The organism is Enterobacter sp. RHBSTW-00901, assembly GCF_014103115.1.
Lineage (GTDB): Bacteria > Pseudomonadota > Gammaproteobacteria > Enterobacterales > Enterobacteriaceae > Enterobacter > Enterobacter cloacae_P.
In genome coordinates this window covers 3,504,715-4,427,460 of the sequence record NZ_JABXPB010000001.1, presented here as the reverse complement: position 1 = coordinate 4,427,460, position 922,746 = coordinate 3,504,715, and the positions used below count along the sequence as shown (strand labels likewise).

The following is a 922,746-nucleotide window of genomic DNA, read 5'->3' as shown; positions in this document are numbered from 1 at the left end:
CGCTGAATATGGCCCGGAGGTGCTGCATCGGCCAGCAGATCGCCGTCGGGAGAGATGACATACAGCTCAACGCTCGGGTTAAAGGTCATCAGCCGATCGAACAGCGGTTTCAACACGCGGCGGTCGACGCTGCCCTGGGCGTCCAGAATCGGTTCACGCTGCACAATCTGTTGCGCCAGTCCCCCGGACAGCCGCTGCACCATTGCGTTGCCGTACTGCATGCTGCTGTAGAGCTGCACCGCGCAGGCAACGGTGGCGCAGAGCATCAGCAGCAGAATAAACAGCACCGTCAGCCGCTGGCTCAGGTTAAAGCGGCGCATCTTGATTCAGCTCCGCAAATTTGTAGCCTTTACCCCAGACGGTACGAATGATCTCCGGCTCGGCGGCATCTTTTTCAATCTTGATACGCAGGCGGTTAATGTGGGTGTTGACGGTATGTTCGTAACCCTCGTGCTGATAACCCCAGACCTGCTCAAGCAACGCCAGACGCGAGAAAACCTCGCCAGGATGACGGGCAAAGAAGTACAACAGTTCGAATTCGCGCGGGGTGAGATCGACCTCCTGCCCGTGCAGGCGTACCGTTCGCGCAAGCGGATCGAGCGTCAGGCCGTGAGCCTGAACGTGTCCGGTGGTCTGCGCCTGCCCCATCGCCTGCTGGCGGCGAAACAGCGCCTTGATGCGTGCAATCAGCTCCTGCACTGAGAACGGTTTTGCCAGGTAATCATCAGCGCCGGTTTCCAGCCCGGTAATGCGGTCGGTTTCGCTACTACGGGCGCTGATGATGATCACCGGCAGGTAACGGGTCATCTGGCGGATACGGCGACAAATTTCCAGCCCGTCGACATTAGGGAGCATCAAATCGAGGATGACGGCATCCCAGGGCTGTTTTTCCAGCCGGTGCAAGGCACTGCCCCCATCGGGTTCGTGGGTAATGGCGTAACCTTCATCTTCTAAATTGAGGCGCAGAAGCGCCGCGATATCGTGGTCATCTTCCACCAGCAGGATCTGCTTCATGGACAAGCCTTCATTCAATTCTGATGACTTAAGCTTACCTGATTTCGCAGAGGGGAAGAGTTCACATTTTGTTTAAGATTTCACGAGCAATGTCAGCACTTCATAATGCGCGGTATGCGGGAACATATCGAAAAGCTGAACGCGTTCGATACGGTAGCCTGGAAGATGGGCAATGTCTTTTGCCATTGTCTGCGCGTTGCAGCTGGAATAGACAATGTAATCCGGTGCCATCTGGCTCAGGTAGTCGCACAGGGCTTTCCCGATGCCACGCCGTGGCGGGTTGACCAGTACCAGCTCCGGCACATTGCCCTGGCCGGTGGCGAACTGGGTTGAGTCCAGCGCCTGGAAATGAAGGTCTGTTAACCCCAGCTCAGCGGCGGACTGTTTTGCACAGGCAATCGCTTCTGCAGAAATCTCAATCCCGGTCAGTTGCATTTCAGGGGTGGCACAGTGCAGACCGAATCCCCCCACGCCGCAGAATAAATCCCACATATGGCGGATATTTAACGCGCGGACCCAGTCGCGTGCAGTGGCGTACAGTGCACTCGCAACTGTCGGGTTTGTCTGGAAGAAACTTTGCGGACGGATCCACAGCGGCACACCGTTGAAGTTTTCTGCCAGCGCATGCTCCCCGGTGAAGAAAACTTCTGTGTCCCCTTCCATGATCGCCATATGCACCGGCTGAATATTCGCGGTAATGACCTTTAACTGAGGAAGCTGCTGCTGAAGCCACGGCAGCGCCGCACGCAATTGCTCAAGCTTAGCCTCTGAGCGCAGCACAAAACGCAGCATCATACCGCCGTCAATCTGGCTCTCGGTCAGAAGCAGGTATTTCAGCTCGCCGCGCTTACGGGCAACGTTATAGGGCGTTAACCCGGCACGGGCAATGAACGGCTTCAGTGCGGCAAAAACAGGTTCAAACGACGCAGGATAAAGCGGACAGTCGGTTAAATCTTCCGGTGTACCGTCGCGGTGCAACATCCCCAGCAGCGGTTTTTCAACGCTGCCGCTGACCACCATTTTGGCCTTATTACGAAAACCCTGCTCTGGCCCACTAACGGGTGCGCACCACTCTCCCACCGCGTGTTCAGCCAGCAGCTGTTGCAGGTCGGCCATTTTGGCGGTGAGTTGTTGGGGAACCGGCTGTTCTATCCACTGACAGGAGCGGCAGCGACCGGCGTCATAGAGTGCGCACTGCATATGAAGACCTTAAGAATCACGAGGGCTGCGATTATACACATTATTGCAGACGGAAGAACCGCCGACTGGATGCGGGCACAAAGAGCAGGAACAGCACCAGCATATCCGGGAGTTTCTGCATCACCAGTGCGCGTAAAATCTCGCGCTTCGATTCCCCCGCAATGCTGAACAGTTCCGGGTAGCCATAACCCAGTGACGCCGCCCACAGGTAGCCTGCCGCAACAATTTGCGTCAGCAGATAAACCCAGCGCGCCCAGTTGCGCCCTTTGACCAGTGAGAACGCGCAGTAAATCTCGATAAACACCAGCACCAGGCTGCTTAAAAAGACCAGCGTCAGATTCCACGTCTGCACGCTGCGGTGAATGAATTCCCCTATGCCACGCGCGCCCAGGGTGTTCAGAATCATCAGCACATCGAGACAGCGGATCATAATAATGGCGAGCGCCGCCACCTGCACCAGCGCAGGAACATTCGGACGAGCGTGCGTAATACGTGATTTTTTTAATAATCCCAATGTTTTACTTCCCTGAAAAACAGTGCCGCGTCATGCGCGGCACTTCACTGGAAATTTTAAATGCTTCAGCCGCGTCTTGCACGCTGGATATCACGCACGCGTTGTTTTTCCGCGCGCGCCATCAAATACCAGGCGATAAATCCGACAATTCCGACCACGCCGAGGATGATGGATGCCAGGGCGTTGATCTCCGGGTTTACCCCCATGCGCACGCTGGAGAAGACCAGCATTGGCAGCGTCGTGGCTCCCGGGCCGGAGACAAAGCTGGCGATGACCAGGTCGTCAAGTGACAACGTAAACGCCAGCAGCCAGCCGGAGATCACCGCAGGCATGATCATCGGCAGGGTAATGATGAAAAAGACCTTCAGCGGTGTTGCGCCGAGATCCATCGCCGCCTCTTCAATAGAGCGATCCAGTTCGCGCAGACGCGAAGAGATCACCACCGCCACATAGGCGGTACAGAAGGTGACGTGCGCCAGCCAGATGGTGAGCATACCGCGATCCGCTGGCCAGCCGATGGCATGCGCCAGGGCGACAAACAGCAGCAGCAGCGACAGACCGGTGATGACGTCCGGCATGACCAGCGGTGCCGTGATCATAAAAGCAAAACCGTTCGCTCCGCGAAAATGCCCAAAACGCACCATCACCATTGCCGCAATAGTGCCGAGGACAGACGCCATTGTGGCGGCACAGGCGGCAATGGTCAGGCTTAGCACCACCGCACTCATCATCGCATCATCGTGGAACAGTTCACTGTACCAGCGCGTCGACCAGCCCGCCCACACCGTCACCAGTTTCGAGCTGTTGAACGAGTAGATCACCAGCATCAGCATTGGTGCATACAGGAAGGTAAACCCAAGCACCAGGATCAGAATTCGCCACGGGGAGCGCACTACCGGTAAGTTGTTCATCCGTGATCTCCCATCTGTTTTTGCTGATGCTTGTGGAACCACATGATCGGCACGATCAGCAGCAGCAACATCACAATCGCCACCGCCGACGCCACCGGCCAGTCGCGGTTGTTGAAGAACTCTTGCCACAGCACGCGGCCAATCATGATGCTGTCCGGGCCACCAAGCAGTTCCGGGATCACGAACTCCCCAACCGCCGGAATAAACACCAGCATCGAACCGGCGATAATCCCGCCTTTGGTCAGCGGAACAATCACGCTAAAGAACGTCTTCAGCGGGCGGGCTCCCAGGTCAAGTGAGGCTTCCACCAGCGAATAATCGATGCGCGTCAGGGCGGTATAGATTGGCAACACCATAAACGGCAGATAGGCGTACACAATCCCGATATACACCGCGAGATTGGTATGCAGGATCGTCAGCGGCTGGTCGATAACCCCCAGCCACATCAGGAAGTTATTCAACACGCCGTTGTTTTTCAGGATCCCCATCCACGCGTAAACGCGGATCAGGAATGACGTCCATGACGGTAAAATGACCAGCAGCAGCAGAATGTTGCGTGTCGATGGCTTACTGTGCGCCACTGCCCACGCCAGCGGGTAACCCAACAGCAGACAGCAGATCGTCGAGATCGCCGCCACCTGCAATGACTGCAAATAGGCTTCGAAATAGAGCGGATCGTCCGTCAATTGCAGGAAATTGCCGACATTCAGCGTCAGCGTCAGTTGTCCATCGGCCCATTCCATCAGGTTGGTATATGGCGGAATAGACCGCGCCATTTCTGCCAGGCTTATCTTGAAAACAATCAGGAACGGCAGCATAAACAGCAGGATCAGCCACACGTAGGGCATGGCGATCACCAGCTTGCGGCCATGTGTCATCTGTATGCGCGCCAGCCAGTGTGCAAAACCGCCCGGTTTTTCTGCGCGGGCTGGAGGTTCAAGTGTACTCATTGGCCGCTCCTTATACCGTCAGCACTACACAACTGTCTGCATCCCAGCACAGGCGCACTTCGTCACCCCAGGTGGGTAGCCCTTTACGGTAGCGATGTTCGTTTTGCAGCTGAGCGCTGAGCATCTGTCCGCTCGTCAGTCGCACATGATAAATAGAGAGATCGCCCAGATAAGCAATGTGTACCACCTCCCCGACGGCAAAGTTATAGCCATCGGCTGGCGGCTCTTCACAGAGCATGATTTTTTCCGGGCGCAGAGCGATATAAACCGGAACGTTGTCCACCACAGAGGCATCCGGGTCCACCTTCAGCGGGTGTACCAGCCCCGGCGATTCAAGCACCAGACCGTCGTCATGGCGCGCCTTCACCAACCCTTCGAAGACATTCACCGAGCCGATAAACTCGGCGCTGTAGCGGGTGGTCGGGTGCTCGTAAATCTCCTCCGGCTCGCCGATTTGCACAAACTTACCGCGATTCATAATCGCGATACGCCCGGCCATCGTCATCGCCTCTTCCTGGTCGTGGGTCACCATCACGCAGGTCACTCCCACGCGTTCGAGAATATCCACCACTTCCAGCTGCATACGGTCGCGCAGTTTTTTATCCAGTGCGCCCATCGGTTCATCAAGCAACAGCAGTTTCGGACGTTTCGCCAGGCTTCTGGCCAGCGCCACACGCTGACGTTGACCGCCAGAGAGCTGGTGCGGCTTACGTTTTGCGAACTCCTGCATATGCACCAGGCTCAACATCTCCGCCACTCGCGCGGTAATTTCGGCTTTCGGCAGTTTGTCCTGCTTGAGGCCAAAAGCGATGTTCTGCTCAACCGTCATGTGCGGAAACAGCGCGTAAGACTGGAACATCATGTTGATCGGTCGTTGATACGGCGGTACGCGGGAGAGGTCGACACCATCCAGCACAATCTGTCCGGTGGTGGGCTGTTCAAAACCTGCCAGCATACGCAGTAATGTGGATTTACCGCAGCCAGATGCCCCGAGCAGGGCAAAAATTTCACCTTTGTAGATAGTCAGGCTGACGTCATCCACGGCATGCTGGCCATCAAAAGATTTGGTGAGGTTACGGATTTCAAGAAGCGGGGTCAGCGCTTTACGGACTTTCGCCTGCGGGCGGGGGATCGCGTCATTCACGGGGTGCTCTCCGGCATAAATCAAAACTGGTGCAAACGCACCATCAGGGTGCGCATCGCCGGGCAGCACTAACGCCTGCCCGGCCTGGAACTCACTGAATATTATTTACCGCTTTTCACTCTGGTCCACGCACGGGTGCGCACGCGGTCAATTTTTGGATCCTGAACCTTCAGGGTAAACAGCTTGGCGAAGACATCCGCAGGCGGATAGATGCCCGGGTTATCACGCACTTCCGCGCTGACCAGCGGTACAGACGCTTTGTTACCGTTAGCGTAGAACACGTGGTCGCTGATGTGGGCAATCACATCCGGACGCATCAGGTAATTGAGGAACTGATAAGCTTCATCTTTGTTTTTCGCATCAGCAGGCATCGCGAAGACATCAAAGAACGCCAGCGCGCCCTCTTTTGGAATGAAGTAGGAAATATTCACGCCATTTTTCGCCTCTTTCGCACGATTAGCCGCCTGCCAGACATCCCCCGCCCAGCCGATAGCCACGCAGATGTCGCCGTTTGCCAGGTCGTTAATGTACTGAGAGGAGTGGAAGTAGCGAATATTCGGACGCAGCTTCAGCAGCAGATCGGTAGCCGGGCCGGTGTAGTCATCGGCTTTGCTGCTGTTCGGAACTTTGCCCAGGTAGTTAAGTACGGTGGCGAAAATCTCTTCCGGTGCGTCGAGGAATGACACGCCGCAGCTTTTCAGTTTCTCAAGGTTTTCAGGCTTCAGCACCACATCCCAGCTATCGAGCTTGACGTCTTTACCCAGCACCGCTTTGACTTTATCAACGTTATAGCCGATACCAGTGGTCGCCCACAGGTAAGGCATCGCGTATTTGTTGTCCGGGTCGTGTTTAGCCACCAGCTTCAGCACGTCAGGATCGAGGTTTTTCCAGTTCGGAAGTTTGCTTTTATCCAGCGGCTGGAAGACACCTGCCGTCAGTTGACGCTCCAGGAAGCTTGCAGAAGGTACCACGAGGTCAAACCCGGTACTGCCTGCCATCAGTTTTCCTTCCAGCACTTCGTTGGAATCGAAAACGTCGTAAACCACTTTAATGCCGGTCTCTTTTTCAAAATTGGCGACCGTGTCCGGTGCAATATAGTCAGACCAGTTATAGATATGCAGCGTTTTTTGTTCCGCAGCGAGCGTACCGACAGAGACAGCCATCAGAGCACCCGCAACCAGACCCGATAACCATTTTTTATTCAAGGCGATCATATTGTTATTCCTTCTGAAAGCTCGTTAACAAACGAACTAAAACTATGCAATCTGAAGATATGCAAAAACCATGCATATTTTGTCGCTCTGACCGAAATAAAATAACAGACTCTATCCGGCAGTATTCGCTCGCTTTTTTAAGCATCGCAAGAATAACTGTAGCCCGTGTCTCCGGCTATAGCCCAGACGAAAAAACGCCTTTTATCAATTTTTTATGCACGTTATATCTACGTGATAAGCCGAAACCGCTTTCAGGGAGGTGAAATATTCTTTAAGGAAAGGTTAAAAGCAGCAGAAAAAATGGTGTTATGCAGCCGCTCTGGCAGCGACTGCGCGGATATCAGACAGGTTTAGTGGAGAAAATTGGGAGATGCATCATTATTCTCTGCATCATCTTCAGTGCTATACAGTAAATGATGTGCATTGGCTTCCATCATTACCATCGAAATTTGCTCTTCGCTCTGGCGCATGAACCAGGAGAACTGTTTGAAGGAAAGTCCCGCTCCGGCGAATAAAGACTGGCAAACGACCAGTTTTGGCAGATTATCATCCTGTATGTCGAGAAATGCTTTGACCGTCAAAGAACTGGCATTGATAGCCGACAGATCGGATGCCAGTGCCAGTAACGCAGACGGTTTCACTTCAGCCAGCGCAGAGAAGAGGATCACGTCGTTGATGAGATCGATTTTGGCATCGAAAATGCCATCAAAATTTTGCATATGAGGCAAATGCAGCGCCTGGCAGGAATCACATTCAAAAAAGGTGATACCAGCATCATCAAGCCATTGACGTAATGTATCCAGTGTAGGAACGACCTGTAAATCCATCGCTGTGCAGCCTCTTTAATAAAAACTTCGCATAGATTACGCAAAAAGTGTGCTGAATTCCATTTAACCGCCCGTTTTAAGACAGTAACCCGGCGTCGCATGACGCTCGATCCATGAGATCATTTTACCCGCAATATCGACCCCGGTCGTTTTTTCCACCCCTTCCAGCCCTGGCGATGCATTAACCTCCATCACCAGCGGCCCGCGGGACGCACGCAGGATGTCCACACCCGCCACATCCAGGCCTAACGTTTGCGCCGCTTTTACGGCAATTTCGCGCTCACGTGCGGTGATATCCGCCACGCGCGCCACACCACCACGGTGCAGGTTAGAGCGGAAATCCCCCTCTTTCGCCTGACGCTCAATGGCCGCAACGACCTCATCGCCGACCACAAAGCAACGGATGTCACGCCCTTTGGCTTCTTCAATATATTCCTGCACCAGGATATGGGCATTGAGGCCGCGAAACGCGTCAATCACGCTCTCTGCCGCCTGCCGGGTTTCCGCCAGCACGACGCCAATCCCCTGAGTGCCTTCCACCAGCTTTATCACTAACGGCGCACCACCCACCATGTCGATCAGATCGCTGGTGTCATCCGGAGAGTGAGCAATGCCGGTCACGGGCAGATCGATCCCCTGACGGGCAAGCAGTTGCAGGGAGCGAAGTTTATCGCGGGCGCGTGAGATGGCGACGGATTCATTAAGGGGATAGCTGCCGAGCATTTCAAACTGACGCAAGGCGGCCGTGCCATAAAAGGTAATCTGCGAGCCAATGCGCGGTATAACCGCATCAAATCGTGGCAGCTGGCGACCTTTATAGTGAATGGACGACGCTGCGGGATCGATGTTCATATAGCAAGACATTGGATCGAGAATGTCAACCTGATGGCCGCGTTTCGCCGCGGCATCTCGCAGGCGTTTACATGAGTAGAGCGTTCCATCCCGGGACAAAATGGCAATTTTCACCCTGCACCTCTCTAAAGACATAGGAAAAGCCTGCGTATCATATACACAAAATCATGCAAGTTGTATCACAGCAGCCTGAAGGATGAGGTGCATACACGCAGGCAGGCGCAGAAGGAATGGACTAGCGCGTTGCCCAGCCCTGTTTGTGCAAATAGTCGAGAATAAACGGGCGATTTTCTTTAATGATGGTACGACGGATATGGTCACTCCACGTGTCGCGGCGGTTATTGCTGCCGCGCGTCATATAGTAGTGCGCCAGCTCCTCGTCGTATTGTGCCAACACGTCCCGATCGATCGGCTGATAGTGGTTTTCATGCATGATTATCGTGGCGGGCAGGCGCGGCTTCACGTCCGGGTTATCCGCCGGCCACCCGAGGCACAGGCCGAACAGTGGCAGCACATGTTTAGGGAGCTTCAGCAGTTCGGTCACGCTGTCAATATTGTTACGCAGGCCGCCGATATACACCCCACCCAACCCCAGCGATTCCGCCGCCGTCAGCGCGTTTTGTGCCATCAGGGCAGTATCGACGACACCCAACAGCAGCTGTTCCGCCAGGCCCAGTTCAGCTTCAGGGCAAATCTGCAGGTGGCGGTTAAAGTCGGCACAGAACACCCAGAACTCAGCCGCCTGAGCCACATGCTTCTGTCCGCCCGTCAGCGTCACCAGCTGTTCACGCATTGCCGGGTCGGTAATGCGAATAATAGAGCTGCATTGCAGGAAGCTGGAGCTGGAGGTTCCCCTTGCACTGTCAATAATCGCTTCACGCTGCGCCCGGGTAACCTGCTGGTCGGTGAAGTGACGAATCGAACGGTGGGAACGGAGCAGGTCAATGGTTGGCGTCATTCTCTCTCTCTTTAACTGTCTGAACACGGTCTAACAGCCAGTATAGGAAATGTTGTGTGCCGTGTAATTGGCGAAACATAGCCTGACTATATCAAAGTGACAGGCGAAACCTTCTTTCCATGACAGCGGGTTATCGTGCAATATAATCGTCATTCGCCGTCAGGCTTGTTTTTTGAGGAGAGAGAAATGTTTGCAGTGATTTTTGGCCGTCCAGGATGCCCTTACTGCGTGCGCGCAAAAGAACTGGCAGAGAAACTGACCGAAGAGCGTGATGACTTCAACTTCCGCTATGTGGATATCCACGCGGAAGGTATCAGCAAAGCGGACCTGGAAAAAACTGTCGGTAAACCGGTTGAAACCGTGCCGCAGATTTTCCTCGATCAGAAGCACATTGGTGGCTGCACCGATTTTGAAGCTTACGCAAAAGAACATCTGGGTCTGTTTGCTGCAGAGTAATGCGAAGACGCCCTCACCGTGAGGGCGTTTTTATTTGTGCCGCCGCCGGTGGAGCATGCTGCGCACAAACAGGAAGCACAACGCCCCAAGCGCGCACCAGAATACCCCGCTCAATAACCACGCCAGTTCCTGCCAGAACGATCGCGAGGTGACAAACACCAGTCGTAGCAACAGCAGACACAGTGGAGCCGCCAGCATCGCGCCCAAAAGAGGCTTAACGACCTCCCCGCCACGGGAGAGAAAGCTGGCCGCCGCCCCCGGCAAGGTAAAAAAGAGCAAGCCCAGCTCGGGATGGCCGGAAGCCCTAAACGCCCCTTTGACATGGAAGGCTAATGACAGACACACTGTCGTAAACAGTAAAAAGCAACTGACCACACCCGCCCAGTTTCGCTTTATGTTCAAACTATCCTCCTGACTTCATCTCTATCAAATACGCTTTCGTCCAGTGGACGCCCAGTCAGATAAAGCAATGTGGCAATCCTTGCCAAAGTACACATCTGTTAATGCGATAATAGGTAGCTGTCGATAGCTAATACGATTAAACTAACCGGCAGCTATGGTTTTAGAGAATTAATGAAGGGAGCCGGGAATGTTGAAACGCTCCCCTGATGTTCAAAACAGTAGCCCAAATAGCCTCTTCATTCAACAACTTACTGGTAAACAAGAAGTTAGCCTCCGTGAATATAAACGTCGCAGACTTGTTAAATGGGAATTACATCCTGTTATTATTTGTGGTACTGGCACTGGGTCTTTGCCTGGGCAAATTGCGCCTGGGTTCAGTTCAACTTGGTAATTCCATTGGCGTTTTAGTCGTCTCTTTATTATTAGGCCAGCAACATTTCAGCATTAACACGGACGCGCTCAACTTAGGTTTTATGCTGTTTATTTTTTGCGTTGGGGTGGAAGCAGGGCCGAACTTTTTTTCAATTTTCTTCCGCGACGGCAAAAATTATCTGATGCTGGCGCTGGTGATGGTCGGCAGTGCGCTGCTGATTGCGTTAGGGCTGGGTAAACTGTTTGGCTGGGATATCGGGTTAACGGCCGGTATGCTGGCAGGCTCGATGACCTCCACACCGGTTCTTGTGGGTGCAGGAGATACTCTGCGGCACTCAGGTATGGCGGGCTCACAGCTCTCTACCGCTCTCGATCACCTGAGTCTGGGCTATGCCCTGACCTATCTGATTGGCCTGGTAAGCCTGATTGTGGGTGCGCGTTACCTGCCAAAACTCCAGCATCAGGATTTACAGACCAGCGCCCAACAGATTGCCCGCGAGCGCGGTCTGGACACGGACACCAAACGTAAAGTCTACCTGCCGGTGATCCGCGCCTATCGCGTGGGGCCGGAACTGGTCTCCTGGGCCGACGGGAAAAATCTGCGCGAGCTGGGCATTTATCGCCAGACGGGCTGCTATATCGAACGTATTCGCCGCAACGGCATTCTGGCAAACCCGGACGGTGACGCAGTACTGCAGATGGGCGATGACATCGCGCTGGTGGGTTATCCGGACGCTCACGCGCGCCTTGACCCCAGCTTCCGTAACGGCAAAGAGGTATTCGACCGCGATCTGCTCGACATGCGTATCGTCACCGAAGAGATTGTGGTGAAAAACCATAACGCCGTGGGTCGTCGCCTGGCGCAGTTGAAGCTGACCGACCACGGCTGCTTCCTGAACCGCGTGATCCGTAGCCAGATTGAGATGCCCATCGACGATAACGTGGTGCTGAACAAAGGTGACGTTTTACAGGTAAGCGGCGATACCCGACGCGTAAAAACCGTTGCTGACCGCATCGGCTTTATCTCCATTCACAGCCAGGTCACCGACCTGCTGGCCTTCTGCGCCTTCTTTATCGTGGGCCTGATGATCGGGATGATCACCTTCCAGTTCAGCAACTTTAGCTTCGGCATCGGTAACGCCGCCGGGCTGCTGTTTGCCGGGATTATGCTCGGCTTCCTGCGAGCGAACCACCCGACCTTCGGCTATATCCCGCAGGGTGCGCTGAATATGGTAAAAGAGTTCGGCCTGATGGTGTTTATGGCGGGCGTTGGCTTAAGCGCCGGTAGCGGCATTGGTCACAGCCTGGGTGCTGTCGGCTGGCAAATGCTGGTCTCTGGCCTTATCGTCAGCCTGGTACCGGTGGTGATCTGTTTCCTGTTTGGTGCATACGTGCTGCGCATGAACCGCGCCCTGCTCTTCGGCGCGATGATGGGCGCACGTACCTGTGCTCCGGCAATGGAAATCATCAGCGATACTGCACGCAGTAACATCCCGGCGCTGGGCTATGCCGGCACCTACGCCATCGCCAACGTCCTGCTGACGCTGGCCGGTACGCTGATTATCATCATCTGGCCAGGGCTGGGACTCGGATAACACTCAGGTTTGCGCATACCAGAAAAAAATTTTCGTTATGCGCAGAACTTTTTATTCAGGGGGCAGTCATAATTAGTGCCACTGCTTTTCTTTGATGTCCCCAATTTGTGGAGCCCATCAACCCCGCCGTTTTGGTTCAAGGTTGATGGGTTTTTTGTTGGGTGAAAATAAAACCATTTAAATTCAAGTAACTACAAAGAAACTGCAATCAAGTTGGCGACAAAATGGCGACAGCAATAGTGCCTAATCATAGTTGTTACAAATCTTGCTCGTCAGGCTCATACTCTAATTCAAGCTCACCGAAATCCATCGATGTTGGACGCTCGATCACTTCCACATCGTCAACGATCAAATCATCTATAGAACCTGACAAGTCTCCGGAGATTGTGATAAGTATTCTGGATGTATATGTTTCCTCGGCTCTCTTGGTAATTGACCCCATGTAGACGTGGTCTTTGTCAAATGAGTCGTAAACCGATAGGGAAAAATCACCTTCTGCGTAAAGTGAAATTTCTGCAAATGCTTCTATAACAACCCAGTTTTCATCCTTGTCGATGACAGTGAAGTGATTATCTGTAAACTCAAAATCTTCAAATCCACCTGAACATCCGTCAGCCTCCCAGTATAAATATGAATCTGCCTCTTGTTCTGGCGCGAACCCGTCAAAGGTTGACTCAAGGTGTACAGCAACATCATGCAAGAATTTACCGGCTTGTCCCTCAGCAAGTGCTTTTTGTAAGTTATCGATTAGTTCATACGGCGCGGTTTCTTCATTGAAGTGTGCTAGAGCGGTTGATAAATCAGGTTCATAGTGCAAATTCTCAGCGTCTACACAAAATCTCTGCCAATCGTCATCCCTTGCTACAGCAAGCACACTTTCACCATTCTCTTCAGCCCAAGCCTGGACGGCCATTAATGTTATTGCATCGGGAAACTCATTTTTTTTCTTACCTGTATCTGCGAAAGGTGGTTCAGAAGAGAAATATCTTTCAAGGAGTTCAGGTACAGAAACATAATCCCCTGTAGTTAGAACCTCCGCATCTGTTACGGCAACAAATCTGTCTAATCTGCTCTTTCCTAATCCTTCAACTTCTCTGCTTTCAATCAATGTTTTTTTTGCATCATTTAGTTCACTTCCATCAAAAAAAAGATGATCGCCAGCTTCTTCGAAAGCTTTCTCTAGGGAACCACGCGAGGTTTTGATTTTTCTTTCAAGATGATTTTTAACTTCATTGTAGATTACATCCGGTATCAAAAACGTTGTCGGGGTCCTGCTGAACTGGGAAAGCTTGCCCAGCAACCCTTTCTCAAGCTTTAAACCGTACTGATCATAGATACTCGTATCTAGCAAAATTGCGGTGAATTTTTCAGTCATATCGAATGCCTTAAGCTCTGCCAAGTAATCATCGGAAGAATATCCACAACTAAAAAGCGACTACTAATGTGTCAAAAGTTTTATCAAGTTCCAAGATTAAAATTAGATTTCCATGCAATTGTTAGATCGCTGGTTTACACGACACGCGTGCATTTTTTTCAGTTTTCTATGAACCTTCTAATTGCCCCTATGCCTTGCTAAGTCTGGCCTCAACTTTTCCACGACGAATACTGCCAGAACACAAAAACGATCCCCTCACTTGATCCTACCCACGTAATATGGACACAGGCCTAAGCGAGGTTCTGGTTTTCAAATTGTTCCGGACTGAGGCCGCCACACCAACTGTGCCGCCGCCACCGATTGTAATCACATTCGATATAATTAAACACCGTTGCCCGCATTATTTCCCGGCTGATAAAGTGTTCTCCATGGATACATTCCACTTTCAGCGAATGAAAGAAGCTTTCCACGCAGGCATTATCGTAGCAGCAACCTTTTGCGCTCATACTTCCACGCAGATTATGCCGCTTCAGTTGCGCCTGATAATCTGCTGAACAGTACTGGCCTCCACGGTCCGTGTGAACGATAACGTTCCGGGGCCTCTTACGCCGCCACAGCGCCATCTGCAGGGCATCGCAGGCCAGTTGCGCCGTCATGCGTGGCGACATTGACCAGCCAATAACGGCACGTGACCACAGGTCAATGACCACTGCCAGATACAGCCAGCCTTCATCTGTACGTAAGTACGTGATGTCTCCTGCCCACTTCTGGTTCGGGCCACTGGCGTAAAAATCCTGCTCCAACAGATTTTCTGACACAGGCAGGCCGTGTGCGCGGTAGCTGACCGGGCTGAACTTCCGGGAGGCCTTTGCCCTCAGTCCCTGACGGCGCAGGCTTGCCGCCACGGTTTTTACGTTAAAGGGGTAACCCTGAGCACGCAGTTCATCCGTCAGGCGTGGGGCACCGTAACGCTGTTTTGACCGGGTAAAAGCCGCGAGGACAACGCTGTCGCAGTGTTGGCGGAACTGCTGACGCGTGCTTATCCTTGTCCGCCGCTGACACCACGTATACCAGCCGCTGCGGGCCACCCGGAGCACGCGGCACATTGCTTTGATGCTGAACTCAGCCTGATGTTTTTCAATAAAGACATACTTCATTTCAGGCGCTTCGCGAAGTATGTCGCGGCCTTTTGGAGGATAGCCAGCTCTTCATCCCGTTCTGCCAGCTGGCGTTTGAGACGTGCAATCTCGGTAGACATCTCCAGTTCACGTTCAGAAGACGTCTGCTGATTTTGCTGTTTACTGCGCCAGTTGTAGAGCTGTGATTCATACAGGCTGAGTTCACGGGCTGCGGCAGTAACACCGATGCGTTCAGCAAGCTTCAGGGCTTCACTGCGAAATTCAGGCGAATGCTGTTTACGGGGTTTTTTACTGGTTGATACTGTTTTTGTCATGTGAGTCACCTCTGACTGAGAGTTTACTCACTTAGCCGCGTGTCCACTATTGCTGGGTAAGATCAGTTTCATCATTGCCACCAATACTGGCCACGCGGTTAGTTGCCGCCTGGCTGTAATCGCCCGTACATACCTGCTGAATGGCTCCGGCCATCAGCATGGATGTCCCCAGCACCGTGATTTTATCAGTGGCTTTAATATTGGTTTCCCGGCTGATCAGCTCACGCTGTTCTGTATCGGCCTTAACCACACGCGCCATAGAGATTTCACTGATTGTCTGGTCTGTCTGCCTTACCCAGTCACCCGCCTGGGTGACACGCTGCGACACTTCCGCACGCTGCTGTTGCAATTGTTCCCCGGGCTGAATATCCGGGAGGCTGGTTCCTTCCGGGACAGTCTGGCGTACAAACGGCTTATCTGGCCGCCCTCCCGTAAAACCGATCTCAACCAGCGTCCCTTCAGGTGGAAACTGGAACATCCCGGAGTCATTACCCGCCATAGGAACCGGCAGTGGAACCGCTGAATAAACTGGCGTGTTTTTATCCGGGTTTCCGTCAGCGTCAAGCAGCTGCACGTCAACGGCATATCGCGGACGAAACGGATCAGAAAAATTACCGCTTTTTACCGCCTCGACAGGATTCATGACACGCGCAAACTTTGGCAGGTGCAACCCGGATGCCAGCTCAGGATAATGGCTTTCAATCTGACGCTGCACGGGTAATTTTTGCAGTGCCTTACCCGTGGCACGGTTGCGCGGTGTCCAGGTCACGGTCATTGTGTCATTTTGCAGGTGGACTTTTGTCACCCTTTCGCCGTTCATCTCCACACCGGGGCGTAAACTCTGCACCAGAGGCAGCGTCATGGAATTCCCCCCTGCCGTTCCCTGGCTAAATTCATGGGGGATCTCAACCGGGCGGCCAGCAAACAGGGCTTTTTCAGCACCGCCGACATAAACCCCGCCATCGGGCAGCTGATACCAGACGTAATCCGTTATACCAAAAGCCTTACCCAGATTATCAAGAAGCTGATAACCCGTGCCGCTGTGAGTGAAATGTGGGATCGGACGGTCTGAATATTCTGCATCTGGTACGCTAAATGTCAGTCCGGAATGCTCAGCCAACCAGTTGGCCACCTTGCGCAATGTGGGATGCTGAAATGAACATGGCCACACGCGTTCAAACACGCCTACCAGCTCACGAACAAACAGGCGCTGAAAACCATTTTCAGCGGGTTGTGATCGCTCCACATATCCGGTGAACCATCGCAGCACCAGATCGGTGTAACCCACATCAAGGCGAACCAGTTTCCCGGTATAATCCTCCGTTGTCCCGGCAGTAATAAACCCCCGGCCGCAGCTGTTCAGCTCCAGCACCAGACTGGTATCAGCCAGGTGGATTTCATCCGTTGAAAGGAACAGTCGTTTAATCGGTTTCATTTTTATCCCAGCGCATCATTCACGGGCTTGAGCACCTTACTTTCAAACCACGTCAGTTTTTCTTCATCCTCACCCGCTGCCTGGCTCCCTTTCTGACCTGCGCCAGCACCTGATCCTGCGGTCTGCTTCACGGCTTTTGTCTTGCCGCTGGTTCTGGCCTCACGTTTTTCCTGCACGCTGATATGTTCGGTCAGAGTGAACGTAACCAGCCAGGACATACGCCCATCCTGCGGCGGCGCGTCCAGGGTTCCGGTGAAGGTCGCTTCACGGAAATTAACGGCACGCGCAGCTTCATGCGCAACGCGGTATTTCTGACGCTGGCCGCCAGCGTCTGTTGCGCTTCCCAGCTCAAAGATACGCCGCAAAATTTCCGGGTTTTTATACGGGATTTCGCCGGACACGCGCAGCTCTTTGCCTTTAATGCCCTGCTCTGATTTTGTTGTGGCGCTTGTCTGGCCGGACTGGTCTTTATCCTGAAACTGCTGGGAAACCGTAACACGCATGTTCTTCAGCAATATGGCCTCGCCGTTAAGCGCCAGAGTTGGGTTCGATGTCATGGATCATCCCTTTAATACCGTCAAGATTATCACCAACAAGCATCATCGCCGCGGTATACACGGAGGATTGCAGCGGAATTCCTTTTACCAGCTCCAGAAGCGTTGACGGCAGATCGCCACTGGCGGTAAACACCCACGCCCTGGCGCTTTTTCCCTGTAATTCTGATAATCCGCTGGCAATACCTGCAATCATGCTTTCACGTTGCCGTTGAAAGTCCCCCATCAGTTTTTTTACCGTCGACACGTCCACCACTGCCGCAGCTTCCTGCTGTGCTTTTTTGACCGCAGCCGCAGCCAGAGCGGTGCGGCTTGTAGGAACCGAAAGCGGGATCGCCGCTGGCAAACTTTGGCTGTACATGGCCGGGATTTGCATTTTCTCCGCAGCCAGCTGCGCGGCGGACTGTGCCAGCCTCCGCACCTGGGTAAATGCCGGACTGGGGAACACATCTACCAGTCGATTAAGGTTGGCCATAAAGTTTTCATGCGTCTGGCCGGAAACCATCATGATCACAATGTCCGCCGCGCCCCCCGTCCCGGCCAGCTTTTCAGCAAGGTAGCTGATCGCGTTTACCGGGCTGAGATATGCGCCGTTCTCTGTCTGTTGCCCCAGCCCGTATACCCACGGGTGCGCCGGGATAACCGAACAGTTCAAAGCCGCCACTGAATCACTAAATGCAATTCGAGCTTCACGCCACATCAGAAATAATCTCCGGCAAAACAATATCCGGCACTGTTCCTGTGCCAACCGCAGCTTCCAGCGTTTCGATGTAATCCAGTACGTCATTAACTCTGGTTAATTCCTTCTCCGTTAAACTGCGCCCGTTCATTTGTTTAAGCTGAATAACGGCAATCGACTGCATTGCAGAGTCAATTAATGCCTGGCGCTTTTCCTCAGCCTCCGAGATAAGCGCTTCACGGGAAGGAGCCGGGCGGTCTTGCAAAACAGGATAACAACGCTTATCAGGCACAATCATTTTCCCTTTAGCCTGCCCTTCCATCAGTGCCAGATAGTCATCATCTGACACACGAACATAAAAACCCGGCCACGTTCCTGCTTTACGATATGCATCTTCGAAAGCATCGTTATAAAAACCGCCCGTTTTTGCCCTGTAGACAAATCCCATAATTAATAACCCTCTGCGGTATACATAAGATTGACAGTACCACCACCCGCAATACGCAAATTAAAACCTGTCTGGTCAACATTAAATGGCTGCAATGCCGCGCCGTTTCCCGGTTCTTCATTTCGGGTTGGGATCACAACCCTGCACGCATTAGGAAATACAGACGGGAAAGAGACGCGCCCACCGTTTGGCACCCCCCCCACCACTGCGGACATACGCATGGCTCCCGTACTGCCGCACCGCCACACCATCTGGCTACCATTCCACCACGCGGTATTTGGCGATGCGTAACTCCCTTTTGGCTGAAAACGCCAGTCGCTTTCCGCTTCTGTGTAGGCGACCTTTGGCGGCGGATTATTGGAGGAATAAACACGCACATTTCCACCTGATTCAAAAACGCCAGCGCCAGCGACAACATTTCCACCGCATGCGACGTATCCTCCAGCACGCAGATTCCCACCGTTAGAAATAATATCCCCCGCTGCGGAAATTACTCCGCCGCTGAGGATCTGGCTTGGCGCATTAAAAATTCCATCGGAAGTAAACTTATATATAGCCCCGGCACCGTTATCACCAATAACCTGAATTACGGCACTGCCGAAATCATTTTTCCCTGTTCGTAATATTCCAAAACTTACAGCCGAACCGAAGCCGTAATATTCCGTTTGAGAAATTCCCTTTATCAGCGGGAGATATATAGACACATCTTTCGGTGTTGTATATGTCTGATGTAAGAATGGTGCAATGTTATTACCGTATTGGTCAGCAAAACTACCGCATCCAGCCCACGTGTTTTTGTTTGTGCTGTAATAAGTCGCCCCATCAAGATATGAGACACTTCCGCCGTGGTTTGTTAAAACACTCGTCCAGGCTCCCCAATAGCCGTTATCAGCATTTAAAGTACGGAATTTAAGCCGCTTCCCGCCATCGGCATAAGACGCGGCATACTGCACACGGTAGCCATCACCACCAAGCCCACCCACATCAAGAATGGTGGCTTCATAGCCTGGTGAAAATGCTGCATCTGAATAACAAAAGCTCACTGAGTTAGCCGGGAGGGCGCTTGCATCTGCGATTGCCGTACCCGCTCTTGCGGCCACAGTCCGAAGCGCAAGCGCACCACCGTTAACAAGCAACCGACCAGGGGTGATATCGTCACGAGTCTCCTGGGCGTTCTTCGAGGCGGCAGTGCCGAGACTTTTTATAAGTGCCGTTACATAATCTGTGACCGCTTTCACCGCCTTCGGGGTCGCGGCAAACGACTCAGACAGGCTGTCTGTCGCACTGCTAAGCTGGACAATCCCTTTTTTCCACAGGCTGGCATCCTGAGCCGTGTATTTCCCGTCAGCAAGGTCACGCACCGCTTTCACCGCTTTTGGTGTTGCTGCGAGCGTCTCAGACGTGCTGTCGGTCGCGCTACTGAGCTGGACGATACCCTTTTGCGCCGTGGTAGCGTCCTGAGCCGTGTATTTCCCGTCAGCAATGTCGCGCACCGTTTTCACCGCTTTCGGTGTTGCGGCGAGCACTTCAGACGTGCTGTCGGTCGCGCTACTGAGCTGGACGATACCCTTTTGCGCCGTAGTCGCGTCCTGAGCCGTGTATTTCCCGTCGGCAATGTCACGTACCGCTTTCACCGCTTTCGGTGTTGCGGCGAGCGTTTCAGATTGGCTGTCTGTCGCACTGCTTAGCTGGGTAAAACCTTTAGCCTCTGTTGTCGCATCCGGATGATTGCGTGACTTTTCGTGTCTGGCCAGCGCATCACTGGCGCTCTGATCGTTAAGCGTGCCTTTTGGGCGCAAGTCAGTAATGCTGCCATTGGCATCAATGCTGGCCACTGCAAACACAAAGTGCTGAACGCCATTTTGCACATAATCCGCCAGGGTATCGGCAACAACGATTTTACTTTCTACAGCCCAGGCGCTCGTCAGTGTCCCCGTCCAGGTTACATCCAGCCAGACATTTACCGGCCTGGTTGTCACGACAATATTTTGACTGGCCGCCAGCTGTGTACGCAGCCCGCGCACGTATCCCACTCCGGGATTCACAAAAAACTGAGAACCATTTTTAGCAACAAGGTAACCATCACCGAAGAACGCCGCCACGCCGTAGATGTCGATATTCTCCAGGCGCTGGCGCTCATCCATTCCGGCCATTCGCGCCGTAAAATCAATCTGCCAGGTTTCAGCTGGCGTGTTGATTTCTGTTTCATTCTGCGCACCGTTAAACTCCATCAAAAACGAACGGGTAAGGACGTTACCCTGCTGGCCGTCTTTTGTTTTCAGCTTTTGCTGTAATGGCGCATGAACAATCATGGCCAGAGTGTTACTTGCTTTGTTGGTCAGCCCAATCCAGTTAAACGAAAAATCGCCCACGTCTGCGCCCAGGACAACGGAATGCACCACGGCATTTTCATTAACAACCCCCTTACGGCTTACCGCCTGACGATGAACGATTTGTGCATCTGGCGGCAACACTTCATTACGATCAACCGGGTTACCGGCATCCAGCCCCGGCACATTGGCGAAAACAAACTCATCCAGCAGAACGGACTCACCCGTTACGGACTGGCTCGCCTTCCACTCTTCAAAAGCCAGTGTGATAGCAGTCTGTGACATAAATACTCCCTATAAACTCGCGCTAAACGTTGCGCCGCTTGCTTCCATACTGTTCAGCCGTGCCGGATAAACCACATATTCCCCCTGATCCCAACCCGCCCGGATGGCCAGGTGTTCGGATGTGATCACTTCAAACTGATAGCGGCGGCATGTTCTTCCGTACTGCCTGATTATCTGAATCATCAGTTGCGTGTTATCCGCTATCTGGCTATCCGTCACGCGCACCAGGATCACGTCCCAGTCAATATCTGGCTGGCGCTCAACCAGCTCTACATAACCAATCCCCAGGCGCTGGAAAATGTTAATGAACCCTTCAACCGAACCCGCATCACGCGCATTGATAAATGCATAGGCCACACGCTTTCGAAACAGACTCAACGGCTCACTGCTAAAGCGGGTAATGTCCCGGTCATAGGCAATCAGATTCAATATCGGCTCAATACAGACCAGCGGATCAAACTGCCTCAGAGGCCACGTTATCCAGCCGTACACCTCCGCCCAGAATCTCCGCGCCGTGCGAAGCAACGCCAGCGGCTCCCCTTTATTCATCCATGACGGCAGCGCCATGCTGGCCAGCTTTTTCATAAAATCAGTCATTTTTTAATGCCACCGTTAAAGAGTTAAGTCGGGGTACATTCAGATCGCTGGTTATGTCTTTAAGGGAAAACTCTATCGAATCCGAATCCGGGAAGGTTTTGTGTACTTCCCGCCCCAGTTGGGAGAAGGAAAAGCGTGAATATGGCCACGTTTTTTTCACGCTATATTCTGTGTTTTCCCTGAAGGCACAGCGGATCAGGTTTTCAATATTTTTTGCCAGTAAAACCTGTTGCTCTTGCTCCAGATTACTCAAATTCCTTACGTAAACCGTGACACTCAGGTCGTGACGGGTTTCCGGCATGGCAAAACACTGCATATCATCACCGTGCCCGTGATGGCCTTGCGTGTTGATGTAATCATTCACCGCGTCAATAAACGGCTCTGAGGTTACTCCGCTATCCAGCAACAAAAAGGCGTTCGCTGTACCCGGGCCACGCGGTGCATCATGCTGAAAGAAAATCCGGTCAATGCTCAAACCTGCCACACTGGAAATCATTGAGCGGTAAACCGCATCCGTGTGGTAATTCCCCACCAGGTTGAACTGATTCCGGCAGCGTTCGCGCAGTTCATCATCACTTTCCTCATCCGCGCCGGGCGCAGTCAGCCACTCCTCCTCACTGACAACATGGCTGATACCATCGACAGCTACGGGTAAAATGCGGTAGTAACCCGGAGCAAGGTTGTATGCGCCGCCCGTTCCCGTAGCTTTTACGGCCAGTAATGCGCTGTCTGTACCGGAGGGGATCACCACATCGGACACCGTGGCCACTGCGTAAACTTTGCCGTTTATTCTTTCTGTCTGGATCACCGTTCCCGCTTTTATCGCGATGGCCTGATTTGCATCCACTTTGTAAAACCGGATCACACCTTCCGCTGCACTGGCGGGTTTGGCTGTGACGTTTACCGCCCAGGCCAGCAGGCGCAACATATTTCCACCCGCTGTAGCCACAAACATATTTGTCATGACTACGGAAACCAGCGCGTCCTTAAGCCACATCACAGGCGCGGTCACAATCGCGGTAATGAGTTTCCAGAACGGAGACATACGCGACGTGTTTGTGATTAGCCCTTCCTGGGTTGCAATTGCGTTAAACCGGGCGCGTACAGCCTCTTCAGTAACAGGCATCCCGCTGGACTTCACCACCTCTTCAAAATCTACCTGCGGCTTTTCCGTCATAAATCCACCTGTGCAGATATTCCGCCAAAATCGTACGTGCTGGCCGTCACCCAAAGGCGCGCATGGCTTTCCTCGCTCACTTCCACCGTTCCCGGCACAATTCGCTCATCCTCTTCAATAAGCAGTTCCAGCTGCGTGAAGATATCGGCGCGTAAAGTCGGGCTGCGTTCGCCAATTAATTGTGTGGCCAGACCGCTTTCCAGGATGCTGTGAATTATGTCCTGCCCGATACTTTTTCGGTTATTACACAGTTCAGGCTCTTTTCCGGTATTCAGCACAAAATTACCGTTTTCAATCAGCAGATCGATGTAAAGCAAATCACTCATGGGTTTAGCTCCTGCCATTCCTGCAATTGACCCGGCGAAAGTGTTTCTTTCGGATAAATATTTACCGTTTCAATTTTTCGGCTGTTGTCCGTCACAGATTTAGAATTACTGTTTATTGTTTTACTGATTCCGCCACGCTCAATACCTTTAAGTTCCCCACCTGTTAAAAGCACGTTCGGGGCGATAACTGGTGGCGGCTTAGACATTACTGTATTTTGCGTTAATTGCTGCGTTACATTTCCTCCATATGTCACCTGTTTAATGTCTGGCGCTGCAATTGCAGGTTGCTCAATCTGTTTCGCGTTATATGGCACAGGAGGAATACTTACAGATTGAGGAACATTATTTGCAGCTGACTGCGCCGGAATACTCCTTTTAATATCAGGTGCTGTTGATACCACTGGCGCTGCTTCAGTGGATAATGCGATATTCACACCCGGTATATTATTTAACTTCTCGACAATCCAGTTATACGTCCCTGAAAATGCCCCCTTCAGGGTTTCCCACAGCTTCCCAAAAATACCACCGATCACGCTCGCCATTTTTTCAAAAGACTCAACCGGGGAATTAATATCAAAGGCATTAACTACGTCGCGCCAGCCCTCAATGACGATCCCAAACATATCAATAACTGTCTGAATGGAACGATAAACCAGCTCAAACGGAGTCAGAACCAGGCCAACCGCCCCCGCCACGACACGGCCAAAGGTTTCACCCGCACTGGTCACGCCTGCCAGCTGTTCCCCGGTCATTTGCACCGGAGAAAGCAGGTTGCCGAACCAGCCAAACAGGGTTTTAACCCCATTCCACACCCAGCCCACTGCCGTGGCGATGCCGCTAAACAGCCCTTTAAACGGCGTCAGTGCACCACTTGCCTGGCTGAAACCGCTGATAAAGCCGCTGACAAACGCCTTTATCGGTTGCCAGAATTTGATAACCGCCAGCACCACACCAGCAATGGCCAGCGCTATAGCCGCTATCGGGGCAATCATCAGTAAGAACGAGGCGGAACCCATACGGGCAGCAATACTGGCGGCCAACAGGGTTGCACGCAATCTGCGCAATCCGGCAGTAAACAGTTGCGTCACGGCGTTACTGGCCAGAATTGCCAGGCGATTAAGCCCCAGCAATCTGGCCATTGGTGCCAGCACTTTTGTTACACCCATCATCACAAAGGCATTGATACCCATCACAATATTTGCGATGGCTCCCACTGCGGCAAAACTCAGCAGCGCCAGCGCGGCATACCCCACCACCCGCGCGATGTTGGGAAACAGCTGCATCCACCTGGCAAAGGTCTGCCCCATATCTGCCAGGCGATTCAGTAGCGGATACAGTACCGGGATCAGCGTCAGGCCAATGACGGTTTTAATGGCCGTCAGGATGGCGATGAAGCGATCCCACGGCTTCACCATTTTGGCCGCCATCTCCTGGGTGCGCTTCAGTCCGTCCGCCCCGCCCAGCTCGGTGATGTTCCGTTGAAGTAACGCCACGTTGCCATACAGCTGTTTGACCACCGCAGAACTATCCCCAAAGGCTTCATCCAGCTCCGCCTGTGCTTTCAGGTTCCCTTCCAGACTCTTGCCATACTTGCCCTGAAGCTTTGCCAGCATTTCCGGCATGGACAGCATTTTTCCGGTTGCGTCAGTAAAGGACAGCCCCAGCTTTTTAGCACCATCAATTGCGCCCGTCATAAAGCCTTCGTATGCGCTGCTCGCTTCCGTCCCCAGTGTGCGGCTCAGCTGTCCCAGCACGGCCAGCTGTTCATCCAGCCCGACGCCGTAGTTTGTCCCCACGCCGCGTGCACCTTCCATCAGGTCTTTGATAGTGGCCATTTCCGCGCCGAACGTCTTGCGCATATAAACCATTTTGCCAGCCAGTTGCTCAGCAAACTGCACTTTCCCCAGGCGTGCGGCATCAGAGGAAAAGTTACCGAACATCTGCCCCATGAATTCCGACGTTTCCGCCGCTGTTGATTTCATGGCAAACGCCAGGACATTGGCGACTTTGGTCACTTTCGGCAGTTCATTACCCGTCAGCCCGGCAATGGCCGCATTTATTTCTTCCGTGGACTTAACAAACTCCACCGCACTCGCGCCGTATGTCGTGCTGAACGTCAGCGCATCCCGCTGAACAGTTTTAAGCGCAGTGCTGTCAATGCCTTTAGCAGCCGCATCATTCAGCGCGTCATACATTTCAATGGCCGGAGACAACGCGCCCTTGATGGCCATTCCCGTTCCAGCCAGCGCCAGCGCACCGCCGCCAATCTGCGTAAACGCTGCTTTTGATTTATCCGCAAAGCCGGTCACATTATTCTGCACCTGCTTTAACGGGCGGGATAATTTATCAATCAGGCTTAATGTAAAATCTAACTGTTTCATCCAGAGCCTTTAAAAGCAGTGCTTATTCCGTTAGCCGTGGCGATACGCATATTTTCCCACTGACGATTATCCAGCCAGACAGCGGCGGCGATATCATCAATGGAATCTTCCCCAAGGGGTAAATAATGGCGGCGTAAAATTAAATATTGTTCGAGTCCGTTTTGCTCAATTGCCCGGACTCGCTTTGTCAGTTTTTTACTTCAATTTCCAGCTCAGGCGCATAAATCTCGTTAACCTTACCTGCCAGTTGCAACGCCGCCCCCGGACGTTTTAAAAGTTCGGCCAGCGCGTCTTTACTTTCTGGCTCAACAATACGGGTCAGATAGTTATGCGCCGGGGCAACTTTGTTATCCATCGCCATTTCATTGATGAATTTGTTATAGGCGGTCTGGTTAGGCGCGAAAACAATATCTTTACCACACACAACAAGTTTAATTTTCTGTTCCATTTAATACACTCTCTCGTTTATTCATTTCATCAATCAGCGCGTTATGACGTGCTGCACACACAGAATATAAATCCTGATACTCAATAGCAGGGGCAGCAATATCCGCCCCGGTATTCCCTTTAATGCGCGGAAGATTTTCCGTTGGGCATTTTCGCTTCAGGTTTTCCTGATAAGGTACGTTCGATGTTTTCTGCGGTTGCGTTATACATCCTGATAAAATCATCAGACACGCACACATTAGTGAAAACTGGCTTAAGAATTTCAGTCCTGATTTCCTTCGGTCTGCCACTTTCCAGCGCCTCCAGTTTATCTTCCAGCCCCCTGGCGGACTCGCTGGCAATCTCCAGCATGGCTTTGCGGGACTTGTTACCCGCAACCTGTGCAGCGGAGTTAATCGCCAGCTCCAGACTGTCACGCCGCCAGTCAGCGGTCAGCCAGCCCCAGACAAACGCCAGCGCAACCACAACAAGCCACTGGCCATTTGTCATTAGCGTACCCCGTCATGTTCCAGGCTGAAGTGATTACCATCCGGACGGGACTTGAAGCGCCCACCCCATGAACCGCCCAGCGATTCCCAGTATTCACCCAGCGGGAGATAATCGGCAGTGTCGGTCTTGTACTGACCATTCACGAACAGATTAAAATCCACGGCCAGACGCTGGGTGTGCAAGCTGTTGGCAATGCCGCTGCCCTTTTTGGCATTCAGTGCCGCTTGTTCCGGCGTGCGGTACGCTTCACCGAACGTCAGACGGTAGCCCTTTGCCTGGGCATACTGGATCAGCAGTGCAATCATGAGCGTAAACCGCCATTGCTTTTCACCTAACGTCATTTCCCCACTCCTTTACCCAGAAAGTTAATCCCTTTTTTGCGCAGCCAGACCTCTACACCATTAAGCCCCAGGATACCCAGCGCAGAACCAATCCCGGCCAGCGCCAGCGGGTGGATGTCCGGCACAAAGTACAGGGCAACCCCTGCGGTCAGTGATAAGGCGCTGCCGACAATGACACGCCCCAGAACCAGACTCAGTGTGATCGGCTCATTGCTGTTAAGCATCTTACCCAGGGCAATCAGCGCCCCCATCAGAGCCAGCGCGATAAACCCCTTTTCATACTCCTGCATCCCTGCCCCTTACCCAATCAGGTTTTCCGTGGCTTCCGCTTCCAGATACGGAACGCCGTTGATGTTTACGAACTTCGGACTGGTCACAAAATATTTGATTTTGTGGGTGGACACGCTGCCGCCCTTCGGATCGATATCCAGCAGGTTACTCAGCTGAAGCTTGTTGCCGAACGTCTCCACCTTGACCTCTTCACTGCCCGCTTTGGCGTAGAAAAGGAAATCCACTGGCTCAATACCGCGCCACGAACCTGCGGAACGCGCCTTTGCCGTCAGTACGCCCAGCACTTTAGAACTGACTTCAATCTCCCCCTCTGCGGCCACATCACCATCAACATGGCCATCCGGTACGCCACGGGTTTGCGCCGCAGCGCTGTTGTCCGTGATATCGAGAGAAATCTTTTCAATGTGGATCAGATCGCCATCAACATAAGCATCAAACGACATTCCCGAAATACGCTTACTCATGCTGCGGCCTCCAGACTGGCATCCAGTAACAGACTAATGGTGATTTGCAGTGGCACTTCCCAGGTACGCACCACAATGTAAATTTCCACTGCCTTTTTGTTTTTCCAGACAATGGTCACATCACCATCCTGCGGTGGCTTCACTTCACCGGGGAATGACACGCCATTGATATTCGCTGCCGTGGACATTTCACGCAGCGGCTTCGCAAACAATGTCTGGTGTGCGGCAATGCTGCCCGGCGTACTGTTGAGTGAACGATCTGCAATTTTGCCAATCGCCAGCAAACGCACCCGGCGTGCGGCCTTATCTGCCACGCGCAGCGTTTCGATAGACTGATAATCACCGCCCTCCACATCCAGCGTGCGGCCATCTGACCAGTAGAACCCGTCATAATCCGGATACCACATCGGCACACTAAAGCGCTGCGCCTCCAGTGCCTGAAGTGTGGCCAGCTCCAGCACCGCGCCTGTACCATCCAGCGGCAATTCATCACTGCCCAGGCTAACCAGCGCCCCCGTTTTCACACGCACCGGACTGTCAGCAACGGTGACGGCACGGCTGCACAGGCGGCCAGCCAGCACACCCGGCTCACGCCCCCAGAGGCGGGGAACCAGCTGCACCGCTTTTTCCGCAATACCCGCCTGAAGCGCAGACACACGGGCAAGATAATCAGCCTGTCCCTCTTCGTCCTGCATTCCCTGCGTGGCCAGCGCGAACCACACCCAACGGCCATACTTCGCAATCAGATCCGCACGCAACTTAACGGCCTGATTAATTTCCGCCTTCGTTGAAATGTCATTAGTCAGCACAACACCTTCAACCGAGCACGACACCTGCGCGGCCAGCACCGCCTTAACCCATGCGTCCGGCTCACTGTCAGCAGCCAGCACATGGACGAATCCCCACCAGTTCTGGCCAGCGTTTGACACCGCCGCCAGCACGTCACTTTTTAACTGGCTGTCAGCCTCGCCCAGCAAAGCGTCAAAATCGCTCTGAGTATTGACGGGCAGCGTTTTGCCTGTGTTTTTGGTTCCCGTACCGATAAACAGCACCGCGCGTTCCACCTCATTGGTTTCGCCCAGTAACTGGTTTACCTGGTTGACGGTCACATTTGGCCAGGTCATGTTCTCCCCCTGATATCCTGCGCATTTACATCCCAGCCAAAGCCAATGGCCTGAAGCTGGCGTGCCAGCGCCTTGTTAAAGTCCTCATCCCCCATTCCCAGAAATGCGCGGGAAGGAAGATCGATAGTCCAGCTCGTTTTGACGGCCTTGCCGCTTAACTTCCTGATAAGTAAGCCTGCCTGTGCATATGGCATTTCACTGGTAATTTCCCGGATAGTGGGCTTTTTCCAGCGCTTCCCCCGGCGCACCCGGTAGCCCAGCGCACGCAGCTTTTTTCCCTGCGCGGCAGTGGCCATTTTTCCGGGTTGTGCCTTCCCTGGCTGGCTTGCGCGGCTCACGCGTACACGCATACCGTTTTGCTGGGAATATCCCACCACGCCAGCAGGCACAGGGGTTTCCCCGTTCCGGTAACCTCCCCCCTGCAAATAGATCCGCACGGCCTGAATCTCAGGCATTTCCCGGACATGCAGCAGCTTCGGCATTGAGCGCAGCATCTTCCCTTTGCGCTTCGTTTTACGCCCTGCCCAGGCTCCCCCGTCCGGCTCTGCCTGATTGCGCACGTTGCGTTTGGCTGCGGCGATCACGCCATATTTCGCCATTCGCCACAGTAGCCGCTGACGCTTTTTAGGTGGCAGCTCCATACTGGCCAGCGCTTTTTTCAGCTCCGCCAGCTGGCGCTTGTTAAGCTCACCTCCGGCAATCACGACACATCACCCACAGGCGCACCGGATTCATCCACGCCGTAAATCGTCGCCGTCAATGCCGTCCAGATTTCCGGCTCAACCAGCGACCAGCGTTTACCCTGCCAGGGGATGCGCCCTTTTTCGTCCTCACGGATCACCAGCTCTTCCGCCATTGGAACCGTCAGGACAATATCGGCGGTTTCCTCATCGGCCACCGATACATCCCACTGTGGATCGGCTTCTGTCACCCCGATTTCGTCCAGTAACTCCCGGTCAGCCTCATCAAGCCAGGCAGCCATCAGGGACATAAGCAGCTGCGGCGGACACAGGCGATACGGGAAACGCTCCCAGCTCAGCACCGCGTCATAACGGATCACCGCCTGGCGGTACTGCCCAAGCCCAAAATCCTTTGCAGCCGGTACGAACGCCATTTCATCCACAACACTGCTAAACGCCTTCATCGCACGCTCCGGCACGTTATCCGTAAAAAACGCTGTCAGCGCTTCAAGCTGTGTCTGACTCATACCTTTTTCACCGTTGCCCGTTTCAGTCCTTTCATGCGGCGGATCACCACCGAGGCTTCAGCCAGCAATCCGGCGCGGGTTTCCGTGCTTTCCTGTCCAGGGTGAGAATCGCGCCGCCCAACCGTGGCAAATTCCCCCAACAAATCCGCTTTTGCCCTGGCGAAAACCGCCTTTGTGTACTGCGCACAGAGAGCATTTAACTCCCCCATCCGTGCCCCCGGCGCGTCCTCTGCGCTCATAACTCCTTTTGCCTTCCAGCTGGCCTCCACTGTTTCCAGCTCCGCATTCACCTCCGCCACAGCCGCCAGCAGCGCCTGAGCAGCAGTGTCTGCGTCAACATCAGCCGGGATAGCACGCTGTGCCTGAAAGTCCTTCAGGTTCAGGTCTGGCCAGAATCCCTCGTTTTTTAACGGCTCGTCCTGGTAATCAAGCGGCTTTCCACTAAACATGGCTCCCCCGAAAAAATAGGCGGGCTGTCCGGTTTCCACGGCGCAGCTTCACATCGTGTTTCTGCCCTCCACCGCGCCCGCCTGGCTTGCGGTAGTCTTTAAGGCTGAACGGGTGTCAGCTCGTTTTCATCAAACCAGGAATCCACAGCGCGGCCATCAGCGGCCAGATAGTGGATCAGGTACTGATTGCGGCAATTGGTGTATTCAGCACGGGCTTTAACATGCCCCTTTTCACCACTGATCGTGACTTTCACCACCTGCCCTAGCTCATGTTTAAACTTGATTACTGTTGCCATCTTTAAGCTCCTTTTCCAGGCGTCGAATACGTGCGGCAATGGTCTGCCGCTGGGTGCTTACGCCAGCTTTTGAGTAATGTTGTTCGGCAATGGCCAGCAACTCATCGGCCTTTTTCAGCGTGTCGATATCGTCAACGCTTGCCGCTGATTTCTGTCCGTCATCGCCGCGCAGCAGCTGCAACCCGGCGAATTTGTACCATTTCGCTGTCACCTGCTCATGCAGCCGCCACTTGGTGGCCACGTTCTCAAACGTGCGTGAGAAGTACGGCTCAATGCTTTCCCCGCGCCCCGCAGACTCCTGCGCCCAGGCCAGCATCGTATCGGCCACGAACGTAGGGAAATTGCTGCGCAGACGTTCCGGCGTTGCCTGTTGCTGTTCGATAGCGAGATCAGCCCAGTCCAGCGCCGTATCCAGATCGCCCACGTCAAACAGCCAGATCACACACCAGGCCAGAACCGGGTTCGCATACACCTGGCCGCTGGCCAGATACGCCTCCACAGTCGGAACCCATTTCGGCAACAGCACATTGCGTTTATGCTCCACACGATCAGCAATCAACGGCAGGTTTCGCAACTGCTCCACGTCCGTTTCCAGCGCCTTAATCAGCAGGTGCATACTTTCCGTGGTTCCAACGGCCAGGCTAAGCTTCAGCTTTTGTTCCATCTCAATGCGCTGGTTATGACGCTGTGCGGGGGAAAGAGACATTGATTAACCCTCCACTGGCTCTGACGGCTTGCCGATGGTCACGGCATTTTCATCAATCGCCGCGTACAGCTCCGGCACTTCCACTGCATAGCCTTCGTTACGCAGATAGCTGTTCTCAAACTGCTTGCGGTCATCTTCAAAGCGGGCTTTACGCTGACGCGTATTGCGCTGGGTGTAGATGTGCAGGTTAGAAAGCGGCGTAACAACCATGCGTTTACCCGGCATAAATGGCGGGATAATTGCCTGACGGCCAGCGATAGTGTTACCCAGCAGCTGCGCCGCGATTTTCTCCGTTGGACGGTCAGCAGCCTGGAAGAGGCGGTACTGTTCAGCAGCCACCAGGTCAGCACCTACCAGCACCACCAGGCGCGGGTCATTACGGAACTGTGCCGGGATTTTGGCGTTAATCAGATCGGAGGCCATCGCATCCAGCGATTTATAATCACCCGCCTGATCGAGCACTACCGGATCGGTCATGATTTGCTTGCCGCCCATCATGGTTTTCATGATTTCATGCCAGCCAATGTTGACATCTTCGCCATTTGGATTGGCTTCCGGGTCAGTTGTTTTGGCGCGATGTGTACCGTTGAAGCCGATACGCAGCATATCCATTGCAAACGCCTGGGTGCTGAAGGTCTGCACCAGGTTGTAAAACTCGTTTTCTTCCTTTCCGGCGTTCGCCCAGACAGAAAGCAGATCCCAGCGCAGTGCGGCGCAGCTGTCCGTTTCAACCAGTGAATAGGTATTGCCATCAACCCCCACCTGGCGGACGAAACGACCTTTTTCACTACGCCCGGTGTGGAGCACTGACGCGCCCACGTTGACGACCTGGCCACTCAGCTGGTCAACGTCCAGCGTAGTGATCCAGTTCAGGAACTCGACAGACTCCAGCATGGCCAGACGCAGCGCAGTTTCCTGCGGGTCATTCAGGGAAAAATAACGGCCTGGGTTTTGCGTGCCAAAATGCTGCGCCATCCCCGCCGTATAATTGTCCAGTAAATCCCGCGCACGGTTATTCAGTAACATAAGACTCCCTCGCAATTAAGCGATAATAAATTTATTTTGCTTATTCGCGTTGCGGTTAATTACAGGTAACTAAACTTACCGGATTTGGACGAAACTTGACGCTGTTTACGCTGACCACTTTTATTACCCAGATCACTAAATCGGGTAACAATCTCTTTTGCATTGTCACGAATAGCGGCAAACTCTTCCGTGTCCACTACTTCGGTAATAGTGTCAACATCGTCCTGCACAGAATTAAGCTGATTTTCAATTGCACCCACACGCGCTTCCAGATCATTCAGTGCGCTGGCCAGTGCCTGCAACTTATCATCAGCAGGTGGATCGTCCTGAGAATTTTCGTTTTCAAATTTCGGCTTAATACCAAATAATTTCTGCCAGTTCTTCATCTTTCCTTCCTGCGTAATTTTACCGTTACGGGAAATCACACAACTGTAATATCCCTGTTTGTTTAATTTGCGCCGACTAAAGCGCAGCCGTGTTGTACCGACACTGGCCGGATGGTCTGTGACTGCCAGCCCCATCAGATAAGTTTTATTCCCACCGCGCCAGTTGTGTTCTGGCTCTACGGAGAAGTAAAGCAATTGGCCTTCATCATTCGCGTAAATCAGGCGTTTGTTCGGGCACAAACTGACATACAGCCGCGCCAGCCCGTCATCGCCATCCTGCCACATGGCTTCCAGCACTTCCCCGAAATTGCCACATGAATCGTCATGCTCTGGCCATATCAATGCGGCGTAATGGTTAGGATCATAGGTTTCCGCCATGTCGATAATCCATTGCCGCTCCATCACTCGCCCGTCAACCGTATCGCCCTCAGTAGCAACACACAGCCAGCCAGTTTTTAAATGCGACACATATTTCCCCCTGTCGTTTAACTGATTCCCTTGCTGTGGATTGATTATTGCTAATTAAACACCTCGCCGCATTACGCTTTATTCTGAACAGTTCGGTTATAAGCCATTACCGAACAACCTCGAATTAACCCCGCCGTTTTTTAATCAGTACCACGGCATAATTAAATCTATGGCTAAATACTCAGAAGAATTAAAAGGTGTTGTGCGTGCGCTTTATCTGCGCCGCTATACACCGAAAGAAATTGCATCAGAATTAAATCTGCCGAATGCGCGGATCGTTTACTACTGGGCGGAAAAAAATAAATGGGCTGATTTGCTCAGCTTCGAAAGTACAGAGGAGGCAATAGAACGCCGTTACCAGCTTTTAGCGGGGCGCGACAGCAAAACGGATCTGGATTTAAAGGAAATGGATTTGCTTATTGCTCACGCCACGAAACTGCGTGCCCAGAGCAATAAACATAAAGAAAAGCTGGCATCCAGCCAGGGGGAACGGCAAGCAGCTGCGCGAGGTGATAGCGAGGATGAACCCCGCAGCAAACGCAAGTACAAGAAAAACGATATCTCATCGCTGACCCAGGAAGATTTTGACACCTGGGCGGACGAGCATCTTTTCGCATATCAAAAACACCTGCGCCGCAACATCGGCCAGCTGGTCAGGAATATCCTGAAAAGCCGCCAGATTGGTGCAACCTGGTACTTTGCGTTTGAGGCGTTTGAAAATGCGGTAATGACAGGCGATCCGCAAATCTTCCTGTCCGCGTCAAAAGCACAGGCTGAAGTGTTTCGGTCTTACATCGTCAACATTGCAGAACAGTATTTTGGTATCACGCTGACCGGGAACCCGATCCGCTTAAGCAACGGCGCAGAGCTGCGCTTTCTCTCCACAAACAAAAACACCGCCCAGTCATACAGTGGCCACCTTTACTGTGATGAATATTTTTGGGTTCCCAACTTCGCAAAACTCAATGAAGTGGCCAGTGCGATGGCCACCCATGACAAATGGCGCACCACCTACTTTTCCACACCATCGGCCAAAACACACCAGGCTTACCCATTCTGGACGGGTGAAGAGTGGAAACAGGGCAGCAAGAAACGTGCAGCCATTAAATTTCCACTGTTTGATGAAATGCGGGACGGTGGCCGCCTCTGTCCGGATGGACAGTGGCGTTATGTCATCACAATGGAGGATGCCATTGCGGGTGGCTTCAACCTGGCCAACATTGAGAAGCTACGCAACCGCTACAACACCGCCACGTTCGACATGCTTTACATGTGTGTGTTCGTGGACAGCAAGGATTCCGTTTTCAGCTTTTCCGACCTGGAAGCGTGCGGCGTGGAGGTGGACACCTGGCAGGATCACAACCCGGACGCGAAACGACCATTTGGAGACAGGCCAGTCTGGGGCGGCTTTGACCCGGCACGCAGCGGCGATTTGTCGTGCTTTGTGATTGTCGCCCCGCCGATGTTCGCCGTTGAAAAATTCCGCGTACTGAAAGTGATTTACTGGAAAGGCATGAACTTCCGCCACCAGGCAAAGCAGATCAAAAAGCTGTTTGACCAGTACAACTTCACTTATCTGGGGGTGGACGTCACGGGCATCGGCCAGGGGGTGTTTGACAACATCCAGCATTTTGCCATGCGCGTGGTTGTCCCGATCCGCTATGACATGAACACCAAAAACCAGCTGGTACTGAAAGCGGCGGACGTGGTGGAAAGCCAGCGTATCGAGTGGGACAAAAACCTGAAGGAAATCCCGGCCAGTTTTATGTCCGTGAGGCGCACCACCACGCAAAGCGGTAACGCCATGACCTTTGTTGCAGACCGTAGCCAGGACACTGGCCACGCAGAGTCATTCTGGGCAATCTCTCATGCCCTGCATAACGAACCACTTAACTACGAAAACAAACCAAAATCCCGCTGGGGTGTAAGGAAACAGGCAGCATGAGCAAAAAGAAACGCTTTGTGAAACGCGAGCAGCACGGCGACAAATCCAAAAAAATGAGCATTATCAGCTTCGGCAAACCTGAACCGGTACTGACTACCGGAACGGATTACCGTGAAATCTGGTACGACAACGCCGCAGACCACTACACACAGCCGATTGACCGCCTGGCGCTGGCGCAACTCATCAACCTGAACGGCCAGCACGGCGGGATTATCCACGCCCGTAAAAACATGGTCACAGCAGACTATCAGGGCGGCGGTCTGACATTCGACGATCTGGAGGCCGCTGTTTTCGATTATCTGACATTCGGGGATATCGCCGTGGCCAAAATCCGTAATGGCTGGGGCGATGTGATCGGGCTTCAGCCCTTGCCGGGGCTTTACCTGCGCCGCCGAAAAGAGACAGAAAATGCGGAGACTGTGCCAGGGGATTACGTGGTTTTGCAGGAGGGTGAGCCGCTGGCGTTCCCGCCTGAAGACATCATTTTCATCAAGATGTATGACCCGCAGCAACACATCTATGGGTTACCGGACTACATCGGCGGGGTTCACTCTGCCTTTCTGAACAGTGAGGCGGTTATTTTTCGCCGTCGCTACTACCACAACGGCGCTCATACAGGCGGCATTCTTTACACCCGTGACCCCAGCATGACAGATGAAATGGAAGTAGAGATTGAACAGCAGCTGCGGGACAGCAAGGGGATCGGCAACTTCTCCACCATCCTGGTGAACATTCCTGGCGGTGACAGTGATGCGATCAAATTCATTGAGATGGGGGATATTTCGGCCAAAGATGAATTTGCCAGTGTGAAGAACATCAGCGCCCAGGACATCCTGAACGCGCACCGCTTTCCTGCCGGGCTGGCGGGTATCGTTCCTCAGAATACTGCCGGACTGGGCGACCCGGAAAAGGTTGAACGAACCTATAAAAAAAATGAAGTGCAGCCCATTCAGCGCCGCCTGGCGATGGCCATCAAAGCAGATCCGGAAGTCCCGCAACACCTGCATCTTAATTTTGCAGTGGAAACAACGGATAAGGATGCAGCATGAGTCAAAAAAGGCTAAAATCCAGGCATTCTTTGACAGCTGGAGAGTGGAATATGAGAGTCCTGAAAATTGAATGCCCTGAGTGTGGCTCAAAGGCTGTGATTCGTAAAACTAACCGGAAACATCGTCAGATTGCAGATATCTATTGCGCCTGCGCAGATGTTGAGTGTGGGCACACCTTTGTTATGAATTTGACGTTTTCCCACACTCTTAGCCCCAGCGCTAAAACGGGTGACACTTTGGTGCAAACATTGCTCAAAAACCTGTCACCCGATCAGAAACAAATGGCTCTGGATTTACTGAAAGCCACACCCGCTGCCTGAAATGCCCCCTATCAAGGGGCATTTTTTTTCATGCTTATCCAGTTTTTGCCCCAACTCCTGCGTCATCTCCCCCAACCAGGCCAGCGCCACATCCTTTTCATCTTCAGAACATTCAGCAGTTGCCATAAGTTTTGCAACCAAAGCGATCCGTCGAAAAGCAACGGTTTCAAAAAACAAATCCTGCACAGTATCCTCCCTCACAAAACAACTGTATATAAACACAGTACACCTAAACACATAATATGTGAATAAAAATCAACAGAGATGAAAATTTAAGCATTAAATATCACATACTTACAAACCATCACTGCCAACCTGGCCATTGTTCATCTTCCGGTCTTCCTCTCTTCTCCTGTAACCTCCCCTCTCTGTAAATCAGGGTTGAGCGTCCAAATATCAGACCACCACCACGCTTAAGAATGCCTATTTCTTCATCCGTTCCAGTAAAGCCCCTCTGGTTCAGTTCCAGTTTTAATCGTCTCCGGTTTCCGCCCTCCGTACAGTTATTGACAGAACTCCAAGGGGCGGCGCTGCCGCCAGAAAAACCCGCCTCCGCTGGCGCTTCGGCCAACTTCGCTACCTTCTGCCACTTAACCAGACGGGTGCAAACTTCAGAGTCAGGAATTAAAGGCGAATAGATACCCTGCACGCGCTGAATATCTTCGGCGTACTCGTTACCCTGCTCTGTGATTTCATACGCCAGGCGAACAACCAGATCACGACGCGCAACCAGTGCGCCCCCCTGCAACTGGGTATAGGCAGCCCAGTCCCCAACATCTGCCGCCGCCAGCACCGCATCCATGCGCCTATCAGTCAGGCGCTGATCGCCCAGGCGGCGCAGCTCCCGCCATACGGTCACTGGCGCACCACCAATTTGCTGAAACTGACGAATACGCCAGCGGGATGCCCAGGCTGATACGGATTTGGCCATATCACGCAGGTTTTCCCCGGTTTCTTCATCCTGCTCTCCATCGAGCGCAAAACCGTCAATATTTTTTGAGATGTATTTAGCGATATAGCCCGTTGCCGACCCTTTAGCGGGATCGATAGGCTCAACGTGAAAACGCGCCTTAAGCGCGTTAGGTGTCTGAAGCTCTTCTGAATCGGCAATTCTGGTGTGATAGCAAAGAATATCGCGCACCGCCTCAACGTCATGCGGACGCATAAACAGCAGCATATGCCAGTGCGGTGTCCCGTCGTGGTGAGGCTCCACCACGCGAAAACCAAAAATATGAATACCGGCACGGGAGATCGCTGCGCGTGCTTTAGCCCAGACGTTGCATAAATAGCGCTGCGTGTCCCGGGGGTTCAAACCGTTCCACTGAGAAACAAAACCGCCTTTGCTGTGTACCGCGTGATAACGTGACGGCGCAGTGATAGTGTAAAACTCACCAGCCAGCCCTTCTTCATTTGCCATATCTTCAAATCCTCTCATTCGAACCATCAGTTCACAGCGACGGATAGCCGGGTTAGCAACACTGCGGTGTACCATGCTGTCCAGCGCAATGCGGTTGCCCTCTTCATCCATCAGATCAAATTTTTTGAAGAACTCCAGATTTCGTTTCTTCTGGTCTATCCATTCGCCCAGGGTTTTACGTGATACGTAGGCGCTGGCAGATTTCTGCACCTGGCCAACGGCGATGGCCAGATGTTCACGTTGCAGATCACGGGCGCGCTTCAGCCGCTGATACCACCATTCCGGTGCCATAAGTCGCAAAATCCCGGACTCCGCTTTTCGGGTTTCCAGGTGGCCGTCATTGGCTTCATGCTCCGCCCAGTAAGGCGGCTGATTGTTCAGCATGAGGGAAAGCGAGCAAAGCTTGCGGTATGCCTCCATCGTGCGCTGGCGCATTTCTCTTTCGTCTTTTGGTTTGCCTTTCAGCGTGTCGGTGAAGTCATAAAACATCTGAGCCATCCAGCCAGAAACCTGGCCAGACAGCTTTTTGAGATCGGTACGGTCAAGGGACGGCAAGCGCTGCAACGATTTACCGAAAGAGAGATCACTGACATCTGCGGCCAGCTGATAACGCGCAGCCACTTTCCGCAGACGTGGCAATACATTCCCGCCGATTGTTTTGCGCAGGAATGTATTGGCACGGCGACGGCCATCATGGCCAGAAAACAGCTTTTCGTAACGGTTACCAAAATACCCGGCTAACCAGTCGGGTATCTCGTGAAGGTATTGCGAACGCCATTCGTAGTCCTGTGGGTTTACAGCCCACAAACGACGTTCTGTAATCGTCGCATCAGCTGGCGTTCCTGGCGCAAAAGTATCACGCCGCCATGTATCAACGGCATGATGCTGGCCATTAGCAACGAGCGTCATGCGCAAGCCTTTGCAATGGAATCAAGCGGGGATTTCAGGATCAGCTCAGCGGCAGATTTCTGGCTTGCAGCTGCGGCACCAACACTGCGCGGCGCGTTGACCTTCACAGTCTCAAATCCGGCGTAAAGGTAATGCACCATCTCCAGATCGCTGTTTGACGCAACAACACTCACGCCGTTCTCAGTAAGGCGGCGCAGCTTTCTGGCCAGTCGCCCCTGATCAAGATGTGAAAAGCCGCTTTCTGTGTATGAGGTAAAATTCCCTGATTCCGTCAGGTATGGTGGATCGCAATAGACCACATCCCCGGCACGAACCAGCGCCAGCGTTTCGGAGTAATGCGCGGTGATGAATGTTGCACGCTTTGCCTTTTCAGCAAATGCGCGGACTTCTTTAAGAGGGAAATAAATTTTCTTGTACTTCCCGAACGGGACATTGAACTGGCCACGGCGATTGTAACGGCAAAGCCCATTAAAACCGTGGCGGTTCAGGTACATGAAACGGGCAGCGGCTTCAACACATTCAACCCCCAGCCCCTTACCAGACGAATTGAACGCATCCCGAGCAGCATAGTAAAAAATGGCGCGGCTCTCCTGTTCACCCAACGCCCCGGCTGAAAACAGGGTTTCAAGTTCCATGAGAAATGTGTCTGTGTGGTAGGCCATCGCCTTGTACAGATTGACTAAATCAGGGTTCAAGTCAGCAATCAGGTATTCGTCATAGTCCGTATTCATCATCACGGCGCACGAACCCGCGAACGGTTCAACCAGGCGTTTGCCTTCCGGTAAGTGGTCACGCAGCTGTGGCATAAGGCGGACTTTACTGCCCACCCATTTTAGAGGGGATTTTACTGCCATGCCGCACCACCTTTACTGCAAATGGCCGCAGCCTCTTCACGGATCAGCTCTACGATTTCGGTAGCGCTTAAACCTTCATTCGCTGCATGCGTGGCCAGCTTATCCAGACGGGCAGAACACAGGTCAGCAACGGCGGCTTTACCTTCCCGTGTGGCTTTATTGAGCAAATCGGAGAAGAAGGTGGTGGTTTGCTCCATCCGGTATTCAAACTGTTTACGGGCAAAAACATCTCTATTCGTTGGCATTTTGGTTTCCTAAAGGCAAAAGAATCCCCGGCCACCGCTCGGATGGCCAAAAATTCAGGCGGCTAATTAGTGGAAAGAAACGGTAACAGGTGCGGCGGAATAACTCGGCGCAGGAACCTTGTGCAGCTCGTAGGTATTGCGCCACCATTCCTGGATCAGCGCTTTGATTTCGCCAGCCCCTAACGACCCCGCGATGTAATACATGGAACGAATACTGGCCAGTGCTTCAACCTGCTGGTACTGGCTTTCAGCCTCACGATAAACACAGCTCCAGTAGGCGACATTGACGGCCAGCCAGTGGCGTTGGCTCGTCATGTGTTCGGTGTCATTAAAGAAGAATGGATGTAACGCCACGCGGTCATTTTTAACGGTGTTTTTCTCCAGAAAGAGAATGGCGTAGTTATGTGGAACCCCCCACACAGCCATCTCTTGCCCCAGTTCTTTGGCATTTACAGAAATAATGGACATCAGTGATTCTCCTGCTGTTGCAACAATTGCATTTTGCTAACGAATTGAGGCGCAACAACCATTTGCACCCCGTTACTGCTGTAAATCTGATTAACCACCCTGGCTGGGCGGCTGGCGGTTCGCCGCGAAAAATCGCTGTCGCTCAAACTCCCGAACCCCTCAAACGTTAACCTGGCGCGGGAAATTCCCAGTTTCAGCTGGATCATTTCCCGGTAGTTCAGCCGCTCATACAATTCACACCAACAGCATTTACACAGGTGCGCTTTGAAAACGTCCAACCCGGAATTTACTGCGGTTGCATGTAAAACAACCCCTCGCCATTCAGGTGATAATTTGTCCCACCATTCGGCGGCTTCGCTTTTTTCACTCCAGTATTTACGGCGGATATTCCCCAGCCACTTAAGGCCGATTTCCTGTTGCTTTGTGTTAATGGCCATGATGCCCCCGGATAATTCCGAACAAACGAAACCACCACGGACGACAAGACGAACGGGCATTAAATTTGTACTGGTGGCCGGGGTTCCAGCGCTGGCCGTTTGGCAGTTCAATCCAGCCAGTTGACCCGCTGGCCAACTGCATGGCCGGAGATTCTTTTTTCAGGTACGTAACGAATGCTTTCATGGTTATCCCTCACATCATGCCACTGGCGCTGGTAGTCACGATATCGACGGCAGCAGCAAGAACCGGCGCAGACTGGAGACGGCTTTCAACGGTGTAAGCCAGAACGGAAAGGGAACGAATAGCATCACGCGCACGATCAAGAATTTGTGTGCGGCGCGCGGCGGTCATGTGTTCAGTTGATACAGCGTGCCCAGCGATTGCCCCCACATTGGCGGTGGCACTCAACGCGCAAAATTGCATGTTGGCTTCAGTGGCGTTATTGACCGGAACGGATGGAAGGCAATTAATCTGCCCCAGCATCCCATCCAGTAAACGCGCATCTTCGGTGTAATCGGTGATAGCCAGAAGCTCGTCACAGGTCAGGCGGTGAGGTTGAACCGGATTCAACTTATTGCGCAGGATCTGCGGACGCATACCAACGGCAGCGGCCACGTCTTCCAGATTGTGAGCCAGCGCAAACGCTCGGCAAGCTGCATCAAAGTGAGCATGTTTAGAAGTTTGGTAATCAAACATAGTCAGCACCCTCTCAGCGTTTCAAAATCGAATCAGTTAAGTACGATGTTGCAACCCGCAAGGGCGTCAATAGTCATAGCGGCAATATTGATCATCACCTTTTCGCGACCTAAGTCTTTACGAAGGCGGTGACGAGGCAAACGACCATCTTTTAACATTGCGTCAACGGTATCTTCAGATAATCCAGTGAGTTCTATGTATTTCTCTTTTGAAATCGATGGGACAGGCAGATTGATTGAAATGTTTGTTGTCATAGTGCAAGATTCCTCGTTTTAGTCTTAAACCGTAGCTAGCGGTGATAAGCATTAATAACTCCATTTCCGTACTTCAAGCGGAAGGCTAACGTTTCAAATGGAGTTAGTCAACAATTAAAACTCCAAAGGCGTAATTATGGACTTCAATAGAGGTGGGCAGGAAGTAATTAAGCGATTACTAATTGCTTATGGATTCAAGACAAGACAGGCGCTTTGCGACCAGCTAGGTGCATCAACCAGCACAATGAGCACAAGATGGATGAGGGATATTTTTCCCGCAGACTGGGTTATTCAATGCGCTATGGAAACAGGTGCTTCGCTTGAATGGCTCTCCTTTGGGAAGGGAGAAGCCTTCCATAACAGAGCAATAAAAACTCCAAATGAGTACCACCAGACAGCTAATGACAACGTCATGAGTGATGTGGTCGCGGTTCCTCGTAAGAAAATCATTGACGGGAATCTGTACGACTCCAATTTTTATATGCTCGATAAGGCAATGCTCCCCTCCCACCTCAGCAAGCCGGTAATCATTATTGATGACGAAATCCCCTATGTCGCAGACATGAAAACTGACGAACTATCGGATGGAACATGGGTTGTTGAAATTGAGGGAAAAACGAGCATTAAAGAATTGACCCGTATTCCTGTTGGCAGGGTACTTGTTGTCCCAGCTTCAGGCGGTCAATCATTTGAATGTGGAATCAATGACCTTAAGCCGCTTGCGAAATGCCACTACTACCTGATGACGAATGTTTGATTACGAAGCTATCAAACATTGACACTGTATAAATAAACAGTGAATGATACCCCGTATTAGGATAACAAGGGGGATTCAATGGCAGTTCGTAAACTTGAAACGGGTAAATGGCTCTGTGAATGCTACCCTGCCGGACGTTCTGGGCGCAGGGTACGAAAACAATTTGCAACCAAAGGTGAGGCGATGGCCTTTGAGCGCCACACAATGGATGAAGCCGCTTCAAAACCGTGGCTGGGTGATGCTGTTGATCGCCGCTCTTTAAAAGACATTGTGAACCTTTGGTATAAACTGCACGGCATATCTCTTTCAGCTGGCGAACACGTATACGAAAAACTACTGCTAATCGTGGATGCACTGGGAAACCCTCTGGCTACATCGCTGACTCCAAAAATCTTTGCTCATTACCGCGATAAACGCCTAACTGGAGAGATTTATTTCAGTGAAAAATGGAAGAGTGGCGCTAGCCCTGTAACGGTTAATCTTGAGCAAAGCTATTTAAGCGGTGCCTTTAGTGAACTGATTCGCCTAGGCGAATGGCTTCAGCCAAACCCTCTTGAAAACATGCGCAAATTTACCATTGCTGAAAAGGAAATGGCCTGGCTGACACATGATCAGATTGCAGAGCTTCTGTATGACTGCCAGCGCCAAAACAAGCTGTTGACGCTGGTTGTGAAGATTTGCCTCAGTACAGGGGCAAGATGGAGAGAGGCCGTCAACCTGACAAGGTCGCAGGTAACGAAGTACCGCATAACTTTCACCAGAACGAAGGGAAAGAAAAACAGAAGCATCCCTATCAGCAAGGAGCTATATGAAGAGATCACCGCGCTGAAGGGGTTCAAGTTTTTTGATGATTACTATTTTCAATTTGCATCAGTGATGGATAAAACCTCTATCATCCTGCCGCGTGGTCAGCTAACGCACGTTCTTCGCCACACCTTTGCAGCTCACTTTATGATGTCCGGGGGAAACATACTCGCCCTGCAAAAAATACTGGGACACCACGATATAAAAATGACTATGCGCTATGCCCACCTCGCGCCAGATCACCTTGAAACTGCGTTAAGGTTTAACCCCCTAGCTACAATGCAAAATGGCGACAAAATGGCGGCAGCGATTGCCACTCCCTAACCTTTAATACCCCTAACTATTCTTTTAACTTATTGATTTTAAAGTAAGTGATTGTTTTCCCTAACCCATTTATATAAATGGGTTTTTTGTTGGGTGAAATTTAGTGCGTCCCAAATTAACCACTTAGAGAACCATCTGGGGACACAGTGGTTGCAACGCTTCAGCGATGACAGTAACTGACATTCCCGTATAGAGATCCCTCCGGCACGCAACCACTCGCAGGGAGAATGGCACGCCCCCACACTACAGATGTTCCCATCGCATTTTTATCGCACACTCTAATTGCTTCGGCTGGTGAGCAAATCACCATTCGCTCCGGGGACACCATGTCCCGATAGCAGTGTTACCGTGGCACCAGTCCTGGATTGTAAGGCAATCCCTGCGGTTTACAGGGTGGTGCCTATACTCTGGTTGATATGTGTATAGTACACACCCAGGGCTTTGTAACTGATACGATATAATTTATAGAATATGAAAACGCCTTTTGGCTTAGAATGAAAAACGATGGGCATCACCACCAAATGCTGTGTTAGCATCAGAAAAAATTTAACCTGAATATGATTATGAACATCAGAAATGACCTCCACGGCCTAACAATATTCCGCTTTATAGCTGCTTTTTATGTGTTTTTATTTCATTGTAATCTTAGATATAGGGCCGATGTCTCTGACTGGCTTCAATCGGTGATCGGCAATGGCGCTATAGGGATGTCTTTCTTCTTTGTTCTTTCTGGCTTTGTCATGGCATGGGCATCAAGAAATGGGATTAAGGAGAATTACTATCGCTCCAGAGTTGCCAGAATATTTCCTGCGTATATTCTAATGGGGTTAATTACTAGCCCATTCCTTTTTGAATACGATCTGAAAAATGCCACGACCTATGTTTTATTATTTTTAAGCGCATCACAATCGTGGTTTCCGGATAGCTTTAGCCAGTGGAATTTTGGCGGTTCATGGTCCGTCTCAACCGAAATGTTTTTTTATATCGTTTTTCCACTCCTATTACCTACAATAAAAAGAAGACCTATCTTAGCATTGATTATCTCAGTCTTAATATCATCAATCATCATACCAACATCTATGATTCTGACTAATGGTGCAGCTTTCCCACATTATTACGTAAGCCCTATGCATCGCCTACCAGAGTTCATCTCTGGCGTAGCGATTGGTTGTATTTTTACTCAAGGTTTTCGCTTCACTCGATTTAACACCAGTCTTTTTATATTCGCAATAATATCATTGCTTTACATTTCACCATCTCACAATAATGGTTGGATGCAAAATAATTATATAACCCTTCCCGCAACATGCATTGTTATTTATTATCTTGCCAGCACGGCGATCAATAAAAACCCCATTACTCTCCCATTAATATATCTAGGTAAAATAAGCTATTCATTTTACCTAATGCAACTACCTATAATGATTTATATAACAAAATATCATGACAGCCTTGCATCACTCCCAATATGGCTCATCTGGACACTTTTGGCAGCCATTAACTTAGTGATGGCATCAGCTTGTTACCATTTTGTAGAAGACAATAAGGCTATAAAATCCTTCGTCCTGAACTGGAGACGTAAACCGAATTCATCCTTTGAATTAAGCTAAATAGCTGCGCCTAATACCGCTACACTTTTGCCTGACCATGTTTTCCTCCGGGGAATGGGCTGGCGGTTTCCATAAAATGGCGGACCTTTTTCAGTAACTGCCACATTGAGCGGCACTGATGATTACGGGTTATCGTGTCATGAAGTGCCTGCCATAGCCGTTCCACATGATTCACCCACGGCGAGTAAACCGGCTGGTAAATTACCCTGAACTTGGGATTTGCTTTCAACCAGCGCTGTGTTTCGCGGCTTTTATGGATAATGTAGTTATCAACGATCAGCGTGATTGTTTTCGCCCGCCGGTAAGTGGCTTTCAGGTGCTTTAGCAGAGCGATAAACAGCGCTGAACTTTTGCTGTTGCCGCCCACGTAGCTGACTTTACCCGTGCCACTGTGCAGTGCGCCGGCCAGATAGTATTTTTCGTTCTGCCCCGGCGTCACTACCCGTTTCTGCTGTCCGCGCAACTGCCAGTCCGCACCGATTTTAGGATTAAGGTGGATATCCACTTCATCTTCATAAAATACCGGATGCTCTGCGCTGCATTCATCCAGCGCTTTGTGGATTACCGCCATCTTTTCATCTTTATGTGGGTCACGGATACGCAGAGTTGGCGCGGCCCTGCGCCATACAAGCCCCGCAGATGGCAACCAGCGGCGAACGGTTCCTGCATGTAACTGGCAACCGGTTATCTCATTGATTTTTATTGCCAGTAATTCGGTGCTCCAGCGTGAACGTTGATAACCAAAATCGCCGGGAGAATGCTTTATCAGCTCACGTAACAGGGTGCAGATATGTTCAAAAGGCCAGCGTCGGGAGCGCCCTGCGGGTAAGGATTTCAGGCCTTCAATACCTGAGTGCGTAAACCAGTTAATCCAGCGACCAACGGATGAACGGGCACAACAGAGAGTTCTGGCAACATCGCTGACCCGTTCACCCCGATGAAGCATTAGCATGGCCGTGAGTCTGCGGGCATGATTTTTATCACGCGTTTTATGAATAGCTTTCTGCATCAGGCGTCGTTCGCCACGGGGTATTGGTACTATGATCGGCATCGCTCAGTCCGGTTGGTGATTTTGGTTGGTTTGGCGATTGATCAGATCGCACAATCCGGGCTGAGTTCCCTTTCAGTGATCTACTATTCCGCGCAGCTATTTAGTTCAAGCTTTTCAGCCCTACTAAATGACGGGCTGACGGAATCGTTATCAGGCGTGCTGAATGTGCTGGCTGAACACGGGATCTGGGTAACCACGCTGGGAACCGGGTTCATCACCGCCTTACTGCGCAAGGATGTAGAGTCCTACGAGCAGTTGGAACTGACACAAGAGCATTTCAATGATGACCAGCTCATTGATTACGTACTGCAATACCCGATTCTGATTAACCGCCAGATTGTGGTTACGCCTCCAGGAACGCGTCTGTGTCGACCTTCTGAAGTGATGCATCCGGGAAAAAAATCCAGGACAGTAATACCTTGATTGCCCTGCCAATATGCGCAGGGCAGTGTCATCCGGTCGCCAGGCATATTTGCATCAATCCCGTTCCTGCCCATAATTTTGATCACATTCATTGGGTGAGGATGTGCCACTATGCAGCTCAAAAACAAAACCGCCGTCATTTTTGGTGGCAGCGGTGCTATCGGCAGCGCTGCTGCATATGCCCTGGCACGTGAAGGCGCACATGTCTGGCTTGCTGCCCGCACTCAAACCAGACTGGATCGTGTGGCTGACCGTATTCGCGCCGCTGGCGGTTCAGCCAGTACCCTGATCTTCAACGCCCTCGACGAGTCCTCACCACTGCCGGATCTTGCCCACATTGATATTGCCGTGAATGCCACTGGCTTTATGCACGATCAGGGCAAACGCATCGAAGCGTTAACGCTGGCTGAATTCAGACAGGGGTTCGATCCCTTTCTGACCGCGTACTTCAACATTGCCAAAGCTGTCTCGCCCCGTATGGGTGGCGAGCATGCCGGAACAATGATCACCGTCGTTGCGCCTGCCGCAAATATGGCGATGCCGGGCCATCCCGGGCATATTATCGGGTGCGCGGGCACTGAAGCCTTTACCCGGGCGCTTGCCGCTGAGTTAGGGCCAAAAAATATTCGTGTACTGTGTATACGTTCGCATGCGATTGCCGACGCGGTTCAGGCGGGTTCTTATGTGGGTGAACTGTTTGCCATTAAGGCGCAGGAGCTGGGAACTACCGTGGATCAGTTTTTAGGCGGCGCGGCACAAGGCACAATGCTTAAACGCCTGCCCACGCTGGCGCAGGTGGCGAGCACCATCGTGTTTCTGGCGTCCGATTCAGCAAACGCCATGACGGGAACAACCGTGAACATGACGGCTGGCGCGACCACTCTCTAACCGCCGCTCTCTCCTGCAATCCGCCCTACCATCGCGCGGATCTCCTCCCGCGATAAGGGCTGCCTGTCCGTCACAAAGTGCAGCGTCATCCCTTCAATAAACGCGTCCAGCGCGCGGGCGGTGGCAGGCTCGAACCACTGCTCAAGGGTTGTCTGGCTCATCTTCATCCAGTCCTGCATCACCGTTTTAAGCGCCGCGCTGCGGTGCATAAAGGCATACAGCTGGTACATCAGCGCCATATTGTGCGGCGTGGTGACCTGCGAGCTGTAGATCAGGGTCGTGATCGATTCACACGCCATTACCGGGCCGTTCACACCCGAGAAAAAATCCCGGTACTGCTTTGACATCTGGCGGGTAAACCACGTAAAAGCCTCTTCAAGCAGCGATTCCATACCGTCAAAATAGTAGGTCATCGACCCCAACGGCACCCCCGCGCAACTGGCGATTTTCCGGTGCGTGACGGCATGAATACCGTGCTCAGCAATGGTGTCCAGGGTCGCCTGCAGGATCTTTTCCCGGCGATGGGGGTCGTTCGGTGGTCTGCTCATAAAATCCTCACGTGGTTTATGTACAAATGTACACAAACTTGCTAGTGTTGTCGCTATTGTTGTACTTCTGGTGTTTACCCCGATGATTCAGACCTCACCCCGTAAAGCCCTTCAGCTGCGTATGTGGGCGCTGTTTATGTTCTTCTTTATCCCAGGGCTACTGATGGCCTCCTGGGCGACACGCACCCCGGCAATCCGCGATATTTTGTCCGTCTCAACGGCAGAGATGGGCATTGTGCTGTTTGGCCTGTCGATAGGCTCCATGAGCGGCATTCTCTGCTCTGCATGGCTGGTGAAGCGCTTTGGTACGCGTACGGTGATCCGCACCACGATGTGCTGTGCAGTCGCCGGGATGCTGGTGTTGAGCGTGGCCCTGTGGTTCGCCTCACCGGTTCTGTTTGCCCTGGGGCTGACGGTATTTGGTGGTAGCTTCGGTGCGGCAGAAGTTTCCATCAACGTTGAAGGCGCTGCCGTAGAACGCGAGATGAACAAGACGGTGCTGCCGATGATGCACGGTTTTTACAGCCTCGGCACGCTGGCGGGCGCAGGTGTGGGGATGGCGCTGACGGCATTGGGTATTGCCGCGAATCTGCACATTTTACTGGCGGCGCTGGTCTGTATTGTGCCGATCCTGACCGGAATCAGAGCCATTCCTGACGGCACGGGTAAAAACTCCTCTGACGAACAAAAAACGGTACAAAAAGGGCTGCCGTTCTACCGCGACATTCAGCTGATGCTGATTGGCGTGGTGGTGCTGGCAATGGCCTTTGCCGAAGGCTCTGCCAACGACTGGCTGCCACTGCTGATGGTGGACGGACACGGGTTTAGCCCAACGTCCGGCTCGCTTATCTACGCCGGGTTTACGCTGGGGATGACCGTCGGACGCTTTACCGGCGGCTGGTTTATCGACCGCTACAGCCGCGTCACGGTAGTACGTGCCAGCGCCCTGCTCGGTGGGTTAGGCATCGCGATGATCATCTTTGTCGATGTGGACTGGATTGCCGGAGTCTCGGTGATCCTGTGGGGACTGGGTGCCTCACTGGGCTTCCCGCTCACCATTTCTGCCGCCAGCGATACCGGCCCGGATGCCCCGACGCGCGTCAGCGTGGTCGCCACCACGGGCTATCTCGCCTTCCTGGTGGGCCCTCCGTTGCTCGGCTTCCTCGGTGAGCACTACGGGTTGCGCAGCGCCATGCTGGTGGTGTTAGGGTTAGTGGTTATTGCAGCGCTGGTGGCGCGCGCAGTGGCAAAACCGGAAACAGAACAGACGACACTGGAGAAGGGATATGAGCGTTAAACTGATTGCAGTCGACATGGATGGCACCTTTCTGAGCGACGCGAAGACCTATAATCGCGAGCGTTTTCTGGCGCAGTATGCGCGCATGAAGGAACAAGGTATTCGCTTTGTGGTCGCCAGCGGTAACCAGTATTACCAGCTGATTTCGTTTTTCCCGGAGATCGCGCATGAAATTGCGTTTGTCGCCGAAAACGGCGGTTGGGTAGTCAGCGCCGGGGAAGATGTCTTTAACGGTGAACTGTCGAAAGACCACTTCAACACCGTCGCCACCGTGCTAAGCGGTGTCCCCGGCATAGAGATTATCGCCTGCGGGAAAGGCAGTGCTTACACCCTGAAAGAGTATGACGAGGTCTTCAAAGACATCGCAGCGAAGTACTATCATCGCCTCGAAATGGTGAATGATTTCGACAACCTGAACGATATTTTCTTCAAATTCGGGCTTAACGTTTCTGACGATGACATTCCGCGCATTCAGGCAATGCTGCATGAAAAGCTCAACGACATCATGGTGCCCGTCACCACTGGCCACGGCAGCATCGACCTGATTATCCCCGGCGTGCATAAAGCCAACGGCCTGCGAATTTTGCAGAAACGCTGGGGGATTGACGACCGCGAAGTGGTGGCCTTTGGCGACAGCGGCAACGACGTGGAGATGTTGCGCCAGTCAGGGTTCAGCTTTGCGATGGCTAATGCCCGGCCGCATATTAAAGCAGCCGCCCGCTTTGAAGCACCGCACAATAATGACGAAGGTGTGTTGGCTGTGATCGAGAAGGTGTTGAACGGGGAAGCGCCATTTCATTGACGCTGTGCGGTCTGGTTCCCTCTCCCACAGGGAGAGGGAACAAAAGCTTATGGCTGTAGCGCGTTCCCGACGCGTTTATCTTTCAGGAACACCACCATCAGCCCCAGCCACAGCACACCATTGGCAAGGTTGAACAGGCTGAACAGCCCATTGCCGCCCATCGCGTAAGCGTGCTTGCTCACCTCGATACCGACGGTGAAAATCAACATCTGCAACATCCCCATCGCCGCAGACACGGTACCTTTACTCATATCACTGGCAAACAGCGTCAGACGCACCAGCCCGGCGTTCGCCAGGCCAATACCAAAGGCATAAACACTCAGCCCCGCCGTCATCCACAGGTAAGCATGCGACGATGCCACTGTAGCAACGGCCGCCATAATCAGCCCTGCCACAATCGGCCAGCCGCCCATAATAATCAGCGAACGCACGGTACGACGAGACGTCAGACGAGCCAGCGTCAGGTTACCGATTATCAGCGCACCAAAAATCGGTACCTGCAACATGCCGTACTCGTAGCTGCTGAGCTTCTCGCCGCTGATGATAATCACCGGAGACTGGGCAATCCATGCCAGCAACGGCAGGCTGACGAACCCCAGCGCCAGTGCTCCCGCAACAAAGCGAACGTTTTTCAGCACCAATTTGTAATCACGCCCCAGCTCTTTGAGCGACAGCGTTTCACCCAGCCGGGTAGCCGTTTCCGGCATCGCGCGGTGCAGGCCAAAGAAAGCGATGGCGGCAAATGCGGCAAACAGCACAAACATCCCTTCCCACGGCGCAACATGTATCCACGCGGCTCCCACCAGCGGCCCCAGCAGCGGGGCAATCAGCGCCACATTCGCCATCAGCGCGGTAATTTTGATACACATCGCCTCTTCAAATGACTCCTGGATCGCGGCGTATCCCACGGCACCGATGAAGCACAGGCTCACCCCCTGCAGGAAGCGCAGCAGGGTAAATTGTTCAATGTTTTGCGCCAGCAGCGTGGCGAGGCAGGTCACGATAAACCATACCACACCCGTTAACATTACCGGGCGACGGCCAATACGATCCGACAGCGGGCCTAACAGCCACTGCAAAAACATACCGCCAGCCAGATAGGCGGTCATCGACGTTGGCACCCACTCAATCCCTGCGTTGTACTGTTCCACAACGGCCAGCATACCCGGCTGGATCATATCGTTGCCGATATAGGTAGAGAATTCGTAGAGCACCAGACACAGAGGGAAAAGTAACGCCTGACGACCCAGACGCGTACCGGAAGAAGAACGGTTTAACATGCAATCTCTTTATGGTGAAAAATCGCGGCGAGTGTAATGAATTGCCGCAGTCTGAAATAGTAAGTTATCGAGAAGAAACAGAAATAAAGCTTATATCGTCTTTGTTTAAGGTTTCCTTAAGTTGACACTATTATGATAACTCCATTTCATGTCACCGATCAAAATTATGGCACAGACCTCCAGCCGTTCAGAATTGTCTAAGTTACCAACAATTAAGACAACACAACTTTACCGTTTACCCGCTCGATTTTATGGTTATCAGCTTTTCGTGCTGATCGCCCTCGCCGTGCTGTTTACCTGGCTATCTCGCGATGAAACGCTCGATAAATGGATCACCGGCTTTTGGTATGACGCGGCAACCCAGAGTTTTCCGCTGCAGAAAAACCATCTGCTGGATCTGCTGAACCACCGGATGGCGAAGTACATCGCTATCGCGTTGGGCGCAGTGGCGTTGTTATACGGCGCTTACAAACGCAACGCAAAGCTGGTGACGGGTGCGCTGTTGATGGGGCTTGGTGCGCTGGTGGTTGGTGCGCTGAAAAGTATTAGCCATCACAGCTGCCCGTGGGATCTGGTGGAGTATGGCGGTAAGGCCGTCTCTTACCCTCTGTTCAGCGCGGCTCCGGCAGACAGTGGTCCTGGGCGCTGCTTCCCCGGTGGTCATGCCTCCAGCGGCTTTATGGTGATGGGCTTGTTTTTTGCTTTCTGGCGCGATCGTCCACGTCTGGCCTGGTGCTTTGTCGCCCTGGGCGTGGTGTTAGGGCTGGCAATGGGTTACGGGCAGGTCATGCGCGGGGCACATTTCTTCTCTCACAACCTGTGGGCTGGGTGGTGGGTCTGGTTTTCCCAGGTGGTGGTCTACGGACTGGTATCCACCCGGTTTGCTAAAGGGTAATGACACTATGTTAGAGCATTTGAATTACGGGCTGTTTTATCTGATCAACGCCACCCCGGCGTCACCGGAGTGGATGATCGATACAGCCACTTTTTTTGCAAAGGATCTGATCAGCATTGTTCCTGTCCTGGCCGCTATTCTCTGGCTGTGGGGTCCACGCGACCAGGTGACCGCACGACGTCAGTTGGTTATCAAGGTCGGGATGGCACTCGTCGTGAGCGTGCTGGTGAGCTTTATGCTGGGACATCTGTTCCCGCACGATCGTCCTTTCGTCGCTCACGCAGGCTATACCTTCCTGCACCATGCGCCGGATGATTCCTTCCCGAGCGATCACGGCACGGTGATCTTCACCTTCGCGCTGGCATTCCTGTTCTGGCATCGCCTGTGGTCTGGCGCACTGCTGATGGTGGTTGCAGCGGCAATCGCCTGGTCTCGTGTTTACCTGGGCGTCCACTGGCCACTGGATATGGTGGGTGGCTTCCTCGTGGGGCTGATTGGCTGCGTAAGCGCGGCGATCCTGTGGAGTCTCGTTGGTCAGGTGCTCTACCGCGGGCTGTCCCGGGTTTATCACGTCCTGTTTGCCATCCCGATCCGCAAAGGCTGGGTGCGTGACTAACCCCAGTCCGACAGGTTACACTTGAGCCCCCGCCCTGCGGGGGTTCACTTTTTCAGCCCGAGGATCTATGGAAACACGACGCGATGACCGCATAGCTCAGCTGCTACAGGCGCTGAAGCGCAGTGATAAACTGCACCTCAAAGAAGCTGCAACCCTGCTCGGCGTCTCTGAGATGACCATTCGTCGTGACCTGAACAGCGAGAGTGCCCCCGTCGTTTTGCTGGGTGGGTATATTGTGCTGGAGCCGCGTAGCGCCAGCCATTATCTGATAAGCGATCAAAAAACGCGCCTGGTTGAAGAGAAACGCAAAGCCGCGCGGCTTGCCGCTTCACTGGTACAGCCCCACCAGACGCTGTTTTTTGACTGCGGAACCACCACGCCGTGGATCATTGAAGCAATCGACAGCAGCATCCCTTTTACTGCCGTGTGCTATTCACTGAACACCTTCCTGGCGCTGCAGGAAAAACCCGAGTGTCGGGTGATCCTCTGCGGCGGAGAGTTCCACGCCAGCAATGCGATTTTCAAACCCCTGAATCTGCAGGACACGCTCAGCAATTTATGCCCGGATATCGCTTTTTATTCTGCGGCGGGAGTGAATGTCCGTCAGGGCGCAACCTGCTTTAATCTGGAAGAGTTGCCGGTGAAGCGCTGGGCGTTAAACGCGGCGCAGTACCATGTCCTGGTGGTCGATCACAGTAAGTTTGGCAAAGTACGTGCGGCAAGAATGGGTGAACTGTCGGGCTTTGACGCCATCGTGAGTGATTGCCGACCAGATGAAGAGATCGTGGCACACGCGAAGGCACAGCAGATTAAGTTGATGTATTGAGTCGTACGGTGCGGCCTGATACCCCCTCCCACAGGGAGAGGGGGAAAAGAATGCAGGCCGTCACCCGACAAAAAGCTTAGAACCAACTCCCAAACCACGTGTGGAATTTCATCATCACGAAATCCCACATCCGGCTGAAGAAGCCGCCCTCTTCTACCGCTTCCATCACAATCAGCGGACGCTGCTCAATCGATTTGCCGTTAAGCTGGAAGTCAATCGTCCCGACCACCTGGCCTTTTTTCAGCGGCGCGGTAAGCTGGCTCTCGGTCAGGGTGTAGCTGGCTTTCAGGTTTTTCAGCTGGCCGCGCGGAATGGTTACCGAACCGCCCTCACCGGCCCCCAGATTAACCTCGCTCTTGTCACCAAACCACACGCGCTGGCTGACAAACGTGGCATCCGGTTTAATTGGCGTCACGGTTTCAAAGAAGCGGAAGCCCCAGGTCAGCAGTTTTTCCGATTCGTTAAAACGAATGCGGTCAGTCTTCGTCCCCAGTACCACCGAAATCAGGCGCATATCGCCCTGAGTCGCGGAAGCCACCAGGTTGTAACCCGCACCGGCCGTGGTGCCGGTCTTCATCCCGTCAACGTTGATGTTACTGCTCCACAGCAGGCGGTTACGGTTAGGCTGGCGGATCTTATTGAAGGTGAACTCTTTCTCTTTATGGATGGCATATTCATCCGGCACGTCGTGGATCAGCGCCTTCCCGAGCAACGCCATATCGCGCGCGGTGCTGAACTGGCCCGGTGCATCGAGGCCGTGAACCGTTTTAAAGGTGGTTTTGTTCAGACCCAGCTTTTGCGCGTAGCCGTTCATCAGGCCGATAAAAGAGTCCTGGCTGCCCGCGACATAATCCGCCAGCGCAATACAGGCATCGTTACCCGACTGGATAATCACCCCTTTATTCAAATCTGAGACGGAAACCTGATCCCCGGGCTTCAGGAACATCACAGACGACCCACGCAGTGCAGGATTGCCGGTCGCCCAGGCATCTTTTCCGATGGTAACCATATCCTCAAGCTTGATCTTGCCCGCTTTTAAGGCCTGGCCGACCACATAGCTGGTCATTATTTTGGTCAGACTGGCCGGGTCAAGCTGTTCGTCGGCATTGCCTTCCGCCAGCACTTTTCCGCTGGAATAATCCATCAGGATCCAGGCGCGCGCATCAACCGGCGGCGCTTCAGGCGCAGCCTGCTCAGCCGCATAAAGAGTTGGTGCAAACAGGAAAAGGAGCGCAGAACCTGCCGCCAGGCTGCGCAGAGAAGTCAATTTTCGCGTCATAAATGCCACCCGAGTATCCATTCAAATAATTATGTCACATCACCGTATCGCAAGAAGCGATGAGTAATAGCGCACTAAAACGGTTAAAGAAACCTAAACCAGGTAAAGTTTTTAAAGTTTATGCAATAACATTCGGATACGCTTTGATTCGAACGATTTTTTTGTCTTCTGTTGCGTAATTGTTAGGTTTATCTCACCATGACAAATCGCTGGCTCTGATTCACATCTCAGGTTGTTTGACTATTTCGGGAGTTAATATGATTACGCTGTGGGGCAGGAACAATTCGACCAACGTTAAAAAGGTGCTCTGGACGCTGGAAGAGCTGGATTTACCGTTTAAGCAGGTGATGGCGGGCATGCAGTTTGGGGTCAACAAAGAGGCGGAGTATCTGGCCATGAACCCAAACGGTCTGGTGCCATTGCTGCGCGATGAAGAGACCAACGCTACGCTATGGGAGTCCAACACCATTGTGCGTTACCTCGCGGCTCAGTACGGCCAGGGGCGTCTGTGGGTGGAAAGCCCGGTGCAGCGTGCTCAGGGTGAAAAGTGGATGGACTGGGCAAACCAGACGCTCTCTCCCACTCACCGTGTGATCCTGATGGGGTTAGTCAGAACGCCGGAAGCCGAACGCGACTATCCCGCTATCCATGCCGCACAAGATGCCTGTGAAGCCCTTTTCGCAATGATGGACAACGAACTGGCGAAGCACACGTGGTTCTCGGGTGAGACATTTGGCGTGGGGGATATTGCTGTTGCGCCGTTCGTCTGGAACCTGACCAACATGAGCCTGACGTGGACGCCACGTCCGCATCTTGAGCGCTGGCTCCGCCAGCTTAGCGAGCGTCCTGCGTACCGTCATGCTGTGATGATCCCGGTAAGCTGATTACGCACCGCCGGACGGGCTCATTTTCAACCGCGCCCCGTCCGTCTCATCGGTCAGAACATACAGATAACATGTCATCAGAAGGGGGAGTTGCCTCCCCCGGGCTTAGTGCTGTTCAAGCGTCGCGTGCTCGTTCAGACACATGATGCAAAGAGAGATCGTAGTCAGGCAGTGTTCGAGCTTCTCCGCGTTGACGGCTATAAACGTCGGGCAGTCGTGGCGTCCGGTCATCAAACATACCCCTGCAATGGAGAGCACCTCAGCGGCTCGACGCAGAGCAATCAGCTCGCTTTCAGCGTATTCCGCTTTCAGGATGGGTGCTTTTTCACGCATGAAATTGCAAAGTTCAAAGAAATTATCACGCAGATGTTCGCTTTCGCTGACTGACATATACCCTTTTGCCTTCCTCAACTGCAGGTATGCGGCAAGGTCGATTCGGGCGTTGATCAGCTTGTTAAGCAGATCGCGTTTCAGTCTGTCAACGGACATGCTATTTCCTCCTCTGTCAGCCATTATGCATCTTCAGAATAAGTTCATTTTTTGTACAGTTTAATGCTTCAGATCAATAAAACATAACTGATTAACATCATTTACAATGTTACAACTTTAAGCCCTGCGGGGCACAAATTCCCGGCATGTGCTATTTTTTCTACAGGATTGAATGGCCTGCGACAGCGCCAGTGCTGGAGGGATTATGTCGACAATACCGGTGTCCGAAAAAATATGTTCGCTTTCAAAGATTGACCTGAATCTGCTCACCCTCTTTTGCTTAATCTATAGCGTGGGTAGCATTTCTAAAGTCGCCGACATGCTGGACATTTCCCCCTCTGCCGTCAGCCAGTCGCTGCGAAAACTGCGCGAAATGATGGGGGACAACCTTTTTGTTCGTAGCGGAAACATGCTGCTGCCGACGGTGTTTTCCGATGAGCTTTACGACAACACGGTTCCGATAATCGACAAGCTCTCCACACTGTTACCTGGCTCAACGCCCTCGCCCAAAAAAAGAGTCACTCTGTATACCGAATCCTTTGTTTCTCCGCTGGTGGTACCTGAATTAACGGAAAAGCTCCTCGAAACGAATTCTGACATTAGCCTGCTGCATCGCACTGCCGACCTGAACGAACAAAAAATTACCGAGCTGCTCAACATGCGCCAGGCCGATGTGGTGTTCTCCACCCTTTCGGTGGAAAACAGCAACATCAGCTGCCAGAAAGTATGCAAGGTGAACCTGGTGCTGGTGGCCGCACAGGATAACTCGCTCTACGGAAACGTGATTGATGAAGAGTCGTTCAGAAATGCCAGTCTGGTGGGCTATAACACCAAAAATGAAAAAATCATTTATTACCGCAGTATTGTTGACAAAAAATTCCGCTCCAGCGACCGCTGTCTGCTCACCACCTCTTTTGCCTCCATTCTGATTATCATCGCCAGAACGCAGTGCCTGGGAATTATCCCGGAGCGCGCCTTCGCCACCTACTCGGAGATGTACAAGCTCAGGCGAATTGACACACCGTTCCCACTACCGCAATTCAGCATTTACTCCTCATACAGAAAAGAGAGCAATACATTGCTCTCTTCTGTGCTGGATGATCTGCTGCTCCAGACGACCTAGAGCCGCGTTTTGCCGATATGCCAGATAGTGTCGGCATATTCCTGAATAGCGCGGTCAGACGAGAAATACCCCATATTGGCAATATTGTGCATTGCCCGGGCTGTCCACTCCCGTGGCTGACGGTACAGCTCATCCACCTGATCCTGACACTCAACGTAGCTGCGATAATCCGCAAGCACCTGATAATAGTCGCCAAAATTGATTAATGAATCCAGCAGGTTACGGTAACGCCCTGGCTCCTGCGGGCTAAATTTCCCGGTGCCAATCTGCGTCAGCACCTGGTGCAGCGCTTCATCCTGCTCAAAGATATCGTGCGGGTTATAGCCGCCACGGCGCAGCATTTCCACTTCTTCTGCCGTATTGCCGAAGATGAAGAAATTGTTCTCACCAACATACTCACGCATCTCAATATTCGCCCCATCCAGCGTACCGATGGTCAGCGCACCGTTAAGTGCAAATTTCATGTTGCTGGTACCAGAGGCTTCGGTCCCCGCCAGCGAAATCTGTTCAGAGAGATCGGCTGCCGGAATAATCATCTGTGCCAGGCTGACGCTGTAATCCGGGATAAAGACCACCTTGAGCCGGTTACCCATCTGCGGATCGTTATTCACCACCTGCGCCACATCGTTAATCAGACGAATAATTTGCTTCGCCATAAAGTACGACGAGGCGGCCTTACCGGCGAAGATATTGACGCGCGGGACCCAGTTCACCTCCGGCTCGGCCTTGATGCGGTTATAACGGGTGATGATATGCAGCACGTTCAACAGCTGACGCTTGTATTCATGAATACGTTTCACCTGCACATCGAACAGCGCCCCGGGGTTAACCACGACGTTAAAGTGCGTGGCAATGTAGTCGGCAAGACGCTTTTTATTTTCCCGTTTCGCCCGACAAATAGCCGCGTTTACCGTTGGATAATCAATACAGGATTTCAGATCGCTGAGCTGGTTTAAGTCGGTTCGCCAGGCCGGGCCAATGTTGGTATCCAGCACGTCGGAGAGCGACGGGTTGGCAAGCGCCAGCCAGCGACGGGCAGTCACCCCGTTGGTCACGTTGGTAAAACGCGTCGGGAAGATGCGCGCAAAATCAGCAAACAACGACTGCGCCATCAAATCAGAATGCAGTTCAGAGACGCCATTTACCTTATAACTGGCTACGACCGCCAGCCATGCCATGCGCACCACGCGGCCATGCGATTCGTCGATTAGCGATACGCGGCGCAGCAGCTCGCTATCCCCACCATGCACATCACACACTTTCTTCAGGAAACGGTCATTAATCTCGAAAATAATCTGCAAATGACGCGGCAGAATACGGCTCAGCATCTCTACCGGCCAGGTTTCCAGTGCTTCGCTCATCAGCGTATGGTTGGTGTAAGAGAAAATCTGGCTCGTGATATCCCAGGCCTTTTCCCAGCTGAATTTATGCTCATCGATCAACACGCGCATCAGCTCCGGAATGGAGAGTACCGGATGCGTATCGTTGAGATGAATGGCCACTTTCCCGGCCAGGTTATCCCATGTTTTATGCAGCATATAATGGCGATTCAGGATGTCCTGAATCGTCGCCGAGGCCAGGAAGTAGGCCTGACGCAGACGCAATTCGCGCCCGGCTTCCGTCGAGTCATCCGGATAGAGTACCCGCGAGATTTTGTCGTAGTGATAGCTATTTTCCTCCGGCAGGGAAACATCCTCCTGCGCAAGGCGAGCGGAATTAATCTCACTATTCACCTGGACATTCCACAGACGCAGCGTATTGGTGGTATCCGTTTTATAACCGGGAATAATCTGGTCGTGTGCCACGGCCAGGATCTCTTCAGTATCAACCCAGCGGGTTCTACCACCTTCGTGCTGAAGCCGTCCGCCAAAGCGGATTTTATAATGGGTATTATGGCGTTTAAATTCCCACGGGTTACCATATTCCAGCCAATAATCCGGCGTCTCTTTTTGGCGACCATCAATAATACTTTGTTTGAACATGCCGTAATTATAGCGAATACCGTACCCGCAACCCGGCAAGCCAAGCGTAGCCAGCGAATCCAGGAAACAGGCCGCCAGACGGCCCAAACCGCCATTGCCTAACCCCGGGTCGTTTTCTTCATCGATAAGTTCTTCCAGGTCCAGCCCAATGGACTCCAGTGCGCCTTTGACATCATCATAAATCCCCAGAGATAACAGAGAATTGGATAATGTCCGACCAATTAAAAACTCCATTGAAAGGTAATAGACCTGCCGCTCGTCCTGAGAAAATTGCGCGCGGTTAGACCGGTGCCAGCGCTCGACCAGCTGGTCGCGCACGGCGTACAGCGTGGCATTTAGCCATTCACGGTTGGTGGCAATGACCGGATCTTTACCAACGATATAAAGTAATTTTTCGACAATCGTTTTTTTCAGCGTTTCAATGTCGGTGCGATAAGCTGTGCGAACAACGGAATTTTGCATAGGGAACCCTCTTCAGGTAACTGAATAAATTTGGGGGTAAACAGATAAAAGTGGAATCTGGAATAATTCAGGGATTACATTTTGCGTTTATTAATTTTATTTTTAATGGCAAGTTTTAATTCAGATCTAATTTTGCGCGGGGTCAGTCCGGTCGCAACCGCAATGTAAGGCAGGTTTACGCCGTGAGCGTGAAGGGTTTTGGCCATAGCAACTTTGGATTGCACATGAATATCTTTCATTAATAACCTCATCAGTGTTGTTGATGGGATGAAAGATACCGCCTGCTTCTTTTTTAGCCAATTAGCAACGCTTAAAGCCGGGATAAGTAATTCTAAACAGTGTTGGTTAGCAAAGCGGTTAACCCGGACCAGGCCACATCAGCACACAGACCTGTATAAATCCCCTGCAGAACGCTGTAAAATCCCGCCCTGATAACTCCATAATTGATGAATTTTTAACCTATGAGCAATGTTACGCCCCAGCCGAAAATCGGCTTCGTCTCCCTGGGCTGCCCGAAAAACCTGGTGGATTCTGAACGTATCCTGACCGAACTTCGCACCGAAGGCTATGACGTGGTGCCAAGCTACGACAACGCCGACATGGTGATCGTCAATACCTGCGGGTTTATCGACAGTGCGGTTCAGGAGTCTCTGGAAGCCATCGGTGAAGCCCTGACTGAAAACGGCAAAGTCATCGTGACTGGCTGCCTGGGCGCAAAAGTGGATCAAATCCGCGAAGTACACCCGAAGGTGCTGGAAATCACTGGCCCACACAGCTACGAGCAGGTGCTGGAACATGTTCACCACTACGTGCCAAAACCAAAGCACAACCCGTTCCTGAGCCTGGTACCGGAACAGGGCGTGAAACTGACGCCGCGCCACTATGCATACCTGAAAATTTCCGAAGGCTGCAACCATCGCTGCACCTTCTGCATTATCCCGTCTATGCGTGGCGATCTGGTGAGTCGTCCGATTGGCGAAGTGCTGGCAGAAGCTAAGCGTCTGGCCGACGCGGGCGTGAAGGAACTGCTGGTCATTTCCCAGGATACCTCTGCCTACGGCGTGGACGTGAAGCACCGTTCCGGCTTCCACAACGGTGAGCCGGTAAAAACCAGCATGGTCGGCCTGTGCGAACAGCTCTCTAAGCTGGGTATCTGGACGCGTCTGCACTACGTCTACCCTTACCCACATGTTGACGACGTCATCCCGCTGATGGCAGAAGGTAAGATCCTGCCGTACCTGGATATTCCGCTGCAGCATGCCAGCCCGCGTATTCTGAAGCTGATGAAACGCCCAGGTTCCGTTGACCGCCAGCTGGCGCGCATCAAACAGTGGCGTGAAATCTGCCCGGATCTGACCCTGCGTTCCACCTTTATCGTCGGCTTCCCGGGTGAAACCGAAGAAGATTTCCAGATGCTGCTGGACTTCCTGAAAGAAGCGCGTCTGGATCGCGTAGGCTGCTTCAAATACAGCCCGGTAGAAGGCGCAACCGCCAACGAACTGGCTGATCAGGTACCTGAAGAGGTGAAGGAAGAACGCTGGAACCGCTTTATGCAGCTGCAACAGCAGATTTCTGCTGAACGTCTGCAGGAAAAAGTGGGTCGCGAAATTCTGGTAATTATCGATGAAGTCGACGAAGAAGGCGCGATGGGCCGCAGCATGGCGGATGCCCCTGAAATCGACGGCGCGGTGTACCTGAACGGGGAAACCAACGTGAAGCCGGGTGATATCATTCGTGTGAAAGTTGAAAACGCCGACGAGTATGATTTGTGGGGTAGCCGGGTTTAATTCCCCCCTCACCCTCTCCCCGCTGGGGAGAGGGGAGACTTACCCCTTAATCCTCGTATCCAGCGCGTCGCGCAGCCCATCCCCCAGCAGGTTAAATGCCAGCACGGTCAGGAAAATCGCCAGGCTCGGGAATATCGCCACATGCGGTGCGATCACCATATCCGCCCTCGCCTCATTCAGCATCGCCCCCCATTCCGGCGTCGGTGGTTGTGCCCCTAACCCCAGAAACGACAGGCTGGCCGCCGAGATAATCGACACGCCAATACGCATTGTGAAATAGACCACGATGGACGACACCGTCCCCGGCAGAATATGGCTGAACAGGATGGTGGCATCACTGGCCCCCATACTGCGCGCCGACTCGATAAAGGTTTGCTGTTTAAGTACCAGCGTGTTGCCGCGCACCAGACGGGCAAATGCCGGGATCGAGAAGACCGCCACGGCAACAATCACGTTCGCCATACCGCTGCCCATAATCGCGACAACAGCGATCGCCAGCAGAATGCCGGGGAACGCAAACAAGACGTCGCATATACGCATGATGATCCTGTCCCACCAGCCTTCGTAATACCCGGCAATCAGGCCAAGCACGGTGCCTGTCGCCGCGCCAATCAGTACCGCAAAGACCCCGGCGGCAAGAGAGATCTGCGCCCCCACCAGCACGCGGCTGAAGATATCGCGCCCGAGTGAGTCCACGCCGAACCAGTGCAGCATTGATGGCCCGTCATTCAACCGATCGTAATCAAAGTAGTTTTCGGCATCAAACGGAGCCACCCACGGGGCAATGATCGCCACCACAATCAGCAACAGCACAAACAGCCCTGCCGTCATGGCGACCGGCTGGCGACGAAAACGCCGCCAGAACTCAAACCACGGGGTGCGGATATGATCCGGTTTAAGCCCCGGCATAGCGTTTAAAACGGCCTGACGACGCCAGTTTAACAATCGCATCTTACTTGTACCTGATGGCCGGGTTAATGGCGGCGTAGAGCACGTCCACCACTAAGTTGATAAGAATAAACTCCAGTGAGAAAAGCAGGACTTCCGCCTGAATGACCGGGTAATCACGCATGTCGACTGAATCGACCAGCAGACGCCCCAGCCCTGGCCAGTTGAAGACCTTCTCCACTACGATAGAGCCGCCCAGCAGGAAGCCGAACTGCAGCCCCATCATCGTCACCACCGGGATCATCGCATTACGAAAACCGTGCTTGAGAATGACCCATTTTTCACTCACCCCTTTTGCCCGCGCGGTGCAGATGTAGTCTTCACTCAGCACATCAACGAACGAAGCGCGGGTAAAGCGCGCCATTACCGCCGCAACGGCAGCGCCCAGAGTCAGAGAAGGCAGGATATAGTGCTTCCAGGTATCAGCCCCGACGGTTGGCAGCCAGCCCAGCTCCACGGAGAAAATCTGCATCAGCAGCATCCCGAGCGCAAACGCCGGGAAGGAGATGCCCGTTACCGCCAGTGCCATACCGAGTTTGTCCGGCCAGCGGTTACGCCACACGGCCGCGACAATCCCGGCACTCAGACCAAACAGCACCGCCCAGGTCATACTGGCGATGGTCAGCCAGAACGTCGGCATAAAGCGGCTGGCAATCTCTTCCGATACCGGACGACGCGACACCATTGAGGTGCCAAAATCACCCTGCAGCACATTGCCAATGTAGTGCAGGAACTGCCGGTACAAAGGCTGATCAAGGCCCAGTTGTGTACGCACCCGTTCAATGACCGTAGCATCTGCCTCCGGCCCTGCCACCAACCGGGCCGGATCGCCTGGTAACATATGAACAAACAAAAACACCAGCACCGCCACAATCAGCAGCGTCGGGATAAGCCCCAGCAGGCGTTTACAAACATAATTCAGCATGCCTCTCCCTCTCATCCCACAGATCACCGCCTGCAGGCATGAGTTTTCTTATTTCAAATCTGCATCATCGAAGCTAAAACCCGTATCCGGCATGATGTAGAAGCCAGTCAGCGCCTTGTTATGGGCTGATACCAGTTTTTCCACCACCAGCGGGACCCACGGTGACTCTTTCCAGATGATATCCTGAGCCTCTTTATAGAGGCGCGCTTTCTCTTCCGGTTTGGTGGTTTTCAGCGCGTTGGCCAGGTTTTTGTCCACCTGCGGGTTACTGTAGAACGCGGTGTTGAACAGGGTTGGCGGCCAGTTCTGCGAGGCGAACAGCGGCGAGAGCGCCCAGTCCGCTTCGCCGGTGGAGGCCGACCAGCCGGTGTAGAACATCCGCACACCGCTCTCTTTCTGCCCTTTTCCTTCCACTTCTGCCGCACGTTGTCCGGCGTCCATCGCGGTAACCTGCGCCTTAATACCCACCTGCGCCAGCTGCTGCTGAGTGAACTGCAGTACCTTCTGCGCGGTACTGTGATTGTGCGACGACCACAGCGTGGTGCTAAAGCCGTTCGGGAAGCCCGCTTCTTTTAGCAACTCGCGCGCTTTAGCCGGATCGTATGGCCACGGTTGATAATTTTGCGAATAGGCGATGGTCGGCGGCAGGACGCCAGTTGCCGGGGTCGCGAAGCCCGCAAAGGCCACCTTCACCAGCGCCTGACGGTTAATTGCATAGTTGATGGCTTCACGCACCTTCGGGTTATCAAACGGTTTCTGCGTGATGTTCATGCTGATATAGCGCTGCATGATGGACGGGCTGGCCACCAGCTCCAGCTTGCTGTTTTTCGCCAGGATCGCCGCCTGCTCATACGGGATCGGGAAGGCAAACTGCGCTTCTCCGGTTTGCAGCATCGCCGCGCGGGTGTTGTTGTCCACCACCGGACGCCAGGTAATGGTATCCAGCTTCGGCAACCCTTGTTGCCAGTAACCGGTATATTTCTTCACCTTCACAAAATCGGTCTGATTCCAGGTAACCAGCTCATACGGGCCGGTGCCGACCGGATGGAAGCCAATCTCTTTACCGTATTTTTTCAGCGCCGCAGGCGAGATCATTGCCGTTGCCGGGTGCGCGAGAATATTGATAAAGGCCGAGAACGGCTCTTTCAGGGTGATCTTCACCGTCGCCGGGTCAACCACCTGGGTGCTGGCAATGGTTTTATAGAGGTTGTAGCGCTTAAGGCTATTTTCCGGGTTGCTGGCACGGTCGAGGTTCACCTTCACCGCCTCAGCGTTAAAATCCGTGCCGTCCTGGAACTTCACGCCGGTTCTGAGCTTAATGGTATACACCAGCCCGTCGTCAGAGACGGTATAGCTCTTCGCCAGCACGTTCATCAGCTTCATCTCTTTATCCAGGCCAAATAGCCCCTGATAGAAAGATTTGGCGACCGCCTGCGAGAGCGTGTCGTTAGCGTCATAAGGATCGAGGGTCGTGAAATTCGATCCAACCGCCACCACGACATCTTTGGCAGCGAACGCGGGTGCGGCGGCCAGGGCTGCCGTCACGCTCGCGGCTAACAGCCATGTCCGGGCAACAAATTTAACCATTGTGTTCTCCTGCCTGTTGTAAGTTATAACCGCGAGAATGCATTGTCCTGACGCGGAGGGGCGACAAAATGACCCGGGCCGACTTCACGCAGCGTCACTCGCTCCATACGCTCGCCCCGTTTACGAATATTGCCCGGCATTTCGTCCTGCAGCAGCACGCGCTGGGCATGACGATGCTCAGGATCGGCAACCGGTACAGCAGCCATCAGCTTACGGGTGTACGGATGTTGCGGGTTTTCAAATACCGCCCGCCGTGGGCCAATCTCAACAATCTGCCCCATGTACATCACCGCCACACGATGGCTGATACGCTCAACCACCGCCATATCGTGCGAGATAAACAGGAACGCAATCCCCATATCCCGCTGCAAGTCGAGCAACAGATTAATAATTTGCGCGCGGATGGAGACATCCAGCGCCGAGACGGATTCGTCCGCAATCACCACTTTCGGGTTCAGCGCCAGCGCGCGGGCAATGCAGATGCGCTGCCGCTGGCCACCGGAAAATTCGTGCGGATAACGCCAGGCATGTTCCGGTTTCAGTCCCACGCGCTCCAGCAGCCAGGCGACACGACGCTGCGCGGCGTCACCGTCGAGCAGGTTATGCACCCGCAGCGGCTCCATGATCGAGTACCCCACCGTATGGCGCGGGTCGAGGGAGGCATACGGATCCTGAAAAATAAACTGAATATCCCGCCTTACCGCCTGCAGCTTACCGGAAGGCAGGGTATCGATACGTTCACCGTTAAAGGTGATGCTCCCTTCCTGAGACTCCACCAGCCGCAGCAGCGCCCGGCCAGTGGTGGATTTGCCACAGCCGGACTCCCCCACCAGCGCCAGCGTTTCACCGGGCCAGAGATCAAAACTGACATTTTCGACGGCGTGGACTTCGCGCTTCACGCGATTAAACAACCCGCTGCGCAAGGGAAAACGCGTCACCAGCCCCCGGACTTCCAGAATCGGTTTACCCGGCACCACGGTGTCCTGTTCAGTTTCCTGAGTACCGGGTTCACCCGGCGATATCAGCGGAAAGCGTCGCGGCAAATCGCTGCCGTTCATTGCCCCAAGACGGGGTACCGCCGCCAGCAGCGCCTGGGTATAGGGGTGAACAGGCGCATGAAAAATCTGCTCTACGCTGCCCGTTTCCACGGCATTACCCTGGTGCATCACCAGTACGCGATCGGCAATATCCGCCACCACGCCCATATCATGGGTGATGAAAATCACCCCCATCTCCATTTCCTGTTGCAGCACTTTAATAAGCTGCAGGATCTGCGCCTGAATGGTGACATCCAGAGCCGTTGTGGGTTCGTCCGCAATCAGCACCGCCGGGCGGCACGACAGGGCCATCGCAATCATCACCCGCTGGCGCATCCCGCCGGAAAGCTGGTGCGGGTAGCGCGATAAAATGGCCTGCGCCTCCGGAATACGCACCCGTTCCAGCATCCGTTTCGCTTCAATGAGCGCCTCGTCACCGCTCAGTCCCTGATGCAAACGGATGGACTCGGCAATCTGTTCACCGACCGGAAAAACCGGGTTCAGCGAGGTCATGGGCTCCTGGAAAATCATCGCGATATCCGCCCCGCGCACACCCTGCATCTGCGAGGCGCTCAGTTCGTTTAAATCGATTACCTGTCGGTTACGGCGGCGCAACAGCATTTTGTCACTGGTCACCTGCCCGCCGGTTTGTTCAAGCAGGCGCATCAGCGCCAGCGCGGTGACCGATTTGCCCGAGCCAGATTCACCGACAATCGCCAGCGTCTCGCCACGATTAAGCGAAAACGATAAATTCTGTACGGCGGGGATAAACTGCCGTTCTTCCTGAAACGCGATATTCAGATGATGAACGGCCAACACTTCGCGGTTGTCCAGCGCTTCACTGTGCGGCACGCTTTGCCCCCTTATTCACGATAGATCCCCGTACTGGGCTCATCACCCGCATAGCCCCAGGCGCGGTACATGCCTTCACTGTTAAACGACAACGCCACGTTTCCTTCATGATCCACGGCAATTAACCCACCGACGCCGCCCAGCGCAGGCAACTTCTCCATCACCACACGTTCGTAGGCCTCACTCAGGCTTAATCCGCCGTAATCCATCAGTGCGGTAATGTCATATGCCGCAAGGGTGCGAATAAAGACTTCGCCCGTCCCGGTACACGACACCGCCGCTGTGGCGTTATTGGCGTAGCATCCTGCCCCCGGCAGTGGGCTATCGCCTACCCGTCCCGGCAGTTTGTTGGTCATGCCGCCAGTCGAGGTGGCGGCCGCAAGGTTACCGGCTTTATCGAGCGCAACCGCCCCTACCGTGCCCATTTTGGTGGTCTCATCCAGCGGTGCAGTGTGGTCAAGCTGTGTCACACCCGCTGAACGAGCCTCCAGCAGTTGTTGATAACGCTCCGGGGTCGAAAAGAGATCGGGCGAGACCGCCTCCATCCCGTGTTCAAAGGCAAACTGCTCCGCTCCGGCTCCCGTCAACAGGACATGGGGACTCTCTTCCATCACCAGACGTGCCGCCAGAACGGGGTTACGCAGGTGGCTCACGCCAGCCACTGCCCCCGCTTTCAGAGTGATACCGTCCATCACACAGGCGTCCAGCTCATGGGTTTCATCGCGCGTAAACACGGAGCCGATCCCCGCATTAAACAGCGGACACTCTTCCAGCAGACGCACCGCCTCGGTGACCACATCCAGCGCGCTCTCGCCTGCCTCCAGCATCCGCTGGCCTGTTTCTACAATGGCGTAAAGCGCGTCGATATAGCATTTTTCCTGCTCAGGGCTGAGCTTTGCGCGGGTAATTGCCCCTGCACCACCATGAATTGCGATAACCGCATTAACCATTTCACATCACCGTTAGCCGACTTGCCGCTTTTGCTATAAATATCATTATCGTTGATGATTCTTCAGATAATTTTTGAATATAGAAAGACGCAACAGCGATGTAAAGGGTACTCCAGGCGGGTCATACTGTTAGTGGCACTTTTCTGCCATAATGGACGCTTTCGTTGTTACTGTGCAGGAGCCACCTATGGATTTTACCGCCGGACTGATGCCGCTTGAAACGGCACTCACGCAAATGCTCAACCGAATCTCCCCGCTGCATGATCACGAGACGCTGCCGTTAGTGCGCTGTTTTGGTCGTATTGCCGCACGCGATATCGTCTCCCCGCTTAACGTGCCTGGGTTCGATAACGCCGCGATGGACGGCTACGCAGTGCGCCTGGCGGATATCCAGACGGGCCAGGCGCTGCCGGTAGCAGGTAAAGCGTTTGCGGGTCAACCGTTTAAGGGTGAATGGCCGGCTGGCACCTGCGTGCGCATCATGACCGGTGCCCCGGTTCCGGCGGGATGCGATGCCGTGGTGATGCAGGAAGAGACGGAACAAACCGACGGCGGCGTACATTTTACCGCCAGCGTCAAAGCGGGCCAGAACATCCGCCGTGTCGGGGAAGACATTACCCTCGGCGCAACGGTTTTTGCCGCCGGACAGAAGCTGACAGTGGCCGAGCTGCCGGTGCTGGCCTCGCTTGGCATCGCCGAAATCGACGTCATTCGTAAGGTACGTGTCGCCGTCTTCTCCACCGGTGACGAGCTTCAGCTGCCCGGCCAGCCGCTAAAAGAGGGGCAGATTTACGACACCAACCGCCTGGCGGTACATCTGATGCTGGAGCAGTTGGGTTGTGAAGTCATCAACCTTGGCATTATTCCCGACGACCCGGAAAAACTGCGCGCCGCGTTTATTGAAGCGGATAAATCCGCTGACGTGGTGATTAGCTCCGGCGGCGTCTCCGTGGGGGAAGCGGATTACACCAAAACCATGCTCGAAGAGTTGGGGGAGATAGCCTTCTGGAAGCTGGCCATCAAACCGGGCAAACCGTTCGCGTTTGGTAAGCTGGAGCACAGCTGGTTCTGTGGCCTGCCGGGTAACCCGGTCTCTGCGGCATTGACCTTCTACCAGCTGGTGCAGCCGCTGCTGGCGAAGCTTTCTGGCAGCAATGTGGCTCCACTTCCGGTGCGTCAGCGCGTGCGTGCGGCAACACGGCTTAAAAAATCACCGGGTCGTCTTGATTTCCAGCGTGGGATTTTGACACGCAACGCCGACGGCGAGCTGGAAGTGAGTACTACCGGCCATCAGGGCTCGCACATTTTCAGCTCCTTCAGTCAGGGAAACTGCTTTATCGTGCTGGAGCGCGAGCGCGGCAGCGTGGAAGCCGGCGAATGGGTTGAAGTGGAAAGCTTTAATCATCTGTTCGGAGGCTGACGATGGCGGCAGAGCTGAACGACCAGGAGATGATGCGTTATAACCGTCAGATTGTGCTGCGCGGTTTTGATTTCGAGGGTCAGGAAGCGCTCAGGGCGGCGCGGGTGCTGGTCGTCGGTCTGGGCGGTCTGGGCTGCGCAGCTGCGCAGTATCTGGCGGCTGCGGGCGTGGGTAGCATGACGCTGCTGGATTTCGATACCGTATCGGTATCAAACCTGCAGCGCCAGACGTTGCACAGCGACGCGACGGTGGGCCAGCCGAAAGTCAACTCTGCCCGGGCGGCACTGGCGCGTATCAACCCCAACGTTCAGTTTACCCTGATTGATGCCATGCTCGACGAGGAACCGCTGTTCGCACAGATTGCGCAGCATGACCTCGTGCTGGACTGCACCGATAACGTCACCATTCGTAACCAGCTCAACGCGGGCTGTTTCGCCCATAAAGTACCGCTGGTCTCCGGTGCGGCGATCCGCATGGAGGGGCAAATCAGTGTCTTCACGTACGCCGAAGGTGAACCCTGCTACCGCTGCCTGAGCCGCCTGTTTGGCGAAAACGCGCTGACCTGCGTGGAGGCGGGTGTGATGGCTCCGCTCGTCGGCGTGATTGGCTCACTGCAGGCGATGGAAGCAATCAAAGTGCTGGCGCACTACGGCACGCCAGCAGCAGGGAAAATCGTGATGTATGACGCGATGACCTGCCAGTTCCGCGAGATGAAGTTGATGCGTAACCCGGGGTGTGAGGTTTGCGGAGGTTAAAGCAAACGGCAACCTTCAGGTTGCCGTTTTAGTGTTTGCTCCCTCTCCCTGTGGGCTGAGGGTCGGGAGTGAGGGCATCAGGCAGCATCCGTCAGATAGACGTCCGCCCAAACGCCCCCTGCCAGTCCTGCTCAAACTTCACAATCGCCGCATCCACTGCTGGTGACGTAATAAACTGCTGCGCCACGTCCAGCGGCAGCGTGATGGACTCACAACCCGCCAGCAGGCAATCCAGCGCCTGACGTGGGGTTTTGAAGCTCGCGGCCAGCACTTTTGACTGCGGGGCATGCAGCGTCAGCAGTTGTTGCAGCTCGATAACCGTCTGGATCCCGTCCCCACCCTGCGCATCTACGCGGTTAACGTAAGGCGCTACGTACTCTGCTCCCGCCAGCGCGGACAACATCCCCTGCGCAGCACCATACACCGCCGTACCCAGCGTCGGGATCCCTTCGGCTTTCAGCATCTTAATTGCCCCCAGCCCTTCCGCTGTCACCGGTACTTTCACGACCAGGTCATGAATAATTGCACGCAGTTTATGCGCATCATCCACCATCCCTTCGGCGGTGGTCGCCATCACCTGCGCGAACAGACGGCCTTTACCACCCAGCGCGTCATGTAACTCTGGCAGCAGCACGTCGAGCGGTGTTTTACCCGCTGCCACGATGCTTGGGTTGGTGGTCACGCCCGCCAGTGGAAAGATACGTGCCAGCTTTCTCACTGCCGCAACATCGGATGTGTCGAGATAAAGTTCCATGATGTAACCCTCAAAATTAGCCTGCACTTACCCTATCACGGCAAAACCCGCTCAAGAGTTGACCCACATCAAGATGACTTTCATTCGAAAGTAATTTAATCTTCATATGCAAACAAGGGCGAAAAAATGATCTTCAATATTCAGCGTTACTCCACTCACGATGGCCCAGGTATTCGTACCGTGGTGTTCCTGAAAGGTTGCTCGCTGGGCTGTCGCTGGTGTCAGAACCCGAAAGCCGCTCCCGCACGCGGGATGTGCTGTTTGATGCACGTCTGTGCCTCGAAGGTTGTGACCTGTGCCAACTGGCTGCCCCGGGCTGTATTGAACGAGCGCTGAACGGCCTGGTCATCCACCGGGAAAAACTGAGCGAAGAAACGCTCAACGCCCTCACTGACTGCTGTCCAACGCAGGCGCTTACCGTATGCGGTGAAGAGCAGCAGGTCGCAGACATTATGGCCACCGTACTGCGTGACAAACCGTTTTACGATCGCAGTGGCGGTGGGATCACCCTTTCCGGTGGCGAACCGTTTATGAACCCGGAGCTGGCGCACGCCCTGTTTAAGGCCAGCCACGAAGAAGGGATCCACACTGCCGTCGAAACCTGCCTTCACGTACCGTGGCACTATATCGAACCCTCATTGCCTTATGTCGATCTGTTCCTGGCCGACCTGAAGCACGTCGATGGTGACACGTTCAAACAATGGACGGACGGCTCGGCAAAACGGATCCTGGATAACCTGAAACGCCTTGCTGCCGCCGGGAAACAGATAACCATCCGCGTACCGCTGATCCAGGGCTTTAACGCTGATGAAGCTTCCATTACTGACATTATCAATTTCGCTGCCGACGAACTCAACGTCCACGATATTCATTTTCTGCCGTATCACACGCTGGGCATGAACAAATACACCCTGCTCGGCCAACCCTACTCTGCCCCTGACAAACCGCTGGATAACCCTGCGCTACTGGACTTTGCACAGCAGTATGCCTGCCAGAAAGGGTTAACCGCGACCTTACGAGGATAAACTGATGACAACCCTGAATCTCAACACGCTAAGCGATCGTATTAAAGCGCACAAAACCGCCCTGGTGCATATCGTCAAGCCGCCGGTGTGTACCGAACGCGCACAGCACTACACCGAAATGTACCAGCAGCACATGGACAAGCCTGTTCCGGTACGCCGGGCCCTGGCACTGGCGCATCACCTGGCAAAACGCACCATCTGGATCAAACACGATGAGCTGATCATCGGTAACCAGGCAAGCGAAGTGCGCGCCGCGCCGATCTTCCCGGAATATACCGTCTCCTGGATTGAGAAAGAGATCGACGATCTGGCGGACCGCCCGGGTGCAGGTTTTGCCGTAAGCGAAGAGAATAAACGCGTCCTGCACGAAGTCTGTCCGTGGTGGCGCGGCCAGACGGTGCAGGATCGCTGTTACGGGATGTTCACCGACGAACAGAAAGGCCTGCTGGAAACTGGCATTATCAAAGCCGAAGGCAACATGACCTCCGGCGATGCACACCTGGCCGTTAACTTCCCGCTGGTGCTGGAAAAAGGTCTCGACGGGATGCGCGCCAAAGTGGCAGAGCGCCGTTCCCGCATCAACCTGACCGTGCTGGAAGACCTCCACGGAGACCAGTTCCTGAAAGCGATCGATATCGTACTGGAAGCCGTAAGTCTGCATATCGCACGTTTTGCCGCACTGGCACGCGAAATAGCCTCCACCGAAACGCGTGAAAGCCGCCGTGATGAACTGCTGGCAATGGCAGAAAACTGCGACGTTATCGCCCATGAACCACCCAAAACGTTCTGGCAGGCGCTGCAGCTGTGCTACTTCATCCAGCTGATCCTGCAAATTGAATCCAACGGCCACTCCGTGTCGTTTGCCCGTATGGATCAGTATCTTTATCCGTACTACCGTCGTGACGTGGAGCTGAACCAGAACCTCGACCGCGAACACGCCATTGAACTGCTGCACAGCTGCTGGCTGAAGCTGCTCGAAGTGAACAAGATCCGCTCCGGTTCGCACTCCAAAGCCTCTGCGGGTAGTCCGCTGTATCAGAACGTGACTATCGGTGGTCAGAAACTGGTGAACGGTGAGCCAATGGATGCCGTGAACCCGCTCTCCTACGCTATCCTGGAGTCCTGCGGCCGTCTGCGCTCTACCCAGCCTAACCTGAGCGTGCGTTATCACGCCGGAATGAGTAATGACTTCCTCGACGCCTGCGTGCAGGTGATCCGCTGCGGCTTTGGTATGCCAGCGTTTAACAACGATGAAATCGTGATCCCGGAGTTCATCAAGCTGGGCGTTGAGAAAGACGACGCCTACGACTATGCGGCGATTGGCTGTATCGAAACGGCGGTTGGCGGCAAGTGGGGCTATCGCTGCACCGGCATGAGCTTCATTAACTTTGCCCGCGTGATGCTGGCCGCGCTGGAAGGCGGCCGTGATGCCACCAGCGGCAACGTGTTCCTGCCGCAGGAGAAAGCGCTCTCCGCCGGTAACTTCAATAACTTCGGGGAAGTGATGGCGGCCTGGGACACCCAGATCCGCTACTACACCCGTAAATCCATTGAGATTGAATATGTGGTAGACACCATGCTGGAGGAGAACGTCCACGATATTCTCTGCTCGGCCCTGGTAGATGACTGCATCGAACGCGCAAAAAGCATCAAGCAAGGCGGCGCGAAGTACGACTGGGTCTCCGGCCTGCAGGTGGGGATCGCTAACCTCGGCAACAGTCTGGCCGCAGTGAAAAAACTGGTGTTCGAACAGGGAACGATTGGTCAACAACAGCTGGCGGCTGCCCTGGCGGATGATTTCGACGGGCTGACCCACGAGCAGTTGCGCCAGCGTCTCATCAACGGCGCGCCGAAATACGGTAACGACGACGACAGCGTGGATATGCTGCTCACCCGTGCTTACGAAACCTATATCGAAGAGCTGAAGCAGTACCATAACCCACGCTACGGTCGTGGCCCGATTGGCGGTAACTACTATGCAGGTACCTCCTCCATCTCTGCGAACGTACCATTTGGTGCAGCAACGATGGCAACACCAGACGGACGTAAAGCACATACGCCGCTGGCTGAAGGGGCAAGCCCGGCCTCCGGTACTGACCACCTCGGCCCAACGGCGGTGATTGGCTCCGTAGGTAAACTGCCAACCGAAGCGATCCTCGGCGGCGTGCTGTTAAACCAGAAACTGAACCCATCAACGCTGGAAAACGACAGCGACCGCCAGAAGTTAATGGTGCTGCTGCGTACCTTCTTCGAGGTGCATAAAGGCTGGCATATTCAGTACAACATCGTTTCGCGGGAAACACTGCTGGAAGCGAAGAAACACCCTGACCAGTATCGTGACCTGGTGGTGCGCGTAGCGGGTTACTCGGCGTTCTTTACTGCCCTGTCGCCGGATGCGCAGGACGATATTATTGCGCGTACTGAACATACGCTTTAATTTGCATACACAAATCCCCGGCATACATCGCCGGGGATTTTTTAATTTTACACCTCTGATAATAAAATATTTCTTTCCGTCCCCACTACCATTTAATTTATTAGCCATTCCTTTTACGCTTAAATAAAAACCATTTCCTTCATTTAATTTGATTAATAACAAGTTAACACCTCAACTTTATCATTAGGCTTCTTCCTGATTAAACACCTCACTCAGGGAAGCAAATGAGCAACATTATTTATTTAACGCTTGAGGGTGATATTCAGGGAAAGATTTCAGCAGGCTGTGGTTCACAGGCATCTGTTGGTAACCGCTACCAGCTGGGGCATGAAGATGAAATCTTTGTCTTCAGCCTGACGCAGGCGGTGGCCGGGGCTAATGGGGGTATCCATCACCACGTCCTGCAATTTTGCAAACTCCTGGATAAAAGCTCTCCATTACTCAATAACGCCATTAATAATAATGAACGTCTAAAACTGACGTTTGATATTTACCGTACTAATAAATACGGACACATGGAAAAGTTTTATCTTATCGAACTTCGCGGTGCAACACTACAGTCTGTTTATCAGACCGTCAAGATGAACAATATGCCCTACGAATATATATCGGTGAATTACGATTATATTCTGAGCCGGCATCTTATCGCTGGTACCGAGTTCGATTACCTGCTGACGCCGGAAAATTATCACCGCCTTTTCCCGGTGTCGCAGAAAATTCTCCTGCCCGAAGAGCCACCAGAGCGTAAGGTGACGCTGGTGCTAGGGATCTTCTTTGACGGCACGGGGAATAACGCGGTGAATACCCGGAACATGCTTGAGGCGCTTACGGCACAGCACTTTGATATCAATAGCCTGGATGCGGAAACCATTCTCGCCAGAAATGCATCGGAGAAAATGGGCATCAGCGGGATCGGAGCGGGTAGCTATCTGGGGTATTACACAAATATTCACTGGTTGAATGAATTATATGAAAAAAGATTTCCTGCTGAGAGTCATTACGTACAAGGTGCTGTGTATGTTGAAGGAATTGGTACCAGGGCGGGCGAACCTGATAACCCGGTAGGTCTGGGCCTGGGCACTGCAGAGACAGGTATTATTGCCAAAACCGACGATGCAGTGGCGCAACTGGAAGCCGTGATAAAGAAAACGCGCTCTCGTTTAAACGGTAAGTTTATTGTCGATACCCTGCTGTTAGATATCTTCGGCTTCAGCCGTGGCGCGGCGGCAGCTCGTCACTTTGCCAATCGCGTCCAGTCAAAAGACCCCGCCATTATCAATGCAATTTCGGCAGGCATGGGCAAGGTCTACTATTGCGGCCCCCCAGCAGGCAAAACCCGCTTTCTCGGCATCATGGACACCGTGGCGGCGGTCGGCACGCTGGCAAACGGTCTTAATCCGCATAGCGCCGATACGGGCAATGTCGACATCCGTCTACGTCCGGGTGTTGCGGAAAAGGTATTCCATATCACCGCCCAGCACGAGTGCCGCTATAACTTCGCCCTTAACAGCGTTGCCCCCGCGTGGCCTGAGCTGGCACTCCCGGGTGCCCATTCCGATATCGGCGGCGGCTATTTGCCACAACTGCGGGAAAACCTCTTTCTCACTCGTCCTCAGGTGGAAACCCTGTCTCAAAACCAGCCGGGATCGCAATCGCACGTTTACCAGCAGGCGATGGCGCAGCTGCGCGTGCTGGAACATTCCCCAGCCATTATGCCCATTATTCGTACCAACGCCATCACCCCGGACGTATGGGAGGATGATTTCGCCCCGCCGGACCATCACAGCCAGCCTAAGAAACGCACCTTTGCCGCGCTGGCATTGCGCCATCGTACGGTGAGTTATGACTGGTCGAAGGTCGCGCTGCGGGTAATGGTCGATGCGGCAGTTGAAGTCGGAGCATTATTTTCTGACCCAGACACCATTAAACAGCACACCTTACCAGGTGAGCTGAGGCCGTTCAGCGAACGTGCCCGCGCAATGGGAAAAGCGGCTCGTCAACATACAACCGTAACCGGTTTTACGCCTGAAGACGTTGATGCGATTGCTCAACACTATATCCACTGCTCAGCCCACTGGAACGCCGTAGAGCTCAGACAGAACGGAGAATTACAGGGCGGCGCATCGGCCAGCGAAACCATCAGCTTTGTCAACCGGCCAGACGAGGGCTGGACAAGAACGATTTACAACATGGATGGAAAAAAACGATGAAAAGACATAACGCAATAGCACTTGCGCTGCTGCTGGCATTGACTGGCTGTAGCCCTCAGAAACCCCAACCTTTACAGTCAAAGCAGGCCGCCAGCGGAGACTGGACGCTCCCTTACGGCGAGTGGAGCTTTTCTTTTATCACGCCCTATAAATTACCTGCAAAAGTGCTTCATGTGCGGGTAATCGACACCGATGGTTATCTTTATACCTTTAACACACTTGACTCGACTGATCGCGATCCAGATTCCGTAAACAAATGGTCAGATGTAACCTTTGGCGGAAGCGTTAATTTTAACAAAGTCAAAAAACCCCCACAGTACATTGTCTTTTGCTGGGAATCCTATATTGACCAACAAACCTACGAAACCAGCGCCGTTTTCGGGCCGGAAACCTGGCTGCGCATGAAAACACCCGCCGACCATACATGGGACGAGGATACCGTCTGGTACGACAATATGACCTTCGGCCTGTCCCCCGGCGGTAAAGTCAACATCTGGTTCCCGGATGTTGCAGGACGCCCCAGCCTTCCCGTCAAACCACTGAAAATAAGGACCCGCTCCGGCAAGGATCTGACGCTCTGTAAAGACTATGTCGTGCCCGGCGGCACGTTCAACGTTATCCCGTCCACCCAGGATTTCATCAAAGGCAAAACCTACCCGTACGGCAACTGGGAGTAACAAACAGATAAAAAAGTTGCCGTATTCACGCCTGAAGAGTGGGACAAGAAGGGTTTACAACATGGATGGAAAAAAACGATGAAAAGACATAACGCAATGGCACTTGCGCTGCTGCTGGCATTGACTGGCTGTAGCCCTCAGAAACCCCAACCTTTACAGTCAAAGCAGGCCGCCAGCGGAGACTGGACGCTCCCTTACGGCGAGTGGAGCTTTTCTTTTATCACGCCCTATAAATTACCTGCAAAAGCGCTTCATGTGCGGGTAATCGACACCGATGGTTATCTTTATACCTTTAACACACTTGACTCGACTGATCGCGATCCAGATTCCGTAAACAAATGGTCAGATGTGACCTTTGGCGGAAGCGTTAATTTCAACAAAGTCAAAAAACCCCCGCAGTACATTGTCTTTTGCTGGGAATCCTATATTGACCAACAAACCTACGAAACCAGCGTCGTCTTCGGGCCGGAAACCTGGCTGCGGATGAAAACACCCGCCGATCATATCTGGAGTAATGGGGACTTAGTCTGGTACAACAATATGACCTTCGGTCTGTCCCCCGGCGGTAAAGTCAACATCTGGTTCCCGGATGTTGCAGGACGCTCCAGCCTTCCCGTCAAACCACTGAAAATAAGGACCCGCGCCGGCAAGGATCTGACGCTCTGTAAAAACTATGTCGTGCCCGGCGGCACGTTCAACGTTATCCCGTCCACCCAGGATTTCATCAAAGGCAAAACCTACCCGTACGGGAACTGGGAGTAACAAACAGATAAAAAAGTTGCCGTATTCACGCCTGAAGAGCGGAACAAGAAGGGTTTACAACATGGATGGAAAAAAACGATGAAAAGACATAACGCAATAGCACTTGCGCTGCTGCTGGCGTTGACTGGCTGTAGCCCTCAGAAACCCCAACCGTTACAGTCAAAGCAGGCCGCCAGCGGAGACTGGACGCTCCCTTACGGCGAGTGGAGCTTTTCCTTTGTCACCCCCAAATATTTGCCGGCAGCAACGACGCATGTACGCATAATTGATACGGATGGGTACCTTTATACCTTTAACACGCTCGATCAAACTTCCCGTGGTCCTGATTCTGTCGATAAATGGGCTTCAGCCGTTCATGGTTCCAGCGTCAACTTCAACAAAGTCAAAAAACCCCCGCAGTACATTGTCTTTTGCTGGGAGTCCTATATTGACCAACAAACCTACGAAACCAGCGCCGTTTTCGGCCCCGACACCTGGCTGCACATGAAAACGCCAGCCGACCATACATACCGCTCCGGTGCCCCCGTCTGGTACGACAATCTTCTCTTCGGTCTGTCCCCCGGCGGTAAAGTCAACATCTGGTTCCCGGATGTTGCAGGACGCCCCAGCCTTCCCGTCAAACCACTGAAAATAAGGACCCGCGCCGGCAAGGATCTGACGCTCTGTAAAAACTATGTCGTGCCCGGCGGCACGTTCAACGTTATCCCGTCCACGCAGGATTTCATCAAAGGCAAAACCTACCCGTACGGGAACTGGGATTAATAATACCCTTGCCCAACAGGCAACGACAAATACGACAACCTCGGTTGCCGTTTTGCTTTTACTTTCGAATGAAATTAAATTTGTGCTCCCCGTCACCTTGTTATTAGAATGTTGCTGGTCGCAGTAATATTCAGGAGCGCAAAGTATGACCGTAAAAGTTATCGTCACCGATATGGACGGAACTTTCCTTGATGATGCCAAGCAGTACAATCGTGACCGCTTTCAGGCGCAGTTTGAACAACTTAAAGCCCGTCATATTGAATTCGTTGTCGCCAGCGGCAACCAGTATTACCAGCTCATCTCCTTCTTCCCGGAACTGAAAGATCAGATCTCCTTTGTGGCGGAAAACGGCGCTCTGGTGTTCGATCACGGTGAGCAGATTTTCCACGGTGAACTGACCCGCCATGAATCACAAATCGTCATTGGTGAGCTGCTGAAAGACAAAGGGCTTAATTTCGTGGCCTGCGGGCTGGAAAGCGCCTACGTCAGCGATAACGCCCCTGAAGCGTTCGTGGCGCTGATGTCGAAGCACTATCACCGTTTAAAACGCATCAGCAATTATCGTGACATTGACGACGTACTGTTCAAATTCTCCCTGAACCTGCCGGACAGCGATATCCCGAACCTTGTCGACAAACTGCATGTGTCGCTGGACGGTATTATGAAGCCCGTCACCAGCGGCTTTGGATTTGTGGATTTGATTATCCCGGGTCTGCACAAAGCTAACGGCATCAGCCGACTGCTGAAGCGCTGGAAGATATCGCCACTGGAGTGCGCAGGCATTGGTGACAGCGGTAACGATGCGGAAATGCTCAGGCTGGTGAAATATTCCTTCGCAATGGGCAACGCGGCGCAGAGCATAAAAGAAATCAGTCGCTACAGCACCGACGACAACAACCACCAGGGCGCGCTGAACGTTATCCAGGCCGTGCTCGACAACCACTCCCCGTTCGATGCCTGATTTCTTCTTCGCCGGAGCCACGCTCCGGCACTTCACTCTTTTTCCATCCTGTGTCACACGTCAAATTTTTAAACTTGCATTAACTTATTTTTAACTTAAAGTATCGTTTGTAGATATTTTTAGTTTCGAATGAAAGATGCGAGGTCGTTATGACGTTAACCTTTACCAGTGAAATTCTGCCTGCGGACCACAAAGCGGCGATCCGCCAGATGAAACGTGAGTTACGGGCGCAGATCGGCGACGTACAAGCGGTATTCGATCAACTCAGCGATAAAATTGCGACCCGCGTAGCGGAAATTAATGCGCTGAAAAATAAAGGCGAACCTGTCTGGCCAGTGATCCCGTTTGCTGACGTGAAAAACGGTACCATCACTGCAGAACAGCGCGAGGCGGTGAAACGCCGTGGCTGTGCGGTCATCAAAGGTCACTTCCCGCGCGAGCAGGCGCTGGCGTGGGATAACGCGATGCTCGACTACCTCGCTCTCAACCAGTTTGATGACGTCTATAAAGGGCCTGGCGATAACTTCTTCGGCACCTTAATGGCGTCTCGCCCGGAGATTTACCCGATCTACTGGTCGCAGGCACAAATGCAGGCGCGCCAGAGTGAAGAGATGGCCCAGGTACAATCATTCCTGAACCGTTTATGGACATTCGAGAGCAACGGCAAGCTATGGTTCAACCCGGATGTCAGCGTGATTTACCCGGATCGTATCCGCCGCCGCCCACCGGGAACCACGTCGAAAGGGCTTGGCGCGCATACCGATTCCGGCGCGCTGGAGCGCTGGCTGCTTCCGGCTTACCAGCAGGTGTTTGCCCGCGTCTTTGACGGTAATGTGGACAAATACGATCCGTGGAATGCCGCACACCGCACTGAAGTGGAAGAGTACACCGTGGATAACACCACCAGGTGCTCCGTGTTCCGCACTTTCCAGGGCTGGACGGCGCTGTCGGATATGATCCCGGATCAAGGTCTGTTGCACGTGGTGCCGATCCCGGAAGCGATGGCGTACATTCTGCTGCGTCCGCTGCTGGACGATGTGCCGGAAGATGAATTGTGTGGTGTTGCACCGGGTCGCGTGCTGCCGATTTCCGAAAAATGGCACCCGCTGTTAATCGAAGCGTTAACCAGCATTCCGGCACTGGAAGCGGGTGATTCGGTGTGGTGGCACTGCGATGTGATCCACTCCGTCGCACCGGTTGAAGATCAACAGGGCTGGGGCAACGTGATGTACATTCCTGCTGCGCCAATGTGTGAGAAAAACCTCGCCTACGCGAAGAAGGTAAAAGTCGCGCTGGAAACCGGCGCATCACCGGGTGATTTCCCGCGTGAAGATTATGAAAAAACCTGGCAGGATCGCTTTACCGTGAACGATCTGAACATCCACGGCAAGCGCGCGCTGGGCATGGCTTAACTGTCATATAGCCCTTCCCGCTCAACGGCGGTGCGTCGTTTCCCCTGACGTATCCGCCGTACGGACTCCCGTACGGTCAGCGTGCCATTAAGCAACAGCGTCCCTACTGGCGCATCCGGGCGCATCAGCCTCTGCTGGAGCATATGTACCGCTTCGGTACCCAGTTCATCACGCGGAACATGTACCGCGGTAAGCTGAACATCCTGGATCGCCGCCAGGTTGAACCCATCAATACTCATCACCGAGACATCCTGCGGCACGCGCAGCCCCTGCTTTTGTAACGCGCTGATAATACCCGCCGCCATAAAATCGCCACCGGCCAAAAAGGCCGTCGGTAAATCTTTCCCCTGCTTTTGGCTGAGCCAGTCGCTGACCAGTTGCTCCGTTTCACGTGCGCTGAAGCTTGGCACCACCAGCAGATCGCGTTTGTCATTGAGCTTCAGGTTGTGAGACTGCCATGCATCGCGGATCCCCGACAGGCGTAGCTCCATCGTGTAACGCCGCAGGCAAAGTACGTTCATCACCTCGCGGTGCCCCATTTCAAACAGGTATTCCGCCGCCCGCTCGCCAATAGCACGGTGATCGGGTGTGACGGCAGGCAGGCGCATGCGTCGGTCGCGGCAGTTAATCAGCATGCACGGTTTACCGACATCGACCGCCAGATCGTGGATATGCGGATCGTCGATACCAAGAAGAATAGCGGCCTGGGTGTCCTGTTCGTTCATGCGTGCCAGAAACAGTTGTGCGTCGCTGTCATTCTCTTCCAGCGCGCAATAGCGAAGGCGAACCTCATGTGAAGCAAGGCCTTTACTCACGCTCTGGATCACACGGTAGTAAAAGATGTCAGACCGCTCGTCAAAAGCCCGCTGAGGTGCAAAGACCACCAGACTATTGAGCAGCAGCCGACCAGCCGCCAGACCATCCATCACCCCCAGCTCGCGCGCGCATGTCAGCACTTTACTGCGCGCTTTCTCACTGGTGTTGGCTTTACCTGCCAGCACGCGGGAAACGGTGCTGATGGACAACTGCGTGCGGGCGGCAATTTCGGTAATTTTTAGCCTTTTGTCCATTTTGTGATCTGGCTCCATTTGCGAAATGACAAAATTTTCATAGCGTAACCATCAGGCAATTACTGATGTCACAGGCATCATGCCAAATAGCCGGCATCAGTTATGAGAAAATTTTCACAAAATTCACTATTTCCCGCTCATTTTCTCCCTTAAGGTGAACTTGTCACACAACTTCCATACTAGTTGCATACCAATTTGAAGCATTAAAACCGATAACTATCAAAGCCATAAAAATCTGTGTGACACCTGAAACAATTATTCCTTACCGATCGTCTTGTGGAGAGAGAAATGAGTCAGGACATCAATAACACGACAGAGGCAAGCAAACCGCGCCGCATTATTAAAAACCTGCGCTGGTACGTGCTGGTGCTGTTTTTACTTGGCGTGACCGTTAACTACATCACCCGAAATTCATTAGGGATCCTTGCGCCAGAGCTGAAAGACAGCCTGGGGATCACTACCGAACAATACTCCTGGATCATCGGCGCGTTCCAGATTGCCTACACCATTTTCCAGCCTCTGTGCGGCTGGCTGATTGACGTGATTGGCCTGAAGATTGGCTTCATGGTTTGCGCCGGGATCTGGGCACTGATGTGTATTTTCCATGCCGGAGCCGGAAGCTGGCTGCACCTCGCGATCCTGCGCTTCTTTATGGGTGCTTCAGAAGCTGCTGCCACACCAGCTAACGCTAAAACCATTGGTGAATGGTTCCCGAAATCAGAACGTCCTGTTGCGGCTGGCTGGGCAGGCGTGGGCTTCTCGGTGGGTGCGATGCTGGCACCGCCTATCATCTACTTCGCGCACGCTTCATTTGGCTGGCAGGGTGCGTTTATGTTTACCGGTGTGCTGGCACTGCTGTGGGTGATCCTGTGGTGGGTGTTCTATCACAACCCGGAACAGCACCCGAATCTGGGTAAAGAAGAGCTGACCTTTATCAAGCAGGATAACGAACCACCCGCGGTAAAACTGCCCTTCCTGACTGCGCTGAAAACCGTCTCAAAGAACAAACGTTTTTACGGTATCGCCATCCCGGCCTTTATGGCGGAACCGGCCTGGGCGGTGCTGAGCTTCTGGGTACCGCTGTATCTGGCGAAAGAACACGGCATGGATCTGAAGCAAATTGCGATGTTTGCCTGGCTGCCGTTCCTCGCCGCCGACCTCGGCAGCGTGGCGAGTGGTTACCTCACCCGCCTGTATACCCGTCTCTTCGGTTGCACCCGCGTAAACTCCGTGGTGGCCAGCTCCGTAACCGGCGCATTTCTGATGATCTCTTTAGGCGTAGTCGCCATTACCCGCGACCCGTATATCACCATCGTGCTGATTTCCATCGGCGGTTTCGGGCACCAGATCATCTCCTGCATGTTGAGCGCCCTGGTCGTGGAGTCGTTTGATAAAGGCCAGATGGCAACCGTTAACGGCATGCGCGGCTCGGCGGCATGGATCGCCAGCTTCCTGTTCTCTCTTTTGATTGGTGTTACCGCCGACACAATCGGCTTTAACCCGCTCTTTATTGCCATGGGTTTCTTTGACCTGATTGGCGCTGTTTTCCTGGTGGCATTTATTGCTGAACGTCGCGCCAAGCGCGCCTGATAGTGGATGTATTGCATATGAAAACCCTGAAAAACTGGACCGTAGATAAACAATCGGCAAACCATCTGGAACTGCTGGTCGATAACCAGCACCGTCTGTGTCTGTATGTGCTGGAAGAGAATCTGTTCCGCGTGCTGATTAAACGCAAAGGTGAACTGGCGCTCGACCGCACCTGGAGCATCGCACCGGAGCAGGATGTGCCGTGGGAAGGCCGTCGTCGCGACGACCTGAGCGGCTTCACCTGCCCGGCCTGGACGATGACGCAACAGGACAACGTGTTGACAGTGGCAACCGAACAGCTGCGCGTCACCGTACATCAGCCGCTGTGGCTGGAGTGGCACTACCGCAACGACGCGGGTGAATGGCAGCCGCTGGTGAATGACCGTCCGACAAGCGCCTATCTGCTGAACGCCCACGGCGACGGCGTGGCGCATTATCTGAGCCGTCGTAAGGACGAGCGATTCTACGGTCTGGGTGAAAAAGCGGGCGATCTGCAGCGCAACGGTAAACGCTATGAGATGCGTAACCTCGATGCGATGGGCTATAACGCGGTCAGCACCGATCCGCTGTACAAACATATTCCGTTCACCATTACCCGTCGCGACGACGTGAGCTACGGCCTGTTCTACGACAACCTGAGCAGTTGCTGGCTGGATCTGGGTAACGAAATTGATAACTACCATACGGCGTATCGTCGCTGGCAGGCGGAAGCCGGCGATATTGATTACTATATGTTCACCGGGAAAAAGGTCCTGGATATCACCAAAGCCTTCGTTCGTCTGACCGGGAAAACGCTGTTCGGACCCAAATGGAGCCTGGGCTACAGCGGTTCAACCATGCACTATACCGATGCGCCGGACGCGCAAAACCAGCTGATGAACTTTATTCGTCTGTGTGAAGAGCACGCCATCCCGTGTGATTCGTTCCAGCTTTCCTCCGGCTATACCTCAATCAACGGCAAGCGCTACGTCTTTAACTGGAACTACGACAAAGTGCCGCAGCCGAAAGTGATGAGCCAGGCGTTCCACGATGCAGGGCTGCGGCTTGCCGCGAACATCAAACCGTGCCTGCTACAGGATCACCCGCGCTATAACGAGGTGGCAGAAAAAGGGTTGTTTATTCGCGATTCAGAAGCGAACTCACCAGAACGTTCCAGCTTCTGGGATGACGAAGGTTCTCACCTCGACTTTACCAACCCACAGACGGTTCAATGGTGGCAGGAAGGCGTGACCACTCAGTTGTTGGAGATGGGGATAGACTCCACCTGGAACGATAACAACGAATTTGAAGTGTGGGATGGAGAGGCCCGTTGCTTTGGTTTCGGCCAGGAAATCGCCATCAAACACATCCGGCCGGTCATGCCGCTGCTGATGATGCGTGCATCAATGGAAGCGCAGCAGCGCTTTGCCCCGGAAAAACGTCCGTACCTGATCTCCCGCTCCGGTTGCGCCGGGATGCAGCGCTACGTTCAGACCTGGAGCGGCGACAACCGTACCAACTGGGATACTTTGCGCTATAACACCCGTATGGGTGTAGGAATGAGCCTTTCAGGACTGTTTAACGTCGGTCATGATGTCGGTGGTTTCTCCGGTGATAAGCCTGATGCCGAGCTGTTCGTGCGCTGGGTACAGAACGGCGTGATGCATCCGCGCTTTACCATTCACTCGTGGAACGACGACCACACGGTGAACGAGCCGTGGATGTATCCGGGCGTCACACCAGCCATTCGCGGTGCGATTGAGCTGCGGTATCGTCTGCTGCCGTATCTCTACACCCTGCTCTGGCAGGCGCATGTCGACGATGAACCGATGCTGCGTCCGACCTTCCTTGACCACGAACACGATATTCAGACTTTTGAAGAGTGTGACGATTTCCTGCTCGGCCGCGACGTACTGGTCGCAAGCGTGGTGGAAGCCGGCCAGCGCGAGCGCCGCGTCTGGCTGCCGGATAACGAAACCGGCTGGTACGATTTTTACACCCACGAGTGGTTCTCCGGCGGCCAGTGGATTGTTCGTGACGCCCCGCTGGAAAAATTGCCGCTGCTGGTCCGCGCCGGTGCGGGTCTGCCGCTCAGCGAACGTATCACCCATGTGAGCGCTGAAAAAGATGATACCCGCGAGCTGAAATTGTTCCCGGTGAGCGGTGTCGGCTCCACATTCGGCTTGCTGTTTGAAGACGACGGTGAAAGCTGGGGCTACCAGAAAGGGAACGCACTGTGGGTCGAGTGGGAAATGGAATGCAATGCCACGACCATTAACCTGAAGGTGAAATCACGCGGGGATTATCGTCCGGCGTGGAAGGCACTGAAGGTATCGTTACCGGCGGGGGAAAAGCGCAAGCTGCTGGTGAATGGTGAAGAAAGGTGTGATTGGGTGGTGTAGTGCGGCCTGATGCCCTCACCCTGACCCTCTCCCGCAGGGAGAGGGAACAGAACGTAGGCCCGGTAAGCGTAGCGCCACCGGGCTTTTTTTAGCCGTCGATACCTTTGCTACGCAGATAATCTTCGTAATTACCGGTGAAGTCCACCACGCGCTCTGGCGTAATTTCAATCACACGGGTTGCCAGCGAGCTGACAAACTCACGGTCGTGAGACACGAACACCAGCGTTCCCTGATACATTTCCAGCGCCATGTTCAGCGATTCGATAGATTCCATATCCAGGTGGTTGGTTGGTTCGTCCATCACCAGGATATTGGGTTTTTCCATCATCAGCTTACCGAACAGCATACGGCCCTTCTCACCACCGGAGAGCACTTTAGCAGGCTTTTTGATGTCGTCCTGGCTGAACAGCAGACGACCCAGAATGCTACGTACCGCCTGCTCATCGTCGCCTTCCTGCTTCCACTGGCTCATCCAGTCGAAGACGGTCAGGTCGTTTTCGAACTCGTACTCGTGATCCTGCGCGTAGTAACCAATCTGCGCGTTTTCAGACCATTTAACGGTACCGTTATCCGGCTGCAGTTCGCCCACCAGGGTTTTCAGCATAGTGGATTTACCCACGCCGTTAGCCCCCAGAATGGCAATCTTCTCGCCCACTTCCAGCAGCAGGTTGAAGTTTTTAAACAGCGGGCCATTTTCGAAGCCTTTTGCCAGGGCTTCCACTTCCAGCGCATTACGGAACAGTTTCTTATCCTGCTCGAAGCGGATAAACGGGTTCTGGCGGCTGGAGGCTTTAACTTCGTCAAGTTTGATCTTGTCAATCTGACGGGCACGAGAGGTTGCCTGACGTGATTTAGAGGCGTTCGCACTAAAGCGGCTAACGAAGGATTGCAGATCCGCAATCTGCGCTTTCTTCTTGGCGTTATCGGCCAGCAGACGTTCACGCGCCTGGGTTGCCGCCGTCATGTATTCGTCGTAGTTACCCGGATAAACGCGCAGCTCGCCGTAGTCCAGATCCGCCATGTGCGTACAGACCATGTTCAGGAAGTGACGGTCGTGCGAGATGATGATCATGGTGCTATCACGCTCGTTCAGCGTCTGCTCCAGCCAACGAATGGTGTCGATATCCAGGTTGTTCGTTGGTTCGTCGAGCAGCAGGATATCCGGGTTGGAGAACAGCGCCTGTGCCAGAAGAACACGCAGTTTCCAGCCCGGAGCAACTTCGCTCATCGGACCGTAATGTTGTTCAACCGGGATCCCTACGCCCAGCAGCAGCTCGCCCGCACGCGCTTCCGCAGAGTAGCCATCCATTTCGCCATACAGCACTTCAAGGTCAGCCACTTTGTAGCCATCCTCTTCGCTCATTTCGGCCAGCGCGTAGATGCGATCGCGCTCCTGCTTCACTTCCCACAGCTCCGCGTGCCCCATGATCACGGTGTCGAGCACGGTGAATTCTTCAAAGGCGAACTGATCCTGACGCAGCTTACCAATACGCTCGTTTGGATCGAGCGACACGTTGCCGAGCGTCGGCTCTAAGTCACCACCGAGGATCTTCATAAAGGTGGATTTACCGCTACCGTTGGCACCAATCAGGCCGTAACGGTTGCCGCCGCCAAATTTGACGGAAATGTTTTCGAACAGCGGCTTACTGCCAAACTGCATAGTGACGTTGCTGGTAACTAACACGGGGAGATTCCTGCGAAAAGTGTGATAAACACGGCATTATGCCACAATTCCGAAATGAGATCCCGTATTGCAACTCTCCACTAAACTTTAACAAAAGCGAAAAAAGTGTGATTTCGTACACATCTGAATTCCCTGTTAGTGGGAATGCACATATAATGCGCTCCCATCACAGACTCAGACTTATCAACTAATCGCCAGAGTGGCTCAGATACCTCGCACAACATGAACATGAAATTAACAACGCTTTTTGCGGCGGCGTTTGCCGTAGTAGGTTTTTGTAAAACCGCGTCTGCGGTGACTTATCCCCTGCCGACAGACGGAAGCCGTCTGGTAGGTCAAAACCAGGTTGTCACCGTTGAAGAAGGCAACACCCAGCCACTGGAGTATTTTGCTGCGCAGTACCAGCTTGGCCTGTCCAACATGCTGGAAGCTAACCCGGGCGTTGACCCGTATCTGCCAAAAGCCGGTACGGTTCTGAATATCCCTCAGCAGCTGATCCTGCCCGATACCGTTCATGAAGGTATCGTGATCAACAGCGCGGAAATGCGTCTCTATTACTACCCGAAAGGCACCAACACCGTCATCGTGCTGCCAATCGGTATCGGCCAGTTGGGCAAAGACACCCCGCTGAACTGGACGACCAAAGTTGAGCGTAAGAAAGCCGGCCCAACCTGGACGCCAACCGCGAAAATGCACGCCGAGTACATTGCTGCGGGCGAACCACTGCCAGCCGTTGTGCCAGCAGGCCCGGATAACCCAATGGGTCTGTATGCCCTGTACATTGGCCGTCTGTATGCCATCCACGGTACCAACGCCAACTTCGGTATCGGCCTGCGCGTAAGCCACGGCTGTGTGCGTCTGCGTAACGATGACATCAAGTTCCTGTTCGATAACGTGCCAGTAGGTACACGCGTCCAGTTCATCAACGAACCGGTGAAAGCGACCTCTGAGCCGGATGGCAGCCGTTACATTGAAGTGCACAACCCGCTGTCCACCAGCGAAGACCAGATCAACAACAACGAAACCGTACCGGTTACGCTGAACAGCGCGGTGAAGTCCGTGACGTCTCAGGCTGATGTCGATACCACTGTTGTTGACCAGGCCGTTCAGAACCGCTCTGGTATGCCAGTACGTTTAAACTAATTACACACGCTTACCCATTAAGACCCCGATACATCGGGGTCTTATTTTATCCAGCGCCTTACCCTCATTCTGTCTAAAAAGCAATTATTGCTATAATCCCTTTCAAGCCACTTTCTGTTAAGTCAGCAGGGTTACATCTTTTCAACCAGGTGTTATGATGCACGAGCCTATAAAATCAGTTTTTTCTGCATTTATAGGGTCGTATATTCTTTCTGGAGCACACTTAGTTCAATGATCAGTATTAACTTAACAACAACGAAATCGCGCCTTTATCTCTGTTCGCAAACAGTGTGGTCACTGGCGAACCAGAGTACCAAGGTCGATCAAATTGTTGTGTGGGTTTCCAGTACACCTTATCTCAGTGACGAAGGCATCACTGAAGAGCCTGCATGGGCTGAGAAAATACGCCAGACCGGAACTCATTTGGTTTTTAAATGGGTCAAAAACACCGGGCCTTACCGAAAATTGTTCCCGGCACTACAGGTCGCGGCCGAAGACGATATTCTGATCTACGCCGACGATGACGCCATCTATAACGAAATTTGGGCGGAAACGCTTCTGGACGATTTTTATCGCCACAATCAGGAGTATGTGGTGGCTGCCCGCGTGCGTAAAACGGTAAAGAAGAAAAAAGAACTTCTTGATACCTATCGTAATTTCCCGCTCATTACCGTGCCGAAAGTGGTCGAACGGGACTATATTATCACCGGTCTTGGCGGTGTGGTGCTCAAGAAAAAGATGATCCCGGAATATTTTCATTTCAACGAAGATTTCCTGACCGTCTGTCCGCGTGCAGACGATATTTGGATCAGTAAACTTATTCAGTTAACAAAAACACCTGTTTATGTTTCGGCGCAAAGCATTCGATTTGTCCATGAAATAATCCATGACTACGGATTATCCCGTGACAATACCAGCAAAATAAAACGTTCACTGCTCCAGAAAATACGTTTTACGTTTAAGCCCGGGCAAATTCACTATCTGTGCCAGAATGATGTCTATATAAAAGACACCGACAGTTACTTCGAGTCGTGCGCCTGATCGCCTGATTACCCGTTATTCACGATCACAATTCCGCCGTGGTCGTAACGATAATGACAATGCGCATACTCCAGCGGTGTGCCATCTTCCAGATAGATCACCTGCTCCACCTCCAGAACCGGATCGCTGTGCTCACAGACCAGGTGTTGCATATCCAGCGCATTTGGTTTTAGTGCCCGCACCACCCGGTAAGACCCCATGATTTTGAGCCCCAGCGTCTCCTGCACATAGCGGAACACCGAGCTTTCAAGGTGACTTTTGTTCAGGCCCGGCACCAGGTTGAGCGGCATAACGGTTGAATCCAGCGACATCGGCTCACCGTTGAGCAGACGCAGGCGAATGAAGTCGTAGATCGGCGTATCCGCGTTAATCATCAGCGAAGACTGCTCTTTCTCATTGGGAAAACGTAGCTCGAAATGCACCACCTGGCTGGATACCGTGCCCAGATGTTCCCAGGTTTTTGTGGCACCAAAGTAGTCGCTGCCGGAAAGATCCCACTGGGAAAGCTGCAGGAAATTTTTGCGGATAAACGTCCCCTGCCCCTGGCGGGTATACACCAGCCCTTCAACAATCAGCTGGCGCATCGCCTGCTGAATGGTCATCCGGCTGGTGCTGAATTCCGCTGCCAGGGCAAACTGATCCGGCAGCGGTTCGTTGGCGGTATATTGCTGGCTGATAATGCGTTTCTTAATTTCCCGCGCTATGGTGATGTACTTCGCCGCCATCGTCCTTCCTTTCTGTTAGTTTTCTATCCCGCTGTTTTTTAATGCCACTCTCTCGGCAATTTTGAGGAAAGGCAGGTAGAAGAATACACCAAATATAATGATTGCCAACTGCACCACCACTGCCCGCCAGTCGCCCGCCGTCGCCAGCCAGGCGCTCAGGATCGGAGGGGTCGTCCACGGGATCATCACCACGCAGCGCGACATTAACCCCAGCGTGGTACAGAGCCAGGCAAAGTAAATACCGATGGCAGGTAGCAGCACAAACGGGATCATCAGCGGCAGGTTAAAGACAATCGGTAAACCGAAGATAACCGGTTCGTTGATGTTGAACAGGCCTGGAGCCAGCGATAAACGGGCCACCTGTTTTGCTGATTTTTGCCGCGAGAAGATAAAGATCGCCAGCAACAAGGAGATAGTGCTGCCAGTGCCACCCACCATGCCAAACGTCGGTACGAAGATGTTATTGATAATATGCGGGATCGGCTGACCATTCGCGAAGGCCAGCATATTCTCATTGGTGTTAATCAGCAGGAACGGTTCCAACACCACGCTGTTCACCACCGACTGATGGATCCCCAGCGTGAACAGGAAGTTACCAAAGCTGTAGATAAAAATCGTCCCCGGCAGGCTGGTATTGATAAGCCTGAGCGGCTGCTGGATAAAGGTTGTGATGAGATGGATCAGATCCGTATGCAGCACGTTCGCCAGTACCGCCGCCAGCACGGCAAATAAAGAGAGCGTGAGGATTGTTGGGATCAGCGCGGTAAACGATTTGCTCACCGCCGGGGGGACGTTTTCACCCAGCGAAATATGCAATGCTTTCAGCCGGGAAATGGCGATAAACAACTCCGTCGACAGCAACCCAATCAACACCCCGGCGAAAATTCCGGTAGAGCCGATATTGGCGAACGTCAGTACCTGGGTGACATTCACCGTGGTGTCACTGCCGACGGGTGTGAGCTGTAAACGCATCGGCATCATAATAATAAAACTGCTGACAGCGATAACCACTGCCGAGACCGGATTGTCGAAATCTTTGTTACGCGCCAGTGACCAGGCAATCATCGGGGCCAGCAACAACGCGGCAATATTCAGCGTACCGTTGATAATGGCCTCGCCCCACACTTTAAACTGCGTCAGCGTGTCGCCTGCAAAAACCCACGGAAAGACCACGTTGTTCACCAGCACCGCCAGACCGGCGAGGATGAAAATCGGCATCACCGTGGCGAAGGCATCGCGCAGGGAGCGAAGATGCACCTGGTTTGCCAGGCGCGCCGAAAACTCAACAAATCTGTCAACAAAGGACTGCATATTCGGTGTTATTTTTGTTTCAGACATAGCGGATATTTCCCATCAATCAGTCACAAAAACGGCCCGGCAGCGTACGGCTTACATTTCGCGTCCGTTGGTATGGATAACCTGTTTCAGCCACGCGTAGCTCTTCTTCGGCACACGTTTCAGGTCTTTCAGGTCATGGTTTTCACGGTTGACATAGACCACGCCGTAGCGCTTACGCATGTCTCCCTGTGAGCTAAGAATGTCGATTAAGCCCCAGCCGAGATAGCCAATCACCTCTGCGCCATCCTCAACCATCGCGGCTTTCATGGCATCAATGTGCGCCCGGTGGTAGTCGATACGGTAAGTATCCTCGATCGGGTTCACACCGTCCCAGGACTCAATCACCCCGATACCGTTTTCAATCGGGAATACCGGCATCCGCCAGTCGTTGTAGTAGCGGGTAATGATGGTGCGAAAGCCCAGCGGATCGATCTGCCAGTTCCACTCGGTCGCTTTAAGGTAAGGGTTATTTTTCTCGCCGTGCAGCAGGTAATCGTTAACCGGCGTACCTTCCGGAATAGCATCACTGTCCAGCGTTTTGCTGGCGTAATAGCTAAAGGCCATAAAGTCATTCCTGGTACGCCCCAGCAGGGCAAGATCTTCGGCCCGGTAGATATCACCAAAGCCCTCCTGTTCCACCACCGCCATCACCGCCGGACTGTAGCCCTGACCGGCAAAGACACGCAGCAGGTTCTGATTGAGAAACTCGTCATATTGTTGCGCACAGAAGATATCGCGCGGTTTGCAGGTGGTCGGGTAAATCAGCTGGTGCGCCAGCATACCGCCCATCAGCTGACCCGGTCTGGTCTGGTGCAGATACCCGGTCAGCGCCATGTGCGCCACCATCGTATGGTGCTGTAGCTCATACAGCTCGCGCAGGGTTTTCTCGCCTTTCATGTAGCCGGAAATGCGAAACGCTTCCGGCATATGGAAGATGTTCTGTTCGTTGAAGGTCAACCAGTACTTCACGCGATCACCGTAGCAGTCGATCATCTTTTTACCGTAGCGGATAAAGGCGTCCATCACCCGACGATCGTTAAAACCGTTGTACTCCTGCGCCAGTGCCAGCGGCATATCGAAATGGTAGAGGCAGATCATCGGCTCAATACCGCGGGCGATCAGATCGTTGATAAAGCGGTCATAAAACGCGATGCCTTCATCGTTGAAATCCCCGTCACCCTGCGGACAGACGCGGCTCCAGGCTATCTGAAAGCGGTAGCAGTTCATGCCCAGATCCTGCATCAGATCGAAATCTTCCCGATAGCGGTGGTAGGAGTCGGTCGCCACCTTCCAGTCGGAGATGTTTTCCCCGGCTTCGCGAATGTCGTACACCGACATCCCCTTTCCCCCCTCGTTCCATGCCCCTTCCGTCTGCATGCTGGATACCGAATTACCCCATAAAAAGTTGACTGGCAGTGATTGGTTCATGGTTTCTCCCTATATGACTAGTCATTTAAATTTCATGACTAGTCATATAAGCGAAGATGAAAAATCAATCAAAGAGAAGGATCGTTTTTTGTGAGATGGGCAGAAAAAAAGCCCTGGTAAGCGAAGCCCACCGGGGAAAAGAAGGGTTACTGCTGTGCTAACTGATTACGACGATATTCGCCCTGTCGCTCCAGCATCCAGCCCGGATATTCCCGTGGCAGTGCGCTCACAGCATCAAGTTGTTTAAGTTCTTCTTCGCTTAACCGGATCCCGGTTGCGGCAATGTTGTCATCCAGCTGGTCGACTCGTTTCGCGCCAATGATCACACTGCTGACCACTTTCTGATGCAGCAGCCACGCCAGCGCGATCTGTGCAACGGAAACGCCTTTGCTTTCGGCAATGGTGCGCATCACGTCAACACAGTCGAAGGCACGCTCTTTCTCCACAGGCGGGAAGTCAAACTCCTGGCGACGTCCACCGGCTTCGCTCTGGCCGTCGCGGTCATATTTTCCGCTCAGCAGGCCACCCGCCAGCGGGCTCCAGACCATCAGCCCGACACCTTCGCTCTGCATCATCGGCACCAGCTCGCGCTCCAGGTCACGACCGGCAATGGTGTAATACGCCTGCAAAGAGGCAAAACGTGCCAGCCCAAGACGCTCGGAAATGCCCAGCGCTTTGACAATCTGCCATGCCGCCCAGTTAGAGACGCCGATATAACGCACGTGGCCGTGCTGCACCAGGTTATCCAGCGCATAAAGCGTCTCTTCGATGGGCGTCGCGGGGTCAAATCCGTGTAGCTGGTAGAGATCGATATGATCAAGCTGCAGGCGACGCAGGCTCTCTTTCACGCTGCTGATAATGTGATAGCGTGAGCTGCCGCGTGAGTTCACGCCCGCCGTACCGGTCTCGCCAAACACTTTAGTGGCGACAACAACATTTTCACGCGGGATCTTCAGGTTTTTCAGCGCCTGCCCGGTGATCTCCTCCGAGCGACCTTCTGAATAGACGTTCGCGGTATCGATGAAATTGATCCCGGCATCCAGCGCGCGACCCACCAGCTGCTCGGCTTCACGTTGCTGCAGCTGGCCAATCTTGCCCCACATGCCACCTTCACCGCCGAATGTCATGGTGCCGAGGCACAGTTCAGAAACAAACAAACCGGTATTGCCGAGTTTTTGATAACGCATAAGACATTCCTCGCATTTTGTTTGATGAGTGCCTGATAGTTATACCCGCCCCTCAGCGAACGCGAATGTGGCGTTTCTGTCCGTTTCTTGCCCAATCCTCTGAATCTTTTTCCATGCAGGGTTTGACAGTTCATTACAGGAGACGGCTATACGAGAAGGAATAAACCGAAACCAGCCGCCACAGCCCAAACCAGCATCGGGAGTGACCATAAATGGAAGCGCCACCAGATACGGCGGTCATTCGCCATTCGCAGGGCAATCAGGTTGGCAAGCGAACCGGGGAGTAACCCAAATCCACCGATATTAACCGCCCAGGACAGCAGCGTGTCAGGGGGAACATAGTTGAGCAGTAAGATGGTCGAGGGAACGTTACTGATAAACTGCGACAGGCCAATCGCCGCCAGCCACAGCCCCGGCTGCGACAGGCTACTGACGCCATGCAGAACGTTTTGCAGCACCGGAAGCTGGATAAGCAAATGGACATCAATAAACATGGCTATAAAAACCAGTAACAATGTCCAGTCAACGCTCACCAGCACGCGTCTTGCGAGGAACAGGAATCCGCAGGCCACCAGTAACACCCCAGCCAGTTCCTGTTTCAACTCCAGTGCCGTGAGGAAGACGATATAAAGGCCCAGACAACTCCAGACCAGACGAGGCAGCCATTCCGGACCCGGGGTTCCGCTATGGTACTGCAGTTTTGTATCGGGGAACGCCAGCCAGCAGACCACCAGCAGCGAAAGCACCATCACCAGCGCCAGCGGTGCCATTTGCCAGGTAAAAGCGGCAAACGACAGGCCTGAGCGACCCCAGAGAAGAATGTTTTGCGGGTTACCGATGGGTGTCAGAAGCGAACCGGCATTCACGGCCAGTGCCTCAAAGATGATCAGGCGGGAGACCGGGATCTCGCAGAGCCTCCGCAGCGTGAGCGTCAGCGGCACCACAATGAACAGCGCCACATCGTTAGTCAGGAAGGTGGACAATACCGCAGCGGAAAAGACCATAAACAGGGCCAGTTTGCGCTCAGTGGCAAAGCGGCGCACCATTTTACGCCCCAGTACATCAAAGTAACCGCTCAGTTCCACCCCTTTGGTGAGCATCATTAAGCCGCTCAGGGTAATTATCGTACGCCAGTCAATTACCGCAGGCCAGGTCTGTGGCGCGAACGGTACAAAAGCACTCAGCCCTGCACCAATAATTAATAAAAGATGAAAAAAACGATCGCGAGCCAGTGCCTGGAGTCCGGGAAGCCTCATTCTGCAGAAATCCCGGCGTTGAGTGTAAATTCGCGGAATTTCGCCAGCGTCTCTTCACTGACATGGTGCTCTATTCCTTCCGCATCACGACGGGCAATTTCCGGGCTGACGCCCAGCACCAGCAAAAAATGCTCGACGATTTGATGGCGCTCGCGGCTCTCCTGCGCCAGCTTTTCCCCTTCCGGCGTCAGGAATACACCGCGCCAGGGGATCATTTCAATTAAGCCCACAGATGCCAGCCGTTTTAACATCTTGGCAACGGTGGGTTGCGAGACACCCAACCTGGCCGCCATATCAACCTGACGGGCTTCTCCCACTTCACGGATCAAATCGGAAATCAGCTCGACATAATCATCGATCAGTTCACGCCGGTGCGCTTCACGTACCTGGCGAAAACCTTCGACATGTTCTTCGACATTCACCAGTTGCGTCGTTTTTATTATTGTTGGCTTACCTGCGCGACGGTTCATTGCACTTCCTCAGTAGGGTGACGCTTCCAGCGCCCGGAATCGAGAACACACATTGTAAACCATCACTTCACAAGCACAAAAAATTAACGAAATAGCCATAGCTATAAAATATAGCCTGTGCTATATCTGTACGTAATGCAGTCACCTTTCACGGATCGAAGGGGTCAAAAATCAGGAGGTCTTATGAATGAATTCAAGAGGTGTATGACCGTGTTTACTCACTCTCCTTTTAAAGTACGCTTAATGCTGCTGAACATGCTGTGCGATATGTTTAGTCAGAAACCGCATCAGGACGATAAACCTTCCCACTAAGCGGCGTCGCGGTACGCCGCTTCATTTTTCCGTCATAATTCTTCCGTAAACTGGCTCCAGGCCGCGTAATTCCCGATCTTTTTCACGGATTTGCAATCCCCTTCGCAAAACATCTGCTTAGCAACTGTTGACCTTAGTTAACGCTCGCACTATCTTCTTGCTGCCCTGCACAATTTGCGGCTCGCTGAAGCGGACCCTCATTCCCTCTCCACGCACTGTCAGGCAGGTTTTGACCCTCGACGCCAGGGTGAGCACATGGCGTTTTCATGCATGATAGTGACCTATGAATTTAACCCTGAAAGAAACACTTGTTACCCGCAGCCGGGCCTTAAGCCCGTGGACGGGGTTCTACTTTCTGCAATCGTTGCTGATTAACTTTGCGCTGGGCTATCCTTTTAGCCTGCTCTACACCGCGGCCTTCACCTGCATACTGCATTTACTGTGGCGGAGCGCTCCGTGCGTGCAGAAAACGTTAATCGGGCTCTGTTCGCTGGTCGCCGCCTTCTATTTCCCGTTTGGCCAGGCCTATGGCGCGCCAAACTTTAATACCTTGCTGGCACTACACTCGACCAATATGGAAGAGTCGACAGAGATCCTGACGATCTTCCCGTGGTACAGCTATGTGGTTGCCCTGTTCATCTTCGCGCTTGGCGTTATTGCCGTTCGCCGCAAAGCGGAAGAGAAAAAAACATGGAGCAAAATTGAACACCTGTGTCTGGTATTCAGTATCGCCACTATTTTTGTCGCCCCCGTGCAAAATCTTGCCTGGGGAGGTGTATTTAAGCTGAAAGATACCGGCTATCCGGTATTCCGTTTTGTAAAAGACGTCGTCGTCAACAATCAAGAGGTTCTCGACGAACAGGCACGCATGGCCGAGCTTTCCACGATGAAAGACACCTGGAACGTGCTGGCCGTAAAACCGAAGTACCACACCTATGTCGTGGTGATCGGCGAAAGCGCACGCCGCGATGCGATGGGCGCGTTTGGCGGACACTGGGACAACACGCCGTTTGCGAGTACGGTCAATGGCACCCTGTTTACCGATTATGTGGCGGCCAGCGGCTCGACGCAGAAATCACTTGGCCTGACGCTGAACCGCGTGGTCGATGGTAAACCGCAGTACCAGGATAACTTTGTCACTCTGGCTAACCGTGCAGGTTTCCAGACATGGTGGTTCTCCAACCAGGGTCAAATTGGCGAATACGATACGGCCATCGCCAGTATTGCAAAGCGTGCCGATGAAGTGCAGTTCCTGAAAAACGGTGATTTCCAGGCCGATAAAAACACCAAAGATGAAGCGTTGCTGAAAATGACGTCTCAGGTCTTTGCCACTCAGCATACCCAGCCTCAGTTGATTGTTCTGCATCTGATGGGCTCACACCCGCAGGCATGCGATCGCACGCAGGGAAAATACGCTGAGTTCGTGCAATCCAGAGAGACCTCATGCTACCTCTATACCATGACGCAAACCGATGATTTGCTCAGCAAGCTGTACGACCAGCTCCGCAATACTGGCAACAGTTTCTCGCTGGTCTATTTCTCGGATCACGGGCTGGCGTTTAAGGAACGTGGCAAAGAGGTACAGTACCTGGCCCATGATGACCAGTTCCAGCAGAACTTCCAGGTGCCGTTTATGGTGCTGTCGAGTGATGACAAAACGCACCGCATCATCAAAGCGCGTCGTTCCGCGAATGATTTCCTGGAATTCTTCTCGCAGTGGACGGGGATTACTGCGGAACAGATTAAAAATAGTTACCCGTTTGTCTCAGGTAAGAAGGCTCCCCCAGTTTACATTACCAACTTCAAGTTACAGAAAGTTGACTATACCCATCTGGGAACGGATGTATTCGATATAAAGAGTAAGTGACATCTTCCACAAGCCCAAAAGGCTGCACGGACGCCCCCCCTCTCCTCTTTGGGGAGAGGACTGGGATGAGGGGAAATAGCAAAAAAAAATCCGCCACATTGGGCGGATTTTTTATTGGCTCACCGGAGTGATTAGAAGCGGTAACCTACGCCCGCGATCCAGGTGCCAACGTCAACGCTGCGGATACGGCTCTGCTCATAGGAGAAGTCCAGAGCAACGTTTTCGATTGGGTTGAACTGCAGACCCGCACCGTAAGAGAAACCGTAGTCGCTGGTGCTTGCAGTGCGGTTAGCACCTTCGTTTTCGGTCTGCTGGAATTTACCGTAGCCAACACCAACAACACCGTAGATGCTTGCCCAGTCGTTCAGACGGTAAGCAGGACCTGCGGTAATACCGTAGTACTGGCTCTTGTTATAAGCGCTGTCGTCGAAACGGTCTTTTTCAGTGTAAGTAAAGGAACCGATCACACCCAGCGGGCTGTTGTCCTGCTCGTAGCGGTATTTCAGGTTGAAACCGTTAGCTTTGTTCATCACGCCCTGCATATCGCTCTGAGCGTAACCACCGGTAACGGTAGAAGTAGCAGCTACAGCGGTACCTGCGGAAACAGCCAGAACTGCGGCCAGTGCTGAAAGACATGCAATTTTTTTCATAACCACCTCAAATGTGCTTCAAGTAAATCCGTAAGTTTTCAATATATCAAAAATTCTTGTGAAACTCTTTGTGATTCGTGATGTCTAACAAAACCTTTCCTGTAACAGAACATTTCCAGCTTTAGCTATCTCATTCAAATAACATAGAATTTCCACTTCAAAACACCAATAGTGCGCGCCTGTGCTGTTACATTCATCCAGATTATTCCTAATCAGACAGACGATAAATCCACCCGCGCTTAACCATTTTACGGATCTCACACCGTTTTTTTTCAACGGGGCCTCAACCGTTACGGCATATTTCCATTACACTGCAGCTTTTACCCCACTTGACATAAACTGACGGGAGAAAGGATGCCAGGGTCACCCCGCAAGGCTTCAGTATGGTTGCCGGTTGCTGTAATACTCATCGCGATGTTGTCCATTCAAAGCGGCGCATCGCTGGCAAAATCGCTGTTTCCACTGGTCGGTGCACCGGGCGTCACAGCGCTGCGTATCGTATTAGGGACCCTGATTCTGGTGGTCATCTTCAAACCCTGGCGATTGCGCTTCAGAAAAGAGCAGCGTTTACCTCTGCTGTTTTACGGGCTGTCGCTGGGGGCAATGAACTATATGTTCTATCTCTCCATCCAGACCATTCCTCTGGGGATCGCCGTCGCGCTTGAATTTACCGGCCCGCTGGCCGTAGCGCTCTTTTCTTCTCGTCGTCCGGTCGATTTTATCTGGGTTGTGTTAGCCGTTCTGGGGCTATGGTTCCTGTTACCGTTGGGTCAGAATGTCTCACACATTGATCTGAAAGGTGCGGCGCTGGCACTGGGTGCAGGAGCCGGCTGGGCGGTTTATATCCTTTCTGGCCAGCGCGCCGGGGAAGAGCATGGCCCGGCGACCGTCGCACTGGGCTCATTAATTGCTGCCATCGTCTTTGTTCCAATCGGCATGGCGCAGGCTACGGCATCCATCTGGCAATGGTCGGTCATGCCCATCGGGCTTGCTGTCGCCATTCTGTCAACAGCACTTCCCTATTCTCTGGAGATGATTGCCCTCACGCGTCTCCCGACACGCATATTTGGCACACTGATGAGCATGGAGCCTGCACTGGCCGCCATCTCCGGTATGGTTTTCCTCGGAGAAACCCTGACATTCACCCAGACGCTGGCACTCTGCTCCATTATTGCCGCATCTATGGGATCCACGCTCACCCTGAATCGGGAGAGCAAAGTCGAAAAAGTCGATATTAACTGACGCACTCTATTCTGCATGGCTAAATAGCCATGCAGAATAGAAGCCAGAACCGCTCACTGAATTATTTCCTCACATTTTTGACATCACCACGAAATAAAATTGCAGATAACAACACTTACCAACGCAATTATAAAAACCATCTCATAAAATAAAAAATCACCATAAAAACAATGCACTAATAAAAAACAATGTGCTTTACTATTAAAGCGATAGGCAACACCAAAACTGTACTGCATAAATCCGGTGCTATACTCAATCTCGTTAATTCATGGGGCACTAACATCAAGAGGATATGAGATTATGAGTACCGCTAAGCTGGTGAAAACAAAAGCGTCTAATCTGCTTTATACCCGCAACGATGTATCAGATAGCGATAAAAAAGCGACGGTTGAGTTGCTTAATCGTCAGGTGATCCAGTTCATTGACCTGTCGCTGATCACCAAACAGGCCCACTGGAACATGCGTGGTGCAAACTTTATTGCCGTACATGAAATGCTGGATGGCTTCCGTACAGCACTGACCGATCATCTTGACACAATGGCAGAGCGTGCCGTGCAGCTGGGGGGCGTAGCCCTGGGCACTACGCAGGTTATCAACAGTAAAACGCCGCTGAAAAGCTACCCGCTGGAGATCCATACGGTTCAGGATCACCTGAAAGAGCTGGCCGATCGTTATGCGGTTGTCGCCAACGACGTCCGCAAAGCCATTTCTGAAACGAAAGACGAAGACACCGCTGACATTTTCACTGCCGCCTCTCGCGACCTGGACAAATTCCTGTGGTTTATTGAATCTAACATCGCGTAATTCCTGTGCATTTTCTCCCAAACCCTCGCCACCGGTGAGGGTTTTGCACATTTATGGTGCGCATTTTTTTCCTGAGACAGTGCAAAAGTGAAGAAAATGTAATAATCACCTCACACAACCGTTAATGGAAGATTGTTTTTTCGTCAGAATTTGCGCTAAATAGCACCCCGTCAGTTGCGTCAAACGAAGCGCACCAAAATGGTGCTCCATCCTGGTGCAACAGAACATCATTGCCACATTTATTGTGCAATGCATGACACCATCCCCTTTGAAAAACAATGGCTTGTAAAGTTGGCACGATTTTTTCATTGTGCCTGTTGTTCTCGCAGGGGATCGCCCCGTGGATATAAAAGGAAATGCTATGAAGTCTGTATTAAAAGTTTCACTGGCTGCACTTACCCTGGCTTTTGCGGTGTCTTCTCAGGCTGCCGACAAACTGGTTGTAGCGACCGACACGGCGTTCGTTCCGTTTGAATTCAAACAGGGTGATAAATACGTTGGTTTTGATGTGGATCTGTGGGCTGCGGTAGCAAAAGAGCTCAAACTGGATTACACCCTGAAGCCTATGGATTTCAGCGGTATCATCCCGGCACTGCAAACCAAAAACGTTGATGTAGCACTGGCAGGCATCACCATTACTGAAGAACGCAAAAAAGCGATCGACTTCTCCGACGGCTACTACAAAAGCGGCCTGCTGGTGATGGTGAAAGCCGATAATAATGACGTAAAAAGCGTGAAAGACCTCGACGGTAAAGTGGTGGCAGTGAAGAGCGGCACGGGTTCCGTTGATTACGCGAAAGCTAACATCAAAACCAAAGACCTGCGTCAGTTCCCGAACATCGATAACGCCTACATGGAACTGGGCACCAACCGTGCTGACGCTGTTCTGCACGACACCCCTAACATCCTGTACTTCATCAAAACAGCAGGTAACGGCAAGTTCAAAGCGGTAGGTGAATCTCTGGAAGCACAGCAGTACGGTATTGCGTTCCCGAAAGGCAGCGACGATCTGCGTACCAAAGTTAACGGCGCGCTGAAAACCCTGAAAGAGAACGGCACGTACAACGAAATCTACAAAAAATGGTTCGGTACCGAGCCTAAATAATTATTCTTAAAAAAATAATGTTCACTCGGGGGCGACCTTTCGCCCCTGATATTTTTGAAACACGGTAACAGTAACAGGAAACTATCATGCAGTTTGACTGGAGCGCCATCTGGCCTGCCATTCCTATCTTGCTTGAAGGCGCTAAAATGACCCTGTGGATTTCGGTCCTCGGTCTGGTTGGTGGGTTGATTATCGGTCTTGTCGCCGGTTTCGCCCGCACCTACGGCGGCTGGATTGCAAACCACATCGCACTGGTTTTCATCGAAGTGATCCGCGGCACCCCTATTGTCGTCCAGGTCATGTTCATCTATTTCGCCCTGCCAATGGCCTTTACTGACCTGCGCATTGACCCGTTCAGTGCCGCCGTCGTGACTATTATGATCAACTCCGGTGCCTACATCGCGGAAATTACCCGTGGTGCCGTTCTGTCGATTCATAAAGGTTTCAGCGAAGCTGGTCTGGCATTAGGTCTGTCCCGTCGCGAAACGATCCGCCACGTTATTCTGCCACTGGCGCTGCGCCGCATGCTGCCACCGCTGGGTAACCAATGGATCATCAGTATTAAAGATACGTCGCTGTTCATTGTTATCGGCGTTGCTGAACTGACCCGTCAGGGCCAGGAGATTATTGCGGGCAACTTCCGTGCACTGGAAATCTGGAGTGCGGTAGCCGTTGTCTACCTGGTCATCACTCTGGTTCTGAGCTTCGTTCTGCGTCGTCTTGAAAGAAGGATGAAAATCCTGTGATTGAATTTAAAAACGTTTCCAAGCACTTTGGCCCAACCCAGGTGCTGCACAATATCGATTTGAACATCAAACAGGGTGAAGTGGTGGTCATTATCGGGCCATCCGGCTCCGGTAAGTCCACTCTGCTGCGCTGCATCAACAAGCTGGAAGAGATAACCAGCGGCGATCTGATCGTCGATGGTCTGAAGGTGAATGACCCGAAAGTGGATGACCGTCTGATTCGTCAGGAAGCGGGCATGGTGTTCCAGCAGTTCTACCTGTTCCCGCACCTCACGGCGCTGGAAAACGTGATGTTTGGCCCACTGCGCGTGCGCGGTGCCAACAAAGCGGCTGCAGAAGCGCTGGCAAAAGATCTGCTGGCCAAAGTTGGCCTGGCAGAACGTGCGCACCACTACCCTTCAGAGCTGTCCGGTGGTCAACAGCAGCGTGTGGCGATTGCCCGTGCGCTGGCAGTTAAACCGAAAATGATGCTGTTTGATGAGCCAACCTCGGCGCTCGACCCTGAATTGCGCCACGAAGTGCTGAAAGTCATGCAGGATCTGGCAGAGGAAGGAATGACGATGGTTATCGTCACCCACGAAATCGGCTTTGCTGAGAAGGTGGCTTCCCGTCTGATCTTTATTGATAAAGGTCGTATCGCGGAAGACGGTAATCCGCAAGAACTGATTGCAAACCCGCCAAGCCAGCGTTTGCAGGAGTTCCTGCAGCACGTGTCGTAATACGCCAACGTTCGAAAAAGCCGGGTATGCGAATGCAGAGCCCGGCTTTTTTTTCAGAGTGTTCTCTGGCGTATCGTTCACCACACAGCCGCCGTAAACCGGGGGAACAAGCCGGAGAGTGGCGACGCCTTCCCCGGTCTGTGGATTATTTACGACGTTTGTTATCGTCCATAAACGACCAGGCGATAAAGCGGCTCTGTTTCTGGCCTTGCGCCATCTCTTTTTTCACCACTTTCACCGCGCCAGCTTCGCTCAATGCACGGTAGAGTGGCGGCAGGTTATCGCCACGGGACACCAGGGTTGTAAACCATTTAACCTGACGGCCGAACGGTTTACTTTCTGCAATCATGCGCAGAATAAACGCTACTTCACCGCCCTCGCACCACAGCTCCTGCTGCTGGCCACCGAAGTTCAGCGCGGCATCTTCATCCTGACCCAGATTGCGACGCTTACGCTCGCTGCCCGCGCGGGCGGCAGCCGCTGAATCATGGAATGGCGGGTTGCACATTGTGGCATCGTACTGTTCATTCTTGTGAATAATGCCGTTGAAAATGGCATTCGCCTCTTTCTGCCTGCGCAGACGAATGGCCCGGCTTAGCCCCGCATTCGCGTTAACGATCGCCTGCGCGCTGGAAAATGCCTCTGCACCGATTTCACTGCCGGTAAAGCGCCAGTGATATTCATGGACACCGATCAACGGGTAAATCAGGTTCGCCCCGGTACCGATATCCAGCACGGTGGCCTGTTGCGGGATCACGCCGTCATGATCTTCTGCCAGGAGATCGGCAAGATGGTGGATATAATCGGCACGCCCCGGTACGGGCGGGCAGAGAAAGCCTTCCGGAATATCCCAGTGCGTGACACCGTAAAAATGCGCCAGCAGCGCTTTATTCAGCATTTTGACCGCCAGCGGGTCAGCAAAATTGACCGAAGGTTCACCGGCAGGCGTCTGCACAATGAAGTCCTGCAGCGGAGGACAGCTTTGGCACAGCGCCTTCATGTCGTAGCGGCTGCGGTGGCGATTTCGTGGGTGCAATCCCGGCTTTTGGGAAGTCATGGCATTCTCCTTTAAACAGCGGCGTAAGATACCCTTTGCAGACCCAGCGGTAAATATCTCTGTTCAATACGCAAAAACACGCCATAAATCAGCAACCTCTATGTCTATGATCTGTCAATAAATTGACAACTATTTTTGTTCAAAAAATAAGCAGATCATCATCAAATTTTTGCGCTAAATCACACTCTCCAGGCTTCTAAACTTAAGGTGAGTCACCCGTTGTTTCCCCTGAGGATGTGATTATGAAAAAGTATCTGACCCTTGTTGTTATCGCTGGTGCACTTGCAACAGTATCATTCTCCGCCTGGTCAGTTCAGTCTCTGACAAACAGCACGGATACCAGTCAATTGCGACCTGCAGGCTCGGTTTCTGTCAGCAATGCGAGCAACCTTGACGACCTACAGGATAAGCTGGCTGAAAAAGCACGTGAGCAGGGTGCGAAAGGATTTGTGGTGAACTCCGCCGGAGGGGATAACCATATGTATGGTACCGCCACTATCTATAAATAAGCGCCTTCCTGCCATCAGACTGCATCTGCCTGCCAGATGCAGTTTCTCTTTTCTCGCTCCCCGGTTGTATAATTTTTAATCCCATCTGACTTACACAGGAGGATGCAATGGCTTCCGGTTGGGCAAATGACGACGCCGTTAACGAACAAATCAACAGTACAATTGAAGATGCAGTTGCTCGCGCTCGTGGTGAAATACCACACGGCGAAAGTTTATATGAATGTGAGGAATGCGGAGATCCTATCCCGGAGGCTCGCCGTAAAGCCATTCCTGGCGTGCGGTTATGCATTGCCTGCCAACAGGATAAAGATTCAAAAAACTCATCATATGCGGGATATAATCGCAGAGGTTCAAAGGACAGCCAGTTACGTTGACTTTCCTTTACCTAAGTAAACCCTCTGAGTTGTTTCCTTTACGCTCACGATTTTTAGCTGAACACGTAGCAAAATGTGCCCTTCTCCATCGCTCTGTAAAGTGCAGCAACAAGAAGTGTAAATTACCCTCCTGAATTTATTAATATTCAATAAGTTATTTGTCATTCAGTTTTTTTGACCGACCACGTCAATTCTCTTCGATTTTCTCTGGTGAAAAAAAGCGTGATACTCATCACATCGACGGAACACCGTCCCCTAACAGAAACCTGCGAGAGATTAACAATGAAAACCATCAAATATGCTGTTGCTGCTGTTGCCCTGTCTGCTCTTTCTTTTGGCGTATTCGCTGCAGAGCCTGTCTCTTCTGCCCAGGCGCAGAGCATGAATAAAATCGGTGTGGTGAGTGCAGAAGGCGCAACCACGCTGGACGGTCTGGAAGCCAAACTGGCTGAGAAAGCCGCGGCTGCGGGTGCAAGTGGTTACACAATCACTTCCGCAAACAACGGCAACAAGCTGAGCGGTACCGCGGTTATCTATAAATAACCGAACGCATTATGCTCCACCCTCACCGTACCCTCTGGTGAGATGCTCCAACCCTCATTGACCCTGTTTGTTACCCTTGCTTGCCCGTCCGCCACTGGACGGGCTTTTTTTTTGCCTAAAACGCGCGTTCTACACGCTGCATACCAGCCTCGACCGTTTCCACTTCCCCGGTGGCCAACAGGCAGCAAGCCATCTGCAGTTTAATCGAGTGCGGAACGGGAACATGGCCGGCAAGGCATTGCTCAATCCATTGTGCAGTTGAGTGGGGATCTTTTACCTGCGGCAGAATGACGTCAGTATTTTCTTCCCCACGCTCAAGCACAGCGCGAGTGCCCGCAGCATCGATAAGCATCAGTTGCGGACAACGCAGCGGATTGGCGTACACCTCCCCTTCCGTGCCATGCATCAGTAAGGCTCTGCCACCGATATCCTCAAAAAATTTCCCGACGCGGGTCACATACTCAGGGTGTGACACGCTGGAAAGACGCAGCGCGGCATCTTCAGCAAACGGCGTCACCAGTTTCGCCAGCGTGTGCGCACTGTTACGCACGCCCATACGCCAGCGCATATCCAGCTGCTTTTCCAGCGGCGGGCAAAGCGCTTTGATAGGGATATAGACCGGTTGATGTCCATCCAGCTTCGCCTGCGCCTGTCCGGCATGCAGGGTGGGTTCGATACCCAACATGTCAAATATGGTCTCCGTCAGCACGCGGGTTGGATCTTCACTGACGCCATGCACCACCACCGGGAACCCGAGCTTGTGCAACAAAATTGCCAACAGCGGCGTCAGGTTCGCCAGCTTGCGCGCACCGTTATAGGTCGGAATAACGATCGGCATCGGTTTGGCCACAGGCGGCGTTAAGCGCAGGGTTTGTGCCTGCATCGCCTCATAAAAGCCTCGCATTTCAGCCTCACCTTCCCCCTTGATACGCAGCGCAATCAGAATGCCGCCCAGCTCCAGCTCGGGTACATCACCGTTCAGCATGTGGGTATACAGTGCACGTGCAGTTTCATGGTCCAGGTCGCGGGCATGATTTTTTCCGCGCCCTACCTCTTTGATAATTTTGCGGTAATCCACGACATCTCTCCTTACGGCATCATCTTGTTAACAATATAGCCCTGATGAAGACCTGGCCGATAGTATTTTATCAACACACTGAAATGATGAGAAAAAGCCAAACACAAGCAGAATTTAAATTATTTGTGATTTCTACAGAAGATTCTTAGACATGCATTTTTTGATTAAATAACCAGCGGAAAGTCATTGAGCGTCAACGGTGACAACGTCCAGGCAACGTTGTCACCCGACATACACCAGGATTTAATATGAACAAGGTCGCTTTAGGGTTATTTATCGCTGCAACGGTGGGATGTTCTGCATCTGCATTTGCGGCAACAAATGGTGAAGGTCAAATTAACTTTACTGGCGAAATCATTGATTCCGCATGTCAGGTCGTTAATGGGTTAAGTAATCCGCTGAATGTCCAGCTTGGCAAAGTATCTAAAACGGTATTTACCGGCGCAGGCTCCACCAGCACATTAACGAAGTTTGATATCCAGTTAACAAATTGTCCGGAAACGGTGACATCTGCTGCCATTAATTTTGGTGGTACACCAGATGCTAACAATAATTCTACTCTGGCATTATCGCCAGATGTGGATGCGGCAACAGGTGTTGCTATTCAGTTGGTTGATTCAGCAGAGCAGCCAGTGAGTTTATATACACCTTCCCAGCAATATCCGTTAGCGTCAGGTACGACTGTCAATAATCTGGAGTTCGGTGCGCGTTATATTCAGACTCAGGCTGCAGTGACTGCTGGCCCGGCTAACTCTGTTTCAACCTTCACCGTCATTTATAACTGATATTATCAATTCAGAGATATTAGCGCTGTTCAGGGGCTGATATCTCTTATTTTTTGTTGAGAAATATTTATGCGTCACGGTTATTTACTGAGTACTCTTTTACTGGTCGCAGCCACTGCACATGCAGGTGTCATTATCAATGGCACACGGCTGGTTTACCAGGGAGATAAAAAGGAATCATCTCTTGGTCTTTCAAACCCAGATACAACGGATTATCTGGTGCAGTCCTGGGTTGATTCTGGTGGTAAAAACCGGGCCAAAGCCCCCTTTCTGATTACTCCGCCTCTGTTTCGTCTGGATGCAAAAGAAGATAATGTTTTGCGCGTTGTGCGTACAGGTGGGAATTTACCGGAAGATCGCGAGTCGCTGTACTGGTTAAATATCAAAGCCATTCCCTCTTCAAAACATGTTGAAGGGATGAATACCCTGCAAATCGCCATCAACACCCGCATTAAATTGTTGTATCGCCCCTCCTCGATTCAGGGTAAGCCGGAAGATGTGGCAGATAAACTGGAATGGCATCGCGAAGGCAATGATCTGGTGGTCAATAACCCAACGCCTTTTTATATGAACTTCCAGAGCGTCACGCTGAATGGACAAAAAGTAAAAAAAGCAACCTGGGCCGTCCCGAAGACAGAAACACATTTTCCCCTTCCAGCGAATATGGGTGGGAATACCGTCGCATGGTCAATTATTACCGATTACGGCAGCATCAGCCACACCTGGTCTACATCACTCCATTAATCACTCTGTAAGCCGGTAATGTTAAATAATCATGTATAGCAATAACAAGCCTTGCACTTGCCAGATATTCTCATTGCTGCTCCTGTTGTGGGTGCTGGCAATGGCTATCTTTGCATCGCAAGTCCAGGCTGATGATTATTTTAACCCGGCATTACTGGATATTGACAATCCTCAACAGACCAGGACCGATCTGTCTGTTTATGAGAAAGGCCCGGGACAAGCACCAGGGAAATATCAGGTTTCGGTCTTTATCAATAATAATAAAATTGACACGCGCAATGTCACATTTAGATTACGAAAGGACAGTAGCGGAAATAATTCACTCCAGCCTTGCTTTACTTCGGATGAGTTAAAAAGTCTCGGAATTAAAATCAAAAAGTACCCCCGGTTAATGGCCAAAGGCCAGTGCGCAGACTTAAACGCGATCCCAGGGGCGTCCGCCACCTTTCATGTTCGTAACCAGCAGTTACTGCTCAGCATTCCACAAATCGCACTGGGTAAAGTTCCACGCGGCTATATTGACCCAAAAGAGTTCGATGAAGGGATCACTGCCGGCCTGCTCAATTACAGTGCGACAGCAAGCCAAAGCCATGCGCGTCAGCAGGGTGAGGAAGATACCAGCAGCCAGTATGTGAATCTCCGGCCTGGCCTTAACATTGGCGCATGGCGGCTGAGAAATTACTCGACATGGAACCGCAGTACCACGGGTAAAGAAGAAGAGCAAAAGTTCTCGTCCGTTTATACCTACGCCCAGCGCGATATTGTGGCGATGAAAAGCAGTTTGACGGTCGGGCAAAGCTCTTCTCCGGCTGACGTTTTTGACAGCGTACCCTACACCGGCGTACAGCTTAATTCCGACAGCGACATGCTCCCGGACAGCGAGAAAGGCTACGCGCCGATTATTCGCGGTACCGCACACAGTAATGCGCTGGTGATGGTGCGTCAGAACGGTTACATCATTTATCAAAATACCGTGGCTCCCGGGGCATTTGAAATTAACGATCTCTACCCAACCGGCAGCAGCGGCGACCTTCAGGTGACGGTGAAAGAAACCGACGGTAGCGAAAGCCATTTCGTGGTGCCCTACGCCTCCGTACCGGTGCTGCAACGTGAACATAACCTGCGCTATAGCGTCACTGCCGGTCGTTATCGCTCGTACGACAGCGACGTAGAGAAAACTCCGTTCGCCCAGGGCAGCGCTATCTATGGTTTACCCTACGGTTTTACGGCCTATGGCGGCGTGCAGCAGAGCAGCCATTACCAGTCACAGGCCATCGGTGCCGGTAAAAACATGGGCGATCTTGGCGCTTTTTCTATCGACGTTACGCGTGCAAAAGCCTTGCTGAAAAAGCAGCAGGCCAGTAAAGGTCAGTCCTGGCGCGTACGTTACAGCAAAGATTTCGCAGGGTCTGGCACCAACTTCTCTCTGGCGGGCTATCGCTATAACAGCAAAGGTTTCTATACCCTGGAAGACACGATGGAGTCGTACACCCGCTCAGACGACTGGTCTGCCCCCCAGCAGCGTCGCGCGCGCACAGAGGCCACCATCGACCAGACGCTTGGTGAAGGCTGGGGATCGGTGACGCTAAGCCTGGTCAAAGAGACCTACTGGAGCCAGAGCCAGGACATGACCTCCATGAGCGTCAGCTACAACAACAGCTGGCACGGCGTGAGCTACAGCCTGAGCTACAGCATGAACAAGAATACTAACGACAGCGATGAAGATGGGGAGTCCGTCACCAACGACAACCAGCTTTCCCTGAGTGTCTCCGTACCGCTGGATCACTGGATGCACAACACCTGGGCGACGTACAACCTGAACAACACCAAAGAGGGTACCACGCAGAACATTGGCCTGAATGGCACGGCCCTGCAGGAAGACAATCTTAACTGGAATATTCAGGAAGGGCTGAGCACAACCGGCAGCGGTAGCTCCACCAGCATGAATGCCGACTATAAGGCCACCTATGGCGAAGTGAGTGGTGGCATCAGTCAGGATAAATATCAGCGTACCGTCAACATGGGTCTGCAGGGTGGCGTTGTGGCACATGCCAACGGTATCACGCTAAGCCAGCCGCTTGGGGAAACCATCGCCCTGGTGAAAGCACCCGGTACACATGGCACCCATATCACCAACCAGACGGGCGTCGAGACCGATTTCCGTGGCTATACCGTCGTGCCATTTGTCACAGCCTATCGTCATAACACCATTGCGCTGGATACCGAAACGCTACCAGACGATGCCGACGTGACCCACGCCGCGCAGATTGTTACCCCAACACGCGGTGCTGTGGTGCGGGCCAGCTTCAATACTCGCGTGGGGCGTCGGGTACTGATGACGTTGACGCAAAACGGTAAACCGCTGCCCTTTGGCGCAACGGTCACCACCGACGATAAGGACAGCGAGTTTATTGTTGGCAACGACGGCCAGACTTACCTCTCCGGTTTACCTCAGCACGGAAAACTCTCCGTTAACTGGGGACAAGGTGCCAGCGAGCATTGCGTCGCTGAATACGCGCTAACGGATGAGAAAGATAAAACCAGCATCATTAATGCTGCCGCGCAGTGTCAGTGATCCACCGTTCAGGCTAAATATTATGCAATTGATTAAGCAATGTTTTTTTTTACTGATTCTGGGAACTGCAGCGTTATTTATGCCGCATGCGAAAGCGACCTGTACCACTCCGGATATGCCGAAAATGATTAACGTCGCCTCGATTTCGGTCTCCACAACGCTGGCTGTAGGGGCGATCATTCCCGGTTCGGAACAGACAGTGCATGTGGCGGGAAACTGCGATCAAAACATCGATAGTGGTCTGGAAATTGTCTCCTGCTATTACGGCACGGGTGCGGAAATCCCGGGCATGACTGGCGTTTATGACTCGGGCGTACCTGGCATTGGCATCGCGTTGATGAACGACAAGGGCCAGCGCATCAGTGGTGCGGGTGGCGTACAGTGTGATTCTCGCGGCACCCCCATTGGCTACGTCTCCAGCGACGGGCAGCAATCCTTCAGTTTTGACGTCACACTTGAGCTGGTGAAAACCAGCAATGAGATCGCATCAGGAATGTTGGCTCAGGCACAAACCCAGTTTGGTATTGGCGTATTTGGCCATGAGGGGATTGGCGAACCCAACGTTATCTCCTACGCAGGGAATGTCACATTTAACGAAGTGACCTGCTCGGTATCGCCAAAAAGCCTGACGATCACGTTAGGTGATTTCCCGGTCAGCGATTTTACAGGCACCGGCACGCTGACACCCGGTAAAACGTTTTATGTTGACGTCAATTGCACCGACACCGTTCAGCCTGAAGCGATGGTGACGAGTGCGAATGGCTACGAGACAGATTTTCCTGGCGTTATCAAACTGACCCCAGAAACTGGTGTCGCAACCGGGGTGGGAGTTCGTATGTTATATGATGGCGAAGTCCCTGTTTTCGGTACCTACAGGGACACCGCCGCAGTGGCACAGGCCAACCAGACGCTGGAGATCCCCTTCGAAGTGGCTTATGAGCAGATAGCCGCCGACGTAACCCCTGGTACTGCCAACAGCATTGCCACCATTACACTGGGCTATAAATGAAAAAGTATCTTCTGATTTTGCTTTTTGGCCTGGCGTATAACGCTATTGCGGACGATATTCAGGTAGAGATGCGGGGGAACATCTTCGCGAACACCTGCTCCGTAGACAGTGCCAGCCAAAATTTAACGGTCGATCTCGGCCAGGCGACGTCCGGGGATTTTAAAGACATCGGTGACACGGGAGTCTGGAAAAACGTTGATCTGACGCTCTCGAAATGCCCGGTCACCACAACGCTTGCCACCGCCACGTTTCACGGACAGGCGGACGGAGCACACCCGACGAAATTTGCGAATACCGGCACAGCTGGCGGTCTGGCTCTCGAACTGGCCGATCGCCCGGATAAAATGCTTATCGCCCCGGAGGCCAGTTTTAGCGTGCTGATTAATCAAAGCGATCATACGGCAGACTTCCCCTTAGCTGCGCGTTATTACGCCACCTCGATGCCCGTCACTGCCGGCACATTCAACAGCATCGTACAGGTGACCTTTACTTACCAGTAGGGCTGCGCCCCCTGGTACGGATGCTTTTTTTACGCCCCGCAGCCCGTTGTGCCGGGCGTTTTTTCACCTCAGGCACCTCCGGTTGCTCGATGGGGAAAACGGGCAACGCATTCAATAACCGCTGACCGTAGTTTTTGGTAAGCAACCGTTTATCATAAATCACCACCTCTCCCCAGCAGCCGTGGCTACGGATCAGACGCCCCACCTGTTGAATCAGGTTAAACGACGCAGCGGGCAGACTTTGCACCTCAAACGGATAGCGATTCAGGCTTTTCAGCCACTCTCCTTCGGTGATCACCACCGGGCTGTCGATGGGCGGGAAGGCTATCTTGTGGATATGTACCTGAGTGAGGTAATCCCCCTTCAGATCCAGACCTTCGGCGAAAGACTGCAACCCCACCAGCACACTGCGCTCACCGTTATCAATGCGTTTGCGGTGTAACTCAACCAGCCGATAGCGCGGCTGGTCGCCCTGAACAAGCAGGAGTAAACGCAGGTCGGTGACGTGTTCCAGAAAACGCTGCATCGCACGTCCGCTGGCGAACAGCACCAGCATGCCAGGGTATTTTTTGCTCTCTACCTGTTCGCGAAAATAGGCCGCCATCTCAGCAATGTGCTGCTCTTCGTTGTCGATAAGCGGCTCGTACTTCATACGCGGGATCACCAGCTTACCCTGCTCGCAGTGATTAAACGGTGAGTCCAGCGCCACAAAGCGGTCGCCAGCTTTTTCTCTCAGACCGCTCATCTCCTGCAAACGGGAGAAGCTGTTCAGGGAGCGCAGCGTCGCAGAGGTCACCACCACATGTGGTACGCTGCGCCAGATGAGCTTTTCCAGCTGGTCGGCCACGCGAATGCCCACGCAGTGGAAGAAAAGATGTACCTGCCCGTCTTTCGCTTCACGGGTGGCCCATTTGGTGACCGGTGCGCCGGAGGCCTGTGCCATGGAGGCCAGTCGCCAGAGCTTGCTTTGCGCTTCGAACATGCCGAGTGCGCGGTTCATCTGCAACAACACGCGATGCAGACGCACCACGTCATGGGTGCCCGTTTTCTCACTGAGATCGTTTAAGAACATCTCCGCCAGCCCGCGCAGCTTTTCAAGATGCTTTGCCAGCTGCTGGCAAATCTCCATCACCTCTTCCGGCAGTTCGCCCATGGCAAAGCGGTGCTCCGCTTCCTGCGTCGCCGGAAGGTAAAGGTTCAGGATATTGTTCAGTGACGAAATGAGCGTGTACACCTCTTCACAGTGCTCATTCAGCCGCTCAGGCACCGCCAGCGGCGGCGTAGTTTTCGGGCGGAACTGCTCCATGCAGGTTGCCACCAGCTTGCAGAACAGGTCGAGCTGCAGACGGAACCACGGGGCGGTAATTTCAGCGCTCATCTCCAGCGCATCCCGCGCCACATCAGGCAGATGATGGCCTTCATCGAGCACCAGCAACAAGTTTTTGGGTTCCGGCAGGACCGCTTCACTCTCCAGCGCGGCCATGACCAGAGCATGGTTTGCCACCACCACTTCTGCTTCCTGAATTTCACGCCGTGCAACAAAAAATGGGCACTCACGATAGTAGTGACAGTTGCGGTTCAGACAACTGGCTTTATCAGTGCTGAGCCTGCGCCACAAGTCGTCGTCAATCGCCTGATCGGTATGATCGCGCAGTCCATCCCATTTGTAGCTGTCGAGATCGGCTTTCAGCTTCGCACACCGATCCTGTTCAGCCTTATTGTTTGGCGTCAGTTCATCATCGAGAAACGCCAGCAGATCCTGCTGGGTGGGTTCGCTACTGGCGAGCGCCGCCAGGTTGCGTGGGCAGACATAACGCCCGCGACCAAAAGCGGCGGTAAAACGCAGTTCGGGAATAATTTTGCGCAGCAGAGGCAAGTCTTTGCTGTAGATCTGATCCTGCAGCGCCACATTGGCGGTGCTGACCACCAGCGTCTTTTGTTCTTCCCGCGCAATGGCAATGCCCGGGATCAGATAGGAAAGGGTTTTCCCGACGCCCGTCGGGGCTTCAATCGCCAGATGTCGTCCGTCGTCCCCGGCAAGCGTTTTTGCCACGTCAGCAATCATCTGCCGCTGTGGCGCTCGGGGGATAAAATCGGGGATCTGTTGTTGTAGCGCCTTATACCAGGCACCAATTTGCGCTTTGAGCGCCGCGGTTAAAGCCATCGGAAAACCTGAAATACTGTATAAACAGCCACTATTGTGGCACTTTCTTTCCGTTGCCGCAAAAAGAAAAGCCCGGCTTTACTGCCGGGCTTCCAGATTACTGCGCGTTAGCAGGTTTACGCGGGCGGCGTCGGCGCTGCCCTTCCCCTGCCGGTTTCCCTTCACCACTGCGCCACGGGTTTTCACCCGCCGGTTTAGCATCGTTGTTACGACGCGGAGGTTTAGCGGATGATTTTGGCGCACCACCTTCAGAGCGACGCGGTTGCTGACCACGACCGCCGCCACCCTGACCGCGACCACCGCCCTGACGACCGTTCTGGATCGGCTCCGCTTTGATGGATGGATCCACTTCATAGCCCGGGGTTTCGATACGCGGGATCTCTTTTTTCAGCAGACGCTCAATGTCGCGCAACAGTTTGTGTTCATCGACACACACCAGAGAGAGCGCTTCACCGGTGGCCGCCGCGCGGCCGGTACGACCAATACGGTGTACGTAATCTTCCGGCACGTTTGGCAGCTCATAGTTCACCACGTGTGGCAGCTCTTCAATGTCCAGGCCACGCGCGGCAATGTCGGTGGCCACCAGCACGCGGATATCACCGGATTTGAAATCAGCCAGCGCGCGGGTACGTGCCCCCTGGCTCTTGTTGCCGTGGATCGCCGCACTGCGAATGCCGTCTTTGTTCAGCTGCTCTGCCAGGTGGTTTGCACCGTGCTTGGTACGGGTAAAGACCAGCACCTGCTGCCAGTTACCCTGGCCAATCATCTGGGAAAGCAGTTCCCGCTTACGCTTTTTATCAACAAAGTGTACGTGCTGCGTGACCTGCTCAGAGGCGGTGTTACGACGCGCTACTTCGATTTCCAGCGGGTTGTGCAGCAGCTTTTCAGCAAGTGCCTTGATGTCGTCGGAGAAGGTCGCAGAGAACAACAGGTTCTGACGACGCGGTGGCAGCTTAGCCAGCACGCGGCGGATATCGTGGATAAAGCCCATGTCCAGCATGCGGTCGGCTTCGTCCAGCACCAGAATTTCAATTTGATCCAACTTCACCGCGTTTTGGTGTTCCAGATCCAGCAGACGGCCCGGCGTTGCCACCAGCACGTCCACACCACCACGCAATTTCATCATCTGCGGGTTGATGCTCACCCCACCGAAAACCACCAGCGAGCGAATGTTGAGATAGCGGCTGTACTCACGCACGTTCTCACCAATTTGCGCGGCCAGTTCACGGGTTGGCGTGAGGATCAGCGCCCGAACCGGACGGCGGCCTTTCGCGTGCGGCTGGTTTTTTACCAGCAGCTCTAACAGCGGCAGAGTAAAGCCTGCGGTTTTACCGGTACCGGTCTGAGCACTGGCCATCAGGTCGCGGCCTTCCAGCACGGCAGGGATCGCCTGCTTCTGGATCGGGGTTGGCTCGAGGTAACCCTGCTCTGCAATTGCACGCAGGATTTCCGGGTTCAGGCCAAGGGAATCAAAAGACATAAAAACTCCGAACCGCCCCGACCGTCACAGGTGTAGTTTTCAGGGAGATATAACGATAAAGGAGAGGACAAAAACCACAATGTCGCGAAGCAGCGGAGTGTAGCAGCTTTTGTGACGTGGCGCATAAAATATCCCTCAGCACGCCCTCGACGATACTGCGAATAAGGCATAATCTTAATCAATCGATTGATTAATTTTTAATGCCGTCATGAATATAACCCCGACCACCTCTAAAGATGAACAGGCCAAAAGCCAGCTTATCGCCGCCGCACTGGCGCAGTTTGGTGAGTATGGGTTACATGCCACCACGCGTGATATCGCCGCGCAGGCCGGGCAGAACATTGCGGCCATTACTTACTATTTTGGCTCAAAAGAGGATTTGTACCTCGCCTGCGCGCAGTCGATCGCCGATTTTATCGGCACGAATTTTCGCCCGCACATTGACGAGGCCTCCAGGCTGTTCAGTCAGCCGTCACCCGATCGTGCCGCTATTCGTCAGCTTATCCTCAATGCCTGCCACAATATGATCCGCCTGTTGACGCATGACGATACGCTGAACCTGAGTAAATTTATCTCCCGTGAGCAGCTCTCCCCCACTGCGGCCTATCAGCTGGTTCACGATCAGGTCATTGCCCCGATGCACACCCACCTGGCCCGGCTTATTGCGGCCTATACCGGGCGCGATGCCAACGATACAGAAACCATCTTGCATACCCACGCCCTGCTGGGCGAAGTGCTCGCCTTTCGTCTGGGGCGGGAAACTATCCTGCTACGTACTGGCTGGACACAATTTGATGAGGATAAAGCCGCGCAGATTAGCCAGGTCATCACCTGTCATCTCGATCTGATCCTGCAAGGCTTAACGCAAAGGAGCCTGAAGTCATGAAAAAACCTGTCGCCATCATTCTGGTGGTTGTTGTTCTGCTTGCCGCAGGTGTTGGTGGCTGGCTGTGGTATCAAAGCCATCAGGACAAAGGCCTGACGCTGTATGGCAATGCCGATATTCGTACCGTGAACATGAGCTTCCGCGTCGGTGGTCGTCTGGCGTCGCTCACCGTGGACGAAGGCGATACCATTAAAAGCGGGCAGATGCTGGGAATGCTGGACAAAGCGCCATACGAGAATGCGCTGATGCAGGCAAAGGCAGGGGTGTCTGTCGCTCAGGCGCAGTATGACCTGATGCTGGCAGGCTATCGCGATGAAGAGATTGCCCAGGCCGCCGCAGCCGTTAAACAGGCACAGGCGGCCTATGACTATGCGCAGAACTTCTATGCGCGTCAGCAAGGGTTGTGGAAAAGTCGCACGATTTCAGCCAATGACCTGGAAAATGCGCGTTCCTCCCGCGACCAGGCGCAGGCAACACTGAAATCCGCACAGGATAAATTAAGCCAGTACCATACCGGTAACCGCCCGCAGAATATTGCTCAGGCAAAAGCCAGCCTTGAACAGGCACAGGCTCAGCTGGCCCAGGCGGAACTGGATCTGCACGATACCACACTGGTTGCCCCCTCTGACGGCACGTTGATGACCCGCGCCGTGGAACCAGGCAGCATGTTAAGCGCGGGCAGTACCGTCTTAACACTGTCACTGACCCGTCCGGTGTGGGTACGCGCCTACATTGATGAACCCAGCCTCGGCCAGGTGCAGCCGGGCCGGGAGCTGCTGCTCTATACCGACGGTCGCCCGGACAAGCCGTATCACGGCATCGTCGGGTTTGTCTCCCCGACTGCCGAGTTCACGCCAAAAACCGTTGAAACACCGGATCTGCGTACCGCTCTGGTGTACCGCCTGCGCATCATCGTGACTGATGCCGACGACGCCCTGCGCCAGGGTATGCCGGTAACCGTAAAATTCAACGACGGGAAACGACATGAATGACACGGTTATCCAGCTCAACAATCTGGTAAAACGCTTCGCGGGCCTGGATAAACCGGCCGTTGCCCCGCTGAACTGTACCATCCAGAAAGGCTATGTGACCGGGCTGGTCGGCCCGGATGGTGCAGGCAAAACCACGCTGATGCGAATGCTGGCGGGGCTACTGAAGCCCGATGACGGCAGCGCCAGCGTACTCGGCCTCGACCCCATCCACGACGACAGTGCGCTCCACGCCATGCTGGGTTATATGCCACAGAAATTTGGTCTGTATGAAGACCTGACGGTGATGGAAAACCTGAATCTGTACGCCGACCTGCGCAGCGTTACCGGTGAAACCCGGCAAAAAACCTTCGCTCGTCTGCTGGAATTTACCTCACTTGGCCCATTCACTGGCCGGCTGGCAGGCAAGCTCTCCGGCGGGATGAAGCAGAAGCTGGGGCTGGCCTGTACGCTGGTGGGTGAGCCGAAGGTGCTGCTGCTGGATGAGCCCGGCGTGGGTGTCGACCCGATTTCACGCCGCGAGCTGTGGCAGATGGTGCATGAACTGGCAGGCGACGGGATGCTGATCCTCTGGAGCACCTCTTATCTCGATGAAGCCGAGCAATGCCGCGACGTGCTGCTGATGAACGAAGGCGAACTGCTCTACCAGGGTGAACCCACAACGCTGACGCAAAGCATGGCCGGACGCAGCTTCCTGCTGCACAGCCCGCAGGAGTCCAACCGCAAGCTGCTGCAGCGGGTGCTCAGGCTACCGCTGGTCAGCGACGGGATGATTCAGGGCCGCTCCGTGCGCGTGATCCTCAAAAAAGGGGCCACGGCAGCGGATATTCGCCACACACCGGGCATACCGGAAATAGACATTGAAGAGACAGCGCCACGCTTTGAAGATGCGTTTATCGATCTGCTGGGCGGCGCGGGCACATCGGAATCACCACTGGGCGCTATCCTGCATACGGTCGACGGTACGCCCGGTGAAACAGTGATCGAAGCGAAATCCCTCACGAAGAAGTTCGGCGATTTTGCTGCCACCGATAACGTCAATTTCGCCGTGAAGCGCGGTGAGATTTTTGGCCTGCTCGGTCCAAACGGGGCAGGAAAATCCACCACCTTTAAGATGATGTGTGGGCTGCTGGTACCCACCTCCGGCAAAGCGCTGGTGCTGGATATGGATCTGAAGGTCAGCTCCGGTAAAGCGCGTCAGCATCTGGGTTATATGGCGCAGAAATTCTCGCTGTACGGCAACCTGACGGTCGAGCAAAACCTGCGCTTTTTCTCCGGCGTTTACGGCCTGCGCGGACGGGCGCAAAACGAGAAAATCAGCCGCATGTGTGAGGCCTTTGGCCTGTCGAACATAGCGTCCCACGCCACCGACGAACTGCCGCTTGGATTCAAACAGCGGCTGGCGCTGGCCTGCTCGCTGATGCATGAACCGGATATTCTGTTTCTCGATGAGCCGACCTCGGGCGTGGATCCCCTCACCCGTCGCGAGTTCTGGTTGCACATCAACAGCATGGTGGAAAAAGGGGTGACGGTGATGGTCACTACCCACTTTATGGATGAAGCGGAATACTGCGACCGCATCGGGCTGGTCTATCGCGGCAAACTGATTGCCCACGGTACACCGGACTCGCTCAAAACGCAGGCCGCAGACGACAGCCAGCCCGACCCAACGATGGAGCAGGCATTTATCACCCTCATCCACGACTGGGATAAGGAGCATACCGATGCGCAGTAACGCTATTTCGTGGCGCAGGGTGCGCGCATTGTGCGTCAAAGAGACACGCCAGATTGTGCGTGACCCCAGTAGCTGGCTGATTGCCGTGGTGATCCCCCTGATGCTGCTGTTTATCTTTGGCTACGGGATCAACCTTGATTCGAGCAAGCTGCGGGTGGGCATTTTACTGGAACAGCAGAGCAAAGAAGCGCTGGACTTCACCCATGCCATGACCGGATCCCCCTATATTGACGCCACCATCAGCGACAATCGCCAGGCGTTGATCCAGAAGATGCAGGCCGGGAAAATTCGCGGGCTGGTGGTGATCCCGGTAGATTTCGACGCCAATATGGCGCGGGCGAATACCGACGCCCCCATTCAGGTGATCACCGACGGTAGCGAGCCAAACACGGCTAATTTCGTGCAGGGTTATGTGGAAGGCATCTGGCAGCTCTGGCAAATGCAGCGAGCCGAGGACAGAGGCGAAACGTTTGAACCGCTGATCGACGTGCAGACACGTTACTGGTTTAACCCCGCCGCCATCAGCCAGCATTTTATTATTCCGGGCGCGGTCACTATCATCATGACGGTAATTGGCGCGATCCTCACCTCGCTGGTGATTGCCCGCGAGTGGGAGCGCGGCACAATGGAAGCGCTGCTCTCGACTGAAGTGACGCGGGCAGAGCTGCTGCTCTGCAAACTCATCCCCTACTACTTCCTCGGCATGCTGGCGATGCTGCTTTGCATGCTGGTGTCGGTATTTATCCTCGGTGTGCCGTATCGCGGCTCGCTGGTGCTGCTCTTTTTCATCACCAGCCTGTTTCTGCTGAGCACGCTGGGGATGGGGCTGCTCATCTCGACCGTGACCCGTAACCAGTTTAACGCCGCCCAGGTGGCGCTCAATGCCGCCTTTTTACCGTCGATTATGCTGTCCGGGTTTATCTTTCAGATAGACAGTATGCCCGCCGTGATCCGCGCGGTGACGTACATTATTCCGGCGCGTTACTTTGTGAGTACGTTGCAAAGCCTGTTCCTGGCGGGGAATATTCCGCTGGTGCTGATTATCAACACCCTGTTTCTGATGGCCTCAGCGACGATGTTCATTGGGTTGACGTGGGTGAAGACCAAACGGCGACTGGATTAAGGAGCGAATATGTTTCACCGTTTATGGACATTGATCCGCAAAGAGCTACAGTCGCTGCTGCGCGAGCCGCAGACCCGTGTCATTCTGGTTTTGCCGGTGTTGATACAGGTTTTTCTGTTCCCGTTCGCCGCGACGCTTGAGGTGACGAACGCTACCATTGCCATCTACAACGAAGACAGTGGCAAACATTCTGTCGAACTGACCCAGCGTTTTGCCCGGGCGAAGGCTTTTACCCACATCCTGTTGCTGAAAAGCCCGCAGGCGATCCAGCCCACCATTGACACGCAAAAAGCGTTGCTGCTGGTCCGGTTCCCGGCAGATTTCTCCCGCAACCTGGACACCTTCCAGAGCGCACCGATGCAACTCATCCTCGACGGGCGTAACTCTAACAGTGCCCAGATAGCGGCTAATTACCTGCAACAGATAGTGAAAAATTACCAGCAGGAGCGGATGGAAGGTAAAACCAAACCCAATAACAGCGAGCTGGTAGTGCGCAACTGGTACAACCCAAATCTGGATTACAAGTGGTTTGTGGTGCCGTCGCTGATCGCCATGATCACCACCATTGGGGTGATGATCGTCACGTCACTTTCCGTCGCCCGCGAGCGCGAGCAAGGTACGCTCGACCAGCTTCTGGTTTCCCCTCTGGCAACCTGGCAGATTTTCGTCGGCAAAGCGGTTCCGGCACTGATAGTCGCCACCTTCCAGGCCACTATCGTACTGGGCGTTGGGATCTGGGCATACCAAATTCCGTTTGCCGGATCGCTAGCGCTGTTCTACTTCACGATGGTGATTTACGGGCTGTCGCTGGTTGGCTTTGGTTTGCTGATCTCAGCGCTTTGCTCGACGCAACAGCAGGCATTTATTGGCGTGTTCGTCTTTATGATGCCGGCGATTTTGCTCTCAGGTTATGTCTCTCCGGTTGAGAACATGCCGGTGTGGCTACAGGATCTGACGTGGATAAACCCGATTCGTCACTTTACGGACATCACCAAGCAAATCTATCTGAAGGATGCGAGTCTGGACATTATCTGGGGAAGTTTGTGGCCGCTACTGGTCATAGCGGCCACGACGGGGTCAGTGGCGTACGCGATGTTTAGACGAAACATTGCGTAGCTTTTTCTCTTTGGTGAGTAAAGAGACAACCGCAGGCCCTGCAAGAATGGCCAGACCGGCCAGGGCCAGCAACAGGTTGTTTTGCAGCACGCGTGACAGTAGCCACAGAACGATCATCGCCGCACCAAAATACCAGGTGGTGGTGAGCTCTTCGAGCACATCACCCACTTCGCGCCAGCGTGCTTCATGGTGACGCTGTAAGAACAGCATCGACAGCACGGTTACGCCGTAAAGCACACATAATCCCAGGCCAACACGCACCAGCGTGCCGCTCATCCAGCCCATCACCAGTACGGCCACGACCAGTAAATGCAACATTATCTGCCAGCAACTCAGGCCAGTTGCGACACGAACGCGTTGTTGCCACTTCATGGCTTCTCTCCTGAAGAATATTTCTCTGCTTATTCAGACTACCGCACTTTACGGAAAATTCCGTAACACCGCATCTTTTTGTGACGCCGACTACACTTTATTTTCATCAGGATAGTCATCCTGGAAGGCGTTTATGGCCCATAAAATACCGCTTTCTCGCGTAACGTGCTGACAATAAACATTCATGATAGCTTCATCGTATTTAACTGCTGCTTCATTTTATCAGCGCGGAGATCCACCTATGAAATGCGTCTGGCGGGAAGGTAACCGCATTACGCTGCTGGAAAATGGTGATAACTACTATCCGGCGGTTTTTGATGCCATCAGCCGCGCGCGGGAGAAGGTGATCCTCGAGACCTTTATCTGGTTCGAAGACGACGTGGGGAGACGGTTGCATGCCGTGCTGCTGCGCGCTGCACTGCGTGGTATCAAAATCGACGTATTACTCGATGACTATGGTTCACCGGATCTTAGCGATGATTTCGTCAACGCGCTCACCTCGGCGGGCGTGGTGTTCCGCTACTACGATCCTGGATCTCGCCTGTTTGGTATGCGCACTAACCTCTTTCGCCGGATGCACCGCAAAATTGTGGTTGTGGATGAAGCGATGGCGTTCGTCGGCGGCATTAACTATTCCGCTGAACATATGTCCGACTATGGAGCAGAGGCCAAACAGGATTACGCCATTCAAATTGAAGGCCCCGTGGTTCAGGACATCTTACTGTTCGAACTGGAAAACCTGTCGGGTAAAGAGGTCTCCCACCACTGGTGGGTACGCCGTCATCGCCCCGAAGAGAACCGGCATCCCGGAGAAGCGCAGGCGCTGTTTGTCTGGCGGGATAACGCTGAGCACCGGAACGATATCGAACATCACTACCTGAAAATGCTGGCGAAGGCGAAGCATGAAGTCATCATTGCCAATGCCTATTTCTTCCCCGGCTATCGCCTGCTTCACGCCATGCGTAACGCCGCCCGACGCGGCGTGCGCGTAAAACTGATTGTGCAGGGTGAGCCGGATATACCGATTGTGAAGGTCGGTGCGCGCCTGCTCTACAACTATCTGGTGAAAGGCGGCGTACAAATCTATGAATATCGCCGCCGACCGCTGCACGGCAAGGTCGCGCTGATGGACGATCACTGGGCGACCGTCGGCTCCAGTAATCTTGATCCGCTGAGTTTATCCCTTAATCTGGAAGCCAACCTGATCATTCACGATCGCCAGTTTAATCAGACCCTGCGCGATAACCTGCAGGGTCTGCTCGACAATGACTGCGTGCGTGTGGATGACTCGATGGTACCGAAACGCACCTGGTGGAATCTCGGAAAAAGCGTGCTGGCGTTCCACTTCCTGCGTCATTTCCCGGCGATGGTGGGCTGGCTGCCCGCTCATACACCAACGCTGGCACGTGTGGCTCCCCCTGTGCAGCCCAAAATGGAAACTCAGGATCGCGTAGAGGTGGAAGACGGAGAGAAAACCTGATGTTGACGGTTATTTGATACTGAAGAGCCGGAAGAAGAATGAGAAGGCGTTACAACGGGATTTAAGTCGGGTGGCGAAGCCGCCACCCGGCAAAACAACCTTAGCGACGGTTGCCCAGAATACGCAGCAGCATCAGGAACAGGTTGATGAAGTCCAGATACAGCGTCAGCGCACCCAGAATGGAGTATTTGCGCAGGTTTGAGCTGTCGCGCACGTCAATCTGCTCGCCAATGTTCTTCAGCTTCTGCGTGTCGTATGCCGTCAGCCCGACGAAGACCAGCACCCCAATGTAGGTCACGGCCCACATCAGCGCTTCGCTCTTCAGCCACAGGTTAACCAGCGACGCCAGCACAATCCCAATCAGCCCCATAAGCAGCATACTGCCAAAACCGCTCAGGTCACGTTTGGTGGTGTAACCCCACAGGCTCATCGCGCCAAACATCCCACCGGTCACCACAAACGTACTGGCGATGGACGAGTAGGTATAGACGATAAAAATGCTGGAGAGCGTTAGCCCCGTCAGTGCCGAATAGAGCATAAACAGCGTGGTTGCCATTCCGGCGCTGAGCTTCTGCACCATTCCCGACAGGACAAACACCAGCGCCAGCTGTGCAATAATCAGCCCAAAGAAGGTGATTTTGCTGGAGAAGATAAACATCATCAGTTCAGGCGTATTGGCCGCATACCACGCGATAAACGCCGTCAGCAGTAAGCCGACCGTCATCCAGCCATACACCTGAGCCATATACGTCTGCAGTCCGCTACGGGTCTGCTGTACTATCGAATCGGAACGCGGAAATCGGTCCATGATTCACTCCTGATTAAGTAGACACACACGTTAAGACTAACACATTTGCGTAAACCAACTACCAACGGCCGGCCGCTTGTTTGTCGCTGTCACGCGACTCAACCCAGCGGTCCCCCTCTGGTGTTGCTTCACGCTTCCAGAATGGTGCTTTGGTCTTGAGGTAATCCATAATGAATTCCCCTGCTGCGAACGCGCTGCTGCGATGGGCGCTGGTGACCCCAACAAAAACAATCTCTTCACCCGGCCACATCTCACCAATACGGTGGATAACCGTCACCCGTCCGAGCGGCCAGCGGCTGCGCGCCTGCCCGACAATCTCCGCAAGCGATTTTTCCGTCATGCCCGGATAGTGCTCAAGCGTCAGTGCCTTCACGCTGTCGCCGAGGTTGTGGTTACGCACTTTGCCGGTGAAGGTGACAACCGCACCATCTTCATCACGTTCGGCCAGCCAGCTGTATTCTGTTCCGACATTAAAACGCGCGTGGCCGACCAGAATTCGGGTTTCCGCCATTTCAGCCTCCTGTGACCGGCGGGAAGAAAGCGACTTCATCCCCTGCCGTGAGCGGATGGGTAAACTCGACCAGCGTCTGATTCACCGCGGCCAGCAACTTACCTTCATCCAGCGCCAGCGCCCAGCGGTCGCTTTGCGCGGCCAGATGCGTGCGAAGTGCGGCAACATCTTCAAAGGGAGCATCGAGCGTCAGGCTGTCGGTATTGACCAGCTCGCGTACCTGCGCAAAAAAGAGAACCTTAATCATGGCTGTCCACCTTAAAATCACCGGATTTGCCGCCACTTTTCGCCAGCAGGCGAAGCGGGCCAATCACCATGTCTTTCTGCACGGCCTTGCACATATCGTAGATGGTCAGCGCAGCAACCGACGCCGCCGTCAGGGCTTCCATCTCAACACCGGTTTTACCGGTTAAACGACACAGCGACTCAATGCGCACCCGGTTATGCTCTGGCTGCGCCTGAAGATTCACCTCCACCTTGCTCAGCATCAGCGGATGACATAACGGGATTAAGTCCCAGGTCCGTTTCGCCGCCTGGATCCCGGCAATGCGGGCGGTGGCAAAGACATCGCCCTTGTGGTGGCTGCCGTCGATAATCATCGCCAGCGTCTCTGGCCGCATGGTGACAAACGCTTCGGCGCGTGCCTCACGTACCGTTTCCGCTTTGGCGGAGACATCCACCATATGGGCTTCACCCGCGGCATTAATGTGGGTCAGTTGCGACATAACTTATTTCTTTAAATGAGGGTGGAAATTACACGGGCGGGTGCGGGCATCCAGCTGCGGCGCGATAATGTTATCCCACGCGGTGCGACAGGCTTTGGTGGAGCCAGGCATAGCGAAAATCAACGTGTTGTTTGCCACACCGGCCACCGCACGGGACTGCAACGTGGAGGTGCCAATCTCTTCAAACGAGAGCATACGGAACACTTCACCAAAGCCTTCCACTTCACGGTCGAACAGCGGGATCAGCGCCTCAGGAGCCTGATCGCCCGCGGTAAACCCGGTACCGCCGGTAATCAACACCACCTGCACCTCATCACCCGCAATCCACTGAGAAACCTGGGCGCGAATAGCATAACGGTTCTCTTTCACAATCGCTTTATCGACGATTTTATGCCCTGCTTCCTGTGCCGCCTCGCGTAGCCAGTGACCGGAGGTATCATCCTCTTCGCCACGGCGGTCGGAAACGGTCAGAATGGCAATACGTGTCGGGATAAATTCTGCGCTTACCTGACTCATCTTATGATTCCTTCTTAAGCCTGATTACCCGCCAATGTATGACAGGTTCTGAGTAATTCCGGTGTTGCCCTGATGCAGGAAGTGAGTTTGCTTTTTATGCGTCAGCGCTTCGGAAATGCGCGCTTCAAGCGCGTCCTGTTGAGCATCATCTTCCAGCAGATCGCGCAGATCGACGCCGCCATCGCCAAACAAGCAAAGATGCAGCTTGCCGACAGAGGAGACGCGCAGGCGGTTACAGCTGGCGCAGAAGTCTTTTTCATACGGCATGATAAGCCCGATTTCCCCTTCGTAATCAGGGTGACAAAAGACCTGCGCCGGGCCGTCGATACGCTGGCGGATCTGGTGGATCCAGCCGCGCTTCAGCAACTCGTCGCGCAGCACCATGCCGGAAATGTGATGACGACGGAACAGCTCACTGCCCTCGCCGGTTTCCATCAGCTCAATAAAACGCAATTGAATGCGACGTGGTTTGATCCACGCCAGAAAGGTGTCCAGTTGATGATGATTAACATCGCGCATCAGCACCGTATTGACTTTGACCTTGTCAAAACCGGCAGCAAACGCTGCGTCAATACCGTCCATCACCTGCCGGAACTTGTCCTGGCCGGTAATGGCGTGGAACTGGCGGGCATCGAGGCTGTCCACGCTGACGTTAATCGCCGTCAGGCCAGCATCGCGCCAGTTCGCCACATCACGGGCCATGCGGTAACCGTTGGTGGTCACCGCAATTTGACGGATACGCTCGTTTTCACGCACCGCCGCGATAATGTCAGGGAAGTCACGACGCAGAGAGGGTTCACCACCGGTCAGGCGGATCTTTTCCGTGCCGAGTTCAGAGAACGCCCGCGTGACGCGGCGCACTTCATCCACGGAGAGAAAGCCGTTATTGGTGACGCTGCCCGGTTTGTAGCCATCAGGCAGACAGTAGGTGCAACGGAAGTTGCACACATCGGTAATCGACAGACGTAAGTAGAAAAACTTACGCGCGAAAGCATCAGTAAGTTGTGAAGCCATGTACACCTTTCCAGATACGGGAGGCACAGTCATTTCTTTCTGTACCCTGGTGGCAAATCCGCCACGGCCAGAGCGCCATATCTTTCGACACAGGCACAAAGGCTAGAGTGTATGTTTTCAAATTTGAAAACGTGGTTAAGGCGATAGTAGCGCGGAAATCACCACTTCGCCATTATCGCCTTTCGCTATATAATTACCTTTATAGCGGTGTAATCGTGCATTTTCGCTACAGAATACGCAAAAACAGCACTTTCGCATTGATATACGTCATTTTGCGTCGAGTGAAGCATCGTCTTTTAGGGGTAGTTAGGGTACTGTTACGCTGTTCGAACGTAATAAGGAATGTGTATGCGCAATCGCACTTTTGCGGATCTTGACCGTGTGGTCGCTCTCGGTGGAGGCCACGGTCTGGGACGGGTAATGTCCTCTTTGTCTTCACTGGGCTCAAGGTTAACAGGGATAGTCACTACGACCGATAACGGAGGATCTACAGGACGGATCCGTCGTGCCGAAGGTGGGATCGCCTGGGGTGATATGCGCAATTGTCTTAACCAGTTAATCACCGAACCGAGCGTCGCCTCGGCAATGTTTGAGTACCGTTTTGGTGGTAATGGTGAACTTTCCGGGCATAACCTCGGAAATCTGATGTTAAAGGCGCTGGATCACCTGAGCGTACGCCCGCTTGAGGCCATCAATTTAATACGAAATCTGCTTAAAGTAGATGCATTCCTGATCCCGATGTCTGAACAACCGGTCGATTTGATGGCAATCGACGTGGAAGGCCATGAAGTTTATGGTGAAGTAAATATCGACCAGCTCTGCCTGCCGCCGAAAGAACTGATGACGTACCCGAGCGTTCCCGCCACGCGCGAAGCGGTGGAAGCCATCAGCGAAGCGGATTTGATCCTGATTGGCCCGGGCAGTTTTTATACCAGCCTGATGCCCATTCTGCTGGTCAAAGAGCTGGCCCAGGCGCTGCGCAGAACCCCTGCACCAGTGGTCTATATCGGTAATTTAGGGCGTGAACTGAGCCCGGCGGCGGCAGGCCTGACGCTTGCAGATAAGCTCGGCATCATGGAGCAGTACGTCGGGAAAAAAATCATCGATGCGGTGGTGGTCGGGCCGAAAGCGGATGTGTCAGGAATTAGTGCCCGCGTGGTGGTGCAGGAGCCGCTGGAAGCCAGTGATATTCAGTATCGCCACGATCGCCATCTGCTGCGCGAAGCGCTGGAAAAGGCGATTCAGGCGCTGGGCTGACAAAAAACCCCGGTGGCGCTGCGCTTACCGGGGCTACAAAAGACGCTAATCCCGTAGGCCCGGAAGCGCAGCGCCACCGGGAAAAAACGGCTCAGGACGCAGCAATAAACAGATCCCGCAACTGATGCAGCTGGTCACGGATTTGCGCAGCCTCTTCGAACTCCAGGTTCTGCGCGTGCTGCATCATCTGCCCTTCCAGTTCGTGGATTTTCTGCTGCAGCGCTTTCGGCGTTAGCTCAACGGTATCCGGCTCAACCACAGAACGCGCTTTACCGCGCCCTTTCGCTTTGGTCTTCGCAATGTTCTGACCCAGTGCCAGAATATCCACCACCTTCTTGTTCAGCCCCTGCGGGATGATCCCGTGCTCTTCGTTATAGCGCTGCTGTTTCTCGCGACGACGTTCTGTTTCGCCAATCGCTTTCGCCATCGACGGCGTAATTTTGTCACCGTACAGAATCGCCTTACCGTTGATGTTACGTGCGGCACGGCCAATGGTCTGGATCAACGAACGTTCAGAACGCAGGAAGCCCTCTTTGTCGGCATCCAGAATCGCCACCAGCGACACTTCCGGCATGTCCAGGCCTTCTCGCAGAAGGTTAATCCCCACCAGTACGTCAAACTCGCCCAGACGCAGGTCGCGGATAATTTCCATACGCTCTACGGTATCGATATCCGAGTGCAGATAACGCACCCGCTCCCCATGTTCTTCAAGATATTCGGTCAGATCTTCCGCCATACGTTTGGTCAGCGTCGTGACCAGCACGCGCTCGTTGATGGCAGAACGGATACGGATTTCAGACAGCAGGTCGTCAACCTGCGTGGCAACCGGACGCACCTCAATCACAGGGTCAAGTAAACCTGTCGGACGCACTACCTGGTCAACCACCTCATCACCGGATTTCTCCAGCTCGTAACTGCCCGGCGTTGCCGAAACGTAGATGCTTTGCGGGGCAAGTGCCTCAAACTCTTCAAACTTCAGCGGACGGTTATCCAGCGCCGACGGTAGACGGAAACCGTACTCCACCAGCGTCTCTTTACGGGCGCGGTCACCGCGATACATCCCGCCGATCTGCGGGATCGTCACGTGGGATTCATCAATCACCAGCAAACCATCTGCCGGAAGGTAGTCAAACAGCGTTGGCGGCGGCTCACCCGGCCCGCGTCCTGAAAGGAAGCGCGAGTAGTTCTCGATACCGGAGCAGTAACCCAGCTCGTTCATCATTTCCAGATCAAACTGGGTTCGCTGGCTTAAGCGCTGTTCTTCCAGCAGCTTATTGTTCGCCAGAAGCACCTTACGGCGATCGGCCAGTTCGTCTTTGATCTCTTCCATCGCCTGTACGATACGCTCACGTGGCGTGACGTAGTGCGTTTTTGGGTAGATGGTAAAACGCTGAATAACCGACTCAACATGTCCAGTCAGCGGGTCGAACAGCGACAGGCGTTCAACCTCTTCATCAAACAACTCAACGCGCAGCGCCATATCGTCCGATTCTGCCGGGAAGATATCGATAACCTCACCGCGCACGCGGAACGTACCGCGCTGGAACGCCTGGTCATTACGGGCGTACTGCAGCTCCGCCAGACGGCGCACAATCGCGCGCTGATCGATGATCATCCCCTGAGTCAGGTGCAGCATCATCTTCAGGTAAAGATCCGGATCGCCCAGACCGTAGATAGCAGAAACTGAAGCCACTACGATCACGTCACGGCGCTCCAGAAGCGCTTTTGTCGCCGACAGACGCATCTGCTCAATGTGTTCGTTCACCGAAGCATCTTTTTCGATAAAAGTGTCAGAGCTCGGGACATAGGCTTCAGGCTGGTAGTAATCATAGTAGGAGACGAAATACTCCACCGCGTTATCCGGGAAGAACTCTTTCATCTCTCCGTACAGCTGTGCCGCCAGGGTTTTGTTCGGGGCAAGCACCATTGTGGGGCGTTGCAGGTCGGCAATCACGTTAGCGATGGTAAAGGTCTTACCCGAACCGGTCACCCCCAACAGCGTCTGGTGTGCCAGCCCATCTTCCAGCCCCTCCTCCAGACGACGGATCGCCTCAGGCTGATCGCCTGAAGGACGGAAAGCAGAATTCAATTTGAACGGTTTACTCATGGGCGACAACCTGATGACGTAAAAAGCGGCAGGTGAGTAATTTTACTCGTTGTTGCCAGGAATGCCAGTAAAAAACACTGGATGAAAAACCAGTGGCGTGTCAGGATATTTAGAGTAGCGTGCAGATGATTAGCGCGTTACCGGTCAAAATTTAGACCGCGACAAAATAAAACACCAGCGAACCAGGGTTATCCCCAGAACTTTTTCTTTTTTAACATTTGTCAAGCCATGTAATGAAAGTTTTAGAGCAATGGATGACCGTTTGATTGCAGCAATTGCTTTTATCTAACAAATTGATTAATAAACGATATTTCCTAAAGCCGTGTTTCGCATCAATTTGGGCGTAACCCGCGTATTCTCTCGCTTATCGCGTGTTTTCTAACTCTAATACACATGGTTATCCACAGGAATGGTGGATAACTGCTTCCAGCCCGTACAGACCGCCACTCAGCAAATTCCCGGTTTTTCCCACCGGGCGGTGACAAAAAATTTTTATCACTCTTTTTTGATGATAATCAGTTGAGTTATTCATAACGCCCTGGTGAGATCTTACTCACAATTCCGCATTTTCGATCGCTGCACCACGACCCAACACCTCTGGCACTGTCGCTGTGCAATTCGGTAATCCACCGCCCGTCTGACGGTGACTTATTCCTAAAAAAGCCTCTTTTTTAATCAACTTAATGGTTCTGGCAGGCGTTTTGCACATTCCAGAAAGAGCCTTACCCGTACCCTTTTTAAGGAGAGAAAAATGTTGAGTCTGCGCGCAGTCAATCAGTTCTACGGAAGCCAACATACGCTATGGAATGTCGATTTAGATTTACCGCAAGGTTTATGCACGGGTGTCGTTGGCCTTCCGGGCATGGGCAAAACAACCCTGATCAATTGCATCACAGGAAATTTGCCCGTGGAGAGTGGCACCATCATCTGGCATGAAGCCGGTGCCCCACCGCAAGATTTACTCAGCCAGGCCCCCGAACAGCGTGCAGTGTCAGGGATTGGCTACGTTCCTCAGGACAGACGGATCTTTTCTCAGTTAACCATTGAGGAGAATCTGCACATCGCCATGCGGGCAACGGGAATTGCTGATCCTGCAGCAAAACGTGATGTTTATGACCTGTTTCCGCAGCTTTACTCGCTGCGACAAACCCACGCCAGGGGGCTTTCCCCTGACGACCAGTATCAACTTGCCCTCGCCAACGCGCTCGTGAACCGTCCACGCATACTGATCCTTGATGAACCGATGCATGGTGCAGGACACAGCTTCGCCCAGAAGCTGGGGCAACTGCTGGCGCGTCTTAACCGGGAATTAGGGATGACGGTGCTATTAGCCGAACAACAGCTGTCGTTTATCCGCCGGGTTGCAGATCGTTTTTGTATGCTGTATCGCGGGCGTAACGTGGCACAGGGCCACGTTAACGAGCTGGATGATGAGCTTATCGCTCACTGGATGTCACTGGAGGCAAGACGCTGAGATCGAGATAGTGTCCGGTTTCGGCACACTCTGCGTCGTCGGCAAGCCACGGGATCTCCCCGAGGAACGGCGCAGGAAGTGCCCGTTTGAGCGTTGCCAGATACTCATGATGGCGTTTTCCCGGGGCAACCACGTCGTTGGCTATCCAGCCCGCCAGACGCAGACCAGACTGTTGAATGGCGTGAGCGGTCAACATGGCGTGGTTGATACAGCCCAGCTTCACACCGACCACCAGGATCACCGGAAGCTGTTCTGCCTGCACCCAATCCGCAAACGTCTGATCGTCTGAAAGCGGCGTAAACCAGCCGCCCGCCCCTTCCACCAGCACCCAGTCAGCCTGGCTTTCCAGCGCCCGCAGCCCGGCAGACAGCACGGAAAAATCAATCGGACGGCCTTCGTCTGCACTGATGATGTGCGGTGAGGTCGGCTCAGCAAAGGTGTACGGATTTACCGCCGGATAGGCGAGCACCAGGCTGCTGTTACGCTGTAGCGTCAGCGCGTCGCTATTGCGCAAGCCTTCCGGCGTCATCTCGCTGCCTGAGGCTACCGGCTTATACCCGGCAGTGGTTTTTCCCTGCAGACGCGCAGCCTGCAGCAGCGCAGAACTGGCAACCGTTTTCCCCACTTCCGTATCCGTTCCGGTGACAAAATAACGTTCAGTCACGTTCGATAATCCCATGAAAAAGTTGATAAGAGAGCGGGAAGCGACCCCGCTGTTGCGGCCAGGCCTGTTCCAGACGCTGCAGCTCCCCACGGGTGAGTGGTTTTCTCTCCCGCCCGGCATGCAGGTGTGTTGCGCCTATCCCCTTCAGGGAGCGCATGGCGCTGAAAGCATCGCTGAAGTTGAGCGTGATGGTTTGCACTGCGCAGCGATAGCGCCAGCCTGACAACGCCTGCGTGACCTGGTCGTGGGATAAAAACCGGTTGGCATGCGGCTGTTCATCCACTGCGCGCCAGGCCTGATTCAGCTCCGGTAATGAGCTTTCCAGCAAGGTGGTAAAGGCCACTTTGCCCCCGGGACGCGCCACGCGATAAAGCTCACCGGCTGCCCGGTTCAGGCTGCTGCACCACTGCACCGCCAGATGGCTCCAGACGAGGTCAAACTGTGCATCCGGCAGCGGGATAGCCTCGATATCGGCCACCAGATAGCAGTCTGCCGCCTGTTGCAGTCGTGCCTCGTCAAGCATCTGAGCTGACAGGTCAATCGCCGTGACGTGGCTCCCCGCCTCGCGCCAGTAGCGGTTGTGACTTCCCGGGCCACAGCCTGCGTCCAGCACCTGTGAAAACGCGTTCTCACCGAGCGTGGCAAGCAGCCCCTGTGCGCTCTGGCGCTGCAGTTCATCGTGCTGCGAATAGCTCCTGGCTGCCCGGCCAAACGCCGCTGCAATGGCCTGCTTATTGACTGGCGACATGCAGTGCCTCCAGAAGAGCATCAATATCCTGTGCTTTGTGCGCTGCCGTCAGCGTCAGGCGCAGACGGGCGGTGCCCGGTGGCACGGTCGGCGGGCGAATCGCGGTGACCCACATTCCCCGTTCGCGCAGCGCCTGTGCCAGCGCTAATGCCCGGCTGTTTTCGCCGACAATAACGGGCTGAATAGCGCTCAGTGAGTCCGTACTCTGGAATGGCAGCGCCCCTAACCCCTGGCGAAAACGATGAATATGTTCCGCTAACCGCTGCCGACGTTCCGCACCTTCTTCGCTGCGGATCACCGCCATCGACGCGGACAACGCCACGGCCTGCGCGGGTGGCATACTGGTGCTGTAAATCAGATGTCGTGCGAACTGCAACAAATAATCGGCCACGGGATCGCTGCACAACACGGCAGCGCCGCTCACACCAAAGCCCTTGCCGAAGGTGACCACCAGTAGCTCCGGCTTCACGTTTTGCTGGTGCGCACTTCCCCGCCCTTCATCACCCATCACGCCAATACCGTGGGCATCGTCGACCAGCAACCAGCCATTTTGCTGTTTCGCCGCGTCATGCAACGCACGCAACGGCGCACTGTCACCGTCCATGCTAAACACCCCTTCCGTCACCACCAGCTGTTGTCCGGCGCAGGGTTTGTCCAGCAGGGTTGAGAGCTGCCCGGCATCGTTATGTGCAAAACGCCGCAGCTGCGCCGGGCTTAAATTTGCCGCCTCCAGCAGGGAGGCGTGGCTTAGACGGTCGGCAACAATCCGGTCATCTTTGCCCATCAGAGCGGCGATGACCGCCTGATTGGCGGCAAAACCCGAGATAAACAGCAGCGCACGCGGGTAACCCAGCCAGTCGGCAAGCGCCTCCTCCAGCGCCCGATGCGCCGTCGTATAGCCGCTGACGTGGCCCGAACCACCGCTGCCCACGCCAAATCGCGCTGCGCCATCCTGCCAGGCGCGAACGATTGCCGGATGCTGGCTCAGACCGAGGTAATCGTTACTGGAGAAATTACAAAACTGCCGATCTTCACGGGTGAGAAAACGGCCTGCGCCGTTTTCCACTACTCTGCGTACCCGAAAAGCATCCGCCGCCCGGCGTTCTTCCAGGGCGGAATTGATACGCTGTTGCCAGGTCATACGGCTGCCGCGTTGTAGAACTGTTCAGTGTCGGCGTTGAAAATCTGCTGTTCCAGTTGCTGCTGTTGCTCGTTGTCACCCGTCAGCACGTCAGTCTGATGCGGGTTCAGCCCCAGCTTGCGGAACAGCTGTACGTCTTTGTCCTCTTCCGGATTCGGCGTGGTCAGCAGTTTGCAGCCGTAGAAGATAGAGTTAGCCCCGGCCATAAAGCACATCGCCTGCGTCTGTTCACTCATCTGCTCACGACCCGCAGAAAGGCGTACAAACGAGCCTGGCATCATGATGCGCGCCACCGCGATGGTGCGGATAAAATCAAATGCATCCACGTCGTCGTTATCCGCCAGCGGTGTGCCTTTGACCTTCACCAGCATGTTGATTGGCACGCTTTCCGGCGGGGTTGGCAGGTTCGCCAGCTGCAACAGCAGACCGGCACGATCTTTCACCGTTTCGCCCAGACCAACGATCCCCCCGGAACAGACTTTGATGCCTGCATCGCGGACTTTATCCAGCGTATCCAGACGCTCCTGATAAGTGCGCGTGGTGATGATGTTGCCGTAAAACTCCGGCGACGTGTCGAGGTTGTGGTTGTAGTAATCCAGACCTGCTGCCGAGAGGCGCTGCGCCTGCTCTTCGTTCAGCGTGCCAAGGGTCATACAGGCTTCCAGCCCCATCTCCTTCACGCCCTTCACCATCTGCTCCAGATATGGCATATCGCGTTCGTGCGGGTTTTTCCACGCTGCGCCCATACAGAAACGGGTCGAACCGGCGTTCTTTGCCTTGCGCGCAGAGTCGAGCACCTGCTCCACTTCCATCAGACGTTCGGATTCAAGACCGGTTTTATAGCGCGCACTCTGCGGGCAATATTTGCAATCTTCCGGGCATGCGCCGGTCTTGATCGACAGCAGCGTACTGACCTGAACATGGCGCGGATCGAAGTGCTGACGGTGTACCTGTTGGGCTTCAAACATCAGCTCCAGGAAAGGTTTATTGAATAATTCAGTAACTTGCGACATCGTCCAGCGTGCGTGGTGAGCCATTGGGCTTCTCCAAAGGGTTTTGTTAATTTTCGGTTCGGTTTATACTCGTAAACCTAAAACTTTTCAAAATGGTTTACAAGTCGATTATGACCCAGGACGATCTCGCCTTCGACAAGCAGCATATCTGGCACCCCTACACCTCCACGACCACCCCCTTGCCCGTCTATCCGGTGGCTTCAGCTCACGGGTGTGAACTGCATCTCGCCAGCGGCGAAGCGTTGGTTGACGGGATGTCCTCCTGGTGGGCGGCCATTCACGGGTACAACCACCCGCGTCTGAATGCCGCAATGAAAACGCAGATTGACCAGATGTCGCACGTGATGTTCGGCGGGATCACCCATCAACCTGCGGTTGACCTTTGCCGTCGCCTGGTGGCGATGACCCCCGACGCGCTGGAGTGCGTGTTCCTGGCGGATTCCGGCTCCGTGGCCGTCGAAGTGGCGATGAAAATGGCGCTGCAGTACTGGCACGCTAAAGGTGAACCTCGCCAGCGTTTCCTCACCTTCCGCAACGGCTATCACGGAGATACCTTCGGCGCGATGTCGGTCTGTGACCCGGATAACTCCATGCACAGCCTGTGGAAGGGGTATCTGCCGGAGAACCTGTTTGCCCCGGCACCACAGAGCCGGTTTGATGGCGAGTGGAATGAAGCCGATATGGTGGGCTTTGCCCGTCTGATGGCGGCACATCGCCATGAAATTGCTGCCGTTATTCTTGAGCCGGTTGTACAGGGCGCGGGTGGAATGCGGATGTATCACCCGGAGTGGCTGAAGCGTATTCGTAAGATGTGCGACCGCGAAGGTATTCTGCTGATTGCCGATGAGATCGCCACCGGATTTGGCCGCACCGGCAAGCTGTTTGCCTGCGAACATGCGGGTATCGCGCCGGATATTCTGTGCCTGGGGAAAGCCCTGACCGGCGGCACCATGACGCTCTCTGCCACGCTCACCACCCGTCACGTTGCCGACACCATCAGCAACGGCGAAGCGGGCTGCTTTATGCACGGCCCGACGTTTATGGGCAACCCGCTGGCCTGCGCGGTGGCAAGCGAAAGCCTTGCCATTCTGGAAAGCGGTGAGTGGCGCATGCAGGTCTCAGCCATTGAAATGCAGCTCAGACACGAACTGAGTGCAGCCTCTGGCGCTGAGTTCGTGGCGGACGTTCGTGTGCTGGGTGCCATCGGCGTGATTGAGACAACCCATCCGGTGAACATGGCTGCACTGCAGCGCTTCTTCGTTGAACAGGGTGTATGGGTGCGTCCTTTCGGTAAGCTTATCTACCTGATGCCGCCGTATATCATTACTGAAGCTCAGTTGAGTACGCTGACGGATGCCGTCGTTGCAGCCGTTAACATTCCCGCACATTTTTCGATTTAACCCAATGCGTTAGCTTCGGTACTCTGTTTATGCATTACACTTTTTGCATGATCGGGTACCGAGGGTAAATCGTATGAACATCACCAGTCAGGATCTGCGCGACGGCGAAAAGCTGCCTGAACGCCATGTTTTCAACGGGATGGGATATCAGGGGGATAATATTTCTCCGCATCTGGCGTGGGACGATATCCCTGTGGGAACCAAAAGTTTTGTCGTGACCTGCTACGACCCGGATGCCCCAACCGGCTCCGGCTGGTGGCACTGGATTGTGGCTAACCTGCCTGCGAATACGCGTGAATTGCCGCAGGGCTCAGGCTCCGGTCGGGTTGCCCTGCCTGGCGGTGCTATCCAGACCCGTACCGATTTTGGTAAAGCGGGTTACGGTGGTGCAGCACCACCAAAAGGGGAAACCCACCGCTATATCTTCACGGTGCATGCGCTGGACGTAGACAAGATTGAGGTCGATGAAGGGGCGAGCGGCGCGATGGTAGGCTTTAACGTGCATTTCCACTCGCTGGGTAGTGCGTCGATTACGGCGATGTATTCGTAATAGTGCGGGCTGATGCCCTCACCCCGGCCCTCTCCCACTGTACGGTCCGGGGACATGGTAGACAGGTGTTCGGGGACATGGTGAACACTTTTTAACATCCTTTACCTATGGTGATCGACTTTTTCTTCAGGTCGATCACCCCCACTTTCGTGCTGTACCACCACACGTCATAACAGCCGTCTTCCTGTGTTTCCCTCAGCCCTACCCGTTCCCCCCTGAACGCCTTGCCTGCGCTCAGACTGACTCCTTTCACGCTCAGCTTCCCGCTGATATCGACTTTCCTGACCATCACCCCCTCATCGTATTCCGGTGGGATTGTGTTGCCGTTGTACTGTCGTGCGGACGGCTGATACCGGGAGGCCGGAACGTTCATACCCAGCGCCTCGTGCGGTCGTTCAAGGTTATAGACGGTGCGCCAGTGTTCAAATGCACGCTGCAGTTCACCGCTGTCCGCGAACCACTTCCCCTGCAACACTTCCGCCTTCAGGCTGCGGTGAAAACGCTCCAGCTTGCCCTGTGTCTGCGGATGATATGGCCGGGAGTGCCCCACCCGGATACCCAGGCGCATCAGCCACAGCTCCAGTGCCGTCCAGATGCCGGTGGTGTCGCCCCACGGCGCTCCGTTATCCATCGTCATCCTGTCCGGCAGACCGTAGCGTTCAAACACGCTGACCAGCTGCTGCTGTACGGTCTCACGCCGTTCATCGGTGCAGTGTGCCAGGCACAGGGAAAAGCGGGAGTGGTCATCCAGCAGGGTGAGCGGATGACAGCGGCCACCACCAAAGGGAAAGTGTCCCTTAAAATCCATCTGCCAGAGGCGATTGGGCGCATCATGTTCGAACCGCCCTGAGGCCGGAATGCCCGGTGAAACGCCCGGCAGCAGACCGTGGCGGGCCATCAGGTTATGGACGGTGCTGAAAGCGGGCATGCAGTGCCCCAGGTCTTCCAGCCAGCGCTTAATCTTGCGTGCGCCCCAGCGTTCATGACGGTCATGTGCCATGCGCAGCAGAGCAGTGATGTCATCAGATGAGCGGTTCGGGGAATGATGAGGTATACGGGGCCGGTCCAGAAGGCCGGATGCGCCTTCCTGAGCCCAGCGCTGAAGCCACTTATAGCCAGTGGCAGGCGAAATGCCGTAGTGACGGCACAGGGAACGGATGTTCGCCCCGTCCTGCGAGGCAAACAAAACAAACCCGGTACGTAATGACATGGTATCTCTCGCATCCCAGGGCATAAGTGACTCCATAAACGGGTTCTTATGCCTTAGTTGTAAGTGTCTACCATGTCCCCGAACAAGTGTTCACTATGTCCCCGGACTGTACACCCACAGGGAGAGGGCGAAAACCTAACCATTCCCTCCCCCTGTGGGAGAGGGTTAGGGTGAGGGCAAAAACATCACAGCACGGAAGGCAACAACCCCACCAGCCGTCCTTCATCCAGAAGCTGCATCGCCTTATCAATATCCGGGGCAAAGAAGCGATCGTCATCGTAATGTGAAACCTGCTCGCGCAGCACATGACGCGCCTGCTCCAGCAGCGGACTGGATTTTAGCCCCTCACGCAAATCCATCCCCTGACAGGCTGCCAGCCACTCGACGGCCAGCACGCCACGGGTATTGGATGCCATTTCCCACAGACGACGCCCGGCAGCCGGAGCCATAGAGACATGGTCTTCCTGGTTCGCTGACGTTGGCAGGCTGTCCACGCTGTGCGGATGCGACAACGCTTTGTTCTCGCTCGCCAGCGCCGCAGCCGTCACCTGAGCAATCATAAAGCCCGAGTTGACCCCGCCGTTACGTACCAGGAACGGTGGCAACTGGGACATATGTTTATCCATCATCAGCGCGATACGACGCTCTGATAAGGCTCCCACTTCGGCAATCGCCAGCGCGATATTATCCGCCGCCATCGCCACAGGCTCCGCGTGGAAGTTACCGCCGGAAACCACCTCGTTTTCCTGCGCGAACACCAGCGGGTTATCGGACACCGCGTTGGCTTCCACCAGCAGCACCTCTGCCGCCTGGCGCAGTTGCGTCAGACACGCCCCCATCACCTGTGGCTGACAGCGCAGCGAGTATGGATCCTGCACCTTGTCACAGTTGTGGTGTGAATCTGCAATGCCACTGGTCTCGGTGAGCACATGGCGGTACATCGCGGCGGCGTCAATCTGCCCCCGCTGACCGCGCACTTCGTGAATGCGGGCATCGAACGGGCGACGAGAGCCAAGCACGGCCTCCGTGGTCAGCGCACCACACACCACCGCCGAAGCAAACAGATCTTCCGCTTCAAACAGACCGCGCAGCGCAAATGCCGTCGACGCCTGAGTCCCGTTGAGCAGCGCCAGCCCCTCTTTCGCCGCCAGCGTAATTGGCGTTAACCCGGCTTTTTTCAGCGCCTCTTTCGCAGGAAGCCACTCCCCCTGCCAGCGCGCTTTGCCCTCACCCAGCAACAACAATGACATGTGCGCCAGCGGAGCCAGGTCGCCGGACGCGCCGACAGACCCTTTCGCCGGGATCCACGGATACACTTCCGCATTCACCAGCGTCATCAGCGACTGGATCACGCTCAGACGAATACCGGAGAAGCCGCGCGCCAGACTGTTGATTTTGAGCACCATCATCAGACGGACAATCTCATCATCCAGCGGCTGACCGACGCCCGCGGCGTGCGACAGCACCAGCGAACGTTGTAAATTTTCCAGATCGTGCGTGGCGATACGGGTCTGCGCCAGCAGGCCAAACCCGGTGTTGATACCGTAGGCGGTGCGCCCTTCGGCAACGATAGCTTCAACGCAGGCGACGCTGTCATTAATAGCGCGATGGGCACTTTCATCAAGCGAGAGCGTGACTGGTTGACGCCAGACGTTACGCAGCTGTTTTAACGTCAGTGAACCTGGGGTGAGTGTTAATGCGTTCATTAATGCTTTCCTTGTGTGGCAGGGATCATCGGCAGGTTTAGCCCCTGCTCTTTGGCACATTCAATCGCAATCTCGTAACCCGCATCGGCGTGACGCATCACGCCCGTTGCCGGGTCGTTATGCAACACGCGGGCGATGCGCGCTGCAGCTTCATCCGTGCCGTCGCACACGATGACCATCCCCGAATGCTGGGAGAAGCCCATCCCCACGCCGCCACCGTGGTGTAATGACACCCAGGTTGCACCGCTGGCGGTATTCAGTAAGGCATTCAGTAACGGCCAGTCGGACACCGCATCGGAGCCATCACGCATGGCTTCAGTTTCACGGTTCGGGCTGGCAACGGAGCCGGAGTCCAGATGGTCACGGCCAATGACAATCGGCGCGGACACTTCACCGCTGCGCACCATTTCGTTAAAGGCCAGACCGAGTTTTTGCCGCCACTCCAGCCCTACCCAGCAGATACGCGCCGGTAAGCCCTGGAAATTGATGCGCTCACGAGCCATATCCAGCCAGTGGTGCAGGTGTTCGTCGTCGGCGACAATCTCCTTCACTTTGGCATCGGTTTTGTAGATGTCCTCCGGGTCGCCGGACAGGGCAACCCAGCGGAACGGACCAATGCCCCGGCAGAACAGCGGACGAATATAGGCAGGAACGAATCCTGGGAAATCAAACGCATTACTGACGCCCATCTCTTTCGCCATCTGGCGGATGTTGTTGCCGTAATCAAAGGTCGGAATGCCCATCTGGCTGAAGGCCAGCATGGCGCTGACGTGCCCGGCCATTGAACGTTTAGCGGCAAGCACCGTGCCTTCCGGGTCAGTTTCGGCTTTTTGCTGATAGGCTTCCCACGTCCAGCCTTGCGGCAGATAACCGTGCAGTGGGTCATGGGCGCTGGTCTGGTCGGTGACGAGATCCGGACGCACTCCACGGGCCACCAGTTCAGGGAGAATGTCCGCCGCGTTGCCGCACAGCGCAATCGACACAGCTTTGCCTTCGGCGGTGTATTTTTGAATACGTGCCAGCGCATCGTCCAGGTTTTCAGCCTGTTCATCGACGTAGCGGGTACGCAGGCGGAAATCAATGCGGCTCTGCTGGCACTCAATGTTCAGCGAGCAAGCTCCGGCAAGGGTCGCGGCCAGCGGTTGTGCGCCGCCCATCCCGCCCAGGCCTGCGGTGAGTACCCAGCGACCTTTCAGCGAGCCGTTATAGTGCTGACGACCGGCTTCGACGAAGGTTTCGTAGGTGCCCTGCACAATCCCCTGGCTGCCGATATAAATCCAGCTACCCGCCGTCATCTGGCCATACATCGCCAGACCTTTGGCATCCAGCTCGTTGAAGTGTTCCCAGGTTGCCCAGTGCGGTACCAGGTTCGAGTTGGCGATCAGCACGCGTGGCGCGTTCTTATGCGTTTTAAACACGCCAACTGGTTTACCGGACTGCACCAGCAAGGTTTCGTCGTGTTCAAGGTTGGTCAGGGATTCAACAATTGCGTCATAGCATTCCCAGTTGCGAGCGGCGCGGCCAATGCCGCCGTAGACCACCAGCTCGTGAGGATTTTCCGCCACCTCAGGATCAAGGTTGTTCATCAACATGCGCAGCGGTGCTTCGGTGAGCCAGCTTTTTGCGGTAAGTGTGGTACCTCGCGGGGCGCGGATATCCTGCTGGCGGTATTTACCTGACGACATTGTGTGTTCCTCATTCGGGACAGAAGATACAAATAGATATACTTGTATAGACAAGCACACACAAGGTCGAATTTAACAAAAAAAATACAATTTTGTTATATTGCGTTAGCTATCACGCTTTTAAAACTTATGACATAAAGTGGCCCTGCAGCCGGTAACGATCCCCGGGGAAAAGCAGCTTTGCATGCGACACAATCTGTGATGATGACCAGGTTCGACGGCGGATCAGCAGGCACGGATCATGCTCCTTAATCCGCAACAGCTCGCACTCCTGCGGTGTGGCGCGCACCGCTTCCACGATGTGCTCCCCTTCCGTCAGCGGTGCAACGAGCGAAAGATACGCATGCGGCGTAGTGTGGGTATAATCCTGAACAAGGTAATCCGGCACCCGCTCAGCATTTACGCAGCGGTCTTCAATCTGCACCGGAATATCGTTCTCAAAATGCACCATCACGGAATGAAAGATGCGGGTTCCCTCCTTGACGTTCAGCTCCACGGCCTGCTCGGCGCTGGCCTGCGTCTCTTCGAGCACCAGCACTTCGCAATGGTGCTGATGGTTACGCGCAGCAATCTCATCGGCAATGCTGCGGATTTCAAACAGCGCTGACTGTCCTTTGGGTTCAGCCACAAACGTTCCGACCCCCTGCAGGCGCACCAGAAGACCTTCATCCGTCAGTTCGCGTAGCGCCCGGTTGATGGTCATCCGGCTAAAACCAAACTGCGCCACCAGCTCAGCCTCCGACGGAATGCGATCGTGAGGACGCCAGACGCCAGCAGCAATTTTTTCGCTTATCGCCTGCTTTACCTTTTCATAAAAAGGCGCAGGAGGGCTGGATTGAGGTGAGCGAGAAAACATCATGACTCCTTCAGTGTTGTTATGCCCACCAGTGAGCAATTTGCCAGGCCAGACGGGCAGCAAGCCGTGCCCCTTGTCCGTCCCGATCGTAGTGCGGGTTGAACTCTACCAGATCCGCCGCCTGTAATTTTCCACTACGACAAATACGTTCAATAACTGGCAAAAGCTCCAGCGCGGGTATCCCTAACGCCGCGGGTGCAGAGACGGCAGGCATCTCACCTGCGGGCAGGACATCCAGGTCAATGGTAAGGTAAACGCGATCGGCCTGCGCCAGCACCTTTTCCAGTGAAGGTAACGCATCGCGACGGAAATGGAGATCTTCCACCAGCGTCACGTTCAGTCGTTCCGCCTCATCCCACAGCGCCTGAGTATTCGCCGCGCGGCTTACGCCAAAGCAGGCATACTGAAACACCCGCGACTGTTCGGCGCAGTAGTGAGCCAGCTGGCGAAACGGTGTACCGGAGGTCGCGCATTCGGCCTTGCGCAGATCAAGATGCGCATCAAGGTTGATCACCACCACGCGGTCGTCCGGGAATGCATCCAGCACCCCGCGCCCATGCGCCCAGGCGGTTTCGTGCCCACCGCCCAAAACCAGCGTGCGCATTCCGGCGCGCTGGCATGACGTCACTGCATCACTTAACGCCCGCTGAGCGGCCTCCAGCGCATCGCCCTCAACGGAAATGGAGCCCATATCTGCCAGCCGTTCATGTCCCTGATGGCTGGCCATATTTGCCAGCGCCCTGCGCAGTACATCGGGAGCCTGCACCGCACCGGGTCTGCCATGATTACGCTTTACCCCTTCATCACATTCAAAACCTATCAGGGCAATACCTGATGATATGGGAGTCAACTGTTCCGGCTGGTGTATTGTCTGGAAAATGCGTTTTGCATTGCTGGCTTCGGCGCTGTCATCGCGCCCCTGCCAGACTGTCTGTGAAACGGGCCGCCAGAGCGTCATACTCCCTCCCCACGGAAAATACGTTGATACAGCGGATTGCGTCCCGGCTCGTAGACCATTTCCACCGGGTGGTGCGCATCCCAGACGATAAAGTCAGCCACGTATCCGGCCTGTAATTGCCCGTGCGTCGCGCCACGTCCCAGTGCCTGCGCCGCATGTCGCGTCACGCCTGCCCAGGCTTCTTCTGGTGTCAGACCAAACTGAACACAGGCCATATTCATCGCCAGATGAATGCTCGCAAACGGGCTGGTGCCAGGGTTGTAGTCGGTGGCAACGGCCATCGGTATGCCCTGTTTTCTGAGCTGTTCAACAGGTGGGCGCTGACGCTCCTGAAGAAAATAGAATGCGCCAGGTAACAGCACCGCAACCGTGCCGTTGTGTGCCATCGCCTGAATGCCTGTCTCGTCGAGATATTCAATATGATCGGCGGAAAGCCCTTTATAGCGACTGACCAGCGCGGCACCGCCCTGATTCGACAACTGCTCCACGTGCCCTTTCACCGGAATACCCAGCGCGACAGCGGCCTGGAAGAGCCGCTCGGTTTGCGCCAGCGTGAAGCCCACATTTTCGCAAAAGACATCCACCGCTTCGAACAGGCCTTTTTGCCACAGGGAGGGCATGATCTCTTCGCAGACCAGCGCCAGATAAGCGTCGGGGTTCTGTCGGTATTCTGCGGGCACGGCATGAGCGGCAAGCAGCGTTGGGCTGATGTCGACCGGATTATCCTGCGCAAGCTGATTCGCCACCTGCAGCATCTTCTCTTCGGCTTCGGCGTTCAGCCCGTATCCCGATTTAATTTCAAGGGTCGTGACGCCTTCAGCCATCAAACGCTGAAGACGCTGCTGCGCCAGGCGCAACAAGGTTTCTGGCGTGCTGTTACGGGTCGCCGTCACGGTAGCGTTAATTCCACCGCCCTGCGCGCTGATGGTCTGGTATGAAATACCGTTCAGGCGTTGCTCCCATTCCGCCGCGCGATCGCCGCCAAACACAAGATGGGTATGACAGTCGATAAGACCCGGCGTCACCAGACGCCCCTGGAGATCGACGCTGTTATGATGCCCGGAAGGGATGTCTGACTCAGGCACGACGGCCAGAAGTGTCTGACCGCGAACCACCAGGGCGTGTTGTTCTTTCAGGCCATACGGCGCAGACTCACCGGGAACCATTGTTGCCAGTCGCGCATTTCGCCATATCACATCGTTGGGATGAAGCTGCTGCATGGGGCGTTTCACTTGTCATGGGTTGTATAGACATTTATTTTCATCTGCTGTCTGCTGTCAACCGACTTTGTGGAAAATGTTATTTATTTGTGATGACTTCCCTGCCTCCTGAGGGTGAAAAATGCAACTTTTACCCTTTTGATCTTCCCGTTTCGCTCAACTTAGTATAAAAAAGCAGGCTATTTCGTCTATCCCGTAAAGACTTGCATACCCAGGAGCTCTACCTTGAACATTTCCAGGATTTCCCGTCTGGCGTTAGCACTCGCCTTTGGCGTGACATTATCCGCATGCAGCTCAACTCCACCGGATCAGCGGCCTTCTGAGCAGGTTGCGCCGGGTACCGCTTCCCGTCCGATCCTGTCCGCTGATGAAGCGAAAAACTTCAACCGCGCACACTACTTCTCAGCGATGGATCCGAACGCTGCACCGTGGACACCGTCTTCTGTTAACCTGCCGAAGCAGCCTGACTTCGTTGTTGGCCCGGCAGGTGCGCAGGGCGTAACGCATACCTCTGTTCAGGCTGCGGTTGACGCTGCCATCACCAAACACAGTGCATCACGTCAGTACATCGCGATCCTGCCAGGTGACTATGAAGGCACCGTTTACGTTCCGGCCGCACCAGGCAGTATTACTCTTTACGGCCTGGGCGAAAAAGCGCTCGACGTGAAAATTGGTCTGGCGATTGATTCTGAAACCGATAGCACCACCTGGCGTCGTCTGGTGAACCCGGCAGGGAAATACATGCCAGGTAAACCCGCGTGGTATATGTTTGATAACTGTCAGAGCAAGCGCTCCGCCACCATTGGCGTGATGTGCTCTGCCGTATTCTGGTCACAGAACAACGGCCTGCAGCTGCAAAACCTGACCATTCAGAACACCCTGGGTGACAGCGTTGACGCGGGCAACCATCAGGCCGTGGCACTGCGTAGCGATGGCGACCAGGTGCAGATTAACAACGTGAACATTCTGGGCCGCCAGAACACCTTCTTCGTGACCAACAGTGGCGTGCAGAACACCCTGCAGAATAACCGTCTGACACGTACTCTGGTGACCAACAGCTACGTTGAAGGCGACGTGGACCTGGTGTCTGGTCGCGGTGCGGTGGTGTTTGATAACACCGACTTCCGCGTGGTGAACTCACGTACTCAACAGGAAGGTTATGTGTTTGCTCCGGCGACACCGTCTAACCTCTTCTACGGTTTCCTGGCAGTGAACAGTCGCTTCACCGCATCCGGTGACAATGTGGCGCAGCTGGGCCGTTCTCTGGATGTGGACTCCGCCACCAACGGTCAGGTTGTGATCCGCGACAGCGTGATCAACGAAGGTTTCAACATGGCAAAACCGTGGGCAGATGCGGCCATCTCTAAACGTCCGTTCTCTGGCAATACCGGTGCTGTGGACGATAAAGGAAACGTGCAGCGCAATCTGAACGACGCTAACTTCAACCGCATGTGGGAATACAACAACCGCGGGCTGGGTAGCAAAGTGGTTGCTGAGCCGAAGCAGTAAGATGTGAGTAAAAGGGGGATTTCAATCCCCCTTTTACTGCGACTGAATGCGTCAGGCCCCAAACTTCAGATACGCATCCAGTAGTTGCATGATAGCAACCATGAGTTGCAGGAACAGAATTGCCCATTCCACACCGCTCATACGCCACTCCTTTGGTATAGAGCACTTCTCCTCTGGCTTACCTTTCCGCTGCCTGTCACCAGAAGGTGTGTTGGTTATGTTTTGATGTGCTCCGCAGTTTAGGCACTGTCGGCACCACCCGACAGCCAGGACTTAAAAAGGATCCTGAATTTCGGAACTGCAACACATCAAACCAACGGACAGAATGATATCAAATCACTACTGTACATAAAAACAGATAAAACCAGTTTAGGAATCTATAAAGAAAACGCCACTAACCAACTGATTATTTTATAAATAATATTATGTGTTCATTCCGTGATCTCTTTTCTTTATTGACGATGAATTTACATCGCCTTAAGCCAATATTATGATGACCATGTTGGTTACGTTTTGATGTGCTCACCCGGCAACCACCGGGCATAAAAAAACCTCGCATTCGCGAGGTTTTTTGCTTTTAGCCGCTTAGTGCGCGTTAACAACCACCCACATTGGCCCCTGGCCTACGGCATAACGCCCTTTCTCTTCCAGCAAGCCCTGCTCACCTTTGATCTCATACAGCGCAATGTGGTGGGATTTCTGTCCCGCCGCAATCAGGTATTTGCCACTGTGATCAATATTAAAGCCGCGCGGCTGGGTTTCCGTTGGCTGGAATCCTTCAATCGCCAGCACGCTACCGTCTTCGGAAACGCTGAACACGGTAATCAGGCTGGAGGTACGGTCGCAGGCATACAGATGACGGCCATCCGGCATGATGTGAATATCTGCCGCCCAGCGGGTGTCAGAGAAGTCAGACGGCATCATATCCAGCGTCTGCACGCACTCAACCTGACCGTTAGGATCTTTCAGCTCCCACACGTCCACAGAGCTGTTCAGCTCATTGACCACGTAGGCATACTGCTGGTTTGGATGGAAGACCATGTGGCGCGGGCCTGCGCCCTCTACGGTGGTCACTTCAGCAGGACTTTGCGCCACCAGATTGCCATCATCGCTCAGGGTAAACAGGCAGATACGATCCTGCTTCAGCGCAGGTACCCACAGAGTGCGGTTGTCCGGAGAGATATTCGCCGAGTGGCAGCCTTCCAGCCCTTCAACCACGTCAACCATTTCTACCGGAATACCGTCTTCCAGACGCGTCACGCTCACGCAACCGGCGTTGTAAGAGCCGCTGAAGACGAAGTGGCCTTTGCGATCGGTGGAGATATGGGTCGGGCTTCCCGGCAAGGGGGCTTCTGCGGTGTAAGTCAGCGCACCATCATCCGGGGAGATACGGTAGGCCAACACGCGAAACTCAGGGCGCACGCCCACGTACAAGAAACGTTTATCCGGGCTGATGACCATCGGCTGAACCTGTCCTGGTACATCAACGACCTGAACCAGCGTGAGTGTCCCCCCGGCATTTAAACGCCAGACGTGGATCTGCTGGCTTTCAGGACTGGCGGTATAAACGGTTTGTTTCATGAATACTCACTCCTCACTGCGCATGAAAGTAGTTAACTTTTGACGGTGAATGCTGAATTGTCGTCGGGAGTTTTGAAGCATCCGCCTCTCGGTGTACCATCCCATCAGAACATAAATTCAATATTAACCCGGAAAAATAAATGACCTCGCGTGTGATTGCTCTGGATTTAGACGGTACCTTACTTACGCCGCAAAAAACCCTTCTTCCCTCTTCCCTTGAAGCGCTCAAACGTGCGCAGGAAGTGGGATATCAACTCCTTATCGTAACGGGTCGACATCACGTTGCCATTCACCCTTTTTATCAGGCACTGGCATTAGATACACCTGCAATTTGCTGCAATGGCACCTACTTGTATGATTATAAAGCAAAAAAGGTTTTAGAGTCCGATCCACTGCCCGTACCTCAGGCTCTGCAGCTGATTGATTTGCTGGATGAACATGCCATTCACGGCCTGATGTATGTGGATAACGCGATGGTGTATGAGCGCCCTACCGGCCACGTGACCCGCACCAACAACTGGGCGTTGTCGCTGCCGGAAGTGCAACGCCCTGTCTTTACTCAGGTGTCCTCCCTGCGCCAGGCGGCCCAGGATGTTGATGCTATCTGGAAATTCGCCCTGACGGATGAAGACACCAGCAAACTGAATGCTTTCACGAAACACGTTGAACAGACACTGGGTCTGGAATGCGAATGGTCCTGGCACGATCAGGTAGATATTGCCCGTAAAGGTAACAGCAAAGGTAAACGTCTGACGCAGTTCGTGGAATCACAGGGCTGGTCGATGCAGGATGTCGTGGCCTTTGGTGACAACTACAACGACATCAGCATGCTGGAAGCCGCCGGGACGGGTGTGGCGATGGGTAACGCAGATGACGCGGTGAAAGCCCGCGCCAACGTGGTAATTGGCGATAACACAACCGACAGCATCGCGCAGTATATCTATAGCCACCTGCTGTAATCAGGTGGTAATGGAAACGCTTTTGATTTGCGCATAGAGCCACAGGCCAGGTTTGATCCCTAACTCATCTCTGGCCCACGGGCTAATGCGCGCCCAGAGCGTCTTGCTGCCCACCTCCAGCTGTACTTCAACCTGACCATTATCATCAAAACACTGCGCAACTTTTGCGCGCAGAATGTTACGGATACTGGTTTGCAGCGGTGGTTGCAGCACAAGGGAAACATCCGACGCCTGAATGCGGATCCGCAGCGCGGACTGCAACGGTTTATCAATCTTATTGACCCACAGATGCTGATCGCCCAGCGCCAGTGCCGTCATGGCGTAGTGCGGGTGATGTTCCAGAACGCTCACCTTCAGGATGCTGCTCTGCTGCTCCTTCGGCAGCCACGGGTGCATCACGCTACTGCCCCACACCTCTTCCAGATTGCCGAACGCCTTCACGCTGCCGTCTTCCAGCACCAGCACTTTGTCTGCCAGATGCAGAATTTCGTCCAGTGAATGGCTGACGTAGAGCATCGGGATATTGATTTCACGCGCCAGACGTTGCAGATACGGCAACAGCTCACGCTTACGCGGCAGATCCAGCGACGCCAGCGGCTCGTCAAGTAGCAGCAGCTCCGGCGCAGTCAGCAGTGCGCGCCCTATCGCCACGCGCTGTTTCTCACCGCCAGAAAGGGAGGAAGGCAGCCGCTCAAGCAACGCTTCAATCCCCAGAAGCGCCACCAGCTTATCAAACTGTGCAGCCATGCTTTTCGCCATGCCGTAGCGCAGATTGCCGCGAACGCTGTAGTGCGGGAATAAGCGGGCATCCTGGAAAACGTAGCCAATGCGGCGTTTATCCGGCGACAGGTAAATTTTGTTTTCCACGTCATTTAAGACGCGGTCATTCAATACAATGCGGCCTGACTGCGGTCGCGTCAGGCCGCTAATAGCATTAATCAGCGAGGTTTTCCCCGCTCCGGAGACGCCGAAAATTGCCGTAATACCGCTCGCGGGCAGCGTTTCGTTAAGCGTCAGGCAGTGGCTTCCCAGCGTCTGGGTGAAATTCAGTTCCAGCATGGCTATTTCCCCATTCGCTCACGGCTGATGCGCGCCAGCCATTCAGACACCAGCAGAGAGCCCAGCGCCAGCACAATCGAAATCACGCACAGCCGCGCCGCTGCACCTTCACCGCCCGGCGTCTGGATCAGGGTATACATGGCCGACGGAATGGTGCGCGTTTCACCGGGAATGTTCGACACAAAAGTAATGGTGGCACCAAACTCCCCGAGCGAACGGGCAAACCCCAGCACCGTACCAACAATAATACCCGGCAGCGTGAGCGGGAGCGTAATGGTGAAAAAGACGCGCCAGCGCCCGGCACCCAGCGTACGGGCCGCCTGTTCGAGCTTAAGATCAACACCTTCCAGCGCCAGGCGAATCGCCCTGACCATCAGCGGGAATGACATCACCGCAGCCGCCAGAACCGCACCACGCCAGCTGAAGGCAAGCGTCAGTCCAAACCAGTCATATAACCATTCACCGATAAACCCACGTCGGCCCATCGAAATTAACAGCAGATAACCGACCACGACGGGCGGCAAGACAAGGGGAAGATGAAGAACACTATCAAGCAGGGCTTTGCCTGGAAATTTACAACGAACCAGTAACCAGGCAAAGAAGATCCCAAAGGGCAAACTCAGCGCTACCGCCAGGGAAGAAACTTTAAGGCTCAGCAGCACAGCCTGCCATTCAGGATCGGTCAATATCATTAGTGAGTCGTGAATCCATAACGTTTAAAGATTGCAGACGCCTGCGGCCCCTTCAGATAGTCACAGAAGGCCGTCACCGTCGCATTTTTATGTCCATCAACAATCGCAACAGGGTATTCCACTTTCTTGTGGGAGTCTTCCGGGAACGTCCCCACCACCTTCACACCTTTGCTGGCAATGGCATCAGAACCGTACACAATCCCCAGCGGGGCTTCGTTACGTTCTACCAGTGCCAGCGCGCCGCGCACGTCTTCAGCCGGAGCCAGTTTCGGGGACAGTGTCTGCCATGCCCCCAGTTTTTGCAGCGCCTCTTTGGCGTAAATTCCCGCCGGAACGTGTTCCGGATCGCCTACCGCCAGACGCCCACCGTTCAGCAGGCGGATCCAGGGAGTGTCTTTGTTGATGGTGATGTCGCCCTGCGTACTGGATTTTGGTGCCACCACAACAAGGCTATTACCCAGCAGCGTTTCACGGGTTGCCGTATCAATGGATTTTTTCTCAGCGGCGTAATCCATCCACTTCTGGTCTGCCGAAATAAACAGATCGGCAGGTGCGCCCGCTTCAATCTGGCGAGCCAGTGTAGAAGACGAAGCAAAAGAGGAGACAACCTCTACGTTCTTCTCTTTCTTGTACTCAGCTGCAATATCCTGCATCGCATTGGTCAGCGACGCCGCCGCAAAGACCGTAATTTTATTTTCATCAGCCAGCGCGTGTCCGGCGAGAGTGAACGTCAGCGTTGCCCCTGCGAAAAGGCGTACCCATGTACGTGCCATTTGTAGCTCCTGTGTGTCGTTATATATTTATAAATATAACGATAACGACAGGGATATCCTAGCGTTAAATCGTACCGATTAATGAGTAAACATATGCGCTACAGAAATAAATATCGGCGAAAGGAAGAAAAACTTGAGAGCAAAACGCCCGGGCAAGCCGGGCGTTTTGTGGGGAATTAATGCTGCTTTTTAGGCTGGTCTCTGTGACCAATGTTCGAAAAGACGTTGAACACTTCACCCAGGCCGTAGATGGCACCGAGGATGATAGCCATCACTACTGGTACCATGATCACGGCGAATACCAGACTTTTCAACAACTCTAACATGGTTTTCTCCAGATATTGTGAATGGCTTATTCTACCCTGAAAAGTGAGAAAAACATCCCCTTTTGTGCGGTGTACTTTGCGCACTACGTCATTTGGGTCACAATACGTTTTTTTGCCAGGACATTGTTATGCAGGCCGAAATCCTCCTCACCCTACGACTTCAGCAGAAGCTTTTCGCCGACCCACGACGTATTGCCCTGCTTAAACAGATAGAACAAACCGGCTCAATTAGCCAGGGTGCTAAGAACGCAGGCATCAGCTATAAAAGCGCCTGGGATGCGATCAACGACATGAACACCCTGAGCGAACAAACGCTGGTTGACAGGGCAACGGGCGGCAAAGGTGGCGGCGGCGCGGTAGTGACCCGTTACGGCCAGCGCCTGATTCAGCTTTACGATCTGCTGGGGCAGATCCAGCAAAAAGCCTTTGATGTACTCAGTGACAACGATAACCTCCCGCTGGATAGCCTGTTGGCGGCCATTTCCCGCTTCTCGTTACAGACCAGCGCCCGCAACCAGTGGTTTGGTACGGTAACGGCACGCGATAATTCCCAGGTGCAGCAGCACATTGAGATATTACTTGCCGATGGCACCACTCGCCTGAAGGCCGCGGTGACGGCACAGAGCGGACAGCGCCTCGGGCTGGATGAAGGCAAAGAGGTGCTGGTTTTGCTCAAGGCACCGTGGGTCAATATCACCCGCAACCCCGAGCGCGCAAAGCACGCGGACAACCAGCTGCACGGCGCAATCAGTCATATTGAACGCGGCGAGGAGCAGTGTGAGGTACTGATGACCCTGCCAGACGGGCAAACGCTTTGCGCGACGGTTCCGGTAAGCGAGGCGAGCGAATTAGAAGAAGGTGCTGTGGTGACCGCATATTTCAACGCCGACCGGGTGATTATCGCCACATTGTGCTAAGCGCATTGACAAGCATGCCGACAGTGAGTATCCCTGACGTCTGTTGCTGCAAAAAATGGGATAAATCATGTCATCATTGCATATTTCGCAAGGCACGTTTCGTCTTAGCGATACCCGAACGCTGACGCTTCCGGATCTGACATTACGTGCGGGTGAAAGCTGGGCGTTTGTGGGAACCAACGGTAGCGGAAAATCGGCGCTGGCCCGCGCGTTAGCCGGAGAGCTGACCCAGCTTAAAGGTGAGCGTCAGTGTAATTTTACCCGGCTAACGCGTCTCTCATTTGAGCAACTGCAAAAACTGGTGAGCGATGAGTGGCAGCGGAATAACACCGATTTACTCAGTCCGGGTGAAGAGGATACAGGCCGCACTACGGCAGAAATTATTCAGGACGACGTGAAAGATAGCGCCCGTTGCCAGCATCTGGCGGAGCAATTTGGGATTACTGCGCTTCTGGAACGGCGCTTCAAATACCTTTCTACTGGCGAGACGCGAAAAACGCTGCTGTGTCAGGCACTAATGAGCGAGCCTGAACTTCTGATCCTTGATGAGCCATTCGACGGGCTGGATGTGCGCTCCCGCGCCCAGCTGGCAACGCTGTTAGGTTCACTCAACCAGCAAGGTTACACCCTTGTGCTGGTGCTTAACCGCTTTGATGAAATCCCTGATTTTATCCAGAACGCAGGCGTGCTGGCCGACTGCAGTCTGACCGAAACCGGTGAAAAAACGGCACTGCTTCAGCAAGCGTTAATTGCCCAGCTGGCGCACAGCGAAAAGCTGGACGGTATTACCCTCCCGGAACCCGATGCCCCTTCGGCCCGACACGGTTTAGACCCCCACCAGCCGCGCATTATGCTGCGTAATGGCGTGGTCTCTTATAACGATCGCCCCATCCTTAACCAGCTGAGCTGGACGGTTAACCCAGGTGAACACTGGCAAATCACCGGCCCTAACGGAGCAGGAAAATCGACGCTGCTGAGTCTTATCACCGGCGATCACCCGCAGGGTTACAGTAACGATCTGACGCTGTTTGGCCGCCGACGCGGAAGCGGTGAAACCATCTGGGATATCAAAATGCACATTGGTTATGTCAGCAGCAGTCTGCATCTGGATTACCGCGTCAGCACCACCGTGCGTAACGTCATCCTGTCAGGGTATTTTGATTCCATCGGCATTTATCAGGCGGTATCGGATAAACAGCACAAGCTGGCGCAGCAATGGCTGGATATTCTGGGGATGGACAACCGGGTCGCTGATGCACCGTTTCATAGCCTGTCGTGGGGCCAGCAACGCCTGGCACTGATTGTTCGCGCGCTGGTGAAACACCCGACCCTGTTGATTCTGGACGAGCCGCTGCAGGGGCTGGATCCGCTTAACCGCCAGCTGATCCGTCGCTTTGTGGACGTTCTCATTGGTGAAGGCGAAACGCAGCTACTGTTTGTTTCACACCATGCTGAAGACGCTCCTGCCTGCATCACTCATCGCCTCGAATTTGTCCCGGACGGTGAACGCTATCACTACCTTCTGAGCAAAATCGATTAATCCGTGGAGGGCTCCGCCCTCCTCTTTTCAGATAACCTGCAGCAATACATCTCTATCTCTTTGATCTAGAATGCGACATATGCGCTAAAAAATGGCTTTGAAAAACAGTGTAAACGATTCCACTAATATATCCCATGTCACACTTTTGACGTCTCTGTTATGCTATGGTTATTACATACCATAAGCCCAATGGAGCGAAATATGCGAGTTCTGGTAACAGGTGGTAGCGGTTACATAGGTAGTCATACCTGCGTGGAGCTGCTGAAAAACGGTCATGATGTCATCATCCTCGACAACCTGTGCAATAGTAAGCGCACCGTGCTGCCCGTGATTGAACGTCTTGGCGGCAAGCAACCTACTTTCGTGGAAGGTGACATCCGTAATGAAGCGTTGATGACCGAAATCCTTCACGACCATGCGATTGAGACCGTGATCCACTTCGCGGGCCTGAAAGCGGTCGGTGAATCGGTAGCGAAACCGCTTGAGTATTATGACAACAACGTCAACGGTACCCTGCGCTTACTCTCCGCCATGCGTGCGGCGAATGTCAAAAACTTTATCTTCAGCTCATCCGCAACCGTCTACGGCGATCAGCCCAAAATTCCTTACGTTGAAAGCTTCCCGACCGGCACACCGCAAAGCCCGTATGGCAAAAGTAAGCTGATGGTGGAACAAATCCTGACCGATCTGCAAAAAGCACAGCCGGAGTGGAGCATCGCCTTGCTGCGCTATTTCAACCCGGTCGGCGCGCATCCATCGGGTGACATGGGGGAAGATCCACAGGGCATTCCAAACAACCTGATGCCGTATATCGCGCAGGTCGCAGTCGGTCGTCGCGACTCACTGGCTATTTTTGGTAATGATTACCCCACCGAAGATGGTACCGGCGTGCGTGATTATATCCACGTCATGGATCTGGCCGATGGCCACGTTGCAGCCATGCAGCAGCTGGCGAACAAACCGGGCGTGCATATTTACAACCTCGGAGCCGGTATCGGCAGCAGCGTGCTGGATGTGGTGAATGCCTTCAGCAAAGCCTGCGGTAAGCCGGTTAGCTATCACTTCGCACCGCGTCGTGATGGCGATCTTCCAGCTTACTGGGCCGATGCAACCAAAGCCGATAAAGAGCTTAACTGGCGTGTTACCCGCACGCTTGATGAAATGGCACAGGATACCTGGCACTGGCAGTCACGCCATCCGCAAGGGTATCCGGACTAAGGATCCGTCATGACTCCATTCAATCCCGTTGATCACCCGCATCGTCGTTTTAACCCATTAAGCGGGCAATGGATTTTGGTCTCTCCACATCGCGCCAAGCGCCCCTGGCAGGGGGCGCAAGAGACGCCTGCGAAACAGACCCTTCCACAGCATGACCCGGACTGCTTCCTGTGTCCGGGCAATACGCGCGTTACGGGAGATAAAAACCCGGACTACAAAGGCACTTACGTTTTCACCAACGATTTTGCGGCCCTGATAACTGATACGCCGGACGCGCCGGAAAGCGATGACCCGCTGATGCGCTGTGAAAGCGCACGCGGTACCAGCCGTGTTATCTGCTTCTCTCCCGATCACAGCAAAACGCTGCCGGAGCTAAGCGTTGACGCCCTGAAAGAGGTCGTCAGTACCTGGCAAACACAAACGGCTGAGCTGGGTCAAACCTATCCGTGGGTACAGGTATTTGAAAATAAAGGCGCAGCGATGGGCTGCTCTAACCCACACCCACACGGTCAGATCTGGGCTAACAGTTTCCTGCCAAACGAAGCTGAGCGTGAAGACCGACTGCAAAAAGACTATTTCGCACAAAACGGTTCGCCAATGCTGGTGGATTACGCCCGGCGTGAGCTGGCCGATGGCAGCCGTACTATTGTCGAGACTGAACACTGGCTGGCGGTGGTACCGTACTGGGCGGCATGGCCGTTTGAAACGCTGCTGCTGCCGAAAGCACACGTTCAGCGCATTACCGATCTCAGCGACGAACAGCGTGACGATCTGGCGCTGGCGCTGAAAAAACTGACCAGCCGTTACGACAATCTGTTCCAGTGCTCCTTCCCGTACTCTATGGGCTGGCACGGCGCACCGTTCAATGGCGAAGAGAATCAGCACTGGCAGCTGCATGCCCATTTCTATCCACCACTGTTGCGCTCTGCAACGGTGCGTAAATTCATGGTGGGTTATGAGATGCTGGCTGAAACCCAGCGTGATCTGACGGCAGAACAGGCAGCAGAGCGCCTGCGTTCCGTTAGCGACGTCCACTATCGCGAATCAGGAGTCTAAAAAAATGAGTCTGAAAGATAAAACACAATCCCTGTTTGCTGAAAAATTCGGCTACCCTGCCACCCACGTTATCCAGGCTCCTGGCCGCGTAAACCTGATCGGGGAACATACCGACTATAACGACGGTTTCGTTCTGCCTTGTGCCATTGATTACCAGACGGTCATCAGCTGCGCAAAGCGCGACGACCGCAAAGTCCGCGTGATTGCCGCCGATTATGGCAATGAAATGGACGAATTTTCACTCGATGCCCCGGTTGTGATGCACGATAGCCAGCAGTGGTCTAACTACGTGCGCGGTGTCGTGAAGCATCTGCAAAAGCGTAACAAGAATTTCGGTGGCGCAGATTTAGTCATCAGCGGCAATGTTCCGCAGGGAGCAGGCTTAAGCTCGTCGGCTTCGCTGGAAGTGGCGGTTGGTACCGTATTCCAGCAGTTGTACCACCTGCCACTGGATGGGGTGCAAATCGCGCTGAACGGTCAGGAAGCAGAAAACCAGTTTGTGGGCTGCAACTGCGGCATTATGGATCAGCTGATCTCCGCGCTGGGTAAAAAAGAGCATGCCCTGCTGATTGATTGCCGCTCGCTGGGAACCAAAGCCGTTCCGCTGCCAAAAGGCGCAGCCGTCGTTATTATCAACAGTAACTTCAAACGCACGCTGGTAGGCAGCGAGTACAACACCCGTCGCGAGCAGTGCGAAACCGGCGCGCGCTTCTTCCAGCAACCGGCCCTGCGTGACGTTTCACTCAATGAATTCAACAAAGTGGCGCACGAGCTGGATCCGGTTGTGGCTAAACGTGTTCGCCACGTGCTAACGGAGAACGCCCGTACCGTTGAAGCGGCTTCCGCGCTGGCAAAAGGCGACCTGAAGCGCATGGGTGAGCTGATGGCGGAATCTCATGCCTCTATGCGCGATGATTTCGAGATCACCGTTCCGCAAATTGACACCCTGGTTGAAATCGTCAAAGCCACCATCGGCGACAAAGGCGGCGTGCGTATGACCGGCGGCGGTTTTGGTGGCTGCATCGTTGCACTGGTGCCGGAAGAACTCGTCCCGACCGTGCAGGACGCCGTCGCGAAACAGTACGAGGCCAAAACTGGCATTAAAGAAACCTTCTATGTCTGCAAAGCATCACAAGGAGCGGGACAGTGCTAAACGAAACGCCAACTCTTGCACCTGATGGACTGCCATATCGCCTGTTAACTCTGCGCAACAGCGCAGGGATGGTGGTGACGCTGATGGACTGGGGTGCAACCCTGCTTTCTGCTCGCGTACCGATGCCTGACGGCAGCGTGCGCGAAACCCTGCTCGGCTGTGCGTCGCCAGAACAGTACGTCAACCAGGCCGCCTTTCTTGGCGCGTCCGTGGGACGCTATGCTAACCGTATCGCGAAAAGCTGTTTTGAACTCGACGGTGTGCGCTACCCGCTTCTCCCTAGCCAGGGAGAAAATCAGCTGCACGGTGGCCCGGAAGGGTTTGATAAGCGTCGCTGGCAGATTGTTCAGCAAAATGACGGTGAGGTGTTGTTCTCGCTGGATTCTCCCGATGGCGATCAGGGTTTCCCGGGGGATCTCTCCGTTTTTGCACGTTTTACGCTGACTGACGATAACCGCATTGCCATTGAGTACCGTGCGACAATCGATAAACCGTGCCCGGTCAACCTGACCAACCACGCTTACTTCAACCTGGACGGTAATCTGTGCGATGTCCGTAACCACAGGCTGCAGATACTGGCGGATGAGTACCTGCCGGTGGATGAAATGGGGATCCCACACCAGGGGCTGAAATCAGTAAACGGTAACAGCTTTGATTTCCGCAATGCGAAAACCATCGCGCAGGATTTTTTGAGCGATGACGATCAGCGCAAGGTGAAAGGCTACGACCACGCTTTCCTGCTGCAGGCAAAAGGCGATGTGAATCAGCCTGCGGCCCAGGTCTGGTCTGCGGATGAGAAGCTGCAAATGACGGTCTACACCACCGCCCCTGCCCTGCAGTTCTATTCGGGTAATTATCTTGGCGGCACAGCGGCACGGGAACATGATGAATACAGCGACTGGCAAGGTCTGGCGCTGGAAAGCGAGTTCCTGCCTGACAGCCCGAACCATCCTGAATGGTCGCAACCGGACTGCATACTGCGTCCGGGTCAAGAGTACGTTAGCGTGACGGAATACCATTTTATTCCTCACTAATCTCCAGCCCTCCCTTCGGAGGGCTTTTTTTATGTCCATCTTGCTGAAAATAGCATCGATTGCAGACAAAATAATAACCCTGGATTCACAAGCATCTTACACTCAGAGACTATTTTCGCTATGGTTAGGGTTAAGCGTTGCCGCTGGCACTGTCACGGCAATATAATGAGAATTGTTATCATTCAATAAAGCTTATGAGGAGTAAGATATGGCTGTAACTAAGCTGGTTCTGGTGCGCCACGGCGAAAGCCAGTGGAACAACGAAAACCGCTTCACCGGTTGGTATGACGTTGATCTGTCCGAGAAAGGCGTAAGCGAAGCGAAAGCAGCAGGTAAACTGCTGAAGGAAGAAGGCTTCAGCTTTGATTTTGCTTACACCTCTGTGCTGAAACGTGCCATCCACACGCTGTGGAACGTACTGGACGAGCTGGATCAGGCCTGGTTGCCGGTTGAGAAATCCTGGAAACTGAACGAACGTCACTACGGTGCGCTGCAGGGTCTGAACAAAGCAGAAACCGCTGAGAAATACGGTGACGAGCAGGTTAAACAGTGGCGTCGCGGCTTCGCGATCACCCCACCAGAACTGACCAAAGACGACGAACGCTTCCCGGGCCACGACCCGCGTTACGCGAAACTGACCGACGCTGAGCTGCCAACAACTGAAAGCCTGGCGCTGACCATCGACCGCGTTGTGCCTTACTGGAACGAAACCATTCTGCCACGTCTGAAAAGCGGTGAGCGCGTGATCATCGCCGCGCACGGTAACTCCCTGCGTGCACTGGTGAAATACCTGGACAACATGGGTGAAGACGAGATCCTCGAACTGAACATCCCAACTGGCGTACCGCTGGTATATGAGTTCGATGAAAACTTCAAACCAATCAAACACTACTACCTGGGTAACGCTGATGAAATCGCTGCTAAAGCGGCGGCAGTAGCGAACCAGGGTAAAGCGAAGTAATTTTCGCCAGACATAAAAAAAGCGTGGAGAAATCCACGCTTTTTTATTTGCGCTGTCAGAATCAGCCGCGACGTGCTTTTACCGCGTTCGCCAGCTGGCGCAGGATGGTGTCGGTATCTTCCCAGCCGATGCATGCATCGGTGACGCTCTTACCGTAAACCAACGGCTCGCTGCCTTCCAGATTCTGGTTACCTTCAACCAGATGGCTTTCAATCATCACCCCAATCACCGCTTTTTCACCCCCGGCGATCTGCTGGCAAACATCTTCACCCACTTCCATCTGCTTTTTAAACTGCTTGCTGGAGTTGGCATGGCTGAAGTCGATCATCACCTGCGGTGACAGACCTGCTTTTTCCAGCCCGACTTTCACTTCAGCCACATGTTTTGCACTGTAGTTCGGCTCTTTACCACCGCGCAGAATAATATGACAGTCGCCGTTACCGCTGGTGTTCACGATGGCAGAGTGGCCCCATTTGGTCACGGACAGGAAGCAGTGCGGTGCCCCGGCAGCATTGATGGCGTCAATGGCTACCTTGATGGTGCCGTCGGTACCGTTTTTAAAACCAACCGGGCAAGAGAGGCCAGACGCCAGCTCGCGGTGAACCTGAGATTCCGTGGTACGCGCACCGATTGCGCCCCAGCTCATCAGGTCGGCCAGGTATTGTGGCGTAATCATATCCAGAAACTCTCCGGCCGCGGGCAGACCGCTGTCGTTGATTTCCAGTAGCAGTTTGCGTGCAATGCGCAGACCGTCGTTAATCTGGAAGCTGTTATCCATGTGCGGATCGTTAATCAGCCCTTTCCAGCCCACCGTGGTACGCGGTTTTTCAAAATAAACGCGCATCACAATTTCCAGCTCGCCTTTTAGCTCTTCACGCAGCGAGATCAATCTGGCTGCGTACTCTTTTGCCGCGGCAGGATCGTGAATAGAGCACGGGCCAATCACCACTAACAGACGATCGTCATTGCCGCGCAGGATCTTGTGGATCGCTTTACGGGCGTGAGACACCGTGTTTGCAGCATTTTCCGTGGCGGGGAATTTTTCAAGGAGTGCGACTGGAGGCAATAACTCATTGATCTCTTTAATGCGTAAATCGTCGTTCTGGTAATTCATCTTCTGTCCGGGCTCTGCCATATTTTGAGTAATGAAAGCAATCCCTTCAATCTATCTCGTCAGCCTGGAAGTGTAAACCGCCTTTTACACCCTCTCCGGCCATTACGCGTAACATAGCGAAAAAGAGGTTTGTGTAACACATTAAAAATTCTACACTTAGCCTAAAAAGAAACGAGGAAAATAGATATGGCGCATTCTCACTCGCACGCCTCCGGGGATGAAAATGCTAAACGCCTGATGCTCGCCTTCGGGGTAACCGCGGTCTTTATGGTTGTCGAAGTGATCGGTGGGATTATCTCTGGCTCATTGGCCTTGCTGGCTGACGCCGGGCACATGCTCACCGATGCCGCAGCCCTGTTCTTCGCTCTGCTGGCCGTTAAGTTCGCCCGTCGCCCGCCCAATGCCCGCCATACGTTTGGCTGGCTCCGGCTTACAACCCTTGCTGCCTTTGTTAACGCGATTGCACTGGTTGTGATCACTATTTTTATTGTCTGGGAGGCCTTCCAGCGTTTCAGGCACCCACAGCCAATTGCCGGGATGACAATGATGGTCATTGCCGTAGCAGGGCTGCTTGCCAATATTCTGGCATTCTGGATTTTGCACCGTGGCAGCGGTGAAAAAAACCTGAACGTCAGGGCGGCGGCGCTGCATGTGCTGGGTGATTTACTCGGCTCTGTCGGGGCAATAGTCGCTGCGCTGGTGATCCTCTATACCGGCTGGACACCCGTCGACCCTATTCTTTCGGTACTGGTATCCTGCCTGGTTCTGCGCAGTGCCTGGCGGTTACTGAAGGAGAGCGTCAATGAGTTACTGGAGGGCGCACCCACTTCAGTGAATATTATCGAGCTAAAACGCAATCTGCGCCGTTCAATCCATGAAGTGAGAAACGTCCACCACGTTCACGTCTGGCTGGTGGGTGAGAAACCTGTCATGACCTTGCACGTTCAGGTCATCCCACCTCATGACCATGATGCGCTGCTTGAACGCATCCATCACTTTCTGGAACATCACTATGAGATTGGCCACGCCACTATCCAGATGGAGTACCAGCCCTGTAACGGACCAGACTGTCATCTGAACGAAGCACAGCCCGGCCATTCACATCACCACCACTAGCTGGAAAGCGCGTGAGAACCCCGCTCACGCGCGCTGTTAATCCACATGCGGCTACCGTTCAGGGCAATGAACGTCAGAAGCAAGTACTCCAGTGACATCGCATAGACCCCCTGCAGGGCAAAGATCACCACGCTAATGACGTTGATGATGACCCACAGCAACCAGTTTTCAACGTATTTACGGGTCATCAGGATCATCGCAGCAATCGACAACACCATCATGGAGGAATCCCAGAACGGGAAGGCATCTGGTTGCAGCACCGGCATCGTGACGTTCAACCCTATACCGGACATGACAGACACCGCGACCCGGGTCAGGAAAGCAAATACCGGGTTGATATAGACAGTCATCAAACCAATGGCGACAACGCAGGCGACAAGCCAGGCGATGGCTTTTGGCAGAGGTAACCAGCGGATCTGCAGCTCTGCCTCCTGCTGACTGTTCTGCCGGGACCATGCGTACCAGCCGTAAATATTCGCCGCGAAGAAGAACAGCTGTAAAAGCAGGCTGGCATATAGCTGGATCTGGAAGAAGATGATGGCAAAGAGCGTGACGTTAATTAACCCGAATGCGTAATTGCTGATCTTCTCAAGGCTTGCCAGCCAGATACAGAGTAACCCGGCCAGCGTGCCAACGGCCTCAATCCATGACAGGTCATAGCCACCCGCACCAATCGGTATATGAACCAGAATGTTCTGTGTGCTAAAAAAATCCATCTTTTCCCCGGGGCCTGTTGAATTAAGTACGTAGTGTAGCCGCAAAATCCAGCATGCGGTTAAGCGGAATTAACGCACCTTCACGCAGGGCGGCATCCACATGGATTTCATGTGCTGCACCACCGGTTTCTAACCCTTCGGCAATCGCTTTCAGGCCATTCATCGCCATCCACGGGCAGTGAGCACAACTGCGGCACGTCGCCCCTTCACCCGCCGTAGGCGCTTCAAGCAGCTCTTTTTCCGGCACGGCCTGCTGCATCTTGTAGAAGATACCGCGATCGGTCGCCACGATGAGCTGCTTATGCGGCAATGTTTTCGCGGCGTTGATTAACTGGCTGGTTGATCCAACGGCATCCGCCATATCGACAATTGATTGTGGCGATTCCGGGTGAACAAGGATGGCCGCTTCCGGGTAGAGCGCCTTCATGCGCGTCAGCGCCTGTGTCTTGAATTCGTCATGCACAATACAGGCACCCTGCCAGCAGAGAACGTCTGCGCCGGTTTGCTTCTGGACATAGCTTCCAAGATGCCGGTCTGGTGCCCAGATGATTTTCTCGCCCAGGCTATCCAGATGCTCAATCAGCTCAACGGCAATACTGGACGTCACCACCCAGTCTGCACGCGCTTTTACCGCTGCAGATGTATTGGCATAGACCACCACAGTACGGTCAGGATGGGCATCGCAGAAGGCGGTAAACGCGTCAATCGGGCAGCCGAGATCAAGTGAACATTCAGCATTAAGCGTCGGCATCAGAATGGTTTTTTCAGGGCTGAGTATTTTTGCCGTTTCGCCCATAAAACGAACGCCCGCCACCAGTAGCGTGGACGCGGGATGTTTTGCACCAAAGCGTGCCATCTCCAGAGAGTCGGAAATGCACCCCCCGGTCTCTTCCGCCAGTTGCTGGATTTCCGGGTCAGTGTAGTAATGTGCCACCATCACGGCATCTCGCTCCTTGAGAAGACGTTTGATCTTCTCACGGTAGAACTGCTTTTCATCCACGGTTAGTGGGACAGGTTTTGGCGGGAAGGGATAGATTGCAGCTTCTGGATCAAACATCACACTCATTATGGCATCTCGTTTTACTGGCTTAACAATATTGCCTTTCTTTTGCATGACATAGCAAAACCGACGGCAATTGTGTTTTGTATACTAAACAAGATAGCGGATATGAGGTGAAAAGTCACCGGAAATAGGTGCGATGAGCATTTGTCGGGTAGCAGCTTTGCCTGACCTGGAAGGTAAAAAAATAAAATTAAACGTACTGATCGACCGTTGGGGAATGCCTTACGACACTCCCCCTCTGATATTAACGCGGACGGTGCAGAGCACCGTGCTGAACGACCTTACCAGAACCTACCAGGCTGTATGATACAGTTCGATAATATCGTTGAAACTCGCTTCCCGTGGGTTACCGCCGGTACATACATCATTAAACGCCGCCTGTGCCAGCCCCAAAATGTCCTCTTTACGTACCCCTACGTCACGCAGGTGGAGGGGAATACCCACGTCACGATTGAGCGCAAAGACGGCATTAACCGCCGCATTACGTGCATCAACAAGGGTCAGGCCTTCCACCTTCACGCCCATCGCTCGCGCAATATCGCGGAACTTATCGCCAGTATATTCGGCATTGTAGCGCATGACATGCGGCAACAATATGGCATTCGCCACGCCGTGCGGGGTGTTATAGAATGCCCCCAGCGGGTGCGCCATGCCATGAACCAGCCCCAATCCAACGTTGGAAAAACCCATCCCGGCAACATACTGACCCAGCGCCATTGCCTCTCCGGCATCCCGTTCACCCGCCACTGAATCGCGCAGCGCCCCGGCAATAATCTCAATGGCCTTGATGTGTAACGCATCTGTTAAGGCCCACGCACCACGGGTGGTATAGCCTTCAATCGCATGGGTCAGCGCATCCACACCGGTTGCCGCTTTCAGCGACGGCGGCATCCCGTCCATCATGTCGGCATCGATAAAAGCGACCTGCGGAATGTCATGTGGATCGACGCAAACAAATTTACGCCGCTTCTCTTCATCAGTGATCACATAGTTAATGGTCACTTCCGCCGCCGTTCCCGCCGTGGTGGGAATTGCCAGAACGGGAACGCTGGGTTTACGCGTTGGCGACAGTCCTTCCAGACTGCGAACATCCGCAAACTCCGGGTTATTGCTGATAATACCAATCGCCTTACAGGTATCCTGCGGCGACCCGCCACCGATGGCGATAAGATAATCTGCGCCGCTGTGCTGAAAAACCTCCAACCCCTCTTTCACGATACCGATCGTCGGATTAGGAAGCACCCCAGAGTAGATATCCCAGACCAGGCCCACCTCGTCCATTTTATCCGTAACCTTCGCTACCACGCCGCACTGCACCAGCGTTTTATCAGTGATAATCAGCGCTTTATGGTAGCCCCTGCGTTTTACTTCATCGCAAAGTGCCGCTACCGCACCCCGGCCAAACCAGGCCGTTTCATTCAGAATCATTCTGTTCGCCATTGCCGTTCTCCTGTTCGCGTTGCGATATCACTCTTCAATACGCAGCCCATAGGTTTTGAATTTTTCCAGCACGATGGCGATAGCCTCATCATCAAGCACCGGCACCGGATCGGTAATCGCCAGCGTACTAAGATAAAGCTGAGCCAATACCTCAACCTCATGCGCCAGCCACAGCGCCTTTTCCAGATTTTCTTCGCAGGCGATTAAACCGTGATGCTGCAACAACGTCGCTTTGCGGTTCCTGAGGACGACGGCCACATATTCTGACAGCTCGCGCGTGCCAAACGTGGCATACGGCGCACAGGGAATAGAATTGCCCCCGGCGGCGGCAATCATGTAATGAATAGCCGGGATAGCACGATTCAGGATAGACACGGCAGTACAGTGCACCGCATGGTTATGCACCACCGCATTGGCATCCGGGCGCGTCTGGTAGGCAGTCATATGGAAACGCCACTCACTGGACGGCAGTTTTCCCTGCTCATGCTGACCATCGGCATCAATATAAACGATGTGTGACTCGGTCAGTTTTTCATAGGGAATACCCGTTGGTGTGATCAGTATCCCCCCCTGATAGCGCACGCTAACGTTGCCAGCTGTTCCCTGATTCAGACCCAGTCGGGTCATCTCCAGGCAGGTATCAATAATCTGCCGAGCCAGTGTATTTCGTTCCATTTGTTACCTCTCTTGATGATTCAATAACACCAACAGAACAACTCATCTTGTTCTGTTGAATTAATCGCTAATCGTGTATTTGCTCACCATCTTCATATTGAATAATCATAAAGAAATTTTTGTAACTTTATTTTGTGATCATCATCAATTAATTACAGATAATCACTCTTCATCCGCCTGATTCATTTCATGAAAAATGACCGCTCTTAATAATATTTAACGAAACGGGCATTTTATCTGTTCACCTGTGGAAAATGCCCGTTTTCGCAGCAATAAATTAAATCGGGCATCCTCTTTGTTGTTTTTAATATTTATTTACTCAAACGGGCATTGTTTTTCATAAATTAAAGTGACAGCAATCACATAAAAATACCGCTTTGTCGTTAAGTGTGACCGCCATCATATTAAATGACCTTTTTTACTCGAAAATGAATTCATGAGTTCATTCCGACCGCCAGATTTAGGCGAGTAAGAAAAAAGAACTCTTCTTTTTTTACGGTCTGATAAGCAAGAATGGCCACACTCTGACGCTTCTGAACCAACGAGGATGTTATGGGAAACACAACAATACAAACGCAGAGTTTTCGTACGGAAAATACCGGACAAGCCCAGCGTTACATTATTCCTTTTGCGTTACTTTGCTCACTATTTTTTCTTTGGGCAGTCGCTAATAACCTGAATGACATTTTATTACCCCAGTTTCAGCAAGCCTTTACCCTGACTAACTTTCAGGCAGGTCTGATTCAATCTGCATTTTATTTCGGCTACTTCGTCATTCCTGTGCCAGCAGGAATACTGATGAAAAAGATGAGCTATAAAGCAGGTATTATTACCGGGTTATTCTTATATGCTTTTGGTGCTGCATTATTCTGGCCTGCCGCAGAAGTCATGAACTATACCCTGTTCCTGATCGGTCTGTTTATTATCGCTGCAGGATTAGGCTGTCTTGAAACCGCTGCTAATCCGTTTGTAACCGTATTAGGCCCTGAGAGTGGTGGTCATTTCCGTCTTAATCTGGCACAAACATTTAACTCCTTTGGCGCTATTATCGCTGTCGTATTTGGACAAAGTCTTATTTTGTCTAACGTGCCACATCAATCTCAGGATGTGCTCGATAAAATGTCGCCAGAACAACTGAGCACCTATAAGCACAGTCTGGTGCTATCCGTACAAACGCCTTACATGATCATCGTGGCAATTGTATTGCTGGTCGCCCTGCTGATTATGTTGACTAAATTCCCGACCCTACAGAGTGACGATCATACCGACAGCACACAGAGCTCATTCGCCTCATCCCTTTCTCGTCTGGTGCGCATCCGCCACTGGCGCTGGGCGGTGCTGGCACAGTTCTGCTACGTCGGCGCACAAACCGCCTGCTGGAGCTATCTGATTCGCTACGCCATTGAAGAGATCCCTGGCATGACGCCTGGGTTCGCCGCCAACTACCTGACCGGCACCATGGTGTGCTTCTTTATCGGTCGCTTTACCGGTACCTGGCTTATCCGCCGCTTCGCACCGCATAAAGTGCTGGCAGCCTATGCTCTGCTCGCCATGCTACTATGCCTGATTTCTGCCTTCACAGGCGGCCATTTCGGCCTGCTGGCGCTGACGCTGTGCAGCACGTTCATGTCGATTCAGTACCCGACCATCTTCTCTTTAGGGATCAAGAATCTGGGTCAGGACACCAAATACGGCTCGTCCTTCATCGTCATGACGATTATCGGCGGCGGCATTGTGACGCCCGTCATGGGCTTCGTCAGCGATGCCGCAGGCAATATTCCAGCAGCCGAGCTGGTTCCAGCCGTATGCTTTGCCGTCATCTTCATCTTTGCCCGTTTCCGTTCGCAGACGGCAACAAATTGAACATTTTTCCGAATAACGTGAGGATTCTGTAATGAAAAAAATCAGCTTACCGAAAATTGGTATTCGTCCGGTGATTGATGGTCGTCGTATGGGGGTTCGTGAGTCGCTGGAAGAGCAGACCATGAACATGGCGAAGGCTACCGCCGCGCTGCTCACCGAAAAGCTTCGTCACGCCAGCGGCGCGCAAGTTGAATGCGTCATCGCCGATAGCTGTATTGCCGGGATGGCCGAATCAGCCTCCTGTGAAGAAAAATTCAGCAGCCAGAACGTCGGTGTGACCATCACCGTGACACCATGCTGGTGCTACGGTAGCGAAACGATCGATATGGATCCGATGCGCCCGAAAGCCATCTGGGGCTTTAACGGAACCGAACGTCCGGGTGCCGTTTATCTCGCCGCCGCGCTGGCCGCGCACAGCCAGAAAGGCATTCCAGCCTTCTCTATCTATGGTCATGATGTACAGGACGCTGACGACACCTCAATTCCTGCTGACGTTGAAGAAAAACTGCTGCGCTTTGCGCGTGCTGGTTTAGCCGTCGCCAGCATGAAGGGGAAGAGCTATCTCTCCGTTGGCGGCGTTTCAATGGGGATTGCCGGTTCCATCGTCGACCACAACTTCTTCGAATCCTGGCTGGGCATGAAGGTACAAGCGGTCGATATGACCGAACTGCGCCGCCGTATTGACCAGAAAATCTACGATGAAACCGAGCTGGAAATGGCGCTGGCGTGGGCGGACCAAAACTTCCGCTACGGCGAAGACCAGAACGCTCAGCAGTATAAGCGCAATGAAGCGCAGAGCCGTGAGGTGCTGAAAGAGAGCCTGCTGATGGCGATGTGTATTCGCGACATGATGCAGGGTAATCAAAAGCTGGCGGAAAAAGGGCTGGTTGAAGAGTCCCTGGGCTACAACGCCATTGCGGCAGGCTTCCAGGGTCAGCGCCACTGGACCGATCAATACCCTAATGGCGATACTGCTGAAGCGCTGCTCAACAGCTCCTTTGACTGGAACGGCGTGCGTGAACCCTTTATCGTCGCAACCGAAAACGACAGTCTCAACGGCGTGGCGATGCTGATGGGCCACCAGTTGACCGGCACCGCGCAGGTGTTCGCCGACGTGCGCACCTACTGGTCTCCGGAAGCGGTAGAACGCGTGACCGGGCAACCACTCAGTGGGCTGGCCGAACACGGTATTATCCACCTGATTAACTCCGGCTCTGCGGCACTGGACGGCTCGTGCAAACAGCGCGGCAGCGATGGTAAACCAACGATGAAGCCACACTGGGAAATCAGCCAGCAGGAGGCTGATGCCTGCCTGGCAGCCACCGAATGGTGCCCGGCGATCCACGAATACTTCCGCGGCGGCGGCTTTTCCTCCCGCTTCCTGACCGAAGGCGGCGTGCCATTCACCATGACCCGCGTGAATATCATTAAAGGCCTTGGTCCGGTGCTGCAGATTGCAGAAGGATGGAGCATAGAATTACCGAAAGAGATGCACGACCAGCTCGACGCCCGTACCAACTCAACCTGGCCGACGACCTGGTTTGCACCGCGGTTGACCGGTAAAGGGCCATTTACCGATGTTTATTCCGTGATGGCTAACTGGGGGGCAAACCACGGCGTACTGACCATCGGCCACGTCGGCTCCGACTTCATCACCCTGGCATCAATGCTACGTATTCCGGTCTGCATGCATAACGTGGAAGAATCGAAGGTTTATCGCCCTTCCTCCTGGGCCGCGCACGGAATGGATAGCGAAGGTCAGGATTACCGCGCCTGCCAAAACTACGGTCCACTGTACAAACGTTAATCCCGACGTCTTTGCCTGGGAGCGCAAGCTTACCGGGCCGACAAAATACCGAATAGTAGGCCGGATAAGCGCAGCGTTATCCGGCAACGTTTCAGGAGTTGTTATGAAACAAGATGTTATTCTGGTTCTCGACTGTGGTGCGACCAACATCCGGGCCATTGCCGTTGACCGTCATGGCAAAATTGTCGCCCGCGCCGCCACGGCAAATGCCAGCGAAATCGCCGTAGAGAATAGCGCCTGGCATCAGTGGTCTCTGGATGCCATTATGCAGCGCTTCGCAGACTGCTGCCGAACGCTGACGACGGAACTGGCAAACTGTCGCATTCGCGGCGTAACGGTGACCACTTTCGGCGTCGACGGCGCACTGGTCGATGAGCGCGGCAAGCTGCTCTACCCGATCATCAGCTGGAAATGTCCACGCACTGCCGAAGTGATGAAAAATATCGACCGATTGCTGTCACCTCAGCGGCTTCAGGACATTTCCGGTGTCGGTGCATTTGGCTTCAACACCCTCTATAAGCTAGTGTGGCTAAAAGAAAATCATCCACAGCTGTTGGAACAGGCACATGCCTGGCTGTTTATTTCTTCGCTGATTAACCACCGCCTGACCGGGGAATTCACCACCGACATGACTATGGCGGGAACCAGCCAGATGCTGGATATTCAGCGGCGTGATTTCAGCGGCGAAATTTTGCAGGCTGCCGGTTTGACGCGCCGACTGTTTCCACGTCTGGTCGAAGCTGGCGAGCTAATCGGGGCGTTACAACCAGAGGCTGCCCGTCTGCTTGGCCTCCCCACCGGGATCCCGGTCATTTCAGCCGGACACGATACCCAGTTTGCCCTATTTGGTGCAGGTGCCAGACAGGATGAACCCGTGCTCTCATCCGGGACGTGGGAGATCCTGATGGTACGCAGCGCGCAGGTCGATACACCGCTGCTCAGCCACTACGCTGGTTCAACGTGCGAGCTGGACAGCCAGCCTGACCTGTATAACCCCGGCATGCAGTGGCTGGCATCAGGTGTGCTCGAATGGGTGCGCAAACTACTGTGGACGGAAGAGACGCCCTGGCAAACGCTGATTGAAGCTGCTCGCCTCATTCCCGAAGGGGCCGAGGGCGTGAAAATGCACTGCGATCTCCTCGCCTGCCAGAATGCAGGCTGGCAGGGCGTCACGCTCAACACCACGCGAGGCCACTTTTATCGTGCTGCTCTGGAAGGTCTCACCAGACAGCTGGCGCAGAATCTGCGTACGCTGGAGGCAATCGGCCACTTCAACACGACCGAACTGCTGCTGGTCGGCGGCGGTAGCCGCAACACGCTGTGGAACCAGATAAAAGCCAATATGCTCGATATTCCCATCAAGGTACTCGACGACGCCGAAACCACAGTGGCTGGCGCAGCTATGTTTGGCTGGTACGGCATTGGCGAATTTACCAGCCCGGAACAGGCCAGAGCGCAGGTGAACTATCAGTACCGCTACTTCTATCCACAAACTGAACCCGAACTGATTGAGGGCGTTTGAGATGCTAAAAACGATTTCACCATTGATTTCCCCAGAACTGCTGAAAGTGTTGGCCGGGATGGGCCACGGCGATGAGATTATTTTTTCTGATGCCCACTTCCCCGCTCACAGCATGGGACCGCAGGTTATTCGCGCTGATGGGCTGAAGGTCAGTGACCTGCTGCAGGCAATCATTCCGCTGTTTGAACTCGACTGCTACGCGCCGCCGCTGGTGATGATGGCCGCAGTAGAGGGTGATTCCCTCGACCCCACCGTCGAAGCTCGCTATCGCGATGCGCTTTCTCTGCAATCCCCTTGCCCGGAGATCATCCGCATTGACCGCTACGCGTTTTACGAACGCGCGCGAAAAACCTTTGCGATCGTTATCACAGGTGAGTGTGCTAAGTACGGGAATATTCTTTTAAAAAAAGGAGTGACGCCATAATCTCATGCTGGTGCGCTCGCCTGACGCGGGCGCGTATCGAATGATGGGGCGAGAAAAGATGAAAGCGGCACGCCAGCAAGCGATAGTAAACCTGCTGATCCAGCATAAAAGCCTGACGACGGAAGCCTTAGCCGCCCAGCTTCACGTCAGCAAAGAGACCATTCGCCGCGATCTCAGCGAACTACAGATTCAGGGGAAAGTTCTGCGCAACCACGGCCGGGCTAAATACATTCATCGGGAAAACCAGGACTGTGGTGACCCTTTCCATATGCGTCTAAAGAGCCACTTTGCACATAAGGCCGATATCGCCAGAGAAGCGCTGGCCTGGATCGATGCCGGGATGGTCATAGCCTTAGACGCCAGTTCGACCTGCTGGTATCTGGCACGGCAGTTGCCGGACATCGATCTTCAGGTTTTTACCAACAGCCACCCAATCTGCCTGGAGTTGGGTAAACGTGAACAGATTCAGCTCATCAGTTCCGGCGGTAAGCTCGAACGTAAATACGGTTGCTACGTCAATCCCTCGCTGATTTCACAGCTCAAGTCGCTGGAGATCGACCTGTTTATTTTTTCCTGCGAAGGGATAGACAGCCACGGAGGGTTGTGGGATTCCAATATGGTCAATGCCAGCTTCAAATCGCTGCTGCTTAAGTACGCATCTCAGTCTTTATTGCTGGTTGATAAAAGTAAGTTTAATCGTTCGGGGGAGGCTCGTTTTGGACATCTGGATGAAGTGACACATATTGTGTCTGATACAAAGCTGTTTAACATAGGGAGTTAAGGGCTCAGACCTGCCGCAGGTTCGAATCATCTATATCGCAGATAGCAAAAAAGCGCCTTTAGGGCGCTTTTTTACATTGGTGGGTCGTGCAGGATTCGAACCTGCGACCAATTGATTAAAAGTCAACTGCTCTACCAACTGAGCTAACGACCCCTTGCGGGATGTACTTCAAATTTATTCAGGCTGGTGGGTCGTGCAGGATTCGAACCTGCGACCAATTGATTAAAAGTCAACTGCTCTACCAACTGAGCTAACGACCCATCTGGGTGTTAGCCTGAATATTCACTCGGAACCAATATAAATTGGTGGGTCGTGCAGGATGACTCGGCTTTGCCTCGCCCTTCGGGCCGTTGCTGAAGCAACGTTATCCTTCACGTTTAACATCTGAGTAAGACATTAAAATTGGTGGGTCGTGCAGGATTCGAACCTGCGACCAATTGATTAAAAGTCAACTGCTCTACCAACTGAGCTAACGACCCGAGTGGTGGGTGATGACGGGCTCGAACCGCCGACCCCCTCCGTGTAAAGGAGGTGCTCTACCAACTGAGCTAATCACCCACTCTGTACTGCCGGTAATGCGTTAAGTGGTGGGTCGTGCAGGATGACTCGGCTTTCGCCTCGCCCTACGGGCCGTTGCTAAAGCAACGTTATCCTTCACGTTAAGCTATTACTATCCACCTAACTTATTGGTGGGTCGTGCAGGATTCGAACCTGCGACCAATTGATTAAAAGTCAACTGCTCTACCAACTGAGCTAACGACCCACTTTTACGCTGTTTTCACGTTGTTTGATATCCCGTGGCAACGGCGGCATATATTACTGATTTAAGAATTCTGCGCAACAAAAATTTCGATGAAGATCACTTAACTGCTTACGAATCATGCTGCACGACCAGAAATAACGCGATTTCTGGTCATGCGATAATCATCCCATCGAACTCAGACGTTTTTGCGCCTGTTTAGCACCTTCGGTGCCAGGGAATTTTGTGACGACTTGCTGATAAACCGCTTTGGCTTTCGCAGTGTCACCTTTGTCCTGCATGATCACGCCGACCTTAAACATCGCATCAGGCGCTTTTGGCGATTTTGGGTAATTTTTCACCACAGAGGCAAAATAAAACGCCGCATCGTCCTTCTTACCCTTGTTGTAATTCAACTGACCCAACCAATAGTTCGCATTGGGCAGATAAGTGGAATCAGGGTATTTCTTAACGAAGTTCTGGAACGCAACGAGAGCGTCTTCCTGACGAGATTTATCCTGCACCAGGGCAATAGCTGCATTGTAATCCGTATTGGCGTCACCGCTCTGTACAGGCGCACCTGTCGAAGCCGAAGCATTGTCTGCCGGAGCAGGTGTTGCTGTCGCCGCACCGCTCTGATCGCCCGCTGCTGGCTGCGCTGCAGCACCGCCGCTGCTCAGGCTATCTATCTGCTGCAAAATTTGCTTCTGACGATCCATAACCTGGTTAAGCTGATATTGGCTTTCCTGAATCTGGCCACGGAGAGAGTCAATATCGTTTTGGTTATCGGAAAGTTGCTGCTGGAGTTGAGTTAAAAGCTGGCTGTGAGCGTTAGAAATACGCTCGAGTTGAGTGACCCGGTCTTCTACCGAGCCTGAGCCGACACTACTGATTGGTGCCTGAGCAAAAGCGGCCCAGGGGGCCGCTATTCCAACCAGTAACGACAGACTCAACAGATGATGTCTGAAGTTACTGCTCATGCAATTCTCTTAGTAAACCAGTACGGCACGACGGTTTTTGGAGTAAGCCGCTTCGTCGTGACCCAGTACTGCAGGTTTTTCTTTACCGTAAGAAACGATGGAGATCTGGTCAGCAGAAACGCCTTTACCCTGCAGGTACATCTTAACGGCGTTAGCACGACGCTCACCCAGGGAGATGTTGTACTCTGGAGTACCACGTTCGTCCGCATGACCTTCTACGGTGACTTTGTAAGATGGGTTGCTACGCAGGAAGTTAGCGTGAGCATCCAGCATCGCAGCGAAGTCAGAACGGATGTCGTATTTATCCAGATCGAAGTAAACGATGTTGTTCTGCTGCAGCTGCTGCATCTGAAGACGCGCTTGCTCTTCAGAAGACATGTTGCCATTGCCGTTAGCGTCCATACCGGTGCCGGCACCCATCATGCCTTCGCCGCTCTGGTCATTGCTTGCGTTCTTGTTAGAAGAACACGCTGCGATTGCCATTACAGGCAGAGCGATCATCAGCCCCTTCAGCACTTTGTTCAGTTGCATTTCTATGATTCCTTTAGTAATCAATTAATTATTATTTACAGATACGGCGACCAGGCAGGTGATTTTACCTGTCCATCAGTTGCCGGAATACGCGCTTTGAAACGCCCATCTGTAGAAACCAGATTCAGCACAGATCCCATCCCCTGAGAAGAGCTGTAGATTACCATCGTGCCGTTAGGTGCCAGACTTGGCGTTTCATCCAGGAACGTTGACGACAGAACCTGCACGCCACCCGCTACCAGATCTTGTTTGGCAATGTGCTGCTGCCCACCGTTGGAGCTAACCATTACCATAAATTTACCGTCGCTGCTCACGTCTGCGTTCTGGTTCTGCGTACCTTCCCAGCTAATACGTTGCGGAGCACCGCCGTTGATATTCACTTTATAGATTTGTGGACGGCCGGCCTGGTCAGAAGTAAATGCCAGGTTCTGGCTGTCCGGGAACCAGCTTGGTTCAGTGTTGTTGCTACGACCATCAGTCACCTGGCGAATTTGACCAGAACCGACATCCATCACGTACAGGTTCAGGCTACCGGTTTTAGACAGGGCAAATGCCAGCTTAGAACCGTCCGGAGAGAACGATGGAGCACCGTTGTGACGTGGGAACGAAGCGACCTGACGAACAGCACCGTTAGCCAGCGTCTGGATAACCAGCGCAGAACGACCGCTTTCGAAGGTAACATAGGCCAGTTTGGAACCATCCGGTGACCAGGCTGGAGACATCAGCGGCTGAGAAGAACGTTTCACCAGGAACTGGTTGTAACCGTCGTAGTCAGACACACGCAGCTCATACGGGAACTGACCGCCGTTGGTCTGCACCACATAGGCGATACGGGTACGGAATGCGCCTTTAATGCTGGTCAGTTTTTCGAATACCGCGTCGCTGGCAGCGTGAGCCGCGTAGCGCAGGTACTGTTTAGTGACCTTGTAAGAGTTCTGTGCCAGAACGGTGCCCGGTGCGCCGCCGGTATCAACCAGCTGCCATGCAACGTTGAAAGAACCGTCTGGGTTAGGGGTAACCTGACCCACCACCACGGCATCAATACCCAGCGCAGACCATGCGGCAGGCTGTACCTCCTGCGCGCTGCCCGGCTGCTGTGGCAGACGAGAACGATCTAATGGGTTGAATTTACCGCTGTTACGCAGGTCAGCTGCAACGATGCCACCCGCATCTTCAGGTGCAGCACCTGGGCCAGCCCACTGGAACGGAACAACACCGATTGGACGCGCGGAGTCCACCCCCTGGGTGATCTCGATACGTACCTCTGCGTGCAGCACAGCTGCCCACAGCATTAAGAAACCAAATGCTACACGTAATGCCTGCTTCATCATATCTCCCTTATCCAGGTAACCTTACCCACGATAATTTAGCAGAATGTTAACAAACTCAAATAGACAAAACTACCAGAACCCTGTGACTAAACCTGGTCTAAATTTCCCCGTTTGCACGGGGAAAATGTAACTTAAGGTTTGAAGTCCAGCGGTGCATTTTTGAATGTTTCATACACAGCCTGAGACGGTGGTTTCGGGAATTTCGTCATTCTGCTGGTTGCAGATAACATCTGCTGACAGAATGCGTCATCCCCACCTTCCGGCTTCACGCTAAGTATGCTGCCGTCAGAACTTATATTTACACGCAAAGTACAGGTCTTGCCTTTATAGGTTTCCCAGTCATACAGATGACCACGAATAGCTGCCTGCACCTGTGAAATATACGAAGCAATCTCGGCCTGTGATGCACCACCCTGCCCTTGTTTACTTCCTTTAGCAGGAGATGCCCCACCAGCGCTACCACTGGTAGTACCTTTCGGCGCATTCTTACCAGCACTCAAGTCGCCAAGTAGATCGTCAACGCCTGCAGCCGCGGCAGCTTTCTCAGCGGCTGCAGCCTTTTTCGCGGCGGCTTTATCAGCGGCAGCTTTCTTATCGGCAGCGGCTTTCTCTGCTGCAGCTTTCTTATCCGCAGCAGCTTTCTCAGCGGCAGCTTTTTTGTCTGCTGCGGCTTTTTCAGCGGCAGCCGCTTTTTCAGCAGCAGCTTTCTCTGCAGCAGCGGCTTTCTTCGCAGCATCAGCAGCTGCTTTCTTCTCAGCTTCCTGAGCAGCTTTCTTCGCGGCTTCTGCTTCAGCTTTCTTCTCAGCATCCGCAGCCGCTTTCTTCGCTGCTTCCGCTTCGGCTTTTTTCTGAGCATCGGCAGCCGCTTTCTTCGCTACTTCTGCTTCAGTTTTCTTCTGAGCGTCGGCAGCGGCTTTCTTCGCTGCTTCCGCTTCAGCTTTCTTCTGAGCATCGGCAGCCGCTTTTTTCGCCGATTCTGCCGCTAATTTAGCCTGGGCATCAGCCTGTGCTTTCGCGTCCGCTGCAGCTTTTGCAGCCGCTTCTTCCGCCTGCTTTTGCTGTTCCTGTGCTTTCTTCGCGGCCTCTTCAGCCTGCTTCTGCTGTTCCGCCTGCTCTTTTGCAGCTTCCTGCGCCTGCAAACGTTCTTTCTCAAGCTGCTTCAGACGCTCTTGCTCGGCGGCCTGCTTTTCACGCAGTTCATCCGCTTGCTGTTGCGCCTGTTTCTCACGCTGCTCTTCAGCTCGTTTTGCACTCGCTTTCTGCTGCTGCTGACGATTATAGTTCTGCACTACCGCACCGGGATCCACCATCACGGCGTCGATGGAAGAACCTCCACCGCCGCCCGCTGATGCATCGATATGCTCGTCGAACGAACTCCAGATCAGTGCTGCAAAAAGAATAACGTGCAGCACTGCGGAGACGATTATCGCTCGCTTAAGCTTGTCGTTCTGTTCGGTTGCCTTTGACACTATCGGTTCCCAAAAACTACGCAGATGATCAAATAGGCTGAGTCATTAAGCCAACTGACTTAACACCCGCACTATGTAGCAAGTTCAGCGCTTTAATAATTTCATCGTATGGTACGTCTTTCGCGCCACCGATTAAGAAGACCGTTTTCGGATTTGACTCCAGGCGTCGTTGCGCTTCAGCAATAACCTGCTCAGGTGGTAGCTGATCCATACGATCTTTCTCTACCACCACGCTGTATTGCCCTACGCCGGAAACCTCAATGATGACTGGAGGGTCGTCATTGGTGCTTACCGCCTGTGATTCTGTCGCATCCGGCAGATCAACTTCCACGCTCTGGGTAATGATGGGCGCTGTCGCCATAAAGATCAGCAGCAGTACCAGCAGTACGTCCAGCAGCGGAACGATATTGATTTCGGACTTGAGCTCGCGACGCCCCCGTCCACGCGTTCTGGCCATGGTTTACCCCTTGTTGCTCTCGGTGCTGGTAAACGCCTGACGGTGCAGAATCGCGGTGAACTCTTCCATAAAGTTGTCGTAGTTCAGTTCCAGTTTGTTCACACGCTGGTTCAGACGGTTGTAAGCCATTACTGCCGGAATTGCAGCAAACAGACCGATTGCCGTTGCAATCAGTGCTTCTGCAATACCCGGTGCCACCATCTGCAACGTCGCCTGCTTCACCGCACCCAGCGCGATAAAGGCGTGCATGATCCCCCATACCGTACCAAACAGACCGATGTATGGGCTGATGGAACCTACGGTACCCAGGAAAGGAATATGCGTTTCAAGATTTTCCAGCTCGCGGTTCATGGAAATGCGCATCGCACGCGATGCACCTTCAACGACCGCTTCCGGCGCATGGCTGTTAGCACGATGCAGACGGGCAAACTCTTTGAAACCGCTGTAGAAAATTTGCTCGGAGCCTGCGAGGTTCTCACGGCGTCCCTGGCTTTCCTGGTACAAACGAGAAAGTTCGATACCTGACCAGAACTTATCTTCAAACGCTTCCGCCTCACGGCCTGCTGCATTGAGGATACGTGTTCTCTGGATGATGATAGCCCAGGATGCGATTGAAAAACCAATCAAAATCAACATGATAAGTTTAACCAGAAGGCTAGCCTTCAGGAACAAATCAAGGATATTCATGTCAGTCACTGCTTAAACTCCGCGACAATAGACTTAGGAAGCGCACGAGGCTTCATTATGGTTGGATCAACACAAACAATCAGTACTTCAGCTGAGTTCAGTACGGTGTTCTCTGCATTGACTATCCGCTGCGTGAAAACCAGTGAGGTTCCGCGCATTGATGTAATTTCAGTTTGGACTTCGAGCATATCGTCGAGTCTGGCAGGCGCAAAATACTCAAGCGTCATCTTGCGTACCACAAAGGCAACTCGCTCAGCCAACAGTACCTGTTGGCTAAAGTGATGATGGCGCAGCATCTCTGTGCGTGCCCGTTCATAAAAAGCAACGTAGCTGGCGTGGTAAACCACACCACCGGCGTCAGTATCTTCGTAATAGACACGAACCGGCCATCGAAACAGCGTTGTATTCACTTTACATCCCGGTAATGCAACAAAAGTTAACTCTTTTAAACTTCGCTACTATACGCGCGGGAAAGATGGTTTGGAATGGGAGAAAGTAAACGGAGAGTAAATTTTTATGGGCTCGGGTAAGCCCATATCATTAACGGACATTTCTTATTCAGAAGAAGAAGAAAATCAAACCGGCGAGAAGAACCAGATCGGCGAGCAGCGGGCAAAAAAGACCCTGCCAGTGAAGTGCTTTCGGACGAAAGCCCACGCCGTGAATGACGCCAGCACACACCGCCCACATAATGAGGAAGCCGTGCCAGATCTCAAGCTCGCTGGTCTTTGCCGCGAAGCGCGACGGGTCCCAGAAGATACAGCCTGCCAGCAGTAATGCCATCACTAAAGAAAGCGCCCTTAACGGGCGCTTATCCATTACCGCGTAAAGCATCGCGATAATTTTCATTAGTGTTTTTCTTCACCCGCTTTGGACGCTTCAACGTGCTCAAGCGCCAGTGCGGTGATGACACCAAAGGCACAGGCAAGAAGCGTCCCTAAAATCCATGCGAAATACCACATATTCAGCTCCTTACTTAGTACATAGAGTGGGTGTTGCTTTCGATATGTTCTTTGGTGATACGACCGAACATTTTCCAGTAACACCAGGTGGTGTAGAGCAGGATAATCGGTACGAGTACACAAGCCACATATGTCATCAGGTTCAGCGTCAGCTGGCTGGAGGTTGCATCCCACATGGTCAGGCTAGCATTCATCATGGTGCTGGATGGCATCACGAATGGGAACATAGCAATACCCGCAGTCAGGATGATGCACGCCAGCGTCAGTGAAGAGAACACGAACGCCAGTGCGCCTTTTTCCAGACGAGACGTCAGCACCGTCAGCAGTGGCAGCAATACACCCAGTGCCGGGATAGCCCACAGCGCAGGAGTATTGTTGAAGTTCACCAGCCATGCACCAGCCTGACGAGCCACTTCTTTGGTCAGCGGGTTAGACGGTGCAGCGTGGTTGATAGCAGACGTCACTACGTAACCATCAATACCGTACATCACCCAAACGCCAGCCAGTGCGAAGCAGACCAGCGTTACCAGAGCAGCAACCTGAGCTGTCGTGCGAGAACGCAGGTGCAGTTCACCCACAGTACGCATCTGCAGATAGGTCGCGCCCTGGGTAATGATCATCGCCACACTCACTACGCCTGCCAGCAGACCAAACGGGTTCAGCAGCTGGAAGAAGTTACCGGTGTAGTAAAGACGCATGTAATCGTCGATGTGGAACGGTACGCCCTGCAGCAGGTTACCGAACGCCACGCCAATCACCAGAGGTGGAACGAAGCTACCAATGAAGATGCCCCAGTCCCACATGTTGCGCCAGCGGGTGTCTTCAATCTTGGAACGGTAGTCGAAACCAACCGGACGGAAGAATAAAGACGCCAGCACCAGAATCATCGCCACGTAGAAACCGGAGAACGCAGCCGCGTAGACCATCGGCCAGGCAGCAAACAGTGCGCCGCCTGCGGTGATCAGCCACACCTGGTTACCGTCCCAGTGTGGGGCGATGGAGTTGATCATGATTCGACGCTCGGTGTCATTACGACCGAGGAAACGGGTGAGCATGCCCACCCCCATGTCGAAACCATCCGTGACCGCAAAACCGATCAGCAGGATACCGACCAGCAGCCACCAGATAAAACGCAATACTTCATAATCGATCATTTGATGACTCCTGTCTTAGCGTGCCGGCTGAGTAGTCGCACCGGACTGCTCGTAGTGATAGCGACCGGTTTTCAGGCTGCTTGGGCCAAGGCGCGCGAACTTGAACATCAGGAACAGTTCAGCCACCAGGAACAGGGTGTACAGACCACAAATCAGCAGCATGGAGAAGATCAGATCGCCCGCTGTCAGGGTAGAGTTCGCGACCGCTGTTGGCAGCACCTCACCTATCGCCCACGGCTGACGGCCATATTCCGCCACGAACCAACCGGATTCGATAGCAATCCACGGCAGTGGAATACCGTACAACGCGGTACGCAGCAGCCATTTTTTCTGACCAACGCGGTTACGAATAACAGACCAGAAGGACGCTGCAATGATCAGCAACATCAGGATGCCGCAGCCCACCATGATACGGAAGGCGAAGTACAACGGCGCAACGCGTGGAATGGAGTCTTTGGTTGCCATCTGAATCTGTGCTTCCGTCGCGTCGGAGACGTTCGGGGTATAGCGTTTCAGCAGCAGACCGTAACCCAGGTCTTTCTTCACGTTATTAAACTGATCGCGAACCGCCTGGTCGGTAGAACCGGCACGCAGTTGTTCCAGCAACGCATAAGCTTTCATACCGTTACGGATACGGCCTTCATGCTGCACCATCAGTTCTTTCAGGCCAGTCACCTGTTTGTCGACGGAGCGAGTAGCAATGATGCCGAGCGCGTAAGGGATCTGGATGGAGAAGTGGTTTTGCTGCGCATCCTGATCCGGAATACCGAACAGAGTAAAGGCAGCCGGAGCCGGTTGCGTTTCCCACTCAGCTTCGATAGCCGCCAGCTTGGTTTTCTGCACGTCACCCATTTCGTAACCGGATTCATCACCCAGAACGATAACGGACAGAATCGCTGCCATGCCGAAGCTTGCCGCGATGGCGAAGGAACGTTTAGCGAAAGCGAAGTCACGACCACGCAGCATATAGTAGGAGCTGATGCCCAGAATGAACATCGCACCACACACATAACCAGATGCTACAGTGTGAACGAATTTAACCTGTGCGACCGGGTTCAGTACCAGCTCGGCAAAGCTGACCATCTCCATACGCATGGTTTCGAAGTTGAAATCAGACGCGATCGGGTTCTGCATCCAGCCGTTCGCCACCAGGATCCACAGCGCGGACAGGTTAGAACCTAATGCCACCAGCCAGGTTACCGCCATATGCTGGACTTTACCCAGACGGTCCCAACCGAAGAAGAACAGACCTACAAAGGTGGATTCGAGGAAGAAGGCCATCAGACCTTCAATGGCCAGCGGCGCACCGAAGATATCCCCTACATAGTGGGAATAGTAAGACCAGTTAGTCCCGAACTGGAACTCCATGGTCAAACCGGTTGCCACGCCCAGTGCAAAGTTGATACCAAACAACTTGCCCCAGAACTTGGTCATATCTTTATAAATCTGTTTGCCGGAGAGGACGTAGACCGTTTCCATGATGGCCAGCAGGAACGCCATACCGAGCGTCAGTGGCACAAACAGGAAGTGGTACATCGCGGTCAAGGCAAACTGTAAGCGCGACAGTTCGACTATATCTAACATCATGACTCCTTGCTCATCGCATGAAGACTCCGAGAGTGGACGCCGTTAGATACGACGGATCCACACACATGCCCCAATACAAAATTATCTGCTTCCCTTCTTCGTTGCTTATTCTCTACAGGAGGAAAAAGCAGTGATGAAAAGTTACAAATACGTTAATAAAAAACCCAAATTGATCCCGCAAATATAATACGCTGCAAAACCCTTACAATAAACAGGTTTTTATTGAATCACTTTTACGTTTTTCGACGGTGATCAATTTATAGCAAAACTACCACTTTTCAGCCATTTTGATCGGGGACAATTTAACGTCTTTTGGTATCTTTTTCCAAGGATTAAACATTGATTTAAATCAAAAACAATCACCATTGTTAACCATGTTTAATTGCAGTACGAATGGTGAAAATCATGTTAATGACATGTACATCACGAGGTATTGATGGTTATCAAATGCAGGGAATAATATGAACAGAAGTGATTTTAATTAACGAGAAAGGACAATGCAGTTTCACATGCAGGTAAACATATAATGATAGCCACCTCACAGTATTTTTCCATTGCTTTACTGTAACTCTTCGCAATTACATTTAATTTACCTTTACCAACCACAAAATTAACACCGCTTTGTGACTATTCGATGAAACAAAAGACCGCAATGTCTGCGGTCTTTTGAACGTGTGGAATGTTACCCCTCTATCTGAATACTAAAGGTACGCGACTGCCCCGGGCGAAATGCCCCCACGATGCCTTTTTCGTCATGCCCGCCCTCTTTAGTGCGTTCATTCATGTCGGTTTCGTGGCACCCTTTAATCGTCCGGTTTACCGCTAAAGTGGCATCGTAAGAGGTCGACTCCGATGGATTGAACAGGCGAAGGATAAGGGCTTCGCCGTCTTCTGACTTTTTCAATGCACTCAACATACAACCTGTCGGTGGCAACGTTAACAGGCTGTAGCTCTCCGGCGTCCTGAACGCAGCGCGGTTAAGTTTCATCGCATCCCAGGGGATTTTGTTATAGCAGTGAACCGGGGTAAGCCATGCCTTCGCCTGCTGGGCAACACCGGCATCGTCAGGCGATCCGCTAAAACTATAGAGGCTAAAACGGCAGTCAAGCTGGCCACGAACCTGCGAGTCCGGTACGGGCATCTTGATACCAGATGGTCTTCCCGGCCGCAGGAGTAAATCCTCCTTCCCGAGAACCCCCACTCCGCGCAGAAGCGTCAGGGCAAATGTTTTATGAGCGTCACCGATAACTTCAAATTCCCGCAGTCCCTCAGTGAACAACGCCATTCCATGATGCTTTTCCTGGAGTACGGCGTAGTTGAGGAGATTCCAGACCGGCAGTGGCGCTTCCTTCCACCCCTCTTCCTGCCAGTTCGTCATGGCCTCATCCCACACAGGGCGCGTCAGCGAGCCAAACTGCGTATCGGCTAACACCGCTTCCGTATTAAACGGCGTGGGGATCAGTACACGGAGGCGATGATCGTCAGCCTGATTATCCAGCCGAACCTCCACATCAATACGCCGGCTGTTATGGCTGAGCGTCACCGCCATTTCAGCAGTGAGAAGACCGTTTTGCTGGCGTGCCGAACGTTCGGTGAGGTTTGCCGGAACCGCCATTCGATGACGGATCAGCACCCTGCTCTGCCAGCCTTCATGAGTAACCTCAACGTCATGCTCGCCTTGCACTGAAGTGAGCCGCCACTCCTCTCGCGACGGAGAATAGTCATACTCATCACCATCATCGGAACTCTCTTCAATTTCCAGCACGCGGTCATAGATAAGACCTGACGCTTTATCGTGCAGACGCAGCGTTCCGTCACCGTTCAGGCTTATCTGCCAGAAGGCATTTTCCAGCAATGCCTCTGTTGTTTTCGTTGGCGGAAGCGCGTCACCCGCGATATGCGGTTCGATATACAGCGTGCGGTAGCCCATTGATGGCAGGTTCTGACTGAGCTGGATATCGAACGCCATAAACGGCTCATAATTCCCGTAATGGACGATCTGCCTGTCAATCAGCCCCGGGTCAAGTTCGCGGGCGTGGCGAATGAAATACGGAACGTCGTTGCCTTTATCATCCACCAGGCGGAACTGGCTGGCACGCAGGCGGATCGTCGTGTTAATCACCTCGTCACGCGGCCAGGGCATCAGGTTGAACATCACCAGTTTGTCTGCATCGCTTTGCGGCATGTTGTCGACAATCTTGCGCATATAAAAATGCGTCAGGTTATCGGCCATATCCTCAGCCAGCTCGAAACGCGAGAGGATTTCGCGATGCACCTTGTCGCTACAGCAGCAGCCAATGCTGTCGTGGGCGTGATTTTTCAGGATCTCTTTCCACATTTTTTCCAGCAGGCCGTGGTGGTATTCAAACCCCAGCGTCCAGGCAAGCGTTGCCAGCGGCTCCAGGACATTAACGATTTTGTTCTCTATGCGGGCATGCGCAATTTTAATGTCCATCCGCGTGGAGCCTATCGTCCGGTGCACACGCATGTATTTACCGTCGATAAACTCCCCTTTCAGCGTCGCCAGTTCTTCACGGTGTGCTTCAATATGTTCAAAGACTTCCTCAAACCGGCTCATCACAAATTTACGCTGCGGATAAATTTCACGAAGCTTATCCATCACTGCGAAAATGTTTTGCTGCAGCGGCATCTGGTCGTGACCGTTGGGCAACAATATCTCCTTCGTGACGGAGGCTTTTTCCAGCACCCCGAAGTAACTGTCGAGCCGTTTTCGTAACCCTTCTTCATCCTCCGGTAAGTACTTACCAATCGCGTAACCTAACGGCAGTACCTGTTTCGTGACCTCACTGCCATCCGCACTCTGCCATAAAAACTCCGTTTTATCTGTCCCGTGACGCTCTGAACAACCGCGCCAGAACATGGCTCGCGTAATACCAAAACCGTTATAAATGTGCGGAAGTTGCCCGGACATGCCGAACGAATCCGGCAGGTAGCCAATCTTCATCGGCTCGCCCAATGCCATACAGTCGCGGATGCCATACATCAGGTTGCGAACAATCGACTCGCCAGAAACAATTGTGGTGTCCGTCTGGGTATACCAGGGGCCAATAATCAGTTTCCCGGCCTCAACCAGTGCCTTCACCCGGGGCCGGTTTTCTGGTTTCACCGCGAAGTAATCTTCCAGAACCGCCGTCTGCCCGTCGAGGACGTAGTATTTGTATGCGTCATCCTGCTCAAGACGGGTGAGGATCTCCTCCATATTATTGACAAGGAGAATGCGCGACGCTTCAGTGGTGAAATACCACTCACGGTCCCAGTGCATATGCGGTGTAATATGAACGCGAGATACAGCTTTCATCTTCGTTTCCTGTTTGTGCGTGTTTATGGCATGGCGTCTTCAATGACGTATTTGCCGCGCTTTACCGCCTGACGTCGCCAGAAAAGTAAAATGAGTGTCGAGATGGCGGTCCCCACCAGCGCAGCCCCAAACCAGCCCACTGCCGCCGTGATGCCACCCATTCCGCTATGATGGAGCAAGAAGAGGGAGAAAATGCCCGCTCCCGGCGTGGACAACCCGATGCCCATTGCACCGACAATCGCACCGGTCACCATTGAACCCAATACGAATGAACCAATGACCCGCAGCGGATCTTCAATAGCCATTGGGATCGCCCCTTCGGTAATCCCCGCCAGCCCCAACAACCACGTTGACTTACCGGTTTCGATTTCAAACTGCTTGAAGAGATGTGGAGCCAGCAGGGTTGATGCGGTCACCGTGAAGGCGGACACCATTTTGACGGAGGCAAAAATGGCATACGGCCCATAGACACCGTTCGCCATCGCCCCCAGACAGAATGCATACGCCGCTTTGTTGACCGGCCCGCCCAGATCGAATGAACACATAAAGCCGAGAATCGTCCCCAGCAGCAGCGCGTTAGCCCCCGACAGTCCGTTGAGCCAGGCGGTAAGTGAATTGTTTATCCACGCCACGGGCTCACCGATCACAAACAGCATCAGACTGCCCGCCCCCAGCACGCCAATAACCGGATAGAGGTAATAGGTCAGAAAGCCGTTATAGCGATTATTGAGACGAATATGATTTTTCACCCAGCGCATCAGGTAGCCGGCAATCAACCCGCCGGCGATCGCTCCCAAAAAACCAGAGCCGATCATATTCGCGGCAAGACCGGCGGCGAACCCCGGAGCCAGGGCGGGTTTATCCGCCAGTGAGTAAGCTGTATAGGCGGCGAGCACGGGCACCATCAAAATGCCGAGCATGCCACCGCCGAGTTTGCGGTACATCCACAGCCATGAGTTTTCCTGATCGAACAGATGCTGTAAGCCCAGCATCTGCGCCAGCAGTACCGAGATAGCCAGCACCGTACCTCCCGCCACAATCAGCGGTACAGCAAACGAGATACCGCTCAGTAGCGCCTGCTTAAGCTCTATTTTGAAGCTCTTTTTATCCCCGTTCTGAGCCTGCACAGGGCGAGTATCCTGAGAAGGCTGCAATGCCAGAGCGCGCTCAATAAGGGCTTCAGCATGGCGAAGCGGTTCCGCTACCGGTACGGAAAGCGTGGGGATCCCCTGGAAGCGTTCGCTCTCTTTAACCGCCACTTCAGCAGCCAGAATACAGGCTTGCGCATGCTGCAATTGCCAGGCCGTTAACCGACCTTCAATACCGTTCGCCCCCTGTTTTTCCACCACCACGTTTACACCCAGCTTACGTCCCGCTTTCTCGAGGTATTCAGCAGCCATATACGTATGGGCAATCCCTGCCGGACAGGCGGTCACACAGACAAGGGTTGGCGCATCCACCAGAGGTGACGCTTCCTCAACCTGTGACGTTTCGTCCAGAGCAGCAAGCAGGGCTTCTGCCGTCGTCGCCGCCATCACGCGTGCCCGGAGTGCGTCATCAGCCAGCCGGGAAGTCAGCTCCGTTAACACCTGTATATGTGTTGAACCCGCTTCAGCAGGTGGAATAGCAAGCAGGAAAATCAATTCAACGTCTTCAGGGCCATCCACGCCTTCCCATTTAAGCGGCGCGTCCAGCGTTGCTACCGCAAAGGCAGCCTCTTTCACCACGGGCGATTTGCCATGTGGTACCGCCAGCCCTTCCCCCAGTGCGGTAGGGCCAAGCGATTCCCGACGGAAGACTTCTGCCAAAATTCATCACCATCGGTAATTTTTCCCAGCTCCAGCAGTCGCATCGTTAGCTGGCGTATTGCCTCATCACGGCTGCCATAGTGCCCCTTCACACAGACAGCGCCGGGATGGGTCAGGGTCGTCAGGTTCATACGGATCCTCACACTTATGTTGTTTTTATCTGAGGGCGATTGTGACAGACGAAACAATACATTTATGTGATCATTTTCACTAACAATCACAATTTGTATCTAAATTGTATTATTTACAAATGATGGAGTGAAGGCATAATTCCGTGAAAAGGTATTAAGCGGGCAATACAAAATGGGCAATAAACCAATGTACCGGCAGATAGCCGATGCGCTACGCGAGAAAATTCATGCCGGTGAATTAAAGCCTGGCGATGCATTGCCAACGGAATCCAGCCTTCAGGAGGCATTCAGCGTCAGCCGCGTGACGGTAAGACAGGCATTAAAACGGCTTACGGAAGAACAAATCATCGAAAGCATTCAGGGCAGCGGCTCCTATGTAAAAGAAGAGCGCGTCAACTATGACATCTACCAGTTAACGGGTTTTTACGAGAAACTGGCCGACCGAAATGTGGACACCCACAGCGATGTGAAAATTTTTGAAGTGATAAAAGCGGACGCGCGGCTGGCAGGAAAGTTAGACCTTAACCCGGACGATAAAGTCTGGCACGTCAAGCGCGTGCGCTTTATCAAGCAAAAGCCGGTAAACCTCGAAGAAACGTGGATGCCGCTGGCGATGTTCGCCGACCTCACCTGGGAAGTGATGGAGAACTCCAAATATCACTACATTGAACAAGTCAAAAAGATGGTTATCGATCGCAGTGAACAGGAGCTGGTACCGGTGATGCCGTCCGAAGAGGCGATCGCCGCGCTGGCGCTCGATCCGGCAAAACCTATCCTGGAGAAAGTGTCTCGCGGTTTCCTGAAAGACGGCAGAGTTTTTGAATACAGCCGCAACGTTTTCAATACTGACGATTACAAATTCACCCTGGTTGCCCGACGCAGGCAATAAAAAAGGCCACTTTTCAGTGGCCAACCATGTCGAAACGGACATTTTTTTATTTCAACGCTCCCTTTTCAGGGAGCAGAGAGGACTTACTTAATGATGGATTTCAGTGCTTCGCCGATATCCGCCAGGCTGCGAACAGTTTTCACGCCTGCGGCTTCGAGCGCTGCAAATTTCTCATCAGCCGTACCTTTACCCCCGGCGATAATCGCGCCTGCGTGACCCATACGCTTGCCTTTTGGCGCAGTCACACCCGCGATGTAACCCACAACCGGTTTGGTCACGTGCTCTTTGATGTAAGCAGCCGCTTCTTCTTCAGCGCTACCACCGATCTCACCGATCATGACGATCGCTTCGGTCTGTGGATCTTCCTGGAACAGTTTCAGGATATCGATGAAGTTAGAACCTGGGATCGGGTCACCGCCGATGCCCACACAGGTGGACTGGCCGAAACCGTAGTCAGTGGTCTGCTTAACCGCTTCATAGGTCAGGGTACCGGAACGGGAAACGATGCCCACTTTGCCCGGTTTGTGAATGTGGCCCGGCATGATGCCGATTTTGCACTCGCCCGGGGTGATAACACCTGGGCAGTTCGGGCCGATCATACGCACGCCAGCTTCATCCAGCTTCACCTTCACGGTCAGCATATCCAGCGTCGGGATACCTTCGGTGATGGTGATGATCAGTTTGATGCCTGCATCGATCGCTTCCAGAATGGAGTCTTTGCAGAACGGAGCCGGAACGTAGATAACGGTCGCGGTCGCGCCAGTGGCTTCTACTGCTTCGCGCACGGTGTTGAACACCGGCAGGCCCAGGTGCGTGGTGCCGCCTTTACCTGGCGTCACGCCGCCAACCATCTGCGTACCGTAGGCAATTGCCTGTTCGGAGTGGAAAGTCCCCTGGCTACCGGTGAAGCCCTGGCAGATAACCTTGGTATCTTTATTAATTAAAACTGACATTATTTCCCCTCCACTGCGGCAACAACCTGCTGAGCTGCATCCGTCAGACTTTTCGCTGCAATAATATTCAGGCCGCTGTCAGCCAGTTTTTTCGCGCCGAGTTCAGCGTTGTTACCTTCCAGACGCACAACCACCGGAACGTTAACACCCACTTCTGCTACCGCACCGATGATACCGTCGGCGATCAGGTCACAACGTACGATACCGCCGAAGATGTTAACCAGAACGGCTTTCACGTTGTCATCAGAGAGGATGATTTTGAATGCTTCGGTTACGCGCTCTTTGGTTGCACCACCGCCTACGTCGAGGAAGTTGGCTGGCTCACCACCGTGCAGCTTAACGATGTCCATCGTGCCCATTGCCAGGCCCGCACCGTTAACCATGCAGCCGATGTTGCCATCCAGCGCCACGTAGTTCAGTTCCCACTGTGCAGCCTGCGCTTCACGCGGGTCTTCCTGAGACTGGTCGCGCATTTCGCGCAGATCGGACTGGCGGAACAGTGCGTTGCCGTCAGCGCCCAGTTTACCGTCGAGGCAGATCAGATCGCCCTGAGTGGTGATCACCAGCGGGTTGATTTCGATCAGCGCCAGGTCGCGTTCCAGGAAAATCGTTGCCAGACCCATGAAGATCTTGGTGAACTGCTGAACCAGCTTACCTTCCAGACCCAGTTTGAACGCCAGCTCACGTCCCTGGTAAGGCATTGGGCCTGCCAGCGGATCGATAGCCACTTTATGGATCAGATGAGGGGTTTCTTCCGCCACTTTCTCGATTTCCACGCCGCCTTCAGTAGACGCCATGAACACCACGCGACGGGAGCTACGGTCAACCACCGCGCCCAGGTACAGTTCTTTTGCGATATCAGTCGCCGCTTCAACCAGGATCTGGTTTACCGGCTGGCCATTCGCATCTGTTTGATAGGTTACCAGGCGTTTACCCAGCCAATGTTCAGCAAAAGCACGGATCTCTTCTTTGCTCTTAACAACCTTCACACCGCCCGCTTTACCACGGCCACCAGCGTGAACCTGACATTTAACTACCCAAGGGCCGGAACCGATTTTAGATGCGGCTTCTTCTGCTTCACGTGGGGTAGTACAGGCATAACCCACCGGAGCCGGTAAGCCATACCGGGCAAACAGCTGTTTGGCCTGATATTCATGTAAGTTCATGTGTTCTATCCATCCTTCAGGGTAATCGTTATCTTCAAACCTGTACACCGACGCGATCTGTGTGCCGGATGGCACTACGCTTATCCGGCCTACAGGGCAGGTGACGCTAAAGTGTTACTACACGTCCAACAGCAGACGTGTTGGATCTTCCAGCAGCTCTTTAATGGCAACCAGGAAGCCCACGGACTCACGGCCGTCGATCAGACGGTGATCGTAAGAGAGTGCCAGGTACATCATTGGCAGGATCTCAACTTTACCGTCTACCGCCATAGGGCGATCTTTGATGGCATGCATGCCGAGGATCGCACTCTGCGGTGGGTTGATGATTGGGGTAGACATCAGTGAACCGAATACGCCGCCGTTGGTAATGGTGAAGTTACCGCCAGTCAGGTCATCTACGGTCAGCTTACCGTCGCGGCCTTTAACAGCCAGCTCTTTGATATTTTTCTCGATGTCAGCCATGCCCAGAGTATCCACATCACGCAGAACCGGGGTCACCAGGCCACGTGGCGTAGAAACCGCCATGCTCACGTCGAAGTAGTTGTGGTAAACCACGTCATCGCCATCGATAGACGCGTTCACTTCCGGGTAGCGTTTCAGCGCTTCAACAACCGCTTTCACGTAGAAGGACATAAAGCCCAGACGGATACCGTGACGTTTTTCAAACGCATCACCGTACTGCTTACGCAGATCCATGATTGGCTTCATGTTTACTTCGTTGAAGGTGGTCAGCATCGCGGTGGAGTTTTTCGCTTCCAGCAGACGCTCAGCCACGCGCTTACGCAGGCGAGTCATTGGCACGCGTTTTTCACTGCGTGCGCCCAGGGCAGGCTGTGCTGCCGGGGCTGCCACCGGGGCTTTGGCTTCGGCTTTCGCCGGTGCTTTCGCCAGGTGTTTCTCGATGTCTTCGCGCGTCAGACGACCACCCACACCGGTGCCTTTAATAGCCGCCGCGTCCAGGTTGTGTTCAGCCAGCAGGCGACGGATCGCCGGGCTCAGCGCGTCGTTGTTCTGCTCTTCCAGAGACGCCTGCTGGCGCTGCGCTGGAGTAGACGCTTTCTCTTCAGATTTAGCGCTGGTCTCTTTACCAGAGCTGTTGCCTTCACGCAGGCGACCCAGGATCTGGCGAGAAGTCACGGTCGTGCCTTCATCTTCCAGCACTGCATCCAGAATGCCATCCGCTGAAGCCGGTACTTCCAGTACCACTTTGTCAGTTTCGATTTCTACCAGCACTTCGTCGCGGGTTACCGCATCGCCTGGTTTTTTGTGCCAGGTGGCGACAGTCGCATCTGCTACGGACTCAGGCAGGTCGGGAACAAGAATATCTACGCTACTCATTATGTATCCTTTAATTAATCGACGTTCAGCGCGTCATTGACCAGATCTTGCTGCTGCTTCTGGTGAACGGACATATACCCTACCGCCGGAGAGGCGGAGGCCGGGCGACCTGCATAACGCAGGGCAGACCCAAATGGAATCACTTCACGGAAATGATGCTGGCTGCAGTACCATGCGCCCTGGTTGAGCGGCTCTTCCTGGCACCAGACAAAATCATGTACGTGAGCATACGGTTTCAGCGCTTCCTGCACCGCCTGGTGCGGGAATGGATAAAGCTGTTCGATACGCACGATGGCGACATCTTTCTGGTCGTTCTTACGGCGCTGTTCCAACAGGTCGTAATAAACCTTACCAGAACACATCACCACACGCTTCACAGCTTGCGGATCCAGTTCGTCAATCTCACCGATGGCTGGCAGGAAGGTGCCATTTGCCAGTTCATCCAGGCTGGACACGGCCAGCGGATGACGCAGCAGAGATTTCGGCGACATCACCACCAGCGGACGGCGCATACCGCGCAGCGCCTGGCGACGCAGCATGTGGTAAACCTGAGCCGGCGTGGACGGCACACAGACCTGCATGTTCTGCTCGGCGCAGAGTTGCAGATAACGTTCCAGACGCGCAGAGGAGTGCTCCGGACCCTGCCCTTCATAACCGTGTGGCAGCAGCATCGCCAGGCCACACATACGGCCCCACTTCTGCTCACCGGAAGAGATGAACTGGTCGATAACCACCTGCGCACCGTTGGCGAAGTCACCGAACTGCGCTTCCCAGATGGTCAGGGTGCGTGGTTCTGCGGTGGCGTAACCATATTCAAATGCCAGTACCGCTTCTTCAGACAGCACGGAGTCCCAGACCTTGAACTGGCCCTGACCGTTATGGACGTGCTGCAGCGGGGTGTAGGTTGAACCGTTAGACTGGTTGTGAACCACCGCGTGACGGTGGAAGAAGGTGCCACGGCCCGCATCTTCACCGGACAGACGAACAGGAATGCCTTCGTCAACCAGCGTCGCGTAAGCCAGTGTCTCTGCACCGCCCCAGTCGAACAGCTTCTCACCTGCCGCCATAGCCTGACGGTCAGAATAGATCTTCTGTACGCGAGACTGCATCTCAATGGCGTCTGGTACAGTGCTGATGCGTTTAGCCAGCTCCTGCAGGCGCTTCATCTCAACCTTGTTCGGGTAGCTCTCATCCCACTCGTGGTTGAGGTACGGCGACCAGGTAAAGGAGTGCATATTCATTGGGCGCAGCTCTTTCACTACGCATTCACCCGCATCCAGCGCGTCGCGGTAGAGGTTGACCAGCTCGGTCGCATCTTCCAGCGTGACGACTTTGTCGTTTTCCAGCTTGTCAGCATAGATTTTACGCGGCGTCGGGTGCTTTTTGATTTTCTGGTACATCAGCGGCTGGGTTGCACTTGGCTCATCAGCTTCGTTGTGGCCGTGACGGCGGTAGCAGAACAGGTCGATCAGCACATCGCGTTTAAAGGTGTTACGGAAGTCCAGTGCCAGACGGGTAACAAATGCCACTGCTTCCGGGTCATCCGCATTAACGTGGAAGATCGGTGCCTGCACCATCTTACCGATGTCGGTGCAGTACGGAGTGGAGCGTGCATCCAGTGGGTTAGACGTGGTGAAGCCTACCTGGTTGTTGATCACGATGCGAACGGTACCGCCCACTTCATAACCACGCGCCTTGGACATGTTCAGGGTTTCCTGAACCACGCCCTGGCCAGTGATGGCTGCATCACCGTGAATGGTAATTGGCAGCACTTTATTGCTGCTCGGCTCGTCCAGTCTGTCCAGACGCGCACGTACAGAACCGATAACCACCGGGCTGACGATTTCCAGGTGTGACGGGTTAAACGCCAGCGCCAGGTGAACCAGACCGCCTTCGGTTTCGATATCAGACGAGAAGCCCATGTGGTACTTCACGTCACCGGTGCCAAGGTGTTCTTTATGTTTGCCTGCGAACTCGTCAAACAGATCCTGCGGTTTTTTACCCAGTACGTTGACCAGAACGTTCAGACGACCACGGTGCGCCATGCCGAGAACCACTTCGCGGGTACCGCTGTTGCCAGCATGGCGAATCAGTTCTTTCAGCATTGGTACTAACGCATCACCGCCTTCCAGCGAGAAGCGTTTTGCGCCCGGGAATTTCGCACCCAGATAACGCTCAAGGCCTTCTGCTGCGGTCAATTCATTCAGGAAGCGTTTTTTCTCATCAGCCGAGAACGTCGCGTGGCCAGCCACGGACTCAATGCGCTGTTGGATCCAGCGTTTCTCTTCTGTAGAGGTGATGTGCATGTATTCCGCGCCGATGGAGCCGCAGTAGGTTTGCTTGAGCGCGTTAATCAAATCGCCCAACTTCATCGTGTCTTTGCCGATGGCAAAGGAACCTACGTTAAAGCTTTCCTGGAAATCGGCCTCGGTCAGATCGTGATAAGCCGGATCGAGATCCGCTACACGGTCTTGCTGCCACAGTCCCAGCGGATCGAGATTCGCATGCTGGTGACCACGGAAGCGATAAGCGTTGATAAGCTGCAGGACTTTAACCTGCTTCGCATTGGTGTCAGGGTCGGAAATCGCAGAAGAGTAACGTGAGGCATCCTTCGCCAGACGACGGAAATAATCACGTGTTTTGGAATGGAATTGATCCGGTTTGACTCCCGTGCCAGGCAACTGCTGGAACATGGAACGCCAGTTAGCGTCCACTGAGTCAGGATCGGTTAAGAAGTCTTCATAGAGCTGTTCTATCCAGCTCTGGTTAGCACCAGAGAGGTAAGAAGAGTCCAGCCAGGCTTTCATTGCGCCGTTCTGCATCGTGATCCCTTAAGCATTTTTATGCTTACTTTCGCCGTAGAAACTACCACGTACAACACGTACGTGCCGGGGTTCACCTGCGAGCTCTTTCTGGCCCGCGAAGGAACCTTTAAAAACTGTCCTAAGGGATTTTCCCTTACCCTGCCCTCTCCCCACAGAGGCGAGGGGAAAGGCGTCGGCAGTTTTTAAAGATTTCCTACAATCCGTTCCCTCTCCCTGTGGGAGAGGGTTAGGGTGAGGGGAACAGCGCTCCCCTCTCACTACTTACGCACTGCGCTGCAACAGCATCGACTTAATGTGGCCGATGGCGCGCGTTGGGTTCAACCCCTTCGGACACACACTGACGCAGTTCATGATGCTATGGCAGCGGAATACGCTGAAAGCATCACTTAGCCCTTCAAGGCGGCTATCGGTTTCGGTGTCGCGGCTATCGATCAGGAAACGATAGGCAGCCAGCAGACCGGCCGGGCCGATAAACTTGTCCGGGTTCCACCAGAACGACGGGCAAGACGTTGAACAACATGCACAAAGAATACACTCGTACAGCCCATCGAGTTTTTCACGCTGCTCAGGAGACTGTAAGTGCTCACGAGCGGGTGGATTTTGCCCATTATTCAACAAGTAAGGCTTAATCTTCTCATATTGTGCATAGAATTGCCCCATGTCCACCACCAAATCGCGCACGACCGGCAGGCCTGGCAGAGGACGGATAACAATTTTCTGACCCGGGCGCTGCAGCGCTGAAACTGGCGTGATGCAGGCCAGGCCATTTTTGCCATTCATATTCACGCCGTCGGAGCCACACACCCCTTCACGGCAGGAGCGACGGAATGACAGCGTTGGGTCTTTTTCTTTCAGCTGCATTAATGCATCCAGCAGCATCATGTCACGGCCTTCTTCTGCTTCCAGCGTGTAATCCTGCATACGCGGAGCATCGTCTACATCCGGGTTATAACGATAAACTGAGAATTCGAGTTTCATTGTCCTGTCTCCGCATTAGTAAGTACGAATCTTCGGCGGGAACGCCGGACGCAGTTTCGGTTCCATATTGACGCTACGACGCGTCATGGTTTCCGACTCTGGCAGATACAGGGAATGGCACAGCCAGTTTTCGTCATCCCTTTCCGGGAAGTCGAAGCGGCTATGCGCGCCACGGCTCTCGGTACGGAAGTTTGCCGACACCGCAGTGGCGTAAGCGGTTTCCATCAGGTTATCCAGCTCCAGACACTCAACGCGCTGGGTGTTGAACTCGCTGGAGGTGTCATCCAGACGGGCGTTTTTCAGACGCTCGCGGATAGCCTTCAGCTGCTCCAGGCCTTTCGCCATCGCGTCACCTTCACGGAAGACCGAGAAGTTGTGCTGCATACATTCCTGAAGCGCTTTACGGATTTCCACCGGATCTTCGCCGTTACGGTTGCCGTTCCAGCGGTTGAGGCGTTCGAGAGAAGCATCAATTTCAGCTTCGGTGGCATCCAGCAGGTCGCCCTGCTCGGCAATGGATTCCTGCAGATGCAGACCCACCGCGCGGCCAAACACCACGAGGTCAAGCAGGGAGTTACCGCCCAGACGGTTGGCACCGTGTACGGATACGCAGGCGATTTCGCCCACCGCAAACAGACCCGGGATAACCACATCTTCACCCTGCTCGTTCACGGTCAGTGCCTGGCCGGTTACTTTGGTCGGAATACCGCCCATCATATAGTGGCAGGTTGGGATAACCGGGATCGGCTCTTTGACCGGGTCGACGTGAGCGAAGGTACGGGACAGCTCCAGGATGCCCGGCAGACGGGATTCCAGAACCTCTTTACCCAGGTGGTCGAGTTTCAGCTTAGCGTGTGGCCCCCACGGACCATCGCAGCCGCGACCTTCACGGATTTCGATCATGATAGAACGCGCTACCACGTCACGACCCGCCAGGTCTTTCGCATTCGGGGCATAACGCTCCATGAAGCGCTCGCCGTGTTTGTTCAGCAGATAACCACCTTCACCACGGCAGCCTTCTGTCACCAGTACGCCTGCACCAGCGATACCCGTTGGGTGGAACTGCCACATCTCCATATCCTGCACCGGCACGCCAGCGCGGATAGCCATACCCACGCCGTCACCGGTGTTGATGTGGGCGTTGGTGGTGGACTGATAAATACGGCCTGCACCGCCGGTCGCCAGCACGGTGGCGCGGGCTTTGAAGTAAACCACTTCACCGGTTTCGATACACAGCGCGGTACAACCCACCACTGCGCCATCGGCGTTTTTCACCAGATCCAGCGCGTACCACTCGGAGAAGATGGTGGTGTGGTTTTTCAGGTTCTGCTGATACAGAGTGTGCAGCAGTGCGTGACCAGTACGGTCAGCCGCCGCTGCAGTACGTGCCGCCTGCTCGCCGCCGAAGTTTTTCGACTGGCCGCCAAACGGACGCTGATAAATGGTGCCATTTTCCAGACGGGAGAATGGCAGACCCATATGATCCAGCTCCAGAATCGCTTCCGGGCCGGTCTTACACATATATTCAATGGCGTCCTGGTCACCGATGTAGTCGGAACCTTTTACCGTGTCGTACATGTGCCATTCCCAGTTATCTTCATGGGTATTACCGAGTGCCACGGTGATACCACCCTGCGCAGACACGGTATGGGAACGGGTCGGGAATACTTTAGAGAGCAGCGCACAGGTCTGGCCGCTCTGGGAAATTTGCAGCGCTGCGCGCATACCTGCGCCACCAGCACCAATCACAACAGCATCAAATTCTCTGACTGGCAGTTTCATTACACACCCCACACCACAACGAATCCATAAATAACGTAAACCACCAGTGCAACGACGATAGCCAGCTGCAGAGGAAGGCGAATGGCCAGTGGTTTAACGTAATCGGTCAACACCTGCCACATGCCAATCCAGGCATGAATAAGGATGGAGAACAGAGCCAGCAGGGTGAACACTTTGGTGAAGGCAGATCCGAAGAACCCACTCCAGATTTCCCACGTCAGCTCGCCGCTGGTCGCGAAGAAACCGATCATATAGATGATGTAAAGCGTGAGGACGATGGCAGTAGCGCGGACCAGGATGAAGTCATGTACGCCGTTGCGTCCTAATGCGGAGGCGTTGCTTACCATACGAGAACTCCTGCAAGAAGTGAAAGCACGACTGTTACCACAAATGAAATGTTAGCGGAGCGTTTCCCGGCTTCGAAAGTTTCTTCCAGGTAGCCGAAGTCCATCAGCATATGACGCACACCCACAACAACATGGTACGCCAGCGCCGTCAGAATGCCCCACATGATAAATTTCACGAAGAAGCTGTTCATGATGGCCGAGGCCTGGAGGAATCCTTCAGGAGAAGAGAGGCTAGTCCCCAGTAACCACAGCAGAATGCCGACCGCCACAAACGTAATCACACCAGACACACGGTGCAGAATGGACGCGATTGCTGTTACAGGGAACCGGATCGTTTTGAGATCCAGATTGACAGGTCTTTGTTTTTTCACATTTCTTATCATGAATAACGCCCACATGCTGTTCTTATTATTCCCTTTGGATTTCGCGTTACAGAAAGGCGGCAAGTCCGGGAAACCCGGGAGCATAGATAACTATGTGACCGGGGCGAGCGGGCGCAGCCAACGCACCTGTAACGTGAAAGACTATGGGATTTCCTTCCTCCGGCTGCGATGCGGGTCATACAGCGTTCCTTTTCTATAACTGCGCGTCATGCAAAACATTGCTTCCAGATGCTAAAACGACACGTTACAACGCTGGGTGGCTCGGGATTGCAGGGTGTTCCGGAGACCTGGCGGCAGTATAGGCCGTTCACAAAATCATTACAATTAACCTACATACAGTTTGTCGGGTTTTCTCTGGAACAGTGATCAGGGTCACGATAACAACATCTTTTTAAATTTTAATCATCTGATTTGACAAATGTTAAACAATATTGTTACAAACGTCATCAGAAAAGGCATATAATGCGCAAAAGTTATGAGGTCTCTCTTTCACCTGAGAAATAGTTATGTAACAGTGTGATGGTATTGACCGAAGTTATCAGGACAGTTATTAGTGATATACAGGTTTGAATAATTCGGACTGTAAAAACGCTGGTTTGCTGTAGTTTCACTGATATTTCATCCGTTTACCTGCAAGGCGCCATAGCTCTGTACCCTGGTTTCTCCTCGTGAGCTGAGCGGTAAGCCAAATAACAATCTGGTAACGGTGATTAACAGCTGAATGCAAATCCGCTGAACAGCAGTCTTAAGCATAAGGCGCTAAGGAGACCGTAAATGGCTGATACAAAGGCAACGCTCACCCTAAATGGTGACACTGCTATTGAACTGGATGTGCTAAAAGGCACGCTCGGTCCGGATGTTATTGATATCCGTACGCTGGGTTCCAAAGGGGTGTTCACCTTTGACCCTGGATTCACCTCTACCGCATCTTGCGAATCCAAAATCACCTTCATCGATGGTGACGAAGGTATCCTGCTCCACCGCGGTTTCCCCATCGATCAGTTAGCCACCAATTCCAACTACCTGGAAGTGTGCTACATCCTGCTGAACGGCGAAAAGCCCACGCAGTCGCAGTACGATGAATTCAAAACCACCGTAACTCGCCACACCATGATCCATGAGCAGATCACCCGTCTGTTCCATGCGTTCCGTCGTGATTCCCACCCGATGGCCGTCATGTGTGGTATTACCGGTGCCCTGGCAGCGTTCTACCACGACTCTCTGGACGTGAATAACCCACGCCACCGTGATATCGCGGCGTTCCGTCTGCTGTCCAAAATGCCAACAATGGCGGCGATGTGTTACAAATACTCTATCGGCCAGCCGTTTGTTTACCCACGTAATGACCTCTCCTACGCCGGTAACTTCCTGCGCATGATGTTCTCCACACCATGTGAAGAGTATGTGGTCAACCCGGTACTGGAACGCGCGATGGATCGTATTCTGATCCTGCACGCTGACCACGAACAGAACGCATCGACCTCCACCGTCCGTACCGCAGGCTCTTCAGGCGCGAACCCGTTTGCCTGTATCGCTGCCGGTATCGCGTCCCTGTGGGGACCCGCGCACGGCGGCGCGAACGAAGCTGCGCTGAAGATGCTGGAAGAGATCAGCTCTGTTGAGCACATTCCTGAATTCGTGCGTCGCGCGAAAGACAAAAATGACTCCTTCCGCCTGATGGGCTTCGGTCACCGTGTTTACAAAAACTATGACCCACGCGCCACCGTGATGCGTGAAACCTGCCATGAAGTGCTGAAAGAGCTGGGCACCAAAGATGATCTGCTGGAAGTGGCAATGGAGCTGGAACACATTGCGCTGAACGACCCGTACTTCATCGAGAAGAAACTCTACCCGAACGTAGACTTCTACTCCGGTATCATTCTGAAAGCGATGGGTATTCCGTCTTCCATGTTCACCGTGATCTTCGCTATGGCACGTACCGTAGGCTGGATTGCGCACTGGAACGAAATGCACAGCGAAGGCATGAAAATCGCCCGTCCTCGCCAGCTGTACACCGGCTACGAGCAGCGTGATTTTAAGTCTGATATCAAGCGCTGATGTTAGCAGGGTGCGGCCTGATGCCCTCACCCTAACCCTCTCCCACAGGGAGAGGGAACAAACATTAAAAACGGCAACCCTGGGGTTGCCGTTTTGCTTTTACCTTGTGCGGCCTGATGCCCTCACCCTGACCCTCTCCCACAGGGAGAGGGAACAAACATTAAAAACGGCAACCCTGGGGTTGCCGTTTTGCTTTTACCTTGTGCGGCCTGATGCCCTCACCCTGACCCTCTCCCACAGGGAGAGGGAACAAACATTAAAAACGGCAACCCTGGGGTTGCCGTTTTGCTTTTACCTTGTGCGGCCTGATGCCCTCACCCTGACCCTCTCCCACAGGGAGAGGGAACAAACATTAAAAACGGCAACCCTGAGGTTGCCGTTTTGCTTTTACCTCTGGCACCCCGGACACCAGTAAAACGGTCTTGAAGAGAGTATTGTCTTCTCAATCACACCACCGCACCGCTCGCATACCTCACCATCCCGGTGAAAGACCCTGAACCGGAACAGCGCCCCGTGGTGCTTGTTATCATCCACCACGCCACGCGTATGGTACGACAGACGCGGAATATCCAGCAGCGCGTGGGATAACGCATCGAGTTGTGCATCACTCAGTTGCGATGCTTTATGCTGCGCCGCCAGCCCCACGTCCCAGAGAATTTCTACCCGCAGGTAGTTTCCTAACCCGGCCAGAAATGCCTGATCGAGTAGCAGACCAGAGAACTGCCGGTTACGGAATGCGGCTGATAACAAACGGGCTTTCACATCGCTCGCCGTCAGCCGCATATCCAGTACATCCGGCCCCACGCGCTGCAGAAACGGGTGCGTAAGCAACTGCTCCGGCGTTAACATTTCGATATCTGAAGCGCTATACAGCAGGATAGCTTTATCCGCCGTTTGCAACCTGACGCGCAGCACACGGGTCGTTTGCGGCTGCTCATTAGCGTTAACCACTCGCCACACGCCATAAAGCTGGTTATGGCTGTATAACGTCAGGTTATGGGAAAAGTGCGTGAGCAATGCCTTGCCGCGCGTGTCGATATGAGTCACCGTCTGCCCCACCAGCTGTGATTCAAACGGTTTCAGTTGAGGGAAAGCAAACCAGACATCCGTCAGGGGTTTGCCCTTTATCGCCGCCTCCAGGCTATCCGCTGCACGGCGGATCTCCGGGCCTTCTGGCATCTTTTCATCCTTATCGTAAATATCAGGCGCTGACGAGGATCCCGTGTTCAGCAAACGCCGCCCGCAAACGACGCGCAAAACGCAGCGCGTGCTCGCCGTCGCCGTGTAAACACACCGTATCCGCCTGTACCTTTGCGGATGTACCGTCAATCGCAATGACCTGACCCGTACGCACCATCTCCAGCGTCTGCGCCAGAGCCTGTTCTTCATCAGTGATGAGTGCCCCGGGCTGAGTGCGAGGGACCAGGCTCCCGTCAGCCTGATACCCCCTGTCGGCAAACACTTCCTGCCGGGTGGCTAAACCCAGACGCTGCCCGGCGCGAATCAACTCACTACCCGCCAGACCAACGAGGATAAGCTGTGGGTCACAGTCCCGCACCGCGCGGGCAATGGCATCTGCCAGAACCGGATCTTTTGCCGCCTGGTTATAGAGCATACCGTGCGGCTTCACATGACGCAGTACGCCCTGCTGAGCACGGACGATCTCCTCCAGCGCACCAGTCTGGTAAAGCGTCTGGGCATAGACTGTCTCAGGGGGTAATACCATTGCCGTTCTGCCAAAATTTTCCCGGTCAGGAAAGCCAGGATGAGCACCTATCGCAACGCCATTTTTAATGGCATTACGCACGCTCGTCAGCATCGTTTGCGCATCACCCGCGTGAAAACCACAGGCGATATTGACCGAGGAAACCAGCGTCATCAGCTCTGCATCGGCGCTGCCGCCTTCACCCAGATCGGCGTTTAAATCAATCTTTACCATCAAGCCTCCACGCCAGCTGTTCCAGGTAGCGCTGTTGATCCTGCCGGGCTTTTAGCGCCTCTTCCAGCGAACATTGCACAAAGTGAATCGGCTGCCCGAGAGGAATTTGCGCCAGATGGTAGCGATCGGCCTCAATAATACAGGCAATACGCGGGTAGCCTCCCGTTGTCTGCGCATCGTTCATCAGCACAATAGGTTGTCCGTTATGGGGTACCTGAATTACGCCAGGCAATAACCCGTGCGACAGCATCTCGCGATCCGTCGTTCTGGTCAGCGGCTGCCCCTGCAAACGGTAACCCATGCGATTACTCTGCGGGCTGATCTGCCACGGTGAGCGCCAGAATGACTCCTGAGAAACCTCGTCGAACTCGTGATATTCCGGCCCCGGCAAGGCGCGAATACGGTTTCCCCAGAGCAGTTGTTTAACTCCCTGAGTGGTCGAGAAATGGCGGGAGGTGGGTTTAATCGCGAGACGATCGCCATCACGAAGCAAGCGCCCTTCAAGCCCACCAATGCCTGCTTTCTGATCGGTACTGGCCGACCCCATCACCTCCGGTACATCGATGCCGCCAGCAACCGCAAGGTAGCTGCGCATACCGTGCAGAGGACGCCTGAGGATCAGGCGCTGACCGGCTTTCGCCCGTAAACGCCAGCCAGTCCATACCGCTTTATCATCAAGCGTTGCGTCGCAACCTGCACCGGTCAGGGCAAACCAGGTCTCCTGATTAAATTCGATGACACACTGACCCAGCGTGATCTCCAGCGCCGCCGTGCTGCCGGGATTGCCCACCAGCACATTCGCAACCTCCAGCGCGGGCCTGTCCAGCGCGCCACAATAGCTCACACCTGACTGACGCAGACCAAACCGGCCGGCATCCTGAACGGTGGTGTAAAGCCCCGCACGAATAAGCGTTAACATACCCCCTCCTTCTGCGGGATAAAGCGAAGGGTATCACCAGGACGAAGCAGTATTGGTGAGTCCTGCCCCGGTTCAAATAACGGTGTGGAGGTGTATCCGATAAGCTGCCAGCCACCAGGCGACGCAATCGGGTAGATCCCGGTCTGTTCACCACCAATCGCTACCGTTCCTGCAGGAACACTCAGACGAGGTTCGGCGCGGCGCGGTGTATGCAGCGCCGGAGATAATCCCCCCAGATACGGAAAGCCGGGCTGAAACCCTAAAAACCAGACGACGTAGTTAACCGAGCTATGCAGCTCAACAACCTGCTTTTCCGTTAATCCGCAGTGCTGCGCCACCACCGTGAGATCGGGACCACGTTTGCCGCCGTAGACCACCGGGAGCTCAATCGCCCGGGACGCTGGATCCAGCGCCTCGCTCTCTTCCCACCAGCACTGCAAACGTTCAATAGCATCCAGCGCCAGCGTATGCGGATTACGCAGAACAACGGTGATGTTATTCATGCCCGGAATCACTTCAACGACCTCCGGCATATCGGCCAGACGCTGCGTTAGCCGCCAGATGCGCTTTTGCGTGGCAAGCGTGACCGGTGGCTCCAGTTCCAGAACCACTGCCGTTTCACCCAGAAGATAACAACGCGCTCGCTGCACTCAGGTACCTCTCATCAGGCCGGGTTCGGGATATCAATAAAGGTAACATCCAGATCGGTATTTTCTGTCAGCCATTCACTGAGAGCACGAATGCCACCGCGCTCTGTGGCATGGTGGCCTGCGGCGTAAAAATGCAGACCCTGTTCACGGGCTGAATGGATAGTCTGCTCGGAAACCTCTCCGGTGATGAAGGCATCAACGCCAAACCGCGCGGCGCTATCAATAAAGCCCTGTCCACCACCGGTACACCATGCGACACGTTTCACCGTATCCGGGCCGGTATCCCCGCTCCACAGCGGGCGGCGTCCCAGGCGAGCTTCAATCCAGGAGGCCAGTTCAAGCCCGGAAACCGGCATCGCCAGCTCGCCCCACGGCACCAGCGGTTCAATTTCACCCATTACGGTGATCCCCAACAGTTGCGCAAGCTGTACGTTATTGCCCAGTTCCGGGTGTGCATCCAGCGGCAGGTGGTAACCGTACAGGTTGATGTCATTTGCCAGCAGCGTTTTCAGACGGTTGCGCTTCATACCGCGAACGATCGGCGATTCGTTTTTCCAGAAATAACCGTGATGGACAATGACGGCATCAGCTTCCTGACGCACGGCTTCATCCAGTAGCGCCTGGCTTGCCGTCACGCCGGTGATGATTTTCTGCACCGTTTCACGCCCTTCAACCTGTAGACCATTTGGCCCGTAGTCACTGAAGGAGGCCGTGTTGAGTTTTTCGTTAATCAGGCTTTCCAGTTCGCTGTTTTTCATCATCTCTCTCTTAAGCGTTGCGGGCGGCTTCGTACGCCGCCAGCGTGGCGACACGCGCCTGTTTATGGTCGACAATCGGGCGGGGGTAATCGAGTGTTACGCCCTGTTTATCCGCCCATGTCCACGGGTCGTGGATCGCTTTTGTTGGTACATCCATTAACTCAGGCAACCAACGGCGGATAAACACGCCATCGGCATCAAATTTTTCCCCCTGAGTTGTCGGGTTAAAAATACGAAACCAGGGAGCCGCATCGTTGCCGGTAGAGGCCACCCACTGCCAGCCCCCGTTATTCGCTGCAAGATCGCCATCGATCAGTTGAGAAATAAAATACCGCTCTCCGGCACGCCAGTCGATAAGCAGATCTTTCACCAGGAAACTGGCGGTAATCATCCGCAGGCGGTTGTGCATCCAGCCCGTATCATTGAGCTGGCGCATAGCGGCATCAACAACAGGGAACCCTGTCTGTCCGGTCTGCCAGGCCTCCAGATGCACATCATTCGATTGCCATTTGACGTTATCCGTCCAGCGAATGAAGGGACGATGCTTACATAAATCAGGATGATACGTTATCAGGTGGCGATAGAACTCACGCCAGATAAGTTCGTTAAGCCAGACTGCGCCTGCCCCACCGTCCAGCGCCCGGGGTTGTTCTGCCAGCAAACGATGTAAGCATTGACGCGGGGAAAGAACCCCCAGGGTTAAACACGCGGACAGGCGGCTTGTACCGTCAATGGCGGGAAAATCCCGGAGGCTTTCATAATCAGCCGCAGCCTGTTTACAAAACTGGCGCAAGTGGGCAATAGCCGCTTTCTCATTTGCGGGGAACAGGGTTTCATCAAACGCCTGTTGCGGATAGTGAAAAGTCAGTTCAGGTAAATCCGTTAATACCTCTCCCCTGACGGCTGGCGCAGCGACACATTCCGGCAGTACCTCTTTCAGGCGCTTGATAACGGCATTTTTGAACGGCGTAAAGACTTTATACATCTCGTGGTTACCCGTCATCACAGTGCCTGGCGCAAGCATGACGCTGTCATCGAACCCCTGGCACACCACGGGCTCCAGAGCCTGTTCAAGCTGACGATCCCGCTGCCGCTCGTTAAATTCATACTGATAGTTGTAAAAAAGGTGTGAGACGCCATGCTGCTCACAGATTTGCCTGACCTTGTTGACCTGCGAGGTAAAATCGCTGACTTCGTCGTAAATCAGTGGAATACCTTTTTCCGCAAGCGAGCGCTGCAGGTCATTCAGATGCGAACGTAAAAAAGCGGCTTGTCGCGGTGCCATATCATGCTGTTGCCACTGTTCAGGCGTGGCGATAAACAGCGCCAGCACTCTGGCATGTTGAGAGCGACAGGCCGCAGCAAGGGCTGTGTTGTCGTGAACGCGCAGGTCGGCGCGAAACCAAACCAGATGGGAGGGCATAAAACTCCAGGCAATTGTCTGTTATGTCCGTAAGGCCATGCCGCCAAAGATAAAATGGGGCACGCATTGAACTACTTTGCCATGAAGTGTAGCCGTGACGAAATAAAAAAGGACGCCCGGGGCGGCCTTAACGCTACTTGTCCTGCGTTATCGGGTTGAAAGCAACAAACCTGGTGGGTTCATCACTCTTTACCACGAGTACGCTGGCGACAATGAACGCAATGCATAAATAGCGTTTCATCATGCGGTCCCTGCAGCAAACCGCTCCACCGTTCACCACCGGTGATAAGTCGGTGGACACAAGCTCTGATGAGAGCCTGACTCACGGTTGTGGTAACACCTTTCCCGGAACCGGTGCCCATTTGCGAGATGGCGGAAAGGGACGCTGCATGGTAGTAGGCATCCGTGCGAAGCGGAATTCTCTAAACAGAGTTTTAAGATTATATTTAGAGCAGCAACGTTTGATTATTCAGAGAGTAGAAGTATGATCATAACCCTCTGATGAGAGCTTGAGAATTTCCCAACGGACCGCGAATCCTGAGGGACAAAAAAACCGCCACATGACTGTTTGGCGGTTTTTTTATTGCTGCATATCTACTGAGTATTAGTAAAAATCGCAGGTCGCTTTTTCAGCCTGATCCATCCACACCGGCTTCTCGCTGGTTTTCGCCCAGATGCGGTGCAGGTAGCTGTAAAAACGTGCGCGATCTTTCCAGAAAATCATCACCGGCAGAGCCAGCACCCCCGCCACTACAGCGAAAGCGCGACGCATGTAAACGATATGAGCCGGATACTCTTTATAAAGATCCATAGTTTCTCCCCTATAGTTGGCCGGAAATCTGCTCCGGAAAATTCAAAAATCTGTGACCTGGCTAAAATAATATCGCTTTGTTCGTAATTTTACTACTCATCCGACCACTTATTTTCGTCTATTTAGCGAATATTTACACTTCACGCGTAATTAAGTTACAAAAAAGTTAACGATTTACTTACCAATGGTTAATTTGTGGGTAAAGCATTTTTATACTTTTTTTACACCCCTCTTCCTGATTTTTGCGAAATCTTTGCGCCGTAAATCCTACCTTTAATACAAATACAAATGTCACCCGGAGGTGAATTGTGAGTGCAGGTCTGATTTCCGGCATCGTGCTGGTTTTCCTGTTATTGGGTTATCTGGTCTACGCCCTGATTAATGCGGAGGCATTCTGATGGCTGCTCAGGCATTTTTGCTTCTTGCCAGCTTTTTAGTCGTGCTGTTCCTTTTGGCAAGACCGATGGGAACATTGCTGGCACGGATGATCAACAACGTCGCGTTACCGGTTGCTGGTAGTGTTGAAAAAGGGATCTGGCGCGCGCTGGGTATACGCGATCAGGAGATGGGCTGGTGTCAGTATCTGATGGCCATTCTGCTGCTGAACATTGTTGGTCTTATCGCCCTCTTTATCATGCTGATGCTGCAGGGCATCCTGCCGCTGAACCCGCAGCACTTCCCTGGATTGTCCTGGCATCTGGCGTTGAACACGGCGGTCAGCTTCGTGACCAACACCAACTGGCAATCCTATGCCGGGGAAACCACCGTCAGCTACTTTAGCCAGATGGTCGGGTTAACCGTGCAGAACTTCCTCTCTGCGGCAAGCGGCATTGCGGTGATCTTTGCGCTGACACGTGCGTTTGCCCGTCAGAATGTCCGTACCCTCGGCAACGCCTGGGTCGATCTGACTCGCATCACGCTGTGGATACTGCTTCCGGTTGCACTGCTTATTGCCCTGTTCTTTATCCAGCAGGGGTCGTTACAAAACCTGCTGCCGTACACACCTTACACCTCACTGGAAGGGGCAAAACAGCTTCTGCCTATGGGGCCAGTGGCCTCGCAGGAAGCCATTAAAATGCTCGGCACAAATGGCGGTGGCTTCTTCAACGCTAACTCGTCACACCCGTTTGAAAACCCAACGGCACTGACCAATTTTGTACAAATGCTGGCGATCTTCCTGATACCTGCAGCGCTGTGCTTTGCCTTTGGTGATGTTGTAAACGATCGCCGTCAGGGTCGCACCCTGCTCTGGGCTATGTCGATTATCTTTGTCGTCTGCGTCGCGCTGGTGATGTGGGCAGAATGGCATGGTAACAGTCACTTCATGCAGTTGGGTGCCAACAGCAATATCAACATGGAAGGCAAAGAGAGCCGTTTCGGCATTCTTGCGAGTAGCCTTTATGCCGTGGTGACGACGGCGGCCTCATGTGGGGCAGTTAACGCGATGCACGACTCCTTTACCGCACTGGGCGGTATGATCCCGATGTGGCTCATGCAGATTGGCGAAGTGGTATTTGGTGGCGTAGGTTCAGGGCTTTACGGCATGCTGCTGTTCGTTCTGCTGGCGGTGTTCATCGCCGGTCTGATGATTGGCCGCACCCCGGAATATCTGGGTAAAAAAATCGACGTTCGCGAGATGAAATTAACCGCACTGGCCATTCTGGTTACCCCTACCCTCGTACTGCTCGGCACGGCGCTGGCACTGATGACCGAGGCCGGTCGCAGCGGCATCTTCAACCCAGGCATCCACGGCTTCAGCGAAGTGCTTTACGCGGTTTCGTCAGCCGCCAACAACAACGGTAGCGCCTTTGCTGGTTTAAGCGCCAACTCTCCATTCTGGAACTGCCTGCTGGCGTTTTGCATGTTCGTCGGTCGTTTTGGCGTCATTGTGCCGGTTATGGCTATCGCAGGATCGCTGGTGAGTAAAAAAATTCAGCCTGCCACCACCGGTACGCTACCCACCCACGGCGCGCTGTTTATTGGCCTGCTGATTGGTACCGTATTGCTGGTGGGTGCCCTGACCTTTATCCCCGCCCTCGCGTTAGGCCCGGTCGCGGAATATCTCTCTTTACGCTGATTTTGCGGAGAATTTGTCATGAGTCGTAAACAAATGGCCCTGTTCGAACCGTCTTTAGTTCGCCAGGCCCTCATGGATGCGGTGAAAAAGCTGAGTCCGCGCGTACAGTGGCACAACCCGGTGATGTTCATCGTCTGGATAGGGAGCGTACTCACTACCGCGCTGGCGATTGCTATGGGAACGGGCCATCTGCCGGGGGACGCGCTGTTTACCGGTGCAATCAGCCTGTGGTTGTGGTTTACCGTACTGTTTGCCAACTTCGCTGAAGCACTGGCAGAAGGCCGTAGTAAAGCGCAGGCCAACAGCCTGAAAGGGGTGAAAAAGACAGCGTTCGCCCGCAAATTGCGTGAGCCGAAATACGGTGCGCAGATGGATCACGTTCCGGCGGATGAGCTGCGTAAAGGCGATGTGGTGCTGGTCGAAGCCGGTGACATTATTCCCTGCGACGGTGAAGTCATTGAAGGGGGCGCATCGGTCGATGAAAGCGCCATCACCGGGGAATCCGCACCCGTTATTCGTGAATCCGGCGGCGATTTTGCTTCCGTCACGGGCGGGACGCGTATTCTCTCCGACTGGCTGGTGATCCAGTGCAGCGTTAACCCAGGTGAAACCTTCCTCGACCGGATGATCGCGATGGTGGAAGGCGCACAGCGTCGTAAAACGCCAAACGAAATCGCCCTGACCATTCTGCTGGTCGCGTTGACCATCGTCTTTTTACTGGCAACGGCAACCCTGTGGCCATTCTCCTCTTACGGTGGCGCAGCGGTCAGCGTTACCGTACTGGTCGCTCTGCTGGTCTGCTTGATCCCAACCACCATCGGTGGCCTGCTGTCAGCCATCGGTGTGGCCGGTATGAGCCGTATGCTCGGCGCTAACGTCATCGCCACCAGCGGACGTGCCGTTGAAGCCGCAGGTGACGTTGATGTCCTGCTGCTGGATAAAACCGGGACGATTACGCTCGGCAACCGCCAGGCATCAGAGTTCTTACCCGCTCCCGGCGTGGATGAAAAAACACTGGCCGATGCGGCGCAGCTCTCTTCACTTGCTGATGAAACCCCGGAAGGCCGCAGCATCGTCATTCTGGCGAAACAGCGCTTTAACCTGCGTCAGCGTGACGTGCAGAGCCTGCATGCCACCTTTGTTCCTTTCACGGCACAAACCCGCATGAGCGGCATCAATATTCAGGATCGGATGATCCGTAAAGGCTCCGTTGACGCGATCCGTCGCCACATTGAAGCCAATAACGGTCATTTCCCGGCAGAAGTGGATGAAATGGTGGACAACGTGGCCCGCCAGGGGGCCACACCGCTGGTCGTTGCTGAAGGTGCGCATGTGCTGGGCGTGATCGCCCTGAAGGATATCGTCAAAGGCGGTATTAAAGAGCGTTTTGCCCAGTTACGTAAGATGGGGATCAAGACGGTAATGATCACCGGGGATAACCGTCTGACCGCTGCCGCCATTGCCGCTGAAGCGGGGGTGGATGATTTTCTCTCCGAAGCAACACCGGAAGCCAAACTGGCGTTGATCCGCCAGTATCAGGCAGAAGGTCGTCTGGTGGCGATGACGGGGGATGGTACCAACGACGCCCCTGCCCTGGCACAGGCTGACGTCGCGGTAGCGATGAACTCCGGTACGCAGGCAGCTAAAGAGGCGGGGAACATGGTCGATCTCGACTCCAACCCGACCAAGCTGATTGAAGTGGTACACATCGGGAAACAGATGCTGATGACGCGTGGCTCGCTCACCACCTTCAGTATTGCCAACGATGTGGCGAAGTATTTCGCCATCATTCCGGCCGCCTTTGCTGCCACGTACCCGCAGCTGAATGCGCTGAACGTCATGCATCTGCACTCCCCGGCATCGGCCATTCTCAGTGCGGTCATTTTTAACGCCCTGATCATTGTGTTTTTGATCCCGCTGGCGCTGAAAGGGGTGAGCTATAAACCGCTGACCGCCGCCGCCATGCTGCGCCGGAACCTGTGGATCTACGGTCTGGGTGGGCTGCTCGTCCCCTTCATCGGTATCAAGGTGATCGACGTGCTGTTAACGCTGTTCGGGCTGGTTTAAAAGGTGAATCAAATGACAATGTTACGCCCCGCTATACTTCTGTTTATTTTTCTGGCTCTTATTACCGGCGGGCTTTACCCGCTGGTAACCACCGCGCTGGGCCAGTGGTGGTTTAACGATCAGGCCAACGGTTCGATGATTATTCAGAACGGCGAGAACCGTGGTTCACGCCTGATTGGTCAAAACTTTACGGATGCCCGCTACTTCCAGGGACGCCCTTCCGTCACTGCCGAAAGCCCGTATAATCCGATGGCATCCGGTGGCAGTAACCTGGCAGGCAGCAACCCGGAGCTGGACAAAGCCATCGCTGAGCGCGTCGCGACTCTGCGCGCGGCAAACCCACAGGCCAGCCGTGAGGTGCCTGTCGAGCTGGTGACAGCATCTGCCAGTGGGCTGGATTACAGCCTGACGCCGAAAGCGGTGGCATGGCAAATTCCACGCGTCGCCGCAGCCCGCCAGTTGACTGTCGAACAGGTGAGCCTGCTGGTTGCAGAGCACACGCAAAAGCCGCTGGCGAGTTTCATTGGCATGCCGGTAGTGAACATTGTTGAGCTGAATCTGGCGCTGGACGCGCTAAGGAAAAACTAAATGACCGAAGAGCCCATGCGCCCGGATCCGGACAGGTTGCTCGAACAGACGGCTGAAGCCCATCGTGGCAAACTGAAAGTCTTCTTCGGTGCCTGTGCAGGCGTCGGGAAAACGTTCGCTATGCTGACCGAAGCCCAGCGGCTCCGGGCGCAGGGGCTCGATATTCTTATCGGCGTGGTGGAAACCCACGGCCGTAAAGAGACAGCGGCGCTGCTGAAGGGGCTGGCCACACAGCCCCCTCACCGCATCAGCCATCGTGGCCGCCTGGTCACAGAGTTCGATCTCGACGCGGCCCTCGCCCGTCGCCCCGCCCTGATCCTGATGGACGAACTGGCGCACAGCAATGCGCCAGGCTCACGTCACCCTAAACGCTGGCAGGATGTTGAAGAGCTACTTGAAGCCGGCATTGACGTGTTCACTACGGTTAACGTTCAGCATCTCGAAAGCCTGAACGACGTGGTCAGCGGTGTGACCGGCATCCAGGTGCGGGAAACAGTTCCCGATCCCTTTTTTGACTCCGCAGACGAAGTGGTACTGGTCGACCTGCCTCCGGACGACCTGCGCCAGCGCCTGCATGAAGGGAAGGTTTACATTGCAGGCCAGGCCGAGCGCGCCATTGAACATTTCTTCCGTAAAGGTAACCTGATTGCCCTGCGCGAGCTGGCCCTGCGTCGCACCGCCGATCGCGTTGATGACCAGATGCGAGCCTGGCGCGATCTGCAAGGCCAGGAACGTGTCTGGCATACGCGGGATGCCATACTGCTGTGTATTGGCCACGGCAGCGGCAATGAAAAGCTCGTCCGCACCGCCGCCCGGCTTGCGGCTAAATTTGGCAGCGTCTGGCATGCGGTGTATGTCGAAACCCCGCAGCTTCACGCTCTGCCCGAAAACCAGCGCCGCGCGATCCTGAGTTCGCTACGCCTGGCACAGGAACTCGGTGCAGAAACCGCCACTCTTTCCGATCCGCAAGAAGATAAAGCCATTCTGCGCTATGCGCGCGAGCACAACCTGGGCAAGATTGTTATTGGTCGCCGCCAGCATCGCCGCTGGTTTAGCCGCGAATCCTTTGCCGACAAGCTGGCCCGACGCGCCCCCGATCTGGATCTGGTGGTCGTGGCACTTGATGACAAACCCACCCCCCTGCCCAACCGTACGCCAGATGCCCGGGCCTTTGGTGATAAATGGCGTATTCAGATCCGGGGTTGCCTTATCGCCGTCCTCCTCTGTGCGCTGATTACCATTATTGCCAGCCAGTGGCTGATTGCCTTCGATGCCGCCAACCTGGTGATGATCTACCTGCTCGGCGTGGTCGTGATTGCGCTCTTCTTCGGACGCTGGCCTTCGGTACTGGCGACGGTTATCAACGTCATCAGCTTCGATCTGTTCTTTATTGCCCCGCGCGGGACGCTTGCCGTTTCTGACGTGCAGTACATTCTTACTTTTGGCGTGATGCTTACCGTTGGGCTGGTGATCGGGAATCTGACGGCGGGCGTTCGCTACCAGGCACGTATTGCCCGCTATCGTGAGCAGCGCACGCGCCACTTATATGAGATGTCCAAATCGCTGGCGGTGGGTCGTACGCCGCTGGATATTGTGCAAACCAGTGAGCAGTTTATCCGTTCGACGTTTCACGCCAACAATCTGATTTTGCTCCCTGACGAACACGGAAAACTGCGCCCGCTCACCTCTGCCTCGGGTATGACGCCCTGGGATGAAGCCATCGCACGGTGGAGCTTTGACAAGGGATTACCTGCAGGAGCTGGGACAGATACCCTGCCCGGAGTGCCATATCAGATCCTGCCGCTGCGCAGTGCCGAAAAAAACCAGGGACTGGTCATCGTTGAACCGAGCAATCTGCGTCAACTGATGATACCCGAGCAGCAACGCCTGCTGGAAACCTTCACCCTGCTGGTTGCCAGCGCGCTGGAGCGCCTGGCGCTCACTGCCAGTGAAGAGCAGGCACGGCTGGCAAGCGAGCGCGAAAGTATTCGTAACTCCTTGCTGTCGGCCCTGTCGCACGACCTGAGAACCCCTCTTACCGTGCTGTTCGGGCAGTCAGAGATCCTGACGCTGGATCTCGCCGCAGAAGGTTCCCCCCATGCGCTGCAGGCCAGTGAAATCCGCCAGCATGTGCTAAATACCACGCGTCTGGTGAATAATTTACTCGATATGGCACGCATTCAGTCAGGCGGATTTAACCTCAAAAAAGAGTGGTTAACGCTTGAGGAAGTGGTCGGTAGTGCGCTGAAAATGCTGGAGCCGGGGCTCGGTGGTCGCCATATTGCGCTGAACATGCCCGAACCATTGACCTTAATCCACGTCGATGGCCCGCTGTTTGAACGCGTGCTGATCAACCTGCTGGAAAATGCCGGTAAATATGCGGGGGCAAAGGCACAGATTGGGGTCAATGCAACCGTTGAAGATCAGGCGTTACGGCTTGAAGTCTGGGATACCGGGCCGGGGATCCCTGCCGGGAAAGAGCACGCAATTTTTGAAAAATTTGCGCGCGGCAATAAAGAATCAGCCATCCCGGGCGTCGGGCTAGGTCTGGCAATTTGCCAGGCCATTATCGACGTACACGGCGGAACCATCTCGGCAGAGAACCGCCCGGAAGGAGGCGCTCGTTTTTGTGTTACACTTCCTCTGGATACCCCACCAGAACTTGATGAATTACCAGAGGATTTGTGATTAGCGTTCTGATTGTTGAAGATGAACTCGCTATTAACCGGTTTCTGCGTGCGGCGCTGGAAGGCGATGGCCTGCGCGTTCATGATGCCGGTACACTGCAACGGGGGCTCATTGAAGCTGCCACGCGCAAGCCGGATCTGGTGATCCTCGATCTCGGGTTACCGGATGGCGACGGTATCGATTTTATACGTGAGGTTCGCCAGTGGAGCCAGATGCCCATTCTGGTGCTCTCTGCCCGTACCGAAGAGACCGATAAAATTGCAGCGCTGGATGCCGGGGCGGATGACTATCTCAGTAAGCCCTTTGGCATTGGCGAGTTACAGGCACGGATCCGCGTCGCGTTACGTCGCCACAGCGCCCCTCTCTCCTCTGACCCGGCGTATACGTTTGGTGATACCCGGGTTGATCTTGCCGCACGACGCATTGTGCGCGGTGAAGAAGAGATCCATCTCACCCCTATCGAGTTTCGTCTGCTCGCCGTTCTGCTCAACAACCACGGCAAGGTACTGACCCAACGCCAGCTGTTAAGTCAGGTATGGGGGCCGAACGCTGTTGAACATAGTCACTATTTACGCATTTATATGGGCCACCTTCGTCAGAAACTCGAAGTCGACCCCGCGCGCCCCCGCCATTTATTAACTGAAACCGGTATCGGTTATCGGTTCATGCTTTGAATAACTATTCATTTAATTTCAAATAAAGAACAAATCGCCAGAAAAATATTCACAAAATAATCCATTGGTTATTTTCATGGCTTATTTTTGTTCATTTAAAACATTACAAAAACAGACTTTTAACACATACCCAACAAATCAGCATTTTGATCTGTGATATTCATAAAAAACGAATATTTATTTCTGATTTGATCTGTTAGCGGTGATCTGAATCACAGTTAATCGCTTTCTTCTGGATAAAATGACCATGCTTTCAATTGCTGAAAGGAAAATAAACATGGAAAACAATAATCGTTTGATGCCCCATATAAGGCGGACAACTCATATCATGATGTTTGCCCACCGTAACTGCTTTGACTTTCACATCTTTAACGCCCGGTAGTCCTTCGACTTCTGGCGCATCTGCTTACAGGTCATCCTGAAACGCTTTATTTTACAGGCTATTGCCTGTGAACACGTGCGCTCATTTCTCTTGATTCAGGCTCATCCGCAACCGGGCGGACTGAATCTCATTCATCAAAAAGCAATTTACTGATTTCGTATCAGCGGCCACACCTTGCTTTTTTTCCGGGAAATTATCGGTTTCTTTATTGCAAGAAATCGAGGGACTTCTATTACCTAAAATAAAGAGTGAAAGATGAAAAGTTTAAAAATCGCAGCCAGCCGTGCATGTCCTGATTGTTTTACTACTCACCGCGATCTGGTGGATGTCAGCACCTCTGATTATATTGATGTTGCTGCCATTGTTCTGGCAATCAGCGATATTTCCAGTGGAAAAATAGAAGAAATAGAAGCAACCGGGTTTGGTATCCCCATTTTTATCGCTACACATAAAGAAGAGTTCATTCCGGCTGAATATTTATCGCGGATCCACGGCGTTTTCGAGTGTTCAGACACCAGTAACGACTTCTACGGACGTCAACTGGAAGCAGCAGCGCTGAAGTACGAGACGCAACTGCGCCCACCGTTCTTCCGTGCCCTGGTCGACTATGTCAAACAAGGGAACAGTGCGTTTGACTGCCCAGGCCATCAGGGAGGTCAGTTCTTCCGCCGCCACCCTGCCGGTAACCAGTTTGTCGATTTCTTTGGCGAAACACTTTTCCGCTCAGACCTGTGTAACGCCGACGTGGCAATGGGCGATCTGTTGATTCACGAAGGTGCCCCATGCATTGCACAACAGCATGCGGCGAAAGTCTTTAATGCCGATAAGACCTATTTCGTGCTGAACGGAACATCATCATCAAACAAAGTGGTGCTTAATGCCCTGCTGACGCCGGGCGATCTGGTGCTGTTCGATCGCAACAACCACAAATCCAACCACCACGGCGCACTGCTGCAGGCTGGCGCAACGCCGGTTTATCTGGAAACCGCACGTAACCCGTACGGCTTTATCGGCGGTATTGACGCTCACTGTTTTGAAGAGAACTACCTGCGCGAGCTGGTGGCAGAAGTGGCTCCAGGCCGCGCACGCGATGAGCGTCCGTTCCGTCTGGCGGTGATCCAGCTCGGTACCTACGATGGCACCATTTATAACGCCCGCCAGGTAGTGGATAACATTGGCCACCTGTGTGATTACATCCTGTTTGACTCTGCCTGGGTAGGGTACGAGCAGTTTATTCCGATGATGGCTGACTGTTCGCCGCTGCTGCTGGAGCTGAACGAGAACGATCCGGGGATCCTCGTTACCCAGTCAGTACATAAACAGCAGGCTGGCTTCTCCCAGACCTCACAAATCCACAAGAAAGACAGCCACATCAAAGGCCAGCAGCGCTATGTACCGCATAAGCGCCTTAACAACGCCTTTATGATGCACGCCTCCACCAGCCCGTTCTATCCACTGTTTGCTGCCCTGGATATCAACGCCCGCATGCATGAGGGCCAGAGTGGCCGCAATATGTGGATGGACTGCGTGGTAACCGGTATTGAAGCGCGCAAGCTGATCCTGCAGAACTGCCAGTTTATTCGCCCGTTCGTGCCAGAACTGGTTGATGGTCGTCCGTGGGAAAGCTGGGAAACATCGGATATTGCCACCGACCTGCGCTTCTTCCATTTCGTACCAGGTGAAAACTGGCATGCTTTCGAAGGCTATGCCGAGCATCAATATTTTATCGACCCATGCAAACTGCTGCTGACCACACCCGGCATCAACGCCCGTACCGGTGAGTATGAAGATTTCGGCGTGCCTGCCACCATTCTCGCCAACTTCCTGCGTGAAAACGGCATCGTTCCGGAAAAATGCGATCTCAACTCCATCCTGTTCCTGCTCACGCCTGCGGAAGATATGGGCAAATTGCAGCAACTGGTCGCGCAGCTGGTGCGCTTCGAAAAACTGCTCCAGACGGATGCACCGTTAAAAGAAGTGCTGCCATCCATCTGTAAACAGTATCCGGAACGCTACGCGGATTACTCCCTGCGCCAGATTTGCCAGGAAATGCACGCGCTATACGCCCGCAACAACGTGAAACAGCTGCAGAAAGAGATGTTCCGCAAGTCTCACTTCCCACGCGTGGTGATGTCACCACAAGACGCCAACTATGCCTACCTGCGTGGTGAAGTCGAGCTGGTTTCCCTGCGTGATGCAGAAGGCCGAATTGCCGCTGAAGGTGCTCTCCCTTACCCACCAGGCGTGTTGTGTGTTGTTCCGGGTGAAGTCTGGGGTGGTTCCGTGCTGCGCTACTTTGCTGCCCTGGAAGAAGGGATCAACCTTTTACCGGGCTTCGCACCAGAGCTGCAGGGCGTGTACGTCGAAGAGTGTGACGGTCGCAAGCAGGTTCGCTGTAACGTCATCAAACAATCTGCCGCTCAGCCATCGCTGCTGAAAGGAGAAAAATTATGAGTAAATCTAACAAGATGGGCGTGGTGCAGCTAACCATCCTCACGATGGTGAACATGATGGGTTCTGGGATCATCATGCTGCCCACTAAGCTTGCCGAAGTGGGGACCATTTCGATTATTTCCTGGCTGGTCACCGCCGTAGGCTCAATGGCGCTGGCATGGGCATTTGCCAAGTGCGGGATGTTCAGCCGCAAGTCAGGCGGGATGGGCGGTTATGCCGAATACGCGTTTGGCAAGTCCGGCAACTTTATGGCGAACTACACCTACGGCGTGTCGCTACTGATCGCTAACGTGGCGATTGCCATCTCTGCGGTGGGTTATGGTACGGAGTTGTTGGGTGCCACACTCAGCCCGGTGCAAATTGGGCTGGCAACCATCGGCGTACTGTGGATCTGCACCGTGGCCAACTTTGGTGGTGCCCGCATTACCGGACAAATCAGTAGCATCACCGTCTGGGGTGTGATTATCCCGGTTGTCGGGCTGTGCATCATCGGCTGGTTCTGGTTTAGCCCAACGCTGTATGCAAATTCCTGGAACCCACACCATGTACCGTTCTTCACCGCAGTAGGTTCATCCATCGCCATGACGCTGTGGGCTTTCCTCGGTCTGGAATCGGCCTGCGCAAACGCCGAAGTGGTGGAGAACCCGGAGAAAAACGTACCGATTGCAGTACTCGGCGGCACGCTGGGTGCAGCGGTTATCTATATCGTTTCAACAAACGTGATTGCAGGGATTGTGCCAAACATGGATCTGGCCAACTCCACAGCCCCCTTCGGGCTGGCCTTCGCGCAGATGTTTACCCCGAGCGTCGGGAAGGTGATCATGGGATTAATGGTCATGTCCTGCTGTGGCTCACTCCTCGGCTGGCAGTTCACCATTGCCCAGGTGTTCAAATCCTCCGCTGACGAAGGTTATTTCCCAAAAATCTTCTCCCGTGTCTCCAAAGCGGATGCGCCAGTACAGGGCATGCTGGCGATTGTTATCTTCCAGAGCGGCCTGTCACTGATGACGATTAGCCCGTCGCTGAACAGTCAGTTCAACGTGCTGGTTAACCTGGCGGTGGTGACGAATATCATTCCGTATATTCTGTCGATGGCGGCACTGGTGATCATTCAGAAGGTGGCGAAGGTCGATCCACGCAAAGCGCGGGCGGCAAATATCGTGGCGCTGATCGGGGCAATTTACAGCTTCTATGCGCTCTACTCTTCCGGCCAGGAGGCAATGCTCTACGGTGCGATGGTGACCTTTATGGGCTGGACGTTGTACGGTCTGGTGTCGCCACGGTTTGAGTTGAAGAATAAGCACAGTTGAAGTAAACGCAAAACGGCAACCCAAAGGTTGCCGTTTTTAGTCTTTTCTCCCTCTCCCTGTGGAAAGGAAAAGGACTGGGGTGGGGTATCAGCCCACACCAGTACAACATTTACGCGTTTTTCAGCACTTCGCTGACAATCTCTACCGCTTCTTTCTCAATCTGCTGACGGTGCTCAGCGCCGAGGAAGCTTTCGCAGTAAATTTTATACGCATCTTCCGTACCGGATGGACGCGCAGCGAACCAGCCGTTTTCAGTCATCACTTTCAGACCGCCGATAGACGCACCGTTACCTGGTGCCGCCGTCAGACGCGCGGTGATTGGGTCACCGGCCAGGGTGCTTGCACTGACCATCTCCGGAGAGAGTTTGGACAGCGCCGCTTTCTGGGCAGACGTTGCCGCCGCCTGAATACGGTTGTAGCTTGGCGCGCCAAAGCGGGCAGCCAGCTCATTGTAGTGTTCCTGCGGGTTTTTACCGGTGACAGCGGTGATTTCCGCTGCCAGCAGACACATGATGATACCGTCTTTATCGGTTGACCACGGTGTACCGTCGAAACGCAGGAAGGAAGCTCCCGCGCTCTCTTCACCGCCAAAGCCGAAGCTGCCGTCGTGCAGACCGTCAACAAACCATTTAAAGCCGACCGGGACTTCCACCAGCTTACGACCCAGCGCATCAACCACGCGGTCAATCATGGCCGAAGAAACCAGCGTTTTACCAACAGCAACCTCTTTTCCCCACTGTGGGCGATGCTGGAACAGGTAGTTGATCGCCACGGCCAGGTAGTGGTTCGGGTTCATCAGGCCCGCAGGCGTGACAATACCGTGACGGTCATAATCCGGGTCGTTGGCAAATGCCAGATCAAACTTGTCGCGCAGCGCCAGCAGACCCGCCATCGCGCACTCGGAGGAGCAGTCCATACGGATCGCGCCGTCTTTATCCAGATGCATAAAGCGGAAAGTCTGATCGACGTGATCGTTCACGATGGTCAGATCCAGCTTGTAATACTCAGCAATGCGTTTCCAGTATTCGATACCAGAGCCGCCCAGCGGATCAACACCCAGTTTCAGGCCCGCTTTCTGGATGGCGGCCATATCGACGATATCTGCCAGCCCTTCCACGAACGGCTGCACCAGATCCTGCTCTTTCACGTGGCCGGACGCCATTGCCGCATCCAGAGAAATGCGTTTTACGCCTTTCAGATCGTCTGCGAGCAGCGCGTTTGCGCGGTCTTCCACCACTTTGGTGACGTTAGTATCTGCCGGGCCACCGTTAGGTGGGTTGTATTTAATACCACCGTCATCCGGCGGGTTATGGGATGGCGTAATGACGATGCCATCAGCCAGCGCACCACCTTTTTTGTTGTGCACAAGGATAGCGTGAGAGACCGCAGGCGTAGGCGTAAAGCCGTTGTTCTCCTGCACGATCACGTCTACCCCGTTCGCGGCCAGCACTTCCAGCACGGAAATAAATGCAGGCTCAGACAGGGCGTGAGTATCTTTCCCCACATAGCACGGACCCGTGACGCCATTTTTAGCGCGCTCTTCCGCGATGGCCTGGGCAATGGCCAGAATGTGCGGTTCGTTAAAGCTGTGGCGTGCCGCGCTGCCGCGGTGGCCTGATGTACCAAACTTCACTGCGTGTTCTGCGTTGCCCACGACCGGCTTCAGCACGTAATACTGCGCGGTCAGTTGAGCGACATTAATCAAATCGCTTTGTTGTGCAGGTTGGCCTGCACGGCTGTGATTTGCCATGGCCTGGTCCTTTTAATGCAGGGGTTAAATTGTACCGCAAACCTTTTCAATCAATTCTGTCGGGAACTGCATGGACTGCATGATGTGTTCGACCATGCTGCACTTGCGGCCCGTGTTGGTATTCGTGATGACCCAATATGGTGTGCCAGAGACATGTTTGGGTTTGGTTTGATTACCATTTTGCAGAAGCGTCTGCTCGTCACCTGCGAAATAGACGCGCGTACGCCCGTGCAGCGACTCGGTCGCTTCGGCAAACGCTTTATTATCCAGTGAATAGAGTGTAGACAGCACCAGCATAAAGCGGTTAACCGCTTTTTTCTGTTCCGCATATTCATCAGAAAGCAGCAGCTCGCGCATCGCACGCACTTTATCTTTTGCCGGTGTCACGGCAGGTTTTGCTTGTGCAACAACGCTCGGCTGAGACACGACATCTTTAGTGACTGGGGTAGCAGGCTGTGAGGCGGCGGAAATTTTAAGCATGCGCCGTAAAATGTCGGACGCGCTCTCCCCAATATGCCGCGTCTGGCTGGCAATATACTGATAGAGTTCGTCATCAACTTCGATTGTTTTCATCTTAATCCAGTGCGATATCTTATCTGAATACAAGTCGTTGGGATTATAAGGTCAAATCCCAACAGCGGATAGCGTCAAACCAGGTTGGCGGCAAAAGTCAGATTAAACTGGAACCTTGCAGCCGGGCGGCAGAATGTTCAACATGATACCCTAACCTGACATACGTAAAAAAAGAACTTTGCCATGAAATTGAATACCCGAGCGCAATCTGCACAATCGCCGAACAATAATTCTCCCATCGTACTGGTTCACGGGCTTTTTGGCAGCCTGGATAACCTGGGCGTGCTGGCGCGCGAGCTGGTTACCGACCACGATATTTTGCAGGTCGATATGCGCAATCACGGCCTGTCCGGGCGTTCAGCGGAAATGACCTACGCGGCAATGGCGCAGGATCTGCGGGATACGCTTGATGCGAATAATCTCCAGAATGCGACGTTTATCGGGCATTCAATGGGTGGCAAAGCGGTGATGGCCCTGACGGCGCTTGCACCGGAACGAATTAACGGTCTGATCGCCATTGATATCGCGCCCGTGGATTACGACGTGCGTCGTCATGATGAGATATTTGCCGCCATCAATGCGGTGACAGAAGCGGGGGTCTCTACGCGTCAGCAGGCGGCGACCGTGATGCGTGAACATCTTGATGAAGAAGGCGTTGTGCAGTTCCTGTTGAAGTCGTTTGTTGACGGCCAGTGGCGTTTTAACGTGCCAGCGCTCTGGGACCAGTATGACAATATCGTTGGCTGGGAAACCGTTCCGGCCTGGCAACGCCCTACTCTCTTTATTCGTGGTGGTAACTCACCTTACGTGACCGATGCATACCGCGACACTTTGCTGGCGCAATTCCCGCAGGCACGCGCCCATGTGATTGCCGGAGCCGGACACTGGGTTCATGCGGAAAAACCGGACGCCGTATTACGCGCAATCCGCCGCTATCTCTCTGATACGGCAAATTGATTAAAAAGACAGCGACTGGAAGGCTGCAGGCTTCCAGTCGTTGGCGTGCCGTTTTCGGTGATGTATGATGGCGCGCTTATCGCCCGGGCATTAGCAGGGCGGCTTGTTTCCCCCGAAGTCTCAGAATCATGGCCAAAGAACAAACGGACCGTACGACACTAGATCTGTTCGCGAATGAGCGTCGACCGGGACGACCGAAAACGAATCCGCTTTCGCGCGATGAACAGCTGCGTATTAATAAACGCAACCAGCTAAAACGCGATAAAAATCGTGGGCTTAAGCGTGTCGAACTGAAGCTCAACGCCGATGCTGTCGATGCGCTGAATGAACTGGCTGACGCGCGTAACATCAGCCGCAGTGAGTTGATTGAAGAGATGTTAATCACACAGCTTGAGACGTTGCGCGGCAAGGTATAAGTCTGAAAATCTCCTTTCTCACCGTTTTCATGTAGCACAGAGTGCAGTCCTGCGCGATAGCAGTTTCCGCAGGGTTGCCTGTTCTGCTATTATTGCCCTTATCCGTGGACAAATTGCGCCACCATACCATTAAGTTTCAAGAGGTTATTTTACTCATGGCAATCATCGGCATTTTCTTCGGCAGTGATACCGGCAATACCGAAAATATCGCAAAAAACATTCAAAAACAGCTCGGTAAAGACGTTGCCGATGTGCATGACATCGCCAAGAGCAGCAAAGAAGATCTCGAAGGTTATGACATTCTGCTGCTGGGTATCCCGACCTGGTACTACGGTGAAGCGCAGTGTGACTGGGATGATTTCTTCCCGACACTGGAAGAAGTCGACTTCAACGGCAAGCTGGTTGCACTGTTCGGCTGCGGCGATCAGGAAGATTACGCAGAATATTTCTGCGACGCGCTGGGCACCATCCGCGACATCATCGAGCCGCACGGCGCGGTAATCGTGGGTCACTGGCCAACAGCGGGCTACCACTTCGAAGCCTCTAAAGGTCTGGCGGACGACGATCACTTCGTCGGCCTGGCTATCGACGAAGATCGTCAGCCGGAACTGACCGCTGAGCGTGTTGATAAATGGGTTAAGCAGATCCGCGAAGAACTGAACCTGGACGACATTCTTAACGCCTGAGTTCTGACGTGGCGCAACTCCGGTTGCGCCCGCCAATCGGGTAAAACCGATTAAATTAATTGCTACAAACTTTTAACTTTTTCGTTCAAATCTGTACAATATTCCCCTGACAAAAAGTGGAAGCCATCGAACAAGTTTGTTGGTGATACCACGTTTTTATAAGCATACTTTGCTTGAGACTTGCAGTTTTCATTTAGGCATGGCAGTTCTATAATGAGACGCATTATCCCAAGTGCATTTTCTGTCACTTCCTTTATAGAAGTGAATCGTTTAGCAACAGGACAGATTCCGCATGACTGACAACAATACCGCATTAAAGAAGGCTGGCCTGAAAGTAACGCTTCCTCGATTAAAAATCCTTGAAGTGCTTCAGGGGCCAGACAACCACCATGTCAGCGCGGAAGACCTTTACAAGCGTCTTATCGACATGGGCGAAGAGATTGGGCTGGCCACTGTTTATCGTGTACTGAACCAGTTTGATGACGCGGGTATTGTGACCCGTCATAATTTCGAAGGCGGTAAATCTGTTTTCGAACTGACCCAACAGCAGCACCACGATCACCTGATCTGCCTTGATTGCGGTAAGGTCATTGAATTTAGCGATGATTCCATCGAAGCGCGCCAGCGTGAAATTGCCGCCCGTCATGGCATCCGCCTGACCAACCACAGCCTGTACCTGTACGGCCACTGTGCGGAAGGTGATTGCCGCGAAGACGAGCACGCGCACGACGCAAAATAAGTCTGCTTTCATACTCTGAGCCAGCCGAAAGGTTGGCTTTTTTTTGCCTGTAATCTGGCATAAAAAAAGCCCGGTAAGCGCAGTGCTACCGGGCGTCAAGACAGCTGATTATTTACTGTTATTACTGCGAATTTCTTTCCAGATCTGATCGCAACGCTTCGCCACTTCCTGATCGTTACCGGTCTTACGCGCCTGAATACAGGCCTGGTAATCCATCACGCGGACATTCTCCTGCGTCGCGAATTGCTCATGTGCTTTCTCTTTCTTCAGTACATTCAGCACGCTCTGACAGGCTTCAATTTTCTCCGGCGAACCTTCCGCCGTATTAATACAGGCGCTGTATGCCTCTTTCAGACGCGAGTCCTCTTTCGGTGCCTGAGGCTGTGCACAAGCCACCAACCCCGATGCCAGCAACGCGACGATTACGATTTTTTTCATCATGTGCAGTCTCCATCCCGGCGGGCTTAGCCCACCGGGGTGTTCATCAGAAGATTGTGAATGGGGCAATAACCATGAACTTCACGTCACGCTCATCCTGGAAGATGTTGCCGTAACCGCCCGCGTAGCTTGGGATATCAGAGTGGTTGTCATACTGGGTGAAGTGCAGCTTGAACATTGTTCCTTTTGCACGGCCATCCTGCAGGGTGTACATGGCATCCAGGCTGTAAGAGGACTCTTTCAGACGGTAGTTTGGATCGTAGTATGCGTCAGGTGTTGCCATATCGGCAGGTTTCGCATCCCAGGCGTAAGCGTAAGATGCCCCCACAGCCCAACCCGGCAGGTTCCAGTTTTTCAGATCATACATCGCGCCGAAGAACACCGCTTTTTCACCGTCGGCGTTGAAGTCTGAACGGTTATCCCACCAGATATCCAGACGACCGTTGGAGGAGGCGTAGGTTGGGGTCATACGCTGCAGGAAGTAGCCCTGCTGCCCTTCCGCCTTCACCCATGTCCCTTCCAGACGCAAATCAACCTGACCCACTTTGTAGCCGAAGGTCAGCGCCTGCAGCCACGCGGTGCCATCATAAATGTCATTGACGCCACCGTTACTGACTTTATCGCGCGTACCGTAGAACTGGTAGCTGGTACTCAGCGGGCTACCCGCGATATCAAACTTATAGCTGGCTTTGGCAAAGTATTGATCGACATAACCTTGCGCCTGGCCAAAGGCCGCTTCAAGAACCAGATCGTTTTTGAAGTCGTATTTCGCACCCAGCGAGTGGAGGTAATCCACTTTGGTCTTTTTATCGTTCTGGTAGAACTTGTCCATTTCGATATGCCACGGTGCTTTATATTCGTTGGTCCACATATAGGAGAAACTCAACGCACCTGCATCACCGTAGTCAAAGTTGGCACCGGCTTCCGCCCCCTGATAAGTACCTGGCATAAAGCTCCAGTGTGGGGCTAACAGTGTTTGACCGGTTGGCTGAATATAACCACCACGCGCCCATACCGGGCCGTATTTGAATTTCGCGGCTGCTTTATACAGGCTAATACCGCTTTTATCCCCGGACCAGTCTTCATCGTACGCTTTATTGCTGGAGGAGAATGCGATTTCGTTCGGGTGGCCACTGTCACCGTTTTCCGCCATTTCAATGGCAGTGAATGCGGCAATATCCAGGCCGAACATATCGGCAGCATAACCGGACTGGAAGTCCAGGTTGGCGTTCCAGGTGGAATGAGCAAGGTTGGTTTTGTATTTATCTTCAGTGACGTCTTTACGGTCACGTTCACGCTGCCAGTAATAAATACCGCCCGTGAGGGTAGAATCATCAACGAAACCTGCTGCCTTAGCCTCTGGTGCGACAACCAGGCCCGACATTGCTGTTACACCGGCAATAGCCAGCGCCAGCGCACTACGTTTGCCACTAAACGTACGCATAGATTATTCCTCTTTGACGAATTAAAACGCCTAAAACGGCGAAAAATAAAAATGACCTGTCGGTCAGGGGTAGTTAGAAATACCCTCGAATTAACTACCGCCTTTAGGTTATTTTTCGCGACGCGAATTATCAATGCTTTTCAGCGGGCAAAAGTCAGGATTATGACGAAGCGCACATAATTGGTAGTGATTTGTAACATTTCCATCAATGCGTGTATTTACAGGGAGAAAGAGATATTTTCAGGGGGAAAAGCCCATTATTTGCGCTTATTTTTTAGCCTTCAGATATTCCGTAAATATTCAAACTTTTTTTGAGTAAAATAAGTAGCACCTCATTGACCTCAATTTTCAGAAGGCAATATTTTAGCAACGCCTTAATGGCATGATCGTTAAATAAAAAAAACGCCGCAATTAGCGGCGTTTGTCTCTCATTGACCAGAGCAGCAATATTATTCGCCGATCTTAGCCCAGGTATCACGCAGACCCACGGTACGGTTAAATACCGGTTTTTCAGCCGTGCTGTAACGGCTGTCCAGGCAGAAATAACCTTCACGTTCGAACTGGAACGCTTTACCCGCTTCAGCCGCCTTCAGGGACGGTTCAGCATAGCCCTGCTTGATCAGCAGAGATTCCGGGTTGATGACCGCCAGGAAGTCATCTGCCGCACCAGGGTTAGGTACGCTGAACAGGCGGTCGTACAGGCGAATTTCGACCGGTAGCGCGTGTGCTGCGCTTACCCAGTGGATAACGCCTTTCACTTTACGGCCATCCGCCGGATCTTTACTCAGGGTGTCAGCATCATAAGAGCAGAAGATGGTGGTGATGTTACCTTCCGCATCTTTCTCCACGCGCTCAGCTTTAATAACGTAAGCATTACGCAGACGCACTTCTTTACCCAGCACCAGACGCTTGTACTGCTTGTTCGCTTCTTCGCGGAAGTCAGCACGATCTATCCAGATCTCACCGCTGAACGGCACGTCACGGCTTCCCATCTCCGGCTTACCCGGGTGGTTAGGCATAGAAACCAGCTCGCCCTCGCCCTGCGGGTAGTTTTCGATAACCAGTTTCACCGGGTCGATAACCGCCATTGCACGCGGAGCGTTTTCGTTCAGATCTTCACGAATGCAGGATTCCAGAGAAGCGATCTCAATGGTGTTGTCCTGTTTGGTCACGCCAATGCGTTTGCAGAACTCACGAATAGACGCAGAGGTGTAACCACGACGGCGCAGACCAGAGATGGTCGGCATACGTGGGTCATCCCAGCCTTCAACGTGTTTGTCAGTCACCAGCAGATTCAGCTTACGCTTGGACATCACGGTGTATTCCAGATTCAGACGAGAGAACTCGTACTGACGCGGATGCACAGGAATGGTGATGTTATCCAGCACCCAGTCGTACAGACGGCGGTTGTCCTGGAACTCCAGCGTACACAGTGAGTGAGTAATGCCTTCCAGCGCATCGCTGATGCAGTGGGTGAAATCGTACATCGGGTAGATGCACCATTTGTTACCGGTCTGGTGGTGTTCCGCGAACTTAATACGGTACAGCACCGGATCGCGCATCACGATGAACGGCGACGCCATATCGATTTTGGCGCGCAGACATGCTTTGCCTTCTTCGAAACCACCGGCACGCATTTTTTCAAACAGCGCCAGGTTTTCTTCAACACTGCGATCGCGGAACGGGCTATTTTTGCCCGGTGCGGTCAGCGAACCACGGTATTCACGGATTTCGTCAGCAGACAGTTCGTCAACGTACGCCAGACCTTTGTTAATCAGCTCAACCGCATAGGCAAACAGCTGATCAAAATAGTCAGAGGAGTAGCAAATGTCGCCCGACCAGTTGAAGCCCAGCCATTGCACATCGTTCTTGATGGACTCAACGTATTCGATGTCTTCTTTTACTGGGTTGGTGTCATCGAAACGCAGGTTGCACTGTCCCTGGTAGTCTTGCGCAATGCCAAAGTTCAGGCAAATAGATTTCGCATGACCAATATGCAGGTAGCCGTTCGGCTCCGGCGGGAAACGGGTATGAATTGTGGTGTGCTTACCACTGGCCAGATCTTCATCGATGATCTGACGAATAAAGTTACTCGGGCGGGCTTCAGCCTCACTCATCGTGGATTCCTCAAAGCGTAAACAACGTATAACGGCATATGATCTTATAAGCCGGACGTAGTGACAACCCTTAAAACGTCTCTGAAGAAAATAATGGGGGCATTTGCTGCAAAAAAAAGCGGCGGGGGATCCCCCCGCCGCTTAAGGCACAAACTCTACTCAGGAGCGATTACTTGCCTTTAATCTCATACAGTGGGGTTTGACCTGCAACCACCTGACCTTTCGCCTGAATCACCAGGCCGCTGAAGTCGTCGATGTTGCTGCAAACCACCGGGCTAATCATGGAGCGCGCATTGGCGTTCAGGAAGTCCAGATCCATTTCCAGAATCGGCTGACCTGCAACCACTTCAGCACCTTCTTCCACCAGGCGAGTAAAGCCCTGACCGTTCAGCGCAACAGTATCGATACCCATATGGACAACGATCTCCGCACCTTTTTCAGTCTCAAGACAGAACGCGTGGTTGGTGTTGAAGATTTTCACGATGGTTCCGGCAGCCGGAGACACCACGGTTTTTTCCGTTGGTTTCACTGCTACGCCATCACCGACCGCTTTGCTGGCAAACGCTTCATCAGGCACCTGCTCAATGGCAACCACTTCACCGGTTACTGGCGAAACCAGCGCCGCGATGGTTGTCGCGTTTGGCACAGCCTGTGGTTTTGCAGCAGCGGGGGCGGCGACTGGAGCAGCAGACGCTTCCGCTGCGGCTACCGGGCCGGTAGTTTTCATGGCATTAGCAATTTTTTCCGCCACGAAGCCAACGATAATCTGCACGCTGGTTTTGTTCAGGCGGATAACACCGGATGCACCCAGACGTTTTGCCAGCGCTTCATTAACCAGTGAAGAGTCTTTTACGTTCAGACGCAGACGGGTGATACAGGCATCGATACCGGTCAGGTTGTCAGAACCGCCAACTGCAGCAATATACTGACGCGCCAGACCAGAAACGTCCTGATCCTGAGCACCGCTAACATTCATATCCTGACCATCTGCTTCGCTACCGGCAACAGCCAGCTCGCGACCCGGAGTCATCAGGTTGAATTTGGTGATAGTGAAACGGAACACCACGTAGTAGATAGCGAAGAACACCAGACCTTGTGGGATCAGCATCCACCAGTGGGTCGCCAGCGGGTTACGCGAGGAGAGCACCATATCCACCAGACCGGCGCTGAAGCCGAAGCCCGCGATCCAGTGCATGCTTGCAGCAATGAACACAGAGATACCGGTCAGCACAGCGTGGATAACGTACAGTACTGGCGCAACGAACATGAAGGAGAATTCCAGCGGTTCGGTGATACCCGTGAAGAAGGCAGCAAACGCACCTGCCATCATGATACCCAGCACTTTCGCTTTGTTTTCTGGACGCGCGCAGTGGTAGATAGCCAGTGCTGCACCCGGCAGACCGAACATCATGATTGGGAAGAAGCCCGCCTGATAACGACCGGTGATACCAACAACCGCTTTACCTGATTCGATGGACTGTGCGCCACCCAGGAAGTTAGGGATATCGTTAATACCAGCAACGTCGAACCAGAACACGGAGTTCAGCGCGTGGTGCAGACCAACCGGGATCAACAGACGGTTGAAGAACGCATACACGCCCGCACCGGCAGAACCCAGTTTCTGGATGTGTTCACCGAAGTTCACCAGACCGTCGAAAATCAGCGGCCAGATGTACATCAGGATAAACGCAACGAAGATCATCACGAAGGAGGTCAGGATCGGCACCAGACGACGTCCGCTAAAGAAGGAGAGTGCTTTTGGCAGCTCCACACTACTGAAGCGGTTGTACAGTTCTGCGGAAATAATACCCACGAGAATACCGACAAACTGGTTGCTGATCTTACCGAATGCCGCCGGAACCTGGTCCGCCGGGATCTTTTGGATCATTGCCACCGCTGCTGGTGAGCAGAGAGTGGTTAATACGAGGAAACCGACAAAGCCGGTCAGTGCAGCTGCACCGTCTTTATCTTTGGACATACCATAAGCAACACCAATAGCAAACAACACGGACATGTTGTCGATAATGGCGGAACCTGACTTGATGAAGAACGCCGCCAGCGCGCTGGTATTACCCCAGCCGTTGGGGTCGATCCAGTAGCCGACACCCATCAGGATGGCTGCGGCAGGCAGCGTGGCGACCGGCACCATAAGTGCGCGACCAACCTTTTGTAAATAACCTAGAATACTCACTTTCTTCCCCCTATGAGACCCCGTTTAAGGCACATTCTCAGCTGTGTTTTTATTGTGTCACTAACCTATATATACGGTTGATGATTCACTGGCATTCTGAGTGTGTGAAAAATTAATTCGTATCGCAAATTAAACGCGTATTTTTTGTGATTTTTGTCACCAAATATCGTTAATTACCCTCCCTCACACTGGCTAACAGCGAAAACTTATTTTATCATTCAAAAAATCAAGACGGATTGATCTGGCCTGACAAGTTCCGGTTACGCTTAAGTATCAGGTTCCGATAGCTATCCGCCCACGCTTTTACTTTAACTCTTGAGGTGAACAATGAGACTGATTCCCCTGGCAACTGCTGAACAAGTCGGTAAATGGGCCGCTCGTCATATCGCTAACCGTATCAATGCGTTCAAACCAACAGCCGATCGTCCTTTCGTTCTGGGCCTGCCAACTGGCGGGACACCACTGACGGCGTATAAAGCTCTGGTAGAAATGCACAAAGCGGGCCAGGTTAGCTTTAAGCACGTTGTCACCTTCAACATGGACGAATATGTCGGCTTACCAAAGGAACATCCGGAGAGCTACCATAGCTTCATGCACCGTAATTTCTTTGATCACGTTGATATCCCAGCTGAAAATATTAACCTGTTGAATGGAAACGCGCCTGATATTGACGCAGAATGTCGTCAGTATGAAGAAAAAATCCGTTCTTACGGCAAGATCAACCTGTTCATGGGGGGCGTGGGCAACGATGGTCATATCGCCTTTAACGAACCAGCGTCATCGCTGGCTTCGCGTACGCGTATTAAAACGCTGACTCATGACACGCGCGTGGCAAACTCCCGCTTCTTTGACGGCGACGTTAGCCAGGTTCCAAAATACGCCCTGACCGTTGGCGTAGGCACCCTGCTGGATGCCGAAGAAGTGATGATTCTGGTACTGGGCGGCGTAAAAGCACAGGCGCTTCAGGCTGCCGTTGAAGGCAACGTTAACCACATGTGGACCATCAGCTGCCTGCAGCTGCATCCAAAATCAGTCATCGTCTGTGACGAGCCGTCTACGATGGAGCTGAAAGTGAAAACGTTGAAATACTTCAACGAGCTGGAAGCTGAGAACATCAAAGGTCTGTAATTGAATAACCGCCTCTTATCCAGAGGCGGTCGCTTTTTTTTAAACCGGGGGTCGTTATGTACGCTTTAACCCACGGTCGGATTTATACCGGCCACGAAATTCTGGATGACCATGCGATTGTTGTCGCCAATGGCCTGATTGAACGTGTTTGCCCGCTGGCTGAACTGCCACCGGAGATTGAACAGCGCTCACTCAATGGAGCTGTGATCTCCCCCGGTTTCATCGACGTACAGCTTAACGGCTGCGGCGGTGTGCAGTTTAATGACACCGCAGAAGCGGTGACGGTCGACACGCTGGAAATTATGCAGAAAGCCAACGAGAAATCGGGCTGCACCAGCTATCTGCCAACGCTCATCACCAGCAGTGATGATCTGATGAAACAGGGTATCCGCGTGATGCGCGAATACCTGGCAAAACACCCTAATCAGGCGCTGGGTCTTCACCTTGAAGGACCGTGGCTGAACATGGTCAAGAAAGGTACACATAACCCAGATTATGTACGTAAACCTGACGCCGAACTGGTTGATTACATGTGTGCAAACGCCGATGTGATCACCAAAGTGACGCTGGCACCCGAAATGGCGGGGACTGACGTCATCAGCAAACTGGCTGCCGCCGGGATTGTCGTTTCTGCAGGGCACTCAAATGCCACACAGAAAGAAGCCAAAGCAGGCTTCCGTGCCGGTATCACGTTTGCAACCCACCTTTATAACGCCATGCCATATATTACCGGCCGTGAGCCAGGGCTGGTCGGGGCGATTCTGGATGAACCTGACGTCTACTGCGGTATCATCGCCGACGGTTTACACGTCGACTACACCAACATTCGCAACGCCAAGCGCCTGAAAGGTGACAAGCTGTGCCTGGTGACTGACGCCACCGCACCGGCAGGGGCAAATATTGAGCAGTTCATTTTTGCTGGTAAAACAATATACTACCGTAATGGACTGTGTGTGGATGAAAATGGCACGCTGAGCGGTTCGGCCCTGACGATGATCGAAGGGGTGCGTAACCTGGTTGAACATTGCGGGATTGCCCTTGATGAAGTGCTGCGAATGGCAACGCTCTATCCGGCTCGCGCAATGGGCGTGGATAAAAAGCTGGGTGGGATCGCACCGGGTATGGTTGCAAACCTGACGGCATTCACACACGATTATAAAATTATTAAGACCATCGTTAATGGTAACGAGGTCGTCACTGAGTAAGTAAAAGTATGACACCAGGCGGACAAGCTCAAATCGGTAATGTCGATCTCGTTAAACAACTTAACAGCGCGGCAGTTTATCGCCTGATTGACCAACATGGGCCAATCTCACGTATTCAGATAGCCGAACAAAGCCAGCTTGCTCCCGCCAGCGTGACAAAAATTACACGTCAGCTTATTGAGCGCGGCCTGATCAAAGAAGTCGATCAGCAAGCCTCCACCGGGGGACGCCGCGCTATCTCCATTGTTACCGAAACCCGCAATTTTCAGGCTATTGGCGTCCGTCTCGGTCGTCATGACACCACGCTCACGCTCTACGATCTGAGCAGTAAAGCCATCGCCGAAGAGCACTACCCTCTTCCGGAGCGCACCCAGGAAACACTGGAGCACGCGCTGCTGAATACCATCGCGCACTTTATTGAGAACTGTCAGCGCAAGATCCGTGAACTCATTGCCATTTCGGTGATTTTACCCGGCCTTGTCGACCCGGAAACCGGTGTCATTCATTACGTGCCGCATATTCAGGTTGAGAACTGGGGGCTGGTCGACGCGCTGGAAAAACGTTTTAAGGTGACCTGCTTTGTGGGTCATGACATTCGCTCTCTGGCGCTGGCAGAGCACTACTTTGGTGCGAGCCAGGACTGCGAAGACTCTATTCTGGTGCGCGTCCACCGTGGTACAGGTGCGGGCATCATCTCCAATGGACGTATTTTTATTGGCCGCAACGGTAACGTCGGAGAAATTGGTCACATCCAGGTGGAACCGCTCGGCGAGCGCTGCCACTGCGGAAACTTTGGCTGCCTCGAAACCATCGCCGCCAACGCAGCCATTGAACATCGCGTTCGCCACCTGCTGGAACAGGGGTATCAAAGTCGCGTCACGCTGGACGATTGCAAGATAGGCACCATTTGCAAAGCCGCCAATAAAGGTGATGCGCTGGCCTGTGAAGTGATCGAGCAAGTTGGACGCCATCTGGGCAAAACCATCGCCATTGCCATCAACCTGTTTAATCCACAAAAAGTGGTGATCGCCGGCGAGATTATCGAAGCAGAAAAAGTGTTACTGCCCGCCATTGAAGGCTGCATTAATACTCAGGCGCTGAAAGCATTTCGCCAGAACTTACCAGTGGTGCGCTCTACGCTCGATCACCGTTCAGCGATTGGTGCCTTTGCGCTGGTAAAACGCGCCATGCTTAACGGGATCCTACTCCAGCATTTGCTGGAATCCTGATCGGATCTTATAGTAACGCCTTCTTTTTTTGATGTCGGAATGTCCATGACCATTAAGAATGTAATTTGTGATATCGACGGCGTGCTGATGCACGACAACGTTGCCGTGCCAGGTGCTGCGGAGTTTCTTCACCGCATCATCGACAAAGGAATGCCACTGGTTCTTCTCACGAACTACCCTTCCCAGACAGGTCAGGATCTGGCGAACCGCTTTGCTACAGCAGGCGTCGACGTGCCGGACACCGTGTTTTACACCTCGGCAATGGCGACGGCGGATTTTCTGAAACGTCAGGAAGGAAAAAAGGCCTATGTGGTGGGCGAAGGCGCGCTGATCCACGAGCTGTATAAAGCAGGCTTTACCATCACTGATGTGAACCCGGATTTTGTGATTGTGGGCGAAACGCGCTCTTTTAACTGGGAGATGATGCATAAAGCAGCGTACTTTGTCGCCAACGGTGCGCGTTTCATCGCCACCAACCCGGACACCCACGGTCGTGGTTTTTATCCGGCCTGCGGGGCGCTGTGTGCCGGTATCGAAAAAATCTCCGGCCGTAAGCCGTTTGTTGTCGGTAAACCGAGCCCGTGGATCATCCGCGCCGCACTGAACAAAATGCAGGCGCATTCAGAGCAGACTGTCATTGTGGGTGACAATTTGCGTACCGACATTCTGGCCGGTTTCCAGGCGGGCCTTGAGACGATCCTCGTACTTTCCGGGGTATCCACACTCGATGATATCGACTCCATGCCGTTCCGGCCGAGCTGGATTTACCCCTCTGTCGATGAAATTGATGTCATCTGATTCAGAACCACGCCTCAGGGCGTGGTTTTTCATTTTCACCCCTGATAAAGACAGTTACATCTAACAAAACCTACCATTCATTGCATAATCATCAATAAAAACGTTTACGACATACTCTTTTTTCAACATTCCGCAATCACCATTGCACTATTTCCGTTTTACCCCGTAAAACCCTTGCGCGCCCTCTCCCTTTACGGCATTTTCATAAGCAAGCAACATCACAAAGCAACAGGGTTAACGGAGAAGGTTATGTGTTCAATTTTTGGCGTACTGGATATTAAAACTGACGCGGGCGAACTGCGTAAAAAAGCACTCGAACTGTCCCGCCTGATGCGCCATCGCGGCCCGGACTGGTCAGGTGTTTACGCCAGCGATAAAGCCATTCTGGCGCACGAGCGCCTGTCCATTGTTGACGTCAACGCCGGTGCACAACCGCTGTATAACGAGAAAAAAACGCACGCGCTGGCGGTCAACGGTGAAATCTACAACCATCAGGCATTGCGCGCAGAGTACGGCGATCGCTACGCCTTCCAGACCGGCTCTGACTGTGAAGTCATCCTGGCGCTGTACCAGGAAAAAGGGCCAGAGTTCCTGGACGAACTGCAGGGTATGTTTGCCTTCGCCCTGTACGACAGCGAAAAAGATGCTTACCTGATTGGTCGCGACCATATTGGGATCATCCCGCTGTATATGGGCCACGATGAACACGGCAACTTCTATGTCGCCTCTGAAATGAAAGCGCTGGTACCGGTTTGCCGTACCATCAAAGAGTTCCCGGCAGGCAGCTACCTGTGGAGCAAAGACGGCGAGATCCGCTCGTATTATCAGCGTGACTGGTTCGATTTTGACGCGGTAAAAGACAACGTCACTGATAAAGCCGAACTGCGTCAGGCGCTGGAAGATTCCGTAAAAAGCCATCTGATGTCAGACGTGCCGTACGGCGTATTGCTCTCCGGCGGCCTGGACTCCTCCGTGATCTCTGCGATCACCAAGAAATACGCTGCGCGTCGTGTTGAAGATCAGGAACGTTCAGAAGCCTGGTGGCCACAGCTGCACTCCTTTGCCGTTGGCCTGGAAGGGGCTCCTGACCTGAAAGCTGCACAGGAAGTGGCAAACCACCTGGGCACCGTACACCATGAAATTCACTTCACCGTGCAGGAAGGTCTGGATGCGATCCGCGATGTTATCTATCACATCGAAACTTATGATGTGACCACCATCCGCGCCTCCACGCCGATGTACCTGATGTCGCGTAAAATCAAAGCGATGGGCATTAAGATGGTGCTTTCCGGCGAAGGTTCTGACGAAGTGTTTGGCGGCTACCTGTACTTCCACAAAGCACCGAACGCCAAAGAGCTGCACGAAGAAACCGTGCGTAAACTGCAGGCGCTGCACATGTTTGACTGTGCTCGTGCCAACAAAGCGATGTCCGCCTGGGGTGTGGAAGCTCGTGTACCGTTCCTGGACAAGAAATTCCTCGACGTGGCAATGCGTATCAACCCGCAGGATAAAATGTGCGGCAACGGCAAAATGGAAAAACATATCCTGCGTGAATGTTTCGAATCCTATCTGCCGGCAAGCGTGGCATGGCGTCAGAAAGAGCAGTTCTCTGATGGTGTAGGTTACAGCTGGATCGACACCCTGAAAGAGGTGGCGGCTAAACAGGTTTCCGACCAGCAACTGGAAACCGCGAGCTTCCGCTTCCCGTACAACACGCCGGGCTCTAAAGAAGCATATTTGTACCGCGAGATCTTTGAAGAACTGTTCCCGGTACCGAGCGCTGCCGAGTGTGTTCCGGGTGGCCCATCCGTCGCGTGTTCTTCGGCGAAAGCCATTGAATGGGATGAATCTTTCAAAGCGATGAACGATCCATCAGGGCGTGCGGTAGGCGTTCACCAGTCTGCCTATAAATAAGCAATAAGATTGCAATCAGGCCCTCCGGGGCCTGATTTTTTTGTCTCACTTTTCACTTCCCAAAACCGATTAATAACCAATAATTGCCGAATATTCGGTCACGCTGTTCGCAACCTAACCAAACAGTCACATTCCAGCCATTTTCGTTGAAAAAGGTGTTGACGCTGCAAGGGTCTATACGCATAATGCGCCCCGCAACGCCGATAAGGTAACGCGAAAAAAAGATGGCTACGTAGCTCAGTTGGTTAGAGCACATCACTCATAATGATGGGGTCACAGGTTCGAATCCCGTCGTAGCCACCATCTTTTTTGCGGGAGTGGCGAAATTGGTAGACGCACCAGATTTAGGTTCTGGCGCCGCAAGGTGTGCGAGTTCAAGTCTCGCCTCCCGCACCATTCCCAGGTAAGCGTTGCACGGATGGGGTATCGCCAAGCGGTAAGGCACCGGTTTTTGATACCGGCATTCCCTGGTTCGAATCCAGGTACCCCAGCCATATTTCTTCGATTTTGCGGTTCTCCGCGGTATTGGGGTATCGCCAAGCGGTAAGGCACCGGTTTTTGATACCGGCATTCCCTGGTTCGAATCCAGGTACCCCAGCCATCGAAGATCGCAGTACTGGCTACGTAGCTCAGTTGGTTAGAGCACATCACTCATAATGATGGGGTCACAGGTTCGAATCCCGTCGTAGCCACCAAATTAGTAATCTATCGGGTAATTCGGTAGACTAGAAAAAATTGTTGGGGTATCGCCAAGCGGTAAGGCTCTGGTTTCTGATACCAGCATTCCGAGGTTCGAATCCTCGTACCCCAGCCAATTTAAAAAAGTCGTTAAGCAGTTTGTTTAACGCAATTGGGGTGTCGCCAAGCGGTAAGGCTCTGGTTTCTGATACCAGCATTCCGGGGTTCGAATCCCTGCACCCCAGCCACTTAGTAACAAAAAAGCCCGCTCTGCGGGCTTTTTTGTTTTTGTTGATCAGCATTGTGCGGCCTGATGCCCTCACCCTGCCCCTCTCCCACAGGGAGAGGGAATAAAGATTAAAGTCCTAATGCATATTTCAGCGCCTGGCGCTTCAGACCACCGGCGCGTTCCGCCGCCATCAAGCCAATATTGCGCAGAATACGTACCGGGCCTAAGTCATTACTGAATCCGGCATAGAACAGATCCATCCCTGACTGCATAATGAAGTTATCTGCCATACGCCGTGTCTGGTAGCGCTTCAGTACCTGATGGCTGGCCCAGGCTTCCGCATGATTGCGTGCATTACCCAGCACATCCAGCAAAGCATCGACGTCACGGTATCCCAAATTCACGCCCTGCCCTGCAAGCGGATGAATGGTGTGTGCCGCATCGCCCACCAGCGCCAGCCCTTCACGGGCATACTGCAACGCATGGCGTCGCGTGAGTGGGAATGCGCCGGCAGCAACCGGCGTCACATTGCCCAGACGATGCGGGAAGTGCTGCATAATTTCCTGCTGCAGTTGCGCCATTGAAAGCCCCTGCAACTGGCGAATGCGCGCCGGTTTGTCATACCACACCAGCGATGCCCAGTTATCGAACAACGGTAAAAAGGCGTGTGGCCCATTTGGCGTAAAGTGCTGCCAGGTACTTTCACCGGGAGCCTTCTCACACTGAACGGTGATCAGCATGCAGGATTGTTGATACTGCCAGGCATGCACACCAATGCCCGCCATCTGTCTGACCTGTGAGTTAGCGCCATCAGCCCCCACCACCAGCTTTACAGACAGCTCATCGTCATTATCCAGCGTCAGCACATACCCACTTTTGTGATGATGTAATGCCTTAAGTGATGCAGGAACCCGCAGCGTTACCTTCGGATGCGCCTCCAGCGCCTGCCAGAGCGCGAGCTGCAGGACGTTATTTTCCACCATATAACCCAGGCGCGGCAGCTTCAGTTCAGCAGCATCAAACGCGACGTGGGCATTTTCCCACTCCCACGTTTCGAGTCGGCTATAGGGATGGGCACGCATCGCCAGCACCGCATCCCAGACGCCCAGCCCCCGAAGCAAATCAACGGAAGCCGCACTAATGGCGGAAATCCGTACATCCGGTTTGGCCGTTGCATCAAATGCCGCAGGCACCGCCTGTTCAATTACCGTTACCTCAAATCCCTGCTGCGCCAGCCCCAGCGCCAGTGCGCCGCCGACCATACCGCCGCCGACAACGGCAACTTCGGTTTGTTGGAGAGTCATGGTCATTTATCCTTATTGGAGAATCCCTTAAGTTTACCGGATTTTTGTGGTCCTGAGGTTGACAACCTTCATACTGGTCACAACCCCACCAAAGCATTACAATACGCGGCTTGCAATCCTGAGCTGAGCAAGTCGATGACTAAAAAACTCCATATAAAAACCTGGGGCTGTCAGATGAACGAATACGATTCATCAAAGATGGCCGATCTGCTGGATACAACCCACGGATACCAGCTGACTGAAAATGCGAAAGAAGCCGATGTGCTGCTGCTAAACACCTGTTCAATTCGTGAAAAAGCGCAGGAAAAAGTCTTTCACGTGTTAGGTCGCTGGAAACTTCTCAAACGAAAAAATCCGGACCTGATCATCGGCGTGGGCGGCTGCGTCGCGTCGCAGGAAGGTAAGCTGATCCGCCAGAGAGCCCCCTACGTGGATATCGTCTTTGGCCCTCAAACCCTGCACCGCCTGCCTGAGATGATCAATCAGGTTCGCGGCAATCGTAGCCCGGTTGTAGACGTGAGCTTCCCGGAGATCGAAAAATTCGACCGTCTGCCTGAGCCGCGCGCGGACGGCCCGACCGCCTTCGTCTCCATCATGGAAGGCTGCAACAAATACTGTACTTACTGCGTGGTACCTTACACTCGCGGTGAGGAAGTCAGCCGCCCGGCCGATGACATTCTGTTTGAAATCGCACAGCTTGCTGCGCAAGGTGTACGCGAAGTGAACCTGCTGGGCCAGAACGTTAACGCCTGGCGCGGTGAAAACTATGACGGCACCACCGGCAGTTTCGCGGAATTGCTGCGCCTGGTCGCCGCGATTGACGGTATTGACCGTATTCGCTTTACCACCAGCCACCCGATGGAATTTACCGATGACATCATCGATGTCTATCGCGATACGCCGGAGCTGGTGAGCTTCCTGCACCTGCCGATTCAGTGTGGCTCTGACCGCGTACTGAACCTGATGGGGCGTCCGCATACGGTGCTGGAGTATAAATCCACCATCCGCAAGCTGCGTGAAGCTCGTCCGGATATCCAGATTAGCTCAGACTTCATCGTCGGCTTCCCTGGTGAAACCGACGATGACTTTGAACGCACCATGAAGCTCATCGGAGACGTGAATTTTGACGTGAGCTACAGCTTTGTCTTCTCTGCACGTCCTGGCACCCCGGCGGCCGATATGGTTGACGATGTGCCGGAAGAAGAGAAAAAACAGCGTCTGTACATTCTGCAGGAACGTATCAACCAGCAGGCAAACGCCTGGAGCCGTCGTATGCTCGGCACCACCCAGCGCATCCTGGTGGAAGGCACCTCCCGCAAAAGCATTATGGAGCTGTCCGGCCGTACCGAGAATAACCGCGTGGTGAACTTTGAAGGTACTCCGGATATGATCGGCAAATTCGTCGACGTCGAAATTGTCGAGGTGCTGACCAACTCTCTGCGTGCGAAGCGGGTACGTACCGAAGATGAAATGGGTCTGCGTATTGCTGAATCACCGGAATCCGTTATTTCTCGTACCCGCAAAGAAAACGATTCTGGCGTAGGTATTTACCAGCCTTAATGCCTCTGGCCTGCCTGTCCGGCAGGCCTTGTATTTCCTCTCAACGACCCAATATCTTCCGCAATGCTTGCGCCTTTATTCTGTGGCGTGAATAATTTCGGTAATGACCGCTTTATTACGCCATATGGCACCAGGTCAGCTAACCAATCAAAGAGGAACGGTTTGAACATAGACACGCGTGAAATTAGCCTTGAGCCTGCAGACAACGCTCGCCTGCTGAGCCTGTGCGGGCCGTTTGATGACAACATCAAACAACTGGAGCGACGTCTGGGTATCGAAATCTATCGTCGCGATAACCATTTCAAACTTACCGGACGCCCAATTTGCGTCAACGCCGCTGCGGATATTCTGCGTAGCCTGTATGTCGATACCGCCCCGATGCGTGGCGAAACGCAGGATATCGAACCGGAGCAGATCCACCTCGCCATTAAAGAGGCGCGCGTGCTTGAGCAGAGCGCAGAAAGCGTGCCGGACTACGGCAAGGCGATCAACATCAAAACCAAGCGCGGCGTCATTAAACCGCGTACGCCGAACCAGGCGCAGTACATCGCCAACATCCTCGACCATGACATCACCTTCGGTGTAGGTCCGGCGGGTACAGGTAAAACCTATCTGGCGGTTGCCGCTGCCGTTGATGCACTGGAGCGTCAGGATATTCGCCGTATCCTGCTGACCCGCCCGGCGGTAGAGGCCGGTGAAAAACTGGGCTTCCTGCCAGGCGATCTCAGCCAGAAGGTCGACCCGTACCTGCGTCCGCTGTATGACGCGCTGTTCGAAATGCTGGGTTTTGAGAAAGTTGAGAAGCTCATTGAGCGCAACGTTATCGAAGTGGCTCCGCTTGCTTACATGCGTGGCCGTACGCTTAACGACGCCTTCATCATTCTCGATGAGAGCCAGAACACCACCATCGAACAGATGAAAATGTTCCTGACGCGTATCGGCTTTAACTCGAAAGCGGTCATCACCGGTGATGTCACCCAGATCGACCTGCCGCGCAGCACCAAATCGGGTCTGCGCCACGCCATTGAAGTGCTGGCCGAAGTCGACGAAATCAGCTTTAACTTCTTCCACAGCGAAGACGTGGTACGCCATCCGGTTGTCGCACGCATCGTTAACGCCTATGAAGCCTGGGAAGAAGCAGAACAAAAACGTAAGGCCGAACTGGCTGCAGAACGTAAGCGCGAAGCGCAGGAGCAAGAACAAAAATGAGTCAGGTGATCCTCGATTTACAACTGGCCTGTGAAGACAATTCCGGCATGCCAGAAGAGGCGCAGTTTCAGAAATGGCTGGATGCCGTAATCCCTCAGTTTCAGGAAGAATCAGAAGTCACGATTCGCCTGGTGGATGAAGCAGAAAGCCATGAGCTTAACCTGACCTACCGTGGGAAAGATAAGCCGACCAACGTGCTCTCTTTCCCTTTCGAAGCCCCACCAGGCATTGAAATGCCACTGCTGGGCGATCTGATCATCTGCCGTCAGGTAGTTGAACAGGAGGCAAAAGAGCAGCAAAAACCGCTTGAGGCCCACTGGGCACACATGGTGGTACATGGCAGCCTGCATCTGCTGGGCTACGATCATATTGAAGATGACGAAGCGGAAGAGATGGAGTCCCTCGAGACAGAGATAATGCTTGCTCTGGGCTATGAGGATCCGTACATTGCCGAGAAAGAATAGTCAGTCATCAGGCTGACTAACATGCCGCCGCGCAAGGAATTAACGCGGCGGTGAACTGAGAACTCACAAGAGAACCCTTAACAAACGCCATGAGCGACGACAATTCACACAGTAGCGACACGACAAACGGTAAAAAAGGATTTTTCTCCTTCATTCTGAACCAGCTTTTCCACGGCGAACCCAAAAACCGTGACGAACTGCTGGAGCTGATTCGTGATTCCGGGCAAAACGACCTTATCGACGAAGATACGCGCGAAATGCTCGAAGGGGTCATGGACATCGCCGACCAGCGTGTTCGCGATATCATGATCCCCCGCTCGCAGATGATCACCCTGAAACGTAACCAGACGCTGGACGAGTGCCTCGATGTCATCATCGAATCCGCCCACTCGCGTTTCCCGGTCATCAGCGAAGATAAAGATCACATTGAAGGGATCCTGATGGCGAAAGATCTGCTGCCGTTTATGCGCAGCGATGCCGAAGCCTTCAGCATGGAAAAAGTGTTACGCCAGGCCGTGGTCGTGCCGGAAAGTAAACGTGTGGATCGGATGCTGAAAGAGTTTCGCTCTCAGCGCTACCACATGGCGATTGTGATTGATGAATTTGGTGGCGTGTCCGGTCTGGTCACGATCGAAGATATTCTTGAGCTGATCGTGGGTGAAATCGAAGACGAGTATGACGAAGAAGAGGATATCGACTTCCGTCAGCTCAGCCGCCATACCTGGACCGTGCGCGCGCTAGCCTCGATTGAGGACTTCAACGACACCTTTGGCACCCATTTCAGTGACGAAGAGGTGGATACCATCGGCGGACTGGTGATGCAGGCCTTTGGTCATCTCCCGGCTCGCGGGGAAACCGTTGACATCGACGGTTACCAATTCAAGGTCGCGATGGCCGACAGCAGACGTATTATTCAGGTTCACGTCAGAATGCCGGACGACTCACCGGTGCCAAAACTGGAAGATTAATGTAAATGGCATTTGCCTCATTGCTTGAACGCCAGCGCGTCCGTTTGCTGCTGGCGCTGTTGCTCGGAGCCAGCGGTACGCTGGCTTTTTCTCCTTACGATATCTGGCCTGCCGCGCTCCTGTCTCTGATGGGGCTGCAGGGGTTAACCTTAAACCGCCGTCCGGTACAGGCCGCCGCTATTGGCTACGTCTGGGGGCTGGGGCTGTTTGGCTCAGGCATCAACTGGGTTTATGTCAGCATCGCCCAGTTTGGCGGTATGCCGGGGCCAGTTAACGTCTTCCTGGTCGTGTTGCTCGCCGCGTATCTTTCGCTGTATACCGGTCTTTTCGCCGGCATCCTCTCTCGCTTGTGGCCAAAAACGACCTGGATCCGCGTCGCCATTGCGGCCCCGGTTGTCTGGCAAATTACCGAATTCCTGCGCGGCTGGGTGCTGACAGGCTTCCCGTGGCTACAGTTCGGCTACAGCCAGATCGACGGCCCGCTGAAAGGGCTGGCACCGGTAATGGGTGTTGAGGCCATTAACTTCCTGCTGATGGTGGTAAGTGGCCTGCTGGTACTGGCGCTGGTTACCCGCAGCTGGCGACCGCTGGTCGCCGCTCTGGTGTTGTTTGCCCTTCCCTTCCCGCTGCGTTACATCCAGTGGTATACCCTACAGCCAGAGCGCGCGACACAGGTGTCTATGGTGCAGGGCGATATTCCGCAGTCGATGAAGTGGGACGAGAAGCAGCTTCTGAACACGCTGAAAATCTACGCCAACGCGACCGAAGAGGTGATGGGGAAATCGCAGCTGATTATCTGGCCGGAATCTGCCATTCCCGATCTGGAAATGAACCAGCAACCGTTCCTGAACATGATGAACGATCTGCTGCGCGCACGCGGCAGTACGCTGATTACCGGGATTGTTGATGCACGACTGAATCAGCAAAACCGTTATGACACCTACAACACCATCATTACGCTCGGCAAAGACAGCGAATACAGCTACAACTCCACCGACCGTTATAATAAGAACCACCTGGTGCCGTTTGGTGAGTTTGTACCGCTGGAGTCGATTTTGCGCCCCCTGGCTCCATTCTTTGACCTGCCGATGTCCTCCTTCAGCCGGGGCCCGTACGTTCAGCCACAGCTGCATGCGCACAATTTTGCCCTGACAGCGGCCATTTGCTACGAGATCATCCTCGGCGAGCAGGTACGCGATAACTTCCGCCCGGATACCGACTTCCTGCTGACCATCTCCAATGATGCCTGGTTTGGTAAGTCGATTGGCCCGTGGCAGCACTTCCAGATGGCGCGTATGCGCTCCCTGGAGCTGGCGCGTCCGCTGCTGCGTAGCACCAACAACGGCATCACCGCCGTGATTGGCCCGCAGGGCGAAATCCAGGCCATGATCCCGCAATTCACACGCGACGTGCTGACGACAAGGGTCACACCGACAACAGGTCTGACGCCATACGCCCGCACCGGCAACTGGCCGCTGTGGATCCTGACCGCTCTGTTTGGTTTTGGTGCAGTGCTGATGAGCCTTCGCCAGCGCCGTAGATAATCTCACCTTTTCCTGCCGGGTGGCGACTGCGCCTTACCCGGCCTACTTTCTCATGCTGTAGGTCGGGTAAGGCGTAGCCGTCACCCGACAATTTCCTCCAAACTCTCATTCTGGCACGCCTATTGCTTTGTTTATTCAGGCAAACGCAGTTTAGCTTAATGTGCAACCTTGTCGCACCAGAGTCGATCACCGGTAGCACCGAAACGGTGCAACGAGAGATTTTTGCCTCTGAATGGTGCGGCGCGCCTCGCAAAAATAAACAATAACGCAGCAAAATCTTTACATTAAGCCAGACTAAATGTTAACAAGCTTGCATAACACTGCACTCGCATAGCGCGAGATATAACAACATCACAATGGGTATCAATGCGTCGCTGGCGCTGATAAGAAAGGAGTTGGGTATGCAATTACGTAAACTGGCCACAGCAATGCTGGTTATGGGGATGTCCGCAGGCGTCGTTCACGCTGAAGACGCTCCGGCAGCAGGAAGCACTCTCGATAAGATTGCCAAAAACGGCGTGATCGTGGTCGGCCACCGTGAATCTTCTGTCCCGTTCTCTTACTACGACAACACGCAAAAAGTCGTGGGCTATTCACAGGATTACTCCAACGCTATCGTTGAAGCCGTGAAGAAAAAGCTGAACAAACCTGACCTGCAGGTAAAACTGATTCCAATCACCTCTCAGAACCGTATTCCACTGCTGCAAAACGGCACCTTCGATTTTGAATGTGGTTCCACCACTAACAACCTTGAACGTCAGAAGCAGGCTGCTTTCTCTGACACCATCTTCGTGGTTGGTACCCGCCTGCTGACCAAAAAAGGCGGCGAGATTAAAGATTTTGCTGACCTGAAAGGCAAAGCCGTCGTTGTGACCTCCGGTACCACCTCAGAAGTGCTGCTGCACAAGCTGAACGACGAGAAGAAAATGGATATGCGCATCATCAGCGCGAAAGACCACGGTGACTCCTTCCGTACCCTGGAAAGTGGTCGTGCCGTTGCGTTTATGATGGATGACGCCCTGCTGGCAGGTGAACGCGCGAAAGCGAAGAAACCAGACAACTGGGAAATCGTCGGCACCGCGCAATCAAAAGAAGCCTACGGTTGTATGCTGCGTAAAGACGACGCAGACTTCAAAAAGCTGATCGATGACACCATCGCGCAGGCACAAACTTCCGGTGAAGCGGAAAAATGGTTCGACAAGTGGTTCAAGAACCCAATCCCACCGAAGAACCTGAACATGAACTTCGAACTGTCTGACGACATGAAAGCACTGTTCAAATCACCAAACGACAAAGCTCTTAACTAATTAGAACAACAGGGGCGGGACCTCCTGCCCTCTCGATTGTCGGGAAGCATGGACAGACTATACGTTGAGTGGTCGTTCCCCACTCAGCGCGAAAAATGAGCTTCTCACCAATCTTCGAGGGTAGCGCTGCTACCCTTTTTTTTCTGGAGTTTATTATGTCAATAGACTGGAACTGGGGCATTTTTCTGCAACAAGCTCCGTTCGGCAACACCACCTATCTTGGCTGGCTATGGAGCGGCTTTCAGGTCACCGTTGCATTATCGATAACGGCGTGGATTATCGCGTTTCTTGTCGGTTCACTGTTCGGTATTCTGCGCACCGTCCCTAACCGCTTTCTTTCAACCCTCGGCACCCTGTATGTGGAACTGTTCCGTAACGTTCCGCTGATTGTGCAGTTCTTTACCTGGTATCTGGTTATCCCGGAACTGCTGCCGGAAAATATCGGTACGTGGTTCAAGTCAGAACTGGATCCGAACATTCAGTTCTTTGTCTCCTCAATGCTCTGTCTGGGGCTGTTTACCGCTGCCCGTGTGTGCGAGCAGGTACGTGCTGCCATTCAGTCCCTTCCGCGCGGACAAAAGAATGCCGGTCTGGCGATGGGTCTGACACTGCCACAAACCTACCGCTATGTGCTGCTGCCTAACGCCTACCGCGTTATCGTTCCGCCGATGACCTCAGAGATGATGAACCTGGTGAAAAACTCGGCCATCGCCTCCACTATCGGTCTGGTGGATATGGCCGCACAGGCTGGCAAGCTGCTGGATTATTCCGCTCATGCCTGGGAATCCTTCACGGCAATCACGCTCGCGTATGTTCTGATTAACGCATTCATCATGCTGGTGATGAACCTGGTTGAACGCAAAATTCGCCTGCCGGGCAATCTGGGGGGTAAATAATGTACGATTTTGACTGGAGTTCTATTGTTCCTTCTATGCCATACCTGCTGGATGGCCTGGTGATCACCTTAAAGATCACCGTAACGGCCATTATTATTGGTATCGTCTGGGGAACCCTGCTGGCGGTCATGCGTCTGTCGAGCTTTAAGCCGCTCGCCTGGTTTGCGACGGCCTACGTTAACGTTTTCCGTTCCATCCCGCTGGTGATGGTGCTGCTGTGGTTTTACCTGATCGTTCCCGGTTTCCTGCAAAACGTACTGGGGCTGTCACCCAAAACCGATATCCGCCTGATTTCAGCGATGGTGGCGTTCTCAATGTTTGAGGCCGCTTACTACTCAGAAATTATCCGTGCGGGTATTCAGAGCATCTCCCGTGGGCAGTCCAGCGCGGCTCTGGCGCTGGGGATGACGCACTGGCAGTCAATGCAGCTCATTATTCTGCCACAGGCGTTTCGCGCTATGGTTCCACTCCTGCTGACCCAGGGTATCGTGCTGTTCCAGGATACCTCGCTGGTCTACGTACTGAGCCTGGCAGACTTCTTCCGTACTGCGTCCACCATTGGTGAGCGTGATGGTACGCAGGTCGAGATGGTGCTCTTCGCAGGTAGTGTCTATTTTGTGATTAGTTTAAGCGCGTCGCTGTTGGTCAGCTGGCTGAAGAAAAGGACGGTATAATGATTTCCCTGAAAAATGTTTCTAAATGGTATGGGCACTTTCAGGTGCTGACCGACTGCTCCACCGAAGTGAAAAAAGGCGATGTAGTGGTGGTGTGTGGACCGTCTGGCTCCGGTAAATCCACGCTTATCAAAACGGTCAACGGTCTGGAACTGGTGCAGCAAGGTGAAATCCTCGTCAACGGCACCAAAGTCAATGACAAGAAAACCAACCTTGCCCAGTTGCGCTCTCACGTCGGGATGGTATTCCAGCATTTTGAACTGTTCCCGCACCTCTCCATTATCGAGAACCTGACGCTGGCGCAGGTGAAAGTACTTAAGCGTGATAAAAAACTCGCGCGCGAGAAGGGGCTGAAGTTACTGGAACGTGTGGGGCTGTCCGCTCATGCCGATAAATTCCCGGCACAGCTTTCCGGCGGTCAGCAGCAGCGCGTGGCTATTGCACGTGCGCTGTGTATGGATCCTGTTGCCATGCTTTTCGATGAACCCACTTCCGCGCTTGATCCGGAAATGATCAACGAAGTGCTGGACGTCATGGTTGAGCTGGCGCATGAAGGAATGACCATGATGGTAGTGACGCACGAGATGGGCTTCGCGCGTAAAGTGGCCAACCGCGTGATCTTCATGGACGAAGGCAAAATTGTTGAGGACTCGCCAAAAGAAGAGTTCTTCGCCAACCCGAAATCCGAACGCGCGAAAGACTTCCTCGCCAAAATCCTGCATTAATCTTCTCAGTGCGCAGTCTACGGATTGCGCACTGCTTCACGCTTTCTGTCTCTTGTTCTCGTCGGTATCTCAATGCAGCGTTAACCTTGTCACAAAATAACGCCAGGAATGGAGAACCCTATGACACAGCCCATCATTCTTGATTGCGACCCGGGTCATGATGACGCGATCGCACTCGTCCTTGCACTTGCCTCCCCTGAACTGGAGATCAAAGCCGTCACCTCCTCTGCCGGAAACCAGACGCCAGAAAAAACGCTGCGCAACGTCCTGCGTATGCTAACGCTGTTAAAACGCACCGATATCCCGGTCGCTGGCGGGGCCGCGAAACCGTTAATGCGTGAGCTGATCATTGCTGACAACGTTCACGGTGAAAGTGGGCTGGATGGCCCTGCCCTCCCTGAGCCGGGTTTTGCGCCGCAAAACTGCACCGCCGTTGAACTGATGGCAAAAGTGCTGCGCGAAAGCACTGAACCCGTCACACTGGTGTCCACCGGCCCGCAGACCAACGTCGCGCTGCTGCTCAACAGCCATCCGGAACTGCACGACAAAATCGCCCGAATTGTGATAATGGGCGGTGCGATGGGGCTGGGGAACTGGACGCCTGCGGCGGAATTCAACATTTTTGTCGACCCGGAAGCCGCAGAAATTGTCTTCCAGTCGGGTTTGCCGGTTGTGATGGCAGGGCTTGATGTGACCCACCGTGCGCAGATTATGGCCGACGACATTGAACGCTTTCGTACCATCGGTAACCCGGTTGCCACAACGGTTGCAGAGCTGCTCGACTTCTTTATGGAATACCATAAAGCGGAGAAATGGGGCTTCCACGGCGCACCGCTACATGACCCGTGTACTATTGCCTGGCTGCTGAAACCCGAAATGTTTACCACGGTAGACAGGTGGGTCGGCGTTGAAACGCAGGGGAAATATACCCAGGGGATGACGGTGGTGGATTACTACTCGCTGAGCGGGAACACCCCCAATACCACGGTAATGGTAGATATTGACCGGGAGGCGTTTGTGGATTTGCTGGCGGAGAGACTCGGTTTTTATAGTGCGGCCTGATGCCCTCACCCTGGCCCTCTCCCACGGGGAGAGGGAACAAACACTAAAAACGGCAACACCGTTGCCGTTTTGCTTTTACCTAGGGCTCAAAAGGCCGACGCTGGAACTGATCGTGCCCGCATTTCGGGCACAGCGGCAACACATCCGGCGTATAAACCGCAATGTGGTGATGGCATTTTTCACACACCAGGTTGCCAAGCCCCACCACCTCCCCGCTGTGATACACCCCGTGGTGGTTCAAATCCTGGAATACTTCGCGCCACTCCAGCTGCGTTTTATCGGTAATATCCGCCAGCTCCTGCCACAGGCTCTCTTTGATGACCCGCATAAAGACACTGTCGGTAATCTCGTCCTGGCTCTCTTCATAGCTACGTGCAAACTCTTCCAGATCGCGGCGCACGGCTCGCGTGACCTCTTCGACCTCCGTTCGCGTTAACTCACCCGTTTGCATCACCCGGGCGCGTGCCTGTTCAACCAGCGCGTCGATATCGCGCTCGCCGTTACGCAGCCGTTCCGTCAGTGTCGCCACCAGTTCGCGGTAAAATTGAGCAACCTTGTTCATCATTTTGCCTCCCGGGTAAGTAACTATTTCTAATAATAGACCTTATTTCATTGCCGCTTTGCCAGGTGAACCACAGACCCGATAAATTCCTGCAAAGCGCATTTGTGCGAAAGGCTGTTTTGACGCGGACGTTTGGGCTATGCTATGCCGATCTGAAACAACACATCCATTGGCTACATTTGTAGCTGTATTGAAAACAGGACCACTGTCTGCCATGCAAGAGCAATACCGCCCGGAAGAGATAGAATCAAAAGTCCAGCAACACTGGGACGAGAAGCGCACCTTTGAAGTAACCGAAGACGAGAGCAAAGAGAAGTATTACTGCCTGTCGATGCTTCCCTATCCTTCTGGTCGACTACACATGGGCCACGTGCGTAACTACACCATCGGTGATGTGATTGCGCGCTACCAGCGCATGCTGGGCAAAAACGTTCTGCAGCCCATCGGCTGGGATGCGTTCGGCCTGCCTGCAGAAGGCGCAGCGGTAAAAAACAATACGGCACCAGCACCGTGGACGTACGACAACATTGCCTACATGAAGAACCAGCTCAAAATGCTGGGCTTCGGCTATGACTGGAGCCGCGAGCTGGCAACCTGTACCCCGGAATACTACCGCTGGGAGCAGAAATTCTTCACCGAGCTGTACAAAAAAGGCCTGGTGTACAAGAAAACGTCTGCCGTTAACTGGTGCCCGAACGATCAGACCGTTCTCGCGAACGAGCAGGTTATCGACGGCTGCTGCTGGCGTTGTGACACCAAAGTTGAGCGTAAAGAGATCCCACAGTGGTTTATCAAAATCACCGCTTACGCTGACGAACTGCTGAACGATCTGGATAATCTGGATCACTGGCCTGACACCGTTAAGACCATGCAGCGCAACTGGATCGGCCGTTCTGAAGGTGTAGAGATCACCTTCAACGTTGAAAACTACGATCAAACGCTGACCGTTTACACCACCCGTCCGGACACCTTCATGGGTGCAACCTACCTGGCCGTGGCCGCAGGTCACCCGCTGGCGCAGAAAGCAGCCGAGAACAATCCGGAACTGGCCTCCTTCATCGACGAATGCCGCAGCACCAAAGTGGCCGAAGCCGATATGGCAACGATGGAGAAAAAAGGCGTTGCAACAGGCTTCTATGCCAAACACCCGCTGACAGGCGAAGCGATCCCTGTCTGGGTGGCAAACTTCGTGCTGATGGAATACGGTACAGGTGCGGTGATGGCCGTTCCGGGTCACGATCAGCGCGACTATGAATTTGCGACCAAATACAGCCTGCCTATCAAGGCGGTTATTCTGGCTGCCGATGGCTCCGAGCCGGATCTGTCCGAACAGGCACTGACCGAAAAAGGCACGCTGTTTAACTCCGGTGAATTCAGCGGTCTGAGCTTCGAAGATGGCTTCAACGCCATTGCCGACAAACTGGCTTCTCTGGGCGTGGGTGAGCGTAAAGTGAACTTCCGTCTGCGCGACTGGGGCGTTTCCCGTCAGCGTTACTGGGGTGCGCCAATCCCAATGGTAACCCTGGAAGATGGCACTGTGATGCCAACGCCGGAAGATCAGCTGCCGGTTATCCTGCCGGAAGACGTGGTCATGGACGGTATCACCAGCCCGATCAAAGCCGATCCTGAGTGGGCAAAAACCACCGTAAACGGCCAGCCTGCGCTGCGTGAAACCGACACCTTCGACACCTTTATGGAGTCCTCCTGGTACTATGCGCGCTACACGTGCCCGCAGTATCAGGACGGTATGCTGGATTCCGATGCAGCAAACTACTGGCTGCCAGTGGATATCTACATTGGCGGTATCGAACACGCCATCATGCACCTGCTCTACTTCCGCTTCTTCCACAAACTGATGCGTGATGCAGGCATGGTGAACTCTGACGAACCTGCGAAACAGCTGCTGTGTCAGGGCATGGTTCTGGCGGATGCGTTCTATTATGTCGGCGTGAACGGCGAGCGTAACTGGGTTTCTCCGGTAGATGCTATTGTTGAGCGCGATGAGAAAGGCCGTATCGTCAAGGCGAAAGACGCTGAAGGTCATGAACTGGTGTATACCGGCATGAGCAAAATGTCCAAGTCCAAAAACAACGGCATCGACCCGCAGGTGATGGTTGAACGTTACGGTGCGGATACTGTACGTCTGTTCATGATGTTTGCCTCCCCGGCAGACATGACCCTGGAATGGCAGGAATCAGGTGTTGAGGGTGCTAACCGCTTCCTGAAACGCGTCTGGAAACTGGTTTACGAGCACACTTCTCAGGGCAATGCACCAGCACTGAACGTGGCCGCGCTGTCTGAAGATCAACAGGCGCTGCGTCGTGATGTTCATAAAACTATTGCGAAAGTAACCGATGATATTGGTCGTCGTCAGACCTTCAATACCGCAATTGCGGCTATTATGGAACTGATGAACAAGCTGGCGAAAGCCCCGCAGGAAGGCGAGCAGGATCGTGCCTTAATGCGTGAAGCGTTGCTGGCCGTTGTCCGTATGCTGAACCCGTTCACCCCGCACGCCAGCTTCACTCTGTGGCAGGAGCTGAAAGGTGAAGGCGATATCGACAACGCACCGTGGCCAGTGGCTGACGAATCTGCCCTGGTGGAGAACACCACGCTGGTTGTGGTGCAGGTGAACGGCAAAGTACGCGGTAAAATTACCGTTGCGGTCGATGCAACCGAAGAACAGGTTCGCGAGCGCGCAGGTCAGGAACATCTGGTCGCGAAATATCTTGAGGGCGTTACCGTACGTAAAGTGATCTACGTACCGGGTAAATTGCTGAATCTGGTCGTTGGCTAAGCGCGGGAGGAAACGTGCGACAACTGGCAACAATACTCTTATCTCTGGCGGTGCTTGTCACCGCTGGTTGTGGCTGGCACCTGCGCAATACCACGGCAGTGCCTGCCCAGATGAAAACCATGATCTTCGACTCGTCGGATCCGAATGGTCCACTCAGCCGGGCAATTCGTAGCCAGCTGCGTCTGAATGGCGTTGAGCTTATCGAGAAAGGCACGCTGCGCCAGGATGTACCATCTCTCCGTGTTCTGGGTATGACCCTGAGCAAAGATACGGCGTCTATCTTCCAGGACGGCCATACCGCAGAGTACCAGATGGTTATGTCGGTCAACGCAGCAGTACTGATCCCGGGTAAAGATATCTACCCAATCAGCACGAAAGTGTACCGTTCGTTCTTTGATAACCCACAAACTGCGCTGGCAAAAGATGCCGAGCAGCAAATTATCATCAACGAAATGTACGACAAGGCAGCAGAACAGCTGATCCGTAAACTGCCAAGCATTGCAGCGTCGACGAAAGAAGGCACTGATATCATCGAAAAACCGGATGCTGACACGCCTCCTGTTTCTACCTCGATGGGTAACTGATGATCAGGTTGTATCCTGAACAACTCCGCGCGCAGCTCAGTGAAGGGCTGCGCGCGGCGTATCTGCTTCTCGGGAACGATCCATTACTGCTTCAGGAAAGCCTCGACGCCGTCCGCCATGCGGCAGCCACTCAGGGCTTTGATGAACACCACACGTTCCAGCTGGATAACAACACCGACTGGAATGCCCTCTTCTCACTTTGCCAGGCGATGAGCCTGTTCGCATCGCGCCAGACAATCCAGATCCTGCTGCCAGAAAGTGGCCCTAATGCGGCCCTCAACGAGCAACTGGCCACGCTGGTCAGCCTGTTACATAGCGATCTGCTGCTGATTGTTCGCGGCAACAAGCTCACCAAAGCGCAGGAAAACGCAGCATGGTTTACCCAACTGGCGACTAGCTCAGTACTGGTCACCTGCCAGACGCCTGAGCAGGCGCATTTGCCTAAATGGGTGGCAGCGAGAGCGAAGCAGAACAACCTTCAGCTGGATGATGCGGCGAATCAACTGCTGTGCTACTGCTATGAAGGTAACCTGCTGGCACTGGCTCAGGCACTGGACAGACTTGCCCTGCTGTGGCCGGACGGCAAACTGACCTTGCCACGCGTGGAGCAGGCCGTTAACGATGCCGCACACTTTACGCCGTTCCACTGGGTTGATGCGTTGCTGTCCGCGAAGAGTAAACGCGCCCTGCATATTTTGCAGCAGCTACGGCTTGAAGGTAGCGAACCGGTCATTTTACTGCGTACGCTACAGCGTGAACTGCTGTTGCTGATCAATCTCAAACGCCAGTCTGCGCATACGCCACTGCGTTCATTGTTCGATAAACATCGCGTATGGCAAAACCGCCGGGTAATGACCACCGAGGCTATCAACCGTCTGAGCCATGAACAGCTACGCCAGGCGGTACAGTTGCTGATGCGCGCAGAGCTAACGTTAAAGCAAGACTACGGTCAGTCGGTCTGGTCCGAACTGGAAAGCCTTTCTCTGCTGCTCTGCCATAAGGCGCTGGCAGACGTATTTATCGATGGATAGTATGCATTCTCTTCAGGCACTGTATGGTGGTACCTTCGACCCTGTGCATTACGGGCATCTGAAGCCGGTTGAAACCCTGGCGAATCTGATTGGCCTGCAGCACGTCATCATTATGCCCAATAATGTCCCGCCGCACCGTCCCCAGCCCGAAGCAAGCAGCGAGCAACGTAAAGAGATGCTGGCTCTGGCCATTGCAGATAAACCGCTTTTTAGCCTTGATGAGCGCGAACTGCGCCGCGACACCCCCTCCTGGACGTCGCAGACGCTACAGGAGTGGCGGGCCGAACAAGGGCCGCACAAACCGCTGGCCTTTATTATTGGCCAGGATTCACTGCTCAACTTCCCCAGTTGGCATCAGTATGAAACCATCCTGGAGAACAGCCATCTTCTCGTCTGCCGTCGCCCCGGTTATCCGCTAACCATGCGCGAAGAGCAGCACCAGCAGTGGCTTGAAGACCATCTGACGGACAATGTGGAAGATCTGCATAATCACCCTGCCGGGAAAATTTATCTGGCGGAAACGCCGTGGTTTGATATTTCAGCCACCCTGATCCGCGAGCGCCTGCAGCACGGTTTAGCCTGTGACGATCTGCTGCCGTCGTCAGTGCTGGCGTATATCCATCAGCACGGGCTGTATCAGAAAAGCACAGATGCATAACCGTGGATACGAAAAAGCACGTTATTGATTATCCTGCCTTGACAGGTTAAGCCATACTGTTATCCTCCGCTGCCAGACTTTCCCGCCGGTACATTGCTTTACAGAAATTGTTTTACAAAAATGGCGATGCAATCTCAGGCGGAGGGTGGGATGATACCCGCCTTCAAAAGCCCGGCCGGTGACATTTGTCCCGACACTGGCGTCAGTTCAGGTATACTGTCTGGCCACGAATTCATAGTTACACAATCTCATTCACCCAGGGGGAAAACTTGCAGGGTAAAGAACTCCAGGATTTTGTTATCGACAAAATTGATGACCTGAAAGGTCAGGACATCATCGCTATCGACGTTAAGGGTAAATCCAGCATCACCGACTGCATGATTATCTGCACCGGTACATCTACTCGCCATATTGTTTCAATTGCTGATCACGTTGTTCAGGAATCTCGCGCAGCAGGGCTGTTACCGCTTGGCGTTGAAGGTGAAGCGACCGCTGACTGGGTGGTTGTTGATCTTGGCGATGTGATTGTCCATGTCATGCAGGAAGAGAGCCGTCGCCTGTATGAGCTGGAAAAACTCTGGGGTTAATGCGTGAAGTTGCAGCTGGTCGCCGTCGGCACCAAAATGCCAGACTGGGTACAAACCGGTTTTACTGAGTATCTGCGTCGTTTCCCGAAAGATATGCCGTTCGAACTGGTGGAGATCCCCGCCGGAAAGCGCGGCAAGAACGCCGATATCAAACGTATTCTCGATAAAGAGGGTGAGCTGATGCTGGCAGCCGCAGGCAAAAACCGCATCGTCACCCTCGATATTCCAGGCAAACCCTGGGATACACCGCAGCTGGCGCACGAACTGGAGCGCTGGAAGCAGGATGGTCGCGACGTCAGTCTGTTGATTGGCGGGCCTGAAGGGTTGTCCCCTGCCTGCAAAGCAGCGGCAGAACAAAGTTGGTCTCTCTCCGCGTTGACGCTTCCCCACCCGCTCGTTCGGGTTCTGGTGGCAGAAAGCCTGTATCGCGCGTGGAGTATTACGACTAACCACCCCTATCACCGCGAATAGTGACTTGACCAGGGTAGATTAAGCAGCGGATGAAACTACAGAATTCTTTTCGCGACTATACGGCTGAGTCCGCGCTGTTTGTGCGCCGGGCGCTGGTCGCCTTTACGGGGGTTTTGCTGCTTACCGGCGTGCTGATCGCCAACCTTTATAATCTGCAAATTGTCCGTTTTACGGATTACCAGACGCGCTCAAACGAAAACCGTATCAAGCTGGTGCCTATCGCCCCCAGCCGCGGCATTATCTACGACCGTAACGGCACACCGCTGGCGTTAAACCGCACCATCTATCAAATTGAGATGATGCCGGAGAAAGTCGATAATGTGCAGGATACGCTGGATGCGCTAAAAAACGTTGTCGATCTCAACGATGACGATATTGCCGCCTTTAAGAAGGAACGTGCCCGTTCGCACCGTTTCACCTCTATTCCGGTCAAAACGAACCTGACAGAAGTCCAGGTCGCGCGTTTTGCCGTAAACCAATACCGTTTTCCCGGCGTAGAAGTCAAAGGCTATAAGCGACGCTATTACCCGTATGGCTCTGCGCTGACGCACGTGATTGGCTACGTATCCAAGATTAACGATAAAGACGTCGACCGTCTCGATAAAGACGGCAAGCTGGCGAACTACGCCGCCACGCACGATATCGGTAAACTGGGGATCGAACGCTATTATGAAGATGTCCTGCACGGACAGACCGGCTATGAAGAGGTTGAAGTCAACAACCGCGGCCGCGTTATTCGCCAGTTGAAAGAGGTGCCGCCGCAGGCGGGACATGACGTCTATTTAACGCTCGACCTTAAGCTCCAGCAATATATCGAAACACTACTGGCCGGTAGCCGTGCAGCCGTTGTCGTCACCGATCCTCGTACCGGCGGCATTCTGGCGATGGTTTCCATGCCAAGCTACGACCCAAACCTCTTTGTTGATGGCATCTCCAGTAAAGACTACTCCGGTCTGCTTAATGACCCGAACACCCCGCTGGTGAACCGTGCGACGCAGGGGGTTTACCCTCCGGCATCAACGGTTAAACCGTACGTGGCCGTCTCGGCGTTGAGCGCGGGCGTCATCAACCGTAATACCAGCCTGTTTGACCCGGGTTGGTGGCAGCTACCGGGTTCCGATAAGCGCTACCGCGACTGGAAAAAATGGGGTCACGGTCATCTGAACGTCACCAAGTCGCTGGAAGAATCTGCGGATACCTTCTTCTACCAGGTGGCGTATGACATGGGTATCGACCGCCTCTCGGAGTGGATGAGCAAGTTCGGCTACGGACATTACACCGGTGTTGACCTCGCCGAAGAGCGTTCAGGCAACATGCCAACCCGCGAATGGAAGCTGAAGCGCTTTAAAAAGCCGTGGTACCAGGGTGATACCATTCCGGTGGGGATCGGTCAGGGCTACTGGACAGCCACACCGCTGCAAATGAACAAAGCGATGATGATCCTCATCAATGATGGCGTGGTGAAAGTGCCTCATCTGCTGATGAGCACGGTTGAAGACGGCAAAAAAGTGCCGTGGAACCAGCCCCATGAAGCGCCAGTGGGTGACATTCACTCCGGCTTCTGGGAAATCGCCAAAGACGGGATGTACGGCGTAGCAAATCGTCCGAACGGTACAGCACATAAGTATTTTACCGGAACGCCGTATAAGGTGGCCGCCAAATCAGGTACCGCTCAGGTCTTTGGTCTGAAGGCGAATGAAACCTATAACGCGCACAGAATTGCTGAACGTCTGCGTGACCATAAACTCATGACAGCGTTTGCTCCTTTTGATAACCCGCAGGTTGCGGTAGCAATGATTCTGGAAAACGGTGGTGCTGGACCGGCGGTAGGTACCATCATGCGCCAAATCCTCGACCACATTATGCTGGGCGATAACAACACCGAACTGCCGACTGAAACCCCGGCATCCGCTGCGGCGGAGGACCAATAATCATGACGGATAATCCAAATAAAAAATCGCTGTGGGATAAAATCCACATCGACCCAGCGATGCTTCTGATTCTGCTGGCTTTGCTGACCTACAGCGCGCTGGTTATCTGGAGCGCCAGCGGCCAGGACATCGGCATGATGGAGCGTAAAATTGGTCAGATCGCAATGGGTCTGGTCATTATGGTCGTCATGGCGCAAATACCGCCACGCGTCTACGAAGGCTGGGCACCCTATCTCTACATTTTCTGTATTATCCTGCTGGTCGCCGTAGACGCCTTTGGTGCGATCTCAAAAGGGGCTCAGCGCTGGCTTGATCTGGGGGTTGTGCGCTTCCAGCCGTCTGAAATTGCTAAAATTGCCGTACCCTTGATGGTGGCGCGCTTTATCAACCGCGACGTCTGTCCACCTTCGCTAAAAAACACCGCAATCGCACTGGCGCTAATTTTCCTGCCAACATTGCTGGTAGCAGCACAACCTGACCTCGGCACCTCAATTCTTATCGTCCTGTCCGGCCTGTTTGTACTGTTCCTGTCGGGGCTAAGCTGGCGTCTGATTGGTATCGCAGTGGTGCTGATCGCGGCCTTTATCCCTGTACTCTGGTTCTTCCTGATGCATGATTACCAGCGCCAGCGCGTCATGATGCTGCTCGATCCAGAAACCGATCCGCTGGGCGCGGGCTATCATATTATTCAGTCGAAGATTGCTATTGGCTCCGGTGGCCTGCGCGGTAAAGGCTGGCTGCACGGAACCCAATCGCAGCTGGAATTCTTGCCGGAACGCCACACCGACTTTATCTTTGCGGTACTGGCGGAAGAGCTGGGACTGGTTGGCATCTTAATCCTGCTGGCGCTTTACGTGCTACTGATCATGCGAGGACTGTGGATTGCCGCACGCGCGCAAACCACCTTTGGCCGCGTCATGGCGGGCGGGTTGATGTTGATTTTATTCGTTTATGTCTTCGTAAATATTGGTATGGTGAGTGGTATTCTGCCGGTTGTAGGCGTACCGCTACCGCTGGTGAGTTACGGAGGCTCGGCACTGATCGTGTTGATGGCCGGGTTTGGTATCGTGATGTCGATCCATACTCACAGAAAAATGTTGTCAAAAAGCGTATAAAAATAAGGGGATAGGAATGCGTAAGCAGTGGCTGGGTATCTGCATCGCAGCAAGTTTACTTGCGGCCTGTACAAATGATGGTCAGCAACAGGCGACCGTCGCGCCGCCGCAGCCTGCTGTCTGTAATGGCCCGATTGTTGAAATCAGCGGAGCCGATCCCGTTTACGAACCGCTGAATGCCAGCGCGAATCAGGATTATGAGCGCGACGGCAAGAGCTACAAAATCGTTAAGGATCCTTCCCGTTTCAGCCAGGCTGGCTTTGCCGCCATTTATGATGCTGAACCCGGTAGCAACCTGACCGCATCAGGTGAAGCGTTCGACCCGGTGCAGATCACGGCGGCACACCCAACGCTGCCCATTCCGAGCTATGCCCGCATCACTAACCTGGCAAATGGCCGAATGATCGTGGTACGCATCAACGATCGTGGTCCATACGGTAACGACCGTGTAATTTCGTTGTCTCGCGCTGCGGCAGACCGTCTGAACACGTCGAACAATACCAAAGTCCGTATCGACCCAATTATCGTGGCGCAGGACGGTTCGCTCTCCGGGCCGGGTACGGCCTGTACGACTGTGGCGAAACAGACGTACGCCCTTCCCGATCGCCCGGATCTGAACGGCGGAATGGGGAGTGCCTCTTCCCCCGCTGAGCCTGCTCAGGCAGGGGGAGATGTCCACGCCATCAGCAACGATACGCTGCAAAGCGATGACAGCACGGGTGCACCGGTAAAGAGTAGCGGCTTCCTGGGGGCTCCGACGGCCTTAGCCCCGGGCGTACTGGAAGGCAGCGAACCGACGCCAGCTCCTGTTGCCACTCCTGTCACACAGCCCGCGCCTGTCACGGCTCCAGCCAGCACGCCTGGTACAGCCGTTTCTGCTCCTGCAGCTGCCAGCGGTGGTTTCGTGGTTCAGGTGGGTGCGGTCAGCGATCGGGCACGTGCGCAGCAGTATCAGCAACGCTTAAGCCAGCAGTTTGGTGTACCTGGGCGCGTTGAGCAAAACGGAGCCGTCTGGCGTATTCAGATGGGGCCGTTTGCCAGCAAATCACAGGCCGCCTCCCTGCAGCAGCGTCTGCAAAATGAAGCGCAACTGCAGTCCTTTATTGCTGTTGCGAAGTAAGTAATCGGCGGTATCCGAATTGTCGGTTTGTGTAACTCACGTTCACAAAGTCATACTGAAAGTCGGATGCCTGCCTGTATAGCATTTGCTATAGTAAGGCACTTTTTTTAATTCCATCACGGATGTCGTAGTTCTGACCATGAAGACCACTTTTTCTGCTCGTTTTGTGCAGCGCATGGCGCTGACCACGGCCCTTTGCGCAGCTGCTCTTTCTGCAGCTCACGCCGATGACCTGAATATCAAGACCATGATCCCTGGCGTTCCGCAAATAGACGCGGAATCCTACATCCTGATCGATTACAACTCTGGCAAAGTTCTGGCAGAACAGAATGCCGACGCTCGCCGCGATCCGGCCAGCCTGACCAAAATGATGACCAGCTATGTTATCGGTCAGGCCATGAAGGCAGGTAAATTTAAAGAATCCGACATGGTGACGATCGGTAACGATGCCTGGGCAACCGGAAACCCGGTGTTCAAGGGTTCATCACTGATGTTCCTGAAACCTGGCATGCAGGTTCCTGTTTCTCAGCTGATCCGCGGTATTAACCTGCAGTCCGGTAACGACGCCTGTGTCGCAATGGCTGATTTCTCGGCAGGCAGCCAGGATGCGTTTGTCGGTCTGATGAACAGCTACGTTACTGCACTCGGCCTGAAAAATAGCCACTTCCAGACCGTTCACGGCCTGGATGCCGATGGGCAGTACAGTTCAGCACGCGACATGGCGCTGATTGGCCAGGCGCTGATCCGTGACGTGCCGAACGAATACTCCATTTATAAAGAGAAAGAGTTCACCTTCAACGGGATCCGCCAGACCAACCGTAACGGCCTGCTGTGGGATAACAGCCTGAACGTTGACGGCATCAAAACGGGCCATACCGACAAAGCCGGTTACAACCTGGTGGCCTCTGCCACAGAAGGTCAGATGCGTCTGATCTCTGCCGTGATGGGTGGCCGTACCTTTAAAGGCCGTGAAACAGAAAGCAAAAAACTGCTGACCTGGGGCTTCCGTTTCTTCGAAACCGTGAACCCGCTGAAAGCAGGCAAAGAGTTCGCCTCTGAGCCAGTCTGGTTCGGTAACAACGACCGTGCTTCCCTGGGTGTGGATAAAGACCTCTACCTGACCATTCCTCGTGGTCGTATGAAGGATCTGAAAGCCAGCTACGTGCTGAACGCCACCGAACTGCACGCACCGCTGCAGAAAAACCAGGTTGTGGGTACCATCAACTTCCAGCTGGATGGCAAAACTATCGATCAGCGCCCACTCGTTGTTCTGCAAGAAATTCCTGAAGGCAATTTCTTCGGCAAAATCATTGATTACATTAAGCTGATGTTCCATCACTGGTTTGGATAAAAATTGAACACTTGAAAGTGTGATTTTGATCCCCATATACTATGTATCAGTAAAACTCCCGCCCTGTGGCGGGAGTTATTATTTTTTACACATAAGCCGGAGCTGACATGAAAACCAAACTTAACGAACTGCTTGAATTCCCTACTCCATTTACTTACAAAGTAATGGGGCAGGCGTTGCCTGAGCTGGTTGATCAGGTGGTTGAAGTGGTACAGCGCCATGCGCCAGGTGACTACTCTCCAACCGTAAAACCAAGCAGTAAAGGTAACTATCACTCAGTTTCCATTACTATTACGGCTACACACATTGAGCAGGTTGAAACACTGTACGAAGAGTTAGGTAATATCGATATTGTTCGTATGGTGCTGTAACCCTCTGCGGTTACCCGGTTAACCGGGTAACCCATCGCCCCCCTGTGATATACTCGCTTCACCTTTTGTCCCTCGTCTTCGGAGACGCTGTTTTGTACCAGGATAAAATTCTTGTCCGTCATCTCGGGCTGCAACCCTACGAGCCTGTCTCCCAGGCTATGCATGACTTCACCGACTCACGCGATGACACCACACCTGATGAGATCTGGCTGGTAGAACACCTGCCGGTATTTACCCAGGGACAGGCGGGAAAAGCCGAACATCTGTTGATGACGGGTGATATACCGGTCATTCAGAGCGATCGCGGCGGGCAGGTAACTTACCACGGCCCTGGCCAGCAGGTTATGTATGTCCTGCTTAACCTGAAACGCAGAAAGCTGGGCGTGCGTGAACTGGTGACCCTGCTGGAACAAACTGTCGTCAACACGCTGGCTGAATATGGTATTGATGCCCATCCGCGAGCCGATGCTCCGGGCGTCTATGTCGGGGAAATGAAGATCTGCTCACTCGGTCTGCGTATTCGTAAAGGCTGCTCATTCCACGGTCTGGCACTGAATATTAATATGGATCTTACGCCTTTTCAGCGCATTAACCCTTGCGGCTATGCCGGAATGGAAATGACGCAAATGCGCCAGTGGGTTGCAACTGCTACGCCAGATAATATTCGTCCCGTGCTGTTGAACAATATGTTAGCACTGCTTAACAATCCTCCTCACGAATATATCACTGCTTAATATATCATACCTCATGGCTCGATTATTTGACGGGCCACTGCTTATTTGCCGCTTTTACGCTTTACAATAATCCCCATCTTCTATATTTTCGAATCGCCCGAATATTAGCGTTACATATTATTTAACCTCAAGACAATGCTGCCTGCGGAACCAATGTAACTTGTCTGATAATCGCACAATTGTTTGTTTTTGATAAACAAGTGAAACACAACCAGCACTTTACGAATCTCTACAAGCATAATAAATAAATTCAACTATCATTCATATTGTGAATGTATACGGAGTGAAAGCGTGGTGTATCATAATTTACCAGCCAAGCGCCTGAATGAATCCGGTGGAGAAGACAAGCCGCAAATTTTTCGGACTTTACGTAATATTGATCTCAATTTACTGACCATTTTTGAGGCTGTATATGTCCACAAGGGTATCGTAAACGCTGCGAAAATTCTCAATCTCACGCCCTCTGCAATTAGCCAGTCAATTCAGAAATTGCGCGCTATATTTCCCGATCCGTTATTTATTCGTAAAGGTCAGGGCGTCACGCCAACGGCCTATGCCACGCATCTTCATGAGTACATCAGCCAGGGGCTGGAATCGATTCTGGGCGCACTGGATTTAACCGGAAGCTATGATAAACAGAGAACCATCACCATCGGCTGTACCCCTTCAGTGGGCGTGCAGGTGATGCCGGCGATCTTCCAGGCTATGAAATCCCATGTGCCACAGCTCCTGCTGCACAATGTTCCCCTCAACGAACCAGAAATTCAGCTTGCGCAGTTCCAGACCGACGTGGTGATTGATATTAGTCATTTCAGCGCCAGAGCACTGGGGCAACATGTTCTCTATGCCGACAGTCTGGTGCTTGTTTGTCGCCAGAACCACCCGGCGCTTAGCGAACCCCTGACCATTGAAAATCTGCGTAACTATGATCACTCGTCATTCATAACTGAAGGGCAAGCGCTGAATTCGCTACGCCAGCGTATTGATGAAATCTTCCCGGAACGCCAGATAAGTTTTAGCAGTTACAATATGTTTACCACCGCGTCCCTGATTGGCAGTAGCGACATGCTCTGCATCATGCCCTCCCGGCTGTATCACTTGCTACGTAAATGCTGGCCACTGGAGGAGATTCCGCTCAGCCAGCTCAATGCAGAATCCATTGAAATTTCACTGCATTACAACAAACTCAGTCTGCGCGATCCGGTACTGGAAAACGTTATCAATATCATCTGCCAGGCTTTCTGACAGGCTGGCGCAGCACAAGCCCCTGCCACATGCAGGGCAAAAGGCACAAAACAACAACTATTTTACAAATTGGCGATCTGGCAGGCTGCTTTATCGACCGTTTCAATGATATACTGCCTGTCGTTCGTTCAAAAATAGTTGATAAATACAACATTCCCTTGAATTGAAACGCTTTCCTTCGATATTCGCAACTGGAACACGCACGCTATGAGTAAACCCATTGTGATGGAACGCGGTGTTAAATACCGCGATGCCGATAAAATGGCCCTTATCCCGGTTAAAAACGTGGCTACAGAGCGCGAGGCGCTGTTAAGAAAACCGGAATGGATGAAAATTAAACTTCCGGCCGACTCTTCGCGTATCCAGGGGATCAAAGCGGCGATGCGTAAAAATGGCCTTCACTCTGTCTGTGAAGAAGCCTCTTGCCCGAACCTTGCTGAATGTTTCAATCACGGCACTGCGACGTTTATGATTCTGGGTGCAATCTGTACCCGCCGTTGCCCGTTCTGCGACGTTGCTCATGGTCGCCCTGTTGCACCTGATGCTAATGAACCACAAAAACTGGCACAGACCATCGCCGACATGGCGCTGCGCTATGTGGTGATCACGTCCGTTGACCGTGACGACCTGCGTGATGGCGGTGCTCAGCATTTTGCTGACTGCATTACGGCTATCCGCGAAAAAAGCCCAAACATCAAGATTGAAACTTTGGTTCCAGACTTCCGTGGCCGTATGGATCGTGCGCTGGATATCCTGACAGCGACGCCACCAGACGTGTTCAACCACAACCTGGAAAACGTACCGCGCCTTTATCGCCAGGTGCGCCCGGGCGCTGACTATAACTGGTCCCTGAAGCTGCTGGAACGTTTTAAAGAAGCGCACCCGGATATCCCGACGAAGTCCGGCCTGATGGTTGGTCTCGGCGAAACCAATGCTGAAATCATTGAAGTTATGCGCGACCTGCGCCGCCACGGTGTGACCATGCTGACGCTGGGCCAGTATCTGCAGCCAAGCCGCCATCACCTGCCGGTACAGCGTTACGTTAGCCCGGATGAGTTTGATGAGATGAAAGCCGAAGCCATGGCAATGGGCTTTACCCATGCAGCCTGTGGCCCGTTTGTTCGCTCTTCTTACCATGCCGACATGCAGGCAAAAGGCGAAGAAGTTAAATAATTCTGTAATATTTACTTACAGTAATGCAAAAAAACCGGCCATTTGAGCCGGTTTTTTTTCGCAAGCCCTCAGGCATTGCTGTTACTCTTTGTGAGAAAGCTTCTCTGCCGGGACGTCATCTTCGGCGCTTTTCTTCGCCGCTGCATCGTCGTCGTTCATCGCTTTCTTAAAGCCTTTAATGGCGGCACCCAGGTCGCCACCCAGCGTGCGTAACTTCTTGGTACCAAACAGCAGGACGACCAGTGCGGCAACCACCAGCAGTTTGGTAATACTAATCTCACCCATAGATACCTTCTTTACATAAAACAGGCTGCATTCAGCGCCAAAAACCTGATTGTATTAACGGTCATTTAGCGCGAGCACACAATAGCAATCTGTAACAAGGTGAATCAAGCGTTGTTGAAAAAAACATCACAATAATTGCGGTGGCGCAAACCGACGGTTGCGAAGAACAGGTAATTGCTGGCGCGCAAGCGCAATCCTTTCTGAAATGATTTCCGTCAGCAGCAACACCGGCGCTTCCGCTGCTGCCGCAATGGTGACACCCAGGGGGTCAACCACTCTGCTTTGGCCGATATTTTTATTGCCGCACTCCCCTGCCGCCACCACATAACAGGTGGTATCCAGCGCACGTGCTGTAAGCAACGTCGCCCAGTGATGCTCTTTTAACGGCCCCTTCACCCACGCAGCGGGCAATACCAGAACATCCGCCCCCTGCAAGGCGAGGTTCAGAGCCAGATCGGGAAAGCGCACATCATAACAAGTCATCAACCCAATCTTAAGTCCATCAATTTCAAGCAACGGTGGAATGACATCGCCTGGGTCAACAAGCCGCGATTCCTGAATGCTGAACGCATCGTAGAGATGTAGCTTCGCATAGCGTGCGATGATGGCACCATCACGCAATACCACGAGCGTATTGATGGCGCGCCCCGGTGTTGAAGGGACGTGTACCGCCAAAACAGTCGTCATGGTATTACCCGCACTCTCCTGGCATAGCATGTTCAAAAACGGCCCCTCCAGCGACTGTGCCGACTTCACCGAGAGATCGGGGTCATTGTCATCCCGCGCCAGCAGCGCCTCGGGGAGCACCAGTAACGATGCGCCCTTCTGCCGTGCTTCAGTCATCAGGGAGAGACATTTTCGTGCATTCACCTCCCACTCTGGCGTCACCGCGAACTGCCCTACCGCAACATACATATTTGTCCCCTAAACATAAACAGCGTTACACTCGACGCTCTTACACATCAAATAGCAGGTATTTACAGTGTTTCAACTACTTTTAGCCGTTTTTATTGGTGGGGGCACAGGTAGCGTTGCACGGTGGTTCTTGAGTATGCGGTTTAATCCCCTGCATCAGGTTATTCCAATGGGAACGCTGGCCGCAAACCTGATTGGGGCATTTATCATTGGCATGGGGCTGGCCTGGTTTAACCGTATGACGCACATCGACCCGGTGTGGAAGGTATTGATTACCACCGGGTTCTGCGGCGGTTTGACCACCTTTTCAACCTTCTCTGCCGAAGTCGTTTTTCTGTTTCAGGAAGGCCGCGTCGGCTGGGCGCTGATGAACATTGCGATCAACATGCTCGGCTCTTTTGCGATGACCGGGATCGCATTCTGGTTATTTTCCTCTGCCAGTGCGCAATGACTGACGAAGCGTTAATGTTGGCTTAATTTTTCTCTGTCACTCTGGGTGTCATACAGAATGAGGGTGACAGAATGAAAGAGAGTTTGATGAGCGCAGGAATGGTGCTGTTGAGCGCGCTGATCATCGCCAGCTTCCTGAAAATGTATCTGATTGGTTGACTCAGAACGAAAAAAACCCGCTCAGTGAGCGGGTTTTGAAATTCTTGCTGACGCGTCTGAATTACAGAGCGATTACGTTAGCAGCAGAAGGGCCTTTGGCACCGTTAGTGATTTCGAACTCAACGCGCTGACCTTCAGCCAGAGTTTTGAAACCATTAGACTGGATTGCAGAGAAGTGTACGAACACGTCTTTGCTGCCATCTTCAGGGGTAATGAAACCGAATCCTTTGGACTCATTAAACCACTTAACGTTACCTTTAATCTTAGACATCAAAATTACCTTTACATTAAAAAACGACACAAATGCTGTGTCGGGTATCAGTACATCAATTGTGGGACGTTTTGTCCAGCGCTTCTTTGATAAAAAGTGACAAAAGTCGCGTTAATTTTTGTCGGACGTTTTTTATCCTTTATGATTCAACAACAGTGCGTTTTTTCACCAGCATGTAAAGTTTTTTCAGTTAAAACTGAAAGCGCATCCACGCAAAGTAAACGTTACCGTTGTTGTATGTCCCCGGAATATACGTCATCTGGAACGTTGCGGGGCCATAGCCAATAGAGGCTAACGGCAGCACTATCGGGAGCGGGATGTACTTCCAGTTGTCGCGCGCGGTAACCCCGGCGGTGTAACCCAGCCCAACGTGGAAGTTATCGTCCGCTAACGGACGCCAGGTTTTCTCCCAGCCATAACCGCCAATCGGTTCCCATTTATTGAAGGAGTCTTTAAACGCCATCAGATAGATACCGTGCCAGTTCCCTTTGTCATCCCAGCGTGACTGACCAAAACCAGCCCCCCAGGGACGCTCGTTGTAGTCGTCTGTTTTTTCTTTGTCATACGCAAAGCGTGCGTGCCACGTTATTGCCGGAATATAGAGATCATAGTGTTCCGGCTCTTTCCAGGTCTGTGAAACGTTATCCTTAAAGGTGGTGAACCAGCCTTTATCCGTCGCGTTGTCTTCTGCCTGCACAACAGAAGAGAACATTAACTGTCCAAAAATAAACAATAAAATCAGAAATAATTTATTACGTACGATCACAATGCAATTACCATTCTTAGTATTCGGCGCAAAGTTTACCATAAAATAGTTGAATCGTGTCTCAACAGACAACTACGTTATTCCTAATTAATAATACCTTTCCCTGGAATATTCCGAAAAGCGTTCCTGCATGTCTGAATAAGCGCATGCAGGATGCATCTTTAGCGTTGATGTAACAATTTATAGAGCGCGGGAATAACCAGCATCGACAACAGAGGTGCCGTCACCATCCCACCCACCATCGGGGCTGCAATGCGTTGCATCACTTCGGAACCACTGCCACCCCCCCACATGATCGGCAGTAATCCCGCCATGATGGTCGCAACCGTCATCACCTTCGGCCGCACGCGTAGCACAGCACCTTCATGAATAGCGCGCATCAGTGTCGCGTTCCCACCGTCCGGTTCACGGCTGCGGTATTTATCCAGTGCATGATTTAAATAGAGAACCATAATTACGCCAAATTCCGCGGCAACGCCTGAGAGGGCGATAAAACCCACCGCCCCTGCAACGGAGAGATTATATTCCAGTAACCACAACAACCATACCCCGCCAATAAGTGCGAAAGGTAAAGTCCCCATTATTACCAGGACATCTGTCACTCGCTTAAAGGTTAGCCATAGCAGTATAAATATGATCATTAACGTCACCGGCAAAACTATTTTCAGCTTTGCCGTCGCCCGCTCAAGATATTCAAACTGCCCTGACCAGGAGAGAGAAACCCCCTGCGGTAAAACCACATTTTCAGCGACACGCTTCTGCATTTCATCCACGGCAGACTTCAGATCGCGCCCGCGTAAATCCACGTAGATCCAGTCAGACAAGCGCGCATTTTCGCTTTTTAGCATTGGCGGGCCTTCGGTGACGATGATATCAGCCAGTTCACCGAGCGCCACCTGGCTACCGTTTGCGGCAACGACCGGTAAGACCCGCAATTTATCGACATTGTCGCGCAGATCGCGGGGATAACGCAGATTAACCGGATAACGTTCGCGTCCGTTGAGCACCTCGCTGATGTTATCGCCACCCACCAGCGTAGAAACCATACTTTGCAGCTCATCGACGGAAACGCCATAGCGTGCCGCTTTTTGCCTGTCGATACGGATATCCACATAACGACCGCCCGCCAGCCGCTCAGCCAGGGCTGACGTGACACCGGGAACCTGCTTTACAACCTGCTCGATTTGCTGCGCAACTCGCTCAATATCAGCAATGTTATTGCCGTTGACCTTAATACCTACCGGGCTTTTAATCCCGGTTGCCAGCATATCCAGACGGTTGCGAATCGGCGGAACCCACACGTTGGCGATCCCCGGTACCGACACGGTTTTATCCAGCTCCTCTACCAGTTTTTGCGGTGTCATTCCCGGCCGCCACTGGTCGCGGGGTTTAAAATGGATGGTTGTTTCCAGCATGGTTAACGGTGCAGGATCGGTTGCGGACTCGGCTCGTCCGGCTTTACCAAACACGCTCGCCACTTCCGGTACACTTTTGATCAGCCTGTCCGTTTGCTGTAGTAGCCGTGATGCCTCCCGGGCAGAGATCCCCGGCAATGTTGATGGCATATACAGCAAATCACCTTCGTCCAGTGGCGGCATAAACTCACTGCCCAGACGACTTAGTGGCCAGAGCGTGGCGAGTAACAATGCAAATGCCAGCACCAGCGTGGTTTTCGGGAACGTCAGCACCTTATCCAGCAGCGGTTCATACAGGCGGATCAGCACACGGTTGATCGGGTTGGCCTTTTCGTCAGGAATTTTCCCGCGAATGAAATACCCCATTAACACCGGCACCAGCGTGATCCCAAGCCCTGCCGCCACAGCCATCGACCAGGTTTTGGTGAACGCCAGCGGCGAGAACATTCTCCCCTCCTGCGCTTCAAGCGAGAAGACCGGAATAAACGACAGGGTGATGATCAGCAGGCTGCAGAAGAGCGCCGGCCCCACCTCCACCGCTGCACGTTCGGCCAGATGCCAGTAATCCCCCGACGACGGTGTTTTGCCAGGATTATCGTGCCGCCACTGCTCCAGCACTTTGTGCATGTTTTCAATCATCACGATCGCCGCATCCACCATTGCCCCAATGGCGATGGCAATACCACCCAGCGACATAATGTTCGCGTTGATACCCTGATAATGCATCACCACAAATGCGCCCAGAATGCCCAGCGGCAGGGAGACAATCGCCACCAGCGCCGAACGAAAATGGAACAGAAACAGCGCGCAGACCACCACCACCACGGCAAACTCTTCAAGCAGCTTATGGGTCAGCGTTTTGACCGACTCTTCAATCAGGGTCGAGCGGTCATACACGGGGACAATTTCAACACCCTGCGGCAGCGTTTTCTGCAATTCATGCAGTTTTGCCTTCACCGCATGGATCGTCTCCAGCGCATTCTGCCCGTAACGCATCACCACCACGCCACCGGCAACCTCCCCCTCACCGTTCAGCTCCGCGACACCCCGGCGGATCTCCGGACCGAAGCCAATCGTGGCGACATCTTTGAGCAGAACCGGCACCCCATCACGGCTGGTAATCACTACGTTGCGAAAATCATCCAGCGAGCGCAGGTAACCCGTCGTGCGCACCATATATTCCGCTTCGCCCATCTCCAGCAACGCACCGCCGCTCTCCTTATTCGCGGCCTGAACAGCACTGGAAAGCTGGTTATGGGTAATATTCAGCGCACGCATCTTCGCCGGATCGGCCACAATCTGATACTGACGAACCATCCCGCCGATGCTGGCGACCTCAGAGACGTTAGGCACCGTTTTAAGCTCAAATTTCAGCGTCCAGTCCTGAAGGGCACGCAGGTCCGCCAGGCTGTGTTTACCGCTGCGATCGACCAACGCATATTCGTAAATCCAGCCGACGCCCGTTGCATCTGGCCCCAGCGGCTTTGTTGAATAAATCGAACTTTTGCTGAGTTGAAGGATCAGATCACGTATCTTCCCGACAACGCAGACCGTTCCGTGGCAAAGCAAAAGTTCAAAATCACCAACTGGCCCACCTACAATAAAGCCCTCATCAACCGTGGCTCCATAACTTTCTGGCTGGATGATGAAGCTATTCAGGCCTGGTATGAGTCAGCAACACCTTCTTCACGAGGCAGACCTCAGCGCTATTCTGACCTTGCCATCACGACTGTGCTGGTCATTAAACGCGTATTCAGGCTGACCCTGCGCGCTGCGCAGGGCTTTATTGATTCCATTTTTTCTCTGATGAACGTTCCGCTACGCTGCCCGGATTACAGCTGTGTCAGCAGGCGGGCAAAGTCGGTTAATGTCAGTTTCAAAACGCCCACCCGGGGTGAAATCGCACACCTGGTAATTGATTCCACCGGGCTGAAGGTCTTCGGTGAAGGCGAGTGGAAAGTCAAAAAGCATGGCCAGGAACGCCGTCGTATATGGCGAAAGTTGCATCTGGCAGTTGACAGCAACACACATGAAATCATCTGTGCAGACCTGTCGCTGAACAATGTGACGGACTCAGAAGCCTTCCCGGGTCTTATCCGGCAGACTCACAGAAAAATCAGGGCAGCATCGGCAGACGGCGCTTACGACACCCGGCTCTGTCACGATGAACTGCGGCGTAAGAAAATCAGCGCGCTTATCCCGCCCCGAAAAGGCGCGGGTTACTGGCCCGGTGAATATGCAGACCGTAACCGTGCTGTTGCGAATCAGCGGCTGACCGGGAGTAATGCGCGGTGGAAATGGACAACAGATTATAACCGTCGCTCGATAGCGGAAACGGCGATGTACCGGGTAAAACAGCTGTTCGGAGGTTCACTGACACTGCGTGACTACGATGGTCAGGTTGCAGAGGCTATGGCCCTGGTACGAGCGCTGAACAAAATGACGAAAGCAGGTATGCCTGAAAGCGTGCGTATTGCCTGAAAACACAACCCGCTACGGGGGAGACTTACCCGAAATCTGATTTATTCAACAAAGCCGGATTTATCTGCTGATCATGCGCATTACGCCACCCTGAGTTTTCCCTTCCTCCGCCGTACTGAGCGAGCCTCAGAACGCACGTAATAACATCCCGTCTGCGGATGTGTTTTATCGTATTTGAAACTTATGTCCTCCGGGGCTAACTACATCTAAAAACTGAGAAATTACTATGTTGCTGTCCTCGACGCGTAAGGACTGGCTGGGTAACGTCCGTGGTGACGTGCTGGCTGGTATTGTTGTCGCGCTCGCACTCATTCCAGAAGCGATCGCCTTTTCCATTATTGCCGGTGTTGACCCTCAGGTGGGGCTTTACTCCGCTTTCTGTATCCCGCTGATTATGGCCTTCTTTGGTGGTCGCCCGGCGATGATATCTTCATCAACGGGGGCAATGGCGCTCCTGATGGTGACCCTGGTGAAGGATCATGGACTACAGTACTTACTGGCTGCCTCCGTACTGACCGGCGTATTCCAGCTGATAGCCGGTTATCTTAAACTCGGCGGGCTCATGCGCTACGTCTCACGCTCCGTGGTGACCGGATTCGTTAATGCACTCGCGATCCTGATTTTCATGGCGCAGTTACCTGAGCTCACCAATGTGACCTGGCATGTTTATGCTATGACGGCAGTAGGGCTCGCCATTATCTACCTCTTCCCGTATCTGAATAAAACAATCCCCTCACCCCTTGTCTGTATCGTGGTGCTTACGGCGATTGCCATATGGCTGCATCTGGACGTGCGTACGGTCGGGGATATGGGCAAACTGCCTGACAGTCTGCCGGTCTTCCTGGTGCCGGATATCCCGCTGAATCTTGATACGCTCCTGATTATTCTCCCTTACTCCGCAGGCCTCGCCATTGTAGGGTTACTGGAATCAATGATGACAGCCACGATTGTGGACGATATGACGGATACCCCCAGTGATAAAAACAGGGAATGCAAGGCTCAGGGCATCGCTAATATCTGCACCTCATTTGTCGGGGGAATGGCGGGCTGTGCAATGATTGGTCAGTCTGTTATCAACGTGAAATCCGGCGGTCGGGGCCGTCTGTCCACCCTCACTGCCGGTGTGGTCCTGCTGTGTATGGTAGTCTTTCTCAGGGACCTGGTCTCGCAAATCCCTATGGCCGCGCTTGTCGCCGTAATGATCATGGTTTCGATTGGTACCTTTTCATGGCGTTCAGTTACCGACCTTAACAGCCATCCCATTTCTACCAGCGTGGTGATGCTGGCAACAGTGGTGGTGGTGGTGGCCACTCATAATCTGGCATTCGGGGTACTGACCGGTGTGCTTATCGCTTCCCTGAATTTTGCCACTAAAGTGGCGCGTTTTCTGGCTGTCTCTTCAGAACTCAGGGAAGAGTCCCGGCTCTATAAGGTCACCGGGCAGGTGTTCTTTGCCTCCGCCGACCGCTTTATGGCGTATTTTGATTTTCGCGAAGCTGCAGAGAAAGTTGTCATTGATGTTACGCATGCCCATTTCTGGGATATCACGTCGGTCAGCGCACTGGATAAGGTGGTTATTAAATTCCGCAGAGAAGGAACAGACGTTGAGATCCGCGGGATGAACGAAGCAACCCGTACTATCGTTGATCGCTTTGGTGTTCACGATAAACCCGAAGAAATCGAAAAACTGATGGGAGGTCATTAATGTCAGGAATTAATGCTATGGACAACACCGTTATTGCCTGCGTGGATGGATCGTCATCAACACGCGCCGTGTGTGAGTATGCAGCCTGGATTGCCGGGAAGCTTGACGTTCCTCTTGCCCTGCTGCATGTGCTTGAAAAAAATGAACAACCGGCAGTTTCTGACCTTACGGGGGCTATCGGTATTGACAGCCGGGAGCAACTGACGCAGGACCTTGTCCGAATAGAAGGGGAGCGTAACCGCCTGCTGATGACTCAGGGACGCGCCATTCTTGCCGGATGCGCGGAACTGCTCAGCCAGATCGGTATCCCGGATGTTCAGCAACTTCAGAAACATGGCGCACTGGATATCATCCTGGCTGACCTGAAGGGTATTCGTATGATGGTGCTCGGTCGCCGGGGAGCACAGAACCCGGTTGGCAGCAATCTGGAGAGCATTATCCGCCTGCAGAAAAAGCCGGTAATGATTGTACCTGAAACTTTTTCTGTACCTTCAAGAGTCATGTTTGCGTTTGATGGCAGTGAGGAAAGCCGGAGAAACCTGCGTCGACTGACGCTCAGCCCTCTGCTGCAGAGCCTGGAATGTCATATCGTAATGGTTAACGGCGATGCTCATACCCTCGAAGAGGCAAAGCGTAGTCTGCAGTGCGCTGGCATCAGTGCGATATCCCGGTTAGCTGAAGGACGCTCGGTAACGGAGGCGCTTTGTCGTTACGCCGCAGACAACGGCGTGGATTTGATTGTCATGGGGGCATATGGGCACTCTTCCCTGCGACGTTTTTTCATCGGCAGTAACACAACTGCGATGCTCGAACAGACCAGAGTCCCGCTGTTAATGCTCAGATAAGTCGGAACCCGGAGGAAACTCCGGGAAAACTTAATTCCAGACTGGCATTAAAACCCTGAGTCGGGAAGAAAAGGCGACATTATGAAGAAAATCCTTATGATTGATGAAGTTCTTGCGCTTGCCCGGCTTAGCCAGGTTGCATTTGATAAACCCATAAAATATATGGATGACACGGATGCTGAACTCATCGCTCGTTTTAAAAAAACCATCACACCAGAACTTATTGAGCAGATGTGTCTCAGAATACTTGAGCTTGAAGCGAAGTTTCAGACTTTAAACGAATAAGCGTCAGGAATATGATAACTAAAGGCTGAACAGGGACTGCAGTAAGACGGCCAGCGGTCAGAGAGCAAAAAACGGACCTGAACTGACTGTGATAAGTGAGATATCAGAGTGTAAACTTTACCTGCTGTGGCGGAGCTCCGCGACAGAGATGAAGGTATACCTTCATCTCTGGGTCTGAACTTTTCATTAAAAAAGGGGCTGCCGGGAGTCCTCTACAGAGATCAGAGCTTGATATTTCAGGCAATGAACGAACAGGAATTATTTCCCTGCCTGCAGGTCAGAGCCAGCTTTCGATAATGTCTCTTGATGGTATTCCTCCGGTATGTACAACGATGTTATCAACGACAACCGCCGGGGTCGCCATCACTTTGTGTTTCATTATTTCAGACAGTGACTCCACTTTTTCAAGCTGAATAGCGACGCCTCTCTCATCAGCCACCTGCTGGATAAGGCGGATGGTTGTTTTACAACCGGAACAGCCTGTACCCAGTACTTTTACATGCTTCATTTTATAATCCTCTTCAGGGAATTAACGGGAATACAACGTTAAAAATCCAGCCAACCAGTGTGAAAGAGGTCAACAACAGCAACAGCAGGGTGCACAGTAATTGCCACTTCATCACCTGTTTGAGCAGAATGAACTCAGGAAAGCTGGCAGCCACAGTGCTCATGCAAAAAGCCAGAGTTGTCCCCACTGGCAGGCCGTTCGTGATCAGACTCTCCATCACAGGGATCACACCGGTAGCATTGGAATAGAGAGGTATGCCAACCAGCACAGCTACAGGGACAGTCCACCACTGACCGGCACCGAGATGCGACGCGATCCATCCGTCGGGCACAAATCCATGCAATGCCGCACCAAGTCCTACTCCGAGAATGACCCAGAGCCAGACACGCTTAAAAATGGTGAGAGTTTCCTCTTTAGCAAAGGCATGTCGCTTTGAGAGAGGCATATGCGGTGCCATGGTAGATTGTCGGATCTCATCAGTTTGATGTTGCTGCCCGTCTCTGAGGGCATCGGCGGCAAAATCGGCTAACCAGCGTTCGGCCTTAATCCGATCAAGAAAAGCACCGCCAGCCATACCAACAGCCATTCCGACAGCAATATAAATGAGCGTGAACTTCCATCCGAGCAGGCTGACCAGAAGCAGGACGGCGACTTCATTGATAAGGGGGGATGTGATGAGAAAGGCCATGGTAATCCCGAGGGGGATACCAGCCGAAGTAAACCCCAGAAATACCGGGATACTTGAGCAGGAACAGAACGGAGTAACGGCGCCAAAGCAGGAGCCCAGTAAATACCCCATTCCACGGTGCTTACCTGCAAGATAGTTTCTTACCCTCTCAATATCCAGCGAGGCCCGTAGTATGGCCACAAAGTAGATCATGACCAGCAAGAGAACGAAAATTTTGCTCACGTCTTCGACAAAAAAGTGGATCGCCTCCCCGAGTTTGGTTGCAGGACTCAGACTAAGGCATTCATAGACCAGCCAGGTGGCAAAATCAGTGAAAATCTGGAACATAACGGACAGGCCTCACGACGGTTGTTTTTCGGGAAGACGCTGTTTGACAGAAAAGGATGCAGTTTTTTTCGATTTATTTCATTTGCTGAGAAATGTTATTGAACAGGATTTCACTGCAATAGCTTATCGGTAACCCCAGAAGGGGAAACAGATTCTTCACTTGGGAGTGAAACAACATACCCGACCATACTCATCCAGTCTGATCTGGCAATTGCTGGAAAGTTTCCTATGCAGCCTATCCCTCGCCCGGGATAAACGCGATTTGGTTGCCGCAAGTGTCAGACCATTTCGGTCGGCACTGTTGCAAATAGTCGGTGGTGATAAACTTATCATCCCCTTTTGCTGATGGAGCTGCACATGAACCCATTCAAAGGCCGGCATTTTCAGCGTGACATCATTCTGTGGGCCGTACGCTGGTACTGCAAATACGGCATCAGTTACCGTGAGCTGCAGGAGATGCTGGCTGAACGCGGAGTGAATGTCGATCACTCCACGATTTACCGCTGGGTTCAGCGTTATGCGCCTGAAATGGAAAAACGGCTGCGCTGGTACTGGCGTAACCCTTCCGATCTTTGCCCGTGGCACATGGATGAAACCTACGTGAAGGTCAATGGCCGCTGGGCGTATCTGTACCGGGCCGTCGACAGCCGGGGCCGCACTGTCGATTTTTATCTCTCCTCCCGTCGTAACAGCAAAGCTGCATACCGGTTTCTGGGTAAAATCCTCAACAACGTGAAGAAGTGGCAGATCCCGCGATTCATCAACACGGATAAAGCGCCCGCCTATGGTCGCGCGCTTGCTCTGCTCAAACGCGAAGGCCGGTGCCCGTCTGACGTTGAACACCGACAGATTAAGTACCGGAACAACGTGATTGAATGCGATCATGGCAAACTGAAACGGATAATCGGCGCCACGCTGGGATTTAAATCCATGAAGACGGCTTACGCCACCATCAAAGGTATTGAGGTGATGCGTGCACTACGCAAAGGCCAGGCCTCAGCATTTTATTATGGTGATCCCCTGGGCGAAATGCGCCTGGTAAGCAGAGTTTTTGAAATGTAAGGCCTTTGAATAAGACAAAACGCTGCCTCATCGCTAACTTTGCAACAGTGCCCCTAATCGTGTTCAGCAGAATAGCCGGAGGAAGTTTCCTACTGTCGATAAGAAAGGATTGGCACAGGGAGTGTGAATATCGAAACACCATCACAGAATAATGCCAGATAGAAATGCGATAGTAGGGTTGGATATTTAAATAAGGAGCATCCCGACTTAAAATGAATATGACTGCGTAACCAGGCGCAATAAAAAAAGCGAAAGAATCGCTTTTATTCTGGTTGTTTTTTCGAAGAGTGACCGTTTTCTGAGATGACAAGAAATAAGGAAGTCCTATGATCGCTAGCGGAATAGTTCAAAAACTGAATGCGCAAATGAATCAGGAGTTTTATACCTCAAATTTGTATCTTCAGCTCAGCCAGAGGTGCAGCGAGAATAGCCTTAATGGCACCGCACTATTTTTGCGTCATCAGGCGCAAAATACGGTGACGCAAATGATGCGCATGTACGAATACATCAAACAGAGCGGCGCCACGCCGGTGTTACAGGAGCAACACGCCCGGTGCGGTGAATTTTCCACGCTGGAAGATCTGTTTGAGCAGACGGTAAGCGATTACCAGAAGCGCATTAATGCGCTGACCTCTTTGACGGAAGACGCCCAGGCAGCAAACGATAAGTCAGCGATTAACTTCCTGAAGCGATACAGAAAAGAGGAAATCGTGGACGGGACGCTGTTGCAAATCATTCTGGATGAAGTCCGCAGCGCTAAAAAAGCGGGCATCAACATGCAGCAAACCGACCACTATCTGGTTGGCGTGATCGATCGCTATCACTAAATCAATTTCGCAGTACGAGGAGGTTTTACGCCTCCTCAGAAAATCTGTTTTACATCAGAAACAGAGGTTTATGCCAGTGAACATTTGATACCCAACACGTCATAGTGATTTTTTAACTTAGCGTTTTTATATCGTGCCAAAAATGTCTCTGCTTGTGTCTTTATATTAAGGAAGGTGCGAATAAGCAGGTCATTTCTTCCCAAGCTGACTCGCTGATTAAAATTTCGCGGATCTGGGCCGATTTTTTTCCCGCAAACACATCGAATCAGCCTATTTAGGCTATTTTTTCCACCATTTCTGGCGTTATTTCCGGTTTTTACTGAGATCTCTCCCACTGACGTATCATTTGGTCCACCCGAAACAGGTTGGCCAGGGTGAATAACATCGCCAGTTGGTTATCGTTTTTCAGCAGCCCCTTGTATCTGGCTTTCACGAAGCCGAACTGCCGCTTGATGATGCGAAACGGGTGCTCCACCCTGGCACGGATGCTGGCTTTCATGTATTCGATGTTGATGGCCGTTTTGTTCTTGCGCGGATGCTGCTTCAAGGTTTTTACCCTGCCGGGACGCTCGGCGATCAGCCAGTCCACATCCACCTCGGCCAGCTCCTCGCGCTGTGGCGCTCCTTGGTAGCCGGCATCGGCTGAGACAAATTGCTCCTCTCCATGAAGCAGATTACCCAGCTGATTGAGGTCATGCTCGTTGGCCGCGGTGGTGACCAGGCTGTGGGTCAGGCCACTCTTGGCATCGACACCAATGTGGGCCTTCATGCCAAAGTGCCACTGATTGCCTTTCTTGGTCTGATGCATCTCCGGATCGCGTTGCTGCTCTTTGTTCCTGGTAGAGCTGGGTGCCTCAATGATGGTGGCATCCACCAAAGTGCCTTGGGTCATCATGACGCCTGCTTCGGCCAGCCAGCGATTGATGGTCTTGAACAATTGACGGGCCAGTTGATGCTGCTCGAGCAGGTGGCGGAAATTCATGATGGTGGTGCGATCCGGCAGGGCGCTATCCAGGGATAATCGGGCAAACAGGCGCATGGAGGCGATTTCGTACAGGGCATCTTCCATGGCACCGTCGCTCAGGTTGTACCAATGCTGCATGCAGTGAATACGCAGCATGGTCTCCAGCGGATAGGGCCGTCGGCCATTGCCCGCCTTGGGATAAAACGGCTCGATGACAGCGGTCATATTCTGCCATGGCAGAATCTGCTCCATGCGGGAGAGGAAAATCTCTTTTCGGGTCTGACGGCGCTTAGTGCTGAATTCACTATCGGCGAAGGTGAGTTGATGGCTCATGATGTCCCTCTGGGATGCGCTCCGGATGAATATGATGATCTCATATCAGGAACTTGTTCGCACCTTCCCTAAGTCACCGGCGGCTTGCCTGCCACACATTGAACATTACAGACCAATTAGCACTTTGTCACCGGGGAAAGATGTAAAGATTATGTATAAATAGATTGGCTTAGAAGTGACATTTCAACTTTGGAGAAACAGGTGACATTTTAAACTTGCTTTAACAAAATTTTGGGACTGACCGAAACAAAAAGGCCAGCCCCGGAGGGCTGGCTATTCAGTACAGGGCAATGACAGGTTTCTTGATGCCGCAGGCGTGAGCGTAGCGGGTCAGTGTGTCGATGCTGGCTTTGGTGATGTTGTTTTCCAGGCGAGAAATAACCGGAGGTGTAACCCCCATGCGTTCAGCAACCTGCGCTTTTGTCAGGTTGTCATGCTTGCGCCATTCAGCAAGCAGCTCCCTGAGCTTTTCCTTACGTTCTTCTTCCTGCCATGCAGCGCGATATTCATCGTCCTGCATCCACTCGTTATGCAGTTCTTTATGGCTTACCAGTTTCATTAAGTACCTCCGCTAACCGCTTTTTGGCGAGATCGATTTCTTTCGCTGGCGTTTTCTGTGACTTCTTGATGAAAACACGGAGCATGATGATGGTATTGCCTTTGTGGTATACCCAGATTCCCCTGGCTATGTCCGTCCCCATCGTGCGGATCTCAAAAAGTCCATCGCCCAGGGGCTTCGTGTCCGGCTCCCGCAGTAATCGGGCGTCATACTCCAGTTTGCCGATGAGACGGTCAAACTTCACCCTGATTTTTACGGGTAATGCTGTGGCTTCTTCCCTGGCTTCCGGGTGATAAACAACGCTAAACATGTGACCTCCCATTTCTATTAATATTAACCTATAGGCTAATTTCAGACAAGGTAGAATTAACCTATAAGCTAATTTTGTTGGCAGTTATCGTGGCTACCCGGTCACTACCCTGTTAGCGTGAGTTTTCGTTCCACTGAGGAACGGGGATTTATGCGCGTTAGCGCATGTAGGGGTCCGCTTGGAAAACGGAAATTTTCCTACGTTAAGCGTTTTGAGCTTAACGAGTGATTTCGTTCCATTGAGCGCGAACCCCTGACCGTAAGGGATGTACGGAACGATCTGACTGTCCGTTAACAGTTTTGCTTACTTTCGTACATGTTATTGGCATGGTGTACGCAATCGTTCGGTTTCGGACACAGAAACGCTGTAGCCCCGCGAACCGAGTGATATCCAATAGCCGATTGGTTAAAAAGTAGTCTTAGCGTAGGTTATTTTCCCTTTTCCAAGCGGACCCCAACAACGTGAAGAAGTGGCAGATCCCGCGATTCATCAACACGGATAAAGCGCCCGCCTATGGTCGCGCGCTTGCTCTGCTCAAACGCGAAGGCCGGTGCCCGTCTGACGTTGAACACCGACAGATTAAGTACCGGAACAACGTGATTGAATGCGATCATGGCAAACTGAAACGGATAATCGGCGCCACGCTGGGATTTAAATCCATGAAGACGGCTTACGCTACCATCAAAGGTATTGAGGTGATGCGTGCACTACGCAAAGGCCAGGCCTCAGCATTTTATTATGGTGATCCCCTGGGCGAAATGCGCCTGGTAAGCAGAGTTTTTGAAATGTAAGGCCTTTGAATAAGACAAAAGGCTGCCTCATCGCTAACTTTGCAACAGTGCCTGAAAGTGCCCCACGTTACCACATCCAATAACTGCCGTTCTCAGCATGATGATGTCCCCCCGGATCGTCAACGACGTTTTTATTTTTACCTCAAGGTTATGTTATCGGTAACAATACACGGATGCTTTATTATGGATCCAGTCAGGAGAATAATAAATTAAGGTTCCGTGATAACAGTCACAATAGTCTGTACGTTTTTTTATGGTATCTCTGATACCGGTATTTTTATATAAAACAGGTCTGAAAAGTTAACGGGCGGTAGTATGGTTGTTTCTGGCAGAATTACCGGTTAACCACTGGAAAGTCTGCCCCTGTCATTCTGTCTGTGTGTTAAATCCGTTGTGGTGGTACACGGGTATACTCCTGTTGTTTCGAATGTAATTACCTATAACCGGGTACACCCCCCATTCGGGGGGCAGATGCGGATGTCTTTCCTTTCCGGAACCTCTGTTTTCGGGGCTCCCCGGGTAACCCGGGCGGAAGAGGGGTTAGCGCTACCGGGTCCGGTGACAGCACAAAAATTGTGTCAGCGCAACGTCACGAATTGATAAATGCTGTCGGGTAAAACGTGATCATGGTCACAGTCTGAGCTCGCTTTTCCCTTAAACTCCCGGTAGGTGTTCAGCCTGTATTTTTATTATTTATTCCCGGATTATTTTATTTAAGTGCCGGAAACCAGTCCTGCATTTAAATATGAAGAGCCCGGGTGAGTATCCTTACCACCACTATTAAACAAGGGAAGTTATATGTCGACTTATTATTTTTTACCCACGCGTAATGTCTTTGGCGAGGGGAGTGTTCAGGAAGCCGGTAGCCTTGCCAAAACATTAAATGTAAAAAAAATTCTTATTGTGACAGATGCCTTCCTTGCCGGAAGTGGTATGGCGGACAGGGTTGCGGAGATTTACAGACAGGCGGGGATTGGTGTGCATATATTTGGAGGCGCAGAGCCCAACCCGACGGATAAAAATGTTGCCGAAGGGATCAAATCGTACCGGGAGAATGACTGTAACGGCATCGTTTCCCTCGGCGGGGGCTCCTCTCACGACTGTGCAAAAGGGATCGGCCTGATTGCCGCTAACGGCGGAAATATCCGTGACTTTGAAGGTGTGGATAAATCCGTTAATGACATGATCCCGCTGATGGCCATCAATACCACTGCGGGTACTGCCTCTGAAGTCACCCGGTTCTGCATTATTACGGATACCGCGCGTAAGGTGAAGATGGCGATTGTGGACTGGCGTGTGACTCCGCAAATTTCTATCAACGATCCTGAACTGATGGTCGGCATGCCTCCTTCATTGACGGCCGCTACCGGGATGGATGCGCTGACCCATGCGATTGAGGCGTATGTTTCCACGATGGCCAATCCGCTTACAGATGCGGCTGCACTAAAAGCCATTAAAATGATCACCCAGTACCTGCCCAAGGCCGTGGCCAACGGGGAGTATATGAAGGCCAGGGATAACATGGCGTATGCGCAGTATCTGGCGGGGATCGCATTCAATAACGCATCGCTGGGCTATGTGCATGCTATGGCGCACCAGTTGGGGGGCTTTTACAACCTGCCGCACGGCGTGTGTAATGCGATCCTGCTGCCTTACGTGGAGTCGTTCAATTTAATCGGCAACCTTAACCGTTTCAGAGATATTGCGGAAGCGATGGGAGAGGAAGTGGACGGTCTGTCAACGGACGAGGCGGCGGTGAAAGCCATCAGCGCCATTCAGCGTCTGGGTAAACAGGTTGGGATCCCGCGCTCTCTGAAGAGCCTGGGCGTTAAACCGGAGGACTTTGCGGTAATGGCGGAGAATGCGAAAAAGGATGTTTGCCAGCTCACTAACCCGCGTAAGGCTACTCTGGAGCAGGTTATTGAACTTTACCGCCAGGCCTATGAAGGCGAGGCTATCGAGTAACCCGTTCCGGAAAAGGGCGCGGTGCGGAGAAACCGGCACCGGCCTTCGGCGGCCCCGTAACGGTTTTTTGCCGGAGTGGGGCCGCCTGCCCTGACCGACGGGATCGTCTTCCCCTTATGCTCCCGGTAGAGCGCTATCGGTGTATCCTGAATAAGAAAAATCCTGTTGTCTCATTAATGTGATTTAGATCATGTCATCTTCCGGACATTCTGCCCGATCCTGAATCGTCACCCCAGGTTATGCCCGATGGCGTGTCCGGCTTATCCGGGCTGACGGGGACGGTATCAGACCCCTTTACTATTGATTAAATTGTTTATCCTGGTGTGTGCTCGGGCCGGAAGCGCTCAGGGTAAACGGATGAACACATAAGGAGCACAGAGTCGGGATTATGTCGGATATTATCAGTGATGCTGTCGCTGAATCGCTGGAAAATTCAGCACTATGGCGCAGGGCGGCAACCCGTTGGCTGGAAGTGATGTGGTGTTGCCAGACAGATGAAGAGCGGGAATGGATCAGCCGCAGACGAAGTTACTGCTATTCAAAAATTACGCCTGTCCTGCGGACAAAGCCGGCAGGGATCCGGGATGTCAGTCGTGCTGCCAGCCTGGCTCTGGAAAATATGGGGATCAAACAGCCCGATGGCTCAGCGTTCAGGTCTCATCCGGACCGTCTCGCCAGGAAGTTACAACGGTGATACCGGGCCGGGCAGGACCGGGGATGGTGTTGTGCGCTGAAGGATGAAACGCCGGGAGAGGGCCACGCCTGAGGGTGTCCTGTTCTGCCGAAGTGGTGGTTTATGCTGTCGTTTTAATATGATTTGTGTCGTCCGCTCTCTTTCCCCGCATGCCTGATATTCTGCAGGGGGATGTTACTGAGGAAGAACATAAATAAGGCCGCATCTGCGGCCGGAGGGTCTACGGAGACGTAAGCGCAGGATGATATTCAGGCACGACTCCATGAACCATGCTTCAGGCATTGCTGGTAAAAAATACTGATCAGCTCTTCTTCTGTCGGTGGGGTGTCCCGTGTTATATGTATTCGTGCCGAAATAAACGTATTATCAGAATTTCCCACCAAGGGTCGCAGAACGCCGGACCGGAATATGATGCCACCAAATGCCTTCGCCAGTTCCACATCGTTACCGTACTCTATGTCGGTAAGTACCGCCAGCCCTCCCTGAATATCCCGTAACGCGCCTTTCTTTCTGGCTATACATACAATGTATAACTGTATTTCAGGACGCAGCCAGGCCTGTTGAACAAAACCTTCCTGATAACGCACGCGATAGTGTGTGATTTGGCCGGGATCAACACCTGTGCGGAAATAGAGTAGTGGTAAAGGGGTCTGCTTGGAAAACGGAATCTATGGTCACTCCCGTTTTTGCAACACCGATTTTGACGACAAGTTGGCTTGCTTGAATCTATCCGGCGTCTGAATGGGATTTTATTCCCGCGCCTCGATGAGTTCCGCGCCTGATGAACCTCCAGAAAATATACGGCTTCAATGAGCCTTTCCGTTTTACAGGTTCCTCAACAGGCCGGTGGGCCGTTAGTATCATCAATATCAGTATTCGCAAAACCAGATGAATGATTGTTTAAACTGGTGTATTTCTGCCTTTATGCTTCGTAAGTTTGCTGTCGCGCCGTCAGTGCCCAGGCTATTCTGGCCAGCTTGTTTGCCAGAGCACAGGTGACGACAAAGTTGCTTTTCCGACACAACAACTCCCTGACCCAGTCGGCCAACTTGCCAGACTGGTGTTCCAGTTTTTGTATGAATACCCTGGCACACTGAACCAACAAAGTTCGGATCTTTTTGTTGCCCCGCTTGCTAATCCCTAACAATGTCGTCCGACCTCCCGTGCTGTACTGTCGGGGTACCAGCCCTGTTGCCGCCGCAAAGTCACGGCTGCTGGCGTACTGCTTCCCGTCGCCAATCTCAGTTGAAATAGTACTGGCAGTCAGCGTTCCAACGCAGGGAATACTCAGCAAGCGCTGTCCAACCTCATCTTCGTCCAACTTTCGTTTCAACTGAGATTCCAGATCTTTAATCTGCTCAACAAGATAGTGATAATGCTGTTGTAATTTCAGCAGTAACTGGCTGAGATAAAGAGGCAAACTACTGTCCTCAAGAAGGGTACTCAGTCGACTAATAACGGCAGCACCTCGCGGAACGCTGATACCAAATTCCAGCAGAAAAGCATGCATCTGATTAGTTGTTTTCACCTTATCCTGAACCAGGGATTCACGGACACGATGCAGAGCTCGCATTGCCTGCTGAGATTCGGTTCTGGGCTGCATGAAACGCATAGATGGACGTGATGCTGCTTCACAGATAGCTTCAGCATCAACGAAGTCATTTTTGTTGCTTTTAACGAATGGGCGGACAAATTGCGGTGATATCAGCTTTGGAAAATGCCCTAACTCTGCCAGCTTGCGTGCCATAAAGTGAGAACCGCCACAGGCTTCCATCGCGATGGTTGTTGCCGGGCATGTCGCCAGAAATTCGATTAGCTTTGGTCGGGTGAATTTTTTACGGTAAACGGCCTTCCCACGATGATCCTGACAATGAATATGGAAAGAGTTCTTACCCAGATCGATACCAATAAGCGCAATGTTTTCCATGATGGTTCTCCGAATGAAAGCCTGTCCTCAGCATAGTACTGGGAAGGAGGGAGTGACCATCTCATTAAATAAAGCACGCTAAGCCGGTGGCAGCGGTCGCAATGGCCTGAACTTCCCCGCACCGACCTTGGCACTGCTGCGCCATAGGTAATCGCCGGTCAGGTTGATATGCTCCCACCCCAGCGGGGACAGATATTGCAGCAACGTGTCGTCCAGCGCCTCGCCCTTATTCAGCCCCGCATGGACGCGGCGGCGCAGCTCCACGCTTTGCAGCCAATCCAGAATGAACAGCGTGCGCTCGATGCGCCCATACATCCGCACCTTGTCGTTGATCGCCTTGCCGGAAGCCTGGAACTGCTGTTGATGCTTGTTCTTGGCCGCATTGAACAGCTTGCCGATGATACGGTCGTGAAGGTCGATGATTTCATCAGTGACGGTGGCCATGCCCTCGATGGCCAGTGCTACCAAGGTGGCGTAACGCCGCTGCGACTCGAACTTGGCCAGGTCGGCGGGCGTCATCTGGCCGCCTTCGCGGGCGATCTTGAGCAAGCGGTTTTGGTGTACCTGCCGTTCGATGCCAGCAGGTAGGTCAAGCGCCTGCCAGGCTTTGAGGCGTTCGATGTGTTCAAGCATGTGGCGCGAGTTTGGCTTGGCGGGCGATTGGCGCAGCCACGCTAGCCACGTCATTTTGCTACCATCCTTGCGCTTGAGCAGTTCGTCCAGGCACTGGCGATGGACAGGTATCAAGGAATCGGCCAATGCCGCATGGATGCTTCGGTTGGCACGGGTAATGGCCTCGGCGCTTGCGCGCTCGATGGCATTCATGGCGGGTAGGATGATGCTCTGCCGCCGCAGGTTTTCAACAAGGGTGCTGGCCAGCACAATGCCTTTGTCTGTTTGCAAGGCCAGTTCGGTCAATGTATGCACGGCTTGCCGGTAATGACTCATGGTGAAGGGCTTGAATCCAAACACCGTTTGCAGCTCGACCAAGTGCTCCCGCCGTGTCTGCTCGCGCTGGCCGTAATGGTTCCAGCTTCCCACCGGCACCTTGAGTTGTGCGGCCACCATGCGCAGCAGGGGCAGAAATGGAGGATCATCGACGCCCAAGAAGATGCCAGGGAATCGCAAGTAGCAAAGCTGCACGGCGAAGCCCAATCGATTCGCGGCGCCGCGACGCTGACGGATCACCGACAGGTCGGTTTCGTTGAACGTGTAGTGCCGTATCAGTTCGTCTTTGGCATCTGGCAGTGTCAGCAGACTTTCGCGCTCGGTGGCGGACAGGATTGAGCGGCGTGGCATGGTCAGTCTTCCCGCAGGTACTGGTACAAGGTTTCGCGGCTGATGCCGAAGTCACGGGCCACCAAGGTTTTCTGCTCGCCTGCCGCAACTCGCCGTTTCAACTCGGCAATTTGTTCGCTGTTCAGCGATTTCTTTCGTCCCCGGTAGGCCCCGCGCTGCTTAGCCAGCACGATTCCCTCGCGCTGACGTTCGCGGATCAGAGCGCGCTCGAACTCAGCAAAGGCTCCCATGACCGACAGCATCAGATTGGCCGTCGGTGAGTCCTCGCCGGTGAACGTTAGCCCTTCTTTGACGAACTCCATGCGCACGCCCCGTTGTGTCAGCCCTTGGACGATGCGGCGCAGGTCATCAAGGTTGCGTGCCAACCTGTCCATGCTATGCACCACCACGGTGTCGCCCTCGCGGACGAAGGCCAGCAGCCTTTCAAGTTCGGGACGTTGTGTGTCCTTGCCTGAAGCCTTATCGGTGAATACCTTGCCGACTTCTATTTGTTCCAGTTGTCGATCAGGATTCTGGTCGAAGCTGCTGACGCGAACGTAGCCGATACGTTGACCTTGCAAGATGCCTCCAAAGGTAAAAATGTCAGGATGAAATCTATTACCCTTGGCTGAATGTGTCAATAAATATAAATTAATACCCTACTCTGACGTTGTTTGTGCTCAACATCTGACATCAGGTTAGGGTTAGTCTTAACTGACACCACCTCCCAGGGCCTGATATAAAGCAACACTATCGACTAGGCGTTGTGCCTGGACCGCAACCATATTGATCCGGATTGACTGTGCCTGTTGCTGCGCGATGAGCAGTTGCAGGTAGCTGGCCGCGCCCAGCCGGTATTGCCGCTCGACCGACTGCAAGGAGGCCTGTGCAGCCATATCAGCGGCAGCGAGGGCAGTCAAAGTTTGTGCATCGCTTTCCACCGCGCGCAGGGTGTCGGCGACGTTACGCAAAGACTCCAATACGACGCTCTGGTAATTGGCTACGGCGGCATCAAAAGCGGCGAGCGCCGCTCTTTTTTCAGCGGGTAGCCCTGGATTAAAAAGAGGCTGGGTGAGCTGCGCAACCAGGCCCCACACTGCCGAGCCACCACCGAACAGGGCACCGGTGGTCAGCGCCTGAGAACCAAGGTTGGCGCTCAGGTTGATCTGTGGGTAGAGCTTGGCGACAGCCACACCATAGTCTGCATTGGCCGCATGCAACAGCGCCTCTGACGCCTGGATATCCGGTCGGCGGCGCACCAGTTCTGAGGGCACGACGAGCGGCATCTCGACGGGTAGAGTGAAATCGGCCAGAGTGAAGGCCGGGATGCCACCCGTGCCTGGGGCACGACCGGCTAGCACCGCCAGTAGATGTTCGGTTTGTTGCAGTTGTTTACGCAGCGCAGGCAGTTCTGCCCGCGTTTGCTCCGCCTGAGCTTGTAGGCTCAACGCTTCATCAGGTGAGGCCTGACCGATACGCACGCGTTCATGGGCCAGGCGCAGTTGCTCATCCTGCACGCGCAAAATGGCAGTAGTGGCTTCTAGTTGCGCGGCGAGGCGTGCTCGGGTAATGGCAGCGGTTGCCATGTTGCCGGCAAGGGCCAGGCGCGCAGCATTCAGTTCGAAGCGACGGTAGTCGGCGCGAGCAGCCAAGGCTTCGAGTGCGCGCCGGTTGCCGCCAGCCAGATCGAGGTTGTAATGCACGCCAACGCTGGCGTTGTAGAGGCTGAATTGACGTGCGTCTCCGCTCAACCCTTGGCTACTGGGACTCATTTGCTGGCGCTGAGATCCCAGTGCGACATCTACCTGTGGATATTGCGTCGAGCCCGCCTGTGCGGCAAGAAGCTCCTGCGCCTGTCGCAAATTGGCGCTGATGCTCGCCAGCGTCGGGCTGACATGGAAAGCTTCGTTTATCAGTCCGTCGAGTGCGGATGAACCCAAGCTTTGCCACCATTGCGTTTCGATCGGAAGCCCTTCGACTAGACGTTGTGTTTCGCCGAACTGCGTGGGAGCGGACACGGTTCTATCAGCTACCGGTGTTGCAGTGTAGCGAGCCACATCGGGTGCGGTGGGACGCTGAAAATCAGGGCCGGCGGCGCAGCCGGCCAGACCGGCGGTGACCAGACCAGCTACCAGGTAAGTTGCCGCAAGCCGTCTTTCGAGGCTGATGGGGCGCTGGCATGTTTTAGCGTGCTCCATAAAAATGCTCCACGAAAGGTTTACGGAAAGCTTGGTGGCAGCCCAAGCAGCTTTCCTGCACGTGGGCGAATGATTGGGTCACCGCCTTGCCGTCGCTGCTCGCAGCAGCCAGCTTCATGGCCAGCGCCGCCTCGTGAGTCTGCGCGTCAAAGTTTCTGAACTTGGTCGCATCAGCGCCGAGGTAAGCAAGGATGCGCATTTTTTCAGTAAGCGGTGGCTCGGGGTGTGCAGCAACTTTTGGGGCGAGCTGAACGACCTGAACCCATTCCTCCTGCGAAATCGCACCGGTAATAGCCTGCATGTTGCGCCCGAGTTCCTGCATGATCTTGCGTAGCGCCAGTGGCTCAACCTGGGTAGCGTCACCAGCCCAAGCTGGCAACTGAAAACCCCATAAAAGCAGGCAGGCCGTAACGGTCAGGGTGATAGTTCCAAATGCGTGGCTGTGTTTGCGGTGGGTCATGAAATTCTCCTGTAATTCAATCGTTCTCTCATTCGAACTCCCGCCCTTCGCCAGCTTCCTCATGGGTCACGCCGTCGCGGATGTGGTAGATGCGCTTGAATGTGGGGATGATCTTTTCGTCATGGGTGACGACGATGATGGCGGTCTCGAACTTCCGGGCCATGTCGTTGAGGATGCGGATTACAGCCATGGCGCGCTCGGAATCCAGCGGCGCAGTGGGTTCATCGGCCAGGATCACCGGCGGACGATTGACCAGTCCGCGCGCGATGGCGACCCGTTGCTGCTCGCCACCGGAGAGTTGCGAGGGCATTGCGCGAGCTCGGTGTTGCACATCAAGCGCTGTGAGCAATTCCAGTGCCTTCGCGCGCGACTCTCCATTCGCGACGCCTGCAAGCATCGGCAGCAGCGCCACGTTGTCGGTGACATCGAGAAACGGAATCAGGTACGGCGCCTGGAAAACGAAACCGATCTTGTCACGCCGTAAGGCGCGCAGGTCGCGGACTTTCCAGCCATCGGCGTAGATCACTTCATCGCCCAGCGTCATGCGACCGGCGGTCGGTTCGATCACCGCACCCAGACACTTGAGCAGCGTGCTCTTGCCGGACCCGGAAGGGCCGATCAGTCCCACCACTTCACCAGGCGCAACATGCATATTCACGTCTCTCAAGGCAAAGACAGCGGTGTCACCATCGCCATACCGCTTGCTTAAACTTTCGATGTGTATCCCTTTGCCACTCATCTCAACCTCCAATGGCTTCGGCCGGATCGACCTTGAGTGCTATGCGAATGGCGACGAGGCTAGCTAGAACGCAGATCACGAGCACGGCAAAAAAACCGGCGACAGAATCCATTGGCGTGAGCAGGACATATTTTGGAAAAGCCGGTGCTGAAAAGGTGGCTGTGATCTTGCCGACCACGAAGCCAATCACGCCCAGGGCGAGCGCCTGCTGCATGATCATCGCGGCGATGGTTCGGTTGCGTGTGCCGATGAGCTTCAACACCGCGATCTCACGGATTTTGTCCATCGTCAGCGAATAGATGATGAAGGCAACGATGGCCGCGCTAACGATGGCCAGAATCACAAGGAACATGCCGATCTGCTTGGCCGAGGTGGCGATCAGCTTGCCGACGAGGATGTCTTCCATCTGTGCCCGGGTGTAGACCGTCAAACGCTTCCAGCGCTGGATGGATTCGGCAACCTCGTCCGGCGCATGACCAGGTTTCAGAGTGACCAGCACGGCATTGACGAACGCGTTGCTGCTCTGTGAAGCAATCACGGCATCCAGCAAACCTGGATCACCGGGTCGATTGAAGACCGGGTTGGCTTCGGTGCGACGCCGGCTTTGCCAGATGGCATCGTTGTCCTTGAGGAACTGGGCCTCCTGGGCATCTTTGAGCGGAATGAATACCATCGGGTCGCCGCTGGACGACACCATACGCCGTGTCAGCCCCACGACGGTGTAATGATTGCGGCGAATGGTAAGACGATCTCCCAGTTTGAAGCCGGTGGCGATGTCGGCCACAGCCTCGTAGTGACCGCGCGTGATCTGGCGTCCAGCGACGAGATAAGGAGGCCATCCGGGTGTAGCCCCCAACGCACCGGGCGCGATGCCGACCACCATGGTGCGTACATCACTCTCGCCCTTGCGTACCTGCATGGTCAGGTAGGTCGCGTTCGCTGCCTGTGAGACTCCCGGCATGGCGAGAATGGCGCGATACACGTCATCGTTGAGGCTGGACGACTCCGCATAAGGACCCAGAGTATCCTTTTGCACCACCCAAAGGTCAGCGCCACTGTTGTCGAGCAACGCCTTGCCGTCGTCCACCATGCCTCGGTACACCCCAGCCATGACTAGGGTGACGCCGATCAGCAGACCCAGACCGATGCCGGTGAAGACGAATTTCCCCCAGGCATGGAGAATGTCGCGGCCGGCCAGGCTGATCATCGTGAAACTCCCGGGATATGCTCGACCACATGGATGCGGCTGCGCGCCGTCAGTGCCTTTTCGCTATAGGTCACAACCTGGTCCCCATTCTTGAGCCCTTCGCGCACCTGCACGTAACCATTGAGGTCGGAAGTGCCGAGCTTGACCGGGGAGAAATGCAGATCACCATCCACGATTTGCCAGACACCAACTTTATCGCCTTCACGCTGGACGGCAGCGTTGGGGATCAGTGGAGCGGCCGGGAGCGCCGGCAAGTCAACCGTGACTTCGGCCAGTTCACCCACTGGTGGCAAAGGTTCTGGTTTGTTATCGAATGTCACCTTGGCAAGCGTTTCCTCGGTTACCGCGTCGGCCTTGGGTTCCACCCGCAGCACGCGACCTTTCAAGGTCTGGCCACCACGCGAACGCAGGACGATATGAGCCGGCAGCCCCCCAGCCAGCCCCGATGCGCTGATCTGGTCGAAGCGCACATTGATCCACAAACTCTTGGGGTCGATCACTTCCACCACGGCCTGGCCCGCGACGATGGTCGTGCCGGGATCAGCATCGCGCACGGCGACTACACCGTCGACCGGCGCGATCAGGCGCAGATTGCTCCGCTGCGCGACGAGTGCTTCGCGGTCGGAGCGTGCCCGGGCAATATCTTCCCGAGCGGCGGATAGGGCGGCATCGGCGATCTGCAGTTCCTGCCGCTTGGTGGTGACGATTTCCTCGCTGGTCGAGCGCACCGCAAACAATTGCTCATAGCGGCGCGCCTGGGTTTGCGCGTAGGCTTGCCGGGCTTCTGCCTCGCGCAAAGCCGCTTCCGCCCGCTTGAATACAGACTCCTGTGAGCGCACCCGATCATCAAGGTCGACCGGCTCCATCTCGCCGAGCACCTGTCCGGCCTTGACCTGGTCGCCTACATGCACCTCCAGGCGTTTGACGCGCCCGGCAAACGTCGGCCCGATCTTGTAGGTGTAGCGCGCCTCCACCGTGCCGATGCCGAACAGCGCCGGTGTGATAGCCCGTGATTCCACGCTTGCCACCGTCACAGCGACCGGGGCGAGCGGCCCTGATCGCAGACCGACATAAATAAAAAGCACCAGCAAAGGAATGATGACGGCAAGCAGTGCCAGGGTGCGGCCTTGCAAGGGTAACTTTTTCATTGCGCACTCCTTATGCCACGCCGATAAATTGCAAAGACGCGCGGCGCATCGCGGTGCATACGTCCCACATCACCCGCCAACAGCGATTGCATGACCAAGCCCTGGATCGTGCCAATGAACAGCGTTGCCGCCGCCTCGTTGTCAAGCGAGGGAGACAACTCGCCGCTGGCCTTGCCTTTCTCGATGAGATGATGCAAACGTTCGCTGTAGCGCTGAATCAAGGTTTGCACCATGCGCTTGGCCGGTGTCGATTCGGCACGCTGAAGCTCACCAAACATCATTCTTGGCACGCCTGGGTGCTCAGCTACGAATTCGATATGACTCATGAACATCGCCTCCATGGCTGCCAAGGGCGACTCGATTCCTTGTGCGGATCGATCGATTCTGGCTAATAGGCGCTCTGCTACCCACTCCATGACCGCCTGCCAAATGGCTTCCTTGTTCGGGAAGTGCCGAAACAGCGCACCCTGGGTCAAGTTCATATGTTTAGCGATAGCCGCAGTGGTTATCTCGCTTGGGTTTTGTGAACCGGCAAGCGCCACGACGGACTCGACAGTTACGGCACGACGTTCATCGGCCGGCAGATGCTTTGGATGGGTGTCCACGAGCACTCCTTGTAAGATAGTAATTGATTACTATCTTACCACAAGAGGCAACTCAAACAAGAGAAAACCCGACGTACTCGTCAATATCTAGAGTCTGCAATGGGCTTAACGTGCTTTATTTAATGAGATGGTCACTCCCTCCTTCCCAGTACTATGCTGAGGACAGGCTTTCATTCGGAGAACCATCATGGAAAACATTGCGCTTATTGGTATCGATCTGGGTAAGAACTCTTTCCATATTCATTGTCAGGATCATCGTGGGAAGGCCGTTTACCGTAAAAAATTCACCCGACCAAAGCTAATCGAATTTCTGGCGACATGCCCGGCAACAACCATCGCGATGGAAGCCTGTGGCGGTTCTCACTTTATGGCACGCAAGCTGGCAGAGTTAGGGCATTTTCCAAAGCTGATATCACCGCAATTTGTCCGCCCATTCGTTAAAAGCAACAAAAATGACTTCGTTGATGCTGAAGCTATCTGTGAAGCAGCATCACGTCCATCTATGCGTTTCGTGCAGCCCAGAACCGAATCTCAGCAGGCAATGCGAGCTCTGCATCGTGTCCGTGAATCCCTGGTTCAGGATAAGGTGAAAACAACTAATCAGATGCATGCTTTTCTGCTGGAATTTGGTATCAGCGTTCCGCGAGGTGCTGCCGTTATTAGTCGACTGAGTACCCTTCTTGAGGACAGTAGTTTGCCTCTTTATCTCAGCCAGTTACTGCTGAAATTACAACAGCATTATCACTATCTTGTTGAGCAGATTAAAGATCTGGAATCTCAGTTGAAACGAAAGTTGGACGAAGATGAGGTTGGACAGCGCTTGCTGAGTATTCCCTGCGTTGGAACGCTGACTGCCAGTACTATTTCAACTGAGATTGGCGACGGGAAGCAGTACGCCAGCAGCCGTGACTTTGCGGCGGCAACAGGGCTGGTACCCCGACAGTACAGCACGGGAGGTCGGACGACATTGTTAGGGATTAGCAAGCGGGGCAACAAAAAGATCCGAACTTTGTTGGTTCAGTGTGCCAGGGTATTCATACAAAAACTGGAACACCAGTCTGGCAAGTTGGCCGACTGGGTCAGGGAGTTGTTGTGTCGGAAAAGCAACTTTGTCGTCACCTGTGCTCTGGCAAACAAGCTGGCCAGAATAGCCTGGGCACTGACGGCGCGACAGCAAACTTACGAAGCATAAAGGCAGAAATACACCAGTTTAAACAATCATTCATCTGGTTTTGCGAATACTGATATTGATGATACTAACGGCCCACCGGCCTGTTGAGGAACCTGTAAAACGGAAAGGCTCATTGAAGCCGTATATTTTCTGGAGGTTCATCAGGCGCGGAACTCATCGAGGCGCGGGAATAAAATCCCATTCAGACGCCGGATAGATTCAAGCAAGCCAACTTGTCGTCAAAATCGGTGTTGCAAAAACGGGAGTGACCATAGATTCCGTTTTCTGAGACGACCCCCTTATGGCAGCACTTTAAATTGAGTCTCATACAGTATCTGTTTTCTTTCTCTTCATCTCTCATGACCTGCTGCCCACTTACAGACTCCAGGGTAAAGCAAAAAATTCTCCACCGGTGAGCAGAGTATATTGCATATGCCAGTTTATGAGTGTATATATAGCATATGCCAATAAGGAGCCTTCATGCCAAGACCCAGAATTCCCCGTAACATCTGTGGCCGCCCTGCGGATACCTGTTTTAAGCCCAATGCGCGACCGATGAGCCAGCTTGAACATGTTCATTTAAAAGAAGATGAGTTTGAAGCGTTACGGCTGGTCGATTTACTGGGCATGCAACAGCAGGAAGCGGCTGTTGCAATGGGGGTTTCAAGGCAGACACTGGCCAATGTCCTGAAAGCAGCCCGTTTTAAGGTTGTGGACTGTCTCACTCAGGGCAAGGCCTTAATAATGCACTCTGAAAGGGAAGGTGTTACACAAGATGATCACAGCCATTCCAGTGAATGACGACCGGGTAGCAAATCATTTTACCAAAGCGAGTCACCTTGTCCTGGTGGATGAGCGCGGTGTGGAGCTCAGCCGGACAGAAAATCCCGCGCTGGGCGCAGATTGTTCAGGTAAACGGAAGCTGGTTGACCTGCTGGTTCAACAGCAAGTCAGCCGCGTTGTGGTCCGTAACATCGGGGAACGGATGCTGGGTAAATTACTGGGGCATCAGATCGCGGTGTACCAGACTGACTGTGGTCGTCGTTTGTTCACTGAACTGTGTGATCCGGATACCCGTGTTCTGACTGAACTGAATAAGCCGGAGCAGGGACGCCAGTCCTTTCATCATGAGGCGAAAGGGAAAAAATGCTGTCACTCTGACGGGAACACAGCAGAAAATGCGTGCCAGGGTGGGCGTCAGCATCATCACGGAAACGGGCGCTGTTGCCATTCATGAGTTTATTTCATCACGGGCGGTGATTTTTATCAGACCCGTATTGTGTATAAACCAGGAGCCGGAATGTGTGGAGGAGGCAGTAATGATGCCGGGGGAGCCCCTCAGCTGACTGAATTCCGGATGCCTCCCGTCAGTACAACCGGACGCTGAGCAGAAACAGATGAATTGTTATCTTGATGCCAGAAAGGCCCATACCTGTTGTATGGTCTGTAGTTCCCGCGACAACAACCCTGATACGGTGAACTTAATGTTTTCAGAGCACCCGGATGGCTCTGTATGTGCGGACTACACGGCCAATCACAGGCATCAGGGGTATACGGGTCTTTTACATGGCGGAATGACGAGTACCCTGCTGGATGCAGCAATGACTCATTGTTTGTTCATGCAGGGTGTGCAAGCCCTGACGGCTGAACTGACGGTAAGATTCATTTCACCCGTTTGTACCGGAGACAAACTGATGGTATGTGCCAGACTGCTTGGGCAACGCAGGGGGATTTACCTGCTTGAAGCATGGCTGACAAAAGGACAGCAGACAGTGGCACGTGCCACGGCGAAATTCATTGTTCCGTCGCAGGATATTGCTCTGGCGCATCGCTAGTGTGACAGACGACAGGTGTACCTGGTTATTATAAAAATTTGAGGCGTGTTTTGCTCAGACCGGAAAGAATAATCGCATATCGTATATTCCACTGAAACCGTGCAAGAGGTAGTTATGAGTAAACAAATCATTGATATTGGTATTGCTGAATCATCCCGGGTGGAGATTGCAGACGGCCTGTCCCGGCTTCTTGCTGACACCTATACCCTGTATATAAAAACACATTACTATCACTGGAATGTAACTGGCCCCATGTTTAACAGCTTACATTTAATGTTTGAAAATCAATACAATGAGCTGGCCACTGCCGTTGATGATATCGCTGAACGTATACGCTCGCTCGGATGCTTCGCGCCCGGCACATATCATGAATTTTCACGTTTAACAGCGGTTAATGAAGATAAGGATATTCCGGCAGCAAAAAACATGATTGAAAATCTTGTCCAGGGCCAGGAGACCGTGGTTAAAACTGCACGCTCCCTGTTCCCGCTCGTTAATAATGCGAATGATGAAGCCACAGCAGATCTGCTTACACAACGTATCCAGTTACATGAGAAAACTGCCTGGATGTTGCGTAGCCTGCTTGAATAATGTCACCCCGTGGCAGCAGAAAAAACGGTTTGTCAGCCACAGGCTATTACTGACAGTGCAGAATCATCCGTGTTCCTGTGGCTGTTTTTTCTGACCGTCACAGTATTAAACACCATTGAATCAGTGGGTTAATCAGTGAATGCGTGAACGAGAAATACAGTCCGTGACGGGCATCATCGGCTGGTATATCCGGACCACTGTTGTTTTCCCGTTAAGGTATCGCAGGTTCCGGTCTGGCATTTCACAGCCTGAACAGGGTTAATGATGCATGGATAAAACGGTTTACGGGGAAAGCAGGATCATATTATTCGTTGTTATGGCTTCCTTTACCGGTGCCTGCCTGCGGGCAGTAGAGATCATATAAGGTATTTAACAACGTCATGATACGGTTATCCTCAATACGGTAATATACCATTTTACCTGCCCGTCGGGTCTCGACCAGCTTCAGGCGGCGCATTACACCCAGCTGCTGGGACAGGGTCGGCTGAGTGATACCGACCGCCGCTTCCAGCCCGGCCACATTCGCTTCCCCCAGGCTTAACTGACACATCAACAGCAACCGGTCGCTGTTGGCCAGTCCCCGTAAGACATCTGCTGCCCTCAGGGCCGCATTCTTCATATCTGTCTGACGTTTTGTGTCTTCATTCATGAGCATTGCTGATTTCTCATACTATGTGTTTTTATATAATATAATTTAGTATACTAACGGTATCGTAATTTTGCCATCGTGTTCGTCAGGTCTGCAGCGTCCTGCCGGCCCGGGGAAACGATTATATCTGGCAGGCATTTTTGCCCCGGGTGAACAGAGAGGATGTAATGAAAATAGTGATTGTTGGTGGTGTTGCCGGCGGGGCATCCGCTGCAGCCAGAGCTCGTCGGTTATCAGAGGATGTCAGTATTGTTGTGTTTGAACGGGGAAGCGATGTCTCTTTCGCCAACTGTGGATTACCTTATCATATAGGCGGAAAAATTCCTTTAAGGCAGTCACTGATTCTGAAAACCCCGGAGGATTTTAAATCCCGCTTTAACATAGACGTCCGTATCTGTCATGAAGTGACGTCAGTGGATCCGGTTAATAAAACGGTGACGGTTAAAAATCTGACCTCAGGGGAGGTCTATAGCGAAGAATGGGATCGTCTGCTCCTCAGTACCGGCGCCGCTCCGGTTGTCCCTCCTTTGCCCGGGCTACAGGAAGAGGGTGTCTTTACGCTGCGAAATCTTACTGACATGGATGCTATCCTGGGGTGGATTGAGCAACATCACGTAGCTCACACCACGCTTGTCGGGGGGGGATTTATCGGACTTGAAGTGATGGAGGCTCTGAGCGAACGGGGGATCAGTGTGACCCTGCTGGAGATGGGGGAACAGGTTATGGCTCCGGTTGATCCTGAAATGGCATCTGCCCTGCATCAGGAAATCCGGAGTCATGGCGTGGATCTGCGTCTCAGAACGGCGCTCACCGAGGTACTGCGGACAGAGACGGGATTCCGCGTTGCACTGTCTGAGGGTGGGTTTCTGCAGACCGACATGGTTATTCTCGCCATCGGGGTAAAACCTGAGAACAGCCTTGCCACAGGAGCCGGGCTCGCAGTGGGTAAACGGGGAGGCATAAGCGTCAATGCCTGTATGCAGACCAGTATCCCTGACATCTACGCCGTGGGGGATGCCGTTGAAACTCCAGACTTTGTCTTTCAGGAACCCGCTAATTTTCCTCTGGCAGGGCCCGCCAACCGCCAGGGACGCATTGCTGCTGATAACATGCTAGATCGTCACAGCCTTTACCATGGCAGTCAGGGGACATCCATTTGTAAGGTATTTTCGCTGAGTATTGGCAGCGTCGGTGCGAATGAAAAGCAGCTGAAAGTTCATGGCACCCGATACGAGAAGGTTTACGTCCATGCCGCTGATCATGCCGGTTACTACCCGGGGGCAACGATGATCAGTCTGAAACTGCTGTTCAGCCCCGATACCGGTAAAATTCTCGGGGCTCAGGCATCAGGGAAAAAAGGGGTTGATAAACGCATCGATGTCCTGTCTGTCGCACAGCGCGCGGGGCTTACCGTCAACGATCTCGAACATCTTGAGCTGACTTATGCTCCACCTTTTAACAGTGCAAGGGACGTCGTTAACCAGGCTGGTATGGTGGCGACAAATGTAATGAAAGGAGATACGGTCATATGTCATGTCAGCGATGTGTTACAACGGGAACCGGGCAGTTATTGTTTACTTGATATTCGCTCTCCTGCCGAACTGAAACAATTTGGCGAATATCCTGACGCGCTATCCATTCCACTGGATTCCCTGCGGGAGAATCTTGAAAAAGTGCCTAAAGATAAAGAGATTTTTATAGGGTGCCAGAGTGGCCTGCGCGGGCATGTGGCATACCGTATTCTTCAGGCCCACGGCTTCAGGACATATAATCTGAGTGGTGGCTTTATAACCTGGCAGGCGGTAACGGAGTCAATAAGTAAATAAGAGATGAGGTGCCATACACATGGCACCCTGAATCGCCACAGGTTTAACAGTGAAGTGGTCTGCTGAATTTGTTCACCTGAACAGAGGTGTGGACTGACCCCGCACCGTTATAAGGACAGTTATGAAAAAAATAACTTTTCAGATCAGGCATATAATGTCAGATTCATGGTCACTATAGGAATGGCAAGGACTGGATTTTCATTTTGCAGCCATCAGGCTGCTTAGTTCAGAGATAGGTCTGTGTAATGCGTAACTTCGTGACTCGATTGAGAGTATGGTTTCCGCCCCCACTCATCTTATTGCTGTTTTTCGTCACTGATGTGTTGACTGCAATCCCGCGTTTTACCTTCGACATCGTGAATATAGTGCTAAGCGTGTTGCTGACCGGTGTTTGTATTACCATGATACTGCACACCGCTTGGCAGATGAGCACGAACGGCACGACGCTTAATCCGCTTCATCCGGATAGAACCACCAAGCTGGTAACTGTCGGTTGTTACGCATGGAGTCGAAACCCTATTTACCTTGGAATGAGCGGGCTCCAGTTATCCGTTGCTCTCTGCTTTGGCAGCCTGGTGGGGATACTTGCTGTACCGTTGTTTATGTTTGTAGTAGCCAGATTACATATCCATGTTGAAGAGGTACAGCTTCGAAAACGTTTCGGGTTGGAATGGGAACGCTATACCCAACGGGTTCGTCGCTGGTTATAGCAACCCCGTGGTGTTGCAGGAGACAAATAACGTCGAAATCATAAAGAAAAGAATTCATCATCCTTGAGCTTTTATATCGTAATCGTAAACCAGGTGCCGTATGTAGCCATTGAGCCAGTGCTGGTACCTTAGGGAAGGTGCGAATAAGCAGGTCATTTCTTCCCAAGCTGACTCGCTGATTAAAATTTCGCGGATCTGGGCCGATTTTTTTCCCGCAAACACATCGAATCAGCCTATTTAGGCTATTTTTTCCACCATTTCTGGCGTTATTTCCGGTTTTTACTGAGATCTCTCCCACTGACGTATCATTTGGTCCACCCGAAACAGGTTGGCCAGGGTGAATAACATCGCCAGTTGGTTATCGTTTTTCAGCAGCCCCTTGTATCTGGCTTTCACGAAGCCGAACTGCCGCTTGATGATGCGAAACGGGTGCTCCACCCTGGCACGGATGCTGGCTTTCATGTATTCGATGTTGATGGCCGTTTTGTTCTTGCGCGGATGCTGCTTCAAGGTTTTTACCCTGCCGGGACGCTCGGCGATCAGCCAGTCCACATCCACCTCGGCCAGCTCCTCGCGCTGTGGCGCTCCTTGGTAGCCGGCATCGGCTGAGACAAATTGCTCCTCTCCATGAAGCAGATTACCCAGCTGATTGAGGTCATGCTCGTTGGCCGCGGTGGTGACCAGGCTGTGGGTCAGGCCACTCTTGGCATCGACACCAATGTGGGCCTTCATGCCAAAGTGCCACTGATTGCCTTTCTTGGTCTGATGCATCTCCGGATCGCGTTGCTGCTCTTTGTTCCTGGTAGAGCTGGGTGCCTCAATGATGGTGGCATCCACCAAAGTGCCTTGGGTCATCATGACGCCTGCTTCGGCCAGCCAGCGATTGATGGTCTTGAACAATTGACGGGCCAGTTGATGCTGCTCGAGCAGGTGGCGGAAATTCATGATGGTGGTGCGATCCGGCAGGGCGCTATCCAGGGATAATCGGGCAAACAGGCGCATGGAGGCGATTTCGTACAGGGCATCTTCCATGGCACCGTCGCTCAGGTTGTACCAATGCTGCATGCAGTGAATACGCAGCATGGTCTCCAGCGGATAGGGCCGTCGGCCATTGCCCGCCTTGGGATAAAACGGCTCGATGACAGCGGTCATATTCTGCCATGGCAGAATCTGCTCCATGCGGGAGAGGAAAATCTCTTTTCGGGTCTGACGGCGCTTAGTGCTGAATTCACTATCGGCGAAGGTGAGTTGATGGCTCATGATGTCCCTCTGGGATGCGCTCCGGATGAATATGATGATCTCATATCAGGAACTTGTTCGCACCTTCCTTAATCAATACCGCGTCACAGCCTGCCGATCCTTCATTACAGGTCTTCATTCCTGCCGGTGGCAATCTTCTTTCGCCCGGCGATGGATGGTTTGAACCCGTGGTGGAAATCGGTGATGAAGTACAAGCAGGTGATCTGGCTGGATGGCTTCACCGCCTCTCAGAACCAGAAGCCATACCGCAGGCTATACATTTTAAGGTCAAGGGACGGGTCTATTCTCAGCGCACTTTTGGTGCTACGTCTCAGGGCAACAGTCTTGCGGTTTTGGTACAAAACCTGTCGAATAAGGAACGCTCATGAATCAGGATATCACCCTGTCGGACTATCAGGCTTCTCTGGATCGAGTACGACCGTGGGTGCGCAAAACGCCGCTTGTTGAAACGGCACCCTGGCAGCCCGTGCCGGGAATTGAGCTCAGACTGAAAGCTGAATGTTGTCAGGTAACCGGCTCGTTTAAAGCCCGAGGTGCATTTAACCGTGTCCTCAATCTCCCACTCTCAGTTCGTCAGCAGGGGTTAGCCACTGCGTCAGGGGGAAATTTCGGTGCGGCAGTCGCTTACGTAGGGCAGCAACTCAGCATACCCGCAGATGTCTTTGTGATGAATACCAGCACGGATCTGACGCGAAAGCGTATTGAAAGTTACGGAGCAAAACTGACTGTTGAAGGCGACTTCTGGGATCAAAGCTGGGATGCTGCCGGCGTTCGAGTAAAGGAAACGGGGGGCGCATTACTTCACCCCTATGCTGACAGAGATGTCGTCATTGGTCAGGGAACCATCGTGCTGGAAATTCTGGAGCAATGGCCAGAGGTTGACACACTGGTCGTTTCAATCGGCGGTGGCGGACTTATCGCTGGGGTGGCACAGGCAGCCAAGCTGCTTAAACCTGACATTCGTATCATTGGTGTTGAAGCAGCGGGATGCCCGATGATGTGGACCAGCCGTCAGCAGCAAAAAATCGTAAAACTGGAGAATGTAAAAACGATTGTTCCCATCCTTGCGGCACGTTCAACAGAAGCGATTAATTTTGCATTGACGGAGCAGTATGTAGACGAGATTGTCCTCGTCCCTGAAGACCAGGTAGAAGCGTCAGCACGGGAAGTATGGGCGTCGACAGGGCTGGCAATTGAATTGGGCGCGGCTACGGCTGTTGCGGCCGTAACAAGAAGATGCTTCGTCACAAACCCCGATGAGAAAATCGCTGTTGTTTTGTGTGGGAGTGGGACTAACGGTATGTGATCCGGGTCGTTAACGGATAAGACAGTTTTCTCATCTGTAGCGTAACAGGCGGTGTTGTAGGCAGGATGCCATACCGCCTTGGCGATGCGCATATGCAGTAACGGCCTCTCCATTTCAATACGTTGTAGCTTTTTATTTAACTCACGTACTCCACTCACCAAAAGCAACGTGATTGCGAATGCAACGCAGCCTAGTTGTGAATGCAATGTCACTTATTGTTAAAAAAGATCATTCTTTTTGTGTGGTTGATCACGGTTCTTTATGAGGTATCCCTTACACTGCCAGCAGATGTTCAGCCTGCGCTTTTGCTATTTTCGCCATGGCATCATTCTATTTTGCTGTGATGAAGCTGTTTCCATGACCAGGATTCAGGAGCCTAAATGGACATTCTTATAGCCATTATGACGAAATAGGGGAAAACGATGTCAACATATTATTTTTTGCCCACACGGAATGTCTTTGGTGAGGGAAGTGTGCAAGAAGCCGGTGTTCTTGCGAAAACATTAAATGTCAAAAAAATACTGATTGTGACGGATGCATTTCTCGCCAAAAGTGGTATGGCAGATAAAGTGGCGGCGATTTATCAGCAGGTAGGCATTGGGGTACATATATTTGGCGGCGCAGAACCTAACCCAACCGATAGAAATGTGGAAGAGGGGATTAAATCCTATCGTGAGAATGAGTGTAATGCCATTGTGTCTCTCGGCGGTGGTTCTTCTCATGACTGTGCGAAAGGGATTGGTTTGATCGCTGCCAACGGAGGGAGTATCCGTGATTTTGAAGGTATTGATAAATCAATCAACAACATGATCCCACTGATGGCCATTAATACCACCGCAGGCACCGCGTCTGAAATTACGCGCTTCTGTATTATTACCGATACCGAACGCAAGGTGAAAATGGCGATTGTTGATTGGCGCGTGACGCCACAAATCTCCATTAATGACCCCGAGTTGATGGTGGGTATGCCGCCGTCGCTTACTGCGGCGACAGGTATGGATGCATTAACCCATGCGATAGAAGCCTATGTTTCCACCATGGCGAATCCGTTGACAGATGCGGCGGCATTAAAAGCCATTAAAATGATCACGCAATATTTGCCGAAAGCAGTTGCTAACGGTGAATATATGAAGGCCAGAGATAATATGGCCTATGCGCAATATCTGGCCGGTATTGCCTTCAATAATGCGTCGTTAGGTTATGTGCACGCGATGGCGCACCAATTAGGCGGCTTTTATAATTTACCGCATGGCGTATGTAATGCCATTCTGCTGCCGTATGTAGAATCATTTAATTTAATTGGCAACTTAAATCGGTTCAGGGATATCGCTGAAGCAATGGGGGAAAATGTCGCGGGTCTATCGACAGATGAAGCGGCGCTCAAAGCGATTAGCGCTATCCAGCGTTTGGGTAAACAAGTCGGGATCCCGAAAGATCTCAAGAGCCTGGGCGTTAAACCGGAAGACTTTGCTGTGATGGCTGAAAATGCGAAGAAAGATGTGTGCCAACTGACGAATCCACGAAAAGCGACGAAAGAGCAGGTTATCGAACTCTATCGTCAGGCGTATGAAGGTGAGGCGATTGTGTAATCTGCCGCCATAACGTCGATTAGTGTGAGATGATGGTTGCAACAGGGGCATTTTGCCCCTGAGGTTGCTGACAAGGTGCAGCGCGCGGCGATAATGGATGGCTCGTAAAGACGCTGCAAGTACGTCCGTGTACGCTCAACACGCGCCATCCTTGGCGCGTACGCTTTACTCTTCCATTCCATTATCACCGGTCAATATCGGCAAATAAGTTTGTCATCAGTCTCAGGGGCATATGGCCCCTGATTTTTTTATTGAGGCTCCACATCATGCGGAAATGTAAATAGGTTCTATACTGAGTTATTTATTGTTCGTTTATAATTCATAAAACCCATTCTGTTAGGGAAGGTGCGAATAAGCGGGGAAATTCTTCTCGGCTGACTCAGTCATTTCATTTCTTCATGTTTGAGCCGATTTTTTCTCCCGTAAATGCCTTGAATCAGCCTATTTAGACCGTTTCTTCGCCATTTAAGGCGTTATCCCCAGTTTTTAGTGAGATCTCTCCCACTGACGTATCATTTGGTCCGCCCGAAACAGGTTGGCCAGCGTGAATAACATCGCCAGTTGGTTATCGTTTTTCAGCAACCCCTTGTATCTGGCTTTCACGAAGCCGAACTGTCGCTTGATGATGCGAAATGGGTGCTCCACCTTGGCCCGGATGCTGGCTTTCATGTATTCGATGTTGATGGCCGTTTTGTTCTTGCGTGGATGCTGTTTCAAGGTTCTTACCTTGCCGGGGCGCTCGGCGATCAGCCAGTCCACATCCACCTCGGCCAGCTCCTCGCGCTGTGGCGCCCCTTGGTAGCCGGCATCGGCTGAGACAAATTGCTCCTCTCCATGCAGCAGATTACCCAGCTGATTGAGGTCATGCTCGTTGGCCGCGGTGGTGACTAGGCTGTGGGTCAGGCCACTCTTGGCATCGACACCAATGTGGGCCTTCATGCCAAAGTGCCACTGATTGCCTTTCTTGGTCTGATGCATCTCCGGATCGCGTTGCTGCTCTTTGTTCTTGGTCGAGCTGGGTGCCTCAATGATGGTGGCATCGACCAAGGTGCCTTGAGTCATCATGACGCCTGCTTCGGCCAGCCAGCGATTGATGGTCTTGAACAATTGGCGGGCCAGTTGATGCTGCTCCAGCAGGTGGCGGAAATTCATGATGGTGGTGCGGTCCGGCAAGGCGCTATCCAGGGATAACCGGGCAAACAGACGCATGGAGGCGATTTCGTACAGAGCATCTTCCATCGCGCCATCGCTCAGGTTGTACCAATGCTGCATGCAGTGAATGCGTAGCATGGTTTCCAGCGGATAAGGTCGCCGGCCATTACCAGCCTTGGGGTAAAACGGCTCGATGACTTCCACCATGTTTTGCCATGGCAGAATCGGCACTGTTGCAAATAGTCGGTGGTGATAAACTTATCATCCCCTTTTGCTGATGGAGCTGCACATGAACCCATTCAAAGGCCGGCATTTTCAGCGTGACATCATTCTGTGGGCCGTACGCTGGTACTGCAAATACGGCATCAGTTACCGTGAGCTGCAGGAGATGCTGGCTGAACGCGGAGTGAATGTCGATCACTCCACGATTTACCGCTGGGTTCAGCGTTATGCGCCTGAAATGGAAAAACGGCTGCGCTGGTACTGGCGTAACCCTTCCGATCTTTGCCCGTGGCACATGGATGAAACCTACGTGAAGGTCAATGGCCGCTGGGCGTATCTGTACCGGGCCGTCGACAGCCGGGGCCGCACTGTCGATTTTTATCTCTCCTCCCGTCGTAACAGCAAAGCTGCATACCGGTTTCTGGGTAAAATCCTCAACAACGTGAAGAAGTGGCAGATCCCGCGATTCATCAACACGGATAAAGCGCCCGCCTATGGTCGCGCGCTTGCTCTGCTCAAACGCGAAGGCCGGTGCCCGTCTGACGTTGAACACCGACAGATTAAGTACCGGAACAACGTGATTGAATGCGATCATGGCAAACTGAAACGGATAATCGACGCCACGCTGGGATTTAAATCCATGAAGACGGCTTACGCCACCATCAAAGGTATTGAGGTGATGCGTGCACTACGCAAAGGCCAGGCCTCAGCATTTTATTATGGTGATCCCCTGGGCGAAATGCGCCTGGTAAGCAGAGTTTTTGAAATGTAAGGCCTTTGAATAAGACAAAAGGCTGCCTCATCGCTAACTTTGCAACAGTGCCGTCTTTTAAATTTCAGGAGGTCCCATGGGCCAGAAGTTTGCAGTATTTATTGCTTACGATGACGAACCAAACACGAAACGATACTCGGCTGAATTTCAGACGCAGAACGAGTATGTAAAGGGATGGCAGTCGGCCCTAAAGAAAGCACACCACACGTCCGGGCAGAAATCTGTGATCACCTGCGGATGCCGGGGCAAAGGCGCAAAGCGTCTGTACGTCCGGTCGCTACCAAACAGTGATACCTTCATATTGATTAAGGCTGCAAATACCGGCACTGAGCATGATCCATCGTGCGTGTTTTTCGACCTTGATGCCAGGCATACGGGGTTAAAGGGTTATGCCAGCAATGTTGTACGCATCAACAATGAGGGGACCATGTCAATACGCCTCGGAATAGGCATGACGGAGAAAGATCCGCCGGAAAAGTCAGAGGTTCCTACCCCGCCCCAAATCCAGCGACCTGAAGGTGGACAGGCTTCAATGACCCTGTCCGGACTTCTGAGTCTGTTGTGGACTGAAGCCGGTCTTAATGTCTGGTATCCGAATATGGCCGGGAAGCGAAATGATTCGCTGGTTCGCTACCGGATGTTGGACGCCGCAAAGCAGGTCAAATCAGGTAGAGCGTGTATTGGCGACCATCTCTTTATCGGGGTGGCGGACTCTAAAAGCAAAGTGGCCAGTGAGCAGGTTAAGCTGTTGTCGTCCGCAGAACTGAGCGACAAGCGACTGCTGCTGCTATCAGTACTGCCGCGCTATGACGCAGAAAAGCATGAGAAGCCACTGAAGTTTCTTCCTATGCGTAACTTCGGCGGTATGCCCCTTACCTTCTTTAACTCAGACGGGCACTGGGATAGCGTGAAGCGGCGATTCCCACTGGAATATGCAGCCTGGAAAAATGGTGGCAAAGTTGTTGTTTATGCACTTACCTCTCCCGTATCTGTGACCACTAGAGGTCTCTCTGCACGAGCTCATCAGATAGTGCTTATGCTGGTGAGTGATAACTGGATACCTCTGGACTCCTCATACGAAGCGATTGTATCCCGTAAACTGGATGCCGAACACCGGCACTATGTTAAGCCTATGCGGTATGACGCAAGTGCGAGCGATGTATTCCCCGATTTTTATTTACTTGATACCCGGAGTGATAAGCCGTTCCCGATGGAGGTTTTCGGAATGTCGACACCAGCCTATCTTGCGCGAAAGGAACTTAAGAAGGCGTATTACAACCAGGAATATGGGGCCTATGGATGGTGGCACTGGGATGCTACGGAGAAGACGGAATCCCAGGATCTCCCTCATTTCCCTGAAGCTAAAAAATACAATTCACCCGAATCACAACCTTAAAATGGGGTTAAAAATGGCGTACATACTTTCGATGAGTGAACAGGTTAAACTGAAAGCGTTTTTGGCGGCAGTACTCGATGACTATAAGCTGGGAGCTATTTCGCAGCAGCAAGCTGTTGGCGGGATCACTAGCCTGGTTGATGCTCTTGAGATCAGTGACTCGGGGAAAATCAGCCAAATGCTATCGGAAGTACGTAAACTCCTCCGGACGGGATAAAGAGCCTACGGGCGCCAGGAATTTAAGTTTATAGCAAATTCCTGGCGGGAGCAGTTATGTCGTCTTTTTGTTTCGCGGTTTTGATGCCCCTGGGGATTTAGGTTTGATAGCAACTACGCCGGTCATAGCTTCGGTAAGCTGCTTGATTGTTCCTCGTAAAGACTCTGCAATGGTCTTTTCCGCATTGAGTGTCGCTTCCATGGACATCATCTGATTCCTGAGCTGCTGAAGCTCTTCTGTCAGATCTGTTTGGACCTTTTTGGACACCAGGTTCTCATCAGCTAAGCGTTGTGCTTCAGCTCGTAGTTGTTCATTCGTCCCTTTAGCTGTTGAGAGCTCCGACCGGACGAGCGTCAGGGCCGTGTCCTTTTCGGCTAAAGATGAGCTCAATTCAGAGGCATGGGATTGTGATGAAGAAAGGTCCTGTTCAAGCTGACTGACACTGGACTTTAAATCAGACACGGTCCGTTGTAAGTTTTCATTCTGGCTGTTGAGGGCGGTCAGCTCTACCTGCTGCGCTTTATTTTCATCATTAAGCTGCTTCTGATACTCCTGCTGCGAGGCCAGTTCCTGTTTGCGCTCACTCAGTTGCTGGTTCAGTGTCCCTACTGTCTGCTGTAAAAGCTGGATCTCGTTTTGGGCATGCTGTAATTCACTTTGAGTTCCTGCCAGAGTTTCTTCTGCTTCCTGAAGTGAATCTTCTAATTTACTGGAGAGTTCACGCTGCTGCTCCAGCAGGTTAATCAGGTTAACTTTTTCGTTATTCAGGACTGTAGCCTGTTCTTTCGACTGTGACAGTTCTTCCAGAATTTCAGCATTCCGGTGCCGTAACTGAGTAATTTCTGCCTTCGCAATTTTCACGCTATCACTCTGGATAGCCGTATAGCTTAAGCGGAAGTACCAGGTGATAAACGCAGTAAAATCACTGAATGCATCTTTAATCTGGTCAGGGATTTCAATCGCGCGTGCTTCTTCGGGCACCTCGTCCACGTATTGCTTGTAGGCCGCCAGCATCTCCTGAGCCCGGGCAAAAGACCCCCCCATTTTATCCCGCAGCCAGTGGGCTTTGAAAAACTGGTCGAGGTTTTCGGTGCTGATGCTCTTATCGAGGCAGATTTGTTCAATCTCGGTGAAATATTTAACCTTAGCTATTGACGAGTAAGGGGAATTCTTCAGTAACTCGGGGCTTAGAGGGGGCGTTTTTGGAGTATCTTCACTTAAACTGGACGCTGTCTGTTCATCCCCGTTCATCAAATTTACATTGTCAGTCATCATTCTTATCCTTTGGCCGGGATCTGGTTGGCAAAATAAATGCTAATCAGGTCATTCAGTGCGTTATGCAGGCTTTCACACTCAACTGAGATATGGACGTTACCATTTTCGAACAATCGGCACTTCCAGCCCTTCGGGTCGGTAATGTCACCCGTAAAATCGGTTTTCCGTAAGACAGCAAGCCGATCGTACATGTTCATTCCACTGCCGACAGGCGGTGTTGCTGCATTGGAGCAGATGCAAACGATATTCTCAAAGTCGTTTAAATAGAAGAGATTATCCTGAGAAAAGCCATTATATCTCATCATGTTCGAGTCGGGAAAAATGCCGCGTAGTACCAGTTTTTTTGGCATCACAAATTGCTGGGCATTAGTTTTATACCGGCGATCAAGCTGGCATAGCAGATCAACAAACCCTTCAGCAAGTGTAATGCTGCGCATGGCAACTGCCTGGCGCAATGTACTGCGGATTACGGTTAACGACGCAATTGGCGGAGCGTTCCGGAGAGACTCACGGAACTCTGCCCGCTGGTTGTGATTCCAGAATCGGTCAATACCCGTTTCTTCAAAAAGATTGTTCCATGTCTTACGGTCTATTTGCTGTCGCCCTTCCTCGATGCTTGCGGCCAGGGACGCAGGAAGGCCAAAAGCATTAGGGGCCATAATTTTGCTGTTAAACAGTGAAAACCCGCAAATTGCTGAGGCTTCGGCAATCAGCGTCATGCCGTCCAGAAATTTTTGCATAGCGGCATCACGACTACTGGCGAGTTGTTCGGTACGGGTACTCAACTTCAGTTCCGGCTGCGAATTCATGCTCATTTCACGATCCTTTTCCCACTGTTTTGGCTGAGAGATTTTCACTGGCCTATCCACCTGTACACAGACATTAAAGTTGTCTCCTTTAACATGAAAAAGACTTTAAAGTTGTCTACTTCTTCAGATAGACCTACTTAACAGGATACTAAGTAGGTCATCTCCTTTCTCGCGTAGCATCTCTCGACGTTCACAGCAGAGGACACGTTTCAAAATGTCATCCAAAATTTTTTTCCATTATCTGACGTTGGGTGATTTTGATGGTCAGCGAGTAGAGGCTTTAACAATGTGGGTTGCCCTGAGCAAAGTAAGGGAAGTAGATGTACCAGAAATGTACGCGTTGCCTTGCATGAAGGGGGGCATCTTAAAGCTCATTGATTAAACAAACTCACTATGCCGCTACAAACAGCCCAAAACCGTCACTTGATAACGTGTTATTTAGATAAATTAATGCTCAGGGCTTTTAGCCAAACTGTCACTTGATGTAAGAATCCAGAACCTTCAGCACAACGTCCAGGTCTTCTTCTCGTTTCTGTTCTTCACTTTCATGAACAATATGTTCAGTCAAATGTCCTTTAATCACTTCACGCAATAAACCATTCACGGCACCACGTATGGCGGCTATTTGTTGCAGTACAGCGGCACATTCGTGAGGTTCATCAAGCATTTTTTTCAGCGCAGCAACCTGCCCCTGGATCTTGCTTGTACGTGCTTTCAGTTTTTGTTTATCGCGGATGGTATGTGACATGTGGGCTCTCACTCTCCTGGATATTTTATGTAACTATACCAGCGTTATTCTACTGGGGGGTAGTATATTTTACTGGGGGGGAGTAGAATCCGGCCTACACTTAATAACCAAGAATGATTCTCATGAACGAATTTACGACACTTCTTCAGCAAGGCAACGCATGGTTTTTCATCCCCAGCGCCATTCTGCTTGGCGCGCTTCATGGACTGGAGCCCGGGCACTCCAAAACAATGATGGCAGCATTCATCATTGCTATAAAAGGCACCGTACGTCAGGCCGTGATGCTGGGTGTCGCGGCAACATTGTCGCACACTGCAGTCGTATGGCTGATTGCTTTTGGAGGGATGTATATCAGTAATAAATTTACCGCAGAATCAGCCGAACCCTGGCTACAGATGGTCTCTTCAGTGATCATCCTTGGTACGGCTTTTTGGATGTTCTGGCGAACCTGGAGCGGTGAGAAAAACTGGCTGGAGGGAATGCAGGAGAATGAACATCATCACCATGACGAAACAAGGTTGATCGATACTGGCCATGGAAAAGTTGAACTGTCCATTTTTGAAGAAGGACAACTTCCCCACTGGCGGCTACGCACTCTTAGTGGCCAAAGATGGGCTTCTGAAGATATCTCATTAACCACACTTCGGGAAAACAGTACGATCTCTCAGACTTTTGAATTTGTTGATCATGGTGATTATCTGGAGTCAACATCTCCCATCCCTGAGCCTCACAGTTTCAACGTACGTCTGTCTCTGGGACATCGTGGTCATGTCCATGACTATGATGTGGCGTTCGCTGAACACGACCATGACCATGACCACTCTGAGCTTGATGGGCTGGATGTGAATTCGAAAGAGTATCAGGACGCTCACGAACTGGCTCATGCCAATGACATAAAACGCCGCTTCGACGGGAAAGAAGTAACCAACGGGCAAATCCTGATATTTGGACTGACAGGAGGGCTTATCCCTTGCCCGGCAGCTATAACTGTATTGTTGATCTGCCTTCAGCTTAAAGCGCTTACGCTGGGTGCCACACTGGTTGTTTGTTTCAGTATCGGCCTGGCATTGACCCTCGTAACGGTTGGAGTGGGTGCGGCGATCAGCGTTCGTCAGGTCGCCAAACGCTGGAGTGGCTTCAATACCATCGCCAGAAGAGCCCCCTATATTTCAAGCGCCCTGATTGCTGCTGTTGGGATTTACATGGGTATACATGGCTGGAATGGGCTGGTGCATTAACACCGGTACTGATGACACACACTCTGGGTACTTACAAAGTACATCCTAAGCGCCACCGTTGAGGTTATGAGCAGAAAAACCCGGAATATAAAGCTGCTCTTTCCGGGACTTGTTGCTGAGGCAGGGATTAAGTAACTGATTAAATCCATTCCCATAAGACTCAATGATAAATGAAAGAATAAAAAAAACGCTCCCGGACGGGAGCGTAAGCCAGTGACTTCGGCGTCAAATGAGGGTCTAACAAGTGGAGCTGCGGGTTAATTCTGGGTGATCTGGCTGCGATGCTTTTCAGCCTGCTGCTGATGAATAACGGAAGACTGACCATTATTCGCCTTCTCGTGCACAACAGCGGCTTTTTCATGCTCGTTCATTTCTGAAAATGACGTTGCTGATTCGTTGGTGGCCCCTGGTTTGCCTTTCATCATTTTTTTATGCATCTCCGCCATGTCCTGGTGGGCAGAAGCGTTGCCGTTTTGCATCATTTCATGGGACATTGCAGCCTGATCGTGTCCGCTCATATCCATCATTGTCATACTGTCTCCCTGAACAGCGCTTTTTTCAGAGGTTGACTGCATCTGATGGGCGGGTGCCTGGGCATTATTTACCTGGTCATGCATGTTCATTGTCTCTGCAGCCATGGCGGATGAAGCGACAGCCATAATGGCAACAAATGATACAAGGATCTTTTTCATGGTTGGGTCTCCGGTGTTTTCATACCCAAACAATCAACGGCTTATAACAGAGAAAGCATTTGATCTCAGGGCGGGTTATTCATCACTCCAGGAACCAGGCGATTGCGTTATCACTCTGCTCCTGATTTATGTATGATTATAAAAAACCGCCTCTGTTTATCGCGTGACTGAATGATGACAATTTTGTCACCTTCCAGGTTTCTCCTGAAGAACGGGATTAATCCATTAACAGGCGCACACTGAACACAATTTCCCGCCCCTGCTGTTCTGCTGACAGCTCGCCGCCATGAGCATGAATGATCGACCTTGTAATTGATAATCCCAGCCCCGCGCCTTCCGTGTTGTGGACCCTTGATGAATCAGCTCGATAGAACCGATCAAACAAACGTTCCAGATTAGCGGGAACCTGGCCGGACATCGTATTCGTAATCATCACGTTCACACAGTCACTGTCACGCTCAAGGTGTATCGCTGTACAGGTGTTATCGGGAGAATACTTGATTGCATTGGAAAGCAGGTTACTGAAAGCACGTCGCAGCATATCGCTGTCTCCGGCAACAACGCCCTCTCCTTCAACGGTGATTGTCTTTCCTGTTTCGTCTGCCAGAGGCTCGAACAGCTCACGTAATTCATTCAGTTCGGCGGCCAGATCCACATCATGTTTATCCAGCTGCAGCAGACCATGCTCTGAACGTGCCAGAAAAAGCATATCACTGGTCATTCGTGACAACCTTTTCAGTTCTTCCAGGTAAGCGAATAAGATTTCGCGGTAATGCGAAACATCCCTTTCCTTAGCCAGTGCAAACTGCGTCTGCATCATCAGATTACTGACCGGTGTGCGCAGCTCATGCGCGATGTCAGACGAGAAATCTGACAGTTTCCGGAATGACCCCTCCAGGCGATCGAACATGTTATTGAACTCCTGCATGGTCTCAGAAATTTCCGGCGGAGCCAAATCGGGATTAAGACGCTGATCCAGGCTGTGTACGGTCATGGAGGAAGCCAGACTGGTCATTTCCCGTAGCGGTTTCAGACCAATACGTGTGGTCAGCCAGCCCAGAAAAACAGAAATAAAGACCAGACCGATATTGAACCAGAACAGCCAGGTACTGAGCTTATCCATAAACAGGGTGTGATACCCAGTATCCGTGGCAACCGTAATGATGACATGTTTGCTTTTACCCTGTTCCGGCGTCACGGCAACCCGCCGCGAGATACTGCGGTACACGGTGTTATTTTCTTCCGTCTGGATCATATAGTCGAGAATATCACCCGACTTATTAAGCAGGACCGCTGGAACAACAGAATTTTTGGCATAGAGTTCAACAATTTTTTCATTTTCCATGTTTTTTATAGAAATGAATAAACCATTGTGCCCTACCATCGCATCGTTTATTTTTTCTGATAATGACTTAATATCCGTTTTGTTCCGGAACGTCTCTGTTTTAAGAAACTCTTCGGTGAGCTGAAGTTTACCTGTCAGAAAATCGCGGTCCTGATTATCGAAATAGCCATTAAGGGTGCTAATCAGGATAAAACTTGATAACCACCATACCGTAAGCATCACCGCGGCTTTGTTGAATAAATCGAACTTTTGCTGAGTTGAAGGATCAGATCACGCATCTTCCCGACAACGCAGACCGTTCCGTGGCAAAGCAAAAGTTCAAAATCACCAACTGGCCCACCTACAATAAAGCCCTCATCAACCGTGGCTCCATAACTTTCTGGCTGGATGATGAAGCTATTCAGGCCTGGTATGAGTCGGCAGCGCCTTCTTCACGAGGCAGACCTCAGCGCTATTCTGACCTTGCCATCACGACTGTGCTGGTCATTAAACGCGTATTCAGGCTGACCCTGCGCGCTGCGCAGGGCTTTATTGATTCCATTTTTTCTCTGATGAACGTTCCGCTACGCTGCCCGGATTACAGCTGTGTCAGCAGGCGGGCAAAGTCGGTTAATGTCAGTTTCAAAACGCCCACCCGGGGTGAAATCGCACACCTGGTAATTGATTCCACCGGGCTGAAGGTCTTCGGTGAAGGCGAGTGGAAAGTCAAAAAGCATGGCCAGGAACGCCGCCGTATCTGGCGTAAGCTGCATCTCGCCGTTGACAGTAAAACACATGAAATCATCTGCGCTGACCTGTCGCTGAACAACGTTACGGACTCAGAGGCCTTCCCCGGGTTAATCCGGCAAACCCACCGGAAAATCAGGTCAGCCGCCGCCGATGGCGCTTACGATACCCGGCTATGTCACGATGAACTGCGGCATAAGAAAATCAGCGCGCTTATCCCTCCCCGAAAAGGTGCGGGTTACTGGCCCGGTGAATATGCAGACCGTAACCGTGCAGTGGCTAATCAGCGAATGACCGGGAGTAATGCGCGGTGGAAATGGACAACAGATTACAACCGTCGCTCGATAGCGGAAACGGCGATGTACCGGGTAAAACAGCTGTTCGGGGGTTCACTGACGCTGCGTGACTACGATGGTCAGGTTGCGGAGGCTATGGCCCTGGTACGAGCGCTGAACAAAATGACGAAAGCAGGTATGCCTGAAAGCGTGCGTATTGCCTGAAAACACAACCCGCTACGGGGGAGACTTACCCGAAATCTGATTTATTCAACAAAGCCTCGTTAAGGTTAACCTAAGATTTCAGAATGATAATCTCTGCTTTGCAGCGAATAAGGCAATCATAATATTAGATTGAATTGTTGTAATTATCATCAATGTTTTTACTGGTTTACTATTTTCCGGAGGTGTTAATGCCTGTACTTTTCAGGGTGAAAGTTATTCCGCTGGTTTTACTTCTGGCAATGATCTTTGCGTTTTTACTTAACTGGCCAATATTGCTGCATTTTTACGAGATTTTGTCGCATTTAGAGCATGTCAAAATTGGTTTTGTCATTTCTATTCCCTTTGTTCTGGTTGCGGCGCTTAACGTTGTTTTTATGCCTTTCTCAGTTCGTTTTCTGCTGAAACCTTTCTTTGCTTTACTGTTTATCACTGGCTCACTGGTCAGTTATTCGACACTAAAATATAAAGTAATGTTTGATCAAACGATGATTCAAAACATTATTGAAACTAACCCCCAGGAAGCGCATTCCTATCTTAATGGCTCAATTATTATATGGTTCGTCTTTACCGGTATCCTTCCTGCCATCCTCCTTTTTTCAATAAAAATTCAATATCCTGAAAAATGGTATAAAGGCATTGCTTACCGTTTGCTCTCCGTGCTGGCATCGTTGAGTTTGATTGCAGGTGTTGCCGCACTTTATTATCAGGATTATGCCTCTGTCGGCCGCAATAACTCGACATTGAATAAAGAGATCATCCCGGCGAACTACGCTTACAGCACTTTCCAGTATGTTAAGGATACGTACTTTACGACTAAAGTGCCTTTCCAGACGCTGGGGAATGATGCTAAACGCGTCGTCGCTCACGAAAAACCCACGCTGATGTTCCTGGTGATTGGCGAAACGGCACGCAGCCAGAATTTCTCGATGAACGGTTATTCGCGTGATACCAATGCCTTTACCAGCAAATCCGGCGGCGTTATTTCGTTTAAAAATATGCATTCCTGCGGTACCGCTACCGCAATATCCGTTCCGTGCATGTTCTCGAATATGAATCGCACCGAGTACGACAGTAAAAAAGCATCTAACAGTGAAAATTTCCTCGACATCGTGCAGAAAACCGGTGTCTCGCTGTTATGGAAAGAGAACGATGGCGGTTGTAAAGGCGTATGTAGCCGCATCCCGACTGTCGAAATTAAGCCTAGTGATAACCCGAAACTGTGCGATGGCAAAACGTGCCATGACGAGGTGATGCTGGAAAACCTTGATGATGAAATCGCCAAAATGCCAGGTGATAAGCTTGTCGCCTTCCATATCATTGGCAGCCATGGACCGACTTATTACCTGCGTTATCCGGCTGAGCATCGCCACTTCATGCCCGAATGTGCACGTAGCGATATCGAAAACTGTACTCAGGAACAATTGGTCAACACCTACGACAACACCCTTCGTTATACAGACTATGTATTAGCTGAGATGATTGAAAAGCTAAAAAATTACAGCGATCAGTACAACACCGTGCTGCTTTATGTGTCCGATCATGGTGAATCATTGGGCGAAAGCGGGCTATATCTGCACGGCACGCCGTACAAACTGGCACCGGATCAGCAGACGCATATTCCGATGCAGGTCTGGATGTCACCGGGCTTTATCGCCGGGAAACACATCAACATGTCTTGCCTTGAAAATAATGCGGCGAAAAAATCATATTCCCACGACAACCTGTTCTCATCGATTTTGGGGCTGTGGGACGTAAGCACCAGCGTCTATAATCCTGACCGCGATTTGTTCCGCGAATGCCGTGGCTAATCGATTGTTAGTATAACAAAAAGCCTTACGGCAACCTGGTTGCCGTAAGCTGCAAGAATGCAATAAGGCTTATAATATGAAACAACTTACTTTCAACGACCTACGCAAGCAAAGCGCACAAGCCGCAAATTCCCCCCGCTTACGTGCCCATCATAATTTCCACCCTGAATTGAGCGACCCGGTGCAGCGTCTGGCTATTGCTATGGAACCGGGAACTTATGTTCGCCCTCATCGCCACCCGCATACTTTTGAACTGCTGACATCCCTTACCGGTCGCTTTTTGGTATTGAACTTTGATGACCTGGGTAACCTGACCCAGCGCGTCGTGTTAGGTGAGGACTGTAAAGTGCTGGAGATGGATGCAGGCACCTGGCATACCGTATTGTCACTGGATGAAGGCGGCGTTATTTTTGAGGTAAAACACGGTAGGTACCAGCCTGTTGCTGATCAAGATGCCGCCCCATGGGCCCCCGCCGAAAACGAGCCGGGAACTGCAGAGCTGATGAAATGGTACACACAGGCGCAAGTAGGTGATGGCGGATATCCGCGGTAATTAATGCGTTGCACGGAGTGCCATTCTCTCCTTCGCGCCAACTTCAAAGGCTAAGACGCTTCCTCCCAAATCACCTACTCGTAAACCTGTGGCAAGAGTAGAGGCACTGTTGCAAATAGTCGGTGGTGATAAACTTATCATCCCCTTTTGCTGATGGAGCTGCACATGAACCCATTCAAAGGCCGGCATTTTCAGCGTGACATCATTCTGTGGGCCGTACGCTGGTACTGCAAATACGGCATCAGTTACCGTGAGCTGCAGGAGATGCTGGCTGAACGCGGAGTGAATGTCGATCACTCCACGATTTACCGCTGGGTTCAGCGTTATGCGCCTGAAATGGAAAAACGGCTGCGCTGGTACTGGCGTAACCCTTCCGATCTTTGCCCGTGGCACATGGATGAAACCTACGTGAAGGTCAATGGCCGCTGGGCGTATCTGTACCGGGCCGTCGACAGCCGGGGCCGCACTGTCGATTTTTATCTCTCCTCCCGTCGTAACAGCAAAGCTGCATACCGGTTTCTGGGTAAAATCCTCAACAACGTGAAGAAGTGGCAGATCCCGCGATTCATCAACACGGATAAAGCGCCCGCCTATGGTCGCGCGCTTGCTCTGCTCAAACGCGAAGGCCGGTGCCCGTCTGACGTTGAACACCGACAGATTAAGTACCGGAACAACGTGATTGAATGCGATCATGGCAAACTGAAACGGATAATCGGCGCCACGCTGGGATTTAAATCCATGAAGACGGCTTACGCCACCATCAAAGGTATTGAGGTGATGCGTGCACTACGCAAAGGCCAGGCCTCAGCATTTTATTATGGTGATCCCCTGGGCGAAATGCGCCTGGTAAGCAGAGTTTTTGAAATGTAAGGCCTTTGAATAAGACAAAAGGCTGCCTCATCGCTAACTTTGCAACAGTGCCGTTCCCGGTAATGGTCAACGTCGGCATCAGCCGTGGCGCAGCGGCGGCAATCTGTGCCTCTCCGGCAGCCATTATTCTTTCTCCAACGTCAGGCGACGTGGTACTGGCCGCAAAAGCAGCGGAAATGTCGCTGATCGATTTCGCCTTTAAAACCACCCTGCCTATCTCCATTGTCGCAATTATCGGTATGGCAATTGCGCACTTCTTCTGGCAGCGCTATCTCGATAAAAAAGAGAACATCAGCCATGAGATGATGGATGTGAGTGAAATCACCACCACTGCTCCGGCATTCTATTCCATTCTGCCATTTACCCCGATTATCGGCGTGCTGGTGTTTGACGGTAAATGGGGTCCGCAGCTGCATATCATCACCATTCTGGTCATCTGCATGCTGCTGGCTGCCGTGCTGGAGTTTGTGCGTGGCTTCGACACGAAGAAGGTATTTTCTGGCCTGGAAGTCGCTTACCGCGGCATGGCGGACGCCTTCGCGGGCGTCGTGATGCTGTTAGTTGCGGCGGGCGTCTTCGCCCAGGGGCTGAGCACCATCGGCTTTATCCAGAGCCTGATTTCCATCGCCACGTCGTTCGGTTCTGCTAGTATTATTCTGATGCTGGTGCTGGTGGTGCTGACCATGCTGGCAGCAATGACCACCGGTTCCGGTAACGCACCGTTCTACGCGTTCGTTGAGATGATCCCGAAACTGGCCCACTCCTCCGGAATTAACCCGGCTTACCTCTCCATTCCGATGCTGCAGGCATCAAACCTGGGTCGTACCATTTCTCCGGTATCGGGCGTGGTCGTTGCCGTCGCCGGGATGGCAAAAATATCGCCGTTTGAAGTTGTAAAACGCACCTCGGTCCCCGTACTCGTTGGCCTGATCATTGTGATCATCGCAACGGAAGTCCTGGTACCAGGAACAGCCGTAAGTTAAATCCGTTGTAACCAAAAAGCGCCTGCGGGCGCTTTTTGTGCTTTAATAATTTCCAGAAATCAATCGTATTCAATCGTTCAGGAAATTAAATGCTCAGGAAGGATATCGTTATTCCGTCTGGCGCGATGGCGCTCGCACTCTGTGTATTCTCCGCACAGGCAGACGATCTCAAGGCAACGCAATACGGCGATTTCGATCGCTATGTGCTGGCGCTTTCCTGGCAAACCGGGTTCTGTCAGAGCATGGTTGATCGTAACCGCAACGCCCCTGACGAGTGTCGTCTGCAGAAAGAGAGCGATAACAAAACCGATTTTCTGACCGTTCACGGGCTATGGCCGGGTTTACCTAAATCTATTGCCGCACTTGGCGTGGATGAACGCCGCTGGATGCGTTTTGGCTGTGCCACGCGGCCAGCTCCGAATATGCCGGAAGTCAAAGCCGGACGCAAATGTTCAGCCGCCGAAACCGGACTGTCGCTTTCGGGTGCCGCAAAACTGAACAGCGTCATGCCCGGCGCAGGTGGTAACTCCTGCCTGGAACGTTACGAATATGCCAAGCATGGGGTCTGCTTTGGTTTTGATCCCGACGCTTATTTCGGCACGATGGTACGCATGAATCAGGACGTTAAAAGCAGCGCCGTGGGGAAATTCCTTGCGGATAACTACGGCAAAACCGTGAGCCGTAGCGACTTTGATGACGCGGTGGCCAAAAGCTGGGGCAAGGAGAATGTGAAAGCCATTAAGCTTAGCTGCGACGGTAACCCTGCGTATCTGACTGAAATGCAGATCTCGCTAAAAGCCGACACCATTAACGCACCGCTCTCTGCGGCCTCTTTTGCCCCACAGCCACATCCGGGTAACTGCGGCAAACAGTTTGTTATTGATAAAGCCGGTTACTGATCACCCGCCGGGCATTGCGGCTGGTGAGTGAGTACGCCAGACTCGCCCCCTGAGCAAATCAGTAAAAACTGCCGCCCGGCCATCTTACCCCCTGCGTGCATCCGGGCGAACCAGATCAAACCGATGGGTGTCGCTGATGGAGTAGTAGGCCGTCGGCCCACCCGCACGCAAAATGGGCTGCGCTTTCGCTGTCTGGTAAATCCCCTCTTCCAGCAACGTTTCGGCAATATGAATGCCAACCACTTCCCCCAATACCAGCCAGGTGTCGACCGGCGTACCATCGGCCCCCGTCAGCTGGATGCACTGCGACAGGCGGCACTCAAAGTTCACCGGGCTTTCCGCCACGCGTGGTGCATTCACCAGTTGGCTGGCAACCGGCGTCAGCCCGGCAAAGGTGAATTCATCTTCACCGTGAGGCAGCGTGGCAGAGGTTTCATTCATCGCTTCGGCCAAATCGCGCGTTGCCAGATTCCAGACAAATTCGCCTGTTTCAGTAATATTACGCACGCTGTCTTTCCAGCCATTGCTGGAAAAACCGATGATCGGTGGGCGGTAGTTGAAACAGTTAAAGAAGCTATACGGGGCAAGGTTCAGCTGACCGTCTTGATCACAGGAAGAGATCCAGCCAATCGGACGCGGGCCAATAATGGCGTTCAGCGGGTCATGCGGCAGGCCGTGCCCCTGAGAAGGTTGGTAGAAGTACATGTTGCTCTCTCATTGGTAGGGCAGACACGAATTACGCTTCGCTCATGGCCCTGATTCAGGACGATCAGCGTAACGCAATCCGTCAGGGATCAGGAACGAATAAATTTCAGCAAATCGTCATTAATCTGATGCTTATGGGTGGTGCAGATACCGTGAGAGCCACCCGCATAGACTTTCAGCTGGGCATCAGGCAGGATCTCCGCAGCCACACGGCCACAGGTATCAATCGGGACAATTTGATCGTCATCACCGTGGATCACAAGCGTAGGGATAGTCATCTTTTTCAGATCTGCGCGCAGGTCAGTTTCCGAAAAAGCGTTGATGCAGTCATACAATGCCTTGATCGATCCCTGTAGCCCCTGCCCGACAAAGCTCTCCCGCACGGCTCTGGACTCTTTCGTCCCCGGGCGGTTATAGCCATAAAACGCGGCGGTCAGCTCATAGAAAAAGGCCGCACGATCGTTAATCACCCCCTCCCGAATACCATCAAACACCTCTTTCGGTACCCCGTTCGGGTTGAAATCGGTTTTGATCATAATCGGCGTCACTGCACCAATCAGCACCGCTTTGGCCACGCGCTGCGTGCCGTGGCGACCAATATAGCGCGCCACTTCACCACCGCCCGTCGAATGGCCGACATGTACGGCATCTTTCAGATTCAGATGCGCCGTTAGTTCAGCCAGGTCGTCAGCGTACTGATCCATATTATGCCCGTCCCACGGCTGTGCAGAACGGCCATGCCCACGCCGGTCATGCGCAATCACACGAAATCCTTTTGACCCCAGAAACAACATTTGATCTTCAAAGGCATCAGCCGTCAGCGGCCAGCCGTGACTGAACACGATGGGTTGCCCGCTTCCCCAGTCCTTAAAATGCAAATAACTGCCGTCTTTCAAGGTAAGTTTGTCGTAATCGCTCATGAGATCTCCTGATTAAGGGACACTGAATGCGGATAGTCGCCTACAAAGGGCGCTTAAAAAGGATAATGCAAATTTGCGAGGGATCACGTTTTTCGCCAAAAATTCATATGACCCATGAATGTGACCTTCATCACTTCAAACTTACGTGCTCAGCCAGTATCATCGGGAGAGTTAAACCCTCGCTGCCAGACGGCGAGGGTTTTCTTTTGGATTGGTTTCTGCGTTACACGCAGCATTAACGACATGGAGTAATAAATGTCCAGACCCACAATTATCATTAATGAACTCGACGCAGAACGTATCGACAGGCTCCTGGAAAAAGCAGAATTCGCTTCTCTCCCGGTGGCCAACGCGCTGAATGAAGAACTCGACCGGGCGCAAATGTGTACGCCTGAGTCCATGCCGCATGACGTGGTGACCATGAACAGCCAGGTGAAATTCCGTAACCTGGCCACCGGCGAAGAGCTGACCCGAACGCTGGTCTACCCGGCTCAGATGACCGACAGCAGCACGCAGCTTTCCGTTCTGGCACCGGTGGGTGCAGCATTGCTTGGGCTGCACACCGGCGATACCATTCACTGGGAATTACCCGGCGGGGCCTCAACCCATCTGGAAGTGCTGGAACTGCTCTACCAGCCAGAAGCCGCAGGCGATTACCTCCGTTAATCCCGGCTGAACACGCGCCAACCCGCATTGTACAGAGGATGCTTCTGCATCCTCTTTCCGGTAATTCACCCAATTTTCCTATACCGCACAAAATCCGCTTAATCCACGCTTAACCTGTTTTGGTGCCGTGGGGACGGTCATGAGTGATGCAATGGTTATCACACTGTTTTTCATCATTTTTATGGCGATTATCGTCATGGCTGTGCTTTATCTTGAGCATCACTGGTAATTCATTTTCTCTTCCTGCCTCGCAAAAACAAAAAATGTCATCGTATGAAAAAGTGCCAGACAGATATCAGAAACCAATATCATTTTGTGCTTGAATGGTTTTAGCGTTTATAAACAAGGAGAAACGGGTATGTATCAGAGAATCATTATGCCGGTTGATGTTTTCGAAATGGAGCTGAGCGACAAGGCCGTACGCCACGCCGAGTTCCTTGCACAGCAGGACGGTGTTATTCATCTTTTGCACGTGTTACCGGGTTCCGCCAGCCTGAACCTGCACCGTTTTGCCGCCGATGTGCGTCGCTTTGAAGAACATCTGCAACACGAAGCTGAAACACGTCTGCAAACAATGGCAGGACACTTCACCATCGATCCCTCTCGCATTAAAACGCACGTCAGGTTCGGCAGCGTGCGTGATGCCGTTAATGAACTGGCTAATGAGCTGAAGGCCGATGTGGTTGTTATCGGTTCACGTAACCCTTCCATTACCACTCACCTGCTTGGCTCCAACGCCTCCAGCGTGATCCGTCATACGCACATTCCGGTGATGGTGGTCAGATAAAAAAAGAGGCCACTTTCGGTGGCCTCTTGCTATTGCAGGTATAGCCTTACTTTCTTTTATTATGCTGTTTTGGTGCGGATCAGATAGTCAAAGGCGCTCAGCGACGCTTTCGCCCCCTCACCTGTCGCGATAATAATCTGTTTGTACGGTACGGTTGTGCAGTCACCCGCCGCAAATATGCCCTTCACACTGGTTTCACATTTCGCGTCAATGATGATTTCGCCCATCCGGTTGCGTTCGACAGCACCTTCCAGCCAGGTGGTATTTGGCAGCAGACCAATCTGAACGAAAATACCCGACAGCGCCACGCTATGCACATCACCGCTCACCCGATCGCGATACGCCAGGCCGGTCACTTTGCTGCCGTCGCCTTTCACTTCCGTCGTCTGCGCATTCAGTACGATGTCGACGTTTTTCAGGCTGCGGACTTTATCCTGCAGCACCTGGTCCGCTTTCATCTCTGGCGCAAACTCCAGCAGGGTGACGTGTTCAACAATCCCCGCCAGGTCGATAGCCGCTTCTACACCGGAGTTACCGCCGCCGATCACCGCCACGCGCTTACCTTTAAACAGCGGACCGTCGCAGTGCGGGCAGTAGGTTACGCCTTTCGTGCGATACTGATCTTCGCCCGGCACGTTCATGTTGCGCCATTTCGCGCCGGTGGCAATGATGATGCTGCGGGCTTTCAGCACTGCACCGGACGCGGTTTCAATCTGGTGCAAACCGCCTTCAACCGCTGCCGGAACCAGTTTACTGGCGCTCTGGCTGTCTATCACATCCACTTCATAGTCGCTGACGTGCGCTTTCAGTGCGCCGGCCAGTTTCTGACCTTCCGTTTTCGGCACGGAGATATAGTTTTCGATGTCCACGGTATCCAGCACCTGACCACCAAAACGTTCCCCCATCAGACCAGTACGAATACCTTTACGTGCGGAGTACACCGCCGCCGCCGCCCCTGCCGGACCGGAACCGACAATCAGCACGTCGTAAGCATCACGCTTATTCAGCTCGTCTGCCGCACGTTTTTCTGCACCGGTATCTACTTTGGCCACGATCTCGGTCAGCGTCATACGGCCCTGGCCGAACGCGTTACCGTTCATATACACCGCCGGAACACCCATCACGTTGCGGTCGGTAATTTCATTCTGGAACGTACCACCATCAATCGCCGTGTGTTTAATGCGAGGGTTCAGGACTGACATCAGGTTCAGCGCCTGCACCACATCCGGGCAGTTGTGGCAGGAGAGCGAGTAATAGGTTTCAAACTCAAAATCACCGTCGATATCGCGGATCTGCTCCAGCAGCGCCTGCGCCTCTTTTGACGGATGACCACCGGTCCACAGCAGCGCCAGCACCAGCGAGGTAAACTCGTGGCCCAGCGGAGAACCGGCAAAACGCGGCCCCTGGTCAGAACCCGGATTGGTGATCAGGAACGACGGCTTACGCACCGCCAGACTGTTGTCTTCTTTGAAGGTGACTTTGTCAGACAGTTCAGCGATTTCAGCCAACAGTTCCTTGATCTCTGCCGATTTCGCGCTGTCGTCCAGCGTGGCAATCAGCTCAACAGGTTTGGTCAGTTTCTCAAGGTAGGCCCTGAGCTGGGTTTTCATGTTGGTGTCGAGCATTGTTATCTCCTGGGCTTAAAACATCATCATGCAAGCGGCCTCACGCGGCTGCCTGAATGCGCTTGCATCATGGACGCTAGTAAGAAATTCGGGTGCTAATGCACCCGTTTTTAAAGGGGATTATTTCCTGAGTATTTCGTGTCACAGCAAGGCGGCGAGTGGGCGAGTCCCCGGGAGCTTACATCAGTAAGTGACCGGGGTGAGCACGCGACGCCAACGCGGCTGTGGCGCGAAAGACGACGGAAATTTAGATTTTACCGACCAGGTCCAGGGATGGTGCTAAGGTCGCTTCGCCTTCTTTCCATTTCGCCGGGCATACTTCGCCAGGGTGAGAAGCCACATACTGAGCCGCTTTCACTTTACGCAGCAGATCAGACGCATCACGGCCGATACCTTCAGCGGTCACTTCGATAGCCTGGATAATGCCCTGCGGGTCAACAACGAAGCTGGCACGATCGGCCAGACCTTCATCTTCACGCATATTGTCGAAGTTACGGGTCAGAGCACCCGTCGGGTCACCGATCATCGCGTATTTGATTTTAGCGATGGTTTCAGAGCTGCCGTGCCATGCTTTGTGGGTGAAGTGGGTATCGGTAGACACAGAGTAAACGTCCACACCCAGCTTCTGCAGTTCTTCGTAGTGATCTGCTACGTCGCCCAGTTCGGTCGGGCAAACGAAGGTGAAGTCAGCCGGATAGAAGAAGAACACGCTCCAGCGGCCTTCGGTATCTTTCTCGGTGACTTCCACGAATTCACCGTTTTTGAACGCCTGGTTTTTGAAAGGTTTAATTTTGGTGTTAATCAAAGACATCTGTACTTCCTCCGTGTTTTCGTTGAGATGTAAGGTAACGAACTTTCCCTGAGTGGGCTAATGCGTTTGCTTTATCAAATCAATCAGCCATACCTAACAACCCGGGTGGGAAGATAGGGTGAAAGGAGTTTCAGGAAAGCCAAACGTAAAAAGGCCGCCTCAATGGGCGGCCCTGATACCTGAACTCCCCGTAGGTACATTCAGTGCCAGCCGAAGCTGGCATTGCGTTGCGCTCTACTTACCCGGTACTCAGGCCGTAATAGCGCGTTGATTACAACACCCGTACACACTCAGGGCAATCCATCTCCCCCGCGTTCCTGCCTATGATTGTGATAGGTAAGGCCGAATACCCGGTTGCGTGACATTATATTATTCATCAAATGAATAATGAGAGACATTTCCAGTACAATTCTAATTAAATTAAAAAGTAAATAAGCAACCGAAAAACAACCTCAATATCATTATTTAAAACCAGACACTCTTTTAAAGATAATTTTATCTTAACTTCTTTTTCAGAACTATTTTATTTATCTGCCGGCATGATACATTAAGTATGTTTTAAACTATTATTAAGCAGGCTAATCACAAGGATTGTAAATGATTCGCTTCAATCTATAGTTAATACAAATGTGGCAACAACACGACAACGAATCAATATCAGGAAGAAACATGGCTAACCTATATGATCTTAAAAAGTTTGACCTCAATCTTTTAGTCATTTTTGAGTGTATTTATCAACATCTTAGCATTAGTAAGGCTGCTGAAACGCTCTACATTACCCCTTCAGCTGTGAGCCAGTCTCTGCAACGTTTGCGCAATCTACTCAATGACCCACTTTTTATTCGTTCAGGTAAGGGGATCACGCCAACAACCGTCGGCGTAAACCTGCATCATCATCTCGAACAGAACCTTAACCAGCTTGAGCAGACAATCAGCATCATGCACCACAGCGGGATGAAGAAGACTTTTGTGATTTATTGCCCACAATTTTTGACACCAGAAGTCCTTCTTCCTCCCATAAAGCTGCTTATGGAAAAACATAACAATGAGATTGAACTGCGGGATGTTTTGGTTTCGCAGGACTCAGCGGAAGACCTCCTGGCCTATCGTAAGGCGGATTTGGTCTTTTCGTTTTACCCTCTGAACAACCGCTCAATCTCCTGCAACGTGTTCCATAAGCTGCAAATGAACCTCGTCTGCCGCCAGGATCACCCGCGAATCGGTACGGCCGCAACGCGGGAGGAGTTGTTAAACGAGAAATTCACGGCCTACATCAGCGATGAACAGGGTGCCAAAACATACCGGGACGACATTGAACGTTTATTACCCGAAAGAGATATCGGCTATCGGAGTGATTCTTATCTTTCTATATTATCCGTACTCAGTGTCTCAAACCTGATTGGTATTGTTCCCGCTACGGCGTTCAAACAATATGGTGAAGCCTTAGGCCTGAAGATGATTGAGTCAGACATTTCCATTCCGTCAATTGATATTTATATTATGTACAATCGCTCGGCACTTAACAGCACGGTATTTTCTAATTTCATTGAAGACATAAATATGTTGTGACCTCTTACCCGGTCACTTAGCTGTGGTGGCCGGGTACCCAATATATCACTCCAACTTATCGTTCCAGACTCTTTCACACATCCTCTAACCCATTGAAAAAATAAATGATATTATCCACCTCTGTTAATAGACAGCGTTGGCCCAGCGTACATAACTCAGGAAGAGGATGAAAATGTCATTATATAAACTCTCGCTTAACCAGAATGTCCTCAATGCGACGCAGGAACGAATGACCTGGACTCTCGAAAATTTTGCCAGAGTGTGTATTTCATTTTCTGGAGGAAAGGACTCGACTGTTATGCTTTACCTTGCCTGTGAATGCGCTCGCCGGATGCGGCGAAAAATTGACGTCCTGTTCATTGACTGGGAAGCACAATTTACCTCTACCATCCAGCATATTGAAAATATGCGAACCCACTTTCACGATGTAATAGATAATTTCTGGTGGGTGGCTCTTCCCCTGACAACACAAAACTCCCTGTCTCAGTTTCAGCCGGAATGGCAGTGCTGGGAAGCGGGTACAAACTGGGTCCGGCAGCCACCGTCCGATGCCATTACCGATCCTGGCTATTTCGATTTCTACCAGCAGGGGATGACGTTTGAAGCCTTTGTCCGTGCATTTTCCGAATGGTTCTCTCAAAACCGCCCTGCCGCCGTTATGATCGGTATCCGTGCTGATGAATCCTACAACCGCTTCCTGGCCATCGCTAACGCGCGCAAGCTGCGCTTTGCCGATGATAAACCCTGGACCACGGTGGCACCCGGCGGGCACGCCTGGTATGTCTACCCGATCTATGACTGGAAAACCGCGGATATCTGGACATGGTTTGCAAAAACCGGTTCGAGCTATAACACATTGTACGACCTGATGTATCAGGCAGGGGTCCCCCTGCGCTACATGCGCATTTGTGAACCTTTTGGCCCCGAGCAACGCCAGGGGCTATGGCTCTATCATGTTGTCGAACCCGAGCGGTGGGCGGCCATGTGCGAACGCGTCAGCGGTGTCAGGAGCGGAGGTATCTATGCCGGTCACGACAATCATTTCTATGGCCACCGCAAAATTCTCAAACCGGCCCACCTTAGCTGGCAGGAATACGCCCTTTTGCTGCTCGACAGCATGCCACAACACACATCAGAACATTACCGCAACAAAATTGCCGTGTATTTGCACTGGTACCGCAAAAAAGGCATGCCCGATATTCCCGAAACGCAGGAAGGGGATATTGGCTCAAAGGATATTCCCTCGTGGCGGCGCATCTGCAAGGTACTTCTGAATAATGACTACTGGTGCCGGGCATTGTCTTTTAGCCCCAATAAACCAAAGCACTATCAGCGATACAGCGACCGGATAAAATCAAAACGTATGGAATGGGGGATCTTATGCAACAACGATTAATCAACGAAATGAATAGCTATCTACAGTCTCTTCCGGAAGAGCAGCGCATTGACGCGCTCAATACCTTTCGCAAGGCGCTACATGAAAATAGCCCTTTTCGCGATCAGCCCGTTGACTGTGTTTTGTGGATTAAACAGGAAGATATCACCGCCAATGATTACAATCCCAACAACGTTGCGCCCCCGGAAAAACGGCTGCTCAGCCAGTCGCTGGAGCTGGACGGTTTCACGCAGCCTATCGTGGTGACAGAAGATCAACCGCAGCATTATGAAATTGTCGATGGTTTTCATCGTCATGAAATTGGCAAAAAGAAAACAACGCTTAAAAAGCAGCTTAAAGGGTATCTTCCGGTAACCTGTCTGCGTAAAGAACGACAGGAGAGGATTGACCGGATGGCTGCGACCATTCGCCACAACCGTGCGCGCGGTCGCCACCAGATAAACGCCATGTCTGACATTGTGCGTGAGCTGGCGCTGTTGGGCTGGAGCGATGAGAAAATCGGGAAAGAGCTTGGTATGGACTGCGACGAAGTCCTGCGCCTGAAGCAGATCAACGGCCTGCTGGAACTGTTTGCAGACCGTCGCTACTCAGAAGCCTGGACGGTGAAATAATCAGAGCGTATTCAGACGCTCTGCCGCCGCGAGAAGCGTCGACTCCTGTTTCGCAAAACAGAGACGGATCAGTTTATGCGGGAAGGGGTCGGCGCTGAAAACCGACAGCGGAATAGCCGCCACGCCCACCTCTTTAGTCAGCCACTGACAGAAGCTCACATCATCCAGATCCGAAATGGCGCTGTAGTCCGCCAGCAGGAAATACGTCCCTTCACAGGGCAAAATCTCCAGGCGACTTTGGTTGAGCGCATTCACAAACCGATCCCGGCGCGTGCGGTAAAACCCGGACAAGTCACGATAATGCGCTGGCTCAGCGCGCAGCATATCGGCCAGCGCCAGCTGAGCAGGCGTGTTCACAGCAAACGTCAGGTACTGGTGCACTTTACGCAGTTCTGCGCTAATTGCGGCCGGAGCCACGCAGTACCCCACTTTCCAGCCAGTCATGTGGTAGGTTTTACCAAAGGACGAAACGGCAATGGCGCGCTCCCGCAGCTGCGGATGTGCCAGCACACTGGCATGCCCTTCAGAGGCAAAGCAGATGTGCTCATACACTTCATCGCTCAGCACAAAGATTTCACGTTCAGCAATGGCCTGCCATAACGCGGTGAAATCCGCTTTTTGCCATACCGTCGCGGACGGGTTGTGCGGCGTATTAAGGATCACCAGACGGGTTTTCTCACTCAGTAATGCGGCAAAAGCCTGCCAGTCCGGGCGGAAATGCGGCGGCTGCAGCGCCACGCGTTTCACCACGCCGCCGGACAGCGCAACGGCGGGCGCATAGCTGTCGTAACATGGTTCAAAGCAGATCACTTCGTCACCCTGACGCACCAGGGCCGTAATGGCTGCATACAGTGCTTCGGTCGCCCCTGCGGTCACCGTGATGTCGCTGTTCGCGTCTGGCTTATAGCCATACAGCTCCGCGGTTTTATCAGCAATGGCGTCGCGCAGCACCTGTGCCCCCGTCATTGGTGCATACTGGTTTGCGCCCTGTGCAACGTGGTATGCCAGGCGCTCCTGCAAGTATTTCGGGCCGTCAAAATCCGGGAACCCCTGTGAGAGGTTAATGGCGTTATGCTGCTGTGCCAGCGCACTCATTTGCGTAAAGATGGTCGTCCCCAGCTTGGGAAGCTTACTCTGCGGAATCAATGCGTTATTGCTCATTGTGTCGTGCCTGCCTGTAATACTTATGTTGCTGCCACTATAACACGATGTTAGTCTTTGGCAATCAAGACGCTTAGACGTCTATATGCTATAAATATTCCTGACCGAAAGGGGTAAAAGGAACATGACAGACAACCTGCAACTCACACACCTGGTTGACGCCTGCCGCTGGATTGGCGCAAAAGGCTGGGCTCCGGCAACCGGCGGCAACATGTCAGTACGCCAGGACGAACACCTGTGCTGGCTCAGCGAATCCGGCAAAGACAAAGGCAGCCTCACAACCGGAGATTTTCTGCAGGTGGAGATCGCCACCAACCGCGCGCCGTCTGGCCGTAAGCCGTCGGCAGAAACCGGGCTACATACGCTGATCTACCGTCTGTTCCCGGAGGCCAACGCCGTTCTGCACGTCCACACCGTTAACGCCACGGTACTCTCCAGGCTGGTCAAAGAAACAGAGCTAAAAATTAGCGGTTTTGAAATGCAAAAATCCCTCACCGGGCAAACCACCCATCTGGATACGGTTGCCATCCCGGTGTTTGATAACGACCAGGATATTGACGCCCTCGCCTCTCGAATCGCTCATTACGCACAGGAACGCCCACTTAATTATGGTTTTCTTCTGCGTGGTCATGGCTTAACCTGCTGGGGACGTGACGTGGCAGAAGCCCGCCGTCATCTGGAAGGATTAGAATTCTTATTTGAATGTGAAATGCGTTTACGACAACTGGAGAGAGTATGATTCGCGCGATTGTGACGGATATTGAAGGGACGACCAGCGATATCCGTTTTGTCCATGATGTTTTGTTCCCTTATGCGCGTGAGCGACTGGCGGCCTTCGTGACCGCCCAGCAATACGCCGAACCGGTCAAATCGATTCTGGACAACCTGCGTGATGAAATCAGCAATCCGCATGCCAGCGCCAGCGAGCTTACCGACGCGCTGTTTGCCTTTATGGATGAAGACCGTAAATCGACCGCACTGAAGGCCCTGCAGGGGATCATCTGGCATGACGGCTACGTCAACGGCGACTTTACCGGCCATCTCTATCCGGATGTGCTCCCTGCGCTGGAAAAATGGAAGGCACAAGGCATTGATCTCTATGTTTATTCCTCTGGCTCCGTCGCGGCGCAGAAACTGTTATTTGGCTACAGTGACGAAGGTGATATTACTCATCTGTTCAGCGGTTACTTTGATACCCACATTGGTGCCAAGCGCGACGTCCAGTCTTACCAGACTATTGCAACGCAAACAGGGATCCCCCCGTCGCAGATCCTGTTCCTGTCTGATATTCATCAGGAGCTGGACGCCGCTGAGCAGGCAGGTTTTCGCACCCTGCAGCTGATTCGCGGTGATGATGACGGCGCAAGTCATCATCATCAGGTACACCAGTTTGACGAGATTAATCCGGAGCAGATCCCTTCATGAGCGCATTAACCATTTATTCCGATAAAGACGCCAGCAAGCACCAGTGGCACAGCACCAATGCCGCAGAGATCGCCCAACAGCTCAACGCCAAAGGTGTGCGTTTTGAACGCTGGGCCGCGGATCGTGATTTAGGCCGCGATCCTGCGCCCGAAACGGTGATCAATGCCTATCAGCATGCGATCGACAAACTGGTGGCGGAAAAAGGTTACCAGAGCTGGGACGTGATCAGCCTGCGAGCCGATAACCCGCAGAAAGAAGCATTGCGCGCGAAGTTCCTGAGCGAGCACACCCACGGCGAAGACGAAGTGCGCTTCTTCGTTGAAGGCGCAGGCTTGTTCTGCCTGCACATCGGCGATGAGGTGTATCAGGTGCTGTGCGAGAAAAACGACCTGATCTCGGTGCCTGCAGGCACGCCGCACTGGTTTGATATGGGTTCAGAGCCGAACTTTACCGCCATTCGTATTTTCGATAACCCCGAGGGCTGGATTGCGCAGTTTACCGGGGATGATATTGCGGATGGGTATCCGAAACTCGCATGACGCTTTAGCGCCCTCTCCCAGTGGGAGAGGGCGTCCAGAAGCACTACCGTTTCAGCCCCTTCACATACGCCACCAGCTGATCCAGCACAATCCCCCACCCTTCGTGGAAGCCCATTTGTTCATGCTGTTCACGAATTTCTGCCGATGGATGGCGCGCAATCGCCGTATAGCGGGTTTTGCCTTCACCCGCATCTTCGAGCAGCAGGATTGCCGTCATAAACGGTTTCTCCGCCGGTTTCCAGTCTTCGGTGTAACCGTCGGTAAAGACCAGTTTCCTGCCTGGGTCAATTTCGAGGAAAACGCCCTTGTTGTCCATCCGCTGACCATCCACCTCAAACACGGTGTTGAACCGCCCACCCACACGCAGGTCGAGGTCACATTCGGTCACCTTATGGGGAACAGGAATAAAGAAGTTTTTGATGTGCTCTGGCGTCGTCCAGCAGAGCCACAGCAGGTCGCGTGGTGCATCCACCACGCGTTCCAGTTTTAAGTCAGTACTGGGATCAAGAGTCACGTTTGGCTCCTCTTTTTTAGGGAAACCCTTAAAGGATAGCCGGACTCAGGCAAATTTCCCTTTCGCAACCTCTTCTGGCGTAACGACGCCCGTATCCAGCACCCAGGCGCTGATGAGCGACGCAGGCGTAACGTCAAATGCCGGGTTATACACCGGCGCGTTTTCCGGTGCCCACTGCACCGAACCGAAGCTCCCGGCCACGCCCGTCACTTCACTGGCCGCACGCTGTTCAATGGGGATCGCCTCACCGTTCGGGCAATCCGGGTCAAGCGTGGTATGCGGAGCAGCCACGTAGAACGGGATACCGTGGAATTTCGCCAGCACCGCCAGCGAATAGGTACCGATTTTGTTCGCCACATCGCCGTTGGCGGCAATGCGGTCAGCGCCCACCCACACGGCGTCCACCAGCCCTTTTGCCATCAGGCTGGCGGCCATCGAATCGGTAATCAGCTGATACGGCACGCCCAGTTCACCCAGTTCCCAGGCGGTCAGTCTGCCACCCTGCAGCAATGGACGGGTTTCATCTACCCAGACGTTGTTGACGTTGCCTTGCTGATGCGCGCGGGCAATCACTCCCAGCGCCGTCCCCACACCTGCCGTTGCCAGCCCGCCAGTATTACAGTGGGTCAGCAACTGACTGCCGGGCTTCACCAGTGTGCTACCGGCTTTCGCGATGGCATCGCAAAGCTGCCTGTCTTCGTCGATCAGGTGCAGTGCTTCAGCCACCAGGGCAGGAACGAAATCTTCTCGCCACAGTGCTTGCTTCATGCGGTCAAGGTTGTTCATCAGATTCACCGCCGTCGGACGCGCAGCGCGCAGCGTCTCCAGCGCCGCCGCCAGCGCGTCGCGGTTGTTGCCCTTTTCCGCCAACAGGGCCAGAAGCACGCTTGCAGAAAGACCAATCAGTGGCGCACCACGCACACGCAGGGCATGAATATGGCCGACCAGCGCCGCTGTCGTGGAGGCATCCAGCCAGCGTTTCTCCTGCGGAAGTGCCTGTTGATCAAGAATAAATAGCTGATTATCCACCACCCGCAGGCTGGTCGTCTGTAATGTCTGCATGTCGTTAATTCCCTGTTGCGTTGTTGTAGCACATTGTGTCAGGATGAAGTCCAGATGTATAGACGTCTAAATGTCTTTATCAGCAAAACCAATGAGGAACCGGCAATGTCGCAATATCACACCTTTACCGCCCAGGACGCCGTGGAGTATGCCAGGCAGTTTGGCGGCCTCGATAACCCATCATCGCTGGTAGAGGCGCAGGAAGTGGGCGACGGTAACCTCAATCTGGTGTTCAAAATTTTCGATAATGACGGTGTAAGCCGCATCATCGTCAAGCAGGCACTGCCCTATGTGCGCTGCGTGGGTGAATCCTGGCCGCTGACGCTGGATCGCGCCCGTCTGGAAGCGCAAACCCTGGTCGAGCACTATCAGCACTGCCCGCAGCACACCGTTAAAATTCACCACTATGACCCGGCACTGGCGGTAATGGTGATGGAAGATCTTTCCAGCCATCGCATCTGGCGCGGGGAGTTGATCAACAACAACGACTACCCGCAGGCTGCACGCCAGCTGGGTGAATATCTCGCCCAGACGCTGTTCCACACCAGCGACTTTTATCTGCATCCGCACGAGAAAAAAGCACAGGTCGCGAAATTCATTAACCCGGAGATGTGCGAGATCACCGAAGATCTGTTCTTCAACGATCCGTACCAGCTCCACGAGCGCAACAATTACCCGGCCGGGCTGGAAAATGACGTCGCCACCCTGCGCGATGACGCCCAGCTGAAAATTGCCGTGGCGTCCCTGAAGCACCGCTTCTTCTCCCAGGCTGAAGCGTTGCTGCACGGGGACATTCACAGCGGCTCAATTTTCGTGGCGGATGGCAGTCTGAAAGCTATCGACGCCGAGTTCGGTTACTTCGGCCCGATCGGTTTTGACGTGGGCACCGCCATCGGTAACCTGCTGCTGAACTTCTGCGGCCTGCCGGGGCATCTGGGCATTCGCGATGCCGCGGCCGCCCGTGAACAGCGTCTGACCGATATTCAGGTACTGTGGAATACTTTCGCGGAACGCTTCCTGGCGCTGGCAAACGAGAAAACCCGTGATGCCGCGCTTAGCGCACCGGGATATGCCTCTGAATATCTGAAAAAGGTGTGGAAGGACGCGATTGGTTTCTGCGGTACCGAACTGATCCGCCGCAGCGTGGGGCTTTCCCACGTGGCGGATATCGACACCATTCAGGACGATGCCATGCGCCACGAATGCCTGCGCCACGCCATTACGCTTGGCAAAGCACTGATTGTGATTGCCGGACGCATCGACAGTGTGGAAGAACTGGTGGCGCGGGTGCGTCAGTACAGCTGATTTTCTCCCTCTCCCTGTGGGAGAGGGTTCGGGTGAGGGCATCTGACCGCTCTCATCCCAAATACTCAATCACCGACAACCCGCCGTTATAATCCGTGCTGTAGATAATCCCCTGTGCATCCACAAATACATCACACGACTGGATCACCTGCGGGCGATTCGGACGCGTATCCATCATCCTCTCCGGCGCTGCAGGTACCAGCGCACCGGTTTCAACGGGACGATACGGGTTCGAAATATCGTACGCGCGCACGCCTGCATTCTGATATGTCGCGAAAATCAGCGTTGAGCTGACAAAGCTTCCGGGTCGATTCTCGTGAAGATTATGCGGGCCAAAATGCGCGCCTTTTGCCACGTAGTCGATTTCCTCCGGCTGCGGAAAAGTAGAGATACTGACCGGGTTGGACGGCTCACGAATATCAAACAGCCAGATCAGCTTCTCGCCATCTTCCTGGTTATCGAGTACCGCTTCATCCAGCACCACCAGCAGGTCGCGGTCCGGTAACGGCAGCGCGGTATGCGTGCCGCCACCAAACGGTGGGCTCCAGTTGCGATGACTAATCAGCTTCGGCCGGGTTCTGTCTTTTACGTCCAGCAATGTTAGCCCACCATCGCGCCAGCTCCCATAGGCGGTATCACCGGCGATAATCGCGTGGTGCAGCGCATAGCGTTTACCTTCCGGCCAGTCCGGCTGTTCACCTTCGGCCTGGTGCATCCCCGGCAGCCACCAGCGCCCCGCCACTTCAGGTTTACGCGGATCGGCCAGATCGATGGTCAGGAAAATGTAATCGGCAAATCCGTCGAGCAGCGCTGAAACGTACGCCCAGCGCCCACCGACGTACCAGATGCGGTGAATGCCAATGCCGTTAAGCGACAGAAAACCAATTTCACGCGGCTTATCCGGCGTGGAGATATCAAATACGCGCAGCCCGGCGCTCCAGCCCTGGTCCAGGACATCACTAACGGTTTCCCCCACCTGACGGGTGTAGTAAACCTTCTCATCCGCGAAACGGGCATCGGCAAACAGATCCCGGGCGTTAATCACCAGCAGCAGGTCGTCGTGCGCCTGAAGATGCACATTCCAGGTGCCAGGCGGCGCAGGCACATAACCTGCAGCTTTGGGATTTTTCGGGTCGCGCACGTCCACAATCGAAAAGCCTTGCGACACCATATGACCGATGTACGCAAAACCGCGATGCACCATCAGCTGTACGCCATCCGGTCGACCACCCTGGTCACTATGGCCAATCAGCCGCATATTGCGGCTGTATTCGGGCGCTGGAAGCACGCTCATTTATTTTTCGCTTCCAGCGTCGCAAACCACGGCGCGATAAAATCTTCGGTCTGACCCCAGCCCGGAATGATTTTACCCAGCGACGCCACGTTCACCGCGCCTGGCTGCGCGGTCAGCAGCGCCTGAGGAATAGCAGCCGCTTTAAAATCGTAGGTCGCAGGCGTGGTTTCACCGGCAATCTTGTTGGCAATCAGACGCACGTTGGTGGCACCAATCAGCTTCGGATCCACCGCCACACTCACTTTCCACGGGCTACCGGATTCACGCATCAGCTGCAGATCCTGGTTGGAAATGTCGATACTGTAGAGTTTGATTTCGGTACGGCCGTTCTCTTTCAGGGCTTTGTAAGCGCCCTGGCTGAAGGCATCCCAGGTTCCCCAGATGGCGTCGATTTTGCCTTTCGGGTATTTCGCCAGAATCGCCCCCACTTTGTTGGCAGTATCGCCCTGCACGTCAGAAGACACCGCACCGATAGATTCCAGCTCTTTGATGCCCGGGTATTGCTTTTGCAGTGCTTTATACGCCGTCAGGCGACGTTCCATCGGCGGGAAGCCTGCTACCCACAGCTTCACGATATTGGCTTTGCCGTTGAAATCTTTCGCTAACTGGCCGAAGGAGAGGTTGGTCAGGGACGCGTCGTCCTGCCGGGTGACCGTCACACCCGGGATTTCGCCGTTGACGGCAGTATCAAACACCGAGACTTTGATGCCCGCATCCACCGCTTTTTTCACCAGCGCGGTCGCATACGGATCACGCCCCTGAGAGAGAATAATCCCGTCATATTTCTGGCTGATCGCCTGGTTGACGAAGTCCTGGAATTTGGCGTCATCACCGTTACTTAAAAAGGTGCTGACTTTAAAGCCGAGCTTCTTCCCTTCCTGAACCGCCCCGGCAACAAACTGCGTGGTGTTGTCATCAGAGCCAAGATTACGGATCACCGCAATGCGGATCGGGCCTTCGTGGTTTGCAATCGCGGCCGGAACCGCCGCAGATGTCGCCGCGAAACCCGGCAGAGAAGTCAGTAACCCTAATGCCACCAATGAGAGTGCGATTTTTTTCATTCTGTTATCCCGTTGTGTTGTTATAAATCGTTAACGTTTTTGTATGTAGGTAATCGCCAGCGCCACGGCGAGCACCAGCCCTTTTATAATGTCCATTGCGTAGTACGGCACCGAAAGCATCACCAGACCGTTCGACAGCACGCCAAGAATGACCGCTCCCACCAGCGTCCCGAGCGCGTTCGGTTTACCTGACCCGGCCAGTGAGAAACCAATCCACGCTGCCGCCACCGCATCCATCAGATAACCACCACCGGCATTCACCTGCGACGAGCCAATGCGCGAGGCCAGCAAAATGCCGCCCAACCCTGCCAGCAGAGAGGCAATCACGTAGGCCGCCACTTTGTAGCGCGTGGTGCGAATACCGGAGAGGCGTGCCGCCTCCGGGTTGCCGCCAATGGCATACATACGGCGGCCGTGGGTGGTCAGCGACAGAGCGAGCTGTGCCAGCACTGTCACCACCAGCATGATAATCACGATGGTCGGTACCTGCCCCAGCAGGCTGAACGTCGCCGGAATGGTTCCTTCGGCCATATCGCCGCCCGGCAGCACCATGTTCTCGGTAATCGAACCACCATAGCTGTAGGTCATCGCCACACCCTGAATCACAAACAGGCTGGCCAGCGTGGCCAGCATGTCCGGAATACGCAGGATGACGATCAGAAACGCATTGAACAGCCCTACCAGCGTACAGAGCGCAAGGGTGATCAGAATCGATTCGGTGGTGCCGAAGCCGTGCCAGACGAACAGCGAAATCACCAATGCGTTAGCCAGCGATGCGGTTGATCCCACAGAGAGATCAAACCCACCGATGGTCAGCGAAACCGACACGCCAATGGCGATCACCGTTACAATGGCAATCGAGCGCAGAATATTGATGATGTTGTTCGGATCGAGGAAGTTGTCCGATGCCAGGCCAAAGACGGCCACCAGCGCGACGACGGTCAGCAACATGCCCCACTTATAGAGAAAATCAAAAATTTGCTGACGGCCAGATGCCGCCGCCGTTACTGAAAGGGCTTTGCTCACGACGCCGTTCCTCCGGTTGAATAGTAAAGTAGTGTCTCTTCACGGGCCTCAGCCCCGGCAATTTCCGCCACGATGCGTCCATCCCACAGCACACAAATGCGGTCGCACAGCCCCACCAGTTCAGCGAATTCACCGGAGGCGTAAATCACCCCTTTGCCCTCGCGTGCCAGGCCGTCGATAAGCCTGAACAGATCGGTTTTGGCTTTCACATCCACGCCTTTCGTCGGCTCGTCAAACATTAAAACGCTGGCATCGTTACGCAGCCATTTTCCGATAGCGACCTTCTGCTGGTTGCCACCGGAAAGACGCCGCAGTACCTGCCCCGGCCCTCGCGCCCGTATCCCTACGCGGGCAATGACCTCTTCCGCCCAGCGCCACGCCTGGCGATGACCGAACAGACTCCAGCGCGAGAAGCTGTTATCCGCCGTCACCGCCAGATTCACGCTCACCGGCTCATCAATAAAGATGCCCTCTTTACGCCGTTCTTCAGGCACCAGCGCCAGACCGCGCAGCACCGAGTCTGCCGGGTCGCGCGGCTGCCAGGGCTGATGGTTCAGTTCACCGCGCGCCACGCGGCTTTTCGTGGCACCAAACAGCGCTTTACAGAGTTCGGTTTTACCCGCCCCCGCCAGCCCGGCAATGCCGAGGATCTCCCCTTTACGCAGATGCAGAGAGATATCCTTCAGCAACGCGTCGTCGTGTAGCCCTTCCACCCGCAGCAATGTCTCTTCGCTGTGAGGCGGACGCGCAGGCGGATAGATATCGCTCAGCACGTGGCCGAGCATCTTCTCGACAATGTCTTCACCGCTGAGATCCGCCATCGGGCCGGACTCAATCAGCCTGCCGTCGCGCAGTACCGTCAGGGTGTCGCAGATGGCTTTCAGCTCATGAATATGGTGGGAGATAAACACCACGCCAATGCCCTGCTGTTGCAGGCGTCTTACCACGGCAAACAGGCGTTCGCTCTCGTGGCTATCCAGCGGCGCAGTAGGCTCATCCAGAATTAAAAAACGGCAGTGGTGCGACAGCGCCCGCGCCAGCAAAATCTGCTGCTTTTCAGCCAGCGTGCAGCTGTCGATAGCGCGGCGAACATCAAGGGAAACATCCAGCTGAGCCAGCGCCTGTCTCGCCTGCTGGCGGATAGCGCGCCAGTTATAGCGGTGTCCCGGCTGTGCCAGCTGGTCGAGCATGATATTTTCGGCAATGCTCAACCCCGGGATCAGCGCGACGTCCACTTCCTGCTGTACCAGGTGGACCCCCAGCCGTTTTGCATCGAGAGGCTCACGGATCGTCACCGGCTGGTTGTTAATGCAGATCTCTCCTTCATAATGATCGTGAGTCCCGCACAACACCGCCATCAGCGTCGATTTCCCCGCACCGTTTGCTCCGGTCAGCGCATGCACGGAACCGCCGGTTAACGTGAAGTCCACGCGCGACAACGCCTGAAAACCGGAAAAGGCCAGGCTGATACCGCGCATCTCAAGGCGACTGGAAACCATCCGCGTAAAATCCTTCATTAATATTTTGATTTATTGAATTTTTCACAGCTCCGGTTGACTGACAACGACGGAAAAGGCATAAGATAAAGCCAAATATTATTAGCCATCTGGATGTCCAGACATAACATCGGGTTAGCGCGCCCTAAAAAAGGAAAACCACATGAGCAATACCGATATCCGTGTCGTACCCGGCCCGGCAAACTACTTCTCTCACCCCGGAAGCTTTGCGCATCTGAATGATTTCTTTACCCCGGAACAGCTTTCCCGCGCGGTGTGGATCTACGGCGAACGCGCAATCGAAGGTGCCCGCCCCTTCCTGCCGGAGAGCTTTAACGCACCAGGTGCAAAACATCTGCTGTTTAAAGGTCACTGCAGCGAGCGTGACGTCACCCACCTGGTGAATCGCTCCGGCGGTGATGCCAGTGTGGTGATTGGCGTTGGCGGCGGCGCACTGCTCGATACCGCCAAAGCGGTGGCACGCCGTCTGGGTGTGCCGGTTGTCGCCATTCCGACCATCGCTGCCACCTGCGCCGCGTGGACGCCACTTTCCGTGTGGTATAACGACGCCGGTCAGGCGCTACAGTTTGAGATTTTCGACGATGCCAATTTCCTGGTGCTGGTGGAGCCGCACATCATTCTTAACGCCCCGGCGGAATACCTGCTGGCGGGCATCGGCGATACGCTGGCGAAGTGGTACGAAGCGGTGGTCCTGGCTCCTCAGCCTGAAAAGCTGCCGCTGACCGTACGTCTGGGGATCAACGGTGCGCTGACTATCCGCGATGTCCTGCTGGAGCACAGTGAAGAAGCCCTGGCCGACCAGCAGCGTGGCGAACCGACGCAGGCGTTCAGGGATGTGGTGGACGCGATTATTGCCGGTGGCGGTATGGTCGGCGGTCTGGGTGAACGCTATACCCGCGTGGCGGCTGCACATGCGGTACATAACGGTTTAACCGTGTTGCCGCAGACGGAACAATACCTGCACGGTACCAAAGTGGCCTACGGGATCCTGGTGCAAAGCGCCCTGCTCGGCCAGGACGACGTACTGGCACAGCTGGTGGCGGCATATCAGCGCTTTAACCTGCCGACCCGGCTTCGTGAGCTGGATGTCGATATCAACAACCGCGACGAACTGGACAAGGTCATTGCCCATACCCTGCGCCCGGTAGAGTCGATTCACTTTTTACCGGTTGAGCTAACCCCTGACGTTCTGCGCGCTGCGTTTGAGAAGGTAGAATCCTTCAACCGTTAATAGCGTCGACCGTCTATACCTAATGATGATTCTCACCACTTTCTCAACGAGGTCATCATGCAGATCGATTTAACAGGTAAAAAGGCGCTGGTTACCGGTGCCAGCCGTGGGCTGGGTCGTGCGATTGCCCTATCGCTGGCGCGCGCCGGTGCCGATGTGATTATTACGTATGAAAAATCCGTCGATAAAGCCCATGCAGTCGCCGATGAGATAAAGGCGCTCGGGCGGCATAGCGAGGCCATTCAGGCTGACAGTGCCAGCGCACGGGCCATTCAGGATGCCGTCACGAATGCTGCACGCTCCCTCGGTGGGCTGGATATTTTGGTCAACAACGCCGGGATTGCGCGCGGCGGCCCGCTGGAGTCCATGACGCTGGCAGACATTGACGCCCTGATCAACGTCAATATTCGCGGCGTGGTGCTAACCACCCAGGAAGCGCTGGTGCATATGTCCGACGGCGGGCGCATTATCAACATCGGCAGCTGTCTGGCAAACCGCGTGGGAATGCCTGGCATTTCAGTCTATTCGATGACCAAATCTGCACTTAACTCCTTCACCCGTGGCCTGGCTCGCGATCTGGGGCCACGCGGCATTACCGTTAACCTTGTGCATCCTGGCCCAACAAACAGTGATATGAACCCGGAAGACGGTGAACAGGCTGAAGCGCAGCGTCAGATGATTGCCGTGGGTCATTACGGCCAGCCGGAAGACATCGCTGCCGCCGTCACCTTCCTCGCAAGCCCGGCTGCCGGACAGATCTCCGGCACGGGGCTGGACGTGGACGGGGGGTTGAACGCCTGATCGCAAATTTACTGCACACCTCTGTCGCCTGGCGGAGGTGTTTTCGAGCCGTCACGAAGGTTCGCATTTTGCCTCTACCCCCCGCAGTTTCTCCGCTCTACAGTGCCCCATAAGAAATTCAGAATTTATCTAATAGTCTTATTATTTCCTTATATTTTGTGTGGGCGTACAGTGGAGGTACGGATGAAGATTGTCTGGTCAAATGGTGCAAAGAAAGCGCTTACCAAAATCGATGGCCGTTATCATCGGCGCATTGAGGTTAAGCTCGCAGAGCTGGATGACCGTTCGGCTCCCCGATCCGATATCAAAAAAATATCGGTTTCAGAAAATCTTTTTCGGTTACGCGTGGGTGATTACCGCATTGTGATTACGCTTCGAGGTGATCCCAATAACGATTGCTATGTTTTGGCCGTTAAACTTAGAACATCAACAACTTACCTGCACGAGGAGAATACTCCCTATGGCTGTTCAGCTAATTAAGGACGATGAAGGGAAAACGCAGTATGTGGTTATTCCCTATGACGAATACTTTCGTATGTGCTTACAGATGGCAGAGATCGACGACGAAACCGACGACGATCTGGAGGATATTGAAGTCGAACACGATAGTTTGGATGACGTTGAATTGCCTGGGGAGGTCTGCAGTATCATGACCTGGCAGGACGTCAGCCTGCAGGCCGCCTGGCGTATCCTGCGCGGTTTATCCCAACAGGAGGTAGCCGATAAACTCGGCATCAGCCAGTCTGCCGTGTCACAGCTTGAAGCTCTCGACTCTCGCCCACAAAAGCGCACCCGCGAAAAGCTGGCGGCAATCTACGGTTGTAAGCAGGAACAGATCAGCCTCTATTTACCAAAAGAGGGTTAACAACACTTCGCACCGCCCTTGCCGCCGTAGCGGGCATCCTGGCGATCGCGGAAAAATTCTTCGTAGGTCATCGGCGTCTGGTCCGGATGATTGACGCGCATATGTTCGACGTAGTTATCGTAATCCGGCACGCCAATCATCATTTTGGCGGCCTGGCCTAAGTATTTACCTGCTTTGGAGAGGGTGTCGAACATAGTCAGTTTCTCGTTTTTGTCCCCTCTCCCCTGTGGGGAGAGGGTTAGGGTGAGGGGGATCAATGCGCCCCTTTCGCCTGGGTCACAATCTCTTCCAGGTTCTCAGGCATTGGTTCGTACGGCGTCTCTTTCGCCGTCGGCTTGTCTTCTTTCAGCGCCGCCAGCGCGGTCTTCAGAGAATACAACGCCAGCACCACAACCACCACCATAAAGAAGATGGTCAACCCGGCATCCAGACGGTTGTTAAACACCAGTTGCGAAAGCTGTGATTCCGTATACTGCGCCGGGATCTTACCGCTGTCGATCATCGCCTGGAACTTGTTAGCAATAGCCAGGAAGCCGACTTTATTATCCGGACTGAAGGCTTTCTGCCAGCCTGCCGTCAGGGTACAAATCAGCAGCCAGGCGGTTGGCAGCAACGCCACCCACGCATAACGCTGGCGTTTCATCCTGAACAGCACCACGGCACACAGCATCAGCGCCATCCCGGCCAGCATCTGGTTGGCGATACCGAACAGCGGCCACAGGGTGTTAATCCCACCCAGCGGATCCACCACTCCCTGATACAGGAAGTAGCCCCACGCCAGCACGCACAGCGCGGTTGCCAGCAGGTTTGCCGGTAACGAATCGGTGCGCTTCAGGTTAGGGGAGATCACCCCCAGCAAGTCCTGTAGCATAAAGCGCGCCGCACGCGTACCGGCATCCACCGCCGTCAGGATGAACAGCGCTTCAAACAGAATGGCGAAGTGATACCAGAACGACACATCCATCAACCCGCCCAGCGCACCGTGAAGAATATAGGCCATCCCTACTGCCAGCGTTGGCGCACCACCCGCACGGGAGATGATCGACTGCTCACCCACTTCATTCGCAATACTGGTTAACGTGTCAGGGGTAATGGCAAAGCCCCAGCCGCTCACCACCTGCGCGGCAGAAGCCACCATATCAACGGTTCCGGCCGGAGCCAGCACCGCCATCGGGCTGTTCATCGCAAAGTACACACCCGGGTCGATAATACAGGCCGACACCAGCGCCATGATCGCCACGAAGGACTCCATCAGCATGCCGCCGTAGCCAATCAGGCAGGCCTGATTTTCATTCGCCAGCATCTTCGGTGTGGTGCCAGAGGCAATCAGCGCGTGGAAGCCAGACACGGCACCACAGGCGATAGTGATAAACAGGAACGGGAACAGGTTACCCGTCCAGACCGGGCCAGTGCCGTCAATGAATTTGGTCAGCGCGGGCATGGTCAGGGTCGGGCGCATAATCAGAATGCCGATCGCCAGCCCCACAATGGTGCCGATTTTCAGGAAAGTGGAGAGGTAATCACGCGGAGCCAACAGCAGCCATACCGGTAGCACTGCCGCCACAAAGCCATAGCCCACCAGCATCCACGTCAGCTGTACGCCGGTAAAGTCAAAGAACGGTGCCCAGGTCGGGCTTTCGGCGACCCAACCGCCAGAGATAATAGCGAACACCAGGAACACCAGGCCAATCACCGACACTTCACCAATGCGCCCCGGGCGCAAATAGCGAATGTAGACCCCCATAAAAATAGCCAGTGGAATGGTAAAGGCGACGGTATACGTCCCCCACGGGCTGTGGGTCAGTGCTTTCACCACGATCATCGCCAGCACCGCGAGGATGATAACCATGATCATAAAGGTCGCCACCAGCGCAATCACCCCGGCAGTTGCGCCCATCTCCTCTTTCACCAGATCACCCAGCGAACGCCCGTCGCGGCGGGTCGAGACAAACAGCACCATAAAATCCTGCACGGCACCCGCCAGCACTACGCCTGCGAGGATCCAGATCATTCCCGGCAGATAGCCCATCTGCGCCGCCAGTACCGGCCCCACCAGCGGGCCAGCCCCGGCGATGGCTGCAAAGTGGTGACCAAACAGCACTTTTTTGTCGGTAGGAACGTAGTCCAGACCGTCGTTATGCCGCACGGCGGGCGTCATGCGCGTGGCATCGACAGCCAGCACATTTGTAGCGATAAAACGGCCATAAAAACGATACGCGATCAGATAAATGCAGACGGAAGCGACAACAATCCAGAGCGCATTGATCTGTTCCCCCCGGTTGAGGGCGATATAGCCCAGGGCAAGTGCTCCCACAACGGAGAGCACTGCCCATATAAGGTATTTCCCTGAGTTGTTCATAATTGGTGTCCGTTGTAGTGAAACAGTGAGATGTTACATTTTGTTTCTAGAACAACAGTCAAAATTTAACAACTTTGAAACGCAATAATGCGTGGTCAAACCACACATTTACACCACAGTGTTAAGCCGATCACTTTCGATATGGTTCCAAAAATCACACTTTCATCTTTTTCAGCCAGGCGGGATCCGCAACGATGATTTACATCATTTTTTCTCTCTCCGGGCAGGTCAAAATACCTGAACGATTAGCTGACAACATGGCAGATACAGAAGAATGGAACTCGAAAATTACATACAAGAACTCACCTCTCTGGTGAACGTGGACTGCGGTACCCAGACCATTGCAGGCGTCGCCACCGTGGCCGGCATTATCGGGAAACTCTGGCAGCGTGAAGGCTGGTATACCGAACAGGTGGATCTGGGCGAAAAAGTTGGCCCCGGCGTGTTCGTTAGCAATAAACCGCAGGCGGAGCAATTCGACGTACTGCTGGTCGGCCATCTGGACACCGTGTTTGCCCCCGGAACCGTGGCTGAGCGCCCGATGAGCGAGGATGATACCCGCCTGTATGGTCCTGGCGTGTCAGACATGAAAAGTGGGCTGCTGAATATTTTGTGGGCGATGCGCGAGTTGAATGCCGGGGATAAAGAGCGTCTGGCGATTGCCGTTGCGATGAACCCGGACGAAGAAACCGGTTCGGTGTACTCGCACGCATGGATTGGCGAGCTGGCAAAACGTGCCCGCTGCGTGCTGGTGTGCGAAGCTGCCCGTGCTGATGGTTCACTGGTGAAAGCACGTAAAGGCATGGCGGGTTATCACCTCACCTTCAGCGGCGTGGCAGCACATGCGGGTAACGACCCTGAAAAAGGCCGCTCGGCAATAACCGCGCTGGCAAACAGCATTATTGCCATCAATGCACTAACCGACTGGGATCGCGGTACTACGCTCAACGTGGGGGTGATTCAGGGCGGTAGTGCAGCAAACGTAGTGGCCGACAAGGCCGTTGCAGAACTCGATGTGCGTTTCTGGGAAAACGACGAGTACGACCGGGTGAATCAGGCGCTGGAAGCGTTATGTGCAACAGGCTTTTCAGAAGGCGTGACCACCACGATTACGCGGGTAAATCACAAACCAGCGATGGCAACCAGCGAAGCCACGCGGGTGTTGATGCAACAGGTTGAAGCCGCAGGTAAAGAAGAAGGTATTGCCATTACCTGGCAGGCAGTCGGCGGCGGCAGCGATGCCAACCACACCGCTGCGCTGGGCGTTCCGACGCTCGACGGCCTGGGGCCGATTGGTGCCGGGTTCCACAGCCCGGCAGAGTGGCTGGATAAGGCATCGATTGCACCGCGAATTCGATTACTCAGGCGTGTAGTTTCAATGCTCTGATTTGGCACCAAACCATTCCCTCTCCCTGTGGGGAGAGGGCAACAGACCGCACTAATTACCCCAACACCATTGTACTCAACCGGCAAGTACAGCACCGTCGTCCCTGCTCATCAAATACCACAATTTCCCAGCTCTGGCTGGTGCGCCCCAGATGCAGCGGCTGAGGCACCGCCGTGCAGCAGACCAAACGGCTGATGGGTACGCGCATCCACCGGCATTTCCGCCTCAAGGGTGTCATCGCCGATGCGGGTATAGACCATGCCCAGATGCGCCACCAGAGTATTCAGGCTGGTGGCATTCAGTGCTTCGAGCGATAAATGGCGCTTCCAGATCATCTACGCCCCCAGCGTGGAGCCGCCGTCCACCACAATATCCTGCAGGGTGATATGGCTGGCCGCATCTGATGCGAGGAACAGAATAGTGCTGGCGACCTCCTGCGGACGGGCAATTTTGCCCAGCGGAATGCCGAGCTTAAACTGTTCGCCAAAGCCACGAATCCGCAACTGTTCGGCATCGTCACTCTTCCACAGGGTACGCTGCATATCGGTATCGGTTGAGCCCGGCGACACCAGATTGCAACGCACGCCACTGCCCGCCAGCTCCAGCCCGACGGTCAGTGCCAGGCTTTTCAGCGCTGCCTTCGACGCACCGTAGGCGCTCATGCCGATGCGCGGCGTATGGGCGGCGTCAGACGCCACGGTCACAATTGCCCCGCCCTGCTGACGACGAAACTGGCCCATTGTCTGCTGGAACAGATTAAACGCCCCACCGACGTTGACCGCGAAGGTCTGCTGCCAGTCTTCCTGAGAGATCTGATCCGTCGCGCCCATACGCAGGATCCCGGCCGCATTCACCAGCACATCCAGACGCTCAATGGTGCTGAGCACGCGCCCGCAAACGTCGCTCACCTGAGCAGAGTCCGCCACGTCCAGCGTTTCGGTGGTAAACGGATAATCCTCCAGCCCAAACGCCAGGTCGAACCCGGTGACCCGCGCGCCCGCCTCCACAAACGCCTGCGCAGTAGCGTAACCGATGCCCTTGCCCGCCCCCGTCACCCAGACGTTTTTGCCGGCGAAATCGAAACCCGCCATCATTTCACCTCACGAGAGAGCAGCGCCCACCAGGCCTCAATCGTCGGGTTTTTCGCCAGCATCACGAAGTCGATATCGCCGTATACTTTGCGCCAGCGCGCCGCCAGCGCCATCATGCGCACCGAGTCCAGACCGTAGTCGATCAGGTTTTCGTCATTCATCGGCTCGTCGGACTCATCCAGCAACGGCAACACCAGCTCACGTAGCGCCTCTTTTGAGGCAGGAACAGAAGGCAGCAGTTCATCAGTCATCACCACGCGGCCGGAACGTCCTGCCACATAGTTGAGCGACATCAGATGCTCATCGCGGGTAAAATCCGCCAGCGCATCGGCGATGAAGAACGGTTTAATGTCGCGCATAAACGCGTCGGTGGCGGTGGTCATGCAGCCGATGTGGGCATAAACGCCGGTGATCAGCAGCTGATTACGCCCGGTCTCTTTGAGCATGAGTTCCAGCGGCGAACGGTGGAACGCACTGTAACGCCACTTCACCAGCACGGTGTCGGCTTCGTCCGGCGTCAGCTCCGCCACAATGCGTTGCTGCTCGGGCGAACGGGTCAGACCCGGTCCCCACATGTCGTTCAACAGGGCGCGATCGTCATCGCTCTGCTCTTTCGGCTGCGCGGTGTAGTAGACCGGAATGTTGTGCACTTTGCAGTAGTCACGCAGTCTGGCGATGTTTGCCACCACCTGCGCCATCATCGGGCTGTTTTCGCCCCAGAAGTTCAGGAAATACTCCTGCATATCGTGGATCAACAGCGCCGCGCGCTCCGGCTCAAACGCCCAGTTCACTTTGTTGGTCGGCAGGTCTGCGACGGTTGGCAGTGCGTAAGCGGTTAATTTTGGGATAGCCATATTCTGTTCCTTAGCCCTGGGTGCGTTCCGCAAGCCGCAGGCGCAACTGTTTCTTATCAACTTTACCGACCGGCGTTAACGGGAGTGCATCCACGCTTTCCACGCGATCCGGTAGCTTAAATTCCGCAACGCCCTGTTCCCGCAGGAAGCGACGCACTTCGACCGCGCGCAGCGGCTGTTTCACCACCAGATACGCGCAACTTTTCTCACCCAGCAGGCTGTCTTCCATGCTCACCAGCGCGGCGTGGATCACCGCCTCGTGGCGCAGCAGCAGGTTTTCGATCTCTTCAGCGGCAATCTTTTCGCCACCCCGGTTGATCTGATCTTTCTCGCGACCCTGCACGGTGATATAGCCCTGCTCGTCAATGGCGATCAGATCGCCGGAGCAGTAAAAACCGTTGGCATCAAAGGCGCTGGCGTTGTGTTCCGGGCTGTTGAAATAACCCCGGAAGGTGTACGGCCCGCGGGTCATCAGACGCCCGACTTCGCCGCGTGGCAGCGGGTTACCGTGCTCATCGGCCACCCACACTTCATCATCAGGACACATCGGACGGCCCTGAGTGTTGATAATGCGTTCCGGCGTATCGTCGAGCGCGGTGTAGTTCACCAGCCCTTCCGCCATACCAAACACCTGCTGCAACTGGCAGCCCATCTCCACCGGAATACGCACGGCAAGCGTGGCGGAAAGACGCGCACCACCCACCTGCAGCAACTTCAGCGACTGAAGCCGGGCGTTACCCGCCCCTTCGGCAATCGCCTGTAGCCACAGGCTGACCGCAGGCGGCACCAGCGAGGTGACGTTGATCTGGTGCTGTTCAATCAGCGGGAAACAGAGCGTGGCGCTCGGATCATTCGCCAGCACCACGCAGCCGCCTGCGGTAAAGACGCCCAGCGAACCCGGCGAACTCATGGCGTAGTTGTGCGCCGCAGGCAGCGCATTCAGGTAACGGGTATCCGCGGTAATGCCGCAAATTTCGTTGCTGCGACGAATGCTGTAGTCGTAGTCGTTATGCGTGCGTGGGATCAGCTTCGGCGTGCCGGTACTGCCGCCGGAGAGCTGGAAAAATGCCACTTCATCGGCTGGGGTTGGGTTGGGAATGAAACGATCCGCCGGGCGCGCAATCGCGGCTTCCAGGGCATGATCCCCCTTATCACCGCGCAGTAGCACGACGCGCACCGAGCGGTATTCATCGGTAAAGGTATTGAGGAAGCTATCACCCGTAAACAATGCATGCTCGCGATCGGCAATCAGCAGTGCTGGTTTGATCTGCGCGGCATAGGCGTTCAGTTCGTTACGCTGATGACTAAAGAGCGCATTGACCGGAGCCACGCCCACCTGTAGCAGCGCGAAGAAAGTGATGTAGAACTCGGCCACGTTGCCAAGCTGCACCAGCGCCGTCTCGCCGCGCTGCAGACCCTGTGCCTGTAACATTGACGCCAGGTTGTTCACTGCCTGGTTGAATTCGCGCCAGGTAAAGCGGCGGTCGCCGTCAATGATAGCGACCGTGTCGCTGTCTGCGCGATCGGTCAGGATGTGAGTTAATGGCCGATCCTGCCAGTAGCCTTTTTCACGGTAGCGCCGGGCAAAATCCTCAGGCCAGCGGGTAAAGGGAATGGTCATGAGTGCTCCTTAATGCAAACCAAAAACATTCAGCATGGTGGAGAGCTTCACGCCGGTTTCTCGCCACTCCCCCACCGGAGAGGACGCTGGCACAATGCCCGCGCCCGCAAACAGGCGAACGGACTTCTCATGCAAACGCGCGCAGCGGATGGTCACCACCCACTCGCCATTACCTTCGCTGTCGCACCAGCCGACGATGCCGCCAAACAGTTCACGGTCAAACGGTTCCAGTTCGGCAATCAGCTGTTTTGCTGCCTGGTGAGGGAAACCGCTCAACGCAGGGGTCGGGTGCAGCAGACAGGCCAGCGTCAGCGCGTTTTCGTTTTCCCGCGCATCCCCTTCCACCGGTGTTGCCAGATGCCACAACGTCGGCGTGGTGATGAGCTGCGGTGAAGCTGGCATGCTCAGATGATGGCTGCGCGGCTCCAGAATGGCTTTCATCGCCTGCGTGACCAGGTCATGCTCGTGACGGTCTTTTTCTGACGCCAGCAGCTTGTTGCCCGCTTCGCGATCCAGCATGTCATCCGGCTGACGGCGTGCGGAGCCTGCCAGTGGCAGCGAGCTAAAGCGCGCGCCCTCTTTGCGCAACAGTAGCTCCGGGCTTGCACCGAGCAACACACCGCCATCTTCCAGCGGCACGTGGAAATTAAAGCTGGCCGGGTTCTGCGCAATCAGCCGTTCCAGCAAGGCGCTGCTATCAATCTTCTCGTCAGTCGCAATCTCAATCAGGCGCGACAACACCACTTTGTTCACCTGCGGCGTGGCGGTAAGCGCCGCCGCACGTGCCACCATCTCTTCGAAAACTAACTGCGGAGGGATCTCAGCCCGTGTTGCCACATTCAGCGCCTGCGCGCCGGAGAAATAGCGGGCGGACTGCTGACGCGCCGGGCGAGAGAATGCCTGCCAGCTTTGCGGAATAAACAGTGACGACGGTTTGCGGGTATCGAATGGAATAGCGCCCACCATGACAGGATGGGCAATGCCGCTGGCTTTCGCGTTCCGGAAAGCCTGGGCTAATTTTTGCTGGAAATTGCCAGCCGGATCGTCGCCGCCAACGGCGGATTCGGAGAAACGGGCAAAACAACCTGACGTGGTAAAACTGCGATAAGGCGACATAAAGAAAAAGCTGTCTGATTGCAGCGTGGTCGCGGTGTGCTGAACTTCCTCAGCCAGGGACGTATCCATATCATCCTCCTGAAATGATAAAGGCAGTAATAATGATTATCATTTATATTTTCGATGGCTAACCTAATCGCAGAGTGTCCTGGTGTCAACCACAGAGAGAACAACTTGTGCGACTATCGCTTGCATCCCTTCGCTGCAATCGTGAAAATGAGAATCATTAACCTCATAAAAAACAGGATGCCGCTTTGTGAAACTGCCCGCTATTTGTCGTAATGCCCTGCTTTTAACCGGACTTTTTGTTTTAGGACTAACCTCAGCGACCGCCGCCGACTGGCCTCGTCAGGTGACTGACAGCCACGGTACGCACACCCTGAAAAGCAAACCGCTGCGCATTGTCTCCACCAGCGTGACCTTAACCGGCTCCCTGCTGGCAATCGATGCCCCCGTCATCGCCAGCGGAGCCACAACGCCAAATAACCGCGTGGCGGATGCACAGGGCTTCCTGCGCCAGTGGGGTGATATTGCGAAACAGCGCAAGCTTGCACGGCTGTATATTGGTGAGCCGAGCGCCGAGGCCGTCGCTGCCCGGATGCCGGACCTGATTTTAATCAGCGCCACCGGCGGAGATTCCGCACTGGCGCTGTACGATCAGCTTTCCGCCATCGCACCTGTTCTGGTTATCAATTACGACGACAAAAGCTGGCAGGCACTGTTAACACAGCTGGGTACAATTACCGGCCAGGAAAAACAGGCCGCAGAACGCATTGCGGAATTTGATAAGCAACTCGCCCGGGTGAAGCAGCAAATGACGCTGCCACCGCAGCCGGTCAACGCCATTGTCTACACCGCCGCCGCGCACAGCGCCAACCTGTGGACGACGGAATCTGCACAGGGTCAGTTGCTCCACCAGTTGGGCTTTACGCTGGCTGAGCTGCCCGCCGGGTTACATACCTCCAAAAGCCAGGGCCAACGCCACGACATCATCCAGTTGGGTGGCGAAAACCTGGCGACGGGTCTGAACGGTGAAGGGTTGTTCCTGTTTGCCGGTGACCAAAAGGATGTGGACGCAATTTACGCCAACCCGCTGCTGGCACACCTGCCTGCGGTGCAGAACAAGCGCGTCTGGGCATTGGGAACGGAGACATTCCGCCTGGATTATTACAGCGCGATGCGGGTATTAGACAGACTGGATTCGTTGTTTAAGTAGGGCATTAACCCGTCCTCTTCCTGTGGGAGAGGACGGGGATGAAGGCATCAGGCCGCACTGTCGTTCAACACAACTTCCTGCCTGAACCGTCGCAGCTCCGCCAACACCAGCAACAAAATCCCCCCGACAACCGCCAGCGCAAACCCACTGCTGCTCGCTGACGCCACCGGCGTCATCATCGCGCCCAGCCCGCCGAGGATCGCCGCGCCGATGGCATCACCCGTCACGTTCTGCGCCGTCCACAGACCGTTAATGCGCCCCAGCATCCCTTCCGGCGTCTGGGTCTGGATCAGGGTGTATTGCAACAATGAACTGATCGCACTCAGCCAGCCAAAGATTGCCAGGCAGAGCACGCCCAGCGCCCACACCGGCATCAGGCTGAAGAAGCCAATAGCGATAAACGAGGCCAGCGTCGCCACCAGCATAATCAACCCCGGACGCGCACTCTGTGCCAGCTTACCGCTGGTGAGCGCGCCGCACGCCGCGCCAAGTGGGATTGCCGCATATAACACGCCAATCTGCGGGGCGCTCATCTGCCACTCACCCGCCAGCGCCGGATAGAGCACGCGCACGGCGCTCGCCATCGTCAGCAAACCACCCAGCAACGCAATGCCGCCAATCAGCGGGTTGCTGAACAGAAAACGGATCGCCGCCATCAGTGATTTCAGCGGATGTTCGCGCTGTTGCGGCGGTGGTGGCAGAAGCGGTAAGCGCAGCAACGTGAGCGTGGTGATAAAGGTTCCCGCCGCCGCCAGCCCGTAGTTCCACGCCACGTCGCCGGTTGCCAGCAATAAACCACCGACCATCGGTGAAATCACCGATCCCAGGCGCACGGTGAGCATCGTAATCGCTCCCGCCTGCATCAGGTTTTCACGCCCCACCAGCGCAGGCGTAGCCGCCAGCAGCGCCGTCACGCCTAACGATGCGAAAAAGCCATCCCACAACCCCAGGGCATAAATCGCCATTAATGATGGCTCCGGCAACATGGCGTTCAGACACAACCCGACAAACCCCACGCCGCAGGTACCCCGCGCCAGCAGGATGAGTTTTTTACGTTCGTACCTGTCCGCCAGCACGCCGCCAATCATCAGACCGATAAACATCGCCCCACCCGTTAACGTAACGGATAACCCCACCAGCCAGCTGGAGTGAGTCAGGGTCTGGATCTGTACCGGCACGGCCACGCCGAGCAGGCCGAGGGATAAAATGGAGATAAAACGGGCGATAAAAACAGCGCGGTACGCCGGATGCGTTTTAAGCAGGCTGAGGTTGATCAGCCAGGATTTTTGATTCATGACAAGGCCCTGAGGTCTAACGATCTACCAATTTCATGGGCGCACATGCTAACATAGCCAAATAAGATAGATAACGATAATTACTATCATTATCAAATCATGGATGTTGCTATGTCGTTTTCCTCTTCTGCGGTGCGCGCCGTTGCGGTGCCCGTTTTATTGCTACTGTTGATCCTTGCGATTGCACTCAGTCTGCTGGTTGGCGCGAAGCCGCTGCCCGCGTCCGTTATTGTCGATGCACTCTCCGGCACCTGCCAGAGCGCCGACTGCACCATCGTGCTGGACGCCCGTTTACCCCGCACGCTTGCCGGATTACTGGCCGGTGGCGCACTGGGAATTGCGGGTGCCCTGATGCAAACCCTCACCCGTAACCCGCTGGCTGACCCCGGTATTCTCGGCGTCAACTCTGGTGCCAGCTTTGCGATTGTGCTCGGCGCAGCGCTGTTCGGGTTTAGTTCGCCGTCGGAGCAGCTGATGATGGCCTTTTGCGGCGCGCTGGCAGCCTCACTGGTCGTCGCCTTTACCGGCAGCCAGGGCGGCGGACAACTTAGTCCGGTACGCTTAACGCTGGCAGGCGTGGCGCTTGCCGCCGTGCTGGAAGGGTTATCCAACGGCATCGCCCTGCTCAACCCGGACGTCTACGATCAGTTGCGTTTCTGGCAGGCCGGCTCACTGGATATCCGCACGCTGGACACCTTAAAAGTGGTGATGATCCCGGTGATTATCGCCGCCGCCGTGGCGCTGTTTTTAAGCCGGGCGCTGAACAGCCTGAGCCTCGGCAGCGACACAGCCACCGCACTCGGTAACCGCGTGGCGCGCACGCAGTTAACAGGTTTACTGACGATCACCATTCTGTGCGGCAGTGCAACCGCCGTGGTCGGCCCGATTGCCTTTATCGGTCTGATGATGCCGCATATGGCGCGCTGGCTGGTGGGGGCAGATCACCGCTGGTCTTTGCCCGTTACGCTGCTTGCCACGCCTGCTCTGTTGCTGTTTGCCGATATTCTCGGTCGTCTTTTGGTTCCCGGTGAATTGCGCGTTTCGGTGGTCAGCGCCTTTATCGGTGCCCCTGTGTTGATTTTCCTCGTACGGCGTAAACGCGGAGGTGGCGCATGATGGCTCCATCCCGTCGTTTAGTCACCAGCGTCTCCCTGCTGGCGTTCGCCATTGTACTGCTGGCGGTCTGGAGCCTGCGCAGCGGCGCGGTGATGCTCGATTTTACCCAGGTCTTTCACGCGCTGCTCGGCAGTGCGCCACGCAATATCACGATGGTGGTCACCGAATGGCGGCTGCCGCGCGTGGCGATGGCCATTCTGGTGGGCGCGGCGCTTGGCGTCAGTGGTGCGATATTCCAGTCGCTGATGCGTAACCCGTTGGGCAGCCCGGACGTGATGGGCCTCAATACCGGCGCATGGAGCGGTGTGCTGGTGGCGATGGTGCTGTTTGGTCAGCACCTGACGGCCATTACCGTTACGGCGATGGCTGGCGGCATTTTGACCTCCCTGCTCATCTGGGCGCTCGCGTGGCGAAATGGTATCGACACCTTCCGCCTGATCATTATCGGTATCGGCGTGCGCGCCATGCTGATGGCCTTCAACACCTGGCTGCTACTGCAGGCTTCGCTGGAAACCGCGCTCTCCGCCGGGCTGTGGTACGCCGGTTCGCTGAACGGCCTGACGTGGAGCAAGACCTGGCCCGCCGCGCCGCTGATCCTGCTGATGTTTATTGGCGCGATCCTGCTGGTGCGACGCATGCGCCTGCTGGAGATGGGCGACGACAGCGCCTGCGCGCTCGGCGTGGGCGTTGAGCGTTCGCGCCTGATGCTGATGCTGGTGGCCGTTTTACTGACCGCTGCCGCCACCGCCATCGCCGGACCGATCTCATTTATCGCCCTCGTGGCTCCCCATATTGCGCGACGCCTCAGCGGGACGGCGCGCTGGGGGTTAACCCAGGCAGCATTGTGCGGTGCCCTGTTATTGCTGGCTGTTGACCTCTGCGCCCAACAGCTGTTTATGCCGTATCAGCTACCGGTAGGCGTGGTGACCGTCAGCCTCGGTGGTATTTACCTCATCGTTTTGTTAGTTCAGGAGTCACGCAAGAAATGACCGACTCAGTAACCCGCTTGCGCGGCGAAAACTTAACCCTCGGCTATGGCAAAAAAATCATTGCCCGCAACCTGAGCGTCGCCATTCCTGACGGCCATTTCACGGCGATCATCGGCCCGAACGGCTGCGGCAAATCGACACTGTTGCGCACCCTCAGCCGCCTGATGACACCGGTTGACGGCAGCGTGTTTCTCGACGGCGAGCAGATCCAGCGCTTTGCCAGCAAAGAGGTGGCGCGGCGTATCGGGCTGCTGGCACAAAACGCCACCACGCCGGGAGACATCACCGTGCAGGAGCTGGTCTCCCGCGGGCGCTACCCGCACCAGCCATTGTTTACCCGCTGGCGCAAAGAGGACGATGACGCGGTGAACCGGGCGATGCAGGCGACAGGCATCACCGACCTCGCATTACAAAGCGTGGATACCCTTTCCGGGGGCCAGCGTCAGCGGGCGTGGATCGCAATGGTGCTGGCGCAGGAAACCGCCATTATGCTGCTGGACGAGCCCACCACGTGGCTGGATATCAGCCATCAGATTGACCTGCTGGAACTGCTGAGCGACCTGAACCGTACGCAGGGCTACACGCTGGCGGCAGTACTGCATGATTTGAACCAGGCGTGCCGTTACGCCACGCATTTGATTGCATTGCGCGACGGCGAGATTGTGGCGCAGGGCGCGCCAAAAGAGATTGTGACGCCGGAGCTGATCGAGCGGATCTACGGCATGCGCTGCATGATTATTGACGATCCGGTGGCGGGTACGCCGCTGGTGGTTCCGCTAGGGAAACGTACGGTCTGATGCCCTCACCCCAACCCTCTCCCACAGGAAGAGGGAGCAAACTATCCCCTCGCCCCTATCGGGGGAGGGTTAGAGTGAGGGGAGGATTTACACTATCCCAATATGTCCTTCAATACCGGCCCAATCTTCTCAAACGCCTGCGGCGAAATGATATCCACGTGGGCGCAATCCTGGCTGTAAACCTCAAGCCCACCCACCCACGGTGCCCAGGCGACCTGTGGATCCATCGTTTGCGTGCGCCCGGCAACAAACAGCGTCGCTTTGCCGTCAAACCGTGAACTGTGTGCCGTGGTGAGCAAGCGTACCGCATCGGCGTAGTTGCCTTCGATGGCGTTAAACAACTCGCCGGAACCCTGCCCCTGCTGCGCGGCGATAAACACCTGGCGCTCACGTTCGATTTCCGCCAGCACTGCCGGGTCAAGACCATTGGCCTCTTTCTCCGCCCAGTTTTGCGTTTCCGGTGGCCAGGTATCCAGCAGGCCGAGGAATGCGACCGTTTCACCTTGCTCACGCAGACGCGCGGCAACCCCCTGCGCCAGCGTGCCGCCAAGAGAATAACCCAACAAATAATATGGCCCGCGCGGCTGCTCCCTGCGCAGTGTCGCCAGATGATGCCCAATCACGCCATCCAGATCGGCGCACTGCTGCATTGGCCCTTCTGGTCGCGGAGACTGGATGCCGGTGATTGACCAGCGCGGGCTGAGATAGCGCGCCAGCACGCTAAACTGCCAGGCAAAACCGGACGCAGGATGGAAGCAAAACAGCGTCGGGCCATGGCTTTCACGCAGCGGCAGAATGGTTTCATAACCCAGACGCTGCGCCTGCTCGTCGCTTATCGGCGAGTCCAGCAATGTGCTGAGTTTGCTGACCGTTGATGCCACCATAATCTGCCCCGGTGTCACCTTGCGGGTGAATGCGCGGCTGAGCTGAGCGGCCAGACGCATCGCCAGCAGCGAGTGGCCGCCGAGGGCAAAGAAATCGGCTTCGATATCGTTCACCTCACAGCCCAGTAGCCCGGCAAACGCCTGAGCCACCGCCATTTCGGTTTCCGTCTGTGGCGCACGACCGGAGGTTTTGCTGGTCAGCTCTGGCAGCGGCAATGCTTTTCGGTCGAGCTTACCGTTCGCACTTAAAGGCAACGCACTGATTTGCAGCAGCACGACCGGCACCATGTGCGGCGGCAGTTGCGCTTTGAGCGACTCAAGCAGCGCGGCCCTGTCCAGCGGTAATCCCGATTCAGACACCACATACCCCACCAGCTGACGCGCATCCCCGCCCGTTGCCGCAGCCTGATTAAACACGCAGGCATGCGCCACGGCCTGCGCCACGTCCGATAATGAAAGCATCGCCCGGTCAATTTCACCCAGCTCAATACGCTGGCCGCGAATTTTCAGCTGATCGTCACTGCGCCCTAAATACTCCACCGCGCCGTTATCCAGCCAGCGGGCCACATCACCGGTGCGATACATGCGCTCACCTGGCGCAAAAGGATCGGCAATAAAACGGCTGGCGGTTAAATCCGGACGTCCGAGATAGCCCTGCGCAAGCTGGACCCCGGTGAGATACAGATCGCCTGCCACCCCAAACGGCACCGGGCGCATCATCGCATCCAGAATGCGCAGCCCCGTGTTCCACACCGGGAAGCCAATCGGCACGCTGTTGCCCTCTGTCGCCGCCAGTTCCGGGCCAAACGCCGGATACCAGCTCACGTCCACCGCCGCTTCCGTTGGGCCATAGAGGTTATGCAGCGGCGCGCGGGTCAGTTGCTCCCACTCGCGGCACAGTTCGGCGGGCAGCGCTTCCCCACTGCAGAATACCTGTTTCAGCGTTTTGCAGCAGTCGGCATTTTCCGGCGTCAGCGAGGCGATAAACGCTGCCAGCATCGACGGCACAAAGTGGGTAGTGGTGACACCGTATTGCGCGAAGAAGCTCTGCATCGCCTGCGGATCGCGGTGAGCATCCGGCCCGGCCATCACCAGTTTCGCCCCGGCGATAAACGGCCACCAGAACTCCCACACCGACACGTCAAAACTGCACGGCGTTTTCTGCGCCACCACGTCGTGCGTATCCAGCGGGTAGTGATCCTGCATCCACTTCAGGCGGTTAACGATGGCGGTATGTCCTACCATCACCCCTTTCGGGCGACCGGTCGAGCCAGACGTGAAGATGATATAGGCCGTCTGCTCTGGTTTTGCCAGGTTCAGCGGCTTACCGTCCGTCGCAGGCAAGAGTGTGTTGTAACTCAATATCTCTACGGGCTGATCGTGAAAGCGCGAGCGTTGTTCATCAGTAGTGATGAGCAGCGACGGTTTTGCATCTTCCAGCATCATGCGCAGACGATCGTCCGGGTAGCCGGTGTCCAGCGGCAGCCACGCGGCCCCCGCCTCCACAATACCGTGCAGGGCCAGCGTCAGAAATACCGAGCGCGGCAGTGCTACCGCCACGCTGTCACCCGGCTTCACGCCGCGTTCACGCAGCAAGGTTGCCAGCGCCACCACCTGCTCGCGCATCTGGCGATAGTTCAGCTCAATGTGCGCATCGGCCAGCGCCGGGGCATCCGGCGTTTTATGCGCCTGTTCCGCCACCAGCCCGGCCAGCGTGGTGACAGGCAATGCTTTGCCCGTATCGTTGATACGCGCAAGCTGCTGGTATTCATCTCCGGATACCGTTTCAACCTCGCCACAACGCAGATCCGGGTTGGCGGCAAACTGTGCCAGCATCGCATTCAGACGCGCCGCGTGACGGGTCAGCGTGGTGGTATCGTAACGCTGCTGACTGGCGAGGATCTCAATGCTCAGGCCGCCCTGTTCGTCCGGGAACAGCGCCAGTTCAAGATCGTTTACCGGACCGGTCGCCAGCGTATGGGTGGTGGCCTCCACGCCGTCAATATCCAGCTGATAATCGAACACTTTAACGTTCAGCACCGGGCCAAACAGCGCTTCATCTCCGGCCGCGCGCCCGCTGTCGCGGACGATCTGTTCGGCATCGTAGCGCTGATGACGGCGCATTTTTTTGAGCTGGTTTGCCAGGCGCAGCGCCAGCTCCGGCAGACTTTCCTGCGGGGAGATGTTGACCGCCAGCGGCAGTACGTTAAGCACCGGACCGGTAGCCGTCAGCGCGGCTGACCCCATGCGACGCATAAAGATAAACCCGGCGGCGTAGTCCAGCCGTCCGGTCAGACGACCCAGCCACAGCGCCACCAGCGCGAGAGCCAGATCGGTGCGCTGCACCTGCCCGGCGGCCTGGGTAAGCTGGCTAAAGGCGCGACTGTCGGCGGCAATTTTCAGGCGCAGAATATCAGTCGTTGCCGCACGCCCCGGCAGCGGTGCGGATGAGAGCGATACCGGAGCAGGCAGCTGCTTACGCTGCTCTGCCCAGAAGGCACCGTCACGCGGATACGCCTCGCTGTTGCGGTAGCGCTGGTACTCTTCCACCACCTCAGCAAACGGGGTAAACGGAGAAGATGGCAGGGTTTCGCCATTTTCCCATGCGGCGTAGATGGCGGCTATCTGACGGGTAATGGCCGGGAAACTGAAGCCATCGACCACTAAGTGGTGATAACGCTGATACCAGTACCAGTGGCGTTCACCCACCTGAATCAACTGGTGAAACGCCAGCGGCTGACCGCTGTCCACGCGCAGGTTTTGCCGGAGATCGGCTTCCATCAGCGCCACAGCGGCAACGTGGGAGCCCGCCTTCACAACAGATGGCTCCGGCAGCGTCATAGATTCATCGACCCACTGCCACACTTCACCGTTATCTTCCATGAAGCGCATGCGCAGCGTATCAGCCTGCATCATGCCCGCCGCAATGGCTTTTGCCAGCAACGGTGCGTCTATGTCACCTTTCAGCTCAGTGTAGTGCGCTACACTCCAGGCGTTTGGCAACATGGAAAGTTGCTCCGCCATCCAGATCCCCGGCTGGGCGGCAACAAGAGGAAGATGTTGGCTCATGCGTTCTCCCCCGCAAAATGAGACGGTTCAAGCGTTTGCCAGTGTTCTGTCAGCCACTGCTGGCACGCGTCCGGGGATTGCGGTTCACAGACCACACGCCAGCCCGCAGGTAACGCGCACTGCTGCGGCCACAGGCTGTACTGCGCCTGGTCGTTACACAAAATGGCAAACTGTCCTTGCGGATCATCGAAAGGATTACTGAATTCCATACAGACTCCGTTATTGAGTAAGCGGCTGCCAGAGCGTCATCAGCCCCTGCGTCAGCCCACCGCGCCAGCAAAGTGCATCGTGTCCGCCGTCAACCTGACGCCAGATAACCGGTTGCTTAGTGTGTTGTAGTTCGGCGTAAATCGCCTGATTTGCGCGGAAGATAAGCGGCTCATTGCGCCCAGCCTCAAGGACAATGCGCAGCCCGTGTGCAGTTTTTTCACCCGCTTTAAGTTGTTCAATCAGCACCCCCTCCTGCGGCGCGCCACGCTGCGGCCACCAGTACGAACCAGACTGGCTGAGCACACAGCCAAAGCGCTGCGGCCAGTTGAGGCCAGCATAGAGCGCAGAGAGTCCGCCAAAGCTTTGGCCCGCAGCCACCGTCCGGTCAGATCGGTCACTGAATGGCGTGGTCGTTTTCACAAGTGGGAGAAGCTCTTCCTGCACCGCCAGCCAGAAATCGGGGTTACAGGTCAGCTCGCGGCTGCGGTGCGCAATATCGATCGCGTCGATTAAGACATAAACCGCAGGCGGCAGTTTGCCTTCGTCAGTGAGCGCCGTCAGCGCGGGCCACACGGGCATACTTTCGGCCCAGAACTGCCCGTCGAGCAGCACCGCCAGTGGGCGATCCGGGTTTGCATCGCCGGTGGTAAAAATCCAGACGCAGCGACGATTACCCAGCCGATCGCTGTTCCATTCAATACAAGCCGGTGGGCTGTACGGCGCATCAGGACGGTTCCAGCCAGGCTGTACCGGTGCCTCAGGCATTTCCAGCGCCGACACCGCATGGCCGCGCCCGCCGCGCCAGCTTTGGGGATTCAGCGGGTCGGAAACCGCGTGTGACAGCAGCCTGCCCCAGCCTTCGCGTAGCGCCATGCGGTCGGGCTGCTCACCGTGAAAGACCGCATCGGCAAAATCATGTTCATTCCCGGAAGGGATAAAACAGTAGCTGCCGCGCCACCGCGGGCTGAACTCACCCTGCCACTGCCAGACGTCAGTATCGGGAATGCGTTCAAGGGATTGCGGACAGGCATTTTGATGGTGATCGGTCACGCCAGTGATATAGAGCCAGACGCGCTTCACCGCCGATGATTTTTGCGTGCCGGCCGGGTCGCGCCACCAGAACGTCACGCGATAACTCTCCTGCTCTCGCACCCATTCGGGGCCGTTTTTCGACTGCCACCAGGCTTCACTTCCCGTTGTTAACGCCGTCACCCTTATAACCTCATGTTTAGAGAGTCTTTTTTGTTACAAGACAAAATATATTGATAATATTATTGATAACTATTTGCATTTGCAATAGCGTAGTGCCCGCGCTGTGGGAAGCGCGTTCATAAAATAACCATGCCAGCGTTGTGTGCGCCCGGGGACAGGGCGGCTTACACAAAATGCGGGTGACAACATGCCGCCTCCTCTCCCCTTCGGGAATGGAGCCAGGAGGAAGCGGCGCGAAAAGCAGGACGTACAATGAATAAGAAGATTCACTCTCTGGCCTTGCTGGTCAACTTAGGGATTTACGGCGTCGCGCTGCCCGCGCTGGCGGACGACAAAACCGCCACCACCACCGCGCAGCACGAAGATACGATGGTGATCACCGCCGCAGAGCAAAACCTGCAGGCACCGGGTGTGTCGACCATCACGGCCGATGAAATCCGTAAAAATCCCCCCGCCCGCGACGTGGCCGAAATCATCCGCACCATGCCGGGCGTTAACCTGACCGGTAACTCCACCAGCGGCCAGCGCGGCAACAACCGTCAGATTGATATCCGCGGTATGGGCCCGGAAAACACCCTGATCCTGATTGATGGCAAACCCGTCACCAGCCGTAACTCCATTCGTCTGGGCTGGCGCGGTGAGCGCGATACCCGCGGTGATACTGGCTGGGTACCGCCGGAGATGGTCGAACGCATCGAAGTGATCCGTGGCCCGGCCGCGGCACGCTACGGCAACGGTGCGGCTGGGGGGGTGGTAAACATCATCACCAAAAAATTCGACGACCAGTGGCACGGTTCCTGGAACACCTACCTGAATGCGCCAGAGCACAAGGACGAAGGTTCCACCAAACGTACCAACTTCAGCCTGAGCGGCCCGCTGGGCGGCGATTTCAGCTTCCGCATGTACGGTAACCTGGACAAAACGCAGGCCGATGCCTGGGACATCAACCAGGGCCACCAGTCCGACCGCACCGGTATCTATGCCAACACGCTGCCAGCCGGTCGTGAAGGGGTGGAAAACAAAGACATCAACGGCGTGGTGCGCTGGGACTTTGCGCCAATGCAGTCCCTGGAGTTTGAAGCGGGCTACAGCCGCCAGAACAACCTCTACGCGGGTGACACCCAGAACACCAACAACGACAACGCGCTGGTGAAGAAAAACTACGGCAAAGAGACTAACCGAATCTATCGCCAGAATTTTGCAGTGACCTGGAACGGTGGCTGGGATAACGGCATCACCACCAGCAACTGGGCACAGTACGAGCACACCCGCAACTCGCGTCTTGGCGAAGGCCTGGCGGGCGGCCTGGAAGGGTTGTTCAACAGCGATAAATTCACCGATACCGACCTGGCTGACGTGATGCTGCACAGCGAAATCAACCTGCCGATTGATTTCCTGGTCAACCAGAACCTGACGCTGGGTACTGAGTGGAACCAGCAGCGTATGAAAGACGCCACCTCCTTCACGCAAACCCTGCAGGGCGGGACCATCCCGGGCATGAGCAACGATCGCAGCCCATATACCTCGGCGGAGATCTTCTCCCTGTTTGCCGAAAACAACATGGAGCTGACCGACAGCACCATGCTGACCCCGGCGCTGCGCTTCGATCACCACACCATTGTGGGTAACAACTGGAGCCCGTCGCTGAACCTGTCACAAGGTCTGGGGAATGACCTCACCCTGAAGATGGGTATCGCCCGCGCCTACAAAGCACCGAGCCTGTATCAGACTAACCCGAACTACCTGCTGTACAGCAAAGGTCAGGGTTGCTACGCAAGCAGTGACGGCGTGGGTTGTTACATGATGGGTAACGATGATCTGAAAGCCGAAACCAGTATCAACAAAGAGATTGGTCTGGAGTGGAAACGCGACGGCTGGCTGGCGGGCGTGACCTGGTTCCGTAACGACTACCGCGACAAAATTGAAGCGGGCTATACGCCGATTGGCCACACCTCTTCCGGTAAAGTTCAGACCGATATCTATCAGTGGGAAAACGTGCCGAAGGCGGTGGTAGAAGGTCTGGAAGGTACGCTGAACGTGCCGGTCAGTGACACGGTTAACTGGACGAACAACATCACCTGGATGCTGCAAAGTAAGAACAAGGAGACCGGCGACCGTCTGTCGATCATCCCGGAGTACACGCTGAACTCCACCCTGAGCTGGCAGGTTCACCAGGATGTCTCGCTGCAGTCGACCTTCACCTGGTACGGCAAGCAGCAGCCGAAGAAATACAACTATAAAGGCCAGCCTGTGACCGGCTCCGAGAAAGACGAGGTCAGTCCGTACAGCATCGTTGGCCTGAGTGCGACCTGGGACATGACCAAAAACGTCAGCCTGACCGGCGGCCTGGATAACGTCTTCGACAAACGTCAGTGGCGTGCGGGTAATGCCCAGACCACGGGTAACGCCGCCACCGGTGCCTATATGTACGGTGCTGGTGCATACACGTATAATGAACCGGGTCGAACCTGGTATATGAGCGTGAATACGCGTTTTTAAGGTAACCATTCCCTCTCTCCTTTGGGGAGAGGGTCTGAGCGAGGGAAAATGCACACAACTTATTCCACTTTTCTTCTTGCCGGACAAACCGTCCACCACGTCGAATTTGATCCCACTACCTTCACCGACGCCGATCTCCTCTGGCTCCCTCACCACGCGCATTTGACCCACGCCGGACGTAAACGTAAAACCGATCATCTGGCCGGACGCATTGCCGCTGCACACGCGCTGCACGCCCTCAACGAGCACACACTCCCGGGCATCGGTTCCGGTGGTGAACCACTCTGGCCGGAGGGGATTTCAGGCAGCATTACCCACAGCGGTGTCCAGGCAATGGCGATTGCTGTCCGCGATCAACATCTGCTGACAGGGATTGATTGCGAAGCGATCCTGCCCGAGCGTGAAACGAAGGAGATTAAGGATGGGGTGATTAATGCCCTGGAAGAGACATGCCTGTTGCAGTCCGGTTACCCTTTCGGACTGGCGCTGACGCTCACGTTCAGTGCGAAAGAAAGTGTGTTTAAAGCGCTGTTCCCCCACGCGGGTGTGTATATGGGGTTCGATTGTGCGCAAGTGATTGCGCTGGATGACAAGAGCCTGACCCTGGCGCTGTCACGTACAGTGGGGGAGTTTAACGAGGGTAAGCATTTTACCCTCGCCTGGAAGAGAGTTAACGGGAGCGTTTTTACGCTGGCCAGCGAGAAAAGTACGAGGCTGTCCGGTTTATCACACGGAGTGTGAACAACTATCCCCGAAACGCCTCTAACCGTTTAACCTGCCGCCCTTCCCCGTCAAAATTCTCCGCTGCCAGCCAGGCACGCAGCACCGCGTCACGCTCCGGCCATTCACCATCAATAATAGAAAGCATATCGCTGTCGCGGTTGCGTCCTTTACGCACCAGCTTCTGACGTAGTCGCCCTTCCCAGACAAACCCCAGCCGCTCGGCCGCGTTCCGTGAGGCGACATTCATCGAATCGCACTTCCATTCCAGCCGCCGATACCCGTGCTCAAAGGCATTGTTCAGCAACAGCCACACCGCTTCAGTACCAAGCCTGGAGCCCTTCATTTTCCGCGACCAGGTCACGTGGCCGATTTCCACCGAGCCCAGCATCTGCTCAATGGTCAGATAACTCACCAGCCCCACAGCGCGCGCGGTGCGTAAGTCGATGACGGCATAAGGCACCAGCTCGTCGTCCATCACTTTATCGAGCACCCAGCGTGCCGTCTCCTCCACGCTCACAGGCTGCGTGCTGGAAAGCCACGTCCAGTCGCTGTCATCACCCAGTGCGTAGGCATCAAACAGATCGGCGGCATGGAGGCTGGCATCCAGCGGCTCCAGCCGACAGTACTGGCCCGTCAGCGGCGTACGGGTCAGAGTGCGCGCCCCTTTCCAGTCGGGCACGATATCGTTAACGGTTTGACCATGTTGATTGATTTCCGGCACGGCAGATACTCCCTGAAAGGTAAGGGTTTTGTTATAGCAGGTTAAAAAGCAGACGAAAAGAGTGACCGTGTCCGGCGGTGCGACGCTCAGGTTTTATAGTGCGGGAAAGGGAGAGGCGTAGGCCGGGTCAGGCGTAGCCACCACCCGGCTTTTCGTTTCTGCACAGGCAGATTTATTTCAGCAGTTTCACCGTGGCGTCGATGTCTATCTCATCTTCGGTGAAGATCAGCGTCGTGTTCTGGAACGTGGTGATCGCCAGCTTCTTCACCGTGCGCATTTCGCCCGGCTTCTTCTCCGATTTCGGCTTGATGTTGTTCATCAGAAGCCCCACCGACAGCACCGCGTTCTCTTTGTCGATCCCGGTATCCACTGGCTCTTCTTCGCTAAACACCACGAAGGATTTGATCGAGGTGAGCTTCACGCGCTCACCCGCGATATAGAGGTGTTTACTTTCCGGGATCACCTTCACCGCATAGGCAGAAAGGCCTTTGTTGTTAGTGGTGGGCTCGAAGGTCACCGCTGCATCTTTCTTGATCAGATCAGGATTCGCGACCTTAATCACGTGAAAATAGCGGTTGTCGCCGTTTTCATCTTTGATAAATCCAAAGCCTTTATCTTTAAACCACGTTGTGATTGTACCGTTCATCGTTGCTACCGCCTGTCTGTCGATCGTTAACTCAATTTTTGCAGCGCGCAGTGTAATGCACAATGTCTGCGCAGACAAAAAAAACCCCTGCACATGTGCAGGGGAAATTCATGTCAGAGCTTATTTTTTTATTTAGTTGAACACCATGCCGCCGTCAATCAGCAGTGACTGACCGGTCATGTAGTCGGAATCCGGGCTCGCCAGGTAAGAAACACAGGCTGCGACGTCTTCCGGTTCGGACAATCTGCCCAGCGTGATGCGTTTCGCGAACGTTTCTGTACCATAGCCGAGCGGTTTACCGGCAGCCTCGGAAACCTGTCTGTCGATTTCCGCCCACATCGGCGTTTTTACAATACCCGGGCAATAGGCATTCACGGTGATCCCCAGCGGAGCCAGATCGCGCGCGGCGGTCTGGGTCAGGCCACGTACGGCGAACTTGCTTGAACTGTATACCGCCAGCTCCGGGTTACCGGTGTGGCCCGCCTGCGAGCAGGCGTTGATGATTTTGCCGCCATGTCCTTCCTTACGGAATGCATCGATAGCCGCCTGAATCCCCCAGATCACCCCTTTGACGTTGATGTTGTAGACCTTGTCTACCATCTCTGGCGTGATCGACTCAATCGGCGTGGATGGGGCAACCCCCGCGTTATTGACGATAACGTCAAATCCGCCCAGTGCCTTACGCGTTTTTTCGACCGCGGCAAACACCTGCTCACGGTTTGAGACATCCACCTTCACGGCAATGGCCTTCCCGCCGCTGCTCGCAATTTCATCGGCCACCGTTTTTGCCGTCTGTTCGTTGTAATCCGCAATTGCCACGGCAAAACCATCTTTGACCAGGCGCAGCGCAATCGCTTTACCAATCCCCTGGCCTGAGCCAGTAACGAGGGCAACTTTTTGCATGTCTTTATCCTTATGTTGATTCACAAAATCTGGCTGAGATGGAGCTGGCCCATCAGCAGCGGGTTATCGCTATAGTCAACGGGGATCGCCACCACGGCAGGCCCATCGACATCCATTGCGGCACGCAACGTCGGCTCCAGCGCCGCCGCGCTCTCTACGGCAAAGCCTTTCGCGCCAAAGGCGTCAGCGTAGGCCCTGAAGTCGACCGGGCCGAACTCCACGCCGGAAAGGCGCTGGTATTTTTTCTCTTCCTGGATCGCCACCATGTTGTAGGCGTTATCCACCCAGATGATGTGCAGCACGTTGGCGTTGAGGCGGACAGCGGTTTCCAGCTCCATGCTCGACTGCAGGAATCCCCCGTCACCGGAAACGGAAACCACCTTGCGGCCAGGGTTGACCAGCCAGGCCCCAATTGCCCACGGCAGGGCAACGCCCATCGTCTGCTGACCGTTGGAGATCATCACCTGACGCGCCCGGAAGCTGTACAGGTAGCGGGCAATCCAGATGTGGAAGCTCCCCATGTCCACGGTGAGCGTGACGTCACTGTTGACGATGTCCTGCATGGCCCGCACGATGCGCAGCGGGTGCAGGGCAAACTGGCCGAGCGATGCGCCGCGTCTGTCGAGCAGATCCCGCTGATGCTGGCGATCGATAAGAATTTCGGTGGCCTGTGGGCTAAGTTCAAGCGACCGGCTCATACGCCCCGCCAGGGCATTGAGTGTTGCCGCGATATCACCAACCAGTTCGACATCAGGCACGTAGTTGCGCTCTTCGTAGGCGGGAAGCACGTCGATATGCACCAGCGTGGCATCACCCCGGTTCCACATGGCTGGCTCGTACTCAACGGGGCTGTAGCCGATGCAGATAATCAGGTCGGCCAGATGTAAAAGCCGGTCGCCCGCCTGATTATTAAAGAGGCCGACGCGCCCGGCGAAGCGGGTAAAGTGCTGCTGGTTCACCGCGCCGGCGGCCTGATAGGTGCTGGTCACCGGGATGCGGCTTTTCTCCAGCAACTGATGCAGCGCCGTGCTGTTGGCGGGCTGGCTCGCCATCAGCCCCAGTAAGATCACCGGGTTTTTGGCCTTTTCGATAAGCCGCGCGACGTCGTTAATGGCGGCGTCAGGTGCGGGGCCCATCAGCGCGGAGGTGCCCGCCGGTAAAATAGCGCCCGTGGCAGGCTGGTCGACAATATCTTGCGGCAGGCTGACGAAGGCACTGCCCGGCCTGCCCTGCTCGGCGGCGCGAAATGCGTTTGATACCACCTCGGCAATGGCATCCGAAGAGCTGACCTCAACGGCATATTTGGTTACCGGGCTGAACATACCGACGGTATCCATGCTCTGGTGTACCTGTTTCGCTTTGTCTGCCCGCTTCACTGCCCCGCCCAGCGCAACAACCGGATCGCCTTCGCTGTTGGCCGTGGCAATGCCGGTAATAAGGTTCGAGCAACCCGGCCCGGAGGTAACCAGCGCCACCCCGGCTTTACCGGTCAGCCGCCCTACCGCTGCCGCCATAAATGCTGCGTTCGCTTCGTGACGCACGGGGATCAGCTGAATGGGCGAATCCAGAAGAGAATCAAACACTTTATCGATTTTCGCGCCAGGAATACCAAACACCTGCTTCACGCCCTGAGCTTCCAGCTGGCCGACAATCAAATCGGCACCATGCGCCCACTGGCGTGAATGTTTGTCACTGTTCACGGTTATTCTCCTGTTAGTTTTCGACGGAACGGATCGCCGCATCAAGGTTGCTGGGGTGAAGGTTGGCCTGCAAAAATGCGCTGTCGGCGGGGAGATCGATCATCAGCTTATGAATTTCACCAAAGGTGAGCACGCCGCTCTCCAGCTGATAATCCAGCAGATGGCCTCCCCCCTGGCGGTCATCGGTAATGAAATGTTCGTGATAGCCCGCCACGTTAATCCCCTGCATATGCTGCGGCGTGCGGAACCCAACCAGCACGCCCTGGCGCTGGTTAAAACGGAATACCGGCTGGTCGTCGAGCACGTCGGTCATCGCGCGGTACGGCGGCGTCTGGCGCGGTACCGTGCGGGTGTGAGCGTGGCGGAAGTTGCCGTCGATCCGCAGAGCGCAAAACAGGTTATCGGAGGGGATCTGCTGGTCGATCGCGTCGTGGATCTGCTGGCGGCTGACCGGCGTATCGAACGTTTTGCGATACTGCGGCTGGAACCAGGTCATCACCGCGAACGGCGTTTTTTGCTCCGGCTTTGCGGCGCGGGCGCTGCCATCGGCGCGCAACTGGTAAACCTGGCTGCTGAAGGCGATCATTTCGCCGTCCAGCTCGTTGAAGGTACCCAGACCGAAATCGCCACGGGTTAACAGGCTGGCGATGGTGGTTTCCCCTTCATATACGCCGCTTAACAGGGCGCTCATTAGCGATGTCTGATAAATCACGCTGTCAGGATGCTGAGCCGAGAACCCTCGCAGGGTTTCACACAAACTCTCCTCACAGTCGCATGCAGATGAATGCGTCGTCATGCTCTTCCTCTTCAACTTTTTTAAGAAAGGTTAAATAAATGTTGACCCGATTCAGCTGAGAGTTCCAATATAGAAACCATGCTGTTTTGAGACGTTTTTGATATGGAACTTCGTTATCTGCGGTATTTCGTCGCGGTGGCACACGAGCGACACTTCACCAAAGCGGCTAAATCGCTGGGTATTTCTCAGCCGCCGCTCAGTCAGCAGATTAAACGCCTGGAGGAAGAGGTGGGGACGCCCCTGTTCCGGCGTCTGACGCGGGGTGTGGAGCTGACCGAGGCCGGAGAAGCATTCTACGAGGATGCCTGCAAAATTCTGGCGATGAGCGATGCCGCGCTGGAAAAAGCCCGTGGAATTGCCAGAGGCCTGATTGGCAGTCTGTCGATTGGTATCACCAGCTCAGATGCATTTCATCCGCATATCTTTGCGCTGATCCGTCAGTTTCAGCTGCAAAATCCGGCGGTCACGGTGCATCAGGTGGAAGCCAATATGGCGACCCTGATGACCCGGCTGGGCGAGGGAGAGCTGGATCTGGCGTTTGTCCGCTTGCCGTGCGAGAGCAGCAAGGCGTTCGAGCTGAAAATACTCGACAGGGAACCGATGGTTGTGGCTTTACACCGCACGCATCCGCTGGCAGGCCAGCCTTCTCTGACGCTGGCACAGCTTAATACTACGCCGGTAATTTTGTTCCCCCAGGACGTTGCGCCGGGGCTTTATGACCGCGTTTACGGATGCTGCGAGCGCGCGGGGATTGATATGCAACACACGCTACAGTCTTCCCAGCTTTCATCTTCCCTCAGCATGGTAGCCGCAGGTGGCGGGTTTGCGCTGGTGCCGCAGTCGATGGCGGCCATTTCTCCACCAGATGTTACTTATCATGCGTTAACGACCCCGGAACTCTATACCGATATCGCGCTTTGCTGGCGGCGTTTTGAACGTTCCCGCACGGTGAAACGTTTTTTGGCGATGCAGGCATGATGACAGGGGTTTTGTCGTCCAGATAAGGCATCGCCGCCACCCGGTAAGGTCTTTCTGGAAGCAGCCTCGCAAACCTGAAATTTACCTTATGTACATCAGGGTTATTGCTTTTCTTCCCCTCCTCACAGTCGTAAAGTGCCTGCGTTGCGGCACATCCGCAATCGGGCGTAGGAACCCGAAGTACACAAAGTGACAATTGTTGTCGCGGCAGCGCTCCTCTCGTTAGAATACGGTAGCGCTGGCGGAGCAGCTGAGAAGCTGGCCGTTTTCTTTATGCACGGCATTCCTACCTCCGTCAGCACTACCCCCTTCGAGCGTAGGAACTCCCTGGGCGGTTAATTAATTTTGCATAAAGAGGATGTCTTATGGCTACTATCCCTGGCTTTTCTTACTCACTTTCTGAAGAAAGCGTTATTCACCATCTTATCAACCTGCAGCTTTCAGATACTGCGGATCTCTTCGAACTGGCCGACGCCTGTGCCGCCTATGTGAGCGTGTTGGTTGAAACGGACGACGCGGTAACATTTTCCACGCTCTGCACGCGTTTACTGGCGACACTTAAGCAACTGCGTGGACGTTGCGATACAGAGCTCCCGCCTTATCTGGTTGAACAGCTGATTGCGGGGGAAAAGATGGCTTCTTGCGTCCCGGACTGCTGGCAGGAAACAACGTTGCAGGTGGACTATGCGGTGGCATTAACACAGGCCGTGATGGGCGGAACATTGCCCACCAGCGTGGCGAAGGAACTGACCGGGTTGCTGCATGATATGGTCTGGCTGCTGGCGGAGTTTGTAAAAGAGCCCTATATCGCAGCGCACTAAAGCGGGTGAAAGAAGCCGAAATGCTGCTGAGGTGTGGATGTGGAGAGCGCAATTGTTCTCACTGCTGATGTAGGCATTACTAAAATTACAGTGCGTTAATCAACAAAGAGTCGTTCACATTTGCCTGTAAGCTGACAGAGGGGATGGGGATTGAAAAAGTCAGCAAGAAGGTTAAAAAAGGCCCACCAGCTAAGGCGGCGAGCCTTTTTTGTTATTAACGTATCACACTAACATTTTCAAGTTTCACCGGACTTTCAGGTTTATTCCCCAATTGCTGAGCGACCGGGACGAAGATGTTGAGATCTTGCAGCCAGGCTAATTTATCACGGCTATCCTGCTGCCCTTCATGAGTTCCATGACACTCAACTAATAGATATTTCCCACTAAACGCAGGTGCAATGCTCTGTGCATCCCCTTCTCCCGTTACATTACAGCGTAACGCTGAAGCAGTGACTTTCTTATCAGCATCAATATTATCCCATTCCGCCTGATATCGTTGGCCAGTCACTAACGGGAAATGCATATCCGTCTGCAATTTGTTGAGTAATACGGTACCACTACTGATGGACATGGTGAATTTCAGCTGCAGCTGATTAGCCAAAGTTAAACGTTGCACCGTCCAGATACCATAATCTTCCAGTTTGCGTACATAACCATCCGGTTGTGCATCCAACTGTACTTTGATCTTACCGAGCGTGCTTACTTCGGTATAACGAACCTGTTTAAAGTGCGGAAGCGCCCAGGGTTTGATCAATGACTGCGCCTGGTGCTCAATTGCAGCAGAAAGGGGATATTTATTAAGCCATTGTGGATTATTATTGTTCAGATCGGGCATTGAGGGCCCCATCAACGTTGATGCTGGCTTGTTAGCAGCAGGAATAAAATGTCCTTCGGCCGTGAACGTTTTTCCTGCTGGTAACTGGCAGAGCTGCTCAAAGCGTTGTGCTTTTTCCGTGTTAATTTTGAAGTCACTCTTGCGGCGAACAATATCTGCAGTAATGAGTGAGTCCGTAACGCGTCCCTCACTGTCGAAGTTCATTAAGGCGACAGCATCTCCCTGATGCGTTTTACAGTTATATAAGTAGTGCTCAATCTTTAATTCCATCGGTGCGTCATAAGGCGGTTCCCAGGTGGTATCTGCAAAATCATATCCCATACGTACCGATAAAATGTCGCCAACGCGCTGGATGCTGTTAACATCGACAAGGTCGGTAATACCGACTGTATCCGTGGCTGATAATCTTTCCCATCGAGCGTCTTTTATTGGTAGCTGGCAAACCATACGGATATCCTCTGCCGTCATCTGCTTATCATCCTGTGCAGGCGCATAACGGAGGTAGCTGTTGCCGTAAAAGCGGGCTTTGGTATATCCCTCTTCACTTAGTAAATCCTCGTACAGAAGCTGTGCCTTGCTCTGTTTACAATCAACGGAACGCCATTGCTGAGCCATTTTCCCGTTATTGAATTTTAACGACACCATGTAATTCACACGATCGTGGATTCTGGTTATAGACAAGGGGTTAGTGTCACCACCTATCAATGCAGGCTTATCAGCAGCTTGCACGAAAGAAAACGGTAAGATAGACAGAAAAAAAGAGGGTACATTAAAGGGCGTACGCAGCACATACATGTTCCTTCATATATTGATTAAGAAATAAAGTTATCGGCATCAGGGACTAAATTATTAGCCAGCCATGATTGCAACGTTATAGATAAACGTAATATGAGATTGGCTACTGCCGCTTCTGGTACCGTGGAGGTACGGGTAATGGACACGCCACTGACGCTCACCCACGCGATTAATATCGCCGGGCTGATTCAGGCGACATCGCACTGGCTACTGGCCACTACAGGTATGAATAAACCTGAAGAAGGAATGATTAATCTTGTTAAAACCAGCAATGGCTGGAAAGCCAATTAAGGATACTATTATGGAAAACAAAACTATCCAGTGTCCTTTTTGTCTGAAAGAGAGCCAACGCGGTGTGCATGTCTGCACCGGCTGCATGGCGACTGTTTTATATGGGGCTTATCCGCAGTGGTATGCTTTCGTGGTTATATTGCTTACCTTTGGCCTGTCTATTCTTATCGGAATGTCTACAGGCATCGCGGGGGCGACTATCAGCCTACCAATAATTGCGGCTGTTGGGTTTGTAGTTGGTAAAGCTATTTTTTCTGATAATGTTGTGTTTAGGCGAAGAATGTAATAGCAATCTTGCATAAGGGCTGCATTACGTACAGCCCTCCTTATGTGATTGTTTGATAGATATTATTTTATATCTCAGCCAAGTAAATTAATTATATTTGCAATTCTGGATATGTTCAATCTCTGTAGGTTGTGATGTTTTATACCTTTCTGAGCTTCTAAAATATTATCTATTGATACGTAGACATCTTGCCAAAAAGAATGCTCATCGCTGAAATATTGATGGAGAGGCCTTCCATTTAGTGAAGTATTTGAAAAATACCGCTCGCCTAAATAGCTGCGCGGAATAGTAGATCACTGAAAGGGAACTCAGCCCGGATTGTGCGATCTGATCAATCGCCAAACCAACCAAAATCACCAACCGGACTGAGCGATGCCGATCATAGTACCAATACCCCGTGGCGAACGACGCCTGATGCAGAAAGCTATTCATAAAACGCGTGATAAAAATCATGCCCGCAGACTCACGGCCATGCTAATGCTTCATCGGGGTGAACGGGTCAGCGATGTTGCCAGAACTCTCTGTTGTGCCCGTTCATCCGTTGGTCGCTGGATTAACTGGTTTACGCACTCAGGTATTGAAGGCCTGAAATCCTTACCCGCAGGGCGCTCCCGACGCTGGCCTTTTGAACATATCTGCACCCTGTTACGTGAGCTGATAAAGCATTCTCCCGGCGATTTTGGTTATCAACGTTCACGCTGGAGCACCGAATTACTGGCAATAAAAATCAATGAGATAACCGGTTGCCAGTTACATGCAGGAACCGTTCGCCGCTGGTTGCCATCTGCGGGGCTTGTATGGCGCAGGGCCGCGCCAACTCTGCGTATCCGTGACCCACATAAAGATGAAAAGATGGCGGTAATCCACAAAGCGCTGGATGAATGCAGCGCAGAGCATCCGGTATTTTATGAAGATGAAGTGGATATCCACCTTAATCCTAAAATCGGTGCGGACTGGCAGTTGCGCGGACAGCAGAAACGGGTAGTGACGCCGGGGCAGAACGAAAAATACTATCTGGCCGGCGCACTGCACAGTGGCACGGGTAAAGTCAGCTACGTGGGCGGCAACAGCAAAAGTTCAGCGCTGTTTATCGCTCTGCTAAAGCACCTGAAAGCCACTTACCGGCGGGCGAAAACAATCACGCTGATCGTTGATAACTACATTATCCATAAAAGCCGCGAAACACAGCGCTGGTTGAAAGCAAATCCCAAGTTCAGGGTAATTTACCAGCCGGTTTACTCGCCGTGGGTGAATCATGTGGAACGGCTATGGCAGGCACTTCATGACACGATAACCCGTAATCATCAGTGCCGCTCAATGTGGCAGTTACTGAAAAAGGTCCGCCATTTTATGGAAACCGCCAGCCCATTCCCCGGAGGAAAACATGGTCAGGCAAAAGTGTAGCGGTATTAGGCGCAGCTATTTAGAATCATGTCAATATGATTGATGGTGGAATTTGATGCGTCCAATATCGATTTGGTGAATTCATTAGGACTGATGCTATTAAATATTGTTTTGTATTGATATTTTTCAATAAAGAAATCATTTACAGCTTTAATATTCCCATTTTTTATTGCTAGTAAAAAATCCTCATGTTCATTGTTTTTTAAAACAATTTCTGCCTTTTTTCTTTCAGTGCTGATTTTCTCGTCGATAATTTTTCGTTGTTTTATAAAGTCTTCGTCAATATCATTATAGTAAGCATACCCCGTTTCATTAAAATGTGAGAGTGGATATGTGCGGGGTTGATTCCAAATGGAGCTTTTATCATGTTTTTTAATATATTCAGAAACTAGTTCTTTTATTTCATCAATGGATATTTCAACTAATTTATTCTTTGAGAAATAAATAATCAATGCTAAATTATGTAGGTATATTGTTGGGTGTTCTTCTTTTAATTCTTTAAAGTCATTTAATAATGAACTGGTTAAAGAAGCGAACTCATTTTCATCATCCATTTTTGTGAAAAACCACAGCTTTAACCACCGTGGGTTTTGCTTTTCAGGTATTTCTATAAAATAAACAAGTTTTGATGTCTCCTCATTGAGATTGATAAGGCTTCCTTTGAAGAGAATGTCAGCCCATAACTCTCCAGAATACAATGGAGTCTCATGAAGAGAGTATTTTAAAGCAATCTTGCTTTCTATACCTGTTACAAAATTTTTCCTATTTAGTGGTTCCCCTGCTCTTAATGCCTTTTCATTAATCTCACCATTTTTAATCTCAATTGTTAATGCAAAAAAGTTGCGTATCAATACAGAAGTGAATTTATCATCATTAATATATTTATTGTCAATTATGGAAGCTAGGTAATCAAAGTCCAGTATTGCTTGTTTTATGTTTCTGAGATTTTGGAAGCTCGATAATGAATAGACATGTTTAATTATGTGTTTGAAGTTAATGAGTTTTTCGTACTTAGATTCTTTTAAGAAAATTGACAGTACATCATCAAAATCATGTTTGACTTCAAATGTTTTGCCGATTACTTTTTCTTTGAATTCCTCATAAACTCTTTCAATTTTTTTATGTTCATCATTTTCTTCATTTTTACTTAAAAGTTTACTCTCATTAGCTATTATGATTACTTTTGCCTTGGATATTTCTACTAAATAATTAATATATCCTAACACTTCTTTTAATGGTATATCAGTTCTTTCCAAATCATCTAAAACAATAATAATTTCATTATTTTCCTCAGAGGTTGAAAATAGTTCATTAAAATTTATTTTATCCAAGCTTACACCTACAGTGCTTTCATTCTTATTATCTCCATTGAGATCTAGTTTGAGTCCAAGTTTTAATGCTCCTTTAAGAACATTGCCTGCGAGTTTTGTATATTTATGGGAAAGAAAAGGATGTAATTCTTGAAATATTTTCTCATCAATATGTGATGTTTTGCTTAGTCCGAAGAGACTTATCTTGATAATCTTTCCTTTTGATTTTTCATTATATTCGGTGATATAGGTTTCAATGAAGTGTGTTTTACCAGACCCCCAACCACCGGTTAGGAGAAAAGAATATTCAGGGTTGCGTATACTAAGATAATAATTTAAATTCTCAATAATATGTTTATTTGTGCTCATTCTTGTATGATGTCCATAATCGATTGGCATGAGAAGTATTATAGGTATCACCTGCAATTTATCACTTTGACTAATTAATGCAAAGAGTTTTTTGACTGACTTAATTCTTCTTATGAGGAACCGGTGCAGTCAATCGTGGAAAGTGTTTTAATTTTACATGCTCAGATAATATCGATGGGTTAAAATTAATATCATTATCAAGATAAATTTGTTTGAGCTTAGGACGACTTGGAAAACGCCTGATCTCCTCTTTGGTTGGACTATAAGTGCCACTGTTAAATCGGGCACGTCTTTCATACTCAGCACGTGGGACATAGATACCCTGAACTTCATCAAAGACATAGTTTTCAGCAATACGCTTATCGTGTTCAGCATCGACTGAAGTAGGAGCTGGCTTCTTCTTGGCCCAGACGAATTTCTCTCTTATATAATCTACTACCAACAGCGTGAAACGTCTGAAAACACCGCTCTGGCGAGGTTCAACTTTCGTCCTCTTAACGTTAACAGGAGCGCGTGTAAGTGCTCTTGCCGTTGAAGAGGATGGGGTTTTCAGTGTAGTGTGTGTATGAGGCGCAGGGGCAACCAGAACAGGTTTTATCGAGTCTGAAGATGAAGCTCTCCCGGTATTATCCGGGATAACAATTTCTTCAGGTTCAGCCAGTGCATGAACCCTAAAGCTGGCAACATCAACCACAATGTCTAATGGTAAATCCTTAAAGGCAAAGTAGGCTTCAACAGCTTCTTTTTTCAACTCATCACGTATGGCTTGCTCTGCAGCACGTTGTTCTTGAGCTGCAACAGTTCCCCAGCGGTCACGAGAAATATGAAGTATTGGATCGCGGTTCGTTTCAATAGCTTTAGCCAGCCAGATAGCTTTCTCTTCATTGGTAGTGGCAACAGTAGCCTGTTCAAGGGCTTCTTCATACTGAACCCTGATAGAACGGTGATCAACGCGTTCATCATGACCATACAGCTCAAGGAACCCATTACAGATGTTCTGCCAGCCTTTACGCCAGCTATCAAGGGTTTCAGGTCTATCCCACTCACGGACCTTTTTACCAAAGCCGGTAGAAAGAATTTCACGGGTTGTTCCCATGATATGGATATGCGGGTTATGACCATTAATATCGTGGATAACAACATCGGCAATGATGCCTTGCTTGGTAAAGTGCTCAAGAACAAAAGCTGCAGTGAGTTCAATGTTCTGTTCTGGTGTTAGCTCGGCAGGGAGGGCAATTTTAAACTCTTTGGCAAGACGGGCATCTTTTCTCTTCTCTGAGGCTTCGACAGCATTCCAGAGTGTTTCACTGTCAACAATCAGGTCAGGAGGGGTATGTTCAGGTGCAAAAATCTGCGCAAAGGCAAGGTCCTTTTTATGTGCTGTTTTGCGACCACAAACTTCACCCGTCCTGTTATCGAAGAAAACTTTACGATGACGATATGCAGCAGAGTTAACCGAAGACTGACCTTCGCCTCTGCTGATGTTCTCCATTTTAAAACTGTATATCGCCATCCAAATATTCCTCAATGCTTAATGCTGCTTTTCGTTTTACGTAAGGAAAACGCCGGGGTTGACGTTGACCTTGATTTTGTTTCCGAAGGAAACGGTTTTAGCCTGCGGCAGGCAACCGTCGGTAGACCCCACGGCATTAGAGCGAAGCGATAATGCGTAAGCGGGCATTGCTTTATTTTTTATCGCCATAAATGACTCAAAAATAACAACAATGTATAAGGCTTACCTTTATTAATTAATACTAAATACATGAATGTCTGTAAAACAAACCGCCGAATTAAGCGGCGTAATCTGGATAAACGGGCGAAGTATTCCGTGATATTACATAAATGGGGTTTAGATGGCGTCCGAAGGACAAAAAGAGTGTTAATTTATCCCGCCGTAAGGCGGGAAAAGACTAAATCACATAAAATACATAGGAAGGTGAAATAAAAAACACTAATAAACAAAAATAAGTAACGCGGAGAGTATCAGATATTTTTAGTTAGTAATTGCTATCACTTGTATTGCATAAATTACAAAGTACGCGATTTAGGTTTTTGTTGACTGGAAATCAGGCGGTTATGATCTACGATTAGTGTGCATCACTCCTCAAGGAAATTTGATAAAATGGGAATGATGATCATCTTATTAATTACATACAGCGATTATAATGAGGCTAAAATGTCCGAACATCAAGTATTATGCATCAATAAAAGCAATCGCCAAAGTGCTCATGAAAGGATAACCCATATTGGTGGTAAAAATGCTGATGGCACCAGATGGAAGCTCACACAGCAAGAGGCTATAAGCGGAATCGAATCAGGGAAATGGAAATTTTATGTTAATGCAGGAGGACACTCAGTTTGGGTGATTGTTGCTGTTAGCGCCTCTGGTAATAAATACTTAAAAACACAAAATGATGGTGAGCAACCTAATAACCTCTTGAATCTCCCTGAGTGTGCATGATTGCTAAAGAAAGGGCCTTTTGGCCCTTTCTTACTATTTACGGCAATTATCAACTTATTTAGCTACACCTTTGAATGGTTTCCCATCTTGTTTTTGGTCCATAAATTGACCGTTGTCAGTATTCCGTTTAGTATAATTACCATTTTTAGGATTTTGAACTTGTGTACGGTCTCGAACTGAACCTTTTCTTGAATCATTTCCTGTATTTGTAGCCATACTTATTTCCTCAGACTAAGGCAGCATCAAATGATGCATTGCCATTATTCTCTCTTATAGCTGCACTGACAATAAGAATTGAATATCACTTTTAAGAATAACAACTTGTTGTTATACATTCATGCATTATTAACTCAGAATAAAAGGTAAATATTATTCTCATACTATTGATTAATTTTTTAATTATGCTAATTAGTGTTAAGGAAATAAATACAAGGATGTTTCATGTATAAAAATAACGATGAAGCCATCGATCTTGAAGCAAAGCGATTACTTGATAATGGAATCTATACCGATCTGGAAAAAGCGTATAGTGAAGCAGAAAAGATAATCACAGAGATAAGAGTTGAATTTAAAAAGAAACAGGAAAAGAAAAAATTTCGCTCCCGGATTAAATCAATCAAACGAGCACTTTCAGATGATGAGTTTAGAACTAATATTCCTTATAATCATATAAATCAATGGAGTAAATAATGAGTGATGATGAAATAAAAAACACCTATCTAACTGGCAATGTTTTTCAGAGTGATAAAAGCAGACCGGAAGTAAAGAAAACACTTGAGCAAAAAATTGCTGGAGCACAAAACAAATTAAATCACCTTAAAGCAAAAGAAAAAAGAGACAGCAAAAAGAAAATACGAGACAAAAAAATAATTCTTGGTGCTGAAGTTGCCAAGGTTTTAAACTGTGATATAAGTGAGGTAGATAAACAATTAATCTTTGGTTTGTTGTTAGAAGTTCCATCCTTACATACGCACGATATCGAAAGGTATAAATTAAATGGACAAATCTACATTGAAAGAGTCCTCAAAAAATTCAGGCCATAAAATCCTTTCACGTCCGAACAGCTCTCCGGCTTAAAACTTGTTTTAGGCTGGGGAACTGTTGACCAAGCCCCAGAGGGCGCGGTAGTCAATTTAACAATTGATGTAATATAATGCATGACATACTTTATTAAATAATACCCGGAACGATTAACTTTTTTCTACACCGCGATGTAAAGGGTTATATGCATCCAGTGATTGAAGTATCGGTAGACTAAGCTCATTTGGGAGCATGAACCATACAGGATTACCAAATGTTTTTGGATAACCCTTGTCCTCGCCTTCACCATTCCATCTCATAGCGAGGCGCTTAGTCCCATCCTCCCAGATCCCCCATGCAACTGAGAATCCGTTTAAATCATAAATAATTTCCAATACTTTGAAATTATGCGGATTCACTTCTCTTGGTGATGGCATATTGTTTCCTTTATAAGAGTATTCACGATGCCCGGATTAAAGAATGTATGGAATGTGTTTAGATAGCAAAATCTTCTAAAATCTTACCACCTTCCAGTGCAGCAGCAATCGCTTTTGGTGTACGACCCTGACCTGTCCACGTCTTTTCATCGCCATTTTCATCAATGTATTTGTATTTAGCAGGACGAGGATCACGAACCGCAGCCGGACGGGAAGATTTAGGATTAGCCAGCAGCTCTGATGGGTCAATACCATCTTCAAGCAGTTGTGCACGCAGTGCTTCAATTTTGGCCTGACGTTCAGCATTTTGTTGCAGTGCAAGTGATTCTTCTTGGCGTCGGTCTTCAACAATAGCAGTTAATTTTTCAAGCATCTCTTCCAGAGTAGCCAAATCTGTTTCTCGTGCCTGTGCGCGAAGGGTACGAATGTTATTAAGTGCTTTAATAGTGTCAGTCATTGTCTTTTATCCTGAATGTTTAAGGTCATAAGCAGGATAACATACAAAGATGATAATGGATAAAATTACTCCTCCTAATTTTTATTGTTAACGGTTTTTTATGGATTACATCTTAACCAATCTTGACCTCTTTTTTATTTTTGTTAATTGATATGTACGTGAAATAAAAAAGGACGATGAAAATGAAAAAACAAAATAAAAAGGGATTCTCTTTGCTGGAACTCACTTTGGTGTTGGGCGTAGGGAGCATCATGGCATTCATGAAGTTTCAGGATATGAAAAAAGATCAAGAAAATTTCATAGCTAATACCGTTGGTTCGCAGATGAAGCAAATGGGGGAAGCGGTAAATGGTTATATCAATATCCGCTATGACAAGCTTTCTACGCTGGCATCGAGCAGTAGCCAGTCAAGTGATCCGGGTACCCGTATCTGTAATGGTTCAGGCTGCGAAATTACGTATCAAACGCTCGTTAATGAAGGGTTATTACCTGCATCCTATACAGGGGTTAATGCCCAAAGATCTTCCTATAAGATAACATTAAAACGTTCAGGAACATCTCCCAACTATATTATTAATGGCCTGATCACGACAACTTTACCTTGGATTGAAGGTGGCAAATATCGTTATGATCTGTTGGGAAAAGCTATGCAGGAAACAGGGATAGACAGCGGGATGACGTAATCACCAACTTTAGCGTCTGGCTTGCAGGGTGCTTGGAAAGAAACATCAACAGATTACAGTAATATCAACTCAGAGGGACTTCTGGCTTACCGTGTTGGATACGATTCCGCTATGTATTCTGTTTACCTGCGCCGTGATGGAACATTGCCGATGACAGGCGACCTGAATATGGGAGGCAATATTATTAATAATATAAAAGACATTAATGCATCAGGAACTGGTAATTTCGGTAATAACTTGAATATCACTAAAAATTTAACAGTTGGTGGTGTAATAAACTCAGGTAAAGGTATTATTTCCAATGACTATATTTATGCTAAAGGAGATTTTTCTACAGATAGTATTGCGTATGTAAGAAAATCTCTAAATGCAGGAGAAAATATGTATGCGGTTGGAAATATTGGGGTTGCGGCTGATAGTAATAAAAAGATGGCTGCTGCTTTGAATGCGGATGGAACAGTATACGCAAAAAAGGCTTTTGTGACTGATGGGGATATATATGCAAACTCAGGGACTGTCAATGCATCATATGTTTGGGCATCAGGAAATCTTAATTCTAATTACATCCATTCAAACGGGAGCATTAATGCTGATGGAAGGGTAAATGCAGGTGAGTTTATATATATTAACAGCCAAGCTAATATCGGTGATGGATGCTCTCCTGCGGGGTTGATAGGGCGCACTAATGAAGGAGTTATTATTTCTTGTGTAAATGGCATCTGGAATAAATCTAAATATAACTACAGCGAATATGTAGTTAGCTATATCAACAACAGCTCTGGAACATGCTCTTCTTGCTATCAAACGAAGAATATAGGTAAACACTTGTTCTGTTCATTATCAGCAAACCAAACTTCAGATGGAATGGTTAAACATTCTATTGTCTATTTTAATGGAACTGATTGGATCATGGAAATGCGAATTACGAGCTGGCCTGCCGGTATTAATACATGGATGCATGCGATGTGTTTTGATTGAGAGATTTAGAATCATAACCATATGATAAAAAATCTATTTTATTTCTGAGTATAAATTTTCCTTGCAAATTTGGATGTGTTTTTATTACTTTCCAGTAATGATTCTCATTTGATTCATAAGACTCAAGTTATCCTTTCTATAATGTCTTGTTTGGTGCCTGTTTTATGCTAATGTTAACTCTGCTATTGATTTTCTCATTTTATTTTGTTATGTGAGGGGACTATGAGGTTGTTAATTATTTCATTATTTATGGTATTCTTTACAACAGGTGTTTTTGCCAAGGGGGTGGGGTATCACTCATCTTTAGGAAGCGGATACAAAGCATCTAAAACGTATGGCTACGGGACAGGGAGTAGTCTAAGTCACGATAAGGTCAGCGGTTATACCACAACAAAAGGTAAGTATGTTCCGCCCTATACTAGAACATCTAAGGACTCTACGCAGTATAATAACTTCGAAACGAAGGGGAATTATAATCCGTACACCCACAAATATGGGACAAAAACTGCTACCCATTAATAGTAAAACGGTGGGTATGGCGAAAAACCTTAGCCAAAGTGCTGGTGACTTCGAGTTTTAACTCTAATCGGTGTAGCACGAATAATATTTTATTTTTATACACTGTGATCTGACCAAGTTAAAGCTTGTATGGTACGATAAAATAATCGACACTGCCGTACCATAGCAGTTTTTTAAAAATACTATATATTATATATCATTTATTTCATTGGAATATAGCTCCTTTATTGCTCTGTATTTTTTGTCATCCCTTTCCGTTAACGAATTGATTATTTCGTCTTTTGAAAAAAAGTAATCAATCTTATTTTGTAATTTTGTTGTACATTTTGATATGCTCTCTATAGTTGCAGCCAACTGTGTTCTTCCTTGTGAGGAAAATGCATTCCATCTGAATTTAGGCGAGTGTTTTAATGACGATACTAAGTCCATTATTTCTAGAAGTATTTTTTTACTTTCAGAAGAATTTATTCTCGGTAGCGTAGAGATCTTTTCAGGGTATAACCACCATAAAAATTCATCGACAGTTGAATAGTCTAAAGGGTTTTTCTGACCTTGGAATGCTTGTGATGGTATTTTATTTGATGCTTCTGGTGGTAGTGAACTATCAATAAATATTCTGGCACCTTTCCCTAAACTTTCTAGTGTGACTGCATTGCTTACCGCTTTACCGCAAACGAAATGGCCTAGCTGTCTATTCACTTTTTCGGGTTCAACTATTTCACCATAAGCCATTCCGCCTCGACACAGAATTCCATTTCTTGTTGTCTCCCACATGATTTCTCTTGCAGCATTCAAAACAAGATCCGTGTTACGAGACCATATGAATGCACAGTCAGAGAGCTGTGCTATCTGTAGGTTTTTTTGCTTAGCACCTTTCAATATTCTTCTAAACAAAACTAAGAGTTTTGCACAATATAACTGTTCTGAATAACTTTTTTTTGAAGTGAATTTGTGAGCTTTGAAATCATCTTCGATAATAGGTATTATGCCCTGTGTTAGTGCGCTGATGCCTAGAATGTCTATATATAGAACAGAACCTTGATATTGATTCATGAAGTTTCCTTGTCAATATTTATTAGAAGAATTGACTTTACTCTGTCAAAAATTAAACACTTACTTACTCAACAATGATTTTCAATCATAAGTTTACGGTTATACAGGAAAATCTCATTAATGTAATAGTTTCTATTAAAGGTCTGGATGCTTAATTCCCATGCAATATTCTGACCAATCATTCATCAGCGTCACACCCGTTTAGGCCATAACGTCCCACGCTGGTAAGCGGCCTCTGCTTTGTCTGCCAGTTGATGTGCCAGAGCATGTTCAATGACTTCACGCTGATGCGATGTTGTTTCGCCAGCCCAATCACGGAAAGTTGATCTGAACCCATGCTGCGTTAAGTCGGTATACCCCATGCGCTTTAGCACTGCCAGTAATGCAGTGTCAGATAGTTGTCCTTTACGTTGGGCAGGGAACACAAAATTATTATCCTTAAAGCGCGGTAATTCCTTTAGCAGCGCAATGGCAGCATCTGACAGAGGAACACGATGCTCTTTTGCTGCTTTCATCCGGCTGGCGGGTATGGTCCATGTTTTCCCCGCAAGATCGATTTCATTCCACTCTGCACCGCGTATTTCACCAGAGCGAGCGATTGTGAGAATGGCAAATTCAAGAGCGCGGGCAGAAATGCCCTGACGTTGACGAAGTTCGTCCATAAATGTCCCAATATCACCATAGGGAAGGGCGGCATGATGTTTTTGGGTTTGAACTTTGCTGGGTAAGGGGAGAAGGGGTTTTAACATTCCTTTCCATGCTGCAGGGTTATCCCCTTCAAAATATTCTTTTGCTTTGGCATAGTCGAGAACGGCTTCAATACGCCCGCGAAGGCGACTTGCTGTTTCATTCTTTATCAGCCAAATGGGTTCAAGGATGGCTAAAAGATCAGTTTTTGTTATTTCATTTACTGCTTTCTGACCAATAAACGGATAGGCGTATGTTTCTAAGGTAGCTCGCCACTGAGCGACATGTTTCTTGTTATTCAGCTCGCTGGCTTTGATTGCCAATACGTCCTCACAGCATTGAGCAAACGACCGTTGTTTACGGGCTAATTCTACTTGTTGAGTAGTGCGCTCATGTTTTTCTTGTAGCGGGTTAATTCCATTCCTGATTTGCTTGCGGAGTTCACGAGCCTTTTCACGGGCCTCTGCCAAGGAGACTTCGGGGTAGGGACCAAGACCCAAGTTCAAGCGTTTTGGAACGGTCTTACCTCTGGCATTAACTCTGACTCCCATAGCCACGCAAAGAATCCATGATCGGGACTGGCCTCTGTTTCGGAGATATAAGCCGTCAGCGCCTCCGACAGCAAAAGAGCCTTCTGTTTTTAATCTTGATACGGCAAGCCCTGAGAGTTCTTTAGCTTTCTTCGGCATATCGATAATCCTGTCATACAACCCGCCATGCATACGGTACTGCATAAAATCGCTGATTGCGTCGGAAATAGCAATACATTACCGAACAATAAATAAATTACAATATATTGTTTTATATATAAAAAATGGATTTCTTCGGACGTTGCTGAACACTAAAAAAATAGACCTCTCAGCGGGAAAACTGGATGCGACAAGCGCAATTAAGGAAATTGCTCTTCTGTTGAAACAGGATAAGAGCGAAGCACAACGAATGCGGGATTTTGTCAACGACGGCGGTTCACTGACCTCGCTGGTACAACAACATTGCGAGCTGTGGGCGACGAGTCTATAAGCAGCCCCTCCCTTTCGGCTGATATATATTGCTTTGCTTTACGTTACACGATGCCCGACAATAACGTTTTTAACTGACGATTAACATTAAGATGAAACACCCGTTAGAATCGCTGTTAACCGCAGGGGGCATACTGCTGATGGCCCTGCTTTCCTGCCTGTTGTTACCTGCGCCCTCTCTCGGGCTGGTGCTGGCAAAAAAGATGGTTGCAACCTTCCATCTGGTCGATCTGAACCAGCTCTACACCATTTTGTTCTGCCTGTGGTTCTTGCTGCTCGGCACTATTGAATTCTTCGTCCTGCGTTTCATCTGGCGTCGCTGGTTTTCACTGGCGGCGTAACCGGCACAAAAAAGCCGGGTGGCAGCCCGGCATTCTCGTCATCTCAGCCCTAATACGCCCGGCTGTGGCTCTCTTTGCGATAGGCTCCAGGCGGCTGGTTAAAGGCACGGGTAAAGACCCGCGTGAACGTCTGCTGCGAGTCAAACCCGTAACGCAGGCAGATGTCGTACACGCGTTCGTTCGATTCACGCAGGTCGCGCGCCGCCAATAGCAGCTTACGTTCGCGAATGTAACGCCCCAGACTCTCCCCTTTGTACTGCATAAACAACCGTTGCAGGTGCCATTTCGAGTAACCCGCATGACGGGCAATCTCTTCAATGCGCAGCGGCTGGTGCAAGTTGTCGTCGATCCACTCGACGATAGTGTCGATGACCTGAGCGGAAATAGTCATACTGCGTTCCCCTCTGCTCCACAATTAATCATTATTCCCACCACACGCGAAATTGCTGGGTGGTATCACTCACCCGGACAGGCTCGCCCAGTTCCGGTGTCAGCAGCCGATAATTTTTGTCCGCACTGGCTTTTGCCAGCTGGATCAACGGGTCGTTCCAGGTGTGTTTCGCCAGCACAAAGCGCCCGTTATGTCCCGGTACCACGGCTTTAGCATTGAGATCCGCCGAGGCCTGCGCGGTTTCATCCGGCAGCATGTGGATGTGCTTCCAGTCCTGGTCGTACTGGCCGTTTTCCATGATGGCTAAATCCACCTCGCCAAACTGTTCACCGATAGCCCTGAAGTGCGGGCCGTAACCGGAATCCCCGCTGTAGTAAACCTTCTGCTCTGGCGTGACGAACATAAAGCTGCCCCACAGCGTCTGGTCACGCTTAATGCCACGTCCGGAGAAATGACGCGCCGGTAGCACATGCACCGCCAGTTCATCACTGATATGCACGGACTGGTTCCAGTCGCGCTCATCAATAATCTCTGCCTTCATACCCCAGTAGCGCAGATGAGAACCCACACCCAGCGGGGTGACCACCTGCTTCACCTTTGGCAGTAACGCCCTGATGGTGGCGTGATCCAGATGGTCGTAGTGATCGTGCGAGATAATCAGCAGATCGACCTCCGGCATACTGCCCGCATTCCAGGGATACTCACCCGCGAAGGCTTTATTGAGGAATGAGAACGGCGCGGCGTAATCACCGAGCACCGGATCGATCAGGATACGTTTTCCCGCCAGTTGCATATACCAGGAGGAGTGACCAAGCCACACCAGAGTGTCTTGCTCCAGAGGCAAACCCGCGAGATCGGTTTTCACCAGCGGCAATGGCTGAGCAGGACGGGCGTTTTCGGTTTTTTTGGTCAGGAACTCCCACATCGCCACCAGCATATTTTTGTCGCCGTTATAACCCGGCGTAGGGAGCGTATTGTGGAATCGTCCGTCTCGGTACTGTGGAGAAGCCTCCACTTCCGGGAGCTGCTCACCCTGCGGTGGCTGGCCAAATCCGGCGTTCAGGACAAAAGGTAAACTCGCAGCTGAAGCAATAATCATGACAAACACCACGCAGATAGAGAGACTTTTCATATCCTGACCCGAATACGCGCCCCTTCCGATGGTTTGCGCGGGTTGAGCTTGATTATGAGTGAGTAAGCACTCATTATAGATATGCTGATAAAGTCGTCAAGACGTTTTCGATCTTTGACATTCCGCGTTGCAGCGTGGCAGAGCACGTGTTTCAATCATGGCTTTTACAATTGACAGGAGGAAAAATTTAGTGGCACGTCCGAAGAGTGAAGATAAAAAACAGGCCTTACTGGAAGCAGCAACCGCTGCATTTGCACAGTCAGGGATTGCCGCCTCAACGGCGTTAATTGCCCGTAACGCGGGCGTTGCTGAAGGCACACTGTTCCGTTACTTTGCTACGAAAGACGATCTGCTGAATGCCCTCTATTTGCACCTGAAGCAGGATCTCTGCCAGACCATGCTGGAGAACCTCGATCGCACCATCACGCTGCCTAAAGAACATACCCGCAATATCTGGAACAGCTATGTGGACTGGGGTATTCGTAACCCCGTTGCTCATGCGGCTATCCGCCAGATTGGCGTCAGTGAAAAGTTGAGCGCCGAAACGGAACTGGCGGTGAAAGAGATGTTCCCGGAACTCCATGAGCTGTGCCGCCGTTCGGTGCGCCCGGTGTTTATGTCGGATGAATTTAAAACGTTTGGCGATGCGCTGTTCTTATCGCTGGCCGAAAGCACGATGGAATTCGCCACCCGCGATCCGTCTCGCGCAGGGGATTTTAAATCCCTCGGTTTTGAAGCCATGTGGCGCGCACTTGCCATTGAGGACGTTAATGGACAGTAAATCACTGCAGGAACACGCAAAACGCGTGGCACTGGAAATGCCCTTTACCGAACAGTGCTGGCCGTTTGGCCCGGAATTTGATGTGTTTAAAGTCGGCGGTAAGATTTTCATGATTGTCGCGGTCGCCCACGGGCGGCCTCATATCAGCCTGAAGTCCGAACCGGAAAAATCCCTGTTAAATCAGCAAATCTACCGCGGGGTTGAACCTGGCTATCATCTGAATAAAAAGCACTGGATCTCACTCTATGGCGGAGAAGACATTACGCCAGAACTGGTGGCCGATCTGGTGGCTGACTCGTGGAACCTGATTGTCGATAAACTGCCGAAAAAAGATCAGAAGTGGATCCGTCCAGCCTGATTGTTCGTCTGAGACGAACAGTATAAGCGCTCGAATCGCACTTATCTTTTTCCGTTTCGCCCTGTAATCTGCTCTCCTTTCACGCCCCTGTGGGGCGAATGTAACCACCAGGAGTTGTAATGGATATTATTTCTGTCGCCCTGAAGCGCCATTCCACCAAGGCGTTCGACGCAAGCAAAAAACTGACCGCCGAAGAAGCGGGAAAAATCAAAACCCTGCTGCAGTACAGCCCATCCAGCACCAACTCTCAGCCGTGGCACTTTATTGTAGCCAGCACCGGGGAAGGTAAAGCGCGTGTGGCAAAATCTGCGGCCGGTACTTACGTGTTCAACGAACGTAAAATGCTGGATGCTTCTCACGTCGTGGTCTTCTGCGCGAAAACCGCAATGGACGATGCCTGGCTGGAGCGCGTGGTCGATCAGGAAGATGCCGACGGCCGTTTTGCGAACCCGGAAGCAAAAGCCGCTAACAACAAAGGTCGCCACTACTTCGCCGACATTCACCGTGTTGATCTGAAAGATGACGACCAGTGGATGGCAAAACAGGTTTACCTGAATGTCGGTAACTTCCTGTTGGGCGTGGGCGCAATGGGCCTGGATGCCGTGCCGATTGAAGGCTTTGACGCCGCGATCCTCGACGAAGAATTTGGCCTGAAAGAGAAAGGCTACACCAGCCTGGTGGTGGTACCGGTTGGGCACCATAGCGTGGAAGATTTCAACGCATCCCTGCCGAAATCTCGCCTGCCGCTGAGCACCGTCGTGACGGAGTGCTAATCACTGCTGGTACGCCGGGTTCCGGCGTGCCAGATTTCAATACAGTATGATTTGCGGATGTTTGACTCCACACACCAGCGCATAACGCGTTAACGTGTCGAGACTTGCCCGCGTAATATTGGCTTCCATTCGGGATACGGTTGGCGCACTGACGCCCATTCGCTCCGCCACCTGCGCACGCGTAAGACCGGCATGATTTCGCCATTGCGCCAGCATCTCGCGTAAGCGCTCCTTACGTTCTTCTGCGTCAAAAGCAGCCTTTACATCAGAGTCACTTAACAACTCTGCTCTCAACTCATCCCAGTCAATGATCTTCTTGCTCATCCAACATCTCCTGTTGTCGTTTCAGTGCCAGACGGATCTCCACAGAAGGTGTTTTCTGCGTTTTTTTGATAAATACGCGCAAGAGATAAATCGTCTTATCCCGCTGATAAACGTATATCCCGCGGCTATGGATTAGCCCGACGGTGCGTATTTCAAACAAGCCATATGACAATGGTTTGCTGTCGGGAGCCCGTAGTACGGTTGGGTTATTGCGTAATTTATCAAGCTGGCGAATCAACTTCGCCTGTACCCCTGCAGGCAAAGAGAGGATCTCTTCTCTGACTGCCTGATGAACGATGAGTCTGAACACGGTTTTTTCATCCCTGATGATATTAGCATGTAAGGCAATTTGCATTAAAGGCTAATTTTGCCTTTCGTGATTCACCTTACCTGTTTTATCCAGGCTAAACCGAATACCTGTTGATTCCCTGAAAGCCCTTCGCAAAAAACTTATCTGGCCGTACTTCCGGCGTGCCAGATTTTCTCCGCATAACGGCCTATCACCGCCAGCGACGCCGCCAGAATCAGGAAAAACACGACCTTGTTCATCCCATCCCAGAAGTATTCGAAGTAGCGGGTGTAGAGGTTAATGGCGAGGAACGTCAGACCAAAGCCACGCAACATGCCGTCGTCGGTTTTCAGGCTGATGTAGATACAAATTGCCGCCGCCACGGCGAACAGCAGCGCCCACGGCAGAAGCGATGCCTGAGTGATGCTGTACCAGTTATCAATATCGTAATTACCAAAAATCGACATGATCCACAGGGCAACAAAGAGATACGTCAGGCCCATAGCTTTACTGGTGGTATAGAGATGTCGCGCCTGTAACATTGCGCGCAGCACCCAGCACAGCGCCAGCAGCGCGCCCCCGAAGAAGATAAACCGCACCGGGTAGTTCATCCCCAGCCAGTAAGCGCCCCAGCCGGACATATACCCCGTCTGTGCCCCAAACCAGTTACCGAGCGAGAGTAAAAAGAACAGCCACACTAACCCGAAACGCCCAAAAAAGCCCACCAGACCATAAACGGCGCAGCCCGCCAGGAACAGCGAGGCAATGTGGCCGCTGCCGTTATCGAGCCGTTCACCAAGCTGCCAGAGAGCAATCGCCGTAAAGAATACGCCGAGGAACAGGATCGCTTCAGTGCTGTAGTGCCACTGCGTTTCTCGCCGCTGACGGCTGAACCCCCACAGGTAGAATAATACCGCCACCAGCGCGGGCAGCCCGATACGGGCGAGGGAGGAGAAAGCAAAGAATTCAATGATACGCGCCATCAGTTCGCTGTCGGAAAACAGACTGCCAATAGCAATGATGACGCAGGCCAGCGCCGTCCAGAAGGCATAACGGCTGAGGCGTTGCCAGTCCAGGGTCACGCGCTGCAGCGTACCGGCCAGACGCTGGCGTTCCTCGGGGGTTAATGCCCCTTCCTGCTCCCACTCGCTAAGCGCACGGTGAAGGAGGCGTTCCTGTTTGCGGGTAACGTTCATATTCACTCCCTGAAAAGTCAGATGTTAATTGAGTATAACAGCCTGTTCTGCCAGCCACGTCATCGCCCTTTCCCCCGCCTCATCCACTGGCAAATACACCAGCAGCCGCGACCCGTTGCGCGGAGCAGAGTACCAGTACATTTGCTGCAGAATAAAATTTCCCAGCTCAGGATGCGCGAACAGCTTCAGCTGATTTTCCACACCGCGAACATCGTTGCGCTGGTGCCACAGGGTTTTAAACTCCTCAGACACCGCAAAGAAACGTGCCAGTTTGGCTTCCCAGAGTGGGTCACCCCGGTGTTCGGCCATCGCCGCGCGGAAATAGGAGACAAAAATCGGCAGTACGTCATCACGTTTGCCCAGACGGGCACGCCACGCCGGATGCGTCAGAAAAAGATAAATGCAGTTGCGATCTTCTGGCGGGATGGCGTTAAAGTCGACGCCCATCAGATGACCGAAACTGTCGTTCCACGCCACAATATCAAAATTCGGTTTCTGAATGCTGGCAGGCTTTGGCATCAGCGTATCAAGCAACCGGCGCGTGCCTTCGCTGATGCTCTCACAGCAGGCCGCCTGCGGCGCTTCACCCGGCGGCAGACCAGCCAGTACAAACAGGTGTCGGGTTTCAGTCGGGGTACACTGCAGCGCTTTGGCTATTGCGGCCATCACCGCTGTAGATGGATTCACATCCCTGCCCTGCTCCAGCCAGGTGTACCAGGTGACGCCCACATCTGCCAGAAAGGCCACCTCTTCACGACGCAGCCCCGGTGTGCGGCGACGGCCACTCCGTGGCAAGCCGAGACGCTGGGGATCGAGGCTTTCACGCCGTGCGCGTAAAAATGCCCCCAGCTGTTTTCGGGTGTCATCCTGAAGTGAGATGACGGGTTCAGACATCAGCGCCATAAATCCCCCTGCATGGTAGTGCCAGTACCAGTATAAGTAAGAACTGGTACCCGTTTATGAGATCACCGATGCTACGACCATCTGCTGAATGACGCAATGGAGTCACCATGAATACGTCAGTTGTTTCACCGGGTCGCGCAGGCCTGATATTGCTGTTAACCGGCCAGATGCTGCCGCTTATCGATACGTCAATTACGAACGTAGCGCTGGATTCAATAACCCATTCGTTACACGCCACCGCCACCGGGCTGGAGCTGATCGTCGCCCTCTACGGCGTGGCTTTTGCCGTCTGTCTGGCACCCGGCAGCAAGCTGGGCGATAACCTGGGCCGCCGTCGTCTGTTTATGTGGGGCGTGGCGGGCTTCGGCCTCGCCTCGCTGCTGTGCGGGATGGCGGGCAACATTGAACAGCTGCTTGCCGCGCGTATTGTTCAGGGTGCAGGCGCGGCGCTGATCATGCCGCAGATCCTCGCCACGCTGCACGTCACGCTAAAAGGCACCGCCCATGCCAAAGCCATTAGCCTGTTTGGCGGCATAGGCGGCATCGCCTTTATCGTCGGGCAGATGGGCGGCGGCTGGCTGGTATCCGCGGATATCGCCGGGTTGGGCTGGCGTAACGCGTTTTTTATTAACGTGCCAATTTGTCTGGTGGTGCTGGCGCTGAGCCGTCGTTACGTGCCAGAAACCCGTCGTGAAATGCCATCGCGCATTGACTGGACGGGCACTGTGCTGCTGGCGACGATTCTCTGCTGCCTGCTGTTCCCGATGGCGCTTGGCCCACAGTGGCACTGGTCATGGCCGCTGAAAGCCGCATTGCTCGCCATCATCCCGCTCACCTTTTTTATGGTGATGAATGCGCGCCAGAAAGAACGGGAGAACGCGCATCCGTTGATCCCACCACGCCTGATGCAGCTTCGCAGTATTCGCTTTGGGGTGCTGATTGCGGTGCTCTTTTTCAGCGTCTGGTCCGGGTTTATGTTCTGTATGGCGCTGACCATGCAAACCGGTCTGGGCATGGCCCCCTGGCAGTCCGGGAACAGTTTTATCGCGCTCGGTGTGACCTACTTTATTTCTGCGTGGTTTGCCCCGCGCCTGATTGCCCGCTACAGCACCAGTACCATTCTGCTGACCGGGCTGGCGATCCAGATAACCGGGCTGCTGGCACTGATTGTGACGTTCCATTTCTGGGGGATGAACAACACTGCCCTGACGCTGGCTCCGGCGACCGGGCTGGTCGGCTACGGCCAGGCATTAATTGTGAACAGCTTCTATCGCATGGGTATGCGCGATATTCAGCCTGATGACGCGGGAGCCGCGAGCGCGATTTTAAGCACGCTACAGCAGGCTGCGCTGGGGCTTGGCCCGGCTATTTTCGGGGCGATTTTGCTGCATGCGCTGCAAAACCATCACGGTAATTATACCCAGGCGATAAATGTTTTTCTGGCGGTAGAAGCCACCATGATGGCAGGGCTGGCACTGGTGACGCGGTGTATGCGTCACCACCTGTGCCTGCCGGTGGTGAAGACCTGCCAGGCCACGAAATAAGCCCGGCACGCTCTTCGCCACCGGGCGAAAAGGGCCCTACTTCTTACGGGAAAGTTTAAATGCCGCAAACAGGAAGATCACCCACACCGGTAGCAGCAACGCTGACAGGCGCATGTCGTCGATGGTACACATCAGCACAAGGATCATTGCCAGGAAGGCGATGCAGATGTAGTTCCCCGCCGGGTACAGCAGCGCTTTAAACTGTGTCTCCCGCCCTTTGCGGCGCATCGCCGCGCGAAAGCGCAGGTGTGCGAGGCAGATCATGATCCAGTTCAGCAGCAGCGTGGCAACAACCAGCGCCATCAGCAAACCAAAGGCCTCTTTCGGCAGCAGGTAGTTGATCAACACCACCAGCGACGTGATGGCTCCGGAAAGCAGCAGCGAGTTCACCGGCACGCCGCGATGGCTGACGCGGGTCAGAAACTTCGGCGCGTTACCCTGCACGGAGAGCCCAAACAACATGCGGCTGTTAGAATATACGCCGCTGTTGTAGACCGACAGCGATGCCACCAGGATCACGAAGTTCAGCGCGGAGGCCACGACGTTGCTGTTCAGATCGTGGAAAATCATCACGAACGGACTGCTGTCGGATTTCACTTCCACCCACGGGTAGAGCGCCAGCAAAACCACCAGCGAACCGATGTAGAACAGCAGGATCCGGTACACCACCTGGTTGACCGCTTTCGGGATGCTTTTATGCGGATCGCGCGCTTCAGCAGCGGTGATACCAATCAGCTCCAGCCCGCCGAAGGAGAACATAATCACCGCCAGCGACAGGATCAGCCCCTTCCAGCCCGTTGCCAGGAAGCCGCCGTGCTGCCACAGGTTATCGATGGTCGCACGCTCGCCGCCATGACCGGAGAACAGCAGCCAGAGGCCAAAGCCAATCATACCGATGATTGCCAGCACCTTGATGAGCGCAAACCAGAACTCGGTTTCGCCATACAGGCGCACGTTCACGAGGTTAATGGCGTTGATGATAATAAAGAAGGCCGCTGCCCAGACCCAGGTCGGTACGTCCGGGAGCCAGTACTGCATATAGATGCCTGCCGCAGTCAGCTCTGCCATCCCGACCAGTACAAACATCACCCAGTAGTTCCAGCCGGAGAGGAAGCCGGCAAACGGGCCCCAGTATTTATAAGCAAAGTGAGCGAACGAGCCTGACACCGGCTCTTCGACGACCATCTCGCCGAGCTGGCGCATGATCAGAAAGGCAATGACCCCGGCGATGCCGTAACCCAGCAGTACCGCCGGGCCAGCCATCTGAATGGCGGGGCCGATACCCAGAAACAGCCCGGTACCGATAGCGCCGCCCAGGGCGATTAACTGAATATGTCGATTTTGCAAACCACGTTGCAGCGTCGGATTGTGCTCCGACGAGGCTTCAGAACTACCGCTGCCTGAAGCGGATGACGCGTCTTTCACGTCCTACCCCTGTCTCTTTTTTAGAAGGGGCACGTTTTAACACTTCATGCTGGTGGTAGCAAGAAAAGCAGCGGGGAACGACATTGCATGCGGTGGCGATAATGAGTGTATTAACCCCCCGTTGGCTGGGGGGTCATTAAGTCAGATACGGTAAATCTTAAAATACGCGGGCGTTACCGGTGATATCAATACGCACTGCCGCCCCCGGGTTCCAGCCTGGCTGGCTGACGGTTTTCAGAACCAGCGGTTCCTTTTGCCCGGCTAACGCAAGCGTGAGGACGGACAAATGCCCGGTGAAATCCACATCGATAATCGAGAGCGGGCTTTCATGTGGTGAACACGCCGTGACCCGCATCTGTTCAGGACGTAGCATCACCTTGCCCTCGCCTGCCGCATACGCGTTGTCCGTACGTATCTCACCCAACGCACATACTGCACGCCCGGCGGCAAGCTGGGCAGGCAAGATCAACGCATCGCCAAGAAACAGCGCAGTCTCTTCATCCACCGGCTGGGTGTAGACCTCAAACGGTGTGCCAACCTGCGTGAAACGCCCGGATCGCATCACGGCAACCTGGGTGGCAAATGACAACGCTTCGTTTTGATCGTGGGTCACCAGAATAGAGGCCACACCCGCTTCCGCCAGCAGATCGGCGGTTGCCTTGCGCGTCATCGCGCGCAGACCGGTATCCAGAGCAGAGAACGGTTCGTCGAGCAGCATCAATGAAGGACGCTGTGCCAGCGCACGGGCAAGTGCCACACGCTGTTGCTGTCCACCGGAAATCTCATGCGGCCAGTGTGTCGCAAGCTTCCTGTCCAGCGAGACCATCTCCATCAACGCTTCTACGCGCGCCCGTTTCTCGTGGCGGGTACCGTCTAAGCCCCAGGCGATATTGTCTGCCACATTAAGGTGTGGAAACAGCGCCCCTTCCTGGGGAACAAAACCGATACCGCGCTGGTGAGCGGGGATAAAATTGTCTTCATCGAACAGCGTGCGGCCCTGCATCACAATGCGCCCGGCATCCGGCGTTTCAAACCCGGCCAGAATACGCAGCAGTGTGGTTTTACCCGACCCTGACGGCCCGACAATCGCTGTCCTGCTTCCCGGCGCAACGCTCAGGTTTAAACTGTCGAGCACCCGCACATCGGAAAACGATTTAGAAATGGACGTTAATTCAAGCATGTCATAGCCCTGCAATTTTTTTAGACTGCATGTAAAGGATCGCGGTCAGCGGCAGTGAGATAAGAATCATCAGCATGGCGTAAGGCGCAGCAGCAACATAATCGATCTCGCTGGTCAGCGCCCAGAAACCGGTGGAAAGCGTACGTGTCCCGAGCGGTGACAGCAGCAGCGTGGCGGTCAATTCGTTGCTGACGCCGAGGAAGACCAGTGCCGCCCCCGCCGCCGCACCCGGTGCAGCCAGCCGCATAGTGACACTCCACAGCGCCTTCGCTGGCGTGCTGCCAAGACTGCGCGCCACGTTTTCCAGCTCTACCGGAGCCTGAGCCATCCCGGCCCGCAGGTTAATCAGCGCGCGAGGCATAAACATCAGCAGATAGGCGAGGAACAGCGTAATTTCCGTCTGGTAGATAGGCCGGGCGTAATGGATGGTAACCGTGACCAGCGCAAGGGCGGTCACAATACCTGGCAGCGAGCTGGTGATGTAGATGCACCCTTCCAGCATCCGGAAGATGCGGCGCGGGTAGCGAATACCGAGCCAGGCAATGGGGATCACGCACGTGGTGGTCAGCAACGCACCGCCCACGCCCAGCATCAGCGTCTGACGCAACGAATGCCAGAGGTCAGCATTCATCCAGTTTTGTACACCGCCAAGCCATATCCAGCGGCAGAGCACACCTAACGGGACACCCAGAGCCAGGACGACCAGTAAAAGGAACAACATCTGACCCAGCGCAGCCGCAGCAGGTTTCAATGGCCAGCGTTTTTGTTCACGGGCGGCACCGGCACCAATACGCGCGTAACGTGCTTTACCGCGCGTGACCCCTTCCAGCACTAAAATGGCCAGACAGCACAATGCCAGCACCCCCGCCAGCATGTTAGCCGCAGGGCCGCTGAACGTTGACTGAAACTGGTCATAAATCGCCGTTGTAAAGGTGTCAAAGCGGATCATCACATACAGGCCATACTCCGCCAGCAGATGCAGCGCCACCAGCAGCGCACCGCCGCAGATAGCGAGTTTGAGCTGCGGTAACACCACGCGGAAAAAGACCCGCCACGGCGGTGTACCGAGCGAAGCAGCCACATCTTCAAGCGTGGGGTCGAGACGGCGCAGCACCGCCGCAACCGGCATATAGATAAACGGGTAGTAAGCTAAAACGGAGAGAAACACGCCCGCAGAAAGGCCGTGCATGGAGGGAACAACGCTCACCCAGGCATAGCTTTGCACAAATGCGGGGATCGCCAGCGGTGCGACCGCCAGCGCAGACCATATTCCCCGGCCAGCAAGCGTCGTGCGTTCTGTCAGCCAGGCGATTGCCACGCCAAGCACAATGCACAATGGAACCGCGAGCGCCGTTAGCCACAACGTGTTGCTGAGCAACTCAGCAACACGTGGACGGAATACCAGAACCTTAATGCTTTCCCAGCCCGTCTCAATGCCAATGGCAATGATAAAACCCAAAGGCAAAAGCGCCATTAATGAAAACAATATAGCTAACGCTACCATCGGCAGCGCAGGACGCCTGCGGACAGGCTCCCGCACCCCGTTTTTACCGATGTCGAGACTCAGACCAGACATAAGACGTTCACTTTACTCTCAGGATCACAGCAGACCGGCTTGTGTCATCAGCTCGATAACTTTTTTACTGTTGAGCGTTGAAGGTTCAACTTTTGGCGCATCGAGCGCATTCAGCGGAACCAGTTTCGGGTTAGAAGCGGCATTCACACCCACGGCATATTCAAAGGCATTGTTGGTACGCAACTGTTCCTGGCCTTCTTTACCGGTGATCCACTTAATGAACGCCTGAGCCTGTTCTTTATGTTTGCTGGAAGCCAGTACACCGCCGCCAGAGAGGCTGACAAACGCGCCAGGATCCTGGTGTTTGAAGTAGTAGAGTTTGGTGTTTTTGCTGTTTTCACCCGTTTTGGATTGATCAACAAAACGGTAGTAGTGATAAATCACCCCGCCATCAATCTGACCGGCGTTAACGGCTTTCATCACGGTGCTGTTACCTTTGTAGGCAACAAAATTGGCTTTCATCGCTTTGAGCCATTCCAGCGTGGCTTGCTCACCTTTCAGCGCCAGCATCGCACTGACGATTGCCTGGAAATCAGCGCCTGACGGAGATGCCGCCCAGCGTCCTTTCCACTCAGGTTTTGCCAGATCCATCAGCGATTTCGGCAACTGCTGCTCGCTCAGCTTTGCCGGGTTATAAACAAATACCGTGCTACGCGCGGCAATACCGATCCAGCGGCCATGCGCTGGTCGAAACTCCGCTGGTACCTGCTTTAAGGTGTCAGCCTCTAAGGGTGCAAACAGTTTTGCATTATCAACCAACACCATCGACGGGGAGTTTTCCGTCAGAAACACGTCCGCAGGTGAAGCGCTGCCTTCCTGAACCAGCTGATTGCCCAGCTCGCTGTCATCGCCATTACGCAGTGTGACTTTAATCCCGGTTTCTTTCGTAAAGCCATCAACCCATGACTTCACCAGATTTTCATGCTGCGCGTTGTAAACAACGATGCCTTCGTTGTTATCAGCCGCAACTGACTGTGTGGAAAGGAAAATTGATGAAGACAACAGTGCAAGCGAGAAGCATGACAATACGCGAGAATTCATAAAAATATCCTTAATAGACCAAAGTAAATAACAACGAATGGCTTTGCGGGTAAGGATTAAAGCACACAAAAACGCTAATGATAATTAGTATCAATCCAGTTTAAGCGTAAAAGTGTAAAATTTCTTTATCGCAGAGTTTAGAATGATAAAAAACTGATAATAAATCATCACTCAACAGAAGATTAGGAAAACCTTAAATCTGAAAAAGACGACTGATTAGCTGACGCCAGGGTTATTTCAGATTATTTAAGCAACAGACAGATAACCGGGAAGGCTGAAAGGATGACGTGACGATGAGCGAAGGTATTGAATGGCACGCCCTGTAGGATTCGAACCTACGACCTACGGCTTAGAAGGCCGTTGCTCTATCCAACTGAGCTAAGGGCGCACGGAGAAGAGTGAACTTCGTGGTGGTGAAACGCGTGGAATTATACGGTCAATGACAGCTGAGTCAATGCCTTTACCGTCTTCTCTTCCAATAACGACTAGCCGGTTGTAAATACGGCTGTTTTTTCAACATTTATGGGTATATCCCTCCCGTTTTACCGCTGCGAAAAGACTTAGTCGCATTTAAGTAACGCCTGCTGTTTTCCTGCGCGTCGCCCCGGCACACTGGTATGAGGTATCCCGGCCGCCTGGAGGCTGATCAACAACAGGATAATGGAGTGACAACGCAAAACCTGACGTATACGCCCCCCCGATTACAACGCATTTCTCAGGACATTATCGGCATTAAACTTGAACCCGTCGTCGCCCTCTCCTCTTCGCGCACCGTGGGTAACGAGGTGCTCAGCATATTGTCATCACATCAGCACAGTGAACATTATTTTCGCGATCAATCCGCTGACCAGGCAATGATGCTGCTCGAAGCGCAACTCGCCACGCTAAAAAACGCCTTACCCGGTAACAACCTTTTTATCAATCTGCCGATAACGGTATTAACCACGCCGGCAACGTTTCAGCGTTTACTACAGTTGCAAAGCCCGCCGCTGAACATTGAGATTGTCGACCCGGCGGGCTTTTTCTTGCTGTCTGAGGCGCTTCGCGCACGCGTCACCTGTCGCCTGCAGGAGCTTACGATGCAGGGTCACCGCATCTGGCTGGATGACGTAAATGAAGCATTGGTGAAATCATTTTTATCCTGTCACCTGCCGTTAACCGGGGTAAAAATCGATAAGATCGCGTTCTGGCGTTTACGAGCCACTCCGGCGCTATCGCAACTGGTCTCTCTCTGTTCGAAAATTGCCGAAAATGTCCTTATCGAAGGCATTGAGACAGACAGGGATCATGCCTGTGCCCTACAGGCAGGCGCGGGATTAGGTCAGGGATATTACTGGCCATCCTGGACATGGCCAGAAGAGTAAGCGGTCATCGCCGGGAGGGAAGCTATACGAATGACAGTGCGCCGTTACAGGCGGCGTCGTACAGGAAGTGATGCACTGGGATTTACGCACTCGGCATTTGCTCCCCCCTTCTTCGATCGCCTCGAATTTTTGAGCCAGTCTATCAACCAGACTCGCAAAACCGACGCCCCCTTTATCATTCTGGTCACACAGGATAATTTTCTTCGTTCGGGGTTCCTCAACGGGCAGTTTCCCCTTAGCAACTGCTGTGACTATGACACGCTGGAAGCGGCCCTCAGTGCTCTTAACCACTGGCCTTCAGCGCGGCTTGTCGTGGATATCGACAGCCGGGCTTCAACGCTTATTGACCTGCTGGATCGGCTAAGAAGACACAGCCTGTACCCGCCATTCCTCGCGCCCCATCTGTTAATTCGGGCTGATGATTATGACGCCCGACTTTTTTGTAAAGCTGCTGGCCCCTTTCATGTGCTGGAGCGCCAGCTTTCTCCACCGGCTATGCAGCAATACCTGCTGGAAACCTCATTTCTGCCGCGCAACAGAAAAGAGTGGTTCTCTCGCGATGAGTGGCCTGTTTTACAGGATCTGTCGCGCGGTAACTCGTTACGGCATATTGCACACCTGCACAACCGCCCTTACAACCGCATCATTTATCGCCTTAGTTGTATCCTGACGAAGCTTGGGCTAAATCATCGTCAGGAGCTGCTGCATCTTCTCAATAACCTTTCAGACATCACGTTTTAACGCCCTCACTAACCCATTAATTCCTAAACACCTTTAAGAAATTACTTACAAGATTTGTTATTTTTATGTTAAAAATTAACAATTAAGTCGAATTTAAAACTATTCCTAATTTATCCACTTCAATGAAGTGAAATGCTGATAAAACCGACACAGGCAGTGCTTTCATCCGTGTGATAAGGTTTAAGCAATAACGTTAAAAAGAAGATAACGATGTAAAAACAAGCAATTTGATTGCACGCGCAGGGAACCAGAAGCCCTCAATACAGCATATCCTGCTGTGTCAGGACAGATTTTTTAAGGTGATGCTCACAGGCTTTCAAATGAAGGTATCATGCCAGAATCGGGCGAATTCTTGCTGTGTAAACGGCGAAGAGACAGGTTATTCCCACACCCTTTTATTTAACATTTGATCAACATATAGTGATATCTTTTATTTTTTGTTATTACATAAAGACGAATGTTTGCAGTAAATGGGATACCAGGGCATTTCCGCTAAAATTAAAATACCAGGCCTTAAGATCCAGCAGATAATATTCACAAATAAGCAGAAATTGATTTACAGGCTTTTCGGAGAAAGCTTAAACGGTATAATAAGGAGAGTTACAGACATGAATAAGAAAATTCATTTTGCGATCATCAGTAAAATGAGATAACCGCACTGCGGCATTGATTCCATCACTACGTTAACAAGGATGCTTTCGCTCTCTCCAGGGAAATACCACCGTATAAGGATCTACACAATTATCCTTCCGGCTTTTCGAGAGTTTTAACAAAACTCAGCATAACGCTTTTAACAATCTGAGGCATAAAAAATGAAACCGGCATCCGTTATCATTATGGACGAACACCCTATTGTCAGAATGTCGATAGAAGTCCTGCTACAGAAAAATAAAAACATCGTCGTTAAACTCAAGTCTGGCGATAGTCACGAAGTGCTTGACTGCATACGTAACCATCCCATCGATCTGGTGATTCTCGACATCGAAATGACAGTGTAAGTATCCCGGTAAAACGACCCATTCACTTTTAGAGATCTTCCGACATACTGATTATGTCCCCTGAGGAGGTCGCTATGCGCAAGATCCGATTCACTGAACACCAGATCATCGCCGTGCTGAAGTCCGTCGAAGCCGGACGAACCGTCAAAGATGTGTGCCGGGAGGCCGCGATATCCGAAGCCAGCTATTACAACTGGAAGGCGAAATATGGCGGGATGGAAGCGGCCGATATTAAAAAAATCAAAGATCTGGAAGATGAGAATCGAAGGCTTAAACAGATGTTTGCTGATCTTAGCCTTGAGTGCCGGGCACTTAAAGACGTCATCGAAAAAAAGCTTTAAAACCAGCGATAAAGCGTGAACTCGTCAGCTATCTGACGGCGCAATTTGCCATGAGTTTACGCCAGGCCTGCAGGACGTTATCGCTGAGCAGGACAGTGTATTTTTATCGGCCCGATACCCGGCGTGATGAACCGGTGATCCATGCACTGACTGAACTGGCTGAACGCTATCCGCGCTACGGTTTTAAGAAGCTGTTCCAGCTGCTGCGCAGGCAGGGCAATACCTGGAACCATAAGCGCGTTCACCGGATTTACTGCCTGCTGAAACTGAATTTTCGTCGCAAGGGAAAACAGCGGCTGCCAGTGCGTAATCCAGCACCACTGGCGACGCCGCAAGCGCTAAACCAGAGCTGGTCCATCGATTTTATGCATGACGCGCTGCTTTGCGGCAGACGCTTCCGGACCTTCAATGTGGTGGATGATTTTAACCGTGAAGCACTGGCGATAGAAATCGACCTGAATATCCCGGCTCAGCGAGTCATCCGGGTGTTGGACAGGATCGTAGCAAATCGCGGCTACCCGCTGAAGATGCGGATGGACAACGGGCCAGAACTGGTCTCACTGGCGCTGGCACAATGGGCCGAAGAACATGGCGTGCAGCTCGAATTTATCAAGCCGGGTAAACCAACACAGAATGCTTTTATCGAACGGTTCAACCGGACATACCGGACAGAAATTCTGGATTTTTACCTGTTCAGAACACTGAATGAAGCACGGGAAATTACCGAGCGCTGGCTGATGGAATATAACAACGAGCGGCCTCATGAATCCCTGAACAACCTTACTCCGGAAGAGTACCGGCTGATGGCTGAAAAACCGGAAATCTCAAAAAGTGCGTGGAACTAAAACAGGTGTGCTTACAACAGGAACAGATGGGTTCTCACTACTGAAGAGAATCAGGAACATCAACAAAGACATAAAGGTGCTTTTTTTGTCTTCTAAATCAGAGGCTTTTTATGCCGGACGCGCCATTCGCGCAGGCGCAAATGGGTTTGTCAGCAAACGAAAAGATTTAGGTGAGATCTACAATGCGGTTAATATGATACTTACCGGCTATTCATTCTTCCCCTCGGAGACGCTGAGTTTTATAAATCATCTTGGCTCACGAACTGGAGCAGCGGTTGATATGCCATTGTCAAATCGCGAGGTCACCGTCCTGCGTTATCTGGCCAATGGATTATCAAATAAGGAGATTGCGGAACAACTATTATTGAGCAACAAAACAATCAGCGCACATAAATCGAATATCTATTCCAAGCTCGGGGTACAGAGCATTGTTGAATTAATTGATTATGCCAAAGCGCACGAATTGCTGTAATCTGAATTCACTCCCTGCAACTTATATGAGTTGCAGGGAGTGCGGTCAGTTCTAATTATAATTAATCATAAAAGTAGCATCCGCATCGGCTCTACCTGGCTGCGGGTTATCTGCCGTGGCAATATAATTAGCATAAAATGACAACTCTGCATTTCCCCCGGCATCAACGGCAACCGCCTGACTGGCCTGCTGCAATGCCAGGCGAGTTTTATCTCTGTCGCGGATCTCCACGGCAACATTGCGGGCTGCACTGGCATCATTCAGCGCCAGCAGACTATTATCGCTTCCTTCAGCTTTACCCGAAAAGGTGATGGATGCTGAACCCGGCGGGCATCCGGTCAGTTTCAGCGTAAACGGAACGGGCTGCGTCCGGCTTCCCGCCGTGCTGAGCTGTTTTGTCGGCCAGGTACCCAGCGTGACGGTTTTATCGCTGTCACTGCCTTCTGCCACGCAGGTGAAATCGACGATGTTGCCATACAACTCGATATTGATTTCCCCCAGCGCGGTGACAGCCTGCACGTGTGTGTTAAGCACTAACAGCACCAGCGCCGCAAGAGATCGACTCCAGATGTTCATCTCGCCTCCTTAATCGTAATCCACGCGCAGATAACCGCGAGAGGAGAAACGTCCTTCCTTAGGCTTGTTACCCGTGATGCTGACCGGCCAGGCGCGGATCGCCACCTGTGCCTGGGCGCTATCATCCAGACGGAACGGTATTTTGCTGGTCAGGTTGTTGGGGATGAGCGGTGTACCACTTTCGTTAGCAACCACAAACCCCAGATCGGCGTTATCCGATACCAGCGCATTACCAGAGACTTTTTCGGCTTCGATTCGCATCGTCAGGTAAGCATTAGCCTCTACGTTGGTGCATTTGATGGCGATGGTTTTAGTTTGTGGCGAAACCTTCTGAGGGCGGTTTCCAGCTCCGGCCTGGCTGAACAGTGAGGCTCCAATGTCGCCAAAATCAAACTCGACGACCCTGCCGGCATTAACCTCACAGCTTTGTGGAACCTGAATCGTCCCGCTGTAGCTGATGGTATACACCGGCGTGTTAAGCGGATCGGACGACGTGGTGGTGACATACACCCGGAACATGGTCTGCTGTGGGATCACCACCATGTTGATAAACCGCCGCGTCACCCTCAGGCGAAAGACCAGCTTTGAATCTGTGACCGGAAATGCCTTGTTGTTCGGCACGTTGGGGTGCTGCCCCATCTGGATGTAACTTGCTGGCGGGTAGAACGTGCCTGCGAAGTCATCGTGGATCTGCATTGCACCGTCAAGGTAGTCGTTGAGCTGCACATACTTATAGCTGTCGATCTCCGTCGTAACAGGTAGATCGGTGACATAACTACGCATAGTCGATTTTCCGGTGGTTCCCTTCGGGCAAATCGCGCTGACCCCCACCATCCCGGATTTTTGCGCCAGGGTGATAATTTGGCCCGGTTTGTTGTTGGAGCTGTTAAAAACGTTTGAGAGGTCATACGAGATGTCCTTCGCGACGCCATTCGAATTCTGGCACACCGTCGCCCACGCGGGCAGCGCGCCACACAGCAGGGCAACACCGGCTACGTTGCGGAAAATGTTCATCATTGGGTTCCTGTTAGCGATCACAGCTTGCCCCCGCCAGGGTAATGGCCTGGCTCTGGCTTTCAGGCGGTAAGCGATAGTGCGCACGACACTGGGACTGCATCCCGTTGCCCCACTGGATCAACAGTTCACCTTCCAGCGGTAGCCCGCTTAAATAAATTTGTCCGTCATCTCCCACCATGCTGGTCACGCCGCTTTGGGTTTCGCGCACTACGGCACCAAACGGTACCGGCTGGTTACCGCGCTTCACCGTCAGCAAAGCGCGCACGCCAATGCGGGTATCGAAGCTGGCACGCACCAGCGCGCCTTTGGTCGGTACCACGCTGCTCACGTTGTTTTCGATGTCGGTGTTGTTACTCATGGTGTTGGTATCCAGCGCTACGCGGTTGTAACGGTAGACCGTGGCATACGGCATCACCGCATAACCCCGCCAGTCCGTTTTCACCCCGGTCTGGTTTTCCACGCTGACGCCTGTTGCCCCCGGAGCTTTGATCAACACGTTGGTATCACCCAGTGGCTGGCTGAAGGTTATGCCATCGGCATGGCCCACCACGCCACCAGAAAGCTGCCAGTTGAGATCGTGCTGATCGCGCGAGTAGTTATACCCCGCGCCCAGCGTACCGTAGGTCGCCTGCCAGTTGGCACTGGCACTGCCGCTTGCACCGTTATTACTGGTGTGCCCCTGCGTGACGCTGTAGTTCAGGTTACGATCGTCAAGCAGCGTCCCGCTGACCCCGGTCTGCCAGCTGGTGTCACCGTCACTATTACGGCTTGCTGACGCCGTGGCGTAGGCTCTGTCGATCGCGTTATCGCGGCGATAACCGTGGCGGGTAAACAGACTGAACGGCACAGAGACGTTAAACGACGCGATCCTGTCCGTACCGTCGATCCCCACGGACTTGTTCCACGACCAGGACACGGAGTAGTTGATCCCCTGCACGCCGCCCGCGTAACCCAGCTGATACCAGACGTTCGACTCGCTGGTTCCCCAGTAGCTCTGCTGGCTGCCAGAGAGATACACCGAACCGTAATCCCCCAGCGACTGGGAAATATTGAGCTGGAAACGCCCTTTCTTATTCCACGTCAGGTTGTGATAACTCTGTACATCCGGCACGCCGTCATCATCCTGGCTATCGCCATACTGATAACCTTCCATTGAGCGCCAGGCCACATCGTCCAGGGTATAGAACCCTTTCGTGGAGTAGCGATAGCCCAGCAGCTGGAAGTTGGTTCCGAATCCGTTAAGTGACTTCGCGTAGAGGAAACGCAGCGACTGGCCTTCATGGCGGCTGTCGTCCGCGAGCTGGCTGCGGGCGTGGGTGAGATCGAGGGAAACCGCGCCCCAGTCACCGAGGTTTTTCCCGGCACCGATGGCCAGCGCGGTATAGCGCGACGCCAGCTGTGTACCACCGTAAAGCGTGTAGCCATCGGCTATGCCGGCAATCAACGTGCCCTGAGTGAAGAACGGCGTATCCTGCTCGCTATTACCGCTGCGGTAGTCCCCCGCCACCAGGTCATATTTCCAGCGTCCCTCACGTTGTAGCAATGGCACGGTGGAGTACGGCACGGTATAGCGTTGCTGGCTACCATCCTTCTCTTCGACCGTCACCTCCAGGTCACCGCTTGAGGAGGTCGGGTTCAGATCGGTAATAGCAAACGCACCGGGCTGAACATAGCTCTGATAAATGACATAACCGTTCTGACGAACGACCACTTTTGCTGGCGTGCGGGCGATACCGCGCACGGTTGGCGCGTAGCCTTGCAGACTGTCCGGGTACATATTGTCGGAGGAGTAGAGTCGCCCGCCGCGAAAACCAACGCTGTCGAAAACATCATTCCCGGTATTGCTGTCGCCCAGTACCAGCTCGCTTTTGAGTGGGATCACGGTGCGCTGCGCCCAGGTACCAATATTCTGCCAGCTGCTGTTCCGCTGTCCGTTGTTTTGCGTGTAACGCCATGCGCCATTATTGCGTAACCGCCAGGCACCATAGTTCAGCCCGCTTTGCAGGTTCAGGTAATAGCTGTCGTCCTCGCTCCCCCGGTTGCCGGTGAAGCTGTAATTCAACAGTGCGGCAGGGATGCCTTCATCCCATTGTTCGGGGGGAATGTAACCGCGGGCGCTGTTCTGCATTGCCACCTGCGGCAGGCTGATATTAAGGCGCTGCGAGGCAAAATTGAACGCCACCACGCTGCCGGGAATAGCCGTCTTCAGTGGGATACAGGTGTCGCCCCTGGTGTTTGCCAGCTCAGGAAACGCCGCAATATTGACGCCAAAGCGGTCCAGCATCGCGCGCGTGATGCACGGCGTTAGCCCACCCGCAACCGGTGACGTATCATCAGTCGCCTGCTCAAAGCGCACATCCTGAGTGGCAATAAACTCATCATTACGCCAGAGATCCACGCGATAGATGCCTGGAGCCTGCTGGTGTCCTTGTTCAAAACGCGATAAATCCGCCACGTTAGCGGTGTCGTCGGAGAGAAATGCGGGGTTGAAGTAGCTTTCGCTCCAGCCAGTTTGCGGCCAGAGCGCTGCCATCAGCGCCAGTGCTACCGGGCAGTAACGCCCGTGGTGATTGTTCATCGCCCTGTCTCTGATCACAGATTGACGCTGCGCGCCGGCGTAATCGCGCCGTAGTCATTCACGCTCTGCCAGGAAAGCGTGCCGCTTGCCGCATCCGGCAGCACCTGCTGCGCCGAGTTTTTAGGCGCAATCATCAGGTTGTCCAGAGCCTTACCGCCCAGCTTCAGGTTGACCAGCGTGATGTAATATGGCGAGGCATTACTCACCTTAAGGTGGTTGCCGACACGCTCAAAGCGCAGTTGAGACAACGCTTCTTCCGGCTGCATCGCCAGTTTATTCGGGCGTACGAACAGCTTGATGCGCGACAAAATCGCCAGCTGGAGGACGTTGTTGTCCTCCATTTTCGTTTTACTCACTGACGGGATCGCCTTCACGTTCATAAAGAAGAGCGACTCACGGTCAGTGGGCAACGCCGGACCGGCATAAATAATGCGCAATGTGTTCTCGCTGTCCGGCTCGCTGACAAACAAGGGTGGCGTGACGGCAAAGGTTTTTTCCTTTTGCCCATTGGCATTCTCAATCCACGCATTAATTAAATAGCGCTCTTGCTTATTGCTGTTGGTGATCGCCAGCGAAGTTTGTTTCGCGTCTGCCGGATAAATCACGCGCGTGGCCCCCAGTGCAATACCACCGGAGGCACTGGCGGAAGCAGAAACCATCAGCAAAATAAAAGATAAAATCAGTCCTGGCTTAATTAGGGAGTTCATCACAACAATACCTTTAATAATATGTTCGCAGGCGTAGAAGGCGTTATGGATAAATCAACGTGAACCAGACATCTGACTGAATATTGCCTGGCACGAGGTGTTCGGAAATAGCCCGATAGCGGGCGCTAAAATGAAACGCGAGCTCCTGGGTATTGATGGGCAACCAGCTGACCGCCGTCGCGTTCGGGATAATCTGGCGTTGCTGTTCGTCAAAAAGTGCCAACCCAACACCGCTGCTCACGGGCGTTTCACCAGGCCGTGATGTCGCCAGAAAAACCTGTGGATCTTCCGCCGGCGTGACGCCCTGGAACTGGATCCCTACGGTGCGCGAGACATCCACGCTGCAGTCCAGCAGTCGTACGGTAAAAGGCACGTTGACCGTTGAAAAGCTGCCCACGCCGGAAAAGGAATTGGTCCGGTACTGCCCCATATCGATACGCATACTCTGGCTGTCAGGAGCCACGGCGCACCCACCGTTGACCAGCTCACCTCTGATGTGAACCTTGCCGCCGTCGATCACTACGGTATGTGCGAATACTGGTTGAGCCATCGTAAGGGCTAGCAGCAGTTTCCCGATCCTTGTCATCCTTCGTTCCTGGCATTAGCGTATGACGGGCCTCATCCCTGAGGCCTAAACATCCCTGTGCAGAGGAATTATTCGTATTTCATTACGAAAGTGGCGTCCGCGTTCGCCTGGCCTGGCTCGGCAGTTGCCGCCGTGGATTTATAACGCGCGGTGAAGTTCAGGGTGTTGGTGCCTTCAATCAGGTTCTGTGCGGCAGAGAAGGTCGCGCCATCCGGTGTCAGCGTGCTGGATTTGCTGTCGAGGATCTCGATACCCACGCCTTTCGCGGCGTTGTCGTTGCTGCCAGAAGATACCGCCAGCAGGGTTTTATCGGTCGCATCAATCTGACCGGTGAAAGCAACAGCGGCAGTTTTTGCTACCAGTGGATCACAATCATTCAGTTCGATAGTGAATGGAATATTGGAGGTCGTGTCGCCCACTTTGGTGAATTTCGCGGTACGGTACTGACCCAGATTAACCGTCTGTTCAGAAGATGCCGTATTAACAGAGCACGCGGCATTCACTAATTCACCTTTAAAATGCACGGTACCGCCATTAACGGAAACGGGCGTAGTAGTATCTTCTGCATGAGCGGCACCCGCGACCAGGGCCAGAGCGGCAACAACGGTAGATGCAATATTGCTGAATTTCATGTCTATTCCTTTAAAATGTAAATAACCCTTCCCGCGAAAAACCGGGAATAAGAAATACGTTCAATCGATTAATTGAAAGCTTATTTCGGAGGAGACAAAGTAGCTCAGGAACGAATATTAAAATATGTCAAAACGCTGCCATTTCACCAGGCCACATCCTAATCCCACCTAGGAAATTGACCATGTCAAAACCAGGGGTTTTGCAGCCAGTTGTGGAAATCTCGCAAAGGGTGACTGACAGCGGCGCTCGCTTCTGACAAAATACAGGCAATCCCCCTTTCAAACGTTACAGACGGAATCTTCTCTCTGATGGCAGCAAAGATTATTGACGGTAAAACGATTGCGCAGCAGGTGCGCTCTGAGGTTGCGGAAAAAGTGAAGGCGCGCAGAGCGGCCGGAAAACGAGCCCCAGGGTTGGCTGTTGTGCTGGTTGGTAGCAACCCGGCATCGCAGATTTATGTCGGCAGCAAGCGCAAAGCGTGTGAAGAAGTGGGCTTTGTCTCCCGCTCCTACGATCTGCCCGAAACCACCAGCGAAGCAGAACTACTTGAGCTGATTGACACCCTGAATGCCGATAAAGCAATCGACGGTATTCTGGTTCAGTTGCCGCTGCCTGCGGGCATCGACAACGTGAAGGTGCTGGAGCGTATTGCACCAGACAAAGATGTCGACGGTTTCCACCCGTATAACGTGGGTCGCCTGTGCCAGCGTGCACCGCGCCTGCGTCCGTGCACCCCTCGCGGGATCGTCACGTTGCTGGAGCGCTACAACATCGACACCTACGGCCTGAACGCCGTTGTCATTGGTGCATCCAACATCGTTGGCCGCCCGATGAGCATGGAGTTGCTGCTGGCTGGCTGCACCACCACCGTGACCCACCGCTTCACCAAAAACCTGCGTCACCACGTAGAAAACGCCGATCTGCTGATCGTCGCAGTGGGTAAACCAGGCTTTATTCCAGGTGAGTGGATTAAAGAGGGTGCGATTGTCGTGGACGTCGGAATTAACCGTCTGGAAAGCGGCAAGGTTGTCGGCGACGTGGTTTACGAAGATGCCGCAGCGCGTGCGTCTTACATCACCCCAGTACCGGGCGGTGTTGGCCCGATGACCGTAGCAACATTGATTCAGAATACCTTGCAGGCGTGCGAGGAGTATCACGACGTAGAGGACGCGTAAAAATGGCCAATTTTTCTTTAGGTAAACACCCGCACGTTGAGCTGTGCGATCTGCTCAAGCTGGAAGGCTGGAGCGAAAGTGGCGCGCAGGCGAAAATCGCGATCGCGGATGGGCTGGTCAAAGTCGACGGCGCGGTGGAAACCCGCAAGCGCTGTAAGATTGTCGCAGGTCAGACCGTGAGCTTTGAAGGTCAGAGCGTTACGGTTACAGCATAATTCCCACCCCCAACCCGGTAGTCCTCGCACTATCGGGTTACCCCCTCTCCCCCTGCTCCCTCTTATGTATTCCACTACTAAATATAATCTTCACCATCAATAATACATAACTATCATTTCATCAAAATTGATCGACAAAAGCTATTAATTGCATTCCGTGTGACATCCATCACGAAACAGGGTTGCTCAACGTTTATTATTTACTGCATAGCACATGCATATAGCTTTTTACGAAAAAGTAATCTCATCATGCGGTAAAATTTTTTACTTAAACAATCTTTGGAGGTAATTGTTTTGCCATGGAAAGACCCATCATCAAATGCATTTTTTAGCTGGATCTACATAATAATATTCGGCGCATGGGGAGGTCTGGTTAGATATCTCCTTGACGTTAAGTCTGGTCAGTCGGGAAGAAATTTATTCGCGGCATTGGCACAAATTATCGTGTCAGGATTTACCGGCGTACTTGCTGGATTGATGTCACAAAGTCTCGGGACAGTATTTCATACTTCGCTTGCGGTTAGTGGTATATCAGGTGCAATGGGCGTTGTCGCCCTTAATTATTACTGGAAGAAAATCTCTGGAGAGAATAATGATAAATCATGAATTCAGTAAGACTACTGAAAGGAATCTTAAAGGTGTACATAAGGATCTTTCTGATGTAATGAGAAAAGCATTGAAATTATCACCGATTGATTTCGGTATTTCAGAAGGGTTAAGAACCCAAAAACGGCAACTTGAGCTACTGGCATCAGGAAAATCATTAACGTCGAAAAGCAGACATTTAACGGGGCATGCCGTTGATATATTCGCAGTTATCAATGGTACGGCGTCATGGGAGTTTAAACATTACCAGACAATTGCAACAGCTGTGTTTCAGGCGGCCCGTGAGTTGAATGTTGATGTTGAGTGGGGAGGTAACTGGACGGAAATAAAGGATGGCGTTCATTTTCAACTCTCACGAAAAATGTATCCTTAAGAGTATCTAAAAAACGATTACACCTATCGCTGTTTACGCAGCCAGTATAGAAAAAGGAGAATTATAAAACCAGATTATATTCATCTTATTTTTCAATAAACAACCAAAGGCAATCTATTATCTTCACGGTAAGGTTATTGCACACTGTCAAAACAGCCCGCTATTTTTATTGGCGACATCGTGCTGCCCTGACAAAAATATTTTACGAACCAAAAAGGAATTCAATCATGACAATTACTTATGTTAAAACTGAACTTGCACCGGCCGACAATCAGCTCGCTGCATATATTTATTTTACTTCAGATACACCAGTAAGTTATTCTTACACTGTATCAAAAAGGACAACCAGCCCAACCAGCGTAGATTTTACCTATACATCGGATCTGATTTATGCCGTTTCTCAAACCATAAAAATCCCTGTTATTGGCCTTTACGCGCAATATGCCAACAACGTCCAGGTTGTGTTTAAGGACGAAACTGGAACTGAGGTTTACAACCAACCATTCTCTGTTAGCACGGTGGATCAGGTCTATGATCCATCCGTTATCTTCCACCTCGATATTGAACAAACAGATCCTACGTTATTTACATCTGTCTGGGGAAATAGTTGGTTAATGCAATCAACTGGCCGAGGTTACGATGAAAACGGTGACCTGCGTTTTAATTTTTTATCGGTTTATCATCTCCAGCCGTTGAGAATTCACAATGGCTACATTTATACCGGTAGCGATGAAGATTTTTCATGGTACGGTCGACGTTTTTTCAAAATTGACATTCTCGGTAATGTCATTTTTGAATTCGACATGCGTGATTCTAATGGCAATCACTATTCAAACACTCACGATTTAGTCTGGGACTCAGCAGGCGATATCTATATGTTTGGTAGCGATAGTCCTAATCGAATAAGCAATACGATGGCACAAGACTCCTGTATCCTGAAGTTCAACGATCAGACAGGTAAAATGATTTGGGCAAAAAACTATACCAGTGAATATAGCGGCTCTCAGATATTAAATAACAACACACCTAATGATGTTCATTTGAATTCACTCACATGGATCCAAAGCAGTCCAAACAATGAGGAAGCAATTATTGCGCACTCTCGCACCACGAGTACAACTTTTGGCGTATCTATCGTTGACGGTAGTATCTTGTGGGCGATCGATACGGGTAATTTCAACCCTCAATTCCCGGCAATTCAAGCGACTACTCATATCGATAATACCGGAATTACTAACTATGAAAATGGTGCTCACACTGTGTGCATCACTAATAACAGTGCATTTGCAGGAAATATCGACCCTACCGTAGGTAAATTTGTTTTATCTGTCTTTGATAATAGATCCTGTGTTGGTGCAGATGGAAGCCCTGTCATTCGCCCTATAAATGATGATCCAACCACCGATACCTATTCAACACCTCCGGCTCGCATTCTATTCTATGCTGTAGACTTAGCAGCAAAAACTGCAGTGGAAATTCATGCACCGATTGAACTGCCAACAACCCCCATCATCCAGTGGACCGATTTTATGGGGGGAGTGTTTGACCATGATGATTACTTCGTTATTTTTACTAACCATGCCCGTTCATTCTTTATCTCTGATGTGAACGGTAATATGATTGCCACCATCTATGATGTTATTTCTCTACCTGATGGCGCGCCTCAATTCCCTGCAGAGGGCTATCGTGCAAGATTATTTAACGAAACCGAGCTATCTGACTTAATCACTACAGCATCAATTACGGTAAATTCATAAAAAAGTAATTGTAAAAAACAGAAGCAGTTGATCATCCGTTTTTATTAACTCATCGATTAAACTGCATTTGTTATCAGGGTTCATGCATTTGCATGAACCCTTGACCATATATAACACGTCACCAGGGGCCTGGCGTTATCACTCACACCGCTGTACCACTGTAACCAGGCGCAGCGCCGGAAAAAAACCGCCCTCTCCCCGGAGCGTACCCCCGCAGAAAGGGGATAAAATCCCCCACATCCATCGAGGTTAATTATCGATCAACTTCAAATAATCACTATTTCATCTGTTGAAATGTGAAAATTAAGTTGCGCAGTTTTCATACTTTCCTCACGATAAGTAGAACGTTCTACTAAAACGTTCTACTTACAATAACAGCGCATAAAAAGCGCTACTCGGGGGGAAATCAGCATGAGTCTGATATCAGGGTTTGTTAAATCGCTGTCTAAGTTATCGATGATTGGTCGCGCCTTAATGCTGCCAATTTCACTGCTTCCCGCTGCGGGCCTGCTGCTGGCCTTTGGCGATAAGTTCCACCTGCCGCTGATGATGAACGCGGGCGGGGTTATTTTTGATAACCTGCCGATGCTCTTCGCGATTGGCTCCGCTGTCGGTCTGGCGTCAGAATCGGGCATTGCGGCGCTCTCTGCGGCCGTTTCAGTGTTTGTCACCAACATCACCATCAATACCGTGCTCAGCATCACGCCGGAGATGGCCTCTCAGGGCGGGAAATATGCGATGGTCGTCGGCATCCCGACGCTGCAGATGGGCGTCTTTGGTGGTCTTATCTGCGGTATTCTCGCGGCATGGTGTTACAACCGTTTTCACACCATGCAGTTGCCGGAGTTCCTCGGTTTCTTCTCCGGTAAACGCTTTGTGGCGATTGCAACGGCGTTTCTGTCGTTCCTGCTCGGCCTGCTGTTGCCGTATATCTGGCAACATATTCAGTCCGGTATCGATGCACTTTCTGTTGTCGTTAACGGGGATAATCAGGCGGCGTCGACCTTTATCTTCGGTCTGGTGGAACGCGCATTGATCCCGCTTGGTCTGCACCACATCTGGTATCCCTCTTTCTGGTATTCGTTTGGGGACTACACCACCCAGGCAGGCCAGGTGATCCACGGTGACCAGACCATCTGGTTCAAAATGCTGGAAGAAGGGGCGAAGTCTTTCAGCAGCGATACGTACCAAAATGCCGGTAAGTTCATGCAGGGTGAATTCCCGCTGATGCTGTTTGCACTGCCTGCGGCCTGCCTGGCGATGTATCACGAAGCGCACACGAAGAATAAGAAAATTGCTGCCGGTATTCTGTTCTCTGCGGCACTTACCTGCTTCCTGACGGGGATCACCGAACCGGTTGAGTTCACCTTTATCTTTGTGGCTCCAGTTCTGTACGTCTTCAACGCCATTATGGCGGGTCTGGCCTACATGACCATGTACCTGCTGCATGCCCATATTGCCAAATCTTTCTCTGCAGGTTTTATTGATTATCTGTCGTTCGGGATCCTGCCATCATTTAACGGTTACCAGACCAACTTCCTGAACGCCATTATCATCGGCATTCCAATGGGGATGATTTACTACTTCACGTTCCGCTTCGTTATCCGTCGTTTCGACGTGAAAACGCCGGGCCGCACCGAAGTCACCGCCAGTGCAGACGATAAAACCGACACTGAAATTGCAACTGAGATCATCGGTCTGCTGGGTGGGGCACATAACATCGATTCCGTCGGATCCTGTATCACCCGTCTGCGCCTGGAAGTGGCGAAAAGCGATGCGGTGGATAAAGACGGCCTCAACGGCCTGGGCGCACGCGGCGTGGTCTTCGTCGGAGACAACGGTATCCAGGTGATTTTCGGTGCCAGAGCACAGTTTATCGCCCAGACCATGTCCACCATAATCGGCAAATAATAAGATGCCTGAACGACACGTCTCCTGTACGCTGGGAGACGTTGTCTTAACTGGCTGATAATGGGTAAATTTCAGGGAGCAGTTTTGAAGAAAGTCAGCATTATTGATGTGGCAAAGCACGCGGGGGTTTCGGTCTCTACCGTTTCGCTGGTCCTACGCCAGAAAGGGAAAATCTCAGAGGCAACGATCGGGAAGGTCAATGCTGCCATCAATACGCTGGGCTATGTGCATAACGTTGCCGCTGCCAACCTTCGCGCCAACACCTCCAACCTGATTGGCCTGATCCTGCGCGATTTCAGCGACAGCTTTTCCATCAAGGTGATGGCGAGCATTGTTCAGGAGCTGGAAAAACAGGGGTATATGGTTTTTCTCGGCCAGCCGCTGAACGACCACGACCATCTTGAGCGCTGTCTGCTGTCGTTTAAACAGCAAGGCGTGGCTGGCGTGATTTACCTTGCCTCTGACACTCGCACTGCCGCACTGCCGGAACACATCCGCCAGTGTCCCTTACCGCTGGTAGCGGTCTCCCAGTCTTTGCTGGACGAAAAATGCAACCTGGTGATGCGCGATAACCGCCAGGCGGCAAACCTTGCGGCGCGTTACCTTATTGAGCGTGGACACCGCAATATTGCCTACATTGGCGGACGTGAAGGTTGTCTTATCCGCGAGCAGCGCCTGCTCGGCTTTCGCAGCGCAATGACGCAAAACGGGCTGCTCTGGCGTGACGAGTATTCTCCTGCCTGTAGCGATGATACGCTGGCGGCAGGTTTTGCCACTCGCCAGCTACTGGAAAAGAACAACACCATCACCGCCCTGCTCTGCCACTCACCGGATGCAATGATCGGCTCTATTTCCGGCATTCATCAGGTGGGACGTACCCTGGGGAAAGATGTGTTTTTAACCCAACAGGTCGCGCTGGTCGGTTTTGAAGATATGCTGCACGTGAACCTCACCTCGCCGTCGTTTACTTACGTTTCATCCGCCAGCGAAGAAACGGGACGCCAGGCCGCCGGGTTGATGATACGCAATCTGAAAGAGCCTGGGCTGCAAACGCAACGGATCACCCTTTCCGGGCAGCTTATCACCAGAGAATCGGCATAAAAAAAGCCGGGTGGCGGCTACGCCTGACCCGGCCTACACTCATGCTCCTGTGGGCCCGGTAAGCATAAGCGCCACCGGGCATAACAGGCTTACTTACGACGCCACGTCGTGCCCTGCGGGCCATCTTCCAGGATGATACCCATTTCGGTCAGACGATTACGTGCTGCATCTGCCGCCGCCCAGTCTTTCGCCTGACGCGCTTCCAGACGTGCCTTGATCAGTGCTTCAATCTCTGCCACTTCGCCATCGTCCGCCTGGGCCCCGCTCTGCAGGAACACGTCTGGCTCCTGCTCCAGCAGGCCGAGCACGGAAGAGAGTTTACGCAGATGTGACGCCAGCGCATTAGCGGCAGCCATATCTTCAGATTTCAGACGGTTCACTTCACGCGCCATATCAAACAGTACGGAATAGGCTTCTGGTGTGTTGAAGTCATCGTTCATCACCTCAACAAAGCGAGCTTCGAACGCTTCACCGCCTGCTGCCGCGACGGACTTGTCGGTACCACGCAGTGCGGTGTACAGACGTTCCAGCGCAGAGCGCGCCTGCTTCAGGTTCTCTTCGCTGTAATTCAGCTGGCTGCGATAGTGGCCGGACATCAGGAAGTAACGCACGGTTTCCGCGTCGTAATACTTCAGCACGTCACGCACGGTGAAGAAGTTGCCCAGTGATTTCGACATCTTCTCGCGGTCAACCATCACCATCCCGGAGTGCATCCAGTAATTAACATACTCGCCGCCGTGGGCACAGGTAGACTGCGCAATTTCGTTTTCGTGGTGCGGGAACATCAGATCCGAACCGCCACCGTGAATGTCGAAATGGTTACCCAGTTGCTTGCAGTTCATCGCCGAGCACTCAATGTGCCAGCCAGGACGCCCTTCTCCCCACGGAGACGGCCAGCTTGGCTCGCCCTCTTTGGACATCTTCCACAGCACGAAGTCCATCGGGTTACGCTTCACGTCGACCACGTCAACGCGGGCACCGGCCTGCAGCTGATCCAGATCCTGACGGGAAAGCTGGCCGTAAGTTGGATCAGTCGGTACCGAGAACATCACGTCGCCATTATCCGCTACGTAAGCGTGACCGCGTTCGATCAGTTTTTCGGTGATGTCGATAATTTCGTGAATATGGTGGGTTGCACGCGGCTCGCTGTCCGGACGCTGAATATTTAACGCATCAAAATCGTTATGCATTTCCACGATCATGCGATCGACCAGCGCGACGAAGTTTTCGCCATTTTCATTAGCGCGTTTAATGATTTTGTCGTCAATGTCGGTGATGTTGCGCACGTACTTGAGGTTGTAGCCCAGGAAACGCAGGTAACGTGAAACTACGTCAAAGGCAACAAACGTACGGCCGTGGCCGATATGACAGAGATCGTAAACCGTAATACCACACACGTACATGCCGACTTCCCCGGCATGGATAGGTTTAAATTCCTCTTTTTGGCGCGTCATTGTATTAAAGATTTTTAACATCGAAGATTCCATGTAAACACGTGTGTGGACGAAAACCGGGTATTCTACCCGTAATTCAAACCCGAAGCAGCACACAATGCAAGGTGATCGCATCCTGTGGTTATGCTATAACAAGCCCCTATATGTGACCCGAACACGGGTTGACGCACCACAATAACGGAACAGGATGCAAAAATGGTTACTTTCCACACTAATCATGGCGATATCGTAATCAAGACTTTTGATGACAAAGCGCCTGAAACAGTTAAAAACTTCCTGGACTACTGCCGCGAAGGTTTCTACAACAACACCATTTTCCACCGCGTAATCAACGGTTTTATGATCCAGGGCGGCGGCTTCGAACCTGGCATGAACCAGAAAGCGACGAAAGAAGCGATTAAAAACGAAGCGAACAACGGTCTGAAAAACACCCGTGGCACGCTGGCAATGGCGCGTACTCAGGCTCCTCACTCTGCTACCGCACAGTTCTTCATTAACGTGGCTGACAACGACTTCCTGAACTTCTCTGGCGAAAGCCTGCAGGGTTGGGGCTACTGCGTATTTGCCGAAGTCGTTGAAGGCATGGACGTCGTTGACAAGATCAAAGCCGTTTCTACTGGCCGCAGCGGTATGCATCAGGACGTTCCAAAAGAAGACGTTGTGATCACAAGCGTGACCGTCAGCGAGTAATTCGTGGCGACACTCTTTATTGCAGATTTGCATCTGCAAACAGAAGAACCGGCGATCACCGCCGGTTTTCTGCGTTTTTTACGCGGTGAAGCGAAAAGCGCCGATGCGCTTTACATCCTCGGCGACCTGTTTGAAGCCTGGATTGGCGACGATGATCCCAACCCGCTCCATCACGAAATGGCGGCAGCCATTAAAGCGCTGGTTGATTCCGGCGTCCCCTGCTACTTCATTCACGGCAACCGTGATTTCCTGCTCGGTAAGCGCTACGCCCGTGAAAGCGGTATGACGTTGCTGCCTGAAGAACAGGTGCTCAACCTCTATGGTCGTAACGTTTTGATCATGCACGGCGACACGCTCTGCACCGACGATACCGGCTACCAGGCGTTTCGCGCCAAAGTCCACACCCCGTGGATCCAAAAAGTTTTCCTGGCTCTGCCGCTGTTTATCCGTAACCGCATCGCCGCCAGAATGCGCGCGGGCAGTAAGGCCGCCAACAGCAGCAAATCCATGACCATCATGGACGTTAACCCCCAGGCAGTTGTCAGCGTGATGGAAAAGCACCACGTCCAGTGGTTGATCCACGGCCATACCCATCGCCCGGACGTACACACACTGACGGCCAACGACGAACCCGCCCACCGCGTGGTACTGGGTGCCTGGCACAGTGAAGGGTCGATGGTGAAAGTCACGCCTGAAGGCGTCGAGCTGATCGCATTTCCTTTCTGAATTCCCCCCACACTGCACGTTTAATATCATTCATTTTTTTTGAATAACATTCGCAAATTGTTTCGGTTTTAACCAATCCGTGGTCGCTCTATTATTTATCACATCAGGGAAACACGCCCTATCCAAGACAAAATACTTAAGGAATACGACCATGAAATCCATCAAAACTTTCGTTTCAGTTGCTGCTCTCTCTATGATCTCTTTCGGTTCTTTCGCTCAGAGCGTCAGCGCTACCGCCTCTACCCTTGACCGCGCAGAAGCCAAAATTGCCGCTCAGGCTGCTGAACAGGGTGCGTCTTACAAAATCACCAGCGCACGGTTCAACAACCGCGTTCACATGACTGCAGAACTGACGAAATAAGACCCCTGATTGCCGTGCCGCCAGTAAACAGACAAGCGACAGCGACAATACGATGAGCAAGGAACAGAGAATGAAAACAATCAGCATCGTGAGCGCCCTGCTGCTGGCCGCTGTCCTGTCCACTGGCGCGATGGCGGCGGAGAATCGCTTCTCCATCCCAGAAGCAGGTTCGAATATCGACACCAGCATGGAAAATCATATTGATGTCGGCCATGCATTCGATAAAGAAAACCTGACAGCAGGCAATCTCCTGTAAAAATCGCCAGAGACTTTCGCTAAACAGACCGCCAAATGCGGTCTGTTTTGTTATGCGCGGAGGTCCACAACGGCTCAAGTTTTAGCCGCGCAACCGTTTTCCTTGCCCGTATTACATGCTATTCTCTGTGCCCTCGAAAGCAGTGTGTTTCGCACCACAGGAGTTTTAAGACGCATGTCTTCCCGCAATAATCCGGCGCGTGTCGCCATCGTGATGGGGTCCAAAAGCGACTGGGCTACCATGCAGTTCGCCGCCGAAATCTTCGAAATCCTGAATGTTCCGCACCACGTTGAAGTGGTTTCCGCACACCGCACACCCGACAAACTGTTCAGCTTCGCCGAAAGCGCTGAAGAGAACGGCTACGAGGTGATCATTGCCGGTGCGGGCGGCGCAGCACATCTGCCCGGCATGATTGCCGCCAAAACGCTGGTGCCGGTACTGGGCGTTCCAGTGCAAAGCGCGGCGTTAAGCGGCGTCGACAGCCTCTATTCCATCGTTCAGATGCCGCGCGGCATTCCTGTCGGTACGCTGGCGATTGGCAAAGCGGGGGCAGCAAACGCTGCTCTGCTGGCCGCGCAAATTCTGGCGACCCACGATAAAGCATTACATCAGCGTCTGGCGGACTGGCGTAAAGCCCAGACCGACGAGGTGCTGGACAACCCGGATCCGCGGGGTGCGGCATGAAGCAGGTTTGCGTCCTCGGCAATGGTCAGTTGGGCCGCATGCTGCGTCAGGCCGGAGAGCCGCTGGGCATTAGCGTCTGGCCTGTCGGCCTGGATGACGAACCGGAAGCCGTTCCGTTTCACCAGAGCGTGATTACCGCAGAGATCGAACGCTGGCCGGAAACCGCGCTGACGCGTGAACTGGCGCGTCATAACGCCTTTGTGAACCGCGATGTGTTCCCGATTATTGCTGACCGTCTGACACAAAAGCAGCTGTTCGATAAACTCGGGCTTGCAACCGCGCCGTGGCAGTTGCTGTCTGACAAAAGCGAATGGGCTGACGTCTTCGACATGCTGGGCGAACTGGCTATTGTGAAGCGTCGCGTGGGCGGTTATGACGGTCGTGGACAGTGGCGTCTGCGCGCACACGAAACCGCTGAACTGCCGGATGACTGCTATGGTGAGTGCATCGTTGAGCAGGGCATCAACTTTAGCGGCGAAGTGTCGCTGGTGGGCGCTCGTTCGCATGACGGCCACACCGTGTTTTATCCGCTGACGCATAACCTGCATCAGGAAGGTATTCTGCGCACCAGCGTGGCGTTCCCGCAGGCTCTTGCCGCACAACAGGCGCAGGCAGAAGACATGCTCTCCGCCATCATGCACGAGCTGGGTTATGTCGGCGTAATGGCGATGGAGTGCTTCGTCACGCCGTCCGGTTTGCTGATCAACGAACTGGCTCCACGCGTACACAACAGCGGCCACTGGACGCAAAACGGCGCGTCCATCAGCCAGTTTGAACTGCACCTGCGCGCCATTACTGATTTACCCTTGCCGCAACCGGTAGTGAACAGCCCGTCAGTGATGATCAACCTGATCGGTACCGATTTGAACTACGATTGGCTGAAGCTGCCGCTGGTGCATCTGCACTGGTACGACAAAGAGGTGCGTCCGGGTCGTAAAGTGGGTCACCTGAACCTGAACGATTCCGACACGGGCCGCCTGAGCGCCACCCTGGAAGCGATGATCCCACTGTTACCGCCAGAATACGCGAGCGGTATTGTCTGGGCGCAATCGAAGCTTAAATAAGCGATAAGTGCCGGGGAGTTGATCTTCCCCTTCCCCGGCTTCATCTCACGCGCGTAAAATCGTCGTCCATTGCTGTTTTGACTTCTGGAATAACCATGAACGATGGAACGGATTATCGCGCGATCCTCGCGTCCGATACCCCTTTAATCGACGTTCGCGCGCCGATCGAATTTGCACAGGGTGCGATGCCTGCGGCACTCAACCTGCCTTTGATGAACGATGACGAACGCGCCGCCGTCGGTACCTGCTATAAACGCCAGGGGCCGGAAGCCGCCCTTGCACTCGGTCATAGCCTGGTTTCCGGTAAAACCCGTGACGACCGCATCAACGCCTGGCGCGAAGCAAGCCTGGCACATCCTCACGGCTATCTCTGCTGCGCGCGCGGCGGCCAGCGCTCGCATATTACTCAGGCATGGCTAAAAGAGGCCGGCGTTGATTACCCGCTGATCAGAGGTGGCTATAAAATGCTGCGCCAGGCGGCGATTCAGGCCACCGCAGAGCAGGTGCAAAAACCGATGGTGCTGATTGGCGGCTGTACCGGAAGCGGTAAAACGCTGCTGGTGAAACAGCATGTGCAAGGTATCGATCTGGAAGGGCTGGCGCACCATCGCGGCTCGTCGTTTGGTCGCACGCTCACACCGCAACTCTCGCAGGCGAGTTTTGAAAACCAGCTGACCGTTGAGCTGTTAAAAAAAGATGCCGCACGCTGGGTGCTCGAGGATGAAGGCCGGATGATTGGCTCCAACCACCTGCCGGAGTGTCTGCGTGACCGCATGGTGCAAGCCACCATCGTCGTGGTAGAAGACCCGTTTGAAATCCGTCTTGAGCGTCTGCGTGAAGAGTATTTCGACCATATGTGGGCGGATTTTTCTGCCGCATTCGGTGAAGAGTTGGGCTGGAAAGAGTACAGCGACTATCTGCACCACGGCCTGTTCGCCATTCGCCGCCGTCTGGGGCTGCAGCGCTTTGCTGAATTCACAGCGCTGTTGGATGCCGCGCTCCTGGAACAGCAACGTTCAGGTGGAACCGGAGCACACGTTAGCTGGCTTGCGCCGCTGCTGAATGACTATTACGACCCGATGTACCGCTATCAGCTTGAAAAGAAAGCGGACAAGATTGTCTATCGCGGAACGTTCGAAGAGGTTGCCGGGTGGCTTGCACGCTGAAAAAAGCCGGGTGACGGCTACGCCTTACCCGGCCTGCATGTTTCCCCTCTCCCTTTCAGGGAGAGGGTCAGAACTTAGAAGTCGTAACGCAGACGGACCAGGTTCATATCGCCCAGATCGTCGGTGCTGGAGGTGAACACGTGTTCGTAATCAACACGGAAACCGTAATCCAGCTGGAAGCTGATACCCACACCGTTGTCGATGCGCTGGTAGTTACGGCCATTCACGTATTCAATACGGTCACCCATGAAGTAAGGCTGGATGGATTTAACCGCATACTGATTGATTGGGAATTTGTAGCCTGCGAAGTACTCAATACCCCATGCATCACCCGCAAAGTAGTCGTCAGTGGATACTTTTTTGGTGGTCAGGAAGTTCTGATACCAGCCGCCGCCAGCGGAGAAGGTCCAGTTGTCAGGTTTCCAGCTCAGCGCAGTCCCCAAGATATTCTGGTTATACGTTTCGCTATCGCCATTTGCCGGGTTACGCATATCTGCACGGGTGTAGTTCCACGCCGTACCCCAGGTCAGATCTTTGGTCAGGTGATAATCCAGACCCAGTGAACCGCCGCCTTTACGTTTGTAACGCAGGCCGTTGCCTGGCAGGTATTCGTTGTCTTCGAACAGGTAGGATGCATAGATATCAGCATCGCCCACAGTTTTCTTGTATTTCAGCATTTTACGTGAACGGTAAGAACCGTCGTAGTCGCCGTTGATACCGTTACCTGGTGCCTGACCAATCATGTCGTAGTCCCAGATATCGGTTTTCGCACCAACCACATCATAGTAAACGCTGTTCTGTTGACCGAAGGTCAGCGTACCCCAGGTGTCGCTCTTCAGACCGGTATACAGCATACGGCGAGAGGTGTCGTTAGCCCCCTCTTTGTAGTGATTATCCCAGTTGAACAGCGCAGGAATGTTGACACCCAGCTCGTAGTAGCTTACCCAGCTGATGTCATCAAACAGGTAGTAGTCCGCTGCGAAACGGAAACGGGTACCGCCGTCGAAGCCGTTACGCTTGTAGGAGCCTTTGTCGCCATCGCCCGTCATCATGTTGAACTGAGGACGGATACTGCCGCCAACGGTGAAGTTCAGACGGCTCAGCGGGTTACCCGCCTGTGGATCTTGTTTAAGAACGGTGATTTCCGCCTGAGATGCAAAAGACGTCAATGCCACTGCCGCGCCGATCGTTGCCGCCAGCGCTGATTTTTTTATAGTCATTATTTTTCCTTGATAGACACGCCACTAAATATTTAGCTGGTGAATATTAACTGGAAATACTATGACTGTGTGTGCGGTTTTTTAATGATTTGTGCTACTAAAATGACGCCTGTTACCAATCTGTGCTACTAAGTGATTATGTACCAGCATATAAACCGGTACGTAATCATCACGGAGGTAAACTAACTAACAAACTGCCGGAACAGCGCTTTACCTTTGAGCAATCGCGTGCCGAGCCAGCCGCCACAGAGTGATAACAGTAGCGCGCCGCAGATCGGTAGCGTGAGCCACAGCCGCCAGTCAGGTTCCCACGGGAAGTCGAAGACTTTCGTCTGCAGCATCGCCAGTGCCGTCTCCGCACCAATAGCCGCCACCAGGCCTGCCACCAGCCCCAGCAGGGCGAACTCACTCCAGAGCGTTGCACGCAGCAGCCGCTTACTCGCCCCCAGTGTGCGGTAAACCACCAGTTCCTGATGGCGCTGACGCATCCCAACCTGCACCTGTGCCAGCAGCAACAGAACACCGCAGAGGGTAACCAGTACGACCATCACCTCGAGGGCACGGCTCACCTGCTCCAGTACTTGTCCTACTTGCTTCAGGATCGCACCAATATCCAGCAGGCTCACGGTCGGGAATTCGCGATTAAGCTGGGTCAGCATCCCGTTGCCGTTTTCCCAGCGGAAGCTGGTGAGCCAGCTCTGCGGCTGCCCGTCCAGCGCGCCTGCCGGGAAGATAAAGAAGAAGTTTGGTCGCAGGCTTTCCCAGTCCACTTTGCGCAGGCTGGTCACTTTCGCACTGAAATCCTGGGTGTCACCGGTAAAGGTCACTGAATCCCCCAGCCTGATATTCAGGCGTGTGGCCAGCCCCTCTTCCATTGAAACTTCACCCACTTTTGGCGGCCAGGTTCCGGCGATAAGCGGATTGTGATCGGGACGCTTCTCCTGCCAGGTCAGGTTCAGTTCGCGGTTAAGCGCCTCGTCCTTGTTGCTCTCCGTTGGCTGGCCGTTGATCTGCGTCAGACGCGCGCGAACAACCGGATAGAACGATTCCGGCACAATCTGGTGTTGCGAGAGAAATGCCTTCAGCGGGGCGACCTGTTCAGGCGCAATGTTGATCAGAAAATAGTTCGGGCTTTCCGGCGGAAGCTGCTGTTGCCAGCGATCCAGCAGATCGCCACGCAGCACCAGCAGAAGAGCCAGCAGCATAAACGACAGCGAAAACGCTGAAAGCTGGCTCAGCGTTGACCACGGTTGATGCAGCAAACGGTTAACCGCCAGCCGTACGGGAAGCGATTTTACCGTGACCCCCTTCAGGAGCCTGAGCAATACCCAGCCCAGCACGCCGCACAACAGCGCCAGTACGACCGCACCAGCCAGCACGGCCCACAGTAGCGTACTGCCCCCCATCAACCAGGCCAGCAGCCCAACCACCACAGCGGTAATTGCGGGAAGGTAAAATTTCAGTGGCCAGACGTTTGCCACCACATCACGGCGTAACACACGCAGCGGCTGCGTCGCAATCAGCAGCCGGTACGGGCGCAATCCCACCAGCAGTGAAATCACCGTCATTGCCCCCATCGCCCACAGCCACGGCCAGAGGCTGGCTGGTGGTAATGCAGCTGGCAGTACCGGTTTCAGCAGCGCCATCAGCAGTTTTTCAAACACTAATCCCATCACCCCGCCAGTCACCGCTGACAGCATCAGTACCATCAGCCACTGGCCGATAATCAACTTACGCAGTTGCGCCCGCCCGGCCCCCAGGGTTTTCAGGATCGCCACCAGATCGTAACGGCTGCGGCAGTAGTGCCCCATCGCAACGGCGATTGCCGCTACCGCCAACAGCAGGGTTAATAGCGCCGAAAGCAGCAGAAATTGCTGAGAACGTTCAAGAGATTTGCCAAGTACCCCTTCGTCCTGCTCCAGCCCATACCAGCGGTGCTCTGGCTTTAACTGCGGCAGAAGCCATTTTTCATACTCCCCAAGCTGTACGGGCGTACCGCCAAATTTATAGCGCCAGGTCACGCGGCTTCCCGGTTGCACGGCATGGGTTTTCGCCACGTCAGCGGTGTTCATAAGTAACCGTGGCGCGAGCTGGAACGGGTTAAAACCGGAGTCAGGTTCCTGAACCACTTCTCCGGTAATCTTCAGCGTGGCGTCACCGACATCAATGCTGTCACCCGCTTTCAGGTTAAGCAGCGCCATCAGACGCGGTGCCAGCAACACCGTACCAGGTTTGGGTTTTAACCCTGACGGGCTGGTCTGCAGCTCACCGTACATCGGGTAGATGTCATCAACCGCTTTGACGCTCGCCAGCTGCGGTGTGTCACCCGCGAAGGTCATGGTCTGGAAGCTAATCTGCTCCCCAACCTTCAGCCCCCGCTTGCGCGCTTCGTCAATCCAGTCCGGCGGGACGGCACGCGAGCTTTGCAGCGTTCTGTCGCCCGCCATAAATTCCCGGCTTTGCTGGCTTAACCCTTTCTCCATGCGGTCGCTGACGCTGCCGAGCGCCAGCACGCAGGCCACCGCCAGGCTCAACGCCAGCCAGACAATCAGCAGCGAAGGTGAGCGCCATTCGCGCCAGAACCAGCGGGCAATCATGCTTCCTCCTGAAGAATACCGTTGACCAGCCGCAGGCGACGGTCACAGCGGGCGGCCAGCTGTGGATCGTGGGTGACCAGAATCAGCGTGGTGCCATGTTCACGGTTGAGCGAAAACAGCAGGTCGGCAATCTTGTCTCCGGTTTTACGGTCAAGGTTCCCGGTGGGTTCATCAGCAAACAGGACCTCCGGGCGACCATTAAAGGCGCGAGCCAGTGCAACGCGCTGTTGCTCCCCCCCGGAAAGCTGCGCCGGAAGGTGATCGAGGCGGTTACCCAATCCCAGCTGTTCCAGCAATGTTCTGGCATGTTCGCGGCTCTGGCGGATATTCTCCCCGCGCAGTAATCCCGGTAATTCAACGTTTTCCAGAGCATTCAGGGTAGGAATGAGCATAAAGGACTGAAAGACAAAGCCAATATGCCGGGCGCGCAGTGCAGCACGTGCCTCTTCATCAAGTGCGTGCAACGGCTGGCCGACCAGGTTGACCTCCCCACTGCTGCCGTCATCCAGCCCGGCTAAAATTGCCAGCAACGTGGATTTGCCAGAACCTGATTCGCCAATCAGCGCGATGGTTTCGGCACGTTTGACAACGAGTTCAACTCCGGTGAGGATGGACAGCTCGTGCTCCCCCTGACCGACGGACTTCTTAAGACGATGAACTTCAACAATGTTTTCCGCTGGCATTTGCCCTTCCTGTTTTTGATTCTGATGACCTTCCGCGCAGCCGCAGCGGACACGTTACTGGTTCTGGGTGACAGCCTGAGCGCAGGCTATCGCATGGCGGCCAGCGCAGCCTGGCCTGCTCTGCTCAATGACAAATGGCGGAACACGACACCGGTGATTAATGCCAGCATCAGCGGCGATACCTCGCAGCAAGGCTTGTCGCGCCTGCCAGCTTTACTCAAACAACATCAACCGCGCTGGGTGCTGGTCGAACTCGGCGGTAATGATGGTTTACGCGGCTTCCAGCCCCAGCAAACAGAACAAGCGCTGCGCACCATTTTGCAGGACATTAAGGCGGCTAACGCCCAGCCGCTGCTGATGCAAATTCGCCTGCCCGCAAACTATGGTCGTCGGTATAATGAGTCCTTTAGCGCGATCTACCCTAAGCTTGCCAAAGAGTTTGATATTCCGCTGCTGCCATTTTTCATGGAAGAGGTCTATCTGAAACCCCAATGGATGCAAGACGATGGTATTCACCCCAATCGTGATGCTCAGCCGTTTATTGCCGACTGGATGGCAACGCGGCTGGCTCCTTTAGTTAAACATGACTTCTCAAACAGCTGAGATCCTGACAGGTAAAGTTATGCAAAAATCGGTCTTAATAACAGGATGTTCCAGCGGAATTGGCCTCGAGAGTGCCCTCGAATTGAAACGTCAGGGTTTTTGGGTTCTGGCTGCCTGCCGTAAACCCAACGATGTCGAACGCATGAACGGGATGGGCTTTACTGGCATATTGCTGGATCTGGATTCACCAGAGAGCGTTGAACGCGCCGCCGACGAGGTCATTACCCTGACGAACAACCGTTTGTTCGGTCTGTTCAATAATGCCGGTTACGGTGTTTACGGCCCGCTGGAGACCATCTCGCGGGAACAGCTGGAGCACCAGTTTTCCACTAACTTCTTCGGCGTACATCAGCTGACCATGCGCCTGCTCCCCGCCATGCTACCGTATGATGAAGGGCGCATCGTGATGACCTCCTCGGTAATGGGGCTGATCTCTACCCCAGGCCGTGGAGCCTATGCCGCCAGCAAATATGCGCTGGAGGCATGGTCTGATGCCCTGCGCATGGAACTGCGCCACAGCGGTATTAAGGTGAGCCTGATTGAACCCGGCCCTATCCGCACCCGTTTTACCGACAACGTCAACCAGACGCAGTCGGACAAACCGGTCGAAAACCCCGGCATCGCCGCACGTTTTACGCTGGGGCCAGAAGCCGTTGTCGCCAAAGTGCGCCATGCTTTTGAGAGTGATAACCCCAAAATGCGCTACCCGGTGACGCTGGTGACCCATGCCGTAGGGTGGTTAAAACGCCTGCTGCCAGGCCGGGTGATGGACAAAATTTTACACGGCTGAGTTGAAGCGTCGTCGCTGACCCCCATGTAAAGAACAAACCGATAAAAGAGAATGCCTCATGTCCGTACAGAATATCGTCAACATTACTGAAGCTAACCTGCAACAGGTCCTCGAACAATCGATGGCTAAGCCGGTGCTGTTCTACTTCTGGTCTGAACGCAGCCAACACTGTCTGCAGCTGACGCCGGTACTGGAAAGCCTTGCCGCGCAATACAATGGTCAGTTCATTCTCGCAAAACTTGACTGCGATGCTGAGCCAATGGTGGCATCTCAGTTTGGCCTGCGTGCGATCCCAACAGTGTATCTGTTCCAGAATGGTCAGCCTGTCGATGGCTTCCAGGGGCCGCAGCCTGAAGAAGCAATTCGCGCCCTGCTGGATAAAGTTCTGCCACGCGAAGAAGAGCTGAAAGCGCAGGAAGCCGTCGCGCTGATGCAGGAAGGCAAATATGACGAGGCGCTGCCGCTGCTGAAAGATGCGTGGCAGCTGTCGAATCAGAATAGCCAGATTGGCCTGCTGCTGGCTGAGACGCAGATTGCCCTGCACCGTTCAGAAGATGCAGAAGCTGTCCTGAAAACGATCCCTATGCAGGATCAGGATACCCGTTATCAGGGGCTGGTGGCGCAAATTGAACTGCTGAAACAGGCGGCGGATACTCCCGAGATCCAGCTGCTACAACAGCAGGTCGCGGACAACCCGGCCGATGCTGCACTGGCAAGCCAGCTGGCACTGCAACTGCACCAGGTAGGGCGTAACGAAGAGGCACTGGAATTGCTGTTCAGCCATCTGCAAAAAGATCTGGCTGCCGCCGACGGCCAGGCGCGTAAAATGTTCCAGGAAATTCTGGCCGCACTGGGTACCGGTGACGCGCTGGCATCGAAGTATCGTCGTCAGCTGTACGCGCTGTTGTACTGATGCAAAATGCCCCTCACCCTCTCTTCTGAGGGGTGAGGGGCAATTCACCGCACGTTTTTCAACTGCGCAACCACCAGTTGATGGCGCGCATTGTAAAACTTCCGGTAGGTTAAGTAGCAGGCAATAATGGTCGACAGGCTTGCCGTCGAAAGCAACATAAATGTCACCATAATCTGATACTTAATGGCTTTTACCGGGTCAATCCCGGCAAAAATCAGCCCCGACATCATTCCCGGTAAGCTCACCAGCCCAACCGTTTTAGCCGAGTCTACCGTCGGGATCAGCGACGAGCGAATACTCTCGCGAATCAGTCGCGCCGACGCGATTTTCGGCGTCGCCCCGAGGCTTAGTTTCTCCTGCAGCTGCTGTTGTTCACTGCTAAAGCGTTGTCCCAGATTGTTGTAGCACAGCCCTACCGCCACCATCGCATTACCCGCAATCATTCCGGAAATGGGGATAACCTGCATCGGCGTAAAGGCAATAGAGCCTGAGAACACCAGCACTGCCAGCGTTAGTGCCGTTCCGGTGGTAATGGCGATAAACGAAGAGACAAACGCCTTATCAATGTATTTACTGCGTTTTTGCGCGTTCCACGCCGCGTTGAAGCAGATAAACAGCACCATCAGTAGCGTCAGCACCGCATTATCGACATTGAAGATGTACTTGAGCACATAGCCCACGAGCACCAGCTGAACCACTGCACGGCAGATGCTCCAGATAATGTCCTTTTCCAGCCCCAGCTTCTCCCGATAGCTAACGATAATCGCCACCAGTACCAGCACCATCGAAAACGCCAGCGATTCGTTGGTAATGTTGTGTTCACCCACGATGTGTCTCCCGCTTTTGACTACCCTGCGGCTGCAGTCTCATCACTTCATCCGCGTGTTCTATTTCACTCACGTCGTGCGTCACCCACAGCACGGCAATGTTCTGCTCCTTCGCATAGCGGTGGATAATGTCATTCACATTGCGCTTGTTGACGTCATCCAGCGCACTGGTAATTTCATCCAGCAGCAGGATCTTTGGTAAAAACTGCAGGTTACGGATCAATGAGACGCGCTGTTTTTCACCGCCGGAAAGTTCGGAAACGGATTTTGTGAGCGTTTCCTGCGACAAACCAAAACGTTCCAGATCGGCAATTAACCGTGCGGGATCGGGCGTCTGATGACGGATTTGCCAGGGGAAAATCAGGTTGTCATAAACCGTTTCACCAAACAGGGCAGGCGTTTGTACCGAGTAAGAAACCTGCTGGCGATAATGCTCTGGCGAGAGCGTGGCAATGTCCTTTCCGTCGAAAAAAATCCTTCCCGAGGTTGGGCTTAGCAGCGACGCGATGATTTTCAGTAAGGTGCTTTTTCCGCAGCCCGACGGGCCGGTAATTAAACGAAACTCCCCAGGTGAGACGGTAAAACTGACGTTTTCCAGAATTGTGGTGTCGCCCACCCGGTAACCAACATCAGCAATCGTCAGGATCGCGCTGTTATCCTTCATTTTATTCTCTGTCTTCATCCCAATAATTAGCAGTAGTCTACTGGCTTTAGTGATTGCAAGGCGACTTTCCTCTTATACTTAGGGTCAATAAACTCGCAATTATTTCCCACGCAGGCATGCAAAACAGGAGGTTTTTATGCTCATTGTTGTTCCGGTTCTTATCTTCGTCGCGCTGGTTATCGTCGGCGCAGGGGTAAAAATTGTCCCGCAGGGCTTCCAGTGGACTGTTGAACGCTTTGGCCGTTATACCAATACGCTCCAGCCGGGCTTAAGCCTGATTGTCCCTTTCATGGACAGGATTGGTCGCAAGATCAACATGATGGAACAGGTGCTGGATATTCCCTCCCAGGAAATTATCTCTAAAGATAACGCCAACGTCACCATTGATGCCGTCTGTTTTATCCAGGTGATTGACGCCCCGAAAGCGGCATATGAAGTGAGCAACCTGGAGCTGGCTATCGTTAACCTGACGATGACCAATATCCGTACCGTGCTCGGTTCTATGGAGCTGGACGAAATGCTCTCTCAGCGCGACAGCATCAACACCCGTCTGCTGCATATTGTCGACGAAGCGACGAATCCGTGGGGGATTAAAGTTACCCGTATTGAGATCCGCGACGTTCGCCCACCGGCGGAGCTTATCGCCTCCATGAATGCCCAGATGAAAGCCGAACGAACCAAGCGCGCCTATATTCTTGAAGCCGAAGGGGTGCGTCAGGCCGAGATCCTGAAAGCCGAAGGGGAAAAGCAGTCGCAGATCCTGAAAGCCGAGGGCGATCGCCAGTCGGCATTTTTACAGGCCGAAGCGCGTGAACGTTCAGCCGAAGCGGAAGCCCGCGCGACCCAGATGGTCTCCGAGGCGATTGCTGCGGGTGACATCCAGGCCGTGAACTATTTCGTGGCACAAAAATATACCGACGCGCTGAAAGAGATTGGCTCTGCGAATAACAGTAAAGTGGTGATGATGCCACTGGATGCCAGCAGCCTGATGGGTTCGATTGCCGGTATCGCCGAGCTCATCAAAGACAGCGGAAACGAGCGCAGAAAATGATTGAGCTTATCGTCGCACATCCCCACGCCTTCTGGCTAAGCCTGGGTGGCTTATTGCTGGCCGCAGAGATGCTTGGCGGCAACGGATATCTGCTCTGGAGCGGTGTCGCTGCGGTCACGACCGGGCTTACTGTCTGGCTACTGCCCATCAGCTGGGAGTGGCAGGGCGCGCTGTTTGCCGTGCTTACGCTGGTGGCGGCGTGGCTGTGGTGGCGCTGGCTGAACCGGCAGGTCAAAGAGCAGGATCCCGTGGACGCCCATCTCAATCAGCGCGGGCAGCAAATTGTCGGCCAGCGTTTTACGCTCGACACGGCGCTGGTGAACGGGCGCGGACACATGCGCGTGGGCGATAGCTCGTGGCCTGTGGTCGCTGACGATGACCTCAGCGCCGGTACGCGGGTTGAGGTCGTGGCCGTGGAAGGGATAACCCTGCGGGTCAAAGCCTGTTAAGCATTTGCCTTACGATGACAGCAGCCGGCAAGATTTTCGATAATCGGGCACTCGGCGCTGTCATCCCCCGGACAGGATTCCGCCAGTGCCAGAAGCTGTTTGCGCATCGCCTGTAACCCGGTGATGTGGCGTTCAATTTCAGCCACTTTTTCCAGCGTACGCTTTTTCACGTCTGCGCTGTGGCGTTTCGGATCGTTGAACAGGTTGACCAGCTCACCACACTCTTCAAGGTTAAAACCTACCTGTCTTGCCTGACGCAGTAATGTCAGTTCATCGAGATGCAGCTGCGTGTAACTACGGTAGCCATTTTCGCTACGCAGCGGCGGCGTCACCAGCCCTTTCTCTTCATAAAAACGAATCGCTTTGCTGGTCAATCCGGTTTTTTTGGCAACATCACTGATATTCACATTTCCCCCTTGACCTTCCCCTTGATGGAAGGTTTAACCTTCATAACAGTTAGCGAAAAGCGTCTTACAGGTCAACAACTGACCAGATCATTATACGGGAGTTTTGTTATGTCTCACACTATAGACCTGACACTGGACGGCCTCTCCTGCGGCCACTGTGTCAAACGCGTTAAAGAAAGCCTGGAACAGCGTCCTGATGTTGAGAGCGCTGAAGTGACTATCGATCATGCCGCCGTCACTGGCAGTGCCAGCGCAGATGCGCTGATTGATACCATCAAACAAGCGGGCTACGGGGCGGAGTTGAGCCACCCAAAGGCTAAACCGCTGGCAGAGTCATCACTCCCGTCGGAAGCACTGACAGCGGCCACTCCTGAGCTTCCGGTAGCTGATGATATTGATGACAGCCAACAGCTGCTGATCAACGGCATGAGCTGCGCCAGCTGTGTCTCCCGGGTACAAAATGCATTGCAGGCCGTACCGGGCGTCGCACAGGCACGGGTCAACCTTGCGGAGCGTACTGCGCTGGTGATGGGCAGTGCCTCCGCCGCAGATTTAGTGCAGGCGGTAGAGAAAGCAGGCTACGGCGCAGAAGCCATCGAAGATGATGCTGAACGCCGCGAACGCCAGCAGGAAACGGCCATCGCCACCATGAAACGCTTCCGCTGGCAGGCGATTGTTGCACTGCTGGTCGGTATTCCGGTGATGGTGTGGGGCATGATGGGTGACAACATGATGGTCACCGATGATAACCGCACCCTGTGGCTGGTGATTGGGGTGATGACACTCGCCGTGATGGTTTTTGCGGGCGGCCATTTCTATTCCAGCGCCTGGAAGAGCCTGAAAAACCGCACCGCGACGATGGATACGCTGGTGGCACTGGGTACCGGAGCGGCATGGCTTTACTCGATGAGCGTTAACGTCTGGCCGCAGTGGTTCCCGATGGAAGCGCGTCATCTCTATTATGAAGCGAGTGCGATGATTATCGGTCTGATTAATTTAGGCCATATGCTCGAAGCTCGTGCCCGTCAGCGCTCCTCAAAAGCGCTGGAAAGATTGCTCGATTTGACTCCGCCGACAGCGCGTGTGGTGACAGACGACGGCGAGAAAAGCGTCCCGCTGGCCGACGTTCAACCCGGCATGACGCTGCGCCTGACCACCGGCGACCGCGTTCCCGTTGACGGTGAAATTACCCAGGGTGAAGCCTGGTTTGACGAAGCAATGCTGACCGGGGAACCCATCCCGCAGCAAAAATCATCGGGCGATGCTGTCCATGCGGGAACGGTGGTACAGGACGGTAGCGTGCTGTTCCGCGCCAGTGCAGTCGGCAGCCACACCACGCTGTCACGTATTATTCGCATGGTGCGCCAGGCGCAGAGCAGTAAACCGGAAATTGGCCAGCTTGCCGATAAAATTTCCGCCATTTTTGTCCCGGTGGTGGTCTGTATTGCGCTGCTGAGCGCGGCTATCTGGTATTTCTTCGGCCCGGCCCCTCAGATTGTCTACACCCTGGTCATTGCCACCACGGTACTGATTATTGCCTGTCCGTGTGCGCTCGGCCTCGCGACACCGATGTCGATTATCTCAGGCGTTGGCCGCGCCGCCGAGTTTGGCGTGCTGGTACGCGATGCCGACGCCCTGCAGCGCGCCAGTACGCTCGACACGCTGGTCTTTGATAAAACCGGCACGCTGACAGAAGGTAAACCGCAGGTTGTGGCGGTGAATACCGTGGGCATTTCTGACGCTGAAGCACTGCGCCTGGCCGCTGCGCTGGAGCAAGGTTCCAACCACCCACTGGCGCGCGCCATTATAGAAAAAGCGGAAAACGCCAGCCTGCCGCAGGTGAGCAACTTCCGCACCCTGCGCGGACTGGGCGTGAGCGGTGAAGCCGAAGGCCATACGCTGCTGCTCGGTAACCGGGCGTTACTGAATGAAAACGGCATTGATACGTCAGCCCTGGAGAGTGAACTGCACGTTCAGGCATCACAGGGAGCAACGCCGGTTCTGCTCGCCATAGACGGCAAAGCCGCCGCGCTATTGGCCGTTCGCGATCCGTTGCGACAGGACAGCGTGGACGCCCTTAAACGTCTGCACCGCGCAGGCTATCGTCTGGTGATGCTGACCGGAGATAACCCAACAACCGCCAACGCCATTGCCAAAGAGGCAGGTATTGATGAGGTGATTGCGGGCGTACTGCCGGATGGCAAAGCCGATGCAATCAAGAAACTGCAGAGCCAGGGCCGCCAGGTCGCGATGGTGGGCGACGGGATCAACGACGCCCCGGCGCTGGCGCAGGCAGAAGTGGGTATTGCGATGGGCGGTGGGAGCGATGTCGCCATTGAAACCGCGGCGATTACGCTGATGCGCCACAGCCTGATGGGCGTTGCGGATGCGCTGGCCATTTCAAAAGCGACCCTGCGCAATATGAAGCAGAACCTGTTGGGCGCGTTTATCTACAACTCGCTCGGCATCCCGATTGCCGCCGGAATTTTGTGGCCGCTGACCGGCACGCTGCTGAACCCGGTGGTGGCAGGTGCCGCAATGGCACTCTCCTCCATTACCGTGGTGAGTAACGCAAACCGGTTGTTGAGGTTTAAACCGAAAGAGTGATGCAAAACAGCCGGGTGGCGCACTCGCGTCCCCGGCCTACGAAAATGCCCACCGGTTCAGCAGTTGCACCGCCCATCCCCACGCGCTAGCATGAGTCTTTCTATTCAGGGAGCGCGTATGAGTCTGTTTAGCCGTATAAAAGCATCGTTTCGCGCCCTCTTCCCCCGTCGCTATGCCTGGCCCGGTATGGATATCTCACTTCCCGGTGGGCAGCATCTGCATCTTGTGGGCAGCATCCATATGGGGACACAGGATATGTCTCCCCTGCCACCCGGTCTGTTAAAGCTGCTAAAACAGGCCGATGCGCTGATTGTCGAGGCCGATATTTCAGGCCACGAGTCGCCGTTTGTCGGGCTTGAGAGCGATATTCCACTGGCTGAGCGTCTTAGCGAAACACAGCTGCGCGAACTGGAACGGGTGGCAGATGAAACGGGCGTTTCGCTGACCATGCTGGAAAATCTGCCGCTATGGCAAATCGCGATGATATTGCAGGCCACCCAGGCTCAGCGTCTTGGCCTGCGTGGAGATTATGGCATCGACTATCAGTTGCTGAACGTTGCGCGGGCACGCCATCTTCCGATTATTGAGCTGGAAGGGGCCGACAGCCAGATTGCCCTGCTTCGTCAGTTACCGGATGATGGACAGATACTGCTGGATGATACCCTGACCCACTGGCACACCAATGCCCGCTTGCTGCAAACGATGATCGGCTGGTGGCTGGATGCGCCGCCAACGGACAGTAAGCTTACGCTGCCGTCCACGTTCAGTGAATCGTTGTATGATGTGCTCATGAACACGCGCAATGAAGCATGGCGAGAAACGCTGAATGCCCTGCCTGCCGGGCATTACGTTGTTGCGGTGGGTGCATTGCATTTGTACGGAGAAGGGAATTTGCCGTCACTGTTAAAATAAAAAAGTGGCCAATATTTCTATTGGCCCGTCAAAGAGGAATTTCATCGTTTTTATTATGCCGAAGGAGACCTTCGGTTGAGCCGATTGTCGCTCAAAGTGACCATCACTGCCAACACTATTGCGCAAGATGGTGCTATTTTTTAGACAAACGTCAGGCGTATACTCCAGGCATAAATTGTTTGTCGTAAGAAGGATAGCTATGACTCCCGCCGTTAAATTACTCGAAAAAAACAAAATCTCCTTCCGGATCCACACTTACGATCACGATCCGAACGAAACCAACTTTGGTGATGAAGTGGTGCGCAAGCTGGGGCTGAATGCCGACCAGGTGTACAAAACGCTGCTGGTGGCGGTGAATGGCGATATGAAGCACCTCGCCGTCGCGGTGACACCTGTCGCCGGGCAACTGGATCTGAAGAAAGTCGCCAAAGCACTGGGGGCGAAAAAGGTCGATATGGCAGACCCGATGGTTGCTCAACGCACCACTGGCTATCTGGTGGGGGGGATCAGCCCACTGGGACAGAAAAAACGGCTACCAACGCTGATTGATGCCCCTTCTCAGGAATTCGGGACTATCTATATTTCTGGCGGCAAACGCGGGCTGGATATCGAACTGGCGGCAGGCGATCTGGCGAAAATACTGGATGCGACGTTTGCGGATATTGCGCGCAGGGATTGATTCTTTTCGCGGACAGCGCGCAGGAACCGAAACGTACACGGCGTACGTGAGGATCCCGGGCACTGCCCGCGTTCAAAATGGCGAACAAAATAGCGCTGTTACTGCCAGCTCACCTCACCTTTCGGTTCATACGCATTCACGTCAATCGGTGAATTTTGCTCGATGAACTGCTTCAGCACTTCCGCATCAATAAAACCGGTATTGACGTAACCCGGTTTGTTATCAATATGCGGATAACCATCACCGCCCGTGGCGTTAAAGCTTAAGGTCGCCATACGGTACGTTTTGGCAGGATCGACCGGCTCGCCTTTGATTTTGAGGTCATTAAGTTTGCCGTCTTTCGCCACAAAGCTGACGTTGGCAAACTGCGGATACGCACCGGAATCGGGCTTCATCTGCGCTACCGCAGTCAGGTACTCAATGACCTCTTTTCCGCTCATATCGGCATAGACCACGATGTTGCCGAACGGCTGCACCTTCAGCACATCTTTATAGGTAATATTTCCGCCCTCAATGGAATCACGAATACCGCCGCCGCTCATCACGCCAAAGTCAGCGCCGGTGCGTGCCATCTGTGCTGCCAGCACGAGGTGACCCATGTTGGTCTGCACAAAGCGTACTTTGCTGCGATCCCCTTCCAGGCGACCATTGAGCGTGCCAATCTTCACATCGAGCTGCGCCTTACCTTTATTCTGGAACGGTGTCAGCAGAGAGAGCATCTGCTGATTCTCAGCAATCTCCGGGGTGTAAAGTACGCGCTCACTTTTCCCGTCAGGGTAAGTCACTTTCTTCTTCAGGTTGACCGGGATGAGCTGGTAATGCACCAGTTTCATCTCGCCGTTACGGAATTCAAAATCCGCACGGCCTACGTATTTACCCCACTCGTGAGCCTGCACGATCCAGATACCGTTCTGGCGGTCTGGCGCGCATGGCGTACCCGGCACGTAATCCACCTGCTTTTTATTCTCTGACGCCATGCACACCGGATCTTGTGAGTGACCGCCCACAATCATCGCCAGCGAGCCCGCTGGCAGGCTGCGCGCCATCTCTACATCGCCCGGTGCATTAGAACCGTGCTCACCGTTATCGTAGTGACCCATATGGGTCGCAGCGATGATTACGTCCGGTTTTTCATTCTGCTGTAATTCCTGGATCACCAGCTTTGCTTCGTCTGCCGGTTTACGGAATTCGATATCGGTAAAGAACTCGGGGTTACCAATTTTCGCCGTATCGTCGGTGGTTAAACCAATCACTGCGATCTTCAAATCCTGACGCTTAAACAGCGCCCACGGTTTGAACAGGCGTTCACCGGTGCTTTTCTGATAAATGTTGGCGGAGAGGAGCGGGAATTTAGCCCACTTTTCCTGCTGGCGCAGAACGGTCAGCGGGTTATCAAACTCATGGTTACCGACGGCCATTGCGTCATAACCTATTAAATTCATACCGCGAAAATCTGGCTCAGCATCCTGTAAATCTGACTCCGGCACGCCGGTATTGATATCCCCACCGGACAGCAGCAGTACGCTCCCTCCCTGGGCAGCAACCTCTTTACGAATGCCATCCACCAGCGTTTTTTGCGCCGACAGACCATATTCGCCGTATTCACTGCGCCAGAAATGACCGTGGTGATCGTTGGTATGCAGAATAGTAATTTTATAGGTTTTGTCTTTTTCATACGCCTGCGCAGGCAGGCTTGCCAGTCCCCAGACGGCGATTAGCGCCAACGCGACGCCACGCTTCATTAACTTCATCTTCTCTCTCCCTGACCAATAGGCAACGCAAAAATTACAATGAGTAACAAGAATAGACAAATAAGTTTTAAAAATTGCGACTTTCTTCAAATGCCACAGACAGGTATGTTAGTTGGATAATAATTACACCCTGCATTTCTGATAACAGATGACGTGGTATTTATGGCAATCAGTGAATCAACCCAGCCTGTTTCAGGCTCTCCGGCGTCACCGCCGAAATCGCGCACTTCCTTTAAAGTTTTAGGCGCAATCAGTCTTTCTCATCTGCTCAACGACATGATCCAGTCGCTGATCCTGGCAATCTACCCGCTGCTACAGTCCGAGTTTTCGTTAACTTTTGTGCAGATCGGGATGATCACCCTGACCTTCCAGCTCACCTCCTCGCTGCTGCAGCCCGTCGTAGGTTACTGGACGGACAAATACCCGATGCCGTGGTCACTGCCGGTTGGTATGTGCTTCACCTTAAGCGGGCTGGTTCTGCTGGCGATGGCCGGTAGCTTTGAAGCGGTACTGATCGCCGCCGCGCTGGTGGGGACCGGTTCATCGGTCTTCCACCCGGAATCGTCCCGCGTGGCACGTATGGCCTCCGGCGGTCGTCACGGGCTGGCGCAGTCTCTGTTCCAGGTAGGGGGTAACTTTGGTAGCTCCCTCGGCCCCCTGCTGGCGGCAGTGATTATTGCCCCTTACGGCAAAGGCAACGTGGCGTGGTTTGTTCTGGCCGCACTGCTGGCCATTATCGTGCTTGCGCAGATCAGCCGCTGGTATGCCGCTCAGCATCGCGTGAATAAAGGTAAACCTAAAGCGAAGGTCATCAACCCTCTTCCCCGGAATAAGATTATCCTGGCGATATCGGTGCTGTTGATCCTGATTTTCTCGAAATACTTCTACATGGCAAGCATCAGCAGCTATTACACCTTTTATCTGATGCAAAAGTTCGGCTTATCTGTCCAGAATGCCCAGATCCACCTGTTTGCTTTCCTGTTTGCCGTCGCTGCAGGAACGGTGATTGGCGGGCCTGTTGGCGATAAGATTGGCCGTAAATATGTCATTTGGGGCTCTATCCTGGGTGTTACCCCATTTACCCTCGTTTTACCGTACGCCAGCCTTGAATGGACAGGGATTTTGACCGTCATCATTGGTTTTATTCTGGCCTCGGCTTTTTCGGCCATTCTGGTCTATGCACAAGAGCTTTTACCCGGGCGAATCGGCATGGTTTCCGGTCTGTTCTTCGGTTTCGCCTTCGGTATGGGCGGCCTGGGCGCAGCGGTATTAGGGATGGTTGCCGATCACACCAGTATCTTCCTGGTTTATAAAATCTGCGCTTTCCTGCCACTTTTGGGGATGTTGACCGTATTCCTGCCTGACAACCGTCATAAAGCATGATTTGATGGTCGCTAAAGTTTAACTTTAGCGACCTGACCCCCTTATCCCATAAGGGTTTCCTCTTCATCCCTCTCTTAATTTGTCACAACCTTCCTTTTTTTCACGCATGTTGCTGTTTTATTCAAACTTCAACAATTATTCATAAACATAAGCGTAAAAATTGTCATAAACTATTACCCGGTATTTGGATTTTTTTGCCCAAAATGGAACACCCACTACGAAAAGGAGACGGAATGCATCACGCCACACCGCTTATCACCACCATTGTTGGTGGACTTGTGCTCGCTTTTATCCTCGGCATGATTGCCAATAAACTGCGCATTTCTCCTCTCGTGGGCTATCTGTTAGCGGGTGTGCTGGCAGGGCCATTTACGCCAGGTTTTGTGGCGGATACAAAACTGGCTCCCGAGCTGGCGGAATTGGGCGTGATCCTGCTGATGTTCGGCGTTGGTCTGCATTTTTCACTGAAGGATTTGATGGCGGTAAAGTCTATCGCCATACCGGGAGCGATCGCCCAGATCGGGGTGGCGACGCTGCTGGGAATGGCGCTTTCGGCAGTGCTGGGCTGGTCACTGATGACCGGGATCGTTTTTGGGCTGTGTCTTTCAACCGCCAGTACCGTGGTGTTGCTGCGTGCGCTTGAAGAGAGGCAGCTGATAGACAGCCAGCGCGGACAAATCGCAATAGGCTGGCTGATTGTCGAAGACCTGGTGATGGTGCTGACGCTGGTTTTACTGCCAGCTGTCGCCGGGATGATGGAAAAAGATAACGTCGGCTTCGCTTCACTGGCGCTGGATATGAGCATCACCATCGGTAAGGTTGTGGCCTTTATCGCCATTATGATGCTGGTGGGGTGTCGCCTTGTACCGTGGATCATGTCCCGCAGCGCAGCGACCGGCTCACGCGAACTGTTTACCCTTTCCGTGCTCGCCCTGGCGCTGGGTATCGCCTTTGGTGCCGTCGAGCTGTTTGATGTCTCCTTTGCGCTTGGCGCGTTCTTCGCCGGGATGGTGCTGAACGAATCCGAGCTGAGCCATCGTGCCGCGCACGACACCCTGCCGCTGCGTGATGCTTTCGCTGTACTGTTCTTTGTCTCCGTCGGGATGCTGTTCGACCCACTGATCCTGATTCAACAACCGCTGGCCGTGCTGGGTACGCTGGCGATCATCATCTTTGGCAAGTCGGTTGCGGCTTTCTTCCTGGTGCGCCTGTTTGGTCACTCGCCGCGTACGGCGCTGACCATCGCCGCCAGCCTGGCGCAGATTGGTGAATTCGCCTTTATTCTGGCCGGTCTGGGTATGGCGCTGAACCTGCTGCCGCAGGCGGGGCAAAATCTGGTGCTGGCGGGGGCAATCCTCTCCATTATGCTGAACCCGGTGCTGTTCGCGCTGCTGGAAAAATACCTCGATAAAACCGAAACCCTTGAAGAGCAGACGCTGGAAGAGGCGATAGAAGAAGAGAAACAGATCCCGGTGGATATCTGCAATCATGCGCTGCTGGTCGGCTTTGGCCGCGTGGGTAGTCTGCTGGGTGAGAAACTGATGGCACAGGGTATTCCGCTGGTGGTGATTGAAACCTCACGCACCCGTGTAGATGAACTGCGCGAACGCAACATCCAGGCAGTGCTGGGCAATGCCGCCAATGAAGAAACCATGCATCTGGCGCACCTGGAGTGCGCGCGCTGGCTGCTGCTGACCATTCCGAACGGCTACGAAGCCGGTGAGATTGTGGCCTCAGCGCGCGCAAAGTGCCCTCATATCGAGATTATCGCCCGGGCGCATTATGACGACGAAGTGGAGTACATTACAGAGCGCGGAGCTAACCAGGTAGTGATGGGCGAGCGGGAAATTGCGAATACGATGCTGACGCTGCTGGAGAAGCCGCCAGTTGAAGAGGCGGTGATGCGGTAAGATTTCTGCGGCCTGATGCCCTCACCCTGGCCCTCTCCCTGTGGGAGAGGGAACAAACACTAAAAACGGCAACAGGGTTGCCGTTTTGCTTTTACCTACCTGTCCCAGTACGCCTCTTCCAGGCTGTCTTCCCTTTCCGGCAGGCCACGCGTTAAGCGCGGGGAGTGCTGGTTCAGCACCTGGTAACTCACGCGGTTAGCGTACTTACACACCTGTGCCAGTGACGAATAGGTCAGCCAGCTGAATTTGTGCTTGCTGGAATTCGGCACGTTGGTTTTGTGATAGGCATTAGCGGTAATGTCGTGCAACAACGCCGCCAGCGCACCGTCGCCTGCGCCATTGGTGTTCATGATTTTCTCTGGCCCACCCATATACGGCGCAATGTGAGAGTAAATACGCAGCGGGTTCGTACAGTCTTTGTGGCGCATGGCACGGCTAAATTCGTACTGGTTGAACTCGGCGATCGCACCAGGCAACAACGGATGCTGAGTTTTGCGTTTGCTCTCTTCTTCGGTGAAGCCCGCCATATACAGCCCAACTGGCCCGGCGGTGCAGAGCACCAGATCTACCCAGTCCAGCGCTTTATCGGACGCCAGCAGCGGATCGCTTTCACCAGTTAACGCCTCAGCCTCTTCTTCGTTCATCGCCAGAATCGAGACGTGTTCTTTCAGGAATGCTTGCCACCACTCAGGGTTATCGGCAATCACAAATTTGGTACCCAGCGTCAGTACTACCGGTACGTTGTATTTCTTCGCGTATGCCACTGCCTTCATGGTCGCTTCCGGCATCGGTTCACCCGGCTTACAGCGTACCAGGTAGGACGTCAGCACCAGTGCCGACGCACCCGCGATCACCTCTTCCGGGATGCTCTCGGCACGCAGTTTGTTCATGTGACCAGGGCTGATGGCAAAGGTACGTTCACCGGAATCGCTGATCAGCGTAAAGCAGCGGCCGATTGGCCCGTCGACGCCTTGTAAATAGTTCAGGTCGGTACGGCTGGAGGTGTTGCAGAGGTAACGGTAGGCGTAGCCACCGATTTCGATATTACGGCACATCACGCCAAGCAGGACGGAACGGTCATCTGCCAGCACGGAGTAGTTGTGCATGGTGTTGCCGATGGTACCCCCGGCAAACTGATGCGTGATCAGGTTTTCACGCACCAGCTCCTGGTACAACGCTTCAGCAACGTCATCCTCAATGACCAGAGAATGCCCGGCGCTCAGACCGTAACGCGCGACAAACGCATCATCCACTTTTGCTTCAATGTCCACCAGCGTTTGATCTATACCGACCACCCATGCGGCACTGGTTTCATTTTCCGGCTGAATTTGCTGCAGCAGCGGATCGCGGGCATTAACAGGAAAGTAGTGCTTGGATTTACGTTTACCGGGAAATTTCATGGTCTGAACTATGCAATGATTATGGGCCGGGAATGGTAGCACAAACCCGGCCTTTAGCGCGATCAGCGGCTTTTCATCACCAGCGACACCATCATGTCGATATGCTCAGGCGAGTCGTTAAGTGCAGGAATGTATTCATACTTCGCTCCACCAGCCTCAAGGAAAATTTCCCGATTCTGCACAGCAATCTCCTCCAGCGTTTCCAGACAATCCGCCGAGAAACCTGGAGACATCACCTGAATATGCTTCACACCCTTCTCACCCAGCATTTTGAGGGTTTCATCGGTATACGGCGTAAGCCACGGCTCGCGGCCAAAGCGCGACTGGAAGGTCATCATCACCTTCTCTGGCGGTAGCCCAAGCGCAGAAACCAGTTCGCGGGTGGTATCACGGCAACGCTGCGGGTAATCATCCCCTTCATCGGCGAAGCGCTGCGGGATACCGTGATACGAAAGTAACAGGAGATCCGGCTCGCCATGTTTTTCAAACGATGCGCGCGCGCTGCTGGCGAGCGCTTTGATATACAGCTCGTTATCGGCGTAATCGCGAATAAAGGTGACGCCTGGAATACGACGGCGGGTCGCCAGAATGCGCGCCAGTTCGTCCCAGACGGCAGCCACCGTAGAGCAGGAATACTGCGGATAAAGCGACAGTACCACCAGGTGGTCAACGCCCTGAGCGAGCAGTGAGTCTACTGCGCTTTCCAGCGAAGGGTTACCGTAGCTCATACCGAGCACCACAGGCATATCCGTCAGACGGGCGGCCAGCGCTTTTTCCTGGCGACGGCTGTAGACCATCAGCGGCGATCCCTCTTCCATCCAGACGGACTGGTAGAGCTTTGCCACACGCGGAGAACGAATTGGCAGAATGACGCCACGCAGCAACGGCCACCACAACAAACGCGGGGTATCCACGACGCGCGTGTCGCTTAAAAACTGTCGCAGGTAACGTTTTACTGCCGTTGGAGTGGGTGCCTCTGGAGTCCCCAGATTGACAAGCAGGATGCCGGTTTTCGCCTGACTCATTCACGCCTCTTAACCATTTGAATGGTTGTCAATTGTAGCGGAAATGCGTCTAAACGGAACCCATTGCTGTAATAGGTGAGATGAGAATTTTTCTCACCCGTTCCCGGGTGAGAAAGATGCAATTAGCCGAGGATTTTTTCCAGCTCTGCACGAACGTCAGCAACGGCCTGGGTACCGTCTACTTTCGCGTATTTTGTGTTGCCCACTTCAGCTTCTTTAGAGTAGTAGCCGATCAGTGGTGCCGTCATCTGATGGTATTCCACCAGACGTTTACGCACGGTCTCTTCCTGGTCATCTTTACGGGTGGTCAGCTCTTCGCCAGTCACGTCGTCTTTGCCTTCAACCTTAGGTGGGTTGAATTTGATGTGGTAAACGCGGCCAGAGGCAGCGTGTACACGGCGGCCTACGATACGGTCAACGATCAGCTCGTCTGGCACATCGAACTCCAGTACGTAGTCAACGTTGATGCCCGCTTCTTTCATGGCATCAGCCTGTGGGATAGTGCGCGGGAAGCCGTCCAGCAGGAAACCGTTACGGCAATCTTCCTGAGCAATGCGCTCTTTAACCAGAGCAATAACCAGCTCGTCGGTTACCAGTTTGCCTGCGTCCATGATGTCTTTTGCTTGTTTACCCAGCTCGGAGCCAGATTTAACAGCGGCGCGCAGCATGTCACCGGTGGAGATTTGCGGAATACCGTATTTCTCCATGATGAACTGAGCCTGAGTTCCTTTACCCGCGCCCGGAGCGCCAAGCAGAATAATACGCATTGCGAAAATCCCCTCAAAAGTTGGTTCAATTTTTCAAAAAGCGCTAAACAATACCACCAGAATGGGCATCGCTCAAGGAAGGCGGGACGGCTGAAACGGTTAATGGGGGAGATAATTTGGGAGAGTACGGTCTGGTGCCCTCACCCCGGCCCTCTCCCACAGAGAAAGGGAGAAGACCAGGGGAGGTGTGGTCAGTTACGCCAACAGCAGCGCATTCACGCGCTTAATGAACTGGTTAGGATCTTCCAGCGTGCCACGCTCGGCCAGCAGGGACTGATCCAGCAGCAGCTCAACCCACTCGGCGAAGTGAGCTTCGTCCTGGGTATCTGCCGCACGCTTCACCAGCGGGTGATCCGGGTTCAGCTCGAAGATGTATTTCACTTCTGGCATTGCCTGGCCCGCAGCCGCGAACAGTTTTGCCATTTGAGTGCCCATTTCATCGGCGTCAGTGGTCACAATCGCCGGGGTGTCGGTCAGACGGTGGGTGAAACGCACCTCTTTCACGCGGTCGCCCAGCAGGTTTTTCACGCGCTCAACGAACGGCTCCAGCGCCTTCTCGGCCTCTTTCGCGGTTTCATCCACGTCATCCGCCAGCTTGTCGATGGACTCGTCAGCTTTAGCAACGGACTGGAAGGTTTTACCGTCGAACTCGGTCAGGTAGTTCATCATCCACTCGTCGATGCGGTCAGAAAGCAGCAGCACTTCAATGCCTTTCTTACGCAGCAGCTCCAGGTGCGGGCTGCTCTTCGCCGCAGCGTAGCTGTCTGCGGTGATGTAGTAGATTTTCTCCTGCCCGTCTTTCATGCGGGAGATATACGCTTCCAGCGACACATTTTGCTCGGAAGAGTCAGTGTGCGTGGAGGCAAAGCGCAGCAGCTTAGCGATAGCTTCAACGTTAGCCGAGTCTTCCGCCGGGCCTTCTTTCAGCACCAGGCCGAACTGTTTCCAGAAGGTCTGGTATTTTTCCGCGTCGTCTTTCGCCAGTTTTTCCAGCATCTGCAGCGTACGTTTGGTCAGCGCGTTACGCAGGTTGCGGGTAACGGTGCTGTCCTGCAGGATTTCACGGGATACGTTCAGCGGCAGATCGTTAGAGTCGATGAGGCCACGGGTGAAACGCAGATAGTTCGGCATGAACTGCTCAGCGTCGTCCATAATGAACACGCGTTGCACGTACAGCTTCAGACCGTGCTTGTGATCGCGGTTCCACATATCCCACGGTGCCTGTGCCGGGATGTACAGCAGGCTGGTGTACTCTTGCTTACCTTCCACACGGTTGTGGCTCCAGGTCAGCGGGTCGGTAAAGTCGTGGGCGATGTGCTTGTAGAATTCGTTGTATTCGTCGTCTTTGATTTCAGACTTGTTGCGCGTCCACAGCGCCTGAGCCTTGTTGATCTTCTCCCAGGAGACAACCGTTTCACCGTCGTTCTCTTCCTGTTTTTCAATCTCAACCGGCAGCGCAATGTGATCGGAGTATTTGCTGATGATTGAGCGTACACGCCAGTCATTCAGGAAATCATCTTCGCCTTCGCGCAGATGGAGGGTGATTTCAGTACCGCGATCCGCTTTGGTGATGTCCGCAACGGTGTAGTCACCTTCGCCCTGAGATTCCCAGAATACGCCGTTTTCCGCACTTTCACCTGCCGCACGGGTGCGCACAGTGACTTTGTCTGCCACGATGAACGCCGAGTAGAAGCCCACGCCGAACTGACCAATCAGCTGGCTGTCTTTCGCCTGGTCAGAACCCATAGATTCGAGGAACGCTTTGGTGCCGGATTTGGCGATAGTCCCGAGGTGGTCGATCACCTCGTCGCGGTTCATACCAATGCCGTTATCGGCGATGGTCAGCGTACGGTTCTCTTTATTAAAAGAGACGCGCACGCGCAGTTCGCCGTCGCCTTCGTACAGATCCGGATTGGACAGCGCGCGGAAGCGCAGCTTGTCCGCCGCATCCGAGGCGTTGGAAATCAGCTCACGCAGGAAGATTTCTTTATTGGAATACAGGGAATGGATCATCAGGTGCAGAAGCTGTTTTACTTCTGACTGGAAACCACGGGTTTCTTGTCCTTTCATCTAAGTCGACCTCAACAATGCCATTTAATGGGGTTTTAAAACGTTGAGTGAGAGATGGGGATAAAGGAGTGAATTTTCAAGCGGAGGTCACCGGGGCAACCTCCGTTTGGTCAGAAAGTAATCTTGTGGCGTCCGGCCAGAGAGTGCGACAGCGTGGTACCGTCCACCATCTCCAGCTCACCCCCTACCGGCACGCCGTGGGCGATACGGCTGGCGTCAACGCCTGACTCCGCGCACAGCTCAGCAATGTAGTTGGCGGTTGCCTCCCCTTCCACCGTCGGGTTGGTGGCGAGGATCACCTCGTTGATCGTTTCCGATCCCAGACGCTGTTCAAGGCGGTCAAGACCGATATCGTCCGGACCGATACCGTCCAGCGGGGAGAGATGCCCCATCAGCACGAAATAGCGGCCAGAAAACTGCCCGGTCTGTTCAATGGCGTAGATGTCCGCCGGACTCTCCACCACACAAATCTGACCATTTTCCTGACGACGCGGATTCGAGCAGATGTCACACACGTCCTGCTCGGTAAAAGTACGGCAATCCGCACAGTGACCAATTTCTGACATGGCGCGGGTCAAAGCCTGCGCCAGGCGCATCCCGCCGCTGCGGTCGCGCTGCAATAGCGTAAACGCCATGCGCTGCGCCGACTTTGGGCCAACGCCCGGCAGGCAGCGCAGTGCTTCCATTAACTGCGTGAGCAGCGGACTGGTTTGCATCAGAATGGCATCTTGAAGCCCGGCGGCAGTTGCATACCGCTGGAAACAGAAGCCATTTTCTCTTTCTGGGTTTCGTCGATACGGCGCGCAGCATCGTTAAACGCGGCAGCAACCAGATCTTCCAGCATCTCTTTGTCGTCTTCGAGCAGGCTTGGGTCGATCTCAACGCGGCGGCAGTTGTGCGCACCGTTGATGGTCACTTTGACCAGACCGGCACCGGATTCACCCGTGACTTCCAGCTGAGCAATCTCTTCCTGCATCTTCTGCATTTTTTCCTGCATCTGCTGAGCCTGCTTCATCAGGCCACCCAGACCGCCTTTTCCACCAAACATAGGCTTCTCTCTTTTTTCACGTTTAATGATTACAACCGTAAGTCAGACTCACGATCAAATGGGGCGAATACTCTCTTCATCCAGATCGGCATCGAAGAACCGACGCAGAGTCTGAATGTTGTTATCCGCAATAATCGACTCACGCGCGAGCGCGAGTTTTTCTTCATAAATGGCCTGCCGCCACTCCAGTGGCGTGCGCACCGCCGGATTATCATCTTCAATGATAGTCAATTCAACCGGCGCACCCTGTAATGTGGCGAGTGCCTCAGCCAGCGCTTTTTGCGCGCCCGGGGAATTCAGATGCCGCTGGCCCGGACGCAGGTGCAGGCAAATCGTGTTGCCCTCCTGCTCTTTCCAGGCGTTCAGCGCAACCTGCTCCACCAGCTTCGGCAGATGCAATTGGCTAACCTCAGCGGCCCAGGCGTCACGCTCAATGGACTCTTCAGCGAGCTTCGCTGCAAGCTCCGGCGTTTTTTCATGCTCCAGCGCCTTTTTCAGCGCTTTCGGCGTGGCGACCTCTTCTTTCACCTCTTCGATGATGGTGGTCGCCTTCCAGCGGTAAGCCTCTTCTTTCACCGGGGCTTTTTGCTCAAGCGCGGACGGTGCCGGGCGCGACTGTACACGCTCCGTTACCGAGGCCAGTCGTTCAAGCGCGGCGTTGTTTACCGGCCGCGCTCTTCCTGGCGCTGCCGGTTCACTCTTTTTTGGTTTGGTTACTCCCTGCGCACGTTGTAACTGGCTTCGCGCGGCAAGCACCGAACTGGTGGCATCCGACAGCGGCACATTTTGTGGCGGTGGTGGCGTCGGCTGCGGTAGCACCTGTTGAGGCGGCATCACCGTAGCGGGTGCTGCAGGGGCAAAAGAGTGCCGTGGTACTTCCGGTTCGGGCAGCGGCATCCGCGGATGGAACGCCAGCGCGCGCAGCAGGGTCATTTCGACGCCCATGCGGCGGTCTGGCGCGAACGGTAACTCTTTGCGGCCAATCAGCAGCGTCTGATAGTAAAGCTGAACGTCAGCAGGCGGCACGGTGCGGGCAAGTTCACGCATCCGCTGTTCGATGGCCGCCATATCTGCGCCGATGGCTGACGGAGAAAGCTGCAGCATTGCCACGCGGTGCAGCAGGCTGAGCATCTCGACCAGCAGCGCTTCCCATTCGACACCACGGGCAGCTGCCGCGTTAACCAGCGACATCACACGCTCACCGTTGGCGGCAATCATCGCTTCGATGAGGGACAGCGCCTGATCGTCGTCCAGCGTGCCAAGCATAGCGCTGACTGCATCGGTCGAGAGTTTGCCGTCACCGCTGGCTATCGCCTGATCGGTAAGGCTTAACGCATCACGCAGGCTGCCGTCTGCCGCACGTGCCAGCAGTTGCAGAGCGCGCGGTTCGTGGACAATTTTCTCTTCGTCGAGAATATGTTCAAGCTGAGCACGGATCTGTTCAACGTCCAGCGCCTTAAGATGGAACTGCAGGCAGCGCGACAGAATGGTGACCGGTAGCTTTTGCGGATCGGTAGTCGCCAGCAGGAATTTCACATGTGCAGGCGGCTCTTCCAGCGTTTTGAGCAGGGCGTTGAAGCTGTGGCGCGACAGCATGTGTACTTCATCGATCAGGTAGACCTTGAAGCGGCCACGCGCCGGGGCATACTGCACGTTGTCCAGCAGATCGCGGGTATCTTCAACTTTGGTGCGTGAGGCGGCGTCGATTTCGATCAGGTCGACAAAGCGGCCCTGCTCAATTTCACGGCAGTTATCACACACGCCACACGGCGTCGCGGTGATCCCGGTTTCGCAGTTCAGACCTTTTGCCAGTAAACGGGCAATAGAGGTTTTACCGACGCCGCGAGTGCCGGAGAAAAGATAGGCGTGATGAATGCGACCTAGCGACAAGCCATTCGCCAGGGCCGTCAGCACATGTTCCTGACCGACAACGTCAGCAAAGGTTTGTGGTCGCCATTTACGGGCTAACACCTGATAACTCATGGGCAGGCTCTGCAACGCTGGAAGGTGAATTTATGGAGGGGAATGCTATCACAACCTCACCCGTTGAGCGAGGTTGTGAAAACCGGGATCAATGACCCGGGAAAGGCACCAGGCTGTAGCTGGTAATACCGTGTTTCGCCAGGCGCTGTTCGCCACCCAGATCGAACAGGTTGATGATGAAGGCCGCATCGCTGACTTCACCACCCAGACGACGGATCAGCTTCACGGTCGCTTCGATGGTGCCACCGGTCGCCAGCAGATCGTCAACCACCAGCACTTTATCGCCTGGTTTGATGGCATCTACGTGGATTTCCAGCTGATCGGTACCGTATTCCAGCTCGTAAACTTCAGCGATGGTTTCACGCGGCAGCTTACGCGGTTTACGTACCGGCACAAAGCCTACGCCCAGTGCCAGCGCAACCGGTGCGCCAAACAGGAAGCCGCGGGCTTCGGTACCTACTACTTTGGTGATCCCGGCGTTTTTATAACGCGCTACCAGCAGTTCAATGCTGAGCGAGTACGCTTTCGGGTCTTCCAGCAAGCTGGTGACATCACGGAAAAGAATGCCAGGTTTTGGGTAGTCCTGGATGCTTTGGATGCTGTTTTTCAGATATTCAAGCTGCTGTGCAGTTGCGGTCATCGGTTTGTGCCTAAATAAAACAGTGTGACTCACAGTGCGCAAAAAGTCGGCCAAGGTAACAATTGTATAACCTTTAACCAGGCGCACCTGTGCTCGAAAACGGTCGAATTTACTGTCTGTGCGCAATAATTGCAACAGCCATTATAAGGCATCAGTGCTTTTGTTGCTTTTCATCAACCACGGGGATCCGCCACATGAAAATCAGCAGGCAGGCCAGGATCGCCAACAGCAGGATGCGCACCCACATTATTTTCACCAGCCATAATGAAATGGCAAAGGTGATAAGAATAACGGCAATCGCACGCGGTTTGGCTCCAGGCGGCATTGCCCGGTGTTTTTGCCAGTGGCGCAGATAACCGCCAAACCACGAACGGTACAGCAGCCAGTGGTGAAAGCGCGGCGACGAGCGGGCAAAGCACCAGGCCGCCAGCAGGATAAACGGCGTGGTCGGCAGTAAGGGCAAAACGACACCCAGCGTGCCAAGCACTACCGCGAGCCAGCCAATGATGATTAAAATAGTACGCTGCATAATGCGAATCGTTATCAAACTGAACGGCTACTTTACCACTGGAGAGCGCATTGAAAACAGCCTTGCTTCTTGAGACGCTGCAAAACCAGCTGACTGCTCTGCGGGCGCAGGCTACACCGCTGATGGGGCACGCCACGCTGAAACCGCGCTTTGATCGACAGCTTTTCCGCACCCGCAGTACGTTAATCCAGGATTATCTTGCTGAAGCGCAGACCCATCTCGACGAGCTTCGCCACGCGGTAGAGAGCGAAAATCAGGAACAGGTGGCCTGGCTTGCGGAACATCTCACCGGGCAGATCTCCGCCCTGTACCGCGAAATTGCCACCTGGCCGCTGCGTGCCTGGGACAGTGCATCACCGGGGCTCGGCAAATGGCAGCGCAAGCGGCTGGAGCACCAGGAGTTCGAACGTCGTCTGTTTGAGATGAAGCGTGAGCGAGAAACGCGCCTGAACACCAGCGAAACGCTGGAAGAACAGCAGTTATTAATGCGGGAAATTAGCGCACTGGAAGGTCGAATCAATCGCTGTCGGCAGGCGCTGGATGAAATCGAACGCGTGATTGAACGCCTGACCCGTTAAAAGGAGCCACACAGATGTCACTGGAAAATGCACCCGACGAGGTCAAACTGGCCGTCGATTTAATCATGCTGCTGGAGAATCATGACATCCCGGCGGAGACGGTGCTGAAGGCGCTGGAGATAGTGAAGCGGGATTTTGAGGGGAAATTGCCCTCACCCCGGCCCTCTCCCTTGTACGGTCCGGGGACATGGTAGACAGGTGTTCGGGGACATGGTGAACACTTTTTAACATCCTTTACCTATGGTGATCGACTTTTTCTTCAGGTCGATCACCCCCACTTTCGTGCTGTACCACCACACGTCATAACAGCCGTCTTCCTGTGTTTCCCTCAGCCCTACCCGTTCCCCCCTGAACGCCTTGCCTGCGCTCAGACTGACTCCTTTCACGCTCAGCTTCCCGCTGATATCGACTTTCCTGACCATCACCCCCTCATCGTATTCCGGTGGGATTGTGTTGCCGTTGTACTGTCGTGCGGACGGCTGATACCGGGAGGCCGGAACGTTCATACCCAGCGCCTCGTGCGGTCGTTCAAGGTTATAGACGGTGCGCCAGTGTTCAAATGCACGCTGCAGTTCACCGCTGTCCGCGAACCACTTCCCCTGCAACACTTCCGCCTTCAGGCTGCGGTGAAAACGCTCCAGCTTGCCCTGTGTCTGCGGATGATATGGCCGGGAGTGCCCCACCCGGATACCCAGGCGCATCAGCCACAGCTCCAGTGCCGTCCAGATGCCGGTGGTGTCGCCCCACGGCGCTCCGTTATCCATCGTCATCCTGTCCGGCAGACCGTAGCGTTCAAACACGCTGACCAGCTGCTGCTGTACGGTCTCACGCCGTTCATCGGTGCAGTGTGCCAGGCACAGGGAAAAGCGGGAGTGGTCATCCAGCAGGGTGAGCGGATGACAGCGGCCACCACCAAAGGGAAAGTGTCCCTTAAAATCCATCTGCCAGAGGCGATTGGGCGCATCATGTTCGAACCGCCCTGAGGCCGGAATGCCCGGTGAAACGCCCGGCAGCAGACCGTGGCGGGCCATCAGGTTATGGACGGTGCTGAAAGCGGGCATGCAGTGCCCCAGGTCTTCCAGCCAGCGCTTAATCTTGCGTGCGCCCCAGCGTTCATGACGGTCATGTGCCATGCGCAGCAGAGCTGTGATGTCATCAGATGAGCGGTTCGGGGAATGATGAGGTATACGGGGCCGGTCCAGAAGGCCGGATGCGCCTTCCTGAGCCCAGCGCTGAAGCCACTTATAGCCAGTGGCAGGCGAAATGCCGTAGTGACGGCACAGGGAACGGATGTTCGCCCCGTCCTGCGAGGCAAACAAAACAAACTCGGTACGTAATGACATGGTATCTCTCGCATCCCAGGGCATAAGTGACTCCATAAACGGGTTCTTATGCCTTAGTTGTAAGTGTCTACCATGTCCCCGAACAAGTGTTCACTATGTCCCCGGACTGTACACCCTGAGGGAGAGGGAGAAAACCATCCCCTCGCCCCCTCAGAGCAGAGGGAATATGGATTATGCAGGAGTAGGATCATCACCCTTAATCTCGCGCTTCACTTCCGTATGCTCATCACCTTTTTCATTACGCAGGTGAACCTCAAGCTGGTTGAAAGCGATATTAATGTCGTTTTCACGGCACAGACGATCGATAGCGCGGTTCAGCTCATCAACGGCAAAGCTGCGGTCGCGCAGCTCACGCACGTATAAGCGCAGCTCGTGATCCAGCGTGCTTGGGCCAAAGGTGGTGAAGAAGACCGATGGGGCCGGATCGTGCATCACCTTCGGATGTTCAGCCGCGGCCTGTAGCAGTACCTCTTTTACCTTATCCAGATCCGAACCGTAGGCTACGCCCAGGCGGATCACTACGCGGGTGACCGTATCAGAGAGTGACCAGTTGATCAGACGTTCGGTCACGAAGGCTTTGTTCGGGATGATCACCTCTTTGCGATCGAAGTCGGTGATCGTGGTGGCGCGAATACGGATCTTGCTGACGGTACCGGAGAAGGTGCCGATGGTCACGGTATCGCCAATACGTACCGGACGCTCAAACAGAATGATCAAGCCAGAAACGAAGTTACCGAAGATCTCCTGCAAACCAAAACCAAGACCAACAGAGAGCGCAGCGGCCAGCCACTGCAGTTTATCCCACGAGACGCCAAGCGAGCCGAAGACCGTCATCGCACCGACAATAATGATGACGTAGTTCAGGATGGTGGTGATGGCATACGATGCCCCCTGACGCAGGTTCAGGCGTGACAGCACCAGCACCTCCAGCAACCCAGGCAGGTTGCGGATCAGCGCCCAGGCGACCATCGACGAAACCAGCGCGAAGAGCAGACTGCCCATCGTCACGCTTTTCATCACCGTGGCACCCGCTTCCGTTCCGCTGTACTGCCAGAGCGTGACGCTGTCGAGATAAGCAAACACGGTAATCAAATCAGACCAGATAGCCCAGAACATCACCCCAAACAGCGCGACCATGACCAGCATGGTAATGCGCAACGTCTGCTGGTTAACCTGCTCCAGCGCGATGGTAGGTTCTTCCTGTGGCTCCGCGCCTTCAGCGCCCTCTTTAACCTGATGCTGACGGCGGGCAATGGCACGACGATAAGCGATACGGCGAGCCGCCACGCTCAGGCCACGCAGTACCGTCTGGTAAAGCAGGTTCCAGACGATCACCAGATAGACGGTTTCAATCCAGCGCCCGGACAGGCGCAGCGTCGTATAGAAGTAACCCGTTGCCGTAAGCACCATCAGCGCCAGCGGAATTATCGCCAGCACCGTTACGGTGGCCAGACGAATATTGTGGGACTCTTTATCACGCCAGCTATCGCGGCACATTGGCCACATCAGTATGGCGATCAGCAGCAGGTTCAGCAGAATGACCAGTTGCCCCAGCACGTCGTCCATCAGGTGCAGCGGAGAAAGCTCAGACACAACAGACCAGAAATGCAGCGGCAGGAGCGCCAGGCTGATACGCACAATCTGACGACGCCAGTGGCTGGTCAGTTTCTCTGGCATGTTGAAATGACGTACCGCAACGCCGTCTTTTTCCAGCACTTTCCAGCACAGGCCAAACACCAGCCAGAACAGCGCCAGTTTTTTACTGAAGGCCCACAGCAAATCGCTGACGTTGAGCTGCATCGTGAGCAGAATAAGACCAACGGCCAGGATGAGCAGACACACCGGTAGCGCACGGATCAGGTCAATCAGGATCGCTTTTGGCGTGTGGAGCTGGCTATCGTTTCGCAACTGCCCCACTTCAGCCGCCAGCTTCGCCTGGTATTTTTTCATCCAGGCCAGACGCCAGCGAATGAGACCTGCAATCAGCAACAGCGGTAACCCCGCCAGGAAGGCAATCATCACCGCAGGCCAGGCTTTCTCCCAGTTCACGGTAATTTTCATGCTCTTGATCTGGGTTTTCAGCGTCTCAGGGAAGGATTTCACCCAGTCCCAGTCCATCGGTTTGTTGCTGTTCACCCAGAAAATTTGCTGAGTCAAAATCTCCTGCAGGCTTTTAGAGACGCTCACTAACTGTTGCTGGTTAATTTGCAGGTTAATCGCCATCATCAGCTGGTTGCCTAGCTGTTTGTTGAACTGGTCGAGCAGCTCGCGGCGCATATCCACCACCTGCAACAGCGCGTCGTGAACTTCAGGGTTCACTTCACTGGAATGGCCCTCTTCCACTTTGGCGACAAAAGCATCGCTCTGGAAAAGCGCGTCGCGCTGCTGGTTCACATCAAATTGTTCCAGACGTAAATCAGCAATGCGGTTGGTCATATCCTCCAGCTCGTCAGCAGAGGGCAGCGTCTGCTGTTGCTGGTAGAGAATACGTGACAGCAGAAGACTGCCTTTCAGGACGGCAATCTGCTCTTTAATATTGCGTTCAGCCTGGAGCGCGCGATCCAGCCAGTTTTTCACTTTGATATTTTGCTGAACCAGCGAGTTACCGTTTTCCGTCGCCTGAATCAGGCGCTGGCTCAGCTGGTGGTTAACATCCAGCTCCTGTTTCACCAGCGGATTAGCCTGAATACGGGCGGTTTCGTCTGGCGATACGGCTTCCTGCGCGGTTTTTTCCGTCAGCGTAAGACGCTTGCTGTTCACCGCCTCCTGCAACAACTGAAGCTGATGTTCCAGACGATTAATATTCGCGGTGACATAATCACGCTGTTTTTGCAGCGTATCCTGCAGCACCGTATTTCCTTCCAGGCTTTTACGCTGCTGTTCAATCTGCGCATTGATTAAGGACTGCTGAACCAGCAGTAATGTTTGCTGCGTCGGGCGTAAAGCACCTTCGCCAACCGTTGTTCCGTTCAGGCGATTGCGAATTTGCTGCAGTTGCTGAGATGCGACATACATCGAGTTCTGCACGCGTTCTGGCTGAGTTTGCAGTGAGACCAGCTGGCTATTATACGTTGCGAGATCGGCCTGTGCCGTTTGCAGGTCGTCGAGTAATTGCGCAACCCGCGACTCCAGCTGACGCAATGAAAGCGTCGCGAGCGTTTTGCGGGTTTCATCATCGTTATCGACGTCACTCAGGGCACTCAGGGCATCTGTTGCCTTACGCATGGCATCGGGGGCCTGCGCGACCTTCTGACGCAGTTGCGCGGTTTCCGCTTTGACACGCTCAGTTTTATCAATCGATTCCAGCGTTTCCATCAGATCCTGCTGGATGAGTTTTTCCTGAGGAGAGAGATCTTTTTGTTTGCTCAGGGTATCGAGTTGCGACTGAACATCAGCACGCGAAGGGATATCCGTGCTGTTATCAGCGCGGGCCCAGGAAAGCGGTGCTGTTGCGAAGAAAAACAGCGTCGCAAAAAGAAAGGCAAGAACAGGGTGTTGCGAGCGATTGATGTGCAGCATAGTCGTGAATAATGTCAGAAGATGACCAAAAATAGTCCGGCGTGCAGGATATCACGCCCGCCTGAAGCAGAATAGCGCGAACATAGACCTCTGGGATAATTCTTAAAAACAGTTCAGGTAGTTAGCTGTGTCGCGTCACCACGAAGCGTCGGGCAAAATTGGCACATTTCCAGCAGAATCGCGACATAGCTACGCGCTTCCTCTTTGAGATCGAATGTCTGCGGGGCAAAAAGCCAGTTTTCCATCAAACCAGAAATATAGCTGCGCATCAAAATAGCCGCCCGGCGAGTCAACAGGTTGGCCGGTAACATCTTTGCTTTTATGCACTGGTTCAGCGTCTGTTCGATACGGTCGTAACTCTCCAGGCACAGGCTGCGTTGTGCCTGCTGGACCACCGCCATTTCCCCCACGAACTCACATTTATGAAAGATGATTTCCATCATTAACCTGCGACGTTCTTCAACTACCGTTGCTTCAAGGATATATACTAATATTTCTCTTAATACTGAGAGTGGATCGTCGGGGAATTTTGCCCGATACTCAATCTCTAGATCGCTAATACTGGCTTCTGAAAGTTGCCAGATTTCACTAAACAGGTCTGACTTGTCTTTAAAATGCCAATAAATTGCTCCCCGCGTCACACCGGCGGCCTGAGCAATCTGAGCCAGCGAGGTTGACGATACCCCTTGCTGAGAAAACAAACGCATTGCAACGTCCAGGATGTGCTGACGTGTCTCAAGTGCTTGTTGTTTAGTTTTTCGTGCCATATGCCAGTGAATTTACAGGAGTCAGATTTACATACATTTGTGAATGTATGTACCATAGCATGACGATAATATAAACGCAGCAATGGGTTTTGGGACCCAGGACCATTGATCAATTTGAAATCGGACACTCGAGGTTTACATATGAACAAAAACAGAGGGTTAACGCCTCTGGCGGTCGTTCTGATGCTCTCAGGCAGCTTAGCGCTTACAGGATGTGACGACAAAAAGGCTCAACAAGGAGCTCAGCAGATGCCAGAAGTTGGCGTCGTGACGCTCAAATCCGAACCTCTCCAGATCACAACAGAATTACCTGGCCGCACAAACGCTTATCGTGTTGCAGAAGTTCGTCCTCAGGTAAGTGGCATTATCCTGAAACGTAACTTCACCGAAGGGGGAGATATTGAAGGGGGTGTCTCTCTGTATCAGATTGATCCTGCTACCTACCAGGCCGCATACGAAAGTGCAAAAGGCGATCTGGCGAAAGCAGAAGCTGCAGCCAAAATCTCCCAACTGACGCTGAACCGCTATAAAAAACTGCTCGGCACGCAATACATCAGTCAACAGGATTACGATACTGCTCTGGCCGATGCCCAGCAAGCCAACGCGGCCGTCGTGGCAGCAAAAGCGGCTGTCGAAACCGCGCGTATCAACCTGGCCTATACCAAAGTGACCTCCCCTATTAGCGGACGCATTGGTAAATCTTCCGTGACGGAAGGCGCTCTGGTGCAGAACGGGCAAAGCACTGCGCTGGCCACCGTGCAGCAGCTTGATCCGATCTACGTTGACGTCACCCAATCCAGCAACGATTTCCTGCGTCTGAAACAAGAGCTGGCAAACGGCACTCTGGAACAGGAAAACGGCAAAGCGAAAGTGGAGCTGGTTACCAATGACGGTGTCAAATACCCGCAGTCAGGTACGCTGGAATTCTCTGATGTGACGGTCGACCAGACCACCGGTTCTATCACCTTACGTGCAATCTTCCCGAACCCTGACCACACGCTGTTGCCAGGTATGTTCGTTCGCGCTCGTCTGGAAGAAGGGACTAACCCAACTGCAATTCTGGTTCCACAGCAGGGTGTAACCCGTACGCCGCGTGGCGATGCGAGTGCACTGGTGGTTGGTGCTGATGACAAAGTCGAAACGCGTCAAATCACTGCCACGCAGGCGATTGGCGACAAATGGCTGGTCACTAAAGGTCTGAAAGATGGCGATCGCGTAATTGTTACCGGTTTGCAAAAAGTACGTCCTGGCGCGCAGGTCAAAGCGCAGGAAGTCAAATCTGACGAGAAACAACAAGCCGCAGCCGGTGGTCAGTCAGAACAAACCAAGTCTTAACTTAAACAGGAGCCGTTAAGACATGCCTAATTTCTTTATCGATCGCCCCATATTCGCGTGGGTGATCGCCATCATTATCATGCTAGCCGGGGGACTTGCGATCCTGAAGCTGCCTGTCGCGCAATATCCGACCATTGCGCCACCGGCGGTGGCGATCTCCGCAACCTACCCAGGGGCTGATGCGAAAACGGTGCAGGATACCGTTACACAGGTTATCGAACAGAATATGAACGGTATCGATAACCTGATGTACATGTCCTCAAACAGTGACTCAACCGGTACGGTTCAGATCACCCTGACCTTCCAGTCCGGTACTGATGCCGACATCGCGCAGGTTCAGGTGCAGAACAAACTGCAGCTGGCAATGCCGCTGCTGCCACAGGAAGTACAGCAACAGGGCGTGAGCGTCGAGAAATCGTCCAGTAGCTTCCTGATGGTTGTTGGCGTTATCAACACCAACGGCACCATGACGCAGGAGGATATTTCCGACTACGTGGGTGCCAACATGAAGGACGCCATCAGCCGTACTTCTGGTGTGGGTGATGTTCAGCTGTTCGGTTCCCAGTATGCAATGCGTATCTGGATGGATCCGAACAAACTGAACAACTTCCAGCTGACGCCGGTTGACGTGATCAGCGCCATCAAAGCACAGAACGCCCAGGTTGCAGCCGGTCAGTTAGGTGGTACACCACCGGTGAAAGGCCAGCAGCTTAACGCGTCGATCATTGCGCAAACCCGTCTGACCTCCGCCGATGAGTTCAGCAAAATTCTGCTGAAAGTGAATCAGGATGGTTCCCAGGTTCGTCTGCGTGACGTAGCAAAAGTAGAACTGGGTGGCGAAAACTACGACATCATTGCGAAGTTTAACGGCAAACCAGCGTCTGGTCTGGGTATCAAACTGGCGACAGGGGCTAACGCTCTGGACACCGCGACGGCTATCCGCGCGGAACTGAAGAAGATGGAACCCTTCTTCCCTTCAGGTCTGAAGATTGTTTATCCGTACGACACCACACCGTTCGTAAAAATCTCGATTCACGAAGTGGTTAAAACGCTGGCAGAAGCGATCATACTGGTATTCCTGGTCATGTATCTGTTCCTGCAAAACTTCCGTGCAACGCTGATTCCAACCATCGCGGTGCCGGTTGTACTGTTGGGGACGTTCGCCATCCTCGCGGCCTTTGGGTTCTCGATAAACACCCTGACGATGTTCGGGATGGTACTGGCCATCGGCTTGCTGGTGGATGATGCCATCGTCGTTGTCGAGAACGTCGAACGTGTGATGGCCGAAGAAGGGCTACCGCCGAAGGAAGCAACCCGTAAATCAATGGGTCAGATCCAGGGCGCGCTGGTCGGTATCGCGATGGTACTGTCAGCGGTATTTATCCCGATGGCCTTCTTCGGTGGTTCAACCGGTGCTATTTATCGTCAGTTCTCTATCACCATCGTGTCGGCGATGGCGCTGTCGGTACTGGTCGCGTTGATCCTGACACCAGCGCTGTGTGCCACCATGCTGAAGCCTATTCAGAAAGGGGGTCACGGCGAGCACAAAGGGTTCTTCGGCTGGTTTAACCGCATGTTTGAGAAGAGTACGCACCACTACACCGACAGCGTAGGGAATATCCTGCGCAGCACCGGTCGTTACCTGCTGCTCTATATCATCATCGTGGTCGGTATGGCCTATTTGTTTGTTCGTCTGCCAAGCTCGTTCCTGCCAGATGAAGACCAGGGCGTGTTCCTGACGATGGCGCAGCTTCCGGCTGGTGCATCACAAGAACGTACCCAGAAAGTGCTGGATGAAGTGACGGACTACTATCTCACCAAAGAGAAAGCGAACGTTGAATCCGTGTTTGCGGTTAACGGTTTTGGCTTTGCGGGTCGTGGTCAGAACACCGGTATTGCCTTCGTCTCCCTGAAAGACTGGTCAGAACGTCCAGGCTCAGAGAACAAAGTTGAGGCGATTACCGGCCGTGCTATGGGCACCTTCTCGAAGATTAAAGATGCGATGGTGTTCGCCTTTAACCTGCCAGCGATTGTTGAACTGGGTACCGCAACCGGCTTTGACTTCCAGCTGATTGACCAGGCCGGTCTGGGACATGAAAAACTGACTCAGGCACGTAACCAGTTGTTCGGTGAAGTGGCGAAACATCCTGACCTGCTGGTCGGCGTTCGTCCTAACGGCCTCGAAGATACGCCGCAGTTCAAGATCGATATCGATCAGGAAAAAGCGCAGGCATTGGGCGTTTCCATCAGCGACATCAATACCACGCTGGGCGCTGCCTGGGGCGGTAGCTACGTCAACGACTTCATCGACCGCGGTCGTGTGAAGAAAGTGTACGTGATGTCTGAGGCGCAATACCGTATGTTACCGAACGATATCAATACCTGGTACGTTCGTGGAAACAATGGACAAATGGTACCGTTCTCTTCCTTCTCAACGTCACGCTGGGAATATGGTTCACCACGTCTGGAGCGTTATAACGGGCTGCCATCAATGGAAATTCTGGGTCAGGCCGCACCAGGTCGAAGTACTGGTGAAGCGATGCTGATGATGGAGCAACTGGCCAGCAAGCTGCCTTCGGGTATCGGCTATGACTGGACCGGTATGTCCTATCAGGAACGTCTGTCCGGTAACCAGGCCCCTGCCCTGTATGCGATCTCGCTAATCGTGGTCTTCCTGTGTCTGGCAGCGTTGTACGAGAGCTGGTCAATTCCGTTCTCCGTTATGCTGGTGGTACCGCTCGGGGTTATCGGTGCGCTGCTTGCCGCAACGTTCCGTGGTTTGACCAACGACGTGTACTTCCAGGTAGGTCTGCTGACAACCATTGGCTTGTCGGCGAAGAACGCGATACTTATCGTTGAATTCGCCAAAGACCTGATGGAGAAAGAAGGTAAAGGCCTGATTGAGGCGACGCTTGATGCAGTTCGTATGCGTCTTCGTCCAATCCTGATGACCTCTCTGGCGTTTATCCTCGGTGTTATGCCGCTGGTTATCAGTTCAGGTGCGGGCTCCGGTGCGCAGAACGCCGTAGGTACAGGTGTAATGGGGGGCATGGTCACCGCGACCGTTCTCGCTATCTTCTTCGTACCGGTGTTCTTTGTGGTGGTTCGCCGCCGCTTTAGCCGCAAGAGTGACGATATCGAGCATAATCACTCGGTAGAACATCACTGATACCGGTTTCATCCGATAAAAAGGCCGCATTAGCGGCCTTTTTCATTTTGGTGTAAAAATCATAAATTACGCTTATTGCTGATCTATTTATTTTCTGTCATCGTAATAAGACATATCATAATTAACCGATAACTGACCCGACGAGTTTGTGATTTTTTTAATTTCATTTCGTCGCATAGCTTATTAGGAATAATCCTAATCCATGTGTCTGGATAGCGAATGTCTGAATCAGGACTTCATTTGGTGACAAATGTTAACTCAATGAAACATAAGGAAGCCGTAAAAAAGTCACTCCTGTTTTAGATTACGCAACCAGCCCCAGGGCAAACAATTGCGTACAAGTTCGCAGCGTTGCGTTTTAATTGTAATTTTTCGTAATAGCGCGATGAAATCTTGAAAGGAGTGGCTTATAGTTAGAGTTATCAGGAACACAGCACCCGTGCGGCTAAGTATGTTGTATCCATCCCGACGTTGATGTTCGGTGAGTAAGAAATCACTCAAAAGGGGATGCGCTATGGACGAGTACTCGCCAAAAAGGCATGATATCGCGCAGTTGAAATTTCTCTGCGAATCCTTGTACCATGACTGCCTTGCCAATCTTGATGAAAGTAACCACGGCTGGGTGAACGATCCTACGTCTGCTATCAATTTACAGCTGAATGAGCTGATAGAGCATATCGCAACCTTCGCACTTAATTATAAAATTAAGTACAATGAAGATAATAAGCTGATTGAGCAAATTGACGAATACCTGGACGACACCTTTATGTTGTTCAGCAGCTACGGCATTAACGCACAGGATTTGCAAAAATGGCGTAAATCTGGGAATCGTCTATTTCGCTGTTTCGTCAACGTGAGCAGAGCTAACCCTGTTAGCCTTTCCTGTTAAAATTATTACAACTACTAAGGTAAATTTATGTCTGATAAACCATTAACCAAGATCGATTATTTGATGCGCTTACGACGTTGTCAGTCAATAGACACGCTGGAACGTGTAATTGAAAAGAATAAATACGAGCTTTCTGATAATGAACTGGCTGTATTTTATTCAGCGGCTGACCATCGTCTTGCTGAGCTAACAATGAATAAACTGTATGACAAAATCCCCTCTTCTGTGTGGAAATTTGTCCGTTAATCTTTGACGTGTATCTGCAGAGGTTTTGCCATTTTCTAAACTGAAGTCACCTTTCGAATTACACTCCCTGAGTGAAAACCAGGTTCCCGAGTAAAAACTGTTCAGCAGCAACTATGTTGTGACTGTGGTCACAACGATTTTCTGGGAACGTTCCCTTTCTGGTTAATCCTCTTTACCCTGAGGTAATTCACGATCCCAGAGAGGTTTCCCCATGAGCACAGAAAAACAGAAAATGATCGCAGGTGAACATTACCTCCCCGGTGATGAGACGTTACGGGCCGATCGACTGCATGCCCGTCATCTTGTTCACCGCTATAACCACACGACTCCTGATGCAAAACCAGAACGCCAGCAGATACTCGCAGAACTCCTGGGGAAAAGTGAAGGCGCTTATATTGAGCCAGGCTTCCGCTGCGATTACGGCTATAACATTTATCTGGGTAACGCGTTTTACGCTAACTTCGATTGTGTGATGCTTGATGTCTGCCCTATTCATATTGGCGACAACTGCATGCTCGCTCCGGGTGTTCATATCTATACGGCGACACACCCGCTGGATGCTGACGAACGTAACAGCGGTGTCGAGTTTGGCAAACCTGTCAGCATTGGCAATAATGTCTGGATTGGTGGACGAGCCGTTATTAACCCTGGCGTCACCATTGGTGATAATGTGGTGGTTGCTTCCGGTGCCGTTGTCACCAAAGATGTTCCGGCCAACGTCGTCGTCGGCGGAAATCCAGCTAAAATAATAAAAACGCTGTAAGCCGGTGGGGAGCAAACTGTTATGGTCTTTCTGTACATAACTGTTACTTTTTTCAACCAAATGGCTCCCCTAAAATAGGCAGATCCCCTGTGTTTTCATAATTCATGAAGGCAAAAAATGACCGAGATACAGCGCCTGCTTACCGCCACCATCGACGATCTTAACATCCGTGAAAAGCGCGACAATCGCCCGCGCTTTAGCATTAGTTTTATCCGCAAACATCCAGGGCTGTTTGTCGCCATGTATGCTGCCTGGCTGGCGACGCTTATTGTAATGCTGAAGTCCGACACGCTGGTGGATTCCGTCTGGCTGCTGGTTGTACTGTTTGTGGTGTTTAACGCCTTTTTCTTTTTCGACGTGCATCCTCGTTATCGCTACGAAGATATCGACGTGCTCGATTTCCGGGTCTGCTATAACGGCGAGTGGTATAACACACGCTTTGTCCCGTCAGAACTGATCGACAGCATTTTGCATTCCCCAGCGGTAGAGACCGTGCAAAAAGAGAAGCTGCAGAAAATGGTATCAACCAAAGGACAGCTCTCCTTCTATGATGTCTTTACGCTTTCCCGCCCCGCTGCTGCGTAACGAGAGTCTGTGTGCGTCAGCCTCCCAACGCATACAACGACCTGAACACACCCTCCTGCAAGGTGGGTGTGTTTGAAAACACGCTTGCCACCGACCCGATGGCAGGCAGAGAAGATCCCTGGAAAGTTGGCGTGCTACGTGCGCTTAGCGTCTTTTTTTACGTCCCTGAACAGCCTTAAAACGCGGGTTAGATTTGCAAATAACGTACAGGCGTCCTTTGCGTTTGACTATCTGGCAATCCGGATGGCGCTGTTTCGCACTGCGCAGAGAATTAAGTACCTGCATGATTAACCCCGCTTCGCATTAAGAAAACCGCCAAAACGCTGACGGAAGCGTGCCGTACTGCCTTCTGCCGAAAACGTTTTTTGCTTACCGGTGTAGAACGGATGTGACTTCGAAGAAACCTCAATAGAAACGTATGGATACGTTCTACCGTCGAGTTCAATTTCGCGATCGGTTCTGATGGTTGAGCCGACTTTAAAGTACTCATTGGCACTGGTGTCGTGAAACACGACGGTGCGATAGGCTGGGTGGATATCAGATTTCATCATAGGCTCCATATGCTTTGTTATAACATAACAAAACAGTATCTGAGTCACCGTACAAAAGCAAGCCCCGATCATGCACCGTATCCCCGGAATTATTTTCTGATTTGCCTGGGAACGAAGTGAAATCAATAAATGGCACGTGCTATAACTATATCATTTCGCGATAAAATCTTTTTCCTCTGGCGAGCACACTCAGTGTCCCGGGATTGGGCATATGAGGAAGGAAACAGCTGCATGAAAACCCGACATCTGGTCAGCCTGGTGACAGGCATACTGATCGTTTCTGTGCTGGTGCCGATTTGCCTCAGTATCTGGCTGGCCCATCGCCAGGCGGAAGAGCAGTTTGTCAATGTACTGGATAACTATGCTTCACGCGTATTGATGCGTACAGACAGGGTTGTCGCTCAGGCGAAAGATGCACTCACCCAACTGCAAAATTATGAAGCCCCTCCCTGCAGTCGTCAGCATCTGAGAGAGATGCGCCTGGTCGCTTTCTCCCGGCGGTATGTGCAAGAGGTGATTTATGTTGATAACCTGAAACCCGTCTGTTCATCTCTCGAACAAATCAGCAACGCACCTGCCTATCCCCCTCCGATGCGCATTACCCGGGACGGCTACAGCACATGGCTGTCACCACAAAACGATCTTGGGTTTAACCACTATATGGCCATTGTCGGTCGGGGACATTACCTGGTGATGATCGACCCCGACTCTCTGGTGGATGTGCTCCCGTTCAGTACGACCCACATTGATGCTGCTTTGATTGGCGACGCGCGCAATCTGATTTTTGCCAGCAGTAATACGCTTGATCACCATATTCACGCGCTTCTGGGTAACCAGAAAATAACGCGCCTGCAGTACAACGGTTCGATGTATATCACTAAACCCGTTCCGGAACTGGGCTTTACGGTGGTGGCGTGGGCAGCGCTGAAACCGCTGGATGAAAACTGGCATCAACAGTTGCTCATCTGGCTTCCTGCAGGGATATTGATCAGCCTGCTTGCCGCGTTCTTTATGCTGCGACTTCTGCGCCACATACAGTCTCCGCGTAACCGCCTGCAGGATGCCATTAACAGCCGTGATTTTGTGGTCCACTATCTGCCCATTGTGGCGTTAGGCAGTGGAAAGATGGTCGGCGCGGAGGCGCTGGCACGCTGGCCGCAGCCTGACGGGAGCCACCTGTCACCCGATATTTTTGTGTCGCTCGCGGAACAAACGGGCCTTATTTCGCAGCTGACTCAATTAATCATCGAAAAAGTATTCGAAGATATGGGGCACTGGTTACACCTTCATCCGGATCAGCATATTTCCATTAACCTTGCGCCCGACGATCTGACCTCCGGTAAGCTACCGCCCCTGCTTCATCATCTGCTGAACAAATGGCAAGTCCACCCCGGACAAATAGCCCTTGAACTCACCGAGCGCGGTTTTGCCGATCCAAAGGTCAGCGCCCCGGCCATTGCTGCATTCCGCCGTTCAGGCCACGCTATTTATATTGATGATTTTGGAACCGGCTATTCCAGTCTCAGTTACCTGCAGGAGCTGGACGTCGATACGCTAAAAATTGATAAATCTTTCGTGAATGCGCTGGAGTACAAAAATGTGACGCCACACATTATTGAAATGGCGAAATCGCTGAAGCTGGCGATGGTTGCGGAGGGTATTGAAACGGCAGGGCAGCTCGCCTGGCTGCACCGCCACGGGGTACAGTACGGACAAGGGTGGTACTACAGCAAAGCAATGCCAAAAGTGGAATTTATTCTGTGGGCTGAATACAACCTCGAAAATCATCCTGCTTAAGCAGGATTAAAAGTACGGCCACCGTATGTGGCCGTATTTGTCAGGTCAGCTAATGTTCTGATGCCAGCTAAAGGTATAGCGTAGCTGGCGTTTTTGCAGGATAAACTCTGGTGAAACGCTGGGGCTCCAGGAGTCATCGCCGCCCACGCCCATATGGAACGCGTCAAGATTAAGCCAACACCCCGGTTCCTCGCGTAGCAGATGATGATGGGTTGTCTCGCGCAGCTGTTGCTGGCTATAGCGGCTCACGGAGAAATGGAACTGTCCCTGCAGCTGGTGTGCCCCTAACACCAGTTCACGGGTATCACAGCGCAGGCCATTTTCTGTCGGGAAGATATACGGCGTGTGCATTGCTTCCAGCGGCAATGTCCAGCGCCCCTGCTGTGCCGCCAGTTTTCTGTCAGGATAGTTCTCATGCGGCCCCAATCCCAGCCAGCACGCGCTCTGCGGTACCTGTGCGAGCTGACAGCTCAGGCCGACACGTGCCGGTTCAGGGATGTCAGAGGCGACCTGTATCTGCACATCTGCATGCAGCACACCACGACTGTCAACCCGCCAGACCTTACGGCTCAGGAACAGTGCTTTGCCGCCATATTCCCAGACATGCAGTGTTGTCACCACCGCCTCGCCTGAGTGTTGCTCTCCTTCACACGCCAACACCCGGGGATGTAAATCGTACATCCCCGCCGCTTTCCAGCGCTCAACCCACGCATTCGGGTCAATTTGCGTGGCCTCGCTCACGCCGATATCATTATCCAGCGGTGCGCGGGTAAAGTTATCCGTCAGCGGCGAAAGCAGCGTTTCAACGCCATTACGCCACCATTGCGTCAGATTTCCTGAAGCACGATCGAACTGCCAGCGTTGTTGCTGATGTGTCAGCTCCAGCACGTCATCTTTTTGTGTTAAGACCGGAGGCTCACCCGCCTTCACCGGCGGTGCAATATACAGCGGAGCCGGAAGCGGCCATTGCTCCCACGCACAGCGATGGTTTGCCGGTGACCACGGCGTTGCCCGAGGCTGCAACACGGCCAGATTAAGCCAGACCTCACCCGGCTCAGCCGTGAACTGCGGCAGAGAGATTTCGAGGCGCTGCACACCCTGTGGTGCAACAGAAAGCGTGATATCCCCAGCGGCCAGTACCTTCCCGTCGCGAAGCACCGACCATTCCAGCAACTCGTTATCCGTATGGCGGAACAGGTAATCGCTCTGCACCTCAACCACCAGCGGAGACGTACTCACCAGCGTGAAGATGAAGAACTGCTGGGCGCGCTGCGCCTCATACAGTGCCGGATGCGGTGTGCGGTCAGGGAACACCAGTCCGTTCAGGCAGAACTGACGATCGTTCGGTTTATCGCCGAAGTCCCCGCCGTAGGCCCAGAAAGGATTACCATTTTCGTCTTTCCTGGTCAGAGCCTGATCGACCCAGTCCCAGACAAACCCGCCCTGCAGACGCGGGTGGCGACGAAATGCCTGCCAGTATTTAGCAAACCCACCAAAGCTGTTCCCCATTGCATGGGCGTACTCACAGAGGATCAGCGGGCGCGTCTCATCCGGCATGCCGATCCACTTTTTGATTGACCACTTTGGTACTGCCGGGAAAGGTTGATCCTGATCGACACGGGCATACATCGGGCAAACAATATCGGTTGCCGCCGTATTCGCCCCGCCGCCTTCGTACTGCACAGGGCGCGTCGGATCGGTGGCTTTTAGCCAGCCATATAAGGCATCGTGGTTTGCGCCGTGACCAGACTCATTTCCCAGCGACCAGATAATCACCGAGGGATGGTTGCGATCGCGCTGTACCATGCGGGTCACACGCTCGCTCATGGCTGGCAGCCAGCGGGGATCGTCAGCAAGGCGGCTCATGGGCACCATGCCGTGCGTTTCGATATTGGCTTCGTCAACAACGTACAATCCATAACGATCGCAAAGCGTGTACCACAGCGGATGGTCAGGATAGTGCGAGCAGCGAACCGCGTTAAAGTTGTGTTGTTTCATGAGTTCGATGTCGCGCCGCATCGTCGCGTCGTCCATCACCTGCCCGTTTTCCGGGTGATGCTCATGACGGTTTACCCCGCGGATCAGCAGCGGTTTTCCATTGAGTTTCAGCAGGCCATTGCTGATTTCAACGCGGCGGAAACCGACATCGCAGGCTTCCGTCTCCAGCATGTTGCCTTGCGCATCCAAAAGCGCAATCGTCAGGCGATAGAGTTCCGGCGTTTCAGCACTCCATAACGCGGGTCTCTCTACCGGGATCGCCACCGTTAGCCGCTCAGCCCAATTCCCCCGCTCATCCACAATGACAGAGCCAGGGTGTTGAGTGGTGCTGGCGCATTTTTCGCCGTTGCGCCACAGGGTACATGCCACTTCACACTCTGCATAGCGGGAGCCAGCCAGCGCAACGTCAACCTTCAGCACCGCCCGGTCAAACTCCGCATTCAGATCCGTAACGACGTGATAATCCGCAATCTGCGTCCCGGGCTTATGCAGCAGGGAGACATCGCGGAAAATCCCGCTCATGCGCCACATGTCCTGATCTTCCAGATAACTGCCGTCGCACCAGCGCAGGACCATCACCGCCAGCCGGTTCTGGCCGGGGCGCAGTACCGCTGAAAGATCAAATTCGGCGGGTAGCCGACTGTCCTGCGAATAGCCTATCCACTGACCGTTACACCACAGATGGAATGCCGAGTTCACACCCTCGAAGACAATTCGGGTTTGTCCGCCTTGCAGCCAGCCGTCATCCATCTCAAATGTGAGCGAGTAACAACCAGTAGGGTTTTCTGCCGGTACAAAGGGAGGGTTAACGGCAATCGGATAGGTGACGTTCGTGTAGACAGGCGTATCGAAACCCTGCATCTGCCAGTTCGAAGGTACCGGCATTGCGACTGCATCGACACAATCTTCTTCCACCCATGCTTGCGGAACCTGCTCTGGTGCGGGATAAAAGCTAAAACGCCACTCCCCGTTGAGAGAGCGTATGCTGGCGGATCTCACGTCATCCCTGGCAGATTGTTCATGACGCCAGCTATGAAACGGCGCATGCGCCGCCAGACGGTTCCACTGCGTCACCCCGGGGTTTTCCCAGTCCCGACGAGCCAGAAGTGCGCTGAGGGTCAGCGATGAAGTATTGGGCATAATAACCTCGTTGCGAAGCGCTCACAATTTTAGTCAACATGCCCTGGTAAATGACACCGGTAAAGTGTCCGTACGCGATGAAGCGAGTCAGATCACAAAAGTCTTATTCACGGGCGAGTTGTTCCGCCAGCAGCGCCAGGTTTCTCAGCTGTTGCGCCAGATCCTCACGATCGGCCTGCCGTGACGTACGACGAGCGCTGGAATGGCGGGTAATTAGCGTAACAGGGAGCTGAATTTGTCGGAATTTTTCAGCACTGCCGGGGGCCAGCAGCCATTCCACACTTCGCTCGCCGGCCTCGCGAAACGCCTGCCGAATGGTAGTGAGCGGAGGGGAACACCAGGCGCTATCTGCCGTATCATCAAACCCAACAATCGATATCTGACCAGGGACCGCAATCCCCTTTTCTGCGCAGGCACGCATCACACCCAGCGCCATTTGATCGTTCGCGACCAGAATGGCATCCGGTAACACTGCACCGGACAACAGCACATGCCCCTTCTCATATCCGCACACTGCACTCCAGTCGCCATGTGCTACTGCGGTCGCCTCAAGCCCGGCCTGCGCCAGTGCGGTTTTCCACCCCGCCAGACGCGCACGCGCAGCGACCGAACTTTCCGGCCCGCTCAGAAGTGCAATATGCTGATGCCCCAATGAGAGCAAATGCTCAACCCCCAGGTGGGCTCCCAGCGCGGCATTAAACACCAGGCTGTTCACCTGTGCCGAAGGTGCGACATCCAGAAACAGAACCGGAACAGGTGATGCCAGCGCCTGAAGCTGCTCTGCGTGAGCATCATCCAGTGGAACGTTCACCAGCAAAGCTTCCACACGCTGGGCCAGCAGTTCCTGAAGTGCAGGCAAGCACTGCTGCGGGTGTTCCACCATTGAGATCAACACGCTTGCCCCCTGAGCTGTGGCACGGGATTTTACCGCCGAGGCAATTTGTGAAGGTGCGTGCAGCGCCAGATCGGTGGTGATCAACCCCAACGTGCGGGTGCGTTTACCTGCCAGCTGCTGTGCGCCACGGTTAGGAACGTAGTTCAGCTCCGCCATCGCCTGCAGCACCTTTTCCCGCGTCCGGGCGGAGACATGTTCCGCGTCGTTGATCACACGGGAAACGGTCTGATAAGAAACCCCCGCAAGGAGGGCTACGTCATAAAGAGTGATCGCTTTCATGCATTCTGACACCGCATCAATAGATGACTTCTATTCTGGCACAGCGATGTCATTAAAGCATGTGAGCGCTTCGCAAAATTAAACAACCTGCTCCGGCTGAGGAATTTTATCAGCGCGTGGTTTCTGGCGGAACCAGGGCAAACAGATCTGGATAAGCGGGCCAATGGTCAGGGCATAAAGTACCGTTCCCACACCGAATGAACCGCCAAGCAGACAACCAATCAGCAGAACGGACACTTCAATCGAGGTACGCACGCTACGGATTGACCACCCCATTCTGGCATGAATGCCAGTCATCAGACCATCACGCGGGCCTGCGCCAAAACCGGCTCCAATATACATACCCGTTGCTATCGCGTTCATCACAATAGCCGAAACCAGCAGAGTAATTCGGATGGGCAGCGAGGTTAGCTCGGGGATCAACGCCATCGAGGCATCCGCCGCCAGACCGATGACAATCACGTTACTGAGGGTGCCAAGCCCGGGGAGCTGGCGCAGGGGGATCCACAGCAACAGCACCGCCGCACCGGTCAAAATGATCACCGTGCCAATGCTCATTCCCAGCTGTATCGCCACCCCCAGGTGAAAGACGTCCCACGGATCGACACCCAGATCCGAACGAATAAACATTGCGGTTGACAGGCCATAAAGCCCTAAGCCGACGTAAAGTTGCAGCAGACGACGTACCATTTTTATCTTCTCCGAAAAACCAGACTTTCATATTGTGCGAAAATGGCATTATGATTAATGTCCAGTTTTCAAATAGTGGACTGCATATGTCATCACGTCGTTTCGGTAGCCAGTCTTTGGTACGCCTGCTTGGCCACTGGCAACAAACCTCTACCCGGATCCCGCTCTGGCGTCAGCTGGCTGACGCGTTACGTCTGTTAATTCTTGATGGCAGGCTGGCGCTTAACACGCGTCTGCCGGGCGAGCGGGAGCTGGCCTCTGCGCTGGACGTTAGCCGCACCACCATCAGCAGTGCGCTGGCTCATCTGCGGGAAGAAGGGTATCTGGAAAGCCGTCACGGCAGCGGTTCACGCGTGATCCTGCCGGATACCCGTGCCGTACCTACCCTTTCAGCGGCAAGTGCGGCACTGGATCTCTCTACTGCCGCGCTCAATGCCGGGCCAGAAATCCACCAGGCTTACACCCATGCACTCACGGCGATCGCCCAGCACCTTTCGCTGACGGGTTATGACCAGCTCGGGTTACCGGCACTCCGCGACGCCATTGCCGCACGCTATACCGCACGTGGGCTTCCGACCCGGGCTGACGAAGTGATGGTGGTGAATGGCGCGCTCAGCGGTTTTGCGCTGATACTGCGGATGATGACTGGCCCCGGCGATCGCGTCGTGGTCGATCACCCCACCTACCCGCTGGCGATTGCCGCTATTCAGGGGGCGCAGTGTCGTCCTGTCGGCGTTTCGCTACCGGAATCGGGTTGGGATACGGATGGCTTCGCGGCAACGCTTGCCCAGACAGCGCCGCGTCTGGCATACCTGATGCCGGATTTCCACAATCCGACGGGGCGCTGTATGGATATCGCCACCCGTCAGGCGATAACCGACATCGCTGCTCAGACTCGTACCACGCTGGTTGTCGATGAAACGATGGTGGATTTATGGTTTAGCTCACCGCCGCCGCCGCCACTGGCAGCGTTTAACCCGCAGGCCACCGTGATCACACTGGGTTCCGCCGGAAAAAGTTTCTGGGGTGGACTTCGCCTCGGCTGGATCCGCGCCTCCTCACGAACCATCGCAACGCTTGCCCAGACGCGTGACACGCTGGATTTGGGATCGCCGCTGCTGGAACAACTGGCAACGCTGTGGCTTATCGAAAATAGCGACACTTTTCTCCCGGCTCGCCGGAAAATGCTGGCTGAGCGCCGTGACCGTTGCGGTGAACTGTTGCGCGAACACTTCCCGGAATGGACGTTCCATGAGCCAGAAGGGGGGCTTTCATACTGGATAGCACTGCCGGGCATGCTGGCAACGCAGCTTGCCGCACGGGCTGAAACGCTGGGGATCAATCTGGGAGCCGGAACACGGTTCGGTTTGTCGGGTGCGTTTGATCGTTATTTACGCATCCCCTTCTCGCTAGCCCCGGCAGAACTGGAACAGGCGCTGCTCAGAATCAAGCCGCTGTGGCTCGCTCTGAATAAAAACATGCCATCCGTCAAACGGAGTTTAGTCTAATGTGAGCAAGATAGAAGCAGCCAATGAAATACGAACTGGTTACATTTTAACCCGTGATTAAAATCACATATTATTTCGTTGCGTAACAAATAATAAAAACTGCTGACTGTAACGTATGCAGTCAGCAGTTTTCACCCGTCAGGATTTAGTGCTGAGGAGGAATAGGAAAGCCCTTCAGTGAAATAACGAAATTTTCACCCTCTTTCTTTATTTTTGCGCCAGTATCACACCAGTCCGACGCAATACGAAAGAACTCATCACTACCAACATTCCAGCCAAGACGGACATGCTTCACGTAACCTGAACGCAACAGATCGCAGGCCTCTTTGTAGTCGTTGGCGGTAGACAGTTGTTGTTTCATTTTCTCTTCTTCAGAAGTTTGCGTAGTGCTTTGATTTCTTTAGGAGTAAATGGAGTTACACTCTCTTCTTCCGTATGCTGATTATCAATATCCTCTTCCGATACTCCCGCCTCTTCCACTGCTTCAAACGCCAGCAGCAGCAGTTTCTCCGTTGTTACGCTTAAATTTTCGTTATTCACTTCCGCATAATGGCGAAGTCTTTCTTTTAGCGCACCATCAATCTTAACGTTTAATACCGCAGTAACCATGATTGTCACTTCCCTTCGGAATAAGTCCTTTATTTAATACACGAAGTTAACATTGTAATCCAGATATATATTTTTTGCTTATGACAGAAAAAAGACACCCAATAATAAAATGGCAGTCTATTATTACAGGTTTATGACAGTAATATTTCAGCAAGATGAAATATATATTATATAAGATATTAAATACCTTTAGTTTCTGTGGGTAACGAGCTGAAGTTGGGGGGAGAGAACGCAGGAGAGTCTACAGAGAGCAGAAATGGGTGGGGGCCCTGCCAGCTACATCCCGGCACACACGTCGTCTGCCCTGGCTGCTTCCTTCCGGACCTGACCTGGTGAACAGAGTAGCGTTGCGGGAGAACCAACAGAGCCCCCATTGAGAGCGTTGTTAACCAACGCGCTGGCGCATTATCCCTGTGCAGCCCACCAATTGCAAGCTGCTGGCATCCGGATGGTGGTTTATTGCGCAAACCGGAGCAAATAGGTCCCTCATCACCTTTGCAGTCAGTACAGATGCACAGATTGCGAACCCCTTCGCAGTAAATTTGCTCACTCATGCCACACTCTTTGAATGTGGCTGACCAGGCGCTTTATCTCTTTCCAGGATGCACCCATGATTAACACGCTCCCCAAAACATTGACCCTCGCCATGCCAGCCATTGACGGCGTGACTCTCCATCATAAAGGGCTGAACTTTCTGCGCCCCGACCTGATGCTGGATTTTGTCAGCATTAGCGAACGCCCCATGCTTTTCGTCACGCCGATCGCGGTACTTTATTCCACCATTGGCGTAGTGCGTCACATCAACCTGAGAAGAATACCGGTTGCTGTATCCGGGCGCGTTATCTATCCCATCTGCTCACAGGCCTTACCCGATCTTCGGGCCAAACTCATCATCAATACCCCGGCGAGAAAGCTGAAATTTCTCGAAAGTCTGGTCGCGATGCGCGATCAACCTGCCGCCAGCGGCACAAAAGTGATCGGCCTCGCACTGGAGTTCACCGTTCAACAGGCTGACTGAGCAAGATACCCGTGCCGCTTCACAATCATTTCAGGGTCACTTATCCTGTGTTTTTTTACGTCTGGTAAGCAATATGGACTCTTACGATCCACTCCCTGAACCGTTACCTGACACCTTTCCTGTCCGGGTCTGGCAGATTGTTGCCTCTATTCCTGAAGGTTATGTCACCACCTATGGCGACGTTGCTCGTCTTGCGGGTTCTCCCCGCGCGGCACGTCAGGTCGGTGGCGTACTGAAACGGTTACCGGAAGGAAGCACATTGCCCTGGCATCGGGTGGTGAATCGCCACGGAACTATTTCGCTCACCGGGCCAGACTTGCAGCGCCAGCGCCAGGCATTACTTTCGGAAGGGGTGCAGGTGTCGGGATCAGGACAGATAGATTTGCAGAAGTACCGCTGGGTGTACTGATACCCTCCCCCGAAGGAGAGGGCAAAAGCCATTAAGGCTGAGCTGACGGCGCAACAGGAACTTCCGTTTGCTGCACAGGTGTCAGATTGAGGTCAACTTTTGTCCCGCCGTTGTTGATCGCTTCCTGTACTGTATCGGTGATAAAGACCAACTTACCGTTGATCGTTACCGCCGCACTCAGAAGAATACGCGCATTCGGCTGCACGTCTGCTGGGTTATACGGTAGCACAAAGCTAAACGGAGCCTGTTTGCCTTCTGTACGAACGACGCGTTGCGACAGCACTTTCGACGGCGCATCAGCCAGCGAAGCGTCAGACAACGTCACCGTTAATACCGCATCTGGCGGCAAAGCGACTTTCTGACGGATCCAGATCGTACCAGAAACATTTGGCTGCTGAATGGACTGCTGTGAAAGTGTATTAATCCCATACGGATCTGCGGCTGGTACCTGGGCGCTCTTACCTGCGCAGGCAGACAATGCCACCGCAATAGCTATACCACTTAGCATGGGTACGAGTTTCATTGAAGTCTCCTTATCATCAATGCACCAGCGGGATCGATCCCACCCGATGTCGTTAGCATTCACATAACGTAAACAAGTGTGGCACAAATCACTTATTAATGCCTGATTTCGACCCATTATTCAGATTATTCCACCCATCTGACCACTTTCATTTCTGCGTTATACTCTGCGTATCTTTCGCTACGGCGTTTATTGAGGACGACTATGAGTCAGGCACTAAACAATCTGCTGACATTACTGAATCTGGAAAAAATTGAGGAAGGACTCTTTCGCGGACAGAGCGAAGATTTAGGCTTACGCCAGGTCTTCGGAGGGCAAGTCGTAGGACAGGCGCTGTACGCAGCTAAGGAGACCGTCCCTGCAGACCGTCTGGTGCACTCATTTCACAGCTACTTTTTACGCCCTGGAGATAGCACGAAACCGATTGTGTACGACGTTGAAGTGCTGAGAGACGGTAACAGTTTCAGCGCACGCCGCGTGGCGGCCATTCAGAATGGCAAGCCTATCTTTTACATGACGGCTTCATTCCAGGCTCCGGAACCGGGTTATGAGCATCAAAAAGTGATGCCTCCAGCCCCTTCTCCGGATGAGCTCAAATCAGAGACGGATATTGCCCGCGCGCTGGCGCATCTGCTGCCGACACAGATGAAAGAGAAGTTTATCTGTGACAAGCCGCTTGAGATCCGCCCTGTCGAATTCCATAACCCGATGAGAGGCCACACCGCCGAGCCAAAACGCCAGGTGTGGATCCGCGCCAACGGTATCGTACCGGATGATTTTCACGTCCATCAATACTTACTGGGCTATGCTTCCGACTTCAACTTCCTGCCGGTTGCGCTACAGCCGCACGGCGTTGGGTTCCTGGAGAAAGGGATGCAGGTCGCAACGATCGACCACTCCATGTGGTTCCACCGTCCGTTCGATATAAACGACTGGCTGCTCTACAGTGTGGAGAGCACTTCGGCATCCAGCGCGCGCGGATTTGTTCGCGGAGAGTTTTACACCAAAGCGGGCATTCTGGTGGCCTCGACGGTGCAGGAAGGGGTCATGCGAAACCGGGGATGATTTTGTGCGGCCTGATGCCCTCACCCTGGCCCTCTCCCACGGGGAGAGGGAATAAACACTAAAAAAGGCAACCGAGGTTGCCTTTTTGCAATTTATCAGGCGTTGTACGCATTCTCGCCGTGGCTGTTCACGTCCAGACCTTCGCGTTCCTGCTCTTCCGGTACACGCAGACCCACAGTCATATCCGCCAGTTTATAGCCGATGAAGGCCACAACGGCAGACCACACAACGGTGATGGCGATACTTTCCAGCTGCACCAGCAACTGATGAACCATTGTGACGCCTTCTGCGTAACCAACACCACCCAGTGATTTTGCGGCGAAGATACCGGTCATGATACAACCAATGATGCCGCAAACACCGTGTACGCCGAACACATCGCAAGGGTCATCAACGCGCAGAACGCGTTTCAGTGCGGTAACACCCCACAGACCTGCCAGCCCCGCCGCCAGACCGATGAGCAGCCCCCCGCCGACACCGACATAACCACACGCAGGGGTGATACCAACCAGACCGGCAATCGCACCAGAACATGCTCCCAGCAGGGAGGGTTTACCGCGAATAGCCCACTCACCAAATACCCAGGAGAGGATGGCACCCGCCGTTGCCACAACGGTGTTCACAAAGGCCAGCGCGGCGATTTCGTTAGCTGCACTTGCAGAACCTGCGTTGAAGCCGAACCAGCCAAAATAGAGAATCGCGGTACCGGTAAACACCATTGGCAGGTTATGCGGCTTGAACGCTTCTTTACCAAAGCCCACACGTTTACCAATCAGGTACGCCCCCACCAGACCCGCCACCGCGGCGTTGATGTGTACAACAGTACCGCCCGCAAAGTCCAGCGCGCCATGCGTCGCCAGCAGACCACCGCCCCAGACCATATGGGCAATTGGCACGTAGGAGAGCGTCAGCCAGACGACCACGAAGATCAGCACCGCAGAGAAACGGATACGCTCAGCCAGCGCCCCCACAATCAGACCCACAGTGATACAGGCAAATGAGCCCTGGAAAGCGACGTGGATATACTGATAGAAGCTGCCCATCAGGGCGGTCAGTTCAATATTTTTCAGCATCGCCCAGTTGAAGTTGCCGAAGAAGGCGTTGCCTTCCCCGAATGCCAGCGAGTAACCGTAGACAACCCACAGTACGCACACCAGCGCGAACGTTACGGCAACCTGCGTCAGCATGGAGAGCACGTTTTTACCGCGGATCAGACCGCCGTAGAACAGCGCAATACCAGGAATAGACATGAACAGCACCAGCGCGGTACTGATCATCATAAAAGCGTTATCGGCTTTGTCTACCACCGCAGGGGCTGCAGCCATTGCCAGGCCCGGCAGCAGTGCCAGAGAACCCAGAGCCGTTTTGATTGTTGCTATCTTCATTTTCTCGATCCCTATCACTGTGTGCCAGGAGTTACTTACAATGCCGCTTCGTCGGATTCGCCGGTGCGAATGCGAATGACGCGCTGCAATTCGGCAACGAAAATTTTGCCGTCGCCAATTTTGCCGGTGTAGGCCGCTTTGCTAATGACATCAATGACTTCATCAAGCTGGTCATCGGCAATTGCGACATCAATTTTTACTTTTGGCAGGAAGTTAACGCTGTATTCCGCCCCGCGATAAAGCTCGGCATGACCTTTCTGACGACCAAAGCCTTTCACTTCGGTGACAGTCAGTCCCTGAATACCCATAGAAGACAACGCTTCACGCACGTCTTCGAGTTTGAATGGTTTGATTACAACCGTAACCAGCTTCATAAATCCCCTCCAGTCAGAATTCGGTAATGGCCGCAGCTAACACGTATGAGATATTGCAAGCGGTGTGCCAGAATTAAAAACAGAGGAGAAAAGCGGTGTAATGCGTGCGGAAAGGCATTGCCCGACTTACAGAGGAAAAAAAACGCACCATGACAGTGCATGGTGCGTTTCCGTTTTGCACCAACAGTAATGACTGTTAGCGCGTTGCCTGATTTTGGTGCATCAGGCGCTAAGCGACTCTTCTTCGCGCGCGCTGGCGGCCAGCTCTTCTCCGGCCAGTTGCAGCTGGTACATCTGCCAGTAGCGCCCTTTTGCCTCTAACAGCTCCCGGTGCGTACCGCGTTCGACGGCCTGCCCGCGATGCAGCACCAGAATGGTATCGGCTTCAACAATGGTTGACAGGCGATGTGCGATGACCACCAACGTCGTATGGTCACGCACGGCGGCCAGCGCCTGCTGGATAGCCTGTTCGGTACCGGAGTCGATACTGGCCGTCGCTTCATCCAGAATCAGCACCTGCGGCGTTTCAATCAGTACACGCGCCAGCGCCAGAAGCTGCTTTTGCCCGACGGAGAGATTATTCCCCTGCTCACCCAGCCGGGTGTTGATCCCGTCGCTAAATTCGCGTGCCAGGTCAGCCAGCTGTACTTTTTCCAGCACCTCCCAGACCTGCTCATGGGTATATGGCCGCCCCAGCGTCACGTTAGCGTAGAACGTATCCGCCATCACGACCGGATCTTGCTGCACCATCGCAACGCCTTTACGTAACACGTTGTGGCTGAGCGACACGAGCGGACGCCCGTCCAGACGAATTTCGCCCTGCGTTAAAGGGTAATACCCCATCAGCAAACTCGCCAGGGTGCTCTTTCCACTGCCGGTATGCCCCACCAGTGCCACAAAACCACGCGACGGCACATCAAGGCTAATGCCCTGCAACACCAGCCGGTCGTCACGGTAGGCAAACGAAACATTATCAAAAGCAAGCGCCCCGCTTTTCAGGGGGTGTTCATCATTGCCATAGGTCTGACGCGGCCTGTCCATCAGCTCGAAGACGCGCTCCCCTGCCACCACGGCCTGTTGCAGCATGGATTGCTGGGTAGTGAGCTCTATAAGCGGCTCGTTAAGGCGTCCGAGGTAGCTAATAAACGCGTACAGAACACCCACTTCAATCGTACCGTTTGAACTCAGCCCAAAGAGCATCAACAGGCCGCAGAGCACCAGCGCCGAGAAGAGGCTTAACAGTGGGCGCAGCAAGAAACCGTCCAGTCGCAGCGTCTGCATACGCGCCATATAGTGCGAACGGCTGGCTTCACCCATTCGCTCACCAAAGCGCGCCTGCTGGCGGAACTGCTGAATGACGCTCATCCCGTTGATCACTTCGTTGAAGCCATCATTAATATCGGCCAGATAGGCTCGCACGCGACGCACAATTGGCGTGCTGTAGCGTTGATAGATGACCATCACGATTAACACTGCCGGGAAGATGGTGATCGCCACCAGTGCCATGCGCCAGTCGAGGCTGAACATGGCCACCAGCATGGCACCAATCAGCGCAGCACTGCGCAGCACGGTCGCCACGACGGTGACGTACAGATCGCGGATCACCTCGGTATCGTTGGTAACGCGTGAAATAACCTGCCCAACCGGCTGGATATCAAACTCGCTCAACGGCTGGCGCAGTGCCGCATCCATAACATCTGTACGCAGCTGCTGTACCACGCCAACGGCTGCCCGGTTAAAGAGCAGCGATTGCGCATAGTGCAGCCCGGCCGCCGTCAGCTGTAACCCAACGTAGGCCACACCTAAGCCTGCCACCAGTCCCAGCGGCAGATAGCTTTTCGCCACCATGTTGTCGATGAAATAGCTGATGAGCAGAGGGCCACTCACCTCAGCAATGGCCGCAATCCACAGCAAAAGCACGGCAAGGGACAGTGGTTTCCGCCACGGCGAACCATAGGCGAGCAGGCGCTTGAGCGTTGGCCACTGCGTTCCAGGCTTACGCATTTGCAGCCTCCACATCCTGTTCAGGAGCATCGTCCAGCGCCGCTTCAAGCTGCTGGTAACGATACATATCGCGATACCAGCCAGGTTGCCCCGCAAGCTGGTCATGCAGCCCGCGCTGGGCAATGTGCCCATGCTGCAGTACCAGAATTTCACTGGCTTCTGTCAGTGCCGACAAACGGTGGGCGCAGATAATCACCGTACGTCCTTCTCCCCACTGGCGAAGGTTATGCAGGATCTGGTGCTCAGTGCGGCCATCGACGGCGGAAAGCGCATCGTCCAGGATCAGGATTTCGGCATTCAGCAACAGCGCACGCGCAATCGAAATACGCTGCTTTTGCCCGCCGGAAAGCATGACACCGCGCTCACCAACTTCCGTTTCATAGCCCTGTGGCAGGCGTAAAATATCGTCGTGCACGCTGGCTAAACGCGCCACATGTTCAATTTCTTCCTGTGTCGCTGTGGGGTGACCGAGCGCAATATTGTTCGCCACAGTGTCAGAAAACAGGAACGGCGTCTGGCTGACTACCGCCAGACGGCTGCGCCAGTCGTCCAGCAGTAGCTGCGTCAGAGGGCGATCGTGGAAACGAATGTCGCCCTGTGTCACATCAAAGTGACGCTGGAGCAGCGACAGAACGGTGCTTTTCCCGGAACCCGTCGGGCCACAGATACCCAGCATCTGGCCGGGGGATAGCGTGAAATTCACATTTTCGATCACCGGATGTTCCGTGTGTGGGTAGGTAAATTCACGAATATCCGCTTTCATCACGCCACGCCCTTCCGGCACCGGTTCGCTACCATCATTGACGACTGGCGCTTCGGCCAGCATGGCGCGAATGCGGCTGTAGGCAGCACTGCCGCGCTCAACAATGTTGAACATCCAGGCCAGCGCCAGCATCGGCCATATCATCAGCCCCAGATACATCGCAAAACTGGTCAACTGGCCGAGGGTCATCGACCCCTGTACCACCATCCAGCTCCCACCGCCAATGGCCAGCAGGTTCGCCATACCGATCGCGATATATATAGTCGGGTCAAAACGCGCATCAATGCGCGCGACACGCATGTTTTTCGCCCCCGTATCCGCCGCATCGGCCGCAAACAGCGCAGATTGTCTGTCCTCCAGACCGAACGCTTTGATCATGCGAATACTGGTCATACTCTCCTGAGTACGATCGTTAAGCGATGAAAATGCCGCCTGCGCCAGCTTGAAACGTTCATGAAGCTTTTCACCGTAGCGGTTGATCGCCAACGCCATCAACGGCATCGGCAGTAACGCCAGCAGGGTCAGCTGCCAGCTGATCTGGGTAGACATCACGATCAACACCGCGCAGCCCATCACCAGAGAATCCACCAGCGTTAACACCCCTTCCCCGGCGGCAAACACCACGCGATCCACGTCGTTGGTGGCGCGGGCAATGAGATCCCCGGTGCGATGACGCAGGTAAAACTCAGGATGCTGACGACTCAGCTGGCGATAAAAATCTTCGCGCAGCTCTACAGCCAGCTGATAGGACGCGCCAAATAAAAGCACACGCCAGACGTAGCGCAGCAGGTAAACAATTACCGCGGTCAGCACCAGCGTACCAACCCACATCAACACCCGTGCGGTGGTGTAATGCTGTTTCGTGACGCCATCCACGACAAACCCCACCACTTTCGGCGGGATCAGCTGCAAAATGGCAATGATAATAAGCAGGCATACTGCGCCGAGGTAGCGTTGCCACTCCCGACGAAAGTACCAGCTTAATTGGGCAAATAATCGCACGCGGTTTGTTCCTGAAGGTATTATTCCGGCAACGCCGGGAAGTTATTTAATTAATCAATGGGTAATGCGGTGGTGTATTTAATCTGTTCCATCGCAAAGCTTGAGGTGACGTCCGACAAGCCCGGTACGCTGTTGACCAGCCGCTTGTAAAAATCATCATAACGCTTCATATCGGCGACCTGGACGCGCATCAGATAATCGTATTCCCCTGCCATACGCCAGAAACCGAGAACCTCCGGCATGTCAGAAACCTGCGTCACGAAACGGCAATACCACTCGCTGCTGTGGTGCTGTGTTTTTATCAGCACAAATGCCGTCAGCCCAAGCCCCAGCTTTTCGGGGTCCAGCAACGCGACGCGTCCCAACAGAATGCCGTCATCTTCCAGCTTCTTGAGTCGCTTCCAGCAGGGTGTGGTGGTCAGATTAACGGCATCTGCCAACGCCTGCAAAGAGAGGGTGCAGTCGCTTTGCAGCAATGAAAGCAGCTTGCGGTCAATTTTATCTAGCATACCCACCTCACAGAGAAAATTTTTCTCCCTTCATTCTATTTTAAAGGCCAGATAGCAACAATTTTTTCTGTGCTTTTCGCTATGCTGGGCACAAAATGACAAACGGATAACTACGATGAATAGCACCTGGGTTAAACATGCCATCAGCGAAATCAATGCCGACTACCAGCGCTCGGCAGATACCCATTTAATCCGCCTCGCCCTGCCGGGACTGGCTGGCATTCAGCTCTACCTGAAGGATGAAAGCACCCATCCAACCGGTAGCCTGAAGCACCGCCTGGCGCGTTCGCTATTCTTATACGGTTTATGTAACGGCTGGATCAAAGAAGGCACCACCATCATTGAATCCTCATCGGGTTCAACCGCCGTATCCGAAGCCTACTTTGCCCGTCTGCTGGGTCTGCCGTTTATCGCCGTGATGCCCTCCTGTACGGCGAAACGCAAAATAGAGCAGATCGAATTTTACGGCGGACGCTGCCACTTTGTGGAAAGCGCCTGCGAAATCTATGCCGCCTCTGAAATGCTGGCACGCGAACTGAACGGTCACTATATGGATCAGTTCACCTTCGCCGAACGCGCCACCGACTGGCGCGGCAATAACAACATTGCCGACAGTATTTTCCGTCAGATGACCCACGAGCCGCACCCTGTACCATCGTACATTGTGATGAGCGCCGGTACCGGAGGTACATCCGCCACCATCGGGCGTTACATCCGCTGTCAGGGCTACGATACCCAACTGATGGTGGTTGACCCGCAGAACTCCGTGTTCCTCGACTACTGGCAAAACCGCAATGCAGAACTGCGCAGCCCGGTAGGCAGTAAAATTGAAGGAATTGGCCGCCCGCGCGTGGAGCCTTCGTTCATTCCTGATGTCGTGGATGAGATGCTCCGCGTGCCGGACGCCGCCAGCGTTGCAACGGCGCACTGGCTGGAAACACAGCTTGGTCGTAAAGTCGGTGCCTCAACTGGTACCAATATGTGGGGCGCGCTGCAGCTTGCCGTCCGGATGCGTGAAGAAGGCCGTACCGGTTCTGTCGTCACGTTACTGTGCGACAGCGGCGAACGTTACCTCGACACCTATTACAACGCAGAATGGGTGCAGGCCAATATTGGCGATATTGAGCCGTGGAAAACGCAGATTATGCAGTGGGTGAAATAAAAAAAAGCCAGACCGAAGTCTGGCTTGCTGGAAGGGTCTCACTATTCGGGGGAATACGGGAGGTTGTTTTTGTCCAGCCAATGCGTCAAAAAATGGGACACCGCTTCGTTACGGCAGTGTCCGATAACCGGCAGATGAGGAAGCTCTGCAATTAACTGCGGCATCGCATTCCCCATTATCAGACCGCGACCGACGCTACCCAGCATCTCGCGGTCATTCATGGCGTCGCCAAACGCCATACAATCCTGCATCGTAAAGCCCAGGTGGTTACTCAGTACCGCCAGGGCTGAGCCTTTATTACAGCCCACTGGCAGCACTTCCAGACAATCCACTGCTGAGAAGGTCAGGTGCGCCCGGTCGCCTAAAACCTCATTCAGCTGAATACGTAAACGGCAGAGATCGTCGTGATCGCCACAGAAACAGATCTTGGTCACCGCATGGGCAGGAATACGACGCAGATCGGTAAGCTGGTACTTAAAACCGCTGTAAACATGTGCATGCAGCAGCTCAGGAATTTCACTTCCGGTAAACCAGCCGTCATCGTTAAAGACATGCACGCTGGCCTGCGTATCCCAGGTGCTGTGTAGCACGATATCCGCCACTTCCGGGTTGAGATCCCGACGGTGCAACACATCGCCTTCAACGGAGTGAATGCGTGTTCCGTTACCGGTTATCAGGAACGCATCAAGGGAAAATGCCCCCAGCAGATGGCGCATCTCCAGCACATGACGGCCAGTGGCGAACGTCAGGGTGACATCACGTTCATGCAGGCGCTTCAGGGTGCTCAGGGTTTTCTCCCCTAAACGGTGATCCGGCATTAACAGAGTACCGTCCATATCAAATGCAGCGAGCCTGGCCATGATTACTCCCGAAATGTGATGCGATTAACTTGTGCATCAGTATTACGTGAGATATACGGAAGTAATAGTGAATAGATGATAATTATTGTTCCGGGTTTATCATGCGCCAGCTTAACCGTCTTAAGCAGTATCAACGTTTGTGGCAACCTTCTGAGGGTGCGCCACAGCAGGCCACCGTCACCGAACTTGCCAGCCGCTGTTTTTGCAGCGAGCGGCATGTACGTACGCTTTTACGTCAGGCGCAGGAGGCAGGCTGGCTAAGCTGGCATGCTCAGTCTGGCCGTGGCAAACGCGGTGAGCTGACATTCCACGTGACGCCGGAATCGCTGCGCAATACGATGATGGAAGAGGCGCTGAAGAGTGGGCAGCAGCATAACGCCCTTGAACTGGCGCAGCTTGCCCCCGAAGAGTTACGTGCGTTGCTGCATCCGTTTCTGGGTGGGCTTTGGCAAAACGATACCCCGACGTTGCGTATTCCCTATTACCGCTCGCTTGATCCACTTCATCCGGGCTTTTTACCGGGTCGGGCAGAGCAACATCTGGCAGGGCAAGTCTTCTCCGGGCTGACGCGCTTTAATGGCAACAGCAGTGAACCCACGGGCGATCTGGCGCATCACTGGGAGGTATCGCCTGACGGCCTGCGCTGGCATTTTTACATCCGTTCCACGCTGCACTGGCACAACGGCGATAAAATCGAGACGCAGCAGCTACAGCGAAGCCTGACGGCGTTGCTGACGTTACCTGCCCTGCGTAAGCTGTTTCAGAGCGTATTACGCATTGAAGTGACGCATCCGCAGTGTCTGACGTTTATTCTGCATCAGCCAGATTTCTGGCTGGCCCACCGTCTGGCAACCTACTGCAGTCGCCTTGCCCACCCCGACCAGCCCATGACGGGAAGCGGTCCCTTCAGACTGAGCGTGTACGATCCCGATTTGGTTCGCCTGGAAAGCCACGAGCAGTACCATCTTAGCCACCCGTTACTGAAAGCGATTGAATACTGGATCACACCACAGCTTTTTGACTATGGGCTGGGGACAAGCTGCCGTCATCCAGTGCAAATCGCCATTGGTGAGCCTGAAGAGCTGGAGAGCCTGCGGCTGGTAAGTAGCAGCACCAGTCTGGGTTTCTGTTATCTCACCCTGAAACAGACCCCACACCTCAGCGAGATGCAGGCAAGGCGGCTCATTAATATCATCCACCTCTCCAGACTCCTGCACACACTTCCGCTGAATGAAGGGTTGATCACCCCAACCCAGGAACTGCTTCCGGGGTGGTGTATTCCCCACTGGGCGGATTTAACGCACGTTCCTCTGCCTGAAAAACTGACGCTGGTTTACCATTTGCCCGTTGAGTTACACACCATGACAAGTCAGCTAAAGCAGTATCTCGCCCGGCATGGCTGCGAACTGACGATTATCTTTCACGATGCCAAAACGTGGGACGGGTGCCAGTACCTTGCAGATGCAGACATCATGATGGGAGACCGGCTTATTGGCGAAGCGCCGGAATATACGCTTGAGCAGTGGCTCCGTTGCGATACACTCTGGCCCCACCTGCTGAGTGCGCCGCAATTTGCTCATCTTCAGGCCACGCTGGATGCAGTCCAGACCCAGGCCGATGAACAGGCCCGGCATATCGGCCTGAAAGCCATTTTTAGCCAGTTAATGGAAAACGCGGTGCTGACACCGCTGTTTAACTACCAGTATCAAATCAGCGCTCCACCGGGGGTCAATGGCATACGGCTCAACACCCGCGGCTGGTTTGATTTCACAGAAGCCTGGCTTCCGGCCTCCAAATCATGAAGAAGCTGGTCGCCACTGCAGTCAGACGGTAACATGATGTTTTTACCGTAACTGTCGAGATGATTTATGAAACGTGCCGTCGTCGTGTTCAGCGGAGGACAAGATTCCACTACCTGCCTGGTTCAGGCTCTTCATCAGTACGATGAAGTTCACTGCGTCACCTTCGATTATGGTCAGCGTCACCGCGCTGAAATCGACGTTGCCCGTGAACTGGCGCTGAAACTGGGTGCACGCGCGCACAAGGTGCTGGACGTTACGCTGCTAAATGAACTGGCCGTAAGCAGCCTCACCCGCGACAGTATCCCCGTTCCTGATTACGAACCTGATGCCAGCGGTATTCCAAATACCTTTGTACCTGGCCGCAATATCCTCTTTCTGACCCTGACGGCGATTTATGCTTACCAGGTCAAAGCCGAAGCAGTGATCACCGGCGTGTGCGAGACTGATTTTTCCGGCTACCCGGACTGCCGTGACGAATTCGTCAGAGCGCTCAACCATGCCGTCAATCTGGGTATGGCGAAGGAAACCCGCTTTGAAACGCCGCTGATGTGGCTCGATAAAGCAGAAACCTGGGCGCTGGCAGACTACTGGGGCAAGCTGGATTTGGTTCGCAACGAAACCCTGACCTGCTACAACGGCATTAAAGGTGACGGTTGTGGTCAGTGCGCCGCCTGTAATCTGCGTGCTAATGGGCTGAATCACTACCTTGCTGACAAGGCTGGCGTGATGGCGTCAATGCAGAAAAAGACCGGGCTGAAATAAGGCAACGTCGCCGTGCTGTCGAAACGTTTTACACCGACAGCACGGGTACTCCGGAACAAATCCTACACGATCATCGACTCCAGCTTTTCACGCAACTCCCCTTCCAGCGGCAGCGCTTTCTGGGTTTTAAGATCGATACAGACAAAGGTGATCAGTGCGTCGGCAACCACCTGCCCTTCAGGATCCAGCGTCACCACCTGGCTGAGTACACCGCTCTTCCCGTTAAGCTGTTGTACCTTGCTGGTGACGGTAAGCACATCCCCCAGCACGGCGGGACGACGGTAGTTAATATTGATATTGACGACCACAAACGCGATGTTGTGCGCAGTCAGCCACTGAAAGCTTTCGCTGTTTTCCAGCCCGTCCCAGCGTGCTTCTTCAAGAAACTCGAGATAACGGGCGTTGTTCACATGCTGGTAAACATCGAGGTGATAACCGCGTACTTTGATTTTTGTCTGCATAGCGCAATAGCCTTTACTGTTATTGTAGGATTTGAGGTCACAACTGGTATGACCTCTTTATCCTGGCAAATTTTTGCCGCAGTGCAAGAAATTGCGTAATTACAACGTCAGGTGTGAGAGGTTGCGCTCAACCAGTGAACTGCCCATCCCCGGAACCTGCTTCAGATCGTCGACAGTTTTAAAGGGACCGTACTCTTCGCGGTAGCTGACGATGACCTGCGCCTTCTTCAGCCCGACACCATTCATCACGCGAGCGAGATCTTCTGCAGATGCCGAATTGATACTGACTCGCGAACCATCATCGTCAGTTGCTTTGCTACTCCCGGAGGTTTTGGCGGGTGCATTCGTTTGCACTGGCGTCTCGGCCTGACTTTGGGCGACCGGCGTTTTCGCAGCCGGGGATGCCGCCAGTGCGCCAGCGTTCATCCCGGTGGTGGCAATAGTCAGCGTAATTAACAGTGCTTTGATTCCACGTTTCATGCTGTTTTCTCCTTGTTTGTTGACAGCCACGCCACGATAGCCGCCCGCCACAACAGGTACAAACAGCAGATTGCAGAAATGGAAAAGGCCGCGAAAGCGGCCTTTAGTTTTTGCAGAGCGTTACGAAAATCTGCGAGCAGATACGTAATTATTGCTGCTGAGTGATTATATCGCCCAGCTTAATTTTAGCGTCTTTACGCAGGTTGCTCATCATCGCCTCGAAAGCAATCTGGGCGTTGTTCTGGGTAATGCCCTGAACCATCGCTTTCTTTTGCTCTTCTGGCATGGTGCCCGCTTTGACTTCATCAAGTGCCAGCAGAACCACGTTACCCTGCATATCGGTTGTCGTACCGAAGCTTGGCTTGTCCTTCGCCGGCAGGCTCAGGCCAAATACCACCTGGCTAACAGGATCCTGACCGGTACGGCTCAGCGTTTTCGCCTCGCCGAAGCTCAGACCCGCCGCTTTCAGTGCGTCATCGCCTTTACCTGCTTTCAGAGCGACCAGAAGCTTCTCAGCATCCAGTTTTGCCTGCTGTTCAGCTTTGTTGTGCTTAACCTGTGCAACAACCTGATCTTTGACCTCTGCCAGCGGTTTTACCGCTTCAGCTTTGTGCTCGCTGACACGCAGAACGAAGGCACGGTCACCGTCAACGGTAATGATGTCTGAGTTGCTGCCCGGAGTACCGTTCTCACCGACCAGACCGCCATTGAAGATAGCATCAGAAACCGGTTTGAAGTTCAGCTCTTCCGGCAGGTTGTTACGACCAAACCAGCCCGTCTCAACCGCTTTCACACCTGCCGCCTGCTCTGCACCTGCCAGAGATTCGTTATCGTTGCTCGCCGCATCGCTCACTTTCTGCTGCAGGGCGTAGTAGGCATCCAGCGCTTTTTCCTGCTTCACTTTTGACGCGATGTCATCACGCACGTCAGCCAGCGCCTTGGTTTTCGCGGCTTCGATATCATCCAGACGAGCGACCAGGAAACCAACGGAAGACTTAATAACGCCAGACATCTGGCCTTTGTCTTTCAGACCCGCATTTTTCAGTTCGTCAGGCGTTGTGCCCTCTTCCAGCCAGCCCATATCACCACCATTTTTGGCAGAGATAATGTCGGTGGATTTTGCTTTCGCCACGGTTGCGAAATCTGCGCCTTTGCTCAGCTCATCCAGTACCGCTTTGGCATCTGCCTCAGTTTTGGTCTGGATCACGCTGTAACGGTTACGCTGAGGCTGAGTGAACTGATCCTGATGCTGGTCATAGTAAGACTGAATTTCCGCATCAGATGCAGTTTCCTGCAGTGCAGCCGCATCCAGCTTGATATAGCTTACGCGGAACTGCTCAGGGGCAACAAAGTTGTTCTTGTTCTGCTCGTAGTAAGCGTTAACGTCTGCGTCGCTGACCTGCTGTTTAGCCGCCAGGGCATTCACATCAATGGTTGCTTCACGCACAACACGCTGCTGAGACACCAGTGCAGCCAGCTCATCAGTTTCACCTTTGAGCATGAAATCCGTGCCAACAACGGCATTGATGAGTTGCTGAGTGGTCAGCTGATTACGCAGAGCCTGCGCGTATTGATCGGCCGTCATACCCATCTGGTTGACGATACTGTTGTAACGGGTATTGTCGAATTTGCCGTTAGACTGGAATGCTGACGTCGCGAAGATAGCCTTTTTGACCTGCTGGTCGCTGATGCCCAGCCCCAGGCTTTTCGCATACTGATCCAGCAGTGCTTCGTCAATGAGTCGGTTCAGCGTCTGCTGACGCAGGGTTTTCATATAACCTTCGTTCGCTGCCAGCTCAGAGAATTGGTCGCCCAGCTGTTGCTGCATACGGTTACGTTCACCAGCAAAAGCGTTCTCGAACTGCCCACGGCTAATTTCCTGGCCATTCACTTTTGCGGCATAGTTCGCGCTACCGCCAATAAGGTAGCTGCTCACGCCGGTCAATATGAACGACACGATAATGATACCGAAAATAATCTTGAGCACGAGACTGTTAGCAGCCGTGCGTAAGCTGTCCATCATGGTGTAACAACACTCCGCTGTAGGTGACTGGTTACCTGACGCTGACGGAAAATCCTGACCGTCGCGCGTAAAGGCGTATTGTGACAAGAAAACAGGGCGATTGTCAGCCCACAACTCGCATAAACTCGCACAAATCAGGTCTGGACAAACAAAAAAGGCACATCAAATGATGCGCCCTTGTACTTTTCAGCTTCCCGGAAACGGGAAAGCAATCAGTTTACTGCGTCTTTCAGCGCTTTACCTGCACGGAAACCCGGCACTTTAGCGGCAGCAATGGTGATCTCTTTACCGGTTTGAGGGTTGCGGCCAGTACGGGCAGCACGCTCTTTAACAGCAAAAGTACCGAAGCCTACCAGTGCAACGTCGTCCCCAGACTGCAGAGATTCAGTAACAGAAGCAATTAATGCATCTAACGCACGTCCAGCTGCAGCTTTAGAAATATCAGCACCAGCAGCAATTTTGTCAATCAGTTGAGATTTATTCACTGTTCTCTTCCTCTCTTTATAATTTATATCGCGCCTGAATCCTTCACAGCGCGACCGCGCAGCATTTATATCAGGCCAGCCATGACCTTACAACACTCGTTGTTGATGGCTAACCCAATCAGCAATCTAAATTAGCTATACAAAAAAAGGCTGGCAAGTCCGAAATGACTTTCCAGCCTTGTTTTTCTTGGCGCTATTTGCGCAAGGTCACTATTTTGCGGTTACAACCTGCATTCCGGAAGGCTCATTCTGCAGTGCGAGAGTCAGAACTTCCTCAATGCGTTTCACCGGATGGATCTGCAGATCGGCAATAACGTTGTCCGGAATCTCTTCCAGATCGCGTTTGTTTTCGTCAGGGATCAATACGATTTTGATCCCACCACGGTGTGCCGCCAGCAGTTTTTCTTTTAAGCCACCGATTGGCAGAACCTGACCACGCAGGGTGATTTCACCCGTCATCGCCACATCAGCACGCACCGGGTTCCCTGTCAGACAGGAGACCAGAGCGGTACACATGGCAATACCTGCGCTTGGGCCATCTTTCGGCGTTGCCCCTTCAGGAACGTGAACGTGGATGTCGCGTTTTTCGTAGAAATCCGGGTTGATACCCAGTTTTTCTGCACGCGCACGTACCACGGTCAGAGCAGCCTGAATGGACTCTTGCATGACTTCACCCAGAGAACCGGTATAGGTCAGTTTGCCTTTACCCGGCACACTGGCCGTTTCAATGGTCAGCAGATCGCCGCCCACTTCCGTCCATGCCAGACCGGTGACCTGGCCTACGCGGTTTTCGTTGTCCGCACGCCCATAGTCGAAGCGCTGAACGCCCAGATACGCATGCAGATTGTCGCCGTTAATCACAATGTGTTTCAGGCTCTTATCCAGCAGCAGCTGTTTAACCGCCTTACGACACAGTTTGGAGATTTCACGCTCAAGGCTACGCACGCCGGCTTCACGGGTGTAGTAGCGAATAATACCGACAATTGCACTGTCTTCTACCGTCAACTCGTTAGCTTTCAGCGCATTACGCTCAATCTGCTTCGGCAGCAGGTGCTGCTTCGCAATGTTCAGCTTCTCATCTTCGGTATAACCGGACAAACGGATCACTTCCATACGGTCCAGCAGCGGTGCCGGGATGTTCATGGAGTTGGAGGTCGCCACGAACATCACATCGCTCAGGTCGTAGTCCACTTCCAGGTAGTGATCGCTGAATGCCACGTTCTGTTCTGGATCAAGCACTTCCAGCAGAGCTGACGCCGGATCGCCACGCATGTCCGAAGACATTTTGTCGATCTCATCAAGCAGGAACAGCGGGTTTTTAACGCCCACTTTCGCCATCTTCTGGATCAGTTTACCCGGCATAGAACCGATGTAGGTACGACGGTGACCGCGGATTTCCGCTTCATCACGTACGCCACCCAGCGCCATACGGATATACTTACGTCCGGTCGCTTTGGCGATGGACTGGCCCAGAGAGGTTTTACCCACCCCTGGAGGCCCTACCAGGCACAGGATTGGCCCTTTAATTTTGTTCACACGGCTTTGTACCGCGAGGTACTCAAGAATGCGATCTTTCACGCGCTCCAGGCCGTAGTGGTCGGTGTCCAGGATCTCCTGAGCCTGACGCAGGTCTTTTTTGACCTTGCTGCGGGCATTCCACGGAACCTGTACCATCCATTCAATGTAGCCGCGCACAACGGTCGCTTCAGCCGACATCGGAGACATCATTTTCAGCTTCTGCAGTTCTGCTTCCGCTTTCTCTTTTGCCTCTTTCGGCATTTTTGCCGCGTCGATCTTACGCTTCAGCGCTTCGTTTTCATCCGGCGCATCTTCCATCTCGCCGAGTTCTTTCTGAATGGCTTTCATTTGCTCGTTCAGATAGTACTCACGCTGAGATTTTTCCATCTGCTTTTTCACGCGGTTGCGAATACGCTTCTCAACCTGGAGCAGATCGATTTCAGATTCCATCATCGCCATCAGGTATTCCAGACGTTCGTTAACGTCGGACATTTCCAGCACGGACTGTTTGTCAGCCAGCTTCAGCGGCATATGTGCAGCGATGGTATCCGCCAGACGCGCAGGGTCGTCAATGCTGTTCAGCGACGTCAGCACTTCTGGTGGGATTTTCTTGTTCAGCTTGATATAGCCTTCAAACTGGCTAATCGCAGTGCGTACCAGCACTTCCTGCTCGCGTTCATCAAGCTGAGGCGAATCAAGATATTCTGCCTTTGCAGAGAAGTGTTCGCCATTGTCAGACAGAGTGGTAATACGCGCACGCTGCAAGCCTTCTACCAGCACCTTTACGGTGCCATCAGGCAACTTCAGCATCTGCAAAATAGAGGCCACGGTCCCGACGGTGAAAAGATCGTTTACACCCGGCTCATCCGTTGATGCTTCCTTCTGCGCAACCAACATGATTTTTTTATCATGATCCATGGCAGCTTCGAGGCAACGGATAGATTTTTCCCGCCCTACAAATAAGGGTATGACCATGTGCGGATAAACCACCACATCGCGCAACGGCAATACGGGGATTTCAATGCGTTCAGAACGCTCAGGATTCATAGAGCTCTCTCTTAGTTTAGTGTCCGCCAGGTAAACTGGTTATGTGACTGTGCTTCACACAACCATTAACATGTAAGCAGTATATGGGGATGTATTCCACACATTCAACGCCATGAAGTCGGAAAAATAAAAGGGGAGATAAAATCCCCCCTTTTTGATTAACTGCTTGTATGATTTGGTGAATTATTCGCCAGATGCCTGCTGCGCTTCAGGCTTACCATAAATCAGCAGCGGCTTGCTCTGACCGCCAATAACAGACTCGTCAATCACCACTTTCTCGACATCTTCCATAGACGGCAGATCGTACATGGTATCGAGCAGTGCCGCTTCTACGATAGAACGCAGACCACGCGCGCCGGTTTTACGGACCATCGCTTTCTTCGCAATCGCATCCAGCGCTTCATCGCGGAATTCCAGCTCAACGCCTTCCAGATTGAACAGCGCCTGATACTGCTTGGTCAGGGCGTTTTTCGGTTCTTTCAGGATCTGAATCAGCGCTTCTTCACTCAGTTCGTTCAGCGTTGCCACAACCGGCAGACGGCCAATAAACTCAGGGATCAGACCGAATTTGATCAGATCTTCTGGTTCTACCTGAGAGAGCAGTTCGCCCTCGTTCGGTTTTTCAGACGTCGATTTCACCGTCGCGCCGAAACCAATGCCGGAGCCGGTTTCAACACGGTGGGAGATCACTTTATCCAGGCCCGCGAACGCACCACCGCAGATGAACAGGATCTTGGAGGTATCAACCTGCAGGAACTCCTGTTGCGGATGTTTACGGCCACCCTGAGGTGGAACCGCAGCAACGGTACCTTCAATCAGCTTCAGCAGTGCCTGCTGTACACCTTCGCCCGACACGTCACGGGTGATAGACGGGTTGTCTGATTTACGGGAAATCTTATCAATTTCATCGATATAGACGATCCCGCGCTGTGCTTTCTGTACGTCGTAATCACACTTCTGCAGCAATTTCTGGATGATGTTTTCCACGTCTTCACCCACATAACCGGCTTCGGTCAGGGTGGTGGCATCTGCCATCGTGAACGGAACATCCAGCAGACGTGCCAGCGTTTCTGCCAGCAGCGTTTTACCGGAACCGGTTGGGCCAATCAGCAGAATGTTACTTTTACCCAGCTCTACACCATTGCTGGTATCGCCGTTACGCAGACGTTTGTAGTGGTTATATACCGCCACCGCCAGCACTTTCTTAGCCTGCTCCTGACCGATGACATAGTCGTCAAGATGATGACGAATTTCATGCGGTGTTGGCAACGCGCTACGCTCACGGTGCGGGGCGACTTCTTTAATCTCTTCGCGGATGATGTCGTTACATAAGTCGACACATTCGTCGCAGATATACACGGACGGCCCGGCAATCAGTTTACGCACTTCATGCTGGCTTTTGCCGCAAAAAGAGCAGTACAGCAGTTTGCCCGAACCATCTTTGCGTTTATCTGTCATGAGTCCAAACCTCTTTTTAAGTTCTTTGTGCCGCACATGACGACGCAAATACCATTCTCAGACGCAAGCTGCTCTCAGGCAGCGTGCCGCCTTACTTTAGTATAGCGGCACACTCGCGTCGTAGGCATCAATTACGATGGGTCAAAACAGAGTCGACTAAGCCGTACTCAACTGCCTCAGGTGCAGAGAGGAAGCGATCGCGCTCGGTATCGCGCTCGATCTGCTCGAGGGATTGACCCGTATGCTGCGCCATAAGTTCATTCATGCGCGCTTTTACTTTCAGGATTTCGCGGGCGTGGATTTCAATATCCGTCGCCTGACCCTGGTAACCACCCAGCGGCTGGTGAATCATCACGCGGGAGTTTGGCAGGCAGAAACGCTTGCCCTTGGCCCCAGCGGTTAACAGGAAGGCCCCCATAGATGCAGCCTGTCCCATACAAATAGTACTCACGTCCGGCTTGATGAATTGCATGGTATCGTAAATAGACATACCCGCCGTAATCACACCGCCCGGTGAGTTAATATACAGGTAAATGTCTTTTTCCGGGTTTTCCGCTTCCAGAAACAGCATCTGCGCCACGATCAGGTTAGCCATGTGGTCTTCCACCTGGCCGGTCAGAAAGATAACGCGTTCCTTGAGCAGACGGGAATAGATATCAAAAGAACGCTCACCACGTGAGGTCTGTTCAATAACCATTGGCACCAGAGCCATATGGGGTGCAAAGTTATCTCGTTCGCCACTGTATGACATTTCCGTCTCCTGGATCAAAATTGAAAACACCTGCTGTCTGATTGTAACCTTACGGACGGATTATCAGCCAGTCTCATTCATCGTGATTACATACTTATGGGGTTCGCATCGCCCTATTTCAAGCATAACAACCTTTTGTTGTTACGCTAACACTGAAAGGGCGTTTTAGCACTCTTCCTGGGCTATTGGCGCGATAAAAAAAACCCGTCGCCGGAAGGCAACGGGTTTTCTGTTCAAACTTTAAACCGTTGGGGCGAAATTACGCCTGCTGGTTCATCAGTTCGTTGAAAGAGGTCGCTTTTTCGGACACTTTAGCTTTCGCCAGTACCGCTTCAACAGCCTGCTCTTCCAGCGCAACGTTGCGCATGTTGTCCATCAGCTCTTTGTTCTTACCGTAGAACTCGATAACTTCTGATGGATCTTCGTATGCAGAAGCCATCTCTTCGATCAGGCCTTTCACACGTTCTTCGTCAGCTTTCAGCTCGTGGGTACGAATGACTTCGCCCAGCAGCAGGCCAACAACAACACGGCGTTTCGCTTGCTCTTCGAACAGCTCACGTGGCAGTTCCATCGCTTGCTGCTGGTTGCCACCGAAGCGCTGTGCAGCCTGACGGCGCAGAACGTCGATTTCGCTGTCGATCAGGGCAGCAGGAACGTCGATGTCGTTCGCTTTCACCAGACCTTCGATCGCCTGAGATTTAACACGGTTACGCACAGCACCGTTCAGCTCGCGTTCCATGTTTTTACGCACTTCGGTACGCAGACCCGCGACAGAACCATCTTCCACGCCGAAACGTTTGATGAATTCTTCGGTCAGTTCTGGCAGTTCGCGCTCTTCAACTTTCTTCAGGTTGATAACGAACTTCGCTGCTTTCCCTTTCAGGTTTTCAGCGTGGTATTCTTCCGGGAAGGTCACGTCGATGGTGAACTCTTCGCCAGCCTTGCGGCCTTTGATACCGTCTTCGAAGCCTGGGATCATACGACCCTGGCCCATTGCCAGTACGAAGTCAGACGCTTTGCCGCCTTCGAACTCTTCGCCGTCTACAGAGCCGGTGAAGTCGATGGTGACACGGTCTTCAGCGTCAACAGCGCCTTCTTTTTCTTTCCAGTTCGCCTGCTGCTTGCGCAGGGTGTCCAGCATGCCGTCAACGTCTTCGTCAGTCACGGAAACAATCGGTTTTTCAACTTCGATAGATTCCAGACCTGTCAGCTCAACTTCCGGGTACACTTCGAACTCTACAGAGTAGGTGAAGTCTTCGCCCAGTTTGTATTCGCCTGGAACGTAGTTTGGCGCGCCAGCCGGATTGATTTTTTCTTTGATGATCGCATCGATAAAGTTGCGGCTCATCAGTTCACCCAGCACATCCTGACGCACGGAAGCGCCATAACGCTGAGCAACAACATTCATTGGTACTTTGCCCTTACGGAAGCCGTCAATACGTACTTTCTTTGATACGTTGACCAGCTCGCTTTTCACAGCAGTTTCGATGCTGTCAGCAGCGATAGTAATCGTTACACGGCGGCCAAGGCCTTGAGTGGTTTCAACTGAAACTTGCATCTTGTTACCTCAAAAAAATCACAGTGCTCGGTCAACTCTGAATCTGTCTGTTTTACCGGGATGCTCTCTTAGTGCAGATTCACATTCCCTGTCGCCAGAATCATCCCGAAGACATTCATTAAGACGCGGCATTATAGCGGCATCACTTAGGTGAGTCGAGAACGGTTGGGACATGTTGCTGCGGCTTTTTTCACACTTTAAGGCTATTTTTAGCCTTAAAAACGCGCCATACGCTCAAAACTCAGACAAAACAAAACGGCCCGAAGGCCGTTTTGACGAAATCTCTATGCAACATACTGGAAAAACTCCAGCGGTTGCAAATCCGATTTTTCAGGCTATGGTGCCTGCACCACGGCAGGGAGGTGATGCGAATACCGTATCCTGCAGACCTTCCCACTCCTTAATGGTATAGGTATGCAACGCCAGCGCATGTACGGTCGTGGAGAGTTCTTCCGTCAGGGTGCTGTAGATCAGGCGATGTCGGTTCAGGAAACGTTCTCCCGTGAAGCGATCGCTGACCAGAACCACTTTGAAGTGGCTTTCAGAACCTGCCGGAACGTTATGACGATAGCTTTCGTCGACGACTTCGAGGAACACAGGGTTGAACGCTGCCCTTAATTTTTCTTCTATCTGCTCACGTATCATCATGAAATTACTCCTCCGACAACGCCAGGATGTCACCCATCCCTTTAAATGTTAGCCGCTTTTACCGTTTCCATTACAACAAGACAACAAATATTTAGCTTTCGTCTTATTTTCTCATTCAAACGGATGAAGTCCACTGTGAGGCTCATACGTTTTGTCATTCATGGGTGGAGAAAAACGGTAAGCAGGTCAGTTTTCAGACAAGACGATGAATTTACATGCACTGACCACTTCCCCTCGCCGTTAGCGATGTTATGATGGCGGCAATTTTTCTCTCTAACTGCTTACGATTCGTTGAGAACCTGAAATGTTAAAAAAACTCTTCTTTCCGTTGGTAGCACTTTTTATGCTGGCAGGTTGCGCTACCCCGCCAACAACAATTGATGTTTCACCAAAAATTACCCTGCCTCAGCAGGATCCAAGCCTGATGGGCGTGACCGTAAGTATTAACGGTGCCGACCAGCGTCAGGACCAGGCTCTGGCAAAAGTCACCCGCGATAACCAGCAAGTGACGCTGACCGCCTCCCGCGACCTGCGCTTCCTGCTGCAGGAAGTGCTGGAGAAACAGATGACCGCGCGCGGTTATATGGTTGGCCCAAGCGGCGCGGTTGATCTGCAGATCATCGTGAACAACCTGTACGCTGACGTTTCCCAGGGTAACGTTCGCTACAACATCTCGACCAAAGCGGATATCGCCATCATTGCCACCGCGAAGAACGGCAATAAGATGACCAAAAACTACCGCGCAAGTTACTCTGTTGAAGGTGCTTTCCAGGCATCCAACCAGAACATTGCGAACGCAGTAAACAGCGTGCTGACCGACACCATTTCCGATATGGCACAGGACACCAGCATCCACGACTTCATCAAGCAGAACGCTCGTTAATCCTGCTTTCTGACCCGGTGACTCACCGGGTCAGACTTATAAAAACATGTCCAGCAATTACTTACGCATTTTCCAGCAACCCAAATCAGCCATTCTGCTGATCCTCGGTTTCGCCTCTGGTTTACCACTCGCACTCACCTCCGGCACATTGCAGGCCTGGATGACCGTCGAGAATATCGATCTCAAAACTATTGGTTTCTTCTCACTCGTCGGTCAGGCCTACGTCTTTAAGTTTCTGTGGTCACCGGTGATGGATCGCTATACCCCACCGTTCCTGGGACGTCGTCGCGGTTGGTTAGTGATGACCCAGATCCTGCTGCTGCTGTCGATTGCCGCGATGGGTTTCCTCGAACCTTCCACGCAGCTACGCTGGATGGCGGCCCTTGCCGTGGTGATCGCCTTCTGTTCCGCCTCGCAGGATATCGTTTTTGATGCCTGGAAAACGGACGTGTTACCCGCAGAAGAGCGAGGTGCCGGGGCGGCAATCAGCGTGCTGGGCTATCGCCTCGGGATGCTTGTCTCTGGCGGGCTGGCGCTGTGGCTGGCCGACCGCTATCTCGGCTGGCAGGGTATGTACTGGCTGATGGCCGTCCTGCTGATACCCTGTATTATTGCCACCCTGCTCGCCCCCGAACCGAGCGATGTCATTCCAGTTCCACGCTCGCTGGAGCAGGCCGTCGCCGAACCGCTGCGCGATTTCTTTGGCCGCAACAATGCCTGGCTGATCCTGCTGCTGATCGTCCTTTATAAGTTGGGTGATGCGTTTGCAATGAGCCTGACCACTACCTTCCTGATCCGCGGCGTCGGGTTTGATGCCGGGGAAGTCGGTGTGGTGAACAAAACCCTCGGGTTGTTTGCGACCATCGTCGGTGCGCTGTACGGCGGTGTGTTGATGCAGCGTCTGACGCTGTTCCGGGCACTCCTGATTTTCGGCATTCTGCAGGGGGCGTCTAACGCGGGTTACTGGCTGCTTTCCATTACCGACAAAAATATGATCAGCATGGCAGCGGCGGTGTTCTTTGAAAACCTCTGTGGTGGCATGGGCACTGCGGCGTTTGTCGCCCTGCTGATGACGCTGTGCAACAAATCATTCTCTGCGACGCAGTTCGCCCTGCTTTCGGCGCTGTCCGCCGTGGGCCGCGTCTATGTCGGCCCGATTGCTGGCTGGTTTGTGGAAGCCCACGGCTGGCCAACATTCTATCTCTTCTCCGTGATTGCGGCAGTGCCTGGGCTCTTATTGTTGCTGGTCTGTCGCCAGACGCTGGAATATACCCAACAAACAGAACACTTTATGCCGCGCACCGAATATCATCGCGCCTACCGTTTTGCCTTACGTTTGTTGATGGTGGGTTGCCTGGCGCTGGTACTCTGGCTGGCGGTATTAATGATTAACGCTACAACCTCGTTATCGCTTCCTCCTGAATCCCTGCTGCTGAATGCCGGAGCCCTGCTTGTCGTCGCCGGGATCCTCACTGGCGGGACGCTCGATTTTCTGGCTTTACGTAAAACTCAGGTGCCCTGAAGCCAAAAAATGAAAGGTTATTTCCCGTTGTAATCACCATGCGAAATTATAACGGTGAAATAACCGCCAGCTGCAAAAAAAAATATTTGCTGTTTTGTGCGGGATAGCATTTGGAAATTATTGGAGCCTACTCCAGAACGCTATTTTTCATTAACCGATTCAGCTTTTGAAAGATTGAATTTTCGTTTTTAATTGTCTTTTTATTGATAATTAATTGTTAATTTTTTGTGTATTTTTCACAATGGTTATACCAATTGCCCCTTTTAGGGTATGCTTGGGGGTCCTTTCGTTATAACGCCCACGCCATGCGGGTTTCGTCTTAAAAACCGACATAATTTGCAACACTTGTGACATGTGCGGCAGAACCCGGTAACACCTTCCTGACACAGACCTAATGATGTTTACAGTAATGTAACCTTCCCGTAAAATGCCCCCACACTTTAAACGCCACCAGACTCCCGTGGAATTGAGGTCGTTAAATGAGACTCAGGAAATACAATAAAAGTTTGGGATGGTTGTCATTATTTGCGGGCACTGTATTACTCAGTGGCTGTGATTCTGCACTACTTGACCCCAAAGGACAGATTGGACTGGAACAACGTTCATTGATTCTGACGGCTTTTGGCCTGATGATGATTGTGGTTATTCCTGCCGTTTTGATGGCTGTTGGTTTCGCCTGGAAGTATCGTGCGAGCAATAAAGATGCGAAGTATAGCCCTAACTGGTCACACTCCAATAAAGTGGAAGCTGTGGTCTGGACAGTGCCTATTCTGATCATCCTGTTCCTTGCCGTGCTGACCTGGAAAACCACTCACTCCCTCGAACCTAGCAAACCGCTGGTTCATGATGAAAAACCGATTACCATCGAAGTGGTCTCCATGGACTGGAAATGGTTCTTCATCTATCCGGAACAGGGCATTGCTACCGTGAATGAAATCGCCTTCCCGGCGAACACTCCGGTTCAGTTCAAAGTGACCTCCAACTCCGTAATGAACTCCTTCTTCATCCCGCGTCTGGGTAGCCAGATCTACGCGATGGCCGGTATGCAGACTAACCTGCACCTGATCGCGAATGAAGCAGGCACCTACGATGGTATCTCCGCCAGCTATAGCGGCCCGGGCTTCTCAGGTATGAAGTTCAAAGCTATCGCGACGCCAGACCGTGCCGCTTTCGACCAGTGGGTTGAAAAAGCGAAACAGTCTCAGAACACCATGTCTGACATGGCGGCGTTCGACAAAGTGGCTGCACCTAGCGAATACAACAAGGTGGAGTACTTCTCTAACGTGAAACCTGATTTGTTCAAAGACGTTATTGGCAAATTTATGGATCACGGCAAGAGCATGGACATGACCCAGACTGAAGGTGAGCATAGCGCACACGAAGGTATGGAAGGCATGGACATGAGCCACGCGGAAACCGCTCACTAAGGGGCCGAGGAAGAAAATGTTCGGAAAATTGACACTGGATGCAGTGCCATACCATGAACCCATTATCGTGGTTACGGTGGCTGCAATTATCATTGGTGGTGCGGCTTTACTGGCCTTAATCACTTACTTCGGTAAGTGGAGCTACCTGTGGAATGAGTGGCTGACTTCGGTTGACCACAAAAAACTCGGTATCATGTACTGCATCGTCGGTATCGTCATGTTAATTCGTGGCTTTGCGGATGCCATCATGATGCGTAGCCAGCAGGTGCTTGCCTCTGCGGGTGAAGCGGGCTTCCTGCCGCCTCACCACTACGATCAGATCTTTACCGCTCACGGCGTTATCATGATCTTCTTCGTGGCGATGCCGCTGGTTATCGGTCTGATGAACGTTGTTGTTCCGCTGCAAATCGGCGCGCGCGACGTTGCATTCCCGTTCCTGAACAACCTGAGCTTCTGGTTTACGGTTGTCGGCGTTATCCTGGTTAACCTGTCACTGGGTGTGGGCGAATTCGCGCAGACCGGCTGGCTGGCTTACCCACCGCTTTCGGGAATTGAATACAGTCCTGGCGTAGGTGTCGACTACTGGATTTGGGCGATTCAGCTCTCCGGTATCGGTACAACCCTGACCGGTATTAACTTCTTCGTGACCATTATCAAGATGCGTGCCCCTGGCATGACTATGTTCAAGATGCCGGTATTTACCTGGGCATCTCTGTGCGCCAACATCCTGATCATTGCGTCCTTCCCAATTCTGACTGTCACCGTCGCGCTGCTGACCCTGGACCGCTACCTGGGCACCCATTTCTTTACCAACGATATGGGTGGCAACATGATGATGTACATCAACCTGATTTGGGCCTGGGGTCACCCGGAAGTGTACATCCTGGTTCTGCCGGTCTTCGGGGTGTTCTCCGAAATCGCTGCAACCTTCTCGCGTAAGCGCCTGTTTGGTTACACCTCACTGGTGTGGGCAACCGTGTGTATTACCGTTCTGTCGTTCATCGTTTGGCTGCACCACTTCTTCACTATGGGTGCGGGCGCGAACGTAAACGCCTTCTTCGGTATCACCACCATGATTATCGCAATCCCGACCGGGGTTAAGATCTTCAACTGGTTGTTCACCATGTACCAGGGTCGTATCGTGTTCCACTCAGCCATGCTGTGGACCATCGGCTTCATCGTCACCTTCTCTGTAGGTGGGATGACCGGCGTACTGCTGGCAGTACCAGGTGCTGACTTCGTTCTGCACAACAGCCTGTTCCTGATTGCGCACTTCCATAACGTTATCATCGGTGGTGTGGTCTTCGGCTGCTTCGCTGGCGTAACCTACTGGTGGCCAAAAGCGTTCGGCTTCACGCTGAACGAAACCTGGGGTAAACGCGCGTTCTGGTTCTGGATCATCGGCTTCTTCGTGGCATTTATGCCGCTGTACGTGCTGGGCTTCATGGGTATGACCCGTCGCCTGAGCCAGCAGATCGATCCACAGTTCCACCCAATGCTGGTTGTTGCAGCATGCGGTGCGGTGCTGATTGCCTGCGGTATCCTGTGCCAGCTGATTCAGTACTACGTCTCTATTCGCGACCGCGATCAGAACCGTGACCTGACCGGTGACCCGTGGGGTGGCCGTACGCTGGAGTGGGCGACCTCTTCTCCACCTCCGTTCTATAACTTCGCCATTGTGCCGCAGATCCATGAGCGCGACGCATTCTGGGAAATGAAAGAAAAAGGTGAAGCGTATAAGCAACCTGCTCATTACGAAGAGATCCACATGCCGAAAAACAGCGGCGCGGGCATTATCATTGCCGCTTTCGCAACGGTATTTGGCTTCGCAATGATCTGGCACATCTGGTGGATGGCGATTGCGAGCTTCGCAGGCATCATCATTAGCTGGATCGTGAAGAGCTTTGACGAGGACGTGGACTACTACGTACCAGTCCGTGAAGTCGAAAAACTGGAAAACCAGCATTTCGATGAGATTTCTAAAGCGGGGCTGAAAAATGGCAACTGATACTCTGGCGCACTCTACTGCCCACGCGCATGACCATGCGCACCACGATACAGGGCCGACGAAAGTCTTCGGTTTCTGGATCTACCTGATGAGCGACTGCATTCTGTTCTGCTGTCTGTTCGCGACCTATGCCGTTCTGGTGAACGGCACTGCGGGCGGCCCGACTGGTAAGGACATTTTTGAACTGCCGTTCGTTCTGGTAGAAACCGCACTGCTGCTGTTCAGCTCCATCACCTACGGCATGGCGGCTATCGCCATGTACAAAAACAACAAGAGCCAGGTTGTCTCCTGGCTGGCGTTGACCTGGTTGTTTGGTGCTGGATTCATCGGGATGGAAATCTATGAATTCCATCACCTGATTATGGAAGGTATGGGCCCGGATCGCAGTGGCTTCCTGTCTGCGTTCTTCGCGCTGGTAGGAACTCACGGTCTGCACGTAACCTCCGGGCTTATCTGGATGGCGGTACTGATGTTCCAGGTTTCCCGTCGCGGTCTGACCAGCACTAACCGTACACGTATCATGTGCCTGAGCCTGTTCTGGCACTTCCTGGACGTTGTATGGATCTGTGTGTTCTCTGTAGTCTATCTGATGGGGGCGATGTAATGAGTCATTCAAACGATCATGGCGCTTCCCACGGTAGCGTAAAAACCTACATGACAGGTTTTATCCTGTCGATCATCCTGACGGTGATCCCGTTCTGGATGGTGATGAACGGTTCTGCATCTCACGCGGCGATTCTGGGCACAGTCCTGGCCACCGCGGTAGTTCAGATTCTGGTGCATCTGGTTTGCTTCCTGCACATGAACACCAAGTCCGATGAAGGCTGGAACATGACGGCCTTTATCTTTACCGTGATTATCATCGCTATCCTGGTAGTCGGTTCCATCTGGATTATGTGGAACCTTAACTACAACATGATGGTTCACTAAGAGCGGCGAGTATGTTTAAGCAATACCTGCAAGTAACGAAACCAGGCATCATCTTTGGCAACCTGATCTCCGTGATCGGAGGGTTCTTGCTGGCCTCTAAGGGCAGCATTGATTACACCCTCTTTATCTACACGCTGATTGGTGTGTCACTGGTTGTTGCGTCCGGTTGTGTATTTAACAACTACATCGACATGGATATCGACAAGAAGATGGAAAGGACCAAAAATCGGGTGCTGGTTAAAGGCCTGATCGCCCCTTCCGTCTCGCTGGTGTACGCCACCTTGCTGGGTATTGCTGGCTTTATGCTGCTGTGGTTTGGTGCTAACCCGCTGGCCTGCTGGCTGGGGGTGATGGGGTTCGTGGTTTATGTGGGCGTTTACAGCCTGTATATGAAGCGTCACTCCGTCTACGGTACGCTGATTGGTTCTCTCTCCGGCGCTGCGCCGCCGGTGATTGGCTACTGTGCCGTCACAAATGAGTTCGACAGTGGTGCGTTGATCCTGCTGGCTATCTTTAGCCTGTGGCAGATGCCGCACTCCTATGCCATTGCGATTTTCCGCTTCAAGGATTATCAGGCAGCGAACATCCCGGTTCTGCCGGTTGTGAAAGGCATCTCCGTTGCCAAGAACCACATCACGCTGTACATCATCGCCTTTGCTGTGGCAACGCTGATGCTCTCTCTGGGCGGTTACGCCGGATATAAATATCTGGTGGTGGCGGCTGCGGTGAGCGTCTGGTGGCTCGGCATGGCCCTGCGCGGCTACAAAGTGGAAGATGACAAAGTCTGGGCACGTAAGCTGTTCGTGTTCTCGATTGTGGCCATCACCTCCCTGTCCGTGATGATGTCCGTGGATTTCATGGTACCCGAATCACATCACCTGCTGACTTACGTCTGGTAAGCCATAGCAAGTGAATAAAGGGGTGCTTCGGCACCCTTTTTTATTCACTGAATCTATCAATAATGCATGTAATATTTGTTAAATAACCCTGTATTTACCCCGCCCCTTCCCCGCACTACACTATGGCCTGCTCTTGAACTGAGGTGGTAATGAACGATTATAAAATGACGCCAGGCGAGCTACGCGCGACCTGGGGCTTAGGGACTGTTTTCTCGCTACGGATGCTTGGCATGTTTATGGTCCTGCCTGTTCTGACCACGTACGGTATGGCGCTACAGGGAGCCAGCGAAGCACTGATTGGCCTGGCCATAGGTATCTACGGTTTAGCCCAGGCGATATTCCAGATCCCTTTCGGCCTGCTCTCCGATCGCGTTGGCCGCAAACCGCTGATTGTCGGCGGGCTACTCGTCTTTGTGCTCGGCAGCATCATTGCCGCCCTCTCCCACTCCATCTGGGGCATTATTCTTGGCCGCGCCCTGCAGGGTTCCGGCGCAATTGCAGCCGCCGTGATGGCACTGCTGTCAGATTTAACTCGTGAACAGAACCGTACCAAAGCGATGGCGTTTATCGGCGTCAGCTTTGGCGTCACCTTTGCCATTGCGATGGTGCTTGGCCCTGTCATCACCCATAAGCTGGGTCTGCATGCCCTGTTCTGGATGATTGCCGTGCTGGCGACCATCGGTATTGCGCTCACGCTGTGGGTAGTGCCAGACAGCAAAAACCACGTCCTCAACCGTGAGTCCGGGATGGTGAAAGGCTGCTTTAGCAAAGTGCTCGTTGAGCCGCGCTTGCTGAAGCTGAACTTTGGCATCATGTGCCTGCATATCCTGCTGATGTCGACCTTTGTCGCCCTGCCCGGCCAGCTGGCGTCTGCAGGTTTCCCTGCCGCTGAGCACTGGAAAATTTATCTGGTGACGATGCTGATTTCGTTCGTCTCGGTGGTGCCGTTTATTATTTACGCCGAAGTGAAGCGCAAGATGAAACGCGTCTTCGTTGGCTGCGTGGCGGTGTTACTGATTGCCGAGATCGTGCTGTGGGGTTCCGGCCCGCATTTCTGGGAGCTGGTCGCGGGGGTGCAACTCTTCTTCCTGGCATTTAACCTGATGGAAGCCCTGCTACCGTCGCTGATCAGCAAAGAATCGCCTGCCGGTTACAAAGGCACCGCGATGGGCATCTACTCCACCAGCCAGTTTATCGGCGTGGCCATCGGTGGTGCGTTCGGCGGCTGGGTGGATGGCCTGTTTGATTCGCAAACCGTATTCCTGGCAGGTGCCCTGCTGGCGATGGTCTGGCTGCTGGTCGCCAGCACCATGAAAGAACCACGCTACGTGAGCAGCCTGCGCGTAGAAATTCCAGGGGACATCGACATCAACGATGCGCTGAAACAGCGTCTTGAGGCCACTGAGGGCGTGAGTGAAGTGCTGATCGCCCCGGAAGAACGCAGTGCCTATATCAAAATAGACAGCAAAGTGACCAACCGCTTCGAAGTGGAGCAGGCGCTGAAAGCCTGAAAAAAAGCCCGGTTAAACCGGGCTTTTTCGTCTTAATCGCGGAAGTTTTTGAACTGGAACGGCTGCCCCAGATCGCCGCCACGGATCAGCGCCATTACGCCCTGCAGGTCATCACGAGATTTACCGGTGACACGGATCTCTTCGCCCTGGATCTGCGCCTGAACCTTCAGCTTGCTGTCTTTGATGAGCTTAACGATTTTCTTCTGCACCGCGCTCTCAATACCCTGCTTCAGTTTAGCTTCAACAAACCAGGTTTTACCGCTGTGTACGAACTCTTCCGGCACATCCAGTGAGGTACCTTCAATGCCGCGCTTCAGCAGCTTGGCGCGCAAAATATCCAGCAGCTGGTTAACCTGGAAATCAGACTCACTCAGCACCTTGATGGTCTTATTTGCCTCATTCAGGTCAAATGTTGCTTCAACGCCACGAAAATCGAAACGTGACTCAACTTCACGGCTGGCGTTTTCTACGCCGTTGCGGACTTCCTGGATATCAACTTCGGAAACAATATCGAAAGATGGCATCTTTTCTTCTCCCTTCATTTTTGTTGCGTTGCATAATACCCGCTACGAGGCATAACTCAACAGAAGCTTAGCTGACGGCGCTATACTTAGGCCGTAACACCTGGCGCAGTTGCAGGTGAGGAGGAACAATGAAAATTACAGTGCTCGGATGCGGAGCGCTTGGTCAGCTATGGCTGACTGCGCTATGCAAGCACGGACACGAGGTGCAGGGCTGGTTACGCGTCCCTCAGCCATACTGCAGTGTAAACCTGATTGGTGAAGACGGAAGTATCTTTAACGAATCCCTCACCGCGAACGATCCTGATTTCCTGGCGCAAAGCGATCTGCTACTGGTCACACTGAAGGCGTGGCAGGTTTCAGATGCGGTAAAAGCGCTGGCCGCCCAGCTCCCCCCCACCTCGCCCATTTTGCTACTGCATAACGGCATGGGGACGATTGATGAACTGAAAAATATCCCTCAGCCGCTGCTGATGGCCACGACAACCCATGCGGCGCGCCGGGATGGCAACATCATCGTACATGTCGCCAGCGGGATAACGCATATTGGCCCAGCTCGTGAGCAGGATGGCGACTACAGCTATCTGGCAGACACACTGCAAAAGGTGCTGCCGGATGTCGCCTGGCACAACAACATTCTCCCTCAACTGTGGCGCAAATTAGCAGTCAACTGTGTGATCAATCCGTTGACGGCTTTATGGGACTGTCCGAACGGCGAACTGAAAAACCATCCGCAGGAAATTGCCACGCTGTGCGCCGAGGTCGCCTCAGTGGTGGAGCGCGAGGGCTTGCATACCTCAGCAGACGATTTACGCTATTATGTCGAGCAGGTAATTGATAGTACGGCAGAAAATATCTCTTCAATGTTGCAGGACGTTCGGGCGTTACGCCACACTGAGATCGACTACATCACCGGCTATCTGTTAAAACGCGCCCGCGCACACGGCATTGCGGTGCCGGAAAACGCCCGCCTGTATGACCTGGTTAAACGTAAGGAGAGTGAGTATGAGCGCGTCGGCACTGGTATGCCTCGCCCCTGGTAGCGAAGAAATGGAAGCCGTCACCACTATCGACCTGATGGTGCGAGGCGGTATTGCGGTGACGACGGCAAGCGTTGCCAGCGACGGTAATCTGGCGATCACCTGTTCACGCGGGGTGAAAATACTGGCGGATGCCCCGCTGGTACAGGTGGCTGACGGTGATTACGACATTATCGTTCTTCCCGGCGGCCTGAAAGGAGCCGAGTGTTTTCGCGACAGCCCACTGTTAGTGGAAACCGTCAGGCAGTTTCACCTGTCTGGCCGCATCGTCGCGACAATCTGTGCCGCAGCCGGAACGGTGCTGGTTCCACACGATATTTTCCCGATCGGCAATATGACCGGTTTCCCGGCGCTGAAAGACCGCATTCCGGAAGACCAGTGGGTCGATAAACGCGTTGTCTGGGATCCGCGTGTCAACCTGCTCACTAGCCAGGGGCCGGGAACCGCGATTGATTTTGCGCTAAAGATTATCGACCTGCTGGTCGGGCGCGAGAAGGCGTATGAAGTGGCGTCGTCGCTGGTCATGCCGGCGGGAATTTATAATTACTACGAATAAAAGTAAAACGGCAACCACACAGGTTGCCGTTTCCTGGTTTTTCTCCCTCTCCCGTGGGAGAGGATCGGGGTGAGGGCAACATACCGCACTCCCCGGCAATGAACTACGGGCGATACACCTTCACGTTCGCAAAGCCCTGCTCACGCAGATACAGCGCCTGCAGACGGCTCATCACCCCACGCTCACACCACAGCAAATACGTTTTGCTCTGATCGAGATCGCCAAACTTCGTGCTCAGCTTGTAGAACGGCAGAGAAACCACTTCCACCCCTTCGACTTTCAGCGGTTTGTCATCCTGTTCGTCGATAGAACGGATATCCAGAATCGCATCGTTGGCACCAAAACCGCTCACGGTTTCAACTTCAACCACTTCCTGCCCGGTCTGCTGGGCAATATCGCGGATATCAATGTTGGACGCTTCCTCTACCACCTTCTCGAGGATCGCGAAATCGAAGTTCTCTTCTTCCGCTTCAATCTTCGCCTTCACCGCTTTTACGGTCGGACTTTTTGAGATCACACCGCAATACTCTGGCATGGTACGGGCAAAATCTTCGGTACCGATTTCACGCGCCAGATCGATGATATGTTCTTTATCGTGGGAGATCAGTGGGCGCAGGATCAGCGTATCAGAAACATTGTCGATAAGACGCAGGTTGGTCAGCGTCTGGCTGGAGACCTGGCCCAGCGCTTCCCCCGTCACCAGCGCCTGTACGCCGTAACGTTCAGCCACTTTGGACGCCGCGCGTACCATCATGCGCTTCAGCACGACGCCCATCTGGCCGTCGTCCACTTTCTCAAGGATTTCGCCAACCACCGGCTCGAAGTTGATCGCCACAAAACGCACGCGGTGGGAGCTGCCAAAGCGGTTCCACAGGTAATGTGCCACCTGACGCACACCGATTTCATGCGCTGCACCACCCAGATTGAAGAAGCAGTAGTGTACGCGGCAACCGCGACGCATCAGCATGTAGCTGGAAACGCCAGAATCGAACCCGCCGGAGATCAGCGACAGCACGTCTTCCTGAGTGCCGATCGGGAAACCGCCAATACCTTCGTAACGGCCTTTGACCAGCAGCAGGCGATCGTTTTCGATCTCCAGATTCACGGTCACGTCCGGGTTAGTCAGACGTACGCGCGCAGTTTCCACGTGTTGGTTAAGACCGCCGCCAACGTAACGTTCCACTTCAATCGAGCTGAACTCGTGCTTGCCACGACGTTTCACGCGCACGCAGAAGGTTTTACCTTCGATCTGGTTGCGGTACTGTACCAGCGCTTTCTCGAAGATGTCGTGCATATCGCTGAACGGAACATCTTCCACTTCCAGAATATGATGAATACCCGGAATACGGGTCAGCGCGTCGCGAATATCCTGACGTTTGTTTTCGTCTTTCGCGCGAACTTCAACGTGATCCCAGTGACGCACCACGGCAAGCGTTTCGTCGTAGTGCTTTAATACGTTACGAATGTTCCCGGTGAGAATTTTAATAAAGCGCAAACGCACAGATTGGCTTTTGATGGTGATTTCAGGGAACAATTTAATGATAAACTTCATGGCGGCAATGTTTCTTAGGCAAGCTTGTTAAGGCTTGTAATGGAAAATAATATTACAGCCCACACCCGTGGCTGCATCCAGGCGCGCGAGTATATCACCATTGAGCGTTATTTGCTTCTCCGCCTGAGTCCGTTACCATGACAGGGCTAAAAATAGAAAGAGTCAAATTCACTATGCCGAAGAAGAACGACGCACCGGCCAGTTTCGAAACTGCGCTGAGTGAACTGGAGCAGATCGTCACCCGCCTTGAGAGCGGTGATTTACCGCTGGAAGAGGCGCTCAACGAATTCGAGCGTGGCGTGCAGCTGGCACGTCAGGGGCAGGTCAAACTGCAGCAGGCCGAGCAGAGCGTGCAAATCCTGCTGTCCGACAGCGAAGATGCTAAAACAACGCCTTTCACACCGGACGCCGAGTAAATGGATTTCGCCAACGAGCTTCAGGCGTGTGTGAATCGCGCCAACGACGCCCTGCGCCGTTTTATCGAGCCACAGCCTTTTCAGAACACTCCTCTGGTTGAGGCCATGCACTATGGCGCACTCTTGGGCGGAAAGCGCCTGCGTCCGTTCCTGGTCTATGCCACAGGCAAGATGTTTGGTATCAGCGATACTACGCTGGACGCCCCGGCAGCTGCCGTTGAGTGCATCCACGCTTACTCGCTGATCCACGATGATTTACCGGCGATGGATGATGATGACCTGCGTCGTGGTCAACCTACCTGCCATATCCGGTTTGGCGAAGCCAATGCCATTCTGGCGGGGGATGCCCTGCAAACGCTGGCGTTCTCGATTTTAAGCGATGCGCCGATGGTTGAAGTGAGTGACCGCGACCGTCTGGCGATGGTGTCCGAACTGGCGATGGCCAGTGGCGTCGCAGGAATGTGCGGTGGACAGGCACTGGATCTTGATGCAGAAGGGCGTCAGGTTAATCTGGAACAGCTGGAACGTATTCACCGCCATAAAACGGGGGCACTCATTCGTGCAGCCGTTCGCCTGGGCGCGCTGAGCGCAGGTGAACAAGGGCGAAAAGCCCTGCCGGTTCTGGACAGATACGCAGAAAGTATTGGCCTGGCATTCCAGGTTCAGGATGACATTCTGGATGTGGTGGGCGATACTGCAACATTGGGAAAACGTCAGGGTGCAGACCAGCAGCTTGGCAAAAGTACCTACCCCGCCCTTCTGGGCCTTGAGCAAGCCCAACGTAAAGCCCGGGACCTGATAGCGGATGCCCGCCAGTCGCTGAATCAGCTGGCTGCGCAATCCCTGGATACCTCGGCACTGGAAGCGCTAGCGGACTATATAATCCAGCGTGATAAATAAACTAAATATCTCGATGAGCCTTTGATGAGTTTTGATATTGCCAAATACCCGACACTGGCGTTAGTAGACTCCACCCAGGAGTTACGCCTGTTGCCGAAAGAGAGCCTGCCGAAACTGTGCGACGAGCTGCGTCGCTACTTGCTCGACAGCGTCAGCCGCTCCAGCGGTCATTTCGCCTCCGGGCTTGGCACGGTTGAGCTGACAGTGGCGCTGCATTACGTCTATAACACGCCGTTCGATCAGCTGATCTGGGACGTAGGTCACCAGGCATATCCGCACAAAATTCTGACCGGACGTCGCGATAAAATCGGCACCATTCGCCAGAAAGGTGGCCTTCACCCGTTCCCGTGGCGCGGAGAGAGCGAGTATGACGTGTTAAGCGTCGGCCACTCCTCCACGTCAATTTCTGCCGGTATCGGTATTGCCGTTGCCGCCGAAAAAGAGAACAAGCAGCGTCGCACCGTCTGCGTGATTGGTGACGGCGCAATCACCGCTGGTATGGCTTTTGAGGCCATGAACCATGCGGGAGATATCAAGCCGGACATGCTGGTTATCCTTAACGATAACGAGATGTCGATTTCCGAAAACGTCGGCGCACTGAATAACCATCTGGCGCAGTTGCTCTCCGGAAAACTTTACTCCTCACTGCGTGAAGGCGGCAAAAAAGTCTTCTCCGGCGTACCGCCAATTAAAGAGCTGCTCAAACGTACCGAAGAACATATCAAAGGTATGGTTGTGCCGGGTACGCTGTTTGAAGAGCTGGGCTTTAACTACATTGGCCCGGTCGACGGCCACGACGTGCTGGGTCTGATCACGACGCTCAAAAACATGCGCGACCTGAAAGGCCCGCAGTTCCTGCACATCATGACCAAAAAAGGGCGTGGTTACGAACCGGCGGAAAAAGACCCGATCACCTTCCACGCGGTACCGAAATTTGACCATACCAGCGGCTGCCTGCCGAAAAGCAGCGGAGGTATGCCGAGCTATTCGAAAATCTTTGGCGACTGGCTGTGTGAAACGGCGGCGAAAGACAACAAGCTGATGGCGGTAACGCCTGCCATGCGTGAAGGCTCCGGTATGGTGGAGTTTTCCAAAAAATTCCCTGACCAGTATTTTGACGTGGCGATTGCCGAGCAGCATGCAGTGACATTCGCGGCAGGCCTGGCAATTGGCGGCTACAAGCCGGTTGTGGCTATCTACTCCACCTTCCTGCAACGCGCCTACGACCAGGTTATCCATGACGTTGCCATTCAGAAGCTGCCGGTACTGTTTGCTATCGACCGTGCGGGTATCGTGGGGGCTGACGGTCAAACGCATCAGGGCGCATTTGATCTGTCGTTCCTGCGTTGCATACCGGACATGGTCATCATGACGCCGAGCGATGAGAACGAATGCCGTCAGATGCTATTTACCGGCTACCACTATCAGGACGGCCCAAGCGCAGTTCGTTACCCACGCGGCAATGCCGTAGGCGTTGAGCTGCAACCGCTGGAGAAACTGGCAATGGGTAAAGGCCTGGTCAAACGTCGCGGTCAGAAAGTGGCGATCCTGAACTTCGGTACGCTGATGCCGGAAGCAGCTAAGGTTGCCGAAACGCTGAATGCCACCCTGGTGGATATGCGTTTTGTGAAGCCGCTTGATGAATCCCTGATCCTGAGCATGGCTGAAGGCCATGACGTGCTGGTGACGCTCGAAGAGAACGCCATTATGGGCGGCGCGGGCAGCGGCGTGAACGAGGTACTGATGGCGAACCGTAAAGCTGTTCCGGTACTAAACCTCGGCCTGCCTGATCACTTCATCCCACAAGGTACGCAGGACGAGGCCCGTGCGGCCATCGGCCTGGATGCCGCAGGTATCGAAGCCAAAATCCGTACCTGGCTGGCATAACACCTTCCCCACTGCTCCTGTTAGACTTATTTTGTTAGCGGGAGCAGAGCGGAATTAATCAAGCCGTTGAACACATCGCCAAAGTAGCATTCAGTACCGCTCTTTAGTCATCGAGCCATCTTTTTTATCCATAACGTACATATTATCACCAACAAAAAATCTGATCTTATTACTTTCAGGAAATCTGAAAGAAACTTCAAGAAGAATATTTTTCTCAATACAGTTCTTCTCAGATGTCATATCAGGAAAACAGAAATAATCCTCTCTCGGTGAGTCCCGCAGGTATCCGTCCCCCACATCCCAGACCGTCAAAACAAATCTCTGCCCGGCGGGAATATTGTATTTTTTCTTAAGCATTTCCCGCTGAGATAACCACCAGTTAATTCGCCCCCGGTCCGTTAACGGGAAATGGTCAACGATAATATCGTCATAGCCCATCCTGTCAGTACTGCGATGGACATCTATGATTTTCACTGGATAAATAGAATCCCACAGACTAAAAACAATCACAGCCAAGGCAATCGCCATATAAATAAACCAGGATTTTTTCATATCATTATCGCTCCGATAATTTAATACTATCCAGTCGCGGTTTTTAATACCGAGCCTTAGTCATCGAGCCATCTTTTTTATCCATAATGTACTTATTACCACCGATGATAAAATTAACTTTATTTTTATCAGAATACCTGGCATCAACCTTAAGACGTTTATTTTTCTCAATACAGTTCTTCTCTGATGTCATATCAGGAAAACAAAAATAATCTTCTCGCGGAGAGTCCCGCAGATACCCCTCCCCCACGTTCCAGACCGTCAAAACAAATTCCTGCCCGGAGGGAATGTTATATTTATTCTTAAGCATATCCCGCTGAGATAGCCACCAGTTAATTCTCCCCCGATCCGTTAACGGGAAATGGTCAACGATAATATCATCATAGCCAGGGCGATCAGTACTGCGATGGACATCAATGATTTTCACAGGATAAATATCCTCCCAAAGACTAAAAGAAATCACAACTACTGCAATTGCCATATAAATAAACCAGGATTTTTTCATATCATTATCGCTCCGATAATTTGATACAGCCCAATCGCGGCTTTTAATACCGTGCCTTAGTCATCGAGCCATCTTTTTTATCCATAATGTATTTATTATCACCGATAATAAAATTAACTTTATTTTTATCAGAAAATCTGGCATCAACCTTAAGAAGGTTATTTTTTCAATACAATTCTTCTCTGATGTCATATCAGGAAAACAAAAATAATCCTCTCGCGGAGAGTCCCGCAAATACCCGCACCCCACATCCCAGACCATCAAAACAAATTCCTGCCCGGAGGGGATGTTATATTTTTTCTTAAGCATATCCCGCTGAGATAACTACCAGTCAATTCGTCCCCGATCCGTTAACGGGAAATGGTCAACGATAATATCATCATAATCAAATTTATCAGTACTGCGATGGACATCAATAATTTTTACAGGGTAAATATCATCCCAAAGACTAAAAGCAATCACAACTACTGCAATTGCCAGATAAATAAACCAGGATTTTTTCATATCATGATCGCCCCGTCAGTTTTACAGAAGCCTTGAAGTTCGTCACAAAAGGTTTAAATGAAAAGCAGTTGTATCGCTGAAGAACAAACCATATCCGAAAAAACCTGAAGCTTTGGTATAGTTTTTTTGTAATATCTTCTCGCCCCAGACCAAAATGATCCTGAGCTTCAAATAATATATCTGCTTCCCATCCTATCTGATATTGCTTAAAATTAAACATTACAATCCTCTGGAAATAGATATCATGGACAGTGATCCCCATCCCGTTAAATCTGTCTTCCAAATCATTAAACTTGGGCAATGTTCTTCTCGAAATTTCTTTGCGTACGTCCCAAATAAAATCGTGGCTACCAACTTGTTTACGCCTGTCACTCACATAAATATTAATTACCTTCCTGATAGCATCGATCGTAGTATTTCCATATTGTTTACCCCTAAGAAGATCAGAATATGCTCTGTTGAGTAACGCATTATAACCAAAAGGTCTGCCGTCTCCATGTTGAAAATGGTTAATCATCTCTCCTGTTAAACGTTTATATTGCCCGGAAGCAAACAACCCTGATAATTCCCTCATTTCATCAAAAAGTATACTGACGCATTCATCAGGGGTAATGCGTTGATCGTCTTTAGGGGAATACCCGGTAATAAATGGATAGCTAATTTTATCTTTGAAGGTCATCCTATAGGGATCGACTATAGTCGAAACATCGTTTAACCCTAATGATTGTAATTCTAAAGCAGACAGATCACTATGCCGCATATCATCTGTACTTGCATCATTAAATCTATTTTTTGTCTGAAATAGTATTTCGCAAGGAAAATTCATGTGGTACATACTCATCCCTCATAGTATACGAACCAACAATCCTATAACTTACATCCTCATTCCACGAATATCATACGCCAGACGGCAAGATAAAAAAATAATAAATAAATTAAATGGCAAAAATCACACAAATAACATTCACGCAATAAATAACCTCTCTCCAATATATCCATTAACCTAATTAAATTTGCGTTACGTTTTTTCAAGGAGATACGTAAATAGCCAGAAAATGCACATCATTATTCTGGACGGTAGGGTTATCACCGTTCGCAGTCAATAAAAGACTGAGCAGAAGTGGAGAATTCCGAACTTCATTACCTTCCACCTTACGACCCTAACCTGAATCGGATAGAGCGAATGCGGAAGTTAATGAATGAGCATGCCCGGAACAATCGTTATTTCAGTTATCCGCGAGAATTCAGAGATGAAACCTGAATCTTGAGGTTACATGGGGATGTATTAAACAGGACCGGCTCTAATTTAGGCAAAATGATCGTACCCTTTCCAGTCAAGTATCACTGGCGCGCCGTTACGAACAAACTGCAGCCCTTCGCTCTCAGGCATAATCTGCCCGATGCAGGTAAATTTCGCGCCAAGGTGGGCTAACGCCACATCCAGCGTCCCGCGGTTAAGCTCAGGGACGGTAAAGCACAGCTCGTAATCTTCCCCACCGGACAGCGCCCAGCGCAGGGCCTGCTCAGCGTCAACGTGACGGAGAAGTTGCTCTGATAGCGGGAACAGATCCAGGTCAACACGCGCCCCCACACCACTGGCCTTGAGAATATGGCCGAGGTCGGAGATAAGCCCGTCAGAGAGATCGATAGCCGAACTGGCGCGTTCACGCAGCGCCTGCCCCTGTAAAATACGTGGCGTTGGTCGCAGATGGCGTTTCAACAGATACGCCGCGTCGTCAGCATCTGCAACCGTTAAGCGATCCTGAAGAATCGCCAGCCCCGCCGCACTGTCGCCCGGCGTGCCGGTCACGTAGATCCAGTCACCCGGTTTTGCACCCGAGCGCTTCAGCGCGCGTCCAACCGGCACATAGCCGTGGATCGCCAGCGTCATCGACAGCGGCCCGCCAGTTGTATCACCACCAATCAGCTGCATATCATAGTAGTTAAGCTGCTCAAACAGCGCATCGCTGAAAGCTTCAAGCCAGGTTTCATCGACATCTGGCAGGGTTAAAGCCAGCGTTAACCACGCGGGATCGGCCCCCATCGCGGCCAGATCGCTCACGTTAACCGCCAGCGCTTTATACGCCAGATCGGCAGGATCGATATCAGGTAAGAAATGACGGCCGCACACTAAGGTGTCGGTGCTGATTGCCAGCGTCTGTTTTTCAGGAATATTGAGAAGTGCGCAGTCATCGCCAATGCCGGTTTCAACATCAAGACGAGAGGTTCTGACACGGTCAAAATAACGGGCAATCAGGGAGAATTCGCCGCAAGCCATACGTTATGCCTCAGCAAAGAAAAGAAAAAACCGGAGCCGCACTGCCGCCAGGGCAATGCGAGACTCCGGTTTGCGGATCACTTTTTGTGGGGACGGATCGCAGGTGCGGCTTTATCCAGCACGCCGTTAACAAACTTGTGGCTGTCTTCAGCACCGAAGGTTTTTGCCAGTTCGATCGCTTCGTTGATGGCCACTTTGTACGGCACATCATCACGTTTAGACAGCTCAAACAGCGCAATACGCAGCACTGCTTTTTCCACCTGGCCCAGCTCTTCGAGCAGACGGGACAGGTATGGTTTCATCAAACCATCGAGATACGCGCTATTAGTCGCCACTCCCGACAGCAGTTCACGGAAGTACAGAACGTCAACGTCTTTCACGTCCTGTTCTGACAGGAACTGGTATTCAACATCAGCGATGTCGTTCTGGGACAACTGCCAGGAGTAAAGTGCCTGGACGGCACATTCACGGGCGCGGCGACGAGCAGCAGGTTTCACGGAATTCCCCTTACAAAAAAATCAGGCCTTGATGGCTTTCAATACATTGATCATTTCAAGCGCGGTCAGTGCAGCTTCTGCACCTTTGTTACCGGCTTTGGTGCCAGCACGTTCGATGGCTTGTTCAATACTTTCGGTGGTCAGCACGCCAAACGCGACAGGAATTTCAGCGTCCTGTGCAACGTGTGCCAGACCATTGCTTGCACCGCCCGCAACGTATTCGAAGTGCGCAGTGCCGCCGCGAATAACGGTACCCAGCGCAATCACCGCGTCGTACTTACCGGTTTTTGCCAGCGCACCCGCTGCCAGAGGCAGTTCATAAGCACCTGGAACCCAAACAACAGTAATGTTGTCATCTTTAACCTGGCCGATACGTTTCAGGGCGTCAATCGCACCTTCCAGCAGGCTGTCGTTGATGAAGTTGTTGAAACGCGCAATGGTGATGGCGACGCGAGCGTCCGGGGTAGCTACAGCAGCTTCAATAATGTTCATACTCTTCCTTTACGGGTTCATTTAGCCCCGCAGGGGGGCGGATTTTATCATAATACTTTGCGCACTGCTTCCCTATTTCAGGAGCAATTACGCTGTTGTTAAATGGAGGCAAACATCCGGGCCAACAGGACGTATCTCGCTAAATTTGAGTTGTGGGGCATCAGCCAGTTTTTCAAGGCCAGGCAGCACAAACAGGCCGCGAGCATCGCTACCTAACAGTTTAGGCGCAACATAGACAACCAGTTCATCCACCAGCCCCGCCTGTAACATCGCGCCAGCCAGCGTCGGGCCCGCTTCTACCCAGATGCTGTTTACCTGTTGTTTGCCAAGTAACATCATCAGCACCACTAAATCGAGGTGCCCGTTGTGCTCCGGCACCATAATGCTGCGCACACCGTCTGGCCATGCCCGCGGATCCTCCTGCGTGCGGGCAAACCAGGTTTCACCCGGTTGCTGGACGATGCGGTGCTCAGGCGTCACACGGTTCTGGCTATCAATGACAATACGCAGCGGCTGGCGCAGGTTCTCCTGCGGATAAAGCGCCTGGGTATCGGCATTTAGCTCATTCCAGCGTACGGTCATAGCCGGATCGTCAGCCAGAACCGTTTCACTGCTGGTGAGAATAGCATGGCTTTGCGCGCGCAGACGTTGCACATCGCGCCTTGCCTGCGGGGAGGTGATCCACTGGCTTTCACCGTTCGCCATCGCCGTGCGACCATCCAGCGAGGCTCCCAGCTTAAGTTGAATATACGGGAATCCGGTGCGCATACGCTTCAGGAAGCCTTTGTTAATGGCTTCCGCGTCGCCCATCATCAGACCGTGACTGACGTCGATCCCTTCCTGCTGCAGACGGTACAGCCCGCGTCCGGCGACCTGTGGATTGGGATCCTGCATCGCCGCAACCACACGCGAGACACCCGCCGCAATCAGCGCTTCGCAGCACGGCGGCGTCCGCCCATGATGGCTGCATGGCTCAAGCGTCACGTAGGCTGTTGCACCGCGCGCTTTTTCGCCCGCCATACGCAAGGCATGCACTTCGGCATGCGGTTCGCCCGCGCGATAGTGGAACCCTTCGCCCACAATCTCGCCATCTTTCACGATAACGCAGCCGACGTTCGGGTTGGGATGAGTGGTAAAACGTCCACGCTGCGCCAGCTTCATGGCTCGCGCCATGTAAATCTCATCCTGCATGAGTTTAATCCTGTAAGCGGGCGATCTCTTCGCCGAACTCTTTGATGTCTTCGAAACTGCGGTATACGGAGGCAAAGCGGATATAGGCAACTTTATCGAGCTTTTTCAGCTGTTCCATCACCAGATTGCCAATCATTTTGCTTGGCACTTCGCGTTCGCCGGTTCCACGCAGGTGAGATTTAATATGGTTTAGCGCCATTTCAACGTCGTCAGCACTGACGGGACGTTTTTCCAGCGCCTTGAGCATCCCGCTACGCAGTTTCTCTTCGTTGAATGGCTCACGCACATCGTTACTTTTTACCACCCGTGGCATTACCAGCTCTGCGACCTCAAAGGTCGTGAAGCGCTCGTTGCACACCAGACATTGCCTACGGCGACGTACAGAAGACCCTTCGCCCACAAGACGAGAATCGATGACTTTGGTATCCACAGCGGAGCAGAATGGGCAATGCATACGGTATCCCTGTTATCCGGTTAACTGACTTTCATTTTACCCTGAACTGGCCTGACAACAAAGGAAGAGCTTTTTGAGACAAAGGATCTATGTCTGACGGGATCCAACTGGCTACCATTACGGAGATCCGTTATTTCAAGGAAATAAACGCAATGACAAGACGTTATCTAAGAATTCTCCTGGTGGGAAGCCTCTTCACCCTTAGCGCCTGCGCACAGCAAACTGAAGTCCGCCAGATGAAACAAAGCGTGAATACGCTTAATACGGCAATGGACAAACTGAACAAAGAGACGGTGAAGATCACCCAACAAAACGCACTGAATGCAAAATCCAGCCAGGGCGTTTACCTGCTGCCCGGAGCCAATACGCCCGCGCGTCTCAATAGCCAGGTTGGCACGCTGAAAATGTCGCTGGTCAACGTTGCGGCGAATGCCGATGGTACTCGCGCAACATTGCGCATTCAGGGCGAATCAAACGATCCGCTCCCGGCATTTAGCGGCACCGTAGAGTGGGGGCAGATCCAGGGCACTACAGAGAGCTATCAGGAAATTAACGTGAAAAACCAGCTATTCACTGCCCCGGCCAGCATACTGGCTCCGAGCGATGTTGATATTCCACTCCAGTTGAACGGCCTCACACCGGAACAATTAGGTTTTATTCGCATCCACGATATCCAGCCCGTCACGCAGTAACCCCCCTTTTTTAGCGGAGTGCAATGTCACTCCGCTAACATTTACATCCCGCAAAGATTGGCAACATAAATGTTTGCCGTTACAATCCCGCCGTCTAAAGTACGCAAACGTGAACGCAATCGATTACGTGCGTGAGAGAACTGTGAAACAACACATATTTTTGTGAGCAGGGATTCCTATAATAGGCTCCGCAGAAACACGAAATATTTAGAAACGCAAATCGCGCATTTTTCACTCCCGGAAGGGAATTTCAATCAGTGGCATGATTATGAAAAAAACATTACTTGCAGCCGGCGCAGTGCTGGCACTTTCCTCCTCTTTCACTGTTAACGCAGCGGAAAACGACAAACCACAGTACCTCTCCGACTGGTGGCACCAGAGCGTTAACGTAGTCGGCAGCTACGACACCCGTTTCGGACCACAGATCCGCAACGATACCTACCTCGAGTACGAAGCATTTGCCAAGAAAGACTGGTTTGATTTCTATGGCTATGTGGATCTGCCGGTCTTCTTCGGTGGTAACACCGATGCGAAAGGTATCTGGAACAACGGTTCCCCACTGTTCATGGAGATCGAACCGCGCTTCTCCATCGACAAACTGACCGGTACCGATCTGAGCTTCGGTCCGTTCAAAGAGTGGTATTTCGCGAACAACTACATCTACGACATGGGTCGTAACGATTCTCAGGAACAGAGCACCTGGTACATGGGTCTGGGTACGGACATCGACACTGGTCTGCCGATGAGCCTGTCCATGAACATTTACGCGAAATACCAGTGGCAGAACTATGGCGCATCCAACGAAAACGAGTGGGATGGCTACCGCTTCAAAGTGAAATACTTTGTGCCAATCACCAAGCTGTGGGGCGGAAACCTGAGCTACATCGGCTTCACCAACTTCGACTGGGGCTCCGATCTGGGTAGCGACAACTTCTACGATAATAACGGCAAGCACGCGCGCACCGGCAACTCTATCGCTTCCAGCCACATTCTGGCACTGAACTACGATCACTGGCATTACTCTGTTGTGGCGCGTTACTGGCACAACGGTGGTCAGTGGAACGACGACGCAAGCCTGAACTTCGGCAACGGCGACTTCAACGTACGCTCTACCGGTTGGGGTGGTTACCTGGTCGTAGGTTACAACTTCTAATCAGCGCGGGGCTGTGCGGGCTGATGCCCTCACCCTGCCCCTCTCCCACAGGGAGAGGAACAAACACGACAAACGGCAACACACGTTGCCGTTTTGCTTTTACCTTGCCACCCGGTTTTTTACTGCTTCACCTTGCGCAAAAAATCCGCCAGCGAACGATCCGCGCTCTCGCTAAACCGTCTCTCCGTCTGCACAATATTGAGACATCTGTCGAGCCGGAAACAGCGGTAATCGTCGCGCCGCTCACACCACGCCGCCAGCAACCAGCGCTCTCCCCAGAAGAACAGCCCCAGCGGCTGAACGTCGCGCTGTGAGAGCTGCCCGGCATCATCCCGATAATGCAGCGCAAGCACCCGCTGGGCTGAAATCGCCTGATGAATCATGTCAAAATCGCTGCGGGAGTGGTTTTGCACGCAAAAATCCGGTGCATAAATACGCGTCTGCTCCGCCTTTCGACGGCTCTCTTCCGGCAGGATCGCCAGTACCTTTTCCTGCGCGGACTCCAGCTCACGCGAAAGTGACTCCCCGCCCCAGGTTTTAAGCAGGCGGATCGCCACCATCAACGCCTCAGACTCCTTGCTTGTCAGCATCAGCGGTGGAAGATCAAAACCCGACATCAACCGGTATCCGCTCCCCGCCTCACCTTCCACCGGCACACCAGAAAGCGACAGGTCACGGATATCACGGTAAACCGTACGCTCAGAAATCCCCAGCCTGTCCGCCAGATGCGCTGCCGTTGTCAGCCGCCGGCCCCGCAGGATCTGCACAATCTGAAACAAACGGTCAGCGCGTCGGGTCATATTTTTTTCAGCTCTCAGGCGGGTTGATGAAGGCCGACACGATTACCTTCGCTGTCGGTAAACAGGGCAATGGTGCCAATACCGTGTGGCAACACCAGCGGGCCAAACACGCACTCACCACCTGCAGAAGCAATACGATCGAGCGTAGCCGCCAGATTGTCAGTATGCAGGTAAATAATAGCGCCCTGTTGAGACGGTGTAATGCCGTCAAATTTTGCCAGTGCGCCGCCGGTAACCGGATCTTCATGCGGGAAAACCGCCAGCTCAGCACAATCCATTTTTTCACGACGAAGAGTAACCTGCATTACCGGCTCATAAAATTTGATGGCGCGATCCATATCAGCGACCGGAATTTCAAACCAGTTAATAACGCTTTTCATACATCCTCCTGCCTGTTGTTTGGGTTCAGAAGGAGTCTACGACAGGGCTCCTGACAGCATACTGTCAGGAGTGTTTGTCAGGAGCAGACAAAAAAAATCCCGGCCAACAGACCGGGATTTTGATAACGCGAAAGACGTTGCCTTACGGCAGAATTGACGGCTGATCCGCCCCTTCTTTTTCAACTTTCTGCTGCAGCAGATGCTCACGCTTCATGCCGAGTTTCAGCGCCAGCGCGGATGCCACATAGATAGATGAAGCCGTACCGATAGACACACCGATTAACATGGTCAGCGAGAAACCTTCCAGCACCGGGCCACCGAAGAGATACAGCATCAGGATAACCATCAGAGTGGTACCGGATGTGATAAGCGTTCGGTGCAGCGTCTGGGTCAACGACACGTTAAAGATTTCGTACGGCGTACCGCGACGGATCTTACGGAAGTTTTCACGAATACGGTCAGATACGACGATACTGTCGTTCAGTGAGTAACCGATAACGGACATCAGGGATGCCACAATCGTCAGGTCAATCTCAATGTGGAACAGAGACAGTACGCCCATCGTGATCACCACGTCGTGCGCCAGGGCGATAACCACCCCCGCCGCCAGTCGCCACTCGAAGCGGAAACCAACGTACACAAGGATGGAGATCAGCGCCACCAGCAGCGCCATCGCACCGGTCTGCGCCAGGTCAGCACCCACGCTCGGGCCAACAAACTCAATACGCTTAACCGTCGCATTCTGGCTGGTCGTTTCGTTAATCACGCTAACGACCTTGCTGCCCAGCTCCTGGCTGCCGTTGGCATCGTGCACCGGTGGCATACGCACCATGATGTCGCGACTGCTACCAAAGTTCTGCAACAGTGGCTCTTCAAAGCCCGCTTTCTGCAGAGACTGGCGCATCTGGTCCATATCGACCGGTTTTTCCAGGGTGATTTCAATCACCGTACCACCGGTGAAATCAAGACCCCAGTTAAAGCCTTTCACGCCCATAATGACGATGGACAGAATCAGCAGTAAACCTGAAATGCCGAAGGCCCAGTAGTCCCAGCGCATAAAGTCCCAGACTTTACGGCCGTGGTTCAATTGTTCAACAGTATATTCCTGTGCCACAACGCACTCCTCAGATAGACAGCTTTTTGACGCGCTTGCCGCCGTACAGCAGGTTCACGATGGCACGGGTGCCGACAATAGCGGTAAACATCGACGTTGCAACACCGATACCGGTAGTAATTGCAAAGCCTTTGATCGCGCCAGTACCCACTGCATACAGGATAAGAACCTTAATCAGTGTTGTTACGTTCGCATCGAAGATGGAGCTGAACGCGCCTTTATAGCCTTCGTCGATCGCCTGCTGGATAGAGCGACCGTTGCTCAGTTCTTCTTTGATACGTTCGTTTATCAGTACGTTGGCGTCGACCGCCACCGCAAGGGTGAGGACGATACCTGCGATACCAGGCATGGTTAGCGTCGCCCCCGGCAGCAGGGACATAATACCGATGATCATCACCAGGTTCGCCACCAGCGCAGAAGTCGCAATCAGGCCAAACTTCTTATAGAAGAAGATCATGAAGAGGATAGACACCACCAGACCGGCCAGACACGCTTCCAGACCCTGCTGGATGTTCTGCATACCCAGGGTTGGCCCAATGGTACGTTCTTCAACAATCTGAATTGGCGCAATCAACGCACCAGCACGCAGCAGCAGAGAGAGCTGACGCGCTTCGTTCGGGTTGTTGATACCCGTGATACGGAAGCTGTTACCCAGACGAGACTGGATGTTGGCGATGTTAATCACCTCTTCCTCTTTCACCAGCACTGCACGACCGTTGGCATCTTTCTTACCGCTGTCTTTGTACTCCACAAACAAGGTCGCCATCGGTTTGCCGATGTTGTCCTTGGTGAAGTTAGACATGATGTTACCACCCGCGCTATCCAGCGAGATGTTAACCTGCGGCTGGTTGTACTCATCCTGGCTGGAGGTGGAGTCGGTGATGTGATCACCGGTCAGGATCACGCGTTTGTACAGCACAACTGGCTGACCTTCGCGCGTCTGCTTCACTTCAGAGTCACCCGGAATACGGCCTGCGGCAGCCGCTGACTGATCAACGTTAGAGTTAACCAGACGGAATTCCAGCGTCGCGGTTGCGCCCAGAATCTCTTTCGCACGCGCAGTATCCTGAATACCTGGCAGTTCAACCACGATACGGTCAGCACCCTGACGCTGTACCAGCGGTTCAGCCACGCCCAGTTGGTTTACACGGTTACGCAGAATGTTGATGTTCTGCTGAACAGCATATTCGCGCGCTTCTTTCATACGCGCGTCGGTCATTACCGCGCGCAGCTGGTTGCTGCCCTGAGAGGTAATCACCAGATCGCGGTGGCGTTGAGTCAGGTAATCTACAGCCTGATCGCGTGCCGCACTGTCGCGGAACGTGATGCTCATACCGTAGTTATCTTCTTTACGCACGGTGGTATACGCAATGCCTTTTTCACGCAGATCGCTGCGCAGGCTATCGATATTCTGTTCCTGCAGTTTGCCAAGCGCAGTGTCCATATCCACTTCCATCAGGAAGTGAACACCGCCACGCAGGTCAAGACCGAGTTTCATTGGTTCTGCATTCAAAGCAGCCAGCCAACGCGGAGTTGCAGGAGCAAGGTTCAGCGCCACGACATATTTATCACCCAGCACGCCCATCAGCGCTTCACGAGCGCGGAGCTGCGTGTCGGTGGTGTCGAAGCGAGCAAGAATCGCGCCCCCTTCCAGTGCCACAGACTTAGCGGTAATTTTTTCTTCTTGTAACGTTTTCTGGACCTGGATCAGCGTTTGCTCACTGGCGGCGACACCGCGCGCGCCAGTGATTTGAACAGCCGGATCCTCACCATACAGGTTGGGAAGCGCGTACAGCAGGCCGACGAGAATCACGACGACCAGCATGATGTACTTCCACAAAGGATAACGGTTTAACACGGCAGTTCCCTTTGGGAAAAGTTGGGATTACAGCGCCTTCATGGTGCCTTTCGGCAGAACGGCAGCTACGAAGTCACGTTTGATAACCACTTCAGTGGTGTCGTTCAGAGCGATAGCAATGTAGCCGTTGTCAGCTACTTTGGTCACGCGGCCCACCAGGCCACCATTGGTCAGCACTTCATCGCCTTTCGCAATGGAGCTCATCAGGTTTTTGTGCTCTTTGGTACGCTTCTGCTGTGGGCGCAGGATCATGAAGTAGAAGATCAGACCGAACACAACCAGCATCAGAATCAGAGACATCGGGCTGCCCTGCGCCGGAGCACCTGTTGCCGCTACCGCATCAGAAATAAAAAAGCTCATTCAAATTCCCTCATTATTAAAATTAATCAACGTTCAAAGGTGGAACATCCCGCCCCTGACGTTGGTAGAAATCGGTCACGAAGCTCTCTAATTTACCCTCTTCGATAGCCTTACGTAAACCAGCCATTAAGCGCTGATAATAACGAAGATTATGAATGGTATTGAGACGCGCGCCTAAAATCTCATTGCAACGATCGAGATGATGCAGGTACGCACGAGAATAATTGCGACAGGTATAGCAATCGCACCCGGAATCGAGCGGGCTGGTGTCACTCTTATGCTTCGCGTTACGGATTTTCACCACGCCATCGGTAACGAACAGATGACCATTCCGCGCGTTACGGGTCGGCATTACGCAGTCGAACATATCAATGCCGCGACGTACGCCTTCCACCAGATCTTCTGGTTTACCCACGCCCATCAGGTATCGTGGTTTATCCGCTGGGATTTGCGGGCAGACATGCTCCAGAATGCGATGCATATCTTCCTTCGGCTCACCCACAGCCAAACCGCCGACAGCGTAGCCATCAAAACCTATCTCTACCAGACCTTTAACGGAGATATCACGTAAATCTTCGTAAACACTGCCCTGAATAATGCCAAACAGCGCATTTTTGTTCTGCAGGGAGTCGAAACGGTCACGGCTGCGCTTCGCCCAACGCAGAGACATTTCCATAGAGCGTTTGGCGTAGTCCCAGTCCGCCGGGTATGGCGTACATTCATCGAAGATCATGACGATGTCGGAGCCGAGATCGTACTGAATCTCCATCGATTTTTCAGGATCGAGGAAAATCGGATCGCCGTTGATCGGGTTACGGAAGTGCACACCTTTTTCGGTGATCTTGCGAATATCGCCCAGGCTGAAGACCTGGAAACCGCCGGAGTCGGTCAGAATGGGGCCTTTCCACTGCATGAAGTCATGCAGATCGCCGTGCAGCTTCATGATCTCCTGACCAGGACGCAGCCACAGATGGAAGGTATTACCGAGGATAATCTGTGCGCCGGTGGCTTCAACTTCTTCCGGCGTCATCCCTTTTACGGTGCCGTAAGTGCCCACAGGCATAAACGCGGGGGTTTCCACCACGCCGCGATCAAACACCAGGCGACCGCGACGCGCGCGACCGTCGGTGGTATCGAGTTCAAATTTCATTTCTCTTCCTTTGTGCCAGAAAAACAGTCCGACACATTATTCAATGTCGCGGACTTATTCCCCGACACGCTCATTCAAAGCCTGCGGATTGTACGTGATAAACATCGCGTCCCCGTAGCTAAAAAAGCGATATTTTTGTTCTACCGCAGACTTGTAGGCAGCCATCGTGTGCTGATAACCCGCAAATGCGGAAACCAGCATAATCAGTGTCGATTCAGGCAGATGGAAGTTGGTCACCAGTGCATCAATCACGTTGTACTGGTAGCCCGGGTAGATGAAGATCTGCGTATCGCCGAAAAACGGCTCGATAAGCTCGTTTTTAGCGGCCTGCGCGGCACTCTCAAGTGAACGGACTGACGTGGTACCGACAGCGATAACGCGGCTACCGCGAGCTTTCGCGGCCAGAACAGCGTCCACCACGTTCTGAGGTACTTCGGCATACTCAGAGTGCATGATGTGATCTTCAATGCTGTCCACGCGCACTGGCTGGAAGGTTCCTGCGCCCACGTGCAGCGTCACGAAAGCCATCTCCACACCTTTTGCACGCAGTTTTTCCAGCAGCGGCTCATCAAAATGCAGGCCTGCGGTTGGGGCTGCCACCGCGCCAGGCTTCTGGCTGTAGACGGTTTGATACAGCTCCCGGTCGGCCTCTTCGTCCGGACGCTCAATGTATGGCGGCAACGGCATGTGGCCGATGGTGTTCAGGATATCGAGCACCGTACGCTCATCATCGAACGCCACTTCAAACAGCGCATCATGGCGCGCGGTCATGGTCGCTTTGATGCTCTCATCATCGCCCAACAGCAGCTCAGCACCCGGTTTCGGAGCCTTAGACGCGCGAATATGTGCCAGAATACGTTTATCATCGAGCATACGTTCGACCAGCACTTCAATCTTACCGCCGCTGGCTTTACGGCCAAACAGACGCGCCGGGATCACGCGGGTATTGTTAAAAACCAGCAGATCGCCAGGGTTGAGCTTGTCGAGCAAATCGGTGAAAGTACCGTGCGTCAGCGCGCCCGTAGGCCCATCCAGTGACAGCAAGCGGCAGCTACTGCGCTCAGGCATTGGATAGTGAGCAATCAGGGATTCAGGTAATTCAAAGGAGAAATCGGCGACGCGCATGACGTATACTCGTGACTTAAAAACAGGCGGCATAGTCTAGTGCTCACACTCTTTTGCTGCAACAACTAGCCGCCCCCGGACAGATAAAACGCATGAATTTTCTCGCTCACCTGCATCTTGCTCACCTTGCTAACAGCTCCCTTTCCGGTAATTTGCTGGCCGATTTCGTGCGCGGTAACCCCGCAGAGTCGTATTCCCCTGAGATTGTTGACGGGATCTTTATGCACCGCCGCATTGACGTGTTAACCGATAATCTGCCGGAAGTGACGGAAGCCAAAGCGTGGTTTCGCCCCGAAACGCGCCGCGTAGCACCGATCACGCTCGACGTGATGTGGGATCATTTCCTGTCACGCCACTGGGCGCAGCTTTCGCCGGAAATGCCGCTACCCGAGTTCGTACACTATGCCCACGCGCAGGTGTCGATCATTTTGCCGGACTCGCCACCGCGATTTGTGAATCTGAACAACTATCTGTGGTCAGAGCGCTGGCTGGAACGTTATCGTGAGATGGATTTTATCCAGAACGTGTTGAACGGAATGGCGAGCCGCCGTCCGCGTCTTGATGCGCTACGTGATTCATGGCATGACCTGGATGAACACTACGACGCGCTGGAAACGCGCTTCTGGCAGTTCTACCCGCGCATGATGACGCAGGCGAAAAACAAACAGCTCTGAATACACGTCATCCTTTAAGCCGCCTCTACGTTGGCTACGCCTGCTCACCCCGGGAGCTTACTTAAGTAAGCTCCCGGGAATTCCCGCTTTGATGCAACTTGAATGATTTTGTGTATAGAAAGAGCATTGATAGGCGAAAGCTTGCTGAACGATTGTCAGTGCCTCTTTGTCTTATTGATGGACACTCTCTATACTGGCCGCGTTGCGTTCCAAATAACCTTAGTATCTACAGGAGAATCATATGGTTCTGGTAACTCGTCCGGCTCCGGATTTTACAGCTGCAGCAGTTCTGGGCAACGGTGAAATCGTTGAAAACTTCAACTTCAAACAGCACACCAACGGTAAAGCGACCGTTCTGTTCTTCTGGCCAATGGACTTCACCTTCGTTTGCCCGTCTGAACTGATCGCGTTCGACAAACGTTACGAAGAATTCCAGAAACGTGGCGTAGAAGTGGTTGGCGTCTCCTTTGACTCTGAATTTGTACACAACGCATGGCGTAACACCCCTGTCGACAAAGGCGGCATCGGTGCGGTGAAATACGCAATGGTTGCGGACATCAAACGCGAAATCCAGCAGGCTTACGGTATCGAACATCCGGACGCTGGCGTTGCGCTGCGTGGTTCCTTCCTGATCGACGCGAACGGTATCGTTCGTCACCAGGTTGTGAACGATCTGCCGCTGGGTCGTAACATTGACGAAATGCTGCGCATGGTTGACGCGCTGCAGTTCCACGAAGAGCACGGCGAAGTGTGCCCGGCTCAGTGGGAAAAAGGTAAAGAAGGTATGGCTGCATCTCCGGAAGGCGTTGCTAAATACCTGACCGAGAACGTATCCAGCCTGTAATCGGCACGGTGTACGAAGAAGGCCCGCAAATGCGGGCCTTTTTGTTTAGAACGCGAAGCAAGAACAGCCTAACACGCCCCAGAACGCCTGCTCATCCGATACCGGAATATCCGACTGACGGGCAATCCCATGCGCGTGACCGTGCACCCCACAACTGCCAATGCACTGGTGCATCTGTACCACCGCACCCACTTTACTCGCCACTGGCGGTGCAGAGCGGTAATGTCCAGGCACTTTCACCACCGGTGACCACTCCGGTACAACCGGGATTGGCGGCGGTGACAGCGGGCTGAAATGTCCTGCGGCATATACCACTTTACCGTCGACCACCGTCAGCACCGATTCAATGCCCTTAATGTCCTCTTCCGGCACGCTGAAATAGTCTTTCGACAACACCACCAGATCCGCCAGCTGTCCTTCGACCAGACGGCCTTTTTTGCCCTGCTCGCTGGAGAACCAGGCGCTGCCTGCAGTCCACAGCTCCAGCGCAACATCGCGCGGCAGACGGTTATTGTCGTCGTACATCGCCAGCCCGCCCACGGTACGGCCAGACACCAGCCAGTAGAGCGCCGTCCACGGGTTATAGCTCGCCACGCGTGTGGCGTCCGTACCTAACCCTACCGGCACATCCAGCTCCAGCATTTTCGCCACCGGCGGGGTATGCTTCACCGCCTCTTTGCCGTAGCGGTCAACAAAATACTCGCCCTGGAAGGCCATACGGTGCTGCACCGCAATCCCACCGCCAAGGGCTTTAACTCGTTCGATATTGCGCTCGGTAATGGTTTCCGCGTGGTCGAAGAACCAGTGCAGGCCGTTGAACGGAATATCACGGTTCACCTTCTCAAACACATCCAGCATGCGGCTGATCGATTCGTCGTAGGTAGCATGCAGACGGAACGGCCAGCGGTTTTCCACCAGATGGCGTACCACGCGTTCCAGCTCGTCTTCCATACCTTCCGGTAAATCCGGGCGCGGCTGGAGGAAATCTTCAAAATCTGCCGCCGAGAAGACCAGCATCTCACCCGCGCCGTTGGCCCGGTAGAAGTCGGTCCCCTGACCCGGCTTAAGCATATCGGTCCAGCGTTCAAAATCTTCCAGCTCCTGCTTCGGCCGCTGGGTAAAGAGGTTATAGGCGATACGCACCGTCATCTGCTCTTTGGCGTGCAGTTCAGCGATCACTTCATAATCTTCCGGGTAGTTCTGGAAACCACCACCGGCATCAATGGCGCTGGTCAGCCCCAGACGGTTCAGCTCACGCATAAACTGACGCGTCGAGTTTACCTGCTGCTCAATGGGCAGTTTCGGCCCTTTCGCCAGCGTAGCGTAGAGGATCATCGCATTCGGTTTGGCGATCAGCATCCCGGTTGGGTTACCGTTGTTATCGCGTACAATCTCCCCACCCGGCGGGTTGGGCGTCTCTTTGGTGTAGCCGACTGCTTTCAGTGCCGCGCGGTTGAGCAGTGCACGGTCGTAAAGATGGAGTACAAACACCGGCGTGTCAGGTGCGGCCTCGTTGAGTTCTTCGATAGTCGGCATCCGGCGCTCGGCGAACTGGAACTCGCTCCAGCCGCCAACCACCCGTACCCATTGCGGTGACGGTGTACGATCGGCCTGATCTTTCAACATGCGCAGTGCATCCACCAGTGATGGCACACCTTCCCAGCGCAGCTCCAGGTTGTAATTCAACCCACCGCGGATCAAGTGCAGGTGCGAGTCGTTCAGTCCAGGGATCACCGTGCTTCCCTTTAAATCGACGACCTGCGTTCCCTGCGTCGCATAGCTCATGATGCGATCGTGGTTGCCCGTGGCAAGGATCTTGCCGTTGGCGATCGCCACCGCTTCCGTAAGCGGATTTTCGCGATCGAGTGTGTGGATCTTACCTTTGGTTAAGATCAGTGTGGCAGTGTGAGACATAACGTACTCCTTTGAGCCGAATCAGGCTTTTTTTAGCCATCCGGCAAACAGACGGGTCACGATGGGCATCCAGAGCCAGACCACCAGCGCGACCACACAGGCATCGTTAATCAAATGCAGCAGAAGTGAGCCTTTCAGGCCAGGAAGCAGCGCACCGGTCACCAGCGGCACGATGTTGGTACTGGGAAAGATGACCAGCAGCGTGATAAGAAACTGTTTCCACTGCTTTGGCTTACGCACATGCGGCTCAGGCGGTGTAAACCAGAACGCCGCTTCGGTACGTACTTCGGTTTTATCGCCTTCAGCCAGCAGCGGTTCAATCTCTTTAACCAGCGCGTTGCGGGTCTCGGACTGCGTCCACGCGTAGAGATGTTCAATGGTGTCGAAGCGGATAATCACCGTCCACAGGTTTTGCCCTTCAGACGGACGGATTACGTTCGCACCAAGATGGCCGGAAAATTCCGCCGCGACAGGCATAATCTTGCCCAGCCACTGTTCATATCGCTCAGCTTGTCCCGGAAGTAACATATGGGTGATCACCAGCGTCACATGTGATGTTTGCGCCATAAAAGTTCCCTGGTCATTGATGGGCGGGAGAACCCCGCCCTGAAAGGTTTACGCTTTGCGCTCTGGCGCACCGTGAACGAGGGTATAGGCATAATCGACGCCCATGCCGTAAGCCCCGCTGTGCTCACGTACCAGGTCCATTACCGCGTCGTAGGTTCCTTTGCGTGACCAGTCGCGCTGATACTCCAGTAGCACCTGCTGCCAGGTCACTGGCACAGCGCCCGCCTGCACCATACGGTCAATGGCACGCTCGTGGGCATCAACGGAGGTACCGCCAGAGGTATCCGTCACCACATAGACTTCGTAACCTTCATCCAGCGCCATCAGTGCCGGGAAGGTCAGGCACACTTCCGTCCACAGGGCTGAAATGATGAGTTTTTTACGGCCCGTCGCTTTGACTGCCGCAACAAACGCATCATCTTCCCAGGAGTTCATGGAGGTACGTTCAATCGGTTTTACATCCGGGTGAACCGCCAGTAATTCTGGCCAGATATAGCCACTAAAGCTTTTCGTTTCTACCGATGTGTAGATAACCGGAACATCAAAAATTTTGCCTGCTTTTGCCAGCGCAACCGTATTATTCTTCAATAATTGACGGTCAATATTGGCCACACCAAAGGACATTTGCGGTTGGTGATCGATAAAAATCAATGCGGAGTTGGATGGATCAATCAGTTCACGAATAGACATAAAAGTACCTTTTAATCAATTAGTTAAAAGCCAACGGTTTGTGTGCTATATGAGAAAGGGCCCTGACTGATAAAGCAAATTGAGTATAGCGAGATTTGATTGAGAGAATATTAAAGATATTTGTCCCCTCTGTTGAATTTAACCGAACAACTTAGGGGAAATATTCTGCAACCGGCATAAGTACCGGTTGCAGATGAGGATTAATGACCGAACCAGACTGACGCGGAAATAGCAGGCAGAGAGAGTATCCCCTCCTGAATAGCACCTTTGCCCTCTTTCAACTGCCACGCCTTCACGTTCAGCAGCGGAGAGCTATCCAGCACCACTTCGCAGGCTTCACCCCGGTTAATGGCTACCAGCACACGCTGCTGGTTATAGACGCGGGCAAACACCACCACGTTATCGTGGGCGTATACCACCTGACAGCCGCCGTAGCGCAGAGCCTGGTTCTGTTTACGCAGTTTCGCCATGCGCTGATACAGACGGAGCAGCGCTTTGTCCTGTTTTGCAGGCTCCCACGGGAAGGTTTTACGGCAGAACGGGTCGTTATTGCCGTCCAGGCCTACTTCATCCCCATAGTAAATGCATGGCACGCCTGGCCAGGTAAAGAGCCAGGTGACGGCCAGCGGCAGACGTGCCACATCCTTGCCGAGCAACGATTTAAAGCGTGCAGTATCGTGGCTATCCAGCTGGTTGAACATACGTAGCTGTTGCTGATGTGACAGGCTGGCACGGTAGTTATCCATCCACACCATGCAGGTTTCCGCGTCGATATGCTGCGGATCGTAGGAGATGTCAGTATTCGCAAGGAAGCCCCACAGCGGGAAGGTAAAGCCGCGATAGTTCATCGCCGCATCTTCCGCATCGGCCTGCAGCCACTGACGCGCATCACCAAAATGCTCGCCAAAGACAAACGCCTCCGGCTGTGCAACTTTCGCGGAACGGGTGATCCCGGCGACATGCTGAAGGTTGTTACGCGCCCCACCGCCTTCCCCCAGCATATGCACCACATCCAGCCGCCAGCCGTCCATGTTCCACGGCGCGTTCAGCCAGTGGCGCACGATACTGTGTTCACCGCCGTAGATTTCGTTGACCAGAGAAGGCGACTGGAAATCCAGTTTCGGCAGGCTCGGGTAACCCAACCAGTCGAGCGCACGGCCATCTTCGTTAAAGCTGTACCAGTCGCGCTGAGGTGAATCCGGGTTGTGGCATGCCCCTCCCATCAACGGGTTATGGCGGTCAAACCAGGCATGAGAATCACCGCTGTGGTTGAACACACCGTCCAGAATCAGGCGCATGCCTTCATTTTTTGTGTTCTCTCTCAGGCGCAACAGCGCCTCATCGCCGCCAAACTGCTCGTCGACGTGGCGATAATCTTCAGTATCGTATTTATGCACGCTTGGGGCTTTAAACACCGGGTTCAGGTACAGCGCCGTGATGCCGAGTTTTTTCAGGTACGGGAGTTTTTCGCTGATACCGTCGAGATCGCCGCCGTAAAACGTCGACCCTCCTGCCCGATCGGTCAGCGGTTCATCCCAGTCTTTCAGGACAATGTCGTGGCCTGCCGCGTGGTGGTAATAGATCTTATCCTGCTGTGCAGTACGCGTTGTGCTGCGCGCGAAACGATCCGGGAAGATCTGGTAAAAGACCTGATCGTTGACCCATTGCGGGCCATTATCCGGGCAATCAACGGCAAACTGCTCCAGCCGTGCGGGCGGAAAACGGCTAAACCCCTGCGGGGCAAACCACAGCTGACGGTTGTTCCACAGCAGTTTGAAACTGTAGCGACGGCGCGGCTGTCCGCTACTTAAGTCGATCCTGGCCTGCCACGCCGTCACTCCAGGCTGCGGCTGACTGCGCTGCTTGTGCATCGTCAGCGACGTTTCTTCATTATCCACTTCGGCGCGCAGCGTCACGCGTTCAGGCTGATTTTCTCCCGCCAGCCAGAGCGTAATCACAAGGTTGTCTTTGCTTTGCTTAACAAATGGGGCAACCGGAAGGTGCCAGGCGTTTAACATCACGAATCCCCTTTGATGAAATTGACGTCACCTTGCCACAGGGTGATTAAGGTTAGCTCATCATGATGTGGTTTATTGGGGGAGGAGGACGGGGGAGGAGGTAAAATAACCCTCTCCCACAGGGAGAGGGAAAAGGGAATTACTGTGCTTCAGCCAGCTGACGGTCGCGGCGACATTTAAACATCCAGCCCACCAGCAGCAGGGCAATCCACGCGAAACCGACGTACAGGGAAATACGGGTATCCGGGTGATAGCCAATCAGGGCAATGATAAAGACCAGGAAGATAAGCCCAGCTACCGTCGTTGGCACGCCGCCCGGCACTTTAAACTTCAGCGCTTTCACATCGGACGGCGACAGACGGCGACGGAACGCAATCTGCGACAGCAGGATCATGATCCACACCCACACCGTTGCGAAGGTCGCCAGCGACGCAATCACCAGGAAGACGTTCTCCGGCATGATGTAGTTCAGATACACCGAGAACAGCAGCGCAACGGTCATCACCACCACGGTCACCCACGGCGTACCACGACGTGACGTTTTGGCAAACACCTTCGGTGCACTGCCCTGCTCCGCCATCCCGTGCAGCATACGGCCCACGCCGAAAACATCACTGTTGATCGCCGAAAGCGACGCGGTCAGCACCACAAAGTTCAGAATGCTGGCAGCAAACGCGATCCCCATGTGCTGGAAGGTCAGCACAAACGGACTGCCGTTGGTGCCCACCTGGTTCCACGGGTAGATAGACATGATGACGAACAGCGTACCCACATAGAACACCAGAATACGCATTGGCACCGAGTTGATGGCACGCGGAATGGATTTCTCCGGATCTTTCGCTTCGCCAGCGGTAATCCCGATAATCTCAATACCACCGTAGGCAAACATCACCATCTGTAGCGACATTACCATTCCGAGCCAGCCGTTACTGAAGAAGCCACCGTTGCTCCAGAGGTTATGGATACCGGTCGGTTGACCACCGTTACCGATCCCCCAGATGATGATACCGAAACCGGCGATAATCATGATGATGATGGTGGCAACCTTGAAGAAGGAGAACCAGAACTCCAGCTCACCAAACACTTTCACGCTCATCAGGTTGACGGCGCAGATGATCAGCACCACGCTCAGCACCCAAATCCAGTGCGGTACCGCCGGGAACCAGACGCCCATGTAAATGCCAAACGCCGTCACGTCGGCAATGGCCACAATCAGGATTTCAAAACAGTATGTCCAGCCAGTGATAAACCCGGCCAGCGGGCCTAAGTTTTCCTGCGCATAACGCGAGAACGAGCTGGCGGAAGGGTTGTGAACCGACATCTCCCCCAGCGCGCGCATGATGATATAGGCCGCTACGCCGCCAATGATGTAGGCCAGCAGAACGCTTGGGCCAGCCATTTTAATGGCATCTGCGGAGCCATAAAAAAGGCCGGTACCAATTGCAGAGCCCAGCGCCATAAAGCGAATGTGGCGAGTGCTTAGCCCGCGTTTGAGTTTGTTAGTGCTTTCCATTTAAATCTTGCCATTCAACACGAAAAAAACAAAAAACCACGGGGCCTTAAGCCCCGTGGTTAAACAGTTTGTTGCCGTTGATTAATGAGCGTTCGATGCGACCTGACGCCCTGCAGCACGATCCCAGATAATGGCCAGAACCAGTGCAACAACGGTTGGCATCAGCCAGGCCAGCCCCTGTTCGGACAGCGGCAGACGCTGTGTCCAGGCAGGCAATATTGCACTGAATGCTGATGCTTTAATTCCGTCAAGGATACCAAAAATCAGGCTAATAAACATGGCTGGCGCAATAATTCGCGAAGCATTATTCCACCACGGGCGGGTGAAGCTCAGCACCACCAGCACGATACACGGCGGATAGATAGCCGTCAGCACCGGGATAGAGACCTGAATCAGGTGGCTCAGCCCCAGGTTTGACACCGCCATAGAGAAGATACCCAGGATAAACACCAGCGTACGGTAAGAGAGTGGCAGATACTGCGCGAAGAACTCCGCACACGCACAGGTCAAACCAACCGCCGTCACCAGGCACGCCAGGAAAATCAGTACCGCCAGCAGCAGGCTACCCGCTCCGCCGAAGGTGTGCTGTACGTAAGCATGCAGGATTGCCGCACCGTTCGCGTTCTGATCCACCAGCATCGCGCTATCGGAGCCCAGACGGAACAGCGCCAGATACAGCAGCGTCAGGCCAACACCGGCCATCAGGCCCGCCCAGATAGTGTAGCGGGTCAGCAGACGTGCTTCGGTCACACCACGGGAACGCGCGGCGTTAACGATAACGATACCAAACACCATCGCGCCCAGCGTATCCATCGTCAGGTAGCCGTTCACAAAACCGTTAGAGAAGGCTGCGTTTTTGTACGCGTCCATCGCCTCGCTGATAGGGCCAACCGGCCAGATGATGGCGGCAACAGCCAGCACAATCAGCGCCACAATTTTCATTGGTGCAAGAAAGTTACCCACGGTATCCAGCAGTTTGCCCGGATAGAGGGAAACCAGAATCACGATAGCAAAGTAGATCAGGCTATAGATAAACAGCGGCATCGCACCATCACCGGTCAGCGGGGCAATCCCCACTTCGAAGGAAACGGTCGCGGTACGTGGCGTCGCAAACAGCGGGCCAACGGCCAGGTAGCAGACGGTTGCCAGCAGGACACCCGCCACTTTGCCAATTGGCGTGCTGAGGCTGTCGACACCGCCGCCAACTTTCGCCAGCGCGATAACGGTCAGCACCGGCAGACCCACGGCAGTAATCAGGAAACCAAACGCAGCTGTCCAGACGTGTTCACCAGCCTGTAAGCCAACCATTGGAGGGAAAATGATGTTGCCTGCGCCAACGAACAGCGCAAATGTCATAAAGCCCAGCGCGATGATGTCACGCGATTTTAAGTGATGGGTCATAAAACCTTACTGCCTGTGGATGTGGTGTTGAAAACATTGAGATTTTCGCTCTCCCCTGGCGGGACAATACAGCGGAAAATTTGCTCAATTTCAGCGGGAAATGCTCCCGTCCTGGCGTGGAGAAGAATAGTTTTTCGATTTACCACGCAAATACAGTCGCTATGACAGTATCTGGGGGCAATTTAAACGCTTATAACGTTTAAAGGCAAGGTGGGATCGCAAAACCAGAACAAAATGCCAGCATGAAAAAACCAACCAGAATAATACGCTAATTATAAGAAAAACCCACGGCTAATCATGCGAACAAAAAAGCATCAGGCGTATAAAATTCATTCGTGTTTCACCTGACTGCAAAGCAAACGGGCCAGCAATAGCTGACCCGTGGAAAGGTAAGATGACACACCTGCTGTCAGGCGATCTTTTTGGCAATTAATCGTTCCGGGATAACGAAACTGAAGCGGGTTCCCTTCCCAATCGTGCTTTGAATATCAAGACGGCTTTCATGATGATTAACCGCATGTTTCACAATCGCCAGCCCCAGACCACTTCCCCCGGTCTGCCGCGAGCGCGCCTTATCCACACGGTAGAAGCGCTCCGTCAGGCGCGGAAGATGTTCAGGTGCGATCCCCGGCCCATTGTCCTCGACGCTAAACTCAGCGCCCGTCGGAAGATGCTGCCAGCGCACCACAATATGTGTCCCCTCCGGGGTATGATTCACTGCGTTATACACCAGGTTAGAAATGGCACTACGCAGTTCATCTTCACTGCCGAGCACTTTCAGGTTGTTATCGACCTCAAACGTCAGCTGATGTTTTTTATGGCTCAGGGTCTGTGCTTCACGCTCCACCACCCGCAGCATCATCGGTACATCAATGGTGTCATTCAGCGCGAGCGTGGGTGCGGCTTCAATTTTCGATAACGTCAGAAGCTGTTTGACCAGCCCTTCCATCCGGTGCGTTTGCTCACGCATCGTGTGCAGCGCTTTCTCGCGCGGTGCGCCTTCGAGAATTTGCTCCTGCATCACTTCCAGGTAACCCTGCAGCACCGTCAGCGGCGTGCGTAACTCGTGGCTCACGTTGGCAAAAAAGTTGCGCCGAGCTCCTTCCAGCTGGTGCATCTGGGTAACGTCACGCGCCACCATCAGCCACTGTCGTTCGCTGTACGGCATCACGCGGATCTCCAGATGGCGACCGCTGTTGAGCCTCAGGTTATGCGGACGCGTAAAATCACGCTTTTTCAGATACAGCGTGAACTCCGGGTAGCGCAAAAGGTTGAGGATGTTCTGACCGTTATCATCCGGCCAGCGCAGGCCTAGCAGCTGTTGCGCCAGGCCATTACACCAGAAGATCGTCCCCTCTTCGGTGGTCAGAATGACCGCATCCGGCAGTGACTCCGCGCCACTGCGAAAACGTTTGATCAGGCTGCCCAGCTCACGGCGGCGCTTTTTATTACGCATCTGCATCTGGTGCAGACCGTAAAGCAGCGGTTCCCAGCTTCCGTGCCCCGGCGGAGGTGTCATACTTCTGTCCACCCACAGCCACCAGGAGAGGCGCAGTAAGTTCCAGAAATGCCAGATCAGCAACCCGGTGACAGATACCAGCAGAAACCACGGTAAATATCCAACGAAGGCCCCCAGAATGAAGGCCGGTATACAACATAAGATCAGTTCAAAGACGAGCCTTTTCCATGACAGACGTTCCAGCACGCGTCACACTCCTGTCATTGTTCAGAAACGGGTAGAAAAACGATAACCCGTACCACGGACCGTCTGTACCATGCGATCGTGGCCGCTCAGTTCCAGCGCTTTACGCAGGCGGCGGATATGTACGTCAACCGTCCGGTCTTCGACATACACGTTAGTTCCCCAGACGTTATTCAGCAACTGCTCGCGGCTGTAAACGCGTTCAGGGTGAGTCATAAAGAAGTGCAGGAGTTTAAATTCGGTAGGCCCCATATCGAGGGGATTTTCGCCGGTCATGACGCGGTGTGAGGTTGGGTCAAGGCTCAGGCCCTGCATCTCAATCACCTCTTCCACCGCCATCGGTGAAATTCGGCGCATCACGGCCTTGATGCGGGCGACCAGCTCTTTCGGCGAAAATGGTTTGGTAATGTAATCGTCCGCGCCGGTTTCCAGACCGCGCACGCGATCTTCTTCTTCACCGCGCGCCGTCAGCATGACCACCGGAATGTCACGGGTCATCGCTTCACGTTTAATGTGCTTGATAAACTGCAACCCGGACCCACCGGGCAACATCCAGTCAAGCAGAATCAAGTCGGGCCAGGGCTCATTCAGCTGGTTCACCGCGCTGTCATAATCTTCCGCTTCAACCGGCTGAAAGCCATTTTGTTCGAGCACGAAGCACACCATTTCACGGATCGGAGCTTCATCTTCTACGACCAGAATACGTCTCGCCATACTTTGCCCTGTCTTATCTTATTTAAGTTACAAGTTTGTAATGCGGCGTCATTATGCGTCAGATTTATGACAGATTTATGAAAAACATTACCACCAGAAATGGCAAACTGTTGTTTTATTACAGCGGTTATTTTCCGTTCCCTGAAAGTTTATAATCCTGCTTTCCATTTTTTGCCACGGATCTCTTATGCGCATACTTCACACCTCGGACTGGCATCTGGGTCAAAATTTTTACAGTAAAAGCCGCGCCGCTGAACATGAAGCATTCCTGAACTGGTTGCTGGACACAGCCCGGTCGCACGAGGTGGATGCGATTATTGTGGCAGGCGATATCTTTGATACCGGATCACCACCCAGCTATGCGCGAGAACTGTATAACCGTTTCGTGGTTAACCTGCAGCAGACGGGCTGCCATCTGGTGATTGTCGCCGGTAACCACGACTCCGTAGCGACACTGAATGAATCTCGTGACATTCTGGCCTTCCTCAATACTACCGTGGTCGCCAGCGCCGGACACGCCCCGCAGATCCTGAAAAAACGCGACGGTACACCGGGGGCAGTGCTGTGCCCGGTTCCCTTCCTGCGCCCGCGCGATATCGTGCAAAGCCAGGCGGGGCTTTCCGGTGGTGAAAAACAGCAGCACCTGTTGCAGAGCATCACCGACTATTACCACCAGCAATATGCCGATGCCTGCACCCTGCGCGGTGAGCAACCGATCCCGGTGATTGCCACCGGGCATCTGACGACCGTCGGAGCCAGCAAAAGTGACGCGGTTCGTGACATTTATATTGGCACGCTGGATGCCTTCCCGGCGCAAAACTTTCCACCGGCCGATTACATTGCGCTCGGGCATATTCACCGCGCGCAGGTCATCGGCGGTTGCGAGCACATTCGCTACTGCGGCTCGCCCATTTCGCTCAGCTTTGATGAAACAGGTAAAGCGAAATCTGTGCATCTGGTGAGCTTTACCGACGGCAAACTCAGCGCCGTTGAGGCGCTTGAGGTGCCCGTCACCCAGCCGCTGGCCGTGCTAAAAGGCGATCTGGCCGCCATCACCGCCCAGCTTGAACAGTGGCGCGGCATCGAACAGAACCCCCCTGTCTGGCTGGATATCGAAATCACCACTGACGACTATCTGCATGATATGCAGCGTAAAATTCAGGCGCTGACGGAAGATCTCCCCGTCGAGGTTTTACTGGTGCGCCGCAGCCGCGAACAGCGCGAGAAAATTCTGCTCGGAGCTCAGCGTGAAACACTCAGCGAACTCAGGGTTGAAGAGGTGTTTGCACGTCGGTTGTCCCAGGAAGAGATGGACGACGCAAAGCGTGCCCGACTCAACGAGTTGTTTACCCATACGCTGCATGCCCTTAATGATGAGGAAGAAAACGCATGAAAATTCTGAGCCTGCGTCTGAAGAACCTCAACTCCCTCAAGGGTGAGTGGAAAATCGACTTTACCGCTGAACCGTTTGCCAGCAACGGGTTGTTTGCCATTACGGGTGCCACGGGTGCCGGGAAAACCACGCTGCTCGACGCCATTTGCCTGGCGCTCTACCACGAGACGCCGCGCCTGCAAAAAGTGTCTCAGGCTCAGAACGACCTGATGACGCGTGATACTGCCGAGTGTCTGGCAGAGGTTGAGTTTGAAGTGAAAGGAATTGCCTACCGCGCGTTCTGGAGCCAGAACCGCGCCCGCAATCAGCCGGAGGGGAACTTACAGGCTCCGCGCGTAGAGCTGGCGCGCTGCGAGGACGGCAAAATTCTGGCCGATAAAGTCACCGATAAACTGGAGCAAACCGCAGCACTCACCGGGCTGGATTACGGACGCTTTACCCGCTCGATGCTGCTTTCACAGGGGCAGTTTGCGGCATTCCTCAACGCCAAACCGAGCGATCGCGCTGAGCTGCTGGAAGAGCTGACCGGGACGGAGATCTATGGCCAGATTTCAGCGAGAGTGTTTGAGGAACACAAAGCCGCCCGCAACGCGCTTGAGATGTGTGAAGCCCAGGCGGCAGGCGTCGTGCTGTTGAGCGAAGAGCAGCAACAGCAGTTGCAGCAAAGTTTGCAGGCACTTACTGACGAAGAGAAAACCCTGCTGGTGCAACAGCAAAGCCAACAGAGTGATTTTCAGTGGCTTACGCGTAATGATGAACTCATGCGTGAACAGCAGCGCGCATCAGCCGCACAGCAGCAGGCGCAACAGGCACTTACAGATGCGGCACCGGAACTGGCCAAACTCCAGCTGGCCCAGCCCGCCGCCCAGTTGCGACCGCTGTGGGAACGTCAACAGGAGCAGACCACGCGTCTTACCCAGACCAAACAGCGGATGAGTGAAGTAAATACTCGCTTACTTACAAAAACCTCGCTGCGTTCGCGTATCCGCAACAGCGCTCTGCGCACCCATGAGCAGCTTCAGACCGAACAGACAGCCCTGGCACAGTGGCTGGCTGAGCACGAGCGACTCCGTCAGTGGGGTCAGGAGATTGCTGGCTGGCGCGCGCACTTTTCCCAGCTGGATCGCGACAGAAATCAACTGGCTACACAGTCAGCACGTATTATTGAATTGCGCAAGAAGCTGGAGGCTATGCCAGAAAATGGCCTGACGCTCACGGCGGATGACGTCGCGATAGCAATAGAGCAGCAGACACAGGCGCGGACTTTCCGCCAGCGCCTGACCGCACTTCATGCCCGCTATCAGCCACTGCAAAAGCGGCTGCACCAGAACGCTGAAAGCGTGCAAAAAGCCCAGGCGGAGCAGGCAAAACTTAACGAAACGCTAACGCTGCGTCGACAGCAGTATAAAGAGAAAAACCAGCATTATTCAGACCTGAAGGCGCTGTGTGAGCGTGAAGCAACGATTAAGGATCTGGAAAACTATCGTTCACAGCTTGAAGCAGGTAAACCCTGCCCATTGTGTGGTTCCAGCGAACACCCCGCCATCGAGAAATATCAATCCATTGAGCTAACGGACAATCAGCGCCGCCGGGATGCTCTGGAAAAAGAGGTCGCCTCGCTGAAAGATGAAGGTCTGTTGGTTCTGGGGCAGGTCAATGCCCTGACTCAACAGATCCAGCGTGAAACAGACGAAACACAGACGCTTTCTCAGGAAGAGCAAACACTCACTAAAGAGTTGCTGGATGTTTGCACATCCTTGAACATTTCTCTGAATATTCAGGAAGATATTGCCACCTGGATGAACGCACAGGAACACTATGAACGCCAGCTTTATCAACTCAGTCAGCGTCTGACACTGCAAAACCAATTGCGCGAACAGGAAGAGCAGGAGCATCAGTATCAACAACAGCTGACGTCTACGCGTCAGACACTGGAAAACACCCTTCTCACTCTGTCGCTTAGCGTACCCGACGAAGGTACAGAAGCAACCTGGCTGAATATCCGTGAAACGGAGTTCGCACAGTGGCAGGAGAAACAGACTCAGCATGGCATTATTCAGGAACGCATTAACGCCCTGATCCCACTACTCGACACGCTTCCGGTAGCGGATGCCACAGAGGCCGAACCGGTTATTCCTGAAAACTGGCGTGAGATCCACGACGAATGTGTATCGTTGCAAAGCCAGCTTGCCACGCTGCAGCAGCAGGAAAATCTGGAAAGTGAGCGTTTGCAGCACTCCACAACACAATTTTCCACGGCGCTGGCGGAAAGCTGCTTCGCCGATCGGGAGGCATTTCTGGCCGCTCTGCTTGATGAGGAGACGATCCACCGTCTTGAGCAACAAAAGCAGACGCTGGAAAACCTGCTCCAGCAGGCGACGGCACTGTCCGGACAAGCACACCAGCAGCTGCAGGCACATCATGCGCTGCGCCCGGAAGGACTGGACGCCGATGCACAAACCCTGCAGACGCAATTACAACAGCTGGCACAACGGCTTCGCGAGAACACCACTCATCAGGGGGAGATCCGCCAGCAGCTCAAACAGGATAGCGATAACCGCCTTCACCAGCAGGTGCTCATGCAGCAAATTGAAGAGGCGGCTCGTCTGGCAGATGACTGGGGCTATCTGAATTCACTGATTGGCTCCAGTACCGGTGACCGGTTCCGTAAGTTTGCGCAGGGGCTGACGCTGGATAATCTGGTCTGGCTCGCGAACCAGCAGCTCAACCGTCTGCACGGTCGCTATCTGTTGCAACGTAAAGTCAGCGACGCGCTGGAGCTGGAAGTGGTCGATACCTGGCAGGCTGATGCGGTACGCGATACCCGCACCCTGTCCGGCGGCGAAAGTTTCCTGGTCAGCCTGGCGCTGGCGCTGGCGCTTTCCGACCTGGTGAGCCACAAAACGCGGATTGATTCGCTGTTCCTGGATGAAGGTTTTGGCACGCTCGATAGTGAAACGCTGGATACAGCACTGGATGCACTCGACGCACTGAATGCCACCGGGAAAACCATTGGCGTGATCAGTCACGTCGAGGCGATGAAAGAACGTATTCCGGTGCAGATCAAAGTGAAGAAGATCAACGGGCTGGGGTATAGCAAGCTGGATAAGGTGTTTGCGGTGGAGTGAGTGTTGGATCTGTGCGGTCTGATGCCCTCACCCTGGCCCTCTCCCACAGGGAGAGGGAACAAACACTAAAAACAGTTTTGCTTTTACCTTGCCTTACCCTGGTCCTCTCCCACAAGGAGAGGGAACAAACACTAAAAACAGTTTTGCTTTTACCTTGCCTCACCCTGGCCCTCTCCCACAAGGAGAGGGAACAAACACTAAAAACAGTTTTGCTTTTATTCCGGCCACAGCCACGCTGCGCCGCGCACACCGCTGGAATCCCCGTGTACCGCTTTGCGGATCGGGGTTTCGCACTCGCCGCCGAATACCCACTGCTTCACCAGGTTCGGCACCGTGGTGTACAGCCGGTCAATGTTGCTCATCCCGCCTCCCAGTACAATCACGTCGGGATCGAGAATATTCACCACATGTGCCAGTGATTTCGCCAGGCGCATTTCGTAGCGGCTGAGCGCCAGCTCCGCAACCGGATCCTGCTCTTCAACCAGACGCATAATCTCATTGCCCCTGAGGGGCTGACCACTCAGACGGTGGTAATCGGTGGCAAAACCGGTGCCGGAAATAAACGTCTCAATACAACCCTGTTTACCGCAATAACACGGCACTTCGGCACGGTATTTGAATTCATCTTCATCCATCCACGGCAGTGGATTGTGCCCCCACTCGCCCGCCGTACCGTTACCGCCGATATGGGCGCGCCCGCCGAAGGCCACACCGGCACCACACCCGGTGCCGATGATGACCGCAAAGACGGTCTGTGCGCCTGCGGCTGCACCGTCAATGGCTTCTGATACCGCCAGACAGTTAGCATCATTCGCCAGGCGCACCTCACGATTCAGGCGCGCGCTCAAATCTTTATCAAAAGGCTGACCATTGAGCCAGGTGGAGTTGGCGTTTTTAACCACGCCGGTATAAGGCGAAATCGATCCCGGAATGCCCATCCCAACGGTGCCCACCTGCCCAGTAGCCTGCTCTGCCATGTCGACAAGCCGGGCAATCGTCTCGATAGTCTGGTGATAATCATCACGCGGCGTGGGCAGGCGGTGGCGAAACAGTTGTTCCCCCTGCTCGCTCAGTGCAATGACTTCTGTTTTGGTGCCGCCCAAATCAATCCCAATACGCACAAGACTCTCCTCATTATTCTGATTATCAACAGAGTAGAAGCACGCTTCCCGATTAGCAATGCAAGCGATGCGACAATTCGTTATCATGCCCGCTGATTTAACGACAAGGCCGTGGAAATTATCATGCTGTGGTTCAAAAATTTGATGGTTTACCGTCTCAGCCGCGACGTTTCGCTGCGTGCAGAAGAGATGGAAAAACAGTTAGCCGCTTATACCTTTTCCCCTTGCGGTAGCCAGGATATGGCAAAAACCGGTTGGGTTCCTCCAATGGGTTCACAAAGCGATGCACTGACCCATGCCAGCAGCACCGGTCAAATCATCGTTTGTGCCCGTAAGGAAGAGAAAATCCTGCCGACACCGGTGGTGAAGCAAGCTCTCGAAGCGAAAATTTTCAAGCTGGAAGCCGAACAGGGCCGCAAGCTGAAAAAGACCGAAAAAGATTCACTGAAAGATGAAGTGCTGCACTCTCTGCTGCCACGCGCATTTAGCCGCTTTAGCCAGACCATGATGTGGATCGATACCGTCAACGGGCTGATCATGGTGGACTGCGCCAGCGCTAAGAAAGCGGAAGATACGCTGGCCCTGCTGCGTAAGAGCCTCGGCTCTTTACCGGTGGTTCCACTGGCAATGGAAACGCCTATCGAGCTGACGCTGACCGAGTGGGTGCGCAGCGGTACTGCCGCACAGGGCTTCCAGTTGCTGGATGAAGCCGAGCTAAAAGCCCTGCTGGAAGATGGCGGTGTGATCCGCGCGAAGAAACAGGAGCTGGTGAGCGACGAAATCGCCGTGCACATTGAAGCGGGCAAAGTGGTAACCAAACTGGCTCTCGACTGGCAGCAACGTATTCAGTTTGTGATGTGCGACGACGGCTCCGTGAAGCGCCTGAAGTTCTGCGATGAACTGCGCGATCAGAACGAAGATATCGACAGGGAAGATTACGCCCAGCGCTTTGACGCCGATTTTATCCTGATGACCGGGGAACTGGCGGCGTTGATTCAGAGTCTGGTGGAAGGCCTCGGCGGAGAAGCGCAGAGGTAATCCCCTCACTCTGACCCTCTCCCCAAAAGGGAGAGGGTATTAAACCGTTTATTTCAGGTAACGGCACAGATAAGAGGTAGGTTCAGCAACCTGCAGATGGAACTCGCTGTGGCCAGGGACGTTGAAAACGTCTCCGGCAGCGTAAACTTTCCATTCAGTTTCGCCTGGCAGTAAAACGTTCAGCGCACCGCTGACAATCGTCATTTCTTCAGCTTCGGCTGTACCAAAGGTGTATTCCCCTTCAGCCATCACACCAACGCTGGCGCGGCCAGTGCTGCTGCTGGTAAAACCAATGGATTTCACTTTGCCGGAAAAGTATTCGTTACTTTGAAGCATGAACTGGCCCTTATATTCTTAGATAAAAATCCACTATAGGGGCCATGCTCATGACCTGTCACGTAAAATCATTATGCCAGTAATTCTGACGCCAGCCGGGCCATCAGAACATTGGATAACAACACCGGTACATCAAGCGCTTTTTGCAGTAAATCACGATGATGTTGATGGAACCCGAGACAGTCCAGGATAAGCACATCAGCCCCTCTTTCCAGCAACGTCTCCCCTGCCGCAATGAGCGCGGCCTCACTATCCCAGACGGGATTCGCCAGCGCATACAGCGGCGTTTTTTCCAGCACTTGCCATTTTGCCGCCTGGTTATCCAGAAGCGCCTCAAGAGGGACAATTACCCCCACCTGATGCCCGTCAACAATGGAGGCCACCAGCGGAGGAATAATCCGTAGCGGCTCCAGTAAAATGGCATTACGCGCAATGAATCCCTTAATCGGCGCGGTACTCATCAGTAAAATGACGTCATAACCTTGGTTATCAAGCACTTCAATTACCCCCTGAAGAGAGCGCTCGATTTTCGGACGTGACACATTCGCCAGTTTACCGTCACTTAATAACGTCGGCAGGGGATCCTCCCCCTCTTCTACAGCGTAGTCTTCCATGACCTCTTCCCGACTCATCTTACCCAACAGGCTAAGATGCGTGATCTGTTGTTCAGAGACATGCTCTGTTAAGAGCGGTAACACTTCGCTTACAGGGACCACACCAATGGTGAGGATCGCCAACGTCGCCTTCATTTTGATCGCCTTCCATTACCACCACAGCCATCACACAGGTACAGGCTCACCACGCTGCACAGTTCGTTTTTTCACCAAAACAGCCCCAAGCGTAGCAGCTGATCCCTACCGCGAAATGTAAAGATCAGCTGGCCTTTCCGAATCCACCTGTAATAACTAAATATTAACTCCTGCTTAACATTTCCAGTGAATGAAAAGTGTGACTCATGCACGGTAATGTGCACATTGAGATTGTGTTCAGGACTTTTCGGGATCTTCATAACGCTGTTTGGCATCCAGCGCTTCCTGTTCCGTCTCGTGTTCGCTAATTAACGAGTCCGGATGGGGATAATCGGCACGCAGCTGATACCAGGTCAAAGTATGCCCGGGATGGCCTTTTTCGACGGTAACAACGCGTGCACTGCGAGGGTAAGGAGGTCTGTTTGGCATAGTTCATCCAGCGAGTCGGGGGGTGAACTATAAGTATAGATGCCCGTTAACTGGCCCGGGCTAAACGTAGCGCGGTGACAACAGAATCAACAACCTGCTCCGGGGAGACAGAGGCATCCACAACATGATGTGCTGCCTCACGGTATAACGCATCGCGTTCAGCCAACACGTCGCTGACCTCTTCGCTTATCGGTTTTCCGGTCAACGTCGGGCGCTGCCCCTCTTCCGGAAACGCTTCCAGCCTTCCCACCAGGGTAGACACCGGCGCACAGAGGTAAATCACAATCCCTTTTTCGCGCAGAAACTGGCGATTGTACTCCGCCAGAATAATACCGCCCCCCGTTGCAATCACGGTTGCCGGTGCCGTTACTGCTTCCAGCGCAGCGGTTTCACGTGCGCGAAAGCTTTCCCAGCCCTCTTTTTCGACAATCTCTGCGATGGTTTGACCAGCATGCTCCTGCAGCCAGTGGTCGGTATCAATAAACTGGCTTTGACACGCGCGTGCCAGTGCAAGACCAACGGTGGTTTTCCCACAGCCGCGGGGGCCAACTAAAAAGATGGGTTGGTTCATAACCAGGTGTTCCCCTTGATGCCGGAAGGCTGAAGACTGTAAAGAAATGATTGCAGAAGATGTTGCGTTAACTTTACTGCAAAGCGGTACGGGATGACAACCCTGTGGAGGCCACACTGTACCACAATTTGACAATGGTTATCATTACGCGGTGCGGCGCTTCACTTCCAGTAGCCATTTATCCAGCTCAGCGGCAAACTGCTGACGGTCACGCTGGGATAAGCTGTCCGGTCCACCGGTCTGCACGCCGCTGGCACGCAGCGTATCCATAAAATCTCGCATAGTGAGTTTTTCCCGGATGGTCGCGGGTGAATAACGCTCACCACGAGGGTTTAGCGCCGCCGCGCCTTTCTCCAGCACTTCCGCTGCCAGCGGGATATCCGCGGTGATCACCAGATCTTCAGCGCTGCACAGACGCACAATTTCATTATCTGCCACATCAAACCCGGCGGGCACCCGCAGCGAGCGAATAAATTTCGACGGCGGCACGCGGATATTCTGGTTCGCCACCAGCGTAAGCGGCATCTGCACGCGCTCGGCAGCGCGGAACAAAATCTCTTTAATCACATTCGGACAGGCGTCCGCATCAACCCAAATCGCCATGTTGTCTCCCCGGTATCACAATGATGGCTATTGTCGCCTGCTTTTCATTGTTAAGCTATAAAGCTATCAATCAGAGACAACAACGCATAATAACGGAGAGACATGATGGAGAAAAAAATCGGGTTTATCGGCTGCGGTAATATGGGTAAAGCCATCCTGGGTGGCCTGATTGCCAGCGGCCAGGTGCTGCCGGGGCAGATTTGGGTCTATACCCCATCACCGGATAAAGTCGCCGCACTGCACGATGAATACGGAATTAACGCTGCCGAAAGCGCGCAGGAAGTGGCTCAGGTGGCGGATATCGTCTTTGGAGCCGTTAAACCCAACATCATGATCAAAGTGCTGAGCGAAATCACCTCCAGCCTGAACAAAGAGACGCTGGTCGTTTCAATTGCGGCGGGCGTTACCCTCGATCAACTGGCGCGTGCGCTGGGCCATGACCGTAAAATCGTCCGTGCGATGCCCAATACCCCATCACTGGTCAACGCCGGTATGACGTCCATCACGCCGAACGCGCTGGTCACCACGGAAGATGTGGCAGATGTCCTGAACATTTTCCGCTGCTTCGGTGAAGCGGAAGTGATTGCCGAGTCAATGATCCACCCGGTTGTGGGCGTAAGCGGCTCGGCTCCCGCGTATGTCTTTATGTTTATTGAAGCCATGGCTGACGCGGCTGTGCTGGGCGGTATGCCGCGCGCGCAGGCTTATAAATTTGCCGCGCAGGCCGTCATGGGCTCGGCAAAAATGGTACTGGAAACCGGCAAACACCCGGGTGAACTGAAAGATATGGTCTGCTCCCCGGGGGGAACCACCATTGAAGCAGTGCGTGTGCTGGAAGAACGCGGGTTCCGCGCGGCCGTCATTGAGGCAATGGTCAAATGCATGGAAAAATCAGAAAAGCTGAGTAAATCCTGATCCCCCTGCCGGGCGTCAGGCGGCCACCTCGGTACGACCCCGTCCGGCATTTTTGGCTTTATACAGCGCAATGTCTGCCGCTTTTAACCACTCGCGGTAGTGACCAAACTGTGTACTCCAGGGAGCCACACCTACGCTAATGCGCAGCCGCTCTGAGGGTGCGCCGGGTAACGACAGTTTTTTCAGCCGCTCGTGAACACGTGACATTGCGGCGATCGCATTTTCGGCAGGCGTTCCGGACATAATTATCGCGAACTCATCCCCACCGAAACGGCCAATAAAATCCCCTGAACGTAGCGTCATCTGTAGCTGGCGAGTGATGGCGATAATCGCTTCGTCACCCACATCGTGCCCCCAGGTGTCGTTAATCCCCTTAAAGTGATCGATATCGATGAGCAAAATTGTCGTCTGCCGGTGGTTGTGACGGCACTGTTCATATTCGTTACGCAGGAGCGTCTCCCAGTGGCGGCGGTTGAAGACACCTGTCATGCCATCGTGGGTGCTCATCAGTTCCAGTCGGTGTCTATTTTCTGCCAGCCGGACCGCGGTCTGGTGGCTCACCCAGGCAAAGAGCATGGGATACAGCATAAAAACGGGCAGAGTCAGCCACCACTCCAGCGGCTCGGGAGAGAACGTCACGATTCTGCCGGTCAATGATAACGTCACCACGGCCGACAGCAGGGTCATAGTCACGCCAGCAAGGAATAAGCGACAGCCACCCGATCCCATCATATTCATACCTATCATCATGACCAGTGCGGTCGTGGGCAGGGCATTTCCTCCCATCAGGCCAATCCATACCCCGGCGATGACGGCATCGACCTTCAGGTTTACGATTTCGCGGCGAAAAGGATCGGGAGCACGACAGGTAATCTGCCAGGCAAGATGAGGCCAGACAAACGCCCAGCCAACCAGCAACAACCACCAGCCGCCAGCCAGAAACTGGGTTACCAGTACTCCGGCAATGGGGAAGAACATCGCTGCCAGCCCGACCATTCGTGCCAGCCGAACCCGCCGGGCAAAGCGAATGCCCGTACGATGCGAGTCATCCTGAGAAAGGTTTTGATGCCACTCTTCCCGAATACTCTCTTTATTGTAAAAATTTTCATCATTCATCATTTTTTGGGAATATTCTGAAATATTTCCCAAATTATAGAGAGGGGGTTTTCGGGGAAAGTATGAAATTTTGGGTGAGTCAGGACAACGACTCACCCGTTAGAACTATGATTTTTTCTTCAGGCAACCGCTCATAAACTTCTTACGATCGTCACCTTTCAGTGATTGTTCAGTGGCCTGAGCGTTGCATTCCCGCATTTTTTGTTGCTGTGGCGTCAGGCTTTTCTCATCCGGTTTGGATGCACCATTTTTGAGACAATCGCTCATATAGGTCTTGCGGGCATCGCCTTTCAGAGTCTTCGCTGTTGCCTGTTGGTTACAGGTAGTCATGCGCTGTTGTTGAGGGGTTAATGTTTTTTCTTCCGCGTTCGCCGAAGCCATCAGGAACATACCTGAGAGCAAGGTAACCAGTATTGTTGCTTTCATTACACCATCCTTTTGTGAACATACACGCTAAGTCTGGCTCTGTGACAGGAAAAAAACCACCCGGCAGCCATAATTTCTACCGGGTGTCTCTCTTATTTCAGCCCAAGAGCGGATTTCATGGTGTAGAACAGATCGGTCTGATCGGTCAGCCCTACCACGTTAGCCGCATGCGGGCCGTACGCCGCAATACGCAGCTGCGTGCCGGTATGTTCCATAGACTCTTCCTCAGAGTTGCCATAGCTCAACACCATTACCGCACCATCTTTGGTGTTCAGCGCCTGAGTCAGGCCTGGTGCTTTGGTATCTGACGGAATGATCTGACTGGCGTGCGCATGGTCAGCGGTGACCACCACCAGGGTGTTACCGTCTTTCTTCGCGAATTCCAGCGCCTTCTGCACCGCTTCGTCCAGGTCTACCGTTTCGCCAATCTGACCACATGGATTAGCCGCATGGTCTTGTTTATCAATTGACGCGCCTTCTACCTGCAGGAAGAAGCCTTTTTCGTTCTTGCTCAGCAGAGAGATGGCTTTATCCGTCATCGCGGCCAGCGTCGGTACGCTAGCATCGCGTTTCGGGTTTGGTGTACAGGTCACTGCAGGTTTATCAATGTTGCCGTGGTAAGAAGCTTTTGGCCCTTCCCAACGCACGGGCATATTGCCGTCAGAGAAAAGCCCCAGCAGAGGTTTGTTCTGGTTAGCTTCGGTAACTGCGGCCAGAGACGCGGCATCGTTCACCATCTGATAACCCCGCACCTGAGCCTGCTCACGCAGCGTTTTGCCCTGCCATTCACCCGCAGTGGCGGTTTCTGCAAAGGTTTTCGCCCCACCGCCCAGCGTCACGTCAGCACGCGCATTCAGCAGTTGCTCGGCAATAGAACCTTTACCGCCCTTTTCCAGTGCATTCGTTGGGCATTTTTCGCTGGTGACCGACGGGCCATAGCACTTACGCGATGTCACATGTGACACCTGGGCCGCCGGGGTAGCATCCTGAATTTCAGCGGTAGAGACGTTGCCGGTTGCCAGCCCCGCCGCCTTTGCTATCTCAAGGAGGGTTTGATGATCTTTTTCGTGGATGTCCACACCCAGCGCGCCGTTATAGGTTTTCACGCCGGTGGACCAGGCCGTTGCAGATGCAGCGGAATCCGTTACGTAATCCGGTTTGCCGGTTTTTTTATCCAGCGAGTAATGGGTATATTGTCCGGTAAGGGGTAATGCATCAATGCCTTTAAAAAAGCCACCGGCACCTTCGGCATAATTTCGCGCTGCGGTAATTTCGGAATCACCCATACCATCGCCAATCAGCAGAATGATGTTTTTCGCCGGTTTGTCATTCAGCGAAGCGCGAATAGCTGCGGTCTGATCTTCTGACAGTCGACGTGCGCCGCCAGGTTGGGTGATATCACCTTTTGCCGCACGATTATCCAGCACGTGGTTTTTCGTCGTGTCCGCATGAATAGCAGGGGTAATTAACAGGGGAAGTAATGCGATGAAAAGTGCGCTCTGTTTCAATTTATTTTCTCCATGTACAAATACATAAAAATAAAAACAGAGCGACTATAGGCATCCTGCATGACAATTCTATGACACGTCGTCATGTTCTGTGACGGTTTAGCGACGAGGGTACTTTAATAGCTTTTTCACGTACTGATGGCGCATTTGCGCCCCCTCAAGCGGCACCTGCGAATCGGGTATCAGTGCGCCTTCGATGCTATCAATCAACGCCTGTTGGTCGTTTTTAGCCATTTGCCGTAACAATGCAGTGACGACAATTTCCAGCGCGTCGACCTGGGCGGCCAGTTCTTTTGCCTCTTCTTCCTTTTGTGCAAGCCTGACCAGCAACATAGCCGTGAGATTTTTCACCGTGCTATTTCCTTATGCAATTTTTTCTGAACTTAGCACTCCAAATCAATAATGCAAAGAGGTGAAAAGTATTATCTTATGAAAAAATCGCTTTACCGCGTAAATATATCTTTTCATTTATCAGCGAAACGTTTTTCTATTATATAACCTCATCACCCGGCACGTTAGCGCTCCGTTTTGCCTCTTCTGCTTGTCTGCGACGACGCAAGGCAATAGCCAGTTGAATAATATTAAGCAAGACCACAACCGCCGTGGCAGCAAATACCCAGCGGAAACCTGCCATTGCTGAAACAGAAGCACCAATAAGCGGGCCCGCAACATTGCCCAAATACATAAATGACTGGTTATAACCAAAAATACGTCCGGTCACCTGGTCACGGGAATATTTCACCAGTAAGGTTTGCACCGCTGGCAACATTGCGCCATCGGCAAAGCCGAGCAGGAAACGTAGCACGCCAAGCTGAAGCGGAGAGGTAACAAACGACATCGCGAAAAAGAGCACCACTGCAAAAATCAGCGTGGCCATCAGGATGCGCGCCGTGCCAATCCTGTCACCCAGTTTTCCCAGACGTGGTGCAGAGATGAGTGCCGATACGCCAGGTATGGCTGCAATCATCCCACTGAGAAAGGCAATATTATGGCTTTCCGGCTCCATCGACTTAATAAACAGCGCCAGGATCGGGCCAACTGAGCCGTTACAGAGCTGGATCACCATCGTGGTGACAAAGAGGCTGATCATCAGGCCGGGATAAGGCAGCGAGGCGAAAACCTCTTTGCCGCTCAGGCGTTCAGATTTGCTGACAACAGGACGTCCCCCCTCTTTAATCAGAAAGAGCGTGACCAGAAAACTGACCACGAGCAGTATGGCGGTAATGAAAAACACCGCACGCAAGCCCACATGGTCAGCCAGAAAGCCTCCCATTAACGGGCCGCCAATGACCCCGCTTATCTGCGCCGTGGACAGCGTGCTCAATGCCCAGCCACTGCGTTCACGCGGAACCTGAGAAGCGACCAGCGCCATTGCATTGGGAATATACCCGGAGGTCAGCCCCATTATCGCCCGCAGGAAAAAGAGCTGCCAGACGTTGGAGGCATAGGCCTGCAGCAGAATAGCAATCGCCATCCCCAGCGACGCACGCAACAGCATCAGCTTACGTCCTTTACGATCCGCCAGGCTGCCCCACATCGGCGATACAATGGCGGAGACCAGGAACGTGACGCTGAACGTCAGCCCTGACCACATGGAGAGTGCTTCATGCGACGAAACGCCCAGCTGCGCAACGTACAACGGCAGGAAGGGTAAAATCTGGCTGATGGCGAGTCCGGTAAAAAAGCAGCCAAACCAGACCGATATAAGGTTAACTTTCCAGGATTCCATAAACGACGCAATCTTCATTTTTAGGCGAATTCGCCTACAGATTAGCAAGTTACGTGCATTCACGTAGCACCAGAGATGCGACAGGGAAGACTTTGGTGTTTTATCTTCCCAGTCATCATATTTGTGAAACATGTCACAAAATATCCTCTGAGAGTCGGTGATTTATGCTTTAAAAACCGCGCAAAAACATTATGGCAGAAGGCCGCGAAACCCGCAGGCCATCGTGGTATGTTATAGGCTTTTCGTCATACTGGAAGAGAGTGAGATGGCAAAGCAGCGCGTAGGTATTGTCTTTGGGGGAAAATCAGCGGAGCACGAGGTTTCATTGCAATCGGCTAAAAATATTGTCGATGCCATTGATAAAAGCCGCTTCGAGGTTGTACTGCTGGGCATTGATAAACAGGGGCAGTGGCATGTTAACGATGCCAGCCAGTATCTGTTACATGCTGACGATCCGGCACATATCGCGCTTAATCCCTCTGAAATCAGCGTCGCCACCGTACCTGGCGTAGTTCAGGGGCAGCTTATCAACGCCGGCAATGCGCAGACCCTGGCACAAATCGACGTCGTCTTCCCAATCGTACACGGCACGCTGGGTGAAGACGGTTCTTTGCAGGGGATGTTACGTATGGCCAACCTGCCGTTTGTTGGCTCTGATGTACTGGGCTCCGCCTCCTGCATGGATAAAGACGTCACCAAACGTCTGCTGCGCGATGCCGGGCTGAATATTGCCCCGTTTGTCACGCTCACCCGCGCTAACCGCAACAACCATAGCTTCGGGACGATTGCCAGCCAGTTAGGGTTGCCATTGTTTGTGAAACCTGCAAACCAGGGCTCTTCCGTAGGCGTCAGCAAAGTCACAAGCGAAGCACAGTTCACGGATGCCGTCCGTCTGGCGTTTGAATTTGACCATAAAGTGGTGGTTGAACAGGGTATCAAAGGCCGTGAAATTGAGTGCGCCGTACTGGGCAACGATTTCCCACAGGCGAGCACCTGTGGTGAAGTGGTATTAAACAGCGATTTCTACTCTTACGACACCAAGTACATTGATGATAAAGGCGCGCAGGTTGTAGTGCCTGCGGATATTGATCCGGCCATTAACGATAAGATCCGGGCGATCGCCATTAATGCTTATCAGGCGCTCGGCTGCAGCGGTATGGCGCGTGTCGATGTATTCCTGACGCCAGAAAACGAAGTGGTGATCAACGAAATCAACACGTTGCCTGGCTTTACCAACATCAGCATGTACCCGAAACTGTGGCAGGCCAGCGGGCTGAGCTATCCGGCACTGATCACCCGCCTGATCGAACTGGCGCAGGAGCGTCATGCCGCCGACAGCGCTCTTAAAAGCTCCGTAAACGGTTAATCGGTTTTCTTTGCGATTTCCGTCTCATCCGCTGTCGTCTCTTCAGGACGACGGCGGATAATCAACCCCGCCAGCCAGAAGCTAATAACCCAGGTCACCAGCCCAACGGCATACGTTTGCCAGCCTTTTGCTTCAAACCCCAACAGCCCCACGACACCGTTAAGAATAAAAATCAGCCCAATAGCAAAGGCGTAGTAATGCCAGTCACGGCGTAGTTTGGAAGTGAGCTTCATGACGACTCCGGCAGAGAAAAAGACATCCTCTCACAGTTTGACGGCCAGGTCTGTGGCGGATGCGGAAATTCTGAAACGCGACGCAGTTTCACTTAAGTCATAAAATTGTGATGTGCTGCAGAAATCGACAATCCAGGAAAATTCCTTAGCGCAAATTACCACGATTCTGATATTGACAAAACCAATGACCTGTCAAACTCACTCTACGGCGAATTTCTGAACTGAGTAATATTGGGAGGTCTTTATGGCTGATTTTACCTTGTCGAAACCGATTTTTGGCGGCAAACAACCAAAAACCTCCACGGCAGGCAATATCGCCTATGCCCTGTTTGTACTGTTCTGCTTCTGGGCAGGCTCGCAGCTTCTCAACATACTGGTTCATGCACCAGGCGTTTATGAACACCTGATGCAGGTTCAGGATACCGGACGGCCGCGGGTTGAGTTCGGCTTTGGCGTCAGCACCCTGTTTGGCCTGGTTCCCTTCCTTACGGGATGTATGATCCTGGGCGTTGTCGCGTTAATTCTGCGCTGGCGTCGTCATTAAAGTGCCATACAGCGAGCCCGACGTTCATCCACGCGTTTTGCGAACCATGCAGTCGTCAGGTTACGCGTGATCTTCGGGCTTTCCAGCTGAATGCCCGGCAGTATTGCCCGCGGTAACGCTTTCCCGCTCTTCTGCTCCGCAAGCGTAAACACCTTCTGATACAAGTCCGTTTTCTCAAACGCCAGGCTGTCGCCCTTCTCCAGCTGACGGCGGATGTCACTATTGTTCATACCGAGCTTTGCCGATAATTTCCGCACCGCCAGTTCAGTGGTACCCGCCTCGCTGCTACCGTAGACAATAAGATCGCCGTCCAGTGCCAGTTTTACACCGCTTGCACGACTCAGCGCACTCTGGAACGCCGCGTTACGGCTGGCATACCAGCCCGCATTAAAGTCTGCAAAGCGATACAGCGGTTCACTGTAGCTTACCGGGTAGTTAAGAAGATGATATGTGCCAAACCAGAGCCCGCCGCGCAGGGAGAAGACCTCCTGACGAACGGTACCGTCGATTTTCCACGGGTAGCCATCGGTATGCTTTTCCGCAAACGCAATACTGACCTGCATCGGCCCGCCGGTATGCACCGGGTTAAGCGAACCAAACAGTTTCTGTCCCATCGGAACCATGCTGATGAAATCATCAAAAATGGCGCTCAGCTGTTTCTCGGTTTTCACCGTATCCAGCCGTTCGCTGTAAGTTTTGCCATTGGGTGAGCTGATTTTAAGCGCGGTATGCACCAGAAAAACCGGGATATGCATCGATTCCGCACGGCGGTCGATCTCTTTCCAGGCAATGTTGTTCAGACCCGGTACCGCCGGGTCTGACTGGTACATCGACTCCTGCTGTGCCACCGCCAGCACCGAGCAAATATTCTCCTCGGTGGGGGCTATTTTCTGGCTTTCAAAGGTTTTTGCTAATGCCTCAGCCCATGCATTGCGATCCTTCACGGTAGAGGGCATTTTTTGCCGCACGACGCTTGCCACATCGACAGGTTTCTCGCCTTTCTTGAGCGGGGCGGCTCCTTTTTCAGCACACCCCACCAGTATGAAGGCGGCCAGTAAAGACAGCGGTAACGCGCGCGGTACGGCAAATGACATAGCAACTCCCTGTATTAGCTAAATGTATTGGTTACTTCCTGAAGGTCCCGATCGTCCAGTTCACGCTCAAAACTGCGTAAACGTTTATAGATAGACATCAGCTCCACCAGCGTCGTCCAGGAGTTGATGAGATACTGGAACGAGCTTCTCACCTGATCGAAAACATTGGTGATTTGAGTCATTAAACCCAGGGTAATTGTTCCTGCAACAATTGACGGGAACAACAGGACTATTCCAAAAACGGTATCGGCCTGAAGGTATAAAATTCGGGCGATGTTGAAATACATGTAGTGGAAGTAGAGTCTGAAATAGTTAATACGTACGTTTTTAAACAGTTCTTTGACCGTTGGCGGCACTGCCCGCGCGGGATCATCCTCACCATAAACAAGCTCTTTACGATAAGCCGCTTCAACGCGTTGATTTTTAAATTGCAGACCTGGCAACTTGATCCCCACCACCGCAAGAAGCCCGGTACCCATCAGTGACCAGACCAACGCCGCAATGACCAGACCATAGGGTAAGTGACCAACAATTGGCAGTTCAGGCACATGAGGTGATAAGGCTATCAGGATCGGTAAGAACGCAATTAGCTTCATAATAGCATTCAGCAAACTGACCCCCATGTCCTCCAGCGTTGATGCAAAACGCATGGTGTCTTCCTGAACACGCTGTGCAGCACCTTCGATATGCCGTAACCGCTGCCAGTTAGCCATGTAGTATTCGTTCATTGCGGTACGCCAACGAAAAACATAATGGCTGACAAAGAAGTTATTCAGCACAGCCACCGTAACAGCGATCATTGCAATGCCCGTAAAGCTTAAGAGGCCTGCGTAGAGTTCACCAATTGGAACCTTATTCGGCGCACTCAGCGCTTTTTGGATAAGGTCATAAAAGGGGGCATACCAGGCGTTAATCGCAACACTCACTTCCACCATGAACCAGGTGACAAAAATGATCAGTGCAGACCCCAAAATAGACCAGTATTGCCAACGGTGCGGCGAAAACTTAAACCAGAACAACGCAAACAGCCCCACGCACACCATGTAGTAGGCGTAAAACAGCAGGTAGCTCAGCGACCAGAAACGGGTCGCGCTAATGGGCACCTCGCCCGTCGCGCCCATGATACGCGTCAGCCACGCGCCACCACCGGCCTGCCAGAAAATGACCGCGATCAGTGCCCAAATAAATGCCGACAGGAAAAATGGCCCCGGCTTTGGGAAAAAAGACTTAAACATAATGCTTCCTTCTTGTAGTTATGGCTGTTGCTGCGTTCAACAAATCACCACACGAAAATCTTGCCTGAGCCAGCCTCCCGACTCAGGCAAAAAGGTCAGACCCGACGCGCTATTATTAGTTCGCTTTCCAGTTTTCGAGAATTGTTTCGGTGCGTTTCACTGCCGGGGGATTGGCGGGTGCAATGAAGTTACGCCAGACATCGTTATAGTGGTTAATCAGGATATGTGCATCAGCTGCAGTGCGATTCGCCGTCGTGTGGGCATCTTCTGCAACGGTAATGTGATAACCCCGGCTGACGCCGTTTTTGAAAGTGGCATCGACACAGTAATCGGTGGCGCAACCGCAGATCACAAACTCACGAACCCCGTGTTCGCGCAGCAGAGTCTCAAGCGGAGTGTTATAAAACGCATCGCAGGCGGTCTTGGTAACATAGAGCGCGCCTGCCGGCTGGTGTAAGTCAGGCAGCAGCGCAAACCCTTCGCTTCCCTCTTCCAGCCCTCCTGCCTCGGTATGTTGAATAAAAATAACCCGATCGGCTGCCTGCGTGAGCTGGTTGATAAGAGAGACACATTTTTCGCGCTGATGACGGGGTGTTTCAAACACCCCTTGCTGCATATCAACAACCATAACCACACGCTTCTCAGACATACCGTTCTCCGCAAGATTGAATGACACCGGTGTCTATCATAAGCCCGATGTCACAAATTGGGAGGTAGGTCGTAAGTAAATTGTTCTTATTTACTCACGGTTACGTTTTTCCGGCTATCGTTATGCAATTCGGGGCATTGCTCTGTCCCGTTTAGTAGTATAAATACCTATTACTTTCCCGATTCACTTCATGGATGCTTTTCGTTGAAACGTTGTCTGCTTTCTTTCACCGCGCTGTGTGCGGTGAGCCTGTCTACTGCCCAGGCAGCCCAACCGCTGACGGCCCCCGCGTTGGCTTCAGATATTGCCGATCGTTATGCAAACCTTATTTACTACGGCAGCGGCGCGACGGGGATGGCGATGGTGGTCATCGACGGCAACCAGCGCGTGTTCCGGAGTTTTGGTGAGACACGTCCCGGCAATAACGTTCGTCCACAGTTGGACTCTGTTATCCGCATTGCGTCATTAACCAAGCTGATGACCAGTGAAATGCTGGTGAAACTGCTCGATCAGGGGGTGGTGAAACTTAACGATCCACTCAGCAAATACGCCCCTCCTGGTGCGCGCGTTCCGACATATCAGGGTTCGCCGATTACGCTGGTAAACCTTGCAACACATACCAGTGCCCTGCCGCGTGAGCAACCTGGTGGTACAGCGCACCGGGACGTCTTCGTCTGGCCGACGCGTGAGCAGCGCTGGAACTACCTGAGCACCGCTACGCTGAAGTCTGCACCGGGTTCACAGGCATCCTATTCAAACCTGGCATTTGACCTGCTGGCCGATGCATTATCCACGGCATCCGGGAAGCCCTATCCTCAGCTGTTTGAAGAGCAGATCACGCGCCCTTTGGGCATGAAGGACACTACTTTTACCCCATCTCCGGACCAGTGTGGCCGCCTGATGGTAGCCGAGAAAGGGGCCAGCCCGTGCAATAACACCCTGGCGGCCATCGGCAGCGGCGGGGTCTATTCCACACCTGGCGATATGATGCGCTGGATGCAGCAGTTCCTGTCTTCCGATTTCTATTCACGCAGCAACCAGGCCGACCGGATGCAGACCCTGATTTATCAGCGTAGCCAGTTTCACCGCGTCATCGGCATGGATGTACCGGGTAAAGCCGATGCACTCGGCATGGGCTGGGTTTATATGGCACCCAAAAATGGTCGCCCGGGTATTATTCAGAAAACCGGTGGTGGCGGTGGATTCATTACCTATATGGCGATGATCCCGCAGTCCAATGTAGGGGCTTTTGTGGTGGTCACTCGCTCCCCGCACACGCGTTTCGTCAATATGAGTGATGGCCTCAATAACTTAGTTGCTGAACTGAGTACCAATAAAGCGCAGGTACTTACAGCATCTAACTAGACTTAATATTCCGTGGGCAAACGGTTGATACTGACCAGTTTGCCCCGGCTCATATTGATATAATTACCCTGCCGCAATGCGGCCAGAACCTCCGCAACAACGGAGCGTGAAATACGTGTGCTTCGTTGAATATGATTCATTACGCCAATTTTCGAACGCAGCGTGTCGTCCCATTCGGACATATTTATCAGCATGGATCGAATCTGACTGTAGGAACTATTCCCTACCAACTGTTTATCCCGCACGCCAAGCAGGTGGTTAATCCATGATAACCAACAAAATGCCTCCCACCAAAGAGATGTCCGCTGAATAAGTTGACGCGTCGTAACAGCAGGCAAATAAAAACCGGTACACGGTGTTTGTGCAACCATCATATATTCACGACAATTGTTGCTCATTCCTGCGGTCAGGCCAAAAATAAAAGGAGCCGTTGCAATACCAATAAGTAGCCCATTTGACTGGCGGTAGATCTCAACAATACCAGTTTGTATCATATAGGTTTGAGGCTCATCATCATTACAACCGTTTGAAATGATCTTTTGCGAAGCTGCTTTAAAGGGCGTACTGGCGTCTTTCAGACACTGTTCTAGCCGGCCTAATTCAGAAAGTGGTTTCGCATTAACGTTCATGCAGACCTCAAATCACCTGTATCTGTCAGTTCTGTATTATTTATTGCCATATAAAAAAGCGGGGGAAAATATCCCCCGCGTTGCGTTTTACCAGCTGTATTTCACACCCAGATTTGCACCCCAGTTCTGGTCAACATCACCGCCGCCGAGATAAGTGGCATCGGTGTAAGCACTGAAGTTTTTGGTGAAGCTAAACTGCGTGCCCAGACCTACACGAACGGCAGAACCTTCAACGCCGTTGTCAATGCTGTCGCCATTCACGTCCGCATTATTACCAGCATCGTCATACACATATGCCAGCTTGAAGTAAGGCGTCAGCGCCTGATCGCCACCGTAGTTGAAGGTGTAACCCGCATCCACACCGAGTTCATAACGCATGCTGTCGTAAGACTGGCCATCAATACGCATGTCGTTGCTCAGCTGGTAATCATCACCAGACTGGAACAGACCCGACACGGCCGCATAAGGCGTTACGTAGCCAGACAAGTTTGGCTTCCAGTCATAACCCAGTTTCATACCGAAACCTACGGCATCAGTGGTGGTGTTACCGTCCACATACTGACCATTGCTCATGTTTGCAGAGAGATCGCTATCAAAGCGCGTGTAGCTCAGGGAGCTGTCGATGAAGAGATCATTCGCAAACTTCGCAGATGCGTAAATCATCGCAGTCTGGCTATCCTGATCAACCTGACCGGTACGATCGCTGATATCGCCTTTCGCAAAGCCTGCTGCACCACCGACGATCCACTTAGCATTGTTGCCGTCAATCAGCGTATCCAGACCGACCATAATGCCACTCACGTCCTGATCGTAGCTGACGGTACCATTATCAGCGTCGAAGTTGCCACCGAAGTAGCTTACCCACGCTCCGCCGTTATCTGCCAGGCCATGACGGCTGTTGGTCATACGCGTCCCAACGGTATCCTGCTGCAGGTTCCAGATGTTGGTATTGGCAGAAGGAATGCTCAGCGCCATGTTGGCGTAATCCGTCAGCTCTTTCTGCTGGAGAACAACGGAATCTCCCTGCTGCTGTGCCTGATATGTGTAAGCCCCTAAATCGGCTTTGTTCGCGGCGGTAAAGCGAGCACTGGTGTCTTCGTTATTGTCATAGACACGAATGATCTCTTTGTTTTTGTAGTCGGCAACGGAACCTGCACCGGTCGCATTATCAATACGAACGCTGTAGTTACCCGCTACGTCACCATTTACTGCCAGATGACCATCGGAGTTAATGGCAACAACACCGTAGTCGTAGTCTGCCTTGCTCTTATCGTTGGTGATATAACGCGCGTTGTTCAGATCGCTGTTCAGCACGTAATCACGGCTGGCTACGTTCAGCACACCGCCATCGGTCAGCACCATGTTGTGCGTATCAACCTGACCCAGTCCCAGCGCGAGCTCGGCACCGTTATCCACGGTAATGGTGTTGGCATACAGCGATGCAGTCTCTTCGCTCAGTGCCGCACGGCTGTAGCTGTCCAGATACAGACTGTCAGTTGCCACCCCACCGGTGTCGCCGATATTCAGGGATGAAGCATTGGTCAGCGTGATGGAATCAGCCAGTAAACCGGAATTTTCGACATTGACCTGCGACTGGTTATTAACCGTCAGCGTATCAATGTTAGACAGCTTACGAGTATCCCACTCAGACCCCTGATCCAGCGTCACGTTGAACAGGCCGCTCTGATAGACCTCTTCACCCGCAACGTGACTGTTAGTGTCGAAAGTGGAATCAGGCCAGATGCTGTTAGGAGACAGCGTACTCCAGTCTACGTTGCTGTAGCCCAGACCGTACATCTGCGAAGTGCCAATGGCTTCAACGCTGGATTGCGCTGCACCAACCCACTTGCTGCCATTCGTCAACGTGACATCCAGCTTATCAGTACCATCCCAGCCGTTGGTGGTTGGGTTATACACACCGTCATCGGTGGTATCGGTTGCAGGATCGCCATTCGTGTAGAAATTGTTATCGAAGGTGCTGGAGAAGAGAATGTCACCGGTGATGGTAGAATGATCAAACGTCGCCGTGGTCTGCATAGCGTTGTCAGACGCACCTGCGGCAACAATCAGCGCCGCGTCATCTGCCGCAGTGGCGTTAGCTTCGCCATAATCGCTCGGCTTCGCGGTTTGACCATAGAAACCGCTGGTCCCGAGATCGCTGTATGCACCGGACGTCAACACAGAGTCTTTCACGACCAGTGTGTCAGTGAAGACGTTAGCGCTGTTAGCAACACCTTCAATACCGTCATACGGGGTATTATCCAGCTCCTGATAACCCTGTGTCAGGGTGATACCCGCTACGTGGGAGTTATTCTGAATAACAATATCTGACTCAACGTCCAGCGTAATGGCATTACCCAGATCGTAGGTGTCCAGATAATGGGTTTCTGAAGTATCGCCATTCACAACGTCATAAGCGTAATGCTCATACGTATCATTGATGGTGCTGTTATCTACGGTCAGACTAAAACGGTCATACTGAGTATGTGTGGTGCCATCTGTATCCACACCATCGGCACACGACGTCGTCATACATTCAGACGTAATCATGCCATTAATAGTACTGTTGGAAATACTCAGTGCATTAGCGTGACCATTGATACCGTCATCCAGATAATACGTTGAAATAACACCATTTACCGTTGACTTATTCATCACCGGATAAATATCACCATCGTGAGTGGTATCTGAGTAACCCCAGTCGGCATAGCCATAATACCAGGGGGTAGATGCTGTATTATCATATCCGAAGGTATTATATGTTGTACCCGAAATATCTTTCGCATTTGCCTGAGAAGCGATAGCCAGGGTGCAGGCTAATGCAAGTTGAGATACAACCAGTTTCTTTTTCCATGTTTGCATTGGGTCATCCCTCCTCAGGGACGTAAGCAAGTTTGTCCATCAAATCATTCAGCAATATTTTATTGCGAAGGGAATTATGCAGTTTCAATCTGAAAAGGTTCAATGAATGATTCGATTAAGTCCGTATCCAGACAAATAACATGAAAAAACCATGCAGACATGACGTATTCAATATAAATATTATAAAAACATAAAGTTAAGACCATCCACGCAAACAATAAAAAACATTGCAATCAAAAATAAATAATCCTTATTTATATAAGGACACAAATATAGAAATCATACCAATATCTACCACACATAAAACACATATTAGCCACAGTATATATTTTTTCGAATACAGCGTACCTGAAAGTATTGAACAAAAAAAACCACTTTAGCAAAACACCCTTCCCCCGTTTCAGGTACACTAACTCTCTTTGTTCCACAAACGTCAGGCATACCATGACCGATTTAATTGCTCGTCCCCGTCGCCTGCGCAAGTCACCTGCACTGCGCGCTATGTTTGAAGAGACAACACTGACCTTAAACGATCTGGTGTTGCCGATTTTTGTTGAAGAAGAGATTGATGACTACAAGGCCATTGATGCCATGCCGGGTGTGATGCGCATTCCGGAAAAACATCTGGCTCGTGAGATCGAACGTATCGCTAATGCGGGTATCCGCTCGGTGATGACTTTCGGGATCTCCCACCATACCGATGCCACCGGCAGTGATGCCTGGAAAGAAGATGGCCTTGTCGCCCGTATGTCCCGTATCTGCAAAGAGACGGTGCCGGAAATGATCGTCATGTCCGATACCTGTTTCTGCGAATACACGTCTCACGGCCACTGCGGTGTGCTGTGCGATCACGGTGTGGATAACGATGCGACCCTGCTGAACCTCGGCAAACAGGCCGTTGTTGCTGCTGCTGCCGGTGCTGATTTCATCGCACCATCCGCAGCAATGGACGGACAGGTTCAGGCGATCCGTCAGGCGCTGGATGCTGCCGGTTTCACTGACACCGCCATCATGTCCTACTCCACCAAATTTGCCTCCTCCTTCTACGGCCCGTTCCGTGAGGCAGCGGGCACGGCGCTGAAAGGCGATCGCAAAACGTATCAGATGAACCCACTGAACCGCCGCGAAGCCATCCGTGAATCCCTGCTGGATGAAGCCCAGGGTGCAGACTGCCTGATGGTTAAACCGGCTGGGGCGTATCTGGACATCCTGCGCGATATCCGCGAACGTACCGGGCTGCCGCTGGGTGCCTACCAGGTGAGCGGAGAGTACGCCATGATCAAATTCGCTGCGCTGGCGGGTGCGATCGACGAAGAGAAAGTGATTCTGGAAAGCCTGGGTGCGATCAAACGCGCAGGTGCGGATCTGATCTTCAGCTACTTTGCGCTTGATCTGGCCGAGAAGAAAATTCTGCGTTAATCCTCTGTTGTGCCGGGTGGCGGCTTCGCCTTACCCGGCATCCTACTAATCTTCACCAAACTGCAATACAACAGACATCTCGTCCTTCTACTGTCTTCGCAAGACGGCAGGAGGAGTTACCATGTTTAGTCTCGACAATGTTCTCGATGACCTTTGGCCTCAGGCGAGGCCCGCACCCTGGCAAAAAAGTCTGTTAAAAAGACTGTTCTACGAAGAAGAATTCCAGCAGTTTGCCGCAAACCACCGCCACCTGAAGGGGCTGGATATGGTGGAGCAAGTTCTGGAGCACCTCGATATTCTCTGCACCGTTTCCGCCCGCGATCTCGAACAAATCCCCGAACATGGCCCGCTGGTCATTATTGCCAACCACCCGACCGGTACCCTGGATGGACTGGCGCTGCTGTATGCCGTTTCGCGCGTGCGTCGCGATGTTAAAGTCGTTACCAACCGAATGCTGACCCACCTGGAGCCGCTCAGCTCACTGTTTATCCCGGTGGATAATATGGGCGGTAAGACCGCAAAAACCTCACTGGTGCAGATGGAGCAACATCTGCAAAACGCCGGCGTACTGATCTTCTTCCCGGCAGGGGAAGTCTCGCGCCCGACGCGCAAAGGCATTCGCGATAAAAAATGGCACTCTGGCTTTATCAAACTTGCCGGCAAACTGCGCGCCCCCCTGCTACCGGTACATATTCAGGCGCATAACAGCCTGCTCTTCTACGCCAGCACCCTGGTGTCACCGACGCTCTCCATGCTGCTGCTGATGCAGCAGATGTTCCGTCGTCGCCACAGCCAGTTGCCGATTAAAATTGGCCAGCAGATTGCCTGGGACAACTGGTTTAGCCTCCCCCTTTCGTCACGTGAGATGGCCGAGCAGTGCCGTCAGCACGTGATGCGTCTTGGCAAGGGATTGCCTGGCGTCTTTAAAACCCAGTGTGCCATTGCGCGCCCGGAAGACCGGGCCACGCTGAAACGCGAACTGGCGCAGGCTGAGTGCCTGGGCAAAACCGGTGATGGCAAAACAATCTACCTGTGGCAGCGTAACGGCCAGGAGGAGGCTCCCCTCTTGCGTGAGCTGGGTCGCCTGCGTGAGATTGCGTTTCGCGCCGTGGGGGAAGGAAGCGGGAAGCGCAGGGACACCGACAGCTATGATGATGATTATCTGCACCTGATCCTGTGGGATGAAGAGGATCTGGAGATTGTCGGCGCGTATCGCTTTATGCCGACGGCAATGCAGGTTGAAAAACGTGGCACCGAGGGGCTGTACAGCTACAGCCTGTTCCACTACGACGACAAAATGCAGGATGTGCTGGAACACGGTATTGAGCTGGGACGCAGCTTTATTCAGCCACGCTACTGGGGACGTCGCGGCCTGGACTACCTGTGGTCGGGTATTGGCGCATATCTGGCACGTTATCCGCACTACCGCTATCTGTTTGGCCCGGTCTCTATTTCTGGGGGACTACCGCCTGCCGCACGGGATCTGTTGGTGGCGTTTTATCGCCTCTGGTTCCCGGCAAGCCACCCGTTAGCGGCCTCACGCCAGCCTTATCCGGCGTCGTTACCGGACGTACTGGCGCAGTTTGGTGGGGTGGATTACGTTGACGACCTGACGAAGCTAAAATCCCTGCTCGGCAATCTGGGCTGTGGTATTCCGCCGCTCTACAAACAGTATTCTGAGCTGTGTGAACCCGGCGGCGTGCAGTTTATCGATTTTGGCAGCGATCCGGCGTTCAACAACTGCGTCGACGGGCTGGTACTGGTGGATCTGTGCTACCTGAAGGCGAATCGTTATCAACGGTATATCGAGGCGCATCTGTAGCCTTCTCCTGAAAACCGCAGCGGACAGTCCCCTCGCCCCTTTGGGACGAGTGTTAGGGTGAGGGGATCAAGGCGCACGGTAAAACGGCTTATCCCCCAGAATCGTCGCCCGCTGCATAATCCTTCGCTGCGGCAGATAGTCCGCATTGGCATAGTGCTGCGTCACGCGGTTATCCCAGATCGCCAGATCGCTCTCCTGCCAGTGCCAGCGCACCTGAAACTCCGGTTTGGTGATATGGGCGAACAGAAAACCTAATAGTGCCTCGCTCTCTTTTTCCGTCACATCCACAATGCGTGTTGTGAATCCTTCATTCACGAACAGTGCCTGCTTGCCCGTTACCGGATGGGTTCTCACCACCGGATGCAGCAGCGGAGGATGCTTCGCAACCGCCTCCAGCCAGCGCTGGTGTTCCGCTTCCGTTTTACGGTACTTATATTCCTGGAACGATTTCTTAAAGTCGTGCTCCGCCCGCAGCCCGCTCAGCAACGTCTGGAATGGCGCAGACAGCGCCTCAAACGCCGCGATCCCGCTCGCCCACAGCGTATCGCCGCCGGTCTCCGGGAGCAGTTTCGCCGCGAGGATCGCTCCGGCGGGCGGCGTCTCAATAAAAGTCACGTCGGTGTGCCAGTTGTCGTTATCCGGCGGGTTATCGTTGTGGGTATCCAGAACAATAATCTCCTCCACGCCTTCCGCCTGCGGGTAAACCGGGTGGATATGCAGGTCGCCAAAACGCAGGGCCAGCGCGCGCTGCTGCTGGGGGGTGATCGCCTGCTCGCGCAGGAACACCACCTGATGGCGCAGCACCGCGTGATAGAGCTGCTCGAACTGGTTATCGCTCAGCGGACGGGTCACATCCAGGCCCGAAACCTGTGCGCCAATGTACGGCCCCAGCGGGGTAATGGTCAGACGTTCACTCATTGTATTTCTCCATGCCAGGGCGTCAGGCGACGCTGTAACGCGCGCAGCCCCAGTTCTAATCCGAAGGCGATCACGGCGATCACCGCGATCCCTGCCAACACCACGTCAGTCGCCAGGAACTCTCCCGCGGACTGCACCATAAATCCTAATCCCCGCGTGGCGGCAATAAGCTCTGCCGCCACCAGCGTCGACCAGCCCACGCCAAGCCCGATGCGCAGTCCGGTTAAAATCTCCGGCAGTGCGCCCGGTAAAATGACGAACAGCAGCACCTGTGTACGGCTGGCACCCAACGACTGCGCTGCGCGGATCCGCACCTGCTGGGCACTTTTCACCCCCGCCAGGGCGGACATAGTCACCGGAGCAAAAATCGCCAGATAAATCAGCAGGATTTTTGACGTTTCACCGATGCCGAACCAGATCACCATCAGCGGCAGATAGGCCAGCGGCGGCACAGGGCGGTAAAGCTCAATCAGCGGATCGAGGATGCCGCGCACCGTCGGGCTTAAGCCCATCGCAATCCCCACAGGGATGCCGATAATGACGGCAGCCAGCAGCGCCACCAGAATACGTGCCAGACTGGCTCCCAGATGCTGCCAGAGCGTGGCATCCATAAAGCCCTGCGGTCCGGCAATGGTGATAAGTTTTGCCAGCACCTGTCCCGGCGGCGGCAGGAACAGCGGGCTGATCCACTGCTGCGCGGCAACCGCCCACCACACCACCAGTAACACCAGCAGCGTACCGACGCTCAATGTGATTTGACGAGAAAAAGGCCAGCGCAGCACCAGACGAGTACGGCGCATTTTTTCACTGAAGACGATGCTCATGAGAAGGCCTCCCGTTGTTCAAACACGCGACTTAAGACGTATTCACGCTGTTCGATAAACAGCGGATCAGATTTGATGTTGCGCACTGGTTCCCCCGCCACATAACGATGGGCGAATTCGAGCGGCAACCTTTCGAGCACACGGCCCGGCCCCGGTGATAACAGCACCAGTTCAGTGGCCATAAATACGGCTTCTTCGATGTCGTGGGTGATCAGTAGCACCTGCTTACCGGTTTCGTGCCACAGGCGCAGGAGCAGGGTTTGCATCTGCTCACGGGTAAAGGCATCCAGCGCCCCGAACGGCTCATCCAGCAGTAACAGCTGCGGATCCGCCGCCAGCGCGCGGGCAATCCCGACACGCTGCCGCTGGCCGCCGGAAAGCTGCCAGATAAAGCGTTTTTCCGCCCCTTCCAGACCCACTTTCTTCAGCATTTCCCGTGCCATTGCCAACCGTTTTTCGCGATTGATACCCGCAAGCTGGAGCCCAAACGCTACGTTTTCCTGCACGTTACGCCAGGGAAGCAATCCTTCGTTCTGGAAGACCACGCCGCGTTCAGCGCCGGGGTTTTCCACCTTTTTGCCTTCCAGTTGAATGGTGCCATGCTGGTACGGTACAAATCCGGCGATCAAATTCAGCAGCGTGGTTTTTCCGCAACCTGACGGGCCGAGTACGACCAGCAGCTCACCGCTGTCCAGCGTCAGGTTGATATCCTCCAGCGCAGACTTCCCGGCGTAATCAGCGTACAGATTTGTAATATTCAGCATCGCAACCTCCTTATTTCACAAAGCGATCGGTCACATACTGGCTGTAATCCGCCGCGACCGCCGGCACTTTGCCCTGCTCTTTCAGGAAGGTAGCTGTATCGACAATCGCTTTATTTACCGGCCCGGTCAGTTGCTGAACCTGCTGCGCAGGGGTCAGGTAGGTATTGCCCTTCACCAGCCCCGGTACGTCCGCTTCCGGTACACCGCTCAGGCGCGACAGTTTTTCCAGATTAGCAGGCTGCTTCAACCATTCATCCGGGTTGCTGATGTACGGCTGCTGAGCGTCAATCGCGCTTTTGGCGAAGGCTTTTACCACCTCTGGATGTTTCCCTGCGAAGTCTTTACGCACCACCCACACGTCGAGGGTCGGCGCGCCCCACTGGCCGACTTTTTCGGAGTCGGTCAGCACGGTGCCGTCTTTTTCCAGCTCATTCACCGCAGGTGCCCAGACGTAAGCGCCATCAATGTCACCGCGCTGCCAGGCCGCGATAATCGCCGGTGGCTGCAGGTTGATAATTTGTACCTGACCCGGTTTGATGCCCCAGTGTTTGAGCGCTGCCAGCAGGCTGTAGTGGGTGGTGGAGATAAACGGCACGGCGATACGCTTGCCAATCAGATCTTCCGGTTTGGTGATGTTTTTCTTCACCACCAGCGCTTCAGAGTTACCGAGCTGGGATGCGAGCAGGAAGACTTCAATCGGCACCTGCTGGCTGGCCGCAACGGCCAGCGGGCTGGAGCCGAGATTACCAATTTGCACGTCGCCGGACGCTAACGCCCGCACGATGGCCGCGCCACTGTCGAACTTACGCCAGTCGACTTTCGCCCCGCTCTCTTTAGCAAAGGTATTATCCGCCTGCGCGACCTTCGCCGGCTCCGCAGAGGTTTGATACGCGACGGTAACCTCCACCGCCTGCGCCTGAAATGCCCACAGCGCCAGCGCGCCGAGTAGTGTAATTCGCGATGAAATTGCCATAGTGCCTGCTCCCCTTGTTGTTATGGGGGCAGTATTTCCGGTGCGAGAATTTTGATAAAGGAATAAAAACGAATCGCTAATAACGATTCGTTTTTAGATAAAAAGCGAGAAAGGATAGTGAATTTTGTGCGGTGTTTTTTCTCCCTCTCCCAGTGGGAGAGGACCGGAGTGAGGGCATCAGCCCGCACGATACCTCAGCGCAGCAGGTTCAGCTCAGCAATATCTTTTGGCGTCGTCCGACAGCATCCGCCAATCAACTTCGCACCCGCCGCCAGCCACTGCGGCAGGTATCCCGCCAGCGTTTCACACGCTTCACCGTGGTGATGCCAGGTTTTCGTCACCGCATCGTAATGTTCGCCCGAGTTCGGGTAGACCACCAGCGGTAGCGACGTCAGGCTGTGCAGATGCTTCAGCGCCGCCGTGGTGTTTTCCAGCGCAATGCAGTTAATGCCCAGCGCCACAATTTGCGGGTCGTTTTCCAGCACAGAAACAACGTCACGCAACGGCGTACCATCGCTTAAGTGCTCACTGTCACGCAGGGTAAACGAGAACCACGCCCGGGCACGGGGATACTCTGCCAGCAGTGCCGCCAGGGCTTTGATCTCCGCAAAGGACGGCAGCGTTTCGCAGGCCAGCAGATCAACCCCCGCATCCAGCAACGCCTCCACACGCGGACGGTGGAATGCCACAAATTCCTCTGCGCTACGTACATAATCGCCGCGATACTCTGAGCCATCAGCCAGATACGCGCCATACGGCCCCACAGAGCCTGCGACCAGCAGCGCACCCGCCTGCGCATTCTCCGCCAGATACGCCTCGCGCGCCTTACGCGCCAGCTCCACGCTTTTACCAATCAGCGTCCGGGATTGCGCCTCGTCAAGACCTCGCGCCGCAAAGCCCGCAGGCGTGGCCTGATAGCTGGCAGTGATCGCCACCTGTGCCCCCGCACGATAGTAGTCGAGGTGTACTTCGCGGATAAGCTCCGGGTTTTCCATCAGCACTTTGGCAGACCAGAGGCTGTCTGCCAGGTTACAGCCGCGCGCTTCCAGCTCCGTTGCCATCGCACCATCCAGCACCACAAACGGTTGTTTCTCAAGGATGGCGGTAAGCGAATTATTCAGCGACATGTTCAGGCTCCTGTGTTGCCAGGTTTCGGGTCAGGTAGTACGCACCATAACACAGGGCGACAAACGGCAATCCGCAGTAAAGCGCAATTCTCTGGCTCGGATCAAACGCCAGGCCAACACAGGCCACCACGCAGAGAATAAACCCGAGTACCGGTACCAGCGGATACCACGGCGCACGATACTGCAGCGCGGACAGCGGCTGGCCGGACTGCAGATGACGGCGACGAAAGACAAAATGCGACGCACAAATGCTAATCCACACCGCCACCACCGCAAAACCGGAAATAGCCGACAGGGCGACAAATACCGTGTCCGGTGCCACAACGCTTGAGAACAGCGCCAGAACACCACCCAGCATGGAAACCGAAATCGCCATCAGCGGTACGCCGTTTTTATTCACGCGGGCAAAGCAGCGCGGCAACGTTTTTTCATTCGAGAGCGACCACAGCATGCGGCCAGAGGCATATAGCCCCGAGTTCGCCGCCGAGAGGATCGCCGTCAGAATCACAAAGTTAAAGATGTCCGCCGCGTACGGAATGCCGACTTTTTCAAACACCAGCACAAACGGGCTTTTTTCCACACCAGCCTGCTGCATCGGGATCAGCGCCGCCAGCACAAACACGGTACCAATAAAGAAGACAATCAGACGCGCGATGGTCGTACGGATCGCCACCGGAATAACCTTATGCGGGTTTTCGGTTTCCCCCGCGGCGATGCCAATCAGCTCGGTACCGGAGAAAGCAAAGTTCACCGCCACCATCGTCATCAGGATCGGCAGCCCGCCGTGCGGGAACCAGCCTTCAGCGGTGATGTTGGCTAAGCCAGGCGCGGGAGAACCATCCTGCATCGGGATAAAGCCAAAGATCGCCGCACCACCAAGGATAATGAAGGCAATAATAGTGATGACTTTCACCAGTGAGAACCAGAATTCGCCTTCGGCAAAGAAGCGCGTCGAGATGACGTTGAGGCCAAAAATCACCACGCAGAAAACCACACACCACGCCCAGACGGGTACCTGCGGGAACCAGTACTGCATGCAGAACCCGGCGGCGGTAAAGCTTGAGCCAAGCGCCACCGTCCAGGTGAGCCAGTAAAGCCACGCCACGGTATAGCCCGTCGCCGGGCCGAGATAGCGGGTGGCATAGACGTGAAACGCCCCGGTTTCCGGCATCGCGACGGAGAGTTCGCCCAGACACTGCATCACCAGCCAGACGACTAACGCACCAATCAAATACGCCAGCAGCGTTCCCGCCGCACCAGTGGTCGAAATGATGTAACCCGTATTGAAAAATAACCCTGTGCCAATCACGCCACCCAGCGAGAGCATAATCAGGTGGCGTGTTTTCATGGTGCGCTTAAGCTGCCCATTTTCTTGTTGTGTTTGCATATTACCTTCTATACGTATGGACATCTAAACATCCAAAGAAGGTATGTTATACCGTGATTGTTAATAAAATGCTAGCCATGAACCAGATACAGCCGGGCACGCCGCGCGCTGAGTCTGGGGTGGGTTGTCAGGATCACATAGAGAATGGGTCGCCAGGCCATAAGTACCTCCACAAGCAGATACTTACAGCATGGCGCGGGAGAATGAGATCCTCGGTCAGTCGAAAGTGTTATCTGTAACCATGTGGCTCATACGCCCGCCGTGGCTCCGGCGCGATATTGCACGGGCCTCCCCCCAAAAGCCGGGTCAGGCGTAGCCGCCATCCGGGGTGACAACCGTACAAGGATTGGTAAATCCTTAAATCAGTTCTATAGTCGTCACAGTTTCTTAGTTACAGGATCAACTGATGCGCTTTAACGGACTGACCAAAGGCTTCTTTATTTTCATCCTCGCCCTTGTGACGTGGGCCTTCTTTGATGTGCTGTCGCCCTATTCCTCCGCAATTCTGTGGGCCGCCGTTCTGACCGTCATCTTTAACCCGGTGAAAAACAAACTGCGCGCCATGCTGGGGGACCGCAACGGACTGGCTTCGCTGTTGACCATCGGCATTATCTGCCTGATCGTCTTTATCCCGTTGATGGTGATCTTCTCGTCACTCGCCATTGAGCTGAACGTGGTTTACACCAAGCTACAACAAAACAATACCCCGTTCCCGGAAGCGATCGCCCGTCTTTTTGCCCACCTGCCAGGCTGGGCCAGCGTGTTCCTGGCCGACCATAATCTGGACAGCGCGACGCAAATTCAGAAAAAACTCTCCGATGTGGCCTTGCAGGGTGGGCAGTACCTGGCAGGCAGTGCGTTTCTGATTGGCAAAGGGACGTTTGGCTTCGCAATCAGTTTCGGCATTATGCTTTATCTTCTGTTCTTTCTGCTCAAAGACGGGCCGTATCTGGTACGCCAGATCCTCGATTCCCTGCCCCTGTCTGATTTTGCCAAACAACACCTGTTCGCCAAATTTGTGGGCGTCTCACGGGCCACGGTCAAAGGCACGGCGGTGGTGGCGGTGGTTCAGGGCCTCCTCGGCGGGATTGCATTTGCCATTGTGGGCATCGACGGCAGCGTACTCTGGGGCGCACTGATGGCGTTCCTCTCGCTGGTACCTGCCGTAGGCTCGGCAATCGTCTGGGTACCGGCAGCCATTTTCCTGTTCGCCACACACCAGCTATGGCAAGGGCTGTTTATTGTCGGCTTCTTTGTGATTATCGTCGGGCTGGTGGACAATATCCTGCGTCCACTTCTGGTGGGTAAAGACACCAAAATGCCGGATTACCTGATCCTGATTGCAACGCTCGGCGGAATGGAAGTGTATGGTATTAATGGCTTTGTTATTGGGCCACTCATTGCCGCACTGTTTATCGCCTGCTGGAATCTCTTTTCCGGACGCGATCACGAGGGTAACGTCGATGAGCTTGATGCAGAATTTATAGAAGAAGGGAAAAGACCTACAGATTTATAAAAACATGACGATAAATCCCCCGCAGGCGGCCTCTGGTCGCCTTTTTAGATCGCGAGAAAGTAGGTTTTTCCTATAATGCTATCAATGCTGTTTTAACCAACGCCGCTACAGGAATCGACAGGTGCGAATCGCCACAATGACTAACTGGGCATACGCTGTAACGGTATGTCTGACCATCGCCTCCGGTATCGTCATGCTGATGGCGTCCAATGCCGACAACGCTGAGCGTCATGCTGTCGAACAGCGGCAGCGCTTTGACCAGCTCACGGAAGATGTGGAAACAGATGCCTGGGCACAGTCCGATTTAGCTCGCCTGTACGTCATTAAAAAAGATCCGCAAACCCTTAATGAATACCACCAGTCAGAAGGTTACCTGAAGAATATCGAGCTGAAGCTGGAAAAACTGCGGGATAACGGCGCATCGGATGACGAACTGTTGCTGCTACGCGAAGGGGTAAAGATCATTGATGAGTTGCAGGACGAGCAACAAACAGCGCTCTCCAACATAGCGCAAGGTGAAGAGCAGCAGGCCGTTGCCCTGCTGTATGGCAAAGCCTATGAACAGGAAATGGAACGGGCGCAAAACCAGATCAACCATTTCCGGCAAATACTCGACAAGCGCATCATTGCCAACGTACAGGCCGCCACCAAAACATCAAAAGCGTTGCGTACCACGTCTGAAGTGATGGTCGGCCTGACTGCCCTGCTCTTCCTGTTCGTGATGGGCTTTATTATCAAGCGTCGCGTATTGCGCCCCGTGGTGCGCCTGAGCGACGTGGTACACCGCCTGGCATCACAGGATTACGCGGTTGAAACACCGAATTTCAACCAGATTGATGAAATCGGCGATATGGCGCAGGCCATTCGCATCTTCCGTGAAAATGGTCTGGCAAGGCAGCGACTGGAAAAAGAGCGCGATGCCGACTGGGCCATCCGTGAGCTGCTGGCGCGTATGACGCAACGCCTGCAGGGATGTGAGAGCTTCGCGGATGTCATTAACGTGGCGGAGCTGTTCGCCCCCAATATCGCGCCGGGCGTGTCCGGGCGCTTATACATTCTCGATCGCGATCCGTGGGAGATGCGCTGCTCGGCGGAATGGCTGTCACCCGAAGGTGACAAAACGGCGTTCAACCCTGATGAATGCTGGGCTATCCGCCGTGGGCAAAGCCATCCGCCGGTTAACGGCGAGCCGGACGTGACCTGTTATCACCTTCCGGGATCTTGCGCGCATCACTCACTGTGCGTGCCGCTCATCGCCCAGGGTGAGGCGATTGGTTTGCTCTCTTTCCAGAACATCACCTCCGAAACCGCGCCCTCCCGCGCTTATCTTGAATTGATGGCTGAAGCGCTGGGTCTGGCGTTGTCTAACCAGAGATTGCGTGACGCTCTGCTGGAAAAAGCGTTGTTCGATCCGCTTACCGGGCTGCGCAACCGTCATCATCTGGAAGACACGCTGCGTACCCAAATGGCACAGGCGATACGCAATAATGAGCCGGTGAGTTGTCTGATGATCGACATTGATCACTTCAAGAGCATTAACGATCGCTTCGGACACGAGGCGGGCGATCAGGTGATTAAGAGCGTAGCGACGATTATTCAGCGCGCCGTACATGAAAGCGGGCTTGCTTTCCGCTACGGTGGCGAAGAATTTCTGGCGCTTCTTGCCGGTGCAGATGAAGAGGTAGCCCACGACTGCGCGACGGATATTTATAACGGCGTGCGTGCGCTGTCGCTGCGCTATGGGCTTTCTGAGATTGGCCCGGTGGATGTGTCGATCGGTATTGCCAGCTACCCACAGCACGCCCAGAGCGACAACCTGCTGCGCGCGGCGGATGTGGCCCTGTACCGGGCAAAAGAGCTGGGAAGAGCGAGGATTGTGAGCTTCGGGATGCTGGAGGCGGGGTAATCGTTAGACCGCAACCGTTGGCTTCTCTTGCCAAAGGCTTTCTACTGGTGGTACCTGGGAGGATTACTGAGACACAGCGGTGGTTACTAATATCACCAGCAAATTTGATGCCCGTCAAAGGAATATGACTACATGGCTCAAGAAATTAACGGGCAAGTCGATACTCAATATGAAAATACGTCAGCATACCTTACCAGGGTGAACAGAGCCTTTTGCTAAATCAGCTGATATATCTGGCACAGATAATCGACACGGCCATTTAAGTTAAATTATTACATGGAGAGAAAATGAAAGTACGTCTTTTAGCAATGGTATCCGCATCTTTAATTCTTGCTGGCTGCGCAGGATCGGTAAAACCAGACACCGTAAAGGCGGCAAATGGTAGCTCAATTGAAATTTACAGCGTGTCCGCCATTCCAGAGCTGAATAACAATCGAGTGGCCGATAGTCACTTACGCGAAGTGACTCCGGCTCATGCAGCGGCCGGTATGGGGATCGCTGTGGTCGGCGCATTACTCGGAAGTATCAACAGTAGTGATTTTGATAAAGAGAACTATAAAGGAACAACAGTCGAAACGCTGGAGAACCCAACGAACAACTGGTTTATTCCAAAAGCCAAACAAAATATTACTCAGTGGATGAATGAAAAAGGTAACGGCCACCTCTATAAACAACCGCTGTATATTGGTAAGGCGACCTGGGCATTAATCTATAAAGATGCGAATGCTGCAACACCGCTTTACCAGCTAAAATATAAAGTTCTGTTCTATAAACGTCCGGAAAGCGGGAATATGTTCTCTGCATTTACAGTAGCAGAATGTACCCCAACACCTGTCGAGGCCCCATTGAGCGACTGGAATGCAAACAATTATAAGAAAGTTATCAGCGAAACTGAAAAATATATGAATAGCTGCTTGCTTGAACTGAATAATCAGCTTCCACGCTTGCTAAAACAGTAATGCTCTCTACTGAGCCCGACTCAGTGTTCTCACTTTGTTTTTAATACGACTCGATGAGTCCTTCATCGAGTCGATTCAGAATCCATTATTACATAGCCGTCATGATGAGAAAAAGTTAACAGGTTAACGTCCCGCAAGAATGATTTTACAGAAAAGTTCCAGAGAAAACACACCAGAAGGATCATTCTCCTGACCAGGAAGAATGACAAGGTCAAGCATCCGGGTGTATCTCTGAGTCGTGGCGTTATATGTTTCTTTAGTGAGATCCATGTCCGAATGATAACCCAGTAACGTCAATATCTTTGACACATCTAACATATTACGTTCGCTGACCGAATCAAACCCCTGAAATGCGAGGTCGTGCGTAAGCGAAAAATTTGGAATAGCAGTAAAAAGCTTATCCTTTTCACTATCCGAAAACGTGTGATAGGTTCTCTGCAGTTTCTTAAACAGGCAAGCTGTTTCATTAATAAAAACAGTTTCTTCCGGAACTTCAAACTCATTCAGAAGACCGGGATACGCCACTTCCAGCGCCCATAAATGGTTTGTCGAAATAGCAGTACGTATAAGCTCTGTGTCATAGCCATTTCGTAAATCAAAATGGTCAAAAAGATCACACATCATAAAAACACTCAGTTTATGCAGACCTTCAACAATCATGTTGCTTACCTCAATAGCCCCATTACAAGCCTTTCATGCTCTTGTACGAAATAAACATTCTGTTAATAACGTCCTGGAACATTTCCAAATCACTATTATTCATGCAAGACAGTAATTCATTCAGTTTCCTGTCCCGCTCGCTCATAGCTTTGGCAAGGATAATTTCTCCCGCCATGGTGAGCCGGACAATTTTCACTTTACGATTACCAGATTCTTTTTCACGTGTAATGAATCCGGCTAATAAGAGAAAATCCAGCGCTTCCGTGACACTTCGGGAGCTGAAGTTCAGACAATCCATGATGCTTGAAGCATAGCATTGTGGTGTATCTTGTATCACCTTCAACACACGCAATTTTGATAAGCTTAACGCCATTGGCAATAAAGCTTTATTAACTTCATTCCTCATCTCGTGATAAAGGACATTAAGTTTTTCAATCACACGAATAAGATCGTGCGATTGCTGCTTTTCGCTCATTCCGAAATACCTTTAAGTTTATATCTGAGAACCTTACCCACACCAGATTTAGGTAATGCATCAATATACTCAATATGTTTAGGCACTTTATATGATGTCACAAATTTTCGGCAGTAATCCCGAATATCACTTTCCATTGGCGTTATATCTGATGGCACGATAAATAGTTTTATCGCCTCGCCAGTAACATCATCCTGCACGCCTATTGCCACCGCCTCTTTGACTGATGGATGTTGCAGAACCACAGCTTCAATTTCAGCAGGGTAAACATTAAACCCGGAAACTATAATGATATCTTTCTTTCTGCCCTGAATAGTAATGACGCCTTGCCGATCCTGCACGGCGAGATCGCCTGTGAAATACCATCCATCTCTTAAAGCCTCATGAGTTTCTTCATCTCTTTTCCAGTACCCGGACATAACCTGAGGCCCTTTGACTGCGACTTCACCTTTTTCACCGGGTGAAACAGTATTCCCATCGGCATCAACCAGTTTTATCTGCGTCTCTGTCACGGCACAACCCACGTTACTCAGGCATTGCGTGGTTGCAAAAGACTGAACGGAAACCAGAGGAGAACACTCCGTCATGCCGTAACCCGCCAGAATCGGTTTTCCTGTCATGCCGAACCATTTCTCAGCCACCGGGCGAACCAGCTCCGTACCACCGCTAACGCAAAAATTCACTGCTGAGAAATCCAGTTCTGTAAATTTATGGTGGTTCAACAATGCGTTATAAAGCGTGTTAACCCCTGTAATGGCCGTAAATTTATACTTCATCATGGCACTGATGACGTCATCAATTTTTCTGGCATCTCTGATAAAAATATTCACTGCGCCAATCGAAAAGAAATAAAGGAAATTCACCGTTAGTGAAAAGATATGATATAAGGGCAATGCAGTTACAATTCGCTCTTTACCCTTTGTCAGATATTCACCGCAAACATGATGTAATTGATTGAGGTTTGCCGCGATATTGCCATGAGTCAACATTGCCGCCTTTGGAATTCCACTCGTGCCACCGGTATACTGAAGAAAGGCCAGGGTATTCTGTTTTACCTCGGGAGCGGTAAATGAACAAGACTGTCCCAAAAATATAATTTTTTCGAGAGTGGTGAGATTTCCCTTTTCATATGAGTCAGATAGGCATTCATCCGGCGTGTCCGGAAAATCATCCATACCAACTTCAATAATATAAAGATTATCACCTTCCGGACATTTTTCTTTCAGTTCTGGTAACGTAATGATGGCCTTAGGACAACAGTCCATCATATATTTTTCAATTTCATAGCGTGTCGAATTTGGGTTTATGTTAACAACGACCATCCCTGACCGTAACACCCCCATGACTGATATTGCATACTGTAATGAATTTGGAAGCATGATAGCAATACAATCACCACGCGTAAAAAAAGCTTCATTTTGTAACCATGCAGCGATATTTCTGCTGAGCTCGCCCATTTTTGCATAACTGACTATCGCATCGTTGCATATAATGGCAGGATAGCACTCATAAGTTATGCAAGATGATTCAAACATTTCGGTCAAAGTATGATGTTCTTTAGTTTGGTTCTGCTTCACCGCATTGCCTCCCGGTCATTGTCTTTAACTAATCTTTAACATTAGAGATGTTTAATCAAGAGCTGGAGTGGTGTTTTTTTATAAGTGGGAGTTTCCTCACTTATTTTAATTTCACGGCGTTACTTCATGCTTCCACTATATTTCATAGTCACAACCCCATGATCAAATAACTCAAAAACACAATACCCCAACACTCCAAATAAATTTGAAAATAACTTTTTATTTTTTAACAAAATTACAAAAACAAGAACATCGAATTAAGCCCAACCAGAGGCTTAAGTACAAGACAAATTATAACGTTGAGGTGAGGTTAAAGAAGTGTCGCTGGCTCTCCTCTAACCCCTTAGCGGCATCCATGAACGAGTCCGGCAATACGCTATCGGGAACAGGATAATAAACATCGCCATCGCCTACAGTCCTGCCATTTAACACACTGGAAATCTTGTCCATATTACCCTGAATCCCCAAAATAAATTCATTGGCGGGTTCCTGGTTTTTCAGATGTTCTTTTTCAAACGAAACGCGATCGATATAAAAAAGCACATTTTTTATGGCGTTCAAAATCGACAGAGAGTGTTGATGCAACTGATCATGCGATCCTTCAGCGCTAAACCAGGTGGGTTCAATGGCAACTCTGGCCGCGATATCTTCACATTCCACGAGACCGGTCGCGACCTTCTGACGTGTTTCATTATGGCGAGTTGCACTGTGAAGCCAGCTCCGGGCTTCATCAAATAATGCACCAAGATTCTGCAGCATTACACCGCCCTCTCGTTCCGGTCTTATCAGGGTATGGATAAGACCTGCAACGATAATCCCCAGGATAATACCGACGATCCTGTCCCTTACTTCTGTCAGCCCTGTGACCGGACCAAACGTCTCAAGCGTCGCAAGAGCGAAGGTGAACATGATTTGCACCCCTGCATAACTTACATTCTCCGGGCCAGCAGAGATCCACGAAGACAATGCGATGACGGGAAGCACAATACAGAGCAAGCCAAACAGCGTATCGATCCGTGGAGTAAGATAGACAATAGTCACCAGCGCAAACACACTGCCAACTGCAGCCCCGACCAGACGAAGGATGATTTTCCGCTGTGTATTCCCCAGACCTGGCTGCGCAACAATGAGACAACTGAGCATAATGGTATGAATACCTGACCAGTCCGTTGCGGTATAGAACAAATAACAAACTGCCGCACTCAGCAGTGTTTTAAGTGAAAAAAACACATAATGTTCGTTGCTGAAGGCATCCTTTACCAGAAAACCCGCGTGTGTAGCTGGCGATGGTACCTGGGTATTTGCCTTATTTTCCGCTGCCGCCACTTTTTTGTTATAAGAGCTGATAATGCCCGCTATCGCGATAAAGGCCGGTTCTGCGGAATGCAATACCGGAGGTTTCGTTTGCCAGTCAGGCTCCCCATTAATTAGCATTAATTCTAACGGCTTTAGTGCATTACGGAGTGTTTCTGCATCCTTTAATACATCCTCCCCTTCAAAGCTAGCGGGAAGATGGCACGACGCCGTACGCAGTTCAGAAACAATTGCGATCGCAGTAAGATAATGCCCCCCTTTTTGTGCAGCATGTTTGTCCCGCATCGTTTTGTAACGCAAAAGCCGGTACAGCGTCTGAATATCGCGTCCTGCCTGGCTTAAGGTATTTTGTCTTCGCAGTAACGTGGCATCAGCTGAAAGCAGAGAAGCCATATCCGACAGTTGTTTTCCAATGGCCCGTTTTAGCTGGATCTCCGGCTCCACTGGCATCAGGAGAGAATTGACAATTAATGTCACGGCAATGGGGTAGTTAACGGCCACCCATACCCAAAGGATCCCTCTGACCAGAGTTTCTGCATCAGGTGAAATATCCACAAGGCTTTGCGTGTATATTGCGACAATAGCAACCACAAAAAATACCACACCGATTTTTGTCGTCCGCATCAAAAACACGCTGACAAAAAAAAGCGTGAAGGAGATTAGGATCCGCAAAAACGGAGTATTCCATGTCACTTTCAGAACCATTAATGACAGAAGAATAGAGAAAGTGGACCCGACGATAAACAGTATCCCCGTCAGTCTGGTCACAACAATGTTCGTCTGGGTGACAAAAAAAACAGTAATTAATGACAAAGCCAGCAGCGGTACCTGCAGGCTTTGAGACATGATCACCACAATCGTACAGGCCACCATAGCACGTAAGACATGGTTCAGACGCCCGGGATATGGACGCATAGAAATCCACAAATCACTCATAGCAGGAGACGTGGTACCCATAGCCTGACCCCGTTAAACCTTGTTGCCGCGGTGCAACGTTACAACAGCTGAAGCACCAATACGGAAGAGTCCTTTATCGGTTTCAGACATTTTTATTTTTACCGGGAAACGCTGGGAAACATGAACCCAGTTAATGGTCTTTTCGACTAACTGCAGGCCTCCGACGGTGGCACTGTCACCCGGAGCAACGCCATAGCTCATTGACTCTACGGTGCCAGAAAAAGCTTTGCTGGTATCCGCCATGATAAATACCGTTGCCGTTGTTCCTTCAGTAATACCTTTCAGATCGGTTTCCCGGAAGTTGGCGATGACATACCACTGTCTTGTATCAATGAGCGTCATGACGGGTTGCGCCGGGGATGCATATTGACCCGCAGTGGTCTTCAGTGCCGTGACTCGTCCATCGAATGGGGCACGAACTTCACTGTATTCAAGATTCAGCTTAGCTTCGGCAATTTGTGCCCTGACTTCATCCCGCTGCGCCACAAGCGCATCCACACCGCTGACAGCGGCACTGGCCTGTCGGGCCTGAAGTCTGGTCGAGTTATAATTAGCTTCAGCACTGTTTCTCGCTGTTCTGGCCTGCTCCAGCTCTTCTTTAGACACATAGTTTTTACCCATCAGCGCCAGCTTACGGTTATATGTATCCTGCGCCTGCTGATACTGACTACGGGCACTCTCTACCTGGGCAGCGACGGCATCGGCGTTGTACTGCTGCGCACTGACGGAGCGTTCTGATAACTTGATCTGCTCATTCAGGGTGATCAGGCGGGCCTGACTGGCATCCAGTGAATTCTGGAATGGACGCGGATCAATGCGGTAAAGCAGCTCCCCTTTCTTCACGAGCTGGTTATCTTTGACTGGCAATTCAATAATTCTGCCACTCACCTCAGGAACGACGTTGATGGTGTCAGCATAGACATAAGCATCATCAGTACGCGGTGCGGCATCAATTCTGAACAAGACAAGCACCAAAACCATCAGCGTCACCAGTAATAAACTGAGCGCATAAATTTTTCTTTTTACGGTCATTTCGGCACCTTAAGACGGGAAGAAAATCAGCCATGCCAGCATAGAAATCAATGCTGTAACGCAGGGATACACAACGACTGCCGGGGATAACCAGCCCGTTTTGTGCAAGTTACTGGAAAGTAGGTGTAAGAGCGTCATTCCTGTGACACCGATGCCCGTACACAGAAGCCAGTCAGGGAAGGATGCGCCGAAAAAGACAACAGAAGGTGCGGGAGAACACCCAGTCAGGGAGCTCACGGCAATAAACAGCACCGTCAGAAGATGGAATGATGATGGCTTGCCTGGATGTTTGTGCATTTTCGTATGTTAATGAAATTTAATGTTAAAGTAGCTAAACTTGAATCTTTATTCAAGTTTAGCTTATCTTATACAGCACCAAATCTCAAGATCGTGCAAAATAGACAACCAACAGGTCACCTTCTTCCGGGACGCATTATGGCAATTTCAGATACCAACCGCTTACGACCCCCCATGCAACGAAGGGGGCACCTCAGGGTTCAAAAAATCCTGGATGCAGCCGCTGAGATTATCAGTGACATCTCCATTGAAAAGCTCACTATTCAGGAGCTTGCAAAGCGTTCAGGTACAGCGCCGGGTTCGCTTTATCATTTTTTCCCCGATATTGAGTCCGTTAAGGCATCACTGAAGCTCAGTTTTGATAACAAACTTTCCGAGATGCTGGACGCGATAAAAAACAAACATGTGGAGCAGGACTGGTGCTCTTTGCCTGCAGGCGATCTTATTAATACTATTTTTCAGCCCTATGCCAACTTCCTTATTGAGAACAAGGCCTATTTACCACTTCTTCTGAGAATAAATCCGGATTTTACACAGTCGAAGTTTCTTGCATTCCTGATCCATATATTAGAGTGCAGGATCAAGAACGTTACGAAACCAGAAATTATACGAGAAGCGAACTTCCTTCATTCCCTCGCTATAGGTACTCTGCAGCAGGCTTTCCAGCGGGATAATAAACTTCCTTACGAGTTCATTCCCAAAATACTGCATACTCTGGCACTCTACCTTGAATCAACGGAAGTACAGTTGGTTAAATCAGATTAGTAAAAATGCCTTTGATATCAAAGGCATTTATTGCTGATATATGTCTGAGTACATGTCCTGAAGTGCAAGGTTGTTAACGCAACCACCCTGCCCCATGCACTACCTCTCATAGCATCAAGAGGTGGTTGAATTGCATGCTGACTCCCTCCGCGAAAGAACGTCACAGCCACTGAGTAAATGTGGTTAGCAAACCGATGTTCTTGATACTGAATTTTCTATAATTAAAAAAAAGCCTGCAATTAAGCAGGCCAAATTCAGAAGAATACTTCGCGCTTAAGTATATCAAGAAATCGTGGACAAACTATCTTAAAAAGCCAATTAAAATCAATCAACCTATTATTAGATTGAGAGCATTTATTGCCAAAATGCTTTTTAATTTCACTAATGGTGATTACATTCTTCTATTTAATTTCGCCATGAAATTTTTATATAAACTACACACTTGCCTCTCTTTTTACCGTGTCCAAATAGGTCTTTATCCATATAACCATATCTGCATAATCTCTCCAGTATCTTATGATATTTTGCGCTAATTGCTGGGGAATCAGGATGTAAGGACACTGGTTTTAGTTCCATGCACTTTTTGAGATATCAGGTGTTTCAGCCATCAACCTATACTCTTCCGGCACCTGGTTATTCAGTGACTCATGGGGCCTCACGTGCCACAGGACAGCGGTTTCATGCATAACGTCTATCGACCCGCCGGGTTAAGTACCTCAGGCGTCATCAGCGGAGCCGGGTTACACACCGAAAGACATCTTTAACGGTACACCCGGCTTTGACGAACGTCAGAACGGCAATGCTCTGGTGTTCAGTAAAACGGGTTTTGCGCGGGGCGATCTCCTCGGGGAACATAATCAATATGTCGGAAGATCTCTAAAAGTGAATGGGTCGTTTTACCGGGATGCTTACACTTCCATTAGGTTCTATAAGCAATGACAAGCCTTGCCCATCCCCAAGCGTATAGGGTTTATCTTCAGGCTTAGCGCGGCGAATCTGCATATCGTTTAAAGGCATGTGTATAGGAATCCAGGACCGAACAGGAACATATACACAATCCTATACACATTCTGTACGGATTCTACCGGATGGTTACGGACAACGATGGACTAAAAAGAAATAAAACCGTTATAAATCAGGGTATTTATGGATGAATACGGATGTTTGGGGAAGTTGAAATGGTGCCGATAATAGGAGTCGAACCTACGACCTTCGCATTACGAATGCGCTGCTCTACCAACTGAGCTATATCGGCCCTGAGAGGCCGGTTACGAATGTAACCACGGGGCAGAAGGTTAGATCTAACCGGGTGATGCGTCAATGCCCTTTTGAATCAAACGGCTATTTTTGCATCACCCATGTTTATTTACGCACGAATCGTATCATCGCCGAAGCCGATCCACTTGTAGGTGGTCAGCGCTTCAAGACCCATCGGGCCACGCGCGTGCAGCTTCTGAGTGCTGACAGCCACTTCCGCGCCCAGGCCGAACTGGCCGCCGTCGGTGAAGCGCGTTGAAGCATTCACATACACGGCTGAAGAATCCACCTCGTTCACAAAGCGATCGGCGTTGCGCAGGGTACGCGTCAGGATCGCATCGGAATGCTGCGTGCCATGCTCACGAATATGAGCGATGGCATCATCGAGATCCACCACAATCTTCACGTTCAGATCCAGAGACAGGAACTCGTCGTCATACTGTTCTGCTTTTACTGGTACCACGGCAGCTGGGCCATCTTTCAACAGCGCCAGGGCGTTAGCCTCAGCATGCAGCGTAACGCCGCTTTTCGCCATCTGTTTGCTCAGCGCAGGCAGGAAAGTGTTCGCGATACCCTGATGTACAAGCAGCGTTTCCACTGTGTTACAGGTGCTTGGACGCTGGGTTTTGGCATTAACGATGATCTTCAGCGCCGGTTCAATCTCGGCGCTGTCATCGACAACAATATGACACACGCCAATACCGCCGGTGATCACCGGGATAGTCGACTGCTCACGACACAGCTTGTGCAGACCCGCGCCACCGCGTGGGATCAGCATGTCGATGTATTTATCCATGCGCAGCATCTCGTTCACCAGCGCGCGATCGGGGCTTTCAATCGCCTGCACGGCACCCGCCGGTAAGCCGCACTCTTCCAGCGCCTGCTGGATGACTTTTACCGTTGCACCGTTGGTGCGCCAGGTCTCTTTTCCGCCGCGCAGAATAGCCGCGTTGCCGGTTTTCAGGCACAGAGACGCGACATCGACCGTCACGTTAGGACGGGCTTCATAAATCACGCCGATCACACCGAGCGGTACGCGGCGACGCTCAAGACGTAAACCGCTGTCGAGCAGTCCACCGTCAATCACCTGCCCGACAGGATCAGCCAGATTACACACCTGGCGAACATCGTCGGCGATACCTTTCAGACGTGCTGGCGTCAGCGCCAGGCGGTCGAGCATTGCTTCGCTCAGGCCGTTTTCACGCGCTTCAGCTAAGTCTTGTTCATTGGCACGCAAAATCTCAGCGGATTGCGATTCCAGATAATCAGCGATTTTTTCCAGCACGCGGTTTTTCTCGCGGCTGGAAAGGAGCGCCAGTTTGTAAGAGGCGGCCTTTGCGGCTGCACCCATTTGTTCCAGCATTTTCTGGCTCCTTAACGAATAATCATATCATCGCGATGCACGGCGACCGGGCCATATTCATAGCCCAGGATGGCGTCGATCTGCTGCGAGTGGTGACCCGCAATCCGGCGCAGAGCATCACTGTTATAACGGCTCACGCCGTGGGCGATGTCGCGACCTGCGAGGTTACGGATACGAATCACTTCACCACGAGAGAAGTTGCCTGTCACGCTTTTAATTCCTTTTGGAAGTAATGAACTCCCTCTTTCCAGAATAGCGGCAGTCGCCCCTTCATCGACGGTAATTTCACCTGCAGGCGGCGCACCGAAAATCCAGCGTTTGCGGTTTTCCAGTGGGGATTCCTGCGCATGGAAACGCGTGCCCACAGAGAGACCTTCCATGACATCGCCAATCACGCCAGGGCGGCTACCCGCAGCAATGATGGTGTCGATACCGGCACGGCACGCCACGTCCGCTGCCTGTAGCTTGGTACCCATTCCGCCCGTTCCCAGGCCAGAAACGCTATCACCCGCGATGGCGCGCAGCGCATCATCAATGCCGTAAACATCTTTAATCAGTTCAGCGTCCGGGTTGGAACGCGGATCGGCGGTGAACAGCCCCGGCTGATCGGTCAGGAGCAGTAATTTATCAGCACCGGCCAGAATCGCGGCCAGCGCAGAGAGGTTATCGTTATCGCCCACTTTGATTTCAGCGGTCGCCACGGCGTCGTTTTCGTTAATGACGGGGACGATATTGTTGTCCAGCAGCGCACGCAGCGTATCACGCGCATTCAGGAAACGTTCTCTGTCTTCCATATCCGCACGCGTCAGCAGCATCTGCCCGACATGAATGCCATAGATAGAAAACAGCTGTTCCCAGAGTTGAATCAGTCGGCTTTGTCCAACGGCGGCCAGCAACTGTTTAGAGGCTATCGTCGCGGGGAGTTCGGGGTAACCCAGGTGTTCACGCCCGGCGGCAATCGCCCCGGAAGTCACAATAACGATACGATGCCCTGCGGCATGCAGCTGAGCGCACTGACGTACAAGCTCAACAATGTGGGCGCGATTTAGGCGGCGCGATCCGCCTGTTAACACACTGGTACCGAGTTTTACCACCAGCGTCTGGCTATCACTCATGATTCTCTGCCGTTCAACGATAAGGGGAAATGATGTCAAACGAACGTTTTAGCAGGACTCAGCCCCGTTGCCAACTGCCTTAGCACATCACTAAACACTTTGTTGCGCCGGATCAGGGAGCGTAGTGGCAAATTTTGACAATTTTATTACAGAAATAATAAATCACAGTTTTTTAAAATTATTCTTATTTTGTCATAAAAGTTTAATTCCAGAACGTTAAAACCCTTCCTGTTTTTTCACGGGACTTAGGCATGAGCTTATCGTCCAGCGAATTTTAGCGCGTTTATAAAATCAGGATCGAAAATGAAAAAGAGCACACTGGCATTAGTGGTTATGGGCGTAGTTGCTTCTGCATCTGTACACGCGGCCGAAGTCTATAATAAAGATGGCAATAAACTGGACGTGTACGGCAAAGTAAAAGCAATGCACTACATCAGTGATGATGCCTCTAAAGACGGTGACCAGACCTACGTACGTTTCGGTTTTAAAGGTGAAACACAGATTAACGATCAACTGACGGGCTATGGCCGTTGGGAATCCGAATTTGCCGGTAACAAAGCAGAGAGCGACTCCTCTCAGAAAACCCGTCTGGCATTCGCTGGCCTGAAACTGAAAAACATTGGTTCTCTGGATTACGGTCGTAACCTGGGTGCCCTGTATGACGTCGAAGCATGGACCGATATGTTCCCTGAGTTCGGCGGCGACTCTTCCGCGCAGACTGATAACTTCATGACCAAGCGTGCTACCGGTCTTGCCACCTACCGTAACACCGACTTCTTCGGCATGGTTGACGGCCTGGACATGACGCTGCAATACCAGGGTAAAAACGAAAACCGCGACGCCAAGAAACAGAACGGCGACGGTTTTGGTACTTCTCTGGCTTATGACTTCGGCGGCAGCCCTTTCGCTGTTAGCGGCGCATACACCAGCTCTGACCGTACCAATGCTCAGAACCTGCTGGCTCGCGGCCAGGGCGACAAAGCTGAAGCATGGGCAACCGGTCTGAAATATGACGCGAACAATATCTATCTGGCAACGATGTATTCTGAAACACGCAACATGACCCCAATTTCTGGTGGTTTTGCGAATAAAGCACAGAACTTTGAAGTCGTGGCGCAATATCAGTTCGATTTCGGTCTGCGTCCGTCCCTGGGCTATGTACAGTCTAAAGGCAAGGATATCGAAGGTATCGGTGATGCTGATATCGTGAAATACATTGATGTGGGTGCGACCTATTATTTCAACAAAAATATGTCCACGTTTGTTGATTATAAAATCAACCAGATTGATGACAAAAACAAACTGGGTGTCAGCAGCGATGACATCGTTGCACTGGGTATGACTTACCAGTTCTGATCACGCTGTTATAAAAAATCCCGGCCTGTGTGCCGGGATTTTTTTGTCGGGGATTCATGCGGTCTGATGCCCTCGCCCACAGGGAGAGAGAGAAACCATCAGGCCGTCAGCTTGACCGCTTCGCTGGAAAAGTCATCCGCAGGCTCCAGCTTCAGATCCAGAGTCGCCAGCAAAGCACGCGCCTTGTCGTGGAACTCTTTCAGCGTATATTCCAGACGGTCGATCACTTCCTGATCTTTAATAGCCGCCACCTGCCAGTTTCCGTCTTTATTAAACAGGCCAAACTGGTAGCTGTAAGTAAAACGCTTTTCTTGTGCTTCCATTTCCATCCACCAGCCCCAGAACTCACGTTTTTCGGGTGCAGGCTTCACGTTGACGCAAACAGCCAGGCAGTCGAAAAAAAAGCGATTATCTTCACACTGCTCCTCTCGAATATACGGGCCGAGAGCCATGAACTTCTTAATCAGTCTACTTTTCGGGTGTCCACTCGGTAACGTCATTGCGATCTCCTTTTGTGAAGTCACTGTTTTACCAAACCATCAAAATTTAGCAATCTATTAACACAATCTCTGATAGATCCAACCCGTAATCTCTTTTAACGCTTTGTCGAAGTTCTGATAGACCGGGCTGAACGGTACTTCAAGTAGTTTGCCATCTGCAGATGACGACGTGATTAAGCGAGATTCTTCTTCCGGGCTGAAAGGATCATTTTTCCAGAAACCTGACAGCATCGGCGTTGGGCACCGGCGTCCCAGCAAACCTTGCGTTTTTAACGAATAGCGATTGAGTTCAACACGCAGTGCTTCGTCTGATGCATCATGCATGCCAAGACGGCTGGCCAGTACATCAAGGTACATCTCCGGTACGCTGCTCTGCCGGGCAGGCTCGCTGAGCAACGCGTGAACCACCGGGCCAAGACAGGCCACGGCTCTCAGGCGTGGGGATTCAAGATAAGCCAGACGCACTGCAACGTTTGCCCCAAAGCGGAAACCAAATGCCGCCACACGCGTATGGTCAACCCACGGGACATTTTCAAGTGTTTTCAAAGCATGCTGGTGCAGCTGACTTGAATCCTGAGTGAGTTTCCATTTCGACGAGAAGCCGATCGAAGGCATATCGAGGGTCAGCATCGCGATCCCTTTTGGTGCAAAATAGCGCTCAAAAAGGTTGTAATAGTCGATTTGCAGCGAATCCAGACCGCCGCACATAAGCACCGTCGGGAACGGGCCTTCGCCTTCAGGCATATGCAGGAACCCGGTAACCGGCGCGCCACCGGGGATCGTGAACTCAAGCTCACGCATCCGGCCAGGCAGACGTTGAGCAGCTTCTTCATAGGCACGATTCGCCAGCGCCTGAGCCTGCTCTGCCAGTTCATCCCCTTTAAGATGCGGGTATGCCGCAATGGCGTAAAGATTAGCCGCGTGCAGCCAGTGCTTGCCGCTCAGTGCAGCATCTTCTTCCTGCGTGGCCTTTTGCTGCCAGAGCATCGCCTGTTTAGACCATTCGTAGATCCAGTTACCACCACGGTAGCCCACCACCGTATCGTAGAGTTCGCTGTCGGTACGCTCGGACTCACTCATTACGATACGTGACTGCACGTCGAGGATTTCACGGGGATCAATACCACGCCAGATCCACATTAAACGATTGAGCATGCGATACCAGTGAGGCACATTTTTACCGTCTAACGCAGACTGCACTGAAGGCTGGGTACCTGGATTAAAACGACGCACCAGCGTCGACGTTTCTGGGTGTTTGAAACGGGGTTTGAAAAGAGTTTCGGTGAGATTCGCCTGCGTCATGACATAGCCTCCGTGAATACGTCGTATAAAGACTATTGTAACGCGCCGCAGACTAAAAAAAACAACGCCCGGTATCACCGGGCGTTAAAATAATTGCAGAACGGAATTAACGACCAGAAATTGGCGGTACAAATACCACGCCCATATCCCACGGTTGTTCAATCCAGGTCTCCTGCGGAATATCAATCACATAATCATCAACCAGCGGACGGCCGGCAGGTTTAGCGAAAATAGTGACGAAGTGTGCTTTTGGGTACATTTCGCGGATTGCCACCGCGGTACCACCGGTATCCACCAGGTCATCAATAACGATGAAGCCTTCACCGTCGCCTTCAGCGCGTTTCAGCACGGTCAGCTCACGCTGGTTGTCATGGTCATAGCTGGAGATGCATACGGTATCGACATGGCGAATACCCAGCTCACGAGCCAGCAGCGCCCCCGGTACCAGACCGCCACGACTAACGGCAATAATGCCTTTCCACTGCTCGGAAGGCATCAGACGCGCAGCCAGTTTGCGTGCGTGAATCTGCAACATGTCCCAGGTGACGACGTATTTTTCGCTCATGTGAAGTGTCCCAGCCTGTTTATATACGGCTTAAAAAGTGTTCAAGGGGGAAATAGGTTGCGCGAGATTATAGAGATCTGACGCACTAAAAACCAGTGTTTAGCGCCCTGAGCCAAGGTTTTTACATGCTTTATGCTACCAGCAACCAGAGAAAGTGGTATTCTCAGTTGCATCTCGCAAGCCTGACTTGTGGTAACTATTAACCTGCTAACCCTGTAACCTGCATCATTGTTTGCAGAGCATCGACAAGGAGACTTATCGTGTCTGAACTGTCTCAATTATCTCCACAGCCGCTGTGGGATATTTTTGCCAAAATCTGTTCCATTCCACACCCTTCCTATCATGAAGAACAGCTTGCCGAACATATTATGGGCTGGGCGAAGGAAAAAGGTCTGCACGTTGAGCGCGACCAGGTTGGCAATATTCTGATCCGTAAAGCGGCGACCGCAGGCATGGAAAACCGTAAACCGGTTGTGCTACAAGCGCACCTGGATATGGTTCCACAGAAAAACAACGACACCGTTCACGACTTCACCAAAGATCCTATCCAGCCTTACATTGATGGCGACTGGGTAAAAGCGCGCGGCACAACGCTGGGTGCAGATAACGGTATCGGTATGGCCTCTGCGCTGTCCGTACTGGCGGACGACAGCGTTGAGCATGGCCCGCTGGAAGTGCTGCTGACCATGACCGAAGAAGCGGGTATGGACGGTGCATTCGGTCTGCAGGCGAACTGGCTGCAGGCAGACATTCTGATCAACACTGACTCCGAAGAAGAGGGTGAGATCTACATGGGCTGCGCGGGCGGGATTGATTTCATCTCTACCCTGCCGTTGTCCCGTGAAGCGGTACCCGCTGGCTTCCAGACCTTCAAGCTGACGCTGAAAGGGCTGAAAGGTGGCCACTCCGGTGGTGATATTCACTTAGGTTTGGGTAACGCCAACAAACTGCTGGCGCGTTTCCTCGCGGGGCACGCGGCTGAGCTGGATCTGCGTCTGGTGGATTTCAACGGTGGTACACTGCGCAACGCCATTCCACGTGAAGCGTTCGCAACCGTGGCAGTGCCTGCAGCAAAAGCTGATGAGCTGAAAAAACTCTCCGGCATTTATCTGGATATCCTGAAAAACGAACTGTCTGCCAAAGAGAAGAACCTGACTGTAGTGCTGGAATCCTTCTCCACGGATAAAGCAGCGCTGACCGCGCAGTCTCGTGACAGCTTTGTTCAGCTGCTGAACGCGACGCCAAACGGCGTGATCCGCAACTCTGACGTTGCGAAAGGCGTGGTAGAAACCTCACTGAACGTGGGCGTGGTCACCATGAGCGACGACAGCGCAGAGATCATCTGCCTGATCCGTTCGCTTATCGACAGCGGTAAAGAGTACGTGGTCAGCATGCTGGAATCTCTGGGTACCCTGGCGGGTGCGAAAACCTCCGCTAAAGGTAGCTACCCTGGCTGGCAGCCAGACGCCAGCTCTCCAGTAATGGCGCTGGTGCGTGAGACTTACCAGCGTCTGTTCAACAGCACGCCGAATATTCAGGTGATCCACGCGGGTCTGGAATGTGGTCTGTTCAAGAAACCGTATCCAAACATGGACATGGTCTCCATCGGGCCAACCATTACCGGGCCACACTCACCGGATGAGCAGGTTCATATCGAAAGCGTGGGCCATTACTGGACCCTGCTGACTGAACTGCTGAAGGCCATTCCTGTTAAGTAACGCCCTCACCCCAACCCTCTCCCACAGGGAGAGGGTGAAAAACGCAGGCCTGGTAAGCGAAGCGCTACCGGGCTTTTTTACAACCCCAACACCAGCTGACGTTCCAGTTGCGGATCCAGCAACGTTACGTGCAATCCCACCAGCCTGACTCCTCGCCCACCCCGTCGCTCTTCCCATGCCTTTTTCGCGGTAGCGATAAGATCCTCTTTATTCAGGCGCGGCCAGACGTGCTCCTGCGTCGTCTGCTGAAAGTCATTGAACTTTAATTTCACGCCCTGACGAGCAATCAGCAGATCCGGTTTCACTTTCGCTAACCTCCGCTCCAGCTCAGGATAAAGTTGTTCAGTGATAATGATTTCGCACTCAGGCCACTCATGAATATCTTCAATCAGCGTGCGTTCCACCCCAACGGATTTACGCAGGCGCTCGTTATTCACACCGCGCTCATCAATCCCCTGACTGCGCTCCCACAGCACGCGACCAAACTTGCCAAAGCGCTTAAGCAGCATTGCCAGGTCGCTTCGTTGCACATCTTCACACGTTCGTAATCCCATGCTTTCAAGCTTTGCTGCAGAGACTTTCCCCACCCCGGGAATTTTGCCGAGCGGCAACGTTTTTAAAAACGCCGGAACCTCTTCCGGGGTGATAACAAACTGGCCGTCCGGCTTATTTAAATCTGAGGCTATTTTGGCGAGGAATTTCACCGGGGCGACCCCCGCCGATGCGGTCAGATTAAGCTCGTGATAAATGGTCTGGCGGATCTCCTGCGCCATCAATGTGGCAGAGCCGTGGCAGTGAACGCTGTCGGTCACATCCAGATAGGCTTCGTCCAGCGACAGGGGCTCTATGAGCGAGGTATAGCGGGAGAAAATCTCCCGGATATGCAATGAGGCCTCTTTGTACGCCTCAAACCGACCAGGCAGAAGTGTGAGATGAGGACAAAGCTTTAACGCCATCGCGGTGGGCATCGCACTACGCACGCCAAATTTGCGCGCAGGGTAGTTGGCGGTACTGATCACGCCACGCTGGATGCGGCTGCCGCCAATAGCGATGGGGATATCCCGTAGCGCAGGATTGTCACGCATCTCCACTGCGGCAAAAAAGCAGTCCATATCAACATGGATTATTTTGCGCATAGTAAGCCCTCACTCATTACTGGATAAGTATACAGTAATAACGTAAGGATTGAGAAGCGTGAGAGGAAAAGGAGCAGGTCTGGCGAGCGGCTACCGGTGCTTTTCCCCCGTTGCGTCATAAAATTTTCTTCAAAGATACCCGGCGTTTAAATGAAGTCACCCATAATAGAGGTATTAAAAAAACTGGCAGATTTTTTAGCATTCAGGGAGCAGTGTTATGAACCTGCATCTTTCGGCAAGCAATGCGTACCGACAACTCAAACCCAACGGCTGGGATGTTGTCGCTTTTCCTTTAATTCTCTGTCTGATAGCCCTGTTCGTCACCGGCTTTCATCAAACCCTGCAGCCCATCGCCAGCCTGAAAACCGAGGTTATCTCGCTGGATCCGATAATGCTGCCGGAATATGCCCTGCGTACCACGCTGCGAATGCTGGTCGCCATGCTCGCGGCACTACTGTTTACCCTGGTTTACGGTACGCTGGCTGCCCGCAGTCGACGGGCAGAAAAAATCCTCATCCCGGTGCTCGATATCCTGCAATCCGTGCCGGTACTGGGTTATATCGCTTTTACCGTAACGTTCTTTATCGCGCTGTTTCCGGGGCAGGTATTGGGTGTGGAGCTGGCGGCCATTTTTGCCATTTTTACCAGCCAGGCGTGGAATATGACCTTCAGCTTCTACCAGTCTCTGCGCACGGTGCCACGGGATCTGCTGGAAGTGTCCTGCGGATTTCATCTGACACCCTGGCAGCGTTTCTGGAAGCTGGACGTTCCGTTTTCAATGCCCGGACTTTTATGGAATATGATGATGTCGATGTCCGGCGGCTGGTTTTTCATCGTGGCTTCCGAAGCCATTACCGTTGGCAACAATACCTATACGCTGCCCGGAATCGGTGCCTATCTTGCTCAGGCCATTTTGCACAAAGATTTGCACGCAGTGGGCTGGGTCTTGCTGGCGATGACGCTGGTGATCCTGGCCTACGATCAGCTGCTGTTCAGGCCGTTGATCGCCTGGGCCGATAAATTCCGCATGGAGACCACGCAGTCTGGTAAAACTCCCACGTCCTGGGTGCTAAATCTGATGCGCCGCACCCGGCTAATTCACAAGCTTCTGGCCCCCTTTGGCCTGCTATTGTCCGTGCTGGCACGTCTGCCTTTGCGTGTACCTACGCTACGCACCAGGCCCGTTCCAGCGAAGTTATCGCGGCAGATTTCCCGTACGATAGACATTATCTGGGGGGCTTTACTGGTTCTGCTGACGTTGTACATTGCCTGGCGGGTGGTCAGCTATGTGAAAACGGGCATCACCCTGGATGAAGTGGGGCATGTTTTGCTGCTGGGTGTGTTCACTCTGCTACGCGTGACGCTTCTGATCCTCATCTCTTCGGTTATCTGGGTACCTCTGGGGGTCATGATTGGGATGCGGCCTGCGCTTGCCGGAAAAATTCAGCCGATTGCGCAGTTTCTTGCCGCTTTCCCGGCGAATCTGATGTTCCCGATCTTCGTGATTACCATCGTTCATTACCATCTTAACCCGGATATCTGGCTCTCTCCGCTGATTGTGCTGGGTACGCAGTGGTACATCCTGTTTAACGTGATTGCGGGGACCGCCGCATTCCCGAATGACTATCGCGAGGCGGCCACAAATTTCCGTATCCGTGGCGGGCAGTGGTGGCGTCAGATCATGCTGCCGGGCATTTTTCCTTACTATATCACCGGTGCGATTACGGCATCGGGGGGAGCCTGGAACGCCAGTATCGTGGCTGAGTTTGTGCAATGGGGGAATATCCAGGTGACGGCGCACGGGCTGGGGGCCTATGTTGCACAGAACACGGCCGCGGGCGATTTTCCCAAAATTATTCTTGGTGTGGCGGTCATGTCGCTGTTCGTCACCGTGTTTAACCGCCTGCTGTGGCGGCCAATGTATGCTTATGCCGAATCCCGGTATCGTATTGATTAAAGGATTGCTCTCATGCAGCAAAGATATCGAACAGTGAAAACCGGTCAGGAAGTGTTAACGGTGAAACAGGTCAGCCATGGTTTTGACAAGGCGCATGGTGCAATACAGATCCTTGATAACGTTAACCTGACCTTATCCGAAGGGGAGATAGTCGGGCTGCTTGGACGTTCGGGTTCAGGAAAATCGACTCTGCTGCGGATCATCTCCGGCCTGATCACACCCACGTCCGGAGCGGTTAACTACAAAGGTACCCCGCTCAGTGGCCCCGCAGAGGGTATTGCGATGGTCTTTCAGACCTTTGCGCTCTTTCCGTGGCTGACTGTACTCCAGAATGTGGAAGCAGGACTGGAGGCGCTTGGTGTTGCCGCTTCGACACGCCGTACCAGAGCGCTCGCGGCAATCGATCTTATCGGGCTCGACGGCTTTGAGAACGCCTATCCTCGTGAGCTTTCCGGCGGTATGCGCCAGCGGGTGGGGTTTGCCCGCGCGCTGGTCGTCGACCCGACGCTGTTACTGATGGATGAACCATTTTCTGCTCTCGACGTATTAACCGCTGAAACCCTGCGTACGGATCTGCTCGACCTGTGGAACGACGGTAAAATGCCGATCAAATCGATTCTGATTGTGACACATAACATTGAAGAAGCTGTTTTTATGTGCGATCGCATTCTGGTGCTCTCTTCCAACCCTGGCCGGGTGGTTGCCGAAATTAAAGTGCCGTTTTCCCATCCCCGCGATCGCCTCGATCCTGATTTCCGTCAGCTGGTTGACGATGTTTATGCCAGAATGACCGCGCGTCCGGTGAGTGAACACGTCAGAAAAACGCTGAAGGCAGGCACGCGGCTGCCGCAGGTTTCTATCAACCTGATTGCAGGGCTTATCGAGACGCTGGCGGCGGCACCTTATGAGGGACGGGCCGACATGCCGGACATTGCACATTCCCTGCATCTGGAGGTGGATGACCTGTTCCCGATTGCAGAGGTACTGCAGCTGATGGGGTTTGCCGATATTCGCGAAGGGGATATCTTCTTAACCCCAGCGGCAATAGCCTTTGCTCAGGCCGATACGCAACCACGAAAAGTGATGTTTGCCGAGCATCTTCTGCGCTTTATCCCGCTGGCGGCATTAATTAAAAATGTGCTTGATGAGAGGGTGGATCACCGTGCACCCCGCGTGCGCTTTGAACAGGAGCTGGAAGACACGCTCTCTGACAGCGCCGCCAAAGAGACGCTGGATACGGTCATTCACTGGGGACGCTACGCCGAGATATTCTCCTATAACGACCAGACGGCACTGTTCAGCCTGGAAGATGTGGAGTTTTAAACACCATAAACGCAGGTGTGAGTCTTTGCTTACGCCAAAACCGATCGGGATCCGCAGGGGAAGCCAGGCGAGCGAATGGCTGTTGCTGAACCTTAATGCGCCCACACCATGAAAAGACCGGGCTGGGTCGAGGCAGACAATAGCATCGTGGAGAACGCGTTGCGTGATGTCACTCTGGGGGCGGAAAACGGGTTATGTGAAGCCGGTAAACGTACCGCGGATGCAGACGGCGTATGGCGTCCTGAAATCAGGACGCCATCTACAAAGGTAAATTAAAGAATGCGCTGCTGTTCCCGAGCCATCCGTTTTTTACGGGCATCGCACGGCTCCGGGCAGTCACAGACCTTTTCCATTCCGAGGGCAGAGATACCGCCGCAGCTGCCCTGGATACTTTTACGCTTGATGATCCAGCCCAGGGACATACCGAATACCACCAGCATAAATACCGCGAAAGTTGCCAGAAACGTCAACATTATCAGCCTCCGAAGTCATCCAGCATGATGTTCTCATCCTCCACGCCGAGATCTTTAAGCATCTTAATCACAGCGGCATTCATCACTGGTGGGCCACACATATAGAACTCGCAGTCTTCCGGAGCCGAATGCTGTTTAAGGTAGTTCTCATACAACACGTTATGAATGAACCCTGTATAACCCGTCCAGTTGTCTTCCGGCTGCGGATCGGAGAGTGCCACATGGAAGGTAAAGTTAGGGTTTTCACGCGCCAGCTGTTCAAATTCATCGTCATAGAACATCTCTCGCCGCGAGCGGGCACCGTACCAGAAGCTAATTTTACGCTGACTGCCGAGCCGCTTAAGCTGGTCGAAAATGTGCGAACGCATCGGGGCCATACCCGCCCCACCACCGATAAAGACCATTTCGGCATCCGTTTCTTTAGCGAAGAACTCCCCGAACGGGCCAGAGATAGTCACCTTATCGCCCGGTTTCAGAGACCAGATGTACGATGACATCACACCCGGCGGTGCATCCGGCACATTCGGTGGTGGTGTGGCAATACGCACATTGAGCATAATCATGCCCTTCTCTTCCGGGTAGTTAGCCATTGAGTAAGCGCGCAGCGCCGGTTCTTTGACGCTGGAAGTAAAACGGAAAAGATTAAACTTATCCCAGTCGGTGCGATACTCATCCGGAACATCGAAGTCCGCATAAGTCACGGTGTGATCCGGACATTCAATCTGAATATAACCACCCGCACGGAACGGAACATCTTCACCTTCCGGTACGCGCAGCTTCAGCTCTTTAATAAAGGTGGCTTTGTTATCATTCGAGATAACCTCACACTCCCATTTTTTGACGCCGAAGATCTCTTCCGGTAGTTCAATTTTCATGTTCTGGCGCACTGCGACCTGGCAGGCCAGACGGCAGCCCTCTTTTGCCTCACGTTTTGTGATATGCGCCAGCTCGGTTGGCAGGATATCACCGCCCCCCTCTTTTACCGTTACGCGGCACTGCCCACAGGAGCCACCGCCGCCACAGGCTGAAGAGACAAAAATTCCGTTACCGGAGAGTGTATTAAGTAACTTGTCCCCTGCCGGAGTGCGGATCTGATTTTGCGGTTCATCATTGATATCAATGGTGACGTCACCGGAGTTCACCAGCTTTGCGCGCGCGGCCAGAATCAACCCCGACAGTACCAGTACAATCAGCGTGAACATCACCACGCCAAGAATAATTTCCATCTTCTTTCCCTTACAGCTGCACACCAGAGAAGGACATAAAGCCCAACGCCATCAGTCCGGTGGTGATAAAGGTGATCCCTAAGCCACGCAGGCCCGCAGGCACGTTGGCATACTTCATTTTTTCGCGGATCCCCGCCATCGTCACGATAGCCAGCATCCAGCCGATCCCGGAACCGAAACCATACACAACGGATTCACTGAAGTTGTAATCACGCTGAACCATAAATGACACGCCACCAAAGATGGCGCAGTTCACCGCGATCAGCGGCAGGAAGATCCCCAGCGCGTTGTAAAGCGACGGGAAATACTTGTCGAGGATCATCTCCAGGATTTGTACCAGCGCCGCAATCACTCCAATAAAAGTAATAAAGTTCAGGAAGCTGAGATCAACACCGTCCACCAGCGCGCCGTCCCGCAGCACAAAGTTGTACACCAGGTTGTTAATGGGCACGGAAAGCCCCAGCACAACGGTCACCGCGACACCCAAACCAAATGCCGTCGACACTTTTTTGGACACCGCGAGGAACGTACACATGCCCAGGAAAAACGCGAGCGCCATGTTTTCAACAAACACCGCGCGCACAAACAAACTCAGGTAATGAGCCATTGTCGGTTACTCCTTTTCCTGCTGTTCAGGCTTCAGCGTACGAATCAGCCAGATCAGCAAACCGATAATGAAAAATGCGCTTGGAGCCAGAAGGAATAATCCGTTTGGCAGATACCAGCCACCGTTTTGTACCGTGTCCAGCACCGTGATACCAAACAGCTTACCGCTGCCGATTAACTCGCGCAGGAAACCTACCGTCAGCAGGATCACGCCGTAGCCCAGACCATTGCCGATGCCGTCCATAAAGCTCGCCAGTGGCGGCATTTTCATGGCGTAGGCTTCTGCGCGCCCCATCACAATACAGTTGGTGATAATCAGACCGACGAACACCGAAAGCTGTTTTGAGGTTTCATAGGCAAAGGCACGAAGCAGCTGATCGACCACGATCACCAGCGAGGCGATGATCGCCATCTGCACGATGATCCTCACGCTGTTCGGAATGTGGTGGCGGATCATTGAGATAAACATGCTGGAAAACGCCGTCACCAGCGTCACCGCAACGGTCATCACCAGCGCAGTTTCCAGCTTAGTGGTGACCGCCAGTGCCGAGCAGACACCCAGTACCTGCAGAGTAATGGGGTTATTGGCCAGCAGCGGGCCAATGAGCACCTTTTTGACTTCTTTTAGTTCACCTGCATCAGCCATTGTTCAGCGCTCCTTCACGTACGTTTTTCAGGAAGGGGCCAAAACCCAGTTCACCCATCCAGAAATCAAAACTATGCTGCACCCCGTTTGACGTGAGCGTTGCCCCGGAAAGCCCGTCGACAGCGTACTCATCCCCCTGACGCGCTGCCCCTTTCATCACTTTCAGCGCGGGTTTCCCGCTGTCATCCAGCACTTTCTTGCCGACAAACTGTGCCCGCCAGTTAGGGTTTTCAACTTCTCCGCCAAGCCCCGGCGTTTCGCCCTGGTCATAATACGTGATGCCTTTTACAGTGCGACCGTCCGTATCAAGCGCCACAAAGGCATACATCATTGACCACAAGCCGTTGCCGTATATCGGAAGCACGACCTCCTGCACCCGGTTTTGCGCATCATGCACCAGGTAGATCTCTGCGAGGTTGCTGCGTCGCTTAATCCCTGCCGGATCCTGTGATGCCTCGAGGGAAAGACTCATATGCGGATCTTTTAGCGCCTGAGCCTGGTTATATTTCGTCGGGTCTTTTTCCAGAAGTTCGCCATTTTTTAAATCCACCAGCCGCGCTGAAATGCGTTCAGCGAAGAGTGTCGAAACATCATCTGTACTCATTCCTTCCTGCATCAATCCGGCCACGGCCAGGATATTGCGTTGTTTATCCAGGGCGCGCTGCTTTTGCTGCAGCGGCTTTAGCCCCACAGCAGAACCCGCCACTACAATGGAACAGACCAGACAAAGCACCAGCACCACCAGCAGCGTTTTGCTGATGCTGTCGTTATTTTTGATTTCAGCCACGCGCCTTCCTCCGCTTAACGTTGGCGCGCACGACCAGATAATCGAAGAGTGGCGCAAACAGATTGGCAAACAGAATGGCCAACATCATCCCTTCTGGATACGCCGGGTTGACCACACGAATCAGGACACACATCGCGCCAATGAGCACGCCATAGCTCCATTTACCTTTGTCAGTAAATGAGGCAGAGACGGGATCCGTAGCCATAAACATCATCCCGAAGGCAAAACCGCCCAATACAAGATGCCAGTACCAGGGCATAGAGAACATCGGGTTGGTGGTAGAGCCAATCACGTTGAACATCGTGGCGGTCAGTATCATGCCAATCATCACACCGGCGACGATCCGCCATGAGGCGACACGTCCGAAGAGAATGATGGCTCCACCCAGTAAAATCATCAGCGTGGAGACTTCCCCGATGGAACCCGGAATGTTGCCGATAAAGGCATCAAACCAGGTGACAGGTTGGCCCGTCGCGTTATTCACCAGCGTTTCTCCGCCGTGTGCCGCCCACTGAGAGAGCGGCGTCGCGCCGGAAAAACCATCGGCCGCCGTCCACACCAGATCGCCCGAAATTTGAGCCGGGTAAGCAAAGAACAGGAACGCGCGCCCCGCCAGTGCCGGGTTGAGGAAGTTACGCCCGGTACCGCCGAAGATCTCTTTGGCTATCACGACACCAAAACTGATCCCCAGCGCCGCCTGCCAGAGCGGCAGCGTCGGTGGCACAATCAGCGCAAACAGAATGGAGGTAACAAAGAAGCCTTCATTAATTTCATGCTTGCGAATTATGGCAAACAGCACTTCCCAGAAGCCGCCCACGATAAATACCGTGAGGTAGACAGGCAGGAAGAAAACGGCCCCCAGCGTCATCATGCTGACCCAGCCCGCGTCTGCGGCAAAGCTCACGCCCAGCGACTGCGCCAGACGGTAGTGCCAGTCAGACTGAATCACCTGCGCCATCTGCGGTGCATCGTACAAATGGTGCAGCGCCGGAATGGTTTGCAAACCCACGTTGTACATGCCCCAGAACATCGCCGGGAAGACCGCGAACCAGACCAGAATCATCATCCGTTTAAGATCGATGGCATCACGGACGTGCGCTGCCCCTTTCGTCACCAGCCCCGGGGTGTAGAAAATGGTCGCCGTCGCTTCAAACAGCGGGTAATACTTTTTCAGCTTACCTTCGGTAAAGTGCGGTTCTATTTTTTCAAAGAGGTGTTTTAAGCCCATCAGTTATCCTTCCTGCTCAATGCGGGTTAACACCTCGCGCAATACGGGTCCATATTCGTATTTACCTGGACAAACATAGGTACAGAGCGCCAGATCTTCTTCGTCAAGCTCAAGACAGCCCAGCGCCTGTGCGCTGTCGGTATCCCCGGCGAGTAAATCGCGCAGCAGCATGGTCGGCAGAATATCCAGCGGCATCACGCGCTCATAGTTACCAATGGGAACCATTGCGCGCTCACCACCATGTGTACTGGTAGAGAAGTTAAAAAGCTTGTGACGCAGGAAATGTCCAAGCGTCGTGCGGGTCACGGAGAATTTCTCCGCGCCAGGCAGAACCCAGCCGAACAGCTCTTTCTCACGCCCTTCCAGGACAACACTCACCTGCAGATGAAAACGACCAAGATAAGCCTGCGCACCAACCGCATGTCGGCCACTGAGAACCGAGCCGGAAATCAGCCGGTTTTCGCCCTCGTTTATTTCACCGTCCAGCAGTTCATTGATATCCGCCCCCAGCAGGGTACGCACCAGACGCGGATTTGCCGCCTGTGGCCCGCCGATGGCAACCACACGTTCAGCACACAGCTCACCTGTCGTAAAAAGCTTACCGATGGCAATGACGTCCTGATAGTTGAGATGCCAGACCTGCTTTGTCAGGCTTACCGGCTCAAGAAAGTGGATATGGGTGCCAGCCAGCCCAGCAGGATGGGGGCCTGCAAATTCGTTAAACGTGACCTGACCTTGCGGATGACCACCAAGCTTGCCTCCGCTGGCCTGGCAGACATGGACTTTACCCAACGTCAGGCGCGTTAACACGGTCAGCCCGGCATCAAAGGCTTTTCGCTGTGCCAGAATCACGGGCTGGGGGTCTACGCTGAGCGGGTTGGTGTCAATTGCCGTGACGAAAATCGCCGCAGGCACCGTGTCCGGTACGGGCGATTTACTGAAGGGACGCGTGCGAAACGCCGTCCACAGGCCTGATTCCAGCAGCTGCGCCTGTACGGCACCCCGGCTGAGGCTCGTCAGTTCGGTGGCATCAACATGAGCAAATGTACGCTGCTCGTCGCCTTCAATGCGGATAACCACCGACTGCATAACACGGCGTTCCCCACGATTGATCGCAACGATGGTACCGCAGGCTGGTGCGGTAAACATGACGCCAGGATTCTTTTTATCCTCAAAGAGCGCCTGTCCTTTGATGACGCGATCGCCCTCCTGTACCAGCATTGAGGGGCGCATTCCCAGATAATTGTCACCCAAAATGGCGACATGGCGAACACTAACGCCCGTCGAAACGTGCTGTTCCGGCACGCCTGAAATCGGCAAATTAAGCCCTTTTCTGATTTTAAACATGTAGTTAGGAAGTTTCCATGAACAACAATCCAGTGGGCAGAAGTGTACCATTTTCGCCCTTTCCAGGGCAGGGAATCCGCCGTTGCACACGCCAAAATGCGAGCGATTACGCAAAGTTCCTGGAGTCAACGCCTTTGGGATGGGTTATAAAGTAAAACTAATTTGTAAACTAACCGCTCTGCTCTTGCGAAAATCTATAGCGGTGCTAATGTGAGCGCTCCTAACCAGAATAATCTGATTTCGGGTCTCTTTTGCCGTCCTGGCAAGTTGGTCTTAGTTTTATCAAGGAACTAGTAGTATGCGTAAAATCGCATTGTTCATTGCGATGCTTCTGATTCCGTGCGTGTCGTTTGCCGGGTTGCTCAGCAGCAACAGTTCAACCACGCCGGTCAGCAAAGAATATAAACAGCAATTAATGGGATCACCGGTTTATATTCAAATATTCAAGGAAGAACGCACTCTCGATCTGTTTGTAAAAATGGGCGAGACGTATCAGCTGCTCGATAGCTACAAAATTTGTAACTACTCCGGTGGTCTGGGGCCAAAACAACGTCAGGGTGATTTCAAAAGCCCGGAAGGGTTTTACAACGTTCAGCGTAGCCAGCTAAAGCCTGACAGCCGCTTCTATAAAGCCATTAACATCGGCTTCCCTAATGCCTATGACCGTGCTCACGGTTATGAAGGTAAGTACCTGATGATCCACGGTGCCTGCGTGTCTATCGGCTGTTACGCGATGACCGATTCCGGCATTGATGAGATCTTCCAGTTTGTCACTGGCGCACTGGTCTTTGGTCAGCCAAGCGTTCAGGTCAGCATCTACCCGTTCCGCATGACCGATGCCAACATGGCGCGTCACAAGTATTCCTACTATGCGGATTTCTGGAAACAGATGAAACCGGGTTATGACTACTTTGAACAGACCCACAAGCCGCCGGTAGTGTCGGTGGTGGATGGCCGTTACGTGGTCAGCAAGCCGCTGAGCCACGAAGTTGTCCAGCCACAGCTGGCGTCAAACTACACGGTCTCCCAGGCAAAATAACGCCCACTCACCTGGCATAATCTTTTGCCAGGTTTCGTTGCCCGTCAGCGGTTGCGTCGCTATCACAGAAACCACATCGTTTGGTGTGGTCTCTGTCTGAAAATCAATTTCCACATCCTGATCGAGCAGCGTTGCCACGCCAAACGGCGCACGACGGGTGATCCAGAACAGATTCGTCGAGCAGAACGCCATTACGTAGCGCCCGTCAGACAGGAGCATGTTAAACACGCCCTTTTCACGTAACTCTGAAGCCAGCGATGCGATGTATTTAAACACGGCGGTCATGTTGCTGGGGGTACGAGGATAACGCTCTGTCAGCTTGTGCAGCAGCCAGCAGAAGGCTTTTTCGCTGTCTGTCTCGCCTACCGGGCGGAAATTCCCCGTCTCCAGGGACTTATAGCCAGAGAGCTGACCATTGTGAGCATACGTCCAGTTACGTCCCCACAGCTCGCGGGTAAACGGATGGGTATTTTCCAGCGCCACTTCACCGCGATTCGCCTGGCGGATATGCGCAATAACAGAGTGGGACTTTATCGGATAGTCCTGCACCAGTTTGGCAATCGGTGAATTAAAGCTGGGCTGTGGATCTTTGAACGTGCGACACCCTTTGCCTTCGTAGAAGGTTATACCCCAGCCGTCTTTATGCGGCCCGGTTCCCCCACCGCGCTGAACCAGCCCGGTGAAACTAAAGCAGATATCGGTTGGCACATTGGCGCTCATCCCGAGCAGTTCGCACATACGTCACCTCCACAACAGCGGGGGCAATCATGCCCCCAGCGAAGTCTTACTTAACCATCTCTTTTTCGATCAGCTGGATCAGGATGTGGATCACTTTGATGTGAATTTCCTGAATGCGATCGGCATAACCGAAGTGCGGAACACGGATCTCAATGTCCGCGGTACCGGCCATTTTACCGCCATCTTTACCGGTCAGGGTGATAACTTTCATCCCTTTTTCACGCGCGGCAGCAATCGCTTTGATCACGTTACCAGAGTTACCGGAGGTAGAAATCCCCAGCAGCACATCACCTTCACGCCCCACGGCTTCAACATAGCGGGAGAAGACATAGTCGTAACCAAAATCGTTGCTCACGCAGGAGATGTGGCTCACGTCAGAAATCGCAATCGCCGGGTAGCCCGGACGGTTTTCGCGATAACGCCCGGTCAGCTCTTCTGCGAAGTGCATGGCGTCACAGTGGGAGCCACCGTTACCGCAGGAGAGCACTTTACCACCGGCTTTGAAGCTGTCGGCCAGCAGGACCGCCGCGCGCTGAATAGCGTGAATATTGGCATCATCTTTCAGAAAGTTCGCCAGCGTTTCCGCCGCTTCGTTCAGTTCGTTACGAATAAGATCCTGGTACATGAGGATAATCCTTCAGTATTGATGAAATAACACAGTGGAGTGTACCGGATAGCGTTAAAAGCGAGAAGCTAAAGCCATGTGAATCGTCCGGCGTTTTGATTTTTCGTGCCTGCTAAAACACGAACAATGTGAACCAGGTTGTAATTATTTTGTAAATTCATTGCTAAAAAAAATAACATCCACTACAACCATATCATGACAAGTGGTCAGACCTCCTACAAGCAAGGGAGCTTTTCTTTATGATGATTTTGAGCATTCTCGCAACCGTTGTTCTGCTCGGTGTGTTGTTCTATCACCGTGTAAGTTTATTCCTGAGCAGCCTGATTCTGCTGGTCTGGACGGCAGCATTTGGCGTCGCAGGTCTCTGGAATATCTGGCTTTTAGTTCCACTGGCCATCATTCTGCTGCCGTTTAACTTTGCCCCGATGCGTAAATCAATGATCTCCGCACCGGTGTTCAAAGGCTTCCGTAAAGTGATGCCGCCGATGTCGCGTACTGAGAAAGAAGCGATTGATGCGGGTACCACCTGGTGGGAAGGCGACCTGTTCCAGGGTAACCCGGACTGGAAAAAGCTGCATAACTATCCGCAGCCACGTCTGACCGCCGAAGAACAAGCCTTTATTGATGGCCCGGTGGAAGAAGCGTGCCGCATGGCAAACGACTTTGCCATCACCCACGAAATGGCCGACCTGCCGCCAGTACTGTGGGCCTACCTGAAAGAACATCGCTTCTTTGCGATGATCATTAAGAAAGAGTATGGCGGTCTGGAATTCTCCGCTTACGCTCAGGCTCGCGTGCTGCAAAAACTGGCAGGTGTCTCAGGGATCCTGGCGATCACCGTCGGTGTACCTAACTCCTTAGGCCCTGGTGAACTGCTGCAGCATTACGGTACTGAAGAGCAGAAAGATCACTACCTGCCGCGACTGGCGCGTGGCCTGGAAATCCCATGCTTCGCGCTGACCAGCCCGGAAGCAGGCTCTGATGCGGGTGCGATCCCGGATACCGGCGTGGTCTGTATGGGGGAATGGCAGGGTGAGCAGGTGCTGGGTATGCGCCTGACCTGGAACAAACGCTATATCACTCTTGCACCTATCGCCACCGTGCTGGGTCTGGCCTTTAAACTCTCTGACCCGGAAAAACTGCTGGGTGGTGAAGAGGACCTGGGCATTACCTGTGCGCTGATCCCAACCTCTACCCCGGGCGTTGAAATTGGCCGTCGTCACTTCCCGCTGAACGTGCCGTTCCAGAACGGTCCGACACGTGGCCAGGATATCTTTGTGCCGATTGATTACATCATCGGTGGCCCGAAAATGGCCGGTCAGGGCTGGCGTATGCTGGTGGAATGTCTGTCTGTTGGTCGCGGTATTACTCTGCCGTCGAACTCAACCGGTGGTCTGAAATCTGTGGCGATGGGGATTGGTGCTTACGCCCACATCCGCCGTCAGTTCAAAATCTCCATCGGCAAGATGGAAGGTATTGAAGAACCACTGGCGCGCATTGCAGGCAATGCTTACGTGATGGATGCTGCGGCTTCGCTGATTACCTACGGCATTATGCTGGGCGAAAAACCGGCCGTACTGTCGGCAATTGTGAAGTATCACTGCACCCACCGTGCACAGCAATCCATCATTGATGCGATGGACATTGCCGGGGGTAAAGGCATTATGCTCGGCGAAGGTAACTTCCTGGCGCGCGGCTATCAGGGCGCACCAATTGCTATCACCGTGGAAGGGGCAAACATCCTGACCCGCAGCATGATGATCTTCGGCCAGGGGGCAATTCGCTGCCATCCGTATGTGCTGGAAGAGATGGCCGCCGCGCAAAATAATGACGTGGATGCCTTCGATAAGCTGCTGTTTAAACATATTGGTCATGTCGGCAGCAACAAGGTGCGTAGTTTCTGGCTGGGTCTGACCAACGGTCGCACCAGCGCGACACCAACTGGTGATGCCACCCGACGTTATTACCAACAGCTGAACCGCCTGAGCGCCAACCTGGCTCTGCTGTCTGACGTCTCTATGGCCGTGCTGGGCGGTAGCCTGAAGCGTCGTGAGCGTATCTCTGCCCGTCTGGGGGATGTGCTGAGTCAGGTGTTCCTGGCTTCTGCGGTACTGAAGCGCTACGACGACGAAGGCCGTCAGGAAGCGGATCTGCCGCTGGTACACTGGGGCGTACAGGACGCCATGCACCAGGCAGAACAGGCGATTGACGATCTGCTGGCGAACTTCCCGAACCGTTTTGTCGCTGGTGCCCTGCGCGTGGTGATCTTCCCTACCGGTCGTCATCATCTGGCTCCGTCTGACAAACTGGATCATAAAGTGGCGAAGATCCTCCAGGTACCGAGTGCAACCCGCTCACGTATTGGTCGTGGTCAGTATCTGACTCCATCGCCACATAACCCGGTGGGTCTGCTGGAAGAGGCGCTGCTGGATGTCATGGCCGCCGACCCGATTCACCAGAAGATCTGCAAACAGCTGGGTAAAAATCTGTCCTTTACCCGCCTGGATGAACTGGCAAAACAGGCGCTGGCAGGTGGAATCATCGATAAGGATGAAGCCGCTATTCTGGTGAAAGCCGAAGAGAGCCGTCTGCGCAGCATTAACGTGGATGATTTCGAACCAGAGGAGCTGGCAACCCAGCCAGTAAAGCTGCCGGAGAAGGCCCGCAAACCTGAAGCCGCATAACGCATTTCGCGTGTACAAACCCCGCCCCGTGCGGGGTTTTTTATTGCCACATTTTCTCGTTGTGTCGTGCTACAGTGTCAAAAAGTGGTCGTTTGAGGAGTCTGAATTGTGCCTGGTCTGAAGATTTCGATTTTGCAGCAACCTTTAGTGTGGATGGATGGCCCCGCCAACCTGCGCCACTTTGATCGTCAACTGGAAGAGATTACCGGGCGTGATGTGATTGTCCTGCCGGAGATGTTCACCACCGGTTTCGCAATGGAAGCCGCTAAACAGTCGATGCCGCAGGAAGATGTGGTCGCCTGGATGCATGCCAAAGCACAACACACAAACGCGCTGATTGCCGGGAGCGCGGCCCTGCAAACCGAACGCGGGCCGGTGAACCGGTTCCTGTTGGTTGAACCAGAGGGGAAAGTGCATTTTTACGATAAACGCCACTTGTTCCGCATGGCGGATGAGCATCATCACTATGAAGCAGGTAACGAACGAGTGGTGTTTGAGTGGCGCGGCTGGCGTATTTTGCCGCTGGTGTGCTACGACCTGCGCTTCCCGGTCTGGTCGCGCAACCGCAATGATTACGATCTGGCGCTGTATGTCGCCAACTGGCCTGCCCCACGCTCACTGCACTGGCAGTCACTGCTGGTAGCGCGTGCTATTGAGAACCAGGCGTATGTTGTGGGCTGTAATCGCGTGGGTACGGATGGCAACGGGCATCACTATCGTGGTGACAGCCGGGTAGTGAATCCGCAGGGTGAAATTATTGCGACTGCCGAGCCACATCAGGCGACACGTATTGATGCTGAGCTGTCGTTGACTGCGCTGAAGGAGTATCGCGAGAAGTTTCCCGCGTGGCAGGATGCAGACCCGTTTAATATCGAATGAATAAAACCGGGTGGTGGCAATGCCTCACCCGGGCTTTTATAAGTCAGAGCATAAAACACCCGGTATAGGGTTTTACGCTATGACGTTGAAGTTATGCAGTCCCGCAGTTCACAAATTGATCCAGAGAAGTGTCTTATTTCAATCAATTTCCGGTAAATCGCATTGTTAATTCAACAGCAGAAAACGGTGAATCTAACGACAAAAGAACGTTAAAAACCACCAAATACCACTTTGGTATAGTATTTGTTTATCTTACCGCTGCGCTTGCCATCGGCACCGTAATAGCGATCCTGACGACAGAGCTTTTCTTTCACGTCGCAGGAAAGACCGGTCACGAAGGTGAAAGTGGTGGTATCAAACTCGCCCATGGCTTTTAATTTATCAGCACGAGTTTTACCCACATATTTTTCAGTCAGTGGAATGGATACGCCGGTAGCATCGGCACAAATGTACTTATCGCACAGTACGCCTTTTCCCGGTGTCCATAGGGCGGCGGTTTCTGGAGTTGCCGCCAGCGCACCAAAACTGAATAACCCTAAAAAGATCCCAATTGCTAATTTCATATTGTCTCCAGAACCGGGCAAATAAATTGCCCGGTCTTTTCATCTGGGTTTATCAGAAGGCGTATTTTACCCCAACGGTTCCCTGAGTGTCACTGTATCCCTTGTCACCGATCTGTTGTGCTACGTTCGCCCACAGCGTCGCCTGACGGTTAATTTTTCCCTCAACACCCAGCTTCAGCTCACCAATATTTCGTGTGCCGTCCATATAAGTGCTGACACCATCCATATTTACACCGTAGTTGTCGGTGTTATAAATCCAGTTCGCTTCCACGAAAGGTTCAAATTCACGCTGACTACCTTCATCCAGTTTGCTTTGTCCTTTAATAAAGGCTCTCACACCGAGACGGGTCTGGATATTATTGTCACCGGTACCACTGACGCTTGTACCATTAATCTCGGTATGGTTGTCGGCTTTCACCCCCATCCAGGTGACCTGCACCTTCGGCTGGATAAAGACCTGGTTAACCATGCCATTCAGCGTCTGATATTCACCAGTTTTATGGGTGTAACCCGCTTCAACGGAGGCGGTAAAGCCATTGGATTTGTAGCTTTCAGACGGCAGACCCTGACCGCTGACGCTGTTGTTGAACCAGTTGTACAGGGCCCAGGTATCAACGTAGGTACCTTGTTTGGTGGTGTCGTTGGCATACCAGGTACCATAAACCCCGACGCTGTAGCCGTTCAGGCTGCCGCTAGAGTTGTAGCCGGAAGCGTGGGAAACGCTGTGGCTTTTCTGATTGGCGTAGCCTCCCATCAGACCGACCAGGTAGCGATCAAGACCATCATTTGACCAGTCGACGATATCACCGCCAATCTGTATGACGTAGCGATTCGCATTGGTCGCGATGGCATCATTGCCCACGTGCGAACCGGTATGCCCGCCGATGTTACGCATCCACATAGAGCTTACTTTGCCGTTACCGGACATATCGTCCAGATACTGGGTTTCACCCAAGCGGTCGTGTAAACGCATGGCGAAGATGGTGTTGGCAGCACGCAGGTTATCGATATAAGAACCTATTTCAGGACGTAATACCGGGGTCGACGGTGTTGCTGGTTCGGCTGGAGTGCTCGGGTCTGTAACCGGAGGGGTTATCGGACGCGGCGAGCTCGGCGTCAGCGGAGTCATCGGCACTATCGGGTCAACCGGCGGTTGATTGCCCTGGTCTGTAACCGGAGGGGTTACCGGACGTGGCGAGCTCGGCGTCAGCGGAGTCATCGGCTTCACTTCACGGGAAGTTAAGTACCAAGACTCCGGGTTACCTGCACTGCCATCTCCGCCTCTGGTCAGTGAGTAATCATAAGCACCTGCAGCGATGGTGCCGATATTCTGGCGGTAACCATCCGAAGAGGGTGACAGACGGAAGGCATCAGGCGTGGTGGTACTGCCGTTCTGGGCATCAATCAGCAGGATCCCGGTGTTAGTACGCGCGCCGGTACCGCCACCATGCTTGATGATAAGAGAGGTATTGCCGTCGGCTTTGGCGTTGTTCAGCACCAGGCGATCGCTTGCCGAGCTGTCATCACCCATATAAGTTTTCAGGATAAGCGTACCGTTGTTGCCGGTATATTGGTTGCTGACGGTCAGGGTATTACCCGGCTGTGCGCCCGCCAGGTTGATAATACCGTTGTTTTCGATACCACCTGCGAGCGTAAAGTTACTGTTTGGCTGACTTTCCTGACCGGAAAGCGTATTGAGCGAGGCAACCATGCCGTTGTTAACCACGTTGCCATTGACTACGCCTGTACCAGCCAGAGTGCCATTGCTACCCACCGTAACATCAGCGGCTTTGGCACCGTTCAGCACTGCCGTTGAATTGGCTGCATCGCCAACGATAAGCGCACCGCCATCGATAGTGGTGGTACCGATATAAGTATTCACACCGTTAATGACGGTAATGCCGCTCAGTTGGCTGACATTACCCAGGCCACTAATAACGGGTGCGAAAATATAGTTGCCGGAGGTGTCGGTATGGTTAAACACCAGATTGCAGTTGGTATTGGCTAAAATTATTTTTTTGGCATTGATAGTTCCTGCTGCCTTAGCCGTTTGCCCGGCTAAAGCACCGATTGCCACCGTGCCATTTTCGGCATCGACATTGATACTTTGGGCATTAAGTTGACCCTGGTTGAATACAATCAAGGTACCATTACCAGACGGTAACTTAGTTGCACTATTTTGAGCACCGATGCTCAGCTCTCGTGCGCCAATATCCCAAAGGGAGCCTGGACCGTCGATAATGACGTCACCTTTACCTGCGGCATCGTCGCCAGGGCTGCCCCCGGCAATCGCTCCGCCAGCGCTTTTCACTACACCGCCGTTAGTAACACTCATGCTACCGGTTCCGGCACCACCGACGTTCATCGGACCGCTGTTGATTACCCAGCCCGAACCCGAGCCGTCGACATTCACTATACCGTTAGAATTTTTTCCCCAGCCGACACCAGTGGAAGAATTACTAATGATAGAGCCGCCGTTACTGATAGTCACCGAACCGTTGCCATTGGTACCTACGGTTATCCCCGAAGAGGAGGTTGTCGTGGCTAACAACTGCGAATCGACACCATCCACCACAACAGCACCCGTGCTATTATCGTTCTGGCCGACGTTCATGAATACCAGTCCGACCTTTCCGCCATTGAAAACATTCAGCGTCCCTGTACCACCTCCGCCAACAGCAGTCGTACCGTTAGATAGCGTCTGATTAGAGGGATCTACACCATCGTACCAGGCACCACCGTCCACGGTGAGGGTTCCGGCACTTCCCGAATTATATCCGAGAACAGAACCGCTGGTGCCGGAAGCGGTGGTGCCGGACTGAACAACGCCACCTTTAGTAATGGTCAGTGAACCTGTACTATTTTCCCCGGCGTAGATAGCTCCCGGTAAAATCCACGGACTACTTTGAGTGTCAGGAACGATTACCGTAGCACCGTTATCAATAACGGTCGCGTTAGACGCGGCAAATACAGGCATACTCAGCGGCACGGTAAAAAGCAATGTCGTAATCGCATTTTTAAGAAATACGCGAGTGCCGTTATTGTTCGAAATTCGTTTTATAACCATGTCAGTACTTCTGTTCATCATTAACTCCAGTGGAAATTCAAAATGTCTTTTATTAAAATTGTCGTTCAGTATTCAGGCGTACCGATGCAGCACAGCATTGTTAATTAAAGCTGCGTCATCCTCCGATATTTGCCCAATAAAGCGGTGCCAATAGCGTTTATCCAAATTTTATATATGCGTGTGTAGTGCCTGTAAAATGGCAACGTGAACGACATCCCCATAAAGGGATCAAGAGTTTTTCAGAAAGGAAAAACAAAAAAATAATAGACGTATTAATAACCCGCAGGTAGGGGTTTCAAATCGACAAGTCTTCCACGATTAACGGTAATATATCCGCCATCAGAGAGATTTTTTAAGATTTTGTTTAATGTACTCCGTGACACGGACGTACGATTTAAAATAAAAGTAAATATCGAAACATCGTTTAAACTCTCTTGGTTATGCTCCCACAGCATTTCAAGATAGGGTTTAACAATGCTATAGCTATTGGTCGTTCTGGAATTCAACTCCTCCCTGAAACAGTAAATTTCAAGATACCATGTGAGTATCAATGAAACGTCTTTCCATAACTTTTTTTCTTCCACCAGTCGCATAAAATCATGCAGTTTGAGATACGACAACTTAACATCAGATACCGTGCGGATATAATAACACTCCCGCTTAGAAAGCATCGTTGATAAACCAAAAACGGCCTGGTGATTGATATTCGCTAATATAATGTTGTTATGCACATTGCAGAGTTCGACTTCTCCTGCAGTGAGTACATAAATCAACTTTGTGTCGTGGCGCTTTAAGCGCCAAATCTTTTTTGGTGAAGCAGTAACCTCTACTCTCTCTGAGTGGATTGAAATTTCCCTTCCTATATCGGACAGCGCTGTGCGGACCTGCTCATTAAGAGTGTACAGATCGCTATACATAACGACTCCTGAACTAGCCTACTTTGAAAATTAGAGTAACTCATGTTGATGATGCCTCTAATTGGTTGAATCTGATATATAATCTGGGGTTTTGAGATTTTCTCCTGGCACGCGTTAACGTTCATTGTTCCCGTTGTAATTCTGTTCTGGTTTATCACCATGACCGGAACATCCTAAAGGCCAAAGTTGTTTCCGTTGTCGTGAGTGTCGATGCGTATTCCCGCTCACCGACACCTGGCAGGCCAGAAAGCTGGTGTTAAAGAGCAAATCGTTGATATAACCTTCAACGGCACCGGGGTTCGCGATACGGCAAGGACGCTGAAAATCGGTATCAACACGGTTTTCCGTACTTAAAAAACTCACGCCGAAGCGAATAACGTCTTCGCCAGTCGCCCATTCCGGTGCGGCGCTTATCTACGAACTCGATGAGCAATGGAGCTTCGTTGGTGTAAGGCCCGACAGCTATGGCCGGGAAGTGCTAAAGGATAAGCATCTGACCGGCAAGATTTTTACGCAATGAGCATAGCAATATGACGTTGCGAACCCGTATCAAACGTCTGGCTCGTTTCTCGCGCTCTATATAAGTCCATGAAAAGTCATCGAAGCCTTCATCAAACAACATATGCTCGACTAATTGGAGTCATAACCTTAATTTTTTTACACTTTATACAAAAGAATGAATATAAACAAGATCTTCATTTGTATAAAAATACACAGCTTTCATAGGCTTGCATGAATAATCTTCATATGAAATATCACATCACAATATAGTGCTAACATATTGTTTTTAAAAAAAATGGAACCACCAAATAGTTTTTTGTACTTTATAATTATGTAATGATGATGAATAAGATTATTAAGCTCTGAATCTGAATTGCGACTTACGTAACTATATAAACATTAAGTAAGTAGAATAACTTTGTATTTTTCGGAACATTGAAATACCGATTTTATTTAAGTTCTTGCAGGGTAGTTGGCATTGGTTGACCTTCTCATTCTCTATTTCTCCAGCCAGATGAAAATCCTCATGTGGCTAATGAAGACATTACTCACATCGCGGTGTGTTAATCAACAGGGAGGGAGGTCAAACGAGTTTAAGGGTCTGAGCTGGGATTACAAAAGCAACAGCCTGTGTAAGTCTGGAAGAAGATCATCATCAACGGGCTGGCAGACCTGGAGCGAATGCTGATGATCCTTGATGAGAAGCCTGTTCCCGCGAACCGCGCCGATGTCACCCGCTGTCTCAGCGATCATATTAATGAGAACAGGCACAGCATTCATGATGAGGATGAAATGTTTGTTATCAAATACTTTCAGAAGGGAACGGCACACCAGCGCCAGCCAAACGGTCATGGCATACCGTAAATTACAGACAAGAAAAAGGGCCATGTTAATCAATAACATGGCCCTGAATAGTGGCGGAACGGACGGGACTCGAACCCGCGACCCCCTGCGTGACAGGCAGGTATTCTAACCGACTGAACTACCGCTCCGCTGTGTTCCCGTGGGAACGAGGCGAATATTACGGTTTGCCTCCGAACTCGTCAACGCTTTTTCTCACGTTTTGAATCGTTTGCTGCAAAAATCACCCAGACGGTGATTTTACAGCCATTCTGGCCCCTTTTTACGCGCGCCACATGCAGCTTCCGCCCTTCTTCTGCACGAGATCCAGACGGGATTCATGGTTTAGCAGTTCTTCATCGCTAGCTAAAACAACCCGTAGCCTGCTGCTCTGACGTACAAGGCGCTGAATTCCCGCGTCACCCTGCATCTGCTGAGCGTCGTTTTCCATGCTGAAGGCCATCGACGTCTGACCACCCGTCATCGTCAGATAGACATCGGCCAGTATCTGGGCGTCGAGCAGTGCGCCGTGCAGCGTTCGCTTGGTGTTGTCTATCTCATAACGTGAACAGAGGGCGTCGAGGCTGTTACGCTTGCCTGGAAACATTTTTCTGGCCAGTGCCAGACTATCGGTCACTTTACAGAACGTGTTCGTCTTCGGGATATCACGATTAAGCTTGCTGAATTCATAATCCATAAAGCCGATATCGAACGATGCGTTATGGATGACGAGCTCGGCACCTTTGATGTACTCCAGGAACTCGTCCGCCACATCCGCAAAAGTCGGCTTATCCAGCAAAAACTCATCGGCGATACCGTGAACGCCGAACGCTTCTGGATCCACCAGCCGATCGGGTTTGAGGTAAACGTGGAAGTTGTTCCCCGTAAGACGACGATTCACCACTTCAACAGCACCGATCTCAATGATCTTGTGTCCTTCGTAGTGTGCGCCGATCTGGTTCATACCGGTGGTTTCGGTATCGAGGACAATCTGGCGAGTAATTGCAGTGCTCATAGCGGTCATTTATGTCAGACTTATCGTTTAACTGAACGTTTCAAATACAGGAAGTCTACCAGAGATGCGTAAACAGGTAGAAATTTTCACCGATGGATCTTGTCTCGGCAACCCAGGACCTGGCGGTTATGGCGCGATTATGCGCTATCGCCAGCACGAAAAAACTTTTAGCGAAGGCTATTTCCTGACCACTAACAACCGCATGGAGTTGATGGCGGCCATCGTGGCGCTGGAAGCCCTGAAAGAGCACTGTGACGTGGTGCTGAGCACCGACAGTCAATACGTGCGTCAGGGCATCACCCAGTGGATCCACAACTGGAAAAAACGCGGCTGGAAAACAGCAGATAAAAAACCGGTCAAGAACGTCGACCTCTGGAAGCGTCTTGATGCGGCACTGGGTCAGCACGAAATCAAATGGGAATGGGTGAAAGGTCACGCGGGACACCCGGAAAACGAACGCTGTGACGAACTTGCCCGTACGGCTGCCTCTAACCCTGTCCATGAAGATACTGGCTATCAGCCAGAATCCTGATCAGGGTTTTCTGTACTGACGCGTTGCGCCAACGGTCTGACGGATCTGCGTTTGCGATTTGTTCTGTTTCATCGGGTTTAGCGTAAGGGGAATTGTCCGCTTACGCGCAACGATGAACTGCATGCAACCTAAAGCAGGCAGATGAGTGCTTAGCAGTACCCCACCCTGCCGCGCCCAGGGCAAGACCTGAAAACCGCCATAGCAAAGCACTTCAAAGTTCAGCAATGAAAGCCAGTCCAGCTGACGCATCATGGTGAACATTCGGCTGTTATAAGGTGATGTACGGCGTAGTACGGGCACCAGCTTACGTAGCCCCATCAGGCTAAGCGGATTGAAACCGCTGATAACCAGCCAGCCGTCATCGATCAACACGCGATCGGCTTCACGTAGCAGACGGTGAGGATCGCTACACCAGGGTAACGTATGTGCAAGCAGGCACGCATCAACCGATTTTTCGGCAAACGGCAAATGCAGGGGATCAGCCTTTACGTTAACGGGCGATCCATCAAGAGAAACATTGACCTGATGCGAGATAGAGCAGCTTTCGGTATTGATTTCCGCGCTGAGATTGCCAATCTTAAGCAGGTGGAAACCATACATTTTCGCGAGCCAGGGCTTCAGCTGCTGTTCTAACGCCTCGCGATAATATTCACCCCAGGGCAATTCCGCCCAACGTTCCGGTGCTGCGACAGTCTGAGGTACCCTTGCCGGTTTCATCAAAACACCCGCCACGCTAAAAGAGGTAATGTATGAATCTTATCAGTATTCCTGCTTTTCAGGACAATTACATCTGGGTTTTAGTTGATGACGCTCATCGATGCATCATTGTTGATCCCGGTGAGTCAACACCTGTTTTACACGCAATAAAAGAGAATGGCTGGCAGCCAGAAGCCATACTCCTGACCCACCATCATAACGATCACGTCGGTGGTGTTCCTGAACTGTGCGCCCATTTTCCGCATCTTGTGGTATATGGACCGAAGGAGACACAAGATAAGGGAGCGACACAGATAGTCGAAGATGGCGAAAAAATCCTCATTCCAGGGTGGGAGTTTTCTGTATTTGCCACACCAGGTCACACTTCTGGACATACTTGTTACTACAGTAATCCTTATCTTTTTTGCGGCGACACACTGTTTTCTGGCGGCTGCGGAAGGCTATTCGAAGGCACGCCAGCACAAATGCATCAATCTTTACAGGCAATTAACGCACTACCCGACGATACTCTCATTTGTTGCGCACATGAGTATACATTAGGAAATATGAAGTTTGCAGTCAGCCTCTTACCGGAGGATCGTGCGATTCAAGATTATTATCAGAAAGTGAAGGAGTTACGCGCAAAAAACCAAAAAACACTCCCCGTAATTCTGAAAAATGAGCGGGAAATAAATTTATTTTTACGAACAGATGATATTGATTTAATTAATAAAATTAACCAAGAAACAATTTTGAAACAACCTGAAGAACGATTTGCATGGTTAAGGTCAAAGAAAGATAACTTCCGATAATTCTGGGTTGCCTTTTCAAAATTTCGTCGTTATCATCGCTCGTCTTTTAAGCAACTATTGACACACACATGAAGGCAAAAGCGATATTACTCGCCTCTGTCCTGCTTGTAGGTTGCCAGTCACAAAACGGCAGCAACGTACAACAGCACGCACAGAGCCTTTCTGCAGCTGGTCAAGGGGAAGCAGGGAAGTTTACAAGTTCAGCGCGATGGATGGACGATGGGACATCATTCGCGCAGGATCAGGACTTGTGGGCCTCTATTGGCGACGAGCTAAAGATGGGAATTCCGGAAAACAGCCGGATTCGCGAACAGAAACAGAAGTATTTGAGAAATAAGAGCTATCTCCACGATGTAACGTTACGGGCAGAGCCGTATATGTACTGGATAGCCGGGCAAGTTAAGAAACGTAACATGCCTATGGAGCTGGTACTCCTACCCATAGTGGAGAGCGCTTTTGACCCACACGCAACGTCTGGTGCCAATGCCGCAGGTATTTGGCAGATCATTCCGAGCACAGGGCGCAATTATGGTTTGAAACAGACCCGCAGCTACGATGCGCGTAGAGATGTTGTCGCTTCAACGACAGCGGCTCTCGACATGATGCAACGTCTGAACAAGATGTTTGACGGTGACTGGTTGTTAACAGTTGCTGCGTATAACAGCGGTGAGGGTCGTGTACTGAAGGCAATGAAGGCGAATAAAGCGCGTGGTAAATCCACCGATTTCTGGTCGCTCTCACTGCCACAGGAAACGAAGATTTACGTACCGAAAATGCTGGCATTGAGCGATATTCTCAAGAACAGCAAGCGTTACGGTGTTCAACTGCCAACACCAGACGAAAGTCGTGCACTGGCGCGCGTTCGCCTCAGCAACCCGGTTGATATTCAACAGGTTGCTGATATGACGGGTATGTCGGTAAGTAAATTGAAAACCTTTAATGCAGGCGTTAAAGGCTCAACCCTGGGGGCTAGCGGCCCACAGTATGTAATGGTTCCGCAGAAACATGCCGAGCAGTTACGTGAGTCTTTAGCTTCTGGTGAAATTGCTGCTGTTCAGTCAACGCTGATAGCAGACACATCACCTGTAAGCAGTCGTAGTTACAAGGTTCGTTCAGGTGATACGCTTTCGGGCATTGCAACACGTCTTGGCGTGAATGCGAAAGATCTGCAGCAGTGGAATAATCTGCGCAGCTCAGGCCTGAAAGTGGGTCAGACTCTGACGGTGGGTGCAGGTAGCAGCGCACAGCGTCTCGCCAACAACAGCGATAGCATTACTTATCGCGTGCGTAAAGGCGATTCACTGTCCAGTATCGCAAAACGACACGGCGTGAACATCAAAGATGTGATGCGCTGGAATAATGATACTGACAATCTGCAACCAGGCGACCAGTTGACACTGTTTGTGAAGAACAGTGCCACGCCAGACTCCTGATAGTACAATCTAAAGATAAAAAGGCACCCGTTCCCCCGGGTGCCTTTTTTGTTTTATCCCGCTTTTTGCGCTTCAGCCATGATGGTATCGCTGGTAAACGAGCCATCGTCCTGCAATTCAAAGTAGGTTTTCACTTCCGCAGAAGCACTCTCCTGATACAGCCGAATAGCCTGGCTTAACGCTTCAGGTGTACGCATGCGCGCGATCCACGAACTGAACTCCAGCGGCAAACGGTCTGTCATTAATGAACGTGAAATTAAACCCGCATCGGTGATAAACGATAACCACTCTCCGCTGGAGTAATTTTGCACATGAGAGGTGTCACGCAGCGCTTCAACCGTCTGCAGCCAGATATTGCGTACCGGATGCCCCGGGGACATCACATCCATAATGATGAAGATCCCGCCCGGCTTGAGCACGCGTTTGACTTCCCGTAATGCCTGCCCGACATCATGCCAGTGATGTGCAGAGTAGCGGCTGATGACTACGTCAAATGACGAATCCTCAAAGGGTAAGGATTCGGCATAACCCTGGCGCGTCGTAACATTACTCAGCCCTTTCGCTTTTGCCGCCTCCGCGACCACCTCCAGCATCTGGCTGGATAAATCATACGCCGTGACCTGAGCAACCTGCTGTGCAGCCGCAAAGCTGGCGTGGCCGGCCCCACAGCCTAAGTCCAGCACGTGCGCCTGCGGGAATGCTGCCAGGCGTTCACCGAGACGCACCAGGTCGCGTCCAGACGCGTGTACAGCGCTGCTCAGATAGGCACTTGCCTGCGAACCAAACTGTTTTTCTACGTTGTCATGATGGGAGTGTGTTGTTGTCATCGTACTGTCCTTTTGTTGGTAAAAAAATAAAGGGCAGCACCCGCGCAGGTCTGCCCCACGGCAGACCTGACACACCATTATTTATCAGGCTTGCCGGGACTGAATTCGACGAGTAGCGGATTGTGATCGGAAGCGCGCGTCACCAGAACGGAGGCGTCATGTACGCTCAAACCACGATAGAAGACAAAATCGAGAGGACGACCAAATGCCTTCTTGCGCTGGTCATCGGTAAAACGGACTTCACGCAGCGACATTTCACGCGCAAAGCGATACAGCGCATTCATGCGCGGACGGCTCCAGGCATTGAAATCCCCGGCCATAATGATCGGCCCACTGTGATGGGCAATCTGGTCGCCAATGGGAAGTAACTGCTTACTATACACATCCACGCCCAGACTGAAGTTTACCGCGTGGATATTCACCACCATCAGCAAACGGGTATCCGGCAGGGGATAAACCGTCACCAGCGCCGATTTTGCCAGACGCAGGATTGGCTCGCGCTCACGCAGCGGACAGCAATAGACCGGATGCGCAGCAGAGAGGGTCATCACACCAGAGGGATGTTGCGGTAAAACAAATGCGGGTACCTGATCAGCGGCAAGATAGTTAGTCGTCGCAAACCTCACCAGTTCAGGAGTGGTTTGCGCCTCCTGTAACAGAACCAGATGCGCATCCTTACCAAAATTCTTGAGCACGGATAACCATTCCGCACGCTGTTGCTTAAAGATATTCCAGACCAGTACCCGGATTTTTTCATCACTGCTTAACGGTGTACCAGCGGGCAATGCCTGGCTGATGCTCGCAAACGACCCCGGAGGCAAGATCCTCTCCGCGGGCAGTCCGGCAACATAACGCATGGCATAAGTATTTTTTCGCACTTTTGGAAACGACCTCTGTAACATGAACCAGCCCGGAAAACGGACTGGTTCTACTGTTATAGGGATTTTAGGTCACACTTTCAACGCCATTACGGAGAAACCGCTTTCCAGATTTGTAAGCAAGCACTTACTGCTGTTTATCCAAGAGCCACACGAGCCGGTTTATCAAGGCGTCCGCTCCAGCCAATCAACAGGAAGGCAATAAGGACAATCACTGCGCCAATCCACGGCGTTTGTGTTAAGCCGAAGTGTTCAACGGTTTGCCCGCCGATGATAGAACCCAGCGCAATGCCAATATTGAATGCCGCAATATTAAGACCCGATGCTACATCCACCGCATTTGGCGTATAAAGCTCGGCTTTCTGCACAACGTACACCTGAAGACCCGGCACGTTGCCAAAAGCGAAGATCCCCATAACCAGTACCGTGACCAGCGCGGCGTATTGCATTGATGCCGTAAACTGGAAAACCATCAGCAGAACAACCAGCGCAGCGAAGATGAACTTCAGAGCAGGAACGGCTCCATGTTTATCGGCCAGTTTGCCCCCCCAGATATTACCGATCGCAACTGAGATACCGTAGCCCAGCAAAATCCAGCTCACCGTATTTGGCGAAAATCCTGCGAGATCCTGCATCATCGGAGCCAGGAAGGTGAAAGCAGTGAATACGCCACCATAACCCAGGGCCGTAACCGCATAGATGATCAGCAACCGCGGATGAGTAAGAACTTTCAGCTGATCGCTCAGGCTGGCACTGGCGCGTCCGTGGATATTTGATGGCACCAGCAACAGGCTGGCAACCAGGGCAATCACACCCAGCAAAGAGACCGCCAGGAAGGTTTCACGCCAGCCGAAATGTTGCCCGATAAACGTCCCTAGCGGCACACCGGTTACCAGTGCAACGGTCAAACCACCAAACATAATCGCAATAGCAGACGCCGCTTTCTCTTTTGGTACCAGGCTGGTTGCAATGGTGGAGCCGATGGAGAAGAACACGCCATGCGCGAGGCCGGTCAGTAGCCGGGCAATCACCAGCGTGGTGTAATCCGGGGCCTGCCAGGCCAGAATATTACCCGCGGTGAAGAGCACCATCAGGGCAACTAACAGCTGCTTACGCGGAAAGCGTCCGGTCAGCGCCGTCAGTACCGGTGCGCCAACCGCGACACCCAGCGCATAGATAGAAACCAGCAGCCCGGCAGAGGGCAGCGAAATAGCAAGTTGATTAGCAATAGCAGGAACCAGTCCTACAATAACGAATTCGGTCGTGCCAATTGCAAAGGCACTGATCGTCAGGGCAAGTAGCGCCAGTGGCATAAAATACTCCGTCTCTTCAGGATTAAGATGACAAGGAGTATGCGCCAGTGCTTAAATAACAAAAATGGTCAAAATCTCAATAGAATTTTGCAGGTGGTGCAACAATGAAAGCAACGTCGGAAGAGCTGACAATCTTTGTCGCCGTCGTCGAAAGCGGCAGCTTTAGCCGCGCGGCCGAACAGCTTGGACAAGCTAACTCTGCTATCAGCCGCTCGGTTAAAAAGCTGGAGATGAAGCTTGGGGTGAGCCTGCTCAACCGAACGACGCGTCAGCTGAGCCTGACGGAAGAAGGTGAGCGTTATTTCCGTCGCGTGCAGTCTGTTCTGCAGGAGATGGCTGCAGCGGAAACAGAGATAATGGAAACCCGCAGTACGCCGCGCGGATTGCTGCGTATTGATGCGTCCACCCCTGTCGTGCTGCATTTCCTGATGCCGCTGGTTAAACCATTTCGTGAACGCTATCCGGAAATGACGCTATCTCTGGTCTCCTCCGAGACGTTTATTAATCTTATTGAGCGGAAAGTCGATGTCGCGATTCGGGCTGGAACCTTAACGGACTCAAGCTTACGTGCCCGTCCTCTGTTTGCCAGTTACCGTAAAATCATCGCCTCACCACAGTATATTGCCGTGCATGGAAAGCCAGAGACGGTTGAAGAGCTGAAGCAGCATCTGTGTCTGGGCTTTACGGAACCCGTATCGCTGAATACCTGGCCCATCGCCTGTCATGATGGGCAACTTCATGAAATCACCAGCGGAATATCGTCCAACAGTGGGGAGACGCTAAAGCAGCTGTGCCTTGAAGGGAACGGGATCGCCTGTTTATCCGATTACATGATTGATAAAGAGATAGCACGCGGTGAGCTTGTAGAACTGATGGCAGATAAATGTCTGCCGGTAGAAATGCCTTTCAGCGCGGTGTATTACAGCGACAGGGCGGTAAGTACGCGCATACGTGCTTTTATCGACTTCCTGAGCGAGCATGTAAAAACAGCTCCAGGAGGAGCTGTGTGAGGGCTTAGGTTACAGAGGGTGGTCAATATTAATCCCAGTTCGGAGCTAAACCTTCCGGGCTAACCAGGCGATCGTTGCAATCCAGGGCTGCGATCGCTTTTTTGTCTTCATCATCCAGCAGGAGATCCAGAGCTAACAGATTGCTGGCCAGGTTTTCACGTTTGGTCGATGAAGGGATAACGGCATAACCTTCCCCCATCGCCCATGCCAGGATCACCTGTGCAGTTGTTGCGTTGTGCTTCTCTGCGATGCGTGTAATCACTTCATCTTTCAGAGCTTTACCGTAAGCCAGCGTCATGTAAGAGGTAATGTGAATACCGTGTTGTTTTGCCCAGTTCACGACTTTGCGGTTTTGCAGATATGGGGACAGTTCAATCTGGTTGGTCGCAATATTTTCTGCTCCAACAGCCGCAATCGCTTTTTCCATCAGTGGGATGGTGAAGTTGGAGATGCCAATTTCACGGGTCAGACCCTGCTCTTTCGCTTCCAGCAATGCCTTCATAAACTCTTCCACTGCCACGGCATCATTCGGTGATGGCCAGTGGACCAGAGTCAGATCCACGTAGTCGGTACGCAGTTTTTTCAGGCTCTCTTTCAGGCCTGGGATCAGTTTGTCTTTGCTGAGGTTCTCAATCCAGATTTTGGTGGTGATAAAAAGCTCGTTACGCGGCACGCCACTCTCTTCAATCGCCTGACCAACAGCAGCTTCATTTTCATAAATCTGTGCCGTATCAACAGTGCGATAACCAAGCTCAAGTGCGGTTTTTACAGATGCGATAACAATGTCGTCTTTCAGGCGGAAAGTGCCCAGACCAAATGCAGGGATAGTCATGTCATTCCTCGTTAATCATAGTGTTTGTTAACTGAGGAGGATTATCACTGTTGCTGTTATGCTGAAAAAGAGCGTAAAACGCAGAGGATTTTTGCTAATTTAGCAATAAATATACAACAAACAAGAAAAAAGCCCTGAGCGTTAACTCAGGGCTTTCAATAAGTGGCGGAACGGACGGGACTCGAACCCGCGACCCCCTGCGTGACAGGCAGGTATTCTAACCGACTGAACTACCGCTCCACCGAAGACTGCTGTAACCACCGGATTTATGCACCGGCTTACTACTTAATTTGATGCCTGGCAGTTCCCTACTCTCACATGGGGAGACCCCACACTACCATCGGCGCTACGGCGTTTCACTTCTGAGTTCGGCATGGGGTCAGGTGGGACCACCGCGCTAAAGCCGCCAGGCAAATTCTGTTAATCTGTATCAAAGCTGAAAATATTCTGTCTCTTCGCCGAAACAGCTTCGGCGTTGTAAGGTTAAGCCTCACGGTTCATTAGTATCGGTTAGCTCAACGTATCGCTACGCTTACACACCCGACCTATCAACGTCGTCGTCTTCAACGTTCCTTCAGGAGACTTAAAGTCTCAGGGAGAACTCATCTCGGGGCAAGTTTCGTGCTTAGATGCTTTCAGCACTTATCTCTTCCGCATTTAGCTACCGGGCAATGCCATTGGCATGACAACCCGAACACCAGTGATGCGTCCACTCCGGTCCTCTCGTACTAGGAGCAGCCCCCCTCAATTCTCCAGCGCCCACGGCAGATAGGGACCGAACTGTCTCACGACGTTCTAAACCCAGCTCGCGTACCACTTTAAATGGCGAACAGCCATACCCTTGGGACCTACTTCAGCCCCAGGATGTGATGAGCCGACATCGAGGTGCCAAACACCGCCGTCGATATGAACTCTTGGGCGGTATCAGCCTGTTATCCCCGGAGTACCTTTTATCCGTTGAGCGATGGCCCTTCCATTCAGAACCACCGGATCACTATGACCTGCTTTCGCACCTGCTCGAGCCGTCACTCTCGCAGTCAAGCTAGCTTATGCCATTGCACTAACCTCCTGATGTCCGACCAGGATTAGCTAACCTTCGTGCTCCTCCGTTACTCTTTGGGAGGAGACCGCCCCAGTCAAACTACCCACCAGACACTGTCCGCAACCCGGATTACGGGTCTACGTTAGAACACCAGCCATTAAAGGGTGGTATTTCAAGGTCGGCTCCACGCAGACTGGCGTCCACGCTTCAAAGCCTCCCACCTATCCTACACATCAAGGACCAGTGTTCAGTGTCAAGCTATAGTAAAGGTTCACGGGGTCTTTCCGTCTTGCCGCGGGTACACTGCATCTTCACAGCGAGTTCAATTTCACTGAGTCTCGGGTGGAGACAGCCTGGCCATCATTACGCCATTCGTGCAGGTCGGAACTTACCCGACAAGGAATTTCGCTACCTTAGGACCGTTATAGTTACGGCCGCCGTTTACCGGGGCTTCGATCAAGAGCTTCGCGTTGCCGCTAACCCCATCAATTAACCTTCCGGCACCGGGCAGGCGTCACACCGTATACGTCCACTTTCGTGTTTGCACAGTGCTGTGTTTTTAATAAACAGTTGCAGCCAGCTGGTATCTTCGACTGATTTCAGCTCCACCCGCAGGGGCTTCACCTACATATCAGCGTGCCTTCTCCCGAAGTTACGGCACCATTTTGCCTAGTTCCTTCACCCGAGTTCTCTCAAGCGCCTTGGTATTCTCTACCTGACCACCTGTGTCGGTTTGGGGTACGATTTGATGTTACCTGATGCTTAGAGGCTTTTCCTGGAAGCAGGGCATTTGTTACTTCAGCACCGTAGTGCCTCGTCATCACACCTCAGCGTTAAAAAACGACCGGATTTACCTAATCGTTCCGCCTACATGCTTAAACCGGGACAACCGTCGCCCGGCTAACATAGCCTTCTCCGTCCCCCCTTCGCAGTAACACCAAGTACAGGAATATTAACCTGTTTCCCATCGACTACGCCTTTCGGCCTCGCCTTAGGGGTCGACTCACCCTGCCCCGATTAACGTTGGACAGGAACCCTTGGTCTTCCGGCGAGCGGGCTTTTCACCCGCTTTATCGTTACTTATGTCAGCATTCGCACTTCTGATACCTCCAGCATGCCTCACAGCACACCTTCAACGGCTTACAGAACGCTCCCCTACCCAACAACGCATAAGCGTCGCTGCCGCAGCTTCGGTGCATGGTTTAGCCCCGTTACATCTTCCGCGCAGGCCGACTCGACCAGTGAGCTATTACGCTTTCTTTAAATGATGGCTGCTTCTAAGCCAACATCCTGGCTGTCTGTGCCTTCCCACATCGTTTCCCACTTAACCATGACTTTGGGACCTTAGCTGGCGGTCTGGGTTGTTTCCCTCTTCACGACGGACGTTAGCACCCGCCGTGTGTCTCCCGTGATAACATTCTTCGGTATTCGTAGTTTGCATCGGGTTGGTAAGCCGGGATGGCCCCCTAGCCGAAACAGTGCTCTACCCCCGAAGATGAGTTCACGAGGCGCTACCTAAATAGCTTTCGGGGAGAACCAGCTATCTCCCGGTTTGATTGGCCTTTCACCCCCAGCCACAAGTCATCCGCTAATTTTTCAACATTAGTCGGTTCGGTCCTCCAGTTAGTGTTACCCAACCTTCAACCTGCCCATGGCTAGATCACCGGGTTTCGGGTCTATACCCTGCAACTTAACGCCCAGTTAAGACTCGGTTTCCCTTCGGCTCCCCTATACGGTTAACCTTGCTACAGAATATAAGTCGCTGACCCATTATACAAAAGGTACGCAGTCACACCACGAAGGTGCTCCCACTGCTTGTACGTACACGGTTTCAGGTTCTTTTTCACTCCCCTCGCCGGGGTTCTTTTCGCCTTTCCCTCACGGTACTGGTTCACTATCGGTCAGTCAGGAGTATTTAGCCTTGGAGGATGGTCCCCCCATATTCAGACAGGATACCACGTGTCCCGCCCTACTCTTCGAGTTCACAACCTGTGCATTTTCGTGTACGGGGCTGTCACCCTGTATCGCCGGACTTTCCAGACCGTTCCACTAACACACAAGCTGATTCAGACTCTGGGCTGCTCCCCGTTCGCTCGCCGCTACTGGGGGAATCTCGGTTGATTTCTTTTCCTCGGGGTACTTAGATGTTTCAGTTCCCCCGGTTCGCCTCGTTAACCTATGTATTCAGTTAACGATAGTGTGACGAATCACACTGGGTTTCCCCATTCGGACATCGCCGGGTCAAAGGTTCATATCACCTCGCCGGCGCTTTTCGCAGATTAGCACGTCCTTCATCGCCTCTGACTGCCAGGGCATCCACCGTGTACGCTTAGTCGCTTAACCTCACAACCCGAAGATGTTTCTTTCGATTCATCACCGACTTGCGAAAATTTGAGAGACTCGAACACACCATTTAAGATGTGTCGTTTCAATTTTCAGCTTGATCCAGATTTTTAAAGAGCAAAACTTCGCAGTGCACCTTTTCAGGTTCACTCTGAAGTTTTCTTGTGTTCGCAGTAAAAGATGGTGGAGCTATGCGGGATCGAACCGCAGACCTCCTGCGTGCAAAGCAGGCGCTCTCCCAGCTGAGCTATAGCCCCATCGTTTTGCCAACCTCTGTACCGGTAATTTTTGTTGAGGCAAGGCGTGGTGACACAAAGCATACTTAAGTATGTGAGTTTCGCCGCAACGCAGCATCAGCAAAAATTTGGTAGGCCTGAGTGGACTTGAACCACCGACCTCACCCTTATCAGGGGTGCGCTCTAACCACCTGAGCTACAAGCCTGCAGAGATTTTTACTGCTGTATTTCATCAGACAATCTGTGTGAGCACTGCAAAGGCAGGTTCTTTAAGGTAAGGAGGTGATCCAACCGCAGGTTCCCCTACGGTTACCTTGTTACGACTTCACCCCAGTCATGAATCACAAAGTGGTAAGCGCCCTCCCGAAGGTTAAGCTACCTACTTCTTTTGCAACCCACTCCCATGGTGTGACGGGCGGTGTGTACAAGGCCCGGGAACGTATTCACCGTAGCATTCTGATCTACGATTACTAGCGATTCCGACTTCATGGAGTCGAGTTGCAGACTCCAATCCGGACTACGACGCACTTTATGAGGTCCGCTTGCTCTCGCGAGGTCGCTTCTCTTTGTATGCGCCATTGTAGCACGTGTGTAGCCCTACTCGTAAGGGCCATGATGACTTGACGTCATCCCCACCTTCCTCCAGTTTATCACTGGCAGTCTCCTTTGAGTTCCCGGCCGGACCGCTGGCAACAAAGGATAAGGGTTGCGCTCGTTGCGGGACTTAACCCAACATTTCACAACACGAGCTGACGACAGCCATGCAGCACCTGTCTCAGAGTTCCCGAAGGCACCAAAGCATCTCTGCTAAGTTCTCTGGATGTCAAGAGTAGGTAAGGTTCTTCGCGTTGCATCGAATTAAACCACATGCTCCACCGCTTGTGCGGGCCCCCGTCAATTCATTTGAGTTTTAACCTTGCGGCCGTACTCCCCAGGCGGTCGACTTAACGCGTTAGCTCCGGAAGCCACGCCTCAAGGGCACAACCTCCAAGTCGACATCGTTTACGGCGTGGACTACCAGGGTATCTAATCCTGTTTGCTCCCCACGCTTTCGCACCTGAGCGTCAGTCTTTGTCCAGGGGGCCGCCTTCGCCACCGGTATTCCTCCAGATCTCTACGCATTTCACCGCTACACCTGGAATTCTACCCCCCTCTACAAGACTCTAGCCTGCCAGTTTCGAATGCAGTTCCCAGGTTGAGCCCGGGGATTTCACATCCGACTTGACAGACCGCCTGCGTGCGCTTTACGCCCAGTAATTCCGATTAACGCTTGCACCCTCCGTATTACCGCGGCTGCTGGCACGGAGTTAGCCGGTGCTTCTTCTGCGGGTAACGTCAATTGCTGTGGTTATTAACCACAACACCTTCCTCCCCGCTGAAAGTACTTTACAACCCGAAGGCCTTCTTCATACACGCGGCATGGCTGCATCAGGCTTGCGCCCATTGTGCAATATTCCCCACTGCTGCCTCCCGTAGGAGTCTGGACCGTGTCTCAGTTCCAGTGTGGCTGGTCATCCTCTCAGACCAGCTAGGGATCGTCGCCTAGGTGAGCCGTTACCCCACCTACTAGCTAATCCCATCTGGGCACATCTGATGGCAAGAGGCCCGAAGGTCCCCCTCTTTGGTCTTGCGACGTTATGCGGTATTAGCTACCGTTTCCAGTAGTTATCCCCCTCCATCAGGCAGTTTCCCAGACATTACTCACCCGTCCGCCGCTCGTCACCCGGGAGCAAGCTCCCCGTGTTACCGCCCGACTTGCATGTGTTAGGCCTGCCGCCAGCGTTCAATCTGAGCCATGATCAAACTCTTCAATTTAAAAGTTTGATGCTCAATGAATTAATCTTCGTAATGAATTACGTGTTCACTCGTTGAGACTTGGTATTCATTTATCGTCCGAGGACGTTAAGAATCCATGTCACTTTGAGTGCCCACACAGATTGTCTGATAAATTGTTAAAGAGCAGTTGCAACGCGGCTTTCAGCTCACCGTTGCGAGGTGGCGTATATTACGCTTTCCTCTTTCAGAGTCAACCCGTTATTTCAGAATTTTTCTCTTCAACCGACCGGGTTGTTTGTGAAGTGATTCACATCCGCCGTGTCGATGGAGGCGCATTATAGGGAGCCTCCGAGGAATGACAAGCGGAAAAATGCATTTTTATTTCAACCGCTCATCTTTTCGCCAAAAAGGCTATTTTTGGTGCTTTTTAATCTCTTTTGGTAAATCTGCCAGGCTATTAATCACCCAGTCAGCCGCATTCTCTGCTTCTGGCGTGACGGGTTTACCAGTGCGCACTAATATTTTGGTGCCTACACCAGCAGCAGTTGCCGCCTGCATATCTTCCAGTTTATCGCCCACCATATAAGAAGCGGCCATATCAATGTGCAGGAACTCCTGCGCAGAGATAAACATTCCTGGATGCGGTTTACGACAATCACAGGTCTGGCGATATTCTTCTACTGTACCCTGAGGGTGATGCGGACAATAGTAGATACCGTCCAAATCAACGCCGCGGTCAGCCAGCGACCAGTCCATCCATTCCGTCAGCGTCTCGAATTGCGCTTCAGTGAATTTGCCACGCGCAATACCAGACTGATTTGTCACGACCACCAGCGCATAGCCCATCTCTTTCAGCTGGCGCATGGCATCTATTACGCCTTCGATAAACTCAAACTCATCAATCTCATGGACGTAACCATGATCCACATTAATAGTGCCATCACGATCGAGAAAAATTGCGGGTACTGATTTTGCCACCGGTTTGCTCCTGAAAAAGGCATGTCCGGCTAGTATCTCATGAATCGCAGCGCAATAAAGTGCTCATCGCACAGAGTTGGATTGATTTAGACGTCTGGATGCCTTAACATCCATTTTGTTTACGGTCATCACCCGTATCTGGCAGAAGAAAATGCCACGGCTAACTTACATACGATAAAAATAATCTAATGATTAAACTTTCCAATATCACCAAAGTGTTCCAGCAGGGGAACCGAACCATTCAGGCGCTGAACAACGTCAGCCTGCATGTTCCTGCTGGTCAAATTTATGGCGTCATTGGCGCATCGGGTGCAGGCAAAAGTACACTGATCCGTTGTGTTAACCTTCTTGAGCGTCCAACCCAGGGTAGCATTGAGGTTGGCGGACAAGAGCTTACCGCCCTCTCAGAGAAAGAACTCACCAAAGCACGTCGCCAGATTGGCATGATTTTCCAGCACTTCAACCTGTTGGCTTCCCGCACTGTTTACGGCAACGTTGCATTGCCGCTGGAACTGGACAACACACCTAAAGATGAAGTGAAGCGTCGCGTAACCGAACTGCTGGATCTCGTCGGCCTGGGTGATAAACATGATAGCTACCCGGCAAATCTGTCCGGTGGACAAAAACAGCGAGTGGCCATTGCCCGCGCGCTGGCAAGTAATCCTAAAGTGCTGCTGTGCGATGAGGCCACCAGCGCACTGGACCCGGCAACCACACGTTCTATTCTGGAACTGCTGAAAGACATTAACCGTCGTCTGGGTCTGACTATTCTCCTTATTACGCATGAAATGGATGTGGTGAAACGCATCTGTGACTGCGTTGCCGTAATCAGCAACGGTGAACTGATTGAGCAGGACACGGTAAGCGAAGTGTTCTCTCATCCGAAGACGCCGTTGGCGCAACAGTTTATTCAGTCCACACTGCACCTGGATATTCCGGAAGATTATCTGGAACGTTTAAAAGCAGAACCGATTGCAGACAGCGTCCCGATGCTGCGCATGGAATTCACCGGTCAATCTGTCGATGCACCACTGCTTTCTGAAACCGCGCGTCGCTTTAACGTGAACAACAACATCATCAGCGCGCAGATGGATTACGCCGGTGGTGTGAAGTTCGGCATCATGCTGACGGAAATGCACGGCACACAAGAAGAAACACAGGCGGCGATCGCCTGGCTGCAAGAACATCATGTAAAAGTAGAGGTACTGGGTTATGTCTGAGCCGATGATGTGGTTACTGGTTCGCGGCGTTTGGGAAACGCTGGCAATGACCTTTGTATCAGGTTTCTTTGGGTTTGTGATTGGCCTGCCGGTCGGCGTGCTGTTGTACGTAACGCGCCCTGGTCAAATCATTGAGAACGCGAAGCTCTACCGCACTCTTTCTGCGCTGGTGAATATCTTCCGTTCTATCCCGTTCATTATTCTGCTGGTGTGGATGATTCCATTTACCCGCGTGATCGTCGGTACGTCTATCGGTCTGCAGGCGGCAATCGTTCCGCTGACCGTGGGTGCTGCACCGTTTATCGCCCGTATGGTGGAAAACGCCCTGCTGGAGATCCCAACAGGGTTGATTGAAGCCTCCCGTGCGATGGGGGCAACACCGATGCAGATCGTGCGCAAAGTTCTGCTCCCTGAAGCGCTGCCAGGCCTGGTAAACGCAGCAACCATTACGCTTATCACTCTGGTCGGTTATTCCGCGATGGGTGGTGCAGTTGGTGCTGGCGGTTTAGGCCAGATTGGTTACCAGTACGGCTATATTGGTTATAACGCTACCGTAATGAATACCGTTCTGGTATTGCTGGTTGTTCTGGTTTACTTAATCCAGTTCTCTGGCGATCGCATCGTCCGGACTGTTACTCACAAATAACGTACACACAACACAAACTCGACGAGTTAAGGATATAACATGGCGTTTAAATTAAAGACCCTTGCAGCGGTAGGCGCGCTGATCGGCTCTCTGGCACTGGTGGGTTGCGGTCAGGACGAGAAAGATCCAAACCACATCAAAGTGGGTGTTATCGTGGGTGCAGAACAGCAGGTTGCTGAAGTCGCTCAGAAGGTGGCGAAAGAGAAATATGGCCTGGACGTTGAGCTGGTCACCTTCAACGACTACGTTCTGCCGAACGAAGCGCTGAGCAAAGGCGATATCGACGCCAACGCCTTCCAGCACAAACCGTACCTGGATCAGCAGATTAAAGATCGTGGCTATAAACTGGTCGCGGTTGGCAATACCTTTGTTTACCCAATTGCGGGTTACTCCAAGAAAATTAAATCTCTGGACGAACTGCAGCCAGGCTCTCAGGTTGCCGTGCCTAACGACCCGACCAACCTCGGCCGTTCCCTGCTGCTGTTACAGAAAGTGGGTCTGATCAAACTGAAAGACGGTGTTGGCCTGCTGCCGACCGTTCTGGACGTTACCGAGAACCCGAAAAATCTGAAAATTGTTGAACTGGAAGCACCGCAGCTGCCACGTTCCCTGGACGATGCACAGATTGCACTGGCGGTTATCAACACCACCTACGCAAGCCAGATTGGCCTGACTCCGGCAAAAGACGGTATCTTCGTGGAAGATAAAGACTCTCCATACGTAAACCTGATCGTGACTCGCGAAGACAACAAAGACGCGGAAAACGTGAAGAAATTCGTTCAGGCATATCAGTCTGACGAAGTTTACCAGGAAGCCAATAAAGTGTTTAACGGCGGCGCTGTTAAAGGCTGGTAATCTCACCTCAGTGTAATATCATCAGGACGGGCGAAAGCCCGTCTTGTCATTTATGCAGGCAACTGATTCAATATCTGACGATTTGATCATCCATTGAGGAACTATTATGCGTGCTTTACCGATCTGTCTTTTAGCACTGATGCTGAGCGGCTGTTCTATGCTAAGCAGATCTCCTGTTGAGCCTGTTCAAAGCACAGCAACCCCGCCAAAAGCGGAGCCAGCAAAGCCGAAAGCGCCACGTCCTGCACCGGTTCGCATTATTACCAAAGCCGACGATCTCGTGGGTAAACCTTTCCGTGAACTGGGTGAAGTGAGCGGTGAATCCTGTCAGGCAACCAATCAGGACTCCCCACCAAACATCCCAACGGCTCGTAAACGCATGCAGATCAACGCAGCAAAAATGAAAGCCAACGCGGTTCTGCTGCACAGCTGTGAAGTGACCAGCGGTACACCTGGCTGCTACCGTCAGGCAGTTTGCATCGGTTCTGCGCTTAACATTACTGCGAAATGAGTTCATTTCAGTTCGGGCAGATAGGCGTTATCCGCTCACCTTATAAAGAGAAGTTCGCCGTACCGCGCCAGCCAGGTCTGGTTACCCGCGGCGGTGGTGAACTTCACTTGATCGCGCCTTACAATCAGGCCGATGCGGTACGCGGGCTCGAAGCGTTCAGCCACCTATGGGTGGTGTTTGTGTTTCACCAGACCATGGAAGGGGGCTGGCGTCCTACCGTGCGCCCTCCTCGTCTGGGAGGCAATGCCAGAATGGGCGTGTTTGCGACTCGCTCAACGTTCCGCCCAAACCCTGTCGGTATGTCACTGGTCGAGCTGAAAGGCATACGCTGTCAGAAAGATCAGGTGATACTGGAGTTAGGTAGTCTTGATCTGGTTGATGGCACGCCGGTTATCGATATCAAGCCGTATCTGCCTTTCGCCGAAGCGCTGCCGGATGCCCGCGCCAGCTATGCTCAGGAAGCACCACGGGCAGATATGCCTGTTCACTTCACCGCTGAGTTAACTGCACAACTCAGCCAGCTGGAAAAACGCTATCCCCACCTTCGGGACTTTATTACTGAAGTTCTGGCTCAGGATCCCCGTCCAGCCTACCGTAAAGAAGAGGATGCCGGGAAAACCTACGCTGTCTGGCTGCTGGATTTTAACGTTCGCTGGCGCGTAACTGAGGCGGGATTTGAAGTCTTTGCCCTGGAACCCAGGTAATTTTATTTTCCTCTCTTTTGGCATCTTTGCCACACTGGTAAACTAAACCACTTTTTTGTGTCAGGCTGGTGTTTCAGCCTGTTCCAATCGTCGAAATGGAACCGTAACAACATGCGTACTAGCCAATATCTGCTCTCCACTCTGAAGGAGACACCCGCCGACGCCGAAGTTATCAGCCACCAGCTGATGCTGCGCGCCGGGATGATCCGCAAGCTGGCCTCCGGGTTATACACCTGGCTGCCGACCGGCGTGCGCGTCCTGAAAAAAGTCGAAAACATCGTGCGTGAAGAGATGAACAACGCCGGTGCAATCGAGGTGTTAATGCCTGTCGTTCAGCCCTCTGAACTGTGGCAGGAGAGCGGTCGCTGGGAGCAGTACGGTCCGGAGCTGCTGCGTATTGCCGATCGTGGCGATCGTCCGTTTGTCCTCGGCCCGACGCATGAAGAAGTCATTACCGATCTTATCCGTAATGAGCTGAGCTCTTATAAACAGCTGCCGCTGAACTTCTTCCAGATCCAGACCAAGTTCCGCGACGAAGTGCGTCCACGCTTTGGCGTCATGCGTTCCCGCGAATTCCTGATGAAAGATGCGTACTCTTTCCACACGACTCAGGAATCTCTGCAAGAGACCTATGACAAGATGTACGAAGCGTACAGCAAAATCTTCTCCCGTATAGGTCTGGATTTCCGTGCTGTCCAGGCTGACACTGGCTCTATCGGTGGCAGCGCATCCCATGAGTTCCAGGTACTGGCGCAGAACGGTGAAGACGATGTGATCTTCTCTGACTCCTCTGATTACGCCGCTAACATCGAATTTGCTGAAGCCCTGGCACCAAAAACACCACGCGCCGCAGCAACTGAAGAGATGAAGCTGGTTGATACGCCAAACGCGAAAACCATTGCCGAACTGGTGGAACAATTCAATCTGCCTGTTGAGAAAACGGTTAAAACCCTGCTGGTGAAAGCGGCTGAAGGCAGCAAAAGTCCGCTGGTCGCCCTGCTGGTTCGCGGCGATCACGAACTGAACGAAGTGAAAGCAGAGAAACTGTCGCAGGTTGCCAGCCCACTGACGTTCGCAACAGAAGCCGAAATCCGCGCTGTCGTGAATGCAGGTCCGGGTTCTCTGGGCCCAGTGAATATGCCAATCCCCGTTGTTGTTGACCGTACGGTTGCAGCAATGAGCGACTTCTCCGCTGGCGCAAACATCGATGGCAAGCACTACTTTGGCATCAACTGGGATCGCGATGTGGCGACACCAGAAGTGGCAGATATCCGTAACGTGGTTGCCGGTGATCCAAGCCCGGATGGCCAGGGTGCCCTGATGATCAAACGCGGCATCGAAGTGGGTCATATCTTCCAGCTGGGTGATAAATACTCCCGCGCACTGAACGCATCCGTTCAGGGTGAAGATGGCCGTAACCAGATCCTGACGATGGGTTGCTACGGCATTGGCGTTACGCGTGTTGTTGCCGCTGCCATTGAGCAGCATAACGACGAGCGCGGCATCGTATGGCCAGATAACATCGCACCATTCCAGGTGGCGATCCTGCCAATGAACATGCACAAATCTTACCGTGTGCAGGAGCTGGCCGAGAAACTGTACGGCGAGCTGCGCGCTCAGGGTATCGAAGTCCTGATGGATGACCGTAAAGAGCGTCCAGGTGTGATGTTTGCTGACATGGAACTGATCGGTATTCCGCACACAGTTGTTATCGGCGACCGTAACCTCGACAGCGACGAGATTGAATATAAATACCGTCGTAGCGGCGAGAAACAGATGATCAAGACCGGTGACATCCTTGATTACCTGGTGAAAGCCATCAAAGGTTAATAAACAAAAAACCCCGCACATGCGGGGTTTTTTAATGGGATAATTCAGCTTATTTGCTGCTGCAATCTCTGCCCGCCAGGAACTTCGCGTCTTTATCCGCCACCAGCGTTTTCACCATCTCACCGCTATCCGGGTTTGGCTCCAGCGTAAAGTGACCGTCAACCGTCAGTAATACCGGCTTGCTGTCATTACCCCGCGCAACGGCATAATCACGTTCAAGCTGGGCGTTATTCGCCACGCTGACTTTCTTGCCGGTAGCGCAGTCGGTAAAGATCGCCGCATCTGCCATATAGAAATACATTCCCCGCATCGCCATTGGCGTGGCAGGCAGCGCTGCTTTTACCGGAGCCAGCGTGTAGTTGAACTGGGACTCAATCGGGTTCCCCTCGCGATCGAGCATCTCCATGCTGTCACCTTTAGGGCGGAACCAGGTTTTATCACCGGTGGTATCGGTCAGCACCAGTTTCTCAGCCGTGCGTGCCCATGTGCCGTAAGTGGCAAAGGACGAAGGTGCTTTTGCACCCTGATAACGCTGGTTCATCACCCAGGTACCATCTTTTTGCAGGAACAGAGATGTCTCAATACCCTCGCAATCCGCGCAAGGCAACACACCACGCCAGCTCTGCTGCATCGGCTTTAATTCTTCACTCTGGGTGGGCTGTAATACCTGCGTTTCCGAACGGTTATTACACCCGAAAAGCGCAAACAGCGTACTCACTGCCAGCGCTGACAATAATGCTTTTTTCACAATGAATTCCTTATGAAAAGTGTGTTCCCTTTCGTCACTCCGTTGGGCGACGAACTTTACCGCGTAGCGCTTTCACTGTGGATTTTTGCGCCTTCGACGATAACCGGCGCTCTTTCGATGCGCGGGTTGGTCGTGTTGCCCGACGGCTTTTTTGCACTGTCGTTAATTCTTTTATCACCGCCACCAGCCTGGCAATTGCCGCTTCCCGGTTTAATTCCTGGCTACGGTACTCCTGCGCTTTAATCACAATGACACCGTCACTGGTGATCAGGTGATGGCTGGCTGCAAGCAGACTGTCTTTATAATACTCTGGCAGGCTGGAGGCCCGAATGTCAAAGCGCAAATGGATAGCCGTCGACGCTTTGTTCACGTGCTGCCCACCGGCTCCCTGAGCACGGATAGCGGTGATCTCCAGCTCATTATCAGGGATGCTGACATTTCGGGACAAAACAATCATGACGCCGGCTGCCACGGCGTTAAGTGAATTTCCAGATTATTCTGAGAATCAGAGAGCCAGATCGCACCGTCCTGAATTGTCGCCTGCAGAACCATCGTCCGGCTGGCAAACTCACTCAGCTGCGCCAGTTGCTCATCGTCCAGATACCAGACGGTAAGATTTTTAAACTGTGCGCATTTGCTCTTGTTTTGCTGCCACCAGATCTCCGCAGCGCGTTGATTATATGCAAATAGCGCCACTTCAGCGGACTGGGTGCAGGCCTTTTTAATACGACGTTCGTCCGGCAGACCCAGCTCAATCCACAAATCGATACCCAGATGATCGTTGCGCAGCCAGGCTTCTGGCTCGTCCTCCGCACTTAAGCCACGGGTAAATTGCAAGCGCTCATCAGCATACTTAATCCACGCCAACAGGCGCAGCATCATGCGTTCCTGGGTTTCAGAGGGATGACGCGCCAGCGTCAATGACGCATCCAGAAACTGGTTGCGATCAAGATCCGCCACATTGACCACAGCTTTATAAATTGTCGCTTTCAGCGCCATGAGTAAACTCCTTTTGAATCAGGCGCACATTGTAGCGAAAACAGCGGCAAAAGGCTGTTACGAGGTGATGAATACCCGAGTATCAAGGCTCTGATATTGCTTAAATGAGTATGGTATAGTCACCTTGCTAAACCGAGTTTATCTTCGTAGGCTTAATGGTATCTCACAGTAAGTCAGTGCGCTGGCGGGAGGGGATGTGAATAATTATTGTGAGTTAATTCGCAAACGGTATGCGGAAATCGCCAGCGGCGATCTGGGATACATCCCGGATGCGTTGGGCTGTGTATTGAAAGTGCTTAATGAAATGGCCTCTGATGAGACCCTTTCAGAATCGGTCAGGGAAAAAGCAGCGTATGCTGCGGCGAATTTACTGGTGAGCGATTATGTCGATGAATGATACTTATCAACCCATCAATTGTGATGACTATGACAACCTCGAACTCGCCTGTCAGCATCATTTAATACTGACGCTGGAGCTAAAAGATGGCGAAGTATTGAAGGCGAAAGCCAGCGATCTGGTTTCGCGTAAGAATGTGGAATATCTGGTTGTGGAAGATGCAGGGGCGACGCGTGAGCTTCGCCTGGACAAAATTGCCAGCTTCAGCCACCCGGAAATCGGCACCGTTGTGGTGAGCGAGTCCTGATAACACTCACGGGCAGCCCGACTGCCCGTTACGCTTTCCACTCAAAATTCATCCCCTCTTCTGTCCACCCCTCTTCAGTGATGAACACACCCGCAGCGGCAATCAGCGTCTCACCGTAAAACAGCAGCGGCGTGGTATCACGCAACCAGGGCGGCACATTACACTCCTGCCAGATTTTCTTCAGCTTCCGTCCGCCATTGCGCCCGACAATATGCAACATACCACCGGCCTTAAAGCGCACGGTAACCAGCTCATCGGCTGCAGGCGGACGCACATGACCCGATTGCACCAGAGAAATATGTCCGGCACCGCATGGCAACGCCAGCGTTTCATCTGGCGTCTTCCAGTCGAGAACAGTATCAACAAGCGAAGGCATCGACCTGACCCACCAGAGCTGCCCTTTGTAGCGCCTCACGTCAAAACCGTTCAGATGCAGACAAGGCGCAGCATCTTCCCGTGCCTGAACCACTTCATCCCAGATGCGGCTCAGCATGGCCCGCGACGGCATTGCCGCGTTGTGAGAGGCCAGCCAGCGCCGTAGCAGCGCGGCACGGCGGACTGAACTCATGCCTTCAAGCGGTGCAATCGTCAGCGTTCCGTCAGCTGAAATCAATTCGGCCAGCTCTTCGCTCAGCAACTCATCCAGCAGACTTTCCTGTTCAGCGCAGAGCATGGCGCTTCGGGCCGTCGCTTCGGCAAAATGCCCCCAACGCTCGGTCAGGAGCGGGACAACGCGCAGGCGCAGGAAGTTTCGGTCGTAACTGTCGTCCTGGTTGCTTTCATCTTCAATCCAGCTCAGCTGATGCGTCCGCGCCCAGGTTTCCAGAGAAGCACGCGTTTCACGCAGTAACGGACGAATTAACTGCGTCCCTGCAAAATCAGCTCGCTCAGGCATGGCGGATAACCCCGCCGGACCACTTCCCCGCTTCAGTGCCAGCAAAAAGGTTTCGCACTGGTCATCAAGATGCTGCGCCGTTACCAGTACCTCGCCGGGTTGCACTACACGGGCAAAGGCAGCATAGCGGGCTTTACGCGCCTGAGCCTCAGTACCCAGACCTTCATCCTGAAGCCTCACCCGTTCAACGCTCAGCGGGATCCCCCACGTCGCGCACAATGCCTCGCAGTGTGCGACCCAATCCTCAGCATGAGGGCTTAACCCGTGATGGACATGCAGTGCCCGAAGCTGAACATCAGGCTCCTGGTCGCGCCAGAGTTTAAGGCGATGGAGAAGAACGGTGGAATCCAGACCACCGCTAAACCCCACCAGTAGCTGGCGGTACGGTGAAACGGCGTGTGCGATAGCAGGTAAGGTCATAGGAAATTACACATAAAAAATGCCCGAACTGAGCGGGCATTATCACACAGGATGGCGATTACTGCTGGTAAAGCTCCAGCGGCAGACCATCCGGATCATTGAAAAAGGTAAAGCGCTTGTCGGTAAACGGATCAACACGTATCGCTTCACACTTCACGCCGTGGGCTTCCAGATGTTTTACCGCACGATCAATATCATCAACGCTAAAGGCGAGATGTCGCAGCCCGCAGGCTTCAGGACGGGACGGACGTGCAGGCGGAAAAGGAAAAGAAAACAGCTCAATCACATAGTGCCCGTTTAATGCCAGGTCTCCCTTCCAGGAATCGCGCTCTTCACGGTAAACCTCGCTTAACAGCGTAAAGCCAAGAATGTCACAGTAGAACGCCTTACTTTGTGCGTAATCGGTAGCAATGATCGCAATATGGTGAACCTGTTTTAAACCCAGCATAGTTTCTCCTTTTTATGATGCTCTGAACGTTACAACCGAAAACCTACGCCTGGCAAGCCACCACCTTTATTTTAAGACTCGCACCCAGTACACACCGTTCTCATCACGCTTCGCACCGTGAATATCCGTCTCAAAGCCCGGGTAATGACGCCCAACCGAACAGAGCATCAGCAGGAAATCGAGCACCGTCCGGCTTTCCTCGGTGATCATCTCACCCGGCATCAGCAGTGGTACGCCCGGAGGATAAGGCAGGATCATATTGGCCGACACGCGACCGACCAGATTTTCCAGCTCAATGGTTTCCACCTCGCCTTTCACCTGCTTCTGCCAGGCTTTGTGCGGCGTCAGTTTCATTTCAGGCAATACGTCAAACGCCTGCAACATCAGACGCGGTAGATCGTGCTGGCGGATCAGTTTGTGGATCCCCTGCGCCAGATCCTGAATACGCATATTGCGGTAGAAGTCAGGATCTTCTGCATAGAGATCCGGCAGCATATTTTTGACCCGCAAATTGAGATCGTAGGCACGCTTAAACTCCATCAGACCGCGCAGCAACCCCATCGCACGGGTTTTATCAATCCCAATGCTGAACAAGAATAGCAGGTTATAGGGCCCGGTTTTCTCCACCACCACACCACGTTCATCAAGGAACTTCGCCACCAGCGCGGCGGGGATCCCCTCACCACTCATATTGCCCTGCTCGTCCATACCGGGTGTCAGGATCGTCACTTTTACCGGGTCGAGGAACATATGGTCGGCATCAGCATCGCGGAAGCCGTGCCAGCTTTCGCCTGGCGCGACTGGCCAGCACTCAGCCTCTTCAATCTCTTCTGGCTGCCAGATATCAAAAAACCAGCCGTCAGCCTCATCTTTCAGCCGCTGTACTTCTTTGCGGAAATGCAGCGCCCGTTCCACAGAACGATTAATCAGACGTTTACCCGAGTTTCCGCGCAGCATCGCCGCTGCCGTTTCAATGGAGGCCACCAGCGGGTAGCTCGGAGAGGTGGTGGTGTGCATCATAAAGGCTTCGTTGAAGGTATCTTCGTCATACTCGCCCTTGATGTGAATGAGCGACGCCTGGGAGAATGCGGCCAGCATTTTGTGCGTCGACTGCGTTTCGAAGAACACTTTGCCCGGTACACGTTCACCGCTCATACCGCTTTTACCGGCGTAAATCGGGTGGAAATTAGTGTAAGGCACCCATGCGGAATCAAAATGAATCGATGATACATCCAGCGTCTGCTTGATCCAGTTAGTGTTGTACAACAGGCCGTCATAGGTAGAGTTGGTGAGCACCGCGTGGACAGGCCAGCTGGCGTCGGGGATCGCCGCAACCTTATTTTCGATGGCTTCATGCGTAAACTCACGGCGTGGAATACCGCCAAGAATACCGAGTGCATTACGCGTCGGCGACAACCACAACGGTACGACGTCGCTCATCATCAGCAGATGTGCCAGCGACTTGTGGCAGTTACGGTCAATCAACAATGTGCTTCCGGCGGGTGCGGCGTACATCCCGACAATCTTGTTCGAGGTCGAGGTGCCATTGGTCACCATGTAGCTCTGCTCAGCACCGAACGTGCGGGCAATGTACTCTTCGGCTTCCAGATGCGGGCCGGTATGATCGAGCAAAGAACCCAGCTCAGTAACCGAAATCGATACATCCGCTTTAAGCGTATTTCCGCCAAAGAAATCATAAAACAGGCAACCCACCGGGCTTTTCTGGTATGCCGTCCCCGCCATATGGCCTGGCGTACAAAACGTGTATTTCCCTTCCTTCACGTAGGTGAACAGCGCACGGGTAAACGGTGGCGTGATGTTATCGAGATATTCCCCCGTGTACTGCTGAATGCGGGTTGCAATATCTTCCGCTACGCCGAGGGAGTATTCAAAGAACCACAGCGCCATTCGCATATCGTGGGCACTGACATCCATCGTCGAGTGAGTATTGATAAAGGCATACAACGGGAGGTATTCATTCAGCTTATTGATATCGCTGCACAACTCCAGATCGTATTCATCCCAGTCGAAGACAACGCCACAGATCCGCGGGTTGTGCTCAATGAACTTCAGCAGGTCGGCGCTGTTGTGCGGCCAGATAAGCTGATATCCACGCGACCGCAGGGCTTGCTCCAGCTCCTTGATGGGCTCGTCTTTATAAAAGACACCGTGTGGCCCCATGATGGCAATGATGTTCATGGTCTACCTCCTTGAAAAACACCAGATAAGCATAGTTAAGGTAAACGGTGGGTATAAAAAAAGCCGCAACATTGTGCGGCTTTTCAGATAATTGTGAAGCTTATGCGTAACCGTAGGTCATCAGACGCTGGTAGCGGCGGTTGAGCAGCTCTTCTTTGCTCAGCACGTCCAGCTCAGCCAGGTCGGCCAGCAGCTGCGCCTTCAGGGACGCCGCGATCACTTCCGGCTTACGGTGTGCACCACCCAGCGGTTCCGGGATCACGGTGTCGATCAGCTTCAGCTCTTTCAGACGTGGGGCAATGATGCCCATCGCTTCTGCAGCCAGCGGTGCTTTGTCGGCACTTTTCCACAGAATAGACGCACAACCTTCCGGAGAGATAACGGAATAGGTGCTGTATTGCAGCATATTCACTTTATCACCCACACCAATCGCCAGCGCACCACCAGAACCACCTTCACCGATAACGGTACAGATGACCGGCACGCTCAGACGGGACATTTCACGCAGGTTGCGTGCGATGGCTTCAGACTGACCGCGTTCTTCCGCGCCCACGCCAGGGTATGCACCTGGGGTGTCGATAAAGGTGATGATTGGCATGTTGAAACGCTCAGCCATCTCCATCAGACGCAGGGCTTTACGGTAGCCTTCCGGTGCCGGCATACCAAAGTTACGACGGATTTTCTCTTTGGTTTCACGACCTTTCTGATGACCAATGATCATCACCGGGCGTCCGTCCAGACGCGCGATACCGCCAACGATAGCTTTATCGTCAGCATAAGCGCGGTCGCCTGCCAGTTCGTCAAATTCATCAAACGCCAGGCGGACATAATCCAGGGTGTACGGGCGCTGTGGATGACGCGCCAGCTGGGCGATCTGCCATGCGCCGAGATCGGCAAAGATTTTGCGCGTCAGTTCTACGCTCTTTTCGCGCAGACGATGCACTTCTTCGTCGATGTTAATATCCAGTTTTTCATCCTGACGGCTTACCGCTGTCAGAGAATCGATTTTCGCTTCCAGCTCTGCAATCGGCTGTTCGAAATCAAGGAAATTCAGACTCATAGTATTCCTGTATTAGTCAAACTCCAGTTCCACCTGCTCCGAACCAATGAGGCCACGGAGATCGTTCAGTAAACGATCGCTCGGAGAGACACGCCACGTTGCACCAAAGCGCAACCGCGCACGTGCATCCGCCCTCTGATAGTAGAGATGTACTGGAATTGTCCCCGAGCGGTGGGGTTCCAGAGACTGACGGAGTCGGTTTAAAAGCTGGTCATCAATTTGCCTGTCCGTCAGCGAGATAGCAAGCCCGCGAGCATATTTTTCCCGGGCTTCGTCAATGTCCATCACTTCGCGGGCGGTCATTTTAAGCCCCCCGCTGAAGTCATCAAAGCTGACCTGTCCGCTGACGATAAGTATGCGGTCTTTTTCCAGCAATTGCTGGTATTTATCCAGCGCATCGGTGAACAACATCACCTCCAGACGCCCGGAACGGTCATCCAGCGTACAGATGCCGATACGATTGCCGCGCTTGGTGACCATTACCCTTGCAGCAATCACGAGCCCCGCAGCCGTGGTGATTTTACCACGTTCTGTCGGATGCATGTCTTTTAGCCTATAGCCTCCGACATAGCGCTCAATTTCTTTGATGTACTGGTTGATCGGGTGCCCCGTCAGGTACAAACCTAACGTCTCACGCTCACCATCCAGCACCACCTGTTCTGGCCACGGCAGGCAGCTGGCATAAGATTGCTCGATCTGCTCTGGCTCTTCTGCCAGCACGCCGAACATATCCGCCTGGCCGATAGCTTCCGCTTTCGCGTGCTGATCAGCCGCTTTTAACGCATCGCCGAGCGAGTTCATCAGCGCGGCACGGTGCGGCCCCAGCCTGTCGAACGCACCAGACATGATCAGTTTTTCCAGCACGCGACGGTTCAGTTTTTTAGTGTCGGTACGGGCGCAAAGATCGAACAGCTCGCGGAAGTAACCGCCGTTGTTACGCGCTTCGATGATCGCCTCGATCGGGCCTTCCCCCACACCTTTGATCGCACCGATCCCGTACACAATTTCCCCGTGCTCATTAACGTGGAAATGGTACAGACCGGAGTTGATATCCGGCGGCAGGATCTTAAGCCCCATGCGCCAGCACTCATCCACCAGGCCAACCACCTTCTCGGTGTTGTCCATATCGGCCGTCATTACCGCTGCCATAAACTCAGCAGGATAGTGCGCCTTCAGCCACAGCGTCTGATACGAGACCAACGCATAGGCAGCGGAGTGCGATTTGTTAAACCCGTACCCGGCGAATTTCTCCACCAGGTCGAAGATTTTCATCGCCAGTTCGCCGTCAACGCCGTTCTGTTTCGCCCCTTCTTCGAAGGTGCCGCGCTGCTTGGCCATCTCTTCCGGTTTTTTCTTACCCATCGCACGACGCAGCATATCCGCGCCGCCAAGGGTGTAGCCAGAGAGCACCTGGGCAATCTGCATAACCTGTTCCTGGTACAGGATGATGCCGTAGGTTGGCTCCAGTACAGGTTTCAGGCTTTCATGCTGCCACTGAACGTCCGGGTAAGAAATCTCTTCGCGCCCGTGCTTACGGTCGATAAAGTTATCTACCATCCCCGACTGCAGCGGCCCTGGACGGAACAGCGCCACCAGTGCGATCATATCTTCGAAACAGTCAGGTTGCAGGCGCTTAATCAGGTCTTTCATGCCGCGGGATTCAAGCTGGAAGACGGCGGTGGTCTCCGAGCGTTGCAGCATATCAAAACTTTTCTTGTCATCCAGCGGAATGGCCGCAATATCCAGCGGTGGCTCGCCGCTCTTCTCGCGACGGGCGTTGATCATCTCCAGCGCCCAGTTGATGATGGTGAGAGTACGCAGACCGAGGAAGTCAAACTTCACCAGCCCGGCGTATTCTACGTCGTTCTTGTCAAACTGGGTTACCGGATGCTGACCCGCTTCATCGCAGTAAAGCGGCGCAAAATCGGTGATTTTGGTCGGGGCGATAACCACGCCACCGGCATGCTTACCGGCGTTACGCGTGACGCCTTCCAGCTTACGCGCCATGTCGATCAGCGCTTTTACTTCTTCATCCGCTTCGTAGATTTCCGGCAGCTGCGGCTCAGCTTCAAAGGCTTTTGCCAGCGTCATCCCCGGATCGGGTGGTACCAGTTTTGAGATACGATCAACAAAGCCGTACGGATGCCCCAGTACGCGGCCTACGTCGCGGATAACCGCTTTCGCCGCCATCGTACCGAAGGTAATAATCTGCGATACCGCGTCACGGCCGTACATGTCCGCCACGTGTTCGATAACCTGGTCGCGTTTCTCCATGCAGAAGTCGACGTCGAAGTCGGGCATGGAGACACGTTCCGGGTTCAGGAAACGTTCGAACAGCAGATCGAATTCCAGCGGATCGAGATCGGTAATTTTCAGCGCATACGCCACCAGCGAACCGGCACCGGAACCACGTCCTGGGCCGACAGGCACGCCGTTGTCCTTCGACCACTGGATAAATTCCATCACGATCAGGAAGTAACCCGGGAAGCCCATCTGGTTGATAACCTGAAGCTCAATATCCAGGCGCTCATCGTACGGCGGGCGTTTCTCTTTGCGAATCGCTTCGTCCGGGAACAGAAACGCCAGACGATCTTCCAGACCTTCCTTCGATTTTACGACCAGGAAATCTTCCGTGGTCATCTCCCCCGTAGGGAACTGCGGCAGGAAGTATTCGCCGAGACGCACGGTGACGTTACAGCGTTTCGCTATCTCAACGCTGTTTTCCAGCGCTTCCGGGATGTCGGAGAAAAGCTCGCACATCTCCTCTTCGTTACGCATGTACTGCTGCGAGGAGTAGTTGCGCGGACGTTTCGGATCGTCGAGGGTGAAGCCATCATGGATGGCCACACGAATTTCGTGTGCGTCAAAGTCTCCCGGTTCAAGGAAACGTACATCGTTAGTCGCCACAACCGGCAACCCGCGTTCTTCAGCGAGCGCAACAGCGGCGTGCAGGTAGCTCTCTTCATCTGCGCGACCGGTGCGGATCAGCTCCAGATAGTAGCGATCCGGGAAATACTCTTCATAGAACGAGACACACTGATCCACCAGTGCGCTATTGCCGCGCAGCAGGCTTTTGCCAACATCGCCCATCCGGCCACCGGAAATCAGCAGCAGGCCTTCGTTCAGCTCTGCCAGCCAGTCGCGGTCGATCCACGGGCCAGACGCGCCGTAGCCGCGCTGGTAAGCTTTTGAGATCAGCAGTGTGAGGTTCTGGTAGCCCGCGTTGTTCATCGCTAACACGGAAATTTGCGTCATTTCATCACCGAGCAACTCGCTCTGCACATGAAAATCCGCGCCGACGATGGGTTTCATCCCCGCGCCATGCGCCGTTCCGTAGAACTTCACCAGACCACACAGGTTGGTAAAATCGGTGATCGCCAGTGCAGGCATGCCAAGCGAGGCCGCCTTTTTCACCAGCGGCCCGGTCTTCGCCAGCCCATCGATCATGGAGTAGTCGCTATGCACCCGCAGGTGTACGAAACGTGGTTCAGCCATCTTCAGATTCCGCGTTACTTAATTGCTTGCGTCTTGATTCAGGACACCAGTCCCAGCGCCCGTTTCACCGGGCCAAAACTGCGCCGGTGATGTTCGGTTGCGCCATGTTCAGCCAGCTTTTCCAGGTGAAAAGCGGTTGGATATCCCTTGTGCTGGGCGAAACCATACTGGGGATAAGTGAGGTCCAGCGCGGTCATTTCGGCGTCGCGCGTCACTTTGGCTATGATAGAAGCCGCACTGATTTCTGCGACCCGGCTATCGCCTTTAACGACCGCCATCGAAGGCACAGGCAGTGCCGGACAGCGGTTACCGTCAATCAGGACATACTCGGGAGCAATTTTCAGCCCGGCGACCGCACGCTGCATTGCCAGCATGGTGGCATGCAGAATGTTCAGTTCGTCAATTTCATGCGGCTCTGCGCGACCCAGGCTCCAGGCCAACGCCTTTTCCTGGATTTCGTCAAACAGCGCCAGTCGGCGCTTTTCAGACAGTTTTTTAGAGTCATTCAGCCCGACGATCGGGCGAGCCGGGTCAAGGATCACCGCAGCGGTCACCACAGCCCCCACTAACGGGCCACGCCCCACTTCGTCCACACCCGCCACGAGATGCGTGTGGGGATAAATAAATTCCATCATTTTACTAACTCCAGCACCGCATCAGCCGCTTGCTCATCGGCATTACAGCGGATCTGCTGATGCAGTTCGCGGAACGTATCATGCATCTGGTGGCTGGTCTTGCCGTCAGCAAGCAGCGGCAACAGTGCATCAGCCAGTGCCTGCGGCTGACACTCATCCTGTAAAAGCTCTTTCACCAGCTCGCGACCGGCAAGCAGGTTTGGCAGCGAAACGTAGTCGGTTTTCACCAGACGTTTTGCCAGCCAGAAGGTAAACGGCTTCATGCGGTAGCCTACTACCATCGGGCATTTCGCCAGCATACACTCCAGCGCAGCCGTACCGGAGGCCAGCAGCGCGGCATCACTCGCGATCATCGCTTCACGGCCCTTCCCGTCCAGCAGGTGGACATGAAGATCCGGGGCCACATCCGCCTTGATGCGTTCAAACTGCTCGCGGCGTTTGGCATTCACCAGCGGCACAACCACTTCAAGATCGGGATATGTTTTGCGAAGGATTTGCGCCGTCTTCAGGAAATCGGCGCTCAGCATCTCGACTTCTGCACCACGGCTTCCCGGCAGCAGCGCAAGGCAATGAGCATCATGCGGAATACCCAGCACATCGCGTGCCGCGTGTTTATCCGGATCCAGCGGCATTGCATCCGCCATGGTATGACCGATAAAACGGCACGGAACATTAAATCTGTCATAAAACGCTTTTTCGAAAGGCAGGAAAGCCAGCACCAGATCGGTGGATCTCCCGATTTTGAAAACGCGTTTCTGTCGCCACGCCCAGACGGACGGACTGACGTAGTGAATGGTTTTGATGCCCTGCTTTTTCAGGTTCCCTTCAAGGGTAATGTTGAAATCAGGTGCATCGATCCCGACAAACACATCGGGTTTAAGCTCGGTAAAACGGTGGGTGAGATCGGCACGAATATGCAGCAAGCGACGCAAACGCCCCAGCACTTCAACGATGCCCATCACGGCCAGCTCTTCCATTTCATACCATGCTTCACAGCCTTCGGCCTGCATCAGCGGGCCAGCAACACCGACAAAGCGGGCATTAGGGACACGGGCTTTCAGCGCGCGGATAAGACCTGCACCAAGAATATCGCCGGAGGTTTCTCCGGCGACCAGGGCTATCGTAAGCGGACGGCTGTCGACCATTAACGAATCAGACCACGTGTGGAACGGTCAAAGAACGCCATGAACTCGTTCACTTCCGGGTACTTTTTCGCCAGATCGGCAATTTCCGGCTTCACCTCTTCCAGCGTTTTACCGCTACGGTACAGCAGTTTGTACGCGTTGCGGATAGCTGTAATCGCTTCGCGGCTAAAGCCACGACGCTTAAGGCCTTCGATGTTCACGCCAAACGGCGTGGCATGGTTACCCTGCGCAATAACATAAGGTGGGACGTCCTGCGCCACACCGGAGCATCCACCGACCATCACGTGCGCACCAATGATGCAGAACTGATGGACTGCGGTCATGCCGCCAATAATTGCGAAATCATCAACCGATACGTGTCCTGCCAGCGTTGCGTTGTTGGCAAGAATACAGCGGTCACCTACAGTACAGTCATGCGCGATATGCGCATTAACCATAAACAGGTTGTCGCTGCCCACCTTTGTCAATCCACCGCCCTGTACTGTTCCACGATGAATGGTGACGCTTTCGCGAATACGGTTACGATCGCCGATTTCCACACGGGTCGACTCACCAGCATATTTCAGATCCTGGTTTACTTCGCCGATGGAGGCGAACTGATAGATCTCATTATTGCTGCCAATGGTCGTGTGACCATTCACGACAACGTGAGATTTCAGTACTGTACCCTCACCAATTTCGACTTGGGGTCCAACAATACAAAACGGGCCAATGTGAACGTTAGCACCAATGATGGCACCCGTTTCTACAATAGCAGTAGGATGAATAAAGGCGGATTTATCAATCACGTATCAGGCCTCCCGGCTACGCGCACACATCATAGTCGCTTCGCAAACAACTTTGCCGTCAACCAGTGCTACGCCTTTGAAGCGAGTCAGGCCACGACGCGTTTTTTCAAAAGTGACTTCCATGATCATTTGATCACCAGGCACGACAGGACGCTTAAAGCGTGCTTCATCAATACCCGCGAAGTAGTACAGTTCGCCCGGCTCCAGTTTACCCACGCTTTTAAACGCCAGAATACCGGTAGCCTGTGCCATTGCTTCCAGGATCAACACACCCGGGAAGATAGGCTTACCAGGGAAGTGTCCCTGGAAGAACGGCTCATTTACGGAGACATTTTTCACTGCGCGCAGAAAATGACCTTCTTCAAAATCCAGCACACGGTCTACCAGCAAAAACGGGTAGCGGTGCGGCAGAAGTTCTAAAATCTCTTCAATATGCAGAGTATGAGTGTCAGTAGTCAAAATACTCTTCCTGTCAAATGTACTAAGTAGCAATAATAACACGGCCTGCCGGTTTATAAGAAAGCCGACAGGCCGGGAAAGTAGCGTTAAACGGATGAACGCTTAGTCTTGTTGATCGATCTTGCGCTCAAGAGACTTGAGACGCTTGCTCATATCATCAATATTCATCACCAGAGCTGCTGTTTTACGCCATACCTTGTTCGGTTGCAGCGGAATACCAGAGGAATAGACGCCTGGTTCAGTGATAGGACGCATAACCATGCCCATTCCCGTCACCGTCACCTTGTCGCATATTTCCATATGACCGTTGATCACGCTGGCACCGCCAATCATGCAGTAACGGCCAATTTTCAGGCTGCCTGCCATGATAACGCCACCCGCAACTGCGGTATTGTCGCCAATCACAACGTTATGTGCAATCTGGCACTGGTTATCGATGATAACACCATTGCCAATAATGGTGTCGTCAAGCGCACCACGGTCAATGGTGGTACATGCGCCGATCTCAACACGGTCGCCAATGATAACGCGACCAAGCTGTGGGATCTTAACCCAGTTACCACGATCGTTAGCGTAACCAAACCCGTCAGAACCAATCACGGTGCTGGACTGAACAAGGCAATTTTCGCCGATTTCAACTTCATGGTAAACGGACACATTAGCCCACAAGCGGGTTCCTGCACCGATTTTCGTATTTTTCCCAACGAAGCAACCCGGGCCAATCACGACGTTATCGCCCAGCACGACGCCCGACTCAATAACGGCATTAGCGCCAACTGCAACGTTGTTACCAAGCTGAGCCGTCGGATCGATTGCTGCACTGGCAGCAATACTCTGTGCCGGCTGCGGCGTGGTATCAAGAATTTGGGCCATGCGTGCATACGTCAGGTAGGGATTTTTCACTACCAAAGCAGCACCTGCGGCAAACGGAAGATCGTCCTGCGTAAGAACAACAGCTGACGCCTGGCACTGAGCCAGATGTTCACGATACTTAGGGCTTACCATGAAGGTAATATTGCCAGCTTTAGCAGATTGCATGGACGCAACAGCGGTGATGACGATATCGCCATCACCGTGTAATTCTGCATCCAACTGCTGAGCTAAATCAGCCAGTCGAATAGAAGGCATTACTTATTTAACCTGTTTCAGAACATCAGCGGTGATGTCTTTAACATCGCTGCTGTTGTAAGCAACGGCATTCGCATCAACAACCAGATCGACGCCCTGATCGGCAGCAACAGATTTAACTGCTGTCTGAATGCGCGTCACCAGTTTGCCACGCTCTTCGTTAGAACGACGCTGACGATCCTGCTCGAAAGCCTGTGCTTTCTGGGAGAATGCCTGGCGCTGAGACATAACATCTTTTTCCAGTTTGCTACGGTCAGCCGCTTTCATGGTAGAACCATCGCGCTGCAGACGTTGCATCTTGGACTGAAGATCGCTTTCCATGCCTTGCAGTTCGCTTGCACGGCCTTTGAACTCGTTTTCCAGCGTTGCGGAAACACCCGTTTTCTGCGCAACCTGTTGGAACAAGCTACCCATATTGACGATCGCAATTTTGCCCGCTGCCTGAGCAGACGTTGCCATCGCTAAACCGAGACCTGCAGCTAATAACCACTTTTTCACAATAAACTCCTTACCATCCCATTAGTACCTCAAAGGTACCGTTCTTTGCGTGGCAAGGCGATCGTCTGCACGATCGCCAGTTGTCAGCGCTACACTGCCAACGCATTCCATTGCAGCGGATTATTACCAGGTTTTACCAATGTTAAACTGGAATTGCTCCGATTTATCTCCATCATATTTCTTAAACGGCTGGGCGTAAGAGAAGACCAACGGCCCCAGCGGTGACATCCATTGTAATGCGATACCTGCAGACATGCGAATATTGCTCGGATCGCTGTAGTCTGGAATACCTTCTGCACGCATCTGTGCGGTATTCTCCCAGTTGGTATCCCACACAGTACCGGCATCCCAGAAGAAGGAGGTACGGACTGAGTTCGCATATTTATCACTGATAAACGGCGTTGGCGTAATGAACTCCAGGCTAGCCACTGCCATCGCGTTACCGCCCACCGCATCATTAGAACTACAGACTTCTGAAGACGAGGATTTATTACAGTTATCCGTTTTGTTTCCACCGTAGTAGACCGCTTTCGGACCAATGTTATTGGACTGGAAGCCACGAACGGTACTGGAACCACCAGCATAGAAGTTTTCATAGAATGGCAGTTCTTTGCCACCTAAACCATCGCCATAGCCCCAACGGGTACGACCCAGAACAACCCATTTATGGTCGTCATCAATTGGGAAGTAGGACGCGGTATCAAGCGTCACCTTGTAGAACTCGTTATCGGAACCCGGAACGGTGACTTTACCGTTCAGGTTGACACGAGAACCTTCCGTCGGGAAGTAACCACGGTCAAGACGGTTATACGTCCAGCCATAGTTGAAGGTGAAGTCATCTGCCGCAAAACCGTTATTGTCACCGGTCTTACTGGTTGACTGACCGATGGAGTCCAGATAACGCCACATCGCCACCTGCGGTTGCATGTTGGACAGGTCGTTATGCACGTAACCTAAACCTGCACGCAGGGTGTTGTATTCGTTGACCGGGAAGCCCAGCGTACCGTCTACACCATAACTCTTGTTGGTATAGGAGGACAGATCCGCGTTATCTGCTTTAAAGTCGTTATAGAAGATACGACCACCCAGGCTCACACCATCAACGGTGAAGTATGGGTTAGTGACAGAGAACTCAGAGTAGGTCTGGTAGTCGTTCTTGGTACCGTTGATACCAACAGAATAACCCGTACCCAGCCAGTTATCTTGCTGAACACCGACCTGGAAGCTCACGCCACTTTCAGTACCGTAGCCCACACCAAAGTTGAAGCTACCGGTGTTACGCTCTTTCACTTTATAAACGACATCAACCTGATCCGGGCTGCCTGGCACACGTTGGGTGTCGGTATCGACCGTTTCAAAATAACCCAGACGGTTCAGACGTTCTTTACCCTGATCAACGAGATCGCTACCTAACCACGCCCCTTCCATCTGACGCATTTCGCGACGCAGAACGGAATCTTTTGAAGTGTCGTTACCTTCAAAACGGATCTTACGTACGTAGAAACGGTTGCCCGCATCAACGTTAACGCGAAGCTTAACGGTTTTATCCGCATCGTTGATTTCAGGCTGAGTCTGTACGCGCGGATAAGCATAACCGTAACGGCCGAGCAGCTTCTTAATGCCGTCTTCCATCTTGGTCACTTTAGCACCGCTATACAGATCGCCCGGCTGAATTTTGGTCAGCGATTCGATCTCTGCAGAATGCCCCGCCAGGTTTCCACTGACTTCAACACCAGAAAGCTTGTACTGCTCGCCTTCAGTGATGTTAATCGTAATGTAGATCCCTTTCTTGTCCGGAGTCAGACTGACCTGAGTAGAGTCGATGTTGAAACGCGCGTAACCGCGATCCAGATAGTAGCTGCGCAGGGTTTCGAGGTCGCCCGCCAGTTTCTGCTTCTGGTATTTGCGATCGCCAACCACGTTCCACCACGGCACTTCGTCACGCAGCTGGAAAGTCGAGATCAGTTCGTCGGTGCTGAACGCGTGGTTCCCTACGATGTTGATCTGTTGGATCTTCGCAGAGACACCTTCCTGGAAGACCAGCTTCAGGTCAACACGGTTACGTGGCAGCGGAGTCACAACCGCCTTCACGCTTGCGCTGTATTTACCGACGCTGTAATAGAAATCTTCCAGACCTTTTTCAATATCTGAAAGGGTTGTGCGGTCCAGAGATTCCCCCACACGAACACCGGATGCTTCAAGGTTCTGCTTGAGCATGTCATCTTTCACCGACTTGTTGCCGGAGAAAGTGATACTGGCGATCGTTGGACGTTCTTTTACCTGAACCAGCAGCGTATCACCATCGCGCAGGACGCGGACGTCCTCAAAGTTGCCAGTGGCAAACAGAGCACGGATGGTGTTACTGATATCATCATCATTAACCGTATCGCCGGGGCGCACAGGCATACTGAGGAGGGCCGCACCAACGGCGACACGCTGGAGGCCTTCGAAATGAATGTCTTTCACTACGAACCCGTCAGCACCGTATACGGTGGCGCTGCTAAACAGCAGCGACGCTATGAGCAACTTTTTCATCGCCATCGTTATTATGCGTTCTTCCTAACACTCTCTTACAACCGAGAGAAATCATTGAAAAGTGCAAGCCCCATTAACAGCACCAGCAAAATCGAGCCAATGCGATAACTAAAGTCTTGAACTCGCTCGGATACCGGTCCGCCTTTTAGCTTTTCAATCGCTAAAAACAGCAGATGGCCCCCGTCTAATACGGGAAGCGGGAACAGGTTGATTATCCCCAGATTCACGCTTATAAGCGCGAGAAACATGAGATAGTAAATCACCCCGAATTCCGCTGACATCCCAGCCCCCTGAGCAATTGAAATTGGCCCACTGAGGTTGTTCAGTTTCACATCACCGGTTATCAATTTCCCCAACATGTTGACCGTAAGCTTCATCAGTTGCCATGTTTTATCCGTGGCTTCAAGGATGGCGCTAAACGGCCCATATTGGCGTATTGTCTTGTACTCATCTGGCAGCGGGATCACTTTCGGCACTACACCTGCAAACCCTTCTGCCTTTTTGCCGCCCGATTTGGTATCCGGGGTCAGCGTCAGCGAAAGCGGACTCCCGTGCCTTTCCACTTCCAGTGCGAGCGAAATACCTGGATTATCGCGCACCAGAGTAACAAAGGTCATCCACTGTGTTAATGGTTGACCATCGACTTTAACGATCCTGTCGCCTGCTTGCAAACCTGCTTTGCTCGCCGCCGAATTGGCCTGTACTTCGGCTAATACCGGCTCGATCTGCGCACCGCGTGGGCGAATCCCCAGCGCAGAGACGGGATCTTCTTTGTCAGGCTCGAAACTCCAGTGGCGTAAATCCAGCACTTTGTCCTGTCGCTGGTCAGAACCAAACGGCGAAACGCTGACCGTTGTCTGCTTATCACCAATTTTGGCGACCAACTGCAGCCGCACGGCATCCCAATCAGGGGTTTCGATGCCATCAATGGCTTTAAGTTCCATCCCCGGCGTAATTTGCGCACTTGCCGCGATGGAGTTGGGGGCAATTTCACCCACCACCGGACGCACGCCAGGGACGCCGATGATAAACACCAGCCAGTAGGCGAAGATAGCAAAGATGAAATTGGCTACCGGACCGGCAGCAATGATGGCGGCGCGTTGCCCAACGGTTTTGTTGTTGAACGCGCGATGCTGAAGTTCAGGGGCAACAGGCTCAACACGTTCGTCGAGCATTTTAACATAGCCACCCAGCGGGATAAGGGCGATGACGAATTCAGTGCCGTGGCGGTCGGTACGCTTCCAGAGCGATTTACCAAAACCAATGGAGAATCGCTCCACGCGCACACCACAGCGGCGAGCAACCCAGAAATGGCCAAATTCATGCACGGTAATCAGTACACCCAGTGCAACAACGAACGCCGCCAGATTCCAGAGAATGCTCAGCATAAAACCTTCCGTTAAATCGTCCCGAACACCAATAAAAGCAAGCAAGCAAACACGGGGACTGCCGCAGTCAGGCTGTCAATGCGATCCATTATACCGCCATGCCCTGGAATCAAGTGACCACTGTCTTTAATCCCTGCTTCACGCTTAAACATACTTTCGGTTAAATCACCCAGTACCGAGGCCAGTGCAGCAAAAATTGAGCACACCAGCAGTGTCGACGGCGCAACGCTCAGATCCGCCCAGACGCCATAGCCCCAGGAGATGATTGCTGCCGTAAACAAGCCGCCGATAAATCCTTGCCAGGTTTTACCCGGAGAAACCTTCGGAGCCAGTTTATGTTTGCCGAACAGTTTACCAAACATATAGGCCCCAGAGTCAGCCCCCCAGACCAGAATCATCACATAAAGCAGCCAGATTGCACCGCTGTAGTGGTTTTCATCATAGTGCCAGGCGCGCAGCGCGAGCATACCCCAGAAAAAAGGAACAATTGTGAGCAGGCCAAAAATAAGGCGTAATACTTTTGAATTGCGCCATAATGCCGCAGAACCTGGATAAAAAAGCACCAACACGAGCGCAGCAATCCACCAGGCCAACGATACCCACAGGGAGCCGGCAACCAGCGGTTGATGAATATCGTGGTGATATTCAGGCAAGGTAAACAGCATCAGGGCCAGTAAAAAGCCACAGAGTACCGCCAGCCATACCCGCTGAGTGCGCGAGGTAAAGCCGCTAAACTGTCCCCATTCCCACGCGGCGAGCATACACACTACCAGCGTAACAATAGCGAATCCCACTGGGGGCAGTAAAAACAGCGCCGCAATGACAATGGGTATTAATACAAAAGCGGAAATCAGGCGATACTTCAGCAAAAGCTACCCCCATCAGGCTTTGTCGCCACCAGGCTCGGTGCCGCCGAAACGACGCTCTCGATTGGCAAAGGCATGCAGCGCACCTTCAAAGTCTTGTTCATCAAAATCGGGCCAAAGAACATCAGTAAAGTAAAGTTCGGCATAGGCAATTTGCCAAAGCAAAAAGTTACTTATGCGATGTTCTCCCCCTGTCCTAATTACCAAATCCACAGGTGCCAGTTCATTCATGCAGATTTGCTGACTCAGCATCTCTTCATCAATTTGGTCGGGTCTCAACAGCCCTTCCTGAACCTGTTCGGCCAAATGCCGAACGCCCTGGATAATATCCCAGCGTCCGCCGTAATTCGCCGCGATATTGAGCGTCAGACCAGTATTATTTTCAGTCAGCGCTTCTGCTTTACGAATCCGTTCCTGCAAACGTGAGTTAAAACGACTGGTCTCGCCAATAATACGCAGGCGGACGTTGTGGCGGTGCAGGCTTTTTACTTCGCTGTCGAGCGCCCACACAAACAATTCCATCAACGCACTGACTTCCTGCGCCGGTCGATTCCAGTTTTCACTGCTAAAAGCATAGAGCGTTAACGCATCAATGCCGTTATTGGCGGCAAAAGAAACGGCGCGGCGAACAGACTTCGCCCCAGCTTTATGCCCAAAGGCTCGTATCTTCCCTTGTCTTTTCGCCCAGCGGCCATTGCCATCCATGATAATTGCTACATGACGGCAGCCATGAGCGGGCAAATTTTCGCTTATTGGTTGATTCGCAGACAACATAACGCGTTTTTAGTCCCTGAAAAGGATTTAACGGTACTCAGGAATACTGAAGCCTATACATAAAAAAGCCGTGTCAAACCACGGCTTACCTGACCACATTAAGTCAAATACCTGCGATCAGGTGGCGCAGACTATATCACTGAAGCCCAACGCTAACAAATGGCACGACAATTAGTGGTTGCTTTATCACCAGCTTGCGAGACGTGTCACCTGTTTACGCGCAACAATGCGGGCCTGAGCATCTACCGCCAACACCTCTTCCACGCTTTGTGGTTCGCGCAAATCCATCATGTCCAGCACCGAGCGATTCAGTGTCGCGATGTCGGTAAAACGAATCTGCTGATTCAGAAATGCCTCAACGGTAATTTCATTGGCCGCATTGAGTGCTGTCGTCGCCGCCTGCCCCTGGTCAAAGGCATTCATCGCAAGCTTCAGACACGGATAACGGTCGTAATCTGGCTCACTGAATGTCAGAGAGCTGAGCTTGCAGAAATCGAGCGGTTTCACCCCAGACTTCACACGGTTAGGCCACGCCATCGAATGTGCAATTGGCGTGCGCATATCCGGTTCACCCAGCTGTGCCAGCACGCTGCCATCCTGATAACGCACCATCGAGTGAATCACCGATTGCGGGTGGATCAGCACTTCCATCTGTTTCGCTGACGCATTAAACAGCCAGCGCGCTTCAATGTATTCCAGACCTTTGTTCATCATGGTGGCAGAGTCGACGGAGATCTTACGTCCCATTGACCAGTTCGGATGACGACACGCCTGATCCGGCGTCATTGCGCTCAGTTCAGACAGCGGCGTTTCACGGAACGGACCACCAGACCCGGTAAGCAGAATCGACACAACGCCATTCTGCTCGAGGTCAGCGTACCCCAGGTTCTGTTGAAAAAGTTGCGGTAAACTCTGAAAAATTGCGTTGTGTTCACTATCGACCGGCAAAAGACGCGCGCCGCGCTGCTTAACCGCCTCCATGAACAGGCGTCCACAGGTCACCAGCGACTCTTTATTCGCCAACAATACATCTTTACCGGCATCGATAGCCGCAAGCGTAGGCAGAAGCCCTGCCGCCCCGACGATTGCCGCCATCACCTGATCGACCTCATCCAGCGCAGCCATATCACAGGCCGCCTGTTTCCCACTCAGCACCTCGGTGCGACTGCCCTTCTCCTGCAGCTGCGCTTTCACAAGGCGGGCGCTCTTTTCGTCATCCATCACCGCATAGCGAGGCGCAAACTCCAGGCACTGTTCGACCATTCGCTGCACGTTCTTACCGGCCACCAGTGCCGTCACGGTGTAGAGTTCAGGGTTATGGCGAACAACGTCGAGAGTGCTGCAACCGATAGAGCCAGTTGAGCCAAGGAGAGTTAAATGCTTCATGAGATGCCCGGAAAAAGTTAGACCAGATAAAAGCAAAACGCCGCCAGCAAGACATCATGTCTCTCTGAACGGCGTTTATCAGTGTACGACAGAAATCAGAACTGCATCAGTTCCGCTTCTTTATCTGCCAGCGCCGCATCAATTTTCTTGATAGCTGCGTCAGTCATCTTCTGCACGTCGTCCTGGGAGCGACGGTCGTCATCTTCGCTGATCTCTTTTTCTTTCAGCAGAGCTTTCACTTTATCGTTCGCGTCGCGACGTACGTTACGCACAGAAACGCGACCTTGCTCAGCTTCACCACGAACCACTTTGATCAGGTCTTTACGACGTTCTTCCGTCAGCGGAGGCAGTGGAACACGGATGTCAGAACCCGCAGAGCTTGGGTTCAGACCCAGGTCAGATGCCATGATCGCTTTTTCAACGGCCGGGCTCATAGAACGATCGAATACGTTGATTTTCAGCGTACGGGTATCTTCTACAGTCACGCTCGCCAGCTGACGCAGTGGGGTTGGCGTGCCGTAGTATTCCACGATGATGCCATCCAGCAGGCTTGGGGAAGCACGGCCAGTACGGATTTTGCTGATTTGGGTTTTGAACGCTTCTACGCATTTGTCCATGCGTACTTCAGCATCTTTTCTGATGTCGTTAATCACGTTACGAATCCTTGAAAACTTGTCTCAGGCAGACTATCCGCCAGCACAGCGCTACAGGTGTGCTAAGTATAGTCGCGTTTAATTCATGACAACGCCAAAGGCGCGCCCGGGTAAGATACCGCTACAAATAAAGCGGAATCTTACCTGTATTTATCGCCGACGGAAATTATTCCGTGATCAAAGTGCCTTCTTTTTCGCCCATTACGACGCGGCGCAGTGCGCCTGGCTTGTTCATGTTGAAGACACGGATCGGCAGTTTATGGTCACGAGCCAGCGTGAAGGCGGCAAGATCCATCACTTTCAGCTCTTTATCCAGCACTTCGCTGTAGGTCAGCTGATCGTACATGGTCGCAGAAGGATCTTTTGCCGGATCGGCAGTAAACACGCCATCCACTTTGGTTGCTTTCAGAACCACATCGGCTTCGATTTCGATACCGCGCAGACAGGCTGCGGAATCGGTGGTAAAGAACGGGTTACCCGTACCGGCGGAGAGGATCACCACGCGGTTGTTACGCAGCAGGCTGATAGCTTCTGCCCAGCTGTAGTTATCGCACACGCCATTCAGTGGAATAGCGGACATCAGGCGCGCGTTCACATAGGCGCGATGAAGCGAATCACGCATCGCCAGGCCATTCATGACGGTTGCCAGCATACCCATGTGGTCGCCCACAACGCGATTCATCCCTGCTTTCGCCAGACCAGCGCCACGGAAAAGGTTGCCACCGCCAATGACCACGCCAACCTGAATACCCAGTTCGACCAGTTCTTTGATTTCCTGTGCCATACGATCAAGGATGCTTGCGTCAATACCGAAGCCTTCCGATCCCTGCAGCGCTTCGCCACTCAGCTTAAGCAGAATGCGTTTGTACACGGGTTTTGCATTGGTAGCCATGTTTCTTTCCTGAGACTGTCAACGATTAAGATGGGGGTTAATTCTGGCGACATGATATGTCGCATATCAGCACAGCGATACTGGAGCCTGTCTGATTTCGTCTGACGGGTGACAAAAAGAAGCCGCCCTCAGGCGGCTCCTTTTCAATCATTAAGACTGCTTGGACATTGCAGCAACTTCTGCTGCGAAGTCAGTCTCAACTTTCTCGATGCCTTCGCCCACTTCGAAGCGGATGAAGCCAGTTACGTCAGCGTTGTGCTCTTTCAGCAGCTGAGCAACAGACTTGCTTGGATCCATAACGAAAGGCTGGCCAGTCAGAGAAACTTCGCCGGTGAATTTCTTCATGCGGCCTTCAACCATTTTCTCTGCGATTTCTTTTGGCTTACCAGACTGCATCGCGATGTCCAGCTGAACCTGGTACTCTTTCTCTACCACTTCAGCAGACACGTCTTCTGGCTTAACGAATTCTGGTTTGCTTGCAGCGATGTGCATAGCCAGCTGTTTAACCAGCTCTTCGTCAGCGCCTTTAGCCGCAACCAGAACACCGATACGTGCACCGTGCTGGTAAGAACCCAGTACGTCGCCTTCCAGGGAAGACACGCGACGGATGTTGATGTTCTCACCGATTTTAGCAACCAGCGCAACACGTTCTTCTTCGAACTGTGCTTTCAGAACGTCAACGTCAGTGATTTTGCCTGCAACAGCTGCGTCCAGAACTTTGTTAGCAAATGCCTGGAAACCACCGTCTTTAGCAACGAAGTCAGTCTGGCAGTTAACTTCCAGAATGATGCCGTAGTTGCCGTCGATCTTAGTGATGATCACGCCGTCAGCAGCCACGTTGCCTGCTTTTTTAGCTGCTTTGATCGCACCGGATTTACGCATGTTTTCGATTGCCAGCTCGATGTCGCCGTTCGCTTCAGTCAGCGCTTTTTTGCAATCCATCATGCCTGCGCCAGTACGCTCGCGCAGCTCTTTTACCAGGGATGCGGTAATTTCAGCCATTCTTAAATCCTCGGGAGATGTGAACTGCCCGGCCGGGGGCCAAACAGTATAAATTGAAAAAAGGGGCCGATAATTGGCCCCTATTCATACACGGTACTAATAAGGGGTGAAACCTTATTATTCAGCTTCTACGAAGCTTTCTTCCGCCTGAGAAGCCAGATCCTGGGAACGGCCTTCACGAACGGTAGCAGCTACAGCGCTCAGGTACAGGCTAACAGCACGGATGGCGTCGTCGTTACCCGGGATAACGAAGTCAACACCGTCCGGATCGGAGTTGGTATCAACGATAGCGAATACCGGGATACCCAGGTTGTTAGCTTCTTTGATTGCGATGTGCTCGTGGTCTGCATCGATTACGAACAGCGCGTCTGGCAGGCCGCCCATATCTTTGATACCGCCCAGGCTGTTTTCCAGCTTGTCCAGTTCACGAGTGCGCATCAGCGCTTCTTTCTTAGTCAGCTTGTCGAAAGTACCGTCCTGAGACTGGGTTTCCAGATCTTTCAGGCGTTTGATGGACTGACGAACAGTTTTCCAGTTAGTCAGCATGCCACCCAACCAGCGATGGTTCACGAAGAACTGGTCGCAGCTGTTAGCAGCATCTTTCACAGCTTCGCTTGCAGCGCGCTTAGTACCAACGAACAGAATCTTACCTTTACGGGAAGCAATCTTGTTCAGCTCAGCCAGGGCTTCGTTGAACATTGGTACAGTTTTCTCAAGGTTGATGATGTGAACTTTGTTACGTGCGCCGAAGATGAAAGGCTTCATTTTCGGGTTCCAGTAACGGGTCTGGTGACCAAAGTGAACACCAGCCTTGAGCATGTCGCGCATGGAAACAGTTGCCATGTTTAAAACCTCTATAGTAAAAGTTGGGGTTATGCCTCCACGTATCCCATATTACCGACCCCAAAGGGCACCCCGGAATATGTGCCGATACGTGTGTGTTGTTACACAAAGTGAGATTTGTCGCTTCCGTCCAACCTGTGTAGTCTTCGATGGATCGGAAGTCCGGCGCGCTTTATACCACAAAACACGACCAGAAACCAATAATTGTTGGCGGAGTGTGCTGTTAATGATTCTCAATTTGGCACGGGGTGCGCCTGACTGATACCATTGAGGACACGTAGATTTATATTGTCGAAAAAATCGACACCGATGGACAGATTACATGGCTATCTCTATTAAGACACCTGAAGAAATTGAAAAGATGCGCGTCGCCGGTCGTCTGGCCGCGGAAGTGCTGGAAATGATTGAACCGTTCGTCAAACCGGGCGTCAGCACCGGCGAGCTGGATCGCATCTGTAACGACTACATCGTCAACGAGCAGCACGCGATCTCCGCCTGCCTCGGCTACCACGGTTTCCCGAAATCCGTCTGTATCTCAATTAATGAGGTGGTTTGCCACGGTATTCCGGATGATGAAAAACTGCTGAAAGATGGCGACATCGTCAACATCGACGTCACCGTCATTAAAGATGAGTACCACGGTGACACCTCGAAGATGTTCATCGTTGGTAAACCCACTATTCTGGGCGAGCGCCTGTGCAAAGTGACTCAGGAAAGCCTCTACCTGGCGTTGAAGATGGTTAAACCCGGTATCCGCCTGCGCACCATCGGTGCCGCTATCCAGAAATTCGTTGAAGCAGAAGGTTTCTCTGTGGTGCGTGAATATTGCGGTCACGGTATCGGCCGCGTCTTCCACGAAGAGCCGCAGGTTTTGCACTACGATGCCGATGACGGCGGTGTGGTGCTGCAAAAAGGCATGACCTTTACTATCGAGCCAATGGTCAACTCTGGCGACTACCGCATCCGTACCATGAAAGATGGCTGGACGGTGAAAACCAAAGACAGAAGCTTGTCTGCGCAGTACGAGCATACTATTGTGGTAACAGACAACGGCTGCGAGATTATGACGTTGCGCAAGGATGACACCATCCCGGCGATACTGACGCACGATGAATGATAAAAAAGCCGGCAAATGCCGGCTTTTTTAATGGCGATAGCTTTTTCTTATGGGTGGCACGCGATGAGTAATCTATTACCCGAACAGTATGCGAATACAGCACTTCCCACCCTCCCCGACCAGCCCGACAACCCGGGCGTCTGGCCACCGCACGAGCTGACCTGCGCCCATATCAAAGCGCATATGGATGTTTTCCATCGCTGGCTGGGTAGCGCGTTTGATGCGGGTATTTCTGCCGAGCAGCTCATCGAAGCACGCACCGAATTTATTGACCAGCTCCTGCAGCGCCTGTGGATTGACTATGGTTTCGGTCAGATTAGCGACGTCGCACTGGTCGCCGTCGGGGGCTATGGCCGTGGCGAGCTTCATCCGCTTTCCGATATCGACCTGCTGATCTTAAGCCGTAAAAAGCTGCCAGACGAACAGGCGCAGAAAATTGGCGAACTGCTGACGCTGCTCTGGGACGTGAAGCTGGAAGTGGGTCACAGCGTGCGCACGCTGGAAGAGTGTCTGCTGGAAGGGTTATCTGACCTCACCGTTGCCACCAACCTGATTGAAACCCGTCTGCTGATCGGCGACGTTGCGCTGTTCCTGGAACTGCAAAAACACATTTTCAGCGACGGGTTCTGGCCGTCAGAGAAATTCTTCGCCGCAAAGGTCGAGGAACAAAATCAGCGCCACCAGCGCTATCACGGTACCAGCTATAACCTGGAGCCTGATATCAAAAGTAGCCCTGGCGGTCTGCGCGACATCCACACCCTGCAGTGGGTCGCCCGTCGTCATTTTGGCGCAACGTCGCTGGACGAGATGGTCGGGTTTGGTTTCTTAACCGAAGCCGAACGTAATGAACTGAACGAGTGTTTACATCTCCTGTGGCGCATTCGCTTTGCCCTGCATCTTGAAGTCAGCCGTTACGATAACCGTCTGCTGTTTGACCGCCAGCTCAGCGTGGCTCAGCGCCTCAATTACAGCGGTGAGGGCAACGAGCCGGTTGAGCACATGATGAAGGATTTCTTCCGCGTTACCCGCCGCGTGACCGAACTCAACCAGATGCTGCTGCAGCTGTTTGACGAAGCGATCCTGGCGCTGACGGCGGACGAAAAACCACGGCCCATTGATGATGAATTCCAGCTGCGCGGCACGCTTATCGATCTGCGCGACGAAACGCTGTTTATCCGCGAGCCGGAAGCGATCCTCCGCATGTTCTATACGATGGTGCGTAACAGCGCGATCACCGGGATCTACTCCACGACCCTGCGCCATCTGCGCCACGCGCGCCGCCATCTGACGCAGCCGCTGTGTTATATCCCGGAAGCGCGAACCCTGTTCCTCAGCATGCTACGCCACCCGGGAGCCGTCAGCCGGGGCCTGCTGCCGATGCACCGCCACAGTGTGCTGTGGGCCTATATGCCGCAGTGGTCGCATATCGTCGGGCAGATGCAGTTCGATCTTTTCCACGCTTATACGGTGGATGAACACACGATCCGCGTCATGCTCAAGCTGGAGAGCTTTGCCAAAGAAGAGACGCGCTCCCGCCATCCGCTGTGCGTTGAGCTGTGGCCGCGTCTTTCCCACCCGGAACTGATCCTGATTGCCGCCCTGTTCCACGATATCGCGAAAGGTCGCGGTGGTGACCACTCGGTACTGGGCGCACAGGACGTGCTGAAATTTGCCGAGCTGCATGGTCTGAACTCGCGCGAGACGCAGCTGGTCGCCTGGCTGGTGCGCCATCACCTGCTGATGTCAGTTACCGCACAGCGTCGTGACATTCAGGATCCGGAAGTCATTAAGCAATTCGCCGAAGAGGTGCAAACTGAAAACCGCCTGCGCTATCTGGTCTGCCTGACTGTAGCGGATATTTGTGCCACCAACGAAACGCTGTGGAACAGCTGGAAGCAAAGCCTGCTGCGCGAGCTTTACTTCGCGACGGAAAAACAGCTGCGTCGCGGAATGCAAAACACCCCGGACATGCGCGAGCGTGTACGTCACCATCAGGTGCAGGCGCTGGCGTTGCTGCGGATGGATAACATTGATGAAGAGGCATTACATCAGATTTGGGCCCGCTGTCGCGCCAACTACTTTGTGCGTCATAGCCCAAACCAGCTTGCCTGGCATGCGCGGCATCTGCTCCAGCATGATTTGTCGAAACCGATGATCCTGCTCAGCCCGCAGGCCACGCGCGGCGGCACAGAGATCTTTATCTGGAGCCCGGACCGGCCTTATCTGTTTGCCGCCGTCTGCGCCGAGCTGGACAGACGCAACCTCAGCGTTCACGACGCACAGATTTTTACCACCCGAGACGGCATGGCGATGGATACCTTTATCGTACTGGAGCCGGACGGCAGCCCGCTGTCGTCGGACCGTCATGAAGGGATACGCTTTGGTCTGGAACAGGCCATCACCCAGCGCAGCTGGCAACCGCCGCAACCGCGTCGTCAACCGGCCAAATTGCGTCACTTTACCGTCGATACCGAGGTCAATTTCCTGCCGACCCACACCGACCGCAAATCGTTCCTGGAGCTTATCGCCCTCGACCAGCCAGGGTTGCTCGCCCGCGTCGGCCAGGTTTTTGCCGATCTGGGAATTTCGCTTCATGGAGCCCGAATTACAACCATTGGTGAGCGAGTAGAAGATTTATTTATAATCGCAACGGCCGACCGGCGTGCCCTTAATAATGACCTGCAGCTGGAAGTGCAACAACGGTTGACAGCAGCCCTCAATCCAAACGATAAAGGGTGACGTGTTTTTTAGTGAAATGGAAAGAGTAAACAATGCAGCAGTTACAGAACGTTATTGAGTCCGCTTTTGAGCGTCGCGCCGAGATTACCCCGGCAAATGTGGATACCGTTACCCGTGAAGCGGTTAATCAGGTGATTTCTCTGCTGGATTCCGGCGCGCTGCGCGTGGCAGAAAAAATCGACGGTCAGTGGGTAACTCATCAGTGGCTGAAGAAAGCCGTGCTGCTCTCTTTCCGTATCAACGATAACCAGGTTATCGACGGAGCAGAAAGCCGCTACTTCGATAAAGTACCAATGAAATTCGCTGACTACGATGAAGCGCGTTTCCAGAAAGAAGGTTTCCGTGTTGTGCCTCCGGCGGCAGTTCGCCAGGGCGCATTCATCGCACGCAATACCGTGCTGATGCCATCCTACGTGAACATCGGTGCGTATGTTGATGAAGGCACAATGGTAGACACCTGGGCAACCGTCGGTTCTTGCGCGCAGATCGGTAAAAACGTTCACCTGTCCGGCGGCGTCGGCATCGGTGGCGTTCTGGAGCCACTGCAGGCGAACCCAACCATCATCGAAGACAACTGCTTCATCGGCGCACGCTCCGAAGTGGTTGAAGGTGTGATCGTTGAGGAAGGCTCCGTTATTTCTATGGGCGTCTATATCGGTCAGAGCACCCGTATTTACGATCGTGAAACCGGCGAAGTTCACTACGGTCGCGTACCTGCGGGTTCCGTCGTCGTCTCCGGTAACCTGCCGTCAAAAGATGGCAAATACAGCCTGTACTGTGCGGTTATCGTGAAAAAAGTCGATGCAAAAACCCGCGGTAAAGTGGGTATCAACGAACTGCTGCGCACCATCGATTAATCGGGTATAACAAAAAGCGGGGGCAACCCCGCTTTTTTTATATCTGAGGGTGGCGAAAATAGATTTTTTCGTTAATTATTCAAAGGTTATGTTGAGATCAAGGGTACCGCTATGTACGATAATCTGAAAAGTCTGGGCATTACCAATCCTGATGAAATTGATCGTTACAGCCTCCGCCAGGAAGCGAATAACGATATTTTGAAAATCTATTTTCATAAGGATAAAGGCGAGTTTTTCGCCAAGAGCGTGAAGTTTAAATATCCACGCCAGCGTAAGACCGTCGTCGCTGACGGCGTAGGACAAGGGTACAAAGAAGTACAGGAAATCAGCCCTAACCTGCGCTATGTGATCGATGAACTCGATCAGATCTGCCAGCGCGATCGCACCGAAGTCGATTTGAAACGTAAGATCCTCGATGACCTGCGTCATCTGGAAAGCGTTGTCACGAACAAGATCAGCGAGATTGAAGCGGATCTTGAGAAGCTTACTCGTAATAAGTAATGACAGGTGCGGCCTGATGCCCTCACCCCGGCCCTCTCCCACAGGGAGAGGGTGAAACCTCATCTCTGCTCATCTAACTGCAGCGCCAGGTACAGCAGCAGCCTGTCGTCAACATTCCCCAGCTCCAGCCCGGTCAGTTCCGAGATCCGGTTAAGCCGGTATTCCAGCGTATTGCGGTGAATAAACAGCGCTTTCGACGTTGCCAGCGGCTGCACGTTATGATGAAACCATGCCTGCAACGTGCGGTACAGCAAACCGTTGTTGTCCATCGCTTTCAGACGGGCTAATGGACGCGCCAGCTCATCGGCCTGCCAGCCACCACGCAGGCCATCGAGCAGCACCGGCAACATCAGTTCCTGGTAGAAGTAGCTCCGGCTTTCCGGCATCCGCTGTTTACCTGACATCATCGTGGTACGCGCCGTGCGCCATGAGCGGGCGATACTGCCCGGCCCGGTAAAGTAATTTCCCAGGGCAACGCGAAAACGCGGTTGTCCGCCCTCCTTCATGTGTGCAATCAGCTGCTCCACCCAGCGACGGTGATCTTCAACATCCCAGCGGCCAAACGGGTTAAGCGCCGGTTTGAGCACCACAATTTCAGTCAGAGAAACAATTGCCGCCAGGTTGTTGCGCTCCGGTGTGACCAGTGCATTTTGCAGCTGCTGCAGTTCGGCCATCGTGCTGTCTACGCCAGACTGGCCGCTATCGACTTCAATGACCACCGCCACGCGTGGCTGATCAAGATCGATGCCCAGACGCTGCGCCCACTCGCTCAGCGCAGGTGTGTGTTCTTCTGCCTGGATCAGGTTCATGACCAGCTCTTCACGCAGGCGGCTATCCTGTGCCAGCAGGTGCATCAGACGCGACTGCTCCAGCATCATTTCGGCGGTCATGCAGACCAGCTCGCCATATTTACGCAGCGACTCCGGTTCGCCCGTCAGGCCGATCACGCCAACAATTTCCCCCTCCAGCCGCAGCGGGAAATTGATCCCCTGACGGACACCGTGAAGGTGTTTCGCAACCGCATCGTCGATATCCACCACGCGTCCCTGAGAGAGCACCAGCAACGCACCTTCGTGCACTTCCCCAATGCGTTCACGATCGCCACTGCCAATAATGCGCCCGCGAGCATCCATTACATTGATATTGGTATCAATGATGCGCATGGTGCGCGCCACAATATCCTGCGCCATTTTGGTATCAAGATGCCTGCCAGCCATGTAACCCTCCTGTGAGCAGGGCTCAAGAATAGGGAAGTTCAGTCACGGCTGCATTGTGCAAATGCACAAAGTCACGGAGAGAAATATGGACTTGTGGAAAAGGTCACAGAAACAAAAATGGCCCCTGCTCGTGGTTGAGCAGGGGCGCGGAGGGATTACTGCATCAGAAGGTAAATTGAAGAATCACCACGCTGAATATTCAACGCCAGCACGGAAGGTTTGCTGTCGAGGATTTTGCGCAGTTCAGCGATGTTTTTCACCGGTTGCTGGTTAGCTCCCATGATCACATCGCCTTTTTTCAGGCCGATACGGGCAGCCGGGCTGTTCGCTTTCACGTTGTTCACCACAATGCCTTTATCTTCGCCTTTGTTGCTCATCTCAGCACCTTCAATACCATTGAAGATGGTGCTGGAGTCCACCTGATTCTGGCTGCTCTGCTGCAGTTCCAGGCTCACGTTAACCGGCTTACCTTCACGCAGCAGACCGAGGGTGATTTTGCTACCAATCGGCATGGAACCCACTTCAGCACGCAGGGCCGCAAAGCTGCTGATCGGTTTACCGTTCAGAGAAGTGATCACATCACCGGCTTTAATCCCCGCTTTCGCCGCAGAGGAGTTCGGCAGCACCTGGCTGACAAATGCCCCACGCTGGGCGTCCACTTTCATTGCTTTCGCCAGCTCGGAGTTCAGCTCAGTCCCCAGGATACCCAGCTCACCGCGTTTCACCTGGCCATACTGCACCATCTGTGCGGTCAGGTTTTTCACCATATTACTTGGGATAGCAAAGCCGATACCGATGTTACCGCCGTCCGGAGCCAGGATTGCGGTGTTGATACCAATCAGTTCACCGTTCAGGTTCACCAGCGCACCGCCGGAGTTACCCCGGTTAATCGCCGCATCCGTCTGGATAAAGTTCTCGTAGTTCTCTGCGTTCAGGCCGCTACGACCCAGCGCGGAGACAATACCAGAGGTCACGGTTTCACCCAGACCGAACGGGTTGCCGATGGCTACGGTGTAGTCACCCACACGCAGCGCGTCGGAATCGGCGAGCTTAATCGCCGTCAGGTTTTTCGGATCCTGAATCTGGATCAGCGCGATATCCGAACGTGGATCTTTACCCACCACTTTAGCGTCGAATTTACGTCCGTCGCTCAGCTGAACTTTAATGGTGTTGGCGTTATCAACAACGTGGTTGTTGGTCACCACGTAGCCTTTTGCCGCATCAATAATGACGCCCGAACCGAGTGCCATGAATTTCTGTTGCTGGCCGCCACCGTTACCGCCCTGGCTTTCATCCCCTGCACCACCGCCCTGACAGAACGGGGAGCTCTGGAAGGGTGAACCGTCCTGGCAGAACGGTGAGTTATCACCGAAGAACTGCTGGAAGTTACGCGGCATACGCGGCGTATTGACGGTCGTACTGCCCTCAACGTTAATACTCACCACCGATGGCATCACTTTTTCGAGCATCGGTGCCAGGCTTGGCATCTGCTGCGCGGTTGCTGCCGACGATGAGCTCTCAGCTGCAGTAGCAGTCAGAGGAGACAGCGCTAAACCTAAACTCAGAGCCAGTGCACTCATTGCTAATGTGGTTTTTTTCATGTTTCTCAATCTCGATTTACAGGTAACGCAAAATTGCTGTGTAACTCAGATTCGTTTTATACCGCTTAGTTCCGGGATTAAGTTTATGGAAAAAGTAAAAATTTATTGGCCGTCTTTACAAAACTCAGCGTTTATTCGACAGCCATGAGCTTGCGGTATTCATCCCAGGCATACAAATCCGTCATGCCGCTGATATAGTCCTGAATAAGACGGCAACGAGAATAATATTCCATAATAGGCCATTGAGGTGATTGTCGATCCAGTCTGCTGACTGCTTCAACATAAGCCAGGCGATGGCGGGTAGAAAGTTTTTGATAAAGCCGGGATTCAATTGGCAATCGCCGCACGCGCTCTTGTTCCACCAGCTCGCTGAACTCGTTGACCGATAGCTGAAGCAGTGGGCGGTAAATCTCCAGTAAACCGCTGATAACCCGGTATCCCTGCAGCTCCAGTTGCTCGACATCCGGATGGCTGAACACATGACGCATCGCCACGTTTTTATATAACTCAAGAAGCTGACTGAAGCTGCTGTCATCTTCCAGCAACGCGTGATTGAATTCCCCGCTAAAAATCATCGGCAAGTTGTCAATAAAACGCGAAGCCGCATACGGCACCAGTTTATTTAATGTATTGACCCGCAAATACATAAAGAACTGATCTTCCGTGCTGCGGCTTAATGAATTTGAGCGCGATTTTTCCCAGGCATTTTCGACAACCTGAGCAAACAGCGACCCTTTTTCATGTTTACCCCAGGCAACATAAAGATGCTGATAAAGTGCCTCAACACTGAATATTCTTTTCTCAACGGCGTCTTCGAGGTCGGCAACGCAATAGGAAATATCGTCAGCGGCTTCCATTATCCATGTCAATGGAAAGCGGCCATTCGGGGTCAGTGAAAGTTCTTTACGTAACCGCTCTATATAGGCTTCTTCAGATAAATAATAGCCCGGCTTTTTCATCAAATAACTGTGTGAGACAGGTGTTTCCCCCATCCACCAGGCGGGGCGCGTATATTTGAGAATGCAGCCCACCTGCGCCCAGGTCAGGTTCATACGCATCAGGGAGTGTACCAGGCGGATCCCCTGCGCGTTACCCTCAAAGTGGCAAAGATCCTGACGCACTTTGCGGCGCAGATCGTTTAATCCTTCTTCACCTTCACGCAGGCGTAAATCCCTGACTACACAGCGATCATCACTGAGCGGCTGGCTTATCGCATCCGAAGGATAAAGTCGCTGTTTAAACCAGTCATTTATCGCCGCCTCCCCAAAATGGCCAAACGGCGGGTTGCCGATATCGTGCATCAGGCAGGCCATCTCGACGATGCTTTCGAACGGCCCCGTCAGCTCATCAAGACCATAGGTTTCCAGCAAACGCTGCTCTTTAAGGCGGCTTAAAATCTCTTTGGCAATGTAACGCCCAACCTGCTGAACTTCCATTGAGTGGGTTAAGCGCGTACGCACCGCAGCGTTACGCTCAAGCGGGAACACCTGGGTTTTTTGCTGTAAGCGACGGATTGCAGGTGAGTTAATAATGCGCCCACGATCGCTTTCGAAGATGCGCAGGATCTCATGTTCGCTCTTTTCGCCCTGCGGCGAGCGGAAACGTCGGTGCCAGTTAATTTTGGTGCGAAAATCGATTGGTGCCATGTGCTCCCCCGCGTGAGAATGCGTTTCCCCTTAACCGCATGATAGACTATGCATCTTAACGAAGCACATCGCGAGTAAATCTATGAAAATCGGCATTATTGGTGCAATGGAAGAAGAAGTTACGCTACTGCGTGACAAAATTGAGAACCGTCAGACCCTCTCTCTGGGTGGTTGCGAGATCTACACCGGCCAGTTGAACGGCGTTGACGTTGCTCTGCTGAAATCTGGCATCGGTAAAGTTGCTGCAGCACTGGGCGCAACCCTGCTGCTCGAACGCTGCAAGCCGGACGTGATCATCAACACCGGTTCCGCTGGCGGTCTCGCACCAACGCTGAAAGTCGGTGATATCGTTGTCTCTGACGAAGCGCGTTACCACGATGCAGACGTGACTGCGTTCGGCTACGAATATGGCCAGCTCCCAGGTTGTCCGGCCGGGTTTAAAGCTGACGATAAACTGATTGCTGCAGCAGAAACCTGCATCGCAGAGCTGAACCTCAACGCCGTGCGCGGTTTGATTGTCAGCGGCGATGCCTTCATCAATGGCTCAGTTGGTCTGGCTAAAATCCGCCATAACTTCCCTCAGGCCGTTGCCGTTGAGATGGAAGCAACCGCGATTGCCCACGTTTGCCATAACTTCAGCGTCCCGTTCGTGGTGGTTCGTGCGATCTCTGACGTGGCTGACCAACAGTCTCATATCAGCTTCGACGAATTCCTGGCCGTTGCGGCAAAACAGTCCACCGTGATGGTGGAAAGCCTGGTGCAGAAACTGGCACGTGGCTAAACACCCTTTTAGGGCACTGGTTGCCCTGCTTCTGCTCGCACCGGCATGGCTTTATGCTGTGCCGCGTGTGATTACCCTCTCCCCCGCTAACACCGAGCTGGCCTTTGCCGCCGGGATCACTCCCGTTGGCGTAAGCAGTTTTTCGGATGACCCACCGCAAGCGGCTGGCATTGAAGAGGTATCGACCTGGCAAGGGATGAACCTTGAGCGCATCGTGGCACTTAAACCCGATCTCGTGCTGGCCTGGCGCGGTGGCAATGCCGAGCGGCAGGTCAACCAGCTCACTTCACTTGGGATCAAGGTGATGTGGATAGACGCGGTGAGCATTGAGCAAATTGCTCAGGCGCTGCGCGCGCTGGCACCTTATAGCCCAACGCCGAAGAAAGCCGAAAGTGCAGCACAACAGATGCTCAGCGACTATGCGGCACTGAAAGCCAGATACGACACCCCGACGAAAAAACGCATCTTCCTGCAGTTTGGCAGCCAGCCGCTGTTCACTACCGGGCAAGGCTCTATTCAGAACCAGGTGCTTGAGATTTGTGGCGGTGAAAATATCTTTGCTGCCAGCCGGGTTCCGTGGCCGCAGGTCAGCCGGGAGCAGGTTCTGGCTCGCCATCCGCAGGCTATCGTGGTGGTCGGAAATGCGAGTGAGATTCCTAAAATTGAACAATTCTGGCAACGCCAGCTAAAAATTCCGGTGATCCCACTCAACAGCGACTGGTTTGAACGCGCCAGCCCGCGTATTATCCTCGCCGCAAAACAACTCTGTGCCGCACTGGCAGAGAGTCACTAACATAGAAACAGACACAAAAGTTCGAGGATTTAACGATGCTCGTTTATTGGCTGGATATTCTTGGCACCGCCGTTTTTGCTATCTCCGGCGTTTTGCTCGCCGGGAAATTACGCATGGATCCGTTTGGCGTGCTGGTACTTGGCGTGGTTACTGCCGTTGGCGGCGGAACGATCCGCGATATGGCGCTGGCAAATGGCCCGGTATTTTGGGTGAAAGATCCCACCGATCTGGTGGTGGCAATGGTCACCTGCCTGTTAACGATCGCGTTAGTTCGACAGCCCCGCCGTTTACCAAAATGGGTGCTCCCGGTGCTGGATGCCGTCGGCCTGGCGGTGTTTGTCGGCATTGGGGTGAATAAAGCCTTTAATGCGGGAACCGGCCCAATGGTGGCTATCTGCATGGGGGTCTTAACCGGTGTGGGCGGCGGGATCATTCGTGACATTCTGGCGCGCGAAGTGCCGATGATCCTGCGAACGGAGATTTACGCGACAGCCTGTATCGTCGGCGGCATTGTTCACGCCACGGCGTATTATACCTTTGCCATTCCACTGGAGAATGCGGCAATGCTGGGGATGGTTGTGACGCTGGGGATACGTTTAGCGGCGATCCGCTGGCACCTGAAGCTGCCGACGTTTGCGCTGGATGATAATTCAAGATAAGGCCGTTTATAAGCCCGGTAGCGCGACGCTTTACCGGGCCCACAACGACACCAGACGCTATCAGATGCTGAACGAAGAACCACACCCACAGGTGCTTTTCGCGTTCGGGTTGGTCACAACAAAGCGAGAGCCTTCCAGACCTTCGGTGTAGTCAACCGCACCGCCCACCAGATATTGCAGGCTCATTGGGTCAACCACCAGCGCGACGCCCTGCTTCTCGATAGTCATATCACCATCGTTCACCTGGTCATCAAAGGTAAAACCGTACTGGAAGCCGCTACAGCCGCCACCGGTAATATAAACACGCAGTTTCAGATCCGGATTGTCTTCGTCGGCAATCAGGGTTTTCACTTTGTTGGCTGCTGCTTCGGTAAACTGCAACGGCAGCGCTACATCATCACTCATCTTATGCTCCCATGAATACTGCTTACTGCTATTGGGTAAAAATCACCCAATTCTTTTTTTCATTATCTAATACCCTGGTAATTCATTCAAGTATTCTGCTTCGCGGCCTGCTCAGCCTCAACTTTTGCCAGGGTACGGGCAAGAATGGTGGAGTATAGCGGTTTTCCACCCAGGAATTGGGCTAATAGTGTCGCGCCGAGACAGGTAATGATCATTGGCAAAATGAGCTGATAATTATCCGTCATCTCCAGCACCAGCACGATCCCGGTCAACGGCGCACGCAAAGACGCGGCCAGCAGCGCCCCCATCCCGGCAATGGCAAACGTCCCTGCATCCAGATGATACGCCGGGAACCCGGCAGCTGCCGCCATCCCAAACGCCGTTCCCAGTAGAGTTCCCAGCGCCAGCATCGGAGCGAAAATCCCGCCCGGCGCACCGGAAGAAAAGCAAAGCACCGTGGTTACCACCCGGGAAATAAACATAAACAGCAGCAGGCCCACGCTGAAATTGCCCGCCGCCGCAATGGGGATCAACCCAAAACCACCGCCCGCTGCATTGGGTTCAATAACGCCGAGGATGCCACAAGACCCGCCGAGGAAACCACCGACCAGCACCCATTTGGTCGTGTTACCGCCGTGGATGCGCTGGAACATATCCTGAGCGCGTAAAATCAGCGTATTAAAAAGCGGCCCTACTACGCCAAAAATCATGCCAAGAACCAGATACAACCACAGCGTATTCACTGGCGCATTGGTCAGTTTTCCCACTTCGATCACCGCCCCTTCGCCATTAAAAATGCGAAAGACGATGCTCGACATAATCACACCGGTAAAAACCGCTTTTATGGAGATCAGGTTGTAACGGAACTGGGCGCGCATCTCCTCGATAATAAACAGGATCCCCGCCAGAGGGGCATTGAATGCGGCAGAAAGCCCCGCCGCGGCACCCGTTGCCAGCAACGTATGGCGCGCTTCGGCACTGCGCATCCGAAACAGATCGCCCACCATGCGTCCCACATTACCGCCCAGTTGTACCGTCGGCCCTTCCCGCCCGAGCACCATCCCTGCCCCCAGCGTTCCCATGCCACCGATAAACTTAACGGGGATCACCCGCCACCAGCGAACCGGACGTAGTTCTTCAAGCGCCCCTTCAATCTCCGGGATACCAGACCCTCCGGCCTCAGGTGCAAATTTACGCACCAGAAAATAGCCCACCATCGCAAACACGGCAGACAGACCAAACGCCCACACCCAGACCAGCCATCCGCTATTGGCGAAACCGGCAATGGTGCCAATGCGCCAGTTCAGTACCGTGTTCACTGCCTTTTCGAACGCGACACCCGCCAACCCGGCTACCGAGCCCACCACGGCGGCGGCCAGCAGAATTGCCAGCGGCGTTTTATCGCGATTGAGCAATCGCCGGATGCTGATACGGTGTCTCGCACGCGTAAACTGTTGTTCTTCAAAAGAGGGAGATTCTGCTTTCATTGTCCGTTTTTTCATCATACAAATCACTGCGGAAATTTTACCAGAGACTGTCTTCTCGTCCCCTGAAAAATCCTTAACAATTGTTTATGCATTAATGGGGCAAAAATTTCATAACCTTTCGCGAATCACTTAGAATAGTGTGCTTAATCATTTTATACGAACCAGGAACGACGCCATGAGCAAGTCTGAAAACCTCTACAGTGCAGCCCGCGAGCTTATTCCGGGTGGCGTAAACTCGCCTGTTCGCGCCTTTACCGGCGTAGGCGGAACCCCGCTGTTTATTGAACGTGCTGACGGCGCGTACCTGTTTGATGTCGACGGCAAAGCCTATATTGATTACGTCGGTTCCTGGGGACCGATGGTGCTGGGACATAACCACCCGGCGATCCGCAATGCGGTCATTGAAGCGGCCCAGCGCGGTCTGAGCTTCGGGGCACCAACCGAGATGGAAGTCAAAATGGCGGAGCTGGTCACTGAACTGGTCCCCACAATGGACATGGTGCGTATGGTGAACTCCGGTACTGAAGCCACCATGAGCGCCATTCGTCTGGCGCGCGGCTTTACTGGCCGTGACAAAATCATCAAGTTTGAAGGCTGCTACCACGGCCATGCGGACTGCCTGCTGGTAAAAGCCGGTTCCGGTGCGTTGACCCTCGGCCAGCCAAACTCTCCGGGCGTACCTGCTGATTTCGCTAAGCACACCCTGACCTGCACCTATAACGATCTGGACACCGTTCGCGCCGCATTCGAACAGTATCCGCAGGAGGTTGCCTGCATCATCGTTGAACCGGTTGCGGGCAACATGAACTGCATTCCACCACAGCCTGATTTCCTGCCGGGCCTGCGCGCACTGTGCGATGAATTCGGCGCGCTGCTGATCATCGACGAGGTGATGACCGGCTTCCGCGTGGCACTGGCGGGTGCGCAGTCTTACTATGGCGTCGAGCCGGATTTAACCTGCCTGGGCAAAATCATCGGCGGCGGCATGCCGGTCGGTGCATTCGGTGGTCGTAGAGATGTGATGGAAGCTCTGGCTCCGACAGGCCCGGTTTACCAGGCGGGTACGCTGTCCGGTAACCCGATTGCGATGGCAGCCGGTTTTGCCTGTCTGACCGAAGTGGCACAGCCGGGTATCCATGAAACGCTGACAGCTCTGACGACTCAACTGGCAAATGGCCTGATGGACGCCGCTGAAGATGCGGGAATTCCGCTGGTCGTCAACCACGTTGGTGGAATGTTCGGGATTTTCTTCACTGATGCCAAGACCGTGACCTGTTATCAGGACGTGGTGAAATGCGATGTTGAACGCTTTAAACGCTTCTTCCACCTGATGCTGGAAGAAGGTGTATACCTGGCTCCATCCGCGTTTGAAGCAGGCTTTATGTCTGTGGCGCACAGCGAAGACGATATCAATAACACCATCGACGCGGCGCGTAAGGTGTTTGGCAAGCTCTGAGTTGTCGATGTGTTGCCGGGTGGCAGTTTAGCCTTACCCGGCCCACAACAGTATAGTTTGACAAGCCGGGTAAGCGTCAGCGCCACCCGGCTTTTTTACCTGCCCTGCTTTCTTAACAGAGACAAACAACCCCGTCAGATCAGTTACCGCCAAACATATCCTTGATCCAACCGGCTACACCATCGCTGTCTTTCTTCTCATTCTGCTGCTGCGGCTGTTGTTGCTGCTGTTGTTGCTGCGGCGGCTGAGAAGACGAGTCAAACGGATTACCCGCTGGTGGCTGAGACTGGCTTTGGCATAATGAATCCGGACTGGTCGTCCAGACCGGCAGCGTACGCATACCACCACCGCAGACAAAGTTCCCGGCACCGTCCACGCCCATATCGACGATATCTTCCGGTGCGACCAGATTCAGCGGAACCGGAGACTGATTAGCCAGATAGCGCTGGTAAATCGACATCGCCCCGCTGGCACCATACAGTTTAGTTGGCTGGTTGTTATCGCGGCCTACCCAGGTGATCACCACTTCACGGCCATCAATACCGGCGAACCAGGTATCGACGTTGTTGTTGGTGGTCCCGGTTTTACCTGCCAGGTGCAGGTTCGGATACTTCGCCCCAAGCTGACGCCCCGTACCACGCTGTACAACCTGTTGCATCGTCCACAGCGTCATATAGGCAGCCTGTGCCGGTACAGCGCGTTCCGCCTGTGGGAAGCTCTGATACAACACGGAGCCATCCTCGGCAATCACCGAGCGCAGTGCGGACAGTTGTGCGCGGTTACCCCCGCTGGCAATGGTCTGGAACGCTTGCGCGACTTCGATAGGCGTCAGGTTCAGTGCCCCCAGGATCATCGCCGGAACCGGATTCAGCTGATCTTTCGGTACCCCCAGTTTCTGCCAGGTGTCGACGATCGCTGGCAGACCCAGCGCCATACCCAGGTTAACCGTCGGCACGTTCATGGAGCGGGTTAATGCATCCACCAGCATGACCTGGCCGCTGAACTGTTTATCATCGTTCTGCGGTGACCATACCTGGCCGTTAGGCTGGCGCAGGGAGATCGGGGCATCGGCAATCCAGGTGTTCAGGCGATACTGATTGGGCTGGCTCAGGGCGGTGAGATAGGTCGCCGGTTTTGCCAGAGAACCAATCGAACGACGCGCCTGCATTGCACGGTTGTAGCCTGCAAACTGCGGCTCAGCCCCTCCTACCATTGCGCGAACTTCACCGGTGTTACGGTCAACCACCACCATCGCGGTTTCAAGATCGCTAAGCTTCCGCTGCTTCTTGAGCGCCGGAATGCCATCGACAGCGGCTTTTTCTGCCGCATCCTGAGCAACGGAATCGAAGGTGGTAAAGATCTTCACGCCAGAGAGATCTTTCACTTTATCGCCGAGCTTGCTCTGCAGCTCCTGACGCACCAGCTGCATAAATGCAGGCTGTGGAGAGATCACACCACCGCGTGGCTGAACGCCGAGTGGACGTGCGCTCAGCATGTCGTACAGTTCCTGGTCAATGACCTGCTGTTGCTGCAGCAGACGCAGCACCAGGTTACGACGCTCCAGCGCCAGTTTCGGGTTACGCCACGGGTTGTAGATGGACGCCCCTTTCACCATGCCCACCAGCAGCGCCTGCTGGTCAAGGCTCAGCTCTTCCACCGGACGGCCAAAGTAGTACAGGCTCGCCAGCGGGAAGCCGCGGATCTCGTTATCGCCGCTCTGGCCGAGGTACACCTCGTTCATATACAGCTCAAGGATGCGATCCTTGCTGTAACGCGCATCCATCAGCACGGCCATGTACGCTTCGTTGGCTTTACGCCAGTATGAGCGTTCGCTGGAGAGGAACAGGTTCTTCACCAGCTGTTGGGTCAGCGTACTCGCCCCCTGCACCGTACGTCCGGCGGTCAGGTTCGCCAGCACCGCACGGCCAATGGAGTAGAGGCTGATACCATCATGCTCGTAGAAGTGACGGTCTTCGGTCGCCAGCAGCGTATCCACCAGCAGATCCGGGAAACCGTTACGCGCCACGAACAGGCGCTGTTCGCCGTTCGCCGACGAAAGCATGGTGATCAGGCGTGGATCGAGACGGAAGAAACCGAACTGGCGGTTGTTATCCATGTTCTCGATGGTGTCCAGACGATCGCCATCAAAGGTCAGACGCGCACGCACCTGCCCCTCTTTGCTGTCCGGGAAGTCGAACGGACGACGGATCATCTCAACGCTATTCGCCTGCACGGTAAATTCGCCAGGGCGCGTCATTTTAGACACCTGACGGTACTGAGTGGCTTCCAGCAGTTTCACCATCTCGTTCTTCGTGATGGCCATATCCGGCTCAAGGTTCACCATGCGGCCATACACCGCTGCAGGCAACTGCCAGACTTTCCCGTCGATACGGCTACGGATCTTCTGATCCAGATAGACGCCGTAAATCGCCATCAGCACAACAAAAACAATGAACAGCTTCAGAAGCAGCCAGAACCAGCCGCGCTTGCCACGAGGCTTACGCCCTTTGCCTTTCCCTTTACGCGGCATGGGTTCTTCATCCTCATAATCGTCTTCATAGTCATCGTCATAATCCTCATCTCTGAGTTGACGACGGCTCACCTTCTCTTTCGCCGGACGCGTTGGTTTTCCCTTACGTCCTATTGGCTCGCGGTCATTCCCCGCCATGCTTTTTCTCCGCAACTTTCAGGCGCAAAGGCCCGATTCTCTTTTCTTCCACCGATCTGTGGAAGAAGAAATCTCTCAAAATAGGTCTCCCCCTCTCCCTGTGGGAGAGGGCCGGGGTGAGGGCATCAGGCCGCACTATTCCCCTTCACGAATATTTCTTCGTACGTCTTGTCGGCGCGGTATTCGCCGGATCGTCAGGCCAGACATGTTTGGGATAACGTCCCTTCATCTCTTTTTGCACTTCACGATAGCTTCCCGCCCAGAACGCCCCCAGGTCGCGGGTGATCTGTAGCGGACGATGTGCGGGTGACAACAGTTCAAGCACCACAGGAACACGTCCTTCGGCGATAGAGGGCGTCACCGCCTCACCAAACATCTCCTGCATCCGTACCGCCAGCGCCGGAGGATTATCCTCGTGATAACGAATGGCAATCCGGCTTCCGGTCGGCACAGTGTAATGCCCAGGCAGTTCACTATCCAGACGTTGACGTAATGACCAGTCCAGTAAATTCTGTAACGCGACCTTAACATCAAGGGCTTTTAGCGCCCGCAGCGAGTGTACACCGCTCATTTGCGGCAGTAGCCACGTTTCAAGAGAGTCCAGAAGGGTCTCATCATCAACCGCAGGCCAGGCATACTCCGGCAGCCAGCGTGCGGCGCAGTGCAGACGAATACGGTATTGCTCCGCCTCCGGCGTCCAGTTCAAAACGCTCAGCCCTTTTTCGCGAATGCCGTTCAGCATCGCCTGATGCAGCTCTTCTTCTGATGGCTTCGCCAGCGGCTTCGTGCCCAGGGTTAATTTGCCAATCTGGCTACGCCGAAACGCCTTCAGCGTCCCGTGTACATCATCCCACTCCACGGTATCTGACTGCTGCAGTAAATGTGGACAAGCACGCGTCAGGACATCGATATCAACAGCCATCGCCTGCAATATGCGCGCATCCGGCGAGTGACTGCCCTGCAACAGCAATGGCGCAATCAACCATTCATGGCGCGTCAGGGCATCATCACTGTCCAGCATCGCCCCCATGCCGTTTGCCAGCTGATAGCGCCCGTCCAGCCCGCGACGGCGTGCAATCCTGTCCGGGAATGCCTGCGCCAGGAGAGGGGCTATCTTATCGCTGTCAGGCAGGCCCGCACGGATATTAAGCCGTTTACAGAGCTGTTTCACCCTCTGCTGCCAGTTTCCCTGATTACGTGAAAAGGCCTGCGCCAGATCGCTACTCCCGCCGCGCGGTGGCTCCTCAAGAATAGCCGCCAGTTTTGCTGCCGTCGCAATTTCATCTTCCCCTTGCGCCGCCATCAACATTGCCGCCAGACGGGGGTCATTCCCCAGAGCAGCCATCTTCTGTCCACGCGATGTCAGACGCTCCCCTTCCAGCGCACCAAGCCGGGTCAGTAAAGCCCGTGCAGCGGCAAGGTTTGCGGCAGGCGGCAGGTTGAGCCAGGTCAGCTGAGCGGGATCCAGACAGCCCCACTGCAACAGATCCATCACCAGGCCAGAGAGATCGCTTTGCAGAATTTCCGGTGTACTTTGCAGCGCAGCGCGTTCCGCCTGCTCTGCACTGGTTAAATGCAGACAGATACCCGGTTCAAGTCGCCCCGCGCGGCCTGCACGCTGAACCATTGATGCCTGGCTTATGCGTTGCGTAAGCAGTCTGGTCAGCCCGGTGCGCGGATCGAAGCTCGCCACCCTCTCCTGCGCGCTATCCACCACCAGACGGATCCCTTCGATGGTCAGGCTGGTTTCAGCAATATTGGTGGCCAGCACGACTTTGCGCTGCCCCGTCGGTGCGGGAAGAATCGCCTTACGCTGGTCAGCCAACGACAGCGCACCGTAGAGCGGGCAAAGTGCCACATCGCTACTCACACGCGAGGCCAGTAGCTCTTGTACACGCTGGATCTCACCCACGCCGGGTAAAAACAGCAAAAGCGAGCCGGGTTCCTGACGGAGCAGTTCTGCGGTTGCGATGGCAACGGCATCGTCAAAACGCTGATGAGCCGAAAGCGGTTGATAGCGTCTCTCAACCGGGAAAGCGCGACCTTCTGAGGCGATCACCGGCGCATCAGGCAGCACCTGCTGCAGCCGTTCGTTATCCAGCGTAGCCGACATGATGAGTAACCGGAGATCGTCGCGCAGCCCCTGCTGGACATCCAGCAACAGCGCCAGCGCCAGATCCGCCTGCAGGCTGCGTTCGTGGAATTCATCCAGAATGACCAGCCCGACGCCGGTCAGCTCCGGATCGTTTTGCAGCATGCGGGTAAGAATACCCTCGGTGACCACCTCAAGCCGGGTGGACGGACCGACGCAGGTTTCAGCACGCATACGGTAACCCACGGTTTCTCCGGGCTTTTCGTTCAGCAGTTCCGCCAGACGCTGCGCCACATTGCGCGCGGCCAGCCTGCGTGGCTCCAGCAGGATAATTTTCCCGCGGATATTACCGTCTTTCAGGATCTGCAGCGGCAGCCAGGTGGATTTACCCGCGCCCGTGGGGGCATTAAGTAAAACCTGCGGGGCATGGTGTAAGGCAGCAAGTAGCTCAGGAAGGACGACGGCGACCGGCAATGAGGACACTAACAGCTCCAGAGGGTTAACATTAGTCGGCGTACATTGTAGCATCGGCGCATATCATTACCGAGTCCCACGTATGTCTGAGTCGAAACGGCTGTTTTTCGCCATTGAAATGCCTGCCACGATACAGCGGCAAATCGTCCGCTGGCGCGCCAGCCACTTCCCACCGGAAGCGGGCCGCCCCGTTGCGGCTGCCAACCTGCACCTGACGCTGGCCTTTCTGGGCGACATAAGCGCTGAAAAACAGCGCGCCCTGGCGTCAATGGCCGGACGGATTTCTCAGCCAGGGTTTACGCTGCACCTTGACGATGCCGGACAGTGGCTGCGTTCCCGCGTGGTCTGGCTGGGTACGCGCCAGCCGCCACGTGGATTGTTACAGCTTGCCAGTATGCTACGCGCACAGGCCGCTCGCAGCGGCTGTTATCAAAGCCCACAGCCGTTTCATCCTCATATTACGTTGCTGCGCGATGCAGGTCAGGCCGTCGCCATCCCAGCGCCGGGCTTTCACTGGGCCTTTCCGGTGAAGGAGTTCGCACTGTACGAATCTGTCTTTGCACAAGGACGCACTCGCTACACGCCGCTACAGCGCTGGACGCTGGGCGATACTTTAAGGAATTCTGATGAAGTTTAGTCCCGCGCTACAGCGCGCTACGCTTATCCAGCGCTACAAACGCTTTCTCGCCGACGTGGTGACACCGGAAGGTGAAACGTTAACTCTGCACTGCCCTAATACCGGCGCGATGACCGGCTGCGCGACGCCCGGTGATACAGTCTGGTATTCCACTTCGGGAAATACTAAACGTAAATATCCCCACACCTGGGAAATGACCCAGACACAACAAGGGGCGTTTATTTGCGTCAACACACTGCGTGCAAACCAGTTAGTAAAGGAAGCGCTGACGAACGGGACGCTCCCCGAACTTGTCGGTTATGACACACAAAAAAGTGAAGTGAAATATGGCGATGAAGGCAGCAGAATTGACTTTATGTTACAGGCGGAAGACCGGCCTGAGTGCTATATTGAAGTAAAATCAGTGACGTTAGCGGAACAGGAAAATGGCTACTTTCCGGATGCAGTCACCTTACGTGGCCAGAAGCATCTGCGGGAGCTGATGAGTGTTGCGGCGGCGGGCAAACGCGCCGTGTTGCTGTTTGCGGTTTTGCATTCAGCCATTGAACGGTTTTCTCCAGCCCGCCATATTGATCCTAAATACGCGCAATTGTTGAATGAGGCACAAAAGCAGGGGGTAGAGGTTTTCGCTTATAAAGCGGAACTTTCTGCCGATAATATGACTCTGAGATCCTCTCTTCCCGTTGTCTTATAAGGGATTAGACGATTGTCTATTAAGTGTTCTGGCCGCGTGCGCAAATACGCTTTTCCTCACAGGCTTGTCAAGTGTTACGTTTAGATAATTGCCATACGGAAAAGCATCTGCTATTTATAGCGACCTGATTTTTCCCCCAACACGGGGATCGATAGTGCGTGTTAAGGAGAAGCAACATGCAAGAAGGGCAAAACCGTAAAACATCGTCCCTGAGTATTCTCGCCATCGCTGGGGTGGAGCCGTATCAAGAGAAACCGGGCGAAGAGTATATGAACGAAGCCCAGCTGTCGCACTTCAAGCGTATTCTTGAAGCATGGCGTAATCAACTCAGGGATGAAGTCGATCGCACCGTTACACATATGCAGGATGAAGCTGCAAACTTCCCGGATCCGGTAGACCGTGCCGCTCAGGAAGAAGAGTTCAGCCTCGAACTGCGTAACCGTGACCGCGAACGCAAACTGATCAAAAAGATCGAAAAAACGCTGAAAAAGGTTGAGGACGAAGATTTTGGCTACTGCGAATCCTGCGGTGTTGAAATTGGTATTCGTCGCCTGGAAGCGCGTCCAACTGCCGATCTGTGCATCGACTGTAAAACGCTGGCAGAAATTCGCGAAAAACAGATGGCCGGTTAATAACCGCTATCTCAATACTGTAAAGGCGGGAGTCACTCCCGCCTTGTTACTATTGATATGTCTGAATCACACTATATCGGGCGCTTCGCGCCATCTCCCTCCGGTGAACTCCACTTCGGCTCGTTAATTGCCGCTCTCGGCAGCTACCTGCAGGCGCGCGCTCAGCAGGGTAAATGGCTCGTTCGCATTGAAGATATCGATCCTCCGCGTGAAGTTCCCGGTGCGGCAGAAACCATTCTGCGTCAGCTGGAACATTACGGTCTTCACTGGGACGGCGACGTACTCTGGCAGTCAAAACGTCACGATGCCTACCGGGAACGCCTGGCCTGGCTCTGCGAGCAGGGGCTTTCCTACAACTGTACCTGCACGCGTGCGCGTATTCAGAGCGTGGGCGGCGTCTATGACGGCCACTGTCGTACGCTCAACCACGGCCCCGAAAATGCCGCCGTGCGTTTGCGGCAGCGCGCGCCGGTGACGCACTTTAACGATTTACTCTCGGGCGTTATCCATGCCGATGAACGTCTTGCGCGTGAGGATTTTATTATTCACCGCCGTGACGGCCTGTTTGCCTATAACCTGGCGGTGGTAGTGGATGATCACTTTCAGGGCGTCACGGAGATTGTGCGCGGAGCTGATCTGGTAGAACCAACCGTGCGGCAAATATCGCTTTACCACCAGTTTGGCTGGACAGAGCCGGATTACATTCATCTGCCGCTGGCGGTCAATGAACAGGGTAATAAACTGTCAAAACAGAATCACGCGCCCGCCCTGCCAGACGGCGATGCGCGCCCTGTTTTGATCGACGCCCTGCGATTTCTCAACCAGAATGTAACCAGTGAATGGCAGGATCTGCGTATTGACGAATTGCTGGATCTGGCGGTTGCCAACTGGACGCTCAGGACTGTGCCAAAAATCCAGCATTCTCAAATGCGTTGCGCTGAGCTATGATTAGCCGCTTTTTTCATAACAAAACACACTACGAGGTGTACCATTTTTACCCGAGTCGCTAATTTTTGCCGTAAAGTGCTAAGCCGCGAAGAGAGCATGGCGAATGATGCTATTGCGCAAACCCACATGTCGGTTATTCCGCGTGAGCAGCACAATATTTCCCGCAAAGATATCAGTGAAAATGCCCTCAAGGTGCTCTATCGTCTGAATAAAGCAGGCTACGAGGCCTATCTCGTCGGCGGCGGAGTACGTGATTTACTGCTGGGCAAAAAACCAAAAGATTTCGACGTGACGACCAGCGCCACACCTGAGCAGGTGCGCAAATTATTCCGCAACTGCCGTCTTGTTGGCCGTCGTTTCCGTCTTGCTCACGTGATGTTTGGGCCGGAAATTATTGAAGTGGCAACGTTCCGTGGTCATCACGAAGCGGGCACAACCGATCGCACCACCTCCCAGCGCGGCCAGAACGGCATGCTGCTGCGTGACAACATCTTCGGTTCTATCGAAGAAGATGCTCAGCGTCGCGATTTCACTATCAACAGCCTTTACTACAGCGTGGCAGATTTCACCGTTCGTGATTACGTCGGCGGCATGCAGGACCTGAAAGAGGGTCTGATTCGTCTGATCGGCACGCCGGAAACACGCTATCGCGAAGATCCTGTGCGCATGCTGCGCGCCGTGCGTTTCGCTGCCAAGCTGAATATGCGCATCAGCCCGGAAACCGCAGAGCCGATCCCACGTCTGGCAACGCTGATTAACGACGTGCCACCCGCTCGTCTGTTTGAAGAAGCGCTGAAACTGCTGCAGGCGGGTTACGGGTTTGAAACCTACAATCTGCTGCGCGAATACAGCCTGTTCCAGCCGCTGTTCCCGACCATCACCCGCTACTTCACCGAAAACGGTGACAGCCCAATGGAGCGCATGATTGCGCAGGTGCTGAAGAATACCGACACCCGTATCCACAATGATATGCGTGTGAACCCGGCATTCCTGTTCGCGGCGATGTTCTGGTATCCGTTGCTGGAAACCGCGCAGAAAATTGCCCAGGAAAGCGGTCTGGCCTATTACGATGCATTCGCGCTGGCGGCAAACGACGTGCTGGATGAAGGCTGTCGCACGCTGGCGATCCCGAAACGTATTACCACCCTGGTACGTGATATCTGGCAGCTTCAGCTACGCATGTCCCGTCGTCAGGGCAAACGCGCCTGGAAGCTGATGGAGCATCCAAAATTCCGCGCCGCGTTCGATCTGCTGTCACTGCGTGCTGAGATCGAAAAGAATCAGGAACTGCAGCGTCTGGCGCAGTGGTGGGGTGAATTCCAGGTTTCTGCGCCGCCAGAACAAAAAGATATGCTGACGGATCTGGATGATGAACCCGCACCGCGTCGTCGCCATCGTCGTCCACGCAAACGTGCGCCACGCCGCGAAGGCAGCGCATGACCCTCGCGTATATCGCCATCGGCAGCAATCTGGCCTCTCCGCTGGAGCAGGTTAACGCTGCCGTTCAGGCGCTGGGTGAGATCCCACAGAGCCGGATCGTGACGGTTTCCTCTTTCTACCGTACACCGCCGCTGGGACCCCAGGATCAACCTGACTACCTGAATGCCGTCGTGGTGCTGGAAACCTTACTTAATGCCGAAACGCTGCTGGATAACACCCAGCGCATCGAACTGCAACAGGGGCGCGTGCGTAAAGCCGAGCGCTGGGGTCCACGAACGCTTGATCTCGACATCATGCTGTTTGGTCATCAGGTGATTAATACCGAACGTCTAACCGTTCCGCATTACGATATGAAAAATCGCGGGTTTATGCTCTGGCCGCTGTCTGAAGTCGCCCCTGACCTCTCCTTCCCTGATGGCGTCTCTCTGCAGGCCGTTCTCGAAAGCCTGAACGCAGAAAAACCTGCCCGCTGGTAATCCTGTTTTTTGCCGGTTAACCATCAAATATTTGTGGTTAATCGGTTGCCTAAAATCATTGTTCCCTCGAATGTTACTGTTAGAATGCGCAAAGATTCGCTTAGGCCATCAGGAAACAGTATGAAACCAACCACCATCTCCTTATTGCAGAAATGCAAACAGGAAAAAAAACGCTTCGCCACCATCACTGCATATGACTACAGCTTCGCCAAATTGTTTGCCGAAGAGGGTATCAACGTCATGCTGGTCGGAGATTCGTTAGGGATGACGGTACAAGGACATGATTCCACCTTGCCGGTCACGGTCGAGGATATTGCTTACCATACCCGCGCGGTACGCCGCGGTGCGCCAGCCTGCCTGCTGCTGTCCGATCTGCCATTTATGGCATACGCCACGCCGGAGCAAGCATTTGAGAATGCGGCAGCCGTGATGCGCGCCGGAGCCAATATGGTCAAAATTGAAGGCGGCGCATGGCTTGTTGATACCGTGAAAATGCTCACTGAGCGCGCCGTGCCGGTCTGCGGACACCTGGGCCTGACGCCACAATCCGTGAACATCTTTGGCGGTTATAAGGTACAGGGCCGTGGCGATGCGGCACAGACGCTGTTTGATGATGCCGTGGCGCTGGAAGCTGCAGGCGCACAACTGCTGGTTCTCGAGTGCGTTCCTGTTGAGCTGGCAAAGCGGATCACCGACGCGCTGTCGATTCCGGTAATTGGGATTGGCGCAGGTAACGTCACCGATGGTCAAATCCTGGTGATGCACGACGCCTTTGGTATTACTGGCGGCCATATTCCTAAATTTGCCAAAAATTTCCTCACTGAAGCGGGCGACATGCGCGCTGCGGTCAGGCAGTATATTGCCGACGTTGAATCCGGTGTTTACCCGGGTGAAGAACACAGTTTCCATTAAGGAGTCTCGTTGTGCTAATCATTGAAACCCTGCCGCTGCTTCGCCAGCATATCCGTCGCGCGCGTCAGGAAGGTAAACGTATCGCACTGGTCCCCACCATGGGCAACCTGCACGACGGCCATATGAAGCTGGTCGACGAAGCGAAAGCACGTGCAGATATCGTGGTGGTCAGTATCTTCGTTAACCCAATGCAGTTTGACCGCGCGGATGACCTGGTGCGCTACCCACGCACTCTGCAGGAAGATTGCGAGAAGCTCAAAAAGCGCCACGCGGACATCGTCTTTTCTCCGGCTCCTGCAGATGTCTATCCGCAAGGAACCGACGAAGCGACCTACGTCGACGTTCCTGGCATTTCAACCATGCTGGAAGGGGCAAGTCGTCCTGGTCACTTCCGCGGTGTTTCGACCATCGTCAGCAAGCTGTTCAACCTGGTGCAGCCGGATGTCGCCTGCTTCGGTGAAAAAGATTTCCAACAGCTGGCGCTGATCCGCAAGATGGTGGACGATATGGGCTATGACATCGAGATCGTCGGTGTGCCAATTGTGCGTGCGAAAGACGGTCTGGCACTCAGCTCCCGTAACGGTTATCTGACCGCCGAGCAGCGTAAGATAGCCCCGGGTCTGAGCAAGGTCATGAACAACATGGCCGAACAACTTCTTGCCAAAGAGTTGACTGCTGAAGAGATCATTGCCCTCGCAGAGCAGGCCCTGAACGATAAAGGATTCCGCTCTGACGACGTACAAATCCGTGATGCTGACACGCTGCTGGAGCTGACAGACGACAGCAAACGTGCGGTACTTCTGGTGGCGGCATGGCTCGGCCAGGCACGTCTGATTGATAATAAAGTGGTTGAGCTGGCGTAGTTTTATCACCCTCCCCTCTTTCACAAGAGGGGTTAACGCATGATTAAAGGTAAACGTAATGATTCGCAAAATGCTGCAAGGTAAGCTTCACCGTGTGAAAGTGACTCAGGCTGACCTGCACTATGAAGGCTCCTGCGCGATCGATCAGGATTTTCTCGACGCGGCGGGTATTCTGGAAAACGAAGCCATTGATATCTGGAACGTGAACAACGGTAAACGCTTCTCCACCTATGCGATTGCCGCCGAACGTGGCTCTAAAATCATCTCCGTTAACGGCGCGGCAGCACACTGCGCGGACGTGGGTGATATTGTGATCATCGCCAGCTTCGTGATGATGTCAGATGAAGAAGCGCGCCGCTGGCAGCCGAAAGTGGCTTATTTTGAAGGCGACAACGAAATGAAGCGCACTGCGAAAGCGATTCCGGTTCAGGTTGCCTGATCTTTTACGGGGCTGTACCATATCAACAGCCCTGTTTTTTTCTCATCAATACCGCTTGATTTTACCGTCTTTACCGAACATAAATTAATATTATTATTATGTATTTTATAAATATAATATATATAAAGTATTATTATTGGAACATTTAATAAAACCAAAAACACAGTCATTCCAAAAACATTACAACGCAATTAATCCTTTAAATTCAAATACAAAAAATCAATTAAGTACATCTTAATTAAACCTGAACTGTTACTAATTTTCATTTATTAAAAAACAACATTATATTTATCCAGCTTTATGGCTGACAACCATAAGTCGTTTTAATAATCTTATTTAATAAATGGATATTTTAAATATGTTCAAGAAAACTATTCTGGCCGCATCTGTGGCAACAATGGCAATGGGTTCAATATCAGCAATGGCTGATGATGTTGGCCTGATCACATTTGATGGTGCGGTTACTGACACCACCTGTGTTATCACCACCAACAACGGTGTTGATGCAAACAACGTCACCATCACCATGCCGGTTGTAAAAAAAGCGGATGTTGAAGGTACCACCGTTGACACTGGCGTGGGCTCTAAACAGTTCGAACTGCATCTGAGCAAGTGCCCGGATACAGTGACGAAAGCCTCTGCAACCTTCACCTCCCAACAGTTCGCTGAACTGTCCAACGGTACGCTGAAGACTGACTCAACCGTTGCGGGTCACGCAAATAACGTCGGTCTGGCTCTGTTCAACAACACGACCAGCAGCACCGATCGTATCAAAGTCGGCCAACCCAGCAACAACACGCAGAAAGTCACTCTGGCCTCTGGTTCAGGTGTCCTGTCTTACCGTGTGGCCTACGTGCCAGCCGCAAACTGGGTGGCAACAACAAACCCCGTATCTGCCGGTAAAGTTAGCAGCAATGTGACCTTTACTATGAGCTACGAATAACAGCCCGGTTTAACGCATGCGCTCACGGATGAGGTGGGCGCTATTTTTTAATGGATGAATAAAATGCGCCTTTCTAAAATCGCCATGACCGCTCTGCTTTTCAGTGCAGCCTTGTCAGTTTCTCACTCCGCTCTTGCGGATATCGTTATCTCCGGCACGCGCGTAATCTACCCGCAGTCCGCCAAAGACGTCACGGTAAACATGGAAAACCGTGGCAATAAGCCGTTGCTGGTACAAACCTGGCTGGACGATGGTCGTGATACCACAAACCCACAAGAGCTAAAGCTGCCGTTTATCGTGACGCCGCCGGTTTCCCGCGTCGATCCCGCCAAAGGACAGACCGTACGCATCACCTGGCTTGGTCAGGCCATGCCGCAGGACAAAGAAACCATGTACTGGTTTAACGTGCTCGAAGTGCCGCCGAAAGCCAAAGGCGCAGAAAGCGAAAACGTACTCCAACTGGCATTTCGCACACGCATCAAAATGTTCTTCCGTCCGGACGGCCTGAAAGGCGACCCATCTGTTGCTGCCGGCAAGCTTAAATGGTCACAGCAGAACGCCACGCTGGTGGCCCGTAATGATTCACCTTACTACGTTTCTATCGCCAAAATCGATGCCACTGTTAACGGTAAAAAGGTCCTGGTTGAACCGCACTATGTTGAGCCGTTTGCCAGCCAGACTTACACCATTAAAGAAGCCGCATCGGCTCGCATTAGCAAATTAACCTATGCCGCAATCAATGATTTCGGTGGCTCGGATATTCACGAAACCACGGTGAATTAAGCCATCGAATAATTAAAGCGTAATAAATACTTATTATTAGCAGCTAACGGATTAGTGATAGCAATGTTATTTCGCCATTCAATACTTTGTCTTGCCATATACGCCGCAATTCAGACCACAGCATTTGCTGAGGAGAAAAAGGTTGCGTCTGCCTCTGGTAGTGAAGAGGTCGAATTCAACGATCAATTCCTGTTTAATACAGGAAGCAATATCGACGTTAGCCGTTTTTCCAAAGGTAACCCTGTTGTTCCCGGTACGTTCAAAACACAAATTATTTTGAACGGACAAAAAAAATTGCTCACAGATTTCACATTTAAAGAGAATGGAACGCCGCGAGCAACGCCCTGTTTTACCCCCAAATTATTAATGCAGATCGGCATAAAAACGGATTATCTGGAAAATGCGTCAGCGGAAGATAAGACCGATGACGAAAAAAAGGATGTCTGTGTTGATATCAGCCATTCGTTAGCAGGGTCGTCATGGGATTTTAACGCGGGAAACCAGGAACTCAGCCTTGTTATACCGCAGATCTTTATTGAGCGACGTCCTTACGGCTATGTCGACCCGTCCTTATGGGAGAACGGCATCAATGCAGGGATGCTGTCTTACGATCTCAACGCCTGGCATACCGATGGTACAGACGGTTCACAAGATACTGCCTATGCCGGGTTGAAGTATGGTCTGAACATGGGTCCGTGGCGTCTGCGTTCCCGTGGCACACTCAACTGGGACCAGGATGAGGGGACCAGTTACTCCAGCCAGGATGTCTACTTACAGCGTGATATCACCGCGCTACGCGCCCAGTTTTTGGTGGGTGACTCCTATACGCGCGGCGACACCTTTGACTCGTTAAACCTGCGCGGTTTGCGTATGTATAACGACGATCGCATGTTACCAGGTGGTATTTCCACTTACGCCCCAACCATCCGCGGCGTCGCCAAAAGCAATGCCAAAGTAACGGTCTCACAGAGCGGCAATAAAATTTATGAGGGCACGGTTCCGCCTGGCGCTTTCGAAATTAACGACCTGAGTACCACCGGATACGGTAGCGATCTGGTGGTCACCATTGAAGAGTCGGATGGCAGCACCCGTACGTTTTCTATCCCCTACTCCTCCGTTAGCCAGTTACTGCGTCCCGGTTACAGCCGTTGGGATATCGGTGCGGGTGAACTTAATGACAAGGGTCTGCGCGATAAACCCCGTCTCGGCTACGCCACGGGCTATTACGGCCTGAACAATACGTTTACAGGCTATGCAGGCTTCCAGTACATGGACACCGGTTACGTTTCCGGCCTGTTGGGTATTGCCATGAACACCGGTATCGGTGCCTTCGCGCTGGATGTGACTCATTCAGACGCCGACGTGGATGGTCTGGGAACGCTCACCGGGCAAAGTTACCGTCTCTCCTGGAGTAAACTCCTGGAGGACACCAACACCTCCTTTAACGTGGCGGCCTATCGCTTCTCCACGAAAAACTACCTGACCCTGAATGACGCCGCCTCGCTGGCAGAAGATGTGAAATATCGTGACCGGGAGCGTAACCCGACTCATACCAGTGAAGACGTTTATAGCAGCTTCCAGCGTATGAAAAACCAGGTGCAAATTAACATCAGCCAGCCGCTTTCCTCCGGGAAAGAAAACTACGGCTCGTTATATGTCACGGGCAGCTGGCAGGACTACTGGACCGAATCGGGTTCCACCTCTCAGTATTCCGTGGGCTATAACAACGCGTTCTGGCTGGGAAGCTACAGTATTTCCCTTCAGCGCAGCTACGATGAGTACGGCGAGAAAGATGACAGTATCTATCTGAACCTGAGTATCCCGCTGGAAAACCTGCTTGGGCATAAAAATCCTCCGGGCGGGTTCAACACCGTCAACATGAGCGTGAACTCAGACTTCAAAAATAACACCGCGTACAACACCAGCGCGAACGGTAACACCGATGACTACCGCTTCAGTTACAGCGTCAACGCAGGCATCAGCCATTCCGACACGGGCGATCTCAGCCAGATAGGCGGCTACGGTAGCTATAACAGCGCATACGGTCCACTCAGCCTGTCTGCCTCGGCGTCAGACGATAGCAGCCAACAATATTCCCTGAGCTACAGCGGCGGGATGCTGGTGCATTCCGGCGGCATTACGCTGGCACCGGGCAGTATCGGCGATACCGACACCCTGGCGTTGGTCAGCGCACCGGGTGCGAAAGGAGCGCACCTTTCTGTGGGTGACGGCATTATCGGTAGCTCCGGCTACGCCATCATGCCGTATCTGTCTGCTTACCGTGAAAACACGGTCGGTATTGATATCTCGAAAATGGAATCTGACGTGGAAGTGAAAAACACCAGCACGGTTGCGGTTCCCCGCAGCGGTGCTGTGGTTCGCGTCGATTTTGAAACCGATCAGGGACGTTCGTTGCTGCTTGACCTTCATCGTTCCGACAACGGTTTTATTCCACTCGGGGCTGACGTCGTAAATGAAAAAAGCGTGTCCGTCGGTTCCGTTGGTCAGGCCGGTCAGGCCTATGTCCGGGGCATTGAAGATAACGGTACGCTGCGCGTGGTATGGGGTAATGAAGCCAGTTCATCCTGCACCGTAACGTATCACATTACGCCATCTGCCCAGAAAGTCGGCCTGACGACCATGCTGAGCAATCAGATTTGCCGTATGTAATACCTTTTATAACAGGGAGTTATTTTAATGAAACAAGCAATGTCACTTGTGCGTCCCGGCGCTCTGCTGGCGCTGGCGCTGAGCTCACAGGCAATGGCTGGTACTACAAATCTCGATGTCACCTTCACTGCTACCCTGCGTGAAACCACCTGCGATATGACAATCGAAGGGGGCACCGGTGATGGTCAAAGCAACACGATTCAAATCGGTACGGCGGGTAAGACATCGCTGGGGGATATCATCAACGGCGTTGATACCGTCACCGCACCATTTAAGCTCAAGATTACGGAATGCCCGACAAGTATAGCGGCAATAAAAACCACCGTCGCAGGGATCGCATCCACGGATATGCCGACGGCAATTAACAACGCCTCAACCACGGGCCCGGCGGCTTACATTGGGGTGACTATCGCCCGAGCGTCCGCACCGACCTCCATCTTTACGCCTAGACAGCAAGCGTCTGGTCTGGACCCAGGCAGAAATTAACGCCAAAGAAGTGGCGTTGCTCGCCCGTCTGGTACAAACCAAAAGCGGTAGCGCCACCACGGGTGATTTCAGCGCCCTTGCCACGTTTAACTTTACCTACGAATAAGCGAAAGGAAACGCATTCATGAAAACTAACTGGAATTCCGCCCTGATTGCCCTGACCGTTTCCGCCGGTCTTTATTCTGCAGGGGCCAGCGCCATTACCGGTACCACCAGCGTGCAGGCCACCTTCAAGTCGACCATTGGCGCAGGCACCTGCACAGCACAAATTCAGGATGCGGGGGGGCAACCTATCAGCACCCTGGGGTTTGGCGATGTATTCAAATCCGAAGTGGCAGCCAAGAGCCGCAGCGAGCCGTTTAAAATTGCCTTCACCAGCTGTGCTGGGGTGAAATCGGCTACCGTGCAGGCAATCACAGGTACGGGGGGAGCTTGCTCTGGTCCAAGCTCTGACGGTGACGCGTTCGGTTCACAGCATGGTGTCGGTTTTGAGGTCTGGAAAAATACCGTCGATACCGGGACGCTACTGAGCTGTAGCACCAAACCGGTTCAAAACGTCACCATCAGTGGTGCAACAGCCAATGTTGATCTGGCTGCACGTATCGTTATCGCCAAAACAAAAACGATTGCAGACGTGACCGCCGGTGACGTCACAACTCCCGTTACATTTGTTGTGACCTATCAGTAATACAGCGCAGGGGCAGAACAGCAATGTCGTACCAATCAACACAACGCGTTTTCAACAGATTTGTACTTCTGGCCGGACTTATAAGCTGGCATTGGTCTGCCCCATGCCTGTCCGCAGAGGCAGGCCTGGATGTAACGCTCAATGCCAATATTGTTGAAAATACCTGTCAGATCTCCATTCCGGGCGAGGGGAAAGTCCACCTGTCTACAGTGGGGAAAAGCTGGTTTTACAACACCGACGGGAGTTCACGCCTGCAGCCCACCGATGCAGCCTCCGGCACGGCGTTCACGGTGAAAGTGGAAAGTTGTCCGGGTGACAACACATCGATAAGCAAGATGAATTTCAGTTTTCAGCCGCAGACGAAACAGTGGCCTGCGGGCAGTAAGCAGATCTTTATTAATGAAACCCCGGTTACTGAAGGCGGTGCAGATAACACCGGTGTCGTTATTTTCTCAAAAGCCTTTAATACCAACGTATTAAATTCTGACGGTACCTCCAGTGTGAAATTAGATACCGGAACCGAGTGGGCAACGGAATATGATTTCTATGCTCGCCTGCAAAATACCGGCCCGGTGACATCAGGGAAAGTAACCAGCCGGGTCGTCGTCAATGCGACATACAACTAACCAAAACAGGGAGAATACGTTCATGCGTTTTAAAGGACATTTAGCAGGCACCGCCTGGGTAAAACTGTTTACCGCCGCGTTGCTGCTGGTACAGAGTTACGCATGGGGTGAATGTCATTTTGGGGCCAGGGGTGAGGGGGGGACGTCCACTATCATCAATACCGTTCCGGGTTCGCCTGTCTATTTTCATGAAGTCCCCCAGGGACAGTATCCATCTGATGGTATTGAGATTGGTGGTCCTTATAACGCCAGCCTGAGTCCTGCACTGTGGTCCCGATGTGACTCGGGTCAACAAGGGGATCAGATGTCGAACATCACCTACGACGCCATTGGTGGCGTAGATGGTGCTATGTGGCCGACAAATATCGAGGGGATTTACTACGCGGTCAGGGTTTATAGCGATAAAGATGATGGCTCATACTTTCAGGCGAGTTATGGTCAATGGCAAGACCTGCCTGTACATGCGAGCCAGGAAAGCGACAACTGGAAAATCCAGATTAAGCTCATTCAAATGAGCTCGTATTTAGGTAACGTCTCACATGCCACGGTAATCACGCCTAAGGAGTCCAAAAAAATCGGAGGAATGTCAATTGGCGGCCATACGGATAGTGATAACCAGCCCTGGTGGTTCGAAGTCACCCCATCGACCTTCAGCATCCCAATTGCCGCCTCAACCTGCCAGAGCACTGTCGTAAACAATGGGACGAACAATGTTGATTTTGGCGAAATTATGTTTTCCTCTATGAGGGATGGATATTTTCCGTACCAGACTTTTAATCTCCAGCTCACAGGCTGTAGTAATGTGGTTGCCATTAATTACCGGGTGTCGTCCAACAAAACGAATGGCGCTAGCGGATCGGGTATCCTTATGCTCAACACGCTGACATCGAATGCAGCTTCCGGCATTGGGGTGGAGATTGCACAACAATTTCCTGCGAACCCATCATTCGGACCGCTTATCAATGATAGCAGCTATATCTACGTACCTTTGCCACAGGCAGGTGCCAGTGCAAGCAACAGCCTTCCTTTTATGGTCTGGTTACGTAGAGATGGCACCCCACTTAAAGCCGGTGACTTTAAAGCCATCGCAACCTTTACCATTGATTATCTTTAATCACCCCTGCGGCTGGTTGCTGATCAGCCGCGACATGGTTTCCAGAGAATCCGTTCTGAGAATATACAGCCGCTTCAACAGGAACGGATTATCCCCTGGCTTCACTTTCCCCCGCACCGTCGTCACCGCCAGATGGAAACCGGCATCGTTCGCCGCTTTAACCGCGTTCTCGTTGTAGCCGCCAAACGGATAGGAAAGGTACAGAACATGTGGGTTGAACTGCGCCAGATCGCGCCGCGAGCGCTTAAAGTCGAACAAAATAACGTGGTAGCTGCGGCTCAGTAAAATCGGCTGATGGTTGTCATCCACACGGTGTAAAAAGTGCGTGTGTGACTGGATATCAAACACATCCTGCATCTGCTCCAGTTCCGACACACTCATAAACTGCAGGTATTTTGGTGCCCACTTCTGCGGATGACGTTTGATTCGTGACGAGATGATAAAGGCCGTCGCCTTAAACCCGTACTCTTTCAGGATCGGGTAAGCATAGCGGTTAACGGACTTCAGGCCGTCATCAAAGGTGAGCACCACCGCCTTCGCCGGCAGGTTTATTTTGTTTCGTACGTACCCTTCAAGCTGGTACATCGTCAGCGTGGTATAGCCCTGGTCGCGAAGCCTGGTCATCTGGTTACTGAAGGCACGCACGCTGGTTGTCGTGGAGGTATGACGAAAACGGGTGTTTTCCTCGTCACGTAAAATATGGTGATAAGTCATGACCGGAATACCGTGATCTTCCTGGGCATCCAGGCTACTGACCCACGCCAGACGGTTACCGATACGGATCTGGAACCAGGTCTGGTTCAGACGATCTTTAAGCTTGTTCAGGATCGGATAGCGAAGATTTGCACTTAATGTACCGAAAGGGGCGCTGCCGTTGTCGGCATCATTATAAACAGGGGTGTCTTTCCAGGTAACCAGGTTTTGATTGCTAAGGGGTTTGTTCAGGTCGCCCAGGCCATCTTCAACGCGCTGTTTTCCCTGAACCGGCTCCAGGTGCCCCTTGTCGATAAAACCCGTACCAAAACCGAAGCGAAATTCATAATAGTCTGCCGCTGCGGGTACCACAGCCAGGATCTGCCCCGCACGGACATTACCCACGTTGATCACATTGTTCCCCACCTGCGCCCAGATCGCCGCATCTTCGGTGGTTTGCATATATTGAGCAGGCAGCCTTTTCTGGCTTAATAAACTGGCTGAACTGACGCCGGAAACGAACACCAAAAGCAGGAGAAGAATACGCGTAAACATTATGTTTTTATCGGTACGGAAGAACTGATGTCATTGTAGCAAAAGCGACATCAATACCAATGTTTAATTCTTATACAGATCGTGAAGCAGGATGAAAGGTGGGTTTTTCTGCTGCTGATGCCATAAACTACTGACATCGGGGGCACCTTGCGCCACGATCGCATGACGAAACTCCGTGCTGCTTAATGATTCACGCTGCGGATACATTAACTCCAGCAATGGCAGGCTAATTCCGGAAATCACTTCACAGCAGTCATGCTTATGGCTCATTAAGGCGGCGGAACGATACGGCGCAGCGCCAGATTTATCGGTGAGAAAGATAACGCCATCGCCGGTGTCGGTTTCATGCAGGGCATCACACATCATTCGGCCAAGCATATTGGTGCTCAACCCTCGCCAGTAATTAACCGCGCGACACTGCACCAGCGGGCCAAACCTGGCTTCAAGCTTTAGCAACATATCCTGTGCCTGTTCATCGTGGCAGGTGATGACCCATCCCAGCATAGCTCTCTCCTTAGCAGGCGAGTAGTTTAGCGGAGTGATGGTGAATTTACGGTGATAACTGTCAAAGAAAAGCGCCCGGCATACGGAAGGTTGCCGGGCAGAAGGTTAGCTGCGCAGCCCGCGGCCACGCTGGATCAGATACCAGCACAGCAGGTAGAAAGCGATGATAAACACCGCCAGTACCGCCACGGTGGTGAACAGTGGCACGTCAGTAATGCCGAGGAAACCAAAGCGGAAGCCGCTGATCATGTAGACAATCGGGTTCAGGTGGGACAGCGCCTGCCAGAATGGCGGCAGCAGCGTCAGGGAGTAGAACACCCCACCGAGATACGTCAGCGGCGTCAGCACGAAGGTCGGGATCAGGCTGATATCGTCAAACGTTTTCGCAAACACCGCATTCAGCAAACCGGCCAGCGAGAACAGGATCGCCGTCATCAGCAGCGTCAGCGCCACAAACAGCCACGAGTGTACCTGGAACGGTACAAAGAACAACGAAATCGCCGTTACCAGGATCCCCACGCACAAAGCACGCGCCACGCCACCGCCCACGTACCCGGCGATGATGACGTGCGTCGGTACGGGTGCCACCAGCAGCTCTTCAATGTTGCGCTGGAACTTGGCGCTAAAGAACGATGATGCCACGTTAGCGTAGGCGTTAGTGATCACCGCCATCATGATCAAACCCGGCACGATAAACTGCATATAGGTGAAACCGTGCATCTCACCAATGCGGGAACCAATCAGGTTACCGAAGATGATGAAGTAGAGCGTCATGGTAATAACCGGCGGTACCAGGGTTTGTACCCAGATACGCATAAAACGGGTGATCTCTTTCGCCCAGATGCTTTTCAGCGCGACCCAGTAAAGATGCGTCATGCCTTGTCTCCTTGTTTATCCTGCACCAGAGAGACAAACAGCTCTTCCAGTCGGTTCGCTTTGTTACGCATACTTAATACCTGAATGCCCTGGGCACTCAACTGGGAAAAGACGCTGTTGATGCCCTGCTCTCTCAGCACTTCCACTTCCAGCGTGGAGGTATCCACCAGACGATACTGGTACCCTTCCAGCTCCGGCAGCGGGCTTTTCGGTGCCAAATCCAGAATAAAGGTTTCTGATTTCAGCTTGGAAAGCAGATCTTTCATCGAGGTGTTTTCCACCAGCTCACCGCGCTGAATGATGCCGATGTTGCGGCACAGCATTTCCGCCTCTTCAAGGTAGTGAGTGGTCAGAATGATGGTCGTGCCTTTGTCATTGAGATCCTTCAGGAACCCCCACATTGAACGACGCAGTTCGATATCCACGCCTGCGGTCGGTTCATCCAGGATTAACAGTTTTGGCTCATGCATCAGGGCGCGGGCAATCATCAGGCGGCGCTTCATGCCACCGGATAACATCCGCGCACGTTCGTTACGTTTTTCCCACAGATCCAGCTGTTTAAGGTACTTTTCGCTACGGGCAATCGCCTCTTTACGCTCTACACCATAGTACCCCGCCTGGTTGACAACAATCTGCTGTACCGTCTCGAACGGGTTGAAGTTGAACTCCTGCGGTACCAGCCCCAGCTGGCGCTTGGCGTTGACCACATCTTTTTCCAGGTCGTAACCAAACACGCTCACCCGGCCAGAGCTCTTGTTAACCAGCGAACTGATAATCCCGATGGTGGTAGATTTTCCCGCCCCATTCGGCCCCAGAAGCGCATAGAAATCACCCGCTTCTACTTTGAGATCTATCCCGCGTAGCGCCTGAACGCCGCCCGGATAGGTTTTCTTAAGCTGCTCAAGCTCCAGTGCAATCGCCATGAATTAAACTTACCTATAGTTCTGACACACGTTGTGTAGTTTCATTAAAAGTCGGGTTACCCTATAGTAGCGCAACGCAATCACTTGGTTACAGGTCGTTAACCTCCATGAATGACATAGATACACTCATCAGCAACAATGCACTATGGTCAAAAATGCTGGTGGAAGAAGACCCCGGATTTTTCGGGAAGCTGGCACAAGCGCAAAACCCGCGCTTTCTATGGATTGGATGTTCCGACAGCCGCGTTCCGGCAGAGCGCCTGACCGGCCTCGAACCGGGTGAACTGTTTGTTCACCGCAACGTCGCCAACCTGGTGATTCATACCGATCTTAACTGCCTTTCTGTTGTTCAGTATGCCGTTGACGTTCTGGAAGTCGAGCACATCATCATTTGCGGCCACTACGGCTGCGGCGGCGTGCAGGCGGCGGTTGAAAACCTGGAGCTGGGGTTAATTGATAACTGGCTACTGCACATCCGCGATATCTGGTTCAAACATAGCTCACTGCTGGGCGAAATGCCGCAGGAACATCGTCTCGACGCGCTGTGTGAACTGAACGTCATGGAGCAGGTTTATAACCTGGGGCACTCCACCATTATGCAATCGGCCTGGAAACGCGGACAGAAAGTGTCCGTCCACGGCTGGGCGTACGGCATTCATGATGGTTTGCTGCGTAACCTGGAAGTGACCGCCACTAACCGTGAAACGCTGGAGCAGCGCTACCGTTCGGGTATTGCAAACCTCAAACTCAAGCACGTAAACCATAAATAAGTGCCCGTAAAAAAGCCGGGTGGCGGCTACGCCTTACCCGGCCTACGTTTTCTCCCTCTCACTGTGAGAGAGGGCCAGGGTGAGGGCACCAGACCACACCCAACGAGTATTACTCGTCCAGCAGCACCACTTTCCCGACATACGGCAGATGGCGATAACGCTGCGCGTAGTCAATGCCATAACCCACAACGAACTCGTCAGGAATGGCGAAACCGACATATTCCACAGGTACCTGCACTTCACGACGGCTTGGTTTATCCAGCAGGGTACAAATGGCCAGGGATTTCGGTTCACGCAGGCTCAGGATCTCGCGCACTTTAGAGAGCGTGTTGCCAGAGTCGATGATGTCCTCAACGATCAACACATCTTTGCCACGAATATCTTCATCCAGATCTTTCAGGATTTTCACATCACGGGTTGTGGACATGCCGCTGCCGTAGCTGGAGGCGGTCATAAAATCGACCTCATGTGACACCTGCACTTCACGGCACAGGTCTGCCATAAACATGAAAGAGCCACGCAGAAGACCCACCAGCACCATTTCGCTGCCGCTGTCCTTGTAATGTTCGGTGATTTGACGACCCAGTTCGGCGATACGCGCTTTGATCTCGGCTTCCGGGATCATCACTTCAACAGTATGTTTCATATTACTAACCATATGATTTTAATGAAAATCTCTCAATGCGGATGAATCATCTTCCAGCATCGATACGCAAGCTCGCCATTATACCAGCAAATGGATAACCCTGGCGTATGAGTTATAAAAAGCAATTTTTGTGATTCCGATCACACTTGCTAATACCTATAATTAATTGCTAGCAAATAATTAACAAAACTGACGAGTACATTTTCTATGGCTGAAACAAAAACTCAACAGTCGCGTCTACTGGTGACACTAACAGCGCTATTTGCCGCCTTTTGCGGCTTGTACCTGTTAATCGGTGGCGTCTGGCTGGTCGCAATTGGCGGTTCCTGGTACTACCCGATTGCGGGCCTGGTTATGCTTGGCGTAACCGTCCTGCTCTGGCGCAGAAAGCAATCTGCACTGTGGCTTTATGCTGCCCTCCTCCTCGCAACCATGATCTGGGGCGTCTGGGAAGCCGGGTTCGACTTCTGGGCACTGACGCCACGCAGTGACATTCTGGTGTTCTTTGGTATCTGGCTGATTTTGCCGTTTGTCTGGCGTCGCCTGATTGTACCGTCCAGCGGTGCCGTAGCAGCGCTCGTTGTCGCTCTGCTGATCAGCGGCGGTATCCTGACCTGGGCCGGTTTTAACGACCCGCAGGAGATCAAAGGTACGCTCAATACGGAATCAACGCCTGCTGCAGCCATCTCTCAGGTCGCTGACGGAGACTGGCCGGCCTATGGTCGTAATCAGGAAGGTCAACGCTACTCCCCGCTGAAGCAAATCAACGCGGATAACGTTAAAAACCTGAAGGAAGCCTGGGTATTCCGTACCGGCGACCTGAAGATGCCAAACGATCCGGGTGAACTGACCAACGAAGTGACGCCGATTAAAGTCGGTGACATGCTTTATCTGTGTACCGCCCACCAGCGTCTGTTCGCGCTTGATGCCGCCACCGGTAAAGAGAAATGGCACTTCGATCCACAGCTGAATGCCAACCCGTCCTTCCAGCATGTCACCTGCCGTGGCGTCTCTTACCACGAAGCGCGTGCCGATAATGCAAGCCCTGAAGTGGTGGCCGACTGCCCTCGCCGCATTATGCTGCCGGTGAACGATGGCCGTCTGTTTGCCGTCAACGCAGAAACGGGCAAGCTGTGCGAAACCTTTGCCAACAAAGGTATCCTGAATCTGCAGACCAACATGCCGGACACCACGCCGGGTCTGTATGAGCCAACTTCACCGCCGATCATCACCGATAAAACCATTGTGGTTGCCGGTTCGGTAACGGATAACTTCTCTACCCGCGAAACCTCTGGCGTTATCCGTGGCTTCGACGTGAATACCGGTAAACTGCTGTGGGCCTTCGACCCGGGTGCGAAAGATCCAAACGCGATCCCCTCAGACGAACACACCTTTACCTTTAACTCGCCAAACTCCTGGGCACCGGCTGCGTATGACGCGAAGCTGGATCTGGTCTATCTGCCAATGGGCGTGACCACGCCGGATATCTGGGGCGGTAACCGCACGCCGGAGCAGGAGCGTTATGCGAGCGCCATCGTGGCGCTGAACGCGACTACCGGTAAGCTGGTCTGGAGCTATCAGACCGTTCACCACGACCTGTGGGATATGGACATGCCATCCCAGCCGACGCTGGCAGATATTACCGTTGACGGTAAAACCGTTCCGGTGATTTATGCCCCGGCGAAAACCGGTAACATCTTCGTGCTGGATCGCAGCAACGGTAAACTGGTGGTTCCGGCTCCGGAAAAACCGGTTCCGCAAGGCGCGGCAAAAGGCGACTACGTCAGCAAAACGCAGCCATTCTCTGACCTGAGCTTCCGTCCGAAGAAAGACCTCAGCGGTGCAGACATGTGGGGTGCCACCATGTTTGACCAGCTGGTGTGCCGCGTGATGTTCCATCAGTTGCGCTATGAAGGCATTTTCACTCCGCCATCTGAGCAGGGTACGCTGGTCTTCCCGGGTAACCTGGGGATGTTCGAGTGGGGCGGGATCTCCGTTGACCCGAACCGTCAGGTGGTGATTGCTAACCCAATGGCCCTGCCGTTCGTGTCTAAACTGATCCCACGTGGCCCGGGCAACCCAATGGAACCGCCGAAAGACGCGAAAGGTACCGGTACAGAATCCGGTATTCAGCCGCAGTACGGCGTACCGTTTGGCGTGACCCTGAATCCGTTCCTGTCACCGTTTGGCCTGCCGTGTAAACAGCCTGCCTGGGGTTATATCTCCGGTCTGGATCTGAAAACCAACCAGATCGTGTGGAAGAAACGTATTGGTACACCACAGGACAGCATGCCGTTCCCGATGCCGGTTCCGGTACCGTTCAATATGGGTATGCCAATGCTGGGTGGCCCAATCTCTACCGCCGGTAACGTGCTGTTCATCGCGGCGACCGCAGATAACTACCTGCGCGCGTACAACATGACCAACGGTGAGAAACTGTGGCAAGGCCGTCTGCCCGCGGGTGGACAGGCAACGCCGATGACCTATGAAGTGAATGGCAAGCAGTACGTTGTCATCTCAGCGGGCGGTCATGGTTCGTTTGGCACGAAGATGGGCGACTATATTGTCGCGTATGCATTGCCTGACGAAGGCAAATAAAAGCAAAACGGCAACGAAAGTTGCCGTTTTGAGTGTTTGTCCCCTCTCCCTGTGGGAGAGGGTCAGGGTGAGGGCATCAGGCCGCACCTGCTTTAAACCGTGAATCCCAACATCATCCCCGTATCTTCATGCTCCAGCAGATGGCAGTGCGCCATATAGGCAAATTCTTTCGGTGCCTCATGGTCGAATTTCACCAGCACCTCACTGACTCCACCTTCAACCCTTACCGTATCTTTCCAGCCCGCGCGATGCGCAACGGGTGCATTACCGTTCTCCGAGAGAATGCGGAACTGCGTACCGTGAATATGGAATGGATGCAACATCATGTCGCCAACACCGGAAATAACCCAACGTTCAAACTGTCCCTTTGTGGCAGCAAACATCGGCGTGTTCATGTCAAACGCTTTGCCGTTGATCCGGTTGGCATTGTGGAAATCGAAGCCATGATCGCCGTGGTTCATGTTCCCCATGCCGCCCATTTTCCCGTGATCCATATTCATGTGGCCCATCATCTGCCCGTGCTGCATACCCGCCATCGCCTGATTGCCGTACTTCTCCATCAGCGCCTGCATCCCCATCATGTCGAGCATTGGATCCATTGAGAGCTGCAGCGTGCGCTGGGTTAAGCCCTCAAGTGAAGGCAAGGCCGGGAGCGTGCTTAGCGTATCCGGCAGCGTACCGGAGGCGGCAATCTGCAGCGGCTGAATGCGCAACACCGGGTGAGCCTTATCAAAGGGTGCGACGGCCATCCCCATCTGGCTCACCGGCAGCGTGACCAGGTCAAACGATTTGCCATCACTGATATCCACCAGCACCTCGAATCGCTCGCCCATCAGCATCGGCAATTCGTTCACCTTAACCGGCTCAGGCAGTAGCCCGCCGTCACTCGCCACCACGTACAGCGGACGTTTATCGCTGGCAGCAAAATTCAGCGAACGCGCATTACACCCATTGAGCAGACGTAAACGCAGCCAGCCTTTCGGGGCGGCATGCTGCGGGTAAATAGCGCCGTTAGTCAGCAGCGTATCGCCAAACCAGCCTACCGCCGCGCTCATCACATCCAGCTGATAATCAATCTGACCGTCTGCAGTGAATTTCTTGTCCTGAACAATGACCGGGATATCGTCAATGCCCCACTGTTTCGGCAGGCGCAACAGGCGGCTTTCATCATCTTCAATCAGTACCAGACCGGCCAGCCCCATCGCCACCTGATGGCCCGTTTTTCCGTGCTGATGTGGGTGGAACCAGCAGGTCGCTGCGCGCTGGTTGGGGGTAAAGGTGACGCTACGCTTATCACCAGCCTTGATGATCCCCTGCGGCCCACCATCAACCTCCCCCGGCACTTCCAGACCGTGCCAGTGCAGCGTAGTCTCTTCTGCCAGCGTGTTGTGGATATCAACCGTCACGGCGCTCCCCTTGCGTAGCTGGATGGCCGGGCCAAGCAGGCTACCGTTATAACCCCACGTTGTAGCGTTATGCTTACCAAAGGTCGTTTTACCGGACTGAACAACAAGCTGAATGCGGCTACGGGCATCAGCGGTGAGTAATTCGGGAATCGGTAAGGTGGGTCTGTCAGCCGCAAAAACCGCACGACTCCACAGTGGTAATGCACTGGCAACCCCCAGCGCAGCGGAATATTTCAAAAAATCACGACGTTGCATGTTCATTTCCTTATTTCCTGCAGGCGATATTTTGAGCATAAACCCTCCCCTTACCGGAAGGTCAAGTAAAGCGGTAATAATTAAAGATCGTCGCCCTGGCATCAAGTATGCTAACGTTAATTTTCCGTGATGCAGTGGTAGAAGCAATGAAGACGTTTTTCAGGACAATTTTGTTCGGCAGCCTGATGGCAATGTGTGCGAACAGCTATGCGCTAAGTGAAAACGAAGCGGAAGATATGGCCGATTTAACGGCAGTTTTTGTATTCCTGAAAAACGATTGTGGCTACCAGAATTTACCCAACGGGCAGATTCGTCGCGCACTGGTCTTTTTTGCCCAGCAGAACCAATGGGATCTCAGCAACTACGACAGCTTCGACATGAAGGCGCTCGGTGAAGACAGCTACCGCGATTTAAGCGGTATTGGCATCCCCACTGCAAAAAAATGCAAAGCGCTGGCTCGTGATTCACTCAGCCTGCTCGCCTACGTGAAATAACCTTCCCGACGCCCCTGTTGACCGCTATAACCGTGAACCCACGGTTATAGTTAGCTATGCATGTTGCGCCCAATTCTCTGGGGTAACGAATGTTAACAAAGGAGGTGTCAACTCATGACCGATAACCCGGTATGGCATGAAACGCTGCATGACCAGTTTGGTCAATACTTTGCCGTCGATAACGTGCTTTATCACGAGAAAACCGATCATCAGGATCTGGTCATCTTCGAGAACGCCGCCTTTGGCCGCGTGATGGCACTGGATGGCGTGGTGCAAACCACCGAGCGCGATGAGTTTATCTATCACGAAATGATGACCCACGTACCGCTACTGGCACACGGGCACGCGAAGCACGTTCTGATTATCGGCGGTGGCGACGGTGCCATGCTGCGCGAAGTGTCCCGTCATCAATCCATTGAAACCATCACAATGGTGGAAATTGATGCAGGCGTCGTCTCCTTCTGCCGCCAGTATCTGCCCAACCACAGCGCCGGTAGTTATGACGATCCGCGCTTTAATCTGGTCATTGATGATGGCGTCAACTTCGTTAATCAGACCACGCAAACCTTTGATGTGATTATCTCCGACTGCACTGATCCTATCGGCCCTGGCGCATCGCTGTTTACCTCTTCTTTCTACGAAGGCTGTAAGCGTTGCCTGAAACCAGGGGGGATCTTTGTGGCGCAAAACGGTGTTTGCTTCCTGCAGCAGGATGAAGCCCTCGACAGCCACCGCAAGCTGAGCACTTACTTTAGTGACGTCAGCTTCTATCAGGCCGCTATTCCGACCTACTACGGCGGGATCATGACTTTCGCCTGGGCGACCGATAACGAAGTGTTGCGTCATCTCTCCACCGGAATTATTCAGGCCCGTTTCCACCAGGCCGGTCTTCAGTGCCGATACTACAATCCGGCTATCCATACTGCCGCATTTGCCTTGCCGCAGTACCTGCAAGATGCGCTGTCCTCTAAGGGGGTGAGCTAATTGAAAAAGCTTAAGCTGCATGGCTTTAACAACCTGACCAAAAGCCTGAGTTTTTGTATTTACGATATCTGCTATGCCAAAACCGCAGAAGAGCGCGATGGGTATATCGCCTATATCGATGAACTCTACAATGCCAATCGTCTGACCGAGATCCTGTCAGAAACCTGCTCTATTATCGGCGCAAATATCCTGAATATTGCCCGTCAGGATTATGAGCCACAGGGTGCCAGCGTGACGATTCTGGTCAGCGAAGAGCCGGTCGACCCTAAGCTTATCGACAACACCGAACATCCAGGCCCACTGCCAGAGGCCGTCGTGGCCCATCTGGATAAAAGTCACATCTGCGTGCATACCTACCCTGAAAGCCATCCTGAAGGCGGTCTGTGTACCTTCCGCGCAGATATTGAAGTCTCTACCTGTGGCGTGATTTCGCCTCTTAAGGCGCTGAACTACTTAATCCACCAGCTGGAATCCGACATCGTGACCATTGATTATCGTGTGCGTGGTTTCACCCGTGATATCAACGGCATGAAACACTTCATCGACCACGAGATCAACTCCATCCAGAACTTTATGTCCGATGATATGAAGGCGCTGTACGACATGGTGGACGTGAACGTGTATCAGGAAAACATCTTCCATACCAAGATGTTACTTAAGGAATTCGACCTTAAGCACTACATGTTCCATACCAGACCGGAAGATTTGAGCGAAGAAGAGCGCAAGGTCATCACTGACCGGCTCTGGAAAGAGATGCGCGAAATCTACTACGGCCGCAATATTCCGGCCGTGTAAAACGGACCCGGAGCAGGGATGCTCCGGGGTGTTATTTCTGTTTCATGAACTCACGGTACGCAGCCACCACTTTGAGGAAGTCTTCAACGCCGCACAGCGACAGGCTCTCTTCGTCGTAGTAGCTCATCCCCTCTTCCATCTCATCGCCCGAGAATTCAAGCTGGTTGGCACGCACCATCACCTCTTCGCCGTCCATCCACAGCGTATATTCGTGTCCGGCACGCTGCCAGGATCGCTCACTGCCTTTTACCGTCTGCGCAGCCTGTTCCACTTCATCAAGTAACGCGAGGTTCTCTTTCACCTCTTCGTTAAACCAGTGTCCAACGGCTTCGTGGCCCATCGACATACGCACTTTCACCACTCCGGTGATGTCGCGCAGAAATTCGTAATCCATAGTATTTTCCTCTGCAAAGCCATTACGTTAATTATCGCAGCAGAGAGGAAGAAAAAAAGCGTGGGAGGTGGGAGGAATGAAAATAAAAAGTGAGAGCAAGACCCTGCGGCCTGATGCCCTCACTCCTGCCCTCTCCACGGGAGAGGGTGAAAACACGAAAAACCGTCTCTACAGAGACGGTTTTGCTGTTTATACCGCGGTCTGGAAGATAACCCCGTCAGCCTTCTCGGTGTACTGAGAGAGCTGGTCGAAGTTCAGATAGCGGTAGGTATCCACCGCCGTCTTATCAACCTGAGCGATATAAGTCTGGTACTCTTCCGGCGTTGGCAGTTTGCCAATCAGCGCGGCAACCGCCGCCAGCTCCGCAGAGGCCAGATAAACGTTAGCACCGGTACCTAAACGGTTCGGGAAGTTACGGGTAGAGGTGGAGACCACCGTCGCACCGTCGGCTACACGCGCCTGGTTACCCATACACAGGGAACAGCCAGGGATTTCAATACGCGCACCGCTCTTACCAAACACGCTGTAGTAACCCTCTTCAGTCAGTTGAGCAGCATCCATACGGGTTGGCGGAGCCACCCACAGACGGGTTGGCAGCTGGCCTTTGTGGGTATCCAGCAGCTTACCAGCCGCGCGGAAGTGACCGATGTTGGTCATGCATGAACCGATAAACACTTCGTCAATCTTGTCGCCCTGAACATCAGAGAGCAGACGCGCATCGTCAGGATCGTTTGGCGCACACAGGATTGGCTCTTTGATATCCGCCAGATCGATGTCGATCACCGCCGCGTATTCTGCGTCAGCATCGGCTTCCAGCAACTGCGGATCTGCCAGCCATTTTTCCATGCCCTGGATACGACGCTCCAGCGTACGACGGTCGCCGTAGCCTTCTGCAATCATCCACTTCAGCAGCACGATGTTAGAGGTCAGGTACTCTTCGATTGGTGCCTGGTTCAGCTTGATGGTACAGCCCGCAGCTGAACGCTCAGCAGAAGCATCAGTCAGTTCGAACGCCTGTTCTACTTTCAGGTCCGGCAGACCTTCAATTTCCAGGATACGACCAGAGAAGATGTTCTTCTTACCTTTCTTCTCAACGGTCAGCAGGCCCTGTTTGATGGCATACAGCGGAATTGCGTGAACCAGGTCGCGCAGGGTGATACCCGGCTGCATTTTGCCTTTGAAGCGCACCAGAACCGATTCCGGCATATCCAGCGGCATCACGCCGGTCGCAGCAGCAAACGCCACCAGACCAGAGCCCGCCGGGAAGGAGATACCAATCGGGAAACGGGTATGGGAGTCACCACCGGTACCTACGGTATCAGGCAGCAGCATACGGTTCAGCCAGGAGTGGATAACACCATCACCCGGACGCAGGGACACACCGCCACGGTTCATGATGAAGTCTGGCAGCGTATGGTGTGTAGTCACGTCAACCGGCTTCGGATATGCCGCCGTGTGACAGAATGACTGCATCACCAGGTCAGACGAGAAGCCCAGGCACGCCAGGTCTTTCAGTTCGTCACGGGTCATTGGGCCAGTGGTATCCTGAGAGCCTACGGAAGTCATCTTCGGCTCGCAGTATGCGCCCGGACGGATACCGGTTACGCCGCACGCACGGCCCACCATTTTCTGCGCCAGAGAGTAACCACGGTTGCTTTCTGCCACATCTTTTGCATGACGGAATACCGTGCTGTGCGGCAGACCCAGCGCTTCACGCGCTTTGGTAGTCAGGCCACGACCGATGATCAGCGGGATACGGCCACCGGCACGGACTTCGTCAACCAGTACATCGGTTTTCAGCTCAAAACTTGCCAGCAGTTCGTTGGTTTCGTGGTTACGCACTTCACCTTTGAACGGGTATACGTCAATCACGTCGCCCATGTTCAGGTCAGAGACGTCGACTTCAATCGGCAGTGCGCCCGCATCTTCCATCGTGTTAAAGAAGATGGGTGCGATTTTGCCGCCGAGGCACAGACCGCCGCCGCGCTTATTTGGCACGTGCGGGATATCATCGCCCATGAACCACAGCACGGAGTTAGTTGCGGATTTACGGGAAGAACCGGTACCGACAACGTCACCCACGTAAGCCAGCGGGAAACCTTTTTTCTGCAACGCTTCAATCTGCTTGATTGGGCCGACCACGCCAGGCTGATCCGGCTCGATACCTTCACGGGCGTTCTTCAGCATCGCCAGCGCGTGCAGAGGGATATCCGGGCGAGACCATGCATCCGGTGCCGGAGAAAGGTCATCAGTGTTGGTTTCACCCGTCACTTTAAAGACGGTAACGGTGATTTTTTCAGCCAGCGCAGGACGGTTCAGGAACCATTCTGCATCAGCCCAGGACTGCATCACCTGCTTCGCGTAGACGTTGCCCGCTTTCGCTTTTTCTTCCACATCGTAGAAGTTATCAAACATCAGCAGCGTTGAAGAGAGCGCTTTTGCGGCAATCGGTGCCAGCGTGTCGTTATCCAGCGCGTCAATCAGCGGATGAATGTTGTAACCGCCCTGCATGGTGCCGAGCAATTCAATCGCTTTTTCAGGAGTTACCAGTGGGGAGGTGGCTGCGCCTTTGGCAATGGCAGCAAGGAAACCGGCTTTTACGTAGGCCGCTTCATCTACACCAGGCGGTACACGGTTGATCAACAGATCTAACAGGAATTCTTCTTCGCCCTTAGGCGGGTTCTTCAGCAGCTCGACGAGCGCGGCCATTTGGGTTGCATCTAAAGGTTTGGGTACAATCCCCTCGGCGGCACGTTCTGCTACGTGCTTACGGTATTCTTCTAGCACGACGGTTCTCCTCGCTCTCATTGTCATATGCGGCGGACGTTCTCTTCACGCTCCTGTGAGACAGCAGTTTGTAGGGTAAATGCCCGATACCGCGTCGGGCAGCATAGCAGGATTTCTGCACAGTGTTAATCCGTTTACAAAAAAGCAACATTAAAAAATTTGCTGAATCGTTAAGAGTGGTATAGCGGGAAGGCGAGGCGAATTTTGGGCACAAAAAAACCGCCTGACAGCGGTTAATTTGTTGCCTTGCGGTGGTAGCACACCGGGCTGGCAGATTTGCGGCAAAACCCCAACGCAGCGAATTTTGCTCTCCTGCGTATAGACTTGCAAGGTGATTTTTTCATTCTGCGCAGCGCTTTCCCGTTTTGAATGAAAGATTATGTAAATGCATTTTTCCCCTTCTTCATACCCTTTGAATCCACTACTCTTCTCATCGGCCTGCTTCGCTGGTGTAGCAGCCAGTCACCGGGCCCGGGAGCAGTTCCGTAATCTACGTGGCAAAACCCCAATTTGCCAGGTTCTGCCTTTCCCGGTGAAGAACGAACCCGCGTAGCCTGTACAGGAACGCACGCAATAGAGATGCGAATCACTGCGCTGATCGTTGTGACGGGTTTACTGCTTACCGCACTGCACGGTGGCTGGAACATATCCGACATCACGGTGCTGTTTGTCGTCAACCTCGGCAACTAGCTGCTGGCCGCTCGCAAGAGCGGCCTTCTGAATATCCCGGCGGCTTTTCAACTATCAGATATAATTGTGTAATAAATGCTCACACTCTTTATCCGGATACACCGCGTGGTTTCCCAATAAAAGTCAAAACTGCAAAACACGGGTGAACAATACTCGCAGCAACAGGAACGCCTTACGGCGCAGCACTTGTCTCGTTGGAGTCATTCTATGAAGTTGCCCTTTAAGCCACATCTGCTTGTCCTTCTGTGCAGTGCCGGGCTGTTTGCCGCCTCTGGCGTCATATTTGTCAAAAGCCGTGCAACGGAGCCCACCGCTCCTGCCCCGGTTGCACAACAACCTTCGGCACCGGCTCCCGTTGCCACACCGGCACCAGCCGCACAAGCCGCCCCGGTTGCGCCGCCAACGTACAGTGCAGCGCAAATCGATCAGTGGGTGGCCCCCATCGCGCTCTACCCGGATGCGCTACTGTCGCAAATTTTGATGGCATCGACCTATCCGTCAAACGTTATCCAGGCCGCGCAGTGGTCAAAGGATAATCCTAAGATGCAGGGTGATGCCGCCATTCAGGCCGTTGCCAGTCAGCCGTGGGATCCCAGCGTGAAGTCGCTGGTTGCGTTCCCTCAACTGATGTCGCTCTTGGGTGAAAATCCGCCGTGGGTACAAAATCTGGGTGATGCTTTCCTCGCGCAGCCACAAGACGTGATGGATTCGGTTCAACGTCTGCGCCTGCTGGCTCAGCAAACCGGTGCGTTACAATCGACGCCGCAACAAACTGTCACCACCGTGACAAAACCCGCTCCTGCTAAAGCCGCAACCAGCGAGTCGACAACAACAAGTACAAGTACAAGTACAACCACCACGACAAACCCAACGGTCATTAAGATCGAATCTGCCGGCCCGCAGGTGGTATACGTCCCCACCTATAACCCCAATACGGTTTACGGTACCTGGCCAAACACCGCCTATCCACCAACCTATCTCCCCCCAACGCCCGGTGAGCAATTTGGCAATAGCTTCGTGAACGGCTTAGGTTTCAGTCTGGGTGTCGCGACAACCTACGCTATCTTCAGCAACATCGACTGGGATGACGACGACCATCATGATGATGACTGGGATCATCACGGCGGCTATAACCGCAACGGTGATAACAACATCAATATCAACGTTGATAATTTCAATAAAATCAGTGGGCAACGCCTGACGGACGCCAACCGGACCTGGCAGCATAACCCGGCCTATCGCGAGGGCGTGCCATATCCAAACAATCAGCTCAATACCCGCTTCCACTCCACGAATACGGCAACGGGACTCAGTTCGACGCAGAAGACACCGGTCAACCGTGACAGCCAGCGTCAGGCTGCGATGAACCAAATGGAAAAATCGACGGGCAAAACATTCCCTCAGACAGCGCGCCCGGGAACCAAAGACGCACAGCGCCAGGCTTCCAGCCAACAGCTACAGCAGATTTCCCAGCGTAATAACTACCGTGGTTACGACACCAAACCTCAGACCGCGAAACGAACCAACACCCAGCAACGAGAGAATCGCCAGACCACAGCCCAGAGACAGGAGAAACGGGTTTCGCAAACAGCGCAACAGCGTAACCCTCAACAGCGGAATATTCAGCAGCGAACCAGCCAGCCGCGTGCTAACGCGCTAAGCGGCAACGACAGCCGCTCCGCCAACTGGCAAGCGCAACAGCAGCGAGGTGCGCAAAGCCGACAGATGTCTGCCCGTAATCAACAGCCACGGCAGATGTCCTCTGGTCGGGCTGAACACCGCGAATTCCGTCATCGTTAAGAGAACCGACATGAAAAGTAAATTACTCAGTGGAATGGTGTTGTTCATGGTTTCGGCCACCGCGATGGCACAGCAATCCTTCAGTACGCCAGACAAGGCAACCGATGCGCTGGCAAACGCCATCAGTGGGCAAAATGAAAATGCAATGAACAACCTGCTCGGGGAAAACTGGCGCGATTTCCTGCCGCCTGAAGGGGTCGATCCTGATGCCGTTGATCGCTTCCTTCGCGACTGGAAAGTTCGTCATAACACCGTCATCGACGGCGATACGGCACATCTTGTTGTCGGTGACGGCGACTGGCAACTGCCGATCCCGGTTATCAAGACCTCTTCCGGCTGGCAATTTGATATGAAGGAAGCTGCCGAGGAGATCCTGACCCGTGAGATCGGGCGCAACGAGCTCGCGGCTATCGAAGCGTTACACGCCTATGTGGATGCTCAGCAAAGCTATTTTGCGATGAACCAGACGTACGCCCGGAAAATTGTAAGTTCTGAAGGGAAAAAAGATGGCCTGTACTGGCCTGCATCACCGGGTGAGATGCCCAGCCCGCTTGGCCCGGCATTCAGCCCGAAAGAGCCGGGGGCCGGTTATCACGGATACCGTTTCCGCATCCTGCCGGATAAAAACGGCTTTGCCATGGTGGCCTGGCCAGTCAGCTACGGCCAGACGGGCGTGATGAGCTTTGTGATAAATCAGGACGACAAGGTATACCAGGCCAATCTTGGCAGCGAGTCACAGCAGAAAGCACAAGCGTTAACATCGTATAGCCCTGATAAAGCGTGGCAACCCGTCACGCCATAAAGCGGAATGGGTTCCTGAAGGCAAAAAAAACGCCTCCGAAGAGGCGTTTAGCAAGCGTTAAGAAACTTATTTCTTCTTCGCTTTGGCGTTTGGCAGGTCGGTGATGCTACCTTCGAACACTTCTGCCGCCAGGCCCACAGACTCGTGCAGAGTTGGGTGAGCGTGGATGGTCAGCGCGATGTCTTCAGCGTCACAACCCATTTCGATAGCCAGACCGATTTCACCCAGCAGCTCGCCGCCGTTGGTACCAACAATCGCACCACCGATCACACGGTGAGTCTCTTTGTCGAAGATCAGTTTGGTCATACCGTCTGCGCAGTCGGAAGCGATAGCACGGCCAGAAGCAGCCCACGGGAAGGTGGCGGTTTCGTAGCTGATGCCTTTCTCTTTCGCTTCTTTCTCAGTCAGACCAACCCATGCAACCTCTGGCTCGGTGTACGCGATAGATGGGATCACTTTCGGATCGAAGTAGTGCTTCATGCCCGCGATAACTTCAGCGGCAACGTGACCTTCGTGAACACCTTTGTGTGCCAGCATTGGCTGACCGACGATATCGCCGATAGCAAAGATGTGCGGCACATTAGTGCGCAGCTGTTTGTCAACACGGATGAAGCCACGGTCGTCCACTTCCACGCCAGCTTTGCCTGCGTCGAGGTTTTTACCGTTCGGCACACGACCGATAGCCACCAGCACGGCGTCGTAACGCTGTGGTTCTGCAGGGGCTTTTTTGCCTTCCATAGAAACGTAAATACCGTCTTCTTTCGCTTCAACGGCAGTCACTTTGGTTTCCAGCATCAGGTTGAATTTCTTGCTGATGCGTTTGGTGAAGACTTTAACGATATCTTTGTCAGCAGCAGGGATAACCTGGTCGAACATTTCAACCACGTCGATCTCTGAACCCAGCGCATGGTACACGGTACCCATTTCCAGACCGATGATACCGCCACCCATAACCAGCATACGCTTAGGTACGGATTTCAGCTCCAGCGCATCGGTGGAGTCCCACACGCGTGGATCTTCATGAGGAATGAACGGCAGCTGAATCGGACGAGAACCTGCCGCGATGATCGCGTTGTCGAAGTTGATCACGGTTTTACCGTTCTCACCTTCCACTTCCAGGGTGTTCGCGCCGGTGAATTTACCCAGACCGTTTACCACTTTCACTTTACGGCCTTTGGCCATACCCGCCAGACCACCGGTCAGCTGAGTGATAACTTTCTGTTTCCAGGTACGAATTTTGTCGATATCGGTTTTCGGCTCGCCGAAGACGATACCGTGTTCAGCCAGTGCTTTGGCTTCTTCGATAACTTTCGCTACGTGCAGCAGCGCTTTAGAAGGGATACAGCCTACGTTCAGGCAAACACCACCGAGGGTGCTGTAGCGTTCTACGATTACGGTTTCCAGACCTAAATCAGCGCAACGGAAGGCTGCAGAGTAACCTGCCGGGCCTGCCCCAAGTACCACGACCTGAGTTTTGATTTCAGTACTCATCATGACCTCTTATTGATTTCCGGCGGTCCAGGTACTTGTCGCCCTTCATCCACCGGGACGTTCTATCCGCCCGCAGTTTACAAAATTGTTAACAATTTTGAAACAACAAACGGCTCACGAATTATCGCTTTCGCCAATAACCTCACAAACACCATGAGATTAACAGAAAAAAGCCGGCCGATTGGCCGGCTTTTCGATTACATCACCAGGCGGCGAATGTCGCTCAGGGTGTTGTTGATGATGGTGATGAAACGCGCACCATCAGCACCGTCGATCACGCGGTGGTCGAAGGACAGAGAGATTGGCATCATCAGACGCGGCATGAACTCTTTGCCATTCCATACCGGCTCCATCGCAGACTTGGACACACCGAGGATTGCCACTTCCGGCGCGTTCACAATCGGTGCGAAGTGGGTCGTACCCAGGCCACCGATGCTGGAGATGGTGAAGCAACCGCCCTGCATTTCGCCAGCAGTCAGCTTGCCATCACGCGCTTTTTTGGAGATCACGGTCAGTTCACGGGACAGCTCAGTGATGCTCTTCTTGTTCACGTCTTTGAAGACCGGAACAACCAGACCATTTGGCGTATCAACCGCAACACCGATGTTGATGTATTTCTTCAGCGTCAGCTTCTGGCCATCTTCGGACAGGGAGCTGTTGAAGCGTGGCATCTGCTCAAGAGCAGCAGCAACGGCTTTCATGATGAAGACCACTGGGGTGAATTTCACGTCCAGTTTACGCTTCTCAGCTTCGGCGTTCTGCTGTTTACGGAACGCTTCCAGATCGGTGATATCGGTTTTGTCGAAGTGCGTAACGTGCGGGATCATCACCCAGTTACGGCTCAGGTTAGCACCAGAGATTTTCTGGATACGGCCCAGTTCCACTTCTTCGATTTCGCCGAACTTGCTGAAGTCCACTTTCGGCCACGGCAGCATGCCCGGGATACCGCCACCAGTGGCAGCTGCAGGAGCCGCTTCAGCGCGTTTCACCGCGTCTTTCACGTAAGCCTGAACGTCTTCGCGCAGGATACGACCTTTACGGCCCGTCCCTTTCACTTTCGCCAGGTTAACGCCGAATTCGCGCGCCAGGCGGCGGATCAGCGGAGTGGCGTGGATGTAAGCGTCGTTTTCAGCGAATTCAGATTTGCCTTCCGCTTTTGCAGCAGGTGCCGCAGCGGGTTTAGCAGCCTGAGCCGGTGCAGCAGCAGGTGCCGGAGCGGCAGCGGTAACCGGAGCTGCCGCAGGCGCAGCGCCTTCCACTTCGAAGACCATAATCAGCGAGCCGGTAGACACTTTGTCGCCAGTGCTGATTTTGATCTCTTTAACAGTACCCGCGAATGGCGCTGGCACTTCCATAGAAGCCTTGTCGCCTTCAACGGTGATCAGTGACTGTTCAGCGGCAACTTTGTCGCCCACTTTCACCATCACTTCGGTCACTTCAACTTCGTCACCGCCGATGTCTGGTACGTTAACGTCTTTCGCGCCACCAGCAACAACTGGTGCAGCGGCTGCCGGAGCAGCGGCCTGTGCAGGCGCAGCAGCAGGTGCAGCACCCGCCACTTCGAAGACCATAATCAGCGAGCCAGTAGACACTTTGTCACCGGTGTTGATCTTAATCTCTTTAACAGTACCTGCGAACGGAGCCGGCACTTCCATAGAGGCTTTGTCGCCTTCTACGGTGATCAGCGACTGCTCAGCCGCAACGGTATCGCCCACTTTCACCAGGATTTCAGTGACTTCAACTTCGTCACCACCGATGTCAGGCACGTTAACGTCTTTCGCTGCCGCGGCAGCTGCTGGTGCAGCAGCGGCCGGAGCGGCTTTCTTCTCTTCCTGCGCAGGTGCAGCAGCTGCTGCACCGTCGGCGGAATCGAAAATCATGATCAGTTTGCCCGTCTCGGTTTTATCGCCAACAGAGACTTTGATCTCTTTAACGATGCCAGCCTGAGGAGACGGGACTTCCATAGAGGCTTTGTCGCCTTCTACGGTGATCAGCGACTGTTCAGCTTCAACTTTGTCGCCCACTTTGACCAGGATCTCGGTGATTTCAACTTCATCAGCCCCGATGTCCGGTACATTGATTTCGATAGCCATTATTCTTTTACCTCTTACGCCAGACGCGGGTTAACTTTTTCTGCATCGATGTTGAATTTAGTAATTGCTTCAGCAACCACTTTCTTATCGATTTCGCCACGTTTAGCCAGTTCGCCCAGTGCTGCTACAACCACGTAAGAAGCATCAACTTCGAAGTGGTGACGCAGGTTTTCGCGGCTGTCAGAACGACCGAAGCCGTCAGTACCCAGTACGCGATAATCATCAGCCGGTACGTAAGTACGAACCTGCTCAGCGAACAGTTTCATATAGTCAGTAGAAGCAACCGCTGGAGCGTCGTTCATCACCTGAGCGATGTACGGAACGCGCGGAGTTTCCATTGGGTGCAGCATGTTCCAGCGCTCACAATCCTGGCCATCACGTGCCAGTTCAGTGAAGGAGGTTACGCTGTACACGTCAGAACCTACACCGTAGTCGTTCGCCAGGATCTGTGCGGCTTCACGTACGTGACGCAGGATAGAGCCGGAGCCCAGCAGCTGAACTTTACCTTTGCTACCTGCAACGGTTTCGAGTTTGTAGATACCTTTACGGATACCTTCCTCAGCACCTGCAGGCATCGCCGGCATGTGGTAGTTTTCGTTCAGCGTGGTGATGTAGTAGTAAATGTTCTCTTGTGCTTCACCGTACATACGGGTCAGACCGTCGTGCATGATGACAGCCACTTCGTACGCGTAAGACGGGTCGTAAGAGATACAGTTAGGGATAGTCAGAGACTGAATGTGGCTGTGACCATCTTCGTGCTGCAGACCTTCACCGTTCAGGGTCGTACGACCGGAAGTACCACCTACCAGGAAGCCGCGAGCCTGTTGGTCGCCAGCCTGCCAGCACAGGTCACCGATACGCTGGAAACCGAACATGGAGTAGTAGATGTAGAACGGGATCATCGGCAGGTTGTTGGTGCTGTAAGAGGTCGCAGCAGCCAGCCAGGATGCGCCTGCACCCAGCTCGTTGATACCTTCCTGCAGGATCTGACCTTTCTCGTCTTCTTTGTAGTATGCAACCTGCTCACGGTCCTGCGGGGTGTACTGCTGGCCGTTCGGGCTGTAGATACCGATCTGACGGAACAGACCTTCCATACCGAAAGTACGCGCTTCGTCAGCAATGATTGGAACCAGACGATCTTTGATCGACTTGTTCTTCAGCATCACGTTCAGGGCACGAACGAAAGCGATAGTGGTAGAGATCTCTTTGTTCTGCTCTTCCAGCAGTTGAGAGAAGTCTTCCAGCGCTGGCAGTTCCAGCTTCTCGGTGAAGTTAGGCTGACGAGCAGGCAGGTAGCCTTTCAGCGCCTGACGACGTTCGTGCAGGTACTTGTGCTCTTCAGAACCTTCAGGGAAGGTGATGTAAGACAGGTTTTCTACCTGCTCATCGGTCACTGGCACGTTGAAACGGTCGCGGATATAACGCACGCCGTCCATGTTCATTTTCTTAACCTGGTGAGCGATGTTTTTACCTTCTGCGGTATCACCCATGCCGTAACCTTTGATGGTGTGGGCCAGGATTACAGTCGCTTTACCTTTGGTTTCCTGCGCTTTTTTCAGTGCAGCGTAGACTTTCTTCGGATCGTGACCACCACGGTTCAGGGCCCAGATCTGCTCGTCAGTCCAGTCTGCAACCAGTGCTGCGGTTTCAGGATATTTACCGAAGAAGTGCTCACGAACGTAGGCACCGTCTTTGGATTTGAAGGTCTGGTAGTCACCGTCAACGGTTTCGTTCATCAGCTGGATCAGCTTACCGCTGGTGTCTTTACGCAGCAGCTCATCCCAACGACCGCCCCACATCACTTTGATGACGTTCCAGCCAGCACCTGCGAAGATGCCTTCCAGTTCGTTGATGATCTTGCCGTTGCCGGTTACCGGACCATCCAGACGCTGCAGGTTACAGTTGATGATGAAGCACAGGTTGTCCAGCTTCTCACGGGTGGCGATGGTGATCGCACCTTTAGATTCTGGCTCATCCATTTCGCCGTCGCCCAGGAAGGCATAAACGGTTTGCTCAGAGGTATCTTTCAGACCACGGTGTTCCAGATATTTCAGGAATTTAGCCTGGTAGATCGCACCAATTGGGCCCAGACCCATAGAAACGGTCGGGAACTGCCAGAATTCTGGCATCAGTTTAGGGTGCGGGTAAGAAGACAGACCTTTACCGTGAACTTCCTGACGGAAGTTGTTCATCTGCTCTTCAGTCAGACGACCTTCCAGGAATGCACGTGCGTAGATGCCCGGAGAAATGTGGCCCTGGAAGTACACCAGATCGCCGCCATCTTTCTCGTTAGCCGCACGGAAGAAGTGGTTGAAGCACACGTCGTAAACGGTCGCAGAAGACTGGAAGGATGCCATGTGGCCGCCCAGTTCCAGGTCTTTCTTGGATGCGCGCAGAACGGTCATGATGGCGTTCCAGCGGATTGCAGAACGAATGCGACGTTCCAGATCCAGATTGCCCGGGTATACCGGTTCGTCTTCAACGGCAATCGTGTTTACGTAGTTGTTAGCCCCTGCACCTGCAGCAACCTTCACGCCGCCTTTACGGGCTTCTGAAAGCAGCTGATCAATCAGATACTGAGCACGCTCAACACCTTCTTCACGGATGACCGATTCGATCGCCTGTAGCCAGTCGCGAGTTTCGATCGGATCCACGTCATTTTGGAGACGTTCTGACATGGGGGTATTCCTTATCTATCTAATACGTTGATTTGTCTGGAACCTGTCCCATTGCATTTTCGCCAGAAAACACAATAAGACAGGTTCTGCGTTTAGTTGCCGCGCTCTAAAAAAACCTGGCGCTTAATCCTTTCGTTGCTGTATGCGGCGAAGTGAACGTTCGCGGCGCGATTGTTCACGGCTACGGTCCAGCAAGATTTCCTCAATGAAAGCCAGATGTCGGTGCGACGCTTCGCGCGCCTGCTCCGGTTCCCCGGCCATTATCGCCTCGAATACTCGGGTGCGATGGTTGCTTACCAGTGGGAGCATGTCCCGACGGGCATACAACAATTCAAAATTCTGACGAACGTTCTGGGCCAGCATCGGCTCCATGCAGCGTAGCAGATGGAGGAGCACCACATTGTGTGCCGCTTCGGTGACGGCAATCTGGTACTGGACGACGGCATCGGACTCGGCGTCTAAATCGCCGGACTGCTGTGCCCGTTCAATGGCCTGATGCAGCTCGCGGATACGCACGCGGTCTTCATCAGTGCTGCGAAGGGCGGCGTAATAAGCCGCAATACCTTCAAGCGCGTGACGGGTCTCTAGCAGGTCAAACTGGGATTCAGGGTGGTCAGAGAGAAGTTCTACCAGCGGATCGCTGAAGCTCTGCCACAGGCTATTTTGCACAAAGGTTCCGCCGCCCTGGCGACGAAGCAGCAAGCCCTTCGCTTCGAGACGTTGGATCGCCTCACGCAGAGAGGGGCGGGAAACGTCGAACTGTTTGGCCAGTTCGCGTTCAGGCGGAAGTTTCTCACCTGGGCGCAGTGTCCCTTCGAGAATTAAAAACTCCAGCTGCTGCTCAATCACATCAGATAGTTTTGGTTGGCGAATTTTGCTGTAGGCCATATTCCCTGTCTTACGCCTTTTTGCCCGGAGTCAATTGGTCTTACCAATTTCAAGTTCGTATCGCTAAAGTAACAAAGTATTCACCTTCTGTCCATATTGGTTTTGATTGAAATCAGTAAACCCTGCACATTTTAACAACCTTACAGAAATAACATTTCAAAAATGTAACTTCACACAAATGAATTGATTACCCACAAAGAGGCAGTTTTAACCATAATGAAACGAGGGATTTTGCAATCTGAAGCGATTCAACAACGCAAATAATGAAAATTCGCCCACTTACGGGGCATTTCTATTCTATAGGTTGGGGTAGGTACGGATAACGGGACAATTTACAAATGCTTTCTTTTTATTCAACTCGTCATCACCCCTTCATAAAGCAGGTGCATTCGCTCGCACTTATCACTATTCTGGCGTCAACGGAAGTCATCTCCGATTATTTCGGCAATATTAACCGTAAAGAAATAAATACAGAAAATGGACTTTCATAATTACACACGCACAGCGTGAACATAACAACCACACACGAGGTTTCATAATGGAAGGTCAACAGCACGGCGATCAGCTAAAGCGCGGCCTTAAAAACCGCCACATACAGCTCATCGCATTGGGCGGTGCTATCGGTACCGGCCTGTTTCTGGGAAGCGCATCCGTTATTCAGTCAGCCGGTCCGGGCATTATTTTGGGTTACGCTATCGCGGGTTTCATTGCCTTTCTGATCATGCGTCAACTGGGCGAAATGGTGGTGGAAGAGCCTGTAGCCGGTTCGTTCAGCCACTTTGCCTATAAATACTGGGGCAGTTTTGCCGGTTTTGCATCAGGCTGGAACTACTGGGTTCTGTACGTTCTGGTGGCGATGGCCGAGCTGACCGCCGTCGGGAAATACATCCAGTTCTGGTACCCGGAAATCCCAACCTGGGTTTCTGCTGCGGTGTTCTTCATTATCATCAACGCCATTAACCTGACCAACGTAAAAGTGTTCGGTGAAATGGAGTTCTGGTTTGCCATCATCAAGGTGATTGCCGTTGTGGCGATGATCATCTTCGGCGGCTGGCTGCTGTTCAGCGGCAACGGCGGCCCGCAGGCCACGGTGCGCAATCTCTGGGAGCAAGGCGGGTTCCTGCCTCACGGTATGACTGGCCTGGTGATGATGATGGCGATCATCATGTTCTCCTTTGGCGGTCTGGAACTGGTGGGGATCACCGCCGCAGAAGCGGATAACCCGGAGCAGAGCATCCCGAAAGCCACCAACCAGGTTATCTACCGTATTCTGATCTTCTATGTGGGCTCACTGGCGGTTCTGCTCTCCCTGCTGCCGTGGACGCGCGTCACCGCTGACACCAGCCCGTTTGTCCTGATCTTCCACGAACTGGGCGATACCTTCGTGGCCAACGCGCTCAATATCGTCGTCCTGACAGCGGCACTTTCCGTTTACAACAGCTGCGTATACTGCAACAGCCGTATGTTGTTTGGTCTGGCTCAGCAAGGTAACGCGCCGAAGGCGCTGCTCAACATCGATAAACGTGGCGTGCCGGTGAACACCATTATCGTGTCGGCCATTGTTACCGCGCTATGCGTGCTGATTAACTACCTGGCACCGGAATCCGCCTTTGGCCTGCTGATGGCACTGGTCGTTTCTGCTCTGGTGATTAACTGGGCGATGATCAGCCTGGCGCACATCAAGTTCCGCCGCGCCAAGCAACAGCAAGGCGTGACCACCCGCTTCCCTGCCCTGTTTTATCCACTGGGTAACTGGGTTTGCCTGCTGTTCATGGCAGCGGTTCTGGTCATCATGTTGATTACCCCGGGTATGGCGATTTCCGTTTACCTGATCCCGGTCTGGATTGCGGTGCTCGGCGTGGGTTATCTGGTTAAACAGAAAAACCAAAACGCGGTGAAAGCCCACTAATCTCCCTCCCCTGTGCCCGCGAATGTGGGTACAGGGTGTTGTTACCTCCCTCACAAATTCACGCCAACAGCTCATTTATCCATATCACCGCCTCTATACTGCAACGCATATATTCGCGTGCCAGCGTTTAATTCTCTCCATACCGTAACCCGGAGAGCTGCCAATGGATAACAACAGACTGTCAGTAAAAGAAAAGATCGGCTATGGGATGGGCGATGCAGGATGCAACATCATCTTCGGTGCCATCATGTTGTTTGTTAACTATTTTTATACAGATATTTTTGGCCTGGCACCTGCACTTGTGGGTGTGCTTCTGCTTTCAGTTCGTGTGATTGACGCCGTCACTGACCCCATCATGGGGGCAATTGCCGACCGGACCCGCAGTAAATATGGCCGCTTTCGACCCTGGCTGCTGTGGATTGCCCTCCCCTATGCCCTGTTCAGCATTCTGATGTTCACCACGCCAGAGTGGAGTTATAACAGCAAAGTTATCTATGCCTTTGTCACCTACTTCCTGCTCTCGCTGACCTATACGGCCATCAACATTCCGTACTGCTCGCTGGGTGGCGTAATCACCAACGATCCGAAAGAGCGTGTGGCGTGCCAGTCTTACCGGTTTGTCATGGTGGGCATTGCCACACTGTTGCTTTCACTCACGCTGCTACCAATGGCAGACTGGTTTGGAGGAGAGAACAAAGCCAAAGGCTACCAGATGGCGATGACCGTGCTGGCGCTGATTGGCACCTGTATGTTCCTGTTCTGCTTCGCCACCGTGCGCGAGCGCGTGCGTCCGACGGTACAGACTCACGATGAGCTGAAAAACGATCTCAAAGACGTGTGGAAGAACGATCAGTGGGTGCGCATTCTGCTGTTGACGTTGTGCAACGTCTGCCCGGGCTTTATTCGCATGGCGGCAACCATGTATTACGTCACCTGGGTGATGGGTCAGAGTACGCATTTCGCCACGCTGTTTATCAGCCTCGGTGTGGTGGGGATGATGCTCGGCAGTATGCTGGCAAAAGTGCTGACCGACCGCTGGTGTAAGCTGAAAGTGTTCTTCTGGACCAACATTGTGCTGGCGATTTTCTCCTGCGCGTTCTACTTCTTCGACCCGAAAGCCACAGTCACCATTGTGGTGCTCTACTTCCTGTTGAACATCCTGCACCAAATCCCGTCGCCACTGCACTGGTCGCTGATGGCGGATGTCGATGACTATGGTGAGTGGAAAACCGGGAAACGAATTACCGGGATCAGCTTCTCCGGTAACATCTTCTTCCTCAAGCTGGGGCTGGCAATTGCCGGTGCAATGGTTGGCTTCCTGCTCTCCTGGTACGGTTACGACGCCGGTGCGAAAGCGCAAAGTGCGGATGCCATCAACGGGATCGTGCTGCTGTTTACCGTTATTCCGGGTGTGGGCTACCTCATCACGGCGGGCGTGGTGCGCCTGCTGAAGGTAGATCGCGAGACCATGAAACAGATTCAGGATGACCTGGAAAAGCGTCGCACTAACTACCGCGAACTCAATGATTACCAGGCGGCGTTAAGAACAGAACCTAAAGGAGCACCACATGCATAGCTGGCCAAACCCGTTCATCGAACAACGCGCCGATCCGTATATTCTTTTTCACGAAGGGTATTACTACTTTATCGCCTCGGTTCCTGAATATGACCGCCTGGCGCTCCGCCGTGCCGGTTCACTGGACGGACTACGACGTGCCGACGAGGTGGTCGTATGGCGTAAACCTGACACCGGCCCAATGAGCCAGCTTATCTGGGCACCGGAACTGCATCATATCGACGGCAAGTGGTACATCTATTTTGCGGCCACACACACCCAGGCACTCGACACGCTCGGGATGTTCCAGCACCGCATGTTTGCTCTGGAATGCGCCGACAGCGACCCACTCACCGGCAAGTGGATGGAAAAAGGGCAAATCCAGACGCCGTTCGACACCTTTGCACTGGACGCCACCACCTTTATACACCAGGGCAAACGCTGGTACCTGTGGGCGCAAAAAACCCCGGATATCGCCGGTAACTCCAACCTCTATCTCTGTGAAATGGAGAACCCCTGGACGCTTAAAGGCGAACCGGTGATGCTCAGTAAACCGGAGTATGACTGGGAGTGCCGCGGTTTTTGGGTCAACGAAGGTCCGGCGGTGCTGATGCATGGTGACAAACTGTTTATCAGCTACTCCGCCAGCGCGACCGATGAGAACTACTGCATGGGGTTACTGTGGATAGACAGGAACGCCGACCCGCAAAACCCGACAAACTGGCATAAAACCTCACACCCGGGATTTGTCACCAGCGACGAAAACCGCCAGTATGGACCAGGCCATAACAGCTTCACTCAAACGCCGGAAGGGGAAGATGTGCTGGTGTATCACGCACGTAACTACACTGAAATTGAGGGCGACCCGCTTTACGATCCGAATCGCCATACCCGCCTGAAGCTCATCCACTGGGATGAAAACGGGATGCCTGATTTTGGCATCCCGCCTGCTGATACGCTTTAACCGCTACGGCGCGCTGGCTTAAACCAGCGTGCCGTAAATGGTCAGCAGCGCCACCACAACCACCACGACAAACGATGTTTTCTTCGCCATCGAGACGGCAGATTTTGGTGTTTCAATCTTGTCGGTATGCGGCTCGCGCGCCAGAGAGAACTGCGCCAGGCGCGTTAACACCTGGTATTGCGACGTATGGCGGTCGGTAAGGGACACGAACCACGCGGGCAGCGCTTTTTCACCGTGACCAATTAGCGCGTACACCACACCAACCAGGCGTACCGGAAGCCAGTCAAGCACATGCAGAATGGCATCAATACCGGCCTGCAGGCGCTCATGCGGCGTAAGATAACGGGCAAGCCAGGTCTGCCAGGCGCGCAGGAAGGCGTACCCCATCAGCAAAACCGGCCCCCACGGGCCGCCCACCACGAACCAGAACAGCGGTGCAAGGTAGAAGCGGAAGTTAATCCACAGCAGGGCATTTTGCAGCTCACGCAGAAACTCACGTTCATTGCAGTCCGGCGGGACGCCGTGGATCATGGTTAACTCACTCGCCATTGCGCTACGCGCATGGGCATCATCATGGGATGCGGCTTTCAGATACGCGTGGTAGTGCAAACGAACCTTGCCCGCCCCAATGCACAACACGCCGAGCAGGATCCACAACACCAGCAACGGCACGTTGAAAAAGAGGCCATGAAGTGACCGCAATAGCAGGAACGTAATGGCCATTACACCTGCGGTCATCAGCAACGTACGCAGCATGGAAAAATGCGTAATCCGGCGGAAAAGCACCTCCAGCCGGTGATCCAGTTGCCAGTGCTCACCGAGTTTGAACAGACGTTCAGCGATGATAACCAACAGCATGGTAAACAACGTCATGTTATCTCCTTACTCAGACGAAGCGCTCAGCAAGGCGCGAAACCGGGCCCAGTCAAACGCCGGGCCGGGGTCGGTTTTTCTTGCTGGGGCGATATCACTGTGCCCCGTTATGTTCTCAGCAATGGCGGGGTACAACCCAATCAATGCACGTGTCACACACACCAGTTGCTGATACTGTGCATCGGTGTAGGGCGTCGTGTCAGTACCTTCCAGTTCAATTCCAATGGAGAAATCATTGCAGCGCTCGCGTCCCTGATAAACCGATACACCCGCATGCCAGGCGCGCTTATCAAAAGGAACATACTGAACAACTTCACCATCGCGACGGATCAGACAGTGAGCCGACACGCGCAGATGCGCAATTTCAGCAAAAAAAGGATGGGCATTGGGATCTATCGTTCCCGTGAATAGCGCATCGATCCACGGGCCACCAAACTCACCTGGCGGGAGACTAATATTATGAACCACCAGCAGTGTGGGCTTTTCATCCTCCGGGCGGCAATCGTGGTGCGGCGAGGGCACATGCCGCGCATCCACCAGCCATCCGTTTTCTAACAACATGCTGGAACTCCTTATGTATGGTGCTGTTACTCGGTTCAGAGTAGCATGTTTCAATATTATGATTCGTTACCAATTTGGAGTTTTATCATGCCGCCTCGCCGCTACAACCCCGACCACCGACGTGAAGCGCTTCTGGAACGTATTAATATGGATATTCCGGCAAGCGTTGCCCATGCTCTGAAAGAAGATCTGGGCGGTGACGTTAACGCCGACAAAGATATTACCGCACAATTATTGCCAAAAGAGACACACTCGCACGCCGTGATTATCACCCGCGAAGACGGCGTTTTTTGTGGTAAGCGCTGGGTTGAAGAGGTCTTTACTCAACTGGCCGGCGACGATGTACAAATCACCTGGCATGTCGCTGATGGCGATACCGTTAAGGCAAATCAACCGCTGTTCGAGCTGGATGGCCCATCCCGTGTGCTGCTCACCGGTGAACGTACCGCCCTCAACTTTGTGCAAACCTTGTCGGGCGTGGCCAGCGAAGTACGTCGCTATGTTGACCTGCTGGTTGGTACCCGCACACAGTTGCTGGACACCCGCAAAACGCTGCCGGGCCTGCGCACTGCGCTGAAGTACGCGGTATTATGCGGCGGCGGTGCAAACCATCGTCTGGGGTTATCCGACGCCTTCCTGATTAAAGAGAATCACATCATTGCTTCTGGCTCTGTACGTCAGGCAGTGGAGAAAGCGTTCTGGCTCCACCCGGATGTGCCGGTCGAAGTGGAAGTCGAAAACCTGGAAGAGCTGGAGCAGGCCATTAAGGCCGGAGCCGATATCATCATGCTGGATAACTTTGAAACCGGGCAGATGCGCGAGGCGGTAAAACGCAACAATGGCCGGGCCCAGCTGGAAGTATCCGGTAACGTTACATTCGAAACCATCCGTGAGTTCGCGGAAACCGGCGTCGATTACATCTCCGTCGGTGCGCTCACCAAACACGTACGTGCCCTCGACCTCTCAATGCGTTTCAAATAATAGTGCTTCCCCTCTCCGCCCGGAGAGGGGAAACGTCAGGCCCGCTCGCAAATCTGCTGTTCGTCTCTGCAACCCTGAGCTAAATCCCTGAAAGCCCCTTCACATTCCCTCTTTTGCCTCTCGTTTCTGCCCCTTTGTGCTGCCAGAGTAGCGCCACTTAACCAAAGGAGCTGACATGAACAGACAACAAGGATTTACGCTCATTGAGTTGATGGTGGTGATCGGCATTATTGCCATCCTGAGCGCCATTGGCGTGCCCGCATACCAGAACTATCTGCGCAAAGCGGCATTGACCGACATGCTGCAAACCTTCATCCCGTATCGTACTGCCATTGAGCTTTGCGCACTGGATCATGGCGGTGTGGAAAGCTGTGACGGAGGCAGTAATGGCATCCCTTCTCCCACAACTACACGCTATGTCTCAGGAATGAGTGTGGTGAAAGGCATCGTGATATTAACGGGCCAGGAAAGTCTGAACGGGCTTGACGTGGTCATGACGCCACAATGGAACGATGGCAACGGCATGACGGGCTGGACGCGTGACTGCACTATCAGTAACGACAGCGCGCTCAAACAGGCCTGTGAAGACGTCTTCCGCTTCGACAATAACTGACAGGAGGGATGATGAATTCAGAACAACTCGTCGCTCTGTGCCAGCGTCATCACGCCGTACTACTGACCAGCGATACCGACATGATTAACATTGCCGTGGTGGGAAACCCCGGCACCGAACTGATGGAAGCCCTGCGCTTCGCGACCCAAAAACGCATTGATATCGAGTGCTGGAGTATTGAGCGCATGGAAAAACACCGGCAGATGACCTCACACACACATCTGCCCGTCGTACCAGACTCACGCTCAGCGGTGGATATCCTCAACCACACGCTACAGCTGGCAATAAACCAGCGCGCATCCGACATCCACATCGAACCCATGGAGCACGCCTGCCAGATCCGCTTACGTATTGACGGCGTGCTGTGCCCACAACCACCACTCTCCGCAACGCTGGCGACCATGCTCAGCGCGCGCTTAAAAGTATTGGGTAATCTGGATATTGCGGAACGCCGCTTACCCCAGGATGGGCAGTTTACGGTTGAACTGGCAAACGAGCCGGTCTCTTTCCGCATCGCCACGCTTCCCTGTAGCGGTGGTGAGAAAATTGTGCTGCGCCTGCTTCATCAGGTTCAACAGGCGCTGGAACCTGGAAAGCTGGGGATGAGAGCAGAGCAACTGGCCTGCTTTACCGGGGTGCTCCATAACCCTCAGGGGCTGATTCTGGTCACGGGACCTACCGGCAGCGGCAAAACCGTGACGTTATACAGCGCGTTGCAGGCGCGAAACACCCCGGACGTCAACATCTGCAGTGTGGAAGATCCGATTGAGATCCCACTGGCAGGGTTGAACCAGACGCAGATTAACCCACGTGCGGGCTTAACCTTTCAGAGCGTACTGAGGGCACTTCTGCGCCAGGATCCCGACATTATCATGGTGGGTGAAATTCGCGACGGTGAAACGGCAGAAATCGCCATCAACGCCGCACAGACCGGGCACCTGGTGCTGTCAACGCTGCACACCAACTCAACGGCAGAAGCCCTGGTTCGCCTGCAACAAATGGGGGTTGCTCGCTGGATGCTCTCCTCTGCGTTATCACTGGTGATTGCCCAGCGGCTGGTACGTCGTCTGTGTCCACATTGCCGACAGGAAACCAGCGACCACACAGAATTACCGCGTGCAGTATGGCCCCGCCCGCTCCCGCGCTGGCAGCCTGCAGGTTGCGATCGCTGCTATCACGGGTTTTATGGCCGCGTCGCCATTTTTGAAGTGCTCGCCATCGACAACACACTCCGGCAGGCCATTGCCAGCGGGGCGGCGACAGAGGTGATAGAAGCCAGCGCCCGACAGGCGGGAATGACATCTTTATTTGAACATGGCTGCATGGCCGTTGAGCAAGGGCTGACCACGCTCGAAGAGCTGCTGCGCGTACTGGGAATGCCCGATGGCATCTAATCATCTCTGGCGCTGGCGCGCGCTTTCTCTTGAAGGAGAACCCCAGAACGGGACTCTTTTAGCCCCTGACCGTGAAGCGGCCTTCGCCAGATTGATGAACAAAGGGCTACATCCTCTGACGCTCACCCGGTGCTCACAGGGGCAACGCTGGCGATCCCATCACTGCTACGAGATGTTCCGCCAGCTCGCCACACTTTTGCAGGCGGGTCTAACGTTATCTCACAGCCTGCAAATGCTGGCAGACCAGCATCCGGTACAACAATGGCAGGCGTTGCTGCAAAGCATCGCCGATGATCTTAGCGAAGGGTGCAATTTCTCAGAGGCACTGCAAAAATGGCCTGCAGTATTTAACCCGCTTTATGTTTCTATGGTGAAAACAGGCGAGCTGACGGGAAAACTGGAAGCGTGCTGTCGCCAGCTTGCCCGGCAACAAAAATCTCAGCAGCAACTCAGTGCGAAAGTGAAAAAGGCACTGCGCTACCCGATGATCATCCTGACGCTGGCAGTCCTCGTCGTGCTGGCAATGGTTACGCTGGTCTTACCGGAATTTGCCGCGATCTACAGGACGTTTAACACGCCGCTTCCCCTGCTGACGCAGATGGTCATGGAGTTGGCAGCCTTTATACAGTCCTACGCCATCGCCCTGTTCATGGCACTGCTTCTGCCAGTTGCCATCGCATATAGCCTGCGGCGACATCCTCGCTGGCAGCGAACGCTGTTGCTCATCCCCGTTCTGGGCGCGCTGGCAAGAGGGCAAAAACTGGGGCAAATATTTACCGTGCTGTCACTCACGCAGCAGGCTGGTATTGCATTTTTACAGGGGCTGGAGAGTGCAGAAGACGCCGTTGAGAGCCAGTACTGGCAAGAGAAACTGCGGAACATTCGGGAAGATATCGAAAAGGGTATGCCCGTCTGGTCATCATTCCAGAAGGCGGCAGTCTTTACACCGTTGTGTATTCAACTGGTGCGAACAGGTGAAATATCAGGAGCGCTCGACGTCATGCTGGAGAACCTTGCTCGTCACCACACCGAGCAAACCTTTCAGCTGGCCGATAGCCTGGCGGCGCTTCTGGAACCTTTACTTCTGATAGTGACGGGCGTCATCATCGGCACGCTGGTCGTGGCGATGTATCTGCCGATTTTCCATCTGGGGGATGCGATGAGTGCGGGATAGCGCTGGCGCACGAACATACCCTGAATAATGACGGGGATATGCGCCAGCGAAAGCCATTACAGGCTATTGAATACGCGGTTTTCCTGCTCCTGAACGCGGATAAATGTCGTGCGTTTAGTCAGCTCTTTCAGGCGGGATGCACCAACGTAGGTACAGGCAGAACGCAGACCGCCGAGAATGTCGAGTGCCGTATTATCCACCGGGCCACGCAGAGGCAACTTCACGGTTTTACCTTCTGCCGCGCGGTATTTTGCCACGCCACCAACGTGACGGGTCATCGCGGATTCAGAGCTCATGCCGTAGAACAACATAAATTTCTCGCCATTCTCTTCAACCACGGTACCACCGCTCTCTTCGTGCCCTGCCAGCATTCCGCCGAGCATCACGAAGTCTGCGCCGCCGCCAAAGGCTTTAGCAACATCACCCGGCATAGTACAACCGCCGTCACTGATGATCTGACCGCCCAGACCATGCGCGGCATCGGCACACTCAATCACGGCAGACAGCTGCGGGTAACCCACACCGGTTTTCACGCGAGTGGTACACACGGAGCCCGGGCCAATGCCCACTTTCACGATATCCGCGCCAGAGAGGATCAGCTCTTCACACATTTCACCGGTCACCACGTTGCCCGCGATGATGGTTTTGCCCGGCCACGCTTCACGCGCTTTACTGACGAACTGCACGAAGTGTTCTGAATAACCATTCGCGACATCAATACATACAAAGTTGAGCGCCAGGTTAGCATTCAGGATCTGATTGGTTTTTTCGAAATCTGCATCGGATGTGCCGGTTGAGACCATCAAATGCTTCACCACATCTTCGGATGCCGCTGCAACAAACGCATTCCACTCTTCCGGGCTGTAGTGTTTGTGTACTGCGGTGAGAACATCGAATTTCGCCAGTGCGGTCGCCATCGCGAAGGTTCCGACAGTGTCCATGTTAGCAGCAATGATCGGCACGCCAGACCAGGTCTGACCGGAGTGTTTAAAGGTGAATTGACGTTCGAGTTCAACGTCTGAGCGACTTTTCAGTGTAGAGCGTTTAGGGCGGATAAGAACGTCTTTGAAACCTAACTTCAGATCTTCTTCGATACGCATGTGCAGATTCCTGGGGTTAGAAGCAAATATGTTAAAAGCACAACTCCAGTGACGCTATCATACGCACTAATACCTGCTCCGCAAGACTGCGAAATTCTCTTTTTTTACGCTACAATCCTATAAATTTACCTGGTAAAAAGCCGGTAAAGAGAACTAAACATTTGCGGGCGCACGCTTAAATTTCAACCAACTGATTTTAATAATGAATAATTCCCAGGATTTGATTTAATGGGGTATATCGTCGCATTAACCGGCGGCATCGGTAGTGGCAAAAGTACCGTTGCGGACGCATTTTCTCGTCTGGGTATCACAATTATTGATGCTGATATCATTGCCCGTCAGGTGGTAGAGCCTGATACACCCGCACTAAAGGCCATTGAGGCGCATTTTGGCCCGACAATCATTAACGCAGATGGCACGCTTAATCGCCGCCAGCTTCGTGAATGTATTTTTTCTGATCCTTCAGAAAAAAGCTGGCTCAATGCCCTGCTCCATCCCATTATCCATCAGGAAACCCAGCGTCAGATTGCCGCAGCCATCTCGCCCTATGTTCTGTGGGTGGTTCCGTTGCTGGTAGAGAATAGCCTTCAGAATAAAGCCGATCGGGTTCTGGTCATTGATGTTTCGCCCGAAACGCAGGTCCAGCGAACCGTGGCACGCGACCATGTCTCGCGCGAACATGCTGAACAAATCCTTGCCGCTCAGGCTACGCGCACTCAGCGTCTTGCCGTTGCGGATGATGTTATTGATAATAACGGCGCACCAGATGCCATTGCATCGGATGTTGCCCGTCTGCACGAGCAGTATCTGACGTTCGCCGCGCAGGCCGTTGCACAGGAAAAACCATAATGTCTACTCATATCCTTTTTGAGCACCCGCTTAATGAAAAAATGCGTACCTGGCTGCGTATTGAATTTCTCATTCAACAGCTCTCACAACATCTGCCTGTCAACGATCACGCCACTGCGCTGCATTTCTTCCGCAACGTGGGCGATCTGCTGGATGTGATTGAACGCGGCGACGTCCGCACCGAATTGCTGAAAGAGCTGGAGCGCCAGCAGCGTAAACTGCAGGCCTGGGCGGAAGTTCCGGGCGTTGACCAAAGCCGGATAGACTCCCTGCGTCAGCAGTTGAAAAATAGCAGCAGCATCCTGATGGCTGCCCCCCGTGTAGGGCAATTTTTGCGCGAAGATCGCTTAATTGGTCTGGTACGCCAACGGCTGAGTATTCCAGGTGGATGCTGTAGCTTTGACCTGCCAACACTCCACATGTGGTTGCATATGCCCCAGGAGCAGCGTGATGCGCAGGTTGAAAGCTGGATGACAAGTCTGGAACCAATGCATCAGGCGTTATCGCTGATCCTCGATCTTATCCGCAATTCAGCACCTTTCCGTAAGCAAACCAGTCTGAACGGTTTCTATCAGGATAATGGTGATGATGCCGATCTGTTGCGCCTGAATTTGTCTCTCAGTGACGAACTCTATCCGCAAATTTCCGGGCATAAGAGCCGTTTTGCGATCCGCTTTATGCCGCTGGACAGCGAAAATGGCACCGTGCCGGAGCGTCTCGATTTTGAACTGGCCTGTTGTTAAGGAGTGCCGATGTCTGACGTCACAACCGTAAACTGCCCGACCTGTGGGAAAACTGTCGTCTGGGGCGAAGTGAGTCCGTTTCGCCCGTTCTGTTGTAAGCGCTGCCAGTTAATCGACCTGGGAGAATGGGCGGCGGAAGAGAAACGCATTCCAAGTGAAGGCACCCTCTCTGACAGTGATGACTGGAGTGAAGAGCAGCGGTAGCGTTCAACGCCTGCTGGCACGTCGCTTAGCAGGCCTGGGGTTTTACCACTAATCGCTGGATAACAGGTTCGTTTGCCGGAGGGAATCTTTCGGCATCGCTTGCCTGAAGCTCAATCCAGTTACCCGGTTGTCCCTCTTTACCCCAGGGTTCACCTTCCCAACTTTCCACCAGCCAGAACCACAGTGTGATGTGCCTGTCCGGGAACTGGTATTCGAGTTTATCAAACAGCGTTGCACCCAGTGGGGTTATTCCCACCTCTTCCTGAAGTTCACGAACCAGCGCCTGTTCCGGCGTTTCACCTGACTCGATTTTCCCACCAGGAAATTCCCACTTGTTCGCCATATGGGCGTCGGCGGCACGCTGGGTGATAAAAATTTGGTTTTGCGGGTTGCGAATAATCCCGACGGCAATTTGCAGTATTTTCATATTGTGACTTCCATAAAAAAGGCGCAGATTTCTGCGCCTTTTTGTTTTTTATGATCTTAGTTCAGACGACCGTGGCACGCCTTGTATTTTTTACCGGAACCACATGGGCATGGATCGTTACGCCCTACTTTACGATCGCCGGTCTGCGCTGCGATCGCCGCAGCAGCTTCGCTGTCGTCAGTCTGGTGGCTCAGCTGTTGCATCTGCGCCAGACGTTCAGCCTCTTCACGACGCTGTTGTTCCATCGCTTCCACTTCTTCCGGCATACGCACCTGGACTTTGCTCAGGGTGCTGATCACTTCATACTTCAGCGATTCCAGCATAGAAGCAAACATAGAGAAGGATTCACGCTTGTATTCCTGCTTCGGATCTTTCTGCGCATAGCCACGCAGGTGGATACCCTGACGCAGGTAGTCCATTGCCGCCAGGTGTTCTTTCCACAGGGAGTCCAGCGTCTGCAGCATCACGCCTTTCTCGAAGTGGCGCATCATCTCAGCACCAACCACCTCTTCCTTACGCTTGTAAACCTCCAGTGCGGTTTCGTAGATACGTTCGCGCAGGGTTTCTTCATGCAGCTCAGGCTCTTTGTCCAGCCACTCTTTGATTGGCAGCTCAAGGTCGAAGTCGTTTTTCAGGCGTTCCTGCAGGCCTTCGATATCCCACATCTCTTCCAGAGACTGAGGTGGAATGTGCGCGTCGATAGTCGCTTTGAACACGTCTTCGCGGATGCTGTTGATGGTTTCGCTTACATCAGACACATCCAGCAGTTCGTTACGTTGGGTGTAGATCGCGCGGCGCTGATCGTTAGCAACGTCATCGTATTCCAGCAGTTGTTTACGAATATCGAAGTTGCGGCTTTCCACTTTACGCTGTGCATTGGCAATCGCTTTGGTCACCCACGGGTGCTCAATGGCTTCGCCTGGTTTCATACCCAGTTTACGCATCATGCCGGAAACACGGTCGGAGGCGAAAATACGCATCAGCGCATCTTCCATAGACAGGTAGAAGCGGGAAGAACCGGCATCACCCTGACGACCCGCACGGCCACGCAGCTGGTTATCGATACGGCGAGATTCATGACGCTCAGTACCAATGATGTGCAGACCGCCAGAAGCCAGAACCGCATCATGGCGAACCTGCCAGTCTGCTTTAATCTGGGCAATCTGTTCTGGCGTTGGGTTTTCCAGCTCCGCCACTTCGGCCTGCCAGCTACCACCCAGCATAATGTCGGTACCACGACCAGCCATGTTGGTGGCGATGGTCACAGCAGCCGGGTAACCCGCCTGCGCGACAATGTCCGCTTCTTTGGCGTGGAACTTGGCGTTCAGTACGTTGTGTTTGATACCCGCTTTGGTCAACTCATTCGAAACCACTTCGGATTTCTCGATGGAGATGGTACCCACCAGCACCGGCTGGCCGTTAGCGGTACGTTCACGAATATCTTCGATGATGGCCTGAATTTTTTCCGCTTCGGTCATGTATACCAGATCCGCCATATCCTTGCGGATCATTGGACGGTTGGTTGGCACCACCACGGTATCCAGTTTGTAGATGGAGCTGAACTCAAACGCTTCGGTATCTGCCGTACCGGTCATCCCCGCCAGCTTCTCGTACAGACGGAAATAGTTCTGGAAGGTGATGGACGCCAGCGTCTGGTTTTCGTTTTGAATATCAACGCCTTCTTTGGCTTCAACAGCCTGATGCAGGCCGTCAGACCAGCGACGACCCTGCATGGTACGGCCAGTGTGTTCATCAACGATGATGACTTCACCGTCTTTCACGATGTAGTCGACATCACGCGTGAACAGCGCATGAGCGCGCAGTGCCGCCGTCACGTGGTGCATCAGCATGATGTTGCTCGGGGAATACAGGGATTCACCCTCGTCCATGATGTCCTGCGCAACCAGCAGTTCTTCAATTTTCACCAGACCGCGTTCAGTCAGGTTCACCTGGCGTGCTTTTTCATCTACGGAGAAATGGCCTTCACCCTGGAAGGTATCGGAGTCTTCTTTCTCCTGGCGCAGCAGGTGTGGAATGATTTTGTCGACTTTACGGTACATGTCAGAGCTGTCTTCGGCCGGGCCGGAGATGATCAGCGGAGTACGCGCTTCATCGATCAGGATGGAGTCCACCTCATCCACCAGCGCATAGTGCAGTTTACGCTGTACACGCTCTTCAGGGCTGAACGCCATGTTGTCACGCAGGTAATCGAAGCCGTATTCGTTGTTGGTACCGTAGGTGATGTCTGCATTATACGCATCACGCTTGGCTGGCGCTGGCTGGCCGGACATGTTGATGCCCACGGTCATGCCTAAGAATTCGAACAGAGGACGGTTATTTTCGGCATCACGCTGTGCCAGGTAGTCGTTGACGGTAACGACGTGAACGCCTTTACCGCTCAGTGCGTTGAGGTATGCAGGCAGCGTTGCCGTCAGGGTTTTACCTTCACCGGTACGCATTTCTGCGATGCAGCGATCGTTAAGCACCATACCACCCAGCAGCTGTACGTCGAAGTGTCGCATACCGAACACGCGCTTACTCGCTTCACGCACAACAGCAAAAGCTTCCGGGATCAGGTTTTCTAAGGATTCACCCTTTTCCAGACGCGCACGGAATTCGGCGGTTTTCGCTTTCAGCTCATCGTCAGACAGCTTCTCCATCGCCGGTTCCATACCATTGATGACGGTGACGGCTTTACGCATACGGCGCAGGGTACGATCGTTACGACTACCAAAAACTTTGGTCAATAATTTGATTAACATAATAAATTCTCAAACGCCCCATAATGGGCAGATAAATTAAGGTATTGAAAAAGCGTTAATTTAGCTGAGGCGTTGAGGCCCGGCGCGAATGCCGTGAACCTGGCTAATCCATGTCGAGACAGAGAATGTGACCGGTGGAACGAATACGATTTGCGCCGTCTGACGAACCATAACCGGCGGCTGGCTGTCCTGCGTGAGCAGCGCGTTGAGCGTGTCCAGCAGGGCAAGGTGCTGAGCCTGAACCGGCAGCGTCTCTTCTGCCACAGGCATCGCCTGCGGTGCCATCGCAAAGGACAGGTGGCGGATAACCGTACGAATGGCGTGCTGATGCCAGTAATCAACCGAGAAATTCGGGCGGCGATTAGCTTCCAGCAATGCAAGGTTAGTAAAGTTAACCCGCGTGGTGAGATCGTGTTTGGTTGTGGAGGTCTTCGTCGGTGTTGCCGCTTCAGCACTGTTGCTGAGCGCAGGCAAGCCGAGGCTCGCCGCGACCATCCCTAATAAGAGATGCGGCCAGAAGTAACGTCTGCCAAATTGTCGCCAGCGCGTCAGTATTCCGCTCACCTGCTCCACCACATAAGCCAGCCTTGTACAGGCTGAGTTCAGTTATTCTTTTTAGCGCCCAGATATTACCACTAAAGCCAGTACACAGCAGCAGGAATGACGTATCGCAGCGGGGAAAAACGGTCAAGAATGCAGCTAACGCACAGATTTTCCACGCCCGACAAGCGAGAGGAAGAACGGGAGCAAAAAAGAAGAAGGGTAAAAATAAAAACGACTGGTCTTCCTGGCCGGAGAGAGTACCAGGTTAACCAGTCGATTTTTTACGAACGGTGTAAACCGTTACGCCAGAACCATGCTTGGTGCTTTGAAAGCCAGCGGCAGTTCAGCGTCATCCTGGAAGGTCACATATTCCCAGGCTTCCTGTTTTGCCAGGACGGCCTGCAACAATTTGTTGTTCAGTGCATGACCGGATTTAAACGCGGTAAATGCACCAATGATATTGTGACCACACATGAACAGGTCGCCGATCGCATCCAGCATTTTGTGACGAACGAATTCATCTTCGAAACGCAGACCGTCTTCGTTCAGTACGCGATAATCGTCAACAACGATGGCACAATCGAAGCTGCCGCCCAGGCACAGGCCACGGGACTGCAGATATTCGATATCACGCATAAAGCCGAAAGTACGTGCACGACTGATCTGGCGCATAAACGCATCAGCTGAGAAGTTCATCGCATAGCGCTGGGTGCTGGAGTCAATCGCCGGATGGTTAAAGTCGATGGTAAAGTCCAACGAGAAACCATTGTACGGTTTGAATTCAGCCCACTTGTCGCCATCTTCGACGCGAACAGTCTCTTTGATGCGAACAAATTTCTTCGCGCAGTTCAGTTCTTCGATGCCAGCATCCAGCAACAGATAAACGAACGGAGCAGCACTACCATCCATGATCGGGATTTCTGGCGCATCGACTTCAATAACAATGTTGTCGATACCCAGGCCCGCCAGGGCGGCGTTCAGATGCTCTACGGTAGAAATCCGCACGTCATGCTCGTTCACCAGGCAAGTACAGAGCATAGTATCACGCACAGATTTGGCATCGGCCGGAAAATCTACCGGTGGATTCAAGTCGGTGCGACGATAGATGACCCCGGTATTGGCCGGCGCAGGGCGCAACGTCAGGGTGACTTTCTTGCCGGTATGTAAACCGACGCCAGTCGCCTGAACGATACGTTTAAGTGTCCTTTGTTTGATCATCGTATAATCTCGCCAAATTAACTATCCAACCGAGAGTGTATATCACTATCGGTGGGCCAGTTTAGCACAAAGAGCGAAAATCCCCAAATTCCAGCCAATTCTTAGTCAGCTTGCTTACGCAGGAACGCCGGAATATCCAGATAATCTGGCTCTTTTGCCGTTTGTGGAGTGGTATCGTTAACCACTTTCGCCGCTGGTTTCTGCTCTTGAGTCAGAGGAGCCATACCGTGCTGCTGGTAACGATCCATGACCGGCTGCTGAGTCTGCTTGTTGGTCACCAGAGTGATCTCAGGACGCTTGTCCATACCGATACCGGTGGCAACAACAGTCACGCGCAGCTCGTCGTTCATTTCCGGGTCAAGGGATGTACCGATTACCACGGTAGCGTTGTCAGAGGCGAACGCACGGATGGTGTTACCCACGGTTTCGAACTCATCCAGACGCAGGTCAAAGCCAGCGGTAATGTTGACCAGCACGCCGCGCGCACCAGACAGGTCGATATCTTCCAGCAGTGGAGAAGAGATAGCCATTTCAGCAGCTTCTTCCGCACGGTCTTCACCGCTCGCCACGCCAGAACCCATCATCGCGTAGCCCATTTCGGACATCACGGTGCGAACGTCTGCAAAGTCAACGTTCATCAGGCCAGGACGGGTAATCAGTTCAGCGATACCCTGAACCGCGCCTTTCAGCACGTCGTTGGCTGCACCAAAGGCATCCAGCAGGGAGATACCGCGACCCAGAACTTTCAACAGTTTGTCGTTCGGGATGGTAATCAGAGAGTCCACGTGTTTGGACAGCTCGGTGATACCCTGCTCCGCGAAAGCCATACGCTTCTTGCCTTCAAAGTTGAAAGGCTTAGTCACGACAGCAACGGTCAGAATACCTAAATCTTTTGCTACTTCGGCCACAACAGGTGCCGCGCCGGTACCGGTACCGCCGCCCATGCCCGCTGCGATAAAGACCATGTCCGCACCTTCCAGTGCAGCACGCAGGGCCTCGCGATCTTCTTCAGCCGCATTGCGACCCACTTCCGGGTTAGCCCCAGCGCCCAGACCTTTGGTGATACCACCACCAATCTGGATAGTCTGGCCTACAGCCGTCTTACGCAATGCCTGTGCATCGGTGTTGACCGCAAAGAATTCAACGCCTTCAATGCGCTCACGCACCATATGCTCTACGGCATTACCGCCGCCGCCACCGACGCCGATGACTTTAATCACCGCGTCGTTGGTTAATTCCATTGGTTCAAACATAGTTTCTCTCCGTTGTGCCTGTCGCCCGAGACCGCTAATTCTCTCCGGTCTCTTAAAAAAATTAAAACTCTTTTCGCAACCAGGTATTAAGTCGTTTGACCCACGACCCCACTGATACGCGTTTTTCCACTTCTGCTTCGCCACTGAGATGGGATTCTTTCCCATAATGAAGCAGTCCCACAGCCGTTGAATAGTACGGCTCCTGAGCATAATCCGTTAAACCGGTGATATTCAGCGGCGCACCAATACGCACTTGCGTATGGAACACGCGCTGAGCGCAGGCCGCAAGACCTTCAATTTGCGCTGCCCCGCCGGTTAATACAATCCCCGCGGCAAGATGATGTTTAACACCCTGCTGGCGAAGCTGTTCCTGTAACTGCAAAATCTCTTCGTTGACCAGGTTGAGCAGCTCGGTATAGCGCGGCTCAATCACCTCTGCCAACGTCTGGCGCTGCAGGCTACGTGGCGGACGACCGCCTACGCTCGGCACTTCAACGCTCTCATCTTTGCCAACGATAGAACCCAGTGCACAACCGTGGCGCACTTTGATGGCCTCTGCATCGCTCGGTGGCGTACCAAAGGCGTAGGCAATATCGCTGGTCACAACGTTCCCTGCGTAAGGGATCACTTTGGTGTGGCGCAGAGCACCGCCGGTATACACGGCGATGTCCATTGTACCACCACCAATATCGACCACACAGACGCCCAGTTCACGTTCATCTTCGGTCAGCACGGAATAACTTGCGGCCAGACCGGCGAAAATAAGTTGGTCAACTTTCAGGCCACAACGTTCAACGGCTTTGACAATGTTCTTCGCCATATCGTTGTGGCAGGTGATCAGGTGCACTTTGGCCTGCATACGCACGCCGGACAGACCTACCGGGTTTTTGATCCCTTCCTGGTAGTCAATCGCATACTCCTGCGGGATCACATGCAGCACGCGATGCTCATCGCGGACACGCACGGATTTCGCCGTGTGCACAACGTTCTCCACGTCTTCCTGCGTCACTTCTTCTTCGGAAATCGGTACCATGCCAATTTCGTTCTGGCAGCTAATGTGCTTGCCAGAAAGGGCCAGATAGACAGAGGAAATCTGGCAATCTGCCATCAATTCAGCCTGATCGATGGCGCGCTGTACGCATTTCACCACCGACTCAAGATCGTTTACCCCACCTTTATCCATACCACGGGATGGGCAACTGCCCACGCCAATGATATTGACCATACCGTCGGGCAGAACTTCCCCTACTAAAGCGGCAACCTTCGCGGTGCCAATCTCCAGTCCAACTACCAGTTTTCTGTCCGTCGCCTTGATCATTGTTGTTTTGCCTGTACCTGTGCCTGATTCTGTTGCTGATTAGGTTCCTCGACCGGAGCCGGTTCCCAACCGACTGCTGCGCCTGAGTCATAGCGCAAATCAACGTAGCTTATCCGTTTGCCGTCCGTCTGTGCCTGCTGCTGTAAAACCGGGTAAAGTTCTACAAAACGCGCCAGACGTTTCATTGTGTCGCCGCGGCCCAGGTTGAGCTTAATGCCATTCGTTAACGTCAGTTGCCATGAACGGCGTGCCGTCATTGCTGCATCTTTTAACGTAAACCTGTCCTTCGCCAGCACCTGACCCATATCACGAAAACCTTGTAACACTTCGTTTTCGCTACCTTCCGGGCCGTACAACATCGGTAAATTTTGCTTGTTAACACGATCGGCCGGGACGCTGAAGGAATTTCCATCTACGTCAACCATGTGCTGATCATTCCAACGCGCAATGGGCACATATTCAACCAGATGAATCTTCAATTCATCAGGCCATTGCTTTCTTACGCTCGCCTGTTTTATCCACGGCAGACGTTCAATCTGGCTCTGGATGATATTGACGTCCTGAGTCATAAAAGTGCCAGGCGGCCCCAGTGCCAGAATAGACTGGCGAATATCATCGTTACGCGTGTAGTGACGCTCACCGGTTACTGCCAGCTTCGAGAGCGGTAACCGCTGCGCATCTTCCATCCAGCCCAGCACCATCCAGCCGCTGATAAACACGGTACACAGCACACCCAACAGGAAAATAATCCCTGCAAGACGCGTTCCATTACTCCGCCGTGAAGAAGAATATTCGTCTTCATCGTCGCGGTTACGCGTGTTCAATGCAGCCTGAGACATATCAGCCCGCCTGGTCCAGAATACGTACGACTAACTGCGAGAAACTCATTCCCGCCTGACGCGCAGCCATCGGCACAAGGCTGTGGCTGGTCATGCCTGGAGAAGTATTCGCTTCCAGCAAATAAAATTGCCCGTCACTGTCGAGCATCACATCAATGCGTCCCCAGCCACTGCACCCCAGAATATTCCAGGCTTTCAGTACCAGGGACTGTAAATCTGCTTCACGTTCAGCTTCAAGACCACCAGGACAAAAATATTGCGTCTCATCAGAGAGATACTTCGCCTCATAATCATAGAATACTCCGGCGGGTTGGATACGAATTGACGGTAAAATTTCTTCGCCAAGCATCGCAACGGTAAATTCCGGTCCGCTGAGCCATTTTTCAATCAGAACTTCTTCATCATGTTGAAATGCCAGTGCTAAAGCGGAGGATAAATCTTCAGCTTTATCGACTTTGGACATCCCTACGCTCGACCCTTCACGGCTGGGCTTTACAATAACCGGTAACCCCAGCCCTGCAATGCGTGTATTAACGCTGTCCGACAGGCCCAATTCAAACTCGCGGCGCGTTAATGCAACCCACGGCGCGACAGGCAGACCCGCCCCCTGCCACAGCAGCTTGCTGCGCAGTTTATCCATTGAGAGTGCGGATGCCATCACGCCACTGCCGGTATACGGCATGCCAATCAAATCCAGCAGCCCCTGCAGAGTACCGTCTTCGCCACCGCGGCCATGTAACGCAATAAAGACTTTATCGAAGCCCATTGCTTTTAGCTGCGTCACATCGACCTCTTTCGGATCGACCAGGTGCGCATTTACACCGCCTTCACGCAGGCCAGCCAGTACGGCAGCACCTGAATTCAGAGAGACCTCGCGCTCAGCAGAGGTGCCGCCAAACAGGACAGCAATCTTATCAGCCATGATGCTCATCCTCTTGAGTGTGCGGCTTCAGTTTGATTTCGGCTAAGGTACGGGCGATTTTACCGATATTTCCCGCCCCCTGAATCAGAATCAAATCGTTCCCCGTCAGAACAGGAGCCAGAATTTCAGCCGCCTGAGCAGGGTCAGAAACCAAAATAGGGTCTACTTTACCGCGTCCACGAATGGTACGACACAAAGAACGGCTATCCGCCCCCGGAATCGGAGTTTCGCCCGCTGCATAAACATCCAGCATCAGTAGCGTATCAACCTGCGACAACACGCTGGCGAAATCGTCATACAGATCGCGGGTACGGGTGAAGCGGTGCGGCTGGAAGATCATTACCAGATTCTTCTCCGGCCAGCCCGCACGCGCCGCTTTGATAGTCGCATCCACTTCGGTTGGGTGGTGACCATAGTCGTCCACCAGCATTGCGGTACCCGGCTTACCATTCACCGCATCCAGCGGGAATTCACCGAGGAAGTCGAAACGACGACCCGTGCCCTGGAAGCTTTCCAGCGCGCGCAGTATCGCGTCGTCATCAATGCCTTCTTCCGTTGCGACGGCAACCGCCGCTGCGGCATTCAGGGCGTTGTGGCGTCCAGGGGCATTCAACGTCACATGCAGCAGATCTTTATCCTGACGCGCCAGAGTGAAATGCCCCTGCGCGCCAATCTGTTTGTAATCTTCCACACGAACGTCAGCGTCTTCACTGAAGCCGTAGGTGGTGATTTGACGCCCGACGCGCGGCAACAGCTCGCGGATCACCGGATCGTCCACACACATCACCGCGCGACCATAAAACGGCAGGTTGTGCAGGAAGTTAATAAAGGTCTGTTTTAAATTCTCGAAGTCGCCCTGGTAGGTATCCATGTGGTCAGCTTCGATGTTGGTGACAATCGCCACCATCGGCTGCAGATGCAGGAACGATGCATCGCTCTCATCCGCTTCCGCAATCAAATAACGGCTGTGTCCCAGACGCGCATGCACGCCTGCTGCTTTCACCAGACCGCCGTTGACGAACGTCGGGTCAAGGCCTGCTTCAGCATAAATACTGGAAACCATCGCCGTGGTCGTGGTTTTACCGTGCGTCCCGGCAATCGCAATACCGTGACGGAAACGCATCAGTTCAGCCAGCATCTCGGCGCGGCGGATCACCGGAATACGCGCTTCATGCGCGGCAACAATTTCCGGGTTATCGGCAGAGATGGCGCTGGATACCACCACCACGCTCGCATCGCGCACGTTTTCCGGGCGATGATTGAAATAGATAGTCGCCCCAAGCGACGCCAACTGCTGCGTAACAGGGTTTGGGGCCAGGTCAGAACCACTGATCTGGTAACCTTCGTTAGCTAACACTTCGGCAATACCGCCCATGCCAGCACCACCGATGCCAACGAAGTGAATGTGCCGGACGCGACGCATCTCGGGCACGATTGAACGCAGTTTCGCCAGTTGTTGTGTATTCATTCTCTAAACGCCATCGACTACTTAAAAAATTCGTGCAGCGCAACACGCGCTGCGAGGGTTAAGCCTGGGCTGCCAGACTCACTTCTTTTGCCACCCGTTCAGTCGCATCCGGGATAGCGGCCGCGCGTGCGCGTTGTGCCATCTCCAGCAATGCTTCTCTGTTCCAGCCCACCAGGGTGGTGGCGACCGCATCGGCGGTAAATTGTGGCTGTTCAAAAATTTTCGCGGCTCCGGCTTTCTCAAGCGGCAGCGCATTCCAGTACTGCTGCCGGTCTTTGTGCTGGAATGGCACAAACAGGGCAGGCAAACCGGCGGCGGCGATTTCACTCACCGTCAATGCGCCGGAGCGGCAAACCACGACGTCGGCCCATGCATAAGCGGCAGCCATGTCGTCGATAAATTCGGTCACTCTATGTTGAGGCTGACCGACATCAGAGTAAGCCTGCTCAACGGTCTGCTGAGCACCTTTACCGCTTTGATGCCAGATAGTCACTGCATCACCCAGTTTTGCGGCAACCTGCGGCATCGTCTGGTTTAAAATGCGCGCCCCCTGAGAGCCGCCGACAACCAGCACACGAACCGGCCCTTCACGGCCATTCAGTCGGGCATCTGGCAACGGCAGCGCCAGCACGTCTACACGCACCGGGTTACCCACCACATCCGCTTTCGGGAATGCGCCGGGAAATGCCTGCATGACTTTAGTGGCAATCTTCGCCAGCCATTTGTTGGTCAGACCGGCAATGCCGTTCTGTTCATGCAGCACAACGGGAATACCCAGCGACCACGCCGCCAGCCCACCAGGGCCTGAGACATAGCCGCCCATTCCCAGCACCACGTCCGGCTTGAAGCGCTTCATGATGGTGCGCGCCTGACGCCAGGCGTTAAAAATGCGTACCGGAGCCAGAAGCTGGGCCTTAATACCTTTGCCACGGAGTCCGGAAATACGAATAAAGTCGATCTCAATACCGTGTTTCGGCACCAGGTCGGCTTCCATGCGGTCTGCGGTTCCCAGCCAGCGTACCTGCCAGCCCTGATCCATTAAATGGTGCGCAACCGCAAGCCCCGGGAACACATGCCCACCGGTACCGCCAGCCATCACCATTAACCGCTTCGGTTGATTCATCGTGAACCTCGTGTAAACGCCTGAGCTTTCTCCAGACGCGTTTCATAATCTATGCGTAACAACAACATGATGGCCGTCGACATGATCAACAGACTCGAACCACCATAACTGATTAACGGCAACGTCAGACCTTTGGTCGGCAGCATACCCGCCGCGGCCCCGACGTTTACCAATGCCTGGAAGCTAAACCAGATACCAATTGAGCAGGCTAAGAAACCTGAGAAGCGGTGATCGATCTCCAGCGCTTTCCGCCCGATTGACATGGCACGGAAAGCGACGAAGAATACCATTAATAGTGCTAATACCACACCGATATAACCCAGTTCTTCCCCAATAATGGAGAAGATGAAGTCAGTATGCGCTTCGGGTAAATACTCCAGTTTCTGCACTGAGTTGCCCAGACCTTGCCCCCAGACTTCACCGCGACCGAACGCCATCAGCGACTGTGTCAGCTGATAACCGCTGCCGAATGGGTCTTCCCACGGGTTCCAGAATGAGGTGACGCGACGAATACGGTACGGCTCAGCGAGGATCAGCAGCACAACCGCCGAGATCCCCATCCCGATGATGGCGATAAACTGCCACAGCTTCGCCCCCGCCAGGAACAGCATCGCCAGCGTGGTCACAAACAGTACCACCACGGTACCCAGGTCAGGCTGCGCAAGCAGTAAGACCGCCAGCACCAGGATAACCCCCATCGGTTTTAAGAAGCCACGAAGGTTGTTACGCACTTCGTCAACTTTACGCACCAGGTAGTTAGCCAGATAGCAGAACAGTGACAGTTTGGTGAACTCCGCCGGCTGAATACGCAGTGGACCAAAAGCAATCCAGCGCGATGCCCCGTTTACGGAACTCCCCACCACCAGTACGATCAGCAGCATGATGATCGAAGCGATCAGCATCGCTGTGCTGTGTCGCTGCCAGAACTCCATCGGCAGACGTAAGGTCACCAGCGCCAGACAGAATGCCAGGATGATGTAAAGACCATCACGCTTGGCAAACAGGAAGGGATCATTAGCCAGTCGCTGCCCGACCGGCATCGATGCCGACGTCACCATGATAAAGCCGATCGCCGCCAACCCCAGCGTGAGCCAGAACAGCGTGCGGTCGTACATGATCAGGCTATCGGAATCTTTATCCCGTGAAGCCATCACCCAGCCTTTCAGTGCCGTGAACAACCACACCAGAATTCCAAATCCTGGCAGGCGCGGCATTCTCAGGCGAGGGAGAGAGAAACGCATCAGCCTAACTCCTTCGCCAGACGGGTAAAGACATCACCACGCTGTTCGAAATTCTTGAATTGATCGAGACTGGCGCACGCCGGAGAGAGCAGTACCATATCGCCAGACTTCACGCGTGGGGCAATAAGCCGCATCGCTTGTTCCATTGTCTCAGTTTGCTCGGCAATCTCAGGACGCAGTTCCGCCAGTTCATGACCATCGCGACCAAAGCAGTAAAGGCGGATGTTGTCCCCGGCAAGGTAGCGCTTCAGCGAGGAGAAATCGGCCGATTTACCGTCGCCGCCAAGCAGCAAATGCAGCGTGCCGTCAACGTGCAGGCCATTCAGCGCAGCCTCTGTACTTCCCACGTTGGTGGCTTTTGAATCGTTAATCCAGCGTACGCCGTTATGCTCCAGCGCCAGCTGGAAACGGTGCGCCAGGCCGGTAAAGGTGGTCAGTGCTTTCAGGCTGGAAGAACGCGGCAGGCCAACGGCATCCGCCAGCGCCAGTGCCGCCAGAGCATTGGTGTAGTTATGCTGCCCAGAAAGCTTCATCTCTTTCACGTTCAGCACTTTCTCACCCTTCACGCGCAGCCAGGTTTCACCCTGCTGACGGTTCAGATGATAGTCACCCATAGTAATGCCGAAGCTGATGCAGCGCTCGTCCGCGCCGCGCACCGGCATGGTCAGCGCGTCATCGGCATTGACGACGCACACGTTGGCATTTTCATAAACACGCAGTTTGGCCGCGCGGTACTGCTGCAGACCAAATGGATACCTGTCCATATGATCTTCGGTAACGTTCAGGATCGTCGCAGCCGCCGCATGCAGGCTGGAAGTTGTTTCCAGCTGGAAGCTCGAAAGCTCCAGTACATACAGCTCGCAGCCCTGATCCAGCAGCATGAGTGCAGGCAAACCGATATTGCCGCCCACCCCCACGTTCATGCCCGCCGCTTTCGCCATCTCACCCACCAGCGTGGTGACGGTGCTTTTACCGTTAGAGCCGGTAATGGCAATAACCGGTGCCTGCGCTTCGCGGCAGAACAGTTCGATATCACCCACAATCTCAACGCCCGCATCAGCGGCAGCGCTCAGTGAAGGATGTGCCAGCGCCATACCCGGGCTGGCAACAATCAGATCGGCCGCCAGCAGCCAGTCATCATTCAGACCACCAAGGTGGCGTTCAACCTGTTCTGGCAGTTTGTCCAGACCCGGCGGAGAAACACGCGTATCCATCACACGCAGCGTAACGCCACGTGCGAGGAAAAAGTCCACGCAGGAAAGGCCTGTCAGACCCAACCCGATGATAACGACTTTTTTGCCCTGGTAATCTGCCATGATTAACGTACCTTCAGCGTTGCCAGGCCAATCAGCACCAGCATCAGCGAAATAATCCAGAAGCGCACAATGACGCGCGGCTCCGGCCAGCCTTTCAGTTCATAGTGATGGTGAATCGGTGCCATACGGAAGATGCGCTGACCACGCAGCTTGAAGGAGCCGACCTGCAAAATCACCGACAGGGTTTCAACCACAAATACCCCTCCCATGATCACCAGCAGGAACTCCTGACGCAGCAGCACAGCAATAATGCCCAGCGCACCACCCAGTGCCAGAGAGCCGACATCACCCATGAACACCTGGGCCGGATACGTGTTGAACCACAGGAAGCCCAGACCAGCCCCGACTATTGCCGTACAGACGATCACCAGTTCACCCGCGTGGCGCAGATACGGGATGTGCAGATAGCTGGCAAAATTCATGTTACCGGTCGCCCATGCCACCAGCGCGAACCCGGCAGCCACGAAGACGGTTGGCATAATCGCCAGGCCGTCCAGACCATCAGTCAGGTTTACGGCGTTGCCGGTACCCACAATCACGAAGTACGCCAGCAGTACGTAGAACAGCCCCAGTTGCGGCATCACGTCTTTAAAGAACGGCACAACCAACTCAGTCGCAGGGGTATCTTTTCCTGCCAGATACAGCGCAAAGGCCACGCCCAGCGCAATCACTGACATCCAGAAATACTTCCAGCGAGCGATCAAGCCTTTGGTATCTTTGCGTACCACTTTGCGGTAGTCATCGACAAAGCCGATGATCCCGTAGCCGACCAGAACGGTAAGCACGCACCAGACGTACGGGTTGGACGGATATGCCCACAGCAGAACGGAAACGACGATAGAAGTCAGGATCATGATCCCGCCCATTGTCGGTGTACCGCGCTTGCTAAAGTGTGACTCCGGGCCATCGCTACGCACAACCTGGCCGAAAGAGAGTTTTTGCAGACGGGCAATCATGCGCGGGCCCATCCACAAGGAGATGAACAGCGCAGTCAGCAGGCTGACAATGGCGCGAAACGTCAGATAAGAAAAGACGTTAAAGCCTGAATAATATTTGACCAAATGCTCGGCCAGCCAAACTAACATGTTCCGTTCTCCTGTAATGCGTGCACAACCTCTTCCATGGCGGCACTACGTGAACCCTTCACTAACACAGTCACAATTTGTTTTTCTGTCATCAAGGCGTTAAGACGCTCAATCAAAGCAGTCTTATCGGCAAAATGTTCGCCAACCCCACTGGCATGGCTAATCGCCTGGCTCAGTTTCCCTGTGCTCAGTACGCGGTCAAGCCCTGCGGCCTTCGCGGCTTCACCCACCTGGAGATGGCACGCTTCGCTTTCATCGCCCAGTTCCGCCATATCGCCAACCACCAGGATACGGTAGCCCGGCATCTCAGACAGCACCTGCACCGCAGCGGTCATTGAACCGACGTTAGCGTTGTAGGAGTCATCCAGCAGCAGTTTGTTTTCCGCCATCTGAATGGGGAACAGACGCCCCGGCACGGCTTTCAGATCTGCCAGCCCTGCTTTGATCGCGTCATGCGTCGCGCCCACCGCCATTGACAGCGCTGCCGCCGCGAGCGCATTAGCGATGTTATGGCGACCCGGCAGCGGGAGCAGTACATCTACACCACCCGTTGGGGTGTTGAGCGTGAATTCCGTGCCATGCGAGGTCACATGAATATTGGTCGCGGTAAAATCACTGTTGGCCGCATTCGGAGAGAAGCGCCAGGTTTTACGTGTCCCGATAATGCTCTGCCAGTTCAGCCAGTCGTTGTTATCGGCATTCATGATGGCGATCCCGTCAACCGACAGGCCGGTGTAGATCTCACCTTTGGCCTTCGCAACACCTTCCAGCGAACCAAAACCTTCCAGATGCGCAGCGGCCAGGTTATTCACCAGTGCAGCCTCCGGGCGAGTCAGGTTCACGGTCCAGGCGATTTCACCCTGGTGGTTCGCTCCCAGCTCGATCACGGCAAATTCATGTTCTTTGGTCAGGCGAAGTAATGTCATCGGCACGCCGATATCATTATTGAGGTTGCCAGCCGTATAAAGTGTGTTTCCACACTGGCTGAGAATAGCCGCAGTCATCTCTTTCACGGACGTTTTGCCGGATGAGCCCGTCAGCGCAACAACGCGCGCCGGAACCTGCTGACGTACCCAGGCTGCCAGCTCGCCAAACGCGAGGCGTGTATCACTCACCACAATTTGTGGCAGGTCGATATCAAGCTTGCGGCTGACCAACAGCGCACCCGCGCCGTTCTCTTTGGCCTGATGCACAAAATCGTGCGCGTCAAAACGCTCACCTTTCAGCGCCACAAACAGGCAGCCAGCTGTCACCTTGCGGGTATCTGTTGTCACCGCATCGATGGTCAGATCCTGCCCCAGCAGTTCACCCTGCAAGACCGCAGCGGCCTGGCTTAGCGTAATGCTAATCATGCCACCACTCCCAGCAGACGTGCCGCCGTTACGCGGTCTGAGTAGTCCAGACGACGGTTGCCAACAATCTGGTAATCTTCATGGCCTTTACCTGCCAGCAGAACCACATCGTTTTCCTGTGCCTGCATAATGGCGTTGGTCACGGCTTCTGCACGACCTTCCACCACGCGGGCACGGCCAGCGTCCAGCATCCCCGCCAGAATGTCGTTAATGATGGCACGTGGCTCTTCGGTACGCGGGTTGTCATCGGTCACGACCGGAATATCCGCGAACTGTTCAGCAATGGCACCCATCAACGGACGTTTACCCTTATCGCGGTCACCACCGCAACCAAAGACGCACCAGAGCTTACCGGTACAGTGCAGACGCGCCGCTTCCAGCGCTTTTTCCAGCGCATCTGGGGTGTGAGCATAGTCAACCACCACGGTCGGTTTACCTGGCGCACTGAACACTTCCATGCGGCCACAAACTGGCTGCAAACTCTCTGAAGTTTTCAGCAATTCGGCCATCGGGTAACCCAGCGCCAGCAGCGTCGCCAGCGCCAGCAGCAGGTTGCTGACGTTAAATGCCCCCATCAGGCGGCTTTCAATTTCGCCTTCACCCCATGACGAAGCAAAGCGGATAGTCGCACCACTATCGTGATAATCGACATCGACAGCCTTCAGCCAGCGGCCGTGGCAGTTCGGGTTGATATGGTCTTCCATCGACACCGCGACGGCATCCGGCAGCCTGGCCAGCCAGCGGCGGCCGACTTCATCATCTGCATTGATGATCGCCTGGCCACAGTGATGAGTGGAATAGAGCAGCCATTTCGCCGCTTCGTAATGTTCCATATCACCGTGGTAATCAAGATGGTCACGGCTCAGGTTCGTGAACACAGAGGCCGCAAACTTCAGCGCCGCGACGCGGTGCTGCACCAGACCGTGGGAAGAGACTTCCATCGCAGCAAAGGTCGCACCCTGCCCTGCCAGACCGGCAAGCACATGCTGCACATCGACCGCAGAGCCGGTGGTGTTTTCTGTCGGGTTCACTTTGCCCAGCAGACCGTTGCCCACGGTACCCATTACCGCGCCAGTTTCGCCAAGCAGCTGTGCCCACTGCGCCATCAGCTGCGTGGTGGTGGTTTTCCCGTTAGTGCCCGTCACGCCAACCAGACGCAGCTGGTCTGAAGGCTCGTTGTAAAAACGGCCTGCCAGCGCGGAGAGACGCTCGTTCAGCTGACTGAGATAAACAACCGGTACGCCGTGCATTTCACGGATTTCACCGTCGGTTGCTTCATCTTTCGCCTCAGCAATAATGGCAGCAACACCTTGCGCAATCGCCTGCGGGATATATCGACGCCCGTCCGCCTGATGACCAACTACAGCCACAAAAAGATCGCCAGAAGCAGCCACACGGCTGTCCAGTACCATCTCCCGTAGCGCTCGCGCAGGTGCATTCGACACCCACGGAGCGAGAAGGTCGCGCAAATTACGATCTGCCACCTGTACCCTCGCCTTGATTAATTACATATTCACTTTTTTCGCCTGTCGCCAGCGCATCTGGTTCAATGTTCATGGTGCGCAACACGCCACCCATGATAGCCCCGAACACAGGTGCGGAGACGGCACCACCGTAGTATTTACCCGCCTGTGGATCGTTAATGACGACCACCAGCGCAAAACGCGGATTGCTTGCAGGCGCAACGCCTGCGGTATAGGCAATGTATTTGTTGATGTAGCGGCCATCTGGCCCCACTTTTTTCGCCGTACCGGTTTTAATGGCGATGCGATAACCTTTGATCGCCGCCTTCACGCCGCCGCCGCCAGGCAGCGCCACGCTTTCCATCATATGCACGACGGTACGAACGATAGGTTCCGGGAAGATTCGCTCGCCCGGAACCGGTGGATCAACTTTGGTAATCGACAGCGGGCGATAGACGCCATAGCTGCCAATCGTTGCGTAGACTCGCGCTAACTGTAACGGCGTTACCATTAGCCCGTAGCCGAAAGAGAAGGTGGCCCTCTCTATGTCAGACCACCGTTGTTTTTGAGGATATAAGCCACTGCGTTCTCCGACCAACCCCAAATTGGTCGCCTTTCCGAGTCCAAAACGTGAGTAAGTCTCTACTAACGCTGAGGACGGCATCGCTAACGCCAGCTTTGAAACACCGACGTTACTCGACTTCTGCAGGACCCCGGTCAGGGTCAATTCGCTGTAACGAGCCACGTCTTTGATCTCATGGCCGTTAATGCGGTAAGGAATCGTATTCAGAACGGTATTTTCATTGACGATGCCGCGCTGCAGCGCAGTCATCACTACCATCGGTTTAACGGTGGAACCCGGCTCGAACACGTCGGTGATCGCCCGGTTACGCATCGCATCTTTTGCGGTGCCGGTAAAGTTGTTCGGGTTGTAGGACGGGCTGTTAGCCATCGCTAACACTTCACCAGTGCTGACATCCACCAGCACGGCGCTACCTGATTCCGCTTTGTTAAAGGCCACGGCGTTGTTCAGCTCGCGGTAGACCAGCGCCTGCAAGCGCTCATCAATGCTCAGCGCCAGGTTATGCGCTGCCTGACTGTCCGTTGAAGAGATATCTTCAATGACACGTCCATAGCGGTCTTTACGTACGATTCGCTCGCCCGGCTGGCCGGTTAGCCACTTATCAAAGCTTTTTTCAACGCCCTCAATCCCCTGGCTGTCGACGTTAGTGAAGCCGATGAGGTGAGCGGTTACTTCGCCGGAAGGATAATAACGACGTGATTCCTCACGCAGATGGATCCCCGGGAGTTTGAGTTTTCGGATGTAGTCCGCCATGTCAGGGTTCACCTGACGTGCCAGATAGATAAAACGCCCTTTCGGGTTAGTGTTTACGCGAGATGCAAGCTGATCCAGCGGCATCTTCAGGGCATCCGACAGCGCTTTCCAGCGGTTGTCGAGCGTGATACCGCCAGCGTCGTGCAGCTCTTTAGGGTCGGCCCAGATAGCCTTCACCGGCACGCTCACCGCCAGCGGGCGGCCCGAACGGTCGGTAATCATTCCGCGGGATGTGGAGACTTCCTGTACGCGAAGGGAGCGCATGTCCCCCTGGCGAACCAGCATGTCAGGCGCGACAATCTGCAACCACGCCACGCGTCCCAGCAGGAAACCCAGCGCCAGTAAAATACAGCCGCAAAGCAACGCAAAACGCCAACTGATAAAGTTGGCCTGTTCTTCCTGACGTTTTGGTTTTAGCGTTTTTGCCGCTGCTCTCATGCGTCGCGTTTTCCCTTATTTTTGTACTACGATATTTTCCTGTGAAGGATCAACATGCTGCAGCTGCAGCTTTTCTGTTGCGATCCGTTCAACCCGGCTGTGATCGCCGAGCGCGTTTTCTTCAAGGATCAGATTTCGCCATTCAATATCCAGTGCATCGCGTTCCAGTACCATCTGCTCGCGTTGCGCCGTTAATAAACGGGTATGGTGAGCCGTTGTGACGACCGTTACAGCCGTCACGATGATGCAAATGAACAAGCAGAGTGGCAGCTTCCCAAACCGCAAAAGATCGTCGCCGATCACGCCAGGCAAGGCATGGCGCTCGTTGCTTCCTAACGAATCCTTAACTTTGCTTAGGGTCTCTGTCACTCTGCTGATCATGCGTTCGTCCTCTCTGCTACACGCAGCACTGAACTACGGGCACGTGGATTCTCTGCCACCTCTTCTTCGCCCGGCATCAACTTGCCTAATGCTCGCAACTGACGGCCACCCAGTTTCCTGAGTTGTTCTTCCGTCATCGGCAGCCCCGCAGGAACCTGTGGACCGCGGCTTTGTTCACGCATGAAGCGTTTCACAATGCGGTCTTCCAGTGAATGGAAGCTGATGATGGATAACCGCCCACCCGGGGCCAGCACGTCGAGCGAGCTTTTTAGCGCCAGCTCTATTTCCTCCAGTTCACTGTTTACCCAGATGCGAACCGCCTGGAAGGTACGGGTCGCGGGATGTTTGTGTTTATCCTTCACCGGTGTTGCAGCGGCAATGACCTCGGCCAGCTCTTTGGTACGGGTCATTGGCTCAACGCGGTTACGCTCAACGATGGCACGCGCAATACGTTTGCCAAAACGTTCCTCGCCGAAGGTTTTGATCACCCAGGCAATATCCGCTTCATCCGCCGTTTGTAACCACTCTGCGGCAGACTGACCGCGGGTAGGATCCATACGCATGTCCAGCGGACCATCACGCATAAAGGAGAAGCCGCGTTCAGCGTCATCAAGCTGTGGTGAAGAGACGCCAAGATCGAGAAGAATTCCGTCGATCTTGCCCGTCAGGCCGCGCTCAGCAACATAGTCTGCGAGCGCAGAGAAAGGTCCATGCACGATGGAAAAACGTGGGTCATCGATGGTTTGTGCAACGGCAATCGCCTGCGGATCGCGATCGATTGCCAGCAGACGTCCTTCCGCTCCAAGCTGGGAGAGGATTAAACGCGAGTGACCACCGCGACCAAAAGTGCCATCAATGTAGATGCCGTCCGGACGAATATTCAGGCCGTTAACGGCCTCATCCAGCAACACCGTTGTATGTTTATAATTTTCCATCATATTTATAGAGACAAGTCCTGCAGCCGTTCCGATAATGTCGCGGAATCAGACTGCTCAGCGTCGATATCTTCCTTGACCTGTTGATACCAGGTCGTTTCATCCCACAGTTCAAACTTGTTGAACTGCCCGACCAGCATCACTTCTTTGGTCAGACCGGCATGTTGCCGCAACACAGGCGCAATCAGTAATCGCCCTGCGCTATCCATCTGACACTCACTGGCATGCCCCAACAACAACCGTTGTACACGGCGTTCCTGCGGGTTCATGCTCGACAGTCGCGACAGCTTTTGCTCAATAATTTCCCATTCAGGCAGGGGGTAAAGCAGCAGGCAGGGGGAGTTGATGTCAATGGTGCACACCATTTGACCTGAAGCGTTCTCAATCAGCTGGTCGCGGTATCGTGTTGGAACCGATAAACGCCCTTTGCTGTCGAGATTGACTAACGTTGCTCCACGGAACATGCCAGCCTCACCCCTCCTCACCACTTTAACCCACAAATTCCCACCTAAAGGAGTTTACGGAGCGATGGAAAAGCTTGTCAAGCCAGGACTCTCTCTCTATCAAGCCGAAAGGGCTCTATTTACAGAGATAAACGGACCTGGTTAATAACTGCACAACTGGCGAGGCAAAATTAACGTTATGAATATTTGTAAGAAAAAATCCGAATATGCACACTAGCGTTAAAGCTCACTCAATATCATCGCAGGGAAATATAAAGTGTCAGTTTGCGACGCGGGCAGCATTTTAAGACATATTCTCAGGGGATGACAGCGCCAGATTCATCGCGGCACTGCGCGAGTGTGCTTGCAGACGTACAAGCTGGCAGGGAGGATGAAAAAACGTCTGAATATTCATCGACCGAATAGGGTTTGTAACAAAATAATACAAAAACAGCGATTAAAAATCGTATAAATGTTCTTTAAGCGTCAGTCTAAAAGACAAAATGAATTAAGAAAAATAGCAGAGCATGATTCTTAAGGAATTATCCTAATTTTTATCCGGGAATTACTCTTGCCAGTTATTTCATCAAAATGGGGCAGTTTTCACCACCCCCAGTGAATGCATTAATGGCGGCTCAAAATTCCGCGACGGTAGAGATTACGTTTGATACGCGTCAGACCCGGCTTGGGTTTCCGTGGCTCATCAAGGCTTGCCAGAACGATCTCCAGCACGCGCTCGGCCACGTCACGATGACGCTGGGCCACTGCCAGTACCGGGCACTGCAGGAAGTCGAGCAGCTCATTATCTCCGAAGGTTGCAATGGCCAAATCGGATGGCAGCTTCCCTTCCCGGCGCAGTGTCACATCCATCACCCCCTGCAGCAGGGCAAATGAGGTCGTGAACAGAGCCTGCGGCATCGGATGCGTTTCCAGCCATTTCTCGAACAGCTGCGCGGCCGCTTCACGCTCATAGCTGTTGGCATACAAATAGTGAACCTCACGCGGATCATCTTTCCAGGCAGTCCTGAACCCTTGTTCACGCAGGAAGCTTACGGAAAGCTCAGGCAACGCGCCAAGATACAGAACGGTTTCTGCCGGGAAGGTTCTCAGCTCCGCTGCCAGCATCTCTGCATCGTCCTGATCGGCACCGACAACGCTGGTGAAATGCTCCCTGTCCAGAGCGCGGTCCAGTGCAACGATAGGGAACGGGTCGTTCGCCCAGCGCTGATAGAACGGGTGCTCTGGTGGTAAAGAGGTTGAAACGATGATGGCATCCACCTGACGCTGAAGCAGGTGCTCAATGCAGCGCATTTCGTTATCGGGCTGGTCTTCCGAACAGGCAATCAGTAACTGATAGCCACGCTGGCGAGCCTGACGTTCAAGATAATTAGCGATACGGGTATAGCTGGTGTTTTCCAGATCGGGGATCACCAGGCCAATAGAGCGGGTGCGTCCGGCGCGTAAGCCAGCTGCGACAGCATTCGGATGGTAGTTATGCTCACGAACCACCGCCATGACTTTTTCAACGGTCTTATCGCTGACACGGTACTGCTTTGCTTTACCGTTAATCACATAGCTGGCTGTGGTTCGTGACACGCCGGCTAGCCGGGCGATTTCATCCAGTTTCACAATTGCCCCTTAAAAAAAGAAAAGAATCCATAGCCCTGTCAAGGTTATGGTTAAATCTTTTAACATCTAAACGCAGAAAAGCCTCCGCGGCAACCGCTTTTATCTGCGTTGTCGGCTGATTACACAAAAAAAAAGCCCGGCTTTGGCGACCGGGCAGAAAGAGGCGAACCTTTTTTACAACTAACGCATGATTTTATCGCCGCGCGACAGGCCAACAATACCAGAGCGCGCAACCTCAACAATTTTTGCTACATCCCGCACGGATGCCAGGAAGGCATCCAGCTTATCACTCGTTCCAGCCAACTGAACCGTATATATAGAAGGCGTCACGTCAATAATTTGCCCACGGAAGATATCCGTATTGCGTTTGACCTCTTCACGCCCATAGCCAGTGGCCTGAATTTTCACCAGCATGACTTCACGCTCAACATAAGCGCCCTGCCCCAGCTCGCTCACGCGCAACACATCAACCAGCTTGTGCAGCTGTTTCTCGATCTGCTCAAGCACTTTGGCGTCGCCGACGGTCTGAATTGTCATGCGTGACAGCGTCGGATCGTCCGTCGGTGCAACGGTCAGGCTTTCGATGTTGTAGCCACGCTGTGCGAAAAGCCCGATGACGCGTGACAGTGCACCAGACTCGTTTTCCAGTAATACCGATAATATCCGGCGCATATCAGGTTCTCTCCGTTTTGCTTAACCACATTTCGTCCATACCACCACCGCGAATATGCATCGGATAAACGTGTTCTGTGCCATCGACGATGACATCCATGAATACGAGGCGGTTGTTTTTAACGTGCTCAAGCGCTTCACCGAGCTTCGTTTCCAGCTCTGCCGGATCGGTCACCCGCATGCCAACATGACCATATGCCTCAGCCAGACGAACGAAATCAGGTAGTGACGTCATGTACGACTGAGAATGGCGACCAGAGTAGATCATATCCTGCCACTGCTTCACCATACCGAGGTAGCCGTTATTCAGGTTCAGCACCAGTACCGGCAGTTCATATTGCAGCGCGGTAGACAACTCCTGAATGTTCATCTGGATACTGCCATCCCCCGTCACGCAGACGACGGTTTCATTTGGCAGAGCCAGCTTCACGCCCAGCGCAGCAGGCAGGCCAAAGCCCATCGTGCCTAAACCACCCGAGTTGATCCAGTGGCGCGGTTTATCAAACGGGTAATAAAGGGCAGCAAACATCTGATGCTGACCAACGTCTGACGTCACATACGCCTCGCCTTTCGTCAGACGCCAGATCGCTTCGATGACCGCCTGCGGCTTAATATGCTCGCTTTGGGTGTCGTACTTCAGGCACTGACGTGCGCGCCACTGCTCAATTTGCTGCCACCAGTCGCGGATCTCATCCAGCGGCTGAGAGACGGTTTCCTGTGTCAGCAGATCCAGCATCTGGTCCAGCACCTGACGGGCATCCCCCACGATCGGCACATCGGCCGGCACTGTTTTTGAGATAGACGTTGGATCGATATCAATGTGCAGCACGGTGGCGTTCGGGCAATATTTTGCCAGGTTGTTGGTGGTACGATCGTCAAAGCGCACACCAACGGCAAAGATCACATCAGAATTGTGCATCGTCATGTTGGCTTCATAGGTACCGTGCATGCCCAGCATACCCAGCGCCTGACGGTGCGTGGCCGGGAATGCCCCCAGTCCCATCAACGATGACGCCACCGGCAAATTTAACGTCTCGACCAGCGTGCGTAGCTGTTCTTCACAGGCTGAGTTAACAGCACCGCCCCCGACGTAGACTACCGGTTTTTTGGCCGCCAGCAGCGTTTGCAACGCACGCTTGATCTGACCTTTGTGTCCCTGCGTCGTAGGATTGTAAGAACGCATGCTCACCGATTCCGGCCAGACATAAGGCAGCTTGTTCGCCGGGTTCAGAATATCTTTCGGCAGATCGACGACAACCGGGCCAGGACGCCCACTAGCCGCCAGCCAGAAGGCTTTTTTCAGTACACCTGGAATATCTTCGGTTTGCTTAACCAGGAAGCTGTGCTTAACAACGGGGCGCGAGATCCCCACCATGTCGCACTCCTGGAACGCATCATAGCCGATCAGCGAAGTCGCCACCTGCCCGGAGAGAATGACCAGCGGGATAGAGTCCATATACGCTGTAGCAATCCCGGTAATGGCGTTTGTCGCCCCGGGGCCAGACGTGACTAACACCACGCCCACTTCCCCCGTTGCACGGGCCAGCCCGTCCGCCATATGTACCGCCGCCTGCTCGTGGCGTACCAGAACATGGTCGATACCGCCTACCGTATGCAGCGCATCATAAATATCGAGGACTGCGCCTCCCGGGTAGCCGAACACCTGCTTCACGCCCTGGTCAATAAGCGATCGAACGACCATTTCCGCGCCAGACAACATCTCCATGCTTTGCCTCCAGGCTTTTGTTATAGACGAACAGCAGAATTCATTTCCACGCCGTCTTACGATCGGGTTAAACCGATCTTATATTTTGCAGAGTGATAGTTACCTTAACCGCTCGTTATGAGGCAGGCAATTAGCAAACCGGGGAAGGCAAGCGGCCAACAAAGCAGAAAAAACAGACATTGCGGGAGGATATGGTGAATTCGTCTGAGATTAGAGAGCGAGTTAATAAATCATCGTTTAAAAGGGAGATGAATCAGGAAATCATCTATTTTTAAGTGCCTGACAGCAGCCAGAAAAAAACGTAAACAGAATAAAATAGCATTAACTTAAAAAAACTCAGGATAAATAACACATCAGTGCCATTTATCCTGATGGGCTTATCGACGACAGACGCTAATAAGCAGCTCCTCCATCCATTGATGCCCTTTATCCCGACCTGCCGCTTCATGCCAGGAGAGATAACAGGTACGGCTATTCAGCTTCAGCGGCAATGGCAGAACTTGCAGGTCTAACTGCTCAGAAAACTCGTCCGCCAGCCAACGAGGTGCAATAGCCACCAGCTGCGTTTGTGAAACGACATTTAATACGCTGACCATTGCCATTCCCTGATAGGCAACGCTTGCCTGTTTATCAGGAGAGTCATACCACGGCAGGCTAAATGAGGCATATCTGTCGAGCGCAACAACAGCATGTTGCTCGTTATAAACGTCATTTTCCCGCAGCGGAGAATTCAGTCGGGGGTGTTTTTTACTGGCAACCAGCACCATTTCATCTTTAAACAGCGGTACACAGGAAAATTCCGGGCGACGGAACTCTTCATATCCCAGAACGAACTCTGTTTCCTGGTAACGCAGCTGATGCTCTGTGTTTTGATTTAGTGATGATTTAAAAACCAGGTGAATATTTGGTGCGATCTCTTCAACTTTATTGTAAATAATGGATGTCAAATAGTTATCTAACGGACTACAGACACAAAGATGGAATACGCGCTCACTGCTGACAGGTTCAAAACCCGACCCCGGCAGTTCATTCTGAACTAATTGCAGCGCCTGACGGATAGAACCGAAGAGCTGAAATGCACGCGCAGTAGGCTGGATCCCTCGACCATAACGCACGAACAATTCGTCATTAAACATGACCTTAAGCCTGGATACAGCATTACTGACGGCGGGCTGGGACATCCCCAGCGACTGGGCTGCTCGCGTAATATTCTGCTCCTGCATAACCGCATCAAATACGGTTAACAGATTAAGATCCACAGTACGTAATTGCGGTTTAATCCCATCAGCAACCTGGATTTGTTTAATATTATTTTCTGGCATTTCTAACTCCACTGTCACGCTAAACTTCCTTTGCCAAAGTACAGTAATAAGTTCGAGAAATATGATTTACCATGCATATACGAGCAGCAAAAGAGAATTGTTTAAAATTCGGAAAATATAAAGAAAAATGCATCGAAAAAGACATTACGCACCTTCAGTAATGAAGAGATAAAAGTCAGTTCATATGATATCAATAACATTAGGATTGGCATGAAACCATAAACCAGAAAAATATACAATCGCCGTTCAGGTTAATGATGACTTAAGTATTATTAAACTATTCATGTTAACCTATATCATTTACTTAACAACCGGATGCCGTAAACCGCATTCATGCTCACTGAAACCATTCACATCATTTATAAATTAATGAAATAAAACAAATTTCATATCACTGCAATAAAACACACAAATTATGTTTAATTGATACTAATTATATTTAAAGCATGACAGCACGACATTCTCAGTCCAAAAATAGACAATTAACCTGGTCGAAAAAGAAAAAACCAGCACAATTAGCTAAAGTTAATGTTCTGCTCTGGCCAGCTATCAGGCTCGTTTTACCGTGCAGGGGTTGACATGATGCGCCGTATCCAGTACCACTAAATGCATATCGTATTTAACGGGAGCACGATTCATGATTCGCACCATTCGTTTCACCAGTCTACTACTACTAAACGCATCCACTGTGCGCGGTAGACTGGCGGGCGAAATTCAGCGTTGAATCGTCACCAGTAAGACTAAAAACCCGCGCCATTGCGCGGGTTTTTTTATGCTCGTAGCAAAGCGCCCTAAGACTGACAAGGACCTAACCCATGAGCCAGCAAGTCATTATTTTCGATACAACTTTACGTGACGGTGAACAGGCATTGCAGGCGAGCCTGAGTGTGAAAGAAAAGCTGCAAATTGCGCTGGCTCTCGAACGTATGGGGGTCGACGTGATGGAGGTAGGCTTCCCCGTCTCTTCTCCGGGTGATTTTGAATCGGTACAGACCATTGCGCGTACCATTAAAAACAGCCGCGTCTGCGCCCTGGCACGCTGCGTTGAGAAGGATATCGACGTTGCTGCCGAGTCACTGAAAGTTGCAGAAGCCTTCCGTATTCATACCTTTATTGCCACGTCGCCAATGCACATTGCGACCAAGTTGCGCAGCACGCTGGATGAGGTTATTGAACGCGCAATTTACATGGTCAAACGTGCGCGTAACTACACAGATGACGTTGAGTTCTCCTGTGAAGATGCTGGCCGTACACCCATTGACGATCTGGCGCGCGTAGTTGAAGCCGCGATCAATGCCGGTGCCAAAACTATCAATATCCCGGACACCGTCGGCTACACCATGCCGTTTGAATTCTCCAACATTATTACCGGCCTGTATGAGCGTGTGCCAAACATTGATAAAGCAATTATCTCCGTTCACACCCATGACGATCTGGGCCTGGCCGTCGGTAACGCCATTGCCGCCGTCCACGCCGGGGCGCGTCAGGTAGAAGGCGCAATGAACGGCATCGGTGAACGTGCGGGTAACTGTGCGCTGGAAGAAGTGATCATGGCGATCAAGGTGCGCAAAGACATCATGAACGTACACACCCGCATCAATCACAATGAAATCTGGCGCACCAGCCAGACTGTCAGCCAGATTTGCAACATGCCAGTTCCTGCTAACAAAGCCATTGTCGGCACTGGCGCATTCGCACACTCCTCGGGTATCCACCAGGACGGGGTGCTGAAAAACCGCGAAAACTACGAAATCATGACCCCGGAATCTATCGGCCTGAACCAGGTTCAGCTGAACCTGACCTCCCGCTCCGGCCGTGCCGCGGTGAAACACCGTATGGAAGAGATGGGTTATAAGGACAGCGACTACAACATGGATCAGCTGTATGACGCCTTCCTGAAACTGGCCGACAAAAAAGGCCAGGTGTTTGATTACGATCTGGAAGCCCTGGCTTTCATCAACAAACAGCAGGAAGAGCCAGAGCACTTCCGTCTGGATTACTTCAGCGTGCAGTCCGGCTCCAGCGATATCGCTACCGCGTCGGTCAAACTGGCCTGCGGCGATGAAGTTACAGCCGAAGCGGCCAACGGTAATGGCCCAGTCGACGCCATCTACCGGGCGATTAACCGCGTCACAGGGTACGACGTGGAACTGGTCAAATATGACCTGACGGCTAAAGGTCAGGGGGAAAATGCCCTGGGTCAGGTGGATATCGTCGTCAACCACAATGGTCGCCGCTTCCACGGCGTGGGTCTCGCAACCGACATCGTTGAATCGTCCGCAAAAGCGATGGTGCACGTCCTGAACAATATCTGGCGCGCCGCCGAAGTCGAAAAAGAGTTGCAACGCAAAGCTCAGAATAAAGAGAACAACAAGGAAACCGTGTAATGTCGAAGAATTACCATATTGCTGTGTTGCCGGGTGACGGTATTGGCCCGGAAGTGATGGCACAGGCGCTGAAAGTACTGGAAGCCGTTCGTTCGCGTTTTGCGATGAAAATTACCACCAGCCACTACGACGTGGGCGGTATTGCTATCGACAATCACGGTACGCCGCTGCCAAAAGCGACCGTCGAAGGCTGCGAAAATGCCGACGCCGTCCTGTTTGGTTCCGTGGGAGGCCCGAAATGGGAACATCTGCCTCCCGCAGAGCAACCTGAGCGCGGCGCGCTGTTGCCACTGCGTAAGCATTTCAAACTGTTCAGCAACCTGCGTCCGGCAAAGCTGTACCAGGGTCTGGAAGAGTTCTGCCCGCTGCGCGCGGATATCGCGGCCAATGGCTTCGACATTCTGTGCGTACGTGAACTGACCGGCGGTATCTATTTTGGCCAACCAAAAGGCCGTGAAGGCAGCGGACAGCATGAGAAAGCCTTTGATACCGAGGTGTATCACCGTTTTGAAATTGAACGCATTGCCCATATCGCGTTTGAGTCTGCACGTAAACGCCGTCATAAAGTGACGTCTATCGATAAAGCGAACGTTCTGCAGTCTTCCATTTTGTGGCGTGAGATTGTCAGTGAAATCGCCAAAGAGTATCCGGACGTTGAGCTGACACATATGTACATTGATAACGCGACCATGCAGCTGATTAAAGATCCGTCCCAGTTTGACGTGCTGCTGTGCTCCAACCTGTTCGGCGACATCCTGTCGGACGAGTGCGCGATGATCACCGGTTCAATGGGCATGTTGCCTTCCGCCAGCCTGAATGAAGAAGGGTTTGGCCTGTATGAACCTGCGGGCGGCTCTGCTCCGGATATTGCCGGCAAAAATATCGCCAACCCGATTGCGCAGATCCTCTCTCTGGCCCTGCTGCTGCGCTACAGCCTTGATGCAGGCGATGCAGCCGCTGCTATTGAAAGCGCCGTGAATCGTGCGTTAGAAGAAGGTGTCCGTACCGGTGATTTAGCACGCGGCGCGGCAGCAGTCAGTACCGATGAAATGGGCGATATCATTGCCCGCTATGTTGCTGAAGGGGTGTAATCATGGCGAAGACGTTATATGAAAAATTGTTTGATGCGCACGTTGTCTACGAGGCACCAAACGAAACCCCGCTGCTGTACATCGACAGGCATCTGGTGCATGAAGTGACCTCCCCACAGGCATTTGACGGACTGCGTGCGCACAAGCGCCCGGTACGTCAGCCGGGTAAAACCTTCGCGACAATGGATCACAACGTCTCCACCCAGACCAAAGATATCAATGCGTCGGGTGAGATGGCACGTATCCAGATGCAGGAACTGATTAAGAACTGCAACGAGTTTGGCGTTGAACTGTACGACCTGAACCATCCGTACCAGGGCATCGTCCACGTGATGGGGCCAGAACAGGGCATTACCCTGCCGGGTATGACCATCGTCTGTGGTGACTCCCATACCGCGACACACGGTGCGTTTGGCGCACTGGCATTCGGTATCGGCACCTCTGAAGTAGAACATGTTCTGGCAACGCAAACCCTGAAACAGGGTCGTGCCAAAACCATGAAGATTGAAGTGAAGGGCAAAGCCGCACAGGGCATCACCGCCAAAGACATCGTGCTGGCTATCATCGGCAAAACTGGCAGCGCAGGCGGTACTGGCCACGTGGTGGAATTCTGCGGTGAAGCTATCCAGGCGCTGAGCATGGAAGGTCGTATGACCCTGTGCAACATGGCCATTGAAATGGGAGCCAAAGCAGGCCTGGTCGCGCCAGACGAAACGACCTTCAACTATGTGAAAGGGCGCTTGCACGCACCAAAAAACCAGAATTACGTCGATGCCGTTGAATACTGGAAAACCCTGAAAACCGACGATGGTGCAACCTTTGATACCATTGTTACCCTGCAGGCGGAAGAGATTGCCCCGCAGGTCACCTGGGGGACGAACCCAGGCCAGGTCATTTCCGTGAATGACACCATCCCTGACCCGGCCTCTTTCACCGATCCGGTAGAGCGCGCCAGCGCAGAAAAAGCACTGGCCTATATGGGGCTGAAACCGGGCGTGCCAGTGACCGATGTGACCATTGATAAAGTGTTCATCGGCTCTTGCACCAACTCACGCATTGAAGATTTACGCGCTGCGGCAGAGATTGCCAAAGGTCGCAAAGTCGCTCCGGGTGTGCAGGCGCTGGTCGTGCCGGGTTCTGGCCCTGTGAAAGCGCAGGCGGAAGCAGAAGGCCTGGACAAGATCTTTATCGAAGCGGGCTTCGAGTGGCGCTTGCCTGGCTGCTCCATGTGTCTGGCGATGAACAATGACCGCCTGAACCCGGGTGAGCGTTGTGCCTCCACCAGCAACCGTAACTTTGAAGGCCGTCAGGGCCGCGGTGGGCGTACCCATCTGGTCAGCCCGGCAATGGCCGCTGCGGCGGCAGTCACCGGCCACTTCGCCGATATTCGCAGCCTGAAATAAGGAGACAATCATGGCAGAGAAATTTACCCAACATACGGGTCTGGTTGTCCCACTGGATGCAGCCAACGTCGATACTGATGCGATCATTCCTAAGCAGTTTTTGCAGAAAGTCACCCGCACCGGTTTTGGCGCGCACCTGTTTAACGACTGGCGTTTCCTGGATGACAAAGGCGAAGTCCCTAACCCGGAATTCGTCCTGAACTTCCCGGAATACAAAGGTGCATCGATTCTGCTGGCGCGGGAAAACTTTGGCTGTGGCTCTTCCCGTGAACATGCGCCCTGGGCACTGACCGACTACGGCTTTAAAGTGGTTATTGCCCCGAGCTTTGCCGATATCTTCTACGGCAACAGCTTCAACAACCAGCTGCTGCCGGTGACGCTGAGCGACGAGCAGGTAGACGAGCTGTTCGCTCTGGTTAAGGCTAATCCCGGTATTGCGTTTGAAGTGGATCTGGAAGCAGAAGTGGTCAAGGCGGGTGAGAAGACCTACAGCTTCAGTATTGATGCATTCCGTCGTCACTGCATGTTAAACGGTCTGGACAGCATTGGTCTGACGCTGCAACACGAAGATGCCATTGCCGCATACGAACATAAACAACCTGCGTTTATGAATTAAACATCTGGCCCGCAGTGTATCCTGCGGGTCAGATCTTCCGCCGCCCTTCCCCGTTTTTTTCTCGCATGCAAGAACCTGGCAGAAATAATCACGCCAATCACATTATATTTAAGGTGAATTTAATAAACATTTTGCATAATAACCTACATATCAGGTTACTACGTGAAACAGTATGAAAAACCAAAATAGCAATGAGTCTCAACTCCGTTCTCATGAAATACATAAATGCACATTAATCAGCGTGATCGTCAATATATTCCTGACGAGTTTTCAAATCGTTGCCGGTTTATTTTCCGGTTCGCAGGGGTTAATTGCTGATGGTATTCATTCTCTTTCCGATTTATCCTCTGACTTTGTCGTTCTGATTGCCAATAAAAAAAGCCAGAAAGCCTCTGATACCGATCATCACTATGGTCACCTCCGTTTTGAAAACGGTGCAAAGCTGATTATCGGGGTTATCTTATTTCTGGTCGGTGCCGGAATGCTCTGGTCTGCGGGCAATAAGCTGCTACACCCCGAGACACATCAGGTCGTCAAAGGGGCGGCTCTGTGGGTCGCCATACTGGCTCTGTTGATTAAAGAGGGGCTGTTCAGATACATGTACGCAACGGGGAAACGCATTCAGTCATCGCTGCTTATTGCCAATGCCTGGCACGCGCGTTCCGACGCGGCCTCGTCTGTTGTTGTTGCTATCGGTATTGCCGGTAATTTACTGGGTTTCCACTCTATGGATCTGGTTGCCGCACTGATTGTCGGTATTTTTATCGCCCACATGGGGTATAAATTCTCTGCCGATGCCCTCCATGATTTGATGGATCGCTCGCTTGAGCCAGACATGGAACACGAAATCAGAACGTGCCTGTTATCTACAGAAGGTGTTATTAACATTCACGATTTAAAAACCCGCAAGATGGGTGATTTAGCCCTGGTCGATGTTCATCTGGAAGTGAATGGAAAATTAAGCGTAAAAGAAGGACATGATATTGCCGTCAATGCCAGAAACAGAGTCATGAGCAAATTTAACGTGCTTAATGTGATGACGCATATCGATCCTGCGCATTAACGCGTATTGATGCAAACAGTGTGACCGACATTTTCTGGCGTTAAGGTTTCGTTAATTAATAGACGTCACACTGCATCACATTAGCTCTCTCATCATTGAGGTAAATAGCGATGACCCCAACAATACGCAGTACGCTTCCACATAAAGAAACGCCTTTTCTTCGCGTACTGCACATCATTGTTGCAGTGCTGGTACTGGCTCAGATTATCAATTCTAACTACACCGTAAGTGAAGCACTCAGTGAATCTGGTTTCACGAGTATCGTCACCTGGATACATGTCATCTCAGGCTTTGGGTTAATTTTCTGCGGTATTGCTATGATGGCGTGGATGTTAACGCAACGTGGATTTAAATATTACTACGCCTGGATGACGCTGGATTTCCGCGGGATCGTTGACGACATACGCACCCTGACACAACGCCAGCTCCCGGATGCCCACGCTGGCGGTATGGCCGCAACGGTGCAGGGTTTAGGCGTGCTGGCTCTGCTGGGTGTTGCCGTCTGTGGCGCAGCCTGGTTCGTACTGAACGCAACGATCGGGCCCGTCTCCTCTCTTACCGAGTCGGTACTGGATCTGCATAAATTCCTGACGGTCTTTATCGAAACCTATTTCTGGGCACACGGCTTTATGGGGATAGCCCATATGTACCTGACATTACGCGCACAGCGGAAATATCAGTACTCAGAATAATGCAGTAACAGGCATATTCTCTGAGCCAGAACGGTTTCTGGCTCAGACCTTCGCAACAGGCTACACGTCTTTCACACGGCAGGTCAGCAGGAGCGTCACGACCGAGATTGCCGCAATCATCCAGTACACCGCCGCATGCCCATAGCTTTGCGACAGCGCACCCTGAATCACCCCCGCCAGAATCACCCCGGTTGAAATACTGTTCGTAAACAATGTTGTCGCAGAGCCTGCGCGTCCCGGCATCAGATCCTGGAACCAGAGCATACCAATCCCGGCGACAATCCCGATAAATACCGCATTAAACAGCTGTAATATCAGTAGTGCTTCGCGCGAGTGAAAGAAGATAAGCCCCAGATAGAACAACACTCCTGCCGCGACAGCAATGACCATCATCTTACGTTTTCCTGAACGCTTAACGTAATACCCGGCCAGAATCATCGCCGGAATTTCCAGACCCGCGGCGGTACCCATCAAGATCCCGGCAAGCTTATCCGGTAACCCCAGATCGCTGCTGATCCACAATGGCATATCAATGATGTACATCGTGTTGCAGGTCCACATCAGCGTGGAGGCAATAAACAGCATACGGACATTTTTATCCTGCCAGCCGCTCGCCTGCGTAGCGGGTCTGTCCGCCACCGGCTCAATGCGAGCCACCGAAGGCAGGGCAAATGCCACTAACACCAGGCTGATGACAAAAATCCCGGCGGCGATGGAAAACATGGTGGTAAAGCCATAATTCAGCGCCAGCATAAACGCCAGCGGCGGGCCAATCACCCACGCCAGAGAGAGCTGCGCACGCATGACCGAGCTGAACATCACCACTTCACGCGCGGAGTTATCCGCATATTCACGAGCCAGCGCGAACAGCTGTGGCATGGCGGTATTAGCCAGAGATGCCAGCAGAACACCACAGGTGATGAGCGTAAGGTAATGACGATTGAACGCAAACAGCAGCGCATTCCCGACGGCCATTGCGCAGCAAAACAGGATCAGTTTGCGGCGATCGCCCTGGCTGTCCGAGCGTTTTGCCAGCCACAGGCTGACCAGGATCCCGGCAATGGCGTTGACGGTATAAAACAGGCCAATCCAGAACGGCTGCGCCCCCACCTCGCGGCTCAGAAACAGGCTCAGCGTCGGTGCCTGAAGCGCCCCCGCCACACCCATCATAAAGGCCACCAGCATAAAAGCGGCATACACGCCATTCAGGCGTCGCCCCATCGTCATCAACCAGAGCATGCGCAAATCCTTGTGAAAGCGAATCGAAATTGGGTGAAATAGTAAACGAAAAAAGCCAGCAAAAACATTTTGCTGGCGGGTGATTAGCACCAATACTCAGTCACACATGATCGAGGTGAGTTAGCGAGAAAAGGTCGTTTTCGTAACGTCCCACTGCATCAATTCTTCCAGCGTTCTCAGCCGTTGATCTGCACACTGACGGGCCAGCCAGGACACTCCTTTTGTCGCTGAAAAGTACTGCTGATAAAACTGACGTGCGGTAGACCTCTTCATAATTTACCTCCTCACTTCATCGGGAAGAATTATTGGCCTAATATAGGGATTAATAAATTGCTGATTTTTTGTCAGGAGTTCCCCTTTTATGCCTTCTGGTCGTCTGCAACAACAATTCATCCGCCTCTGGCAGTGCTGTGAGGGGCAGTCGAAGGAGACTACGCTGAACGAGCTGGCCGACCTGCTGAACTGCTCTCGTCGCCATATGCGAACGCTGCTCAACACCATGCAGCAACAGGGCTGGTTAAACTGGGAGGCCGAGGCCGGACGCGGCAAGCGCTCGCGTCTGACCTTTCTCTACACCGGGCTGGCGTTGCAGCAACAACGCGCGGAAGACCTGCTTGAACAGGACAGAATCGACCAACTGGTACAGCTGGTGGGCGACAAAGCGGCAGTACGCCAGATGCTGGTTTCCCATCTCGGGAGAAGTTTTCGTCAGGGTCGCCACATCCTGCGGGTGCTCTACTATCGTCCGATGAAAAACCTGTTACCCGGCACGGCGTTGCGCCGTTCAGAAACCCATATGGCCCGGCAAATATTCAGCGGCCTGACGCGCATAAATGAGGAAAACGGGGAACTGGAAGCCGATGTCGCGCACCACTGGCAGCAACTTTCTCCCCTGCACTGGCGCTTCTTTTTACGTCCTGGTATTCATTTCCACCACGGCCGTGAGCTGGAGATCAGCGACGTCATCAATTCGCTTCAGCGGGCATGCACGCTTCCTCTTTATGGCCACATATCGCGGATCCACTCCCCTACGGCATGGACTGTTGATATCGAACTGTCCGAGCCTGACCAGTGGCTTCCGTGGCTAATGGGCTATATCCCGTCGATGATCCTGCCGCGTGAATGGGATTCCCTACCCCATTTTGCCAGCCAGCCCGTGGGAACAGGACCTTACGCGGTAACGCGCAATACCAACAACCAGCTGAAAATTCGCGCCTTTGACGACTACTTTGGCTATCGCGCGCTGATCGACGAAGTCAACGTCTGGGTTCTGCCTGAAATCAGCGAGGAGCTGAGCTGCGGATTAACGCTGGAAGGGTCAACCGAAGGAGAAAAAGCGGTTGAAAGCCGTCTGGAAGAGGGCTGCTATTACCTGCTGTTTGACGCCCGCAGCCACCGAGGTGCCAGCCGCGACGTGCGCAGATGGGTGAGCCACGTGCTTTCCCCGGCCAATCTTATCTATCAGGCGGAGGAGCAATACCAGACTTACTGGTTCCCGGCCTACGGTCTGCTCCCGCGCTGGCATCACGCCCGACCGGTTCACGGCGAAAAGCCCGCCGGACTGGAGTCGATCACCCTGACCTATTACCGCGACCACGTGGAACACCGCTTTATCGCCCGCATCATGAGCAAGCTGCTGGCTGCCGAAGGCGTTCAGCTGGACATCCAGGAAATAGATTATGATGAATGGCATCGCGGGGAGATAGTCAGCGATATCTGGCTGAACAGCGCCAACTTTACCCTGCCACTCGATTTCTCACTCTTTTCGCACCTGTATGAAGTTCCGCTGATCCAACACTGCATTGACCGGGACTGGCAGCAGGACGCCGCACAGTGGCGCGCGGGAGAAATGAACCTGGCCTCATGGTGCCAGCAGTTGCTGGCGCAACAGGCGATTGTGCCGCTCATCCACCACTGGCTGATGATTCAGGGTCAGCGCAGTATGCGTGGCTTACGGATGAACACCCTGGGCTGGTTTGATTTCAAATCCGCCTGGTTTGCCCCACCGGAACCATAACACTTTCGTAATATTCGCCAAATCATTACAATACCGCCGTTCTCAACGGGGTGCTGCATCACTGATGTGCGCTGAGATAATACCCGTCGAACCTGATCCGGATAACGCCGGCGAAGGGATTTGAGGCTGTCGCTCAAAATCCTTTGCCACTCAACTTTGAGGTGCAAAGTGTTAAAAAAAATTCTTCCCCTTCTGGTGCTGTTTGCGCTGCCTGCTGTTGCGAAGCCCGTCCTGACGGTCTACACCTATGACTCCTTCTCTGCCGACTGGGGCCCTGGCCCGGCGGTGAAAAAAGCCTTTGAAGCCGACTGCAACTGCGAGCTGAAGTTCGTAGCGCTGGAGGATGGCGTTTCACTGCTTAACCGTCTGCGCATGGAAGGGAAAAACAGCAAAGCCGACGTGGTGCTCGGTCTGGATAACAACCTGCTGGATGCGGCGTCGCAAACCAGACTGTTTGCCAAAAGCGGTGTCGCCACCGATGCCGTCAACGTCCCTGGTGGCTGGAAAAACGATACCTTTGTCCCGTTCGATTACGGCTACTTTGCTTTTGTCTATGACAAAAACAAGCTGAAGAACCCACCGAAAAGCCTGAAAGAGCTGGTTGAAAGCGACCAGAAATGGCGCGTGATTTATGAAGATCCGCGCACCAGTACGCCAGGCCTGGGCCTGCTGCTGTGGATGCAGAAAGTCTACGGTGACAAAGCGCCGGAAGCATGGCAGAAACTGGCGGCGAAAACCGTCACCGTCACCAAAGGCTGGAGCGAAGCGTATGGCCTGTTCCTGAAGGGAGAAAGTGACCTGGTGCTCAGCTACACGACCTCTCCGGCCTACCACATTATTGCCGAGAAGAAGGACAACTACGCCGCTGCTGATTTTGCGGAAGGTCACTACCTTCAGGTGGAAGTTGCAGCACGTACCGCCGCCAGTAAACAGCCAGAACTGGCCGAGAAGTTCCTGAAATTTATGGTTTCTCCGGCGTTCCAGAATACGATCCCGACGGGCAACTGGATGTACCCGGTGACCAATGTGGCCCTGCCAGCGGGCTTTGATACGCTGTCTAAACCGCAAACCTCACTGGAGTTTACGCCGCAACAGGTCGCCGCACAGCGTGCTGCATGGGTAAGTGAATGGCAACGCGCAGTCAGCCATTAATTCCCGGCTGGTTACTTCCCGGACTGCTCGCTGCCGTATTGATGGTAGCGGTCAGTCTGGGGGCATTTCTTGCGTTGTGGTTAAACGCACCAGAAAGCGACGTGCTCACACTCTGGCATGACAGCTATCTCTGGCATGTTATCCGTTTCTCCTTCTGGCAGGCATTTCTCTCTGCGCTGCTGTCGGTTTTCCCGGCGATCTTCCTGTCCCGGGCACTTTATCGCAGGCGTTTTCCTGGCAGACAGGCACTTCTGCGCCTGTGCGCTATGACGCTGATCCTGCCCGTTCTGGTGGCCGTATTCGGTATTCTGAGCGTCTATGGACGCCAGGGCTGGCTGGCCTCACTCTGTAACCTGCTTGGTCTGGAGTGGACATTCTCCCCTTACGGACTGAAGGGTATTCTGCTGGCGCATATCTTTTTCAATATGCCGATGGCGACAAGGCTCTTTTTGCAGGCGCTGGAGAATATTCCCGGCGAGCAGCGCCAGCTGGCTGCACAGCTCGGCATGCACGGCTGGTCGTTCTTCCGCTTTGTCGAATGGCCGTGGCTGCGCAGGCAAATCCCCCCCGTTGCGGCGCTGATCTTTATGCTCTGCTTTGCCAGTTTTGCCACCGTACTTTCACTCGGTGGCGGGCCGCAGGCAACGACCATTGAGCTGGCGATTTATCAGGCGTTAAATTTCGACTACGACCCCGGACGTGCGGCGCTGCTGGCGATAGTACAGATGGCATGCTGCCTTGTCCTGGTGCTCCTCAGCCAGCGGCTGAGTAAAGCCATTCCACCCGGTAGTAACCAGATAGCAGGCTGGCGCGATCCGCAGGACAGCCTGTACAGCCGCATTACCGATTTTATCCTCATCACGCTGGCGCTGATGCTTCTGCTGCCGCCGCTGATGGCCGTCATCGTCGATGGTCTGAACATCAATCTGGTGTCCGTTTTGCAACAGCCCATGCTCTGGCAAGCCACCTGGACTTCGCTGCGGATCGCACTGGCCGCAGGCATGCTGTGCGTCATTCTGACCATGATGTTGCTGTGGAGCAGCCGTGAACTCTATGCCCGCCATGCGCAAAAAGCCGGGCAAGCGCTGGAACTCACGGGGATGCTGATTCTGGCCATGCCGGGCATTGTTTTGGCTACCGGCTTCTTTTTACTGTTCAACAGCACCATTGGTTTGCCGGAAAGCGCTGACGGCATCGTCATCTTTACCAATGCCCTGATGGCAATCCCTTACGCTCTCAAGGTGCTGGAAACCCCGATGCGTGACGTCAACAGCCGCTACAGCTTACTGTGCCAGTCGCTTGGTATGCAGGGCTGGCAACGGCTAAAGGTCGTCGAGCTGCGCGCACTAAAGCGCCCGCTGGCACAGGCGCTGGCGTTCGCCTGTGTGCTATCGATTGGTGATTTTGGCGTCGTGGCGCTCTTCGGCAATGAAGATTTCCGTACACTGCCATACTGGCTGTATCAGCAAATTGGCTCCTACCGTAGCCAGGATGGTGCCGTCACGGCGCTATTACTGCTGCTGCTGTGTTTTGCGTTATTTACCGCTATCGAAAAACTCCCGGGGCGTGATGTTAAAACTGATTGATGTAACCTGGCTCTATCAGCACCTGCCAATGCGTTTCACCCTTTCCGTGCATCAAGGGGAAATGATTGCAATCCTTGGCCCCAGCGGAGCAGGAAAGAGTACCTTGCTCAATCTGATCGCCGGTTTTCTGCAACCGGCAAGCGGGTCAATACTGATTGAAAACGGTGACCATTCCCACACTCCACCGGCTAAGCGTCCTGTCTCGATGCTGTTTCAGGAAAATAACCTGTTCACGCATCTGACGGTACGGCAAAACATCGCTCTGGGGATGGATCCGGGGCTGAAGCTGAACGACGCACAGCGACAGAAGCTGGAGATCATTGCCGCGCAAATGGGGATCACCGACTTGATTGACCGGCTGCCAGGAGAGCTTTCCGGCGGCCAGCGTCAGCGTGTGGCGCTGGCCCGCTGTCTGGTGCGTGAGCAGCCAATACTGCTGCTGGACGAACCGTTCTCGGCACTCGACCCGGCCCTGCGCCAGGAGATGCTTTCTCTGGTGAAGGACGTCTGCCAGCGCCAGCAGCTTACGATGCTGATGGTTTCGCACAGTATCGAAGATGCTGCACGGATTGCACCGCGATCGGTGGTCATTGCTGACGGGCGAATTGCATGGGATGGAGAGACAGAAGCACTGTTAAGCGGAAAAACCAGCGCCTCGGAATTACTGGGGATCAAACCGTAGGCCGGGCAAACGAAGCACCGCCCGGCACCCCGTTAACGGCTGACGACTTTCAATAAAATGTCCCCATAAACCGGCATCAGCGGATGACGAATCAGCGCCACCAGCGCCACTATCGCAATTCCCAGGGTCAGCGGTGCCAGCCACAACAGGCGGGGGCGTGGAAGATAGCGCGTCAGGCGATCCACTCCCGCTTTGCCGCTACGCCACAGCCGCCAGCACAGCCATGCCGCCAGCCACAACAGGACAGCCGCAGCCAGTAACAGCCATTTAAACTGACCGCTTTGCGCATCGGCAGGAATATCAATTGCCGCACCGGCCAGGATCCCCGGCAGGAAGTAGAACGGCGGCCAGAATACGCAGCCGATAATATTGGGTAACACAAATTTGGAGACAGGCAGATCCAGCATCCCGGCTACCATTGGCACCAGCGGACGCGTTGGCCCGACAAAACGCCCCACGAGGATAGTGAACATACTGTGCTGATGCAGCGCGTGTTCGGTTTTATCCAGCAACGCTTTGTTCTTTTTCATGAACGACCAGCGATGCAATGGCTTCTTAAAGCGCCAGCCCAGCCAGAAGGAGATCCAGTCTCCGAGCAAGCAGCCGACGATCCCGGCCATCCACGCCTGCCAGAAGTTGACTTCACCGCTGCCGATAAGCGCGCCAAGCCCCGCCATCATCACGGTGCCGGGTAAAATCAGCCCGACAAGCGCCAGGGATTCCAGGAACGCCACCAGCGCAACGGCGATGAGTGAGTACATAACGGACTGGGTGATAAAATGTTCCAGCAATGCCTGCATAACTATTCCGGTCAGAAAACGAAGCAGGGATTCTGCAAAGAGCCCCTCACCACGTCAAGACAACAATTGTCTGAATAGTTTACTGGCAGTTATGAAACTTCACCTGACCGTTTATCTTATTTTACGTTTCATTCACATCCTGCGCGGAATTCACTCGGACTTGCCCCGGTACATTTTTTAAAGACGCGCGAGAAATAGAGTTGATCTTCAAAACCCACATTGCGCCCCACGGTAGCAATCGGCATCCGGGTGGTGCTGAGCAACAGTTTCGCCTGGCTGATGCGCTGATCCTCACGCCAGCTCAGCACGCTGACGCCAAGCTGCTGGCGGAAAAGATGTGACAAACGTGACGGAGAAAGGCAGACATGCTGGGCAACGCTTGCGATATCAAACTGGCTATCGGCCAGGTGATCGCTGATGTACTGGCATGCATCACGCACGCGGTTATCCAGCGGCGGATTAAGCGATTCGTTAATCGCCTCCATCCGGCGCAGCAACACCTGCTCAAGCAGGTTAATCGCCAGCAGTTCGGCATAGCGACCACCAGCCTGCCCGGCGTCAATAATCTGCGCAAACAGCTCGCGGAACTGCGCCTGGTGAACATCATCCGGGCGATAAAAACCGGTGTGCGCAAAAATGGCTGGCCACGAGAGCCACTCCTGCCAGTAGGCGCGCGGACGGAAGTAGACCCACTGGTGATACCACTCTTTGGCATCCGGATGACGCCCGTAATGGTGGATCTCACCCGGTGGGAATAACAGTATATCGCCAGGACGGCAAACAAATTGCTGGTCGTTATTTTTGATAACCCCTTCCCCGCGCACGGTCAGGTTCAAAATATACCCTTTCATCCCGAGCGGTCGGTCAACGTAAAAATCAAGATATCCCTCGGCCTCGATCGGGGTTAACCCCGCGACCAGGTGGGCGTTGAATGAGTAACCTGGCAGTAAGGGATCGTTTTGCGTTTCGGCCATATATTCAGTTCTCCCGGCAGTCCTGAAGGAAACCAATTGTCCATATCGATAAAAGCAGTATAAAAAGGGTCCGCGAAAAGATCCAAAAAGCATCACGCCTCTTTTACGTCCGCCATGTTTCAGCCTTTCCCCCTGATTTCTCCGCCAGCATGGGCAGATAAGCAGTAACAAAAGTGTCTATAAGTGCGGCAGAAATGTCCACATTGAATATTTGCACGGCGTCACACTTTCAATCGCAACAGCAATTTAATCCATAAGATTAGCGGATCCTGCCTGACGATTTTCGCCCCCAGTCTCTAATGTTCTTCCATACCTGTTTTTTTGATGGAGCAACACAATGGCAATTGCGATTGGCCTCGATTTTGGCAGCGACTCGGTTCGCGCCCTGGCGGTGGACTGTACCCATGGTCAGGAAATAGCAACCAGCGTTGAGTGGTACCCGCGCTGGCTAGAGGGGCGCTACTGCGACGCGCCAAATAACCAGTTCCGTCACCATCCGCGTGACTATATTGAGTCAATGGAAGCGGCAATCAAAACCGTTCTGGCTGAACTGTCTGACGCACAGCGTGCAGAGATTGTCGGGATTGGCGTCGACAGCACCGGCTCAACCCCCGCCCCTGTGGATGCCGAAGGCCGTGTGCTGGCGCTGCGCCCAGAGTTTGCCGACAACCCGAACGCCATGTTCGTGTTGTGGAAAGACCATACCGCCGTCGACGAAGCCGAAGCCATCACCCGTTTATGCCATCAGCCCGGCAAAACCGATTACTCACGCTACATCGGCGGTATTTACTCCAGCGAATGGTTCTGGGCCAAAATTCTGCACGTCACCCGCGCCGACGCCTCGGTGGCGCAGGCTGCAGCATCGTGGATTGAATTGTGTGACTGGGTTCCGGCCCTGCTCTCCGGCACCACTCGCCCGCAGGATATTCGCCGTGGCCGCTGCAGCGCCGGGCATAAATCGCTGTGGCACGAAAGCTGGGGCGGCCTGCCACCCGCAGCGTTCTTCGATGAACTCGATCCAGTCATCAACAAAAATCTGAAATACCCGCTGTTTACCGACACCTTCACCGCCGATATTCCCGTTGGCACGCTCTGTGAAGAGTGGGCAAAGCGCCTCGGTCTGCCGCAGAACGTGGCGATCTCCGGCGGTGCATTTGACTGCCATATGGGTGCAGTCGGCGCAGGCGCACAGCCCAACACGCTGGTGAAAGTCATCGGCACCTCAACCTGCGACATTCTGACGGCGGATAAAGCCACCGTTGGCGACCGTGCGGTGAAAGGTATCTGCGGCCAGGTTGACGGCAGCGTGGTACCGGACGTTATCGGCCTGGAAGCAGGTCAGTCTGCATTTGGCGATATCTACGCCTGGTTTGGCCGCGTGCTGGGCTGGCCGCTGGATCAACTGGCAGCATCGCACCCGGAACTGAAAGCTCAGGTTACCGAGAGCAAAAAACAGCTTCTGCCGCAACTCACCGACGCCTGGGCAAAAAACCCGTCTCTTGATCATCTCCCGGTGGTACTCGACTGGTTCAATGGTCGCCGTACACCGTTCGCTAACCAGCGCCTGAAAGGGGTAATTACCGACCTCAACCTGGCGACCGACGCACCGGCGCTCTTTGGCGGTCTGATTGCGGCCACCGCCTTTGGCGCACGCGCCATTATGGAATGCTTCATCGAACAGGGCATCGACGTGAATAACGTGATGGCGCTGGGCGGCATCGCCCGTAAAAACCCGGTGATCATGCAGGCCTGCTGCGACGTGCTGAACCGTCCGCTGCAGATTGTGGCTTCCGATCAGTGCTGTGCGCTGGGCGCGGCGATTTTTGCTGCCGTCGCTGCAGGTGTTCATGTCGATATCCCGACCGCACAACAGCATATGGCGAGCGCCGTAGAAAATACCCTCCAGCCGCGAGCCCAGCAGGCGCAACGTTTTGAACAGCTTTATCAGCGCTACCAGCAATGGGCAAAAAGCGCCGAACTTCACTATCTCCCTGTCGCCGCCCCGTCAAAACACAGCGCGGACACTACGGCAACCCTGACCCATTAAGGACACGATAATGACCATTTTTAATAATTATGAAGTGTGGTTTGTGATTGGCAGCCAGCATCTGTACGGGCCGGAAGCGCTGCGTCAGGTGACTCAGCATGCAGAACATGTGGTCAACGCGCTGAATGCGGAAGCAAAACTGCCGTGCAAACTGGTACTGAAACCTCTGGGGACGACACCGGACGAGATCACCCACATCTGCCGCGACGCGAACTACGACGACAAATGCGCCGGGATGGTGGTGTGGTTGCACACCTTCTCACCTGCCAAGATGTGGATCAACGGCCTGTCCATCCTCAATAAACCTTTGCTGCAGTTCCACACCCAGTTCAACGCCTCCCTGCCGTGGGACAGCATCGACATGGACTTTATGAACCTGAACCAGACCGCGCATGGCGGCCGTGAGTTTGGCTTTATCGGCGCGCGTATGCGTCAGCAGCATGCGGTCGTAACCGGCCACTGGCAGGATCAGCACGCACAAAAACGTATCGGTTCCTGGATGCGCCAGGCGGTGTCTAAACAGGATACCCGCCACCTGAAAGTGGTGCGTTTTGGCGACAACATGCGTGAAGTGGCAGTGACTGACGGCGATAAAGTTGCCGCACAGATCAAGTTTGGCTTCTCCGTGAACACCTGGGCCGTGGGCGACCTGGTGCAGGTGGTGAACGAAATCAGCGATGGCGACGTAAGCGCGCTGGTTGATGAATACGAAAGCAGCTACCGCCTGACCGCTGCCGCACAGATCCACGGTGACAAACGTCAGAACGTGCTGGATGCGGCGCGCATTGAGCTGGGGATGAAACGCTTCCTGGAACAGGGCGGCTTCCACGCCTTCACCACCACCTTTGAAGACCTCCACGGCCTGAAACAACTGCCAGGCCTGGCCGTACAACGTCTGATGCAGCAAGGCTACGGCTTTGCCGGCGAAGGCGACTGGAAAACTGCCGCTCTGCTTCGCATCATGAAAGTGATGTCAACCGGTCTGCAGGGCGGCACCTCCTTTATGGAGGACTACACCTACCATTTCGAAAATGGCAACGACCTGGTGCTCGGTTCGCACATGCTGGAAGTGTGCCCTTCGATCGCCGTCGAAGAGAAACCGATCCTCGACGTGCAGTACCTCGGCATTGGCGGAAAAGCGGATCCGGCACGTCTGATCTTCAACACCCGTACCGGCCCTGCCATCAACGCCAGCCTGATCGACCTGGGCGATCGTTTCCGCCTGCTGGTGAACTGTGTGGATGCCGTGGAAACACCACATTCACTGCCAAAACTGCCGGTCGCGAACGCCCTGTGGAAAGCACAACCTGACCTGCCAACCGCCTCCGAGGCCTGGATCGTGGCCGGTGGTGCGCACCACACCGTCTTCAGCCACGCGCTGGATCTCAACGACATGCGTCAGTTCGCCGAGCTACACGATATCGAATTGACCGTAATTGATAACGATACCCGCCTGCCAGCCTTCAAAGACACCTTGCGCTGGAACGAAGTGTATTACGGCTCAAAACGTTAACAGGGGGATTTTTGGCCTGCCGCAGGGCGGGCCACTTTTCCTGGAGGATTGCATGTTAGAAGATCTCAAACGTCAGGTACTTGAAGCCAACCTGGCGCTGCCGAAACATAACCTGGTGACGCTGACCTGGGGCAACGTCAGCGCCGTTGACCGCGAAAAGGGCGTGCTCGTTATCAAGCCTTCCGGCGTCGATTACACGGTAATGACCGCCGAGGATATGGTGGTGGTCAGTATTGCGACTGGTGAAGTGGTGGAAGGCAATAAAAAGCCCTCTTCCGATACGCCAACCCATCGCCTGCTGTATCAGTCATTCCCGACGATTGGCGGCATCGTTCATACCCATTCACGCCATGCCACCATCTGGGCGCAGGCCGGTCAGTCCATTCCGGCCACCGGCACCACGCACGCGGACTACTTTTACGGCACCATTCCCTGCACGCGCTTAATGACCGATGCGGAGATCAACGGCGAGTATGAGTGGGAAACCGGTAACGTCATCGTTGAAACCTTTGAAAAACAGGGTATCGATGCGGCGCAGATGCCTGGCGTGCTGGTGCACTCTCACGGCCCGTTTGCATGGGGCAAAAATGCCGAAGATGCCGTGCATAATGCCATCGTGCTCGAAGAAATTGCCTATATGGGGATCTTCTGCCGCCAGCTGGCACCGCAACTTCCGGATATGCAGCAAACCCTGCTGGATAAACATTACCTGCGTAAACACGGCGCGAAGGCGTATTACGGGCAATAAGCTGTATATATACCCAGCATAAAATATTCAACCAGGCTATAATCATGCCTGGTTTTGTTTTATGGGGTGACGGCGTGGCGCAAGCAGGTTTTTTACTGACCCGACACTGGCGGGATACGCCTTCCGGGACAGAAGTCGAATTCTGGCTGGCGACGGATAACGGCCCGCTGCAGGTGACGCTGCCGCCGCAGGAGTCCGTGGCTTTTATTCCTGAAGCTCACGTTGAGAAAGTGAAACAGTTGCTGCGCGGCGAAAACGGCTGGCGTATCACCCCACTTGCGCTAAAAGATTTCCACCGCCAGCCGGTGTATGGCCTGTACTGTCGCGCCCACCGTCAGTTGATGCGCTATGAAAAACTGCTGCGCGAAGCGGGCATTACGCTTTACGAAGCCGACATCCGCCCGCCGGAACGTTTCCTGATGGAGCGGTTTATCACCGCCCCTGTCTGGGTGGATGGCACCACGCAAAACGGCAGGCTTATCAACGCATGTCTGAAACCCAACCCGCATTATCGCCCGCCGCTGAAGTGGGTCTCGCTGGATATTGAAACGACCCGTCACGGTGAGCTGTACTGCATCGGCCTTGAAGGCTGCGGACAGCGGGTTGTCTATATGCTCGGGCCACCAAATGGCGATGCCACTGACCTCAATTTTCAGCTTGAGTATGTCAATAGCCGACCGCAACTGCTGGAGAAACTAAACCAGTGGTTTGCCGATCACGATCCCGATGTATTGATCGGCTGGAACGTCGTGCAGTTCGACCTGCGCGTCCTGCAAAAACATGCCGAGCGGTACCGTATTCCGCTGATGCTGGGGCGCGGTAATACCGAACTGGAGTGGCGTGAACATGGCTTTAAAAACGACGTATTCTTCGCGCAGGCCAATGGCCGTCTGATTATCGACGGTATTGAAGCGCTGAAATCCGCCTTCTGGAATTTCTCCTCTTTCTCCCTGGAAACCGTCGCGCAGGAGCTGCTCGGCGAGGGTAAATCCATCGACAACCCGTGGGACAGAATGGACGAGATAGACCGGCGCTTTAACGAAGACAAGCCGGCACTTGCCACCTATAACCTGAAAGATTGCGAGCTGGTGACGCAGATTTTTCACAAAACCGAGATCATGCCCTTCCTGCTGGAGCGTGCGACGGTCAACGGCCTCGCCGCCGACAGACACGGCGGCTCCGTGGCGGCGTTTAGCCACCTCTATTTTCCCCGTATGCACCGGGCAGGATATGTCGCGCCCAACCTCGGAGATGTGCCGCCGCAGGCCAGCCCCGGCGGTTATGTGATGGATTCCCGCCCGGGACTGTATGACTCGGTGCTGGTGCTGGACTACAAAAGCCTCTACCCGTCAATTATCCGTACCTTCCTGATCGACCCGGTAGGGCTGGTTGAGGGCATGGCTCAGCCAGACGATGCCCACAGCACTGAAGGCTTTCTCGGCGCGCGTTTCTCGCGCGAGAAGCACTGCCTGCCAGAAATAGTGGGGCAAATCTGGTACGGTCGTGACGAAGCCAAACGGCACAGCAACAAACCCCTTTCCCAGGCGCTGAAAATCATCATGAATGCCTTTTACGGCGTGCTGGGCACCAGCGCCTGTCGCTTCTTTGATCCGCGTCTGGCGTCATCAATCACCATGCGCGGGCACGACATCATGCGCCAGACCAAAGCGCTGATTGAGTCCCGGGGTTATGACGTCATCTACGGCGATACCGATTCCACCTTTGTGTGGCTGAAAGAGACACACTCAGAAGACGATGCCGCACTCATCGGCAAACAGCTGGTCGCTTTCGTGAACGACTGGTGGTGTGAACATTTGCAAAAAGAGCGCTTAACCAGTGCATTAGAGCTGGAATTTGAAACCCATTTCAGCCGTTTTTTGATGCCCACGATTCGTGGCACCGATCAGGGCAGCAAAAAGCGCTATGCCGGGTTGATTCAGGAAGGTGACAAGCAGCGGATGGTGTTTAAAGGGCTGGAGACGGTGCGTACCGACTGGACGCCGCTGGCACAGCAGTTCCAGCAAACGCTGTATCTGCGGGTGTTTCGCAATGAACCCTACCAGGACTACGTACGCGAGACGATAGCCAGCCTGATGGCAGGTGAGCTGGATGGCCAGTTGGTGTACCGCAAACGCCTGCGCCGTCCGCTGACTGAATACCAGCGTAATGTCCCGCCACACGTACGTGCAGCCCGTCTGGCGGACGAAGAAAACGTGCGCCGGGGCCGCGCGCCGCAGTATCAAAACCGGGGCACCATCAGGTATGTCTGGACCACCAGCGGCCCGGAACCTGTTGATTATCAGCAATCACCTCTGGATTACGAGCACTACCTGACGCGCCAGCTTCAGCCGGTTGCGGATGGAATTTTGCCCTTTATCGACGACGATTTTGCTACACTAGTGACAGGGCAACTTGGCCTATTTTGACGCGTGACGAAATCGTTGCCATCCAGTACCATAGCGCCCTTTCCATTCCCGGACCCATTTTTTGATGACCGTCTTTTTTGACGGTGGTCGAACTATTGCCTGCAATTAAAGATTAGAGCCGAACATATATGCCTTTTACACTTGGTCAACGCTGGATCAGCGATACAGAAAGCGAACTTGGACTGGGAACTGTGGTTGCAGTCGATGCGCGCATGGTCACCCTCCTTTTCCCTGCCACTGGTGAAAACCGCCTGTACGCTCGCAATGACTCCCCTGTTACCCGTGTGATGTTCAACCCGGGCGACACCGTGACCAGCCATGATGGCTGGCAGCTGAAGGTTGAAGACGTAAAAGAAGAGAATGGACTGCTCGCCTACATCGGCACTCGTCTGGATACCGACGAGGCCGATGTCATCCTGCGCGAAGTGCTGCTCGACAGCAAACTGGTCTTCAGTAAGCCGCAGGATCGCCTGTTTGCCGGGCAAATCGACCGCATGGACCGCTTCTCCCTGCGCTATCGCGCACGTAAGTTCCAGAGTGAACAGTACCGCATGCCGTGGAGCGGCCTGCGTGGTCAACGCACCAGCCTGATCCCACACCAGCTGAATATTGCCCATGACGTGGGCCGTCGCCATGCGCCTCGCGTGTTACTGGCAGACGAGGTCGGCCTGGGTAAAACCATTGAAGCAGGCATGATCCTGCATCAACAGCTGCTTTCCGGCGCGGCCGAACGCGTGCTGATTGTGGTACCGGAAACCCTGCAGCACCAGTGGCTGGTGGAAATGCTGCGCCGCTTTAACCTGCGCTTCTCGCTGTTTGACGACGAGCGTTATGCCGAAGCACAGCACGACGCTGACAACCCGTTTGAAACGGAACAGCTGGTGATTTGCTCCCTGGACTTCGTCCGCCGCAGCAAGCAGCGCCTTGAGCACCTGTGTGATGCGGAATGGGATTTGATGGTGGTCGATGAAGCGCACCACCTGGTCTGGAGCGAAGAGGCCCCAAGCCGCGAATACATGGCGATTGAACAACTTGCCGAGCGCGTACCTGGCGTCCTGCTGCTGACGGCAACGCCAGAGCAGCTGGGTCTGGAGAGCCACTTTGCGCGTCTGCGCCTGCTTGACCCAAACCGTTTCCACGATTTTGAGCAGTTTGTTGAAGAGCAGAAAAACTACCGTCCGGTCGCTGATGCCGTTGCGTTGTTGCTGGCAGGTAACCGCCTTTCTAATGACGAACTGAATACCCTGAGCGATCTGATTGGCGAGCAGGATATCGAACCGTTGCTGCAGGCGGCCAACAGTGACGGTGACAACGCCGAATCTGCACGCAAAGAGCTTGTCGATATGCTGATGGACAGGCACGGCACCAGCCGCGTGCTGTTCCGTAACACCCGTAACGGCGTGAAAGGCTTCCCGAAACGCGAACTGCACACCATCAAGCTGCCGCTGCCGACCCAGTATCAGACGGCCATTAAAGTGTCCGGCATTATGGGGGCACGCAAAACGCAGGAAGAGCGCGCACGCGACATGCTCTACCCGGAGCAGATCTACCAGGAATTTGAAGGTGATACCGGAACCTGGTGGAACTTCGACCCGCGCGTTGAGTGGCTGATGGGTTATTTGACCGCTCACCGCTCCCAGAAAGTGCTGGTGATCTGCGCTAAAGCAGCCACCGCGCTGCAGCTGGAGCAGGTTCTGCGCGAACGCGAAGGTATTCGCGCCGCCGTGTTCCACGAAGGGATGTCGATTGTCGAGCGTGACCGTGCGGCAGCCTGGTTCGGTGAAGAAGACAGCGGCGCACAGGTTCTGCTGTGTTCTGAAATCGGTTCTGAAGGCCGTAACTTCCAGTTTGCCAGCAACCTGGTGATGTTCGATCTGCCGTTTAACCCGGATCTGCTGGAACAGCGTATCGGCCGTCTGGATCGTATCGGTCAGGCGCACGATATTCAGATCCACGTCCCGTATCTGGAAAAAACCGCCCAGTCCGTTCTGGTACGCTGGTTCCACGAAGGTCTGGATGCGTTTGAACACACTTGCCCAACCGGCCGCACAATTTACGATCAGGTGCATTCCGATCTGATCGCGTACCTGGCTGCACCGGAAAGCAGCGACGGATTCGATGAGCTGATCAAATCCTGCCGCGAGAAGCACGATGCGCTGAAAGCACAGTTGGAACAGGGGCGCGACCGCCTGCTGGAGATCCACTCCAACGGCGGCGAAAAAGCGCAGGCACTGGCTGAAAGCATTGAAGAGCAGGATGATGACACCAGCCTGATCAGCTTCTCCATGAACCTGTTCGACATCGTCGGCATTAACCAGGACGATCGTGGCGAGAACATGATCGTTCTGACCCCGTCCGATCATATGCTGGTACCGGATTTCCCTGGCCTGCCGGAAGATGGCTGCACCATCACCTTTGAACGTGATGTGGCGCTGTCCCGCGAAGATGCCCAGTTTATTACCTGGGAGCACCCGCTGATCCGCAATGGACTGGATCTGATCCTCTCTGGCGACACCGGCAGCAGTACCATTTCGCTGCTGAAGAACAAAGCGCTGCCAGTGGGTACTCTGCTGGTGGAGCTGATCTACGTTGTGGAAGCGCAGGCACCAAAACAGCTGCAGCTCACCCGCTTCCTGCCGCCAACGCCAGTGCGTCTGCTGCTGGATAAAAACGGCACCAACCTGGCAGCCCAGGTCGAGTTCGAAAGCTTTAACCGTCAGCTGAGCGCGGTAAACCGCCATACGGGCAGCAAGCTGGTCAACGCAGTACAGCAGGACGTACACGCCATTCTGCAACTGGGCGAAACCCAGGTAGAAAAAGCGGCCAGAGCGCTGATTGATGCCGCACGCACCGAAGCCGACGAGAAACTCTCTGCGGAGCTGTCACGTCTGGAAGCGTTGAAGGCGGTGAACCCAAACATCCGTGACGATGAACTGGCTGCAATCGAAAGTAACCGTCAGCAGGTGCTGGAAAGCCTGAATCAGGCAAGCTGGCGTCTGGATGCCCTGCGTCTTATCGTTGTGACGCATCAGTAAACGGAGCGCAAGATGGTAATGGAGCCCTACAATCCACCGATGGATCCCTGGCTGGTCATTCTGTATCAGGATGAACACATCATGGTGGTCAACAAGCCGAGCGGCCTGTTGTCCGTGCCGGGGCGACTGGATGAGCACAAAGACAGCGTGATGACGCGTATTCAGCGTGATTATCCTCAGGCTGAGTCCGTTCACCGACTGGACATGGCCACCAGCGGCGTGATTGTGGTGGCTCTGAACAAAGAGGCGGAACGCGAGCTGAAGCGTCAGTTCCGCGAGCGCGAGCCGAAAAAGCAGTATGTCGCGCGTGTCTGGGGCCACCCGGCACAAGCGGAAGGACTGGTGGATTTACCGCTGATTTGTGACTGGCCTAACCGCCCGAAGCAGAAAGTCTGTTATGAAACCGGCAAGGCTGCCCAAACCGAATATGAAGTGCTGGAGTACGCGCCGGATAACACCGCGCGCGTCTTGCTGAAGCCGATCACCGGACGCTCACACCAGCTGCGTGTACATATGCTCGCGCTGGGCCACCCGATTCTGGGAGACCGTTTCTACGCCCCGCCAGAAGCGCTGGCGATGGCGAGCCGTTTGCAGCTGCATGCGCAAACGCTCACCATTACCCATCCGGTTTTTGGTAACGCAATGACGTTTAAAGCCCCGGTGGACTTCTAAAAAAATGGCCCGACGCTGTCGGGCCATTTTTTATTTAAAACCTTTCTGCTCTTTTATCAGCTCGTACGCTTTCTGGATTTCCTGCGCTTTTTGCTTCGCCATCTCCATCATCTCTGGCGGTAAACCTTTCGCGACCAGTTTATCCGGGTGATGTTCACTCATCAGCTTACGATAGGCGCGCTTGATGGTGGTGGCATCATCCGTTGGCTTCACGCCGAGCACGTTACAGGCATCTTCCAGCGTCGGGCCACGCTGCGCCTGCTGCCAGCCGCCACCGGAAGACTGTTGTTGCTGATAGCCACCGCCAAACTGTGCACCACCCTGCATCATGCGCAGGAACTGGTCGAACTGCATGCGGGAGATCCCCAACTCTTCGGCAATGACATACAACACATCACGTTCATTAGGATGAAGGGAACCGTCTGCGAACGCCGCCTGAATTTGGATCTCCAGAAACATCCGAATTAAATCAAAACGGCCAAAACAAATGCTGCGGAACTGACGCATTTTTTCGCGCAGTGGATAGTTATCAGATTTACCGATACGAAACGCATTTTGCGCCGCCAGACGTGACTCGCCGTGCAGATTCATACGATCCATAAAAACGCTGGCGATCTGGATATCCGCCTCGGTCACACGTCCTTTTGACTTGGTTAAGTGCCCCATCACCTCAAAAGTGGTGGAGAAAAACAGCGCCTGACGCTCGCGCTGGTTGGCAAACCAGGCCATTTTGCGACTGCGTGCCTTATCAAACATATGACCGATAATGAGGCCCAGTACGATCCCCCAGAACCCGGCACCCATCATTATTGCGAACGCAACGCCGATTATTTTACCCCAATACTGCATATACTCCCCGGATAGTCATGTTCCTGGTCGACGCAACGCCATCATCACCGTGGTCAAGCCGCGGTCAATTGAAGGACATCGCCTATAATTTGCTTTATCATACTCGTCATTCGATAGCGAGCCTAACACTCTGGCGCGCAAACGGGCAGGATTAACGCTGGTACTGCGCTGATGAGTAAGATAGTCTCTGAGCGTTTGTAAGCCGTAGCCACTGATGACGGAACAATAAAATATAACGTATGAAAAAACGTATCCCCACCCTCCTGGCCACTATGATTGGCTCCGCCCTGTATAGCCATCAGGGGCTGGCTGCCGATCTCGCCTCGCAGTGTATGCTTGGCATCCCAAGTTATAATCGCCCACTGGTGCAAGGCGATACAAATAACTTGCCGGTAACCATTACAGCCGACAGCTCAAAAGGTACTTATCCTGACAATGCGACCTTTACGGGCAATGTCGATATTAACCAGGGCAATAGCCGTCTGCAGGCCGACGAAGTGCAGCTGCACCAGAAGCAGCCGGAAGGCGCTGTTGAACCTGTTCGTACCGTCGATGCGCTGGGTAATGTGCACTATGACGACAATCAGGTCATCCTGAAAGGTCCGAAAGCCTGGTCCAACCTGAACACCAAAGATACCAACGTCTGGGAAGGTGATTACCAGATGGTGGGTCGTCAGGGGCGTGGTAAAGCAGACCTGATGAAACAGCGCGGCGAAAACCGCTATACAATCCTGGAAAACGGCACCTTTACCTCATGTCTGCCGGGTTCCAACACCTGGAGCGTCGTGGGCAGCGAAGTTATCCACGACCGCGAAGAACAGGTTGCAGAGATCTGGAACGCCCGTTTTAAACTCGGTCCGGTACCTGTTTTCTATAGCCCTTACATGCAGCTTCCGGTAGGCGACAAACGTCGCTCAGGTTTCCTGATCCCCAATGCCAAATACAGCACCACGAACTACTTTGAGTTCTACCTGCCGTATTACTGGAACATCGCGCCCAACATGGACGCCACGATTACGCCGCACTATATCCACAAGCGCGGCAATATCATGTGGGAAAACGAATTCCGTTACCTGACTCAGGCGGGTACAGGTCTGATGGAACTGGATTACCTGCCATCAGATAAAGTCTTCCAGGATGAACATCCGACCGAAGGCGATAAACACCGCTGGATGTACTACTGGCGTCATGCCGGGGTAATGGACCAGGTCTGGCGTTTTAACGTTGACTACACCAAGGTCAGCGATCCGTATTATTTCAACGACTTTGACTCTAAATACGGTTCCAGTACTGACGGCTATGCCACGCAGATATTCAGTGCTGGCTATGCCATCCAGAATTTTAACGCGACCGTGTCGACCAAACAGTTCCAGGTCTTTAACACCCAGACCTCGAGCACCTACGGTGCTGAACCGCAACTGGACGTGAACTGGTACCAGAATGACGTCGGGCCGTTCGACACCCGTATTTACGGCCAGGCAGTGCATTTTGTTAACACCAATTCCACCATGCCAGAAGCCACGCGTGTACACCTGGAGCCAGTCATCAGTTTACCGTGGTCTAACGACTGGGCGAGCCTGAACACCGAAGCCAAGCTGATGGCAACCCACTATCAGCAAAAGAATGTTGATGATTACAACACCACCAATAATGCGCATCTTGAAGAGTCGGTAAACCGTACGCTGCCGCAGTTCAAGATGGATGGTAAACTGGTTTTCGAACGCGATATGGCAATGCTGGCCGAAGGGTATACCCAGACGCTTGAACCACGTATGCAGTACCTGTACGTCCCTTATCGCGACCAAAGTAACATCAATAACTATGACTCTTCGTTACTGCAGTCAGACTACAGCGGTCTGTTCCGCGACCGTACCTACGGCGGTCTTGACCGTATCGCATCAGCGAACCAGTTAACGACAGGGGTCACAACGCGCGTTTATGATGAATCCGCCGTTGAACGTTTTAACGTTTCTGTTGGTCAAATCTACTATTTCACCGAGTCCCGTACTGGTGATGACAACATTAACTGGGAGAAAGACAACAAAACGGGTTCACTGGTTTGGGCTGGCGACACCTACTGGCGCATGACCGACCGTTGGGGTTTACGCGGCGGTGTGCAGTACGATACGCGTCTTGACAATATTGCGACAAGCAGCGCGGCGATCGAATATCGTCGTGATGAAGACCGCATGGTGCAGTTAACGTATCGTTATGCCAGCCCGGAATATATCCAGGCAACTCTGCCGAACTATTCCACCGCAGAGCAGTATAAAAACGGGATTTCACAGGTCGGTGGAGCAGCAAGTTGGCCAATCGCCGATCGCTGGTCAATCGTCGGTGCCTACTACTTTGACACAAATGCCAATAAATCAGCTGACCAGATGTTGGGTCTGCAATATAACTCCTGCTGTTACGCGATTCGTTTCGGCTACGAACGTAAGCTTAACGGCTGGGATACTACAAACAATCAGAGCAAATACGATAACGTGATTGGCTTTAACGTCGAGTTACGCGGCCTGAGTTCCAACTACGGTCTGGGCACTCAGAAGATGCTACGCTCGAACATTCTGCCGTACCGTACTTCTTTGTAATGTGCTTGATTTGCAACGTAATCCGCTCTGCGGTTAATTGAAATGGAAAAAGTATGAAGAACTGGAAAACGCTGCTGCTTGGTGTCGCTTTAGTTGCGAATACCAGCTTCGCGGCCCCCCAGGTTGTTGATAAAGTCGCCGCAGTGGTTAACAACGGCGTCGTACTTGAAAGTGACGTTGACGGCTTGATGAAATCTGTAAAGCTCAACTCGGGCGAAGCAGGGCAGCAACTTCCGGATGACGCAACGCTGCGCCACCAGATCCTGGAACGTCTGATCATGGATCAGATTATCCTGCAAATGGGTCAGAAAATGGGGGTGAAAGTTAGTGACGCGCAGCTCGATCAGGCGATCGCTAACATCGCGAAGCAGAACAACATGAGCATGGATCAGATGCGCAGTCGTCTGGCCCATGATGGCATCAGCTATGCCACCTACCGTAATCAGATCCGCAAAGAGATGCTGATTTCGGAAGTGCGTAACAATGAAGTACGCCGCCGCGTCACTATTCTGCCTCAGGAAGTGGATGCTCTGGCAAAACAGGTGGGTAACCAGAATGATGCCAGCACAGAACTGAACCTGAGCCACATCCTGATCCCACTGCCAGAGAACCCAACGTCCGATCAGGCCGCTGAAGCAGAAAGCCAGGCGCGTTCTATCGTTGATCAGGCACGTAAGGGTGGTGACTTCGGCAAACTGGCCATCACCTACTCTGCAGACCAGCAGGCGCTGAAAGGCGGCCAGATGGGCTGGGGACGTATTCAGGAGCTGCCATCCATCTTTGCTCAGGCGCTGAGCACGGCGAAGAAAGGCGACATTGTCGGTCCAATTCGCTCTGGTGTGGGCTTCCACATCCTGAAAGTGAACGATCTGCGCGGTCAGAGCCAGAGCATTTCCGTCACGGAAGTGCATGCTCGCCACATCCTTATGAAGCCGTCACCAATTATGACTGACGACCAGGCACGTGCGAAGCTGGAACAGATTGCAGCCGACATCAAGAGTGGTAAAACCTCCTTTGCGAATGCAGCAAAAGAGTTCTCTCAGGATCCCGGCTCTGCTAACCAGGGCGGCGATCTGGGCTGGGCAGCAGCAGATATCTACGATCCTGCGTTCCGCGATGCGTTGATGAAGCTGAATAAAGGCCAGATGAGCGCGCCGGTACATTCCTCCTTTGGCTGGCATCTGATCGAGCTGATGGACGCCCGCAACGTCGATAAAACGGACGCGGCCCAGAAAGACAGAGCCTACCGTATGCTGTTTAACCGTAAGTTCTCTGAAGAAGTGGCAACCTGGATGCAGGAACAACGCGCCAGCGCTTACGTGAAAATACTGAGCAACTAATGAAACAGCATCGTGTTGTTATCACTCCCGGCGAACCCGCCGGGATTGGGCCTGACCTCGTTGTCCAGCTTGCCCAGCGCAGCTGGCCGGTAGAACTGGTCGTCTGTGCAGATGCAACACTGTTACAAGACCGGGCAAAACTGCTCGGTCTGCCTTTGACGCTCATCCCGTACGTTGAAGGTCAACAGCCCACTCCGCAACAGGCAGGCACGCTCACGCTGCTTTCAGTCCCGCTTCGAACTCCCGTCGTACCCGGTCAGCTCAGCACGGAAAACGGTCACTACGTTGTCGACACGCTGGCACGCGCCTGTGACGGTTGCCTGAAGGGCGAGTTTGCCGCGCTGGTGACCGGCCCCGTGCACAAAGGCGTCATCAACGAAGCTGGCATACCGTTTACCGGACACACCGAGTTCTTTGAAGAGCGCTCGCACAGCCCGAAAGTGGTGATGATGCTGGCAACGGAAGCGATGCGCGTTGCGCTGGTAACGACCCATCTGCCCATCAAAGCCATTCCTGATGCCATCACCCCTGAACTCCTGCGTGAGATCATCGGGATCTTGCATCATGATCTGCAGACCAAATTCGGCATTAAGCAGCCGCACGTGCTGGTCTGCGGCCTGAATCCGCATGCCGGTGAAGGCGGGCACATGGGGACGGAAGAGATCGATACCATTATTCCGGTGCTCGACGAAATGCGGGCGAAAGGGATGAACTTAAGTGGGCCACTGCCTGCAGACACCCTTTTCCAGCCTAAATACCTGGATAATGCCGATGCTGTGCTCGCGATGTACCACGATCAGGGCCTGCCCGTGCTAAAATACCAGGGCTTTGGCCGTGGCGTGAATATCACCCTCGGTTTACCTTTTATTCGAACGTCCGTTGACCACGGTACTGCGCTGGATCTGGCAGGCCTGGGAAAAGCGGATGTCGGCAGTTTTATTACGGCGCTTAATCTCGCCATCAAAATGATTGTTAATACTCAATGACTAATCGAGTCCATCAGGGCCACTTAGCCCGTAAACGCTTCGGGCAAAACTTCCTCAACGATCAGTTCGTGATCGACAGTATCGTGTCTGCCATTAATCCGCAGAAAGGCCAGGCAATGGTCGAAATCGGCCCAGGTCTTGCCGCACTGACCGAACCCGTTGGTGAACGTCTGGACGAACTGACCGTTATCGAACTCGACCGGGATCTCGCTGCTCGCCTGCAAACGCACCCGTTCCTGGGGCCGAAGCTGACTATTTATCAGCAGGATGCCATGACCATGAACTTCGGCGAACTGTCAGCAAAAATGGGCCAGCCGTTGCGCGTGTTTGGTAACCTGCCCTACAACATCTCCACTCCGCTGATGTTCCACCTGTTTAGCTATACTGATGCCATTGCCGACATGCACTTCATGTTGCAAAAAGAGGTTGTTAACCGTCTGGTTGCAGGGCCGAACAGTAAAGCGTATGGTCGTTTAAGCGTGATGGCACAATATTTCTGCAATGTGATCCCGGTGCTCGAAGTACCGCCATCAGCCTTCACACCACCACCGAAAGTGGACTCTGCGGTTGTGCGTCTTGTACCGCATAAAACGATGCCGTACCCGGTCAAAGACCTGCGCGTACTGAGCCGCATTACCACAGAAGCCTTTAACCAGCGCCGTAAAACGATCCGTAACAGCCTGGGCAATCTGTTTACCGTTGAAGTGTTAACTGAGTTGGGTATCGACCCGGCAATGCGTGCAGAAAATATTTCCGTAGAACAGTACTGCAAGCTGGCTAATTACATCAGTGAAAATGCGCCTCCGAAGGAGAGTTAAGCCATGATTGATTCGCCCCGCGTATGTGTCCATGTACAAAGCGTCTATGTTGAGTCCCAGTCTTCACCGGATGATGAACGTTTTGTCTTTGCTTACACCGTGACCATTCGCAATCTGGGGCGGATGCCTGTGCAACTGCTTGGGCGTTACTGGCTTATCACCAACGGCAATGGCCGCGAAATTGAAGTTCAGGGCGAGGGTGTGGTCGGTGAACAACCCCATATCGCCCCTGGCGAAGAGTATCAGTACACCAGCGGCGCGGTGATTGAAACGCCGCTGGGTACTATGCAGGGCCATTATGAGATGGTCGACATCGATGGCAATCCGTTCCGCATTGCTATTCCTGTATTCCGTCTCGCCGTTACAACACTCATTCACTAATCCAATGTCTACATATCTGATTGGCGACGTTCACGGTTGCTACGATGAACTGATCGCATTATTAAAACAGGTCGACTTCACGCCAGGACAAGATATGCTCTGGCTGACGGGCGATTTAGTTGCGCGCGGCCCAGGCTCCCTTGATGTTTTGCGCTTCGTAAAATCACTGGGCGACAGCGTACGTATGGTGCTGGGCAATCACGATCTGCATCTGCTGGCGGTTTTCGCCGGGATCAGCCGTAACAAGCCTAAAGACAGGCTCTCTACGCTGCTGGATGCGCCAGATGCCGATGACCTGCTCAACTGGCTACGCCGCCAGCCGCTACTGCAGATCGATGAAGAGAAAAAACTGATCATGGCACATGCCGGGATCACCCCTCAGTGGGATCTCGAAACGGCAAAAATCTGCGCGCGTGACGTTGAGGCGGTCCTGGCAAGCGACTCTTATCCTTTCTTCCTCGATGCCATGTACGGTGATATGCCGAACCACTGGAGCGAAGATCTCAGCGGTCTGGCACGTCTGCGTTTTATCACTAACGCCTTCACGCGCATGCGTTTTTGCTTCCCGAACGGGCAGCTGGATATGTACTGCAAAGACACGCCAGACAGCGCACCAGCGCCGCTCAAACCGTGGTTTGCTATCCCAGGGCCCGTCACAAACGAGTACAGCGTGGTGTTTGGTCACTGGGCGGCGCTTGAAGGTAAAGGCACCCCGGAGGGGATCTACGGTCTTGATACCGGATGCTGCTGGGGCGGGGATTTGACCTGCTTACGCTGGGAAGATAAAGCTTACTTTGTTCAGCCGTCCAACCGGCAGCTGGACTTAGGAGAAAGTGAGGCGGTCGCCTCCTGAAGGATCCCCTCTCCCCTATGGGGAGAGGGTTAGAGAGACTTAGCGACGTTCCAGAATCTCGAAGCAGTAGCTGTGTGAGTTCTGCGCATCCGCGTCGTGGAATTCGCTGAACACAGATTCCCACTCATCTGGATCGTAATCCGGGAAATGAGTATCCCCTTCCACTTCCGCATCAATGTGAGTCAGATACAGCTTCTGCGCTTTTGGCAGAAATTGTTCGTACACACGACCGCCACCGATCACCATGATCTCTTCGGCATTACCACATGCAGCAATGGCCTCGTCGACGGATTTTACCCATTCGACGCGATCGTCAGTGCCTGGCTGGCTACTGATCACGATGTTCTTACGTCCTGGCAGTGGGCGACCAATCGACTCCCAGGTCAGGCGGCCCATCACTACCGGCTTGTTTAACGTTGTACGTTTAAACCATGCGAGATCGGCAGGCAGGTTCCACGGCATGGCATTTTCCATGCCGATAACGCGGTCTACCGCCAGCGCGGCAATCAGACTGATCATTGAAAATTTCCCGGATGCAAAAAATTGCCGCCACTATACGGAAAGCTTAATCTTTCGTCGACTGGCGGCAGGGTAAAGAAACAGAAATTTTTTAATATTGCTGGCAACTCCACTTCACACGGAAGGTTTACTCTCCGGTTCGTCCTCCGGGTTACCGGTATGCTTGCCCTCTTCCGTGCCCTGCCAGCCATGACGCTGGATCAGCGACAGGTGATTACGATCCTCATTAATGATTTCTGTCAGCATCGCGCTGGTGCGTTTAAACACGGCGGCACGTTCTGATGCGGTGCTGCCAGCCATCGCCGCCATCTCCTCTACCATATCGGTATTAAAACGGCGGAACAGGTCAGCACGTTCACGCGCTTCATACGCCCCCAACCCCAGACTTTCCAGCGCCATTCGGCCAGATTTGAGCGCACCTTCGAACGTTTCACGCTCTGGCGCGTCCACCCCGGCCTGCCGCAGCTGGATGTAATGATCCACATCGCGCGCACGCGAGATAATGGTCAGATTCGGGAAATGCTCTTTCACCAGTTCCACCAGCTGTATGCTGGTCTGCGGATCGTCGATGGCGTTAATCAGCACCTCGGCCTTCGCTGCCCCAGCCGACTCCAGCAGATCGACGCGGGTCGCGTCACCGTAAAAGACCTTCATGTCGAATTTACGCAGGGTATCCACATGGTCAGGATCGTGGTCGAGGATCACCATTTTCACCCCACTCGACAGCAATAAACGACCGGTGATCTGCCCGAAGCGGCCAAAACCAGCGATGATCACCCGAGGCTGCTCTTCGTCAATCTCATCAGCTTCGCGCTCCTGCTCGCTACCCGATGCTTCCAGACGCGTCAGCAATACCAGCAGGATCGGGGTTGCCGCCATCGACAGCGCCACGGCAAGCGTTAACGCTTTCGCCCACTCAGGATCAAGTACATTAGCCATCTGCGCCGCACCAAAGACCACGAACGCAAATTCACTCCCCTGCCCAAGCAACACGGCGAACCAGCGGCGCTGTTTATTGGGTACCTTCAGCGGACGGGCAATCAACCACAGCATCGCCATTTTGATTACCAGGAAACCGACCAGCAGGATGATGATCCGCAGCGGATGCGTCATCAGCGTGCCAAAGTCGATAGACATCCCTACGCCGATGAAGAACAGCCCCAGCAGCAGTCCTTTGAACGGCTCAATATCGCTTTCCAGTGCGTGACGGTATTCAGAACTTGCCAGCAGAACCCCTGCCAGGAACGCACCCATTGCCATCGACAGCCCGGCTTCTTCCAGCAGCAGACCAAAGCCAAACACCAGGAACAGGGCGACGGCACTGAACACTTCGCGCAGACCCGAACGGGCAACAAAGCGCAATAATGGACGGGTAACGTACCGACCTAACAGAATAACCAGCGCCAGCGCCCCGATAACCTTCAGCGCCGACAGCGCAAATGCACCGAGCGTTGTGGATGCTCCACTGGCGGCCAGCAGCGGGATCATCGCCACCAGCGGAATGGCGGCAATATCCTGGAACAACAGCACGGAAAACGCACTGCGCCCCATCTGAGAAACCGTCAGGTTACGCTCGTTCATCGCCTGCATGGCAATCGCCGTGGAGGAGAGTGCCAGCGTCATGCCGATAAGCTCCGCGACTTTCCACTCCATCCCCAGCAGGATACAGAACCCACCCAGCAGCAGGCCACAGGCCAGCATCTGCAATGCACCACCGCCAAACACCGAGGCACGCAGTTTCCATAAACGCTGCGGATCCAGCTCCAGGCCAATGACAAACAACATCAGCACAACGCCAATTTCCGCAAAATGCAGAATCGCCTCAGCATCCGTGACCAGGCGGAAACCCCACGGCCCAATGATGCACCCGGCAATCAGATAACCCAGCACAGACCCCAGCCCCAGACGAACCGCTACGGGCACAATCAGGGCCGCCGCACCGAGGTAAATCAGCGCCTGTATCAGCGTATGGCTATCCATTGTGCACCTCCTGCCACTCCAGTAAGCGTTGTTTGTAGTGGCGAGCCTGCGCCTGTAACGTTTCATCGTCACAGACAAAAGTGCAGTGCATCGCGAAAGGAGGCAGCCAGGTAAGGCCGCAGTACAGCGCGGTCGCCTGGAGTGGCTGTGCCAGCACCTCAAAACCCGGGAAAGCACCGATATCGAAGTGGCTTTCACCGCCGCCAGTGGTGACGGCCCACATCAGGCTTTTGCCCTTCAGCGCATTGCCGTTGTGGCCATACGCCCAGCCATGCGAGAAGACTTTGTCGATCCACAGCTTAAGAAGCGGAGGGGTGCTGTACCACTGCATTGGGTGTTGCCAGATAATCAGATCGGCACGAGCGAGCGCTTCCTGTTCAGCGGCGATATCGATATTAAAATCGGGATACAGTTGATAGAGGGAACGTATCTCTACGTTTTCAAGCGTCCGTACTTGCTCAAGCATTCGCTTATTCGCGTGCGAGTGCTGCGGATAAGGATGCGCATAAATTATCAGAATCATTCATTAGCCTGTTGTTTTACTGCTTTCTTTTCTCAAAAGAGTGTAGTCAGTAATCCACAAGGCTAATAGTGAAGATTATTGACGGGTTAACGCCAGAAATCTGAACAAGTTATTCAGTTCGCCCTATTATCAGAAAAATGTCGTTATCGATCAAAAGCTAACTGGCTGAGCAGAAATGGAAAAGCAGAAGGTTCTGAAGGGGGGATCATGCCCGGCAACCGTGTGTCGCCGGGCATTTTTTATTTACTTGCTAATTTGCGCGTGCATTTCCTGCACCGAAATTACCTTCTCGGTGGCATCCGCATTCAGCGCCATCGCTGTTGCGAAACCGCCGTTCAGGGTGGTGTCGTAATGCACTTTGTACTGCAGCGCGCTGCGGCGAATCAGCTTGGAGTCTTCAATCGCCTGGCGGCCTGCGGTGGTGTTGATGATGTAGGTGTATTCGCCATTCTTGATACGATCCTGAATGTGCGGACGACCTTCATGCACCTTGTTCACCAGACGCGGGTTAATGCCCGCTTCACCCAGCACAATTGCCGTACCGTGGGTTGCATCCAGCTCGAAGCCCTGTTTCAGCAGCTTGGCGGCCAGGTCAACCACGCGCTCTTTATCGCCTTCGCGAACGGAAAGCAGCGCACGGCCCGTTTTCTTCATGGTGGAGTTACTGCCCAGCTGCGCCTTCGCGAAGGCTTCTGCGAAGGTGCGACCCACGCCCATCACTTCCCCGGTAGAACGCATTTCTGGCCCTAACAGCGGGTCAACGCCCGGGAATTTGTTGAACGGCAGCACCACTTCTTTCACTGAGTAGTACGGCGGGATAATTTCTTTGGTCACGCCCTGCTGAGCCAGCGTCTGGCCTGCCATCACGCGCGCCGCCACTTTCGCCAGCGGAACACCGGTGGCTTTGGAGACGAACGGTACGGTACGCGCCGCACGCGGGTTCACTTCGATCAGGTAGACTTCGTTGTCTTTTACCGCGAACTGGACGTTCATCAGACCACGAACCTGCAGCTCGAAGGCCAGTTTCTGTACCTGCTGGCGCATCACATCCTGAATTTCCTGGCTCAGGGTGTACGCAGGCAGAGAACAGGCAGAGTCACCGGAGTGTACGCCCGCCTGCTCGATGTGCTCCATGATGCCGCCAATCAGCACCATTTCGCCGTCGCAGATGGCGTCGACGTCAACTTCTACCGCATCGTCCAGGAAGCGGTCGAGCAGGACTGGCGCATCGTTGGAGACGCTGACTGCAGTCTGGAAGTAACGACGCAGGTCGGCTTCGTCGTAAACGATTTCCATCGCGCGGCCGCCCAGGACGTAGGAAGGACGCACCACCAGCGGGTAACCAATCTCTTTGGCTTTCTCTACAGCCATCTCAATCGCGGTCACGGTGGCGTTTGCCGGCTGTTTCAGCTTCAGACGGTCAACCGCCTGCTGGAAACGCTCACGGTCTTCTGCACGGTCAATGGCATCCGGGCTGGTACCGATAACCGGCACACCAGCGGCTTCCAGCGCGCGCGCCAGCTTCAGCGGCGTCTGGCCACCGTACTGCACGATCACGCCTTTCGGCTTCTCGATACGCACGATTTCCAGCACATCTTCCAGCGTTACCGGCTCGAAGTAGAGGCGGTCGGAGGTGTCGTAGTCGGTAGATACGGTTTCCGGGTTACAGTTGACCATGATGGTTTCGTAACCGTCTTCGCGCAGCGCCAGAGAGGCGTGTACGCAGCAGTAGTCGAACTCAATACCCTGACCGATACGGTTTGGCCCACCGCCCAGTACCATAATTTTGTCGCGGTCGACGGATGGGTTCGCTTCGCACTCGTCTTCATAGGTGGAGTACATGTACGCGGTGTCGGTCGCGAATTCTGCCGCACAGGTATCCACACGTTTGTAGACCGGGTGCAGATTATACTGGTCACGCAGCTTGCGGATTTCCGCTTCGCGCACGCCCGCCAGTTTTGCCAGACGCGCATCGGCGAAGCCTTTACGCTTCAGCACGCGCAGGAAGTCTGCGTCCAGGCCATTAATACCCTGCTCTGCGACCTGTTCTTCCAGACGCACCAGCTCTTCAATCTGTACCAGGAACCAGCGGTCGATGTTGGTCAGGTTGAACACGCCATCGACGGACAGGCCAGCACGGAAGGCATCAGCGATGTACCAGATACGCTCTGCACCGGCGTCTTTCAGCTCGCGGCGGATTTTAGTCAGCGCTTCCGGGTCGTCCAGGCTCACTTTCGGGTCAAAGCCAGTCGCGCCCACTTCCAGGCCGCGAAGGGCTTTCTGCAGGGATTCCTGCTGGGTGCGGCCAATCGCCATCACTTCGCCCACAGATTTCATCTGGGTCGTCAGACGGTCGTTCGCACCGGCAAATTTTTCGAAGTTGAAGCGTGGAATTTTCGTCACAACGTAGTCGATGGACGGTTCGAAGGACGCAGGAGTGCGGCCACCGGTGATGTCGTTCATCAGTTCATCGAGGGTGTAACCCACCGCCAGTTTCGCCGCCACTTTGGCAATCGGGAAACCGGTGGCTTTCGAGGCCAGCGCGGAAGAACGGGACACTCGCGGGTTCATTTCGATAACAATCAGACGGCCTGTTTTCGGGTTCACCGAGAACTGAACGTTTGAACCGCCGGTTTCCACGCCGATTTCACGCAGTACCGCCATCGAGGCGTTACGCATGATTTGGTATTCTTTGTCGGTCAGCGTCTGAGCAGGCGCAACGGTGATGGAGTCACCGGTGTGAATACCCATCGCATCGAAGTTCTCGATAGAGCAAACGATGATGCAGTTGTCGTTTTTATCACGCACCACTTCCATCTCGTACTCTTTCCAGCCAATCAGCGATTCATCAATCAGCAGCTCTTTGGTTGGGGAGAGATCCAGACCGCGTTCGCAAATCTCTTCGAACTCTTCGCGGTTGTAGGCGATGCCGCCACCGGTACCGCCCATCGTAAAGGATGGACGAATAATGCACGGATAGCCCACGTCAGCCGCCACGGCCAGCGCTTCTTCCATGTTGTGTGCGATACCAGAACGCGCTGTATCGAGGCCGATTTTTTTCATCGCCACGTCGAAGCGGCGGCGGTCTTCTGCTTTATCAATCGCGTCGGCAGTCGCACCAATCATGGTCACGCCAAACTCTGCCAGCACGCCCTGACGCTCCAGCTCCAGCGCACAGTTCAGCGCCGTCTGGCCGCCCATTGTCGGCAGAACCGCGTCCGGACGCTCTTTTTCGATAATTTTGCGTACCACTTCCCAGTGAATTGGCTCGATGTAGGTCGCATCAGCCATTTCCGGGTCGGTCATGATGGTGGCCGGGTTAGAGTTCACGAGGATGACGCGGTAACCCTCTTCACGCAGGGCTTTACACGCCTGCGCACCGGAGTAGTCGAATTCACAGGCCTGGCCGATAACAATCGGGCCAGCGCCAAGGATCAGGATGCTTTTTATGTCTGTACGTTTTGGCATTGTCTTCTCAGCTCCTGATTATTTAGCAGTCTTACGGTATTGCCCGATAAGTTCGATGAAGTGATCGAACAGCGGTGCGGCATCGTGTGGGCCCGGGCTGGCTTCAGGGTGCCCCTGGAAGCTGAACGCTGGCTTATCGGTGCGATGGATGCCCTGCAGGGTGCCATCAAACAGTGATTTGTGCGTCACGCGCAGATTAGACGGCATGGATGCCTCATCCACTGCAAAACCGTGGTTCTGTGCGGTAATCATCACCGTGTTGTTGTCGATGTCTTTCACCGGGTGGTTACCGCCGTGGTGACCAAACTTCATCTTCACGGTGTTCGCACCGCTCGCCAGCGCCAGCAGCTGATGGCCGAGGCAGATACCGAATACCGGGATATCTGTTTCCAGGAAGGATTTGATGGCGTCGATAGCGTAATCACACGGTGCCGGGTCGCCAGGACCGTTGGAAAGGAAGATGCCGTCCGGGTTCATCTTCAGCACGTCTTCAGCAGAGGTTTTCGCCGGAACCACCGTCAGGCGGCAACCGCGGTCAACCAGCATACGCAGGATATTGCGCTTGGCACCAAAATCGTAAGCCACAACGTGGAACGGCAGCTCGCTCTCTGGTTTCGCTTCCGGCAGGTCACCTTCCAGCGTCCAGCTCCCCTGTGTCCAGCTGTAGGCTTCTGCGGTAGTCACTTCTTTCGCCAGGTCCATGCCGTTCAGGCCCGGGAAGGCTTTCGCTTTTTCCAGCGCCAGCGCTGCATCCAGGTTATCCCCTGCGATGATGCAGCCGTTTTGTGCACCCTTCTCGCGCAGCAGACGCGTCAGCTTGCGGGTATCAATATCGGCAATCGCCACGATGTTATGGCGCTTCAGGTAAGAAGAAAGGTCTTCAGTATTGCGGAAGTTGCTGGCGATCAGCGGCAGGTCGCGAATGACCAGACCTTGCGCATGTACCTGAGAGGATTCTTCGTCAGCCGCATTGGTGCCGACATTGCCGATATGAGGATAAGTAAGAGTAACGATTTGGCGAGAATAGGAAGGATCAGTGAGGATTTCTTGATAACCGGTCATTGAAGTATTGAAAACGACTTCCCCAACCGCCGAACCTGTTGCCCCTATGGCCCGACCGATAAACTGGGTTCCGTCTTCCAGAACCAATAGCGCTGACTTAATCAAAACACCCTCCAGAGAATATTCACTCACTTTATTTGCATATTAATTCACAACTACGTTACGAAGCAATGCAAATTTGTTGCCAGCGGATTTTTGGCAAACGGCGGCATTCTGGATATTCAGAGGGTAAAAGTCAACTTAAAACGGATATTTTGTTTATTCTTTTGCGGGACTGGCGGCCTGAAAGCGACTTAAGCGACAAAAAGATCAGGTAAATCACATCAGAAAACGCTTGCGCAGTAAGTTTAATAGAAATTAAGACGTCGCAACAACAAAAAGTAGACCAGATGGTCAAAATTTACAGTCCAGCAACATAAAATCTGACGAAAACCGTTGTTTTTGACAATGAATAAATAAAATGACATTAAAGAAGATAAAATAAAAGGGCAATAAAATATTGCCCTATGCAATCAATCAATTACGACTGCAATAACCACATCACGATGGGTAATAAATCTTACAAATTGTTGAGATCGAGTACATCTCGCATATCAAAAAGACCATTTTCTTTGCCTTTTAGCCACAATGCGGATCGTACGGCACCATTCGCAAATGTCATACGGCTTGATGCTTTATGCGTGATTTCCACACGTTCGCCAATATCGGCGAACATCGCCGTATGTTCGCCGACGATGTCACCTGCACGGACGGTGGCAAAGCCAATGGTCCCTGGAACACGTTCGCCGGTATAGCCTTCGCGCGAATAGACCGCGCAGTCTTTCAAATCTTTATCCAGTGCATGAGCAATCGCTTCACCCATCGCCAGCGCCGTTCCTGATGGTGCGTCAACTTTGTAGCGGTGGTGCGCTTCAACAATCTCAATGTCGGTATAGCTGCCCATCACCTTCGCCGCCTTCTCCAGCAGCTTCAGCATGACGTTAACGCCGACGCTAAAGTTTGCGGCGAAGACAATTGCAATCTCACCTGACGCATCCTGAATGGCTTGTTTACCGGCATCATCAAAACCGGTAGTGCCAATCACCATTCCTTTACCGTGCTGACGGCAAAACGCCAGATGGTTCAACGTCCCTTCCGGGCGCGTAAAATCGATGAACACATCAAAGTCATCTTTTACCGCATCCAGGCTGGACTGTACGGTGACGCCTGTCTTACCCGCCCCCGCCAGCTCACCTGCGTCAGTACCAAGAAGCGATGAGCCTTCACGCTCCAGCGCCGCACCAAGTGCCACGCCATCCATCTGTAGTGCCGCCTGAATCAGCTGACGGCCCATACGTCCACCCGCGCCCGCAATAGCGACACGGATCTGTGCATCATGCATAGTTATTCTCTTACGTTAAAATGATGTAAACCGTTTTCAGATTACCCAGCCTTCGCAGAGGCCGCCAACTGAAAACACCGATAATTAGAATTTAACGTGAAACCGACTCAAATATCAGTAAAAGACATGATCGTCAGCGGAAACCACATGATTCCCGCACCACCAGCGCTGGCGGCAGGATGATCCGTTTGGCGGGTTCGTCATTACCCTGTATGCGGCTGTACAGTAATTCCCCCGCCTTACGGCCAATCTCTTTTGCCGCCACTGATACGGTGGTCAATGCAGGCTGCACCAGAGCCGCTTCGGTAATGTCATCAAAACCGACCAGCGCAAAATCACGCCCCGGTTCACGGCCCAGCTTGCGTAAACTTTGCATCACCCCCAGCGCCACAATATCCTGATAGCAAATCGCAGCGCTGATGTTTGGATGCTCAAGCAGTAACGCCTCCGCCACGCGCGCGCCGTCACTTTGGCTGGCCTGCGACGTCCTGATCCAGGCAGGATTCGGTGTCACGCCGTATTCCAGCAGCTTGCTGGTAAAGCCACCGATACGCTGCGCCCGTGAGCCCGAGTTCTGGCTCCCCCCAATAAACGCAATATGCCGATGGCCTATTCTGAGCAGATGTTCTGTCGCCATCTGCGTGCCTAAGAAGTTGTCCGTGCCGACAAAATCAAAATCCGGATCGTTCAGCGGGCGCACAACCATGATAGCCGGAATGTTGCGCCGCTTCAGTCCATCAAAAAAGGCCTGTGGCGTTTCGCGGGCGGCACACAGCACCATACCGCCGACGTTATTGCGCATCAGCGAATCAACAAATTTTTGCTGTCGCTCTGCGGATTCCTCGCTATTCGCCAGAAAAAGCAGCAGTTCATGGCGCTCCATTTCATGACTTAGCCCTGCCGTCATCTCTCCGTAAAAAGGGTTGGTGATATCGTGCAATAGCAGCCCGACCTGATTACTGCTGCGGTTACGCAAATTGGCCGCCGTCTGGTTATAGACATAACCGGACTCGTCCAGCGCCTTAAGCACGCGTTCGCGGGTACTTTGCGAAATGCGACCTTTGTTGCAGAGCACCATAGAGACCGTCGCCGTTGACACGCCGGCGCGTTTCGCGACATCAACCAGTGTAATTCCCGTCATGTTGTCTCCTTAAACATCACTACAGATTAATCGAATAACCTATTTTTTGCATTTTTCCGTGTGAGTCTCTTCACATTACCGCCGCCGATCCGGATTTCATTCGTGTATATGGCGGGTTAATCGCGTTAACCACTCTTCTCAAATGCGGTTAATCGAATAACCTTAAATAGTGATTACGGAGGATAAGATGACAACCTACGACAAATTCCCCACGGTGACGATTCAGGGTTATGACGACAGCGCCTGGCAAGGATGGGAGGCGATTACCCGCATCCTTGATGCAAAAACCCAACAGCACAACCGCGCAGTCCTGGTGATTGATTGCTATCCGGGCGTTCGCCTGACCGAACTTGAAGACAACGTGCTGCCGCGGTTACGTCCAACGCTAACGATTAATGCCGAACAGGCGCGACAGGATGAGTTTGCCATCCATGAGATGCTTGCACGCAACCTCACCGACGATCGCGTCTTTGGCGTACTCTCCTGCCACCAGCTTGGTGAGTTTTTTGATCCCGCTCGTCTGGATACACTGCAGAATCAGGTGAACCAGTGTTCCGGGGGGCTGATTGTGATTTACGGCCCCGGTGCGGCGCTTATCCATCCGGGTGATGTTCTGGTGTATGCCGATCTTCCGCGCTGGGAGATCCAGCAGCGTATGCGCAGCGGTGAGATGGGGAACTGGGGAGCAGCGAATCAGCATGAAGATATGCTGCGTCGCTACAAACGCGCTTTTTTTGTCGAATGGCGCGTCTTCGATCGCCACAAAACACCGCTGCTCAGGCGCGCCGATTTTTTACTGGATACGACCCGGACAAACCAGCCCGCGATGGTCAGCGGTGAGGCCCTGCGAGCCGGGCTTGAGCAGACCACCACTCAGCCTTTCCGCGTGGTGCCATTTTTCGATCCTGGCGTCTGGGGCGGCCAGTGGATGAAACAGCAATTCGATCTCGATCCCTCTGCCGCCAATTACGCATGGTGTTTTGACTGCGTGCCCGAGGAGAACAGCCTGTTACTGCGTTTTGGTGCAGTGCGGATCGAGATCCCCTCTCAGGATCTGGTCTTGCTCGAGCCTCGTGCTCTGCTGGGCGAGAAAGTTCACGCGCGTTTCGGTGCGGAGTTCCCGATCCGTTTTGACTTCCTCGATACCATTGGCGGCCAGAATCTGAGCTTCCAGGTCCACCCCATTACCGAGTACATCCAGCAGCAGTTCGGGATGCATTACACCCAGGATGAGAGCTATTACATTCTGGAAGCCAGGCCGGGGGCTGTGGTCTATCTGGGCACCAAAACCGGTACCGATCCGCAGGCGATGATGGACGACCTCAGACGTGCGGGCCGTGGTGAAAAAACGTTTGATGACGCCCGGTTCGTTAATCAGATCCCGGCGAAAAAACATGACCATTTCCTGATCCCTGCAGGTACGGTGCACTGCTCCGGCGCGGGAACAATGGTACTGGAGATCAGCGCCACGCCGTATATCTTCACCTTCAAACTGTGGGACTGGGGCCGTCTGGGTCTGGACGGTCTGCCGCGTCCGGTACATCTGGAACATGGCGAAAAGGTGATCGACTGGCAGCGCGACACGCAGTGGGTCCACCAACATCTGGTGAATCAGTTTGAACCCATTGCCGAAGGAAACCGCTGGCGCGAAGAACGCACCGGCCTGCACGAGCGTGAATTTATCGAAACCCGCCGCCACTGGTTTAGTGAACCCGTTGTGCATCACACCAGCGGCGGCGTGAATGTGCTGAATCTGGTAGAGGGCGGCGAAGCAATTGTCGACAGCCCGACCGGTGCATTTGAGCCATTTACCGTCCATTACGCCGAAACCTTCATCATTCCGGCCAGCGTGGGGGAATACCGCATTTCACCATCAGCCAATACCTCCGGGCGGCCACTGGCGACCATCAAAGCCTGGGTAAGGAGCTAACGATGATTCATTTTATTGTCGCGACCCACGGTCCACTTGCCGCCGCGCTGCTGGAGAGCAGCCGGATGGTTTATGGCGACCTTCCCTGCGTACACGCCGTTTGTCTGACTGAACAGGCGGGGATAGAGGGCTTTCGCCGTGATTTCAGCACCACGCTGGAAGCGGCAAGCGTCAACGCTGACGGCGTGCTGGTATTGTGCGATATGCAAAGCGGCACACCGTGGAACGTGGCCTGTGAGGCCGCGTTTAGTCCGCACGCGCGGCCACCGGTCGCCGTGGTGGCGGGGGTCAACTTCCCGATGCTACTGCAAACCGACGAGGTGATGATGGCATGCGATGTTCATCATGCTGCCGCACACATTATCGAACTCACGCTGCCAACGCTGGTACAGGCGAAACGGGTAGATACAGCACAGACAGACGATTTTTAAGGAGCCGCATATGAGTATTTCTTTTGTACGCATTGACGACCGCGTGATCCACGGGCAGCTCATTACACGCTGGGCCAGGGAGCTGCCCTGCGACGGCATCGTTGCCATTGACGATGCCGTCGCGGCCGATCCGCTGTTATCGTCGGTCATGAAAGGGGCGGTCTCCGATACCAAAGTGTGGCTGTTCGATACGGCAACCGCGATCGAAAAACTGCCAAAAGTGATTGCCAGCGAGAAGCGCTATTTCGTTATTGGCAAATCACCGCTCACGCTGCAGCGCATTGAACAGGCAGGTATTAGCCTGAAAAACAGCAACGGTAAAATCAACGTAGGGCCGATGAGCGCTCGCGCGAATACGATCACCATCGGTCCGAATCAATCGGTAACGAAAGATGAAGCAGCGGCGTTCGAATGGCTGACCGTCCAGGGACACGCGATTGAATTCCGCCTGGTTCCCGATGCCAGTTTTTATAGCTGGCAGGATGCCAGACAAAAGCTGAAATAAGGAGCAGATCATGATTATTGAAGCGTCTTTAATTGGCCTGCTGTGTTATCTGGGGGCACTCAGTAGCCCGTGGCTTTTAGGGCTGACCGGCGGCTGGTATCTCATCTCCCGACCGCTCATTTCCGGGATGCTGGTTGGCCTGATCCTGGGCGATATCAAAACCGGGATTATGATTGGCGTAGCGGTGCAGGCGGTGTATATCGCGATGGTGACCCCCGGCGGCTCGATGCCAGCAGATTTGAACTTTGTGGCTTATCCTGCCATTGCGCTGGGGATACTTTCCGGCAAAGGACCCGAGGTTGCCGTCGCGCTGGCAGCGACTATCGGTATCGCCGGAACCATTCTCTTTAATGCGATGATGGTGCTGAACTCGTTCTGGAATCATCGGGCGGATGTGGCGCTGGAACACGGCGATGAACGCGGCATCTACCTCAACAGCGCCATCTGGCCGCAGGCGATGAATTTTGTGCTGCGCTTTGTGCCCACCTTTATCGCCGTCTTTTTTGGCGCGCAGTACATTAGCGGTTTTATGGACAGCCTGCCGCACATCGTCCTCTCCACCATGAACGTGCTGGGCGGCATTTTACCCGCTGTCGGTATTGCCATCCTGCTTAAGCAGATCATCAAAAGCTACACCATGCTCATCTACTTCCTGGTGGGCTTCGTCTGCATCGTTTTCCTGAAACTCAATATGGTCGCGCTGGTGATCGTGGGTGCCCTGCTGGCATTGATCCATTACAACTACAAACCCGAAACACCGCAGACCGTGACTTCAGCACCGGTCCCTGACGACGAGGATGAATTCTGATGGAAGAACGTAAACTCACCCGCAAGGATCTGCGCCGCTGCTGGCGGGCGTGGATGATGCACAACCTCTCCTCAATGAGCTTTGAGCGCCTGGAATCCTTCGGCTTCTGCCTGAGCATGCTGCCGGTGGCAAAAAAACTCTATCCCGATGCGGCTCAACGCACCGAGATGCTGCGCCGTCACGCGTCGTTCTACAACACTGAGCCACAAATTGGCGCAATTGTTAACGGTATGGCGCTGGGGCTGGAAGAGAAGAAAGCCAACGGTGAGCCAATTGACGGCGAAACCATTAACACCCTGAAGGTGGGCCTGATGGGGCCGATCGCCGGGATCGGTGATTCAATGATCCCCGGGATGCTTATTCCGATCCTTCTCAGCATCGGGATGGCGCTGGCGGCAGGTGGAAATATCCTTGGCCCGCTGTTTTATACCGTCGCCTGGCTGGCCATTATTATCCCGGGCTCCTGGTTCCTGTTTCTTAAAGGCTACCAGATGGGTTCAGGCTCCGTAGAGATGCTGGTCAGCAGCAAATCCACCCGACTACGGGAAGCGCTCTCATTGCTGGGCGTATTCGTCATGGGCGGTGTGGCGGCCAGCTATGTGAAGCTCGGCACCGGGCTGGAGTTCATCACGCGGGACGGGGTTAACATTCACGTGCAGCAGATGCTGGACGGTATTTTCCCGCAGTTGCTTCCGCTGGCCGTGGTGCTGGGAACCTGGTATCTGATGGCCAAACGCGGCGTGTCACCGGTAAAAGCCATGATATTGCTGCTTATACTCGCAGCGCTGGGGGTGGCGTCCGGTTTGTTTGCAGGATAAGAGAACCGGGGCAATGCCCCGGTCCTTCTATGGATGGAAGTTATCCCACAGTGCTGCCGTTTTATCCGGACGCGAAATAAACTGGAACCGTGCCGGATCGTCAATAAACTGCTGATAAACAGGCGCATCAGTAATACCGAACTCAGAATAACTACGCGGCGTAATCATCTGTAATCGCCCCGGTCTGTAGTGGCTATTGTGCTGCCAGACAATATGATTTCCCTGAACTAAGGGATACCAGGCCAGACCTTTTCGCGCGCGAACGGCATCATACTCAAAACCATATTCCCGGTCACACCACGCACCAAACGTCAGCGGCTCTTCGGGAGAGGCCGAAATGGTTGCATGTCCCCATCCCGGAGGGACCAGCACTTTTTCACCAGGCCCCGCGAGCACCGCAAAACAGCGGCCCGGATCGTCGTCAACATACTCCTGCATGTAGATAATCGCTTTACCCTGCCAGATTTCATACAGCTCAGGCGGCGACCATCCGCTGTGTTGGCTAATGCGATGGATATGCCCCTGACTGCGGACCGGTTCATCGCCGAGCGTACCTGCGGCGTAGGTGACCACGCCAAAAAGCAGCATCCGTTTTTCGAGTTCTTGCCTGTCCGCCAGGCGTGCCACGTCCATCGCGATGGCGTACACCTGCTCTGGTCCTTCGCAATCCGGGTTGCGCAGCGATGGGCGGATCTGATCCAGCGTGCGGATCTCCGGCATCGGTCCGGTCACATCCTCTCCATAGCTAAAACCCAATGGACAGTGTGTGATGGCTATATCCAGCCCAACGTTAACCATTTCCGACCTCCCATCCCTGCGGGTGATGTTCAGAGGCAAATACACGAAGCGAAAAACCACCGGCCAATGCCGCATAGTCGTGTCCGGCCACGCTGGGCCAGACCGCCAGCGCAGAAAGGGTGTCTTCACCCGTGTTAATCAGACGGTGCGCGCTGAAAGAGGGAATGATGTGCACGGAACCGGCCTTCACGCGTTCAAGGCGTGCCTCACCGGATGGCGTCTGAAGCAGCAGCAAGCCGCATCCACGCAGGCCAAAATAGACCTCGCCCTGTTCGCGGCGCTGGTGAAAATGACCGCGCGTCATAAAGAACTCATCACCGATTTTGCCCGCGTAAAGATGGGTCACGCCAACGTACAGCGACCCTTCGTCCGACGGGGAGTCGAGCATTTCAACGTCATAGACGCGCTGCCGCGGTTCGCAGCCACGCCAGGCATCGTCATCAATGAAAACGCCTGGCAGATCGGCGATGTGTGTCGTCTTGCGGATAAGTGGACCGTTAGCGAATACACCGCTGGCCCACGCCACCTGGGGTGGCAGGATAACGTCAGAGTTCATGTTTATCTCCGGCCCGAGGAGAACAACATGACAAGCTTACCAGATTAACCGGTTAACCTCCTGCTCAGCCCCCCGCTCTGTCGGGTTAATCACACTCCTGTTACTCCTGCTCGTGGAGGGTATAAGTGACCACCAGCTGTCCTTTTTTCATTTTCAGCCCGATGAGCTGCATCTCCCCTATTTCCGCCAGCTGTCTTACATGCGTTCCGCCACACGGATAGGCCGGGAGATCGCCAAAGCGAACCCTGCGTCTGCCCGCTTCAATTTCGGTCTGACGAAGCAGGTTGTCCGCTTTCCAGCCGTCAATCATCGCGCTCAGCCTGTTTGCATCAGGCAGTGACGCCTGCGGCTCTCGTGGCACAAAGGTAATCCGTCCTTCACCTGGCCAGTGATGAGCTTTCACCGGCTCCCAGCCAAATTGCTCACCGGCACAACCAATCAAATGGCCTGCGCTGTGCCAGCGGGAATGACGCACTCGCGCGCTTTTATCGACCTGCATTTCCACCTCGCCTGGCACAAGCGGTCGAGCCAGAATATGAATGACTTGCTCCCCGCGCAGGCTCACCCCCTCCACCGCGATCCCCGCGATCAAACCCCGGTCCGCTGGCTGTCCGCCACCCTGCGGATGGAAAAGGGTCTGATCCAGCTCAACGGCATAGCGACCATCAGGCTCTTCAGTGCAACGGATCACCTTCGCGCGGCCTTCTGTCGCTTCACTTGTGTAATAAAGTCGTTCTGTCATGGTTGTTCTCCTCTGTACCCTGACAGTATATTCATCACTTAAGCATCGATAATCCGCCTTTCAAACAATGCACTATTGCCTGGTATGCACAAATGAAACCTGCACTGCTTCCCGATCTTGCCACCTTCGTGACCATCGTAGAACACGGCAATTTTTCAACTGCAGCCCGTATGACGGGAGCAACGCCCTCAGCGATCAGTCGTTGTGTTTCACGCCTCGAGAAGGAGATGGGATCTAAGTTACTGCACCGCACCACGCGCAAGCTGGCACTTACCGAAACCGGAAAATCGGTTTATGAACATGCTTTGGATATGCTGGAAGCAGCACAACAGGCAATGGATTCCGGTAGCAGTCTGCAAACCGTTGCACAGGGAAAGCTCACGGTGAGCGTACCGAAAGCCGTGGGACGGTTTGTGATCCATCCGCTGATCCCGGCGTTCCTGGAGCGCTATCCACAAATTGACGTCTGCCTGCGTCTGGAAGATCGTTACATGGATCTGATCGATGATGGTGTCGATCTGGCATTACGGATCACCAATACTCCCTCTCCAGGCCTGTACGGAAAACCGCTGATGCCAGTAACCCATGTTATTTGCGCCACGCCAGAATATCTTCGTCGCGCAGGCACGCCACAACATCCGCACGACCTCCGGTCACATAGCTGTATTTCGCTCGGTGAAACCCCGGCCGATTCACGCTGGAAATTTACGTTGCAGGGAAAAACGGAGATCGTACAGACGCACGGACGTTACGCGGCTAACCACACGGGCGTGCGGCTGGATGCGGTCAAACGTCATGTCGGCATTGGGAGTTTACCGCTGTTTACGGCACGTGAGGCTCTGGAAAAGGGGGAAATTGTGCAGGTGCTGCCACAGTGGGAGTTTATCAGCAGCTATACGGGTGAGCTCTGGCTGCTTTGGACGCGTAACAAACATATGCCCGCCAGAATGCGGGCAATGATCAACTATCTGACTGAAAAAATGCCAGTCAACAAGTGACTGGCATTGATACGCATTATTCTACTTCGCGAGCGTCGATACGCAGTTCTTTTGGCACTTCGAAAACAATGTTTTCTTCGCGTCCTTCCAGCGGAACCGCTTCGCCACCGCCCAGTTCCTGCAGACGGGTAATCACGTTCTGAACCAGAATATCCGGCGCGGATGCCCCGGCGGTGACACCGACACAGGATGCTGTTTTAACCCAGGCTTCCTGAATATCCGTCGCATCATCAATCAGAAACGCCGCTTTCCCCATTCGCTGCGCCAGTTCAGCCAGACGGTTGGAGTTAGACGAGTTTTTGGAGCCGACCACCAGCACCACATCCGCCTGTTCAGCCAGCGCACGCACCGCTTCCTGACGGTTGGTGGTAGCATAGCAAATGTCATCTTTACGCGGCCCGACAATTTTCGGGAAGCGCTGGCGCAACGCGTCGATAACATCAGAGGTATCATCCACGGAGAGCGTTGTCTGGGTCATAAACGACAGACGATCTTCGTTTTTCACGTTCAGCGTAAACACATCTTCCGGCGATTCCACCAGGTACATGCCCCCTTCCGGGTTGCTGTACTGCCCCATGGTTCCTTCCACTTCCGGGTGACCGGCGTGGCCAATCAGAATAGACTCTTCACCACGACGGCTGGCGCGCGCCACTTCCATATGCACTTTGGTCACCAGCGGACAGGTCGCATCGAAAACGGTCAGATCACGGCTTTTCGCTTCGTTACGTACGGCCTGGGAAACACCGTGTGCGGAGAAGATCAGGATTGCGCCATCCGGCACTTCGCTGATTTGCTCAATGAAGATCGCGCCGCGCTCACGCAGGCTGTCAACGACGTAACGGTTATGCACCACTTCGTGGCGCACGTAGATCGGTGCGCCGTAAAGCTCCAGCGCATTTTCAACAATGCTGATAGCGCGGTCTACACCGGCGCAGAAGCCGCGCGGGTTAGCCAACAGGATCTGCATTTCAGGCCTCCAGTGCCGGATCGATCTCCAGCACTTCAATATCAAAATGGACGGTATGCCCGGCAAGCGGATGGTTGAAGTCGACAGTGATAGAGTCACCGTTGATCTCGCGGATCACGCCAGGCATTTCGCTGCCATCCATAGCGGTAAAGAGCATGATCGCCCCGATTTCAGGCTCGCCCGCATCCATAAACTCACGGCGCGAGAAGTACTGGATCAGATCCGGGCTTGGCACGCCAAATGCCGCATCCGGCTCCAGCGCAAACGCCTTCTTCTCACCCTCTTTCAGACCCAGAAGCTGCTGCTCAAGACCTTCAGAGAGGGAGGTGTCGCCAAGACGAAACAGGGCAGGCTTGCCATTGTTGCGGGTGGATTCAGCGGTGGAGCCATCATCCAGTTTCAGCGTGAAGTGAACGAGGATCGCGCTGTTGCTCTGTACGGATTTAGACATGCAAATTGCTCGCTTGTTTTTGCCCGGTGACGCTGCGCTTACCGGGCCTACATTAACCGTAGGCCCGTATACGCGAAGCGCCGCCCGGTGGGTTTACGCCTGTTTCTTCGCGGCAGCGTTCGGCAAGAAGCCTTCCAGCACAATTAACGCCGCACCGATGCAGATTGCGCTATCGGCCAGGTTAAAGGTCGCAAAGTGCCAGTCGCCAACGTAGAAGTCGATCATATCGACCACAAAGCCGTGCCACAGGCGATCAAACAGGTTGCCTAACGCGCCGCCAATGATCAGCGCGTAGGCGATGTTATTCAGCTTTTGCGTTGCCTTCGAACGGTACATCAGCACCGCCAGAATCACACAGATACCGATAGCGATACCCGCAAAGAACCAGCGCTGCCAGCCACCGCTGTCAGCAAGGAAACTGAACGCCGCACCGTAGTTGCGCGCATAGTGCAGGTTAAGCGACGGGAACAGCGACACCGTATCCCCCAGAGCGAAGTTCTGGAGGATCAGGAATTTGCTGCCCAGATCAATAATCAGCACCACCACAACCAGCCACAGCCAGCGCAGTCCTGTTGAACAGAGAGATTTACTCATCAGGCAAACTTACGTTGTTCGCCGTCACCGGCGACGTTGCTTACACAGCGTCCGCAGATATCTGCGTGTTCCGCCACCTGGCCGACATCGGTGGTGTAATGCCAGCAACGCGGGCACTTATCACCTTCGGCTTTGCTCAGCGCGACTTTCAGTCCTTTGAGCAGTTCGCTCTGCTGGGCATCAGCAGAAGCGTCGGCATAATCCGCAACTTTTGCACCGGAGGTCAACAGGACAAATCGTAATTCGTCGCCGAGCGCGGTCAGCTTCGCCGCCAGCTCAGGTTCTGCGTACAGGGTTACAGCCGCTTCCAGAGAGCCACCGACTTTCTTGTCAGCACGCGCCTGTTCAATAACCTTGTTCACTTCACCACGTACTTTCAGCAGTTCGTCCCAGAAGGCATCGTTCATCGCTTCAGTGCTGGAGAGATCGAACAGACCTTCGTACCACTCGCCGGTGAAGACATACTTCTCGCGGTCGCCTGGCAGGTAACCCCAGATTTCATCTGCGGTGAAGGACATGATCGGAGCCATCCAGCGAACCAGTGCTTCTGCAATGTGGAACAGCGCAGTCTGGCAGCTGCGACGCGCCACGCTGTCCGCTTTCGCGGTGTACTGGCGGTCTTTGATGATATCGAGGTAGAACGAGCCCATCTCGATGGAGCAGAAGCGCATCAGGCGCTGCACCACTTCGTGGAAGTCGTAAGATTCATAGGCTTTCAGGATATCTTCCTGTGCCGCTTTCGCGCAGCCTACTGCCCAGCGATCCAGTACCACCATCTCTTCCGGTTTCACCATGTCTTTAACCGGATCGAAACCGTTCAGGTTCGCCAGCAGGAAGCGCGCGGTGTTACGGATACGACGATAGCTGTCAGCAGCACGTTTCAGGATCTCGTCAGATACGGCCATTTCGCCAGTGTAGTCGGTAGATGCCACCCACAGACGCAGAATGTCCGCGCCCAGTTTGTTCATCACATCCTGTGGAGACACAGTGTTGCCGATAGACTTGGACATCTTACGGCCCTGACCATCTACGGTGAAACCGTGGGTCAGTACCTGACGGTAAGGTGCTTTACCTTTCATGGCGGTGGAGATCATCAGCGATGACATGAACCAGCCACGGTGTTGGTCAGACCCTTCCAGATACATATCGGCAGCGTGACCGGTAAACTCAGGACGTACGTCAACCACGGAAGAGTGCGTAGAACCGGAGTCGAACCACACGTCCAGGGTATCTGGCACTTTCTCGTAGTTGTCTGCGTCAGCGCCCAGGATGTCACGGGAGTCGAGATCCCACCATGCCTGAATACCGTCCACTTCTACACGTTTAGCCACTTCTTCCATCAGTTTCAGGGTATCTGGATGCAGTTCCTGCGTCTCTTTATGGACGAACAGAGACATCGGCACGCCCCAGGTACGCTGACGGGAGATACACCAGTCAGGACGGTTAGCCACCATAGACTCGATACGCGCCTGGCCCCAGTCCGGGATCCACTGCACGCCTTTGATCTCTTTCAGGGACTGCTCGCGCAGGCCTTTCTGATCCATGCTGACGAACCACTGCGGGGTCGCACGGAAGATGATCGGCGACTTGTGACGCCAGCAGCATGGGTAGCTGTGCTGCATTTTTTCGACATGCAGCAGCGCGCCGCTGGTGCGCAGCATGTCAACGATGATGTCATTCGCTTTAAAGACGTTGATACCGTCCAGCGCCGGATACGTGCCTGGCAGGTAAGAACCGTCCGGGCCAACCGGGTTAGCGATTTCCAGACCGTATTTCAGGCTGATGTTGTAGTCGTCTGGGCCGTGGCCGCCGGCGGTATGCACCGCACCGGTACCTGCTTCCAGCGTAACATGCTCGCCCAGAATGGCCGGAACGTCGAAGTCCAGGAACGGGTGTTTGAAGCGCATCAGTTCCAGCGCGTCACCTTTCACGGTGCCCAGCACGGTGTAGTCAGTGATGTTCGCGCGTTTCAGCACGCTTTCAAGGAGATCTTTCGCCAGGATAACCGCCTGACCGTCAACCTGCACCAGAGCGTATTCGAATTCGCCAGACAGGGAGATCGCGCGGTTTGCTGGCAGCGTCCACGGGGTGGTCGTCCAGATAACCAGAGAGATCGGGCCGTTGACAGACGACACGCCAAATTTGGCTTTCACCGCATCCTGATCCACCGCGTGGAACGCCACGTCGATAGACGGAGAGGTTTTGTCATAATACTCAACTTCCGCTTCTGCCAGCGCAGAACGGCAGTCCACGCACCAGTGCACCGGCTTCGCGCCTTTATGCAGGTGGCCGTTACCGATGATTTTACCCAGCGCACGGATGATGTTGGCTTCAGTTTTGAAGTCCATCGTCAGGTACGGGTGCGACCAGTCGCCCAGCACGCCCAGACGGATAAAGTCAGCACGCTGACCGTCAACCTGGGTGGCAGCATATTCGCGGCATTTTGCACGGAACTCTGCAGCGGTGAATTTCTCACCTGGCTTGCCAAACTCTTGCTCCACTTTCAGCTCGATTGGCAGACCGTGGCAGTCCCAGCCCGGAACGTAAGGCGAGTCATATCCCGTGAGTCCTTTGGACTTCACGATAATGTCTTTCAGAATCTTGTTTACAGAGTGACCAATATGAATGCTGCCATTCGCATATGGAGGGCCATCATGCAGAATGAAGGTTTTTTTGCCTTTTTTGGCTGCACGAATGATGCCGTACAGGTCATCATCAGTCCAACGCGCCAGCATTCCCGGTTCGCGCTTGGCGAGATCGCCGCGCATCGGGAACCCTGTTTCCGGCAAATTCAGGGTTGATTTATAGTCACTCATCAGATTCTCGGTTCCGTATTTATCACGTAGGCATTTAAGCCGGGTTCTGTAGCCCAAAAAACTCGCGGGCCGTCAATTCATCTCGCGCAATTTGCGCCTTTAGTTCGTCCAGCGAAGCAAATCGCTGCTCGTTGCGTATTTTTTTACGCAGTATTACATCTATATGGCGACCATAGAGGTCCATTACAACGTCCAGCAGATGCACTTCAAGCTGCTGCCGCACACCCGCGACGGTTGGACGCGTGCCAATGTTTGCCACCCCGAAATAGGGCTTATCACCCAGTCCGGTTACTTCTACCGCATACACCCCTTTAACCGGGGAGACCTGACGACGCAGCGGTATATTCGCCGTCGGGAAACCGATGGTGCGCCCCAGGGCATCACCATGCACCACACGGCCTGAAATCGTGAACGGATGCCCCAGCAGGGTTTCTGCCGTGTCCAGTTCATCATTGGCCAGCGCCTGGCGCACTGCGGTACTGCTGACGCGTGCACCGCCTTCGCAGAAGGTCATTGCACTGGTGACGTCAAAACCGTACTCCAGGCCAGCCTTCTGTAATAACAAGAAATCGCCCTGACGACCAGCGCCAAAGCGGAAATCATCACCCACTGCGAGAAACTGCACGCCAAGACGCTTGACCAACAGGTCGCTGACAAAACTTTGTGCTGTCAGCGCGGCAAAGCGACGATCGAAACGTACACACAGCACGTAATCCACGCCAGACTCCGCCAGATAGCGTAATTTCTCACGCAAACGCGTAAGGCGGGCGGGTGATTTATCGCCTGCAAACAGTTCCAGCGGCTGTGGCTCAAAAATCATCACTACCACGGGCAGGCCACGGGCCTTCCCTTCTTTACGCAATCCCTGCAACAGCGCCTGATGACCACGATGCACGCCGTCGAAATTACCAATGGTCAGCACGCACCCGTGCGGGGCTTTACTGAGATTATGTATGCCGCGTATCAGCTTCATGACTGGCTCAAAACAGTGAAAATCGCCAAAGTATACCTTGTACAGCGATTAAGGTTAACCGGCGATTGTTCACACAAAACAGAAAGCCGTAATGATTTCATCATGCTGACCTTTCACAGCGAAAAAATCTGCCCGCGAACTGCGATTTTTATGCCGAAAAGCTGTATTCGCGAGAGACAAGCTGGTAGAATCCTGCGCCATCACTACGTAACGTAGCGTCGCCACATTAACGGCGCTTATTTGCACAAATCCATTGACAAAAGAAGGTATAGAGGGCATATTCCTCGGCCTTTGAATTGTCCACATAGATCATATTTGGGAGTTGGACCTTGGCTAATATCAAATCAGCTAAGAAACGTGCTATCCAGTCTGAAAAGGCTCGTAAGCACAATGCAAGCCGTCGCTCTATGATGCGTACTTTCATCAAGAAAGTATACGCAGCTATCGAAGCTGGCGACAAAGCTGCTGCGCAGAACGCATTTAACGAAATGCAACCAATCGTGGATCGTCAGGCTGCTAAAGGTCTGATCCACAAAAACAAAGCAGCGCGTCATAAGGCTAACCTGACCGCGCAGATCAACAAACTGGCTTAATCGTCACTTGTTGTTGCTTGTTTTAAAAGAACCCGCTTAATGCGGGTTTTTTTATATCTTCAGATTGCCGGTGACGTAAACAGCGCCGAGTAGTCGCGGTTACAGATACGCTGTACCGCAGGGTGCTGAATCATCCTTTCTGCGAATATCGCGTGATACTCTTCCATCACGTTATCTACCCTGCCAATCTCCGTAACTTTGTCATCTGAATAGAGATCGTGCGCGTAAAGCGTCGGCGCAACGAAGATGGCGTTATGCGCTTCACCAAAGGCTTTCATCAGCGCGGCATCATCGAATTCCCCGAGGATCTCCACCTTCAGCCCCTGAGAGTTAAACCAGTTCTGCAGCTTACGCCCAAGCATGGAGCGTCTTCCTGGTACCAGCAAACGGCGCTCTTCCAGACAGGCCGGGAAGGGTTTTTCTGGCGGTGGGTTAATGCACCAGAAACTCACACCACACTCGCCAATTTTCACCGAGAACAACCCTTCCTGCTGCGTGGAGTCGATTGGACAATCCGAGATAATCATATCCAGCTTGTGCTGGCTCAGTTGCTCCAGCAGCATCTCATGAGTGGACTCAAAACAGCGCAGGTGGATTTGCTCATCTTCAACCACAGCGGCATCCAGAACGCCGCTCACCAGCCGTTTTGACAGCGCATCTGCCACACCTACATCAAAGAGCAGGTTCGATTCTTTGCGATAGTTGACGATATCCAGCATCTCCTGGCTCAGGGTGAACATCTTGTCCGCGTAGCGAAAAACCAGCTCGCCCAGTTCGCTTGGCTCGATCCCACGGCCCTTGCGTTTGAACAGCTTTCCCTGCAGACGTTCTTCCAGCGCTTTGATTTGCCCGGTGATGGTTTGCGGCGTCAGATAGAGCGCCTCTGCAGCCCCCACGACCGAGCCTTGTCTGTAGACGTGCCAGAAGTAGTAAAGATGGTTGTAGTTCAAATGAGACATTGCGTCTTCGCTCCCTGAGAGTGTATCGGGAGAAGGCTCCCCTTCTCCCGGTATCCTGTTATGCCTGGACAACCTGTCCGGACAATTTTACCTTCAATAACGTATACCCTATTACCGCGGCCAGTAATGACCCGATTAAGATGCCCAGTTTCGCCCAGACAATCAGTTCAGGGGTATGCGCACCAAACGCCAGCGTCGAGATAAAGATCGACATGGTAAATCCAATTCCGCATAGCACACCCACCGCCATAATCTGCTTAAACGTGGTGCCGTGCGGCAATGACGCCATCTTCAGTTTCAGCGCCAGCCAGCAGAACAGACTAATCCCCAGTGGTTTACCGATAAACAGCCCGGCAATGATGCCCAGTGGCAGCATCGACGTCAGCCCTTCCAGCGTCACCCCTTCCAGAGATACACCCGCGTTGGCAAAAGCAAACAGCGGCAGGATCATAAAGGCCACCCACGGGTGAAGTACATGCTCCAGCTGTTTGGCGGGTGATTTGCCATCCTGCGGCTTAAGCGGCACGAAGAAACCGACGATCACGCCTGCCAGCGTGGCATGCACACCGGATTTCAGCACCGCCGTCCACAGCACCATACCCACCAGTACGTAGATACCAATACGGCGGACGTTGAAAATATTCAGCAGTGCCAGCACTGCAATGGCACCTGCCGCCACGCTCAGCGACAGAATTGACAGCTCACTGGTATAGAACAGCGCAATAATCACAATAGCGCCCAGGTCATCAATGATCGCCAGCGCCATCAGGAAGATTTTCAGGGCTACCGGCACGCGGCTTCCCAGTAAGGCCAGCACCCCAAGTGCAAACGCGATATCCGTTGCAGCCGGGATCGCCCAGCCGTCGCGAGCCACCGGATCCTGCCAGGTAAACGCCAGGAAGAGCAACGCCGGGACCACCATCCCGCCAATGGCGGCAATGACCGGAAACGCCGCACGCTGACGGCTGGCAAGCGATCCCAGCACCAGCTCACGTTTAACCTCAAGCCCTACCAGCAGGAAGAACACTGCCATCAGTGCATCATTGATCCACAGCAGCATGTTCTTGTGAATTTCCAGCGCGCCAACTTTCAGCTCGACGGGGGTTTCCAGAAATGCGTGATAAAAATCACGCGTGACGCCTAAGTTAGCCAGCACCATCGCGGCCGCAGCGGCGATAATCAGGATGACCCCGCCGGACGCTTCACTGCTAAAGAAACGGTGTAGTAATTTCACTTTAGTTCTCTCTTTTTACAACAATACCTCGATAAAACCATAGTACCAAGTCAGATAGCTCGGCAAAAACAGATTAATATTGAGTATATAATCAGTTTTACCGAGCAATACCCATAAACAGAAAAAGCCCGGAATCGCTTCCGGGCTTTTTGGGAATGAAAACCGGCTAACGGATTAGCGAGTCAAATCATCGAAGAATTTTTTAACACCATCGAAGAAGCTTTTGGAACGCGGGCTATTTTTCTCACCCGTCGGACCGCCGAAGCTCTCCTGCAGCTCTTTCAGCAGTTGCTTCTGCTTGTCGTTCAGGCCAACCGGGGTTTCCACCACGACGCGGCACAACAGGTCGCCCTGCGCACCACCGCGAACGGATTTCACGCCTTTACCGCGCATGCGGAACAGCTTGCCCGTCTGGGTTTCACCAGGCACTTTCAGGTTTACGCGACCATCCAGCGTTGGCACTTCGATTTCGCCGCCGAGAGCCGCCATGGCGAAGTTGATTGGCACTTCGCAGTACAGGTTGTTACCTTCACGCTCAAAGATCGCGTGCTGTTTCACCTGAACCTGGACGTACAGATCGCCCGCCGGTGCGCCGTGCTCGCCCGCTTCACCTTCGCCAGCCAGACGAATACGGTCGCCCGTATCAACACCCGCCGGAATTTTAACGGACAGGGTTTTGGTTTTCTCAACGCGACCGTGACCGTGGCATTTGGTGCACGGATCTTTAATCAGCGTACCGCGACCATGACAGTGTGGACAGGCCTGCTGTACCGCAAAGAAACCCTGACGCATCTGCACCTGGCCGGAACCGTGACAGGTTGGACAGGTTTGTGGCTGCGTCCCTGCTTTCGCGCCGCTGCCGTGGCAAACGTCACACTCTTCCAGCGTCGGGATACGGATCTCTTTGGTGACGCCGCGAACGGCCTCTTCCAGAGTCAGATCCATGTTGTAGCGCAGGTCTGCACCGCGCGCGGCGCGTTGACGACCACGGCCACCGCCGAAGATGTCGCCGAACACATCGCCAAAGATATCGCTGAAATCAGCACCGCCGCCAAAGCCGCCGCCACCGAATCCACCGCCGCCCATGCCGCCCTGTTCAAAGGCTGCGTGACCGTACTGATCATAAGCCGCACGTTTTTGTGCATCGGTCAGGATTTCGTAGGCTTCTTTGATCTCTTTGAATTTAGCTTCAGCCTCTTTATCACCCTGATTGCGATCCGGGTGATATTTCATGGCCAGGCGCTTATACGCCTTTTTGATTTCACGCTCTTCCGCTGTTTTGGAAACGCCTAAAATCTCGTAATAATCAAGCTTCGCCATCTTATTTTATCTGCCCCTAACATGCGTGCACGGGCGGAGAGGAAACCTCTTCGCCCGTGCCAGTAATTACCCGTTCAAAGGGCGATTATTTTTTGTCTTTCACTTCTTCGAACTCAGCGTCGACAACATCGTCGTCTTTCGCGTTGTTCGCAGATGCGTCAGCGCCTGCCTGCTGTTGAGCATGCTGCTGCTGAGCGATTTCCATCAGCTTCTGGGAAGCCTGTGCCAGCGCCTGCATCTTCGCTTCGATGTCCGCTTTGTCTTCGCCTTTCAGAGACGTTTCCAGCGCGCTCAGTGCAGTTTCGATAGCCGTTTTGTCTTCCGCTGGCAGTTTATCGCCTGCTTCTTCAACCTGCTTACGGGTGCTGTGCAGCAGATGGTCACCCTGGTTACGGGTCTGAACCAGCTCTTCGAACTTACGGTCGGATTCCGCGTTAGCTTCGGCATCACGAACCATTTTTTCGATTTCAGCTTCGTTCAGGCCAGAAGATGCCTTGATGGTGATCTTCTGCTCTTTACCGCTGTTTTTGTCTTTTGCAGACACGTGCAGGATACCGTCAGCATCGATATCGAAGGTCACTTCGATCTGCGGCATGCCGCGTGGTGCCGGGTTGATACCGTCCAGGTTGAACTGACCCAGAGACTTGTTATCAGACGCACGTTTACGCTCACCCTGAATCACATGGATGGTTACCGCAGACTGGTTGTCTTCAGCGGTAGAGAACACCTGGCTGTGTTTCGTTGGGATGGTGGTGTTTTTGTTGATGAGCGCAGTCATCACACCGCCCATGGTTTCGATACCCAGAGACAGCGGGGTAACGTCCAGCAGCAATACGTCTTTCACTTCACCGGTCAGCACGCCACCCTGAACCGCAGCACCAATTGCTACCGCTTCGTCCGGGTTAACGTCTTTACGTGGCTCTTTACCAAAGAACTCAGCCACTTTCTTCTGAACCATTGGCATACGCGTCTGACCACCCACCAGGATAACGTCCTGGATGTCAGATACGGACAGACCAGCGTCCTGCAGTGCAACTTTCAGTGGCTCGATAGAACGGTTCACCAGGTCTTCTACCAGGCTTTCCAGTTTTGCACGGGTCACTTTGATGTTCATGTGTTTTGGACCGGTCGCGTCTGCAGTGATGTACGGCAGGTTCACGTCGGTCTGCTGAGCGGAAGACAGTTCGATCTTCGCTTTCTCAGCGGCTTCTTTCAGGCGCTGCATGGCCAGCGGGTCGTTACGCAGGTCAATGCCCTGATCTTTCTTGAACTCGTCAACGAGGTAGTTGATCAGACGGGTATCGAAGTCTTCACCGCCCAGGTGGGTATCACCGTTGGTTGCCAGAACTTCGAAGGTTTTTTCACCGTCAACTTCGTCGATTTCGATAACAGAGATATCGAAGGTACCACCACCCAGGTCGTAAACCGCGATAGTACGGTTGCCAACTTCTTTATCCAGACCGTAAGCCAGTGCAGCAGCGGTTGGTTCGTTGATGATACGTTTTACTTCCAGACCTGCGATACGGCCGGCATCTTTAGTTGCCTGACGCTGAGCATCGTTGAAGTATGCAGGAACGGTGATAACCGCTTCAGTTACTGGCTCACCCAGATAATCTTCAGCCGTTTTCTTCATTTTTTTCAGCACTTCTGCAGAGATCTGCGGTGGTGCAGTTTTGGTGCCTTTCACATCAAGCCATGCATCGCCGTTATCTGCAGCAATGATTTTGTAAGGCATGATAGAAACGTCACGCTGAACTTCTTCGTCCTGGAAGCGGCGGCCAATCAGGCGTTTAATCGCAAACAGGGTGTTTTGCGGGTTTGTCACTGCCTGACGTTTAGCCGGCTGACCAACCAGAGTTTCACCATCCTGGGTATAAGCAATGATAGAAGGCGTGGTGCGATCGCCCTCGGCGTTCTCCAGCACGCGTGCAGTAGTGCCATCCATAATCGCTACACAAGAGTTGGTAGTACCCAGGTCGATACCAATAATTTTACCCATCTAAACGTCTCCACTAAAAATTCAGTCAACATGTGGTTGTGTACCTGTAATAAGGGCAGAACGTGCTTTTTCAACTGCCCAGATTTGATTTTTTTCAGGTCCACACACTGCGGTTGCTTACAAGATGGGGTCGCAACGGCATCCATCAAGGGGGAGGGATAAAAAATTTTTTAATTTCACCCCGATGAGATCATAGACGGCATCGATTGCGCCCATTATGATGCCGCGCCCCGTCAGGGAGAATTGACGCGGGATTCACCATTTCACCATATTAATGATGATTTTTCTGAGGACTTATGGGCAACACTAAGTTGGCTAATCCGGCTCCGCTGGGCCTGATGGGTTTTGGCATGACCACTATCCTGCTGAACCTGCACAACATCGGGATGTTCCCGATGGACGGCATTATCCTGGCGATGGGCATTTTTTACGGCGGTATCGCACAAATCTTCGCGGGCCTGCTGGAATATAAGAAAGGCAACACCTTCGGTTTAACTGCCTTTACCTCTTACGGTTCTTTCTGGCTGACCCTGGTTGCCATTCTGCTGATGCCTAAAATGGGTCTGGCAGAAGCCGCAAACGCGCACTTCCTGGGCGTCTACCTGGGCCTGTGGGGTGTCTTCACCCTGTTCATGTTCTTCGGTACTCTGAAAGCGAACCGAGCACTGCAGTTCGTCTTCCTGAGCCTGACCGTGCTGTTCGCCCTGCTGGCTGTTGGCCATCTGGTGGATAACGAAGGCATTGTTCACGTGGCAGGCTGGATTGGTCTGGTGTGTGGCGCAAGCGCGATCTACCTGGCAATGGGCGAAGTGCTGAACGAACAGTTCGGCTGCACCATTCTGCCGATTGGTGAAAAACACTAATCTTTAACGTGCCTGCCTGCGCAGGCACGTCATTTCTGTCATATCCCCTGCTTTTCTGCCCCATGCAACTGTTGCGCCGAAGGGCGATAGAACCATATTCCTAATGCCAGCCCCATCAGCGAAAGCGCCAGCACATACCAGGCAGGAGCCATCGGTGAGACCCCCATCAACACGGTGACGACAATCGGCGTCAGTCCACCAAAAATGGCATACGAGACGTTATACGAGAAAGAAATACCGGTGAAACGGACCTCCGGCGGGAATGCGCGTACCATCACGTACGGTACTGCGCCGACAACCCCCACGCACAACCCCACCACACCGTACAGCAGGAACAGCTGTTCAGGATGGCTGCCCGCAAGGTGGTAGAACGCCCAGCTTGATGCCGCCAGCAGGAGGCTACCAATAATAAAGGTCAGGCTGGCTCCAATACGGTCAATTGCCAGCCCGGCGGCCAGACAACCGAAACAGAGCATAATGGTCGCAATGCTGTTTGCCTGTAACGTCACCGCTGGCGCGAAGCCATACTGTTTTTGCAGCCAGACAGGGGACATCAAAATAACAACCACGATGCCTGCCGACAGCAGCCAGGTGAGGAGCATCGACACCACCACCGCTTTCTTGTGGCGCAGCACAACCGCTTTTACCGGTAGTTCCTGCGCCAGCGCCTTGCGTTGCTGCATTTCGAGGAAAACGGGCGTCTCCTGCAACCAGCGGCGCAAATACATCGCCACCAGGCCAAACGCCCCGCCCAGCAGGAACGGAATACGCCAGCCCCACTCATGCACGGCCTGTTGCGTCATGCTGGTATTCACGATGGTTGCCACCACTGAACCCAGCAAGATCCCGACGGTCAGTCCCGCGGTTAAGGTTCCACAGGCAATACCCATGCGGCGCACCGGAACATGTTCGGACACAAACACCCAAGCCCCCGGCACTTCACCGCCAATTGCCGCCCCCTGAAGAATGCGCATCAGCAACAGCAGTAACGGGGCAAAGATGCCTGCCGTGGCATAGGTTGGCAGCAGACCAATAGCCAGCGTCGGCACGGCCATCAGCAGAATACTGAGGGTAAACATCTTCTTACGCCCGACCATGTCGCCAAAATGCGCCATTACAATGCCACCCAGTGGACGAGCCAGATACCCGGCAGCAAAAATGCCGAAGGTCTGCACCTGGCGCAGCCACTCCGGGATATCCGCCGGGAAGAAAAGCGCGCCCACCACGGCGGCGAAGAAGACGAAAATGATGAAATCGTAAAACTCCAGCGCGCCGCCTAAGGCCGCGAGCGTAAGCGTTTTGTAGTCCTGTCGATTCAGAGGGCGGGGAGAATGTGACATAGCGTACCTTTCAGGCGTTTTTATATTTTTACAGCAATCGTAAAGAAAAAATTACTATACCGTAAAATGTTACGCACGCTATGGCTGATACGACGAATGTCACATATCAATTAATTTCAGGATATTGTCTCGCGACGTGCGCTTTTAGGGCGAAATGCTGCTACCACTTTGTCGTCGGTTTCCACATACGGGCCATCCAGCAACTGTATACAATACGGTACACTTGCGAAAATCCCGTGCACGATCACGCTGCCATCGGCGGCTTTAAGCCCTTCCAGCGTCTCTTTGATCGACTTCGGCTGACCTGGCAGGTTCAGGATCAACGCCTGTTTGCGGATCACACCGACCTGGCGGGAGAGGATGGCGGTCGGAACAAAGTGTAGACTGATCTGGCGCATCTGCTCGCCAAAGCCCGGCATTTCGCGATCGGCAATCGCCAGCGTGGCATCCGGCGTCACGTCGCGGCGTGCAGGCCCGGTTCCCCCGGTGGTCAGCACCAGGTGGCAGCTCATTTCGTCCACCAGCTCACACAGCGTCTGCTCGATGATCGGCTGCTCGTCCGGGATCAAGCGGGTCTGAATTTCAAACGGGGTGGTCAGCGCACTGCCCAGCCACTCTTCCAGAGCAGGGAGGCCTTTATCCTGATAAACACCGCTGGAGGCGCGGTCAGAAATCGACACTAAGCCGATGCGTAAGGTATTCATATCCATTCCATTCAAATAATGCAGTTAAAGGGAATGATACACGCAGAGGGGAAAGACAGACAGAGTACGAAAGAAGTAGCGTGACCGGGAACCCGGTCACGCAGAATGATTACAGCAGGTCGCCGATCATTTTTTCCAGTTTGCCCTGGTCAACAGCAAACTTACGGATACCGTCCGCCAGTTTGTCTACCGCCATTGGATCCTGGTTGTGCTGCCACAGGAACTCAGATTCAGTGATGCGCTCTGGGCGTGCTTTCACTTCACCGGTGTAGGACAGTTTACGCTCGATTGCGCCTGCGCTTTCAGACAGCTCTTTCAGCAGTGCAGGTGCGATGGTCAGGCGGTCACAGCCAGCCAGCTCGATGATTTCACCGACGTTACGGAAGCTTGCGCCCATAACAACAGTCTCATAGCCGTGCTGTTTGTAGTATTCGTAGATTTCAGTAACAGAAACCACGCCTGGATCTTCTGCAGGTGCGTACTCTTTCTTGTCGGTGTTGGCTTTGTACCAGTCCAGAATACGGCCCACGAACGGAGAAATCAGGTATACGCCTGCTTCTGCGCATGCACGCGCCTGCGCGAAGGAGAACAGCAGGGTCAGGTTACAGTTGATACCGTCTTTTTCCAGCTGTTCTGCAGCGCGGATGCCCTGCCAGGTAGAAGCCAGTTTGATCAGGATACGGTCATTGCTGATACCCGCATCGTTGTACATTTTGATCAGACGTTTTGCTTTAGCAATAGACGCTTCGGTGTCGTAGGACAGACGCGCATCAACTTCGGTAGAGATACGGCCAGGAACCAGTTTCAGGATTTCCAGACCGATATTCACTGCCAGTTTGTCAGTTGCATCCACAACCTGCTGCGCACGATCGTTGCTCTGCGCTTTCGCCCAGGTCACAGCGTCGTCGATCAGTTTGCGATACTCAGGGATCTGTGCGGCGTTAAGGATCAGAGAAGGGTTAGTTGTGGCATCCTGCGGCTGGTACAACTTCATTGCCGCGATATCTCCGGTGTCAGCTACGACAGTGGTGAACTGACGAAGGGAGGTCAATTTATCCGTCATGATAGTATTTCTCTTTTAACGTGCCCTGGATAATTCACGCTACCGACAGTAAGCCTGCAGCGGAAAAATGACAGGTTTACTTGTTAGGGGGGTGTAACCGGTCTGCCCTGATGATAACACGACGGAGGGGTAGCGCAACCGCAGACAGTGCGCTTAGCCATAGTATGATAAACTCACAATATTAACAGGCCGCTAAGTAACAGCATGCGCAATCAGTGGTAACGCTTACATATTCACCCTGGCATCAACAAGAGGGACGTTAATGCCTGATTTTTTCTCGTTTATCAATGAAATCCTCTGGGGTTCGATAATGATATATCTGCTGCTTGGGGCAGGTATATGGTTCACGCTACGCAGTGGTTTTATCCAGTTTCGTTATATTCGCAAGTTTGGCAAAAGTCTGAAAAACAGCCTCTCTCCGCAACCCGGCGGATTAACGTCATTTCAGGCACTCTGTACCAGCCTTGCGGCGCGCGTCGGCAGCGGTAACCTGGCGGGCGTTGCGCTTGCCATCAGCGCCGGTGGCCCGGGAGCCATCTTCTGGATGTGGATTTCGGCAATCATCGGCATGGCCACATCGTTTGCCGAATGTTCACTCGCACAGCTCTACAAAGAAAAGGACAAGAACGGTCAGTTCCGCGGTGGCCCAGCCTGGTATATGGCCAGGGGACTGGGGATGCGCTGGATGGGCGTCCTGTTCTCACTCTTTTTACTCATCGCTTACGGCCTTATTTTCAATACCGTTCAGGCAAACTCCGTTGCCCATGCGATGCGCTATGCGTTTCAGTGCCCGGAGTGGATAACCGGTGCCACGTTAGCCGCTTTCGCCCTGCTGACTATCTCCACGGGGCTTAAAGGCATTGCGCGCCTGATGCAGTGGCTGGTACCCGTCATGGCGTTACTGTGGGTGAGCACCAGTCTCTTCGTCACCTTCATGAACATCAACCTGTTGCCGGATGTCATCGCCACCATCTTCAGGAGCGCCTTTGGCTGGCGAGAAGCAGCCTCTGGTGCGCTGGGTTACACCGTCAGCCAGGCGCTTACGGCTGGTTTTCAGCGGGGAATGTTCTCGAACGAAGCGGGAATGGGCTCAACACCCAATGCCGCAGCCACCGCCGCGTCGTGGCCTCCCCACCCTGCCGCACAAGGTATTGTGCAGATGATTGGCGTGTTTACGGATACCATGATGATCTGTTCCGCCAGCGCCATGATTGTGCTGCTGGCTGGCCCTCTTTCTCATTCATCCGGAACGGCCGGAATACAGTTGGTTCAGGAGGCGCTGGTCAATCTTACCGGTAGCTGGGGAGCCGGTTTTGTCTCGCTTATCGTCAGTCTGTTCGCCTTTAGCTCGATTGTGGTGAACTACGTTTATGCCGAAAACAACCTCATCTTCCTGAAGCTAGACTCCCGGAATATGCTCAGGCTACTGCGCCTGGGGGTGATACTGATGGTGATGGCCGGTTCCCTGCTCAGCATGCCGCTGGTCTGGCAGCTGGCGGATGTCATTATGGCGCTGATGGCGATCACTAACCTGACGGCGATTTTGCTGCTTTCTCCGGTTGTGACCCTTATTGCCCGGGATTATCTTCGCCAGCGCAAGCTTGGCGTTAAACCGGTGTTTAACGTCTCACGTTATCCGGATATTGCATCGCAAATCGCGCCCGACGCATGGGATGATTTGCCGCGGCAATAACAGCTATCGATCAATTCAGGGCGATTTTTTGCTAAAGTCGCTCTAAATTTCCTGCAAGGACTGGATATGCTGATTCTTATTTCACCTGCAAAAACGCTCGACTACCAGAGCCCGCTCGCCACCGGGCGCTATACCCAGCCCGAATTGCTGGACTATTCGCAACAGCTGATCCATGAAGCGCGCAAACTCTCCGCACCACAAATTGCTTCACTGATGAGCATCAGCGATAAACTCGCCGATCTTAACGCGACCCGCTTCCATGAGTGGCACCCGGACTTCACGCCGACCAACGCACGCCAGGCCATTCTGGCCTTTAAAGGCGATGTCTATACCGGCCTGCAGGCAGAAGAGTTCAGCGAAGCCGACTTTGATTTTGCCCAGCAGCATCTGCGTATGCTGTCGGGTTTGTATGGTGTCCTGCGTCCGTTGGATCTGATGCAGCCCTACCGTCTGGAAATGGGTATCCGCCTGGAAAACGCCAAAGGCAAAGATCTGTACCATTTCTGGGGCGATATCATCACCGACACGTTAAATGCAGCGCTGCACGCGCAGGGCGATAACGTGGTGATCAACCTGGCGTCCGACGAATACTACAAATCCGTGAAGCCGAAAAAGCTGGATGCGGAAATCATCAAGCCCGTCTTCCTCGATGAGAAAAACGGTAAGTTTAAGGTCATCAGCTTCTATGCCAAAAAAGCGCGTGGCCTGATGAGCCGCTTCATTATTCAGAACCGCCTGACGAAGCCGGAGCAACTCACCGGATTTAACAGTGAAGGTTATTTCTTTGACGAAGAAGCGTCGGGGAAAGGTGAGCTGGTGTTTAAGCGCCACGAGCAGTAAAACAAAACCCCGCCCACTGGCGGGGTTTGCATTAGTGATGCTTCCATTCAGGCCCCGGACGGTGGTCGTCGCGGTGGTCGTCATGGCGGTCATCATGACGTTCGTCACGATCGCGATATTCATCATGTGGATGCCAGCGGTTATCGCGCCATTCATAATGCGCCCTCCACCAGTCATGGTCGCGCCAGTGGTCGCCATCCCAGTAGTGGCCACGATTATCCTGATCGCCAATCTGCAGTTTTACCGCAGGAACGAGGGTAATCTCAGCAGCCTGTACCGCCAGGGGAGCGAGCAGCATCAGCGAAAGAGCCAGCAGAGCAGGTTTCAGTTTAGACACAGGTGACTCCTTTTAATCTTGCCCAACGTGGGCCGATGTCAGGAGATTACGTGAGGGGAACGGGGGATGTTATTCTCTGCAATCCTAATCTCTAAGTGACCGCATTTATTGGGAATTTCTGCATTTTTCCTGCTTTTTTTCTCCTTAATTTCTCCATAAAAAAAGCCGGGTGGCGGCTGCGCCTGACCCGGCTTACAGTATTCGTCGACATTACCCGCGGGTCATCATCAACTTACGTAATGCAGCAAAATCCGCTGGCAGTTCGTGAGACAGCAGCGGCAGATCAGCACGGTCTGCCAGTTCTTTTGGCAGCGGCAGCGTTTCACCGAGGATCGCCTCTACGCTCTCTTTAAACTTAGCCGGATGGGCAGTCCCCAGGAACAGGCCATACTCTCCCGGATTGAGCTGATCGCGCAGCGCACGATAGGCAATTGCCGCATGCGGCTCAGAGGTATACCCCACCGCTTTCAGTTCACGCATGGTGTCTTTGGTGGTTTCATCCGAGACTGCCGCATAACCCAGATCGCCCAGACGCCAGACCTTACGGCGGAACAGCTCTTCCACACGCGGCCAGTTGTTTGGCTGGCTCACATCCATTGCATTGGAGAGCGTCGCCTGCGTCGCATTCGGTGCCCATTTACCGTCTTTCAGGAAGCGCGGCACGGTGTCGTTGGCGTTGGTGGCGGCGATAAAGCGTTTCACCGGCAGGCCCAGAGATTTCGCCAGCAGGCCAGCCGTCAGGTCACCAAAGTTACCGCTTGGCACAGAGACAACCAGCTGATTACGGGCTTCCTGCGGCAACTGCGCAACTGCTTCGAAGTAGTAACAGATCTGCGCCAGCAGACGACTGATGTTAATGGAGTTCGCCGAATTCAGACCCAGCGCGACTTTCAACTCTTCATCATCGAAGGCCTGCTTGACCAGCGCCTGGCAGGCGTCGAAATCGCCGTCGATCGCCACGGTTTCAATGTTACCACCGAGGGTACAGAACAGTTTTTCCTGCAGCGGGCTGATTTTGCCTTTCGGGTAGAGGATCACCACGCGGACATTTTTCAGGCCGTAGAACGCATGGGCAACGGCTGCACCGGTGTCGCCGGAGGTAGCCGTCAGAATGGTTACCGGTTTGTCGCCACTGATGTGAGTCAGCATCTGCGCCATAAAGCGACCACCGAAGTCTTTAAACGCCAGCGTTGGGCCGTGGAACAGCTCCAGGCAACCGACGTCCTGCTCAACCTGGCTGACGGGAGCCGGGAAGGCAAACGCCGCACGCACGCGCTCTTCCAGCAGTTCCTGCGGGATTTCGTCGCCGATAAACGCGGACAAAATTTTGGTGCTGCGGGTAACAAAATCCTGCTTCAGCAGTTCATCAATATCCGTCAGTTGAAATTCCGGCAGGTCATGGGGGAAAAACAGCCCCTGATTTTTGCCCAGCCCCTGAGTCACCGCCTGCGCGAAGCTGACCTGCTCGTTATGATCTTTAAGGTTATAGAGTTTCATGCGTTATCCCAGTACTCGTGCGCCTGCCGTGTCCAGACGGCAAATATGAACAAAGCCTTCCTGATTTTGCAGGTAGTGTTTAGAGAGCCAGTCCGCCACGCGCTGCGCAGTGTCTGGTTTGTCGCACAGGGCGAACAGCGTCGGGCCGGAGCCGGAGATGCCGCACGCCTGCGCACCGATATCCATTGATGCCTGTCGCGCCTCATTAAAGCCTGGCAGCAGCTTAGTGCGATACGGTTCGGCAATCACATCCTTCATCAATTTAGCTGCCAGGTGCGGCTGACGGGTGTAGCAGGCATGAATAAAGCCCGCCAGATGACGCCCGTGGGCAATACAGTCCTGACGACGATACTGCGCAGGCAGGATCGCGCGCGCTTCAGCAGTGGACACTTTAATGCCCGGATAGGCCAGCACCCACAGCCACTCATCAAACCCTGGCACCTGCTGGCTGATGATGCCATTTTCTTCAATCATCAACTGCATGCCGCCGAGGAAGCACGGTGCCACGTTGTCGTAATGAATGCTGCCGGAGATACGGCCTTCCAGCTCACCCATTAAGCCCAGCAGGCGGTTATTATTCAGTGGTTTGCCGCAGTGTTCGTTCATCGCCACCAGTGCGGCGACCACGGAGCAGGCGCTGGAACCCAGACCAGAGCCAATCGGCATACTTTTTTCCAGCGTCATGGTGACCGGCACCTTTTTGCCAATCTCCTGACAGAAGCGTTCCCAGCACTGATATACGATATTCTCGCGTGGGTCGGATGGCAGTTTGCTGGCAAAACGGCCCACATTATTCAGGCTGAAGCTCTCCGCCGCCTCAACCGTTACCGTATCGCCCAGCAGTGAACCATCAACCGGCGTAACCGCCGCACCCAGCACATCGAATCCGACGCTCATATTGGCGCTGGAAGCCGGGGCATAAACTTTGACCATGTTAAACTCCTAACTTCCATGACAGGGTACGCAGCAGATCGGCAAAGACACCCGCCGCCGTAACATCGTTCCCTGCACCATAACCGCGAAGCACCAGCGGCAATGGCTGATAATAGTGGCTGTAAAACGCGAGGGCGTTTTCGCCGTTTTTGACTTTGAACAGCGGATCGTTGCCATCCACTTCGGCAATCTTCACGCGGCACACGCCATCTTCTTCAATATTGCCAACATAGCGCAATACCTTACCTTCATCACGGGCTTTCGCAACGCGAGCGGCAAAGAGGTCGTCAAGCTTTCCTAAATTCGCCATAAAGGCGCTGACATCACCGCTGTCATCAAATTCTGCCGGCAGTACCGGCTCAATCACAATATCCGAAAGCTCCAGCTCACGACCGGTTTCACGCGCCAGAATCAACAGCTTACGCGCCACGTCCATACCGGAGAGATCGTCACGCGGGTCTGGCTCGGTGTAGCCCAGTTCACGCGCGGCACGGGTCGCTTCTGACAGGCTCATTCCCTCATCCAGCTTGCCGAAGATAAACGACAGCGAGCCAGAAAGGATACCGGAGAAACGTTGCAGCTCATCCCCCGCGTTCAGCAGGTTTTGCAGGTTTTCGATAACCGGCAGGCCCGCCCCCACGTTGGTGTCATACAGGAACTTACGGCGCGACTTACTCGCCGCCAGGCGCAGCTGGTGATAGTACGCCATTGACGAGGTGTTGGCCTTCTTGTTTGGCGTGACCACGTGGAACCCTTCACGCAGGAAGTCTGCGTACTGATCGGCAACCGCCTGGTTCGAAGTACAGTCAACAATCACTGGGTTAAGCAGGTGATACTCTTTCACCAGACGGATCAGTCGACCCAGATTGAACGGCTCTTTCGCATCGTCCAGCTCCGCCTGCCAGTTTTCCAGATTCAGGCCATGTACGTTGGTCAGCAGCGCTTTGGAGTTGGCAATTCCGCAGACGCGCAGATCAATATGTTTCTTCTTTAGCCACTCCTGCTGACGCTTAACCTGCTCCAGCAACACACCACCCACTCCGCCTACGCCGATCAGGAACAGCTCAATCACCTGGTCAGTGTTGAACAACATCTGATGCACCACGCGTACGCCAGTGGTCGCGTCGTCGTTATCCACGACGACCGAGATTGAGCGTTCGGATGAGCCCTGCGCAATGGCCACGATGTTGATATTGGCCCGCGCCAGCGCGGCAAAGAATTTGGCGGAGATACCGCGCAGCGTGCGCATACCGTCGCCCACCACGGAGATGATCGCCAGACGTTCCTGAATGGCGAGCGGCTCCAGCAACTCTTCTTTCAGCTCCAGGTAGAACTCTTCTTCCAGCGCGCGACGGGCACGCAGGCAGTCGCCCTGCGGCACACAGAAGCTGATGCTGTATTCGGAAGAGGACTGGGTGATCAGCACCACGGAGATGCCGTTGCGGGACATAGCTGCAAACACGCGCGCCGCCATGCCAACCATCCCTTTCATGCCTGGGCCGGACACGCTAAACATGGCCATATTGTTCAGGTTAGAAATGCCTTTCACCGGCAGGCCATCTTCATCGGTACTGGCCCCAATCAGCGTACCTGGTGCTTGCGGGTTACCGGTATTTTTAATCAGGCAAGGGATCTGGAACTGCGCAATCGGGGAGATGGTACGAGGGTGAAGCACTTTAGCGCCGAAGTAGGAAAGCTCCATCGCTTCCTGATAAGACATCGACTTCAGCAGTCTGGCGTCTGGCACCTGGCGCGGGTCACAGGTATAGACACCGTCAACGTCAGTCCAGATCTCACAACAGTCTGCACGTAAACAGGCTGCCAGCACGGCGGCGGAGTAGTCAGAGCCGTTACGGCCCAGCACCACCAGTTCACCCTTCTCGTTTCCGGCGGTGAAGCCCGCCATCAGGATCATATGGTCAGACGGGATTTTGCTCGCGGCAATGCGGCGGGTCGATTCGGCAATATCGACCGTAGATTCGAGGTAGTGACCTACCGCCAGCAGTTTTTCAACCGGATCGATCACCGTGACGTTATGACCGCGCGCTTCCAGCAGTCCCGCCATGATGGCAATCGAGAGTTTCTCACCACGGCAGATCAGCGCGGCGTTGATGCTGTCAGGGCACTGGCCGAGCAGGCTGATACCGTGCAGAACGTGTTTGATGTGGGCGAACTCTTGCTCAACGAAGGTTTTCAGCTGTGCAAGCGGGAAGCCGGGTTGAGCCTCCGCCAGACCCTGCAGCAGCTCGGCGAAGATACGCTCGGCATCGCTAATGTTCGGGAGTGCATCCTGGCCACCGATGGTTTTTTCAATCATCGCCACCAGATGGTTCGTGATTTTCGCCGGAGCAGAGAGCACGGTTGCAACCTGCCCCTGCCTGGCGTTGTTCTCCAGGATATCGGCAACACGCAGAAAACGTTCCGCATTTGCCACTGATGTACCGCCGAACTTCAACACTCGCATGGTTCTACCTCATTTCCTTTAGCCGAAAAAAAAGCCCGCACTGTTTGGGTGCGGGCTTTTTTCTGTTTTTCCTGTACGCGTCAGCCCGCATCGTTACCTGTGGTAATGATGGTGGTTGTAGTAATGGTGGTGATGCTGATGCGTTTCATGGATGTTGTGTACTCTGTCATTATTATCTGTCTGTGCTGTATTCTTTTAGGGTTAAAGGATCAGGCTCGTTAAGTCAATTAATTTTTAATTTGATCACAATTCGGGACACTTTCACGTCCCGCTGCTTGCAGATTTATTTTCATCCGATTCCCCCTGATACACCTCACGACATTAGACGGTTACGCCATAATAAAAAAATATGACAGCATTTTACTCGGCTAATTTTTTTTCAATATCGTGCAGCAAACGGTGCAACATTGCCGTGTCTCGTTGCTCAAGACGCCCAAGCCGCTGTTGTAACCAGTCGGCCATTTTGAGGTCATCCGCAACACCAAGCTGCGTTAACAGCGTTTGTGCACGCACACGCAAGGCGGCGAGCTGGTTCTCATCTGTCCCGGTCGGCTGAGCGGGTGCAGTTTGCATTAAAGATGCTAATTGATAGCAATAGACCATCACCGCCTGGCCCAGATTAAGAGACGGATAATCCGCCACCATCGGCACACCGGTCAGGACATCTGCCAGCTCCAGTTCTTCGTTGGTTAATCCAGAATCTTCACGGCCAAAGACCAGCGCCGCTTTCGTTAACCACTGGCTTCTCTCACGCAACACGGGAACCAGCTCAGCCGGTGTGGCGTAGAAATGAAACTTCGCCCGGCTGCGCGCCGTGGTTGCCACGGTAAAAGAAATATCGTGTAGCGCATCGGCGAGTGTGTCGTAAGTGGTTATATTATCAAGAATATCACCCGATCCATGTGCCACCCAACGGGCCGCGGGTTCCAGGTGTGCCTCGCTCCCGACAATACGCAAATCGGCAAAACCCATAGTCTTCATGGCGCGCGCCGCAGCGCCTATATTTTCTGCTCTGGCTGGGGCAACCAGTACAATCGACAGATGCATTTATGCTCTCTTTTTAATCAGTTAGCGGGTAAAAATGTGATGCGCCTCAACATATTACGCAGCACGAATTTACAAATTTGCAACAGAAATCACCGAAATAGCGCTTTTTAATAAATTAAAAATACTAAACTATTCTGAGGCTGAACAATCAGTTAGAATGTTAACAAATACTCATTATCCTTATGTTTTATAATGATAATGACCATATGAATACCTTTCTATGATTGGATTCGTATTGTTTATCAATCAATGTCCACAACTAGTTGGTTTATTGAAAATTTGTGACAAAGGCTAGCATTCAGCTACGATGATTTCATCAAACTGTTAACGTGCTACAATTGAACTTGATATATGTCAACGAAGCGTAGTTTTATTGGGTGTCTGGTGTCACTTAGCCTGTTATGTTGCTGTTAAAATGGTTAGGATGACAGCCGTTTTTGACACTGTCGGGTCCAAAGGGAAAGTACCCACGACCAAGCTAATGATGTTGTTGACGTTGATGGAAAGTGCATCAAGAACGCAATTACGTACTTTAGTCACGTTAAGCCGGTCATGTTAATTTGCGACATGTATCAGGCAGGTCAGGGACTTTTGTACTTCCTGTTTCGATTTAGTTGGCAATTTAGGTAGCAAACATGCAGACCCCGCACATTCTTATCGTTGAAGACGAGTTGGTAACACGCAACACGTTAAAGAGCATTTTCGAAGCAGAAGGCTACGATGTCTTTGAAGCGACCGATGGCGCAGAGATGCATCAGATCCTTTCTGAAAATGATATCAACCTGGTCATTATGGATATCAACCTGCCGGGCAAAAACGGCCTTCTTCTGGCACGCGAGCTGCGTGAACAGGCGAACGTTGCGTTAATGTTCCTGACAGGCCGTGACAACGAAGTTGATAAAATTCTTGGTCTGGAAATCGGTGCGGATGACTACATCACCAAACCGTTTAATCCTCGCGAGTTAACCATTCGTGCACGCAACCTCCTGTCCCGCACCATGAACCTGGGCACGGTCAGTGAAGAGCGTCGTAGCGTAGACAGCTACAAATTCAACGGCTGGGAACTTGATATCAATAGCCGTTCACTGATCAGCCCGAACGGTGAGCAGTATAAACTACCGCGCAGCGAATTCCGCGCGATGCTGCACTTCTGTGAAAACCCGGGCAAAATTCAGTCCCGTGCAGAGCTGCTGAAGAAAATGACCGGTCGCGAGCTTAAGCCACACGACCGTACCGTAGACGTGACTATCCGCCGTATTCGTAAACATTTCGAATCTACGCCAGATACGCCGGAAATCATCGCCACAATTCACGGCGAAGGGTACCGTTTCTGCGGAGATCTGCAGGAGTAATCCCGCAGTCAGACCATAAAAAAACGGCGCTTTTGCGCCGTTTTTTTTATTTCCAGATCCGCATTGTGTCGTCATCCGGGTTGGCCGGAGGCATCGGTCGCTTCGACTGCGAGAGTGAATACCAGTCGAAGTGACGGGTCAGATACATCACCGCAAACAGCGCCATTGCAAGGACAGCGGAACCCAGCAGTAACGCACTGTCCTCAGAACGCAGCAGAAACCACATCACCACATCAAGCCCCAGCAGAGCCAGCACAAACATTCCGCTTCGTTTCCAGCTTTTCAGCACTGCCTGCAGGTATACGCTATTCATCAACGCACCGACAAGGCTTGCAATAATCCAGGCGGGGGTAAATCCTGCGTGCTCAGACAACGCCAGTAATACCAGATAGAACAGCACCAGCGATAACCCCACCAGCAGATACTGCATCGGGTGCAGGCGCAGCCCGGTTAAGGTCTCGAAAACAAAGAAAGCCATAAAGGTCAGTGAAATCAGCAAAATAGCGTACTTAATCGCGCGGTCAGTCAGTTGATACTGATCGGCAGGTGTTGCCACCGTCACGCTAAAGGCCGGGATTTCAGCCCATTCAGGCGACCCATCGCCATGAAACCAGCTTTCCATATTGTTAGCAAACCAACTGCTCTGCCAGTTTGCCTGAAAACCAGAATCACCAATTTTGTGTTTCACCGGCAGATAGTCGCCCATAAAGCCCGGATGCGGCCAGTTGCTGGTAAGCTGCATTTCGCTATTACGTCCCACCGGGACAACCGCAAAACTACCGGTTCCCGCCAGGTTTAGCGACATCCCGAATGCAAACGTTTTTGTCTCAAGTGCTTTATCGGTCAGCGGGATATGAATACCGGAAAGCGTCCCATATACGCCTGAACCCGGCTCTACATCTGGCGTCTCACCGTTGATATTTGCAACCTTCACCGTGCCAATTCCCCGGGCATCACCAACGCCGACAACGATAAACGGCTGCCCCAGGGTCACCGTTTCCCCTTTCAGTTGCGCCATTTTCTCTGTGTTAAATTGCGCGTTTATCTTCAGATCCGTGTTCCAGATTTGCCCGTCATAGATCCCAATATTGCGGGACTCTACGTGCTGGTTTCCTTCAACAAGCAGAGTTTCTGGCAGAATGAAGTGCATATAGCGTTTCTTGTATTCGACCTTCTTCTCATCCTCTAACTTGTAAAAGATCTCCGTCACCGGAATGGCAATCAACGGACCGACCAGTTTTTGCGGTCCACTGGTACTTTGACGAAGCGTGTTTTCGACATCGTTGCGGTAACTTTCACGCTCTGAAATCAGGTTACTGACCATAAACAACGGAACCAAAAGCAGCAGGATGCACCCCAGTAGGGTGCTTACTTTCCAGAACAGGGGGGATTTCATCATAACGTCTCCTTTGTGATGAGGAGAGCGTAACCAGGCTGTGTGGGGTCAGTTTGAAGTTATGTGAAGGGACGGTGAAGTGTCAGCGTGGCAATCACGCCCCCTTCTTCCCGATTGTGTAGACCGATCTCCCCTTGATGCAGACGTGCGACTTCCTGGACAAATGCCAGCCCAAGCCCGCTGCTCTTCAACCCGTTCTCACGCGGAAGCGAATAAAAACGTTCGAAAATACGCTCAAGCGCATAATCCGGGATCCCACTTCCGCTATCGGTGACAGTCAGTTGTACCTGCCTGTGCCCCTCTCTGGACGACAGTTCAATGGCTCCGCCCTGCGGCGTAAAGTCGATGGCGTTATCCAGTAAATTACCCAGCGCCTGTTCGAGCAGGTCCGCATCCCCCTCCACCTGTAACGCCGTACTTTCACAGGTCAGCGTGATATTTTTAGCTGCCAGTAGCGACGAGCGCGCATCGCTCAGTCGCGTAAATAGCGTGTCGATACTGACACTCGCGGGGACAATCTCTATCCGATTTTCAAGCCGCGCCTGGGTGAGCAGTTTTTCAACCAGCAACTGCATACGCGCATTTTGTACCAGAATATTATCGATAAACCGCGCGGCCACCTGCGGCGGTGGCTGCTCGGAGAGAATTTCTGCCGCGCCTCGAATGGCCGCGATCGGGCTTTTCAGCTCATGGGTGAGGGCGTGAACATAGTGTTCAATATAGTTTTTCCCTTCCAGGCGAATACGCATGTTCTCCAGTGCCTGCGCCAGTTTGCGCAGTTCACTGCTGCCGGGGTCAGGTAACGGCAAAGGTATATCATTGCTCACGGAATCGGCATAGCGCGAGAGGGTACCGATCGAGCGGTTGATCCACGCTGCCACCACCAACCCTATCAGCAAAGCAATACCGAGCAGTGCCCCTCCTGCCCACAGGATCCGTCGCTCGCTACGGTGGATGACGGGTGCCATCGCGCTATTGGGTTTCCCCACAGAGAGCACACCAATGATTTTGCCCTGATCCACAACGGGCGCAGCAACATACATCACCGTGCTCTCTGGATCACCCGGACGGCTCTGGGTACTACGTGCCCCGTATTCCCCGCGAAGCGTCAGCCAGACATCATTCCATCGCGAGTAATCTTTACCCACGGCCAGACCAGCAGAATCAAACACCACCCTGCCCTGCGCATCGGTCATGTAAACGTGATACTCGTTACGGACTTTTTGAATGCCGCCGATACTGGCGCGAAAAGGGTGCTGATGGAGCAGTGAAAATGCCTGCGCCAGTTTGCCTTGTTGCGCATTACCCGAGAGCACATCATCACGCCCCACTTCGGCCAGTAAAGTGGCGGTATCGATTAGCGTGCCCTCGGTTGCCCTGCGAACGCCAGGCTTCACTTCCTGAACAAAGATCGACAGCACAAACCACGCGGCGATAGCCACAATCAGGAAGTACCCCAACAACAACCGCATCCCAATGCGCATTAATAAAGCCCCAGACTATAGCCCATACCCCGATGGGTGCTGATGGGTGAAAGCGTCTCGTTCACCGTTCGCAGCTTGGCACGCAGGGTCTTGATGTGGGTATCCACGGTACGATCGAAACTGTCGCCGTCTTCGCCCCACACCTTGTCCATTAACTGTTGACGGGAAAATACGCGCCCCGGTGCCTGTAACAAGGTTTTGAGCAGCAAAAACTCGTAGCGGGTCAGGGGCAACGGTTCGTCAAACCAGCTAATTCGCGCAGCAGGTTCGTTCAGTTCAAACTGGCCGATACGAACAATCTCTGTGGGTGCGGCCGACTTTTGCATCCGTCGTAAAATTGTCCGCACCCGCGCGCACACTTCTCGTGGGGAGAAAGGTTTGGCGACGTAATCATCCGCCCCCATTTCAAGGCCAAGCAACTTGTCCACTTCATCACTGCGCGCTGTCAGAAACAGTATCGGCAGTGACGGATGCTGCGCCAGCAACTGACGGCACAGCTCAAAGCCGCTGATATCCGGCAACCCGACATCCAGAATGGTGAGCGCGGGAACCTGCCGCCGCGCCTCCTCCAGCACCGGTAAGCCCCGTTCAAACGTCTTTACCGCAAACCCCTCCTGCTGGAGCATATAGACCAGCGTATCAGCGATGCTGATTTCGTCTTCAACCAGCCAGACCACAGGTTGTTGCATGGTTCGTCCCTGAATTAATGCCACGGCATAATCGGCACTGCACTCAGCGCGTTTTTCGGCGAACCATCGACCACTTTGTCGGAGTAAGCCAGATATGCCAGAGCGTTACGTTTTGCATCGTAAAAACGCACAACCTGCAGTTTTTTGAACACCAGAGAGGTCCGTTTCTGGAATACCACTTCCCCCTGAGCTTTACCGTTTTTGATTTTATCGCTCAGCTCAACCGGGCCAACCTGCTGGCACGAAATGGCCGCGTCTGAGGTATCTTCCGCCAGCCCCAGACCGCCTTTAATACCGCCCGTTTTCGCCCGACTGATGTAGCAGGTGACGTTTTGCACGTCCGGATCGTCAAACGCCTCCACCACGATTTTGTGGTCCGGACCAAACATTTTAAACACGGTATCGACGGAGCCGATCTGCTCTGCCTGGGCGACGCGCCCCACCATCAACATCAACGCGGTAAAGAGTAAAGTCTTGTATTTCATATTGTTACCATTCTTTAAATTTACGCTGGGTGATTATTCAACACTTTAGATAAAAATGTAGCAAGATCACAGGATTAGAATATATTTGCCCAAAATATGCGGCAAAAGGCATTTATGTGCAAAAAAAACACTGAATGCTAAAACATCAAAAAATGCTATTATCCGCTAACCTGTTATCAGGCACCTGCTGTTTTAAGGATGAGGATAGTATATGGATCAGGCTGGAATTATTCGCGACCTGTTAACCTGGCTGGAAGGTCATCTTGACCAGCCTTTGTCACTGGATAATGTGGCGGCTAAAGCAGGCTATTCCAAGTGGCATCTGCAGAGGATGTTCAAGGATGTCACCGGTCATGCTATCGGTGCCTATATTCGCGCACGTCGTTTATCAAAGTCTGCTGTGGCATTGCGCCTGACCGCGCGCCCGATTCTGGATATTGCCCTGCAGTATCGTTTCGATTCGCAGCAAACGTTCACCCGCGCCTTTAAAAAACAGTTCTCGTTGACGCCAGCGCTGTATCGTCGCTCGCCAGACTGGAGCTCATTTGGTATACGTCCGCCGCTACGCCTGGGCGAATTTGCGATGCCAAAATATGAAATACTCACCCTGCCTGAGACCCACTTGATTGGCACAACGCAGAGTTACTCCTGTTCTCTGGAGCAGATTTCCGAGTTCCGCCATCAGATGCGCGTTCAGTTCTGGCGTGATTTCCTGAGTCATGCCCCGGCCATTCCGCCGATTCTGTACGGTCTCAACGAAACGCATCCAAGCCAGGAAAAAGACGACGAGCAGGAAGTGTTCTACACCACCGCATTAACGCCTGAGATGGCAAATGGCCACGTTCAGGGTTCTAAGCCGGTCGTGCTGCAAGGCGGCGAATACGTGATGTTCTCGTATGAAGGGCTGGGGACGGGCGTGCAGGAGTTTATCCTGACCGTTTACGGAACCTGCATGCCAATGCTGAATCTGAATCGCCGTAAAGGTCAGGATATTGAGCGTTACTACCCGGCAAAAGATGCAAAACCGGAAGAAGGCCCTATCAATCTGCGTATGGAATTCTTGATCCCGATACGCCGTTAACGCTGCAGTTCATCGAGTGCAGGGGCATCAAGATGCGAAATGTCCCCTGCCATCTCCACCACCCAACCCGACGCCAGCCACAGACTTTCCTGATAATCGATACGGGAAATCGAGCAGTTGCGCAGGCGCAAACGACGTTCAGCATAGGCCGGTAACCCCAGAATGGTGCTGACCAGGCAGCCCAGCGCGATACCGTGACTCACCAGCAGCGGACGGCTCCCCGCCGGAAGCTTCAGGCATTCTGCCAGTGCCGCATGCATACGCACGCTCAGTTCCTGCATGGATTCACCTTCAGGAATACGGCCATCTTCAGTACCGTTCACCAGCGTGCGACGCCAGTCCTCTTCTGCTTTTGTCAGCGTATCAATATGGCGTTTTTCCAGTACGCCCATATCCAGCTCGCGCAGGCGCGGCTCAAGCATGACGTCACACCCGCAGGCATCCGCGATAATGCGTGCAGTCTGCTGCGTGCGACCTAAATCGCTTGAAATAACATGAGTAATGCCCAGCGTTCTGGCGCGTTCCGCCACCTGCCACGCTTGCTGCACACCCTTTTCGGTAAGAGGACTGTCTGACTGGCCTTGAATACGTCGCTCGGCGTTCCACTGCGTTTCACCGTGGCGAACAAGGTATACCTGTAACATGCTTTTTTTCCGTTATACTGCGATGAGTTTTTTTTGAATCGAGCTTAATTATGCACCATGTTGTCTCTGCTACCACTAATCCTGCCAAAATTCAGGCAATTCTAAGGGCATTTGAAGAGATCTTCGGCGAAGGATCCTGCCATATAGACGCCGTCGGCGTCGAGAGTGGTGTTCCCGAACAGCCGTTTGGAAGCGAGGAAACGCGCGCTGGCGCACGAAATCGCGTGGCCAATGCAAAGGCGGTCTCCCCAAATGCTGACTTCTGGGTGGCGATTGAAGCGGGAATCGACGACGGTGCGACGTTTAGCTGGGTGGTGATCGAGAGCCGCGAACAGCGTGGTGAGGCACGTTCGGCAACGCTACCGCTGCCGGCAGTCATTCTGGAAAAAGTGCGTGAGGGCGAGGCGCTCGGGCCGGTGATGTCACAGTACACCGGCATTGATGAGATTGGTCGTAAGGAAGGGGCAATTGGCGTCTTTACCGCGGGCGCGCTGACGCGTTCAGGCGTTTATCACCAGGCGGTCATTCTGGCACTGAGTCCGTTCCATAACGCGATTTATCGTTGAATGCCTGTTCATCACCGGATGACGGTTTCACCTTATCCGGCCGACGAAAAGCACCGTCAGGCGTTATGTAACAGAACCTGTTCCAGCCACTGACGCAGCTCAACCGGTGCAGACTTCAGGCTGTTTGAGCCGCGGGTAATGGTCGCGATACCCGCGCCCAGCTCATTTTTCAGCTCACGCTGGCTCATCTCGCCGCGCAGCAACTCTTCAATGATCCGCACACGCGTGCCCAGCGCTTCACGCTCGTCGGGCGTCAGCATCAACTGCAAAAGCGGTAAATGCAGATCCTTGTCATATGACTGGCGGAGCAGCTCCACAAAACGAAGCCACTCCTGATGACGTTGTTCGGCCATCGCCGAGGAATACGGGGAATGCTGGGTCATGTTATGCCGCCTGTTGTACTCATTAGCGAGTACAGCATAACACAACCCACGCCGATCAGTAACGTCTCTGCCACTCCGTATCGCTCATCAGCGTATCTTTCTGCCCCAGGAAGTAACGGTAGTAGGCGTCATACGCCAGCACGTTCTTCACATAGCCGCGCGTTTCCGAGAACGGAATGCTCTCAACAAACGCCACGGCATCAATGCGCCCGGCGCTGTTACCAAGCCAGGTGCGCACGCGGCCAGGACCTGCGTTATACGCCGCCGAAGAGAAGATACGGTTATTGCCAAACTGCTGATAAACATACTGCAGGTAGCTGGTACCGATATTGATGTTGGTATCCGGATCCAGCAGTTGTGACGGACTGCTGTAGCCAGGGATATTAAACATCTTCACCGTGTGCGTCGCCGTACCTGGCATAATCTGCATCAGGCCGCTGGCTCCCACCGGGGAACGCACTTTCGGGTTCCAGGCACTCTCCTGACGGGCAATCGCCATTGCGTAGCTCTGCGGGATATCTTTGCCGCTGGTATAGCGATCGAACAGATCTTTGTAAGCCAGCGGGAAACGCTCCTCAAGATGATCCCACAGCTTACCCGCGATCGTTGCCTGCACGCTCAGATCCCACCAGTGGTTATCAAAGGCGTAGCGGGCTAACTGCGCTTTCTCGTCCATCGTCCGGCTGGTGACAAGGTTGGCCCACTCACTGCGCGCGGTGTTATCCATATTCCAGTACATCAGCTCGCGAACGCGCGCCATCTCTGGCCCCTGCGTTAACGCTGGATTAGCGCTGGCCGGAGCTTTATCAATACGGAAGGTGTACTCCTCACCCAGACGCTGCGCCGCCGCCATCGGGTAAAACCCGCGCTGCTGCATCAGAGAATGGAGGATCTCTTTGGCTTCCTCATCACGACCTCGCTCCAGCAGCAAATCAGCCTGCCAGTAACGCCATTCGTCTTTCTCTTTGGCTTCCATTGGCAACCGTGCAAGCCAGGTATTAAGCCCACGGCGATCGCCCGTACCCAGCGCCATGCGCACGCGACGCTCCACCAGCGATGTGGAGTTTGAACGCATAACGGCATCATCACGCCAGCGAGCCTGTTCATCGGTCACATCGGTACCCATCAGTCGCCACGCCACAATGTCGCGCAGCTCCTGAGTTTGATCTTCATTAAGCTGCTGTGCCTGCACCAGCTGTGGGATCATTAGCCGCGCGTTTTCGACATCATCACGCGCCACACTGGTAAAAGCGACTGCCGCCATCTGGCGGGTAAAATCAGTCGCCCCCGTGCTACGCGCAAAGGTCAGCACCGAGTTGGGATCGTTCGCCAGCCCAATCACCGCAGTGGAAATCGCCTGATAATCCGATGGCATTTGCCCCGCCAGCGCGGTGACCAGACGCGTATTCCCGGCCTTCATCGCCAGGCGAATGCGTTCAAGGTAAGACAGTGGATCTTGTTTGCCAGAGGCACGCCATGCGCCAAAGAGCGAATCACAGGCATTAGGCTGATCTTTCCCGGTCAGCCACAGCTCTTTGGCTCCGATCCAGGCTTCTTCCTGCTGCCCCGCGGCCCATTTGGCGTAGTAATAGTTACACTGGGCTTCCGCTGTATTCGGCTTTTCCGGGCTGAAGGCCAACAGTCCACGCCAGTCTTCACGGCGCGCCAGTTCGTTCACAAAACGGGACTGCAGGGTACGCGCAGGTGGCAGGGTTGGGTTCGCCTGGATAAAATTATTCACGGTGACGGTGGGTTGGTTCATGAGATCGTCAGTAATCTGGCGATACTCCAGATACGGATACAGTGGATAGTCTTTTAACGTCGGCATTAACGCCTGTACGGTATCCATCTGCTTGTTATCCCACGCCTGTTTAATCTGGGCGTAGCGACTACGTTGTTCATCCAGTGAATCGGCATGCACCGCCTGGCTTACCGCCATTACGCATACGCTGGCAGCCAGCAGACGCCAGACCACCTGTTTGGCTTTTTCCACAAGCTCTTCCTCATTGTTTTTTCGTCAATTGCAGCGTCTTGCCACGTCAAAGTCTAATCAACTTATGCTAACCAGGCATCCGGCAACGCGCCACGTCATGGACACTTTTTTACCTTTCTTGCGCGTTTTAACACTCCCGACGTTCCTTGCTGGGATTAGGTCGTGAAAAAGGCTACACTTCGGGGCTGTTAACTATTCTCATCACGATAAAAGAGGCGAAGTCCAACGTGGCTCAATTCGTTTATACCATGCATCGTGTCGGCAAAGTGGTACCGCCGAAACGTCATATTCTTAAAAATATCTCGCTGAGCTTCTTCCCGGGCGCGAAAATCGGTGTTCTGGGTCTCAACGGTGCCGGTAAGTCTACCCTGCTGCGCATCATGGCCGGCATCGATACAGACATCGAAGGTGAAGCCCGTCCTCAGCCAGGCATCAAGATTGGCTACCTGCCGCAGGAACCTCAGCTGAACCCGGAACACACCGTGCGTGAATCCGTCGAAGAAGCGGTTGCTGAAGTGGTTAACGCGCTGAAAGGTCTGGATGAAGTGTATGCCAAATACGCGGAGCCGGATGCGGATTTCGACAAACTGGCCGCACAGCAAGGTAAGTTTGAAGAGATTATCCAGGCGCATGACGGTCACAACCTGAACGTGCAGCTGGAGCGCGCCGCTGATGCCCTGCGTCTGCCAGACTGGGATGCGAAAATCGCCAACCTGTCCGGTGGTGAACGCCGCCGCGTGGCGCTGTGCCGTCTGCTGCTGGAAAAACCAGACATGCTGCTGCTCGACGAACCAACCAACCACCTGGATGCAGAATCCGTGGCCTGGCTGGAACGCTTCCTGCATGATTTCGAAGGTACCGTAGTGGCGATTACCCACGACCGTTACTTCCTCGATAACGTAGCAGGCTGGATCCTGGAGCTTGACCGTGGTGAAGGTATTCCGTGGGAAGGTAACTACTCCTCCTGGCTGGAGCAGAAAGATCAACGTCTGGCGCAGGAAGCTTCGGCTGAAGCGGCACGTCGTAAGTCTATCGAGAAAGAGCTGGAGTGGGTTCGTCAGGGCACGAAGGGCCGTCAGTCTAAGGGTAAAGCCCGTCTGGCACGCTTCGAAGAGCTGAACAATACCGAATACCAGAAACGTAACGAAACCAACGAACTGTTTATTCCACCTGGAGCACGTCTGGGGGATAAAGTGGTTGAAGTCAGCAACCTGCGTAAGTCCTACGGCGACCGCCTGCTGATTGACGACCTGAGCTTCTCCGTGCCAAAAGGCGCGATTGTCGGCATCATCGGCCCGAACGGTGCGGGTAAGTCCACCCTGTTCCGCATGATGTCTGGCCAGGAACAGCCTGACAGCGGCTCAATCACCCTGGGTGATACCGTGAAGCTGGCCTCCGTTGACCAGTTCCGTGACGCAATGGATAACAGCAAAACCGTATGGGAAGAAGTCTCCGGCGGTCTGGATATCATGCGTATTGGCAACACCGAAATGCCAAGCCGCGCCTACGTTGGCCGCTTTAACTTCAAAGGTACCGACCAGGGCAAACGCGTGGGCGAGCTGTCCGGTGGTGAGCGTGGTCGTCTGCATCTGGCGAAACTGCTGCAGGTTGGCGGTAACGTACTGCTGCTCGATGAACCTACCAACGACCTGGACATCGAAACCCTGCGCGCACTGGAAAACGCCCTGCTGGAGTTCCCGGGCTGTGCAATGGTTATCTCGCACGACCGTTGGTTCCTTGACCGTATCGCCACCCACATCCTGGACTACCAGGATGAAGGTAAAGTGGAGTTCTTCGAAGGTAACTTCACCGAATACGAAGAGTACAAGAAACGCACGCTGGGCGCAGATGCGCTGGAGCCGAAGCGTATTAAGTACAAGCGTATTGCAAAATAAACGCATAACGGCAACTTCGGTTGCCGTTTTTTATGTTTGTTCCCTCTCCCTGTGGGCTGAGGGAGAGGGTCAGGGTGAGGGCATCAGGCCGCACAGTTTCACTACCCCACGTAAAACCGTTTCACCTCATCAAACTGCATCGCAAAGTCAATATAGCTCATCAGTGCAGGTGAGTTCAGCTTACGACTCGGGTAAACCAGCCACAGGTCATTCCCCTCGACATTCCACTCCGGCAGCACCTGAACCAGCGCCCCCTTCTCGATTTTATCTTCCAGCAGAAAGGCGGGTAACAGCGTGATCCCGGCTCCGGCAATAGCACACTCGCGGGCGTACACCAGGTTATCTGTCATGTGGATGTTGTCCGGCAGATAGCGGTAATCCTCACTCTCGCTTTGCAACAACCATTCAGACCAGGCCTTGTGGGTAATACAGCGATGTTCCACCAACTGGCGGGGATGCGTCAGCGGCTCCCGGCGGGACAGATAGTCCGCAGAGGCCAGCATATAGCGCGGGCAGTGCCCAATCATTCGGCCAATCAGAGAAGAGTCCTGCGGTTTGCCGGTGCGCAGGGCAACATCAAAACCAGACTCCACCAGATCCAGCACGTCGTCGGAAATTGAAACATCCAGTGAGACATCCGGATAGTGCAGCTGGAACTCCGCGTTCATGTGCGCCAGCAACGTTGCGCCAATCCCTGCCGGACAGGTGATCCGCAGCCGCCCACTGGGGTTTTCGCGCAGCCGCTGTATGGCGTACTCTGCTCGCTCGCTGGCTGCCAGCATCTCGCGGCAATGCACCAGATAGTGCTCACCCGCAAAAGTCAGGTTGAGCCTGCGCGTGGTGCGGTTAAGCAGCCGGATCCCCACCTGCTGCTCAAGCTGACTGATCCGCAGGCTGACGCTGGATTTCGGTAGCCCGGCCCTCTGTGCTGCAGCAGTGAAGCTACCCATCTCGGCGACCAGTGCGAACAATGCCATATCCTGGAGCTGTTTAAACATGATTGTTCATCCCGTGCGAACACTTCATTCCTGATTGTTCATATTATCACGCAGATGAACGGGACTGTGGGGTGGGTTCGGGGGAAAGTGATGGTCGGGTGATGACGTGTATGCGCCCTCTCCCCTTTGGGAAGAGGGCCGGCGTCAGGGCTTACTTCTGCTCCCCCATCATCTTCTTCACCAGCTCGACGCAGCGCAGGAAACGGGTGTCGTAATCTGGCTCTTCTACGTGCACAAACTCCACGTTGTTTTCGTGAAGCATCCCCACCAGCATGGTCTGGAACTCTTTTCGGTCCACCGAGCTGCCGAGGCTGCGCATACCATCCGCAACCCACGGGGTGTTATTCTCCAGCAGGATCACCAGGTCAAAGCGGTATTCATCAATCAGCACCTGCACAAACGGGTGTTCTCGCCCTTCGTACTTTTTACAAAATGCCTGGGTAGTGACGAAATCGGTATCAATGAATGCCACTTTATTGGCATATTTCACCGCAAAATCAATGTATTGAGCATGGCCGAGCGCGATTTTATCGTAATCGGAATACTGCAACGCCATCTCATCACCGCCCAGATGGGAGAAAACATAATCACGCCCGTATTCCCATGCGCTGGTGGTGTTGAAGATGTTCGCCAGCTTGTTGACCAGCGTTGATTTACCGCTCGACTCACCACCGAGGATCGCCACCGTACGCACAAAGAACGGCTTCACTTCTGTCGGGATGTAATCCCAGTAGCGGAACGGGTTTTCGCGGATCTGTGCCCCGCTGATGTTCATAAAGGTCCGCTTAGGGTCGATCAGCACAGTTTCAGTACCCAGATGTTTGCGGAACTGCGGCGCATCGGACTCTTCAGAGGTGTAGATCCAGTTCGGGGCAATGCCCTTCTCTTCCATAAACGCTTTAACGCCGTTGCTCCACACATCCCAGCCGTGCGGATACGGCTCCATGCCCTCTTCGTTAAAAGCATGAATACGAATGTTTTTCTGATACTTAAACGTCTGGAGCAGCCAGCGCAGGCGATCGGGCACCGTCGGCTGCTGCGACATGGCGCTGTCTTCAAACAGCTGACGGTCACGGGTTTCGTCGTAACCCATAATGATGTGCAGCTCGTCGACCTGGCTACAGGCGCGCTGGATCAGGTAGATGTGTCCGGTATGCAGCGGATAGAACTTGCCGAACACCACGCCAATGTTCTTTTGTATACGCGGGAATTCAAGCCCCAGAAAGCGGTGCAACGCTTCCAGCTTTTGCGCGCTGGGGCTTTTGATTTTAGCGTTCAGCAGTTGGCTCAGGTAGCCTTTGGTCATGCCGCTGGCATCCGCCACCTGCTGCAACGTGCAGCCATTCTGGCGGATTGCGGTCTTGAGATAGTCAAATGATGACATAAATTACGGTGCCTCCTGCAACATCGAATACATATACCCTAAATAATTCGAGTTGCAGGAAGGCGGCAAGTAAGCGCATCCCGGGAGCTTACTAAAGTAAGTGACCGGGGTAAGCGAACGCAGCCAACGCACATGCAACTTGAAGTATGACGGGTATAATTATAAGTCGTCAAAGACACTTAATGCATCTGCGAGTTTTTTTACGCCATAAACCTGCATCCCTTCCGGGATTTTTTTCGGCACATTGGCCGCAGGGACAATCGCACGACGGAAACCGTGTTTTGCCGCTTCGGAAATACGCTCCTGGCCGCTTGGCACCGGGCGGATCTCGCCGGCCAGACCCACTTCGCCAAAGACCACCAGATCCTGCGGTAATGGCCTGTCGCGCAGGCTGGAGACCATCGCCAACAGCAACGCCAGGTCAGCACTGGTTTCAGAGACTTTAACCCCGCCGACCACGTTGACGAAAACGTCCTGATCCGCCATCTGCAGGCCGCCATGACGGTGCAGCACAGCCAGCAGGATCGCCAGGCGGTTCTGTTCCAGACCGACCGCCACGCGCCGTGGGTTACCCATCATCGAGACATCCACCAGCGCCTGAATTTCGACCAGCAGCGGACGCGTTCCTTCCCACAGCACCATTACCGAGCTGCCAGAGGTTACTTCATCGCCACGGCTCAGGAAGATGGCCGACGGGTTGCTGACTTCGCGCAGCCCCTGCTCGGTCATGGCAAATACGCCTAATTCGTTTACCGCGCCGAAACGGTTTTTGTGGCTGCGCAGGGTGCGGAAGCGGGAATCCGCATCGCCATCGAGCATCACGGAGCAGTCGATACAGTGTTCGAGCACTTTTGGCCCCGCCAGCGAGCCATCTTTGGTCACGTGGCCAACCATCACAATCGCCACGCCGCGCGTTTTGGCAAAGCGCGTCAGGTAGGCGGCCGTTTCACGCACCTGCGCCACACTGCCCGGTGAGGACTGAATGTCCGCCATGTGCATCACCTGGATGGAGTCAATGACCATCAGCTTCGGCTGCTCTTCTTCCGCAATCATGCAGATCTGCTCGATGCTGGTTTCCGAGAGCATATTCAGGTTGCTGGTCGGCAGGCCAAGACGGTGCGCACGCATCGCCACCTGCTGCAAGGACTCTTCACCCGTGACGTACAGGGTTTTCATCTGTTCAGCGAGCTTGCAGAGTGTTTGCAACAGTAAGGTTGATTTACCCGCACCCGGGTTACCGCCGATAAGAATGGCACTGCCCGGCACCACACCACCGCCGAGCACGCGGTCAAACTCTTTAAACCCGGTGGAAAAACGCGGCAACTCTTCAAGGCTGATGTCCGAAAGTTTTTGTACTTTCGCGACACCTGCGTTGCCCGCATAGCCACTCAGACGTTCGTTACGGGCCACGCCCGGCGAAGCCGCCACACCACGCACTTCGGTGATGGTATTCCAGGCATGGCAGGCGCTGCATTGCCCCTGCCAGCGCGGATAATCTGCACCACATTCGTTACAGACAAATGCGCGTTTTGGAGCTTTCGCCACGGTTTACCTCGTTATTTCTGATTAATGCTGCCGGAGAGAATGCAGAACACTCCCATCAGGTCAGCATGACGGATAGTGATTTCCGTCTTTTCATTTACTTTTGGCTTGGCATGATAGGCGATACCAAGACCGGCAGCCTTGATCATCGGCAGATCGTTGGCCCCGTCACCAATCGCCACGGTCTGCGTGACTGGAATTTCATATTTCTCCGCCAGACGGGTCAGCGTATTGGCTTTGTATTGCGCATCCACGATATCACCAATCACGTGGCCGGTCAGTTTACCGTCGATAATCTCCAGCTCGTTTGCCACCACGGTGGTCAGACGCAGCTTGTCGCGCAGGTAATCAGCGAAGAAAGTGAACCCGCCGGAAGCAATAGCCACTTTCCAGCCAAGTGTTTCCAGCTTCAGCACCAGCTGTGTCAGCCCTGGCATCAGCGGCAGCTCATCACGCACCTGACGCAAAATGTTGGCATCAGCCCCTTTCAGGGTCGCGACGCGCTGTTTCAGGCTGGCAGTGAAATCCAGTTCGCCACGCATGGCACGTTCCGTGACTTCAGCCACCAGCTCGCCGCTGCCCGCCAGCTTCGCGAGCTCGTCAATGCACTCGATCTGAATAGCCGTCGAGTCCATGTCCATCACCAGCAGCCCCGGCGTTTTCAGGTGCGGAATTTTACCGAGCGGCGCAACATCCAGCCCGGCGTCATGCGCCAGACGCGTCGCGCGCTGCGTCAGAGAACCCGCCAGGCGGATAACCTGGAAATCTTCCACACACCAGGCGGCGACAATCACCATCGCAGCACCCAGCGTGGTTTGATATTGGGTAAGGCGTTGCTTATCCAGGCCGCGTCCGTACAGCAGCCAGCCGCTACGACCGGCGTGGTAATCCAGAGGCATCACCTCATCGCCACTTAAAGAGAGTGGCAATCCTGGCCATAAAGAGACATCCGTTGGCAGGTCACACCAGGTAATGTTCGGCATTGAAGCTCCTGTAATTTCGTTCGCAGCGGTTGGTTCCACGGGGAAAATAACGCATGAGGCTACCCTGTAACCATCACTTCTGGCAACATTAAGCCGTAAATTTTCAGCAGGTGGAATATGGCTCGCGCAAAACTGAAATTTCGGCTTCACCGTGCCGTGATTGTCCTTTCCTGTCTCGCACTATTAGTGGTGCTGATGCAAGGGGCATCGTGGTTTAGCCAGAATCATCAACGGCAACGCAACCCGCAGTTTGAAGAGCTGGCCCGCACGCTGGCACGTCAGGTGACGTTTAACATCGCCCCGTCCATGCGTACCGAAACACCGGACGATAAGCGAATAAGCCAGATCTTACGCCTGTTAACGGAGAACAGCCGCATTCTGGATGCCGGTGTGTATGACGAGCAGGGTGACCTGATAGCCCGTGCTGGCGAGCACGTTGACGTGCGCGACAGGCTGGCGCTGGACGGCAAAAAAGCCGGGGGCTATTTCAACCAGCAGATCGTTGAACCTATTCAGGGGAAAAATGGCCCGCTGGGGTATCTGCGCCTGACCCTCGACACCCACACCTTGCCTACCGAAGCCAAACAGGTGGATAACACCACCAACATTCTTCGCCTGATGCTGCTGCTTTCACTGGCCATCGGCGTGGTGCTGGCGCGCACCCTGCTGCGAGGTAAACGCAGCCGTTGGCAGCAATCACCGTTCCTGCTGACCGCAAGCTCATCGATTCCCGAAGAGGAAGAGAGCGAGAAGAAAGATTAGTGATAAAGTAGGCTGGCGATTCAGAAAAGGAACTTTGCCATGACGACGTTACGCCTGCTTATCTCTGACTCTTACGATCCCTGGTTTAACCTCGCGGTGGAAGAGTGCATCTTCCGCCAGATGCCCGCCACTCAACGCGTACTGTTCCTGTGGCGCAACGCCGATACGGTGGTCATTGGGCGTGCACAAAATCCGTGGAAAGAGTGCAACACGCGACGCATGGAAGCAGACAATGTCCGGCTTGCGCGCCGCAGTAGCGGCGGCGGTGCGGTGTTTCACGATCTCGGCAATACCTGCTTTACCTTTATGGCCGGCAAGCCGGAATACGATAAAACCGTCTCGACCGCAATTGTGCTTAGCGCGCTGAGTACTCTTGGTGCCACGGTGGAGGCCTCCGGGCGTAACGATCTGGTCGTGAAAACCACCGGGGGAGATCGAAAGGTTTCCGGTTCAGCCTATCGGGAAACGATGGATCGAGGGTTCCACCACGGTACCCTGCTGCTGAATGCCGATTTGAGCCGTCTGGCAAACTACCTCAATCCGGATAAAAAAAAGCTGCAGGCGAAAGGTATAACCTCCGTACGTGGCCGCGTGGCGAACCTGGTCGAACTCTTGCCGGGGGTTACGCACGCCCAAATCTGCGAAGCGATCCGCGAAGCATTCTTTGATCATTACGGCGAGCGCGTGGAAGCGGAAGTGATTTCCCCCGACAAGACCCCGGATCTCCCCAACTTCGCGGAAACCTTTGCTCGCCAGAGCAGCTGGGAGTGGAACTTCGGTCAGGCCCCCGCCTTCTCCCATCAGTTGGATGAGCGCTTTAGCTGGGGCGGCGTCGAACTGCACTTCGACGTTGAAAAAGGATATATCACCCGCACGCAGGTCTTTACCGACAGCCTGAATCCGGCACCATTAGAAGCGCTGGCAGTACGTTTGCAAGGCTGTTTGTACAGAGCGGACAGGCTGCAGCAGGCATGTGAGGCATTGCTGACCGACTTCCCTGAGCAGGAAAAGGCGTTGCGGGAACTGTCGGTATGGATGGCTGGGGCAGTGCGTTGAACCACGCGGAAACCAACAGCGAAAAAACACCAGTGAGTAAATAGCGGGTTATAAACCCGCTATGAGAACATCGATTAAATAAATTATATTCATCTAAATAAATTAAGCCCTTCATTGCAATGTTATTAATTATAATTAATACATTTACAATTTAAATTCCCTACATATATTCACCAAACCAATTAAATAACCCATCACCCCGTCCAAAAGCGCCCTCACTCCTTCAGTAACTGTATAAAACAATTCATTAAATGAATTGTTTTATACATGGCAATACCTGGCAACATTCGAGGGCATAGATAATGGAGAGTATAATAACAGACCACCGAATAATATTTTATTTCATATACAGGATATGACTACGAGAATTCATACCTCGTACTAATCAGGCTCGATTATGCAAAAGAAAAAGCTAATTGCCGCTGCTGTCGCTATTGCGCTGCAAACCTATTATTACCCAGCCATGGCTGCCGATAATGATAATAATGATGACAAGAAAAAATGTCCGACCAATATTTCTTTATTATCTGAAACAGCACGCGAAAAGCTTCCGGCGACCTGCCTCGTCGGACAGGAAGCCAATCATGACTGGGCGTGGATCGCTGGCAGCGCAGCAGCGTTGATTACCGGCATCGCCATTGGTAACCACGACAGCGGCGGCTCTGACCATCACTCATCCCCCCCTGCACCGCCGGACGATGACGGCGGTGACGTCATACCGCCGGACGATGGCGGCGGCGACGTCATACCACCGGACGACGACGGCGGCGACGTAACGCCTCCCGACGATGGCGGCGGCGACGTAACACCACCTGACGATGACGGTGGCGACGACACGCCAACCGATAACACCGTGAAAACGTTCAGCAATGGCGTCACCATCGACAAAGGTAAGGATACGCTGGCGTTCGACGATATCAAACTGGATAACGGTGAACATCCCGGCCCAGCTACCTTCAGCTACTCAAAACAAAACGACCAGTGGCAGATGACCACCCAGGACGGTAAAACGCTCTACATCACCGGCTGGCATATAGACGGCAACAATGCCGCCATCATTGAAGGCACGCAGGCAAACGGCGACTACTGGAAGTATGACAGCCGCGGCTACCTGATCCTCGCCGATGCTCAAACTGCGGTAATTACGGGTGATAACGCAACCCATGCCTTCGATCGCGGACAGGACGTCAGCGGCCAGGGCAAAACCGGCGTCATTATTTCCGGCGACAAAACGACCAACACCCTGAACGGAAACTCTCACATCACCGATGGCGCGACCGGCATTGTGATCACCGGCGATGACACCACCAATGTTATCTCGGGGCAGTCCACCGTGGATAACGCCATCGGCGCGCTGATTTCAGGCGACGGCTCAAGCCTTAATATCTCCGGCGGTATCGACGTCACCGGCGGCGGCACCGGGCTGATTGTTGACGGCGACGACGTCGATATCAATAACGCCGGGACATCGAGTACCAGTGGCAAAGGTTCCACCGGCGTCATCGTCAAGGGCGACAACGCGAATATCGTCAACAGCGGCGACATGACCGTTACCGATGGCGCGACCGGCGGAGCCATTACCGGCGACAACGTCACCATCGATAACAAAGGGGACTCAACGACCAGCGGCTCAGGCTCCACGGCGATGATCCTCGACGGCGACGGCGCAACCATGACCAACGAAGGGAGCCAGACCGTCTCCGACGGCGGCACCAGCATCGCCATCAACGGCGATAACGCGCGCGTAACCAATGATGGCGCACAGACGATCACCGGCGGCGGCACTGGCACCAAAATCACCGGCAACGACGCCATGGTCAACAATACCGGCGAAACGAACGTCAGCGACGCGGACTCCATTGCGATGTCCATTGACGGCGATGGCGTGCTGGTGCTCAACGAAGGGGATCAGACGATTTCAGGCGGCGGCACCGGCACAAAAATTAGCGGCGATAACGCCACGCTCTCCAGCACCGGCGATATCAGCGTTGACGGGTCAGGCTCCACCGTCGTCATCCTTGACGGCAACGACGCCAGGATGACGCAAACGGGCGATCTGGTTGTCACCAATGGCGCGTGGGGGCTGGTCTCCCACGGTGAGAACAACACGCTCTCCAACACCGGTCATGCCACGGTGCATGACGAAGACTCCATTGCGTTTATTGTGGCGGGTAAGAACAGCACCTTCACCAATAAAGGTGATGTCGATGTCAGCCTGAACGGCACCGGCGCGCTGGTCAGCGGCGATGGTTCGAAGGTGACACAAAAAGGCAACATCAACGTCACGGCCGTGCAGGACAGCAGCGGCCTGTACCGCGGCGCAACGGGTATCGACATAGCAGGAAATAGCACCACCACCAACATTCAGGGCAACGTCACGCTGACGGGCAACCTTGCCGAAAAGAAGCTAACGGACGAAAGCCTCACCGGCATCCGCATTAAGGGCGACAACAATAACGTATCGTTAAGCGGCACACTGACGATTGAGACAAATGATCAAACCGAATGGTCTACAAAATCGCTGGACTCTGTCGGCCTCGATATTCAGGGCGATGGCAATACGGTCAGTCTGACCGGCGGTATTGATTTAACCCTGACTTCAATGGCAACGCCAGCCGCCCATATCTACGGCGTGAAGATTGACGGTAACAGTAGCGTCACGCTGAGCGGTCATTCGCAAATCGATACTTTGAGTATCATCGGAGGGCCGCTCACCCTGGCCGCCGTCAAAAACGGCGGCGATATGGTGTTCTCGGACAGTTCCGTGGTGGATATCACGTATGAGCTGCTGCCACAAACCGCAGTCATCAGCTCAAGCGTCCTGCTGACGGCCGACGATCAGGGATCAACGATCGATAACCAGGGGGCGATCAACTCTCAGGGCATCATGTTGATGATGCAGGCGCAGAATGGCGCAGCGATCAAAAACAGCGGTGAGATAACCGCTAAAACTGGCGCAGTGAATTACGGGCGCGGCGTGGGTATGATCGCCAAAAATAATGGGTCAACGGCAACCAACGCAACAGGCGGTAGCGTGACGCTGGTCAGCGGCGCGACACCCTTTTGGGGAGGTGATATCGGCGGCTACCCAATGACGGGCTATGACAATACCGCCTACGGCATGATGGCGTTTGATGACGGTGCAATCAGCAACCAGGCCGGGGGCAATATCTCGGTGTCTGGCGCAGGTCTGTACGGCATGGGGGTTACCGACGGGATGGCAAGCAATGCGGGCGACATCTATGTTGATGGCTTTAAGCAGATACTGGATGCCGACGGCAATATCACCGGTGAACAATACTGGAAAGCCTCTTCGGCTCAACTGCCCAGCACGGGTATGGTCGCCGGTTCGGAAAACAATGACGACAGCAAAGCCACCGCCACGAACACCGGCACCATCATCGTGCATAACGCGGGCTACGGCATGAGCGCCATGTACGGCGGTATGGCGATTAACCAGGGAACCATCACCCTGACCGCCGACGGCAATACCGGGGAGGCGAATCAACTGGTCGGCATAGCGGCGCTCTCGGGCGGCGAAGTCATCAATGACACCACCGGCATCATCAATATTGACGCCGCCTACGGCCAGCCATTCCTGTCCACCGGGGGCGGTATCGTCCTTAACTACGGCACCATCTGTATTCAGGGAGCCTGCCAGGACAGCGCAGCCTATAACCCAACAGACCCTTATATAAGCATACTCTATTCCGGTGGGGTGATCGCCGCCACAGGTGAAACGGTCACGCTTACTGGTGGTGGGCTGATTCAGGGCGACGTCACCAATGACGGAACGGTGAGCGGCAGCGGTCAGTTAACCCTCAGCGACAGCAGCAGCACGCTGACCAACCATGCCACCGGCGTTATCAACACCAGCGTTACCGTCAATGAAGGCACCATGACCAACAACGCGTCCGGCATCATTAACGGCAAAATCACCCTCAACGATGGCATAGTGAACAACGAAGGGACGGTGAATAGCGTCGCCCTTAATGGTGGAACATTCAATAATGACGGCACGATAACCCAACATATCATCACGAACGGCGGCACGTTAAACACGCGTTCAGGTAGTCAGGTACTGCGTGGCGCGCAACTGAATGGCAAGACGGTGGTCAATAACAGCGGCATCTGGACTCTCGGCTATATGGGAGAAGGGAACTACAAAGGCACGCTCGACATCAATGGTAGCGCGGTCTTCAACAACAGCGGCAAGTTGGTTATTAATAACGCGCAAAACAACGTTAACATCTCTTACAATGGCGTGCTCTATAACACCAGCGCTGGAGATATCGAGATCACCAATGCCATAGCGGGTGCCGGTATCACGGTTCAGAAAGGCGTAGGCACGTTCATCAACGCCGGCGTAGTGAACGCTACGGCGCAGTCCATGATGGCAAGCGCCGGGGATGCCGACAGCGGTCACGCTTTCTTCTGGAACCAGGATGGCGGTATCGTTAACTACGACGTCGATAACGGTAAAGCCGTCAACTTCACCCACAATAACTACGTGGCGCAGAACGACGGCACCATGAACATCAGCGGCAACAATGCCATCGCGATGAACGGCAGCAAAAACGCCCAACTGGTGAACAACGGCACCATCAACCTGGGAACCACAGGTACCACCGATACCGGCATGGTCGCTATGGCGCTGGACGCGAACGCCACGGCAGATGCGGTGATTGAAAACAACGGCACCATCAATATCCATGCCAGCAACTCTTACGCCTTCAGCGTGGCGGGCGCGGGACATGTCGTCAACAACGGTACGGTGGTAATTGACCCGACAGTGACCGGTTCCGGCCTTATCAAACAGGGCGATACCGTTAACGTGGAAGGCACAAACGGCAATAACGGCAACAGCAGCGAGGTGCATTACACCGACTATACCTTGCCGGGGACGCCATCCACGGTATCCGGCTCGTCGTCTTCCACCCCCGCTTCCTCCTCCGATATGAACGACCTGTCGGGCTACGTGGTCGGCACTAACACCGACGGCAGCGCAGGTAAGCTCCAGGTCAGCAACGCCAGCATGAATGGTGTTGGCATTAACACCGGCTTTACCGCTGGCACCGCTGACACCACCGTCACGTTTGATAACGTGGTCGAAGGCAGTAATCTGACCGATGCCAGCGCCATCCAGTCCACCTCCGTGGTCTGGAATGCGCAGGGCAGCACCGATACCAACGGCAACGTTGACGTGACCATGACCAAAAACGCCTACACCGCTGTCGCCACTGACACCAGCGTGAACAGCGTGGCAAAAGCGCTGGATGCGGGCTACACCAACAACGAGCTGTACACCAGCCTCAACGTGGGTACCACCGCCGAGCTGAACAACGCCCTGAAGCAGGTAAGCGGCAGCCAGGCCACCACCGCCTTCCGCGAGGCGCGCATACTCAGCAACCGCTTTAACATGCTGGCCGATGCTGCGCCGCAGGTGAAAGAGGGTCTGTCGTTTAACGCGGTGGCAAAAGGCGATCCGCGCGCCGAGCTGGGTAACGACACCCAGTACGACATGCTGGCGCTGCGCCAGACGCTGGACTTAACGGAAAACCAGAACCTGACGCTGGAGTACGGCATCGCCCGCATCGACGGTAACGGTTCGCAGAGTGCAGGCGACAACGGTCTGACCGGCGGCTACAGCCAGTTCTTCGGCCTGAAGCACAGCATGGCGTTTGACAGCGGTCTCGCCTGGAACAACGCCCTGCGCTACGATGTACACAGCCTCGACAGCAGCCGCGCCGTCTCCTACGGCGACGTCAGTAAAGTCGCAGATTCCAGCGCCCGTCAGCAGTACATGGAGTTCCGCAGCGAAGGGGCAAAAACCTTCTCCCTGCTGGATGATGCGCTGAAAGTGACGCCGTATGCCGGAGTGAAGTTCCGTCATACGCTGGAAGACGGTTATCAGGAGCACAGCGCTGGGGACTTTAACCTGAGTATGAATGCGAGCAGCGAAACGGCGGTGGATTCCGTGTTTGGCCTGAAGCTGGACTACGCCGGTAAAAACGGCTGGGGTACCAGCGCCACGCTGGAAGGCGGCCCGAACCTGAGCTACGCCAAAAGCCAGCGTACCGCCTCGCTTCAGGGCGCGGCAGGCCAGCAGTTCAGCGTCGATGATGGTCAGAAAGGCGGTGGTATCAACGGCCTGGCGACGGTCGGCGTGAAATACAGCGCCAAAGATACCCGCCTGAGCGTCGATGCTTACCAGTGGAAGGAAGACAACATCAGCGATAAAGGCTTTATGCTGAACCTGAAGAAAACCTTCTGATTACCCGGCGGATAAAACGCAAAACCGGGGAGACGTAAACGCCTCCCCGGTTATATGCAGGCCCGGTAAGCTAGCACCTCCGGGCACAAACTTTCTTACGCTTTATCGCCCAGCAGAACGGATTCCAGCGCGATTTTAATCATGTCGTTGAAGGTAGTCTGGCGCTCAGCAGCCGTAGTCTGCTCGTGCGTACGGATGTGGTCAGACACTGTGCAGATGGTCAGGGCTTTCGCACCAAACTCTGCCGCCACACCGTAGATGCCCGCCGCTTCCATTTCCACGCCCAGGATGCCGTACTTTTCCATTACGTCGAACATTTCACCGTCCGGGGAATAGAACAAGTCAGCCGAGAACAGGTTGCCCACGCGCGCATCAACGCCCAGCGCTTTTGCCGCATCTACCGCGTTACGCACCATATCGAAGTCAGCAATCGCGGAAAAATCGTGATCCTTGAAGCGAATACGGTTCACTTTGGAATCGGTGCAGGCACCCATACCGATAACCACGTCACGCAGTTTAACGTCCATACGAACAGCGCCGCAGGAACCCACGCGAATGATTTTCTTGACGCCGAAATCGGTGATCAGCTCTTTGGTATAGATGGAGCAGGACGGGATACCCATACCGTGGCCCATTACCGAGATTTTGCGGCCTTTGTAGGTACCGGTGAAGCCCAGCATGCCGCGAACGTTGTTCACTTCACGCACGTCTTCGAGGAAAGTTTCTGCAATGTGCTTCGCGCGCAGCGGGTCACCCGGCATCAAGACGACGTCAGCGAAATCACCCATTTCTGCGTTAATGTGAGGAGTTGCCATCTTCAGTTCCTTATTCGTTATGTGTTCTCCCTCTCCCTGTGGGAGAGGGTTGGGGTGAGGGCATCAGGCCACACCCGTATTTCCCGTGGGAGAGGACCTGGGTGAGAGCATCAGGCCTCACCCAATGTGACTCAGAACATGGCCTTGCCATAATCCATGTCGGACGTACCAAAGTGTTTTGCAATCGTCTGACCGATATCCGCGAAGGTTTCACGGTGGCCGAGCGAACCAGGTTTCACTTTCGGGCCGTACACCAGCACCGGAATGTGCTCACGCGTGTGGTCGGTTCCGGTCCAGGTTGGGTCGCAGCCGTGGTCAGCAGTCAGGATCAGAATGTCATCTTCCCCGACCAGCTCCATCAGCTCTGGCAGACGGCGGTCGAACAGCTCCAGACCGGCAGCATAGCCAGCCACGTCACGGCGGTGACCCCAGGAAGAGTCGAAGTCCACGAAGTTGGTGAAGACAATGGTCTTATCGCCCGCGTCTTTCATCTCTTTGATGGTGGCATCAAACAGCGCATCCAGACCGGTGGCTTTCACTTTTTTAGTGATACCGCAGTTGGCATAGATGTCCGCAATTTTACCCACGGAAACCACGTGACCGTCTTTCTCTTCGACCAGTTTTTGCAGCACGGTTGGCGCTGGCGGCTCAACGGCCAGGTCGTGGCGGTTACCGGTACGCTGGAAGTTACCTGCTTTGTCACCGATAAACGGACGCGCAATAACACGGCCAATGTTGTAGCCGCCTTCGGTCAGCTCTTCACGGGCGATTTCACACAGCTCGTAAAGTTTATCCAGGCCATAAGTCTCTTCGTGGCAGGCGATCTGGAACACGGAGTCAGCAGAGGTGTAGAAAATCGGCTTGCCGGTTTTCATGTGCTCTTCACCGAGTTCATCCAGGATCACGGTACCGGAAGAGTGGCAGTTACCGAGGTAACCCGGCAGGTTGGCGCGCTTAACCAGTTTGTCGAGCAACGCCTGCGGGAAGCTGTTCTGGTGATCGGAGAAGTAGCCCCAGTCAAACAGAACCGGCACACCGGCAATTTCCCAGTGACCAGACGGGGTATCTTTACCGGAAGAGAGCTCATGCGCCCAGGCGTACGCGCCCACCACTTCCGCGTTAGCATCCATACCGGCTGCAATCTTACCGGTAGAACCTTCGTGCGCTTTCACCAGACCCATACGCGTCAGGTTTGGCAGAGTCAGAGGGCCTTTACGACCGTTGTCCGCTTCGCCTTTGGCACAGGCTTCAGCGATGTGACCCATCGTATCGGCACCCACGTCACCAAAACGTTCTGCATCTTCTGTCGCGCCGATGCCGAAGGAGTCCAGCACCATAATAAATGCACGTTTCATAATTGTTCTCCGTACGTAGTGCTCAAAAGTAAGTGATCAGATCAGTATACTGCTATTCGGTAATACGACGATAGACCGTTGGTGTGCTTTCTGGTGCTTTATTGTCGAGCTGGATGGCGGCTTTCACGGCTTTTGCCGCTTCTTGCCAGCTGCTTTCATCTTTCGCGTGGATCACCGCCAGTGGGCGTTGTCCGTCGACGCTGTCACCCAGGCGGGCCATATCGGTAAAACCGACGCTGTAATCAATGGTGTCCGACGCCTGACGACGACCACCGCCCATTGAGACCACCGCCATGCCGAGCGCACGGGTGTCCATCGCAGAAACAAACCCAGCGGTATCAGCATAAACGGCTTTGCTGAGCGTCGCGGTTGGCAGGTATTTTGCGTAGTTTTCCACGAAATCAGCCGGGCCTTTCTGCGCGGCAACCATACGGCCAAAGATCTCTGCCGCTTTACCGTTGTCCAGTACCGCCTGCAGTTTCACGCGCGCGTCTGCGTCGTCTTTGGCGAGTTTGCCGGAGATAAGCATCTCCACGCACAGTGCCATTGTCACGTCGAACAGGCACGGGTTACGGTATTCACCGGTCAGGAATTGCACGGCTTCACGCACTTCAACGGCGTTACCGGCGCTGGAAGCCAGCACCTGGTTCATATCGGTCAGCAGTGCAGTGGTACGCACGCCCGCACCGTTGGAAACACCAACGATAGCCTCGGCCAGTGCAGCAGAAAGTTCATACGTTGGCATAAACGCGCCGCTGCCCACTTTCACGTCCATCACCAGCGCATCCAGACCTTCCGCCAGCTTTTTCGCCAGAATCGAGGCGGTGATCAGCGGGATGGAGTCAACGGTTGCGGTGATATCGCGGGTAGCGTAGAAACGCTTGTCTGCCGGAGCAAGAGAGCTGGTCTGGCCGATAATCGCCACACCCACATCTTTAATAATATCGCGGAAGCGGTTGTCATCCGGGAAGATATCGAAGCCCGGAATGGCTTCCAGTTTATCGAGCGTACCGCCAGTGTGTCCCAGGCCACGCCCGGAGATCATCGGAATGTAACCCCCGCAGGCCGCGACCATTGGGCCAAGCATCAGCGAGGTTACGTCACCCACACCACCGGTGGAATGTTTATCTACAATCGGACCATTGAGGTCGAGGCTTTTCCAGTCCAGAACGGTTCCTGAATCTCGCATCGCCATGGTCAGCGATACACGCTCAGGCATCGACATATCGTGGAAGAAAATGGTCATCGCCAGAGCAGCAATTTGCCCTTCAGAGATGGTGTTATCACGAATACCATTGATAAAGAAGCGGATTTCTTCATCGCTTAATGCATGACCATCACGTTTTTTACGAATAATTTCTTGTGCGAGAAACACGGTAACCTCCCGAAGTAGGCCGGGCTCGCTACGCGCCACCCGGCATTTCAAATCTTAGTAGCTGCTTGCGCTCTTACCGTCGCCGTGACCCAGCGCCTTCAGCAGGCTTGCCAGCAGGCTGGATGCGCCAAAGCGGTAGTGACGGGAGTCCGCCCAGTCCGCACCGAACAACTCATCAGCAATCGCCAGGAACTGTTGCGCGTCTTCAGCGGTACGCACGCCACCAGCTGGTTTGAAACCAACGGTTTTGGACACGCCCATATCACGGATCACTTCCATCATGATGCGTGCGCTTTCCGGGGTAGCGTTAACCGGCACTTTACCGGTAGACGTTTTGATGAAATCCGCACCGGCTTTGATGGAGATTTCAGACGCTTTACGAATCAGCGCCTCTTCTTTCAGTTCACCGGTTTCGATGATGACTTTAAGCAGCACGTTTGCCGCAGCACACGCGTCTTTACAGGCTTTCACCAGGTCGAAACCAATCTTCTCGTTGCCCGCGATCAGTGCGCGATACGGGAACACCACGTCAACTTCATCAGCACCGTAGGCAATGGCCGCGCGGGTTTCTGCCAGCGCAATGTCGATATCGTCGTTGCCGTGCGGGAAGTTAGTCACGGTAGCAATACGCACGTCCGGCGTGCCCTGCTCTTTCAGAGTCTTACGTGCAATCGGGATAAAACGCGGGTAAATACAGATGGCTGCGGTATTACCGACGGGCGTTTTCGCCTGATGGCACAGGGCGATGACTTTCTCATTGGTGTCGTCATCGTTCAGGGTGGTCAGGTCCATCAGTTTCAACGCGCGCAGGCTGCTTGCAGTTAAATCGGTCATAACATTCTCCAACGGCATTGCCGTATAAATTTACCTTGCGGGTCTGTGAGTATTCTAACATTCACCCGCACTTACACTTCGACATTCATCACAGTTAATGAAAACTGCGTACAAATTTGCATTACTGTAATGAGATCAACTTCAAACTTTAGTTCGCTAATTGCTGACTAAAGCAGCGATTACCCCTGTCGGATCAAAGGCCCTGACGGGATGGCTTCCTACAATCCGTTCATCATCCGCAGAACAATAGCAGAACAATAAAGGAAGCGAATATGTCCCACGCCGGCCCCGACGCCCTGCAACAACGTTGTCAGAACATTGTGACAAGCCCGGTATTAACCCCGGAGCAAAAGCGGCATTTTCTGGCGCTGGAAGCGGAGAACAATCTCCCCTATCCAGACCTGCCTCAGGCTGCCCGTGCCGCACTGGACGAGGGCGTTATCTGCGACATGTTCGAAGGCCATGCGCCTTACAAACCCCGTTACGTCCTGCCGGATTACGCAAAATTTTTGGCTAACGGCTCGGAATGGCTGGAGCTGGAAGGGGCAAAAGATCTTGATGATGCCCTCTCGCTGTTAACCATCCTGTATCACCATGTGCCATCCGTCACATCAATGCCGGTCTACCTGGGACAACTCGATGCGTTACTGGATCCGTATGTTAGAATTCTAACACAAGAAGAAATCGATGTTCGAATAAAACGTTTCTGGCGTTACCTCGACAGAACGCTACCTGATGCTTTTATGCATGCCAACATCGGCCCGGCGGACACCCCCATCACGCGTGCCATCCTGCGCGCGGATGCAGAACTGAAGCAGGCTGCACCCAATCTGACCTTTATTTATGACCCGGATGTCACGCCCGACACTCTGCTGCTGAGCGTGGCAAAAAACATTTGTGAATGCAGTAAACCACATGTTTCTAATGGCCCAGTAAATGATAAAATTTTCACAAAAGGCCGCTATGGTGTGGTGAGTTGTTACAACTCCCTGCCGCTCGCAGGCGGTGGCAGCACTCTGGTACGCCTCAACCTGAAGGCGATTGCTGAACGCAGCCATTCCCCTGAAGACTTCTTCACCCGCACGTTGCCGCACTACTGCCAGCAACAGATAGCCATCATTGATGCGCGTTGCACGTTCCTGTATGAAAAATCCGGCTTCTTTGAGAATAGCTTCCTGGTCAAAGAGGGGCTGATTGATAGCGATCGTTTCGTGCCAATGTTTGGCATGTACGGTCTGGCTGAAGCGGTGAACCTGCTTTGTGAGAAAGGCGGTATCAAAGGTCGTTACGGTAAGGATGAGCAGGCCAACGCACTGGGCTATCGCATTAGCGAGCAGCTCTCGGCGTTTGTTGAAAACACCCCGGTGAAATACGGCTGGAAACAGCGCGCGCTCCTGCATGCACAGTCGGGGATCAGTTCCGACTCAGGCACCACGCCGGGCGCACGTCTGCCTTACGGTGATGAACCCGATCCCATCAGCCACCTGCTGGCCGTAGCACCGCACCATCAACACTACACGTCCGGGATCAGCGATATTCTGACGCTGGAAGAGACGGTAAAACGTAACCCGCAGGCGGTCGTACAGCTTTGTCTGGGGGCGTTTAACGCGGGTATGCGCGAATTTACCGCCAACGTCGCCGGTAACGATCTGGTGCGCGTTACCGGCTATATGGTGCGCCTGTCGGATCTGGAAAAATACCGCGAAGCCGGGTCGCGCACGAACACGACGTGGCTTGGCGAGGAGGCCGCGCGAAATACCCGCATTCTGGAACGTCAGCCACGCGTGATAAGCCATGAACAGCAGATGCGCTTTAGTTAGTCAGGTTATTCCCTTCTCCTGTGTGGACGGTCCAGGCAGCCGCCTGGCGCTGTTCCTGCAGGGCTGCAACCTGCGCTGCAAAACCTGCCACAACCCGTGGACAATCGGTCGCTGCAACGACTGCGGTGATTGCGTCCCCCATTGCCCGCACGATGCGCTGAACATTCAGGCCGGACGCGTCTGGTGGCAGGAGAGCCACTGCCAGCAGTGCGATACCTGCCTGCATTTATGCCAGCAACAGGCGACACCCATGGCGCACCGCTTCAGCGTGAAAGAGATCCTCACGCAAATTCACAAAGCAGCACCGTTTATAGAGGGGGTTACCGTAAGTGGCGGCGAAGCCACCACGCAGCTGCCGTTTTTAATCGCCCTTTTCTCGGCGATCAAAACCGATCCCGCGCTACGTCATTTAACCTGTCTGGTGGACAGTAATGGTCTGTTAGGGGAAACCGGCTGGCAAAAACTGCTGCCGGTGTTTGACGGTGCCATGCTGGATCTGAAAGCCTGGGGAAATGAGCATCACCGCTTCCTGACCGGGCGTGAAAACCCGCAGATCAAACACAGCATCCGCTGGCTGGCGCAACATCAACGGTTAACGGAACTGCGGCTGCTGGTGATCCCGGATCAGTGTGATTATCTGGAACATCTCAAACCGCTGATCGTCTTTATCCGTTCTCTGGGGGATGTCCCGGTGCGGATCAATGCCTTTCACGCACAGGGGGTTTACGGTGAGGCTGCGTCATGGCGCAGCGCCACGCCGGACGACGTTGAACCGCTGGCACTGGCGCTGGAAAAACAAAAGATTACGGTGATCCGCCCGGCGCTTTATCTATAGTGTGACGCCAAAGAGTGAACGGGTATTCTCAAGCAACACCCCGGCAATGAGCGCTTCTGGCTCCTCACGCAGCTCGCACAGCGTGGTAAACACACGCGCCGCCTGCTCCGGGCGATTAGGCTGTCCCTGAAAACCGTTGAGTGGCATATCGGGGGCATCCGTTTCCAGTAACAACGCTGACAGCGGCAATTGTGCCATCACCTCCCGGGTTTTGCTGGCACGCGGGTAGGTAATTGTCCCGCCAACGCCAATTTTATAACCCAGTTCAATAAACCGCTGTGCCTGTTGCAGGCTACCAGAAAAACCATGCACAATGCCCGTTCGCGGCAGATCGATACGTTTCAGATGCATTGCCAGTTTGTCATGGGTACGTCTGGAATGGAGGATCACCGGCAGATCGTGGCGTTTTGCCAGCCTGAGCTGTGCATCCAGGAGAGCCTGCTGGCGCTCAAACTGCGGATCATCGCGCCAGAGATCGAGCCCGATCTCACCGATGGCGACGAGTTTGTTCCCGGCGGTTTGCAAAACCACATCCAGCTTCTCAATATGCTCATCAAGATGACGCTCAATAACTATCGGATGCAGCCCAAGTGCAGCATATATGGCGCGATGGTGCTGAGCGAGGTTAAGAACACGCTCAAAATTAGCCGCTTCGATCGCAGGTACAATGATCGCCTGAACGCCTGCTTCGGCGGCTCTCGCAATGCTTTGTTCTTCATCACCCGTAAACGGCGGAAAATCAAAGTGGCAATGGGTGTCGACAAAGCAGTGCATCACGCCAGATCCTCGCTATCAAATTGTGCCTCATTCGCTGCGCCTGGCTGGCGAGGTGATAATCCATTTATGCTCCTCCAGCCCGTGGTCATGTTCAGACACAGTAACGCACATCCCCACGGGTACTCAAATGAGAAAAAGCCAGTCGCAAGGACTGGCTTCAGTGTCGCTGTCAGAGTGATGCATAGCTATGGACGGCGACGTCCAGTAAACAGGCTGACCAGGAACAGGATAATGCCGACGACAAAGACAATTTTCGCCGCACCCGCTGCCGTCCCCGCCAGACCACCAAAGCCCAGCGCGGCGGCAATTAACGCGATAACCAGAAATATAATGCCCCAACGAAACATAAGCCTCTCCTTTACCATAGTTAATGTCGGCCGCTAAGCATGAGCGCTCAGGCTACTCACCGGCGTTTTTCCAGGTGTAGTTCTTATTTCGCCCTCAGGCCTCAGCCAGACGGGCGAATTGTGCTCATTTACTTCGTCTTCAGATCGTTGTTGACGCTCTTCACACCCTCAACGGCTTTCGCAATGGATACGGCATGTTCAGCCTGAGCCTGACTCTCGACAACACCACTCAGGGTGACAACTTTATTGTCGGTTTTAACGGAAATACCAGCGCTCTTGATATTTTTATCATCCACCAGCGCAGCTTTCACTTTTGCTGTAATTGAGCTGTCATCCATGAAATTACCGACTTTATTCAGAGAGCTATCGATTTTTTCCCCTGCGCTATTTGCGGTGGACTGCACGTTATCCATTGTGTTGGTTTCCGCGAGGACAGAACTGCTCACGAGGATGCTACCCAATGTGACCGCCAGCAGAGTTTTCGAAATCTTCAGTCTTGTCATATTCATCGATATATTCCTGTGTTTTACCCGTTATTTGGGCGACATATTTTCCTTACAGACAGATTGATATATTGCGAATAAACACCCAGATAAAATAGCGAACCAGAAAATATATTCTGAATAGTTAATTCATCCACATTCGGTGCTAAACACTGAGTTAAATATAGATCACTATCCCTGTGTCGCATTCAGAATAGGTCAAAAAACGAGCGACACTCAGGAAAATGCGATGATTTAAGAACATTCCGCAAGGGATTAATAAGACTGGATTTAAAGAAGAGCACGGTGGCTGCCGTGCTCTGAGAGGAGATTAGTGTTCGCGCGTTTTGCGGAACTGCACGTCAGGATAACGTTCCTGCGTCAGGTTCAGGTTCACCATTGTCGGCGCGATATAGGTCAGGTTATCACCGCCATCCAGCGCCAGCTGAATTTCGTTCTTACGCTTAAATTCTTCGAATTTCTTCACGTCAGAACACTCAACCCAGCGCGCCGTGGCCACGTTGACTGATTCGTAAATCGCTTCGACGTTGTACTCGCTTTTCAGACGCGCAACGACCACGTCGAACTGCAGCACACCGACTGCGCCCACGATCAGATCGTTGTTGGCAATCGGACGGAACACCTGTACAGCACCCTCTTCGGAGAGCTGTACCAGCCCTTTCAGCAGCTGTTTCTGCTTCAGCGGATCGCGCAGGCGAATACGACGGAACAGCTCCGGTGCGAAGTTCGGAATACCGGTGAACTTCATCATCTCACCCTGGGTGAACGTATCACCGATCTGGATGGTACCGTAGTTGTGCAGGCCGATGATGTCACCCGGATACGCTTCTTCAACGTGGGAACGGTCGCCCGCCATAAAGGTCAGTGCGTCGGAGATCACCACGTCTTTACCGATACGCACCTGGCGCAGCTTCATGCCCTTTTCATACTTACCGGACACCACGCGCATGAACGCTACGCGGTCACGGTGTTTCGGGTCCATGTTGGCCTGAATTTTAAAGACGAAGCCAGTGAATTTTTCTTCCTGTGCTTCCACTTCACGGGTGTCGGTTTTACGCGGCATCGGGCGTGGTGCCCACTCAATCAGACCGTCCAGCATATGGTCAACGCCGAAGTTACCCAGTGCGGTACCGAAGAAGACCGGTGTAATTTCGCCACTCAGGAACAGCTCTTTGTCGAACTCATGAGACGCCCCCTTCACCAGCTCCAGCTCGTCACGCAGCTGCGCGGCCAGCTCTTCACCGACTGCCGTGTCCAGATCCGGGTTATCCAGACCTTTTACAATGCGCACTTCCTGAATGGTGTGGCCTTTACCGGTCTGGTACAGGTAGGTTTCGTCTTTATAGAGATGGTAAACGCCCTTGAACAGCTTACCGCAGCCAATCGGCCAGGTGATCGGCGCACAGGCGATCTTCAGCTCGTTTTCCACTTCATCCATCAGCTCCATCGGGTCGCGGATGTCACGGTCGAGTTTGTTCATGAAGGTGAGGATCGGCGTATCGCGCAGACGGGTGACTTCCATCAGCTTACGGGTACGATCTTCTACACCTTTCGCGGCGTCGATCACCATCAGACAGCAGTCTACCGCCGTCAGGGTACGGTAGGTATCCTCGGAGAAGTCTTCGTGGCCCGGGGTATCCAGCAGGTTTACCAGGCAGTCGTGATACGGAAACTGCATCACGGAAGTGGTAATTGAAATACCACGCTGCTTTTCCATCTCCATCCAGTCGGATTTTGCATGCTGGCTGGAGCCACGGCCTTTTACGGTACCGGCGGTCTGGATCGCCTGTCCGAACAGCAACACCTTCTCGGTGATGGTCGTTTTACCGGCATCCGGGTGCGAAATAATGGCAAAAGTGCGGCGTTTGGCCACCTCTTGCAGATAAGGAGACAACGTCATAATCAAATCTTCTTATGTAAGCGCGACAGCAGGCCGCGCATCATGGAATACGAAAAATGCGGCTATTTTACCCATCAATGGGGGGCAGGCAATCATTGTTTACACAGGAGCTGCTCCAGTTCGTTCAATGACGTGACGGTCCAGGTCGGCTCGATCCCTTCCGGCTGCGCGCGGCCATGCGCGTTCAGCCAGACGGTCGACAGACCTGAGTTCATGCCGCCAAGAATGTCTGATTCGGCAGTATCGCCGACCATCAGTACACGCTCACGGTCAGGATTACCCGCTTGTTCAAGCGCATAATCAAAAATACGCGGATCAGGTTTTGGCACGCCGACCTCTTCCGAGATCACCAGTGCGTCGAAATGATCGCGCAGGCCGGTGCGCTCAAGACGGCTCTGCTGCAGCGCGGTAAAACCATTGGTGATGATCCCAAGCTTCGCCTTTCCTTTCAGCGAATCCAGCAGGGAAACCGCCCCTGGCAGCGGTGCGCAAATCTCGGCCATCGCGTTCAGGAACGCGTCGTTCAGCAAACCCGGGCTGACGTTTAACCGCTCCGCCCATGCATCAAAGCGCTGGTGCTGCAGCTGTAACGCGGTGATGGCACCGTTCTGGTAATCCACCCACAGCGGTTTGTTTACCGCCTGATAGTCCTGAAAATCTTCAGCGGTGAAGGTGACGCTATAATCCAGAAACATCCGCTGCAGGCCACCGAATGCGTCAAACGTGAACAGCGTTTCGTCGGCATCAAAGAAAATCCAGTCCCATTTCATCGTTACAACCTTATTTTAGTTATCCAAGCGGCAAAGCCATAATAATGGCGTCTTCACGTCCCTCTGCGGTGGGGTAGTAGTTACGGCGGATTGTCGCCTCGTTAAAGCCTAAGCTTTCGTAGAGTGCGATGGCGGCGACATTCGATGCACGCACTTCCAGCCACAGGGTGAAAACGTCACGGATTTCCAGCTCGCGGATGAGATGCTCAAGCAGTTCCCTGCCCAGCCCACGACGCTGAAACGCAGGATCAACGGCGATATTAAACAGCGTTGCCTCATCAAGGACGACCTGAGTAATCGCAAACGCGGCCATTGTGCCGTCAACATCCAGGCGGTAGTTCAGGTACCGTTCACCCTGGTTGCTGGCGAACGTTTTTTCGCTCCACGGAAATGCGTGGGCGCGTGTTTCAATCGCGAACGCTGTTGTCAGGTCAGGCGTCGTGAGGGAAGAAATCGTGTTCATATTCGCAGATTTGTTGCCATAGCGCGCGGCGCGCGTTTGGGTTGGCTTTCAGTTCTTCCAGCGCGGGCGAGCTGATCTGGCTCCCCTGGAGGGTGCTCTCGTCTGGCTCCCCCATTCGCCAGCTATTGCAGCGACTGTCAGGAGGGAGCATCGCGACCCGCTCTGGCGTCAGCTGTAAAACCTGATCGGAGGTCAGCTTCAGGCTACGAAGGACATCATCGATAAGGGGTTCATTCAGGGCAGGCAGTTCTTCCGCCACCATCACCAGGCGCACGTGCGCAGGGATGGAGATCGCGATTTCACCCTGCAACGCCGTCGGGCGACGCAAGGCCCACTGGGTAATGCCCAGTTGCTGCAACTGCCAGTCTCGTCGGGATGTCATAGCGAAAACTCCTGTCTCTCAGGCGCGCAAATATAGCAAATGTGTCGAAAGTGCGCCATCTACCTACTATAATCCCCGCCTGAGTTTATTGAGGAACAATTCATGTCTGCATTTACCCCGGCAAGTGAAGTCTTGCTGCGCCACAGTGATGATTTCGAACAAAGCCGTATTCTGTTTGCCGGAGATATGCAGGATGACCTGCCTGCGCGTTTCGACTGTGCTGAAAGCCGTGCCCACACCCAATATTACCACCACTGGCAGGTGTTGAGCCGCCAGATGGGCGAGCGCGCGCGCTTTAGCCTGGTGGCAGAGCAGAGCGATGTTGCCAACTGCGATACGCTGATTTATTACTGGCCGAAGAACAAACCGGAAGCCCAGTTCCAGCTGATGAACCTGCTCTCCCTGCTGCCGGTCGGTTGCGACATCTTCGTTGTCGGTGAGAACCGCAGCGGCGTGCGTAGCGCAGAGCAGATGCTCGAAGAGTATGCCCCGCTGAACAAAGTCGACAGCGCCCGTCGCTGCGGCCTGTACCACGGTCGCCTGGAAAAACAGCCATCGTTTGATGCAGATAAATTCTGGGGCGAATATCAGCTTGACGGTCTGACCATCAAAACCCTGCCGGGCGTCTTCAGCCGCGACGGTCTGGATGTTGGCAGTAAGCTGCTGCTGTCCACCCTGACGCCGCACACCAAAGGCAAAGTGCTGGACGTGGGTTGTGGTGCGGGCGTACTGGCGACAGTACTTGCCAGCCACTCGCCAAAAGTGCGTTTAACGCTGTGTGATGTCAGTGCTCCAGCGGTGGAAGCCAGCCGCGCAACGCTTGCGGCCAACGGCATTGAAGGCGAAGTGATGGCCAGCAACGTCTTCTCTGATGTGACTGGTCGCTTTGACATGATTATCTCTAACCCACCGTTCCACGACGGGATGGAGACCAGCCTTGAGGCGGCGCAAACGCTGATCCGTGGTGCAGTCCGTCACCTCAACAGCGGCGGCGAGTTGCGTATCGTCGCGAACGCCTTCCTGGCGTACCCGAAAGTGCTGGATGAAACCTTTGGCTTCCACGAAGTGATCGCCCAGACCGGCCGCTTTAAGGTTTACCGCACCGTGATGACACGTCAGGCGAAAAAATAATTCGTCATGTTTGTTTGCCGGATAAGCGCCAGCGCCATCCGGCAAACAGGCGTCTCTGTTCCGACCATTTTTGCAGCAATCAATAAAAGGTGCGCACTTTTCAGTTGACGTAAAGCTGAAAACATCTAGAATGCGCCTCCGTGGTTACGATACTTTTACAGTATCGATGGTATGCGAAGGTGGCGGAATTGGTAGACGCGCTAGCTTCAGGTGTTAGTGTCCTTACGGATGTGGGGGTTCGAGTCCCCCCCCTCGCACCATAAATCACGTTGATATTGCTCGCACTGGGCGAAGGTGGCGGAATTGGTAGACGCGCTAGCTTCAGGTGTTAGTGTCCTTAGGATGTGGGGGTTCGAGTCCCCCCCCTCGCACCAACGAGGCGATATCAAAAAAGTAAGATGACTGTGCGAAGGTGGCGGAATTGGTAGACGCGCTAGCTTCAGGTGTTAGTGTCCTTAGGATGTGGGGGTTCGAGTCCCCCCCCTCGCACCAATTATCTTACATCCCTTCTGTTGTACCTCTTCTTTTTCCCTGTTATTTCAAACTCATCAGTATCACCAGAATTCCACTGACCAGCGCAACGCATGATGGCAGCAACACAAAGTGCCGTAACTGCTTATGCCAGATCATTGCCGACGTCACCAACAACCCCGAAACAATGATGGCTTTCCAGGTCTCAATGGAGAGATCGGCAAACATCAGACCGCCCAGAATCACCCCCGGTAGCAGTACACCCCAACCACTTCCCAGCGCCCTGTTCAACATGCTTTACCCTTTCATACTGATAATGATAACCAATATCATATGGTAATAATTATCATATGTCAGCATGCATAATTAAAATCAATCGCCCTTTACCTTTCCTGTAATGACAGGAAATGCCTAAGGTGATAAATTGCTCACCTGTTAACTACCTATAAAGATTTTCTGATAATTATTTTTCGATTTACTTTGCATTCACTATTCAAAAACAACACCTATTCATCTGTTTTAATTAAATTTTAATAAAAACGTACTACTATGACATCACAATCCTGGCGGTCTTTGGTCAATAGCAAATATCAATTATCTTTACGTTTATTTTTATTCCTGAACGCTACCTCAGCCGTGTTCTCGGTAACAAACCCGCTCTATTCTGTCCCTCAGTTTCCGATGCCCCTGTTCGCTATTTTTGCAATCAGTAGTGGATTACTCCTCTGGCACTGGAAAAACAGAACCCGGAAAGTCAATATTTCTGTCGTTTCCTCGATCTTCGGTTCTTTATGGGCCTGGCAAATTGTCTCGAAATTTTTGTTAATTACGCACGATCAGCTGACATATTTGATCATGGCGTTATTAACAGTACTTTTTATCGGTTCACTGTCATTTGCCAGCAATATCAAAGCATTTATTCTGCATTCCTTACCCGCCTTTATTGCCTGCCTGTGGTTAAGCAATCATGAAAACTGGCTGAGAATGACCTACTCCTTCGCACTGCCTGTGGTGGCGATTGGTATTCACAATATTCTGCAAAGACGTAACGACCATTTCGCTCAGGAGCTGCTCTCCCGGTTACTGGAAGAACGAGAAACGCTTACCGATCTCAGTATGATGGATCCGCTTACCGGCCTGTATAACCGTCGTGGCCTGCAAAGCCGGCTGGAGAACCTGCCGACGGTAGAAAACGGCGAGCACTTTGTCCTGCTGTTGGATATCGACCACTTCAAGGCCTACAACGACCACTATGGCCATATGATGGGCGACCAGGCGCTGATCCGGGTCTCTGCGGCAATCCGTAATGCCGTGCGTTCACGTGATATTGTCGCGCGTTTTGGTGGTGAGGAGTTTATGGTACTGCTGACCAACATCTCGCTTGAACATGCCCGTCTGACGGCAGAGCGGATCCGCCAGAAAGTTTACGATTTAAAAATCCCGCATATGTTCAACGAAAGTGTCGCCACCAACGTCACCATCAGTATTGGCATTGCCATTTTTGAGGGTGACGACGTTGAAAGCGCGCTGGAAAAAGCGGATAAAGCCCTCTACGAAGCGAAGCATATGGGACGTAATAACATCCTGTTCAGCGAAGAGATGCAGACAACATAAGGACGGGAACCGGAAAGGTCGGCATGAATAATAACGGCTTCTCCGGTGAGAAGGGTAAACACGCAAAACGGCAACCTCCGGTTGCCGTTTTGCTTTGACCTATGCAACCTGCTGGTTTTCCTCTTCAGCATTACGCTGCGCTTCTTCAGCCTCCTGTTCCAGCAACTGCTTCTCGTACACTTTAAAGAACGGGAAGTAGATTATTGCCGATACGCAGGCCAGCACCACCACCAGGATGGCTGCGCGGAAATCCCAACCCAGTGCCCATGCGGCACCCACTGGGGCAGGAGCCGTCCACGGCACGACAGAGATCACGCGGCTAATCAGATCAAACTTCATCGCTGACCAGGCCAGCACGGCATTGACCATAGGGGCCAGCAGGAAAGGAATAAAGAACACAGGGTTCATCACAATCGGGGTGCCGAAAATGACAGGCTCATTGATGTTAAAGATGCTTGGCACCACGCTCAGACGGCCAATTGAGCGCAAATGTGCAGAGCGGCTGCGCAGATAGCAGAACACCAGCCCCATCGTAGCTCCCGAACCCCCAATCACAATAAAGAACGTCCAGAACGCTTCCATAAAGATATGTGGCAGAGGCTGGCTGGCCGCCAGCGCGGTCTGGTTTGCCCCCAGGTTGGTCAGCCAGAACATCTGCAGCATTCCGGAGACAATAGCTGCACCGTGGATCCCCGCAAACCACAGCAGATGGCCAATCAACACCGCCAGCAGGATCGCAGGCAGGGAGTCTGCCGCAGAAACCAGCGGTTTAAAGACAGACATAATGGCCTGTGGGATCAGCATGCCAAACTCAGACTGAATCAGCAGACTCAGCGGATAGAGCGTCAGCACCACCACCAGTACCGGGATCAGCAGATCAAAGGAGTTTTTGATCATCGGTGGTACCTGGTCAGGCAGACGAATACCAATGTTGTGCGCTTTCAGGAACCGCATCATCTCTACGCAGTAGATTGCCACCAGAATGGCGGTAAAGATCCCCGTCCCCCCCAGGCTGTCTACAGGCAGAGTGCCTTTGGTTTTTGGCGCTGCGACCAGCAGAAATGCCATGAGCGACAGCATTGCGCACATGAACGGATCTAACTGATACGACTTAACATAGTGTTTGCCCAGGTTATAGGCGATGGCCGCACAGATATAGATAGACATCACCCCCATCGTCATATCAAACGGCGTCAGGATCTGGCCTTCGAATTGCTTCGCCATATCCAGCCAGGCGCGCGCGAAGCCCCAGGTGGTATCTGGCGAAAACGGTGGGTAAGCAAACACTAACAAGAATGATCCTACAATCATGAACGGCATCGCGGAGATGAACCCATCCCGGATAGCCATAACATGACGCTGGGAGGAGATCCGCCCGGCTATCGGGCTAACGTAATTCTCAACAAATCGGAATATCAGGTTAAACGCAGCGTGGTTGGCAGACATAGCAGATCTCCTGTCAGACGTTCGTTACAGGCGCATCCACGCCACACGTTAATCCATAAATCAGCTTCACAACCTTGCTGGCTTGTGTACCAGCGGTACTGCTCAGACAGAATGGTTTCATAATTTGCTCTTATTATTGGATACAGGGGACGTTACGTACTCAGTATTAATCTCTCACGCACGCTCCGCAACCGGTTACTGTAACCGGTTTCTGTGAATGTGAAGGCGATCCAGAAATCAGCCATACGGGATATTTGTTACTTAAGAGATATTTACAGAGCATAATTTCTTATGACAGATTACGCAGGATATTTGTCAGGAGGAAACAATGAGTTTGCAGTCTGTACAGCAGTTTTTTGCCGACAACGCTCCGGATATAGAGGTCATAGAACTTAGCCAGAGTACCGCCACCGTTGCACTGGCCGCGGCTGCCCATCGCGTTGAGCCGGGGCAAATTGCCAAGACGCTGTCATTAAAGGTCAAAAATGAGGTGATTCTGGTGGTCGCGAAAGGTGATGCACGTCTGGATAACAAAAAACTGAAAGACACCTTTGGTGCGAAAGCACGCATGCTCAGTAGTGATGAGGTGGTCACCATCACCGGCCATCCTGTTGGCGGCGTATGCCCGTTCGGGCTGGAAAACCAGCTGTCGGTGTACTGTGATATTTCCTTAAAACAATACGCTGAAGTGCTCCCCGCTGCCGGTGCAATCCACAGTGCTGTGCGCATTTCACCTGAGCGGATGGCTGAGCTGACATCCGCCAGGTGGGTCGATGTCTGCATTTGATCGTTGCGCCAGAGCGTATCTGGCGCATCCACACCAGGTTATGAGAATACTGGCGTGCTTAACACAGAGCCTCGAGTATCTCTGGCCGGAAGATGAGTCAAAATGTCCGCCGCGTCCAGTAGCCCTACATCTGAATTAACCCCCAGCTTCACCATCGCGTTAAACTTATGCGCCCGGATGGTTTTAATATTACGTTCAAGCTGTGTCGCGATTTCAGGGATGGAATACCCGAAAGACATATAACGCAAAATCGCGCGCTCCGTTGGGCTTAACATCCTGCTCTGGCTCACATACCAGTGGTTCAGTACATTGTCATTGATTCGATGTGTTTCACTTAGCAACGCAAGCAACTCCGCCTGCAGGTGGCTAAGCGACACCGCCTTACTAATAATGCCATGAAGGCGTGAAGGCGAAAGATGGCCAATCAACCGCGCTTCCATCTCATCAGATGCCAGTATAATCCGCTGGATGTCACTATGAGTAAACGCAAGATCCCGCAGACAGGCCAGACAGTTACGACGCTCCTCTCGCGCATCAGACAGTGAATAAATCACCGAGAAAAAGGAGATGTGAGGAAGTGCCGCCTTAAAACTGTCGAACTGGGTAAACAGGTGCAACTGATAATGGCTGAGCTCAGGCATCGCAAAGAGATGCTGCAGCCCAACCGCACTCATTGCGCAATTTTCGATGACAGCGATATGTCTTGCTGTAACGGTCTTTTCCATTCCTCATACTCTCCATAGGCTGACATTAAACTCAGCTCTCTCATTCCCTGTGTACTGCTGATCCAGGCGTACATATCGGCATTACTACGTAGTGACAACCGGCGCATCGCACTATTTTTCTGCGCACTAATCGTTTTGTTGCTCTTCTTGAGCAGTGTGGCAATTTGGTTAATTCCCCAACCTTTACCTAACAGGCGCAATACTTTGCGTTCGGAGTGTGTGAGCGCAATAAAGTGTTCGTCTTCATCTTCAGAGCCTGGTGATTCTGCCAGTAATAACGTCTGGCTTATCCGCTCCGCCCGATCGCTACCTGCACGAATAGCGTTAATCACGCCTTCAATCGGCTCCATATCAGAAAGTAACGTACTTTCCGGACGCATAAGCAGCTCAACAGCAATCGGATAAAGAGGACGGGAGACTAAAAAAATCCAGTGAATACCCCGGTATTGGTTCAATAAACCGTAATACTCTTCCAGTAAGCCCCGGGGGTTGCCGTAATACCCTGAAACATCAGCAATAATGACGTCAGCACGGCGTAACTGAAGCAAGGTTAACTCTTGCAGTGAGCGGCAGTAGGTCAGCTCAAACTCAGGAAAATGACGTGCCATGACGCTACCCAACCCGTTTTGCATGACGGGTATCCTGCTAATCACCACTCCGTGTTTACCATTCAATGGCAACATAGACCCTCCGTGTCCATTTTTCATTTATCGGGTAATCTTTAGGTTTAACGTACATTCGCCCCTGAATGCACAACTGATTAATACACGCAGAAGATGGCAGATGTTATTGAATTAAGAAACGTCTAAAACAGTTATAATATCTCATAAAGATCAACTAAATTTAATTCAAACAACCTTAAAATAACGAAAATATAAAATTAGAAAAACTTAATATAAATGTTTTATATTTTGAGATTAAAGAATTCACAATATTAATGAATTAAGGCACGCACCGTGGCGCAAACCGGGTGACAACTGTTTGCACAAACCTTGATCTGACCCAGAGCACAAGACACCTCTCTTTGTGCTAAAAGTAAGCATTCAGTGCCATCAGGCAAGCATTCTTTCTTCTCTTCAGGGCAATACATGCAGGCAGATCAGTCAATGCAGCGTGCGATAACGCGGCTATGTATTCAGTGCGGACTTTTTCTCCTCCAGCATGGAGCGGAAAGCGCGCTGGTCGAGGAACTTTCTACGCGGCTGGGGCTGGCGATGGGTATGGATAGCGTTGAAAGCGCTATCTCATCAAACGCCATTGTGCTGACCACCATTAAAGACGGTCAGTGCCTGACCTCCACCCGTAAAAACCACGATCGCGGTATTAATATGCACGTTGTGACGGAGGTGCAGCATATCGTTATTCTTGCGGAGCACAAACTGCTCGACCTCAAGGAAATTGAGAAACGGTTTAACCAAATCAGGCCATTACGCTATCCACGTTGGCTGGTTGTGCTGATGGTGGGACTGTCATGCGCCTGTTTTTGTAAGCTCAATAAAGGTGGCTGGGACGGCGCACTCATCACGTTCTTCGCCAGCAGCCTCGCCATGTATGTCCGTCAGTTACTGACGCACCGGCAATTGCACCCACAAATTAACTTCTGCATTACCGCGTTTGTCGCCACCACGGTTTCAGGCTTGCTCCTGCGCCTGCCACAGTTTGCCGATACTCCCACCATTGCTATGGCCGCCAGCGTACTCCTGCTGGTACCAGGCTTTCCGTTAATTAACGCGGTTGCCGACATGTTTAAAGGACATATCAATACCGGTCTGGCTCGCTGGGCTATCGCCAGTTTACTTACGCTGGCCACCTGCATCGGTGTGGTCATGGCAATGACACTGTGGGGGTTACGCGGATGGGCGTGATAGATTTTCTGCTCGCACTGGCGCAGGACATGCTCCTGGCCGCCATTCCTGCCGTCGGATTTGCGATGGTATTTAACGTACCGCAACGTGCACTGCCGTGGTGTGCTCTGCTGGGTGCTATTGGTCACGGCTCGCGGATGTTGATGATGACGGCGGGCTTTAACATCGAATGGTCGACATTTATCGCCTCAATGCTGATTGGCAGCATTGGCATTCAGTGGTCACGCTGGTATCTGGCACATCCAAAAGTGTTCACCGTCGCAGCCGTTATCCCTATGTTCCCGGGCATCTCCGCCTATACGGCCATGATTTCAGCAGTAAAAATCAGTCACTTTGGCTACAGCGAGCCACAAATGATCCTCCTGCTGAGCAACTTTCTTAAGGCATCCTCCATTGTTGGAGCGCTCTCCATCGGGCTGTCGATCCCCGGTTTGTGGCTGTACCGCAAACGTCCACGCGTTTGAGAGTCGAGTTGTTTCGCTGCCGTGGGGATAATCTCGCCATTCCGCCTGGTGCTGAATGGCGCTCACCAATAAAATCGCTTGCAATTATATCGCGCACTACCTATATTCAATCCATGAATGCAAAAACGAACGACACCACCACCGCGCTTCTGCTGGATAACCAGCTCTGTTTTGCCCTCTATTCGGCAAATCTGGCGCTTAACAAGCTGTACCGGCAACTGCTGGCACCGCTAAACCTGACCTACCCGCAATACCTGGTGATGCTGGTGCTGTGGGAGCAGGATGACATTACGGTGTCGGACATTGGTGAACGGTTGTTTCTTGACTCCGCCACCCTGACGCCTTTGTTAAAACGTCTGGAAAGTGCCGGGCTGATAAACCGCCATCGTTCGCGTAAAGACGAGCGTCAGGTCGCGGTCACCCTGAGTGATGCGGGGCGCGCACTTCAGCAACAAGCGCTGGAAGTCCCTCACGCGGTGGGCTGTGCAGCACAATGTGACACTGACAGCATGCTGGCACTCAAGCAGCAGCTTGAACTTTTGCGACAACAGTTACAGCACGCGTAAGGCTATACTTTACGCGTATTTATTTATCCATATATATCGCACGCTATTTAATAGCGCACATAAACGTAAGATGAGGAACCTGCCATGTCTTTAGAAAAAGTTGTCTACACTGCCAAAGCCAAAGCAACCGGAGGCCGTGATGGCCGCGCCACCTCTTCCGATGGCGTCCTGGACGTTAAACTGGGTGTGCCAAAAGAGATGGGCGGCATGGGCGGTGAAGTCACCAACCCTGAACAGCTGTTTGCTGCGGGTTACTCTGCCTGCTTCCTGGGCGCAATGAAGTTTGTGGCCGCACGTGACAAATTCACTCTGCCAAAAGATGCCTTTATTGAAGGCGAAGTGGGGATTGGCCCGCTGCCAACCGGTTTTGGTATTGAAGCAAAACTGAACATCCACGTCGAAGGTATGGATCCTGCTGAAGCCAAAAAACTGGTGGATGCTGCGCACATTGTTTGCCCATACTCCAACGCCACCCGCGGTAATATCGACGTAACGCTGAACATTATCGCGTAATCCAGACCGATTCCCTCTCCCTGTGGGAGAGGGTTAGGGTGAGGCATCAACCCGCACTTTCCCCCTCCATTCCCTCCCCCGCTCTGTGCTACCATAAACCCATATCACGCCCGTAGTTATCAGCAGAGAAAGTGTTATGTCCTCCAGAATCCTGACCAACAGCGTCGCTGGCATTGATGCCTTTATGCGCGATCCCCGTGGCGTGTTGACCCATGCCGAAGGCGGTACGCTTGCCGTGTTTGCCGATAACGCTCCGGCGTTTTATGCAATTACACCGGAGCGTCTGGCGCAGCTTCTGGAGATTGAAGCGCGGTTGTCACGCCCGGCGAGCGATGTCACTCTGGATAACCAGTTCTTTGACGAACCGGGTCACGCCCCCGTGGCCATCCCGATGGGGAAATTTGCCCTGTACGCGGGCTGGCAGCCGGACGCCGATTTTCAGCGTCAGGCGGCGCTATGGGGCATTGCACTGACTCAGCCCGCAACCCCCGAAGAGCTGGCCGCGTTCACCGCCTGGTGGCAGGCAGAAGGCAAAGTATTCACCCATATTCAGTGGCAGCAAAAGCTCGCACGCAGCCTTCAAATCAACCGCGCCAGCAACGGCGGGCAACCTAAGCGCGATATCAACGCGTTTTCAGAACCGGATAAACAGATCCCCAACGGATTCCGAGGTGCGAAATGAAAAACGTCGGCGACCTGATGAAACGTCTGCAAAAAATGATGCCCGCTAACGTAAAACCCGCCTTTACCACGGGTGAAGAACTGCTGGCATGGCAAAAGGAACAGGGTGAGATCCGTGCAGCCGCCCTCGCCCGCGAAAACCGGGCGATGAAAATGCAGCGCACCTTTAATCGCTCCGGTATCCGTCCGCTACACCAGAACTGCTCTTTTGATAACTATAAGCTTGAGAGCAACGGGCAGATGAACGCTCTCGCCGCCGCACGTCAGTACGTGGATGAATTCGACGGCAACATCGCCAGCTTCATCTTTAGCGGCAAGCCAGGCACCGGGAAAAACCACCTTGCCGCCGCCATCTGCAACGAACTGCTGCTGCGCGGGAAATCCGTATTAATCATCACCGTGGCCGATATTATGTCCGCCATGAAAGACACCTTCAGCAACCGTGAAACCAGCGAAGAACAGCTGCTTAACGATCTGAGCAACGTCGATTTACTGGTCATCGACGAAATTGGCGTCCAGACTGAATCACGCTATGAAAAAGTGATCATTAACCAGATTGTCGATCGCCGCTCCTCTTCCAAACGCCCAACCGGCATGCTGACGAACCACAATATCGACGAGATGACCCGCTTACTGGGCGAACGCGTGATGGATCGCATGAAGCTCGGCAACAGTCTGTATGTCATCTTTGACTGGGAAAGTTATCGCAGCCGCGTCACCGGCAAAGAGTATTAGGATATTTCCAGGAAATGCAGGTGACCCGAAGGTATATACTGGAGCCACTTTCGGCCCGAAACGGACCTTTTTTGAGTAAGCCACTATGAAAAAAACTTTTCTTTTCAGCACACTGTTAGGCGCACTGCTGGTTACCGGCGCGGTGCAGGCTGCATCATGGCAGGATTCTCTGACCAGTGCCGCGAACGAACTCACCAAAGAGAGCAGCAGTTCTCAGGGCGGTCTGTCAGCGTCTTCCCTCACCAGCCTGTTAGGTGGCAGCACTCAGGGGCTGAGCGCGGGCACAATGAATAACGCCGCGGGTATTCTGGAGTATTGTGCGAAGCAAAAACTGGCCTCCGTGACCGACGCACAAAACGTGAAAAACCAGGTGCTGGGTAAACTGGGTCTGGATACCCAGGAACAGAAACAGGACACCAGCTATATGGATGGTATTCAGGGCCTGCTCAATGCGCAAAACGGGCAGCAGCTTAACCTGAGCACTATCGGCAACTCCTCGCTGGCGAAACAGGTGAAAACCAAAGCCTGCGATCTGGTACTGAAACAGGGCATTAATTTCATCTCCTGATCCACCCCATTTTCTGCCACAACACGCCGCGTTTATTACGATAGTCTTGCAACGCGGCGTCAACTGAGCGTTTTTACCACCTGCCACCGTCTCAGCGTCCATATGTCAGGATGCGACCGCCTTCAAAAAAGCGATTTTATAAACCAATTCCTAACAACTGCATGCTTTAGTGACACTAAAATTGCAGCTTAACAACATCGTAATTACATTGTACTACCAAAACATGAACAGTTAGCCAGCTAAGATCCTGGCGTGATGAGGATAACTTGTTGTCAGAGTTAGTGTCCCTATTCCTTTTCCTGGCTTCCATCGGCGTTTACGCCTGGAAAGCGGGCCGTAACACCTGGTGGTTTGTCGTCACGCTGGGGGTACTCGGTATTTTCATTGTTTTAAACATTACCCTGTACGCCAGTAATTATTTTACCGGAGACGGTATTAACGATGCGGTGCTCTATACCCTGACCAACAGCCTGACCGGTGCGGGTGTCAGTAAGTACATACTTCCAGGTCTGGGAGTCGTCCTGGCGCTGGTTGCCATTTTTGGGACTCTCACCTGGGTACTGCGCCGCCGTCGGCATCGTCCTCATCATCATGGCTACAGCCTGCTGGCGCTTTTCCTTGCGCTGGCCTCCGTCGACGCCAGCCCGGCATTTCACCAGATAACCGAGCTGGTAAAATCCCAGTCGCGCGACGGCGATCCGGATTTCGTGGCGTATTACAAAGAGCCATCGAAAAAGATAGACCACCCGAAGCTCAACCTGGTCTATATCTACGGCGAGAGTCTGGAACGCACGTATTTTGATGACGATGCCTTCCCGAACCTCACGCCGGAGCTGGGCGCGCTGAAAAACGACGGTCTCGACTTTAGCCACACCATGCAATTACCCGGTACTGATTACACCATCGCCGGCATGGTCGCCTCACAGTGCGGTATCCCGCTTTTTGCGCCATTTGAAGGCAATGCTTCGGCCTCGATGTCGAGCTTCTTCCCGCAGAATATCTGTCTTGGCGATATCCTGAAGAACTCCGGCTACGAAAACTATTTTGTACAAGGTGCCAACCTGCGCTTTGCCGGAAAAGACGTGTTCCTGAAATCGCACGGTTTTGACTATCTGTATGGTTCAGAAGAGTTAAAAACCACGGTCGCCGATCCGAATTATCGTAACGACTGGGGCTTCTACGATGATACGGTGCTGGACGAAACCTGGAAGAAATTCGAGGAGCTGTCTCGCTCCGGCAAACGCTTCTCGCTCTTTGCCCTGACCGTGGATACCCACCATCCTGACGGATTCGTTTCACGCACCTGTAAGCGTAAAAACTACGCCATTGACGGTAAGAGTAATAAATCCTTCAGCGCCGTGGCCTGCAGCCAGGAGCATATCGCTGCATTAGTCGGGAAAATCAAAGCCTCACCGTATTTTAAAAACACGGTAATTGTTGTCTCTTCTGACCACCTGGCGATGAAAAACAGCGCATGGGATGCCCTTAACAAACAGGATCGCACCAACCTGTTCTTCGTTCTGCGCGGCGATCACCCACAACAGGAGGTAATTGCCACCAAACGCAACTCAATGGATAACGGAGCCACCGTGCTGGATATCCTGGGGGGAGATAACTTTATCGGTCTTGGCCGCAGCACGCTGTCGGGACAATCGTTGTCAGAAGTGTTCCTCAACATGAAGGAAAAAATCCTCGCATGGAAACCGGATATCATCCGGCTGTGGAATTTCCCGAAAGAGATGAAAGACTTCACCATCGATCAGGATAAAAGCATGATCGCGTTCTCCGGTAGCCATTTCCGCTTGCCGCTACTGCTGCGCGTGTCGGATAACCGGGTCGAGCCGCTGCCGGAAAGCGAATACTCCGCGCCGCTGCGTTTCCAGCTGGCCGATTTCGCCCCGCGCGATAACTTTGTCTGGGTCGACAAATGCTACAAAATGGGCCAGCTCTGGTCGCAGCCGCTGGCGCTTTCTACCGACTGGTGTGTTTCTCAGGGGCAGCTCGGGGGGGAACAGACTGTCCAGCGCGTCGACAAAGCACAGTGGAAAAGTAAAACCGCGTTTAAGGATACGGTTATTGATACCGCGCGCTACCAGCGTAACGTCGACATGCTGAAAATCGTCGACAACGATATCCGCTACAAGGCCGACAGCTTCATCTTCAACGTGGCCGGAGCCCCGGAAGAGGTGAAGCAGTTCAGCGGCATCTCCCGCCCCGAATCCTGGGGACGCTGGTCCAACGCACAACTGGGCGATGAGGTGAAAATTGAGTACACCCATCCTCTGCCGGAAAAATTCGATCTGGTGATCACGGCGAAAGCCTTTGGGCCGAACGCAAACCAGCCCATTCCGGTACGCGTGGGCAATCAAGAACAAACGTTAACGCTCGGAAACAACGTCACCACCACCACGCTGCATTTCGATAACCCATCGCGCAGCAAGACCCTGGTGATTGTGCCGCCAGATCCGCAATCCACTAACGAAGGCAATATCCTCGGCCACTCACCGCGACAGCTTGGGATCGGAATGGTTGAAATTAAAATCGTGAGCAGCGCGGGCTGATGGATCTGTACACCATGAAAATGACCGTTCGACCTGCAACATTTCACGATGTCGCTGCCCTGCCCGCCATTGAGCGCGCCGCAGGCCAGCGCTTTCGTGAGATTCCTGCGCTGGCATGGCTTGCCGACAGCCCTGCCATTTCAGCAGAACGTCATCTGGCCTGTATCGAACAAGGGATGAGCTGGCTGGCGCTGGTCGGGGATAAGCCGGTTGGTTTCATCCTCGCGGAGATACATCCCACATCGCTGTTTATTGTGGAACTCTCGGTTCACCTGGACTGGCAGAGAAAAGGTGTGGGTCGGCAGCTTATCGCCTGTGCTGTTGAGCAGGCTCGCAAACTGGGGCTGACGTCGCTCACGCTGACCACCTTCCGTGACGTACCGTGGAATGCGCCGTTTTATTCGCGGCTGGGGTTTGAAATAGTCACAGAATTAACGCCAGAGCTGCGTCAGAAAAGAGAGGAAGAAGCCGCGCACGGATTAGCGTATGACTCTCGCTGTGCCATGCGCTGGCATCTTATTTAGGCGCTAAAAAACCGAACCATCGGCCGGGTCAGGCGCAACCGCCCCCCGGCACAACAGACAGAATTAGAACGTTTCCCAGTTATCGCCCGCATCGGCCGTTGCCGCTTTACGCGCCATGACCGGGGCAACGGTTTTCGCTGAGGCAAGCTCGCGCGCTTTCATCTGCTCCTGCTGAATGCGGAATACCGCAACGGCCTGCGTCAGACGGCTCGCCTGCTCTTCCAGCGCTGCCGCAGCAGCGGCGGACTCTTCCACCAGCGAGGCGTTCTGCTGGGTCACGCGATCCATCTCAGCCACCGCCAGACCCACCTGGTCAATACCGCGGCTCTGCTCGTCAGAGGCAGAGGCGATTTCACCCATGATGTCAGTCACGCGGGTCACCGCATTGACGATTTCACCCATCGTTTCACCGGCGCTTTCGTAAGCGTTAAGTGAGCGCCGTATTGACGATTATTTATTGGTGAGATCTACGTTCCATGGCAGCAGTTCCGCCACTTTGTTGCTGGGCCACTCCGGCAGTACGCTCAGGATATGACGAAGGTAGGCTTCCGGATCGATACCATTGAGCCTGCATGTTCCGATGAGACCATACAGCAGGGCTCCGCGCTCGCCGCCATGATCGCTGCCGAAGAAGATATAGTTTTTCTTTCCCAGACATACTGCACGTAATGCCCGCTCAGCGGCGTTGTTATCAGCTTCTGCCAGGCCATCATCACAGTAGTAGCACAGCGCATCCCACTGGTTCAGGGCATATGCGAACGCCTCACCCAGCCGGGATTTTTTCGACAGCGTTGCGCTTTTTTCCACCAACCAGTCATGCAGGGATGCCAGCAGTGGCTTGCTTTGGGATTGCCTGGCTGCCAGTCGCTTTGCTGTCGGGAGGCCGCGTATTTCCTCTTCCACCGCGTACAGCTCGCCGATACGTTTCAGGGCTTCTTCTGCTGTGGCCGTCTGAGTACTTATATAGACGTCGTGGATTTTGCGGCGCGCGTGGGCCCAACATGCGGCTTCTGTTAACGGACCACCATCACGCTCTGCGCTGAACAACCGATCGTAGCCTGCGAAGGCATCCGCCTGCAGCACACCATGATAATGGCGAAGATGTTGCTGAGGATGTTTCCCCTGTCGGTCCGGGGAGAAGGCGAACCACGCCGCTGGCGGGTCTGACGATCCAGCGTTCCGATCATCACGCACATACGTCCAGATGCGCCCGGTTTTCGTCTTCTTTCTGCCCGGTGCCAGCACCGGCACCGGGGTGTCATCCGTATGCAGTTTGCGGCAGTCCATCACGTAGCGATAAAGGGCTTCATCCAGCGGTGCCATCAACCGGCAACACGTATCCACCCAGTTGGAGAGCAGAGCCCGGCTCAGATCCACGCCCTGGCGGGCAAAGATTTCGCACTGGCGATAGAGCGGCAGGTGTTCGCAGTATTTGGCCGTTAACACGCGGGCCAGCAGACCCGGCCCGGCGATACCCCGATCGATGGGGCGTGATGGTGCTGAGGCTTCAACGATACAGTCGCATCGGGTGCAGGCCTTTTTCACCCTGACCGTGCGGATCACTTTCAGGGCGCTGGATACCAGCTCCAGCTGTTCCGCGCTGACTTCACTGAGCCAGGCCATATCACTACCGCAACCCGGACAGCAGGTTTCTGCTGGCTCCAGACGATGGATCTCGCGAGGAAGATGTTCAGGGAGAGGTCGGCGGTGACGAGACTGGCGAAGCTGACGCGGAACCTGCGGATCGTCTTCCCGTCCGTTGTAGAGATCGCTTTGCTGTTCCTGCTGTTTCAGCAGGGCTTCTGCATCTTCAACCTGTCGGCGAAGTTTTTCGGAGCGGGTACCGAACAGCATCCGCCGCAGTTTTTCTATCTGTGCGCGCAGATGCTCTATTTCGCGTTCTTCGTTCTCGATTTTCTCTTCGGCGCGCGCCAGCGCCGAACGCAGGAACGACTCAGTCTCTGCAACGAGGCTGAGCTGACTGTCTTTCTGGCGAAGCGCGTCTTCCAGCGCGGCGATACGGGCGAGATAGTCCTGACTCATGACCCCATTTATAATGCGGTCATGCTCTTTTTACAACATTGTCAGTGAGTTAAGGCGGGCTGTTTTTGGCTGACGCCAGTCCAGCTTATCGAGGAGCATGGCGAGTTGTGAGCGGGTGATGGCGATTTTGCCATCGCGTACAGCAGGCCAGATGAACTGGCCTTCTTCCAGCCGTTTGGTAAACAGGCACAGGCCGTCAGCATCAGCCCAGAGGATCTTCACGGTATCGCCTTTGCGGCCACGGAAGATAAACAGGTGACCGGAGAAGGGGTTTTCCTCAAGGGCATGCTGTACTAACTCGCCCAGACCATTGAACGATTTTCGCATATCGGTGACCCCGGCAACCAGCCAGATACGGGTGCCTGACGGAAGGGATATCACTGGCTTCTCCCGGTCAGCTCACGAAGCAGCACGGCAAGCAACTCTGGTGACGGGTTCTCAAGCGTCATTTTGCTGTGACGGAACTCAACACAACAGGAGGTGGCATTCAACGTTGAGAGCTGATCCGGAGCTGTGTTCGTCTCACCTGTTGGCGCTGGGTTAGGTATCACTTCGACAGGCAGCATCATCGGTGATGGTGAAGCTTCGACCGTTGCCGGGAGGCGACGTGATATGCGGCCTTCATCCTGCCAGAGCCGAAGCCATTTGAAGATGACGTTATCATTGACGCCGTTTTCACGGGCAATCTGAGCAACGCAGGCACCGGGGCGGGAGGCCAGTTCGACCATACGAAGCTTGAAGTCATTGGGATAATTTTTACGGGGTTCTTTTCGCCAGGATTGGGATTCCATACTTAGATGTCCGTCTGTAACAGGTGGGCGTCTAAGTTACCAGCACTGGCTTAATGGCTACATACGGTGCTGGCTTTACGCTTACGAATAAGTCAGTTCTTTTAATCCCACTGAATTATTCCTGGCATATTACGCACCCGAATGCTCCTACTTCAGTACAGGCAGCGAAAAAGGATGATAGCAACCAATATAGCTGGACGAAATATGGATTGGCGGTATGGCCCGCTTCAATGTCCTTGAATATTTGCTCAACAGCGGCCTTGCTCAGTGATGAAGTCACGATGGCCACCCGTTTGGAGGTATGAGGCGCATTCCTGCAAAACTCCACAGCAGCCCTTGACTCAGCAGGTGTGCCACGGCATGTCCGATGAATGCCAGTCCTTACTTTATTGTTGGTGTAAAATCGCTCCCAACGTGCAAATTTTTTACCCATGGCTGGGGCGGGCAATGTGAGGTTGCCTAGGTTCTTGATAGCCTGGCTTACTGATACGTGAAATGCTCCAGCCCCAAGAGTCAGCTCACCGTGCTTTGCATGATAGAAGGTGACTCTTGGTGAAGCAGGATCCGTTCTAAACCCAACGAAATCCGCCCATTCATCACCAAGATCATCGCAGACTATGACATCGTCTTCGTGGGCGATCGTCGACAGTACGGCACCAAATGTAGAGTCTGGATCGAACGTACGATGGGCAGCAGTAAAGGTACCTTTTTCATCTGTGACAGTTGCTAACTCTGCATTACCGAAAAGATAGCCCAAGAACTGTGTGCCACCGTTGACCAATGAGTCGTCTTGGTAAAGGCTGCCGTCTAGATAAGCAAATTTCGGCTGGTCAAATAAGACGATAAACGTGTCTTGTTTGTCGATAAACTGCTTAAGCGGAGTGCAGTTATCGTCCGCACCAAGTGCAAATTGAGTATCCTCTACGTATACATCGACAAGCAAAGGCAGAGTAAGGCGTTTCAAAGCTATACGCGTTTTATTGATCGCGATCTCACCTACCTCTACACCAGTTCCCTGCTGGGAAACCATGTGTTTGCCAGTATCGTTTTTAGCGACGTACAAGATATCTGTTAGCTCCGTGAGTATCAAATCGACTTCAGCCTTTGGCAGCTCACGATAGACCCCTCCGTCAGGTTTGACCAAGCGGATGATTTTGTCATCAAAGATGGCCTGTCTGAGAATAGCGGTATCAACAGCAAATTGGGTAGGGTTAGCCGTCAGATCTGATAGCTCCATCGGCCGCGCGAAAGCTGCCAGGAAAGGGGAAGAGGATTGTCTTCCAGGGCGAGGATGTAAGCGATCAATGATTTGGCAGGCATAATCAACTAAATCCAAATAGCCCGAGCGATCCGCGCGAAGGGAGATCCGCCCGGTTCGCGGCGTCGTTGAAAAGTGTTCGTCCTCTTCAGTAAAGCTGTAACCCAGCGGGGCAAATCGAGCAGAGGAAGCCATACCTACATTGTTCTGGAGGTTCTCGCCTTCGAGCGTCTTGCTGCGCAATGCAAAGCGGGATAGATTCATATGCCTCAGTCGGACCCGGGCAAATACCGAGTCCTTACTTGTCAGTCCCCGGTCGATATCTTGGGCGCTTATACGCTGCAAGTGTCGCTTGGAGAAATAAGGAGGGATATCAATCTGGGATTTGAAAATGGCAATATAATCGCGATGCTCGACGATCAGAAAATATCCGGTTACCCGGTCGATCACACTTTGAGTACCAGGCAGAAAAGCCGGTGCCTTGTCAAACTGAAAACATAAAGCAGACCAAATTGACGCCCCGTGGGGCTGCCGAACGAAAGAGAAAAGATTGTTGGAAGGGGAAGTTTGCGCCTTTCTAATAGCCCGAAACAATGCGGTGATCGCAACTGTCGTGATTGAAGCTTTTTGGCGATAGAAATAGCAAGATTTGCTGGCTTGAAGTTCATCGATCATGTTCGATTCCCTACGAAGATGGACGAAGTGAAAGTACTTCAGACTGAAATGCTAACCCAGCGCTCTCATTATTGTCTAGAAAGTTTTTTTCGGGTAGTAGTGGCTGTTGTGAAGGACCGTTTAGTGCCGATTGCGAACTTTGACGTACGCTGGTATATATATGTTTATTAATGAGGTATCATCAATGTTTAGTAGCTCACATAAGAAAATATTGTTTGTTGTATAACTAGGTTATTGATGAAAGAGTATTTTGTAACATTCAATTTTTTGGACAAATTATGAAATATGAGCAACGTATTGTAGCATTTATTGATATTCTGGGTTTTAAGTCATTACTTAATGATACCCTTGATAAAAATGGAAATGATAAAGAAGAAAGAATTGATTCGGTAATATCGGCATATAATGCAATTAGAGAAATATGGGACTTAGATTCTGTGCCTCAATACTTAGATGTTAAGATTGCTGAAACGAAAAAAATATCAATATTTTCGGACTGTTTAGTTGTTTCTTTTGCCATCGAACAACCTGGAGGGGTCTTTTCTACTCTACTTGAAATTAAGATGTTGATTATGAGACTAATATCTAGGAAAATTCTATGTAGAGGAGCGGTTTCAATAGGGAAATTTATCCATACAGATAATTATTTATTTGGTCCTGCATTAGTAGAGGCTTACACGCTAGAGTCAAAAGCGGCAATGTATCCAAGGGTTATACTAGATCATTCAGTTATCGAAGCCGGGGCTCAGAATAAAAATCAAGATCATGACTTTACTGAAGAGAAAGAATACGTGCAGTCTTTGCTTGAACAAGATTCTGATGGGATGTTTTATATAGATTATTTCTTCAAAGCCCAAAATGAACTAGATGACCCTGAGTATGATTTTCCTGATTATATTGAAAATCTAGCAGATGTTATTAGAAAAGGTTTAATGGGATCTAGTCATCATAGCAAAGCAGATATAAGAGTTAAATATTCTTGGATGAGAGAGCGATTTAACAAAATGATAGATATAGTAACCAGTAAAGAAAATCTCGTAAGATTAAATAATTCCGGTGAGCAAGAACTCGCTGATTTTTACAGCAATCTTAAGAAGATTAGCCCTAATAAATACACTAATTTATTTAATTCGAAAAATTCAAAATATCAGTAATTTTATATCGGAAATATAATTCTAATTTTTGAACTGGCGTTATGTGGTATAAAGCCAGTTAAGATTTTTATACAAAGCGGACTGTATGGCTGCATAAGGCTATCCGCCTCGTGCCAGAAGCGGTGAATGTTAGTATTGCGATGTATCGATCAACGAGTGAAGATCAGGATATATGATGGTAACCAGAGAAGGCATGAAAAAATGGATCATCGAGTGTCTTCAGGAACGGGGCGGTAGTGCCTGGCCACGTGAAGTCTCAAAGTATGTATGGGACAGCTACGAGGCTGAGCTTAGAGATTCGGGCGATATGTTGTATACGTGGCAATATGACATTCGTTGGGCCGCTCAACAGTTGAGAAACGAGGGTACTCTGAAACCAGTAAATAGACGCAGAGATTTGCCATGGGAACTGGCATAGCAAAGTAAGGTTAATGTTAACGTTCATATCTCGGCTACATCTGACTTTGTTCTGAGTGGATACGAATTGATTCCTCTGAAGAAAACGTTCCTGCCTGCCTGAATCTTGCTTTGATAGCCATATCGGTGTTCTACTGGTATGGCTTTATACCAACTCGCAATGTCTATTTTTTGTACGGATTTTAACTTGTGGGTACAAGTGCGGGTATAACTATTTATTCCTGCATATAAACTACATTGATATCAGTCTATTGGGTAAGGAATTCGAGTCCGGCCTTCGCACTCACCCCCTAAACACCTCCCTCCGATGCCACTCCACAAACCCTTCCTTTGGATAATTCCCTTTCACCATTGGCAGCGCAATCTGTTTCCCGGCAAAATCCCAGAACAACCGCCCAACAATTCCGCCACCATTTACCGCCTCAGACACCAGCACCCGCATACTGTCGTCCAGCCCAATCGACCCCTTATCAAACGCCTTATGATGAATCGCACACAGTGCCAGCCCGTTCGGGATTTCACACGGCCCGCCAAATTGCTTCCACTTGATATGTGCGGCTTCGAGCGCAACGGAGGCGTTATCATGTCGCATGTTGAATCTGCAGATCGCACATTCATAGTTATAAGCACGCAGCACCTGCTGTCGGAATAACGGATCGCGAACCTTGCGGATCTGCTGGATATCAAACCCCATCTCATCCGCGATCTCTTCCTGAATGCTTTCCGGAAAATGCGCTTCGAGGATCTGCTGCGCGAGTGAGCCAATCAGCTTCTTGTTCTTACTCAACAGCGCATAGTGTTCTTCATCAAAACCGCCTGCGACGTTATGTTCCACAAGCTCTTTAACAGGTGGCTGCTTGCTGCCAGTGGTTGAACAGAACTCAGTATTCTGAAGATCCCAAAATCCATCCCCTCTGAGCCGCCAGAAGGGCATATTCGGGTAATGCGCCTTCCTCTGCGGACCAAAGCGTTCTAACAGGTTAAGCAATTGCTCATGCACCTCGGTACCATAATCAAACAGACGAGCATGCCCCAGCTGGTAGTTCGCCAGCACGTACAGAAGCAATAGAGGCTTATGCGGCGCACGTTGTTCACCTTTGCGCCAGATGGTGATGTCGGCAATTGCCTGTTCGAGAGTTTTGCTGGAAGCCATCGCGTTACGGAAGAAGGTAAATAATTGCGATGATGCTCGCAAAACTAGGGTCAATCAACCCACAACTAACAAAAACATGACATTACCGCACCCAGCCTTATTTCCTGAACCCTCCTCGCATTTCTCAAATTTACCCCACCCAAAACCGCTGTATTTATATTCAGCACGGTATAATGAGCCCAGAAATAACGCCGAACGGAAAAAGGAAGTATCACAGGAAATTAACGAAGAATTCGCGATATGAAGGTGCTGCAACACCCCCATACCGCTAACCACAACCAACTAATACGGAGTTGAAAATGGCTGCGACGAATTTTAAGCCAGAGTTTACTGTTTGCAAAACAGAATCAGATGCTTTTACCGGCATGATTGAAAACCACGAGCTGGTACGCAAAAACAGCGCCCGCCGTTTACATGGCAACCAGACCAATACCGCGCTCGTCCATCCCCGTGCGGAAACGCCGCAAGACAGTGCAGCCTGCTGCGAACTGTATGCGCATAGACATGAAATATCTTCTTCTGGGCGGCGACTGGTTAAAACGGGCGGGCTTTATTAACGGTATTCCCGGTAATGCTGCCAACTTACTGATTTAGTGTATGATGGTGATTTTAAGGTGCTTGCGTGGCTTCCATTTCCATCAGATGTCCTTCCTGCTCCACTACTGAAGGCGTGGTGCGTAACGGCAAAAGCACTGCCGGACATCAGCGCTATCTCTGCTCTCACTGCCGTAAAACATGGCAACTGCAGTTCACTTACACCGCTTCTCAACCCGGTACGCACCAGAAAATCATTGATATGGCCATGAATGGCGTCGGATGTCGCGCCAGTGCACGCATTATGGGCGTTGGCCTCAACACGATTTTACGTCACTTAAAAAACTCAGGCCGCAGTCGGTAACCTCGCGCATACAGCCGGGCAGTGACGTCATCGTCTGCGCGGAAATGGACGAACAGTGGGGCTACGTCGGTGCTAAATCACGTCAGCGCTGGCTGTTTTACGCGTATGACAGGATACGGAGGACGGTTGTGGCGCACGTCTTCGGTGAACGCACTCTGGCCACACTGGAGCGTCTTCTGAGCCTGCTGTCGGCCTTTGAGGTCGTGGTATGGATGACGGATGGCTGGCCGCTGTATGAATCCCGCCTGAAGGGAAAGCTGCACGTAATCAGCAAGCGTTACACTCAGCGCATTGAGCGACATAACCTGAATCTGAGACAACATCTGGCAAGGCTGGGACGGAAGTCACTGTCGTTCTCAAAATCGGTGGAGCTGCATGACAAGGTCATCGGGCATTATCTGAACATAAAACACTATCAGTAAGTTGGAGTCATTACCGTATTCCCGTGAAAATCCGCGCTATGAAAGACTGCATTGTGATTACCCCACAGCATACAAGAGAATTATGGGGATGTCTGGAAGGCATGAGTGTGGTGAATATTAATAAGCAGAAAGTCGCGCAATGGTTAAAAACATTTCCGGGGGCGTTGAATGATACGGGAGATATACCAGTGGTTAAGCGTGGGATCGGGCAGGCGGGGTAAGCGTAACGTCTAACGCGTCGCTTCCTTCAAACCTGTCTTTACGGGCGTGTGAGCGCATGCCCGTACTGAGAAATTCACCTTCGTCTTCCAGCCGATAACGCAAAGCGCCAACCCGATAAAGATCGTGTACACCCAGCAAATAATCGGATTCGTACAGCTGTGTACCATCAGCCTTGATCCCTTCACGGATATCCCGTTCCAGGCGTCGTTTCATTAACATCCGTCCCCAGCGGTCCGGGCTGGAGTCACCGAACATACCGAATTTATCTCGCGGTGCCGTTGGGTATTGAGCACCCGCAAACAAGCCAATTTCCGGGTCAATCTGCAGGAAATTTAGCTGAGGATCGGCCAGCGCCTGTACATCGTACTGAAATTCAAATAATTCTTGCGGCTATGCAGGGAGCCAATCCGTCTGGGCCATGCAGTCCGTCCCAGTCTGCGTACACGCCGTTCCCTGTTATGATTTTTTATTAGGCTTTAAAAGCGCCGCGAGAGAGGCCGATGTCGCACCTGATGTTTTTGCCTGAGGTTTTTTTTCGGGTGCAGAGGCTGTGATTGGTCTTTCAACCCACTGACCCGACTTGTCGGGCTTAATCGAGGAACTGACCTGCGCATTTCGCCTGGATGCTTTGGCCGGGCTTACTGATAATCGCTCGCTGTGCGATTTTTTTATCAGCCGGGAGTCCTGAAGCTGGCGTCCCAGGTCATCCTCAGCCGCAAGCCTGTTCAGATCGCTCTCAAGCCCCAAAACCTGCATAACGGACAGGTATGCGCCTATTGTTACTCCCGCTCCGCCCGCTTCAAGAGAACGCAACGTCATTGGCGACATGCCTGCCCGCTCTGCTACCTGTTTGGCGGTGAGTCTACGGCGCAGACGCGCCAGCTTGAGTCGCTCACCAAAATCGATCAGCAACTGGTTTGTATCAGGAAGTAAAGATGCGGTTTTTTTAGCCATAGTGCTAATATTACTTTCTTAATGAGCATAAAGTGCCAGAATATTGACACTTTACGTCAGTGCAACGAGTATGTGTGTGATGGTGTAAGTTATCGTCCAGTCTCAATCAACTCACGTAATCAAAACACCGGCACCCCCAGCCCCATTTTCACCTCCCGCAACGTCCCCTGCGTCACCCCCTGCGCCCGTTCTGTTCCGCGCTTGAGCATCGCCATCAACTCCCCTTTATCCTGCATATACATCGCCCGTCGTTCCCGCATCGGCGCAATCAGCTCCTGCAAACACATCTCCAGCTCGTTCTTACACACCCGGTCTCCCAGCCCGCCTGCCTGATAGTGCGCCTTCATCGCCGCCACTTTGGCTTTGTCCGGGTGGAACGCGTCGAGATACGTAAACACCACGTTCCCCTCAATTTGCCCCGGGTCGCTTACCTTCAGGTGATTCGGGTCGGTGTACATGGCGCTCACCGCGCGGTGGATGGTCTCTTCGCTTGCGGAGAGGTGCAGCGTGTTGCCCAGCGATTTCGACATCTTGGCGCTGCCGTCGATACCCGGCAGGCGGCTGGTGTCGCTGAGCATCGCCTTACAGTGGTGCAGCACCGGGGCGGGCAGCAGGCTGTTCATCTTGTGCACAATCTCGTTGGTCTGCTCAATCATCGGCAACTGATCGTCGCCGACGGGCACGTACCCGGCTTTGAACGCGGTGATGTCCGCCCCCTGGCTGATGGGGTAGGTCATAAACCCGACCGGCAGCGAGCGGGCGAAACCTTTCTGCGCAATCTCGTTTTTCACCGTCGGGTTACGCTCCACGCGGGCGACGGTGACGATGTTCATATACAGCATCGTCAGCTCGGCGAGGGCGGGCAGGGCGGACTGCAGGCAGATTGTGGTCAGGTTCGGGTCGATACCGGCGGCGAGGTAGTCGGCCAGCACTTCGGGAATGTTGTCGCGAATTTTTTGCGGGTTACTGCCGTTGTCGGTCAGCCCTTGCAGGTCGGCAATCAGCACAAACTGATTGTGCGTCTGTTGCAGCGCCACGCGCTGGCGCAGGGAACCGACGTAATGACCAAGATGCAGCGGGCCAGTTGGACGGTCGCCGGTGAGGATAGTGGTTGGGGTGTTCATAAAGACTCCTTTAATGTGCAAATGCCGAAAGGGGTCTTAAATGTGTGAAAGCCGCCTTTCGGCGGCTATTTGAATGTAGGGTGAACTACGCTATGCCGCCTTTAAGAAGGCAGCCACCAACGGTTTACGGTGAGCACTGCGTGGTTTATGTTCATTTCATTACCCTACCACGACTGGCGCGAAAAACAAAAGGGCCCGTCATGCTGCAATCTCTCTATTTCTTTCTCATTGAACTTCCAGCGTTTTCAGCTCGTTAGTGATGGCTGTATTGCGTGCTTTGAGCGAGTCGCACATCTGCTTGTCGGTCTCTTGTTTGCCGGGGCAATAGATATTCATTTGGGCATTATTCAGCAACATACGGTTGTTCAGAGTGTTGATTTTCGTGTCTGTTGAGTTTTGCACGCCATCCGCCAGCGCCAGGCGTAAACCTTCCATAAACGAGCAGCTGTTGTGGTAATCCATAAAGTCGTTGATGGCGCGGGACAAAGGGTACGTTGTCAGGTCATCGTCTTTTAAATGCTGGGCGATAGCCCGTGCCTTGGTGTCACGCGTTTGCTGAATTTTGCTGTCCACCGCCGGAACGAGGATCTGCTTGTAAACAACTTCGTTAACCAGCGAACGCTCCGAGTTAGAGAACATCGTCAGTGCTGAGAAAATAGATTTGGTGATGGTTGGTGTGACAACGGTGGCAATACCCGCGAACAGGCTGGTGAGTGTTCCGGTGGCGATATTAAATGAGGCATCCCGCCCATAAATACTTCGGCGGTGGGCCAGACAAACCTGCTCAGAGCCGGTCATGAGCGTGTAAATGGCATCGTTACGCTGGGCGCGGCAATGTGCTGGATCATTAACAGCGGTACCCGCATTAGCACATTGAGTGGTGATTATTGGGCCTCTGCCCGTGTTGATCTCATCCGCCGTTGGATGAAGCAACACCTGCATGATGGTGTCTGCTGGGACAGTAATTGATGTATCAATATTGGGGCTGGAATAGCCCCGATAAAAATAACTGTCCGGTACGCAGGCAGACAGGCTCAGGCAAGAAAAGATCGCTAACCCAATGTGCTTCATCATGATCGCCCCCAGGTTTTCTTATGGCATTTACGATGCCCACTGCGTATTGAGGTCCTGCAGTGTTCCCGGGAAGTAATTACAATCCAGATGACCAAGCGAGTTGCCGGGAATGCCGGGTATTGAGCGGCATCCCGCAGGGCCGTGAGGGCCATCAGTGTATTGCCATAGCCAGTAGCTATCCCAGTGTACCGGCAGAGTCGGGTGCGCGCTGTACTGCGCCAGCCACAAGCGATGGTCAAGATAGAAAGGGTCACGGGTGGCACCGAGCTTTTCCCGCAGCAAATTACTGCCGTATATCACCGGGCGGCGGTGCAGTTCAGAATAGATAGCATTACAAAAATCTTTTACACCCTGAGCCGTCATTTGATTACCCGGTGTGGTTTCAAAATCCAGGGCGATCAGCGTGTTTTTATCCGGGCGCGCGTAATTTAAAAAGTTATCTACTTGCTGAGTGATATTGGCTGCAGTCCCCCAGTGATAGGCTCCCCATAGCAGGCCCACATTTTGAGCGTCGATTCTGCGATTGTCATATTCGTCATCCCTGCCTGATGCCCCTGTGGTGGCTTTATGAATGACCGCTGCCAGTCCGGCATTTTTAGCCTGTTGAAAGCTGGTCACTTCATCGCTGTGGTAAAGGTCAACCACAAAAGGGATACGCTGTAAGTCGATGCTGTTTTCCAGTGGCGATGCGGTAATGTTGGGAGGAGGGGCGGCTGAACAGGCACCGGCCCAGATATAAGTGTTGGCGGAAATGCGATACCAGTGGGCATTTCCTTCAACACTGTCTCCAACCACGGCAGCAAGAATAGTGACCGTTTGCCCGGGGGCCAGTTTTTGTGCAACAGGTGCCTGTAGTGAAGGCGACCCCTGGCGAACATTCACCAGCACACTGGTCGTTACACTGCCTGTTAAGGGGATTTCAGGATAGCTGCTCATAACTACCTCGCGTTAGGTTTGCGTTAACCTGCACCGGATGACGTTGTATTGTTATTTGCTGAAGGCGCTGTCGATGATGAATCGCCATGCGGTGCGGCTTTATATGCCAGGTACCCCGCGTGGCTGATGCCCAACAACCAGGACATACTTTCAGAAACAGGGGGGAAGTGGCTTAGCCAGCTCCATTCTGTTTTTGCCTGGGGTATCGCTGGGTTGAAGTACTGGAACAGCATGACGCCATAGACGGCTAATAAAATAAAGGTGATGATGAACTGTTGTATTTTACCCAGATCGGCTGAACCGGCATTGGTACTCTCTTCTCCACGAAAAAGATCCAACCAGCTGGCTAACTCGGCACTCGAAAAATAGAATATTTTTCCGGAGAAAATAATATCTTCAGCGGGTTTATTTAATGCCTGAGAAACTTGCTGCGCAGCCAGTTCGGAGGATTTATTGTCCTCTTTGATGTTTAAGATTGCAGGGGCGGCAGCGAGTGAGGTGAGGGATATTCCCATTATAGCAAGTAAGGAATTATCCAGTACTATATCCAAAGGTGATTGAGTGCCATTTCTGATTCTGATTATTGCAGCGGTATACAGCGCCGACAACACCAGAACAGACCAGCATAAAGCCTGTAATTTAGATAAACTCAGACGGTTACGATAATCGATAAATATCCCGTTGAAACGGCCATTGATGGTGTATCCAATACCCATGCAAAAAATAACTAACATGAGTAACGTGATAAGCCACGCTATCTGCGGATGGCCTGAAAACAAAAGTGGAGCAAGGCCGAAAATAACCAGGCTGATAAAAATAAAAAATACTGCGCCAAAGGGTGCTTTAGGCATACAACATACCTTAATCAGGAACGGCGATGTTAATAACCTTATCGGAAGCGATTTTTCCGGCAGTAACAAGAAAGCATGAAAAAATTAACGTTTTTCATGCTTAAGGTTGAAATAGTTTTTTTGGGCTTCGGCGTTTACGCACCCACGGTCATACGCGGTGTGCTGTATCGTGTGAGGACTTCTCAAGGTAAAACAGGCTACACTCTGGTTTTGAGCGCTAATGCTGAGGAAATAACAATGCACTACACACTGAAAGACAGCGACGATAAAGGTAAAGCGGAAGGGACACACGGCGCGGGCGCTCTGCAGCAAAAACTGCTGGAATCCCGTTCGATTGTGATCTCCGGTGAGATCAACCAGGAGCTGGCTGAGAAAGTCATCACCCAGATGATCCTGCTGCAAAGCGTAAGCAATGATCCTATCAAGCTGTACATCAACAGCCAGGGCGGCCACGTGGAAGCGGGCGACACCATCCACGACTTCATCAAATTTATTCGCCCGGATGTACACGTCATCGGTACCGGTTGGGTGGCAAGCGCCGGGATCACCATCTTCCTGGCAGCGAAAAAAGAGCACCGCTACTCCCTGCCAAATACCCGCTTTATGATCCACCAGCCGCTGGGCGGCGTACGTGGTCAGGCGACAGATATTGAAATTGAAGCGCGCGAGATCATCCGCATGCTGGATCGCGTAAACAAGCTGATTGCTGACGCCACCGGCCAGCCGCTGGAAAAAGTGAAAAAAGACACCGACCGCAACTTCTGGATGTCTCCGGCAGAAGCGCTGGACTACGGCATCGTGGGCAAGTTGATTACCCACTATGACGAGCTGAAGCTGGACTAAGTTCGCAATAGCGCCCGGCTGCGGGCGCTAACGCACCTCAAACACCACCGCCATCCAGTTGATACGGGTGTTTTCCGGAAACTCCGGGTACGGATCAAGGCGTGTACAGGCTCCCGCCCAGATAAACGTATTCTCATCAATACGATACCAGTGCGCATTACCTTCTACCGCATCACCCACCACGGCGGCCTGGATTGTCACCCGGCTTCCCGCAGGCAGTGCCTGTGCCACCGGGGAGAAAACCGACGGGTTATCCTTGCGCGTGTAGACCCCAATGATGGTCTTCACGTTGCCCGTCACCGGCAGTTCAGTGAAATCGCTCATTTCAGGCCTCATGACAAACACACTCTCTTAACGTAACGATATAAGCTGCTGTAAATCCTGGCGGTAACGATAAAGCGTGAAACTGTCATGGTGTGTCATGAGAAAGTCTGAAAGCGGCAGCTTTTTATTCCCGTTTGACCCACGACAAGGCAGCCCGGTACGGCGTCTTTCATAATCACACCTGTTTACCTTCTCACGGGTGCTACCTATGGCGTATCAACTGAACCTGAACTGGCCGGAATTTCTTGAAAAATACTGGCAGAAACAACCTGTTGTGCTGAAAAATGCCTTCCCGAATTTTGTCGATCCGATTACCCCGGACGAGCTGGCCGGTCTGGCGATGGAGCCGGAAGTCGATAGCCGTCTGGTGAGCCATTTCAACGGCAAGTGGCAGGCCAGCAATGGGCCATTTGAGCATTTTGACGGGCTTGGCGAGACCGGCTGGTCGCTGCTGGCGCAGGCGGTGAACCACTGGCATATGCCGGCGGCTGAGCTGGTACGTCCGTTCCGCGTGCTGCCGGACTGGCGTCTCGATGACCTGATGATCTCCTTCTCTGTCCCTGGCGGCGGCGTGGGTCCGCACATCGATCAGTACGATGTGTTTATCATTCAGGGGATGGGAAGCCGCCGCTGGCGCGTAGGAGACAAACTGCCGATGCGTCAGTTCTGTCCACACCCGGCGTTGCTGCATGTTGACCCGTTTGAGCCGATCATCGACGAAGATCTGGAGCCGGGCGATATCCTCTACATTCCACCTGGATTCCCGCACGACGGCTTTACCCATGAAACCGCGCTGAACTACTCCGTCGGTTTCCGTGGGCCAAACGGCCGCGATCTGATCAGCAGCTTTGCTGATTACGCGCTGGAAAACGATCTGGGCGGCGAGCATTACAGCGATCCGGATCTCACCTGCCGTGAACACCCAGGCCGTATTGAACAGTACGAGCTTGATCGTATTCGCCAGATGATGATCGACATGATCAGAAAACCGGACGATTTCACAAAATGGTTCGGCAGCTTTGTCTCTACGCCGCGTCATGAGCTGGATATCGCCACCGCCGAACCGCCGTACGCACCGGAAGAGGTGCTGGATGCGCTGCAGGGCGGGGAAACCCTGACTCGCCTGAGTGGTCTGCGCGTGCTGAATATTGGCGGCAGCTTCTTTATCAACAGTGAACAGCTGGAAACGGTTGATGCGAAGGCGGCGGATGCGCTGTGTCGCTACACCGAACTCGGCCAGACCGAGCTGGGCGATGCCCTGAATAACCCGGCGTTTGTTGAAGAGCTGACCGGGCTGATTAACCAGGGTTACTGGTTCTTCGAAGAGTAATGATCCCTTGCCCGGTAGGCACAGGCTACCGGGCAAAACTCCCTACGCCTCCATTGCAATCACAATCGCTTCACCCATCTTCTTCAGCGCATCGCGATTTTTATCGGTAGGCGGCAACGCCACGTTGATCCGCAGGCAGTTGCGGTATTTCCCGGATGCGGAGAAGAGTGACCCCGCCGCGGCCTGGATCTTCAGGCGACACAGCTGCTTGCTGACGCACACCATGTCGACCTTCTCCGGCAGCTCCACCCACAGCAGAAAGCTTCCCTGTGGACGCGTCACGCAGATCCCTGCCGGAAAATACTGCCGTACCCAACAGGTATAGGTTTCCATATTTTGCTGATAAATCTGGCGCATACGCCGCACGTGGCGATGGTAGTGACCGTCACGGATAAACGCCGCCACCGCCATCTGCGTGCCCGGCACGTTGAACCCGCCTGCGGCATATTTCATGTGCATCACCCGGTCGTAATAACGGCCTGGCACAATCCAGCCGACGCGCAGCCCCGGTGCGACGGTTTTGGTAAACGAACTGCACAGCAGCACGCGGCCATCAATGTCCATAGAGTGAATGGTGCGCGGGCGCGGGTATTCTGCCGCCAGCTCGCCGTAGATATCATCTTCAACAATGACGATATCGTGACGCTGGGCCAGTGCCAGCACCTGCTTCTTGCGTGCCTCCGGCATGATAAAGCCGAGCGGGTTATTGCAGTTAGGCACGAGGATCACCGCCTTGATTGGCCACTGCTCCAGCGCCAGCTCTAGCGCCTCAATGCTGATCCCTGTTTGAGGATCGGTAGGAATTTCAATGGCCTTAATGTCAAACCCGCGCAGCATCTGCATGGTACCGTGGAATGACGGGGATTCGACTGCCACGATATCCCCCGGTTTACAGACCGAAAGCAGGGCAATCGACAGCGCGCCGTGGCAGCCGTTGGTGATGACAATTTCGTTCGCTGCCACGGTAGACCCCCCGTCCAGCATCAGGCGTGCGATCTGCTCGCGCAATTCCAGGCGGCCATCGAGGACGTCATAGCTCAGCATTTCGTTCGGATTGTGCAGCGCAATGCGGCTCATCTCGCGCCACAGGGGCTTCATACTGGGCTGGGAGATATCCGGCGAGCCACCACCAAAAGAGATCATCTCTTTGTCTGCGCGGGCATCCAGCAGCATCATCACTTCATCCCACTGGGTGACCTCTACGGGGCGCTGCACCGGGCGCGTCATGGCCGGGACCGGGGGCTGAGCTTTGCGTTGAGAGACAAAATAGCCGGAACGAGGCTGGGGGGTAATCAGCTGCAGCTTTTCGAGGATCTGGTAGGCCTGCTGTATGGTGCTGATGCTCACGCCGTGCTCCTGGCTCAGCGTGCGAACCGACGGTAAACGCTCACCGCTGCGATACAACCCTTGTTCAATGCGTTCTGCCAGAAGGTTGGCGAGATGTTGATAGCGCGTCATGCTGTATCCTCAGTTTTCACCATACAGATTTAAAAACCAGTACAGATTGCCGTAAAAAACGGCATGCAGATACTGTTTTAGCGGATCTGTATGTTAAACAAAAGTTGTTTTTGAGTCTGTATTGCGCAGGCTGATTTCCACGATGATAACCCCACTGGCACAGTGAGGAGAGCATCATGGAATTCTATGAGAATCGTTCAAAACGTCCGTTTATCGCGTTTGTCTGGATCTGGAAAACGGTGAGACAGTGGTATCTGATCAACCGTACCCGCAGGATTTTAAGCCAGATGAGCGACGAGCAGCTCAGGGATGTCGGGCTGTCGCGACATGATGTGTAAGTTTTGGCGGGTATCGCCCGGTGGCGCTATGCTTACCGGGCTTACGGACAGGATTATTCGACTGATTTCACGGATGTGTTTTCAGCGATGCGGCGCAAATATTCGTTATTCTTAAACGCCACCATGATCAGTTCGAACATGACGCGACAGCCAATCAGGCTGAAGATCATACCGATAAATCCGGTAATCAGATGCTCTGTGAACATGGAGTAAATGCCGCCGACGAAAATAAGCAGCATGGCGATCCAGTAGAAAAAGACCAGCACGCGTGGCGTTAATAAATAGTCGAATCCCAGAATTGATTTCATTTTCTTTTCCTTAGAAATATAAAAAAAGCGTCAAGATTGTATCTGTATCACAATCAGTAGCCAGCCGGACAGCTATCTGATTTCAGAGTAGTAATTCCAGCGTGTGTTGTTTCGGCCTTTCCAGTAACGCCAGCGCCTCCTCATAGCTCCGCACGTTGTTATACCCCATCACCAGCCCGTAGCGTTTGCCTGACCCGCGATACCACTCGGAGAGTGCATTGACCTGCAACTGCTGTGCTTGCCAGCAACGTGCGATCTCCCTGTCGCAACTGCCTTTCGCCAGAAACGCCACAATGTGCATCCCGCCGTCGTTCTGCCCGGTAAAGAACAGGTCGCCATATACCGCTTTGAGAGCGGCGATCATCCAGTCACGGCGGGTCTGGTACAGGGCACGCATCTTCTTGAGATGACGGAAAAAATGGCCCTCGTTGAGAAAGGCGGTGAGGATCTTTTGCGTCAGCACCGGCTGGCCGCTGGTGACGATATCCGCGCAGTCGGTAAAAGCGTCCACCGTGCTGGTGGGCATCACCACATAGCCCATACGCAGTGACGGCATAATGGTTTTGCTGAAGGTGCCCATAAAGATCACCCGGTCATGCTGGTCGAGGCTTTTCAGCGATGGCAGCACCTTGCGGGTGTAGTGAAATTCGCCGTCGTAATCATCCTCAATGATCCACGCCTCGTTCTGGCTTGCCCAGTCGAGAAGCTGCTGTTTGCGCGGCAGGGAGAGCGTAACCGCGAGCGGGCTTTGGTGCGAGGGCGTGACGATAGCAAAACGGGCATCGCGGTGGTGGCGAAGCAGGTACTCCGTATCCATACCCGAATGATCGACGGGCACGGTGTGCAGCCGGGGCACAATCCGTTTGAGCAGCTGTTGCCCCATAAAATAACCCGGATCTTCAAACACGACTTTGTCGCTACGGCTGGCGAGGGTGTCGAGGATCAGGCGCAGGCTGCCGCTGTAGCCGCTGGTGATCAGCACCTGTTCGGCGGTGCAGGACAGCCCGCGCGAGATGTTCAGATAGCGGGCGATGGCCTGGCGCAGCGGATACCAGCCCAGCACCGGCGGGTTGAGCATCTCCTCCTGGCGCATAGAGCGCGTTGCCTGGCCTGAAAGCAGCAGCCATTTTTTATAGGGAAAACTGTCGAGAGACGGGATCCCCGGGCGCAAAAAACCGGCCCGTTCACGCTGGCTGATAAGCGATGCCGGCAGCGTGCCGGTCGCCTGTTCTGCGGGCACGTTCCGGACAGGTAACAGGAGATCCGGGTTCACCCGCGTACCGCGCGCGCCCTGGCTCACCAGATACCCTTCGCCCGTCAGGATGGCATACGCCGTTTCGACAGTTTTGCGTGCTACCTTCAGCTCTTCCGCCAGGACGCGAATGGCGGGCACCTTGTCGCCAGGCTTCAGCACGCCGCGCGTAATGTTGTCGCGATAGCGGGTATAAATCTCGTGATAGCCGGGTTTCATGTCCTACCTCATTTCACGCTTTTTGTATCTTTTTACTATGTCATGAATCGCGTAAATTTTCCTCATCGCATGACATATGCCGCATACAAAAGAGGAAAGACAATGAGCACTCGCGTCAATCACCATAAAGCCACACCAGCCCTCGCCAAAGCGCTGTCCGACCTGAGCATGGAAGTGGCGAAAACCTCCATCGACCCGGCACTGAAGCACCTGATCGACATCCGCGTTTCGCAGCTGAATGGCTGTACTTTCTGCCTGGATATGCACTCGAAAGAGGCCAAAATTGCCGGGGAGCGTGAGCTGCGTTTGTACCATCTGGCGGCATGGCGTGAGTCCCCGCTGTTCAGCGCTCGTGAGAAAGCGGCACTGGCGTTCACCGAAGCGCTGACGCAAATCGGCGTTCACGGCGTGAGCGATGCACTGTACCGCAGCGTGGCGGAGCATTTCTCGGACGTGGAGATTTCAGAGCTGAACTTCGCCATCGTGGCAATCAACGCCTGGAACCGTCTGGGTATCACTTCCCGCATGGAGCCTGGTTCGCTGGATGCGGCTTACGGGCTGAATAAGGCTAATCTGGAGTAATCGCTGTACGCTGCGCTTACCGGACTGACGGGAATGCGTAGGGCGGATAAGCGCAGCGTCAACCGATAAAATACTTCGCTCCTCACCGAAGCATCACGCTTTTCTTTCCCGCATGCTCTCTCTAACCTACAACGGAGAGACAAACATGATCGCAGTCCTTTTCGAAGCTAAAGTTGAACCTGCCTGCCAGGCTCGCTACCTGCAACTTGCCGCAGAGCTTAAGCCTTTGCTGGCGGAAATTGACGGGTTTATCGATATTGAACGATTCCAGAGCCTGACGAACGACGGCAAGATCCTCTCCCTCTCCTGGTGGCGGGACGAAGAGGCTATCCGCAACTGGAAGCAGAACGTCTTTCACCAGGCCGCACAGGCCGAGGGGCGAGAGTCGATTTTTAGCGACTACCGCATACGCATCGCGCAGATGGTGCGGGAATATTCTTTCGAAACAGGAGGTCACGCGAATGTATGACGTTCATGTGATTTTCAATGATGTGCCAGGCGAACTGGCGCGATTCGGCCAGCTGCTGGGACGCAGCGGCGTGGGGCTGGAAGGCGGTGGTGTATTTGGCGTTGAGGCACATTTCCTGGTGGAAGAGGGGGAAAAAGCAGGACGCATTCTGCTTGAGGCCGGGTTTGAGGTGCGTTCGGTGCGCAGGCCGATAATCCGCAAGCTTAAACAGGAGCGCCCCGGCGAGCTGGGTGAGATTGCGGCGGTGCTGGCCGGGCAGGGGGTCTCTATCCTTACTCAATACAGCGACCATGCAAATCAGCTTATCCTGCTGACGGATAATGATAAGCTGGCCGCAGAGATCACTGAACCGTGGGCTGTCGATGTTAAAAACGAGCTTACCTCCCGATAATCATGCGGGACTGGAGCAGGCCATTGCGGCGGTCGCTGCGGCGATGGCCGATGCGTCGCGCGTGAAAATGCTCTGCGCGTTAATGGACGGACGGGCGTGGACCGCCACCGAGCTGAGCGCGGTGGCGGATGTGGCTCCTTCGACTGCCAGTGGGCACCTCGCCCGGCTGGTGGAGGGGAAGTTGATCGCCTGTCTTGCACAGGGGCGGCATCGTTACTATCGCCTGGCGGGGCACGATGTGGCGGTGCTGGTTGAGCAGATGATGGGACTCTCCTGGAACCGTATTACTCCGCCGGAAACCACCGCGCCGAAAGCGATGCGTGATGCACGAACCTGCTATGACCATCTGGCGGGCGCGGTTGCTGTACAGATTTACGATGATATGCAGGCGGAGGGCTGGCTGGAGGAGGACGGTTCGGCACTGACCCTGTATGGTCGCGAGCAGTTTCTGCAGCTCGGCATTTCCCTGAGTGCACATTCGCGCCGTAAGGCCTGCTGCGCCTGTCTCGACTGGAGTGAACGGCGGTTTCACCTTGGCGGTGAGGCAGGTGCGGCGTTACTGATTCATCTTGAAAGTAAAGGGTGGATCCAGCGGGTGGTGGGGTTTCGGGAGGTGGTGGTGACCGCTTCCGGCAGGAGTGCCGTTAAGAAGCATTTTAGTCGCTAAATTTCTCTGCGGTCCGATGCCCCTCGCCCCGCAGAGAGAAGGAGGATCTTCTTTCGCAATTCCTGCTCTTTCCCCTCGCGTTTCTTGATAGTTACCATGATAACTATTATCGTGATCATGTTATGCAAGAGGGTTCCCCCATGAGTGAAGACGAACTGTTTAGCCGCAGGCCGATGGGTATGCAGATGGCGATGATCGTGCGCCAGTGGCGTGCTGTTATCGACGATGCCATTCTCGATACCGGGTTGACCCAGTCGAGCTGGACGGTGATGGTTCAGCTGCAACAACTCGGGGATAACGTCTCGGTGAGCGAGCTGGCGGAAGTGCAGGGCATTGAACTGCCGCCGCTGATGCGCACCCTCACACTGCTGGAGACGCGGGGCTACCTGCTACGCACCGTATCGCCCTATGACAAACGCATCCGGCTGTTGACGCTGACGCCTGAAGGTAACGCCATCCTGCAACGGCTTACCCGGGTGATTGAGACATATCAGGCGCGTGTATCGCACAATATCGCGCCGGAACAGATGGCGGCTTTTAGCGCCACATTACAACAATTTGCCTGCAATTTGCGGACTATCCGCGAAGAAGATAACAAGACCGAAAAATAATGACTCCTGAACAAAAGTTTGCCCGCTGGGTAAGGGTGAGTATTGCCTCTTTCCTGCTGATGTTTGTTTACTTTATCGTCGCGGATATCTGGATCCCGCTGACGCCGGACTCCACCGTGATGCGCGTGGTGACACCGGTATCGGCGCGCGTCTCCGGCTATGTCGCGGCAGTCCATGTGCACAACAACAGCCTGGTGAAGAAAGGCGATCTGCTGTTTGAGCTGGATGACACGCCGTTTCGCAACAAGGTTGAAGCGGCACAAATTGCGCTGGCGCAGGCGCGTCTTTCCAATGCCCAGCTGGATGCACAAATTACCGCCGCACAGGCCAGCCTGCAAACGGCGCTACTGACGGCGCGTAACGATAAAGTGACCTTTGACCGCTACCAGAAGCTGAGCACCCTGCAAAACGTCTCGCAGGCGGATCTGGATAAAGTTCGCACTACATGGCAGAGCAGCGAGCAGTCCGTCAGCTCGATTCAGGCGAACATTCATAACCTGCGTATCCAGCGCGGCGAGCGGGATGAACACCGCAACGTTACGCTGCAAAAATACCGTAATGCGCTGGATGAAGCCGAGCTGAACCTCGGCTGGACGAAGGTCTACGCGCAAGCGGACGGTACGGTCAGTAACCTGCAGCTCAGTCCTGGATTTTACGCCTCCTCCGGTTCGGCCTCGCTGGCGCTGGTGAACAACCAGACCGATATTGTGGCAGATTTTCGTGAGAAGAGTCTGCGCCATACCCGCGAGGGGACCGATGCCGCCGTGGTGTTTGATGCCTTCCCGGGGCAGGTGTTCCACGCCCATGTGACCAGCAGCGACGCGGGGATCCTCGCAGGGCAGGAGGCCGTTAACGGTGAACTGTCTGAACCAGAAACCTCCAGCCGCTGGGTGCGTGATGCTCAGCGCATGCGTATTCACGTGGCGGTGGATGAGGCGCTGCCGAAACACCTGCCAACAGGCGCACGTGCCACCGTGCAGCTCTACAACAGCGAAGGGGCGTTTGCGCGCTTTTTCTCCGGGATGCAAATCCATCTGGTGAGCCTGCTGCATTATGTCTATTAGCACTCTGGCGCGGGTGTTTACCCCGCACGGCAACATCGTCTACACGGCAAACGACTTTCGCCAGACCCTGCGCATCGTCTTTGCCGGGATGATTGCGCTCAGCATCTCGAGTTTTTACAACACCCGCTACGGCGTGTTTTATGTGGTGTACCCCATCATGCTGTTGTCGCTGGTACCGGTGTTTAATCGCCATGTAGCGAAGCAGTTTATCTTCAGTGCATTGCTGAACTGCGTCGAAATGGTGATGATCATCGGCTATCTGTCGCAATGGCCACTGATCATGACGCTGGTGGTATTTGCCCTGTACGTGATGCGTTTTCGCTTTATGAGCAAGGGGCCGCTGTTCCTGTTCGGTTCGATGGGCGTGGTGTGCCAGAGCGTGATGCTCAACTTTATGAGTTACCCCACCACTCACTGGCACACGTTGCTGTTTTCCAACCTCGAAGCGAGCGTGATGGCCGTGTGCCTGAGCGCGCTGATGAACTACCTGCTGCCGGACGTTGAGCCGCGCAACCCGCCGCCGCTGATAGAGAAAGATGACGCCCGCGTACGCCATGAGTCATTGCTCTCCGGCACCGTCGCCACGCTGATTTTTGTGGTCTTCCAGCTCAGCGATTTGAGCGACTCTCTTTCAGCACTGATGGCGGGGATTTTGATCCTGTTCCCGATGCACTACCGTGGCGCGGTAATCAGCTCGATCTGGCGCGTGGTTGGCGTGGTGCTGGGCTGCCTGTATATTCTTGTTGTGCAGCTCATCCTCTACGATCACAGCAGCCACATGTTGCTGATGATGCCGCTTATCGGCATGGGGCTGGCGTTTGGCGCACGCTTGCACGTGATGGAGAAGGTTGGGGCAGGCGTGGGTTTTGCCAGCATTACCACCATCGGCATTATGTTCGGGCAGAACATGCACCCGGACAGCGATCTGGTGTTCAGCGATCTGTACCGCATCACCTCCGTGACCTTCGCGCTGGTGGCGACGCTGACGATGGTCTTTCTGGTGCATCTGATCCTCAATCGCTTTGAGGCGACGCGCTACGTGATCCGTAACACGTGACACATCTCTTTTTGTCGTTCTGTGATATCACTGTTGGCCGGTCAACCGGGCGACAAAAGGAACGAATGAATGTGGCAGACGCGCGCGCTGGAGTTAAATAATCAGGCTTACTGGAACTGGGAAAAGGCCTGTGAGCTGGTGGAATACGCCGTCGCACATGCGTTCAATACCGTGATTGTCGGGCAGGTGGATCTGTTCGACAAACTTGTCTCTCCCAAAGGCTACACGCCGCATCAGTACAATGACCGCCTTTCCAGCCAGCAGCGCGCCCGCTGCGTGTATCTCAACCGCCTCGGTCTTTTGTGTCAGCAAAAGGGACTGCGTTTTTACCTGCAGGCGAAAGAGTTCAACTTCCCGACCGATCTGCTGCTCGCGCACCCTCATCTGTTTGAGCCAGGGCACGGTGTGCGCTTTGACGTGGATTTCTGGAGCGGGTATCTGGCCGAGAAAGTTTCACTCATTTGCCAG

The 922,746-nt window shown here is 53.3% G+C and carries 853 protein-coding genes, 21 tRNA genes, 3 rRNA genes, 1 other RNA gene, 26 pseudogenes, 2 riboswitches and 2 other annotated features (2 of these 908 cut by a window edge); of the genes and pseudogenes, 403 read left to right on the top strand and 501 right to left on the bottom strand.

Translation table 11 applies throughout. From position 1 onward, the window contains the following. The 11 genes from HV318_RS21365 to nfsA form a co-directional block, all read right to left on the bottom strand. Nucleotides 1-320: the 5' end (the start) of a sensor histidine kinase gene (locus HV318_RS21365; protein WP_182274320.1), read on the bottom strand. 1,147 nt of this gene lie to the left of the window's left edge; only the first 320 of its 1,467 coding nucleotides appear in the window; the start codon lies at nt 318-320; its stop codon lies off the left edge, out of view. Further along, a complete protein-coding gene (locus HV318_RS21360; RefSeq protein ID WP_182274319.1) occupies nt 307-1,014 on the bottom strand; it encodes a response regulator transcription factor in 708 nt (235 codons plus the stop codon). Before HV318_RS21360 ends, HV318_RS21365 begins: the two co-directional genes overlap by 14 nt. A 72-nt stretch (nt 1,015-1,086) precedes the next feature. After that, on the bottom strand, nt 1,087-2,214 hold the full coding sequence (rlmC, locus tag HV318_RS21355) for a 23S rRNA (uracil(747)-C(5))-methyltransferase RlmC (protein ID WP_182274318.1): 1,128 nt from the start codon (nt 2,212-2,214) through the stop codon (nt 1,087-1,089). 40 nt (nt 2,215-2,254) lie between these two features. Next, nucleotides 2,255-2,728, bottom strand: coding sequence for a YbjO family protein (locus tag HV318_RS21350; protein WP_182274317.1), 474 nt, complete (start codon nt 2,726-2,728; stop codon nt 2,255-2,257). Between the two features lie 65 nt (nt 2,729-2,793). Beyond that, nucleotides 2,794-3,639 carry a putrescine ABC transporter permease PotI gene (potI, locus tag HV318_RS21345; RefSeq protein ID WP_182274316.1) on the bottom strand — a complete coding sequence of 282 codons (846 nt, stop codon included), beginning with the start codon at nt 3,637-3,639 and terminating at the stop codon, nt 2,794-2,796. Beyond that, nucleotides 3,636-4,589: a putrescine ABC transporter permease PotH gene (potH, locus tag HV318_RS21340; protein ID WP_182274315.1), complete on the bottom strand. Its 954-nt coding sequence runs from the start codon at nt 4,587-4,589 to the stop codon at nt 3,636-3,638. Before potH ends, potI begins: the two co-directional genes overlap by 4 nt. A 10-nt stretch (nt 4,590-4,599) precedes the next feature. Continuing rightward, the gene (gene potG, locus HV318_RS21335; RefSeq protein ID WP_182274314.1) at nt 4,600-5,733 is read right to left on the bottom strand and encodes a putrescine ABC transporter ATP-binding subunit PotG; all 1,134 of its coding nucleotides are present in this window, start codon (nt 5,731-5,733) and stop codon (nt 4,600-4,602) included. A gap of 101 nt (nt 5,734-5,834) precedes the next feature. Then, a complete protein-coding gene (potF, locus tag HV318_RS21330; RefSeq protein ID WP_182274313.1) occupies nt 5,835-6,947 on the bottom strand; it encodes a spermidine/putrescine ABC transporter substrate-binding protein PotF in 1,113 nt (370 codons plus the stop codon). 350 nt (nt 6,948-7,297) lie between these two features. Further along, nucleotides 7,298-7,774 carry a YbjN domain-containing protein gene (locus tag HV318_RS21325; protein ID WP_182274312.1) on the bottom strand — a complete coding sequence of 159 codons (477 nt, stop codon included), beginning with the start codon at nt 7,772-7,774 and terminating at the stop codon, nt 7,298-7,300. A 63-nt stretch (nt 7,775-7,837) separates the two neighbouring features. Continuing rightward, entirely contained in the window at nt 7,838-8,740 is a 903-nt protein-coding gene (gene rimK, locus HV318_RS21320) for a 30S ribosomal protein S6--L-glutamate ligase (protein ID WP_182274311.1), read from the bottom strand. Nucleotides 8,741-8,861: 121 nt separating this feature from the next. Further along, nucleotides 8,862-9,584: a nitroreductase NfsA gene (gene nfsA / locus HV318_RS21315; RefSeq protein WP_182274310.1), complete on the bottom strand. Its 723-nt coding sequence runs from the start codon at nt 9,582-9,584 to the stop codon at nt 8,862-8,864. A 186-nt stretch (nt 9,585-9,770) separates the two neighbouring features. Here nfsA and HV318_RS21310 point away from each other — a divergent pair, with 186 nt between their 5' ends. Beyond that, nucleotides 9,771-10,040, top strand: a complete 270-nt coding sequence (locus HV318_RS21310) for a GrxA family glutaredoxin (protein ID WP_182274309.1) — start codon at nt 9,771-9,773, stop codon at nt 10,038-10,040. A 30-nt stretch (nt 10,041-10,070) separates the two neighbouring features. Here the strand turns inward: HV318_RS21310 and ybjM are convergent, their stop codons facing one another. Continuing rightward, on the bottom strand, nt 10,071-10,442 hold the full coding sequence (gene ybjM / locus HV318_RS21305) for an inner membrane protein YbjM (protein ID WP_182274308.1): 372 nt from the start codon (nt 10,440-10,442) through the stop codon (nt 10,071-10,073). Nucleotides 10,443-10,717: 275 nt separating this feature from the next. Here ybjM and HV318_RS21300 point away from each other — a divergent pair, with 275 nt between their 5' ends. Further along, nucleotides 10,718-12,409 (top strand): aspartate:alanine antiporter, encoded by a 1,692-nt coding sequence (locus tag HV318_RS21300; RefSeq protein ID WP_182274307.1) that lies wholly within the window; start codon nt 10,718-10,720, stop codon nt 12,407-12,409. 256 nt (nt 12,410-12,665) lie between these two features. Here HV318_RS21300 and HV318_RS21295 read toward each other — a convergent pair whose 3' ends face one another. From HV318_RS21295 to HV318_RS21180, 25 genes and pseudogenes are all read right to left on the bottom strand, one after another. Continuing rightward, complete coding sequence (locus tag HV318_RS21295; protein ID WP_182274306.1) at nt 12,666-13,784, bottom strand: PIN domain-containing protein; 1,119 nt, start codon at nt 13,782-13,784, stop codon at nt 12,666-12,668. A gap of 290 nt (nt 13,785-14,074) precedes the next feature. Then, nucleotides 14,075-15,237, bottom strand: a protein-coding gene (locus tag HV318_RS21290; RefSeq protein ID WP_085947598.1) for an IS3-like element IS3 family transposase whose coding sequence is annotated in 2 segments (ribosomal slippage) — nt 14,075-14,976 and nt 14,976-15,237 — 1,164 coding nt in all. Because the reading frame shifts where the segments join, the coding sequence is not laid out codon by codon here. Between the two features lie 49 nt (nt 15,238-15,286). Beyond that, nucleotides 15,287-16,672: pseudogene (locus HV318_RS21285) on the bottom strand (hypothetical protein); the annotation flags it as partial. 2 nt (nt 16,673-16,674) lie between these two features. Continuing rightward, nucleotides 16,675-17,229, bottom strand: coding sequence for a baseplate complex protein (locus HV318_RS21280; protein ID WP_182274305.1), 555 nt, complete (start codon nt 17,227-17,229; stop codon nt 16,675-16,677). Further along, nucleotides 17,201-17,926, bottom strand: a complete 726-nt coding sequence (locus HV318_RS21275) for a hypothetical protein (RefSeq protein WP_182274304.1) — start codon at nt 17,924-17,926, stop codon at nt 17,201-17,203. Before HV318_RS21275 ends, HV318_RS21280 begins: the two co-directional genes overlap by 29 nt. Further along, complete coding sequence (locus HV318_RS21270; RefSeq protein ID WP_182274303.1) at nt 17,916-18,353, bottom strand: tail fiber assembly protein; 438 nt, start codon at nt 18,351-18,353, stop codon at nt 17,916-17,918. The genes HV318_RS21275 and HV318_RS21270 overlap by 11 nt, the downstream gene beginning before the upstream one ends. Nucleotides 18,354-18,355: 2 nt before the next feature. Then, nucleotides 18,356-20,968 carry a tail fiber protein gene (locus HV318_RS24280; protein WP_249421818.1) on the bottom strand — a complete coding sequence of 871 codons (2,613 nt, stop codon included), beginning with the start codon at nt 20,966-20,968 and terminating at the stop codon, nt 18,356-18,358. A gap of 9 nt (nt 20,969-20,977) precedes the next feature. Beyond that, a complete protein-coding gene (locus tag HV318_RS21260; protein WP_182274302.1) occupies nt 20,978-21,565 on the bottom strand; it encodes a hypothetical protein in 588 nt (195 codons plus the stop codon). After that, entirely contained in the window at nt 21,558-22,742 is a 1,185-nt protein-coding gene (locus HV318_RS21255) for a baseplate J/gp47 family protein (RefSeq protein ID WP_182274301.1), read from the bottom strand. Before HV318_RS21255 ends, HV318_RS21260 begins: the two co-directional genes overlap by 8 nt. Further along, a complete protein-coding gene (locus HV318_RS21250) occupies nt 22,739-23,068 on the bottom strand; it encodes a DUF2590 family protein (RefSeq protein ID WP_182274300.1) in 330 nt (109 codons plus the stop codon). Before HV318_RS21250 ends, HV318_RS21255 begins: the two co-directional genes overlap by 4 nt. Continuing rightward, nucleotides 23,065-25,449, bottom strand: coding sequence for a phage tail tape measure protein (locus tag HV318_RS21245; protein ID WP_182274299.1), 2,385 nt, complete (start codon nt 25,447-25,449; stop codon nt 23,065-23,067). Before HV318_RS21245 ends, HV318_RS21250 begins: the two co-directional genes overlap by 4 nt. Then, the gene (locus tag HV318_RS24565; protein ID WP_524537214.1) at nt 25,446-25,589 is read right to left on the bottom strand and encodes a DUF6890 family protein; all 144 of its coding nucleotides are present in this window, start codon (nt 25,587-25,589) and stop codon (nt 25,446-25,448) included. The genes HV318_RS21245 and HV318_RS24565 overlap by 4 nt, the downstream gene beginning before the upstream one ends. 47 nt (nt 25,590-25,636) lie before the next feature. Beyond that, nucleotides 25,637-25,897, bottom strand: coding sequence for a putative phage tail assembly chaperone (locus HV318_RS21240; RefSeq protein WP_182274298.1), 261 nt, complete (start codon nt 25,895-25,897; stop codon nt 25,637-25,639). A gap of 119 nt (nt 25,898-26,016) precedes the next feature. Beyond that, the gene (locus tag HV318_RS21235) at nt 26,017-26,385 is read right to left on the bottom strand and encodes a hypothetical protein (RefSeq protein WP_182274297.1); all 369 of its coding nucleotides are present in this window, start codon (nt 26,383-26,385) and stop codon (nt 26,017-26,019) included. Beyond that, nucleotides 26,385-26,726: a M15 family metallopeptidase gene (locus HV318_RS21230; RefSeq protein ID WP_182274296.1), complete on the bottom strand. Its 342-nt coding sequence runs from the start codon at nt 26,724-26,726 to the stop codon at nt 26,385-26,387. Before HV318_RS21230 ends, HV318_RS21235 begins: the two co-directional genes overlap by 1 nt. Then, nucleotides 26,723-27,016, bottom strand: a complete 294-nt coding sequence (locus HV318_RS21225) for a phage holin family protein (RefSeq protein ID WP_182274295.1) — start codon at nt 27,014-27,016, stop codon at nt 26,723-26,725. The genes HV318_RS21230 and HV318_RS21225 overlap by 4 nt, the downstream gene beginning before the upstream one ends. Before the next feature lie 9 nt (nt 27,017-27,025). Continuing rightward, on the bottom strand, nt 27,026-27,481 hold the full coding sequence (locus tag HV318_RS21220) for a phage protein (RefSeq protein ID WP_182274294.1): 456 nt from the start codon (nt 27,479-27,481) through the stop codon (nt 27,026-27,028). Next, nucleotides 27,478-28,605, bottom strand: a complete 1,128-nt coding sequence (locus HV318_RS21215) for a DUF2586 domain-containing protein (protein ID WP_182274293.1) — start codon at nt 28,603-28,605, stop codon at nt 27,478-27,480. Before HV318_RS21215 ends, HV318_RS21220 begins: the two co-directional genes overlap by 4 nt. After that, on the bottom strand, nt 28,602-29,309 hold the full coding sequence (locus HV318_RS21210; RefSeq protein ID WP_182274292.1) for a hypothetical protein: 708 nt from the start codon (nt 29,307-29,309) through the stop codon (nt 28,602-28,604). The genes HV318_RS21215 and HV318_RS21210 overlap by 4 nt, the downstream gene beginning before the upstream one ends. Further along, the gene (locus HV318_RS21205; protein ID WP_182274291.1) at nt 29,306-29,812 is read right to left on the bottom strand and encodes a phage tail protein; all 507 of its coding nucleotides are present in this window, start codon (nt 29,810-29,812) and stop codon (nt 29,306-29,308) included. Before HV318_RS21205 ends, HV318_RS21210 begins: the two co-directional genes overlap by 4 nt. Then, a complete protein-coding gene (locus HV318_RS21200; protein ID WP_182274290.1) occupies nt 29,809-30,261 on the bottom strand; it encodes a head completion/stabilization protein in 453 nt (150 codons plus the stop codon). Before HV318_RS21200 ends, HV318_RS21205 begins: the two co-directional genes overlap by 4 nt. A gap of 98 nt (nt 30,262-30,359) precedes the next feature. Then, nucleotides 30,360-30,557, bottom strand: coding sequence for a hypothetical protein (locus tag HV318_RS21195; RefSeq protein WP_182274289.1), 198 nt, complete (start codon nt 30,555-30,557; stop codon nt 30,360-30,362). Beyond that, entirely contained in the window at nt 30,535-31,263 is a 729-nt protein-coding gene (gpM, locus tag HV318_RS21190) for a phage terminase small subunit (RefSeq protein WP_182274288.1), read from the bottom strand. The genes HV318_RS21195 and gpM overlap by 23 nt, the downstream gene beginning before the upstream one ends. A 3-nt stretch (nt 31,264-31,266) precedes the next feature. After that, the gene (locus HV318_RS21185) at nt 31,267-32,289 is read right to left on the bottom strand and encodes a phage major capsid protein, P2 family (protein WP_182274287.1); all 1,023 of its coding nucleotides are present in this window, start codon (nt 32,287-32,289) and stop codon (nt 31,267-31,269) included. Nucleotides 32,290-32,348: 59 nt separating this feature from the next. After that, on the bottom strand, nt 32,349-33,143 hold the full coding sequence (locus HV318_RS21180) for a GPO family capsid scaffolding protein (protein ID WP_182274286.1): 795 nt from the start codon (nt 33,141-33,143) through the stop codon (nt 32,349-32,351). A gap of 169 nt (nt 33,144-33,312) precedes the next feature. On the opposite strand from HV318_RS21180, the gene HV318_RS21175 reads away from it, so the two are divergent. From HV318_RS21175 to HV318_RS21165, 3 genes are read left to right on the top strand one after another with little or no spacing between them, the layout of a single operon-like run. Beyond that, on the top strand, nt 33,313-35,088 hold the full coding sequence (locus HV318_RS21175) for a terminase large subunit domain-containing protein (protein ID WP_182274285.1): 1,776 nt from the start codon (nt 33,313-33,315) through the stop codon (nt 35,086-35,088). Continuing rightward, nucleotides 35,085-36,137 (top strand): phage portal protein, encoded by a 1,053-nt coding sequence (locus tag HV318_RS21170; protein ID WP_182274284.1) that lies wholly within the window; start codon nt 35,085-35,087, stop codon nt 36,135-36,137. Before HV318_RS21175 ends, HV318_RS21170 begins: the two co-directional genes overlap by 4 nt. Continuing rightward, nucleotides 36,134-36,457 carry an Ogr/Delta-like zinc finger protein gene (locus HV318_RS21165; RefSeq protein WP_182274283.1) on the top strand — a complete coding sequence of 108 codons (324 nt, stop codon included), beginning with the start codon at nt 36,134-36,136 and terminating at the stop codon, nt 36,455-36,457. The genes HV318_RS21170 and HV318_RS21165 overlap by 4 nt, the downstream gene beginning before the upstream one ends. Here the strand turns inward: HV318_RS21165 and HV318_RS21160 are convergent. From HV318_RS21160 to HV318_RS21120, 9 genes are all read right to left on the bottom strand, one after another. Next, complete coding sequence (locus tag HV318_RS21160) at nt 36,431-36,643, bottom strand: hypothetical protein (RefSeq protein WP_182274282.1); 213 nt, start codon at nt 36,641-36,643, stop codon at nt 36,431-36,433. The two genes, HV318_RS21165 and HV318_RS21160, sit on opposite strands and share 27 nt — an antisense overlap. A 118-nt stretch (nt 36,644-36,761) precedes the next feature. Next, nucleotides 36,762-38,783: a replication endonuclease gene (locus HV318_RS21155; protein ID WP_182274281.1), complete on the bottom strand. Its 2,022-nt coding sequence runs from the start codon at nt 38,781-38,783 to the stop codon at nt 36,762-36,764. Next, nucleotides 38,780-39,637 carry a DNA adenine methylase gene (locus HV318_RS21150; protein WP_182274280.1) on the bottom strand — a complete coding sequence of 286 codons (858 nt, stop codon included), beginning with the start codon at nt 39,635-39,637 and terminating at the stop codon, nt 38,780-38,782. The genes HV318_RS21155 and HV318_RS21150 overlap by 4 nt, the downstream gene beginning before the upstream one ends. Continuing rightward, on the bottom strand, nt 39,628-39,834 hold the full coding sequence (locus tag HV318_RS21145; RefSeq protein ID WP_182274648.1) for a DUF2732 family protein: 207 nt from the start codon (nt 39,832-39,834) through the stop codon (nt 39,628-39,630). Before HV318_RS21145 ends, HV318_RS21150 begins: the two co-directional genes overlap by 10 nt. A 114-nt stretch (nt 39,835-39,948) precedes the next feature. Then, nucleotides 39,949-40,350, bottom strand: coding sequence for a hypothetical protein (locus HV318_RS21140; RefSeq protein WP_182274279.1), 402 nt, complete (start codon nt 40,348-40,350; stop codon nt 39,949-39,951). Next, nucleotides 40,350-40,787 (bottom strand): hypothetical protein, encoded by a 438-nt coding sequence (locus HV318_RS21135; protein WP_182274278.1) that lies wholly within the window; start codon nt 40,785-40,787, stop codon nt 40,350-40,352. Before HV318_RS21135 ends, HV318_RS21140 begins: the two co-directional genes overlap by 1 nt. Then, the gene (locus tag HV318_RS21130) at nt 40,777-40,971 is read right to left on the bottom strand and encodes a phage filamentation protein Fil family protein (protein ID WP_182274277.1); all 195 of its coding nucleotides are present in this window, start codon (nt 40,969-40,971) and stop codon (nt 40,777-40,779) included. Before HV318_RS21130 ends, HV318_RS21135 begins: the two co-directional genes overlap by 11 nt. A 9-nt stretch (nt 40,972-40,980) precedes the next feature. After that, nucleotides 40,981-41,484: a phage regulatory CII family protein gene (locus HV318_RS21125; protein ID WP_182274276.1), complete on the bottom strand. Its 504-nt coding sequence runs from the start codon at nt 41,482-41,484 to the stop codon at nt 40,981-40,983. Between the two features lie 32 nt (nt 41,485-41,516). Then, nucleotides 41,517-41,738 (bottom strand): regulator, encoded by a 222-nt coding sequence (locus HV318_RS21120; protein ID WP_182274275.1) that lies wholly within the window; start codon nt 41,736-41,738, stop codon nt 41,517-41,519. Nucleotides 41,739-41,874: 136 nt separating this feature from the next. Between HV318_RS21120 and HV318_RS21115 the strand changes: the two genes are divergently transcribed. The 3 genes from HV318_RS21115 (at nt 41,875) to HV318_RS21105 (ending at nt 45,233) form a co-directional block, all read left to right on the top strand. Continuing rightward, a complete protein-coding gene (locus tag HV318_RS21115) occupies nt 41,875-42,495 on the top strand; it encodes a phage repressor protein CI (protein WP_182274274.1) in 621 nt (206 codons plus the stop codon). A 78-nt stretch (nt 42,496-42,573) separates the two neighbouring features. After that, nucleotides 42,574-43,623 (top strand): phage integrase, encoded by a 1,050-nt coding sequence (locus HV318_RS24390; RefSeq protein ID WP_182274273.1) that lies wholly within the window; start codon nt 42,574-42,576, stop codon nt 43,621-43,623. Between the two features lie 563 nt (nt 43,624-44,186). Continuing rightward, the gene (locus HV318_RS21105) at nt 44,187-45,233 is read left to right on the top strand and encodes an acyltransferase family protein (RefSeq protein ID WP_182274272.1); all 1,047 of its coding nucleotides are present in this window, start codon (nt 44,187-44,189) and stop codon (nt 45,231-45,233) included. 19 nt (nt 45,234-45,252) lie between these two features. Here the strand turns inward: HV318_RS21105 and HV318_RS21100 are convergent, their stop codons facing one another. Continuing rightward, nucleotides 45,253-46,284 (bottom strand): IS630-like element ISEc33 family transposase, encoded by a 1,032-nt coding sequence (locus HV318_RS21100; protein WP_001395480.1) that lies wholly within the window; start codon nt 46,282-46,284, stop codon nt 45,253-45,255. A gap of 21 nt (nt 46,285-46,305) precedes the next feature. Between HV318_RS21100 and HV318_RS21095 the strand changes: the two genes are divergently transcribed. Then, on the top strand, nt 46,306-46,707 hold the full coding sequence (locus HV318_RS21095; protein WP_249421816.1) for an ArsC/Spx/MgsR family protein: 402 nt from the start codon (nt 46,306-46,308) through the stop codon (nt 46,705-46,707). A gap of 111 nt (nt 46,708-46,818) precedes the next feature. Next, complete coding sequence (locus tag HV318_RS21090; protein ID WP_182274270.1) at nt 46,819-47,595, top strand: SDR family NAD(P)-dependent oxidoreductase; 777 nt, start codon at nt 46,819-46,821, stop codon at nt 47,593-47,595. Here the strand turns inward: HV318_RS21090 and HV318_RS21085 are convergent. After that, a complete protein-coding gene (locus tag HV318_RS21085; protein WP_182274269.1) occupies nt 47,592-48,143 on the bottom strand; it encodes a TetR/AcrR family transcriptional regulator in 552 nt (183 codons plus the stop codon). The genes HV318_RS21090 and HV318_RS21085 overlap by 4 nt on opposite strands. An 82-nt stretch (nt 48,144-48,225) precedes the next feature. On the opposite strand from HV318_RS21085, the gene HV318_RS21080 reads away from it, so the two are divergent. After that, on the top strand, nt 48,226-49,440 hold the full coding sequence (locus HV318_RS21080; RefSeq protein ID WP_182274268.1) for an MFS transporter: 1,215 nt from the start codon (nt 48,226-48,228) through the stop codon (nt 49,438-49,440). Continuing rightward, entirely contained in the window at nt 49,430-50,242 is an 813-nt protein-coding gene (locus HV318_RS21075) for a Cof-type HAD-IIB family hydrolase (protein ID WP_182274267.1), read from the top strand. The genes HV318_RS21080 and HV318_RS21075 overlap by 11 nt, the downstream gene beginning before the upstream one ends. 47 nt (nt 50,243-50,289) lie before the next feature. On the opposite strand, the gene HV318_RS21070 is transcribed toward HV318_RS21075, so the two are convergent. Next, a complete protein-coding gene (locus tag HV318_RS21070; protein ID WP_182274266.1) occupies nt 50,290-51,522 on the bottom strand; it encodes an MFS transporter in 1,233 nt (410 codons plus the stop codon). 166 nt (nt 51,523-51,688) lie between these two features. On the opposite strand from HV318_RS21070, the gene HV318_RS21065 reads away from it, so the two are divergent. From HV318_RS21065 to deoR, 3 genes are all read left to right on the top strand, one after another. Further along, complete coding sequence (locus HV318_RS21065) at nt 51,689-52,417, top strand: phosphatase PAP2 family protein (protein WP_182274647.1); 729 nt, start codon at nt 51,689-51,691, stop codon at nt 52,415-52,417. A 7-nt stretch (nt 52,418-52,424) separates the two neighbouring features. Beyond that, entirely contained in the window at nt 52,425-53,033 is a 609-nt protein-coding gene (gene ybjG, locus HV318_RS21060; protein ID WP_182274265.1) for an undecaprenyl-diphosphate phosphatase, read from the top strand. A 67-nt stretch (nt 53,034-53,100) separates the two neighbouring features. Beyond that, entirely contained in the window at nt 53,101-53,859 is a 759-nt protein-coding gene (deoR, locus tag HV318_RS21055; protein WP_182274264.1) for a DNA-binding transcriptional repressor DeoR, read from the top strand. Nucleotides 53,860-53,935: 76 nt separating this feature from the next. Here deoR and dacC read toward each other — a convergent pair whose 3' ends face one another. Then, the gene (dacC, locus tag HV318_RS21050) at nt 53,936-55,138 is read right to left on the bottom strand and encodes a serine-type D-Ala-D-Ala carboxypeptidase (RefSeq protein ID WP_182274263.1); all 1,203 of its coding nucleotides are present in this window, start codon (nt 55,136-55,138) and stop codon (nt 53,936-53,938) included. Between the two features lie 257 nt (nt 55,139-55,395). Here dacC and HV318_RS21045 point away from each other — a divergent pair, with 257 nt between their 5' ends. Continuing rightward, the gene (locus HV318_RS21045) at nt 55,396-56,022 is read left to right on the top strand and encodes a glutathione S-transferase family protein (RefSeq protein ID WP_182274262.1); all 627 of its coding nucleotides are present in this window, start codon (nt 55,396-55,398) and stop codon (nt 56,020-56,022) included. Between the two features lie 105 nt (nt 56,023-56,127). Here the strand turns inward: HV318_RS21045 and bssR are convergent, their stop codons facing one another. Beyond that, a complete protein-coding gene (gene bssR, locus HV318_RS21040) occupies nt 56,128-56,511 on the bottom strand; it encodes a biofilm formation regulator BssR (RefSeq protein WP_182274261.1) in 384 nt (127 codons plus the stop codon). Between the two features lie 205 nt (nt 56,512-56,716). Between bssR and HV318_RS21035 the strand changes: the two genes are divergently transcribed. Then, complete coding sequence (locus tag HV318_RS21035) at nt 56,717-57,634, top strand: LysR family transcriptional regulator (RefSeq protein WP_182274260.1); 918 nt, start codon at nt 56,717-56,719, stop codon at nt 57,632-57,634. Here HV318_RS21035 and HV318_RS21030 read toward each other — a convergent pair. Both HV318_RS21030 and HV318_RS21025 read right to left on the bottom strand, forming a co-directional pair. Then, nucleotides 57,631-60,078, bottom strand: a complete 2,448-nt coding sequence (locus tag HV318_RS21030) for a glycogen/starch/alpha-glucan family phosphorylase (RefSeq protein ID WP_182274259.1) — start codon at nt 60,076-60,078, stop codon at nt 57,631-57,633. The two genes, HV318_RS21035 and HV318_RS21030, sit on opposite strands and share 4 nt — an antisense overlap. Nucleotides 60,079-60,152: 74 nt before the next feature. Beyond that, a complete protein-coding gene (locus tag HV318_RS21025; protein ID WP_182274258.1) occupies nt 60,153-60,317 on the bottom strand; it encodes a glycine cleavage system protein T in 165 nt (54 codons plus the stop codon). 222 nt (nt 60,318-60,539) lie between these two features. On the opposite strand from HV318_RS21025, the gene rimO reads away from it, so the two are divergent. Then, the gene (gene rimO / locus HV318_RS21020; protein ID WP_182274257.1) at nt 60,540-61,865 is read left to right on the top strand and encodes a 30S ribosomal protein S12 methylthiotransferase RimO; all 1,326 of its coding nucleotides are present in this window, start codon (nt 60,540-60,542) and stop codon (nt 61,863-61,865) included. A 39-nt stretch (nt 61,866-61,904) separates the two neighbouring features. Here rimO and gsiD read toward each other — a convergent pair whose 3' ends face one another. From gsiD to iaaA, 5 genes are read right to left on the bottom strand one after another with little or no spacing between them, the layout of a single operon-like run. Next, nucleotides 61,905-62,816 (bottom strand): glutathione ABC transporter permease GsiD, encoded by a 912-nt coding sequence (gsiD, locus tag HV318_RS21015; RefSeq protein WP_182274256.1) that lies wholly within the window; start codon nt 62,814-62,816, stop codon nt 61,905-61,907. A gap of 1 nt (nt 62,817) precedes the next feature. Next, entirely contained in the window at nt 62,818-63,738 is a 921-nt protein-coding gene (gene gsiC / locus HV318_RS21010; protein WP_182274255.1) for a glutathione ABC transporter permease GsiC, read from the bottom strand. A gap of 48 nt (nt 63,739-63,786) precedes the next feature. Then, a complete protein-coding gene (gene gsiB, locus HV318_RS21005; RefSeq protein WP_182274254.1) occupies nt 63,787-65,325 on the bottom strand; it encodes a glutathione ABC transporter substrate-binding protein GsiB in 1,539 nt (512 codons plus the stop codon). 23 nt (nt 65,326-65,348) lie between these two features. Then, complete coding sequence (gsiA, locus tag HV318_RS21000; protein ID WP_182274253.1) at nt 65,349-67,214, bottom strand: glutathione ABC transporter ATP-binding protein GsiA; 1,866 nt, start codon at nt 67,212-67,214, stop codon at nt 65,349-65,351. Between the two features lie 11 nt (nt 67,215-67,225). After that, on the bottom strand, nt 67,226-68,164 hold the full coding sequence (iaaA, locus tag HV318_RS20995) for a beta-aspartyl-peptidase (RefSeq protein WP_182274252.1): 939 nt from the start codon (nt 68,162-68,164) through the stop codon (nt 67,226-67,228). Nucleotides 68,165-68,351: 187 nt separating this feature from the next. On the opposite strand from iaaA, the gene moeA reads away from it, so the two are divergent. Next, nucleotides 68,352-69,584 (top strand): molybdopterin molybdotransferase MoeA, encoded by a 1,233-nt coding sequence (gene moeA, locus HV318_RS20990; RefSeq protein WP_182274251.1) that lies wholly within the window; start codon nt 68,352-68,354, stop codon nt 69,582-69,584. Between the two features lie 2 nt (nt 69,585-69,586). Next, nucleotides 69,587-70,339, top strand: coding sequence for a molybdopterin-synthase adenylyltransferase MoeB (moeB, locus tag HV318_RS20985; protein WP_182274250.1), 753 nt, complete (start codon nt 69,587-69,589; stop codon nt 70,337-70,339). Nucleotides 70,340-70,430: 91 nt separating this feature from the next. Here the strand turns inward: moeB and fsa are convergent, their stop codons facing one another. Further along, nucleotides 70,431-71,093 carry a fructose-6-phosphate aldolase gene (gene fsa, locus HV318_RS20980; protein WP_182274249.1) on the bottom strand — a complete coding sequence of 221 codons (663 nt, stop codon included), beginning with the start codon at nt 71,091-71,093 and terminating at the stop codon, nt 70,431-70,433. Nucleotides 71,094-71,219: 126 nt separating this feature from the next. Between fsa and HV318_RS20975 the strand changes: the two are divergent. The 8 genes and pseudogenes from HV318_RS20975 to HV318_RS20940 all read left to right on the top strand — a co-directional run bounded on the left by HV318_RS20975 (nt 71,220) and on the right by HV318_RS20940 (nt 81,339). After that, a pseudogene (locus HV318_RS20975) lies at nt 71,220-72,118 on the top strand (glycyl-radical enzyme activating protein). A gap of 4 nt (nt 72,119-72,122) precedes the next feature. Further along, a complete protein-coding gene (locus tag HV318_RS20970) occupies nt 72,123-74,555 on the top strand; it encodes a formate C-acetyltransferase/glycerol dehydratase family glycyl radical enzyme (RefSeq protein WP_182274248.1) in 2,433 nt (810 codons plus the stop codon). 224 nt (nt 74,556-74,779) lie between these two features. Next, nucleotides 74,780-76,765 carry a type VI secretion system tube protein TssD gene (tssD, locus tag HV318_RS20965; protein ID WP_182274247.1) on the top strand — a complete coding sequence of 662 codons (1,986 nt, stop codon included), beginning with the start codon at nt 74,780-74,782 and terminating at the stop codon, nt 76,763-76,765. Beyond that, nucleotides 76,762-77,442, top strand: a complete 681-nt coding sequence (locus tag HV318_RS20960) for a DUF2931 family protein (protein ID WP_182274246.1) — start codon at nt 76,762-76,764, stop codon at nt 77,440-77,442. The genes tssD and HV318_RS20960 overlap by 4 nt, the downstream gene beginning before the upstream one ends. A gap of 78 nt (nt 77,443-77,520) precedes the next feature. Next, nucleotides 77,521-78,204, top strand: coding sequence for a DUF2931 family protein (locus tag HV318_RS20955; RefSeq protein WP_182274245.1), 684 nt, complete (start codon nt 77,521-77,523; stop codon nt 78,202-78,204). Nucleotides 78,205-78,282: 78 nt separating this feature from the next. Beyond that, nucleotides 78,283-78,966 carry a DUF2931 family protein gene (locus HV318_RS20950; RefSeq protein WP_182274244.1) on the top strand — a complete coding sequence of 228 codons (684 nt, stop codon included), beginning with the start codon at nt 78,283-78,285 and terminating at the stop codon, nt 78,964-78,966. Between the two features lie 145 nt (nt 78,967-79,111). Next, nucleotides 79,112-79,927 (top strand): Cof-type HAD-IIB family hydrolase, encoded by an 816-nt coding sequence (locus HV318_RS20945; RefSeq protein WP_182274243.1) that lies wholly within the window; start codon nt 79,112-79,114, stop codon nt 79,925-79,927. A 149-nt stretch (nt 79,928-80,076) separates the two neighbouring features. Then, nucleotides 80,077-81,339 carry a DUF1479 domain-containing protein gene (locus HV318_RS20940; RefSeq protein ID WP_182274242.1) on the top strand — a complete coding sequence of 421 codons (1,263 nt, stop codon included), beginning with the start codon at nt 80,077-80,079 and terminating at the stop codon, nt 81,337-81,339. On the opposite strand, the gene HV318_RS20935 is transcribed toward HV318_RS20940, so the two are convergent. Next, complete coding sequence (locus tag HV318_RS20935; protein WP_182274241.1) at nt 81,336-82,409, bottom strand: LacI family DNA-binding transcriptional regulator; 1,074 nt, start codon at nt 82,407-82,409, stop codon at nt 81,336-81,338. The two genes, HV318_RS20940 and HV318_RS20935, sit on opposite strands and share 4 nt — an antisense overlap. A gap of 288 nt (nt 82,410-82,697) precedes the next feature. Between HV318_RS20935 and HV318_RS20930 the strand changes: the two genes are divergently transcribed. Continuing rightward, entirely contained in the window at nt 82,698-83,999 is a 1,302-nt protein-coding gene (locus HV318_RS20930) for an MFS transporter (RefSeq protein WP_182274240.1), read from the top strand. A 17-nt stretch (nt 84,000-84,016) separates the two neighbouring features. Then, nucleotides 84,017-86,380 (top strand): glycoside hydrolase family 31 protein, encoded by a 2,364-nt coding sequence (locus tag HV318_RS20925; RefSeq protein WP_182274239.1) that lies wholly within the window; start codon nt 84,017-84,019, stop codon nt 86,378-86,380. Nucleotides 86,381-86,468: 88 nt separating this feature from the next. Here HV318_RS20925 and HV318_RS20920 read toward each other — a convergent pair whose 3' ends face one another. Beyond that, a complete protein-coding gene (locus tag HV318_RS20920; RefSeq protein ID WP_182274238.1) occupies nt 86,469-88,064 on the bottom strand; it encodes an ABC-F family ATPase in 1,596 nt (531 codons plus the stop codon). Nucleotides 88,065-88,286: 222 nt separating this feature from the next. Between HV318_RS20920 and ldtB the strand changes: the two genes are divergently transcribed. Together ldtB and HV318_RS20910 are read left to right on the top strand one after the other, a co-directional pair. Beyond that, a complete protein-coding gene (ldtB, locus tag HV318_RS20915; protein ID WP_182274237.1) occupies nt 88,287-89,207 on the top strand; it encodes a L,D-transpeptidase LdtB in 921 nt (306 codons plus the stop codon). A gap of 231 nt (nt 89,208-89,438) precedes the next feature. After that, complete coding sequence (locus tag HV318_RS20910; protein WP_182274236.1) at nt 89,439-90,248, top strand: hypothetical protein; 810 nt, start codon at nt 89,439-89,441, stop codon at nt 90,246-90,248. 8 nt (nt 90,249-90,256) lie between these two features. Here the strand turns inward: HV318_RS20910 and HV318_RS20905 are convergent, their stop codons facing one another. The 6 genes from HV318_RS20905 to mntR form a co-directional block, all read right to left on the bottom strand. Continuing rightward, on the bottom strand, nt 90,257-90,973 hold the full coding sequence (locus tag HV318_RS20905) for a GntR family transcriptional regulator (protein WP_182274235.1): 717 nt from the start codon (nt 90,971-90,973) through the stop codon (nt 90,257-90,259). A 15-nt stretch (nt 90,974-90,988) separates the two neighbouring features. Then, on the bottom strand, nt 90,989-92,311 hold the full coding sequence (locus HV318_RS20900) for a PTS sugar transporter subunit IIC (RefSeq protein WP_182274234.1): 1,323 nt from the start codon (nt 92,309-92,311) through the stop codon (nt 90,989-90,991). A gap of 51 nt (nt 92,312-92,362) precedes the next feature. Continuing rightward, nucleotides 92,363-93,739 (bottom strand): glycoside hydrolase family 1 protein, encoded by a 1,377-nt coding sequence (locus tag HV318_RS20895; protein ID WP_182274233.1) that lies wholly within the window; start codon nt 93,737-93,739, stop codon nt 92,363-92,365. Between the two features lie 146 nt (nt 93,740-93,885). Continuing rightward, the gene (locus HV318_RS20890) at nt 93,886-94,926 is read right to left on the bottom strand and encodes an aldo/keto reductase (RefSeq protein WP_182274232.1); all 1,041 of its coding nucleotides are present in this window, start codon (nt 94,924-94,926) and stop codon (nt 93,886-93,888) included. A gap of 146 nt (nt 94,927-95,072) precedes the next feature. Further along, a complete protein-coding gene (locus HV318_RS20885; RefSeq protein WP_182274231.1) occupies nt 95,073-96,182 on the bottom strand; it encodes an SLC13 family permease in 1,110 nt (369 codons plus the stop codon). After that, the gene (mntR, locus tag HV318_RS20880; RefSeq protein WP_182274230.1) at nt 96,179-96,652 is read right to left on the bottom strand and encodes a manganese-binding transcriptional regulator MntR; all 474 of its coding nucleotides are present in this window, start codon (nt 96,650-96,652) and stop codon (nt 96,179-96,181) included. The genes HV318_RS20885 and mntR overlap by 4 nt, the downstream gene beginning before the upstream one ends. Nucleotides 96,653-96,835: 183 nt before the next feature. On the opposite strand from mntR, the gene mntS reads away from it, so the two are divergent. Further along, nucleotides 96,836-96,964, top strand: a complete 129-nt coding sequence (gene mntS / locus HV318_RS20875; RefSeq protein ID WP_182274229.1) for a manganase accumulation protein MntS — start codon at nt 96,836-96,838, stop codon at nt 96,962-96,964. A gap of 283 nt (nt 96,965-97,247) precedes the next feature. Then, nucleotides 97,248-98,831 (top strand): phosphoethanolamine transferase, encoded by a 1,584-nt coding sequence (locus tag HV318_RS20870; RefSeq protein WP_182274228.1) that lies wholly within the window; start codon nt 97,248-97,250, stop codon nt 98,829-98,831. Nucleotides 98,832-98,962: 131 nt separating this feature from the next. On the opposite strand, the gene ompX is transcribed toward HV318_RS20870, so the two are convergent. Continuing rightward, on the bottom strand, nt 98,963-99,481 hold the full coding sequence (ompX, locus tag HV318_RS20865; protein WP_182274227.1) for an outer membrane protein OmpX: 519 nt from the start codon (nt 99,479-99,481) through the stop codon (nt 98,963-98,965). A 354-nt stretch (nt 99,482-99,835) separates the two neighbouring features. On the opposite strand from ompX, the gene rhtA reads away from it, so the two are divergent. From rhtA to glnQ, 5 genes are all read left to right on the top strand, one after another. After that, nucleotides 99,836-100,723 (top strand): threonine/homoserine exporter RhtA, encoded by an 888-nt coding sequence (gene rhtA, locus HV318_RS20860; RefSeq protein WP_182274226.1) that lies wholly within the window; start codon nt 99,836-99,838, stop codon nt 100,721-100,723. Between the two features lie 300 nt (nt 100,724-101,023). Then, on the top strand, nt 101,024-101,527 hold the full coding sequence (gene dps / locus HV318_RS20855; protein WP_182274225.1) for a DNA starvation/stationary phase protection protein Dps: 504 nt from the start codon (nt 101,024-101,026) through the stop codon (nt 101,525-101,527). A 361-nt stretch (nt 101,528-101,888) separates the two neighbouring features. Next, complete coding sequence (gene glnH / locus HV318_RS20850) at nt 101,889-102,632, top strand: glutamine ABC transporter substrate-binding protein GlnH (protein ID WP_182274224.1); 744 nt, start codon at nt 101,889-101,891, stop codon at nt 102,630-102,632. A gap of 86 nt (nt 102,633-102,718) precedes the next feature. Next, nucleotides 102,719-103,378 carry a glutamine ABC transporter permease GlnP gene (gene glnP, locus HV318_RS20845; protein ID WP_182274223.1) on the top strand — a complete coding sequence of 220 codons (660 nt, stop codon included), beginning with the start codon at nt 102,719-102,721 and terminating at the stop codon, nt 103,376-103,378. Continuing rightward, entirely contained in the window at nt 103,375-104,097 is a 723-nt protein-coding gene (gene glnQ, locus HV318_RS20840; protein ID WP_014069454.1) for a glutamine ABC transporter ATP-binding protein GlnQ, read from the top strand. Before glnP ends, glnQ begins: the two co-directional genes overlap by 4 nt. Nucleotides 104,098-104,242: 145 nt before the next feature. Here the strand turns inward: glnQ and rlmF are convergent, their stop codons facing one another. Next, nucleotides 104,243-105,154, bottom strand: coding sequence for a 23S rRNA (adenine(1618)-N(6))-methyltransferase RlmF (gene rlmF / locus HV318_RS20835; RefSeq protein WP_182274222.1), 912 nt, complete (start codon nt 105,152-105,154; stop codon nt 104,243-104,245). Nucleotides 105,155-105,396: 242 nt separating this feature from the next. On the opposite strand from rlmF, the gene mcbA reads away from it, so the two are divergent. From mcbA to ybiJ, 3 genes are all read left to right on the top strand, one after another. After that, a complete protein-coding gene (gene mcbA / locus HV318_RS20830) occupies nt 105,397-105,663 on the top strand; it encodes a DUF1471 family periplasmic protein McbA (RefSeq protein ID WP_182274221.1) in 267 nt (88 codons plus the stop codon). Between the two features lie 107 nt (nt 105,664-105,770). Next, nucleotides 105,771-106,037, top strand: coding sequence for a DksA/TraR family C4-type zinc finger protein (locus HV318_RS20825; protein ID WP_182274220.1), 267 nt, complete (start codon nt 105,771-105,773; stop codon nt 106,035-106,037). A gap of 282 nt (nt 106,038-106,319) precedes the next feature. Further along, on the top strand, nt 106,320-106,580 hold the full coding sequence (ybiJ, locus tag HV318_RS20820) for a DUF1471 family protein YbiJ (protein WP_182274219.1): 261 nt from the start codon (nt 106,320-106,322) through the stop codon (nt 106,578-106,580). Between the two features lie 115 nt (nt 106,581-106,695). On the opposite strand, the gene ybiB is transcribed toward ybiJ, so the two are convergent. After that, a complete protein-coding gene (ybiB, locus tag HV318_RS20815) occupies nt 106,696-107,658 on the bottom strand; it encodes a DNA-binding protein YbiB (protein ID WP_182274218.1) in 963 nt (320 codons plus the stop codon). A gap of 248 nt (nt 107,659-107,906) precedes the next feature. Here ybiB and HV318_RS20810 point away from each other — a divergent pair, with 248 nt between their 5' ends. From HV318_RS20810 to HV318_RS20790, 5 genes are all read left to right on the top strand, one after another. Next, nucleotides 107,907-108,443: a fimbrial protein gene (locus tag HV318_RS20810; protein ID WP_182274217.1), complete on the top strand. Its 537-nt coding sequence runs from the start codon at nt 107,907-107,909 to the stop codon at nt 108,441-108,443. A 69-nt stretch (nt 108,444-108,512) separates the two neighbouring features. Further along, nucleotides 108,513-109,187 carry a fimbrial biogenesis chaperone gene (locus HV318_RS20805; protein ID WP_182274216.1) on the top strand — a complete coding sequence of 225 codons (675 nt, stop codon included), beginning with the start codon at nt 108,513-108,515 and terminating at the stop codon, nt 109,185-109,187. Between the two features lie 31 nt (nt 109,188-109,218). Next, a complete protein-coding gene (locus tag HV318_RS20800; RefSeq protein ID WP_182274215.1) occupies nt 109,219-111,762 on the top strand; it encodes a fimbria/pilus outer membrane usher protein in 2,544 nt (847 codons plus the stop codon). Between the two features lie 22 nt (nt 111,763-111,784). After that, complete coding sequence (locus tag HV318_RS20795) at nt 111,785-112,771, top strand: fimbrial protein (RefSeq protein ID WP_182274214.1); 987 nt, start codon at nt 111,785-111,787, stop codon at nt 112,769-112,771. Next, complete coding sequence (locus tag HV318_RS20790; RefSeq protein ID WP_182274213.1) at nt 112,768-113,271, top strand: fimbrial protein; 504 nt, start codon at nt 112,768-112,770, stop codon at nt 113,269-113,271. The genes HV318_RS20795 and HV318_RS20790 overlap by 4 nt, the downstream gene beginning before the upstream one ends. Here HV318_RS20790 and dinG read toward each other — a convergent pair. After that, nucleotides 113,258-115,435, bottom strand: coding sequence for an ATP-dependent DNA helicase DinG (dinG, locus tag HV318_RS20785; protein ID WP_182274212.1), 2,178 nt, complete (start codon nt 115,433-115,435; stop codon nt 113,258-113,260). The genes HV318_RS20790 and dinG overlap by 14 nt on opposite strands. Before the next feature lie 97 nt (nt 115,436-115,532). Beyond that, entirely contained in the window at nt 115,533-116,915 is a 1,383-nt protein-coding gene (rhlE, locus tag HV318_RS20780; RefSeq protein WP_182274211.1) for an ATP-dependent RNA helicase RhlE, read from the bottom strand. Nucleotides 116,916-117,123: 208 nt separating this feature from the next. On the opposite strand from rhlE, the gene cecR reads away from it, so the two are divergent. From cecR to HV318_RS20755, 5 genes are read left to right on the top strand one after another with little or no spacing between them, the layout of a single operon-like run. Then, nucleotides 117,124-117,801, top strand: coding sequence for a transcriptional regulator CecR (cecR, locus tag HV318_RS20775; RefSeq protein WP_182274210.1), 678 nt, complete (start codon nt 117,124-117,126; stop codon nt 117,799-117,801). Further along, nucleotides 117,798-118,793, top strand: coding sequence for a secretion protein HlyD (hlyD, locus tag HV318_RS20770; RefSeq protein WP_182274209.1), 996 nt, complete (start codon nt 117,798-117,800; stop codon nt 118,791-118,793). The genes cecR and hlyD overlap by 4 nt, the downstream gene beginning before the upstream one ends. Continuing rightward, on the top strand, nt 118,786-120,525 hold the full coding sequence (locus tag HV318_RS20765; protein ID WP_182274208.1) for an ATP-binding cassette domain-containing protein: 1,740 nt from the start codon (nt 118,786-118,788) through the stop codon (nt 120,523-120,525). Before hlyD ends, HV318_RS20765 begins: the two co-directional genes overlap by 8 nt. Continuing rightward, the gene (locus HV318_RS20760; RefSeq protein ID WP_182274207.1) at nt 120,515-121,648 is read left to right on the top strand and encodes an ABC transporter permease; all 1,134 of its coding nucleotides are present in this window, start codon (nt 120,515-120,517) and stop codon (nt 121,646-121,648) included. Before HV318_RS20765 ends, HV318_RS20760 begins: the two co-directional genes overlap by 11 nt. 9 nt (nt 121,649-121,657) lie before the next feature. Further along, nucleotides 121,658-122,764 (top strand): ABC transporter permease, encoded by a 1,107-nt coding sequence (locus HV318_RS20755; protein ID WP_182274206.1) that lies wholly within the window; start codon nt 121,658-121,660, stop codon nt 122,762-122,764. On the opposite strand, the gene HV318_RS20750 is transcribed toward HV318_RS20755, so the two are convergent. After that, complete coding sequence (locus tag HV318_RS20750; RefSeq protein ID WP_182274205.1) at nt 122,726-123,136, bottom strand: YbhQ family protein; 411 nt, start codon at nt 123,134-123,136, stop codon at nt 122,726-122,728. The two genes, HV318_RS20755 and HV318_RS20750, sit on opposite strands and share 39 nt — an antisense overlap. 241 nt (nt 123,137-123,377) lie before the next feature. Between HV318_RS20750 and clsB the strand changes: the two genes are divergently transcribed. After that, complete coding sequence (gene clsB / locus HV318_RS20745) at nt 123,378-124,616, top strand: cardiolipin synthase ClsB (protein WP_182274204.1); 1,239 nt, start codon at nt 123,378-123,380, stop codon at nt 124,614-124,616. A gap of 100 nt (nt 124,617-124,716) precedes the next feature. Here the strand turns inward: clsB and HV318_RS20740 are convergent, their stop codons facing one another. From HV318_RS20740 to moaA, 6 genes are all read right to left on the bottom strand, one after another. Next, nucleotides 124,717-125,424 (bottom strand): Bax inhibitor-1/YccA family protein, encoded by a 708-nt coding sequence (locus HV318_RS20740; protein ID WP_182274203.1) that lies wholly within the window; start codon nt 125,422-125,424, stop codon nt 124,717-124,719. Nucleotides 125,425-125,482: 58 nt separating this feature from the next. Next, nucleotides 125,483-125,935, bottom strand: a complete 453-nt coding sequence (gene moaE / locus HV318_RS20735; RefSeq protein WP_182274202.1) for a molybdopterin synthase catalytic subunit MoaE — start codon at nt 125,933-125,935, stop codon at nt 125,483-125,485. A 1-nt stretch (nt 125,936) separates the two neighbouring features. Then, complete coding sequence (gene moaD / locus HV318_RS20730) at nt 125,937-126,182, bottom strand: molybdopterin synthase sulfur carrier subunit (protein ID WP_182274201.1); 246 nt, start codon at nt 126,180-126,182, stop codon at nt 125,937-125,939. Continuing rightward, nucleotides 126,175-126,660 (bottom strand): cyclic pyranopterin monophosphate synthase MoaC, encoded by a 486-nt coding sequence (gene moaC, locus HV318_RS20725; RefSeq protein ID WP_182274200.1) that lies wholly within the window; start codon nt 126,658-126,660, stop codon nt 126,175-126,177. The genes moaD and moaC overlap by 8 nt, the downstream gene beginning before the upstream one ends. A gap of 3 nt (nt 126,661-126,663) precedes the next feature. After that, nucleotides 126,664-127,176, bottom strand: a complete 513-nt coding sequence (moaB, locus tag HV318_RS20720; protein ID WP_182274199.1) for a molybdenum cofactor biosynthesis protein B — start codon at nt 127,174-127,176, stop codon at nt 126,664-126,666. Nucleotides 127,177-127,200: 24 nt separating this feature from the next. Beyond that, nucleotides 127,201-128,190, bottom strand: a complete 990-nt coding sequence (moaA, locus tag HV318_RS20715) for a GTP 3',8-cyclase MoaA (RefSeq protein WP_182274198.1) — start codon at nt 128,188-128,190, stop codon at nt 127,201-127,203. After that, nucleotides 128,178-128,312, bottom strand: a riboswitch (molybdenum cofactor riboswitch). (Overlaps the previous gene by 13 nt.) A 226-nt stretch (nt 128,313-128,538) precedes the next feature. Here moaA and yvcK point away from each other — a divergent pair. Beyond that, nucleotides 128,539-129,447 (top strand): uridine diphosphate-N-acetylglucosamine-binding protein YvcK, encoded by a 909-nt coding sequence (yvcK, locus tag HV318_RS20710; RefSeq protein ID WP_182274197.1) that lies wholly within the window; start codon nt 128,539-128,541, stop codon nt 129,445-129,447. Between the two features lie 91 nt (nt 129,448-129,538). On the opposite strand, the gene uvrB is transcribed toward yvcK, so the two are convergent. Continuing rightward, the gene (uvrB, locus tag HV318_RS20705) at nt 129,539-131,554 is read right to left on the bottom strand and encodes an excinuclease ABC subunit UvrB (RefSeq protein ID WP_182274196.1); all 2,016 of its coding nucleotides are present in this window, start codon (nt 131,552-131,554) and stop codon (nt 129,539-129,541) included. Between the two features lie 751 nt (nt 131,555-132,305). Here uvrB and HV318_RS20700 point away from each other — a divergent pair. After that, nucleotides 132,306-133,028: an ABC transporter ATP-binding protein gene (locus HV318_RS20700; protein ID WP_182274195.1), complete on the top strand. Its 723-nt coding sequence runs from the start codon at nt 132,306-132,308 to the stop codon at nt 133,026-133,028. Here HV318_RS20700 and bioD read toward each other — a convergent pair. Genes bioD through bioB form a run of 4 tightly spaced genes read right to left on the bottom strand, consistent with a single transcriptional unit; the run spans nt 132,991 to nt 136,618 of the window. Then, nucleotides 132,991-133,692 carry a dethiobiotin synthase gene (gene bioD / locus HV318_RS20695; RefSeq protein WP_182274194.1) on the bottom strand — a complete coding sequence of 234 codons (702 nt, stop codon included), beginning with the start codon at nt 133,690-133,692 and terminating at the stop codon, nt 132,991-132,993. The genes HV318_RS20700 and bioD overlap by 38 nt on opposite strands. Next, nucleotides 133,685-134,440 (bottom strand): malonyl-ACP O-methyltransferase BioC, encoded by a 756-nt coding sequence (gene bioC / locus HV318_RS20690; RefSeq protein ID WP_182274193.1) that lies wholly within the window; start codon nt 134,438-134,440, stop codon nt 133,685-133,687. The genes bioD and bioC overlap by 8 nt, the downstream gene beginning before the upstream one ends. After that, nucleotides 134,424-135,581 carry an 8-amino-7-oxononanoate synthase gene (gene bioF / locus HV318_RS20685; RefSeq protein WP_182274192.1) on the bottom strand — a complete coding sequence of 386 codons (1,158 nt, stop codon included), beginning with the start codon at nt 135,579-135,581 and terminating at the stop codon, nt 134,424-134,426. The genes bioC and bioF overlap by 17 nt, the downstream gene beginning before the upstream one ends. Further along, on the bottom strand, nt 135,578-136,618 hold the full coding sequence (bioB, locus tag HV318_RS20680) for a biotin synthase BioB (RefSeq protein WP_182274191.1): 1,041 nt from the start codon (nt 136,616-136,618) through the stop codon (nt 135,578-135,580). The genes bioF and bioB overlap by 4 nt, the downstream gene beginning before the upstream one ends. 86 nt (nt 136,619-136,704) lie before the next feature. Here bioB and bioA point away from each other — a divergent pair, with 86 nt between their 5' ends. Beyond that, nucleotides 136,705-137,994, top strand: a complete 1,290-nt coding sequence (bioA, locus tag HV318_RS20675) for an adenosylmethionine--8-amino-7-oxononanoate transaminase (RefSeq protein ID WP_395122400.1) — start codon at nt 136,705-136,707, stop codon at nt 137,992-137,994. 73 nt (nt 137,995-138,067) lie between these two features. Next, the gene (locus HV318_RS20670) at nt 138,068-138,544 is read left to right on the top strand and encodes a kinase inhibitor (RefSeq protein ID WP_182274189.1); all 477 of its coding nucleotides are present in this window, start codon (nt 138,068-138,070) and stop codon (nt 138,542-138,544) included. A 91-nt stretch (nt 138,545-138,635) separates the two neighbouring features. Here the strand turns inward: HV318_RS20670 and HV318_RS20665 are convergent, their stop codons facing one another. The 6 genes from HV318_RS20665 to hutI all read right to left on the bottom strand — a co-directional run bounded on the left by HV318_RS20665 (nt 138,636) and on the right by hutI (nt 146,179). Then, on the bottom strand, nt 138,636-139,778 hold the full coding sequence (locus tag HV318_RS20665) for an IS481 family transposase (RefSeq protein WP_524537210.1): 1,143 nt from the start codon (nt 139,776-139,778) through the stop codon (nt 138,636-138,638). Nucleotides 139,779-139,939: 161 nt separating this feature from the next. Then, nucleotides 139,940-141,460, bottom strand: a complete 1,521-nt coding sequence (gene hutH / locus HV318_RS20660; RefSeq protein ID WP_182274188.1) for a histidine ammonia-lyase — start codon at nt 141,458-141,460, stop codon at nt 139,940-139,942. After that, the gene (gene hutU, locus HV318_RS20655) at nt 141,460-143,145 is read right to left on the bottom strand and encodes a urocanate hydratase (protein WP_182274187.1); all 1,686 of its coding nucleotides are present in this window, start codon (nt 143,143-143,145) and stop codon (nt 141,460-141,462) included. The genes hutH and hutU overlap by 1 nt, the downstream gene beginning before the upstream one ends. Nucleotides 143,146-143,272: 127 nt before the next feature. Further along, nucleotides 143,273-144,001, bottom strand: a complete 729-nt coding sequence (locus tag HV318_RS20650; RefSeq protein WP_182274646.1) for a histidine utilization repressor — start codon at nt 143,999-144,001, stop codon at nt 143,273-143,275. A 19-nt stretch (nt 144,002-144,020) separates the two neighbouring features. Beyond that, complete coding sequence (gene hutG, locus HV318_RS20645; protein WP_182274186.1) at nt 144,021-144,959, bottom strand: formimidoylglutamase; 939 nt, start codon at nt 144,957-144,959, stop codon at nt 144,021-144,023. Beyond that, nucleotides 144,956-146,179 carry an imidazolonepropionase gene (gene hutI, locus HV318_RS20640; RefSeq protein WP_182274185.1) on the bottom strand — a complete coding sequence of 408 codons (1,224 nt, stop codon included), beginning with the start codon at nt 146,177-146,179 and terminating at the stop codon, nt 144,956-144,958. Before hutI ends, hutG begins: the two co-directional genes overlap by 4 nt. Nucleotides 146,180-146,404: 225 nt before the next feature. On the opposite strand from hutI, the gene HV318_RS20635 reads away from it, so the two are divergent. Further along, a complete protein-coding gene (locus tag HV318_RS20635) occupies nt 146,405-147,688 on the top strand; it encodes a putative acyl-CoA thioester hydrolase (protein WP_182274184.1) in 1,284 nt (427 codons plus the stop codon). Between the two features lie 51 nt (nt 147,689-147,739). Here HV318_RS20635 and tisB read toward each other — a convergent pair whose 3' ends face one another. Together tisB and pgl are read right to left on the bottom strand one after the other, a co-directional pair. After that, a complete protein-coding gene (gene tisB, locus HV318_RS20630; RefSeq protein WP_023332440.1) occupies nt 147,740-147,829 on the bottom strand; it encodes a type I toxin-antitoxin system toxin TisB in 90 nt (29 codons plus the stop codon). Between the two features lie 444 nt (nt 147,830-148,273). Next, a complete protein-coding gene (gene pgl / locus HV318_RS20625; RefSeq protein WP_182274183.1) occupies nt 148,274-149,269 on the bottom strand; it encodes a 6-phosphogluconolactonase in 996 nt (331 codons plus the stop codon). Nucleotides 149,270-149,409: 140 nt separating this feature from the next. On the opposite strand from pgl, the gene HV318_RS20620 reads away from it, so the two are divergent. Beyond that, nucleotides 149,410-150,228, top strand: coding sequence for a pyridoxal phosphatase (locus tag HV318_RS20620; protein WP_182274182.1), 819 nt, complete (start codon nt 149,410-149,412; stop codon nt 150,226-150,228). Here the strand turns inward: HV318_RS20620 and modC are convergent, their stop codons facing one another. From modC to HV318_RS20600, 4 genes are all read right to left on the bottom strand, one after another. Beyond that, nucleotides 150,229-151,287, bottom strand: a complete 1,059-nt coding sequence (gene modC, locus HV318_RS20615; protein WP_182274181.1) for a molybdenum ABC transporter ATP-binding protein ModC — start codon at nt 151,285-151,287, stop codon at nt 150,229-150,231. It lies immediately after the preceding gene. Between the two features lie 2 nt (nt 151,288-151,289). Then, complete coding sequence (gene modB / locus HV318_RS20610; protein WP_182274180.1) at nt 151,290-151,979, bottom strand: molybdate ABC transporter permease subunit; 690 nt, start codon at nt 151,977-151,979, stop codon at nt 151,290-151,292. Continuing rightward, complete coding sequence (modA, locus tag HV318_RS20605) at nt 151,979-152,752, bottom strand: molybdate ABC transporter substrate-binding protein (protein ID WP_182274179.1); 774 nt, start codon at nt 152,750-152,752, stop codon at nt 151,979-151,981. The genes modB and modA overlap by 1 nt, the downstream gene beginning before the upstream one ends. A gap of 176 nt (nt 152,753-152,928) precedes the next feature. After that, the gene (locus tag HV318_RS20600) at nt 152,929-153,078 is read right to left on the bottom strand and encodes an AcrZ family multidrug efflux pump-associated protein (protein WP_182274178.1); all 150 of its coding nucleotides are present in this window, start codon (nt 153,076-153,078) and stop codon (nt 152,929-152,931) included. A gap of 128 nt (nt 153,079-153,206) precedes the next feature. On the opposite strand from HV318_RS20600, the gene modE reads away from it, so the two are divergent. From modE to gpmA, 7 genes are all read left to right on the top strand, one after another. After that, entirely contained in the window at nt 153,207-153,995 is a 789-nt protein-coding gene (gene modE, locus HV318_RS20595) for a molybdenum-dependent transcriptional regulator ModE (protein ID WP_182274177.1), read from the top strand. Between the two features lie 67 nt (nt 153,996-154,062). Next, the gene (gene modF / locus HV318_RS20590) at nt 154,063-155,535 is read left to right on the top strand and encodes a molybdate ABC transporter ATP-binding protein ModF (protein ID WP_182274176.1); all 1,473 of its coding nucleotides are present in this window, start codon (nt 154,063-154,065) and stop codon (nt 155,533-155,535) included. 201 nt (nt 155,536-155,736) lie between these two features. Further along, complete coding sequence (gene galE / locus HV318_RS20585) at nt 155,737-156,753, top strand: UDP-glucose 4-epimerase GalE (RefSeq protein ID WP_182274175.1); 1,017 nt, start codon at nt 155,737-155,739, stop codon at nt 156,751-156,753. 9 nt (nt 156,754-156,762) lie between these two features. Beyond that, nucleotides 156,763-157,809 carry a galactose-1-phosphate uridylyltransferase gene (galT, locus tag HV318_RS20580; protein ID WP_182274174.1) on the top strand — a complete coding sequence of 349 codons (1,047 nt, stop codon included), beginning with the start codon at nt 156,763-156,765 and terminating at the stop codon, nt 157,807-157,809. A gap of 4 nt (nt 157,810-157,813) precedes the next feature. Next, the gene (galK, locus tag HV318_RS20575; RefSeq protein ID WP_182274173.1) at nt 157,814-158,962 is read left to right on the top strand and encodes a galactokinase; all 1,149 of its coding nucleotides are present in this window, start codon (nt 157,814-157,816) and stop codon (nt 158,960-158,962) included. Then, nucleotides 158,956-159,996 carry a galactose-1-epimerase gene (gene galM, locus HV318_RS20570; protein ID WP_182274172.1) on the top strand — a complete coding sequence of 347 codons (1,041 nt, stop codon included), beginning with the start codon at nt 158,956-158,958 and terminating at the stop codon, nt 159,994-159,996. The genes galK and galM overlap by 7 nt, the downstream gene beginning before the upstream one ends. A 208-nt stretch (nt 159,997-160,204) precedes the next feature. Continuing rightward, complete coding sequence (gene gpmA, locus HV318_RS20565) at nt 160,205-160,957, top strand: 2,3-diphosphoglycerate-dependent phosphoglycerate mutase (RefSeq protein ID WP_182274171.1); 753 nt, start codon at nt 160,205-160,207, stop codon at nt 160,955-160,957. Nucleotides 160,958-161,018: 61 nt separating this feature from the next. On the opposite strand, the gene aroG is transcribed toward gpmA, so the two are convergent. Continuing rightward, nucleotides 161,019-162,071 (bottom strand): 3-deoxy-7-phosphoheptulonate synthase AroG, encoded by a 1,053-nt coding sequence (gene aroG / locus HV318_RS20560; RefSeq protein ID WP_182274170.1) that lies wholly within the window; start codon nt 162,069-162,071, stop codon nt 161,019-161,021. A 186-nt stretch (nt 162,072-162,257) separates the two neighbouring features. On the opposite strand from aroG, the gene zitB reads away from it, so the two are divergent. Continuing rightward, complete coding sequence (zitB, locus tag HV318_RS20555; protein WP_182274169.1) at nt 162,258-163,187, top strand: CDF family zinc transporter ZitB; 930 nt, start codon at nt 162,258-162,260, stop codon at nt 163,185-163,187. On the opposite strand, the gene pnuC is transcribed toward zitB, so the two are convergent. The 4 genes from pnuC to fucA form a co-directional block, all read right to left on the bottom strand. Then, nucleotides 163,184-163,903: a nicotinamide riboside transporter PnuC gene (gene pnuC / locus HV318_RS20550; RefSeq protein WP_182274168.1), complete on the bottom strand. Its 720-nt coding sequence runs from the start codon at nt 163,901-163,903 to the stop codon at nt 163,184-163,186. The genes zitB and pnuC overlap by 4 nt on opposite strands. Before the next feature lie 22 nt (nt 163,904-163,925). Beyond that, nucleotides 163,926-164,969, bottom strand: coding sequence for a quinolinate synthase NadA (nadA, locus tag HV318_RS20545; protein ID WP_182274167.1), 1,044 nt, complete (start codon nt 164,967-164,969; stop codon nt 163,926-163,928). A gap of 288 nt (nt 164,970-165,257) precedes the next feature. Then, nucleotides 165,258-166,406 carry a lactaldehyde reductase gene (gene fucO, locus HV318_RS20540; RefSeq protein ID WP_182274166.1) on the bottom strand — a complete coding sequence of 383 codons (1,149 nt, stop codon included), beginning with the start codon at nt 166,404-166,406 and terminating at the stop codon, nt 165,258-165,260. A gap of 27 nt (nt 166,407-166,433) precedes the next feature. Continuing rightward, entirely contained in the window at nt 166,434-167,081 is a 648-nt protein-coding gene (fucA, locus tag HV318_RS20535; RefSeq protein WP_182274165.1) for an L-fuculose-phosphate aldolase, read from the bottom strand. Between the two features lie 552 nt (nt 167,082-167,633). Here fucA and fucP point away from each other — a divergent pair. The 5 genes from fucP to fucR all read left to right on the top strand — a co-directional run bounded on the left by fucP (nt 167,634) and on the right by fucR (nt 173,478). Then, the gene (fucP, locus tag HV318_RS20530) at nt 167,634-168,944 is read left to right on the top strand and encodes an L-fucose:H+ symporter permease (protein ID WP_182274164.1); all 1,311 of its coding nucleotides are present in this window, start codon (nt 167,634-167,636) and stop codon (nt 168,942-168,944) included. A gap of 31 nt (nt 168,945-168,975) precedes the next feature. Then, nucleotides 168,976-170,751, top strand: coding sequence for an L-fucose isomerase (fucI, locus tag HV318_RS20525; RefSeq protein WP_182274163.1), 1,776 nt, complete (start codon nt 168,976-168,978; stop codon nt 170,749-170,751). 103 nt (nt 170,752-170,854) lie between these two features. Beyond that, nucleotides 170,855-172,273: an L-fuculokinase gene (gene fucK / locus HV318_RS20520; protein WP_182274162.1), complete on the top strand. Its 1,419-nt coding sequence runs from the start codon at nt 170,855-170,857 to the stop codon at nt 172,271-172,273. Nucleotide 172,274: 1 nt separating this feature from the next. Next, nucleotides 172,275-172,697: an L-fucose mutarotase gene (gene fucU, locus HV318_RS20515; protein ID WP_182274161.1), complete on the top strand. Its 423-nt coding sequence runs from the start codon at nt 172,275-172,277 to the stop codon at nt 172,695-172,697. A 58-nt stretch (nt 172,698-172,755) separates the two neighbouring features. Further along, nucleotides 172,756-173,478 (top strand): L-fucose operon activator, encoded by a 723-nt coding sequence (fucR, locus tag HV318_RS20510; protein WP_182274645.1) that lies wholly within the window; start codon nt 172,756-172,758, stop codon nt 173,476-173,478. A 77-nt stretch (nt 173,479-173,555) separates the two neighbouring features. Here fucR and HV318_RS20505 read toward each other — a convergent pair. From HV318_RS20505 to mngA, 18 genes and pseudogenes are all read right to left on the bottom strand, one after another. Further along, nucleotides 173,556-173,631 (bottom strand) — tRNA-Lys (locus tag HV318_RS20505). Between the two features lie 31 nt (nt 173,632-173,662). Continuing rightward, nucleotides 173,663-173,738, bottom strand: a tRNA-Lys gene (locus HV318_RS20500). Nucleotides 173,739-173,881: 143 nt separating this feature from the next. Next, nucleotides 173,882-173,957 (bottom strand) — tRNA-Lys (locus HV318_RS20495). A gap of 3 nt (nt 173,958-173,960) precedes the next feature. Beyond that, nucleotides 173,961-174,036 (bottom strand) — tRNA-Val (locus HV318_RS20490). Between the two features lie 129 nt (nt 174,037-174,165). Further along, nucleotides 174,166-174,241: transfer RNA gene (locus tag HV318_RS20485), tRNA-Lys, on the bottom strand. A gap of 161 nt (nt 174,242-174,402) precedes the next feature. Continuing rightward, nucleotides 174,403-175,197 (bottom strand): cell division protein CpoB, encoded by a 795-nt coding sequence (cpoB, locus tag HV318_RS20480; protein ID WP_182274160.1) that lies wholly within the window; start codon nt 175,195-175,197, stop codon nt 174,403-174,405. 9 nt (nt 175,198-175,206) lie between these two features. Continuing rightward, complete coding sequence (gene pal / locus HV318_RS20475) at nt 175,207-175,728, bottom strand: peptidoglycan-associated lipoprotein Pal (RefSeq protein ID WP_003858578.1); 522 nt, start codon at nt 175,726-175,728, stop codon at nt 175,207-175,209. A 35-nt stretch (nt 175,729-175,763) separates the two neighbouring features. Continuing rightward, on the bottom strand, nt 175,764-177,056 hold the full coding sequence (tolB, locus tag HV318_RS20470; RefSeq protein ID WP_182274644.1) for a Tol-Pal system beta propeller repeat protein TolB: 1,293 nt from the start codon (nt 177,054-177,056) through the stop codon (nt 175,764-175,766). Between the two features lie 134 nt (nt 177,057-177,190). After that, nucleotides 177,191-178,528, bottom strand: a complete 1,338-nt coding sequence (tolA, locus tag HV318_RS20465) for a cell envelope integrity protein TolA (RefSeq protein ID WP_182274159.1) — start codon at nt 178,526-178,528, stop codon at nt 177,191-177,193. A 28-nt stretch (nt 178,529-178,556) separates the two neighbouring features. Next, the gene (tolR, locus tag HV318_RS20460) at nt 178,557-178,985 is read right to left on the bottom strand and encodes a colicin uptake protein TolR (protein WP_181622709.1); all 429 of its coding nucleotides are present in this window, start codon (nt 178,983-178,985) and stop codon (nt 178,557-178,559) included. A gap of 3 nt (nt 178,986-178,988) precedes the next feature. Next, entirely contained in the window at nt 178,989-179,681 is a 693-nt protein-coding gene (tolQ, locus tag HV318_RS20455) for a Tol-Pal system protein TolQ (RefSeq protein ID WP_182274158.1), read from the bottom strand. After that, nucleotides 179,678-180,082, bottom strand: coding sequence for a tol-pal system-associated acyl-CoA thioesterase (gene ybgC / locus HV318_RS20450; protein ID WP_003858593.1), 405 nt, complete (start codon nt 180,080-180,082; stop codon nt 179,678-179,680). The genes tolQ and ybgC overlap by 4 nt, the downstream gene beginning before the upstream one ends. Before the next feature lie 148 nt (nt 180,083-180,230). After that, nucleotides 180,231-180,521 (bottom strand): cyd operon protein YbgE, encoded by a 291-nt coding sequence (gene ybgE, locus HV318_RS20445; protein WP_182274157.1) that lies wholly within the window; start codon nt 180,519-180,521, stop codon nt 180,231-180,233. Beyond that, nucleotides 180,521-180,634, bottom strand: a complete 114-nt coding sequence (gene cydX / locus HV318_RS20440; protein ID WP_006177208.1) for a cytochrome bd-I oxidase subunit CydX — start codon at nt 180,632-180,634, stop codon at nt 180,521-180,523. The genes ybgE and cydX overlap by 1 nt, the downstream gene beginning before the upstream one ends. 14 nt (nt 180,635-180,648) lie before the next feature. After that, entirely contained in the window at nt 180,649-181,788 is a 1,140-nt protein-coding gene (cydB, locus tag HV318_RS20435; protein ID WP_182274156.1) for a cytochrome d ubiquinol oxidase subunit II, read from the bottom strand. A 15-nt stretch (nt 181,789-181,803) separates the two neighbouring features. Further along, nucleotides 181,804-183,372 carry a cytochrome ubiquinol oxidase subunit I gene (gene cydA / locus HV318_RS20430; RefSeq protein ID WP_182274643.1) on the bottom strand — a complete coding sequence of 523 codons (1,569 nt, stop codon included), beginning with the start codon at nt 183,370-183,372 and terminating at the stop codon, nt 181,804-181,806. A 685-nt stretch (nt 183,373-184,057) separates the two neighbouring features. Then, entirely contained in the window at nt 184,058-186,694 is a 2,637-nt protein-coding gene (mngB, locus tag HV318_RS20425) for a mannosylglycerate hydrolase (RefSeq protein ID WP_182274155.1), read from the bottom strand. Nucleotides 186,695-186,717: 23 nt separating this feature from the next. Then, nucleotides 186,718-188,633 (bottom strand): annotated as a pseudogene (gene mngA / locus HV318_RS20420) (PTS 2-O-a-mannosyl-D-glycerate transporter subunit IIABC). A 172-nt stretch (nt 188,634-188,805) separates the two neighbouring features. Between mngA and HV318_RS20415 the strand changes: the two are divergent. Further along, complete coding sequence (locus tag HV318_RS20415; RefSeq protein ID WP_182274154.1) at nt 188,806-189,522, top strand: GntR family transcriptional regulator; 717 nt, start codon at nt 188,806-188,808, stop codon at nt 189,520-189,522. A gap of 83 nt (nt 189,523-189,605) precedes the next feature. Here HV318_RS20415 and sucD read toward each other — a convergent pair whose 3' ends face one another. From sucD to sdhC, 8 genes are all read right to left on the bottom strand, one after another. Further along, nucleotides 189,606-190,475 (bottom strand): succinate--CoA ligase subunit alpha, encoded by an 870-nt coding sequence (gene sucD, locus HV318_RS20410; RefSeq protein ID WP_008501094.1) that lies wholly within the window; start codon nt 190,473-190,475, stop codon nt 189,606-189,608. Further along, nucleotides 190,475-191,641, bottom strand: coding sequence for an ADP-forming succinate--CoA ligase subunit beta (gene sucC / locus HV318_RS20405; RefSeq protein WP_182274153.1), 1,167 nt, complete (start codon nt 191,639-191,641; stop codon nt 190,475-190,477). The genes sucD and sucC overlap by 1 nt, the downstream gene beginning before the upstream one ends. A gap of 117 nt (nt 191,642-191,758) precedes the next feature. Beyond that, a complete protein-coding gene (gene odhB / locus HV318_RS20400) occupies nt 191,759-192,979 on the bottom strand; it encodes a 2-oxoglutarate dehydrogenase complex dihydrolipoyllysine-residue succinyltransferase (RefSeq protein WP_182274152.1) in 1,221 nt (406 codons plus the stop codon). 14 nt (nt 192,980-192,993) lie between these two features. Continuing rightward, nucleotides 192,994-195,801, bottom strand: a complete 2,808-nt coding sequence (sucA, locus tag HV318_RS20395) for a 2-oxoglutarate dehydrogenase E1 component (RefSeq protein ID WP_182274151.1) — start codon at nt 195,799-195,801, stop codon at nt 192,994-192,996. A 264-nt stretch (nt 195,802-196,065) separates the two neighbouring features. Then, on the bottom strand, nt 196,066-196,782 hold the full coding sequence (sdhB, locus tag HV318_RS20390; RefSeq protein ID WP_182274150.1) for a succinate dehydrogenase iron-sulfur subunit SdhB: 717 nt from the start codon (nt 196,780-196,782) through the stop codon (nt 196,066-196,068). A 15-nt stretch (nt 196,783-196,797) separates the two neighbouring features. Continuing rightward, nucleotides 196,798-198,564 carry a succinate dehydrogenase flavoprotein subunit gene (gene sdhA / locus HV318_RS20385; protein ID WP_182274149.1) on the bottom strand — a complete coding sequence of 589 codons (1,767 nt, stop codon included), beginning with the start codon at nt 198,562-198,564 and terminating at the stop codon, nt 196,798-196,800. Continuing rightward, nucleotides 198,564-198,911, bottom strand: coding sequence for a succinate dehydrogenase membrane anchor subunit (gene sdhD / locus HV318_RS20380; RefSeq protein ID WP_012016623.1), 348 nt, complete (start codon nt 198,909-198,911; stop codon nt 198,564-198,566). Before sdhD ends, sdhA begins: the two co-directional genes overlap by 1 nt. Next, on the bottom strand, nt 198,905-199,309 hold the full coding sequence (gene sdhC / locus HV318_RS20375) for a succinate dehydrogenase cytochrome b556 subunit (RefSeq protein WP_182274148.1): 405 nt from the start codon (nt 199,307-199,309) through the stop codon (nt 198,905-198,907). The genes sdhD and sdhC overlap by 7 nt, the downstream gene beginning before the upstream one ends. Nucleotides 199,310-200,068: 759 nt before the next feature. On the opposite strand from sdhC, the gene HV318_RS20370 reads away from it, so the two are divergent. After that, a complete protein-coding gene (locus HV318_RS20370; RefSeq protein WP_182274147.1) occupies nt 200,069-201,352 on the top strand; it encodes a citrate synthase in 1,284 nt (427 codons plus the stop codon). A 387-nt stretch (nt 201,353-201,739) separates the two neighbouring features. Here HV318_RS20370 and nei read toward each other — a convergent pair whose 3' ends face one another. From nei to HV318_RS20335, 7 genes are all read right to left on the bottom strand, one after another. After that, on the bottom strand, nt 201,740-202,531 hold the full coding sequence (gene nei, locus HV318_RS20365; RefSeq protein WP_182274146.1) for an endonuclease VIII: 792 nt from the start codon (nt 202,529-202,531) through the stop codon (nt 201,740-201,742). A 22-nt stretch (nt 202,532-202,553) separates the two neighbouring features. Further along, nucleotides 202,554-203,291, bottom strand: coding sequence for a 5-oxoprolinase subunit PxpA (gene pxpA / locus HV318_RS20360; protein ID WP_182274145.1), 738 nt, complete (start codon nt 203,289-203,291; stop codon nt 202,554-202,556). Continuing rightward, nucleotides 203,278-204,210, bottom strand: a complete 933-nt coding sequence (pxpC, locus tag HV318_RS20355) for a 5-oxoprolinase subunit PxpC (RefSeq protein WP_182274144.1) — start codon at nt 204,208-204,210, stop codon at nt 203,278-203,280. The genes pxpA and pxpC overlap by 14 nt, the downstream gene beginning before the upstream one ends. Beyond that, nucleotides 204,204-204,860, bottom strand: a complete 657-nt coding sequence (pxpB, locus tag HV318_RS20350) for a 5-oxoprolinase subunit PxpB (RefSeq protein WP_182274143.1) — start codon at nt 204,858-204,860, stop codon at nt 204,204-204,206. Before pxpB ends, pxpC begins: the two co-directional genes overlap by 7 nt. Before the next feature lie 14 nt (nt 204,861-204,874). Further along, the gene (locus HV318_RS20345; protein WP_182274642.1) at nt 204,875-205,618 is read right to left on the bottom strand and encodes a type 2 GTP cyclohydrolase I; all 744 of its coding nucleotides are present in this window, start codon (nt 205,616-205,618) and stop codon (nt 204,875-204,877) included. 10 nt (nt 205,619-205,628) lie between these two features. After that, complete coding sequence (phrB, locus tag HV318_RS20340; protein WP_182274142.1) at nt 205,629-207,041, bottom strand: deoxyribodipyrimidine photo-lyase; 1,413 nt, start codon at nt 207,039-207,041, stop codon at nt 205,629-205,631. Between the two features lie 604 nt (nt 207,042-207,645). After that, nucleotides 207,646-207,852 carry a YbfA family protein gene (locus HV318_RS20335; RefSeq protein WP_182274141.1) on the bottom strand — a complete coding sequence of 69 codons (207 nt, stop codon included), beginning with the start codon at nt 207,850-207,852 and terminating at the stop codon, nt 207,646-207,648. Nucleotides 207,853-208,160: 308 nt separating this feature from the next. On the opposite strand from HV318_RS20335, the gene kdpF reads away from it, so the two are divergent. The 9 genes from kdpF to potE all read left to right on the top strand — a co-directional run bounded on the left by kdpF (nt 208,161) and on the right by potE (nt 220,092). Beyond that, nucleotides 208,161-208,250 carry a K(+)-transporting ATPase subunit F gene (gene kdpF / locus HV318_RS20330; protein WP_182274140.1) on the top strand — a complete coding sequence of 30 codons (90 nt, stop codon included), beginning with the start codon at nt 208,161-208,163 and terminating at the stop codon, nt 208,248-208,250. Beyond that, complete coding sequence (gene kdpA / locus HV318_RS20325; protein ID WP_182274139.1) at nt 208,250-209,929, top strand: potassium-transporting ATPase subunit KdpA; 1,680 nt, start codon at nt 208,250-208,252, stop codon at nt 209,927-209,929. The genes kdpF and kdpA overlap by 1 nt, the downstream gene beginning before the upstream one ends. A gap of 18 nt (nt 209,930-209,947) precedes the next feature. Continuing rightward, nucleotides 209,948-211,996 (top strand): potassium-transporting ATPase subunit KdpB, encoded by a 2,049-nt coding sequence (kdpB, locus tag HV318_RS20320; protein ID WP_182274138.1) that lies wholly within the window; start codon nt 209,948-209,950, stop codon nt 211,994-211,996. Nucleotides 211,997-212,008: 12 nt separating this feature from the next. Further along, nucleotides 212,009-212,584 (top strand): potassium-transporting ATPase subunit KdpC, encoded by a 576-nt coding sequence (gene kdpC / locus HV318_RS20315; protein ID WP_182274137.1) that lies wholly within the window; start codon nt 212,009-212,011, stop codon nt 212,582-212,584. Next, complete coding sequence (kdpD, locus tag HV318_RS20310; protein WP_182274136.1) at nt 212,585-215,272, top strand: two-component system sensor histidine kinase KdpD; 2,688 nt, start codon at nt 212,585-212,587, stop codon at nt 215,270-215,272. After that, on the top strand, nt 215,269-215,946 hold the full coding sequence (gene kdpE, locus HV318_RS20305) for a two-component system response regulator KdpE (protein ID WP_182274135.1): 678 nt from the start codon (nt 215,269-215,271) through the stop codon (nt 215,944-215,946). Before kdpD ends, kdpE begins: the two co-directional genes overlap by 4 nt. Nucleotides 215,947-216,223: 277 nt before the next feature. Beyond that, on the top strand, nt 216,224-216,328 hold the full coding sequence (gene speFL, locus HV318_RS20300; protein WP_106503839.1) for a leader peptide SpeFL: 105 nt from the start codon (nt 216,224-216,226) through the stop codon (nt 216,326-216,328). A 255-nt stretch (nt 216,329-216,583) separates the two neighbouring features. Then, the gene (speF, locus tag HV318_RS20295) at nt 216,584-218,782 is read left to right on the top strand and encodes an ornithine decarboxylase SpeF (RefSeq protein WP_182274134.1); all 2,199 of its coding nucleotides are present in this window, start codon (nt 216,584-216,586) and stop codon (nt 218,780-218,782) included. Beyond that, complete coding sequence (gene potE, locus HV318_RS20290; protein WP_182274133.1) at nt 218,779-220,092, top strand: putrescine-ornithine antiporter; 1,314 nt, start codon at nt 218,779-218,781, stop codon at nt 220,090-220,092. Before speF ends, potE begins: the two co-directional genes overlap by 4 nt. Nucleotides 220,093-220,201: 109 nt before the next feature. On the opposite strand, the gene pgm is transcribed toward potE, so the two are convergent. Beyond that, nucleotides 220,202-221,842, bottom strand: coding sequence for a phosphoglucomutase (alpha-D-glucose-1,6-bisphosphate-dependent) (gene pgm, locus HV318_RS20285; protein ID WP_182274132.1), 1,641 nt, complete (start codon nt 221,840-221,842; stop codon nt 220,202-220,204). A gap of 24 nt (nt 221,843-221,866) precedes the next feature. After that, entirely contained in the window at nt 221,867-222,415 is a 549-nt protein-coding gene (gene seqA, locus HV318_RS20280) for a replication initiation negative regulator SeqA (protein ID WP_182274131.1), read from the bottom strand. Between the two features lie 183 nt (nt 222,416-222,598). On the opposite strand from seqA, the gene ybfF reads away from it, so the two are divergent. The 4 genes from ybfF (at nt 222,599) to fur (ending at nt 225,213) form a co-directional block, all read left to right on the top strand. Next, nucleotides 222,599-223,372 carry an esterase gene (gene ybfF, locus HV318_RS20275; protein WP_182274130.1) on the top strand — a complete coding sequence of 258 codons (774 nt, stop codon included), beginning with the start codon at nt 222,599-222,601 and terminating at the stop codon, nt 223,370-223,372. 128 nt (nt 223,373-223,500) lie between these two features. Then, nucleotides 223,501-223,788, top strand: coding sequence for a LexA regulated protein (gene ybfE, locus HV318_RS20270; protein ID WP_182274129.1), 288 nt, complete (start codon nt 223,501-223,503; stop codon nt 223,786-223,788). 155 nt (nt 223,789-223,943) lie between these two features. Next, nucleotides 223,944-224,474, top strand: a complete 531-nt coding sequence (fldA, locus tag HV318_RS20265) for a flavodoxin FldA (RefSeq protein ID WP_182274128.1) — start codon at nt 223,944-223,946, stop codon at nt 224,472-224,474. Nucleotides 224,475-224,766: 292 nt separating this feature from the next. Continuing rightward, on the top strand, nt 224,767-225,213 hold the full coding sequence (fur, locus tag HV318_RS20255; protein WP_182274127.1) for a ferric iron uptake transcriptional regulator: 447 nt from the start codon (nt 224,767-224,769) through the stop codon (nt 225,211-225,213). Between the two features lie 108 nt (nt 225,214-225,321). Here the strand turns inward: fur and chiQ are convergent, their stop codons facing one another. From chiQ to nagE, 4 genes are all read right to left on the bottom strand, one after another. Next, nucleotides 225,322-225,651, bottom strand: coding sequence for a ChiQ/YbfN family lipoprotein (chiQ, locus tag HV318_RS20250; RefSeq protein ID WP_182274640.1), 330 nt, complete (start codon nt 225,649-225,651; stop codon nt 225,322-225,324). A gap of 46 nt (nt 225,652-225,697) precedes the next feature. Next, on the bottom strand, nt 225,698-227,095 hold the full coding sequence (gene chiP, locus HV318_RS20245) for a chitoporin ChiP (protein WP_182274126.1): 1,398 nt from the start codon (nt 227,093-227,095) through the stop codon (nt 225,698-225,700). 449 nt (nt 227,096-227,544) lie between these two features. Next, nucleotides 227,545-229,212 (bottom strand): glutamine--tRNA ligase, encoded by a 1,668-nt coding sequence (gene glnS / locus HV318_RS20240; protein ID WP_182274125.1) that lies wholly within the window; start codon nt 229,210-229,212, stop codon nt 227,545-227,547. Nucleotides 229,213-229,381: 169 nt separating this feature from the next. Next, the gene (gene nagE / locus HV318_RS20235) at nt 229,382-231,403 is read right to left on the bottom strand and encodes an N-acetylglucosamine-specific PTS transporter subunit IIBC (protein WP_182274124.1); all 2,022 of its coding nucleotides are present in this window, start codon (nt 231,401-231,403) and stop codon (nt 229,382-229,384) included. A 327-nt stretch (nt 231,404-231,730) separates the two neighbouring features. Between nagE and nagB the strand changes: the two genes are divergently transcribed. From nagB to HV318_RS20175, 12 genes are all read left to right on the top strand, one after another. After that, nucleotides 231,731-232,531, top strand: a complete 801-nt coding sequence (gene nagB / locus HV318_RS20230) for a glucosamine-6-phosphate deaminase (RefSeq protein ID WP_182274123.1) — start codon at nt 231,731-231,733, stop codon at nt 232,529-232,531. A 56-nt stretch (nt 232,532-232,587) separates the two neighbouring features. Then, complete coding sequence (nagA, locus tag HV318_RS20225) at nt 232,588-233,736, top strand: N-acetylglucosamine-6-phosphate deacetylase (RefSeq protein ID WP_182274122.1); 1,149 nt, start codon at nt 232,588-232,590, stop codon at nt 233,734-233,736. An 8-nt stretch (nt 233,737-233,744) separates the two neighbouring features. Then, complete coding sequence (nagC, locus tag HV318_RS20220) at nt 233,745-234,965, top strand: DNA-binding transcriptional regulator NagC (RefSeq protein ID WP_182274121.1); 1,221 nt, start codon at nt 233,745-233,747, stop codon at nt 234,963-234,965. 45 nt (nt 234,966-235,010) lie between these two features. After that, entirely contained in the window at nt 235,011-235,763 is a 753-nt protein-coding gene (gene nagD, locus HV318_RS20215) for a ribonucleotide monophosphatase NagD (protein WP_166717394.1), read from the top strand. 249 nt (nt 235,764-236,012) lie between these two features. Continuing rightward, on the top strand, nt 236,013-237,677 hold the full coding sequence (gene asnB, locus HV318_RS20210) for an asparagine synthase B (protein ID WP_182274120.1): 1,665 nt from the start codon (nt 236,013-236,015) through the stop codon (nt 237,675-237,677). Nucleotides 237,678-237,903: 226 nt separating this feature from the next. Further along, nucleotides 237,904-237,980, top strand: a tRNA-Met gene (locus HV318_RS20205). A gap of 8 nt (nt 237,981-237,988) precedes the next feature. Beyond that, nucleotides 237,989-238,073, top strand: a tRNA-Leu gene (locus tag HV318_RS20200). Nucleotides 238,074-238,096: 23 nt separating this feature from the next. After that, nucleotides 238,097-238,171 (top strand) — tRNA-Gln (locus tag HV318_RS20195). A 32-nt stretch (nt 238,172-238,203) separates the two neighbouring features. Continuing rightward, a tRNA-Gln gene (locus HV318_RS20190) sits at nt 238,204-238,278 on the top strand. Nucleotides 238,279-238,295: 17 nt separating this feature from the next. Continuing rightward, a tRNA-Met gene (locus HV318_RS20185) sits at nt 238,296-238,372 on the top strand. Nucleotides 238,373-238,416: 44 nt separating this feature from the next. Beyond that, nucleotides 238,417-238,491: transfer RNA gene (locus tag HV318_RS20180), tRNA-Gln, on the top strand. A gap of 37 nt (nt 238,492-238,528) precedes the next feature. Further along, nucleotides 238,529-238,603, top strand: a tRNA-Gln gene (locus HV318_RS20175). 109 nt (nt 238,604-238,712) lie between these two features. Here the strand turns inward: HV318_RS20175 and ubiF are convergent. After that, nucleotides 238,713-239,888, bottom strand: coding sequence for a 3-demethoxyubiquinol 3-hydroxylase (ubiF, locus tag HV318_RS20170; RefSeq protein WP_182274119.1), 1,176 nt, complete (start codon nt 239,886-239,888; stop codon nt 238,713-238,715). Nucleotides 239,889-240,023: 135 nt separating this feature from the next. On the opposite strand from ubiF, the gene miaB reads away from it, so the two are divergent. The 10 genes from miaB (at nt 240,024) to rihA (ending at nt 250,297) form a co-directional block, all read left to right on the top strand. Further along, nucleotides 240,024-241,448: a tRNA (N6-isopentenyl adenosine(37)-C2)-methylthiotransferase MiaB gene (miaB, locus tag HV318_RS20165; RefSeq protein WP_182274118.1), complete on the top strand. Its 1,425-nt coding sequence runs from the start codon at nt 240,024-240,026 to the stop codon at nt 241,446-241,448. 162 nt (nt 241,449-241,610) lie between these two features. Beyond that, complete coding sequence (locus HV318_RS20160; protein WP_182274117.1) at nt 241,611-242,657, top strand: PhoH family protein; 1,047 nt, start codon at nt 241,611-241,613, stop codon at nt 242,655-242,657. Continuing rightward, nucleotides 242,654-243,121 carry an rRNA maturation RNase YbeY gene (ybeY, locus tag HV318_RS20155; RefSeq protein WP_003858677.1) on the top strand — a complete coding sequence of 156 codons (468 nt, stop codon included), beginning with the start codon at nt 242,654-242,656 and terminating at the stop codon, nt 243,119-243,121. Before HV318_RS20160 ends, ybeY begins: the two co-directional genes overlap by 4 nt. Before the next feature lie 89 nt (nt 243,122-243,210). Then, on the top strand, nt 243,211-244,089 hold the full coding sequence (corC, locus tag HV318_RS20150; protein WP_182274116.1) for a CNNM family magnesium/cobalt transport protein CorC: 879 nt from the start codon (nt 243,211-243,213) through the stop codon (nt 244,087-244,089). Between the two features lie 5 nt (nt 244,090-244,094). Next, the gene (gene lnt / locus HV318_RS20145; protein WP_182274115.1) at nt 244,095-245,633 is read left to right on the top strand and encodes an apolipoprotein N-acyltransferase; all 1,539 of its coding nucleotides are present in this window, start codon (nt 244,095-244,097) and stop codon (nt 245,631-245,633) included. Nucleotides 245,634-246,034: 401 nt separating this feature from the next. Beyond that, nucleotides 246,035-246,940, top strand: a complete 906-nt coding sequence (locus HV318_RS20140) for an amino acid ABC transporter substrate-binding protein (RefSeq protein ID WP_182274114.1) — start codon at nt 246,035-246,037, stop codon at nt 246,938-246,940. Nucleotides 246,941-247,095: 155 nt separating this feature from the next. After that, a complete protein-coding gene (gene gltJ, locus HV318_RS20135) occupies nt 247,096-247,836 on the top strand; it encodes a glutamate/aspartate ABC transporter permease GltJ (protein ID WP_182274113.1) in 741 nt (246 codons plus the stop codon). Beyond that, nucleotides 247,836-248,510: a glutamate/aspartate ABC transporter permease GltK gene (gene gltK, locus HV318_RS20130; protein WP_182274112.1), complete on the top strand. Its 675-nt coding sequence runs from the start codon at nt 247,836-247,838 to the stop codon at nt 248,508-248,510. Before gltJ ends, gltK begins: the two co-directional genes overlap by 1 nt. Beyond that, nucleotides 248,510-249,235, top strand: coding sequence for an amino acid ABC transporter ATP-binding protein (locus HV318_RS20125; protein ID WP_182274111.1), 726 nt, complete (start codon nt 248,510-248,512; stop codon nt 249,233-249,235). Before gltK ends, HV318_RS20125 begins: the two co-directional genes overlap by 1 nt. Nucleotides 249,236-249,355: 120 nt before the next feature. Beyond that, nucleotides 249,356-250,297: a pyrimidine-specific ribonucleoside hydrolase RihA gene (rihA, locus tag HV318_RS20120; protein ID WP_182274110.1), complete on the top strand. Its 942-nt coding sequence runs from the start codon at nt 249,356-249,358 to the stop codon at nt 250,295-250,297. Between the two features lie 79 nt (nt 250,298-250,376). On the opposite strand, the gene HV318_RS20115 is transcribed toward rihA, so the two are convergent. Further along, nucleotides 250,377-250,859 (bottom strand): zinc ribbon-containing protein, encoded by a 483-nt coding sequence (locus tag HV318_RS20115; RefSeq protein ID WP_182274639.1) that lies wholly within the window; start codon nt 250,857-250,859, stop codon nt 250,377-250,379. Between the two features lie 214 nt (nt 250,860-251,073). Between HV318_RS20115 and leuS the strand changes: the two genes are divergently transcribed. The 14 genes from leuS (at nt 251,074) to lipA (ending at nt 266,027) form a co-directional block, all read left to right on the top strand. Beyond that, on the top strand, nt 251,074-253,656 hold the full coding sequence (leuS, locus tag HV318_RS20110; protein ID WP_182274109.1) for a leucine--tRNA ligase: 2,583 nt from the start codon (nt 251,074-251,076) through the stop codon (nt 253,654-253,656). Between the two features lie 14 nt (nt 253,657-253,670). Continuing rightward, on the top strand, nt 253,671-254,240 hold the full coding sequence (gene lptE, locus HV318_RS20105) for an LPS assembly lipoprotein LptE (RefSeq protein ID WP_182274108.1): 570 nt from the start codon (nt 253,671-253,673) through the stop codon (nt 254,238-254,240). Continuing rightward, entirely contained in the window at nt 254,240-255,271 is a 1,032-nt protein-coding gene (gene holA / locus HV318_RS20100) for a DNA polymerase III subunit delta (protein ID WP_182274107.1), read from the top strand. Before lptE ends, holA begins: the two co-directional genes overlap by 1 nt. Then, nucleotides 255,264-255,929 (top strand): nicotinate-nucleotide adenylyltransferase, encoded by a 666-nt coding sequence (gene nadD, locus HV318_RS20095; RefSeq protein WP_182274106.1) that lies wholly within the window; start codon nt 255,264-255,266, stop codon nt 255,927-255,929. The genes holA and nadD overlap by 8 nt, the downstream gene beginning before the upstream one ends. A gap of 269 nt (nt 255,930-256,198) precedes the next feature. Further along, a complete protein-coding gene (rsfS, locus tag HV318_RS20090) occupies nt 256,199-256,516 on the top strand; it encodes a ribosome silencing factor (RefSeq protein WP_182274105.1) in 318 nt (105 codons plus the stop codon). Nucleotides 256,517-256,519: 3 nt separating this feature from the next. Then, nucleotides 256,520-256,987 carry a 23S rRNA (pseudouridine(1915)-N(3))-methyltransferase RlmH gene (gene rlmH, locus HV318_RS20085; RefSeq protein WP_003858701.1) on the top strand — a complete coding sequence of 156 codons (468 nt, stop codon included), beginning with the start codon at nt 256,520-256,522 and terminating at the stop codon, nt 256,985-256,987. A 29-nt stretch (nt 256,988-257,016) separates the two neighbouring features. Beyond that, complete coding sequence (gene mrdA, locus HV318_RS20080; RefSeq protein WP_182274104.1) at nt 257,017-258,918, top strand: peptidoglycan DD-transpeptidase MrdA; 1,902 nt, start codon at nt 257,017-257,019, stop codon at nt 258,916-258,918. A gap of 2 nt (nt 258,919-258,920) precedes the next feature. Further along, a complete protein-coding gene (gene mrdB, locus HV318_RS20075; protein WP_182274103.1) occupies nt 258,921-260,033 on the top strand; it encodes a peptidoglycan glycosyltransferase MrdB in 1,113 nt (370 codons plus the stop codon). A 16-nt stretch (nt 260,034-260,049) separates the two neighbouring features. Next, on the top strand, nt 260,050-261,153 hold the full coding sequence (gene rlpA, locus HV318_RS20070; protein ID WP_182274102.1) for an endolytic peptidoglycan transglycosylase RlpA: 1,104 nt from the start codon (nt 260,050-260,052) through the stop codon (nt 261,151-261,153). A gap of 139 nt (nt 261,154-261,292) precedes the next feature. After that, nucleotides 261,293-262,504 carry a D-alanyl-D-alanine carboxypeptidase DacA gene (gene dacA / locus HV318_RS20065; protein ID WP_182274101.1) on the top strand — a complete coding sequence of 404 codons (1,212 nt, stop codon included), beginning with the start codon at nt 261,293-261,295 and terminating at the stop codon, nt 262,502-262,504. 107 nt (nt 262,505-262,611) lie between these two features. Continuing rightward, nucleotides 262,612-262,875, top strand: coding sequence for a DUF493 family protein YbeD (gene ybeD, locus HV318_RS20060; protein ID WP_003022706.1), 264 nt, complete (start codon nt 262,612-262,614; stop codon nt 262,873-262,875). Nucleotides 262,876-262,967: 92 nt separating this feature from the next. After that, nucleotides 262,968-263,609 (top strand): lipoyl(octanoyl) transferase LipB, encoded by a 642-nt coding sequence (gene lipB / locus HV318_RS20055; protein ID WP_182274100.1) that lies wholly within the window; start codon nt 262,968-262,970, stop codon nt 263,607-263,609. Nucleotides 263,610-263,900: 291 nt separating this feature from the next. Then, nucleotides 263,901-264,854 (top strand): YbeF family transcriptional regulator, encoded by a 954-nt coding sequence (locus HV318_RS20050; RefSeq protein WP_182274099.1) that lies wholly within the window; start codon nt 263,901-263,903, stop codon nt 264,852-264,854. A gap of 207 nt (nt 264,855-265,061) precedes the next feature. Next, complete coding sequence (lipA, locus tag HV318_RS20045; RefSeq protein WP_182274098.1) at nt 265,062-266,027, top strand: lipoyl synthase; 966 nt, start codon at nt 265,062-265,064, stop codon at nt 266,025-266,027. Between the two features lie 81 nt (nt 266,028-266,108). On the opposite strand, the gene tatE is transcribed toward lipA, so the two are convergent. Both tatE and HV318_RS20035 read right to left on the bottom strand, forming a co-directional pair. Continuing rightward, entirely contained in the window at nt 266,109-266,312 is a 204-nt protein-coding gene (tatE, locus tag HV318_RS20040) for a twin-arginine translocase subunit TatE (protein ID WP_014069320.1), read from the bottom strand. 126 nt (nt 266,313-266,438) lie between these two features. Beyond that, complete coding sequence (locus tag HV318_RS20035; RefSeq protein WP_182274097.1) at nt 266,439-267,227, bottom strand: deaminated glutathione amidase; 789 nt, start codon at nt 267,225-267,227, stop codon at nt 266,439-266,441. 67 nt (nt 267,228-267,294) lie between these two features. On the opposite strand from HV318_RS20035, the gene crcB reads away from it, so the two are divergent. Then, nucleotides 267,295-267,678 carry a fluoride efflux transporter CrcB gene (gene crcB, locus HV318_RS20030; protein WP_182274096.1) on the top strand — a complete coding sequence of 128 codons (384 nt, stop codon included), beginning with the start codon at nt 267,295-267,297 and terminating at the stop codon, nt 267,676-267,678. Between the two features lie 219 nt (nt 267,679-267,897). On the opposite strand, the gene cspE is transcribed toward crcB, so the two are convergent. From cspE to HV318_RS20015, 3 genes and pseudogenes are all read right to left on the bottom strand, one after another. Next, entirely contained in the window at nt 267,898-268,107 is a 210-nt protein-coding gene (gene cspE, locus HV318_RS20025) for a transcription antiterminator/RNA stability regulator CspE (RefSeq protein ID WP_002439184.1), read from the bottom strand. Nucleotides 268,108-268,297: 190 nt separating this feature from the next. After that, nucleotides 268,298-268,915, bottom strand: coding sequence for a lipid IV(A) palmitoyltransferase PagP (gene pagP, locus HV318_RS20020; protein ID WP_182274095.1), 618 nt, complete (start codon nt 268,913-268,915; stop codon nt 268,298-268,300). A gap of 119 nt (nt 268,916-269,034) precedes the next feature. Next, a pseudogene (locus HV318_RS20015) lies at nt 269,035-271,767 on the bottom strand (efflux RND transporter permease subunit); the annotation flags it as partial. A 33-nt stretch (nt 271,768-271,800) separates the two neighbouring features. Here HV318_RS20015 and HV318_RS20010 point away from each other — a divergent pair. The 4 genes from HV318_RS20010 to HV318_RS19995 all read left to right on the top strand — a co-directional run bounded on the left by HV318_RS20010 (nt 271,801) and on the right by HV318_RS19995 (nt 275,604). Further along, nucleotides 271,801-272,769 carry an IS5-like element IS903B family transposase gene (locus HV318_RS20010; RefSeq protein ID WP_162992107.1) on the top strand — a complete coding sequence of 323 codons (969 nt, stop codon included), beginning with the start codon at nt 271,801-271,803 and terminating at the stop codon, nt 272,767-272,769. 226 nt (nt 272,770-272,995) lie between these two features. Further along, entirely contained in the window at nt 272,996-274,474 is a 1,479-nt protein-coding gene (locus HV318_RS20005) for a SulP family inorganic anion transporter (RefSeq protein ID WP_130975137.1), read from the top strand. Nucleotides 274,475-274,491: 17 nt separating this feature from the next. Then, a complete protein-coding gene (locus HV318_RS20000; protein WP_021314635.1) occupies nt 274,492-275,319 on the top strand; it encodes a universal stress protein in 828 nt (275 codons plus the stop codon). A gap of 81 nt (nt 275,320-275,400) precedes the next feature. Continuing rightward, nucleotides 275,401-275,604 (top strand): hypothetical protein, encoded by a 204-nt coding sequence (locus HV318_RS19995; protein ID WP_021314636.1) that lies wholly within the window; start codon nt 275,401-275,403, stop codon nt 275,602-275,604. Between the two features lie 277 nt (nt 275,605-275,881). On the opposite strand, the gene HV318_RS19990 is transcribed toward HV318_RS19995, so the two are convergent. Both HV318_RS19990 and HV318_RS19985 read right to left on the bottom strand, forming a co-directional pair. Continuing rightward, complete coding sequence (locus HV318_RS19990; RefSeq protein ID WP_021314637.1) at nt 275,882-276,112, bottom strand: thioredoxin family protein; 231 nt, start codon at nt 276,110-276,112, stop codon at nt 275,882-275,884. 13 nt (nt 276,113-276,125) lie between these two features. Then, nucleotides 276,126-277,127, bottom strand: a complete 1,002-nt coding sequence (locus HV318_RS19985) for a permease (RefSeq protein ID WP_032951239.1) — start codon at nt 277,125-277,127, stop codon at nt 276,126-276,128. Between the two features lie 357 nt (nt 277,128-277,484). Between HV318_RS19985 and HV318_RS19980 the strand changes: the two genes are divergently transcribed. Together HV318_RS19980 and HV318_RS19975 are read left to right on the top strand one after the other, a co-directional pair. Further along, a complete protein-coding gene (locus tag HV318_RS19980; RefSeq protein WP_001067855.1) occupies nt 277,485-278,189 on the top strand; it encodes an IS6-like element IS26 family transposase in 705 nt (234 codons plus the stop codon). Nucleotides 278,190-278,515: 326 nt separating this feature from the next. After that, a complete protein-coding gene (locus HV318_RS19975) occupies nt 278,516-279,016 on the top strand; it encodes a non-heme ferritin-like protein (protein WP_001752509.1) in 501 nt (166 codons plus the stop codon). Nucleotides 279,017-279,332: 316 nt separating this feature from the next. Here the strand turns inward: HV318_RS19975 and HV318_RS19970 are convergent, their stop codons facing one another. The 3 genes from HV318_RS19970 to HV318_RS19960 all read right to left on the bottom strand — a co-directional run bounded on the left by HV318_RS19970 (nt 279,333) and on the right by HV318_RS19960 (nt 281,182). Continuing rightward, the gene (locus tag HV318_RS19970; RefSeq protein WP_016156491.1) at nt 279,333-280,313 is read right to left on the bottom strand and encodes an IS5-like element ISKpn26 family transposase; all 981 of its coding nucleotides are present in this window, start codon (nt 280,311-280,313) and stop codon (nt 279,333-279,335) included. Nucleotides 280,314-280,590: 277 nt separating this feature from the next. Then, nucleotides 280,591-280,872, bottom strand: a complete 282-nt coding sequence (gene relB, locus HV318_RS19965; protein WP_000780222.1) for a type II toxin-antitoxin system RelB family anti-toxin — start codon at nt 280,870-280,872, stop codon at nt 280,591-280,593. Next, complete coding sequence (locus HV318_RS19960; protein WP_000493286.1) at nt 280,853-281,182, bottom strand: type II toxin-antitoxin system RelE/ParE family toxin; 330 nt, start codon at nt 281,180-281,182, stop codon at nt 280,853-280,855. Before HV318_RS19960 ends, relB (HV318_RS19965) begins: the two co-directional genes overlap by 20 nt. A 455-nt stretch (nt 281,183-281,637) precedes the next feature. On the opposite strand from HV318_RS19960, the pseudogene HV318_RS19955 reads away from it, so the two are divergent. The 3 genes and pseudogenes from HV318_RS19955 to HV318_RS19945 all read left to right on the top strand — a co-directional run. Then, nucleotides 281,638-281,973: pseudogene (locus HV318_RS19955) on the top strand (IS6-like element IS26 family transposase); the annotation flags it as partial. A gap of 798 nt (nt 281,974-282,771) precedes the next feature. After that, a complete protein-coding gene (locus HV318_RS19950) occupies nt 282,772-283,938 on the top strand; it encodes an iron-containing alcohol dehydrogenase (RefSeq protein WP_099973643.1) in 1,167 nt (388 codons plus the stop codon). Nucleotides 283,939-284,326: 388 nt separating this feature from the next. Continuing rightward, complete coding sequence (locus HV318_RS19945) at nt 284,327-284,632, top strand: PerC family transcriptional regulator (RefSeq protein ID WP_099973644.1); 306 nt, start codon at nt 284,327-284,329, stop codon at nt 284,630-284,632. A 922-nt stretch (nt 284,633-285,554) separates the two neighbouring features. Here HV318_RS19945 and HV318_RS19940 read toward each other — a convergent pair. From HV318_RS19940 to HV318_RS19900, 10 genes and pseudogenes are all read right to left on the bottom strand, one after another. Next, nucleotides 285,555-286,559: an IS110-like element IS5075 family transposase gene (locus tag HV318_RS19940; RefSeq protein ID WP_105318624.1), complete on the bottom strand. Its 1,005-nt coding sequence runs from the start codon at nt 286,557-286,559 to the stop codon at nt 285,555-285,557. Between the two features lie 78 nt (nt 286,560-286,637). After that, nucleotides 286,638-286,874 carry a Tn3 family transposase gene (locus HV318_RS24560; RefSeq protein WP_176392666.1) on the bottom strand — a complete coding sequence of 79 codons (237 nt, stop codon included), beginning with the start codon at nt 286,872-286,874 and terminating at the stop codon, nt 286,638-286,640. Beyond that, nucleotides 286,848-287,858, bottom strand: a pseudogene (locus HV318_RS19935) (DUF4158 domain-containing protein); the annotation flags it as partial. The pseudogene HV318_RS19935 and the gene HV318_RS24560, both read right to left, overlap by 27 nt. Nucleotides 287,859-287,860: 2 nt before the next feature. Then, a complete protein-coding gene (locus HV318_RS19930) occupies nt 287,861-288,418 on the bottom strand; it encodes a recombinase family protein (protein ID WP_130975182.1) in 558 nt (185 codons plus the stop codon). Nucleotides 288,419-288,547: 129 nt separating this feature from the next. Continuing rightward, nucleotides 288,548-290,035 (bottom strand): efflux transporter outer membrane subunit, encoded by a 1,488-nt coding sequence (locus HV318_RS19925; RefSeq protein ID WP_011784757.1) that lies wholly within the window; start codon nt 290,033-290,035, stop codon nt 288,548-288,550. After that, nucleotides 290,022-290,495 (bottom strand): cytochrome c, encoded by a 474-nt coding sequence (locus tag HV318_RS19920; RefSeq protein ID WP_016236502.1) that lies wholly within the window; start codon nt 290,493-290,495, stop codon nt 290,022-290,024. The genes HV318_RS19925 and HV318_RS19920 overlap by 14 nt, the downstream gene beginning before the upstream one ends. Nucleotides 290,496-290,523: 28 nt before the next feature. Continuing rightward, entirely contained in the window at nt 290,524-291,234 is a 711-nt protein-coding gene (locus HV318_RS19915; protein ID WP_004393997.1) for an ABC transporter ATP-binding protein, read from the bottom strand. A 1-nt stretch (nt 291,235) separates the two neighbouring features. Then, nucleotides 291,236-292,441 (bottom strand): ABC transporter permease, encoded by a 1,206-nt coding sequence (locus tag HV318_RS19910; RefSeq protein ID WP_000624215.1) that lies wholly within the window; start codon nt 292,439-292,441, stop codon nt 291,236-291,238. Beyond that, entirely contained in the window at nt 292,438-293,589 is a 1,152-nt protein-coding gene (locus HV318_RS19905; protein ID WP_016236501.1) for an efflux RND transporter periplasmic adaptor subunit, read from the bottom strand. The genes HV318_RS19910 and HV318_RS19905 overlap by 4 nt, the downstream gene beginning before the upstream one ends. Next, complete coding sequence (locus HV318_RS19900; RefSeq protein WP_182274094.1) at nt 293,586-294,194, bottom strand: TetR/AcrR family transcriptional regulator; 609 nt, start codon at nt 294,192-294,194, stop codon at nt 293,586-293,588. The genes HV318_RS19905 and HV318_RS19900 overlap by 4 nt, the downstream gene beginning before the upstream one ends. Nucleotides 294,195-294,381: 187 nt before the next feature. Here HV318_RS19900 and HV318_RS19895 point away from each other — a divergent pair, with 187 nt between their 5' ends. From HV318_RS19895 to HV318_RS19875, 5 genes are all read left to right on the top strand, one after another. After that, nucleotides 294,382-295,386: an IS110-like element IS5075 family transposase gene (locus tag HV318_RS19895; protein WP_000427614.1), complete on the top strand. Its 1,005-nt coding sequence runs from the start codon at nt 294,382-294,384 to the stop codon at nt 295,384-295,386. A 459-nt stretch (nt 295,387-295,845) separates the two neighbouring features. Next, nucleotides 295,846-296,166: a DUF134 domain-containing protein gene (locus HV318_RS19890; protein WP_001137910.1), complete on the top strand. Its 321-nt coding sequence runs from the start codon at nt 295,846-295,848 to the stop codon at nt 296,164-296,166. Next, nucleotides 296,141-296,602, top strand: a complete 462-nt coding sequence (locus HV318_RS19885) for a NifB/NifX family molybdenum-iron cluster-binding protein (protein WP_000626969.1) — start codon at nt 296,141-296,143, stop codon at nt 296,600-296,602. The genes HV318_RS19890 and HV318_RS19885 overlap by 26 nt, the downstream gene beginning before the upstream one ends. A 160-nt stretch (nt 296,603-296,762) precedes the next feature. Next, nucleotides 296,763-297,200: a PaaI family thioesterase gene (locus HV318_RS24115; RefSeq protein ID WP_016241611.1), complete on the top strand. Its 438-nt coding sequence runs from the start codon at nt 296,763-296,765 to the stop codon at nt 297,198-297,200. 114 nt (nt 297,201-297,314) lie between these two features. Further along, complete coding sequence (locus HV318_RS19875) at nt 297,315-297,791, top strand: Dps family protein (RefSeq protein ID WP_000043177.1); 477 nt, start codon at nt 297,315-297,317, stop codon at nt 297,789-297,791. A 304-nt stretch (nt 297,792-298,095) separates the two neighbouring features. Here the strand turns inward: HV318_RS19875 and HV318_RS19870 are convergent, their stop codons facing one another. After that, entirely contained in the window at nt 298,096-298,446 is a 351-nt protein-coding gene (locus HV318_RS19870) for an ArsR/SmtB family transcription factor (RefSeq protein ID WP_000928911.1), read from the bottom strand. Between the two features lie 161 nt (nt 298,447-298,607). Between HV318_RS19870 and HV318_RS19865 the strand changes: the two genes are divergently transcribed. After that, nucleotides 298,608-300,266 (top strand): FAD-dependent oxidoreductase, encoded by a 1,659-nt coding sequence (locus HV318_RS19865; protein WP_000706606.1) that lies wholly within the window; start codon nt 298,608-298,610, stop codon nt 300,264-300,266. A 245-nt stretch (nt 300,267-300,511) separates the two neighbouring features. Continuing rightward, complete coding sequence (locus tag HV318_RS19860; RefSeq protein ID WP_001243598.1) at nt 300,512-300,976, top strand: methyltransferase family protein; 465 nt, start codon at nt 300,512-300,514, stop codon at nt 300,974-300,976. A gap of 279 nt (nt 300,977-301,255) precedes the next feature. Here HV318_RS19860 and HV318_RS19855 read toward each other — a convergent pair whose 3' ends face one another. Beyond that, nucleotides 301,256-302,236, bottom strand: a complete 981-nt coding sequence (locus HV318_RS19855) for an IS5-like element ISKpn26 family transposase (protein ID WP_016156491.1) — start codon at nt 302,234-302,236, stop codon at nt 301,256-301,258. A 53-nt stretch (nt 302,237-302,289) separates the two neighbouring features. Between HV318_RS19855 and HV318_RS19850 the strand changes: the two genes are divergently transcribed. From HV318_RS19850 to HV318_RS19840, 3 genes are all read left to right on the top strand, one after another. Continuing rightward, the gene (locus HV318_RS19850) at nt 302,290-302,604 is read left to right on the top strand and encodes a succinylglutamate desuccinylase/aspartoacylase family protein (RefSeq protein ID WP_044351355.1); all 315 of its coding nucleotides are present in this window, start codon (nt 302,290-302,292) and stop codon (nt 302,602-302,604) included. Then, a complete protein-coding gene (locus HV318_RS19845) occupies nt 302,601-303,542 on the top strand; it encodes a threonine ammonia-lyase (protein WP_044351353.1) in 942 nt (313 codons plus the stop codon). The genes HV318_RS19850 and HV318_RS19845 overlap by 4 nt, the downstream gene beginning before the upstream one ends. Nucleotides 303,543-303,964: 422 nt before the next feature. Further along, entirely contained in the window at nt 303,965-305,131 is a 1,167-nt protein-coding gene (locus HV318_RS19840; RefSeq protein WP_024223630.1) for an iron-containing alcohol dehydrogenase, read from the top strand. Between the two features lie 486 nt (nt 305,132-305,617). Here the strand turns inward: HV318_RS19840 and HV318_RS19835 are convergent. Continuing rightward, nucleotides 305,618-306,520: pseudogene (locus tag HV318_RS19835) on the bottom strand (IS5-like element IS5 family transposase); the annotation flags it as partial. A gap of 52 nt (nt 306,521-306,572) precedes the next feature. On the opposite strand from HV318_RS19835, the gene HV318_RS19830 reads away from it, so the two are divergent. The 3 genes from HV318_RS19830 to HV318_RS19820 all read left to right on the top strand — a co-directional run bounded on the left by HV318_RS19830 (nt 306,573) and on the right by HV318_RS19820 (nt 308,890). Then, on the top strand, nt 306,573-307,277 hold the full coding sequence (locus HV318_RS19830) for an IS6-like element IS26 family transposase (protein ID WP_001067848.1): 705 nt from the start codon (nt 306,573-306,575) through the stop codon (nt 307,275-307,277). Between the two features lie 76 nt (nt 307,278-307,353). After that, complete coding sequence (locus HV318_RS19825) at nt 307,354-308,673, top strand: DUF1173 family protein (protein ID WP_119564031.1); 1,320 nt, start codon at nt 307,354-307,356, stop codon at nt 308,671-308,673. Between the two features lie 13 nt (nt 308,674-308,686). Further along, a complete protein-coding gene (locus HV318_RS19820) occupies nt 308,687-308,890 on the top strand; it encodes a hypothetical protein (protein WP_182274093.1) in 204 nt (67 codons plus the stop codon). A gap of 54 nt (nt 308,891-308,944) precedes the next feature. Here HV318_RS19820 and HV318_RS19815 read toward each other — a convergent pair whose 3' ends face one another. Together HV318_RS19815 and HV318_RS19810 are read right to left on the bottom strand one after the other, a co-directional pair. Continuing rightward, the gene (locus HV318_RS19815; protein WP_032610436.1) at nt 308,945-310,165 is read right to left on the bottom strand and encodes a coiled-coil domain-containing protein; all 1,221 of its coding nucleotides are present in this window, start codon (nt 310,163-310,165) and stop codon (nt 308,945-308,947) included. 2 nt (nt 310,166-310,167) lie between these two features. Next, nucleotides 310,168-310,980: a DUF4942 domain-containing protein gene (locus HV318_RS19810; protein ID WP_015062955.1), complete on the bottom strand. Its 813-nt coding sequence runs from the start codon at nt 310,978-310,980 to the stop codon at nt 310,168-310,170. A gap of 208 nt (nt 310,981-311,188) precedes the next feature. Between HV318_RS19810 and HV318_RS19805 the strand changes: the two genes are divergently transcribed. Next, nucleotides 311,189-311,356: a hypothetical protein gene (locus tag HV318_RS19805; RefSeq protein WP_001572379.1), complete on the top strand. Its 168-nt coding sequence runs from the start codon at nt 311,189-311,191 to the stop codon at nt 311,354-311,356. 93 nt (nt 311,357-311,449) lie between these two features. Here the strand turns inward: HV318_RS19805 and rcnR are convergent, their stop codons facing one another. Next, nucleotides 311,450-311,722, bottom strand: coding sequence for a Ni(II)/Co(II)-binding transcriptional repressor RcnR (gene rcnR, locus HV318_RS19800; RefSeq protein ID WP_000019951.1), 273 nt, complete (start codon nt 311,720-311,722; stop codon nt 311,450-311,452). A gap of 122 nt (nt 311,723-311,844) precedes the next feature. On the opposite strand from rcnR, the gene HV318_RS19795 reads away from it, so the two are divergent. Further along, nucleotides 311,845-312,960: a nickel/cobalt efflux protein RcnA gene (locus HV318_RS19795; RefSeq protein ID WP_001572377.1), complete on the top strand. Its 1,116-nt coding sequence runs from the start codon at nt 311,845-311,847 to the stop codon at nt 312,958-312,960. A 257-nt stretch (nt 312,961-313,217) separates the two neighbouring features. Here HV318_RS19795 and HV318_RS19790 read toward each other — a convergent pair whose 3' ends face one another. Both HV318_RS19790 and pcoS read right to left on the bottom strand, forming a co-directional pair. Beyond that, entirely contained in the window at nt 313,218-313,652 is a 435-nt protein-coding gene (locus tag HV318_RS19790) for a PcoE/SilE family metal-binding protein (RefSeq protein WP_000723070.1), read from the bottom strand. Between the two features lie 217 nt (nt 313,653-313,869). Further along, complete coding sequence (pcoS, locus tag HV318_RS19785) at nt 313,870-315,216, bottom strand: copper resistance membrane spanning protein PcoS (RefSeq protein ID WP_001572376.1); 1,347 nt, start codon at nt 315,214-315,216, stop codon at nt 313,870-313,872. A gap of 38 nt (nt 315,217-315,254) precedes the next feature. On the opposite strand from pcoS, the gene HV318_RS19780 reads away from it, so the two are divergent. The 6 genes from HV318_RS19780 to rna all read left to right on the top strand — a co-directional run bounded on the left by HV318_RS19780 (nt 315,255) and on the right by rna (nt 321,336). Then, nucleotides 315,255-316,223 (top strand): IS5-like element IS903B family transposase, encoded by a 969-nt coding sequence (locus HV318_RS19780; protein WP_072196614.1) that lies wholly within the window; start codon nt 315,255-315,257, stop codon nt 316,221-316,223. 188 nt (nt 316,224-316,411) lie between these two features. Further along, nucleotides 316,412-318,031 (top strand): phosphoethanolamine--lipid A transferase MCR-9.1, encoded by a 1,620-nt coding sequence (locus tag HV318_RS19775; protein WP_001572373.1) that lies wholly within the window; start codon nt 316,412-316,414, stop codon nt 318,029-318,031. Nucleotides 318,032-318,107: 76 nt separating this feature from the next. Further along, nucleotides 318,108-318,584 carry a WbuC family cupin fold metalloprotein gene (locus HV318_RS19770; RefSeq protein WP_001572372.1) on the top strand — a complete coding sequence of 159 codons (477 nt, stop codon included), beginning with the start codon at nt 318,108-318,110 and terminating at the stop codon, nt 318,582-318,584. A gap of 165 nt (nt 318,585-318,749) precedes the next feature. Next, on the top strand, nt 318,750-319,454 hold the full coding sequence (locus tag HV318_RS19765) for an IS6-like element IS26 family transposase (RefSeq protein WP_001067855.1): 705 nt from the start codon (nt 318,750-318,752) through the stop codon (nt 319,452-319,454). A gap of 5 nt (nt 319,455-319,459) precedes the next feature. Then, nucleotides 319,460-320,437 (top strand): anaerobic C4-dicarboxylate transporter DcuC, encoded by a 978-nt coding sequence (gene dcuC / locus HV318_RS19760; protein ID WP_275943686.1) that lies wholly within the window; start codon nt 319,460-319,462, stop codon nt 320,435-320,437. Between the two features lie 89 nt (nt 320,438-320,526). Then, nucleotides 320,527-321,336: a ribonuclease I gene (rna, locus tag HV318_RS19755; RefSeq protein ID WP_182274092.1), complete on the top strand. Its 810-nt coding sequence runs from the start codon at nt 320,527-320,529 to the stop codon at nt 321,334-321,336. 84 nt (nt 321,337-321,420) lie between these two features. Here the strand turns inward: rna and HV318_RS19750 are convergent, their stop codons facing one another. Both HV318_RS19750 and HV318_RS19745 read right to left on the bottom strand, forming a co-directional pair. Next, nucleotides 321,421-322,041, bottom strand: coding sequence for a flavin reductase family protein (locus tag HV318_RS19750; protein WP_182274091.1), 621 nt, complete (start codon nt 322,039-322,041; stop codon nt 321,421-321,423). Nucleotides 322,042-322,130: 89 nt separating this feature from the next. Further along, nucleotides 322,131-322,961, bottom strand: a complete 831-nt coding sequence (locus tag HV318_RS19745; protein WP_182274090.1) for an alpha/beta fold hydrolase — start codon at nt 322,959-322,961, stop codon at nt 322,131-322,133. Between the two features lie 255 nt (nt 322,962-323,216). Between HV318_RS19745 and rnk the strand changes: the two genes are divergently transcribed. The 3 genes from rnk to uspG all read left to right on the top strand — a co-directional run bounded on the left by rnk (nt 323,217) and on the right by uspG (nt 324,414). Next, the gene (gene rnk / locus HV318_RS19740) at nt 323,217-323,627 is read left to right on the top strand and encodes a nucleoside diphosphate kinase regulator (RefSeq protein WP_182274089.1); all 411 of its coding nucleotides are present in this window, start codon (nt 323,217-323,219) and stop codon (nt 323,625-323,627) included. A 139-nt stretch (nt 323,628-323,766) separates the two neighbouring features. After that, the gene (gene yldA, locus HV318_RS24345; RefSeq protein ID WP_275943685.1) at nt 323,767-323,856 is read left to right on the top strand and encodes a small membrane protein YldA; all 90 of its coding nucleotides are present in this window, start codon (nt 323,767-323,769) and stop codon (nt 323,854-323,856) included. 129 nt (nt 323,857-323,985) lie between these two features. Further along, complete coding sequence (uspG, locus tag HV318_RS19735; protein WP_182274088.1) at nt 323,986-324,414, top strand: universal stress protein UspG; 429 nt, start codon at nt 323,986-323,988, stop codon at nt 324,412-324,414. 59 nt (nt 324,415-324,473) lie between these two features. Here the strand turns inward: uspG and ahpF are convergent, their stop codons facing one another. Together ahpF and ahpC are read right to left on the bottom strand one after the other, a co-directional pair. Next, nucleotides 324,474-326,039: an alkyl hydroperoxide reductase subunit F gene (ahpF, locus tag HV318_RS19730; protein WP_182274087.1), complete on the bottom strand. Its 1,566-nt coding sequence runs from the start codon at nt 326,037-326,039 to the stop codon at nt 324,474-324,476. Nucleotides 326,040-326,286: 247 nt separating this feature from the next. Beyond that, complete coding sequence (gene ahpC, locus HV318_RS19725) at nt 326,287-326,850, bottom strand: alkyl hydroperoxide reductase subunit C (RefSeq protein ID WP_182274086.1); 564 nt, start codon at nt 326,848-326,850, stop codon at nt 326,287-326,289. Between the two features lie 669 nt (nt 326,851-327,519). Here ahpC and citR point away from each other — a divergent pair. The 3 genes from citR (at nt 327,520) to HV318_RS19710 (ending at nt 330,426) form a co-directional block, all read left to right on the top strand. Next, nucleotides 327,520-328,419, top strand: a complete 900-nt coding sequence (citR, locus tag HV318_RS19720) for a DNA-binding transcriptional repressor CitR (protein ID WP_182274085.1) — start codon at nt 327,520-327,522, stop codon at nt 328,417-328,419. 172 nt (nt 328,420-328,591) lie between these two features. Next, nucleotides 328,592-329,815 carry a phosphoadenosine phosphosulfate reductase gene (locus HV318_RS19715; protein ID WP_182274638.1) on the top strand — a complete coding sequence of 408 codons (1,224 nt, stop codon included), beginning with the start codon at nt 328,592-328,594 and terminating at the stop codon, nt 329,813-329,815. Next, the gene (locus tag HV318_RS19710) at nt 329,800-330,426 is read left to right on the top strand and encodes an IbrB-like domain-containing protein (protein ID WP_182274084.1); all 627 of its coding nucleotides are present in this window, start codon (nt 329,800-329,802) and stop codon (nt 330,424-330,426) included. The genes HV318_RS19715 and HV318_RS19710 overlap by 16 nt, the downstream gene beginning before the upstream one ends. Here the strand turns inward: HV318_RS19710 and HV318_RS19705 are convergent, their stop codons facing one another. Then, a complete protein-coding gene (locus HV318_RS19705) occupies nt 330,427-331,587 on the bottom strand; it encodes a pyridoxal phosphate-dependent aminotransferase (RefSeq protein WP_182274083.1) in 1,161 nt (386 codons plus the stop codon). 124 nt (nt 331,588-331,711) lie between these two features. Between HV318_RS19705 and HV318_RS19700 the strand changes: the two genes are divergently transcribed. The 3 genes from HV318_RS19700 to HV318_RS19690 are packed head-to-tail and all read left to right on the top strand — an operon-like array spanning nt 331,712 to nt 333,551. Beyond that, complete coding sequence (locus HV318_RS19700) at nt 331,712-332,326, top strand: methylthioribulose 1-phosphate dehydratase (RefSeq protein ID WP_182274082.1); 615 nt, start codon at nt 331,712-331,714, stop codon at nt 332,324-332,326. Further along, nucleotides 332,323-333,012, top strand: coding sequence for an acireductone synthase (gene mtnC, locus HV318_RS19695; RefSeq protein ID WP_182274081.1), 690 nt, complete (start codon nt 332,323-332,325; stop codon nt 333,010-333,012). The genes HV318_RS19700 and mtnC overlap by 4 nt, the downstream gene beginning before the upstream one ends. Next, nucleotides 333,009-333,551 carry a 1,2-dihydroxy-3-keto-5-methylthiopentene dioxygenase gene (locus HV318_RS19690; RefSeq protein ID WP_182274080.1) on the top strand — a complete coding sequence of 181 codons (543 nt, stop codon included), beginning with the start codon at nt 333,009-333,011 and terminating at the stop codon, nt 333,549-333,551. The genes mtnC and HV318_RS19690 overlap by 4 nt, the downstream gene beginning before the upstream one ends. A gap of 43 nt (nt 333,552-333,594) precedes the next feature. On the opposite strand, the gene HV318_RS19685 is transcribed toward HV318_RS19690, so the two are convergent. Both HV318_RS19685 and mtnA read right to left on the bottom strand, forming a co-directional pair. Next, nucleotides 333,595-334,065 (bottom strand): SRPBCC family protein, encoded by a 471-nt coding sequence (locus HV318_RS19685; RefSeq protein WP_182274079.1) that lies wholly within the window; start codon nt 334,063-334,065, stop codon nt 333,595-333,597. 45 nt (nt 334,066-334,110) lie between these two features. Then, nucleotides 334,111-335,127 carry an S-methyl-5-thioribose-1-phosphate isomerase gene (gene mtnA / locus HV318_RS19680; RefSeq protein WP_182274078.1) on the bottom strand — a complete coding sequence of 339 codons (1,017 nt, stop codon included), beginning with the start codon at nt 335,125-335,127 and terminating at the stop codon, nt 334,111-334,113. A gap of 105 nt (nt 335,128-335,232) precedes the next feature. Here mtnA and mtnK point away from each other — a divergent pair, with 105 nt between their 5' ends. Continuing rightward, nucleotides 335,233-336,432, top strand: a complete 1,200-nt coding sequence (gene mtnK, locus HV318_RS19675; protein ID WP_182274077.1) for an S-methyl-5-thioribose kinase — start codon at nt 335,233-335,235, stop codon at nt 336,430-336,432. A gap of 52 nt (nt 336,433-336,484) precedes the next feature. Here the strand turns inward: mtnK and HV318_RS19670 are convergent, their stop codons facing one another. Genes HV318_RS19670 through HV318_RS19655 form a run of 4 tightly spaced genes read right to left on the bottom strand, consistent with a single transcriptional unit; the run spans nt 336,485 to nt 341,312 of the window. Beyond that, the gene (locus HV318_RS19670; RefSeq protein ID WP_182274076.1) at nt 336,485-337,726 is read right to left on the bottom strand and encodes an LVIVD repeat-containing protein; all 1,242 of its coding nucleotides are present in this window, start codon (nt 337,724-337,726) and stop codon (nt 336,485-336,487) included. Further along, the gene (locus tag HV318_RS19665; protein ID WP_182274075.1) at nt 337,723-338,787 is read right to left on the bottom strand and encodes a sugar ABC transporter substrate-binding protein; all 1,065 of its coding nucleotides are present in this window, start codon (nt 338,785-338,787) and stop codon (nt 337,723-337,725) included. Before HV318_RS19665 ends, HV318_RS19670 begins: the two co-directional genes overlap by 4 nt. Nucleotides 338,788-338,817: 30 nt before the next feature. Further along, nucleotides 338,818-339,813 (bottom strand): ABC transporter permease, encoded by a 996-nt coding sequence (locus HV318_RS19660; protein WP_182274074.1) that lies wholly within the window; start codon nt 339,811-339,813, stop codon nt 338,818-338,820. After that, complete coding sequence (locus HV318_RS19655; RefSeq protein WP_182274073.1) at nt 339,810-341,312, bottom strand: sugar ABC transporter ATP-binding protein; 1,503 nt, start codon at nt 341,310-341,312, stop codon at nt 339,810-339,812. The genes HV318_RS19660 and HV318_RS19655 overlap by 4 nt, the downstream gene beginning before the upstream one ends. 160 nt (nt 341,313-341,472) lie before the next feature. On the opposite strand from HV318_RS19655, the gene HV318_RS19650 reads away from it, so the two are divergent. From HV318_RS19650 to relB (HV318_RS19635), 4 genes are all read left to right on the top strand, one after another. Beyond that, nucleotides 341,473-342,561 (top strand): oxidoreductase, encoded by a 1,089-nt coding sequence (locus HV318_RS19650; protein ID WP_182274072.1) that lies wholly within the window; start codon nt 341,473-341,475, stop codon nt 342,559-342,561. A gap of 57 nt (nt 342,562-342,618) precedes the next feature. Beyond that, on the top strand, nt 342,619-343,362 hold the full coding sequence (locus HV318_RS19645) for an SDR family NAD(P)-dependent oxidoreductase (protein ID WP_182274071.1): 744 nt from the start codon (nt 342,619-342,621) through the stop codon (nt 343,360-343,362). Between the two features lie 183 nt (nt 343,363-343,545). Beyond that, complete coding sequence (locus tag HV318_RS19640; RefSeq protein ID WP_182274070.1) at nt 343,546-343,842, top strand: type II toxin-antitoxin system RelE family toxin; 297 nt, start codon at nt 343,546-343,548, stop codon at nt 343,840-343,842. Continuing rightward, the gene (gene relB, locus HV318_RS19635) at nt 343,823-344,227 is read left to right on the top strand and encodes a type II toxin-antitoxin system RelB family anti-toxin (protein ID WP_182274069.1); all 405 of its coding nucleotides are present in this window, start codon (nt 343,823-343,825) and stop codon (nt 344,225-344,227) included. Before HV318_RS19640 ends, relB (HV318_RS19635) begins: the two co-directional genes overlap by 20 nt. Here the strand turns inward: relB (HV318_RS19635) and HV318_RS19630 are convergent. Beyond that, a complete protein-coding gene (locus tag HV318_RS19630) occupies nt 344,224-344,421 on the bottom strand; it encodes a YbdD/YjiX family protein (RefSeq protein WP_006809671.1) in 198 nt (65 codons plus the stop codon). The genes relB (HV318_RS19635) and HV318_RS19630 overlap by 4 nt on opposite strands. Before the next feature lie 59 nt (nt 344,422-344,480). Continuing rightward, nucleotides 344,481-346,586, bottom strand: coding sequence for a pyruvate/proton symporter CstA (cstA, locus tag HV318_RS19625; protein WP_182274068.1), 2,106 nt, complete (start codon nt 346,584-346,586; stop codon nt 344,481-344,483). 274 nt (nt 346,587-346,860) lie between these two features. Between cstA and HV318_RS19620 the strand changes: the two genes are divergently transcribed. Then, complete coding sequence (locus HV318_RS19620; protein WP_182274067.1) at nt 346,861-347,973, top strand: M20 family metallopeptidase; 1,113 nt, start codon at nt 346,861-346,863, stop codon at nt 347,971-347,973. A gap of 55 nt (nt 347,974-348,028) precedes the next feature. On the opposite strand, the pseudogene HV318_RS19615 reads toward HV318_RS19620, so the two are convergent. From HV318_RS19615 to entC, 5 genes and pseudogenes are all read right to left on the bottom strand, one after another. After that, nucleotides 348,029-348,308: pseudogene (locus tag HV318_RS19615) on the bottom strand (hotdog fold thioesterase). Then, entirely contained in the window at nt 348,309-349,064 is a 756-nt protein-coding gene (gene entA / locus HV318_RS19610) for a 2,3-dihydro-2,3-dihydroxybenzoate dehydrogenase EntA (RefSeq protein ID WP_182274066.1), read from the bottom strand. Further along, nucleotides 349,064-349,918: an isochorismatase gene (locus HV318_RS19605; protein WP_182274065.1), complete on the bottom strand. Its 855-nt coding sequence runs from the start codon at nt 349,916-349,918 to the stop codon at nt 349,064-349,066. The genes entA and HV318_RS19605 overlap by 1 nt, the downstream gene beginning before the upstream one ends. A gap of 10 nt (nt 349,919-349,928) precedes the next feature. Beyond that, the gene (entE, locus tag HV318_RS19600; protein ID WP_182274064.1) at nt 349,929-351,539 is read right to left on the bottom strand and encodes a (2,3-dihydroxybenzoyl)adenylate synthase EntE; all 1,611 of its coding nucleotides are present in this window, start codon (nt 351,537-351,539) and stop codon (nt 349,929-349,931) included. Nucleotides 351,540-351,548: 9 nt separating this feature from the next. After that, on the bottom strand, nt 351,549-352,724 hold the full coding sequence (entC, locus tag HV318_RS19595) for an isochorismate synthase EntC (protein ID WP_182274063.1): 1,176 nt from the start codon (nt 352,722-352,724) through the stop codon (nt 351,549-351,551). 187 nt (nt 352,725-352,911) lie between these two features. Here entC and fepB point away from each other — a divergent pair, with 187 nt between their 5' ends. After that, a complete protein-coding gene (gene fepB, locus HV318_RS19590) occupies nt 352,912-353,871 on the top strand; it encodes a Fe2+-enterobactin ABC transporter substrate-binding protein (RefSeq protein WP_182274062.1) in 960 nt (319 codons plus the stop codon). Nucleotides 353,872-353,918: 47 nt separating this feature from the next. Here the strand turns inward: fepB and entS are convergent, their stop codons facing one another. After that, nucleotides 353,919-355,166 carry an enterobactin transporter EntS gene (gene entS / locus HV318_RS19585; protein ID WP_182274061.1) on the bottom strand — a complete coding sequence of 416 codons (1,248 nt, stop codon included), beginning with the start codon at nt 355,164-355,166 and terminating at the stop codon, nt 353,919-353,921. Nucleotides 355,167-355,277: 111 nt separating this feature from the next. On the opposite strand from entS, the gene fepD reads away from it, so the two are divergent. Genes fepD through fepC form a run of 3 tightly spaced genes read left to right on the top strand, consistent with a single transcriptional unit; the run spans nt 355,278 to nt 358,068 of the window. Further along, nucleotides 355,278-356,282 (top strand): Fe(3+)-siderophore ABC transporter permease, encoded by a 1,005-nt coding sequence (fepD, locus tag HV318_RS19580; protein ID WP_182274060.1) that lies wholly within the window; start codon nt 355,278-355,280, stop codon nt 356,280-356,282. After that, entirely contained in the window at nt 356,282-357,271 is a 990-nt protein-coding gene (gene fepG, locus HV318_RS19575; RefSeq protein WP_182274637.1) for an iron-enterobactin ABC transporter permease, read from the top strand. Before fepD ends, fepG begins: the two co-directional genes overlap by 1 nt. Beyond that, complete coding sequence (fepC, locus tag HV318_RS19570; RefSeq protein ID WP_182274059.1) at nt 357,268-358,068, top strand: iron-enterobactin ABC transporter ATP-binding protein; 801 nt, start codon at nt 357,268-357,270, stop codon at nt 358,066-358,068. The genes fepG and fepC overlap by 4 nt, the downstream gene beginning before the upstream one ends. A gap of 92 nt (nt 358,069-358,160) precedes the next feature. Here the strand turns inward: fepC and entF are convergent, their stop codons facing one another. The 3 genes from entF to fes are packed head-to-tail and all read right to left on the bottom strand — an operon-like array spanning nt 358,161 to nt 363,443. Then, a complete protein-coding gene (gene entF / locus HV318_RS19565) occupies nt 358,161-362,021 on the bottom strand; it encodes an enterobactin non-ribosomal peptide synthetase EntF (RefSeq protein WP_182274058.1) in 3,861 nt (1,286 codons plus the stop codon). Then, the gene (locus tag HV318_RS19560) at nt 362,018-362,230 is read right to left on the bottom strand and encodes an MbtH family protein (protein WP_182274057.1); all 213 of its coding nucleotides are present in this window, start codon (nt 362,228-362,230) and stop codon (nt 362,018-362,020) included. Before HV318_RS19560 ends, entF begins: the two co-directional genes overlap by 4 nt. 10 nt (nt 362,231-362,240) lie before the next feature. Next, nucleotides 362,241-363,443 carry an enterochelin esterase gene (gene fes / locus HV318_RS19555; RefSeq protein ID WP_182274056.1) on the bottom strand — a complete coding sequence of 401 codons (1,203 nt, stop codon included), beginning with the start codon at nt 363,441-363,443 and terminating at the stop codon, nt 362,241-362,243. 252 nt (nt 363,444-363,695) lie between these two features. Here fes and HV318_RS19550 point away from each other — a divergent pair, with 252 nt between their 5' ends. Both HV318_RS19550 and entD read left to right on the top strand, forming a co-directional pair. Then, nucleotides 363,696-365,942, top strand: coding sequence for a TonB-dependent siderophore receptor (locus tag HV318_RS19550; RefSeq protein ID WP_182274055.1), 2,247 nt, complete (start codon nt 363,696-363,698; stop codon nt 365,940-365,942). A gap of 48 nt (nt 365,943-365,990) precedes the next feature. Beyond that, nucleotides 365,991-366,683 (top strand): enterobactin synthase subunit EntD, encoded by a 693-nt coding sequence (gene entD, locus HV318_RS19545; RefSeq protein WP_182274054.1) that lies wholly within the window; start codon nt 365,991-365,993, stop codon nt 366,681-366,683. Between the two features lie 4 nt (nt 366,684-366,687). Here entD and HV318_RS19540 read toward each other — a convergent pair whose 3' ends face one another. The 5 genes from HV318_RS19540 to budA all read right to left on the bottom strand — a co-directional run bounded on the left by HV318_RS19540 (nt 366,688) and on the right by budA (nt 371,431). Beyond that, nucleotides 366,688-367,386 carry a GNAT family N-acetyltransferase gene (locus HV318_RS19540; protein ID WP_182274053.1) on the bottom strand — a complete coding sequence of 233 codons (699 nt, stop codon included), beginning with the start codon at nt 367,384-367,386 and terminating at the stop codon, nt 366,688-366,690. A 172-nt stretch (nt 367,387-367,558) separates the two neighbouring features. Next, a complete protein-coding gene (locus tag HV318_RS19535) occupies nt 367,559-368,032 on the bottom strand; it encodes a cold-shock protein (protein WP_182274636.1) in 474 nt (157 codons plus the stop codon). A gap of 132 nt (nt 368,033-368,164) precedes the next feature. Then, a complete protein-coding gene (locus HV318_RS19530) occupies nt 368,165-368,935 on the bottom strand; it encodes a (S)-acetoin forming diacetyl reductase (RefSeq protein ID WP_182274052.1) in 771 nt (256 codons plus the stop codon). Between the two features lie 20 nt (nt 368,936-368,955). Then, nucleotides 368,956-370,677, bottom strand: coding sequence for an acetolactate synthase AlsS (alsS, locus tag HV318_RS19525; protein ID WP_395122263.1), 1,722 nt, complete (start codon nt 370,675-370,677; stop codon nt 368,956-368,958). Continuing rightward, complete coding sequence (gene budA, locus HV318_RS19520) at nt 370,649-371,431, bottom strand: acetolactate decarboxylase (RefSeq protein ID WP_182274050.1); 783 nt, start codon at nt 371,429-371,431, stop codon at nt 370,649-370,651. Before budA ends, alsS begins: the two co-directional genes overlap by 29 nt. A 102-nt stretch (nt 371,432-371,533) precedes the next feature. Here budA and HV318_RS19515 point away from each other — a divergent pair, with 102 nt between their 5' ends. Beyond that, nucleotides 371,534-372,409 (top strand): LysR substrate-binding domain-containing protein, encoded by an 876-nt coding sequence (locus HV318_RS19515; protein ID WP_182274049.1) that lies wholly within the window; start codon nt 371,534-371,536, stop codon nt 372,407-372,409. 365 nt (nt 372,410-372,774) lie between these two features. Then, nucleotides 372,775-373,230 (top strand): hypothetical protein, encoded by a 456-nt coding sequence (locus HV318_RS19510; RefSeq protein WP_182274048.1) that lies wholly within the window; start codon nt 372,775-372,777, stop codon nt 373,228-373,230. Between the two features lie 214 nt (nt 373,231-373,444). On the opposite strand, the gene HV318_RS19505 is transcribed toward HV318_RS19510, so the two are convergent. Continuing rightward, a complete protein-coding gene (locus HV318_RS19505) occupies nt 373,445-374,860 on the bottom strand; it encodes a hypothetical protein (protein ID WP_182274047.1) in 1,416 nt (471 codons plus the stop codon). A 111-nt stretch (nt 374,861-374,971) separates the two neighbouring features. Between HV318_RS19505 and HV318_RS19500 the strand changes: the two are divergent. The 4 genes and pseudogenes from HV318_RS19500 to HV318_RS19485 form a co-directional block, all read left to right on the top strand. Then, nucleotides 374,972-375,103 (top strand): annotated as a pseudogene (locus tag HV318_RS19500) (YbdK family carboxylate-amine ligase); the annotation flags it as partial. Beyond that, nucleotides 375,083-375,151: pseudogene (locus HV318_RS24555) on the top strand (SEN1982 family lipoprotein); the annotation flags it as partial. The pseudogenes HV318_RS19500 and HV318_RS24555, both read left to right, overlap by 21 nt. Nucleotides 375,152-375,161: 10 nt before the next feature. Next, nucleotides 375,162-375,437 carry a hypothetical protein gene (locus tag HV318_RS19490; protein ID WP_182274046.1) on the top strand — a complete coding sequence of 92 codons (276 nt, stop codon included), beginning with the start codon at nt 375,162-375,164 and terminating at the stop codon, nt 375,435-375,437. Nucleotides 375,438-375,809: 372 nt separating this feature from the next. Then, on the top strand, nt 375,810-376,841 hold the full coding sequence (locus HV318_RS19485) for an IS630-like element ISEc33 family transposase (protein ID WP_001395480.1): 1,032 nt from the start codon (nt 375,810-375,812) through the stop codon (nt 376,839-376,841). Between the two features lie 5 nt (nt 376,842-376,846). On the opposite strand, the gene HV318_RS19480 is transcribed toward HV318_RS19485, so the two are convergent. Continuing rightward, nucleotides 376,847-378,520 (bottom strand): P-loop NTPase fold protein, encoded by a 1,674-nt coding sequence (locus HV318_RS19480; RefSeq protein ID WP_182274045.1) that lies wholly within the window; start codon nt 378,518-378,520, stop codon nt 376,847-376,849. A 100-nt stretch (nt 378,521-378,620) separates the two neighbouring features. Continuing rightward, on the bottom strand, nt 378,621-380,033 hold the full coding sequence (gene mobQ, locus HV318_RS19475) for a MobQ family relaxase (RefSeq protein WP_182274044.1): 1,413 nt from the start codon (nt 380,031-380,033) through the stop codon (nt 378,621-378,623). Nucleotides 380,034-380,642: 609 nt separating this feature from the next. Between mobQ and HV318_RS19470 the strand changes: the two genes are divergently transcribed. Further along, the gene (locus HV318_RS19470) at nt 380,643-380,981 is read left to right on the top strand and encodes a DUF3892 domain-containing protein (protein WP_249421815.1); all 339 of its coding nucleotides are present in this window, start codon (nt 380,643-380,645) and stop codon (nt 380,979-380,981) included. A 54-nt stretch (nt 380,982-381,035) separates the two neighbouring features. Here HV318_RS19470 and HV318_RS19465 read toward each other — a convergent pair whose 3' ends face one another. Further along, a complete protein-coding gene (locus HV318_RS19465; protein ID WP_182274043.1) occupies nt 381,036-381,197 on the bottom strand; it encodes a hypothetical protein in 162 nt (53 codons plus the stop codon). 225 nt (nt 381,198-381,422) lie between these two features. Between HV318_RS19465 and HV318_RS19460 the strand changes: the two genes are divergently transcribed. Together HV318_RS19460 and traD are read left to right on the top strand one after the other, a co-directional pair. Next, a complete protein-coding gene (locus tag HV318_RS19460; protein WP_182274042.1) occupies nt 381,423-381,671 on the top strand; it encodes a hypothetical protein in 249 nt (82 codons plus the stop codon). After that, nucleotides 381,671-382,024 (top strand): conjugal transfer protein TraD, encoded by a 354-nt coding sequence (traD, locus tag HV318_RS19455; RefSeq protein ID WP_182274041.1) that lies wholly within the window; start codon nt 381,671-381,673, stop codon nt 382,022-382,024. Before HV318_RS19460 ends, traD begins: the two co-directional genes overlap by 1 nt. A gap of 147 nt (nt 382,025-382,171) precedes the next feature. Here traD and HV318_RS19450 read toward each other — a convergent pair whose 3' ends face one another. Both HV318_RS19450 and HV318_RS19445 read right to left on the bottom strand, forming a co-directional pair. Continuing rightward, nucleotides 382,172-382,438: a hypothetical protein gene (locus HV318_RS19450; protein WP_104696738.1), complete on the bottom strand. Its 267-nt coding sequence runs from the start codon at nt 382,436-382,438 to the stop codon at nt 382,172-382,174. A 58-nt stretch (nt 382,439-382,496) separates the two neighbouring features. Next, nucleotides 382,497-382,895, bottom strand: coding sequence for an H-NS family histone-like protein (locus tag HV318_RS19445; RefSeq protein ID WP_182274040.1), 399 nt, complete (start codon nt 382,893-382,895; stop codon nt 382,497-382,499). 182 nt (nt 382,896-383,077) lie between these two features. On the opposite strand from HV318_RS19445, the pseudogene pilV reads away from it, so the two are divergent. Beyond that, a pseudogene (gene pilV, locus HV318_RS19440) lies at nt 383,078-384,556 on the top strand (shufflon system plasmid conjugative transfer pilus tip adhesin PilV). A 708-nt stretch (nt 384,557-385,264) separates the two neighbouring features. On the opposite strand, the gene HV318_RS19435 reads toward pilV, so the two are convergent. Together HV318_RS19435 and HV318_RS19430 are read right to left on the bottom strand one after the other, a co-directional pair. Continuing rightward, complete coding sequence (locus tag HV318_RS19435) at nt 385,265-386,128, bottom strand: BAR domain-containing protein (RefSeq protein ID WP_182274039.1); 864 nt, start codon at nt 386,126-386,128, stop codon at nt 385,265-385,267. Nucleotides 386,129-386,263: 135 nt separating this feature from the next. After that, a pseudogene (locus HV318_RS19430) lies at nt 386,264-387,504 on the bottom strand (tyrosine-type recombinase/integrase). A 169-nt stretch (nt 387,505-387,673) separates the two neighbouring features. Here HV318_RS19430 and HV318_RS24385 point away from each other — a divergent pair. Both HV318_RS24385 and HV318_RS19425 read left to right on the top strand, forming a co-directional pair. Beyond that, a pseudogene (locus HV318_RS24385) lies at nt 387,674-387,835 on the top strand (YbdK family carboxylate-amine ligase); the annotation flags it as partial. Nucleotides 387,836-387,926: 91 nt separating this feature from the next. Continuing rightward, the gene (locus HV318_RS19425; RefSeq protein WP_182274038.1) at nt 387,927-388,175 is read left to right on the top strand and encodes a DUF1158 domain-containing protein; all 249 of its coding nucleotides are present in this window, start codon (nt 387,927-387,929) and stop codon (nt 388,173-388,175) included. Nucleotides 388,176-388,224: 49 nt separating this feature from the next. Here HV318_RS19425 and HV318_RS19420 read toward each other — a convergent pair whose 3' ends face one another. Both HV318_RS19420 and HV318_RS19415 read right to left on the bottom strand, forming a co-directional pair. Beyond that, nucleotides 388,225-388,566 (bottom strand): RamA family antibiotic efflux transcriptional regulator, encoded by a 342-nt coding sequence (locus tag HV318_RS19420; protein ID WP_182274037.1) that lies wholly within the window; start codon nt 388,564-388,566, stop codon nt 388,225-388,227. Nucleotides 388,567-388,597: 31 nt separating this feature from the next. Then, nucleotides 388,598-389,698: an MBL fold metallo-hydrolase gene (locus tag HV318_RS19415; protein ID WP_182274036.1), complete on the bottom strand. Its 1,101-nt coding sequence runs from the start codon at nt 389,696-389,698 to the stop codon at nt 388,598-388,600. Between the two features lie 190 nt (nt 389,699-389,888). Between HV318_RS19415 and HV318_RS19410 the strand changes: the two genes are divergently transcribed. From HV318_RS19410 to nfsB, 3 genes are all read left to right on the top strand, one after another. Continuing rightward, a complete protein-coding gene (locus HV318_RS19410) occupies nt 389,889-390,479 on the top strand; it encodes a TetR/AcrR family transcriptional regulator (protein ID WP_182274035.1) in 591 nt (196 codons plus the stop codon). Continuing rightward, a complete protein-coding gene (locus tag HV318_RS19405) occupies nt 390,469-390,837 on the top strand; it encodes an MmcQ/YjbR family DNA-binding protein (protein WP_182274034.1) in 369 nt (122 codons plus the stop codon). Before HV318_RS19410 ends, HV318_RS19405 begins: the two co-directional genes overlap by 11 nt. A 119-nt stretch (nt 390,838-390,956) precedes the next feature. Then, on the top strand, nt 390,957-391,610 hold the full coding sequence (gene nfsB, locus HV318_RS19400; RefSeq protein ID WP_182274033.1) for an oxygen-insensitive NAD(P)H nitroreductase: 654 nt from the start codon (nt 390,957-390,959) through the stop codon (nt 391,608-391,610). A gap of 36 nt (nt 391,611-391,646) precedes the next feature. Here nfsB and relB (HV318_RS19395) read toward each other — a convergent pair whose 3' ends face one another. From relB (HV318_RS19395) to HV318_RS19380, 4 genes are all read right to left on the bottom strand, one after another. Beyond that, nucleotides 391,647-391,934, bottom strand: coding sequence for a type II toxin-antitoxin system RelB family anti-toxin (gene relB, locus HV318_RS19395; protein ID WP_182274032.1), 288 nt, complete (start codon nt 391,932-391,934; stop codon nt 391,647-391,649). Further along, entirely contained in the window at nt 391,915-392,244 is a 330-nt protein-coding gene (locus tag HV318_RS19390; protein ID WP_182274634.1) for a type II toxin-antitoxin system RelE/ParE family toxin, read from the bottom strand. Before HV318_RS19390 ends, relB (HV318_RS19395) begins: the two co-directional genes overlap by 20 nt. Nucleotides 392,245-392,384: 140 nt before the next feature. Next, a complete protein-coding gene (locus tag HV318_RS19385) occupies nt 392,385-393,419 on the bottom strand; it encodes a DUF2157 domain-containing protein (protein WP_182274031.1) in 1,035 nt (344 codons plus the stop codon). A gap of 24 nt (nt 393,420-393,443) precedes the next feature. Further along, nucleotides 393,444-394,322, bottom strand: a complete 879-nt coding sequence (locus HV318_RS19380) for a helix-turn-helix transcriptional regulator (protein ID WP_182274030.1) — start codon at nt 394,320-394,322, stop codon at nt 393,444-393,446. Between the two features lie 107 nt (nt 394,323-394,429). Between HV318_RS19380 and HV318_RS19375 the strand changes: the two genes are divergently transcribed. Then, complete coding sequence (locus tag HV318_RS19375; protein ID WP_182274029.1) at nt 394,430-395,866, top strand: MFS transporter; 1,437 nt, start codon at nt 394,430-394,432, stop codon at nt 395,864-395,866. A 36-nt stretch (nt 395,867-395,902) separates the two neighbouring features. Here HV318_RS19375 and pheP read toward each other — a convergent pair whose 3' ends face one another. From pheP to HV318_RS19350, 5 genes are all read right to left on the bottom strand, one after another. Then, nucleotides 395,903-397,291 (bottom strand): phenylalanine transporter, encoded by a 1,389-nt coding sequence (pheP, locus tag HV318_RS19370; protein ID WP_182274028.1) that lies wholly within the window; start codon nt 397,289-397,291, stop codon nt 395,903-395,905. A 157-nt stretch (nt 397,292-397,448) separates the two neighbouring features. Next, complete coding sequence (locus tag HV318_RS19365) at nt 397,449-398,471, bottom strand: ABC transporter ATP-binding protein (RefSeq protein ID WP_182274027.1); 1,023 nt, start codon at nt 398,469-398,471, stop codon at nt 397,449-397,451. 1 nt (nt 398,472) lies between these two features. Then, entirely contained in the window at nt 398,473-400,047 is a 1,575-nt protein-coding gene (locus HV318_RS19360; RefSeq protein WP_182274026.1) for an ABC transporter permease, read from the bottom strand. Nucleotides 400,048-400,071: 24 nt separating this feature from the next. After that, the gene (locus HV318_RS19355; protein WP_182274025.1) at nt 400,072-401,088 is read right to left on the bottom strand and encodes an iron ABC transporter substrate-binding protein; all 1,017 of its coding nucleotides are present in this window, start codon (nt 401,086-401,088) and stop codon (nt 400,072-400,074) included. A gap of 311 nt (nt 401,089-401,399) precedes the next feature. Beyond that, nucleotides 401,400-401,476 (bottom strand) — tRNA-Arg (locus HV318_RS19350). 277 nt (nt 401,477-401,753) lie between these two features. Here HV318_RS19350 and HV318_RS19345 point away from each other — a divergent pair. From HV318_RS19345 to fimZ, 5 genes and pseudogenes are all read left to right on the top strand, one after another. Next, nucleotides 401,754-402,452, top strand: a complete 699-nt coding sequence (locus tag HV318_RS19345) for an EAL domain-containing protein (RefSeq protein WP_249421814.1) — start codon at nt 401,754-401,756, stop codon at nt 402,450-402,452. A 24-nt stretch (nt 402,453-402,476) separates the two neighbouring features. Further along, nucleotides 402,477-403,193, top strand: coding sequence for a response regulator transcription factor (locus tag HV318_RS19340; RefSeq protein WP_182274633.1), 717 nt, complete (start codon nt 402,477-402,479; stop codon nt 403,191-403,193). 812 nt (nt 403,194-404,005) lie between these two features. After that, a pseudogene (locus HV318_RS19335) lies at nt 404,006-404,182 on the top strand (response regulator); the annotation flags it as partial. A gap of 83 nt (nt 404,183-404,265) precedes the next feature. Next, nucleotides 404,266-405,377 (top strand): IS3 family transposase gene (locus tag HV318_RS19330; RefSeq protein ID WP_524537203.1). Its coding sequence is split into 2 segments (ribosomal slippage): nt 404,266-404,527 and nt 404,527-405,377, totalling 1,113 coding nucleotides; the frame shifts between segments, so codons are not numbered across the junction. A gap of 19 nt (nt 405,378-405,396) precedes the next feature. Next, nucleotides 405,397-405,849 (top strand): annotated as a pseudogene (fimZ, locus tag HV318_RS19325) (fimbria biosynthesis transcriptional regulator FimZ); the annotation flags it as partial. 51 nt (nt 405,850-405,900) lie between these two features. On the opposite strand, the gene sfmF reads toward fimZ, so the two are convergent. From sfmF to fimA, 6 genes are all read right to left on the bottom strand, one after another. Then, nucleotides 405,901-406,425: a fimbria assembly protein gene (gene sfmF / locus HV318_RS19320; RefSeq protein WP_182274023.1), complete on the bottom strand. Its 525-nt coding sequence runs from the start codon at nt 406,423-406,425 to the stop codon at nt 405,901-405,903. Nucleotides 406,426-406,434: 9 nt separating this feature from the next. Further along, on the bottom strand, nt 406,435-407,439 hold the full coding sequence (gene fimH, locus HV318_RS19315; RefSeq protein ID WP_182274632.1) for a type 1 fimbria D-mannose specific adhesin FimH: 1,005 nt from the start codon (nt 407,437-407,439) through the stop codon (nt 406,435-406,437). Between the two features lie 13 nt (nt 407,440-407,452). Beyond that, entirely contained in the window at nt 407,453-410,020 is a 2,568-nt protein-coding gene (locus HV318_RS19310; protein WP_182274022.1) for a fimbrial biogenesis usher protein, read from the bottom strand. Nucleotides 410,021-410,034: 14 nt separating this feature from the next. Beyond that, entirely contained in the window at nt 410,035-410,727 is a 693-nt protein-coding gene (gene fimC / locus HV318_RS19305) for a type 1 fimbria chaperone FimC (RefSeq protein WP_182274021.1), read from the bottom strand. 43 nt (nt 410,728-410,770) lie between these two features. Beyond that, a complete protein-coding gene (fimI, locus tag HV318_RS19300) occupies nt 410,771-411,313 on the bottom strand; it encodes a type 1 fimbrial protein subunit FimI (RefSeq protein ID WP_182274020.1) in 543 nt (180 codons plus the stop codon). Between the two features lie 68 nt (nt 411,314-411,381). Next, entirely contained in the window at nt 411,382-411,945 is a 564-nt protein-coding gene (gene fimA, locus HV318_RS19295) for a type 1 fimbrial major subunit FimA (protein ID WP_182274019.1), read from the bottom strand. A 309-nt stretch (nt 411,946-412,254) separates the two neighbouring features. On the opposite strand from fimA, the gene folD reads away from it, so the two are divergent. The 7 genes from folD to HV318_RS19260 all read left to right on the top strand — a co-directional run bounded on the left by folD (nt 412,255) and on the right by HV318_RS19260 (nt 419,084). Beyond that, nucleotides 412,255-413,121, top strand: coding sequence for a bifunctional methylenetetrahydrofolate dehydrogenase/methenyltetrahydrofolate cyclohydrolase FolD (gene folD / locus HV318_RS19290; RefSeq protein WP_182274018.1), 867 nt, complete (start codon nt 412,255-412,257; stop codon nt 413,119-413,121). A gap of 2 nt (nt 413,122-413,123) precedes the next feature. Beyond that, nucleotides 413,124-413,336: a ribosome-associated protein YbcJ gene (gene ybcJ, locus HV318_RS19285; RefSeq protein WP_004858878.1), complete on the top strand. Its 213-nt coding sequence runs from the start codon at nt 413,124-413,126 to the stop codon at nt 413,334-413,336. Nucleotides 413,337-413,615: 279 nt separating this feature from the next. Beyond that, nucleotides 413,616-413,942 carry a phage holin family protein gene (locus tag HV318_RS19280; protein ID WP_182274017.1) on the top strand — a complete coding sequence of 109 codons (327 nt, stop codon included), beginning with the start codon at nt 413,616-413,618 and terminating at the stop codon, nt 413,940-413,942. Further along, complete coding sequence (locus HV318_RS19275; RefSeq protein ID WP_182274016.1) at nt 413,929-414,315, top strand: M15 family metallopeptidase; 387 nt, start codon at nt 413,929-413,931, stop codon at nt 414,313-414,315. The genes HV318_RS19280 and HV318_RS19275 overlap by 14 nt, the downstream gene beginning before the upstream one ends. 227 nt (nt 414,316-414,542) lie before the next feature. Beyond that, entirely contained in the window at nt 414,543-416,072 is a 1,530-nt protein-coding gene (locus HV318_RS19270; protein ID WP_182274015.1) for an aryl-sulfate sulfotransferase, read from the top strand. 411 nt (nt 416,073-416,483) lie between these two features. Further along, complete coding sequence (locus HV318_RS19265) at nt 416,484-417,983, top strand: PTS transporter subunit EIIC (RefSeq protein WP_182274014.1); 1,500 nt, start codon at nt 416,484-416,486, stop codon at nt 417,981-417,983. A gap of 84 nt (nt 417,984-418,067) precedes the next feature. After that, entirely contained in the window at nt 418,068-419,084 is a 1,017-nt protein-coding gene (locus tag HV318_RS19260) for a Mal regulon transcriptional regulator MalI (RefSeq protein WP_182274013.1), read from the top strand. An 89-nt stretch (nt 419,085-419,173) separates the two neighbouring features. Here HV318_RS19260 and cysS read toward each other — a convergent pair whose 3' ends face one another. After that, on the bottom strand, nt 419,174-420,559 hold the full coding sequence (gene cysS / locus HV318_RS19255; RefSeq protein ID WP_182274012.1) for a cysteine--tRNA ligase: 1,386 nt from the start codon (nt 420,557-420,559) through the stop codon (nt 419,174-419,176). Nucleotides 420,560-420,733: 174 nt separating this feature from the next. Between cysS and ppiB the strand changes: the two genes are divergently transcribed. From ppiB to mnmH, 7 genes are all read left to right on the top strand, one after another. After that, nucleotides 420,734-421,228: a peptidylprolyl isomerase B gene (gene ppiB, locus HV318_RS19250; RefSeq protein ID WP_023334762.1), complete on the top strand. Its 495-nt coding sequence runs from the start codon at nt 420,734-420,736 to the stop codon at nt 421,226-421,228. A 3-nt stretch (nt 421,229-421,231) separates the two neighbouring features. Continuing rightward, the gene (lpxH, locus tag HV318_RS19245) at nt 421,232-421,954 is read left to right on the top strand and encodes a UDP-2,3-diacylglucosamine diphosphatase (protein ID WP_182274011.1); all 723 of its coding nucleotides are present in this window, start codon (nt 421,232-421,234) and stop codon (nt 421,952-421,954) included. A gap of 151 nt (nt 421,955-422,105) precedes the next feature. Beyond that, on the top strand, nt 422,106-422,315 hold the full coding sequence (locus HV318_RS19240) for a YdgH/BhsA/McbA-like domain containing protein (protein WP_182274010.1): 210 nt from the start codon (nt 422,106-422,108) through the stop codon (nt 422,313-422,315). Nucleotides 422,316-422,385: 70 nt separating this feature from the next. After that, entirely contained in the window at nt 422,386-422,571 is a 186-nt protein-coding gene (locus tag HV318_RS19235; protein ID WP_182274009.1) for a hypothetical protein, read from the top strand. A gap of 174 nt (nt 422,572-422,745) precedes the next feature. Then, nucleotides 422,746-423,255, top strand: a complete 510-nt coding sequence (gene purE, locus HV318_RS19230; RefSeq protein WP_182274008.1) for a 5-(carboxyamino)imidazole ribonucleotide mutase — start codon at nt 422,746-422,748, stop codon at nt 423,253-423,255. After that, on the top strand, nt 423,252-424,319 hold the full coding sequence (gene purK / locus HV318_RS19225) for a 5-(carboxyamino)imidazole ribonucleotide synthase (RefSeq protein ID WP_182274007.1): 1,068 nt from the start codon (nt 423,252-423,254) through the stop codon (nt 424,317-424,319). The genes purE and purK overlap by 4 nt, the downstream gene beginning before the upstream one ends. A gap of 95 nt (nt 424,320-424,414) precedes the next feature. Continuing rightward, nucleotides 424,415-425,485 (top strand): tRNA 2-selenouridine(34) synthase MnmH, encoded by a 1,071-nt coding sequence (gene mnmH / locus HV318_RS19220; protein ID WP_182274006.1) that lies wholly within the window; start codon nt 424,415-424,417, stop codon nt 425,483-425,485. Nucleotides 425,486-425,559: 74 nt separating this feature from the next. On the opposite strand, the gene HV318_RS19215 is transcribed toward mnmH, so the two are convergent. From HV318_RS19215 to ybbA, 3 genes are all read right to left on the bottom strand, one after another. After that, nucleotides 425,560-426,705, bottom strand: a complete 1,146-nt coding sequence (locus HV318_RS19215; RefSeq protein ID WP_182274005.1) for a porin — start codon at nt 426,703-426,705, stop codon at nt 425,560-425,562. Nucleotides 426,706-426,887: 182 nt separating this feature from the next. Continuing rightward, complete coding sequence (gene ybbP, locus HV318_RS19210) at nt 426,888-429,302, bottom strand: putative ABC transporter permease subunit YbbP (protein ID WP_182274004.1); 2,415 nt, start codon at nt 429,300-429,302, stop codon at nt 426,888-426,890. Next, nucleotides 429,299-429,985: a putative ABC transporter ATP-binding protein YbbA gene (gene ybbA, locus HV318_RS19205; RefSeq protein WP_182274003.1), complete on the bottom strand. Its 687-nt coding sequence runs from the start codon at nt 429,983-429,985 to the stop codon at nt 429,299-429,301. The genes ybbP and ybbA overlap by 4 nt, the downstream gene beginning before the upstream one ends. Here ybbA and tesA point away from each other — a divergent pair. The 3 genes from tesA to HV318_RS19190 are packed head-to-tail and all read left to right on the top strand — an operon-like array spanning nt 429,956 to nt 432,291. Next, on the top strand, nt 429,956-430,588 hold the full coding sequence (gene tesA / locus HV318_RS19200) for a multifunctional acyl-CoA thioesterase I/protease I/lysophospholipase L1 (RefSeq protein WP_182274002.1): 633 nt from the start codon (nt 429,956-429,958) through the stop codon (nt 430,586-430,588). The genes ybbA and tesA overlap by 30 nt on opposite strands. Next, entirely contained in the window at nt 430,569-431,378 is an 810-nt protein-coding gene (locus tag HV318_RS19195) for an SDR family oxidoreductase (protein WP_182274001.1), read from the top strand. Before tesA ends, HV318_RS19195 begins: the two co-directional genes overlap by 20 nt. Nucleotides 431,379-431,436: 58 nt before the next feature. Then, on the top strand, nt 431,437-432,291 hold the full coding sequence (locus HV318_RS19190; RefSeq protein ID WP_182274000.1) for a co-chaperone YbbN: 855 nt from the start codon (nt 431,437-431,439) through the stop codon (nt 432,289-432,291). A gap of 44 nt (nt 432,292-432,335) precedes the next feature. Here HV318_RS19190 and fetB read toward each other — a convergent pair whose 3' ends face one another. Next, nucleotides 432,336-433,118 carry an iron efflux ABC transporter permease subunit FetB gene (gene fetB / locus HV318_RS19185; protein ID WP_182273999.1) on the bottom strand — a complete coding sequence of 261 codons (783 nt, stop codon included), beginning with the start codon at nt 433,116-433,118 and terminating at the stop codon, nt 432,336-432,338. After that, entirely contained in the window at nt 433,111-433,782 is a 672-nt protein-coding gene (fetA, locus tag HV318_RS19180; RefSeq protein ID WP_182273998.1) for an iron efflux ABC transporter ATP-binding subunit FetA, read from the bottom strand. The genes fetB and fetA overlap by 8 nt, the downstream gene beginning before the upstream one ends. 136 nt (nt 433,783-433,918) lie before the next feature. Here fetA and HV318_RS19175 point away from each other — a divergent pair, with 136 nt between their 5' ends. Continuing rightward, complete coding sequence (locus HV318_RS19175) at nt 433,919-434,833, top strand: SPFH domain-containing protein (RefSeq protein ID WP_182273997.1); 915 nt, start codon at nt 433,919-433,921, stop codon at nt 434,831-434,833. Then, complete coding sequence (locus tag HV318_RS19170) at nt 434,830-435,282, top strand: NfeD family protein (RefSeq protein WP_182273996.1); 453 nt, start codon at nt 434,830-434,832, stop codon at nt 435,280-435,282. The genes HV318_RS19175 and HV318_RS19170 overlap by 4 nt, the downstream gene beginning before the upstream one ends. On the opposite strand, the gene cueR is transcribed toward HV318_RS19170, so the two are convergent. Continuing rightward, complete coding sequence (gene cueR, locus HV318_RS19165) at nt 435,279-435,689, bottom strand: Cu(I)-responsive transcriptional regulator (protein WP_182273995.1); 411 nt, start codon at nt 435,687-435,689, stop codon at nt 435,279-435,281. The genes HV318_RS19170 and cueR overlap by 4 nt on opposite strands. 108 nt (nt 435,690-435,797) lie before the next feature. Between cueR and copA the strand changes: the two genes are divergently transcribed. From copA to ybaK, 3 genes are all read left to right on the top strand, one after another. Beyond that, nucleotides 435,798-438,296, top strand: coding sequence for a copper-exporting P-type ATPase CopA (copA, locus tag HV318_RS19160; RefSeq protein WP_182273994.1), 2,499 nt, complete (start codon nt 435,798-435,800; stop codon nt 438,294-438,296). A 117-nt stretch (nt 438,297-438,413) separates the two neighbouring features. After that, complete coding sequence (locus HV318_RS19155) at nt 438,414-439,208, top strand: TraB/GumN family protein (protein WP_182273993.1); 795 nt, start codon at nt 438,414-438,416, stop codon at nt 439,206-439,208. 199 nt (nt 439,209-439,407) lie between these two features. Further along, nucleotides 439,408-439,887: a Cys-tRNA(Pro)/Cys-tRNA(Cys) deacylase YbaK gene (gene ybaK, locus HV318_RS19150; protein WP_182273992.1), complete on the top strand. Its 480-nt coding sequence runs from the start codon at nt 439,408-439,410 to the stop codon at nt 439,885-439,887. Nucleotides 439,888-439,985: 98 nt separating this feature from the next. Here the strand turns inward: ybaK and ushA are convergent, their stop codons facing one another. Then, entirely contained in the window at nt 439,986-441,638 is a 1,653-nt protein-coding gene (gene ushA, locus HV318_RS19145) for a bifunctional UDP-sugar hydrolase/5'-nucleotidase UshA (protein ID WP_182273991.1), read from the bottom strand. A 162-nt stretch (nt 441,639-441,800) separates the two neighbouring features. Here ushA and HV318_RS19140 point away from each other — a divergent pair, with 162 nt between their 5' ends. Next, nucleotides 441,801-443,021 (top strand): MFS transporter, encoded by a 1,221-nt coding sequence (locus HV318_RS19140; protein ID WP_182273990.1) that lies wholly within the window; start codon nt 441,801-441,803, stop codon nt 443,019-443,021. Nucleotides 443,022-443,254: 233 nt separating this feature from the next. Continuing rightward, the gene (gene ybaL / locus HV318_RS19135) at nt 443,255-444,931 is read left to right on the top strand and encodes a YbaL family putative K(+) efflux transporter (protein ID WP_182273989.1); all 1,677 of its coding nucleotides are present in this window, start codon (nt 443,255-443,257) and stop codon (nt 444,929-444,931) included. A gap of 95 nt (nt 444,932-445,026) precedes the next feature. Here ybaL and HV318_RS19130 read toward each other — a convergent pair whose 3' ends face one another. From HV318_RS19130 to HV318_RS19090, 9 genes are all read right to left on the bottom strand, one after another. Beyond that, nucleotides 445,027-446,331: an inosine/guanosine kinase gene (locus tag HV318_RS19130; protein ID WP_182273988.1), complete on the bottom strand. Its 1,305-nt coding sequence runs from the start codon at nt 446,329-446,331 to the stop codon at nt 445,027-445,029. 62 nt (nt 446,332-446,393) lie between these two features. After that, the gene (hemH, locus tag HV318_RS19125; RefSeq protein ID WP_182273987.1) at nt 446,394-447,356 is read right to left on the bottom strand and encodes a ferrochelatase; all 963 of its coding nucleotides are present in this window, start codon (nt 447,354-447,356) and stop codon (nt 446,394-446,396) included. A gap of 122 nt (nt 447,357-447,478) precedes the next feature. Next, nucleotides 447,479-448,123, bottom strand: a complete 645-nt coding sequence (gene adk, locus HV318_RS19120) for an adenylate kinase (protein WP_182273986.1) — start codon at nt 448,121-448,123, stop codon at nt 447,479-447,481. A 195-nt stretch (nt 448,124-448,318) separates the two neighbouring features. Next, on the bottom strand, nt 448,319-450,193 hold the full coding sequence (gene htpG, locus HV318_RS19115; protein ID WP_182273985.1) for a molecular chaperone HtpG: 1,875 nt from the start codon (nt 450,191-450,193) through the stop codon (nt 448,319-448,321). A 110-nt stretch (nt 450,194-450,303) separates the two neighbouring features. Continuing rightward, nucleotides 450,304-450,909 (bottom strand): recombination mediator RecR, encoded by a 606-nt coding sequence (gene recR, locus HV318_RS19110; RefSeq protein ID WP_182273984.1) that lies wholly within the window; start codon nt 450,907-450,909, stop codon nt 450,304-450,306. Continuing rightward, the gene (locus HV318_RS19105) at nt 450,909-451,241 is read right to left on the bottom strand and encodes a YbaB/EbfC family nucleoid-associated protein (RefSeq protein WP_003858972.1); all 333 of its coding nucleotides are present in this window, start codon (nt 451,239-451,241) and stop codon (nt 450,909-450,911) included. Before HV318_RS19105 ends, recR begins: the two co-directional genes overlap by 1 nt. A 54-nt stretch (nt 451,242-451,295) precedes the next feature. Next, nucleotides 451,296-453,224, bottom strand: a complete 1,929-nt coding sequence (dnaX, locus tag HV318_RS19100) for a DNA polymerase III subunit gamma/tau (protein ID WP_182273983.1) — start codon at nt 453,222-453,224, stop codon at nt 451,296-451,298. Then, nucleotides 451,902-451,966 (bottom strand) — a sequence feature (DnaX frameshifting element). (Overlaps the previous gene by 65 nt.) A gap of 88 nt (nt 453,225-453,312) precedes the next feature. Further along, on the bottom strand, nt 453,313-453,864 hold the full coding sequence (gene apt / locus HV318_RS19095; RefSeq protein ID WP_182273982.1) for an adenine phosphoribosyltransferase: 552 nt from the start codon (nt 453,862-453,864) through the stop codon (nt 453,313-453,315). A 151-nt stretch (nt 453,865-454,015) separates the two neighbouring features. Further along, nucleotides 454,016-454,393 (bottom strand): DUF454 family protein, encoded by a 378-nt coding sequence (locus HV318_RS19090; protein WP_182273981.1) that lies wholly within the window; start codon nt 454,391-454,393, stop codon nt 454,016-454,018. 50 nt (nt 454,394-454,443) lie between these two features. Here HV318_RS19090 and priC point away from each other — a divergent pair, with 50 nt between their 5' ends. Together priC and rsmS are read left to right on the top strand one after the other, a co-directional pair. Beyond that, nucleotides 454,444-454,971 (top strand): primosomal replication protein N'', encoded by a 528-nt coding sequence (gene priC / locus HV318_RS19085; RefSeq protein WP_182273980.1) that lies wholly within the window; start codon nt 454,444-454,446, stop codon nt 454,969-454,971. 14 nt (nt 454,972-454,985) lie between these two features. Further along, entirely contained in the window at nt 454,986-455,165 is a 180-nt protein-coding gene (gene rsmS / locus HV318_RS19080) for a pleiotropic regulatory protein RsmS (protein ID WP_182273979.1), read from the top strand. Nucleotides 455,166-455,195: 30 nt separating this feature from the next. Here the strand turns inward: rsmS and HV318_RS19075 are convergent, their stop codons facing one another. From HV318_RS19075 to acrR, 3 genes are all read right to left on the bottom strand, one after another. Continuing rightward, on the bottom strand, nt 455,196-456,338 hold the full coding sequence (locus tag HV318_RS19075; RefSeq protein ID WP_419195714.1) for an IS481 family transposase: 1,143 nt from the start codon (nt 456,336-456,338) through the stop codon (nt 455,196-455,198). 147 nt (nt 456,339-456,485) lie between these two features. Then, the gene (gene mscK, locus HV318_RS19070) at nt 456,486-459,833 is read right to left on the bottom strand and encodes a mechanosensitive channel MscK (RefSeq protein WP_182273978.1); all 3,348 of its coding nucleotides are present in this window, start codon (nt 459,831-459,833) and stop codon (nt 456,486-456,488) included. Between the two features lie 113 nt (nt 459,834-459,946). Beyond that, on the bottom strand, nt 459,947-460,600 hold the full coding sequence (acrR, locus tag HV318_RS19065; protein ID WP_182273977.1) for a multidrug efflux transporter transcriptional repressor AcrR: 654 nt from the start codon (nt 460,598-460,600) through the stop codon (nt 459,947-459,949). 141 nt (nt 460,601-460,741) lie between these two features. Between acrR and acrA the strand changes: the two genes are divergently transcribed. The 7 genes from acrA to HV318_RS19030 all read left to right on the top strand — a co-directional run bounded on the left by acrA (nt 460,742) and on the right by HV318_RS19030 (nt 467,766). Next, nucleotides 460,742-461,935 carry a multidrug efflux RND transporter periplasmic adaptor subunit AcrA gene (gene acrA / locus HV318_RS19060; RefSeq protein ID WP_182273976.1) on the top strand — a complete coding sequence of 398 codons (1,194 nt, stop codon included), beginning with the start codon at nt 460,742-460,744 and terminating at the stop codon, nt 461,933-461,935. A gap of 22 nt (nt 461,936-461,957) precedes the next feature. Beyond that, the gene (gene acrB, locus HV318_RS19055) at nt 461,958-465,104 is read left to right on the top strand and encodes a multidrug efflux RND transporter permease subunit AcrB (protein ID WP_182273975.1); all 3,147 of its coding nucleotides are present in this window, start codon (nt 461,958-461,960) and stop codon (nt 465,102-465,104) included. A 514-nt stretch (nt 465,105-465,618) separates the two neighbouring features. Beyond that, complete coding sequence (tomB, locus tag HV318_RS19050) at nt 465,619-465,993, top strand: Hha toxicity modulator TomB (RefSeq protein ID WP_008499288.1); 375 nt, start codon at nt 465,619-465,621, stop codon at nt 465,991-465,993. Nucleotides 465,994-466,020: 27 nt separating this feature from the next. After that, nucleotides 466,021-466,239: a hemolysin expression-modulating protein Hha gene (gene hha / locus HV318_RS19045; RefSeq protein WP_181622491.1), complete on the top strand. Its 219-nt coding sequence runs from the start codon at nt 466,021-466,023 to the stop codon at nt 466,237-466,239. 211 nt (nt 466,240-466,450) lie between these two features. After that, nucleotides 466,451-467,002 (top strand): maltose O-acetyltransferase, encoded by a 552-nt coding sequence (maa, locus tag HV318_RS19040; protein WP_182273974.1) that lies wholly within the window; start codon nt 466,451-466,453, stop codon nt 467,000-467,002. A 117-nt stretch (nt 467,003-467,119) separates the two neighbouring features. Beyond that, complete coding sequence (locus HV318_RS19035) at nt 467,120-467,587, top strand: YlaC family protein (RefSeq protein ID WP_182273973.1); 468 nt, start codon at nt 467,120-467,122, stop codon at nt 467,585-467,587. 11 nt (nt 467,588-467,598) lie between these two features. Further along, nucleotides 467,599-467,766, top strand: coding sequence for a hypothetical protein (locus tag HV318_RS19030; protein ID WP_182274659.1), 168 nt, complete (start codon nt 467,599-467,601; stop codon nt 467,764-467,766). On the opposite strand, the gene ykgO is transcribed toward HV318_RS19030, so the two are convergent. Continuing rightward, nucleotides 467,732-467,872, bottom strand: a complete 141-nt coding sequence (gene ykgO, locus HV318_RS19025; RefSeq protein ID WP_003859006.1) for a type B 50S ribosomal protein L36 — start codon at nt 467,870-467,872, stop codon at nt 467,732-467,734. The two genes, HV318_RS19030 and ykgO, sit on opposite strands and share 35 nt — an antisense overlap. A 2-nt stretch (nt 467,873-467,874) precedes the next feature. Continuing rightward, on the bottom strand, nt 467,875-468,135 hold the full coding sequence (locus HV318_RS19020; protein WP_182274631.1) for a type B 50S ribosomal protein L31: 261 nt from the start codon (nt 468,133-468,135) through the stop codon (nt 467,875-467,877). 234 nt (nt 468,136-468,369) lie between these two features. Here HV318_RS19020 and pdeB point away from each other — a divergent pair, with 234 nt between their 5' ends. After that, nucleotides 468,370-469,935, top strand: a complete 1,566-nt coding sequence (pdeB, locus tag HV318_RS19015) for a cyclic di-3',5'-guanosine monophosphate phosphodiesterase PdeB (protein ID WP_182273972.1) — start codon at nt 468,370-468,372, stop codon at nt 469,933-469,935. Nucleotides 469,936-469,980: 45 nt separating this feature from the next. Here the strand turns inward: pdeB and HV318_RS19010 are convergent, their stop codons facing one another. The 3 genes from HV318_RS19010 to yczE form a co-directional block, all read right to left on the bottom strand. Next, on the bottom strand, nt 469,981-473,073 hold the full coding sequence (locus HV318_RS19010; RefSeq protein WP_182273971.1) for a beta-galactosidase: 3,093 nt from the start codon (nt 473,071-473,073) through the stop codon (nt 469,981-469,983). A 103-nt stretch (nt 473,074-473,176) separates the two neighbouring features. Next, nucleotides 473,177-474,247, bottom strand: coding sequence for a LacI family DNA-binding transcriptional regulator (locus tag HV318_RS19005; protein WP_182273970.1), 1,071 nt, complete (start codon nt 474,245-474,247; stop codon nt 473,177-473,179). Nucleotides 474,248-474,325: 78 nt separating this feature from the next. Further along, on the bottom strand, nt 474,326-474,937 hold the full coding sequence (yczE, locus tag HV318_RS19000; protein ID WP_182273969.1) for a membrane protein YczE: 612 nt from the start codon (nt 474,935-474,937) through the stop codon (nt 474,326-474,328). 86 nt (nt 474,938-475,023) lie between these two features. Between yczE and yczR the strand changes: the two genes are divergently transcribed. Next, nucleotides 475,024-476,445 carry a MocR-like transcription factor YczR gene (gene yczR / locus HV318_RS18995; RefSeq protein WP_182273968.1) on the top strand — a complete coding sequence of 474 codons (1,422 nt, stop codon included), beginning with the start codon at nt 475,024-475,026 and terminating at the stop codon, nt 476,443-476,445. A gap of 145 nt (nt 476,446-476,590) precedes the next feature. On the opposite strand, the gene HV318_RS18990 is transcribed toward yczR, so the two are convergent. From HV318_RS18990 to ffs, 3 genes are all read right to left on the bottom strand, one after another. Next, entirely contained in the window at nt 476,591-476,806 is a 216-nt protein-coding gene (locus tag HV318_RS18990) for a hypothetical protein (RefSeq protein ID WP_014069144.1), read from the bottom strand. Next, on the bottom strand, nt 476,803-477,054 hold the full coding sequence (locus HV318_RS18985; RefSeq protein ID WP_182273967.1) for a hypothetical protein: 252 nt from the start codon (nt 477,052-477,054) through the stop codon (nt 476,803-476,805). The genes HV318_RS18990 and HV318_RS18985 overlap by 4 nt, the downstream gene beginning before the upstream one ends. 267 nt (nt 477,055-477,321) lie before the next feature. Then, nucleotides 477,322-477,418, bottom strand: an RNA gene (gene ffs, locus HV318_RS18980) — signal recognition particle sRNA small type. A gap of 246 nt (nt 477,419-477,664) precedes the next feature. On the opposite strand from ffs, the gene HV318_RS18975 reads away from it, so the two are divergent. Beyond that, nucleotides 477,665-478,072 (top strand): dTDP-glucose pyrophosphorylase, encoded by a 408-nt coding sequence (locus HV318_RS18975; protein ID WP_182273966.1) that lies wholly within the window; start codon nt 477,665-477,667, stop codon nt 478,070-478,072. A gap of 73 nt (nt 478,073-478,145) precedes the next feature. Next, the gene (locus HV318_RS18970) at nt 478,146-478,481 is read left to right on the top strand and encodes an MGMT family protein (protein ID WP_182273965.1); all 336 of its coding nucleotides are present in this window, start codon (nt 478,146-478,148) and stop codon (nt 478,479-478,481) included. Between the two features lie 31 nt (nt 478,482-478,512). On the opposite strand, the gene HV318_RS18965 is transcribed toward HV318_RS18970, so the two are convergent. Next, entirely contained in the window at nt 478,513-479,004 is a 492-nt protein-coding gene (locus tag HV318_RS18965; protein ID WP_182273964.1) for a YbaY family lipoprotein, read from the bottom strand. Between the two features lie 204 nt (nt 479,005-479,208). Between HV318_RS18965 and tesB the strand changes: the two genes are divergently transcribed. Then, nucleotides 479,209-480,069: an acyl-CoA thioesterase II gene (gene tesB / locus HV318_RS18960; RefSeq protein ID WP_182273963.1), complete on the top strand. Its 861-nt coding sequence runs from the start codon at nt 479,209-479,211 to the stop codon at nt 480,067-480,069. 95 nt (nt 480,070-480,164) lie between these two features. Here tesB and amtB read toward each other — a convergent pair whose 3' ends face one another. The 5 genes from amtB to HV318_RS18935 form a co-directional block, all read right to left on the bottom strand. After that, nucleotides 480,165-481,454 carry an ammonium transporter AmtB gene (gene amtB / locus HV318_RS18955; RefSeq protein WP_182273962.1) on the bottom strand — a complete coding sequence of 430 codons (1,290 nt, stop codon included), beginning with the start codon at nt 481,452-481,454 and terminating at the stop codon, nt 480,165-480,167. Between the two features lie 35 nt (nt 481,455-481,489). After that, nucleotides 481,490-481,828, bottom strand: a complete 339-nt coding sequence (glnK, locus tag HV318_RS18950) for a P-II family nitrogen regulator (protein ID WP_008503304.1) — start codon at nt 481,826-481,828, stop codon at nt 481,490-481,492. A gap of 222 nt (nt 481,829-482,050) precedes the next feature. After that, nucleotides 482,051-483,832 carry a SmdB family multidrug efflux ABC transporter permease/ATP-binding protein gene (locus tag HV318_RS18945; protein WP_182273961.1) on the bottom strand — a complete coding sequence of 594 codons (1,782 nt, stop codon included), beginning with the start codon at nt 483,830-483,832 and terminating at the stop codon, nt 482,051-482,053. After that, nucleotides 483,825-485,597 (bottom strand): SmdA family multidrug ABC transporter permease/ATP-binding protein, encoded by a 1,773-nt coding sequence (locus HV318_RS18940; protein ID WP_182273960.1) that lies wholly within the window; start codon nt 485,595-485,597, stop codon nt 483,825-483,827. The genes HV318_RS18945 and HV318_RS18940 overlap by 8 nt, the downstream gene beginning before the upstream one ends. Nucleotides 485,598-485,647: 50 nt before the next feature. Further along, nucleotides 485,648-486,106, bottom strand: coding sequence for an Lrp/AsnC family transcriptional regulator (locus HV318_RS18935; protein WP_182273959.1), 459 nt, complete (start codon nt 486,104-486,106; stop codon nt 485,648-485,650). Nucleotides 486,107-486,221: 115 nt separating this feature from the next. Between HV318_RS18935 and HV318_RS18930 the strand changes: the two genes are divergently transcribed. After that, a complete protein-coding gene (locus HV318_RS18930) occupies nt 486,222-487,268 on the top strand; it encodes a PLP-dependent cysteine synthase family protein (protein WP_182273958.1) in 1,047 nt (348 codons plus the stop codon). Between the two features lie 41 nt (nt 487,269-487,309). Here HV318_RS18930 and cof read toward each other — a convergent pair whose 3' ends face one another. Then, entirely contained in the window at nt 487,310-488,128 is an 819-nt protein-coding gene (gene cof / locus HV318_RS18925) for an HMP-PP phosphatase (RefSeq protein ID WP_182273957.1), read from the bottom strand. 101 nt (nt 488,129-488,229) lie between these two features. On the opposite strand from cof, the gene HV318_RS18920 reads away from it, so the two are divergent. Together HV318_RS18920 and queC are read left to right on the top strand one after the other, a co-directional pair. Next, on the top strand, nt 488,230-489,930 hold the full coding sequence (locus HV318_RS18920) for an SgrR family transcriptional regulator (protein WP_182273956.1): 1,701 nt from the start codon (nt 488,230-488,232) through the stop codon (nt 489,928-489,930). Between the two features lie 66 nt (nt 489,931-489,996). Further along, entirely contained in the window at nt 489,997-490,692 is a 696-nt protein-coding gene (gene queC / locus HV318_RS18915; protein WP_182273955.1) for a 7-cyano-7-deazaguanine synthase QueC, read from the top strand. A 62-nt stretch (nt 490,693-490,754) separates the two neighbouring features. On the opposite strand, the gene HV318_RS18910 is transcribed toward queC, so the two are convergent. From HV318_RS18910 to bolA, 9 genes are all read right to left on the bottom strand, one after another. Further along, entirely contained in the window at nt 490,755-491,153 is a 399-nt protein-coding gene (locus HV318_RS18910) for a YbgC/FadM family acyl-CoA thioesterase (protein WP_182273954.1), read from the bottom strand. 99 nt (nt 491,154-491,252) lie between these two features. Beyond that, complete coding sequence (locus HV318_RS18905; RefSeq protein ID WP_182273953.1) at nt 491,253-491,633, bottom strand: helix-hairpin-helix domain-containing protein; 381 nt, start codon at nt 491,631-491,633, stop codon at nt 491,253-491,255. A 148-nt stretch (nt 491,634-491,781) separates the two neighbouring features. Further along, complete coding sequence (gene ppiD / locus HV318_RS18900) at nt 491,782-493,656, bottom strand: peptidylprolyl isomerase (protein ID WP_182273952.1); 1,875 nt, start codon at nt 493,654-493,656, stop codon at nt 491,782-491,784. A gap of 212 nt (nt 493,657-493,868) precedes the next feature. After that, nucleotides 493,869-494,141 carry a nucleoid-associated protein HU-beta gene (gene hupB, locus HV318_RS18895; RefSeq protein ID WP_010428111.1) on the bottom strand — a complete coding sequence of 91 codons (273 nt, stop codon included), beginning with the start codon at nt 494,139-494,141 and terminating at the stop codon, nt 493,869-493,871. Between the two features lie 210 nt (nt 494,142-494,351). After that, a complete protein-coding gene (gene lon / locus HV318_RS18890) occupies nt 494,352-496,706 on the bottom strand; it encodes an endopeptidase La (RefSeq protein ID WP_182273951.1) in 2,355 nt (784 codons plus the stop codon). Between the two features lie 183 nt (nt 496,707-496,889). Beyond that, on the bottom strand, nt 496,890-498,164 hold the full coding sequence (gene clpX / locus HV318_RS18885) for an ATP-dependent protease ATP-binding subunit ClpX (RefSeq protein ID WP_182273950.1): 1,275 nt from the start codon (nt 498,162-498,164) through the stop codon (nt 496,890-496,892). Between the two features lie 127 nt (nt 498,165-498,291). After that, entirely contained in the window at nt 498,292-498,915 is a 624-nt protein-coding gene (gene clpP / locus HV318_RS18880) for an ATP-dependent Clp endopeptidase proteolytic subunit ClpP (RefSeq protein ID WP_014069126.1), read from the bottom strand. 259 nt (nt 498,916-499,174) lie between these two features. Continuing rightward, nucleotides 499,175-500,473 (bottom strand): trigger factor, encoded by a 1,299-nt coding sequence (tig, locus tag HV318_RS18875; RefSeq protein ID WP_182273949.1) that lies wholly within the window; start codon nt 500,471-500,473, stop codon nt 499,175-499,177. A 330-nt stretch (nt 500,474-500,803) separates the two neighbouring features. Next, complete coding sequence (gene bolA, locus HV318_RS18870) at nt 500,804-501,121, bottom strand: transcriptional regulator BolA (protein WP_003859051.1); 318 nt, start codon at nt 501,119-501,121, stop codon at nt 500,804-500,806. Between the two features lie 304 nt (nt 501,122-501,425). On the opposite strand from bolA, the gene HV318_RS18865 reads away from it, so the two are divergent. The 8 genes from HV318_RS18865 to HV318_RS18830 all read left to right on the top strand — a co-directional run bounded on the left by HV318_RS18865 (nt 501,426) and on the right by HV318_RS18830 (nt 510,301). Then, on the top strand, nt 501,426-502,004 hold the full coding sequence (locus tag HV318_RS18865) for a lipoprotein (RefSeq protein WP_182273948.1): 579 nt from the start codon (nt 501,426-501,428) through the stop codon (nt 502,002-502,004). A gap of 46 nt (nt 502,005-502,050) precedes the next feature. Further along, nucleotides 502,051-503,526: a muropeptide MFS transporter AmpG gene (gene ampG, locus HV318_RS18860; protein ID WP_182273947.1), complete on the top strand. Its 1,476-nt coding sequence runs from the start codon at nt 502,051-502,053 to the stop codon at nt 503,524-503,526. A 479-nt stretch (nt 503,527-504,005) separates the two neighbouring features. Next, nucleotides 504,006-504,953 (top strand): cytochrome o ubiquinol oxidase subunit II, encoded by a 948-nt coding sequence (gene cyoA / locus HV318_RS18855; protein WP_182273946.1) that lies wholly within the window; start codon nt 504,006-504,008, stop codon nt 504,951-504,953. 16 nt (nt 504,954-504,969) lie between these two features. Further along, nucleotides 504,970-506,961 (top strand): cytochrome o ubiquinol oxidase subunit I, encoded by a 1,992-nt coding sequence (gene cyoB, locus HV318_RS18850; RefSeq protein WP_182273945.1) that lies wholly within the window; start codon nt 504,970-504,972, stop codon nt 506,959-506,961. Beyond that, nucleotides 506,951-507,565 carry a cytochrome o ubiquinol oxidase subunit III gene (locus tag HV318_RS18845; protein ID WP_182273944.1) on the top strand — a complete coding sequence of 205 codons (615 nt, stop codon included), beginning with the start codon at nt 506,951-506,953 and terminating at the stop codon, nt 507,563-507,565. Before cyoB ends, HV318_RS18845 begins: the two co-directional genes overlap by 11 nt. After that, a complete protein-coding gene (locus HV318_RS18840) occupies nt 507,565-507,891 on the top strand; it encodes a cytochrome o ubiquinol oxidase subunit IV (RefSeq protein WP_182273943.1) in 327 nt (108 codons plus the stop codon). Before HV318_RS18845 ends, HV318_RS18840 begins: the two co-directional genes overlap by 1 nt. A gap of 11 nt (nt 507,892-507,902) precedes the next feature. Then, the gene (gene cyoE, locus HV318_RS18835) at nt 507,903-508,790 is read left to right on the top strand and encodes a heme o synthase (protein WP_182273942.1); all 888 of its coding nucleotides are present in this window, start codon (nt 507,903-507,905) and stop codon (nt 508,788-508,790) included. Nucleotides 508,791-508,939: 149 nt separating this feature from the next. Then, the gene (locus tag HV318_RS18830; protein WP_182273941.1) at nt 508,940-510,301 is read left to right on the top strand and encodes an MFS transporter; all 1,362 of its coding nucleotides are present in this window, start codon (nt 508,940-508,942) and stop codon (nt 510,299-510,301) included. A gap of 32 nt (nt 510,302-510,333) precedes the next feature. Here HV318_RS18830 and HV318_RS18825 read toward each other — a convergent pair whose 3' ends face one another. Continuing rightward, complete coding sequence (locus tag HV318_RS18825; protein WP_182273940.1) at nt 510,334-510,825, bottom strand: YajQ family cyclic di-GMP-binding protein; 492 nt, start codon at nt 510,823-510,825, stop codon at nt 510,334-510,336. 128 nt (nt 510,826-510,953) lie between these two features. Between HV318_RS18825 and panE the strand changes: the two genes are divergently transcribed. Next, the gene (gene panE / locus HV318_RS18820) at nt 510,954-511,865 is read left to right on the top strand and encodes a 2-dehydropantoate 2-reductase (RefSeq protein ID WP_182273939.1); all 912 of its coding nucleotides are present in this window, start codon (nt 510,954-510,956) and stop codon (nt 511,863-511,865) included. Next, nucleotides 511,828-512,418, top strand: coding sequence for a protein deglycase YajL (gene yajL / locus HV318_RS18815; protein WP_182273938.1), 591 nt, complete (start codon nt 511,828-511,830; stop codon nt 512,416-512,418). The genes panE and yajL overlap by 38 nt, the downstream gene beginning before the upstream one ends. Nucleotides 512,419-512,521: 103 nt before the next feature. Here yajL and thiI read toward each other — a convergent pair whose 3' ends face one another. Then, nucleotides 512,522-513,970 carry a tRNA uracil 4-sulfurtransferase ThiI gene (gene thiI, locus HV318_RS18810; protein WP_182273937.1) on the bottom strand — a complete coding sequence of 483 codons (1,449 nt, stop codon included), beginning with the start codon at nt 513,968-513,970 and terminating at the stop codon, nt 512,522-512,524. A gap of 173 nt (nt 513,971-514,143) precedes the next feature. Here thiI and xseB point away from each other — a divergent pair, with 173 nt between their 5' ends. From xseB to dxs, 3 genes are read left to right on the top strand one after another with little or no spacing between them, the layout of a single operon-like run. After that, a complete protein-coding gene (gene xseB / locus HV318_RS18805) occupies nt 514,144-514,386 on the top strand; it encodes an exodeoxyribonuclease VII small subunit (RefSeq protein ID WP_182273936.1) in 243 nt (80 codons plus the stop codon). Beyond that, entirely contained in the window at nt 514,387-515,286 is a 900-nt protein-coding gene (gene ispA / locus HV318_RS18800) for a (2E,6E)-farnesyl diphosphate synthase (RefSeq protein ID WP_182273935.1), read from the top strand. Nucleotides 515,287-515,310: 24 nt separating this feature from the next. After that, complete coding sequence (dxs, locus tag HV318_RS18795) at nt 515,311-517,173, top strand: 1-deoxy-D-xylulose-5-phosphate synthase (protein WP_182273934.1); 1,863 nt, start codon at nt 515,311-515,313, stop codon at nt 517,171-517,173. A gap of 90 nt (nt 517,174-517,263) precedes the next feature. On the opposite strand, the gene HV318_RS18790 is transcribed toward dxs, so the two are convergent. The 4 genes and pseudogenes from HV318_RS18790 to HV318_RS18770 all read right to left on the bottom strand — a co-directional run bounded on the left by HV318_RS18790 (nt 517,264) and on the right by HV318_RS18770 (nt 519,569). Then, nucleotides 517,264-517,725, bottom strand: coding sequence for a DUF943 family protein (locus tag HV318_RS18790; protein WP_182273933.1), 462 nt, complete (start codon nt 517,723-517,725; stop codon nt 517,264-517,266). Between the two features lie 43 nt (nt 517,726-517,768). Beyond that, nucleotides 517,769-518,230 carry a DUF943 family protein gene (locus HV318_RS18785; protein ID WP_346010732.1) on the bottom strand — a complete coding sequence of 154 codons (462 nt, stop codon included), beginning with the start codon at nt 518,228-518,230 and terminating at the stop codon, nt 517,769-517,771. 60 nt (nt 518,231-518,290) lie between these two features. Further along, a pseudogene (locus HV318_RS24255) lies at nt 518,291-518,734 on the bottom strand (DUF943 family protein). 1 nt (nt 518,735) lies between these two features. Further along, the gene (locus tag HV318_RS18770) at nt 518,736-519,569 is read right to left on the bottom strand and encodes a DUF3289 family protein (RefSeq protein ID WP_182273929.1); all 834 of its coding nucleotides are present in this window, start codon (nt 519,567-519,569) and stop codon (nt 518,736-518,738) included. Between the two features lie 211 nt (nt 519,570-519,780). Between HV318_RS18770 and HV318_RS18765 the strand changes: the two are divergent. Then, a pseudogene (locus HV318_RS18765) lies at nt 519,781-519,986 on the top strand (transposase); the annotation flags it as partial. 54 nt (nt 519,987-520,040) lie between these two features. Here the strand turns inward: HV318_RS18765 and thiL are convergent. The 5 genes from thiL to nrdR form a co-directional block, all read right to left on the bottom strand. Continuing rightward, complete coding sequence (gene thiL / locus HV318_RS18760; RefSeq protein WP_182273928.1) at nt 520,041-521,012, bottom strand: thiamine-phosphate kinase; 972 nt, start codon at nt 521,010-521,012, stop codon at nt 520,041-520,043. A gap of 77 nt (nt 521,013-521,089) precedes the next feature. Then, nucleotides 521,090-521,509, bottom strand: coding sequence for a transcription antitermination factor NusB (gene nusB, locus HV318_RS18755; protein WP_006809908.1), 420 nt, complete (start codon nt 521,507-521,509; stop codon nt 521,090-521,092). A 21-nt stretch (nt 521,510-521,530) separates the two neighbouring features. Then, on the bottom strand, nt 521,531-522,001 hold the full coding sequence (gene ribH, locus HV318_RS18750) for a 6,7-dimethyl-8-ribityllumazine synthase (RefSeq protein WP_006176874.1): 471 nt from the start codon (nt 521,999-522,001) through the stop codon (nt 521,531-521,533). 87 nt (nt 522,002-522,088) lie between these two features. Beyond that, nucleotides 522,089-523,192, bottom strand: coding sequence for a bifunctional diaminohydroxyphosphoribosylaminopyrimidine deaminase/5-amino-6-(5-phosphoribosylamino)uracil reductase RibD (gene ribD / locus HV318_RS18745; RefSeq protein WP_182273927.1), 1,104 nt, complete (start codon nt 523,190-523,192; stop codon nt 522,089-522,091). Nucleotides 523,193-523,196: 4 nt separating this feature from the next. Next, nucleotides 523,197-523,646, bottom strand: a complete 450-nt coding sequence (gene nrdR / locus HV318_RS18740; protein ID WP_182273926.1) for a transcriptional regulator NrdR — start codon at nt 523,644-523,646, stop codon at nt 523,197-523,199. 152 nt (nt 523,647-523,798) lie between these two features. Here nrdR and HV318_RS18735 point away from each other — a divergent pair, with 152 nt between their 5' ends. Both HV318_RS18735 and tsx read left to right on the top strand, forming a co-directional pair. Then, nucleotides 523,799-524,338, top strand: a complete 540-nt coding sequence (locus tag HV318_RS18735) for a SadB/YajI family lipoprotein (RefSeq protein WP_182273925.1) — start codon at nt 523,799-523,801, stop codon at nt 524,336-524,338. Nucleotides 524,339-524,606: 268 nt separating this feature from the next. Beyond that, nucleotides 524,607-525,491 carry a nucleoside-specific channel-forming protein Tsx gene (tsx, locus tag HV318_RS18730; RefSeq protein ID WP_182273924.1) on the top strand — a complete coding sequence of 295 codons (885 nt, stop codon included), beginning with the start codon at nt 524,607-524,609 and terminating at the stop codon, nt 525,489-525,491. A 119-nt stretch (nt 525,492-525,610) separates the two neighbouring features. On the opposite strand, the gene HV318_RS18725 is transcribed toward tsx, so the two are convergent. From HV318_RS18725 to queA, 7 genes are all read right to left on the bottom strand, one after another. After that, nucleotides 525,611-526,291, bottom strand: coding sequence for a helix-turn-helix transcriptional regulator (locus tag HV318_RS18725; RefSeq protein WP_182273923.1), 681 nt, complete (start codon nt 526,289-526,291; stop codon nt 525,611-525,613). 14 nt (nt 526,292-526,305) lie between these two features. Then, nucleotides 526,306-526,671, bottom strand: a complete 366-nt coding sequence (locus HV318_RS18720; protein ID WP_182273922.1) for a VOC family protein — start codon at nt 526,669-526,671, stop codon at nt 526,306-526,308. Between the two features lie 142 nt (nt 526,672-526,813). Continuing rightward, nucleotides 526,814-527,785 (bottom strand): protein translocase subunit SecF, encoded by a 972-nt coding sequence (secF, locus tag HV318_RS18715; protein WP_163281376.1) that lies wholly within the window; start codon nt 527,783-527,785, stop codon nt 526,814-526,816. 10 nt (nt 527,786-527,795) lie between these two features. After that, the gene (gene secD / locus HV318_RS18710) at nt 527,796-529,643 is read right to left on the bottom strand and encodes a protein translocase subunit SecD (RefSeq protein ID WP_182273921.1); all 1,848 of its coding nucleotides are present in this window, start codon (nt 529,641-529,643) and stop codon (nt 527,796-527,798) included. Nucleotides 529,644-529,670: 27 nt separating this feature from the next. Further along, nucleotides 529,671-530,003, bottom strand: a complete 333-nt coding sequence (yajC, locus tag HV318_RS18705) for a preprotein translocase subunit YajC (protein WP_182273920.1) — start codon at nt 530,001-530,003, stop codon at nt 529,671-529,673. A 22-nt stretch (nt 530,004-530,025) separates the two neighbouring features. Next, nucleotides 530,026-531,153, bottom strand: coding sequence for a tRNA guanosine(34) transglycosylase Tgt (gene tgt, locus HV318_RS18700; RefSeq protein ID WP_182273919.1), 1,128 nt, complete (start codon nt 531,151-531,153; stop codon nt 530,026-530,028). A gap of 54 nt (nt 531,154-531,207) precedes the next feature. Continuing rightward, nucleotides 531,208-532,278: a tRNA preQ1(34) S-adenosylmethionine ribosyltransferase-isomerase QueA gene (queA, locus tag HV318_RS18695; RefSeq protein WP_182273918.1), complete on the bottom strand. Its 1,071-nt coding sequence runs from the start codon at nt 532,276-532,278 to the stop codon at nt 531,208-531,210. Between the two features lie 92 nt (nt 532,279-532,370). Between queA and acpH the strand changes: the two genes are divergently transcribed. Continuing rightward, the gene (gene acpH, locus HV318_RS18690; RefSeq protein ID WP_182273917.1) at nt 532,371-532,952 is read left to right on the top strand and encodes an ACP phosphodiesterase; all 582 of its coding nucleotides are present in this window, start codon (nt 532,371-532,373) and stop codon (nt 532,950-532,952) included. Between the two features lie 241 nt (nt 532,953-533,193). Beyond that, entirely contained in the window at nt 533,194-533,796 is a 603-nt protein-coding gene (locus tag HV318_RS18685; protein WP_182273916.1) for a peroxiredoxin, read from the top strand. Nucleotides 533,797-533,841: 45 nt separating this feature from the next. On the opposite strand, the gene HV318_RS18680 is transcribed toward HV318_RS18685, so the two are convergent. The 8 genes from HV318_RS18680 to phoB all read right to left on the bottom strand — a co-directional run bounded on the left by HV318_RS18680 (nt 533,842) and on the right by phoB (nt 544,315). After that, nucleotides 533,842-535,710, bottom strand: a complete 1,869-nt coding sequence (locus HV318_RS18680) for an amidohydrolase (RefSeq protein WP_182273915.1) — start codon at nt 535,708-535,710, stop codon at nt 533,842-533,844. Between the two features lie 21 nt (nt 535,711-535,731). Continuing rightward, nucleotides 535,732-536,277: an antibiotic biosynthesis monooxygenase gene (locus HV318_RS18675; protein WP_182273914.1), complete on the bottom strand. Its 546-nt coding sequence runs from the start codon at nt 536,275-536,277 to the stop codon at nt 535,732-535,734. Between the two features lie 48 nt (nt 536,278-536,325). Further along, nucleotides 536,326-536,967 carry a hydrolase gene (locus HV318_RS18670; protein ID WP_182273913.1) on the bottom strand — a complete coding sequence of 214 codons (642 nt, stop codon included), beginning with the start codon at nt 536,965-536,967 and terminating at the stop codon, nt 536,326-536,328. Between the two features lie 200 nt (nt 536,968-537,167). Further along, on the bottom strand, nt 537,168-538,985 hold the full coding sequence (gene malZ / locus HV318_RS18665) for a maltodextrin glucosidase (protein WP_182273912.1): 1,818 nt from the start codon (nt 538,983-538,985) through the stop codon (nt 537,168-537,170). Nucleotides 538,986-539,124: 139 nt separating this feature from the next. After that, nucleotides 539,125-540,498: a proline-specific permease ProY gene (proY, locus tag HV318_RS18660; protein ID WP_182273911.1), complete on the bottom strand. Its 1,374-nt coding sequence runs from the start codon at nt 540,496-540,498 to the stop codon at nt 539,125-539,127. 81 nt (nt 540,499-540,579) lie between these two features. After that, entirely contained in the window at nt 540,580-541,899 is a 1,320-nt protein-coding gene (gene brnQ / locus HV318_RS18655) for a branched-chain amino acid transporter carrier protein BrnQ (protein ID WP_182273910.1), read from the bottom strand. Nucleotides 541,900-542,308: 409 nt separating this feature from the next. Then, a complete protein-coding gene (phoR, locus tag HV318_RS18650; RefSeq protein ID WP_182273909.1) occupies nt 542,309-543,604 on the bottom strand; it encodes a phosphate regulon sensor histidine kinase PhoR in 1,296 nt (431 codons plus the stop codon). Between the two features lie 21 nt (nt 543,605-543,625). Beyond that, a complete protein-coding gene (gene phoB, locus HV318_RS18645) occupies nt 543,626-544,315 on the bottom strand; it encodes a phosphate response regulator transcription factor PhoB (protein ID WP_003859122.1) in 690 nt (229 codons plus the stop codon). Between the two features lie 187 nt (nt 544,316-544,502). Between phoB and sbcD the strand changes: the two genes are divergently transcribed. Continuing rightward, nucleotides 544,503-545,708: an exonuclease subunit SbcD gene (gene sbcD, locus HV318_RS18640; RefSeq protein ID WP_182273908.1), complete on the top strand. Its 1,206-nt coding sequence runs from the start codon at nt 544,503-544,505 to the stop codon at nt 545,706-545,708. Next, nucleotides 545,705-548,836: an exonuclease subunit SbcC gene (sbcC, locus tag HV318_RS18635; protein ID WP_182273907.1), complete on the top strand. Its 3,132-nt coding sequence runs from the start codon at nt 545,705-545,707 to the stop codon at nt 548,834-548,836. The genes sbcD and sbcC overlap by 4 nt, the downstream gene beginning before the upstream one ends. A 215-nt stretch (nt 548,837-549,051) precedes the next feature. Here the strand turns inward: sbcC and mak are convergent, their stop codons facing one another. After that, on the bottom strand, nt 549,052-549,957 hold the full coding sequence (gene mak, locus HV318_RS18630) for a fructokinase (protein WP_182273906.1): 906 nt from the start codon (nt 549,955-549,957) through the stop codon (nt 549,052-549,054). 123 nt (nt 549,958-550,080) lie between these two features. Here mak and rdgC point away from each other — a divergent pair, with 123 nt between their 5' ends. Continuing rightward, nucleotides 550,081-550,995: a recombination-associated protein RdgC gene (gene rdgC / locus HV318_RS18625; RefSeq protein WP_182273905.1), complete on the top strand. Its 915-nt coding sequence runs from the start codon at nt 550,081-550,083 to the stop codon at nt 550,993-550,995. 48 nt (nt 550,996-551,043) lie between these two features. On the opposite strand, the gene ppnP is transcribed toward rdgC, so the two are convergent. From ppnP to HV318_RS18600, 5 genes are all read right to left on the bottom strand, one after another. Continuing rightward, nucleotides 551,044-551,331, bottom strand: a complete 288-nt coding sequence (ppnP, locus tag HV318_RS18620; protein ID WP_182273904.1) for a pyrimidine/purine nucleoside phosphorylase — start codon at nt 551,329-551,331, stop codon at nt 551,044-551,046. Nucleotides 551,332-551,402: 71 nt separating this feature from the next. Next, entirely contained in the window at nt 551,403-552,080 is a 678-nt protein-coding gene (locus HV318_RS18615; protein ID WP_182273903.1) for an AroM family protein, read from the bottom strand. Between the two features lie 237 nt (nt 552,081-552,317). Continuing rightward, complete coding sequence (locus HV318_RS18610; protein WP_182273902.1) at nt 552,318-552,509, bottom strand: YaiA family protein; 192 nt, start codon at nt 552,507-552,509, stop codon at nt 552,318-552,320. 46 nt (nt 552,510-552,555) lie between these two features. Beyond that, nucleotides 552,556-553,080, bottom strand: a complete 525-nt coding sequence (gene aroL / locus HV318_RS18605; RefSeq protein WP_182273901.1) for a shikimate kinase AroL — start codon at nt 553,078-553,080, stop codon at nt 552,556-552,558. Between the two features lie 144 nt (nt 553,081-553,224). Further along, a complete protein-coding gene (locus tag HV318_RS18600; RefSeq protein ID WP_182273900.1) occupies nt 553,225-553,683 on the bottom strand; it encodes a YaiI/YqxD family protein in 459 nt (152 codons plus the stop codon). A gap of 105 nt (nt 553,684-553,788) precedes the next feature. Here HV318_RS18600 and proC point away from each other — a divergent pair, with 105 nt between their 5' ends. Continuing rightward, nucleotides 553,789-554,598, top strand: a complete 810-nt coding sequence (proC, locus tag HV318_RS18595) for a pyrroline-5-carboxylate reductase (RefSeq protein WP_182274630.1) — start codon at nt 553,789-553,791, stop codon at nt 554,596-554,598. Nucleotides 554,599-554,613: 15 nt separating this feature from the next. Here the strand turns inward: proC and adrA are convergent, their stop codons facing one another. The 5 genes from adrA to HV318_RS18570 form a co-directional block, all read right to left on the bottom strand. Beyond that, a complete protein-coding gene (gene adrA / locus HV318_RS18590; RefSeq protein ID WP_182273899.1) occupies nt 554,614-555,717 on the bottom strand; it encodes a diguanylate cyclase AdrA in 1,104 nt (367 codons plus the stop codon). Nucleotides 555,718-555,819: 102 nt separating this feature from the next. Further along, nucleotides 555,820-556,140 carry a phosphate starvation-inducible protein PsiF gene (gene psiF, locus HV318_RS18585; RefSeq protein WP_182273898.1) on the bottom strand — a complete coding sequence of 107 codons (321 nt, stop codon included), beginning with the start codon at nt 556,138-556,140 and terminating at the stop codon, nt 555,820-555,822. 92 nt (nt 556,141-556,232) lie between these two features. Next, the gene (gene phoA / locus HV318_RS18580) at nt 556,233-557,648 is read right to left on the bottom strand and encodes an alkaline phosphatase (RefSeq protein WP_182273897.1); all 1,416 of its coding nucleotides are present in this window, start codon (nt 557,646-557,648) and stop codon (nt 556,233-556,235) included. Nucleotides 557,649-557,747: 99 nt separating this feature from the next. Continuing rightward, nucleotides 557,748-557,999: an anti-adapter protein IraP gene (iraP, locus tag HV318_RS18575; RefSeq protein WP_182273896.1), complete on the bottom strand. Its 252-nt coding sequence runs from the start codon at nt 557,997-557,999 to the stop codon at nt 557,748-557,750. Nucleotides 558,000-558,138: 139 nt separating this feature from the next. Next, a complete protein-coding gene (locus HV318_RS18570) occupies nt 558,139-559,377 on the bottom strand; it encodes a multidrug efflux MFS transporter (RefSeq protein ID WP_182274629.1) in 1,239 nt (412 codons plus the stop codon). Nucleotides 559,378-559,642: 265 nt separating this feature from the next. On the opposite strand from HV318_RS18570, the gene ddlA reads away from it, so the two are divergent. After that, nucleotides 559,643-560,743, top strand: a complete 1,101-nt coding sequence (gene ddlA / locus HV318_RS18565) for a D-alanine--D-alanine ligase (RefSeq protein WP_182273895.1) — start codon at nt 559,643-559,645, stop codon at nt 560,741-560,743. Here ddlA and HV318_RS18560 read toward each other — a convergent pair. Further along, nucleotides 560,740-560,976 carry a DUF2754 domain-containing protein gene (locus HV318_RS18560; RefSeq protein WP_182273894.1) on the bottom strand — a complete coding sequence of 79 codons (237 nt, stop codon included), beginning with the start codon at nt 560,974-560,976 and terminating at the stop codon, nt 560,740-560,742. The genes ddlA and HV318_RS18560 overlap by 4 nt on opposite strands. 244 nt (nt 560,977-561,220) lie before the next feature. Between HV318_RS18560 and HV318_RS18555 the strand changes: the two genes are divergently transcribed. Then, nucleotides 561,221-561,520 carry a DUF2755 family protein gene (locus HV318_RS18555; RefSeq protein ID WP_182273893.1) on the top strand — a complete coding sequence of 100 codons (300 nt, stop codon included), beginning with the start codon at nt 561,221-561,223 and terminating at the stop codon, nt 561,518-561,520. Here the strand turns inward: HV318_RS18555 and HV318_RS18550 are convergent. The 3 genes from HV318_RS18550 to HV318_RS18540 all read right to left on the bottom strand — a co-directional run bounded on the left by HV318_RS18550 (nt 561,517) and on the right by HV318_RS18540 (nt 564,498). After that, complete coding sequence (locus HV318_RS18550; RefSeq protein WP_182273892.1) at nt 561,517-562,614, bottom strand: DUF1615 domain-containing protein; 1,098 nt, start codon at nt 562,612-562,614, stop codon at nt 561,517-561,519. The genes HV318_RS18555 and HV318_RS18550 overlap by 4 nt on opposite strands. A 14-nt stretch (nt 562,615-562,628) precedes the next feature. After that, nucleotides 562,629-563,849, bottom strand: a complete 1,221-nt coding sequence (gene sbmA, locus HV318_RS18545) for a peptide antibiotic transporter SbmA (RefSeq protein WP_182273891.1) — start codon at nt 563,847-563,849, stop codon at nt 562,629-562,631. A gap of 115 nt (nt 563,850-563,964) precedes the next feature. After that, nucleotides 563,965-564,498: an isochorismatase family protein gene (locus tag HV318_RS18540; RefSeq protein ID WP_182273890.1), complete on the bottom strand. Its 534-nt coding sequence runs from the start codon at nt 564,496-564,498 to the stop codon at nt 563,965-563,967. 204 nt (nt 564,499-564,702) lie between these two features. Between HV318_RS18540 and ampH the strand changes: the two genes are divergently transcribed. Further along, entirely contained in the window at nt 564,703-565,863 is a 1,161-nt protein-coding gene (gene ampH / locus HV318_RS18535) for a D-alanyl-D-alanine-carboxypeptidase/endopeptidase AmpH (protein ID WP_182273889.1), read from the top strand. 2 nt (nt 565,864-565,865) lie between these two features. Here the strand turns inward: ampH and HV318_RS18530 are convergent, their stop codons facing one another. Both HV318_RS18530 and HV318_RS18525 read right to left on the bottom strand, forming a co-directional pair. After that, the gene (locus HV318_RS18530; RefSeq protein ID WP_182273888.1) at nt 565,866-566,492 is read right to left on the bottom strand and encodes a helix-turn-helix domain-containing protein; all 627 of its coding nucleotides are present in this window, start codon (nt 566,490-566,492) and stop codon (nt 565,866-565,868) included. A gap of 87 nt (nt 566,493-566,579) precedes the next feature. Beyond that, on the bottom strand, nt 566,580-569,354 hold the full coding sequence (locus HV318_RS18525; protein WP_182273887.1) for an autotransporter YaiT-related protein: 2,775 nt from the start codon (nt 569,352-569,354) through the stop codon (nt 566,580-566,582). Between the two features lie 444 nt (nt 569,355-569,798). Between HV318_RS18525 and hemB the strand changes: the two genes are divergently transcribed. Together hemB and olsF are read left to right on the top strand one after the other, a co-directional pair. Next, complete coding sequence (gene hemB, locus HV318_RS18520; RefSeq protein ID WP_182273886.1) at nt 569,799-570,773, top strand: porphobilinogen synthase; 975 nt, start codon at nt 569,799-569,801, stop codon at nt 570,771-570,773. Between the two features lie 121 nt (nt 570,774-570,894). Beyond that, nucleotides 570,895-572,595, top strand: coding sequence for a bifunctional ornithine lipid synthase OlsF (gene olsF / locus HV318_RS18515; RefSeq protein ID WP_182273885.1), 1,701 nt, complete (start codon nt 570,895-570,897; stop codon nt 572,593-572,595). Nucleotides 572,596-572,661: 66 nt separating this feature from the next. On the opposite strand, the gene tauD is transcribed toward olsF, so the two are convergent. The 6 genes from tauD to mmuP form a co-directional block, all read right to left on the bottom strand. Beyond that, nucleotides 572,662-573,513: a taurine dioxygenase gene (gene tauD, locus HV318_RS18510; RefSeq protein ID WP_182273884.1), complete on the bottom strand. Its 852-nt coding sequence runs from the start codon at nt 573,511-573,513 to the stop codon at nt 572,662-572,664. Then, nucleotides 573,510-574,337: a taurine ABC transporter permease TauC gene (tauC, locus tag HV318_RS18505; protein WP_182273883.1), complete on the bottom strand. Its 828-nt coding sequence runs from the start codon at nt 574,335-574,337 to the stop codon at nt 573,510-573,512. The genes tauD and tauC overlap by 4 nt, the downstream gene beginning before the upstream one ends. Next, entirely contained in the window at nt 574,334-575,101 is a 768-nt protein-coding gene (gene tauB / locus HV318_RS18500) for a taurine ABC transporter ATP-binding subunit (protein ID WP_182273882.1), read from the bottom strand. Before tauB ends, tauC begins: the two co-directional genes overlap by 4 nt. 10 nt (nt 575,102-575,111) lie before the next feature. After that, complete coding sequence (tauA, locus tag HV318_RS18495; protein WP_182273881.1) at nt 575,112-576,074, bottom strand: taurine ABC transporter substrate-binding protein; 963 nt, start codon at nt 576,072-576,074, stop codon at nt 575,112-575,114. 194 nt (nt 576,075-576,268) lie between these two features. Continuing rightward, entirely contained in the window at nt 576,269-577,201 is a 933-nt protein-coding gene (gene mmuM, locus HV318_RS18490) for a homocysteine S-methyltransferase (RefSeq protein WP_182273880.1), read from the bottom strand. Beyond that, a complete protein-coding gene (mmuP, locus tag HV318_RS18485) occupies nt 577,188-578,588 on the bottom strand; it encodes an S-methylmethionine permease (protein WP_182273879.1) in 1,401 nt (466 codons plus the stop codon). The genes mmuM and mmuP overlap by 14 nt, the downstream gene beginning before the upstream one ends. Nucleotides 578,589-578,994: 406 nt before the next feature. Between mmuP and HV318_RS18480 the strand changes: the two genes are divergently transcribed. The 3 genes from HV318_RS18480 (at nt 578,995) to HV318_RS18470 (ending at nt 582,969) form a co-directional block, all read left to right on the top strand. After that, complete coding sequence (locus HV318_RS18480) at nt 578,995-580,104, top strand: AI-2E family transporter (RefSeq protein WP_182273878.1); 1,110 nt, start codon at nt 578,995-578,997, stop codon at nt 580,102-580,104. Between the two features lie 121 nt (nt 580,105-580,225). Beyond that, on the top strand, nt 580,226-582,010 hold the full coding sequence (locus tag HV318_RS18475) for a diguanylate cyclase (RefSeq protein ID WP_182273877.1): 1,785 nt from the start codon (nt 580,226-580,228) through the stop codon (nt 582,008-582,010). 287 nt (nt 582,011-582,297) lie between these two features. Further along, on the top strand, nt 582,298-582,969 hold the full coding sequence (locus HV318_RS18470) for a hypothetical protein (protein WP_182273876.1): 672 nt from the start codon (nt 582,298-582,300) through the stop codon (nt 582,967-582,969). Between the two features lie 123 nt (nt 582,970-583,092). On the opposite strand, the gene HV318_RS18465 is transcribed toward HV318_RS18470, so the two are convergent. The 6 genes from HV318_RS18465 to HV318_RS18440 form a co-directional block, all read right to left on the bottom strand. Continuing rightward, nucleotides 583,093-583,629, bottom strand: a complete 537-nt coding sequence (locus HV318_RS18465; RefSeq protein WP_182273875.1) for a hypothetical protein — start codon at nt 583,627-583,629, stop codon at nt 583,093-583,095. Nucleotides 583,630-583,651: 22 nt separating this feature from the next. Next, nucleotides 583,652-584,104, bottom strand: coding sequence for a MarR family winged helix-turn-helix transcriptional regulator (locus tag HV318_RS18460; RefSeq protein WP_182273874.1), 453 nt, complete (start codon nt 584,102-584,104; stop codon nt 583,652-583,654). Then, nucleotides 584,101-585,681 carry an AMP-binding protein gene (locus HV318_RS18455; protein WP_182273873.1) on the bottom strand — a complete coding sequence of 527 codons (1,581 nt, stop codon included), beginning with the start codon at nt 585,679-585,681 and terminating at the stop codon, nt 584,101-584,103. Before HV318_RS18455 ends, HV318_RS18460 begins: the two co-directional genes overlap by 4 nt. A gap of 291 nt (nt 585,682-585,972) precedes the next feature. Next, a complete protein-coding gene (locus HV318_RS18450; RefSeq protein ID WP_182273872.1) occupies nt 585,973-587,931 on the bottom strand; it encodes an FUSC family protein in 1,959 nt (652 codons plus the stop codon). 33 nt (nt 587,932-587,964) lie between these two features. Continuing rightward, the gene (mdtN, locus tag HV318_RS18445) at nt 587,965-588,984 is read right to left on the bottom strand and encodes a multidrug transporter subunit MdtN (protein ID WP_182273871.1); all 1,020 of its coding nucleotides are present in this window, start codon (nt 588,982-588,984) and stop codon (nt 587,965-587,967) included. Nucleotides 588,985-588,993: 9 nt separating this feature from the next. Then, complete coding sequence (locus HV318_RS18440; RefSeq protein ID WP_182273870.1) at nt 588,994-589,281, bottom strand: YtcA family lipoprotein; 288 nt, start codon at nt 589,279-589,281, stop codon at nt 588,994-588,996. A gap of 138 nt (nt 589,282-589,419) precedes the next feature. Between HV318_RS18440 and HV318_RS18435 the strand changes: the two genes are divergently transcribed. Further along, nucleotides 589,420-590,046 (top strand): TetR/AcrR family transcriptional regulator, encoded by a 627-nt coding sequence (locus HV318_RS18435; protein WP_182273869.1) that lies wholly within the window; start codon nt 589,420-589,422, stop codon nt 590,044-590,046. Between the two features lie 566 nt (nt 590,047-590,612). On the opposite strand, the pseudogene HV318_RS24550 reads toward HV318_RS18435, so the two are convergent. The 5 genes and pseudogenes from HV318_RS24550 to proB all read right to left on the bottom strand — a co-directional run. Beyond that, nucleotides 590,613-590,702, bottom strand: a pseudogene (locus HV318_RS24550) (integrase); the annotation flags it as partial. 250 nt (nt 590,703-590,952) lie between these two features. After that, nucleotides 590,953-591,063, bottom strand: a pseudogene (locus tag HV318_RS24250) (Arm DNA-binding domain-containing protein); the annotation flags it as partial. 162 nt (nt 591,064-591,225) lie between these two features. Continuing rightward, nucleotides 591,226-591,301: transfer RNA gene (locus HV318_RS18430), tRNA-Thr, on the bottom strand. A gap of 111 nt (nt 591,302-591,412) precedes the next feature. Continuing rightward, nucleotides 591,413-592,666: a glutamate-5-semialdehyde dehydrogenase gene (gene proA / locus HV318_RS18425; RefSeq protein ID WP_182273868.1), complete on the bottom strand. Its 1,254-nt coding sequence runs from the start codon at nt 592,664-592,666 to the stop codon at nt 591,413-591,415. Between the two features lie 11 nt (nt 592,667-592,677). Continuing rightward, nucleotides 592,678-593,781 (bottom strand): glutamate 5-kinase, encoded by a 1,104-nt coding sequence (gene proB, locus HV318_RS18420; protein WP_182273867.1) that lies wholly within the window; start codon nt 593,779-593,781, stop codon nt 592,678-592,680. A gap of 303 nt (nt 593,782-594,084) precedes the next feature. Here proB and phoE point away from each other — a divergent pair, with 303 nt between their 5' ends. Then, nucleotides 594,085-595,137, top strand: coding sequence for a phosphoporin PhoE (gene phoE / locus HV318_RS18415; RefSeq protein WP_182273866.1), 1,053 nt, complete (start codon nt 594,085-594,087; stop codon nt 595,135-595,137). A 98-nt stretch (nt 595,138-595,235) separates the two neighbouring features. On the opposite strand, the gene crl is transcribed toward phoE, so the two are convergent. From crl to gpt, 3 genes are all read right to left on the bottom strand, one after another. After that, on the bottom strand, nt 595,236-595,637 hold the full coding sequence (crl, locus tag HV318_RS18410) for a sigma factor-binding protein Crl (RefSeq protein ID WP_182273865.1): 402 nt from the start codon (nt 595,635-595,637) through the stop codon (nt 595,236-595,238). Between the two features lie 57 nt (nt 595,638-595,694). Next, the gene (gene frsA / locus HV318_RS18405) at nt 595,695-596,939 is read right to left on the bottom strand and encodes an esterase FrsA (protein ID WP_182273864.1); all 1,245 of its coding nucleotides are present in this window, start codon (nt 596,937-596,939) and stop codon (nt 595,695-595,697) included. Nucleotides 596,940-597,045: 106 nt separating this feature from the next. Continuing rightward, nucleotides 597,046-597,504, bottom strand: a complete 459-nt coding sequence (gene gpt, locus HV318_RS18400; RefSeq protein WP_182273863.1) for a xanthine phosphoribosyltransferase — start codon at nt 597,502-597,504, stop codon at nt 597,046-597,048. Between the two features lie 260 nt (nt 597,505-597,764). Here gpt and pepD point away from each other — a divergent pair, with 260 nt between their 5' ends. Next, nucleotides 597,765-599,222 carry a cytosol nonspecific dipeptidase gene (pepD, locus tag HV318_RS18395; protein ID WP_182273862.1) on the top strand — a complete coding sequence of 486 codons (1,458 nt, stop codon included), beginning with the start codon at nt 597,765-597,767 and terminating at the stop codon, nt 599,220-599,222. 77 nt (nt 599,223-599,299) lie between these two features. Here the strand turns inward: pepD and dinB are convergent, their stop codons facing one another. After that, on the bottom strand, nt 599,300-600,358 hold the full coding sequence (gene dinB, locus HV318_RS18390) for a DNA polymerase IV (RefSeq protein ID WP_182273861.1): 1,059 nt from the start codon (nt 600,356-600,358) through the stop codon (nt 599,300-599,302). Between the two features lie 217 nt (nt 600,359-600,575). Between dinB and HV318_RS18385 the strand changes: the two genes are divergently transcribed. The 3 genes from HV318_RS18385 to HV318_RS18375 all read left to right on the top strand — a co-directional run bounded on the left by HV318_RS18385 (nt 600,576) and on the right by HV318_RS18375 (nt 603,914). Next, nucleotides 600,576-602,315, top strand: a complete 1,740-nt coding sequence (locus HV318_RS18385) for an ABC transporter permease (RefSeq protein WP_182273860.1) — start codon at nt 600,576-600,578, stop codon at nt 602,313-602,315. 12 nt (nt 602,316-602,327) lie between these two features. Further along, on the top strand, nt 602,328-603,638 hold the full coding sequence (locus HV318_RS18380) for an ABC transporter ATP-binding protein (RefSeq protein WP_182273859.1): 1,311 nt from the start codon (nt 602,328-602,330) through the stop codon (nt 603,636-603,638). Nucleotides 603,639-603,746: 108 nt separating this feature from the next. After that, a complete protein-coding gene (locus tag HV318_RS18375; protein ID WP_182273858.1) occupies nt 603,747-603,914 on the top strand; it encodes a hypothetical protein in 168 nt (55 codons plus the stop codon). Here the strand turns inward: HV318_RS18375 and nqrM are convergent. The 7 genes from nqrM to HV318_RS18340 are packed head-to-tail and all read right to left on the bottom strand — an operon-like array spanning nt 603,911 to nt 609,951. Then, the gene (nqrM, locus tag HV318_RS18370; RefSeq protein ID WP_182273857.1) at nt 603,911-604,111 is read right to left on the bottom strand and encodes a (Na+)-NQR maturation NqrM; all 201 of its coding nucleotides are present in this window, start codon (nt 604,109-604,111) and stop codon (nt 603,911-603,913) included. The two genes, HV318_RS18375 and nqrM, sit on opposite strands and share 4 nt — an antisense overlap. 2 nt (nt 604,112-604,113) lie before the next feature. Continuing rightward, the gene (gene nqrF / locus HV318_RS18365; protein ID WP_182273856.1) at nt 604,114-605,337 is read right to left on the bottom strand and encodes an NADH:ubiquinone reductase (Na(+)-transporting) subunit F; all 1,224 of its coding nucleotides are present in this window, start codon (nt 605,335-605,337) and stop codon (nt 604,114-604,116) included. Between the two features lie 10 nt (nt 605,338-605,347). Beyond that, a complete protein-coding gene (gene nqrE, locus HV318_RS18360) occupies nt 605,348-605,944 on the bottom strand; it encodes an NADH:ubiquinone reductase (Na(+)-transporting) subunit E (protein WP_182273855.1) in 597 nt (198 codons plus the stop codon). Nucleotides 605,945-605,950: 6 nt separating this feature from the next. Continuing rightward, nucleotides 605,951-606,589 (bottom strand): NADH:ubiquinone reductase (Na(+)-transporting) subunit D, encoded by a 639-nt coding sequence (locus tag HV318_RS18355; protein WP_014069019.1) that lies wholly within the window; start codon nt 606,587-606,589, stop codon nt 605,951-605,953. Next, nucleotides 606,582-607,376: a Na(+)-translocating NADH-quinone reductase subunit C gene (locus HV318_RS18350; protein ID WP_182273854.1), complete on the bottom strand. Its 795-nt coding sequence runs from the start codon at nt 607,374-607,376 to the stop codon at nt 606,582-606,584. The genes HV318_RS18355 and HV318_RS18350 overlap by 8 nt, the downstream gene beginning before the upstream one ends. Continuing rightward, nucleotides 607,369-608,604: an NADH:ubiquinone reductase (Na(+)-transporting) subunit B gene (locus HV318_RS18345; protein ID WP_182273853.1), complete on the bottom strand. Its 1,236-nt coding sequence runs from the start codon at nt 608,602-608,604 to the stop codon at nt 607,369-607,371. Before HV318_RS18345 ends, HV318_RS18350 begins: the two co-directional genes overlap by 8 nt. 3 nt (nt 608,605-608,607) lie before the next feature. Then, nucleotides 608,608-609,951: a Na(+)-translocating NADH-quinone reductase subunit A gene (locus tag HV318_RS18340; RefSeq protein WP_182273852.1), complete on the bottom strand. Its 1,344-nt coding sequence runs from the start codon at nt 609,949-609,951 to the stop codon at nt 608,608-608,610. A gap of 298 nt (nt 609,952-610,249) precedes the next feature. Here HV318_RS18340 and dpaA point away from each other — a divergent pair, with 298 nt between their 5' ends. Beyond that, entirely contained in the window at nt 610,250-610,990 is a 741-nt protein-coding gene (gene dpaA, locus HV318_RS18335; protein ID WP_182273851.1) for a peptidoglycan meso-diaminopimelic acid protein amidase, read from the top strand. On the opposite strand, the gene HV318_RS18330 is transcribed toward dpaA, so the two are convergent. Next, nucleotides 610,961-611,728, bottom strand: a complete 768-nt coding sequence (locus HV318_RS18330; RefSeq protein ID WP_182273850.1) for a class II glutamine amidotransferase — start codon at nt 611,726-611,728, stop codon at nt 610,961-610,963. The two genes, dpaA and HV318_RS18330, sit on opposite strands and share 30 nt — an antisense overlap. A gap of 46 nt (nt 611,729-611,774) precedes the next feature. Further along, a complete protein-coding gene (gene lpcA, locus HV318_RS18325) occupies nt 611,775-612,353 on the bottom strand; it encodes a D-sedoheptulose 7-phosphate isomerase (RefSeq protein ID WP_028017728.1) in 579 nt (192 codons plus the stop codon). Nucleotides 612,354-612,592: 239 nt separating this feature from the next. Here lpcA and fadE point away from each other — a divergent pair, with 239 nt between their 5' ends. Beyond that, nucleotides 612,593-615,037, top strand: a complete 2,445-nt coding sequence (gene fadE, locus HV318_RS18320; RefSeq protein WP_182273849.1) for an acyl-CoA dehydrogenase FadE — start codon at nt 612,593-612,595, stop codon at nt 615,035-615,037. A 108-nt stretch (nt 615,038-615,145) separates the two neighbouring features. Continuing rightward, nucleotides 615,146-615,916: an amidohydrolase gene (locus HV318_RS18315; protein ID WP_182273848.1), complete on the top strand. Its 771-nt coding sequence runs from the start codon at nt 615,146-615,148 to the stop codon at nt 615,914-615,916. Between the two features lie 209 nt (nt 615,917-616,125). Here the strand turns inward: HV318_RS18315 and HV318_RS18310 are convergent, their stop codons facing one another. From HV318_RS18310 to HV318_RS18300, 3 genes are all read right to left on the bottom strand, one after another. Continuing rightward, nucleotides 616,126-616,479 carry a YcgJ family protein gene (locus HV318_RS18310; protein ID WP_182273847.1) on the bottom strand — a complete coding sequence of 118 codons (354 nt, stop codon included), beginning with the start codon at nt 616,477-616,479 and terminating at the stop codon, nt 616,126-616,128. A 52-nt stretch (nt 616,480-616,531) separates the two neighbouring features. Continuing rightward, entirely contained in the window at nt 616,532-619,546 is a 3,015-nt protein-coding gene (locus HV318_RS18305) for an autotransporter outer membrane beta-barrel domain-containing protein (protein WP_249421813.1), read from the bottom strand. 272 nt (nt 619,547-619,818) lie between these two features. After that, entirely contained in the window at nt 619,819-620,463 is a 645-nt protein-coding gene (locus HV318_RS18300; protein ID WP_182273845.1) for a helix-turn-helix domain-containing protein, read from the bottom strand. A 104-nt stretch (nt 620,464-620,567) separates the two neighbouring features. Between HV318_RS18300 and HV318_RS18295 the strand changes: the two are divergent. Both HV318_RS18295 and HV318_RS18290 read left to right on the top strand, forming a co-directional pair. Next, nucleotides 620,568-621,047: pseudogene (locus HV318_RS18295) on the top strand (IS1 family transposase). Nucleotides 621,048-621,541: 494 nt separating this feature from the next. After that, nucleotides 621,542-621,795 (top strand): annotated as a pseudogene (locus HV318_RS18290) (DUF4942 domain-containing protein); the annotation flags it as partial. Between the two features lie 84 nt (nt 621,796-621,879). Here HV318_RS18290 and HV318_RS18285 read toward each other — a convergent pair. Both HV318_RS18285 and dnaQ read right to left on the bottom strand, forming a co-directional pair. After that, nucleotides 621,880-621,956, bottom strand: a tRNA-Asp gene (locus HV318_RS18285). Nucleotides 621,957-622,087: 131 nt separating this feature from the next. Then, the gene (dnaQ, locus tag HV318_RS18280; protein ID WP_196390842.1) at nt 622,088-622,819 is read right to left on the bottom strand and encodes a DNA polymerase III subunit epsilon; all 732 of its coding nucleotides are present in this window, start codon (nt 622,817-622,819) and stop codon (nt 622,088-622,090) included. Between the two features lie 64 nt (nt 622,820-622,883). Here dnaQ and rnhA point away from each other — a divergent pair, with 64 nt between their 5' ends. Beyond that, nucleotides 622,884-623,351 (top strand): ribonuclease HI, encoded by a 468-nt coding sequence (gene rnhA, locus HV318_RS18275; protein ID WP_182273843.1) that lies wholly within the window; start codon nt 622,884-622,886, stop codon nt 623,349-623,351. Here the strand turns inward: rnhA and HV318_RS18270 are convergent, their stop codons facing one another. Next, nucleotides 623,352-624,068 (bottom strand): class I SAM-dependent methyltransferase, encoded by a 717-nt coding sequence (locus tag HV318_RS18270; RefSeq protein WP_182273842.1) that lies wholly within the window; start codon nt 624,066-624,068, stop codon nt 623,352-623,354. A 32-nt stretch (nt 624,069-624,100) separates the two neighbouring features. On the opposite strand from HV318_RS18270, the gene gloB reads away from it, so the two are divergent. Further along, entirely contained in the window at nt 624,101-624,859 is a 759-nt protein-coding gene (gene gloB, locus HV318_RS18265; RefSeq protein ID WP_182273841.1) for a hydroxyacylglutathione hydrolase, read from the top strand. A 68-nt stretch (nt 624,860-624,927) separates the two neighbouring features. Then, complete coding sequence (gene mltD / locus HV318_RS18260; protein ID WP_182273840.1) at nt 624,928-626,292, top strand: murein transglycosylase D; 1,365 nt, start codon at nt 624,928-624,930, stop codon at nt 626,290-626,292. Nucleotides 626,293-626,345: 53 nt separating this feature from the next. Here mltD and HV318_RS18255 read toward each other — a convergent pair whose 3' ends face one another. The 3 genes from HV318_RS18255 to HV318_RS18245 all read right to left on the bottom strand — a co-directional run bounded on the left by HV318_RS18255 (nt 626,346) and on the right by HV318_RS18245 (nt 629,310). Beyond that, a complete protein-coding gene (locus tag HV318_RS18255) occupies nt 626,346-627,119 on the bottom strand; it encodes a class I SAM-dependent methyltransferase (protein ID WP_182273839.1) in 774 nt (257 codons plus the stop codon). A gap of 77 nt (nt 627,120-627,196) precedes the next feature. Continuing rightward, on the bottom strand, nt 627,197-627,997 hold the full coding sequence (locus HV318_RS18250) for an endonuclease/exonuclease/phosphatase family protein (RefSeq protein WP_182273838.1): 801 nt from the start codon (nt 627,995-627,997) through the stop codon (nt 627,197-627,199). 137 nt (nt 627,998-628,134) lie between these two features. Next, a complete protein-coding gene (locus HV318_RS18245) occupies nt 628,135-629,310 on the bottom strand; it encodes an MFS transporter (RefSeq protein WP_182273837.1) in 1,176 nt (391 codons plus the stop codon). 104 nt (nt 629,311-629,414) lie between these two features. Between HV318_RS18245 and yafC the strand changes: the two genes are divergently transcribed. Continuing rightward, nucleotides 629,415-630,320 carry a DNA-binding transcriptional regulator YafC gene (gene yafC / locus HV318_RS18240; RefSeq protein WP_182273836.1) on the top strand — a complete coding sequence of 302 codons (906 nt, stop codon included), beginning with the start codon at nt 629,415-629,417 and terminating at the stop codon, nt 630,318-630,320. A gap of 28 nt (nt 630,321-630,348) precedes the next feature. Here yafC and dkgB read toward each other — a convergent pair whose 3' ends face one another. The 8 genes from dkgB to gmhB form a co-directional block, all read right to left on the bottom strand. Further along, nucleotides 630,349-631,152, bottom strand: a complete 804-nt coding sequence (gene dkgB, locus HV318_RS18235) for a 2,5-didehydrogluconate reductase DkgB (protein WP_182273835.1) — start codon at nt 631,150-631,152, stop codon at nt 630,349-630,351. Between the two features lie 163 nt (nt 631,153-631,315). Further along, a tRNA-Asp gene (locus HV318_RS18230) sits at nt 631,316-631,392 on the bottom strand. A gap of 55 nt (nt 631,393-631,447) precedes the next feature. Next, nucleotides 631,448-631,563: ribosomal RNA gene (gene rrf, locus HV318_RS18225) — 5S ribosomal RNA — on the bottom strand. Between the two features lie 68 nt (nt 631,564-631,631). Then, a 23S ribosomal RNA gene (locus HV318_RS18220) occupies nt 631,632-634,537 on the bottom strand. A 181-nt stretch (nt 634,538-634,718) separates the two neighbouring features. Next, nucleotides 634,719-634,794 (bottom strand) — tRNA-Ala (locus HV318_RS18215). Between the two features lie 108 nt (nt 634,795-634,902). Beyond that, a tRNA-Ile gene (locus HV318_RS18210) sits at nt 634,903-634,979 on the bottom strand. Between the two features lie 69 nt (nt 634,980-635,048). Then, nucleotides 635,049-636,588: ribosomal RNA gene (locus tag HV318_RS18205) — 16S ribosomal RNA — on the bottom strand. Together the 16S, 23S and 5S rRNA genes with 3 tRNA genes alongside form the textbook arrangement of a ribosomal RNA operon. Before the next feature lie 372 nt (nt 636,589-636,960). Beyond that, entirely contained in the window at nt 636,961-637,527 is a 567-nt protein-coding gene (gene gmhB, locus HV318_RS18200; protein WP_143344664.1) for a D-glycero-beta-D-manno-heptose 1,7-bisphosphate 7-phosphatase, read from the bottom strand. Nucleotides 637,528-637,715: 188 nt separating this feature from the next. Here gmhB and metN point away from each other — a divergent pair, with 188 nt between their 5' ends. From metN to proS, 6 genes are all read left to right on the top strand, one after another. Continuing rightward, the gene (gene metN / locus HV318_RS18195) at nt 637,716-638,747 is read left to right on the top strand and encodes a methionine ABC transporter ATP-binding protein MetN (RefSeq protein ID WP_182273834.1); all 1,032 of its coding nucleotides are present in this window, start codon (nt 637,716-637,718) and stop codon (nt 638,745-638,747) included. Continuing rightward, the gene (locus HV318_RS18190) at nt 638,740-639,393 is read left to right on the top strand and encodes a methionine ABC transporter permease MetI (protein WP_014168730.1); all 654 of its coding nucleotides are present in this window, start codon (nt 638,740-638,742) and stop codon (nt 639,391-639,393) included. Before metN ends, HV318_RS18190 begins: the two co-directional genes overlap by 8 nt. 39 nt (nt 639,394-639,432) lie before the next feature. Beyond that, nucleotides 639,433-640,248, top strand: coding sequence for a methionine ABC transporter substrate-binding lipoprotein MetQ (gene metQ / locus HV318_RS18185; protein WP_182273833.1), 816 nt, complete (start codon nt 639,433-639,435; stop codon nt 640,246-640,248). A gap of 106 nt (nt 640,249-640,354) precedes the next feature. Beyond that, nucleotides 640,355-640,759, top strand: coding sequence for an envelope stress sensor lipoprotein RcsF (rcsF, locus tag HV318_RS18180; protein WP_182273832.1), 405 nt, complete (start codon nt 640,355-640,357; stop codon nt 640,757-640,759). After that, complete coding sequence (gene tsaA / locus HV318_RS18175) at nt 640,756-641,463, top strand: tRNA (N6-threonylcarbamoyladenosine(37)-N6)-methyltransferase TrmO (RefSeq protein WP_182273831.1); 708 nt, start codon at nt 640,756-640,758, stop codon at nt 641,461-641,463. The genes rcsF and tsaA overlap by 4 nt, the downstream gene beginning before the upstream one ends. Nucleotides 641,464-641,574: 111 nt before the next feature. Continuing rightward, entirely contained in the window at nt 641,575-643,293 is a 1,719-nt protein-coding gene (proS, locus tag HV318_RS18170; protein ID WP_182273830.1) for a proline--tRNA ligase, read from the top strand. 49 nt (nt 643,294-643,342) lie between these two features. On the opposite strand, the gene nlpE is transcribed toward proS, so the two are convergent. Genes nlpE through HV318_RS18155 form a run of 3 tightly spaced genes read right to left on the bottom strand, consistent with a single transcriptional unit; the run spans nt 643,343 to nt 645,040 of the window. Continuing rightward, nucleotides 643,343-644,041 carry an envelope stress response activation lipoprotein NlpE gene (gene nlpE, locus HV318_RS18165; RefSeq protein ID WP_182273829.1) on the bottom strand — a complete coding sequence of 233 codons (699 nt, stop codon included), beginning with the start codon at nt 644,039-644,041 and terminating at the stop codon, nt 643,343-643,345. A 34-nt stretch (nt 644,042-644,075) separates the two neighbouring features. Further along, the gene (gene arfB / locus HV318_RS18160; protein WP_182273828.1) at nt 644,076-644,498 is read right to left on the bottom strand and encodes an alternative ribosome rescue aminoacyl-tRNA hydrolase ArfB; all 423 of its coding nucleotides are present in this window, start codon (nt 644,496-644,498) and stop codon (nt 644,076-644,078) included. Further along, on the bottom strand, nt 644,495-645,040 hold the full coding sequence (locus HV318_RS18155; RefSeq protein ID WP_182273827.1) for a YaeQ family protein: 546 nt from the start codon (nt 645,038-645,040) through the stop codon (nt 644,495-644,497). Before HV318_RS18155 ends, arfB begins: the two co-directional genes overlap by 4 nt. A gap of 196 nt (nt 645,041-645,236) precedes the next feature. Between HV318_RS18155 and HV318_RS18150 the strand changes: the two genes are divergently transcribed. Further along, nucleotides 645,237-645,437 carry a YaeP family protein gene (locus HV318_RS18150; RefSeq protein WP_182273826.1) on the top strand — a complete coding sequence of 67 codons (201 nt, stop codon included), beginning with the start codon at nt 645,237-645,239 and terminating at the stop codon, nt 645,435-645,437. Next, nucleotides 645,424-645,684 (top strand): Rho-binding antiterminator, encoded by a 261-nt coding sequence (rof, locus tag HV318_RS18145; protein WP_003856148.1) that lies wholly within the window; start codon nt 645,424-645,426, stop codon nt 645,682-645,684. Before HV318_RS18150 ends, rof begins: the two co-directional genes overlap by 14 nt. 28 nt (nt 645,685-645,712) lie before the next feature. On the opposite strand, the gene tilS is transcribed toward rof, so the two are convergent. From tilS to rpsB, 20 genes are all read right to left on the bottom strand, one after another. Next, on the bottom strand, nt 645,713-646,999 hold the full coding sequence (gene tilS, locus HV318_RS18140; RefSeq protein ID WP_182273825.1) for a tRNA lysidine(34) synthetase TilS: 1,287 nt from the start codon (nt 646,997-646,999) through the stop codon (nt 645,713-645,715). 58 nt (nt 647,000-647,057) lie between these two features. Further along, complete coding sequence (locus HV318_RS18135; protein ID WP_182273824.1) at nt 647,058-647,447, bottom strand: VOC family protein; 390 nt, start codon at nt 647,445-647,447, stop codon at nt 647,058-647,060. Between the two features lie 66 nt (nt 647,448-647,513). Next, the gene (locus HV318_RS18130) at nt 647,514-649,646 is read right to left on the bottom strand and encodes a lysine decarboxylase LdcC (protein ID WP_182273823.1); all 2,133 of its coding nucleotides are present in this window, start codon (nt 649,644-649,646) and stop codon (nt 647,514-647,516) included. Between the two features lie 100 nt (nt 649,647-649,746). Continuing rightward, nucleotides 649,747-650,706, bottom strand: a complete 960-nt coding sequence (gene accA / locus HV318_RS18125; protein WP_182273822.1) for an acetyl-CoA carboxylase carboxyl transferase subunit alpha — start codon at nt 650,704-650,706, stop codon at nt 649,747-649,749. Nucleotides 650,707-650,718: 12 nt separating this feature from the next. Continuing rightward, nucleotides 650,719-654,201 carry a DNA polymerase III subunit alpha gene (gene dnaE, locus HV318_RS18120; protein ID WP_182273821.1) on the bottom strand — a complete coding sequence of 1,161 codons (3,483 nt, stop codon included), beginning with the start codon at nt 654,199-654,201 and terminating at the stop codon, nt 650,719-650,721. Between the two features lie 38 nt (nt 654,202-654,239). Next, nucleotides 654,240-654,836 (bottom strand): ribonuclease HII, encoded by a 597-nt coding sequence (gene rnhB / locus HV318_RS18115; RefSeq protein WP_182273820.1) that lies wholly within the window; start codon nt 654,834-654,836, stop codon nt 654,240-654,242. Further along, nucleotides 654,833-655,981 (bottom strand): lipid-A-disaccharide synthase, encoded by a 1,149-nt coding sequence (gene lpxB / locus HV318_RS18110; protein ID WP_182273819.1) that lies wholly within the window; start codon nt 655,979-655,981, stop codon nt 654,833-654,835. The genes rnhB and lpxB overlap by 4 nt, the downstream gene beginning before the upstream one ends. After that, nucleotides 655,981-656,769 (bottom strand): acyl-ACP--UDP-N-acetylglucosamine O-acyltransferase, encoded by a 789-nt coding sequence (gene lpxA, locus HV318_RS18105; RefSeq protein ID WP_182273818.1) that lies wholly within the window; start codon nt 656,767-656,769, stop codon nt 655,981-655,983. The genes lpxB and lpxA overlap by 1 nt, the downstream gene beginning before the upstream one ends. Nucleotides 656,770-656,772: 3 nt before the next feature. Further along, nucleotides 656,773-657,228 (bottom strand): 3-hydroxyacyl-ACP dehydratase FabZ, encoded by a 456-nt coding sequence (gene fabZ / locus HV318_RS18100; protein ID WP_038155523.1) that lies wholly within the window; start codon nt 657,226-657,228, stop codon nt 656,773-656,775. Between the two features lie 102 nt (nt 657,229-657,330). After that, a complete protein-coding gene (gene lpxD / locus HV318_RS18095; RefSeq protein WP_182273817.1) occupies nt 657,331-658,356 on the bottom strand; it encodes a UDP-3-O-(3-hydroxymyristoyl)glucosamine N-acyltransferase in 1,026 nt (341 codons plus the stop codon). 3 nt (nt 658,357-658,359) lie between these two features. Further along, on the bottom strand, nt 658,360-658,854 hold the full coding sequence (skp, locus tag HV318_RS18090; protein ID WP_182273816.1) for a molecular chaperone Skp: 495 nt from the start codon (nt 658,852-658,854) through the stop codon (nt 658,360-658,362). Between the two features lie 123 nt (nt 658,855-658,977). Continuing rightward, a complete protein-coding gene (gene bamA, locus HV318_RS18085) occupies nt 658,978-661,395 on the bottom strand; it encodes an outer membrane protein assembly factor BamA (protein ID WP_182273815.1) in 2,418 nt (805 codons plus the stop codon). A gap of 29 nt (nt 661,396-661,424) precedes the next feature. Then, nucleotides 661,425-662,777, bottom strand: a complete 1,353-nt coding sequence (gene rseP / locus HV318_RS18080; RefSeq protein ID WP_182273814.1) for a sigma E protease regulator RseP — start codon at nt 662,775-662,777, stop codon at nt 661,425-661,427. 11 nt (nt 662,778-662,788) lie between these two features. After that, on the bottom strand, nt 662,789-663,646 hold the full coding sequence (cdsA, locus tag HV318_RS18075) for a phosphatidate cytidylyltransferase (RefSeq protein ID WP_182273813.1): 858 nt from the start codon (nt 663,644-663,646) through the stop codon (nt 662,789-662,791). A gap of 12 nt (nt 663,647-663,658) precedes the next feature. Further along, nucleotides 663,659-664,417 carry a (2E,6E)-farnesyl-diphosphate-specific ditrans,polycis-undecaprenyl-diphosphate synthase gene (ispU, locus tag HV318_RS18070; RefSeq protein ID WP_182273812.1) on the bottom strand — a complete coding sequence of 253 codons (759 nt, stop codon included), beginning with the start codon at nt 664,415-664,417 and terminating at the stop codon, nt 663,659-663,661. Nucleotides 664,418-664,603: 186 nt separating this feature from the next. Continuing rightward, entirely contained in the window at nt 664,604-665,803 is a 1,200-nt protein-coding gene (ispC, locus tag HV318_RS18065; RefSeq protein WP_182273811.1) for a 1-deoxy-D-xylulose-5-phosphate reductoisomerase, read from the bottom strand. Between the two features lie 95 nt (nt 665,804-665,898). Next, nucleotides 665,899-666,456 (bottom strand): ribosome recycling factor, encoded by a 558-nt coding sequence (gene frr, locus HV318_RS18060; protein ID WP_182273810.1) that lies wholly within the window; start codon nt 666,454-666,456, stop codon nt 665,899-665,901. A 166-nt stretch (nt 666,457-666,622) separates the two neighbouring features. Continuing rightward, the gene (gene pyrH, locus HV318_RS18055; RefSeq protein ID WP_004858112.1) at nt 666,623-667,348 is read right to left on the bottom strand and encodes a UMP kinase; all 726 of its coding nucleotides are present in this window, start codon (nt 667,346-667,348) and stop codon (nt 666,623-666,625) included. Nucleotides 667,349-667,498: 150 nt separating this feature from the next. After that, a complete protein-coding gene (gene tsf, locus HV318_RS18050; protein WP_182273809.1) occupies nt 667,499-668,350 on the bottom strand; it encodes a translation elongation factor Ts in 852 nt (283 codons plus the stop codon). Between the two features lie 117 nt (nt 668,351-668,467). Beyond that, nucleotides 668,468-669,193, bottom strand: coding sequence for a 30S ribosomal protein S2 (rpsB, locus tag HV318_RS18045; RefSeq protein ID WP_013095653.1), 726 nt, complete (start codon nt 669,191-669,193; stop codon nt 668,468-668,470). Between the two features lie 322 nt (nt 669,194-669,515). Here rpsB and map point away from each other — a divergent pair, with 322 nt between their 5' ends. The 4 genes from map to HV318_RS18025 all read left to right on the top strand — a co-directional run bounded on the left by map (nt 669,516) and on the right by HV318_RS18025 (nt 674,407). Beyond that, a complete protein-coding gene (map, locus tag HV318_RS18040) occupies nt 669,516-670,310 on the top strand; it encodes a type I methionyl aminopeptidase (protein ID WP_182273808.1) in 795 nt (264 codons plus the stop codon). A 63-nt stretch (nt 670,311-670,373) separates the two neighbouring features. Continuing rightward, a complete protein-coding gene (glnD, locus tag HV318_RS18035; protein WP_182273807.1) occupies nt 670,374-673,049 on the top strand; it encodes a bifunctional uridylyltransferase/uridylyl-removing protein GlnD in 2,676 nt (891 codons plus the stop codon). 32 nt (nt 673,050-673,081) lie between these two features. Next, nucleotides 673,082-673,906 carry a 2,3,4,5-tetrahydropyridine-2,6-dicarboxylate N-succinyltransferase gene (dapD, locus tag HV318_RS18030; RefSeq protein ID WP_008501915.1) on the top strand — a complete coding sequence of 275 codons (825 nt, stop codon included), beginning with the start codon at nt 673,082-673,084 and terminating at the stop codon, nt 673,904-673,906. A gap of 111 nt (nt 673,907-674,017) precedes the next feature. Beyond that, nucleotides 674,018-674,407, top strand: coding sequence for a DUF3461 family protein (locus HV318_RS18025; RefSeq protein ID WP_008501916.1), 390 nt, complete (start codon nt 674,018-674,020; stop codon nt 674,405-674,407). Nucleotides 674,408-674,466: 59 nt separating this feature from the next. Here HV318_RS18025 and HV318_RS18020 read toward each other — a convergent pair whose 3' ends face one another. The 3 genes from HV318_RS18020 to dgt all read right to left on the bottom strand — a co-directional run bounded on the left by HV318_RS18020 (nt 674,467) and on the right by dgt (nt 678,871). Continuing rightward, nucleotides 674,467-675,624 (bottom strand): CdaR family transcriptional regulator, encoded by a 1,158-nt coding sequence (locus HV318_RS18020; RefSeq protein WP_182273806.1) that lies wholly within the window; start codon nt 675,622-675,624, stop codon nt 674,467-674,469. A 155-nt stretch (nt 675,625-675,779) separates the two neighbouring features. Beyond that, nucleotides 675,780-677,225, bottom strand: coding sequence for a serine endoprotease DegP (gene degP, locus HV318_RS18015; RefSeq protein ID WP_182273805.1), 1,446 nt, complete (start codon nt 677,223-677,225; stop codon nt 675,780-675,782). A 131-nt stretch (nt 677,226-677,356) separates the two neighbouring features. Further along, the gene (dgt, locus tag HV318_RS18010; protein WP_182273804.1) at nt 677,357-678,871 is read right to left on the bottom strand and encodes a dGTPase; all 1,515 of its coding nucleotides are present in this window, start codon (nt 678,869-678,871) and stop codon (nt 677,357-677,359) included. A gap of 82 nt (nt 678,872-678,953) precedes the next feature. Here dgt and mtnN point away from each other — a divergent pair, with 82 nt between their 5' ends. Genes mtnN through HV318_RS17995 form a run of 3 tightly spaced genes read left to right on the top strand, consistent with a single transcriptional unit; the run spans nt 678,954 to nt 681,104 of the window. Continuing rightward, nucleotides 678,954-679,652, top strand: a complete 699-nt coding sequence (gene mtnN / locus HV318_RS18005; RefSeq protein ID WP_182273803.1) for a 5'-methylthioadenosine/S-adenosylhomocysteine nucleosidase — start codon at nt 678,954-678,956, stop codon at nt 679,650-679,652. Next, nucleotides 679,645-680,445: a vitamin B12 ABC transporter substrate-binding protein BtuF gene (gene btuF, locus HV318_RS18000; RefSeq protein ID WP_182273802.1), complete on the top strand. Its 801-nt coding sequence runs from the start codon at nt 679,645-679,647 to the stop codon at nt 680,443-680,445. The genes mtnN and btuF overlap by 8 nt, the downstream gene beginning before the upstream one ends. 35 nt (nt 680,446-680,480) lie before the next feature. Then, entirely contained in the window at nt 680,481-681,104 is a 624-nt protein-coding gene (locus HV318_RS17995; RefSeq protein WP_182273801.1) for a TRIC cation channel family protein, read from the top strand. Nucleotides 681,105-681,164: 60 nt separating this feature from the next. Here the strand turns inward: HV318_RS17995 and erpA are convergent, their stop codons facing one another. Both erpA and clcA read right to left on the bottom strand, forming a co-directional pair. Beyond that, entirely contained in the window at nt 681,165-681,509 is a 345-nt protein-coding gene (gene erpA, locus HV318_RS17990; protein WP_182273800.1) for an iron-sulfur cluster insertion protein ErpA, read from the bottom strand. A gap of 86 nt (nt 681,510-681,595) precedes the next feature. Beyond that, nucleotides 681,596-682,996 carry a H(+)/Cl(-) exchange transporter ClcA gene (gene clcA / locus HV318_RS17985; RefSeq protein ID WP_182273799.1) on the bottom strand — a complete coding sequence of 467 codons (1,401 nt, stop codon included), beginning with the start codon at nt 682,994-682,996 and terminating at the stop codon, nt 681,596-681,598. 175 nt (nt 682,997-683,171) lie between these two features. Here clcA and hemL point away from each other — a divergent pair, with 175 nt between their 5' ends. Next, nucleotides 683,172-684,452: a glutamate-1-semialdehyde 2,1-aminomutase gene (hemL, locus tag HV318_RS17980; RefSeq protein WP_182273798.1), complete on the top strand. Its 1,281-nt coding sequence runs from the start codon at nt 683,172-683,174 to the stop codon at nt 684,450-684,452. Between the two features lie 139 nt (nt 684,453-684,591). Here the strand turns inward: hemL and mrcB are convergent, their stop codons facing one another. Together mrcB and hrpB are read right to left on the bottom strand one after the other, a co-directional pair. After that, entirely contained in the window at nt 684,592-687,120 is a 2,529-nt protein-coding gene (gene mrcB, locus HV318_RS17975; protein ID WP_182273797.1) for a bifunctional glycosyl transferase/transpeptidase, read from the bottom strand. Between the two features lie 145 nt (nt 687,121-687,265). Then, on the bottom strand, nt 687,266-689,695 hold the full coding sequence (gene hrpB, locus HV318_RS17970) for an ATP-dependent helicase HrpB (RefSeq protein WP_182273796.1): 2,430 nt from the start codon (nt 689,693-689,695) through the stop codon (nt 687,266-687,268). Nucleotides 689,696-689,768: 73 nt separating this feature from the next. On the opposite strand from hrpB, the gene thpR reads away from it, so the two are divergent. The 16 genes from thpR (at nt 689,769) to HV318_RS17890 (ending at nt 704,037) form a co-directional block, all read left to right on the top strand. Continuing rightward, nucleotides 689,769-690,323 (top strand): RNA 2',3'-cyclic phosphodiesterase, encoded by a 555-nt coding sequence (thpR, locus tag HV318_RS17965; protein WP_182273795.1) that lies wholly within the window; start codon nt 689,769-689,771, stop codon nt 690,321-690,323. Then, nucleotides 690,313-691,017 (top strand): DNA/RNA nuclease SfsA, encoded by a 705-nt coding sequence (sfsA, locus tag HV318_RS17960; protein WP_182273794.1) that lies wholly within the window; start codon nt 690,313-690,315, stop codon nt 691,015-691,017. The genes thpR and sfsA overlap by 11 nt, the downstream gene beginning before the upstream one ends. Nucleotides 691,018-691,193: 176 nt before the next feature. Continuing rightward, nucleotides 691,194-691,649: an RNA polymerase-binding protein DksA gene (gene dksA, locus HV318_RS17955; RefSeq protein WP_001155232.1), complete on the top strand. Its 456-nt coding sequence runs from the start codon at nt 691,194-691,196 to the stop codon at nt 691,647-691,649. Between the two features lie 57 nt (nt 691,650-691,706). Further along, a complete protein-coding gene (gluQRS, locus tag HV318_RS17950; RefSeq protein ID WP_182273793.1) occupies nt 691,707-692,597 on the top strand; it encodes a tRNA glutamyl-Q(34) synthetase GluQRS in 891 nt (296 codons plus the stop codon). Nucleotides 692,598-692,639: 42 nt separating this feature from the next. Next, the gene (pcnB, locus tag HV318_RS17945) at nt 692,640-694,037 is read left to right on the top strand and encodes a polynucleotide adenylyltransferase PcnB (protein WP_196391345.1); all 1,398 of its coding nucleotides are present in this window, start codon (nt 692,640-692,642) and stop codon (nt 694,035-694,037) included. After that, the gene (gene folK / locus HV318_RS17940; RefSeq protein WP_182273792.1) at nt 694,034-694,513 is read left to right on the top strand and encodes a 2-amino-4-hydroxy-6-hydroxymethyldihydropteridine diphosphokinase; all 480 of its coding nucleotides are present in this window, start codon (nt 694,034-694,036) and stop codon (nt 694,511-694,513) included. The genes pcnB and folK overlap by 4 nt, the downstream gene beginning before the upstream one ends. Nucleotides 694,514-694,633: 120 nt before the next feature. Beyond that, nucleotides 694,634-695,425: a 3-methyl-2-oxobutanoate hydroxymethyltransferase gene (gene panB, locus HV318_RS17935; RefSeq protein WP_182273791.1), complete on the top strand. Its 792-nt coding sequence runs from the start codon at nt 694,634-694,636 to the stop codon at nt 695,423-695,425. An 11-nt stretch (nt 695,426-695,436) separates the two neighbouring features. Then, entirely contained in the window at nt 695,437-696,288 is an 852-nt protein-coding gene (panC, locus tag HV318_RS17930; protein WP_182273790.1) for a pantoate--beta-alanine ligase, read from the top strand. 58 nt (nt 696,289-696,346) lie between these two features. Beyond that, nucleotides 696,347-696,727: an aspartate 1-decarboxylase gene (gene panD, locus HV318_RS17925; protein WP_003856284.1), complete on the top strand. Its 381-nt coding sequence runs from the start codon at nt 696,347-696,349 to the stop codon at nt 696,725-696,727. 358 nt (nt 696,728-697,085) lie between these two features. Then, complete coding sequence (locus HV318_RS17920) at nt 697,086-697,670, top strand: fimbrial protein (RefSeq protein WP_182273789.1); 585 nt, start codon at nt 697,086-697,088, stop codon at nt 697,668-697,670. A gap of 63 nt (nt 697,671-697,733) precedes the next feature. After that, nucleotides 697,734-698,453 (top strand): fimbrial chaperone, encoded by a 720-nt coding sequence (locus HV318_RS17915; protein WP_395121885.1) that lies wholly within the window; start codon nt 697,734-697,736, stop codon nt 698,451-698,453. Between the two features lie 63 nt (nt 698,454-698,516). Beyond that, on the top strand, nt 698,517-701,123 hold the full coding sequence (locus tag HV318_RS17910) for an outer membrane usher protein (protein ID WP_182273787.1): 2,607 nt from the start codon (nt 698,517-698,519) through the stop codon (nt 701,121-701,123). Between the two features lie 27 nt (nt 701,124-701,150). After that, the gene (locus tag HV318_RS17905; protein WP_249421812.1) at nt 701,151-701,609 is read left to right on the top strand and encodes a fimbrial protein; all 459 of its coding nucleotides are present in this window, start codon (nt 701,151-701,153) and stop codon (nt 701,607-701,609) included. 124 nt (nt 701,610-701,733) lie between these two features. Continuing rightward, nucleotides 701,734-702,297 carry a fimbrial protein gene (locus HV318_RS17900; RefSeq protein ID WP_182273786.1) on the top strand — a complete coding sequence of 188 codons (564 nt, stop codon included), beginning with the start codon at nt 701,734-701,736 and terminating at the stop codon, nt 702,295-702,297. A gap of 23 nt (nt 702,298-702,320) precedes the next feature. Continuing rightward, on the top strand, nt 702,321-702,923 hold the full coding sequence (locus HV318_RS17895; RefSeq protein WP_182273785.1) for a fimbrial-like protein: 603 nt from the start codon (nt 702,321-702,323) through the stop codon (nt 702,921-702,923). A 22-nt stretch (nt 702,924-702,945) separates the two neighbouring features. Continuing rightward, nucleotides 702,946-704,037: a fimbrial protein gene (locus tag HV318_RS17890; RefSeq protein ID WP_182273784.1), complete on the top strand. Its 1,092-nt coding sequence runs from the start codon at nt 702,946-702,948 to the stop codon at nt 704,035-704,037. On the opposite strand, the gene HV318_RS17885 is transcribed toward HV318_RS17890, so the two are convergent. The 4 genes from HV318_RS17885 to HV318_RS17870 all read right to left on the bottom strand — a co-directional run bounded on the left by HV318_RS17885 (nt 704,038) and on the right by HV318_RS17870 (nt 707,588). Beyond that, nucleotides 704,038-705,285 carry a polysaccharide deacetylase family protein gene (locus tag HV318_RS17885; protein WP_182273783.1) on the bottom strand — a complete coding sequence of 416 codons (1,248 nt, stop codon included), beginning with the start codon at nt 705,283-705,285 and terminating at the stop codon, nt 704,038-704,040. It abuts the gene before it with no gap. A gap of 63 nt (nt 705,286-705,348) precedes the next feature. Then, nucleotides 705,349-705,789: a PTS sugar transporter subunit IIA gene (locus HV318_RS17880; protein ID WP_182273782.1), complete on the bottom strand. Its 441-nt coding sequence runs from the start codon at nt 705,787-705,789 to the stop codon at nt 705,349-705,351. Between the two features lie 105 nt (nt 705,790-705,894). After that, nucleotides 705,895-706,665 carry an ABC transporter permease gene (locus HV318_RS17875; RefSeq protein WP_182273781.1) on the bottom strand — a complete coding sequence of 257 codons (771 nt, stop codon included), beginning with the start codon at nt 706,663-706,665 and terminating at the stop codon, nt 705,895-705,897. Then, entirely contained in the window at nt 706,662-707,588 is a 927-nt protein-coding gene (locus HV318_RS17870; RefSeq protein ID WP_182273780.1) for an ABC transporter ATP-binding protein, read from the bottom strand. Before HV318_RS17870 ends, HV318_RS17875 begins: the two co-directional genes overlap by 4 nt. A gap of 107 nt (nt 707,589-707,695) precedes the next feature. Between HV318_RS17870 and can the strand changes: the two genes are divergently transcribed. Continuing rightward, nucleotides 707,696-708,358 carry a carbonate dehydratase gene (can, locus tag HV318_RS17865; protein ID WP_182273779.1) on the top strand — a complete coding sequence of 221 codons (663 nt, stop codon included), beginning with the start codon at nt 707,696-707,698 and terminating at the stop codon, nt 708,356-708,358. A gap of 109 nt (nt 708,359-708,467) precedes the next feature. Here the strand turns inward: can and hpt are convergent, their stop codons facing one another. Further along, nucleotides 708,468-709,004, bottom strand: coding sequence for a hypoxanthine phosphoribosyltransferase (hpt, locus tag HV318_RS17860; protein WP_182273778.1), 537 nt, complete (start codon nt 709,002-709,004; stop codon nt 708,468-708,470). A gap of 207 nt (nt 709,005-709,211) precedes the next feature. On the opposite strand from hpt, the gene HV318_RS17855 reads away from it, so the two are divergent. Further along, the gene (locus HV318_RS17855) at nt 709,212-711,602 is read left to right on the top strand and encodes a glucose/quinate/shikimate family membrane-bound PQQ-dependent dehydrogenase (RefSeq protein ID WP_182273777.1); all 2,391 of its coding nucleotides are present in this window, start codon (nt 709,212-709,214) and stop codon (nt 711,600-711,602) included. A 92-nt stretch (nt 711,603-711,694) separates the two neighbouring features. On the opposite strand, the gene cueO is transcribed toward HV318_RS17855, so the two are convergent. Further along, on the bottom strand, nt 711,695-713,263 hold the full coding sequence (cueO, locus tag HV318_RS17850; protein WP_182273776.1) for a multicopper oxidase CueO: 1,569 nt from the start codon (nt 713,261-713,263) through the stop codon (nt 711,695-711,697). A 146-nt stretch (nt 713,264-713,409) separates the two neighbouring features. On the opposite strand from cueO, the gene HV318_RS17845 reads away from it, so the two are divergent. The 3 genes from HV318_RS17845 to speD all read left to right on the top strand — a co-directional run bounded on the left by HV318_RS17845 (nt 713,410) and on the right by speD (nt 715,536). Continuing rightward, nucleotides 713,410-713,757: a YacC family pilotin-like protein gene (locus tag HV318_RS17845; protein WP_014882582.1), complete on the top strand. Its 348-nt coding sequence runs from the start codon at nt 713,410-713,412 to the stop codon at nt 713,755-713,757. A gap of 114 nt (nt 713,758-713,871) precedes the next feature. Continuing rightward, nucleotides 713,872-714,741 (top strand): polyamine aminopropyltransferase, encoded by an 870-nt coding sequence (gene speE, locus HV318_RS17840; protein WP_182273775.1) that lies wholly within the window; start codon nt 713,872-713,874, stop codon nt 714,739-714,741. After that, complete coding sequence (speD, locus tag HV318_RS17835) at nt 714,742-715,536, top strand: adenosylmethionine decarboxylase (protein ID WP_182273774.1); 795 nt, start codon at nt 714,742-714,744, stop codon at nt 715,534-715,536. Nucleotides 715,537-715,567: 31 nt separating this feature from the next. Here speD and yacL read toward each other — a convergent pair whose 3' ends face one another. Both yacL and acnB read right to left on the bottom strand, forming a co-directional pair. Continuing rightward, the gene (yacL, locus tag HV318_RS17830; protein WP_182273773.1) at nt 715,568-715,930 is read right to left on the bottom strand and encodes a protein YacL; all 363 of its coding nucleotides are present in this window, start codon (nt 715,928-715,930) and stop codon (nt 715,568-715,570) included. A gap of 189 nt (nt 715,931-716,119) precedes the next feature. Then, nucleotides 716,120-718,717: a bifunctional aconitate hydratase 2/2-methylisocitrate dehydratase gene (gene acnB, locus HV318_RS17825; RefSeq protein ID WP_182273772.1), complete on the bottom strand. Its 2,598-nt coding sequence runs from the start codon at nt 718,715-718,717 to the stop codon at nt 716,120-716,122. Nucleotides 718,718-719,614: 897 nt separating this feature from the next. Here acnB and HV318_RS17820 point away from each other — a divergent pair. Together HV318_RS17820 and HV318_RS17815 are read left to right on the top strand one after the other, a co-directional pair. Continuing rightward, entirely contained in the window at nt 719,615-721,207 is a 1,593-nt protein-coding gene (locus HV318_RS17820) for a DUF3300 domain-containing protein (protein WP_182273771.1), read from the top strand. Nucleotides 721,208-721,217: 10 nt separating this feature from the next. Continuing rightward, the gene (locus HV318_RS17815; RefSeq protein ID WP_182273770.1) at nt 721,218-722,009 is read left to right on the top strand and encodes a DUF2950 family protein; all 792 of its coding nucleotides are present in this window, start codon (nt 721,218-721,220) and stop codon (nt 722,007-722,009) included. 66 nt (nt 722,010-722,075) lie between these two features. Here the strand turns inward: HV318_RS17815 and lpdA are convergent, their stop codons facing one another. The 4 genes from lpdA to pdhR all read right to left on the bottom strand — a co-directional run bounded on the left by lpdA (nt 722,076) and on the right by pdhR (nt 729,159). Then, nucleotides 722,076-723,500, bottom strand: coding sequence for a dihydrolipoyl dehydrogenase (gene lpdA / locus HV318_RS17810; RefSeq protein ID WP_182274627.1), 1,425 nt, complete (start codon nt 723,498-723,500; stop codon nt 722,076-722,078). Between the two features lie 197 nt (nt 723,501-723,697). Next, nucleotides 723,698-725,593, bottom strand: a complete 1,896-nt coding sequence (gene aceF / locus HV318_RS17805; RefSeq protein WP_182273769.1) for a pyruvate dehydrogenase complex dihydrolipoyllysine-residue acetyltransferase — start codon at nt 725,591-725,593, stop codon at nt 723,698-723,700. A 14-nt stretch (nt 725,594-725,607) separates the two neighbouring features. Beyond that, nucleotides 725,608-728,271 (bottom strand): pyruvate dehydrogenase (acetyl-transferring), homodimeric type, encoded by a 2,664-nt coding sequence (gene aceE, locus HV318_RS17800; protein WP_182273768.1) that lies wholly within the window; start codon nt 728,269-728,271, stop codon nt 725,608-725,610. 123 nt (nt 728,272-728,394) lie between these two features. Further along, nucleotides 728,395-729,159 carry a pyruvate dehydrogenase complex transcriptional repressor PdhR gene (gene pdhR / locus HV318_RS17795; protein ID WP_182273767.1) on the bottom strand — a complete coding sequence of 255 codons (765 nt, stop codon included), beginning with the start codon at nt 729,157-729,159 and terminating at the stop codon, nt 728,395-728,397. Nucleotides 729,160-729,694: 535 nt separating this feature from the next. Between pdhR and aroP the strand changes: the two genes are divergently transcribed. From aroP to HV318_RS17780, 3 genes are all read left to right on the top strand, one after another. Further along, nucleotides 729,695-731,068, top strand: coding sequence for an aromatic amino acid transporter AroP (gene aroP, locus HV318_RS17790; RefSeq protein WP_182274626.1), 1,374 nt, complete (start codon nt 729,695-729,697; stop codon nt 731,066-731,068). 163 nt (nt 731,069-731,231) lie between these two features. Continuing rightward, complete coding sequence (locus HV318_RS17785) at nt 731,232-732,644, top strand: glycoside-pentoside-hexuronide (GPH):cation symporter (RefSeq protein WP_182273766.1); 1,413 nt, start codon at nt 731,232-731,234, stop codon at nt 732,642-732,644. Continuing rightward, the gene (locus HV318_RS17780) at nt 732,637-733,587 is read left to right on the top strand and encodes a glycoside hydrolase family 43 protein (RefSeq protein ID WP_182273765.1); all 951 of its coding nucleotides are present in this window, start codon (nt 732,637-732,639) and stop codon (nt 733,585-733,587) included. Before HV318_RS17785 ends, HV318_RS17780 begins: the two co-directional genes overlap by 8 nt. An 18-nt stretch (nt 733,588-733,605) precedes the next feature. Here HV318_RS17780 and ampE read toward each other — a convergent pair whose 3' ends face one another. Further along, the gene (ampE, locus tag HV318_RS17775) at nt 733,606-734,460 is read right to left on the bottom strand and encodes a beta-lactamase regulator AmpE (protein ID WP_182273764.1); all 855 of its coding nucleotides are present in this window, start codon (nt 734,458-734,460) and stop codon (nt 733,606-733,608) included. Nucleotides 734,461-734,469: 9 nt separating this feature from the next. Continuing rightward, the gene (ampD, locus tag HV318_RS17770; protein ID WP_182273763.1) at nt 734,470-735,021 is read right to left on the bottom strand and encodes a 1,6-anhydro-N-acetylmuramyl-L-alanine amidase AmpD; all 552 of its coding nucleotides are present in this window, start codon (nt 735,019-735,021) and stop codon (nt 734,470-734,472) included. A gap of 87 nt (nt 735,022-735,108) precedes the next feature. On the opposite strand from ampD, the gene nadC reads away from it, so the two are divergent. The 4 genes from nadC (at nt 735,109) to hofC (ending at nt 739,183) form a co-directional block, all read left to right on the top strand. After that, complete coding sequence (gene nadC / locus HV318_RS17765) at nt 735,109-736,002, top strand: carboxylating nicotinate-nucleotide diphosphorylase (protein WP_182273762.1); 894 nt, start codon at nt 735,109-735,111, stop codon at nt 736,000-736,002. Between the two features lie 175 nt (nt 736,003-736,177). After that, nucleotides 736,178-736,615: a prepilin peptidase-dependent pilin gene (ppdD, locus tag HV318_RS17760; RefSeq protein WP_182273761.1), complete on the top strand. Its 438-nt coding sequence runs from the start codon at nt 736,178-736,180 to the stop codon at nt 736,613-736,615. An 11-nt stretch (nt 736,616-736,626) separates the two neighbouring features. After that, complete coding sequence (gspE, locus tag HV318_RS17755) at nt 736,627-738,009, top strand: type II secretion system protein GspE (protein ID WP_182274625.1); 1,383 nt, start codon at nt 736,627-736,629, stop codon at nt 738,007-738,009. Next, complete coding sequence (gene hofC / locus HV318_RS17750) at nt 737,999-739,183, top strand: protein transport protein HofC (protein ID WP_182273760.1); 1,185 nt, start codon at nt 737,999-738,001, stop codon at nt 739,181-739,183. The genes gspE and hofC overlap by 11 nt, the downstream gene beginning before the upstream one ends. A 56-nt stretch (nt 739,184-739,239) precedes the next feature. On the opposite strand, the gene HV318_RS17745 is transcribed toward hofC, so the two are convergent. After that, entirely contained in the window at nt 739,240-740,283 is a 1,044-nt protein-coding gene (locus tag HV318_RS17745; protein ID WP_182273759.1) for a GMP reductase, read from the bottom strand. A 228-nt stretch (nt 740,284-740,511) separates the two neighbouring features. Between HV318_RS17745 and coaE the strand changes: the two genes are divergently transcribed. The 3 genes from coaE to yacG are packed head-to-tail and all read left to right on the top strand — an operon-like array spanning nt 740,512 to nt 742,079. Beyond that, entirely contained in the window at nt 740,512-741,132 is a 621-nt protein-coding gene (gene coaE, locus HV318_RS17740; RefSeq protein WP_182273758.1) for a dephospho-CoA kinase, read from the top strand. After that, nucleotides 741,132-741,875: a cell division protein ZapD gene (zapD, locus tag HV318_RS17735; protein ID WP_182273757.1), complete on the top strand. Its 744-nt coding sequence runs from the start codon at nt 741,132-741,134 to the stop codon at nt 741,873-741,875. Before coaE ends, zapD begins: the two co-directional genes overlap by 1 nt. A gap of 9 nt (nt 741,876-741,884) precedes the next feature. Then, entirely contained in the window at nt 741,885-742,079 is a 195-nt protein-coding gene (yacG, locus tag HV318_RS17730) for a DNA gyrase inhibitor YacG (RefSeq protein ID WP_182273756.1), read from the top strand. 25 nt (nt 742,080-742,104) lie between these two features. Here the strand turns inward: yacG and mutT are convergent, their stop codons facing one another. The 23 genes from mutT to leuO form a co-directional block, all read right to left on the bottom strand. Then, nucleotides 742,105-742,506 (bottom strand): 8-oxo-dGTP diphosphatase MutT, encoded by a 402-nt coding sequence (gene mutT / locus HV318_RS17725; protein ID WP_182273755.1) that lies wholly within the window; start codon nt 742,504-742,506, stop codon nt 742,105-742,107. Between the two features lie 56 nt (nt 742,507-742,562). Further along, nucleotides 742,563-745,268 carry a preprotein translocase subunit SecA gene (gene secA, locus HV318_RS17720; RefSeq protein WP_182273754.1) on the bottom strand — a complete coding sequence of 902 codons (2,706 nt, stop codon included), beginning with the start codon at nt 745,266-745,268 and terminating at the stop codon, nt 742,563-742,565. A 60-nt stretch (nt 745,269-745,328) separates the two neighbouring features. Continuing rightward, nucleotides 745,329-745,832: a secA translation cis-regulator SecM gene (gene secM, locus HV318_RS17715; RefSeq protein ID WP_182273753.1), complete on the bottom strand. Its 504-nt coding sequence runs from the start codon at nt 745,830-745,832 to the stop codon at nt 745,329-745,331. A gap of 279 nt (nt 745,833-746,111) precedes the next feature. Then, nucleotides 746,112-747,029: a UDP-3-O-acyl-N-acetylglucosamine deacetylase gene (lpxC, locus tag HV318_RS17710; protein WP_182273752.1), complete on the bottom strand. Its 918-nt coding sequence runs from the start codon at nt 747,027-747,029 to the stop codon at nt 746,112-746,114. Nucleotides 747,030-747,130: 101 nt separating this feature from the next. Next, complete coding sequence (ftsZ, locus tag HV318_RS17705) at nt 747,131-748,282, bottom strand: cell division protein FtsZ (protein WP_131633946.1); 1,152 nt, start codon at nt 748,280-748,282, stop codon at nt 747,131-747,133. A 61-nt stretch (nt 748,283-748,343) separates the two neighbouring features. Then, complete coding sequence (gene ftsA, locus HV318_RS17700) at nt 748,344-749,600, bottom strand: cell division protein FtsA (RefSeq protein ID WP_112011125.1); 1,257 nt, start codon at nt 749,598-749,600, stop codon at nt 748,344-748,346. Continuing rightward, nucleotides 749,597-750,439, bottom strand: a complete 843-nt coding sequence (gene ftsQ / locus HV318_RS17695; protein ID WP_182273751.1) for a cell division protein FtsQ — start codon at nt 750,437-750,439, stop codon at nt 749,597-749,599. The genes ftsA and ftsQ overlap by 4 nt, the downstream gene beginning before the upstream one ends. Nucleotide 750,440: 1 nt before the next feature. Further along, complete coding sequence (locus HV318_RS17690) at nt 750,441-751,361, bottom strand: D-alanine--D-alanine ligase (protein ID WP_182273750.1); 921 nt, start codon at nt 751,359-751,361, stop codon at nt 750,441-750,443. Further along, nucleotides 751,354-752,829, bottom strand: coding sequence for a UDP-N-acetylmuramate--L-alanine ligase (gene murC, locus HV318_RS17685; RefSeq protein WP_182273749.1), 1,476 nt, complete (start codon nt 752,827-752,829; stop codon nt 751,354-751,356). The genes HV318_RS17690 and murC overlap by 8 nt, the downstream gene beginning before the upstream one ends. Nucleotides 752,830-752,887: 58 nt before the next feature. Further along, complete coding sequence (gene murG, locus HV318_RS17680; protein WP_182273748.1) at nt 752,888-753,952, bottom strand: undecaprenyldiphospho-muramoylpentapeptide beta-N-acetylglucosaminyltransferase; 1,065 nt, start codon at nt 753,950-753,952, stop codon at nt 752,888-752,890. After that, on the bottom strand, nt 753,949-755,193 hold the full coding sequence (ftsW, locus tag HV318_RS17675) for a cell division protein FtsW (RefSeq protein ID WP_182273747.1): 1,245 nt from the start codon (nt 755,191-755,193) through the stop codon (nt 753,949-753,951). Before ftsW ends, murG begins: the two co-directional genes overlap by 4 nt. Then, nucleotides 755,193-756,509, bottom strand: coding sequence for a UDP-N-acetylmuramoyl-L-alanine--D-glutamate ligase (gene murD / locus HV318_RS17670; RefSeq protein WP_182273746.1), 1,317 nt, complete (start codon nt 756,507-756,509; stop codon nt 755,193-755,195). Before murD ends, ftsW begins: the two co-directional genes overlap by 1 nt. Before the next feature lie 2 nt (nt 756,510-756,511). Then, on the bottom strand, nt 756,512-757,594 hold the full coding sequence (gene mraY / locus HV318_RS17665) for a phospho-N-acetylmuramoyl-pentapeptide-transferase (RefSeq protein WP_182273745.1): 1,083 nt from the start codon (nt 757,592-757,594) through the stop codon (nt 756,512-756,514). Continuing rightward, nucleotides 757,588-758,946, bottom strand: a complete 1,359-nt coding sequence (murF, locus tag HV318_RS17660; protein WP_182273744.1) for a UDP-N-acetylmuramoyl-tripeptide--D-alanyl-D-alanine ligase — start codon at nt 758,944-758,946, stop codon at nt 757,588-757,590. Before murF ends, mraY begins: the two co-directional genes overlap by 7 nt. Further along, the gene (murE, locus tag HV318_RS17655) at nt 758,943-760,430 is read right to left on the bottom strand and encodes a UDP-N-acetylmuramoyl-L-alanyl-D-glutamate--2,6-diaminopimelate ligase (protein ID WP_182273743.1); all 1,488 of its coding nucleotides are present in this window, start codon (nt 760,428-760,430) and stop codon (nt 758,943-758,945) included. The genes murF and murE overlap by 4 nt, the downstream gene beginning before the upstream one ends. Continuing rightward, nucleotides 760,417-762,183: a peptidoglycan DD-transpeptidase PBP3 gene (gene ftsI, locus HV318_RS17650; protein ID WP_182273742.1), complete on the bottom strand. Its 1,767-nt coding sequence runs from the start codon at nt 762,181-762,183 to the stop codon at nt 760,417-760,419. The genes murE and ftsI overlap by 14 nt, the downstream gene beginning before the upstream one ends. A 15-nt stretch (nt 762,184-762,198) precedes the next feature. Beyond that, on the bottom strand, nt 762,199-762,564 hold the full coding sequence (gene ftsL, locus HV318_RS17645) for a cell division protein FtsL (protein ID WP_014830643.1): 366 nt from the start codon (nt 762,562-762,564) through the stop codon (nt 762,199-762,201). After that, the gene (gene rsmH, locus HV318_RS17640) at nt 762,561-763,502 is read right to left on the bottom strand and encodes a 16S rRNA (cytosine(1402)-N(4))-methyltransferase RsmH (protein WP_182273741.1); all 942 of its coding nucleotides are present in this window, start codon (nt 763,500-763,502) and stop codon (nt 762,561-762,563) included. Before rsmH ends, ftsL begins: the two co-directional genes overlap by 4 nt. 2 nt (nt 763,503-763,504) lie before the next feature. After that, nucleotides 763,505-763,963, bottom strand: coding sequence for a division/cell wall cluster transcriptional repressor MraZ (mraZ, locus tag HV318_RS17635; RefSeq protein ID WP_014882537.1), 459 nt, complete (start codon nt 763,961-763,963; stop codon nt 763,505-763,507). 603 nt (nt 763,964-764,566) lie between these two features. Further along, on the bottom strand, nt 764,567-765,571 hold the full coding sequence (gene cra, locus HV318_RS17630; RefSeq protein WP_182273740.1) for a catabolite repressor/activator: 1,005 nt from the start codon (nt 765,569-765,571) through the stop codon (nt 764,567-764,569). A 180-nt stretch (nt 765,572-765,751) separates the two neighbouring features. Next, a complete protein-coding gene (gene ilvN / locus HV318_RS17625) occupies nt 765,752-766,243 on the bottom strand; it encodes an acetolactate synthase small subunit (RefSeq protein ID WP_182273739.1) in 492 nt (163 codons plus the stop codon). Nucleotide 766,244: 1 nt separating this feature from the next. After that, on the bottom strand, nt 766,245-767,969 hold the full coding sequence (ilvI, locus tag HV318_RS17620; protein WP_182273738.1) for an acetolactate synthase 3 large subunit: 1,725 nt from the start codon (nt 767,967-767,969) through the stop codon (nt 766,245-766,247). A 377-nt stretch (nt 767,970-768,346) separates the two neighbouring features. Continuing rightward, nucleotides 768,347-769,291, bottom strand: coding sequence for a transcriptional regulator LeuO (gene leuO / locus HV318_RS17615; protein WP_182273737.1), 945 nt, complete (start codon nt 769,289-769,291; stop codon nt 768,347-768,349). A gap of 637 nt (nt 769,292-769,928) precedes the next feature. Between leuO and leuL the strand changes: the two genes are divergently transcribed. The 7 genes from leuL to HV318_RS17580 all read left to right on the top strand — a co-directional run bounded on the left by leuL (nt 769,929) and on the right by HV318_RS17580 (nt 776,543). Continuing rightward, nucleotides 769,929-770,015: a leu operon leader peptide gene (gene leuL, locus HV318_RS24545; RefSeq protein WP_182274624.1), complete on the top strand. Its 87-nt coding sequence runs from the start codon at nt 769,929-769,931 to the stop codon at nt 770,013-770,015. Between the two features lie 91 nt (nt 770,016-770,106). Continuing rightward, nucleotides 770,107-771,678 (top strand): 2-isopropylmalate synthase, encoded by a 1,572-nt coding sequence (leuA, locus tag HV318_RS17605; protein ID WP_182273736.1) that lies wholly within the window; start codon nt 770,107-770,109, stop codon nt 771,676-771,678. Beyond that, on the top strand, nt 771,678-772,769 hold the full coding sequence (gene leuB / locus HV318_RS17600; RefSeq protein WP_182273735.1) for a 3-isopropylmalate dehydrogenase: 1,092 nt from the start codon (nt 771,678-771,680) through the stop codon (nt 772,767-772,769). The genes leuA and leuB overlap by 1 nt, the downstream gene beginning before the upstream one ends. Before the next feature lie 2 nt (nt 772,770-772,771). Next, the gene (leuC, locus tag HV318_RS17595) at nt 772,772-774,172 is read left to right on the top strand and encodes a 3-isopropylmalate dehydratase large subunit (RefSeq protein ID WP_182273734.1); all 1,401 of its coding nucleotides are present in this window, start codon (nt 772,772-772,774) and stop codon (nt 774,170-774,172) included. A gap of 10 nt (nt 774,173-774,182) precedes the next feature. Continuing rightward, nucleotides 774,183-774,788 (top strand): 3-isopropylmalate dehydratase small subunit, encoded by a 606-nt coding sequence (gene leuD, locus HV318_RS17590; protein WP_182273733.1) that lies wholly within the window; start codon nt 774,183-774,185, stop codon nt 774,786-774,788. A 172-nt stretch (nt 774,789-774,960) separates the two neighbouring features. Then, on the top strand, nt 774,961-775,851 hold the full coding sequence (locus tag HV318_RS17585; protein WP_182273732.1) for a cation diffusion facilitator family transporter: 891 nt from the start codon (nt 774,961-774,963) through the stop codon (nt 775,849-775,851). Between the two features lie 110 nt (nt 775,852-775,961). Then, complete coding sequence (locus HV318_RS17580) at nt 775,962-776,543, top strand: cytochrome b/b6 domain-containing protein (protein ID WP_182273731.1); 582 nt, start codon at nt 775,962-775,964, stop codon at nt 776,541-776,543. A 60-nt stretch (nt 776,544-776,603) separates the two neighbouring features. On the opposite strand, the gene HV318_RS17575 is transcribed toward HV318_RS17580, so the two are convergent. Both HV318_RS17575 and sgrT read right to left on the bottom strand, forming a co-directional pair. Then, entirely contained in the window at nt 776,604-777,782 is a 1,179-nt protein-coding gene (locus HV318_RS17575; RefSeq protein WP_182273730.1) for a sugar efflux transporter, read from the bottom strand. Nucleotides 777,783-777,902: 120 nt separating this feature from the next. Beyond that, nucleotides 777,903-778,055: a glucose uptake inhibitor SgrT gene (sgrT, locus tag HV318_RS17570; RefSeq protein WP_182273729.1), complete on the bottom strand. Its 153-nt coding sequence runs from the start codon at nt 778,053-778,055 to the stop codon at nt 777,903-777,905. 88 nt (nt 778,056-778,143) lie between these two features. On the opposite strand from sgrT, the gene sgrR reads away from it, so the two are divergent. The 4 genes from sgrR to thiQ all read left to right on the top strand — a co-directional run bounded on the left by sgrR (nt 778,144) and on the right by thiQ (nt 783,219). Next, complete coding sequence (gene sgrR / locus HV318_RS17565) at nt 778,144-779,799, top strand: HTH-type transcriptional regulator SgrR (RefSeq protein ID WP_182273728.1); 1,656 nt, start codon at nt 778,144-778,146, stop codon at nt 779,797-779,799. Between the two features lie 36 nt (nt 779,800-779,835). Next, nucleotides 779,836-779,936, top strand: a riboswitch (TPP riboswitch). Nucleotides 779,937-779,967: 31 nt separating this feature from the next. Beyond that, nucleotides 779,968-780,951: a thiamine ABC transporter substrate binding subunit gene (gene thiB / locus HV318_RS17560; protein WP_182273727.1), complete on the top strand. Its 984-nt coding sequence runs from the start codon at nt 779,968-779,970 to the stop codon at nt 780,949-780,951. Then, nucleotides 780,927-782,537 (top strand): thiamine/thiamine pyrophosphate ABC transporter permease ThiP, encoded by a 1,611-nt coding sequence (gene thiP, locus HV318_RS17555; RefSeq protein WP_182273726.1) that lies wholly within the window; start codon nt 780,927-780,929, stop codon nt 782,535-782,537. Before thiB ends, thiP begins: the two co-directional genes overlap by 25 nt. Next, nucleotides 782,521-783,219: a thiamine ABC transporter ATP-binding protein ThiQ gene (gene thiQ, locus HV318_RS17550; protein WP_182273725.1), complete on the top strand. Its 699-nt coding sequence runs from the start codon at nt 782,521-782,523 to the stop codon at nt 783,217-783,219. The genes thiP and thiQ overlap by 17 nt, the downstream gene beginning before the upstream one ends. Before the next feature lie 32 nt (nt 783,220-783,251). Here thiQ and HV318_RS17545 read toward each other — a convergent pair whose 3' ends face one another. Continuing rightward, on the bottom strand, nt 783,252-784,019 hold the full coding sequence (locus HV318_RS17545) for a DedA family protein (protein WP_182273724.1): 768 nt from the start codon (nt 784,017-784,019) through the stop codon (nt 783,252-783,254). Between the two features lie 128 nt (nt 784,020-784,147). Further along, on the bottom strand, nt 784,148-784,993 hold the full coding sequence (araC, locus tag HV318_RS17540) for an arabinose operon transcriptional regulator AraC (protein ID WP_182273723.1): 846 nt from the start codon (nt 784,991-784,993) through the stop codon (nt 784,148-784,150). Between the two features lie 337 nt (nt 784,994-785,330). Here araC and araB point away from each other — a divergent pair, with 337 nt between their 5' ends. The 6 genes from araB (at nt 785,331) to rluA (ending at nt 795,434) form a co-directional block, all read left to right on the top strand. Then, entirely contained in the window at nt 785,331-787,040 is a 1,710-nt protein-coding gene (gene araB, locus HV318_RS17535) for a ribulokinase (protein ID WP_182273722.1), read from the top strand. 10 nt (nt 787,041-787,050) lie between these two features. After that, nucleotides 787,051-788,553: an L-arabinose isomerase gene (gene araA, locus HV318_RS17530; protein WP_182273721.1), complete on the top strand. Its 1,503-nt coding sequence runs from the start codon at nt 787,051-787,053 to the stop codon at nt 788,551-788,553. A 52-nt stretch (nt 788,554-788,605) separates the two neighbouring features. After that, nucleotides 788,606-789,301, top strand: a complete 696-nt coding sequence (gene araD, locus HV318_RS17525; protein ID WP_182273720.1) for an L-ribulose-5-phosphate 4-epimerase — start codon at nt 788,606-788,608, stop codon at nt 789,299-789,301. A 74-nt stretch (nt 789,302-789,375) separates the two neighbouring features. Further along, on the top strand, nt 789,376-791,727 hold the full coding sequence (gene polB, locus HV318_RS17520) for a DNA polymerase II (RefSeq protein WP_182274623.1): 2,352 nt from the start codon (nt 789,376-789,378) through the stop codon (nt 791,725-791,727). Between the two features lie 128 nt (nt 791,728-791,855). Next, nucleotides 791,856-794,762, top strand: coding sequence for an RNA polymerase-associated protein RapA (rapA, locus tag HV318_RS17515; protein ID WP_182273719.1), 2,907 nt, complete (start codon nt 791,856-791,858; stop codon nt 794,760-794,762). Nucleotides 794,763-794,774: 12 nt separating this feature from the next. Further along, nucleotides 794,775-795,434, top strand: coding sequence for a bifunctional tRNA pseudouridine(32) synthase/23S rRNA pseudouridine(746) synthase RluA (gene rluA / locus HV318_RS17510; protein WP_182273718.1), 660 nt, complete (start codon nt 794,775-794,777; stop codon nt 795,432-795,434). Nucleotides 795,435-795,464: 30 nt separating this feature from the next. Here the strand turns inward: rluA and djlA are convergent, their stop codons facing one another. Then, nucleotides 795,465-796,283: a co-chaperone DjlA gene (gene djlA, locus HV318_RS17505; protein WP_182273717.1), complete on the bottom strand. Its 819-nt coding sequence runs from the start codon at nt 796,281-796,283 to the stop codon at nt 795,465-795,467. Nucleotides 796,284-796,522: 239 nt separating this feature from the next. Here djlA and lptD point away from each other — a divergent pair, with 239 nt between their 5' ends. The 6 genes from lptD to apaH are packed head-to-tail and all read left to right on the top strand — an operon-like array spanning nt 796,523 to nt 803,252. Next, nucleotides 796,523-798,874: an LPS assembly protein LptD gene (gene lptD, locus HV318_RS17500; protein WP_182273716.1), complete on the top strand. Its 2,352-nt coding sequence runs from the start codon at nt 796,523-796,525 to the stop codon at nt 798,872-798,874. A 53-nt stretch (nt 798,875-798,927) separates the two neighbouring features. Next, complete coding sequence (surA, locus tag HV318_RS17495) at nt 798,928-800,214, top strand: peptidylprolyl isomerase SurA (protein WP_182273715.1); 1,287 nt, start codon at nt 798,928-798,930, stop codon at nt 800,212-800,214. Beyond that, nucleotides 800,214-801,200 carry a 4-hydroxythreonine-4-phosphate dehydrogenase PdxA gene (gene pdxA, locus HV318_RS17490; protein ID WP_182273714.1) on the top strand — a complete coding sequence of 329 codons (987 nt, stop codon included), beginning with the start codon at nt 800,214-800,216 and terminating at the stop codon, nt 801,198-801,200. Before surA ends, pdxA begins: the two co-directional genes overlap by 1 nt. Continuing rightward, a complete protein-coding gene (gene rsmA / locus HV318_RS17485) occupies nt 801,197-802,018 on the top strand; it encodes a 16S rRNA (adenine(1518)-N(6)/adenine(1519)-N(6))-dimethyltransferase RsmA (RefSeq protein ID WP_182273713.1) in 822 nt (273 codons plus the stop codon). The genes pdxA and rsmA overlap by 4 nt, the downstream gene beginning before the upstream one ends. A gap of 3 nt (nt 802,019-802,021) precedes the next feature. Continuing rightward, nucleotides 802,022-802,399 carry a Co2+/Mg2+ efflux facilitator ApaG/CorD gene (apaG, locus tag HV318_RS17480; protein ID WP_182273712.1) on the top strand — a complete coding sequence of 126 codons (378 nt, stop codon included), beginning with the start codon at nt 802,022-802,024 and terminating at the stop codon, nt 802,397-802,399. Nucleotides 802,400-802,403: 4 nt separating this feature from the next. Continuing rightward, nucleotides 802,404-803,252, top strand: a complete 849-nt coding sequence (apaH, locus tag HV318_RS17475) for a bis(5'-nucleosyl)-tetraphosphatase (symmetrical) ApaH (RefSeq protein WP_182273711.1) — start codon at nt 802,404-802,406, stop codon at nt 803,250-803,252. 39 nt (nt 803,253-803,291) lie between these two features. Here the strand turns inward: apaH and folA are convergent, their stop codons facing one another. From folA to HV318_RS17440, 7 genes are all read right to left on the bottom strand, one after another. Beyond that, nucleotides 803,292-803,771, bottom strand: coding sequence for a type 3 dihydrofolate reductase (gene folA / locus HV318_RS17470; RefSeq protein ID WP_008502023.1), 480 nt, complete (start codon nt 803,769-803,771; stop codon nt 803,292-803,294). A gap of 114 nt (nt 803,772-803,885) precedes the next feature. After that, on the bottom strand, nt 803,886-805,751 hold the full coding sequence (gene kefC, locus HV318_RS17465; protein ID WP_182273710.1) for a glutathione-regulated potassium-efflux system protein KefC: 1,866 nt from the start codon (nt 805,749-805,751) through the stop codon (nt 803,886-803,888). Beyond that, on the bottom strand, nt 805,744-806,274 hold the full coding sequence (kefF, locus tag HV318_RS17460; RefSeq protein WP_182273709.1) for a glutathione-regulated potassium-efflux system oxidoreductase KefF: 531 nt from the start codon (nt 806,272-806,274) through the stop codon (nt 805,744-805,746). Before kefF ends, kefC begins: the two co-directional genes overlap by 8 nt. 243 nt (nt 806,275-806,517) lie before the next feature. Continuing rightward, nucleotides 806,518-809,742, bottom strand: a complete 3,225-nt coding sequence (carB, locus tag HV318_RS17455; RefSeq protein ID WP_182273708.1) for a carbamoyl-phosphate synthase large subunit — start codon at nt 809,740-809,742, stop codon at nt 806,518-806,520. Between the two features lie 18 nt (nt 809,743-809,760). Further along, nucleotides 809,761-810,909 (bottom strand): glutamine-hydrolyzing carbamoyl-phosphate synthase small subunit, encoded by a 1,149-nt coding sequence (gene carA, locus HV318_RS17450; protein WP_182273707.1) that lies wholly within the window; start codon nt 810,907-810,909, stop codon nt 809,761-809,763. 454 nt (nt 810,910-811,363) lie between these two features. Next, nucleotides 811,364-812,185: a 4-hydroxy-tetrahydrodipicolinate reductase gene (dapB, locus tag HV318_RS17445; RefSeq protein WP_182273706.1), complete on the bottom strand. Its 822-nt coding sequence runs from the start codon at nt 812,183-812,185 to the stop codon at nt 811,364-811,366. A gap of 133 nt (nt 812,186-812,318) precedes the next feature. After that, the gene (locus HV318_RS17440; RefSeq protein ID WP_182273705.1) at nt 812,319-813,326 is read right to left on the bottom strand and encodes a LacI family DNA-binding transcriptional regulator; all 1,008 of its coding nucleotides are present in this window, start codon (nt 813,324-813,326) and stop codon (nt 812,319-812,321) included. Between the two features lie 187 nt (nt 813,327-813,513). Here HV318_RS17440 and HV318_RS17435 point away from each other — a divergent pair, with 187 nt between their 5' ends. The 5 genes from HV318_RS17435 to HV318_RS17415 are packed head-to-tail and all read left to right on the top strand — an operon-like array spanning nt 813,514 to nt 817,818. Beyond that, a complete protein-coding gene (locus HV318_RS17435; RefSeq protein ID WP_182273704.1) occupies nt 813,514-815,256 on the top strand; it encodes a class I mannose-6-phosphate isomerase in 1,743 nt (580 codons plus the stop codon). A 2-nt stretch (nt 815,257-815,258) separates the two neighbouring features. Continuing rightward, on the top strand, nt 815,259-815,687 hold the full coding sequence (locus HV318_RS17430) for a PTS sugar transporter subunit IIA (RefSeq protein WP_182273703.1): 429 nt from the start codon (nt 815,259-815,261) through the stop codon (nt 815,685-815,687). A 10-nt stretch (nt 815,688-815,697) separates the two neighbouring features. Continuing rightward, the gene (locus HV318_RS17425; protein ID WP_182273702.1) at nt 815,698-816,192 is read left to right on the top strand and encodes a PTS sugar transporter subunit IIB; all 495 of its coding nucleotides are present in this window, start codon (nt 815,698-815,700) and stop codon (nt 816,190-816,192) included. A gap of 10 nt (nt 816,193-816,202) precedes the next feature. Beyond that, complete coding sequence (locus HV318_RS17420; RefSeq protein ID WP_182273701.1) at nt 816,203-817,000, top strand: PTS mannose/fructose/sorbose/N-acetylgalactosamine transporter subunit IIC; 798 nt, start codon at nt 816,203-816,205, stop codon at nt 816,998-817,000. Next, entirely contained in the window at nt 817,000-817,818 is an 819-nt protein-coding gene (locus tag HV318_RS17415) for a PTS system mannose/fructose/sorbose family transporter subunit IID (protein ID WP_182273700.1), read from the top strand. The genes HV318_RS17420 and HV318_RS17415 overlap by 1 nt, the downstream gene beginning before the upstream one ends. A gap of 27 nt (nt 817,819-817,845) precedes the next feature. Here the strand turns inward: HV318_RS17415 and HV318_RS17410 are convergent, their stop codons facing one another. The 3 genes from HV318_RS17410 to HV318_RS17400 all read right to left on the bottom strand — a co-directional run bounded on the left by HV318_RS17410 (nt 817,846) and on the right by HV318_RS17400 (nt 819,914). Next, complete coding sequence (locus HV318_RS17410) at nt 817,846-818,616, bottom strand: glucose-6-phosphate isomerase family protein (protein WP_182273699.1); 771 nt, start codon at nt 818,614-818,616, stop codon at nt 817,846-817,848. Further along, nucleotides 818,609-819,172, bottom strand: coding sequence for a glucose-6-phosphate isomerase family protein (locus tag HV318_RS17405; RefSeq protein ID WP_182273698.1), 564 nt, complete (start codon nt 819,170-819,172; stop codon nt 818,609-818,611). The genes HV318_RS17410 and HV318_RS17405 overlap by 8 nt, the downstream gene beginning before the upstream one ends. A 100-nt stretch (nt 819,173-819,272) precedes the next feature. Continuing rightward, a complete protein-coding gene (locus HV318_RS17400) occupies nt 819,273-819,914 on the bottom strand; it encodes an alanyl-tRNA editing protein (protein WP_182273697.1) in 642 nt (213 codons plus the stop codon). Between the two features lie 92 nt (nt 819,915-820,006). Here HV318_RS17400 and HV318_RS17395 point away from each other — a divergent pair, with 92 nt between their 5' ends. Next, nucleotides 820,007-820,912 (top strand): LysR family transcriptional regulator, encoded by a 906-nt coding sequence (locus HV318_RS17395; protein WP_182273696.1) that lies wholly within the window; start codon nt 820,007-820,009, stop codon nt 820,910-820,912. Between the two features lie 16 nt (nt 820,913-820,928). On the opposite strand, the gene ispH is transcribed toward HV318_RS17395, so the two are convergent. The 6 genes and pseudogenes from ispH to HV318_RS24245 all read right to left on the bottom strand — a co-directional run. After that, the gene (ispH, locus tag HV318_RS17390) at nt 820,929-821,879 is read right to left on the bottom strand and encodes a 4-hydroxy-3-methylbut-2-enyl diphosphate reductase (RefSeq protein WP_182273695.1); all 951 of its coding nucleotides are present in this window, start codon (nt 821,877-821,879) and stop codon (nt 820,929-820,931) included. A gap of 1 nt (nt 821,880) precedes the next feature. Further along, nucleotides 821,881-822,330 (bottom strand): FKBP-type peptidyl-prolyl cis-trans isomerase, encoded by a 450-nt coding sequence (gene fkpB / locus HV318_RS17385; RefSeq protein WP_182273694.1) that lies wholly within the window; start codon nt 822,328-822,330, stop codon nt 821,881-821,883. Between the two features lie 93 nt (nt 822,331-822,423). Continuing rightward, the gene (gene lspA / locus HV318_RS17380; RefSeq protein ID WP_182059533.1) at nt 822,424-822,924 is read right to left on the bottom strand and encodes a signal peptidase II; all 501 of its coding nucleotides are present in this window, start codon (nt 822,922-822,924) and stop codon (nt 822,424-822,426) included. Continuing rightward, nucleotides 822,924-825,740 carry an isoleucine--tRNA ligase gene (gene ileS / locus HV318_RS17375; RefSeq protein WP_182273693.1) on the bottom strand — a complete coding sequence of 939 codons (2,817 nt, stop codon included), beginning with the start codon at nt 825,738-825,740 and terminating at the stop codon, nt 822,924-822,926. The genes lspA and ileS overlap by 1 nt, the downstream gene beginning before the upstream one ends. Before the next feature lie 34 nt (nt 825,741-825,774). Continuing rightward, entirely contained in the window at nt 825,775-826,713 is a 939-nt protein-coding gene (gene ribF / locus HV318_RS17370) for a bifunctional riboflavin kinase/FAD synthetase (protein ID WP_182273692.1), read from the bottom strand. Between the two features lie 7 nt (nt 826,714-826,720). Continuing rightward, nucleotides 826,721-826,927: pseudogene (locus HV318_RS24245) on the bottom strand (DUF2575 domain-containing protein); the annotation flags it as partial. A gap of 115 nt (nt 826,928-827,042) precedes the next feature. Here HV318_RS24245 and rpsT point away from each other — a divergent pair. After that, nucleotides 827,043-827,306 (top strand): 30S ribosomal protein S20, encoded by a 264-nt coding sequence (gene rpsT, locus HV318_RS17365; protein WP_008502037.1) that lies wholly within the window; start codon nt 827,043-827,045, stop codon nt 827,304-827,306. Between the two features lie 59 nt (nt 827,307-827,365). On the opposite strand, the gene nhaR is transcribed toward rpsT, so the two are convergent. From nhaR to dnaK, 4 genes are all read right to left on the bottom strand, one after another. Further along, the gene (gene nhaR, locus HV318_RS17360; RefSeq protein WP_182273691.1) at nt 827,366-828,265 is read right to left on the bottom strand and encodes a transcriptional activator NhaR; all 900 of its coding nucleotides are present in this window, start codon (nt 828,263-828,265) and stop codon (nt 827,366-827,368) included. 58 nt (nt 828,266-828,323) lie between these two features. Next, nucleotides 828,324-829,499 carry a Na+/H+ antiporter NhaA gene (gene nhaA, locus HV318_RS17355; protein ID WP_182273690.1) on the bottom strand — a complete coding sequence of 392 codons (1,176 nt, stop codon included), beginning with the start codon at nt 829,497-829,499 and terminating at the stop codon, nt 828,324-828,326. Nucleotides 829,500-829,673: 174 nt separating this feature from the next. Next, on the bottom strand, nt 829,674-830,819 hold the full coding sequence (gene dnaJ / locus HV318_RS17350) for a molecular chaperone DnaJ (protein WP_182273689.1): 1,146 nt from the start codon (nt 830,817-830,819) through the stop codon (nt 829,674-829,676). A gap of 85 nt (nt 830,820-830,904) precedes the next feature. After that, nucleotides 830,905-832,818, bottom strand: coding sequence for a molecular chaperone DnaK (dnaK, locus tag HV318_RS17345; protein WP_182273688.1), 1,914 nt, complete (start codon nt 832,816-832,818; stop codon nt 830,905-830,907). 296 nt (nt 832,819-833,114) lie between these two features. Between dnaK and satP the strand changes: the two genes are divergently transcribed. Next, the gene (gene satP / locus HV318_RS17340; RefSeq protein ID WP_182273687.1) at nt 833,115-833,681 is read left to right on the top strand and encodes an acetate uptake transporter; all 567 of its coding nucleotides are present in this window, start codon (nt 833,115-833,117) and stop codon (nt 833,679-833,681) included. A 38-nt stretch (nt 833,682-833,719) separates the two neighbouring features. Here satP and HV318_RS17335 read toward each other — a convergent pair whose 3' ends face one another. The 3 genes from HV318_RS17335 to tal all read right to left on the bottom strand — a co-directional run bounded on the left by HV318_RS17335 (nt 833,720) and on the right by tal (nt 836,788). Further along, nucleotides 833,720-835,021: an MFS transporter gene (locus HV318_RS17335; protein WP_182273686.1), complete on the bottom strand. Its 1,302-nt coding sequence runs from the start codon at nt 835,019-835,021 to the stop codon at nt 833,720-833,722. Between the two features lie 116 nt (nt 835,022-835,137). Continuing rightward, nucleotides 835,138-835,725 (bottom strand): molybdopterin adenylyltransferase, encoded by a 588-nt coding sequence (gene mog / locus HV318_RS17330; protein WP_182273685.1) that lies wholly within the window; start codon nt 835,723-835,725, stop codon nt 835,138-835,140. Nucleotides 835,726-835,834: 109 nt separating this feature from the next. Next, a complete protein-coding gene (gene tal / locus HV318_RS17325; RefSeq protein ID WP_182273684.1) occupies nt 835,835-836,788 on the bottom strand; it encodes a transaldolase in 954 nt (317 codons plus the stop codon). A 262-nt stretch (nt 836,789-837,050) separates the two neighbouring features. Between tal and HV318_RS17320 the strand changes: the two genes are divergently transcribed. Both HV318_RS17320 and yaaA read left to right on the top strand, forming a co-directional pair. Continuing rightward, nucleotides 837,051-838,481: an alanine/glycine:cation symporter family protein gene (locus HV318_RS17320; protein WP_182273683.1), complete on the top strand. Its 1,431-nt coding sequence runs from the start codon at nt 837,051-837,053 to the stop codon at nt 838,479-838,481. Between the two features lie 66 nt (nt 838,482-838,547). After that, nucleotides 838,548-839,321, top strand: coding sequence for a peroxide stress protein YaaA (gene yaaA, locus HV318_RS17315; RefSeq protein WP_182273682.1), 774 nt, complete (start codon nt 838,548-838,550; stop codon nt 839,319-839,321). 31 nt (nt 839,322-839,352) lie between these two features. Here yaaA and HV318_RS17310 read toward each other — a convergent pair whose 3' ends face one another. From HV318_RS17310 to yjjY, 7 genes are all read right to left on the bottom strand, one after another. After that, nucleotides 839,353-839,658 (bottom strand): DUF2502 domain-containing protein, encoded by a 306-nt coding sequence (locus HV318_RS17310; RefSeq protein ID WP_182273681.1) that lies wholly within the window; start codon nt 839,656-839,658, stop codon nt 839,353-839,355. A 210-nt stretch (nt 839,659-839,868) separates the two neighbouring features. Then, complete coding sequence (thrC, locus tag HV318_RS17305) at nt 839,869-841,155, bottom strand: threonine synthase (protein WP_182273680.1); 1,287 nt, start codon at nt 841,153-841,155, stop codon at nt 839,869-839,871. A 3-nt stretch (nt 841,156-841,158) separates the two neighbouring features. Then, nucleotides 841,159-842,088, bottom strand: coding sequence for a homoserine kinase (gene thrB, locus HV318_RS17300; RefSeq protein WP_182273679.1), 930 nt, complete (start codon nt 842,086-842,088; stop codon nt 841,159-841,161). 1 nt (nt 842,089) lies between these two features. Next, complete coding sequence (gene thrA / locus HV318_RS17295; protein WP_182273678.1) at nt 842,090-844,552, bottom strand: bifunctional aspartate kinase/homoserine dehydrogenase I; 2,463 nt, start codon at nt 844,550-844,552, stop codon at nt 842,090-842,092. A gap of 24 nt (nt 844,553-844,576) precedes the next feature. Continuing rightward, nucleotides 844,577-844,694, bottom strand: a sequence feature (Thr leader region). Beyond that, nucleotides 844,633-844,701, bottom strand: coding sequence for a thr operon leader peptide (thrL, locus tag HV318_RS17290; RefSeq protein ID WP_072039575.1), 69 nt, complete (start codon nt 844,699-844,701; stop codon nt 844,633-844,635). (Overlaps the previous feature by 62 nt.) A 211-nt stretch (nt 844,702-844,912) precedes the next feature. After that, entirely contained in the window at nt 844,913-845,599 is a 687-nt protein-coding gene (locus HV318_RS17285; RefSeq protein WP_182273677.1) for a tRNA/rRNA methyltransferase, read from the bottom strand. A 399-nt stretch (nt 845,600-845,998) separates the two neighbouring features. Beyond that, on the bottom strand, nt 845,999-846,139 hold the full coding sequence (yjjY, locus tag HV318_RS17280) for a YjjY family protein (RefSeq protein WP_001541509.1): 141 nt from the start codon (nt 846,137-846,139) through the stop codon (nt 845,999-846,001). Nucleotides 846,140-846,234: 95 nt separating this feature from the next. Between yjjY and arcA the strand changes: the two genes are divergently transcribed. Then, complete coding sequence (arcA, locus tag HV318_RS17275) at nt 846,235-846,951, top strand: two-component system response regulator ArcA (RefSeq protein ID WP_003856501.1); 717 nt, start codon at nt 846,235-846,237, stop codon at nt 846,949-846,951. Nucleotides 846,952-846,997: 46 nt separating this feature from the next. On the opposite strand, the gene creD is transcribed toward arcA, so the two are convergent. Genes creD through creA form a run of 4 tightly spaced genes read right to left on the bottom strand, consistent with a single transcriptional unit; the run spans nt 846,998 to nt 851,005 of the window. After that, on the bottom strand, nt 846,998-848,350 hold the full coding sequence (gene creD / locus HV318_RS17270) for a cell envelope integrity protein CreD (protein WP_182273676.1): 1,353 nt from the start codon (nt 848,348-848,350) through the stop codon (nt 846,998-847,000). 56 nt (nt 848,351-848,406) lie between these two features. Next, nucleotides 848,407-849,831: a two-component system sensor histidine kinase CreC gene (gene creC, locus HV318_RS17265; RefSeq protein WP_182273675.1), complete on the bottom strand. Its 1,425-nt coding sequence runs from the start codon at nt 849,829-849,831 to the stop codon at nt 848,407-848,409. Beyond that, nucleotides 849,831-850,520 carry a two-component system response regulator CreB gene (gene creB, locus HV318_RS17260; protein ID WP_182273674.1) on the bottom strand — a complete coding sequence of 230 codons (690 nt, stop codon included), beginning with the start codon at nt 850,518-850,520 and terminating at the stop codon, nt 849,831-849,833. The genes creC and creB overlap by 1 nt, the downstream gene beginning before the upstream one ends. A gap of 14 nt (nt 850,521-850,534) precedes the next feature. After that, a complete protein-coding gene (creA, locus tag HV318_RS17255) occupies nt 850,535-851,005 on the bottom strand; it encodes a protein CreA (protein ID WP_182273673.1) in 471 nt (156 codons plus the stop codon). Nucleotides 851,006-851,216: 211 nt separating this feature from the next. Here creA and robA point away from each other — a divergent pair, with 211 nt between their 5' ends. Further along, nucleotides 851,217-852,086 carry an MDR efflux pump AcrAB transcriptional activator RobA gene (gene robA, locus HV318_RS17250; RefSeq protein ID WP_182273672.1) on the top strand — a complete coding sequence of 290 codons (870 nt, stop codon included), beginning with the start codon at nt 851,217-851,219 and terminating at the stop codon, nt 852,084-852,086. Here robA and gpmB read toward each other — a convergent pair. After that, nucleotides 852,083-852,730, bottom strand: a complete 648-nt coding sequence (gpmB, locus tag HV318_RS17245; RefSeq protein ID WP_182273671.1) for a 2,3-diphosphoglycerate-dependent phosphoglycerate mutase GpmB — start codon at nt 852,728-852,730, stop codon at nt 852,083-852,085. The genes robA and gpmB overlap by 4 nt on opposite strands. Nucleotides 852,731-852,780: 50 nt before the next feature. Between gpmB and yjjX the strand changes: the two genes are divergently transcribed. Continuing rightward, on the top strand, nt 852,781-853,296 hold the full coding sequence (yjjX, locus tag HV318_RS17240; RefSeq protein WP_182273670.1) for an inosine/xanthosine triphosphatase: 516 nt from the start codon (nt 852,781-852,783) through the stop codon (nt 853,294-853,296). 56 nt (nt 853,297-853,352) lie between these two features. Here yjjX and trpR read toward each other — a convergent pair whose 3' ends face one another. Beyond that, nucleotides 853,353-853,679, bottom strand: coding sequence for a trp operon repressor (gene trpR, locus HV318_RS17235; RefSeq protein ID WP_182273669.1), 327 nt, complete (start codon nt 853,677-853,679; stop codon nt 853,353-853,355). 55 nt (nt 853,680-853,734) lie between these two features. Continuing rightward, the gene (sltY, locus tag HV318_RS17230; RefSeq protein WP_182273668.1) at nt 853,735-855,672 is read right to left on the bottom strand and encodes a murein transglycosylase; all 1,938 of its coding nucleotides are present in this window, start codon (nt 855,670-855,672) and stop codon (nt 853,735-853,737) included. A 227-nt stretch (nt 855,673-855,899) separates the two neighbouring features. Between sltY and ettA the strand changes: the two genes are divergently transcribed. Beyond that, the gene (ettA, locus tag HV318_RS17225; protein WP_182273667.1) at nt 855,900-857,567 is read left to right on the top strand and encodes an energy-dependent translational throttle protein EttA; all 1,668 of its coding nucleotides are present in this window, start codon (nt 855,900-855,902) and stop codon (nt 857,565-857,567) included. Between the two features lie 101 nt (nt 857,568-857,668). Here ettA and HV318_RS17220 read toward each other — a convergent pair whose 3' ends face one another. The 4 genes from HV318_RS17220 to serB form a co-directional block, all read right to left on the bottom strand. After that, nucleotides 857,669-858,565, bottom strand: a complete 897-nt coding sequence (locus tag HV318_RS17220; RefSeq protein WP_182273666.1) for a LysR family transcriptional regulator — start codon at nt 858,563-858,565, stop codon at nt 857,669-857,671. Between the two features lie 151 nt (nt 858,566-858,716). Next, complete coding sequence (gene nadR, locus HV318_RS17215; RefSeq protein ID WP_182273665.1) at nt 858,717-859,949, bottom strand: multifunctional transcriptional regulator/nicotinamide-nucleotide adenylyltransferase/ribosylnicotinamide kinase NadR; 1,233 nt, start codon at nt 859,947-859,949, stop codon at nt 858,717-858,719. A 159-nt stretch (nt 859,950-860,108) separates the two neighbouring features. Beyond that, a complete protein-coding gene (gene radA, locus HV318_RS17210; protein ID WP_182273664.1) occupies nt 860,109-861,494 on the bottom strand; it encodes a DNA repair protein RadA in 1,386 nt (461 codons plus the stop codon). An 11-nt stretch (nt 861,495-861,505) separates the two neighbouring features. Then, on the bottom strand, nt 861,506-862,474 hold the full coding sequence (gene serB / locus HV318_RS17205) for a phosphoserine phosphatase (RefSeq protein ID WP_182273663.1): 969 nt from the start codon (nt 862,472-862,474) through the stop codon (nt 861,506-861,508). 117 nt (nt 862,475-862,591) lie between these two features. Between serB and HV318_RS17200 the strand changes: the two genes are divergently transcribed. The 3 genes from HV318_RS17200 to HV318_RS17190 all read left to right on the top strand — a co-directional run bounded on the left by HV318_RS17200 (nt 862,592) and on the right by HV318_RS17190 (nt 870,566). Then, entirely contained in the window at nt 862,592-863,236 is a 645-nt protein-coding gene (locus HV318_RS17200) for a YtjB family periplasmic protein (RefSeq protein WP_182273662.1), read from the top strand. Between the two features lie 39 nt (nt 863,237-863,275). Then, complete coding sequence (gene lplA, locus HV318_RS17195; protein ID WP_182273661.1) at nt 863,276-864,292, top strand: lipoate--protein ligase; 1,017 nt, start codon at nt 863,276-863,278, stop codon at nt 864,290-864,292. 397 nt (nt 864,293-864,689) lie between these two features. Continuing rightward, nucleotides 864,690-870,566 (top strand): pectate lyase-fold domain-containing protein, encoded by a 5,877-nt coding sequence (locus HV318_RS17190; protein WP_182273660.1) that lies wholly within the window; start codon nt 864,690-864,692, stop codon nt 870,564-870,566. Nucleotides 870,567-870,661: 95 nt separating this feature from the next. Here the strand turns inward: HV318_RS17190 and deoD are convergent, their stop codons facing one another. The 4 genes from deoD to deoC form a co-directional block, all read right to left on the bottom strand. After that, on the bottom strand, nt 870,662-871,381 hold the full coding sequence (gene deoD, locus HV318_RS17185; RefSeq protein WP_182273659.1) for a purine-nucleoside phosphorylase: 720 nt from the start codon (nt 871,379-871,381) through the stop codon (nt 870,662-870,664). Nucleotides 871,382-871,512: 131 nt separating this feature from the next. Continuing rightward, nucleotides 871,513-872,736 carry a phosphopentomutase gene (gene deoB, locus HV318_RS17180; protein ID WP_182273658.1) on the bottom strand — a complete coding sequence of 408 codons (1,224 nt, stop codon included), beginning with the start codon at nt 872,734-872,736 and terminating at the stop codon, nt 871,513-871,515. Nucleotides 872,737-872,788: 52 nt separating this feature from the next. Continuing rightward, nucleotides 872,789-874,111 carry a thymidine phosphorylase gene (deoA, locus tag HV318_RS17175; RefSeq protein WP_182273657.1) on the bottom strand — a complete coding sequence of 441 codons (1,323 nt, stop codon included), beginning with the start codon at nt 874,109-874,111 and terminating at the stop codon, nt 872,789-872,791. A gap of 54 nt (nt 874,112-874,165) precedes the next feature. Next, entirely contained in the window at nt 874,166-874,945 is a 780-nt protein-coding gene (gene deoC / locus HV318_RS17170; RefSeq protein WP_196390787.1) for a deoxyribose-phosphate aldolase, read from the bottom strand. A 272-nt stretch (nt 874,946-875,217) separates the two neighbouring features. Between deoC and HV318_RS17165 the strand changes: the two genes are divergently transcribed. Both HV318_RS17165 and HV318_RS17160 read left to right on the top strand, forming a co-directional pair. Further along, nucleotides 875,218-876,765: a YjjI family glycine radical enzyme gene (locus HV318_RS17165; RefSeq protein WP_182273655.1), complete on the top strand. Its 1,548-nt coding sequence runs from the start codon at nt 875,218-875,220 to the stop codon at nt 876,763-876,765. Further along, nucleotides 876,740-877,600 carry a YjjW family glycine radical enzyme activase gene (locus tag HV318_RS17160; protein WP_182273654.1) on the top strand — a complete coding sequence of 287 codons (861 nt, stop codon included), beginning with the start codon at nt 876,740-876,742 and terminating at the stop codon, nt 877,598-877,600. Before HV318_RS17165 ends, HV318_RS17160 begins: the two co-directional genes overlap by 26 nt. Here the strand turns inward: HV318_RS17160 and HV318_RS17155 are convergent. The 7 genes and pseudogenes from HV318_RS17155 to HV318_RS17125 form a co-directional block, all read right to left on the bottom strand. Next, complete coding sequence (locus tag HV318_RS17155; RefSeq protein ID WP_524537213.1) at nt 877,595-878,374, bottom strand: TatD family hydrolase; 780 nt, start codon at nt 878,372-878,374, stop codon at nt 877,595-877,597. The two genes, HV318_RS17160 and HV318_RS17155, sit on opposite strands and share 6 nt — an antisense overlap. A 188-nt stretch (nt 878,375-878,562) precedes the next feature. Beyond that, nucleotides 878,563-878,724: a DUF1328 domain-containing protein gene (locus tag HV318_RS17150; protein ID WP_002887716.1), complete on the bottom strand. Its 162-nt coding sequence runs from the start codon at nt 878,722-878,724 to the stop codon at nt 878,563-878,565. Nucleotides 878,725-878,855: 131 nt separating this feature from the next. After that, nucleotides 878,856-879,233, bottom strand: a pseudogene (locus HV318_RS17145) (BON domain-containing protein); the annotation flags it as partial. Between the two features lie 304 nt (nt 879,234-879,537). Further along, complete coding sequence (gene prfC / locus HV318_RS17140; protein ID WP_182273651.1) at nt 879,538-881,127, bottom strand: peptide chain release factor 3; 1,590 nt, start codon at nt 881,125-881,127, stop codon at nt 879,538-879,540. A gap of 92 nt (nt 881,128-881,219) precedes the next feature. Further along, entirely contained in the window at nt 881,220-881,897 is a 678-nt protein-coding gene (gene yjjG / locus HV318_RS17135; RefSeq protein ID WP_182273650.1) for a pyrimidine 5'-nucleotidase, read from the bottom strand. Between the two features lie 19 nt (nt 881,898-881,916). Then, the gene (gene rimI, locus HV318_RS17130) at nt 881,917-882,360 is read right to left on the bottom strand and encodes a ribosomal protein S18-alanine N-acetyltransferase (RefSeq protein ID WP_182273649.1); all 444 of its coding nucleotides are present in this window, start codon (nt 882,358-882,360) and stop codon (nt 881,917-881,919) included. Then, the gene (locus HV318_RS17125; RefSeq protein ID WP_182273648.1) at nt 882,329-882,742 is read right to left on the bottom strand and encodes a DNA polymerase III subunit psi; all 414 of its coding nucleotides are present in this window, start codon (nt 882,740-882,742) and stop codon (nt 882,329-882,331) included. The genes rimI and HV318_RS17125 overlap by 32 nt, the downstream gene beginning before the upstream one ends. 102 nt (nt 882,743-882,844) lie before the next feature. On the opposite strand from HV318_RS17125, the gene rsmC reads away from it, so the two are divergent. From rsmC to HV318_RS17105, 4 genes are all read left to right on the top strand, one after another. Next, nucleotides 882,845-883,873 carry a 16S rRNA (guanine(1207)-N(2))-methyltransferase RsmC gene (gene rsmC / locus HV318_RS17120; protein WP_182273647.1) on the top strand — a complete coding sequence of 343 codons (1,029 nt, stop codon included), beginning with the start codon at nt 882,845-882,847 and terminating at the stop codon, nt 883,871-883,873. 173 nt (nt 883,874-884,046) lie between these two features. Next, nucleotides 884,047-884,133 (top strand) — tRNA-Leu (locus tag HV318_RS17115). 28 nt (nt 884,134-884,161) lie between these two features. Further along, a tRNA-Leu gene (locus tag HV318_RS17110) sits at nt 884,162-884,247 on the top strand. A gap of 32 nt (nt 884,248-884,279) precedes the next feature. Further along, nucleotides 884,280-884,365 (top strand) — tRNA-Leu (locus HV318_RS17105). Between the two features lie 42 nt (nt 884,366-884,407). Here HV318_RS17105 and HV318_RS17100 read toward each other — a convergent pair. Then, a complete protein-coding gene (locus HV318_RS17100; RefSeq protein WP_182273646.1) occupies nt 884,408-884,638 on the bottom strand; it encodes a DUF1435 domain-containing protein in 231 nt (76 codons plus the stop codon). A 255-nt stretch (nt 884,639-884,893) separates the two neighbouring features. Between HV318_RS17100 and HV318_RS17095 the strand changes: the two genes are divergently transcribed. Then, a complete protein-coding gene (locus tag HV318_RS17095) occupies nt 884,894-885,958 on the top strand; it encodes a GGDEF domain-containing protein (protein ID WP_182273645.1) in 1,065 nt (354 codons plus the stop codon). Nucleotides 885,959-886,057: 99 nt separating this feature from the next. On the opposite strand, the gene HV318_RS17090 is transcribed toward HV318_RS17095, so the two are convergent. Next, nucleotides 886,058-887,404 (bottom strand): PTS sugar transporter subunit IIC, encoded by a 1,347-nt coding sequence (locus HV318_RS17090; RefSeq protein ID WP_182273644.1) that lies wholly within the window; start codon nt 887,402-887,404, stop codon nt 886,058-886,060. Nucleotides 887,405-887,732: 328 nt separating this feature from the next. Between HV318_RS17090 and HV318_RS17085 the strand changes: the two genes are divergently transcribed. Next, the gene (locus HV318_RS17085; protein WP_182273643.1) at nt 887,733-888,191 is read left to right on the top strand and encodes a YbaK/EbsC family protein; all 459 of its coding nucleotides are present in this window, start codon (nt 887,733-887,735) and stop codon (nt 888,189-888,191) included. Between the two features lie 38 nt (nt 888,192-888,229). Here HV318_RS17085 and bglJ read toward each other — a convergent pair whose 3' ends face one another. After that, nucleotides 888,230-888,865 carry a DNA-binding transcriptional activator BglJ gene (gene bglJ, locus HV318_RS17080; RefSeq protein ID WP_182274622.1) on the bottom strand — a complete coding sequence of 212 codons (636 nt, stop codon included), beginning with the start codon at nt 888,863-888,865 and terminating at the stop codon, nt 888,230-888,232. Then, entirely contained in the window at nt 888,862-889,599 is a 738-nt protein-coding gene (locus HV318_RS17075) for a helix-turn-helix transcriptional regulator (RefSeq protein ID WP_182273642.1), read from the bottom strand. Before HV318_RS17075 ends, bglJ begins: the two co-directional genes overlap by 4 nt. 405 nt (nt 889,600-890,004) lie before the next feature. Between HV318_RS17075 and HV318_RS17070 the strand changes: the two genes are divergently transcribed. The 9 genes from HV318_RS17070 (at nt 890,005) to HV318_RS17030 (ending at nt 897,393) form a co-directional block, all read left to right on the top strand. Next, entirely contained in the window at nt 890,005-890,781 is a 777-nt protein-coding gene (locus tag HV318_RS17070) for a threonine/serine exporter family protein (protein ID WP_182273641.1), read from the top strand. Beyond that, complete coding sequence (locus tag HV318_RS17065; RefSeq protein WP_182273640.1) at nt 890,772-891,245, top strand: threonine/serine exporter; 474 nt, start codon at nt 890,772-890,774, stop codon at nt 891,243-891,245. Before HV318_RS17070 ends, HV318_RS17065 begins: the two co-directional genes overlap by 10 nt. 113 nt (nt 891,246-891,358) lie before the next feature. Then, the gene (locus HV318_RS17060; RefSeq protein ID WP_182273639.1) at nt 891,359-891,811 is read left to right on the top strand and encodes a MarR family winged helix-turn-helix transcriptional regulator; all 453 of its coding nucleotides are present in this window, start codon (nt 891,359-891,361) and stop codon (nt 891,809-891,811) included. 84 nt (nt 891,812-891,895) lie between these two features. Next, complete coding sequence (locus HV318_RS17055) at nt 891,896-892,324, top strand: organic hydroperoxide resistance protein (RefSeq protein ID WP_023310299.1); 429 nt, start codon at nt 891,896-891,898, stop codon at nt 892,322-892,324. Nucleotides 892,325-892,460: 136 nt separating this feature from the next. Continuing rightward, a complete protein-coding gene (gene dnaT, locus HV318_RS17050; RefSeq protein WP_182273638.1) occupies nt 892,461-893,006 on the top strand; it encodes a primosomal protein DnaT in 546 nt (181 codons plus the stop codon). Then, nucleotides 893,003-893,740 carry a replicative helicase loader DnaC gene (gene dnaC, locus HV318_RS17045; protein ID WP_182273637.1) on the top strand — a complete coding sequence of 246 codons (738 nt, stop codon included), beginning with the start codon at nt 893,003-893,005 and terminating at the stop codon, nt 893,738-893,740. Before dnaT ends, dnaC begins: the two co-directional genes overlap by 4 nt. 85 nt (nt 893,741-893,825) lie before the next feature. Then, on the top strand, nt 893,826-894,308 hold the full coding sequence (locus HV318_RS17040) for a YjjA family protein (protein ID WP_182273636.1): 483 nt from the start codon (nt 893,826-893,828) through the stop codon (nt 894,306-894,308). A gap of 269 nt (nt 894,309-894,577) precedes the next feature. Then, entirely contained in the window at nt 894,578-896,869 is a 2,292-nt protein-coding gene (gene opgB / locus HV318_RS17035) for a phosphatidylglycerol--membrane-oligosaccharide glycerophosphotransferase (RefSeq protein ID WP_182273635.1), read from the top strand. A 14-nt stretch (nt 896,870-896,883) separates the two neighbouring features. After that, the gene (locus HV318_RS17030; protein WP_182273634.1) at nt 896,884-897,393 is read left to right on the top strand and encodes a GNAT family N-acetyltransferase; all 510 of its coding nucleotides are present in this window, start codon (nt 896,884-896,886) and stop codon (nt 897,391-897,393) included. A gap of 63 nt (nt 897,394-897,456) precedes the next feature. Here the strand turns inward: HV318_RS17030 and HV318_RS17025 are convergent, their stop codons facing one another. From HV318_RS17025 to HV318_RS24110, 5 genes are all read right to left on the bottom strand, one after another. Next, the gene (locus HV318_RS17025) at nt 897,457-897,837 is read right to left on the bottom strand and encodes a methyl-accepting chemotaxis protein (RefSeq protein ID WP_275943689.1); all 381 of its coding nucleotides are present in this window, start codon (nt 897,835-897,837) and stop codon (nt 897,457-897,459) included. 6 nt (nt 897,838-897,843) lie between these two features. Continuing rightward, nucleotides 897,844-899,436: an IS66 family transposase gene (gene tnpC / locus HV318_RS17020; RefSeq protein WP_182271314.1), complete on the bottom strand. Its 1,593-nt coding sequence runs from the start codon at nt 899,434-899,436 to the stop codon at nt 897,844-897,846. Nucleotides 899,437-899,466: 30 nt separating this feature from the next. Beyond that, nucleotides 899,467-899,817 (bottom strand): IS66 family insertion sequence element accessory protein TnpB, encoded by a 351-nt coding sequence (tnpB, locus tag HV318_RS17015; RefSeq protein WP_135699773.1) that lies wholly within the window; start codon nt 899,815-899,817, stop codon nt 899,467-899,469. Further along, nucleotides 899,814-900,227 (bottom strand): IS66-like element accessory protein TnpA, encoded by a 414-nt coding sequence (tnpA, locus tag HV318_RS17010; RefSeq protein ID WP_182271313.1) that lies wholly within the window; start codon nt 900,225-900,227, stop codon nt 899,814-899,816. The genes tnpB and tnpA overlap by 4 nt, the downstream gene beginning before the upstream one ends. 115 nt (nt 900,228-900,342) lie before the next feature. Further along, nucleotides 900,343-902,160, bottom strand: a complete 1,818-nt coding sequence (locus HV318_RS24110; RefSeq protein ID WP_220471159.1) for a hypothetical protein — start codon at nt 902,158-902,160, stop codon at nt 900,343-900,345. Between the two features lie 278 nt (nt 902,161-902,438). Here HV318_RS24110 and HV318_RS17000 point away from each other — a divergent pair, with 278 nt between their 5' ends. After that, on the top strand, nt 902,439-903,314 hold the full coding sequence (locus tag HV318_RS17000; RefSeq protein ID WP_182273633.1) for a hypothetical protein: 876 nt from the start codon (nt 902,439-902,441) through the stop codon (nt 903,312-903,314). A gap of 700 nt (nt 903,315-904,014) precedes the next feature. Here HV318_RS17000 and HV318_RS16995 read toward each other — a convergent pair. Beyond that, nucleotides 904,015-904,884, bottom strand: a complete 870-nt coding sequence (locus HV318_RS16995; RefSeq protein ID WP_182273632.1) for a phosphorothioated DNA-binding restriction endonuclease — start codon at nt 904,882-904,884, stop codon at nt 904,015-904,017. 299 nt (nt 904,885-905,183) lie between these two features. On the opposite strand from HV318_RS16995, the pseudogene HV318_RS16990 reads away from it, so the two are divergent. From HV318_RS16990 to HV318_RS24240, 3 genes and pseudogenes are all read left to right on the top strand, one after another. Beyond that, a pseudogene (locus tag HV318_RS16990) lies at nt 905,184-905,451 on the top strand (SymE family type I addiction module toxin); the annotation flags it as partial. Between the two features lie 55 nt (nt 905,452-905,506). Further along, nucleotides 905,507-906,204 (top strand): IS1 family transposase gene (locus HV318_RS16985; protein ID WP_223610842.1). Its coding sequence is split into 2 segments (ribosomal slippage): nt 905,507-905,756 and nt 905,756-906,204, totalling 699 coding nucleotides; the frame shifts between segments, so codons are not numbered across the junction. A gap of 17 nt (nt 906,205-906,221) precedes the next feature. Beyond that, nucleotides 906,222-906,425: pseudogene (locus HV318_RS24240) on the top strand (SymE family type I addiction module toxin); the annotation flags it as partial. Here HV318_RS24240 and HV318_RS24235 read toward each other — a convergent pair. From HV318_RS24235 to HV318_RS16955, 6 genes are all read right to left on the bottom strand, one after another. Beyond that, nucleotides 906,397-906,729: a hypothetical protein gene (locus HV318_RS24235; RefSeq protein WP_249421811.1), complete on the bottom strand. Its 333-nt coding sequence runs from the start codon at nt 906,727-906,729 to the stop codon at nt 906,397-906,399. The pseudogene HV318_RS24240 and the gene HV318_RS24235 overlap by 29 nt on opposite strands. Nucleotides 906,730-906,882: 153 nt before the next feature. Then, a complete protein-coding gene (locus HV318_RS16975) occupies nt 906,883-907,380 on the bottom strand; it encodes a helix-turn-helix domain-containing protein (RefSeq protein ID WP_182273631.1) in 498 nt (165 codons plus the stop codon). A 119-nt stretch (nt 907,381-907,499) separates the two neighbouring features. Then, a complete protein-coding gene (trpS, locus tag HV318_RS16970) occupies nt 907,500-908,504 on the bottom strand; it encodes a tryptophan--tRNA ligase (protein ID WP_182273630.1) in 1,005 nt (334 codons plus the stop codon). Between the two features lie 225 nt (nt 908,505-908,729). After that, nucleotides 908,730-909,578 carry a hypothetical protein gene (locus HV318_RS16965; protein ID WP_182273629.1) on the bottom strand — a complete coding sequence of 283 codons (849 nt, stop codon included), beginning with the start codon at nt 909,576-909,578 and terminating at the stop codon, nt 908,730-908,732. Nucleotides 909,579-909,605: 27 nt separating this feature from the next. Further along, nucleotides 909,606-910,514 carry a GH25 family lysozyme gene (locus tag HV318_RS16960; protein WP_182273628.1) on the bottom strand — a complete coding sequence of 303 codons (909 nt, stop codon included), beginning with the start codon at nt 910,512-910,514 and terminating at the stop codon, nt 909,606-909,608. 23 nt (nt 910,515-910,537) lie between these two features. After that, nucleotides 910,538-911,365 carry a hypothetical protein gene (locus tag HV318_RS16955; RefSeq protein WP_182273627.1) on the bottom strand — a complete coding sequence of 276 codons (828 nt, stop codon included), beginning with the start codon at nt 911,363-911,365 and terminating at the stop codon, nt 910,538-910,540. Between the two features lie 237 nt (nt 911,366-911,602). On the opposite strand from HV318_RS16955, the gene HV318_RS16950 reads away from it, so the two are divergent. Next, a complete protein-coding gene (locus HV318_RS16950) occupies nt 911,603-912,208 on the top strand; it encodes an ATP-dependent Clp protease proteolytic subunit (protein WP_182273626.1) in 606 nt (201 codons plus the stop codon). A 27-nt stretch (nt 912,209-912,235) separates the two neighbouring features. Here the strand turns inward: HV318_RS16950 and HV318_RS16945 are convergent, their stop codons facing one another. Next, on the bottom strand, nt 912,236-912,532 hold the full coding sequence (locus HV318_RS16945; protein WP_182273625.1) for an SH3 domain-containing protein: 297 nt from the start codon (nt 912,530-912,532) through the stop codon (nt 912,236-912,238). 208 nt (nt 912,533-912,740) lie between these two features. On the opposite strand from HV318_RS16945, the gene HV318_RS16940 reads away from it, so the two are divergent. Continuing rightward, nucleotides 912,741-913,862, top strand: coding sequence for a ribosomal protein uL16 3-hydroxylase (locus tag HV318_RS16940; protein WP_182273624.1), 1,122 nt, complete (start codon nt 912,741-912,743; stop codon nt 913,860-913,862). 42 nt (nt 913,863-913,904) lie between these two features. On the opposite strand, the gene HV318_RS16935 is transcribed toward HV318_RS16940, so the two are convergent. Then, nucleotides 913,905-915,320, bottom strand: a complete 1,416-nt coding sequence (locus HV318_RS16935; protein WP_182273623.1) for an aminotransferase-like domain-containing protein — start codon at nt 915,318-915,320, stop codon at nt 913,905-913,907. 176 nt (nt 915,321-915,496) lie between these two features. Between HV318_RS16935 and HV318_RS16930 the strand changes: the two genes are divergently transcribed. Then, complete coding sequence (locus HV318_RS16930; protein WP_182273622.1) at nt 915,497-915,658, top strand: DUF1127 domain-containing protein; 162 nt, start codon at nt 915,497-915,499, stop codon at nt 915,656-915,658. Between the two features lie 53 nt (nt 915,659-915,711). Here HV318_RS16930 and HV318_RS16925 read toward each other — a convergent pair whose 3' ends face one another. Further along, nucleotides 915,712-915,966: a DUF4282 domain-containing protein gene (locus HV318_RS16925; RefSeq protein ID WP_182273621.1), complete on the bottom strand. Its 255-nt coding sequence runs from the start codon at nt 915,964-915,966 to the stop codon at nt 915,712-915,714. 82 nt (nt 915,967-916,048) lie between these two features. Then, entirely contained in the window at nt 916,049-917,437 is a 1,389-nt protein-coding gene (pdxR, locus tag HV318_RS16920; RefSeq protein WP_182273620.1) for a MocR-like pyridoxine biosynthesis transcription factor PdxR, read from the bottom strand. A 102-nt stretch (nt 917,438-917,539) separates the two neighbouring features. On the opposite strand from pdxR, the gene HV318_RS16915 reads away from it, so the two are divergent. The 8 genes and pseudogenes from HV318_RS16915 to HV318_RS16880 form a co-directional block, all read left to right on the top strand. Continuing rightward, the gene (locus HV318_RS16915) at nt 917,540-918,019 is read left to right on the top strand and encodes a carboxymuconolactone decarboxylase family protein (protein ID WP_182273619.1); all 480 of its coding nucleotides are present in this window, start codon (nt 917,540-917,542) and stop codon (nt 918,017-918,019) included. Between the two features lie 145 nt (nt 918,020-918,164). Next, nucleotides 918,165-918,488, top strand: a complete 324-nt coding sequence (locus tag HV318_RS16910; protein WP_182273618.1) for an antibiotic biosynthesis monooxygenase family protein — start codon at nt 918,165-918,167, stop codon at nt 918,486-918,488. Further along, nucleotides 918,481-918,879 carry an amino acid-binding protein gene (locus HV318_RS16905; protein ID WP_182273617.1) on the top strand — a complete coding sequence of 133 codons (399 nt, stop codon included), beginning with the start codon at nt 918,481-918,483 and terminating at the stop codon, nt 918,877-918,879. Before HV318_RS16910 ends, HV318_RS16905 begins: the two co-directional genes overlap by 8 nt. Next, a complete protein-coding gene (locus HV318_RS16900) occupies nt 918,851-919,546 on the top strand; it encodes an ArsR/SmtB family transcription factor (RefSeq protein ID WP_182273616.1) in 696 nt (231 codons plus the stop codon). Before HV318_RS16905 ends, HV318_RS16900 begins: the two co-directional genes overlap by 29 nt. 140 nt (nt 919,547-919,686) lie before the next feature. Continuing rightward, a complete protein-coding gene (locus tag HV318_RS16895; RefSeq protein WP_182273615.1) occupies nt 919,687-920,157 on the top strand; it encodes a MarR family winged helix-turn-helix transcriptional regulator in 471 nt (156 codons plus the stop codon). Further along, nucleotides 920,154-921,221, top strand: a complete 1,068-nt coding sequence (locus tag HV318_RS16890) for an HlyD family secretion protein (RefSeq protein WP_182274620.1) — start codon at nt 920,154-920,156, stop codon at nt 921,219-921,221. The genes HV318_RS16895 and HV318_RS16890 overlap by 4 nt, the downstream gene beginning before the upstream one ends. Further along, nucleotides 921,211-922,278 (top strand): DUF2955 domain-containing protein, encoded by a 1,068-nt coding sequence (locus tag HV318_RS16885; protein WP_182273614.1) that lies wholly within the window; start codon nt 921,211-921,213, stop codon nt 922,276-922,278. The genes HV318_RS16890 and HV318_RS16885 overlap by 11 nt, the downstream gene beginning before the upstream one ends. A gap of 69 nt (nt 922,279-922,347) precedes the next feature. Continuing rightward, nucleotides 922,348-922,746, top strand: a pseudogene (locus tag HV318_RS16880) (hypothetical protein) (it continues 1,260 nt past the right edge of the window).

What these genes read in the sequence shown, in the direction of transcription:
- HV318_RS21360 (WP_182274319.1), bottom strand. Translation starts at nt 1,014, where the DNA reads ATGAAGCAGATCCTGCTGGTGGAAGATGACCACGATATCGCGGCGCTT.
- rlmC (WP_182274318.1), bottom strand. Translation starts at nt 2,214, where the DNA reads ATGCAGTGCGCACTCTATGACGCCGGTCGCTGCCGCTCCTGTCAGTGG.
- potI (WP_182274316.1), bottom strand. Translation starts at nt 3,639, where the DNA reads ATGAACAACTTACCGGTAGTGCGCTCCCCGTGGCGAATTCTGATCCTG.
- potH (WP_182274315.1), bottom strand. Translation starts at nt 4,589, where the DNA reads ATGAGTACACTTGAACCTCCAGCCCGCGCAGAAAAACCGGGCGGTTTT.
- potF (WP_182274313.1), bottom strand. Translation starts at nt 6,947, where the DNA reads ATGATCGCCTTGAATAAAAAATGGTTATCGGGTCTGGTTGCGGGTGCT.
- HV318_RS21325 (WP_182274312.1), bottom strand. Translation starts at nt 7,774, where the DNA reads ATGGATTTACAGGTCGTTCCTACACTGGATACATTACGTCAATGGCTT.
- nfsA (WP_182274310.1), bottom strand. Translation starts at nt 9,584, where the DNA reads ATGACGCCAACCATTGACCTGCTCCGTTCCCACCGTTCGATTCGTCAC.
- HV318_RS21310 (WP_182274309.1), top strand. Translation starts at nt 9,771, where the DNA reads ATGTTTGCAGTGATTTTTGGCCGTCCAGGATGCCCTTACTGCGTGCGC.
- HV318_RS21295 (WP_182274306.1), bottom strand. Translation starts at nt 13,784, where the DNA reads ATGACTGAAAAATTCACCGCAATTTTGCTAGATACGAGTATCTATGAT.
- HV318_RS21280 (WP_182274305.1), bottom strand. Translation starts at nt 17,229, where the DNA reads ATGACATCGAACCCAACTCTGGCGCTTAACGGCGAGGCCATATTGCTG.
- HV318_RS21275 (WP_182274304.1), bottom strand. Translation starts at nt 17,926, where the DNA reads ATGTGGCGTGAAGCTCGAATTGCATTTAGTGATTCAGTGGCGGCTTTG.
- HV318_RS21270 (WP_182274303.1), bottom strand. Translation starts at nt 18,353, where the DNA reads ATGGGATTTGTCTACAGGGCAAAAACGGGCGGTTTTTATAACGATGCT.
- HV318_RS24280 (WP_249421818.1), bottom strand. Translation starts at nt 20,968, where the DNA reads ATGTCACAGACTGCTATCACACTGGCTTTTGAAGAGTGGAAGGCGAGC.
- HV318_RS21260 (WP_182274302.1), bottom strand. Translation starts at nt 21,565, where the DNA reads ATGACTGATTTTATGAAAAAGCTGGCCAGCATGGCGCTGCCGTCATGG.
- HV318_RS21255 (WP_182274301.1), bottom strand. Translation starts at nt 22,742, where the DNA reads ATGACGGAAAAGCCGCAGGTAGATTTTGAAGAGGTGGTGAAGTCCAGC.
- HV318_RS21250 (WP_182274300.1), bottom strand. Translation starts at nt 23,068, where the DNA reads ATGAGTGATTTGCTTTACATCGATCTGCTGATTGAAAACGGTAATTTT.
- HV318_RS21245 (WP_182274299.1), bottom strand. Translation starts at nt 25,449, where the DNA reads ATGAAACAGTTAGATTTTACATTAAGCCTGATTGATAAATTATCCCGC.
- HV318_RS21240 (WP_182274298.1), bottom strand. Translation starts at nt 25,897, where the DNA reads ATGGAACAGAAAATTAAACTTGTTGTGTGTGGTAAAGATATTGTTTTC.
- HV318_RS21235 (WP_182274297.1), bottom strand. Translation starts at nt 26,385, where the DNA reads ATGACAAATGGCCAGTGGCTTGTTGTGGTTGCGCTGGCGTTTGTCTGG.
- HV318_RS21230 (WP_182274296.1), bottom strand. Translation starts at nt 26,726, where the DNA reads ATGACGTTAGGTGAAAAGCAATGGCGGTTTACGCTCATGATTGCACTG.
- HV318_RS21225 (WP_182274295.1), bottom strand. Translation starts at nt 27,016, where the DNA reads ATGCAGGAGTATGAAAAGGGGTTTATCGCGCTGGCTCTGATGGGGGCG.
- HV318_RS21220 (WP_182274294.1), bottom strand. Translation starts at nt 27,481, where the DNA reads ATGAGTAAGCGTATTTCGGGAATGTCGTTTGATGCTTATGTTGATGGC.
- HV318_RS21215 (WP_182274293.1), bottom strand. Translation starts at nt 28,605, where the DNA reads ATGACCTGGCCAAATGTGACCGTCAACCAGGTAAACCAGTTACTGGGC.
- HV318_RS21205 (WP_182274291.1), bottom strand. Translation starts at nt 29,812, where the DNA reads ATGAGTCAGACACAGCTTGAAGCGCTGACAGCGTTTTTTACGGATAAC.
- HV318_RS21200 (WP_182274290.1), bottom strand. Translation starts at nt 30,261, where the DNA reads ATGTTTAGTGGAAAGCCGCTTGATTACCAGGACGAGCCGTTAAAAAAC.
- HV318_RS21195 (WP_182274289.1), bottom strand. Translation starts at nt 30,557, where the DNA reads ATGGCAACAGTAATCAAGTTTAAACATGAGCTAGGGCAGGTGGTGAAA.
- gpM (WP_182274288.1), bottom strand. Translation starts at nt 31,263, where the DNA reads ATGTCTCTTTCCCCCGCACAGCGTCATAACCAGCGCATTGAGATGGAA.
- HV318_RS21185 (WP_182274287.1), bottom strand. Translation starts at nt 32,289, where the DNA reads ATGTTACTGAATAACCGTGCGCGGGATTTACTGGACAATTATACGGCG.
- HV318_RS21175 (WP_182274285.1), top strand. Translation starts at nt 33,313, where the DNA reads ATGGCTAAATACTCAGAAGAATTAAAAGGTGTTGTGCGTGCGCTTTAT.
- HV318_RS21170 (WP_182274284.1), top strand. Translation starts at nt 35,085, where the DNA reads ATGAGCAAAAAGAAACGCTTTGTGAAACGCGAGCAGCACGGCGACAAA.
- HV318_RS21165 (WP_182274283.1), top strand. Translation starts at nt 36,134, where the DNA reads ATGAGTCAAAAAAGGCTAAAATCCAGGCATTCTTTGACAGCTGGAGAG.
- HV318_RS21155 (WP_182274281.1), bottom strand. Translation starts at nt 38,783, where the DNA reads ATGACGCTCGTTGCTAATGGCCAGCATCATGCCGTTGATACATGGCGG.
- HV318_RS21150 (WP_182274280.1), bottom strand. Translation starts at nt 39,637, where the DNA reads ATGGCAGTAAAATCCCCTCTAAAATGGGTGGGCAGTAAAGTCCGCCTT.
- HV318_RS21145 (WP_182274648.1), bottom strand. Translation starts at nt 39,834, where the DNA reads ATGGAGCAAACCACCACCTTCTTCTCCGATTTGCTCAATAAAGCCACA.
- HV318_RS21140 (WP_182274279.1), bottom strand. Translation starts at nt 40,350, where the DNA reads ATGTCCATTATTTCTGTAAATGCCAAAGAACTGGGGCAAGAGATGGCT.
- HV318_RS21135 (WP_182274278.1), bottom strand. Translation starts at nt 40,787, where the DNA reads ATGGCCATTAACACAAAGCAACAGGAAATCGGCCTTAAGTGGCTGGGG.
- HV318_RS21130 (WP_182274277.1), bottom strand. Translation starts at nt 40,971, where the DNA reads ATGAAAGCATTCGTTACGTACCTGAAAAAAGAATCTCCGGCCATGCAG.
- HV318_RS21125 (WP_182274276.1), bottom strand. Translation starts at nt 41,484, where the DNA reads ATGTTTGATTACCAAACTTCTAAACATGCTCACTTTGATGCAGCTTGC.
- HV318_RS21120 (WP_182274275.1), bottom strand. Translation starts at nt 41,738, where the DNA reads ATGACAACAAACATTTCAATCAATCTGCCTGTCCCATCGATTTCAAAA.
- HV318_RS21115 (WP_182274274.1), top strand. Translation starts at nt 41,875, where the DNA reads ATGGACTTCAATAGAGGTGGGCAGGAAGTAATTAAGCGATTACTAATT.
- HV318_RS24390 (WP_182274273.1), top strand. Translation starts at nt 42,574, where the DNA reads ATGGCAGTTCGTAAACTTGAAACGGGTAAATGGCTCTGTGAATGCTAC.
- HV318_RS21105 (WP_182274272.1), top strand. Translation starts at nt 44,187, where the DNA reads ATGAACATCAGAAATGACCTCCACGGCCTAACAATATTCCGCTTTATA.
- HV318_RS21100 (WP_001395480.1), bottom strand. Translation starts at nt 46,284, where the DNA reads ATGCCGATCATAGTACCAATACCCCGTGGCGAACGACGCCTGATGCAG.
- HV318_RS21090 (WP_182274270.1), top strand. Translation starts at nt 46,819, where the DNA reads ATGCAGCTCAAAAACAAAACCGCCGTCATTTTTGGTGGCAGCGGTGCT.
- HV318_RS21085 (WP_182274269.1), bottom strand. Translation starts at nt 48,143, where the DNA reads ATGAGCAGACCACCGAACGACCCCCATCGCCGGGAAAAGATCCTGCAG.
- HV318_RS21080 (WP_182274268.1), top strand. Translation starts at nt 48,226, where the DNA reads ATGATTCAGACCTCACCCCGTAAAGCCCTTCAGCTGCGTATGTGGGCG.
- HV318_RS21075 (WP_182274267.1), top strand. Translation starts at nt 49,430, where the DNA reads ATGAGCGTTAAACTGATTGCAGTCGACATGGATGGCACCTTTCTGAGC.
- HV318_RS21070 (WP_182274266.1), bottom strand. Translation starts at nt 51,522, where the DNA reads ATGTTAAACCGTTCTTCTTCCGGTACGCGTCTGGGTCGTCAGGCGTTA.
- HV318_RS21065 (WP_182274647.1), top strand. Translation starts at nt 51,689, where the DNA reads ATGGCACAGACCTCCAGCCGTTCAGAATTGTCTAAGTTACCAACAATT.
- ybjG (WP_182274265.1), top strand. Translation starts at nt 52,425, where the DNA reads ATGTTAGAGCATTTGAATTACGGGCTGTTTTATCTGATCAACGCCACC.
- deoR (WP_182274264.1), top strand. Translation starts at nt 53,101, where the DNA reads ATGGAAACACGACGCGATGACCGCATAGCTCAGCTGCTACAGGCGCTG.
- dacC (WP_182274263.1), bottom strand. Translation starts at nt 55,138, where the DNA reads ATGACGCGAAAATTGACTTCTCTGCGCAGCCTGGCGGCAGGTTCTGCG.
- HV318_RS21045 (WP_182274262.1), top strand. Translation starts at nt 55,396, where the DNA reads ATGATTACGCTGTGGGGCAGGAACAATTCGACCAACGTTAAAAAGGTG.
- bssR (WP_182274261.1), bottom strand. Translation starts at nt 56,511, where the DNA reads ATGTCCGTTGACAGACTGAAACGCGATCTGCTTAACAAGCTGATCAAC.
- HV318_RS21035 (WP_182274260.1), top strand. Translation starts at nt 56,717, where the DNA reads ATGTCGACAATACCGGTGTCCGAAAAAATATGTTCGCTTTCAAAGATT.
- HV318_RS21030 (WP_182274259.1), bottom strand. Translation starts at nt 60,078, where the DNA reads ATGCAAAATTCCGTTGTTCGCACAGCTTATCGCACCGACATTGAAACG.
- HV318_RS21025 (WP_182274258.1), bottom strand. Translation starts at nt 60,317, where the DNA reads ATGAAAGATATTCATGTGCAATCCAAAGTTGCTATGGCCAAAACCCTT.
- rimO (WP_182274257.1), top strand. Translation starts at nt 60,540, where the DNA reads ATGAGCAATGTTACGCCCCAGCCGAAAATCGGCTTCGTCTCCCTGGGC.
- gsiD (WP_182274256.1), bottom strand. Translation starts at nt 62,816, where the DNA reads ATGCGATTGTTAAACTGGCGTCGTCAGGCCGTTTTAAACGCTATGCCG.
- gsiC (WP_182274255.1), bottom strand. Translation starts at nt 63,738, where the DNA reads ATGCTGAATTATGTTTGTAAACGCCTGCTGGGGCTTATCCCGACGCTG.
- gsiB (WP_182274254.1), bottom strand. Translation starts at nt 65,325, where the DNA reads ATGGTTAAATTTGTTGCCCGGACATGGCTGTTAGCCGCGAGCGTGACG.
- iaaA (WP_182274252.1), bottom strand. Translation starts at nt 68,164, where the DNA reads ATGGTTAATGCGGTTATCGCAATTCATGGTGGTGCAGGGGCAATTACC.
- moeA (WP_182274251.1), top strand. Translation starts at nt 68,352, where the DNA reads ATGGATTTTACCGCCGGACTGATGCCGCTTGAAACGGCACTCACGCAA.
- moeB (WP_182274250.1), top strand. Translation starts at nt 69,587, where the DNA reads ATGGCGGCAGAGCTGAACGACCAGGAGATGATGCGTTATAACCGTCAG.
- fsa (WP_182274249.1), bottom strand. Translation starts at nt 71,093, where the DNA reads ATGGAACTTTATCTCGACACATCCGATGTTGCGGCAGTGAGAAAGCTG.
- HV318_RS20970 (WP_182274248.1), top strand. Translation starts at nt 72,123, where the DNA reads ATGACAACCCTGAATCTCAACACGCTAAGCGATCGTATTAAAGCGCAC.
- tssD (WP_182274247.1), top strand. Translation starts at nt 74,780, where the DNA reads ATGAGCAACATTATTTATTTAACGCTTGAGGGTGATATTCAGGGAAAG.
- HV318_RS20960 (WP_182274246.1), top strand. Translation starts at nt 76,762, where the DNA reads ATGAAAAGACATAACGCAATAGCACTTGCGCTGCTGCTGGCATTGACT.
- HV318_RS20955 (WP_182274245.1), top strand. Translation starts at nt 77,521, where the DNA reads ATGAAAAGACATAACGCAATGGCACTTGCGCTGCTGCTGGCATTGACT.
- HV318_RS20950 (WP_182274244.1), top strand. Translation starts at nt 78,283, where the DNA reads ATGAAAAGACATAACGCAATAGCACTTGCGCTGCTGCTGGCGTTGACT.
- HV318_RS20945 (WP_182274243.1), top strand. Translation starts at nt 79,112, where the DNA reads ATGACCGTAAAAGTTATCGTCACCGATATGGACGGAACTTTCCTTGAT.
- HV318_RS20940 (WP_182274242.1), top strand. Translation starts at nt 80,077, where the DNA reads ATGACGTTAACCTTTACCAGTGAAATTCTGCCTGCGGACCACAAAGCG.
- HV318_RS20935 (WP_182274241.1), bottom strand. Translation starts at nt 82,409, where the DNA reads ATGGACAAAAGGCTAAAAATTACCGAAATTGCCGCCCGCACGCAGTTG.
- HV318_RS20930 (WP_182274240.1), top strand. Translation starts at nt 82,698, where the DNA reads ATGAGTCAGGACATCAATAACACGACAGAGGCAAGCAAACCGCGCCGC.
- HV318_RS20925 (WP_182274239.1), top strand. Translation starts at nt 84,017, where the DNA reads ATGAAAACCCTGAAAAACTGGACCGTAGATAAACAATCGGCAAACCAT.
- ldtB (WP_182274237.1), top strand. Translation starts at nt 88,287, where the DNA reads ATGAACATGAAATTAACAACGCTTTTTGCGGCGGCGTTTGCCGTAGTA.
- HV318_RS20910 (WP_182274236.1), top strand. Translation starts at nt 89,439, where the DNA reads ATGATCAGTATTAACTTAACAACAACGAAATCGCGCCTTTATCTCTGT.
- HV318_RS20905 (WP_182274235.1), bottom strand. Translation starts at nt 90,973, where the DNA reads ATGGCGGCGAAGTACATCACCATAGCGCGGGAAATTAAGAAACGCATT.
- HV318_RS20900 (WP_182274234.1), bottom strand. Translation starts at nt 92,311, where the DNA reads ATGTCTGAAACAAAAATAACACCGAATATGCAGTCCTTTGTTGACAGA.
- HV318_RS20895 (WP_182274233.1), bottom strand. Translation starts at nt 93,739, where the DNA reads ATGAACCAATCACTGCCAGTCAACTTTTTATGGGGTAATTCGGTATCC.
- HV318_RS20890 (WP_182274232.1), bottom strand. Translation starts at nt 94,926, where the DNA reads ATGCGTTATCAAAAACTCGGCAATACCGGTTTGTTTGTTTCTGAACTG.
- HV318_RS20885 (WP_182274231.1), bottom strand. Translation starts at nt 96,182, where the DNA reads ATGAGGCTTCCCGGACTCCAGGCACTGGCTCGCGATCGTTTTTTTCAT.
- mntR (WP_182274230.1), bottom strand. Translation starts at nt 96,652, where the DNA reads ATGAACCGTCGCGCAGGTAAGCCAACAATAATAAAAACGACGCAACTG.
- mntS (WP_182274229.1), top strand. Translation starts at nt 96,836, where the DNA reads ATGAATGAATTCAAGAGGTGTATGACCGTGTTTACTCACTCTCCTTTT.
- HV318_RS20870 (WP_182274228.1), top strand. Translation starts at nt 97,248, where the DNA reads ATGAATTTAACCCTGAAAGAAACACTTGTTACCCGCAGCCGGGCCTTA.
- ompX (WP_182274227.1), bottom strand. Translation starts at nt 99,481, where the DNA reads ATGAAAAAAATTGCATGTCTTTCAGCACTGGCCGCAGTTCTGGCTGTT.
- rhtA (WP_182274226.1), top strand. Translation starts at nt 99,836, where the DNA reads ATGCCAGGGTCACCCCGCAAGGCTTCAGTATGGTTGCCGGTTGCTGTA.
- dps (WP_182274225.1), top strand. Translation starts at nt 101,024, where the DNA reads ATGAGTACCGCTAAGCTGGTGAAAACAAAAGCGTCTAATCTGCTTTAT.
- glnH (WP_182274224.1), top strand. Translation starts at nt 101,889, where the DNA reads ATGAAGTCTGTATTAAAAGTTTCACTGGCTGCACTTACCCTGGCTTTT.
- glnP (WP_182274223.1), top strand. Translation starts at nt 102,719, where the DNA reads ATGCAGTTTGACTGGAGCGCCATCTGGCCTGCCATTCCTATCTTGCTT.
- rlmF (WP_182274222.1), bottom strand. Translation starts at nt 105,154, where the DNA reads ATGACTTCCCAAAAGCCGGGATTGCACCCACGAAATCGCCACCGCAGC.
- mcbA (WP_182274221.1), top strand. Translation starts at nt 105,397, where the DNA reads ATGAAAAAGTATCTGACCCTTGTTGTTATCGCTGGTGCACTTGCAACA.
- HV318_RS20825 (WP_182274220.1), top strand. Translation starts at nt 105,771, where the DNA reads ATGGCTTCCGGTTGGGCAAATGACGACGCCGTTAACGAACAAATCAAC.
- ybiJ (WP_182274219.1), top strand. Translation starts at nt 106,320, where the DNA reads ATGAAAACCATCAAATATGCTGTTGCTGCTGTTGCCCTGTCTGCTCTT.
- HV318_RS20810 (WP_182274217.1), top strand. Translation starts at nt 107,907, where the DNA reads ATGAACAAGGTCGCTTTAGGGTTATTTATCGCTGCAACGGTGGGATGT.
- HV318_RS20805 (WP_182274216.1), top strand. Translation starts at nt 108,513, where the DNA reads ATGCGTCACGGTTATTTACTGAGTACTCTTTTACTGGTCGCAGCCACT.
- HV318_RS20800 (WP_182274215.1), top strand. Translation starts at nt 109,219, where the DNA reads ATGTATAGCAATAACAAGCCTTGCACTTGCCAGATATTCTCATTGCTG.
- HV318_RS20795 (WP_182274214.1), top strand. Translation starts at nt 111,785, where the DNA reads ATGCAATTGATTAAGCAATGTTTTTTTTTACTGATTCTGGGAACTGCA.
- HV318_RS20790 (WP_182274213.1), top strand. Translation starts at nt 112,768, where the DNA reads ATGAAAAAGTATCTTCTGATTTTGCTTTTTGGCCTGGCGTATAACGCT.
- dinG (WP_182274212.1), bottom strand. Translation starts at nt 115,435, where the DNA reads ATGGCTTTAACCGCGGCGCTCAAAGCGCAAATTGGTGCCTGGTATAAG.
- rhlE (WP_182274211.1), bottom strand. Translation starts at nt 116,915, where the DNA reads ATGTCTTTTGATTCCCTTGGCCTGAACCCGGAAATCCTGCGTGCAATT.
- cecR (WP_182274210.1), top strand. Translation starts at nt 117,124, where the DNA reads ATGAATATAACCCCGACCACCTCTAAAGATGAACAGGCCAAAAGCCAG.
- hlyD (WP_182274209.1), top strand. Translation starts at nt 117,798, where the DNA reads ATGAAAAAACCTGTCGCCATCATTCTGGTGGTTGTTGTTCTGCTTGCC.
- HV318_RS20765 (WP_182274208.1), top strand. Translation starts at nt 118,786, where the DNA reads ATGAATGACACGGTTATCCAGCTCAACAATCTGGTAAAACGCTTCGCG.
- HV318_RS20760 (WP_182274207.1), top strand. Translation starts at nt 120,515, where the DNA reads ATGCGCAGTAACGCTATTTCGTGGCGCAGGGTGCGCGCATTGTGCGTC.
- HV318_RS20755 (WP_182274206.1), top strand. Translation starts at nt 121,658, where the DNA reads ATGTTTCACCGTTTATGGACATTGATCCGCAAAGAGCTACAGTCGCTG.
- HV318_RS20750 (WP_182274205.1), bottom strand. Translation starts at nt 123,136, where the DNA reads ATGAAGTGGCAACAACGCGTTCGTGTCGCAACTGGCCTGAGTTGCTGG.
- clsB (WP_182274204.1), top strand. Translation starts at nt 123,378, where the DNA reads ATGAAATGCGTCTGGCGGGAAGGTAACCGCATTACGCTGCTGGAAAAT.
- HV318_RS20740 (WP_182274203.1), bottom strand. Translation starts at nt 125,424, where the DNA reads ATGGACCGATTTCCGCGTTCCGATTCGATAGTACAGCAGACCCGTAGC.
- moaE (WP_182274202.1), bottom strand. Translation starts at nt 125,935, where the DNA reads ATGGCGGAAACCCGAATTCTGGTCGGCCACGCGCGTTTTAATGTCGGA.
- moaD (WP_182274201.1), bottom strand. Translation starts at nt 126,182, where the DNA reads ATGATTAAGGTTCTCTTTTTTGCGCAGGTACGCGAGCTGGTCAATACC.
- moaC (WP_182274200.1), bottom strand. Translation starts at nt 126,660, where the DNA reads ATGTCGCAACTGACCCACATTAATGCCGCGGGTGAAGCCCATATGGTG.
- moaB (WP_182274199.1), bottom strand. Translation starts at nt 127,176, where the DNA reads ATGAGTCAGGTAAGCGCAGAATTTATCCCGACACGTATTGCCATTCTG.
- moaA (WP_182274198.1), bottom strand. Translation starts at nt 128,190, where the DNA reads ATGGCTTCACAACTTACTGATGCTTTCGCGCGTAAGTTTTTCTACTTA.
- yvcK (WP_182274197.1), top strand. Translation starts at nt 128,539, where the DNA reads ATGCGCAATCGCACTTTTGCGGATCTTGACCGTGTGGTCGCTCTCGGT.
- uvrB (WP_182274196.1), bottom strand. Translation starts at nt 131,554, where the DNA reads ATGAGTAAACCGTTCAAATTGAATTCTGCTTTCCGTCCTTCAGGCGAT.
- HV318_RS20700 (WP_182274195.1), top strand. Translation starts at nt 132,306, where the DNA reads ATGTTGAGTCTGCGCGCAGTCAATCAGTTCTACGGAAGCCAACATACG.
- bioC (WP_182274193.1), bottom strand. Translation starts at nt 134,440, where the DNA reads ATGTCGCCAGTCAATAAGCAGGCCATTGCAGCGGCGTTTGGCCGGGCA.
- bioF (WP_182274192.1), bottom strand. Translation starts at nt 135,581, where the DNA reads ATGACCTGGCAACAGCGTATCAATTCCGCCCTGGAAGAACGCCGGGCG.
- bioB (WP_182274191.1), bottom strand. Translation starts at nt 136,618, where the DNA reads ATGGCTCACCACGCACGCTGGACGATGTCGCAAGTTACTGAATTATTC.
- bioA (WP_395122400.1), top strand. Translation starts at nt 136,705, where the DNA reads ATGACCCAGGACGATCTCGCCTTCGACAAGCAGCATATCTGGCACCCC.
- HV318_RS20670 (WP_182274189.1), top strand. Translation starts at nt 138,068, where the DNA reads ATGAACATCACCAGTCAGGATCTGCGCGACGGCGAAAAGCTGCCTGAA.
- HV318_RS20665 (WP_524537210.1), bottom strand. Translation starts at nt 139,778, where the DNA reads ATGCCCTGGGATGCGAGAGATACCATGTCATTACGTACCGGGTTTGTT.
- hutH (WP_182274188.1), bottom strand. Translation starts at nt 141,460, where the DNA reads ATGAACGCATTAACACTCACCCCAGGTTCACTGACGTTAAAACAGCTG.
- hutU (WP_182274187.1), bottom strand. Translation starts at nt 143,145, where the DNA reads ATGTCGTCAGGTAAATACCGCCAGCAGGATATCCGCGCCCCGCGAGGT.
- HV318_RS20650 (WP_182274646.1), bottom strand. Translation starts at nt 144,001, where the DNA reads ATGTTTTCTCGCTCACCTCAATCCAGCCCTCCTGCGCCTTTTTATGAA.
- hutG (WP_182274186.1), bottom strand. Translation starts at nt 144,959, where the DNA reads ATGACGCTCTGGCGGCCCGTTTCACAGACAGTCTGGCAGGGGCGCGAT.
- hutI (WP_182274185.1), bottom strand. Translation starts at nt 146,179, where the DNA reads ATGCAGCAGCTTCATCCCAACGATGTGATATGGCGAAATGCGCGACTG.
- tisB (WP_023332440.1), bottom strand. Translation starts at nt 147,829, where the DNA reads ATGAGCGGTGTGGAATGGGCAATTCTGTTCCTGCAACTCATGGTTGCT.
- pgl (WP_182274183.1), bottom strand. Translation starts at nt 149,269, where the DNA reads ATGAAACAAACCGTTTATACCGCCAGTCCTGAAAGCCAGCAGATCCAC.
- HV318_RS20620 (WP_182274182.1), top strand. Translation starts at nt 149,410, where the DNA reads ATGACCTCGCGTGTGATTGCTCTGGATTTAGACGGTACCTTACTTACG.
- modC (WP_182274181.1), bottom strand. Translation starts at nt 151,287, where the DNA reads ATGCTGGAACTGAATTTCACCCAGACGCTGGGAAGCCACTGCCTGACG.
- modB (WP_182274180.1), bottom strand. Translation starts at nt 151,979, where the DNA reads ATGATATTGACCGATCCTGAATGGCAGGCTGTGCTGCTGAGCCTTAAA.
- modA (WP_182274179.1), bottom strand. Translation starts at nt 152,752, where the DNA reads ATGGCACGTACATGGGTACGCCTTTTCGCAGGGGCAACGCTGACGTTC.
- HV318_RS20600 (WP_182274178.1), bottom strand. Translation starts at nt 153,078, where the DNA reads ATGTTAGAGTTGTTGAAAAGTCTGGTATTCGCCGTGATCATGGTACCA.
- modE (WP_182274177.1), top strand. Translation starts at nt 153,207, where the DNA reads ATGCAGGCCGAAATCCTCCTCACCCTACGACTTCAGCAGAAGCTTTTC.
- modF (WP_182274176.1), top strand. Translation starts at nt 154,063, where the DNA reads ATGTCATCATTGCATATTTCGCAAGGCACGTTTCGTCTTAGCGATACC.
- galE (WP_182274175.1), top strand. Translation starts at nt 155,737, where the DNA reads ATGCGAGTTCTGGTAACAGGTGGTAGCGGTTACATAGGTAGTCATACC.
- galT (WP_182274174.1), top strand. Translation starts at nt 156,763, where the DNA reads ATGACTCCATTCAATCCCGTTGATCACCCGCATCGTCGTTTTAACCCA.
- galK (WP_182274173.1), top strand. Translation starts at nt 157,814, where the DNA reads ATGAGTCTGAAAGATAAAACACAATCCCTGTTTGCTGAAAAATTCGGC.
- gpmA (WP_182274171.1), top strand. Translation starts at nt 160,205, where the DNA reads ATGGCTGTAACTAAGCTGGTTCTGGTGCGCCACGGCGAAAGCCAGTGG.
- aroG (WP_182274170.1), bottom strand. Translation starts at nt 162,071, where the DNA reads ATGAATTACCAGAACGACGATTTACGCATTAAAGAGATCAATGAGTTA.
- zitB (WP_182274169.1), top strand. Translation starts at nt 162,258, where the DNA reads ATGGCGCATTCTCACTCGCACGCCTCCGGGGATGAAAATGCTAAACGC.
- pnuC (WP_182274168.1), bottom strand. Translation starts at nt 163,903, where the DNA reads ATGGATTTTTTTAGCACACAGAACATTCTGGTTCATATACCGATTGGT.
- nadA (WP_182274167.1), bottom strand. Translation starts at nt 164,969, where the DNA reads ATGAGTGTGATGTTTGATCCAGAAGCTGCAATCTATCCCTTCCCGCCA.
- fucO (WP_182274166.1), bottom strand. Translation starts at nt 166,406, where the DNA reads ATGGCGAACAGAATGATTCTGAATGAAACGGCCTGGTTTGGCCGGGGT.
- fucA (WP_182274165.1), bottom strand. Translation starts at nt 167,081, where the DNA reads ATGGAACGAAATACACTGGCTCGGCAGATTATTGATACCTGCCTGGAG.
- fucP (WP_182274164.1), top strand. Translation starts at nt 167,634, where the DNA reads ATGGGAAACACAACAATACAAACGCAGAGTTTTCGTACGGAAAATACC.
- fucI (WP_182274163.1), top strand. Translation starts at nt 168,976, where the DNA reads ATGAAAAAAATCAGCTTACCGAAAATTGGTATTCGTCCGGTGATTGAT.
- fucK (WP_182274162.1), top strand. Translation starts at nt 170,855, where the DNA reads ATGAAACAAGATGTTATTCTGGTTCTCGACTGTGGTGCGACCAACATC.
- fucU (WP_182274161.1), top strand. Translation starts at nt 172,275, where the DNA reads ATGCTAAAAACGATTTCACCATTGATTTCCCCAGAACTGCTGAAAGTG.
- fucR (WP_182274645.1), top strand. Translation starts at nt 172,756, where the DNA reads ATGAAAGCGGCACGCCAGCAAGCGATAGTAAACCTGCTGATCCAGCAT.
- cpoB (WP_182274160.1), bottom strand. Translation starts at nt 175,197, where the DNA reads ATGAGCAGTAACTTCAGACATCATCTGTTGAGTCTGTCGTTACTGGTT.
- pal (WP_003858578.1), bottom strand. Translation starts at nt 175,728, where the DNA reads ATGCAACTGAACAAAGTGCTGAAGGGGCTGATGATCGCTCTGCCTGTA.
- tolB (WP_182274644.1), bottom strand. Translation starts at nt 177,056, where the DNA reads ATGAAGCAGGCATTACGTGTAGCATTTGGTTTCTTAATGCTGTGGGCA.
- tolR (WP_181622709.1), bottom strand. Translation starts at nt 178,985, where the DNA reads ATGGCCAGAACGCGTGGACGGGGGCGTCGCGAGCTCAAGTCCGAAATC.
- ybgE (WP_182274157.1), bottom strand. Translation starts at nt 180,521, where the DNA reads ATGAAAATTATCGCGATGCTTTACGCGGTAATGGATAAGCGCCCGTTA.
- cydX (WP_006177208.1), bottom strand. Translation starts at nt 180,634, where the DNA reads ATGTGGTATTTCGCATGGATTTTAGGGACGCTTCTTGCCTGTGCCTTT.
- cydB (WP_182274156.1), bottom strand. Translation starts at nt 181,788, where the DNA reads ATGATCGATTATGAAGTATTGCGTTTTATCTGGTGGCTGCTGGTCGGT.
- cydA (WP_182274643.1), bottom strand. Translation starts at nt 183,372, where the DNA reads ATGTTAGATATAGTCGAACTGTCGCGCTTACAGTTTGCCTTGACCGCG.
- mngB (WP_182274155.1), bottom strand. Translation starts at nt 186,694, where the DNA reads ATGAAAGCTGTATCTCGCGTTCATATTACACCGCATATGCACTGGGAC.
- HV318_RS20415 (WP_182274154.1), top strand. Translation starts at nt 188,806, where the DNA reads ATGGGCAATAAACCAATGTACCGGCAGATAGCCGATGCGCTACGCGAG.
- sucD (WP_008501094.1), bottom strand. Translation starts at nt 190,475, where the DNA reads ATGTCAGTTTTAATTAATAAAGATACCAAGGTTATCTGCCAGGGCTTC.
- sucC (WP_182274153.1), bottom strand. Translation starts at nt 191,641, where the DNA reads ATGAACTTACATGAATATCAGGCCAAACAGCTGTTTGCCCGGTATGGC.
- odhB (WP_182274152.1), bottom strand. Translation starts at nt 192,979, where the DNA reads ATGAGTAGCGTAGATATTCTTGTTCCCGACCTGCCTGAGTCCGTAGCA.
- sucA (WP_182274151.1), bottom strand. Translation starts at nt 195,801, where the DNA reads ATGCAGAACGGCGCAATGAAAGCCTGGCTGGACTCTTCTTACCTCTCT.
- sdhB (WP_182274150.1), bottom strand. Translation starts at nt 196,782, where the DNA reads ATGAAACTCGAATTCTCAGTTTATCGTTATAACCCGGATGTAGACGAT.
- sdhA (WP_182274149.1), bottom strand. Translation starts at nt 198,564, where the DNA reads ATGAAACTGCCAGTCAGAGAATTTGATGCTGTTGTGATTGGTGCTGGT.
- sdhD (WP_012016623.1), bottom strand. Translation starts at nt 198,911, where the DNA reads ATGGTAAGCAACGCCTCCGCATTAGGACGCAACGGCGTACATGACTTC.
- sdhC (WP_182274148.1), bottom strand. Translation starts at nt 199,309, where the DNA reads ATGTGGGCGTTATTCATGATAAGAAATGTGAAAAAACAAAGACCTGTC.
- HV318_RS20370 (WP_182274147.1), top strand. Translation starts at nt 200,069, where the DNA reads ATGGCTGATACAAAGGCAACGCTCACCCTAAATGGTGACACTGCTATT.
- nei (WP_182274146.1), bottom strand. Translation starts at nt 202,531, where the DNA reads ATGCCAGAAGGCCCGGAGATCCGCCGTGCAGCGGATAGCCTGGAGGCG.
- pxpA (WP_182274145.1), bottom strand. Translation starts at nt 203,291, where the DNA reads ATGGTAAAGATTGATTTAAACGCCGATCTGGGTGAAGGCGGCAGCGCC.
- pxpC (WP_182274144.1), bottom strand. Translation starts at nt 204,210, where the DNA reads ATGTTAACGCTTATTCGTGCGGGGCTTTACACCACCGTTCAGGATGCC.
- HV318_RS20345 (WP_182274642.1), bottom strand. Translation starts at nt 205,618, where the DNA reads ATGAAAAACAGCGAACTGGAAAGCCTGATTAACGAAAAACTCAACACG.
- phrB (WP_182274142.1), bottom strand. Translation starts at nt 207,041, where the DNA reads ATGCCCTCCCATCTGGTTTGGTTTCGCGCCGACCTGCGCGTTCACGAC.
- HV318_RS20335 (WP_182274141.1), bottom strand. Translation starts at nt 207,852, where the DNA reads ATGGATCTTTATAAAGAGTATCCGGCTCATATCGTTTACATGCGTCGC.
- kdpA (WP_182274139.1), top strand. Translation starts at nt 208,250, where the DNA reads ATGGCTGCTCAGGCATTTTTGCTTCTTGCCAGCTTTTTAGTCGTGCTG.
- kdpB (WP_182274138.1), top strand. Translation starts at nt 209,948, where the DNA reads ATGAGTCGTAAACAAATGGCCCTGTTCGAACCGTCTTTAGTTCGCCAG.
- kdpC (WP_182274137.1), top strand. Translation starts at nt 212,009, where the DNA reads ATGACAATGTTACGCCCCGCTATACTTCTGTTTATTTTTCTGGCTCTT.
- kdpD (WP_182274136.1), top strand. Translation starts at nt 212,585, where the DNA reads ATGACCGAAGAGCCCATGCGCCCGGATCCGGACAGGTTGCTCGAACAG.
- speFL (WP_106503839.1), top strand. Translation starts at nt 216,224, where the DNA reads ATGGAAAACAATAATCGTTTGATGCCCCATATAAGGCGGACAACTCAT.
- speF (WP_182274134.1), top strand. Translation starts at nt 216,584, where the DNA reads ATGAAAAGTTTAAAAATCGCAGCCAGCCGTGCATGTCCTGATTGTTTT.
- potE (WP_182274133.1), top strand. Translation starts at nt 218,779, where the DNA reads ATGAGTAAATCTAACAAGATGGGCGTGGTGCAGCTAACCATCCTCACG.
- pgm (WP_182274132.1), bottom strand. Translation starts at nt 221,842, where the DNA reads ATGGCAAATCACAGCCGTGCAGGCCAACCTGCACAACAAAGCGATTTG.
- seqA (WP_182274131.1), bottom strand. Translation starts at nt 222,415, where the DNA reads ATGAAAACAATCGAAGTTGATGACGAACTCTATCAGTATATTGCCAGC.
- ybfF (WP_182274130.1), top strand. Translation starts at nt 222,599, where the DNA reads ATGAAATTGAATACCCGAGCGCAATCTGCACAATCGCCGAACAATAAT.
- ybfE (WP_182274129.1), top strand. Translation starts at nt 223,501, where the DNA reads ATGGCCAAAGAACAAACGGACCGTACGACACTAGATCTGTTCGCGAAT.
- fldA (WP_182274128.1), top strand. Translation starts at nt 223,944, where the DNA reads ATGGCAATCATCGGCATTTTCTTCGGCAGTGATACCGGCAATACCGAA.
- fur (WP_182274127.1), top strand. Translation starts at nt 224,767, where the DNA reads ATGACTGACAACAATACCGCATTAAAGAAGGCTGGCCTGAAAGTAACG.
- chiQ (WP_182274640.1), bottom strand. Translation starts at nt 225,651, where the DNA reads ATGAAAAAAATCGTAATCGTCGCGTTGCTGGCATCGGGGTTGGTGGCT.
- chiP (WP_182274126.1), bottom strand. Translation starts at nt 227,095, where the DNA reads ATGCGTACGTTTAGTGGCAAACGTAGTGCGCTGGCGCTGGCTATTGCC.
- glnS (WP_182274125.1), bottom strand. Translation starts at nt 229,212, where the DNA reads ATGAGTGAGGCTGAAGCCCGCCCGAGTAACTTTATTCGTCAGATCATC.
- nagB (WP_182274123.1), top strand. Translation starts at nt 231,731, where the DNA reads ATGAGACTGATTCCCCTGGCAACTGCTGAACAAGTCGGTAAATGGGCC.
- nagA (WP_182274122.1), top strand. Translation starts at nt 232,588, where the DNA reads ATGTACGCTTTAACCCACGGTCGGATTTATACCGGCCACGAAATTCTG.
- nagC (WP_182274121.1), top strand. Translation starts at nt 233,745, where the DNA reads ATGACACCAGGCGGACAAGCTCAAATCGGTAATGTCGATCTCGTTAAA.
- nagD (WP_166717394.1), top strand. Translation starts at nt 235,011, where the DNA reads ATGACCATTAAGAATGTAATTTGTGATATCGACGGCGTGCTGATGCAC.
- asnB (WP_182274120.1), top strand. Translation starts at nt 236,013, where the DNA reads ATGTGTTCAATTTTTGGCGTACTGGATATTAAAACTGACGCGGGCGAA.
- ubiF (WP_182274119.1), bottom strand. Translation starts at nt 239,888, where the DNA reads ATGACTCTCCAACAAACCGAAGTTGCCGTTGTCGGCGGCGGTATGGTC.
- miaB (WP_182274118.1), top strand. Translation starts at nt 240,024, where the DNA reads ATGACTAAAAAACTCCATATAAAAACCTGGGGCTGTCAGATGAACGAA.
- ybeY (WP_003858677.1), top strand. Translation starts at nt 242,654, where the DNA reads ATGAGTCAGGTGATCCTCGATTTACAACTGGCCTGTGAAGACAATTCC.
- corC (WP_182274116.1), top strand. Translation starts at nt 243,211, where the DNA reads ATGAGCGACGACAATTCACACAGTAGCGACACGACAAACGGTAAAAAA.
- lnt (WP_182274115.1), top strand. Translation starts at nt 244,095, where the DNA reads ATGGCATTTGCCTCATTGCTTGAACGCCAGCGCGTCCGTTTGCTGCTG.
- HV318_RS20140 (WP_182274114.1), top strand. Translation starts at nt 246,035, where the DNA reads ATGCAATTACGTAAACTGGCCACAGCAATGCTGGTTATGGGGATGTCC.
- gltJ (WP_182274113.1), top strand. Translation starts at nt 247,096, where the DNA reads ATGTCAATAGACTGGAACTGGGGCATTTTTCTGCAACAAGCTCCGTTC.
- gltK (WP_182274112.1), top strand. Translation starts at nt 247,836, where the DNA reads ATGTACGATTTTGACTGGAGTTCTATTGTTCCTTCTATGCCATACCTG.
- HV318_RS20125 (WP_182274111.1), top strand. Translation starts at nt 248,510, where the DNA reads ATGATTTCCCTGAAAAATGTTTCTAAATGGTATGGGCACTTTCAGGTG.
- rihA (WP_182274110.1), top strand. Translation starts at nt 249,356, where the DNA reads ATGACACAGCCCATCATTCTTGATTGCGACCCGGGTCATGATGACGCG.
- HV318_RS20115 (WP_182274639.1), bottom strand. Translation starts at nt 250,859, where the DNA reads ATGAACAAGGTTGCTCAATTTTACCGCGAACTGGTGGCGACACTGACG.
- leuS (WP_182274109.1), top strand. Translation starts at nt 251,074, where the DNA reads ATGCAAGAGCAATACCGCCCGGAAGAGATAGAATCAAAAGTCCAGCAA.
- holA (WP_182274107.1), top strand. Translation starts at nt 254,240, where the DNA reads ATGATCAGGTTGTATCCTGAACAACTCCGCGCGCAGCTCAGTGAAGGG.
- nadD (WP_182274106.1), top strand. Translation starts at nt 255,264, where the DNA reads ATGGATAGTATGCATTCTCTTCAGGCACTGTATGGTGGTACCTTCGAC.
- mrdA (WP_182274104.1), top strand. Translation starts at nt 257,017, where the DNA reads ATGAAACTACAGAATTCTTTTCGCGACTATACGGCTGAGTCCGCGCTG.
- mrdB (WP_182274103.1), top strand. Translation starts at nt 258,921, where the DNA reads ATGACGGATAATCCAAATAAAAAATCGCTGTGGGATAAAATCCACATC.
- rlpA (WP_182274102.1), top strand. Translation starts at nt 260,050, where the DNA reads ATGCGTAAGCAGTGGCTGGGTATCTGCATCGCAGCAAGTTTACTTGCG.
- dacA (WP_182274101.1), top strand. Translation starts at nt 261,293, where the DNA reads ATGAAGACCACTTTTTCTGCTCGTTTTGTGCAGCGCATGGCGCTGACC.
- ybeD (WP_003022706.1), top strand. Translation starts at nt 262,612, where the DNA reads ATGAAAACCAAACTTAACGAACTGCTTGAATTCCCTACTCCATTTACT.
- lipA (WP_182274098.1), top strand. Translation starts at nt 265,062, where the DNA reads ATGAGTAAACCCATTGTGATGGAACGCGGTGTTAAATACCGCGATGCC.
- tatE (WP_014069320.1), bottom strand. Translation starts at nt 266,312, where the DNA reads ATGGGTGAGATTAGTATTACCAAACTGCTGGTGGTTGCCGCACTGGTC.
- HV318_RS20035 (WP_182274097.1), bottom strand. Translation starts at nt 267,227, where the DNA reads ATGTATGTTGCGGTAGGGCAGTTCGCGGTGACGCCAGAGTGGGAGGTG.
- cspE (WP_002439184.1), bottom strand. Translation starts at nt 268,107, where the DNA reads ATGTCTAAGATTAAAGGTAACGTTAAGTGGTTTAATGAGTCCAAAGGA.
- pagP (WP_182274095.1), bottom strand. Translation starts at nt 268,915, where the DNA reads ATGGTAAACTTTGCGCCGAATACTAAGAATGGTAATTGCATTGTGATC.
- HV318_RS20005 (WP_130975137.1), top strand. Translation starts at nt 272,996, where the DNA reads ATGTTGCTGTCCTCGACGCGTAAGGACTGGCTGGGTAACGTCCGTGGT.
- HV318_RS20000 (WP_021314635.1), top strand. Translation starts at nt 274,492, where the DNA reads ATGGACAACACCGTTATTGCCTGCGTGGATGGATCGTCATCAACACGC.
- HV318_RS19995 (WP_021314636.1), top strand. Translation starts at nt 275,401, where the DNA reads ATGAAGAAAATCCTTATGATTGATGAAGTTCTTGCGCTTGCCCGGCTT.
- HV318_RS19990 (WP_021314637.1), bottom strand. Translation starts at nt 276,112, where the DNA reads ATGAAGCATGTAAAAGTACTGGGTACAGGCTGTTCCGGTTGTAAAACA.
- HV318_RS19985 (WP_032951239.1), bottom strand. Translation starts at nt 277,127, where the DNA reads ATGTTCCAGATTTTCACTGATTTTGCCACCTGGCTGGTCTATGAATGC.
- HV318_RS19980 (WP_001067855.1), top strand. Translation starts at nt 277,485, where the DNA reads ATGAACCCATTCAAAGGCCGGCATTTTCAGCGTGACATCATTCTGTGG.
- HV318_RS19975 (WP_001752509.1), top strand. Translation starts at nt 278,516, where the DNA reads ATGATCGCTAGCGGAATAGTTCAAAAACTGAATGCGCAAATGAATCAG.
- HV318_RS19970 (WP_016156491.1), bottom strand. Translation starts at nt 280,313, where the DNA reads ATGAGCCATCAACTCACCTTCGCCGATAGTGAATTCAGCACTAAGCGC.
- relB (WP_000780222.1), bottom strand. Translation starts at nt 280,872, where the DNA reads ATGAAACTGGTAAGCCATAAAGAACTGCATAACGAGTGGATGCAGGAC.
- HV318_RS19960 (WP_000493286.1), bottom strand. Translation starts at nt 281,182, where the DNA reads ATGTTTAGCGTTGTTTATCACCCGGAAGCCAGGGAAGAAGCCACAGCA.
- HV318_RS19950 (WP_099973643.1), top strand. Translation starts at nt 282,772, where the DNA reads ATGTCGACTTATTATTTTTTACCCACGCGTAATGTCTTTGGCGAGGGG.
- HV318_RS19945 (WP_099973644.1), top strand. Translation starts at nt 284,327, where the DNA reads ATGTCGGATATTATCAGTGATGCTGTCGCTGAATCGCTGGAAAATTCA.
- HV318_RS19940 (WP_105318624.1), bottom strand. Translation starts at nt 286,559, where the DNA reads ATGGAAAACATTGCGCTTATTGGTATCGATCTGGGTAAGAACTCTTTC.
- HV318_RS24560 (WP_176392666.1), bottom strand. Translation starts at nt 286,874, where the DNA reads ATGTATGGGCGCATCGAGCGCACGCTGTTCATTCTGGATTGGCTGCAA.
- HV318_RS19925 (WP_011784757.1), bottom strand. Translation starts at nt 290,035, where the DNA reads ATGGAGCACGCTAAAACATGCCAGCGCCCCATCAGCCTCGAAAGACGG.
- HV318_RS19920 (WP_016236502.1), bottom strand. Translation starts at nt 290,495, where the DNA reads ATGACCCACCGCAAACACAGCCACGCATTTGGAACTATCACCCTGACC.
- HV318_RS19915 (WP_004393997.1), bottom strand. Translation starts at nt 291,234, where the DNA reads ATGAGTGGCAAAGGGATACACATCGAAAGTTTAAGCAAGCGGTATGGC.
- HV318_RS19910 (WP_000624215.1), bottom strand. Translation starts at nt 292,441, where the DNA reads ATGATCAGCCTGGCCGGCCGCGACATTCTCCATGCCTGGGGGAAATTC.
- HV318_RS19905 (WP_016236501.1), bottom strand. Translation starts at nt 293,589, where the DNA reads ATGAAAAAGTTACCCTTGCAAGGCCGCACCCTGGCACTGCTTGCCGTC.
- HV318_RS19895 (WP_000427614.1), top strand. Translation starts at nt 294,382, where the DNA reads ATGGAAAACATTGCGCTTATTGGTATCGATCTGGGTAAGAACTCTTTC.
- HV318_RS19890 (WP_001137910.1), top strand. Translation starts at nt 295,846, where the DNA reads ATGCCAAGACCCAGAATTCCCCGTAACATCTGTGGCCGCCCTGCGGAT.
- HV318_RS19885 (WP_000626969.1), top strand. Translation starts at nt 296,141, where the DNA reads ATGATCACAGCCATTCCAGTGAATGACGACCGGGTAGCAAATCATTTT.
- HV318_RS24115 (WP_016241611.1), top strand. Translation starts at nt 296,763, where the DNA reads ATGAATTGTTATCTTGATGCCAGAAAGGCCCATACCTGTTGTATGGTC.
- HV318_RS19875 (WP_000043177.1), top strand. Translation starts at nt 297,315, where the DNA reads ATGAGTAAACAAATCATTGATATTGGTATTGCTGAATCATCCCGGGTG.
- HV318_RS19870 (WP_000928911.1), bottom strand. Translation starts at nt 298,446, where the DNA reads ATGCTCATGAATGAAGACACAAAACGTCAGACAGATATGAAGAATGCG.
- HV318_RS19865 (WP_000706606.1), top strand. Translation starts at nt 298,608, where the DNA reads ATGAAAATAGTGATTGTTGGTGGTGTTGCCGGCGGGGCATCCGCTGCA.
- HV318_RS19860 (WP_001243598.1), top strand. Translation starts at nt 300,512, where the DNA reads ATGCGTAACTTCGTGACTCGATTGAGAGTATGGTTTCCGCCCCCACTC.
- HV318_RS19855 (WP_016156491.1), bottom strand. Translation starts at nt 302,236, where the DNA reads ATGAGCCATCAACTCACCTTCGCCGATAGTGAATTCAGCACTAAGCGC.
- HV318_RS19845 (WP_044351353.1), top strand. Translation starts at nt 302,601, where the DNA reads ATGAATCAGGATATCACCCTGTCGGACTATCAGGCTTCTCTGGATCGA.
- HV318_RS19840 (WP_024223630.1), top strand. Translation starts at nt 303,965, where the DNA reads ATGTCAACATATTATTTTTTGCCCACACGGAATGTCTTTGGTGAGGGA.
- HV318_RS19830 (WP_001067848.1), top strand. Translation starts at nt 306,573, where the DNA reads ATGAACCCATTCAAAGGCCGGCATTTTCAGCGTGACATCATTCTGTGG.
- HV318_RS19825 (WP_119564031.1), top strand. Translation starts at nt 307,354, where the DNA reads ATGGGCCAGAAGTTTGCAGTATTTATTGCTTACGATGACGAACCAAAC.
- HV318_RS19820 (WP_182274093.1), top strand. Translation starts at nt 308,687, where the DNA reads ATGGCGTACATACTTTCGATGAGTGAACAGGTTAAACTGAAAGCGTTT.
- HV318_RS19815 (WP_032610436.1), bottom strand. Translation starts at nt 310,165, where the DNA reads ATGATGACTGACAATGTAAATTTGATGAACGGGGATGAACAGACAGCG.
- HV318_RS19810 (WP_015062955.1), bottom strand. Translation starts at nt 310,980, where the DNA reads ATGAGCATGAATTCGCAGCCGGAACTGAAGTTGAGTACCCGTACCGAA.
- HV318_RS19805 (WP_001572379.1), top strand. Translation starts at nt 311,189, where the DNA reads ATGTCATCCAAAATTTTTTTCCATTATCTGACGTTGGGTGATTTTGAT.
- rcnR (WP_000019951.1), bottom strand. Translation starts at nt 311,722, where the DNA reads ATGTCACATACCATCCGCGATAAACAAAAACTGAAAGCACGTACAAGC.
- HV318_RS19795 (WP_001572377.1), top strand. Translation starts at nt 311,845, where the DNA reads ATGAACGAATTTACGACACTTCTTCAGCAAGGCAACGCATGGTTTTTC.
- HV318_RS19790 (WP_000723070.1), bottom strand. Translation starts at nt 313,652, where the DNA reads ATGAAAAAGATCCTTGTATCATTTGTTGCCATTATGGCTGTCGCTTCA.
- pcoS (WP_001572376.1), bottom strand. Translation starts at nt 315,216, where the DNA reads ATGCTTACGGTATGGTGGTTATCAAGTTTTATCCTGATTAGCACCCTT.
- HV318_RS19775 (WP_001572373.1), top strand. Translation starts at nt 316,412, where the DNA reads ATGCCTGTACTTTTCAGGGTGAAAGTTATTCCGCTGGTTTTACTTCTG.
- HV318_RS19770 (WP_001572372.1), top strand. Translation starts at nt 318,108, where the DNA reads ATGAAACAACTTACTTTCAACGACCTACGCAAGCAAAGCGCACAAGCC.
- HV318_RS19765 (WP_001067855.1), top strand. Translation starts at nt 318,750, where the DNA reads ATGAACCCATTCAAAGGCCGGCATTTTCAGCGTGACATCATTCTGTGG.
- rna (WP_182274092.1), top strand. Translation starts at nt 320,527, where the DNA reads ATGCTCAGGAAGGATATCGTTATTCCGTCTGGCGCGATGGCGCTCGCA.
- HV318_RS19750 (WP_182274091.1), bottom strand. Translation starts at nt 322,041, where the DNA reads ATGTACTTCTACCAACCTTCTCAGGGGCACGGCCTGCCGCATGACCCG.
- HV318_RS19745 (WP_182274090.1), bottom strand. Translation starts at nt 322,961, where the DNA reads ATGAGCGATTACGACAAACTTACCTTGAAAGACGGCAGTTATTTGCAT.
- rnk (WP_182274089.1), top strand. Translation starts at nt 323,217, where the DNA reads ATGTCCAGACCCACAATTATCATTAATGAACTCGACGCAGAACGTATC.
- yldA (WP_275943685.1), top strand. Translation starts at nt 323,767, where the DNA reads ATGAGTGATGCAATGGTTATCACACTGTTTTTCATCATTTTTATGGCG.
- uspG (WP_182274088.1), top strand. Translation starts at nt 323,986, where the DNA reads ATGTATCAGAGAATCATTATGCCGGTTGATGTTTTCGAAATGGAGCTG.
- ahpF (WP_182274087.1), bottom strand. Translation starts at nt 326,039, where the DNA reads ATGCTCGACACCAACATGAAAACCCAGCTCAGGGCCTACCTTGAGAAA.
- ahpC (WP_182274086.1), bottom strand. Translation starts at nt 326,850, where the DNA reads ATGTCTTTGATTAACACCAAAATTAAACCTTTCAAAAACCAGGCGTTC.
- citR (WP_182274085.1), top strand. Translation starts at nt 327,520, where the DNA reads ATGGCTAACCTATATGATCTTAAAAAGTTTGACCTCAATCTTTTAGTC.
- HV318_RS19715 (WP_182274638.1), top strand. Translation starts at nt 328,592, where the DNA reads ATGTCATTATATAAACTCTCGCTTAACCAGAATGTCCTCAATGCGACG.
- HV318_RS19710 (WP_182274084.1), top strand. Translation starts at nt 329,800, where the DNA reads ATGCAACAACGATTAATCAACGAAATGAATAGCTATCTACAGTCTCTT.
- HV318_RS19705 (WP_182274083.1), bottom strand. Translation starts at nt 331,587, where the DNA reads ATGAGCAATAACGCATTGATTCCGCAGAGTAAGCTTCCCAAGCTGGGG.
- HV318_RS19700 (WP_182274082.1), top strand. Translation starts at nt 331,712, where the DNA reads ATGACAGACAACCTGCAACTCACACACCTGGTTGACGCCTGCCGCTGG.
- mtnC (WP_182274081.1), top strand. Translation starts at nt 332,323, where the DNA reads ATGATTCGCGCGATTGTGACGGATATTGAAGGGACGACCAGCGATATC.
- HV318_RS19690 (WP_182274080.1), top strand. Translation starts at nt 333,009, where the DNA reads ATGAGCGCATTAACCATTTATTCCGATAAAGACGCCAGCAAGCACCAG.
- mtnA (WP_182274078.1), bottom strand. Translation starts at nt 335,127, where the DNA reads ATGCAGACATTACAGACGACCAGCCTGCGGGTGGTGGATAATCAGCTA.
- mtnK (WP_182274077.1), top strand. Translation starts at nt 335,233, where the DNA reads ATGTCGCAATATCACACCTTTACCGCCCAGGACGCCGTGGAGTATGCC.
- HV318_RS19670 (WP_182274076.1), bottom strand. Translation starts at nt 337,726, where the DNA reads ATGAGCGTGCTTCCAGCGCCCGAATACAGCCGCAATATGCGGCTGATT.
- HV318_RS19665 (WP_182274075.1), bottom strand. Translation starts at nt 338,787, where the DNA reads ATGAAAAAAATCGCACTCTCATTGGTGGCATTAGGGTTACTGACTTCT.
- HV318_RS19655 (WP_182274073.1), bottom strand. Translation starts at nt 341,312, where the DNA reads ATGGTTTCCAGTCGCCTTGAGATGCGCGGTATCAGCCTGGCCTTTTCC.
- HV318_RS19650 (WP_182274072.1), top strand. Translation starts at nt 341,473, where the DNA reads ATGAGCAATACCGATATCCGTGTCGTACCCGGCCCGGCAAACTACTTC.
- HV318_RS19645 (WP_182274071.1), top strand. Translation starts at nt 342,619, where the DNA reads ATGCAGATCGATTTAACAGGTAAAAAGGCGCTGGTTACCGGTGCCAGC.
- HV318_RS19640 (WP_182274070.1), top strand. Translation starts at nt 343,546, where the DNA reads ATGAAGATTGTCTGGTCAAATGGTGCAAAGAAAGCGCTTACCAAAATC.
- relB (WP_182274069.1), top strand. Translation starts at nt 343,823, where the DNA reads ATGGCTGTTCAGCTAATTAAGGACGATGAAGGGAAAACGCAGTATGTG.
- HV318_RS19630 (WP_006809671.1), bottom strand. Translation starts at nt 344,421, where the DNA reads ATGTTCGACACCCTCTCCAAAGCAGGTAAATACTTAGGCCAGGCCGCC.
- cstA (WP_182274068.1), bottom strand. Translation starts at nt 346,586, where the DNA reads ATGAACAACTCAGGGAAATACCTTATATGGGCAGTGCTCTCCGTTGTG.
- HV318_RS19620 (WP_182274067.1), top strand. Translation starts at nt 346,861, where the DNA reads ATGGAACTCGAAAATTACATACAAGAACTCACCTCTCTGGTGAACGTG.
- entA (WP_182274066.1), bottom strand. Translation starts at nt 349,064, where the DNA reads ATGGCGGGTTTCGATTTCGCCGGCAAAAACGTCTGGGTGACGGGGGCG.
- HV318_RS19605 (WP_182274065.1), bottom strand. Translation starts at nt 349,918, where the DNA reads ATGGCTATCCCAAAATTAACCGCTTACGCACTGCCAACCGTCGCAGAC.
- entE (WP_182274064.1), bottom strand. Translation starts at nt 351,539, where the DNA reads ATGACCATTCCCTTTACCCGCTGGCCTGAGGATTTTGCCCGGCGCTAC.
- entC (WP_182274063.1), bottom strand. Translation starts at nt 352,724, where the DNA reads ATGGATACGTCCCTGGCTGAGGAAGTTCAGCACACCGCGACCACGCTG.
- entS (WP_182274061.1), bottom strand. Translation starts at nt 355,166, where the DNA reads ATGAATCAAAAATCCTGGCTGATCAACCTCAGCCTGCTTAAAACGCAT.
- fepD (WP_182274060.1), top strand. Translation starts at nt 355,278, where the DNA reads ATGTCGTTTTCCTCTTCTGCGGTGCGCGCCGTTGCGGTGCCCGTTTTA.
- fepG (WP_182274637.1), top strand. Translation starts at nt 356,282, where the DNA reads ATGGCTCCATCCCGTCGTTTAGTCACCAGCGTCTCCCTGCTGGCGTTC.
- fepC (WP_182274059.1), top strand. Translation starts at nt 357,268, where the DNA reads ATGACCGACTCAGTAACCCGCTTGCGCGGCGAAAACTTAACCCTCGGC.
- entF (WP_182274058.1), bottom strand. Translation starts at nt 362,021, where the DNA reads ATGAGCCAACATCTTCCTCTTGTTGCCGCCCAGCCGGGGATCTGGATG.
- HV318_RS19560 (WP_182274057.1), bottom strand. Translation starts at nt 362,230, where the DNA reads ATGGAATTCAGTAATCCTTTCGATGATCCGCAAGGACAGTTTGCCATT.
- HV318_RS19550 (WP_182274055.1), top strand. Translation starts at nt 363,696, where the DNA reads ATGAATAAGAAGATTCACTCTCTGGCCTTGCTGGTCAACTTAGGGATT.
- entD (WP_182274054.1), top strand. Translation starts at nt 365,991, where the DNA reads ATGCACACAACTTATTCCACTTTTCTTCTTGCCGGACAAACCGTCCAC.
- HV318_RS19535 (WP_182274636.1), bottom strand. Translation starts at nt 368,032, where the DNA reads ATGAACGGTACAATCACAACGTGGTTTAAAGATAAAGGCTTTGGATTT.
- HV318_RS19530 (WP_182274052.1), bottom strand. Translation starts at nt 368,935, where the DNA reads ATGCAAAAAGTTGCCCTCGTTACTGGCTCAGGCCAGGGGATTGGTAAA.
- alsS (WP_395122263.1), bottom strand. Translation starts at nt 370,677, where the DNA reads ATGCGGCGATCCGTTCCGTCGAAAACTAACAGGAGAATAACCGTGAAC.
- budA (WP_182274050.1), bottom strand. Translation starts at nt 371,431, where the DNA reads ATGACGACGCATTCATCTGCATGCGACTGTGAGGAGAGTTTGTGTGAA.
- HV318_RS19515 (WP_182274049.1), top strand. Translation starts at nt 371,534, where the DNA reads ATGGAACTTCGTTATCTGCGGTATTTCGTCGCGGTGGCACACGAGCGA.
- HV318_RS19510 (WP_182274048.1), top strand. Translation starts at nt 372,775, where the DNA reads ATGGCTACTATCCCTGGCTTTTCTTACTCACTTTCTGAAGAAAGCGTT.
- HV318_RS19505 (WP_182274047.1), bottom strand. Translation starts at nt 374,860, where the DNA reads ATGTATGTGCTGCGTACGCCCTTTAATGTACCCTCTTTTTTTCTGTCT.
- HV318_RS19490 (WP_182274046.1), top strand. Translation starts at nt 375,162, where the DNA reads ATGGAAAACAAAACTATCCAGTGTCCTTTTTGTCTGAAAGAGAGCCAA.
- HV318_RS19485 (WP_001395480.1), top strand. Translation starts at nt 375,810, where the DNA reads ATGCCGATCATAGTACCAATACCCCGTGGCGAACGACGCCTGATGCAG.
- HV318_RS19480 (WP_182274045.1), bottom strand. Translation starts at nt 378,520, where the DNA reads ATGAGCACAAATAAACATATTATTGAGAATTTAAATTATTATCTTAGT.
- mobQ (WP_182274044.1), bottom strand. Translation starts at nt 380,033, where the DNA reads ATGGCGATATACAGTTTTAAAATGGAGAACATCAGCAGAGGCGAAGGT.
- HV318_RS19470 (WP_249421815.1), top strand. Translation starts at nt 380,643, where the DNA reads ATGGGAATGATGATCATCTTATTAATTACATACAGCGATTATAATGAG.
- HV318_RS19465 (WP_182274043.1), bottom strand. Translation starts at nt 381,197, where the DNA reads ATGGCTACAAATACAGGAAATGATTCAAGAAAAGGTTCAGTTCGAGAC.
- HV318_RS19460 (WP_182274042.1), top strand. Translation starts at nt 381,423, where the DNA reads ATGTATAAAAATAACGATGAAGCCATCGATCTTGAAGCAAAGCGATTA.
- traD (WP_182274041.1), top strand. Translation starts at nt 381,671, where the DNA reads ATGAGTGATGATGAAATAAAAAACACCTATCTAACTGGCAATGTTTTT.
- HV318_RS19450 (WP_104696738.1), bottom strand. Translation starts at nt 382,438, where the DNA reads ATGCCATCACCAAGAGAAGTGAATCCGCATAATTTCAAAGTATTGGAA.
- HV318_RS19445 (WP_182274040.1), bottom strand. Translation starts at nt 382,895, where the DNA reads ATGACTGACACTATTAAAGCACTTAATAACATTCGTACCCTTCGCGCA.
- HV318_RS19435 (WP_182274039.1), bottom strand. Translation starts at nt 386,128, where the DNA reads ATGAATCAATATCAAGGTTCTGTTCTATATATAGACATTCTAGGCATC.
- HV318_RS19425 (WP_182274038.1), top strand. Translation starts at nt 387,927, where the DNA reads ATGAAACACCCGTTAGAATCGCTGTTAACCGCAGGGGGCATACTGCTG.
- HV318_RS19420 (WP_182274037.1), bottom strand. Translation starts at nt 388,566, where the DNA reads ATGACTATTTCCGCTCAGGTCATCGACACTATCGTCGAGTGGATCGAC.
- HV318_RS19415 (WP_182274036.1), bottom strand. Translation starts at nt 389,698, where the DNA reads ATGAAAAGTCTCTCTATCTGCGTGGTGTTTGTCATGATTATTGCTTCA.
- HV318_RS19405 (WP_182274034.1), top strand. Translation starts at nt 390,469, where the DNA reads ATGGACAGTAAATCACTGCAGGAACACGCAAAACGCGTGGCACTGGAA.
- nfsB (WP_182274033.1), top strand. Translation starts at nt 390,957, where the DNA reads ATGGATATTATTTCTGTCGCCCTGAAGCGCCATTCCACCAAGGCGTTC.
- relB (WP_182274032.1), bottom strand. Translation starts at nt 391,934, where the DNA reads ATGAGCAAGAAGATCATTGACTGGGATGAGTTGAGAGCAGAGTTGTTA.
- HV318_RS19385 (WP_182274031.1), bottom strand. Translation starts at nt 393,419, where the DNA reads ATGAACGTTACCCGCAAACAGGAACGCCTCCTTCACCGTGCGCTTAGC.
- HV318_RS19380 (WP_182274030.1), bottom strand. Translation starts at nt 394,322, where the DNA reads ATGGCGCTGATGTCTGAACCCGTCATCTCACTTCAGGATGACACCCGA.
- HV318_RS19375 (WP_182274029.1), top strand. Translation starts at nt 394,430, where the DNA reads ATGAATACGTCAGTTGTTTCACCGGGTCGCGCAGGCCTGATATTGCTG.
- HV318_RS19365 (WP_182274027.1), bottom strand. Translation starts at nt 398,471, where the DNA reads ATGCTTGAATTAACGTCCATTTCTAAATCGTTTTCCGATGTGCGGGTG.
- HV318_RS19360 (WP_182274026.1), bottom strand. Translation starts at nt 400,047, where the DNA reads ATGTCTGGTCTGAGTCTCGACATCGGTAAAAACGGGGTGCGGGAGCCT.
- HV318_RS19355 (WP_182274025.1), bottom strand. Translation starts at nt 401,088, where the DNA reads ATGAATTCTCGCGTATTGTCATGCTTCTCGCTTGCACTGTTGTCTTCA.
- sfmF (WP_182274023.1), bottom strand. Translation starts at nt 406,425, where the DNA reads ATGAACATCTGGAGTCGATCTCTTGCGGCGCTGGTGCTGTTAGTGCTT.
- fimH (WP_182274632.1), bottom strand. Translation starts at nt 407,439, where the DNA reads ATGAACATTTTCCGCAACGTAGCCGGTGTTGCCCTGCTGTGTGGCGCG.
- HV318_RS19310 (WP_182274022.1), bottom strand. Translation starts at nt 410,020, where the DNA reads ATGAACAATCACCACGGGCGTTACTGCCCGGTAGCACTGGCGCTGATG.
- fimC (WP_182274021.1), bottom strand. Translation starts at nt 410,727, where the DNA reads ATGAACTCCCTAATTAAGCCAGGACTGATTTTATCTTTTATTTTGCTG.
- fimI (WP_182274020.1), bottom strand. Translation starts at nt 411,313, where the DNA reads ATGACAAGGATCGGGAAACTGCTGCTAGCCCTTACGATGGCTCAACCA.
- fimA (WP_182274019.1), bottom strand. Translation starts at nt 411,945, where the DNA reads ATGAAATTCAGCAATATTGCATCTACCGTTGTTGCCGCTCTGGCCCTG.
- folD (WP_182274018.1), top strand. Translation starts at nt 412,255, where the DNA reads ATGGCAGCAAAGATTATTGACGGTAAAACGATTGCGCAGCAGGTGCGC.
- ybcJ (WP_004858878.1), top strand. Translation starts at nt 413,124, where the DNA reads ATGGCCAATTTTTCTTTAGGTAAACACCCGCACGTTGAGCTGTGCGAT.
- HV318_RS19275 (WP_182274016.1), top strand. Translation starts at nt 413,929, where the DNA reads ATGATAAATCATGAATTCAGTAAGACTACTGAAAGGAATCTTAAAGGT.
- HV318_RS19270 (WP_182274015.1), top strand. Translation starts at nt 414,543, where the DNA reads ATGACAATTACTTATGTTAAAACTGAACTTGCACCGGCCGACAATCAG.
- HV318_RS19265 (WP_182274014.1), top strand. Translation starts at nt 416,484, where the DNA reads ATGAGTCTGATATCAGGGTTTGTTAAATCGCTGTCTAAGTTATCGATG.
- cysS (WP_182274012.1), bottom strand. Translation starts at nt 420,559, where the DNA reads ATGTTAAAAATCTTTAATACAATGACGCGCCAAAAAGAGGAATTTAAA.
- ppiB (WP_023334762.1), top strand. Translation starts at nt 420,734, where the DNA reads ATGGTTACTTTCCACACTAATCATGGCGATATCGTAATCAAGACTTTT.
- HV318_RS19240 (WP_182274010.1), top strand. Translation starts at nt 422,106, where the DNA reads ATGAAATCCATCAAAACTTTCGTTTCAGTTGCTGCTCTCTCTATGATC.
- HV318_RS19235 (WP_182274009.1), top strand. Translation starts at nt 422,386, where the DNA reads ATGAAAACAATCAGCATCGTGAGCGCCCTGCTGCTGGCCGCTGTCCTG.
- purE (WP_182274008.1), top strand. Translation starts at nt 422,746, where the DNA reads ATGTCTTCCCGCAATAATCCGGCGCGTGTCGCCATCGTGATGGGGTCC.
- purK (WP_182274007.1), top strand. Translation starts at nt 423,252, where the DNA reads ATGAAGCAGGTTTGCGTCCTCGGCAATGGTCAGTTGGGCCGCATGCTG.
- mnmH (WP_182274006.1), top strand. Translation starts at nt 424,415, where the DNA reads ATGAACGATGGAACGGATTATCGCGCGATCCTCGCGTCCGATACCCCT.
- HV318_RS19215 (WP_182274005.1), bottom strand. Translation starts at nt 426,705, where the DNA reads ATGACTATAAAAAAATCAGCGCTGGCGGCAACGATCGGCGCGGCAGTG.
- ybbP (WP_182274004.1), bottom strand. Translation starts at nt 429,302, where the DNA reads ATGATTGCCCGCTGGTTCTGGCGCGAATGGCGCTCACCTTCGCTGCTG.
- tesA (WP_182274002.1), top strand. Translation starts at nt 429,956, where the DNA reads ATGAACTTCAACAATGTTTTCCGCTGGCATTTGCCCTTCCTGTTTTTG.
- ybbA (WP_182274003.1), bottom strand. Translation starts at nt 429,985, where the DNA reads ATGCCAGCGGAAAACATTGTTGAAGTTCATCGTCTTAAGAAGTCCGTC.
- HV318_RS19195 (WP_182274001.1), top strand. Translation starts at nt 430,569, where the DNA reads ATGACTTCTCAAACAGCTGAGATCCTGACAGGTAAAGTTATGCAAAAA.
- HV318_RS19190 (WP_182274000.1), top strand. Translation starts at nt 431,437, where the DNA reads ATGTCCGTACAGAATATCGTCAACATTACTGAAGCTAACCTGCAACAG.
- fetA (WP_182273998.1), bottom strand. Translation starts at nt 433,782, where the DNA reads ATGAAGGATAACAGCGCGATCCTGACGATTGCTGATGTTGGTTACCGG.
- HV318_RS19175 (WP_182273997.1), top strand. Translation starts at nt 433,919, where the DNA reads ATGCTCATTGTTGTTCCGGTTCTTATCTTCGTCGCGCTGGTTATCGTC.
- HV318_RS19170 (WP_182273996.1), top strand. Translation starts at nt 434,830, where the DNA reads ATGATTGAGCTTATCGTCGCACATCCCCACGCCTTCTGGCTAAGCCTG.
- copA (WP_182273994.1), top strand. Translation starts at nt 435,798, where the DNA reads ATGTCTCACACTATAGACCTGACACTGGACGGCCTCTCCTGCGGCCAC.
- HV318_RS19155 (WP_182273993.1), top strand. Translation starts at nt 438,414, where the DNA reads ATGAGTCTGTTTAGCCGTATAAAAGCATCGTTTCGCGCCCTCTTCCCC.
- ybaK (WP_182273992.1), top strand. Translation starts at nt 439,408, where the DNA reads ATGACTCCCGCCGTTAAATTACTCGAAAAAAACAAAATCTCCTTCCGG.
- ushA (WP_182273991.1), bottom strand. Translation starts at nt 441,638, where the DNA reads ATGAAGTTAATGAAGCGTGGCGTCGCGTTGGCGCTAATCGCCGTCTGG.
- HV318_RS19140 (WP_182273990.1), top strand. Translation starts at nt 441,801, where the DNA reads ATGGCAATCAGTGAATCAACCCAGCCTGTTTCAGGCTCTCCGGCGTCA.
- ybaL (WP_182273989.1), top strand. Translation starts at nt 443,255, where the DNA reads ATGCATCACGCCACACCGCTTATCACCACCATTGTTGGTGGACTTGTG.
- HV318_RS19130 (WP_182273988.1), bottom strand. Translation starts at nt 446,331, where the DNA reads ATGAAATTTCCCGGTAAACGTAAATCCAAGCACTACTTTCCTGTTAAT.
- hemH (WP_182273987.1), bottom strand. Translation starts at nt 447,356, where the DNA reads ATGAGTCAGGCGAAAACCGGCATCCTGCTTGTCAATCTGGGGACTCCA.
- adk (WP_182273986.1), bottom strand. Translation starts at nt 448,123, where the DNA reads ATGCGTATTATTCTGCTTGGCGCTCCGGGCGCGGGTAAAGGAACTCAG.
- htpG (WP_182273985.1), bottom strand. Translation starts at nt 450,193, where the DNA reads ATGAAAGGACAAGAAACCCGTGGTTTCCAGTCAGAAGTAAAACAGCTT.
- recR (WP_182273984.1), bottom strand. Translation starts at nt 450,909, where the DNA reads ATGCAAACCAGTCCGCTGCTCACGCAGTTAATGGAAGCACTGCGCTGC.
- HV318_RS19105 (WP_003858972.1), bottom strand. Translation starts at nt 451,241, where the DNA reads ATGTTTGGTGGAAAAGGCGGTCTGGGTGGCCTGATGAAGCAGGCTCAG.
- dnaX (WP_182273983.1), bottom strand. Translation starts at nt 453,224, where the DNA reads ATGAGTTATCAGGTGTTAGCCCGTAAATGGCGACCACAAACCTTTGCT.
- apt (WP_182273982.1), bottom strand. Translation starts at nt 453,864, where the DNA reads ATGACCGCAACTGCACAGCAGCTTGAATATCTGAAAAACAGCATCCAA.
- HV318_RS19090 (WP_182273981.1), bottom strand. Translation starts at nt 454,393, where the DNA reads ATGCAGCGTACTATTTTAATCATCATTGGCTGGCTCGCGGTAGTGCTT.
- rsmS (WP_182273979.1), top strand. Translation starts at nt 454,986, where the DNA reads ATGTCACTGGAAAATGCACCCGACGAGGTCAAACTGGCCGTCGATTTA.
- HV318_RS19075 (WP_419195714.1), bottom strand. Translation starts at nt 456,338, where the DNA reads ATGCCCTGGGATGCGAGAGATACCATGTCATTACGTACCGAGTTTGTT.
- mscK (WP_182273978.1), bottom strand. Translation starts at nt 459,833, where the DNA reads ATGCTGCACATCAATCGCTCGCAACACCCTGTTCTTGCCTTTCTTTTT.
- acrR (WP_182273977.1), bottom strand. Translation starts at nt 460,600, where the DNA reads ATGGCACGAAAAACTAAACAACAAGCACTTGAGACACGTCAGCACATC.
- acrA (WP_182273976.1), top strand. Translation starts at nt 460,742, where the DNA reads ATGAACAAAAACAGAGGGTTAACGCCTCTGGCGGTCGTTCTGATGCTC.
- acrB (WP_182273975.1), top strand. Translation starts at nt 461,958, where the DNA reads ATGCCTAATTTCTTTATCGATCGCCCCATATTCGCGTGGGTGATCGCC.
- tomB (WP_008499288.1), top strand. Translation starts at nt 465,619, where the DNA reads ATGGACGAGTACTCGCCAAAAAGGCATGATATCGCGCAGTTGAAATTT.
- hha (WP_181622491.1), top strand. Translation starts at nt 466,021, where the DNA reads ATGTCTGATAAACCATTAACCAAGATCGATTATTTGATGCGCTTACGA.
- maa (WP_182273974.1), top strand. Translation starts at nt 466,451, where the DNA reads ATGAGCACAGAAAAACAGAAAATGATCGCAGGTGAACATTACCTCCCC.
- HV318_RS19035 (WP_182273973.1), top strand. Translation starts at nt 467,120, where the DNA reads ATGACCGAGATACAGCGCCTGCTTACCGCCACCATCGACGATCTTAAC.
- ykgO (WP_003859006.1), bottom strand. Translation starts at nt 467,872, where the DNA reads ATGCAGGTACTTAATTCTCTGCGCAGTGCGAAACAGCGCCATCCGGAT.
- HV318_RS19020 (WP_182274631.1), bottom strand. Translation starts at nt 468,135, where the DNA reads ATGAAATCTGATATCCACCCAGCCTATCGCACCGTCGTGTTTCACGAC.
- pdeB (WP_182273972.1), top strand. Translation starts at nt 468,370, where the DNA reads ATGAAAACCCGACATCTGGTCAGCCTGGTGACAGGCATACTGATCGTT.
- HV318_RS19010 (WP_182273971.1), bottom strand. Translation starts at nt 473,073, where the DNA reads ATGCCCAATACTTCATCGCTGACCCTCAGCGCACTTCTGGCTCGTCGG.
- HV318_RS19005 (WP_182273970.1), bottom strand. Translation starts at nt 474,247, where the DNA reads ATGAAAGCGATCACTCTTTATGACGTAGCCCTCCTTGCGGGGGTTTCT.
- yczE (WP_182273969.1), bottom strand. Translation starts at nt 474,937, where the DNA reads ATGGTACGTCGTCTGCTGCAACTTTACGTCGGCTTAGGGCTTTATGGC.
- yczR (WP_182273968.1), top strand. Translation starts at nt 475,024, where the DNA reads ATGTCATCACGTCGTTTCGGTAGCCAGTCTTTGGTACGCCTGCTTGGC.
- HV318_RS18990 (WP_014069144.1), bottom strand. Translation starts at nt 476,806, where the DNA reads ATGAAACAACAACTGTCTACCGCCAACGACTACAAAGAGGCCTGCGAT.
- HV318_RS18985 (WP_182273967.1), bottom strand. Translation starts at nt 477,054, where the DNA reads ATGGTTACTGCGGTATTAAACGTTAAGATTGATGGTGCGCTAAAAGAA.
- HV318_RS18975 (WP_182273966.1), top strand. Translation starts at nt 477,665, where the DNA reads ATGATTAACACGCTCCCCAAAACATTGACCCTCGCCATGCCAGCCATT.
- HV318_RS18970 (WP_182273965.1), top strand. Translation starts at nt 478,146, where the DNA reads ATGGACTCTTACGATCCACTCCCTGAACCGTTACCTGACACCTTTCCT.
- HV318_RS18965 (WP_182273964.1), bottom strand. Translation starts at nt 479,004, where the DNA reads ATGAAACTCGTACCCATGCTAAGTGGTATAGCTATTGCGGTGGCATTG.
- tesB (WP_182273963.1), top strand. Translation starts at nt 479,209, where the DNA reads ATGAGTCAGGCACTAAACAATCTGCTGACATTACTGAATCTGGAAAAA.
- amtB (WP_182273962.1), bottom strand. Translation starts at nt 481,454, where the DNA reads ATGAAGATAGCAACAATCAAAACGGCTCTGGGTTCTCTGGCACTGCTG.
- glnK (WP_008503304.1), bottom strand. Translation starts at nt 481,828, where the DNA reads ATGAAGCTGGTTACGGTTGTAATCAAACCATTCAAACTCGAAGACGTG.
- HV318_RS18945 (WP_182273961.1), bottom strand. Translation starts at nt 483,832, where the DNA reads ATGCGTAAGCCTGGAACGCAGTGGCCAACGCTCAAGCGCCTGCTCGCC.
- HV318_RS18935 (WP_182273959.1), bottom strand. Translation starts at nt 486,106, where the DNA reads ATGCTAGATAAAATTGACCGCAAGCTGCTTTCATTGCTGCAAAGCGAC.
- HV318_RS18930 (WP_182273958.1), top strand. Translation starts at nt 486,222, where the DNA reads ATGAATAGCACCTGGGTTAAACATGCCATCAGCGAAATCAATGCCGAC.
- cof (WP_182273957.1), bottom strand. Translation starts at nt 488,128, where the DNA reads ATGGCCAGGCTCGCTGCATTTGATATGGACGGTACTCTGTTAATGCCG.
- HV318_RS18920 (WP_182273956.1), top strand. Translation starts at nt 488,230, where the DNA reads ATGCGCCAGCTTAACCGTCTTAAGCAGTATCAACGTTTGTGGCAACCT.
- queC (WP_182273955.1), top strand. Translation starts at nt 489,997, where the DNA reads ATGAAACGTGCCGTCGTCGTGTTCAGCGGAGGACAAGATTCCACTACC.
- HV318_RS18910 (WP_182273954.1), bottom strand. Translation starts at nt 491,153, where the DNA reads ATGCAGACAAAAATCAAAGTACGCGGTTATCACCTCGATGTTTACCAG.
- HV318_RS18905 (WP_182273953.1), bottom strand. Translation starts at nt 491,633, where the DNA reads ATGAAACGTGGAATCAAAGCACTGTTAATTACGCTGACTATTGCCACC.
- ppiD (WP_182273952.1), bottom strand. Translation starts at nt 493,656, where the DNA reads ATGATGGACAGCTTACGCACGGCTGCTAACAGTCTCGTGCTCAAGATT.
- lon (WP_182273951.1), bottom strand. Translation starts at nt 496,706, where the DNA reads ATGAATCCTGAGCGTTCTGAACGCATTGAAATCCCCGTATTGCCGTTG.
- clpX (WP_182273950.1), bottom strand. Translation starts at nt 498,164, where the DNA reads ATGACAGATAAACGCAAAGATGGTTCGGGCAAACTGCTGTACTGCTCT.
- clpP (WP_014069126.1), bottom strand. Translation starts at nt 498,915, where the DNA reads ATGTCATACAGTGGCGAACGAGATAACTTTGCACCCCATATGGCTCTG.
- tig (WP_182273949.1), bottom strand. Translation starts at nt 500,473, where the DNA reads ATGCAAGTTTCAGTTGAAACCACTCAAGGCCTTGGCCGCCGTGTAACG.
- bolA (WP_003859051.1), bottom strand. Translation starts at nt 501,121, where the DNA reads ATGATGATACGTGAGCAGATAGAAGAAAAATTAAGGGCAGCGTTCAAC.
- HV318_RS18865 (WP_182273948.1), top strand. Translation starts at nt 501,426, where the DNA reads ATGTTAAAAAAACTCTTCTTTCCGTTGGTAGCACTTTTTATGCTGGCA.
- ampG (WP_182273947.1), top strand. Translation starts at nt 502,051, where the DNA reads ATGTCCAGCAATTACTTACGCATTTTCCAGCAACCCAAATCAGCCATT.
- cyoA (WP_182273946.1), top strand. Translation starts at nt 504,006, where the DNA reads ATGAGACTCAGGAAATACAATAAAAGTTTGGGATGGTTGTCATTATTT.
- cyoB (WP_182273945.1), top strand. Translation starts at nt 504,970, where the DNA reads ATGTTCGGAAAATTGACACTGGATGCAGTGCCATACCATGAACCCATT.
- HV318_RS18845 (WP_182273944.1), top strand. Translation starts at nt 506,951, where the DNA reads ATGGCAACTGATACTCTGGCGCACTCTACTGCCCACGCGCATGACCAT.
- HV318_RS18840 (WP_182273943.1), top strand. Translation starts at nt 507,565, where the DNA reads ATGAGTCATTCAAACGATCATGGCGCTTCCCACGGTAGCGTAAAAACC.
- cyoE (WP_182273942.1), top strand. Translation starts at nt 507,903, where the DNA reads ATGTTTAAGCAATACCTGCAAGTAACGAAACCAGGCATCATCTTTGGC.
- HV318_RS18830 (WP_182273941.1), top strand. Translation starts at nt 508,940, where the DNA reads ATGAACGATTATAAAATGACGCCAGGCGAGCTACGCGCGACCTGGGGC.
- HV318_RS18825 (WP_182273940.1), bottom strand. Translation starts at nt 510,825, where the DNA reads ATGCCATCTTTCGATATTGTTTCCGAAGTTGATATCCAGGAAGTCCGC.
- panE (WP_182273939.1), top strand. Translation starts at nt 510,954, where the DNA reads ATGAAAATTACAGTGCTCGGATGCGGAGCGCTTGGTCAGCTATGGCTG.
- yajL (WP_182273938.1), top strand. Translation starts at nt 511,828, where the DNA reads ATGAGCGCGTCGGCACTGGTATGCCTCGCCCCTGGTAGCGAAGAAATG.
- thiI (WP_182273937.1), bottom strand. Translation starts at nt 513,970, where the DNA reads ATGAAGTTTATCATTAAATTGTTCCCTGAAATCACCATCAAAAGCCAA.
- xseB (WP_182273936.1), top strand. Translation starts at nt 514,144, where the DNA reads ATGCCGAAGAAGAACGACGCACCGGCCAGTTTCGAAACTGCGCTGAGT.
- ispA (WP_182273935.1), top strand. Translation starts at nt 514,387, where the DNA reads ATGGATTTCGCCAACGAGCTTCAGGCGTGTGTGAATCGCGCCAACGAC.
- dxs (WP_182273934.1), top strand. Translation starts at nt 515,311, where the DNA reads ATGAGTTTTGATATTGCCAAATACCCGACACTGGCGTTAGTAGACTCC.
- HV318_RS18790 (WP_182273933.1), bottom strand. Translation starts at nt 517,725, where the DNA reads ATGAAAAAATCCTGGTTTATTTATATGGCGATTGCCTTGGCTGTGATT.
- HV318_RS18785 (WP_346010732.1), bottom strand. Translation starts at nt 518,230, where the DNA reads ATGAAAAAATCCTGGTTTATTTATATGGCAATTGCAGTAGTTGTGATT.
- HV318_RS18770 (WP_182273929.1), bottom strand. Translation starts at nt 519,569, where the DNA reads ATGTACCACATGAATTTTCCTTGCGAAATACTATTTCAGACAAAAAAT.
- thiL (WP_182273928.1), bottom strand. Translation starts at nt 521,012, where the DNA reads ATGGCTTGCGGCGAATTCTCCCTGATTGCCCGTTATTTTGACCGTGTC.
- ribH (WP_006176874.1), bottom strand. Translation starts at nt 522,001, where the DNA reads ATGAACATTATTGAAGCTGCTGTAGCTACCCCGGACGCTCGCGTCGCC.
- ribD (WP_182273927.1), bottom strand. Translation starts at nt 523,192, where the DNA reads ATGCAGGATGAGATTTACATGGCGCGAGCCATGAAGCTGGCGCAGCGT.
- nrdR (WP_182273926.1), bottom strand. Translation starts at nt 523,646, where the DNA reads ATGCATTGCCCATTCTGCTCCGCTGTGGATACCAAAGTCATCGATTCT.
- HV318_RS18735 (WP_182273925.1), top strand. Translation starts at nt 523,799, where the DNA reads ATGACAAGACGTTATCTAAGAATTCTCCTGGTGGGAAGCCTCTTCACC.
- tsx (WP_182273924.1), top strand. Translation starts at nt 524,607, where the DNA reads ATGAAAAAAACATTACTTGCAGCCGGCGCAGTGCTGGCACTTTCCTCC.
- HV318_RS18725 (WP_182273923.1), bottom strand. Translation starts at nt 526,291, where the DNA reads ATGACCCGACGCGCTGACCGTTTGTTTCAGATTGTGCAGATCCTGCGG.
- HV318_RS18720 (WP_182273922.1), bottom strand. Translation starts at nt 526,671, where the DNA reads ATGAAAAGCGTTATTAACTGGTTTGAAATTCCGGTCGCTGATATGGAT.
- yajC (WP_182273920.1), bottom strand. Translation starts at nt 530,003, where the DNA reads ATGAGCTTTTTTATTTCTGATGCGGTAGCGGCAACAGGTGCTCCGGCG.
- tgt (WP_182273919.1), bottom strand. Translation starts at nt 531,153, where the DNA reads ATGAAATTTGAACTCGATACCACCGACGGTCGCGCGCGTCGCGGTCGC.
- queA (WP_182273918.1), bottom strand. Translation starts at nt 532,278, where the DNA reads ATGCGCGTCGCCGATTTCTCCTTTGAATTACCTGAATCCCTGATTGCT.
- acpH (WP_182273917.1), top strand. Translation starts at nt 532,371, where the DNA reads ATGAATTTTCTCGCTCACCTGCATCTTGCTCACCTTGCTAACAGCTCC.
- HV318_RS18685 (WP_182273916.1), top strand. Translation starts at nt 533,194, where the DNA reads ATGGTTCTGGTAACTCGTCCGGCTCCGGATTTTACAGCTGCAGCAGTT.
- HV318_RS18680 (WP_182273915.1), bottom strand. Translation starts at nt 535,710, where the DNA reads ATGTCTCACACTGCCACACTGATCTTAACCAAAGGTAAGATCCACACA.
- HV318_RS18675 (WP_182273914.1), bottom strand. Translation starts at nt 536,277, where the DNA reads ATGGCGCAAACATCACATGTGACGCTGGTGATCACCCATATGTTACTT.
- HV318_RS18670 (WP_182273913.1), bottom strand. Translation starts at nt 536,967, where the DNA reads ATGTCTATTCGTGAACTGATTGATCCATCCAACTCCGCATTGATTTTT.
- malZ (WP_182273912.1), bottom strand. Translation starts at nt 538,985, where the DNA reads ATGTTAAACGCCTGGCACCTTCCGGTTGCCCCATTTGTTAAGCAAAGC.
- proY (WP_182273911.1), bottom strand. Translation starts at nt 540,498, where the DNA reads ATGGAAAGCACTAACAAACTCAAACGCGGGCTAAGCACTCGCCACATT.
- brnQ (WP_182273910.1), bottom strand. Translation starts at nt 541,899, where the DNA reads ATGACCCATCACTTAAAATCGCGTGACATCATCGCGCTGGGCTTTATG.
- phoB (WP_003859122.1), bottom strand. Translation starts at nt 544,315, where the DNA reads ATGGCGAGACGTATTCTGGTCGTAGAAGATGAAGCTCCGATCCGTGAA.
- sbcD (WP_182273908.1), top strand. Translation starts at nt 544,503, where the DNA reads ATGCGCATACTTCACACCTCGGACTGGCATCTGGGTCAAAATTTTTAC.
- sbcC (WP_182273907.1), top strand. Translation starts at nt 545,705, where the DNA reads ATGAAAATTCTGAGCCTGCGTCTGAAGAACCTCAACTCCCTCAAGGGT.
- rdgC (WP_182273905.1), top strand. Translation starts at nt 550,081, where the DNA reads ATGCTGTGGTTCAAAAATTTGATGGTTTACCGTCTCAGCCGCGACGTT.
- ppnP (WP_182273904.1), bottom strand. Translation starts at nt 551,331, where the DNA reads ATGCTTCAAAGTAACGAATACTTTTCCGGCAAAGTGAAATCCATTGGT.
- HV318_RS18615 (WP_182273903.1), bottom strand. Translation starts at nt 552,080, where the DNA reads ATGAAGGCGACGTTGGCGATCCTCACCATTGGTGTGGTCCCTGTAAGC.
- HV318_RS18610 (WP_182273902.1), bottom strand. Translation starts at nt 552,509, where the DNA reads ATGCCAAACAGACCTCCTTACCCTCGCAGTGCACGCGTTGTTACCGTC.
- aroL (WP_182273901.1), bottom strand. Translation starts at nt 553,080, where the DNA reads ATGAACCAACCCATCTTTTTAGTTGGCCCCCGCGGCTGTGGGAAAACC.
- HV318_RS18600 (WP_182273900.1), bottom strand. Translation starts at nt 553,683, where the DNA reads ATGGCGATTTGGGTTGATGCGGACGCCTGTCCGAATGTGATTAAAGAG.
- proC (WP_182274630.1), top strand. Translation starts at nt 553,789, where the DNA reads ATGGAGAAAAAAATCGGGTTTATCGGCTGCGGTAATATGGGTAAAGCC.
- adrA (WP_182273899.1), bottom strand. Translation starts at nt 555,717, where the DNA reads ATGATGAATGATGAAAATTTTTACAATAAAGAGAGTATTCGGGAAGAG.
- psiF (WP_182273898.1), bottom strand. Translation starts at nt 556,140, where the DNA reads ATGAAAGCAACAATACTGGTTACCTTGCTCTCAGGTATGTTCCTGATG.
- HV318_RS18570 (WP_182274629.1), bottom strand. Translation starts at nt 559,377, where the DNA reads ATGGAATCCTGGAAAGTTAACCTTATATCGGTCTGGTTTGGCTGCTTT.
- ddlA (WP_182273895.1), top strand. Translation starts at nt 559,643, where the DNA reads ATGGCAAAGCAGCGCGTAGGTATTGTCTTTGGGGGAAAATCAGCGGAG.
- HV318_RS18560 (WP_182273894.1), bottom strand. Translation starts at nt 560,976, where the DNA reads ATGAAGCTCACTTCCAAACTACGCCGTGACTGGCATTACTACGCCTTT.
- HV318_RS18555 (WP_182273893.1), top strand. Translation starts at nt 561,221, where the DNA reads ATGGCTGATTTTACCTTGTCGAAACCGATTTTTGGCGGCAAACAACCA.
- HV318_RS18550 (WP_182273892.1), bottom strand. Translation starts at nt 562,614, where the DNA reads ATGTCATTTGCCGTACCGCGCGCGTTACCGCTGTCTTTACTGGCCGCC.
- sbmA (WP_182273891.1), bottom strand. Translation starts at nt 563,849, where the DNA reads ATGTTTAAGTCTTTTTTCCCAAAGCCGGGGCCATTTTTCCTGTCGGCA.
- HV318_RS18540 (WP_182273890.1), bottom strand. Translation starts at nt 564,498, where the DNA reads ATGTCTGAGAAGCGTGTGGTTATGGTTGTTGATATGCAGCAAGGGGTG.
- HV318_RS18530 (WP_182273888.1), bottom strand. Translation starts at nt 566,492, where the DNA reads ATGAACGTTAATGCGAAACCACTTTCTGAATTAGGCCGGCTAGAACAG.
- HV318_RS18525 (WP_182273887.1), bottom strand. Translation starts at nt 569,354, where the DNA reads ATGCAAACATGGAAAAAGAAACTGGTTGTATCTCAACTTGCATTAGCC.
- hemB (WP_182273886.1), top strand. Translation starts at nt 569,799, where the DNA reads ATGACCGATTTAATTGCTCGTCCCCGTCGCCTGCGCAAGTCACCTGCA.
- olsF (WP_182273885.1), top strand. Translation starts at nt 570,895, where the DNA reads ATGTTTAGTCTCGACAATGTTCTCGATGACCTTTGGCCTCAGGCGAGG.
- tauD (WP_182273884.1), bottom strand. Translation starts at nt 573,513, where the DNA reads ATGAGTGAACGTCTGACCATTACCCCGCTGGGGCCGTACATTGGCGCA.
- tauC (WP_182273883.1), bottom strand. Translation starts at nt 574,337, where the DNA reads ATGAGCATCGTCTTCAGTGAAAAAATGCGCCGTACTCGTCTGGTGCTG.
- tauB (WP_182273882.1), bottom strand. Translation starts at nt 575,101, where the DNA reads ATGCTGAATATTACAAATCTGTACGCTGATTACGCCGGGAAGTCTGCG.
- tauA (WP_182273881.1), bottom strand. Translation starts at nt 576,074, where the DNA reads ATGGCAATTTCATCGCGAATTACACTACTCGGCGCGCTGGCGCTGTGG.
- mmuM (WP_182273880.1), bottom strand. Translation starts at nt 577,201, where the DNA reads ATGTCGCTGAATAATTCGCTTACCGCCATCCTTGAGAAACAACCGTTT.
- mmuP (WP_182273879.1), bottom strand. Translation starts at nt 578,588, where the DNA reads ATGCAAACACAACAAGAAAATGGGCAGCTTAAGCGCACCATGAAAACA.
- HV318_RS18480 (WP_182273878.1), top strand. Translation starts at nt 578,995, where the DNA reads ATGCGCTTTAACGGACTGACCAAAGGCTTCTTTATTTTCATCCTCGCC.
- HV318_RS18470 (WP_182273876.1), top strand. Translation starts at nt 582,298, where the DNA reads ATGAAAGTACGTCTTTTAGCAATGGTATCCGCATCTTTAATTCTTGCT.
- HV318_RS18465 (WP_182273875.1), bottom strand. Translation starts at nt 583,629, where the DNA reads ATGATTGTTGAAGGTCTGCATAAACTGAGTGTTTTTATGATGTGTGAT.
- HV318_RS18460 (WP_182273874.1), bottom strand. Translation starts at nt 584,104, where the DNA reads ATGAGCGAAAAGCAGCAATCGCACGATCTTATTCGTGTGATTGAAAAA.
- HV318_RS18450 (WP_182273872.1), bottom strand. Translation starts at nt 587,931, where the DNA reads ATGAGTGATTTGTGGATTTCTATGCGTCCATATCCCGGGCGTCTGAAC.
- mdtN (WP_182273871.1), bottom strand. Translation starts at nt 588,984, where the DNA reads ATGACCGTAAAAAGAAAAATTTATGCGCTCAGTTTATTACTGGTGACG.
- HV318_RS18440 (WP_182273870.1), bottom strand. Translation starts at nt 589,281, where the DNA reads ATGCACAAACATCCAGGCAAGCCATCATCATTCCATCTTCTGACGGTG.
- HV318_RS18435 (WP_182273869.1), top strand. Translation starts at nt 589,420, where the DNA reads ATGGCAATTTCAGATACCAACCGCTTACGACCCCCCATGCAACGAAGG.
- proA (WP_182273868.1), bottom strand. Translation starts at nt 592,666, where the DNA reads ATGCTGGAACAAATGGGTGCAGCCGCAAAGGCCGCCTCTTACAAACTG.
- proB (WP_182273867.1), bottom strand. Translation starts at nt 593,781, where the DNA reads ATGAGTGATAGCCAGACGCTGGTGGTAAAACTCGGTACCAGTGTGTTA.
- phoE (WP_182273866.1), top strand. Translation starts at nt 594,085, where the DNA reads ATGAAAAAGAGCACACTGGCATTAGTGGTTATGGGCGTAGTTGCTTCT.
- crl (WP_182273865.1), bottom strand. Translation starts at nt 595,637, where the DNA reads ATGACGTTACCGAGTGGACACCCGAAAAGTAGACTGATTAAGAAGTTC.
- frsA (WP_182273864.1), bottom strand. Translation starts at nt 596,939, where the DNA reads ATGACGCAGGCGAATCTCACCGAAACTCTTTTCAAACCCCGTTTCAAA.
- gpt (WP_182273863.1), bottom strand. Translation starts at nt 597,504, where the DNA reads ATGAGCGAAAAATACGTCGTCACCTGGGACATGTTGCAGATTCACGCA.
- dinB (WP_182273861.1), bottom strand. Translation starts at nt 600,358, where the DNA reads ATGCGCAAAATAATCCATGTTGATATGGACTGCTTTTTTGCCGCAGTG.
- HV318_RS18385 (WP_182273860.1), top strand. Translation starts at nt 600,576, where the DNA reads ATGAACCTGCATCTTTCGGCAAGCAATGCGTACCGACAACTCAAACCC.
- HV318_RS18380 (WP_182273859.1), top strand. Translation starts at nt 602,328, where the DNA reads ATGCAGCAAAGATATCGAACAGTGAAAACCGGTCAGGAAGTGTTAACG.
- HV318_RS18375 (WP_182273858.1), top strand. Translation starts at nt 603,747, where the DNA reads ATGAAAAGACCGGGCTGGGTCGAGGCAGACAATAGCATCGTGGAGAAC.
- nqrM (WP_182273857.1), bottom strand. Translation starts at nt 604,111, where the DNA reads ATGTTGACGTTTCTGGCAACTTTCGCGGTATTTATGCTGGTGGTATTC.
- nqrF (WP_182273856.1), bottom strand. Translation starts at nt 605,337, where the DNA reads ATGGAAATTATTCTTGGCGTGGTGATGTTCACGCTGATTGTACTGGTA.
- nqrE (WP_182273855.1), bottom strand. Translation starts at nt 605,944, where the DNA reads ATGGCTCATTACCTGAGTTTGTTTGTGCGCGCGGTGTTTGTTGAAAAC.
- HV318_RS18355 (WP_014069019.1), bottom strand. Translation starts at nt 606,589, where the DNA reads ATGGCTGATGCAGGTGAACTAAAAGAAGTCAAAAAGGTGCTCATTGGC.
- HV318_RS18345 (WP_182273853.1), bottom strand. Translation starts at nt 608,604, where the DNA reads ATGGGCTTAAAACACCTCTTTGAAAAAATAGAACCGCACTTTACCGAA.
- HV318_RS18340 (WP_182273852.1), bottom strand. Translation starts at nt 609,951, where the DNA reads ATGTTTAAAATCAGAAAAGGGCTTAATTTGCCGATTTCAGGCGTGCCG.
- dpaA (WP_182273851.1), top strand. Translation starts at nt 610,250, where the DNA reads ATGCGTAAAATCGCATTGTTCATTGCGATGCTTCTGATTCCGTGCGTG.
- HV318_RS18330 (WP_182273850.1), bottom strand. Translation starts at nt 611,728, where the DNA reads ATGTGCGAACTGCTCGGGATGAGCGCCAATGTGCCAACCGATATCTGC.
- lpcA (WP_028017728.1), bottom strand. Translation starts at nt 612,353, where the DNA reads ATGTACCAGGATCTTATTCGTAACGAACTGAACGAAGCGGCGGAAACG.
- fadE (WP_182273849.1), top strand. Translation starts at nt 612,593, where the DNA reads ATGATGATTTTGAGCATTCTCGCAACCGTTGTTCTGCTCGGTGTGTTG.
- HV318_RS18310 (WP_182273847.1), bottom strand. Translation starts at nt 616,479, where the DNA reads ATGAAATTAGCAATTGGGATCTTTTTAGGGTTATTCAGTTTTGGTGCG.
- HV318_RS18305 (WP_249421813.1), bottom strand. Translation starts at nt 619,546, where the DNA reads ATGGTTATAAAACGAATTTCGAACAATAACGGCACTCGCGTATTTCTT.
- HV318_RS18300 (WP_182273845.1), bottom strand. Translation starts at nt 620,463, where the DNA reads ATGTATAGCGATCTGTACACTCTTAATGAGCAGGTCCGCACAGCGCTG.
- dnaQ (WP_196390842.1), bottom strand. Translation starts at nt 622,819, where the DNA reads ATGAGCACTGCAATTACTCGCCAGATTGTCCTCGATACCGAAACCACC.
- rnhA (WP_182273843.1), top strand. Translation starts at nt 622,884, where the DNA reads ATGCGTAAACAGGTAGAAATTTTCACCGATGGATCTTGTCTCGGCAAC.
- HV318_RS18270 (WP_182273842.1), bottom strand. Translation starts at nt 624,068, where the DNA reads ATGAAACCGGCAAGGGTACCTCAGACTGTCGCAGCACCGGAACGTTGG.
- gloB (WP_182273841.1), top strand. Translation starts at nt 624,101, where the DNA reads ATGAATCTTATCAGTATTCCTGCTTTTCAGGACAATTACATCTGGGTT.
- mltD (WP_182273840.1), top strand. Translation starts at nt 624,928, where the DNA reads ATGAAGGCAAAAGCGATATTACTCGCCTCTGTCCTGCTTGTAGGTTGC.
- HV318_RS18255 (WP_182273839.1), bottom strand. Translation starts at nt 627,119, where the DNA reads ATGACAACAACACACTCCCATCATGACAACGTAGAAAAACAGTTTGGT.
- HV318_RS18245 (WP_182273837.1), bottom strand. Translation starts at nt 629,310, where the DNA reads ATGCCACTGGCGCTACTTGCCCTGACGATCAGTGCCTTTGCAATTGGC.
- yafC (WP_182273836.1), top strand. Translation starts at nt 629,415, where the DNA reads ATGAAAGCAACGTCGGAAGAGCTGACAATCTTTGTCGCCGTCGTCGAA.
- dkgB (WP_182273835.1), bottom strand. Translation starts at nt 631,152, where the DNA reads ATGACTATCCCTGCATTTGGTCTGGGCACTTTCCGCCTGAAAGACGAC.
- metN (WP_182273834.1), top strand. Translation starts at nt 637,716, where the DNA reads ATGATTAAACTTTCCAATATCACCAAAGTGTTCCAGCAGGGGAACCGA.
- HV318_RS18190 (WP_014168730.1), top strand. Translation starts at nt 638,740, where the DNA reads ATGTCTGAGCCGATGATGTGGTTACTGGTTCGCGGCGTTTGGGAAACG.
- metQ (WP_182273833.1), top strand. Translation starts at nt 639,433, where the DNA reads ATGGCGTTTAAATTAAAGACCCTTGCAGCGGTAGGCGCGCTGATCGGC.
- rcsF (WP_182273832.1), top strand. Translation starts at nt 640,355, where the DNA reads ATGCGTGCTTTACCGATCTGTCTTTTAGCACTGATGCTGAGCGGCTGT.
- tsaA (WP_182273831.1), top strand. Translation starts at nt 640,756, where the DNA reads ATGAGTTCATTTCAGTTCGGGCAGATAGGCGTTATCCGCTCACCTTAT.
- proS (WP_182273830.1), top strand. Translation starts at nt 641,575, where the DNA reads ATGCGTACTAGCCAATATCTGCTCTCCACTCTGAAGGAGACACCCGCC.
- arfB (WP_182273828.1), bottom strand. Translation starts at nt 644,498, where the DNA reads ATGATTGTTTTGTCCCGAAATGTCAGCATCCCTGATAATGAGCTGGAG.
- HV318_RS18155 (WP_182273827.1), bottom strand. Translation starts at nt 645,040, where the DNA reads ATGGCGCTGAAAGCGACAATTTATAAAGCTGTGGTCAATGTGGCGGAT.
- rof (WP_003856148.1), top strand. Translation starts at nt 645,424, where the DNA reads ATGTCGATGAATGATACTTATCAACCCATCAATTGTGATGACTATGAC.
- tilS (WP_182273825.1), bottom strand. Translation starts at nt 646,999, where the DNA reads ATGACCTTACCTGCTATCGCACACGCCGTTTCACCGTACCGCCAGCTA.
- HV318_RS18135 (WP_182273824.1), bottom strand. Translation starts at nt 647,447, where the DNA reads ATGCTGGGTTTAAAACAGGTTCACCATATTGCGATCATTGCTACCGAT.
- HV318_RS18130 (WP_182273823.1), bottom strand. Translation starts at nt 649,646, where the DNA reads ATGAACATCATTGCCATCATGGGGCCACACGGTGTCTTTTATAAAGAC.
- accA (WP_182273822.1), bottom strand. Translation starts at nt 650,706, where the DNA reads ATGAGTCTGAATTTCCTTGATTTCGAACAGCCGATTGCAGAGCTGGAA.
- dnaE (WP_182273821.1), bottom strand. Translation starts at nt 654,201, where the DNA reads ATGGCTGAACCACGTTTCGTACACCTGCGGGTGCATAGCGACTACTCC.
- rnhB (WP_182273820.1), bottom strand. Translation starts at nt 654,836, where the DNA reads ATGATGGAATTTATTTATCCCCACACGCATCTCGTGGCGGGTGTGGAC.
- lpxB (WP_182273819.1), bottom strand. Translation starts at nt 655,981, where the DNA reads ATGGTCGACAGCCGTCCGCTTACGATAGCCCTGGTCGCCGGAGAAACC.
- lpxD (WP_182273817.1), bottom strand. Translation starts at nt 658,356, where the DNA reads ATGCCTTCTATTCGACTGGCTGATTTAGCTCAGCAGTTGGATGCAGAA.
- bamA (WP_182273815.1), bottom strand. Translation starts at nt 661,395, where the DNA reads ATGGCGATGAAAAAGTTGCTCATAGCGTCGCTGCTGTTTAGCAGCGCC.
- rseP (WP_182273814.1), bottom strand. Translation starts at nt 662,777, where the DNA reads ATGCTGAGCATTCTCTGGAATCTGGCGGCGTTCGTTGTTGCACTGGGT.
- ispU (WP_182273812.1), bottom strand. Translation starts at nt 664,417, where the DNA reads ATGTTGTCTGCGAATCAACCAATAAGCGAAAATTTGCCCGCTCATGGC.
- ispC (WP_182273811.1), bottom strand. Translation starts at nt 665,803, where the DNA reads ATGAAGCATTTAACTCTCCTTGGCTCAACTGGCTCTATCGGTTGCAGC.
- pyrH (WP_004858112.1), bottom strand. Translation starts at nt 667,348, where the DNA reads ATGGCTACCAATGCAAAACCCGTGTACAAACGCATTCTGCTTAAGCTG.
- tsf (WP_182273809.1), bottom strand. Translation starts at nt 668,350, where the DNA reads ATGGCTGAAATTACCGCATCCCTGGTAAAAGAGCTGCGCGAGCGTACT.
- rpsB (WP_013095653.1), bottom strand. Translation starts at nt 669,193, where the DNA reads ATGGCAACTGTTTCCATGCGCGACATGCTCAAGGCTGGTGTTCACTTT.
- map (WP_182273808.1), top strand. Translation starts at nt 669,516, where the DNA reads ATGGCTATCTCTATTAAGACACCTGAAGAAATTGAAAAGATGCGCGTC.
- glnD (WP_182273807.1), top strand. Translation starts at nt 670,374, where the DNA reads ATGAGTAATCTATTACCCGAACAGTATGCGAATACAGCACTTCCCACC.
- dapD (WP_008501915.1), top strand. Translation starts at nt 673,082, where the DNA reads ATGCAGCAGTTACAGAACGTTATTGAGTCCGCTTTTGAGCGTCGCGCC.
- HV318_RS18025 (WP_008501916.1), top strand. Translation starts at nt 674,018, where the DNA reads ATGTACGATAATCTGAAAAGTCTGGGCATTACCAATCCTGATGAAATT.
- HV318_RS18020 (WP_182273806.1), bottom strand. Translation starts at nt 675,624, where the DNA reads ATGGCTGGCAGGCATCTTGATACCAAAATGGCGCAGGATATTGTGGCG.
- degP (WP_182273805.1), bottom strand. Translation starts at nt 677,225, where the DNA reads ATGAAAAAAACCACATTAGCAATGAGTGCACTGGCTCTGAGTTTAGGT.
- dgt (WP_182273804.1), bottom strand. Translation starts at nt 678,871, where the DNA reads ATGGCACCAATCGATTTTCGCACCAAAATTAACTGGCACCGACGTTTC.
- mtnN (WP_182273803.1), top strand. Translation starts at nt 678,954, where the DNA reads ATGAAAATCGGCATTATTGGTGCAATGGAAGAAGAAGTTACGCTACTG.
- HV318_RS17995 (WP_182273801.1), top strand. Translation starts at nt 680,481, where the DNA reads ATGCTCGTTTATTGGCTGGATATTCTTGGCACCGCCGTTTTTGCTATC.
- erpA (WP_182273800.1), bottom strand. Translation starts at nt 681,509, where the DNA reads ATGAGTGATGATGTAGCGCTGCCGTTGCAGTTTACCGAAGCAGCAGCC.
- clcA (WP_182273799.1), bottom strand. Translation starts at nt 682,996, where the DNA reads ATGAAAGCAGAATCTCCCTCTTTTGAAGAACAACAGTTTACGCGTGCG.
- hemL (WP_182273798.1), top strand. Translation starts at nt 683,172, where the DNA reads ATGAGCAAGTCTGAAAACCTCTACAGTGCAGCCCGCGAGCTTATTCCG.
- mrcB (WP_182273797.1), bottom strand. Translation starts at nt 687,120, where the DNA reads ATGGCGGGGAATGACCGCGAGCCAATAGGACGTAAGGGAAAACCAACG.
- thpR (WP_182273795.1), top strand. Translation starts at nt 689,769, where the DNA reads ATGTCTGAGTCGAAACGGCTGTTTTTCGCCATTGAAATGCCTGCCACG.
- sfsA (WP_182273794.1), top strand. Translation starts at nt 690,313, where the DNA reads ATGAAGTTTAGTCCCGCGCTACAGCGCGCTACGCTTATCCAGCGCTAC.
- dksA (WP_001155232.1), top strand. Translation starts at nt 691,194, where the DNA reads ATGCAAGAAGGGCAAAACCGTAAAACATCGTCCCTGAGTATTCTCGCC.
- gluQRS (WP_182273793.1), top strand. Translation starts at nt 691,707, where the DNA reads ATGTCTGAATCACACTATATCGGGCGCTTCGCGCCATCTCCCTCCGGT.
- folK (WP_182273792.1), top strand. Translation starts at nt 694,034, where the DNA reads ATGACCCTCGCGTATATCGCCATCGGCAGCAATCTGGCCTCTCCGCTG.
- panB (WP_182273791.1), top strand. Translation starts at nt 694,634, where the DNA reads ATGAAACCAACCACCATCTCCTTATTGCAGAAATGCAAACAGGAAAAA.
- panD (WP_003856284.1), top strand. Translation starts at nt 696,347, where the DNA reads ATGATTCGCAAAATGCTGCAAGGTAAGCTTCACCGTGTGAAAGTGACT.
- HV318_RS17920 (WP_182273789.1), top strand. Translation starts at nt 697,086, where the DNA reads ATGTTCAAGAAAACTATTCTGGCCGCATCTGTGGCAACAATGGCAATG.
- HV318_RS17915 (WP_395121885.1), top strand. Translation starts at nt 697,734, where the DNA reads ATGCGCCTTTCTAAAATCGCCATGACCGCTCTGCTTTTCAGTGCAGCC.
- HV318_RS17910 (WP_182273787.1), top strand. Translation starts at nt 698,517, where the DNA reads ATGTTATTTCGCCATTCAATACTTTGTCTTGCCATATACGCCGCAATT.
- HV318_RS17905 (WP_249421812.1), top strand. Translation starts at nt 701,151, where the DNA reads ATGAAACAAGCAATGTCACTTGTGCGTCCCGGCGCTCTGCTGGCGCTG.
- HV318_RS17900 (WP_182273786.1), top strand. Translation starts at nt 701,734, where the DNA reads ATGAAAACTAACTGGAATTCCGCCCTGATTGCCCTGACCGTTTCCGCC.
- HV318_RS17895 (WP_182273785.1), top strand. Translation starts at nt 702,321, where the DNA reads ATGTCGTACCAATCAACACAACGCGTTTTCAACAGATTTGTACTTCTG.
- HV318_RS17890 (WP_182273784.1), top strand. Translation starts at nt 702,946, where the DNA reads ATGCGTTTTAAAGGACATTTAGCAGGCACCGCCTGGGTAAAACTGTTT.
- HV318_RS17885 (WP_182273783.1), bottom strand. Translation starts at nt 705,285, where the DNA reads ATGTTTACGCGTATTCTTCTCCTGCTTTTGGTGTTCGTTTCCGGCGTC.
- HV318_RS17880 (WP_182273782.1), bottom strand. Translation starts at nt 705,789, where the DNA reads ATGCTGGGATGGGTCATCACCTGCCACGATGAACAGGCACAGGATATG.
- HV318_RS17875 (WP_182273781.1), bottom strand. Translation starts at nt 706,665, where the DNA reads ATGACGCATCTTTACTGGGTCGCGCTGAAAAGCATCTGGGCGAAAGAG.
- HV318_RS17870 (WP_182273780.1), bottom strand. Translation starts at nt 707,588, where the DNA reads ATGGCGATTGCACTGGAGCTTGAGCAGCTTAAGAAAACCTATCCGGGC.
- can (WP_182273779.1), top strand. Translation starts at nt 707,696, where the DNA reads ATGAATGACATAGATACACTCATCAGCAACAATGCACTATGGTCAAAA.
- hpt (WP_182273778.1), bottom strand. Translation starts at nt 709,004, where the DNA reads ATGAAACATACTGTTGAAGTGATGATCCCGGAAGCCGAGATCAAAGCG.
- HV318_RS17855 (WP_182273777.1), top strand. Translation starts at nt 709,212, where the DNA reads ATGGCTGAAACAAAAACTCAACAGTCGCGTCTACTGGTGACACTAACA.
- cueO (WP_182273776.1), bottom strand. Translation starts at nt 713,263, where the DNA reads ATGCAACGTCGTGATTTTTTGAAATATTCCGCTGCGCTGGGGGTTGCC.
- HV318_RS17845 (WP_014882582.1), top strand. Translation starts at nt 713,410, where the DNA reads ATGAAGACGTTTTTCAGGACAATTTTGTTCGGCAGCCTGATGGCAATG.
- speE (WP_182273775.1), top strand. Translation starts at nt 713,872, where the DNA reads ATGACCGATAACCCGGTATGGCATGAAACGCTGCATGACCAGTTTGGT.
- yacL (WP_182273773.1), bottom strand. Translation starts at nt 715,930, where the DNA reads ATGGATTACGAATTTCTGCGCGACATCACCGGAGTGGTGAAAGTGCGT.
- HV318_RS17820 (WP_182273771.1), top strand. Translation starts at nt 719,615, where the DNA reads ATGAAGTTGCCCTTTAAGCCACATCTGCTTGTCCTTCTGTGCAGTGCC.
- HV318_RS17815 (WP_182273770.1), top strand. Translation starts at nt 721,218, where the DNA reads ATGAAAAGTAAATTACTCAGTGGAATGGTGTTGTTCATGGTTTCGGCC.
- lpdA (WP_182274627.1), bottom strand. Translation starts at nt 723,500, where the DNA reads ATGAGTACTGAAATCAAAACTCAGGTCGTGGTACTTGGGGCAGGCCCG.
- aceF (WP_182273769.1), bottom strand. Translation starts at nt 725,593, where the DNA reads ATGGCTATCGAAATCAATGTACCGGACATCGGGGCTGATGAAGTTGAA.
- aceE (WP_182273768.1), bottom strand. Translation starts at nt 728,271, where the DNA reads ATGTCAGAACGTCTCCAAAATGACGTGGATCCGATCGAAACTCGCGAC.
- pdhR (WP_182273767.1), bottom strand. Translation starts at nt 729,159, where the DNA reads ATGGCCTACAGCAAAATTCGCCAACCAAAACTATCTGATGTGATTGAG.
- HV318_RS17785 (WP_182273766.1), top strand. Translation starts at nt 731,232, where the DNA reads ATGGATAACAACAGACTGTCAGTAAAAGAAAAGATCGGCTATGGGATG.
- HV318_RS17780 (WP_182273765.1), top strand. Translation starts at nt 732,637, where the DNA reads ATGCATAGCTGGCCAAACCCGTTCATCGAACAACGCGCCGATCCGTAT.
- ampE (WP_182273764.1), bottom strand. Translation starts at nt 734,460, where the DNA reads ATGACGTTGTTTACCATGCTGTTGGTTATCATCGCTGAACGTCTGTTC.
- ampD (WP_182273763.1), bottom strand. Translation starts at nt 735,021, where the DNA reads ATGTTGTTAGAAAACGGATGGCTGGTGGATGCGCGGCATGTGCCCTCG.
- nadC (WP_182273762.1), top strand. Translation starts at nt 735,109, where the DNA reads ATGCCGCCTCGCCGCTACAACCCCGACCACCGACGTGAAGCGCTTCTG.
- ppdD (WP_182273761.1), top strand. Translation starts at nt 736,178, where the DNA reads ATGAACAGACAACAAGGATTTACGCTCATTGAGTTGATGGTGGTGATC.
- gspE (WP_182274625.1), top strand. Translation starts at nt 736,627, where the DNA reads ATGAATTCAGAACAACTCGTCGCTCTGTGCCAGCGTCATCACGCCGTA.
- hofC (WP_182273760.1), top strand. Translation starts at nt 737,999, where the DNA reads ATGGCATCTAATCATCTCTGGCGCTGGCGCGCGCTTTCTCTTGAAGGA.
- HV318_RS17745 (WP_182273759.1), bottom strand. Translation starts at nt 740,283, where the DNA reads ATGCGTATCGAAGAAGATCTGAAGTTAGGTTTCAAAGACGTTCTTATC.
- coaE (WP_182273758.1), top strand. Translation starts at nt 740,512, where the DNA reads ATGGGGTATATCGTCGCATTAACCGGCGGCATCGGTAGTGGCAAAAGT.
- zapD (WP_182273757.1), top strand. Translation starts at nt 741,132, where the DNA reads ATGTCTACTCATATCCTTTTTGAGCACCCGCTTAATGAAAAAATGCGT.
- yacG (WP_182273756.1), top strand. Translation starts at nt 741,885, where the DNA reads ATGTCTGACGTCACAACCGTAAACTGCCCGACCTGTGGGAAAACTGTC.
- mutT (WP_182273755.1), bottom strand. Translation starts at nt 742,506, where the DNA reads ATGAAAATACTGCAAATTGCCGTCGGGATTATTCGCAACCCGCAAAAC.
- secA (WP_182273754.1), bottom strand. Translation starts at nt 745,268, where the DNA reads ATGTTAATCAAATTATTGACCAAAGTTTTTGGTAGTCGTAACGATCGT.
- lpxC (WP_182273752.1), bottom strand. Translation starts at nt 747,029, where the DNA reads ATGATCAAACAAAGGACACTTAAACGTATCGTTCAGGCGACTGGCGTC.
- ftsZ (WP_131633946.1), bottom strand. Translation starts at nt 748,282, where the DNA reads ATGTTTGAACCAATGGAATTAACCAACGACGCGGTGATTAAAGTCATC.
- ftsA (WP_112011125.1), bottom strand. Translation starts at nt 749,600, where the DNA reads ATGATCAAGGCGACGGACAGAAAACTGGTAGTTGGACTGGAGATTGGC.
- ftsQ (WP_182273751.1), bottom strand. Translation starts at nt 750,439, where the DNA reads ATGTCTCAGGCTGCATTGAACACGCGTAACCGCGACGATGAAGACGAA.
- HV318_RS17690 (WP_182273750.1), bottom strand. Translation starts at nt 751,361, where the DNA reads ATGGCTGATAAGATTGCTGTCCTGTTTGGCGGCACCTCTGCTGAGCGC.
- murC (WP_182273749.1), bottom strand. Translation starts at nt 752,829, where the DNA reads ATGAATACACAACAACTGGCGAAACTGCGTTCAATCGTGCCCGAGATG.
- murG (WP_182273748.1), bottom strand. Translation starts at nt 753,952, where the DNA reads ATGAATCAACCGAAGCGGTTAATGGTGATGGCTGGCGGTACCGGTGGG.
- ftsW (WP_182273747.1), bottom strand. Translation starts at nt 755,193, where the DNA reads ATGCGTTTCTCTCTCCCTCGCCTGAGAATGCCGCGCCTGCCAGGATTT.
- murD (WP_182273746.1), bottom strand. Translation starts at nt 756,509, where the DNA reads ATGGCAGATTACCAGGGCAAAAAAGTCGTTATCATCGGGTTGGGTCTG.
- mraY (WP_182273745.1), bottom strand. Translation starts at nt 757,594, where the DNA reads ATGTTAGTTTGGCTGGCCGAGCATTTGGTCAAATATTATTCAGGCTTT.
- murF (WP_182273744.1), bottom strand. Translation starts at nt 758,946, where the DNA reads ATGATTAGCATTACGCTAAGCCAGGCCGCTGCGGTCTTGCAGGGTGAA.
- ftsI (WP_182273742.1), bottom strand. Translation starts at nt 762,183, where the DNA reads ATGAGAGCAGCGGCAAAAACGCTAAAACCAAAACGTCAGGAAGAACAG.
- ftsL (WP_014830643.1), bottom strand. Translation starts at nt 762,564, where the DNA reads ATGATCAGCAGAGTGACAGAGACCCTAAGCAAAGTTAAGGATTCGTTA.
- rsmH (WP_182273741.1), bottom strand. Translation starts at nt 763,502, where the DNA reads ATGATGGAAAATTATAAACATACAACGGTGTTGCTGGATGAGGCCGTT.
- mraZ (WP_014882537.1), bottom strand. Translation starts at nt 763,963, where the DNA reads ATGTTCCGTGGAGCAACGTTAGTCAATCTCGACAGCAAAGGGCGTTTA.
- ilvN (WP_182273739.1), bottom strand. Translation starts at nt 766,243, where the DNA reads ATGCGCCGGATATTATCGGTATTACTGGAAAACGAGTCTGGTGCACTG.
- ilvI (WP_182273738.1), bottom strand. Translation starts at nt 767,969, where the DNA reads ATGGAGATGTTGTCTGGCGCGGAAATGGTCGTTCGATCGCTTATTGAC.
- leuO (WP_182273737.1), bottom strand. Translation starts at nt 769,291, where the DNA reads ATGCCAGAAAATAATATTAAACAAATCCAGGTTGCTGATGGGATTAAA.
- leuL (WP_182274624.1), top strand. Translation starts at nt 769,929, where the DNA reads ATGATTCGCACCATTCGTTTCACCAGTCTACTACTACTAAACGCATCC.
- leuA (WP_182273736.1), top strand. Translation starts at nt 770,107, where the DNA reads ATGAGCCAGCAAGTCATTATTTTCGATACAACTTTACGTGACGGTGAA.
- leuB (WP_182273735.1), top strand. Translation starts at nt 771,678, where the DNA reads ATGTCGAAGAATTACCATATTGCTGTGTTGCCGGGTGACGGTATTGGC.
- leuC (WP_182273734.1), top strand. Translation starts at nt 772,772, where the DNA reads ATGGCGAAGACGTTATATGAAAAATTGTTTGATGCGCACGTTGTCTAC.
- leuD (WP_182273733.1), top strand. Translation starts at nt 774,183, where the DNA reads ATGGCAGAGAAATTTACCCAACATACGGGTCTGGTTGTCCCACTGGAT.
- HV318_RS17585 (WP_182273732.1), top strand. Translation starts at nt 774,961, where the DNA reads ATGAAAAACCAAAATAGCAATGAGTCTCAACTCCGTTCTCATGAAATA.
- HV318_RS17580 (WP_182273731.1), top strand. Translation starts at nt 775,962, where the DNA reads ATGACCCCAACAATACGCAGTACGCTTCCACATAAAGAAACGCCTTTT.
- HV318_RS17575 (WP_182273730.1), bottom strand. Translation starts at nt 777,782, where the DNA reads ATGCTCTGGTTGATGACGATGGGGCGACGCCTGAATGGCGTGTATGCC.
- sgrT (WP_182273729.1), bottom strand. Translation starts at nt 778,055, where the DNA reads ATGAAGAGGTCTACCGCACGTCAGTTTTATCAGCAGTACTTTTCAGCG.
- sgrR (WP_182273728.1), top strand. Translation starts at nt 778,144, where the DNA reads ATGCCTTCTGGTCGTCTGCAACAACAATTCATCCGCCTCTGGCAGTGC.
- thiP (WP_182273726.1), top strand. Translation starts at nt 780,927, where the DNA reads ATGGCAACGCGCAGTCAGCCATTAATTCCCGGCTGGTTACTTCCCGGA.
- thiQ (WP_182273725.1), top strand. Translation starts at nt 782,521, where the DNA reads ATGTTAAAACTGATTGATGTAACCTGGCTCTATCAGCACCTGCCAATG.
- HV318_RS17545 (WP_182273724.1), bottom strand. Translation starts at nt 784,019, where the DNA reads ATGCAGGCATTGCTGGAACATTTTATCACCCAGTCCGTTATGTACTCA.
- araC (WP_182273723.1), bottom strand. Translation starts at nt 784,993, where the DNA reads ATGGCCGAAACGCAAAACGATCCCTTACTGCCAGGTTACTCATTCAAC.
- araB (WP_182273722.1), top strand. Translation starts at nt 785,331, where the DNA reads ATGGCAATTGCGATTGGCCTCGATTTTGGCAGCGACTCGGTTCGCGCC.
- araA (WP_182273721.1), top strand. Translation starts at nt 787,051, where the DNA reads ATGACCATTTTTAATAATTATGAAGTGTGGTTTGTGATTGGCAGCCAG.
- araD (WP_182273720.1), top strand. Translation starts at nt 788,606, where the DNA reads ATGTTAGAAGATCTCAAACGTCAGGTACTTGAAGCCAACCTGGCGCTG.
- rapA (WP_182273719.1), top strand. Translation starts at nt 791,856, where the DNA reads ATGCCTTTTACACTTGGTCAACGCTGGATCAGCGATACAGAAAGCGAA.
- rluA (WP_182273718.1), top strand. Translation starts at nt 794,775, where the DNA reads ATGGTAATGGAGCCCTACAATCCACCGATGGATCCCTGGCTGGTCATT.
- djlA (WP_182273717.1), bottom strand. Translation starts at nt 796,283, where the DNA reads ATGCAGTATTGGGGTAAAATAATCGGCGTTGCGTTCGCAATAATGATG.
- lptD (WP_182273716.1), top strand. Translation starts at nt 796,523, where the DNA reads ATGAAAAAACGTATCCCCACCCTCCTGGCCACTATGATTGGCTCCGCC.
- surA (WP_182273715.1), top strand. Translation starts at nt 798,928, where the DNA reads ATGAAGAACTGGAAAACGCTGCTGCTTGGTGTCGCTTTAGTTGCGAAT.
- pdxA (WP_182273714.1), top strand. Translation starts at nt 800,214, where the DNA reads ATGAAACAGCATCGTGTTGTTATCACTCCCGGCGAACCCGCCGGGATT.
- rsmA (WP_182273713.1), top strand. Translation starts at nt 801,197, where the DNA reads ATGACTAATCGAGTCCATCAGGGCCACTTAGCCCGTAAACGCTTCGGG.
- apaG (WP_182273712.1), top strand. Translation starts at nt 802,022, where the DNA reads ATGATTGATTCGCCCCGCGTATGTGTCCATGTACAAAGCGTCTATGTT.
- apaH (WP_182273711.1), top strand. Translation starts at nt 802,404, where the DNA reads ATGTCTACATATCTGATTGGCGACGTTCACGGTTGCTACGATGAACTG.
- folA (WP_008502023.1), bottom strand. Translation starts at nt 803,771, where the DNA reads ATGATCAGTCTGATTGCCGCGCTGGCGGTAGACCGCGTTATCGGCATG.
- kefC (WP_182273710.1), bottom strand. Translation starts at nt 805,751, where the DNA reads ATGGATAGCCATACGCTGATACAGGCGCTGATTTACCTCGGTGCGGCG.
- kefF (WP_182273709.1), bottom strand. Translation starts at nt 806,274, where the DNA reads ATGATTCTGATAATTTATGCGCATCCTTATCCGCAGCACTCGCACGCG.
- carB (WP_182273708.1), bottom strand. Translation starts at nt 809,742, where the DNA reads ATGCCAAAACGTACAGACATAAAAAGCATCCTGATCCTTGGCGCTGGC.
- dapB (WP_182273706.1), bottom strand. Translation starts at nt 812,185, where the DNA reads ATGCATGATGCACAGATCCGTGTCGCTATTGCGGGCGCGGGTGGACGT.
- HV318_RS17440 (WP_182273705.1), bottom strand. Translation starts at nt 813,326, where the DNA reads ATGACGGGAATTACACTGGTTGATGTCGCGAAACGCGCCGGCGTGTCA.
- HV318_RS17435 (WP_182273704.1), top strand. Translation starts at nt 813,514, where the DNA reads ATGACAACCTACGACAAATTCCCCACGGTGACGATTCAGGGTTATGAC.
- HV318_RS17430 (WP_182273703.1), top strand. Translation starts at nt 815,259, where the DNA reads ATGATTCATTTTATTGTCGCGACCCACGGTCCACTTGCCGCCGCGCTG.
- HV318_RS17425 (WP_182273702.1), top strand. Translation starts at nt 815,698, where the DNA reads ATGAGTATTTCTTTTGTACGCATTGACGACCGCGTGATCCACGGGCAG.
- HV318_RS17420 (WP_182273701.1), top strand. Translation starts at nt 816,203, where the DNA reads ATGATTATTGAAGCGTCTTTAATTGGCCTGCTGTGTTATCTGGGGGCA.
- HV318_RS17415 (WP_182273700.1), top strand. Translation starts at nt 817,000, where the DNA reads ATGGAAGAACGTAAACTCACCCGCAAGGATCTGCGCCGCTGCTGGCGG.
- HV318_RS17410 (WP_182273699.1), bottom strand. Translation starts at nt 818,616, where the DNA reads ATGGTTAACGTTGGGCTGGATATAGCCATCACACACTGTCCATTGGGT.
- HV318_RS17405 (WP_182273698.1), bottom strand. Translation starts at nt 819,172, where the DNA reads ATGAACTCTGACGTTATCCTGCCACCCCAGGTGGCGTGGGCCAGCGGT.
- HV318_RS17400 (WP_182273697.1), bottom strand. Translation starts at nt 819,914, where the DNA reads ATGACAGAACGACTTTATTACACAAGTGAAGCGACAGAAGGCCGCGCG.
- HV318_RS17395 (WP_182273696.1), top strand. Translation starts at nt 820,007, where the DNA reads ATGAAACCTGCACTGCTTCCCGATCTTGCCACCTTCGTGACCATCGTA.
- ispH (WP_182273695.1), bottom strand. Translation starts at nt 821,879, where the DNA reads ATGCAGATCCTGTTGGCTAACCCGCGCGGCTTCTGCGCCGGTGTAGAC.
- fkpB (WP_182273694.1), bottom strand. Translation starts at nt 822,330, where the DNA reads ATGTCTAAATCCGTACAGAGCAACAGCGCGATCCTCGTTCACTTCACG.
- lspA (WP_182059533.1), bottom strand. Translation starts at nt 822,924, where the DNA reads ATGAGTAAATCTCTCTGTTCAACAGGACTGCGCTGGCTGTGGCTGGTT.
- ileS (WP_182273693.1), bottom strand. Translation starts at nt 825,740, where the DNA reads ATGAGTGACTATAAATCAACCCTGAATTTGCCGGAAACAGGGTTCCCG.
- ribF (WP_182273692.1), bottom strand. Translation starts at nt 826,713, where the DNA reads ATGAAGCTGATACGCGGCATACATAATCTCAGTAAAGCCCCGCACGGG.
- nhaR (WP_182273691.1), bottom strand. Translation starts at nt 828,265, where the DNA reads ATGTCTCATTTGAACTACAACCATCTTTACTACTTCTGGCACGTCTAC.
- dnaJ (WP_182273689.1), bottom strand. Translation starts at nt 830,819, where the DNA reads ATGGCGAAGCTTGATTATTACGAGATTTTAGGCGTTTCCAAAACAGCG.
- dnaK (WP_182273688.1), bottom strand. Translation starts at nt 832,818, where the DNA reads ATGGGTAAAATTATTGGTATCGACCTGGGTACTACCAACTCTTGTGTA.
- satP (WP_182273687.1), top strand. Translation starts at nt 833,115, where the DNA reads ATGGGCAACACTAAGTTGGCTAATCCGGCTCCGCTGGGCCTGATGGGT.
- HV318_RS17335 (WP_182273686.1), bottom strand. Translation starts at nt 835,021, where the DNA reads ATGTCACATTCTCCCCGCCCTCTGAATCGACAGGACTACAAAACGCTT.
- mog (WP_182273685.1), bottom strand. Translation starts at nt 835,725, where the DNA reads ATGAATACCTTACGCATCGGCTTAGTGTCGATTTCTGACCGCGCCTCC.
- tal (WP_182273684.1), bottom strand. Translation starts at nt 836,788, where the DNA reads ATGACGGATAAATTGACCTCCCTTCGTCAGTTCACCACTGTCGTAGCT.
- HV318_RS17320 (WP_182273683.1), top strand. Translation starts at nt 837,051, where the DNA reads ATGCCTGATTTTTTCTCGTTTATCAATGAAATCCTCTGGGGTTCGATA.
- yaaA (WP_182273682.1), top strand. Translation starts at nt 838,548, where the DNA reads ATGCTGATTCTTATTTCACCTGCAAAAACGCTCGACTACCAGAGCCCG.
- thrC (WP_182273680.1), bottom strand. Translation starts at nt 841,155, where the DNA reads ATGAAACTCTATAACCTTAAAGATCATAACGAGCAGGTCAGCTTCGCG.
- thrB (WP_182273679.1), bottom strand. Translation starts at nt 842,088, where the DNA reads ATGGTCAAAGTTTATGCCCCGGCTTCCAGCGCCAATATGAGCGTCGGA.
- thrA (WP_182273678.1), bottom strand. Translation starts at nt 844,552, where the DNA reads ATGCGAGTGTTGAAGTTCGGCGGTACATCAGTGGCAAATGCGGAACGT.
- HV318_RS17285 (WP_182273677.1), bottom strand. Translation starts at nt 845,599, where the DNA reads ATGCATCTGTCGATTGTACTGGTTGCCCCAGCCAGAGCAGAAAATATA.
- arcA (WP_003856501.1), top strand. Translation starts at nt 846,235, where the DNA reads ATGCAGACCCCGCACATTCTTATCGTTGAAGACGAGTTGGTAACACGC.
- creD (WP_182273676.1), bottom strand. Translation starts at nt 848,350, where the DNA reads ATGATGAAATCCCCCCTGTTCTGGAAAGTAAGCACCCTACTGGGGTGC.
- creC (WP_182273675.1), bottom strand. Translation starts at nt 849,831, where the DNA reads ATGCGCATTGGGATGCGGTTGTTGTTGGGGTACTTCCTGATTGTGGCT.
- creB (WP_182273674.1), bottom strand. Translation starts at nt 850,520, where the DNA reads ATGCAACAACCTGTGGTCTGGCTGGTTGAAGACGAAATCAGCATCGCT.
- creA (WP_182273673.1), bottom strand. Translation starts at nt 851,005, where the DNA reads ATGAAATACAAGACTTTACTCTTTACCGCGTTGATGTTGATGGTGGGG.
- robA (WP_182273672.1), top strand. Translation starts at nt 851,217, where the DNA reads ATGGATCAGGCTGGAATTATTCGCGACCTGTTAACCTGGCTGGAAGGT.
- gpmB (WP_182273671.1), bottom strand. Translation starts at nt 852,730, where the DNA reads ATGTTACAGGTATACCTTGTTCGCCACGGTGAAACGCAGTGGAACGCC.
- yjjX (WP_182273670.1), top strand. Translation starts at nt 852,781, where the DNA reads ATGCACCATGTTGTCTCTGCTACCACTAATCCTGCCAAAATTCAGGCA.
- trpR (WP_182273669.1), bottom strand. Translation starts at nt 853,679, where the DNA reads ATGACCCAGCATTCCCCGTATTCCTCGGCGATGGCCGAACAACGTCAT.
- HV318_RS17220 (WP_182273666.1), bottom strand. Translation starts at nt 858,565, where the DNA reads ATGTTTAAACAGCTCCAGGATATGGCATTGTTCGCACTGGTCGCCGAG.
- nadR (WP_182273665.1), bottom strand. Translation starts at nt 859,949, where the DNA reads ATGTCATCATTTGACTATCTCAAGACCGCAATCCGCCAGAATGGCTGC.
- serB (WP_182273663.1), bottom strand. Translation starts at nt 862,474, where the DNA reads ATGCCGAACATTACCTGGTGTGACCTGCCAACGGATGTCTCTTTATGG.
- HV318_RS17200 (WP_182273662.1), top strand. Translation starts at nt 862,592, where the DNA reads ATGGCTCGCGCAAAACTGAAATTTCGGCTTCACCGTGCCGTGATTGTC.
- lplA (WP_182273661.1), top strand. Translation starts at nt 863,276, where the DNA reads ATGACGACGTTACGCCTGCTTATCTCTGACTCTTACGATCCCTGGTTT.
- HV318_RS17190 (WP_182273660.1), top strand. Translation starts at nt 864,690, where the DNA reads ATGCAAAAGAAAAAGCTAATTGCCGCTGCTGTCGCTATTGCGCTGCAA.
- deoD (WP_182273659.1), bottom strand. Translation starts at nt 871,381, where the DNA reads ATGGCAACTCCTCACATTAACGCAGAAATGGGTGATTTCGCTGACGTC.
- deoB (WP_182273658.1), bottom strand. Translation starts at nt 872,736, where the DNA reads ATGAAACGTGCATTTATTATGGTGCTGGACTCCTTCGGCATCGGCGCG.
- deoC (WP_196390787.1), bottom strand. Translation starts at nt 874,945, where the DNA reads ATGACCGATTTAACTGCAAGCAGCCTGCGCGCGTTGAAACTGATGGAC.
- HV318_RS17165 (WP_182273655.1), top strand. Translation starts at nt 875,218, where the DNA reads ATGTCCCACGCCGGCCCCGACGCCCTGCAACAACGTTGTCAGAACATT.
- HV318_RS17160 (WP_182273654.1), top strand. Translation starts at nt 876,740, where the DNA reads ATGAACAGCAGATGCGCTTTAGTTAGTCAGGTTATTCCCTTCTCCTGT.
- HV318_RS17155 (WP_524537213.1), bottom strand. Translation starts at nt 878,374, where the DNA reads ATGCACTGCTTTGTCGACACCCATTGCCACTTTGATTTTCCGCCGTTT.
- HV318_RS17150 (WP_002887716.1), bottom strand. Translation starts at nt 878,724, where the DNA reads ATGTTTCGTTGGGGCATTATATTTCTGGTTATCGCGTTAATTGCCGCC.
- prfC (WP_182273651.1), bottom strand. Translation starts at nt 881,127, where the DNA reads ATGACGTTGTCTCCTTATCTGCAAGAGGTGGCCAAACGCCGCACTTTT.
- yjjG (WP_182273650.1), bottom strand. Translation starts at nt 881,897, where the DNA reads ATGAAATGGGACTGGATTTTCTTTGATGCCGACGAAACGCTGTTCACG.
- rimI (WP_182273649.1), bottom strand. Translation starts at nt 882,360, where the DNA reads ATGAACACGATTTCTTCCCTCACGACGCCTGACCTGACAACAGCGTTC.
- HV318_RS17125 (WP_182273648.1), bottom strand. Translation starts at nt 882,742, where the DNA reads ATGACATCCCGACGAGACTGGCAGTTGCAGCAACTGGGCATTACCCAG.
- rsmC (WP_182273647.1), top strand. Translation starts at nt 882,845, where the DNA reads ATGTCTGCATTTACCCCGGCAAGTGAAGTCTTGCTGCGCCACAGTGAT.
- HV318_RS17100 (WP_182273646.1), bottom strand. Translation starts at nt 884,638, where the DNA reads ATGTTGAACAGGGCGCTGGGAAGTGGTTGGGGTGTACTGCTACCGGGG.
- HV318_RS17095 (WP_182273645.1), top strand. Translation starts at nt 884,894, where the DNA reads ATGACATCACAATCCTGGCGGTCTTTGGTCAATAGCAAATATCAATTA.
- HV318_RS17090 (WP_182273644.1), bottom strand. Translation starts at nt 887,404, where the DNA reads ATGTCTGCCAACCACGCTGCGTTTAACCTGATATTCCGATTTGTTGAG.
- HV318_RS17085 (WP_182273643.1), top strand. Translation starts at nt 887,733, where the DNA reads ATGAGTTTGCAGTCTGTACAGCAGTTTTTTGCCGACAACGCTCCGGAT.
- bglJ (WP_182274622.1), bottom strand. Translation starts at nt 888,865, where the DNA reads ATGAGTGCGGTTGGGCTGCAGCATCTCTTTGCGATGCCTGAGCTCAGC.
- HV318_RS17075 (WP_182273642.1), bottom strand. Translation starts at nt 889,599, where the DNA reads ATGTTGCCATTGAATGGTAAACACGGAGTGGTGATTAGCAGGATACCC.
- HV318_RS17070 (WP_182273641.1), top strand. Translation starts at nt 890,005, where the DNA reads ATGCAGGCAGATCAGTCAATGCAGCGTGCGATAACGCGGCTATGTATT.
- HV318_RS17065 (WP_182273640.1), top strand. Translation starts at nt 890,772, where the DNA reads ATGGGCGTGATAGATTTTCTGCTCGCACTGGCGCAGGACATGCTCCTG.
- HV318_RS17060 (WP_182273639.1), top strand. Translation starts at nt 891,359, where the DNA reads ATGAATGCAAAAACGAACGACACCACCACCGCGCTTCTGCTGGATAAC.
- HV318_RS17055 (WP_023310299.1), top strand. Translation starts at nt 891,896, where the DNA reads ATGTCTTTAGAAAAAGTTGTCTACACTGCCAAAGCCAAAGCAACCGGA.
- dnaT (WP_182273638.1), top strand. Translation starts at nt 892,461, where the DNA reads ATGTCCTCCAGAATCCTGACCAACAGCGTCGCTGGCATTGATGCCTTT.
- dnaC (WP_182273637.1), top strand. Translation starts at nt 893,003, where the DNA reads ATGAAAAACGTCGGCGACCTGATGAAACGTCTGCAAAAAATGATGCCC.
- HV318_RS17040 (WP_182273636.1), top strand. Translation starts at nt 893,826, where the DNA reads ATGAAAAAAACTTTTCTTTTCAGCACACTGTTAGGCGCACTGCTGGTT.
- HV318_RS17030 (WP_182273634.1), top strand. Translation starts at nt 896,884, where the DNA reads ATGAAAATGACCGTTCGACCTGCAACATTTCACGATGTCGCTGCCCTG.
- tnpC (WP_182271314.1), bottom strand. Translation starts at nt 899,436, where the DNA reads ATGAGTCAGGACTATCTCGCCCGTATCGCCGCGCTGGAAGACGCGCTT.
- tnpA (WP_182271313.1), bottom strand. Translation starts at nt 900,227, where the DNA reads ATGGAATCCCAATCCTGGCGAAAAGAACCCCGTAAAAATTATCCCAAT.
- HV318_RS24110 (WP_220471159.1), bottom strand. Translation starts at nt 902,160, where the DNA reads ATGATCGATGAACTTCAAGCCAGCAAATCTTGCTATTTCTATCGCCAA.
- HV318_RS17000 (WP_182273633.1), top strand. Translation starts at nt 902,439, where the DNA reads ATGAAATATGAGCAACGTATTGTAGCATTTATTGATATTCTGGGTTTT.
- HV318_RS16995 (WP_182273632.1), bottom strand. Translation starts at nt 904,884, where the DNA reads ATGGCTTCCAGCAAAACTCTCGAACAGGCAATTGCCGACATCACCATC.
- HV318_RS16975 (WP_182273631.1), bottom strand. Translation starts at nt 907,380, where the DNA reads ATGGCTAAAAAAACCGCATCTTTACTTCCTGATACAAACCAGTTGCTG.
- trpS (WP_182273630.1), bottom strand. Translation starts at nt 908,504, where the DNA reads ATGAACACCCCAACCACTATCCTCACCGGCGACCGTCCAACTGGCCCG.
- HV318_RS16965 (WP_182273629.1), bottom strand. Translation starts at nt 909,578, where the DNA reads ATGATGAAGCACATTGGGTTAGCGATCTTTTCTTGCCTGAGCCTGTCT.
- HV318_RS16960 (WP_182273628.1), bottom strand. Translation starts at nt 910,514, where the DNA reads ATGAGCAGCTATCCTGAAATCCCCTTAACAGGCAGTGTAACGACCAGT.
- HV318_RS16955 (WP_182273627.1), bottom strand. Translation starts at nt 911,365, where the DNA reads ATGCCTAAAGCACCCTTTGGCGCAGTATTTTTTATTTTTATCAGCCTG.
- HV318_RS16950 (WP_182273626.1), top strand. Translation starts at nt 911,603, where the DNA reads ATGCACTACACACTGAAAGACAGCGACGATAAAGGTAAAGCGGAAGGG.
- HV318_RS16945 (WP_182273625.1), bottom strand. Translation starts at nt 912,532, where the DNA reads ATGAGCGATTTCACTGAACTGCCGGTGACGGGCAACGTGAAGACCATC.
- HV318_RS16940 (WP_182273624.1), top strand. Translation starts at nt 912,741, where the DNA reads ATGGCGTATCAACTGAACCTGAACTGGCCGGAATTTCTTGAAAAATAC.
- HV318_RS16935 (WP_182273623.1), bottom strand. Translation starts at nt 915,320, where the DNA reads ATGACGCGCTATCAACATCTCGCCAACCTTCTGGCAGAACGCATTGAA.
- HV318_RS16930 (WP_182273622.1), top strand. Translation starts at nt 915,497, where the DNA reads ATGGAATTCTATGAGAATCGTTCAAAACGTCCGTTTATCGCGTTTGTC.
- HV318_RS16925 (WP_182273621.1), bottom strand. Translation starts at nt 915,966, where the DNA reads ATGAAATCAATTCTGGGATTCGACTATTTATTAACGCCACGCGTGCTG.
- pdxR (WP_182273620.1), bottom strand. Translation starts at nt 917,437, where the DNA reads ATGAAACCCGGCTATCACGAGATTTATACCCGCTATCGCGACAACATT.
- HV318_RS16915 (WP_182273619.1), top strand. Translation starts at nt 917,540, where the DNA reads ATGAGCACTCGCGTCAATCACCATAAAGCCACACCAGCCCTCGCCAAA.
- HV318_RS16910 (WP_182273618.1), top strand. Translation starts at nt 918,165, where the DNA reads ATGATCGCAGTCCTTTTCGAAGCTAAAGTTGAACCTGCCTGCCAGGCT.
- HV318_RS16905 (WP_182273617.1), top strand. Translation starts at nt 918,481, where the DNA reads ATGTATGACGTTCATGTGATTTTCAATGATGTGCCAGGCGAACTGGCG.
- HV318_RS16900 (WP_182273616.1), top strand. Translation starts at nt 918,851, where the DNA reads ATGTTAAAAACGAGCTTACCTCCCGATAATCATGCGGGACTGGAGCAG.
- HV318_RS16895 (WP_182273615.1), top strand. Translation starts at nt 919,687, where the DNA reads ATGAGTGAAGACGAACTGTTTAGCCGCAGGCCGATGGGTATGCAGATG.
- HV318_RS16885 (WP_182273614.1), top strand. Translation starts at nt 921,211, where the DNA reads ATGTCTATTAGCACTCTGGCGCGGGTGTTTACCCCGCACGGCAACATC.